The organism is Leptolyngbya sp. NIES-2104 (genome assembly GCF_001485215.1).
Taxonomy (GTDB): Bacteria; Cyanobacteriota; Cyanobacteriia; order Leptolyngbyales; family Leptolyngbyaceae; genus Leptolyngbya.
Window position 1 is genome coordinate 2,241,587 of record NZ_BBWW01000001.1, and the last position, 913,900, is coordinate 3,155,486.

General features: G+C 47.7%; 916 protein-coding genes, 23 tRNA genes, 3 rRNA genes, 2 pseudogenes, 1 CRISPR repeat array and 2 riboswitches (2 of these 947 cut by a window edge). Of the genes and pseudogenes, 482 read left to right on the plus strand and 462 right to left on the minus strand.

Features of this window, described 5'->3' with window-relative positions:
- The 5 genes from NIES2104_RS10345 to NIES2104_RS10365 form a co-directional block, all read right to left on the minus strand.
- Positions 1–139, minus strand: the beginning of a protein-coding gene (locus NIES2104_RS10345; RefSeq protein ID WP_058998143.1) for a hypothetical protein. 536 nt of this gene lie to the left of the window's left edge; 139 of the gene's 675 nt are visible here — the first part of the coding sequence; the start codon lies at positions 137–139; the stop codon falls past the left edge of the window.
- 9 nt (positions 140–148) lie between these two features.
- Positions 149–2,158: a ribulose bisphosphate carboxylase small subunit gene (locus tag NIES2104_RS10350; RefSeq protein WP_058998144.1), complete on the minus strand. Its 2,010-nt coding sequence runs from the start codon at positions 2,156–2,158 to the stop codon at positions 149–151.
- Between the two features lie 202 nt (positions 2,159–2,360).
- Positions 2,361–2,660 carry a EutN/CcmL family microcompartment protein gene (locus NIES2104_RS10355; protein ID WP_058998145.1) on the minus strand — a complete coding sequence of 100 codons (300 nt, stop codon included), beginning with the start codon at positions 2,658–2,660 and terminating at the stop codon, positions 2,361–2,363.
- Positions 2,661–2,666: 6 nt separating this feature from the next.
- Positions 2,667–3,008 carry a carbon dioxide-concentrating mechanism protein CcmK gene (locus NIES2104_RS10360; RefSeq protein ID WP_017290237.1) on the minus strand — a complete coding sequence of 114 codons (342 nt, stop codon included), beginning with the start codon at positions 3,006–3,008 and terminating at the stop codon, positions 2,667–2,669.
- A 62-nt stretch (positions 3,009–3,070) separates the two neighbouring features.
- Positions 3,071–3,379: a carbon dioxide-concentrating mechanism protein CcmK gene (locus tag NIES2104_RS10365; RefSeq protein ID WP_058998146.1), complete on the minus strand. Its 309-nt coding sequence runs from the start codon at positions 3,377–3,379 to the stop codon at positions 3,071–3,073.
- Positions 3,380–3,860: 481 nt separating this feature from the next.
- On the opposite strand from NIES2104_RS10365, the gene NIES2104_RS10370 reads away from it, so the two are divergent.
- The 7 genes from NIES2104_RS10370 (at position 3,861) to NIES2104_RS10400 (ending at position 13,952) form a co-directional block, all read left to right on the plus strand.
- Positions 3,861–5,696, plus strand: coding sequence for an NAD(P)H-quinone oxidoreductase subunit F (locus NIES2104_RS10370; RefSeq protein WP_058998147.1), 1,836 nt, complete (start codon positions 3,861–3,863; stop codon positions 5,694–5,696).
- Between the two features lie 6 nt (positions 5,697–5,702).
- Positions 5,703–7,214 carry an NADH-quinone oxidoreductase subunit M gene (locus NIES2104_RS10375; RefSeq protein WP_058998148.1) on the plus strand — a complete coding sequence of 504 codons (1,512 nt, stop codon included), beginning with the start codon at positions 5,703–5,705 and terminating at the stop codon, positions 7,212–7,214.
- A gap of 3 nt (positions 7,215–7,217) precedes the next feature.
- On the plus strand, positions 7,218–8,354 hold the full coding sequence (locus tag NIES2104_RS10380) for a CO2 hydration protein (protein WP_058998149.1): 1,137 nt from the start codon (positions 7,218–7,220) through the stop codon (positions 8,352–8,354).
- Positions 8,347–8,799 (plus strand): hypothetical protein, encoded by a 453-nt coding sequence (locus tag NIES2104_RS10385; RefSeq protein ID WP_058998150.1) that lies wholly within the window; start codon positions 8,347–8,349, stop codon positions 8,797–8,799. Before NIES2104_RS10380 ends, NIES2104_RS10385 begins: the two co-directional genes overlap by 8 nt.
- Positions 8,800–9,161: 362 nt before the next feature.
- Positions 9,162–11,060 carry an NAD(P)H-quinone oxidoreductase subunit F gene (locus NIES2104_RS10390; protein ID WP_058998151.1) on the plus strand — a complete coding sequence of 633 codons (1,899 nt, stop codon included), beginning with the start codon at positions 9,162–9,164 and terminating at the stop codon, positions 11,058–11,060.
- Positions 11,061–11,110: 50 nt separating this feature from the next.
- Entirely contained in the window at positions 11,111–12,628 is a 1,518-nt protein-coding gene (locus NIES2104_RS10395; RefSeq protein WP_058998152.1) for an NADH-quinone oxidoreductase subunit M, read from the plus strand.
- 19 nt (positions 12,629–12,647) lie between these two features.
- Positions 12,648–13,952: a CO2 hydration protein gene (locus NIES2104_RS10400; protein WP_058998153.1), complete on the plus strand. Its 1,305-nt coding sequence runs from the start codon at positions 12,648–12,650 to the stop codon at positions 13,950–13,952.
- Positions 13,953–14,042: 90 nt separating this feature from the next.
- On the opposite strand, the gene NIES2104_RS10405 is transcribed toward NIES2104_RS10400, so the two are convergent.
- A complete protein-coding gene (locus NIES2104_RS10405; protein ID WP_058998154.1) occupies positions 14,043–14,444 on the minus strand; it encodes a fasciclin domain-containing protein in 402 nt (133 codons plus the stop codon).
- A gap of 445 nt (positions 14,445–14,889) precedes the next feature.
- Here NIES2104_RS10405 and NIES2104_RS10410 point away from each other — a divergent pair, with 445 nt between their 5' ends.
- On the plus strand, positions 14,890–15,846 hold the full coding sequence (locus tag NIES2104_RS10410) for a LysR family transcriptional regulator (RefSeq protein WP_058998155.1): 957 nt from the start codon (positions 14,890–14,892) through the stop codon (positions 15,844–15,846).
- 267 nt (positions 15,847–16,113) lie between these two features.
- On the opposite strand, the gene NIES2104_RS10415 is transcribed toward NIES2104_RS10410, so the two are convergent.
- On the minus strand, positions 16,114–17,304 hold the full coding sequence (locus NIES2104_RS10415; RefSeq protein ID WP_058998156.1) for a Coenzyme F420 hydrogenase/dehydrogenase, beta subunit C-terminal domain: 1,191 nt from the start codon (positions 17,302–17,304) through the stop codon (positions 16,114–16,116).
- Positions 17,305–17,592: 288 nt separating this feature from the next.
- Here NIES2104_RS10415 and NIES2104_RS10420 point away from each other — a divergent pair, with 288 nt between their 5' ends.
- Both NIES2104_RS10420 and NIES2104_RS10425 read left to right on the plus strand, forming a co-directional pair.
- Entirely contained in the window at positions 17,593–18,288 is a 696-nt protein-coding gene (locus tag NIES2104_RS10420) for a response regulator transcription factor (RefSeq protein ID WP_058998157.1), read from the plus strand.
- Positions 18,289–18,389: 101 nt separating this feature from the next.
- Positions 18,390–20,015 carry a radical SAM protein gene (locus tag NIES2104_RS10425; RefSeq protein ID WP_058998158.1) on the plus strand — a complete coding sequence of 542 codons (1,626 nt, stop codon included), beginning with the start codon at positions 18,390–18,392 and terminating at the stop codon, positions 20,013–20,015.
- Here the strand turns inward: NIES2104_RS10425 and NIES2104_RS10430 are convergent.
- Positions 19,998–21,080 (minus strand): acyl-CoA dehydrogenase family protein, encoded by a 1,083-nt coding sequence (locus NIES2104_RS10430; RefSeq protein ID WP_058998159.1) that lies wholly within the window; start codon positions 21,078–21,080, stop codon positions 19,998–20,000. The two genes, NIES2104_RS10425 and NIES2104_RS10430, sit on opposite strands and share 18 nt — an antisense overlap.
- Positions 21,081–21,124: 44 nt before the next feature.
- On the opposite strand from NIES2104_RS10430, the gene NIES2104_RS10435 reads away from it, so the two are divergent.
- A complete protein-coding gene (locus NIES2104_RS10435; RefSeq protein WP_058998160.1) occupies positions 21,125–21,754 on the plus strand; it encodes a rhomboid family intramembrane serine protease in 630 nt (209 codons plus the stop codon).
- Here NIES2104_RS10435 and NIES2104_RS10440 read toward each other — a convergent pair whose 3' ends face one another.
- Entirely contained in the window at positions 21,755–22,153 is a 399-nt protein-coding gene (locus NIES2104_RS10440) for a type II toxin-antitoxin system VapC family toxin (protein ID WP_058998161.1), read from the minus strand.
- 1 nt (position 22,154) lies between these two features.
- Positions 22,155–22,451, minus strand: coding sequence for a hypothetical protein (locus tag NIES2104_RS10445; protein WP_058998162.1), 297 nt, complete (start codon positions 22,449–22,451; stop codon positions 22,155–22,157).
- An 89-nt stretch (positions 22,452–22,540) separates the two neighbouring features.
- Here NIES2104_RS10445 and NIES2104_RS10450 point away from each other — a divergent pair, with 89 nt between their 5' ends.
- Positions 22,541–23,167: a DUF4340 domain-containing protein gene (locus NIES2104_RS10450; protein WP_058998163.1), complete on the plus strand. Its 627-nt coding sequence runs from the start codon at positions 22,541–22,543 to the stop codon at positions 23,165–23,167.
- Complete coding sequence (gene purU, locus NIES2104_RS10455; RefSeq protein ID WP_058998164.1) at positions 23,164–24,018, plus strand: formyltetrahydrofolate deformylase; 855 nt, start codon at positions 23,164–23,166, stop codon at positions 24,016–24,018. Before NIES2104_RS10450 ends, purU begins: the two co-directional genes overlap by 4 nt.
- On the opposite strand, the gene NIES2104_RS10460 is transcribed toward purU, so the two are convergent.
- Positions 23,983–25,404 carry an ATP-binding protein gene (locus NIES2104_RS10460; RefSeq protein ID WP_058998165.1) on the minus strand — a complete coding sequence of 474 codons (1,422 nt, stop codon included), beginning with the start codon at positions 25,402–25,404 and terminating at the stop codon, positions 23,983–23,985. The two genes, purU and NIES2104_RS10460, sit on opposite strands and share 36 nt — an antisense overlap.
- A gap of 98 nt (positions 25,405–25,502) precedes the next feature.
- Between NIES2104_RS10460 and NIES2104_RS10465 the strand changes: the two genes are divergently transcribed.
- A complete protein-coding gene (locus NIES2104_RS10465; RefSeq protein ID WP_058998166.1) occupies positions 25,503–26,186 on the plus strand; it encodes a response regulator transcription factor in 684 nt (227 codons plus the stop codon).
- A gap of 271 nt (positions 26,187–26,457) precedes the next feature.
- Here NIES2104_RS10465 and NIES2104_RS10470 read toward each other — a convergent pair whose 3' ends face one another.
- Positions 26,458–27,378 carry an NAD(P)H-dependent glycerol-3-phosphate dehydrogenase gene (locus NIES2104_RS10470; protein ID WP_058998167.1) on the minus strand — a complete coding sequence of 307 codons (921 nt, stop codon included), beginning with the start codon at positions 27,376–27,378 and terminating at the stop codon, positions 26,458–26,460.
- Positions 27,375–28,244, minus strand: a complete 870-nt coding sequence (lipA, locus tag NIES2104_RS10475; protein WP_059001655.1) for a lipoyl synthase — start codon at positions 28,242–28,244, stop codon at positions 27,375–27,377. The genes NIES2104_RS10470 and lipA overlap by 4 nt, the downstream gene beginning before the upstream one ends.
- A 125-nt stretch (positions 28,245–28,369) precedes the next feature.
- Between lipA and NIES2104_RS10480 the strand changes: the two genes are divergently transcribed.
- Positions 28,370–28,443: transfer RNA gene (locus NIES2104_RS10480), tRNA-Pro, on the plus strand.
- Positions 28,444–28,752: 309 nt separating this feature from the next.
- Positions 28,753–31,061: direct repeats of the CRISPR family, unit length 37 nt; unit sequence GTTTCAGTCCCGTTGCCGGGATTAGTTTGTGCGAAAG.
- A 222-nt stretch (positions 31,062–31,283) separates the two neighbouring features.
- Here NIES2104_RS10480 and NIES2104_RS10485 read toward each other — a convergent pair.
- The 8 genes from NIES2104_RS10485 to NIES2104_RS10520 all read right to left on the minus strand — a co-directional run bounded on the left by NIES2104_RS10485 (position 31,284) and on the right by NIES2104_RS10520 (position 42,327).
- Positions 31,284–31,847, minus strand: a complete 564-nt coding sequence (locus NIES2104_RS10485; protein WP_058998168.1) for a DUF1802 family protein — start codon at positions 31,845–31,847, stop codon at positions 31,284–31,286.
- Positions 31,844–32,191 (minus strand): hypothetical protein, encoded by a 348-nt coding sequence (locus NIES2104_RS10490; protein ID WP_058998169.1) that lies wholly within the window; start codon positions 32,189–32,191, stop codon positions 31,844–31,846. The genes NIES2104_RS10485 and NIES2104_RS10490 overlap by 4 nt, the downstream gene beginning before the upstream one ends.
- Positions 32,192–32,386: 195 nt before the next feature.
- Entirely contained in the window at positions 32,387–33,304 is a 918-nt protein-coding gene (locus tag NIES2104_RS10495) for an isopenicillin N synthase family oxygenase (RefSeq protein WP_058998170.1), read from the minus strand.
- Positions 33,305–33,338: 34 nt separating this feature from the next.
- Positions 33,339–35,066, minus strand: coding sequence for a DUF885 domain-containing protein (locus NIES2104_RS10500; RefSeq protein WP_058998171.1), 1,728 nt, complete (start codon positions 35,064–35,066; stop codon positions 33,339–33,341).
- A gap of 69 nt (positions 35,067–35,135) precedes the next feature.
- Positions 35,136–35,804, minus strand: coding sequence for a hypothetical protein (locus NIES2104_RS10505; RefSeq protein WP_192843572.1), 669 nt, complete (start codon positions 35,802–35,804; stop codon positions 35,136–35,138).
- Complete coding sequence (locus NIES2104_RS10510) at positions 35,756–38,170, minus strand: HAD-IC family P-type ATPase (protein ID WP_058998173.1); 2,415 nt, start codon at positions 38,168–38,170, stop codon at positions 35,756–35,758. Before NIES2104_RS10510 ends, NIES2104_RS10505 begins: the two co-directional genes overlap by 49 nt.
- Before the next feature lie 248 nt (positions 38,171–38,418).
- Complete coding sequence (locus NIES2104_RS10515) at positions 38,419–41,970, minus strand: alkaline phosphatase (RefSeq protein WP_058998174.1); 3,552 nt, start codon at positions 41,968–41,970, stop codon at positions 38,419–38,421.
- Between the two features lie 105 nt (positions 41,971–42,075).
- A complete protein-coding gene (locus NIES2104_RS10520; RefSeq protein WP_058998175.1) occupies positions 42,076–42,327 on the minus strand; it encodes a TIGR02450 family Trp-rich protein in 252 nt (83 codons plus the stop codon).
- Positions 42,328–42,411: 84 nt separating this feature from the next.
- Here NIES2104_RS10520 and NIES2104_RS10525 point away from each other — a divergent pair, with 84 nt between their 5' ends.
- Entirely contained in the window at positions 42,412–43,215 is an 804-nt protein-coding gene (locus tag NIES2104_RS10525) for a pentapeptide repeat-containing protein (RefSeq protein WP_225895233.1), read from the plus strand.
- 129 nt (positions 43,216–43,344) lie between these two features.
- Here the strand turns inward: NIES2104_RS10525 and NIES2104_RS10530 are convergent, their stop codons facing one another.
- From NIES2104_RS10530 to ntcA, 6 genes are all read right to left on the minus strand, one after another.
- Positions 43,345–44,322 (minus strand): fasciclin domain-containing protein, encoded by a 978-nt coding sequence (locus NIES2104_RS10530; protein WP_058998177.1) that lies wholly within the window; start codon positions 44,320–44,322, stop codon positions 43,345–43,347.
- An 89-nt stretch (positions 44,323–44,411) separates the two neighbouring features.
- Positions 44,412–45,023 (minus strand): hypothetical protein, encoded by a 612-nt coding sequence (locus NIES2104_RS10535; RefSeq protein ID WP_058998178.1) that lies wholly within the window; start codon positions 45,021–45,023, stop codon positions 44,412–44,414.
- Positions 45,024–45,202: 179 nt separating this feature from the next.
- Positions 45,203–47,728, minus strand: coding sequence for a sigma 54-interacting transcriptional regulator (locus NIES2104_RS10540; protein WP_058998179.1), 2,526 nt, complete (start codon positions 47,726–47,728; stop codon positions 45,203–45,205).
- 73 nt (positions 47,729–47,801) lie between these two features.
- Positions 47,802–48,215 (minus strand): pre-16S rRNA-processing nuclease YqgF, encoded by a 414-nt coding sequence (locus tag NIES2104_RS10545; protein ID WP_058998180.1) that lies wholly within the window; start codon positions 48,213–48,215, stop codon positions 47,802–47,804.
- Between the two features lie 28 nt (positions 48,216–48,243).
- Entirely contained in the window at positions 48,244–49,638 is a 1,395-nt protein-coding gene (locus tag NIES2104_RS10550) for a DUF3084 domain-containing protein (RefSeq protein WP_058998181.1), read from the minus strand.
- A gap of 117 nt (positions 49,639–49,755) precedes the next feature.
- On the minus strand, positions 49,756–50,427 hold the full coding sequence (gene ntcA / locus NIES2104_RS10555) for a global nitrogen regulator NtcA (RefSeq protein ID WP_072218052.1): 672 nt from the start codon (positions 50,425–50,427) through the stop codon (positions 49,756–49,758).
- Positions 50,428–50,750: 323 nt separating this feature from the next.
- On the opposite strand from ntcA, the gene NIES2104_RS10560 reads away from it, so the two are divergent.
- Complete coding sequence (locus NIES2104_RS10560; protein ID WP_058998183.1) at positions 50,751–51,341, plus strand: YdeI family protein; 591 nt, start codon at positions 50,751–50,753, stop codon at positions 51,339–51,341.
- A gap of 208 nt (positions 51,342–51,549) precedes the next feature.
- Here the strand turns inward: NIES2104_RS10560 and NIES2104_RS10565 are convergent, their stop codons facing one another.
- On the minus strand, positions 51,550–52,245 hold the full coding sequence (locus tag NIES2104_RS10565) for a PHP domain-containing protein (RefSeq protein ID WP_058998184.1): 696 nt from the start codon (positions 52,243–52,245) through the stop codon (positions 51,550–51,552).
- 361 nt (positions 52,246–52,606) lie between these two features.
- Between NIES2104_RS10565 and NIES2104_RS10570 the strand changes: the two genes are divergently transcribed.
- Positions 52,607–53,449 (plus strand): sensor histidine kinase, encoded by an 843-nt coding sequence (locus tag NIES2104_RS10570; protein WP_058998185.1) that lies wholly within the window; start codon positions 52,607–52,609, stop codon positions 53,447–53,449.
- Here the strand turns inward: NIES2104_RS10570 and NIES2104_RS10575 are convergent.
- Both NIES2104_RS10575 and NIES2104_RS10580 read right to left on the minus strand, forming a co-directional pair.
- Positions 53,415–54,131: a response regulator transcription factor gene (locus NIES2104_RS10575; RefSeq protein WP_058998186.1), complete on the minus strand. Its 717-nt coding sequence runs from the start codon at positions 54,129–54,131 to the stop codon at positions 53,415–53,417. The genes NIES2104_RS10570 and NIES2104_RS10575 overlap by 35 nt on opposite strands.
- Before the next feature lie 49 nt (positions 54,132–54,180).
- Positions 54,181–55,122, minus strand: coding sequence for a glycosyltransferase family 2 protein (locus tag NIES2104_RS10580; protein WP_058998187.1), 942 nt, complete (start codon positions 55,120–55,122; stop codon positions 54,181–54,183).
- A 33-nt stretch (positions 55,123–55,155) separates the two neighbouring features.
- On the opposite strand from NIES2104_RS10580, the gene NIES2104_RS10585 reads away from it, so the two are divergent.
- The 9 genes from NIES2104_RS10585 to NIES2104_RS10625 all read left to right on the plus strand — a co-directional run bounded on the left by NIES2104_RS10585 (position 55,156) and on the right by NIES2104_RS10625 (position 61,219).
- Positions 55,156–55,650, plus strand: coding sequence for a TIGR00725 family protein (locus tag NIES2104_RS10585; protein WP_058998188.1), 495 nt, complete (start codon positions 55,156–55,158; stop codon positions 55,648–55,650).
- A gap of 72 nt (positions 55,651–55,722) precedes the next feature.
- Positions 55,723–55,983, plus strand: a complete 261-nt coding sequence (locus tag NIES2104_RS10590) for a hypothetical protein (protein ID WP_058998189.1) — start codon at positions 55,723–55,725, stop codon at positions 55,981–55,983.
- A 74-nt stretch (positions 55,984–56,057) separates the two neighbouring features.
- On the plus strand, positions 56,058–56,477 hold the full coding sequence (locus tag NIES2104_RS10595) for a fasciclin domain-containing protein (RefSeq protein ID WP_058998190.1): 420 nt from the start codon (positions 56,058–56,060) through the stop codon (positions 56,475–56,477).
- Positions 56,478–56,521: 44 nt separating this feature from the next.
- Positions 56,522–57,772, plus strand: a complete 1,251-nt coding sequence (locus NIES2104_RS10600; protein ID WP_058998191.1) for an MFS transporter — start codon at positions 56,522–56,524, stop codon at positions 57,770–57,772.
- 6 nt (positions 57,773–57,778) lie between these two features.
- Positions 57,779–58,111, plus strand: a complete 333-nt coding sequence (locus NIES2104_RS10605; RefSeq protein ID WP_058998192.1) for a rhodanese-like domain-containing protein — start codon at positions 57,779–57,781, stop codon at positions 58,109–58,111.
- Between the two features lie 109 nt (positions 58,112–58,220).
- Positions 58,221–59,279 carry a heat-inducible transcriptional repressor HrcA gene (gene hrcA / locus NIES2104_RS10610; protein ID WP_059001656.1) on the plus strand — a complete coding sequence of 353 codons (1,059 nt, stop codon included), beginning with the start codon at positions 58,221–58,223 and terminating at the stop codon, positions 59,277–59,279.
- A gap of 13 nt (positions 59,280–59,292) precedes the next feature.
- Complete coding sequence (locus NIES2104_RS10615; protein WP_058998193.1) at positions 59,293–59,481, plus strand: type II toxin-antitoxin system Phd/YefM family antitoxin; 189 nt, start codon at positions 59,293–59,295, stop codon at positions 59,479–59,481.
- A gap of 99 nt (positions 59,482–59,580) precedes the next feature.
- On the plus strand, positions 59,581–59,865 hold the full coding sequence (locus tag NIES2104_RS10620) for a hypothetical protein (RefSeq protein ID WP_192843574.1): 285 nt from the start codon (positions 59,581–59,583) through the stop codon (positions 59,863–59,865).
- A gap of 55 nt (positions 59,866–59,920) precedes the next feature.
- Entirely contained in the window at positions 59,921–61,219 is a 1,299-nt protein-coding gene (locus NIES2104_RS10625; RefSeq protein ID WP_058998195.1) for a glutamate-5-semialdehyde dehydrogenase, read from the plus strand.
- 20 nt (positions 61,220–61,239) lie between these two features.
- Here the strand turns inward: NIES2104_RS10625 and NIES2104_RS10630 are convergent, their stop codons facing one another.
- Positions 61,240–61,935, minus strand: coding sequence for a type 1 glutamine amidotransferase domain-containing protein (locus NIES2104_RS10630; protein WP_059001657.1), 696 nt, complete (start codon positions 61,933–61,935; stop codon positions 61,240–61,242).
- 88 nt (positions 61,936–62,023) lie between these two features.
- Between NIES2104_RS10630 and NIES2104_RS10635 the strand changes: the two genes are divergently transcribed.
- The 3 genes from NIES2104_RS10635 to NIES2104_RS10645 are packed head-to-tail and all read left to right on the plus strand — an operon-like array spanning position 62,024 to position 64,122.
- Positions 62,024–62,869 (plus strand): LysR family transcriptional regulator, encoded by an 846-nt coding sequence (locus NIES2104_RS10635; protein ID WP_058998196.1) that lies wholly within the window; start codon positions 62,024–62,026, stop codon positions 62,867–62,869.
- Between the two features lie 47 nt (positions 62,870–62,916).
- Entirely contained in the window at positions 62,917–63,780 is an 864-nt protein-coding gene (locus NIES2104_RS10640) for a M48 family metallopeptidase (protein ID WP_058998197.1), read from the plus strand.
- Positions 63,781–63,786: 6 nt separating this feature from the next.
- A complete protein-coding gene (locus tag NIES2104_RS10645; RefSeq protein WP_058998198.1) occupies positions 63,787–64,122 on the plus strand; it encodes a TMEM14 family protein in 336 nt (111 codons plus the stop codon).
- Between the two features lie 85 nt (positions 64,123–64,207).
- Here NIES2104_RS10645 and NIES2104_RS10650 read toward each other — a convergent pair whose 3' ends face one another.
- The 5 genes from NIES2104_RS10650 to NIES2104_RS10670 all read right to left on the minus strand — a co-directional run bounded on the left by NIES2104_RS10650 (position 64,208) and on the right by NIES2104_RS10670 (position 67,124).
- On the minus strand, positions 64,208–64,807 hold the full coding sequence (locus NIES2104_RS10650) for a hypothetical protein (protein ID WP_058998199.1): 600 nt from the start codon (positions 64,805–64,807) through the stop codon (positions 64,208–64,210).
- 3 nt (positions 64,808–64,810) lie between these two features.
- Positions 64,811–65,452, minus strand: a complete 642-nt coding sequence (locus NIES2104_RS10655; protein WP_059001658.1) for an FHA domain-containing protein — start codon at positions 65,450–65,452, stop codon at positions 64,811–64,813.
- A 105-nt stretch (positions 65,453–65,557) separates the two neighbouring features.
- Positions 65,558–65,647 (minus strand) — tRNA-Ser (locus NIES2104_RS10660).
- Positions 65,648–65,717: 70 nt separating this feature from the next.
- A complete protein-coding gene (gene mraY, locus NIES2104_RS10665; RefSeq protein ID WP_058998200.1) occupies positions 65,718–66,809 on the minus strand; it encodes a phospho-N-acetylmuramoyl-pentapeptide-transferase in 1,092 nt (363 codons plus the stop codon).
- A gap of 75 nt (positions 66,810–66,884) precedes the next feature.
- Complete coding sequence (locus tag NIES2104_RS10670) at positions 66,885–67,124, minus strand: DUF3134 domain-containing protein (protein ID WP_202815047.1); 240 nt, start codon at positions 67,122–67,124, stop codon at positions 66,885–66,887.
- A 280-nt stretch (positions 67,125–67,404) separates the two neighbouring features.
- Here NIES2104_RS10670 and NIES2104_RS10675 point away from each other — a divergent pair, with 280 nt between their 5' ends.
- Genes NIES2104_RS10675 through NIES2104_RS31690 form a run of 3 tightly spaced genes read left to right on the plus strand, consistent with a single transcriptional unit; the run spans position 67,405 to position 68,925 of the window.
- Positions 67,405–67,989, plus strand: coding sequence for a PAP/fibrillin family protein (locus tag NIES2104_RS10675; RefSeq protein ID WP_058998201.1), 585 nt, complete (start codon positions 67,405–67,407; stop codon positions 67,987–67,989).
- 4 nt (positions 67,990–67,993) lie between these two features.
- Entirely contained in the window at positions 67,994–68,758 is a 765-nt protein-coding gene (locus NIES2104_RS10680) for a PD-(D/E)XK nuclease family protein (RefSeq protein ID WP_058998202.1), read from the plus strand.
- A complete protein-coding gene (locus NIES2104_RS31690) occupies positions 68,755–68,925 on the plus strand; it encodes a hypothetical protein (RefSeq protein ID WP_156426920.1) in 171 nt (56 codons plus the stop codon). Before NIES2104_RS10680 ends, NIES2104_RS31690 begins: the two co-directional genes overlap by 4 nt.
- A gap of 89 nt (positions 68,926–69,014) precedes the next feature.
- On the opposite strand, the gene NIES2104_RS10685 is transcribed toward NIES2104_RS31690, so the two are convergent.
- The 3 genes from NIES2104_RS10685 to NIES2104_RS10695 form a co-directional block, all read right to left on the minus strand.
- A complete protein-coding gene (locus tag NIES2104_RS10685; RefSeq protein ID WP_058998203.1) occupies positions 69,015–69,752 on the minus strand; it encodes a hypothetical protein in 738 nt (245 codons plus the stop codon).
- Positions 69,753–70,180: 428 nt separating this feature from the next.
- Positions 70,181–70,387, minus strand: coding sequence for a hypothetical protein (locus tag NIES2104_RS10690; RefSeq protein ID WP_059001660.1), 207 nt, complete (start codon positions 70,385–70,387; stop codon positions 70,181–70,183).
- A gap of 100 nt (positions 70,388–70,487) precedes the next feature.
- Positions 70,488–73,892 carry a phycobilisome rod-core linker polypeptide gene (locus NIES2104_RS10695; RefSeq protein ID WP_058998204.1) on the minus strand — a complete coding sequence of 1,135 codons (3,405 nt, stop codon included), beginning with the start codon at positions 73,890–73,892 and terminating at the stop codon, positions 70,488–70,490.
- Positions 73,893–74,272: 380 nt separating this feature from the next.
- On the opposite strand from NIES2104_RS10695, the gene ebsA reads away from it, so the two are divergent.
- From ebsA to NIES2104_RS10715, 4 genes are all read left to right on the plus strand, one after another.
- Complete coding sequence (gene ebsA, locus NIES2104_RS10700) at positions 74,273–74,650, plus strand: type IV pilus biogenesis protein EbsA (RefSeq protein WP_058998205.1); 378 nt, start codon at positions 74,273–74,275, stop codon at positions 74,648–74,650.
- Positions 74,651–74,997: 347 nt separating this feature from the next.
- A complete protein-coding gene (locus tag NIES2104_RS10705; protein ID WP_058998206.1) occupies positions 74,998–76,086 on the plus strand; it encodes a phosphotransacetylase family protein in 1,089 nt (362 codons plus the stop codon).
- 90 nt (positions 76,087–76,176) lie between these two features.
- Positions 76,177–76,431: a DUF2281 domain-containing protein gene (locus NIES2104_RS10710; RefSeq protein WP_058998207.1), complete on the plus strand. Its 255-nt coding sequence runs from the start codon at positions 76,177–76,179 to the stop codon at positions 76,429–76,431.
- 1 nt (position 76,432) lies between these two features.
- Entirely contained in the window at positions 76,433–76,822 is a 390-nt protein-coding gene (locus NIES2104_RS10715; RefSeq protein ID WP_058998208.1) for a type II toxin-antitoxin system VapC family toxin, read from the plus strand.
- Here NIES2104_RS10715 and NIES2104_RS10720 read toward each other — a convergent pair.
- Complete coding sequence (locus NIES2104_RS10720) at positions 76,819–77,655, minus strand: prephenate/arogenate dehydrogenase (RefSeq protein WP_058998209.1); 837 nt, start codon at positions 77,653–77,655, stop codon at positions 76,819–76,821. The two genes, NIES2104_RS10715 and NIES2104_RS10720, sit on opposite strands and share 4 nt — an antisense overlap.
- 94 nt (positions 77,656–77,749) lie before the next feature.
- On the opposite strand from NIES2104_RS10720, the gene NIES2104_RS10725 reads away from it, so the two are divergent.
- The 6 genes from NIES2104_RS10725 (at position 77,750) to NIES2104_RS10750 (ending at position 85,161) form a co-directional block, all read left to right on the plus strand.
- Entirely contained in the window at positions 77,750–79,240 is a 1,491-nt protein-coding gene (locus tag NIES2104_RS10725; protein ID WP_058998210.1) for a pentapeptide repeat-containing protein, read from the plus strand.
- A gap of 75 nt (positions 79,241–79,315) precedes the next feature.
- A complete protein-coding gene (locus tag NIES2104_RS10730) occupies positions 79,316–81,442 on the plus strand; it encodes a tetratricopeptide repeat protein (protein ID WP_058998211.1) in 2,127 nt (708 codons plus the stop codon).
- 123 nt (positions 81,443–81,565) lie between these two features.
- Positions 81,566–81,913, plus strand: coding sequence for a Spx/MgsR family RNA polymerase-binding regulatory protein (locus NIES2104_RS10735; protein ID WP_058998212.1), 348 nt, complete (start codon positions 81,566–81,568; stop codon positions 81,911–81,913).
- Positions 81,914–81,926: 13 nt separating this feature from the next.
- The gene (locus NIES2104_RS10740; RefSeq protein ID WP_059001661.1) at positions 81,927–82,298 is read left to right on the plus strand and encodes a DUF2237 family protein; all 372 of its coding nucleotides are present in this window, start codon (positions 81,927–81,929) and stop codon (positions 82,296–82,298) included.
- A gap of 100 nt (positions 82,299–82,398) precedes the next feature.
- Positions 82,399–83,553: a glycoside hydrolase family 76 protein gene (locus NIES2104_RS10745; protein WP_072218053.1), complete on the plus strand. Its 1,155-nt coding sequence runs from the start codon at positions 82,399–82,401 to the stop codon at positions 83,551–83,553.
- 126 nt (positions 83,554–83,679) lie between these two features.
- Entirely contained in the window at positions 83,680–85,161 is a 1,482-nt protein-coding gene (locus tag NIES2104_RS10750; protein ID WP_058998213.1) for a NupC/NupG family nucleoside CNT transporter, read from the plus strand.
- 304 nt (positions 85,162–85,465) lie between these two features.
- Here the strand turns inward: NIES2104_RS10750 and NIES2104_RS10755 are convergent, their stop codons facing one another.
- On the minus strand, positions 85,466–86,152 hold the full coding sequence (locus NIES2104_RS10755; RefSeq protein ID WP_058998214.1) for a zinc metallopeptidase: 687 nt from the start codon (positions 86,150–86,152) through the stop codon (positions 85,466–85,468).
- A 225-nt stretch (positions 86,153–86,377) separates the two neighbouring features.
- Between NIES2104_RS10755 and yqeK the strand changes: the two genes are divergently transcribed.
- The 6 genes from yqeK (at position 86,378) to NIES2104_RS10785 (ending at position 92,022) form a co-directional block, all read left to right on the plus strand.
- Complete coding sequence (gene yqeK / locus NIES2104_RS10760) at positions 86,378–87,064, plus strand: bis(5'-nucleosyl)-tetraphosphatase (symmetrical) YqeK (RefSeq protein WP_082689965.1); 687 nt, start codon at positions 86,378–86,380, stop codon at positions 87,062–87,064.
- A gap of 33 nt (positions 87,065–87,097) precedes the next feature.
- A complete protein-coding gene (gene rsfS / locus NIES2104_RS10765) occupies positions 87,098–87,502 on the plus strand; it encodes a ribosome silencing factor (protein WP_058998215.1) in 405 nt (134 codons plus the stop codon).
- 120 nt (positions 87,503–87,622) lie between these two features.
- On the plus strand, positions 87,623–87,889 hold the full coding sequence (locus NIES2104_RS10770) for a hypothetical protein (protein ID WP_058998216.1): 267 nt from the start codon (positions 87,623–87,625) through the stop codon (positions 87,887–87,889).
- Positions 87,890–87,999: 110 nt separating this feature from the next.
- A complete protein-coding gene (locus NIES2104_RS10775) occupies positions 88,000–88,176 on the plus strand; it encodes a twin-arginine translocase TatA/TatE family subunit (RefSeq protein ID WP_058998217.1) in 177 nt (58 codons plus the stop codon).
- Between the two features lie 181 nt (positions 88,177–88,357).
- Positions 88,358–90,796, plus strand: a complete 2,439-nt coding sequence (locus tag NIES2104_RS10780) for an ATP-dependent Clp protease ATP-binding subunit (protein ID WP_058998218.1) — start codon at positions 88,358–88,360, stop codon at positions 90,794–90,796.
- Positions 90,797–90,981: 185 nt separating this feature from the next.
- On the plus strand, positions 90,982–92,022 hold the full coding sequence (locus tag NIES2104_RS10785) for a glycosyltransferase family A protein (RefSeq protein WP_082689966.1): 1,041 nt from the start codon (positions 90,982–90,984) through the stop codon (positions 92,020–92,022).
- A gap of 217 nt (positions 92,023–92,239) precedes the next feature.
- Here the strand turns inward: NIES2104_RS10785 and NIES2104_RS10790 are convergent, their stop codons facing one another.
- Complete coding sequence (locus tag NIES2104_RS10790; protein WP_058998219.1) at positions 92,240–93,034, minus strand: hypothetical protein; 795 nt, start codon at positions 93,032–93,034, stop codon at positions 92,240–92,242.
- A gap of 137 nt (positions 93,035–93,171) precedes the next feature.
- On the opposite strand from NIES2104_RS10790, the gene NIES2104_RS10795 reads away from it, so the two are divergent.
- The 4 genes from NIES2104_RS10795 to NIES2104_RS10810 all read left to right on the plus strand — a co-directional run bounded on the left by NIES2104_RS10795 (position 93,172) and on the right by NIES2104_RS10810 (position 95,348).
- A complete protein-coding gene (locus NIES2104_RS10795) occupies positions 93,172–93,378 on the plus strand; it encodes a hypothetical protein (RefSeq protein ID WP_058998220.1) in 207 nt (68 codons plus the stop codon).
- On the plus strand, positions 93,371–93,592 hold the full coding sequence (locus NIES2104_RS10800) for a DUF2949 domain-containing protein (RefSeq protein WP_058998221.1): 222 nt from the start codon (positions 93,371–93,373) through the stop codon (positions 93,590–93,592). The genes NIES2104_RS10795 and NIES2104_RS10800 overlap by 8 nt, the downstream gene beginning before the upstream one ends.
- A gap of 79 nt (positions 93,593–93,671) precedes the next feature.
- Complete coding sequence (locus tag NIES2104_RS10805; RefSeq protein WP_058998222.1) at positions 93,672–94,757, plus strand: glycosyltransferase family 4 protein; 1,086 nt, start codon at positions 93,672–93,674, stop codon at positions 94,755–94,757.
- Between the two features lie 153 nt (positions 94,758–94,910).
- The gene (locus NIES2104_RS10810) at positions 94,911–95,348 is read left to right on the plus strand and encodes a hypothetical protein (RefSeq protein ID WP_156426921.1); all 438 of its coding nucleotides are present in this window, start codon (positions 94,911–94,913) and stop codon (positions 95,346–95,348) included.
- A 252-nt stretch (positions 95,349–95,600) separates the two neighbouring features.
- Here NIES2104_RS10810 and NIES2104_RS10815 read toward each other — a convergent pair whose 3' ends face one another.
- The 6 genes from NIES2104_RS10815 to NIES2104_RS10840 form a co-directional block, all read right to left on the minus strand.
- Complete coding sequence (locus tag NIES2104_RS10815; RefSeq protein ID WP_058998224.1) at positions 95,601–95,912, minus strand: hypothetical protein; 312 nt, start codon at positions 95,910–95,912, stop codon at positions 95,601–95,603.
- A gap of 221 nt (positions 95,913–96,133) precedes the next feature.
- Entirely contained in the window at positions 96,134–99,277 is a 3,144-nt protein-coding gene (locus NIES2104_RS10820) for a PAS domain S-box protein (protein ID WP_058998225.1), read from the minus strand.
- Between the two features lie 79 nt (positions 99,278–99,356).
- Positions 99,357–100,571 carry a glycosyltransferase family 4 protein gene (locus NIES2104_RS10825; RefSeq protein ID WP_304608004.1) on the minus strand — a complete coding sequence of 405 codons (1,215 nt, stop codon included), beginning with the start codon at positions 100,569–100,571 and terminating at the stop codon, positions 99,357–99,359.
- Between the two features lie 280 nt (positions 100,572–100,851).
- A complete protein-coding gene (locus tag NIES2104_RS10830; RefSeq protein ID WP_058998226.1) occupies positions 100,852–101,502 on the minus strand; it encodes a pentapeptide repeat-containing protein in 651 nt (216 codons plus the stop codon).
- Positions 101,503–102,894 carry a DICT sensory domain-containing protein gene (locus NIES2104_RS10835; protein ID WP_058998227.1) on the minus strand — a complete coding sequence of 464 codons (1,392 nt, stop codon included), beginning with the start codon at positions 102,892–102,894 and terminating at the stop codon, positions 101,503–101,505.
- A gap of 12 nt (positions 102,895–102,906) precedes the next feature.
- Positions 102,907–104,478: a photosystem II high light acclimation radical SAM protein gene (locus NIES2104_RS10840; RefSeq protein WP_058998228.1), complete on the minus strand. Its 1,572-nt coding sequence runs from the start codon at positions 104,476–104,478 to the stop codon at positions 102,907–102,909.
- Between the two features lie 304 nt (positions 104,479–104,782).
- Between NIES2104_RS10840 and NIES2104_RS10845 the strand changes: the two genes are divergently transcribed.
- Together NIES2104_RS10845 and NIES2104_RS10850 are read left to right on the plus strand one after the other, a co-directional pair.
- Positions 104,783–105,103 carry a DUF1830 domain-containing protein gene (locus NIES2104_RS10845; RefSeq protein WP_058998229.1) on the plus strand — a complete coding sequence of 107 codons (321 nt, stop codon included), beginning with the start codon at positions 104,783–104,785 and terminating at the stop codon, positions 105,101–105,103.
- A 124-nt stretch (positions 105,104–105,227) separates the two neighbouring features.
- Positions 105,228–105,638, plus strand: a complete 411-nt coding sequence (locus NIES2104_RS10850; protein ID WP_059001665.1) for a DUF4079 domain-containing protein — start codon at positions 105,228–105,230, stop codon at positions 105,636–105,638.
- Here NIES2104_RS10850 and nadB read toward each other — a convergent pair.
- From nadB to NIES2104_RS10870, 4 genes are all read right to left on the minus strand, one after another.
- Positions 105,604–107,277, minus strand: a complete 1,674-nt coding sequence (nadB, locus tag NIES2104_RS10855; RefSeq protein ID WP_058998230.1) for an L-aspartate oxidase — start codon at positions 107,275–107,277, stop codon at positions 105,604–105,606. The two genes, NIES2104_RS10850 and nadB, sit on opposite strands and share 35 nt — an antisense overlap.
- A gap of 82 nt (positions 107,278–107,359) precedes the next feature.
- On the minus strand, positions 107,360–107,767 hold the full coding sequence (psbU, locus tag NIES2104_RS10860) for a photosystem II complex extrinsic protein PsbU (RefSeq protein WP_058998231.1): 408 nt from the start codon (positions 107,765–107,767) through the stop codon (positions 107,360–107,362).
- Positions 107,768–107,843: 76 nt separating this feature from the next.
- Entirely contained in the window at positions 107,844–108,842 is a 999-nt protein-coding gene (locus NIES2104_RS10865) for an adenylate/guanylate cyclase domain-containing protein (protein WP_058998232.1), read from the minus strand.
- 166 nt (positions 108,843–109,008) lie between these two features.
- A complete protein-coding gene (locus NIES2104_RS10870; RefSeq protein ID WP_058998233.1) occupies positions 109,009–109,737 on the minus strand; it encodes a DUF3120 domain-containing protein in 729 nt (242 codons plus the stop codon).
- A 241-nt stretch (positions 109,738–109,978) separates the two neighbouring features.
- Between NIES2104_RS10870 and NIES2104_RS10875 the strand changes: the two genes are divergently transcribed.
- From NIES2104_RS10875 to NIES2104_RS10900, 6 genes are all read left to right on the plus strand, one after another.
- The gene (locus NIES2104_RS10875; protein ID WP_058998234.1) at positions 109,979–110,833 is read left to right on the plus strand and encodes an undecaprenyl-diphosphate phosphatase; all 855 of its coding nucleotides are present in this window, start codon (positions 109,979–109,981) and stop codon (positions 110,831–110,833) included.
- Positions 110,834–110,860: 27 nt separating this feature from the next.
- Positions 110,861–112,189 (plus strand): TIGR03279 family radical SAM protein, encoded by a 1,329-nt coding sequence (locus NIES2104_RS10880; protein WP_058998235.1) that lies wholly within the window; start codon positions 110,861–110,863, stop codon positions 112,187–112,189.
- A 126-nt stretch (positions 112,190–112,315) separates the two neighbouring features.
- Positions 112,316–112,534, plus strand: coding sequence for a hypothetical protein (locus NIES2104_RS10885; protein ID WP_059001666.1), 219 nt, complete (start codon positions 112,316–112,318; stop codon positions 112,532–112,534).
- A 352-nt stretch (positions 112,535–112,886) separates the two neighbouring features.
- The gene (locus tag NIES2104_RS10890) at positions 112,887–113,717 is read left to right on the plus strand and encodes a protein-glutamate O-methyltransferase CheR (protein WP_058998236.1); all 831 of its coding nucleotides are present in this window, start codon (positions 112,887–112,889) and stop codon (positions 113,715–113,717) included.
- Positions 113,717–114,283 (plus strand): chemotaxis protein CheB, encoded by a 567-nt coding sequence (locus NIES2104_RS10895; RefSeq protein ID WP_058998237.1) that lies wholly within the window; start codon positions 113,717–113,719, stop codon positions 114,281–114,283. Before NIES2104_RS10890 ends, NIES2104_RS10895 begins: the two co-directional genes overlap by 1 nt.
- Positions 114,284–114,316: 33 nt before the next feature.
- Complete coding sequence (locus tag NIES2104_RS10900; protein ID WP_058998238.1) at positions 114,317–115,954, plus strand: ATP-binding protein; 1,638 nt, start codon at positions 114,317–114,319, stop codon at positions 115,952–115,954.
- A gap of 215 nt (positions 115,955–116,169) precedes the next feature.
- Here the strand turns inward: NIES2104_RS10900 and NIES2104_RS10905 are convergent, their stop codons facing one another.
- On the minus strand, positions 116,170–116,925 hold the full coding sequence (locus NIES2104_RS10905) for a pentapeptide repeat-containing protein (protein WP_202815048.1): 756 nt from the start codon (positions 116,923–116,925) through the stop codon (positions 116,170–116,172).
- A gap of 13 nt (positions 116,926–116,938) precedes the next feature.
- Entirely contained in the window at positions 116,939–117,577 is a 639-nt protein-coding gene (locus tag NIES2104_RS10910) for a hypothetical protein (RefSeq protein ID WP_058998240.1), read from the minus strand.
- A gap of 171 nt (positions 117,578–117,748) precedes the next feature.
- Between NIES2104_RS10910 and NIES2104_RS10915 the strand changes: the two genes are divergently transcribed.
- The 6 genes from NIES2104_RS10915 to NIES2104_RS10940 all read left to right on the plus strand — a co-directional run bounded on the left by NIES2104_RS10915 (position 117,749) and on the right by NIES2104_RS10940 (position 124,370).
- Entirely contained in the window at positions 117,749–118,678 is a 930-nt protein-coding gene (locus tag NIES2104_RS10915; RefSeq protein WP_058998241.1) for a glycosyltransferase family 2 protein, read from the plus strand.
- 21 nt (positions 118,679–118,699) lie between these two features.
- Complete coding sequence (locus NIES2104_RS10920) at positions 118,700–119,881, plus strand: glycosyltransferase (protein ID WP_058998242.1); 1,182 nt, start codon at positions 118,700–118,702, stop codon at positions 119,879–119,881.
- 11 nt (positions 119,882–119,892) lie between these two features.
- Positions 119,893–121,845: a single-stranded-DNA-specific exonuclease RecJ gene (recJ, locus tag NIES2104_RS10925; protein ID WP_058998243.1), complete on the plus strand. Its 1,953-nt coding sequence runs from the start codon at positions 119,893–119,895 to the stop codon at positions 121,843–121,845.
- 373 nt (positions 121,846–122,218) lie between these two features.
- Positions 122,219–122,638 (plus strand): hypothetical protein, encoded by a 420-nt coding sequence (locus NIES2104_RS10930; RefSeq protein ID WP_058998244.1) that lies wholly within the window; start codon positions 122,219–122,221, stop codon positions 122,636–122,638.
- 72 nt (positions 122,639–122,710) lie between these two features.
- On the plus strand, positions 122,711–123,592 hold the full coding sequence (locus tag NIES2104_RS10935; RefSeq protein ID WP_058998245.1) for an ABC transporter permease: 882 nt from the start codon (positions 122,711–122,713) through the stop codon (positions 123,590–123,592).
- Positions 123,576–124,370: an ABC transporter permease gene (locus tag NIES2104_RS10940; RefSeq protein ID WP_058998246.1), complete on the plus strand. Its 795-nt coding sequence runs from the start codon at positions 123,576–123,578 to the stop codon at positions 124,368–124,370. Before NIES2104_RS10935 ends, NIES2104_RS10940 begins: the two co-directional genes overlap by 17 nt.
- Here NIES2104_RS10940 and NIES2104_RS10945 read toward each other — a convergent pair whose 3' ends face one another.
- From NIES2104_RS10945 to NIES2104_RS10965, 5 genes are all read right to left on the minus strand, one after another.
- Positions 124,371–125,069, minus strand: coding sequence for a DevA family ABC transporter ATP-binding protein (locus NIES2104_RS10945; RefSeq protein WP_058998247.1), 699 nt, complete (start codon positions 125,067–125,069; stop codon positions 124,371–124,373).
- Positions 125,070–125,071: 2 nt separating this feature from the next.
- Entirely contained in the window at positions 125,072–126,307 is a 1,236-nt protein-coding gene (gene devC / locus NIES2104_RS10950; RefSeq protein ID WP_058998248.1) for an ABC transporter permease DevC, read from the minus strand.
- 12 nt (positions 126,308–126,319) lie between these two features.
- Positions 126,320–127,489 carry an ABC exporter membrane fusion protein gene (locus tag NIES2104_RS10955; protein ID WP_225895234.1) on the minus strand — a complete coding sequence of 390 codons (1,170 nt, stop codon included), beginning with the start codon at positions 127,487–127,489 and terminating at the stop codon, positions 126,320–126,322.
- A 167-nt stretch (positions 127,490–127,656) separates the two neighbouring features.
- Positions 127,657–127,878 carry a hypothetical protein gene (locus tag NIES2104_RS10960; RefSeq protein WP_058998250.1) on the minus strand — a complete coding sequence of 74 codons (222 nt, stop codon included), beginning with the start codon at positions 127,876–127,878 and terminating at the stop codon, positions 127,657–127,659.
- Positions 127,875–128,198, minus strand: a complete 324-nt coding sequence (locus NIES2104_RS10965; RefSeq protein WP_058998251.1) for a hypothetical protein — start codon at positions 128,196–128,198, stop codon at positions 127,875–127,877. The genes NIES2104_RS10960 and NIES2104_RS10965 overlap by 4 nt, the downstream gene beginning before the upstream one ends.
- Before the next feature lie 155 nt (positions 128,199–128,353).
- Between NIES2104_RS10965 and NIES2104_RS10970 the strand changes: the two genes are divergently transcribed.
- The 4 genes from NIES2104_RS10970 (at position 128,354) to NIES2104_RS10985 (ending at position 130,421) form a co-directional block, all read left to right on the plus strand.
- Positions 128,354–128,761, plus strand: coding sequence for a hypothetical protein (locus tag NIES2104_RS10970; protein WP_058998252.1), 408 nt, complete (start codon positions 128,354–128,356; stop codon positions 128,759–128,761).
- Positions 128,762–128,773: 12 nt separating this feature from the next.
- A complete protein-coding gene (puuE, locus tag NIES2104_RS10975; RefSeq protein ID WP_058998253.1) occupies positions 128,774–129,682 on the plus strand; it encodes an allantoinase PuuE in 909 nt (302 codons plus the stop codon).
- Between the two features lie 35 nt (positions 129,683–129,717).
- Positions 129,718–129,933 (plus strand): hypothetical protein, encoded by a 216-nt coding sequence (locus NIES2104_RS10980; RefSeq protein ID WP_058998254.1) that lies wholly within the window; start codon positions 129,718–129,720, stop codon positions 129,931–129,933.
- 92 nt (positions 129,934–130,025) lie between these two features.
- Complete coding sequence (locus NIES2104_RS10985; protein ID WP_058998255.1) at positions 130,026–130,421, plus strand: DUF3110 domain-containing protein; 396 nt, start codon at positions 130,026–130,028, stop codon at positions 130,419–130,421.
- A 1-nt stretch (position 130,422) separates the two neighbouring features.
- Here NIES2104_RS10985 and NIES2104_RS10990 read toward each other — a convergent pair.
- Positions 130,423–130,495 (minus strand) — tRNA-Ile (locus NIES2104_RS10990).
- Positions 130,496–130,617: 122 nt separating this feature from the next.
- Between NIES2104_RS10990 and NIES2104_RS10995 the strand changes: the two genes are divergently transcribed.
- On the plus strand, positions 130,618–131,277 hold the full coding sequence (locus NIES2104_RS10995; protein ID WP_058998256.1) for a hypothetical protein: 660 nt from the start codon (positions 130,618–130,620) through the stop codon (positions 131,275–131,277).
- 45 nt (positions 131,278–131,322) lie between these two features.
- Complete coding sequence (locus tag NIES2104_RS11000; RefSeq protein ID WP_058998257.1) at positions 131,323–132,729, plus strand: hemolysin family protein; 1,407 nt, start codon at positions 131,323–131,325, stop codon at positions 132,727–132,729.
- Here the strand turns inward: NIES2104_RS11000 and accB are convergent.
- On the minus strand, positions 132,716–133,183 hold the full coding sequence (accB, locus tag NIES2104_RS11005; protein WP_058998258.1) for an acetyl-CoA carboxylase biotin carboxyl carrier protein: 468 nt from the start codon (positions 133,181–133,183) through the stop codon (positions 132,716–132,718). The genes NIES2104_RS11000 and accB overlap by 14 nt on opposite strands.
- Positions 133,184–133,254: 71 nt before the next feature.
- A complete protein-coding gene (efp, locus tag NIES2104_RS11010) occupies positions 133,255–133,818 on the minus strand; it encodes an elongation factor P (RefSeq protein ID WP_058998259.1) in 564 nt (187 codons plus the stop codon).
- Positions 133,819–133,943: 125 nt separating this feature from the next.
- Between efp and NIES2104_RS11015 the strand changes: the two genes are divergently transcribed.
- Positions 133,944–135,035 carry a peptidylprolyl isomerase gene (locus NIES2104_RS11015; protein WP_058998260.1) on the plus strand — a complete coding sequence of 364 codons (1,092 nt, stop codon included), beginning with the start codon at positions 133,944–133,946 and terminating at the stop codon, positions 135,033–135,035.
- Positions 135,036–135,051: 16 nt separating this feature from the next.
- On the opposite strand, the gene NIES2104_RS11020 is transcribed toward NIES2104_RS11015, so the two are convergent.
- A complete protein-coding gene (locus NIES2104_RS11020; protein ID WP_058998261.1) occupies positions 135,052–135,675 on the minus strand; it encodes a type I restriction endonuclease in 624 nt (207 codons plus the stop codon).
- Between the two features lie 122 nt (positions 135,676–135,797).
- Positions 135,798–136,676, minus strand: coding sequence for a DUF3445 domain-containing protein (locus NIES2104_RS11025; RefSeq protein ID WP_058998262.1), 879 nt, complete (start codon positions 136,674–136,676; stop codon positions 135,798–135,800).
- 60 nt (positions 136,677–136,736) lie between these two features.
- Between NIES2104_RS11025 and NIES2104_RS11030 the strand changes: the two genes are divergently transcribed.
- From NIES2104_RS11030 to NIES2104_RS11050, 5 genes are all read left to right on the plus strand, one after another.
- On the plus strand, positions 136,737–137,456 hold the full coding sequence (locus NIES2104_RS11030; RefSeq protein ID WP_058998263.1) for a Uma2 family endonuclease: 720 nt from the start codon (positions 136,737–136,739) through the stop codon (positions 137,454–137,456).
- Between the two features lie 44 nt (positions 137,457–137,500).
- The gene (gene ilvA / locus NIES2104_RS11035) at positions 137,501–139,012 is read left to right on the plus strand and encodes a threonine ammonia-lyase, biosynthetic (RefSeq protein ID WP_058998264.1); all 1,512 of its coding nucleotides are present in this window, start codon (positions 137,501–137,503) and stop codon (positions 139,010–139,012) included.
- A gap of 50 nt (positions 139,013–139,062) precedes the next feature.
- Complete coding sequence (locus tag NIES2104_RS11040) at positions 139,063–139,572, plus strand: inorganic diphosphatase (protein WP_058998265.1); 510 nt, start codon at positions 139,063–139,065, stop codon at positions 139,570–139,572.
- Between the two features lie 249 nt (positions 139,573–139,821).
- A complete protein-coding gene (locus NIES2104_RS11045; protein ID WP_156426922.1) occupies positions 139,822–140,667 on the plus strand; it encodes an MBL fold metallo-hydrolase in 846 nt (281 codons plus the stop codon).
- A gap of 200 nt (positions 140,668–140,867) precedes the next feature.
- Positions 140,868–141,275 carry a pentapeptide repeat-containing protein gene (locus NIES2104_RS11050; protein WP_058998267.1) on the plus strand — a complete coding sequence of 136 codons (408 nt, stop codon included), beginning with the start codon at positions 140,868–140,870 and terminating at the stop codon, positions 141,273–141,275.
- A gap of 100 nt (positions 141,276–141,375) precedes the next feature.
- Here the strand turns inward: NIES2104_RS11050 and NIES2104_RS11055 are convergent, their stop codons facing one another.
- Entirely contained in the window at positions 141,376–142,068 is a 693-nt protein-coding gene (locus tag NIES2104_RS11055; RefSeq protein WP_058998268.1) for a hypothetical protein, read from the minus strand.
- Positions 142,069–142,183: 115 nt separating this feature from the next.
- Here NIES2104_RS11055 and dacB point away from each other — a divergent pair, with 115 nt between their 5' ends.
- On the plus strand, positions 142,184–143,635 hold the full coding sequence (gene dacB / locus NIES2104_RS11060) for a D-alanyl-D-alanine carboxypeptidase/D-alanyl-D-alanine-endopeptidase (RefSeq protein WP_058998269.1): 1,452 nt from the start codon (positions 142,184–142,186) through the stop codon (positions 143,633–143,635).
- On the opposite strand, the gene ccmA is transcribed toward dacB, so the two are convergent.
- Positions 143,632–144,483 carry a heme ABC exporter ATP-binding protein CcmA gene (gene ccmA / locus NIES2104_RS11065; protein WP_058998270.1) on the minus strand — a complete coding sequence of 284 codons (852 nt, stop codon included), beginning with the start codon at positions 144,481–144,483 and terminating at the stop codon, positions 143,632–143,634. The two genes, dacB and ccmA, sit on opposite strands and share 4 nt — an antisense overlap.
- A gap of 165 nt (positions 144,484–144,648) precedes the next feature.
- On the opposite strand from ccmA, the gene NIES2104_RS11070 reads away from it, so the two are divergent.
- Positions 144,649–144,867, plus strand: a complete 219-nt coding sequence (locus NIES2104_RS11070) for an addiction module protein (RefSeq protein WP_058998271.1) — start codon at positions 144,649–144,651, stop codon at positions 144,865–144,867.
- A complete protein-coding gene (locus tag NIES2104_RS11075) occupies positions 144,860–145,159 on the plus strand; it encodes a type II toxin-antitoxin system RelE/ParE family toxin (RefSeq protein ID WP_058998272.1) in 300 nt (99 codons plus the stop codon). The genes NIES2104_RS11070 and NIES2104_RS11075 overlap by 8 nt, the downstream gene beginning before the upstream one ends.
- A gap of 31 nt (positions 145,160–145,190) precedes the next feature.
- Here NIES2104_RS11075 and NIES2104_RS11080 read toward each other — a convergent pair whose 3' ends face one another.
- From NIES2104_RS11080 to NIES2104_RS11110, 7 genes are all read right to left on the minus strand, one after another.
- A complete protein-coding gene (locus NIES2104_RS11080; RefSeq protein WP_058998273.1) occupies positions 145,191–147,425 on the minus strand; it encodes a glycoside hydrolase in 2,235 nt (744 codons plus the stop codon).
- Positions 147,426–147,492: 67 nt separating this feature from the next.
- Complete coding sequence (locus NIES2104_RS11085; protein WP_059001667.1) at positions 147,493–147,723, minus strand: NifU family protein; 231 nt, start codon at positions 147,721–147,723, stop codon at positions 147,493–147,495.
- A gap of 93 nt (positions 147,724–147,816) precedes the next feature.
- Complete coding sequence (locus NIES2104_RS11090) at positions 147,817–148,458, minus strand: DUF3386 domain-containing protein (RefSeq protein WP_058998274.1); 642 nt, start codon at positions 148,456–148,458, stop codon at positions 147,817–147,819.
- Between the two features lie 54 nt (positions 148,459–148,512).
- Positions 148,513–149,157, minus strand: coding sequence for a hypothetical protein (locus NIES2104_RS11095; protein WP_058998275.1), 645 nt, complete (start codon positions 149,155–149,157; stop codon positions 148,513–148,515).
- Between the two features lie 61 nt (positions 149,158–149,218).
- Complete coding sequence (locus tag NIES2104_RS11100; RefSeq protein ID WP_058998276.1) at positions 149,219–149,809, minus strand: Uma2 family endonuclease; 591 nt, start codon at positions 149,807–149,809, stop codon at positions 149,219–149,221.
- 3 nt (positions 149,810–149,812) lie between these two features.
- Positions 149,813–151,528, minus strand: coding sequence for a HAMP domain-containing sensor histidine kinase (locus tag NIES2104_RS11105; protein WP_263970942.1), 1,716 nt, complete (start codon positions 151,526–151,528; stop codon positions 149,813–149,815).
- A 140-nt stretch (positions 151,529–151,668) separates the two neighbouring features.
- Positions 151,669–151,896 (minus strand): type II toxin-antitoxin system CcdA family antitoxin, encoded by a 228-nt coding sequence (locus tag NIES2104_RS11110; RefSeq protein ID WP_058998278.1) that lies wholly within the window; start codon positions 151,894–151,896, stop codon positions 151,669–151,671.
- A 322-nt stretch (positions 151,897–152,218) separates the two neighbouring features.
- Between NIES2104_RS11110 and lepA the strand changes: the two genes are divergently transcribed.
- From lepA to NIES2104_RS11125, 3 genes are all read left to right on the plus strand, one after another.
- The gene (gene lepA / locus NIES2104_RS11115) at positions 152,219–154,036 is read left to right on the plus strand and encodes a translation elongation factor 4 (protein ID WP_058998279.1); all 1,818 of its coding nucleotides are present in this window, start codon (positions 152,219–152,221) and stop codon (positions 154,034–154,036) included.
- A gap of 289 nt (positions 154,037–154,325) precedes the next feature.
- Positions 154,326–155,288, plus strand: a complete 963-nt coding sequence (locus NIES2104_RS11120) for a UDP-glucuronic acid decarboxylase family protein (protein ID WP_058998280.1) — start codon at positions 154,326–154,328, stop codon at positions 155,286–155,288.
- Positions 155,289–155,360: 72 nt separating this feature from the next.
- Positions 155,361–156,773 carry a UDP-glucose/GDP-mannose dehydrogenase family protein gene (locus tag NIES2104_RS11125; protein ID WP_058998281.1) on the plus strand — a complete coding sequence of 471 codons (1,413 nt, stop codon included), beginning with the start codon at positions 155,361–155,363 and terminating at the stop codon, positions 156,771–156,773.
- A 59-nt stretch (positions 156,774–156,832) separates the two neighbouring features.
- Here NIES2104_RS11125 and NIES2104_RS11130 read toward each other — a convergent pair whose 3' ends face one another.
- A complete protein-coding gene (locus NIES2104_RS11130; RefSeq protein ID WP_225895235.1) occupies positions 156,833–157,651 on the minus strand; it encodes a 1-acyl-sn-glycerol-3-phosphate acyltransferase in 819 nt (272 codons plus the stop codon).
- 236 nt (positions 157,652–157,887) lie between these two features.
- Between NIES2104_RS11130 and NIES2104_RS11135 the strand changes: the two genes are divergently transcribed.
- The 6 genes from NIES2104_RS11135 (at position 157,888) to NIES2104_RS11160 (ending at position 162,956) form a co-directional block, all read left to right on the plus strand.
- Positions 157,888–157,960: transfer RNA gene (locus NIES2104_RS11135), tRNA-Glu, on the plus strand.
- 275 nt (positions 157,961–158,235) lie between these two features.
- Positions 158,236–160,917, plus strand: a complete 2,682-nt coding sequence (gene clpB, locus NIES2104_RS11140) for an ATP-dependent chaperone ClpB (RefSeq protein WP_058998282.1) — start codon at positions 158,236–158,238, stop codon at positions 160,915–160,917.
- A gap of 120 nt (positions 160,918–161,037) precedes the next feature.
- Positions 161,038–161,337, plus strand: coding sequence for a hypothetical protein (locus NIES2104_RS11145; RefSeq protein ID WP_059001669.1), 300 nt, complete (start codon positions 161,038–161,040; stop codon positions 161,335–161,337).
- 250 nt (positions 161,338–161,587) lie between these two features.
- The gene (locus NIES2104_RS11150; protein ID WP_058998283.1) at positions 161,588–162,058 is read left to right on the plus strand and encodes a GNAT family N-acetyltransferase; all 471 of its coding nucleotides are present in this window, start codon (positions 161,588–161,590) and stop codon (positions 162,056–162,058) included.
- Positions 162,059–162,396: 338 nt separating this feature from the next.
- On the plus strand, positions 162,397–162,627 hold the full coding sequence (locus NIES2104_RS11155; RefSeq protein WP_058998284.1) for a DUF433 domain-containing protein: 231 nt from the start codon (positions 162,397–162,399) through the stop codon (positions 162,625–162,627).
- Positions 162,624–162,956: a DUF5615 family PIN-like protein gene (locus tag NIES2104_RS11160; protein ID WP_058998285.1), complete on the plus strand. Its 333-nt coding sequence runs from the start codon at positions 162,624–162,626 to the stop codon at positions 162,954–162,956. Before NIES2104_RS11155 ends, NIES2104_RS11160 begins: the two co-directional genes overlap by 4 nt.
- Before the next feature lie 44 nt (positions 162,957–163,000).
- On the opposite strand, the gene NIES2104_RS11165 is transcribed toward NIES2104_RS11160, so the two are convergent.
- Both NIES2104_RS11165 and NIES2104_RS32265 read right to left on the minus strand, forming a co-directional pair.
- A complete protein-coding gene (locus NIES2104_RS11165) occupies positions 163,001–163,459 on the minus strand; it encodes a GatB/YqeY domain-containing protein (protein WP_058998286.1) in 459 nt (152 codons plus the stop codon).
- Positions 163,460–163,497: 38 nt separating this feature from the next.
- A complete protein-coding gene (locus tag NIES2104_RS32265; protein ID WP_058998287.1) occupies positions 163,498–163,677 on the minus strand; it encodes a hypothetical protein in 180 nt (59 codons plus the stop codon).
- A gap of 180 nt (positions 163,678–163,857) precedes the next feature.
- Between NIES2104_RS32265 and NIES2104_RS11175 the strand changes: the two genes are divergently transcribed.
- On the plus strand, positions 163,858–164,850 hold the full coding sequence (locus tag NIES2104_RS11175) for a ribose-phosphate pyrophosphokinase (RefSeq protein ID WP_058998288.1): 993 nt from the start codon (positions 163,858–163,860) through the stop codon (positions 164,848–164,850).
- Positions 164,851–165,014: 164 nt separating this feature from the next.
- Entirely contained in the window at positions 165,015–165,248 is a 234-nt protein-coding gene (locus NIES2104_RS11180; protein ID WP_058998289.1) for a DUF1049 domain-containing protein, read from the plus strand.
- Here NIES2104_RS11180 and NIES2104_RS11185 read toward each other — a convergent pair.
- From NIES2104_RS11185 to NIES2104_RS11195, 3 genes are all read right to left on the minus strand, one after another.
- Positions 165,245–166,153, minus strand: a complete 909-nt coding sequence (locus NIES2104_RS11185; RefSeq protein WP_058998290.1) for a hypothetical protein — start codon at positions 166,151–166,153, stop codon at positions 165,245–165,247. The genes NIES2104_RS11180 and NIES2104_RS11185 overlap by 4 nt on opposite strands.
- Before the next feature lie 78 nt (positions 166,154–166,231).
- Positions 166,232–167,281: a hypothetical protein gene (locus NIES2104_RS11190; protein WP_058998291.1), complete on the minus strand. Its 1,050-nt coding sequence runs from the start codon at positions 167,279–167,281 to the stop codon at positions 166,232–166,234.
- A gap of 27 nt (positions 167,282–167,308) precedes the next feature.
- The gene (locus NIES2104_RS11195; protein WP_058998292.1) at positions 167,309–167,977 is read right to left on the minus strand and encodes an Npun_F0813 family protein; all 669 of its coding nucleotides are present in this window, start codon (positions 167,975–167,977) and stop codon (positions 167,309–167,311) included.
- 235 nt (positions 167,978–168,212) lie between these two features.
- On the opposite strand from NIES2104_RS11195, the gene NIES2104_RS11200 reads away from it, so the two are divergent.
- The 5 genes from NIES2104_RS11200 to NIES2104_RS11215 all read left to right on the plus strand — a co-directional run bounded on the left by NIES2104_RS11200 (position 168,213) and on the right by NIES2104_RS11215 (position 174,187).
- Positions 168,213–168,285, plus strand: a tRNA-Arg gene (locus NIES2104_RS11200).
- 205 nt (positions 168,286–168,490) lie between these two features.
- Positions 168,491–169,105, plus strand: a complete 615-nt coding sequence (locus tag NIES2104_RS11205; RefSeq protein WP_202815049.1) for a DedA family protein — start codon at positions 168,491–168,493, stop codon at positions 169,103–169,105.
- Between the two features lie 119 nt (positions 169,106–169,224).
- Positions 169,225–169,371, plus strand: a complete 147-nt coding sequence (locus NIES2104_RS31695) for a hypothetical protein (RefSeq protein WP_156426923.1) — start codon at positions 169,225–169,227, stop codon at positions 169,369–169,371.
- A gap of 119 nt (positions 169,372–169,490) precedes the next feature.
- Positions 169,491–171,215 carry an ABC transporter ATP-binding protein gene (locus NIES2104_RS11210; protein ID WP_058998293.1) on the plus strand — a complete coding sequence of 575 codons (1,725 nt, stop codon included), beginning with the start codon at positions 169,491–169,493 and terminating at the stop codon, positions 171,213–171,215.
- A 275-nt stretch (positions 171,216–171,490) separates the two neighbouring features.
- Positions 171,491–174,187 carry a GTPase gene (locus NIES2104_RS11215; RefSeq protein ID WP_058998294.1) on the plus strand — a complete coding sequence of 899 codons (2,697 nt, stop codon included), beginning with the start codon at positions 171,491–171,493 and terminating at the stop codon, positions 174,185–174,187.
- Positions 174,188–174,217: 30 nt separating this feature from the next.
- On the opposite strand, the gene NIES2104_RS11220 is transcribed toward NIES2104_RS11215, so the two are convergent.
- Entirely contained in the window at positions 174,218–175,360 is a 1,143-nt protein-coding gene (locus NIES2104_RS11220) for an IS4 family transposase (RefSeq protein ID WP_058995868.1), read from the minus strand.
- Between the two features lie 871 nt (positions 175,361–176,231).
- Entirely contained in the window at positions 176,232–177,698 is a 1,467-nt protein-coding gene (locus tag NIES2104_RS11225; protein ID WP_058998295.1) for a leucyl aminopeptidase, read from the minus strand.
- A 182-nt stretch (positions 177,699–177,880) separates the two neighbouring features.
- On the opposite strand from NIES2104_RS11225, the gene NIES2104_RS11230 reads away from it, so the two are divergent.
- Positions 177,881–180,097: a transglycosylase SLT domain-containing protein gene (locus tag NIES2104_RS11230; protein WP_058998296.1), complete on the plus strand. Its 2,217-nt coding sequence runs from the start codon at positions 177,881–177,883 to the stop codon at positions 180,095–180,097.
- Between the two features lie 95 nt (positions 180,098–180,192).
- Here the strand turns inward: NIES2104_RS11230 and NIES2104_RS11235 are convergent, their stop codons facing one another.
- Positions 180,193–181,047, minus strand: a complete 855-nt coding sequence (locus tag NIES2104_RS11235) for a PHP domain-containing protein (RefSeq protein WP_058998297.1) — start codon at positions 181,045–181,047, stop codon at positions 180,193–180,195.
- A 22-nt stretch (positions 181,048–181,069) separates the two neighbouring features.
- Between NIES2104_RS11235 and nei the strand changes: the two genes are divergently transcribed.
- From nei to NIES2104_RS31700, 3 genes are read left to right on the plus strand one after another with little or no spacing between them, the layout of a single operon-like run.
- On the plus strand, positions 181,070–181,903 hold the full coding sequence (gene nei / locus NIES2104_RS11240; protein WP_058998298.1) for an endonuclease VIII: 834 nt from the start codon (positions 181,070–181,072) through the stop codon (positions 181,901–181,903).
- 4 nt (positions 181,904–181,907) lie between these two features.
- A complete protein-coding gene (locus NIES2104_RS11245) occupies positions 181,908–182,681 on the plus strand; it encodes an Rpn family recombination-promoting nuclease/putative transposase (RefSeq protein WP_058998299.1) in 774 nt (257 codons plus the stop codon).
- The gene (locus tag NIES2104_RS31700) at positions 182,682–182,822 is read left to right on the plus strand and encodes a hypothetical protein (protein ID WP_156426924.1); all 141 of its coding nucleotides are present in this window, start codon (positions 182,682–182,684) and stop codon (positions 182,820–182,822) included.
- 98 nt (positions 182,823–182,920) lie between these two features.
- On the opposite strand, the gene NIES2104_RS32270 is transcribed toward NIES2104_RS31700, so the two are convergent.
- The 3 genes from NIES2104_RS32270 to NIES2104_RS11260 all read right to left on the minus strand — a co-directional run bounded on the left by NIES2104_RS32270 (position 182,921) and on the right by NIES2104_RS11260 (position 185,037).
- Positions 182,921–183,379 (minus strand): hypothetical protein, encoded by a 459-nt coding sequence (locus NIES2104_RS32270; protein ID WP_192843575.1) that lies wholly within the window; start codon positions 183,377–183,379, stop codon positions 182,921–182,923.
- A 103-nt stretch (positions 183,380–183,482) separates the two neighbouring features.
- Complete coding sequence (locus NIES2104_RS11255) at positions 183,483–184,625, minus strand: IS4 family transposase (protein WP_058995868.1); 1,143 nt, start codon at positions 184,623–184,625, stop codon at positions 183,483–183,485.
- Positions 184,626–184,728: 103 nt separating this feature from the next.
- Positions 184,729–185,037 carry a glycine-rich protein gene (locus tag NIES2104_RS11260; protein WP_058998301.1) on the minus strand — a complete coding sequence of 103 codons (309 nt, stop codon included), beginning with the start codon at positions 185,035–185,037 and terminating at the stop codon, positions 184,729–184,731.
- Here NIES2104_RS11260 and NIES2104_RS33400 point away from each other — a divergent pair.
- Both NIES2104_RS33400 and NIES2104_RS11265 read left to right on the plus strand, forming a co-directional pair.
- A complete protein-coding gene (locus NIES2104_RS33400; protein ID WP_263970943.1) occupies positions 185,036–185,164 on the plus strand; it encodes a hypothetical protein in 129 nt (42 codons plus the stop codon). The genes NIES2104_RS11260 and NIES2104_RS33400 overlap by 2 nt on opposite strands.
- Positions 185,165–185,386: 222 nt before the next feature.
- Positions 185,387–185,992, plus strand: a complete 606-nt coding sequence (locus tag NIES2104_RS11265; protein ID WP_082689968.1) for a DUF6883 domain-containing protein — start codon at positions 185,387–185,389, stop codon at positions 185,990–185,992.
- Between the two features lie 7 nt (positions 185,993–185,999).
- Here NIES2104_RS11265 and NIES2104_RS11270 read toward each other — a convergent pair whose 3' ends face one another.
- The 3 genes from NIES2104_RS11270 to NIES2104_RS11280 all read right to left on the minus strand — a co-directional run bounded on the left by NIES2104_RS11270 (position 186,000) and on the right by NIES2104_RS11280 (position 188,755).
- Positions 186,000–186,281: a type II toxin-antitoxin system RelE/ParE family toxin gene (locus tag NIES2104_RS11270; protein ID WP_058998303.1), complete on the minus strand. Its 282-nt coding sequence runs from the start codon at positions 186,279–186,281 to the stop codon at positions 186,000–186,002.
- Between the two features lie 5 nt (positions 186,282–186,286).
- Positions 186,287–186,565 (minus strand): type II toxin-antitoxin system Phd/YefM family antitoxin, encoded by a 279-nt coding sequence (locus NIES2104_RS11275; RefSeq protein ID WP_058998304.1) that lies wholly within the window; start codon positions 186,563–186,565, stop codon positions 186,287–186,289.
- Between the two features lie 102 nt (positions 186,566–186,667).
- Complete coding sequence (locus NIES2104_RS11280) at positions 186,668–188,755, minus strand: NAD(P)/FAD-dependent oxidoreductase (RefSeq protein WP_058998305.1); 2,088 nt, start codon at positions 188,753–188,755, stop codon at positions 186,668–186,670.
- Positions 188,756–188,893: 138 nt separating this feature from the next.
- Between NIES2104_RS11280 and NIES2104_RS11285 the strand changes: the two genes are divergently transcribed.
- The 3 genes from NIES2104_RS11285 to NIES2104_RS11295 all read left to right on the plus strand — a co-directional run bounded on the left by NIES2104_RS11285 (position 188,894) and on the right by NIES2104_RS11295 (position 191,450).
- On the plus strand, positions 188,894–189,115 hold the full coding sequence (locus tag NIES2104_RS11285) for a hypothetical protein (protein WP_058998306.1): 222 nt from the start codon (positions 188,894–188,896) through the stop codon (positions 189,113–189,115).
- 28 nt (positions 189,116–189,143) lie between these two features.
- Positions 189,144–190,067, plus strand: coding sequence for an ROK family protein (locus tag NIES2104_RS11290; protein WP_058998307.1), 924 nt, complete (start codon positions 189,144–189,146; stop codon positions 190,065–190,067).
- A gap of 90 nt (positions 190,068–190,157) precedes the next feature.
- Entirely contained in the window at positions 190,158–191,450 is a 1,293-nt protein-coding gene (locus NIES2104_RS11295; RefSeq protein WP_058998308.1) for a S1C family serine protease, read from the plus strand.
- Positions 191,451–191,594: 144 nt separating this feature from the next.
- On the opposite strand, the gene NIES2104_RS11300 is transcribed toward NIES2104_RS11295, so the two are convergent.
- The 5 genes from NIES2104_RS11300 to NIES2104_RS11320 all read right to left on the minus strand — a co-directional run bounded on the left by NIES2104_RS11300 (position 191,595) and on the right by NIES2104_RS11320 (position 195,512).
- Entirely contained in the window at positions 191,595–193,028 is a 1,434-nt protein-coding gene (locus tag NIES2104_RS11300) for an FAD-binding domain-containing protein (protein WP_058998309.1), read from the minus strand.
- Between the two features lie 3 nt (positions 193,029–193,031).
- Positions 193,032–193,583 (minus strand): NUDIX hydrolase, encoded by a 552-nt coding sequence (locus NIES2104_RS11305; RefSeq protein WP_058998310.1) that lies wholly within the window; start codon positions 193,581–193,583, stop codon positions 193,032–193,034.
- A 29-nt stretch (positions 193,584–193,612) separates the two neighbouring features.
- On the minus strand, positions 193,613–194,083 hold the full coding sequence (gene folK / locus NIES2104_RS11310; protein ID WP_058998311.1) for a 2-amino-4-hydroxy-6-hydroxymethyldihydropteridine diphosphokinase: 471 nt from the start codon (positions 194,081–194,083) through the stop codon (positions 193,613–193,615).
- On the minus strand, positions 194,083–194,667 hold the full coding sequence (locus NIES2104_RS11315) for a Uma2 family endonuclease (protein ID WP_058998312.1): 585 nt from the start codon (positions 194,665–194,667) through the stop codon (positions 194,083–194,085). The genes folK and NIES2104_RS11315 overlap by 1 nt, the downstream gene beginning before the upstream one ends.
- A 131-nt stretch (positions 194,668–194,798) precedes the next feature.
- Positions 194,799–195,512 carry a rhomboid family intramembrane serine protease gene (locus NIES2104_RS11320; protein ID WP_058998313.1) on the minus strand — a complete coding sequence of 238 codons (714 nt, stop codon included), beginning with the start codon at positions 195,510–195,512 and terminating at the stop codon, positions 194,799–194,801.
- Between the two features lie 118 nt (positions 195,513–195,630).
- Between NIES2104_RS11320 and hisA the strand changes: the two genes are divergently transcribed.
- From hisA to NIES2104_RS32960, 5 genes are all read left to right on the plus strand, one after another.
- Positions 195,631–196,404 (plus strand): 1-(5-phosphoribosyl)-5-[(5-phosphoribosylamino)methylideneamino]imidazole-4-carboxamide isomerase, encoded by a 774-nt coding sequence (gene hisA / locus NIES2104_RS11325; protein ID WP_058998314.1) that lies wholly within the window; start codon positions 195,631–195,633, stop codon positions 196,402–196,404.
- A gap of 9 nt (positions 196,405–196,413) precedes the next feature.
- Entirely contained in the window at positions 196,414–196,557 is a 144-nt protein-coding gene (locus tag NIES2104_RS31710; RefSeq protein WP_156426925.1) for a hypothetical protein, read from the plus strand.
- A 191-nt stretch (positions 196,558–196,748) separates the two neighbouring features.
- Positions 196,749–198,296 carry a M48 family metalloprotease gene (locus NIES2104_RS11330; RefSeq protein ID WP_058998315.1) on the plus strand — a complete coding sequence of 516 codons (1,548 nt, stop codon included), beginning with the start codon at positions 196,749–196,751 and terminating at the stop codon, positions 198,294–198,296.
- Positions 198,297–198,322: 26 nt separating this feature from the next.
- The gene (locus NIES2104_RS11335; protein ID WP_058998316.1) at positions 198,323–198,655 is read left to right on the plus strand and encodes a hypothetical protein; all 333 of its coding nucleotides are present in this window, start codon (positions 198,323–198,325) and stop codon (positions 198,653–198,655) included.
- Positions 198,656–199,044: 389 nt separating this feature from the next.
- On the plus strand, positions 199,045–201,531 hold the full coding sequence (locus NIES2104_RS32960; protein ID WP_058998317.1) for an ATP-binding protein: 2,487 nt from the start codon (positions 199,045–199,047) through the stop codon (positions 201,529–201,531).
- Positions 201,532–201,590: 59 nt separating this feature from the next.
- Here NIES2104_RS32960 and NIES2104_RS11345 read toward each other — a convergent pair whose 3' ends face one another.
- Together NIES2104_RS11345 and NIES2104_RS11350 are read right to left on the minus strand one after the other, a co-directional pair.
- Entirely contained in the window at positions 201,591–202,688 is a 1,098-nt protein-coding gene (locus tag NIES2104_RS11345) for a TRAP transporter substrate-binding protein (protein WP_059001671.1), read from the minus strand.
- A gap of 52 nt (positions 202,689–202,740) precedes the next feature.
- Positions 202,741–203,298 (minus strand): NYN domain-containing protein, encoded by a 558-nt coding sequence (locus NIES2104_RS11350; RefSeq protein WP_058998318.1) that lies wholly within the window; start codon positions 203,296–203,298, stop codon positions 202,741–202,743.
- Positions 203,299–203,700: 402 nt separating this feature from the next.
- Between NIES2104_RS11350 and NIES2104_RS11355 the strand changes: the two genes are divergently transcribed.
- The 3 genes from NIES2104_RS11355 to NIES2104_RS11365 all read left to right on the plus strand — a co-directional run bounded on the left by NIES2104_RS11355 (position 203,701) and on the right by NIES2104_RS11365 (position 204,910).
- Complete coding sequence (locus NIES2104_RS11355) at positions 203,701–203,925, plus strand: hypothetical protein (RefSeq protein WP_058998319.1); 225 nt, start codon at positions 203,701–203,703, stop codon at positions 203,923–203,925.
- A 92-nt stretch (positions 203,926–204,017) separates the two neighbouring features.
- On the plus strand, positions 204,018–204,224 hold the full coding sequence (locus tag NIES2104_RS11360) for a hypothetical protein (protein ID WP_058998320.1): 207 nt from the start codon (positions 204,018–204,020) through the stop codon (positions 204,222–204,224).
- 209 nt (positions 204,225–204,433) lie between these two features.
- The gene (locus NIES2104_RS11365; RefSeq protein WP_058998321.1) at positions 204,434–204,910 is read left to right on the plus strand and encodes a hypothetical protein; all 477 of its coding nucleotides are present in this window, start codon (positions 204,434–204,436) and stop codon (positions 204,908–204,910) included.
- A 72-nt stretch (positions 204,911–204,982) separates the two neighbouring features.
- Here NIES2104_RS11365 and NIES2104_RS11370 read toward each other — a convergent pair whose 3' ends face one another.
- The 4 genes from NIES2104_RS11370 to NIES2104_RS11385 are packed head-to-tail and all read right to left on the minus strand — an operon-like array spanning position 204,983 to position 206,566.
- Positions 204,983–205,369, minus strand: coding sequence for a type II toxin-antitoxin system death-on-curing family toxin (locus NIES2104_RS11370; protein WP_082689969.1), 387 nt, complete (start codon positions 205,367–205,369; stop codon positions 204,983–204,985).
- On the minus strand, positions 205,366–205,563 hold the full coding sequence (locus tag NIES2104_RS11375; protein ID WP_058998322.1) for a hypothetical protein: 198 nt from the start codon (positions 205,561–205,563) through the stop codon (positions 205,366–205,368). Before NIES2104_RS11375 ends, NIES2104_RS11370 begins: the two co-directional genes overlap by 4 nt.
- A gap of 28 nt (positions 205,564–205,591) precedes the next feature.
- Positions 205,592–206,293, minus strand: coding sequence for an energy-coupling factor ABC transporter ATP-binding protein (locus NIES2104_RS11380; protein ID WP_058998323.1), 702 nt, complete (start codon positions 206,291–206,293; stop codon positions 205,592–205,594).
- 6 nt (positions 206,294–206,299) lie between these two features.
- The gene (locus tag NIES2104_RS11385) at positions 206,300–206,566 is read right to left on the minus strand and encodes a hypothetical protein (RefSeq protein ID WP_058998324.1); all 267 of its coding nucleotides are present in this window, start codon (positions 206,564–206,566) and stop codon (positions 206,300–206,302) included.
- A 243-nt stretch (positions 206,567–206,809) separates the two neighbouring features.
- Here NIES2104_RS11385 and psbD point away from each other — a divergent pair, with 243 nt between their 5' ends.
- The 3 genes from psbD to NIES2104_RS11400 all read left to right on the plus strand — a co-directional run bounded on the left by psbD (position 206,810) and on the right by NIES2104_RS11400 (position 210,874).
- On the plus strand, positions 206,810–207,868 hold the full coding sequence (psbD, locus tag NIES2104_RS11390) for a photosystem II D2 protein (photosystem q(a) protein) (RefSeq protein ID WP_058998325.1): 1,059 nt from the start codon (positions 206,810–206,812) through the stop codon (positions 207,866–207,868).
- A gap of 706 nt (positions 207,869–208,574) precedes the next feature.
- Complete coding sequence (locus NIES2104_RS11395) at positions 208,575–210,431, plus strand: iron uptake porin (protein ID WP_058998326.1); 1,857 nt, start codon at positions 208,575–208,577, stop codon at positions 210,429–210,431.
- Between the two features lie 248 nt (positions 210,432–210,679).
- On the plus strand, positions 210,680–210,874 hold the full coding sequence (locus NIES2104_RS11400) for a DUF2795 domain-containing protein (protein WP_058998327.1): 195 nt from the start codon (positions 210,680–210,682) through the stop codon (positions 210,872–210,874).
- Positions 210,875–210,971: 97 nt separating this feature from the next.
- Here the strand turns inward: NIES2104_RS11400 and NIES2104_RS11405 are convergent, their stop codons facing one another.
- Positions 210,972–211,172: a chlorophyll a/b-binding protein gene (locus NIES2104_RS11405; protein WP_058998328.1), complete on the minus strand. Its 201-nt coding sequence runs from the start codon at positions 211,170–211,172 to the stop codon at positions 210,972–210,974.
- 458 nt (positions 211,173–211,630) lie between these two features.
- Here NIES2104_RS11405 and NIES2104_RS11410 point away from each other — a divergent pair, with 458 nt between their 5' ends.
- Positions 211,631–211,957 (plus strand): STAS domain-containing protein, encoded by a 327-nt coding sequence (locus NIES2104_RS11410; RefSeq protein ID WP_058998329.1) that lies wholly within the window; start codon positions 211,631–211,633, stop codon positions 211,955–211,957.
- A 34-nt stretch (positions 211,958–211,991) separates the two neighbouring features.
- On the opposite strand, the gene NIES2104_RS11415 is transcribed toward NIES2104_RS11410, so the two are convergent.
- Both NIES2104_RS11415 and uvrA read right to left on the minus strand, forming a co-directional pair.
- Complete coding sequence (locus NIES2104_RS11415) at positions 211,992–212,840, minus strand: alpha/beta fold hydrolase (RefSeq protein WP_156426926.1); 849 nt, start codon at positions 212,838–212,840, stop codon at positions 211,992–211,994.
- Positions 212,837–215,794: an excinuclease ABC subunit UvrA gene (gene uvrA, locus NIES2104_RS11420; RefSeq protein ID WP_082689970.1), complete on the minus strand. Its 2,958-nt coding sequence runs from the start codon at positions 215,792–215,794 to the stop codon at positions 212,837–212,839. The genes NIES2104_RS11415 and uvrA overlap by 4 nt, the downstream gene beginning before the upstream one ends.
- A gap of 152 nt (positions 215,795–215,946) precedes the next feature.
- Between uvrA and NIES2104_RS11425 the strand changes: the two genes are divergently transcribed.
- Positions 215,947–216,582, plus strand: a complete 636-nt coding sequence (locus tag NIES2104_RS11425; protein ID WP_058998331.1) for a PEP-CTERM sorting domain-containing protein — start codon at positions 215,947–215,949, stop codon at positions 216,580–216,582.
- Here NIES2104_RS11425 and NIES2104_RS11430 read toward each other — a convergent pair.
- The gene (locus tag NIES2104_RS11430) at positions 216,579–217,985 is read right to left on the minus strand and encodes a tetratricopeptide repeat protein (protein ID WP_058998332.1); all 1,407 of its coding nucleotides are present in this window, start codon (positions 217,983–217,985) and stop codon (positions 216,579–216,581) included. The two genes, NIES2104_RS11425 and NIES2104_RS11430, sit on opposite strands and share 4 nt — an antisense overlap.
- A gap of 68 nt (positions 217,986–218,053) precedes the next feature.
- Positions 218,054–218,524 (minus strand): SsrA-binding protein SmpB, encoded by a 471-nt coding sequence (gene smpB, locus NIES2104_RS11435; protein WP_058998333.1) that lies wholly within the window; start codon positions 218,522–218,524, stop codon positions 218,054–218,056.
- Between the two features lie 562 nt (positions 218,525–219,086).
- On the opposite strand from smpB, the gene NIES2104_RS11440 reads away from it, so the two are divergent.
- The gene (locus NIES2104_RS11440) at positions 219,087–220,670 is read left to right on the plus strand and encodes an ammonium transporter (RefSeq protein WP_058998334.1); all 1,584 of its coding nucleotides are present in this window, start codon (positions 219,087–219,089) and stop codon (positions 220,668–220,670) included.
- 332 nt (positions 220,671–221,002) lie between these two features.
- Positions 221,003–222,424: an ammonium transporter gene (locus NIES2104_RS11445; protein ID WP_058998335.1), complete on the plus strand. Its 1,422-nt coding sequence runs from the start codon at positions 221,003–221,005 to the stop codon at positions 222,422–222,424.
- Between the two features lie 62 nt (positions 222,425–222,486).
- Here NIES2104_RS11445 and NIES2104_RS11450 read toward each other — a convergent pair whose 3' ends face one another.
- Complete coding sequence (locus NIES2104_RS11450) at positions 222,487–222,666, minus strand: hypothetical protein (RefSeq protein ID WP_058998336.1); 180 nt, start codon at positions 222,664–222,666, stop codon at positions 222,487–222,489.
- Positions 222,667–222,731: 65 nt separating this feature from the next.
- On the minus strand, positions 222,732–222,821 hold the full coding sequence (gene petN, locus NIES2104_RS30780; RefSeq protein WP_071596148.1) for a cytochrome b6-f complex subunit PetN: 90 nt from the start codon (positions 222,819–222,821) through the stop codon (positions 222,732–222,734).
- Between the two features lie 77 nt (positions 222,822–222,898).
- Between petN and NIES2104_RS11455 the strand changes: the two genes are divergently transcribed.
- Positions 222,899–223,327, plus strand: a complete 429-nt coding sequence (locus tag NIES2104_RS11455; protein ID WP_058998337.1) for a hypothetical protein — start codon at positions 222,899–222,901, stop codon at positions 223,325–223,327.
- Here the strand turns inward: NIES2104_RS11455 and NIES2104_RS11460 are convergent.
- Positions 223,317–224,003 carry an SDR family oxidoreductase gene (locus NIES2104_RS11460; RefSeq protein ID WP_058998338.1) on the minus strand — a complete coding sequence of 229 codons (687 nt, stop codon included), beginning with the start codon at positions 224,001–224,003 and terminating at the stop codon, positions 223,317–223,319. The genes NIES2104_RS11455 and NIES2104_RS11460 overlap by 11 nt on opposite strands.
- A 159-nt stretch (positions 224,004–224,162) precedes the next feature.
- Here NIES2104_RS11460 and NIES2104_RS11465 point away from each other — a divergent pair, with 159 nt between their 5' ends.
- A complete protein-coding gene (locus NIES2104_RS11465; protein ID WP_058998339.1) occupies positions 224,163–224,543 on the plus strand; it encodes a hypothetical protein in 381 nt (126 codons plus the stop codon).
- A gap of 82 nt (positions 224,544–224,625) precedes the next feature.
- Here the strand turns inward: NIES2104_RS11465 and NIES2104_RS11470 are convergent, their stop codons facing one another.
- From NIES2104_RS11470 to NIES2104_RS11505, 9 genes are all read right to left on the minus strand, one after another.
- A complete protein-coding gene (locus NIES2104_RS11470) occupies positions 224,626–224,820 on the minus strand; it encodes a type II toxin-antitoxin system HicB family antitoxin (RefSeq protein WP_058998340.1) in 195 nt (64 codons plus the stop codon).
- 159 nt (positions 224,821–224,979) lie between these two features.
- The gene (locus tag NIES2104_RS31715) at positions 224,980–225,147 is read right to left on the minus strand and encodes a hypothetical protein (protein ID WP_156426927.1); all 168 of its coding nucleotides are present in this window, start codon (positions 225,145–225,147) and stop codon (positions 224,980–224,982) included.
- Positions 225,148–225,244: 97 nt separating this feature from the next.
- On the minus strand, positions 225,245–225,562 hold the full coding sequence (locus tag NIES2104_RS11475; protein WP_058998341.1) for a hypothetical protein: 318 nt from the start codon (positions 225,560–225,562) through the stop codon (positions 225,245–225,247).
- 317 nt (positions 225,563–225,879) lie between these two features.
- Entirely contained in the window at positions 225,880–226,587 is a 708-nt protein-coding gene (locus NIES2104_RS11480) for a DUF6816 family protein (RefSeq protein ID WP_263970944.1), read from the minus strand.
- A 263-nt stretch (positions 226,588–226,850) separates the two neighbouring features.
- Positions 226,851–228,056 (minus strand): 4-hydroxy-3-methylbut-2-enyl diphosphate reductase, encoded by a 1,206-nt coding sequence (locus tag NIES2104_RS11485; RefSeq protein ID WP_058998342.1) that lies wholly within the window; start codon positions 228,054–228,056, stop codon positions 226,851–226,853.
- Between the two features lie 36 nt (positions 228,057–228,092).
- Positions 228,093–228,920: a GDSL-type esterase/lipase family protein gene (locus NIES2104_RS11490; RefSeq protein ID WP_058998343.1), complete on the minus strand. Its 828-nt coding sequence runs from the start codon at positions 228,918–228,920 to the stop codon at positions 228,093–228,095.
- 79 nt (positions 228,921–228,999) lie between these two features.
- Complete coding sequence (locus NIES2104_RS11495; protein WP_058998344.1) at positions 229,000–230,067, minus strand: type IV pilin-like G/H family protein; 1,068 nt, start codon at positions 230,065–230,067, stop codon at positions 229,000–229,002.
- Between the two features lie 139 nt (positions 230,068–230,206).
- Positions 230,207–230,557: a type II toxin-antitoxin system PemK/MazF family toxin gene (locus NIES2104_RS11500; RefSeq protein WP_202815050.1), complete on the minus strand. Its 351-nt coding sequence runs from the start codon at positions 230,555–230,557 to the stop codon at positions 230,207–230,209.
- A complete protein-coding gene (locus tag NIES2104_RS11505; protein WP_263970945.1) occupies positions 230,532–230,741 on the minus strand; it encodes a ribbon-helix-helix domain-containing protein in 210 nt (69 codons plus the stop codon). Before NIES2104_RS11505 ends, NIES2104_RS11500 begins: the two co-directional genes overlap by 26 nt.
- 178 nt (positions 230,742–230,919) lie before the next feature.
- On the opposite strand from NIES2104_RS11505, the gene NIES2104_RS11510 reads away from it, so the two are divergent.
- Positions 230,920–231,903, plus strand: coding sequence for an ATP-binding cassette domain-containing protein (locus NIES2104_RS11510; RefSeq protein ID WP_058998346.1), 984 nt, complete (start codon positions 230,920–230,922; stop codon positions 231,901–231,903).
- A 5-nt stretch (positions 231,904–231,908) separates the two neighbouring features.
- Here NIES2104_RS11510 and NIES2104_RS11515 read toward each other — a convergent pair whose 3' ends face one another.
- The 3 genes from NIES2104_RS11515 to NIES2104_RS11525 are packed head-to-tail and all read right to left on the minus strand — an operon-like array spanning position 231,909 to position 233,923.
- Positions 231,909–232,505, minus strand: coding sequence for a transglutaminase family protein (locus NIES2104_RS11515; RefSeq protein ID WP_058998347.1), 597 nt, complete (start codon positions 232,503–232,505; stop codon positions 231,909–231,911).
- Between the two features lie 3 nt (positions 232,506–232,508).
- Entirely contained in the window at positions 232,509–232,967 is a 459-nt protein-coding gene (locus NIES2104_RS11520; protein WP_058998348.1) for a DUF3531 family protein, read from the minus strand.
- Positions 232,968–233,011: 44 nt separating this feature from the next.
- Positions 233,012–233,923, minus strand: coding sequence for a Sll0314/Alr1548 family TPR repeat-containing protein (locus tag NIES2104_RS11525; protein ID WP_058998349.1), 912 nt, complete (start codon positions 233,921–233,923; stop codon positions 233,012–233,014).
- A gap of 116 nt (positions 233,924–234,039) precedes the next feature.
- On the opposite strand from NIES2104_RS11525, the gene NIES2104_RS11530 reads away from it, so the two are divergent.
- Together NIES2104_RS11530 and rsmG are read left to right on the plus strand one after the other, a co-directional pair.
- Positions 234,040–234,711 (plus strand): ABC transporter ATP-binding protein, encoded by a 672-nt coding sequence (locus NIES2104_RS11530; protein WP_058998350.1) that lies wholly within the window; start codon positions 234,040–234,042, stop codon positions 234,709–234,711.
- Positions 234,705–235,427, plus strand: coding sequence for a 16S rRNA (guanine(527)-N(7))-methyltransferase RsmG (gene rsmG / locus NIES2104_RS11535; protein WP_058998351.1), 723 nt, complete (start codon positions 234,705–234,707; stop codon positions 235,425–235,427). The genes NIES2104_RS11530 and rsmG overlap by 7 nt, the downstream gene beginning before the upstream one ends.
- A 28-nt stretch (positions 235,428–235,455) precedes the next feature.
- On the opposite strand, the gene NIES2104_RS11540 is transcribed toward rsmG, so the two are convergent.
- The 8 genes from NIES2104_RS11540 to NIES2104_RS11575 all read right to left on the minus strand — a co-directional run bounded on the left by NIES2104_RS11540 (position 235,456) and on the right by NIES2104_RS11575 (position 240,304).
- Positions 235,456–235,866, minus strand: coding sequence for a PIN domain-containing protein (locus tag NIES2104_RS11540; protein ID WP_058998352.1), 411 nt, complete (start codon positions 235,864–235,866; stop codon positions 235,456–235,458).
- On the minus strand, positions 235,856–236,089 hold the full coding sequence (locus NIES2104_RS11545; RefSeq protein ID WP_058998353.1) for a hypothetical protein: 234 nt from the start codon (positions 236,087–236,089) through the stop codon (positions 235,856–235,858). Before NIES2104_RS11545 ends, NIES2104_RS11540 begins: the two co-directional genes overlap by 11 nt.
- A 238-nt stretch (positions 236,090–236,327) precedes the next feature.
- Positions 236,328–236,681, minus strand: coding sequence for a hypothetical protein (locus NIES2104_RS11550; protein WP_058998354.1), 354 nt, complete (start codon positions 236,679–236,681; stop codon positions 236,328–236,330).
- A gap of 51 nt (positions 236,682–236,732) precedes the next feature.
- Complete coding sequence (locus tag NIES2104_RS11555; RefSeq protein ID WP_058998355.1) at positions 236,733–237,503, minus strand: trypsin-like peptidase domain-containing protein; 771 nt, start codon at positions 237,501–237,503, stop codon at positions 236,733–236,735.
- Between the two features lie 79 nt (positions 237,504–237,582).
- Entirely contained in the window at positions 237,583–237,801 is a 219-nt protein-coding gene (locus NIES2104_RS11560) for a type II toxin-antitoxin system HicB family antitoxin (protein ID WP_058998356.1), read from the minus strand.
- 149 nt (positions 237,802–237,950) lie between these two features.
- Positions 237,951–239,195 (minus strand): cell wall metabolism sensor histidine kinase WalK, encoded by a 1,245-nt coding sequence (locus NIES2104_RS11565; protein ID WP_202815051.1) that lies wholly within the window; start codon positions 239,193–239,195, stop codon positions 237,951–237,953.
- A complete protein-coding gene (gene rppA, locus NIES2104_RS11570) occupies positions 239,144–239,818 on the minus strand; it encodes a two-component system response regulator RppA (RefSeq protein ID WP_058998357.1) in 675 nt (224 codons plus the stop codon). Before rppA ends, NIES2104_RS11565 begins: the two co-directional genes overlap by 52 nt.
- Positions 239,819–239,821: 3 nt before the next feature.
- Positions 239,822–240,304: a pentapeptide repeat-containing protein gene (locus NIES2104_RS11575; protein ID WP_059001677.1), complete on the minus strand. Its 483-nt coding sequence runs from the start codon at positions 240,302–240,304 to the stop codon at positions 239,822–239,824.
- Between the two features lie 47 nt (positions 240,305–240,351).
- On the opposite strand from NIES2104_RS11575, the gene NIES2104_RS11580 reads away from it, so the two are divergent.
- Entirely contained in the window at positions 240,352–240,777 is a 426-nt protein-coding gene (locus NIES2104_RS11580) for a YraN family protein (protein WP_225895236.1), read from the plus strand.
- On the opposite strand, the gene NIES2104_RS11585 is transcribed toward NIES2104_RS11580, so the two are convergent.
- Complete coding sequence (locus tag NIES2104_RS11585) at positions 240,774–241,163, minus strand: hypothetical protein (RefSeq protein ID WP_058998358.1); 390 nt, start codon at positions 241,161–241,163, stop codon at positions 240,774–240,776. The genes NIES2104_RS11580 and NIES2104_RS11585 overlap by 4 nt on opposite strands.
- Positions 241,164–241,354: 191 nt before the next feature.
- Between NIES2104_RS11585 and queA the strand changes: the two genes are divergently transcribed.
- Complete coding sequence (gene queA / locus NIES2104_RS11590; RefSeq protein WP_058998359.1) at positions 241,355–242,425, plus strand: tRNA preQ1(34) S-adenosylmethionine ribosyltransferase-isomerase QueA; 1,071 nt, start codon at positions 241,355–241,357, stop codon at positions 242,423–242,425.
- 85 nt (positions 242,426–242,510) lie between these two features.
- On the opposite strand, the gene NIES2104_RS11595 is transcribed toward queA, so the two are convergent.
- Both NIES2104_RS11595 and NIES2104_RS11600 read right to left on the minus strand, forming a co-directional pair.
- Complete coding sequence (locus NIES2104_RS11595; protein WP_058998360.1) at positions 242,511–244,148, minus strand: acetolactate synthase large subunit; 1,638 nt, start codon at positions 244,146–244,148, stop codon at positions 242,511–242,513.
- A 93-nt stretch (positions 244,149–244,241) separates the two neighbouring features.
- A complete protein-coding gene (locus NIES2104_RS11600; RefSeq protein ID WP_058998361.1) occupies positions 244,242–245,609 on the minus strand; it encodes an NAD-dependent succinate-semialdehyde dehydrogenase in 1,368 nt (455 codons plus the stop codon).
- Between the two features lie 567 nt (positions 245,610–246,176).
- Here NIES2104_RS11600 and NIES2104_RS11605 point away from each other — a divergent pair.
- On the plus strand, positions 246,177–246,584 hold the full coding sequence (locus NIES2104_RS11605) for a response regulator (protein ID WP_058998362.1): 408 nt from the start codon (positions 246,177–246,179) through the stop codon (positions 246,582–246,584).
- On the opposite strand, the gene NIES2104_RS11610 is transcribed toward NIES2104_RS11605, so the two are convergent.
- On the minus strand, positions 246,547–246,969 hold the full coding sequence (locus NIES2104_RS11610) for a DUF2294 domain-containing protein (RefSeq protein ID WP_058998363.1): 423 nt from the start codon (positions 246,967–246,969) through the stop codon (positions 246,547–246,549). The two genes, NIES2104_RS11605 and NIES2104_RS11610, sit on opposite strands and share 38 nt — an antisense overlap.
- A 108-nt stretch (positions 246,970–247,077) precedes the next feature.
- Positions 247,078–247,257 (minus strand): hypothetical protein, encoded by a 180-nt coding sequence (locus NIES2104_RS11615; protein WP_058998364.1) that lies wholly within the window; start codon positions 247,255–247,257, stop codon positions 247,078–247,080.
- 130 nt (positions 247,258–247,387) lie between these two features.
- Here NIES2104_RS11615 and NIES2104_RS11620 point away from each other — a divergent pair, with 130 nt between their 5' ends.
- Both NIES2104_RS11620 and NIES2104_RS11625 read left to right on the plus strand, forming a co-directional pair.
- Positions 247,388–247,909 carry an SRPBCC family protein gene (locus NIES2104_RS11620; protein ID WP_202815052.1) on the plus strand — a complete coding sequence of 174 codons (522 nt, stop codon included), beginning with the start codon at positions 247,388–247,390 and terminating at the stop codon, positions 247,907–247,909.
- 28 nt (positions 247,910–247,937) lie between these two features.
- Entirely contained in the window at positions 247,938–250,631 is a 2,694-nt protein-coding gene (locus NIES2104_RS11625) for an NACHT domain-containing NTPase (RefSeq protein ID WP_058998366.1), read from the plus strand.
- 21 nt (positions 250,632–250,652) lie between these two features.
- Here the strand turns inward: NIES2104_RS11625 and gcvP are convergent, their stop codons facing one another.
- Positions 250,653–253,586: an aminomethyl-transferring glycine dehydrogenase gene (gene gcvP / locus NIES2104_RS11630; RefSeq protein WP_082689971.1), complete on the minus strand. Its 2,934-nt coding sequence runs from the start codon at positions 253,584–253,586 to the stop codon at positions 250,653–250,655.
- A gap of 485 nt (positions 253,587–254,071) precedes the next feature.
- Between gcvP and trpS the strand changes: the two genes are divergently transcribed.
- From trpS to NIES2104_RS11665, 7 genes are all read left to right on the plus strand, one after another.
- Complete coding sequence (gene trpS, locus NIES2104_RS11635) at positions 254,072–255,082, plus strand: tryptophan--tRNA ligase (protein ID WP_058998367.1); 1,011 nt, start codon at positions 254,072–254,074, stop codon at positions 255,080–255,082.
- 57 nt (positions 255,083–255,139) lie between these two features.
- Positions 255,140–256,177, plus strand: coding sequence for a methylenetetrahydrofolate reductase (locus NIES2104_RS11640; RefSeq protein WP_339375108.1), 1,038 nt, complete (start codon positions 255,140–255,142; stop codon positions 256,175–256,177).
- 269 nt (positions 256,178–256,446) lie between these two features.
- Positions 256,447–257,742 (plus strand): ATP-binding protein, encoded by a 1,296-nt coding sequence (locus NIES2104_RS11645; RefSeq protein WP_058998369.1) that lies wholly within the window; start codon positions 256,447–256,449, stop codon positions 257,740–257,742.
- Between the two features lie 27 nt (positions 257,743–257,769).
- The gene (locus NIES2104_RS11650) at positions 257,770–259,725 is read left to right on the plus strand and encodes an ATP-binding protein (RefSeq protein ID WP_058998370.1); all 1,956 of its coding nucleotides are present in this window, start codon (positions 257,770–257,772) and stop codon (positions 259,723–259,725) included.
- Positions 259,726–259,776: 51 nt separating this feature from the next.
- Positions 259,777–260,142 (plus strand): helix-turn-helix domain-containing protein, encoded by a 366-nt coding sequence (locus tag NIES2104_RS11655; RefSeq protein WP_058998371.1) that lies wholly within the window; start codon positions 259,777–259,779, stop codon positions 260,140–260,142.
- A gap of 10 nt (positions 260,143–260,152) precedes the next feature.
- Positions 260,153–260,587: a type II toxin-antitoxin system VapC family toxin gene (locus tag NIES2104_RS11660; protein ID WP_058998372.1), complete on the plus strand. Its 435-nt coding sequence runs from the start codon at positions 260,153–260,155 to the stop codon at positions 260,585–260,587.
- 99 nt (positions 260,588–260,686) lie between these two features.
- Positions 260,687–262,069: an MATE family efflux transporter gene (locus tag NIES2104_RS11665; protein ID WP_058998373.1), complete on the plus strand. Its 1,383-nt coding sequence runs from the start codon at positions 260,687–260,689 to the stop codon at positions 262,067–262,069.
- Here the strand turns inward: NIES2104_RS11665 and NIES2104_RS32965 are convergent.
- The 3 genes from NIES2104_RS32965 to NIES2104_RS11680 all read right to left on the minus strand — a co-directional run bounded on the left by NIES2104_RS32965 (position 262,053) and on the right by NIES2104_RS11680 (position 278,680).
- Entirely contained in the window at positions 262,053–276,341 is a 14,289-nt protein-coding gene (locus NIES2104_RS32965; protein WP_058998374.1) for a DUF4347 domain-containing protein, read from the minus strand. The two genes, NIES2104_RS11665 and NIES2104_RS32965, sit on opposite strands and share 17 nt — an antisense overlap.
- Before the next feature lie 119 nt (positions 276,342–276,460).
- Positions 276,461–277,261: a peptidyl-prolyl cis-trans isomerase gene (locus tag NIES2104_RS11675; RefSeq protein WP_058998375.1), complete on the minus strand. Its 801-nt coding sequence runs from the start codon at positions 277,259–277,261 to the stop codon at positions 276,461–276,463.
- Positions 277,262–277,435: 174 nt separating this feature from the next.
- Positions 277,436–278,680 carry an Lpg1974 family pore-forming outer membrane protein gene (locus NIES2104_RS11680; RefSeq protein ID WP_058998376.1) on the minus strand — a complete coding sequence of 415 codons (1,245 nt, stop codon included), beginning with the start codon at positions 278,678–278,680 and terminating at the stop codon, positions 277,436–277,438.
- A 625-nt stretch (positions 278,681–279,305) separates the two neighbouring features.
- On the opposite strand from NIES2104_RS11680, the gene NIES2104_RS11685 reads away from it, so the two are divergent.
- From NIES2104_RS11685 to NIES2104_RS11695, 3 genes are all read left to right on the plus strand, one after another.
- Positions 279,306–280,364: a hypothetical protein gene (locus tag NIES2104_RS11685; protein WP_058998377.1), complete on the plus strand. Its 1,059-nt coding sequence runs from the start codon at positions 279,306–279,308 to the stop codon at positions 280,362–280,364.
- Positions 280,365–280,517: 153 nt separating this feature from the next.
- Complete coding sequence (locus NIES2104_RS11690; RefSeq protein ID WP_058998378.1) at positions 280,518–281,300, plus strand: ABC transporter ATP-binding protein; 783 nt, start codon at positions 280,518–280,520, stop codon at positions 281,298–281,300.
- A 6-nt stretch (positions 281,301–281,306) separates the two neighbouring features.
- Positions 281,307–282,482 carry an MlaD family protein gene (locus NIES2104_RS11695; RefSeq protein ID WP_058998379.1) on the plus strand — a complete coding sequence of 392 codons (1,176 nt, stop codon included), beginning with the start codon at positions 281,307–281,309 and terminating at the stop codon, positions 282,480–282,482.
- A gap of 130 nt (positions 282,483–282,612) precedes the next feature.
- Here the strand turns inward: NIES2104_RS11695 and NIES2104_RS11700 are convergent, their stop codons facing one another.
- Together NIES2104_RS11700 and NIES2104_RS11705 are read right to left on the minus strand one after the other, a co-directional pair.
- Positions 282,613–282,933, minus strand: a complete 321-nt coding sequence (locus tag NIES2104_RS11700; protein WP_058998380.1) for a hypothetical protein — start codon at positions 282,931–282,933, stop codon at positions 282,613–282,615.
- A 93-nt stretch (positions 282,934–283,026) separates the two neighbouring features.
- Positions 283,027–283,551, minus strand: a complete 525-nt coding sequence (locus NIES2104_RS11705; protein WP_058998381.1) for an HPP family protein — start codon at positions 283,549–283,551, stop codon at positions 283,027–283,029.
- 209 nt (positions 283,552–283,760) lie between these two features.
- Here NIES2104_RS11705 and NIES2104_RS11710 point away from each other — a divergent pair, with 209 nt between their 5' ends.
- Entirely contained in the window at positions 283,761–285,122 is a 1,362-nt protein-coding gene (locus NIES2104_RS11710; protein WP_058998382.1) for an 8-oxoguanine deaminase, read from the plus strand.
- Positions 285,123–285,250: 128 nt separating this feature from the next.
- Positions 285,251–286,858, plus strand: a complete 1,608-nt coding sequence (locus tag NIES2104_RS11715) for an NAD(P)/FAD-dependent oxidoreductase (protein WP_058998383.1) — start codon at positions 285,251–285,253, stop codon at positions 286,856–286,858.
- Here NIES2104_RS11715 and NIES2104_RS30790 read toward each other — a convergent pair.
- Positions 286,815–287,165: an HNH endonuclease gene (locus NIES2104_RS30790; protein WP_072218056.1), complete on the minus strand. Its 351-nt coding sequence runs from the start codon at positions 287,163–287,165 to the stop codon at positions 286,815–286,817. The genes NIES2104_RS11715 and NIES2104_RS30790 overlap by 44 nt on opposite strands.
- A gap of 372 nt (positions 287,166–287,537) precedes the next feature.
- Here NIES2104_RS30790 and bchB point away from each other — a divergent pair, with 372 nt between their 5' ends.
- Positions 287,538–289,064, plus strand: coding sequence for a ferredoxin:protochlorophyllide reductase (ATP-dependent) subunit B (gene bchB, locus NIES2104_RS11720; protein WP_058998384.1), 1,527 nt, complete (start codon positions 287,538–287,540; stop codon positions 289,062–289,064).
- Between the two features lie 43 nt (positions 289,065–289,107).
- On the opposite strand, the gene NIES2104_RS11725 is transcribed toward bchB, so the two are convergent.
- On the minus strand, positions 289,108–289,332 hold the full coding sequence (locus NIES2104_RS11725) for a hypothetical protein (protein ID WP_058998385.1): 225 nt from the start codon (positions 289,330–289,332) through the stop codon (positions 289,108–289,110).
- Positions 289,329–289,520, minus strand: coding sequence for a hypothetical protein (locus NIES2104_RS32360; RefSeq protein ID WP_058998386.1), 192 nt, complete (start codon positions 289,518–289,520; stop codon positions 289,329–289,331). The genes NIES2104_RS11725 and NIES2104_RS32360 overlap by 4 nt, the downstream gene beginning before the upstream one ends.
- 94 nt (positions 289,521–289,614) lie before the next feature.
- Here NIES2104_RS32360 and murD point away from each other — a divergent pair, with 94 nt between their 5' ends.
- A complete protein-coding gene (gene murD / locus NIES2104_RS11735) occupies positions 289,615–290,982 on the plus strand; it encodes a UDP-N-acetylmuramoyl-L-alanine--D-glutamate ligase (RefSeq protein WP_058998387.1) in 1,368 nt (455 codons plus the stop codon).
- A gap of 54 nt (positions 290,983–291,036) precedes the next feature.
- On the plus strand, positions 291,037–292,083 hold the full coding sequence (gene mnmA / locus NIES2104_RS11740; RefSeq protein ID WP_058998388.1) for a tRNA 2-thiouridine(34) synthase MnmA: 1,047 nt from the start codon (positions 291,037–291,039) through the stop codon (positions 292,081–292,083).
- Here the strand turns inward: mnmA and NIES2104_RS11745 are convergent.
- Entirely contained in the window at positions 292,067–292,711 is a 645-nt protein-coding gene (locus NIES2104_RS11745) for a M15 family metallopeptidase (protein WP_058998389.1), read from the minus strand. The genes mnmA and NIES2104_RS11745 overlap by 17 nt on opposite strands.
- A gap of 109 nt (positions 292,712–292,820) precedes the next feature.
- Between NIES2104_RS11745 and NIES2104_RS11750 the strand changes: the two genes are divergently transcribed.
- On the plus strand, positions 292,821–293,468 hold the full coding sequence (locus tag NIES2104_RS11750; protein WP_058998390.1) for a hypothetical protein: 648 nt from the start codon (positions 292,821–292,823) through the stop codon (positions 293,466–293,468).
- Here NIES2104_RS11750 and NIES2104_RS11755 read toward each other — a convergent pair.
- A complete protein-coding gene (locus NIES2104_RS11755) occupies positions 293,465–294,589 on the minus strand; it encodes a glycosyltransferase (protein ID WP_058998391.1) in 1,125 nt (374 codons plus the stop codon). The genes NIES2104_RS11750 and NIES2104_RS11755 overlap by 4 nt on opposite strands.
- Before the next feature lie 47 nt (positions 294,590–294,636).
- On the opposite strand from NIES2104_RS11755, the gene NIES2104_RS11760 reads away from it, so the two are divergent.
- Positions 294,637–294,897: a hypothetical protein gene (locus NIES2104_RS11760; RefSeq protein WP_058998392.1), complete on the plus strand. Its 261-nt coding sequence runs from the start codon at positions 294,637–294,639 to the stop codon at positions 294,895–294,897.
- A gap of 26 nt (positions 294,898–294,923) precedes the next feature.
- Positions 294,924–296,939, plus strand: coding sequence for a squalene--hopene cyclase (gene shc, locus NIES2104_RS11765; RefSeq protein ID WP_058998393.1), 2,016 nt, complete (start codon positions 294,924–294,926; stop codon positions 296,937–296,939).
- Positions 296,940–297,364: 425 nt separating this feature from the next.
- Here the strand turns inward: shc and NIES2104_RS11770 are convergent, their stop codons facing one another.
- Entirely contained in the window at positions 297,365–297,937 is a 573-nt protein-coding gene (locus NIES2104_RS11770) for a peptidoglycan-binding protein (protein ID WP_072218192.1), read from the minus strand.
- Between the two features lie 124 nt (positions 297,938–298,061).
- Here NIES2104_RS11770 and NIES2104_RS11775 point away from each other — a divergent pair, with 124 nt between their 5' ends.
- Positions 298,062–298,898: an ADP-ribosylglycohydrolase family protein gene (locus NIES2104_RS11775; protein WP_058998395.1), complete on the plus strand. Its 837-nt coding sequence runs from the start codon at positions 298,062–298,064 to the stop codon at positions 298,896–298,898.
- A gap of 754 nt (positions 298,899–299,652) precedes the next feature.
- On the opposite strand, the gene rrf is transcribed toward NIES2104_RS11775, so the two are convergent.
- From rrf to NIES2104_RS11810, 7 genes are all read right to left on the minus strand, one after another.
- A 5S ribosomal RNA gene (rrf, locus tag NIES2104_RS11780) occupies positions 299,653–299,769 on the minus strand.
- A 130-nt stretch (positions 299,770–299,899) separates the two neighbouring features.
- Positions 299,900–302,783 (minus strand): 23S ribosomal RNA (locus tag NIES2104_RS11785).
- A 171-nt stretch (positions 302,784–302,954) separates the two neighbouring features.
- A tRNA-Ala gene (locus NIES2104_RS11790) sits at positions 302,955–303,030 on the minus strand.
- Positions 303,031–303,065: 35 nt separating this feature from the next.
- Positions 303,066–303,139: transfer RNA gene (locus tag NIES2104_RS11795), tRNA-Ile, on the minus strand.
- 121 nt (positions 303,140–303,260) lie between these two features.
- Positions 303,261–304,752: ribosomal RNA gene (locus NIES2104_RS11800) — 16S ribosomal RNA — on the minus strand.
- Together the 16S, 23S and 5S rRNA genes with 2 tRNA genes alongside form the textbook arrangement of a ribosomal RNA operon.
- A 266-nt stretch (positions 304,753–305,018) precedes the next feature.
- A complete protein-coding gene (locus NIES2104_RS11805) occupies positions 305,019–305,654 on the minus strand; it encodes a 1-acyl-sn-glycerol-3-phosphate acyltransferase (RefSeq protein WP_058998396.1) in 636 nt (211 codons plus the stop codon).
- A gap of 5 nt (positions 305,655–305,659) precedes the next feature.
- Positions 305,660–307,087 (minus strand): DUF3370 domain-containing protein, encoded by a 1,428-nt coding sequence (locus tag NIES2104_RS11810; protein ID WP_058998397.1) that lies wholly within the window; start codon positions 307,085–307,087, stop codon positions 305,660–305,662.
- A 140-nt stretch (positions 307,088–307,227) separates the two neighbouring features.
- Here NIES2104_RS11810 and NIES2104_RS11815 point away from each other — a divergent pair, with 140 nt between their 5' ends.
- Entirely contained in the window at positions 307,228–308,031 is an 804-nt protein-coding gene (locus NIES2104_RS11815; protein ID WP_058998398.1) for an MORN repeat-containing protein, read from the plus strand.
- Positions 308,032–308,094: 63 nt separating this feature from the next.
- Here the strand turns inward: NIES2104_RS11815 and ppc are convergent, their stop codons facing one another.
- Together ppc and NIES2104_RS11825 are read right to left on the minus strand one after the other, a co-directional pair.
- Positions 308,095–311,139: a phosphoenolpyruvate carboxylase gene (gene ppc, locus NIES2104_RS11820; protein WP_058998399.1), complete on the minus strand. Its 3,045-nt coding sequence runs from the start codon at positions 311,137–311,139 to the stop codon at positions 308,095–308,097.
- A 58-nt stretch (positions 311,140–311,197) separates the two neighbouring features.
- Complete coding sequence (locus tag NIES2104_RS11825; RefSeq protein ID WP_058998400.1) at positions 311,198–311,395, minus strand: hypothetical protein; 198 nt, start codon at positions 311,393–311,395, stop codon at positions 311,198–311,200.
- A 392-nt stretch (positions 311,396–311,787) separates the two neighbouring features.
- Here NIES2104_RS11825 and NIES2104_RS11830 point away from each other — a divergent pair, with 392 nt between their 5' ends.
- Positions 311,788–314,748, plus strand: coding sequence for a hypothetical protein (locus NIES2104_RS11830; RefSeq protein ID WP_072218193.1), 2,961 nt, complete (start codon positions 311,788–311,790; stop codon positions 314,746–314,748).
- 74 nt (positions 314,749–314,822) lie between these two features.
- Here the strand turns inward: NIES2104_RS11830 and NIES2104_RS11835 are convergent, their stop codons facing one another.
- Positions 314,823–316,580: a DUF3352 domain-containing protein gene (locus NIES2104_RS11835; protein ID WP_192843576.1), complete on the minus strand. Its 1,758-nt coding sequence runs from the start codon at positions 316,578–316,580 to the stop codon at positions 314,823–314,825.
- Between the two features lie 149 nt (positions 316,581–316,729).
- Between NIES2104_RS11835 and NIES2104_RS11840 the strand changes: the two genes are divergently transcribed.
- Together NIES2104_RS11840 and NIES2104_RS11845 are read left to right on the plus strand one after the other, a co-directional pair.
- Positions 316,730–317,614 (plus strand): CNNM domain-containing protein, encoded by an 885-nt coding sequence (locus NIES2104_RS11840; protein WP_082689973.1) that lies wholly within the window; start codon positions 316,730–316,732, stop codon positions 317,612–317,614.
- Complete coding sequence (locus NIES2104_RS11845) at positions 317,607–318,515, plus strand: folate-binding protein YgfZ (RefSeq protein WP_058998403.1); 909 nt, start codon at positions 317,607–317,609, stop codon at positions 318,513–318,515. Before NIES2104_RS11840 ends, NIES2104_RS11845 begins: the two co-directional genes overlap by 8 nt.
- Positions 318,516–318,621: 106 nt before the next feature.
- Here the strand turns inward: NIES2104_RS11845 and NIES2104_RS11850 are convergent, their stop codons facing one another.
- Complete coding sequence (locus NIES2104_RS11850) at positions 318,622–319,140, minus strand: DUF4330 domain-containing protein (RefSeq protein ID WP_058998404.1); 519 nt, start codon at positions 319,138–319,140, stop codon at positions 318,622–318,624.
- A gap of 184 nt (positions 319,141–319,324) precedes the next feature.
- On the opposite strand from NIES2104_RS11850, the gene NIES2104_RS11855 reads away from it, so the two are divergent.
- Positions 319,325–320,155, plus strand: coding sequence for a M48 family metallopeptidase (locus NIES2104_RS11855; RefSeq protein ID WP_058998405.1), 831 nt, complete (start codon positions 319,325–319,327; stop codon positions 320,153–320,155).
- Positions 320,156–320,216: 61 nt separating this feature from the next.
- Here NIES2104_RS11855 and NIES2104_RS11860 read toward each other — a convergent pair whose 3' ends face one another.
- Together NIES2104_RS11860 and NIES2104_RS11865 are read right to left on the minus strand one after the other, a co-directional pair.
- Positions 320,217–320,972 (minus strand): metallophosphoesterase family protein, encoded by a 756-nt coding sequence (locus NIES2104_RS11860; protein WP_058998406.1) that lies wholly within the window; start codon positions 320,970–320,972, stop codon positions 320,217–320,219.
- Between the two features lie 147 nt (positions 320,973–321,119).
- A complete protein-coding gene (locus tag NIES2104_RS11865; RefSeq protein WP_058998407.1) occupies positions 321,120–321,842 on the minus strand; it encodes a DUF1995 family protein in 723 nt (240 codons plus the stop codon).
- A gap of 74 nt (positions 321,843–321,916) precedes the next feature.
- Between NIES2104_RS11865 and NIES2104_RS11870 the strand changes: the two genes are divergently transcribed.
- Positions 321,917–322,813, plus strand: coding sequence for a class II fructose-bisphosphate aldolase (locus NIES2104_RS11870; protein WP_058998408.1), 897 nt, complete (start codon positions 321,917–321,919; stop codon positions 322,811–322,813).
- A 50-nt stretch (positions 322,814–322,863) separates the two neighbouring features.
- Here the strand turns inward: NIES2104_RS11870 and NIES2104_RS11875 are convergent, their stop codons facing one another.
- A complete protein-coding gene (locus tag NIES2104_RS11875) occupies positions 322,864–323,859 on the minus strand; it encodes a vitamin K epoxide reductase family protein (protein WP_058998409.1) in 996 nt (331 codons plus the stop codon).
- A 203-nt stretch (positions 323,860–324,062) separates the two neighbouring features.
- On the opposite strand from NIES2104_RS11875, the gene NIES2104_RS11880 reads away from it, so the two are divergent.
- Positions 324,063–324,135, plus strand: a tRNA-Phe gene (locus NIES2104_RS11880).
- On the opposite strand, the gene NIES2104_RS32365 is transcribed toward NIES2104_RS11880, so the two are convergent.
- The gene (locus tag NIES2104_RS32365; protein ID WP_192843577.1) at positions 324,109–324,459 is read right to left on the minus strand and encodes a hypothetical protein; all 351 of its coding nucleotides are present in this window, start codon (positions 324,457–324,459) and stop codon (positions 324,109–324,111) included. The two genes, NIES2104_RS11880 and NIES2104_RS32365, sit on opposite strands and share 27 nt — an antisense overlap.
- Positions 324,460–324,519: 60 nt before the next feature.
- Here NIES2104_RS32365 and NIES2104_RS11885 point away from each other — a divergent pair, with 60 nt between their 5' ends.
- The gene (locus tag NIES2104_RS11885) at positions 324,520–325,041 is read left to right on the plus strand and encodes a hypothetical protein (protein WP_058998410.1); all 522 of its coding nucleotides are present in this window, start codon (positions 324,520–324,522) and stop codon (positions 325,039–325,041) included.
- A gap of 304 nt (positions 325,042–325,345) precedes the next feature.
- On the opposite strand, the gene NIES2104_RS31720 is transcribed toward NIES2104_RS11885, so the two are convergent.
- On the minus strand, positions 325,346–325,771 hold the full coding sequence (locus NIES2104_RS31720; RefSeq protein WP_156426929.1) for a hypothetical protein: 426 nt from the start codon (positions 325,769–325,771) through the stop codon (positions 325,346–325,348).
- Between the two features lie 596 nt (positions 325,772–326,367).
- On the opposite strand from NIES2104_RS31720, the gene NIES2104_RS11895 reads away from it, so the two are divergent.
- Positions 326,368–331,428, plus strand: coding sequence for a phage tail tip lysozyme (locus tag NIES2104_RS11895; protein WP_058998412.1), 5,061 nt, complete (start codon positions 326,368–326,370; stop codon positions 331,426–331,428).
- Here the strand turns inward: NIES2104_RS11895 and NIES2104_RS11900 are convergent.
- The 3 genes from NIES2104_RS11900 to NIES2104_RS11910 form a co-directional block, all read right to left on the minus strand.
- The gene (locus NIES2104_RS11900; RefSeq protein WP_058998413.1) at positions 331,425–331,775 is read right to left on the minus strand and encodes a hypothetical protein; all 351 of its coding nucleotides are present in this window, start codon (positions 331,773–331,775) and stop codon (positions 331,425–331,427) included. The genes NIES2104_RS11895 and NIES2104_RS11900 overlap by 4 nt on opposite strands.
- Positions 331,776–331,921: 146 nt before the next feature.
- Entirely contained in the window at positions 331,922–332,131 is a 210-nt protein-coding gene (locus NIES2104_RS11905; RefSeq protein ID WP_058998414.1) for a hypothetical protein, read from the minus strand.
- A 10-nt stretch (positions 332,132–332,141) separates the two neighbouring features.
- Complete coding sequence (locus NIES2104_RS11910) at positions 332,142–332,342, minus strand: hypothetical protein (RefSeq protein ID WP_058998415.1); 201 nt, start codon at positions 332,340–332,342, stop codon at positions 332,142–332,144.
- A gap of 8 nt (positions 332,343–332,350) precedes the next feature.
- Here NIES2104_RS11910 and NIES2104_RS31725 point away from each other — a divergent pair, with 8 nt between their 5' ends.
- Positions 332,351–332,488, plus strand: a complete 138-nt coding sequence (locus tag NIES2104_RS31725) for a hypothetical protein (RefSeq protein WP_156426930.1) — start codon at positions 332,351–332,353, stop codon at positions 332,486–332,488.
- Here NIES2104_RS31725 and NIES2104_RS11915 read toward each other — a convergent pair.
- Positions 332,485–332,751, minus strand: a complete 267-nt coding sequence (locus tag NIES2104_RS11915) for a hypothetical protein (protein ID WP_058998416.1) — start codon at positions 332,749–332,751, stop codon at positions 332,485–332,487. The two genes, NIES2104_RS31725 and NIES2104_RS11915, sit on opposite strands and share 4 nt — an antisense overlap.
- A gap of 826 nt (positions 332,752–333,577) precedes the next feature.
- Between NIES2104_RS11915 and NIES2104_RS11925 the strand changes: the two genes are divergently transcribed.
- Positions 333,578–333,952, plus strand: coding sequence for a hypothetical protein (locus NIES2104_RS11925; protein WP_058998418.1), 375 nt, complete (start codon positions 333,578–333,580; stop codon positions 333,950–333,952).
- Here NIES2104_RS11925 and NIES2104_RS11930 read toward each other — a convergent pair.
- On the minus strand, positions 333,949–334,167 hold the full coding sequence (locus tag NIES2104_RS11930; protein WP_202815053.1) for a hypothetical protein: 219 nt from the start codon (positions 334,165–334,167) through the stop codon (positions 333,949–333,951). The genes NIES2104_RS11925 and NIES2104_RS11930 overlap by 4 nt on opposite strands.
- A 261-nt stretch (positions 334,168–334,428) precedes the next feature.
- On the opposite strand from NIES2104_RS11930, the gene NIES2104_RS11935 reads away from it, so the two are divergent.
- The 3 genes from NIES2104_RS11935 to NIES2104_RS11945 are packed head-to-tail and all read left to right on the plus strand — an operon-like array spanning position 334,429 to position 336,012.
- Complete coding sequence (locus tag NIES2104_RS11935) at positions 334,429–335,499, plus strand: ParM/StbA family protein (protein WP_058998419.1); 1,071 nt, start codon at positions 334,429–334,431, stop codon at positions 335,497–335,499.
- A complete protein-coding gene (locus NIES2104_RS11940) occupies positions 335,492–335,743 on the plus strand; it encodes a hypothetical protein (protein ID WP_058998420.1) in 252 nt (83 codons plus the stop codon). Before NIES2104_RS11935 ends, NIES2104_RS11940 begins: the two co-directional genes overlap by 8 nt.
- Positions 335,743–336,012 carry a hypothetical protein gene (locus NIES2104_RS11945; RefSeq protein WP_058998421.1) on the plus strand — a complete coding sequence of 90 codons (270 nt, stop codon included), beginning with the start codon at positions 335,743–335,745 and terminating at the stop codon, positions 336,010–336,012. The genes NIES2104_RS11940 and NIES2104_RS11945 overlap by 1 nt, the downstream gene beginning before the upstream one ends.
- Here the strand turns inward: NIES2104_RS11945 and NIES2104_RS31730 are convergent.
- Complete coding sequence (locus NIES2104_RS31730; RefSeq protein WP_156426932.1) at positions 336,003–336,143, minus strand: hypothetical protein; 141 nt, start codon at positions 336,141–336,143, stop codon at positions 336,003–336,005. The genes NIES2104_RS11945 and NIES2104_RS31730 overlap by 10 nt on opposite strands.
- Positions 336,144–336,213: 70 nt before the next feature.
- Between NIES2104_RS31730 and NIES2104_RS11950 the strand changes: the two genes are divergently transcribed.
- From NIES2104_RS11950 to NIES2104_RS12015, 16 genes are all read left to right on the plus strand, one after another.
- Positions 336,214–336,474, plus strand: coding sequence for a hypothetical protein (locus NIES2104_RS11950; RefSeq protein WP_058998422.1), 261 nt, complete (start codon positions 336,214–336,216; stop codon positions 336,472–336,474).
- An 82-nt stretch (positions 336,475–336,556) separates the two neighbouring features.
- Positions 336,557–336,709: a hypothetical protein gene (locus NIES2104_RS31735; protein WP_156426933.1), complete on the plus strand. Its 153-nt coding sequence runs from the start codon at positions 336,557–336,559 to the stop codon at positions 336,707–336,709.
- Positions 336,710–336,721: 12 nt separating this feature from the next.
- Complete coding sequence (locus NIES2104_RS11955; RefSeq protein ID WP_058998423.1) at positions 336,722–337,453, plus strand: hypothetical protein; 732 nt, start codon at positions 336,722–336,724, stop codon at positions 337,451–337,453.
- Positions 337,440–337,886 carry a hypothetical protein gene (locus NIES2104_RS11960; RefSeq protein ID WP_058998424.1) on the plus strand — a complete coding sequence of 149 codons (447 nt, stop codon included), beginning with the start codon at positions 337,440–337,442 and terminating at the stop codon, positions 337,884–337,886. The genes NIES2104_RS11955 and NIES2104_RS11960 overlap by 14 nt, the downstream gene beginning before the upstream one ends.
- Positions 337,883–338,026, plus strand: a complete 144-nt coding sequence (locus tag NIES2104_RS31740; protein ID WP_156426934.1) for a hypothetical protein — start codon at positions 337,883–337,885, stop codon at positions 338,024–338,026. Before NIES2104_RS11960 ends, NIES2104_RS31740 begins: the two co-directional genes overlap by 4 nt.
- A complete protein-coding gene (locus tag NIES2104_RS11965) occupies positions 338,023–338,436 on the plus strand; it encodes a hypothetical protein (protein ID WP_058998425.1) in 414 nt (137 codons plus the stop codon). Before NIES2104_RS31740 ends, NIES2104_RS11965 begins: the two co-directional genes overlap by 4 nt.
- Positions 338,433–339,194 (plus strand): hypothetical protein, encoded by a 762-nt coding sequence (locus NIES2104_RS11970; RefSeq protein ID WP_058998426.1) that lies wholly within the window; start codon positions 338,433–338,435, stop codon positions 339,192–339,194. The genes NIES2104_RS11965 and NIES2104_RS11970 overlap by 4 nt, the downstream gene beginning before the upstream one ends.
- Before the next feature lie 69 nt (positions 339,195–339,263).
- Positions 339,264–340,985, plus strand: a complete 1,722-nt coding sequence (locus tag NIES2104_RS11975; protein WP_058998427.1) for a hypothetical protein — start codon at positions 339,264–339,266, stop codon at positions 340,983–340,985.
- Positions 340,986–341,197: 212 nt separating this feature from the next.
- The gene (locus NIES2104_RS11980) at positions 341,198–341,608 is read left to right on the plus strand and encodes a hypothetical protein (RefSeq protein WP_058998428.1); all 411 of its coding nucleotides are present in this window, start codon (positions 341,198–341,200) and stop codon (positions 341,606–341,608) included.
- Between the two features lie 4 nt (positions 341,609–341,612).
- Entirely contained in the window at positions 341,613–341,900 is a 288-nt protein-coding gene (locus NIES2104_RS11985; RefSeq protein WP_058998429.1) for a hypothetical protein, read from the plus strand.
- The gene (locus tag NIES2104_RS11990) at positions 341,897–342,085 is read left to right on the plus strand and encodes a hypothetical protein (protein WP_058998430.1); all 189 of its coding nucleotides are present in this window, start codon (positions 341,897–341,899) and stop codon (positions 342,083–342,085) included. The genes NIES2104_RS11985 and NIES2104_RS11990 overlap by 4 nt, the downstream gene beginning before the upstream one ends.
- Positions 342,085–343,017, plus strand: a complete 933-nt coding sequence (locus NIES2104_RS11995; protein ID WP_058998431.1) for a hypothetical protein — start codon at positions 342,085–342,087, stop codon at positions 343,015–343,017. Before NIES2104_RS11990 ends, NIES2104_RS11995 begins: the two co-directional genes overlap by 1 nt.
- Before the next feature lie 189 nt (positions 343,018–343,206).
- The gene (locus NIES2104_RS12000) at positions 343,207–343,542 is read left to right on the plus strand and encodes a hypothetical protein (RefSeq protein ID WP_058998432.1); all 336 of its coding nucleotides are present in this window, start codon (positions 343,207–343,209) and stop codon (positions 343,540–343,542) included.
- Positions 343,539–347,027 carry a DEAD/DEAH box helicase family protein gene (locus NIES2104_RS12005; protein ID WP_058998433.1) on the plus strand — a complete coding sequence of 1,163 codons (3,489 nt, stop codon included), beginning with the start codon at positions 343,539–343,541 and terminating at the stop codon, positions 347,025–347,027. Before NIES2104_RS12000 ends, NIES2104_RS12005 begins: the two co-directional genes overlap by 4 nt.
- A 179-nt stretch (positions 347,028–347,206) precedes the next feature.
- A complete protein-coding gene (locus tag NIES2104_RS12010; protein ID WP_058998434.1) occupies positions 347,207–347,425 on the plus strand; it encodes a hypothetical protein in 219 nt (72 codons plus the stop codon).
- A 7-nt stretch (positions 347,426–347,432) separates the two neighbouring features.
- Positions 347,433–348,536, plus strand: coding sequence for a hypothetical protein (locus NIES2104_RS12015; protein WP_058998435.1), 1,104 nt, complete (start codon positions 347,433–347,435; stop codon positions 348,534–348,536).
- A 232-nt stretch (positions 348,537–348,768) separates the two neighbouring features.
- On the opposite strand, the gene NIES2104_RS12020 is transcribed toward NIES2104_RS12015, so the two are convergent.
- From NIES2104_RS12020 to NIES2104_RS12060, 9 genes are all read right to left on the minus strand, one after another.
- Entirely contained in the window at positions 348,769–349,980 is a 1,212-nt protein-coding gene (locus NIES2104_RS12020) for a GIY-YIG nuclease family protein (RefSeq protein ID WP_058998436.1), read from the minus strand.
- A complete protein-coding gene (locus NIES2104_RS12025; RefSeq protein ID WP_263970946.1) occupies positions 349,973–351,568 on the minus strand; it encodes a DEAD/DEAH box helicase in 1,596 nt (531 codons plus the stop codon). The genes NIES2104_RS12020 and NIES2104_RS12025 overlap by 8 nt, the downstream gene beginning before the upstream one ends.
- Positions 351,528–352,034, minus strand: a complete 507-nt coding sequence (locus tag NIES2104_RS33405; protein ID WP_263970947.1) for a DEAD/DEAH box helicase family protein — start codon at positions 352,032–352,034, stop codon at positions 351,528–351,530. Before NIES2104_RS33405 ends, NIES2104_RS12025 begins: the two co-directional genes overlap by 41 nt.
- 13 nt (positions 352,035–352,047) lie before the next feature.
- Positions 352,048–352,479, minus strand: coding sequence for a PIN domain-containing protein (locus tag NIES2104_RS12030; protein WP_058998437.1), 432 nt, complete (start codon positions 352,477–352,479; stop codon positions 352,048–352,050).
- A gap of 8 nt (positions 352,480–352,487) precedes the next feature.
- Complete coding sequence (locus NIES2104_RS12035; protein ID WP_058998438.1) at positions 352,488–352,727, minus strand: DUF2281 domain-containing protein; 240 nt, start codon at positions 352,725–352,727, stop codon at positions 352,488–352,490.
- A 318-nt stretch (positions 352,728–353,045) separates the two neighbouring features.
- Entirely contained in the window at positions 353,046–354,464 is a 1,419-nt protein-coding gene (locus NIES2104_RS12040) for an ATP-binding protein (RefSeq protein ID WP_058998439.1), read from the minus strand.
- A gap of 233 nt (positions 354,465–354,697) precedes the next feature.
- Entirely contained in the window at positions 354,698–355,234 is a 537-nt protein-coding gene (locus NIES2104_RS33410) for a HigA family addiction module antitoxin (RefSeq protein ID WP_263970948.1), read from the minus strand.
- A complete protein-coding gene (locus tag NIES2104_RS12055; protein ID WP_058998441.1) occupies positions 355,215–355,454 on the minus strand; it encodes a hypothetical protein in 240 nt (79 codons plus the stop codon). The genes NIES2104_RS33410 and NIES2104_RS12055 overlap by 20 nt, the downstream gene beginning before the upstream one ends.
- Before the next feature lie 98 nt (positions 355,455–355,552).
- Positions 355,553–357,925, minus strand: coding sequence for a DNA methyltransferase (locus NIES2104_RS12060; RefSeq protein WP_058998442.1), 2,373 nt, complete (start codon positions 357,923–357,925; stop codon positions 355,553–355,555).
- Between the two features lie 145 nt (positions 357,926–358,070).
- Here NIES2104_RS12060 and NIES2104_RS12065 point away from each other — a divergent pair, with 145 nt between their 5' ends.
- Positions 358,071–358,865 carry a Uma2 family endonuclease gene (locus NIES2104_RS12065; protein ID WP_058998443.1) on the plus strand — a complete coding sequence of 265 codons (795 nt, stop codon included), beginning with the start codon at positions 358,071–358,073 and terminating at the stop codon, positions 358,863–358,865.
- A gap of 77 nt (positions 358,866–358,942) precedes the next feature.
- On the opposite strand, the gene NIES2104_RS12070 is transcribed toward NIES2104_RS12065, so the two are convergent.
- Complete coding sequence (locus NIES2104_RS12070) at positions 358,943–359,386, minus strand: gamma-glutamylcyclotransferase (RefSeq protein WP_058998444.1); 444 nt, start codon at positions 359,384–359,386, stop codon at positions 358,943–358,945.
- Between the two features lie 39 nt (positions 359,387–359,425).
- Here NIES2104_RS12070 and NIES2104_RS12075 point away from each other — a divergent pair, with 39 nt between their 5' ends.
- Positions 359,426–359,914, plus strand: a complete 489-nt coding sequence (locus tag NIES2104_RS12075; protein ID WP_058998445.1) for a WbuC family cupin fold metalloprotein — start codon at positions 359,426–359,428, stop codon at positions 359,912–359,914.
- 37 nt (positions 359,915–359,951) lie between these two features.
- Here NIES2104_RS12075 and NIES2104_RS12080 read toward each other — a convergent pair whose 3' ends face one another.
- Together NIES2104_RS12080 and NIES2104_RS12085 are read right to left on the minus strand one after the other, a co-directional pair.
- On the minus strand, positions 359,952–360,347 hold the full coding sequence (locus NIES2104_RS12080; RefSeq protein WP_192843578.1) for a PadR family transcriptional regulator: 396 nt from the start codon (positions 360,345–360,347) through the stop codon (positions 359,952–359,954).
- 92 nt (positions 360,348–360,439) lie between these two features.
- Positions 360,440–360,883, minus strand: coding sequence for a response regulator (locus tag NIES2104_RS12085; RefSeq protein ID WP_058998446.1), 444 nt, complete (start codon positions 360,881–360,883; stop codon positions 360,440–360,442).
- 175 nt (positions 360,884–361,058) lie between these two features.
- Here NIES2104_RS12085 and NIES2104_RS12090 point away from each other — a divergent pair, with 175 nt between their 5' ends.
- Positions 361,059–361,370: a 2TM domain-containing protein gene (locus tag NIES2104_RS12090; RefSeq protein WP_058998447.1), complete on the plus strand. Its 312-nt coding sequence runs from the start codon at positions 361,059–361,061 to the stop codon at positions 361,368–361,370.
- Between the two features lie 56 nt (positions 361,371–361,426).
- Entirely contained in the window at positions 361,427–361,738 is a 312-nt protein-coding gene (locus NIES2104_RS12095; protein WP_058998448.1) for a DUF3181 family protein, read from the plus strand.
- A 93-nt stretch (positions 361,739–361,831) separates the two neighbouring features.
- On the opposite strand, the gene NIES2104_RS12100 is transcribed toward NIES2104_RS12095, so the two are convergent.
- The 4 genes from NIES2104_RS12100 to NIES2104_RS12115 all read right to left on the minus strand — a co-directional run bounded on the left by NIES2104_RS12100 (position 361,832) and on the right by NIES2104_RS12115 (position 366,314).
- Positions 361,832–362,119, minus strand: a complete 288-nt coding sequence (locus NIES2104_RS12100) for a protealysin inhibitor emfourin (RefSeq protein ID WP_058998449.1) — start codon at positions 362,117–362,119, stop codon at positions 361,832–361,834.
- 18 nt (positions 362,120–362,137) lie between these two features.
- Positions 362,138–363,190, minus strand: a complete 1,053-nt coding sequence (locus NIES2104_RS12105) for a M4 family metallopeptidase (protein WP_059001684.1) — start codon at positions 363,188–363,190, stop codon at positions 362,138–362,140.
- A 202-nt stretch (positions 363,191–363,392) separates the two neighbouring features.
- A complete protein-coding gene (locus tag NIES2104_RS12110) occupies positions 363,393–365,669 on the minus strand; it encodes a VCBS repeat-containing protein (protein WP_058998450.1) in 2,277 nt (758 codons plus the stop codon).
- Positions 365,670–365,966: 297 nt separating this feature from the next.
- The gene (locus NIES2104_RS12115) at positions 365,967–366,314 is read right to left on the minus strand and encodes a DUF4870 domain-containing protein (RefSeq protein WP_059001685.1); all 348 of its coding nucleotides are present in this window, start codon (positions 366,312–366,314) and stop codon (positions 365,967–365,969) included.
- A 114-nt stretch (positions 366,315–366,428) separates the two neighbouring features.
- Here NIES2104_RS12115 and prfC point away from each other — a divergent pair, with 114 nt between their 5' ends.
- Positions 366,429–368,057, plus strand: coding sequence for a peptide chain release factor 3 (gene prfC / locus NIES2104_RS12120; protein WP_058998451.1), 1,629 nt, complete (start codon positions 366,429–366,431; stop codon positions 368,055–368,057).
- 100 nt (positions 368,058–368,157) lie between these two features.
- Here prfC and NIES2104_RS12125 read toward each other — a convergent pair whose 3' ends face one another.
- Both NIES2104_RS12125 and NIES2104_RS12130 read right to left on the minus strand, forming a co-directional pair.
- A complete protein-coding gene (locus NIES2104_RS12125) occupies positions 368,158–369,078 on the minus strand; it encodes a HetZ-related protein 2 (protein WP_058998452.1) in 921 nt (306 codons plus the stop codon).
- A gap of 149 nt (positions 369,079–369,227) precedes the next feature.
- Entirely contained in the window at positions 369,228–369,497 is a 270-nt protein-coding gene (locus NIES2104_RS12130; protein ID WP_058998453.1) for a hypothetical protein, read from the minus strand.
- Positions 369,498–369,762: 265 nt separating this feature from the next.
- Here NIES2104_RS12130 and NIES2104_RS12135 point away from each other — a divergent pair, with 265 nt between their 5' ends.
- A complete protein-coding gene (locus tag NIES2104_RS12135) occupies positions 369,763–370,437 on the plus strand; it encodes a sugar transferase (RefSeq protein WP_058998454.1) in 675 nt (224 codons plus the stop codon).
- A 142-nt stretch (positions 370,438–370,579) separates the two neighbouring features.
- On the opposite strand, the gene galE is transcribed toward NIES2104_RS12135, so the two are convergent.
- A complete protein-coding gene (gene galE / locus NIES2104_RS12140; RefSeq protein ID WP_058998455.1) occupies positions 370,580–371,578 on the minus strand; it encodes a UDP-glucose 4-epimerase GalE in 999 nt (332 codons plus the stop codon).
- Between the two features lie 562 nt (positions 371,579–372,140).
- Here galE and NIES2104_RS12145 point away from each other — a divergent pair.
- Positions 372,141–373,352, plus strand: coding sequence for a YdcF family protein (locus NIES2104_RS12145; protein ID WP_058998456.1), 1,212 nt, complete (start codon positions 372,141–372,143; stop codon positions 373,350–373,352).
- Positions 373,353–373,435: 83 nt separating this feature from the next.
- Here the strand turns inward: NIES2104_RS12145 and NIES2104_RS12150 are convergent, their stop codons facing one another.
- The 3 genes from NIES2104_RS12150 to NIES2104_RS12160 form a co-directional block, all read right to left on the minus strand.
- Positions 373,436–374,419: an alpha-ketoacid dehydrogenase subunit beta gene (locus tag NIES2104_RS12150; protein ID WP_058998457.1), complete on the minus strand. Its 984-nt coding sequence runs from the start codon at positions 374,417–374,419 to the stop codon at positions 373,436–373,438.
- A 94-nt stretch (positions 374,420–374,513) separates the two neighbouring features.
- Positions 374,514–374,852, minus strand: a complete 339-nt coding sequence (locus NIES2104_RS12155; protein WP_058998458.1) for a type II toxin-antitoxin system PemK/MazF family toxin — start codon at positions 374,850–374,852, stop codon at positions 374,514–374,516.
- Complete coding sequence (locus NIES2104_RS12160) at positions 374,849–375,088, minus strand: hypothetical protein (RefSeq protein ID WP_058998459.1); 240 nt, start codon at positions 375,086–375,088, stop codon at positions 374,849–374,851. Before NIES2104_RS12160 ends, NIES2104_RS12155 begins: the two co-directional genes overlap by 4 nt.
- A 119-nt stretch (positions 375,089–375,207) precedes the next feature.
- Here NIES2104_RS12160 and NIES2104_RS12165 point away from each other — a divergent pair, with 119 nt between their 5' ends.
- Positions 375,208–376,512: a homoserine dehydrogenase gene (locus NIES2104_RS12165; RefSeq protein WP_058998460.1), complete on the plus strand. Its 1,305-nt coding sequence runs from the start codon at positions 375,208–375,210 to the stop codon at positions 376,510–376,512.
- A 286-nt stretch (positions 376,513–376,798) separates the two neighbouring features.
- Here the strand turns inward: NIES2104_RS12165 and rpsU are convergent, their stop codons facing one another.
- Positions 376,799–376,984 carry a 30S ribosomal protein S21 gene (gene rpsU, locus NIES2104_RS12170; RefSeq protein WP_058998461.1) on the minus strand — a complete coding sequence of 62 codons (186 nt, stop codon included), beginning with the start codon at positions 376,982–376,984 and terminating at the stop codon, positions 376,799–376,801.
- Between the two features lie 360 nt (positions 376,985–377,344).
- Between rpsU and NIES2104_RS12175 the strand changes: the two genes are divergently transcribed.
- Complete coding sequence (locus tag NIES2104_RS12175) at positions 377,345–377,656, plus strand: RNA-binding protein (RefSeq protein ID WP_058998462.1); 312 nt, start codon at positions 377,345–377,347, stop codon at positions 377,654–377,656.
- 322 nt (positions 377,657–377,978) lie between these two features.
- On the opposite strand, the gene NIES2104_RS12180 is transcribed toward NIES2104_RS12175, so the two are convergent.
- Positions 377,979–378,173: an NblA/ycf18 family protein gene (locus tag NIES2104_RS12180; RefSeq protein ID WP_058998463.1), complete on the minus strand. Its 195-nt coding sequence runs from the start codon at positions 378,171–378,173 to the stop codon at positions 377,979–377,981.
- 225 nt (positions 378,174–378,398) lie between these two features.
- Between NIES2104_RS12180 and NIES2104_RS31745 the strand changes: the two genes are divergently transcribed.
- Positions 378,399–378,596 (plus strand): hypothetical protein, encoded by a 198-nt coding sequence (locus NIES2104_RS31745; RefSeq protein WP_156426935.1) that lies wholly within the window; start codon positions 378,399–378,401, stop codon positions 378,594–378,596.
- On the opposite strand, the gene NIES2104_RS12185 is transcribed toward NIES2104_RS31745, so the two are convergent.
- The 4 genes from NIES2104_RS12185 to NIES2104_RS12205 form a co-directional block, all read right to left on the minus strand.
- A complete protein-coding gene (locus NIES2104_RS12185) occupies positions 378,573–379,874 on the minus strand; it encodes a DNA methyltransferase (protein ID WP_225895237.1) in 1,302 nt (433 codons plus the stop codon). The genes NIES2104_RS31745 and NIES2104_RS12185 overlap by 24 nt on opposite strands.
- A gap of 57 nt (positions 379,875–379,931) precedes the next feature.
- Positions 379,932–380,363: a SufE family protein gene (locus tag NIES2104_RS12190; RefSeq protein ID WP_058998464.1), complete on the minus strand. Its 432-nt coding sequence runs from the start codon at positions 380,361–380,363 to the stop codon at positions 379,932–379,934.
- Positions 380,364–380,706: 343 nt separating this feature from the next.
- Positions 380,707–381,282, minus strand: coding sequence for a CAP domain-containing protein (locus NIES2104_RS31285; RefSeq protein ID WP_082689976.1), 576 nt, complete (start codon positions 381,280–381,282; stop codon positions 380,707–380,709).
- Between the two features lie 579 nt (positions 381,283–381,861).
- Positions 381,862–382,944 carry a Gfo/Idh/MocA family protein gene (locus tag NIES2104_RS12205; protein ID WP_202815055.1) on the minus strand — a complete coding sequence of 361 codons (1,083 nt, stop codon included), beginning with the start codon at positions 382,942–382,944 and terminating at the stop codon, positions 381,862–381,864.
- 414 nt (positions 382,945–383,358) lie between these two features.
- On the opposite strand from NIES2104_RS12205, the gene NIES2104_RS12210 reads away from it, so the two are divergent.
- On the plus strand, positions 383,359–383,715 hold the full coding sequence (locus NIES2104_RS12210) for a helix-turn-helix transcriptional regulator (protein WP_058998466.1): 357 nt from the start codon (positions 383,359–383,361) through the stop codon (positions 383,713–383,715).
- A 36-nt stretch (positions 383,716–383,751) separates the two neighbouring features.
- Here the strand turns inward: NIES2104_RS12210 and NIES2104_RS31750 are convergent, their stop codons facing one another.
- Together NIES2104_RS31750 and NIES2104_RS12220 are read right to left on the minus strand one after the other, a co-directional pair.
- Positions 383,752–385,941 (minus strand): hypothetical protein, encoded by a 2,190-nt coding sequence (locus tag NIES2104_RS31750; protein ID WP_156426936.1) that lies wholly within the window; start codon positions 385,939–385,941, stop codon positions 383,752–383,754.
- A gap of 228 nt (positions 385,942–386,169) precedes the next feature.
- Entirely contained in the window at positions 386,170–386,961 is a 792-nt protein-coding gene (locus NIES2104_RS12220; protein WP_058997871.1) for an IS5 family transposase, read from the minus strand.
- Between the two features lie 180 nt (positions 386,962–387,141).
- Here NIES2104_RS12220 and NIES2104_RS12225 point away from each other — a divergent pair, with 180 nt between their 5' ends.
- From NIES2104_RS12225 to NIES2104_RS12240, 4 genes are all read left to right on the plus strand, one after another.
- Positions 387,142–388,236 (plus strand): hypothetical protein, encoded by a 1,095-nt coding sequence (locus NIES2104_RS12225; RefSeq protein WP_058998468.1) that lies wholly within the window; start codon positions 387,142–387,144, stop codon positions 388,234–388,236.
- Positions 388,237–388,345: 109 nt separating this feature from the next.
- Positions 388,346–389,245 (plus strand): DMT family transporter, encoded by a 900-nt coding sequence (locus tag NIES2104_RS12230; RefSeq protein ID WP_058998469.1) that lies wholly within the window; start codon positions 388,346–388,348, stop codon positions 389,243–389,245.
- Between the two features lie 234 nt (positions 389,246–389,479).
- Entirely contained in the window at positions 389,480–389,782 is a 303-nt protein-coding gene (locus tag NIES2104_RS12235; protein ID WP_156426937.1) for a hypothetical protein, read from the plus strand.
- Between the two features lie 355 nt (positions 389,783–390,137).
- A riboswitch (cyclic di-AMP (ydaO/yuaA leader) is annotated at positions 390,138–390,265 on the plus strand.
- Positions 390,266–390,381: 116 nt separating this feature from the next.
- Positions 390,382–391,011, plus strand: coding sequence for a universal stress protein (locus NIES2104_RS12240; protein ID WP_225895238.1), 630 nt, complete (start codon positions 390,382–390,384; stop codon positions 391,009–391,011).
- On the opposite strand, the gene NIES2104_RS12245 is transcribed toward NIES2104_RS12240, so the two are convergent.
- A complete protein-coding gene (locus NIES2104_RS12245) occupies positions 390,991–391,200 on the minus strand; it encodes a hypothetical protein (RefSeq protein ID WP_058998472.1) in 210 nt (69 codons plus the stop codon). The two genes, NIES2104_RS12240 and NIES2104_RS12245, sit on opposite strands and share 21 nt — an antisense overlap.
- 68 nt (positions 391,201–391,268) lie before the next feature.
- Here NIES2104_RS12245 and NIES2104_RS12250 point away from each other — a divergent pair, with 68 nt between their 5' ends.
- Positions 391,269–391,862, plus strand: coding sequence for a hypothetical protein (locus NIES2104_RS12250; RefSeq protein WP_058998473.1), 594 nt, complete (start codon positions 391,269–391,271; stop codon positions 391,860–391,862).
- On the opposite strand, the gene NIES2104_RS12255 is transcribed toward NIES2104_RS12250, so the two are convergent.
- On the minus strand, positions 391,859–392,812 hold the full coding sequence (locus NIES2104_RS12255; RefSeq protein ID WP_058998474.1) for a CHAD domain-containing protein: 954 nt from the start codon (positions 392,810–392,812) through the stop codon (positions 391,859–391,861). The genes NIES2104_RS12250 and NIES2104_RS12255 overlap by 4 nt on opposite strands.
- 163 nt (positions 392,813–392,975) lie before the next feature.
- Here NIES2104_RS12255 and NIES2104_RS12260 point away from each other — a divergent pair, with 163 nt between their 5' ends.
- A complete protein-coding gene (locus NIES2104_RS12260; protein WP_058998475.1) occupies positions 392,976–393,638 on the plus strand; it encodes an HAD-IB family phosphatase in 663 nt (220 codons plus the stop codon).
- On the opposite strand, the gene NIES2104_RS12265 is transcribed toward NIES2104_RS12260, so the two are convergent.
- On the minus strand, positions 393,600–394,538 hold the full coding sequence (locus NIES2104_RS12265; protein WP_058998476.1) for a branched-chain amino acid ABC transporter permease: 939 nt from the start codon (positions 394,536–394,538) through the stop codon (positions 393,600–393,602). The genes NIES2104_RS12260 and NIES2104_RS12265 overlap by 39 nt on opposite strands.
- A gap of 185 nt (positions 394,539–394,723) precedes the next feature.
- A complete protein-coding gene (gene purN / locus NIES2104_RS12270; RefSeq protein ID WP_058998477.1) occupies positions 394,724–395,368 on the minus strand; it encodes a phosphoribosylglycinamide formyltransferase in 645 nt (214 codons plus the stop codon).
- A gap of 168 nt (positions 395,369–395,536) precedes the next feature.
- Between purN and NIES2104_RS12275 the strand changes: the two genes are divergently transcribed.
- On the plus strand, positions 395,537–396,439 hold the full coding sequence (locus NIES2104_RS12275) for a carbohydrate ABC transporter permease (protein ID WP_058998478.1): 903 nt from the start codon (positions 395,537–395,539) through the stop codon (positions 396,437–396,439).
- Here the strand turns inward: NIES2104_RS12275 and NIES2104_RS32370 are convergent.
- Positions 396,436–396,609: a hypothetical protein gene (locus NIES2104_RS32370; protein WP_192843580.1), complete on the minus strand. Its 174-nt coding sequence runs from the start codon at positions 396,607–396,609 to the stop codon at positions 396,436–396,438. The two genes, NIES2104_RS12275 and NIES2104_RS32370, sit on opposite strands and share 4 nt — an antisense overlap.
- Before the next feature lie 248 nt (positions 396,610–396,857).
- On the opposite strand from NIES2104_RS32370, the gene NIES2104_RS12280 reads away from it, so the two are divergent.
- Positions 396,858–397,103: a hypothetical protein gene (locus NIES2104_RS12280; protein WP_058998479.1), complete on the plus strand. Its 246-nt coding sequence runs from the start codon at positions 396,858–396,860 to the stop codon at positions 397,101–397,103.
- A gap of 94 nt (positions 397,104–397,197) precedes the next feature.
- Here the strand turns inward: NIES2104_RS12280 and NIES2104_RS12285 are convergent, their stop codons facing one another.
- Positions 397,198–398,838 (minus strand): Hsp70 family protein, encoded by a 1,641-nt coding sequence (locus NIES2104_RS12285; protein WP_339375113.1) that lies wholly within the window; start codon positions 398,836–398,838, stop codon positions 397,198–397,200.
- Between the two features lie 104 nt (positions 398,839–398,942).
- Here NIES2104_RS12285 and NIES2104_RS12290 point away from each other — a divergent pair, with 104 nt between their 5' ends.
- Positions 398,943–399,668, plus strand: coding sequence for an ABC transporter ATP-binding protein (locus NIES2104_RS12290; protein WP_058998481.1), 726 nt, complete (start codon positions 398,943–398,945; stop codon positions 399,666–399,668).
- A gap of 142 nt (positions 399,669–399,810) precedes the next feature.
- The gene (locus tag NIES2104_RS12295; protein ID WP_058998482.1) at positions 399,811–400,431 is read left to right on the plus strand and encodes a hypothetical protein; all 621 of its coding nucleotides are present in this window, start codon (positions 399,811–399,813) and stop codon (positions 400,429–400,431) included.
- On the opposite strand, the gene NIES2104_RS12300 is transcribed toward NIES2104_RS12295, so the two are convergent.
- From NIES2104_RS12300 to NIES2104_RS12310, 3 genes are all read right to left on the minus strand, one after another.
- Positions 400,428–401,453 carry an ABC transporter permease gene (locus NIES2104_RS12300; RefSeq protein ID WP_058998483.1) on the minus strand — a complete coding sequence of 342 codons (1,026 nt, stop codon included), beginning with the start codon at positions 401,451–401,453 and terminating at the stop codon, positions 400,428–400,430. The genes NIES2104_RS12295 and NIES2104_RS12300 overlap by 4 nt on opposite strands.
- Positions 401,454–401,580: 127 nt before the next feature.
- The gene (locus tag NIES2104_RS12305) at positions 401,581–403,086 is read right to left on the minus strand and encodes a UDP-N-acetylmuramoyl-L-alanyl-D-glutamate--2,6-diaminopimelate ligase (RefSeq protein WP_058998484.1); all 1,506 of its coding nucleotides are present in this window, start codon (positions 403,084–403,086) and stop codon (positions 401,581–401,583) included.
- Positions 403,087–403,126: 40 nt separating this feature from the next.
- Positions 403,127–403,375: a glutaredoxin family protein gene (locus NIES2104_RS12310; RefSeq protein WP_058998485.1), complete on the minus strand. Its 249-nt coding sequence runs from the start codon at positions 403,373–403,375 to the stop codon at positions 403,127–403,129.
- A gap of 28 nt (positions 403,376–403,403) precedes the next feature.
- Here NIES2104_RS12310 and NIES2104_RS12315 point away from each other — a divergent pair, with 28 nt between their 5' ends.
- The 4 genes from NIES2104_RS12315 (at position 403,404) to NIES2104_RS12325 (ending at position 407,714) form a co-directional block, all read left to right on the plus strand.
- A complete protein-coding gene (locus NIES2104_RS12315; RefSeq protein WP_058998486.1) occupies positions 403,404–404,231 on the plus strand; it encodes an SDR family oxidoreductase in 828 nt (275 codons plus the stop codon).
- A gap of 4 nt (positions 404,232–404,235) precedes the next feature.
- Entirely contained in the window at positions 404,236–405,513 is a 1,278-nt protein-coding gene (gene sbcD / locus NIES2104_RS12320) for an exonuclease subunit SbcD (protein WP_058998487.1), read from the plus strand.
- A gap of 319 nt (positions 405,514–405,832) precedes the next feature.
- Entirely contained in the window at positions 405,833–405,997 is a 165-nt protein-coding gene (locus NIES2104_RS31755) for a hypothetical protein (protein WP_156426939.1), read from the plus strand.
- Between the two features lie 40 nt (positions 405,998–406,037).
- The gene (locus NIES2104_RS12325) at positions 406,038–407,714 is read left to right on the plus strand and encodes a PRC-barrel domain-containing protein (protein WP_058998488.1); all 1,677 of its coding nucleotides are present in this window, start codon (positions 406,038–406,040) and stop codon (positions 407,712–407,714) included.
- A 75-nt stretch (positions 407,715–407,789) separates the two neighbouring features.
- Here NIES2104_RS12325 and rpsF read toward each other — a convergent pair whose 3' ends face one another.
- Positions 407,790–408,107: a 30S ribosomal protein S6 gene (gene rpsF, locus NIES2104_RS12330; protein WP_058998489.1), complete on the minus strand. Its 318-nt coding sequence runs from the start codon at positions 408,105–408,107 to the stop codon at positions 407,790–407,792.
- 194 nt (positions 408,108–408,301) lie between these two features.
- Here rpsF and NIES2104_RS12335 point away from each other — a divergent pair, with 194 nt between their 5' ends.
- Complete coding sequence (locus NIES2104_RS12335; RefSeq protein WP_058998490.1) at positions 408,302–409,093, plus strand: fumarylacetoacetate hydrolase family protein; 792 nt, start codon at positions 408,302–408,304, stop codon at positions 409,091–409,093.
- Here the strand turns inward: NIES2104_RS12335 and NIES2104_RS12340 are convergent.
- From NIES2104_RS12340 to NIES2104_RS12355, 4 genes are all read right to left on the minus strand, one after another.
- Complete coding sequence (locus tag NIES2104_RS12340) at positions 409,090–409,578, minus strand: Tic20 family protein (RefSeq protein WP_058998491.1); 489 nt, start codon at positions 409,576–409,578, stop codon at positions 409,090–409,092. The genes NIES2104_RS12335 and NIES2104_RS12340 overlap by 4 nt on opposite strands.
- A gap of 74 nt (positions 409,579–409,652) precedes the next feature.
- A complete protein-coding gene (locus NIES2104_RS12345; protein ID WP_059001689.1) occupies positions 409,653–409,850 on the minus strand; it encodes a hypothetical protein in 198 nt (65 codons plus the stop codon).
- Positions 409,851–409,964: 114 nt separating this feature from the next.
- Positions 409,965–411,038, minus strand: coding sequence for a two-component system response regulator (locus NIES2104_RS12350; RefSeq protein WP_082689977.1), 1,074 nt, complete (start codon positions 411,036–411,038; stop codon positions 409,965–409,967).
- Between the two features lie 133 nt (positions 411,039–411,171).
- Positions 411,172–413,838, minus strand: a complete 2,667-nt coding sequence (locus NIES2104_RS12355) for an RNA helicase (RefSeq protein WP_059001691.1) — start codon at positions 413,836–413,838, stop codon at positions 411,172–411,174.
- 168 nt (positions 413,839–414,006) lie between these two features.
- On the opposite strand from NIES2104_RS12355, the gene dnaA reads away from it, so the two are divergent.
- Positions 414,007–415,392, plus strand: a complete 1,386-nt coding sequence (gene dnaA, locus NIES2104_RS12360; protein WP_058998492.1) for a chromosomal replication initiator protein DnaA — start codon at positions 414,007–414,009, stop codon at positions 415,390–415,392.
- 92 nt (positions 415,393–415,484) lie between these two features.
- Positions 415,485–415,943, plus strand: coding sequence for a hypothetical protein (locus tag NIES2104_RS12365; protein WP_263970949.1), 459 nt, complete (start codon positions 415,485–415,487; stop codon positions 415,941–415,943).
- A 209-nt stretch (positions 415,944–416,152) separates the two neighbouring features.
- Here the strand turns inward: NIES2104_RS12365 and NIES2104_RS12370 are convergent, their stop codons facing one another.
- Entirely contained in the window at positions 416,153–416,530 is a 378-nt protein-coding gene (locus NIES2104_RS12370; protein ID WP_058998493.1) for a hypothetical protein, read from the minus strand.
- 111 nt (positions 416,531–416,641) lie between these two features.
- Here NIES2104_RS12370 and NIES2104_RS12375 point away from each other — a divergent pair, with 111 nt between their 5' ends.
- The 4 genes from NIES2104_RS12375 to NIES2104_RS12390 all read left to right on the plus strand — a co-directional run bounded on the left by NIES2104_RS12375 (position 416,642) and on the right by NIES2104_RS12390 (position 419,252).
- Complete coding sequence (locus tag NIES2104_RS12375; RefSeq protein WP_058998494.1) at positions 416,642–417,154, plus strand: adenine phosphoribosyltransferase; 513 nt, start codon at positions 416,642–416,644, stop codon at positions 417,152–417,154.
- 36 nt (positions 417,155–417,190) lie between these two features.
- Positions 417,191–418,240, plus strand: coding sequence for an ABC transporter permease (locus tag NIES2104_RS12380; RefSeq protein ID WP_058998495.1), 1,050 nt, complete (start codon positions 417,191–417,193; stop codon positions 418,238–418,240).
- Entirely contained in the window at positions 418,240–418,542 is a 303-nt protein-coding gene (locus tag NIES2104_RS12385; RefSeq protein WP_058998496.1) for a hypothetical protein, read from the plus strand. Before NIES2104_RS12380 ends, NIES2104_RS12385 begins: the two co-directional genes overlap by 1 nt.
- Before the next feature lie 176 nt (positions 418,543–418,718).
- The gene (locus NIES2104_RS12390) at positions 418,719–419,252 is read left to right on the plus strand and encodes a hypothetical protein (RefSeq protein ID WP_058998497.1); all 534 of its coding nucleotides are present in this window, start codon (positions 418,719–418,721) and stop codon (positions 419,250–419,252) included.
- Between the two features lie 55 nt (positions 419,253–419,307).
- On the opposite strand, the gene NIES2104_RS12395 is transcribed toward NIES2104_RS12390, so the two are convergent.
- Positions 419,308–419,523 (minus strand): hypothetical protein, encoded by a 216-nt coding sequence (locus NIES2104_RS12395; RefSeq protein ID WP_058998498.1) that lies wholly within the window; start codon positions 419,521–419,523, stop codon positions 419,308–419,310.
- A 222-nt stretch (positions 419,524–419,745) separates the two neighbouring features.
- On the opposite strand from NIES2104_RS12395, the gene NIES2104_RS12400 reads away from it, so the two are divergent.
- On the plus strand, positions 419,746–421,236 hold the full coding sequence (locus NIES2104_RS12400) for an RluA family pseudouridine synthase (RefSeq protein WP_058998499.1): 1,491 nt from the start codon (positions 419,746–419,748) through the stop codon (positions 421,234–421,236).
- A 2-nt stretch (positions 421,237–421,238) separates the two neighbouring features.
- Positions 421,239–421,784, plus strand: a complete 546-nt coding sequence (locus NIES2104_RS12405; protein ID WP_058998500.1) for an NUDIX hydrolase — start codon at positions 421,239–421,241, stop codon at positions 421,782–421,784.
- Here the strand turns inward: NIES2104_RS12405 and NIES2104_RS12410 are convergent.
- Together NIES2104_RS12410 and NIES2104_RS31760 are read right to left on the minus strand one after the other, a co-directional pair.
- Entirely contained in the window at positions 421,773–423,803 is a 2,031-nt protein-coding gene (locus tag NIES2104_RS12410) for a CHASE2 domain-containing protein (protein WP_058998501.1), read from the minus strand. The two genes, NIES2104_RS12405 and NIES2104_RS12410, sit on opposite strands and share 12 nt — an antisense overlap.
- A gap of 93 nt (positions 423,804–423,896) precedes the next feature.
- Complete coding sequence (locus NIES2104_RS31760) at positions 423,897–424,055, minus strand: hypothetical protein (protein ID WP_156426940.1); 159 nt, start codon at positions 424,053–424,055, stop codon at positions 423,897–423,899.
- A gap of 657 nt (positions 424,056–424,712) precedes the next feature.
- On the opposite strand from NIES2104_RS31760, the gene NIES2104_RS12415 reads away from it, so the two are divergent.
- The 8 genes from NIES2104_RS12415 to NIES2104_RS12450 all read left to right on the plus strand — a co-directional run bounded on the left by NIES2104_RS12415 (position 424,713) and on the right by NIES2104_RS12450 (position 432,414).
- The gene (locus NIES2104_RS12415; protein ID WP_058998502.1) at positions 424,713–426,041 is read left to right on the plus strand and encodes a D-alanyl-D-alanine carboxypeptidase; all 1,329 of its coding nucleotides are present in this window, start codon (positions 424,713–424,715) and stop codon (positions 426,039–426,041) included.
- A gap of 68 nt (positions 426,042–426,109) precedes the next feature.
- Positions 426,110–426,331: a hypothetical protein gene (locus NIES2104_RS12420; protein ID WP_059001693.1), complete on the plus strand. Its 222-nt coding sequence runs from the start codon at positions 426,110–426,112 to the stop codon at positions 426,329–426,331.
- Between the two features lie 52 nt (positions 426,332–426,383).
- Positions 426,384–426,752: a 2Fe-2S iron-sulfur cluster-binding protein gene (locus NIES2104_RS12425; RefSeq protein WP_058998503.1), complete on the plus strand. Its 369-nt coding sequence runs from the start codon at positions 426,384–426,386 to the stop codon at positions 426,750–426,752.
- Between the two features lie 3 nt (positions 426,753–426,755).
- On the plus strand, positions 426,756–427,307 hold the full coding sequence (locus tag NIES2104_RS12430; RefSeq protein ID WP_058998504.1) for a Uma2 family endonuclease: 552 nt from the start codon (positions 426,756–426,758) through the stop codon (positions 427,305–427,307).
- A 44-nt stretch (positions 427,308–427,351) separates the two neighbouring features.
- Positions 427,352–429,133 (plus strand): ABC transporter ATP-binding protein, encoded by a 1,782-nt coding sequence (locus tag NIES2104_RS12435; protein ID WP_058998505.1) that lies wholly within the window; start codon positions 427,352–427,354, stop codon positions 429,131–429,133.
- Positions 429,134–429,136: 3 nt separating this feature from the next.
- Positions 429,137–430,336, plus strand: coding sequence for a glycosyltransferase family 2 protein (locus NIES2104_RS12440; protein WP_058998506.1), 1,200 nt, complete (start codon positions 429,137–429,139; stop codon positions 430,334–430,336).
- A complete protein-coding gene (locus tag NIES2104_RS12445) occupies positions 430,333–431,625 on the plus strand; it encodes a glycosyltransferase family 2 protein (RefSeq protein WP_058998507.1) in 1,293 nt (430 codons plus the stop codon). The genes NIES2104_RS12440 and NIES2104_RS12445 overlap by 4 nt, the downstream gene beginning before the upstream one ends.
- A gap of 3 nt (positions 431,626–431,628) precedes the next feature.
- The gene (locus NIES2104_RS12450) at positions 431,629–432,414 is read left to right on the plus strand and encodes a class I SAM-dependent methyltransferase (protein ID WP_058998508.1); all 786 of its coding nucleotides are present in this window, start codon (positions 431,629–431,631) and stop codon (positions 432,412–432,414) included.
- On the opposite strand, the gene NIES2104_RS12455 is transcribed toward NIES2104_RS12450, so the two are convergent.
- The 3 genes from NIES2104_RS12455 to NIES2104_RS12465 form a co-directional block, all read right to left on the minus strand.
- Positions 432,373–433,497 carry a glycosyltransferase family 2 protein gene (locus tag NIES2104_RS12455; RefSeq protein ID WP_058998509.1) on the minus strand — a complete coding sequence of 375 codons (1,125 nt, stop codon included), beginning with the start codon at positions 433,495–433,497 and terminating at the stop codon, positions 432,373–432,375. The genes NIES2104_RS12450 and NIES2104_RS12455 overlap by 42 nt on opposite strands.
- Positions 433,498–433,579: 82 nt before the next feature.
- On the minus strand, positions 433,580–435,469 hold the full coding sequence (locus NIES2104_RS12460) for an ABC transporter ATP-binding protein (RefSeq protein ID WP_058998510.1): 1,890 nt from the start codon (positions 435,467–435,469) through the stop codon (positions 433,580–433,582).
- Between the two features lie 71 nt (positions 435,470–435,540).
- On the minus strand, positions 435,541–436,497 hold the full coding sequence (locus tag NIES2104_RS12465) for an asparaginase (RefSeq protein ID WP_058998511.1): 957 nt from the start codon (positions 436,495–436,497) through the stop codon (positions 435,541–435,543).
- Positions 436,498–437,075: 578 nt separating this feature from the next.
- On the opposite strand from NIES2104_RS12465, the gene NIES2104_RS12470 reads away from it, so the two are divergent.
- The gene (locus tag NIES2104_RS12470) at positions 437,076–437,429 is read left to right on the plus strand and encodes a hypothetical protein (RefSeq protein WP_058998512.1); all 354 of its coding nucleotides are present in this window, start codon (positions 437,076–437,078) and stop codon (positions 437,427–437,429) included.
- A 1-nt stretch (position 437,430) separates the two neighbouring features.
- Here the strand turns inward: NIES2104_RS12470 and NIES2104_RS12475 are convergent, their stop codons facing one another.
- Positions 437,431–439,680, minus strand: a complete 2,250-nt coding sequence (locus tag NIES2104_RS12475; RefSeq protein ID WP_058998513.1) for a bifunctional serine/threonine-protein kinase/ABC transporter substrate-binding protein — start codon at positions 439,678–439,680, stop codon at positions 437,431–437,433.
- Between the two features lie 65 nt (positions 439,681–439,745).
- Here NIES2104_RS12475 and nfi point away from each other — a divergent pair, with 65 nt between their 5' ends.
- The 8 genes from nfi (at position 439,746) to NIES2104_RS12515 (ending at position 445,866) form a co-directional block, all read left to right on the plus strand.
- Positions 439,746–440,405 carry a deoxyribonuclease V gene (nfi, locus tag NIES2104_RS12480; RefSeq protein ID WP_058998514.1) on the plus strand — a complete coding sequence of 220 codons (660 nt, stop codon included), beginning with the start codon at positions 439,746–439,748 and terminating at the stop codon, positions 440,403–440,405.
- A 1-nt stretch (position 440,406) separates the two neighbouring features.
- Entirely contained in the window at positions 440,407–440,772 is a 366-nt protein-coding gene (locus NIES2104_RS12485; protein WP_072218059.1) for a hypothetical protein, read from the plus strand.
- A gap of 148 nt (positions 440,773–440,920) precedes the next feature.
- Complete coding sequence (locus NIES2104_RS12490; protein ID WP_058998515.1) at positions 440,921–441,130, plus strand: hypothetical protein; 210 nt, start codon at positions 440,921–440,923, stop codon at positions 441,128–441,130.
- Positions 441,127–441,528 carry a type II toxin-antitoxin system VapC family toxin gene (locus tag NIES2104_RS12495; RefSeq protein WP_058998516.1) on the plus strand — a complete coding sequence of 134 codons (402 nt, stop codon included), beginning with the start codon at positions 441,127–441,129 and terminating at the stop codon, positions 441,526–441,528. The genes NIES2104_RS12490 and NIES2104_RS12495 overlap by 4 nt, the downstream gene beginning before the upstream one ends.
- Before the next feature lie 140 nt (positions 441,529–441,668).
- On the plus strand, positions 441,669–442,367 hold the full coding sequence (locus NIES2104_RS12500) for a hypothetical protein (RefSeq protein WP_156426941.1): 699 nt from the start codon (positions 441,669–441,671) through the stop codon (positions 442,365–442,367).
- A 41-nt stretch (positions 442,368–442,408) separates the two neighbouring features.
- Positions 442,409–443,077: a response regulator transcription factor gene (locus tag NIES2104_RS12505; protein WP_058998518.1), complete on the plus strand. Its 669-nt coding sequence runs from the start codon at positions 442,409–442,411 to the stop codon at positions 443,075–443,077.
- Between the two features lie 13 nt (positions 443,078–443,090).
- Positions 443,091–444,989 carry a CHASE2 domain-containing protein gene (locus NIES2104_RS12510; protein WP_058998519.1) on the plus strand — a complete coding sequence of 633 codons (1,899 nt, stop codon included), beginning with the start codon at positions 443,091–443,093 and terminating at the stop codon, positions 444,987–444,989.
- Between the two features lie 109 nt (positions 444,990–445,098).
- Entirely contained in the window at positions 445,099–445,866 is a 768-nt protein-coding gene (locus NIES2104_RS12515) for a DUF928 domain-containing protein (RefSeq protein WP_082689979.1), read from the plus strand.
- A gap of 223 nt (positions 445,867–446,089) precedes the next feature.
- On the opposite strand, the gene NIES2104_RS12520 is transcribed toward NIES2104_RS12515, so the two are convergent.
- Positions 446,090–447,358, minus strand: coding sequence for an MSMEG_0569 family flavin-dependent oxidoreductase (locus tag NIES2104_RS12520; protein ID WP_058998521.1), 1,269 nt, complete (start codon positions 447,356–447,358; stop codon positions 446,090–446,092).
- Positions 447,359–447,616: 258 nt separating this feature from the next.
- Between NIES2104_RS12520 and NIES2104_RS12525 the strand changes: the two genes are divergently transcribed.
- A complete protein-coding gene (locus NIES2104_RS12525) occupies positions 447,617–448,546 on the plus strand; it encodes an NAD(P)-dependent oxidoreductase (protein ID WP_058998522.1) in 930 nt (309 codons plus the stop codon).
- Here the strand turns inward: NIES2104_RS12525 and NIES2104_RS12530 are convergent.
- Complete coding sequence (locus tag NIES2104_RS12530) at positions 448,543–449,610, minus strand: LuxR C-terminal-related transcriptional regulator (RefSeq protein WP_058998523.1); 1,068 nt, start codon at positions 449,608–449,610, stop codon at positions 448,543–448,545. The genes NIES2104_RS12525 and NIES2104_RS12530 overlap by 4 nt on opposite strands.
- A gap of 171 nt (positions 449,611–449,781) precedes the next feature.
- On the opposite strand from NIES2104_RS12530, the gene trxA (NIES2104_RS12535) reads away from it, so the two are divergent.
- Positions 449,782–450,099, plus strand: coding sequence for a thioredoxin (gene trxA, locus NIES2104_RS12535; RefSeq protein WP_058998524.1), 318 nt, complete (start codon positions 449,782–449,784; stop codon positions 450,097–450,099).
- Positions 450,100–450,203: 104 nt separating this feature from the next.
- Here the strand turns inward: trxA (NIES2104_RS12535) and NIES2104_RS12540 are convergent, their stop codons facing one another.
- Together NIES2104_RS12540 and priA are read right to left on the minus strand one after the other, a co-directional pair.
- Complete coding sequence (locus tag NIES2104_RS12540) at positions 450,204–455,195, minus strand: translocation/assembly module TamB (protein ID WP_058998525.1); 4,992 nt, start codon at positions 455,193–455,195, stop codon at positions 450,204–450,206.
- Positions 455,196–455,351: 156 nt separating this feature from the next.
- Positions 455,352–457,763 carry a primosomal protein N' gene (priA, locus tag NIES2104_RS12545; RefSeq protein WP_058998526.1) on the minus strand — a complete coding sequence of 804 codons (2,412 nt, stop codon included), beginning with the start codon at positions 457,761–457,763 and terminating at the stop codon, positions 455,352–455,354.
- 613 nt (positions 457,764–458,376) lie between these two features.
- Here priA and NIES2104_RS12555 point away from each other — a divergent pair.
- The 5 genes from NIES2104_RS12555 (at position 458,377) to NIES2104_RS12575 (ending at position 461,728) form a co-directional block, all read left to right on the plus strand.
- Positions 458,377–459,576: an RpoD/SigA family RNA polymerase sigma factor gene (locus NIES2104_RS12555; RefSeq protein WP_304608005.1), complete on the plus strand. Its 1,200-nt coding sequence runs from the start codon at positions 458,377–458,379 to the stop codon at positions 459,574–459,576.
- An 86-nt stretch (positions 459,577–459,662) separates the two neighbouring features.
- Positions 459,663–460,145, plus strand: a complete 483-nt coding sequence (locus NIES2104_RS12560) for a GNAT family N-acetyltransferase (protein ID WP_058998528.1) — start codon at positions 459,663–459,665, stop codon at positions 460,143–460,145.
- 39 nt (positions 460,146–460,184) lie between these two features.
- The gene (locus NIES2104_RS12565) at positions 460,185–460,391 is read left to right on the plus strand and encodes a hypothetical protein (RefSeq protein WP_058998529.1); all 207 of its coding nucleotides are present in this window, start codon (positions 460,185–460,187) and stop codon (positions 460,389–460,391) included.
- A gap of 51 nt (positions 460,392–460,442) precedes the next feature.
- Complete coding sequence (locus NIES2104_RS12570; protein WP_058998530.1) at positions 460,443–461,120, plus strand: TrkA family potassium uptake protein; 678 nt, start codon at positions 460,443–460,445, stop codon at positions 461,118–461,120.
- Between the two features lie 23 nt (positions 461,121–461,143).
- Positions 461,144–461,728: a Uma2 family endonuclease gene (locus NIES2104_RS12575; RefSeq protein ID WP_059001695.1), complete on the plus strand. Its 585-nt coding sequence runs from the start codon at positions 461,144–461,146 to the stop codon at positions 461,726–461,728.
- A 50-nt stretch (positions 461,729–461,778) separates the two neighbouring features.
- Here the strand turns inward: NIES2104_RS12575 and ftsH are convergent, their stop codons facing one another.
- A complete protein-coding gene (gene ftsH / locus NIES2104_RS12580) occupies positions 461,779–463,635 on the minus strand; it encodes an ATP-dependent zinc metalloprotease FtsH (protein WP_263970950.1) in 1,857 nt (618 codons plus the stop codon).
- Between the two features lie 95 nt (positions 463,636–463,730).
- Here ftsH and NIES2104_RS12585 point away from each other — a divergent pair, with 95 nt between their 5' ends.
- Positions 463,731–465,533 (plus strand): proline--tRNA ligase, encoded by a 1,803-nt coding sequence (locus NIES2104_RS12585; RefSeq protein WP_058998531.1) that lies wholly within the window; start codon positions 463,731–463,733, stop codon positions 465,531–465,533.
- A gap of 200 nt (positions 465,534–465,733) precedes the next feature.
- Here NIES2104_RS12585 and NIES2104_RS30805 read toward each other — a convergent pair whose 3' ends face one another.
- The 4 genes from NIES2104_RS30805 to NIES2104_RS12605 are packed head-to-tail and all read right to left on the minus strand — an operon-like array spanning position 465,734 to position 467,865.
- Positions 465,734–465,988 (minus strand): type II toxin-antitoxin system HicA family toxin, encoded by a 255-nt coding sequence (locus NIES2104_RS30805; protein ID WP_072218060.1) that lies wholly within the window; start codon positions 465,986–465,988, stop codon positions 465,734–465,736.
- A complete protein-coding gene (locus NIES2104_RS12595; RefSeq protein ID WP_059001697.1) occupies positions 465,966–466,226 on the minus strand; it encodes a type II toxin-antitoxin system HicB family antitoxin in 261 nt (86 codons plus the stop codon). Before NIES2104_RS12595 ends, NIES2104_RS30805 begins: the two co-directional genes overlap by 23 nt.
- Positions 466,227–466,255: 29 nt before the next feature.
- On the minus strand, positions 466,256–467,350 hold the full coding sequence (locus NIES2104_RS12600; RefSeq protein WP_058998533.1) for an aldo/keto reductase: 1,095 nt from the start codon (positions 467,348–467,350) through the stop codon (positions 466,256–466,258).
- Between the two features lie 8 nt (positions 467,351–467,358).
- A complete protein-coding gene (locus NIES2104_RS12605; protein ID WP_058998534.1) occupies positions 467,359–467,865 on the minus strand; it encodes a bifunctional nuclease family protein in 507 nt (168 codons plus the stop codon).
- A gap of 351 nt (positions 467,866–468,216) precedes the next feature.
- Here NIES2104_RS12605 and ribE point away from each other — a divergent pair, with 351 nt between their 5' ends.
- The gene (gene ribE / locus NIES2104_RS12615; protein WP_058998536.1) at positions 468,217–468,879 is read left to right on the plus strand and encodes a riboflavin synthase; all 663 of its coding nucleotides are present in this window, start codon (positions 468,217–468,219) and stop codon (positions 468,877–468,879) included.
- A gap of 79 nt (positions 468,880–468,958) precedes the next feature.
- On the opposite strand, the gene phoU is transcribed toward ribE, so the two are convergent.
- The gene (gene phoU / locus NIES2104_RS12620; protein ID WP_058998537.1) at positions 468,959–469,630 is read right to left on the minus strand and encodes a phosphate signaling complex protein PhoU; all 672 of its coding nucleotides are present in this window, start codon (positions 469,628–469,630) and stop codon (positions 468,959–468,961) included.
- 215 nt (positions 469,631–469,845) lie between these two features.
- Between phoU and NIES2104_RS12625 the strand changes: the two genes are divergently transcribed.
- From NIES2104_RS12625 to NIES2104_RS33415, 4 genes are read left to right on the plus strand one after another with little or no spacing between them, the layout of a single operon-like run.
- Positions 469,846–470,610: a hypothetical protein gene (locus NIES2104_RS12625; RefSeq protein ID WP_058998538.1), complete on the plus strand. Its 765-nt coding sequence runs from the start codon at positions 469,846–469,848 to the stop codon at positions 470,608–470,610.
- A gap of 6 nt (positions 470,611–470,616) precedes the next feature.
- On the plus strand, positions 470,617–471,297 hold the full coding sequence (locus NIES2104_RS12630; RefSeq protein ID WP_058998539.1) for a cysteine hydrolase family protein: 681 nt from the start codon (positions 470,617–470,619) through the stop codon (positions 471,295–471,297).
- A 38-nt stretch (positions 471,298–471,335) separates the two neighbouring features.
- A complete protein-coding gene (locus tag NIES2104_RS30810; protein WP_063270205.1) occupies positions 471,336–471,827 on the plus strand; it encodes a DUF2887 domain-containing protein in 492 nt (163 codons plus the stop codon).
- A complete protein-coding gene (locus tag NIES2104_RS33415; protein ID WP_063270206.1) occupies positions 471,817–472,125 on the plus strand; it encodes a DUF2887 domain-containing protein in 309 nt (102 codons plus the stop codon). Before NIES2104_RS30810 ends, NIES2104_RS33415 begins: the two co-directional genes overlap by 11 nt.
- Before the next feature lie 21 nt (positions 472,126–472,146).
- Here NIES2104_RS33415 and NIES2104_RS12640 read toward each other — a convergent pair whose 3' ends face one another.
- From NIES2104_RS12640 to NIES2104_RS12670, 7 genes are all read right to left on the minus strand, one after another.
- Entirely contained in the window at positions 472,147–472,461 is a 315-nt protein-coding gene (locus tag NIES2104_RS12640; protein ID WP_058998540.1) for a hypothetical protein, read from the minus strand.
- A gap of 121 nt (positions 472,462–472,582) precedes the next feature.
- Positions 472,583–475,009 (minus strand): U32 family peptidase, encoded by a 2,427-nt coding sequence (locus NIES2104_RS12645; protein WP_058998541.1) that lies wholly within the window; start codon positions 475,007–475,009, stop codon positions 472,583–472,585.
- 79 nt (positions 475,010–475,088) lie between these two features.
- Positions 475,089–475,541 (minus strand): HNH endonuclease, encoded by a 453-nt coding sequence (locus NIES2104_RS12650; RefSeq protein WP_058998542.1) that lies wholly within the window; start codon positions 475,539–475,541, stop codon positions 475,089–475,091.
- Positions 475,538–475,777, minus strand: a complete 240-nt coding sequence (locus NIES2104_RS12655; RefSeq protein WP_058998543.1) for a hypothetical protein — start codon at positions 475,775–475,777, stop codon at positions 475,538–475,540. Before NIES2104_RS12655 ends, NIES2104_RS12650 begins: the two co-directional genes overlap by 4 nt.
- Before the next feature lie 70 nt (positions 475,778–475,847).
- The gene (cls, locus tag NIES2104_RS12660) at positions 475,848–477,290 is read right to left on the minus strand and encodes a cardiolipin synthase (protein ID WP_058998544.1); all 1,443 of its coding nucleotides are present in this window, start codon (positions 477,288–477,290) and stop codon (positions 475,848–475,850) included.
- An 8-nt stretch (positions 477,291–477,298) separates the two neighbouring features.
- Positions 477,299–478,123 (minus strand): endonuclease/exonuclease/phosphatase family protein, encoded by an 825-nt coding sequence (locus NIES2104_RS12665; RefSeq protein WP_058998545.1) that lies wholly within the window; start codon positions 478,121–478,123, stop codon positions 477,299–477,301.
- 98 nt (positions 478,124–478,221) lie between these two features.
- Positions 478,222–479,703 carry a dihydroorotase family protein gene (locus tag NIES2104_RS12670; protein ID WP_058998546.1) on the minus strand — a complete coding sequence of 494 codons (1,482 nt, stop codon included), beginning with the start codon at positions 479,701–479,703 and terminating at the stop codon, positions 478,222–478,224.
- Positions 479,704–479,754: 51 nt separating this feature from the next.
- Between NIES2104_RS12670 and NIES2104_RS12675 the strand changes: the two genes are divergently transcribed.
- Complete coding sequence (locus tag NIES2104_RS12675; RefSeq protein ID WP_058998547.1) at positions 479,755–480,555, plus strand: aspartyl/asparaginyl beta-hydroxylase domain-containing protein; 801 nt, start codon at positions 479,755–479,757, stop codon at positions 480,553–480,555.
- On the opposite strand, the gene NIES2104_RS12680 is transcribed toward NIES2104_RS12675, so the two are convergent.
- Together NIES2104_RS12680 and NIES2104_RS12685 are read right to left on the minus strand one after the other, a co-directional pair.
- Positions 480,552–480,950 (minus strand): nuclear transport factor 2 family protein, encoded by a 399-nt coding sequence (locus NIES2104_RS12680; RefSeq protein ID WP_263970951.1) that lies wholly within the window; start codon positions 480,948–480,950, stop codon positions 480,552–480,554. The genes NIES2104_RS12675 and NIES2104_RS12680 overlap by 4 nt on opposite strands.
- A gap of 16 nt (positions 480,951–480,966) precedes the next feature.
- Complete coding sequence (locus tag NIES2104_RS12685; RefSeq protein ID WP_058998549.1) at positions 480,967–481,974, minus strand: zinc-binding dehydrogenase; 1,008 nt, start codon at positions 481,972–481,974, stop codon at positions 480,967–480,969.
- A gap of 53 nt (positions 481,975–482,027) precedes the next feature.
- Between NIES2104_RS12685 and NIES2104_RS12690 the strand changes: the two genes are divergently transcribed.
- Complete coding sequence (locus NIES2104_RS12690; protein ID WP_202815056.1) at positions 482,028–482,864, plus strand: DUF4437 domain-containing protein; 837 nt, start codon at positions 482,028–482,030, stop codon at positions 482,862–482,864.
- Here NIES2104_RS12690 and NIES2104_RS12695 read toward each other — a convergent pair.
- The 10 genes from NIES2104_RS12695 to NIES2104_RS12740 all read right to left on the minus strand — a co-directional run bounded on the left by NIES2104_RS12695 (position 482,861) and on the right by NIES2104_RS12740 (position 497,966).
- Positions 482,861–483,307 carry a DUF3598 family protein gene (locus tag NIES2104_RS12695; protein ID WP_058998551.1) on the minus strand — a complete coding sequence of 149 codons (447 nt, stop codon included), beginning with the start codon at positions 483,305–483,307 and terminating at the stop codon, positions 482,861–482,863. The genes NIES2104_RS12690 and NIES2104_RS12695 overlap by 4 nt on opposite strands.
- A gap of 9 nt (positions 483,308–483,316) precedes the next feature.
- Positions 483,317–484,717 (minus strand): aldehyde dehydrogenase family protein, encoded by a 1,401-nt coding sequence (locus tag NIES2104_RS12700; protein WP_058998552.1) that lies wholly within the window; start codon positions 484,715–484,717, stop codon positions 483,317–483,319.
- 3 nt (positions 484,718–484,720) lie between these two features.
- Positions 484,721–485,755: a nitrilase-related carbon-nitrogen hydrolase gene (locus NIES2104_RS12705; protein WP_058998553.1), complete on the minus strand. Its 1,035-nt coding sequence runs from the start codon at positions 485,753–485,755 to the stop codon at positions 484,721–484,723.
- 203 nt (positions 485,756–485,958) lie between these two features.
- Positions 485,959–487,323, minus strand: coding sequence for a hypothetical protein (locus tag NIES2104_RS12710; RefSeq protein ID WP_058998554.1), 1,365 nt, complete (start codon positions 487,321–487,323; stop codon positions 485,959–485,961).
- A gap of 33 nt (positions 487,324–487,356) precedes the next feature.
- The gene (locus NIES2104_RS12715) at positions 487,357–488,958 is read right to left on the minus strand and encodes a caspase family protein (RefSeq protein ID WP_058998555.1); all 1,602 of its coding nucleotides are present in this window, start codon (positions 488,956–488,958) and stop codon (positions 487,357–487,359) included.
- On the minus strand, positions 488,951–493,489 hold the full coding sequence (locus NIES2104_RS12720) for a caspase family protein (RefSeq protein ID WP_058998556.1): 4,539 nt from the start codon (positions 493,487–493,489) through the stop codon (positions 488,951–488,953). The genes NIES2104_RS12715 and NIES2104_RS12720 overlap by 8 nt, the downstream gene beginning before the upstream one ends.
- Before the next feature lie 14 nt (positions 493,490–493,503).
- Complete coding sequence (locus NIES2104_RS12725) at positions 493,504–495,585, minus strand: caspase family protein (RefSeq protein WP_058998557.1); 2,082 nt, start codon at positions 495,583–495,585, stop codon at positions 493,504–493,506.
- Between the two features lie 114 nt (positions 495,586–495,699).
- On the minus strand, positions 495,700–496,590 hold the full coding sequence (locus tag NIES2104_RS12730) for a peptidoglycan-binding protein (RefSeq protein WP_058998558.1): 891 nt from the start codon (positions 496,588–496,590) through the stop codon (positions 495,700–495,702).
- Positions 496,591–496,612: 22 nt separating this feature from the next.
- The gene (locus NIES2104_RS30815) at positions 496,613–497,524 is read right to left on the minus strand and encodes a glycoside hydrolase family protein (RefSeq protein ID WP_072218061.1); all 912 of its coding nucleotides are present in this window, start codon (positions 497,522–497,524) and stop codon (positions 496,613–496,615) included.
- 58 nt (positions 497,525–497,582) lie between these two features.
- On the minus strand, positions 497,583–497,966 hold the full coding sequence (locus NIES2104_RS12740) for a DUF1304 domain-containing protein (RefSeq protein WP_202815057.1): 384 nt from the start codon (positions 497,964–497,966) through the stop codon (positions 497,583–497,585).
- 343 nt (positions 497,967–498,309) lie between these two features.
- Here NIES2104_RS12740 and NIES2104_RS33420 point away from each other — a divergent pair, with 343 nt between their 5' ends.
- Positions 498,310–498,468: an NB-ARC domain-containing protein gene (locus tag NIES2104_RS33420; protein WP_339375242.1), complete on the plus strand. Its 159-nt coding sequence runs from the start codon at positions 498,310–498,312 to the stop codon at positions 498,466–498,468.
- 177 nt (positions 498,469–498,645) lie between these two features.
- Here NIES2104_RS33420 and NIES2104_RS12745 read toward each other — a convergent pair whose 3' ends face one another.
- The 4 genes from NIES2104_RS12745 to NIES2104_RS12760 form a co-directional block, all read right to left on the minus strand.
- Positions 498,646–501,057: an AMP-binding protein gene (locus NIES2104_RS12745; RefSeq protein ID WP_082689982.1), complete on the minus strand. Its 2,412-nt coding sequence runs from the start codon at positions 501,055–501,057 to the stop codon at positions 498,646–498,648.
- A gap of 133 nt (positions 501,058–501,190) precedes the next feature.
- The gene (locus tag NIES2104_RS12750) at positions 501,191–501,784 is read right to left on the minus strand and encodes a Uma2 family endonuclease (protein ID WP_058998560.1); all 594 of its coding nucleotides are present in this window, start codon (positions 501,782–501,784) and stop codon (positions 501,191–501,193) included.
- Positions 501,785–501,980: 196 nt separating this feature from the next.
- Positions 501,981–505,613 carry a methionine synthase gene (gene metH, locus NIES2104_RS12755; protein ID WP_058998561.1) on the minus strand — a complete coding sequence of 1,211 codons (3,633 nt, stop codon included), beginning with the start codon at positions 505,611–505,613 and terminating at the stop codon, positions 501,981–501,983.
- A gap of 220 nt (positions 505,614–505,833) precedes the next feature.
- Positions 505,834–506,019 carry a hypothetical protein gene (locus NIES2104_RS12760; RefSeq protein ID WP_058998562.1) on the minus strand — a complete coding sequence of 62 codons (186 nt, stop codon included), beginning with the start codon at positions 506,017–506,019 and terminating at the stop codon, positions 505,834–505,836.
- 149 nt (positions 506,020–506,168) lie between these two features.
- Between NIES2104_RS12760 and NIES2104_RS12765 the strand changes: the two genes are divergently transcribed.
- The 4 genes from NIES2104_RS12765 to NIES2104_RS33430 are packed head-to-tail and all read left to right on the plus strand — an operon-like array spanning position 506,169 to position 509,423.
- A complete protein-coding gene (locus NIES2104_RS12765) occupies positions 506,169–506,996 on the plus strand; it encodes an alpha/beta fold hydrolase (protein WP_058998563.1) in 828 nt (275 codons plus the stop codon).
- A gap of 19 nt (positions 506,997–507,015) precedes the next feature.
- The gene (locus NIES2104_RS12770; RefSeq protein WP_225895239.1) at positions 507,016–507,918 is read left to right on the plus strand and encodes a M23 family metallopeptidase; all 903 of its coding nucleotides are present in this window, start codon (positions 507,016–507,018) and stop codon (positions 507,916–507,918) included.
- 3 nt (positions 507,919–507,921) lie between these two features.
- Positions 507,922–508,632 carry a uroporphyrinogen-III C-methyltransferase gene (cobA, locus tag NIES2104_RS33425; RefSeq protein WP_058998564.1) on the plus strand — a complete coding sequence of 237 codons (711 nt, stop codon included), beginning with the start codon at positions 507,922–507,924 and terminating at the stop codon, positions 508,630–508,632.
- Complete coding sequence (locus NIES2104_RS33430) at positions 508,629–509,423, plus strand: uroporphyrinogen-III synthase (RefSeq protein WP_058998565.1); 795 nt, start codon at positions 508,629–508,631, stop codon at positions 509,421–509,423. Before cobA ends, NIES2104_RS33430 begins: the two co-directional genes overlap by 4 nt.
- On the opposite strand, the gene NIES2104_RS12785 is transcribed toward NIES2104_RS33430, so the two are convergent.
- The 9 genes from NIES2104_RS12785 to NIES2104_RS12825 all read right to left on the minus strand — a co-directional run bounded on the left by NIES2104_RS12785 (position 509,402) and on the right by NIES2104_RS12825 (position 517,371).
- Positions 509,402–510,451, minus strand: a complete 1,050-nt coding sequence (locus NIES2104_RS12785) for a serine hydrolase (protein ID WP_058998566.1) — start codon at positions 510,449–510,451, stop codon at positions 509,402–509,404. The two genes, NIES2104_RS33430 and NIES2104_RS12785, sit on opposite strands and share 22 nt — an antisense overlap.
- A 15-nt stretch (positions 510,452–510,466) precedes the next feature.
- The gene (locus NIES2104_RS12790; protein ID WP_059001700.1) at positions 510,467–511,843 is read right to left on the minus strand and encodes a cytochrome P450; all 1,377 of its coding nucleotides are present in this window, start codon (positions 511,841–511,843) and stop codon (positions 510,467–510,469) included.
- Positions 511,844–511,972: 129 nt separating this feature from the next.
- Positions 511,973–512,677, minus strand: a complete 705-nt coding sequence (locus tag NIES2104_RS12795) for a DevA family ABC transporter ATP-binding protein (RefSeq protein ID WP_058998567.1) — start codon at positions 512,675–512,677, stop codon at positions 511,973–511,975.
- Positions 512,678–512,679: 2 nt separating this feature from the next.
- Positions 512,680–513,831 (minus strand): ABC transporter permease DevC, encoded by a 1,152-nt coding sequence (devC, locus tag NIES2104_RS12800; RefSeq protein WP_058998568.1) that lies wholly within the window; start codon positions 513,829–513,831, stop codon positions 512,680–512,682.
- Positions 513,832–513,840: 9 nt separating this feature from the next.
- Positions 513,841–514,041 carry a hypothetical protein gene (locus NIES2104_RS12805; protein WP_058998569.1) on the minus strand — a complete coding sequence of 67 codons (201 nt, stop codon included), beginning with the start codon at positions 514,039–514,041 and terminating at the stop codon, positions 513,841–513,843.
- 7 nt (positions 514,042–514,048) lie between these two features.
- Positions 514,049–514,954, minus strand: coding sequence for a sigma-70 family RNA polymerase sigma factor (locus NIES2104_RS12810; protein ID WP_058998570.1), 906 nt, complete (start codon positions 514,952–514,954; stop codon positions 514,049–514,051).
- Positions 514,955–514,965: 11 nt separating this feature from the next.
- Positions 514,966–515,580, minus strand: coding sequence for a GNAT family N-acetyltransferase (locus NIES2104_RS12815; RefSeq protein WP_058998571.1), 615 nt, complete (start codon positions 515,578–515,580; stop codon positions 514,966–514,968).
- A 35-nt stretch (positions 515,581–515,615) separates the two neighbouring features.
- Entirely contained in the window at positions 515,616–516,788 is a 1,173-nt protein-coding gene (locus tag NIES2104_RS12820) for an ABC exporter membrane fusion protein (RefSeq protein WP_058998572.1), read from the minus strand.
- Positions 516,778–517,371: a TetR/AcrR family transcriptional regulator gene (locus NIES2104_RS12825; RefSeq protein ID WP_058998573.1), complete on the minus strand. Its 594-nt coding sequence runs from the start codon at positions 517,369–517,371 to the stop codon at positions 516,778–516,780. The genes NIES2104_RS12820 and NIES2104_RS12825 overlap by 11 nt, the downstream gene beginning before the upstream one ends.
- Before the next feature lie 196 nt (positions 517,372–517,567).
- Between NIES2104_RS12825 and NIES2104_RS31765 the strand changes: the two genes are divergently transcribed.
- Positions 517,568–517,741, plus strand: coding sequence for a nucleotidyltransferase family protein (locus tag NIES2104_RS31765; RefSeq protein ID WP_156426945.1), 174 nt, complete (start codon positions 517,568–517,570; stop codon positions 517,739–517,741).
- Between the two features lie 75 nt (positions 517,742–517,816).
- Here the strand turns inward: NIES2104_RS31765 and NIES2104_RS12830 are convergent, their stop codons facing one another.
- The 4 genes from NIES2104_RS12830 to psbZ form a co-directional block, all read right to left on the minus strand.
- Positions 517,817–518,221, minus strand: coding sequence for a hypothetical protein (locus NIES2104_RS12830; RefSeq protein WP_058998574.1), 405 nt, complete (start codon positions 518,219–518,221; stop codon positions 517,817–517,819).
- Positions 518,222–518,223: 2 nt separating this feature from the next.
- Entirely contained in the window at positions 518,224–519,240 is a 1,017-nt protein-coding gene (locus NIES2104_RS12835; protein ID WP_058998575.1) for a sulfate/molybdate ABC transporter ATP-binding protein, read from the minus strand.
- A gap of 137 nt (positions 519,241–519,377) precedes the next feature.
- Positions 519,378–519,947 carry a 6,7-dimethyl-8-ribityllumazine synthase gene (gene ribH, locus NIES2104_RS12840; RefSeq protein ID WP_058998576.1) on the minus strand — a complete coding sequence of 190 codons (570 nt, stop codon included), beginning with the start codon at positions 519,945–519,947 and terminating at the stop codon, positions 519,378–519,380.
- 266 nt (positions 519,948–520,213) lie between these two features.
- Positions 520,214–520,402: a photosystem II reaction center protein PsbZ gene (gene psbZ / locus NIES2104_RS12845; protein ID WP_058998577.1), complete on the minus strand. Its 189-nt coding sequence runs from the start codon at positions 520,400–520,402 to the stop codon at positions 520,214–520,216.
- A 103-nt stretch (positions 520,403–520,505) separates the two neighbouring features.
- On the opposite strand from psbZ, the gene NIES2104_RS12850 reads away from it, so the two are divergent.
- Positions 520,506–522,197 carry a CBS domain-containing protein gene (locus NIES2104_RS12850; RefSeq protein WP_082689983.1) on the plus strand — a complete coding sequence of 564 codons (1,692 nt, stop codon included), beginning with the start codon at positions 520,506–520,508 and terminating at the stop codon, positions 522,195–522,197.
- Positions 522,198–522,224: 27 nt separating this feature from the next.
- Entirely contained in the window at positions 522,225–522,869 is a 645-nt protein-coding gene (gene hisIE, locus NIES2104_RS12855; protein ID WP_058998578.1) for a bifunctional phosphoribosyl-AMP cyclohydrolase/phosphoribosyl-ATP diphosphatase HisIE, read from the plus strand.
- A 94-nt stretch (positions 522,870–522,963) separates the two neighbouring features.
- On the opposite strand, the gene NIES2104_RS12860 is transcribed toward hisIE, so the two are convergent.
- From NIES2104_RS12860 to NIES2104_RS12900, 9 genes are all read right to left on the minus strand, one after another.
- Positions 522,964–524,319, minus strand: coding sequence for a response regulator (locus NIES2104_RS12860; RefSeq protein ID WP_058998579.1), 1,356 nt, complete (start codon positions 524,317–524,319; stop codon positions 522,964–522,966).
- Between the two features lies 1 nt (position 524,320).
- Positions 524,321–527,041: a CHASE2 domain-containing protein gene (locus NIES2104_RS12865; protein ID WP_058998580.1), complete on the minus strand. Its 2,721-nt coding sequence runs from the start codon at positions 527,039–527,041 to the stop codon at positions 524,321–524,323.
- 51 nt (positions 527,042–527,092) lie between these two features.
- A complete protein-coding gene (locus NIES2104_RS12870) occupies positions 527,093–528,001 on the minus strand; it encodes a DUF928 domain-containing protein (RefSeq protein ID WP_058998581.1) in 909 nt (302 codons plus the stop codon).
- A gap of 141 nt (positions 528,002–528,142) precedes the next feature.
- The gene (locus NIES2104_RS12875) at positions 528,143–530,677 is read right to left on the minus strand and encodes a CHAT domain-containing protein (protein ID WP_058998582.1); all 2,535 of its coding nucleotides are present in this window, start codon (positions 530,675–530,677) and stop codon (positions 528,143–528,145) included.
- A 115-nt stretch (positions 530,678–530,792) separates the two neighbouring features.
- Positions 530,793–532,439 (minus strand): alpha/beta hydrolase, encoded by a 1,647-nt coding sequence (locus NIES2104_RS12880; protein WP_058998583.1) that lies wholly within the window; start codon positions 532,437–532,439, stop codon positions 530,793–530,795.
- Between the two features lie 79 nt (positions 532,440–532,518).
- Complete coding sequence (locus NIES2104_RS12885) at positions 532,519–533,703, minus strand: aspartate aminotransferase (RefSeq protein WP_058998584.1); 1,185 nt, start codon at positions 533,701–533,703, stop codon at positions 532,519–532,521.
- A 35-nt stretch (positions 533,704–533,738) separates the two neighbouring features.
- Complete coding sequence (locus NIES2104_RS12890; protein WP_058998585.1) at positions 533,739–534,896, minus strand: iron-containing alcohol dehydrogenase family protein; 1,158 nt, start codon at positions 534,894–534,896, stop codon at positions 533,739–533,741.
- 23 nt (positions 534,897–534,919) lie between these two features.
- Positions 534,920–535,438, minus strand: coding sequence for a Ycf51 family protein (locus tag NIES2104_RS12895; RefSeq protein ID WP_058998586.1), 519 nt, complete (start codon positions 535,436–535,438; stop codon positions 534,920–534,922).
- Positions 535,439–535,459: 21 nt separating this feature from the next.
- Positions 535,460–535,780, minus strand: coding sequence for a hypothetical protein (locus NIES2104_RS12900; RefSeq protein WP_058998587.1), 321 nt, complete (start codon positions 535,778–535,780; stop codon positions 535,460–535,462).
- 101 nt (positions 535,781–535,881) lie between these two features.
- Between NIES2104_RS12900 and NIES2104_RS12905 the strand changes: the two genes are divergently transcribed.
- Positions 535,882–536,469 carry a metalloregulator ArsR/SmtB family transcription factor gene (locus tag NIES2104_RS12905; protein ID WP_058998588.1) on the plus strand — a complete coding sequence of 196 codons (588 nt, stop codon included), beginning with the start codon at positions 535,882–535,884 and terminating at the stop codon, positions 536,467–536,469.
- On the opposite strand, the gene NIES2104_RS12910 is transcribed toward NIES2104_RS12905, so the two are convergent.
- Positions 536,458–536,661, minus strand: coding sequence for a hypothetical protein (locus NIES2104_RS12910; protein ID WP_058998589.1), 204 nt, complete (start codon positions 536,659–536,661; stop codon positions 536,458–536,460). The two genes, NIES2104_RS12905 and NIES2104_RS12910, sit on opposite strands and share 12 nt — an antisense overlap.
- Before the next feature lie 302 nt (positions 536,662–536,963).
- Between NIES2104_RS12910 and NIES2104_RS12915 the strand changes: the two genes are divergently transcribed.
- From NIES2104_RS12915 to NIES2104_RS12935, 5 genes are all read left to right on the plus strand, one after another.
- Complete coding sequence (locus NIES2104_RS12915; protein ID WP_058998590.1) at positions 536,964–538,127, plus strand: GuaB3 family IMP dehydrogenase-related protein; 1,164 nt, start codon at positions 536,964–536,966, stop codon at positions 538,125–538,127.
- A 325-nt stretch (positions 538,128–538,452) separates the two neighbouring features.
- Complete coding sequence (gene trxA, locus NIES2104_RS12920; protein ID WP_339375243.1) at positions 538,453–538,821, plus strand: thioredoxin; 369 nt, start codon at positions 538,453–538,455, stop codon at positions 538,819–538,821.
- A 156-nt stretch (positions 538,822–538,977) separates the two neighbouring features.
- The gene (locus NIES2104_RS12925; protein WP_058998591.1) at positions 538,978–540,075 is read left to right on the plus strand and encodes an LOG family protein; all 1,098 of its coding nucleotides are present in this window, start codon (positions 538,978–538,980) and stop codon (positions 540,073–540,075) included.
- Positions 540,076–540,193: 118 nt separating this feature from the next.
- On the plus strand, positions 540,194–541,801 hold the full coding sequence (locus NIES2104_RS12930; protein WP_058998592.1) for a hypothetical protein: 1,608 nt from the start codon (positions 540,194–540,196) through the stop codon (positions 541,799–541,801).
- 3 nt (positions 541,802–541,804) lie between these two features.
- On the plus strand, positions 541,805–542,467 hold the full coding sequence (locus NIES2104_RS12935) for a Uma2 family endonuclease (RefSeq protein WP_058998593.1): 663 nt from the start codon (positions 541,805–541,807) through the stop codon (positions 542,465–542,467).
- 12 nt (positions 542,468–542,479) lie between these two features.
- Here the strand turns inward: NIES2104_RS12935 and NIES2104_RS12940 are convergent, their stop codons facing one another.
- The gene (locus NIES2104_RS12940) at positions 542,480–542,758 is read right to left on the minus strand and encodes a hypothetical protein (protein WP_058998594.1); all 279 of its coding nucleotides are present in this window, start codon (positions 542,756–542,758) and stop codon (positions 542,480–542,482) included.
- Between the two features lie 398 nt (positions 542,759–543,156).
- On the opposite strand from NIES2104_RS12940, the gene NIES2104_RS12945 reads away from it, so the two are divergent.
- Genes NIES2104_RS12945 through NIES2104_RS12955 form a run of 3 tightly spaced genes read left to right on the plus strand, consistent with a single transcriptional unit; the run spans position 543,157 to position 545,871 of the window.
- Positions 543,157–543,438, plus strand: coding sequence for an HU family DNA-binding protein (locus tag NIES2104_RS12945; RefSeq protein ID WP_058998595.1), 282 nt, complete (start codon positions 543,157–543,159; stop codon positions 543,436–543,438).
- A gap of 31 nt (positions 543,439–543,469) precedes the next feature.
- Positions 543,470–544,510: a threonine-phosphate decarboxylase CobD gene (gene cobD, locus NIES2104_RS12950; protein WP_058998596.1), complete on the plus strand. Its 1,041-nt coding sequence runs from the start codon at positions 543,470–543,472 to the stop codon at positions 544,508–544,510.
- Positions 544,486–545,871 carry an NAD(P)/FAD-dependent oxidoreductase gene (locus NIES2104_RS12955; RefSeq protein WP_058998597.1) on the plus strand — a complete coding sequence of 462 codons (1,386 nt, stop codon included), beginning with the start codon at positions 544,486–544,488 and terminating at the stop codon, positions 545,869–545,871. Before cobD ends, NIES2104_RS12955 begins: the two co-directional genes overlap by 25 nt.
- Positions 545,872–546,003: 132 nt before the next feature.
- Here the strand turns inward: NIES2104_RS12955 and NIES2104_RS12960 are convergent, their stop codons facing one another.
- The 4 genes from NIES2104_RS12960 to uvrB form a co-directional block, all read right to left on the minus strand.
- The gene (locus NIES2104_RS12960; RefSeq protein WP_058998598.1) at positions 546,004–546,504 is read right to left on the minus strand and encodes a DUF4168 domain-containing protein; all 501 of its coding nucleotides are present in this window, start codon (positions 546,502–546,504) and stop codon (positions 546,004–546,006) included.
- Between the two features lie 127 nt (positions 546,505–546,631).
- Positions 546,632–547,342 (minus strand): Crp/Fnr family transcriptional regulator, encoded by a 711-nt coding sequence (locus NIES2104_RS12965; protein ID WP_058998599.1) that lies wholly within the window; start codon positions 547,340–547,342, stop codon positions 546,632–546,634.
- Between the two features lie 526 nt (positions 547,343–547,868).
- Positions 547,869–549,527: a chaperonin GroEL gene (groL, locus tag NIES2104_RS12970; protein ID WP_058998600.1), complete on the minus strand. Its 1,659-nt coding sequence runs from the start codon at positions 549,525–549,527 to the stop codon at positions 547,869–547,871.
- Positions 549,528–549,818: 291 nt separating this feature from the next.
- Positions 549,819–551,822, minus strand: coding sequence for an excinuclease ABC subunit UvrB (gene uvrB / locus NIES2104_RS12975; protein ID WP_058998601.1), 2,004 nt, complete (start codon positions 551,820–551,822; stop codon positions 549,819–549,821).
- A 221-nt stretch (positions 551,823–552,043) separates the two neighbouring features.
- Between uvrB and NIES2104_RS12980 the strand changes: the two genes are divergently transcribed.
- Complete coding sequence (locus NIES2104_RS12980) at positions 552,044–552,232, plus strand: CsbD family protein (protein ID WP_058998602.1); 189 nt, start codon at positions 552,044–552,046, stop codon at positions 552,230–552,232.
- Between the two features lie 110 nt (positions 552,233–552,342).
- Here the strand turns inward: NIES2104_RS12980 and petA are convergent, their stop codons facing one another.
- Both petA and petC read right to left on the minus strand, forming a co-directional pair.
- Positions 552,343–553,293 (minus strand): cytochrome f, encoded by a 951-nt coding sequence (gene petA, locus NIES2104_RS12985; protein ID WP_058998603.1) that lies wholly within the window; start codon positions 553,291–553,293, stop codon positions 552,343–552,345.
- A gap of 36 nt (positions 553,294–553,329) precedes the next feature.
- Positions 553,330–553,869, minus strand: coding sequence for a cytochrome b6-f complex iron-sulfur subunit (petC, locus tag NIES2104_RS12990; RefSeq protein ID WP_058998604.1), 540 nt, complete (start codon positions 553,867–553,869; stop codon positions 553,330–553,332).
- Positions 553,870–554,123: 254 nt separating this feature from the next.
- On the opposite strand from petC, the gene NIES2104_RS12995 reads away from it, so the two are divergent.
- The gene (locus tag NIES2104_RS12995) at positions 554,124–554,441 is read left to right on the plus strand and encodes a DUF3067 family protein (protein ID WP_058998605.1); all 318 of its coding nucleotides are present in this window, start codon (positions 554,124–554,126) and stop codon (positions 554,439–554,441) included.
- 21 nt (positions 554,442–554,462) lie between these two features.
- Here the strand turns inward: NIES2104_RS12995 and thiD are convergent, their stop codons facing one another.
- Both thiD and NIES2104_RS13005 read right to left on the minus strand, forming a co-directional pair.
- Positions 554,463–555,275: a bifunctional hydroxymethylpyrimidine kinase/phosphomethylpyrimidine kinase gene (thiD, locus tag NIES2104_RS13000; RefSeq protein WP_058998606.1), complete on the minus strand. Its 813-nt coding sequence runs from the start codon at positions 555,273–555,275 to the stop codon at positions 554,463–554,465.
- A gap of 50 nt (positions 555,276–555,325) precedes the next feature.
- Entirely contained in the window at positions 555,326–555,610 is a 285-nt protein-coding gene (locus NIES2104_RS13005) for a hypothetical protein (RefSeq protein WP_156426946.1), read from the minus strand.
- 454 nt (positions 555,611–556,064) lie between these two features.
- Here NIES2104_RS13005 and NIES2104_RS13010 point away from each other — a divergent pair, with 454 nt between their 5' ends.
- On the plus strand, positions 556,065–557,447 hold the full coding sequence (locus NIES2104_RS13010; RefSeq protein WP_058998608.1) for an acyltransferase: 1,383 nt from the start codon (positions 556,065–556,067) through the stop codon (positions 557,445–557,447).
- 90 nt (positions 557,448–557,537) lie between these two features.
- On the opposite strand, the gene NIES2104_RS13015 is transcribed toward NIES2104_RS13010, so the two are convergent.
- From NIES2104_RS13015 to NIES2104_RS13030, 4 genes are all read right to left on the minus strand, one after another.
- Positions 557,538–558,002, minus strand: a complete 465-nt coding sequence (locus NIES2104_RS13015; protein WP_058998609.1) for a GNAT family N-acetyltransferase — start codon at positions 558,000–558,002, stop codon at positions 557,538–557,540.
- A gap of 412 nt (positions 558,003–558,414) precedes the next feature.
- On the minus strand, positions 558,415–559,518 hold the full coding sequence (locus tag NIES2104_RS13020; protein WP_058998610.1) for a tRNA (guanine-N1)-methyltransferase: 1,104 nt from the start codon (positions 559,516–559,518) through the stop codon (positions 558,415–558,417).
- Positions 559,519–559,520: 2 nt separating this feature from the next.
- Positions 559,521–560,039 (minus strand): ComEA family DNA-binding protein, encoded by a 519-nt coding sequence (locus NIES2104_RS13025; protein WP_058998611.1) that lies wholly within the window; start codon positions 560,037–560,039, stop codon positions 559,521–559,523.
- The gene (locus tag NIES2104_RS13030) at positions 560,040–560,429 is read right to left on the minus strand and encodes an SHOCT domain-containing protein (RefSeq protein WP_058998612.1); all 390 of its coding nucleotides are present in this window, start codon (positions 560,427–560,429) and stop codon (positions 560,040–560,042) included.
- Positions 560,430–560,574: 145 nt separating this feature from the next.
- Between NIES2104_RS13030 and NIES2104_RS13035 the strand changes: the two genes are divergently transcribed.
- Positions 560,575–561,981: a hypothetical protein gene (locus NIES2104_RS13035; protein WP_058998613.1), complete on the plus strand. Its 1,407-nt coding sequence runs from the start codon at positions 560,575–560,577 to the stop codon at positions 561,979–561,981.
- Positions 561,982–562,169: 188 nt separating this feature from the next.
- A complete protein-coding gene (locus NIES2104_RS13040) occupies positions 562,170–563,816 on the plus strand; it encodes an iron uptake porin (RefSeq protein ID WP_058998614.1) in 1,647 nt (548 codons plus the stop codon).
- A gap of 50 nt (positions 563,817–563,866) precedes the next feature.
- Here the strand turns inward: NIES2104_RS13040 and NIES2104_RS13045 are convergent, their stop codons facing one another.
- Positions 563,867–565,207, minus strand: coding sequence for a TldD/PmbA family protein (locus NIES2104_RS13045; RefSeq protein WP_058998615.1), 1,341 nt, complete (start codon positions 565,205–565,207; stop codon positions 563,867–563,869).
- Between the two features lie 177 nt (positions 565,208–565,384).
- A complete protein-coding gene (locus NIES2104_RS13050; protein WP_059001702.1) occupies positions 565,385–566,857 on the minus strand; it encodes a TldD/PmbA family protein in 1,473 nt (490 codons plus the stop codon).
- A gap of 280 nt (positions 566,858–567,137) precedes the next feature.
- Here NIES2104_RS13050 and NIES2104_RS31770 point away from each other — a divergent pair, with 280 nt between their 5' ends.
- From NIES2104_RS31770 to NIES2104_RS13070, 4 genes are all read left to right on the plus strand, one after another.
- On the plus strand, positions 567,138–567,287 hold the full coding sequence (locus tag NIES2104_RS31770) for a hypothetical protein (RefSeq protein ID WP_156426947.1): 150 nt from the start codon (positions 567,138–567,140) through the stop codon (positions 567,285–567,287).
- A gap of 49 nt (positions 567,288–567,336) precedes the next feature.
- Positions 567,337–568,887: an NAD(P)H-hydrate dehydratase gene (locus NIES2104_RS13060; RefSeq protein WP_339375121.1), complete on the plus strand. Its 1,551-nt coding sequence runs from the start codon at positions 567,337–567,339 to the stop codon at positions 568,885–568,887.
- A gap of 57 nt (positions 568,888–568,944) precedes the next feature.
- Positions 568,945–569,026, plus strand: a tRNA-Tyr gene (locus NIES2104_RS13065).
- Between the two features lie 10 nt (positions 569,027–569,036).
- A tRNA-Thr gene (locus tag NIES2104_RS13070) sits at positions 569,037–569,108 on the plus strand.
- 50 nt (positions 569,109–569,158) lie between these two features.
- Here the strand turns inward: NIES2104_RS13070 and NIES2104_RS13075 are convergent.
- The 3 genes from NIES2104_RS13075 to NIES2104_RS13085 form a co-directional block, all read right to left on the minus strand.
- Positions 569,159–569,359, minus strand: coding sequence for a hypothetical protein (locus NIES2104_RS13075; protein ID WP_058998617.1), 201 nt, complete (start codon positions 569,357–569,359; stop codon positions 569,159–569,161).
- Positions 569,360–569,659: 300 nt separating this feature from the next.
- Positions 569,660–570,007 (minus strand): DUF5615 family PIN-like protein, encoded by a 348-nt coding sequence (locus tag NIES2104_RS13080; protein ID WP_058998618.1) that lies wholly within the window; start codon positions 570,005–570,007, stop codon positions 569,660–569,662.
- Positions 570,008–570,022: 15 nt separating this feature from the next.
- A complete protein-coding gene (locus tag NIES2104_RS13085) occupies positions 570,023–570,337 on the minus strand; it encodes a DUF433 domain-containing protein (RefSeq protein ID WP_058998619.1) in 315 nt (104 codons plus the stop codon).
- A gap of 6 nt (positions 570,338–570,343) precedes the next feature.
- Here NIES2104_RS13085 and NIES2104_RS13090 point away from each other — a divergent pair, with 6 nt between their 5' ends.
- From NIES2104_RS13090 to NIES2104_RS13110, 5 genes are all read left to right on the plus strand, one after another.
- Positions 570,344–570,511, plus strand: a complete 168-nt coding sequence (locus NIES2104_RS13090) for a hypothetical protein (protein ID WP_156426948.1) — start codon at positions 570,344–570,346, stop codon at positions 570,509–570,511.
- Positions 570,512–570,643: 132 nt separating this feature from the next.
- Positions 570,644–571,900: a leucine-rich repeat domain-containing protein gene (locus NIES2104_RS13095; RefSeq protein WP_058998621.1), complete on the plus strand. Its 1,257-nt coding sequence runs from the start codon at positions 570,644–570,646 to the stop codon at positions 571,898–571,900.
- A gap of 124 nt (positions 571,901–572,024) precedes the next feature.
- Positions 572,025–572,231, plus strand: coding sequence for a hypothetical protein (locus tag NIES2104_RS13100; protein ID WP_058998622.1), 207 nt, complete (start codon positions 572,025–572,027; stop codon positions 572,229–572,231).
- A 56-nt stretch (positions 572,232–572,287) separates the two neighbouring features.
- On the plus strand, positions 572,288–572,650 hold the full coding sequence (locus tag NIES2104_RS13105; protein ID WP_058998623.1) for a hypothetical protein: 363 nt from the start codon (positions 572,288–572,290) through the stop codon (positions 572,648–572,650).
- Positions 572,643–573,065, plus strand: a complete 423-nt coding sequence (locus NIES2104_RS13110; RefSeq protein WP_058998624.1) for an HNH endonuclease — start codon at positions 572,643–572,645, stop codon at positions 573,063–573,065. Before NIES2104_RS13105 ends, NIES2104_RS13110 begins: the two co-directional genes overlap by 8 nt.
- On the opposite strand, the gene NIES2104_RS13115 is transcribed toward NIES2104_RS13110, so the two are convergent.
- Positions 573,062–573,871, minus strand: a complete 810-nt coding sequence (locus NIES2104_RS13115) for a carbon-nitrogen hydrolase family protein (RefSeq protein ID WP_058998625.1) — start codon at positions 573,869–573,871, stop codon at positions 573,062–573,064. The genes NIES2104_RS13110 and NIES2104_RS13115 overlap by 4 nt on opposite strands.
- Positions 573,872–573,985: 114 nt before the next feature.
- A complete protein-coding gene (locus NIES2104_RS31775; protein ID WP_072218064.1) occupies positions 573,986–574,174 on the minus strand; it encodes a hypothetical protein in 189 nt (62 codons plus the stop codon).
- 218 nt (positions 574,175–574,392) lie between these two features.
- Between NIES2104_RS31775 and NIES2104_RS13120 the strand changes: the two genes are divergently transcribed.
- A complete protein-coding gene (locus NIES2104_RS13120) occupies positions 574,393–574,845 on the plus strand; it encodes a hypothetical protein (RefSeq protein WP_058998626.1) in 453 nt (150 codons plus the stop codon).
- Positions 574,846–574,888: 43 nt separating this feature from the next.
- Positions 574,889–575,137: a YgiT-type zinc finger protein gene (locus NIES2104_RS13125; protein WP_058998627.1), complete on the plus strand. Its 249-nt coding sequence runs from the start codon at positions 574,889–574,891 to the stop codon at positions 575,135–575,137.
- A 20-nt stretch (positions 575,138–575,157) separates the two neighbouring features.
- Here NIES2104_RS13125 and NIES2104_RS13130 read toward each other — a convergent pair whose 3' ends face one another.
- A complete protein-coding gene (locus NIES2104_RS13130; protein ID WP_058998628.1) occupies positions 575,158–575,931 on the minus strand; it encodes a response regulator transcription factor in 774 nt (257 codons plus the stop codon).
- 228 nt (positions 575,932–576,159) lie between these two features.
- On the opposite strand from NIES2104_RS13130, the gene NIES2104_RS13135 reads away from it, so the two are divergent.
- Positions 576,160–576,402: a DUF6761 family protein gene (locus NIES2104_RS13135; RefSeq protein WP_058998629.1), complete on the plus strand. Its 243-nt coding sequence runs from the start codon at positions 576,160–576,162 to the stop codon at positions 576,400–576,402.
- Between the two features lie 43 nt (positions 576,403–576,445).
- Here the strand turns inward: NIES2104_RS13135 and grxD are convergent, their stop codons facing one another.
- From grxD to NIES2104_RS13150, 3 genes are all read right to left on the minus strand, one after another.
- Entirely contained in the window at positions 576,446–576,766 is a 321-nt protein-coding gene (grxD, locus tag NIES2104_RS13140) for a Grx4 family monothiol glutaredoxin (RefSeq protein WP_058998630.1), read from the minus strand.
- A 23-nt stretch (positions 576,767–576,789) separates the two neighbouring features.
- Complete coding sequence (locus tag NIES2104_RS13145) at positions 576,790–577,035, minus strand: BolA family protein (RefSeq protein WP_058998631.1); 246 nt, start codon at positions 577,033–577,035, stop codon at positions 576,790–576,792.
- A 66-nt stretch (positions 577,036–577,101) separates the two neighbouring features.
- Positions 577,102–578,598, minus strand: a complete 1,497-nt coding sequence (locus tag NIES2104_RS13150; RefSeq protein WP_058998632.1) for a caspase family protein — start codon at positions 578,596–578,598, stop codon at positions 577,102–577,104.
- A gap of 135 nt (positions 578,599–578,733) precedes the next feature.
- Here NIES2104_RS13150 and NIES2104_RS13155 point away from each other — a divergent pair, with 135 nt between their 5' ends.
- On the plus strand, positions 578,734–579,114 hold the full coding sequence (locus NIES2104_RS13155; protein ID WP_225895240.1) for a hypothetical protein: 381 nt from the start codon (positions 578,734–578,736) through the stop codon (positions 579,112–579,114).
- A gap of 47 nt (positions 579,115–579,161) precedes the next feature.
- On the opposite strand, the gene NIES2104_RS13160 is transcribed toward NIES2104_RS13155, so the two are convergent.
- From NIES2104_RS13160 to hpxO, 3 genes are read right to left on the minus strand one after another with little or no spacing between them, the layout of a single operon-like run.
- A complete protein-coding gene (locus NIES2104_RS13160) occupies positions 579,162–580,418 on the minus strand; it encodes a Zn-dependent hydrolase (RefSeq protein ID WP_058998634.1) in 1,257 nt (418 codons plus the stop codon).
- A complete protein-coding gene (uraD, locus tag NIES2104_RS13165) occupies positions 580,415–580,915 on the minus strand; it encodes a 2-oxo-4-hydroxy-4-carboxy-5-ureidoimidazoline decarboxylase (RefSeq protein WP_058998635.1) in 501 nt (166 codons plus the stop codon). Before uraD ends, NIES2104_RS13160 begins: the two co-directional genes overlap by 4 nt.
- Positions 580,915–582,075, minus strand: coding sequence for an FAD-dependent urate hydroxylase HpxO (gene hpxO / locus NIES2104_RS13170; protein ID WP_058998636.1), 1,161 nt, complete (start codon positions 582,073–582,075; stop codon positions 580,915–580,917). Before hpxO ends, uraD begins: the two co-directional genes overlap by 1 nt.
- Before the next feature lie 283 nt (positions 582,076–582,358).
- On the opposite strand from hpxO, the gene NIES2104_RS13175 reads away from it, so the two are divergent.
- From NIES2104_RS13175 to xdhB, 3 genes are read left to right on the plus strand one after another with little or no spacing between them, the layout of a single operon-like run.
- Entirely contained in the window at positions 582,359–582,772 is a 414-nt protein-coding gene (locus NIES2104_RS13175; RefSeq protein ID WP_225895241.1) for a gamma-glutamylcyclotransferase family protein, read from the plus strand.
- A 22-nt stretch (positions 582,773–582,794) separates the two neighbouring features.
- Positions 582,795–584,207, plus strand: a complete 1,413-nt coding sequence (gene xdhA / locus NIES2104_RS13180; protein WP_059001705.1) for a xanthine dehydrogenase small subunit — start codon at positions 582,795–582,797, stop codon at positions 584,205–584,207.
- Complete coding sequence (gene xdhB / locus NIES2104_RS13185) at positions 584,204–586,528, plus strand: xanthine dehydrogenase molybdopterin binding subunit (RefSeq protein WP_058998637.1); 2,325 nt, start codon at positions 584,204–584,206, stop codon at positions 586,526–586,528. The genes xdhA and xdhB overlap by 4 nt, the downstream gene beginning before the upstream one ends.
- On the opposite strand, the gene NIES2104_RS13190 is transcribed toward xdhB, so the two are convergent.
- Positions 586,525–587,388 (minus strand): FkbM family methyltransferase, encoded by an 864-nt coding sequence (locus tag NIES2104_RS13190; RefSeq protein WP_058998638.1) that lies wholly within the window; start codon positions 587,386–587,388, stop codon positions 586,525–586,527. The two genes, xdhB and NIES2104_RS13190, sit on opposite strands and share 4 nt — an antisense overlap.
- A 128-nt stretch (positions 587,389–587,516) precedes the next feature.
- Entirely contained in the window at positions 587,517–589,115 is a 1,599-nt protein-coding gene (locus NIES2104_RS13195) for a sodium:proton antiporter (protein ID WP_263970953.1), read from the minus strand.
- Positions 589,116–589,249: 134 nt separating this feature from the next.
- Between NIES2104_RS13195 and NIES2104_RS13200 the strand changes: the two genes are divergently transcribed.
- The 7 genes from NIES2104_RS13200 to NIES2104_RS13235 all read left to right on the plus strand — a co-directional run bounded on the left by NIES2104_RS13200 (position 589,250) and on the right by NIES2104_RS13235 (position 600,341).
- Positions 589,250–590,503 (plus strand): aspartate aminotransferase family protein, encoded by a 1,254-nt coding sequence (locus tag NIES2104_RS13200; RefSeq protein WP_058998640.1) that lies wholly within the window; start codon positions 589,250–589,252, stop codon positions 590,501–590,503.
- 82 nt (positions 590,504–590,585) lie between these two features.
- Positions 590,586–590,822, plus strand: a complete 237-nt coding sequence (rpmB, locus tag NIES2104_RS13205) for a 50S ribosomal protein L28 (protein WP_058998641.1) — start codon at positions 590,586–590,588, stop codon at positions 590,820–590,822.
- 604 nt (positions 590,823–591,426) lie between these two features.
- A complete protein-coding gene (gene hpsA, locus NIES2104_RS13215; RefSeq protein WP_156426949.1) occupies positions 591,427–597,117 on the plus strand; it encodes a hormogonium polysaccharide biosynthesis protein HpsA in 5,691 nt (1,896 codons plus the stop codon).
- A gap of 28 nt (positions 597,118–597,145) precedes the next feature.
- Entirely contained in the window at positions 597,146–597,907 is a 762-nt protein-coding gene (locus NIES2104_RS13220) for a type II secretion system protein (protein WP_156426950.1), read from the plus strand.
- 27 nt (positions 597,908–597,934) lie between these two features.
- On the plus strand, positions 597,935–599,050 hold the full coding sequence (locus tag NIES2104_RS13225) for a prepilin-type N-terminal cleavage/methylation domain-containing protein (protein WP_058998645.1): 1,116 nt from the start codon (positions 597,935–597,937) through the stop codon (positions 599,048–599,050).
- 24 nt (positions 599,051–599,074) lie between these two features.
- Positions 599,075–599,680 (plus strand): Tfp pilus assembly protein FimT/FimU, encoded by a 606-nt coding sequence (locus NIES2104_RS13230; RefSeq protein WP_058998646.1) that lies wholly within the window; start codon positions 599,075–599,077, stop codon positions 599,678–599,680.
- 76 nt (positions 599,681–599,756) lie between these two features.
- Entirely contained in the window at positions 599,757–600,341 is a 585-nt protein-coding gene (locus NIES2104_RS13235; RefSeq protein WP_082689986.1) for a Tfp pilus assembly protein FimT/FimU, read from the plus strand.
- A 6-nt stretch (positions 600,342–600,347) separates the two neighbouring features.
- On the opposite strand, the gene glgB is transcribed toward NIES2104_RS13235, so the two are convergent.
- Both glgB and NIES2104_RS13245 read right to left on the minus strand, forming a co-directional pair.
- Positions 600,348–602,636, minus strand: coding sequence for a 1,4-alpha-glucan branching enzyme (gene glgB, locus NIES2104_RS13240; protein ID WP_058998648.1), 2,289 nt, complete (start codon positions 602,634–602,636; stop codon positions 600,348–600,350).
- 231 nt (positions 602,637–602,867) lie between these two features.
- The gene (locus NIES2104_RS13245) at positions 602,868–603,167 is read right to left on the minus strand and encodes a 30S ribosomal protein PSRP-3 (RefSeq protein WP_058998649.1); all 300 of its coding nucleotides are present in this window, start codon (positions 603,165–603,167) and stop codon (positions 602,868–602,870) included.
- Positions 603,168–603,194: 27 nt separating this feature from the next.
- Between NIES2104_RS13245 and NIES2104_RS13250 the strand changes: the two genes are divergently transcribed.
- The gene (locus NIES2104_RS13250) at positions 603,195–604,043 is read left to right on the plus strand and encodes a TIGR01548 family HAD-type hydrolase (protein WP_339375122.1); all 849 of its coding nucleotides are present in this window, start codon (positions 603,195–603,197) and stop codon (positions 604,041–604,043) included.
- Between the two features lie 353 nt (positions 604,044–604,396).
- Here NIES2104_RS13250 and NIES2104_RS13255 read toward each other — a convergent pair whose 3' ends face one another.
- Together NIES2104_RS13255 and ruvB are read right to left on the minus strand one after the other, a co-directional pair.
- A complete protein-coding gene (locus tag NIES2104_RS13255; RefSeq protein WP_058998651.1) occupies positions 604,397–605,209 on the minus strand; it encodes a tetratricopeptide repeat protein in 813 nt (270 codons plus the stop codon).
- Between the two features lie 18 nt (positions 605,210–605,227).
- Complete coding sequence (gene ruvB / locus NIES2104_RS13260; protein WP_370561220.1) at positions 605,228–606,289, minus strand: Holliday junction branch migration DNA helicase RuvB; 1,062 nt, start codon at positions 606,287–606,289, stop codon at positions 605,228–605,230.
- Between the two features lie 108 nt (positions 606,290–606,397).
- Here ruvB and NIES2104_RS13265 point away from each other — a divergent pair, with 108 nt between their 5' ends.
- The 7 genes from NIES2104_RS13265 (at position 606,398) to NIES2104_RS13295 (ending at position 612,912) form a co-directional block, all read left to right on the plus strand.
- A complete protein-coding gene (locus NIES2104_RS13265) occupies positions 606,398–606,940 on the plus strand; it encodes a hypothetical protein (RefSeq protein WP_058998653.1) in 543 nt (180 codons plus the stop codon).
- Positions 606,941–606,968: 28 nt separating this feature from the next.
- Positions 606,969–607,844, plus strand: a complete 876-nt coding sequence (locus NIES2104_RS13270; RefSeq protein WP_202815058.1) for an ABC transporter permease — start codon at positions 606,969–606,971, stop codon at positions 607,842–607,844.
- A gap of 41 nt (positions 607,845–607,885) precedes the next feature.
- A complete protein-coding gene (locus NIES2104_RS13275) occupies positions 607,886–609,160 on the plus strand; it encodes an ABC transporter ATP-binding protein (RefSeq protein WP_058998654.1) in 1,275 nt (424 codons plus the stop codon).
- A gap of 84 nt (positions 609,161–609,244) precedes the next feature.
- Complete coding sequence (locus NIES2104_RS13280; RefSeq protein ID WP_058998655.1) at positions 609,245–610,075, plus strand: TylF/MycF/NovP-related O-methyltransferase; 831 nt, start codon at positions 609,245–609,247, stop codon at positions 610,073–610,075.
- A gap of 15 nt (positions 610,076–610,090) precedes the next feature.
- Positions 610,091–611,440, plus strand: a complete 1,350-nt coding sequence (locus NIES2104_RS13285) for a hypothetical protein (RefSeq protein ID WP_058998656.1) — start codon at positions 610,091–610,093, stop codon at positions 611,438–611,440.
- 9 nt (positions 611,441–611,449) lie between these two features.
- Positions 611,450–611,875: a hypothetical protein gene (locus NIES2104_RS13290; protein ID WP_058998657.1), complete on the plus strand. Its 426-nt coding sequence runs from the start codon at positions 611,450–611,452 to the stop codon at positions 611,873–611,875.
- Complete coding sequence (locus tag NIES2104_RS13295) at positions 611,872–612,912, plus strand: glycosyltransferase family 4 protein (RefSeq protein WP_058998658.1); 1,041 nt, start codon at positions 611,872–611,874, stop codon at positions 612,910–612,912. Before NIES2104_RS13290 ends, NIES2104_RS13295 begins: the two co-directional genes overlap by 4 nt.
- Before the next feature lie 50 nt (positions 612,913–612,962).
- Here the strand turns inward: NIES2104_RS13295 and NIES2104_RS13300 are convergent, their stop codons facing one another.
- Entirely contained in the window at positions 612,963–614,021 is a 1,059-nt protein-coding gene (locus NIES2104_RS13300; protein WP_058998659.1) for a class I SAM-dependent methyltransferase, read from the minus strand.
- Between the two features lie 265 nt (positions 614,022–614,286).
- On the opposite strand from NIES2104_RS13300, the gene NIES2104_RS13305 reads away from it, so the two are divergent.
- From NIES2104_RS13305 to NIES2104_RS13325, 5 genes are read left to right on the plus strand one after another with little or no spacing between them, the layout of a single operon-like run.
- On the plus strand, positions 614,287–615,213 hold the full coding sequence (locus tag NIES2104_RS13305) for a class I SAM-dependent methyltransferase (protein WP_058998660.1): 927 nt from the start codon (positions 614,287–614,289) through the stop codon (positions 615,211–615,213).
- A 31-nt stretch (positions 615,214–615,244) separates the two neighbouring features.
- The gene (locus NIES2104_RS13310; protein WP_058998661.1) at positions 615,245–617,623 is read left to right on the plus strand and encodes a glycosyltransferase family 4 protein; all 2,379 of its coding nucleotides are present in this window, start codon (positions 615,245–615,247) and stop codon (positions 617,621–617,623) included.
- 33 nt (positions 617,624–617,656) lie between these two features.
- Positions 617,657–618,619, plus strand: a complete 963-nt coding sequence (locus NIES2104_RS13315) for a GDP-mannose 4,6-dehydratase (protein ID WP_263970954.1) — start codon at positions 617,657–617,659, stop codon at positions 618,617–618,619.
- Complete coding sequence (locus NIES2104_RS13320; RefSeq protein ID WP_058998662.1) at positions 618,616–619,734, plus strand: glycosyltransferase family 1 protein; 1,119 nt, start codon at positions 618,616–618,618, stop codon at positions 619,732–619,734. Before NIES2104_RS13315 ends, NIES2104_RS13320 begins: the two co-directional genes overlap by 4 nt.
- The gene (locus tag NIES2104_RS13325) at positions 619,731–620,789 is read left to right on the plus strand and encodes a glycosyltransferase family 1 protein (protein ID WP_058998663.1); all 1,059 of its coding nucleotides are present in this window, start codon (positions 619,731–619,733) and stop codon (positions 620,787–620,789) included. Before NIES2104_RS13320 ends, NIES2104_RS13325 begins: the two co-directional genes overlap by 4 nt.
- A gap of 3 nt (positions 620,790–620,792) precedes the next feature.
- Here the strand turns inward: NIES2104_RS13325 and NIES2104_RS13330 are convergent, their stop codons facing one another.
- The gene (locus tag NIES2104_RS13330) at positions 620,793–621,161 is read right to left on the minus strand and encodes an EamA family transporter (protein ID WP_058998664.1); all 369 of its coding nucleotides are present in this window, start codon (positions 621,159–621,161) and stop codon (positions 620,793–620,795) included.
- A 104-nt stretch (positions 621,162–621,265) separates the two neighbouring features.
- Here NIES2104_RS13330 and NIES2104_RS13335 point away from each other — a divergent pair, with 104 nt between their 5' ends.
- Positions 621,266–621,943 carry a Mo-dependent nitrogenase C-terminal domain-containing protein gene (locus tag NIES2104_RS13335; protein WP_058998665.1) on the plus strand — a complete coding sequence of 226 codons (678 nt, stop codon included), beginning with the start codon at positions 621,266–621,268 and terminating at the stop codon, positions 621,941–621,943.
- On the opposite strand, the gene NIES2104_RS13340 is transcribed toward NIES2104_RS13335, so the two are convergent.
- On the minus strand, positions 621,934–622,986 hold the full coding sequence (locus tag NIES2104_RS13340) for a zinc-dependent dehydrogenase (protein ID WP_058998666.1): 1,053 nt from the start codon (positions 622,984–622,986) through the stop codon (positions 621,934–621,936). The two genes, NIES2104_RS13335 and NIES2104_RS13340, sit on opposite strands and share 10 nt — an antisense overlap.
- Before the next feature lie 105 nt (positions 622,987–623,091).
- On the opposite strand from NIES2104_RS13340, the gene NIES2104_RS13345 reads away from it, so the two are divergent.
- The 7 genes from NIES2104_RS13345 (at position 623,092) to psaC (ending at position 628,651) form a co-directional block, all read left to right on the plus strand.
- Entirely contained in the window at positions 623,092–623,709 is a 618-nt protein-coding gene (locus NIES2104_RS13345; protein ID WP_058998667.1) for a Uma2 family endonuclease, read from the plus strand.
- 16 nt (positions 623,710–623,725) lie between these two features.
- Positions 623,726–624,298, plus strand: a complete 573-nt coding sequence (locus NIES2104_RS13350; protein ID WP_058998668.1) for a Uma2 family endonuclease — start codon at positions 623,726–623,728, stop codon at positions 624,296–624,298.
- 98 nt (positions 624,299–624,396) lie between these two features.
- Complete coding sequence (locus NIES2104_RS13355) at positions 624,397–624,870, plus strand: hypothetical protein (RefSeq protein ID WP_058998669.1); 474 nt, start codon at positions 624,397–624,399, stop codon at positions 624,868–624,870.
- Between the two features lie 62 nt (positions 624,871–624,932).
- Positions 624,933–626,690 (plus strand): FAD-dependent oxidoreductase, encoded by a 1,758-nt coding sequence (locus tag NIES2104_RS13360; protein ID WP_058998670.1) that lies wholly within the window; start codon positions 624,933–624,935, stop codon positions 626,688–626,690.
- A gap of 124 nt (positions 626,691–626,814) precedes the next feature.
- Positions 626,815–627,003, plus strand: coding sequence for a hypothetical protein (locus NIES2104_RS13365; RefSeq protein WP_058998671.1), 189 nt, complete (start codon positions 626,815–626,817; stop codon positions 627,001–627,003).
- Between the two features lie 335 nt (positions 627,004–627,338).
- The gene (hetR, locus tag NIES2104_RS13370) at positions 627,339–628,238 is read left to right on the plus strand and encodes a heterocyst differentiation master regulator HetR (RefSeq protein ID WP_059001708.1); all 900 of its coding nucleotides are present in this window, start codon (positions 627,339–627,341) and stop codon (positions 628,236–628,238) included.
- A 167-nt stretch (positions 628,239–628,405) separates the two neighbouring features.
- The gene (gene psaC, locus NIES2104_RS30830) at positions 628,406–628,651 is read left to right on the plus strand and encodes a photosystem I iron-sulfur center protein PsaC (protein ID WP_009458117.1); all 246 of its coding nucleotides are present in this window, start codon (positions 628,406–628,408) and stop codon (positions 628,649–628,651) included.
- A gap of 75 nt (positions 628,652–628,726) precedes the next feature.
- Here psaC and NIES2104_RS13375 read toward each other — a convergent pair whose 3' ends face one another.
- The 4 genes from NIES2104_RS13375 to NIES2104_RS13390 form a co-directional block, all read right to left on the minus strand.
- Entirely contained in the window at positions 628,727–629,503 is a 777-nt protein-coding gene (locus NIES2104_RS13375) for an HAD family hydrolase (protein WP_058998672.1), read from the minus strand.
- Positions 629,504–629,539: 36 nt separating this feature from the next.
- A complete protein-coding gene (locus NIES2104_RS13380) occupies positions 629,540–630,241 on the minus strand; it encodes a DUF502 domain-containing protein (protein WP_058998673.1) in 702 nt (233 codons plus the stop codon).
- A 173-nt stretch (positions 630,242–630,414) separates the two neighbouring features.
- Entirely contained in the window at positions 630,415–631,272 is an 858-nt protein-coding gene (locus tag NIES2104_RS13385) for a glycosyltransferase family 2 protein (protein WP_058998674.1), read from the minus strand.
- A gap of 78 nt (positions 631,273–631,350) precedes the next feature.
- Positions 631,351–632,169, minus strand: a complete 819-nt coding sequence (locus tag NIES2104_RS13390; protein ID WP_058998675.1) for an HpsJ family protein — start codon at positions 632,167–632,169, stop codon at positions 631,351–631,353.
- A 332-nt stretch (positions 632,170–632,501) separates the two neighbouring features.
- On the opposite strand from NIES2104_RS13390, the gene NIES2104_RS13395 reads away from it, so the two are divergent.
- The 4 genes from NIES2104_RS13395 (at position 632,502) to NIES2104_RS13410 (ending at position 636,322) form a co-directional block, all read left to right on the plus strand.
- Positions 632,502–633,281, plus strand: coding sequence for a hypothetical protein (locus NIES2104_RS13395; protein WP_058998676.1), 780 nt, complete (start codon positions 632,502–632,504; stop codon positions 633,279–633,281).
- A gap of 85 nt (positions 633,282–633,366) precedes the next feature.
- Complete coding sequence (locus NIES2104_RS13400) at positions 633,367–634,260, plus strand: response regulator (RefSeq protein ID WP_058998677.1); 894 nt, start codon at positions 633,367–633,369, stop codon at positions 634,258–634,260.
- Between the two features lie 101 nt (positions 634,261–634,361).
- On the plus strand, positions 634,362–635,054 hold the full coding sequence (gene ubiE, locus NIES2104_RS13405; RefSeq protein WP_058998678.1) for a bifunctional demethylmenaquinone methyltransferase/2-methoxy-6-polyprenyl-1,4-benzoquinol methylase UbiE: 693 nt from the start codon (positions 634,362–634,364) through the stop codon (positions 635,052–635,054).
- Between the two features lie 38 nt (positions 635,055–635,092).
- On the plus strand, positions 635,093–636,322 hold the full coding sequence (locus NIES2104_RS13410) for a DUF445 domain-containing protein (RefSeq protein WP_058998679.1): 1,230 nt from the start codon (positions 635,093–635,095) through the stop codon (positions 636,320–636,322).
- Here NIES2104_RS13410 and rsgA read toward each other — a convergent pair.
- The 5 genes from rsgA to grpE all read right to left on the minus strand — a co-directional run bounded on the left by rsgA (position 636,311) and on the right by grpE (position 641,662).
- The gene (gene rsgA / locus NIES2104_RS13415) at positions 636,311–637,408 is read right to left on the minus strand and encodes a small ribosomal subunit biogenesis GTPase RsgA (RefSeq protein WP_058998680.1); all 1,098 of its coding nucleotides are present in this window, start codon (positions 637,406–637,408) and stop codon (positions 636,311–636,313) included. The two genes, NIES2104_RS13410 and rsgA, sit on opposite strands and share 12 nt — an antisense overlap.
- A 7-nt stretch (positions 637,409–637,415) precedes the next feature.
- On the minus strand, positions 637,416–637,652 hold the full coding sequence (locus NIES2104_RS13420) for a sulfurtransferase TusA family protein (RefSeq protein ID WP_058998681.1): 237 nt from the start codon (positions 637,650–637,652) through the stop codon (positions 637,416–637,418).
- Positions 637,649–638,779 carry a molecular chaperone DnaJ gene (gene dnaJ, locus NIES2104_RS13425; protein WP_058998682.1) on the minus strand — a complete coding sequence of 377 codons (1,131 nt, stop codon included), beginning with the start codon at positions 638,777–638,779 and terminating at the stop codon, positions 637,649–637,651. The genes NIES2104_RS13420 and dnaJ overlap by 4 nt, the downstream gene beginning before the upstream one ends.
- 91 nt (positions 638,780–638,870) lie before the next feature.
- Positions 638,871–640,820, minus strand: coding sequence for a molecular chaperone DnaK (gene dnaK / locus NIES2104_RS13430; RefSeq protein ID WP_058998683.1), 1,950 nt, complete (start codon positions 640,818–640,820; stop codon positions 638,871–638,873).
- Between the two features lie 173 nt (positions 640,821–640,993).
- Positions 640,994–641,662 (minus strand): nucleotide exchange factor GrpE, encoded by a 669-nt coding sequence (gene grpE, locus NIES2104_RS13435; protein WP_058998684.1) that lies wholly within the window; start codon positions 641,660–641,662, stop codon positions 640,994–640,996.
- A gap of 199 nt (positions 641,663–641,861) precedes the next feature.
- Between grpE and NIES2104_RS13440 the strand changes: the two genes are divergently transcribed.
- From NIES2104_RS13440 to NIES2104_RS13455, 4 genes are all read left to right on the plus strand, one after another.
- Positions 641,862–643,859 carry a GspE/PulE family protein gene (locus NIES2104_RS13440; protein ID WP_058998685.1) on the plus strand — a complete coding sequence of 666 codons (1,998 nt, stop codon included), beginning with the start codon at positions 641,862–641,864 and terminating at the stop codon, positions 643,857–643,859.
- A 74-nt stretch (positions 643,860–643,933) separates the two neighbouring features.
- Positions 643,934–645,040, plus strand: a complete 1,107-nt coding sequence (locus tag NIES2104_RS13445) for a type IV pilus twitching motility protein PilT (protein ID WP_058998686.1) — start codon at positions 643,934–643,936, stop codon at positions 645,038–645,040.
- 41 nt (positions 645,041–645,081) lie between these two features.
- Positions 645,082–646,305 carry a type II secretion system F family protein gene (locus NIES2104_RS13450; protein WP_058998687.1) on the plus strand — a complete coding sequence of 408 codons (1,224 nt, stop codon included), beginning with the start codon at positions 645,082–645,084 and terminating at the stop codon, positions 646,303–646,305.
- A gap of 89 nt (positions 646,306–646,394) precedes the next feature.
- Positions 646,395–646,976 carry a hypothetical protein gene (locus NIES2104_RS13455; RefSeq protein WP_058998688.1) on the plus strand — a complete coding sequence of 194 codons (582 nt, stop codon included), beginning with the start codon at positions 646,395–646,397 and terminating at the stop codon, positions 646,974–646,976.
- A gap of 39 nt (positions 646,977–647,015) precedes the next feature.
- Here the strand turns inward: NIES2104_RS13455 and NIES2104_RS13460 are convergent, their stop codons facing one another.
- Genes NIES2104_RS13460 through NIES2104_RS13470 form a run of 3 tightly spaced genes read right to left on the minus strand, consistent with a single transcriptional unit; the run spans position 647,016 to position 648,118 of the window.
- Positions 647,016–647,480 (minus strand): ferredoxin, encoded by a 465-nt coding sequence (locus tag NIES2104_RS13460; RefSeq protein WP_058998689.1) that lies wholly within the window; start codon positions 647,478–647,480, stop codon positions 647,016–647,018.
- Positions 647,480–647,866: a DUF1257 domain-containing protein gene (locus NIES2104_RS13465; RefSeq protein ID WP_058998690.1), complete on the minus strand. Its 387-nt coding sequence runs from the start codon at positions 647,864–647,866 to the stop codon at positions 647,480–647,482. The genes NIES2104_RS13460 and NIES2104_RS13465 overlap by 1 nt, the downstream gene beginning before the upstream one ends.
- Positions 647,867–647,908: 42 nt before the next feature.
- Positions 647,909–648,118, minus strand: a complete 210-nt coding sequence (locus tag NIES2104_RS13470) for a DUF2997 domain-containing protein (RefSeq protein ID WP_058998691.1) — start codon at positions 648,116–648,118, stop codon at positions 647,909–647,911.
- Positions 648,119–648,602: 484 nt separating this feature from the next.
- Here NIES2104_RS13470 and NIES2104_RS13475 point away from each other — a divergent pair, with 484 nt between their 5' ends.
- Positions 648,603–650,456, plus strand: a complete 1,854-nt coding sequence (locus NIES2104_RS13475; protein ID WP_058998692.1) for a serine/threonine-protein kinase — start codon at positions 648,603–648,605, stop codon at positions 650,454–650,456.
- 52 nt (positions 650,457–650,508) lie between these two features.
- On the opposite strand, the gene NIES2104_RS13480 is transcribed toward NIES2104_RS13475, so the two are convergent.
- The 5 genes from NIES2104_RS13480 to NIES2104_RS13500 form a co-directional block, all read right to left on the minus strand.
- Positions 650,509–651,843, minus strand: a complete 1,335-nt coding sequence (locus NIES2104_RS13480; protein ID WP_072218065.1) for a DUF4335 domain-containing protein — start codon at positions 651,841–651,843, stop codon at positions 650,509–650,511.
- A gap of 20 nt (positions 651,844–651,863) precedes the next feature.
- Positions 651,864–652,466 (minus strand): DUF3038 domain-containing protein, encoded by a 603-nt coding sequence (locus NIES2104_RS13485; RefSeq protein ID WP_058998694.1) that lies wholly within the window; start codon positions 652,464–652,466, stop codon positions 651,864–651,866.
- Between the two features lie 148 nt (positions 652,467–652,614).
- A complete protein-coding gene (locus tag NIES2104_RS13490) occupies positions 652,615–653,304 on the minus strand; it encodes a diacylglycerol/polyprenol kinase family protein (RefSeq protein WP_082689987.1) in 690 nt (229 codons plus the stop codon).
- A 29-nt stretch (positions 653,305–653,333) separates the two neighbouring features.
- On the minus strand, positions 653,334–653,603 hold the full coding sequence (locus NIES2104_RS13495) for a hypothetical protein (protein WP_058998696.1): 270 nt from the start codon (positions 653,601–653,603) through the stop codon (positions 653,334–653,336).
- Positions 653,600–653,884, minus strand: coding sequence for a response regulator transcription factor (locus NIES2104_RS13500; RefSeq protein ID WP_058998697.1), 285 nt, complete (start codon positions 653,882–653,884; stop codon positions 653,600–653,602). Before NIES2104_RS13500 ends, NIES2104_RS13495 begins: the two co-directional genes overlap by 4 nt.
- 186 nt (positions 653,885–654,070) lie before the next feature.
- Between NIES2104_RS13500 and NIES2104_RS13505 the strand changes: the two genes are divergently transcribed.
- The gene (locus tag NIES2104_RS13505) at positions 654,071–654,580 is read left to right on the plus strand and encodes a hypothetical protein (RefSeq protein WP_058998698.1); all 510 of its coding nucleotides are present in this window, start codon (positions 654,071–654,073) and stop codon (positions 654,578–654,580) included.
- Here the strand turns inward: NIES2104_RS13505 and NIES2104_RS13510 are convergent.
- The 8 genes from NIES2104_RS13510 to NIES2104_RS13545 all read right to left on the minus strand — a co-directional run bounded on the left by NIES2104_RS13510 (position 654,577) and on the right by NIES2104_RS13545 (position 660,549).
- Entirely contained in the window at positions 654,577–655,155 is a 579-nt protein-coding gene (locus tag NIES2104_RS13510) for a Uma2 family endonuclease (RefSeq protein ID WP_058998699.1), read from the minus strand. The genes NIES2104_RS13505 and NIES2104_RS13510 overlap by 4 nt on opposite strands.
- Positions 655,156–655,235: 80 nt before the next feature.
- On the minus strand, positions 655,236–655,832 hold the full coding sequence (locus NIES2104_RS13515; RefSeq protein ID WP_058998700.1) for a Uma2 family endonuclease: 597 nt from the start codon (positions 655,830–655,832) through the stop codon (positions 655,236–655,238).
- A gap of 65 nt (positions 655,833–655,897) precedes the next feature.
- The gene (locus tag NIES2104_RS13520) at positions 655,898–656,500 is read right to left on the minus strand and encodes a Uma2 family endonuclease (protein ID WP_058998701.1); all 603 of its coding nucleotides are present in this window, start codon (positions 656,498–656,500) and stop codon (positions 655,898–655,900) included.
- A gap of 4 nt (positions 656,501–656,504) precedes the next feature.
- A complete protein-coding gene (locus NIES2104_RS13525; protein WP_058998702.1) occupies positions 656,505–657,320 on the minus strand; it encodes a segregation/condensation protein A in 816 nt (271 codons plus the stop codon).
- Positions 657,321–657,446: 126 nt separating this feature from the next.
- On the minus strand, positions 657,447–657,809 hold the full coding sequence (locus tag NIES2104_RS13530; RefSeq protein WP_058998703.1) for a LapA family protein: 363 nt from the start codon (positions 657,807–657,809) through the stop codon (positions 657,447–657,449).
- 68 nt (positions 657,810–657,877) lie between these two features.
- Entirely contained in the window at positions 657,878–658,960 is a 1,083-nt protein-coding gene (locus NIES2104_RS13535; RefSeq protein ID WP_058998704.1) for an AI-2E family transporter, read from the minus strand.
- A gap of 6 nt (positions 658,961–658,966) precedes the next feature.
- Positions 658,967–659,713 carry a DUF3153 domain-containing protein gene (locus tag NIES2104_RS13540; protein ID WP_192843581.1) on the minus strand — a complete coding sequence of 249 codons (747 nt, stop codon included), beginning with the start codon at positions 659,711–659,713 and terminating at the stop codon, positions 658,967–658,969.
- Positions 659,714–659,802: 89 nt separating this feature from the next.
- Positions 659,803–660,549 carry a hypothetical protein gene (locus NIES2104_RS13545; protein ID WP_058998706.1) on the minus strand — a complete coding sequence of 249 codons (747 nt, stop codon included), beginning with the start codon at positions 660,547–660,549 and terminating at the stop codon, positions 659,803–659,805.
- Between the two features lie 148 nt (positions 660,550–660,697).
- Here NIES2104_RS13545 and NIES2104_RS13550 point away from each other — a divergent pair, with 148 nt between their 5' ends.
- From NIES2104_RS13550 to NIES2104_RS13565, 4 genes are all read left to right on the plus strand, one after another.
- The gene (locus NIES2104_RS13550) at positions 660,698–661,792 is read left to right on the plus strand and encodes an ABC transporter permease (RefSeq protein WP_058998707.1); all 1,095 of its coding nucleotides are present in this window, start codon (positions 660,698–660,700) and stop codon (positions 661,790–661,792) included.
- Positions 661,793–661,797: 5 nt separating this feature from the next.
- On the plus strand, positions 661,798–662,745 hold the full coding sequence (locus NIES2104_RS13555; RefSeq protein WP_058998708.1) for an ABC transporter permease: 948 nt from the start codon (positions 661,798–661,800) through the stop codon (positions 662,743–662,745).
- A 182-nt stretch (positions 662,746–662,927) separates the two neighbouring features.
- Complete coding sequence (locus NIES2104_RS13560; protein WP_058998709.1) at positions 662,928–664,475, plus strand: ABC transporter ATP-binding protein; 1,548 nt, start codon at positions 662,928–662,930, stop codon at positions 664,473–664,475.
- 68 nt (positions 664,476–664,543) lie between these two features.
- The gene (locus NIES2104_RS13565) at positions 664,544–665,401 is read left to right on the plus strand and encodes a tetratricopeptide repeat protein (RefSeq protein ID WP_058998710.1); all 858 of its coding nucleotides are present in this window, start codon (positions 664,544–664,546) and stop codon (positions 665,399–665,401) included.
- 1 nt (position 665,402) lies between these two features.
- On the opposite strand, the gene NIES2104_RS13570 is transcribed toward NIES2104_RS13565, so the two are convergent.
- Both NIES2104_RS13570 and NIES2104_RS13575 read right to left on the minus strand, forming a co-directional pair.
- Positions 665,403–666,599 carry a DUF2252 domain-containing protein gene (locus NIES2104_RS13570; RefSeq protein ID WP_058998711.1) on the minus strand — a complete coding sequence of 399 codons (1,197 nt, stop codon included), beginning with the start codon at positions 666,597–666,599 and terminating at the stop codon, positions 665,403–665,405.
- Between the two features lie 67 nt (positions 666,600–666,666).
- Positions 666,667–668,193, minus strand: a complete 1,527-nt coding sequence (locus NIES2104_RS13575; RefSeq protein ID WP_058998712.1) for a YifB family Mg chelatase-like AAA ATPase — start codon at positions 668,191–668,193, stop codon at positions 666,667–666,669.
- An 85-nt stretch (positions 668,194–668,278) separates the two neighbouring features.
- On the opposite strand from NIES2104_RS13575, the gene NIES2104_RS13580 reads away from it, so the two are divergent.
- From NIES2104_RS13580 to NIES2104_RS13595, 4 genes are all read left to right on the plus strand, one after another.
- Positions 668,279–668,629 carry a histidine triad nucleotide-binding protein gene (locus NIES2104_RS13580; protein WP_058998713.1) on the plus strand — a complete coding sequence of 117 codons (351 nt, stop codon included), beginning with the start codon at positions 668,279–668,281 and terminating at the stop codon, positions 668,627–668,629.
- Between the two features lie 33 nt (positions 668,630–668,662).
- Positions 668,663–669,274, plus strand: coding sequence for a recombination mediator RecR (gene recR, locus NIES2104_RS13585; protein WP_072218066.1), 612 nt, complete (start codon positions 668,663–668,665; stop codon positions 669,272–669,274).
- Between the two features lie 175 nt (positions 669,275–669,449).
- A complete protein-coding gene (locus tag NIES2104_RS13590; protein WP_058998715.1) occupies positions 669,450–670,253 on the plus strand; it encodes a hypothetical protein in 804 nt (267 codons plus the stop codon).
- Positions 670,254–670,457: 204 nt separating this feature from the next.
- Entirely contained in the window at positions 670,458–671,234 is a 777-nt protein-coding gene (locus tag NIES2104_RS13595) for a hypothetical protein (protein WP_058998716.1), read from the plus strand.
- On the opposite strand, the gene NIES2104_RS13600 is transcribed toward NIES2104_RS13595, so the two are convergent.
- Positions 671,206–671,598, minus strand: coding sequence for a VOC family protein (locus NIES2104_RS13600; protein ID WP_370561221.1), 393 nt, complete (start codon positions 671,596–671,598; stop codon positions 671,206–671,208). The genes NIES2104_RS13595 and NIES2104_RS13600 overlap by 29 nt on opposite strands.
- A gap of 97 nt (positions 671,599–671,695) precedes the next feature.
- Here NIES2104_RS13600 and NIES2104_RS13605 point away from each other — a divergent pair, with 97 nt between their 5' ends.
- From NIES2104_RS13605 to NIES2104_RS13615, 3 genes are read left to right on the plus strand one after another with little or no spacing between them, the layout of a single operon-like run.
- Positions 671,696–672,448, plus strand: a complete 753-nt coding sequence (locus tag NIES2104_RS13605) for a TIGR00297 family protein (RefSeq protein WP_058998718.1) — start codon at positions 671,696–671,698, stop codon at positions 672,446–672,448.
- Between the two features lie 30 nt (positions 672,449–672,478).
- Positions 672,479–673,342 carry a Uma2 family endonuclease gene (locus NIES2104_RS13610; RefSeq protein WP_058998719.1) on the plus strand — a complete coding sequence of 288 codons (864 nt, stop codon included), beginning with the start codon at positions 672,479–672,481 and terminating at the stop codon, positions 673,340–673,342.
- A gap of 44 nt (positions 673,343–673,386) precedes the next feature.
- Positions 673,387–674,082 carry an SDR family oxidoreductase gene (locus NIES2104_RS13615; RefSeq protein WP_058998720.1) on the plus strand — a complete coding sequence of 232 codons (696 nt, stop codon included), beginning with the start codon at positions 673,387–673,389 and terminating at the stop codon, positions 674,080–674,082.
- On the opposite strand, the gene xth is transcribed toward NIES2104_RS13615, so the two are convergent.
- Complete coding sequence (gene xth / locus NIES2104_RS13620) at positions 674,079–674,867, minus strand: exodeoxyribonuclease III (RefSeq protein WP_058998721.1); 789 nt, start codon at positions 674,865–674,867, stop codon at positions 674,079–674,081. The genes NIES2104_RS13615 and xth overlap by 4 nt on opposite strands.
- 35 nt (positions 674,868–674,902) lie before the next feature.
- On the minus strand, positions 674,903–676,162 hold the full coding sequence (locus NIES2104_RS13625) for an FHA domain-containing protein (protein ID WP_192843582.1): 1,260 nt from the start codon (positions 676,160–676,162) through the stop codon (positions 674,903–674,905).
- Between the two features lie 263 nt (positions 676,163–676,425).
- On the opposite strand from NIES2104_RS13625, the gene gatA reads away from it, so the two are divergent.
- Both gatA and NIES2104_RS13635 read left to right on the plus strand, forming a co-directional pair.
- Positions 676,426–677,883, plus strand: a complete 1,458-nt coding sequence (gene gatA / locus NIES2104_RS13630; RefSeq protein WP_058998723.1) for an Asp-tRNA(Asn)/Glu-tRNA(Gln) amidotransferase subunit GatA — start codon at positions 676,426–676,428, stop codon at positions 677,881–677,883.
- Positions 677,884–677,916: 33 nt separating this feature from the next.
- Entirely contained in the window at positions 677,917–678,117 is a 201-nt protein-coding gene (locus NIES2104_RS13635; protein ID WP_058998724.1) for a hypothetical protein, read from the plus strand.
- 42 nt (positions 678,118–678,159) lie between these two features.
- Here NIES2104_RS13635 and NIES2104_RS13640 read toward each other — a convergent pair whose 3' ends face one another.
- The 3 genes from NIES2104_RS13640 to NIES2104_RS13650 all read right to left on the minus strand — a co-directional run bounded on the left by NIES2104_RS13640 (position 678,160) and on the right by NIES2104_RS13650 (position 681,662).
- Positions 678,160–679,833, minus strand: a complete 1,674-nt coding sequence (locus tag NIES2104_RS13640; RefSeq protein ID WP_058998725.1) for an MFS transporter — start codon at positions 679,831–679,833, stop codon at positions 678,160–678,162.
- 6 nt (positions 679,834–679,839) lie between these two features.
- Positions 679,840–680,940: a linear amide C-N hydrolase gene (locus NIES2104_RS13645; protein ID WP_082689988.1), complete on the minus strand. Its 1,101-nt coding sequence runs from the start codon at positions 680,938–680,940 to the stop codon at positions 679,840–679,842.
- A gap of 65 nt (positions 680,941–681,005) precedes the next feature.
- A complete protein-coding gene (locus tag NIES2104_RS13650; protein ID WP_058998726.1) occupies positions 681,006–681,662 on the minus strand; it encodes a ComF family protein in 657 nt (218 codons plus the stop codon).
- A 122-nt stretch (positions 681,663–681,784) separates the two neighbouring features.
- On the opposite strand from NIES2104_RS13650, the gene NIES2104_RS13655 reads away from it, so the two are divergent.
- Positions 681,785–683,974, plus strand: coding sequence for a putative PEP-binding protein (locus tag NIES2104_RS13655; protein WP_058998727.1), 2,190 nt, complete (start codon positions 681,785–681,787; stop codon positions 683,972–683,974).
- On the opposite strand, the gene NIES2104_RS13660 is transcribed toward NIES2104_RS13655, so the two are convergent.
- Together NIES2104_RS13660 and NIES2104_RS13665 are read right to left on the minus strand one after the other, a co-directional pair.
- On the minus strand, positions 683,939–684,490 hold the full coding sequence (locus tag NIES2104_RS13660) for a Uma2 family endonuclease (RefSeq protein ID WP_058998728.1): 552 nt from the start codon (positions 684,488–684,490) through the stop codon (positions 683,939–683,941). The genes NIES2104_RS13655 and NIES2104_RS13660 overlap by 36 nt on opposite strands.
- Positions 684,491–684,492: 2 nt before the next feature.
- Positions 684,493–684,984, minus strand: a complete 492-nt coding sequence (locus tag NIES2104_RS13665) for a Fur family transcriptional regulator (protein WP_370561189.1) — start codon at positions 684,982–684,984, stop codon at positions 684,493–684,495.
- On the opposite strand from NIES2104_RS13665, the gene purS reads away from it, so the two are divergent.
- The 6 genes from purS to NIES2104_RS13690 all read left to right on the plus strand — a co-directional run bounded on the left by purS (position 684,976) and on the right by NIES2104_RS13690 (position 689,083).
- Positions 684,976–685,242, plus strand: coding sequence for a phosphoribosylformylglycinamidine synthase subunit PurS (gene purS / locus NIES2104_RS13670; RefSeq protein WP_058998730.1), 267 nt, complete (start codon positions 684,976–684,978; stop codon positions 685,240–685,242). The genes NIES2104_RS13665 and purS overlap by 9 nt on opposite strands.
- A gap of 15 nt (positions 685,243–685,257) precedes the next feature.
- The gene (gene purQ / locus NIES2104_RS13675) at positions 685,258–685,956 is read left to right on the plus strand and encodes a phosphoribosylformylglycinamidine synthase subunit PurQ (RefSeq protein WP_058998731.1); all 699 of its coding nucleotides are present in this window, start codon (positions 685,258–685,260) and stop codon (positions 685,954–685,956) included.
- Positions 685,957–686,033: 77 nt separating this feature from the next.
- Positions 686,034–686,825: an SDR family oxidoreductase gene (locus tag NIES2104_RS13680; RefSeq protein ID WP_058998732.1), complete on the plus strand. Its 792-nt coding sequence runs from the start codon at positions 686,034–686,036 to the stop codon at positions 686,823–686,825.
- Between the two features lie 55 nt (positions 686,826–686,880).
- Complete coding sequence (locus tag NIES2104_RS31780; RefSeq protein ID WP_192843583.1) at positions 686,881–687,033, plus strand: hypothetical protein; 153 nt, start codon at positions 686,881–686,883, stop codon at positions 687,031–687,033.
- Between the two features lie 124 nt (positions 687,034–687,157).
- Positions 687,158–688,648, plus strand: coding sequence for an MBOAT family protein (locus NIES2104_RS13685; protein WP_059001710.1), 1,491 nt, complete (start codon positions 687,158–687,160; stop codon positions 688,646–688,648).
- Positions 688,649–688,702: 54 nt separating this feature from the next.
- Positions 688,703–689,083: a phosphomannose isomerase type II C-terminal cupin domain gene (locus tag NIES2104_RS13690; RefSeq protein WP_072218067.1), complete on the plus strand. Its 381-nt coding sequence runs from the start codon at positions 688,703–688,705 to the stop codon at positions 689,081–689,083.
- Between the two features lie 126 nt (positions 689,084–689,209).
- Here NIES2104_RS13690 and trmB read toward each other — a convergent pair whose 3' ends face one another.
- A complete protein-coding gene (gene trmB, locus NIES2104_RS13695) occupies positions 689,210–689,860 on the minus strand; it encodes a tRNA (guanosine(46)-N7)-methyltransferase TrmB (RefSeq protein ID WP_058998733.1) in 651 nt (216 codons plus the stop codon).
- Between the two features lie 3 nt (positions 689,861–689,863).
- The gene (locus tag NIES2104_RS13700) at positions 689,864–691,123 is read right to left on the minus strand and encodes an FIST N-terminal domain-containing protein (RefSeq protein WP_058998734.1); all 1,260 of its coding nucleotides are present in this window, start codon (positions 691,121–691,123) and stop codon (positions 689,864–689,866) included.
- A gap of 317 nt (positions 691,124–691,440) precedes the next feature.
- On the opposite strand from NIES2104_RS13700, the gene NIES2104_RS13705 reads away from it, so the two are divergent.
- Together NIES2104_RS13705 and larE are read left to right on the plus strand one after the other, a co-directional pair.
- Entirely contained in the window at positions 691,441–691,671 is a 231-nt protein-coding gene (locus NIES2104_RS13705) for a Calvin cycle protein CP12 (protein ID WP_058998735.1), read from the plus strand.
- 104 nt (positions 691,672–691,775) lie between these two features.
- Positions 691,776–692,588, plus strand: coding sequence for an ATP-dependent sacrificial sulfur transferase LarE (larE, locus tag NIES2104_RS13710; RefSeq protein WP_058998736.1), 813 nt, complete (start codon positions 691,776–691,778; stop codon positions 692,586–692,588).
- Between the two features lie 266 nt (positions 692,589–692,854).
- Here the strand turns inward: larE and NIES2104_RS13715 are convergent, their stop codons facing one another.
- The 8 genes from NIES2104_RS13715 to NIES2104_RS13750 form a co-directional block, all read right to left on the minus strand.
- Positions 692,855–693,697: a PEP-CTERM sorting domain-containing protein gene (locus NIES2104_RS13715; RefSeq protein ID WP_058998737.1), complete on the minus strand. Its 843-nt coding sequence runs from the start codon at positions 693,695–693,697 to the stop codon at positions 692,855–692,857.
- 91 nt (positions 693,698–693,788) lie between these two features.
- Complete coding sequence (locus NIES2104_RS13720) at positions 693,789–694,442, minus strand: PIG-L deacetylase family protein (protein ID WP_058998738.1); 654 nt, start codon at positions 694,440–694,442, stop codon at positions 693,789–693,791.
- A 14-nt stretch (positions 694,443–694,456) separates the two neighbouring features.
- Positions 694,457–695,245, minus strand: a complete 789-nt coding sequence (locus tag NIES2104_RS13725) for a glucose-1-phosphate cytidylyltransferase (protein ID WP_058998739.1) — start codon at positions 695,243–695,245, stop codon at positions 694,457–694,459.
- A gap of 76 nt (positions 695,246–695,321) precedes the next feature.
- Complete coding sequence (locus NIES2104_RS13730; protein WP_058998740.1) at positions 695,322–696,641, minus strand: DUF4910 domain-containing protein; 1,320 nt, start codon at positions 696,639–696,641, stop codon at positions 695,322–695,324.
- Between the two features lie 5 nt (positions 696,642–696,646).
- Positions 696,647–697,582 (minus strand): phytanoyl-CoA dioxygenase family protein, encoded by a 936-nt coding sequence (locus NIES2104_RS13735; RefSeq protein ID WP_058998741.1) that lies wholly within the window; start codon positions 697,580–697,582, stop codon positions 696,647–696,649.
- A 60-nt stretch (positions 697,583–697,642) separates the two neighbouring features.
- A complete protein-coding gene (locus tag NIES2104_RS13740) occupies positions 697,643–699,004 on the minus strand; it encodes a UDP-glucose/GDP-mannose dehydrogenase family protein (RefSeq protein ID WP_058998742.1) in 1,362 nt (453 codons plus the stop codon).
- Positions 699,005–700,183, minus strand: a complete 1,179-nt coding sequence (locus tag NIES2104_RS13745) for an NAD-dependent epimerase/dehydratase family protein (RefSeq protein ID WP_202815059.1) — start codon at positions 700,181–700,183, stop codon at positions 699,005–699,007.
- 69 nt (positions 700,184–700,252) lie between these two features.
- Entirely contained in the window at positions 700,253–701,485 is a 1,233-nt protein-coding gene (locus tag NIES2104_RS13750) for a class I SAM-dependent methyltransferase (RefSeq protein WP_058998743.1), read from the minus strand.
- Positions 701,486–702,021: 536 nt separating this feature from the next.
- Between NIES2104_RS13750 and NIES2104_RS13755 the strand changes: the two genes are divergently transcribed.
- Positions 702,022–702,831, plus strand: a complete 810-nt coding sequence (locus tag NIES2104_RS13755) for a VanZ family protein (protein ID WP_058998744.1) — start codon at positions 702,022–702,024, stop codon at positions 702,829–702,831.
- Here the strand turns inward: NIES2104_RS13755 and NIES2104_RS13760 are convergent.
- Positions 702,812–703,744, minus strand: a complete 933-nt coding sequence (locus NIES2104_RS13760; protein ID WP_058998745.1) for an inositol monophosphatase family protein — start codon at positions 703,742–703,744, stop codon at positions 702,812–702,814. The two genes, NIES2104_RS13755 and NIES2104_RS13760, sit on opposite strands and share 20 nt — an antisense overlap.
- Before the next feature lie 333 nt (positions 703,745–704,077).
- On the opposite strand from NIES2104_RS13760, the gene NIES2104_RS13765 reads away from it, so the two are divergent.
- Positions 704,078–704,878 (plus strand): DUF4114 domain-containing protein, encoded by an 801-nt coding sequence (locus NIES2104_RS13765; RefSeq protein ID WP_058998746.1) that lies wholly within the window; start codon positions 704,078–704,080, stop codon positions 704,876–704,878.
- 111 nt (positions 704,879–704,989) lie between these two features.
- Positions 704,990–705,925, plus strand: a complete 936-nt coding sequence (locus tag NIES2104_RS13770) for an alpha/beta fold hydrolase (protein ID WP_058998747.1) — start codon at positions 704,990–704,992, stop codon at positions 705,923–705,925.
- A 56-nt stretch (positions 705,926–705,981) separates the two neighbouring features.
- On the opposite strand, the gene NIES2104_RS13775 is transcribed toward NIES2104_RS13770, so the two are convergent.
- Entirely contained in the window at positions 705,982–706,197 is a 216-nt protein-coding gene (locus NIES2104_RS13775; RefSeq protein ID WP_058998748.1) for a hypothetical protein, read from the minus strand.
- 85 nt (positions 706,198–706,282) lie between these two features.
- On the opposite strand from NIES2104_RS13775, the gene dapF reads away from it, so the two are divergent.
- On the plus strand, positions 706,283–707,128 hold the full coding sequence (gene dapF, locus NIES2104_RS13780) for a diaminopimelate epimerase (protein WP_058998749.1): 846 nt from the start codon (positions 706,283–706,285) through the stop codon (positions 707,126–707,128).
- Between the two features lie 57 nt (positions 707,129–707,185).
- Here dapF and NIES2104_RS13785 read toward each other — a convergent pair whose 3' ends face one another.
- Positions 707,186–707,407 (minus strand): DUF4327 family protein, encoded by a 222-nt coding sequence (locus NIES2104_RS13785; RefSeq protein WP_058998750.1) that lies wholly within the window; start codon positions 707,405–707,407, stop codon positions 707,186–707,188.
- Between the two features lie 288 nt (positions 707,408–707,695).
- Positions 707,696–708,715 (minus strand): 4-hydroxythreonine-4-phosphate dehydrogenase PdxA, encoded by a 1,020-nt coding sequence (gene pdxA / locus NIES2104_RS13790; RefSeq protein ID WP_058998751.1) that lies wholly within the window; start codon positions 708,713–708,715, stop codon positions 707,696–707,698.
- Positions 708,716–708,795: 80 nt separating this feature from the next.
- Between pdxA and petM the strand changes: the two genes are divergently transcribed.
- Complete coding sequence (gene petM / locus NIES2104_RS30605; RefSeq protein WP_063270207.1) at positions 708,796–708,900, plus strand: cytochrome b6-f complex subunit PetM; 105 nt, start codon at positions 708,796–708,798, stop codon at positions 708,898–708,900.
- A gap of 34 nt (positions 708,901–708,934) precedes the next feature.
- Here petM and NIES2104_RS13795 read toward each other — a convergent pair whose 3' ends face one another.
- Entirely contained in the window at positions 708,935–709,318 is a 384-nt protein-coding gene (locus NIES2104_RS13795; RefSeq protein WP_058998752.1) for a metalloregulator ArsR/SmtB family transcription factor, read from the minus strand.
- Positions 709,319–709,560: 242 nt separating this feature from the next.
- Between NIES2104_RS13795 and NIES2104_RS13800 the strand changes: the two genes are divergently transcribed.
- From NIES2104_RS13800 to NIES2104_RS13840, 10 genes are all read left to right on the plus strand, one after another.
- On the plus strand, positions 709,561–710,544 hold the full coding sequence (locus NIES2104_RS13800; protein ID WP_058998753.1) for an SDR family oxidoreductase: 984 nt from the start codon (positions 709,561–709,563) through the stop codon (positions 710,542–710,544).
- Positions 710,545–710,583: 39 nt separating this feature from the next.
- Complete coding sequence (locus NIES2104_RS13805) at positions 710,584–711,498, plus strand: NAD(+) kinase (protein WP_058998754.1); 915 nt, start codon at positions 710,584–710,586, stop codon at positions 711,496–711,498.
- A gap of 72 nt (positions 711,499–711,570) precedes the next feature.
- Positions 711,571–712,260, plus strand: a complete 690-nt coding sequence (gene nblR / locus NIES2104_RS13810) for a response regulator transcription factor NblR (RefSeq protein ID WP_058998755.1) — start codon at positions 711,571–711,573, stop codon at positions 712,258–712,260.
- Entirely contained in the window at positions 712,257–712,763 is a 507-nt protein-coding gene (locus NIES2104_RS13815; RefSeq protein WP_058998756.1) for a DUF192 domain-containing protein, read from the plus strand. Before nblR ends, NIES2104_RS13815 begins: the two co-directional genes overlap by 4 nt.
- A gap of 539 nt (positions 712,764–713,302) precedes the next feature.
- Positions 713,303–713,500: a DUF2949 domain-containing protein gene (locus tag NIES2104_RS30835; RefSeq protein WP_072218068.1), complete on the plus strand. Its 198-nt coding sequence runs from the start codon at positions 713,303–713,305 to the stop codon at positions 713,498–713,500.
- A 60-nt stretch (positions 713,501–713,560) separates the two neighbouring features.
- Complete coding sequence (locus NIES2104_RS13820; RefSeq protein WP_058998757.1) at positions 713,561–714,706, plus strand: glycosyltransferase; 1,146 nt, start codon at positions 713,561–713,563, stop codon at positions 714,704–714,706.
- Positions 714,707–714,824: 118 nt separating this feature from the next.
- Complete coding sequence (locus NIES2104_RS13825) at positions 714,825–715,961, plus strand: glycosyltransferase (protein ID WP_058998758.1); 1,137 nt, start codon at positions 714,825–714,827, stop codon at positions 715,959–715,961.
- The gene (locus tag NIES2104_RS13830) at positions 715,961–717,043 is read left to right on the plus strand and encodes a glycosyltransferase family 4 protein (protein WP_058998759.1); all 1,083 of its coding nucleotides are present in this window, start codon (positions 715,961–715,963) and stop codon (positions 717,041–717,043) included. Before NIES2104_RS13825 ends, NIES2104_RS13830 begins: the two co-directional genes overlap by 1 nt.
- Positions 717,044–717,059: 16 nt before the next feature.
- Positions 717,060–718,520, plus strand: a complete 1,461-nt coding sequence (locus tag NIES2104_RS13835; protein WP_058998760.1) for a polysaccharide biosynthesis/export family protein — start codon at positions 717,060–717,062, stop codon at positions 718,518–718,520.
- Between the two features lie 246 nt (positions 718,521–718,766).
- The gene (locus tag NIES2104_RS13840) at positions 718,767–719,783 is read left to right on the plus strand and encodes a pentapeptide repeat-containing protein (RefSeq protein WP_058998761.1); all 1,017 of its coding nucleotides are present in this window, start codon (positions 718,767–718,769) and stop codon (positions 719,781–719,783) included.
- Between the two features lie 117 nt (positions 719,784–719,900).
- Here the strand turns inward: NIES2104_RS13840 and NIES2104_RS13845 are convergent, their stop codons facing one another.
- From NIES2104_RS13845 to NIES2104_RS13855, 3 genes are read right to left on the minus strand one after another with little or no spacing between them, the layout of a single operon-like run.
- Positions 719,901–720,386, minus strand: coding sequence for a hypothetical protein (locus NIES2104_RS13845; RefSeq protein WP_058998762.1), 486 nt, complete (start codon positions 720,384–720,386; stop codon positions 719,901–719,903).
- 40 nt (positions 720,387–720,426) lie between these two features.
- The gene (locus NIES2104_RS13850) at positions 720,427–721,449 is read right to left on the minus strand and encodes a tetratricopeptide repeat protein (RefSeq protein ID WP_058998763.1); all 1,023 of its coding nucleotides are present in this window, start codon (positions 721,447–721,449) and stop codon (positions 720,427–720,429) included.
- Positions 721,449–722,138, minus strand: coding sequence for an RNA polymerase sigma factor (locus tag NIES2104_RS13855; RefSeq protein WP_058998764.1), 690 nt, complete (start codon positions 722,136–722,138; stop codon positions 721,449–721,451). The genes NIES2104_RS13850 and NIES2104_RS13855 overlap by 1 nt, the downstream gene beginning before the upstream one ends.
- A 181-nt stretch (positions 722,139–722,319) precedes the next feature.
- Here NIES2104_RS13855 and NIES2104_RS13860 point away from each other — a divergent pair, with 181 nt between their 5' ends.
- The gene (locus NIES2104_RS13860) at positions 722,320–722,838 is read left to right on the plus strand and encodes a glyoxalase-like domain protein (protein WP_068380220.1); all 519 of its coding nucleotides are present in this window, start codon (positions 722,320–722,322) and stop codon (positions 722,836–722,838) included.
- Between the two features lie 783 nt (positions 722,839–723,621).
- Here NIES2104_RS13860 and NIES2104_RS13870 read toward each other — a convergent pair.
- Positions 723,622–724,236, minus strand: coding sequence for a Uma2 family endonuclease (locus NIES2104_RS13870; RefSeq protein ID WP_059001716.1), 615 nt, complete (start codon positions 724,234–724,236; stop codon positions 723,622–723,624).
- A 230-nt stretch (positions 724,237–724,466) separates the two neighbouring features.
- On the opposite strand from NIES2104_RS13870, the gene NIES2104_RS13875 reads away from it, so the two are divergent.
- Positions 724,467–724,646, plus strand: coding sequence for a hypothetical protein (locus NIES2104_RS13875; protein WP_058998767.1), 180 nt, complete (start codon positions 724,467–724,469; stop codon positions 724,644–724,646).
- On the opposite strand, the gene NIES2104_RS13880 is transcribed toward NIES2104_RS13875, so the two are convergent.
- Positions 724,643–725,578, minus strand: a complete 936-nt coding sequence (locus NIES2104_RS13880) for a serine hydrolase (RefSeq protein ID WP_058998768.1) — start codon at positions 725,576–725,578, stop codon at positions 724,643–724,645. The two genes, NIES2104_RS13875 and NIES2104_RS13880, sit on opposite strands and share 4 nt — an antisense overlap.
- A 21-nt stretch (positions 725,579–725,599) precedes the next feature.
- Here NIES2104_RS13880 and NIES2104_RS13885 point away from each other — a divergent pair, with 21 nt between their 5' ends.
- Together NIES2104_RS13885 and NIES2104_RS13890 are read left to right on the plus strand one after the other, a co-directional pair.
- Positions 725,600–726,241: a C40 family peptidase gene (locus NIES2104_RS13885; protein WP_058998769.1), complete on the plus strand. Its 642-nt coding sequence runs from the start codon at positions 725,600–725,602 to the stop codon at positions 726,239–726,241.
- Positions 726,242–726,244: 3 nt separating this feature from the next.
- Positions 726,245–727,384, plus strand: a complete 1,140-nt coding sequence (locus NIES2104_RS13890; RefSeq protein ID WP_058998770.1) for an alpha/beta hydrolase — start codon at positions 726,245–726,247, stop codon at positions 727,382–727,384.
- 323 nt (positions 727,385–727,707) lie between these two features.
- On the opposite strand, the gene pgmB is transcribed toward NIES2104_RS13890, so the two are convergent.
- Both pgmB and NIES2104_RS13900 read right to left on the minus strand, forming a co-directional pair.
- The gene (pgmB, locus tag NIES2104_RS13895; protein WP_058998771.1) at positions 727,708–730,605 is read right to left on the minus strand and encodes a beta-phosphoglucomutase; all 2,898 of its coding nucleotides are present in this window, start codon (positions 730,603–730,605) and stop codon (positions 727,708–727,710) included.
- Between the two features lie 19 nt (positions 730,606–730,624).
- Complete coding sequence (locus NIES2104_RS13900; protein ID WP_058998772.1) at positions 730,625–733,030, minus strand: sucrose synthase; 2,406 nt, start codon at positions 733,028–733,030, stop codon at positions 730,625–730,627.
- A 293-nt stretch (positions 733,031–733,323) separates the two neighbouring features.
- Positions 733,324–733,416: riboswitch (TPP riboswitch) on the plus strand.
- Between the two features lie 7 nt (positions 733,417–733,423).
- Here NIES2104_RS13900 and thiC point away from each other — a divergent pair.
- Both thiC and NIES2104_RS13910 read left to right on the plus strand, forming a co-directional pair.
- Positions 733,424–734,794 carry a phosphomethylpyrimidine synthase gene (gene thiC, locus NIES2104_RS13905; protein ID WP_058998773.1) on the plus strand — a complete coding sequence of 457 codons (1,371 nt, stop codon included), beginning with the start codon at positions 733,424–733,426 and terminating at the stop codon, positions 734,792–734,794.
- A 92-nt stretch (positions 734,795–734,886) separates the two neighbouring features.
- The gene (locus NIES2104_RS13910; protein ID WP_058998774.1) at positions 734,887–735,501 is read left to right on the plus strand and encodes a hypothetical protein; all 615 of its coding nucleotides are present in this window, start codon (positions 734,887–734,889) and stop codon (positions 735,499–735,501) included.
- Here NIES2104_RS13910 and sipA read toward each other — a convergent pair.
- Entirely contained in the window at positions 735,498–735,710 is a 213-nt protein-coding gene (gene sipA / locus NIES2104_RS13915) for a regulatory protein SipA (protein WP_058998775.1), read from the minus strand. The two genes, NIES2104_RS13910 and sipA, sit on opposite strands and share 4 nt — an antisense overlap.
- An 84-nt stretch (positions 735,711–735,794) precedes the next feature.
- Between sipA and NIES2104_RS13920 the strand changes: the two genes are divergently transcribed.
- The 5 genes from NIES2104_RS13920 (at position 735,795) to NIES2104_RS13940 (ending at position 739,285) form a co-directional block, all read left to right on the plus strand.
- Complete coding sequence (locus NIES2104_RS13920; RefSeq protein WP_058998776.1) at positions 735,795–736,040, plus strand: AbrB/MazE/SpoVT family DNA-binding domain-containing protein; 246 nt, start codon at positions 735,795–735,797, stop codon at positions 736,038–736,040.
- A gap of 137 nt (positions 736,041–736,177) precedes the next feature.
- Positions 736,178–737,017, plus strand: a complete 840-nt coding sequence (locus NIES2104_RS33710; protein WP_058998777.1) for a sigma-70 family RNA polymerase sigma factor — start codon at positions 736,178–736,180, stop codon at positions 737,015–737,017.
- 13 nt (positions 737,018–737,030) lie between these two features.
- A complete protein-coding gene (locus NIES2104_RS13930; protein WP_263970955.1) occupies positions 737,031–737,894 on the plus strand; it encodes a class I SAM-dependent methyltransferase in 864 nt (287 codons plus the stop codon).
- Positions 737,895–737,940: 46 nt separating this feature from the next.
- Positions 737,941–738,768 carry a carbohydrate ABC transporter permease gene (locus NIES2104_RS13935; protein WP_058998778.1) on the plus strand — a complete coding sequence of 276 codons (828 nt, stop codon included), beginning with the start codon at positions 737,941–737,943 and terminating at the stop codon, positions 738,766–738,768.
- A gap of 58 nt (positions 738,769–738,826) precedes the next feature.
- Positions 738,827–739,285 (plus strand): MarR family winged helix-turn-helix transcriptional regulator, encoded by a 459-nt coding sequence (locus tag NIES2104_RS13940; protein WP_263970956.1) that lies wholly within the window; start codon positions 738,827–738,829, stop codon positions 739,283–739,285.
- Here NIES2104_RS13940 and NIES2104_RS13945 read toward each other — a convergent pair.
- Together NIES2104_RS13945 and NIES2104_RS13950 are read right to left on the minus strand one after the other, a co-directional pair.
- Positions 739,275–739,841 (minus strand): chromophore lyase CpcT/CpeT, encoded by a 567-nt coding sequence (locus NIES2104_RS13945; protein ID WP_058998779.1) that lies wholly within the window; start codon positions 739,839–739,841, stop codon positions 739,275–739,277. The two genes, NIES2104_RS13940 and NIES2104_RS13945, sit on opposite strands and share 11 nt — an antisense overlap.
- A 13-nt stretch (positions 739,842–739,854) precedes the next feature.
- Positions 739,855–739,928: transfer RNA gene (locus NIES2104_RS13950), tRNA-Asp, on the minus strand.
- A 184-nt stretch (positions 739,929–740,112) separates the two neighbouring features.
- Here NIES2104_RS13950 and NIES2104_RS13955 point away from each other — a divergent pair.
- Positions 740,113–740,673, plus strand: coding sequence for a hypothetical protein (locus NIES2104_RS13955; RefSeq protein WP_058998780.1), 561 nt, complete (start codon positions 740,113–740,115; stop codon positions 740,671–740,673).
- On the opposite strand, the gene tsaD is transcribed toward NIES2104_RS13955, so the two are convergent.
- Positions 740,670–741,713, minus strand: coding sequence for a tRNA (adenosine(37)-N6)-threonylcarbamoyltransferase complex transferase subunit TsaD (gene tsaD, locus NIES2104_RS13960; protein ID WP_058998781.1), 1,044 nt, complete (start codon positions 741,711–741,713; stop codon positions 740,670–740,672). The genes NIES2104_RS13955 and tsaD overlap by 4 nt on opposite strands.
- Positions 741,714–741,885: 172 nt before the next feature.
- Between tsaD and NIES2104_RS13965 the strand changes: the two genes are divergently transcribed.
- The 5 genes from NIES2104_RS13965 to NIES2104_RS13985 all read left to right on the plus strand — a co-directional run bounded on the left by NIES2104_RS13965 (position 741,886) and on the right by NIES2104_RS13985 (position 746,654).
- Positions 741,886–742,428 (plus strand): Photosystem I reaction center subunit III, encoded by a 543-nt coding sequence (locus NIES2104_RS13965; protein ID WP_058998782.1) that lies wholly within the window; start codon positions 741,886–741,888, stop codon positions 742,426–742,428.
- Positions 742,429–742,677: 249 nt separating this feature from the next.
- Positions 742,678–743,283 (plus strand): DUF3318 domain-containing protein, encoded by a 606-nt coding sequence (locus NIES2104_RS13970; RefSeq protein WP_058998783.1) that lies wholly within the window; start codon positions 742,678–742,680, stop codon positions 743,281–743,283.
- Positions 743,283–744,224 carry a DUF4351 domain-containing protein gene (locus NIES2104_RS13975; protein WP_202815060.1) on the plus strand — a complete coding sequence of 314 codons (942 nt, stop codon included), beginning with the start codon at positions 743,283–743,285 and terminating at the stop codon, positions 744,222–744,224. Before NIES2104_RS13970 ends, NIES2104_RS13975 begins: the two co-directional genes overlap by 1 nt.
- A 216-nt stretch (positions 744,225–744,440) precedes the next feature.
- Positions 744,441–745,553 (plus strand): ABC transporter ATP-binding protein, encoded by a 1,113-nt coding sequence (locus tag NIES2104_RS13980; protein ID WP_059001727.1) that lies wholly within the window; start codon positions 744,441–744,443, stop codon positions 745,551–745,553.
- Positions 745,554–745,562: 9 nt separating this feature from the next.
- Complete coding sequence (locus NIES2104_RS13985) at positions 745,563–746,654, plus strand: PotD/PotF family extracellular solute-binding protein (protein ID WP_058998784.1); 1,092 nt, start codon at positions 745,563–745,565, stop codon at positions 746,652–746,654.
- 127 nt (positions 746,655–746,781) lie between these two features.
- Here NIES2104_RS13985 and NIES2104_RS13990 read toward each other — a convergent pair whose 3' ends face one another.
- Positions 746,782–747,738 (minus strand): ribonuclease Z, encoded by a 957-nt coding sequence (locus NIES2104_RS13990; protein ID WP_058998785.1) that lies wholly within the window; start codon positions 747,736–747,738, stop codon positions 746,782–746,784.
- Positions 747,739–747,988: 250 nt separating this feature from the next.
- Here NIES2104_RS13990 and NIES2104_RS13995 point away from each other — a divergent pair, with 250 nt between their 5' ends.
- Complete coding sequence (locus NIES2104_RS13995) at positions 747,989–749,161, plus strand: SpoIID/LytB domain-containing protein (RefSeq protein ID WP_225895242.1); 1,173 nt, start codon at positions 747,989–747,991, stop codon at positions 749,159–749,161.
- 29 nt (positions 749,162–749,190) lie between these two features.
- Here NIES2104_RS13995 and NIES2104_RS14000 read toward each other — a convergent pair whose 3' ends face one another.
- From NIES2104_RS14000 to NIES2104_RS14010, 3 genes are all read right to left on the minus strand, one after another.
- Positions 749,191–750,048: a hypothetical protein gene (locus tag NIES2104_RS14000; RefSeq protein WP_058998787.1), complete on the minus strand. Its 858-nt coding sequence runs from the start codon at positions 750,046–750,048 to the stop codon at positions 749,191–749,193.
- Between the two features lie 61 nt (positions 750,049–750,109).
- Entirely contained in the window at positions 750,110–750,760 is a 651-nt protein-coding gene (locus tag NIES2104_RS14005) for an SOS response-associated peptidase (RefSeq protein WP_058998788.1), read from the minus strand.
- Between the two features lie 128 nt (positions 750,761–750,888).
- Positions 750,889–751,803 (minus strand): branched-chain amino acid transaminase, encoded by a 915-nt coding sequence (locus tag NIES2104_RS14010; RefSeq protein WP_058998789.1) that lies wholly within the window; start codon positions 751,801–751,803, stop codon positions 750,889–750,891.
- Between the two features lie 209 nt (positions 751,804–752,012).
- Here NIES2104_RS14010 and NIES2104_RS14015 point away from each other — a divergent pair, with 209 nt between their 5' ends.
- Entirely contained in the window at positions 752,013–753,878 is a 1,866-nt protein-coding gene (locus NIES2104_RS14015; protein WP_058998790.1) for a serine/threonine-protein kinase, read from the plus strand.
- A complete protein-coding gene (bioD, locus tag NIES2104_RS14020; RefSeq protein WP_058998791.1) occupies positions 753,875–754,567 on the plus strand; it encodes a dethiobiotin synthase in 693 nt (230 codons plus the stop codon). Before NIES2104_RS14015 ends, bioD begins: the two co-directional genes overlap by 4 nt.
- Before the next feature lie 195 nt (positions 754,568–754,762).
- On the opposite strand, the gene NIES2104_RS14025 is transcribed toward bioD, so the two are convergent.
- Positions 754,763–755,743: a hypothetical protein gene (locus tag NIES2104_RS14025; protein ID WP_058998792.1), complete on the minus strand. Its 981-nt coding sequence runs from the start codon at positions 755,741–755,743 to the stop codon at positions 754,763–754,765.
- A gap of 101 nt (positions 755,744–755,844) precedes the next feature.
- Entirely contained in the window at positions 755,845–756,882 is a 1,038-nt protein-coding gene (locus NIES2104_RS14030; RefSeq protein WP_058998793.1) for a hemerythrin domain-containing protein, read from the minus strand.
- A gap of 214 nt (positions 756,883–757,096) precedes the next feature.
- On the opposite strand from NIES2104_RS14030, the gene crtO reads away from it, so the two are divergent.
- Positions 757,097–758,785: a beta-carotene ketolase CrtO gene (crtO, locus tag NIES2104_RS14035; protein ID WP_058998794.1), complete on the plus strand. Its 1,689-nt coding sequence runs from the start codon at positions 757,097–757,099 to the stop codon at positions 758,783–758,785.
- A gap of 267 nt (positions 758,786–759,052) precedes the next feature.
- Here the strand turns inward: crtO and nrdJ are convergent, their stop codons facing one another.
- Positions 759,053–761,383, minus strand: coding sequence for a ribonucleoside-triphosphate reductase, adenosylcobalamin-dependent (nrdJ, locus tag NIES2104_RS14040; protein WP_058998795.1), 2,331 nt, complete (start codon positions 761,381–761,383; stop codon positions 759,053–759,055).
- A gap of 347 nt (positions 761,384–761,730) precedes the next feature.
- Here nrdJ and NIES2104_RS14045 point away from each other — a divergent pair, with 347 nt between their 5' ends.
- The gene (locus tag NIES2104_RS14045; protein WP_058998796.1) at positions 761,731–762,822 is read left to right on the plus strand and encodes a hypothetical protein; all 1,092 of its coding nucleotides are present in this window, start codon (positions 761,731–761,733) and stop codon (positions 762,820–762,822) included.
- Between the two features lie 2 nt (positions 762,823–762,824).
- On the opposite strand, the gene prmA is transcribed toward NIES2104_RS14045, so the two are convergent.
- Entirely contained in the window at positions 762,825–763,712 is an 888-nt protein-coding gene (gene prmA / locus NIES2104_RS14050; RefSeq protein WP_058998797.1) for a 50S ribosomal protein L11 methyltransferase, read from the minus strand.
- A 245-nt stretch (positions 763,713–763,957) separates the two neighbouring features.
- Positions 763,958–765,538, minus strand: coding sequence for a phosphoglycerate dehydrogenase (gene serA, locus NIES2104_RS14055; RefSeq protein WP_058998798.1), 1,581 nt, complete (start codon positions 765,536–765,538; stop codon positions 763,958–763,960).
- 349 nt (positions 765,539–765,887) lie between these two features.
- Here serA and NIES2104_RS14060 point away from each other — a divergent pair, with 349 nt between their 5' ends.
- From NIES2104_RS14060 to NIES2104_RS14090, 8 genes are all read left to right on the plus strand, one after another.
- Entirely contained in the window at positions 765,888–766,643 is a 756-nt protein-coding gene (locus tag NIES2104_RS14060) for a Uma2 family endonuclease (RefSeq protein WP_263970957.1), read from the plus strand.
- Positions 766,644–766,675: 32 nt separating this feature from the next.
- Positions 766,676–766,960: a DUF4090 family protein gene (locus NIES2104_RS14065; protein WP_058998799.1), complete on the plus strand. Its 285-nt coding sequence runs from the start codon at positions 766,676–766,678 to the stop codon at positions 766,958–766,960.
- A complete protein-coding gene (locus NIES2104_RS14070; protein WP_058998800.1) occupies positions 766,960–767,970 on the plus strand; it encodes a threo-3-hydroxy-L-aspartate ammonia-lyase in 1,011 nt (336 codons plus the stop codon). Before NIES2104_RS14065 ends, NIES2104_RS14070 begins: the two co-directional genes overlap by 1 nt.
- A gap of 304 nt (positions 767,971–768,274) precedes the next feature.
- Positions 768,275–769,090: a prohibitin family protein gene (locus tag NIES2104_RS14075; protein WP_058998801.1), complete on the plus strand. Its 816-nt coding sequence runs from the start codon at positions 768,275–768,277 to the stop codon at positions 769,088–769,090.
- A gap of 284 nt (positions 769,091–769,374) precedes the next feature.
- Entirely contained in the window at positions 769,375–769,893 is a 519-nt protein-coding gene (locus tag NIES2104_RS14080; protein ID WP_058998802.1) for an HNH endonuclease, read from the plus strand.
- A gap of 76 nt (positions 769,894–769,969) precedes the next feature.
- On the plus strand, positions 769,970–770,131 hold the full coding sequence (locus NIES2104_RS31785; protein WP_156426952.1) for a hypothetical protein: 162 nt from the start codon (positions 769,970–769,972) through the stop codon (positions 770,129–770,131).
- Between the two features lie 74 nt (positions 770,132–770,205).
- Positions 770,206–770,281, plus strand: a tRNA-Asp gene (locus tag NIES2104_RS14085).
- Positions 770,282–770,284: 3 nt separating this feature from the next.
- Positions 770,285–770,359: transfer RNA gene (locus tag NIES2104_RS14090), tRNA-Cys, on the plus strand.
- On the opposite strand, the gene NIES2104_RS31790 is transcribed toward NIES2104_RS14090, so the two are convergent.
- Positions 770,327–770,476 carry a hypothetical protein gene (locus NIES2104_RS31790; RefSeq protein WP_156426953.1) on the minus strand — a complete coding sequence of 50 codons (150 nt, stop codon included), beginning with the start codon at positions 770,474–770,476 and terminating at the stop codon, positions 770,327–770,329. The genes NIES2104_RS14090 and NIES2104_RS31790 overlap by 33 nt on opposite strands.
- Between NIES2104_RS31790 and NIES2104_RS14095 the strand changes: the two genes are divergently transcribed.
- The 6 genes from NIES2104_RS14095 (at position 770,453) to NIES2104_RS14115 (ending at position 771,197) form a co-directional block, all read left to right on the plus strand.
- Positions 770,453–770,526, plus strand: a tRNA-Trp gene (locus NIES2104_RS14095). The genes NIES2104_RS31790 and NIES2104_RS14095 overlap by 24 nt on opposite strands.
- 14 nt (positions 770,527–770,540) lie before the next feature.
- Positions 770,541–770,615: transfer RNA gene (locus NIES2104_RS14100), tRNA-Glu, on the plus strand.
- Positions 770,616–770,621: 6 nt separating this feature from the next.
- Positions 770,622–770,707 (plus strand) — tRNA-Tyr (locus NIES2104_RS14105).
- A 3-nt stretch (positions 770,708–770,710) separates the two neighbouring features.
- A tRNA-Ser gene (locus NIES2104_RS31795) sits at positions 770,711–770,818 on the plus strand.
- Between the two features lie 4 nt (positions 770,819–770,822).
- A tRNA-Arg gene (locus NIES2104_RS14110) sits at positions 770,823–770,899 on the plus strand.
- Between the two features lie 19 nt (positions 770,900–770,918).
- A complete protein-coding gene (locus NIES2104_RS14115) occupies positions 770,919–771,197 on the plus strand; it encodes a hypothetical protein (protein WP_058998803.1) in 279 nt (92 codons plus the stop codon).
- A 186-nt stretch (positions 771,198–771,383) separates the two neighbouring features.
- On the opposite strand, the gene NIES2104_RS14120 is transcribed toward NIES2104_RS14115, so the two are convergent.
- The 18 genes from NIES2104_RS14120 to NIES2104_RS14205 form a co-directional block, all read right to left on the minus strand.
- A complete protein-coding gene (locus NIES2104_RS14120; protein WP_058998804.1) occupies positions 771,384–773,582 on the minus strand; it encodes a Mu transposase C-terminal domain-containing protein in 2,199 nt (732 codons plus the stop codon).
- 140 nt (positions 773,583–773,722) lie between these two features.
- Positions 773,723–774,937: a hypothetical protein gene (locus NIES2104_RS14125; RefSeq protein ID WP_058998805.1), complete on the minus strand. Its 1,215-nt coding sequence runs from the start codon at positions 774,935–774,937 to the stop codon at positions 773,723–773,725.
- Between the two features lie 3 nt (positions 774,938–774,940).
- Entirely contained in the window at positions 774,941–775,648 is a 708-nt protein-coding gene (locus NIES2104_RS14130) for an ATP-binding protein (protein WP_058998806.1), read from the minus strand.
- 108 nt (positions 775,649–775,756) lie between these two features.
- Complete coding sequence (locus NIES2104_RS14135; RefSeq protein WP_058998807.1) at positions 775,757–776,245, minus strand: hypothetical protein; 489 nt, start codon at positions 776,243–776,245, stop codon at positions 775,757–775,759.
- 794 nt (positions 776,246–777,039) lie between these two features.
- Positions 777,040–777,759 carry a LexA family transcriptional regulator gene (locus NIES2104_RS14140; protein ID WP_192843584.1) on the minus strand — a complete coding sequence of 240 codons (720 nt, stop codon included), beginning with the start codon at positions 777,757–777,759 and terminating at the stop codon, positions 777,040–777,042.
- Positions 777,760–778,252: 493 nt separating this feature from the next.
- Positions 778,253–779,056, minus strand: coding sequence for a DISARM system phospholipase D-like protein DrmC (gene drmC, locus NIES2104_RS14145; protein ID WP_202815061.1), 804 nt, complete (start codon positions 779,054–779,056; stop codon positions 778,253–778,255).
- Positions 779,053–780,912, minus strand: coding sequence for a DUF1998 domain-containing protein (gene drmB / locus NIES2104_RS14150; protein WP_058998810.1), 1,860 nt, complete (start codon positions 780,910–780,912; stop codon positions 779,053–779,055). Before drmB ends, drmC begins: the two co-directional genes overlap by 4 nt.
- Positions 780,909–784,310 carry a DISARM system helicase DrmA gene (gene drmA / locus NIES2104_RS14155; RefSeq protein WP_058998811.1) on the minus strand — a complete coding sequence of 1,134 codons (3,402 nt, stop codon included), beginning with the start codon at positions 784,308–784,310 and terminating at the stop codon, positions 780,909–780,911. Before drmA ends, drmB begins: the two co-directional genes overlap by 4 nt.
- A 157-nt stretch (positions 784,311–784,467) precedes the next feature.
- Complete coding sequence (locus tag NIES2104_RS14160; RefSeq protein ID WP_058998812.1) at positions 784,468–785,055, minus strand: Uma2 family endonuclease; 588 nt, start codon at positions 785,053–785,055, stop codon at positions 784,468–784,470.
- A gap of 52 nt (positions 785,056–785,107) precedes the next feature.
- A complete protein-coding gene (locus NIES2104_RS14165; protein WP_058998813.1) occupies positions 785,108–789,208 on the minus strand; it encodes a DNA methyltransferase in 4,101 nt (1,366 codons plus the stop codon).
- A gap of 11 nt (positions 789,209–789,219) precedes the next feature.
- The gene (drmD, locus tag NIES2104_RS14170; protein WP_058998814.1) at positions 789,220–792,480 is read right to left on the minus strand and encodes a DISARM system SNF2-like helicase DrmD; all 3,261 of its coding nucleotides are present in this window, start codon (positions 792,478–792,480) and stop codon (positions 789,220–789,222) included.
- 472 nt (positions 792,481–792,952) lie between these two features.
- Positions 792,953–793,501, minus strand: coding sequence for an AAA family ATPase (locus NIES2104_RS14175; protein WP_058998815.1), 549 nt, complete (start codon positions 793,499–793,501; stop codon positions 792,953–792,955).
- 5 nt (positions 793,502–793,506) lie between these two features.
- Positions 793,507–794,049 carry an ASCH domain-containing protein gene (locus tag NIES2104_RS14180; protein ID WP_192843585.1) on the minus strand — a complete coding sequence of 181 codons (543 nt, stop codon included), beginning with the start codon at positions 794,047–794,049 and terminating at the stop codon, positions 793,507–793,509.
- A complete protein-coding gene (locus NIES2104_RS32385; RefSeq protein ID WP_058998817.1) occupies positions 794,003–795,304 on the minus strand; it encodes a hypothetical protein in 1,302 nt (433 codons plus the stop codon). The genes NIES2104_RS14180 and NIES2104_RS32385 overlap by 47 nt, the downstream gene beginning before the upstream one ends.
- Positions 795,301–796,311 carry a hypothetical protein gene (locus NIES2104_RS14190; protein WP_058998818.1) on the minus strand — a complete coding sequence of 337 codons (1,011 nt, stop codon included), beginning with the start codon at positions 796,309–796,311 and terminating at the stop codon, positions 795,301–795,303. Before NIES2104_RS14190 ends, NIES2104_RS32385 begins: the two co-directional genes overlap by 4 nt.
- Complete coding sequence (locus NIES2104_RS14195) at positions 796,295–796,966, minus strand: DUF4186 family protein (protein ID WP_058998819.1); 672 nt, start codon at positions 796,964–796,966, stop codon at positions 796,295–796,297. The genes NIES2104_RS14190 and NIES2104_RS14195 overlap by 17 nt, the downstream gene beginning before the upstream one ends.
- A 21-nt stretch (positions 796,967–796,987) precedes the next feature.
- On the minus strand, positions 796,988–798,448 hold the full coding sequence (locus NIES2104_RS30840; protein ID WP_072218069.1) for a helix-turn-helix transcriptional regulator: 1,461 nt from the start codon (positions 798,446–798,448) through the stop codon (positions 796,988–796,990).
- Complete coding sequence (locus tag NIES2104_RS14205) at positions 798,445–798,918, minus strand: hypothetical protein (protein ID WP_202815062.1); 474 nt, start codon at positions 798,916–798,918, stop codon at positions 798,445–798,447. The genes NIES2104_RS30840 and NIES2104_RS14205 overlap by 4 nt, the downstream gene beginning before the upstream one ends.
- Before the next feature lie 131 nt (positions 798,919–799,049).
- On the opposite strand from NIES2104_RS14205, the gene NIES2104_RS14210 reads away from it, so the two are divergent.
- From NIES2104_RS14210 to NIES2104_RS14230, 5 genes are all read left to right on the plus strand, one after another.
- Positions 799,050–799,871, plus strand: coding sequence for a PD-(D/E)XK nuclease family protein (locus tag NIES2104_RS14210; RefSeq protein WP_058998821.1), 822 nt, complete (start codon positions 799,050–799,052; stop codon positions 799,869–799,871).
- Positions 799,868–802,072, plus strand: coding sequence for a Piwi domain-containing protein (locus NIES2104_RS14215; RefSeq protein WP_058998822.1), 2,205 nt, complete (start codon positions 799,868–799,870; stop codon positions 802,070–802,072). Before NIES2104_RS14210 ends, NIES2104_RS14215 begins: the two co-directional genes overlap by 4 nt.
- Before the next feature lie 229 nt (positions 802,073–802,301).
- The gene (locus tag NIES2104_RS14220) at positions 802,302–802,919 is read left to right on the plus strand and encodes a hypothetical protein (RefSeq protein WP_058998823.1); all 618 of its coding nucleotides are present in this window, start codon (positions 802,302–802,304) and stop codon (positions 802,917–802,919) included.
- The gene (locus tag NIES2104_RS14225) at positions 802,909–804,978 is read left to right on the plus strand and encodes a DEAD/DEAH box helicase family protein (protein WP_058998824.1); all 2,070 of its coding nucleotides are present in this window, start codon (positions 802,909–802,911) and stop codon (positions 804,976–804,978) included. Before NIES2104_RS14220 ends, NIES2104_RS14225 begins: the two co-directional genes overlap by 11 nt.
- Positions 804,968–807,145 (plus strand): hypothetical protein, encoded by a 2,178-nt coding sequence (locus NIES2104_RS14230; RefSeq protein WP_058998825.1) that lies wholly within the window; start codon positions 804,968–804,970, stop codon positions 807,143–807,145. Before NIES2104_RS14225 ends, NIES2104_RS14230 begins: the two co-directional genes overlap by 11 nt.
- A 248-nt stretch (positions 807,146–807,393) precedes the next feature.
- Here the strand turns inward: NIES2104_RS14230 and NIES2104_RS14235 are convergent, their stop codons facing one another.
- From NIES2104_RS14235 to NIES2104_RS14265, 7 genes are all read right to left on the minus strand, one after another.
- Positions 807,394–808,383: an NAD(P)-dependent oxidoreductase gene (locus NIES2104_RS14235; RefSeq protein WP_202815063.1), complete on the minus strand. Its 990-nt coding sequence runs from the start codon at positions 808,381–808,383 to the stop codon at positions 807,394–807,396.
- A 78-nt stretch (positions 808,384–808,461) separates the two neighbouring features.
- Positions 808,462–808,977 (minus strand): DUF1579 domain-containing protein, encoded by a 516-nt coding sequence (locus tag NIES2104_RS14240; protein WP_058998827.1) that lies wholly within the window; start codon positions 808,975–808,977, stop codon positions 808,462–808,464.
- Positions 808,978–808,999: 22 nt separating this feature from the next.
- The gene (locus tag NIES2104_RS14245) at positions 809,000–809,650 is read right to left on the minus strand and encodes a glutathione S-transferase family protein (RefSeq protein WP_202815064.1); all 651 of its coding nucleotides are present in this window, start codon (positions 809,648–809,650) and stop codon (positions 809,000–809,002) included.
- A 27-nt stretch (positions 809,651–809,677) separates the two neighbouring features.
- Positions 809,678–810,088, minus strand: a complete 411-nt coding sequence (locus NIES2104_RS14250; RefSeq protein ID WP_058998828.1) for a VOC family protein — start codon at positions 810,086–810,088, stop codon at positions 809,678–809,680.
- 56 nt (positions 810,089–810,144) lie between these two features.
- Positions 810,145–810,576: a YciI family protein gene (locus NIES2104_RS14255; RefSeq protein WP_058998829.1), complete on the minus strand. Its 432-nt coding sequence runs from the start codon at positions 810,574–810,576 to the stop codon at positions 810,145–810,147.
- 60 nt (positions 810,577–810,636) lie between these two features.
- The gene (locus NIES2104_RS14260; RefSeq protein WP_058998830.1) at positions 810,637–811,134 is read right to left on the minus strand and encodes a VOC family protein; all 498 of its coding nucleotides are present in this window, start codon (positions 811,132–811,134) and stop codon (positions 810,637–810,639) included.
- Positions 811,135–811,166: 32 nt separating this feature from the next.
- Complete coding sequence (locus NIES2104_RS14265; protein ID WP_058998831.1) at positions 811,167–811,526, minus strand: YciI family protein; 360 nt, start codon at positions 811,524–811,526, stop codon at positions 811,167–811,169.
- A 169-nt stretch (positions 811,527–811,695) separates the two neighbouring features.
- Here NIES2104_RS14265 and NIES2104_RS14270 point away from each other — a divergent pair, with 169 nt between their 5' ends.
- The 8 genes from NIES2104_RS14270 to NIES2104_RS14300 all read left to right on the plus strand — a co-directional run bounded on the left by NIES2104_RS14270 (position 811,696) and on the right by NIES2104_RS14300 (position 816,723).
- Positions 811,696–812,949, plus strand: a complete 1,254-nt coding sequence (locus NIES2104_RS14270) for an RNA polymerase sigma factor (RefSeq protein WP_058998832.1) — start codon at positions 811,696–811,698, stop codon at positions 812,947–812,949.
- Between the two features lie 82 nt (positions 812,950–813,031).
- Positions 813,032–813,205, plus strand: a complete 174-nt coding sequence (locus tag NIES2104_RS32390; protein WP_192843586.1) for a hypothetical protein — start codon at positions 813,032–813,034, stop codon at positions 813,203–813,205.
- A 153-nt stretch (positions 813,206–813,358) separates the two neighbouring features.
- On the plus strand, positions 813,359–813,907 hold the full coding sequence (locus tag NIES2104_RS14275; protein ID WP_058998833.1) for a GNAT family N-acetyltransferase: 549 nt from the start codon (positions 813,359–813,361) through the stop codon (positions 813,905–813,907).
- A gap of 25 nt (positions 813,908–813,932) precedes the next feature.
- A complete protein-coding gene (locus NIES2104_RS14280) occupies positions 813,933–814,361 on the plus strand; it encodes a VOC family protein (protein WP_058998834.1) in 429 nt (142 codons plus the stop codon).
- A gap of 152 nt (positions 814,362–814,513) precedes the next feature.
- Positions 814,514–814,969: an aminoglycoside 6'-N-acetyltransferase gene (aac(6'), locus tag NIES2104_RS14285; RefSeq protein ID WP_263970958.1), complete on the plus strand. Its 456-nt coding sequence runs from the start codon at positions 814,514–814,516 to the stop codon at positions 814,967–814,969.
- A 67-nt stretch (positions 814,970–815,036) separates the two neighbouring features.
- Positions 815,037–815,222, plus strand: a complete 186-nt coding sequence (locus tag NIES2104_RS32395; protein WP_058998836.1) for a hypothetical protein — start codon at positions 815,037–815,039, stop codon at positions 815,220–815,222.
- A 365-nt stretch (positions 815,223–815,587) separates the two neighbouring features.
- On the plus strand, positions 815,588–816,184 hold the full coding sequence (locus tag NIES2104_RS14295; RefSeq protein ID WP_058998837.1) for a DUF6151 family protein: 597 nt from the start codon (positions 815,588–815,590) through the stop codon (positions 816,182–816,184).
- 161 nt (positions 816,185–816,345) lie between these two features.
- Entirely contained in the window at positions 816,346–816,723 is a 378-nt protein-coding gene (locus tag NIES2104_RS14300; protein ID WP_058998838.1) for a VOC family protein, read from the plus strand.
- 76 nt (positions 816,724–816,799) lie between these two features.
- Here NIES2104_RS14300 and NIES2104_RS14305 read toward each other — a convergent pair whose 3' ends face one another.
- A complete protein-coding gene (locus NIES2104_RS14305) occupies positions 816,800–817,546 on the minus strand; it encodes a class I SAM-dependent methyltransferase (protein ID WP_058998839.1) in 747 nt (248 codons plus the stop codon).
- Between the two features lie 54 nt (positions 817,547–817,600).
- A complete protein-coding gene (locus tag NIES2104_RS14310; RefSeq protein ID WP_058998840.1) occupies positions 817,601–818,491 on the minus strand; it encodes an aminoglycoside phosphotransferase family protein in 891 nt (296 codons plus the stop codon).
- A gap of 149 nt (positions 818,492–818,640) precedes the next feature.
- Here NIES2104_RS14310 and NIES2104_RS14315 point away from each other — a divergent pair, with 149 nt between their 5' ends.
- The 20 genes from NIES2104_RS14315 (at position 818,641) to NIES2104_RS14405 (ending at position 832,869) form a co-directional block, all read left to right on the plus strand.
- Positions 818,641–819,126 (plus strand): GNAT family N-acetyltransferase, encoded by a 486-nt coding sequence (locus tag NIES2104_RS14315; RefSeq protein ID WP_058998841.1) that lies wholly within the window; start codon positions 818,641–818,643, stop codon positions 819,124–819,126.
- An 88-nt stretch (positions 819,127–819,214) separates the two neighbouring features.
- Entirely contained in the window at positions 819,215–821,938 is a 2,724-nt protein-coding gene (locus NIES2104_RS31295) for a LuxR C-terminal-related transcriptional regulator (protein ID WP_082689991.1), read from the plus strand.
- Positions 821,939–822,199: 261 nt separating this feature from the next.
- Positions 822,200–822,769: a class I SAM-dependent methyltransferase gene (locus tag NIES2104_RS33810; protein ID WP_225895311.1), complete on the plus strand. Its 570-nt coding sequence runs from the start codon at positions 822,200–822,202 to the stop codon at positions 822,767–822,769.
- Positions 822,770–822,835: 66 nt separating this feature from the next.
- Entirely contained in the window at positions 822,836–823,522 is a 687-nt protein-coding gene (locus NIES2104_RS14330; protein WP_058998842.1) for a class I SAM-dependent methyltransferase, read from the plus strand.
- Positions 823,519–824,010: a DUF1772 domain-containing protein gene (locus NIES2104_RS14335; protein ID WP_202815066.1), complete on the plus strand. Its 492-nt coding sequence runs from the start codon at positions 823,519–823,521 to the stop codon at positions 824,008–824,010. Before NIES2104_RS14330 ends, NIES2104_RS14335 begins: the two co-directional genes overlap by 4 nt.
- Before the next feature lie 158 nt (positions 824,011–824,168).
- Positions 824,169–824,294, plus strand: coding sequence for a hypothetical protein (locus NIES2104_RS33440; protein ID WP_263970960.1), 126 nt, complete (start codon positions 824,169–824,171; stop codon positions 824,292–824,294).
- A 4-nt stretch (positions 824,295–824,298) separates the two neighbouring features.
- On the plus strand, positions 824,299–825,252 hold the full coding sequence (locus NIES2104_RS14340) for a hypothetical protein (RefSeq protein WP_058998843.1): 954 nt from the start codon (positions 824,299–824,301) through the stop codon (positions 825,250–825,252).
- Positions 825,249–825,599, plus strand: a complete 351-nt coding sequence (locus NIES2104_RS14345) for a GNAT family N-acetyltransferase (protein ID WP_058998844.1) — start codon at positions 825,249–825,251, stop codon at positions 825,597–825,599. Before NIES2104_RS14340 ends, NIES2104_RS14345 begins: the two co-directional genes overlap by 4 nt.
- Before the next feature lie 77 nt (positions 825,600–825,676).
- On the plus strand, positions 825,677–826,819 hold the full coding sequence (locus NIES2104_RS14350; protein WP_058995868.1) for an IS4 family transposase: 1,143 nt from the start codon (positions 825,677–825,679) through the stop codon (positions 826,817–826,819).
- A 24-nt stretch (positions 826,820–826,843) separates the two neighbouring features.
- A complete protein-coding gene (locus NIES2104_RS14355) occupies positions 826,844–827,050 on the plus strand; it encodes an N-acetyltransferase (RefSeq protein ID WP_058998845.1) in 207 nt (68 codons plus the stop codon).
- 146 nt (positions 827,051–827,196) lie between these two features.
- Complete coding sequence (locus NIES2104_RS14360; protein ID WP_059001738.1) at positions 827,197–827,649, plus strand: VOC family protein; 453 nt, start codon at positions 827,197–827,199, stop codon at positions 827,647–827,649.
- A gap of 48 nt (positions 827,650–827,697) precedes the next feature.
- Entirely contained in the window at positions 827,698–828,141 is a 444-nt protein-coding gene (locus NIES2104_RS14365; RefSeq protein ID WP_058998846.1) for a VOC family protein, read from the plus strand.
- Positions 828,142–828,178: 37 nt separating this feature from the next.
- Positions 828,179–828,676, plus strand: a complete 498-nt coding sequence (locus NIES2104_RS14370) for a cupin domain-containing protein (RefSeq protein ID WP_058998847.1) — start codon at positions 828,179–828,181, stop codon at positions 828,674–828,676.
- A 41-nt stretch (positions 828,677–828,717) separates the two neighbouring features.
- Positions 828,718–829,122 carry a GFA family protein gene (locus tag NIES2104_RS14375; RefSeq protein ID WP_058998848.1) on the plus strand — a complete coding sequence of 135 codons (405 nt, stop codon included), beginning with the start codon at positions 828,718–828,720 and terminating at the stop codon, positions 829,120–829,122.
- Between the two features lie 88 nt (positions 829,123–829,210).
- Positions 829,211–829,690 (plus strand): carboxymuconolactone decarboxylase family protein, encoded by a 480-nt coding sequence (locus NIES2104_RS14380; RefSeq protein WP_058998849.1) that lies wholly within the window; start codon positions 829,211–829,213, stop codon positions 829,688–829,690.
- Positions 829,690–830,085 carry a hypothetical protein gene (locus tag NIES2104_RS14385; RefSeq protein WP_058998850.1) on the plus strand — a complete coding sequence of 132 codons (396 nt, stop codon included), beginning with the start codon at positions 829,690–829,692 and terminating at the stop codon, positions 830,083–830,085. The genes NIES2104_RS14380 and NIES2104_RS14385 overlap by 1 nt, the downstream gene beginning before the upstream one ends.
- Positions 830,049–830,951 (plus strand): RNA polymerase sigma-70 factor, encoded by a 903-nt coding sequence (locus tag NIES2104_RS14390; RefSeq protein ID WP_058998851.1) that lies wholly within the window; start codon positions 830,049–830,051, stop codon positions 830,949–830,951. The genes NIES2104_RS14385 and NIES2104_RS14390 overlap by 37 nt, the downstream gene beginning before the upstream one ends.
- Before the next feature lie 62 nt (positions 830,952–831,013).
- A complete protein-coding gene (locus NIES2104_RS14395; protein ID WP_058998852.1) occupies positions 831,014–831,718 on the plus strand; it encodes an isoprenylcysteine carboxylmethyltransferase family protein in 705 nt (234 codons plus the stop codon).
- Positions 831,719–831,793: 75 nt separating this feature from the next.
- The gene (locus NIES2104_RS14400; RefSeq protein ID WP_202815068.1) at positions 831,794–832,000 is read left to right on the plus strand and encodes a hypothetical protein; all 207 of its coding nucleotides are present in this window, start codon (positions 831,794–831,796) and stop codon (positions 831,998–832,000) included.
- 35 nt (positions 832,001–832,035) lie between these two features.
- Positions 832,036–832,869 carry a CPBP family intramembrane glutamic endopeptidase gene (locus NIES2104_RS14405; RefSeq protein ID WP_082689992.1) on the plus strand — a complete coding sequence of 278 codons (834 nt, stop codon included), beginning with the start codon at positions 832,036–832,038 and terminating at the stop codon, positions 832,867–832,869.
- A 26-nt stretch (positions 832,870–832,895) separates the two neighbouring features.
- Here NIES2104_RS14405 and NIES2104_RS14410 read toward each other — a convergent pair whose 3' ends face one another.
- Positions 832,896–833,807, minus strand: a complete 912-nt coding sequence (locus tag NIES2104_RS14410) for an SDR family oxidoreductase (protein WP_192843587.1) — start codon at positions 833,805–833,807, stop codon at positions 832,896–832,898.
- A 20-nt stretch (positions 833,808–833,827) separates the two neighbouring features.
- Positions 833,828–834,265 carry an ester cyclase gene (locus NIES2104_RS14415; protein WP_058998855.1) on the minus strand — a complete coding sequence of 146 codons (438 nt, stop codon included), beginning with the start codon at positions 834,263–834,265 and terminating at the stop codon, positions 833,828–833,830.
- A gap of 111 nt (positions 834,266–834,376) precedes the next feature.
- On the opposite strand from NIES2104_RS14415, the gene NIES2104_RS14420 reads away from it, so the two are divergent.
- The 4 genes from NIES2104_RS14420 to NIES2104_RS14435 all read left to right on the plus strand — a co-directional run bounded on the left by NIES2104_RS14420 (position 834,377) and on the right by NIES2104_RS14435 (position 837,647).
- Positions 834,377–835,399 carry a YafY family protein gene (locus NIES2104_RS14420; protein WP_058998856.1) on the plus strand — a complete coding sequence of 341 codons (1,023 nt, stop codon included), beginning with the start codon at positions 834,377–834,379 and terminating at the stop codon, positions 835,397–835,399.
- Positions 835,400–835,580: 181 nt separating this feature from the next.
- Positions 835,581–836,459, plus strand: coding sequence for an AraC family transcriptional regulator (locus NIES2104_RS14425; RefSeq protein ID WP_192843588.1), 879 nt, complete (start codon positions 835,581–835,583; stop codon positions 836,457–836,459).
- Positions 836,460–836,539: 80 nt separating this feature from the next.
- The gene (locus NIES2104_RS14430) at positions 836,540–837,151 is read left to right on the plus strand and encodes an FMN-dependent NADH-azoreductase (protein ID WP_058998857.1); all 612 of its coding nucleotides are present in this window, start codon (positions 836,540–836,542) and stop codon (positions 837,149–837,151) included.
- Between the two features lie 79 nt (positions 837,152–837,230).
- A complete protein-coding gene (locus NIES2104_RS14435) occupies positions 837,231–837,647 on the plus strand; it encodes a nuclear transport factor 2 family protein (protein WP_058998858.1) in 417 nt (138 codons plus the stop codon).
- A gap of 74 nt (positions 837,648–837,721) precedes the next feature.
- Here NIES2104_RS14435 and NIES2104_RS14440 read toward each other — a convergent pair whose 3' ends face one another.
- The gene (locus tag NIES2104_RS14440) at positions 837,722–838,009 is read right to left on the minus strand and encodes a CPBP family intramembrane glutamic endopeptidase (RefSeq protein ID WP_058998859.1); all 288 of its coding nucleotides are present in this window, start codon (positions 838,007–838,009) and stop codon (positions 837,722–837,724) included.
- 15 nt (positions 838,010–838,024) lie between these two features.
- Positions 838,025–838,444, minus strand: coding sequence for a hypothetical protein (locus NIES2104_RS14445; RefSeq protein ID WP_058998860.1), 420 nt, complete (start codon positions 838,442–838,444; stop codon positions 838,025–838,027).
- A 190-nt stretch (positions 838,445–838,634) separates the two neighbouring features.
- On the opposite strand from NIES2104_RS14445, the gene NIES2104_RS14450 reads away from it, so the two are divergent.
- The 7 genes from NIES2104_RS14450 to NIES2104_RS14470 all read left to right on the plus strand — a co-directional run bounded on the left by NIES2104_RS14450 (position 838,635) and on the right by NIES2104_RS14470 (position 842,889).
- Positions 838,635–839,333, plus strand: coding sequence for a CTP synthase (locus tag NIES2104_RS14450; protein WP_058998861.1), 699 nt, complete (start codon positions 838,635–838,637; stop codon positions 839,331–839,333).
- Positions 839,334–839,654: 321 nt separating this feature from the next.
- Positions 839,655–839,777 (plus strand): hypothetical protein, encoded by a 123-nt coding sequence (locus NIES2104_RS33445; protein WP_263970961.1) that lies wholly within the window; start codon positions 839,655–839,657, stop codon positions 839,775–839,777.
- Positions 839,774–840,484, plus strand: a complete 711-nt coding sequence (locus tag NIES2104_RS14455) for a DJ-1/PfpI family protein (RefSeq protein ID WP_058998862.1) — start codon at positions 839,774–839,776, stop codon at positions 840,482–840,484. The genes NIES2104_RS33445 and NIES2104_RS14455 overlap by 4 nt, the downstream gene beginning before the upstream one ends.
- Before the next feature lie 219 nt (positions 840,485–840,703).
- On the plus strand, positions 840,704–840,850 hold the full coding sequence (locus NIES2104_RS30860) for an ATP-dependent Clp protease proteolytic subunit (protein WP_082689994.1): 147 nt from the start codon (positions 840,704–840,706) through the stop codon (positions 840,848–840,850).
- A gap of 76 nt (positions 840,851–840,926) precedes the next feature.
- Positions 840,927–841,373: a GNAT family N-acetyltransferase gene (locus NIES2104_RS14460; RefSeq protein ID WP_058998863.1), complete on the plus strand. Its 447-nt coding sequence runs from the start codon at positions 840,927–840,929 to the stop codon at positions 841,371–841,373.
- Between the two features lie 43 nt (positions 841,374–841,416).
- The gene (locus NIES2104_RS14465) at positions 841,417–841,929 is read left to right on the plus strand and encodes an OsmC family protein (RefSeq protein WP_058998864.1); all 513 of its coding nucleotides are present in this window, start codon (positions 841,417–841,419) and stop codon (positions 841,927–841,929) included.
- A 531-nt stretch (positions 841,930–842,460) separates the two neighbouring features.
- Positions 842,461–842,889 (plus strand): GFA family protein, encoded by a 429-nt coding sequence (locus NIES2104_RS14470; protein ID WP_058998865.1) that lies wholly within the window; start codon positions 842,461–842,463, stop codon positions 842,887–842,889.
- Positions 842,890–843,011: 122 nt separating this feature from the next.
- Here NIES2104_RS14470 and NIES2104_RS14475 read toward each other — a convergent pair.
- The 16 genes and pseudogenes from NIES2104_RS14475 to NIES2104_RS14550 form a co-directional block, all read right to left on the minus strand.
- Positions 843,012–843,669 (minus strand): annotated as a pseudogene (locus tag NIES2104_RS14475) (IS1 family transposase).
- Positions 843,670–844,076: 407 nt separating this feature from the next.
- Complete coding sequence (locus tag NIES2104_RS14480; protein WP_202815069.1) at positions 844,077–844,622, minus strand: GNAT family N-acetyltransferase; 546 nt, start codon at positions 844,620–844,622, stop codon at positions 844,077–844,079.
- An 18-nt stretch (positions 844,623–844,640) separates the two neighbouring features.
- Positions 844,641–845,021 carry a VOC family protein gene (locus tag NIES2104_RS14485; protein ID WP_058998867.1) on the minus strand — a complete coding sequence of 127 codons (381 nt, stop codon included), beginning with the start codon at positions 845,019–845,021 and terminating at the stop codon, positions 844,641–844,643.
- Positions 845,022–845,101: 80 nt separating this feature from the next.
- Positions 845,102–845,938, minus strand: a complete 837-nt coding sequence (locus tag NIES2104_RS14490) for an AraC family transcriptional regulator (protein WP_058998868.1) — start codon at positions 845,936–845,938, stop codon at positions 845,102–845,104.
- Between the two features lie 180 nt (positions 845,939–846,118).
- Complete coding sequence (locus NIES2104_RS14495; RefSeq protein ID WP_058998869.1) at positions 846,119–846,574, minus strand: GFA family protein; 456 nt, start codon at positions 846,572–846,574, stop codon at positions 846,119–846,121.
- A gap of 152 nt (positions 846,575–846,726) precedes the next feature.
- Positions 846,727–846,975, minus strand: a complete 249-nt coding sequence (locus NIES2104_RS14500; protein ID WP_058998870.1) for a hypothetical protein — start codon at positions 846,973–846,975, stop codon at positions 846,727–846,729.
- A gap of 121 nt (positions 846,976–847,096) precedes the next feature.
- Positions 847,097–847,618, minus strand: a complete 522-nt coding sequence (locus NIES2104_RS14505; RefSeq protein ID WP_202815070.1) for a putative immunity protein — start codon at positions 847,616–847,618, stop codon at positions 847,097–847,099.
- 182 nt (positions 847,619–847,800) lie between these two features.
- Entirely contained in the window at positions 847,801–848,520 is a 720-nt protein-coding gene (arr, locus tag NIES2104_RS33815) for an NAD(+)--rifampin ADP-ribosyltransferase (RefSeq protein WP_072218070.1), read from the minus strand.
- A 186-nt stretch (positions 848,521–848,706) separates the two neighbouring features.
- On the minus strand, positions 848,707–849,261 hold the full coding sequence (locus NIES2104_RS14515) for a GNAT family N-acetyltransferase (protein WP_058998872.1): 555 nt from the start codon (positions 849,259–849,261) through the stop codon (positions 848,707–848,709).
- A gap of 153 nt (positions 849,262–849,414) precedes the next feature.
- Entirely contained in the window at positions 849,415–850,332 is a 918-nt protein-coding gene (locus NIES2104_RS14520; protein WP_058998873.1) for a macrolide 2'-phosphotransferase, read from the minus strand.
- Positions 850,333–850,524: 192 nt separating this feature from the next.
- Positions 850,525–850,917 (minus strand): GFA family protein, encoded by a 393-nt coding sequence (locus NIES2104_RS14525; RefSeq protein WP_058998874.1) that lies wholly within the window; start codon positions 850,915–850,917, stop codon positions 850,525–850,527.
- 69 nt (positions 850,918–850,986) lie between these two features.
- Positions 850,987–852,291: an MFS transporter gene (locus NIES2104_RS14530; protein WP_058998875.1), complete on the minus strand. Its 1,305-nt coding sequence runs from the start codon at positions 852,289–852,291 to the stop codon at positions 850,987–850,989.
- Positions 852,292–852,321: 30 nt separating this feature from the next.
- Positions 852,322–852,726, minus strand: a complete 405-nt coding sequence (locus NIES2104_RS14535) for a RidA family protein (RefSeq protein WP_058998877.1) — start codon at positions 852,724–852,726, stop codon at positions 852,322–852,324.
- Between the two features lie 183 nt (positions 852,727–852,909).
- Positions 852,910–853,314 (minus strand): GFA family protein, encoded by a 405-nt coding sequence (locus NIES2104_RS14540; protein WP_058998879.1) that lies wholly within the window; start codon positions 853,312–853,314, stop codon positions 852,910–852,912.
- 209 nt (positions 853,315–853,523) lie between these two features.
- Entirely contained in the window at positions 853,524–854,522 is a 999-nt protein-coding gene (locus tag NIES2104_RS14545; protein WP_058998881.1) for a phosphotransferase, read from the minus strand.
- A 299-nt stretch (positions 854,523–854,821) separates the two neighbouring features.
- Positions 854,822–855,220 carry a monooxygenase family protein gene (locus NIES2104_RS14550; protein ID WP_058998883.1) on the minus strand — a complete coding sequence of 133 codons (399 nt, stop codon included), beginning with the start codon at positions 855,218–855,220 and terminating at the stop codon, positions 854,822–854,824.
- 117 nt (positions 855,221–855,337) lie between these two features.
- Here NIES2104_RS14550 and NIES2104_RS14555 point away from each other — a divergent pair, with 117 nt between their 5' ends.
- The gene (locus NIES2104_RS14555; RefSeq protein ID WP_058998885.1) at positions 855,338–855,880 is read left to right on the plus strand and encodes a PadR family transcriptional regulator; all 543 of its coding nucleotides are present in this window, start codon (positions 855,338–855,340) and stop codon (positions 855,878–855,880) included.
- A gap of 358 nt (positions 855,881–856,238) precedes the next feature.
- Here the strand turns inward: NIES2104_RS14555 and NIES2104_RS14560 are convergent, their stop codons facing one another.
- The 6 genes from NIES2104_RS14560 to NIES2104_RS14585 all read right to left on the minus strand — a co-directional run bounded on the left by NIES2104_RS14560 (position 856,239) and on the right by NIES2104_RS14585 (position 860,523).
- Complete coding sequence (locus tag NIES2104_RS14560) at positions 856,239–856,880, minus strand: class I SAM-dependent methyltransferase (RefSeq protein WP_058998887.1); 642 nt, start codon at positions 856,878–856,880, stop codon at positions 856,239–856,241.
- 145 nt (positions 856,881–857,025) lie between these two features.
- Positions 857,026–857,613 (minus strand): ASCH domain-containing protein, encoded by a 588-nt coding sequence (locus tag NIES2104_RS14565; RefSeq protein WP_058998889.1) that lies wholly within the window; start codon positions 857,611–857,613, stop codon positions 857,026–857,028.
- A 5-nt stretch (positions 857,614–857,618) separates the two neighbouring features.
- Entirely contained in the window at positions 857,619–858,218 is a 600-nt protein-coding gene (locus tag NIES2104_RS14570) for a flavodoxin family protein (protein ID WP_058998891.1), read from the minus strand.
- 90 nt (positions 858,219–858,308) lie between these two features.
- Positions 858,309–859,352, minus strand: a complete 1,044-nt coding sequence (gene add / locus NIES2104_RS14575; RefSeq protein WP_058998893.1) for an adenosine deaminase — start codon at positions 859,350–859,352, stop codon at positions 858,309–858,311.
- A gap of 92 nt (positions 859,353–859,444) precedes the next feature.
- The gene (locus NIES2104_RS14580) at positions 859,445–859,909 is read right to left on the minus strand and encodes a DUF1772 domain-containing protein (RefSeq protein ID WP_202815071.1); all 465 of its coding nucleotides are present in this window, start codon (positions 859,907–859,909) and stop codon (positions 859,445–859,447) included.
- Positions 859,910–860,130: 221 nt separating this feature from the next.
- Positions 860,131–860,523 (minus strand): DUF6463 family protein, encoded by a 393-nt coding sequence (locus NIES2104_RS14585; protein ID WP_058998895.1) that lies wholly within the window; start codon positions 860,521–860,523, stop codon positions 860,131–860,133.
- Positions 860,524–860,614: 91 nt separating this feature from the next.
- Between NIES2104_RS14585 and NIES2104_RS14590 the strand changes: the two genes are divergently transcribed.
- Complete coding sequence (locus tag NIES2104_RS14590; RefSeq protein ID WP_058998897.1) at positions 860,615–861,193, plus strand: TetR/AcrR family transcriptional regulator; 579 nt, start codon at positions 860,615–860,617, stop codon at positions 861,191–861,193.
- Positions 861,194–861,370: 177 nt separating this feature from the next.
- Here NIES2104_RS14590 and NIES2104_RS14595 read toward each other — a convergent pair whose 3' ends face one another.
- Positions 861,371–861,691: a hypothetical protein gene (locus NIES2104_RS14595; RefSeq protein ID WP_058998898.1), complete on the minus strand. Its 321-nt coding sequence runs from the start codon at positions 861,689–861,691 to the stop codon at positions 861,371–861,373.
- Between the two features lie 124 nt (positions 861,692–861,815).
- Here NIES2104_RS14595 and NIES2104_RS14600 point away from each other — a divergent pair, with 124 nt between their 5' ends.
- Positions 861,816–862,751 carry an IS5 family transposase gene (locus NIES2104_RS14600; protein ID WP_058998900.1) on the plus strand — a complete coding sequence of 312 codons (936 nt, stop codon included), beginning with the start codon at positions 861,816–861,818 and terminating at the stop codon, positions 862,749–862,751.
- A gap of 39 nt (positions 862,752–862,790) precedes the next feature.
- Here the strand turns inward: NIES2104_RS14600 and NIES2104_RS31800 are convergent, their stop codons facing one another.
- The 4 genes from NIES2104_RS31800 to NIES2104_RS31805 all read right to left on the minus strand — a co-directional run bounded on the left by NIES2104_RS31800 (position 862,791) and on the right by NIES2104_RS31805 (position 864,463).
- The gene (locus tag NIES2104_RS31800) at positions 862,791–862,961 is read right to left on the minus strand and encodes a hypothetical protein (protein ID WP_156426957.1); all 171 of its coding nucleotides are present in this window, start codon (positions 862,959–862,961) and stop codon (positions 862,791–862,793) included.
- Positions 862,962–863,028: 67 nt separating this feature from the next.
- Positions 863,029–863,265, minus strand: a complete 237-nt coding sequence (locus NIES2104_RS14605; protein WP_058998902.1) for a hypothetical protein — start codon at positions 863,263–863,265, stop codon at positions 863,029–863,031.
- 137 nt (positions 863,266–863,402) lie between these two features.
- Positions 863,403–864,124, minus strand: a protein-coding gene (locus NIES2104_RS31300; RefSeq protein WP_156426958.1) for an IS1 family transposase whose coding sequence is annotated in 2 segments (ribosomal slippage) — positions 863,403–863,842 and positions 863,842–864,124 — 723 coding nt in all. Because the reading frame shifts where the segments join, the coding sequence is not laid out codon by codon here.
- Positions 864,125–864,232: 108 nt separating this feature from the next.
- Positions 864,233–864,463 carry a hypothetical protein gene (locus NIES2104_RS31805; protein ID WP_156426959.1) on the minus strand — a complete coding sequence of 77 codons (231 nt, stop codon included), beginning with the start codon at positions 864,461–864,463 and terminating at the stop codon, positions 864,233–864,235.
- A gap of 107 nt (positions 864,464–864,570) precedes the next feature.
- On the opposite strand from NIES2104_RS31805, the gene NIES2104_RS14620 reads away from it, so the two are divergent.
- The 9 genes from NIES2104_RS14620 to NIES2104_RS31305 all read left to right on the plus strand — a co-directional run bounded on the left by NIES2104_RS14620 (position 864,571) and on the right by NIES2104_RS31305 (position 869,562).
- The gene (locus NIES2104_RS14620) at positions 864,571–864,903 is read left to right on the plus strand and encodes a hypothetical protein (protein ID WP_202815184.1); all 333 of its coding nucleotides are present in this window, start codon (positions 864,571–864,573) and stop codon (positions 864,901–864,903) included.
- 195 nt (positions 864,904–865,098) lie between these two features.
- Positions 865,099–865,446 carry a hypothetical protein gene (locus NIES2104_RS14625; RefSeq protein WP_225895243.1) on the plus strand — a complete coding sequence of 116 codons (348 nt, stop codon included), beginning with the start codon at positions 865,099–865,101 and terminating at the stop codon, positions 865,444–865,446.
- On the plus strand, positions 865,443–865,787 hold the full coding sequence (locus tag NIES2104_RS31810; RefSeq protein ID WP_156426960.1) for a hypothetical protein: 345 nt from the start codon (positions 865,443–865,445) through the stop codon (positions 865,785–865,787). Before NIES2104_RS14625 ends, NIES2104_RS31810 begins: the two co-directional genes overlap by 4 nt.
- 168 nt (positions 865,788–865,955) lie before the next feature.
- Positions 865,956–866,750 (plus strand): hypothetical protein, encoded by a 795-nt coding sequence (locus NIES2104_RS14635; RefSeq protein ID WP_058998912.1) that lies wholly within the window; start codon positions 865,956–865,958, stop codon positions 866,748–866,750.
- Between the two features lie 23 nt (positions 866,751–866,773).
- A complete protein-coding gene (locus NIES2104_RS14640) occupies positions 866,774–867,298 on the plus strand; it encodes a hypothetical protein (protein ID WP_058998915.1) in 525 nt (174 codons plus the stop codon).
- A 117-nt stretch (positions 867,299–867,415) separates the two neighbouring features.
- Complete coding sequence (locus NIES2104_RS14645; RefSeq protein WP_058998917.1) at positions 867,416–867,958, plus strand: hypothetical protein; 543 nt, start codon at positions 867,416–867,418, stop codon at positions 867,956–867,958.
- Between the two features lie 257 nt (positions 867,959–868,215).
- Positions 868,216–868,548 carry a hypothetical protein gene (locus NIES2104_RS14650; protein WP_058998919.1) on the plus strand — a complete coding sequence of 111 codons (333 nt, stop codon included), beginning with the start codon at positions 868,216–868,218 and terminating at the stop codon, positions 868,546–868,548.
- Between the two features lie 118 nt (positions 868,549–868,666).
- On the plus strand, positions 868,667–869,317 hold the full coding sequence (locus tag NIES2104_RS14655) for a hypothetical protein (protein WP_058998921.1): 651 nt from the start codon (positions 868,667–868,669) through the stop codon (positions 869,315–869,317).
- Positions 869,296–869,562: a helix-turn-helix transcriptional regulator gene (locus NIES2104_RS31305; protein ID WP_225895244.1), complete on the plus strand. Its 267-nt coding sequence runs from the start codon at positions 869,296–869,298 to the stop codon at positions 869,560–869,562. Before NIES2104_RS14655 ends, NIES2104_RS31305 begins: the two co-directional genes overlap by 22 nt.
- 219 nt (positions 869,563–869,781) lie before the next feature.
- Here the strand turns inward: NIES2104_RS31305 and NIES2104_RS32665 are convergent, their stop codons facing one another.
- The 3 genes from NIES2104_RS32665 to NIES2104_RS14670 all read right to left on the minus strand — a co-directional run bounded on the left by NIES2104_RS32665 (position 869,782) and on the right by NIES2104_RS14670 (position 872,177).
- Positions 869,782–870,513 (minus strand): hypothetical protein, encoded by a 732-nt coding sequence (locus NIES2104_RS32665; RefSeq protein WP_202815072.1) that lies wholly within the window; start codon positions 870,511–870,513, stop codon positions 869,782–869,784.
- Positions 870,514–870,617: 104 nt separating this feature from the next.
- Positions 870,618–870,926 (minus strand): hypothetical protein, encoded by a 309-nt coding sequence (locus NIES2104_RS32670; RefSeq protein WP_202815073.1) that lies wholly within the window; start codon positions 870,924–870,926, stop codon positions 870,618–870,620.
- Positions 870,927–871,271: 345 nt separating this feature from the next.
- Complete coding sequence (locus NIES2104_RS14670; RefSeq protein ID WP_058998925.1) at positions 871,272–872,177, minus strand: tyrosine-type recombinase/integrase; 906 nt, start codon at positions 872,175–872,177, stop codon at positions 871,272–871,274.
- 69 nt (positions 872,178–872,246) lie between these two features.
- On the opposite strand from NIES2104_RS14670, the gene NIES2104_RS14675 reads away from it, so the two are divergent.
- From NIES2104_RS14675 to NIES2104_RS14700, 6 genes are all read left to right on the plus strand, one after another.
- The gene (locus NIES2104_RS14675; RefSeq protein WP_058998927.1) at positions 872,247–872,699 is read left to right on the plus strand and encodes a zinc ribbon domain-containing protein; all 453 of its coding nucleotides are present in this window, start codon (positions 872,247–872,249) and stop codon (positions 872,697–872,699) included.
- A 135-nt stretch (positions 872,700–872,834) separates the two neighbouring features.
- Positions 872,835–876,341 (plus strand): VPA1262 family protein, encoded by a 3,507-nt coding sequence (locus tag NIES2104_RS14680; protein ID WP_058998929.1) that lies wholly within the window; start codon positions 872,835–872,837, stop codon positions 876,339–876,341.
- Positions 876,342–877,074: 733 nt separating this feature from the next.
- Positions 877,075–877,150 (plus strand) — tRNA-Leu (locus NIES2104_RS14685).
- Positions 877,151–877,158: 8 nt separating this feature from the next.
- Positions 877,159–877,236 (plus strand) — tRNA-Ile (locus tag NIES2104_RS14690).
- 7 nt (positions 877,237–877,243) lie between these two features.
- Positions 877,244–877,315, plus strand: a tRNA-Lys gene (locus NIES2104_RS14695).
- 6 nt (positions 877,316–877,321) lie between these two features.
- Positions 877,322–877,396: transfer RNA gene (locus NIES2104_RS14700), tRNA-Leu, on the plus strand.
- Between the two features lie 579 nt (positions 877,397–877,975).
- Here the strand turns inward: NIES2104_RS14700 and NIES2104_RS14705 are convergent.
- A pseudogene (locus tag NIES2104_RS14705) lies at positions 877,976–878,881 on the minus strand (ISAs1 family transposase); the annotation flags it as partial.
- Positions 878,842–879,081, minus strand: coding sequence for a hypothetical protein (locus NIES2104_RS14710; RefSeq protein WP_058998933.1), 240 nt, complete (start codon positions 879,079–879,081; stop codon positions 878,842–878,844). The gene NIES2104_RS14710 and the pseudogene NIES2104_RS14705, both read right to left, overlap by 40 nt.
- A gap of 174 nt (positions 879,082–879,255) precedes the next feature.
- On the opposite strand from NIES2104_RS14710, the gene NIES2104_RS33450 reads away from it, so the two are divergent.
- Both NIES2104_RS33450 and NIES2104_RS14715 read left to right on the plus strand, forming a co-directional pair.
- A complete protein-coding gene (locus tag NIES2104_RS33450) occupies positions 879,256–879,378 on the plus strand; it encodes a hypothetical protein (RefSeq protein ID WP_263970962.1) in 123 nt (40 codons plus the stop codon).
- A gap of 61 nt (positions 879,379–879,439) precedes the next feature.
- A complete protein-coding gene (locus tag NIES2104_RS14715) occupies positions 879,440–879,943 on the plus strand; it encodes a hypothetical protein (protein WP_058998935.1) in 504 nt (167 codons plus the stop codon).
- 500 nt (positions 879,944–880,443) lie between these two features.
- Here the strand turns inward: NIES2104_RS14715 and NIES2104_RS14720 are convergent.
- A tRNA-Gly gene (locus NIES2104_RS14720) sits at positions 880,444–880,515 on the minus strand.
- Between the two features lie 151 nt (positions 880,516–880,666).
- On the opposite strand from NIES2104_RS14720, the gene NIES2104_RS14725 reads away from it, so the two are divergent.
- From NIES2104_RS14725 to NIES2104_RS14735, 3 genes are all read left to right on the plus strand, one after another.
- Positions 880,667–881,155, plus strand: a complete 489-nt coding sequence (locus NIES2104_RS14725; RefSeq protein WP_058998937.1) for a hypothetical protein — start codon at positions 880,667–880,669, stop codon at positions 881,153–881,155.
- 80 nt (positions 881,156–881,235) lie between these two features.
- Complete coding sequence (locus NIES2104_RS14730; RefSeq protein WP_058998940.1) at positions 881,236–882,132, plus strand: alpha/beta fold hydrolase; 897 nt, start codon at positions 881,236–881,238, stop codon at positions 882,130–882,132.
- Positions 882,133–882,219: 87 nt separating this feature from the next.
- Entirely contained in the window at positions 882,220–883,266 is a 1,047-nt protein-coding gene (locus tag NIES2104_RS14735) for a tetratricopeptide repeat protein (RefSeq protein ID WP_063270208.1), read from the plus strand.
- Here the strand turns inward: NIES2104_RS14735 and NIES2104_RS14740 are convergent.
- Both NIES2104_RS14740 and NIES2104_RS14745 read right to left on the minus strand, forming a co-directional pair.
- Positions 883,263–884,132, minus strand: coding sequence for an SGNH/GDSL hydrolase family protein (locus NIES2104_RS14740; protein WP_082689998.1), 870 nt, complete (start codon positions 884,130–884,132; stop codon positions 883,263–883,265). The genes NIES2104_RS14735 and NIES2104_RS14740 overlap by 4 nt on opposite strands.
- A 197-nt stretch (positions 884,133–884,329) precedes the next feature.
- Entirely contained in the window at positions 884,330–884,923 is a 594-nt protein-coding gene (locus NIES2104_RS14745; RefSeq protein WP_063270209.1) for an NYN domain-containing protein, read from the minus strand.
- 394 nt (positions 884,924–885,317) lie between these two features.
- Here NIES2104_RS14745 and NIES2104_RS14750 point away from each other — a divergent pair, with 394 nt between their 5' ends.
- The 6 genes from NIES2104_RS14750 (at position 885,318) to NIES2104_RS14775 (ending at position 890,839) form a co-directional block, all read left to right on the plus strand.
- Positions 885,318–886,775, plus strand: coding sequence for a site-2 protease family protein (locus tag NIES2104_RS14750; protein WP_058998943.1), 1,458 nt, complete (start codon positions 885,318–885,320; stop codon positions 886,773–886,775).
- A 108-nt stretch (positions 886,776–886,883) separates the two neighbouring features.
- The gene (locus NIES2104_RS14755) at positions 886,884–887,576 is read left to right on the plus strand and encodes a PIN domain-containing protein (protein ID WP_058998945.1); all 693 of its coding nucleotides are present in this window, start codon (positions 886,884–886,886) and stop codon (positions 887,574–887,576) included.
- 125 nt (positions 887,577–887,701) lie between these two features.
- Positions 887,702–888,400: a hypothetical protein gene (locus NIES2104_RS14760; RefSeq protein ID WP_058998947.1), complete on the plus strand. Its 699-nt coding sequence runs from the start codon at positions 887,702–887,704 to the stop codon at positions 888,398–888,400.
- A 119-nt stretch (positions 888,401–888,519) separates the two neighbouring features.
- The gene (locus NIES2104_RS14765) at positions 888,520–890,130 is read left to right on the plus strand and encodes a SpoIIE family protein phosphatase (RefSeq protein ID WP_339375130.1); all 1,611 of its coding nucleotides are present in this window, start codon (positions 888,520–888,522) and stop codon (positions 890,128–890,130) included.
- 3 nt (positions 890,131–890,133) lie between these two features.
- Entirely contained in the window at positions 890,134–890,556 is a 423-nt protein-coding gene (locus NIES2104_RS14770) for an anti-sigma regulatory factor (protein WP_058998951.1), read from the plus strand.
- A 49-nt stretch (positions 890,557–890,605) separates the two neighbouring features.
- Positions 890,606–890,839 carry a hypothetical protein gene (locus NIES2104_RS14775; protein WP_058998954.1) on the plus strand — a complete coding sequence of 78 codons (234 nt, stop codon included), beginning with the start codon at positions 890,606–890,608 and terminating at the stop codon, positions 890,837–890,839.
- Positions 890,840–890,889: 50 nt separating this feature from the next.
- Here NIES2104_RS14775 and NIES2104_RS14780 read toward each other — a convergent pair whose 3' ends face one another.
- The 3 genes from NIES2104_RS14780 to NIES2104_RS14790 all read right to left on the minus strand — a co-directional run bounded on the left by NIES2104_RS14780 (position 890,890) and on the right by NIES2104_RS14790 (position 893,834).
- The gene (locus tag NIES2104_RS14780; protein ID WP_058998956.1) at positions 890,890–891,282 is read right to left on the minus strand and encodes a hypothetical protein; all 393 of its coding nucleotides are present in this window, start codon (positions 891,280–891,282) and stop codon (positions 890,890–890,892) included.
- On the minus strand, positions 891,282–891,653 hold the full coding sequence (locus NIES2104_RS14785) for a DUF433 domain-containing protein (RefSeq protein ID WP_058998958.1): 372 nt from the start codon (positions 891,651–891,653) through the stop codon (positions 891,282–891,284). Before NIES2104_RS14785 ends, NIES2104_RS14780 begins: the two co-directional genes overlap by 1 nt.
- Positions 891,654–891,815: 162 nt before the next feature.
- Positions 891,816–893,834 carry a WG repeat-containing protein gene (locus NIES2104_RS14790; RefSeq protein WP_058998960.1) on the minus strand — a complete coding sequence of 673 codons (2,019 nt, stop codon included), beginning with the start codon at positions 893,832–893,834 and terminating at the stop codon, positions 891,816–891,818.
- A 254-nt stretch (positions 893,835–894,088) separates the two neighbouring features.
- Here NIES2104_RS14790 and NIES2104_RS14795 point away from each other — a divergent pair, with 254 nt between their 5' ends.
- Complete coding sequence (locus NIES2104_RS14795) at positions 894,089–894,448, plus strand: hypothetical protein (protein ID WP_192843589.1); 360 nt, start codon at positions 894,089–894,091, stop codon at positions 894,446–894,448.
- A gap of 20 nt (positions 894,449–894,468) precedes the next feature.
- Here the strand turns inward: NIES2104_RS14795 and NIES2104_RS14800 are convergent, their stop codons facing one another.
- The 3 genes from NIES2104_RS14800 to NIES2104_RS14810 form a co-directional block, all read right to left on the minus strand.
- Complete coding sequence (locus tag NIES2104_RS14800; protein ID WP_082689999.1) at positions 894,469–894,705, minus strand: DUF2283 domain-containing protein; 237 nt, start codon at positions 894,703–894,705, stop codon at positions 894,469–894,471.
- 72 nt (positions 894,706–894,777) lie between these two features.
- Positions 894,778–895,062, minus strand: coding sequence for a DUF2442 domain-containing protein (locus tag NIES2104_RS14805; RefSeq protein ID WP_059001752.1), 285 nt, complete (start codon positions 895,060–895,062; stop codon positions 894,778–894,780).
- 83 nt (positions 895,063–895,145) lie between these two features.
- The gene (locus NIES2104_RS14810) at positions 895,146–896,159 is read right to left on the minus strand and encodes a type I glyceraldehyde-3-phosphate dehydrogenase (RefSeq protein ID WP_058998966.1); all 1,014 of its coding nucleotides are present in this window, start codon (positions 896,157–896,159) and stop codon (positions 895,146–895,148) included.
- A gap of 718 nt (positions 896,160–896,877) precedes the next feature.
- Here NIES2104_RS14810 and murC point away from each other — a divergent pair.
- Together murC and murB are read left to right on the plus strand one after the other, a co-directional pair.
- On the plus strand, positions 896,878–898,359 hold the full coding sequence (murC, locus tag NIES2104_RS14815) for a UDP-N-acetylmuramate--L-alanine ligase (RefSeq protein WP_058998968.1): 1,482 nt from the start codon (positions 896,878–896,880) through the stop codon (positions 898,357–898,359).
- Positions 898,360–898,465: 106 nt separating this feature from the next.
- A complete protein-coding gene (gene murB, locus NIES2104_RS14820) occupies positions 898,466–899,467 on the plus strand; it encodes a UDP-N-acetylmuramate dehydrogenase (RefSeq protein ID WP_058998970.1) in 1,002 nt (333 codons plus the stop codon).
- A gap of 77 nt (positions 899,468–899,544) precedes the next feature.
- On the opposite strand, the gene NIES2104_RS14825 is transcribed toward murB, so the two are convergent.
- Both NIES2104_RS14825 and NIES2104_RS14830 read right to left on the minus strand, forming a co-directional pair.
- Positions 899,545–899,739 carry a hypothetical protein gene (locus NIES2104_RS14825; RefSeq protein WP_058998972.1) on the minus strand — a complete coding sequence of 65 codons (195 nt, stop codon included), beginning with the start codon at positions 899,737–899,739 and terminating at the stop codon, positions 899,545–899,547.
- On the minus strand, positions 899,720–900,196 hold the full coding sequence (locus NIES2104_RS14830) for a type II toxin-antitoxin system VapC family toxin (protein WP_058998974.1): 477 nt from the start codon (positions 900,194–900,196) through the stop codon (positions 899,720–899,722). Before NIES2104_RS14830 ends, NIES2104_RS14825 begins: the two co-directional genes overlap by 20 nt.
- Before the next feature lie 269 nt (positions 900,197–900,465).
- Between NIES2104_RS14830 and NIES2104_RS14835 the strand changes: the two genes are divergently transcribed.
- Positions 900,466–900,813, plus strand: a complete 348-nt coding sequence (locus NIES2104_RS14835) for a YbaB/EbfC family nucleoid-associated protein (protein ID WP_058998976.1) — start codon at positions 900,466–900,468, stop codon at positions 900,811–900,813.
- A gap of 49 nt (positions 900,814–900,862) precedes the next feature.
- Here the strand turns inward: NIES2104_RS14835 and NIES2104_RS33455 are convergent, their stop codons facing one another.
- The 3 genes from NIES2104_RS33455 to NIES2104_RS32400 form a co-directional block, all read right to left on the minus strand.
- Positions 900,863–901,072 carry a hypothetical protein gene (locus tag NIES2104_RS33455; protein WP_263970963.1) on the minus strand — a complete coding sequence of 70 codons (210 nt, stop codon included), beginning with the start codon at positions 901,070–901,072 and terminating at the stop codon, positions 900,863–900,865.
- 110 nt (positions 901,073–901,182) lie between these two features.
- Positions 901,183–901,401, minus strand: a complete 219-nt coding sequence (locus NIES2104_RS14845; protein ID WP_059001754.1) for a DUF433 domain-containing protein — start codon at positions 901,399–901,401, stop codon at positions 901,183–901,185.
- Between the two features lie 138 nt (positions 901,402–901,539).
- Positions 901,540–901,698 carry a hypothetical protein gene (locus NIES2104_RS32400; protein ID WP_192843590.1) on the minus strand — a complete coding sequence of 53 codons (159 nt, stop codon included), beginning with the start codon at positions 901,696–901,698 and terminating at the stop codon, positions 901,540–901,542.
- Between the two features lie 228 nt (positions 901,699–901,926).
- On the opposite strand from NIES2104_RS32400, the gene NIES2104_RS14850 reads away from it, so the two are divergent.
- The 6 genes from NIES2104_RS14850 to NIES2104_RS14875 all read left to right on the plus strand — a co-directional run bounded on the left by NIES2104_RS14850 (position 901,927) and on the right by NIES2104_RS14875 (position 907,133).
- Positions 901,927–902,433 carry a low molecular weight protein-tyrosine-phosphatase gene (locus tag NIES2104_RS14850; protein ID WP_058998979.1) on the plus strand — a complete coding sequence of 169 codons (507 nt, stop codon included), beginning with the start codon at positions 901,927–901,929 and terminating at the stop codon, positions 902,431–902,433.
- A 122-nt stretch (positions 902,434–902,555) separates the two neighbouring features.
- Positions 902,556–904,304, plus strand: coding sequence for a sulfite reductase, ferredoxin dependent (sir, locus tag NIES2104_RS14855; RefSeq protein ID WP_058998980.1), 1,749 nt, complete (start codon positions 902,556–902,558; stop codon positions 904,302–904,304).
- A gap of 39 nt (positions 904,305–904,343) precedes the next feature.
- Positions 904,344–904,976, plus strand: a complete 633-nt coding sequence (locus tag NIES2104_RS14860) for a Uma2 family endonuclease (protein WP_058998982.1) — start codon at positions 904,344–904,346, stop codon at positions 904,974–904,976.
- Positions 904,977–904,988: 12 nt separating this feature from the next.
- Positions 904,989–905,234: a UPF0175 family protein gene (locus NIES2104_RS14865; RefSeq protein WP_058998983.1), complete on the plus strand. Its 246-nt coding sequence runs from the start codon at positions 904,989–904,991 to the stop codon at positions 905,232–905,234.
- A 66-nt stretch (positions 905,235–905,300) separates the two neighbouring features.
- A complete protein-coding gene (locus NIES2104_RS14870) occupies positions 905,301–906,017 on the plus strand; it encodes a 16S rRNA (uracil(1498)-N(3))-methyltransferase (RefSeq protein WP_058998985.1) in 717 nt (238 codons plus the stop codon).
- Positions 906,018–906,041: 24 nt separating this feature from the next.
- Positions 906,042–907,133 carry a tetratricopeptide repeat protein gene (locus NIES2104_RS14875; RefSeq protein WP_058998987.1) on the plus strand — a complete coding sequence of 364 codons (1,092 nt, stop codon included), beginning with the start codon at positions 906,042–906,044 and terminating at the stop codon, positions 907,131–907,133.
- Here NIES2104_RS14875 and NIES2104_RS14880 read toward each other — a convergent pair.
- Positions 907,114–908,394, minus strand: a complete 1,281-nt coding sequence (locus NIES2104_RS14880) for a D-alanyl-D-alanine carboxypeptidase (protein WP_225895245.1) — start codon at positions 908,392–908,394, stop codon at positions 907,114–907,116. The two genes, NIES2104_RS14875 and NIES2104_RS14880, sit on opposite strands and share 20 nt — an antisense overlap.
- Before the next feature lie 46 nt (positions 908,395–908,440).
- Between NIES2104_RS14880 and NIES2104_RS14885 the strand changes: the two genes are divergently transcribed.
- Together NIES2104_RS14885 and NIES2104_RS14890 are read left to right on the plus strand one after the other, a co-directional pair.
- Entirely contained in the window at positions 908,441–909,082 is a 642-nt protein-coding gene (locus tag NIES2104_RS14885) for a cofactor assembly of complex C subunit B (protein WP_058998989.1), read from the plus strand.
- 98 nt (positions 909,083–909,180) lie between these two features.
- Positions 909,181–910,956, plus strand: a complete 1,776-nt coding sequence (locus NIES2104_RS14890) for an ABC transporter ATP-binding protein (protein WP_058998991.1) — start codon at positions 909,181–909,183, stop codon at positions 910,954–910,956.
- Here the strand turns inward: NIES2104_RS14890 and NIES2104_RS14895 are convergent.
- Positions 910,935–911,522: an NYN domain-containing protein gene (locus tag NIES2104_RS14895; protein ID WP_058998993.1), complete on the minus strand. Its 588-nt coding sequence runs from the start codon at positions 911,520–911,522 to the stop codon at positions 910,935–910,937. The genes NIES2104_RS14890 and NIES2104_RS14895 overlap by 22 nt on opposite strands.
- 321 nt (positions 911,523–911,843) lie before the next feature.
- Here NIES2104_RS14895 and NIES2104_RS14900 point away from each other — a divergent pair, with 321 nt between their 5' ends.
- Positions 911,844–912,764 (plus strand): alpha-amylase/4-alpha-glucanotransferase domain-containing protein, encoded by a 921-nt coding sequence (locus NIES2104_RS14900; protein WP_058998995.1) that lies wholly within the window; start codon positions 911,844–911,846, stop codon positions 912,762–912,764.
- Positions 912,765–912,822: 58 nt separating this feature from the next.
- Here NIES2104_RS14900 and NIES2104_RS14905 read toward each other — a convergent pair whose 3' ends face one another.
- The gene (locus tag NIES2104_RS14905; protein WP_339375132.1) at positions 912,823–913,680 is read right to left on the minus strand and encodes a nitrate ABC transporter ATP-binding protein; all 858 of its coding nucleotides are present in this window, start codon (positions 913,678–913,680) and stop codon (positions 912,823–912,825) included.
- Between the two features lie 80 nt (positions 913,681–913,760).
- Positions 913,761–913,900, minus strand: the 3' end of a protein-coding gene (locus NIES2104_RS14910) for a nitrate ABC transporter ATP-binding protein (RefSeq protein WP_058998997.1). Its footprint extends 1,834 nt past the window's final position; 140 of the gene's 1,974 nt are visible here — the last part of the coding sequence; its start codon lies off the right edge, out of view; its stop codon occupies positions 913,761–913,763.

Consider the following 913,900-nt stretch of genomic DNA (forward strand, 5'->3'; position numbering starts at 1 on the left):
GAATCACAATTCGACTACCTGGATCAGCTTGCAGCAAAACGCCTGGTGCGATCGCTGCCCCTGGGTGAACCGTGACATCTCCACTCACAAAGTAGTGAGTCGTACTCACGGGCATTAACTGTAGAGGCGGCGATTGCATCAGAGTGAACTACTTAGCAGGTTGTTGAATCACCATTTCAGCTACACGCCGCTTTGCTTTCGGATCAATGCCGATTAAGCGGATATATAGACCGGAATAGTTCGCGATCGCAGCTTCAACCTCTAAGATTGCTTCTGCATCGCGGGTCGTTTGAATCGAAGTTGCGGTCTGCCAAGAACTGGTTTTGTAGCGTCGCTGATCTGCGAACTCAACCCCAATCTTGTAGCCTTGACGCACAAGATCACGAATCTGATTCACGGTTTCAGGACTGAGACGACCGTTACCATTGCTGGAAGGTGTGTAAAGCGGAGGTGCGGATTTGTAGCTCGAAGGTTCGTTGTACATCGGCGGTTCAGAAGCAGCGGAACTGCTATAACTGTTGCCGTTAGAGCTATGAGCCTTTCCTGGACGGTGAATCACACTTTCTGCAATTCGCTTTTTCTGTTTCGGATCAACACCGACTAAGCGGACATAGTGATCGCGATGTTCAGCGAGGAACGAATTGAGAGCCGCAACTGCTTGAGAAGCAGAACCCGCCTGAATTGTTGGTGCACTGTTCCAAGAACCGTACTTAAATCGACGCTCATCAGCAAATTCCAAACCAATCACCGCTCCTTGTGCCAGGAGTTGCTGAATTTGCTCGGCGGCATCACCCGCGATCGCGCCATCCACTGTGTGATGAACCGCAGGCTGATGATGCGATGAACCGTGCGAAGTCGGTTGAGCAACAGGTTTACCATCGGGACGCTGAATGATCGTTTCGAGCATCCGACGTTTGTTCTGAGTGTCAATGCCGATCAAGCGAACATACTCGCCGCTGTGCTGTGACATACAGCGCTGTAACTCAGTCATCACCGCAGACTCATTCGTCGTCTGGATCGGAGCGCAACTCTTCCAAGAACTGGTTTGGAATTGGCGCTTGTCCGCGTGTTCAGTTCCGACGCGACCGCCTTTCGACAAGATTTGGCGAATTTGTGCCACGACAGCCGGATCGAGTCCGCTGCTGCTATGACCATTGCCATTCGAGGACGAACTGTAGCTCGAACTATAGCTTGAAGCACTATACGACGGAGCCGAATAGCTCGATCCCGAACTTACAGGCTTATCACCGGGACGCTGAATGATCGCTTCTAGCACCCGCTTCTTATTCTTCGTATCAATCCCAATCAAGCGAACATACTCACCGCTGTGTTCTGCAAGACAGGATTGTAACTCTGCCAACACAGCCGATTCGTTTGTCGCTTGAATGGGTGCACAACTCTTCCAAGAACTGGTTTGAAACTGTCGCTTGTCCGCGTGTTCCATTCCGATTCGGTAGCCTTGCGCTAATAATTGCCGAACGTGGTTGATAACTTCGCCGTTCATAATTGACCCATTTTCTGTAGCGCTACTGCCAGCTTTAACATCTGTCACGGACTTGGCGGCACTCCGAACCGGAGCCGCACTTTGAGAACTTGATTTCGATGCAGTGCCCACAATATAGGAAGAAAAAGCACGATCGCGCTCACTGACTTCCGGTAATCGATCGGCTTGCTGCTGAGTTGTAATCACTGCACCAGACGGCACATACTTCCCAGGCGGCACTTCCACATCTTGAACCAAGGCGTGCATCATCACAATGCACCCGTTTCCGATTCGGGCGTTAAACACCGTCGATCGAAACCCAATAAAGCAATCGTCACCTACATAGGCAGGTCCGTGAATCAGCGCCATGTGGGTGATCGATGTATTTTTTCCAATCCAGACCGAATAGGAATTCCCGTCGTCCCCAACGACCCGCCCTTGCTCCAAACCGTGAATCAGCGCTCCGTCTTGGACGCTCGATCGCGCTCCCAAATAAAACGAAGTGCCTTCATCCGCCCGAATTGAGGTTCCCGGCGAGATCGTGACATTCGCTCCGATTCGCACATCGCCAATCAGATTAGAAAACGAATGGACACGCGCCGATTGATCAATCTTCGGCTCGGCAAGATTTCGCGATCGCGCAGTAGGCGGAGCCGCATCGCTACGGACTGCCATAATCTTTCTCCTAACAAAACCGCACGAGCAAGCTAACAAACTGTGCAGGGAGAAGAAGGTTGGATCTCAAATGCTGAATCCTCCAACTGTGGGGTAGGCATCTTGCCTGCCCTTAATATCAAATCTGCTCTCAATCTCAGATTTGCTTTCAATGTCAGGCAAGATGCCTGACCCACAAGGACAAATTCAGCAATCCGAAACCTTAGTACTGAGTTCCTTTGTTGTACAGCGGGCGATTATCCACGCTCACCGTATCAATAATGGCGATCACAGCAGCATCAACCGGACGATTCTCACTACCGGGAACCTGACGAGCTGCACTGCCGCGACTCACTAACACCCACTCATCGACCCCTGCGCCCACGTTGTCAGCAGCCACCTCATACACCGGAAGGGGCTGCCCTTCTTCGTCGAGAACCTGCACTAAGAGGAATTTCACCCCTCTTAGACTCGGTTCTTTTTGAGTACTGACAACGGTTCCCCGAACTTTTGCAATTTGCATCAGGGATTATGGACGGTTCAGCGGACGGATGCCGCTCACGCTCTCACGGAACGGCTCAACTGCCTCGGTGTAACGAATCGGCAGCACGTATTCGAGGTTTTCGTGCGGACGCGCAATAATGTGAGTGGATAACACTTGTCCACCGTTGACGCGCTTCACATTTTCAATTCCAGCCGCGACCGAAGCTTGCACTTCTGAAACGTCGCCCCGCACGATCACGGTCACGCGACCGCTTCCGATTTTCTCGTATCCCACCAAGGTCACACGAGCAGCTTTGACCATTGCGTCTGCGGCTTCCACAACTGCGGGAAACCCTAACGTCTCGATCATGCCAACTGCAATAGCCATTGTAATTCTCCCTTCCAATCAAAAAACGATGTCAATTCAAACTCAAACCCGATCGCACCACGCTAACTTCGGAATTGTTCGACCGCTTCGGTATACCGAATCGGTAGGACATATTCTAGGTTCTCATGCGGACGCGCAATAATGTGACTCGATACAGATTCGCCGCCGTTGACGCGCTTGACTGATTCCAGTCCTGCTGCCAGGGAAGCTTGCACCTCGGACACATCGCCCCGAACGATAACAGTCACGCGACCGCTACCAATCTTTTCATAGCCAACCAGGGTGACACGAGCGGCTTTCACCATCGCATCTGCGGCTTCCACCACAGCCGGAAATCCCCGCGTTTCAATCATTCCCACAGCGATCGGCATTTCGTCTCTCCATGACTAAGTGGAACTGTTCAATCATCGTAAACTAAAAGAGCGACGGGGATCGCCCATCATTCTTAGCGTTGTCGGATTTTCCACTGTGCTACTTCTTCAGAATAGAGTCGCGCCTGTCACTTGACAATATAACGTTCTATGATAGTTGTAAATCCATGACATAAGTTGCACTGATGACTCGTTGGGAAGCAGCGGGAATAACCAGAGTCAACTTATAACCATAGATCGATTTCAATTAGAAATTCTGAATGATTAATAAATTATAAAAAATCTATATAAGCGCAAGCAAATCTCAATCATTGGTTTTGTCTATCGATCGCATTTTACTTTTCCACGGTTGAAGCGCTAAGCTGAATCCTAAGCATTTGAAACGCGAATTTTCAGAAATTGTACGTAAGGCTCCCTAAGTTCAAGCGAGTTTAGCTTTTAGGGAGCATTTTTATCAAACTTCTAGGCAACAGAGTAGGCTATGCAGCAGTTCCTTATCGAATCAAGCTGGTGGATTCCTTGTTACGGACTCTTGGGCGCGGTTTTGTCGCTGCCTTGGTCGATCGGAATTATTCGTCGGACTGGTCCCCGTCCTGCGGCTTATTTAAATGTACTAACGACAGTACTGGCATTGGTGCATGGAACGGCTCTGTTTACCGCGGTGTGGGGACAGGAACCTCAGCATTTCGCGTTTCACTGGCTGCAAGCGGCAGATTTGGATTTAACGTTTTCGCTTGAACTGTCTTCGATTAGTGTCGGCGCGATGGAACTGATTACGGGCTTGAGTTTGTGTGCTCAAGTGTTCGCGCTGGGGTACATGGAGAAAGACTGGGCGTTGGCGCGATTTTTTGGTTTGATGGGATTTTTTGAAGGTGCGATGAGCGGATTGGTTGTGAGTGATTCGCTGTTTCTCACTTACGCGCTTTTGGAAACGCTGACGCTTTCGACTTATTTGTTGGTTGGGTTCTGGTATGCTCAGCCGCTGGTCGTGACTGCGGCGCGAGATGCGTTTTTAACGAAGCGGGTCGGGGATGTTCTGCTGTTGATGGGCGTTGTGTCTCTGTCAGCACTGTCTGGGAGTTTGGATTTTCCAGGCTTATATGATTGGGCAGAGAAGGCAGAATTGTCTCCAACAGTGGCGGCTCTGCTGGGATTGGCTTTGATTGCGGGACCGATCGGGAAATGTGCCCAGTTCCCTCTGCACCTCTGGCTAGATGAAGCGATGGAAGGACCCAATCCTGCCTCGATTCTGAGAAATTCAGTCGTTGTGGGTTGTGGTGCCTATGTCTTGATTAAGCTTCAACCGATTATTTCACTGTCGCCTGTTGCTTCGACTGCTTTGGTGACATTGGGGACGATGACCGCGATCGGGGCTTCTCTTGTTTCCCTTGCTCAAATTGATATCAAACGAGCGCTATCCCATTCCACCAGTGCGTATCTGGGATTAGTTTTTATCGCGGTGGGAATTGGCTGGACGGATTTTGCGTTGATTTTGCTGTTTGCTCATGCGATCGCAAAAGCGCTTCTGTTCATGAGTACCGGAGCAATCATCATGACTACAAGTTGCCAAGACATTACTGAAATGGGTGGTCTGTGGTCAAAAATGCCTGCAACGACCACGGCATTCTTAACGGGTTGTGCTGGATTAGTTGGACTCTTTCCACTAGGTGGATTCTGGGCATTGCAGCGTGGCATTAATGATTTTTGGTACGACGAACCTTGGTTAATTGTCGTGATTCTGGTGGTGAACGCACTCACTGCTTTGAGCTTGACCAGAGTGTATCGCTTAGTGTTCATGGGTGAAGCTCAGCCGAAAACGCGACGCGCTCCCGAAGTGCCTTGGTTGATGGCAGTGCCGATGGTTTCACTTAGCGTTTTCACTTTGACCGTTCCGCTGATTCTCAATACGCTCAATCTCATTCCAGATTTAGAATTCTTCAACTGGTCAGCAGCAGGACTGTTGATCATGTCTGGAATGACAGGCACTGCTTTAGGATTTGCAATCACGCTGAATTACGCTTGGATTCGCCCGATTCAAGCACCGTTGCGATTCTTCCAGGATTTGCTGGCGTATGACTTTTACATGGAGCGGATCTATCACGTCAGTGTGGTTCTGACTGTGAATGCGATCGCTCATTTTAGTTCCTGGTTCGATCGCTACATTGTCGATGGCATTGTGAATTTTGTTGGATTGGCTTCGATCTTCAGCGGCGAAACTTTGAAATATAGTTCTTCCGGTCGATCACAAGGATATATGTTGACGATTTCGCTTGTGGTTGGCTTGTTAGGGGCGCTTTTAACTTGGTCGATGTGGTAATTGCTTATGTTAAGTGCATTAATTTGGATACCGATTTTGGGGGCGTTGATTGTTGGGCTATTGCCTGGAACGATCGCGGATAAAAATGTTAGAAGAATTGCGATTGTAACCGTGAGTATTGCTCTCGTTGTGTCGCTTTATATTGCAACTCGGTTCGACACAATTACGACGGGGCTTCAGTTTCAAGAAGATCTTCCCTGGTTAGAGCCTTTAGGATTAACTTACCGATTAGGGTTAGATGGGTTATCGCTGCCCTTGGTTGTTCTCAATTGTTTTCTGACGCTGATTGCACTATTTTCCACACCGACAACAATTGCGCGATCGCGGCTCTACTACTCGTTAGTTCTCGTGATCAATGCTGCGGTTGCTGGAGCATTCCTCGCTCATAACTTGCTGCTGTTCTTCTTATTTTATGAGCTAGAACTAATCCCGCTTTATTTGCTCATTGCAATTTGGGGAGGAGCAAGACGGGGATATGCTTCGACTAAGTTTCTAATCTACACCGCAGTTTCAGGAATTCTGATTCTGATTGCGTTTTTGGGTCTGACTTGGTTGAGTGGTGCAACTTCGTTTGAATACAATCCAGCGTTATCTCAAACGTTACCTTTAACCTCTCAGTTTGTTTTGTTAGGTGCGATTTTGATCGGGTTTGGGATCAAAATTCCTTTGTTTCCGCTGCACACTTGGCTGCCGGATGCTCACGTTGAAGCTTCTACACCGATTTCGGTTTTACTCGCCGGGGTATTGTTGAAGCTTGGAACTTATGGGCTGTTGCGGTTTGGATTGCAGTTGTTTCCGCAAGCTTGGGCGGCATTGGCTCCCTATTTGGCGATTTGGGCTGTCGTGAGTGTGTTGTTTGGGGCATTTACTGCGATCGCCCAAACTGATATGAAAAAAATGGTGGCTTATAGCTCAGTCGGTCACATGGGCTTCGTTCTTCTTGGTGCTGCGGCTGCAACTCCGGTTAGTCTATTAGGCTGTGTATTTCAGATGGTGAGTCACGGTCTGATCTCGGCTCTCTTATTTGCGCTGGTGGGTGTGGTGTATGCCAAGACGGGAACACGCAATATTACTGTTCTAAAAGGATTGCTGACACCAGAGCGAGGTTTACCGATCGTGGGTAGCTTGATGATTCTTGGTGTGATGGCGAGTGCGGGAATTCCGGGAATGGTCGGTTTTATCTCTGAGTTCTTGATCTTCCGGGGAAGCTTTACGGCGTTTCCGGTGCAAACATTACTAAGCATGATCGGAACGGGTCTGACTGCCGTTTACTTCTTGCTGCTGGTGAATCGAATTTTCTTTGGGCGGTTGCCGGATCAGTTTGCAAATTTGCCTGCTGTATCCTGGTCTGAACGAATTCCCTCGCTCGTTGTTGCAGCGCTAATTGTGTTGTTAGGTCTACAGCCGAGTTGGTTAGTGCATTGGACAGAGACAACGACGACTGCAATGTTAAATAACTATTCGACGATCGCGACTCCGATCAAATCTGAACGCATTTCGGTTTTACCGCTGGAGTAAATTATGGTTGCTGCACCCTCAAAATCTACACATCCGCTGGCTGAGATTGTCGATCGCATTGAATCCGGTGGCGCTCTCTTACCCGAATCGCCGATCAATTTGATCGAAGTGGTTGGCGTTCTTAAAAGCTATGGCGTGGTACTAGATGCTTACTCGCGCAATCTGAAGTTTATCGCTGATCATCAGTTTTTAGTGTTGTTTCCGTTTTTCAAATATTTTGATGGCGAGATTACAACGAAGAAGCTATTAAAGCATTGGTGGCACGATCGCATTAATTACGAATTCTCTGAGTACTGCATGAAAGCCATGATGTGGCATGGTGGCGGCGGATTAGATACTTACCTCGATAGTCCTGAATTTGTCGAACTCGCTCAAGAAGCCATTCAAGCAAAGATTAAAGGGAATTTCTTCATCAGCAATCTGTCTAAGATTTTTCCGAATTTTCTGCTTGAGCAGATTCGGATGTCTTGTTACTACAGTGCGATCGGGCAATTCTGGACGGTCATGAGCGAGATGTTTCTCGAATTAAGCGATCGCTATGACAACGGTGAAATCAAAACGATTCAAGATGTCGTTGAGCATGTGAAATCGGGACTTGTGAACAATGCCGCTTTACCAATTACCTACGGGGTGAAAATTGGCGATCGTACTTACGACATCATTCCAGAATCCGCCGGGCTGCAATTCCTGATGGATACTGCCGTTCCTTATGTTGAAGCGGTCTTTTTCAAGTCTTTTCCATTCATGGGAACCGTTTCTTACAATGCTCAAGCACGACAAATTCCGTTAGAACAAGAGCGATTTTCTTACGGTGCGCTGTATGCTGATCCGCTTCCTGTTGGCGGGGGTGGAATTCCGCCGACATTACTGATGCAGGACATGATGCACTATATTCCTGAATATTTGCATGAGTTGTATCGTGAATCTCCCAGAGGTGAAAACGATATTCGCGTCAAAATCTGTATTAGTTTCCAAAAGTCGATGTTCTGTGTGACAACAGCGGCGATTTTGGGATTGGCTCCTTATGCGATCGAGACTCAAAACCCAAAAGAGCAAGCCGAAAATCGTAAATACTTGGAAGGCTGGATGGATAAACTGATGGAATCACGCCTCATCAGTTTTCAGTCTTGTGATGTTTGAGCAGATTGACGGCATAGTTCAGGCTGGATATCGGGTTGCGTCAGGTAGGACAGAAAGCAGCCCGTATCCACAAGGCACGATCGAGATGCAAATTCCATTCTTCAAAGCATTGGGACTCGATCTCTCAAAGTTTTTTCCTGGCACATTGAATATCAACATCAGCCCGAACAGATTTGAACTCATCTCGCCTCAATACACGTTCAGAAATGTGTATTGGGCTGAAGGATTTCCTCCAGAAGATTTTTCCTTTACGCCTTGCCAAATTATTTATCAGCATCAGAATTTTGATAGCTTAGTTTACTATCCGCATCCAGAGACAAAGATCGGGCACTTTCAGAATGCGTCGATCGTCGAAGTAATCGCGCCATTGATTCCTGATTTGAAATATGGCGATCACGTTACGCTGCGTATTAATACTGACGAAATTCGGATTGTGCAGAAATAGATTTGAGGCGATGAAATACGATCGTAGAATTAAATGATCGATCGATGAATAATTTCCGTAATCACTATAAAGATTTCCAATGGTTGAATTTAGTATTGATAATTATTGATTCGGATAATCACAATCATAATTAATAAGTTATACGTCCCGTCATCACTGGATTTCAGCGCTTGACTTGAAGGATGGGTCGTGTTTCTTTCAATGCTTAAGTGTGATAAACATTATAGTTACTACCGAGTGTTTAAGAATTTATAAAATCAGTCCAGGGCGCTATGGCAGTGAGTTGGGCACTGTTTGTTTCTGGCAGACGATTTCTCATTCATCTGGTTTCAATTCAGCTTGCTATCTAGAGGTGAATTTCGATGGCTCACCCTTTGCTTCAGAGCATTTGGTTAATTCCTTGCTATGCCCTTCTTGGCGCAGCTCTTTCCGCGCTTTGGTTTCCGGGAATTACACGGCGGACAGGTCCCCGCCCTTCTGGATATATCAATGCGATTATGTCCTTGTTTACATTTATTCATGCTTCTTTAGCGCTGCCTGCAACCTGGGGACAGCCGTCACAAGAAATTTTGATTCCTTGGCTGGATGTTGCGGGTTTGAATCTAACAATCCCGATCGAGATTTCTACTCTGAGCGTTGGCGCAATCGTGCTCGTGTCTGGAATTAATCTTCTAGCACAGACCTACGCTTTCGGCTACATGGAAATGGACTGGGGCTGGGCGCGATTTTTCTCGCTGCTCGGCTTCTTTGAAGCGGGAATGACTGCACTCGTGCTGTGTAATTCTCTGTTTTTCAGCTATTTCATTCTAGAAATTCTGACGCTTGCGACTTATTTGCTCGTTGGCATCTGGTTTAATCAGTCTCTTGTGGTCACAGGTGCACGAGATGCGTTTCTCACCAAGCGGCTCGGTGACTTGTTCTTGCTGATGGGCGTGGTAGCACTGTTACCGCTGGCAGGAACCTGGAACTTCAACGAACTTGCAGAATGGGCGCAAACGGCTCAAGTCGATCCGAAAGTCATTACCTTGGTCGGTTTAGCGCTGATCGCGGGTCCGATGGGTAAATGCGCTCAGTTCCCGCTGCACTTGTGGCTAGATGAAGCAATGGAAGGTCCGGTTCCCGCATCGATTCTGCGGAACTCGGTGGTCGTCGCAACGGGTGCTTGGGTGCTCTACAAGCTTGAACCTGTATTAGCGCTGTCTCCGACGGTGCTTGGAACGACGGTATTTATCGGTGCAGTGAGTGCGATCGGTGGATCATTAATTGCGATCGCTCAAATCGACATCAAGCGGACGCAGTCTTATCTTGTCACCGCTTACATGGGTTTGGTCTTTATCGCGATCGGGACTCAGCAACCCGAAGCGGCTCTTTTACTCGTTTTGAGTCATGCTCTCGCTTCTGCATTGTTGATCATGGGTGGTGGTGCAGTGGTTTGGAATAGCATCACGCAAGATGTGACGATGTTGGGTGGATTGTGGTCGCGTCGTCCGGTGTCGGGTTTTAGTTTCCTGATCGGTCTTGCTGGATTGGTGGCTTTTCCGCCGTTTGGGGGATTCTGGGCGCTGCTGAAAATCTGTGAAGGCGTGTGGGGCACTCAGTCTTGGATTGTGGGCATTGTGCTGTTGGTAAATGCGTTTGCAGCATTTGGAGTAACTCGCGTCTTCTGCTTGCTCTTCTTGGGTGAATCGAAGCAAATGGCACAGCGATCGCCAGAAATTCACTACTGGATGGCGTTGCCGATGATCTTCATGATGGGCTTCACGCTACATCTGCCGCTGATTCTTCAAGCGTTGAATCTGTTACCAAGCTGGGCTGAAATCAATACCGATTTAGCTCTATTGCTGATTTGGTCAACGATTACAGGAATTGCGCTCAGTGCAGTAGTTTACACGAGCAAGAGTATCGCGAAACCTGTGGTGCTTCCCTGGAAAGGTTTGCAGGATTTGTTGGCGTATGACTTTTACACCCCGAATCTGTATCGCAGCACGATCGTATTCTTCGTAGCCCTGGTTTCTCAAATCACGTCTTGGTTTGATAAATACCTGGTAGACGGAGGACTGAACCTATTCGGATCGTTGACTGTGTTCAGTGGTAAAAACTTGCGGTATAGCACATCGGGACAATCGCAATTTTATATGTTGACGATCGTATTTGGAATCGCCTTGATCAGTGTTCTACTGAGCTTGCCTTTTCTTTCGCACGTCACCGTCTCGCTGTTTCCGCAAAACCCGACTGACATCGTGATGAACGTTCAGCGTTAATCGCCCGCTTCAATTCTCTCTAGATCCTAAGCTCGAAAGGAAAGATTTCTATGCTGAGTCCGTTGATTTGGCTACCGCTGATCGGTGCGTTAGTCATTGGGTTAGTCCCAAACCTTTCTGCAAAGCAAGCAAAATTAGGCGCGATCGCAGTTTCGGGTGCGATTCTCGCGTGGACGGTTGTTCTATTGTTGAACTTCGATCTGAGCCAGCCCGGTTTTCAGATGAAGGAATATCACACCTGGATTCCAACTCTGGGAATTAGCTACAGTTTAGCGATCGATGGTTTATCTCTACCGCTTCTCGCTTTGAGCAGCTTGATCACGATCATTGTGGCTTCTAATGGTGAAGTTGGACTGAAGCCGGGTGAAAGCTTGCAGCGTCCTCAACTGTTTTATTCACTGCTATTGATTGTAAATTCAGGTGTTGCAGGTGCGTTTTTAGCTCAAAACTTGCTGCTGTTCTTCTTGTTCTACGAAATCGAGCTTGTTCCGTTCTATCTGCTGATCTTGATCTGGGGCGGACAGAAGCGCGAATATGCTGCAATGAAGTTCCTGATTTACACAGCGGTTTCAGGCATTTTGATTCTGACAGCGTTCCTCGGTGTCGCTTGGTTGGGTCATGCTGCAAGTTTTGACTACAGCGATATCAATACAACCGCGCTTCCTCAAAAGGTTCAGTTAATTCTACTGACATTGGTACTAATTGGATTTGGAATCAAGACTCCGTTAGTTCCGCTGCACACTTGGCTGCCAGATGCTTATGTTGAAGCTTCGACTCCAGTTGCCATCTTGCTCGGTGGAATTTTGGCGAAGCTTGGAACATATGGTTTAGTGCGATTTGCGCTCGGAATGTTTCCGGAAACTTGGAAGCTCGTTTCGCTTGGGCTTTCAATTATTGCAGCCGTTTCGATTCTGTATGGTGCATTGTCCGCGCTGGCACAACATGACATTAAGCGAATGGTGGCATTTAGCTCGATCGCTCATATGGGTTATGTGTTGCTTGGTGCTGCTGCGTTAACTCCACTCGCGATGGTAGGTGCAGTCTCACAAATGGTGGCACATGGTTTGATTCTGGCGCTGTTGTTCTACTTGGTGGGATTGGTTGAATCGAAAACGGGAACCCGCGATCGCGATATTCTCAACGGTCTATTGAACCCAATTCGAGGCTTGCCGCTCACCAGTGCACTACTCATTCTCGCAGCGATGGCAAGTGCTGGAATTCCTGGACTCGCTGGATTTGTGTCTGAGTTTCTCGTGTTCCAAGGTAGCTTTGCAACTTTTCCAGTGCAAACTTTAGTCGCAATCTTGGGAACAGGTTTGACGGCGGTTTACTTTGTGATTCTGCTAAATCGGACTTGCTTTGGAAAACTAGATAACTACACCGCTTACTATCCCAGAGTCAAATTTGCCGAGTACGTTCCTGCGCTCGTGTTGACGGCGTTAATTTTCTGGTTTGGCATTCAGCCGACTTGGTTAGTGCGCTGGAGTGAGCAAACGACGAAAGCGCTTGTGACTGCTGCCATTCCTCAAGTCGAGCAAGTTGCATTTAATTCCGTCGATCGTTCTTAATTGACCCAGGAGAGACACCATGAATATGCCCGCTCCCACCAAAACCAAGCTGCCTCCATCGCAGCACCCCTTCGCAGACGTGATTCACCGCATGGAAGCAGGCGGCGCAATGCTGCCCGATACGCCCGAAAATTTGATGCAGATTATCGGTCTGTACAAGGCGTATGCGGTTCCGATGGATTTCTACTGGCGTGATTTGCTCTACATCGGTGAGCAAGTGTTTCTCAATCCGCTACCTGTCTTCAAGTATTTCATTTCCGATGAGTACATGAAGCGTCACAATCACTATTCGGGTGATGATGCGGATTTGCGGATTTGGCGCGGAACCGCAGAAGCACACCCGGAACTGATCGAGTTCATGGAAAAGGGAGAGCTAAACAAAAAGCTGCCACGCGGACTGCACCATCTTTGGCACGATCGTATCAATATGGAGTTCGCTGAAGAATGTATGCGGGCGATGTTGTGGCATCGGGGAATGTATGTTCCGGTGAATCAGTTCGATCCGTACCTCGATAGTGATGAGTACAAAGCAAACGCCGATCGAGCAATCAAAGCTTATTTCCGCAAAAATCCAGTGATGGCGGGATTGTACAAGCTGTTCCCGGATATGTTCTTGGAGCAGTGCCGTCAGGCATCGTACTATGCGAATCTCGGATTGTTCTGGGAAGTAATGGCTCCGGTGTTCTTCGAGATGTCCGATTTGTATGATGAGGGCAAGATCGCAACCGTTCCACAAGCGATGGATTTCTTGGTCAATGGAATTTTCGCGATTGCAGGTCGCCCCATCTATCACCATGTGTACATCGACGGTGAATGCTACGAAATCATTCCGAAATCAAAAGGATTCACCTGGCTGTATGAGGCTGCATTACCTTATGTGGAAGCAGTTTTCTACAGAACGGCTCCCTTCCGAGGAACAAAGTCTTACAACGCTCAAGCGGGACAAGTTCCAGACGCTCAGAAAGATTTTCACTACGGCGTTCTGTACGCGGATAAATTCCCGGTTGGAACGGCTGGGATTCCGCCGACATTCTTAGCTCAGGATATGTTGCACTTCCTGCCGCCGTATTTGGTGGAATATTACCAGCAACATTGCCGGGGTGAGGACGATATGTTGGTGCAGCTTGCCGTGAGTTTTCAGCGATCAATGTATTGTGTGACCTCTGCGGTGATTCAGGCATTGCGTGGTGCGTTGCTGTATCCGTTAGATGATCCGAATCCGAATCATTTGATGGCGAATCGGCGGTTTTTTGAATCACAGCTCGATCGATTCCTGCGTCCTGAATCGCGGATTCGGGAAATCCAGAACCAGGATTATCGGTAAACACTTTGTGGGTTGAGCATCTTGCCTGACCCCTTCTCAAAAAAATTGGGAGTGATCTTGCAATCACTCCCCCATTCATTCACCCGATTCCTAACCCATTAGAATCACGGTATCAATCACATGAATGACACCATTATCAGCTTCGATATCTGCTGCTAATACCGTTGCATTTTTCACCTCGAAACCATCCTCGAAGTGAAACGGAATCGGTGAACCTTCCAGAGAAGGCAATGATTCTAGCTTTTCCAAATCAGCTTTCATATACTTCCCAGCAACCACGTGAAACGTCAGAATGCGGGACAGTTGTGGAATATTTTGGACAAGGGTTTGAATCGTTCCCGGTGGAAGCTTCGCAAACGCATCATCATTGGGTGCGAACACCGTGAACGGACCTGGGCTTTTCAGCGCATCGACTAAATTTGCCGCCTGCACAGCGGTCACAAGCGTACTGAACGAGCCAGCGCCAACTGCAATATCAACAATATCTGCCATAGTTGCGATCCAAGGGTAGAGGGTAACGGAGCACAGAACCTTTCAACTGTAGTCACCCCATTGAACTTTACAATGAGAATGCTGATTTTGTTAATTAAAGTTCTGTTGCGATCGACTCAAGCAGACCGCATCCGGTCTATCATGCTGAGCCATAAGAAAAGCGTTACACGGGCTAGATCTGAAGGAATCAAGTTTCATACTGCGATACGCCACAGTCAGCAAACTCACTCCAACAAAATTCTGAATCGTGCAACGCCAAATTGGAAGGGAGCATATTGCTCTTGTGTATTATCATAGCTACAAAACCTATAAGAAAAAATCGCTGTTGTCTATGAGTTGCATAGATTGGTTTCTATACAGCGGTTTTGAAAGCCCGAATCAATGCAAGTTTTGACCGTTCGATTGTTTCGTTTAGCGATCGTTTCTCAAATCAGGAGAGTTCATTTTGCAGAATGCGACCTTGCACCAGTTAAAAGTTTTTGAAGCTGTCGCTCGCCATAGCAGCTTTACTCGTGCGGCTGAGGAATTGTTTCTCACGCAGCCGACCGTTTCCATGCAGGTGAAGCAGTTGTCGAAAACCGTTGGCTTGCCTTTATTCGAGCAGGTAGGGAAACGGCTGTATCTGACAGCAGCCGGAAAGGAATTGTATTCGACCTGCCGCGATGTGTTTGAGCGATTGGATCAGTTTCAGATTGCGATCGCGGATCTCAAAGGTCTGAAACAGGGTACCTTGCGCCTTGCTGTCGTGACTACAGCAAAATATGTGATTCCGCGTATTCTGGGTCCGTTCTGTCAGCGTTACCCAGGAATTGATGTTTCGTTAACGGTGACGAATCATCAGTATGTGCTCGATAGCTTGGCAGATAACCGAGATGATCTCTACATTTTGAGCCAACTGCCAGAAGATTCAGAAGCGCACTGTGAGCCGTTTATGGAAAATCCGCTGGTCGTGCTGGCTCCAAGAAGTCATCCGTTAGCTAAAGAGAAGAACATTCCAATCTCTCGAATTTCTGAGGAACCGTTCATCATGCGGGAACCGGGATCGGGAACGCGCAAAGCAGTTCAAAAGCTATTTGATTCTCAAGGCTTACCGATGAAGGTCAAACTAGATTTGGGTAGCAATGAAGCAATCAAACAAGCGATCGCGGGTGGTATGGGCTTATCTGTCCTGTCGAAGCACACGTTAGCACTCGAAGGGGTGAACAATCAGCTTGCCATTCTCGATGTGGAAGGATTCCCGATCGAGCGTTACTGGTATGTGGTGCATCCATCTGGAAAACAACTTTCTGCGATCGCTAAAGCGTTCTATGACTATCTGATGAATGAAGGCAAGCAAGTTGCTGAGGAAACTTCAGTGTTAGGAAAGCTCGATCAGAAAGAGAAAGAGACAGTGGAAGTGTAGGGCGTGTTTTAGGACCGCTCTTTAAAGCTCCTCGCTGCGTTCGCGTCCGCCCCGGAATGGAATTCGGGGCTAACAGTGCGAAGTCCTTTGAAAAGGACTGAAGAGACTGCAATTGGTTTTTAGTCCCCTTCAGTGGACTTCGTTTCGTTAGCCCCGAATTCCATTCCGGGGCGGGTGAACAACGCAGCGAGAAGGCTCTAAAACACACTGTTCTAAGGCACACTCTAGATAGACAAGGAGATGGAGCAAACCCCGTCTCTTTTTTTGCTATTCCGGTAGCTTGTACTGTGAAACAATCCGCTTAGCATAGGGTGGAATGTGCTGTTCTAACTTCTCAGGATAATTTCGTTTCACATACAGATAGTTCCGCGTGAAATGAGAATCGATCGAGAATCGCGCATACTCCAACCCTTTTGGACCGATTTTTTCAATCACAACGCCCATCAGTTTCGCTGCCCACATCGGTAAAGTCACCGCTTTATCGTAAGCCGGAATACTTTGCTGAACGGCTTGATGTCGATCGCCTTTTGACATCACAGGTTGAGTTTCGATTTTGTCCTGCACCAGATCAAGCATCTCTTGACCGCGATCGTTCCGCACAACAATCCACTGCCAGCCAAATGGCGCACCCATGTACCCGACGACTAAATCTGCTAACGAATTCACATAGTCAAAGCAGCTTAAACACGAAGGCGCGAACACATCTTTAAGCTGATTCGTTTTCAACCCAAAAAACGGCACTAATTCAGTCGAGCCATCTTCGTGCTTGAAGTGAACATTAAAATCTTGCATGAATTCGTAGTACACCACCGTTTCAGGCGATCGACTGGTGGTATCTAAGAATTTCTGCAATCCCGCACGACTCACATTATCCGTGCAAGGCGTTCCCAAGACGTAAAGCTTTTCTAGTCCCAGCTTTTTCTCAACTGCTCGTAAAGCCTGAATCTGACAACCCACTCCGATGACTAACAATCGCTTCATTCCCGATCGTTCTACTAGCTCTAGCACAGAGAGATTCGGGGAAAGTGTGGGCTTATTGACTTTTGCAGCGAGAATTTCTTCAGGAGTGGTAGCGATGATAGGTTTCGGTTGAAAGCGATCGTCTTCGGTATTTTGAACGCAGACCACACCTTCGACCATTCCACGAGTCAGCATTTCAATCGCGATCGTGCTGACAATTCCCGTCCATTGTGCTCCTGGAATCGGCTCTGTTTTCCGGGCTGCCATCATGTCCTGGCTCACCCCGAAATACAAATCATCCGAATTCTCTAAATCTCGACTGCGCCCGTGGGTTTGCTCTTCGAGTTCCGGAATCTGTTGATTGATAAATGCACAAGCTTCCTTCACGTAGTGAATATAGTAGGTGTCACACAATCCACATTCGCTGCATAGCTCTTTTGCCGGACGGCGGCTCGAAGGTTTGAGTGCTTTCGCTTTTTTATGAGGAACGAGGGTCATTTTCTTAAAATTGAATTCGATCGCTATTGATCACAATACCGTAGGACGGCGACGTAAAAAGAGAGAATCCCTCGCTCAAGCGTCCTAGCATTCATTAAATGTGAGATTCAAATTTGTATCGAAAAGTTAACAAAAGTCAGCCCAAGGATAGAGTGAGGAATAGATTTTTTCTTTCTAAAGCTCTGACTATGGGTAGACCGACAATCACAGGTATCCAGTTTAGAATCGTTTCAGTAAAATAAATCTGCAATTGAGCTGAAAGTTTATATTTCTGTTGGAGTAGCCAAGATGGATAAGATTCGAGTCGTGCTGATTGAAGATCATGATCTCACTCGGTTTGGTATTCGTGCGCTCCTGAAAGAGCAAGGAGTTGAACTCGTCGGGGAAGCGCGAGATGCGAGATCGGGCTTAAATCTAATTCGCTCGCTTCAACCGGATGTGGCGATCGTGGATATCGGCTTGCCGGATATGACCGGGATCGAACTCACCCAACAGTTCAGAGCCGATGCAGAGTCACCCCAAACCAAAGTCTTGATCATGACGATGCACGACGATGAGGAAATGGTGTTAGCAGCATTCGCGGCGGGTGCAGATTCGTACTGCATGAAAGACATCACGGGTGGACGTTTGGCAGAAGCGATTCAAACCACCGCAGGCGGAAACGCTTGGATTGATCCCGCGATCGCAAGAATTGTTCTCGGTCAGGTCAAACTTGCACAACCTGCCACCGCTGCAACGACCGTGACGATTAATCGGTTGTCGTCTGAAGATAGCGGCATGATTTCAGATTATCCGCTGACCACTCGTGAGTTAGATGTCCTAGAACTGATTGTCGATGGACGCAGCAACGCTGAGATTGCAGAGCGGTTGTACATCACGATCGGAACGGTGAAGACTCACGTTCGCAACATTCTCAATAAGCTGTGTGTGAACGATCGCACTCAGATTGCAGTTCGCGCCCTGAGAGCTGGATTGATCAAGTAGTTTCATCTTCAACAGCTAGGCTGAGATTGTTTTGTGGGGCAGTCTCAGCTTTTTGTTTGTCCATACGGCGATCGCGATCGAGTGTTAGTCTGAAGAAGCTGATGCTCGATCGTGTTTTTGTGACTTCTCCTTTCTTATCTGAACGCTTACTATTTACGCCTGCGACTCCTCAAGCAGACGCGATTCCGCTTATTTTTGCCTTTCCAAACGAATACAGTGTTGGCATTACTGCACTAGGGTATCAAGTCGTTTGGGCAACATTGGCGGCGCGATCGGATTTAGAGGTTGCAAGATTGTTCACGGATATTCACGAGTCATTGCCCTCTGAGCCGGAACTTCTAGGATTTTCGATGTCTTGGGAGTTGGACTATGTGAATATTTTGGGATTGTTGGAGTCGTTGGATATTCCGATTTGGAGTCGTGAGCGATCGAATCATCCGATTGTCTTCGGTGGCGGTCCCGTTCTCACTGCAAATCCTGAACCGTACGCCGATTTCTTTGATGTGTTTTTGCTCGGAGATGGCGAGATTTTGCTTGATGCATTTATCAATGCGTATCAGGAAGTTCGTTATGCCGATCGAGAAACGCAACTGAAGCATTTAGCTCAAGTTCCTGGAATCTATGTTCCAAGTCTGTACGAGGTGACTTATAAAAGTCTAGACGGTGAGATTGCAGCAATCAAACCGATCGATTCCTCGATTCCCGCTCAAGTTCAAAAGCAAACCTATCGCGGTAATACGCTTTCTGCCTCTACCGTTGTTACCGAGAGAGCAGCTTGGGAAAACATCTTCATGGTGGAAGTGGTGCGGAGTTGTCCAGAAATGTGCCGCTTCTGTTTGGCAAGCTATCTGACCTTACCGTTTCGGGTGGCGGATGTTGAAACGTCTCTCATTCCTGCGATCGAGCAAGGGTTGAAAGTGACCGATCGATTAGGTTTGCTCGGTGCGTCTGTCACGCAGCACCCAGAATTTGAAAGCTTGTTAGATCATCTCAATCAACCCCAGTTTGATCAGGTGCGATTAAGCTTATCTTCAGTTAGAACGAATACTGTGACTGAGAAGCTAACACAGACATTAGTAAAGCATGATGCCCGATCAATCACGATCGCGGTTGAAAGTGGTAGCGATCGCGTTCGACAAATGATCAATAAGAAACTTACCTCTGATGAGATTGTGCAAGCTGCAATTAATGCAAAAGCGGGCGGTTTAAGTGCATTGAAGCTCTATGGAATGGTAGGAATTCCGGGAGAAGAATCGGAAGATTTAGATCAAACGGTTGCAATGATGCGATCGCTAAAAAAAGCCGTTCCCGGACTAAAATTGACCCTCGGTTGCAGCACTTTCGTACCCAAATCACATACACCGTTCCAATGGTTCGGAGTCAATTCGCAATCGGAAAAACGGCTGCAATTTTTACAGAAACAACTGCGATCGCAAGGAATCGATTTCCGTCCTGAAAGCTACAACTGGTCAGTGATTCAAGCTCTGCTATCAAGAGGCGATCGACGACTTTCTAGACTGCTCGAACTGGTGCGGAACTATGGAGATTCACTCGGAAGCTATCGAAGAGCATTCAAAGAATTAAAGGGACAGCTACCGGACATGAGCGATTATGTGTTCGAGCGTTGGGAACTCGATCGTGTTTTACCTTGGAGCCATTTACAAGGTGCACTGCCACAAACCACACTAGAAAAGCATTTAGCGAGTTCACTATCGATAGCGGCGTGAAGTTGCAGCAATACGATCGAGCGTTCCTTCTAAAACCGCTGTCGTTTGTCCTGCAACCGAAAAGACTAATGCTTCTCGATACACTCTTTGGGCGGGATGTCGTTTAGAATTCGCTGCACCGCTAGAGACAACTACGGCAGCATGAGCACACCGAACCGCTAAATCGATCGCCCAAACTCGCAATCTTAATCGCTCTTCAAAGCTTTCATCCTGAGCAGAATAGATGAAATGACGACAGAGTTTCAATTCTTCGAGCAATGTTTCGTATGCGGGAGCGATCGACAAGTACGGCTTGACTTCCTGAACGTGGCTCACGATGTCTAATCCCGCTTGAGCGCAACCGAGAGCGAAGAAACTGTGATTGAGAATATTTGTACGATCGCTCTTAAAGATTGCGCCTGCATCCGTCACAAACGCAACCTCAGAGCGCTCTAAATCCCATTCGACCACCTCCGCTGTCACAGTGTTCGTTGAACTCATTGCAGCAAGTTCCATTGGCTCACTAAACTGAATCGAACCTCCAGAATTCTGATGTGTATTGCTAAAAGGAAGCATTCCATAAACGGCTTGACCATTCGGTAATAGTGCTGCCGCGAGAACCATTTCAAAAAAGCCAAATCCAGTAATCCAGGGAATGTGCCCGTGAAGTTGATAGCCGTCTTTGGTTTCGATCGCTTTCAAAGGCGGATTGTCATGTCTTCGCAAATGAGAAAATCCGATTCCAACGAATGCTTTCCCAGTTCCCATTCGAGGTAGATAAGCTTGCTTCAAATCCTCATTCTGGCTCTTTGACAAGATAGCTCCTGCGCTTTGATGTTGAGTTTGCAGAAACGCCAATGCACCCGAAAATCGCGCCACTTGTTCTTGGAACGAGTGAAACAAGTGATTATCTAGATCTGCACCGTTGTAAGTTCGGGGAACGCGGAGCGCGAGAAGATTACGATCGCCCAATCCTTTCAACGCCAATCGCAACAGATCAGCATCTTCGTCGAGTTGATTCGCGATCGGAGCAATCTCATCCCATAAGTAAATATCCGCAGTTTCCAGAAGGGTTGAACTTTCCATGTAGATAATGTGAGAGATTAAATGTTCCGATAGCTTCTTTGTCTATGAACGATCTTAGCCAGACTGCGGTGATCAATTGGGTGAGCCAAGCCAAAATTCTAGGATATCTATTAGTGTTCGCTTGGGTGATTTCGATTCTGAATTTTTCAATTTTCGGCAAGTGGCTTAATCAGTTTGGCATTCGTCCGCGTGAGTTGTCTGGCTTGTGGGGCGTAGCATTCGCGCCATTTCTACACGGAAGCTGGGGACATTTGGAAGGAAACTCGATCGCGTTTCTGACCTACGGCGGGCTGATTCTATTGCAGAATCCTGAAAACTTCGGAGCGGTCACGGTCACAGTTGCATTAACCAGTGGGTTAGGAACTTGGTTGCTGGGGCGCGATCGCACAATTCACATCGGCGCGAGTGGGGTCACGTTCGGGTATTTGGGATTTTTGATGTTTTTGGCGTTCTTCGATCGAAATATTCCAACCGTTTTGCTATTAGTTTTCACTGCTTTTTTCCACAGTAAATATCTTTGGGGATTGCTGCCTATCGATCGCAGAATCTCTTGGGAAGAACACTTATTTGGATTTTTAGGCGGAATCTACGCCGCTCGATATTTGCCACAAGTCCGAGAAAATTTCGCTCAGTTTCTCTCATATTTCGACCAATTTGCAGCTTGGATTCGATGATTAAAGCCAGTTGTCTAAGCTTAGAGACTGCACGTTTTGCAAGTCAGCATCATTAGAAATCAGCGTCAGAGAATGAATCATTGCGGTTGCTGCAATTAAAATATCTGCATCTTGAATCGGTCTACCTCTTCGCCTCAAATCAGCATGAATTCTAGAAGCAGTTTCAATCAGTTCAAGATCCTCAATGAGTAGGATCTCAACCACTGAGCAAAGTTCTTCAAACCTTGATAGTTGTCTTGTTGCTCCCAAGTATAACAGCCCTCGTTTTGTTTCGTAATACGTAATACAGCTAATACAAACTCTTGCACGAAATCGTCTTGCAGTTCTCAGTTGTACTAAAGCTTTTTCGTTCTCTTTAATAATTGCAGCAACGATATTCGTATCCAACAAGTAGCTCATTCTAATTTCCGCGCTTCACAGCTTCGTCAAATCGCTGGATTTGCTCCGGTGTCAAATCTTTTAGCAATCCTGACATTCCTTCAAACGCCATAATATCCTGAATAATACTAATAAGCTCGTCCTCTGGAATGTCCAAAACCTGCTGAGGTTGCCAAATCTCTAACATTCCATCAGTATGTTCACGAATCTGTTTAGTCCGATCGCACTCTTGAAAAACGGGATGCTCCTGTCGTAGTTGATCAACGATTCGGGTAATCCGATCTTCTACAACTTGCTTCAAATCTGTTGCTTGAGTCATGTTTTTCCCTCCGAATTGCTCTCTTCATTCTAACCGAGCAGTCCGATCGCACAATCTTCTAGAATAGCTACGGTGATTTGATAACACTTATGAAATTTCAGCGGACTTCATTAATTCTTGTATTTGCAGCTTTGGCGTTGGGGGGCTATGTGTATTACACCGAGTCTCAAAAGCCGCCTCAAGTAGATGAAGCAAAGTCGGATGAAAAGCCGCTTTTCAACTTCAAAGAACAAGATGTGCAAGCATTCACGGTGCAAACTCCAAAACAAACGATCGCATTTACGAAAACCGTTTTGACCGTTCCAGCAAATCAGAAAGATGCGAGTAAAATTAATACCTCGCCGTGGTTGATGACTAAACCAGAATCTGCGCCTGCGGATGAAAGTTCGATCGCATTTCTGCTCAATCTATTAGCCACGGCAAACAGCGATCGCTCTTTCAATGTTCCCGCTGCTCGAAAGTCCGAATTTGGTTTAGATCAACCTTCTGCCACTGTGGAAATCAAACTTGCCAATCAACAAAATCATCGTTTAGTCATCGGTAAACCAAACTTTAATCGTAACTTCCTGTACGCTTTAGTTGACCCGCCTGCGAATCAGGATCTGTCGGTTTTTCTCATTCCAATTAACTTTCAAAATGCAATCGATCGACCGTTATTGGAATGGAAACGCGACAAACCAAAACCTTCTGTTAGTCCTACTCCTTCTCCAAAATGAACACGCCAACTGCAACACTTTTAATTTCCTGCCCTGATCAGAAAGGATTGGTCGCTAAGATTGCAAACTTCATCTATTCCAACGGCGGTAATATTATTCACGCTGATCAACACACTGATTTTTCAGCAGGATTATTTCTGAATCGAATCGAATGGCAGCTCGAAGGATTTCATTTACCGCGTGAAGTGATTGAGCCAGCATTTCGAGCGATCGCAACTCCACTAAATGCGGATTGGCAGATCCATTTCTCGGATGCTGTACCTCGAATTGCAGTTTGGGTGAGTAAGCAGGATCATTGTTTATATGATTTGATTTGGAGACAGCGATCGGGAGAACTCCAGGCAGAAATTCCGGTAATTATGAGTAATCATGCAGAATTAGAAGCGATCGCAAAACAATTTGAAATCGATTTTCATCACATTCCAATTACAAAAGAAACAAAGTTAGAACAAGAAAAAAAGCAATTAGAAATTCTACAAAAGTACGAAATTGATTTAGTAATCTTGGCGAAATATATGCAGGTTCTAAGTTCAGATTTCATTAGTAAATTCTCGAATGTGATCAACATTCATCACTCATTCTTACCTGCATTTGCGGGTGCAAATCCTTATCAAAGAGCGTTTGAACGTGGGGTAAAAATCATTGGAGCAACAGCACACTACGTCACCGAAGATCTCGATGAAGGTCCGATTATTGAACAGGATGTTGTGCGCGTTAGTCATCGAGATGATGTCAAAGATTTGATTCGGAAAGGCAAAGATTTGGAGCGAATTGTATTAGCGAGAGCCGTTCGATTACATTTGCAAAATCGAGTGTTAGTTTATGGCAATAGAACGGTTGTGTTTGGCTAGCGATCGCTGAACTGCTAACACTGGAGTCTGTCTCATTAAATGAACGGTGGCAATAGTTCCTTGATCTTTCTGGCTCTCAAGCGCGATCGTGCCGCCTTGTAATTCAACACACCGTTTCACAACCGCTAATCCTAATCCCGTTCCGGTTGCATAACTTGAGTTCTGTCCTCGATAAAAGGGTTCAAAAAGTTTTGCTTGATCTTCCGGTGAAATACCAATTCCTTCATCACGAATTTGGAAGCGAATTTGATAGTTTGTTCCGTCTAGTTTTAAGAGAATTTTGCTCCCTGCTGGAGAGTATTTGATTGCATTTCCAAGCAGATTACTTAAAACAGAATAAAGCAATCTCTCATCTACGTAGGCATAGGTATATTTGTCCTGTGTTTCAAACTGGATGATGTGACTCTTGTTGGTTGAAACTTCGAGATCTTCAATCAGATTAAGGCAGAACGATTCTAAATCGATCGTTTCTGGATTGCATTCTAATTTTCCACTTTCTGCCCTAGTTAGTGTTAGAACATCTGTGAAAAGCTGCTTCATTGACATTGCAGCGGTTTGAATACGATCGAGGTTTTTCAATCGCCGTTCTTCTCCCCATTTTGAGTTTCCTTCAATCATGAGTTGGACTGAGCCTAAAATAATACTCAGTGGAGTCCGAAACTCATGAGAAACCATTGAGAAAAATCGTAACTTTAGCTCACTGACTTCTTTTTGTTGAGCAAGTTTGTGTTGAAGTGTTTCTGCTTGTTGCCGCTGAGAAATTTGATCGTAGAGCGCAATAAAACAGACAATAATCACAACGAATCCAGAAAACATAAGCTGCATTTCAATTGCTTTCCGTTCATGAATGCTTCTTTTTGTTGTCTCGATCGATTGATTTAATTCGGCTTGCTGTCGCTCTTCTAAATTCGCGATCGCAGTTTGAATCTGCTGACGTAAGGCAATACTTTGATTCGTGATTGACTCTTGATATTTTACTGTTGAAGCTTTTGTCTCATAGAGAATTAGCGATCGCTCTAACAGCTTGACTCTTTGTGAAACTAACTTCTCAATCTCGTCAAGTTCTTTGAGTTCTTCTTTCTTAAGCCGCTCTTTCAACTGATTGAATTTAGGTGGAATTTTTCCAATCGCCGATCGATATCGAGTCAATTCATCCCCATTTCCTAAATAGATATAGCCGCGTCTTGCAGATTCAGCGATCGTCATTTCTACAAAGACATCATCTAAACCTTTAATAATTTCGTAGGTTTGCTGAGATTTGTAAGTATTCTCTGTAATTTGATTCACATTTTGATGAGAAATGACACTACTAATGCAAAGAAGTGCAATCAAACATCCAAATCCTGCGGCTAACCAATTTCGTTCTGGAGTCTTTAAAAAAGCCATTGGTACAATTCTCAAACAGTCGCGGCGAAATAAGAATAAAAATTAGAGGGTTTTGCTTGATGTATTAAAGTAGGGATCATTCCAGCTTACCGTTTGTTATGCGAGTTTTAGTTGTAGAAGATGACCTTCATTTAGCGGAAGTCTTAACCGAAGCACTCAGCGATCGTGCTTACTCCGTCGATGTCGTGAAAGATGGTGAATCTGCTTGGAATTGGATCTCATCGGTTTCTTACGATCTGATTGTCTTAGATGTGACGCTGCCAAAACTCGATGGGATTAGCTTATGTAGAAGATTAAGAACCGCACCCAATCATGGAACAACACCCGTTTTGATGCTGACCGCAAGAGATACGATCGCAGATAAAATTCTCGGACTCGATGCAGGGGCAGATGACTACATGGTGAAGCCCTTCGATCTTGAGGAACTGATGGCGCGAGTCCGCGCCTTACTGCGAAGAGGCACGTTGAATACTCCAAGTACGATTACTTGCGGCGAGTTACAGATTGATCCAGAAACGCACGACGTGACCTATTCCGGGGAATTGATGCAGCTAACCCCGAAAGAGTATGCACTGTTAGAATTGTTAGCTGCGAGTGGACGACGCATTTTAAGTCGATCGAGCATTATTGATCGCATTTGGTCGCTTCAAGATCCGCCGACTGAAGAAACCGTGAAGTCACACATCAAAGGCTTGCGGCAGAAATTAAGAAATGCTGGTGCGCCCGAAGATTTCATTGAGACGGTTCATGGAGTTGGGTATCGATTAAAACAGCCAAAGTAAATCTATCCAAAGATGGATCTACCCGATTTCTACCCGATTTCTACCCCACATTTCCACCCAAACCGATTACTTTAAATTTTTAGAGAAATCTGGGAAATCTCTTTGCGCTCAAATAGCGCAAGAGCTTCGGTCGCTGGGAAAGGGAAACACAGCCGATTCAACCACACGATAAAGAATCGGGAGTGGAGAACTGTACCGAAGTTCCTATCTGCTCATGATGAGTCTCCACTCGTTGTGAGCAGTTTTTTTTCAACTTAAAATCTCCGATCGCTCAAACACTTTCCGGCTTACTGTGCCGCTGCATCAGTTCCCCAACTGCCGATCGAGGTGTGACTTCTCCGCGCAATAAGCGATCGACTTGAGTCGAAATCGGCATCGAAATCCCTTGCGATCGCGCTAACTGCACCAAAACCTGAGTTGTATTAATCCCTTCCGCTGTTCCTTCTAAAGTTGCTAACACTTCAGAAAGCGTTTTCCCTTGTGCTAATCCATAGCCGACTTGATAGTTTCGACTGAGCGAACTACTACAAGTTGCAAGCAAATCTCCTAAGCCGGACAATCCATAGAACGTCTCAGGCTTTGCACCCCAATAGTTTCCAAGCCGAATCATCTCCGCTAATCCGCGAGTCACTAACGCTGATTTGGCATTCGTTCCAAGCTGCAAGCCGTCACAAGCTCCAACCGCGATCGCAATTACATTTTTCAAGGTTCCGCCCAGTTCAACCCCTAGCGGATCAGCATTCGTATACACCCGAAATCGAGCGGAGGAAAAGGCTTGCTGAATGCGATCGGCAACGGTTTGATCTTGATGTGCTACCACACTCGCAGCGGGTAAACCTTGTTGAATTTCTTTTGATAAATTCGGTCCAGATAGAACCGCGATCGCGCTTTGTGGAAATGCAGTTTGCCAAACTTGCGAAGGCAAGAACGGTAGAGCCGTTTCATTTCCTGATTCTGAATCTAATCCTTTTGTGGCAGTGACGATTGTTGGAACTGCGATCGACATTTGTCCAATCACCGATCGCACTCCTTTCATCGACACGGCTGAGATTAACAGATCCGAATTAGAAATCGTTTCGTTTAAAGTCTGATCGCTGCGGCGTGACCAAACTGAAACGTCGTGCCCATTTTCCCGCGCCAATCCTGCCAGCGTTGATCCCCAAGCTCCCGCACCAATCACCGCAATTCTCATCTTGGGTACTGTTGCATCAATGCTTGAACTTGTTCTGCATGATAGGAACTGCGAGTGAGTGGAGTCGAAACAACTTGTAAAAAGCCGATCGATTCTCCGTATTCGCGCCAGGCATCGAACTGTTCGGGTGTGACAAAATCCTTTACGTCTAAGTGCTTCTGACTCGGTTGGAGATATTGCCCGATCGTTAAAATATCGCAGTCCGCCGCTCTTAAATCTTGCATCGTCTGGCGTACTTCAGCATCGGTTTCACCCAGTCCGACCATAATCCCAGATTTGGTGTAAACGCTTGGATTAATTTGCCGAACTTGCTTGATCAATTCGAGCGATCGAGCATAATCCCCTTGAGGACGAACGCGGCGATACAAGCGGGGAATCGTCTCAGTGTTGTGATTTAGCACTTCTGGTGATGCGCTTAGAATAATTTTCAGCGCGTCCCAATTTCCGCATAGATCGGGGATCAGAACTTCGATCGTGGTTTTCGGTGAAACAGCTCGAATGCCTTCAATACAGCGAACAAACTGAGACGCGCCACCATCGGGTAAATCATCCCGATTCACCGAAGTAATGACGACGTGATTTAAGTTCATGCGTCTGACTGCTTCCGCCAATCGAGTTGGCTCGGTTGGATCAAGCGGCTGCGGTTTTTTCTCGAAATCAATATCACAATAGGGACACGCACGAGTACAAGCCGGACCCATAATCAGAAAGGTCGCCGTTCCGTTATTGAAGCACTCGCCAATATTCGGACACGAGGCTTCTTCACACACGGTATTGAGTGCGAGATCCCGTAAGACTTCTTTGACACTTCCGACTCGCTCCCACTGAGGAGCTTTGACCCGTAGCCATTCCGGTTTGACAACCACGTTTTTACCTATGATGCGATCGCGCTTTGCATGGTCTATCTTAACAAGTCGGGGATTTTGATCAAATGACTCGACGTAAATCCAATCTTGAGCTACGATAAAAGACGCATTGCACAAATGCTTTGCGGGATGTAGCGCAGCTTGGTAGCGCACCTCGTTCGGGACGAGGGGGTCGTAGGTTCAAATCCTATCATCCCGATTTCTAGCGGAGACGTAAACGCAAGCGGGGGCTAGCTTTCTAGCGTTTATCTCAAAGTTCTAATGAGTTAGAGAAAGTACTAGGGCTAACCGCTTTTTCTAGAGAGTTCCTACAAAAACTGACATGGCAGTGAGAAACCCTAGAAGCTTGAAAAAACAGACGATCGCAAACTGATTCAAAACTCATAATCCATTGGGTTGTGTATGTACTTAAGAAGGGTAGGGTTCATCTCTGCCCTTTTTCATGCCCTTCAGACCGCTTCTCATGCTCAGAACGTAGATTCAATTCCTGAAACTGTTTATCCGCCTTGTTTCAGTCCCGTTGCCGGGATTAGTTTGTGCGAAAGTAGTTACTTCATGTAGGAGGTTTGAATGTCTGAGAGTTTCAGTCCCGTTGCCGGGATTAGTTTGTGCGAAAGCGAGATCAGTTAAACCATCCCATCCCCGTATTCGTGTTTCAGTCCCGTTGCCGGGATTAGTTTGTGCGAAAGAAATTCCTGTAATCGGGATTTCGATCAAAACTGCTGGTTTCAGTCCCGTTGCCGGGATTAGTTTGTGCGAAAGTCGAGCGATCGAGTTCTTTGTAAAAATCCTGGATCTCGTTTCAGTCCCGTTGCCGGGATTAGTTTGTGCGAAAGTTGTTGTGCCACTCGGTAATGATCCGAGCGTTCTTGGTTTCAGTCCCGTTGCCGGGATTAGTTTGTGCGAAAGAGCCTTATGCGGGCGGTTTAGCGGTTTTGTTTGCTAGTTTCAGTCCCGTTGCCGGGATTAGTTTGTGCGAAAGCTTGAGAAAGCAGTCCCGCCAGTCGATCGCCCTGAGTTTCAGTCCCGTTGCCGGGATTAGTTTGTGCGAAAGCCGATCAACCCAATTCCGTCGATCGATTCTCAAATGTTTCAGTCCCGTTGCCGGGATTAGTTTGTGCGAAAGTATTTACTACGCCTGAAATCCTTATGCCATATAGATAGTTTCAGTCCCGTTGCCGGGATTAGTTTGTGCGAAAGGACGGACAATGGAGACGCGGTAAAGGCAATGTCGATGTTTCAGTCCCGTTGCCGGGATTAGTTTGTGCGAAAGCTATGAAAAGTTAGCAAGTGTTTTAGCTGAGCTTGGTTTCAGTCCCGTTGCCGGGATTAGTTTGTGCGAAAGCGATGCAGGATTGCTAACCGAAGCGCCTACCGAATCGGTCAGTTTCAGTCCCGTTGCCGGGATTAGTTTGTGCGAAAGAAAGAAGCACTGGCTTCTAAAGGTATCAGGGATGACGTTTCAGTCCCGTTGCCGGGATTAGTTTGTGCGAAAGTTCCCATTAGACAATACATCGATTCTTGAGTTTGGATGTTTCAGTCCCGTTGCCGGGATTAGTTTGTGCGAAAGTTTTGGTGCAAAATTTTGCATACAAATAAGAGCGAGTTTCAGTCCCGTTGCCGGGATTAGTTTGTGCGAAAGCGCTCGTTTTCCGGTTCTTTCAGTGTGGACGAACAGTTTCAGTCCCGTTGCCGGGATTAGTTTGTGCGAAAGCGATTTGTAACCGATGAATCAGGCTTGAAATTCAAAGAGTTTCAGTCCCGTTGCCGGGATTAGTTTGTGCGAAAGCCATATCTGCCGATGGATCGATTTCCGATTTTAGTAGTTTCAGTCCCGTTGCCGGGATTAGTTTGTGCGAAAGAGAAACGTAAACGGTGATTGTTGTTTCAAAACAATAGTTTCAGTCCCGTTGCCGGGATTAGTTTGTGCGAAAGCCTCAAAGCCGATGAAAGTGGCAACGCCTTTATCGAGTTTCAGTCCCGTTGCCGGGATTAGTTTGTGCGAAAGGGATTTGGCGGTTCCGAGAACTTGCCCGTGAGCCTGTTTCAGTCCCGTTGCCGGGATTAGTTTGTGCGAAAGCGAGGATTTCGAGCTTATCGGTTTCCTGCATAAAGCGTTTCAGTCCCGTTGCCGGGATTAGTTTGTGCGAAAGTCGCCAAACATAGTAGGCAAATCCTCCGACCACTGCAAGTTTCAGTCCCGTTGCCGGGATTAGTTTGTGCGAAAGTCAAAATCGCTTCAGTCATCGATCGAATGTTAAGCGTTTCAGTCCCGTTGCCGGGATTAGTTTGTGCGAAAGTGAAAATACATTCCCGGAGTCATCGATTCTCCGGATGTTTCAGTCCCGTTGCCGGGATTAGTTTGTGCGAAAGCATCGTGATTGTAAGGACAGGTGATTCTATTGTCCCGTTTCAGTCCCGTTGCCGGGATTAGTTTGTGCGAAAGCGCAGCGATCGTTCCGATATTTTTCCCGATATCATCTGGTTTCAGTCCCGTTGCCGGGATTAGTTTGTGCGAAAGATACCAATAATATAAGGCAAGTAGTTTTAATAGTCGTTTCAGTCCCGTTGCCGGGATTAGTTTGTGCGAAAGCGATAAATGATATGTCTTGCTCAGTTGCGGCGTTCCAGGTTTCAGTCCCGTTGCCGGGATTAGTTTGTGCGAAAGCACAAACGGATCTATCACTTTTGTCGATCCTCCTACGTTTCAGTCCCGTTGCCGGGATTAGTTTGTGCGAAAGCGTTGATCGCGATCGAGCGTTCGATTTGTCTGCATAAAAGTTTCAGTCCCGTTGCCGGGATTAGTTTGTGCGAAAGCCCGCGCCTTAGAACCCTTACTGAACAAGAATTCTACAGCCACTTTTGGCAAAGGTCATCTGAAACCCTGATCCCAGCCTTTATTCTACGGCTGCGGCGCTTTTCTCGATCGCTAAAAATATTGAATTGTCTTGGTTCTGGCGATTTGGCAAACCTCCCAGGGATTTCGCCCTCGCTTCGGTTTGCCAAAAACTTGTCTCATTATAGAACGATCGCTGAAAATTAACCCACGATCGCGCTTTCTAAAGCAATATCCCGAATCTGCCGAACTCGCTCTTGGTATTCCGTCTCACTTAGCACTGAAGTTGCATTCTCGATCGACAATTCATCGATTTCAATCCACGATCGACATCCGCCGTAAGCATCCAGATACGGAATCGTGTGAGTCTGCGGTAAGCGAAACACTTTTAATAACAGCAAATATAAGGAAGAGCGAGGTTTCCACTTTAAGCGCTCCTCGACAAAGCGATCGTTCCAGATGTGAAACGGTAAGAGCGATCTCACCACATCCGGATCGCTGACTTGAAGAACGTCCGTGATCTCAGCATAAGAAGAAATATCGATCGTCTTAGGATGCCAGCCGGACTCAACTCGATCGACGAAATGCGATTGTTTTAGCAACTCTGGATCTTGATGCTCGAAGGTGGGATACAGCAGAACTTGGCGAAATGGAACTTCAAATCGTCCCTTTTCTTCTCGAATGCCACCTTTACGAAGCAGCAGAATCGATTCACCTTGCTCTAAAGCTTGAATTGCGATCGACCATTCTTTTAGTGCGTGTTTCATTTTGGTAAATTCAACGTCGAGAAAAACTCAATACAGACCACCACAAACGGAAACATGATTCCTGCAAGTCCGATCCAGCCCCCAAACTGACCGATAAGCGACCCGATCTTTCTTTGTCCGCGTTCACCTGCCGCTGCCAGAACGCCAGAACTCATACTAATCAGTGCCGCTCCACCCAAACCAAAAGGGACACTCAGCAAAAACCATGTTCTCAGTCTAGCGCCCGGATTGATTAATCCGATCGTTGGAAACAGCACAAAGCTGACTGCCTCCACTACAAGCCACAAGCCCAAAGCCGTGAGCAAATCTTTCTTTTGCAGGTCGTCGAAGGAGAAGTTATTCATCACCAAAATTTAAGAGTTTCTCAATCCTTGGGTAGGAAAAGATCGCGATCGCATTGCCTAGAATGAAGACAAGTTAGAACTTCGGAGCGCTCTTTAAGATGAACACCCACGATTTATTGATGCTGATCTTGATGCTGATCCCAGGGATCTTGCTGTCTGTGGCAATTATGGCAACGTTTGCAGCGGGTGGCTAACTTATTTCAGCCCGATCTCGGCGAGTCGCTGCTGTAAGTATTCGCCTGCGGTAGTTTGGGGAAATCGCATCACGCCGCCCGTTTTGTCTATGCAAGTCTGGAGCGGCGTTAGATCGGTTTTACTCACTGGATGCACAAAGAACGGCATCGAGAATCGACGAGAGCGATCGCCTGGATTGATCACCCGATGTGTAGTACTCTTCAGCAATCCATTGGTCAATTGCTGCAACATATCGCCACTATCGACGATAATTTGACCTTCGACATTCGGAATCGCTCTCCAAGTTCCGTCACGCTGTAAGAGTTCTAATCCGCTATCGGTCGCTTCACAGAGTAGCGTGATCAGATTAATGTCTTCGTGTGGAGCCGATCGCAAACTAGCAGGATTCGCATCTTCGGGAATCGGCGGATAGTGAATGATTCGCAAAATCGTATCGGCATCGATCGTGGTCTCGCTCAGAAACGATCGATCTTGTTCTAAATACAATGCACAAGCTTCGAGCAGTTTCACTGCACACTGTTCGAGTTGAGCATAAAGCTGATTCATCGTGGCGTGAAATTCGGGAACCTCGATCGGATCAAGATTTGCGAGATGGTTTTCTCGTCCGACGTGCCAGAATTCTTTCAGATCAGGTACGGGATGATCTTTAGCGTGTTCTTTTCCAAATCGTGTGAATCCTCGCTGCCCGTTGAGTTTCGGATCTTCGTAGCGCAATTTCGTTTCGTCGGGCAACTCGAAGAACGCTTCAGCGAATTGATAAGCGCGTTGAATCAGAGCGCGATCGACTCCGTGATTTACCAGCGCAAAGAAGCCGATTTCTTCTAGGGCTTTTCCGGTTGTTAGAACGAAATCCTGTTGCTGGACGGGATCGTCTGAGAGAAAAGATTGGAGATCCACGATCGGAATCGTTTGTTGCATAGGATTAAATCAAAAACTGGGTGAGTGGATCATATTATCCTGCGGGTACGAATTGTTCTAGAACGGCTTGGCGTAACAATCTCTGAGGCATGAAGCCTTGAGACAGAATGAAATCATGAAATTGTTGCTGATTAAATTTTTGTCCTAGACGTTGTTCAACATCTCTGCGGAGTTGCATCAGACGTTGATAGCCATAGAAGTATGAAGGGGCATGTCCAGGAAGCCGAGTTGTATAGCGATCGATTTCCTGTCGAGCAAAAAACTCTGAATAGCCCGCATCTTCCATAAGAACTCGCAGCGCTTGATCGATCGAAATCTTACCCAGATGCAATTCCGGTTCGAGAAAGGCTCGTGCGGCTCGGAGGAGTTGGAATTGGAGTGAGATGAATTGTCCATCGATCGGCATGTAGGGAAGGGTGATTGCTTCGGCGTAAAGTGCCCAGCCTTCGTGATTTGCAGGATTGTAGCCGTATCTCGATCGAGCTTGTGAAGTTCCTTTGTCCTGAATCGTTGTGAACTGCAAATCGTGTCCGGGTCTGCCTTCGTGAGCAGTCAATGTCCAAGACACGGCGGAGTAGGTGAAATCGTTGTAGACACGAGGTTTAGGATCAGGTTTTATGAGCGGAATGATAAAGACACCAGCGGTTTTTTGAGAATTTCGGGGCGATTGGTATTGAGGAACGGGAAAGGTCGCATTTTCTCGATCGCTAGTTAATCGAATCGTTAACGGTCGCGATGGCAGTGTGACTAATTTTTCACGCTGGATGATGGCTTCAATTTCCTTCTGGCGTTTCTGATAGTGCGGCAGAATTTGATCGGCTGGCAGTTGTTCTTGTTTGAGAGCGCGAATCACATCCCGGTAGTCTTTTGCTTGCAAGCCTCTTTGTTTTGCAATTTGGGGCGCAAGCTTATTCATTTCTTGCTGAATGTTCGTGAAAGCGGTGTGAGCATTTTCGAGGAGTTCATCGATCGAGATTTCTACTCCGCGTTCTGCAAGTTGTTGGGCGTAGAGTTCGGGCGATAATCGAAAATTTGTTCTCGCTTTCGGTAGAATTTCGCGTTGAACAAACGTGTTGTACTCGGTGAGTTGCGCTTTTAATTTGGGGTAGAGGGCGGGATCGATGCCACGACGCTCGAGACGCTGCCGAATTTGTTCGAGTTGAGCGGGAGTATCGGCTAGATCTTTTTCAAGCTGGAATTTCTCAGGAAAAAGAATGTTCGATCGCGTGAGTGCTTCTCGCATCTTCTGAGTGGCAACAGTCGCGATCGCAGGTGTCCCCGTTTCATCTCCGCTCAGTTGCTTGACTCGTTTGTTAAAGTCACGAGCATTCAGTTTATCTAAACTGCGATTGATTTCTCTGGCTAGATTGACGTAGGGCAGTTGATATTGCTGATCGAGTTGATTCGATCGTAGTTCTTCTTGAGCGGATGCAATCAGGATTTCTAAATCGATTTTGACGGATGGATCAGTTTCTTGTCTGAGTTTGTTCTGAAAAGTTTGAATCGCGTTGTTTAAATTTTTCTCGTAGCATTGCACGTATGCTGAATTGAGTTCGAGCAGCGATTCGCTTAGTGTTGTTTGTTCTGTACAGTTTGATTCTGATGCAGCTTTGATCAGGATATTGGTATTTTCGTTGCTGCGAGTGATCCAAGTGGGTTTTGCGGATGCGATCGAATTAGATAGCGGATGAGATGCGATCGCAATCATAAACGTCGCGATCCCAAGCAGAACACAGACTTTACGCGAAATCCGAAGAATCATAAATCGATTGAGAAGAAGCGAATTTCTCGATCTTACGACAGTGAGAAAATTCCTTGGGTTGCAGATTTATCACCGACGACATTGCAGCGAATTGAAAATATCGTTCGCCTTTTTTCTTGCGACATCCCCATTCGCATCATTCACAAGCAAATTCACAAAATATCGACTTTCACCCAGAACCACATTTCCCCGGTAAATCACAGTTGATTTCTCAGCCGACTCCGGATATTTCAACATTCCTTCGCGAATCGAAATCCCGGTCGTTTGACCACACAACAATCGATTTTCTGCCCGAACCGAGTTGACTTTGAGTTCTTCCTCATCGGCTCCGAGCGCAATACTGTCTAGAATGCGATCGATGCGCTGTCGTCCGGCTTCCCCATTCACAGGCACTCGCGCCATTAATAACTGGACATCCGGTTCATCGCCCTCCGATGCAACCAACGCGATTTTTGCACCCGCGATATTGATACCGAGCAAGCCTTGAGAGCCATCCGGCAACTGATAAGTCATGATATGACTGGCGATCGCTTCTGCGCGTTGAGGAGTGGCAGCATTGCTGAGAAATTTCATTGCGAGTCCGGTTAGACCCACTCCAAGAACTGCGATCGCGCCCAACACAACGGCAATCGTTTCCCAGATTGAAACTTTATATTGTGGAATTCGTGACGGGAATTCTCTCATGATTTCTACTCCAGGTCTACGCCCAAACAGCGATCGAGGAATCGAGTTCGCCATGCTAATCGTAGGATCAGTCCCCATTCCAGTGTAACCAGCCCAAGGAAGAAACAGTCTTGTAAACTCAGCGGTGACAGTTCAAAAAAGACTCGCAGCGGCGGAATAAATAAAATGAGCAGATAAACGAAGAGTAAAACGACTGCCACGAGCGTATATCGCCAATCTCCGCTCAAAGGTTCTCCACCTGTCCAAGCATTCGTGGGGGGTTTGAGAAATGGCAACAGCATCAATTGACAGAATACAAGAAGTGTCACTAATGCCGTTCGAGGAATATTAAATTCGATGCCAATTAATCCAACATTCGGCGGTAAATCTAGAGCAGCACTCGCAAGATAAAAAAGATATACCGTCAGTGATACTAATGTGATGGTAATTGTCGCAGGCACGACGAAATGCAACATCGATCGCACTAAACTTCGCTTCTGTGGTTCTCCAGGTTGTGCCCAAATGGGAATGAATGTAGTGGGAATGCCAACGCCAATCAGAGTAACGATCGCACTATGTTTATTCAATAAAGGAAAGCTATCGGAAACAATGGCGATCGCAAAAATCAACAGCGCCACACAACTCAATCGCACCATAAATAATTTAACGACATCGCGAATGCCATTCTGAATCCGTTGTCCTTCGAGAAATGTATGCGGCAACGCTTCAAAAGAATCTTTGAGCAACACAATATCGGCAATGCTACGAGTCGCTTTACTACCACTCTCCATCGCAATTCCTAGGTTCGCTTGCTTGAGAGACAGCACATCATTCACGCCATCGCCGGTCATCGCTACATAATATCCACAATCGCGTAAACTCCGAACCAGTTGCGCTTTTTGCTGCGGTGTAATGCGTCCAAATACGTTGTAATTTCGAGCCGCCTGAACAAATTGTGCTTGATCCATTTGGGCGAGTTCTACACCTGAAATCACGCGAATTTCATCACTAAAATCTGCTTGTTTCGCCAACGCTGCAACGGTCTGAGGATTATCACCGGAAATAATTTTAAGTGTGATTCCCGCTTTGACAAATCCTTGCAGCGTTTCACGAGCAGAGGGACGAAGCTGATCCGAGAAACATAGGATTCCGAGCGGCGTTAAGGGCGGCAGAGCATTCGACTCGATCGACTTCGGTGTATGTCCGAATAAAACTACTCGAAATCCTTGATTGACTTGTCGATCGATAGAGTTCAAATACTCCTCATCTAAAACAGTCGATTTCATCAAAATTTCCGGTGCGCCCATGACATAAGTTCCGGGCTGTTCTGCAAACTCGATCGCGCTCCATTTTCGCGCCGATGAAAACGGAATTTCATTATGGATCGGTTTCGCGTATCCACTACAAGCAATGAGAACCGCTTCACTGGTACGATTTCCAGATTGTGTACTCGCGGCGAAATTTCCTAATCGCGATCGCAGTTCCTTTTCATCAATTCCAATCGGGTAAATTGACTGTAGCTCGATCTGATTTGTCGTTAGTGTTCCAGTCTTATCCAGGCACAAGACATCTACGTTACTCAACGATTCGACCGCATTCGTTTGCTGAATCAGTACATTCTGCCCTAACATCCGAATCGATCCCATCGCATACGAAAGCGTGATTGCTAGAATTAATCCTGCGGGAATCAGTCCAGCGATCACGGCTGCACGTTGAACGACTTCGTTTAAAGTTTGCGATCGGATCACAAAACTAATTCCAACAAGCAACCATAAGAATGATGCCAGCAGCAACAGAATCCGAATAATCAGATTAATCTCAGCTTGCAGCGGTGTATACACTTGGCGAAATTCTCGTGCTCCCATCGTTAGCTGATAAGCAACCGTTTCTGTCCCGACTTTTTGCGCTTCGTAACACGCACTGCCACTCACACAGAAACTCCCCGAATACACAGGTTTTCCAGCAATTTTCGCAATCAGATCCGATTCTCCAGTCAACAGCGATTCATCGATCTCGACTCGTCCATCTCCAACAATCTGACCATCGACTAACACCTGGTCACCCGGACGCAGCACCAACGTATCCCCTAACACGATCTCATTCGGATCAAGATTGAGTTCCTTTCCGTTGCGAATTACCGTTGCATGAGGACGCGATAACAGTGCAATTTCATCGAGCTTCTGTTTCGCCCAAATTTCCTGCACAATCCCAATCACCACGCCGCTGAAAATCACCACAGCCACGAAAACCGCATCACTTGGACGACGCAGCAAAATAAAAACGCCGCTAATCGCAAAGAAAACGGCATTAACAAACGTGAACAAATTTTCCTGAAAAATCCGAGCATACGATCGACTCGTTGGCAGTTTGACGTTGTTCGTTTCACCTGCTAACTGTCGATCGCGGACTTCTCGATCGCTTAATCCGGGGAGCGTTGCCATGAATTCGAGGGGCTAAATCAGATGCTTTCTATCATAGTCACTGCTTCCCGTTCAGCAAAATCATTCTTTTCTTGGAAGGCGTTTGAAACGTGTAAGAAGTCTCTGCGCTCTCGTTTGCCTCCCGCCCTGAAATGAATTTCGGGCTAATCGACGCAAGTCCATTGAAAATGGACTAAGAGACTGAAACTGGCTCCCAGTCTACTTCAGTAGACTTTCGTCAATTAGCCCGAAATTTATTTCAGGGTGGGCTACGCCACCAACGTAAACGCGCCGCTCGTCAAACTGTTCGCCTGAACGCCATTGACGATCGCTAACAGTTCATTTGCAGTCCCAGCCCGTACCAGAACACTATCCGCACTTTGCACCAGAGACAATCTGCCAAACGTCAAACTCCCCGACAGCGCGATGCGATCGCCTTGCTCTAGATTCAAATCGCGAATCGTCTGAGTCCCCTGACCAATCACAAATAGATCGGCTCCTGATCCACCGACCAGAATATTTTGTCCGAGTCCACCATCGAGAAAGTCATTGCCCGCATCGCCTCGAAGAATGTCATCTCCGCCGAGTCCAAATAAGCGATCGTCTCCTCCTTGAGCGTTGATCACATCTCTCGATGAATCAAAACCAAAGACACGGTTGTCCAAATCGTTTAGAAATGTAACCGTATTACGATTGAACACAGTGTTGCGAACTAGATCAGCCGCGAACATATCAAAGCTATCCGCCACACCAGAATCATTGAACTCGATATTGGCAAAATCGACGATCGCGCTAGTGGCTCTCGTCAAGTTGTCCAAGTTCTCTAGCTGGAAATCTCGCAAAATTGCGCCTGTGTTCTCAACTCCCTCAAAGGAAATCGCTAAATCATTTCCAACTTGCGTCAAGATCATGTTCTCAGGACTGAGATCTTCACCCACAAATCGAATCGTGTCGGCTTCTCGAATAATTGCTTCAGACGGTGTTGTTGTGGGACCGATGCCCGTAAAGTTTACTGCTGCGAGAATACCTTCTCCTGCTTCAACCGTGGCAGTTTTATTGCCGCCCGCAAAGTTCACAACCTCTGAGAATTGCACCCCGAACAGCGTTTGATACATCAGCCGATAGATTTCGGTATTGTCCAATGTGCTCGGTAGCTTATCCGCATTTAATCCAAACGCCTTAGAAACAATGCTGCCAGGGAAATCAGGAGTTCCAACCCAACTGACCGCAAAGTTACCTAAGTTGCCATCTAAGCCATCCGTCGAGGGAAACGATCGCCAAGGTGCATCGGAACTGCCAGTACTGCCATTGATGCCGTCTAGGAAGTTGCGAACGGTGTTTGTCGTCGTCGGATTGACATTGATAAAAGGAACAGCAGGTTCTGTATTCTGCAAATCTGGAGTGGTAATTGCATTACCAGACGGACGAGTGAACGGTTTGAATTGCGTCACCTGCAATCCGCCTGCTTCACTATCTGCGGCAGTCAGGACTAAAGTATTGGGATCTTGCGATCGCACATAGTCCATTGCGACTCCGATCGCGGCATCTGCTCGTCGAACTCCCTCGATCGAGCCTACTGCATTGTTGTTATTACCAAAGTTATCCGTTCCTTCTTCTTCAACGACTGCCAAGAAGCCATCCGGATCACGGCGAACAATCTTCAACGCAGCTTCGAGCATTTCTGCAACCGTCGGAGCCGTTGGAACATAGAGCGGAAGAGGGTTAGGTGTGTTTAGTCCGAGTGCTTCTTCAGGACGATCGTCAAACGTATGATTTGCCGCAAATACCCCCAAAAGTTTCTCTGGCGGATTGCTTCCGTTCACCACGGCATTGAGTTGATCTTCGGTGTAAACCACGGTGTAACCGAGCGATTTCGCCAAATCAATCAAATTCGTCGTTGGGCGATCGGCTGGATCATCGAATTCAGCATCAATCTCAGTCGTGACATGAAATCCGGTTGTACCTTTGGGAAGTAAATAGACTTCACCACCCCCTAAAATCACATTGGCTCCAGATCGGATCACTTGTTCCGCAATTTCAGCGGTTTTGTCTCGTGCTCTCAGAGTATTGCCGTCTCGATTCGTGGTTTTTGCGGTAAATGCAGCGGTTCCAGGTTCGCCAATGTGACCCGATTGAATCAAGGCGACGGCTTTTCCGGACTCGATCGCTTCATCGACGATCGTTTTACCCACATTTCCAGACAGCGGAATCACCGGATTGTTATTTTTATCCAGTCCAAACGATTCAGCAAACACCTTCGTCCCAGTCGCATGAGTGACCGCACCCGCATTAGAAGTTCCAGTTAACTGATCTTCCATGTGTCCGAGATAAACCCCGGCATTGCTCATCATGTCCCAATTCAGGCGACCGTCTGGACCTTTATCGATGTTCCGTAATGCGCTGAAGTACGAAGGACTCGTTCCATCCGGGTGAATGAAAATAACATTGCCCGTGTCGCGAGTGGCTGACGGTGCTGGGGTCGGTAGCTCGACTCTCGAAGGCAATTCCGTATTGAACAACGTTTCATACATCAATTCATAGATGCCTGTGTTGTCGATCGTCGATGGCAGTTTGTCCGCATTCAATCCACTCGCTTTCGACACGATCGAGCCTGCGAAATCCGGTGTTCCCGCCCAGCCCACCGAGAACGAAAAGCGATCGCCACTCGCATCCGGAGCCGCAACAAACGGTAATGTGTTCGCTCCAGTTTGACCATCGAGCGGATTTTGGCGATCGGTATTTGTCGTGGGATTGACTGCGATCGAGCCGACCGGACGACCCGCGGCGGTATCTCGCACTTGTAAGCCGCCACCATCACTATCAGCAGCCGTGATGATCAAAGTGTTGGGATTGCGATCGAGAAAATCTTGAGCAACTCCGATCGCAGCATCGGCTCTGAGAGTCGCTTCGATCGTTCCCGCCGCATTGTTGACGTTTCCAAAATTGTCAGTTCCTTCTTCTTCAAAAACTGTGATCGATCCGTTGTTGAAGTTCGGGTGCTTCTCCATCAATTTCTGCGTCACCTCTAGCATTTCTGCTGAAGTGGGAGCCGTCGGAACATAGAACGGAATTGCATCCGCTTGTCCAAGTCTGAGAGCTTCTTCGGGTCGATCGTTAAACGTATGAAACGCCGCAAACACACCCAAAACTTTCTGCGGTGGATTGGGTGTTTCTAGCAGATCAAACAATTGATCTCTGGTGTAAACCACCGTGTAGCCGCGTGATTTTGCCAATTCAATTAGGTTCTCTTGAGGGCGATCTAAGACGCTGGTACTGCGAGCATCTAACTGAGTCGCCGTTTCATGAAATCCACTCGTGCCCACAGGCAGCATGTGAAGCTCTCCACCACCCAGGATGAAATCGACCCCGGATTCGATCACCGCTTTGGTAATGTCTGCCACTCGACGACGGGGCGCAATTCGTTCGCCGTTCAGCGTCGTTTCCCCGACTTGAGCCACAAATGCGGCAGTTCCGGGTTCTGCTAGAAATCCGGATTGAACCAGCGCGGTCACTTTATTGGCTCCGATCGCTTCTTGTACGATCGTTTTTCCCGTATTGCCCGATGCGGACTCGACTGGCGTTCCATCGCGATTTAAGCCAAAAGATTCGGCATAAACCTTAGTTCCAGTGGCGTGTGTGACCGCTCCAGCATTTGAGGTTCCGGTGAGTTGGTCTTGCATGTGACCGAGATACACCGCAGAGCGATCAAGCTCGTCCCAGTTGAGTCGTCCATCAGGACCAAACTTCTGGAAGCGGGCGGCTGCATAGGTCGAAGGGCTAGTTCCGTCTGGATGGATGAAAATTACGTGATTTCCGTTCATGGTGGGCGGGCACTGTCAGTAAAAACATCTAGTGCCCAGTGTGTCGATCGAAGGTTAAGAGTATCGGCTCCATCAGGTTAAGGACATGATAGAAAAAACTAATACTCAATATAAGAAATCCTTTTCTTCCTGTTCGTTGAGTGATTTCCAGCCTCCTTGCCACTGCGATCGATCTTTCAGCAATTTTGCATTCATCCAAAATCGAACATTCGGATCACAAGCAGCGACCATTTCAGCAAACACCCATTCGCCTTCATTTTTACGATTCACCACTTGAAAATGTCGCCAGCCCCAGGTTTCTTGCTGAGCCGTCCACTTTGAACCCACGAGATGAGGAAATTTTTGTTTCTTAGCCATGATTCCATTTTAGATTTTCGCTTCCGAATCAGGAATACTCAGGCTGAAGTGAAAAATTTATCACATCGGTCACGAGACAGTACTATGAAGTGTTTTCCTGCTCACTCTTCCCGGTTCAAACCTATGATTCGGACAAATTTATCCGTAGTGACACTGATTTCGCTTGGTGTTGCGCTCCCGGTTCAAGCTGAAAATCTCGATCACGTCCGCCAGCTTCTTTCGACGAAACAATGTGTTAATTGTGAACTCAGTGGTGCGGGGCTAGTGTTTGCCCAATTGCCTGGAGCAAATTTATCTGGAGCGAATCTAGCCGGGGCAAATCTGAGTCAAGCAAATCTGACTGGCGCAGATTTGTCGGGTGCGAATTTAACAGGCGCAACTTTGAGTGGTGCAAATTTGACAGGCGCGAAATTGACGGGTGCGAATTTGCAAGGAACGGATTTAACTCGATCGTATGTTGTCGGTGCAGATTTTACCGGAACCCAGATCGAAACGGCAATCATTCAAGGCGCGATCGGGCTTCCCACAACTGCCGGAAACGCTGAGATGTTTTACCAAATGGCGATGGAAGCGGGGAAACGGCGGCAGTATGAACAAGCGATCGCGAATTTCAATCAAGTCTTAGTTCGCAAACCTGATTCGGCTCCTGCCTTCATTGGTCGAGCGATGGCGCGGTTGGAATTGGGCGATCAAAAAGGCGCAATTCAGGATTCTGAGCGGGCAGCGGCATTATTCGAGCAGCAAGGCGATAAGGACAATGCCAAATCTGCGGGCACATTAGCCCAGACGTTAAAAAATCCGCCAGATGCACGATTGAGGGGCGGCGGATTTGGGCAAACCCTGATCAACGTGGTTGGCGGATTATTGCAATTGTTTTTAACGCGGTGACGAAGAATTTTGGTGCCACCGCGATCGTTGGGTAGAGACGCGAACACCGAAGGTGCAGCAAAGCTCCTAATCGCGTCCCTACGTCATCGGGTTAACGCCACATTCATTATCAGGTCAACCCGTGTCCCATTACGGGGTCATCATACCTGCCTGCGGTGCCAGGCTCGTCAATTTCGACTGCAATTCTGCCGGAAGAATGACTCCATTCACCGCATGGATAATTCCGTTTTCCGCTTGAATATCTGCACCCACGACTTGAGCATTCCCCACGCTCAGCGAACCTGCGCCACCTTGAGCGGAGAGCGGGTTACCACCCAGCGACTGAACTTGCTTCGATGCCAAATCTGCCGAGGTCACTTTACCGCGGACGATGTGATTTTCCAACACTTGCACCAGCAACGCACGGTTTTCCGGCTGCACCAATGCCTTGAAAGTTGCAGGAGGCACTGCTGCTAACGCTTCATCGGTCGGAGCAAAGACGGTGAAGTCGCCGCTACCCGCAAGCGCCGTGAATGAACCGTTCGACTCTGCTACCCGCAAGAGCGCATTGAACAATTCAAACGAAGGGCTAGTGCGAACGATTTGATCGAGCGTTTGACCCTCAGAACCCGCTACCGAAACCGGAGGTGTAGTCGTGGTGCTGCTGCTTCCCGGAAGATTGTTGTTTTCGGGGCGGTTTGCGGGGGAGACAGTTCCCGGAACGCTTTGATTGTTGGGAACACCTGGATTGATCGTACCGCCATTGTTGGGTGAATTGCTAGGCGTAGTGCCGCTTCCCGGAAGATTGTTGTTTTCGGGGCGGTTTGCGGGGGAGACAGTTCCCGGAACGCTTTGATTGTTGGGAACACCTGGATTGGTCGTCGTACCGCCATTGTTGTTGGAGTTTTCAGGTGAAGTAATCGTTCCAGGGGTGTTTTCACCAGACTGACCGCCGATCGGAGGCACACCAGTATCGCGGTTGCCAGGAGCGGGAGTTTCCGGCGTGTTTGCGGGTGTGGTTTCAGCGTTGGGGGTGGATTGACTTTGTGCAACCGAGGGCAGAGCCAGACTCAAGCTCAATCCAAGTGCAGAAAGTCCAGTTGTTAAACGCTTCAGTGATGTTTTCATTGTTACTTACTGTAAACACTTCGCCATCTAGCGTATAAGTTACGAACTCGAACTTCCTCACCCCGGTGAAATAATCCCAAAGAAGTGTTTTATCGCTGAACTCGTTGCCGAATGTCGAGCATGTCCGCCAGAGTAAAATCGTCTATTTCGATCGGGGTATCGTCTTCGGCAGGTAGAACGGTGACAACGGGACGAGATAGCGCAGGGGGCAAAATCACTTCGGGTCGGGGTGTCGCGTTGGCAATTGATCGAGCTTGTTGCGCAATCGGGGGACGAGGTGATTGAACGGGTTGACGCGATCGCACTGTTTCACGAGTTGGCGCAGCTTGCCGTCTGACAACCCGACGCGATGCAGGTTTCACCGGGCGCAATTGTTTTGCTAAGAGAACTGAGGTGACAGCACAGCTTGCCGTGACCAGCATTACGAGTCCAAACGTGTTAACTGGTTTGCTCAGTTGGAAGGGAGCCGCTTGAGCTTCAGGTTTGGGAGATTGTGCGACTTCTAGCGGGGCTGGGTTTGTGTAGGTTAGACCCGAAACAGCTAACCAACCGAAGAAGAGAAAAGAACCCCAAACTGCGAAGAGACAGAAGAAAGGATGACGTTTTGCAATGTGGAGTAAGAGATGAAAAGCGGTTAGTTTTGCACTCGGTTTTCGGGGTGTCGATCGTGTATTCGATCGTGTCGCGCTCATGTTTTGCATGGGTATTGTCCGATTGCCCAGGAACGATGCGGATCGCATCAATGGATGGCTAAGAATTGTACAGAAAAATTCTTTATTTGGCTAATATTGACCGATTGCTCGATCGTTGCAACCTATCTAAAGAAAGAGCCTGCACCTGTAGTCTACCCTTCTAGCATCCCAAAGCTTTTCAGATGTTTCTAGGGAAAAATAATTAATTTCCATAGCACTGAGCCGAGAACGACCATTGCTAAATGCTGCGGTAGTAGATTCTGAATCGGTTGACGAGCAATTTTTTGAGTGAGAAACACACTTAGCCAGAACGTTAAAGCGATCGTAGAAGCTTGCAAAAATTCAATCACGGCGGGATGAGCGACTGCGATCGGCAAAGTTGCCATCAGTTCCGCACTGCCGCCGAAGGTTGCGACCGTTACGGGTAGAATTCGTCCTGCTTCGGTTAAACCGAGATGGAGATAGTGCGCGAGATTGACACCTAGAACAAGCGGAAGATAGCCATAGGCAAGTTCGAGGAAAGAGCGCGATCGCGAATTGAACAATCGCAAAATCTGGTGAAAGAACAATGCGACAGTTCCGGGTAGCATCAGTGCCAAGACGGAAACGATCGTGTGATTGAGAAATCGATCGAGGTGCAAATTGATACCTAGTACCTGTTCAATCTCTGGTAATCGATGTAAAACTACGGCTCCAAACAGGAGAAACAATAAGCAGATTTCCGCATAGCTCGGATGGTGTGTTGTCCAAAGTTCAATTCCAGGCGGGCGTAGGTTAAGTTCAACCGATCGATGCGGACAAGCTTTGAGACAAGTCATACACAACACACAATCGCGATTATCTTGAAGCTGTGCGGGATGAGAATAGATCGGACAGCCTCCCGTTTCCATACCTTCCCCTTTTTGGGGTCCGCCTTTGTAGCATTGATACGTGGTGCAAGATGCCGAACAGATTCCTTGCTGTGCCCGGAGTTCAATCATTGATAGCTTTGCGAATAAGCCATTCATTCCCCCGATCGGACAAAGATAGCGACACCAAAATCGCCGTTCAAACAACACTGAAAAGATTACCGCTCCAGCAGTGATCAACAACAATAAGCAACCGGATAGATAAGCTGTATTTTCTAAGTTCCAGAGTTCTTCCCACAGCAAAATCAGTGTGAACATTCCAAATAGGAACCATCCGCCCCATTTGTCCGCTGATTGTCTCGCCCAAGGTTGTAACTTTCGTGGATAGAGCCAGAGTGAAATCTTCTGTGCTAACTCGCCGTAAATCATGAATGGGCAAATCGAACACCAAAGCCGCCCGACAAAGGGGAATGAGATCAAAATCAGCATCCACCACCAAGCCCAAAATAGATTTAGTGCAACGTTACGATCGCGAGTTTGAGGTGCAACCATTAACACTGTTACAACGACTGCAAACACGCCTAACGTGAAACCATAGTTAATCCGATCCGTCCACCAAGGGCTTCTGAGAAACTGTCGTAACTTCGGATAAGCATTGAGCAAATTCACCCGGAATCGACGATTTTTATCGCCTGTTGACCAAAATACTTCTTCGGTCAGTTCCGAGCATTCTGCTTGTCGAATCGCTCGATCGAGTAAATTTTCAAGTTCAACATGATTTCCTGGAAAGTCATAGCCTTGAAGTCGTCGCATTGCTTCAGGGGTAATTTTCGGTTTTGCAATGCCTCGCGATCGAGCAATCAAACTGAGATAGTATTCTGCCTGCATTGCAATATCTGACTTTCTCACGCGCAAAGGTGGCACTTTGATCACATGATCCACGAGCTTGCATTTCTCTAATCGCGGCAGAATCTTCTCAGAAGTCATCAGAATTCGAGCTTGATACGATCGAGCTTCTGGCTGTGGTTCTCCTTCACGAGCGATCGGGGTAAATTTTCCCGTGGTTAAAAGCTGAACTAACTTTTCTTCAAACTCTGGTGAAATGTCTTCGAGATTGTTCAGCATCAATGTGCCTCGACCTACCCAATCGAGCAATCCAGGCTTATCAGAACGTCCAAATAGCTCCACAGGTTGTAAGGTGTTGCAATTCACTTTGATCAATGGCTCTTTGCGATCGCGTGATCCAAAGTGAATCAATGCTCCGGTGTTATCTTTTTCTAGTCCGGGTTCTCCAAAAATCAGCACAGAACCGCGATCGCTCGATGCCTTTTTAATGTCTTGGCGCAATCGAACCGCATAACGGCTGGTTCCAACAATGCCGCGCTTCACTTTTGGCACGAGATACGATCGCAGTGCAATCTGTCTTTCTCGCTCATACGCGAGTTCAGAAGCCACTTGCTCTAATTGGGCGGCAAGCTGTTGAGACACGCTCTGAGCAATTTCTGGGAACTGTTGCGCGATCGCTAAAAATTCAGTCCTTGGAATCGTCCAAATCACACAATCATTCAGTGTATTCGTCGTTTCTTCTGCCACCCGGTCTAGCAAAAGTTCTTTGAGATAAACGATCGCACCCGGAATTAAGCTCGTCACGTTTGCGATCGTGGTTTTACTGGTGCGATAGCTCTCTAAATGACCCTCATGCAGAATGTAGAGCGCTTCAGGCTGGGTGTCTTCGAGTCCGATGCGCCGATTGGCTTGAGTTGATTGTTCTTGAATCTGTTGCGCGATCGCGGTTAATGCGATCGGTGACAAGCCTGAAAATGCTGTCTGTTGCCGCAACCATTCCACCCGCTCTAAAACGTTCATGGTTCGCCTCTGAATGCGCGAACTCTATCCTAGAACTAACACCGCTCTAGATAGGACAGATTGATCGATAAACTTAACTCACCAAGCGTTCTAGATATCGCTCAATTAACAAAATCGCCACAATATCATCGATCGGTCTGGGGGGCGATCGCATTCCTTCAGGAATCAAACGGCTGAACCCCTTTGGAGGATACATTTGCCAAAAACGATCGCGTGCCTCTAATGAACTATTGCGCTCATCGACCGTTACCACACGCAAATCGGTTAATTCCTCAGCTAGTCGCCGTTTCCATTCTTTTGAAGAAGTCTGATCGCCCATCACTAATAGCGAAACTGGAAAGCGATCGCGCAAGGATTCGATCGTCGGAATCGCTCCCTCTGCACTGATCACTTCATGGTAGTAAAGTCTTCGATCGACCCCCATCACCGCTAAACCGCACTTTTGCCGCCCTGGATCAAATCCCAAAATCACTGGCTGTTCCGCCATGATGCGCCTCTACTCTCAAAAAAGTTCGTTAACTGGATGCTCTTAAAATCACTTGCCCGTTCTGCACCGCCACTAATTCTATTTTTAGAGGTCCTGCTGTGTAAGTCACTTGTGATGCGACCGCCCTAATCTCGATCGCAGTCGGATAACGTCGCAACTGTTCAATAAAAGGTCCAAGCGTTAACAGCTTCTCGATTTCGATGTTGTCGTTTAAAACCCCAGCGACACGAGCGCGGGAATTAGAAGCCGCGAACAAGTCCTGAATCGATTTCTGAAAGTCCTGAGACGAGAGTTTCGACGGATCAATCGTTTGCGATGCGATCGTATCTCCTTCGAGAAATACCACCCGATTCGGAACCGCATTGACATAAACAAACACCGCGCTATTTTCGCCCTTCACATAGTTGGCGCGGGCTTGCACACGAACCAGATAATCCTGACCGTCACTAATCTGCCGAATCAAGCCTTCCACTTCTGCGATCGGAATTTGGACAACTTGATCATTTCGCCCCGGTTGTAGCGATTGAATTGCCGCCCGATTCGCATACTGTAACAGTTGATCAACCGCTGCTCTTGCGCCTCCGGGTTCGACCACACGCACAACCGCAGAAGATAAGACTTGTGTGCGATAGATCGCTAAATCACCGCTCCGAACCAGTTGCACATCTCGCCCGAATTGCTGGAGCGCCTCAGTCAGCGCGGCACGTTGTGATTCCAATCGTTTCAGATTTTCTCCACGTTCTGCAATCACGCGATCGCGTTCACTAATTTCGCGATCGCGCTGTTCGATCACTCGTGTCCGCTCTGCAATTTCTTCATCTCGCGCTGCAATCTGGGTCTTCACCTGATCGCGCTGTTCAATCAATTTGTCTTGTTCGGATTGCAGTTGAGCGATTTCAGTCCGCAGCTTCTCAGCTTGACCCGAAACCGTCTCTAATTGACGACGAGTTGCATCGCGCTGAGCTTCCGTCGTTCGCAGTTGAGCATTGGTTTCCCGTTGCCGATCAATCGAGGTCTGCAAATTGGCATTAATTCGTTTGAGCTGTTCTTCGACTTGAGCACGTTCCGATCGCGCTTCTGTCAGTTGCTTCTCGACCTGAGCTTTCTGGGCATCAGTCGCTTTCAAATCAGCCGACACTTTTTCTAAATCGCGTCCTCGATCGCGCAATTCCGACTGAATCCGTCCGAAGTTCAGCAGCATTTCCCGGAAGGTCTTACTCGCCAGCAGCAACACGCCCAGCGTCGAAGCAGAAATTAGCGTTCCGGTTAAGATCGTGACGACGACAGCGGTTTGCTTAGGGCGGAGATTGAACAAACTGAGGCGGGCTTTTCCCACACGGGTTCCTAAACGATCGCCAATTGTCGCGATCGCTCCCCCCAACACCAGCACCACCAGAATTAAAATCAGCCCGACATCGGACATACTACTCCCAAGTCATCCCCCACCCAAAACGGTCTGAGGCAATTCTAGACCCGCCTTTCATTATGCCTGTTCCCTCTAAACTTCGGGCGCGTCCTTCAGGAAAGAATTTTAAGCGAATTAGGTGAATTGTTGACTCAGCGTTACAGGATTGTGAACGGTGATCTTTTTCTTGTGAATCGAAATCATTTTGTCTTGCCGCAAATCACCCAATAATCGAGTAACCGTTACACGAGTTGATCCGATCGCTTCTGCGATCGCTTGATGCGACAGTTTCAAATCGATCATGATTCCTTCTTGCGTCGGCACACCAAAATCACGACACAGAATCAAAAGAAAACTCACCAGGCGTGATCCCATGTCTCGGTGTGCCAAGGTTTCAATCATCATCTCGGTCTGAAGAATCCGCGATGATAAGCCTTTGAGCATTAACATCGAAAGTTCTGGGTTTTCTTTCAGAGCTTTTTCGACTTGTTCGATCGGCACTGAAAGCAATTCAACCGGGGTAAATGCGACCGCGTGATAAAAGCGATCGGCACGCTGTCCGGTAATCAGCGATAACACCCCGAACACGCTATTTTCTCTTAACAGCGCTACTGTAATTTCTTCGCCTGCTTCGTAGACCCGTGAGAGTTTGACCGCACCCTTAACGAGAAAATAGACTCGTTCCGCTGGATCACCCGGAAAAAAGATTGTCTTACCGCGTTCAAACGTCTCAATAACAGGAGGATACGCACCTCCCCCGATCTGACGAAACATTGTTGCGAGCGGTCTATCCTTGGTCACTACCATTTCTTTCCTTATCGTATCGAGTGAAACTGGAGCAGTTTACCGAGTCAGTAACGCGATGTGCACTTTGTGAACAATCGATGACTTTAGACCACTAAAACTGAGTCCTCAAATGGTTTTTGTACACTGCGCTACATTTTTGCTCTGATTTTGAAAATCTCCGTAAATTTTCTGAGTTCAGGTGCGCTATTTTCAGTAATATTGAGGTCTTCTTTTTGAGAACTGCAATAATTTCCACACATCATACCGTGAAAGCCACCAGGATGTAGACGCAACCCTTAAGGAATTGTTAATTCTCCTAAGTAAGAAAGTCAGCATTTTCAACCATGCCCAGATTTGAAGACCAGCTAGAAAAAATAGAAGTGATCGACCGCGCCACTTGGCGAAATTGGCTGCAACAAAATCATGAAACTGCGATCGGAATTTGGCTAATTTACTACAAAGTGAAAAGCAGTAAGCCGAGCGTCCGATATCCTGAAGCTGTAAAGGAAGCGCTTTGTTTTGGCTGGATCGACAGTAAGGCGAAATCGCTCGATGACGATCGCTATATGCAGATTTTTACACCTCGAAAACCCAAAAGTGTTTGGTCAAAATTGAACAAGCAATACATCGACGAATTAATCGAACAGGGCTTAATGACCGAAGCGGGGAGTAAAAAAATTGAAGCGGCAAAACTCGATGGATCTTGGACTTCTTTAGATGCGATCGAGGCGCTAATCTTACCGCCAGATTTGATCGAAGCGTTGGGAAAAAATGCGATCGTACAACAAAATTTCGAGGCGTTCAGCAACTCGACAAAGAAAGTGATTCTCTATTGGATCGAGAGCGCGAAACGATCTGAGACACGACAGAACCGAATCGAAAAGACGATCATCGCTGTTGCTCAGAATCGATCGCCCCTCGATCGAACTCCTTAAGAGGACGTTTGAAAAGTTCTTGTTTGTCGCAACGTCCCGCCCTGAAATAGAATTTCGGGCTAATCGGCGAAAGTTCTTTGAAAAGGACTAAGAGACTGAAACTGGCTCCCAGTCTACTTCAGTAGACTTTCGTCGGTTAGCCCGAAATTCATTTCAGGGCGGGAGGCAAACGAGAGCGAAAAGACTTTTTATACTTTTCAAACACCCTCTAAAGCCGCTGTAACAAGCTCATGCCATGCGTATCGGTTCCACAAGAACTGAGCAATCCAAGCTCTGTCTTTAACTCTGTCACCCGCGTCGTTTCTTTCGGGCTGGGCATCCAGGGCTTCGGATTGTTGTAGGCGTAAAACGTTTCCACCCCATCAATTCCGACCATCGCAGCGGCTGGAATCAACTCATTCGCCGATCGACGATATCGAGCCGGATGCGCCAACACCGCAAGCCCGCCTGCTTGATGAATTGCTCGAATCACTCGCGCTGCCTGAGCACGATCGCCTTGAGGAGCCGACCCTTGAAGATAAGACGCGATCGCACAATGATCTGGGTCAAACGCAAATCCTAGAATGTGCACCTCAGTTTCGAGCAGTCGAGATGTAATTTCAGTGCCCGTCCAGAGATGCGGTAAATCTGTCCCGGATTGCGCCTGCATGTAGCTCTGTGCGGTACGGTATCCGCTGATCTGATGGTGATCCGTGATTGCGAATCCTTTGAGCGATAAATCGATCGCTTGTTGCGCTAACGCTTCGGGGTGTAGCTGCCCGTCCGAGTGCGTTGTGTGCATATGGAAATTGTAGGTGAGCGGGCAACTTTCAGCCGTCAGTGAAGCGAAAACCTGTCGTAGCGCTACCGCATCCTGCGCGGCGGGTAAGGTTTCAGTCGAACTCGAAGCAAGATCAGCAGTCATAAAGCGCCTCAAACGTTACTGCCATGTCACGGGACTATATCTAATGTAATGTACTGCTTAAAAAATCGTTTCAGTATTCAACACTCAGGGTATTGAGTATACCTGATGTCATTCATCAGTCACATTGGCAAAACTGGCACAAGTGGCATTTATGCGACACCGCATTCGATGATAGGGTATATAACCAATCCCCCCTAGATGCATTTTTAAATGAGTTCCCGCCTGTGGTAGTGTTCCTGTGACTTAGCCGTAATTCGGCGCGGCGCATTCTTGCAGCACTCTGCGGGACGAATTGATGTCGCCCTCTCTCAATCGTCCTCACAGCGGCATATCGGCTGATTTTGGTTGAGTTCCTGAGACTATGATTTCTAGTACGAATAATGGCGGGTTCGCCCAGCAGGTGGAAGCAATTCGGCAACGTCTTGCCTCAATTCGCGATCGTCTCTTGGCACAGTCTAGCGTGAGTTCCCCAATCCAGACTGAGATTCAGCAAGAGCTACAGTCTGCGATCGATGTCTTGCAGACGGCACGATCGATGATTCAACAGGCGGAATCGAGTTCGACGATCGAGCAATTACGAGCTTCGGTGCGTGAGAAGGAAACTCTACTGCGTGAGATTCATCACCGAATTAAGAACAATTTGCAGATTGTGACGAGCTTGCTCGATTTGCAGGTGATGAGAACGCAAGATACGGATGTTCAGGCGCTGTTACGGAGTAATCAGAGCCGAATTAGTTCGATCGCGCTAGTGCACGATCGACTCTCACAATCGAGCAGTACTCATTCAATTCGATTGGGTGAATATGTGCAGAGTTTGGTGCCCATGTTGATTCAAACTTACGCGATCGAGCCGAATCAAATCACGCTCAGAACGGCGATCAGCGGCGAGATTGAACTCGCTTCAAATCGAGTTGTTCCGGTCGGACTAATTTTGAATGAACTGATCTCGAATGCGTTGCGACACGGACTGGCAAACCGAGGCGGCGAAGTTTCAATCCTGCTGCGCGTTGAGAATTCGCAAATTACGCTCACGGTCAGCGATACGGGCGATCGATTTCCAGCGAATTTTGATCTAAACGCGCCTCAAACGTTAGGATTTCAGATCATCAATTCGCTGGTGCAGCAATTGAATGCCAGTTTAGGAGTCGATCGAACTCCCAGAACTGCAATTACGATCCGGTTTGACGCTGCTGATCCGGAGTAGTCAGTCCATGTTCGAGCGCGAATCGAACGAGTTCCGTACGGCTATTGGTTCCGGTTTTGCTGAACAGGCGGCTGACGTATTTCTCGACGTTGCGAACACTGGTATCGAGACGACGGGCGATTTCTTTGTTCATCAAGCCATCAACGACGAGATCTAAAACGCTCTGTTCTCTCGGCGTGAAATCGAGTTTCATCGGAGCCGGAGTTTGGACGATCGCGCCTCGTCCCTTCAATTCGGCTTGAATTGCAGCAATTTGGCGAGACAGATCAGCCAGGTTCACATTTTCATCGCTGCTAGTGGACTTGAGATCGGCACGTTGTTTGAGCAGGCGAGTGACGATCGCAACGAGTTCATCCGGATCAAACGGTTTCGGTAAGTAAGCATCACAGCCCGCATCGTAGCCTTGAATGCGATCGCTTTTCATGCCACGAGCGGTCAAGAAAATCACAGGTAACGTTTTGAAGCGGGCATCGTCTCGAAGCTGCTTGAGAAATTCATAGCCGCTCACCTGGGGCATCATCACATCGGTGATCACCAAATCCGGCTGGACTCGCTGTAAGGCTTCCCAACCTTCGCGCCCATTGGTGGCAGTGTGAACGGTGTAACCGCTGTCTTCGAGATAGGCTTGTACCGCTTCCCGGAGTCCAGGTTCGTCATCGACTAATAAGAGTTGCTCCGGCATAATTCGATCCTAGTAACGCATTTATTCAAATTTAGCGAATTTTGTGCGGTTAGGATTGGGATGCAGGAATTGGAAGAGATTCGATCGTGCGAGCTTCGTCGGAAAGTTTTGCCTGTCGTTGTCCTTCGGTACGCGCTTGGAGACAGAGTAGTCCGATCGGTGTGTTGATTAGGTCAACAAGATTCGCTTTGCCTGCGAGGAGTTTGAGAGAAGCGATCGGTAATTCTTTTAGCATCCAGCGCATCAGGCGATATCGATACTCAGAAAAATTCGGTTCTCGCATCAAATCGACACCGTGAAGTTCGTGCAAATAGCGGTTTGAGCGTCCATATCTGCGCCACTGGCTTTGGAGTTCCGCTAACGTGGTTCGATGACGGTGACGCACGATCGCGCTTTCGGCAAATTGTAATTTCCAAGCTGTTTCACGCAGGATTCGCCAGCAAATATCCGCATCGCCGCCTGTGGTGAGATAAGGACGAAATAAGCCGATTTGTTTGAATGCTTCTAATCGGATGGCAAGATTTGCAGTTTGACCGTAGGCGCAGAAGGGATGATTTAGGGTGTGTTTTTGAGAAAGGGTTTCTTGTCGATCGGCATATTGTTCTAAAACAGTATTTCCAGGAAGCGCTTTGATTTCTCCTGCCACTAAGCCGACAGCCGGATCGCTAAACGGCTGAATCAAATCAGTGAGCCAGTTCGCTTCAGGGCGACAATCGGCATCGGTAAAGGCGAGAATTTCTCCAATAGCGTTCTGAATCCCTAAATTTCGGGCAGCGTAAGAACTTTGAATTTGGGATTGATTGAAGACTCGAATGCGATCGCTTTCTGCGGCTTTCAACAATTCAGCAGTGCGATCGTTACTATTGTTATCGATTAATAGACATTCAAAATTCGAGTAAGTCTGAGCGTTCAAACATTCGAGCAAAGCGGGTAAATCTGATTCCCCGTTGTAGATGGGCACAATCACCGAAACCGATGGTAAAAAACTCATATCCAGATTGCAGAATTCGATTCTGATGTCAAAATGCCCAAAACGATCGTGGGAGTCATGGGAGTAGGAGAGCAAGCGACTCCACAAGAAATTGAAACCGCCTACCAACTCGGTCAACAAATCGCACAAGCCGGGTGGATTGTCTTAAGCGGTGGGCGAAATGTTGGGGTAATGGATGCGGTTAGCCGTGGAGCGAAAAGCTGCGGGGGAATGACGATCGGGATTTTGCCGCGCGTTGATTCAGAAATGTCATCCGCGATCGACATCCCCATCATTACGGACATGGGAAACGCTCGAAACAATATCAATGTCTTATCGAGTCATGCGATCGTGGCGTGTGGCATGGGAGCGGGAACGGCTTCGGAAATTGCTTTAGCGATCAAAGCCAAGAAGCATGTGATTTTAATGACTGACGATCGGGAAGCCCAGAGATTTTTTCGATCGCTCAATCCAGAATTGGTCAGTATTGCAGAAACGGTCGAAAATGCACTGAATCAACTCAAGGTAATTCTGGCGACACAGAAATAATTCAACCTCGCTGGTCAGCACAAAATTACCAACATACAATGAAGCATACTAGCGACAAAATAGGGTAGAACTGTGGACAACAAGCCAGAGCAACAAAAGGAAGAATTCTTTTACCCGACCGCATCTTACCGAGGTGATTTCACTCCAGAGCACTTAGTTTTCAACGCCAACCTACAAGAGTTTGCGAATCGCGTTTCTTTGCTGTGTGGACTCGAAACTTCCGGGAAAATTCCCCCTGGAGAAGCGTATCAGCAAATCAAAACGCTATGGCACGAACTGAAAGAATCGAAAAAGAACCTGCTCGATCGCGCTAACGAGTCGCCTGATAGTTAACTTCTCTCTTTCGTTCGATGTAAATTCGATCGCACTGTTCTTTTCTAAGAAGAGGAATAGAACAGAACACTACTATGGCAAATCTTCTACAAACTGCTTCTGAAGCAGGATCATTCAAGACATTATTAAGCGCGATCGATAAAGCGGGCATCGGTGCAGAACTCGAAAATGCAGATGGAACCTTTACGCTGCTGGCTCCCACCGATGAAGCCTTTTCCAAACTGCCTGAAGATACCTTAAACGCACTTCTCGCAGATTTACCGAAACTGCGTCGCGTGTTGAGCTATCACGTTCTAGACGGAGATGTCAGATTTGAGGATTTGACGGAAATCTTTGAAGCGCCAACTTTAGAAGGATCAGTGATCGCAGTCGATCACGAAGGCGGCATCAAGGTCAATGATATCGCGGTCACGAAAGCGGACATTCTGGCGGACAATGGCGTGATTCATGCGATCGATGGTGTTCTCATGCCTGCGATTCTCGCTGGAAGCTGACAACTTTGATATTCTAAGATCTCTTATTCATCAGGAATCGGGCATTGAGTACTTTTGCCAAATTAAGCGCTCAGACGAAACAAAATCTGGGCGTTTTGTTTACTGCGGGATTGTTGTTTTGGGCGAGTTTGGCAAGTTTGTTGCCGACTTTGCCGCTTTATGTGAAGTCGATCGGTGCACCAGATAGTCAGCTTGGGATTGTCATGGCATCGTTTGCGATCGGGCTTCTCCTCTTTCGTCCCCAAGCGGGCAAAATGGCGGATCAACAAGGTCGCAAGATTGTTCTATTAATTGGCATCTCAGCGGCAACGATCGCTCCGGTGTGTCATTTGTTGACGCAATCGATCCCGATTCTGATGATTGTTCGAGCTTTCCACGGGATTAGTATCGCCGCATTCACGACGGCATATAGTTCACTTGTAGTGGACATTGCGCCACCTGATAATCGCGGTGAACTGATTGGCTATATGAGCTTAGTCAATCCGATCGGGATGGCGTTAGGTCCGGCGATCGGGGGTTATTTGCAAGAGTTTACCAGTTACGCACCTGTGTTCGTGCTGAGTTCGATTCTCGGCATGATTAGTATGACTTGCGCGATGTTTGTGAAAGCGCCGCCTCTACAGCATCAACAGCAGAATCAAGCCTCAGACAAACTGTTCTGGCGATTGTTATTGACTGATCGTATTCGGATTCCCACCGTCACAATGTTGCTGGTCGGAGTCGCATTTGGCGCGATCGCAACGTTTGTTCCTTTACACATCAAGGAAGCGAATGTCGGATTGAACTCCGGACTGTTCTATACAGCGGCAGCAGTCACCAGTTTTATGACGCGGTTTGTGTCTGGAAAAGCCAGCGATCGCTATGGACGCGGGCGATTTATCACAGCCGGATTGCTCAGTTATGCGATTTCGCTCATTGTGTTAGCTTTGGCGAATTCTGCTCCGTTGTTTCTCTTAGCTGGAGCACTTGAAGGAGTCGGCGGCGGTACATTCTTACCGATTATGATCGCGCTGGTTGCCGATCGCTGTCAGCCGTACGAGCGGGGGCGAATCTTCGGGCTATTTGTGGGCGGGTTCGATGTTGGGATTGCGCTGGCGGGTCCAATTTTAGGCAGTGTCGCAAGTGCGATCGGCTATCGGGGATTGTATGCGGTTGCAGCAGTGGTCGCGTTTTCTGCTTTGATCGTATTCATGACACTTTCGAGTAAGAGTGTTGCTCATTCGTTCCGGTTTGCGTTGGGATATGGCAAAGACCTCTATGCCATTCCAAAAGATGAACTCCTAATCAAAGCTTGATCCACAATGTCTTTTTCTCAAATCACTGTTCAAGATCTCGCTCAATGTGTTGACAATCCGAACATTCAACTGATTGATGTTCGCGAACCTTGGGAGGTTGAAACCGCCTCGCTTCCATCATTTCAAAATCTGCCACTCAGTGAGTTCTCCCAATGGTCAGAGCAGATTCACACTCAGCTTGATCCTGAAGCTGAAACTTTAGTGCTCTGTCATCATGGCGTGCGATCGGCACAGATGTGCAGTTGGCTCGTGCAGCAGGGATTTACGAACGTGAAAAACATTTCGGGGGGCATTGATGCTTATTCCGCAGTGGTCGATCGTACAATTCCGCGCTACTAGAAATTTCGTCGGTTTTGCTACGACATGAAACATGAATCTAAAGTAAAAATAAGGAAAGTGCTATCTTAGTCTCAATCCGAGTAAAGCGCGATCGTGTTTCAAAATGTCAATTAAACCCCCGCTTAATAATCGTCAACAGCAAGTTCTCTGGGCAACGATTCGACATTACATCGCTACGGCGGAACCTGTAGGATCGGGTGCGCTAGTGAAAGAATTTAATCTCAGTGTGAGTTCTGCCACGATCCGGAATGCAATGGGACATCTGGAAAAGGTAGGACTCTTGTTTCAACCGCACACTTCAGCGGGTCGAGTGCCCTCTGATTCGGGCTATCGAATTTATGTTGATCAATTGATTCAACCGTCTCCAGGAATCGCGCTTCAACTGGAGCAACTGTTGAGCGATCGATTAAATTGGGACAAATGGAGTTTTGAAGCAGTCCTCAAAGGAGCCGCACAACTGCTTTCAACCCTGAGCGGCTATATTGCGATCGTCACGATGCCAATGACGCACACGACGCAATTAAAGCATCTCCAACTGATGCAAATTGATTCGACTCACATCATGTTAGTCGTCGTGACGGACACGTATGAGACCCAATCGATTTTGATGGAATTGCCGCCTTCAGAAGCTGATCCAGAAGTCGTCGATCGAGAATTGAAAATCCTCTCAAACTTCTTATCAGAACAGTTGCGCGATCGATCGCTTTCGGAGTTACAAACATTAGATTGGGGTGAATTGGGGCGGGAGTTCGATCGATACAGTTCGATGCTGACTTCTGTACTTGCTGATTTATTACACCGTTTAGCTCAGTCCTCTTTGCCGTCTCAATTGATGATTAGCGGTGTTTCTGAAGTTCTCCGTCAGCCTGAGTTTTCCGAATTAAATCAGGTACAAATGATTTTGCAATTGTTGGAAGAAGAGCAAGATCAGCTTGTCCCGTTGATTTTTGATCAGCCAGATTCAGACGGTCGGCGGGTTTCAATTCGGATCGGATCAGAGAATCCTTTAGAGCCGATTCGGGCTTGTTCGTTGATTTCTTCGACTTACAATCGGGGAATCGTTCCGGTTGGAAGTATTGGGGTTTTGGGTCCAACTCGGATGTTGTACGAAGATACGATCGCGCTTGTGGAAGCCACTGCTGATTATCTCTCTGAAATACTGAGCTAAAAGAGAAAAATCTATGGTAAGTGTGACGATCGATGAGATTCAACGCGATCCACTCAAGTATTTCCAGCAAGTCGAAGCAGGTGAAACGCTGATCATCATGAGAGCAGTTATACCGATCGCAGAACTCAGACCTTTTGGCTTGTGTGCGGGAGAGTTTATGGTTCCGGCTGATTTTGATGCACTGCCAGAAGATATTCTTTGATTCACACTCGTCATAGAAAAGTTGCACATTGCCTATTGACTTTATTTTGTTTAGATATAAAGTTATGTAAAAAGAAGGCATAGAAGGATTCCGGTTGCGGTGATGAATGCAGTGGGTGTGAAGAAAGATGCAAACGAAACCATAGACCGCCACCACATCAATCAAATCAAGCAGAAACTCAAGGAAAAGTTTAGACATCAAGCGTTTAGTGCAACAGACCTCAGAAACATTGCCTCTGGACAATCAGAGTTAACGCTACTGATCGAGGATTGGCACTTAAAAGAAGTCCACATCAACCTGATTTATGCGTTGATTGAGCTTTTCCAGGAGGAGCAGCTTGATATTGTCGATCGCTATTCCTTGCAATTCCGGATGAAAAGCTAAACTTCTGAGACTTCGCAATCTTCGGTATGATTGATGGGTTGCATTTCGATGAATCATGACTGCGTTTACTGGAACTTCGCTCACGACTTTGGCACAACAAACTCAAAAGGCGGCGCGACAGCTTGCGGTGACATCGACCGAAGTTCGGAATGATGCGATCGCGAAAATTGCCGATGCGCTAGAAGCGAATTCCAGCGAAATTCTCGCAGCAAACGCGGCAGACTGTGAAGCAGCAAACTCAGAAGGAATTGCATCAGCGTTGTACGCTCGGTTGAAGTTGGATGAGGCGAAACTGAAAAGCGCGATCGTCGGTGTGCGCGATGTTGGAAAATTACCTGATCCAATTGGAGCGATTCAAATTCATCGCGAATTAGATGAAGGATTGATTCTGAAGCGTGTGACTTGTCCGCTCGGTGTATTGGGCGTGATTTTCGAGGCGCGACCGGATGCGGTGATGCAGATTTCGAGCCTTGCGATCAAGTCGGGAAATGGCGTAATTCTCAAGGGCGGAAAGGAAGCGATTCGATCGTGTGAAGCATTACTTAAAGCCATTCATCAAGGACTATCACAAACCGAAATTGATCCGTCTGTGGTGCAACTATTGACAACACGAGAGGAAACGCTGGAGTTATTAAAACTCGATCAGTATGTGGATTTGATTATTCCACGCGGATCGAATTCATTTGTGAAATTTGTGCAGGATAATACTCGAATTCCAGTGCTCGGTCATGCTGATGGAATTTGCCATTTGTATGTCGATCGAGCCGCTGATATTCCCAAAGCGATTAAAATTGCCGTCGATTCTAAAACGCATTATCCGGCAGCTTGTAATGCGATCGAGACTTTACTGGTACATTCTGCGATCGCGTCGGAATTTTTGCTCGAAGTCGCTCCCGCACTCCAAGCGAAAAATGTTGAACTCCGGGGCGATGAGCGAGTCCGCGAAATTTTGAACGTTCCAGCGGCAACTGAAACGGACTGGGCAACGGAATATAGCGATCTGATTTTGGCGATTAAGATTGTGGACTCGACGGAAGACGCGATCGCGCATATCAATACGTACGGATCGAAACATACTGATGCGGTCGTGACTGAAGACACCAAAACTGCTCAGCAATTTATGGATCAAGTCGATGCTGCGGGTGTGTATCACAACTGTTCGACGCGATTTGCGGATGGATTTCGCTATGGATTTGGGGCAGAAGTTGGAATCAGTACTCAGAAAATGCCGCCACGGGGTCCAGTTGGTTTAGAAGGATTGGTGACGTATAAGTATCAATTGGTCGGGAATGGTCAAATTGCGGCGACTTATTCGGGTGCGAATGCAAAACCGTTCACACATCGGGATTTATGAACGGTTTGGATATGTAGAAATTAAGCAGTCGCGAGTGTTTCAGAAACAGGTGTGAGCAATTTAACCATTGCTTGAGCAACTCCGATCGCAGAAGCGGGATTTTGACCTGTCACTAAACGATCTCTGACTACAACCTTTTCTTGAAAATTCGCAGCTTTCTCAATCGTTGCACCTCGATCGATTAACGTTGATTCGAGCAGAAACGGCACCACTTCAGTCAGTTCAACGGCAGATTCTTCCTCATTCGTAAACGCTGCAACTGTTTTTCCAGCAACTAAATACTGATTGTTCAGCTTCAAGTTCACTAATCCAGCGGGACCGTGACAAACTGCGGCAACGATGCCACCTCGATCGTAGATTGTTTCTGCAATGCGATCGAGTTCTGGCGTATTCGGAAAGTCCCACATCGTGCCATGTCCGCCTGCGTAGAAAATAGCATCATACTCAGTCGGATCAATTTGATCAGGTCGTTTTGTATTCTCGACTTGAGACATTTTTTCAGGATTTTCAACAAAGGCTTGATTTAGTGGATCGCTCAGATCAACACCAATCATCGGAGCTTTGCCACCTTTCGGACTGACGTAATCGATCGCGAAATTTGCTCGATCAAAGACTGCGACTGGATGACTCACTTCTGGAAGATAGAAGCCCGTTTCTTTGCTTGTGTTTCCTAACGTGTCGTGGCTAGTCAGAACAATCAGAACTTTCTTAGACATCATTAATTCCTCGGTCAACAACTTCATCCTAGAGAGAGTTTGACTAAAATACAAATTATGAAAATTGGATGATTCTATAAATCTATTTATGGTTAATCTCGAATGGTATCGGAGCTTCGTCGCGGTGTACCGAGTCGGAACTGTTTCGGGAGCCGCAGAAAGTTTGTACCTCACTCAGCCTGCGGTAAGTCAACATATTGCAGCATTAGAAGGAATGTTAAAGGTGGCATTGTTTCAGAGAATGCCGCGTCGAATGTTACCCACTGAGGCGGGAAAACGGCTCTATACTCGTGTTGTGAATGCGATCGAGACTCTAGAATCCGTTTCACCTCTCACAGAGTCGCCTTTAATTCGATTAGGAACACCCAGCGAATTTTTTAGCGAATATGTTTTAAAGCGATTGAATCAAGACACTAATTTCGCTGTGCAGTTCGGACTTGTACAGGACTTGATTGAGCGACTGTTAGCCGATCAGATTGATTGCGCGATCGCAACTCAAAAAGTCGCTCATTCTGCGATCGAATATCATCCCATCTATGAAGAAAGCTTCTGGCTCGTTGCTCCACCGAACGTTGAGATTGAGCGATCGGAACAATGGCTTCAACAACAATCTTGGATTGCTTACGGTGAAGACTTACCAATCATTCGACGGTTTTGGCGCGTTGTGTTTGGACGGCGTTTAGAAGCGAATCCTCAGTTTATTTTTCCAGATCTGAGAACAATTCGAGATGCGGTTTCTCAAGGTTTAGGAGTCAGTGTATTACCTGATTATTTATGCACAGATTGGATTGAGCAGAATCGATTAACGGTAGTGCTAAAACCAGAAAAAGCGGTCACAAATCAGATTTGGTTAGCCTATCGGAAATCAGAACGTCGATCGCACTCAGTTCAATTTTTACTCGATCGACTTTCAGATACCGACCAAGAGCACTGAGGGAGTTCATTCGCTATACTGAAAGTCCGCCATCGTCTATACAATTTATGTCCTTCTCAAAGTCAGCACTCGTCGGACTTAGAGCCGATCAGTTCCGCCATCCTTTAGATTTAGAGGCAACAAACGCACTGAAGCAACTACCCGGATTAGATTTAGCAATCCGAACGCTTCTCGGTCCGATCGCAGAACAGTTTTTCTATCTAGAAAATATCGCTTCCAGCATTCTTGTCAGCGAACAACAGCTTCCAGACCTTCACAAGCTGCTCGTTGAAGCTGCTCGAATTCTCGACCTCGAAGCCCCACAGCTTTATGTTCGTCAGCATCCGGTTCCAAACGCCTACACCTTCGCGATGCGTGGTAGACAACCGTTTGTCGTGATGCACACTTCGCTGATCGAACTGCTCACCCCCGAAGAAATTCAAGCGGTGATCGCTCACGAATTAGGACATCTCAAATGTGACCACAGCGTCTATTTGACCCTCGCGAATGTTCTCGTGTTAGCTGCCGGACAACTGCCATTCCCGATCGGTGGAGTCATTACCCAAGGCTTACAAGCGCAAATTATGAACTGGGTGCGCTGTGCAGAATTTACCTGCGATCGCGCTGCCCTCCTTGCCACTCAAGACCCCCGCATCACCATGTCTGTGATGATGAAACTCACAGGTGGATCACCGACATTAGCAAAACAGTTAAACCTTGATGCCTTCATCGCTCAAGCCCGCGCTTACGATGACATCAGCAAAACTGAAATGGGTGAAATGCTCAAACAGCTTCAAACCGCCCAACTCTCGCATCCGGTTCCGGTGCTAAGAGCGCGAGAAATCGATCGCTGGGCAAGCTCCCAAGAATATCAATCCTTGATCGATGCGAAATCAAAAGACGCTGCAAGAGGCGGCTGGCGTAATTGGTAACATCCGATGATCTGGACAATTCTAATCGCGCTTTATGGATTATTAATTGCGATCGGCGGCATCATTGGCTATACGAAAGCCAGAAGCCGCATTTCGCTCATGATGGGACTAGGTAGCGGCGTTGCCCTTTTATTTGCGGCTTACGCCACCACAACGACCCCGACAAATCGAGTCGGGGCATTATTCTTCGCAAATTTGGTCGCGATCGCGCTTGCGATTTTCTTTGGTTTTCGCTGGAGAACAACTCGAAAGTTTATGCCAGCGGGACTGATGTCGATTTTAAGTATTGCAGCGACGATCGCCTTTACCGTTGGGTTTATCACTACGGCATCAAATTCTTGATCGGATTAAATCTGGAACAAAACGATACCTTATCGCCTTTACCAAGTGAAATGCGATCGATGGGATGCTGGAGTTAGACCGTCTATCAAGCTGAAACCATCCAAATCAACATGCCCAAGACCTGATTCACAGGTGGAATTGGGTATTCCATCAAATCAAACGTCGCGGTTTGTCCTTCCAATTGCATAAATTTCCAAGCGCCTCCATTGGTGACACAGCCGTAAATCGTCCGCAACAGGTTCCCGTCTGCCTCATTGAATTTCTGAGCCGCAATCATTTCTGCTAAGCATTGCCCCATGCCTGATTTGAGATCTGCTTTTTTGGCTTCGACAATGATCACGGCTGGAGCTTCGATAAACATCTGTTCCGGCGATCGACTCAGAAGAAAATCACATGTTCCAGCCAGTCCAAGTTCGGGCGCAACAGTGAAATCTTCTCCAGAAAACAAGCTAATTTGGCGATCGAGCCGTCTGCGAACTTCCATCAAGACCGGACTGATAATCAACTCCGATCGCGCTTTCTCTGATCCGGTTGCCAGTGCAACAGGTAGCCCTTCAGCGAGTTGTTCTAGCAGTAGATGACTCGGTGCGATTGGCTCGATTTCAGGCAAAAAGCTACCGCCCTCAACCAATGTCAGATTAAAGTCGTGTTTCACTTTTCGCAAGCTGAAATCGCTGTATGCCATCTGCTACACCTGGAACAAAAACGACACCTTATCGCCTTTACCGAGTGAAATGCGATCGCCTGCTCTCAGTCGATGCCGATTCCCCATTGGCAGCGGTGAATTGTTGATATACGTGCCATTCGAGCTACCGACATCTTCGATATAGTAAGCATCTCCTTCGATGCGAATATCGGCATGAATTCGCGAAACGACTTCAGAATTGGGAAAGCCAGAAACATCAATATCGGGTGGAATGCGATCGTTTGGTTTTCCGATGTGAATCACAAGCAATCCAGGCGGAAGCTCAATCTCTGTACTTGTTTGTAAATTCAATAATCGAGCAAACGACTGCTGAATCTGCGTCATGGAATTCGCTTTTGGAGCAGCTTCGGCTTGTGTCGGAAGCACGATTGGATCAGGCTCGATCAAAGGATCGGGCACAACCGGATCAGGAAGTTGTTGAGGATCGGGCAATTCAGGAGTTGACAGCATAGGAGCGCTCACAGATTTCAAGTTAAAGCCGCACTGTCCGCAGAAACCCGCATCAGATTGAACCGATGAACCGCAGTTCGGACACGCGATCGTAGAGGGCAGGGGTGTGTAACAAGATTCACACTGAACTGCACTATCGGGATTGGGATGATTGCAATTCGGACAAACAATCATTCGGGGATTTCCATCAAAATTAAATTGATCATATCCGCCAATGAAGCAGTAGAAAACGGACTTGTAATAAATACAAGCCAGATCAATCAATTTCGGGATTAAGAACGGAGAGAGAGGGATTCGAACCCTCGGTACGGTTCAAGACCGTACAACAGATTAGCAATCTGCCGCTTTCGACCACTCAGCCATCTCTCCAGAGTGACGAGTCACAGTATAACAAACTTCTGTGACTCGATCGCATGATTTTTGTGCGGAAGTGAATGTTTTAGTGAAGAACGAGGCTAAATCCAGCTAAGAGAGCCGCGATCGCATAAAACCAACCGACGACCTGCGTTTCTGTCCATCCTGTCAGTTCCAAATGATTGTGGAACGGCGACATCCTAAACAACCGCTTACCGACTCCATTCGCGTCTTTCGTTGCTTTGTAATAAGCGACCTGAGCAATCACAGACAGCGTTTCGAGGAAGAATAGACCGCTCAGAATCAACAGCGCAAACAGCGAATTGGTGAGTAATCCAACGGCTGCAAGTGCGCCTCCAAGCGCCAACGATCCCGTATCGCCCATAAAGACTTTTGCCGGGTTGCGATTGTGCAGGAGGAAACCAAGGCAACCTCCACTGAGCGCAGCACAGAAAATTCCAAGATCTTGATGCTCAGAAAAGACGAGAGCACCTAAGCCGAGAAGCGCGATCGCGACCGTTCCCCCAGCCAGTCCATCCATTCCATCAGTCAAATTCGTAGCATTACTCTCAGCAACGAGGACAAAACAAGCTAACACCCAGAACAACGCTCCCAGAGGCAATATCAGCCCGAATGGAAGCGCGATCGTGGTTAAGCTCGAATTCGTCACCATCAACCAGACACAGAAAGAAACGGCAAAAAAGATTTGCAGCCCCATCTTGGTTTTCGGTGAAATTCCTTTGTTCGATTTGCGGCGAATGATTTGCCAATCGTCGAGAAAGCCAATTCCCGCATACGAGAGCGTCAGTGCAGAAACGGCGATCACATTGCTATCGAATTCTGAGAGATAAAGCGCGATCGCGACCGCAACGGGAACAAAGAAGGCTCCTCCCATCGTCGGGGTTCCTGCCTTCTTTAAATGCGATTGGGGACCATCTTCGCGAATAATCTGTCCCGCCTTTAAAGCTTTAAGAAACGGCACAGCCCAAAAACCGACCCCTGCGGTTGCGAGTCCGCTCATCCAAAGTGGAAAAGTCAGCGATGCACTCTGGCTCCAAACTCGACCACCGAAATGATCAAGACCGATCGATGCGATCGTCATCCCGATCGTCAACAAAAGGAACAACCGTGTTCCTGAAAAATTCAAGGCTCGTCCTGTAAATAGTTTCGCGTCCACAAGATTTCACTTCACTCTGCACAAATTACACACCACACCGGATCGCTAGGGGCTAGACACCTAGCCCCTCATCGTCTATTCGTCTTCTAAACCGAGATCATCATCATCGTCGTCGGTGTCAAAGGTACCGCCGTCGTTTTCCATCAGTTCGTTAATTTCTTCCTCATCATCGAGGTAGTCGAAATCCGCATTATCGCGAGCGAGTAATCGACCCGAACTTTCGAGCCAGTCGAGAATCGAAGATTCCTGCTGCATAGGAATCACCGCTGCGCGTTGGTTTCGAGTTTCTTGACGTAAGGAGGGGTTGTAAATCATTGAGCGTTTCTATCTCCAGCAGTAGAGGGTTCTACCTTAATATTAGACTGACCGAAACACCCGAAGTGTACCACTTTGGGGCACATTTGCAAGATGTTTTTTGCTCGAATCGGAGCAATTTTTTGATTGAGTCTGATTTGTTTTAGATTCAAGCATTTTCCACGGTTTTCCGAAATTGTCAAGCAATTTGTTTTCAACCTTCAATAAAGAATGTTTTTTCACCTGAAACAGAGTTGTGGAGAGCCGTTAGGATAATTTCTATCTACTCTGGGAGCGTGTCATGATCGGGAAAGCCGCTTTACTTGAAATCATTGCTGGAAAAAATCGCGGGTTGCTGGCAAATGAGGCTCAGAAACAGGGGATCATGGCAGCGATCGCACAACTCGAAGACCGAAATCCAACTCCAAGACCGATCGAGGCTCTGAATCTGCTTGATGGCGATTGGCGACTCCTTTATACAACCAGTCGCGGCATTTTGGGAATCGATCAGTTTCCCTTTCTCAAGTTGGGACAGGTCTATCAGTGTATTCGCGCTTTAGAGGGCAAAGTTTATAACATTGCAGAAGTCTCAGGACTGCCATTTTTAGAGGGAATCGTTTCGGTTGTGGCGCGATTTCGTCCGGTTTCAGAAAAGCGAGTCGATGTGAAATTCGAGCGATCGATTATCGGCTTACAGCGTCTCGTCGATTACCAATCGCCCGGCTACTTTATTCACCAGTTAGAATCTGATCGGAAGTTTGCTGCGATCGATTTTAGTATCGAGAACCGAGATCAGCAAGGTTGGCTAGATATTACCTATCTCGATGAAGACCTGCGAATCGGTCGCGGTAACGAGGGTAGTGTGTTCGTTTTAACCAAAGAGTAACCCGATGCGACTTTCCCAAGGTCATCTCAATTTATTAGAACTGTGCCCGCGAAAATTTCAGCACACGTATTTAGAACAATTAGGATCACCGAATTCTCCAGAGCAACAAGAGCGACTCTTATCGGGAAGTCGGTTCCACGCCTTGATGCAACAGTGGGAGATGGGTTTACCGATCGAGCCTTTCCTGCAAGAAGATCCGCAGCTTAGACAATGGTTTCATGCGTTTATCGGAGCCGCCCCGCAAATTCTCCAGATTCATGATCCAATGTTTCGAGAAAGCGAACATCTCCGAATGCTGGAATTTCAAGGACACATTCTGACAGTGGTATATGACCTGTTAATTTTGACCGAACAAGAAGCCCAAATTCTCGATTGGAAAACGTATCCAAAACCCTCGAAAGCAGATTTAGCTCAAAGCTGGCAGTCGCGTTTATACCCGTTTGTATTAGCGGAAACGAGCGATTATGCACCCGAACAGATTTCGATGACCTACTGGTTTTTCCAAGCAAACGGGGAAATGGCTCAAAGCTTGAAGCTGTCTTACAGTGCGAAGCAGCACGAGGAAACACGACAGGTTTTATCTCAATTGTTAAATCAGTTTAGTGAATGGCTCGATCGATACGAAACCCAAAGCGAACCCTTCCCGCAACTCCCCGAAACTGCCTCAGAATGTTTGGACTGTAGTTTTTCGATTCGATGTCAGCGCTCCGATCAAGTTTTAGAACCGCATGAGCTTTCTTTTGCAGAGATTCAGGAAGTTCCGCTGTGATCAAAAAACTCTTCCCGTTGATTGGCGCTAGTTTTCTAATGGGTGAAATGATCTCAGCCGTTCTCACACAGCGATTTATCAGCACTGCATCTAGAACCGAAGGAAAAATCGTCTGGAAGCAGGGAAGTCATATTACTGTTCAGTTACACTTTCTGATAGAGCGGTAAATTGCGCTCATTAGAAAGCCCTCGATCGTCGTTATTGGCAGATTCTTCGCGGAGGGTGACAGACAGGCTTTCGACGTTAGATTCGCACTCTATGACGATTGAGCCTGCGATCGGGTCTGATGTTCGATTGTTCTGTACAGCATTATCATCATTGCAACACCCGTAATAAATCCATAAACAACTCCTATCTTTCCGCTCGTTACAGCCGCAACAGAATCATAATTAGGGTCATAAGGACGATTAAACTCATTGAAAAGACCACTTTGAACGGATGAATAATAAATTAGCCCATTCAATCCTGCGCTCAATGTGGTCGCTACAATCCAAAGAACGGCAGATTTGACGTATTTTCTAATCATTGCAAACTGAAACAATCCAGTGATTCCTCCACCAAGGACACTGCCGACGACGAATAAATACTTACTCAACAGCGTAAAACTCTCTACAACAGAGGCGATGTCCGGCGGCGGTGGTACTGAACTACCAAGCCTACCTAATTGGGAGAGACCTGGGAGAATGGAAACTATCATACTTGCGAGAGCCGTCAGAAACGTTAAGGTCAATCCGATGAGCAAGGAAGCTACCCACCCGCCAAGCTTAAATCGACGAAAGAAAGCTTGAAAATGCTTTCTGATTAACATTCCCTGGCTCAGACCAAGCACTAACCCGATTAATATCAACATCGCTGGAACGGAAAGCAGGTCATTATATTGAATCTGATGAGACAGATAGAGACCAATTGAGACGATTGAAAAATTTACCAGAAACCAGATGAGACCAAATTTATAGACTACTCTTCTGAATCGAAGTTTTACAGCGTTTTCCATGTTCGTTAGACCTAGTAACAACGGTGAGCGAACCCGTTGATGATGTGCTGCCGTAAGGTGAGCATCTAGACGAGGCGGAGGAGTTGTGTTAAGAAATATAACAACTTAGAATAGTAATCTGCCAAATACCTTGCAGAAAATTTACAGCATGACTGTATGCTTCGCTAAGTAGAGATTCTATATCTCTGCTTGGCTCGATGATATGCGTGTGAATGTTGCAGAATTTCGTCATGAAGTCTTCCAGGGAGATAAGCTGTTAAGCCCTGGTGTAGAACCCTATTCAGAATTAGCGGTCTAACAATGTACTACGCAGCCAAGGGAACAAGCTAGAAGCTCAAGAACTTCGTCAATTCGTTCTCGCAATTGAGCGTTTCGGCGAACTGCACGTTTCAAAGCTCGTCGTGATTCTGGACTCTAGGCAATTCTTCTCAATCGTCGATCGCAGCAAGAAAGTCAGCAACAGACCCAAATTGTACATCGCCTTGAGCTACTTCCTCGCGAATTTCTTGAATCTCACGAATCAGCTCTTGCCGACGTACTCGCTTTTGAAATAGGTCTATCAAAGCAGTCTGATCTTCGAGCGAAAGAGCGTCAATGAGTTCGATCGCGGCTTCAAGCGTTGTAGGTTGATTCATTAGCAAACGACCACATTCAACTGTGAATCTATCATACCAACTCATAGAAAAAGCCCTCGATCGCACAATTGTCGATCGAGGGCTTTTTCATTCAATCAATCTAGCTCAGGCGACCCGTCACATAAGACGGCGACAGATCCGACCAAGATTGTTTCACCAAGTCCGCATCCGCTTTCACACTACCGAGGTAGTTACCAGCAGGAAGCGACGGATAACGCTTGTACGGAACCACATCTTCGCCAAAGTAGCGCGAGTATTCTGCACTGTTGACCATTGCAGTCACCGCAGCTTTCAAGCCTTGACTCGCCAAGATCTTGTTGTACTCACGGATTTCAGCTTGGGTTGCAGGTGCACGACCCAACAAGTGACGGAACAAGAACTCGATCACTTTCGTATTTGGGTACGGAGCGTAGAAGCGACGCACGTAGATGTCTGAGCTTGCCAAGGTCTTGACGAATTCCCGCACCGAGATTTCGCCGTTCCGCAGCTTACTTTCGAGATCCGATCGCTTAAACTGGCTCGGCACTTGTCCGCTAAATACATCCATCACTTGGACGTAAATCGCGTTGAGCACCAATTCGGTTTCGTTCTGCGACATACCCGGATTCATCCGATAGATGCGGGCAGGTTTCCGGCGGCTGGTGCCGACTCCGACTTCAACCGATTGACCGTCACCATTGCTAAACGATCGACCGAGTTGGATAAATCGGGGTTTGCTGCCGTCGGCTTTGCGCTCTTGGGCGGCATTGTCTTCGATCGCGGTTGCGGTTAATGGCATTTGAGCCACATCCATCTTCGATTTCGCAGGCGAGAAGCTCGGAATCTCGACCTTGTTATTCTGCTTGGTGAGCTTGTTGTACAAGGTTTGCGAGTTCGGGAAGTTCGCCGCAGGCAGCGTTAAGAAGCGGTTATATGGAACCACATCTTCGCCGAATGCTTCCGCGTATTCTTCGCTGTTCACCATTTCGGTGACGAATGCTTTCAAGCCTTGAGTTGCAAGAATCTTGTTGTACTTGCGAATTTCAGCTTGATCGAGCGGAGCGCGTCCCAAGAAGTGCTTGGTTCCCAGTTCGATCACTTTCGTGTTCGGGTACGGGGTGTAGAACTCCTTGATGTACAAGCCAGAAGAACCTAAGCCGATGATGAACTCTTTGAGGTTGATTTCACCATTGCCGAGCTTACTTTCGAGTGCCGAGAATTCGTTTTGTGCGACATAAGGAGCAATGTCACGCTCGAACACTTGACGATAAGCGGCTCCAATCACCGTTTGCAGGTTCGTCTTGTCCGTGGTTTGAGTCAGCTTGAACACTTTGGTTTGTTCGCGCTTCTTGCTGACCCCTTGATTGATCCGGAAGTCGATATCCGGCTGAGTCCGCATTCCCGCAGCGGTTCCCAATTCCACGAAGCGAGGCGTTTCTTCCTTCGTAACCTTCGTGCCTTTGTCTTGAATCGAGCCAACCCGGACGGTTCTCAGAGAAACACCAGCGGGCGTGAGATAGCGCTCATAGGGAATGGTATCTTCGCCAAAAGTTTTGTTGTACTCCTCGGTGTCAAGAATTGCGTCGATGACGGCAAATACGCCTTTCTTCGAGCAGAGATCAAAGTATTGGTTGATTTCTTGACGACCGTAGGTAGGACGACCGAGTAAGCGACGGTGAATATATTCGATCGCTTTCGTCACATACAGTTTTTCCCAGTACAAACTGCGGAACAGAGGCGATTTTGCCAAGCGACGAATGAACTCTTTGACGGTAATTTCGCCGTTTTCGAGCTTGATTTCGTCGAATTTGAGGCGTTGACCGTCGTACACATCACGACCAAAGACTTGCAGGTAAGCCGCTTTGATCACCGCTTGAGTCGAACTTTCCGAGAACTTGGTGCTGATCCCTTGAGTTCCAGAAGACTTCTTAGCGAATGTTCCAGTGAAGCTTGGACTTTGATCGTACTTGAATACCTTCGGTCCTAACGTTCCAGGAGCCACACCACGAGCATTGGGATTGCTCAATTGGTTGTTGATACCCGGACCGCGATTGATCAGAATCCGACGGGTATCTTTGCCGAACGGAGCCGGGTTAGAACTGGGATTCTTCGTCTCTTTCGGGAAGATGGCACCGAATTGAATTTCTAGCGGATCGTTGCCAGAGCCATAAGGGTGCTGATCCGGTAGCGGTTGATCGTACGATGCAAAAGTTGTGAGGAACTGTGGAACTTTGCGGAATGGCGCACTGTAGTTGAACAGGTCTTGTTGCGGACCCCAGTTGCGGCATTCTTGCGCTTCTTGTCCCAAACCCCGTAGATACGGAACGGTTTCTTCACCGAAGTAGTCGCCGTATTCTTTGGAGTCCACGAGCGCATCGACGAGTGCATTTAAGCCACCACCAGACACGATCGAGAAATATTTCTGCACTTCTTCACGTGAAGAAGGACCACGACCCAAGATATGACGAAACGCCAATTCTAAAGCGCGACTGTTAATATATGGCTCGAAGAAATTCTTGCGGTACAGCGGCGATTTTGCCAAACGGCGGACGAATTCCTTCATCGAAATGTCGCCGTTCTTGACTTTGGATTCGAGATCCGAAATTCCCAACGAATAAGCGCGGGTGATGTCGCGTTCAAACACTTGGCGGTAAGCCGCTTTCACCACATCGTTCTTTTCGCTGCTCGATAGTCCCGGCTTCATCGCGTACTTCGGACGGCGTTCTGCTGCGTTGAAGTAGATTTGCGGCAGTTGCAGACCTTGAAGATCACCCGACGGACGCTGACGTACTTTATCCGAAGGAGTCGGCGCTTTGAACTCAGTAATCAAGACATCGAAATACTGATCCACGATTTCTTTCGCATCCGCATCACCCCGGAAGTAATTTCCAGCGGCAACCTTCATTTCTTGTAGAGCAACGATCGTGGCATCGCTCGAACAAGCCCGCTCGATGATTTCCCGCAAACCGCGAGTATTGACCGAGATAATATTCGGATCGCCAGCGACGATCGCATAAGTGGTATAGCGCAAGAACCAGCTTAAGTCGCGTAACGACTTCGCCATGTTGCTCGGACCATAACGGGCGACGTTAATCGGGCGGAAACCGGGGGGAATCGCGCCTGCGCTGGGGGTTAAGAAGAAGTTCCGAATGCCGCCGAACAATCCGCCACCAGAGCCTTCCGCATAAGTGACCGTGCCCAGTTTCATTCCTTCTTCGGTGTTCAAGGTTGTACCTGCCACCGTTTTCACGGGTTCTTCAGCAGGCTTCTCCAAAAACGCCATCGGTGAACCACCCGTGAAGATGCGGTTCGCCGATCGAGAAACGATCAATTCCGAGTTGCGAGTCAGAATTTCAGCGATTTCGAGGCGTTTCTGCCCGGACTTAAAATACTGCACAAGTTCATCAAGCTCACCGCGACCGAGAAAGCGGTCTTGTTGTTCTGCTTGTGAAATCGTAGCAACTGGTACGGTTTGGTATAGTTGCGGGCGTGCAACCGAGCTTCCACCACTTGCCTTAACACTCATTGGATTCTAAAGCTCCCATTTACGGATCGTTACTGTGTTAAATCTGACCAGAGCGTCACCTGGCACGTTGTTTCTTAAAGAGCCGACTCGCGGACGCGCTATCAGCCTTCGCACGTTAAAACGATTTGCCCAGGGTCAACCAGTTCATTTCTTAGATTAAAACGTTTCGGGTTCTTACACTTGAATTATTAAAAAGTGTGACGAAGCCGATTGTGTTTCGTGCTTTGCTCATCATAAAAGACAGACGTACTGTTTCTGAGAGCGGCTTTAAGTTTTGTAACAAATAGTAATGTGAGATTCAAATCAAAGTTTGGGAACAATGAGTCCGCCCGCAAGATACTCATGCCGCTCAGTTGAATTGACGAGGAAGTCAATTAATTATGTCGATCGAGAAACTTCAACCCGCGCCGACTCAACAAGTTGGGGTATATCTGCCCTACTATCCGCAGCAGGGAAAAAAACAGCTTCTACCGTTTGCAATTAGTCTCTATCAGAAAGGTGCTTTAGAAGGAGAGCGCAAAATCGAAGGGGGCGATAGTATTCCATTTGTCGCGTCTTGGAATGTATCGACGCTGCCCGCTGATTTATGTCGCTGTCGGATTCAGTTCGAGGGGAATGCGGAACTAAGTTATGAAGTGATGATGGCGAATTTTGAATTTGTGGATTTCTTGATTGAAGTGATTCACAATTTCAAGCGCAGTCGCTTGTCGGATTTTTCTCAGTCGTTTTATCGAAAGCTGCTCAGAATCGACGACTAAAGAGAATTTTAAGAATTTTTTGAGGGAGCGATTACATCTAATCGCTCCCTCATTTTTTAGATGCGTTCTCGAACTTGACTGGGCGCGAGTGCGATAGAATTCTTAGAGTTAAGAGGGTGTTTGAGAAAGTATCGTTCATTGCGTTCACCCGCCCCGGAATGGAATTCGGGGCTAACCGAACGAAGTCCACTGAAGGGGACTGCAAGAGACTTAGACAGGTGATTTTAGTTCCCGGAGGGGAACTTCGCACTGTTAGCCCCGAATTCCATTCCGGGGCGAGTCATGCGACAAACGATTACTTCTCAAACACCCTCTAAGACGGCTCTTTGAGTAACCGGAGTGAGCGCGTGCCTAAGTCTGCCAAGTATTTATTGATTGGTTCCCTAGAAGCCTACAGTGGCAAGTCTGCTGCGATTTTAGGCATTGCCCACCAACTGAAAGCGCGAGGGCTGGACCTTGCCTATGGTAAAGCGCTAGGTGGCGGGTGGGGACAAACCCAGATGGCAGATAGCGATGGCGATATTCAGTTTGTGGCAGAAACAATTCAGTTGAGTGACGATCGACTTCAAGCCCCGGTTTTGACGCTGAATTCAGAAACGGTTGAGAATCGATTGAATGGTTCGGATACCCAGGATTATCGGCAAGCGTTGAAAGAGCGATCGCAAAACCAAAAAGGCGATCTGGTGATTCTTGAAGGTCCTGGAACCCTCAGCGAAGGAAAATTATTCGATTTATCACTGTTGCAAGTTGCCGATACGATTCAAGCATCGGTCATGCTCGTTGCTCGATTTCATTCGGTGTTGTTGTTGGATGTGATTTTGAGCGCGAAAGAGCAATTAGGCGATCGTTTAATCGGTGTGCTGATTAACGATGTGCCAAGGGAGCAAGTTGAAGCGATTAACAATTCCTTCTCCCCATTTTTAGAGAAACAAGGGATTGCGGTGTTTGGAGTGCTGCCGAGCAGTACTTTACTTAGAAGTGTGAGTGTTGCGGAATTAGTTCATCAGCTTGGTGCAGAAGTGCTGTGTCGGGGCGATCGGCTTGATCATATGGTCGAAAGTTTGACGATCGGGGCGATGAACGTGAATTCTGCACTGAAATACTTTCGTGCTCGGCAAAATATGGCAGTAGTGACAGGTGGCGATCGTACTGATTTGCAATTAGCGGCACTCGAAACTTCAACCCAATGTTTGATTCTGACGGGTCACATTCCACCGACAAAAGACATTATTTCGCGGGCAGAAGATCTAGAAATTCCGATTCTCTCAGTGGATCTCGATACGCTTACAACGGTTGAAATTATCGAACGGGCATTTGGGGAAGTTCGACTGCAAGAACCGATCAAGTTTCAGTGTATTTGTCAAATGATCGAGCAGTATTTTGATAGTGATCGACTGCTTGAGACATTAGGCTTGATGCCTGCTGGAGCGCTTTAGTAGCAGCTTGATGCTGTCATCCTTGTTGAGGAGTACGATCGCATCGGTTTTCTCAAGTACAATCGAGGCAGAGCAAATGCTGAGAGTACTATGAGTTCTGAATCGCTGGTGATTGAAAAATTAAAGATGCTTTCACCCGAACGGCAGCAAGAGGTCTTAGATTTCATTGAGTTTCTGCAACAAAAAGACCAATCACAGGCGGCTGATGATCAAACAGCGCAGTTAGATAACTTCAAATCTGACTGGATATCTGATCCATTTTTTGGAATTTGGCGCGATCGTGAAGATTTAGAAGATAGTGCTACTTGGGTCAGACAAATTCGCCAGCAGCACTGGAACCGCTAGGATGTCGCAGGTTATTCTAATCGATTCCGATATTTTGATTGATTACAGTCGGGGAATGATTGCAACGGGTGAATATCTCGCAACATCGGCTGTAACGACAACGCTTGCGATCAGTGTCGTAACGCAGATGGAAATTATTGTAGGTTGTCGTGATAAACGATCACTTCAAGCAGCAGAAAAGTTTCTCGCAAGGTTTGAAGTGATTCCAGTCAATGAAGCGGTTTCGCATCAAGCCGTTGAACTGCTTCGCCAATATTATCTGAGTCACAGTTTGCTGATTCCAGACGCGCTAATTGCAGCAACCGCAATTTCATACAATTACCCACTTGTGACGAAGAACCAGCGCGATTTTCGGTTTATTTCAGGTGTCACATTATTACCGCCTCCCTAGAGAAACGTCGATCGCATTTCCTGAGTCCGTATTAACAGTGCTTCTAAGGCTTTCCAGTCTTCCTGTTCAATCAGTGCAATGATTTGATCGATTTCTGCTCGATAGGTGTGGAGCGATCGCAAAACTTCCGATCGATTGTACTGTGCCATCATTAGTCCTAATTCTGGATTGCCGCCACCAACGCGACTTGTATCGCGAAATCCAGAACTCGCTAAAGCTTGAGCAAGTTTTAAGACTGTGGAATCTGACTCATTTAAACAAGCAGAAATTAAACTCGCGCTGACCATCACTGGAAGGTGAGAAATCCAGGCAACGGCTCGATCGTGATCTTCGGGCTGACAGTGAAATAATTTCACCTGCAATGGACGTAATAGCGATTCGATTCGATCAATCGCATCTCTAGGCGTTTCCTCAGTCGGAGTCAAAACATAAGGATTTCCCGCAAACAATCCATGTACAGCGGCTTCGATGCCACTTTCTGCGGTGCCTGCCATCGGATGACCGCCAACGAAATTTTTCCACATCGGTGAAATATTTTTGACGATCGATGCTTTAACTGAGCCAACATCGGTTAAAACGGTGTCTGAAGCGATACACGGAATCAATTGTTCAATCGTAGGAACCAAATGCACGATCGGGGTACAGACAAAAATCGCATCGGTATCCGCCAAGAGCGACAAATCCGTTTCGGCTGCATCGACTGCACCACGGACAACCGCAATTTCACAGGTTCGGGATTTGCGGCTGACTCCGAGAACGGTGTGACCTTGCGATCGCAAATCCAATCCCAGCGATCCGCCGATCAATCCCAAGCCCACGATTCCGATTTGCATCGCCTATTCTCCCAACGTCCTACGAGGTCATTCTGATCTACATCTGGGTACGTTAGCGCTAAATTCGCCCGAATTTTTTTAGGACAGTGAAGGAATGAACGTTGAGGAACTGCTCGAACACTATGCTGCGGATCTCCGAGAATTTTCGGGGCTGAACCTCAGCGGGGTCAATCTTCCAGGGGTGAATTTAAGTCGATCGATCTTTGTGCAAGCCAATTTCAACGCGGCAAAACTAACGAGCGCCGATTTTAGTCATTCGGTTTGTCAAACTGCGAATTTTCACGGCGCGAATTTGACTTTGGCAGATTTTAGCTATACCGATCTTCAGAATGCGGATTTGAGCAAGGCGGAACTCACCCGGACTGACTTTAGTATGGCGAATTTACAAGGCGCGAATCTAAGTTATGCAGATTTACGCGATGCCAAATTGCGCTGCGTCAATCTCGATCGAGCAAACCTCAGTCGAGCAGATTTACGCTACGCCAAACTGATTTCTGCAAATTTACAGCGGACAAATTTCACCAGTAGCGATTTGAGCAGTACCGATCTTTCTGGAGCAGATTTACGCGATGCAGAACTGAGACAGACAACACTCAATCGGGCGAATTTACAGGGCGCGAACTTGCAGGGAGCGAATTTACGCTGGGCGGATTTAAGTGGGGCAAATTTGCGCTGGGCGGATTTGACCGGAGCGAAACTTAGTGGCGCGAATTTGACCGGAGCAGATTTGTCTCATGCCACGCTGCTAGATGCGACTTTGGTTCATGTAGATTTAACGCGATCGAATCTTGGGTTTGTCGATTGGCGAGGGGCAGATCTCAGCGGTTCTAATCTCACAGGCGCAAAACTCTACGCAGTTTCACCATTCGGTGTGAAAACGGCTGGCACCGTTTGCCGCTGGATTGATCTGAGTCAGAACGGCGATCAAAGCCAGATTTATCAGTTTTTCAGTAATGATCCGAGCGAGTATTTTCATTCAACGCCGCCAACAGTTGAGATTGTGATTGACGATCGCTTAACTCCGGATGCTCATTGTGCGTTAGCGGTCGCGTATCAACAATTTGCACGACAAGGAAAAGCGATCGCGCCCCCTCAGATCCAAATTCACAAGCGGCGGACGGTTTTGAGGTTTGAACTCGATCGCAACGAAGATCTTTTTTGGACAGCCTTTGTAGCAATTCTGCCGTTCACCGATGCAACTTTAACTCAGAAAGCTTTGATTCATCTGCTGCGATCGATTTCAACTGAAACCATCAGTGATGTTCCGCATGGAGTTCAGATTCTGCATTCACTTGTGACCAGTCTGAGTCAATCCATTCAGAAATTAGACACGACGAAACTACTGCAAGTGATTCCGATCGCGATTCAAAAGATTCGATTTTTCCAGGCTCCGACCCGATCAACTTTACTAAATTCGGCAAATCGAGCGATTGCCCTTTACGACAATCCGCAGTTTGGCAAACGTCGAATTAAATATGCGGAATCGGAAGAAGAATTTGCCTTTTTGACTCAACCCACACTGTTTGTGCCGCCGACGCAGAAAGAAGTGATCGAATTTCTTCAGGGATTTAGCGATCGTTCATAATTTCTGCTAATTTCCGGCTCGACTTGGTAAATTGGACAATAGTACAACCTCCATTCGATCGAGCGGGAATTGTTTATGCTGAAAAAGAATCAATCAGTTTTTGCTTTTCTCTTGGGCGGCTTTCTCGTCTGCTCCGTGCCTACAAGCTCGATCACGGTTGCTCAGGCACAGCAAACTCCGCAGCAAGAACTAACGCAACTGAAACAGCAGCAGCAATTAAGGTCGCAAGTCGAAGACGAGATCGATCGCGCTTTATCCCGTTCAAGTTTGTTACTAAACATTGCGCTGATCACTCTAACGGTCTTCCCGATCGCGATCATGGTCGCGTTATGGAAATTCCGCCGGATTATCATTCGCGAAATTGTCGATCGTGGACTTGCACAGCTTCAGCACCTTTCAGAAGTCGAACATCAGTTACAAGATGTCCAGCGAGAAGCTGAAGGCAGAATTCAACAATCTCGTGAGGTGATTGATCAACTTGAACGAGAAGTTCAAGCCTTACAGCAGAGAATTTCAGAAGATGCGGAAAGTTTAACCGGATTGACTTCGCAGTTGTCGCGATCGCAATCTGAACTCCTCGCCGGACTCGAAACGCAGGTGAATCTCTCGAAGCGTGAACTAGAAAAGCTTTCCTCAGATTTTGTGGCGCATCTCTCAATGCTACAAACCGATGCAAATGAGCAGACGAGCATTGCCGTTGATCGCTTTAACGAAGTTCGCGATCAGTTAGTTGCACAACTAGACGAAATCGAAGCCTTCGCGACGACTCAGCAACACTTAACACAGGAACATCTAAGCCGCTCACAGACGGCATTTACAACACACCTGGACGAGCTTCAATCGGATGTTCAGCAGCAACGCGATCAAACGCTGCAACGATTGGCGCAATTCGAGCAGGATTACATCACGCAGCTTTCAGACGCGCAGACCGACACAGAAGATCGGCGCAATCAACTATTAGAAGATTTGCGCCATCTCAAGAGCGAATTTGCTTCACAGCTTGCTGAATTTCACACCGATAGCCAACACCAACGCGATCGCATTCGTGAACAAATCGAACAATTAGAATCTGAGCTTTCTGGAACGGCAACCGAAGTACGATCGAGCTTAGAACAGCGCCAAAAACAGCTTCAAGACGATCTGACTCAGAAAGAAACGGAAGTGCGATCGCAGCTTGATCTCCATCAGAAACGAGTTCAGGAAGATCTTGATCAGAAAGAAACGGAAGTGCGATCGCAGCTTGATCTCCATCAAAAACAGCTTCAAAACGATCTGACTCAAAGACAATCCGAAGTGTTATCACAGTTCTCTGAGTTGGAAACGACTGCAATTCAAGGCAGAACGAACTTCCTCGACAAGCTACGATTGCTTGATTCGGATGCAGTACAACAAAAACAAGCTATTTTTAACAAACTTCAACAGTTAGAGATTGAATTTGTTTCTCAACTTTCAGGACTGCGGGAACAAGCACAAAATCGCCGTCCTGCACCTGTTGAAACTCCTGTTATCGAACAATCCTCTGATTTTGAGCAGGCTGAAGCATTGTTTAAATCCGGTCAATTTGAAGACGCGATCGCGCATTACGATCGTGCCTTAAAAAACCAATCGAACAATCCTGAACTGTGGCTGAGACGCGGATTAGCGCTCGGACGATTGAAACAATTCAAAGAAGCGATCGCCTCTTACGATCGAGCGATTCAACTTGAGCCGGATTATTCAGAAGCTTGGTGCGATCGCGGGGTTGCCCTCGGTAAATTACAACGCCACGAAGAAGCCTTCCGCTCCTTCAATCAAGCAGTGCAGATTCGCCCCAAAGACTCGATCGCCTGGCTCAATCGAGGACTTGCCCTTCAGATGTTAGGTCGATACTCCGAAGCGCTTGCCTCATTCGATGAAGCCCTGAAACTCGATTCTGAAGCATACAAAGTGTGGAACTATCGCGGCTACCTCTTAGTACAGCTAGAACGCGATCGCGATGCACTCGAAAGTTTCGATTTCGCGATCGACATTCAGCCGAAATACGCCCCTGCTTACTACAACAAAGCGATTTGTTATGCACTTCAGGGACATACCCAAGCTGCCATTGAGAACCTCGAAGAAGCGATTCGATTGAATCCCCGCTATCGAGACGATGCCAAAAACGACCCGGAATTCGAGCAAATCATGAACGATCGACGCTTCCGCCAACTGATTGAACACTAAGATAAAAACCTATAAATCAAGCAAAATTATGGATCGGCGTGATTGGCACCCTCGTCCTGTATTGGATTTTGGTGAATGTTCTGATTTAGAATCGAGGGCGTTGCCTTCTAAGATTCAGTACAGATGCCGCTCCAAGTTTACGGAATTCCCACCTGCGGAACCTGCAAAAAAGCCCTCAAATGGTTAGACGATCGCTCGATCGCTTACACCTTCATCAACACAAAAGACGATCCTCCCGCCAACGCTGAAGTCAAAAACTGGGTTTCAACGTTGGGAGCAAAACCGATGCGAAATACGTCGGGGCAGTCTTATCGCGCCTTGGGAGAAGAAAAACAAACTTGGACAGATAAGCAGTGGATTGATGCTTTTTCATCCGATGCGATGTTGATTAAGCGCCCATTGTTCGTTAAAGATGGAACAGCGATCGCTGTTGGATTCAAAGAAACTGCACTAGAGCAAGCCTTGAAATAGGAGATTCACCATGATGAACCGCGCTAGAAACGTCTTAGGCGGCGAACTCCAATCTTGTTGTCGCTCACCGATGACCGGATATTATCGCGATGGATTTTGTACCACAGGAGCCGGAGATGTCGGCGTTCATGTCGTCTGTGCTCAATTGACCGAAGAATTTTTAGAATTCACCAAATCACGCGGCAATGACCTCAGCACGCCGATGCCACTCTATGATTTTCCGGGGCTAAAACCGGGCGATCGCTGGTGTCTTTGTGCCGCTCGTTGGAAAGAAGCGCTCGATGCCGGAGTCGCTCCCCCCGTTGTTCTCGCTTCCACTCATGCCGCATCGTTAGAATACGTTTCACTGAATGACTTAAAGCAACATGCCGTTACTGAGTCATAATTGTTCAGCTTAAGTTGTTATTAACGAATAATTTCGAGCAGTATCCTTAAGTACTTTGTGACGCAAATTTTGTCATCTAGCCTTTTGGAGATGCTCGGTTATGGTTTTACCTGGAGTGTGCCAAGCCGCCGCCGCAGGAATGGCAGCCCTTCAACTCTTCTACAGTTCCTCGACCGGACTGTGGAGATCGACCGGTTGGTGGAATGCGGCAAACGCACTGGAAACAACGATCGATTATTCACGCACTACGAATCAAACGAAATATCATTCGGTCATCGCCAACACCTACAACAAGCAGAAGAAAACAGGCTTCATTGAGGCAGATGTCTACGATGATCAGGGCTGGTGGGCACTTACTTGGATTAAAGCCTACGATTTAACGGGCGAAAAACGCTATCTCAACACCGCTAAATCGATTTTCAAAGATATGACCAAAGGCTGGGATTCTCGATGCGGAGGCGGCATGTGGTGGCGAAAAGACCGTCAGTACAAAAACGCAGTCACAAATGAGCTATTTTTTACCGTAGCTGTCCGGCTACACCAACGTACGGTGAACGACTACGGTAAAGGAAGTTACATCGATTGGGCGAAACGCAGTTGGACTTGGTTCAAGCGATCGGGCATGATCAATCGTAAAAATCTCATCAATGACGGACTCGACGATCGCTGTCGCAACAATGGAAATCCAACCTGGACATACAACCAAGGGGTCATTATCGGGGGCTTAGTCGATTTCTACAACAGTACAAAGGATCGGTCGTATCTCGATCAAGCTCATGCGATCGCAAACGCCACGATTCAGCACCTTTCTAAAGATGGCGTTCTGCGCGAAGTTTGTGAACCTAACTGCGGCGAGGATGGTCCACAGTTCAAAGGCATCTTCATTCGTAATCTCGCTTATCTCCATCAAGTCTCTCCGAACGATCGCTATAAAACGTTCATTGTGAAGAATGCTTCTGCGATTTGGGCACATAGTCGTAACGATCGCCATCAATTCGGATTAAGTTGGGGGAGGCAATTCGATCGCGCCGATGCCGCCCGTCAAAGTTCAGCGATCGATGCTCTGAATGCGACAATTCCATTCGACTCCTGTGTCGCAAAAGTGTCTCAGACAACAACGATTACCCATCCTTTGTTTTCCTCAATTCCCGCGCCATCGAAATCTAATTCGGCTAAGGAGCCGCGCCCGTTAGAGTCAGTCTTACCGAGATTTACAGCATTTGAATCGAAAAACATGGAAGTGATCGGCTATTGAGAATCTTCGCTCATTCGTCCCCGTAACTTTACTGAAGCTGGCGAGATTGTTGTGCCGAAATGAAAAATCTTATGTATCTTTCTAGGGGCACTTCCCATTCTCTAGCTCTCTCGTCCGCCTCTACCCATGAGCTTACTCAATCTTGTTTCCCTGGCTGGAATCTTCGGCTTATGCGCGATCGCGTGGCTTTTTTCTGAACATCGTCACGCTAAATTTTTCCCCTGGCGTGTGGTTGCCTCTGGAATCTTGCTGCAACTCGTGCTGGGTGCATTGGTATTTGTGGTGCCTGGAACTCGTGAAGCTCTCCAGGTTTTCAGTAATTTACTCGATGGCGTTTTTCTAGCAGCCGACGCGGGCGCACGATTTGTTTTCGGTCGAAACGTTGTGCCTGTCCCTGGACAAACTTCAGATGTGAATTTGGGCTATATCTTCGCCTTCCGCGCTCTGCCAACCGTAATCTTTTTCTCTGGACTGATGGCGCTCTTGCAAAACTTGGGTGTGATTCAGGTCGTGACAAATCTGTTCGCTAAGACGTTTTACTGGACGATGCGGTTGAGTGGAGCCGAAGCACTTAGTGGAGCAGCAAATATTTTCGTCGGGATCGAAGCTGCGATCGTGGTCAAGCCCTATTTACCCAAAATGACCCGAAGCGAACTCTGTGCAATTTTATCGTGCTGCTTTGGAACGGCTGCATCATCAACATTAGCGATCTATGTTAGTTTTCTACGTCCTGTGTTCCCAAACATTCTAGGACACTTAGTTTCAGCCTCGATCATTGCGATTCCTGCTTGCTTTGTTCTGTCTAAAATTCTGGTGCCGGAAACTGAGCGACCGTTGACCATCGGTGGCATTCCCAGAGAAGAAAAGAAATGGTTAGCGGAAGATGGCGAAATGCTCGAAGAAGTGCTGCAAGTGGAAGAAGAGCGGGTGAGTCCACTAGATGCGGCGATTATGGGAGCACTTGACGGGGTGAAAATGGCAGTGTCGATCGCGGCTGTTCTCATTCTGATTCTCGGTTTAGTTTCGCTGGTCAATCAAATCTTTGAGGGACTCGCAATAATCCCCGGTGGAATTGGAGCGTTTTTCAAGGTCGTGACCTTGGCAAATATTGCAGGTGTCCTCTTTCTGCCGTTTACCTTTCTCACAGGTGTTTCGCTCGAATGGAATGAACTGTGGGAGTCTTCTGTGATCATTGGACGGCGATTGTTAGAAACTGCGATTCCGCCGTATCAAGCTTTGGCGGCAGCGGCATCAAGACCCGAAAATCCGATCAGCGATCGAGCGGTTCTCATCATTAGTTATGCCCTCTCAGGATTTGCTCATTTGGCTTCGGTGGGCATTTTTGTGGGAGGTACGATCGCGCTCATTCCCTCTCGCCGCAAAGACATTTCTGAGTTAGGGTGGAAAGCTTTGTTTGTTGGCACGTTAGCCACGATGATGATCGCTTGTGTTGCAGGAGTGTTTGATACAGGCAATCCCGGAATTTTGGGAGAGAAAGCGGCTCCAACGGTAATCAGTCCGAGTCCAAAGCCGAGTATTGTGCCTGTTCCTTCGACACCGCCTTCACCGAAAGCTGTGAAATCGCCAAAACCGAGTTCAAAACCTTGAAAAGTCTCTTCGCTTCGATTGCCTCCCGCCCTGAAATGAATTTCGGGCTAATGGTGGAAAGTCTACTGAAAGTAGACTCGGAGCAAATATCAGTCTCTTAGTCCATTTCAATGGACTTTCGCCGATTAGCCCGAAATTCATTTCAGGGCGAGTCGTCGCACCGAACGAAGACTCTTCAAACATCCTCTTAGAGATTTGAGATTGGAATGCGATCGACCCATTCCCCAAAAATCCCATCAAATCTGAACAACAAAAAACCGACAGGAAATCATCCCATCGGTTCTTCAAAATGATCTAGCTTCAATTAATCACGCTGACCCAGTGCAATCAAAATGTATTGCAACAATTGAAGCAAGGCATACAACGCCGTCGCCACATAGGTAAACGCCGCTGCATTCAGAACCTTCCGCGCTCCTTGATTCTCTTCACCCTGCAAAATTCCTAACTCATCGATCAAGCGCAAAGCTCGATTCGACGCATCAAACTCTACGGGCAAGGTCACAATGTGGAAAATAATCACCGCTGCAAATAGTGCAATCCCCAACGGAATAAATACTTTACCCAGTGCGCTAATAAACAGACCCGCCATAATCAAAATCGGACCAAAATTCGCGCCCAAGTTCACCGCCGGAACCAGTGCCGCTCTCATATTCATCGGCTTGTAGCCTTTCACATCTTGCAGAACGTGACCACATTCATGAGCTGCAACCGCCGCCGCCGCTAACGAGTTCGAGTTATAAACCACATCCGACAATCGAACCGCTTTCGCGCTCGGATCATAATGGTCGGTCAACTCACCCGGCACATGTTCCACGCTGACATCGTAAATGCCCATACGATCGAGAATCGTCTTCGCCACCTGTGCCCCGGTCAATCCCATCTTGGACGGGATCTCTGAATATTTGCGATAGGTGCTTTGTACCCGCTGCTGTGCCCAGAATACCAAAATCATGCCGGGAATCAGCAGGAGATAAGTCCAGTGAAAAAACATCGCCTTTTTACCTTTTTGCTTAAGTTCTGTACGAGGCTTAATTGACTGCTTTTAGCTCCCATGCTATCACTCGAAATTCTGCCCGTCTGCCGAGAAAACCGAACTTACAACCAGGGCGGTCTAGTCTCAAGACATACGTTAGAATAAGACCAGAACTGAGAGGATGAGAACGTTGAATGTCGAGGATTGCTTGCTCGGTGTCACTAACGGGAGTTAGTTACACTTATGCGTGAATTGCCCAAAGCACTACAGACTGATGGGACTTCGCCGCAGGTGAATCAATCGATCGCGCTCTCAGGACTCTTACCGCCCCCGGATCGAACTCGTGCTAGAGTTCTGGCGTGGCTCAAAGGAAATGTCCCTGAAACTCGGATTCGACATATTCTGCGAGTAGAGCAGTTCGCGATCGAGCTTGCCCAGCTCCACGATCTAAACGTCGAGAAAGCGGCTCAGGCAGCTTTGATGCACGATTTGGCGAAGTTCTTCAAGCCAAGACGATTGTTAAATATGGCGATCGCCGAAGGTTTGACGCTCGATCCGATCGATGAAACCAATCCTCATTTACTCCATGCCGATGCAGGCGCGATCGTTGCTCGTGACGAATTCGGGATTCGAGATGAGGACATTCTGGATGCCATTCGTCATCATACGCTTGGCAGTCCGACCATGAGCTTACTCGGTTGTGTGGTGTATCTGGCAGACGGTTTAGAGCCAGGACGCGGAAACACACCAGAGTTAGAGGAATTGCGTGCTTTGAGTCGGCGAGACTTGATTCAGGCAACTTGGAGAGCGGCGGATGTCTCTCTTCGACATCTGATTCAAGCGGGTCACTTGATCCATCCGCGTACGGTTCAGACTCGCAATGCGTTTTTGCAGCAGTATAAACAAGCTGAGGCAAAACGGGCTAATTGACAAAACCACTTCGTAAAAGGAATTCAAACCTGAATGACAGAACTTTCTAACCAACAAACCCTTTCCACACCGATGACCAACATCGACGATCGCAGTGAACTCTTGGCGCGTTTAGCGGCAGAGGCAGCCGATGAGCGGAAAGGGAGCGATATTGTGTTGCTGAAAGTGGGCGATGTCACGGTTCTGGCAGATTATTTTGTTTTAGTGAGCGGCTATTCCAAGGTGCAAGTCCGAGCAATTGCTCGATCGATCGAGCAAAAAATCGAAGAGACGATGAACCTCAAGCCGATTCGATCGGAGGGCTTTGCTGAGGGGTCTTGGGTTGTGGAAGATTTCGGCGATGTGATTGTGCACGTGATGATGCCCCAAGAGCGCGAATACTACGGCTTAGAGTCGTTCTGGGGTCACGCGGCGCGGATTCCAGTCGGCGAATTCTAGAGCGTTGAGAATCGAAGTCGGGAGGTTGCGATCTCCCGATTTTTTGTGCGATCGGATCTATTGCAGGTTGAGCGAATTGAGACTTGCTAAGATCTACAAACTTCAAGGGCAAGTCGTACTATGCGAGAGATTGAAGCAACAGGCAGCGACGAGTTTGACCCAGAAAACGATTCAAAACAACGAATTCTTGCTGATTTCAAAGAGTCCCTTCGTCAATCTGAATCAGGACAAACTCTCCCCCTCTCAGAACTTTGGGACGGAATTGATGAAATTCAGTACGAGCAAAATACTCCTGAGTTGTCGAATGAAGTATTGAGCATGGGTGCAGAGACACTATTCTTGAGCCTGGATGAATTCGAGACTCAGGACGAGCGACAGTTATATTGAATTTTTAGGGGCAACGCCCGATCGACATTCAATCCATTTTCCCGCTTCTCCAACGGTGAAACCCGCCCCCGAAACCGCTACAGTAAGAACATTGCACCGGAGAGAACGCTATGTTTAATTTAGGTTGGGTCGAAATCGGAGTCATTTGCCTAGTCGCCTTGCTGATTTTTGGACCTAAGAAAATTCCTGAACTGGGTGGAACATTCGGAAAAACCCTTCGCAACTTCAAAGAAGGCATGACCGAAGCCAACGAACCCGATCCAACCGACGACGATCGACCATCCTAAAACTAGTACGGTTGCCCAATTTTTTTGACGGTTATCCTCCCTCGTTGCCAGTTAGACTCCCCCGCTAGAGTGGGGTGAAGAACTATAGAAAAGTTTACAACTAAGTATAGTTCGTTGCTCTCTGTCGCTGACACTCCGTTACAGAGACTCAGCGCAGACCTCGCATAGTGGAGAAAGCCCGATGTTTGAATACTTCACCGATCAGGCGATCGAGACCATCATGTTTGCCCAGGAAGAAGCTCGTAGGCTTCGGCAAAATTCCGTGGGCACCGAAGCAATTTTGCTGGGCTTACTCAGACAGGATGACACGATCGCAGCGTCGGTTTTGAATGACCTAGGTGCGACTTTAGACACCGCACGATTAGAAATTGAAAAGATTATCGGTCGTGGATCTGGCTCGTCGTTTGGAGAACTTCCCTTTACGCCCAAAACGCGCCAGATTCTTGAACGTGCGCTACAACAAGCCCAGTTGATGGGAATGCGCTACGTTCGATCGGAGCATATTCTGTTGTCCTTGGTCGATGATAACCAAGGTGTGGCAATCAAAGTTTTGAGCCAGTTGGGTCTGAATCCGGATGATATTCGCGCTCAAGTGTCGCTTGCTCAAGAACCGGTTGCCGCTGGAAAACCTGCTCCGCGCAAAGTTGGTAATAGCAAGAAAACACCCGCGCTCAATGAGTTTGGAACGGATCTGACTCAGATGGCTGCTGAAGGTAAGCTTGATCCGATGATCGGACGGCAGAACGAACTCGATCGCGTGATTCAAATTCTCGGTCGTCGTACTAAGAATAATCCCGTTTTGGTGGGCGAACCTGGAGTCGGTAAAACTGCGATCGCGGAAGGACTCGCACAACGCATTTACGATCAAGCGGTTCCCGAATTGCTGCAAGACAAGCAGGTTTTCCAGCTTGATGTGGGTAGCTTGTTGGCTGGAACGCGCTTCCGGGGCGAGTTTGAAGAACGGATGAAACAAATCCTGGATGAAGTGCAAGAATCCGGCAACATTATTCTAGTGATTGATGAAATTCATACGCTCGTGGGCGCTGGCTCGACGGGTGGCGGAATGGATGCAGCAAACCTGATGAAGCCTGCTTTGGCTCGTGGATTGCTTCAGTGCTTAGGGGCGACGACCTTAGATGAATACCGTCAGCATATCGAGCGAGATCCTGCATTAGAACGGCGATTTCAGCCTGTGATGGTCGGTGAACCGACGGTCGAAGAAACGATCGACATTCTAAAAGGATTGCGCGATCGCTATGAGCAGCATCACCAATTACAGATCGACGATTCAGCCGTAGAAGCTGCCGCGAAATTAGCTGATCGCTATATTACAGATCGATTTTTGCCAGATAAAGCGATCGACTTAATCGACGAAGCAGGTTCCTTGGTGCGCTTGCGGAATACGAATCCAGCATTGAAAGCTCTGAAGAAAGAACTGCGGCAAATTCAGAAAGAAAAGCAAGCCACAGTAGCCGCTCAGGACTTTGATAAAGCGGGACAATTGCGCGATCGAGAAATCGAACTTGAAAAACAACTCGCAACCGATGTTCCTGCTGGAGTCCTGCCTGTTGTCACCGAAGAAGATATCGCACAGGTGATTTCTTCTTGGATGAACATTCCCGTGAGCAAGCTGACTGAATCCGAATCAGCAATGTTGTTGCACTTGGATGAAGTGCTGCATCAGCGTGTGATCGGACAGGATGAAGCAGTGACAGCAGTAGCGCGATCGATTAAGCGTGCGCGTGTGGGCTTACAAGATCCGGATCGCCCGATCGCATCGTTTATCTTCTCCGGTCCAACTGGAGTCGGTAAGACTGAACTTGCGAAAGCTCTTGCCGCAGCGGTGTTCGGTTCTGAAGAAGCGATGATTCGTCTCGATATGTCTGAGTACATGGAATCGCACACGGTTTCTAAACTGATCGGTTCGCCTCCTGGCTATATCGGATATGACGAAGGTGGACAACTGACCGAAGCCGTTCGTCGCAATCCGTACACGGTGATTCTCTTTGATGAAGTTGAGAAGGCTCACCCGGATGTGTTCAATATGATGCTGCAACTCTTAGATGATGGTCGTTTGACCGATGCCAAGGGTCGTACCGTCAGCTTCAAGAACACACTGATCATCATGACCTCGAACTTAGGCTCGAAAGTGATCGAAAAAGGCGGCGCTGGATTGGGATTTGCGACTGAGACTGGCTCTTCTGAGTCGATTCAGTACAACCGCATCCGTACGCTGGTGAATGACGAATTAAAGCAGTACTTCCGACCGGAGTTTCTTAACCGGATCGATGAGATTATTGTCTTCCGTCAACTAACCCGTGAGGAAGTGGTTCAGATTGCTGACTTGATGATTCAAGAGGCGGCAGCCCGGATTGCAGAGCAAGGCATCACGCTCGAAGTCACCGATCGCTTTAAAGAGCGCGTCGTGGTCGATGGCTACAATCCGAGTTACGGGGCGCGTCCGTTGCGTCGTGCGATCGCTCGATTGCTCGAAGATAGTTTAGCAGAAGCGATCTTATCGGGACAGATTCAAGACGGAGATAAAGCGATCGCAGACGTGGATGAGGATCAGCAAGTCGTGATTCGTTCCATTAAATCACCCGTGTCCATTAGCGTGTAACACTGATCTGTATTAGTAAATATACGCTCACAAAAAATACATGCTCTCAAGCCTTCGCATCTTCGCGAGGGCTTTTTATTTGGCTGATTTTTTGTAATCGAGCGATAAATTTCATGCCTGTACTCTTGGAGATGCCGATCGACATACGCAAAATTACGGTTATGAGCAGTTCCTGATAGCTTCTTATGATCCATAAAATTACGGTAGTAGTCCCGGTCTACAATGCCGAAGCGTATATCGGTAAAACGATTCAATCCGTTCTGGCGCAGTCTTATTCTGATTTTGAAGTGATCTTAGTAAATGATGGGTCACAAGATTGTAGTATCGAAATCTGTCAGCAGTTTCACGATCCCCGGATTAAGATTTTGCACCAAGAGAATCAAGGTCCGGCAGCCGCTCGCAATTTGGGAATTCGTCACGCGCAAGGGGAGTATGTCGCCTTTTTAGACGGAGACGATCTTTGGACAGAAGATAAATTGGCGAAACATATCGAACATCTCGATCGCAATCCTGAAGTAGGTGTGAGTTTTTGCCCGTCTCGATTCATCGATGATCAGGGCAAAGAGATGGGCTTGTTGCAGTTGACCAAGATGAGCGGAATTACACCGATCGATTTACTCTGTCGAACCCCGATCGGAAATGGCTCGGTTCCGGTGATTCGCAAGTCGATTTTAGAAGCGATCGAGTTCGTGAATGATGCGGGTGAGGTGTGCTATTTCAACCCGGATCGACGATTGCACCCCTCTGAAGATGTCGAATGCTGGATCAGGATTGCGCTGAAAACCAAGTGTCAGTTTGAAGGCATTCCGGAAGCGTTGACGCTGTATCGAATTAGTTCTCAGAGTCACTCGGCTCAATTAATGAAGAAGCTGCATTCTTGGGAAGCGATGCTACAAGATTTAGAAGATTGGGCACCGTTAGAGGCACAAGAATGGAACGCGCCTGCAATGTCGTATCAGTATCGGCACTTGGCAAGACGGGCGGTTTCGTTGCGCGATCGGAGAATGTCGATCGATTTAATTCACCAAGCGATTTCGACCTATCCTGCCATTTTGGTCGAGGAGCCACATCGAACCTTACAAACGTTATTTGCGGCTTATTTGCTGAAGGTGTTGCCGAAATCTTGGTATCGGGGATTTGAAGCGATCGCGGTTCAGATCACGGGTGCGATGCAACGGTATCGAATGAATTCCCAATTACAAATGCGGAGCACCGAATCAACGTGAATTCGATGAATCATCTCGCTTCGCTGTTTGGGGCTTCTGCCCCCTAAATCCCCCAAAACTGGGGGACTTTGAGTGGAAAAATCGATTCAATTAGGGAAATGCCGCTACCTTCAAAGTCCCTCAGAATGGGGAATTTAGGGGGCGAAACACCCAAAAACGGAGCGAAAAATCTCATCAAACTCAGGGTACCTAGATTTCGCGGTGGAATCATTTATTTTCAAGGCATCCCCGTCACACCCGCCCAAAAATATTTCTTAAACGAACTCATATCCGTCTGAAGCGTCACCTGCTTCGCCCATGTATACACATCAAACGAAACCTGCTCACCATTCACCCGAAAATTTCCCAACAGCGTTACCCAATGACTCGGAAACGGAATCGGCAGCGGATTCCCCTGTAACAAGCCCTCAGCCGTAACCAACAACAACGCCACACCCCCCGCTTGAATCGCCGCGATCGATTGATTCATCGCCTCGATATCACTAAACAAAAACGCCTGATGATAGTCCGTCTTGGAATAGCCCAAAAGCTCTCGAATCCAGCCTTTAATCTCCCAAGATTTTGTCATGCCCGCCAGATTACGAATCAACTCCGAAGCATTCGGCTCGATTGGAAATAACGAAGACTCAGACTCTCTCAGGGTTGCCAGCACCATCCAATCCGTTTGGCTCATCCGCAGATTGCGATCGACATTTCCCCGCAGTGCTTCACTCGCTCGAATCCATTGTGTCGTCCCTTGAAATCCGCCACTTTCAAACAGATTTCGGCAAATTTGCACATAGCGAATCGGTTGTTTGCGAACTAATTCAAACAGCACACACGCAGGACCGCAAAATGGTTGTCCGCCCTGGTTAACTTGGAAAGGGTCAGCAATGCGCGATCGCAGCTCTGCAACGATCGTCGCCTTTTCTAAACACGCCCAAACACCCGCAGCACTCGATTGTTCAAACGTATCAATTTCGCTGATCGCTGCTTGAATTTGTGTTGCATCCAAACTTACAGAAGTTATCATGACCGGGTTTTCTCCTAAAAGCGTGATATCTATCACTCTCTTGAAAGTAAAAAGTCACATACCCGTTCTGGAGCTGTCACCGATCTTTCAAGTCAAAGCGTCGATAGTAATATCACAGTGCTTTATTAGATTTCCCGATGAACGATTTGTCGCTCGCACCTGACCTGTCTGAAGTGTTTGCCAAAGTTAGCAGCAGTGGCAGAATGACCCTGCAAGATTGCCAACACCTGAGAACCGTATTACTCGAAAACCAGATCAGCGATGAAGAAAAACAAGCCATCGATCGCTTACTTTATGCCATTCGTCTCGGTCGCATTCAAGTGATCGAAGAACCCCATGCCTGAAACGACTCGCTTGATTCAATTTCTCACCGACGAACTGAATGTCTCATCGAACTCGATCGCGCTTGCCCTGCAACAATGCGAACAATCTCCGAACTTACTTCCGATCGTGCTCTGGCAGTATGGCTTGATCAATCTCACCGAGCTAGAACAAATCTTCGATTGGATGGCAGAATCAACCTGTGTGATTCCCAATGCTCAGGTCATCTTTCCGTAGTAGTAGTGCTGTAGCCAGATGCGGAAGCTTTATAAAAAGTTTATCGTTTGGGTCGATACTTTTAGTTTGGAGGCTTACGATGCGGATTGCTCAGATTGCTCCTCTGTGGGAAACGGTACCCCCGCCCGCATATGGTGGAGCAGAATTAGTAGTGAGTTTATTGACCGAAGAACTCGTGCGACGCGGACATGAAGTGACGTTGTTTGCGACCGGAGATTCGACCACTCAAGCCACACTCGATGCAATTCACCCTAGTGCATTGCGACTTGATCCCGCTGTAAAAGAGCATTCCGTTTACGAAGCGATTCAACTCAGTCGCGTCTACCAAAATGCTCACAAGTTTGACATCATTCATTCGCATATTGGGTTTGCTGCTTTAGCTTGCTCCCAATTAGTTAAAACGCCTACAGTGCATACTTTACATGGCACATTTAGTTTAGATAACCAGAAAGCTTTTAGTTCTTGTAAATCACAATCTTACGTTAGTATCTCCAACACTCAACGAGAACCCCGATTAGGATTAAACTACGTTGCTACGGTTTATAACGGGATTGATCCTTCCACCCATCACTTTTATCCTGAGCCAGATGCCCCGCCGTATCTGGCTTTTTTAGGGCGACTGTCCCCCGAAAAAGGACCCCATCACGCGATCGAGATTGCAAAGCGCGCAGGCTACCCGCTGAAAATGGCAGGCAAAGTCGATCGCGTTGATGTCGATTATTTCGAGCAGGAGATCAAACCTCACATTGATGGCGAACAGATTCAATATCTTGGTGAAGCGAATCATGTGCAGAAGAATCGACTGATGGGAAATGCGATCGCAACCTTATTTCCGATTACTTGGTGCGAACCGTTTGGTTTAGTCATGATCGAATCAATGGCGGCTGGAACACCTGTGATTGCGATGGAATTGGGTGCGACCTCAGAAGTGATTGTGCATGAGGAAACAGGTTTCTTATGTCAAAGCGTGGATGAATGTGTGGCAGCCGTTCAACGGATTGATCAAATCGATCGATGGGCGTGTCGTCGTCATGTTGAGACCAAGTTTGGCGTGAAACAAATGGTTGATGGCTATGAAGCCGTTTATCGTCAACTGTTAGGAGAGAAGTTTGCTCACAACGGTCACAGCAAGAGTATGCCAATTTTGGAGACATTGCAGCGGTAGAGGTTAGATCACACTGGGCGACCGAGTGCGATCGCCCAGTTACACAGATGACACACCTGTGAAGTATTGATTAAGGAATGAGCTGGGTATGATGAAGCCAACGGGAAAGATACCAGATTTCCCCAAATGCAGAGTTTAATCAACCACGAAATTATGCTGAAAAAAATCGAATTTGGAATCTTAGCAGCAATCTTAGTCAGCACCGGATCGATTGCTCCAGCGTTTGCTCAATCTACCAGACCTGCAACGACTCCCGCACCAGAAGCGCAGTTCGTTCCGAGAGCGCAAGTTAAGTTGAATGGCGATCGCGTGAATATCACGTTGATCAATCTCACCAATGCTGCGATTACTTACCAAGCGATCGGGGATACTGAAATTAGAACTTTACCAGGACGTGGAACCGTGAACCTTCAGGGCTTGAGAGTTCCCACGACACTGACGCTCGATCGACAAGATTCCGGTTTATTGAATGTCACTCCGAAAGAAAAGGCTCCCGGTACGATCGAGGTTACGCTCGATGCCACAACTGACTTAGGAATCGATAGTCCGACGCTGCGGCTTGAAAGTAACGGTTCTGTGTTTCTTTATTAGATGAAGGAACACTCTAGAAGATTCGCTTTTCTAGACGATATTTGAGTACTCTTCGTTGTTGCTACATCCCGCCCTGAAATGAATTTCGGGCTAACCGACGCAAGTCCATTGAAAATGGACTAAGAAGCTTGAAGCTTCCTCTGAGTCTACTTCAGTAGACTTTCGCCGATTAGCCCGAAATTCTATTTCAGGGCGGGAGTGCAACGCAGCGGAATGACTGTTTACCAGAACACCCTCTTAGCGTTTCTTGCTCTACTGCATTGCACTAGCAAGAACTTGCGCCAACTGTCGCAGTTGAGTCGCAACTTCTCCTTCTTGTGATTCTGCGGCATTGTTCAATTGCTTGGCTAAATCAGACAAAATTGAGCCAATCTCGCCGCTCCGAACACCGCCATCGATCGCTAACTTGAGTTCTCCTAGGGTTTCGGCAAACGGTGTGCCTTTAAGCTGCGCCTGCCAGGATTCAATATTTGCGACTGCAGTTTCTGGATTGATCGATACTAATCCCGATTTTAAAAGCGCGATCGTATCGTTAACGTTTGCTGTTTGAGCCGTATTTGCCATTGTTAGATCCTAATGTTATATGTGATCTCTTAGTGTTTCTGATCGACCCTACGAATCCGTCAACCTGAAGGGAGAGTTCGATCGCAGAAAGTACCCGTCCGGGGAATGTAGCCGATGTAGGAAATTACTTATCGTGGAGATGTTCGAGCAGTTGAGTGGGTGTTGTTTGTCAGTAGAAACAGTTGTGCAGCCTGAGTTCTGACTGACAAACAGCCCTTTTCTTAATTGAGCAAAGCCACGATCGTATTCACCAGTTCATCTGGGTCAACGGGTTTCGCTAAATGTTGCTGAAATCCTGCTGCTAAAATCTGACGCTGATTGGTTTCACCTGCATAAGCCGTGAGCGCGATGGCGGGAACATTAATCTGTTCTCGAATCTGCTGAATCAATTGATACCCATCAAGATCGGGCATTGCAATATCGCTGATGAGTAAATCCGGCTGGAACTCAGAAAGCTTTTCAAATGCAGATTTTGCCGATCGAGCACTTTCAACGATCGCGCCCATCGCCTCTAGCAAAAACACGAGAAAATCCAGATTATCCGGTTCATCATCGACCGCGAGAATTTTAATTCCAGCAAGATCACGACTTGATTTGGGCATCTCTGGAGCATCACTCTGCATCTGAAAGAGTGAGAGCGGCAACCTCACCGTAAACGTTGCCCCTTGATTTTCACCCGCGCTTTCAGCCGAAATCGTCCCGCCGTGTAACTCAACTAAATGACGAGCGATCGCTAGTCCTAATCCCAATCCGCCAAACTGGCGAGTCGTCGAAGAATCCCCTTGACGAAAGCGATCGAAGATATACGGCAGCACTTCCGATCGAATCCCCTTTCCAGTATCGCGAATCTGAATTTCTGCTTCAGTGCCAACCTGGGATAACTTCACGTCAACCCGTCCAGCATGATCGGTAAACTTCACCGCATTCGAGAGTAAATTCCAGAGCACTTGCTGTAATCGATTCGCATCCCCTCGCACTGTTTCAACATCAGAATCTAGATGAAGGTGAACCTCGATCGCTTTCGATTCAGCGGCGAGTTGCACCGTTTCTAATGCGGCTCGGATTGTCTCAACTAAATTCACTGAATCCGAATTCAGGGTGAGCTTACCTTGCAGAATGCGTGACACATCCAGCAAATCTTCGATCAATTGAGCTTGCAGTTGAGCATTGCGCTCGATCGTTTCTAAGGCTTGCGGAACTTTTGCAGGCGGACATTTTCCGGCTCTCAACATTCGTACCCAACCTAAAATCGGATTCAGTGGCGTTCTCAATTCGTGCGAGAGTACCGCCAGAAATTCGTCTTTAATCCGGTTCGCTTGTTCCGCTTGTTCGCGCAGGCGTTGTTCTCGTTCTAGAAGTTGCTGGCGTTCTGCTTCTTGCTGCTTGGTTTCAGTAATATCGATCACGGCTCCAATCAGTCGAACTGCTTTGCCGGATGGATCGAATAGTGCTTGTCCAGTTGCTGAAATCCAGCGCTCAGCGCCATCCGAAGCCCGAATCACGCGATATTCGGCTTTGAATTCTCCTGAACTGCCCGGAGCGATCGCAGCTTCGACCCGTTGATTTGTGAGAGCCAGATCTTCAGGATGCAGCAACGATTCAAACTGTGCATAGTTCACTTCTGCATCGATCGACAATCCAAACATCGTTTTGCAGCCGTTATCCCAGGTGAGTTGTTCAGTAAGGAGATTAAAATCCCAGGTTCCCAGTTTGGCACACTCGATCGCGGATCTTAAGCGCTCTTCGGTTTCTCGGAGTGCGGCTTCGATCTGTTTACGCTCGGTGATATCACAAACGGCTCCCGGAAACGAGATCGGAATCTCATTCGCATCGTATTCGACTCGTCCGCGTGCGAGTACCCAGCGTTCACCCTTGACCGATTGCAGCCGATATTCTGCGAAATACTCTTCTCCAGTGTCGATCGCTTTGCGAATCGCCGCCGAAACCGATTCGCGATCGTCCGGGTGCATTCCCGCTAAAAAAAACTCGATCGGCAATCCTTGACTTGCATTTTCGGGCAACACACCAAACAAATTCGCAAATTCTAGATCAATGAAAATTAGGTTTTGCCGCAGATCCCAGCGCCATGTATAGATCGATCCTGCAGCTAACGCCGAAGACAGCAATGAATCCGCTTCTTTTAAGCTGGCTTGGGTTTGTTTAAGTTGCGTGAGATCGATCGCAAAGTAGTATCCGCTCTGTGAACCATCTTCAAACAGTCCCGCGCTAATCAAAATCGGAATCCGCCGTCCATCTTTGTGCCAGTACTCTTTCTCGTAAGGCGTAGAATATCCTTGAGTTACAACTTCTTCAACTGCTTTCGCATCCTGCGCTTCCCACTCAGGCGGTGTAAGCGCTCTCCAGCTAATCTGTCCCGCTTCAAGCTCCGATCGACTATATCCAATCAAATCAAGCAAGGCATTATTTGCCTCGGTCACTCTGCCTTCGATCGTCCAAATCGCCAGCGGCACCATATTCCCCTCGAACAAGCGACGAAACCGAGCTTCACTCTCTCGCAATGCTTGTTCTGTGTGTTTGCGATCGGTAATATCTGTCACAAAGACTGATAGCCCTTTATCCGAGGGGTAAGCCCGATTGACAAACCACCGATCCCAGGTCGGATAAAGAAACTCAAATTCGATCGGGATTTGCTCAGCTACACTGCGATGATAAGCCTCATAAACCGGAGTCGCGACCAAATCGGGGAAGACATCCCAAACGCGCCGCCCAATCAATTCTGCTTCTGATTTTTGCAATAATCGCGTTGCGGACGGACTCACGTAGAGATAATGCCACTCTCGATCGAACACCACAAACGCTTCAGTGATACTCTGCAAAACAGTTTCGGCTCGTTCTTTCGCGCTTTCTGCTGCTTGCCGCAAGACTCGTTCTCGCTCGGTCGCTTCTTGTTGGGCTTGTGCTGCCAATTCCTCCTGAGTAATATCCCGCACTTCGATCACGGTTCCGATCGTTTTCCCGCTTTGTCGAATCGGGCTTGCGGTATACGTCACCGGATAAAAGTGCCCGTTCCGATGCACGAACACTTCTTCGCCTTGTTCTTGATTGTTTTTGGGAAAAACTTGATCGATCGGACATTCGCACAAAGGATAAGGCGTTCCATCCGGTCGCGTGTGATGAATCACATCATGTAACGCTCGTCCTTCCACTTCTGCGAGAGTAAATCCTGTAAGCTGCTCAGCCGCAGGATTCATATACACACACTGCTGGTGTTCATCCATGACAAATAGCGCCAGCGTTGCATTGTTACAAATTGCTTCCAAGTACTGCTTGTAGTGTTGAGTATCGGTTGCAGGTTGTGACGATCGCTGATATTCACTCAAGGGCGTGAGAGGGTGAGAAGTCATGAACGAGCAGCCATTTGTCTAAAATTAGATTCATCGTATGACAAGCGATCGCGCGCTCCTGTCTACCGATGGAGTGAACTTATACCAAAAGACGGTTGTAAAGGTCTAAATATCGCTGAGCTTGCAGATTAATTCGATATTCGGAAAGTGCGATCGCTCGACACTGTTGTCTCATCTGCGATCGTTGTTCTTCGTCTTCTAGTAACATCACAATTCCTTGAGCAAGATCATTAGTATCCTCCGGTTTTGCCAGATATCCAGTCACTCCCGGACGCACTAAATCTGAAACACCACCCACATCACAAGAAATCATCGGTGTTCCACACGCAAGACTTTCTTGAAGAACTAAGGGCAAGTTATCAGCACGAGTGGGAAATACAAATAAATCTGCGGCTGAATAGACGATTGCTTTTAAGTGTTCATCCCGGATGTAGCCAAGTGCAATCGCTTCTATTTCAATCTCTTTGACTGAACCTTCTCCTAGCATTAACAACACGGTTTCAGCTTTCAACGATTCAGGTAACTGTTGTAGTGCGGCGAACAATAAATCCCCGCCTTTGCGCCATTCCTGAAGATGCGTTGCAACGAACAACAATACTTTCTTACCTTTCGGAATGTTTAACTGTGCGCGACAGTGCTCTGGATCAAGCGGCTGATACATTTCAGTATCAATTCCATAAGGAATATGATGCACTGCAAAGGAGCGGAACAATGGGCTTTCTCTCGCAACTGAAGCTAACCATTGACTCGGAGCGACGATCGTTAAATTCGCTTTCTGATAAGTCCACTGTTTGAGCTTCCATTCCCATCGGGTACGATCGCGCTTCATCGGTGGGAAAATCTCTAAATCTGGACAACGACCACAGCCGATTTTCCAGCGATCGCATCCAAAGCTAAAAGAACAATGTCCTGTAATCGACCACATATCGTGCAGGGTTAGTACTGCGGGCTTATCTTGAGTTAAATGTGCGAGTGCTAGATAGTTAAAGTACCCGTCATGTAAGTTATGAAAGTTGATGACATCCGCAGATTGATAAGCTGGATGTTTGCTTAGATTAAAAGTTGAAAGTAAGTGAATCTGTGTGAATCCCAATGGATCAGTCAATCGCTGAATGCGTTTCTCAGTGCGAGATGCAGAGGGAATGAGAGAAACGCGATCGTCTTGAGTTTCCTTGCGGCTCACTAAGAATCGAGAATCAATTTCTTGCTGTAATAGTCCTTGATGGAGACGATGAGCCGCGATCGCCGCTCCACCTGAAATATCTGTTTGATTGACATGGAGAACTTGCATCATGGCTGCTTGACTGTAAGAGCAAGTGGCGCATCACAGAGCATATAAAACAAAAAAGAATAGTGAGTAAGCTGGTTCAGACCGCTAGGGCATGTTTTAGAACCTTTTCACTCCGTTGCTCACCCGCCCCGGAATAGAATTCGGGGCTAACCAAACGAAGTCCACTAAAGGGGACTAACAGCCAATTTGAGTCTCTTTAGTCCTTTTCAAAGGACTTCGCACCGATAGCCCCGAATTCCATTCCGGGGCGGAAATGAACGAAGCGTGAGTTTTAAAACACACCCTAAGGCATTGTACTCATCGGTTGAGCAAGAACTGTTCCAATGGTGCAAGCTCCGATCAGGTTGATGCCTTCAAGGTTTGCATCTTGTAGTTCAGCACAAAGTAAATTCGCGCCTGCTAAATTCGCGCCTGCTAAGTTTGCACCTTGTAAATCAGCTTCTTCCAAATTCGCTTCGCTCAGTTGTGCGCCTTGTAGGTCAGCTTGGCTTAAGTTTGCACCATGAAGATTAACACCGCTCAGATTTGCTCCGCGTAGATCTGCTCCTCGTAAATCAACACCTTGTAAGCTGACTCCCATCAGGTTTGTGCCGCTGAGAAATGCACCTGCTAGATTGGCACGAGTGAGACGCGATCGCATCAAGTTCGCCCCACGTAAGTTACTTCCCCGCAAATCTGCCTCAGTTAAATCTGCCTGCATCAAATTCGCGCCCGTTAATGATGCTCTTAGATCTGTGCCGATGAGTTGACAGCCGACTAGGTTGGCACCATCTAAGACCGCACCAGAAAGTTTTGCATTGGTGAAGTCAGCACCAGAGAGCTTTGCCCCTGCAAAATTTGCACCGCTTAGCTCTGATTTCGAGAAATCTTCGTCTTGTAGATCTACTCCTGCAAGCTGTTTAACTTTGCCCGATCGAATTGCCTGAATGTCCATTTATACTTGCTCCGTCACTTTGGCAGACAAATCTAATAGGGCTTCGTCTGAATGCGAGTCGAGAAGCCACATTCCAGCAGCAATCTTCGGAACTTGAATCGGTAAGCTAAGTCCTTGTTGCATCGCACTGACTAAAAGCGTTAATGCTTCTACAAGTTTACTATCCCAGCGATCGCCTGCTTCAGCTTGACATTCGGAAAGCGCGATCGATAATGCTGTTTCAGGATTGCTCGATCGATGTTGTGTCACTCGTTGCTGAAATTCAGCTAACAATCCAAGGATTCTAGACTCTAAAGGAATCTCATCGCCTGCAAGTCCCGCAGGTTGTCCTTGTCCGTTCCACTGTTCGGATTGATGCGTGACGATAGTCGCGATCGCGTTCAGTCTTCCCATATTTCGGAGGATTTGAGCACCGGGAACGATCGGACAGCAAGGAGCTTCCGTTTGATGATCTGCAATGCGCCCGAAGCTACCTGGACTGAGAACACTATCAGATGTTTTTAAGAAAGCTAATCGGTGAAGCAATGCAGAAAGCCGTAATCGATTCAATTGCCAAGCTGGAAGATCAAGCAGTTGTGCCATTGCTTCGGATAAGGATGCAACTTCAGCGGCGGCGTTTGGATTGCTGATATCAGTTTGATCAATGAGTTGAGCGAGGCGAAGAAAGGCTTGCAGTTCGTTCGAGGTGAGATTGTTATCTAAGGCTTCGTGTTTGGAGCGTGTCCGTAGTTCTGCCTGCTCAGTCTGAAGATAGCTCACTACCATCGAAACTGCTTGATAGATTTCATCCTGTTCGCTAGGGTGAGCTTTGATTTCAGCGACTTTAGAGCGGAGATGCTTGGCTAAGTCGGGATTGTATTGATCAATATGTTCGATCGCAAAGTTAATCGTTTCTTCGACTAATCCTGCCTCGAATGTCCAGAAGCCGTAGAATTTTCGCTCTAAGTCTTCGGTGGGAATCCCTTGAGCACCGTAATCTTCGGCGGATAGTTCCTGACAGAGAACCATTGCCGTGTAAGAGGGAGCCAAGATCATTAAGTGCCATTCTTGAGCAACTGGATCAGCTTGATCGAGTTCGACTAAGGCGACATTCGATCGCTGACTGGTGGGATGGTCTTGGAATCCAGTATCCGAAGAAGCCATGATCACAATTTGATCGGCGCGATCGGCGATTTCACTGTAGCGATCGGCTTCTTGGAGGTACCATTTTCCCCGTTGGAAGGCAGTGATGACTAAGGGCGCACTAGAGCAGCTTAGAATACAGTCTTCGAGGGCGTGGCACAGCGAAACTAAAGTGTTTTTGTAGTACACCCCAAAGTTAAGCGGACGTTTGCCGATGGCTCCGGACTGGTGAGCTACTCTAAGATCGTTGAGAATTGAACCTTCCAACATAAGCAGGGGAAATTAAGGGGCAGTAACAAGTTGAGGATTGGGTTTATCGATTGGGGCGGTCAAAGCTTCTTCAAGATCTGCCCGTCCGAGTCGCTCTTCTAGAATATCCATTACTTCGCGTCCGAAATCGTTGGGATTACGGTTCCAGGCTTGCAAACAGACTTCACCGAAGAAGGAGCCGAGCGGTTCTGGATTCCAAAGCAGTTTCCGCACCGTCCAAGGTTTGACATTCATTGGATCGTAACCCGGTTTGAGAATGTCGTTTTTGAAAGCGTACTCTTCTAGATGGGTGTGCGGTTGCAGACCGATGAAGAAGATCGCAGGTTCGACTTTATCGGCTCCGAAGATGCGTTCGAGTTCACGGTGATACGCGATCGTTTGTCGAATCGTTTCGGGTCGCTCGTCAATCACATTAAATGAATAGTTCACGGAAACCAGATCATTGAATCCAGCCGCTTTCAAATCGCGACAGTTTTCTAGAACGGTTCTGAGGTTGTAGCCCATTCTCATTTTGCGAACGAGTTCCTGAGAACCGCTAGTGATGCCAATCTCGAAATAGTTCATTCCGGTCTTGACCATCAGATCCGCGAGTTCAGGCGTGAGATTGTCTGCACGAATGTAAGCCGCCCAATGAATGTCGGTCATGCCTGCATCGACAATTTTTTGCAGCAGTGCGATCGCATCGTCGATGTATTTTCGGGCTGGGATGAATTGAGCATCGGTAAACCAGAAGTTACGGATTCCCTTTTTATAAAGTTGCTGCATTTCTTTCACAACTTCGTCAGCGGGATTAATCCGAACTTGTTTGCCTTCGATCACGGTGTAGACGCAATAGCAGCAGTTGTGAGGACAGCCGCGTTTCGTTTGAACACCGATGTAAAAGTCTTGAGATTGGAAATAGTACTCGAATTCTTTCCAGATTTGCGAGATGTAATCGTAGTTACAGGCAGTTTTCTCGATCGGGGTCGGGAATTCGTGAATCATGCGATCGCGGGGTTTTGTTTCCCCCACGATGTAGCACCGTTCGTCGAGAAAATCCTGACCTCGCAGCAGTTTTTCGAGCAGCGTTTCGCCTTCACCCACAGATACGATCGTGCCTTTCGGTAAGCTTTTCGCAACTTGCTCGTAGAACACACTCACAGCGCCGCCACCGACAACGATTTTGGCATCGGGATTGTATTGTCTCGCCCGTTTTACACCTCGACCAATCAGATTCGAGTTGCGCCACAGTTCGCCGTAGTAGCCGGATGCAATTCTAAGTAAACCTAGTGCGCCGCGTGCTTTCAGAAAGGGATTTGAGGCGTAGTAGTACTCGAAAGTGTATTGAAGCGGGTTGCCGCCGCGTCCACCGACCGGAGCGTAAATCTGAATATCGCGCCAAGAATAAACCAGAAGCGTTGGTTTGAACTCGTCAATGCAGGCATCGAGCGCAGAAGCGTAATCGAGTGGCGGAACTGTGCCGAGGTCGAAAATTCTCTGGGTGATTTCGGGAAACTGCTTATGGACATGATCAGCGAGGTAGACCACGCCGATCGGGAAAATGGGATTGCAAGGGAGCCGAACGTAGAGAATCCGCGTTTCCATACCGTTCCTGAAATTGTTTCACATAACTTTACGATATCACTGACTTCGGTTCTCTGCATGACTTGGAACGAAGTTTTGGATTCAAGCGAATCGAGAAAATCAATTTTCGCTTGTATTTTTATTGTATTGGGTATCCATAAGTTAAGTAGATTTAACTTTTTCTCGATCGCTTGATGCTGCTCAATTTCAGGGCATAAATCGTCGTAAAAAGAAATCGTTGGTAATCGCCTTTACAGTTGTCAGGGATCGCTCAGTGTTAGTGTTCAGATACAGCCTGTTTTTTAGCGTAGGATCTTAAACCGCCATGCCTCAAATTCTTGATCCTCTTCCATCGGAAGGATCTGACCCAATTCTTTGCTGCTATGTAAATGCGACGAGCCTAATTCAAATTGCTCGGATTACAAATGTGCCCAATTGGTATTTTGAGCGCGTGGTTTTTCCGGGTCAGCGATTGTTATTTGAAGCCGTTTCGACCGCTCAACTAGAGATTCATACCGGAATGATGGCGAGCGCAATTTTATCCGATACGATTCCCTGTTCGACTCTGATGGTGAGCGAGGAGGGTGATGATGAACCGTTTCCCCAGTCTCTCGGATTGGCAGTGACTTCTCATAAAGTTGTGTAAATGCTTTGCATTTCTTTAAGAATAACGGTTTCGTATTGTTTGTTAAAAAACTGATTTCGACCTCAAGAACCGCGATCGCGGTTCTTTTTTTGCACAATTAAGAAGACAGGTTTCGGTGACTGCTTTGGATTTACCTTCTTTTATTTGGTTGTGGAAGATTGCGGCTTGGGCGATGGGACTGACGATCGCAGCTTATCTCGTTCAAGTGGTGACGGGTTCAGGCTTGCTGTTTGGCGCGAGAAAAATGCGATCGCTGCATATCGGAACGGGAATTGCGATCGCGATCTTCGTTCTCGTTCTCTTGGGAATCGGGTTGGTGGGCACGATCGGGCATTACGGCAGTCTCGGACACTCGAATCATCTTTGGTCAGGACTTGCGGTGGTGGAACTCGTTTTCCTCTCAGCTTGGAGTGCGGTACAAATTCCGAGTCAGCCTTGGGCGCGATCAGTTCATATTGGCGTAAATTTTCTGCTTTGTTTGGGGCTGGTTTGGGTGTCGATTACGGGTTGGGAAGTGGTGCAGAAATATCTTTGACGGGTGCGGTTGACCAGCGATCGAGTTCGACGATCGTATGAACGCGCCAAACTTCGGAAGGGTTGGGAAAGTCAGAGCGATAATGTCCTCCACGACTTTCCTGTCTCATCGCTGCGCTTTTCAGAATTAATGCTGCTACGTCGAATAAGTTATACAACTCGCCCCAATCGCGAAGCTCCTCTTCTGTGAGGTTTAGCTTAAAGGATTGTTCAGGCTTGAGATCGCAGAGAAGCTGACTTAACGGGAGTTGGAGAAATTCTTGTTGCCAAGATTCGATTTGAGCGATCGCATTTTCTAAGGTCTTCTGCTCTCGTGAAATTCCTGCACTTTGCCAAACGATTCGGGGCAGAGCAGAACGGAATTGCTCGATGACTTCGTCACGCGGCAACGCGCCCGATTCAAACGGAACTGAAACGGGTTCGACGGGTTTTAGAGGAGATGCGGGAATGGGTTCTAGGTTTAGCGATCGAAACTGTGCCCCAAATACTAAGCATTCCAATAGAGAATTACTCGCGAGTCGATTTGCTCCGTGAACTCCGGTGCTGGCAGTTTCACCGACTGCGTAAAGATGTTCGATCGACGTTTCATTCTCCAAACCCGCGCCAATTCCACCCATCCAGTAATGTGCTGCGGGTGCGACTGGAATCGGCTCTTTGAACACATCTACGCCCCATTTTTGACAAACCTGAATGATGTTTGGAAATCGATGCTGAATCGTTTCTGCTGGAATCGGACGCAAATCCAACCAAACGGTTGCAGTCGCGGGATCGGCTTCGGTTTTTTGAATGTGGTTGAAAATCGCACGACTGACCACATCACGCGGCGCGAGTTCACCGGATGGATGGTAATCGAAGGCGAAACGGTGTCCAGACCGATCGACTAAATGCGCTCCTTCTCCTCGAACGGCTTCGCTAATTAAGAATTTCGGCGCACCGGGTATCGTCAATGCCGTGGGATGAAATTGGACGAATTCGAGATCGCGTAAGGTGGCTCCGGCTCGATGTGCGATCGCAACTCCATCTCCGGTACTCACTGCCGGATTTGTAGTTTGAGCGAAAACCTGTCCGCCTCCCCCAGTTGCTAGAATTACCGCCTGAGCGCGAATCCAATGCACTTCAGATTGGTGAATCAAGCAAACACCTTGACAGCGATTTTCTGAATCAAGCCACAAATCCAGAACAAAGGTCTGATCCAAAACTTGAATATTTTCGCGCTCTAACACTCGTTCGGCTAAAACGCTCACAACGGCTCTTCCAGTCGTATCCGCAGCATGAAGGACTCGACGACGAGAATGAGCGGCTTCTAAGGTCAAAGCAAGCTGGCTCTGATGTCGATCGAATGCCACCCCCAGATCTACCAAATGATGAATACACTCCGCCGCATTTTCGACCAAAAATTCAACCGCATCGCCGTCACATAAACCCACACCCGCTGACAGCGTATCCGCAATATGAAGCGCCGTTGAATCTTGCGGATCAATCACCGCAGCAATTCCGCCCTGTGCCCAATCACTCGCAGACCGAGCCACACTATCCTTGGTGATCAGTCCGACTCGATATTGATCGGGCAACGAAAGCGCCGTATATAATCCTGCGGCTCCCGCTCCAATGATCAGCACATCATACGCAGATTGCAGCATCAATGCTCCTTGAATAAAAAAATCGCTCCACGCAGACCGAAAAAATCTGCGGAGAGCGCAACTCTACAAAGTGAAAACAATCTTAGCGGTAAATTCCGTTGTTATAACGGTCTCCACCCTCAACCAGTTCCTTCGATACTTCGGTGGTCACGAAGTTATCCATATTCGCTTGCAGAATTTCCTTTTGCTTGTCGGTCAAGCCTGCAATATTCAGCACATCTTCAACGGACTCGTAAGGCGCATTTTTCACAATCAGACCTGCCAAAGTCGGATACAACCCTGGCAACTGGCGGAATGCTCTGACATTCGTGTTATTCAGGTCGAGCTTCTTGCCATACTCGGTCGCCATTTTATCTTCGACCACGTTGCGATAGTCCGCTGCCAACACCGTAACCCCGTTGAAATTTGCTGCGATCGCTGCTTGAGGCAACCAGCCCAGACAGCCCACCACCAAACTCAAAACCGCCAAAAAGCGAATCAAACGTTTCATTGTTAATCCCTCCCACTGGATCGAGCAAACGCAATACACAGCTTTTATTAGAGCCTATCATTTTGCGGTATCGAAATTAGTGCAAGGTGTCTAAAGTTGTTTTGAGAAAGCGATCGAGATCCGCAAAGGAGCACGCATGAGTCGGAGTAGGCGTGTCGTATCCCTTGAGTTCAACTACGTAGCGCTCTAGAAAATTCACGTTTTCGATGTGTTCTGTCAATTGCTCGTAGGTTCTTTCGCCTAAAGCAATATCTAACCCAAGCTGCTTCGTCGCGGATTCTAAACGGAAAGCTGCGTTGACCGTGTCACCTAAAGCGGTGTAATCCGGTCGATCGCCGCTTCCAGTATTTCCAACCATTGCAAATCCAGTATTCACGCCTGCACCGATCCGAATCGGGAACGGCAGCGGGTATTGGTGATATAAATTGCTCGTCATCCGGTGCAGAGCGTTGATTGCCTGACAAATTCTCAGGGCTTCGTCTCGATCAACTCCATTCGCGCCATGCGTCCAAACCGCCATGACTGCATCGCCAATGTATTTATCAACCCAGCTTCCATACTCCCGAATAATGTCGCCTGCTTGCCGAAACCAGGTACCAATGACTTCCGATAACAGCTTTTCATCGAGTTGACGAGTCAGAATCGTGAAATCGCGAATATCAACGACGAGAACCGAAATGAGACGGCGGACATGAAGGGTTGCCGTTGCGGTGAATTCTTTGGAGTCGGGATCGTCTGAACTTGAAGAAGAAGGACGATTCAACGGACAGAAAAAATCGACTTCGGTTTGACCGAATGTTAAGCGATCGCCGTTTTGTAGCGTTACCGGAATGCTGACTCGTCGCCCGTTGACAAAGGTTCCATTGCGGCTGCCTAAATCAATTAAGTAAAACTCTCCGGTTTCCATCCATTGCAGCATCGCGTGATTGCGAGAAATCCAGCGATCGCGAATGACAAACGTGTTATCTTCGCTTCGTCCGATCGTCCAGCAATTATTACCGACCAGTGGGATACGGCGGTTATTGAAATCGCTGCTGTGCAGCACGAGATGGGGAGGAGGTTGGAGGGTGACCACAGGTTCAACAAGGAAAGAACAGCATCCTTTCCTATGATGCTACGCCTGAGTGCTAAATGTTTCAGTAGTAGCGCTTGGAATATAAGGCTTGAATGAATTATTTTTGACTGTGATCTCCGCAGTCTTTGGGAGGCAAAAATCCGGGTTGATTCTGCCCTGTCCGCAATTACGCTAAAGTCGCTGCAATCCAAAATAAGCTGTCAACTAGAATCGTGCTCAGGACTGCGCCGCCAAATGCGACCCAATGCGGGACTTTCAGCTTCAACGAAAATACACCGACGCTCAGCAAGACTGCGGCTAGTGATATTACCCAGAAGATCCCATTGGGGGTGTACATCTGCATAAGAGCCTGTTGGAAAATCGGCTGTACTGCGTCGGGTTCCACCTGCATTAATTTCCGCCAGTGTGGAAGCAAATCCGTTAGATAGAAGTAAAGATCCGTGAGCGCAGTTCCAAAGAGCGACCCCAAGTAGAAAAAGTTTCCCAGCTTGCACCAGTTTTGTCTTAAGCCCCAAATCGCGATCGGGAGTCCAATCGCTTCGATCGGTAAGTGTAAAGTTGGCTCCCAGCGAAACCATCCCCAGTAGAGCGATCCGGCTAACCATGTCCAAGTAAAGCCCGTGAGCAGTTCGCCCCAGTGTCGTGTTTGAGGTTTTGCAGAAAGCGCGATCGATGCCCAGACCCAAACAGAAGTCAGCAACAATGCGAGAAGGGGAAATGATCGAACTAAAGGCGCTTCAAAGAAGACAGGTACTGAAACTAAGAAAACGGATGCACCAAAAATGAGAAGAGAGCGAGACGATGCGGGACGCTCAGCAAATGAAGATTCTGAAACGGCAATCACTTCAGCCTCTGGGGAGTAACTTGTGGTGGAACTGGGGGGATATGAAATCAAGGGATTCTTAAACCGGCTTAATTTTATTAACTTAACTTAACATTACCATAGGAAATTTTCAGAGAATCGATCGAGAATCTTGAATTGTTCCAGCTGGCAAATACCCCCTGGGGGCATATTCCTAATCCTACCGGAAATTTCCTGATGTCACTCAAGAATTTCGGAAGTGGAAACCAGAAGCTCTAGAAAGGCTGTACACTCAACAGCCAGAGTTTCGCTCTATAGGTTGAGGAAGCACACGATGCCAGTTTTTCTCGTTGCGGGTCAGGTCAATCAGCTTTTTGCTTTATTTCAAGGCATTGTGCTTGGTCTAGTTCAAGGAATCACCGAATTTTTGCCGATCAGTAGTACCGCCCATTTGATTATTTTCACAGATGTATTCGGCTGGCAAACTCAATGGAACAAAGCCGCGATCGATGCGATTCAATTCGGCAGTGTGGTCGCCGTGGTGATGTATTTCTGGAAAGATATTCGATCGATTCTATCTGGAGCACTAGCGGCATTTGCGCGGAAGGAATGGGATCGTGAGGAATGGAAGATTCTCGTTGGAATTGCGATCGGTACGATTCCCGCGTTAGGAATGGGCTTTGTGCTGAAGAAATTAAATCTGCTGCCAGAAAGCGTGACGATTATTGCCACGATGTCGATCGTGATGTCGCTTCTGTTGGCACTATCAGAAAAAATCGGAACTCGGAAACGCGGATTTGATGAACTGGAGATCAAAGATGGGATTTTGGTCGGTTTAGGGCAAATGATTGCATTGTTGCCAGGGGCATCGCGATCGGGTTCGACGTTGACAGCCGCATTGTTTCTAGGATTGCGACGGGAGACAGCCGCACGATTTTCTTTTTTGTTAGGAATTCCAACATTAGCGATCGCAACTCTGGTTCAGGCTGGCGATGTATTGAAAGAGGCGGATATGGGACTGCCTTTATTTGTGGGAGTTGTATCGGCGTTTGTGTTTTCGTATTTGTCGATCGCTTGGCTCTTAAAATTCTTACAGCGTCAGAGTACTTGGGTATTTGTTTGGTATCGGTTGGCGTTGGGTGTGACGTTGTTAATCGCGATCGCCACAAATGTTCTGAAGGCTGTTTAGACTAGATAAGCTGTCAAGTTTCGGGTCATGAGCGAACTTTCTATTCGTCCGGCATTAGTTACGAGTGTTTTGTCAGGGTCGATCGCAGAAGAAATTGGGTTTGAAATGGGCGATCGCATTGTGTCGATCAACGGTGAAAAACCTCGCGATTTAATCGACTATCAGTTTTTGTGCGCGGACGAAGTGCTAGAACTCGAAGTGATTGACAAGAAAGGGAAGACGCATCACATCGAAATCGAGAAAGATTACGATGAGGACTTAGGTTTAGAGTTTGAAACGGCTCTGTTTGATGGCTTGATTCAATGTACGAATCGCTGTCCGTTTTGCTTTATTGACCAACAGCCACCCGGAAAGCGGGATAGTCTTTACCTCAAAGATGATGACTACCGGTTGAGCTTTCTTTACGGCAGCTATCTGACGTTAACGAACTTGACTCAGCGCGAGTGGAATCGGATTGAACAAATGCGGCTTTCTCCGCTCTATGTTTCGGTTCATGCAACGGAATCGGATGTGCGATTGAGATTGTTAAAGAATCCTCGTGCAGGACAGATTTTGGATCAGTTGAAATGGTTCCAAGAGCGACAGTTACAGATTCATGCTCAGGTTGTTCTTTGTCCTGGAATTAATGACGGGGAGTATTTAACCCGAACGATCGAGGATCTCGCTCAATTTCATCAAGGTGATATTCCTGCGGTGGCATCGATCGCGGTTGTTCCCGTCGGGTTAACTCGATTTCGCCCCACTGAAGATGAACTGATTCCTGTGTCACCGGAGAAAGCGCGAGAAGTAATCGTCCAAGTTCAAGCCCTTCAGAATCAATTTCGCAAAGAACGTGGATCAACGATCGTTTGGTTAGCCGATGAGTGGTTCTTAATTGCTGGGGAAGATTTACCGCCTGAATCGCACTATGGTGACTATCCGCAGATTGGAAATGGAGTCGGTTCGATTCGATTGTTTCTAAAGGAATTTAGTAAAGCTGCGAAACGGTTGCCGAAGAAGGTGACACCGAACCGTGACTATGTTTGGATTTTAGGAAATGCGGTTGAAAAAGCGTTTTCGCCATTGCTCGATCGATTTAACCAGGTCGAAGGCTTAACCGTCCGAATGGTCGCACTCAACAGTGATTATTGGGGGCAAAGTATTACAGTCACGGGATTACTCACCGGACAAGATATTTGCAAAGCGCTACAAGGAAAAGATTTAGGTGATGGTGTTCTGTTGCCATCTGTGATGCTCAAACAAGGTGAACTGGTGTTTCTCGACGATATGCGGGTCGAAGATTTAGAGCAGAAATTGAACACCTCGATCTTTGTAATGGAGGGTGTGGACGGTTTGATCAGGAAATTTAATGAATAACGTAAACAAGTTTAAAGAAGTGTGGCGCAAAGCAGGAGTTTGCTGGAATAATCAACCTATCGGATGATTCGACATCGTTCGATTGCCATCAATAGAAATTTGTCGATCGCTCTAGGAGAGAACATTTTGGATTCGCGCACTTCACAAACGCTCTTACAATCCTCGCAAACGACTTCAGCACCTCAAGAAGATTTCAGCGAGTATGTTGCTCACCTTCAACTGCACATGGCACTCCAGGCACGGAATTTAGTTCCTAGCATGACGAAAACGCCTGATAGCCGCGAACAGTTACTGCACCAGACGCAGGCGCATTTTGAGAAGTTTGCTTCTCGGACATTTTTGTAAGTTTCCATTGATAAACGCTTCACGTCAATCAGGGTTTCGTGCCCTGATTTTTTATTGGGAGGGCGTTTGAAAAGTTGTCGTTCGTTGCCACATCCCGCCCTGAAATGGAATTTCGGGCTAATCGGCGAAAGTCCTTTGAAAAGGACTGAGAACCTGAAACAGTCTCCCAGTCTACTTCAGTAGACTTTCCACCATTAGCCCGAAATTCATTTCAGGGCGAGATGCAATCGAAGCGAAGGAACTTTTTATATTTTTCAAACACTCTCTAATCGATCGATCGAATGACGCGAAGGGAGGATTCCAGTATTAGAGGAATAATGCGATAACCAAAGGAGTCGATCGCGCTTCTATCATGCTGGCTCTGGAACCCACACTTGAAACCATCGAAACTCAATTATTGTTCGAGGGCATCTATCGCTATTACGGGTATGACTTTCGTAACTATGCCCCGTCCTCGCGCAGTCGTCGAGTTCAAAACTTTGTGCAGTCCGAAGGAATTGCAACCATTTCAGAACTGCAAAATCGAGTGTTACACGATCGAGACTGCCTCGATCGCTTTCTCCTGAGCCTAACGGTGAACGTCACGACAATGTTTCGCGATCCGAGCTTTTACCTCACCTTCAGAAATCTAGTCGTTCCAATTCTGAGAACCTATCCATTTATTCGGATTTGGCACGCGGGATGTTCGACCGGAGAAGAAGTGTATTCGATGGCGATTTTACTGCAAGAAGAAGGAATTTATCATCGCTGCCGACTCTATGCAACCGATACGAATGAGAAGGTTTTGCAATCAGCAAGGAGCGGAATATTTTCACTTTCGTCAATGCAGGAATATACGCAGCAATATCTCAAAGCAGGCGGAAAAAAATCCTTTTCCGAATACTATACGGCTGCTTATGAGAATGCAATTTTTCGATCGTCGCTGCGAGATAATATTCTATTTTCACAACATAATTTAGTGACCGACGGATCGTTTAATGAATTTAATGTGATCATTTGTCGGAACGTTTTAATTTACTTCGATCGTACACTTCAAGATCGCGTTCATGATTTGTTTTATCAAAGCCTTTGCCCTTTTGGAATTTTGGCACTGGGACGGCAAGAAACACTGAGATTTACCTCGAAACACGATCGCTATGAAGACCTTTCAAAATCCGAGAAACTCTATCGGAGGTTGAATTAGTGGCGTTTGCCCTTGTCGTTGTGGGTACATCCCTAGGGGGATTGTCCGCCTTGCGAATTATGTTACAAGCATTACCAGGAGACTTTAAACCCGCGATCGCCATTGTCCAGCATCGTGACCGGAGTTCTGGAAAGAGTCTTAGCCAAACCTTACAACAGGAGAGCCGCTTGCCGATTCTGGATGTCGAGGATAAAGAACCGATCTGCCCTGGATGCGTGTATTTAGCTCCGGCTGACTACCATCTTTTGGTCGAGCCGGGTCAATTTTCGCTTTCGGTTGATCCGCCGGTTTCTTTTGCTAAACCCTCGATCGATGTTTTATTTGAATCTGCTGCCGAGGTGTATCAATCGAGCACGATCGGAGTCGTTTTAACCGGAGCAAATCACGATGGAGCCGAAGGACTGGCGAAGATCAAAGCAAGAGGGGGGTACACGATTGTGCAAGATCCCCAAACAGCGGAATGTGCCTCGATGCCCGAAGCTGCGATCGCTCGAAGTGTAGTCGATCGTGTTTTGCCACTACAACGAATTTCACCCCTGCTGATTAAGTTATGTTCTCCGTGTTAGCTCAGTCTTTTTAGCGTTTTAGGATCGCGCCTCATGTCCTTGATTAATCCCGTTAACATCCTGCTCGTCGATGACCAACCCGAAAACCTGCTGGCGTTAGAAGCGGTTTTAGGTAAGCTGGGCGAGAATCTCGTACAGGCATCATCGGGAGAAGAAGCATTACGGTGTCTGTTGAATCGAGATTTTGCAGTCATTCTGCTCGACGTTCAGATGCCGGGAATCGATGGGTTTGAAACCGCGAGTTTGATCCGGAGTCGAGCGCGATCGCAACATACGCCAATTATTTTTCTCACCGCGTTTGATGCCAGCGATCAAGGAATTTTTCGAGGCTACTCGCTCGGTGCAGTGGATTATTTAATCAAGCCGATTAATTCCGATATTCTGGTTTCTAAAGTGTCGGTGTTCGTGGATCTGTTCAAAAAGACCGCAGCAGTGAAACATCAGGCAGCACAGTTAACTGCAATTAATGCCGAACTGCGCCAGAGCGAAGAACGATTTCGATCGCTGTCTGCTTCGTCTCCGGTCGGCATTTTCGTGATTGATCCCGACGGACGCTGCACTTATACGAATCCGAGATTTCAAACGATTTGTGGAGTTGTTCCCGATCGCATTTCCGATCGCAGTTGGCATCGGTGTGTGCATCCAGACGATCGCGATCAGGCAATGTCGCAATGGAATGCGTACCTCGAACACGGGGGCGAACTTTCTGAAGAATTACGATTTTTGACCAAAGACGATCAGGTGCGCTGGGTGCATATTCGCTCTTGTCCGATGTTGTCACAAACCGGGGAACCGCAGGGTCATGTTGGCACGATCGAAGACATTACCGAGCGCAAAGAAGCCGAAGTAACTCGCGCTCAAGTGATGCGGGAACAGTTGGCGCGACAAGAGGCTGAAGCGACGAACCGCATGAAAGATGAATTTCTCGCGGTGCTGTCTCATGAACTGAGAACGCCGTTAAATTCGATGCTGGGTTGGGTGCGACTGTTGCGGACAAAGCAGTATGAGAAAAAAATGGTCGATCGCGCTTTAGAAACGATCGAGCGAAACGCGGAAACTCAATCGCAACTAATCGAAGATATTCTGGATGTCTCGAAGATCATTCGCGGTAAATTGCGGCTGAACTATCGATCGCTGCAACCTGTCGCGATTATTCAAGCTGCGATCGATGCAGTTCGTCCCCAAGTCGAGGCAAAATCGATTCGACTAACGACCGATTTTGATCCCGATGTCAGCCACGTTTGGGGCGATTCGACTCGACTTCAGCAGATTGTTTGGAACTTGCTGACGAATGCGGTGAAATTCACGCCGGAGTCTGGAGAAGTCACGATTGGGCTACAGGCGGAAGATGACAAAACGGTGAAAATCTCGGTGAAAGATACGGGGATCGGGATCGAGCCGGAATTTTTACCGTATGTGTTCGATCGATTCCGTCAAGCGGATAGTACGACGACACGATCACATAACGGGTTAGGTTTGGGTTTAGCGATCGTGCGGCATTTGGTCGAACTGCATGGGGGATCGATCGAGGCAAGCAGTCCGGGTATGGGTGAAGGGGCAACGTTTACCGTGAGATTTCCAGTGTTGCAGGCGAATGAATTGCGGGATAAATTACGCGGCGGAACGCCGATCGCCGCCGATGGAATTCGCAAGGAACAAAAAATTTGGTAGAGATGTGTCACTGACACGTCAGGGCGATAAGTCTTTCCGCTTCGATTCTGTCTCGCCCCGGAATAGAATTCGGGGCTAATCGTGCGAAGCCCATTAAAGGGGGCTAACGATGATGAAGTCAAGGCTTGCAGTCCTGAAGGGACTTCGCACTGTTAGCCCCGAATTTCATTCCGGGGCGAGACAGAATCGAAGCGAGAATACTCGTCGAATTCGCATTACCTACTAGGCAAAATTGCACCTGCCAAATTTGCCCCTTTCAAATTCGTTCCGGTCAAATTCGCCCCGCTAAAATTCGCCTTGCCCAAATTCGACCAAGACAAATCTGCACCCGACAAATCCGCCCCGCTAAAATCCGCGCCGAACAAATATGCTCCGCTAAAATGTGCGAATTTCAAATTGGCTTTGTGGAAGTTCGATCGATAAAAATGCGTCTCTGTCAATTCCGCCTCAACCAAATTCGCATCGCTCAAATTCGCATCCGCTAAATTTGCCTGAATCAAAATTGCATTGCTCAGATCTGCTCGTCGTAAATCTGCGCGAGTCAAATCCGATCGCTTAAATTTCGCCCCCCGCAATTCTGTTCCAATCAAATTTGCACCAATCAAATCGGCATCGCTCAAATTCGCGCCCTTCAAATCGGCTCCAATAAAATTGGCATCGTTCAAATTCGCGCCCTTCAAATCGGCTCCAACCAAAGTAGCATCGACAAATTGCGCCCCTTGAAGCTGAGCGTGAATGAATTCGGTTTTGTGCAAAATCGCTTTATTGAATTTTGCCCCGCTTAAATTTGATTCGTTGAGAACTGCCCAACAAAGACTCGATCGACAAAAATTCACCCGCTGTAAATTCGTGCCGCGCAATTCCAATTCATCTAGATCAGCATCGCTCAGGTCTGGCTCGATCGTCGGATAGCGCGATCGCCAATCTGACCACACGATCGCGCCTTGTTGCAGCGTCATTAAATGCGCCATCACCGCCACGACCTTACTCCCGTCGATCGCTATAGTGTTCGCGTCCCGGCAGATTTTCCATCGTCTCAATGACTGCCGTCGATGCTGCAATAATATCGCGCTCTTCGCCGCCCAAATATAGCCGCCCAAAGCTTCCCACCGCTGAGATTTGCAGAATGTTGATCAATGCGGCTTTCTCGGCTTCGTTAGCAGCAAGAGCGGCATAAGCGGCGGGTTCTACCTCAAACACATACAGTGTCTGACCGGACAGAATCATATTGCCGCGGCGAGTTCGGTTAATCAGTTGCGCGTGATGAGCATCGATATTGCGAATAATCTGACTAGAAATCACACGCGGGCGCAGACAATCCTGTTTCCGCACGTCTAGCGCTGCGAGAATGGCTCGTCCTGCGGCATTCACTTCACCTTGATTGCTGGCGTGAATTTCTAGAACTCCGTACAATCGTTCAACCATTTGCACCCCAGGACGCACAACGGCTGCTTTTAGGGCAACATCCATGATGCGATTGATCTCGATCCCCGGCGTGATTTCAACCCACAGTGAAGCATCTCCAGGAAGTGGCAGAAATCCTAACGCCTCGGTTCCCAGATACGCGGCATGTTGCGACTGTAAGCGATCGATATAAACGTAACTGCGAAGATCGATGCCCAAGAGTAAACGATTGTAAATTGCTTCCCTAGTATAGAGGGTTGCGGAGTGCGATCGTATCCTTCAATTGATGTAATCAGGTTTTAATGTAGTGAAAATAAAGTGTCCTATCTTGCGATAGATGACAAATTGTACTGAGAACTTCAAATTTTAAGGAGTTAACACGAGCGCCTGATGATGAATTCTACATCTCCAACACTTTCGATTTGTGTTGCGACTCGCAATCGACCGGATGACCTGATTCGCTGCTTGAATTCGCTGACGTTGCTAGAGCAAATCGAATTCGAGATTCTTGTCATTGATGATGCGTCAGAAGTGCCGATTGTCGATCGCGTTTTTCAAGGAATTGATCCAGCATTGGTCGATCGCGTCCAAGTGTTTCGTCATGAGCAAAATAAAGGGGTGCCTGCCACTCGAAACGAATTAGCAGAACGCGCACAAGCACCCTATTTGCTGATTTTGGATGACGATGCTCAACTTTTGAGGGCGGACAGTGTTTATGCTGCTCTAACGGTGTTGAAAACGAGTTCTGATGTGGGAGCGGTGGCACTGTCTCAGAGCGATGAAACCGGAAAGTTGTTACCAGGACAACCCACTCCTGCTGAATATCGGTGTTACACTGCAACATTCATCGGGTACGGTCATCTTTTGCGCCGTGAATTGTTTATCGAATTGGGTGGCTATCGGGAAATGTTCGCGGCGTACTACGAAGAACCGGAGCTTTGTAAACGAATGCTCGATCGCGGTTTTTATGTCGTTTATCTCCCTGATGCCAGCGTGATTCACTATCAATCTCCGATCGGTAGAAGCAATCTAGTTGCGCTAAAGAATGGCTGCCGAAATAAGTGCTTTGCCGCAATTTACAATGAACCGCTACCGATGATGGTTCTTAGTATTCCGCTGAGAATTCTGCTTTACACTTACAAACATTGGGCGTATTGTCGCCAACACAAGATTGAAAGCGAATTCGGAGCGGATTGGATTATTCGGGAACTTCGACAGAACTTTCCGGCGCTGTGGCGCGATCGACGAGCGTTGAAGTGGAGCACTTACTACAAGTGGCACAAAATCAAACAAGCACCCGCTTACCAACTCGCAGAATAGTTTCTTCACCTGGTGCACGCTATGAAGCTTTTGATCGTAAATCATTCTTGTACGGTTTCTGTCGCTCAGCAGTTTTATGCAGAGATTGAGCGGCAGACTGGTTGGGAAATTACGATCGTCGTTCCCGAAAATTGGAAAGATGAATACGGAATTCAGCGTAAGGTTCAGCGCTGGAAAGATTTTCGCGGAGACTTGATCAGTATTCCGGTGTGGAAATCGGGAAGTATTCCGCTGCATTCTTATCGATCGCTATTTGTGAATCTGCTTCGCGAACTCAATCCTGATTTTATCTATCTGCATCAAGAACCCTATGCGTTAGTGACATTGCAGGTTTACTTAGCCAACTATTTCACCATTCGGAAACCGATTAGTTTCTTTACTTGGCAAAACATTTTCAAACGCTATCCGATTCCGTTTCGACAGATGGAGCGCTGGGTTTTACAAAATACAGATGTGATGTTTCCAGGGTCTTACAGTGCGGAAGCAGTGATGCGAGAAAAAGGGTATTCCGGGCGCAGTGTGTTGATGCCATCGGGAATTGATCCCGCAATTTACTATCCTCGATCGAACACTCTCAAATCTGAATTAGGCACGACAGATCACGAAGTTCTGATCGGATATGTTGGGCGAGTGGTCGAACAAAAAGGACTAAAAACATTACTCTGCGCTTTAAATGAAATCCGATCGCTCCCTTGGCGATTAGCAGTTGTTGGCACCGGAGAATTTGATGCCGAATTTGACGAGATCGCGCAGCAGTTAAATTTAAGCGATCGCATTCAAAAGCTCGGTTTTGTACCCTTTACCGAAACTCCAAACTATCTTTCTGCATTCGACATTTTGGTATTACCGTCTGAAACTCGTGCGAATTGGAAAGAGCAATTCGGGCGAGTGATTATCGAAGCGATGGCGTGTGGAACTCCGGTGATCGGATCAGATTCGGGTGAAATTCCGCATTTAATCAACAGCACAAAAGGTGGATTGGTATTTCCTGAAGGAGACGCGATCGCGCTTTCTCAACGACTGGGCGAATTGATTCAAAATCCAGAATTGCGATCCAACTATGCCGAAACCGGAAAACAATCGGTTCTGAACAATTACACGAATTCATTACTCGCTCAACGATTTGCTGAAACTGTGAAGAACACTGTGGAGTTTGATCCGCGATCGCAGCGTTCAGGAGTACAATCGTTTCCGACTCCTTAAAATTCTGCGCTATGTCTGATCGATCGAGCATTCCGGATCAACGCTGGTCTATTCATCCTCAAGAGCCGGATCGTGCCGTTGGGCTTGCCATTGAGAGTCATCGATCGCCGCTTCTGACGCAGATTTTGATCAATCGCGGCTTTGACACCCTCGAATCGATTCAAGAATTTCTCGACCCAGAACGCCAATCGCTTCCTTCACCGATCGAAGATTTTCCCGATCTCGCAATCAGTTTGGAACTCTTGATCAATGCGATCAATGACAAAACTCGAATTGCGATTTGTGGTGACTATGATGCGGATGGCATGACCAGTACTGCTTTGTTGCTCCGCGCTCTGAGATATTTAGGCGCGAGAGTTGACTATGCGATTCCCAGTCGAATGAGCGAAGGATATGGTATCAATCGCCGCATTGTCGAAGAGTTTCACGATGAAGGGGTGGGACTGATTCTAACCGTAGACAATGGCATCGCAGCACATGATCCGATCGCACGAGCTAGAGAACTTGGGTTAACCATCATTGTGACGGATCACCACGATTTACCGCCAACGCTGCCGAATGCAAATGCAATTCTGAATCCGAAGTTAATCGATGAAAGCTCACCATATCGGGGAATGGCTGGAGTCGGTGTGGCGTATGTTCTCGCGGTTTGTTTAGCTCAAAGCTTTGGACAGACACGCGACTTACAGCAATCTTTGTTAGAGCTATTTACTCTGGGCACGATCGCGGATTTAGCTCCTTTAACCGGAGTCAATCGCCGCTGGGTGAAACGCGGTTTACATCTATTGCCGAAGTCAAAAATGGCAGGCATTCAGGCGTTGATCCAAATTGCAGGATTGAGCAATGAAAAGAATCTCAAACCTGAAGCGATCGGCTTTCGATTAGGTCCAAGAATTAATGCGATCGGGCGTTTAGGTGATCCCCAAGTCGTGATTGAACTCTTTGTCACTGATGACGATGGAGTTGCTTTAGAATGCGCGATGAAATGCGAACAGGTCAATAAACAGCGTCAGCAACTCTGTGAACAGATCGAGAAAGAAGCGATCGAAGCCTACGAAAATGGTTCACTTGATGCAAAAGGCGATCGCCTTTTATTGCTGGTTCAGAAAGGTTGGCATCATGGCGTGATTGGAATTGTTGCCTCTCGGTTAGTCGAACGATATGGAGTTCCAGTTTTCATCGGAACTTACGAAGATGATCATCACATTCGCGGATCAGCCCGGAGCATTCCAGAATTCAATGTGTTTGAAGCATTAGAGTTTTGCAAAGATCTGATGCTGAAATGTGGAGGACACAAAGCAGCAGGCGGATTTTCATTTGAAGCCGATCGCTTAGATGAAATTCGATCGCGATTAAGAACCTTTGCCCACCGATCGCTAAAACCCGAACATTTAAAACCATTAGTCACGATCGACGCTCAAGCCGATTTGTCTCAACTCGATTTAGCGCTTCATGCTCAACTCGATGCGCTTCATCCCTGCGGTATGGACAATCCTGATCCGGTTTTCTGGACACCGAATGTTTTACTCGATGAGCAGCGACGAATTGGTAAAGGTCATCTCAAATTAGTATTGCGATCGGGAAATCAGAAAATTAATGCGATCGCGTGGCGTTGGGGCGAATATTTCCCGCTGCCTAGCCCGTTAGATGTCGCGTATCGGTTGAAATCGAACGAATGGAACAATGAAGTTTCGGTGCAACTCGAAATCATTGGCGTTCGACGACCGCAATCTCATCAGACAGAATTTACGTTTAGCGATCGACCCTATACCTGTTTGTTGCTCGAAAAACGCGGCATTCAAGAGCTAAGAATTCAGAATACTAAAGGTGAAACTTTAATTATTCAAAAGGGACAGAAAATTGGAACGCTTGGAAAACTCAATCAAGTCATGCAAGAAGTCGATGTTTCGCAATCTCCGTTTTATGACTTGGTAAAAGCTGCGGTGAATGCTTTGCAGGTCTAGAGCGTGTCTTAGAAGCTGCTCATCTAAAAAGTTTCTTCGCTTCGATTGCCTCCCGCCCTGAAATGAATTTCGGGCTAATGGTGGAAAGTCTACTGAAGTAGACTGGGAGACTGTTTCAAGTTCTTAGTCCTTTTCAAAGGACTTGCGCCGATTAGCCCGAAATTCATTTCAGGGCGATCACGAACGCAGCGAAGAATTTCTAATGCACTCCAACCGCCGAAACTAAAGATTTTGTTCACATTAGCCGAAAGCGAGAGACGCTACCCTGAAGATATCTACCCCGCTCCTTACCCTTGGGATTGAGGTAGTCGCTTCATTCCTCGTTTTAGTCTTGAAGGATAATTTCGTGACCCAATTCGATCGCGCACTTCCTATGGCATCCGAACAGCAAGTTAGACAATATCTCGCTTATTGGTTCCAACTTGGTAAGCGACTGATGACACACAACGGCAAACAAGCGATTAAGCTCAATTCTGTCATTGCAGGCGATCGCTATAGTGATGAGTTTGAAGCCTGCTGGAATTTGGTGCGCTCTCCAGATTCTGGAGACTGCTACATCGAAGGCACAACCCAGACAATCCAGGAACTTCTATCGCCTGAGTGGGAAATTAACCCTTGTGCGCGGTGTGAGATGCCTGTCCCGATGCGATCGGTGGGAATGCCTCCGAGCGAATGCCCCTGCTCGGATCTGCCCTCTTGGCCCAATTCCGAAATGCCACAACCGCGATCGCCTGTCAGCACTCCGAATTCGCTTCAGAAAATTCGCGATCGCTTGTCCCGCTCTAGTCAATAACTCAAAATTCGTGTCACGACGAGAATTCATGGGTATCTTCATAGAAAGAGCCATTTTCGTCGTGATTTCTTCATGAAAGCGCCCTCGATTTCAGAATCCGCCCCAAGTCCCCCACGTTGGTTGCAGCCCGTTTTTATGCTGGCTCCCGCTGGACTCTGGTTGCTGTTGCTGCTGATTATTCCGACGCTGATTATTTTCCAACTCAGCCTCGTGCCGAACATCAGACCCGGTGATGTCGTCAATCCATCGGGACTCGATAACTACTGGCGGATTTTTCAGCCTGAAAGTTTTCCGGTGATTCTGCGATCGCTCTTTTTCTCCGTCGGAACCATGCTTTCTTGTCTGATTCTCGGCTTTCCGGTTGCGTACTGGATCGCGTTATTTTCTCCGAAACGCTGGCGCAATTTGTTGCTAATCGGGTTTACGTTGCCGCTCTGGACTTCGACATTATTGCGATCGTATGCCTGGATTAGTATTCTGCGTAGAACAGGCGTTCTCAATAGTGTTCTTACTAGCGTTGGTTTACCTGCACTCGATTTATTAAATCACCCGATCGCAGTCTTAATCGGAATGACTTACAGTTTATTACCGTATATGGTTTTAATTCTGTATGCGTCACTGGAAAAGCTCGATCGTCAACTGCTTGAAGCTGCCGCAGATTTAGGAGCGACACCGACGCAAACTTTCTGGAAGATCACCGTTCCGCAATGCTTACCTGGAATTACTGCGGGTTGCTTATTAGTGTTCATTACGGGATTGGGCGACTTTATCAATCCAGAATTACTCGGGGGCACGTCGAGCCGTACCGCAGCCCGATTAGTTTACGACCAGTTTCTCGGTGCGACACAGAACTGGGGATATGGTTCAGCGCTGAGTATAATTTTGATTTTGGTCGTGAGTTTAGCGATCGCGCTTCTGATCAAATACGGAGATAAAAATGCAAAGTCCCTCTAAGTTTCACGCTTCTGCATTCTTTACGGCTCTGATGTTTGGCTTTATGTATTTGCCGATCGCAGTCCTCACGTTCTACAGTTTCAACGAAGCTCCAAATAGCGCTCAATGGAAAGGTTTTACGTTCTCTTGGTACATCAAATTTTTTCAGGATGGGCGCATTTTATCCGCGCTTTGGGATAGCGTCTTAGTCGCAAGTTTAGCGACCGGAATTGCAGCAATCATCGGGACTTTGATGGCGATCGGTTTAGCTCGGTATCAGTTCTTTGGTAAAAAACTGTTTCAAGGTGCAGCGTATTTGCCGTTGATTATTCCTGATATTGCGATCGCGGTTGCAACTCTAGTATTTCTTGCCGTGATCGCTGTTCCATTAAGTTTAGGAACGATCGTTGCGGCTCACGTTGTGTTTTGTCTAGCATACGTGGCTTTAGTTGTTTCTACGAGATTAGCGAATCTTGATCCGCATTTAGAAGAAGCCGCTTTAGATTTAGGTGCAACACCGTTTCAATCATTGCTGTTTGTATTGCTGCCACAGTTGACTCCTGCGATCGTTTCAGGATGTCTTTTAGCGTTCGTGCTGAGTATGGATGACTTTCTGATTTCCAGTTTTACAGCGGGTGGTGGAGTGACGACTTTACCGATGGAAATCTTTAGCCGCATTCGTACCAGCGTTAGACCTGATATGAACGCGCTTAGTGTTGTCTTGATGATTGCTTCTGCTGGGTTTGCTCTAATCGCAGAAGTGATTTGCTATCGGAGCGAGAAAAAGCGGTTTCAATAATCAGGCGGGCGAAACTTCCAGAGAGGTCAATCGTCCGTCTTCCATGTTGATAATACGATCGGCAATATCCAAAATCCGGTTATCGTGCGTCACGAGCAGAATCGCGGCTCCCTGTTTCTTTGCCAAATTTTGCATAATCTCCACAACATCACGACCTGATTTTTTATCAAGTGCGGCAGTCGGTTCATCGGCTAAAACGATCTTAGGATTGCACACAAGCGCACGAGCGATCGCGACTCGTTGTTTCTGCCCACCGGATAACTCATTTGGATATTGATTGATCCATTCACCGAGTCCGACCGCTGACAGCATGGATTCTGCCATTTCACGAGACTTCGCTTGTGGAATATCCGAATGAAGCTCGATCGGCATTTGCACATTCTGTCGAGCAGTGAGCGAATTTAGCAAGTTATGAGCCTGGAAAATATAACCAATATTGCGCCGCAATTCGACCAGTTCCCGCTCCGGAGCATTCTGTAATTCCTGTCCTAGCACTCGCATACTGCCTTCTTGTGTCGATCGCAGCGCCCCAATCAATGTCAGCAGCGTTGTTTTTCCAGAGCCAGAAGGACCTGTCATAATCACGACTTCACCCGGTTCGATCGACGTTGTGACCTCAAATAGAATTTGTTTCCGCAATCGTCCCGAACCGTAATAGTGATTAACCCCTTGAATATCGATGATGGAATTCTGTGACATAGTTAGAAAATATCAGCCGGATCAGCTTGTTGAACTTTACGAACTGCGATCGCACCAGAAATCACGCACATTAAAATGGTCAGACATAGAACGATAATGCCCCTCGAAAGTGTCATTGCTAACGGCAAAGAAGTTGCATTGCGAGTGAGATTATAAAGCCCAACACAAAGAATATAACCAGGGATGTATCCCATGACTGACAAAATCAACGCTTCCTGAAATACAACTGATAACAGATAGCGATTCTTATAGCCCATTGCTTTTAACGTGGCATATTCCGCTAAGTGATCGGCAACATCAGTATAGAGAATTTGATAAACGATCACGGTTCCGACCACAAACCCGATCGCTGCACCCAACGTGAAAATAAACCCGATCGCTGTACTGTCTTTCCAGTAATTCTGTTCAAATGCCACAAATGCCGCCTTCGACATCACGCGCACGTCACCCACGACGAAATCTTCTTTCGTTTCTTCAGGCTTTTTATTTGGATCGACTCTGCGTTCTCCAGGAAGATTTTTAAATCGCGCCAACGCTGCTTCTAAATTGGCACCGGGTTCAAGTTTGATCACACCGATATCGATTTGAGAAGGATCGCGATTCGGAAAAATTCGACGAAAATTGAGATCGCTGGTAATTAAGTTGCCATCCGCTCCGAACGAAGCCCCTAATCGAAACAAACCGCCGACCTCAACCCGACGCGATTCGACCTCGGTGCGAATTGCCGGATCAGCAGGATTGAGCGCTTTGAATTTTTCTGGAACTGGACCGAACTCTGGACGCGATGCACTGTCGAATAAAACGACATCAGTTAAGCGAATCTTCGATCGATTCTCCGACACCCCCGGAATTGCGAAAATGTCATCGCCCGGATTCGTCCCAATCACCAAAATACTTCGAGTTTGCGGCGCAGGCGGACCTTGCCAAAACGGATTCTTCCAAATCCCAAATCCGATATAAATCGGGCTAATCGACTTCACGCCCGCAAATCCCAACGACTGATACAATCGCCGCTCAGGAAAGCTCTTCATCGAAATCAGCGAAGTCGATTGCGGACTAATGAGAAAAATATCGCCCTCAATATTCTGATGCAGCGTAATCGCACTCTCAAAGAGTGCATCTTGGAATCCAAGTTGCAGAAACATCAAAATCACTGCAAATCCAATTCCGGCAAGTGCCACTAACAGCCGAACCTTTTCACGCTTCAGTTGCAACCAAGCGAGGGGAATCGAAAACATGAACAGCCCTCCTTATGGCTCGATCGCGACTCTAACCTGCAAATTCGTCAAGCCTGCCACAGGTTCACTATTATCCAAACGAATTCTGACTTCAACGACTCGCGTATCCGTCTTATCGACCGGATCAGTATTGAGCACTTCATTTTTACGAATCTGCAAGCCCACGCGATCGACCGTTCCCATCATTTCCCCCGGAAACGCAAATCCGGTAATCTTCGCCCGCTGTCCTGCTTTCACTTTATTAATCGAATTCTCATCGACTTCTGCAACGACATACATTTGATTCGTGCGACCTAAATCGAGCACACCATCATTGCCAACGACTTCACCTGGATCAGTATGAATTTTCAGCACTTGACCCTCAGCCGGAGCACGCACGATCGCTTTATCTAAATCCGCTTTCGCCCGGTTGAAATTCGCCATCGCCACCTGTACCCCTGCTTGCGCTTGCTGTACATCGGTCGGACGAACTTCTGCCACACTATTCAAGGTCTGTCTTGCACCTTCAAGCTCTAATTTTGCTTGCTGAACCACTAGCGCTGCTTGCTGGCGTTGTTTCTCGGTTGTATCTAACGTGAGTTTGCGGTTACTCACTTCCAATTCGTTCACCGCACCCTCACTCAATAGCTTGGCAAATCGATCGTAATCCCGCTTCGCTTTTTGATATTCAGCATCGACCTTAAAGAATTCCGCTTCAGCTTTTGGCAATTCCGCCTGTGCCCGCAGTACGGTCGCTCTCTGAGCATTGATATCGCCTTGTTTCGCGCCTACTTGTACCTGAGCTAATCGCGCCTCTGCTTCTTTCACTTGAGCTTCCGCCTGCATTGCCGATGCCAGCAAAGTTTGATAACTATCCAACACTGCCAAAGGTTGATTCGCTTTGACCTTTGCGCCTTCTTTGACCAACACCCGCTCAATTCGCGACCCACCCAGTCCGCTAGAGATTGATGCGCTCGGAGCCGACACTTTGATCACGCCGCCTTCTGGTTCTAAGCGTCCCAATGCACTGATTGCATCGATCGCTTCAGATTGAGGAGCGGCGATTTGAGCGGGAGAAGGCTGAGAATTGGGACGAAAGATCGAGTACGAGAAAATACCAAATCCGGTGAATGCAAGCGCGATCGCTGATCCGATCAAGACGACTCTTGCCCCCTCCGGTTTCATCAGTGGTTTGAACTTCACAACCAACTCCTAATCAGCAATCGTGGCGACTTTCTAAAAAGCAACGGAAGCGAAATTAAATGCTTATGACTTTATTATTGCTGATTGTGAAGCGTTTGACCGGGAAAAGCGATCGCGAATTTAGAAGAAACGTGATCGCAAAATTTGCAAGAACGATCTCATCTAGCTTATGCCGCTTCCGAAGAGGCTTGCTCTTTAATTTTGGCAGCTTTGCCTGCTTCTAAATCTGCCAAAGTTGCAGCGAATTCAGCCAGTTGCCGCGCTATGTTTGCTCGACAGACCGGATCTTTTTCTTTCCAAAGCCAAAGACTTTCAAAATAGACCGCCGCTCGATATTCCTCGATCGAGCCATGAGAAACTGCATACGGATGGGACTGGTCTTCAATCATGGCAAGTAATCGACCTCCATATCAATACCAAGCAGTCTGCGTTCTGGCTCATTATAGTTGAACCGAAGTCCTACGATTGCATTCCCAGGAATCTCTAAGTCGTGTCTCGCTTCGATTGGATTTAGCTCAGAATGTCGAACAATCACCGTATATTGTCCACCCGCCAAGTCTTGAAATAGCGCCATTCCACCGAGCATTGATGCAGGCAATTGATCCACAAATTGACCCGAACGAGTGACTAAAACAATGACAAATTCTCCACTAATCGCGGGCATTGCGACTCGATCTTGGTTCCGGATTGCAACGTAAATATCAGCCATTGAAACACTATACCTCTGAGCGCTCCTCTCAAGAGCCAGCAAACCCCGCCCCTTGAAATGCGTGCGATCGCACAATCGCCTGATCATTTCTGTGGTAGTCGATCTCTGAGTGGGAATACTGAGATTGACCGATCGCATCCGAGCAGAGATCGACCATGTGGCGTGAACTCAACAATGCAGTGCTAAATCTTAGAACCTACGCCGATCTCAGTCCTGATCTCGGTGTGCGTCGTCGCATTCATCAAGGATGGCGATCGCGTCCAGAGCGCAGTTTGGATGATTGGTATCGATCGTTTTGGCAGCCGATGTCTGTTTCTCAAGATCTATCTGCCTTTGTGTATCAGCAGATGGAAGTCTATTCGGGGTTGCCATTTGCGAAAGTGATTCCAGCCGATCGTTTAACTGAAGATTTGCAGCTTCCGGTGGTGTGTTGGTTCGACTGGGAATGCGACTTGTGTGAGGATTTTCACGATCGCTTTGGCATCGAAATTCGCGATCGTTTGGACATCAGTATGCTGCGTACGGTTCGAGATCTTGTTATATTTCTCAATCAGCAACTCTAATCGGTCACGCTGATGTCTGCATATCCCAGAGATATGGTGGGTTACGGACAAAATCCGCCACACCCCCAATGGAAAGATCAAGCCCGCGTCGCTGTTCAGTTCGTCATCAACTACGAAGAAGGAGGCGAAAATTGTATTCTCCACGGTGATCCAGCCTCCGAAGCGTTTTTATCGGAAATTCCCGGAGCCGCGCCGTTTGTAGGATTGCGGCATATGAATATGGAATCGTGCTACGAGTACGGCAGTCGGGCGGGATTTTGGCGATTGCATCGGATGTTTACGTCGCGAGACATTCCGGTGACGGTGTACGGGATTGCGATGGCGTTAGAGCGCAACCCGGAAGTTGTAGCAGCGATGAAAGCAGCGGATTGGGAAATTGCCAGTCATGGATATCGCTGGATTGACTACAAGGATTTTTCTGAAGAAGCGGAGCGGGAACATTTGAAAAAAGCGATCGACATTCACACCCGCGTGACTGGAAGCCGTCCACTCGGCTGGTACACCGGACGCAACAGTCCGCATACTCAGAAATTGGTAATCGAAGAAGGTGGCTTTCTCTACGATTCTGATAGTTATGCTGATGATCTCCCGTATTGGGTGAACGGCAATGGAAAGCCGCATTTGGTGATTCCGTACACGCTCGACAACAACGATATGCGTTTTTCTACCAGTCAAGGCTTTAATTCGGGCGATCAGTTTTTCGCCTATCTTCAAGATGCGTTTGATGTCTTGTATGAGGAAGGGGCAACTGCGCCGAAAATGATGAGTGTGGGATTACATTGTCGATTAGTCGGAAGACCGGGAAGAGCAGCATCACTGGCGCGATTTTTGGATTATATTCAGGGACACGATCGTGTTTGGCTCTGTCGTCGAATCGATATCGCCCGTCACTGGCACGAACATCACAAACCCCAGGCTTAGTGCCAAAATGAGAGCATCGCAACATTCCTAAACTTATGGTGTTTCTTTTGGTTGGTCTATTGTTGCTAAGTTTTGGTTGCTCACTGATTTTTGCAAGAGAGACATGGTGGGCAGCGCAACAGTTTGTCGATCGATTGAAAAAACAAGTCTCAGAGCGCACACTGGTTTGGGAAGTTAGCCAAATGGGACTTGGAGTGATTGCGATCGTGATTGCAATTATTTGCATCTGGCAAGGTGTTGAGAGAATTTAGCTAGCGCGATCATTTCTAAACCACAACAATCCAGCAGCAAGCGAACCTAATTGAAGTACCCTGAGATCTAGCCCATCGATTTCTCCAGATCTATGCAAGTATTCGTCTTACTTTTCAACGCCGACACTGATAATCCAGGAATTCACACGATTAGTGTGGGCGATCAGAATCTCGTGTTGATGTTTGCTCAGGAAGACGATGCCCTGCGGTATTCGCTGATGTTGGAAGCTCAAGATTTTGCGGTGCCGAGTGTGGAAAAAATTGACCAAGAAGAAATTGAAGAATTTTGTCGCGATGCGGGTTACGAAGCGTATTTAATTCCAGAGAATTTCGTGCCGCAAAATGAATTTGAGCGGTTGCTACTCGCGCCACCCGAAAGAAATATCGAAGAAACCGACTGGAATCCTGAAGAGGAGCCAGAGGATGAATCGGATCTGTCGAGCCGGGATCTCGATCAAATTCGTCGCCAATTAGAAGGATTACTTTAAATCCAGGGTGCAGGAGTTGAACCCGCCTGAGGCGAATTATGAGTTCGCTGCCTAAACCGCTCGGCCAACCCTGGTCTTAGCCGTATTGTAGCTGAGAATTTTCAGTTTATCGCTCTTGTCGGAAAATCAAATCTCCGCTCAAATTGGATTTTGCAGCATACAATTGCTGATGTAAGTTCCATTGATTCGATCGCTCATGAAAGTGAATTCTACGGTTGCTTTGACGTTTACGTTGCTCGCTCTCATGCTTGGAGCAGGCGTATTGACCGGAACATGGGGATTTGCACAAGGGCGAACAGCGCTCAAAGGGATTAAGCAACCAGATTCACGCCCGACAAAAGGGGCAGCCGCTAAGAATACGAGTACGCGGGAAGACATCGTTTTATTAAAAGAAGAAGACGTTCTCAAATCGGTAAAAGAAAAGATGAACACAGGCGGACGGGGTGCTTCACCGAGTCCTTCTCCGTCAGCAAAGCCTGACCAAAATAAACCCGATGCGGCTCCGACTAGCGCAAAATTGCCGATGACGACTCAAGCGAGTGGAGTCGCAATGGATGTGACCGGAATTCGCAAGCAAGGGGAATATTTGCTGCTAGATGTGGCATTGAAAAATAACAGCGATCAAGCGGTGAAATTTCTCTACAGTTTTCTCAACGTCACCGATGATAAAGGTCGTTTAATCGTGGCAGATACCACCGGATTGCCACCGGAATTGCCGTCAAAAAGCGATCGCTTTACCGGAACGATCAGCATCCCGAATTCGATGCTCGATGATGCTCAGAAAATTTCTCTACAACTGAGCGACTACCCCGATCAAAAACTCCAACTCAAGATGGCAGACATTCCCATCAAATAGCGTTAAACTCATCTTCTCAGGCGATGTTTCCATGTTGATGGCTCAATGACTGCCCCTATTCCGCTTGTGCTGGCGGTTCCGACTCAGGATCTCAGTTCTGCCGATATCGGACTCCGATTTTTGTCGGTGATGTTGCTAATTGCCATCAACGCATTCTTTGTCACGGCTGAATTTTCGATCGTCTCAGTTCGCCGCTCTCGGATTAATCAACTCGTCGATGCGGGTGATATTCAGGCGAAAACGGTTCAATCACTTCAGCGGAGTATCGATCGATTACTCTCGACTACACAGCTTGGAATTACGTTATCGAGTTTGGCGCTCGGTTGGATTGGCGAATCAACAATGGCGGCGGTCGTTTCGACTTGGTTTGGTCGATTGCCGTTACCGAATGGGTTGATTCAACCGATTTCACATACGGCTTCGACTGCGATCGCATTTCTCATGATCGCTTATTTGCAAATCGTATTGGGTGAACTGTGTCCGAAGTCGTTGGCGCTTTTGTATTCAGAAGAGATCGCTAGATTTTTAGGACCGTTTAGTTTAGCGATCGCTAGATTTTTCAATCCGTTTATCTGGGTATTGAATCAATCGACTCGCTTACTGTTGCGATTGATCGGTGTTCAATACACGGGGCAAGGTTGGTATAACCAAGTCACGCCTGAAGAATTGCAGTTGATCATTGCGACTTCAACCGAATCGAGCGGACTCGAACAAGAAGAACGCGAACTTCTGAGTAACGTTTTTGAGTTCGGAGAAGTTTCAGCCGAATCTGTAATGATCCGACGACCGAGCATGATCACATTACCGATCGATGCCACCGTTCGCGATTTATTAGTTGAAGTGGCTGAAAGTGGTCACTCTCGATTTCCGGTGATCGGAGAATCGATCGATGATATCTGCGGTCTAGTCCATCTGAAGGAACTCGCAGAACCGTTAGTTCAAGGCACATTAAAAATGGATAGTCCGATCAAATCTTGGATTCATCCGGCTCGATTTGTCCCGGAATATACGAGTTTAGGCGAATTGCTTACCTTGATGCAGCGCGATCGACAACACATGGTCATGGTCGTAGACGAATTCGGCGGCACCGCAGGCTTAGTGACGATTCAAGATTTGGTGACACAAATCATCGGTGATCCGCCCGAATCCGAAAGCGAAGGAGATCTCGAAATACAGAAGGTGGATGAGAATACGTTTTTGATTCAGGCGCAAGTGGATGTTGAAGAAGTCAACGATCGCTTAAATCTCGATCTGCCTGTAACCGATGAGTATCAAACGCTGGGCGGCTTTCTGTTTTACCAATGGCAAAAAATTCCGCACAAAGGCGAAACTCTGCAATATGCCAACTATGAACTGACGGTCGTTTCCGCAGAAGGACCACGATTACACGAAATCCGGGTGCATCGAATCGAAACCCCAGAGATGCTCGAAGAATTGTCTAAGCAGGATTAACCCGCATCAGAGGCTGTCCATATTCCACGGGCTGCCCATTCTGCACCAGAATTTCGACAATTTCGCCAGATACTTCTGCCTCGATCTCGTTCATCACCTTCATCGCTTCGATAATGCAAACGACTTGCCCTTTCTGAATGCGATTGCCGATGTCCACGAATGGCAGCTCATCCGGCGACGGGGAACGGTAAAAGGTTCCCACGATCGGTGAAACCACTTCCGCGAGTTTGCGATCGACAATCGGAGCCGGACTTGGCGCTTCAGACTTAATCGGTTCCGGCGGTGGCGCGATCGACGGTTGCGGCACAGCGACAGGCGCGATCGAAGTCATTTCGACCCGCGAACCTCGGCGAACCGTTAATTCAAAATCGTCTGCTTTTAACGTTAATTCCGAAATATCTGTTTGATTTAACGCCGTTAATAATTCGCGCAGTTCAGTGAGATCTAAGGGCACAGTTTTTAATACTCCTCAAAAATTGGGGTCGAGATCAGAAAAGGTGAAGAGGTTTTCTGATCTCTAGCTCATCATTCTTTTTCGCGTCCTAAGTACGTATCGTTGCGGGTGTCCACTTTGATTTTTTCCCCAACCGTGATGAATAAGGGAACCATCACCTGTGCGCCCGTTTCAACGATCGCGGGTTTTGTGCCACCCGTTGCGGTATCGCCCTTCACACCGGGATCAGCCTGCGTGACTTCGAGCACGACCGAGTTTGGTAGTTCTACGTCTAAAACCTGCTCGTTCCAGCGGACGACGTTCACTTCCATGCCTTCTTTGAGGTATTTCACGCGATCGCCAATTTGCTTGGCACTCAAACGACCTTCTTCATACGTTTCCATATCCATAAACACATACTCATCACCTTCTTTGTAGGTGTGTTGCATCGTGCTTTTTTCGAGTGTGGCTTGGGGGACAGTCTCCCCTGCCCGGAACGTCCGTTCAACCACGTTGCCGTTTTGAGCGTTTTTCAGCTTGGTACGAACGAATGCAGAACCCTTACCGGGCTTGACGTGCAAGAACTCGACCACGCGCCAAACTGAGCCATCTAGCTCAATACTGACACCGGGACGAAAATCATTACTGGAAATCATGACTTTTAACTACTTGATTGGGGAGAACATTCGGCACTTCATTTTACCGTTGCATGACCGCTTTTTATCGCTCCGTGACATGGGACAATCAAAGCGGGCTGACTGATCTCTAGGTTTTAAGCTGTATGTCTTTTTGTAATGTTTCCTTCAAACGCTCTCTTCTGGGGCTGGTCTGTGTGATTGTCTTGCTGATCGGATTTGCGGCACCTGTGTATGCGCTACCGCAAGGGAACGCGATCAAAGATCCGAAAGCGCTTTTAAGATATGCGTTACCGATCGAGAATTCTGATATTCGCCAAGTCCAGTCTAGTCTTGAAGATATTGCGGCTCAACTCCGGGCGAATCGTCGCTGGGGTGCGGTCACTTCAGATGTGAAACGAGTCGATCGCATTTTGTTAACCCAAAGCGACAAGATCTTGGCGAGTGTGGTAGACGATCGTAAATCTGAAGCTGCACAGTTGATCGAACAGCTTAAAGCTGGAGTCGCAGAATTGACCGAGATTGCGAGTACGAAAGATAAATCCAAAACGCTCGAAAAGCGGGCAGAGTTGCTCGATAAAGTGAGTACGATCGAGGAAGCAATGGTTACGGGCTTCCCTTATGAGGTGCCGAAAGAGTACAGCAATTTACCGCAGCTAAAAGGACGAGCCACGATCGCGGCGAAAACCTCGAAAGGCGATTTAACGATCGTCGTTGATGGTTTTAGCGCTCCTGTAACGGCGGGTAACTTTGTGGATCTCGTTCAACGTGGTTTCTACAACGGTTTGCCGTTCACTCGTGCTGAGGATTCTTACGTATTACAAATTGGTGATCCGCCTGGAAAAGAGGTCGGATTCGTCGATCCCAAAACGAATAAATATCGGGGAATTCCGCTCGAAGTTCTGGTCAAAGGCGACAAAGTTCCGACTTACGGCATTACGTTAGAAGATGCGGGACGCTATCTTGAAGAGCCTGTTTTACCGTTTTCGGCTTATGGTGCGTTAGCCTTAGCGCGCCCTGACTTTGATGCGAATGGGGGATCGTCTCAGTTCTTCTTTTTCTTGTTTGAGCCAGAGTTGACTCCTGCGGGTGCAAATCTGCTCGATGGTCGCTATTCGATCTTTGGATTTGTGACTGAGGGCGCAGACGTTTTGGGACAACTCAAAGCGGGAGATACGATCGAGTCAATGAAGGTCGTGGACGGTTTAGAAAATCTGGTCGAACCGAAAGACGCTTAATGTTTAATGAGCGCTGCTAATGGGTAGCGCTCGTAATTTGCTTGAGAATTGCTAAAACTTGATACAAATCATTCCCGCTGTTTAAGAGCGAGAAAGTTTTAGAAAATCCGTAGGTTGGTGTTTCCCAATTGACCAGCTTCACAAATAAGAACTCGCCACCATTCGTCATCAGGGCATAACCTGGTTTTTCAGGTTGAGGTTTTGCTAATAAATAAGAGAGTGCTTGAGGAATCGCAGCTTGGACAGAAAACCGAGTTCTCTTCGATTCGACGACTAAAATCCAAAGCTGATTTCGCACAACTAAAGTATCAATTCGCTCAGTCAATACAGCACCTTGATCGATTTCTTGAATTTCGATACTCACTTCAGAATCGATCGTGAACGGAAATCGGTAAAATCCCGCATGATCTAACAGCGGCGAAACGACCACCATTTTGACCGTTTCTTCGTTCAGTCCTCGCACTTCTAATTGACTGAGATAATTTTGCTGAACGCGATCGAGAATTCGTTTTTCCGCTTCTGTGACATCCGGATTCGAGGCGAAATCTGCACTGAAGAAAGTCGAATCAGTCGATCGCACAATGTTAAATCGATCGCGCAGTTGAGCAAGCGTGACTTCGTTTGCAATCAGGGTTGTCATAGATTAAAGCGCTTTTCGATTGGGTTGATTCTAGCATTGAGCGATCGTAAAAACATTAGGTACTCTGCGAAGGCAGGTTTTGTCTGTGTAACCGCGAATTCTATTTACTGGCTGTATTGAATTCACGATCGCTTAAGAATTTGCTCTAAAGCCGTGAGAAGCATTTCGCGAATCGGGAGTAAGTTCTTGTAAAGCTGCATTTCTGGAGCAAGATCCTGCACGATCGACGAAAGCGCAATCGCACTATCTGGATAGTCGTTCAACAGCATCAACGGATAGCGATACGTCCGAATCGTAAACAAGATCCAGCCTGATTGTGCTAATCGTCTTAAAGTCTGTCGTTCCACACGAATCCACAGATCATCCGGTGTCAGTTCCACAGCGTTAGTACTCGAATGGCTTTGATGTCCTAAATAAAGTTCTGGAGTCTCAACAATACTCCAATTTAAGCGGAACACTGGACGATCGACTTTTAAGCGATCGAACAATCGATCGACCGGATTTCCTAATTGTTCTGAATAGTCTGGGACAGGCTGATGAATCCGCATCATCGGATTTCCGAGCTTTGCTAACAATCGCCACCGCAGCGGAAAACAAAGAGAAGCAGTGGCGAGAATAAATCCTCGATCGCTGGGCTGCATTAAACAAAAATCTTCTTGAACTAACCGACCTGCTAAATCTAAAGGTTCAAACTGATCAATGTTCCAGGTTTGGTTCGTTGCTTTTACAGTGATTGTTTTAGAAGTGCGATCGTACAGTTCTGGAACCTGTTGTGATAGATGCTCTAACAATAAATCTAAAACTTCCTGCTGTGCAATCTGCGTGTTTGGCAAACTTGCAAACACTTCTGAATGATTGGTTTTTAAGAGTTCTGTCTTTCGTTGCAAGTACGACACGAACTGATCATCGATCTCGATCCAATCTGCGATCGCTAGCGGCTTCAATCCGAGTGTTAAAGTGCGATCGCCAAACGGTAAGTAGATGCGCTGTGATTGGTACATAGAAGCTAGAAGACAACGATCGACTACACTAAAGGATATCCTCGTTGTCGAGCCACTGCTATGACTTCGTACTCCCCAACTGACTTATATTTTCCGGACAGCGACGGTCAACCGATGGCAGACAACACCGAGCAATTTAACTGGATCGTACTGATCAAGGAAAATCTCGAAATCCTGTTTGCCGACGATCCAAATGTCTTTGTCGCAGGTGATTTGCCTTGGTATCCAGTCAAATCCCAAACCGTTCGCGGTGTCGCTCCTGATGCGTTAGTGGCATTCGGGCGACCCAAGGGAAGACGCGGGTCATACAAGCAATGGGAAGAGAACAATATCCCGATCCAAGTCGTCTTTGAGATTCTTTCGCCAAGCAACACAGAGACGGAAATGGCGAAAAAATTTGAGTTTTATCAAAGGTACGGAGTCGAGGAATATTACCTGTACGACCCCGATCGCGCTCACCTAAAAGGCTGGATTCGTCAAGGGTTACAACTCGTCGAAATCCAACAGATGAACGGTTGGATCAGTCCTCGCCTTGGAGTTCGGTTTGAGCTGACAGCGCAAGATCTCACGCTTTACCGACCTGATGGAGAGCGCTTTCTCAGCCCCGTCGAACTCAGACGACGAGCAGAACAGGAGCGACTTCGAGCAGAACAAGAGCGACTTCGAGCAGAACAGGAACGACTTCGAGCAGAACAGGAACGACAACGTGCCGATCGCTTAGCCGCATATCTACGATCGATGGGAATTGACCCGGATCAAATCCCCGATGAATCCCCCTGACCTCGTACAATGAGGATTCATCGAATTTCCTCACCTTAAATCTTATGTCTGGTGACTACCTAGAGCGGATTTTGAACGCCCGCGTGTACGATGTTGCCCAGGAAACCCCGCTCGAATTTGCCCCGAATCTTTCAGCTCGCCTGAAGAATCGAGTGCTGCTAAAACGCGAGGATATGCAGTCCGTTTTCTCGTTTAAGCTGCGGGGCGCGTATAACAAAATGGCGCAGTTGTCTCCTGATGTGTTAGCTCAGGGTGTGATTGCGGCTTCGGCTGGCAATCATGCTCAAGGAGTCGCGCTCGGTGCAAAACGATTAGGCACAACCGCAATTATTGTGATGCCTGTGACCACACCGCAAGTGAAAGTGGATGCGGTTCGATCGCGGGGGGGTCAAGTAGTTTTACACGGGGACACTTACGATGATGCTTACGCTCATGCTCGACAGCTAGAAGCGGAAAAGGGTTTAACCTTTGTTCATCCGTTCGATGATCCGGATGTGATTGCCGGACAAGGCACGATCGGGATGGAAATTCTGCGGCAGTATCAGCAACCGATTCACGCGGTGTTTGTCGCGATCGGGGGTGGCGGTCTGATTTCTGGAATTGCTGCTTATATTAAACGTCTGCGACCAGAAACGAAAATTATCGGAGTTGAGCCTGTTGATGCGGATGCGATGACGCGATCGCTCAAAGCCGGACAGCGAATCAAACTTCCCAATGTTGGCTTATTTGCGGATGGGGTCGCAGTTCGAGAAGTCGGAGCAGAAACATTTCGCCTCTGCCAACAGTATGTGGATGAAATGATTTTGGTCGATACCGATGATATTTGTGCGGCGATCAAGGATGTGTTTGAAGATACACGATCGATTCTTGAACCTGCTGGAGCATTAGCGATCGCAGCGATGAAAGCGTACGTGGAACGCGAACAAATTACCGATCAGACCTTGATCGGGATTGCTTGCGGCGCGAATATGAACTTCGATCGCTTAAGATTCGTTGCAGAACGGGCAGAACTTGGAGAACGCAGAGAAGCAATTTTTGCTGTAACCATTCCCGAAGAGCGCGGCAGTCTGCGGAAATTCTGTAGTTTACTCGGTGCGCGGAATATCACCGAATTTAACTATCGAATCGCAGACGAAAGGACTGCTCATATCTTTGTGGGAATGCAAATTTCAGGGCGATCGGATGCGGCTCAAATCGTCAAAACGTTCGAGGAGAATGGCTTTAAGACGATCGATCTCACCGACGATGAATTCGCTAAACTGCATCTGCGGCACATGGTTGGAGGTCGATCGCCGTTAGCTGAACACGAAGTTTTATACCGCTTTGAATTTCCTGAACGTCCGGGAGCGCTGATCAAATTCCTCACGTCGATGCGCCCTGATTGGAATATCAGCCTCTTTCACTATCGAAATCATGGAGCCGATTACGGTCGAATCGTTTTGGGAATTCAAGTTCCGCCTGATGAAATGGACGATTGGCAGGCGTTTTTGAATTCGATCGACTATCGCTATTGGGACGAAAACCAAAATCCCGCCTACAAACTCTTTTTGGCATGAACTCCCCTACAATTCAGAATGGTGAAATTGTTTAGCTTGGAGAACCCGCTGTGGATTTATCACGCATTCCCGCCCAACCCAAACCGGGCTTGATCAACGTTCTGATCGAAATTCCCGCAGGCAGCAAGAACAAATACGAATTCGATAAAGACCTGAATGCGTTTGCCCTCGATCGCGTTCTGTATGCCTCGGTGATGTATCCGTTAGATTATGGCTTCGTGCCCAACACGCTTGCGGACGACGGCGATCCGCTCGATGGCATGGTGATCATGGATCAGCCGACTTTCCCTGGATGCGTGATTGCAGCTCGTCCGATCGGAATGTTGGAAATGATCGATGGCGGCGATCGCGATGAAAAAATTCTCTGCGTTCCCGATAAAGATCCGCGCTACGTGAATGTTAAATCGCTGAATGACATTGCTGCTCACCGTTTAGATGAAGTCGCAGAATTTTTTAGAACATACAAAAATCTAGAGAAGAAAGTCACAGAAATTCTCGGTTGGCAAGATGTCGATAAAGTCCTGCCATTAGTCGAGCAGTGCATCAAAGCGGCAAATTAGCTGTCCGTGAAATTACAGACACTTTTGAGGCTCAGAAATCTTCCTGAGCCTTTTTTTATTGTGCGTCTTATAATTCGAGTCAGCTTGGTAACCCCCACCGTCCAATGGGTAGCCTAAACAAAGGGACGCTGCTCCCACCGTCTTCGTACGGCATCACTGCACACTGCTTGTAATCATAGGCACTCTAAGATTGTTTTCGCTTTCTTCGAGTTGCATACACAAGCTCTTGAAGCAACTCTAATTCCAGCAATGACCCAGTCTTCTGATTTCTTTATTCACTTTTGGGGTGTTCGAGGCAGTATCGCTGTCCCTGGCAATGAAACCGTTCGCTACGGCGGCAACACGTCCTGTGTCGAAATGCGCGTCGGTGGAAAGCGCCTGATTTTCGATGGTGGAACAGGGCTACGGGTGCTGGGAAAATCAATGCTCAAGCAAATGCCCGTTGAAGCATATATGTTTTTCTCACATTCACACTGGGATCACATCCAAGGCTTTCCCTTCTTCATTCCCGCCTTCGTCCCTGGAAACTGTTTTCACATCTACGGTGCGATCGCTCCGAATGGTGCCTCGATGCAAAAACGCCTCAGTGATCAAATGCACCACCCCAACTTTCCGGTTCCGATGCAGATTATGAAATCGGATCTGAAGTTCACCGACATCATGGTTGGGGACGTGATCGAACTCGACGGAATTCGGATCGAGACAGGACCGCTCAATCATCCCAATTCTGCGATCGGCTTTCGAGTCACGTACAATGGAAAAACGGTCGTCTATGCGACTGATACCGAGCATTATCATGATCGCATTGATGAAGATCTGGTGCATTTGGCGCGGGATGCGGATGTCTTGATCTACGATGCCTGCTACACCGATGAAGAATACTACGACGAGAAAGCGCCCAAAATTGGCTGGGGTCACTCAACTTGGCAGGAAGCGTTAAAAGTGGTCGATGCGGCACGAGTGAAACAAGCGGTGATGTTTCATCATGATCCGAATCACGACGATGATTGTCTCGATGAGATCGAAGCTCAAGTGCGATCAGTTTTCCCGAATAGCTTGTTGGCACGCGAGGGTATGATTCTACCCGTTGAATAATTTGGGGAAGTTAAATGAACAGCGATCACCGGTGATCGCTGTTTTTACTTTAAAGATTTATTGAATTAGCACGATCGCGGTTGGATTTGTACCGTTCAAAGATCAATTTGATATCCCGTAGCTCCTTCGAGAGATAGAGATTCTGAGTAAGAACAGCCGTTACCTTAACGAGTAAGTGACTCAGATAGGACATTGAGGCTATGAACTGGAATCAAATTGTAGAGCGGTATACCGCAGGCGATCGCGATTTTCACGGCATGAATTTTGCTGAGGCGAAATTGGGTCGTGCAGAACTGGCGGATGCTGATTTGTCAGGGAGTGATCTGAGTCGAGCGGCTTTAGGTAGAGCGAATTTGAGACATGCAAATCTGAGCGGCGCGAACCTACACGGAGCCGATTTGTGTCATGCAGATTTACGAGATGCGGATTTGCGAGGGGCGGATCTTAGAGGTGCGATTCTGTTGCGGGCAGATTTGACGGGTGCAAATTTGGAGAATGCGGATTTGCGCTGGGCATCATTGACCGAGGCGAGTCCATTGGACATGGATTTGAGCGGCGCACATCTCGATCGCACGATCTTACCAAAGGGCTGTTGCTCGAATGAATGAATTGATCATTGCACCGTAAATCGCCGTTTCGCCGCGCAATTCGGGTAGAGACGCGATGCATCGCGTCTCTACGATCGTTGAATTAACACGAAATTTGTAATTACCCCAACCCGATCGGGACATTCCGAAAGACCCGTACGTTGGGAATATCGAGGTCAACTCGATCGAGATCGTCAGGAACTCTGACAATCACTGAAGCGTTCACTGTTGCACCCGGTCGCAAACTCGCCATGCTGATCAATCGATCTTGTGGCGTTTTGGTTTCTACAGCGGTGTATTTCTCATTTGTGCGGCTATTGAGCGCGATCGTATTGGGTAAATCGATTTCGGTGAGTCCTTGAGCAGGTCGATCGAGCCGACGAATTCGCAGATCAATTTTGGCGAAATTTTGATTTCCCGATCGCTCGACTCGTCTAGCTGAAAGTAATTCGACTTCGCCCGTTTCATCTTGAGTGGGTTGGCGAAATTGTCCAGGTGTGACTTGTTGAAATCGAGATTGGGCAACCCAGGGTATGCTCGGACGACTTTCAGGTTGATTTAGAGAGTTCGATTGCGGTGCGGGGGATGCAGGTTCTGCTTGTCGGCGAAGACTGCTTGCTTGAATTGCGGCATAGCAACTAAGGAAAAAGGCGATAATCGAAAGCAATAATGCTAATCCTGAAGCGATATCCGTGACAGGAGTGCCCGCATTATTTTGAACCACAGGCGGAATCGGGCGGGGGTCCGTCCGACGAACAGAATCGATGTCCTGCTCTTGAGCTTTCCGAGGCGGTAAATTACGTTCTTGCACCATAATGATCACTCTCGAAAGATTGTGGTTCAATTCTAGTGATGAAAGAGAAAATCCTGTCCTCTCTAAAGGGGGAATTGTTCTCGATCGAATGGTGCATTGTTTCTGAGAACCCTCCATGACCGCGCTATTTTCCCGCTCTGTTGCAAGTCTGATTAGTTTTATTTCGCTCACAGTGTTTGCGTCTACTGTTCGTGCAAGTCCTGTCGCGCCTATTTGTCCAAGAGATCTCGCTCCTCAAATTGATGCGATCGTCAATCGTCCGAATTTTGCTCGATCGCGCTTTGGTGTCATGATCCAAACGTTACGCACCCGCCAAACGCTGTATAGTCGCGATGCTGATCGTTTTTTCATTCCCGCTTCTAATGTCAAAATCTTGACAACAGTGGCGGCATTACGAAAACTCACTCCTTCGTATCGCATTCGGACTTCGGTATTTGGCACAGAATCGCCGAGTGGATGGAGCGTGAGATTAGTCGGACGGGGCGATCCGAGCGTGAGCGATCGACAGTTGAACGATTTAGCTCAACAGTTAAAGAAGCGTGGAATTGGGCGCATTTCAAACTTAGTTGTCGAAGATAGTTATTTTGGCAGAACGGTGCTAAATCCAGATTGGGCGATCGGAGATATCTCAGAAATTTACGCGGCTCCGGTCAATAGTTTGATTTTTAATGAGAACCGTTTAGGATTCAAATTAGTGCCGCAAGGATTAGGGCAACCGCTCAAAGTCGAATGGGACGAGTCGATCGAAGGCAGTTTTTGGAGAGTTGAAAATCGATCGAACACTGTAGATGCGAAAACCGAAGAATCGATCGAGATTGGACGCGATCTGAGTCAGCCGATTTTGAAAGTCTCAGGACAGTTACGAATGGGTTCTACGCCTGCTCCTTACGAAGTCGCGGTTCCGAATCCAAATGAACGATTTTTGCGACGATTTGTTCGATCGCTTAACCAAGCTGGAATTACGATCGTTCGCTCCAGTGTGAGTGATCAGACAACTCGATCGAATGGAATTGAAGTTGCAAGAATCAATTCTCCACCGCTCAGGGAACTGATAAAACAAGCCAATCAATTCAGCGATAATCTCTATGCGGAAGTCCTTTTAAGAACGCTAGGAACACAGAATTCATCGACTAGTACGGTGTTAGAAAAAGGAATCGCGTCTTTAATTGCTGAATTAAATCGCCTTGGAATTGATAAAACTGAGGTCGAGTTATCGGACGGTTCAGGTTTATCAAGACAAAACTGGACAACACCGATCGCATTAGTAAAAATCCTTTTAGCAATATCACAGCAACCAGAAGCACAATACTTCCGTGATTCTTTATCGATCGCAGGAGTTAGCGGAACCTTGCAGGGAAGATTTCAAGATAGTCCAGCCAAAGGAATCACACGAGCGAAAACAGGAACGTTAACGGGTGCGACAGCGCTTTCAGGATATATTGATCCACCAAATTACGAATCGATCGCATTTAGCATCATTATCAATCAGGCTTCAGATGTCGCACCTGTACAGAGAAGTGCGATCGATGAAATTGTCGGACTTTTGGCAAGACTACGATCGTGCTAATCCAAATTCCGCCCAGTTAATTCGACAAAAATATCTTCCAGATTTGAAGGGCGAGTCATTGTCCCAGTCTTATCTGGAAGCTCTTCTAGATAATGATTTGCATCTTCAACTGTTGGGAAGAATTTATAATCCCAATGTTCGCCCGACTGTTTCATCAGAATTCCCTTACCGTATTGCTGGCGTAGTTCTTCTAATGTGCCAAGCGAAATCAATTTACCTGCATCCATAATGCCAATTCGATCGCACAAGTATTCCACTTCATCCATATAGTGCGTTGTCAATAGCATCGTCATGCCTCGCTGATTCAATTCGCGGATGATCTCCCACAAGCGGCGGCGAGTTTGCGGATCGAGTCCGACGGTCGGTTCATCAAGGAAAAGAATCTCAGGTTTATGCAGCAAAGCGCGAGCGATTTGGAGTCGTCGCTTCATCCCACCAGACAGCGTTTTGGCGGGATCATTTCGTCGATCGCTTAATTCCACATAGTCCAGCGCTTCATCAATGTCCTTTTGTCGCTGTGGATTGGGAATGTGATGTAATCGTCCGTGATATTCCATGTTCTCCCAAACGGTTAGATCGCTATCGATACTGATTTGCTGGAGAACTACGCCAATATGAGATTTCACCAGCGATCGCTGATTCACCACGTCAAATCCTGCGACTTGAATCCGCCCATCAGTGGGCTTTGTCAGCGTCGTTAACATCCGAATCGTGGTCGATTTGCCTGCCCCATTCGGACCCAACAGCCCAAACATTTCGCCCGCTTGAATTTCAAACGATAGCCCATCCACTACTGGGATTTTGTTGTAAACCTTGTAAACGTTTTGAAGAGAAACCGCAGCAATCATTCACTTTCATCTCAGCGCAATCTTTGTTAACACTATCGCAAGATTGCACCGAATCCATCTATCGCAGCGATTATGATGAGATTTATGCGATCGTGGGAAAATACATAGCAGCTTACTGACCAAGATGAAAGTAGAGTACAAAGAAGAGGCGCAATAATCATCATTATGCTAAGTTCTCAACGTACGGAATTGCTTAAACTGAGTCCTTCTGAACGGCTTCTGCTCGTGCAAGACTTGTGGGATAGTTTAGATACTGAAGATATTCCAATCACACAGGAGCAGAAAGACGAACTCGATCGTCGAAAAACGGCGTATCAAGCTAATCCTGCTTCTGGTCGCTCCTGGGAAGACGTGAAGCGTCGGATCATTGAGAAGCATGGCTAAAAGCATTACGCTTACTCCTGAAGCCGAAAACGATGCTGATCAAGGATACTTTTGGTATGAGAGTAAGCGAATTGGTTTAGGTCGAGAATTTCTCACAGTCGTCGATGCCTGTCTGCAATCTATCAGCCGCAATCCAAAACAGTATCAGATTGTCTACAAGGAATATCGCAGAGCTGTTGTTCGACGCTTTCCCTATTCCATTTTTTACGAAGAAACAAGCACAGAGATTATCGTATATGCCATCTTTAACAGCAGACAAGATCCTGAGAAATGGCAGGAAAGATTGCAATAAAGCGATCGCCCAAACCGACGATCGCTAATCTCTACGGAACCGCGATCGCAATAATCCCATTCTCCGGCAAATACTCCCGATACCGTCCCCCATCTGAGAACACTACAATCAATTGCAGTAAGTAATCAGGTTCTACTTTCAAATCCGCCCAAGGGATAGCAATCTCTACACACTGATCCACTCCGATCTGAGCGCGGCTTGCTCTCGATTGCCAGCGGAAATATTCTCCAGCTTCCTGAAACCAAATCGTCTGAGTGAGCAAGTTCACACCTAAATGATGATGGTAGTGATAGTTCAGCGGTGCTTGCTCCGGAACATCAACTAATGGAATTGGACTATTGTTCATCGGTTGATTTGCATAGTACCAAAACAAGTTTAGCTCTGGTGGAATTTCCGTTCCAAGTTGCACTCCGGTTTTTAAGTCCAAGCGCAGATAGAAATTGATGTGATCCACACCATACCAAAGCCGCTGAATCGGACTACTTTGGTGCATGGTTCCACGAGCGCCACCGACCTCGATCCGTCCCGCTTTGTCCCAATCTTGCTCATTGCCTCGACCGTCGATCGCGGGATGAATAAATCCTTGAGGTGCATGATCGCCTTGTGCTTCGTGCACTTCAACAGGTTGGCGCACATTTTCAGGAACAGGTTCGTTTAGCGATCGATACAACGCTGCTAAATGCTCCCGAAACAGTTGATCAAACATCGCATCCTGATTCGAGGAATGTCCCTCGCCAAACCACCAGAACCAATCTGATCCTTCTGCTGCATACAATGCTTCCCAAGCTTCCGGATTGTTCTCTTCAGTAGCTTCTGGATGATTCGCTAAAGTTTGTCTTGCTGCGGTAAGCAAATCCCAAGCGCGATTCTTTGCTGGATCACCGATCCAAGTCGTAAAACTACCATCGACCCAAGAGCCACTATGCAACTGATTCGCAGGAATGGTCTCAGTCGGCGGATGTTGTTCAATGAACTCTGAAACCGTGACTAACCGAATGTCAGAATGATCGCTCAACGTTTGATAGAGCATTTCTAAGAATGGCTTCCCGTCTTGTGGGTAGAACTCCCAGCAATTTTCGCCATCTAATGCGATCGTGACGAGCCACGGCTGATCATTCTTCGGTTTTAGCGATCGAGCAATTGCCTCTAAATGCCCCACTAAATCTCTGACCGCTTTCTTCGGCTCCATTGCACTGTAAGTAAAGCCGATCAAATCCGATAAGCGATGATCCCGAAACACGATCGCTAAATCTCCCGCTGGTGTTTCCAATCGATACGGGCGATAGAGCTTCTCAGGATCATAGACATTCCCCGTTTCATCGCGATGGAAAAAGTACTTCAGCGACCAGCCTAAAACCGCTTCATCCGAACACAGCCAACTGAATCCCTGTTTCGCCACATACGGCAGAATTTCAGGACTGACCGACTGTTCCGAGGGCCACAATCCACGCGGCGATCGACCAAATCGCTCTTCGTACATCTGCCAAGCTTTATTCAAATGCCGAGGAATATCTTCAGCGAACTGAAATCGTGATTCGGGCAAGGTCATATTTGGAACCGCGACCCGTCCCGCATTCGTATCGGCTAACAAGGGCAAAATCGGATGAGTGTAAGGTGTCGTTGTCACCTCAAGCTGTCCAGTCTCCTGCATTTTGCGGTGCTGCGGAATGATGCGGCTGAGAATTTCTCGGTGTTTGGCGATGATGCGTTGTCGATCGCTTAACGTAAATCCTTTCCCGCGTTCCAACCAAGCCGCAATCTCTGGATCATCCCAAAACAGCGGATCAATCCACGCCAAATTGTGCCAAGCCAGCAAATCACTAAAATCTTGAGCATTCCAATTTTCCAAACACCAACCGCGTCCCCGATCTTGCCGCTGTCCGTAGAGTTCTGAATAGCGCGGATGTGGTTCGATCAAAGTACGAGCATTGGCATCAAAAAAATGTTCGATGATGAATTCTTTTAAAGGTCGATCGATGTTTTCATCCGGTGTTACGGTCGCCGTCAAATAGGGATCTAGTGCCGTTCCCGCTACATAGTCCTCAATCTGCATGATCAGCGACGGAACTAAATTCACCGTCTGATGCAGTTTTGGATAGCGTTCTAACAGCAACACCAAATCGAGATAATCCTTCGTTCCGTGAAGCCGCACCCACGGTAAGCGATATTGCCCTTCAGACGGCGAATAATAGTTCGCATCACCCCGACTTTTATAAAGCGGTTGATGCTGATGCCAGATAAATGCAACATGGAGCGGATACGGCATAAAAATGGGAGGTGAGGAGACTTTAAATAGTCTAGACCCTCACCTCCCCTTCAAATTGAGGAATTTCTTACAGAACTTGTTCGACTTCTGCGATTTCTGGAATCATTTCGCGCAAACGGCGTTCAATTCCCATTCTCAGGGTCATGGTCGAACTCGGACAGCTTCCACAAGCCCCTTGAAGGCGCAGTTTCACGATCGGTCCATCCAATTCCACCAATTCCACATTTCCACCATCCGAAATCAGGTACGGACGCAGTTCATCGAGAACGGTTTCCACATTTTCGGGTGTGAGTGTCAGAGACATAATTCACCTTCTAACAGCTTGATATTGATATCCTAACGCTGAACGATCGACAATTTCAGTGCGGGAGTTGGCACTTGATTTATCGGATTACACGTTTTCGAGCAATTGAACGTTTGAGAACAAAAATTCGCTCTTGTGTTCTTCGGTCGTAATCGTCCGGCTGGTCAAAATATAATAGCCGCCAATTTCTTCGTACAGGTCTTCAAATTCGCTTCTCGCGCCCTTCACGGCTCCGGTTTTCGGATCGCTGTAGAGCGAATCATACCGATGCGACAGATAGCCATTTCCGGTGTCGTGACTGCTGAAAGTATTAATTGTCACAACCACGCCATGAATATGACGGTGAACGAGACTAACTTCATTATTGCGAACTTTATAGCGATCGCCTTCCGACTTGCCGCCGACTAAAATTTCGACTCCACCATCGGGATCAGTCGTGCCAAGCGTAAAAATATTTTCGCCGTGGGTTGCTTCAAATGCCCGACGCACCCGGTGAACGGCAATTTCCCAAACTTGACCCTGAATTGCCTTTTTGCCTTCTCCGTCTTCGATATCGGTCACATCAAACGTAAAGTCAGCATTGATGCGGCATTTGGCTTGATAGGTCTTACCGTCTTCGCGATAAGTCACGTCTGCGGTGTAGCCCGGAAATTTCTCATCCCAGGTGTACCGATTTTCGTAAGCAGCCCGAAACAAGGCACGCGCATCAGTCTGTACTGTTGTGGTCATAGCATCTCCAACAATGTCGCTTTCCCTAGTTTAAAGAATTTATCGAGAAGTCGCTTAACGAAGCTGCTCAACAAATTTCTGATAAAACGGCTCATGCGATCCAGAGAAATTCTCCATGTCTTTTTTTGTCAAGCATCCACGCTTACCTGTATACGGATTTTCTACCCAACCAGAAATCTTTTTCGGATACTCTAGATTTTCACTCCAGGTAATGTTAAATGCAGCATATTTGGAAAAGAATTCCATCTCTGCATACGCATCGATACAATCGTGAATCCACCAAGCTAAAGCCGTCCAATCTCCTGTTTGCTCATAGTAAGGAATGAAAGAAGTTACAACAATGCAAGCTGTCGCACCCATAAAACCCTTTTCATCTTTAACATCCCAAATGTGACGAGCGTAGTTTGAAGAATTTTCAGCACAGTTGTAACCTTTCTTTTCTGAACCAATCTGATTGACTTTGCACGATCGATAAGCCGATCGAATACTAACCCGTCCCAGTCCCTCTTGAATCGGTTCGAGCACGTTTTCACACAATTGTTTTCCGGCAGCGATCGCTAATTCTGGATCATCTGGAATATTCGGAATCCCTTCAATCTGCGAAATCTCAGAGTAAAGAAACTCCCGCATAAAAAAGCTTTTCGACAATTGCACCCGCCCCAATTCTTCCAACGTCTTTACGGATTGCGGTGTTCTCATTTTGACCTCGCTTGGAAAAACACTGCATTCTAAACGTTAGATAGAAATGCGATCGTAGTTTTTACAATCCCTGCTGAAAGACCCGAATCGCCTCTCCTGTATCTGTCTCAGCCATCAAAATACAGCGCTTAAGGAAATCAATATCAAGTTCTTCTAACCCTGGTAACTCACTTCGATCAATTCGCTCGTAGCCATCATTCCGAAGATGATTCAGTCGAAGCGTTCCATCTTCCCAAAACCAGACTTCAGGAACGCCTAACGCCTGATATCGAGGCAATTTCTCAAGTCCACCGCTCGTGAAAACAACCTCGATCGATAAATCCGCGATCGGCTTCACTTTCCCAATGCAGTAAGATTCATCGGCTTGAACCGAAGCGACTCCTTCTTTTTCCTGCGTCATCGATCGCGTGGGCACAAACGCGACTCCTCGATGTGCCAGATAAATCATCAACAAGCATCCGATAATACTGGCAAACGTTTCATGAGGTTGTCCGGGCATGAGAATTTCGATCGTTTCTGCGTAGAAAGAGAGCCGAACTCCAGGCGAGTTTTCAAACCCTTCCTGAATCAGCTTAAACTGTCGCCAAGTCCGTCCATGATGAACAATGCGCTGATCTTGAGTAAGCGGCTCTTTCACTGAAGCTTGAATCATGGCTCAATCTGCTGCAATCATGACAGGCTCTTGATAGAGCGGTACTGTAAATGTAACAGTTGATCCCAATCCTTCACCCATGCTGTAGAAATTTACGTCTCCGCCCATTGCTTCAACCAGCTTTTGGGAAATCGCTAGTCCTAGCCCTGTGCCACCATACTGCCGAGTCAGCGATCCATCGACTTGACTAAACGATTGAAACAGCTTGTCTTGTTTGTCGAGCGATACTCCAATTCCAGTATCCGCAACGCGAATTTTTACCAGTCCTGGCAGTTCCTCATCTTGAACCACGAGCCGCTTTTTGATCACTTCAGCGCTCACGGTGATGCCGCCTTCGTTGGTGAATTTGATTGCATTGCCCATCAGATTGAGCAGCACTTGAAGCAACCGCTGATAATTGCCAAATACAACAATTTCATCGTGTGTTTGCGGCATCTGCACTTCAAAACTAAGATTCTTTTGTCGAATCTGAGTTCGAGTCATCGTTTCAACTTGATCCAATAACTCTTGTAAGCTCACTGGATTGCATTCAATCTGCATTTTTCCAGCTTCGATCTTGGCAATGTCTAGAACGTCGTTGATGATGTCAAGGAGGTGCATTGCTGATCGATGAGCTTCTTCGATAAATTCCCGCTGTTCTTGGGGATCTTCCGCCATTCCATCAAGAATTAGCTTCAAAAAGCCGATCATTCCATTTAACGGCGTTCTCAATTCGTGCGAAGTATTTGCTAAAAATTCACTCTTGAGCCGTGATGCTTCTTCTGCTTGATATCGTGCTTCTTCCAATTCACGGTGTTTTAGCATCAAATTGTCATTTGCTCTTTGCAGTTCGATCAGCAATGCAGCGTGAGCGATCGACGTTCCCACCTGATCCGCCAGTTCTTTCACAAAGTCCAGTTCAACCTGTGTCCAAACGCGATCGCGATCGCACTGATCGAGAATAATCACACCGTTCGGCTGATCCTGATAATGCGTTGCCACTAATAATCGAGTTTGAGGAATATCACCTGATAGAGCCGGATCAATCTCCTCCGGAGCCTGTTTTACTGCACGAATCGGTTTTAAGGTCGCCAGCGCCTTTTGCAACAAAGGATCAGTTTGAAGCTGGAACACTTCACCCTTGAGCGATCCAAGACAGTCTTGGCGAAATTCTGCGACTGCTTCAATACTCGATCGCTTGGGATCATACGGACAAATCACACAGCGGCTCACATTTAGCGCCTGTCCCAGTCCATCGACCGTCACCTGCCAAATCGTTGAAAGATCTAGATTTTGTCGCGCATTCCAGACGATTTGGGTCAAAAGCTGCTGATAGCGATCGAGATCCTCCTCGCGTGAAATCTCCACCGCTTGCAACGGCGATCGCGCTTCGTCTAATTCATTCGCCTGCTCACCAGTAACCACCACGATCGCGGCTGTTCCATTCGGCAAAATCACCGGACTCATCACCAGATCAAATAGAATCGTCCGATCGCCGCACTCAAACAGACAGCGAAACTGCTCTGGGGTTTGAGACGATAACACCCGCTTCAACCGCTCTAGATACGTTGTAGGAGAAACCGGAGCGAATCTCACACTCATGGGTTTTCCAAGCCACTGACGAGACTCTGTATCGCTCCTGAGTTCGCGCCAGTGGAACGCAAGCAGAACTCCCGTCGCGTCTTGGGTCATCATCAACTCCGCGATATTCGCGATCGCAGCAGTCGAATCAGTAGGCACGGACGAGTCAATCGAGTAAGACGGATCGGACAAAGAGCTAGAAAGATTCACAGAAGTGACCATTTGACCGGGGAGTGAACATCGGACACTAAATCAAATTCACAGGCATCGCCACAGAAAACCGATCACAGCAACCAAAATTAATCATTCCACTCGCCTCTAGGAGGCACAGGCGGATTTCTCGGTAACGTCCGAGCATTATCCTCATCGCGGTAAAGTTCGCTTCGTAACCATTGCTTGAGCGCAACTTCGACCACTTTGCTCGGATCATTCGTCAAATGTCGGACTTGCTCCAACAGATCAGAATCAATCTGAATCGAAAGTTCGGTCTTATGTCGATCGGGCACTTGCAGTTTGGGGTCGTTCATGTTGGCTAAATTAGACAGGGCATTGAAAGCCGAAAATCACCCGCACTTTGAGAATCTCGTCTATAAATTATGGATGTACCGTTTTTTACATAGATTCAACAAAGTTTTAACATTCTTTCACAAGTGTGGCTGAGAAAAAATCGGGATCGTAAATTAATCCGAAACAAATTTCGGACATTTCTTTTTCTTAGCGTCTCAGACTCTCGAACTCCGTGAAGAAAGGATTAAAATATCTTAAGCGTTCTCTTTTAGATCTGACTCCACAAAGAGTGAGATTCTGATAGAAATGCCCGTCCTAGAGTGCCGCAACCTTTACACATATATGACTGACGTACCCGTCAACCGTATCCGAAATTTTTCCATCATTGCTCACATCGACCACGGCAAGTCCACGCTGGCTGACCGTTTACTTCAAGAAACGGGGACCGTGACTGCACGGGAAATGAAAGAACAGTTCCTGGACAATATGGAACTGGAACGGGAGCGCGGGATCACGATCAAGCTCCAAGCCGCCCGAATGAATTACACCGCAAAAGACGGGCAGCAGTATGTTCTCAATCTGATTGACACGCCTGGGCACGTCGATTTTTCGTATGAAGTGTCTCGATCGCTTGCCGCCTGCGAAGGTGCGCTCCTCGTGGTCGATGCGTCTCAAGGGGTAGAAGCGCAAACTCTCGCGAACGTTTATCTAGCACTCGAACATGATTTAGAAATTATTCCGGTGTTAAATAAAATCGATTTGCCGGGAGCGGAACCCGATCGCGTCCGGCAAGAAATCGAAGAAGTGATCGGACTCGATTGCTCGGATGCGATTATGGCTTCTGCAAAAGAAGGGATCGGAGTGCCGGACATTTTAGAAGCGATCGTGCGAAAAGTTCCGCCCCCCGAAGACACGACGAAACAACCTCTCAGAGCGCTGATTTTCGATAGCTATTACGACGCTTACCGAGGTGTGATCGTCTACTTCCGAGTGATGGACGGTCACGTCAAGAAAGGCGATAAAGTCTACCTGATGGCATCGGGCAAGGAATATGTCATCGATGAACTCGGTGTTCTTTCGCCGACTCAAGTTCAAGTCGATTCACTCCACGCTGGAGAAGTGGGATATTTTGCCGCCTCGATTAAAGCTGTCGAAGATGCGCGAGTCGGTGACACGATTACCCTTTCTGCAAACAAAGCCGCTGAGCCGCTACCCGGTTACATCGAAGCAAAACCGATGGTGTTCTGTGGAATGTTCCCGACCGATGCGGATCAGTTTCCAGAATTGCGTGAAGCCCTCGATAAATTGAAGCTCAACGATGCTGCACTCAATTTTGAGCCGGAAACTTCGAGCGCAATGGGTTTCGGTTTCCGGTGTGGTTTCCTCGGCTTGCTCCACATGGAAATCGTGCAAGAACGGCTAGAGCGCGAATATAATCTCGATCTGATCATCACTGCTCCTTCTGTGGTTTACCGAGTCACCACCATCAAAGGCGAAGTGCAGCTCATCGATAACCCTGGAAAACTTCCCTCTCCACAAGAGCGCGAGAAGATCGAAGAACCTTATGTTCAGGTAGACATCATCACGCCCGAAACTTATGTCGGCACATTGATGGAACTCTGCCAGAACCGCCGTGGAGTCTTCAAGGACATGAAGTACCTCACACCGGGACGAACCACGCTGATGTATGAACTGCCTTTGGCTGAAGTTGTTACCGATTTCTTTGATCAGATGAAGTCTCGATCGCGGGGTTACGCCAGCATGGAGTATCAACTGATCGGCTATCGCGAAAATGCCCTTGTGAAGCTGGATATTTTGATCAACGGTGATCCGGTTGATTCACTGGCAACGATCGTGCACCGGGATAAAGCCTATGGAGTCGGTCGCGCTCTAACGGAAAAATTACGCGAACTGATCCCCCGTCACCAGTTCAAGATTCCGATTCAAGCCGCGATCGGGAGCAAGGTCATCGCCAGCGAACATATTCCCGCCCTTCGCAAAGATGTCTTGGCAAAATGTTACGGCGGCGACATCTCCCGGAAGAAGAAACTGCTGCAAAAGCAAGCGAAAGGGAAAAAGCGGATGAAAGCGATCGGAACCGTCGATGTCCCACAAGAGGCATTTATGGCAGTTCTTCGCCTCTCCAACGAACAAGGCTAAATTTCATCATTCGTTGCAAGTTGCTCCTACCCAAAAAGTAGGGGCAATTTTCATAGGGCGTTGAAGATTCGATGAACTCGATCGAACGAAATTCCAGAACAAGATTGAGTCTGTTATGGTTCTACTGATGAAAAAGCTCGCTTGGCGTAGAGTTTTTGCCCCACTCCCTGTCCGGATCGCCATCGTGTCACCCGTTAATTTAATGGGTACACTTCTGGCAAGCAGGGAATCAATCACAACTGCCACTTCTACCCCTTGCTCGTTTGCAACTTAAGCGGATTTTGAACTTATGCGAATTCTTGTCACTGGTGGTGCAGGCTTTATCGGCTCCCACTTGATCGATCGACTAATGACCACAGGTCACGAAGTGATTTGTCTCGATAATTTTTACACCGGACACAAGCGCAACATCCAGCACTGGATGGGCAACCCCAATTTTGAACTAATTCGCCACGACATCACCGAACCGATTCGCCTCGAAGTGGATCAGATTTATCACCTCGCCTGCCCTGCATCGCCCGTTCATTACCAATACAATCCCGTCAAAACCGTCAAAATCAATGTGATGGGAACAATGAACATGCTGGGTCTAGCAAAACGAGTGAAAGCGCGGTTCCTCTTGGCTTCGACTTCTGAAGTGTACGGCGATCCCGAAGTTCATCCCCAGTCCGAAGAATACCGCGGTAGCGTCAACCCGATCGGGATTCGCAGTTGCTACGACGAAGGAAAGCGAGTTGCCGAAACCCTCGCCTTCGACTACCACCGCCAAAACGATGTTGATATCCGCGTCGCCCGCATTTTCAACACCTACGGACCCCGAATGCTCGAAAACGATGGACGAGTCGTGAGCAATTTCGTCGTCCAAGCCCTTCAAGGTCACGCCCTAACGGTATACGGTGATGGATCACAGACCCGCAGCTTCTGTTATGTTTCTGACTTAGTGGATGGTCTGTATCGCTTAATGAATGGTGATTTCATTGGTCCGGTTAATCTAGGCAACCCTGGCGAATACACGATTCTGCAACTCGCTCAAGCGGTTCAAGAAATGGTGAATCCTTCTGGCTCCGTAAAATTCGAGCCATTGCCGCAAGATGATCCCCGTCGTCGTAAGCCGGATATTACCCGCGCTCAAACTCGTCTTGGTTGGCAGCCTACCATTCCGCTCAAAGAAGGTCTAGAGCGCACGATCGCTGATTTTCGCAGCCGCCTCGAAACGCCTGAAGCACAACCAGAGTCGATGGCGACGCACTAAGGTCATCCACTTCGGGAATGCTGACGGAAAGATTTATCGAGGCAACATATCGTTTGTTCGAGGAGTATCACTATGCGCGTTTGCGTTATTGGAACAGGTTACGTCGGTTTGGTTACGGGTGTTTGTCTGTCTCACATCGGGCATCATGTCATCTGCATCGATAACAACGAAGCAAAAGTCAAATTGATGCAGTCGGGACAGTCGCCGATTTTTGAACCGGGATTGTCTGAAATTATGAAGTCCTCGATCGAATCGGGACGCTTAGAGTTCACGACCGATATCGCGGCTGGAGTCGAGCATGGTCAAATTCTGTTTATTGCAGTTGGAACGCCAGCGCTTCCCAATGGTGAAAGCGATACTCGCTATGTAGAAGCAGTTGCGCGTGGCATCGGTGCTAACCTTAAGGGCGGCTACAAAGTCATCGTGAACAAGTCTACTGTGCCGATCGGTTCTGGAGACTGGGTGAGGATGCTCGTGCTCGACGGACTCGCAGAACGTCAACGCGCAGAAGCGCAACCTGTTCTTGCTGGAGTCGGTGGCGGTGAAGAAATCAGACCCGCTGCTTTAACAGGCGAATATGATTTCGATGTGGTCAGTAACCCGGAATTTCTGCGCGAAGGATCTGCGGTGTTTGACACGTTCAACCCTGATCGCATCGTTCTTGGCAGCAACAACAGCGATCGACCGATTAAGTTAATGCAGGAACTCTATACGCCGATCGTGGAGCGTCAATTCGCGGAAGACAAATCTGCGCCCCCTGTTCCGGTAGTTGTGACGGATTTGAGTTCGGCTGAAATGATCAAATATGCGGCAAACGCATTCTTGGCAACGAAAATCAGCTTTATTAATGAAGTTGCGAATATCTGCGATCGCGTGGGTGCGGATGTGATGCAGGTCGCGAAAGGCATCGGTCTTGATTCTCGGATCGGCAGCAAATTCTTGAGTGCGGGTCTCGGTTGGGGCGGTTCTTGCTTCCCGAAAGATGTTTCTGCACTGATTCACACTGCTGACGATTATGGCTACGAAACTCAGTTGCTCAAAGCAGCCGTGAGCGTCAACGAGCGTCAACGGTTGATCGTCGTTGAGAAACTTCAGCAAGCGTTGAAGATTCTGAAAGGAAAAACGATCGGGCTTTTGGGTCTGACTTTCAAACCGGACACCGATGATTTGCGAGATGCTCCTGCACTGAACGTGATCGAGAACCTGACTCGTCTGGGTGCGAAAGTAAAAGCCTACGACCCGATCATTTCACAGAGCGGAATGCGCGACGGCATTTCTGATGTCATCGTTGAAACCGACCCAGAGCGTTTAGCAGATGGCTGTGATGCTCTGGTGCTTGTTACAGAATGGGCACAGTTCCTCAGCCTCGACTACATCAAAATGGCGAAGCTGATGAATGCTCCGATTTTGATTGATGGTCGGAACTTCCTGAATCAACCTGTTTTAGAAGAAGCAGGCTTCCGGTATATCGGCATCGGTCGCTAATTTCTAAAGAAAAACAAAAAAAGAGACGCGGGTAACTGCGTCTCTTTTTTTATTGGCTTTTACTGGCAGCATCCTCGCAAAATCTTTTCTAAATCCGCTGTTAACCGTTTTGCCCCTTGCTTCGGATGGTCTAAGCTGTACTCTGCCACCTTTAACGGCTGATGGACACGAACTTTAACCGCAGACCGCCACGGTACTAAGGGTTTGCTATATTGAATTGAGATCGGGACAATCTGCACATTCAAATTCGGCTGACTCGCTTCTGCTTGCAGTGCTAATCGAGCTAATCCAGGCTTAAGATTGGCAGGCTGTCGGTAGATATTACCTTCGGGAAAAATGACCAGCGCTTCGCCCTGTTGGAGCAAATCGATGCTGTGTCGAAGAGCTGAAATCGTCGGCTGACGAGTATTAATCGGAAACCCACCCAATCGCCGAATAAACCAGCCTTGAATCCCGTTCATTTCATCGGCTGTCACCATGAACCGCAACGCTCGACCCGTCACATCTTGACCCACCGCACAAGGAACCATCAAAGCATCCCACCGCGATCGATGTGTTGCCGCGATAATCACCGGACCGACTGCGGGAAACTGTTCTCGACCCGTTACCTCGATTCGTCGAAAGTAGAACGGCAGAACCACATAGCGTGCCAGCGGATAAACGATCGACGCGAGCCAAGGTAAGCAGCGCGATCGCACAGATTGAGAAGAATTCGAGTGTTCCACAAAGGAAGGCGCAGTTGAGGATGAAACAGGGTGTTCTTCTAGGGTACTGGGAGTTTCAGGCAAAGGAATCGAGGGGCGAGTCAGAACGCCATCAGTTTTTGGGGTCTTCGGCGATAGCATGAAGTCGATCAGCAGCATGACAGGTCGGGACAAAGCCTTCTAGAGTGGGTAAAGGTTCGTTATCTTTCATTTACGGTAGTGGGTTTTCTCGATCGTGCGTCTCTGCCAAGGGACAGTTCTAGGGCTGGCTAATCGTGATGTTTTTTGGCTTATTGCTTGATTTCACAGCTTGATTTGAAAATAAATTTAGGTAGACCTGTTGACAATCCTCGTTCTGCCCGTTACATTAGTAAATGTCGATTGTACGAAGCAAGCGCGACACAAACCGCGCCCCCATCGTCTAGAGGCCTAGGACACCTCCCTTTCACGGAGGCGACAGGGATTCGAATTCCCTTGGGGGTATATAACGAAGTGAGAGCAGAATGAGAGTTTACTCGCGTTCTGCTTTCTCGCTTTTAGGCTGGAAGATTCGAGAGCAATGCTTTTGCTTCCAATCGTCACAGCCTACACAGTGCTGAAAGTTGGCAAGGAGTCAAGATTGATTTAGCGCCTGCTTCATGACTTGGTTTCTATTCTGCCAGTCTGACGGATTCACGAAGGCAAAACACAGAATGAAACAATCGTCTGAACCTGCTAGAGTGAAGTTTCAAGAAGAGCGATGACAAAACATTATTGGAATGCAACCCACAGACCCCAGCAAATTTACAGATAAAGCCTGGGAAGCGATCGTTCAGGCACAAGATGTCGTGCGACGTTATCGACACCAGAATCTAGAAGTCGAGCATTTGATCATTAGCCTGCTAGAGCAGGAAGATGGCTTGGCGGGAAAAATTTTAAGCAAAGCCGGAATTGAGCCGAATCGATTTTTCCAGCAGGTCGATGACTTTACTCGCCGTCAGCCAAAAGTGGGCAGTACGGAACAGCTTTATTTAGGGCGGTATCTCGATTCAATGCTCGATCGAGCAGAAGCGGCGAGAGCTTCGATGCAGGACGATTTTATTTCGATCGAACATTTTATCCAGGCGTTTGCTAACGATCCGCGCCTCGGTCTGAAGATCTTCCGCAGTTTCAATGTGGATACAGCGCGATTAGATACGGCAATTCGCGACCTTCGAGGCAGTCAGAAAGTGACCGATCAAGCTCCCGAATCGCGCTATTCAGCTTTAGAAAAATTTGGATTGGATCTAACGGAACGTGCCAAAGCAGGCAAGATCGATCCGGTGATTGGACGCGATGGCGAAATTCGTCGTGTGGTACAGGTTCTATCTCGACGGACTAAAAATAATCCGGTCTTGATTGGAGAACCGGGAGTCGGGAAAACTGCGATCGCGGAAGGTCTCGCACAACGAATCGTGAATGGTGATGTACCTGAATCGCTAAAGAACCGCAAGCTGATTTCTCTCGACATGGGATCGCTGATTGCAGGGGCGAAGTATCGAGGCGAATTTGAGGATCGACTTAGAGCTGTTCTTAAAGAAGTGATCGATTCCGATGGGCAAATCGTTTTATTCATCGATGAGCTTCATACGGTCGTTGGCGCGGGTGCAAGCGGTCAAGGCAATATGGATGCCGGAAACCTGCTTAAACCGATGTTGGCGCGAGGAGAATTGCGCTGTATTGGGGCGACAACGCTCGATGAGTATCGGAAGTACATTGAGAAAGATGCAGCGCTAGAGCGGCGATTTCAGCAGGTCGTGATCGATCAGCCGAGTGTTGAAGATACGATTTCGATTCTACGCGGGTTGAAAGAGCGGTATGAAGTTCACCACGGGGTGAACATTACGGATTCGGCTTTAGTGGCGGCTGCTACGTTATCGAGTCGGTATATTAGCGATCGCTTTCTTCCTGACAAAGCGATCGATCTGGTCGATGAAGCCGCTGCCAAACTCCGAATGGAGATCACCTCGAAGCCGACCGAGCTAGAACAAATCGAGCGCCGTTTAAGACAGCTTGAAATGGAAAAACTCTCGGTCAAGAGCGAAGACAAATTAACGGGAATATCCGGACTCAGCCGCAATTCCAAAGATCGACTCGAACGGCTCGAACAAGAAATCGCGGAACTTCAGCCGCGAAAAGATGCCCTCGATTCCCAGTGGCAAAACGAAAAGCAAATCCTCGAAACGATCAAATCGCTCAAGATGGAAGAAGATCAGCTTCGGGTGCAAATCGAACAAGCTGAACGGGCGTATGATCTCAACACAGCAGCGCAACTAAAATACGGGCGACTTGAAGCCTTACAGCACGATCGTGAACAACAAGAAGCGCAACTTTTGGAACTGCAAGCAGGCGGAACCGCGTTACTGCGCGAACAAGTGACCGAAGCGGATATTGCAGAAATCGTTGCTCGTTGGACAGGAATTCCGGTGACTCGATTGCTCGAATCTGAGCGGCAGAAACTCCTGAATTTGGAGAAGCACCTGCACGAACGAGTCATCGGACAGCACGATGCCGTTGAAGCCGTTTCTGCTGCGATTCGACGAGCGCGATCGGGAATGAAAGATCCAAGTCGCCCGATCGGTTCATTTCTATTTATGGGACCCACCGGAGTTGGAAAAACGGAACTCGCCCGCGCACTGGCTCAATTTTTGTTTGATGCGGAAGATGCGATCGTGCGTCTCGATATGTCCGAATACATGGAAAAACATTCGGTGTCGCGCTTAGTCGGTGCTCCTCCTGGATATGTGGGCTACGACGAAGGCGGACAGTTATCGGAAGCAATTCGTCGCAAGCCCTATTCAGTTGTGCTGCTCGATGAGGTTGAAAAAGCGCATCCGGACGTGTTCAACATCCTGCTTCAAGTGCTCGATGATGGACGCATTACCGATTCTCAGGGTCGCACCGTCGATTTTCGCAACACTGTGATTGTGATGACGAGCAATATCGGCAGCGAACATATTCTGGATGTGGCTGGTGATGATGCCCGCTACGAAGAAATGCAAAAACGAGTGATGAAAGCGCTGCGGAAGCATTTCCGCCCTGAGTTTCTCAACAGAATCGATGATACGATTCTGTTCCACCCGTTGAATCGTGCGGAATTGAGTGAAATTGTTGGACTCCAGATTCAGCGAATTCAAGGTTTGCTGAGCGATCAGAAGATTATGTTGGAACTTTCACCTGCTGCACAGAAATATGTAGCAGATGTGGGATATGACCCGACTTACGGAGCACGTCCATTAAAACGGGCAATTCAGCGGGAGTTACAAAACCCGATCGCGACTAAACTACTCGAAAATGCGTTTGTAGAAGGGGACACGATCTCGATTGATTTAGTCGATGGCAAACTTAAATTTAGTAAAAAGGAACTGGTTGCTAATTCTCAGCCTGTGACGGTGACTCCGGTAGTAGTGACGGAGAATTAGGGATTGGAAGCGATTGGAGTGTTCGATCTCTTCCAATGATGCTGTGGATGAATCGTCATGATACGATGCGACAGCTATCTTTCTAACCTTGATGCAGGATGTCAAAACAGGAGAATGGTGATGACCCCTGAAGTTCTGTCGCACTATCCACAAATTCAAGAGCTTCATGTCGCTGAAGTGGTCAACTATCTCCAGCGAAATCGCTGGACGGCAATCAATTACTCTAATCCACGGCTGCTTGTGTTTGAGAAGGGTGTCGATGATCAAGGGAAACCGATCCAGATCGTTTTGCCGAGCCAGGATGAGTATGAAGACAGACCCTATTTATTGGCTAAAGTGGTAAATCTTTTATCTGTTCTAGAATCTGTTCCTTTCCAAGAAATCGTGAATGCGATTCATGCAGATGTACGTGCCAGCTAGAAATTGACGGCTCCGCACATTATGCGGAGTGTGAGTCGATCCAATATGCTAACTCCTGGTATTAGGCAGAAAGAGTCGCTCTAATTCCTTGATTTAGGGTGTTATGCTGACTCCTAGCAGCCTAAACCGCTCTAATGTAATGCTGTGTCAACTACTTTTCCGTCTAACATTCAGATTTGGGCAATTAGACAGAGAGAGTCAGTCTAATAAGAGTTATGCTGAATTTTCTATGGAGGGGTGAAGTGAATTTGTGAGCATCAAACTTCGCACAGCAGGTCTGGATGACCTTGCCACCATCTATGCGATTCGTCGAGATGCCATCCTTGGAGCTCCATCTGAGGCTAGTTTAAATGATCGTCAGGCTTGGGCGGACAAGCGATCACCTAATTACTACCAAGATCGACTTACTGCTGGTCACGTCATTATTGCCAGTTCTGAAGAAGACAATATCGGTTGGGGAAGTAGTTCCGACGATTGTATTACTGGACTATACGTTTGCTCATCATGGTGTTGCAAAGGTATAGGTCGTATCATTATGGATAGTCTTGAAATGGAAATCTTTAGACGTGGGTATACGTTCGCGAGACTAGGAGCGAGTCCGGATGCTATCGGCTTCTACACTAAGCTCGGTTATGAATCAGTTGGATTTCCGGATGATGATAGAGCAGTTCCAATGGAAAAACGTCTTAGAATGACTGACTCTAAATCTACGGCTGTATAACAAGCCTGTTGCAACGGACAGCTTGAGAATCTTGGTTGCAGTTCAGGGTTACCTGCCGCCGTTGAACAGGGTCGTTATGCTGCTTTGGTTCTAATTTGAGAAGGCTCTTGAAGGTATACAGAGAGGCGATCGCTTAATGAGGAAATTGAGTTTCAAACGTTAATTGATTTTGGACCTGCTGAGCGATCCAGAGCTACAATTTGAAGTCTTGAATGCGCCCGCAGAAGTTCAAACTTCTATTCAGTGGCTAGAGTGGAACCTGAATCATCTGAAGTGAAGGATGAATCAATCGCTGCTGCGGAGCTATGGTTTAATCAAGATTCAGATACTTGCAACGTATGAACTACCGAAATTACATCACGATCGAACCGAATAAACGGGGTGGTAAGCCTTGTGTCCGTGGCTTGCGAATTACAGTTTATGAAGTGCTTGAGTACCTAGCTTCCGAGATGACCGAAGCAGAAATTCTCGACGATTTTCCTGATCTAACGCGAGAAGATTTAAAGGCTTGTATTGCTTACGCTGCTGATCGTGAGCGTCGGTTTATGAGCGCTCCACTGTCCGCATGAAGCTACTTTTTGACGAAAACCTATCACCTAAGTTGCCAAACCGTTTGAGCGATCTTTTTCCAAACTCATTGCACGTTCGAGATGTGGGCATGAAGGCAACGATCGACCCAATCGTTTGGGATTATGCAAAGGACAATAATTTAATGATTGTCTCGAAAGATGCAGATATGCACGACCTAAGCTTAGTCTTTGGGAATCCACCGAAAGTGATTTGGCTTCGCCTTGGCAACTGTTCGACATCACAGGTTGAAAACTTGCTGCGCCAGAATTTCGGCACAATCAAATCATTCTATGAAGATGAGAGCTTATCACTGCTTGCTTTATCATAATGAGCCGATCTTCTGCTTGCAGAAATGACATCCCACTTCATTCTCTATCCGCCCAACTTCGCTTTAACGATCGCTTGTACCTTCTTCCCGTCCGCCTTGCCTTTCAACTGCTGCATCGCGGGACCCATCACTTTACCCATATCTTTTGCGGAAGTTGCGCCAACTTGGGTGATGATTTCGGCGATCGCACTTTCCACTTCTTCATCGGACATTTGCGCGGGCAGAAACGTCTCGATAATTGCCAACTCTTCCGCTTCTTTGTCGGCTAAATCTGACCGATTCGCATTCGTGTATTGCTCGATCGAATCTCTGCGCTGTTTGGCAATCTGAGACAACGCCTCGATTTCCTGCGCCTCGGTCAATTCAGTTTGACCGGACGGGCGGACACTTACTTCTTTCTCTAATAGCACTTTCTTAATGCTTCTCAGCGTCTCTAACCGCACCTTATCCTGAGACTTCATCGCGGTTTTAATCTCTTCGGTAATGCGGTCTTTCAGACTCATAGCTTGTTCCCTTGCGTCACTAGATTTTTTAGCATAGCTCAGACGATTGAATCTAACGCATATTTTTGTAATCTAGGCAACAAAATCGCAAAATAAATCAGCGATCGATAACATCGTAAAAATGGATTGCGAAGCGCGAATAAATTTGGCAGAATAAGTTGCGATAAATACTTCGGACTGAGCTTGACTAAAATCCACTTCTCTCCCCCAGCACTCATTTCACCTGATTGGATGAAGAATCTTACGATCGCTCATCTGTACATTAAATGTGGCTCAGTCTTAAACAAATATTTCGCAAAATCATCTGCCATTTACGAATGCTTGAGATCCGCGAAACCAAAGGCAATGAACAAAAGTCGCGGTGTTAATATTGCGTTGAATGCGTTCGAGGACTTGACGTGATCCGTTCTGCAACACTATCTCCTCCTTCTGCTCTGCCATCGATTCCTGATAGCAATCGTCTGCGCCTCTTGTCTGGCACGGCAAACGTGCCCCTCTCACAAGAAATCGCCCGATATTTAGGAATGGATCTGAGTCCCATGGTGCAAAAGCACTTTGCGGATGGCGAGCTATATGTCCAGATTCAAGAGTCGATTCGCGGTTGTGATGTTTATCTCATCCAGCCGACTTGCCGCCCGGTCAACGACAACTTGATGGAACTGCTGATTATGATCGATGCGTGCCGAAGGGCATCCGCTCGACAAGTCACCGCAGTTCTGCCGTATTACGGGTATGCGAGAGCCGATCGCAAAACGGCTGGACGTGAATCGATTACGGCAAAACTCGCAGCCAATCTGATTACTCAGGCAGGAGCGAATCGAATTCTCGCGATGGATTTACACGCGGCTCAGATCCAAGGGTATTTCGATATTCCGATGGATCATGTCTACGGCTCTCCGACGCTTGTCGATTACATTGCCAGTAAACAGCTTGAAGATCTGGTCGTTGTTTCTCCGGATGTCGGAGGAGTTGCACGAGCAAGAGCCTTAGCGAAACGATTAAACGATGCGCCTCTAGCAATCATTGATAAGCGCCGCCAGGCTCACAATGTGGCAGAAGTGATGAACGTGATCGGGGATGTCCGGGGCAAAACTGCGGTTTTAGTCGATGACATGATCGATACGGCTGGAACGATTCTAGAAGGCGCTAAGATTCTTCGCAAAGAGGGAGCACGTCAGGTTTACGCCTGTGCAACTCATGCGGTCTTTTCTCCCCCTGCGATCGAGCGTCTCTCTAGTGGCTATCTCGAAGAAGTGATCGTCACTAATACGATTCCGATCTTGGATGAGCATCGCTTCCCGCAACTGAAAATTCTCTCAGTTGCCAGTGTGATCGGCGAAACGATTTGGCGAATTCACGAAGATAACTCGGTTAGTAGCCTGTTCAGATAAACATGAAATCCCGTTGGTCATCTCCGATCAGCGGGATTTAAAATAAAAAGCGGGTAGATGATTAAATCTACCCGTATAGGAAATGTCTCACAAGGATGAAAATTTATCAGTTCGCGGCTGATGATATTTCCTACAGTGCCTCAGTTCTCGATTCCTGAAATCCTATGAGAAGTTTTGCCACTTTAATTACTGCGAGTCTGGTTGCCGTTTGGGTCGGTGCGATCGCACTCATTGCGATTCAAAACGCGGCTCCGATCGCGCTCAGATTTTTAGCGTTTCAATCGATCGATCTGCCGTTCGGTCTGGTGATTGCTTTTAGCGTTGTGCTTGGAATTTTGGGAACTGCGATCGTGCAGCCCCTTCTTGGACTTTTACCTGGTCAAGGCGACGACGTTTAGAGCGCGTACACTTGACCGTCAATCAGCAATCTCGTAATTCCCTTGGCTTGTAGATAGGGTGCTGCCTTTTGCAAAACTCGGCTATCGGGAACTTTGATCACCCGTTGGGTGCGAATATTTGAAAATCGCTTTGCAACTCGGTGATTGTCAAAAACTGGAAGCGTTCTCGCCTCTACTTCTCCAGACGGGATTTGACCGAGTTCAGCGAATTCGCTTAAGGGACGTGCGACCAATTCAGCAGAGCGATCGACGACGAGATAACACGTTCTTGGAATTGCGGCTTCTGCGATCGGCAACACTCGAATAAAATCCGCTGCACTGAGTTGAATCGAAGGCAAGATGGCGGGTTCATCATCATCGTCTTCTTCGTCTAAACTGTCGAGATCGTCGAGATCATCATCGAGATCGTCATCATCATCGTCCTCGTCCAGCATTTCGCTTGCGCTGGGTGCGAGATCTTCAGCGACGATCGCTTCAACAGTATTGACTTGAACCGCTTCTTCAGCGGGTGGAGCAGCTTCTTCGGTTGCTTCGGATACGCTCGATCGTCGTTTCACTCGGCGTACAGGTTTCGACGGTTTTTCAACCGCTTCAATGACTTCAGGTTCAACCACTTCAATGACTTCAGGTTCAACCACTTCAGGTTGTTCTGGCTCAGGGGTTTCGAGTAAATTTCCTTGAACGGCGGGAGTTTCTACCGTTGCCGTTTTTGTGCCGCTCCGTGATGCACTGCGTTTTTGCTGAATTAGACTTTCGTACTCTTCTGGCGACAAGCTGCTTTTGAGAATGCGGCTAATCGTTGTATTACTGACACCGTATTGCTCCGCCAGAGTCAGGGTCGTTTCTCCAGTTTGGCGGTACAGTTCAATAATCTTGGTTTTATCAGTATCAGTCAGTCTGCTCATGCAAAGCTCATCGCGGGGCGGCAATTACTCATCTATTCTATGCTGAGCGCGATCGAATGAGGGATGCCGGACAAATCTTTATGCACGACGACGCGAGCCACTGCGCCGCGATCGACTTAAATCGTATTCCAGCGCTGCTCCAATTCCGAAAAGCACACCGCTGAAGATCCAGAAGATTTCGACGAGTCCACCGCTCTGATAGTTCTCAAGGCGGGTCGTGGCGTATTTGAACCACATATCCGCGATGTAGAGACAGAAGGCAGCAGCGGCAATCATGCGCCAAGATTGCGAGAATCGTCCACCCCAGAAGGCAAGCAGTAGTGTTGTAGCAATGATCAGGATGAAAACGTCTGCGAGAACGTAGAAATAATCAAGAGACGATTTAAGCGGTGCGAGTGCTTCTTCGACTGATTTCACCCACTCCGGTGCGTTGTCAACTTTGGCGGGTTGCTTGTCCTCGATTTTCTTCTCTTCAATAACGGGTTTCGGAGTTGCGGCAGGAGTCACGACGGGAGAAGGTCGAACCGTGGGTGCAACCGTTGCTCTAGGGGTCGGTTTGGTTTGGACGGGTGCAGTTTGAGCGATTGCAGGTTCACCAAACAGCAAAGCAGAGGGTGTATCGGGTTTCAGAGTTAACCAGGTTGCAAAAGCGATACTGACCGCTGCGATCGCGCCCACTGTGAGCCATTGCCAGAGATCGAGATTTAATCGTCGATCGGCAAACGCCATAATCATGCCCCACGCCAAAAATAGATAAGTGGGTACATAAAAGAAATCACCCAGAGAAACATCAGCTTCGCGTCCTAGATACGTTTCCCAGTAGGTAAATAAAATGGTTCCAATCCCGTAGCAGAGCATTCCGAGTCCAATTCCCAGCCACACGCGGCGACCGCTGACGATCTGGGGACTGTTCCAGTTTCTAAAGCACAACCACGACGCACTAAAAAATGCGACGATCTCGAAGGCGGACGCGCCGTAAGAGTACCAATCTGGGCGGGTTTGACCGGGATCAGGAACACTAAAGAGTAGGAAAAACAATAAAGCAGCGACGGCTAACAGAATTTCTGCAAACACGATCGCTTGAACGGAAATGGATTTCGATTGAGATTGACTCGCTGAACTGCTCATAGTTTGTATTTCAACAAGGGACAGAAGTTAAGACCAGAGTTTTCCGGTCGGGGAGTGGTTGAGCCATTCCAAAAACCGGGAGCGCTCACCTTGCGGCAAATCTTGGAGCGCATCGAGAATACGATCGACAAACGCGGACTTGCCAAAATATGCCTTACCGAGCCGATGAAGCTCTTGCAGCAACACATTGAGTAAACTTTCTTGCCAGGTGGGAGTGTGCAAGCTATTGAGCGGATTCACCGTGAGGAGTTGTTTAATGGCAGTCGGGGACTCCGTTTGAGGAAAGCGCCACTGCTGAAGCACATTTGCTAAATCCCGCTCGAATGAAGTGGCTTGCTTCGTGCCCATGAGATCTTCAATGTCGATGTACATCGCTTGCAGCATCAGTAAACACGCTTGAGTAAAAACTGCAGAAACGGCTCCTCCCTCTTGGGCGGGTAGTTCAATTCCGAGCTGGTCGAGTCGCACTTTGCCCCAAACGCTGTAGCGCTCTGGTTCTTCGAGGAGGACACAGGCTTTGCCTTGATTGTCAGTGAGATCGCGCCAAAACGATCGAGCATCTTCTTCCTGTCCTGCGCTGAAGACTTGGATCAATCGGAAGGTTTGCCCTTGATAGGACAAGATCGGAACTTTTTGGTCGCGTTTGGGGTGCTGAATGCTGCTGATCTCAACATCCTGCCGTTTCAGAATGAACATAAAGCGGCTCAGGGTCTTAGGGTAGGGGGCGGGGCGATGTTCGCCATGATACTTGTGATGGTGTTCGTTGACACCACATTGCAGAAGGGAGCACCGAATAAGATGTACCCACTTTCTTGAATTCCCCGTTTTGTGGCTTAACTTTACACGAGCTTGATAAAAACTAAATTTAAGCAGGAAAATTCTGGTTGCTCTAAATCTGCCTTGCGCCGTTATAGTAGTAAATGTCTGCTCTGGACCCTTAGCTCAGTGGATAGAGCAACCGCCTTCTAAGCGGTCGGTCATTGGTTCGAGTCCAATAGGGTCCGCTGTTTTGGTGAACGCTTTTGAATCGGTTCTAGGTACACCACTCAAGCAAGTCGATCAAGCGGGTGGGTCAGAACAATGTGTGAGAAATTCCTGGATTTTGTGGAACGGCGCGTAAAAGTTTCATAAAAGTTCATAAGATTAGTCTGAGCGATCGCGAAAGTCACGCAAATCTGCTTCAGTCCACCCCATACGAGGAAGTCCCGCATGAGTGCAGCATTGGTTGAATGGATCACCAAGACGATGGAGTCGCTTGGCTATTTGGGAATCGGATTTCTGATGTTTGCCGAGAATTTGTTTCCGCCGATTCCATCGGAGTTGATCATGCCGCTGGCTGGATTTACCGTGTCGAAAGGGCAGATGAATTTTCAGTATGCGGTACTGGCGGGAGTCGTTGGAACGATTCTTGGAACACTGCTTTGGTACTACGGTGGGCTGTTTATCGGGGAAAAACGGATTCGGGAACTTGCCGATCGCTATGGCAAATGGATCGGGGTGACGGGCAACGATATTGATAAAGTGAATCGCTGGTTTTATCGACACGGAACGAAAGCAGTTTTATTCGGGCGATTGGTACCAGGGGTGCGGACATTGATTTCGCTGCCTGCGGGCATTAGTGGAATGCGGTTGATGCCATTTTTGGTGTATTCCACGATCGGCACGACGGTTTGGACGTTTGCTCTGACTTACGCTGGATATGTTTTAGGAGACAATTACGAACTGGTCGATGAATATCTTGCGCCTGTTTCTAAAGTTGTTCTAGCAATTCTGGTGGTTGTGTTTATTGTTTGGCTGGTGCGGCGACGGCAGAAGAATTCATAAGTTTTAATCGAATTTTCGGATTCGTCTTCCATTCCGGCAATCTCTATTTTCAAGGGAACAGATTCGGGTGAAAACTCTTCCAGAAAGAAGACTCCTAGCTATTTCACAAGAAGCATACTGTGTCGGCTCAGCGGTTTTACGATAAACACGGACGAAACGCGATCGTACTGGCGGGAATTGGCGCGATGAACTATCGGGCGTTCTTTTCGTTTAATGTGGTTGGGGGATTGATGTGGACGTTTGGATTGACGATACTGGGCTATTGACTTGGTGCGCTGATTCCAGACGTGGATCAATATCTTCTCTCGATCGTGTTCGTGATCATTGTGGTTTCGCTCTTACCCTCGATTTTTCACATCTACCAGGAACATAAATCTAACCAACCTTGAAACAGCGTTCTAACTACTGGCAGCTTGTCCCCTATATTCGTCCCCAATGGCGCACGATCGTTTATGCGTTGATGTGTGCGATCGTGTTTGCAGTGACATGGCCCGTTCTCGCATTTTTTGCCCAGAAAATGGCACTCTTCATTGGTGAAGGGCGAATTGCAGCGATCGCAGAAACGGCAGTCTATGTGATTCTGATTTGGGGCGCACAGAAGTTTGCACAGTACGGACAAGAAACGCTGATTGCAAAGGCGGCATTATCGATCGCGATGGAATTGAGAAATCGAACATTCGCGCATATTCAGCGATTGAGTTTGGCGTATTTTGAAACGGTGCAAACCGGGGATTTGTCGTATCGCCTGACGGAAGATGTCGATCGTATCGGTGAAGTCGTTCAAAAGCTGTTTAGTCAGTTTGTGCCGAATGTGCTGAAACTGCTGGCGACATTGGGCACGATGCTTTACTTTAACTGGCAGTTGACGTTGGCGACGTTTATTGTGGCTCCGCTGTTGGCATTTTTGACCGCTTGGTTTGGCGAGAAGATGCGAAAGCTGTCTTATCGGAGTCAGAGCCGGATTTCGGATTTGTCAGCGATGTTGATTGAAATGTTGAGCGGCGTGAGATTGGTGCGGGCGTTTGCGGCGGAAGAGTATGCGATCGAGCAGTTTAGCCGGGGATCAGAGCGCAATCGTCAAGCAAGATACGCCACAGAACGCCTCAGAGCAATTCAGTACCCGGTTCAAGGCTTCTTAGATGCGATCGGGATTGTTATTCTTTTACTGGTTGGAACTTGGCAGATTTCCCAAGGTAATTTAACTCCAGATGCCTTTGTTGGGTTTGTAGCAGCCGTGGCGATGTTGTTTGAGCCGATTAGTACGGTGACGCTGAACTATAACGAGTTCAAGCAGGGAGAAGCGTCGGTCGATCGCGTGTTTGAACTGTTGCAGATTCGACCGTCGATCGCAGAAAGTTCCGATGCTCAAGAGTTATCGCCTGTTGTTGGCAGAATCGAATTTGAAAATGTCAGTTTCGCGTACCGTCCCGATCGCCCGGTTCTACAAGATTTGAATTTACGAGTTTTGCCGGGTGAAATGGTCGCGTTAGTGGGCGCATCGGGAGCCGGAAAAACAACGTTAGTGAATCTGATTCCGCGATTTTATGACCCGCAGCAAGGCAATATTTGGATTGATGGCACGAATATTCGCGATGTGACGTTGAAAAGTTTGCGGCATCAGATCGGGATTGTGCCACAGGAAACAACGTTATTTACGGGCACGATCGCGCAAAATATCGCGTTTGGACAACTCGATTTCGATCTCAAAGCAGTGCAAGCAGCGGCGAAGATTGCAAACGCGCATCAGTTTATTAGTCAGTTTCCCGATGGCTATGAGACTTGGGTCGGGGAACGGGGTGTGAATTTATCGGGGGGACAGCGGCAGAGATTAGCGATCGCTCGTGCAGTCCTATTAAATCCGAGAATTCTGATTCTCGATGAGGCGACTTCTGCACTAGATTCAGAATCAGAAGCTTTGGTGCAAGAGGCTTTGGAGCGGATTATGCAAGGCAGAACGGTGTTTATTATCGCGCATCGGTTGGCGACAGTGAGACGAGTCGATCGTATTCTGGTGATGGAGAAAGGGCGCGTGGTGGAAGCGGGGACGCATCAGGAATTGATCGCTGAGGGCGGGCGGTATGCCCGATTTTATGCCCAGCAATTTAGTTGAAGTCGCAGAAGTCTAGATGTGGCTGCAAAGATAGGCGACCCATCTATTTTCTAATGTGAGTTCGATGAATGCTCTCGCTCCGTTGCCGACCGTCCCGGAATAGTACGTGAACGCAGAGCCTTCCCACATCGTTAAAACATCTTCTTAAAAATATCTGGCACAAAGATATTTTTAAGGCTTTACACGCTAGTATAAAAAGCGCATAGGGCATCTTTCGCTCCATGTGTCACTAATCTGTAGATAGAAAACGCATAGTAGTCAAGGGAACCAACAGCATGGAGGATTTCAAGAGAGTGGATATCCAGTGTGAAAATATTCTCGCTGGGCTTACTCAATTGGAAGAGTATATTCAAGAGCCTATTGCAAATGAGGCACTAGAGTTAGGCAAGAATTCCGAAGCTACGAAAAATCAAGAATTACTTCAACGTATTAGGAGAAGCTTAATTCAGTATAAGAATCGCGGGAAAGATTTAGTATATGTGGGTTTTATGGGGCACTTCTCCACAGGTAAATCCAGTACTATTAACTCGCTACTAAATCTTGGCAAGGATTCTAAAACTTATCGCACAGTAGGGCTTAATCCTGTGGACAAGGACATAACCTTGATTACCCATGAGGATAACAACGACTCGATCTTTAAGGTCACGCGAGAAGGGCTAGTTTCTATCAGATCAAACTTTATTAATCACGACTTTCTGACTAATATAGTTTTAGCAGATACTCCTGGAACTGGTGATCCGCAGGATTTTCAGGAGATCGCTAAAGATTTTCTTCCTATATGCGACTTGATTTTATATTTCTTCTCTGCTGCTAGTCCGCTTGATCAAGCAGATGTTGCTTTACTGAGAGAGAAGCATTCTCAGTTAGAATTTGTTCCTATGAGATTTGTTGTTACGAGAACTGATGAATTTCGTAAAGATGAATTTTCAAAATTGATCGCTGATAATTTCGATCATTTGAAAGCTGCTAGCTTTAAAGGCTCCCTCTCACAAAGAATTAATCAAGTTCTCAACACTGCCTTGACCTCTGATACAGATGAAATAATGTTCATTGATAACAAGTCTAAAATTAGACTTGAGGATCTGAAGGACTATATTCTTCAATTTTCAGACATAGCAAATGTGGATGTGAAAATGCAAATTCACAGCCATAAAGTGGAGTATTTTCGCTCCAGTGCAGAAGTGATACAAAATTTCTTCTGTGATTTCATTTCTAGAAAAATCAGAAATATTTCGATGGTTGTTCAGAGAGCACGAACAAATATTGACGATTTTCAGAATAGAATTCAGGTTACAAATAATGAACTCACTGATTTTTGGAGTAAAAAGCTTACAAATGCTCGCAATGTGCATTCTAAAGTGCTTGAGAATACTTCTGCTTTTGAAAGTAGATTCTTTGACATGAGCGAGTTTTGGATTACCGATGGAAATATCAAAGCATTCAGAAATCGCTTGAAAAGCGAGGCTCAGGATCGGTCCGACAACTTGATGAAAAATTTAAGGATTGAAAGCCTTTCTCGACTTGAGTCAGAGTTTTACAGAAGAATGAGCGAGGTTGATAGTAGATCTTTAAGTAGTGAGAGAATCTACAATATCTTAAAAATTCCATATCTTCGCAGTTCGTCTGAAGTATCTAGCGAAGGAAAGCTTGAGTCAAGCGATCTTCTCCCATCTGATGTCACTTTCACAGATGCTAAAGAAAGTATTCAAAGAATTTATGAGTTTTTTGTTCAGCATTATAGTGACCTGAATGACTGTATAGAGAAACTTTACACTCACCTAACTTCTCGAACACTCATCAAGGAATGCGAAAATATATTAATTGAAGTAACTCAGAGTTTGTCAAGCGATATGGATGCTTTCTTCGACAGTGTGAAACTTTATCGCAGTGCTGTTTTTTCATTGCAAGCAAAAGATTTGATTGCAAAATTGGGTCTTGGTCAAAGAATGGATGATCTGGAAGCTCAAGATCTTACTGAAGAAGAGAAAGAGCGAAGCAAGAGGAATGCACAAGATTATATATTTCCTGGCAAAGATACACTCTTCAGTGAGCATTCATCTCAACTTAGCTCAATCCAGAGGGACTTGGGTGAATTGCGTCAGCAACTCAGGGAAGATGTCACTAGAAGACTCAATGCAAGTAAGGATATTAATTACTATGGCGGTACAAGCTCAACTGACAGATTGAGAGAATTAGCTGCTGAACTAGAAAGAGAAGTAGAGGAAGATATTAACAATAATCTCATTCCAGAAATTAATTCAAAAATTCAACAACAAATTAATCAATCCGTACTTCTTTGGAAACAAGAGATAAAGAAATTAAAAGAAGAAAGAGTAAAAAAGTTTTTTTACGCCATTCTGATAGGCGTTTCTATTACACTAACACTTTACATTTTATACATTTATTTTATTGACAAAAATATGCCTAGCAACTTGTTTGCAACAATTGTAGTAGGAATACTAGTTAATTTTGCGTCAGGTCTTTTAACCTTTCTCATAGCAAGAATAATAGATAAATTTCAGTTTCCTGTAAGTGTTGAAAAGAAAGAGAGGGAGATTGTAAGCTCCTTACAGCAGAAGTGCATTGACGTTATAAAAAGCGATATACAGGGCTTCAAGGGTAAATCTTTTGATGAGTACCGCTTCCCACAACTAATGCAAGCGTTTTGGGAAGAACTACTCCTAGATCAACCTCTCAATTACTGGGCTGAGACAAACTCTAACATCTTCGATGTATTAAGGGTTGTATCTCAAAAATACTCAAGATTTAGACAGAACTATTTTTCAGTGTCCAAAAGTGTGACTGGATTTGTAGCAGAGTATTTCGCCAATCCTAGGAGTAATTTGGATAAGTTAGAAGAGGTAACATCCAATCTAAAGCAAACGTCTATAGAGCCATCATTCGCTCTATTAAGTGACACAGAGAGTGCTTTGAAAACTGTCAAATCAAAGATTCAAGCAATCAGACTTTAGTAGAGCCAAGCTTAAGGGGTGACAACGAAGCTAGAGAGCAGACTGAATCAGGGAAATGGCGTTGAGACCTCGCTGAAAGAAAAGGCGTTTTTGCGGCTTGAGTGCCATCAGTTGACCTGCCAAGGTTGACCACAAATTCAAGGGTTCAATCCATAACTTGCCATACAAGCCAATCCAGAAAGCACTGTGACGCTTTGTTGTCCGCTTTGGCTCAGTCACACGAGCGACGTAACGCTGCACTTGTTTTTTGCGAATGCGCCGCCCTTGTAGGGTCGAGATCGAGTAGGCAATGGCAATCAGGACCAGCAGGGCAGTAAAACGCCCGAAATCGGCATGACAATCTTCGAGGTGATAGCCGCCGGATTTGTAGTCTTTGAACAGGGGTTCAATCGAGAAGCGAGTGGCATAAGCGTTGAGCGTTTGTTCGGCATCGACGAGATTAGTCAGAAGATACCAAGCATCCGAACTCGATTGACGGTAGGCACGCTTTTGGCGCAAGACTAAATTGTGCTTGCCGAACCCGCGATTTTGCGTCACTTGAATTTGCAGATATTGCTCGGTGATTCCGGGCGTTTGCGGCAAGTCATCAAGGCGCGTAAACCTGCTGCTGTCGTCTGGTTTGACGGTCGTACTCTTCGGTAAACGGAACACGAATTTGACTCGCTTTTCTACACACCAAGCCGCCAGTTCAATGCTGTGAAACTCACGGTCTCCGAGCAGAATGAAGCGATGCTTTTTCAACAGATGAAACACAGGGCGTAACACTCTTCGTTGTTCAACAAGTGAACTCTGTCCTTGCTTGTTCAGCCACATCCAGTGCAATGGAATCGCTCGCTTATTGTACACAAGACTCACCATGATCAAGTTATGGTCTTGCCATTGGGTACGGTCAATCACCAGATGAAGTGGTTTGCTCCGGGGATGATGTCGCTTGACCCACTGCTTGACAATCGGAAACCAGATCGCTTGCGGAGTCAGTTGCGGCAAGCTCAAGAATCGTTGAATGTTTCGTCGTCTGCTCTCAAATAGAATCGGTTGCGGAAATAGAGTGGCTAAGCGTTCAATCGTAATTCTGCGCTCTTTGTGCAACAGTTCGACCAAGATTTCTAGCGTCACAAATTGCGTCTGGGTTAATTGCGATTGTAAACAGGTTTGATAGAATGAGGGCAACATATTTTAGATCGATGAGGTGAAACAATTGGAATCACCTCATTTTTTCTGTCTCTCGATACTGCTATCCGGCATCTTCTCTACGGTTCAGCTGCGTTGTCACCCCCTAAGAGAGCCAAGCCATATAGTATTTTGAGGAGCTACATACTATCAGTCTATTGCCCTGACTGAAGATGCTTACTGCTTCAAACTGAAATGTTTTTCAAGATCTGCGGAGGCTTCTAGTTAGTAAGCTTCCATCGTAGATCACATTTGACCGCCCCGGAATGGAATTCTACCCATTAGGCAGAAGCCGGTCTAAGCTACGCTGTGAGCGGCTTCTAGAAATGGGTTGCACTGACTCCACAGCCAAGAAAGGATTCAGAATCTCGCTGATTTTAGATCATTTGATCCAAGACATTGAGAGCACCGGAACTTGGCGGGGCGACTGAGGTCACAACCAGGCGGAAACAGGCTGATTCACCGAGCGAAATCGATTGCTAGAACCGTTCTGCTCATTGACTTTGCCAGACTTCTACCTAATGGATAGGACTGAAAGGCGCGGTTGACGAATTCATGAGGGGTTAACTCTTCATTCCTAGAATCATTGCATGAAGACGGTTCCATCAATTCTCCTAAATTAATCTGAAGCGGCTGCTAGCAACTATCAAAATCGCCAAAGCGAGACGAATTCAGAGTAGAGGGGCAGACCCCATTTCAATTCGCCAATAGCATTTTCCACTCCGGAGCTAATGGTGCGAAATCTCTCAAAGATTGCAAGCCTGTGATTCATGCTTTCTCAGCCTATTACGAGAGGCTTCGCACCATTAGCCCGGATTTTCAATCACGGACGAGACGGCATCGAAGTGGAAAGACTCATCGGACTCACATTGTATCAAGCGCTCAGCACCCAGTCTACGAGCAATCGAACGCCGTAACCTGTTGCGCCTGCGCCATTGTAGCCATTCTCTTTATCTGTCCAAACCGGACCCGCGACATCTAAATGCGCCCAAGGCGTTTCTTTCACAAACTGTTTGAGAAATAACGAAGCAGAAATCGCGCCACCTGCACGCGCACCCGTATTCTTCATGTCTGCGATGCCTGATTTCATACTGTCAAAGTACTTCTCTTCCATTGGCATCCGCCACAGTTTTTCGCCACTTTGTTCACTCGCTTTCAGGAGTTGATTCGCTAGTTCATCATTGGGACTCCACAAGCCCGCAATGTTATCACCAAGGGCAATCACGCAAGCTCCAGTTAGGGTTGCTAGATCGACGATCGCATCAACGCCCAATTTTTCGGTATAAACCAGCGCATCTGCCAGCGTTAACCGTCCTTCGGCATCGGTATTGTTAATCTCGATCGTTTTCCCGTTCGAGGCGGTGAGAATGTCGCCGGGGTGAATAGCGCGACCGCTGATCATGTTTTCGGTGACAGCGCTAATAAAATGCACTTCGACATCGGGTTTTAATTGCGCGATCGCTTTTACCGCTCCAAAGGTTGCACCCGCGCCACCCATATCAGTTTTCATCATTTCGATGCCGCTTCCCGCACCTTTGATGTTTAAGCCACCGGAATCGAATGTCAGACCTTTTCCGATGATGGCTAATTTTTTCCGAGGGGTTCCTTCGGGTTTGTAGGTGATGTGGATGAATTTAGGCGGGAGATCTGAAGCTTGAGCGACTCCTAAGAAGGCTCCCATTCCGAGCTTCTCACAGTCTTCTTTTTCGAGGATTTGAATGTCTAAACCGTATTCGTTCGCGATCGCTAATGCAGTCTCAGCCATCGTAATCGGAGTCACATAGTTCGCTGGAGCCGCGACTAATTCCCGCGCAAGAAACACCCCCGAACAGATTTGACGTGCTCTTTCAATCGCAGCCTCTTGACCTGCTAAACCGAGAAGTTCGATCGATTCAACTTTCGCACTGTCATCGGGTTCTGACTTAAAGCGCAGATCTTTGTAGAGCGATAATTCGATGCCTTCGACGATCGCTTGAGTCGTTATGGCTGAATCATCGTTGTAGAGTGGAAAGCTCAATCCTACTGACTTGCAGCGATCGCGTTTGGCTAATTTTGCTGCTGCTGCACTCGATCGACGGAGTGTTTCTAGATTGAACGCATCAGGCTTACCGAGTCCCACGAGTAAGAGTTTCCGAATGGGGCTACCTGCAATTCGCGTCGAGGCTGTGCTGCCTGATTTACCTTTGAATTCGACATCCGCGATGAGTTCGGAGATTGCACCGGATAGTTTTTGATCCAAGGCAGCGACATCGCCGGATAAATCTGCACCTTCAAAGAGTGCGATCGCTAAACCATCGCCTGACCATTCCAGTAGTGAAGTTCCCGTGACTGTTAAATTCATTCCAATCTTGCCCTTTGCGTGGGTTCTAACGTCTGATTTCCAGTATCGATCAAAATGCCGGAAACCGTAGATCGATGTCTGATTTGAGACTGAGATTCTATTTATGCCTCAGAATTATTAAAACTCTGCTATAACTGCTTACAGTTTGCGACAAATTGCCCCTTTGTTCTGGACGTTTCTCCATGCGAAAGCCCCTGTTTAAAGAACGGAAATTTTGGTTGATCCTCGCCTCTGGAGCCGGAGCGATCGGATTAATTGCGGGTGCATTATTGCCGATCGAGAAACTCAGACAAGTTTCAGAAATGCCATCGGGTGTAGTGAGTTCAATCCAATCGCTCAATTCCCCTCAGCCGAGTGGCATTGGGACACCTAGCACTGTGATTAGTCCACTGGTGACAAAATCCGCCAACGAACGCGGAGCCGCACTCAAACAGGTGACGCAAAGTGCAAGTTCGACATTGGAGCGCGATCGTGCTCGTTATTTGTTAGCGGTTGATCTAATTTCTCAGAATCAAGGCGAAAAAGCATTAGAACAACTCAAAGATTTAGAGAAAAGCTATCCAGTCTTAGCAGCACAGATTGGAGTAAAACGCGCTCAAGCCTATGAGGTGTCAGGAAAGCAGAAGGAAGCCGCGCAGACTTTACAAGAAGTTGTGAAACAGTTGCCGAAAGAACCTGCGACGGCTGAAGCACTCTTTACTTTAGGAAAAAAAGATTCTAAGTTCTGGGATCAAGCATTGCAGCAATTTCCATCGCATCCACGATCGATCGAGATTGCCAGAACGCGCTTAAAACAAAATCCGAAACAGTTTCCGTTGCTGATGTTGGTGGCGCGATATGGAACGGATAGTGAAGGCTATACCGAATTGCTCGATCGCATTGTTTCACAGTTTAGTAACCAACTAAAACCGGAAGACTGGGAAGCGATCGCATTTGGCTACTGGGAAAATCAAGTCTATGACAAAGGCGCGATCGCATATTCTCGTGCGCCTCAAACGTCATTAACCGCTTATCGATCGGCTCGTGGCTTGCATCTGAGTGGTAAACCTGGAGCAACAGAGCGCTATCGTCAAATGGTGCAGCAGTTTCCGCAGTCTTCAGAGGCAGGTTTAGCCCTGACGCGATTAGCAGATTTAGCAGAAACGCCACAAATGGCGATCGCGTATCTCGATCAAGTGATTCAGAATTTCCCCGATCGTGCTCCCGCTGCTTTGGTTGAAAAGTCGAAAATGCTCGACAAAATGAACAGCGGTAAGACTGCGGCACAGATGCGGCAATTAGTTCTCACTCAGTACGCGAATTCGGATGCTGCGGCTGAAATGCGCTGGGAATATGCTCAAAAAAGTGCCAAAGCTGGAAACATTAAACTCGCTCGACAATGGGCAGAGCCAATTTTAACCAACAATTCGACGAGTGAAATCGCGGCTGAGGCAGGCTTCTGGTCGGGTAAATGGGCACAAACGATCGGCAACAATGATCAAGCGGCGAAACTGTTCCAGAAAGTTCTCAGCGATCATCCTGAGTCTTATTTTGCTTGGCGATCGGCTTCGATTCTCGGTTGGAATGTGGGCGACTTTAACAGTGTCCGATCGATGAATCCCCAAGTGCAAAAACCGCTTTCTCGTCCGGAGTTACCTGCGGGATCGCCTGCATTAAAAGAGCTTTACCAATTGGGACAAGAACGCGCGGCTTGGTCACACTGGCAGATCGAATTTCAGAACCGGGTGAAACCGTCGATCGCAGAACAGTTCACCGATGGCGTGATGCGATTGGGTGTCGGTGACAATCTCGATGCGATTTATATGGTCGGAAGTTTGCGCGATCGAGACACGCCCGAAGATAAAGCACAATATCAGCAATTGAGAAAAAACATTGGTTACTGGCAGGCGCTTTATCCATTTCCGTTTGTGGAAACGATCGAGAATTGGTCACAGCAACGTCAAATCAATCCAATGTTAGTGACGGCATTAATTCGGCAAGAATCGCGGTTTGAACCAAATATTCGATCGAGCGTTGGAGCCGTGGGACTGATGCAAGTAATGCCCGAAACGGGTCAATACATTGCCAATAACATCAAAGTTAAAGAGTTCAAACTCGCTGATCCTGAAACCAATATCAAGTTTGGAACCTGGTATTTGGACTATACCCATGCACAGTACAGCAATAATTCTCTCTTAGCAGTTGCTAGTTACAATGCAGGACCCGGAGCCGTTTCAGGCTGGTTGAGCAAAGCGAAAACGCAAGATCCGGATGAATTTGTGGAATCAATTCCTTATTCGGAAACGCGAGGCTATGTGAAATCGGTGCTAGGAAACTATTGGAACTATCTCCGACTGTACAATCCGGAGATTTCACAGCGCGTGTCTCAAGTGGCAGCAGATCATCCGAAAGGGAACTAACAAAAAACCCCCGACCAAATCGTCAGGGGTGAATCATCAGGGTGCATCTACCATTCTCCTATACGAGAACCCTAGTCCTCGTCCGGAGAAATCTCTCAATTTTTCAGCGAAATTGCAGCCTGTTTAATCGGGTCTAAAAGGTCGATCGACACTTTCAAACTATTAAGCGATCGATATTCATCCGCTTTGCAATCCGCCGGAATCCCATGAAAATCACTTCCACCACTGATTAACAATCCGTTCTGAGCACACATTTCTTTCAGTCGCTCTGCTTGCCAAAGTGTGTGACTCGGATGATAAACTTCAATTCCCATCAGTCCAGCTTCCACTAGTTCTGGTAGAACTTGCTTCACAGGTGCACCCCGAAACAGAAACGGATGCGCCCAAATCGGAACGGCTCCACAATCGCGCAACAATCGAATACCATCTGCGGCACTGAATTTTTCATACTGAACAAATGCAGGTCGATCGTCCGCGAGAAAGCGATCGAAGGCTTCTCTCGTCGATTCCACATGACCCGCTCTTACCAATGCCGAAGCAATATGAGGACGACCGGGAGCCATTCCTTCGCCCATCTGCGGCAGTTCAATGTCGTAACCGAGTGCCGCAAGTTTATCGATCATTTCTTGAGCGCGACGTTTCCGCCCTTCGATGCGTTCGGTGAGGGGTGGAACTAACTGATCTCGATCGGGATAAAACCCCAAAATATGAAGAGAGCGATCGCGAAACACGGTACTCAATTCTAATCCAGGCACGATTTCGAGTTCGGGAGGAGCAGCAGCGGTTGCTTCGCAGTTGCGCAAAGCGCTAAACGCTTCATCCCAACCGGAAACCGTATCGTGATCGGTAATCGCGAGCGCACGAACACCGGACTCGATCGCGGCGTTCACGAGTTCGGTCGGACTCAGCATTCCATCTGAGTAGGTTGTGTGGCAATGTAGTTCTAACATACCTTTAATCTAGCGTAACGAGATGCCCGAAGGACCTGAAATTCGTCAAGCAGCGGATCAAATTGCGGCAGCATTAGTCGATCGACGAGTGACCGAAATGTTCTTCGCCTTCGATCGATTAAAACCTTACGAATCCGCATTCATCGGGCATTCTGTAACCGCTGTTCGGACTCGTGGGAAAGGCATGGTGATTTGTTTTAGCAATCAGCTTTATCTCTACAGTCACAATCAGCTTTATGGTCGCTGGTATGTTCGCAAAGCTCATTCTTACCCACAAACCAATCGACAGTTACGCTTAGCAATTCACACTGCAAAAAAATCAGCATTGCTCTACAGTGCTTCTGATATTGAAGTTTTACAAGAATCTGAACTATCGACCCATTTGTTTCTGAGTCGGATTGAGTTAGATGTGTTAGATGAAGCAGTGACTGTGGAACAGATTGAAGCTAGGTTTCGAGATAAACGATTCTATCGGCGACAGCTACCGATTTTATTATTAGATCAACATTTTCTTGGCGGCTTAGGTAACTATCTTCGGAGTGAAATTCTCTTTGTGGCGCGAGTGTTTCCAACCCTACGCCCGATCGATTGTTCTGATAGTCAAATACAAGCTTTATCACAAGCGGTTTTAACGGTTACACACCAGTCTTATCGAACAAAGGGAATTACTAACGATTTAGAAATAGCAATGCGGTTGAAAGCGAACGGCGATCGTAGAAGTGACTATCGGCACTATGTGTTTAATCGCGAGAATCGTCCTTGCTTTGTGTGTGGAACAGCGATCGTCAAAGAAGTCTTAGCTGGACGACGATTGTACTACTGCCCTCATTGCCAAGCCAAAATGCCAGTAAAATAGGTCGATGTTTGATACTCTTTCCAAATTCCTTGCAGACGAATACTCTGAGGATATTTCTTCTTGGTTGGTCGGTAAGCCGATCAAGCTCACGGAACTCAAGCCGAAAGAACTCTCACTTGAGCCGATTCGGGCGGATTCTGTAGTGCTGCTTAAATCAAGACGGCTGATCCTTCATGCGGAATTTCAAACCGATCCAGACGATCAAATTGGCTTTCGGATGGCGGATTATAGTTTACGAATTTATCGCAAGTTTCCGAATCGGCGATTAGTGCAGGTTGTCGTCTATCTACGGGAGACAAACTCGCAACAGGTGTATAAGACCGATTTTCAGGTGAATCGATTGCGGAATGAGTTTGATGTGATTCGATTGTGGGAGCAGTCAACTGAGCAATTTTTGCAGCGTCCAGGGTTGTTGCCGTATGCGGCATTGACGAGAACGAGCAATCGAGCCGCAACGCTCAGAGAAGTGGCGCAAAGAATCGAGGCATTGGAAGACGGACAGGAAAAGAGTAATCTAGCGGCAGCTTCTGGTGTGTTGGCTGCTTTATCATTGGATAAAGAAGTGATCAAACGAATTTTACGGAGGGATATTATGCAGCAATCTCCGCTTTATCAAGAATGGCAGCAAGAAGCTGAACTGCGTGGACGGCAAGAAGGACAGTTAGAAGCGCGTCGATCGTTAGCGCTCAAAATGTTACAGGAGAACTACCCCCTAGAAGCGATCGCTCGGCTGACTGAGTTATCGATCGAACAACTCGAACAGATCCGCCAAAACTAGATGAGAACGAATTATTTTAAGTGGAGTGCGATCGCGCTTGAGATGAAGGGCGATCGCGCTTCGATCGTTGCAGTGTCCCGCCCTGAAATGGAATTTCGGGCTAATCGGCGCAAGTCCATTAGAAATGGACTAAGAGAATGAAACTGCTTCCCAGTCTACTTCAGTAGACTTTCCACGATTAGCCCGAAATTCATTTCAGGGCGGGAGCGCAACGCAGCAAAGAGACTTTCAGATCTCGTCTAAGCCTCCACCTTCAACGGTGCAGCAGATTGCTTCCGACGACGCAAGCGCGACAGCACTCCGCTCACCACCAGACCAGGCAGAGGCGAAAACGCGAAGGGAATCGGAGTGATTTCGGTGATTTCAACGAAGCCATCACCACTTCTCACCCCATCAGCAACACTGATGTTGGCAGGATTGGCTAGAAAGGCTGAGTTGATAAAGCCAGTGCCGCCGATGGAGTTGCCACCTCCATTGAAACCGCCACCACCACCGCCATCGCCAACAGCGGGACCACCCCCACCGCCGCCGCCAAATCCACCAGCACCAGCACCAGGAAACCTGGGAGTGCCACCGCCGCCGCCGTTAAGGAAGCTAAAGCCACCGCTGAAACCGTTACTGCTGAAACCACCGCCACCGCCGCTAGTACTACCGCCAGTTCCATTACCGGCGCTGAAACTTCCGCTGCTGCCGCCCACGCCGACAGCGCCGTTCCTGCCAGCACCGCCGCCCGCAACGATGATCGGTATCGTGGTTCCGCCGTTGACCAAGACTACGAAAGCTTAAGGGGTGACAACGAAGCTAGAGAGCAGACTGAATCAGGGAAATGGCGTTGAGACCTCGCTGAAAGAAAAGGCGTTTTTGCGGCTTGAGTGCCATCAGTTGACCTGCCAAGGTTGACCACAAATTCAAGGGTTCAATCCATAACTTGCCATACAAGCCAATCCAGAAAGCACTGTGACGCTTTGTTGTCCGCTTTGGCTCAGTCACACGAGCGACGTAACGCTGCACTTGTTTTTTGCGAATGCGCCGCCCTTGTAGGGTCGAGATCGAGTAGGCAATGGCAATCAGGACCAGCAGGGCAGTAAAACGCCCGAAATCGGCATGACAATCTTCGAGGTGATAGCCGCCGGATTTGTAGTCTTTGAACAGGGGTTCAATCGAGAAGCGAGTGGCATAAGCGTTGAGCGTTTGTTCGGCATCGACGAGATTAGTCAGAAGATACCAAGCATCCGAACTCGATTGACGGTAGGCACGCTTTTGGCGCAAGACTAAATTGTGCTTGCCGAACCCGCGATTTTGCGTCACTTGAATTTGCAGATATTGCTCGGTGATTCCGGGCGTTTGCGGCAAGTCATCAAGGCGCGTAAACCTGCTGCTGTCGTCTGGTTTGACGGTCGTACTCTTCGGTAAACGGAACACGAATTTGACTCGCTTTTCTACACACCAAGCCGCCAGTTCAATGCTGTGAAACTCACGGTCTCCGAGCAGAATGAAGCGATGCTTTTTCAACAGATGAAACACAGGGCGTAACACTCTTCGTTGTTCAACAAGTGAACTCTGTCCTTGCTTGTTCAGCCACATCCAGTGCAATGGAATCGCTCGCTTATTGTACACAAGACTCACCATGATCAAGTTATGGTCTTGCCATTGGGTACGGTCAATCACCAGATGAAGTGGTTTGCTCCGGGGATGATGTCGCTTGACCCACTGCTTGACAATCGGAAACCAGATCGCTTGCGGAGTCAGTTGCGGCAAGCTCAAGAATCGTTGAATGTTTCGTCGTCTGCTCTCAAATAGAATCGGTTGCGGAAATAGAGTGGCTAAGCGTTCAATCGTAATTCTGCGCTCTTTGTGCAACAGTTCGACCAAGATTTCTAGCGTCACAAATTGCGTCTGGGTTAATTGCGATTGTAAACAGGTTTGATAGAATGAGGGCAACATATTTTAGATCGATGAGGTGAAACAATTGGAATCACCTCATTTTTTCTGTCTCTCGATACTGCTATCCGGCATCTTCTCTACGGTTCAGCTGCGTTGTCACCCCCTAAGCTACGAAAGTCCCTCCTCCTCCTCCTGATCCTCTTACGTTACTGTTGCCACCTTGACCGCCCACTAAAATGCTGATTGTCTGCCCCGCTGCCAGATTGAAGTCTGCCCCCGTTCTCCCGCCTAAGCCACCGGGGAGTCCGACACGGTTTCCACCTTGAGCGCCAAAGGTTGTAATCGTGTAGGTTCCCGTGATAGGCACTGTCCACGATTGCAAACTGCCCGTGAAGTTAAAAGTCTGGAGTGCCGCAGCGGGAGTCGCGTAAGCGACTCCCGCTGCGACTGCGCCTAAAAGTGCAAGTTTCATGATTTCTTCTCATCTTGAATGTCAACTAAGCGCGATCGAGCATCAGACAGTGCAACTCATCGATCGCAGCCCGAATGATCAGAAGTGCGATCGACCAGTGGCAGTCAATGAGCAGATACGCGATTGATCAAAACAGCACTGCGCGATCGAAGTGCTGGTCTACACCCACAAAATATACGGAGAACGAAACGCTGACACAGCTTTTAGGCTTGAAGTCTAAAATTTCAGAAGGTTTACCGAATCTGTGTCATGGTGCAATATGAGCAAACCGAATGATCACGGATGCAGTCTCTAACTTACGCAGGCTGAAGAGCTTGTATACTAAGCTCAATTTAAACGGATTAGCGGAATGAAAATGCCATCGGGCTTGGTGATTCAAGAGCGAAAGCTGACGAATTACCTCTTGATTTATCAGCCGAAAGATGACGAGTCCGAGTTTTTAGCTGGTGCGGGGTATACGCTGCAAACTTGGCGATCGTTGGAGCAGGATATACTCAGGGCAGTGGAGGGACATGAAGTATTTGAAACGATCGCGACTGAATGGGGCACAAGATTTAGAGTGAATTGTGAGTGGACTGGCTTGAATGGTCGCAGATTGAGAGTGGTGACGATTTGGCAGCAGGATACAGGTGCTGATGCGATTCGGTTTGTGACGCTGTATCCGGATAAGTCTGAGGAAGAGAATGCAGGGCAGGAGGATTGCAGAATGAAGGATGTGCTATTTCATTGGGTAGTTATGTTGCGGGATGTGCCGGAAAGCGGTGTAAAGGTGGGCGATCGTGGTGTGATTGTCGATGAGTTGCCGTTTTCAGAGGAACATCAGGAAACGGGATATACGATCGAGGTGTTTCGGCAAGGGGAAACGGTTGCGGTGGTGTCGGTTCCGGTGTCTTGGGGGAACGTGTTGCCGGAGGTGTGGGGACAGAAGGATGTGAGTGCGATCGCGGCGAGTTAGGGGGCGATCAGTCAAGCAATCGACGAAGCTGCTTGTAAACTTCATCGTCATTGCGTTTACCAACCAGAATGACCTCGACTAAATCTTCTTCAGGGTCATAACGATAGACAATTCTATATTCACCCGAATCTACTCGATAGTAGCCTTCGTAGCCTTTGAGTGCTTTGCTATCTGGAGGTAAGGGATCGAGGTTGAGCATCAGGACTTTCTTAGCAAGCTGTGCGGTAATTTTGGGCTGAAGTCCTTTGATGAACTCTAGAACGGATTCAAGACCATCAAGTTTTGCCATGTTCGTTATCGATCGTGCTTGTCGAGTGTTGCAAGCTGTTCTAGTTCGGCAACAAAGGTGGCTGATCCGACCATTGAAGAGTTTTGTAATTCGACTTCGGCAAGTTTTCCGAGGGCTTGATCTTCGAGTTCGGTGAGACGATCGAGCAGTTGCTGATAGTTCTGAATTGAGAGGACAACGTAGCTCGGCTGAGATTGATCGAGCAAAATCACAGGTTCGCTGGTTGCGGTTTCTAAAACGTCTTGAGATCGCGCTTTCATTTCTTCGATCGAGAATTGCTGCATGGCTGCTAATGGATGAGGGCGGATGGAATTATTTTAGTTGGTGGAGTGCGATCGCATCAGGTTAGCGATCGCGCTGATTTCAGATCATCACGGGTGCAGTGTTTAACTCACCTGGTGATTTCCAGCTTCCGGCTCTCGATTGTCTAAACGCGATCGATTTACGCCGATCGCGTAAATCGATCGCATCAGCTTAAATTTCGGCATCATCTGAGGTTTCCCCATGCCGTATGTCATGGCATAGCTCTGAGATAGCCCCCACAACCAAATCGCCGGAAATCTCGACTCTAACCAAGGCTGACTCTGAAAGAGCACCTTTGGAAACCAACCACTGAGAATCCAGCTAATCAACGCATTCAATCCAAAATTGAGATAGTTGCCAGTCCAGCGCAACAAATCTCTCGGACCTGCCATTTGCCAAATCCACAGCAATAAAGATGGATTCTTTAGCGCAGCCACGATCGCCATTGCATTAAACCTTGTCCAAGTCACTCGATCTTTGATAAACGCATCTGCAACTTCTGGCGGTTGGTCTGCTAACACATCAAAGAAGGTGTTCAGCATCGAATTCACTTGCTGTGGCGGTAATGATTTTCCAGTCGGAACCATCATTCCTTTTGAAAACATCCAAGTGACCGAAACATTGCTTTGATACGCTCGGATGGCATTGAGCGATCGCTTACTCAATAAGTCATGTTTCAGAGCAACATCTAGTAAGTGTGTTAATCGAGATAGATTCCGCACCAATGAACCGAAGCCCGTAAAGACTAACGGAGATTGCAGTGAGGCAGCATCCCCGATCGCGATTAATCGATCGAATGCAATGGTGCGATCGCGGCTATTGGTGCTGAAATGTCCTGGAATGTACCCGAATGTTGCCTTTTTCCAGACGAGTTTCTCCATGTCACAGCGCCGATATTCGGGCAAAATCGTAAAGAAATCCTCGTACATTTCGAGCAGCGATCCAGGATTCTCAGGATGCACTTGGTGATAGTGAAACAGATAAAAGGTTAGCTCTTTCTCTTCGGCGGGGAACAGCTCCCAGATCAATTGTCTGCCGCGTGAAATGTCGCCGTGACTGTTCAACACGTCGCCGTAGTGCGAATCCCACACGCCTTGATCAAAGCCTTCGGAAATCACAGCCCCAACCGTGGGACACACACTATCAAAAGCGCGTCCTCCGTTCAATTGCCACGCGATCGGGGAAGCTGTTCCCATTGCATCGACTAACAATCGTCCGGTGATGCGTCTTTCTTGCTGAGTGGGTAAATGAGTTGCATTGATCGTGACTTGATTCGGGCTGATATCAGCACGTTGAAATTCCGTTTCGTCCCAGACTTCGCCGCCTGCTTCTCTGAGTTTTTCACCACAGAGTTTGAGGAATCGCTCAGCATCGATCGCGATATTTAAAACCGTTGGCGTGTGGAGAATTTTCGCTTTGGCTTGCGGGGGATTGTTGGCATCAAAGAATTTATGGAAGCCGTCTACATATTCGTTGGCGATGACGCGATCAAACTCTGCGATCGTGAACAATCCCAAATCAATCAAGCTCTGAAATTCACTCCGCGAAATATTCCACTCGCGATTCATCCGTCCAAACGGCATTCGCTCAATCAGCAACACCCGATAGCCCAATTTCGCCATCACTGCCGCATGAACAATTCCCAACGCGCCACCAACGTAGATTAGATCAAATGCTGGTTTTGTTGGAGTCGTATCGCCGTTATCGGTGACAAACACGACTTGACGCGGCGTTTGAGGAGTTTGAACGCCTTCGCGCCATCGTTGCTCCCACCAGTACACACGATTGAGGTCGTATTCCCCGTTGGGAATCTTTTTGAAAAATTCGACTGTTTTCGGATAGTACGCCGCTAGAGCATCAAAAATTGATTGCTGAGATAAATCGATTTGTGGCGGTTCTGGGTAAAGATTGGGAAACTGCGATCGAATCGCCTCCACAAACTGATTTAAAATCTGCTTTTCACCTGGAACTGCACCAGTGCGAAACACTTTGAGATAGGTCGATCGCTGAACTGACCACACAAAAATCGACAATTCACCACCCAAAGTCAAACGAATTCCCGCAGGAGTGAGCGATTTTTCGCCAGATTTCGAACTGTAGCCCGTATGCAGCCATTGAATCACCGCATTGGTATCCGGGGTTGGGACTTCGAGGTAAAGGATTTCTTTCATAATCGTCGATCTAAACTCCGAATCGGGAACTAAAGCGGGTTGACAACTCCAGGAAAAACAAGCTACTCCTGATACCAACTTAAAAAACTTCACATCTTTCTTATTATTCCTGATTAAAGCCGCGACTGGGATTGCCCTATGAATTATCCGATTTCACCTCCCCATTCTGAACCTGTTACTGAAGAATTATTACTCAGCGCGATCGCACAAGTAATCGACACGGCTCGATCGCAAGGTCGATCGCTCGAAGAAGTCAAAGCCGAAGTGCTCGCAGAAGATAGACTCCTCGATCCTCAACAACGTCATTGGTTAAGCGAGATCGTCACGCAAGCTTGGGAAAGTCTACCAGATTGCTTGTAGGATCATTTCTGTTTCTCAAGCAACCGCAATGAATGGGTCAATTCAAGTCCTGGGAATCGATTTAGGTGGAACTGCAATTAAGTTAGGACGGTTTACCACTGATGGGCATTGCCTCAAAACGATAACGGTTCCAACTCCTCAGCCTGCGTTTCCTGAACCTGTATTGATGGCGATCGTTGATGCGATCGCAAAACTTGATCCCGATCGAGAAGCTTCTGCGATCGGGATCGGGATGCCGGGTCCCACGGATGCTACTGGACGTATTGCCCGAATTGCGATCAATTTGCCGAATTGGATCGAAGTGCCGATCGCAGATTGGATCGAGGCGAAAACAGGACGACCCACGATCGCTTCAAATGATGCCAACTGTGCTGGATTGGGAGAAGCGTGGTTAGGTGCGGGTCGATCGTTTCGCAATTTCATTCTGCTGACTTTGGGAACGGGTGTCGGTGGCGCGATTATTCTCAACGGTGAACTTTTTATCGGGCACAACGGCGCAGCGGGAGAATTGGGACTGATTAGCCTAGATAGAAATGGTGAGCCTTGTAATAGCGGCAATCGGGGATCGTTAGAGCAACACACCTCGATTCAAGCGATCCGACGACGAACAGGAAAGGAACCGGATGAATTGGGGCGATTAGCTCGATCGAGTGATCCTGAAGCCTTAGAATTTTGGCGATCGTATGGGCGCGATTTGGGGTTGGGATTAACCAGTCTGATTTATGTGCTGACTCCAGAAGCGATCGTGATTGGTGGCGGAGTGAGTGCGAGTGCGGAGTTTTTTCTACCCAGTGCGATCGCCGAAATCGAACAGCGAGTGATGCCGACTTCGCGTGAAGGCTTACAGATTTTGACCGCAGAATTGGGAAATCGAGCAGGAATAGTTGGGGCTGCGAAATTAGCGATCAAATGTCATCCTTCTATAGGCGTAGATGAGAATCTGGATGTATAATCATCACACCCTACCCGGTTGAGGCTAGAACGCTCAAGAACGGGACGATTTGGACGTTCTAGCGATGTCGTCCTTCATGTTCTACATCCTATGAATCAGACCCCCATTTGGCGTGTTGTGTTGGCTGGTTTGTTTTGGTGGCTGACGCTGCAAGCTCCAAGTTTGAGTGAGCCACAAAGAGCTTCTCATGATCCGATGTCCGCAAAAATTGAGATTGCCCGAATTCGATCGGGTGTGTTGCCTGGAGTGATTATTGGTGGACATCACGAAGGCTGGTTGAATGTTGTGCAGCAGCGGTATACGGCGTCGAGTGAGCGGGACGATCGCTTTGAAGAATCCGCCCGGTATTTGATCGAAGATGAACTGGTGCAAGCAGGATTGAATGTAGCGCGATCGCAGCCGAGTTCTGTGTTTGAAGAAGCGGTAAACGATACAGAACCCGGACGCTTTTTGGTCGGTGGCACGATGACCCAGGCGCGATTGAATTCGTATCAGTCGTGGTTCAAAAGCGATCGTACTCAAGATGAACGAACGATTCGCTGGGAATTGTTCGATCGACATCGTGCGAGAGTTGTTTATCGTCAGGAAATTACCGGAAGTGCTGAGGCAGAAGGGATTGATAATCCGGCTGCAACTTACGAGGCGATTCGGGCAAGCATTAAACAGCTTTTATCGGAGCCGACCTTTTTAGCTGCTTTGGATTCACCCGGATCTGAAACGGTGACTCCTGCTCGATATGAGGTTGCAGCTTTGGCAGTCTCGGATCAACCGTTGTCGATCGCGCAATTAACCGGGCGAAGTGTTTCTTCGATCGTGCGAATTCGGACGGCGAGTGGTCGCGGCAGTGGATTTCTGATTGATTCTTCTGGGTTAGTGATTACCAATCATCATGTCGTGGGTTCTGCCTTTACGGTGAATGTGGATTTGTATGATGGCAGTACTCGAATTGGGCGAGTGTTGCGGCGTGATCCGGAACTCGATGCGGCTCTGGTGCGATTGGAAGGAGATGCGATCGACGTTTCAGGGTTGCCGCTATGTGAGACGAATGCGGTTCGAGTGGGGGAATCGGTGATTGCGATCGGCAATCCGCTATCGCTCTCGAATAGCGTGACTCAAGGAATTGTCAGCGGATTTCGATTAGATGGCGATCGACGTTTGATTCAAACCGATACCGCGATTAATCCGGGCAATAGTGGTGGTCCATTGATGAATCGTCAAGGTGCAGTAATTGGAATTGTGACCGAGAAGATTGCCAGTAAAGGGATTGAAGGGCTGGGATTTGCGTTACCGATCGATCAGGTTTTACATCGATTGAATGTTGAGATTGTGAAACGCGATCGAGCCACCATTGATGATTGTGGGAACGCGATCGCGGCTTCCTAGTACCAGATTGATTTGTTCAGGCGATAAATCCTTTGCCCCCTAAATCCCCCATTCTGGGGGACTTTGAGAATCAAATCTCTTTAGACTGCTTGAAGTCCCCCAGAATGGGGGATTTAGGGGGCATTAGGCGACTGAAACGCAGCATCAATCCCCACCACCATCTCCGGTTGCCGCCTTCTGTGCGGCAAACCGTTCCTTAAATTTCCGCTGTTGCACATTGTGATCAATGATCGGTTTTGGATAGCCCGCTCGATCGCGTTCTTCCTTTGAAATCGTGCCAGAAATCAAATCCGCCGTTTCCACATGACGCAATTCTGGCAAGAACTCCCGAATATAGTCCGCATCTTGATCAAACTTCTTCGTCTGACTTGCTGGATTAAAGATCCTCAACGGTTTCGGGTCCATGCCGCTCGATGTACTCCACTGCCATCCGCCATTGTTCGACGACAAATCGCCATCGTACAATCGCTGCATAAAATACTTCTCACCCAAGCGATAATCCACGAATAAATCCTTAGTCAAAAAGCTCGCCACAATCATCCGACAGCGATTGTGCATCCAAGCGGTTTCATTCATTTGACGGATCGCAGCATCAACGATCGGGAATCCGGTTCGACCTTCACACCAAGCCTGAAAATACTGCTCGTTATTGTCCCAAGGAAAGCTCTTCAACACTTCCCGATAAGCACCGTCCGCGAGTTCAGGAAAGTGATACATCGCGTGTTGATAAAACTCACGCCAAGCAATTTCTTGACGATAAACCCGGATATCGTCCGTGTCGCCGCGATGGGCTGCTTCATCGATCGCGCTCCAAACCGTCCGCACTCCAATCACACCAAACTTCAAAGCCGCACTGAGCAACGAAGTGCCAGGATGAGCCGGAAAATTCCGCTCTTCTTGATACGAATAGATCGCATTCGAGCAGAATTCTTCTAATCGTTCCTGCGCTGCTTTTTCACCCGGATCAAGCATCAAGGGATTATCCCAGACATAGCCCAAATCCTTTGCAGATGGCAGCGGAATCAGTCCTTCTGCTTGTTCTCGTTCCGAATCGGTCAATCCTTCGACTCCTGCAAGATCCGGAGCCGGAGGCGTTTTCTTCTGAATGCTCCAATTCTTCCAAAATGGCGAATAAACAGTGTAAGGCGATCCCGATCCCGATTTGATTGATTCGGGTGAGTGCATCAATTGGGACCAGAACGTTTGCGTTTTGATTCCCATTGAATTCAACGAAGCCATCACAGTCTGATCGCGATCGCGTCCATACGGTTCGACATCTTCATTCAAAAACACCGCTGAAGCGTTGAGCGATCGTGCTAATTTCGGAATTCCCTCTTTCGGATCAGCTTGAATAATCAGTAACTCGCTTCCCGCTTCTCGATATCGAGACTGCAACGACTCCAAACTTCCGATCAGATACTTCACTCGTGCCGGAGCCACATCATCTCGATCGAGAATTAACGGATCAAGACAAAACACCCCGACAACTTTCTGCGATCGTTCTCGTGCCGTTGCCAAACCTAGATTGTCCGAGATCCGCAGATCTCGACGATGCCAAAACAAAATCAAATCAGACATAACTTAATCAAACAACAGTGGACGTGCCAATAAGAAGCTCGAAATCGACTTAGAATCCGCAATATCTCCAGCGTAGATCGCAGATTCAACTTCTTGGGGAGTCATTAACACTGTCTCAATATCTTCGTCCTCATCTTGATCGGGCGGATTCTCAACGGGTGTCGCTTCGGTGGCTAAAAACGCATAAATTACTTCATCCGAATAGCCCGGAGCTAAAAAGAATTCCCCCAGCTTTTTCCAATTCTCTGAAGTGTAGCTTGTTTCTTCCTGAACTTCTCGCTGTACTGTCTCTAACGGATCTTCTCCTAGCTCCACAGTTCCCGCTGGAAACTCATACAACCGTCGCTGCACTGCAAATCGATACTGTTTCACCAACACCAGCTTTCCATCGGTTGTCACTGGAATCACCAACGCGCCGCCCGGATGCCGAATACATTCCCAATCACCTTCTGCTTTGTTCGGCAATCGTAGGTTATTGACTTCAAAGTTAAATTTCCGTCCTTTGTACAAAAGACGCTGTTTCAGGAGTTGAGGAGGTTCTGATCCCAGACGCATGAATTTAATAGGGTGAAGGGTTATCAAGCTCAAAGCTTTTTCACATCTGAAGCATCGATCGATTGAAGCAGTTGCGCGATCGATCGATTCAATCGAGGATGTTTCCAATCAGGGGCAATCTCCGCTAAAGGCACCAGCACAAAAGCGCGATCGCTCATTCGAGGATGGGGAACTTCGAGCGTCTCAGTTTGGAATACTACATCATTAATCAGGAGAATATCTAAGTCAAGAGTACGAGCATCCCATTTCTGGTGTCGAATTCGCCCAAATTCCGTCTCAATCTGCTGAAGTTTTGCTAAAAGTTCGAGCGGTTCTAACTCTGTTTCGAGAATCGCGCATCCATTGATGTAATCGGGCTGAGGTGGACTGTTTGGAAGTGTTACGGCTTTCGTTTGATACCAGGACGAGCGAGCGACAACCGTTGCTAATCGATTCAGTGCAGATTCTAGAATCGATCGAGAATCTCCTAAGTTACTACCAAGCGCGATCGCATATTTCATTAGACAGTAGGCATTGGAAAAACGATCGACAAATCTAAGCACAATTCCGAAAACTGAGGCAACTTAACACGCTCATCCGGCAGCGCAATCCGCTTCAATCGATAGCCAAATTTTGATGCTGATTTCTGATACGGTTCGCTGTACATTTCTAGAACGCGATCGATCAAATTAAAAATCCAATAATGCTGAATTTCATCCTCTGCATACAGTTCTAACTTCGTCTCTTGGTCATACGTCAGAGATGAATCCGAAATTTCGATCAGCAGCAAAATGTCTTCTGAGCGAGGATGTCCCGAAAGATAATCATCAGGGCGATTACGAACGATCGCGAAGTCGGGTTCTGGCTCACCATCATTCGGTAGTGCGATCGGTTCTTGTCCACGCAAGGTTGCTTGATCCCCGATTAGCTTTGTGAGTTGACGATTCAAACGAGTACTACAAACAGAATGTGGTGTTCCTTTTGCTGCCATATAAATTAACTGTCCTCGAATCAGTTCAACGTGATCGTCTTCCTGGAAAAATCCCAACTCGGTTAAGTGATGATATTCCTCGATCGTGAATCGTTTCAGCGTTGGCATATTCATCGCACAGCAAGCAAAGAGTACTCTTTGAATTTTAACTGCAAAAAACCCTCCAGACGCAGCCGGAGGGCGTGCATCTCTGGACGCTCTGATTTTCCTTTTTGCTCTAGTAGTCCGTCACGCGGTGGGGAATGTCAAGGGGAGTATCGTTTATCCCGATTTGAAAAAAGTCCGAGTAAGGGTCCCAAAACTGCGCCAAAGACGAATCCGCCTGCATGTGCCCAGTATGCGACTCCACCTTGTTCCATGCCGATATTCGCTGGAACGTTTAAGCTGGCAAATCCATAGAATGCTTGCTGAATAAACCAAACTCCCAAATATGCCCAAGCCGGAATCCGAAACGGGAAAAAGATAAACGGCGGGATGATCGTTGTGACTGCGGCTCCAGGAAATTTCAAAATATACGCGCCCATCACACCCGCGATCGCGCCACTGGCTCCAAGCGATGGAATATTCGAGTTAGCCGAGAAAAACCACTGGGTTAAGGCAGCCAACATTCCACAAGCAATGTAGAAAATTAAAAATCGAACATGTCCCAGCCGATCTTCGACGTTGTTTCCGAAGATCCAAAGAAACAGCATATTTCCCGCGATGTGAGCAAATCCCCCATGAAGAAACTGCGACGTAATCAGCGTGATCCATTCTGGAAACGCCTGATTCTGCAGCGGTTCACCTAGAAGACTTTTGGTTAACTGACTTGGCACAACCGCCCAAGTGTAGAAGAAGTTTTCTAGCTCAGGCGGGGTAAGCGATAACTGATAAATAAAGACTAAAACGTTGACCGCAATGATTCCGTATGTGACATAGGGGGTGATGCGGGTTGGATTGTCGTCGCTGACCGGAAACACAGTTTATCCTCAAACATAATTTTAGTCAGAAGAATAACTGATCTTCTCGATCGCTGTCTGTTGATCTGGAGACAGATCTATGACTACGATTTGTTTGCTTTGTAGATGAGACAAACCGATGGAAGTGATACCCGCGATCGATCTACTCGATGGTAAATGTGTGCGACTGTATCAAGGTGATTACAATCAATCGCAAGTGTTTAATGATGATCCCGTTGCTGTGGCGCGTCAGTGGGAAGCTCAAGGCGCGACTCGATTACATTTAGTCGATTTGGATGGTGCGAAAGCTGGACATCCGGTGAATTTGGATGCGATTCGATCGATTGTCGAAGCGCTAGAGATTCCGGTTGAAGTGGGCGGAGGATTACGCGATCGATCTGCGGTTGCGGCATTACTTTCGACAGGGGTGAGATGGGCAATTCTTGGAACCGTTGCGGTTGAACAGCCTGAATTGGTCGCGCAGTTGTGTGGAGAATTTCCGGGGCAGATTATGGTCGGAATTGATGCGCGAAATGGAAAAGTTGCGACAAAAGGATGGCTTGAGACTTCGGAAGTGTTGGCGACTGATTTAGCGGAACGGATGGCGCAATTGGGAGCAGCGGCAATTATTTACACGGATATTCATCGCGATGGTACGATGCAGGGTCCGAACTTGGAAGCGTTGAGAGATTTGGCAGCGATCGCGGCAATTCCGGTGATTGCTTCGGGTGGAGTGAGTTCGCTCACGGATTTATTGAGTTTGTTAGCATTAGAGCCGCAGGGCGTGACAGGTGCGATCGTGGGAAAAGCGCTGTACACCGGAGATGTTTCACTGACAGAGGCAGTTCGGGCAGTCGGTCAAGGACGATGGCAAGATATTCCGCCTGATTTTGGTTCATCTGCATTTGCATAGGAGAAAACAATGGGTAGCCATAAGAAAAAGTTGGCAAAGAAAATCGTGAAGAAAGTGGTGCGTAAGCTGAAGAAAAAACTTCCGAAAAAGATTGCGAAACAGTTAGCCAAAGATTCTGCAAAGCGGCAAATTGCAGCGGTTTTAGATCGATAAAGTATGCGATTTTAAGAAGATGTTTGCAAAGCGATCGGTCTTCGTACTCACCCACCCCGGAATGGAATTCGGGGCTAATCGAACGAAGTCCACTAAAGGGGACTGAAGAACTAGATTTAGGATGAGCGATCGCGACAAAACTTTGCAGACATCTTGATAAAATCTCACGTCTAAAAATCTGGGAGTTTCAGATGAAGAAGCAAGCTGTGCGGAAACGGTTTCGCTGGTTCCTTCCAAGGTTCGTCGTCCTTTGTTGTGCCATTCTGCTTCTCGTTCGTCCGATCATCTTTGCGATTTCTGTTTCCGCAAGTTCGCCCCCGGTCGAAACGAAACCCGCAGAAGTCGCTAAACCGCCTGAACTCTCAGAGCGTGAGAAGAAACTAATTGAAGCCGATCGACTATTTAAATCAGGTGACAAAGCTGGAGCCGAAAAGCTTTATCGGGAAGTGAAACCTGCTTTTGCTGGAGTCAAAGAAGCCAGTGTTCAAGAAGTGATTACTGATCCAGAAAAACTTTCACCTGCCGGAACAGTCTATTGGCGTGAATCAGAAGCGGGACTCGCTCAGAATTTAGAAAGTCGAATTTTTGTGCCGTTGGAATTGCTGGTGAAAGAGTATCCGCAATTTATTCCGGGACAGTTGCGATATGCAGAAGCACTTGAGAAATATGGCAAGAAAGAGCAAGCCTTAACTGTTCTAGAAAAAGCGGCAACTCAGTTTCCAAGTCAGCCGGAATTAATCAAAGCAAAAGTTGCCGCATATGCGAAGAATGAGAAATGGATTGAGGCATCGATCGCATCTCGACAATTCGCCTTACTCAATCCGGATCATCCTCAAACGGCTGAATTTACCAAGCTTGCAGAGCAGTATCAAGATCGTTATCAAAGACAATTACGCGGTAAATTACGTGGAAATCTCATCGGTGGCATTCTCACAGGTGCGATCGGGTATGCACTTACTGGAAGTTTGTTCGGTCCTCTGACTGCGGTTCAAAATACTGCACTGTTACTTCGTGGAGAATCGGCAGTCGGAGAACGAGTCATGCGGCAGGCTCAACGGCAGCTTGATCTCGTCAAAGATCAAGAGGTGAATGATTACGTCAATGGTCTGGGGCAAAAGCTAGCGACTGCTGCGGGGCGAAAGGAATTTAAGTATGAATTCAATGTAGTGCTGGATGATAAGTTGAATGCGTTTGCGCTTCCGGGCGGGAAAGTGTTTATCAATGCAGGCGCGATCGAGAAAGCGAATTCCGAAGCTGAACTGGCTGGACTGCTCGGACATGAACTCTCTCACGCAGTTCTGTCGCATAGTTTCCAATTGATCACGGAAGGAACCTTAACTGCAAATTTAACTCAGTTCATTCCTTATGTGGGTGGCTTGCTCACAGATATTACAACCTTGAGCTACAGTCGCGAGATGGAACGTCAAGCAGATGTTCTCGGAACTCGGTTGCTTGCATCGACGAACTATGCTTCAGATGGTTTATACAATCTGATGGTCACACTGCAAAAACAAGAAGAAAAAGAACAGCGAAATCGTCCTCCAGAGTGGTTAGCTTCGCATCCGTTACCAAACGATCGAGTAAGTTATCTACAAGAACTGATTACAACAACCGGATACAATCGCTATGCGTTTGAAGGAATTGAACAGCATAAAGCAATTCAAACGAAGGTAAGTCAGTTGCTGAAAGAACATAAAGCGCAAGAAGAGAAGAAAGGCGATCGACGAAACGACAATTAGCGCGATCGATTGGGAAAGGCTGGAGGATGACACGTAGAGCGTTAAATCGTATTGCTGCTTATTTGCTTGGAGGCGTTGCTTTTGTCGCCTCTCTCATTTACTTGAGCTATGTTGATCAGCTTGGGTTTCCTGATGGCTTTATTAGTGAATTAGGATATGCACAAAGAAACCTTGCTTATCTATTCATTGGAATAAGTGTTGTTTTAGGAACCTATTTCATCTATTTGGGGGCGATCGCGGCTCGAAAATCGATTGAGAAGAAATTAGCGATCGCTGTTCTCTCCTATCTAATTTGTATCGTCGTTATTGCCGCTCTAAATTACTATTACCGCTTACATTTACCGGGTAGTGGTGGTTAATAAACTCCTAGCAATTCTGCCAGGGGTCGAAATCAATTTAATTAAGTTCCGCTTGTTCCTCCTTTTTCCGAGCAGGACTTTTGCGAATATGGAGAAGACACTGATCGACTCTCTCTCGAAGCTGTCAAAGACCGAGAAACGTTTATCGAATTTGTTCGGGCGTTAATCCGCGATCGAGAAACATCCGTGTTTGGCATTCAGAGCAAGACGAGTTTGTATCTGAGGGTGAATTCTAATCTAACTGCTGTGTGCCAAAGGAGATCAGCCGCTTGATTCGCTTTTTAATCTGTTGAAACATTTGCGCCATAGGGAATGTTAAGCACAACCTGTCAGCGCCGAGACAGTCCCCAGCAGCGCTTAGGTTGAGTGCCCTATTGTCAGTTTTAACGATGATTCAGCAATTAGACACCCGTTCTCCGCAAGTTGATCTGACAGATTCATCGAGCTTGACTCCATTACCTCGTCAGCTCAGTCTGATTGAAACTTGGGGATTCGGTCTAACCGGACTTTTGTTGTGGATGGGAGTTGCACCCGGAACCCAAGCTGAATTGGGCAATCAAGCGTTATGGGTTTGGATTCCCGGTGCGATCGTCGGTGTGATCATTGTGCTGCAAGTTCGGAGTTTGGGACGAGGATTTCCAGATGTGGCTGGAGGAACGCCAAACTACGTCACGCATTTATTAAAGGATTATCCGACGCTAACGAGCTATGCTGCGATCGGTTACTTAGTGAGTTGGATCGCTGTTCTTCCTGTGAATGCGATCATTCTCGCTGACTTGATTCAGACGATTCTTAATCCGTTAGGAATTGTGCTACCTGATATCATTCTACGAATCGGATTCACGGTTCTAGCCTTTATTGTTGCTTTTAGTGGTAGCCATGCACTCGGAACACTGCATCTCATCTTCTTACTTCCTGCGGTCGGCTTTTTGCTTGCATTTTGTTTGCAAGGAACTCATGCAGTCATCACAACATCCTCTCTGATTGGGTTTACAGATAGCAATGTAACCTTTTCATTCCAAGGATGGGCAAAGTGGTATCTCAATGGAACTTATGCTTTCTACGCTTGCGAAACGGCATCCGTTTTTGTTGCAGATAGTAAGCGTCCCTGCGGAACATTACAAAGCTTGTTACTTGCAGCAGCACTGATCCCGATCGTTTATATCGGCGGTTCCTGGATTTTGCTGCATCTAGCGATAGAACCAGGATCGGGTAGTAATACGTTTCTGAATCTACTCTCAGCCGCGAAATCCTTCTGGGGACAATCTGCTTCGTTTCTGATCACCTTTCTCGTTGTATCAAGTAGCCTTTTATCTTGTGCAACGGCAGTTGCAATCTGTCCACGAATTTTGTATCAACTCGCGCACGATCGACAAATCTCACCGATCTTTGGGGTTACTTCCCGTCAAGGAGTCTTCGCGCCTGGTTTACTTTTGACCTTGGTTTTGAGTGTGGCTTGGTTGATTTGGGGAGATGTTCACCGAATTGTGATGATTACAACAGTCGGTTGGCTAATCTGCTTTATTGTGCTCCATTGGGGACTCTGGCAGCAGCGTGGCGACTCAGCCGTCCTATTTCCAAGACTGTCACTGGGATTATGCGGACTAGAGATTGTTGTCTTAGTCGTTGGAGGATGTGCTTGGGGACTGCAAGACTTGGTGATTGGTCTACTGCTCCCGATCGTGATTTTGATGGTCGATCGATTTATCCAACAGTTTTCCTGGACTTTGAAGGTTCCTGAATGGCTCAATCGTTGGTATCAGTATCGAGACCGCCAAGATCTTCAAGGCTTTATTGCGCTGCAAGTCTTAGTATTGATCGTATTCATCTGCGGAGCCACGATCGTCAGTTGGTTCAGTAGTCGCTTAGTGAGCCAAAGCGCCCTAGAATCGAGTGCAAATCTATTAGTTGTCCTCATTCTAGTCCTTTCATTTATTGGAATTGCGATCGCGTGTTGGACAATTTTTCCTCAAATCGTCGCCGTGAATGAAGCTCGCAATCAAGCAGAACAATTGTCGAATCATCTGCAACAGACGCTCAAAGAACTCCAGCAAACCCAACTGCAAATGGTACAGCAAGAAAAGCTATCGAGTTTAGGGCAATTAGTTGCGGGCGTTGCTCATGAGATCAATAATCCAGTGAACTTTATTCACGGCAACCTCGATCATGTGCAGAACTACGCAGACGATTTACTGAACTTGGTGCAACTTTACCAAGCCTACTATCCGAACCCGGCTCCAGAAATTCGAGCAGAGGCAGAGGATATTGATCTCGACTTTTTGCAAGAAGACTTGATTAAAGTTTTGGATTCAATGAAAGTCGGAACGGATCGGATTCGTGAAATTGTGTTGTCGTTGCGAAACTTTTCTCGCATGGATGAAGCGGAATTCAAAACGGTTGATCTGCACGAGGGCATTGAAAGCACATTAATGATTCTGCAACATCGTCTCAAAGCGATCGCTAAACGACCCGCGATCGAAATCATTCGAGACTTTGATCGATTACCCCCAATCGATTGCTACCCTGGACAACTCAATCAAGTCGTGATGAACATTCTGGCAAATGCGATCGATGCCTTAGAAGAGATGAGCGCGAAGCAAAAAGATTTCGCACCTCAAATTCAAATCCGAACATCAATGATTGACAATCAGTGGGTGAAGGTTGCGATCGCAGATAATGGTTCAGGTATTCCTGAAACGATTAGAAACCGAATTTTTGATCCGTTTTTCACGACTAAACCTGTAGGCAAAGGAACAGGTTTAGGGATGTCGATTAGCTATCACATCATTGTTGAAAAACATCAGGGTAAGCTAGAGTGCTTTTCGCATCCTAATCAAGGAACAGAGTTCGTGATTTATTTACCGCTGCAACAGTAAACAACGATAATGAAGCGACTAGAATTCTGCATTAATAACGTTCGGGTATTTTACGGTATTCAATTTCCCGATCGCAATGAGAAATCCGAAAAGCTCAACTCATTAATCTTGTTCCACTGATAAACCTGATCGCGAAACTGCTTCCACTGTCCATACACTTGCTTAAACGTATTATTTTTCGCTGCATTCGCCTCGTACAATTCAAACGAAGCTTTCTGAGCCGCCTGCATAATCTCTTTACTGTATGGAGTCAACTGCGTTCCGCCTGCGACCAGACGTGCGATCGCTTCTCGATTTAGCGCATCATATTGCGCCAACATATTCACATTCGCTTCAAAAGCCGCCGTTTTAAGAACTTCCTGATACTCTTTTGGCAACTTCCGCCAAGCGTTTAAATTAATCTGCGTTTCTAAAGTCGGTCCCGGTTCCCACCAGCCAGGGTAGTAGTAAAACTTCGCGGCTTTATGCAAACCAAGTTTCTCATCGTCATAAGGTCCCACCCACTCCGCCGCATCGATCGCGCCTCGATCCAACGCCAAATAAATCTCGCCCCCCGGAAGTACCTGTACATTCACGCCCAGTCGCGACATCACTTCGCCACCGAGACCCGGAATTCGCATCTTTAAGCCTTTGAGATCCGCGATCGAGTTCACCCGTCGCTTAAACCAGCCGCCCATCTGCACCCCAGTATTACCCGCCGGAAAGTTAATGATGCTGAAATCCGAATACAGCTTGTGCATCGCATCCAATCCGCCCCCGTGATACAGCCAAGCATTTTGCTGTTGAGCATTCAGCCCAAACGGAACCGCACAGCCAAACGCCAACGCTGGATTTTTTCCGGTGTAATAGTAACTCGCGGTATGTCCACATTCGACCGTGCCATTCTGCACCGCATCCAAAACTTGCAATCCCGGCACAATTTCCCCGGCTGCAAACGGCTGAATCACAAATCGTCCATCGGTCATTTCTGAAATGCGCCGACACACCGTTTCTGCTCCACCGAAAATCGTCTCTAACGATTTGGGCCAACTGGTCGCCATGCGCCATCTCACTGACGGTAAAGCTGTTCCCGCCGTTGCTGCTCCTCGTTTGCGAATCGTACAAGCCGTTAAAGAGCTTGATGCGATCGCGGCTCCTAATACAAATCTGCGCTTCATCTGTGTTGCCCCACTCGTATCGAAGATTCTACCGAGCAATGAGGACAGAATTTCAATCGCGCTTGTCTTTCCCAAACCGCAAATCATCCAAGCGTTTCTGAGCATCCGGATCGATCGAGTGCATTAACAATCGTCCCGCTGATTTTTTTTTCGGTTTCAATTTACTCTGAACCCGCCGCGCCGAAAACTCGACTTCATTCGCCAATTTTTCCGCAGACATCCACTCTGCACCATATCCCACTACGGTTAATTGCTGAGCGCGATCGCTAGTTGCCACAATCAACCGCTGCTTAAACTTGCGAATGTCATGCCGAAAATCCGCACAAGTTTTCTCGATATACGTATCTGCCGTCTGTCCAAAATCGGTGTAGCACACATAGAGATGCTGCGTAATCTCCTCGCGATTCGTCGGACAATCTCGATATTGCGCGTCAAACACAATATGCGTTTCAAAATTCTGGTAGGAGCTAAATCCAATGAGCGCTTCGACTAATTTCCGTCTGGCTTCTTCCAAACCGTCTCGATCGCGAATCAGTTTCAACTCATGCCAAGCTCCGACTATGTTATAGCCGTCCACCAATAAAAGTGCCTGTGGTGCAGAACGTGGCATCACTCAACGCTGAAAGGACAGGTTTGTAAAGTTTGATTTGCTTCACACTTTATAATATTGCATTTTTTTCAGTTGATCGGTGTGACGGATTACTTTTGCTAATGCCGATCGCACTATTTCAATTCCTCTCAACACCTTGACGCAGTTTCAAAAATCCATTAGTCTCTCAAATTAAGCAAATAAACCTGTGAAGCGAAATTTGCTGATCCCAAAAACTGAATCCGCCGCTGCCCAAAGTTGATTGGACCCAACAATGAGCAGCTAACCAACCAAGACTGCGTAAACAGTCCGGGAGGCTAACGTAGGATGATACCATCTGAAGTAGCCACCTCGATTTCTAATGGATTGGGGTGGCTTTAGTTTTTGGGCTTTCTTTGTCGTGTAATAAACGGAGAAAAGCCCATGAACCTGAATTTACAGGAATTGCTCGATCGATTTGATGCTGGCGATCAAACGGGTGAAAAGTTACAGCACGTTTTGATTGGATCACCTGAAGCGATTCGAGCCGTGACCCACACGCTTTGGGCGCTGAACTATGCGGAAGTTGGCTTGTGGAGTCCCATTATTCCAATGCCCGGAACGAATTTATCAATGAGTGTGCTAACGCGATATCACCGTTGCAACTAAGTGATCGATGATCGTTGCATTAAACTTGCTTGCTTTGAAAATGCGGTGCAACGATCGAGAAATTTACACAATGTGCGAGGACATATAAAGTCATGCAAGCCAAGCTCCAAGAGCAACTTTCTCAAGCGGATGCAGAAGTAATTTTAGGACGTTTGCCTGAGCGAATTCGTGTTGCTCTAATTGCGCGTGCTGCGGAGATCGAATATCCGATCGAAGCAGTTGTGGAGATGGCGATCGCTAGTTTTTTGGATGCGGAAGCGTTGGGTTTTGTGGATTGCAAACCAGGACGCGGACAGTAGCGAAAATTCATACTCTGATCGCTACTCAGTCGTCATACATCTACTTCCTAGCCATACTACGATCGCCCTACGTTGCATTTTCGGTTGAGCGATTAATCAAAATCGTTGCATTGGTCAAACGGCGCGGTGCAACAATGCTATCTATTGATGGAAAATCTATGGGTGCTTGTACATTGTAAGAACAAGATTCAATTACCAAATCGCTTTACATGGCAGTAGAGGAAATTCTTGCAGAGTTTGAGGGGAAGGATTTTGTTCCTCCCAGGCTCATTCGTACTAATCGTAGTTTCAATAATGAAGGTACTTCTCTGTATTATTACGTTCACGGTAAAGATTCTGATGGGCTTATTGCTGGTTTGAAGCTTGACTTCTTTAAAGATATTCGTTTCAGCAATTTCAAGAAGCCTCATCCAACCGAGGAGTACAGACCTTACTTCGATAAGTTTCGATATGGATTGTCGTGCAGCAACGATGATATATTGCAGCGCTTTGTATCATCTGACTCTGTGACGAAAGCGCAATTAGAAAAGATGGCTAGGCATTGGGAAGTTTCAATAGAGCAATTCATCAATACCCTGCTTCTTGCATACATGTTGTTACAGGATGCCGAAGATAATGGCTGGCTTGATAGTTCAGATTGGGATGGCGGAAATTTTAGAGGTTCATTGCCCTCAGCAAAACGCTAAAACACTTGACATATCAGAGGAGCGTACAGGACTATTGCTGAACTGGTTATCTGCGCTCGGTGAGCGCCACTGTTATCTTACGACTACGTGCTTTTTCAGCCACTCAACAAACTGTTCTCGCTCCAATTCACCCGCTGCTAGCGCTAAAATAGTTTGCTCTTGTTCGTCAACTGATGCACTAATTTCTAATCCATTCAGAACTAGAAACGTTTCCATTGCCGCGTGCCCAATACGCTTATTCCCATCCACAAAAGGATGATTCATGACCAGCGAAAATCCTAAAGCCGCTGCTTTATCAAGCAAACTCGGATAAAGTTCTTCTCCACCAAACGTCATTCGAGGTTGAGCGATCGCAGATTCCAGCATTCCTAAATCTCGAATGCCGATCGCGCCACCAGATGTCTCAACAATCCGACGATGTAGATCGAGAATCTCAATCAGCGGCAAATAGCGAATCATGCAAGCCGCTCATAAAGTTCAGCATTCTTGTGCAGCACATAATCGGCAGCTTGAGAAAAATCGCTTTTCGGATGGTTCAGCCAGTCTTCAATACTAATTCGCAGCAATTCTTCAGGAGCGATTCCAAGCTCTCGCGCCAAATCTTGTAACGCTTGAAATTGCTGGTCAGAAAGCTCAACTTTAACAGAAGCCATTCTTCATTCTCCCCAAGTTAAAATTCGCTCAATCCTCAACGTCTTCGGTCTGCATTAATCTCTGTTTCAGTCGTTCGGGATCACCCTTATCCACCACTTTCCCACTTTCCAACAAAAACGCCCCGTCACAATATTCCAATTCTTCCAACCGATGCGTCACCCAAAGCGCCGTAATGCCCCGCTTCTTCACCAACGTCTGCACCTGCGCCACCAATTCCAACTGGCTATCCGGATCAAGCAACGCAGTCGGCTCATCTAATAAAAGGACATCGCAATGACGAGCGATCGCACCCGCGATCGCGACTCGCTGTTTCTGTCCCCCACTCAGCGCATAAATCGGACGACGCTGAAACGCCCCCAAACTTACAGCCGTCAGCGACTCTTCCACCCGCTGCCGAATCTCCGCCGTCGTCAATCCTTCATCCACCAACCCAAACGCCACATCCGCCCCCACCGTCGGCATCACCAACTGATGATCCGGATTTTGAAACACAAAACCGACCGGAGGCGAGATATGAATTTCTCCTCCAGTCGGCTGCAACAATCCTGCCAACAATCTCAGCAGCGTCGATTTACCGCTCCCATTCGCGCCTAGCAGCATCCAGAACTCTCCTTTCGGCACATCCAGCGCACACGATCGCAAAATCGCCTTGTCCTCCGACCAGCCAAAACTGAGATCGATCGCTTGAATCGCAGAGAGTCCTTCCTGCATGGGCGCGTCTACGGTCATATCGATTTATTCCGCCGTTGCAAATGAGAATCCTGCGGGTCTGCCCGAAGCTGCCGCACTGGATTTCTCATACATCTGAACCGCAGCAATACTATCGGCAAACACCGCGAGCTTCTTATCGGTTTGGCGATCGCAAGTGAATTCAAGCAATCCGCCGCCGCCCTTCATCGCGCTCAAGATTTCTTGAAACGTTTCTTCCGCTGCTTCCGCTGATTTCCGTTGAAATGAGAGACCGAGCGGGTTTCCCTTCAGGGTTAATTCGAGAATATACATAATGTCGATCGTACAAACTGCCAGTTCTCAGTATCGCAAATATCCGCAGAAACGGCTTGCTTCCCCATTGTGCTAGAGGGGGATCAATTTGAAAGAATTTCCGTAATTCTAAGATTTATTAAGAAAATACTGGAAATTTTTAGAGAAGTCTCCATATAATCAGAGGCATAGGTTACGAAAAGTAAACTCTATTTCATAATTCCGAGTTTGCTTCTTCCACCCGTATTTATTTGGAGCTTATTAATGACCATCGCAGTAGGTCGCGCGCCGTCCCAGAGAGGCATTTTCGATGCCCTCGACGACTGGCTCAAACGCGATAGATTCGTCTTCGTCGGCTGGTCTGGCATCCTGCTCTTCCCCTGTGCGTTCATGGCACTCGGCGGCTGGATGACCGGCACCACCTTCGTTTCCTCCTGGTACACCCACGGACTCGCCTCCTCGTACCTCGAAGGCTGTAACTTTCTCACCGTTGCCGTTTCCACTCCCGCGGACAGCTTAGGACACTCCCTGCTGCTGCTCTGGGGACCCGAAGCGCAAGGCGACTTCACCCGCTGGTGTCAACTCGGCGGACTCTGGACGTTTGTCGCCCTGCACGGCGCGTTCGGCTTAATCGGCTTCTGTCTGCGTCAGCTTGAGATCGCACGTCTGGTCGGCATTCGTCCCTACAACGCGATCGCGTTCACCGGACCGATCGCCGTATTCGTGTCGGTCTTCTTGATGTACCCACTCGGACAATCCTCGTGGTTCTTCGCACCGAGTTTTGGTGTCGCTGCTATTTTCCGTTTCATTCTGTTCATCCAAGGCTTCCACAACTTCACGTTGAACCCGTTCCACATGATGGGAGTCGCGGGCATTCTCGGTGGTGCACTCTTGTGTGCGATTCACGGAGCCACGGTGGAGAACACCTTGTTTGAAGACGGCGATGGGTCGAGCACCTTCCGGGCGTTCAACCCGACACAAGCGGAAGAAACATACTCGATGGTGACCGCGAACCGCTTCTGGTCGCAGATCTTCGGGATTGCGTTCAGTAACAAACGGTGGTTGCACTTCTTCATGCTGTTCGTTCCGGTCACCGGACTGTGGATGGCATCGGTGGGCATCATCGGCATCGCACTCAACTTGCGGGCGTATGACTTCGTCTCGCAAGAGTTACGTGCAGCCGAAGACCCGGAATTTGAAACGTTCTACACGAAGAACATTTTGCTGAACGAGGGCATCCGGGCGTGGATGGCATCTCAGGATCAGCCGCATGAACACTTTGTATTCCCTGAAGAAGTGCTGCCTCGCGGTAACGCTCTCTAAGAAGCAAAGTCTTTCTGATTCCATTCGCTCCTACCTCTTGGGTAGGAGCTTTTTTAATGCTTGACACATTCGAGAATAGGTATGCTACATTGAATTACAGATGAAGGAATTCGATGAGTTCCGAGTCTGTAAACCCTTTGAAATTTATCCACTTAGGACATAGGAGGTGATGCCCATGCCAGATAGTAGTAAACGCTTGGGTCGTCAGGTTAGAGTTAGTCGGCTGCGCGCCGGGGCTGTTCTCTAACAGTTATTTCAGACCTTTTGTAGTATTGTCCGTACAATTCTTCAACCACTGGACTAACACGGAGTTCCTTCCGGCAGTCTGGTTTCTAAACTGAAGACCCACTACACCGCTCTTGTTCTTGAATGTTGGATGCGTCCAGCTTTCTCCCGAACAAGAGCGGATAGTTTTTTAAAGAGAAAAACTTTACGATCGCTCCAAAGATGTACGTCTTTAGATAGAGGAGCCAGAATTTTGGCTGAGGCACTCTATAACAAGATTGGGTACTCTACCGATTGAATCCCTGTAACTGAACCCTGACAGTTGGAGAATTGTCACACTTTCACAGTGTCACAATTCGGCTCTAGCAGGTAAACTAATTTGCAGTGGTGAAGTTGTGCAGTAATCTTGCCAACTTTGTAATTTTGATATAGAAGGCTCCGCTAGTCGTTCTATCTGAAGGTGTGAGGAAAACTAAACACAATGCGTAAGATCTTATTGAACTCTCTGTTCACAAGTCCTGCTGTCTTAGGCGCAGCTTTGATGATGTCTTCCTCCGCGATCGCGGCTCCGAAGGCAGAAGTGAAAACTGAAGTTGCTGGACTGCCTGCTCTCGAAATTGGCACTCAATCGAAAACGATTGCCCCGATCGCTGAAGTGAAATCGCTCAGCACCGAGAAGACCGCTGAGGCTGTCAAGCCCCAAGTTCAGATTGCAGCGGAATTTAGCCCTGCTAAATCTGTAGTCGTAAATGAGCCTGTAAAAGTTGCTCAAGCGGCACCTGAAACTTCGACAACCCCCAGCGTTGATTCTTTAAATCAAATCAACCGCTACAGCCGTGAAGGACAAGGGGCAACGGGCGCAAACGCTCAAGTGACCTCTGTGTCTCAGCTTTCTGATGTTCGTCCCACCGATTGGGCTTTCCAAGCTCTCCAATCGCTGGTTGAACGCTATGGCTGTATCGCGGGTTATCCCGATCGCACTTATCGCGGTAATCGTGCTCTCACTCGGTTTGAATTTGCAGCGGGTCTGAATGCGTGTCTCGATCGCGTCAACGAGCTGATCGCCGCATCGACTGCTGACTTGGTGAAGAAAGAAGACCTGGCGACGCTGCAAAAACTGCAGGAACAATTTGCGGCAGAATTGGCGACGATTCGCGGACGTGTGGATGCGCTCGAAGCCCGCACTACAACCTTAGAGAAGCAGCAATTCTCTACAACTACGAAACTCGCAGGTGAAGCAATTTTTGCCGTTACCGACGAATTTGGTGTTCGTGGAACTGGTGGAAACAACACCGTCTTTCAGAACCGCGTTCGTTTAGCATTGAATACCAGCTTCACTGGAAGAGACTTGTTAGTCACCCGGATCGCTGCTGGTAACGCAGATCTGTTTACGCTCCCTCCTGGTAGTGGTGCTGAGGGAATTCAGACCTTCAACTTCGGTAATACAGGTGGAAACCGTGCCTTTATTGACTGGGTAGCTTACTACTTCCCAGTTGGCGAGAACCTGAGATTCTATATCCCGGCAGTCAGCGGTCTGCATTATGACTATGCTCCGACGATTAGCCCCGCTTTGGATGCGGCTGATGGTGGTACAGGTCCGCTCTCCGTCTTTGCTCAACGCAACCCGATCTACTTGATCGGTGGTGGAACAGGTATCGGTGCAAACTTCAACCTGAACAACACCTTCCAAGTCAGCGCAGGTTACTTGGCTGACAACTCCGACGGTAGCCAACTCACCTTTGGTGCAAACAACCCTGGTGCAGGAGGCGGTTTGTTCAACGGTAGCTACAGTGCCCTCGCTCAATTGACCTTCAATGCCAGCGACGCACTTCAGATTGGTTTAACCTACGTCAACGCTTATCGTCGTGGTGCTATCTTTGACGGTGGTTCGGCATTAGCGTCTTCGGGAACCTTCTTGGCAAACCGTAACATCGGTGGATCAGGTGCTTCTCAGGTCAGCGCTTACGGTGCTTCGGTTGCATTCAAACTCAGCCCGAACATTGTGTTGAACGCATTCGGTTCGTTGATCAACGCAAATTTTGTGGATGACGGAGAAGGACAGAAAGACATCTGGACTTACGGCGTTGGCTTGGCGTTCCCTGACTTTGGTAAGAAAGGTAACTTGCTTGGATTCGTTGCTGGTGCAGAGCCTTATGTAGGCAATCCTGGTGCTGGCTTGCGGAACGATATTCCGCTCCACTTTGAAGGCTTCTACAAGTACCAATTGACCGATAATATCTCGGTGACTCCGGGTGTGATCTGGGTTGTGAATCCAGGTCAGAACGAAGCGAACGATGATGTTGTGATTGGTACGATTAGAACGACCTTCACGTTCTAAAACTCGCTGAGACCTCGCCCGAAAATAAGCGAGGTCTCAGGAACAATCATTTGGTTTATGCTTCAAGTCTGCTAAGCGAACAGTTTTATGTTTGCTCCAGTTTGGTAAGCCTCATTTAACCCTGTCAGATTGGCAGGGTTTTTGTTTTGCCGTCTGTAAGAAGATAGAACCTGAAACGGCACTATAGATCGAAGTATTAAGCAGTGGTTGGAATTACGCTTTACGTAATGTAACTTTGGAGAAGCGTTATGGCGAAAGTCAATCCGATCGATGTTCAAAAACATCTCAAAGGACTCGATTATCCAGCAACAAAAGAAGATGTGATTAAACACGCAGAAAAAAATGGTGCAGATGAGGAATTGAAAGCACTGTTGCAGGATTTACCGGATGAGGAATATGCAAAGCCAACAGATGTGAATAAAGCGATCGGTCAAGTTGAATAACTCCCGTCAAGCTGCATTTTAAGAATGCGGCTTTTTTCATGTAAAAACGGGTGTGAAGGCTAGTCTCTTCACACCCGAATAATTCATTTAATTGTAATTATCCAACTAAGTGCAACAAATCACGAACAACACTATAACCAGCTAAATCCCAAAGGAGATATGCGAGAAAACCAATCATTGCGAACCGACCATTCCACAGTTCGGCTTGGGGAGTCCAACCAAACAAGAATGCGTTGCGGTCTTTGCCATTGTATGCGGTAGAAATCGGTAAATCGGTCGTGCTAGGAGGAGTTTGCATATCTAAAGTTCCAAACGCTTCATGATTCTTATAGTACTGTTCGCTCTAGATTCTGCTGTCTATCTATAGAAGCAAGATATTTCTCTTTCAATGGGTAGAGATGGAATCGCGATTTCAATTCATTGTGATCGAGTAATCTAAGCTACCTTGAAACTGTTAGATTGACTGCAATTTATCGCTGAGTTTGATTCAAAATTCTCGAACTTATTTCGACTTTCATATAGATCGTATTCAGCACTACGATCGCTTTCTCTAATTGACTGTAGAGTGGAGTCTACTGTTAGAGTTCAAGTATTGAAAAGGAAGACTTTCGGCTACATCTTGAGATAGAGGTAAAGGCAATAGCCAACCGCTACATTCAGATAAGCATAATTAATGTTTTGCAGCGAATCCGGTTTTGCCTAGCATCTATTAAGCTGGGAGTTTTCTATCATCGTTTAGTAGTTAGGTTGTGGGGTATGGAATTATTAACTCGGACCATTCAGTTCCCAGAAACGTTAGATGATATGGCGATCGCACAATTCCAGGAGCAAGTGGAAGAAGCCGTTCATTCGGATGCGGCTGTGATTCTCGTGGATTTTGCGAAGGTTGAGTTCATGAGTAGTCCTGGTTTGATGGCGTTGGTGATTGCATTTAAGCGATCGCGTGAAGCAGGTAAACCGATGCTTCTGCAATCAATCAATGAGCGAATTAGAATGCTTTTAGAACTGACCGGGATGGAAAAAGTATTTGAAATAATGGAAAGCCCCGTTGAAGAAAGCGAACAAGTTCTAGTTAGTAAGTAATGAAAAGCCGGATCTAAAACGATCCGGCTTTTTATTAGATAAATTCTCGAATGTATTGATTCACTAATTCGGGCTGTTCTTGCTGAACCCAATGGCTACATTTAGGAATATACCGAATCCGAAAATCTTTTACGTATTGCTCAGTTCCATACGTTAATTCTTTGCCGAGTGCAGTGTCTTCTTCTCCCCAAATCATCAGGGTTGGTACATTGAGAACGCCCCAATTTTTCCCGACAATTCCAGACTGAAAAGCGTTGCGATAGTAATTGATGGTTGCAGTTAAAGCACCGCGTTTTGCCAACGCGTTTTTATACTGCTCAATGTCTTCTTTCGTAAACGCATTTTTATTGACTGCCATTCCTAGAAACGCAGATTCTAGAACCTTGTAATCGTTTAGCTGAATTAGAAATTCCGGCACACCTGGAACTTGGAAAAAGAAGACATACCAGCTTTTTAGTGGCTGTTGGGGTGTCGTTAATCCTTGTGAAAATTTAGCAGGATGAGGAAGATTTAGAATGATCAATTTATCCAGCATTTGAGGATAAGCGTAGGCGAAATTCCAAGCGATCGCACCTCCCCAATCGTGCCCCACAAGCGTACAGCGCTGATAGCCTAATCCTTCGATCACGCCTTTCACGTCTTCGACAAATTCGGACATACGATAGGCATCATTTCCAGCAGGTTTATCGCTGTCGTTGTAGCCTCGAAGGTCGATCGCAACCGCTTTATGATCTTTGGCAAATTCTGGAATTTGTTTGCGCCACGAATACCAGAATTCAGGAAAGCCATGCAGAAATAGAATTAAATCACCTTCGCCTTGAGTGATGTAATGCAGATTGATTCCGTTTGTGAAAATGCGATCGTGTGTCCAAGTTTCGATCATGATCCCGATGGGTATTGTTTTAGAACTGGCTGAAGGTATTGACCCGTGTAAGAACGCGGGTTTTTTGCAACTTCTTCGGGTGTTCCGATCGCAACAATTTCGCCGCCTCGATCGCCGCCTTCAGGACCGAGATCAATAATCCAATCTGAACATCGAATCACGTCTAAATTGTGTTCGATCACCAAGACCGAATTGCCTTTATCGACTAATCGCTGGATCACATCGAGAAGTTTGTGAACATCGTAGAACGATAATCCGGTCGTGGGTTCATCAATTAGATAGAGTGTTTTTCCGGTGGCGCGTCGAGAAAGTTCGGTCGCGAGTTTGACCCGTTGCGCTTCCCCACCGGAGAGCGTTGGAGCCGTTTGACCGAGGCGCATATAGCCAAGACCAACATCGACTAGAGTTTGAAGCCGATTCGCAGCTTGAGGAATGTTCTGGAAGAATTCGGCTCCTTCTTCGACCGTCATGCTTAAGACATCTGCGATCGATTTTCCTTTGAATTTCACCTGCAACGTTTCGCGGTTGTATCGTGCCCCTTTGCATACATCGCATTGCACATATACATCGGGAAGGAAATTCATTTCGATCACGTTCACGCCTTGACCGCTACAGGCTTCACAGCGTCCGCCCTTGACGTTAAACGAGAATTGACCGGGTTTGTAGCCTCTGGCTTTGGCTTCGATCGTTTCGGAAAAGACATCGCGAATGCAATCGAAAACGCCTGTGTAAGTGGCAGGATTCGATCGAGGAGTGCGCCCGATCGGAGATTGATCAATCACGATCGCTTTATCTAACGCATCCAAACCTTTTACAGGCTTCATCTCTTTCGGCTGAGGAACCTTTTGCCCGAAATGATGCTGAATTGCAGGATAAAGCAGTTCGTTAATTAGCGTGGATTTTCCAGAGCCGGAAACGCCTGTAACGCAGACTAATTTACCCAGTGGAAATTCGACATCGACCTGTTTGAGATTATTGCGGATAGCATCACGGATGATTAGCGATCGACCATTTCCTTCTCGACGTTCTGCGGGAGTTTGAATCGATCGACGACCGGAAAGATAAGCTCCGGTTAGCGATTCTTCTGCATTCAAGAGCGTGTCTAAATCGCCTTGAGCCACAATTCGTCCACCGTGAACGCCTGCACCAGGTCCAATATCGACTAGATGATCCGCTGCCCGAATCGTTTCTTCATCGTGTTCGACGACGATCAAAGTATTTCCTAGATCGCGCAGTTTGGTCAATGTATTGAGCAATCGAGTGTTATCGCGCTGGTGCAGTCCGATGCTCGGCTCGTCTAGAACGTACAGAACGCCTGTGAGTCCTGCGCCGATTTGGGTTGCTAATCGAATCCGTTGCGCTTCACCACCGGAAAGCGTCATCGCAGTGCGATCGAGCGTTAAATAATCCAAGCCAACATCTAACAAAAACTGCAATCTCGCTTTGATCTCTCGCAGAACGAGATCCCCGATTTGCGCTTGTCGATCGCTCAACTCTAAATTTTCAACTCGATCCAAACATTCCCGAATCGAAACGCCTGTAAATTCATGAATTCGATATTGTCCTAACCGCACTGCAAGCGATTCCGGCTTTAATCGTTTTCCGCCGCACATATCACAAGCTTGATCGATCAAATATTGTTCTAACTTCTGTTTGTACAGGTCAGAACTCGCTTCTTGATATTGTCGATCGAGCAACGGAATCGCCCCTTCATATCGACGGTGATAGCCTTTATTTTCCCGATACCGCGAATCGACTTCGATCCAAATCGGATCTTTGGAACCAAACAACATGACGTGCTGTTGTTCTGGAGTGAGTTGATTCCAAGGTGTTTGAATATCGAAACCGAAAGCCTCAGCGACACTGCAAATCAGTGACAAATAATAGGTATTGTCTTTGTCTGACCAAGGCGCGATCGACGCATAAACCGGAAGATTCGGATTCGGAATAATCAACTCAGGTGAAAACGTGCGATGGCTGCCGATTCCATGACAGTTTGGACAGGCTCCATACGGCGAGTTAAACGAGAACAACCGGGGAGACAGTTCTTCCATCACTGCGCCGTGTTCTGGGCAGGCGAAATTCTCAGAAAAAACGAGTTCTGATGGCTGCTCTTCTGAGCCTTCCTGCATTAGATCGACTACCGCAATTCCGCCCGATCGCTTTAAACAAGTCGTCAGCGAATCGCTAAGACGTTCTTGCATATCGTCCTTTTTCACTAAGCGATCGACCACGACTTCGATCGTGTGCAATTGATTTTTATCAAGCTCGATCGAGTCACTTAATTCCCGAACTTCTCCATCGATCCGAACTCGCACAAATCCTTCTGCTGCAAGTCCTGAAATCAGTTTACGATGCGTTCCTTTCTTGCCTCGAACCACAGGCGCGAGAATTTGAAACCGAGTTCGATCCGGGAGTTCCATCACTCGATCGACCATTTGATCGATCGTTTGCGGTGAAATTGATCGATCGCAAATTGGACAATGAGGATTACCTGCTCGACCATACAGCAAGCGCATATAGTCGTAAATTTCGGTCACAGTTCCGACCGTCGATCGCGGATTGTGCGAAGTCGATTTTTGATCGATCGAAATGGCTGGACTGAGACCCTCGATCGCATCAACATCGGGCTTATCAACTTGTCCTAAAAATTGACGTGCATAAGCACTCAGAGATTCAACATATCGCCGCTGTCCCTCTGCAAAAATCGTATCGAACGCCAGAGAAGACTTTCCTGATCCTGAAACGCCCGTGAACACAATCAACTGATCTCGTGGCAATTCGAGATCCACATTTTTCAAATTATGCTGGCGTGCGCCGCGAATCCGAATTGAATTGAGCGAAACGATTTTTCTCGTAGCGTTTTTCGACCCGTTCGATTCGATTTCGGCTCCCAAATCGGGACTTAATACGGGAGATTCGGAGCTTTTGGATTTGCTAACACGCTTTGGCATTCGGAGGGCGAAGAAATAGTCCTTAACGATTCTATCGCTCCAGTTCACGATCGAGTTGATTTGTACTCAGGATCGTGTAAATTTGCAGACTTCAAACAGTGGAATTGCGTTTCAGCATTTTCTAGAATTGGGCGATCGCATTCATCTGAATTATGAAAACGCTTTTATCGGTAGCCTTATTCACCGGATTCGGTTGGCTAGGCTTCGCTTCATCGCTTCAAGCCGCTACTTTGACGCAAGAATTTGAATTTACTATCGATCGTCTTACAAGACCGCCAGGTGAAACAGTCCTTCCACCTTCAGCTCCACCGATTGGAACGAGAGGATTTGGCAGATTGACGTTTGACACCAATCTGATTCAGTTTGGTGTGAGTAATCCGTTTTACAATACGATGAGTCGCCCTGTCTATTTCACACGCCAGCCGACGAGTCTCTTGATCGATTTTTTCGGCAATCGCTACACCAGTCTTCCAGTCTTTCGCGGTGCGGCTCCACGGGATACTCCGATCTTCGTATTTAATCGGACTGGAACTGGGGGCTATCAGTTGAGTTATTTTGACTTCGGAACGGGGAATGAATCAACCTTGATCGCCATCAGCGGATTGAGCGGTGCTAATCAGGGTCAATTTAGTTACTTCGGTGGGTCTGGAATCGCGGATGCCAGGGTGACTTTTACCAATTCGTCGGAAGTGATTCCGGAGCCAACAACGATCGCAGGTGTCCCGACCGCGATCGCGCTTTCCTGGGCGTTTCATCGTCGATTGAAACGTCGATCGAAACCCCGCTAATCGTTCTGAAGTTTGGCGCGATCGCGAATTGCAGGCTGAAAATTTGGATTGTATTTCAGAGCTTGATCGTACGAATAGAGTGCATCTCGATCGCGCTTTAATTCCGCCATTACCCGACCGCGCCAGTACCAAGCCCCGTGATGATTCGGTTGAAGTTCAAGTGCCTTATCAAAACATGCGATCGCTTCTCGAAATCGTCGTAGTTTAATTAACGAACTCGCAGAACAACACCATAAATTCGCATTCTCTGGCTGAAGTTGAATCGCTTTGTCGTAAAACGCGATCGCTTCTTCATATCGCGCCAAGGTATACAAAACATTTCCACGCCAGCGCAACACTTCAGGATCAGACGGATTCAGTTTGACCGATTGATTTGCTGCGATCGTCGCTCCTGCATGGTGCTGGAGTTTTTCTAAAACCTGACCTTTCTGGAACCAAGCACCGTAGTGATCCGCTGGAGTCGATTGTTTCTGAGGGTGTGCGCCCGAATTTAACTTCGCTAAAACTCGCTGCCGTCCCTCGATCGCTGCTTGCCAATCAGCTCGAATCTGAATCGCACGAATGTACGAGAGTAGCGCCTCTTCGTATTGTTCAATCGCTTCCAGCGTTTTTCCGCGATCGTGCCAGCCCCAATAATTTTCAGGCTGAAGTTCGATCACTTTGTCGTAAGCTGCGATCGCGTCCTCGAACCGCCGCAAATTTTGTAAAACAGTCGCTCGTTTGAACCAAGCTAGATGATCATTCGGCTGCAAATCAACGGCTTGATTGTAAGCATCTAACGCCGCCCCAAATTGTGTCTGACCTTCAAACGCCATTCCTCGCATCAACCAAGTAGATGCCTCATCGCCTGAAACGGTTTCTTCGCAATCTTCTAAATCATCGGGTGGTAGATCGTACAGCGAATCGACTTGCTGAATCTGCGACAAAATTCGCCGCCGACTTTCGACCGCTAATTGAAAACTCGGCTTTAACTGAACCGCTCGATCGAATGCCTCGACCGCTTCCTCATACCGTTTCAATGTTTCTAAAACTTTTCCGGTGTCGTACCACGCCCAGTAATTTTCAGGCTGAAGTTCAATCACCCGCCGATAGCAAACCAATGCCTCTTTGGGCTGGTTCAAATTCTCTAAAACTGCTCCCCGCTTAAACCACGCCAAATAATCGTCGGGCTGAAGTTCAACAACAGTGTTGTAGCACTCTAACGCTTCTTCAAATCGCTGCAAATTCTCACACGCGATTCCCCGCTTAAACCAGGCAGTGTAAGTCGATTGAAATTCGATCGCTTTATCGTAAGCCGCGATCGCTTCTCGGTAGCGTTGGAGTTGAAACAGTTCGTCGCCTCGCTCTAACCAGGTCGAGACAGATTCATCGATCGAGGATTGGAACTCAGGTGACGGTGACATAGCAGCACAGAATGGTAGTACCGCTATTATTCCCGATCTGATTTTTCTGCGTTCAGGAAAGTCTCGATCTACCAACTCTTCATCGCCCGCTGCATTTCCCGTTGGTCATCCCGACGTTTAGAATCTTCTCGCTTGTCGTACAGCTTCTTACCGCGAACCAGTGCGAGATCAACCTTGACCCAGCCCCGTTTCATATACATCTTCAGCGGAACCAGCGTTAATCCTTGCTGTTCAACCTTTCCGACCAATTTCCGAATTTCATCTTTTCGCAGCAACAGTTTCCGAGTCCGAGTGGGATCGTGATTAAACACCAAGCTTGCGGTCTTGTGGGGCGAAATGTGAACGTTGTGGAGAAAAACTTCGCTATTGCGAACCAGTGCGAACCCGTCTCGTAAGTTCACCCGACCCTCGCGAATCGACTTTACTTCGGTTCCCACTAGTTCGATCCCCGTCTCGTAGGTTTCCAGAATCTCGTACTGGAACCGCGCCTGACGGTTATCGCTAACAATTTTGATGCCTTCGTCTTTCTTGTCGCTCATGATTTCACTTTAGCGCAGGTCGCGAATCGCAAACAAAAAAATCGCCTCGACTCCGGCATGAGGAGCGAGACGAGGAACTCAAGGAGACGAAATTTAATACAGAAGTACTATACACCGAATGAAGCGCGATCGCAAATAATTCGCAAATCTAGTGCAGACAGGAGTTTCGGGCTAATCCATAGATTTTAATCAATGGCAGGATATGTATTTAACCTGAAGTTAATATTACGGGGGTAACGTTTTGTTATTTGATATACAGAAGCGACTCCCCCAATGCACGAGATTTAACATTGTCTCAAGAATCTATTTCTTTTGGCATATCGTTCATTTCCAGATGTGAACAGTTGCGAATTTGCTTTAGTTGAGCAGGTTGTGGACGGATATCGAAAAGCAGCCTCGCTCAGTACAGCAAATTGGCACTGCATGTGAAGCGTTCTGGGATTTGGGAATTACATCTCCAACTTTAAGGGTTCTTCTGCTGAACAAGATGTGTCATTGCATCACACCTTATTTGGCTCCGCCGACAATCGGTTTTGTCTCACTTATCTAGGAATCTCCTGTCATGGTGTTAAAAGCATCGTTGAAGCATAAAACGCAAGTCCGCAGGAAAAAACCTGCACTGCTTAAGTCTTGGGAAGCTCTGGTTCGTACACTGAGTCAGTTAACTCCAAGTTGGCAAATGTCAATTCCACTGACAGTCGCGATCGTGGGTCTTTGGAGCTACGCGGCTGTTGCCCAAACCCCGCCCACGGTTGAAAGTGTTGCGACTGCGACTGCGGATCTCAAGGTCGGTCTAGACACAATGTGGGTAATGATCGCAGGCTTCCTGGTGTTCTTTATGAACGCAGGCTTCTGTATGCTTGAAACCGGGATGTGCCGTCAGAAAAACGCGGTCAACGTTCTCGCCAAGAACCTAATCGTGTTCGCGCTTTCGACGATCGCATTTTGGTCGATCGGATTCGGTCTCATGTTCAGCGACGGAAATGGCTGGCTCGGAACCAGTGGCGGATTTTTCCTGACTGGAGCAGACAACAGCCCTGCAAGCTTGACCGACTACAAGGGCATATTCTCATCGCTGAACTGGGCGGGTGTGCCTCTTGCGGCAAAGTTCTTCTTCCAACTCGTATTTGCTGGAACCGCAGCAACGATCGTGTCTGGTGCAGTGGCAGAACGCATCAAGTTTATCGACTTCTTGATCTTCAGCTTGCTCTTGGTCGGTATCGCTTACCCAATCACAGGTCACTGGATCTGGGGTGGCGGCTGGTTGTACAAGCTCGGATTCTTTGACTTTGCAGGTTCGACCGTGGTTCACGCAGTTGGCGGTTGGGCAGCCTTAATGGGTGCAGCCTTCCTCGGTCCGAGAATTGGCAAGTACAACTCAGACAAGTCAGCGAATGCGATTCCGCCTCACAACATGAGCATCGCAACCTTGGGTGCTTTGATTCTGTGGTTGGGTTGGTTCGGATTTAACCCCGGTTCAACCATGAGCGTGGGTAACGGTTCGTTGATTGCTCACATTGCATTGACCACGAATACGGGTGGTGCATTTGGTGCGATCGCAGCAACGATCGTGGCTTGGGCAATTCTCGGTAAGCCTGATTTGTCAATGACCATCAACGGTTTGCTGGCTGGATTAGTCGCAGTGACTGCGGGTTGTGCATTCATTACGGTTCCTTCGGCTGCAATCATTGGCGCGATCGGTGGCATCCTAGTCGTGTTCGCGGTTGGATTCTTCGACAAGTTGAACATTGATGATCCGGTCGGCGCGATCGCGGTTCACTTGGTGAATGGTATTTGGGGAACCTTGGCACTCGGTCTATTCGCAGTCGGTCCCAGCGATCAGCCTGGAGCACTTTACGCGGCAGGTCCGTTGGCAGGATTGTTCGCGGGTGGTGGAATCAACCAGCTTTGGATTCAGTTCATTGGAACGATCACGGTGGGTGGTTTCACGGTGCTCATTTCCAGCATCTTCTGGGTCATTCTGAAGTCTACGCTCGGTATCCGTGTGACGGCTGAAGAAGAAATCGAAGGCTTGGATATCGGCGAACATGGCATGGAAGCTTATGCTGGATTCGCGAAGGAAAGCTCGTTTGGTGCAGCGAGTAGCTATCCGAGCAGCGCTTCTGAAGCAACCAAGTACCAATAACCAAATTTGGTCTTTCTGATACCTCGATTTTCATTCTTACGGAGAGCATTCCTACTCAGTTTAGGAATGCTCTTTTTTTCGGAATATTACGAGAACTGCCAGAGAGTTAAACTCACAGATTCTTTTAACAAACCTCTGTCTCAACGGCAAGAACGATACTCTGCTGGTATCAAAACGCGAGAGGAGCAATCGACCTCTATAAAACTGTGTTCCCAATTACAAAAACCCTGTAATGAATCTGGTGGAATTCGATAGCGTTTATTGGATTTTCCAATCGTATTTGGGAGTCTGAGAGATCGAATCACCTCATTGAGATTCAAAAGGCAAAGTCAGTGTTGAAGAAAACCATGTGGACAGCGCTCACCACGTTAGCGCTCTTAAGTATTCCAGTGATGGGTAGTGCTCTAGCTGATCCGGCAACGGCGGAATCAGCGAAAGCGGCAGCGGATCAAGCAACAATTCAAGGCGATACGGCGTGGATGCTTGTATCAGCGGCGTTGGTGTTGTTGATGACTCCGGGTTTAGCATTCTTTTATGGTGGATTTGTTCGATCGAGAAATGTCCTCAATACGATGATGATGAGCTTCATCCTCATGGGAATTGTCGGCGTATCTTGGATTCTCTGGGGTTATAGCCTTTCGTTTGCGCCAGGAACTCCGTTTATCGGTGGCTTGCAGTGGCTATTTCTAAACGGGGTTGGACTAGAAACGACCGATTACCTAAAAGGGAGTCAGCCCGATGCAGTCGTTTCTTATGCAGCAACGATCCCCCACCAGTTGTTTATGATCTATCAAGCGATGTTTGCGATCATCACACCTGCATTGATTTCGGGTGCGATCGTGGAACGGATGAGCTTTAAGGCATACTTCTGGTTTATCGTGCTGTGGTCGAGCATTCTCTATCCAATTTTTGCTCATATGGTTTGGGCGAAAGGCGGATTCTTGGGACTGTATGGCGGTTTGGGTGCGTTGGACTTTGCAGGCGGAACCGTGGTTCACATCAGTTCGGGTGTGTCGGCACTGGTTGCGGCTTGGGTACTGGGCGCTCGGAAGACTTATCCCAGTCAACCTGCTGCACCGCATAACGTGCCCTACATTCTGTTAGGTGCGGGCTTGCTGTGGTTTGGTTGGTTTGGGTTCAACGGTGGAAGCGCATTAGCATCGGGAGCTTTGGCAACGGTTGCATTCGTGACAACGACGACCTCTGCTTCAGCAGCAGCTTTGATGTGGGTGATTTTGGAATGGGTCTTGCGCGGTAAACCGACTGCGGTTGGAATTGCGACAGGCGCGGTTGCGGGATTAGTGGGGATTACACCCGCAGCGGGATTCGTGACTCCGGTGGCAGCGATTCTGATTGGTGCAATTACAGCGACAGCTTGTTTCTTTGCAGTGAGCTTGAAGGCGAAACTTCAGTTTGATGATTCGCTCGATACGTTCCCGGTTCATGGTGTGGGCGGAACGGTTGGCGCAATTATTACGGGTATTTTCGCCACGAAAACTGTCAATGCTGCGGGCGCAGATGGTTTACTGTACGGCAATCCGAGCCAGGTAATTACACAGATCGAAGCGGTTGCGATTACTTATGTGATTGCAGCGATCGGAACGTATGTGATTCTGAAAGTTCTGCAAGCGGTGTTTGGAACGCTGCGAGTTGATCCGGATGCGGAATATCAAGGCGTTGACGTGAACGAACACGGCGAGGAAGGCTACGGCGAAGAGCTTGGCTCTGCCTTTACGATGAGCCGAGTCGAATAATAAAACTAGCGGTGAATCTATCTTAAAAGGCTCCAGGAGTTGATCTCAGGGAGCCTTTTAATTTATCGGCGTTTGGCGGATTTAGTAGAAAGCGGTTTGGTCGGTTTAGTCGCTAGTTTTTCTTGTTCGCGACGACGACGATCGCGCCAATCTGCGATCGTCAGATAGATAACTCCTCCAGTCAGAGTAATGAGGAGACCAAACGCAATGAGAACCAGAGTGTTAAAAACTGTGAATTCCACGGTGATCTTAAAGAATGAAATTTTCAGTGCCCGAAGCGATTAAACCACGGGCGTGAAACCTAGCATTAGAAGCCGTTTCGACCCCAGACGACCATTGCGATCGAGAAGGTAAAAACGGATAAGAGCGCGACCCAACCGAGTGACAAAATATCCATGATAAAACTAAGCGTTGCAAAGGATGATAAATCTAATAATAAGGCAAAACGGGTAGGGGCTAGGACTGAGAACTGTTATGCAGCACCTAAGATTAAGTTGGGAAGAACGAGTCGAATCACTGAAGGCGGGTGTGATGTCGGCGGCTTCAGTGACGTTGGTTTTTCCATTGACTGCACTGTTGAATGATTTTTTAGCAAGTCAGTACGCTAGTCCTGCAATGAATTACTGGGTCAGCGGCGCGATCGCGATTTTTTCAGGCTTTCTCTTCGGAGTCACCTATCGCTATATCATCCGCGAAGACCAAAATTCTCACCTCAAATCAGGCGCAGTTCTGGCGTTTGGATTAGTGCGCGGACTGGCTTACGTTGAAATGGGCATTGCCGATCAGAGTGATTGGGTTCCGATCGTGAGTTTTGCAATCGAAAGCGTTCTCTTATTCGCGATCGCCCGATTGGTTCTCGATGGCGCAATGGCACTCGGCTGGATTGGGCGGTTTAAGGGGTGAATTCTGCGATTTCATTGGGCGTGAATAATTGAGTGCGATCGAGGGCAGAAAGAACTTTTTGATTTGCGCGATCGCTCACCAAACAGCGAGACACTAACTCCGCCACATCTGCCCGATTGATTGAGCCAGCAAGTTTTGGATCTTCTGTGAGAATTCCGGTTCCGGTTGCGGGTTCTGATTTCAAACCACCGGGACGCACGATCGTATAAGTCAAACCGCTTTCAATTAAGTGCTGTTCGGCTTTTTCCTTGTCTTTTAAAACGGCTCCTAACGCTTCTAATGCACCAGGCGGTAGAGCGACAACACTTTCACCAGCTCCGATCGAAGTCACCAACACGAACTTCTTCACATTCGCTTTTTTCGCGGCATCGATCAGATTACGATTGCCCTCGAAATCGGCGCGTCTGCTTTCAGCAGGTAAACCCCCGATCGTACTAATCACAGCATCGATCGATCGACCTTGAAACGCCGCTTCGAGTTGCTCAGATTCCATGGCATCACCGATTACGGTTTGAACTCCTAGCGCTTCGAGTTCAGTCACCGCGCTGTTCGATCGCAACAAAGCAACCACCGTAAAGTGCGGTTGTAATAATCGAGCAATTTCGCGACCGACACCGCGACTCGCACCCGCCACCAAAATCGTCTGAAGGTTCGGACTCGTTAAACTTTCCAGCATTTTAAAACAGCCAATGGATGGATCAATTATGCTTAAGAATAAGCTGCACACAGGGGCATTCTATACGGATACCAGATCTATTGTGAGTCGAGAAAGCCGTCCTGGGTTTTAAGCAAAAATCTGCTCCAATGAAGATACGCGCCATCAGAGGAAACCGCTGTGAATCAGAATCAACTTTATAACCTACAACTCGGTATCAATGGATTTGGGCGACTGTTAACGATCGTAGGATTTGCGCTGCTCTTGAGTGCGATCGGTCTAGGTTGGTTGGTCAAATCCTTTCTCTTCGTGTTGGCACTTCTGATCGTGGCTCCGATCGTCGGGATATTCGTCTTCCAATGGTGGGTGAGAAAAAATATAGTGCAGGCAGAGTGCCCGGTGTGTGGTGCAGAATTGACCGGATTTAATCAAGCGCAGGTACAATGCTCGAACTGTGGGGAGCCGCTGCAAGCTGAGAAAGGCAAGTTTAAGCGGATGACTCCCTCAGGCACGATCGACGTTGAAGCAGTGGAAGTTGCAGCGCAAGTTTTGGATGATTAAGCACAACGAAAATAAGGAATTGGGGACTCGATCAGGAATTTGTTCGATCGAGTTTTTTGTGCTCATGAATTATTGATTCACTTTAAGAACTGCGATTCGCTCGTTTAAAAAGCAGAGATCCTGGTGCGGGTTCAATATAAAGCGCGATCGCTTCTTGAATATTTTCGAGTGCTTCTTCTTCAGTTTCTCCAGCCGAAGTACATCCTGGCAATTCTGGACACCAGACCACCCAATCTCCAGTTTCTGGATCAGGTTCAAGAACGACACGCCACTTCATAAGCAATTTCTTGTAACAGTCTACTTAATCATACAAAAAGCAGTAGAAGCTCTAAGCTATTTTTCTTGTAAGTTGATCCAACGTTTTTGTTTGACCTTTGGCGATCGCTTTCTGAGCTTGGGCGAATCGTTCAGCGAATCCTGGAATTTCTAATAGTTCTTAAGTGGCTTCTTCACTTTCTTTATCAAGCAGAAATGCAGCAAAATCTAGAACAGTTTGCAAGCCGTTAAGAGAAAGCTGATTTAAGCGATCGCTAATTTGCGCCTGTAATGCTTGCGCTTGCGATCGCGCTTTTGCATCTTCATCTGTTCTCACAATGTCTTGCACGACTGTTCTTGCTCAGAAGTAATTTCTTTAATGATATTAATACGCGAAAAGGTGGAAGTAATAAGCCTCCACCTCGCTTTATTGAATTAACAATGTTTTAAGCGTCTTCAGAATCCAATTGAGCAAAGACGATCGCACAACCGACAAACGCCAACATCAAGGGCATCGGAGACGCGGCGGCATAACCCCAAGCGGCGGCAAGAACGGTTCCCGCGATCGCGCTTAAACTCCAAATGCGTTCGTGATTGCTCAAGCCTTTTTCGGCTTTGATGGAGAGCAATACAGATGATGGGATCGGTACGGGCATCACGGAATTCGGGGGGAAAGCCCAGTAGCTCGATCGTTCTTTGAACCAATCTGTCCAGCCGTTGGTCTGACACCAATCCGCAATCCATTGTTCGCAATAGTGATTCATACTTAGTTAAAAAATCGAGTGGGTTCAAAAAGTGAGGTTGAAAAAAGTTGATGATTAAAAACCAACAACTTAAGCATTTCTTAAGTCGGTGAGGGAGCCGCAATTGGCTCAACAGCACTCACGATCGGGCAAGGGATTTTTTATCGAACGGGTCAGAAATTCAGGTGCTGCGCGGGTGGTCAGCATTTCCACTGCTCTATCGTGAGAATAACAAAGTTACTCATGTTTTTCTAGCTTAAGAAATCAAAGTTTACTTTGGCTGCTAACAGCAATTAACTGTAATAATTACGACAAAAATAAGATGATTTTGAGTCGAATTACTCATTCAATGGTGAGAATTCTAAGCGATATCGATATAAGGCAACAGGCGTATTTCCCGCTTTGAAATAGTCAGGATCTTGAGGCGAAAGATAGATTGCAGTAATTTGATCAGCAGTAATTTGATTTGGTGAGTAATTGTACGCAGTTGTTGTTTCAACTTGATTTAAATACGGTTGGGCAGATCCTCGAAAGATTTGCTGGAATATTTCGCTCGTAATGAATTGATTTGAGGCGGGGGTTTCTGTTGCTCGTCCGGTGATTGTAGAAGTGAGAATACGATCGCCTTTTAAGAAAGTAATTTGTTTATTTGGAGAATCAGGATCAACTTTGACCGAGAGAACGGCTCGATCGCCTAAATAGGCTCGTGCGATATTCAATCCGTTAAAAGCGCGATCGGCAATTACCCCGTTCGATTGTTCTGCAAATCGGACATTGAATTCGATTGGTTGATTCACATAGTCGCGATTACTCTCGAATCCAGGTGTGACAATTTCAGGAGCCAAGGGAGCCACGAGATCGAATAAAGTGCTCTTAACGCGCCATGTTCCAGCGATCCAACTTGGGTAAATCAGATCGCTCGTGGCACGATCGACGGGTGGTTTATTGTGCCAATCGGGGAAGGTCGAAACGCGATCGAACAAAGCACCCGCCCAGACTGGAGAGGCGAAGGAGAAGCTTAAAAGACATATCAAACTGTAGAGCAAGATTCTATCGAGAATAAGAGCATGATTTCTCGATCGACTATTTCGGGGCGTGCCCCCTAAGTCCCCTATTCTGGGGGACTTTGAGAAGAGACAAACTTGCTTAACTTCAAGAATTATTCTTTGAAAAATACAACTTAAATACGCCATTCCTGAACAATTCCAGTTCAAGTGTGTTCCTCCATTAAGATAAATTCGCACTGTTCAAAGTCCCCCAATTTTGGGGGATTTAGGGGGCTGAAGCCGACCAAAACGAAGCAAAGATCTCACGCAGGAACGGCGGCTTTGAGTTCAAAAATTCGCTCAATAATATCAGCGACCACTTTATCAGGAGTCGATGCGCCAGAGGTGATTCCGACCACGATTTCGCCATCAGGAAGCCAGTTTTGGGCGATCGCTAAATCTTGATTTAACGGCTTATGTTCGATCGCGGTTCTAGACTTGATTCGCTCCACACTATCGATGTGATACGAAGGAATGTTGTAATCGATCGCAATTTCTTGTAAGTGCGTTGTATTCGAGGAATTATAGCCACCGATCACAATCATTAAATCAATCTTTTCTTTTACCAAATCGAACATTGCATCTTGACGCTCTTGAGTCGCATCACAAATCGTATTGAAGCTCAAGAAATGCTGGTTTAATTCATTCGGTGGATATTTCTTCAGCATTGTGTGTTCAAACAATTTACCGATTTGCTCAGTTTCACCTTTGAGCATCGTCGTTTGATTTGCAATTCCGATTTGAACTAAATCGCGATCGGGATCAAATCCATTAGAACAAGATTTGCGGAATTTAGTCAGAAATTCTTCGCGATCGCCACCATTCAAAATGTAATTTGCAACGTATTCGGCTTCAGCTAGATTGAGAACAATCAAATACTTTCCAGCAAAAGAACTCGTTGCCAGCGTTTCTTCGTGATTATATTTGCCGTGAATAATCGAGGTGTAATCGCCTTTTTTGTGTTTCTCAACGGTGTTCCAAACCTTAGAAACCCAGGGGCAAGTGGTGTCTACGATCGTACATCCGCGATCGTTTAACAATTGCATTTCCTGAACACTCGCACCAAACGCAGGCAGGATTACCACATCGCCTTTTTCTACTCCTGAAAAGTCTTTTTGTCCATCAATGACCGAGATGAATAAAACATTCATTTCGCGCAATTTCTGATTCACAGAAGGATTGTGAATAATCTCATTTGTGATCCAAATTCGTTCAGTCGGGAAATGTTGACGAGTTTCGTAAGCCATCGCGACAGCGCGTTCGACTCCCCAACAAAACCCGAAGGCTTGCGCTAGTCGAATCGTGACATCGCCCCGTTTTAGGGTGTAGGCTCGATCGCGAATGTCTTGAATCAAATCGCTCTGATATTCAGACTGCATTGATTCTGCGACTTCTGCATCATGTCCGAATCCTTTGCGGTGATAATTTTCAGAACTATTTAACGATCGCTTAAACGCCTTGGTATCCATTCGCCATTCCTCGCGCCTACAGTTCCGATCATAAAACTAACGGAGCGCGAATTGATTGAAAGTTTGAATCGCCGATCGCCAAACCAGATAGCCCTGAGTACTCAAATGCAATCCATCGGTTGTCAGTTCTGAGCGCAAGAATCCCTCACTGTCAGAGAAAAGTGGCTGTAAGTCGAGAAATTCCACACCTGCTTGATCGGCTAAACCCGCAAGGCGGCGATTGAATTGGAAAATACGATCGTTGGATAATGCCTCGACCTGAGTTGCATTTGCAGTCGTGATTGATTCCTTAGCACGAGGTAAGAGAGCCTGAATCACGATTTTTGCCTTTGGATGCGATTTTTTTAGCTGATTGATGATCTCTTCCTGAGCCTCTAACACTTCTTGCTCAGATTTACCTCGAAGCAGATCATTGATTCCAACCATGACAAAAATCGCTTTTGGCTTCGCTTGATCAAACAGTTTTAAGCGTTTCACGAGTCCTGAAGTTGTTTCGCCTGAGATGCCTTGATTTAGCCAGTTGTAATCCGTGGGTAACAGGTCTTGAGGAAACCAGAGTGTAAGAGAATCGCCAGCCAACACAATTAAGCGATCGGGCTTTTTCTTGATCATCGCGTTCGCTTCTTTGCCGAGCAAGTCCACCCAATCTTGATACGTCAGCGATCGACCCAATGACATCGATGCAGCTTGAGCGACAATTTCAGGTTTCTCGACCGCTTTGGCAGCCATCGATTGTTTCGCAGGCGGATTGATCAAATGTTCGGTGAAATAGCGATCGCCCAAAAACCACAATCCCAACGTTGTACCTAAAACAACATTCGTGACCACGGACAAATAGACCCAGCCTGGAATTGACTTAGACATCGAAGACACTGCCTGAAGCAATTTGCGTAAACACTGTGGGATCTTATACCTCAAAATCCGCAGTGCAATACAACTTTCTTTACTGTTTGAGTGTCATCTCTGAGGAATTAGGAGCACACAAAATTGTTGAACCAACCAATTGTGGCATTGCAGGGGCAGATTGCGAAGGGCGATCAGATTCACAAGTTTTCGTAATTGTATTAGTCTCGCCACTGATATTATCCTTCACTGCATACACCGCAGCAGCATAACTTTTCAGCCCAGAAGTTTTTGCAGTTGCTGTCAGGTGAACAGCAGTATTGTCGATGACTGAGACGCTATAAGAATAATTCGTTGTTTCGGTAGGTATAGGGCTTGAAAGTTCAGTTAGGGTCTGGGCAAAGCGTTCTACCGTAAGATAATGAGCCTGTTGCGTCCGGGCTAGAGTGCCGATGTATTGTCTCGCTTCTGATTGCTTTCCCTTGGTGGCTTGACCAGCATACAGTATAGACGGCAAGATGATTGCAGCTCCGATACTAATAGTGACTAATGTGTATACCGGAGCCGCAATCGCACCTGCAACGATGCAGAGCGCTTTCGCCGTTTTGGAGGCAACTTGAGCGCCAATGTAATCCTTGCGACCGTATTTGCTGTCTACTTGAGAAGCAAAAATCAACGCTGCAATTCCAACCGGTAAGAATGCAAATAGCGTGACTAGGATCGAGGGAATAAGATAGTTTTTTGGCTTTGCTGAGTCGATTTCTGAAAGAATGGAAACAGTTGAGGTTTGAGAGAAATTCGTTATGGAAGAACGGTCATTATCAACGAGCTGCTGTATGTCTGCATTGACGACGAGACTAGCAGTTTGAGTTGGAAATCCAAATTCTTCCGTCCAAACTGGCAGAGCTTCTCCCTTGACTTGTCCCATCAATTTAACTCTATGAACAAATTGAGGTCTCAATCCTGAGATACCTTGCTTTACGAAAGGAAACAATTGAGACTGATTTGGAGTTTCAGAGCCTTCTAGTGTGACTAGTAATAGCCCATTTTGTAAGACTGCCTTGGCGATAATTCCTTTCGGTTCAAGGTGACGATTCATCAGGGCAGCGATCGCTTCTGCATTTCCTTGCTTTGCTTGGTGGGTCAGAGTTGACGATTGAGCGTTCATCGAAAATTTCTCAGTACAATTCGTTCTGCTCAAGGTTCCCTAGACAAGATTTGTACGTAACACAAATTAAAACTTTATGAAGCAGATCTGAATGGCTAGATATTTCTACGGAAACAAATCTATTAATCTCAGGAGCGCTCTATTCTAAGTTCAGATGTAGTCGAAGAGCAGCATTAATTTCCTGCATCTTTTCATCCCTTAGACATCCGAGCAACTCAGTTTCGAGTCGTTGCTTAGAGATCGTACGAATCTGCTGTGCTTGAATTTTTGAGGACTTAGGCAATCCACTCTCTTCGGCTGATAGGAATACCTCAAAAGGGTACACACGCCGAAGATTTGACGTAATTGGAAGAATTGTTATGGTATCAGCGGCTCGATTGTTGGCATTGCTACTCACAATCAAAACAGGGCGACGCTTTGCTGTTTCTGATCCAATCACCGGATTCAAATTCGCGTAATAGATTTCACCACGTCTCATCGGATAGCCCATCTGCGATCGTGATATCCCAACCTAAGTCAACCTCTTTAGCAGCTTCAGCATAAGCCTTTTCTAACTCTTGGGTCTGCAAAAGTTGAAGCGCTGTTTCGATCACTTGCGATCGAGACTTGTAATCATGTTCTAATTTGTACTGCTCAACAAATTGAACAAGCGATTGAGATAAAGAAATAGACAACTTCTCTGCACTCATACTACTCTTATTCGTACTAATTCTTCCTACCTAATCTTACTACTTCTGAACAGAAGCTGGAGAAGTCCCTTTAGATAGATTGAATTTCAGTTCTCAACCGCATATTCATAAGATCATATCCATTGCTCCTTTAAACTTGGAATATCAAGTTTTTCTTATTCTCATGTCTACCATTACCGTCGATCGACTCACAAAAATCTATCCTGTTGCCGTCAAAGAAGCAGGTTTCAAAGGCACAGTAACGCACTTCTTCAAGCGGGCTTACAGGCAGGTAAAAGCGGTTCAGGATGTCTCATTTCAAATTGAACCGGGTGAAGTCGTAGGATTTTTGGGCGCGAATGGAGCAGGGAAAACAACGACGCTGAAGATGTTAACGGGATTGATTCATCCGTCTTCTGGGAAGGTTACAGTCGCGGGACAAGTACCGTTCGATCGACGATCGACCTTCTTAAGAAAAATCACCCTCGTTATGGGGCAAAAACAACAATTAATTTGGGATCTGCCTGCGGCGGATTCGTTCAAGATTAATGCAGCCGTATATGGAATTAGCGATCGTACTCTTCAAGCCCGCGTCGGTGAACTTTCTGAAATGCTTTCACTTGAAGGCAAACTGAATCAGCCCGTTCGTAAACTCTCACTAGGTGAACGAATGAAAGCTGAACTACTCGCGGCATTGCTTCATCAACCAGAAGTTTTATTCCTAGATGAGCCGACTTTGGGACTTGATGTCAATGCTCAGGTGGCAGTGCGCGAATTTTTGAAGGAGTACAACGATCGATATAACGCCACTGTTCTTTTAACCAGTCACTACATGGCAGACATCACAGCCTTGTGTGAGCGCGTTCTGATGATCCACCAGGGGCAGCTTATTTATGATGGTAGTCTCGATGGCTTAGTAGACCGTTTCTCGCCCTGTCGCGAAATCAAAGTCGAATTTAATCGAACTTATACCAAGGCGGAATTATCAGCGTATGGTGAGTTGCAGGAAGTTGATAAGCAGTCGGCGCGGTTCTTGGTACAGCAGGAAGATTTGACACACGCGATCGCGAAAATTCTCGCAGAATTGCAGGTAGCGGATTTGTCGGTTACTGATCCCCCGATCGAAGAAGTAATTGGTCGCGTTTTCCAAGCGGGTGCAGTGAACTAAGTCTGCTATAAACCAAGGTTTTTTGCTTGTTCTAAAGAAACGTCCGGTAGATTTTGAAGCATCCCGTCCCAGGTCGTTTGAGTTTGTAAGGCTGTAACAACAACTGGCAAGGGTTCTGGAAGAATTGCTTGAAAATCGGCTTCTTCAGCAAACTGAGTTTTGAATGCTAACTGCTCTTCAGGAGGGACAAACTGAGCATTTACGCCTTCTCGATTGCCTCTAGCATCCATGCGGTACCAGCCCATGTCGGGCAAGTAAGCCGCATTAAAGCCATGCAAACTATAGGGTGCACCTTGGTCGTCAATGCTCAATCGCTGATAGCAAAATCCTGCTGGAATGCCATTTGCTCGAAGTAATGCAGCTAATAAATGGCTCTTGGCATAACAGTAACCCGTTCGGTATTGCAGGACATCTGAAGCGCGACACGTAATCGGATTCATCTGATAGTCAAAGCTATGCCGAACTTCATCGCGCACCCACTCAAAACAGGCTTTCGCGATCGCCTCCTGAGTTTCACATCCTGACGCAATTTTCTTGCTCAGTTCCAAAATCTCCGGCTGTTGCCAGTCAATAATCTCGCTAAATGCCAAGAATTTTTCCATTGGTTAATTCCGCTGATTGTCCATCACGAAACCCGGTTCGCTGCTTCCTGGAACGCGCCAATCTTCGTTCTCGCCACCGACGATCAGTGAGTCGATCGTGACAAAATCTTTGCTCAACTGCTTGAGGGAATTGATCAGAATGTCTAATGCGATCGCATCACTCGTTCCCAAATCAAACCAGCAGCGACCCCAGTTGCTTTCATACTCAAAGTCGCTCATATTGTGCATCACCGCCATCATGCTGTCATCGGCAACATCCCCGTCATAAGGCAGGTAGCTGACCTCTAGCCCCGCATCTTGAACCTGCAAATTTTCAGCATTAAAGCCTCCCAGTTTCCCAAGGAAAAACCAGGAGCTAAAGACCTCTTCGACATACTGTTTCTCCATTTCCGAAGGCACAGTATTAAACTCAACCCAAAACCAAACGTTAAACGGATCAAACTCGCGAAACTGAATACGCATAAATAGAAATTCAGGCAGTTGAATATCGTTGCCTGAATTCTATTTTATCGTTGTGCTGCTCGTTGCTGTGCGTTTCGCAATTCCCGCTCAATTTGACGAACGGTTACAGGTGGAAGCTGATCGCGCTTGGTGAGAGCTTTTTGGAACAGCGGAATACTTTCACCGTGGCGCTGACTGCGAACGAGAATTTGAGCCTTGAGATAGCTCAGTTCGGGATTATCGGGAGCCGCTCGGAGTGCGTTATCGACCGCTTGCAAAGCTCGATCGAACTGTTTGAGATCGCGATATCCGATCGCTAAACCTCGATCGGCAACGTAACGGGGTTGAGCCGTATTTTGCAGACGTGCGATCGCATCGGTCGGACTCGATAACGGCAAATTCAACGTGGTCGAAAGCGTCAAATCAATTAATCCTTTGATTAAATTCAATTCGGGATCTTTGGGATCGATTTTCTCGGCTGCATCTAAATAGCGAAAAGCTTCCTGAAGACTGCCCAAAATCTGAGGAATACCGCGAACGGTGCCTTCTGTCGCTGCGGTGTATCCCGCTTCTAAAATGATGCCTGCGGCTTGATACAGGTTGCCTCGGAGCGGATCAGATTTTGCTAATTGTTGGGCAACAGTGCGGGTTTGCGTGGCATACCCTCTAAACTCGCTCAGTAGCGCTTGTTTGCGTCCTTGATCCGTCTCACCTTGATAATTGTTGTAAGCCAGCAAGCCTTTGAGCGCAAATGACAGCGGCTCATTCGGATCGCCTTGATTTAAGATTCGAGTCGCTTCGGTGTAATTGCCTTTCTCGAAAATTGCCCGAAATGCGGCTTCAGTCCGATCGCTAATTGCACGCGGATTACTGGTTCTAAACGGATCTCTTGCAAGCGTTGGACTTGCCAACATTCCCACCATCAGCACGATCGTGCTCACTTGTTGAGCCAGCTTCCGGGACAGCCACTTCACCATAACGTTTGATTTTTTTGACGCATCGGGGTTCACGACGATCTTAGGCGATCGTAGGTTCCATACGCTTGGCTCGATGAACGCGGGTTAAACTGGGGATTACCCTAGCCATTTACGACATGCTTTATTTGCGCGATTTGTCTTACCATCCGACAGCGACCCCAGATCCAATTCTCAAGTCGATCAATCTCGAAGTTGCACCGCAGCAATTGAGTTTAGTCGTCGGACCGAGCGGATCGGGGAAAAGTACGCTGCTCGAAATTTTGGCAGGACTCGCAGAGCATACGAGCGGAGAAATTTTCTGGCGCGAACAGGAACTGAATTTTCTGAATATGCAGCAGTTGTGCGGTTTGGTGTTTCAATTTCCCGAACGGCATTTCTGCGGCGGCACGATTTTAGAAGAACTGCGCTTGGGACATCCAGAGTTGAGTTCCGATCGCATTCACGAAGCGCTTCAAGAAGTCAGCCTCGATCATGTCCCACTTTCTACGGCTCCCCATGCCCTGAGCGGTGGACAACAACGACGATTAGCCTTAGCCGTTCAATTGATTCGCCAACCGAGTATTCTCTTACTCGATGAACCGACCGCAGGCTTAGATTGGTCGATTCGTCGGCAGTTAGTCAAGTTACTTTCCAAGCTGAAAACGCACTGGAGTTTACTCGTCGTTTCACACGATGCGGGCGATATGTTAGAAATTGCCGATCGCTGTTGGTCGCTGCGTCACGGTGAACTTAAAGAAGTCACGCCTGAAGAACTTTCGACCGATCGAGTGGAGCGCGTGAAATGCTAGTCGCGTTACCGGAAATGATCGATTTGTGGAAATCAACGACCGATTGGTTTCCAGATGAGACAGTGCGATCGCAGTTCCAACAGTTTTATGAACTCGTTCTGCAAGGCAATCAACAGCAAAATCTCACCCGCATCACTGAACCCGTTGATTTTTGGGAAAAGCATTTATGGGATTCGCTGCGGGGCGTGTTTCCGAAAGTGACCGGATCGAATTTAAGCGCGATCGATATCGGTACTGGAGCCGGATTTCCTGGAATTCCCATGGCGATTGCTCGGTCTGATTGGAAGATTACCTTACTCGATTCGACTCGGAAAAAGGTTAACTTCTTGCAGGACAGTACGAAAGCATTGGGACTGACGAATGTGAGATCGATGGTCGATCGCGTGGAACAAGTTGGACAAAGTTCGGGACATCGAGAAGCTTACGATCTAGCAACCATTCGCGCAGTGGCGGCAGCTTCGGTCTGTGCAGAGTATGCGTTACCATTGCTCAAAATTGGGGGCATTGCCGTGTTGTACCGGGGGCAATGGACTGATGAAGAAGCGATCGCACTTGATCATGCAGCGAAAGAATTAGGCGGCGTTGTAGAAGAATGCGATCGCTTTGAAACTCCGCTAACTCATGGAGTTCGGCATTGTTTATATCTGCGGAAAACGTCTTCTACGCCCCTCGAATTTCCGAGAGCGATCGGCATTCCGACTCAAGATCCGCTTTGATGTGCATTTTAAGAATTGATCGCTTGTGCTACAAAGCAATTGATATGGTGTGAATGTCTTTGACGCGGTGTAGTGGTTTTGTTGGTTTCTCGGTTGTGATGAATTCTTCTGCACCTACGGAAAGCGCTGCCGCAATATGAAGGGCATCCATTCCAGCTAGACCATAAGTACGAGCAATGAGCTTTCCAGTTTGAACGATTTGGTCGAGGTTGCTTGCCCACAGAATTTCAGCCTCAAAGAAAGCTTCGTAAAATTCTGCTTCGTCCGACTGCTGGTGGTAGAGCGCTTTGGGCAAGGTTTCTAGTCGTACAAACTCGCTTGAGGCGAATTGTAAGGTCGAGTCATTCAAGACCTGAAGGGCACGAATGCCAACTTGATCAATTCCTCGGAACGCATTAATTAGAATACCAGAGTCGAGATAGGCAATCTTAAGGCTCACGATATCCGCCTCGTCGATCGGCTAGTTCTTGTTCGAGTTCTGCTTCAGTGAGAAGTTTCATCCCGTTGGCGATCGCTCGTTGACGAATCTCCCAAAGTTTTTTCGCAAGGGGCGTTTGAGGAACAAATTGAGGTTTAAGCGATTGTGCAAGTTTGAGAACCTGCTCTTGGGATTCGGGTGGAAGTTCGCGCCAGTACTCTAAAAGTTCTTCTTCTTTGCTCATGAAAATTGCCTCTGACCGCTACTTTTCCATTTTATAGCGGTACGCAGAACGGTTAGGACGTTCTCAATCTCCGAACCTAAGCGGTGAATGAATTTGACCTCACCCCTCACACCTCATACCTCACACCTTTGCTATACTAATCGCGTTTAGCAGAACAACGATCGCAGGTACAGCAATCCCGTCTAGAAATAACTCCAGACGGGACTGCAACGAGAGTATTCTCTGTTTCCTCTCTCGTCTAGGACTCGCTTTCAGACTCAGATGATTCTGGTTCAGCGGGTGTTTCAGGCTCCGGTTGAGCCGCAGAGGGCTTCGGCGGTCTGGGTCCTCGCGCTAATGCAGGATTAACCGGAGGCGCATCGGCTTTTTCTGATTTTTTATCGCGATCGTTTCTCTTGCCTCGTTTTTCCGTCGATCGAGTGTTGGAGCTAGGCGCATCACCTTTCTTCACAGGACGGGCAGCGGAAGACTTGTTTCCGTCTGGAAGAGCGGTGGAACCCTCAGCAGTGGAGGGTTGATCGGCGGGGGCTGAAGTTGAGTCTGTTGCGCTGTTCGCTTGGCGCTCAGACTTTTTGATTGGACGCTCTACCACAGTGAATCCTTGTAAAGAACGTCCATAATTTTAGCGTGTGGCTGAGCGTTCCTATACGCCAGCTTGAGCGGTTAACTGATTCGCGATCTGGGTAGCTCGGTTAATCGGGATGGCAAATCCAATTCCTTGCGCCCCTCGAATGATTGCGGTGTTGATGCCAATCACTTCACCGCTCTGGTTGAGCAAGGGACCGCCAGAGTTTCCGGGGTTAATGGCGGCATCGGTTTGAATAAACGGCTGTGAACTGCGTAAACCGAATGCACTTGCCGATCGCTCTGTGCCGCTGACAATTCCAACCGTGACGGTATTATCGAGTCCGAGCGGGTTGCCGATGGCGATCGCCCATTCTCCCGGTCGCAGTTGACTTGAGTTGCCAAGTGTTACAGCGGGTAAATTGTTCGCCTCGATTTTCACGACGGCGACATCATTTTGGCGATCGGCTCCTAAGACTCGTCCGGTGTACTCGCGACCATCTTTGAGCGTGACGGTGACGCGATTGGCTCCGGAGACGACATGGGCATTGGTGACGATTGTTCCATTTGATCGCAGAATGAATCCTGATCCGGTTCCTCGCTGAACTTGTTCGCCTCTCGAAGTCACGCGCTCACGAGTGGCATTAATGCGGACAACCGAAGGACCTGTGCGATCGACCGCGTTAGAGACAAAATTCTCATCGTTACTAGAGCGATTTGAAAGTTGTGCGATCGCGGGCGGTTGAAATTGATTCGAGGGGATTTGAGTTCCGACTAAAGCGCTGACAGCCCCGATCGAGACGAGCGAAAGAGAAGCTAAGGAGGTTTTTAAGAAACGATTAGAAGCCATTTCGAGAGTTTCCAGAATGTGTGAGGAGTTGTTTTTCTGACCTACTCTCAGTGTGAAAAAAGAATATGACACCAAAATGTCATGCTGCACTGATCACCCGTTGCGGTTCAGGTAGGGGTTTTCCGCTCTCTTGATAGTCTTCAATCAGCATTTCGATTACTTCTTGCCCTCGTTTGGCGGCTTCTTCATACGTTGCACCATGTGTCACAAAGTGCTGCGAGGGAAACTCAGGCAGGTGTACTAAATAAAGTTTGTCTTCCTCTGACCATTGAATGACCATGCTGTAGTGTAATTTCATTCTTCTGAGTCCTCAAAGAGGATGTTTGAAATGCCTTCGTTCGTTGCAGCGCGGGAGCGCAACGGAGCGAAGGAACTATTTATACTTTTCAAACATCCTCTGATGATTCCAATCGCTTTTGAGCACTTCAAAGCATAATCTTTATCCGATTATTGCAGCTTACTGCGGGGTGCTTTCAATGGCAATTCGATCGTAAAAGTTGATCCCGCTCCAGGTTGACTGCTCACCATCACTTGTCCTTGATGTGCCTGAACAATTTGCTGCACGATCGCTAACCCTAATCCAAATCCTCCGGTTTGTTTCGATCGAGCAGTATCCACTCGATAAAAGCGGTCGAAGATATGCGGCAAATCTTCCGAAGGAATGCCGATTCCCGTATCAATTACCCGAATGATTGCGGCTTGCTTGCTGATCAGTTCAATTCGGACGGTTCCTTCGATGGGCGTGTACTTAACCGCATTGCTCAAAAGATTTACGATCGCTTGTTTGATTAGTTCTGGATCGGCTTCGATCTGTACTGGATAATCCGGCAAGGACAAAGTAAAAGTGCGATCGTCTGGATAGTCTAATCCTTGAATCAATTTCACTAAATCAATTGTTTGAAACCGAGCACGATCGAGTTCTTCATGCCGAGCTAACCACAGTAAATTCGTCACTAACGCACTCATCGATTTTGCAATGTCTACAATCCGCTCTAGACGATCGTGCTGTTCTTGTTGATCTTCTGGCGGCATCAATCCAACTTGAGCATTGCTTAAAACGGCGGAGATTGGTGCTCGTAATTCATGAGAAGCATCGGCTGTAAACCTTTGGAGTTGGGCATAAGCACGTCTTGAAGGCTGCATTGCGACTCCGCCCAAAATCCAGCCCGCTACGCCAATGAGTGCGATCGCGCTGGGTACTCCGATTAGTAGAAAATATCTCACCTGATCTAAGCTCTGCTGCAATGGTGTGAGCGGTGTCGCAACCTGCAAATAGCCGATCGTTTGATTCTGTCGCTGAATCGGTAAGGTTAGCTGTCTTAAGCCGTCGATTGATTCAAAGCCGATCGTTCCGACGAGATAATTTGCGCCAGGTGAACCAATATATTTGATCCGTTGTCGATCGACGCGATACCAGCGAGCGTAAGTTAAATCGATCGGAATCTGCTGCATCACACCCGGAATCGCTGGCTGAACCCCGATGAGAATTCGACTGCGACGGTAAAGCAGATCATCAAAATTCCGCAGTTGAGTCTGCACAATGAACCCGTAACCGACTCCTGCAAATGCAAGCAAAATTCCGCCCATCGAAGCTGCAAACCAATAGGCTAAATTCCGCCGACTCCGATCGAACACCGTTCCTACTCCACTGCGTTCAAGCGATACCCAATCCCGTACACTGTTTCGAGCCAATCTTTCGCATTCACCGCTTCTAATCGTTGCCGCAATCGTCGAACTAACGTGGTGACAGCATTACTTTCGGGTTCACTACCCCAACCCCAGAGCGCTTGTTCAATCTGGTCATGAGAAAGCACCTGACGCGGATGGCGCATGAGAAATTCCATCAGTTGAAATTCGCGCCCAGACAGTTGAATCGTGGCTTGATTGCGCTCGATCGTTAAATGAGTCAGATGCAACTGTAAGCTTCCTAACTGTAGCGTTTCCCCCTGCCATAACGGTGAGCGTCGTCCTAACGCTCTCACTCGTGCAAGGAGTTCCACAATATCGATCGGCTTGACTAAATAATCATCCGCACCCGCATCGAGTCCCGTAACTTTATCGAAGGTGGTGTCTTTTGCCGTCAGCATCAACACCGGAGCCGTTTTTCCGGCTTGTCGATATCTTTGACAGACCGCAACGCCGCTGAGTTTGGGTAACATCCAATCGAGAATCAGCAAATCATACGCTTTCGTGGTCGTTAGCCATAAAGCCGTTTCCCCATCTTCGACCCCATCGACCACGTGACCCGCTTTCATTAAGGCGGACTGGATCGGTTCTAGCTGGGCTGTATCGTCCTCGGCAAACAGGATCAGCATAATCTAATCGCAATACAGCGTTTCACGGGTTTCGCGTCCGGTTGTGGGATTGGTTCCGGTTGCCGCTGCACAAAGCATTTTTTGTACATCGGGTCTTAGTTCCACATCGGTAAAATCAGCACCGTCGATCGTAGCTCCCTCAAATTTCGTATTCGCCGCAAATGCCCCTTCTAAATTCGCATCTTTCAAATTTGCACGAACGAGCCGCGCCGAATCGAGCACACTGTTTCGCAAATCTGCCCCTTCTAAATTCGCCCGTTCTAAGTTGGTCGCAAAAAATCGCACTCCGACTAAATAGGCATGACTCAAATTACTTTCGCGCATATTGGCTTTTGTGAACTCTGAATCGGTCAAATCCTGACCAGAAAAATCCCTGCCAATGAGAGATTCTCGGTTGTAATCGAGCGCAAAAACAGGCGATGCGAACATCATCCAAGAGGCAAACAAAACAATCACGGAGCAAATTAAGCCTTTCATAGCACTCATCGGAACAATCAGGGAACGTTGAAAGAGAACTTTCTTCAATCGTACCTGTGGATCTGCCGAATTCGACATCTGATCTAGGCACATTGGGCGAAACCTTTGTTGCAGAATGGCTTCAGTCGCAAGGCGCGATCGTACTCGCTCATCAGTGGAATTGTCGATCGGGCGAACTCGATTTAGTCGTGAAAACCGCAGATGAAATCATTGCCTTTGTCGAAGTCAAAACGCGCAGTCGCGGCAACTGGGATAGTGACGGTGCTTTGTCGATTACGCTGACCAAACAAAGAAAAATCCTCACCGCTGCTCAGTTATTTCTCCTCAAGCACCCTGAATTTGAAAATCTTCCCTGTCGCTTTGATGTTGCTTTGGTGCGTTACACAAAAAAAAGGGGAAATCCGCCCACTCCGGCGACTTCCCCCCACCTCACCAAAAATCAGTTCTCACTTCAAGACTACATTTGCAATGCTTTCGACTAAGCCAAGGTTTCGGGACAGTATCCCAATCCCTGAACAAACTGCTTGCGGAACTCTTCAATCTCTTCGCTATCCGGGCTTCCATGAGACACCACTGCAACTTGATAGCGCTGCATCACCTCGATCGGGGATTGTCCCGTCTCTAGTCCCCAAAGCACCATTTGAATCCGAATATTCGGAGAGAACGGAATGCCCAACTCATTGAGAAATGCCCGAAAATCACCTTCGGTCTGAGCATCCAGCACACCAGACAGCTTGACTCGAATCACCCAACCATCGATTTGATGAATGACAGTCACGAAGCTGAGCGGGAATTGCTTCGAGTGGTGCAAGTGTTCCACAATTCTCAGGGTTAGACTGGCATTCGCAAGGCAGTAGAGAAATTCCATAGAACACGAGACCCAGCAAATGCTACTTTCTTACTCTCTTATTGTGAAGCACGATACCGTTCTGCAATAGGGGAAAAGCCCCCGATATTGGTTAGGGAATCTCACCCAATTTAAAAATTGATATTTATATCGAGCAAAATTATCAGAAAATACTAACCACTCACCTGTAACGACCATTTAGGGTTAAGACCGTGGAAGCTGATCAACTCCTTTCGGCTTACGATTATGATTTACCTGAAGACCGGATCGCCCAAAACCCTGCTACACCTAGGGACAGCGCTCGGTTACTGGTGATTGCAAATCAAGCTGAACACCGTCACCAAGTCTTTCAAGACCTCGACGAAATCCTTCGTCCTGGAGATTTACTTGTTCTAAATAATACTCAAGTCATTCCTGCACGATTGCATGGTCATAAAACGACGGGGACAGAGGTTGAAATTCTTCTACTTGAAGAACATGAACAGAATCAATGGTTAGCACTCGTCAAACCCGGAAGGCGACTCAAACCTGGAAATCAGATTGTCTTTGATCCGCAAATGGAAACAGAGGTGGAACTGAGTGCTTCGATTTTGTCGAGCGATCCGGAAACACGCGGCAGGATTCTACAGTTTGAAGCCTCGAATGGTCGATCGCTGTTAGAAGTGATTGATCATTTCGGTGAAGTTCCTTTGCCGCCGTATATTCAGGAAACCGAAGCCGAACCCGATCGCTATCAGACTGTGTACGCCGATCGGCTGGGTGCGGTTGCGGCTCCGACTGCTGGTTTACACTTCACACCTGAACTGTTAGAGCGCTTAGACCAAAAAGGCATCGATCGAGCATTCATCACGCTGCATGTCGGTGTGGGAACATTCCGACCTGTAGAAGTGGAGGACATTACCCAACATCAAATGCACGGGGAATGGATCGAAGTTTCGCCGGAAACGGTTGAGAAGATTCGAGAAACGAAAGCAAAAGGCGGCAGAGTCATCGCAGTTGGAACGACCGTTGTTCGATCGCTTGAAGGGGCATCTCAATCCGGTCAGCTTGAACCGTACTGCGGTAAAACGAATCTCTTCATCTATCCCGGTTATCAATGGAAGACCGTGGATGGAATGATCACGAACTTTCACTTACCAAAGTCCAGCTTATTGATGCTTGTCAGTGCATTAATCGGACGAGAGCGATTGTTAGCTCTGTATCAAGAAGCGATCGAGAACCACTATCGATTTTATTCTTTTGGAGACGCAATGTTGATTCTACCGGATGCCCGATCAAACTAGCTCATCGAAAAAATTGAACACAATCAGGTGAAGTGCGATCGCAGTGATTCGTCAAGTGATTTGACAGAACTGCGATCGCTCAGCGCTAAATTGCACAACTCAAGTCGCCTGCTCTTTGGGTAAAGCGCAAGTTCTCCCGATAGTCCACCGGGCAATCAATCACAGCGGGAACCTCTTGATCAAGCGCTTCTTTCAAAGTTGGAATCAATTGATCAACCGATTGCACTCGATAGCCTTTCAAGCCCATACTTTCTGCAAATTTAACGAAATCTGGATTGCCAAACTTAATAAACGAGGAATGTCCAAAATGGTTTTCTTGCTTCCATTCGATCAAGCCATAGCCACCATCATTAAAGATAATCGTCACAAAAGCGGTTCCAACTCTGAGCGCGGTTTCTAGCTCCTGACAGTTCATCATAAAGCCACCGTCTCCGGTCACAGCCACAATTTTACGATCGGGATGTACCAACTTCGCCGCAATCGCTCCCGGAATCGCAATCCCCATCGCCGCAAATCCATTCGAGATAATGCAAGTATTCGGGCGATGACAGTGATAGTGTCGAGCCATCCACATCTTATGTGCGCCCACATCAGAAATCACAATGTCATCGGCTCCCATCACTTGCCGCAAGTCGTAAATTAGCTTCTGAGGTTTGATCGGGAAGCCTTCATCATTCGCGTATTGAGAATAATCGCTGCGAATTTCAGGACGCAAACTGAGCGCATGAGGATCAGGTTTACCATCGCGATCGCATCGATACAAAATCTCTTGCAATGAGTCAGAAATTTCGCCCACGACTTCTGCAAGTGGCATATAGCTACTATCGACTTCAGCCGGAGTGCTACCGATATGAATCACGGGAATGTTGCCTTCTGGGTTCCATTTCTTCGGCGAGTATTCGATCAAGTCATAGCCGATCGCAATCACTAAATCTGCTTGATCAAATCCACAGCTAATATAGTCTCGTTGTTGTAGTCCCACTGCCCAAAGTGCCAACGGATGCGGATAAGGAATCACGCCTTTGCCCATGAAGGTATTTGCTACAGGAATATTTAATCGAGTCGCAAATTTAGTGAGCATCTCACTCGCAGCCCCTCGAATCGCACCATTACCGACTAAGATCAACGGATTGACAGCATCATTGATCGCAGCCGCAGCTTTTTCGATACTGCGGAATGAAGCAAAAGATTTTTCGATGTTGTCACAGAGAAGCGGCTTTCCAGTCACAGGCATTGCTGCAATATTTTCGGGCAAATCAATGTGAACGGCTCCGGGCTTTTCGGTTTGAGCAATCTTGAAAGCTTTGCGAACAATCTCAGCAGTATTACTCGGTCGCACAATTTGAGCATTCCACTTCGTCACAGGTGCGAACATTGCAACCAAATCAAGATATTGATGAGATTCGATGTGCATTCGATCGGTTCCGACTTGCCCGGTAATCGCCACTAAGGGAGCACGATCGAGGTTTGCATCTGCGACCCCAGTCATGAGATTGGTGGCACCTGGACCGAGTGTGGATAAACATACGCCTGCTCTTCCGGTGAGTCGTCCGTAGACATCTGCCATGAATGCCGCACCTTGTTCGTGTCGCGTCGTGATGAATCGAATTGATGAACCTTGGAGGGCTTCTAAGACATGAAGGTTTTCTTCTCCAGGTAGACCAAAGATGTATTCCACGCCTTCGGCTTCTAGACATCGGACTAATAGTTCTGCGGTGTTCATGCTCATCTCCTTGGTGCAGTGGATCGGAATTTAATCCGTTTAGTGATAGCTCAGATTTGCTGATTTAAAAGAACTTTTTATGACTTCTATCTGCTATTTCACCCAGACAGTTTTGACATTGACGAACTCTAGAATGCCTTCGCGTCCCAGTTCTCGTCCGAAACCCGATCGCTTAATTCCCCCAAACGGCAACTTAACATCTGACTTGACCATGCCATTCACAAACACTGATCCCGCCTCGATTTCCTGAATCAGTCGATCGCGTTCTTTTTCATCCTGCGTCCAAGCACTCGCACCGAGTCCAAACGGAGAATCATTCGCACGAGCGATCGCACTTTCTAGCTCCGGTACGCGAAACACTAACGCAACTGGACCAAAAAACTCGTCATACTCTGCCAAACAGCCTTTGGGAATGTCCGTCAGAATGGTGGGTGGATAGAAATTACCGGGTCGATCGCGAATCGGTTCCCCGCCGATCAGAACCTTTGCACCTTGTTGAATCGAAGTTTGAACCTGCTGATCTAAGTCCTGCAAAATTCCGGGTGTGGCTAAAGGTCCAATGTCTGTATCCGGTAACATTGGATCGCCGATTTTCAACGCTTTGTATTGTTCGACTAAGCGATCGATAAACTCATCTGCAATTTCCTCCACAACAATAAATCGCTTTGCTGCAATACAAGATTGTCCATTGTTGAGCATTCGAGCAGTGACAGCAGTTTTCACGGCTTGATCCAGATCCGCACTCGCCATCACAATAAACGGATCGCTACCACCGAGTTCTAGAACGACTTTCTTAATTTGCTTGCCTGTGATCGAGGCGAGACTCGCTCCAGCGGGTTCACTCCCGGTTAAGGTTGCCGCTTTGACACGATCGTCTTCGACAATGCCAGCGACTTGATCCGCTCCGACTAACAAGGTTTGAAAGGCTCCGGGCGGAAAGCCAGCACGAGTCAAGATTTCTTCGATCGCCAGTGCCGATTGCGGAACGTTCGAGGCATGTTTCAACAATCCAACATTTCCCGCCATTAGTGCAGGAGCCGCAAACCGGAACACTTGCCAAAATGGGAAATTCCACGGCATCACCGCTAGAATCACGCCTAACGGTTGATAGCGAACAAAGCTTGATGATGCCTCGGTTTGAATTGGCACATCTGCAAGGAATTCAGCCGCCTTTTCTGCGTAGAAGCGACAGACTGAAGCTGATTTTTCCACTTCAGAGATCGCGGCTTTGATTGGTTTGCCCATTTCGAGCGTAATCAATTCACCGAAGCGATCGCGCTCTTTCTCTAACAAATCTGCTGCTGCTAAGAGCCATTCTGCACGCTGACTCATTGGAATTGATCGATACTTGAGAAACTGTGAATGAGCAACGCCAATTTTAGTATCGATTTCAGCATCAGACAGAGCATCAAAGGTCTTCAGCACTTCTCCGGTTACAGGGTTGGTTGTTGCGATCGGCATTTCTCTACCTCGCTAAAAATACACAGCACAAAGGGAGCGATGAATCATCGCCCTTACGATTGGCTGAAGTGGGAATTCTTTCACAACTAAAATGAAATATGTGATTCGTTACTGCGTTCTAACGAACACTTCTATATTCTAATTTTGGCAATGATTGCATAGAACGGAGAATAAACAATGATTAAGTTTACGAATGCAGTCACTCACACTTTAGTTAACTTATTCAGTCTAATTGAAAAGTAGAATTAATGTTAGTGAGAAAATAGCCGAATATTGCGTAGAGCTTAAGTTTTTCTGGTGTGCTCAGATACCAATTGAGACTAAGTTATGATTCAAAAGTAATCGAGTAGAGCGATCGATTCTGAGACATCACTCTATTGGATCAATTAGACGAAAGCTGCAGGCGAGTGAGAAAAACATCCAAAAGTAATTAAATTTGTCTATACTGGCGGAGTAACAGGCACAAACCAAATCGAGGGTGCTCATGTCACCGTCCTTGAACATGCTTTGTCCAGTCTTACCCTGCGTTGGAAGTAGTAAAATCCCTGAGTTAGACTTAGATTTGACATGAATTTGGAAAGGTCATTAAATCAGCCGATCGTGCTTGCTGTAGACGATAATCTCGACAATTTGGTACTACTCGAATTTCAGCTTGCCTCAGTCAGTGATTGTGCAGTTGTGACGGCGACAACAGGCGAAGCAGCACTCCACATGGCAGAACACAACCAGCCTGATCTGATTTTGCTTGACATTTTACTGCCTGATATCAGCGGCATCGAAGTGGCTCAACGATTAAAACAATCTCCAGCTACCGCAAACATCCCGATCGTGGCTTTGACTGCACTCGCTAGAACGGAAGATCGCGATCGCATTCTCAATTCTGGCTGTATCGACTGCCTCACCAAGCCCTACGATCTGGATGACTTACAGACTGTCGTTACTCATCATCTGTCGCTGTCGTGTTCTCCTCTCTAAATCGCCGAGCTTGAGACTCCCGCAACTGAGGCGCTTCTTCTAAAACCACGATCGTACCACTCCGCCCCGTATCAAAGGTGGCATCGCTTAAGATATCAATCACTTTTACACCGACAATCTCTTCAATCAGTTCTGTTAATTGCGGATGTAAAGCCTTGTCTAAGTCATTATGGACTCTTTCTGCAAGTTCTTCTTGTCCGGTTTCTAGCAGCAGCTTTTCAGGTTTTGTAATTGAATCTTCCAGCACAATCACCACTTTGCCATCTGCAATGTGACACTGAACGCGGCTGGGTTGGTGTCCTAATTGGGTTCGGTAAAAGGCTTGCACTCGCTGAGATAGGGTGCGCTCCAATTGTCCGCGAGTGGGTAAACCAGTAGAAGTCATAATAGTTAAAGTTAAGCCATATCTATATCGCTCATTATTACGACCTCGGTCGAATTTTCAATCTCCCTTGAGAAATGTTTTTCGCCGTAGATTTATCCACTTCTGGAGTTAGCGCACCTCGATCAATCCATTCACAATGGTGAGCACGATCGATAATCCGATCAAGATCCAGAGGACAAATCCGGGCAAAAATGCAAAGAGTCCCAGCCCGCGTAAGATCCAGACGATCGCGGTGAGGGCAAGCACAACAACATACACAACGGCTCTAGAATTGTTTGGCTGATTCATTGCATTTTCTGATTCAATAGGATGCGATACCACTATAGACAGACTTTTCATAATCTTCATCACTTAAAAACATTTGTTTGATGGAATGCCTGCTATCTTACGGGTGATTGGATGTGAGGAGTGCCTGAAAATGCTGACGTTAACGAATGAAACTGCTGCTTTGATGCAAGGTGAGATCGTACTGAATACGCGATCGCATTCCGCTTGGGGTGGGGCGGTGACGGCGAAAATGTATTTACCGATCGCGCTGCCGTCGGTCTGGCAACAAGTGACCGATTACCCACGCTGGGTGCAATATTTTCCGGATGTGACTCGGAGCGAAGTTCGGCAAGTTTTGGCACAAAAAGGTATTAAACGCATTTATCAAGCGGCAAGTAAGGCGTTTCTGATTTTCACGGCGCAAGTTGATATCACCCTGCAAGTGTTAGAAACGCAGAATCAACGCATTCAATTTTTTCTAGAATCGGGCAGTTTTAGCGATTTCAATGCAGATTTGCAACTACAACCGTATGGAGAAGGAACGATTCTAACTTATTCAGTTCAGGCGACTCCGACGATTCCGGTTCCAAGCTTTTTGATTGAACAAGCGATTCGCCTTGATTTGCCTACGAATTTGCGCCAGATGCGATCGGTGCTGTGTGCAGGGCGATAATAACGAATAGTTGATTCAATCTGATTTCATGGCGCGTCCTAGCTACGGTGCTGCAACTCAATCTCGATCGCGAATTCTTTTCACCGTCTTGCTCGATTACGCTAACGAGGAATTGGACGTTGAAGAGTGTTCGATCGAGGCTTTGCGTTCTCAGATTCAAACGCATTGGCAAAGCGATCGACGTTTAATCGTTCGCACGAAAGTTCGCTTTCTAGAAACATTAACGAAACTGATTGATTCGCCGTTAACCGCTGATCAAATCAAAGAATCACTGAGACGATTCGAGGATTTTCTTGACATTCTCGAAGACAATCGCCCGAATCGGAGCGGTTCTGAAGTGTGGCATTTCACGCTTAATTTTTGGCATTCAAGACTCGATCGAGACGCAAATTTACGAGCGTTTGATCAAGCTTGGGAAATTAAGCGCTCGCCTCAATCTAAACCCGAAACGGTTAATCCTTGGGTACAGATTTGCCGAGATAGTTTAGAAGCACAACATTACCAACGTCTCACGACAAATCCGCTGACAATTACCGATGGTTTCTCATTCGATGTGCATGAATTGTATGTTCCATTAGAAATTGTAGAGCGACAAGAAGAGGAAGAAGAAAGAGTTTATTCGATCGCTCAATTTCTCGACCATTTAGAGGCAAAACAGCGAATTGCGATCGTCGGTGAACCCGGAGCCGGAAAAACTACGCTTCTACAACAAATTGCTACCTGGCTGATCAATCAAAATGCTTTACCAATTTGGATTTCTCTTGCTGATTTGCAGGGTGAAACACTCGAACAATACTTACTCAATACTTGGCTAAAACAAGCAACTCGAAAAATTAGTGTTGCTTCTGAATTACAAGAATCATTTGCAGAACAATTTCGTACGGGAAAAGTTTGGTTGTTGCTCGATGCGATCGATGAAATGGCGATCGAAGCCAGCGTCGCTTTAACCTCGATCGCTCGTCAACTCAGAGGTTGGATCTCTGATGCTCATATCGTATTAACTTGTCGATCAAACGTTTGGGATAACGGTAAAAATTCCTTAGAATCCTTCACAACCTATCAAAATCTAAGTTTTCGTGAACAGACTGGAGAATTTATCGATCGATGGTTTCAAAAGAATCCAGAATTAGGCGATCGTCTCCGTCAAGAACTGAACAAACCTGAACGAAAACGCATTCGAGACGCGGTGAGGAATCCTTTGAGACTTGCGTTAATGTGTCGATCGTGGTCACTCACTCAAGGCGCATTACCCAACACAAAATCAACTTTATATCAACAATTCGCAGAGACGATTTACGCTTGGAAGCAAGATTATTTTCCAACTACTCCGGCTCAGAGACAGCAACTCAATTACGCATTAGGACAAGTTGCACTACGCGCTTTGTCCCAATCTAAAACGCGCTTCCGTTTACCCGATTCGTTCGTTCAACAAGCATTTGGAAGCGCAATCGATCTGATGCCGTTAGCGCTTCAACTCGGTTGGCTCAATCAAGTTGCAACACTTGGTGGCGAAAAGATTTACGCTTTTTATCACTCCAGTTTTCAAGAATATTTTGCAGCACAAGCGATCGACGATTGGCGCTTCTTTTTCGAGGATTTTGCAATCTTCCAATCGCAGTGGCGCGAAGTGATTTTCCTGTGGCTGGGTCGAACTGATTTAGCGATCGCTCAAAAAGAATCTTTTATTCAAGCCTTAATTGAATTTGACGATCGCTGTGGTGGTTTTTATTCGCATCGAGCCTTTTTTCTAGCTGCATCCGGTTTGTCTGAATTTCCGCAAAGTCAGAAACTCGATGAAATTGTTATCCAGTTAATCCAATATCGATTTGGAAATGAAACACTAGCACCAATTCGAGAAGCTGCGAGAATTGCAGTGCTGCAAACCGATCGACAAAGCGCGATCGCAGAATTAGAAAAATTCGTTTCCTCAACTCCAGATTTATTCGTTCGTTGGACAGCCGCTTATACATTAGGTAAAACACTTGATCAGGCTAATTCGTATGCGGTGAAAGCCATGATCGAAACACTAAATGAAATTGAAAATACAACGCTGAAGTTGAATATTTGTGATCAGTTAGAAAAAATCAACCCAGGAAATCAAATTGCTGCTGAAACGCTTAATTCAATCTTAGATTCAACGGATTCAGAAACATCTCAGCGTAAAGCCGCATATATTTTAGGAAAAAACAATCTCAATTTAGGAAAAGCAATTTCAACGCTTGAGAGATTGATCGAATCAACGCAGAATTCAACACTAAAACTGCAAGCCGCAGAAAATCTAATTGTTTTGGACGAGATGAATGCGATCGCGCTTTCAGTTCTAACGGCTCTTCCAACTAGAACCCAGCCAACCAGCACAAAGCCACCGAAGACTTTGAATGTAGAACGCACGATCGCTACGCTAGAACAGCGATTAACAGAAGCAACCGATCCGATTAATCAGCGTCGTCTCGCGTATCGATTAGCAACACTCTCACCGGGACATCAAAGCGCGATCGATGTTCTCCTATCTCTGCTGCTGCAACCGTTGCCATCTCTGCACAAACGGATTGTTGAAAACTTGAAAGATGTCTTACTCGAAGAACAATTACCGCTAGTGGTGGATCGATTAAAAGAAGCTGCGGACTCGATCGAGATTTACAAATTGCTTTGGTACTGTTCGGAGCGGATGAATTATCGATCGTTCGCTCAAGCTTGGAATCAAAGACCTCCGAATCGTTAAAATCAGAGGTCTTAAATTCAACTAGCTCTCATAAGCATCCATCGGCAAACAAGAACACACCAAATTACGATCGCCATACGCATTATCAATTCGCCCCACTGCCGGATAGAACTTGTTCGCACGAGTCCAAGCCGTCGGGAAAATCGCCTCCGCACGAGAATACGGACGATTCCAATCCTCAGAAGTTAGATCCGCGACTGTGTGCGGTGCATTCTTCAAGAGATTGTTTGCCCGATCGACCTTGCCTGTTTCAACCGATCGAATCTCCTCCCGAATCGCAATCATCGCATCACAGAATCGATCGAGTTCCGATTTCGATTCGCTCTCGGTCGGCTCGACCATCACCGTTCCTGCAACGGGCCAAGACACCGTTGGTGGATGGAATCCATAATCGATTAACCGTTTCGCAATGTCATCGACTTCGATTTCTGCACTCTTCTTAAACTCCCGCAAATCGAGAATACATTCGTGTGCAACTAAGCCATTTTTGCCTTTGTACAACACCGGATAGTGTCCCTCCAGCCGTTTTGCAATGTAGTTCGCATTCAGAATCGCAATCTCAGTCGCTTCAGTTAATCCGCGACCGCCCATCATTGCAATGTACATCCACGAAATCGGCAGAATGCTCGCACTTCCCCAAGGAGCCGCTGAGACTGCTCCAATTCCTTGCTCTGTGCTGGTTGGAATCACCGAATGATTCGGCAAGAATGGCACCAAATGAGCCGCCACCCCAATCGGACCCACTCCCGGACCGCCGCCACCATGCGGAATACAGAATGTCTTATGCAGATTGAGGTGACACACATCCGCCCCAAAATCACCCGGACGACACAATCCCACCTGAGCGTTCATGTTCGCGCCATCCATGTAAACCTGTCCGCCGTTCTCATGCACGATCGTACAAATTTCCCGAATGCCTTCTTCAAACACGCCATGCGTCGAAGGATACGTCACCATCAATGCCGCAAGATTGTCACGATGCTGTTCTGCTTTGGCTTTCAGGTCATCTAAATCGATATTGCCTTCAGAATCACACGCGATCGCAACCACTTTCATGCCTGCCATCACTGCACTCGCGGGATTTGTTCCATGTGCCGACTGGGGAATCAAACACAGATTACGATGAGCATCGCCACGACTGAGATGATACTGCCGAATCACGAGCAATCCAGCGTATTCGCCTTGTGAGCCTGCATTCGGTTGCAGTGAAATTCCTGCAAAGCCTGTAATCTCTGAGAGCCACGATTCAAGCTGGTTGAATAGCTCTTGATAGCCCTGAGCTTGATCGATCGGGGCAAATGGATGCAACTGTCCGAATTCCGCCCAGGTGATCGGCACCATTTCCGCAGTTGCATTGAGCTTCATTGTGCAAGAGCCAAGCGGAATCATTGCCGAAGTCAGAGACAAATCTTTCGACTGCAAACGATACATATATCGCAGCAATTCCGTTTCCGATCGATAAGCCGAAAATGTCGGATGGGTCAGATAGCTCGAAGTTCTGGCAAACGTTGCGGGAATCTGAGATTTAGGAACTTCGGAGAGCGTAGCACGATCGCTAAAACTCTTGAGAATATCAAGCAAATCTCTTTGAGAAGTGGTTTCATCGATCGAAATGCCGATCGTATCTGCATCAATCTTGCGTAAATTGATTCCTCGCTTTAATGCTTGTGCCAAAATCTGATCGGCTTTTCCTGGAACTTCAACCCGCAAGGTATCAAAGTACGGTTCTGATCCGAGTTTGAATCCGGCTTGTCGAAGCGCGATCGCCAATTGTGCGGTCATTCGGTGAATGCGATCGGCAATATTTTTCAACCCTTCCGCACCGTGATAAACGCCGTACATTCCCGCAATCACCGCTAACAAAACTTGCGCGGTACAAATATTACTGGTCGCTTTATCCCGTCGAATATGTTGTTCACGAGTCTGAAGCGCCAATCTCAAAGCAGGCTGACCGCTACGATCTCTTGAGACTCCGACTAATCTTCCAGGAAGTTGCCGCTTGTAGGTTTCCTTAGTCGCAAAATAAGCCGCATGAGGTCCACCATAACCGAGCGGAACTCCGAATCGTTGCGTATTCCCGATCGCAATATCTGCTCCAAATTCTCCCGGTGGTTTCAACAGGGTCAAACTCATTAAATCCGCCGCAACCGTTACAAGCGCTCCGGACTGATGAGCACGATCGACGAATTCGGAATAGTCATAAACTGCGCCATCCGTAGCAGGATATTGCAGCAACGCCCCGAAGATCGGCGTATCAAATTCAAATGTCTGATGATCTCCGACGATCACTTCAATTCCAAGCGGAATGGCGCGAGTTTGAACGACCTCGATCGTTTGTGGATGACACGCACTCGACACCCAAAATGTCTTGGCATTACCCTTTACCAGTCCATAGCTCATCGCCATCGCTTCCGCTGCCGCCGTTCCTTCATCGAGCAAAGACGCATTCGCGATTTCTAGCCCGGTCAGATCCATCACCATCGTTTGATAGTTCAGCAAGGCTTCGAGGCGACCTTGAGCAATTTCGGGCTGATAGGGCGTATATTGCGTGTACCAACCGGGATTTTCTAGAATGTTGCGCTGAATCACCGGAGGCGTAATGCAATTTGAGTAGCCCATCCCGATAAACGATCGCATTACCTGATTTTTCGCCGCGATCGCTTTGAGTTCTTTGAGCAGTTCATACTCACTCCGACCCGATCCAATCTGTAACGGTCGCCCAATCCGGATGCTTTGGGGAACTGATTTATCGATCAAATCCTCGATCGAGTTCAAGCCCAACACCGAGAGCATCGCGCTAATCTCATCGCCGCGCACTCCGATATGTCGATCGACAAAGCGATCGGTGTAATTCAGCTCAGATTTAACAGGACTGCGTTCAAACGACTCATCGAATTCGACAGTAGAGCGATCGTAATCAGACAGAATCGGCATGGAAGTAGTGGGTTCAGACATAAGAGGACGGAATCGCGAAGGGACAAAAAATTCCTAAAAATCAGTCGATGAACATTCACAATATCAAATCGGTTAGAAACATTCTGCAACAATTGCCCCTTGAGCGAAACTAAAAGATGTGAATCTCCGATGAAGTTGTGATTTAGATTTCGGAAAATATGGGAGAAAAATCGATCGCGGGTGCTTTGCGGCGTGAACAAATTCCAAGAGGATATTTGAGAAATAATCGGTTGCCGCATCGCCCGCCCCGGAATGAAATTCGGGGCTAATCGAACGAAGTCCACTGAAGGGGACTAAAAGCCAAGCCGAGCGTCTTCAGTCAGTTTCAACTGACTTCGCACTGTTAGCCCCGAATTCTATTCCGGGGCGAGAAGACAACGAAGCGACTATCTTTCCAACTCTCCTCCAAACGTCGCCTCCTCTAAGCGTCGCCTCCTCCACTATGATGAGCAAAAGAGAAAATCACAGGCGATTCGAGAAACGGTATGACTAAGCAGCGAGTTCTTTCTGGCGTTCAAACCACCGGAAATCTTCATCTCGGCAACTATTTAGGCGCAATTCGGAACTGGGTCGAAGGACAGAGCCAGTATGAAAACTATTTCTTTCTGGCTGACCTCCACGCGATTACCGTTCCGCACGATCGCACGACCCTCGCTGAGAATACATACGAGGTTGCCGCTCTCTATCTCGCTTGTGGTCTTGACTTAGAACACACCACAATTTTCGTTCAGTCTCACGTTCCCGCTCATACCGAATTCACCTGGTTGCTCAACTGCATCACGCCGCTGAACTGGCTCGAAGACATGATCCAGTTCAAAGAAAAACGCATCAAACAAGGGCAAGATGTCGGCACCGGATTGCTCACTTATCCCGTACTGATGGCAGCAGACATTTTGCTGTACGAACCTGATAAAGTTCCGGTCGGTGAAGATCAAAGACAGCATTTAGAACTAACGCGGGATTTAGTCGATCGCTTTAATTTCAAATTCACCACGCCCGATGCTCCAGTGCTCAAACGCCCAGATGCGTTGATTCCTCCCGACGGTGCACGCGTGATGAGTTTGACCGATGGCACGAAAAAAATGTCGAAATCTGATCCATCCGAACTTAGCCGCGTCAACCTGCTTGATCCACCCGATGTGATTCGCAACAAAATCAAGCGCTGTAAGACCGACCCGATTCGAGGCTTGACCTTTGGCGATCCCGAACGTCCAGAATGTACCAATCTACTGACGCTTTATATGATTTTGTCAGGTAAAACGAAAGATGAAGTTGCTGCCGAATGTCAAGACATGGGTTGGGGACAGTTCAAACCCTTGTTAACCGAGACGATGATCACCGCCCTCACCCCGATTCAAGAGAAATATCACGCGATTCGAGCCGACCAAGGCTATTTAGAATCGGTGCTGCGATCGGGAAGAGAAAAAGCCTCTGAAGTCGCAAACCAAACTCTAACGAAAGCTAAAAAAGCCATGGGTTATACGTTACCGACCTGACGAAATCCGGTGATTTCACGAATTTAATCAAGTGAAGCGTGAAATCACTATTCTTTTGTGAAAGTTTCGGTAAGTGACTTCAAACTCTTAGCTTTGCCCGATACCCTAAACCAAGAAGTCCTCCATTCGCGATCGCTCATGACCTATCCGCAATTCTCAAACCCCCTCGGTCACGCCCCCCTTTCCGCCCTCCGCAACGCTGCCAAACGCGGTGAATTTCTCGTTACCGCAGAAGTCGCGCCCCCCAAAGGCACTGATCCGACTCATATGCTGCAAATGGCGCACCTGCTCAAAGGACGGGTTCACGGCGTGAATATCACCGATGGCAGTCGGGCAGTCATGCGGATGTCTTCGCTCGTCTCAGCCGCATTGCTATTGCAGCAAGGAATTGAGCCGATTTATCAAGTCGCTTGTCGCGATCGTAATGCGATCGGGCTTCAAGCAGATCTCCTCGGTGCTCATGCGCTCGGAATTCGGAATGTCCTTGCTCTCACAGGCGACCCGGTTAAAGCAGGCGATCATCCCGAATCAAAACCTGTGTTTGAACTCGAATCAGTTCGCTTGTTGCAAATGGTCAGCAAGCTAAACGGCGGAAATGATTGGAACGATAAAACGCTCACTGATGGCGAAACGGATCTATTTGTCGGGGCGGCAGTTGATCCGCAGTGTGGCAGTTGGTCAGGATTACAGAAGCGATTTGAACGCAAAGTCAATGCAGGAGCGCAATTCTTTCAAAGTCAGTTGATTACCGATTTCGATCGCTTAGACAAATTCATGACTCAGATCGCTGGCGATTGCGGGAAGCCTGTACTGGCAGGGATTTTTCTGCTTAAATCTGCGAAGAATGCGCGATTCATCAATCGAGCCGTTCCGGGTGTGAATATTCCGGAGCATATTATCGATCGATTAGAAAAAGCTGATGATCCCCTCAAAGAAGGAATGCTGATTGCCGCTGAACAGGTGAAATTGGCGAAAGATCTTTGTCAAGGCGTTCACATGATGGCAGTCAAACGGGAAGATTTGATTCCTGAGATTTTGGACTTAGCGGGAATTCCATCGATCGATCGAACTTTAGCGGAAGTTGGAAAAGCCTAGGGAGCCATTGAAAAGTATAAATAGTTGCTTCGCTCCGTTGTACTCCCGCCCTGAAATAGAATTTCGGGCTAACCGTGGAAAGTCTACTTCAGTAGACTAAGCGCCAACTTCAAATTCTTAGTCCTTTTCAAAGGACTTTCGCCGATTAGCCCGAAATTCTATTTCAGGGCGGGACGTTGCAAAGAACGACGCTTTTCAAACGTCTTCTTCGCTCGATTTGAAGAATTATGGCTACGATCGAACTTGTACGATCGCGCCCCTGATTTGCCATGACCGAATCCGTCTTTCTAAGAAATCCGTATGTCCCTGGAAAACCCGTTTCGCCGCTGCTGTTTGTCGGCAGGACGAACGAGATCGAAACTGCATTCGATCAGATTCTCAGTCGGGGACATTTAGCGATTTGGGGCGGTTCTGGCATCGGGAAAACTTCCTTTCTGCAAATGATCGCGGCTCCGCAAACCTGGAAATTTCGCGGACACGATCCAACTAAAGCCATCATTGTGCTGTTAAGTTGTCTCAGTGTTTCGCCGTTTACCGCTGCAAATTTTTGGAATGAAGTGTTTGTCATTCTCAAAGACGCGCTGACCGATGAACCGGAAATTCAGCGGGAAGTCGAAAAACATCTGGAGCGATTAACCGCAAGTAAGGATAATCTACGATCGATTCTCCGACTTTTAGGTAAAAAAGATAAATTTCTCCTTCTGCTGATCGACGACTACGATGTCGCGCTGCAAGTCAGCCCCGAATACACCGAAGAAGATGCCGCCGATTTCCTGAGTGATTGCCGTAATCTTGCCTCCCACTCCCAAGAAAGCCAATATCTAGCCACAGTGGTCACGTCTCTTCGTCGCTTGAATGAAGCGGGGATCAGACTTAAACCGGGTGAATCACCTTGGTACAATCACTACCTGTTTCAACCCCTCAAGCCGTTTAGTGAAACCGATGCCGCCGCCCTTTTAGGGGGATTGCCGCTCACACCTGCACTCAAAGAAGGCATTCGAGACATTGCGGGTGGCAGTCCAGCCTTATTACAAGTCGCTGGATACCTCTTATTTCGAGAGTTTCGTGCCAATCGGCTGCCTGATCCCGATGCGTTCGCAAGCGAATTTCAACGCGCAACCGAACACTATTTCGAGGACAACTGGGACTTTTCCAACGACACCGAACAGACCTTGATGATGCTCCTCGCCCTGACACACCTGAAGGGACGGTTACTGAAGAGACGTTATGACCTGGGGGATACGGATGTTATTTTCAGTCAAAAAGAGCGAGAATTAAGGGATCTCGAAGAACGTGGGGTCGTCGTCTGCCGATTGGTTGAAGGTAAAAAGCAATATCGCTTCGCATCTTCGCTGATGGAATGGTGGGTGGTTAAGGAGATTGAAAATAGCGATGAGGAGAGCCTCCAAGCGCGGCAACGCACTTTCCTCAATTTGATGAGTCGTCGCCAAGCGGAAACGGTGACAAACGCGATTCGCTGGTTATGGCAACACAAAGAAGAAGTGCCAACGATTCTGGCTTGGTTGGGTAAGCTAACTGCTGCCCTACCAGTGGGATTTGGTTAATCGGAGCGGTTAAAGCAACGAGCTTATATGAGTTACTCGATCGAGCAACGAAGAAATCCTTATATCATTGGTCGTCCGATTACGGAACCTGATCGCTTTTTCGGACGCGATCGTTTGTTTGAGTTTATTACCGACAATCTGCTTCAGGGATCGCAGGTCATTCTGCTACACGGACAGCGAAGAATTGGAAAATCTTCAGTCTTGGCACAAATTCCCCGATCGATTGACTTGAAAAACTTCGCTTTTGTGCCCTTGTCGCTCGAAGGAGATAGTCGAAAATCGCTCGGTGAAGTGCTGTATGAATTAGCACGAGATACCTTGCAGCAATTCGACTGGCTCAAAGAACGGATTAAGTTACCGTCGATCGCGGATTTTCAACGCGATCCTCGATTGTTTTTGCGAAAGCTCATTCCCGATTTGTGTCGAGAATTAGCAGTCGAGAACATTGTGCTGCTGCTCGACGAATTTGATTCATTGCACAATCAAGAAGTGGATGACGCGGCAGATCATTTGTTTAGATACTTACAAGCCGGAGTTTATGAGTCTCCGAATCTTTATCTCATTCCGGTTGTGGGAAGACAGTTAGATGATTTGCCTGTGATGTTGAGCTTGTTCCGAGAAGCTCCCAATCAGGAAGTCGGATTGCTCGATCGACGAAGCGCAGAACAATTAATCACCGTTCCCGCAAAAGGCTTGTTGGAATATGACTTAGATGCGATCGATGCGATTCTCGAACTCTCTGCGGGTCATCCTTATTTCACTCAGGTGATTTGTTTTGCATTGTTCACTCATGCTCGAACTGAGGATCGCTGGAGAGTCACACGATCAGATGTCAGAGCCAATGTAGAACGAGCGATCGAACTGGGTGAAGGTGGCTTAGGCTGGTTTTGGGAAGGCATCCCACTGCCCGAACGAGTCGTATTTTCTGCGGCGGCTGAAGTTCCTCGCGCTCGTCAGATGGAATACCCAGACATTGCGACCTTAGAGTTTAGTGAAATTGAACCTTTAGAACTGTTGCGAGAATGTGGTGTCGAACTCACAGAACCGATTCGCCAAGGTTTAAATAATCTGCTTGACTGGCGATTTCTCAGAGCGACTGGAATTCGCTCTGGAGTTCGCCCCGGAGAGCGACGGGATTCGATTCCGCCGAGTGTTTCAACCTATCGAGTCTCGATCGAGCTTGTTCGTCGCTGGCTCGTTCAACGCCATCCAATTCGCCGCGAACTTCGAGAACTAGAAGACCTCGATTTGAAAGCACAAACGCTGTACGAAACTGCGAGAGTGGCTCGGCTCCGGGGCATTACTCCGAAAATCGTGAGCTTACTCAATGAAGCATTAAGACTCAATCCAAATCACTTCGAGGCACTGTTTGAACTAGCAGATAGCTTAGCTGAAATGCGGCAGTTCTCTCAAGCTCTAAAGTACTATCGACGGGCTTATTTAGTCGATGCAGTGCGAGTGAGAGATAACTATGTCGAAGCCTTGTATGACTATGCAGAAGAGCTACATAGCTTAGGTGAAAATGATGATGCGATCGCACAATTAGAGGAAGCTCATGCGATTGAACCTGATAACGCTCAAGTTAAACGATTGCTTGATCAGATTCAGCGTGAGAAACGCTATGCGGATCAGTTAAAAGTCATTCCAATTACGAGTGTGAGTCAGGATGCGGGGTATATCTCCTCGATCGCGGAAATGTCTACGAAGCAAGCAGATCTGAGTTCATTGCAGCAGAACTTTAATCAGCTTCGCGCTCAAGTCAGTGCAGAAGCTCCAAAAGAGGTAAAAAATCGCGCTCTAGAACATTTAAATGATTTGCAGGAAGAGTTGTTTACTCAGAGGAAAGTGAATGGTTTAACGTTGCTGTATGTTTATCAATGGTTCCGTAATCATCTACCGAAGTCATTGGTACAAGCTGTAACAGAATTCGTTGATGCGGTGAGTGCCACCATTTCGCATCAGGACGAAGAGAAATCTGGCTAAGGCTCTATTTTAGGTACAATCGATGTAGAATTTTCCTTCTGCGGTCGTACCATGACAGCAACCCCTTCCAATGTTCTTACGCTTGAAGAAACCGCCGCTTACCTTCGACTTTCTCCCGAAGTGGTCGAGCAAGAAGCGATCGCGGGTCATATTCCAGGACGGCAAATCGATGATCACTGGCAGTTCATAAAGACAGCGATCGATGATTGGCTGCAAAATCACAGGGAATCATCGATCGGGCATTTTTCAGATGGAGTAAGCCGCGTACCTGTGAGTCAGGAAAGTCCGTGGATTGAATTTGCTGGAGTGTTTAAGGATGACCCAGATTTTGCCAAGATCGCAGCCGCGATTCGGGCAGAAAGAGAAATAGAAGATGATACAGAAGTCGATCCCTCCGTTTACCATTTAGAAACTTGAGGGTGCGAGTTTGTACATTCTAGATACGGATCACGTTTCGCTGTTGTTAGAAGATCAGCCAAGAGTCAAAGCAAAGACCGCAGAGCGAGCTAGAGATTTGGCAATTACGATCGTGACTGTTCAAGAACTCTTTAATGGTTGGATTGGGCGACTCAATGATCCTGCTGAAGCGAACCGACAAGTTATCCTTTATACAAAGCTCTCGACCGTTGTGCGATATGTGAAAAAGACGGTTGTGCTCGATTTTGATGAATTCGCCGATCGACAGTTTCGGCAGATGTTGACCACTTACCCTCAACTCCGAAAGAATCGCTTGCAGAAAGATATGCGAATTGCATCAATAGCACTTGCTCTCGATGCAACTGTGGTTACTCGGAACTATCGCGATTTCTCTCAAGTCCCAAATTTGCGCTTTGAAGATTGGAGCGTAGAAGACAATTTCTAATACTTGCGATAATTGCTCCTTGATTCTGCGTGATGAGAAATGCGATCGCATTCGATTAACCGCTAAGTTAGAAGTCTAAGGAATCAAGGAAGTGTCACGATGAATATGATTCGGGTGCCAAGTCGGATTCAAAGCGAAGTTCAAGAATTTCTGAAACTCGCGATTCCGCTGGCAAGTGCTCAGGTCGCTCAGTCTGCGACTGGATTTGCAGACACGATCATGATGGGCAGAATGGGAGCCGAGATTTTAGCGGGAGGAGGACTCGCAGCGATTATTTATCTCTCGATTATGGCGACGACGAGCAGCATGGTGATGGGGGTGAGTCCGTTAATTGCAGAAGCGTTCGGAGCGGGGCAAAAAACGAGAACTCAGCAACTGGCACGTCAAGGACTTTGGTTATCTCTGATTGTTACCATTCCGATGATGATTGTGACGGGATCTCTCGATCGCTGGATGATTCACACCGGACAAACAGAAACGACCGTTCGGCTTGCGAATACCTATCTTGATATTATGCTGTGGGGATTGTTTCCAGCCGTTGGATTTGCTGCATTAAGAGCAACCGTTTCTGCTCTTTCTCAGGCACGTCCAGTGATGATCATTGTGATCGTAGGAACCGCATTTAACATTGTTGGAAACTATATCTTGGGGTTTGGGGAGTTTGGCTTTCCAGAAATGGGACTGGCGGGACTGGCGTTATCGAGTGTACTTGCACTGTGGGGAATGTTCCTAGCATTAGCATTGTATATTTTCCTGCATCCGAAGCTGAGAGACTATCGAGTGTTTCAAGAGTTGCATCGGATTCGTCCAAAGATTCTGTGGGAACTCGCTTGGGTTGGTGTTCCAATTGGTCTATTTTCTGGGCTGGAAATGGGCTTCTTCATGGTAACGACGTTTTGGATGGGGACACTCGGAACTGCCGCCTTAGCTGCTCATCAGATTGTGTTTCAAACAATCGTCGTGATCTTCATGGTGCCGCTTGGAATATCGTTTGCCACAACGGTGAGAGTCGGACAATGGCTAGGAAAGCAAGATATTCTCGGCATTCAGCAAGCAACTTGGGTCAGTTTGATAATGACGGTTCTATTTATGTCGGGAGTGTCGATCGCAGTTCTACTTTTTCCTAAACAAGTGATTGGCATCTATCTCGATGTGCAAAATCCAGAAAATGCAGCGATTATTTCGTTAGCAATTCCCTTGTTGATCATTGCTGCGATCGCTCAAGTCCTCGATGGCTTTCAAAAAGCGGTATATGGCTCTTTGCAAGGCTTACAAGACACTCAAATTCCGATGGTGCTCAATGTATTGGGCTATTGGGGAGTTGGATTATCCGCAGGGTATTTGCTTGGATTTCATCTCGGTTTAGGAAGTACAGGATTGTGGATTGGGCAATCGATCGCGATCGCAGTAGTCGCAATGCTATTCGCTGGACGATTGTTGAAATTAATCGCCCAGCGAAAACAGCTTAATTCGGGAAGTTGATCTGAAGATCTCCATCGATCGATAAATCATTTTTCGATTGATCGAGTTCGACGATCGTTCTTTGCAGCGTTGGACTCAGGAAGTTCAGTAGCAGTGTCCGAATCGTTGGATTGATGACGATTAAATCTGCTGCACTGGGATTCGTTGCACGAACAATGTTGTTTCCTGCACCGCCATCGAGTCCATCGGTTTCTTCACCGCCAAACAGATAATCATCACCATTGTTGCCGCTGAGTTGATCAATGCCTCTCACACCAAACAGAATATCGTTACCATCGCCGCCGAATAGAGTATCTTCGGTCAGTTGAGTGACTGCGGAACCAGGAATGCGATAGATAAAATTGTATTGATGTGGCATCACTTGATTGAAGTTGTGTTCTTCTTCGCCGTAGTCAAAGAAGCTCTTGTTCAATTCAAAGTTCAAATCAAGCTGGCGATTGATCACAGGCATCATCAAAGTAATGTTATCGCCGACCATGATATCGTCGCCGCGATCGCCGTTCATCTGATCATTACCTGTAATCAAGGTATGAGACTGATTTGCGCTTGGGTAATTAATGCCGTGTGTACTGGTGTGAAGGTCACGAATGAACACTTTCGCATCTTCAGACAACAGTTCTAAGTCTCGTTGCAGTTGAATCCGATCTGCGTTCGTTTGAGGTGCTCGATCGACCAGTGGCAGAATTAAATTGCTGTAGCCTGCAACCATCAGATCATTCCCGTCGCCGCCGCTCATTTGATCGTTACCGAGCTTGAGATTAAACTGACGCAGATCCGATCGAGCAGGTTTATCGGGTCCAATCAGTGCATAGTTCCAGAATGAGCCTCGGACATAGTTCGGATTGCGGAAGATCGGTTCGAGAATCATCGAATCGTCTGCCAACAGTTTGTCATCTCCACTGCCACCGCTCACGATATCGTTCCCGATCGCGAATGTATACGGTTGAGTAGTTGTACCACCCAGCGGAGCAGAAATCGCGTTCACTGTCGCATTAAACGCAGTCAGTACTTGCTGTAAATCAAGAATTTGCTGGCTCAAAGTTGCAGCATCAGATGGAGACTTCACAACCATTCCACTCAAGACGACTCCGTTATCGCTCATGACTAAATCGCGATCGTCACCGCCATCGATCACATCACCGCCAGCCGTGAATTCTTGCGGTTGCGCTCCACTCCGACCCGTGACAGCAAGTTCCAAACTCTGCAAGTCGTACATCAAATGATAGAGCGATCGCGTCATCAGATCGAAGCTTTGATCGATCGAGCCGATTCCCGTTCTCAGCGGAATCGTATTCATGTAGTTATCACCGACGATCGTATCTAAACCAGCGCCCGCCGCAATCTGATCGTTGCCTGCTAACAGATCCAAATGATCCACAGCATTCGGAATGACTGAGACAAACGGCTTCAATGTGTTCCCGCTTGCGCGTCGCAGCACATCAATGATCGGAGTGGGTGAATTATCGCGAGAGAGAGGTTGCGATCGCGTTAAGGTCGGCAGCAATCCGTAGAACGGCTTCGGAATCAGCGTCATATTCGGAGTCACGATCGTGCCGAACAATCCTAACTCTAAGTTCAGATTCACAGATTGTTCAATCAAATGAATGCCGCGAGTCACAGTCGGAAGCTCGGCATTAAATGGCATCAAATTCACCGAATCATCACCAATGATCAAGTCATCGCCGCCTTGATCATCAATGCGATCGTTCCCCGCATTTCCTTCGATGTAATCGTTGCCCAAGCCACCTTGAATCACATCATTTCCACGCTGACCAAAGATTGCATCTTCTCCATTGCCACCATCGATCGCATCATTTCCATCCGCAAACAGTGAAACTTGATAAGTTGAAAGCTTCCACTGACCTGCTTCAAGCACTTTGTTACCCGCTGCATCATACTCACCCGCAAGCAAGAGCAAATCAGGATTTTGGAACTGTCCAGGCTGAATGCCGCTGATCGTTCCCGACAAGCTACCTACATCAGTGAGAATCACGTCTCGATGCCAAGAACCATTCAAGTTCACTCTAGCTGTTCCATCAGGATTGTAATCGCGCGAGATCAGACCAACATCGCCCAAGATTGTATCTTGACCATCACCACCTGTGATGAAATCGTCACCGAGTTGCCCATACAGTTCATCATCGCCTGCACCGCCATCGATGCGATCGTTACCGCGTTGACCCTGAATGATGTCATCACCTGAACCGCCATTCATGGTGTCATTTCCACCAATGCGATCGACATCATCAAAGCGAGTTACATCCCGAATCACACTATTAAACGGTGCAACATACCGCTGCCAAGTTCCGTTGACTAATCGACGTGTGATCGTGCCATTGTCACCAATCATTACATCCGCTGCTGCACCCCCATCCATGCGATCGTCGCCGTCTGCACCCCCAATCACATTGTGACCGCCGATCATATCATCTTCGCCCTCATTGCCATTCAGGTCATCATTGCCTTGCTGACCGAGCAGAATATCATCGCCCTGATTGCCGTAGAGAATATCATTACCGCCGCCTTCGGTTGCTTGGGTATTGATCGAAATGTAATTGCGATCGCGTTGAAGTGCTTGATAAACAATGCCGTGATCACCCATTAACAAGTCATCAGATGGAATTGTGTTATCTGATGTTGAAGTCAATCGCTCGCTAAAGAAAGAAGCATCTTGAACATCGATTCCATCCATCATCCAAATTGCGACTTCTCCGCTCTGTTCGCGCCAAATCAGGTCAACTTTACCGTCTTTGTTCAAGTCACCCACAGTTTGAATCGACCAATTCAGCGGAATGCTTGAAATCAACGAGCCATTGATCACGTTCTTGCCGTCCATCAGCCAGACTGCGACTCCACCTTGATTCTGTTCGCGCCAGATCAAGTCAGCTTTACCGTCATTGTTCAAGTCACCGACTTGCTCGATTTTCCAGTTGATTGGAATGCTCGAAACCAGTGAACCATCAGTGACGTTCTTGCCATCCATTAACCAGACCACCACGTTACCTTGATTCTGTTCGCGCCAGATCAAGTCAGCTTTACCGTCATTGTTCAAGTCACCGACTTGCTCGATTTTCCAGTTGATTGGAATGCTCGAAACCAGTGAACCATCAGTGACGTTCTTGCCATCCATCAACCAGACCACCACGTTGCCTTGGAATTTCTCGCGCCAGATTAGATCTGCTTTACCATCATTGTTCAAATCACCAATATGCTCGATCGACCAATTCAGCGGAATACCGGGTACAAGTCCAGCATCGATCACATCCTTACCATCCATCAGCCAGACTGCCACGTCGCCTTGGAACTTCTCACGCCAGATTAGATCCGCTTTACCATCATTGTTCAAATCATGAACACCGACGATCGACCAATTCAGCGGAATGCTCGGCACGAATGAGCCATCAATCACCCGCTTACCATCCATCAGCCAGATGGCAACGCCGCCCTGAATTTGTTCGCGCCAAACGAGGTCAGCTTTACCATCATTGTTCAAGTCTTGAACACCCTCGATTTTCCAGTTCGACGGAATTCCAGGAGCCACGATCGCGAAATCTAGCACATCCTTGCCGTTCATCAACCAAACAGCTACATCGCCTCGAATTCGGTTGCGCCAGACTAAATCTTCTCGCCCATCTCCATTAAAATCACCTTGACCGACGATCGACCATTCTCCAGAAGCGAGAGCATTCGGGTCAGTGCCGTTCTCTCCAGCAACAAAGTCTTCGCCTGTACCGCCCAAGAGTTGATCTTCACCTGCGCCACCATAAATGATGTCGTTTCCACCGAAGTTTGGATCAGTTGTGGTGATGATATCTAAGGTAGATAGATCACTGTCGGCACTCACAACGGTGTCACCTGCAAAAGCAAAGTCAAATCGACCATTATCACCGAGAATGCGATCGTGACCCGCATCGCCGTAGAGACTATCCTGAGCAAATCCACCCAGAATCAAATCTACACCCTCACCACCAGAAATCGTGTCATCGCCACCAATTTCTGGAGAGGTGCTGTTAAATTGGCGAATCCGCCCACCGTCTAGAATGATTTGAGCATTATCCCCAGCAAGGAAATCATTTCCAGCGTCTCCGGTTGCTCGATCGCTGCCCGCTCCAGCAATGACAATATCGTCGTCTTCGTTACCTGCAATGATGTCATCGCCGCCAATCTCTGGTGAAAGCACCTCGATCGTATCTAAAGTGCTCGGATTTTGATCAATCAGATATGAGAGAACACCATTGTCACCGAGAATGATATCTTTGCCTGCGTTGCCTTGGATATCATCGTTTCCAGTGCCACCCAGAATACGATCGTCACCTTCGTTCCCAGTAATGACATCATCGCCACCAAACCCAGAATCAGAAGTCGTGATGATTGTTAAAGCATTCTCACCATTGACTAGAACATAAGGCAGCGTTCCATTGTCACCGAGAATAATATCTTCGCCTGCATTGCCTTGAATGTCATCATTTCCAGCACCGCCGAGAATGCGATCGTCATCTTCATCGCCTGTAATGGAATCATTACCACCAATTTCCGGTGAACTGGTTTCAATCATTGTCAGTCTGCCATTTTCTCCAGCAGTATAGCTAAGCAATCCATTGTCACCGAGGATAATGTCTTTGCCTGCATTGCCTGCGATGCTGTCGTTTCCAGCACCGCCAAGAATGCGATCGTCACCCTCATCGCCCGTGATCACATCATTACCACCGATCTCTGGAGCAGTTGTAGAAATTACATTAAACAACTGACTTTCACCCTGAAGGTCATAGATTAGCGTTCCACTGTCACCTAGAATGACATCTTGTCCCGCGTTGCCTTGAATGGTATCGTCACCTGCACCCCCAACGATGCGATCGTTGTCTGCATCGCCTGTGATTACATCATTGCCCGCAACTTCAGGTGAAGTGCTGAGAATTGTGACCTGTTGCAGCCCCTGCTGGATATCAAGGAAACTGACAGCGCCAGCATCACCGAGGATAATATCCTGTCCTGCATTGCCTTGAATATTATCGCCACCCGCACCCCCGATGATCAGATCGCCGCCTGCATTGCCTTCGATGACATCGTTTCCACCCATTTCTGGATCGGCTGAGCGAACGAGTTCAATTGCATTCGTGCTGCTACTAAATTCAATCTCGCCATGGTCACCGAATAGAACATCGTCACCGATATCACCCACAATGCTGTCATCTGCTGCACCACCGAAGACAATATCATCGCCCTCGTTCGCTTGAATGATATCGTTACCCCCCAGTGCTGGATCGGTTGTGGTGATCACAAGACTGACATTAATAGAATTGGGCGCGTAGTTCAGGGCACCGTTATCTCCGATCGCAATGTCATCGCCCGCATGTGCCGTAATGTTATCGCTACCAGAACCGCCCAGCAGCACATCATCACCCGCATTTCCTTCGATCGTGTCATCGCCCCCTTGATCCGGGAAAATGCTTCTAATTTGCTCAAGGGCACCCGCATCGCTAAAACTGAGGTAGGCATGATCGCCCATCACCAGATCATCGCCTTCGTTGCCAAAGATGCGATCGCCTCCGATACCCGCTCGATCAGTACCGCCAGAACCTCCGATGATGATGTCGTTTCCGAGTCCACCTGTGATCGTATCGACACCGCCATTTTCTGGATCAGTGGAGTAGATGTCATTTGCTTGTTCGCTGCCATCTGCACCGACAAACACACCATTATCACCGAACAAAATATTATCGGTTGCTTCAGGACTCACTTCGATCGTGTCGTCGCCTGTTCCACCAAAGATGATCGAGGCATCTGCATTTCCCTTGAGTAAGTCATTTCCGCCGAATGTCGCTTCAAGGGTTGCTGCTCGCATCAATACACCATCCGTCAGCGTGATCCGACCCCCATCCCCGATCAGGAGATCAAAACCCGCATCACCGCTGATCGTGTCATCGGCTGCACCCCCAATCAGAAGGTCATTGCCTTCGTTGCCAGCGATCGTATCGTTGCCACCGAGATCCGAGCGTCGAGTTTCAATACTATCAATGCGATCAGATGCGTTACGAGTGATGTAACCGCTATCCCCAACAATCGTGTCAAAGCCTTCGTTGCCAGTGAGTTGATCGTTTCCGGCTCCACCCAGAATCACATCATTGCCCAGTCCGCCTGCGATCGTGTCTTGTCCTCCGATGCCTTCATCAATCGAATAGATATCATTCGCTTCAGAGCTACCATCCGCACGAACCACAACGCCGTTATCACCTAAAAGAATGTCGATCGCATCATCACTTCCGCCTGTAATACCATCATCTCCAGAGCCACCCAGAATCACATCAGCATTGTTGCCGCCCGATAACGTATCATTACCGCCACTGTTCGGGGTTGCAGTCTGAATGCGTGTGACCACACCAGCTTGAGTGCGTGTGACCTGACCATTGTCACCTACTAAGATGTCTTCGCCTAGATCACCTGAGATCGTATCGTTGCCGTCCCCGCCCAGCAAGATGTCATTTCCGCCGCTGCCTGTAATCAGATCAGCACCACCCGAACCCGCGATCGCACGAATTTGAGTGGCACTCCAGTTTCCTTCGTCACCCACAATGATGTCATCGCCGCTGACTCCATCTGCATCACCGATGATGCTATCTGCACCGCCGCCACCAAAGATAATGTCATTGCCTGCACTGCCGAAGATGGTATCCGCACCAGAGCCGCCATTGGTTTCGATCGTGCTCATTTGCGCGATCGAGATCACCGCTTGATTATTGCTATTCAGAACACGAGCATCATCACTCAGCACAATATCATTGCCTTCTGCGGCAGTGATTGTATCGTTGCCGTCTGCTCCACCTTCAGGGAGATACGTCGAAGAACCCCCAATGATCAGATCATTACCAATTCCTGCATTGATGATGTCGTTACCCGCGCCGCCTTCAAGATAGTCATCGCCTTCTTGAGAACGTAACGTATCTGCACCTTGACCCCCGAACAGTGCATCATTACCCGCTGCACCTTCAAGCGAGTCATCGCCACCTTGACCGAACAAGATATCATCGCCATCAGCACCATAGAGCTTATCGGCTCCCGCTCCACCGATTAGGGTGACAGTCCCATTGTTTGCGATCGTGCCGTGATCTCCAATCAAGATATCGTTGCCCGCTTCTCCACACAGTTCATCATCACCATCTAGAGTTGCTGCCGTTGCAGTACTACTACCGCCGACTAATCGATCGACACCTGCACCCGCCCAGAGTTTGTCGTTCCCTGCACCGCCTTCAACGTAATCGGTTCCACTTCCCGCTTTTAGCTGATCATCACCCTCATCTCCAAAGAGTTGATTGTTACCGCTGAGATCTTCGATCGTATCGTTTCCGCTACCGCCTCGAATCACATCATCGCCATCTTGAGCGGCATCTGGAGCAGTCGTGGAATCTCCATAGATTGCATCATCTCCCGCATCTCCAAAGATTTGATCTGCACCTGCACCTCCTTCGATCAGGTCATTGTCATCCCCACCGCGCAAGGTATCATTGCCACGACCTCCGAAGATCACATCGCGACCTGTTCCGCCTGTGACTTCATCATCTCCCGCATCGCCGCGAATATTATCGTTACCGTCTCCACCTTCGAGAATGTCTCTAAATGCGATCGCGGTATCATTCGCGCCTGTATCACCGGATAGATTGTCGTTGCCTGCGCCACCCCGAAGGATGTCTTCACCTGCACCGCCGACGAGTTGATCATCTCCGTCTTCACCTTCAAGTGTGTCGTTACCTGTTCCACCTGCTAACTGATCGTTACCTACACCGCCAAAGATGCTATCGTTGCCTGCACCGCCTCGAAGATTGTCATTGCCTGCACCGCCTCGAAGAGTCGCATTCACCGTGATCGACTCATCGAGCAGGATCGAATCATTGCCTTGTCCGCCATCTCCTTCGATCGAGCTAACGCCGCTGTAAACTTGTGTATATCCGGCGTAGGTGACTTCAATCTTGCCGGGTTCAAGCTGTTTCAAGGCGAATTTTTCATCGCCATCGGTTTGACCTTCACCGCGTCTTGAAGCTCGATCGCCTAAGTTGAGTTTCAGTACGCCACTTTCGACCTCTGCCAAAACTGGAGGTTTCGCCCGTTCTTCACAACTGAGATTAAAGTCAAGCAGCTTGACATCGACGATCGTAATATCAGTTTCAAACAGTGTGACAAAGCCGAATAGGAAGGTATCAAATCCGATGCGTCCGTAAGCTCGAAGGAATGCACTGAGTGAACCCGATAGATCGAACACGCAAGCGATCGGAGTCGAGAGCAGTTCATCAATGTAGATTTTTCCGTCATCGTTCGGATCGTTCCAGTTTGCGCCGATGTTGGCTCGAATGCCTCCTTCGACTCCTGCTTCAGCGACAACGGCAGAGATTGATGCGCCTGCGGTGAAGGTTGCATAGAGAGAGACTTCTGCAATATCAGTTCCGGTAAAGACATTTGCGCGATCGCCAAAGTAGAAGCCTTCTAGGAAGTTTCCGGTCTGAATTCCACGAGTGTCAAAGCCGATCGAGAAGTTTGCAGCGACCCCCAGCGTTCCGCCAACGTTAGCAAACAATGGAATCGGGGGAATGAGCGGACCAAAACGCTGTGAGAAAGAGAGTTCTGCTTTGAGTTCTGGTATTTTCCAAGTGACCAGATCAACTGTTTTTCCAGTGAATAAGCCGAGAACGTTAGCAGGATTGCTCAGCAGTGGAAAGTCAAGACCAATTTGTCTGAGTTTGCCGAACAATCCTTTTAGCTTAGAAATTGCTCCAGTGCTTCCGGTGCCTGTACCTGTGCCTGTACCCGTACCACTCTTAAGACGACCGAGTGAATCATCAATGCTAGAGACTCCACCATTAAAGCCACCACTGCCTAGATCAATGTCACCCGGTTTGCGTAAGTCTTGGGAAAAATCGAAGTCACCGAAACTAATGAAGATATTTCCTTCGGTTTCGGCGGATTCTTGGATAAATGAATCAACCGATCGCACAATTTCCAACCAGCGAGCGATCGTTGAACCTCCACGCCCAAACAGCCGAATTGCATCAATAAAGGTAACAGGTCCGCGCCCAAGCATTTTGGACAGATCAGAGATTCCAGGCAGCTCTTTTTCCATTAAGTCCAGCACTGGGCGAATCGGCTTCAGGTACTCATTGACGTTCTCAAGCAGCGGCTTGATTGCACGAGTCATAAAGTCGCCCAGATCTAAGCCTAGATTGTTGAGTGAAACGATCGGTGCTCTTGATTCACCTGTTCCTGCGGCTGCTCCAAATCCTTTCTCAAACGACCATTCAACAAAGAGATCTGCACCAATTTTGGGTAAGGGACTATCTGCTTGACCGACCCCTGCTTGCAGATTCAGCGAGATGATTGCGCTTGTACTCAGAGTGGCTGCAATTTTGACATCTCGAAGCTCTGACAGAACCAGCTTGCCATCTCTGTTTGGATCAACAAGATCCACTCCAATTTCGCCATTAATTCCGGTTTGGAAGGTGTCGGTTTTATCGCCGTCTTTGTTGTAGTCTTTGTTGTCGTCGGCTTCGTTGAGCAGTTTATTTGTCGCTGCAATGTTCAAGAAGAATAAATCAGCCGAAATGGTTGTTCCATTTTTGAGATTGACTCCCAGATCGAACTTAAAGTCTGCTTCGTTCTGTGGGACTCTCAGGAAGAAGCCTTCTGTCGTATTGATTCCAAATCCAAGTTGCAGTTCGTATCCTAGAGATAGTGCAACTCCACCTGTTGATTTGATATCAAAGACGAATGCTTCTAAACCGAGATCAAAATCGGTTTCAAACGTGCTTGTCCCACCGATGCTGAAATCGATCGTGAATTCTCCAACATTAATATCTAATGAAACTGCAACATCTGTGAGGTCAATCACACCATCGTTATTGTCATCTCCGAGAATTCCAAGTTTGGTATGGAGATTGTTATAGATGATGTCTCGAATTGCGTTTTCGATTTGAGCGGGTCCAGTTCTAACAATATCGCGTAGAGGAGCGAGGAACTCTTCACGCAGGTCTTTGATAAACGAACCTGCTCCACCAAGATTGAGATTTTTACCGACGATCGGTAAGCGAGCTAGAACATCGCCTTCAAGACCTTTCTGCAACACCGCCAGGAAAAGATCAATTCCGGTTAACAGGGTGTTTAAGTCGAGCTTGCCAGTTTGAAGACTGTTCAGCAGTCCGCTGGTTTCGAGTTTGAAGGTGCTGAAATCTGTGAGGTCGGGTAACTCTGCAATGACTTCACCGACTTCGACCCCAACAAACGCGATCGGTAAAGTCACATCGATTCTGCCCTCGGTGGTGAACTCGATGCTATTGAGTCCCAATTCTGAAAATAGAATTTTGCCGTCACTGTTGGGATCTTTTAAACCGACTTTGAATGTTGCAGGATCAGTTCCATTTTGAAGTGAGAGTGTTCCTTCACCGTTGCCCAAGCTTGCCTCAACACCACCAATTCCAACTGTCGCGCCGAAGTTATTCACGTTGAATTTGGCGTACAGTTCTAAACCTGTTGAAGCTTGAATGAACGGCTGAACAAACGGTGATGCAGTGAGGAATTCTAGACCAAATCCAAGACTGAGACTTGCACCTAGGAACATATCAATTTTGCCTTCGGTGCGGAAGTCGATCGGAATCGATACGCCTTGATCTTCTAGAGAGAAGTTCAGGGGAATGTCTTTTTTCTCGAATTGAGCAATGTCATAGTCAAATCCAAACAGCAGTTCTCCATCATCACTAAACGTTAATGAAAATCTCTGAGGAACTGCTTTCGAGAAGTCAGCAAGGACATCATTGAATGTGTTGAGGTCGTCTGTCGATAAGCTGCTAGAAAGCGCTTTAATTCCCGCTTTCAATGTTGTGAAAGCTTGCGTCATCGTAAACGGATTGCTTTGGCTGATTGCTTGATCCATCAACGCCAAAGCATCCTCAAGCTCATCTGTGTTTGCTCCGGTCAAAGATTGAATTGCAGCATTCAGATCAGTACGGACTTGTGCAACAGCGGCTCCAAATTCTGGGAAGTCAAAGCCAAACGATTCAAATAGAAACTTCGCGATCGTTTGTGCGGAGGGAAGCTCTGCTGTGAATCCACTAAAAGCAGCCTTGATTGCTGTTTTATCGACAGAATCCGATAGATCATTCAACAATCTCCGCACCTGCCCCATGCGACTAATCACTTGAGACGGAATACCATTTGCGATCGCAGCGACACCCGTTGGAATCTGTTGAACTGCACCCTCTAAAAGATCTAATGCTTGGGTAAGTTGATCACGGGTTTCTTCAGAAAGCGAATCTGCAAATCCTGGCTTGGTCGATTCTGTCCGAATCGCAGCGAGTTTACTCGACAGCAGCGATTTAATTCCTTCAATTTTGTCCTGAATTTCGCCGTAAGCTTGTTGAATCGGATCAAGGAATCCAAGCAGTTCATTCAGCGATTGATTGACTAATGGAAGTTTGGTATTGAGTGCTTTGTTATCTTCATCAAGCAGAAAATCGATCGTCTTACCCACTAAAGACAGAACATCTTTCACTGAGAAGTTCTTAAAGCGATCGACAATTTCACTAAATCCTTGTGCCGTCGCTGTCGTCTCTAATGTTTTCGTCAGCGGATCAAGCGTGAATCCAAGTTCAAGCTGGGGCTGGGTTCCGAGTGTCAGACCAAAATCTGAAAGACCCTCGATCGCGATCGGTAGCACAACGCTGCCTGCCACCGTGAACGTTGGATTCACGATCGTGCTCAATGAGCCAGCATTATTGAGCAAATCACTTAACGTGATGCCTAGGTCGTTTGCAGTCGGATCTTTTAGACCCAAAGCCGCATTGAGATCAAGAGATGCAGTCCCGTTTTCAATGCCGATTTCAAGGATCGAAAGGGCTGCGGATAGACCAATATCATCGGCGCTGATGGTTGCATCTGCAAAAATGCGACTGTCTGAGGTGAAAAACAGTCGTTGACTAAAGCTTTCTCCCTCCTTGGGCAAATCGAGACTGATGCCAATTCCTAGCGCAAATCCTGCATTCACGTTAAACGTTCCAGTCGCGCCTCCAGCTAGATTGAGGCTGGCGATTCCAAGATCAATGTCTTGGCTAAAATCGAACTCTACAGATTTCTCAAAATCTGCACTCTTCGCAATTTTGAACGTGAGTGCATTTTTAGCAGCATCGTATTTTGCATCAATGCCCGCTTTGTTCAACCCTGTGAGGATGACCAGTTCATCAACCAGTTCTTGAATCGTGTTGAACTTCTGAACAGCAATACTTGTCGCTGTACTAAAGCCGAGTTCAGTCGCTGCGACACTGTTACTTGCTGTCGTGATGGAGAGCGTTTCGCCTGATTTTAATGCTTTCAATACCAGTCGATCGTCCGATCGCTCTGCTATCACTCTTTGAGCCAGATTTGCAGTTGCGATCGCAGCATTGACATCAGCAGCCAAATCATCAAGATTCCGATTTGTTGCATCTTGCGCTACTGTAATGGTGATCGCTGCTTCATTGTTAATTTTGAGATCAAAGCTTGCAGCCGCGCTTAACACTCCGGTCTGTACTGCAACTCGCGAAGCATTGATCGCCTGATCAAAGAATCCATTGGTTAAATCATCGATGATTTTAGTAAAGTCAACAACTGCATCAATTCCTTCTTGAAGAAATGGAATTCCGCCTTCTGGGTTTAATCCCGCTGAGATGTTTTCTAATGCGCCGCCGACTTGACGAATCAAGTTCACCACATCCGCAGGTTTAAGCTGTTTGAAGTTCAGCAGTTGGGCAAAGTCTTGAACATTAACGCTTGGAAGATTGCCCGTGAATACATTGTCATCCGCGATCGTTAAAGTGGGCGTTCCTGGAAGCGCCAGTCCTGCCAATTGTGCCGATACTGGAAGACTCACATTCAATGCACCCGTTGGGGTGAGTGAAACGAGGGTAGTAATCGAAGTTTCCTGCAACTCATCCAGCGTGAGCTTACTATCAGCATTTGGATCATTAAAAGCTGCGGCAAGATTCGCATTCAGGCTAAGACTGCCGTTTTTCACTTCTGCACCGAGGAAGCCCACTTCTAAGCCAACATTCAGATTGTTCGCTTGTGCGATCGCGCTTGCAGATAGTTCCTTGACTTTAATGTAGAACGCTTCTGAAGGGGCTAATCCATTGGTAGTGTTATATCCAAACGCAAAATCAAATACAATTTTGCCTGTAAGACCAACCGTGGTTGCACCATTCAGCTTTACACCAAAATCGGTTGCAGCTTGCTCTCCCAAATCGAAATCAGTTGTGATCGTGCGAGTTGCTTCAAACTTCAGATTAAAACTGAGATCGTTGCCGACTAATGCACTCGCGATCGAGGCTGGATCAATGGTGAACGTTAAATCTCCGACCGGTACACTGAGCGATCCAATGCGATCGAGCAGTTCTGAAACGGTTGGTGTTGCATCTGTATCGAGATAGCTCACCAACGGATCAACGAGCCGATTTTTGAGCAGTGAACTGATATCGATCACATCCGCGATCGAGTTCCCAACAACCGGAATTTCGGCGGTAAAGGCGGATAAGGTTTCAATGCGATCGCTCCAAGTCGCGAACTGCTGCAATCCGGTCTTGAGTCCTTGAACAACAGTGGATGAAATCGCTGCTAAGGTGGAATCGTACAGCGCGATCGCAGTAGTGTCGATCGGACTTTTCGCAGTAATTTCTCCGGTGCTAACTTCAAGTATCCAATCTCCGCTAAGCTTTTGACTGCCTGTGATGTCATCTGAAGCCGCAATATCAGCCCCGAGCAATTGACTGAGGCGCTGAATGAACAAATTCCCTTGTGAACCCAATGCTGCATTACACGCATACAGAAGAACATCAGCATCGGGAGCCAGCGCATTTTGCCAGCTTGCTAACTGTGACGCATTGCGATCGAGCGTGTCCAAACTCAATTCAGTCGAACCAAGCTGCAACAAGCCTGCATTGCCGTGAGAAATGATGTGAAGCGCTTCTAAATTTTGATATTGAGATAAAATATTGCTGATTTGATCAATGCCATTCTGACTCGGATCAAGAATCACAACTACCTGATTCGAGTTGATTGCTTTTAAGAGTTGTTCATCGGTCGCCAACACGCCATCGACAATCACGAGCGATTTTGGTTCAGATGACGAAGGATAAGCCCTAGAAAAGAGTCCAGAGAGAGTACCAGGATTAAGTGGAATGCTCAATGGAGATAAAGCGTTTGATGTTAGTGAGGGTTGCTCAGCTAACAGTGCAGATTGCAAGCGATTTACGCGATCGAGTTCCACGATGTAAGCTCCTGTATCTCTGGAAAAACTAAATAAAGCCAAATTTTGAACATACGGAAGTCGTGCCTCTGAGGACTCAACTGCTCAGAGGTCACAAGTTCACAAAAGCAAAGAAGCTTCTATACGGCAGTCAGTACCGAATTAGCAGAAGGTTCCGTCGATGCACCTAACTTCACGTTGATCGCTTGCGCTCGATCGATTAACCATTGCTGGAACAATCGATCTTCAAGCGATTTCTGCACAGCCCCTTCGAGCGTTGCAGGCGAAAATTGTTCAATTCGGAACACACACCAGCGCTGTTCCATGTTCACGGGACCGACTAGCTCACCAACCGTTGCAGTTTGCAGCGATCCCCGCACGTCTTCGGGCAGTTGACCAAACCGAATTCCACTCTTCATCACGCTCACTTTTAGCGGATCAGCGATCGTATATTCGCTCACCACTCGATCGAAGTCCTGGCTCTTCAAAACCTGCCCTTTGAATCGACCCGCATGAGCTTCTTCTGCAAACACAACACAAGTCACTTCCACTTGATCCAACAGCGACTTCTGTTCGTCAAACAACGCTTGCAGATTCGGAGCAGCAATCTTTGACTTGAGTTTCTCTAGCTTTAGATTCAGAATGATTCGATTCTGGAACAGTTCATAGTTCATGCCCTGACTGTCCAACCATTGCTGAAAGATAGTTGCATCGGTCAATTTTTGCTGCACTCGAACTTCGACCGCAGCTTGTTCGACTTCTGCCAACGTTACATTCAAATCATCGCGTCGCTGAACTTCGCTAAAGATAATATGTTGTTCAACAATGTCGCGAATCCAAGGAAGCAAACGACCGGATAGCTGGTAGTATCGCAGAACGGTTCCTAGCGACAGCGATGTATCGTCGATCGTCAGTAAAGCAGTAGAGTCGAAGTCTTTCATGATGCTCTAAAAAAGATGAAGTGTGGAAAATGTAGCGAGAATCTCTGATGTCAGAAAATAGATGCAGCTCAAGCAGCTAAGTATAATTTATGCTGCTTTACTGTGATGTTGACTCGTAGTTTCACTAGTTTTCTACGAGGGATTGAATTGACTTGGGTATCAATGCGGATAGGTTCAAAACTGAGAAGAAATGCCAAACAAAAAGAACAATCCTTGTAAGCTCAGATCATTCTTGCTTTGAGTAAAGACACCAGGACTAGCAGAATCAACGAATCGAATCGAATCCGACACATTGAACAAGTGTTGATACTCATATCCAATGCTGAAATTTAGGTTCGATCGACGACCAATTCTCGGCTGCCAACTTAGTCCCAGCGCTAGTTCTAAGCCCGGAACCACTTGCTGCTGACTGCCGGGATCAAATCGCGCCACTAAATCCGTGCCCAAGTTATCCGTTTCTTCGTAGAACGTCGATCGATTTCCCAACAACAGCGATCCTGCACCTCGACCAAACAGTTTCAAATCAGAAGCCAGTTTCAAATCAATCTGTGCCCCTAATCTTGGACCAAAGCCCGTGAATTCATTTTTGCTGCGGGCGATCGCTTGATTAAAATCTCGCCCATCATAAGCGACGGTCATTTCCTGCTCAACATCAGAAAATCTCAGTCCACTAAACAATCGCACTCCTAAACTGGAATTCACATCCAGCTTGTATGCGACTTCTACATTGGTCGATCGATATGCCAATCTTGCACTCGCATCTGCGGTGTTAGCTGAATCATTTTGAAACGGATGCGTAAACGTCGAAAAGAGAAACCCGGTAGGCGATCGAGTGGCACTCTGCTGACCTTCAGTGCTAAAGAAAACATGAGAAGCTGCAATTTCCCAGTTTGTATTTTCAGGGCGATAAGTTAAACCTACTCGCAATGCGGGCACATCATCATAGTTCACCCGCACAACATCGCCACTAACCGCTAATGCAGTTCCCGGATCGAGGATGGCAAAGTCCATCATATTGCTCTTTCTCGGTTGCAGAAAGAGCACTTCCGCTGAGAGTTCTACTTGTTGGGTGCTCGGTTGCTTTACGGGTTGTGCCACGATCGTAGGACTATCTCGCCCAGCCGTTAATTGCTGTCGCAGCACGCTAAGTTCTTGTTCTAATTGTTGTTGTTTTTGCTCTAATTGGCGTAATTTTTCTAGAAGCTCCTGTTCGCGGGGAGCCGCAGCGGGTGTTTGTGCGGTCACAGGGGTGGGAGACAGCGGCTCAGGACGCGAAATCGGAACCGGAGTAAGCGTTGACGCTTTGGATTGAGAGGGTTGATCTTTGAGCAATTGCCGAGTTGTTATCGGTTCACCTGCGATCGCGGGGGCGGTCAGCGCAATCGACAGCGCCAAACAGCCGAGAGTGTAATGTTTCACGAGGGAACTCCACACAGTAGGGGGAATTTGTGCAAGCTGTACTGATATTCACAAGTCGCAAATATCACAGGTGAACATTACAATTTCCAGAACAGATAAGCATAAGCGATAACACTGAAAGATGAATGCGACCGCGAACGCTACTTAAGTAAAAGCAGTTATGAAAATTACTACGTATATAAATGTTTTTACGAATACAGGTGAAAAAAGTAACACTGTACGTACGCTAAGGTTTTTGTGATCTGTAGATTAATTTGATCACTAAAAAATTAAATCGCTTTAATGCTGCATCACAATCAAATGATGCAAAACAGGTCTTAACTATCAAAGTTGAACTTTTCGCCCCTGATTTCGGTCAAAGTTCTAATGATTTTCTGTCATTGTTACTGTCACATTTCAGGTCAGAAACGGATCAGCATTTAAAGCTTATAAGCTAAACTTTCCAGTAATCTAATACGTATCCTTAATATTTGTCCGATCGCGATCTATTAAACAAACAGTACAATGGGCAAACTAAATACAGCTAAAGTACCTCTATCCCAGATATGTTCTAGATTCTAGACTCTTTCACAAGAGTCTGCTGAATCAAAAAAACGCTCCATACTACTTCATAAAGGCAACTCCGATGCAATCATTTCTCTCGATCGATGATCTTGAATCTGCCTCTCAAGAAACGCTGCGCTTAATGGATACCCGTCAAGAAATCCAGCAGCGATTAGAGCAGTACTGTGTGCGTCTAGAAGAACTCAAACGCGGATTTGATCAAAAAGGGATTCTAGAAGGTGACGCGCAAGCCAAAGCGACCTATGAACAGCTAACCACCGCGATTCGACACTACCGCAGTCAGATACAGCAGGATCTTCCAGAATTATCGCGTCGTTTAATCGAAGCGCGTGAATCCCTAGCCCAAAACGGGGAAAGCTCCACCGAAATCGACGTGATCAAACAAGTGATCGAGGAACGCCGAGAAGAACAAGCTCAACGCGAATACGAAGCGCAAATGAGCAAGCATCAAGCTGAGCGCTTAGCTCAAGAGCGCCACGAAACCGCAGAACAGCTTCTCGATCGGATTAAAGAGCAAACAAGCTACTACGATGCGTCGTACTTAGCGATGGATGTCTATCACTATCGAGAAGATTTAAAGGGAGTCGATCGCTTAGACGAAGTCGTCGAGTTCTTATACAACCGCGTTCAAGAACTCAGCGAAAAGCCCATCACGATTCAGGGAACAGCGATACAAAAGCTGAAAATCATGGATGCTCACGCTCGTAAGCTTTGGTCACAATCACAGCCTGATCCAAGACCGATCGGCGAAAAGCGCACTAAGCCTGATGCTCCAGTAGACGAAAAAGAAGAAAAAGAATCCTACACGCATCTACGCGGCAAAGTCGTAGTCTTTGGGGGACACACAACCACACGGACTTATGTAAAAGAAAAGTTGCCGAAAGTGTATTTCGTGTGGTCTACAGTCGAAGACGGCTTGCTGATTGTGGATCAAGCCGTTCAACAGATTCAAACAGCGGATGTGGTATTGCTGTTGACCGACGATACGAGCCATGCCGTGACGCGCAAGGCAATGACCGAATTACGACGACTGAAGAAACAACCGATCGAGCTACATCATGAAGGAGTAAATACGATCGTCGAAAAAATCGCCTGGAAATTAATGTTTAAGTCTTGTTAAATTCTTCAAGTCGCAAACAAAACAATTCAGCCAATTCTTGCATCTGTCCTGTCGATCCTGCACGAGAACCGCTAATTTGGTATTGGTGATAGGCGAATCAGTTGATAACAGTGCCTCATCACGGCATTCGTTTAGCGATCGGGCAAAAAAGGCATGGTTGAGCCGTTGATTGAACTAAAAGAAGTCAGCAAAACCTTCGGCGGGAATAAGGTTCTCGATCGAGCAAACCTGATCATTTATCCAGGAGAAGCGCTCGCCATTATTGGACCTTCGGGAACCGGAAAATCAACCGTGCTCAGAATTATTGCCGGTCTGTTGGCTCCCGATGAAGGCGAAGTCTATATCGGCGGCAAACGGCGAAAAGGCTTGATCGAAGATGCCCCTGATCCGATTTTGATCAGTATGGTGTTTCAGCAAGCCGCATTATTCGACTCGCTCACGGTTGAGGAAAATGTCGGATTCTTGCTTTATCAGCATTCCCGGTTGTCGCGCCGACGAATTCGGCAACTCGTCGAAGAACGTCTAGAAATGGTCGGGTTATCGGGAATTGGACAGCGCTATCCGTCGGAGCTTTCTGGCGGGATGCGGAAACGAGTCAGTTTCGCACGAGCGATTATGGTCAATCCTGAAAATCCTGACGATACGCCAGCAATCCTACTTTATGATGAGCCGACTGCCGGACTTGATCCGATCGCATCGACTGTGATTGAAGATTTAGTACGATCGCTGCAATGTCCACAGCGGGGATGTCAAAGTTATGTGATGGTGACACACCAAGAGAGTACAATTCGCCGGACTGCCGATCGCGTTTTGTTTCTCTATCAAGGACGGGTGCAGTGGGAAGGCAAAGTGCATGAACTGGATACATCTGATGAACCGCTGATTCGGCAGTTCTTTAGTGGCAGTGTAGAAGGACCGATTCAGGTCGTGGGGTAAAGGGTTATGCGATCGCGAACAGTGCGAGAAGGATCAGTGGGATTAATGATTTTGGCAGGCGTGGGACTCTTTGGAGCCTTAGTGCTGTGGATCAAAGGTCTGAATCCAGCGAATCGAAGCTTTACGGTGTTTGCCGATTTTGCGGCGATTAACGGCGTTCAAACTGGCTCACCTGTACGATATCGAGGCGTAACGGTGGGCAGAATTTCCAACATTGTGCCGGGTCCGAATGGCGTTGAGGTGAGGCTCGAAATTGCAAGAGCCGATTTAGTCATTCCAAGAGATTCGGAATTGAGCGTGAATCAGACTGGCTTACTCGGCGAAACGGTTCTGGATATTACACCCCGAAAAGAGATTGCGGAATCAGCGGCGGTGGGAAGACCGCTCGATCGAGACTGCAATCGCGATTTAATCCTGTGCGAAAATTCCCGCATCAGAGGCGTACTCGGAATCAGTACTGACGAATTGATTCGAGCGACGATTCGTTTTGCAGATACGTACAGTAGCCCACAATTTACTGGAAATATTAATACACTGACAAAAAATAGCAGTGAAGCGGCGGCTGAAATTGCTCAACTGAGTCGAGAAGTGTCGAGCTTAGTTCGATCGGCTCGCACCGAAGTAAGAACCTTTTCGGCAACGGCTCGATCGATTGGCGATACCGCAGATCAAGCGACTTTGACGATCGCGCAAGTGAATGATTTGATTACGGCGAATCGATCGACGCTCGTTTCGACTTTGGATAATTTGAGTGCCACGAGTAGCGATATTCGGACGACTGTATCGCGATTAAGTCCGCTGCTGAGTCAGGTCGAAGGCAGTAAACTGATCAGCAATCTTGAAACGCTGTCAGCAAATGCGGCTCAAACTTCTGCAAATTTACGAGATGTTTCAGTGACGCTAAATAATCCAGCAACAGTCACAATGCTGCAACAGACGTTAGATTCTGCCAGAGTAACTTTTGAGAACACGCAGAAGATTACGGCTGATCTCGATGAGCTAACAGGTGATCCACAGCTAAGAGACAATTTGAGGCGATTAATTAATGGATTGAGTGGGTTAGTGTCCTCAACTCAACAGTTGCAGCAGCAATCCCAAATCTCTCAGATTCTGGCATCTCCACAGATGGTACAGTCCCAGCCCGGAACTGTGCCAAACCTGCCCATTCCAGCAAAACCTTAAACTGAAGTAGACTAGGAGGCAGTTTCGGGTTCTTAGTCCATTTCAATGGACTTGCGCCGATTAGCCCGAAATTCCATTTCAGGGCGGGACGTTGCAACGAACGACAACTTTTCAAACATTCTCCTAGACGTTAATCATTATCTCGATCGTTGTTATCGCGGCGATTGTTGTTATCTCGATCGTTGTCGTTATCTCGATCGTTGTCGTTGTCTTGATCGTTGTCATTGTTGCGATTATTGCCGCGGCGATTGTCGTCATCGTCCTCTTGATCGTTGTCCTGATTGTTGGTTTCAGCTTGCGCTCCAGAACGGTTGTCATCGTCATTGTTCGCTTCTTGCGACTCTTGTTGTTTCTCAGCTTGCTGTCCTCCGCAACCTGTCAGTACCGTTCCCCCACCCAAAAGGGCTGCGCTGATGAACAATAGCGCGATCGCTTTTAATCCAAATTTCATTTCGACTTGCTCCGTTCTTTATTTCTTCTTAAGAATGTAGCGAACCTAGATCCGATCGGTCTTCACAATTTCTGATAATTAGAATTGATAATTTCAATAGGATTTTCTAACTGCAAGTCGATGAAACGCGATCGTACAGCCTACCATAATCAGCGACCCTGCCAGCACAGGAGTCAGTAAATAACTCCAAGAAGCGCCATTCATCGCACCCACCAGTGCCACCGCACCACCGGGAGGATGTAAGGTTCGAGTAAGCTGCATGAGTTTAATCGCAGTCGCAACCGAGAGCGCGATCACCCAGGGCGCAGTGCCAAAACATTGAACAAAAGTTACACAAACGATCGCGCCAATACAATTTCCAAGAATAACGTTGCGCGGTTGAGCCAGCGGACTATCTGGAATGGCATATAAAATAACTGCGGTTGCACCAAAGGGAGCCGCAATCAGCGGATGATGCGTGTGAATCGAAAGATAAGTTAGCGTGGCAATGCTTAGAAAGCTTCCCAGCCAGCAGAATAGGATTTGACGATAAGAAAATTGGGGTTGATGGATCGATCGGGAAGTCGATCGACTCTTCCAAGGTTGACGAAGCCAAGACCGAAAATAAAGCTTCTTCATAAAAACTCAATTGATTAAGCTAATGTCAGAATACCGTAACAACTCAGCTTAAAAATTAGAAATAGTAGTTTTCGCTACAGATTTTTCTTATTGAAGTCATTTGTGTTTATTTATCGTGATTGAAACGAATCAATAAATTGTGTGTTTCAGCACATCTAACCGTGGATCAGTGCGGTAAATCAAACAATATCCTTTACCGATAAGCGTTCATGTCCACCCTGCTGATTAAGAACATTCATACGCTAGTCACAATGGATACGACGCGCCGAGAGATTCGCCACGGTGCGCTACTGATCCGGGACAATGTAATCGAGCAGGTTGGGACGACCTCAGAACTTCCCGAAACCGCAGATGAAGTTCTTGATTTGCGCGATCGACATGTCGTGCTTCCCGGTTTTGTGAATACGCATCACCATTTTTTTCAGACCTTAACCCGTGTTATTCCAGCAGCGCAGGACTGTTCTCTATTCAACTGGCTACAAAGTCTTTATCCAATCTGGGCAAACCTGACTCCGAAAGCAATTTATATTAGCGCTCAGGTGGCAGCCGTTGAATTAATTCGCTCTGGTTGTACAACGGCAAGTGATCATCTTTATATCTATCCGAACGGCAGTACGCTTGATGATGAAATCCAAGCAGTTCAGGAGGTTGGGTTGCGGTTTCATGCGAGTCGCGGCAGTATGAGCGTGGGAGAAAGTCAAGGAGGATTGCCGCCGGATTCGGTCGTGGAGAAAGAAGCTGATATTTTGAAAGATAGTCAGCGGTTGATCGAGCAATATCACGACAACGATCGACATTCGATGCTGAGAATTACGCTGGCTCCGTGTTCGCCGTTTTCAGTCACTCAAGACTTGATGCGGGAATCAGCGCAACTGGCTCGATCGTATTCGGGCATTCGATTGCACACGCACTTAGCGGAAAACAAATCAGACATTGATTACAGTTTATCGACGTTTGGCATGACCCCTGGGGACTATGCAGAATCGGTTGGCTGGGTAGGTGAGGATGTTTGGCACGCGCATTGTGTGCAGTTAGACGATCGAGCAATTCAACTTTTTGGTAGAACGGGAACGGGAATCGCGCATTGTCCTTGTAGCAATATGCGTCTTGCGAGTGGAATGGCTCCGATTCGGAAGATGTTGTCTCATCGGGTTCCAGTCGGTTTAGGGGTAGATGGGTCTGCCTCGAATGATACGTCGAATCTGTTAAATGAAGCTCGAACGGCGTTTCTGATGGCAAGAGTGCGGGAATTGGATGCGTCTGCGATGACAGCAAGAGAAGCTTTGGAACTGGCAACCTTGGGTGGTGCGAAGGTGTTAGGACGGGATGATATTGGATCATTCGCTCCGGGAATGTCGGCAGATTTGATTGCGATTAATCTCGATCGATTAGAGTTTGCGGGGGCACTTCATGATCCGGTTGCCGCAATGATCTTTTGTCAGGTGAACACAGTTGATTACAGCTTTATCAATGGTCGAAGGGTGGTCGATCAAGGGAGAGTAACAACGATCGATGTGGAGAAATTGATCGAGACGCACAATCAGATAGCACAGCAGTTGATTGAGGCTTGATTCACAGAGCAATCTTAGCTAATTGTGAAATGCGTGAATGCTGCTCTCTGCAAGCTCAAACCCTTTGGAAGCAATTCATCGGTATCGCAAAGACGTTATCCTGAAATTTGTCGGTTGGACTCTGGATTATGCTGCGACTGAGTGAAATAAAGCTCCCGTTAGATCATACTGAAGCGGAAATCAAAAGTGCGATTCTTGAAAGGCTGCACCTTACGGCAGAAGAATTGGTGGGGTATTCTATTTTTAAGCGCAGCTATGATGCCCGAAATCGAGGGGAGAAGATTACTGCGGTCTATATTTTGGACGTAGAAACGCAGCATGAAAACCGAGTGCTGCAACGGTTTAAGAAAGACCCGCGAGTGAAAAAAGCGCCAGATATGAGCTATCGTCCCGTAGCTCAAGCTCCGAAAGGGTTGACAGAGCGCCCGATCGTGATTGGTACGGGTCCCTGTGGAATGTTTACGGGATTGATGCTGGCGCGAATGGGATTTCGCCCGATTCTGCTAGAGCGAGGAAAACAAGTCCGCGATCGCACAGCGGATACGTTTGGCTTTTGGAAAAAGAGAGCTGACTTTAATCCAGAATCAAATGCCCAATTTGGCGAAGGCGGCGCGGGAACCTTCTCTGATGGCAAACTCTACAGTCAGGTGCGCGATCCACAGCACTATGGGCGCAAAGTGCTAACGGAATTCGTCAATGCAGGCGCTTCACCGGAGATCCTGTATGTGAATCGTCCGCATATTGGGACATTTAAGCTGGTCGGAATCGTTGAAAAGATGAGAGCCACGATCGAATCGCTGGGCGGTGAGATTCGCTTCCAAAGTCGAGTCGAAGCGGTGCTCATTGAGAATCGGCAAGTGCAGGGCGTTCGCTTAGACAGCGGAGAAATCCTCGAAAGTCGGTATGTCGTGCTAGCGGTTGGGCACAGCGCCCGCGATACGTTTGGGATGTTGTTCGACCAAGGCGTTTATATTGAGCCGAAACCGTTCTCGATCGGGTTTCGGATTGAGCATCCGCAGCCCGTGATCGATCGCGCCCGATACGGACAATATGCAGGTGATCGACGATTGGGAGCGGCAGATTATAAGTTAGTGCATCATGCCAAAAATGGACGATCGGTGTATAGCTTCTGTATGTGTCCGGGTGGATTAGTCGTGGCTGCAACTTCAGAGCTGGGGCATGTCGTAACGAATGGCATGAGTCAGTATTCTCGCAATGAACGCAACGCCAATAGTGGGATCGTCGTCGGCATTTCGCCCGAAGATTATCCGGGGAATCCTTTGGCGGGGATTGCTTTGCAGAGAGAGTTAGAGAGGCGGGCGTTTGAGCTAGGCGGCAGAACCTACGAGGCTCCAGGGCAATTAGTGGGAGACTTTATTGCCGATCGTCCATCGCGTGAGTTTGGCAGTGTGTTGCCGTCCTATGCTCCTGGAGTTCATTTAGGCGATCTGGGGTCTAGCTTGCCTGAATATGCGATCGCGGCAATTCGTGAAGCCCTTCCCGCCTTTGAGCAACAGATCGCAGGGTTTGCGATGCCCGATGCGGTTCTGACTGGAGTCGAAACCCGAACCTCTTCCCCGATTCGGATTAAGCGCACGGAAGATGGGCAGAGTGTGAATACTCAAGGCTTGTTTCCGGCGGGAGAAGGCGCAGGCTACGCGGGCGGGATTCTTTCAGCGGGGATTGACGGCATTAGGACGGCGGAAGCGGTGGCATTGCGGATGTTGACGACTTAAGTGGACAGACCAACACCATTGTAGAAAGCGCGATCGCTCTTTCTTCGTTCCACCAGGGAGAGGCTTGCCACCATTGCCAGAGGGGAAGACTTCCTTTGCTGAGATTGCAGCGCTGACAGACCGCGACCAAATTCGATTTGACATCTCTGCCCCCTTTGGATTGCGCCACGATGTGATCCAAGGTGAGAACTTGAGGAGTGCGTCCACAATAAGCACAGGCTCCATTGAATCGTTGTTTGATTCCAGATTTGAGCTGATGCTTTTGGGATTTCCGTCCGAGTTCTCGACAGGGGTGCTTTGAATTCATGCGGTTAATGTCATCACTGGTTTGTACGCATTCTCAATACTCTTGGTCTGACAACTAAAAAGTTGCTGGTATGTCATGCCATGATTAATTCCAAAGAAGTATTTTTTTCTTCCCTCGGTTGGCTGATGTCATGATTGTACTCTCAGCACTCGTGAGATTTGTATCGATTCACTGAGTAGTATTAAGAATCTTGATAGACAAAACTGCAATAACTGCCGCCGCTTCTTGCAGAGCAAGCGCTGTGGCTTCTTAAACTTTTGTGCGATCGCGTAACACATCACAAAGCAAGTCTCAACGCGATCGCTAACTTTGCGACAATGCTAAAGCAGTATATTTCAAACCCTTCACTGCACCATAAGGGAGACACCCGATATGAAATTAGCTTACTGGATGTATGCAGGTCCCGCGCACATTGGCACACTCCGCATCGCCAGTTCCTTTAAAAATGTTCATGCCATCATGCACGCGCCAATCGGCGATGACTATTTTAATGTCATGCGATCGATGTTAGAACGCGAACGTGACTATACTCCGGTGACAACGAGCGTGGTCGATCGTCATGTGCTCGCCCGTGGTTCACAAGAAAAAGTCGTTGATAATATTACGCGCAAAGATAGCGAAGAACATCCTGATTTGATTGTTCTCACTCCCACTTGCACATCGAGCATTTTGCAGGAAGATTTGCAGAACTTTGTTGAGCGGGCACAGCTTGAAGCAGAATGTGATGTGCTGTTAGCGGATGTGAATCACTATCGCGTGAACGAACTACAAGCTGCCGATCGCACTTTGCAACAGATTGTACAGTTCTACATTGCTAAAGCTCGAAAGAAAGGCGATTTAGTCACGGAAAAGACTGAGAAACCTTCAGTCAACATCTTTGGTTTAACAACGCTCGGATTTCATCACAACCACGATGCAACCGAACTAAAGAAACTGATGTCTGATTTGGGAATTGAAGTCAATGCGATCGTGCCTCAAGGTGCAAGCGTGGATGAACTCAAAACCCTTCCTCGTGCTTGGTTTAACTTAGTTCCGTATCGTGAGACAGGCTTGCTCACAGCGGAATATCTCCAACAAGAATTTGGAACGCCCTACGTCGATATCACGCCGATGGGCATTGTTGAAACCGCACGCTGCATTCGCAAAATTCAGCAAGTGATCAATGCTCAAGGTGCAAGCGTTGACTTTGAACCATTCATTGATCAGCAAACGCGCTATGTGTCGCAGGCGGCTTGGTTTTCTCGATCGATTGACTGCCAAAACTTAACCGGTAAAAAAGCAGTCGTCTTCGGAGATAGCACTCACGCCGCAGCAATTACTAAAATTCTCTCGCGTGAGATGGGAATTCATGTTTTGCTGGCAGGAACGTATTGTAAGTACGATGCAGAATGGTTTAAAGATCAAGTCGGTGAATACTGCGATGACATTCTGATCAGCGAAGATCATGGACAAATTGCAGATGCGATCGCACGTCTTGAACCCGCTGCGATCTTTGGAACCCAAATGGAACGACACGTTGGAAAACGGCTCGATATTCCTTGTGGTGTAATCGCGGCTCCGATTCACATTCAAAACTTCCCGGTTGGCTACAAACCGTTTGTCGGCTACGAAGGCAGTAATCAGCTTGTGGATTTGATCTACAACTCATTCACGCTTGGCATGGAAGATCACTTGCTCGAAATCTTTGGCGGTCACGATACAAAAGAAGTGATTACCAAATCAGTTTCGGCAGAATCAGATCTCGGTTGGAGCAAGGATGGATTGGCGGAATTGAATCGGATTCCGGGATTTGTACGGGGTAAGGTGAAGCGGAATACTGAGAAGTTTGCTCGCGATCGCAATATCACTCAAATCACCGCTGAAGTTCTTTACGCTGCGAAAGAAGCGGTCGGAGCCTAAAAAATAAAAGGGGAACGCGATCGCGTTCCCCTTTTCAACCCGACTAATTCTGTTCAGATTCGCCCATCTTCTTTTCAGCTTCCTTACGTTTGCGGTGTTCTTCGTAGATTTCGGGAAAGCGATCGATATCCTCAGGTGAATACAATTTCAAGTTCGGATCTGCCAATATGCGATCGGCAAGTACGTGAAAAGCGTCTGTATCTTCATAATGAGACAGTACATAAGCTCTCAGTTCTGCCCTAGTCATCGCTGAATAATCAGGTTTCATTCTATGTACCCCCATTCTCCATCTTCAGAAATATAAATCTCAATCTCTTCGCCAGCTAGCAAAATAATGTTTCTGTTGCGCTCATCAAGCCGCACAAGATGAATTGGAACATACATCCTCGTTAAGCTCATGCAGAGCAAGATACATTTTGCTTCTTGTCGTGGAGTTGGATAAATCGATGAACTCATTCTAGCGAAATAATTTAGTTGAGATAAATCATAAACCTGGATCGTTACGCAGTAGGATTAAAAATGCAAAAAGAGTAACGTGCGATCGTATCCTATGCCAAATGCTTCTGTGATTGGGTTGGGGAAATCTGGCAATGCTGCTGCCCGACTGCTCAAACGCCAAGGATGGCAAGTGACTCTTAGCGATCGCGGTTTTTCCCCCACGCTCGAATCCCAACAGCAAGAGCTTTTAGCAGAAGGAATTAATGTTCGACTCGGCGATCGCTTTGATCCCGAATCAGTACAGCCCGATTTGATTGTAGTCAGTCCGGGTGTACCGTGGGATGTGCCAAGTTTAGTCACTGCTCGATCGATGAACATTGAAACGATCGGCGAAATGGAACTCGCTTGGAGAGCATTGAATGCTGCACCTTGGGTCGCAATCACCGGAACAAATGGTAAAACGACAACAACGGCTTTAACCGCAGCAATCTTTCAAAAAGCAGGATGTCACGCGCCTGCATTTGGCAACATTGGCTATGCTGCGTGTGAAGTCGCATTGTTAGATCAAAAAATTGATTGGGCGATCGCTGAAATTAGCAGCTATCAAATCGAATCTTCACCTTCGATTCAGCCCGAAATCGCCATTTGGACAACCTTTACACCGGATCATCTCAGTCGCCACAAAACACTAGAGAACTATTTCAACATCAAAGCCAGTTTGCTGAATCAATCAAAACAGCAAATCTTTAATGGTGATGATTTGTATCTACGAAACATTGGACTACAGCAAAGCTATCCGATTCAAGAGAATGCTTGCTGGACAAGTGTAAAGGGCAGATCTGAACCGATTGGAAAGCCGGAATTTGGAGCATATATTGAGGATGGATGGGCGATCGTACAAGGCAAAAAGATTGTTCAAGCTGACGCGCTGAAGATGCCTGGAGTGCATAATTTGCAGAATTTATTGATGTCTGTTGCAGCAGCACATTTCGCAGGGATTGAAAAAGAAGCGATCGCTGAAGCCGTTGCAGAGTTTCCAGGCGTTCCCCATCGGTTAGAACGAATCTGCACTTGGCAAGGGGTTGACTTTATCAATGACAGCAAAGCGACAAACTATGATGCTGCAGAAGTTGGACTTGTTGCGGTAAAAGCTCCGGTGATTTTAATTGCAGGCGGAGAACCGAAGATTGGGGAAGATCAAGCATGGCTCAAGGTCATTCAAGCAAAAGCGGCGTTTGTGTTGCTGATTGGTGAAGCGGCTCCGACATTTGCAAGACGGTTTGAGGAAATTGGCTACTCGAACTACGAAGATGTTGAAACGATGGAAAGGGCAGTGATTCGATCGACCGAACTTGCAAAACATCATTCTGCGAAAGTCGTTCTTTTATCTCCTGCCTGTGCCAGCTTCGATCAGTATCAGAATTTCGAGCAGCGCGGAGATCATTTCCGGCAGCTTTGCCTAGAGACCTTGCAGAATTAAGCCGATTTCGCGGCAAAATGTTAGCCTAGAAGGGATTTAGATGACGAAACTCCGATGAACAAAGTTGTGGTCGGACTCTCTGGAGGAGTCGATAGCTCAGTAGCGGCAGCTACGTTGCATGATCAAGGCTATGAAGTCGTTGGCTTGACCCTTTGGTTGATGAAAGGGAAAGGTCAGTGTTGCTCTGAAGGCATGGTCGATGCGGCGAAACTTTGTGAGGAGTTGGGCATTCCGCATCACATTGTCGATACCCGCGATGTATTTCAGGAAAATATTATCGATTACTTAGTCACTGGCTATGGTGACGGAATCACACCCTTGCCCTGTTCGCAGTGCAATAAAGCGGTGAAGTTTACCCCAATGCTGAAGTATGCACAGGAAACCCTGGGGATTGATAAAATCGCCACGGGTCACTATGCCCGAATTCGGTTTGAAAATGGACGCTATCAACTGTTGAGAGCCGTCGATCGCTCAAAAGATCAGTCTTACTTTCTGTACGATCTCGATCAAGAAGTGCTCTCACAAGTAGTCTTTCCACTCGGTGAAAAGCACAAAACCGAAACTCGCCAAATTGCAGCCTCGTTCGGGCTTCACACCGCAGACAAGCCCGAAAGTCAGGATCTTTGCTTAGTGGAAGCAAACGGATCGATGCAGGCGTTTCTCGATAAGTACATCACCCCACATAAAGGGGAAATTGTCGATCGCTCTGGTAAAGTACTCGGTCAGCATGAAGGTGTGCATCACTATACGATCGGACAGCGCAAAGGATTAGGAATCGCTCACTCTGAACCGCTGTATGTCATCGGTTTGGATGCTGTGCAAAATCGGGTGATTGTGGGCGAACGCTCCGAAGCGCAGAATCTTGAATGTACGGTATCTCGAATCAATTGGGTGTCGATCGCACCTCCATCTGCTCCAATTAAAGCCGATGTACAGATTCGATATCGATCGACCGCCACACCTGCAACCGTGATTCCGATCACAGATAACCGAGTGCGGATCGTATTTGATGAACCGCAATTTAGTATCACACCCGGACAAGCAGCGGTTTGGTATGACGGGGAAGTATTACTCGGTGGCGGAATCATCGAGCGGAGCTGATCGCACCAAAGGCAACATCTCGAACTGAGAAGTTTTGCCAGCCGCGTCCGTCAAAGTGCCACCATTCGGTTGAGAGCGGGATAAAACCTGCTCTCACCATTGCGTCTTCTAACAGTTGACGATTTCTTAGCACTTCAGCGGGTAAGTTGGTGTAGCTGCGACTGGCTCGATCTGTGAAGTCATCAAATCCAGTCGGCATGGGTAATTCTTTTCCAGTGCGATCGACTAATGTTAAATCAACTGCTGCACCTCGATTATGCCGCGATCCATTGATCGGATTTGCGACATATCGTTCATCGGGTTTGATTTGCCATAACCGTTTCTGCACCGACAACGGACGGTAACAATCAAATACTTTCAATCCAAGTCCGCGCTTTTCCAGATCCGTTTGCACCTGTGATAACTGTTGTGCAGTTGCAGCCCGTAAAATACATCGAGCTTGTGGATAAAGCGTTTCTTTCACAAAGTTGTTTCTAGTTGCGTACCGAATATCGAGCGCGATGCGGGGATTAATCGATCGAATATCCACGAACACAGTCGGATTCAATTGTGCCTGAATCGGATGGGGTATCAAGAATGCGATCGAGAATGACAACGCCAGAACAAAGAAAAATCGGAGAGTTTGCATTTTAGAGTAGATGCGATCGATGAAGATTGAGACTTTAACTGCGATCGTGATGTTTCTGATTTATGGTAAGGTCAAAACTGTTGCTTGTTGAATAATTTTTGCAGTTGACATGTTTAAACAGGTCAAACTTTGGCACATGATCCCGATCGCAGTCGGACTACACGGGCTGGTTTTCGCCATTCCCGTACCTCCGACCGATCCGATCGTAGAAAAGCAAGAAAAACCTGTCGCCATTACAAGCATTCCGAAACCTTCTCCTACTGCAACCCTCACTCCAACACCCAAGGCTCAACTCACTCCAAAACCTTCGGTGACACCCAGCGCGATTCCGAAACCTTCTCCTACTGCAACTCTTTCGCAATCGACTCCTGCCCCTGCTCCATCCCCCTCACCCTCTCTACCTCCGTCTTCCGCTCCGACTGTAAGCCCCTCCCCCTCGCCGTCTCCCGCTCCGAAAGATGCTCTGCAAATTGATGGAGCAACACCAGGATGCAACGGACGTGAAGGCTGTTGGCAAGTTTTGGAAACGCAAGGACGAAAGATTGCAGGAACGTTAGAGAAACAGTTACAAAACCAAGGGTATCAACTGACTGAGAAAGACTTAGACGAAGATACCGGAATGCGAGTGTATCAAGTCGAGAAATCAGGAACGCAACCCTATTATTTACATTTTGTTTGGAGCGATCGCGGAACTGCGTATGTTCGCAATCCTCAAATTCTCAGCCGCAGTGAACTCGCAGCGTTAACAAATATCTAGTAGGTTCGTCCTTTCCACGCGCCACCCTGACCGCGCCAATGTTTGATCGCAGAATCGATCGTCATGAGCAGATAGAGAAATGCGATCGCAGGTAAACAAAACGCATACCAAAATGGACAGCGATAAAATTGCACGATCGGGAAATAGGATAGTGACATTAACAAGTAAGTGAATAAACTCATTAAACTTCCGGTCAGAATTCCAACCACAGGAAGTAGATACACAATAAACATTCCAAATACTGCACCGATTAACAGCAAAGGAGAATAATTTAGCTGAGTATAAGCAGTACGAGAAACCATGTTCCAAATCGTATCGAGTGAATCATAAGGACGTAAACTAATCGTCGTGGGTGTCAATCCAAGCCAGATTCTTCGAGATCCAGTTGATTTAATCGCATCCGCCAAAGCACAATCATCGATCAACGCCTGTCGAATTGCCGCGACACCTCCGATTCGGGTTAATGCTTCTCTCTGAATTAGACTGCATCCTCCAGCAGCGGCAGCCAGCGATCGACTCGGATCATTCGCCCACCAAAACGGATAGAGTTTTGCAAAAAAGAACACAAACGCGGGAATTAGTAACTTCTCCCAAAAGCTCACACAACGCAGACGTACCATCAGCGAGACTAATTCTCGATCGTTCTCGATCGCGTGACTCACCAAATCCCGCAAATTATCCGAATCATGCTCAATATCAGCATCGGTTAGTAGAAAATAATCAGGCTCTAACTCCATTCCTTTCTGAATCCCTTGTTCTAATGCCCAGAGTTTTCCTGTCCAGCCTGCGGGTAAAGGTTGAGCCGACAGAATTTGTAATTGTTCCGATTTCCCTAACATTTCCGCTGTTTGCTTTGCGACTTGTGCGGTTCCATCGGTGCTGTGATCATCGACCAGAATGATATTTAGCGAACCCGAATACGATTGAGTTAACAGCGATCGCAATACGATCGGCAACAAATCCGCCTCATTTCTTGCCGGAATCACGACGCACACTGAAGCAGTTTGAGAAGTTCCTTCCGGCAAGCGTTGATCCATTTGCCAAAACTGTCCTCGGAACATTAAAAGATAAATCCAGATCGATAAACTTACGATCGACAACCCAAGAATGATTTCACTCATGTCACAATCACCTTAAACGCATTCATTTCACAAAAGAGCGATCCAAAATGGCATTCATTCGTATTGACGAAAACATTACAGTGAACACCCAGTACATCGTCAAAGTCAAGTGGAAACTCAACGCTGACAATGATGAACTTTCAGGATCAGTGTTTCTCACAGGCGGTGATAAAAACGAAGTGGTTGCGGTCAAAGGAGCCGCAGCATACAAATTGTGGGATATTCTTCATGCGCGAGAAGATTTGCCGCGCAACAAAAACAGCGAAGCCAGCGACGGAGAATGGCAGCGCAGCCGTAGAGGTTGGTAGGGTTACGAAGTGTGAGGAGATTTGGAATGCAATCACTAGAAAACGCAATTTCAGCGAGTCAGCAGTATCTTTTATCATTGCAAAAACCAGAGGGCTACTGGTGGGCAGAACTTGAATCGAATGTCACGATCACGGCAGAAACGATTCTGCTCCACAAGATTTGGGGAACAGACCAAGAGCGCCCCTTGCACAAAGCAGAAAATTATTTGCGATCGCAACAGCGAATTCATGGCGGTTGGGAACTGTACTACAACGATGGCGGCGACCTAAGCACGACTGTTGAAGCGTACATGGCTTTAAGATTGCTCGGTGTGTCGTCGGCTGATCCTGCATTAGTTCGAGCGAAAGAATTCATCCTGGCACGCGGCGGCATTACGAAAACTCGCATCTTTACCAAGTTCCATTTAGCGCTGCTTGGTTGTTTCGACTGGCGTGGCATTCCATCCCTGCCGCCGGGGATCATGTTTCTGCCCTCGATCAAAGTTGAGATTCCAAATCCGTTCGGTGATCCCTTGTTTTCCGGTCACACGTTCAGCATTTATGAAATGTCGAGTTGGGCGCGAGGAAGTACCGTTCCGTTGTTAGTTGCGTTCGATCGTAAACCCGTTTTTATCACTGATCCCGCTGTCACGCTGGATGAACTCTATGTCGAAGGCGTTCACAATGCGGTGTATGAATTGCCGCGAAAATCGGATTGGACAGATCTGTTTTTAGACCTCGATCGAGCTTTCAAATTTGCCGAAGATTGGAACCTCATGCCATTCCGCGAAGAAGGGATCAAAGCCGCTGAAAAATGGATTCTCGAACGTCAAGAAGCCACCGGAGACTGGGGCGGCATCATTCCAGCCATGATCAATTCATTGATTGCCTTGCGTTGTTTAGGCTACGACGCGAATGATCCATTTGTAGCGCGGGGATTAAGAGCGATCGACCATTTCGCGATCGAAGAAGACAACAGCTATCGAATTCAGCCTTGTGTGTCTCCGGTTTGGGATACAGGACTGGTGATACGATCGCTGATCGAATCCGGTGTTTCCCCTTCTCATCCCGAATTAGTCAAAGCTGGCGAATGGCTGCTCGAAAAGCAGATTCTCAGCTACGGAGATTGGGCAGTCAAGAACACCGAAGGAAAACCGGGTGCGTGGGCGTTTGAGTTTGAAAACCGCTTTTATCCCGATGTCGATGATTCTGCGGTCGTCGTGATGGCGCTTGATTTACTAGAGATGCCAAATGAAGCTGAGAAACAACAAGCGATCGTCCGCTGTGTGAATTGGATTAGCACGATGCAATGCAAGCCCGGAGGCTGGGCAGCATTCGATCTCGATAATGATCAAGACTGGCTCAACGCAATGCCCTACGGCGATCTCAAAGCGATGATTGATCCCAATACGGCTGATGTCACGGCGCGAGTTCTAGAAATGCTAGGACAGCTTCAGAATGGAGATCCGAAAAGAACGGCGGCTTTGACTCCAGAAAAGCTCGATCGAGCTTTGTCCTATCTCGTTCGCGAACAAGAAGCAGATGGCTCATGGTTCGGACGTTGGGGCGTAAACTACATTTATGGAACGAGCGGTGTTTTAGCCGCATTGTCGAAAGTAGCTCCAAACACACATCGCCGGAGTATTGAGCGCGGAGCAAATTGGCTCACTCAAGTGCAAAATCCTGACGGCGGTTGGGGTGAAACTTGCGAAAGCTACAAAGATCTAACGCTCAAAGGAAAAGGTGATAGTACCGCCTCTCAAACCGCTTGGGCAATCATTGGATTGTTAGCCGCTGGGGATGGAATTGGACAGTATGAATGGGAAGCGATCGACAAAGGGATTGCCTATCTTATCCAAACTCAGAAAGACGGTGCTTGGGACGAAGACTTATTCACAGGCACAGGATTCCCCGGACATTTCTATCTGAAATACCATCTCTACCAGCAGCATTTTTCGCTGACTGCACTTGGACGATATCAGACGAGTTTGAAACAGCGATCGACGTTAAAAGTGCCGTTGAATCTGAAGATCAAAGAACCTGTTCTAGAACTCGGTGAATAGTCTTAAAACGTCAAAGGGTTTGGCAAATTGCCAAACCCTGAAAATTGTAGTCACTTAGTTGTATGTGTCGCTGAAACAAGAAGTAACGAATAAGGTGGACAAAAATCGCAAACATTCCAATCAACTCTCACCCCGAATCCAGTCAAATCAGACTGTAGTTTTCATTTAATCCTGACTTATCTCAGATGAACCAATAATCTGAAGTGAGTGAGACAAATCTGAATCAAATTGAAGTGCGATCGTTGTGTCGTTTTTCAAGACTTTGCGACGTGACTAAAGCAGGAGACACAGGCTTTAATCTGGCTTGGAAGAAGGGTTTCAACTTCTTTTGTGTCTTGAATCTAAGGTAGCATTCCTGCCCCAGCCCGACGCATCCCATTCACCAATGTTTACAGCCCTTCATCGACTGCAACGATCGCGCTAATCTACCGCAAAATTGCCCCCCAAGTCGCCCCACCGACAACGCCATCTGCTTCCAATCCAAACTTACTCTGAGCCGCTTTCACCGCTTCTTCTGTTCCCGGTCCAAACACACCATCAATCTCACCGCTATAAACGCCGATCGCTCTCAATCGACTTTGCAATCCTCGAACCGCTTCGCCTCTCGCCCCCCGCCGCAAAATCGGAAGCTCTCCCGTCGGTGCAGGCTGAGGACGACCCGCTTCGGTTGGTGTCTCCCGTCTCGGTGGCGGATTCACGGCAACAGGCTCAGAAGTCGGAAACAATCGATTCCACGTCTGAGATCCAACAACGCCATCTGCCGCGATTCCAGCCGCCGCCTGAAAGCGTTTAACCGCTTGATCAGTATTTTCTTCAAACACACCATTCACGGCACCTGCATAGTACCCTAAAAGCTTTAGTGTGCTTTGTAGCTCGGTGACATCCGTGCCTTGACTACCAACTCTAAGAATGGATCGAACTGGCGCTTGAGCGAATCCAGGCGCGATCGTACAAATGACGAGCACCATTGAAAGCGCAAGTGATCGGATAAACTGCATAAACGAACGAGGTTGAAGACGAATCATGAGACGGAATTTTGGGGGTAAGGTTGCCTGCCAATTGAATTAGCCAAATATGGAGTCAAATCAGCGAAAATTTTACACTAGGTTTTGAGAAATAATCATGCAGTCTGCACTTCTCTATCGATTTCAAGCCGCAATCATGGGCGCAATCATCGGTGAAACGCTTGGAATTCATACCTCTGGTCGCACTCCCACCCGCCGCGATTCCTTTGAATTCATGCGTTTCTACGCCGAATCCTTAATTAATCCCAACCGCGCTGAAAATCCGAGCGATCCCATTTTCCGAGAACCGCTTACCACTGCTGAATCTGCGATCGCGCTTCTCCCGGTCTTCCTGTTCTTCCACGAGGACTTCCCCAAACTCCGCCAAAATACCGAAGCCGTCCTCAAACTCTGGCAAAATCCAGCCGTATCAGAACTCGATTTACTCGCGATCGGCTACACCCTTTCCCAAGCCCTACTCGAATCACTCACACCCCGCCGTTTTGTCTCTTCAATGTTCGAGGCATTATTAGCCCCCCCCGAAGGCATTCCCAAACTCCAACGCCTCCAGCAAGTCGAAACAATGATCCAACAGGGAATCGGTCTTGAAGATGCAACACAGTTAATTCTGACTTTAAGTGATGCAACCACTGGAGATGCTGCGATCGCGCTTGCCCTCTACTGTTTCCTCTGCACTCCCGGAGACTTCCGCCTATCGATTCAGAGAGCCATTCAGACCCATTATCAAGTTCCAGGCGTTGCAGCACTCACCGGGGCACTTTCTGGCGCATATAACAGTACGATCGCGCTTCCCGCAGAATGGCAAATGGCAGTAACACAACAGGCACAAATTCAGCAGTTGTCGCGGCAGTTATTAGCGAGTTGGTCGGGAATGTATTTGGTTGAAGAGGGAGATTTAGCGATCGCGGCTCCTCAAGTCATGCGGCGAATTTAGGTTGATGTGCGATTGCGCTTCCTTTCTCTTTCAGCGAATCTAACAAGACTCCATACGTGTATGAGGTCGGATAGTTTAAGGAAAGTGCAAAGTGAGAAGACAAAATATACCTAGTAAAGAATCCTGATTTCAGAATACGCACACGGAGATCTAGTAAAAGATGATACTGATCACACTAAGTTACACTGAAAAATATGAAGTATCTGAAAACAATAGCCGTACTGACTTGCAGTACAATACAACTGCATTCCATCAATGCAACTGCTGAAAATTGGATACCTGATCCAACTGCTAAGGGTGTTCTAATAGATTCTGGAACTACCTACGACATTGATCTAACTAGCGTGAAATTGACCGAATGAAGAACTTTATCTTAAACGAAGAGTAAGGGGTAGAAACGAAAAGGATTGGGCAATAAATCAATACAAATATAATTGCAGAAATGTTCGTAGCTACTTCTTTGACACCAGAGTTGGAAAATGGAGGTCTTTTGAGGAAGCAAGACGAAATCTGCCGAATGATCTCGCTGAAATCTTAAAAGTGTCAGATTCTCAAAAAGCAATTCAGTACTGCAAACAATATCATCCAAGATATCGAGCCTTGTATCGGCAATATGGATTGTAAAAGCGATAAGGAACATTAAATTTAATTTTAATACTCCTTATCGCTCTCATCCTTTCTAACAATGAGAAAGACACAAAAAAGCAGCACCCCACTCAACTAGCAAGGTGCTGCTTTCTCTTTCCTATTAACACCCTGGCGGATAGCTATTTTGACAAGTCGCTACCGACTCACTATCGTCGCCGCAAATGCGTTTCACTACTCAGTTCGGGATGGATGAGTGTGGGTCCACATCGCCATTTCCACCAGGAATACGGTTGGGTTGAGTCTCACTCTCGTGAGAGTTTCAGAACCCAGAAGGCTGCATAGCTCGTTGTCAGTTTTGCGTAGATTGTACTTCAGACACCGGTCATCGGACTCATCTGATTGATTCAGTCGTGGAGGTCAAGCCCTCGGTCTATTAGTACGGCTCGGCTGCATGTGTTACCACACTTCCACCTACCGCCTATCAACGGGTGTTCTCCCCGTGACCTTACTGGGTTAACCCCATGAGAGTACTCATCTTGAGGTGGGCTTCCCACTTAGATGCTTTCAGCGGTTATCCACTCCGCACTTGGCTACCCAGCGTCTACCGTTGGCACGATAACTGGTACACCAGCGGTGCGTTCTTCCCGGTCCTCTCGTACTAAGGAAGAATCCTCTCAATACTCTTGCGCCTGCACCGGATATGGACCGAACTGTCTCACGACGTTCTGAACCCAGCTCACGTACCGCTTTAATGGGCGAACAGCCCAACCCTTGGGACGTACTACCGCCCCAGGTTGCGATGAGCCGACATCGAGGTGCCAAACCTCCCCGTCGATGTGAACTCTTGGGGGAGATCAGCCTGTTATCCCTAGAGTAACTTTTATCCGTTTAGCGACGGCGATTCCACGCTCTGCCGTCGGATCACTAAAGCCGACTTTCGTCCCTGCTCGACATGTTCGTCTCACAGTCAAGCTCTCTTGTGCTTTTACACTCTACGGCTGATTTCCAACCAGCCTGAGAGAACCTTTGCGCGCCTCCGTTACCATTTAGGAGGCGACCGCCCCAGTCAAACTGCCCACCTGAAACTGTTCTCGTCCCGGATAACGGGCACAAGTTAGAATTCTAGCCTTAACAGAGTGGTATCTCACCGTTGGCTCCAGATTCCCCACAAGGAATCTCTCATAGCCTCCCACCTATCCTGCGCAGTTAAAGCCCGAACCCAATTCCAGGCTACAGTAAAGCTTCATAGGGTCTTTCTGTCCAGGTGCAGGTAGTCCGTATCTTCACAGACAATCCTATTTCGCCGAGCCTCTCTCCGAGACAGCGCCCAAATCGTTACGCCTTTCGTGCGGGTCGGAACTTACCCGACAAGGAATTTCGCTACCTTAGGACCGTTATAGTTACGGCCGCCGTTCACCGGGGCTTCAGTCGCGAGCTTTAGACCGAAGTCCTGACCCACTTCTTTAACCTTCCGGCACTGGGCAGGCGTCAGCCCCCATACATCGTTTTGCAACTTAGCGGAGACCTGTGTTTTTGGTAAACAGTCGCTTGGGCCTCTTCACTGCGACCACCTTTCAGTGGCACCCCTTCTCCCGAAGTTACGGGGTCATTTTGCCGAGTTCCTTAGAGAGAGTTATCTCGCGCCCTTTAGTTTTCTCAACTATCCTACCTGTGTCGGTTTCGGGTACGGGTGATTCAAATTAACGTGATCCGGGATTTTCTTGGAAGCCTGACATCACACACTTCGGGTCCGTAGACCCTCGTACTCACCACTCAGCTCAAGACGTTTCCGCCGTCTCTCACAGCCTCGTAGGCTTGAACTCCTAACCAACATGGAGCTGTGTTAGCCTTCTCCGTCCCCCGTCACAATTTGAATCGAGTACTGGAATCTTCACCAGTTGTCCATCGACTACGTCTTTCGACCTCGCCTTAGGTCCCGACTCACCCTCCGCGGACGAGCCTTCCGGAGGAACCCTTAGGATTTCAGGGCATTGGATTCTCACCAATGTTTGCGCTACTCAAGCCGACATTCTCACTTCCACTTCGTCCACACCTGCTTGCCGCTGATGCTTCTCACTACAATGGAACGCTCCCCTACCACTTACATAAATGCAAGTCCATAGCTTCGGTAAACACCTTAGCCCCGTTCATTTTCGGCGCAGGAACGCTTGACCAGTGAGCTATTACGCACTCTTTTAAGGATGGCTGCTTCTAGGCAAACCTCCTGGTTGTCTCTGCATTCCCACCTCCTTTATCACTGAGGTGTTATTTGGGGACCTTAGCTGATGGTCTGGGCTGTTTCCCTCTTGACGATGAAGCTTATCCCCCACCGTCTCACTGGCAGTCTGTACCTCTGGTATTCTGAGTTTGACTCGATTTGGTACCGGTCTCCCAGCCCGCACCGAATCAGTGCTTTACCCCCAGAGTGGAACAACTACCGCTGCGCCTCAACACATTTCGGGGAGAACCAGCTAGCTCCCGGTTCGATTGGCATTTCACCCCTAACCACACCTCATCCGCTGATTTTTCAACATCAGTCGGTTCGGACCTCCACTTGGTGTTACCCAAGCTTCATCCTGGACATGGTTAGATCACCGGGGTTCGGGTCTATAAAAACAGATATCACGCCCTCTTCAGACTCGGTTTCCCTTTGACTTCGGCATTCCCGCCTTAATCTACCTGTTCCTATAAGTCGCCGGCTCATTCTTCAACAGGCACACGGTCAGACGTTGAATCGTCCTCCCATTGCTTGTAAGCAGATGGTTTCATGTTCTATTTCACTCCCCTCCCGGGGTTCTTTTCACCGTTCCCTCGCGGTACTAGTTCACTATCGGTCACACAGGAGTATTTAGCCTTATGAGGTGGTCCTCACTGATTCACACGGAATTTCACGTGCTCCATGCTACTCGGGATCCAGCTAGCTCAGTTAATCTTTCAACTACAGGACTTTCACCTTCTCTGGTGTAGCTTCTCACTACTTCGTCTAGACGCTCTGATACACGTTGCTGTCCCACAACCCCAATGGATAAATCCACTGGTTTAGGCTGTTTCCATTTCGCTCGCCGCTACTCCGGAAATCGCGTTTGCTTTCTCTTCCTCCAGCTACTAAGATGTTTCAATTCGCTGGGTTGGCTTGTTCTACCCTATGGATTCAGGTAGCCATGTTTAGGGTTGCCCCATTCGGAAATCTTCGGATCAATGCTCACTTCCAGCTCCCCGAAGCTTATCGTCGGTCGTCACGTCCTTCGTCGCCTCTGTGTGCCTAGGTATCCACCATCTGCCCTTTGTAGCTTGACCACTAAATTGATTGACTCAATTCGCGATTAGTCCAATTACATTGGTGTCTGTGTATTTCTACCTGACAACGTACTATGCAGTTTTCTTGGTTCTTTTTGACTGGGAACAACTCCCAGCAGGCTCTCTATGCGACTAGACGAGTTGCTGACTTGTTCCTGACTCTATAAAAGTTGGTGGAGGTTAGCGGACTCGAACCGCTGACATCCTGCTTGCAAAGCAGGCGCTCTACCAACTGAGCTAAACCCCCATGCGTTAAAACACATCACGCCTGATTGAATGGAGTGGGCCATCCTGGACTCGAACCAGGGACCTCACCCTTATCAGGGGTGCGCTCTAACCACCTGAGCTAATAGCCCACATTTCCCTGAACCGGGATAGTTTAGAAGCACAGCGAAATCAATGGAAAGCTTCGACCGACCTTGAGATGACCAACTTCTGTTTCAGACTAAGCTAAATCAGAAGGGGTAGGTCTCCCTTTAAGGAGGTGATCCAGCCACACCTTCCGGTACGGCTACCTTGTTACGACTTCACCCCAGTCATCAGCCCCACCTTCGGCATCCTCCTCCGCGAACGGTTAGAGTAACGACTTCGGGCGTGACCAACTCCCATGGTGTGACGGGCGGTGTGTACAAGGCCCGGGAACGTATTCACCGCAGTATGCTGACCTGCGATTACTAGCGATTCCGCCTTCATGCAGGCGAGTTGCAGCCTGCAATCTGAACTGAGCGTTGGTTTATGAGATTGGCTTGCTATCGCTAGCTTGCGACTCTTTGTCCAACGCATTGTAGTACGTGTGTAGCCCAAGGCGTAAGGGGCATGCTGACTTGACGTCATCCACACCTTCCTCCGGTTTGTCACCGGCAGTCTCTCTAGAGTGCCCAACTGAATGCTGGCAACTAAAAACGTGGGTTGCGCTCGTTGCGGGACTTAACCCAACATCTCACGACACGAGCTGACGACAGCCATGCACCACCTGTCTCTCGGCTCCCGAAGGCACTCCCTACTTTCACAGGGATTCCGAGGATGTCAAGCCTTGGTAAGGTTCTTCGCGTTGCATCGAATTAAACCACATACTCCACCGCTTGTGCGGGCCCCCGTCAATTCCTTTGAGTTTCACACTTGCGTGCGTACTCCCCAGGCGGACAACTTAACGCGTTGGCTACGGCACGGCTCGGGTCGATACGAACCACACCTAGTTGTCATCGTTTACGGCTAGGACTACAGGGGTATCTAATCCCTTTCGCTCCCCTAGCTTTCGTCCCTCAGTGTCAGTGCAGACCCAGTCACACGCTTTCGCCGCTGGTGTTCTTCCCAATATCTACGCATTTCACCGCTACACTGGGAATTCCTGTAACCCCTATCGCACTCTAGCAGCCCAGTTTCCTCCGCCCGTATGCGGTTAAGCCGCACGCTTTGACAAAAGACTTGAACTGCCACCTACGGACGCTTTACGCCCAATAATTCCGGATAACGCTTGCATCCTCCGTATTACCGCGGCTGCTGGCACGGAGTTAGCCGATGCTGATTCATTAGGTACCGTCATCATTTCTTCCCTAATAAAAGAGGTTTACACTCCAAAAAGCGTCCTCCCTCACGCGGTATTGCTCCGTCAGGCTTGCGCCCATTGCGGAAAATTCCCCACTGCTGCCTCCCGTAGGAGTCTGGACCGTGTCTCAGTTCCAGTGTGCCTGGTCATCCTCTCAGACCAAGTACAGATCGTCGCCTAGGGGTGCCGTTACCACTCCTACTAGCTAATCTGACGCGAGCCAATCTATCGACGATAAATCTTTCACCCCAAAGGGCACATTCGGTATTAGCAGTCGTTTCCAACTGTTGTCCCCAATCGATAGGCATGTTCTCACGCGTTACTCACCCGTCCGCCACTAAAGACCGAAGTCTTCCGTTCGACTTGCATGTGTTAAGCATACCGCCAGCGTTCATCCTGAGCCAGGATCAAACTCTCCATGTTGAAGTTGTTTGTAGCTCGATAATTAGATGTTTATCCGGTTATCCTTCCGGTCTCTACATAAATAGAGACATTTTCTTGACGAAGGCTTTCCTTTCTCTGGCTTCTAAACTATTCTGTTTTATAGGTTCAGTTCTCACAAATGAGGAGTGGGCGGCTTTCGCTCGGCTCCGTCTCTTTCACCCGCGCTTTGATAATATAGCGTGTGAATTAGAAGGCTGTCAAGCAGGTTTTTGGAAAAATGTTTGGGAGTTGTGGAAGTAGTTAGTCTAATCCTTGTAGGATAGGCTTTCTAAAATTTTTGAGTAGAGAGCTTGGGTGACGAGTTCGGCAGTTCGCTTGTCGGTTTCTTGTCGATAGGGGCTTGTATAGAGAGAAGCGCTAATTTGGATAGAGATGTTTGCGCGGGCTGTGGCATTCGGGGAGTAGGAGAGAGCGATCGGTAAAATAGGTATCTCTACACCTCCACTCGCCTCCGCCTGAAGCACTAATCTCGCAAGTCCAGTTTTGAATTCTCGGAGGGGTCGATCGCGGACAATTCCCCCTTCTGGAAAAATCACGAGTTTTTGTCCCGCGTGAAGCAATTCAATCGCACAGCGCAGACTAGAAACGCTCGGACGAGATAGATTTACTGGAAATGCACCAAGCCGCTCAATCATCCATCCCTGAATTCCTTCAAATTGGTTGGCGTTGGTCATGAATCTGAGTGGTTCTTTGCTGAGGAGTGAAAGGACAAGAGGGTCCCAGCGGCTGAAGTGTTTAGAAGCCAGGATTAGAGGACCCTTTTCGGGAAGGTGTTCTTGTCCTTGAATGTCGATCGAGCCAAAATAAAGTTTCAAAAATGCTCGATGAATCGGAAAAAGCGACCAATACAGCCAAGGTTCGACAGTAGTAAGGGTGGACACGGCAGTTAACGGCTATTCGATAAGGTACGAACGGTCAGAAGTTGGGGAGGAGTAGCATCAGGTGGATAGAGGAAATCAATCTCAATCGATCGCGTTACTCCAGGTGGAAGGGTTAAATTCAGAAGCGGTTCGCCTTTTTGACCGCGACGTTGGACGAGGTGAATGAAACGGGTTTGGGAAACAGAGCGATCGTCAAGATATCGAAGTCGAACGGTTCCACGAAAAAAGATCCGGGGATCGGGTGGATTGAGGAAGACGACTTCGTTACGGCTGCGGTCTTGTTTGATTGGGGTTTCGATCGATAACGAGATTCGCTGGGTTTGGCGAGTCGTATTTCGTAGTGGTAGCGTCAGAATGTAGTGAGTCGCGTAATTTCCGTTGGCGAGATAGGCAGTGTCAGGATAGCGCACAAGCATCGGGGCGCTTTGAATTTGCCCGGTGGCAAAAGTACCTTGTTCAAGGGTACTCAAACCATAGGAGAAAGCACGACCGGAATTTGGAATACCAAGATAGTCTTTTCGGTCATCAGTAATGGTAGTTCGCCATTCGGAGCCTTTAGAAACTCCAGCAACGCGACCATAGGTAACGTTTGTGCTTTTGGAGTTGAGCGGTGTGGGGGGGATGTCTCTGGGTCCTGCGACTCCAGCATTTACAAGGAGATTGAGCCATTCTCCGATCGTTGGAACTCGTTCGGTGCGGTTCGAGTTTAGTGGGGCGAACATCGCGAGTGTGGCAACGTAAACGGGCGCATTGCTGGATAGGCGCATTAACGTAGAGCGACCATTCGAGGTTGGGGTGACAGTTCCCGCTGGAATCGGGAGATTCATCAGCATTTGAGCTTGTTTCGGTGGAATGACCATGACGGTGGGAAGATTTCCTTGCCTTCGTCCACGTAAGATGTCGCTGACGACGCGGCTTCCGGGACCTGCAAAGACGGTTCCGACGGGATCTTCGACGTAGGGAGGAAGCTCAATAAAGAGGGCATCGGGACGAGTCAGATACGTTGCAGCTTGGGAAATGTCAACTTGAACGGGGCGATCGTTGGGATTGTAAAGGACGATGCCTTGAAAGAGCGATCGCGTTTGACTCGAATTGCTGGCTCTTGAAATGTGATGAGCGAAAATATCGAATCGACCGTTGAAGGCGTAATTGAGATGAGCGGATGGAACCCGCATTCCTTGAGATGGAAAAGTTGAAAGCAAAATACCCTCGGTTAAAACGACTTCAGGGCTATTGCTGTTGAACACGGGAACATCATCGAGTTTGCCGGGAAGTGCTCGGATTTCTTGGGGTTCGATGAATTCTTGGGGAGGAACGCTTTCTTGAGGGGGAAGTGTTTCCTGGGTTGTGGGTTGGGGAGCGACGATCAGAGGAGGAAAAGTCAGAACTCGCGTCGGAAGTTGGGCAAGAGAGAAAGACAAGATTGGAAACATGGACACACTACTAACCAGCTTGAATCAACAGCAATAGAGGTAAACGTCAAGAATGCTATCCTCTATCGCACCATTTTTTACATTCTTTGCCTTAATTAAGCATAGAATTTGTCGCAAGCTTACACGAGAAAAGTTCCGATATGGTGCAAGTCTGCTTAGATGCAAAGGGTTTCACGGTTAAACCACGATCGATGCAAGGCGTACTCGGTTTTGTCTTATCGATCACCAGTGTTGGTATTGTTAGTCTGATTGGGAGTTCACAGCCTGTAAATGCGGCTCCGAAACGCAGTGATTATTGTGACGGAAAATTAAGTGATGGTTGGCTAACGGGCGTTTACGCTTGTCTGTTTCCAAGTGGAAGTCGGTTCCAGGGGAATCTTCACAAGCATGAGCGGGAAGGACAGGGCATTTTTATCTATCCTGATGGAACGCGATGTGAAGGAAACTTTCAGAACAATTTATTAAACGGGCGCGGCGTTTGTCAGTTTGCGAGTGGAAATCGGTATGAAGGCGAATTTCGGCAAAATGTGCAGCAAGGACAGGGCGTGTTCGTTTACCGGGATGGGACACAATGCGAGGGGAATTTTCGACAGAACGCATTGAATGGATTTGGACGCTGTACGTTTGCGAGTAGAAATCGGTATGAAGGGGCATTTCAAAACAACGTTCGGCAAGGGCGCGGGGTATTCATTTATGCCAATGGAACGCGATGTGAAGGAGAGTTTCGGCAGAATACGATGAATGGGTTCGGGGTTTGTGTGTATCCGAATGGCGATCGATATGAGGGATCGTTTCAGAATAATCAGCGAAATGGGCGCGGAACTTATATCTTCGCGAATGGAAGACGATCGCAAGGAATTTGGAGGAATGGAAATCCTCCACAGGTTCGACCGCCGCAAGCAAGACCCGCCCCTCGCCCGCGACAAGTTCGCCCAAGACGGTAGACATTAGCAAAACAGCGATCGCTAAACTTGGCGATCGCTGTTCCTAAAATCATTGAGTCTTAATCAACCTGTATTTCTCATTCCTGCCGCGATTCCGTTAATCGTCAGCAATGCGCCGCGTAGGAGTTCACCTTTGCTGTAGCGAGATCGCACCACGCCCGAAGCCGCAAGCGTTTTATGTTGCCGTAATCGTTTCAACAATGACACTTGAAGGAATCCGAGCGGCACGATCGTACCGTTGCGTAATTGAACCGATCGCTGAAGCTCTGGGTCGCCATCTAACAATCGATTGTGTCCGGTAATTGTCAGAACTAGCTCACGAGTTAACAGATACTCATTGCGAATCTGCTCAAACACTGGCGCAAATCGCTCTCGGTCTTCAGGTTGAGTGAGTTCATCCACGTAGTGACCTGCAATCTGCAAATCAACTTTAGAGAGCGTCATTTCGACTCTCGAAATCGCCATCTTGAAGAAGGGCCATTTGTAGTAAAAATGCCGGAGAAGCTGCATGTGTTTTTCAGGCGCTTCATCCAGGAATCCTTGTAGTGCAGTTCCAACCCCGTACCACGAAGGTAGTAGGAATCGGCTTTGTGTCCAGCTAAAGACCCAGGGAATTGCACGTAAACTGCCTAAATCTTTTTTGCCACCTCGACGGGCGGGACGGGAACTGATTTGAAGCTGACTGATTTCTTCGATCGGAGTAACTTGATGAAAGAAGTCAATAAAATCGGGTTGTTCGTAGATTAAGCCGCGATAGTGTTTACGCGATCGAGCCGCCAATTCTTCCATCACTTGTTGCCAAGGCGCAATCTCATCGAATTTGTTCTGCAACAAGCTTCCTTGAATCACTGCGGTTGTCACAGTTTCCAAGTTATAAAGCGCGAGTTCTGGCAGCGAATACTTCGAGGCAAGCACTTCCCCTTGTTCTGTGATCTTGATTCGACCGTTCACACTATGTCCAGGTTGCGCCAGAATTGCCTCGTAAGCAGGACCGCCACCCCGACCCACAGATCCGCCCCGACCGTGGAAGATTCGCAGCACGACTCCATGTTCATCCGCAATGCTTTGAAGGGCTTGCTGGGCTTTGTGAATCTCCCAGTTACTACTTAAGAAACCGGAATCTTTATTACTGTCAGAATAGCCGAGCATCACTTCTTGGAGGGCGGTATTCACTCCGATCGAGTCAAAGCCACCCGCTAATAAAGCTTTATAGAACGGCAGTCCAAACACACTCTGCATGATGCTTGGAGCTTTTTGCAAGTCTTCCACCGTTTCAAACAGAGGTACCACTTGAATCGATCCGATTCCAGTTGCCGGGTCATAAAGTCCTGCCTCTTTCGCGAACAGCAAGACCTCTAGCAAATCACTGAGATCGTGACTCATGCTGATAATGTAGGTGCGACAGATATCGATACCGAATTCTTGTTGCAGTTTGCGAACCATGCGGAAAGTCGCGATCGCTTCACGAGTGCGATCGGAAAATGGCAGTTCCGAAGGGATCAAAGGTCTACGAGTTTTTAGCTCGGAAATCAACCATTCGCACCGCTCGTCTTCGGTCATGTCGTTGTAGGACTTCGGCAGCATTTGGAGATACTCGACCACTTCATTCATTGTTTCTGAATGACGGGGGCTTTCTTGACGAATGTCTAGATGAGCTAAGTTGAACCCGAAGATTTCGACTTGACAGATTAAATGATCTAAGTCGCGACAGCTTAATCCGGTGGCAGCCAGATTGCTTTGAATCAATCGCAGTTCAGTGAGGAAGTCTTCACCCGATCGATAAATCGTCGTTTCGTCGTATTCGGGCATTTCTTGTTGTAGCCCGTCGATATTCGACAGAATTTGATTGCGTTCTAGCGTGTTCTCTAATCGCTTGCAAATGTAGGCGAGTTTGAGCCGATAGGGTTCTTGGCGAAATCGGATCGATAAGCGATCGTACACATCCGGCATTCGCTGTTGATCTTGTTCTAAAGATTCCAACAAATCGGGAAGAACATCACTCCAATGCAGCGACAGACTTAATAAATCGGTCAAAGACTGAATCGATTGAACATACCGTTCTAGGACGAGACGGCGTTGATAACAAGCAGTTTGCCAAGTGACTTGCGGAGTGACGGACGGGTTGCCATCGCGATCGGCTCCGACCCATGATCCAAACTGGCAGAAATTCCGACGCGGCATCTGCATGTTCGGAAACGATCCGTGTACCGCTTCTTCTAATCGTTTGTACAGATGGGGAATCGCATCGAAAATCACTTCTCGGAAGTAGTGCAGCGCGTGATCAACCTCGTCGAGAACGGTCGGCTTGAATTGATGCAGTTCATCGGTTCGCCACCAAAGGCGAATTTCCTCGGTCAATTGATCGCGCAGAGCATCCGCCTCCCAAGAGGAAGAAAGCCCGATCGCTTTTAAGCTATCCTCTACGCTGTCTAACTGCCGGAGAATTTTCGCGATGCGTCGCTGTTTGTCGCGAATGGTGTGACGGACAATCTCAGTTGGGTGAGCCGTAAACACGAGCCACACATCTAATTGACTGATCAAGCGTTGAATCAACTGCGGTGGAACGTTTAGCTGTTTCAAGCGGGGAAACAACCAGTGAAACGTGCCAATTTCGCGCCGAGAAGCCGCCTCATGCAGGCTGCGTTCTAGAAAATCTGTTTCCGGTCGTCCTGCATCTTCCTCGGTTGCATACGCTTGCCGCTGATGTTTTGGATCAGGTTGAGCGTGTCCCTCTCGTGCCATGCGGTACTGTAACTGTTGATCGCGCTGTTCGTAGTGCTGCTCAACAATATTAATGAGCTGAAAGTAAAGTGCAAAAGCGCGAGCGGCTCGAATCGCTTCATTGAGGTCGAGCTTTTCCACGACTTGTAGCACTTCTGACCCTGTGAACGTCGTCGCTTGACCCTCCGGAGAACACATCCGCCTCAACTGATTGAGCAAATCGACTAATTCCTGTCCGCATTCTTGGCGCAATACGGCTTCCCACAGATCCTCAACGATTCTGAGCCGATGACGCAAAAACAAATCAGACATCATCGCGGTCATATCTTCGGAAGTTGTGGTGAGGCTGGTCGAAAATTCGTCGGAGGAAGGGCGGGTCGAACTCATACAGTATTCCAGGGAGGTTCAACAATTTTAGGGGACGAAGGCACGATCGCGGAAATGATCAGTCCTGATCTGGCGGAAAGTCGAGTCGAGGAAGACGATCGCCTCGAAAGATTTCTTCGCTCATCGTGCCGAGTTCCTGAAGGGTTTGCGCGATCGCATTTCCTCCAATGAGTGCGACTAAAACAGGAACCGTTGCTAAACTCAAAGCAACGTCAGGATCAAGAAAGCCAAAAATGCGATCGGTGTCAGATTTCATCGATTGTAGGTTCCAATGAGAAGGTAGACCAGTGTTTAGCGTAACAGTCTAATTTGCAAGTCTGTGCATCGTTTCTCTAGATGTATCTAAAGAGATGAGAAAAAGATCAAAACTTGGAATCGAATGTGAAATGAATGAAACGGTCAGCTATCGACACAACAGCACTTTAGAGCGATAAAGCGATCGCTGAAAAAATTGTACCGATGGTGCGGTTTGTGCTTACCATAACTAAAAAAAGTGTATCAAAATCAAAAGTTAAGCTTAAATGCACAAGGTTAGACGCTAATCTAATCTGCTGCTGCCCGTTAAGTATTTTGTTGGACATTACACAGGGACTCTAAATTCCGATGGGGAATCGATCGCCGTACACGCTCTCTTCGTCACCACAAGCTGTGGGATCACGTCTGCCATTGTTGCCGTGGCTCCATCGCGTGATCGGCATTCCTCACACTCATCTCCAAGTCCGACTGCGCGGAAACAATCTCTACATCCTAGCGGAAGGTCGAAACTGTCCAGAGCGATCGCTGATTTTTACCCACCTTGTTCGCGCTCTATCAAAGACCGAAATCGAAACGCTGCTTCCTCCCTCTCAGCCCAAAATTTACCAAGTCATTCTCTACGGGCGCAAAGTCGGAGAGTCGCGTCCACAATGGGCAGACGTGATTCATCTGGCGCAACTCGATCGCTATTTAGAAAATCTCGATGATCCCAAAACTGAAGTCACCGTCGCGATCGAGCTTGCAAATCTGGGAATGGCACGACGGGGAAGACCGGATGCGATCGCCCGCTATTTGAGTGAGGCTCTAACTTCTTTGGGCGTTGCGGTTCGTGCAAGTGTGAAATCTGCCGCGCTACCCGAAGAAACTGGACTCCCTCAGACAGCGAATCTGGCTTCAGTGTTCAGCAGTACGGCATCTCTTACCCCTCAAGCGTTATTAAATCGATTGTGGGTGGTGTGCGAATCGGCGTACAGCCCAGATTCAACATTGCTCACAGAAACGATCGCGCAAAACCTTCGAGATCTTGAACTTGATGGATTTAGAGATGCGATCGTCTTTAGTCGCGTCCGAGGTGAAACTAAACCTGAATGGGTGCTACGAGTCGATCTGACTCCGCCCCAAGAAATGCTGAAGGATTGGGCGCGGTGGGGAGATGTAGAAGCGCTGACGCGACTCATGAACAATGCAGTGCGGGATCAGGGCATCGAAATTTCTGCAACTTTGATGGGCATTACGCTGCATGTGACGGCGCAGCGAGAGAAACCCCCGGAAAGACAGCGAGTATTTGCCGCGATCGCGCCTCTGATCGATACGATCGCGCCTCAAGGCATTCATTCAATGGCGGTGTATGGTCTGAGTGGTGCACCGAATCCGATTCCGCAGTTGTCGATTCCTGATTCTCCGGTTTGGGTGCAGTGGATGGATTTGCCTGCAAAGGAACATCCTGCACTATCGGAATCTACAAGAGAATTAGCGAAACAAGGGGATTTAAGCGCGATCGCATTTCTCCTGACTCGCCAACTCAATCCAAATCTCGATCACCAATTAGCGACAGGCGGAATTCGGCTGCAAATTCGTCAGAAAGAAGATTTGCTCCACATCATGACTGATGCGCCTGTTTGTCCGTCTCAAAGTCAAATCGGGGCGAAGGTCGCGAAATATATTCGATCGTTGGATCTTCCAGAGATTCAAGGGGTGCGGGTGTATGGAAGACGATCGGGACAAAAACGTCCTCTCTGGAGTTATGGTGTCGATTTTGCAACTAGAGATCGGTTAATCCCCGAAGCGACTCCTGAATTTGCCGCTTCAGATGCGTATGTCGGCGATCTTCTGACCAAAGAACCGGGATCGCTAACCGTTCCAGAATTTGAAGAGGCTGAACCGACCGTATGGGATCGCATGATCGAAGCGATTCAAGGAGGCATGGCGCGGACTCGAATTTTTACGATCGAATCCGAAACTGCTCCGAATACTGCAAGAGCCACGCAATCCGCTGTTCCAAATGAAGCCAAAGCTGCGATCGTCTGGGGAATTCTCGGCATTCTGCTCACGGTTCAAGCCGATTGGCTCTTGGGGCAATTCGTTAAACCGTTACTGGCAACTAAACCTGCTCCCACTGCTTCCCCGTCTCCGCTACCTCCGGAGCAACTAACGCTGCCCCAATTTTCACTGCAAAAAACACCTGGATTTGACGCGATCGGATCAGGTTTTACACAATCGGGATCAACGTTACTCACTTCGGGATCGGGTTCAACCGCGTTACTGGTTTCTCCATTGAAACCGAAAGCCGCGATCGACACTTCTCGATCGCCCTATCCCACATTCAACGCGCCCCAACTCGACGAAAAATTCGTTCTCTATCGTCAGTACGTTGCTCAAAATGGTGCGCCTGACGTTCTGATTGTCGGAAGCTCTCGTGCGATGCGAGGAATTGATCCAGTCGTTTTAGAACAAACGCTGGCAACTCAGGGCTACCCCGGAATGCGCGTTTTTAACTTCGGAATCAACGGGGCAACGGTTCAAGTTGTGGATCTCGTCGTACGGCGATTATTAGCATCGGAAAAACAGCCGAAATTGATTTTATTTGCAGACGGCTTGAGAGCGTTCAACGATGGGCGACCAGATGTCACGTTTAATGCGATCGCGTCTTCTCCCGGTTTCCGCAAACTGCCCGAAATAGCAGCGGAATCTGCTGCAAATCCGACTCAAGCGTTTACTAAACCATTAGAAACATTGGCGCGAACCAATACAACGGTTGTCGATCGCTATAAATCATTCAATGATCAACTCTTGCAACAAGTCGGTCAACTTTCTACTGTTTGGAGTGAGCGAGATAAGCTGCAAACGCTTCTGAAGCGGAGTTTAACGTTTGGATCGATCGCAAGTTCTGAACCTGATCCAGAATCCACGATCGAGGGTTCTGGCTTGATTGATATCAATGGATTTTTACCGATTTCTAATCGCTTCAATCCGGTCACGTACTATCAGAAATATTCGCGAGTACCGGGTGAGAGTGATGCTGATTATGCGAATTTCAATTTAGACGGAGCGCAAACGCAGGCATTACGATCTCTCGCTCAATACACAAAATCTCAAGATATTCCACTCGTCGTCATTAATTTACCGCTCACTGAACAGTATCTGGATTCGTATCGACGCGATCGAGAGCAACAATTCCAGCAGTATCTGATGGGAATGTCTGGAGAATTAGGCTTTACTTACCGCGATTTATTAGAGAACTGGAAAGATACGCCTGACTTTTTCTCTGATCCAAGCCATGTGAACCGCTATGGTGCTTATGCTGTCTCGACTCACCTCGCTAAAGATCCACTAATCCCGTGGAGAAGAAGATAGTAATTCATCACAAGCTGGATCATAAAAAATTCGCAGATAGAACACCATCTGCGAATTCTAAATTGTTCAGCCGATTATCGTTTCAGACGTGGGGAAAGCGATAAGAAGCCCTCAAATTGAACTCGATTGCTTGAAATTCCACTCGCACCGCTAATACTGCGAATACTGCCTAAGCTGTCTTGAATCTGAGTGACGAACGGATTGTTCTGCGCTGATCGACCCATGAAAGCAGGCAACAAAGCGGTATTCACAAATGACATGAATGCGCCTTGATTCACGTAGAAATAGCCCAAGTTTGCATTTGGGAAAGGCTCGATCGCAGATTGAAAGTTCGGCGTTTGCGTCAAATTCCGCGTTGGTTTTGGATTGAATTCGTTCAGTGCCCCACCTCCAAACAGCATCAACAGCGTATTTTCATCTGTCCAACCGTAGCTAAAGAAATTCAGCGATCGACCTTTATCAACTGTTCCATAACTCGTAAACGGTTGACCCGCGATCGTGCCTCGTTGCACTAGTGGCTTTCCTAAACGCGGCTCCACAAACGAGGTAAATTTCTTCAATGCGGTGTCTGCGGCGGCTCGATCGCTTGTTTGCACCATCATGCCGAGGGCAATTTCTGCATTCGCTGAGGGAAGGAAGCCTTTGCGGGTGGGATAAGCGAAGACAACATATTCCCCATTCATCCAAGGTAAAAGATCGCGATCGTCTACTCCAAATCCTTCCTGCATCGATTTTCGCGCCTGGTTGATCGCAGTTTTCCAAGCAGGTTGCGATTCTAATCCAGTGACCAATGTTTGCCAGTACAGCGCTAAATTCTGACTGTTTGCCACCATGTAATTCACTTGGGGCAAGCGCTGTAGAATCTCATTGCGAGTCGTGAGCGACGATACTAAGCTCTCTGGAACAGGCTGCTTGAAAGTGATGCCAATCTCGGTGCGGAGTCCGGTCGGTTCTGCCCAAACGTAACCTTCTGCGGTGTCGTAGAACTGACCGAGCGGATCAATGTTTTGTGGGTCGATCGAGAAATCCGGCAAGGCAGGCGCATTCGGAGAAATCTTTCTAATCTCTTCGAGTTGAGCTTTCTGCATTTCATTGATCGCTCTAAATGCTTCCACGTACTTGCCGTAGAGCATCGCGATCGAGCGGCTTGCTTTCGGATTGTTCGCCAATTTCTGATACTTCGGATTTTCCGTAAGTTTTCCTTGTCCGTCGAGCATTTCTTTAATCGCATCCGCCGAATTTGCCCCGACGAAATAACCGGGGAGAATCGCGATCGCAAACTTCGGAGTTGGGAAAAACGGTGCGGAAGGTTTGGATTGTCCAGGTTTTTTATCTGCTTTCGCTGGATTGGCAGGTTCAGGAGTCGGCAGCTCAAACTCTAAAATTGTTGCGCCTTTGTACTGTGTCTCTTTCGGGGCTTTACGGGATTTCTTAAGTCGATCAACGTACTGATCAAGCGCTGTCTGATCCTTCACAGATAAAGCGATCACCATGCTTTTCGCAGAGAGCAACGCTACTCCAAATTGATCCCCTAGCCAAGGTTGAATATCTTTCTCGAAACTGGCTCCTTGTTCAGTTGGATAAAGGAGTGCACCTGGAAACGAGAAATTATCTGGGAATAGATTGAATTGGCTCAATTCTTTCCAGCGATCGTCTTGCGTATTGATCATCACAACGCCCAGCGTTTCTGCCGGGAGAATGGAAGCGATCGAGGTCGATCGGCTGACTTCAGGAGGAACCGCAATGGGTGTAGGTTGAGCAAAAACTCTGGGAGTCGAAATCGCCAATTCAGGCGCAGTAACTAAACTCAGCGCAGCAAGCGTTGTAAACAAAGAACGTTTTAGCAACATAATCCGTTTGATTGACGTAATAATGAAATCCTGCTTAGGAGGATGCAACTCCTGAAATCACTCAGTAATCTTTACATTAAGATTCCCAAAAACTGAATTCTTACTGTTTTAAATTCATTGGAGAACTTATTTTGACGACGCTAGAGACTTTTGAAATTGAAACGGCTGAAACTTTAGTAAGATTAGCGATTCTGCTACTTTTTGTGGTTTTTGTCGCGTTTTTTGTCGCAGCGGAATTATCGATCGTGTCTGCATCCAAAGGCGAAATTGATTCACTCGCAAGACAAAGCAACAATCCAGGAACTCAGAAAGCGGCTCAACTGGTTCAAAAAGCACAGAACAATTTAGGGCAGTATCTTTCGGTTACTCAAACCGGAACGACTGCCGGAAGTCTGCTACTCGGATGGATCGGTGAAGGTGCAACGGTGCATTGGATTGAACCTTGGATTCGATTGCTGCCGATTCCGCCCGTTTCCGCAATGATTACGACGCATACAATCGCAACCGCGATCGCGTTTCTTATTGTCACGTATATTGAAATCGTATTAGGTGAACTGGTTCCGAAAGTACTAGCCGCTCATGAACCAGAAAAAACCGCACTATTATTAATTCGTCCGCTTCAGATTTGTTCTTATTTATTCTTTCCAGCGTTAGTGATTTTGAATGCAACCGTGCGACTATTGACCGGATGGATTACGGATCGCGATCGCATTTCAGAAGATGAATTCATTCGCAAAGATGAGTACTCAGTGTTAGTTTCTGGAACGGCTGATATTTCAACCTTGAACGAACAATTAAATCTCAGCTTGCCTGCGAGTGATGCGTACCGAACTGCGGCGGGCTTTATGATTCATCATTTGAAAGGAGTTCCGTCAACGGGCGATCGCTTACAGTGGGGCGAATTAGAGTTTGAAGCGACCCGCGTGGTAGAAAATCAGATAGAAACGCTGTTGTTACGCCAAGTGACTCGCCCGCTCGAACTCGAAAAAACTCTAGCTGCAAGCTCCTATGATTAATTTCGATGTAGCATTTTACGATCGCTCTCACTGGGGACGCATCTCAGTTACCGATAGCGATCGCCTCAATTTCCTACACAATCAAACGACGAATACTTTCAAGCTCAGAAAACCGGGTGAGGGTTGCGATACGGTTGTGCTCACTTCAACCGCAAGAACGATCGATCTAGTCACGGCTTACATTCTCGATGATTCTGTCTTGCTATTGGTTTCACCGGAAATGAATGGAAAGATCATTAGCTTTCTCGATCGCTATATCTTCTTTGCAGACAAGGTGAAGCTCGAAGACATCACCGAACAAACCGCAACATTCAGCTTACTCGGTGCGAAAAGTCACGAAATTGTAAAATCGCTTGGTGCTGAAAATCTGATTAATCAACCTTATGGAACTCATTGCGAAGTCAAAGGCATTCAGATTGCAGTTGGAAATGAATTAGCGATCGAAGGCTATACCTTGATCGGCGATAAAGCGATCGATCTGAAACAAAAACTGATCGATTCAGGCGTAACCGAAATCGACCATTCAACCTGGGAAAACCTCCGAATCGAACAAGGTCGCCCGATGCCCGGATCTGAATTGACCGAAGACTACAATCCATTAGAAGCGGGATTGTGGCACACGATCTCATTCAACAAAGGCTGTTACATCGGACAAGAAACGATCGCCCGTCTCGATACTTACAACGGCGTAAAACAGCAACTCTGGGGAATTAAGCTTAATCAGTCTGTTGAACCTGGAGCGATCGTCAAACTCGATGATGAAAAAGTCGGTGTAATGACTAGCGTTTCAGACTCAATCGGGCTTGCCTACATTCGCACCAAAGCAGGAGGAGCAGGCTTAACCGTCGATTTAGGTGAAGTTGTCGATCTCCCGTTTTTGACACACCAGAAACAAAGCTAGAAAAACTGAGAATGTCGAAGCTTCAGCTTTCCTACTCAGTAGAAATGTTGAAGCTTCTTCAATATTTTAGGCAAACTGCCAAAATCCTAAAGCGAGAATCACAGTCCTATGATTTCTTGAGCCGGATCGCCACAACGCTACTAGCAAAGTTATACATCGGACCATCTAGCTCGATCGTGGTTCCGACTTTGACCTTCTCCGCTCCTAACACAGGTGTCCCCTCCACCACCGGAACCTCATTCGCCAGCGTCAGCATCATATCTGTCGTCAAAGCTAGTTCCGGTCGTGGATCAGGAAACACCTTCAGCGTTCCATTCGGCTGAGGAGTCGCAACCGTTCGCGGCAAAAACTTAATTTCTGTGACCTTTGCCGTTCCCGAAGGCTGTTTCCGCACCAAGATGTTCGTTGTATCTCCAGTTCGGAAAATCTCTTTAGGATTCGTGGTCAAGAGACCTCGCACGACCACATCAACCTCGACGGGTTGCCGCGTCCCTTGAGCGACTGAACCCGATGCCCCTGGAAACACAAAAATTCCAAACACCACGAGCAAAATCACCAAGGCTGCACCCACATCCAGAATGCTGACCTTGCCAAAGAGCCGACCTTGAGAATCCACGATAGCCATAGTTATGCTTGATCTAAATGTCTTGTGCGTTGATCTGGATTAATCGTCAATCCTTGATCAACGCCTGTCAAGAGTAGCACGACTCAACGAAGCGATCGAGCAATTTTCCCCAAGCGCGATCGCAACTAATTCGAGCCAAGCTTCGTCTTGCACAAAAGCGCCTCACGCATTTTTCACTCGTCCTATGATTACAAAAACACTGCGCCGCCGTTGGTTGTATCCCGTTTTATCGATCGTCATGGTTGCCGGAATCGCGTTTGGGCAACCGTTAGTCGCTCAGGCAATCTCCTGGGGAGATTTGATCCGGGGTGGAATTCAAATTGTTCAAGGCATTCAGCTTTCTCGCCTCAATGATGCTCAGGAGACTGATCTCGGTCGCCAAATTAATACGCAATTAACCAGCCGAGAAGTCCGAATTGTTCGCGATCCCGCTTTAACCGCTTATGTAAACGAGATCGGTCAAAGACTCGCGGCAAATAGTACGCGATCCAATATTCAATATACGTTCCAGGTCGTTGATCAAAATAGCATCAATGCTTTTGCGACGATGGGCGGGTTTGTCTATGTCCATCGCGGTCTTCTCACCGCTGCGGACAATGAAGCACAAGTTGCGAGTGTGATTGGTCACGAGATTGGACATATCGCTGGAAAACATGCCTTGAAACAAATGCGCCAAACGGCGATTCAGCAAGGACTTCTAGCAGCCGGAGGACTCGATCGCAGTACTGCTGTCAATCTTGGCGTTCAAGTTGCGCTTCGCTTACCCAATAGCCGCCGTGATGAGTACGAAGCGGATGAACTCGGAGTTCGGATGCTAGGACGTACAGGGTATGCTCAATCTGAAGCGGTTGCCTTCATGCGGAAACTGCTGAATTCTTCGTCTCCGCCTACATTCCTAGCAAATCACCCAGCAACGTCCGATCGCATTACTCGTCTCAATCAGCTAATTTCCCAAAATCCCGCTTCTGGACGGGCTGGAACCGATTCTGCAAGCTACCGGGCACGCTTACGTTAAACAGGTCAATCTTCTCCAATGTGGGACGGTCGTCTCGACCGTCCCCATTTTTTTGCAGAAATCACATCTTCAGGGCTTGCCGTTTCCCACGTCGTTGCGGTTCCACAGGCATTGTCACTTCACTCAAGGGCACAGTCCGCACTTGATTGGTGTACACATTTGCCTGATAAACCTGCTGGCTATTGATTTCTAATGCAGTCAGCCAACCGCTTTTTGGATGGTACGCTCCAGTATCGATACCGAGCCAGCCTCTTCCTTGCGCGATCGCTCCCGGTGCGACTCCTTGAAACGTGAACGTAATCGTGTGCCCGGTAATAATGGTTTTATCCGTAAAATAAGGACGAGCCGAACTGTGGAACTGATCGCGAATCCAGCAAAATTCAGCATAGCCTTGCTGCTCGATCGGTAACTCCGGATTCACGCCTGCATGAACTAACCAGACATCGCCTAAATCCAGATAAATCGGCAGGGTGCGAATCCACTCGACGTGCTTCACGAGCAATTCCACATCCACATAACTTGCAACCGTTGCCCTTCCGCCACTCTGTAACCATGCCTGAAGTGCGGGTGCGTAAACCTGCCCATTCGGAAAAGCTTCAAGCAGCAAATGTTCGTGATTTCCTAATAGCGATTGGTAAGGGCTGTCTTTGACAAATTCAATCACTTGGCAGCTTTGCGGACCGCGATCGATCAAATCGCCCAAAAAATAAACCTGATCATCGGCACCGGGAGCGATCGTATTGAGCAACGTCATCAGCCCTTCATAGTGACCATGCACATCACCAATCACAATTCGACGTGAGGGTTGTTGACTCATGCGATCGTCCTTCGGAAACGGGTTAAGACTTGAAATTAAACACTAGAACCCGCGTACACGAGTCTGAGCGTATGCCACAATTATGCCCCGTCCATCCTCATCTGTGACGGGAATCTACAGGATTATTACTTTTGCCAAATGCTTTCTTCATCTTCCCAATGCTTTAAGAAACTGCTGAAACCCCGCAAATAGTCCAGGCTTCGCGCTCTGTCCTAAAACTCCGGCAAAAATTTCGTCTAAACGTTCAGAATCCGGGCGCTCTTGCTCTTCTGCAATCAACTGATACTCACCGTCCGGCGCATACCAAACCTGCCACGGAGCCGGATAGCAGCGCAAAACTGCCGACTGATCATCGAGCGGACGCAGATAATAACAAGGCTCGATCGTATCTAAAAATCGCTGCCGGAGTTGCCGTCCTGCGTAGCCAATTCCAATCGTTGCGACATCTTCTAGTCTTGGATTGAGCAAAATCACCGGACGTTCTCCAACAACGCTACAAATCTGCTCAACCGGACTCACTTCAACCGAACTCGGTGCCACAAACACATAGATTTCGTCTTCCGGATCAACCTGCTCTTCAACAGGAGTCGTTTGCCGCGATCCTGCCACATCCAAGCTGCGAATCGGATGCGGAATCTCGCCCCAATCGCGTTTCGCCAAGGCTGCAATTCCCGAATCAGTAAAAAACAGTTTCAAGCCTGCACCCCGATCGTGAAAAGTCGAAATGAATTTTTGGGCGATCGGCATCGCTTTCAGTTCAGGAAACACGAGTTCTACCTGTAATCGCGTGTAACCTGCGGCAAGTGCAGCTTGCGTCGCGCTCTGTGCTTGCGCGATCGCGTCATCTAAAGTGTTTGGAAGTTCCGGCATATCGTTTTGTGTTAAACGGCAGAATTCAAGTGGAGCTTGTCGTACAATGCCTTATTTTAAGGGAATTGCGGCTCATGCTGACTTCAACCAGCGAACTTCTAGAAACAGCACGACGAAATATTTACGCGATCGGCGCGTTCAATGTCTACAACCTCGAAGGAGTCAAAGCAGTTGTCAGTGCAGCCGAAGTCAGTCAGAGTCCCGCAATGCTACAACTTCATCCCAGCGCTCTAAAATACGGCAATACTCCGCTAGTTGCACTGTGTTTAGAAGCGGCAGAAGCAGCATCCGTTCCGATTTCTGTTCATTTGGATCACAGCACTTCGGTCAAAGATATCGATCGCGTTCTTCAAGAAGGCGTGCGATCGATTATGGCGGACGGTTCACCGATGCCGTATGAGAAAAATCTCGAATTCACCCGCGACATGACGCGATTGGCGCATTCGTATCATGCGATCGTCGAAGCCGAAATTGGACGCATCAGCGGCACAGAAGATGGATTAACGATCGCGGAAAAAGAAGCCAAAATGACTGATCCACAGCAAGCGGTGGAATTTGTCCAAGCAACGAATGTGGATGCGTTGGCAGTGACGATCGGAAACGTTCATGGAGAATACAAAAATCCGCCGCGTCTCGATTTTCCCCGATTAGAACGCATTCGGAATCTGATCGAAATCCCGCTCGTCCTGCATGGTGCATCAGGATTGCCACCAGAAATGATTGCTCGATCGATTCAACTCGGTGTGTGCAAATTCAACGTCAATACTGAAGTGCGTCAGGCTTATATGCAGGCGTTGAAAAATGAAATCTGCGGACAGGACAACAAGGATTTACTCGAAGTCACCGGAGAAGCGATCGCTGCAATGCAAGACGTGATTATCGAGAAATTAGAACTCTTTGGCTCTGTCGGTAAAGCTCATCTGCATGAAACACCTTATGCGACGATGTTAGCGACTGCGGCATATCAATAAACAAAAAGGGAGCCGAATTAAGGCTCCCTCTCAATTAGCGGTTCGTGCAATTAAGGCTGTCTACACGTTTTAAATTGATTCTTAAAGTTTTGCGGTCCTTGATAACCGGATGCTTCTGCTAACTGCTGCAACGTTTGTCGCCCACTAAAGAATCGTCCATTAATTTGCCAAGTCGGGAATCCTGCTCTTTGTCCTAACTGCTTCTCTGCCTCACCTAACACACGCTGACAGGTTTCAGTTTGAACATCTTTTCCGCCTTCCGCACATTCCACATACGGAATGTCAGCGACTGCTTCTTTCCCAAACAATTCTTTTTGTTCACAGCAGTGTGGACACCAGTAAGCGGCATACATTCCCGCGCCCGTCTGCTTCAAATGCCGCGCTAACTGAGTTTCTGCGTCTCCAGAGGTGTTCTCAATTAGAAAATACGGATTGCCCTGAGCATCTGAAATCGTCGTTGCATTCACTGGAGCCTGTCCTACCGAAGCGCCCCAAGCAAGCGTTCCAATTAGCGTGACAATTCCTACGATCGATCCCAAAAATACCAACTGTCCGCGATCGTTCCAATCCCGCCCAATCAGCGTCAAGACAAACATCAAAGTCGCAAACGTCGCAGAAGCGAGACAGAAATAGCAAATCCCGTTCACCCCAAACTGCGACACGAATTTGGAGAACATGATGTACATCAAATAGCCGCTAAACAGCAGCATTGCCGTTGCACCTGCAAACAACAGCAACCAAGTATTATTTTCTAAATTCGTCCGGAGTGATTTTTTCTCTTCTGGATTGACTGCGAGTGGAGCCAGTGCAAACCCTGCCATTGCCAAATATGCCAATAAGCCATACAGCGATAAGGGCAAGCCGAATAAAACAGCATAGGGACTCTCTAGCACTCGTTCGCACCCGGTTGTGGGACAGGCGACGACGGTATTCGACAATTTATTAAAGGTAATGTAGCCCGTATTGAGAATGCCGAGAATGGCGATCGCGGCAATCAACAGACGAGAGTTGCGATAAATCCAGGGGGTAGAACGTCGGCGGGTCATAAGCTAGTTTCAATGAGAGTGGCTCTGTACTCTATCAGGGTAACGGCTGCAAGGGCGACTTGTGATCTGTTGTCTATTCTGGCTGAATTTGGTGCGATCGCAGCGTTTCTTTTAATGAATGGCGATCGGCTCGACAAGTTTCTTGAAGAATTGACTTGCAAAGTGGCGCATCTTTTGTTACTTTGATTAAGCACCAAAAACGCGCCGGGATAGCTCAGTTGGTAGAGCAGAGGACTGAAAATCCTCGTGTCACGAGTTCAAGTCTCGTTCCTGGCATTGGTTCCAACCCTTCAAACAGAGAGCGTGAGCAGGATGTGAGCAAGGAACCGAAGCACAACTGAATAAGCAAAACGCGATATCGATCGCGCATCCAGTTTTCAGACAGGAGCGATCGGCACCGTAAATTTCGTGTGTGAGAAAGCCTGTATTAGTAGGCTCGGATCTCTTTATAGCGGTTCTCACACACAGTTCTGATATGAAAAAGCTCGATCGCTGAAGCTCGATCGCTGAAGCTCGAAAAATGACTCGATCGCTCTCTTCAATTGCACTCAAATGTGCAAAACCCCACTTACCGAAGCCGCAATAAAAAAACCGTCCCACAAGCAGACGGCATCCAGTTCATAAGAGCGATCGTACTAACTGAAATAGTTCGCCTGTATCATGAGTCTTGTACAGGCGTTATGTGTTGCGGTCATGGCAGTTCGGCATCGCGATCGACGGGAACAAGATTTAACTGAGATAGCGCGGCGTTACCTCATGGGTGAAACGCAAAGTACGATCGCTGAATCTCTCAAGGTGAGCCAACAGACGATCAGCGCGGATATGAAGCTGATTCGTAAACGCTGGCGGGATTCATCCATTCGTGACTTCGACGAGGCGATCGCTGTTGAACTCGCAAAAATCGATTTAGTTGAAGCCGAATTCTGGGAGCAGTGGGAAAAATCAAAACTCCCGAAGCAAGTCAAGAAGAATGAGAAAGCGGACGGCTTCACAAAACAAACCACGATCGAGGAAACGAAATGCGGCAACCCTGCTTTTTTGGCGGGTGTCTTAAATTGCATCGATCGTAGATGTCGCTTGCTCGGTCTGGATTCTGAGATCAAATATCAGGACTTAACGACAGCGATCGCTAAAGTCATCCAGGCAGGTTTCAAAGTTGAACAGAGCGATCGAGCAAACTGAAACCGAGCAAAGCGAATCGATCGTTGATGAATTGAGGGTCGATCCAGATGGAATCGGACGATCGAGTATTCGTGGTGTCGCTCGAATGGTTGGAATTAGCGATTCTGTTCTGGTTCGGGTGTTTCAAGGTGCTGATCTGAATCCCTCGAAACTGGCTCAAATGCTTATGGATGTTGGGTTTTCGTCTGCTGATCTAGCTGATTTTTCCAAGAACGGCATTCCCGATCGCGCCATTGCAATCATCGTCGAATACTACGCATTCGAGGCAGGGCGATATTGCTCAACATTGAGCAAAACTCGTGAATTACCCGATCGTCCAAAGTTTCGAGCAATCCCGGCAGAAATATCTCTGCGATCGACTTCCATCCCGTCGAAGCTTTCCGCGTCCTTCCCGTCGAATGGCACTGCTTTCACAAACAGGACACAACGGCTTATCACCGTCTTGAACGTCCAAACGTACCGAAGATTCTTTAGAGGCACGTTGTAGACGATTCTGAGAGGACGTTTTCGAGAGGGTTTGGAGAATTTCACCGATTTGATGTTCGATCGCGCTGATTCTGTCATTTAGTGGACTGGACTTTTCAGCGGCGGGAACTTCTCCCCCAATAGAAAACCATTCAACGAACTGAACGATCGCACTGCTCGAAGTGGTTCCCCGTCGATCGCATTCTTGACGAAACGAATTCCAGCGATCGTCATCAAGCCGAAAATTCCGCATCGGTTGAGACATAACTTTTGTCTTTACGAAATGACTTACATATAGTACAGGCGATCGTCATGCAGATGTAAGACTGTCTCATCTGTTCGATTGCGACTCAAAGCGAGAAAAATCATAAGTGTCGCTAATTAGTACAAATACTCTCCTCCTTGCGAGTACCTTTATCCTACGAGTCGAAAGTTAATCCGTATTTAGTCCAATTACGCCATTTTTAGTCCAGAGTTTTGATGAGTGGACTAATTAACGCTCAAAAACATTGCTATATATGAATCTCAGATTTGAGAATTTGATTGATGTACTGCTATATCGGCAGAACTTCACCGCATCAGTCCTAAAATTCTGGACTTCTCGACGGCTACGATCGTTGTACAGAAAGCATTCCACCGATTTGAGGTACTTTGTGAGTCTGGACTAAAGACGATCGCGCTCAGTCCAACGGGTGAGCGATCGAGAATATCGGTTCAACTTATCAATTGCGACATAACTCGAAGTGACTTCGACAAAGAAAAAGCCGATCGCTTTTCATGACGAGAGCGATCGGCTTGCTTAGTGATACTCAGTAGCCAGTACGCCTAAGATAGCAGTACGTGTGTTCCTTAGTAGTCAAAATGTCAAACTCTCAAATCGCTTCCGTCTCGATCGAGGCAATTCTCAACTGGCAGAAGTTCGATCGCGATCTTGCCGCATTAAACAAGCGGGCAGAGCGCAATGCGATCAACGTGGCGGTGAAATTCAAAGCAGACACCGCACAACTCCGAAACGAGATCCGATCGCTCTCAAATCAGTCTGTTGAATTAAAACTACGGGTCAATCCTGCGTCCGCTGCAAATCAGGTGCAAAGTTTTATTCGATCGAATTCAAACAACGCGCTGAATATTCCTGTTAATGCTCAGACAAAGCCAGCACAGCAAGCGATCGGACAATTCTCGAACAACCTTCCAAAACTGAACCAAGTCTTAAACGTTGCCACGTCTACCGCATCCTCGCAGGTCGGAACCTTCACAAAATCGGCAGCGATTCAGATGACGGGAATGGGAGCGGCGGCGGGGGGAGCGATCGGGGTCGCAATTTCAGCGGCGATCGTCGGGGTCGGGGTCGGTATCAACGAAATTCAGAAAGTCTTCACCGAAGCGAACACCCAATTGGATACACTCCGTAGTGGCATCCGAGATTTAACACTTGATGCTGGAAAAGCCGTATTCGACATTGGGGCACGATTTGAAGCCAACGTCATCACCTTCGATACCCTGTTCAAGCGGTTCGATCGCAAGGGTGAGGACTTCATTAGAGAGGTGCAAGATTTCGCGATTCGGACTCCGTTTTCTCAAGAAAACGCAATTAACAGCAGTCGATTTCTCGCAGGGGCGGGATTGACTCCAGAAAAAACGTTAGGAGTCTCGCGTCAAATTGCCGATATTGCCAGTGCATCGGGCGATCGTGGGTCAGAAAACTTTGAGAGCCTATCTCGCACTTATGCGAAGATTCAGGCACGTGGAAAAGCGGACGCACGATCGCTTCAAGAATTCGCCACACGCGGCGTTGACATGATCGGAGCGATCGCTGAAGTATCCGGTAAAACTCGGCAAGAAATTATTCAACTCACCCGTGAGGGGAAAGTCGGAATTGATGCGATCGATGCTGGACTTAAAAACCTAACCGGAGAGGGCGGCGCGTTTGCAGGACTGAGCGATCGACTGTCGCAAAGCCTCGGTGGGATTCTCTCTAATATTCAGGATGCTGGAATTGCAACCGCACAAAATATTTACAGTGCCTACTCTCCAGCGATTCTCAAAATCGCAGAAGGCTTTCAAAATGCCGTCAGTGGAATCGGACGCGATCCAGCAATTCTTGGAATGTTGGCAGAATCCGCAGATCGCATCAAATCAACCTTTGAGCTAAATCCCCAATTTCTCGAAACGCTCAAATCTGGAATGACAGAACTCGCGACGGGCGGACTCAGGATCGTGACGGATTTGGCGGAAAAGTTTACAGGATATCTCGCTCAAAATCCCGAAGTGATCAATCGCATCGTGCAGCTACTCACCCTCATGGGTCAAAACATGGCGCGGGATTTAGAACGTGACTTGCAGCGCAAAGAAGCAATTCTTTCGTGGGGGATTGCGGTCGAATCGTTCCAACAAAAGATGCAGCCTGCCTATGATGCGTTAAACCAATTTCAAATCGGAGTATTGGAAACAGGTACACGATTTATCAACTGGATTCAGTCTGGAGACGAATCAGCCAGAGCATTCGATCGGGTCAGTGCGACAGTCTTAGGGATTCTCTCTCCAGCATCAGCGGCAATTACGCTGTTTAGCCAAATGTCTCGAATCGGAGATGAAATCAATCGCGCAGCAAAGTTAATTTCTTCCACGATTTCTGGTGATTGGAGTGCTGGACTGAGAGTGGCACAAGGAATCAACAATGCAATTTTGGGAAGCTTTCGAGGGATCGGCAGTGCGATCAACGGCATCGTCAAAACAATGTCAGAAAAGTTAAATCCGGTCACTCAGGGGTTTAGCAACATTTGGAACCAAGTCAGTTCAACAACTCAATTTATTCTGAACAGGGTCTTAGATGGATTCCTGAAACGAATTGGAGCGATCGGCAACAAATTAAGAGAGCTACTAGGCTTAGGCGGATCTCAAGACAATGCGGATTCGGGTGGCAATGCAGGAACCGGAGAAACGATCGCTTTCAAAGGAGTGCAAGTTACATCTGCCGTTGATGCTTCTGGGGAACCAGGGCTTGATTATGTGGTGAGTGATGGTAAGAGAGGCGCGAAATTCGGCTCACTCACCGATGGAAGAGTAATCAAAGTTGTCAGCAATCAAAATTGGGAAACCAATTTAGAAAGCAATCCCGGTGGGCGAAGAGGTTATGGAAACCAAGTCATTGTAAGAACGATCGATAAAATCACAGGTCAAGCAGTCGATGTCCTGTACGCTCATCTTGATAAAGTTTTAGTGCAAGAAGGTGAATCGATCGGCATTGGAACTGTTTTAGGAACGCAAGGACGAACCGGATCAACCACGGGCGCTCATGTATCAGTTGATTTCTTTGGCAAGGATTCTAATTCAACAACGCCTGCCGCAATTGCGATGCGCGATCGCTTGGCAAGGATTCTCGCAAACAATCCAAGTCTGTTGAATGGGCAGATTCAAAGACAGGCTCAATCACAGCCAACTCAGCAGCGATCGCAATCTTCTCCAAATCTAGTTGGGACAGTGGCAGGATTTGATCCGAATCGAATTAATCGATCGGTTCAGCTTCTTATGCAGCAAGGGTTGTCTCCGTTAGGCGCAGCAATGCTAACAGGTTCATTCATGCAAGAATCGGGACTCAATCCTAAAGCTGACAACGGAACACACATCGGTTTAATGCAATGGGATAAGCGGCATCGCGCTCGAAATATGCCTCGCAATGATTTCGATGGACAGGTGAAGTACGCAGTCATCGAAGGAATGCAAGATCGACCCGATTCCATCCGCACGTTAAAAAATCCGAATGCGACTCGTCAAGAAGTCGAACAAGCGATCCGCAATATGACGCGATACGGACCGGGTGAGGAGAAATCACGATTCCAATACGGCGCGGAAATTTATCGTCAAATGGGTAGTTCGTCTGTTCGATCGCCTGCTCAAACAGTCGCTCCTCGTACATCGATGACGGTGTATGACGGCAACGGTAAGCCGATGACGTTGAACGCAACTCGTACCAACAGCGATTTTGCACCCACGGGCGAAGCTGTAGACGGTGACGATATCTTTCAGGATGGCGATCCGAATAAGGCTCAAAATGCTTTGAATTCACGATTTGGCAAGGAATATCAGGCATTGCAAGAGAGAATTCGATCGGACAATCGAGCGATCGATCGCGATGCCCAAATCGTTCAAGAACTGCGACAAGAACGCTGGACACAAGAAGATCGACGCATCCAGCAAGAAAGGGCACTTTCTGACGAAAGACTCAACAGATCGCGGGTTCTGATTGACTCAGAAGACACAACGGCTCAATCACTTCATGAGTTGAGGACGCAACGGGTACAGATTCTTAGGCGAGATGAGGACGATCAGCGGCAATTATCCCGCCAAGTCGAAACTTACCAGTCTGCGCGGGAATTGAAGGTTAGAAGAAATCGCCTGCGTGGGAAATCTGAATCAGAAATCAAAGCGTTGCTCAATGATCCTGAGTTTGCCTCGGTTGAAGAACGCGATCGCTTAATGACTGAATTTAGAAGCGGCAAGCTGTTGGACGGATTAGATTCGTCTCCGGTTGACTTCACGAGAGCGATCGGGACTGTCCAACAAGCTCAAAAAATGCGGACTCAGATTCGAGATGAAGCGCTCGGAACTTTGCAGCTACAAGGGAATAAGTTAATTACCGATTCACTGAAGCGATCGCAATTGGAGGTAGGCGCTCTACCCTTGCGAGTGGCAGAGTATCGCGATCAGCTTGGGATTACGTCCCCACTTGAAAAGCACCGGACGGAGTTGGCAAAGCTGACGGCTGGGCAAGAAGAATTCGGGCGATCGACGAATACCACGATCGAGCGACTTCAAGCATTATCCGAAGCACCATTTACGACACCTGAGCAAAAAACACAGCTTCAGAACTTGATCGCAACGGCTCAACAGTCGGGTGAGACATTCAAGACTGCAACCGAATCTGCCAAACGGTACAAGGAAGCTTTATTTTTTAACGATCAATTGCAGTCTAGTATCGGACGCGATCGCGCTTTCTTAGAGGTTCGCAATCGGGCACTGAGCGCACGAACGGCAGATTTACAAATTTATTCGGGTGCATTTGGCAGATACGATCGCGCTGAGATTGAAGCCAATATCGCTCGATCAGATGTCAGAGTCGATTATCAACAGCAATTAGCGCAAATTCAGCGCTACAGGATCGAGGCAGAACAAAACCCGAATTCTGGATTTAGCACCAGTGTTCTTAATGAGATGGAGCGATTATCGGGTGAAGAACTGCAATCGAAGCTAAGATCGATTTCCCTGAACGTGAAAAACTTCTCCAACGAAATTCGAGATGATCTCACGAGTGGATTTACACAAGGATTTACCGATGTGCTGATGGGCGCGAAATCATTCGGAGATGCGATCGGGGATATCTTCAAAAATCTCGCGCAGAAGTTTATCTCAGTTGGGTTAAATTCCCTGTTCTCAAGTCTATTCGGCTCAATCTTCAATGGCGCTCCAATGTTTGCGGACGGTGGCTTGATTGAGCGATATGCGGACGGTGGCATCATTCCTGGTGTGCGATCGCGCAAAGACGATCAGTTAATCCTTGCTCAGAAAGGTGAAGCCGTACTGACTCACAAAGGGGTTGATTTGCTCGGAGAAACGGCAATTAACACATTGAATCGCGGCATTCTCCCCAAATTCGCCAATGGGGGAATGATTGGAAGCGGCATGATGCCGAACCTCCAATCGCGCATGATGCCAATGCGATCGTCTCAATTCCCTCGCAGTTTCAATGTCAACATTCAAACTAAATCGATCGCGGGTGAAGAATATGTCACTGTGTCCCAATTGCGAGATGTTGTAAGCGTTGTAACCCGACGAACCGAATCCTATGCGGATAATGCGGTATCGGGTCACGTCGAATCGATTCAGTCCTCACCCGGATATCGATCAAGTTTGGGGATGAGTTAGCGGAATTGAGGGCAGACACTTCGAGCAACAGCGGTGATTGCTGCTTGATAACCGTACACACGATCGCGACTTTGCCGAGAGAAGCCTTTAGTTTCTTTGGCGAGTCTTTCAGCAATTTGCTCATCGCTCGTTCCTTTGGCTCTTGTCTTGCAATACGATTCGATATCCTTGGCAATCAAGCTCGATTCGCGACTTTCAGCAAATGGGTGCTGAATCACGTCTAGAATTACGCGAACACTCGAAATATTGCTTCTCGAAACTGGAAACTCTGTTATGTCGATCGCTCTTGCTACTGGCGCAATCACCGCAATCCCAAGCAACGCTCCCAATGCAATCTTAATTCCCATCGTTTTTTTTTCTCCAGAACTCTCAAGGTTGTATCAGATCAAACGAGAGACATCATCTGATTCACCGAAATTTTACTTAGCAAAAACGTGCCAAAGAAAAAGCCGATCGAGAAATTCCCGATCGGCTTGCTCAGAAGAAAATTTGCTCAGATGGGCGATCGAGTGTATCGCTTCCCTTCACCCGGATAAACGATCGCTTTCAATTTGGTGCACTGCCAGATTAGATCGTCCACAGACAAGCCGAATCTTTCAGCATCCTGCTCGATCGCTTGCACATCGGTTTCGAGAATTTCCGCCAATTGCTCGATCGTGACTACGCCATGATTCGGAATCGTTGCGATCGAGATTCGGTACATTGATTTCCCGTTAATGCTCGGCAGTGTCGATCGTATTTGCTCTCAACTGCGCGACGAGTCTCTTTTCGCGCATTTGTCGATCGCACTCGTTAAGCTCTCGAACTTGTCGGGCGATCTCGCTTTCTTGTGGCGGTTTCGGGGTGAGTGCTTCGACTTGGGATTCTAATGCAGCAATGCGATCGAGCAATTCAGCTTCGGTTTTCTTGTCCATAAGAAGGTTTGTACTATTTCCATCCATTGTATCGATCGCCTGTATTTCCCGATGTTGGGAAAAAGGTCGATCGCTCTTGTCATCCGTGGAAGCGTTACCTAGTGGAGCGATCGAGTCTTTCCGGTGAAAAAGCTGTCATCCGTTAACGTCCTTGGCTGGCGATGTAATCAGCAAGAACATTTTGCAGCCGAACAAATCCTGCTCTCATTTCCGTGATTTGCTCGGTATTGAGCGCGATTTGCTCAGTATTTGCGGTGATTTGATGAGAGTTCGCCTCTACAGTTCGCTGCAATTGGTCTAGCTGTACCTGAGTTTGATTCTGGCGATTGGCTAATTGTGCGATCGCTAATACAGCGGTTTCGAGTGTTGCTTCAATGCGATCGAGTCGGTCTGGATTCGCTTGCGTCATCGTCGGTTTCTCCGGTGGGGTGATTCGTGATTGATTTTACGCGATCGGGCTAATTCTCGGAATCAGAGCGATCGGTTTCGTCTGTCGATTCGGTCTTCTTCGGTCTACCAGAATTAGCGCGTTTTCCGCCTCTAGGATCTCCCAGTGGTTCAGTGTCCATAGGAATTTCTCCGACTTGCTTAGTGTGCGACATCAATAAATTCTCAAGATATTTATTCGCTGAGATGTTGCTTTTCATTGCAAGTTTATCCAGAGCTTCTAAAAGCCGATCGTCAATTCTGAAGGCTCTGGTACTCCGAGGCATAGCGGGATTGCACATGATCGTTACCTAAATAAATTACTACTGATTCACATACTATCTTTATCTTCTTATCAATAGCAATACTAAAGAAATAAGTAAAACCTATCTATCAAAAATAATACTATTGATTTATATCCGTTGCGTAGTAAGGGTTATAGCAATAAACGCTTGATAAATAAATGCAATATCAATAGTATTGCTATTGTATTGCTATTGATTTATAACTGTAAGTGTCAGGCGGAGAGACAACCGCTTCGACGGGGTGAGCAGGACTCGCCAGAGTATCGAAGATACCAAGCCGAGAGGAAGCAGATCGGCACTACAGAACCATCACAATTCAGCACTGGCTAGGAACTTGAGTCTTAACGGATAGGGGGAGCGGTGCAAGATTCTACAAGATTTCAGCGATCGAGCTTCTGAACGAAGAAGCCGATCCGCTGGAATTTCCAGCCAATCAAAAAGCCGATCGCGTTGTTTGTCAGGACGTGCGATCGGCTCTAACCCCACTAACGAGGCATAAAACGAATGTTAACATCGATCCCCCAAACTGTTTCGGCTCAAGACGTATTGAATCCAAGCGTCAGAATCGAAACTCAGTTCGCAAGCGATCGGGCAACGTGGCGGTTGCTCAGTTTGCAAACTCGACTTAAGGCAGCCAAAACACCGGAGACAAGAGCGGCGATCGTCCGAGCGATTCAAGATTGCATCCGAACAATGTCCCTTTTGTACTCGGACGTTCACACGGAAGGATACCGGAGCGGCGTTGAATTCGGCAAACAGAATGCAGCATTTTACGCTCACGCTGAACAGATGAAACGCACTTTGCCACATCGAAAGATCGAAGTTCGCACCGTCGATCGCCGTCCTTGCATGGTTGTAAACGGACGCTCGATCGATTAATCGTCCTGTTTCGGCTGATTGGATTTTTCTTGTTTGCGTTTCTGCAACGCTACCCAATCAGCCACAATTCCTTCGACAAGATTGCTTAGTGTTCGTCTTTCGTTCTCAGCAAAAATTTCCAACTCATTCTTGAGTTCTGGTGGACAGGTGAACGTGACTTTTTCCGTGTTGCGTCTTGCCATTGAATCTTGAGCAATCTTGTCAGAAGTAATCATACCTGTTCTGAAATCCTCGAAACGCTTATTTCATCTGGTTTTCATCCTAACCGATTGAAACAGATTAAATAAGATATATCTTTTCTGATATTGTGCTAACATATTGGAGAGAAACACCACGAATCACCAATTAATCCGTTTTACGCCACATAACGCCATTCAATCCATAGAACTAATTCATCTTTGAAAATGGCTCAAACATTGACAGCGTAACGGTTCTTTCAAGTTTTCCACTATTCGCAATCCAGGGTAATAAATGCCATGAATGCCTACGAAATGCCAGCAAATCCACTAAACGCCATTAATCAATCTGAGTCCATTTCTACGACGGTTCCGATCGCCTTCGATGTCGGAAATCATGAAATTAAGGTTGCTTACTCGAATGTAGTTTGGGTATCTGAAGCGGTTTATGCACCTGTTTTTTCATGGAAGGAAGTCGAAGATTTCAAGTACATCGATGCGAATTCCGCTCATGTCGAGTACATCGACGGCGATCGCGCTGATTTGATCGGGAAGCAGTGGATCGCCGGATCGAGTGCTTTAACCTTGCTCCCCGATCGTGCTGAACGCCTGGTGTCACGCGGCGGAAATCGCGGCAAAGTCGATTTAGGGTTGCAGATGCTACTTGCTGCAATTGCCCCACGAATCGACGGAGAACACATGGATATTGTTCTAGTCGCATCGATGCCAGAGCTAAACGAACTCGCTCAAACTCTGAAGCCGAAACTGCTCGGAACTCACAAAGTCATCCGCAACGGTAAGCACTTCACCGCAAACATTAAGCAAGTCGCTGTGATGCGAGAAGGTTCAGGAATGTTCGTTTATGGACGATCAAAAGAGCTTTTCTCTCTGGGTGCTGAGATTGGCACGATCGACTTAGGCGGCGGCACAACCATCACCCAAGCATTTCAATCGAACGGTAAAACCATTCCCGCAGGTCGGTTAGTTCTCGATCGCGGCGTGAATGATTTGATTGCGGCGATCGTGGCGGACAAGCGATGGTCTGGATTGATGAGCCGTACACCAGATGCCTCATTAATTCTGCAAGGAATCCGAGCGGGTAAGTTCCTGTACGGTGGTCAGAAAATCGCCTTTGAAGAGATTTACAGCGATCACCTGAAAGTTTGGATTCAAAGCACTGTGATGCCTGCAATTAAGCAGTTGTCAGCCGTACAGGACAGACTCGAAAAAGTGTTCATCATCGGGGGCGGTAGTCAGATTATCAAGAGTGCATTCGAGAAGAACCCAGACATCACTTGCTTGGGTGACGATGCACAGACCGCACACGTTCAGGGAATGTTGCTTCTTGCTCGGAGGGGAATCAATGGCTAGACCACGAACCGGAAAAGGAGAACGGGTTGTGATTGATTCGCTGTATGTCGAAGAACTAAGAGCGATCGCAGATTCCGAGATGTTCCCGTCGATCGGAGCGGTGGTAAACAATGCGCTCCGTGAATGGTTGAAGTGTCGATCGGGTGAGCCATGCAGCACCGTTTCTAAGCTGCAAGATGTTGCACCGATTCAAGCAAAACAGGGTGTATCGCTAGATGTTGATTTTCAAATGGAGACAATCTAATGCAAGTTTTTCTTTCAGCCAAGACTACCGCATACCTAAACTTTCTGGTTGCGTCAGGTGTTTATCACGATGTCGAAGAGGCTGTTAATTTCATTCTTGAACATGACGCAGACACAACGATCGCAAGCTTCGACTTTCCTAACAGAATTCAATCTTGTGGAGAAACAGAGGTACTTCAAGAGCAAACAGCACAGAAGCAACTCCATCCGGAATCATCAGACAGCCTCAATGATTTGTCTGAAGCCTACGACTGGTCAGCTTACCCATAATGCTGACTAATCATCACCTTAAAATCAAGTCTGAAGCGTTCAGACCACTGGCGATCGTTCGGATTCAGCACAATCAAACACTGCTCGAAAAATACGATCGCCTGTCCTATCAAGCTTTGCTCAGATTGCATCGATAGTTCCCCAAGATACTCAGGCTAGACGAGTCAAAACACAATCACCGTAACGTTTTGGCTTAGTTACATGGAAACGAATTTAGTTCTACAACAGACGATCGCAAGCTTCTTCAACGTTGAACAATCCCGAATCAGCATCGAGAGCGATCGAGCGCTCATCCAATGTGATGACGATGCACAGATTTACGAAGCTCAAGAGAGATGGAGTGACGCATCGTATTTATTTGGCGATCGCCTGAGATACATCGTCATCCAGTGCGGCGACTATAAACGCACACTGCCACTGAATCTCAAAATTTGGACATCTGGACAATTGGTGAAGCCGTAGCAGCAAAAAAGCCGATCGCTCTCAGCCTGTGACGGGAATGAAAAGCGATCGGCAGGTTCAAAAAAAATGACATGAGGTAATTATGGCTCAATTTTCTCTGCGATCGATGCTTGTAGCACTTGTGGCACTTGTATTAGGAGCTTATTCGGCACTGGCAATCATTCGTCATACAGAGAGCAAATCGCAGATTCCCCCAGACAGACCACTGATCACCGATTTCGATTCAAAACGATAGGAACTTTTCGACATGACTAAAGGATTTCAGTCAACCGACGAAACCAAGATCGCGATCGTGATTAAACGACTTGCACCCGCAGCAAAACGAGAAGATTACGATGCTCTGAATCAAGGCATTCTCAAAATGGTCGAGCGTCACGGCGGTGAAGTTGTAGAGCAAGCAATGATTCGCATGATCGATGATTTTCCATTCGTCCGACAAAAGGCAATTGAAAATCTACCCGATGATCAAAAGCAAATGTTCAACGCTGAGGCAGTCGCGATCATTGCTGGACTTCTGGAAGAGTCAGGCTTACGACTCGAAGATCATATTCGTTATGGCGATCGTGGCATTGCTCTAACTCATGAGGCGATTCGAGCAATTGCCAATACTGGATGCCCCAATGCTTCGGACTTTGGAATCGGGAACGAGAGCTTAGAAGGAATCGGCATCGATCGCGCTCCATTCATGCACCCACTGACAGAAACATTCCAGCACAACGGCGAGGATTACGTTAACAGTTGGGGACTGGCATCAATGACGATCAATTCAGTCCTGAACTGGCTTGATGAGCCACCGGACAATCCTGAAACGCCACGATCGTTTATTGCCGATTGCGTCTCGCGAGTCGCTCCCACCGTGGATTTAGAAGCAATGCTGTTTCGTGCCAGATACGACGATCGAGCACTGATGAAGCTTGCATCTTATGTAGAGTCAGGATTTAACGCGATCGCTCAAAAGGCGGTTGATGACCGTAAGTAGACGAAATGCCGATCGCTTTGCCGTAGGAAAGTTCAGCGATCGGCACTATCCCACAAATTCACCATTTGGAGATTCCAACATTATGACCACGAAACATAGCTCGATCAGCTATTACGGCACGTCGAATCAGTCAGCACTCAAAGCATTGATTGACGAGTACGGCGATCGCCTGCAAATTCTGACCGCATCCGAGAAGTTTGCTCTACTGCTTCAAGTCACCGATTGGCAGTATCACGACACGATTTCGCAGGAAAGAGGCGACGAAGAAATCTCGCTACAAGAGCACATCAATGATGCGTTCATCATTCCTAACGACTCGGACGCATTCAGCGCGATCGAGCTTCTTGCTCAGAACCAGATTTCGAGCGATGAAGCACTCGACTTGATGAATGCACTGATTCAGCAATTGAAAGAAGGGGTTTATCTGCAATGACCCCAGAGCAACGAAACGATTTAATCGGTGCAATTCTTGTCGCGATCGCGGTTTTGTATCTAGCTCCAATTCTTCCAGCCGCGATCGACTTTCTCGCAGTCCGCATCCATCAAGACTTTGTGCAAGGGAGGGAGAAATGAGCCTAAATCTTCCGCTCAAATGGCAAGTTCCCGCACTGGGCGCGATCCTTGCCGCTACGACATTACCACTCGCCATCACACTCTATCGGCAGTCCAATGCTCAATTAGAGCAACGCAACACGATCGAGCAACAAACTGCAACCGTGGCAGAAAACGAACGAATCGCACTCGATCGCGCTCGTCGTTGCTTGCTCATCAATGAACGTTATCCGCTCGTCGAAGGCAATAACGCCTGGTATGACCCAACCAACCGCAAAGATAAGCGACTGTTGCCATCGGGCACAGCGTTATGCAGCGCGGCATCTGGCTACACCGCAGAAGTCGATTATCTCGGCACTGTGAAAAACATCCGACAAGCCCCGATCGAGAAAATCACCCAAGTACTAAGACAACGAGGATTAATCCGATGAAACCTACCGGAAAAACTGAACCCGTCCACACTGGAAACAACGAATTCGATAACAATCGATTTAAGCCCAAGTCCGCAAATGACAAGCCCGAAAAGTCAGTCGGTATCGATGCCGGGGCACATCTCGGAGACGCGATCGAGAAACTCGCAAGCATCTTGCTCAGTCCATCGGTGATGATGACAGCGGGTTATATTGGCGCGGGTGTTTGTTTAGCGATCGGCATTCATGCTTATGGTCGATTGCTCATTCCAGCACTAGCGGGAAGTCTACCGATTCCGTTTGACTTTGCTTCTGGAGTTGCTTTATCCGTTGTGTTGGGCGCGGGATTGCAACTGCTCGAAATCTTCCCGCGACTCGATACTTACTTCCCCGGTATGGCTGAACGGTTAGCGGTGAAACTGAAACTTTCCCCAGTGGCACAACCGAAAGCCGATCGCAACTCTCCTTCATTGCTTCCACAAGCGGTGGATATGGCGAAACGTAGCTCTGAGCGACTGTTTAAGGATATGCAAGGGGCATCTGCGATCGCTTACGGAATTGAGGTTATCGGTGCATTGTGGGCATTCCAAATTTTCACAAATGGTGTTCTGAATGTTCCCGGCATCATCGGGGCGATCATTGCGGTTGTCGGATTTGAAATCTGTCTGAAGTTCTCTAGCTGGATGAAGCAATTGCGGCTCACTGCTCGGCAGTCTCGACACTACCGGGAACATCAGCGCAGATTGAGAGCCGAAGCTGCTCAAGATTTGCAGAAATAATCAGAAGCCCTAGAGATGGCTGTCTCTAGGGCGCTTCTCAGTTGATCAAGTTTTAGGAGTAATCAACCGATGGGATCTAATCTAACCCGGTACAACCAAACGAGTAGCGATCGTGCCACCGCATCTCATGACGAATCACTATTCGGGCACTATGTCGAAGAATGCGGCTGGACAGTGAAAGAGACGTTAGAAAATCTCGCGCCGATCGCGAAACAGACCTACGCTCAAACGGTTTCAGTCGCATCTAGCTCGAAGTGGTTAGCGGTTGCAGGCGGAATCATTGGATTGCTCGGAGGTGGGACGGTTGGCTTAATTGGTGCGTTACCACTGGGCGCGGCTGCATTAGCTTTCTTTGCTTACCGAGAGGCGAATCAGTGCATTTCTCGTAGGGAAATTGAGCTTAGAGCATTAAAGCAATGTCCCCAACTTCTAGACCTACTGTATGGTTGCCATCTCAAAGGAGTTGAGGCAAAAAACCTAATCGCAGCATGGGACATCTTTCTAGACAATTACGAAGAATCTGGTAGTGCTGACGCGAATCTGATGGCGCGTGAGTATTTGCGGGTTCTAGATGGGTTGTGCTTCACCATTGATCAGGGTGGAGGTGTTCCAATGCCTCAAGAATTGCCAGAAAAACAACCTGCTCGGATTCAAACACAACTTGGAGAACAAAGCGCGATCGAGGTTCCTGTACAAACATCAAACTGGAATGATTCACCCGCTCAGGCTCCGGTAGATACCATCCAGCAAGTTAAAGCAGTTTGCGATCGCAATAACTCTTTCTACATTGCAGGCTCAAAAGGCAGTGGTAAGGGAATGTTTGCAGCGAATCTACTGCGATGGAAGCTGGATCAATTTCCCAACGCGATCGCGCTCATCCTTGACCCCAAAGGCGACTTAAAAGAATCAGGCTATTGGCAGCACGATCGCATCAAACATTTTTCATTTAAGGGAATTGCACTAAGCAGTGCTGACTACGAGAAGAGAGTGATCGAGTTTCTGACAGAAGCGCGTAACTTGGTTTCTCAGGCTGATGTCACCCGTGGGATGAGATTGTTTCTCGTACTGGATGAAATGCTCACGGTGAAAGAGTCTGTTTCGGACAAATTATTTGCAGAGTTCCGACGATTCGGAGTTTCAGCAATCAGCACCGGAGACAGTGAAGGCATCCACTTGATCGCCATCACTCAGTCATTCAATGCGGGTGATTCTTTTGGTTCTGATGAAGTGCTGAAGAACTTTACTCAAGTGGGATTCTTCAGACAAGACGAATACCAACGGGCAAAGAAACTGATTCAGTACGGCAGATCAAATTCTGAATCATTAACCTCTGCCGAATTCAATCAGATGGTAAGTCAGTCTCCAGTCGATCGTGTGATGTCGATCGCGGGTGAATTTATCCCAACTCCCAAGCTTGAAAACTACTCTGCTTACGATCGCGACTCTGGCAAAGTCATCAAACAAATGCCGATCGGAAGCAATCCAAGTGAAGGCGATTTACTTGCTGATCAACTCAAGAACGAAGTGGCTAAACGAACGGTTCAAGTCACAAATCAAGAAAATGATTTAACCGAAGCGATCGTTAAGTTAATTCGTGAGCAGAAAGACAATGAAGGATGGATTAGTACAAGAGACATCTTGAGATCTGTTAACAAGTTATTTCCGGGCACAACTTCAGGCGATATCGAAGGACGTTGCCGTACACTTGCTCATGTTCACCCTACTAAGTTTGAGTTTCGCATCGTTCAAGGAAAGGGAAGTCCATCGAAGCAGGTTCGAGCGATTAACTAACATTAACTGCATCTCGCTAAGTGTCATCCGCTAAAGTGTCTTAAGTGTCTCCAGAAGCCTGAAATAGTGTCACTGACACTTAGGACACTTTCCGCGACACTTTCCGCGACACTTAAGGGGGACACTTACAGGACACTTAACCAAGAAGTTAGCACCATCTACGATCGCTCACCAAAACTATCAAGAGAAACCGCAAATATGAACTGTCCTAGATGTGGAAACGATCGCACTTATCGCAACGGATACAACAAACTCAAAACGGGAAATTTCCCAAAGCGTTATTGTCCGAATTACCGAAAGACTTTTCAAGAAACCAAATCGGAGAAACCCCAGAAATGAAACTCTCAGAACTCCTAAATGAATTGCTCGATCGCGGATACAATCCTGAAATATTCGACGGCGGAATCAGATGCCGAATTAATCTTGATAATGAAAGTTTCGGGTTAACGATCGCTCCTTCTGGTACAGATTTCATTCGATGCCTTGCTTGGGAAACTTACGGCGGTTCGTATTATTTCGATCGCTTGTTTCCGAATTTGAATGCAGCAATATTTTCTGCACAATTCGCAGCGGTTTTAGACGATGCACGATTGACCGAATTAGTTTCGCACGTTGGGAGATAAATCGATGAACCTTGCATCATTTTGCCTGCCTGAATTCAAACATTTTGATCCAGTCGGATTAGAATTTCGTGCCACATCAAAACGACTTGGAGCCGAACAGGTTTTTTTCTGGATTCCGCCATTTAAGGAGAAACCCGATCGCTTGTTCCGTTGGATTCCAAAAACGTCCAGTTGGAAAGAATGCTCGATCGCTGGATTGTCCCAAAAGAAGCGATCGCAGTTGATCGAATGCTGGCAATCTCAGACTGACATCGGACTTTGGATCGCGAAATCGAAACGGGTGGCGGCATGAGCGAGGAATTTAAGACGGGCGATCGTATCCAAACACCGACCGGACGAACCGGAGTGATCATCGAAAGTGACGCGGATTTTCCAAACCACTGCCTGATCCAGTTTGATTCAGGGCAGAAGCAGTACGTTTTGAGGCGAATTTTGCAGCGATCGGTAGAAACAAAAACCAAATTGAGAAAGAAATAATGTCAAACCTTAACCGTCCCGTAGTCAACTTTAAGCAGAGCTACTATCAGCGCTCTGGTTCAAAAATTGTTGTTACACCTCCAGCTATTCCGATCGTTGATAGGTATCTGAACAAAATCACGATCGGCGTAAAGCTTCCACCGGACATCCAAAAGCTATTAGACATCTCAGCACAGCAGCGAGATATCGTTGGCTGTCTTAATGCACTGATGAACGGGTTAGAGGTACACGTCGATCGCACTAATGGCAATCTGACTTTATTGGCAGATTTGCGACTAGCTTTGGCAATTTTGATGCAGTGGAAGGTTGCGATCGCGTGGTGTTTGCGCGACTACTTGAAAACGATTGCGGTGAACGAATCCCCATATAACCGAAAAGACTATCGAGCGCTCCAATCTCACGGGGAGTACGTTTACGCGAAGTTTGAATTAATCGAGGTGTTTTTCAAAGCTTTTGAATTGATGAATATTCCGAATCCTTGGAATCAAAACTTTCTTGACAGTTTCGTAATGGCGATGTTTGAAGAAATCAATCGAGCGGTTCAGACGCAGTACACATCCAAAGATCAAGCCACTAAGGTCACTCGAAAGATGATTGCTGATTTCAGAAGAGGCATAAATCCCTATCTAGATTCAGCGGACTGGCGCGTTAATCACGATTTATTTGCAGCAATTCAGATCATCATCGTTTCGCAACCGACAGACAATAACGCCGTCAAGAAGGCGAGATCGGCAGTGAAGCGAAAATACACTGCCTTCATTGGGGCATTGCAGCGATGGACAAAAGATGTTGAGAGCGACCCGCAAAACGCTTTCACTCATGCTGTTGTAGACGAGAAAACCGGGCAGATTTACGCCACTCAAAAGCGGAAAAAAGGCACTCCTGGACGTAAACGAATGACAGATATTCCAACTGATAAACAAAAACAATAAATAAGTATCAAAAATTGCTGAAACAGACTCTTTTGCTTATGTACCTGAAATGATTGCTACGCAAGACTCCTAGCGTTTTCTCCGCTGAGGAGGGGGTACGAAACTACTAAGAAATCGGGTATCGTTCCTTTCAGTTACGAAAAAAGGCGCTTGCGATGCGCCTCCTCACAAATTATTAGTCTTCAAGATATGCCGAAAAATTGCGGTTTGCAAGCGTGGAAATCACGTACCAATTCTAACAGGCGTGAGAATGATTCTCAAGTCTTCGAGCTAGTCGATCGTGAGCAGTTAGACCTACTCGCTAATTTCCAACCGGAAAGAACGCCGGATCTGATTCTCGAACCAGTTCCCGATCGCTTTTCATTAGCAGACGATCGCTTCTACATTCATTACAACGACTGGTATGCACCGATTCAACTGACTCGATCGCAAGCATATCGAGCGATCGAGCTTTGCGGCTCAAGTCGAGATTCTGACACGATTTGGCAAGCGATCGAGCGGACGGTTAACGGAGGTGTGCGATGATCACCTCCTTATCGAAGCTGATTCCAACCAAAAAATCGAATCCCTGTCCTGTTTGCGGCAACGTTTCCGGTAAGTGTCGCACCTTCGACGATAAACCGCTTGTTCTGTGCATGATGGCAGAATCAGCACCGGGATTTAAGGCGTTAGGCTTCACCAAAGACGGCTTATGGATGCAATTTGCACCTGATTCTCAGTCGTTCGATCATGCGGCATATCTCGATCGTAAACGTGAGAAGCCAGAGCCACCCGAAACAATGCCGATCGACGAGCGCGATCAGTCCTACCGTGATTGGTTGGCTAATGGGTCATTGAATGAGCGCGATCGTGCTGATTTAATCCGTAGAGGCTTGTCTAATTCTGAGATCGCTGTCTCCAGTAAAATCGGTTATGCAGTCCCTTTCAAAGGACTAGACGGCAAATACGTAGGGGCACAGTGGCGACTTGCTGATCCGGGCGAAGGCGGTCGATATCGTTGGCACAATTTGAAAGGCGGAAAGTATTATCCAGGAACCGACGAGCTACCGATCGCCGTTTATAAAGTCGAGAATCCAACGGCGATCGCACTCGTCGAAGGAACCGGAATCAAGCCACTGTTGGCATCACAGCGATTAAACGCCGTTGTGATTGGTGCGGCTGGCGGGAATCATGCGAGTTCACCGATTCAGTTGAGAGCGGCGATCGAGGCATTCCCGAATCTGCCGATCGTGATTGTTCCTGATGCTGGCGATGTCTTAAATTCTCATGTGATGCGGCGGAACGATCGCACAGTTGAGACTTTACGGCAGTGGGAACTAGAGCCTAAATTCCTTTGGTGGAATCAGCGCACAAAACAAGAAAACGATATCGACGAGGCAACACAAGCCGAAATCGAATCGGCTCAATTGCTGACACACGAGCAGTTCACAGCACTGACAGAAGAGCACGACGATCAAGCAGAACGCAGCAAAATTATTCAAGCAATTTTGGAGGCTTGCTATGTCCAGAATGGAAGTAGACATCGAACAAGCGAAAGTGTACAAAGTTCGGAAAAACGGCAAAAGGGGAGAGGTGAGCAAGGCAGAAACGATAAAACATCGAATGAACTTGCTAAAACTGGGCGCAATTTCTATCGATCCAGATCTTCAGAAATCCATCGATCGCTGGTATCCGCAATACAGAAAGTGTCGCGACGCTCGGATGCTGGCAACACACCCCATTCTGAAGGCTTCGCCAAAATGGAATACGGAGCCGTTCTACGTCGATTACGAACCTTTTCGATCGACGCACTGAAGTTTGTCCAAAACGTGGTTAGTGAACAGCCAAACCGCGATCGCCTAATCAGTAAACGGGTATTTCGATTCAGGCAGTATCAGGACAAATTACAACGCGATTTCCTGATGCCAACTCTGGTTAATGGCAATGAGATCCGATATCAAAACTATTCGGGATCGACATCAACCTTCGATCTGTTCGACGATACAACCTGCCTGCAAGGGTGGCTAGGAGCGGGAAAAACCGAAGCGATGTTAAAGTCGCTGATTCCGTTTCAGGACAAAGCGATCGTTTGGGTTGCACCTCGAAACGGATTGCTACGCCAAACCGCACAACGCGCTAAGAAACTTGGATTTAATGTTTTCCACTACCAAGACGATCCAGGTAAGCACCGGATGATGCTCGAAGCAGGTGAACCGGGGATCTACTTTATGGCTCCGGACAGCTTCAAATCCTATGCTGTTTCTGGAATCCAATGGGAAAACACCATTTTCGCGATCGACGAGTTCAGCGGCATCCGAAAAGAGGTTCTAGGAAAAACTACCGAACTGCCACAATTCCTAGACGCGATCGCTCGTTGTGCCTCACTCATTGCGGCGGATGCGTTCTTGAGTCAAATCGATATCCGCGTGATTCAGAAGCATCGAAGCGGCTCAATGCAGATTTTGAGGCAGGACTTTAAGAAGTCCCAAACTCGAATCAAGTGGCTAGAATGTCGCAATAAAGCGGGTGAAATCTCGTTTAGTCATCTGGGAATTTATTACTCACTGCTCGATCGCTGGATTGAGCAAGGATTCAAGAGAATCGCGATCGCGGCGGATAGTATTCGGGTTGCCAAACTGCTCGATCGCTACCTCAAATCGAAAGGAGTTAAAACTCAGCTTGTCTGCTCCGAGACACCAGAACAGAACGTCTCGTTTATGGACGATCCAGACAAGATCATCCATAAAGACGAAATCGAAGCGATCGTTTACACTCCAACGGCTCAAAGTGGACTAGACATTCAAGCTGAATTCGATCGCGGGTTGCTCATTGCGACCGGGGTTTTAAGTCCCCTTCAAATGTTGCAAATGATGGGACGTTGCCGCAAATGTCCAGAATGGTACGTTTCAGCACCTCGCTTCTCTGGTAATCCTGAATGCGTCACACCGTCACTGGACGGTAGGAAGATTCAGCAATGGAGCGAGAAAATCGCTCTGGCATCAGAAGCGCTCGAATTCAACGCACCCCAATCGATTCAACCTTGGGCAGTGTGGGAGCATCTCACGCGCAATATTGAGCAAGCGTTTAATTCCGAGTATTTGCGGCATCTGCTCGATCGCTTCTTTGAATCAGTCGAAGTGGTTGAAGTCGAGAACGATCGCGCTGGTCAATGGCGTAGGGATTCTGAAATCCTCACCCGCGAGGAAAAGGAATTGATGCTTAAAGCCAATCTCGGTAAAGGATTGCGATTAATTGACGAGCAGAAGCAACCGAAACTGAATTCGGAAGTTTGGGATATCAAGCTTGCTGAATTGTGGTTGAAGTATCCCAAAGTTATCAACAAAGCGATCGCGGATTATGGTGTCCCAGAGTGGCGCGACGATGCGATCGACATGACGAAGCTATTTTCGACTCGTCGGATTGAAAAGCTTCGGAACTATGTAATCGCAACGGAACCGAACGAACAGGACGATCGCGATTTGCGGCAATACCTGAAAGAACGGGTGACGCATTACAGCGCTGGCAACTTTAAGCGGCTGCAAAATGTCAAACTGTTCCGACTGCTCAATCTAGGTAAGTTGGCAACCGTTCAGAATCCAAAGGAACTCAAGGCGGGTGTAAATGCTTTCTGCGCGACATCAGAAGCGATCGAGAAACTGTACCGTAAGTTTCTCAATTCGCCTGAACTGGTGAAGCTGTTTCCGTTTGTGGAGTGCCAGCGGTCATTCTTTGGTGCGGTGAAAGCTTGCCTGTCGTATTTGGGGTACGAGAAAGGTGGCAAGTCGATTCGAGTCGCAACCGACGAGTTGAACCCGAACGGATGCGATCGCAACGGAAATCAGCGGCTCACTAAATCAAAATCGATCTATCTCGTTTACTGGCTTGTGATGGAATGCAGCGGCTCTGCCTACTTCCGTGAGCATTTCAATTTGATCATTGATGCAATTCGCGATCGTCTTGAAACTGAACGGGAGGAGCGGCGAAAATGGCGCGAGAAACACGAGTCGCCACCAATAGAGATCGCAGCTTAGACCCTTCTCACACACAAATCAGCGACTTAAAGCGAGAATGCCACCGCTTGATAGAGTTGATCGCTCGAAAATCGTATCCGACCAAACGACTGCTTTGGGTGAGACGCGCTCTCATGCTCTACCTGAACTACAAAGCAAATCGCTGAAAGCCCTACACCATCTATCTCACACACAAAACGATGTCTGAAAAAAATTGGTATTTCACCAATGAAGCAGCGATCGCGCTCGATTTGTCTGCCGAAAAACTGAGAAAGTTATATCGATCGGGAATGTTCAAGAAAGGGTTTCACTATCGAGATGTGTCACCTAACGGATCAAAGCGTCCAACACTGCAATTTCATGTGAATCGATGCCAGGAGCAACTAAATACGCCTCCTGAGAAGCGCAAATCATACTAATCGAACAATGACATTAGACAAAATCAACGCTCGTCTAAGAGCGGCTAACCTTGGCGTGACCATTGAAGCGCGGGGCAAGGGGTCTTTATTGTCCCTACGTGCGAAAGTTCCGCCTAAGAGCGGCGATGGAAAAGATTTGTGGCAGTACGTTCCGTTAGGACTGCGAAACAACCCTGCGGGGCTGAAACGAGCCGAATTAGAAGCGAAAAAGCTGTCGGTGCAAATTGGACTAAGAGAATTTAGCTGGGCTGATTGGGTTGAACCGGAAACGCCTGAACCTGACACGGTTTCGGCATGGATCGATCGCTATGAAATCGAATACTTTAATCGTCGATCGCGCACTCCAAAAAGTGAAACCACATGGCGAACCGACTATCGGCAACCTTTCGCACAGTTGCCACCGGATGAACCGCTAACACCTGAGATTCTACGTCGAAGCATCCTTGAGACTGAACCGGACACCCGCAATCGACAGCGGCGATGTATGGCTTTTGGACGTTTGGCAAAGTTCGCAGGCGTTGAACTGGATGCGAAATCACTGCGCGGCAAATACTCACCCAAACGAGTAAACCCGCGTGACTTGCCGAGTGACAAAGAGATTGCAGAATGGCGCGATCGCATAAATCAGGAAAATGAAGCTTGGGGCTGGTGTTTCGGGGTAATGGCTTGCTACGGACTGCGGAATCATGAGCTATTTCATATCGACTTAGAACGACTGCGAGACAGTCCGATCCTCACATTGACCGATGACCTTAACGGCGGTGGGAAGACAGGCGCTAGGCGGATCTGGGCGTGTTATCCCGAATGGTGGGACGAATGGCATTTGTGGAATATCAAACTACCGAACGTTACCGGAAAAACCAACTCTGATTTAGGTCATCGGGTAACAAATCAGCTTAAACGGTACGGTTTTTTCAAGCCGTACAATCTGCGACATCGTTGGGCAGTGAGGACGATCGAATTTGGAATTGCACCGGAGTTAGCAGCGATTCAGATGGGACACAGCTATCAAATTCATTCTGATGTTTACCATCATTGGATCGGTGATGAGGTGCATCAAAGAGCTTTCGATATTGCCATGCAGCGAAGCGATCGACCCTTGCCACCGTGAGCAAGATGTGAGCAAGAAATCGGGAATATTCCAGCATATTTCAGCACAGTTTAGTACATTCGTTCAAGCTAACAAGTCATATCTCATCGGTGTTTTAGCCTGTATCTCATTGGTACAGGCTTTTTAGTGCCGTGGTCTGAAAATCCTCGTGTCACGAGTTCAAGTCTCGTTCCTGGCATACATTTCAAGCTTTTAGATTGGGGAATCCCTAGATAGAAGCGCATTTGAATGATTAAATATCTATCTCGTCTGGATTCCTCGCAGACGGCGCAAGGCTTGCGGTTTCCGAATCGTATCGAAATTGCTCGATCGTTCCTTCCCGGATTTTGTCAATCACCGCCTCAATTACCTCTAGTGGAACGAGGAACCACTCCCTCGGCTTCACGGGCATACCGAAGCGATCCTGCAATTCCAGCTCTAATCGAACGCTGCTGAAGAAGTTTTGAAGGAGAGCCTCAAGCCCCTTCCGATCGATATTTGCCAGCTTAAAGGTTGCTACGATTTCCACGTCTGCTAGCAAATAGGTCGGGTCTTTCTTCGCATTGGCAATCCGCTTTTTCACGTCTCCTCCGGTTACGCCAATTTTGTGAATGACTGAGCGATTTTCGGCGATGAAGGGATGATCTGATTTGCTCCTAAGCACGTAAATGTAGCCAGTCGGTAAGTCGTCCGTCGCTTCAACGTGGGAAAAAAGTGGACCGAAATCTGGGCTAGTGATGCGGCGACTGGTCTTATCTTTGTTTAATGCCCGTTGGAGCGATCGCAGCAGAAGATCGCTCTCGGTAGCATTGTCATAAATCACCCGGAGTCTACAGTCTGGACGACCATAATCGCTGACAAACGGCTCACCCATTTCGGCGACTAGCACCTTCTGCCCATCAAGAATGAATAGGTCGCCTTGGTTGACTGCCGCATTGTCTTGATATTTCAGGGTTTGCCGCTCTCCTGTTTCTAACTGGCGCTGCACTTGCTCAAAAATAGGCTTGAAGTCATCGAAGTCTGAGCAGAGAATCCGCTGTGCGACTTCCTCCGCTGCTTTGATTTCCTGACGCGATCGCACATGCACAAGCTGAGTCACATCGTTGTCCGCATTGATGCCCAGGGAGTCCAGCAGTGTTTCATCGTCGAGGTCTGCTTCTAGCGTCAGGCTGGTATCTGCTTCAGCCGTTAGCAATCCGTGAGAGTCGAGCGGTGCTAAAACAGCGCGACATTCCTCCGATTCCCGCAGGCGATCGAGCCGCACGGCGTAAAGCCGCTCGAAGATATCGTGCTCTTCTCCATGCTGAGGGAGCCTGCCCTGTTCTTCCACAAATCGCTCGATTTCCTCGAATCCGGCGATAATCCGCTCTTCTTTGGCGGAACGCTGACCGGACGGTTCGGCAGTAAGGTCTACACCTAACTCACCGAGTAATTCCAAATCATCATCAGTGGTGTCTTTAGGCATTCGTTTCTTCCTTCACTTTGCGTTGTAGGAAAGCAACCCCTTCTGCCATCCGTTTTTCCCAGGGATCAACCGCTGTGAGAGAGGGCACCCTGCCTTTTTCTTGCTTGAATCGCAGCGCTCGTTTGGTTAATTCCCGCGCTTCTTCCACGGTTAGGCTGACCCGTTTGGCGGCGATCACCGCTGCAACCTGCTTCAGTCGGTCTTCGCTCATGGACTTGGCGAGAATGGCATAAGCTTCGCCAAAGGGATTAATGCGATCGATGAGATCCATGTCTAACTCGGTGACAGATAGGGCAAATTGTCGCACTCCGTCGATGATGGCGGTGTTTTTAGCGGCTTCGCTGCTACTGGAGATGGTGTAGGTTCCACCCCTTTCGTTCATGGTTTTCTTGGCTTGTTGAACGAGGTTGAGAGCAGCGATCGCATGTTGACGAACGGCTTCTTGATCCTCTTGCTCTAGATTTGGGAATTTCTCTTTGACGATTTTGCCCATGCGAACCTGTGTCAGTTCTTCTGGCACCAGTTCTTCATCGAATAGACCACGCTCGATCGTGGGTTTATCTTGCACAAAGGCTGTTACCAGTTCGGTCAAGTCTTCGCGGCAGATGCGTTCGGCTTCCTGGCTCTTGGGTTCGGCTAGACCTTTGATTTCTAGCTGGATTTGACCCGTTTCGGGATTGACACCTACGTTGCACTTATTTGGATCGTAGCCGCCTTCGCCGTAGTCAAAGCCAGGGGTCGCTTGATTGCTCGGCTGCTTGGGTTTGAACTCGAAGCGCGGCGCGAGTACCTGTTCCATCAGCAGGCTGGCTGCAATCGCTTTGAGGGTGTCGTTTACGGCTTCGGTGACGGCTGCTTCGGTGGCATCTGGCTCGGCAATGAGGTTAGTGAAGCGGGCGCGAGTTTTGCCGGGTGCATCGCGGGTGGCGCGACCAATGATTTGGACAATCTCGGTTAAGCTGGAACGATAGCCGATCGTTAGGGCGTGTTCGCACCAAATCCAATCGAAGCCTTCTTTTGCCATGCCGAGGGCAATGATGAGATCAACGTGATCGCGATCGTTTTTGTGAGCGGGGTCTTTTAGTGCGGTAGCGACTTTATCTCGCTTGGTAGAGTCGTCGTCTACAAGATCGGCGATTTTGAGAATTGTTCCGGCAGCAGTTTTTACCAGTTGAAACCCCGTTTTGGGATCGGTGCCTTGCCATTCTCCCAGTTCTTCGATGATGTGTTCTACCTCGCGGATTTTGTCTTTTGTGCTCTCGCGGGAGTTGACGTTGGGAATGTGCAGAATGGTTTTCTCGCTGGGGTTCAGCACTTCCAATAGTTTGTCAGTGTAGCTGCCTGCATAGAAGTAATAGCCGATGTTGAGCTGCTTGAGGTGTTGGTAGCCGTTGAGCTGCTCGTAGTAGGTGTAGGTGATGGTGTCGAATCTGGATTCGTCTTCGGGATGCAGGACGGCTTCGGCATCGCCCCTGAAGTAGGAGCCTGTCATCGCGACAATATGGGTTTTGTCGCGGGTCATGAGTTGGCGCACATGGTCGCCCAGCTTATTGTCTGGATTGGCGGAAACGTGGTGAAACTCGTCCACGGCGATTAAGCGATCGTCTAAAACTTCGATGCCAAATTTGTCTACGGCAAAGCGGAAGGTGGCGTGGGTGCAGACCAGTACTTTTTAGAAACTTCTTCACTGCGTCCACTTTGCCGCCATCAGTGCCTGGGGCATCGCAGAGATTCCATTTAGGTTCGACTTGCCAATCTGCCCAAAAGCCAAACTGACTCAGGGGTTCGTTGTGGAAGCTAGAACCGATTGATTTCTCTGGCACAACGATGATGGCTTGTTTGAGTCCCTGATTCTCCAGTTTGTCTAAGGCGATGAACATGAGCGCTCGGCTTTTACCAGAGGCGGGAGGCGATTTGATTAGGAGATATTGTTCGCCGCGCTTTTGGTAAGCGCGTTCTTGCATGGGGCGCATACCGAGAGCGTTGGGGCGGGTGGAGGTGTCATCTTGGGCGTAGCTGACGGAAACAGAGGGAATTGCGATCGGGTTGCTCATAGGTATTTTTCTGCTAGAGCTGGTTTAAGAGTTCTGTAGGGGAGTAAATGGGGAGGTTGCTACCCATGAAGTCTTTCTGATCGCAAGTGACGATTCCATCAAGTTGATTGAGGGTTGCACAGGCGAGTTGGATGCTGTCTTCAAAGTCTTTCAACCCAAAGCTGAGAGCGTTCTCGACGGTCTGACGATCGACAGTACAAAATTGGAGACCGATCAGTAGCTGACGAATGGCTACAAGAGCAACTTCACGACCTTCAGTTTTGCGAATGATGTAGAAAACGTTAGTGATGGTGGTTGCGGCGACCCCTTGCGGGTAACTCGAAGAGATCGAGCCTTCCAAGTTGCCCTGTTCAATCTGCTCAAAAAGCGCGATCGCAGTTTCGACAAAGGGTTCTCTTTCCAGGAGTAGATCTAGGATGACGTTGGTATCGATGAGAATTCTCACGGGATGTCTTATTGGTATTTTTGGGTTAGATAGTCGGTGTATTCTGCTTGCAGGTCATCATTGCTAGGAGCTGCTCCAGAGCGTTTGACGATGCCCCGAAGTCCGGTGAGGGTGCCGGGGGGAATCGCTCTGGGTTGAGGGGGGGTGGGTTGTTTTTGGTGGAAAGCTTCGGCGAAGTTGAGGATTTCGTTGATCTGGTTTTCGGGAAGGGTTTGAATAAGCTGGTAGAGTTTTTCGGCGGCTGTCATGAGGTTTGGGGAGTAAATGGGTTTGTATTTCTATTGTGGCTGAAGGGATTATGGCTTAGTTTTACCTTTAGCTGATTTTTTTGGCAGCGATCGCTGGGCGGTCATTCTGGTATATAAATCGAAGAGTTTTTCGAGGCGTTCGGTGTCGTTTTTGCAGCGGCGACCGATGTAGATACGATCGAGGATTTCGTCGTTGCGATCAGGGGATTGGCAGAGGTTGACGGGGTGTTCTCCATTTGTTTTTAAGCACTTAGATCCTTGTGAATCAAGGATTTGAAGCCTTGGGATCTTGCAATACAGATTTGCATTTAAGCACTTTTACGCCCAAAAAGGGAGGTAACGAGCGTAGCGAGTCGAGGTAGAAGCAGAGTCATCAGCCTTAATTAGCCCCGCTTCCTTAGTAGCACCAATCACTTGAGAAACCAAGACATTCTTTGACTCGTCAAACCCAAATCGCTCTCGTAGGGTCTGGTTCGACATCTGCCGATTGCTAACGTATAGCAGGCAGCAATGCTGGTAGCAGGCTCGGACTCGATCGGATTTACTCATGTCAGAAAAGTCTTGATGAGCAAATAGGATAGATGTGGTGCGTGTCTCGCCAACTCGAAAATCTGGTGCAGGGAGTTGGAAAACCTCCGCTGCGCTCACTACTTTGTCAATACCACTCCCCTTTTCTTCGCAGATGCCAAAGCGACGCATGAGGTCAGCAAGTTGCTCATTGCGTGAACGATATTCGTCAATGAAGCGTTCCACTTGAATAGGAGGGATACCGGGATTAGAAATTTCAATTCGATCGCCATACATCTCAATCATCACTGAAGCTCCTGTGGCGAGAAAATCCTGATGCACCAGTGCATTGGCAATCAATTCTCTGAGTGCCTGTTTTGGGAACATTTTCACTTCTTCCCGCATGACTTCTTCAATGAATCGATTTTGTGGTGCGGCTGAATGGACGAAATCGACCAAGCCTTCAAAGCCAACTGCATAGCCACGATTGCCTGTCTTATCATCACGGGTTTGGAGCTTGTTTATCCCTTCATAGATAACAACACGGGGAGCTTTGCGAGCCAGGGCAGAGGAGAAGGCATCTAGCTTTTTCGCTAGAAGGATAGCTGCGAGATTCGTGATTGTCCAACCTTGAGAGGTCTGTTTGATTAAATCTTGACTTTGCAATCGTTCTAGGACAGCATCGCGACTGGTTGGGTAGGGTATGTCTAGTAATTCAAAGTATGTTTGGGTATCGAGAAGGGCAATGACATCATCAGGGCTAGCATCAGAGCGAGCGGATTGGGAAAACCAGTCCTGTTGATCTTCTGCAAAAATGCGCTTGAGCATATCGGGTGTCATTGGCACCAAATCTTCACCTGCCCGCATTAAATACGCACCCTCAAAAGTAAATGCTTGTCCTACGGGACGGGTGGGTATTTCAAAAACTAATACTCGACCATTGGCGTGGTTCAGCTCTGCAACGTCTACTCTAAATCTCAGTCTCTCGACAATGAGAGCTTTGATGTCGTTTAGAGAAGTTACAGATGGAAACGCTTGCGTTCCTACTACATTTCGAGGCGGTTTATTGGTGACACCGAGGACTAGATGACCGCCTCCCTCATTGGCTAAAGCGATGCAGTAACGCAAAAGTTTGGTTGTATCGTATTGCTGTTTAGCCTCTTTGAATTCGAGTTTCTCGGTTTCAGCGGGGGCGCGCAACCATTGCTCTAGATTTTCAAGAGTAACCATAGTGATCTCTGTCGGCTATTGTGGCTAGGTTTTGCGTTTGGCGAGCTTTTTCGCGAGTGCTGGCTGACGGGTCGTCTTTGTATACAATTCAAACAGTTTTTAGAGGCGTTCGGTGTCGTTTTTGCAGCGGCGATTGATGCGATCGAGGATTTTGTCAGTGAGATCGTGTGCTTCTCGGACGAGTGGGAACTCGCTGTCCATGCGATCGGATATCTCGGTGATCGTGGCTTCAGCTAGTTTAAATGCGTGAGTTGGACGACAGGAATATGAGTATAAATTTCTCTGTTTTCTTCCTGAGCTTGACGTAAATCATACTGTGTTTGCAAGTTCATCCAGAACTGAGCACTATTCCCAAAATATTTCGACAAGCGTAGGGCTGTGTCTGCTGTAATACTGTGCTTTTCGGACAGAATCTCGCCGATGCGGGTTTGGGCTACACCGATATCTTTACTTAACCGATAGGGGGTGATCTCTAGTGGCTCCAGAAATTCCATCCGCAGAATTTCGCCGGGGTGAATATTTGGCAAACGGTCACTATCCATAAGAATTTTCTCAGTGGTAGAGCATTTACGGATGCGAAGCTTGAGGACAGTGTAATTTGTTCCAGAAATCTGATCGCCGAGAAAGATGCCGGATTCCAAATCTTCAAAGATGGGTTGAAGGTCGTCATAGACTTTCCGATAGCGTTTTGCAAGTGCTTTTAGGCGGCGTTGAAATTCGGGGGAGGCGATGACCTCAACCTTAGCGACTTCATTCGACATCAATGCCATCCCAGAGATTTGCTAGAGGAATCGCTTGCCCCTCTCGAAATTCTTGGAGCGATCGCTGCAATCCTGCTGCAATACTTTCATCACTCTCGTCTGCTGGTAATTCGTCTTCGTCTACTAGCACAATCACCCGAACTCGATCGTGTTTACCAATATTCAGGGGTTGATCAAGCTGGATCTGACCTTGCTCATCGATCGAAGCGGTGCGTTCAATGGGTTGCATAATTGAGTAGCTGATGGATTGAAGGGAGTTGAGAGAGTTAGGATACAAATTAGCTAATTTTGCTTAAGCAGTGATGTAATTTTAGCCTCATCTTTAACTCACGTTGCTCTAGGTTTACGGTTGCTCGACTTTTTGAGCGATCGCTGAGCGGTCATTTTGGTATATAGCTCGAACAGTTTTTCGAGGCGTTCAGTGTCGTTTTTGAAGCGGCGACCGATGTAGATGCGTTCGAGGATTTCATCATTTCGATCGTGCGCTTCCCTGACTAGCGGAAATTCGGTATCTATGCGATCGGGATTGTACATATCGGCGATCGTGGCAGGAAAATATTGCTCTCGTGCTAACAGAATGTCTTCAGCGCTGCGGGTGAGGTCGGCTTTGTTTTGGTCGGTGAGAGTGGGGACGGGGAAGGTGTTCCAGCCGAGGGTGTTGGAGTAGGAGAAATCGGTTCTCATGCGGACGCAGACGGTGCCGATCCAAACCCAGTGAAGGCGCGAGGCAATCAGCGCCATGTTCCAGAGTGGGGCATCATAGAGGGCGAAGTTTCGATCGCCAATAATTGCACCCTGTTTAAGGATGCCAACTGGTAAATAATCACGATTTTCAGAGCTTACACGCGGAACAATAATTAAGGTTTCATTGCCTTTCTGACGAACCTGTTGAAATTCGCAAGGAGTATTTGCCCCTCGTCGTGTCAACTCCTTCTTACTTTGGGAGCGAAACTCTGCAACTTGATCTACCCGGTTTTTGATAGCAGGAACCGAAAGTGCTAAATCTCTCTGATCCTGTGTTATCCAAATGCAGTACCTCTGGTTTCCCTTAATAAATTCAGATGAACCAAGAAATTGCCTAATAAAATATCCACTTTTCGGATCAGATTTTATCAAATGCTGCGCCTCATCGCGACTCAGCATCAGGAAGCCGCCATCAACAGGTTTATTTCCGTTCATCATCTCTGAAACCAGCGTCATTGGTTGAAGCTTCGCCTCAACGAAAATATTTGGCTGAGCAACCAGATAAGCATTTATGTTTGAAACAACTCTTTTAATAGGTACTCTTTCATCACCATTATCAAAGACAAATCGATCACTAGCTAAATTAGCTGAAAGACCAACAATTACAACTGTTACACCCGCGTTATAAGCTGCTAGATTCGCCCATTTGAATGATGTATACGCAAAGTTAATGCTTAGTCCTTTAGAAAAAACTAAGGTCCATAGTCGAGCTACTTGCTCCCCTTGACAAATGGAGTTGGTGCTAACAAATGCACAAGAGGCTGATGTGTATCCAGCATATAGAGAAAACTTGTAAAACCAAGCAGCGACGTAATCCAGCGATTTCCAAGTATTAGTTACCTGGTCAAATACCAAAGACATATCCGCTTTTTGCTCAGCACTTTGTTCCGTGCCTCCTTTATAGGGTGGATTCCCGCAAACATAAGTCTCTCCCCCCTCATTCTCAAAATCAATCTCTGCCTCCTGAGTCGGCGTACTAAACAAATCCAAATCCTCGCGCTGCACCTTCACCCCCGTCCCCGTCGGTGGACAAAGACTTAACCAATCCAACCGCAACGCATTCCCGCAAGTAATCCAGTTATCATCCTTCAACGGCAAAAACTCAGCCAGCGCCAACTTCTGCCCCCGATACAGCACATCACACTGATACTCCGCAATAATCAACGCCAGCCGCGCAATCTCCGACGAAAAGTGGCGCAACTCAATCCCCCGAAAATTCGTCAACGGAATCTCAGACTTGCGATCGCGCTCCCCCCGAAGCCGATTAATCTCCGCCTCGATCGCTCTCATCTCCTTGTACGCAATCACCAAAAAATTCCCCGATCCACAAGCCGGATCAAACACCCGAATCCGCGCCATCCGCGATCGCAAATTCAGCAACTTCCGCGCATTGTCCCCCGCCGCCTCTAACTGCGATCGCAACTCATCCAAAAACAGCGGATTCAGCACCTTGAGAATATTCGGCACACTCGTATAGTGCATCCCCAACGCCCCGCGCTCCTCCTCATCCGCCACCGCCTGAATCATCGACCCGAAAATATCCGGGTTGATCTTCGTCCAGTCCAGATTCCCCACATGAAGCAGATACGATCGCGCAATCTTACTAAAACGCGGCACCTCCACCCCACCCGAAAACAGCCCTCCATTTACGTAGGGAAACCCATTCGCCCAATTGCGAATCTTCGCCTTATACCGCACCGTCGCCGGACTCTCCCGCACAGCTGCGAGGGCAGTCGTCACCTCGCCTTCTGAACAGACGAGCAAATGAATGTTGTTGCGTTGGAGGACACCACCAGGCAGGTCAGATTGATTCGAGCTATTACTTTTACTCTGAAGCCGCTTGAGGGTCGTCGGCTTGTTGCCGAAAGCTTCGAGAAAAGCGAACGGGAAACCTTCTGGGTCAAAAGGCGCTTCAGCAAGCTTGGAAACGGCTTCTTCGCTTTCAACTGCATTCATACTCTAAATAGCTCAGGATTTGATTACCGCCCCATCACGCAATTTTGGAATTTTATCCTTTTGATCGTAGAGGTGAAGCCAAAAGCCCAGTACTACGATCGAACAAAATTCGAGGATAATGAGATATCGCATTTTGGAGCCGCTCATGACTCAGCTTTTCGATACTGAAGAAATCGTCACTGAGCTTGATATTAGCCATTTGACGATCGAGGACGATACGCCTGTGGACAACATTCAATCTGAGAAACAGCAACGGCTTTTAGTCGAGCCGCTTTACAGTTCCAAGCCGTTACCGTCGCCGTTTCTCGCGGCTGCGAATGTGGGACTGTTTTACAAACTCAAGGGCGAGCCAGTCGTTCCCGATGTGATGCTGAGTCTCGGTGTGCAATGTGCGGACGACTTCTCAAAAAAGCAGAATCGATCGTATTTCGTCTGGGAGTTTGGCAAGCTGCCAGAAGTCTGCATTGAAATCGTCTCGAATCAGGAAGGCGACGAACTAACACTAAGCCGCAAGTCGCGGCAGAAGGGGAAGACCACGATCAAGAAAGACCTGTATGCTCAAATTCACATTCCTTACTACGTGGTGTTTGACCCGTTAAAGCAAATTCAGGGTAAAGACGAGATGAACGAAGCGCTGCTGCGCGTCTGGTCGATCGCGCCCGATGGCTACATTGAACTGACTCCCGCTGAGGGAATTCGCGAAGTTGGTCAACCGATTTGGCTAAATGCAGCAGGTCTAGGTTTGACGCTGTGGGAAGGACAGTTTGAGGAAGACGTGACGCGAACTTGGTTACGCTGGTGCGATCGCAACGGAAATGTGATTCCGACTGGTGCAGAACGGGCAAACATGGCGGAAGAACGAGCGGATGAGGCAGAGCAAAAAGCCCAGAGACTTGCTGAACGATTACGAGCGATGGGAATTGATCCAGACGAAATCTAGAGGTAAGCGGAAACAGACATAAAGTTGAATTGCTCATCTTCTGAGTGAAACTTCTATTTGTTCGCAAAATTCTCGTGTCACGAGTTCAAGTCTCGTTCCTGGCATTCCGTGAAATCTTTTTTGCTCCAAACTCCGCTTGGAATTCGGATACCACCTAAGCGATCGATTTGTTTCAAACTCATCACATACACCCAAGCTGACCCAAGCGCATGACCCTCTAGATTAAACACTTCGATTTCTTGACGTGCATAATCATTGTCTGAACCAAATGGCGCGATGACCTCTGGTTCATGCTGTTCGTATTCATCAAGAATCTCTAGAATTGCAGCATCATCAAACGTTAAAAGATAACCGTAAGTTCGGGCATCCCCAGGCACGATCGCTGGATAGTTAAACGGTAAATGATAAAGCTCCGCCTGTACGATCGCAGGCTTTGATGAAATGACGCGATCGGCACACAGAAAATAATTGCTTTCGTCAGGTTTGAGCGTGCCGTAGACGAATACATTGATAGACTGCATCAAAAAATCAGCGTGATTTCGTTTATTGTATTAGCTCTCATGACTAAATTACCTATCAAATGCCTGACTCAGCCGCTAATGGATATGATTTCCGAACAAGCGCGATCGAGTCCACGGCAGCGCAAAAACCATAACTTTCATCAACACAGCGATCGCGTTCAGCGGTTCTTGAATGTGCTGCAACCGGGAACTTATGTGCGTCCTCATCGCCATGTGCGTCCAGAAGATGCCAATGGATTTGAATTCTTTCTCGTTCTGCAAGGCGCGATCGGGATTTTGATTTTGGATGAAGCAGGAACCGTCATTCACACCGAGAGAATTAGCGCAACCGGAACGACACGAGGCGTTGAACTCGGACAAGGTATGTTTCACACCTTGATTGCGCTGGAGCCAGATACAGTCATGTTTGAACTCAAAGAAGGTCCCTATATTCCAATGGATGATAAGGATTTCTTACAGCAATTCCCACTTGAGAACACACCCGAAGCGAAACACTGGATACAAACTTGGGAAACTCATTTTCGATAGTTCAGGAGCGGGTAGAAATCGCCTACCCGCTCCTAAATTAGCCAATTGGACTGGGTTCAGATGTCAAATGAACCAGCGGATTGTTCCGCACATACTCGTGCCAGAACTGAGCAAACTCTTCGGCTCTCGATCGAGCTTCCGGGCAAAGCTGATACATTCGTCGCGGGCGACCTCGCTTCTCAGGCTTTTTCCAATAGCTTGCGATGAGCGCTTGCTTTTCTAAAAATCGGAGCGAACTCTGCAAAATCGTATCCGACAGGCGATAGTTCGGATAGTTCTGTCTGAGATTTTGCACTAACTCGGTTCCGTAAGATTCCGATTCGACAAGAACCGACATTAAGTAACAAACCGTCAATTCTTGATTGAGAAAGATCGGTTGGGGCGTTTGGAAGAACCGATAGATATCTTCAAAAGTCAGGCGTTGAGCATTCATTGTTGAGAATCACCATCGAACGTAGAGCAATTCACTCCCGATGATAAATGCCAATTGTGAAAAACTTTGGAGGAGGAAAGAGAAACTTTGTTCTAATTTTGACTCAGGGCTGCACTTCGTTCGATCGCAAATCGCACCGATCGCAAGAGTTGCTGAATCGTAATATCATCCTTGGTTAAATAGTCCTGAACTCCTGCCCGAATTGAAGCGAGTGCTAGATCTTCATCGTCGATCGCAGTAATCACGACTACAGGAACATCCGGAACGGCTCGTCGAAAGCGCACCACTGTTTCTAGTCCAGTTGAATCTGGCAACCGCAAATCGAGCAAAATCACATCAAAGTTCTGACCGGTATCTGCCCTGTATTCTTTACAAATTGAAATTGCTTCCTCCAAGCGTTCAACCTGTGCAAGTTTCCAATGTTCTCTTCCTGCTCTTAAGAAAGTTCGACGAATTAAAACGGCATCATCTGGGTTGTCCTCAACCAAAAGAACGTGAATCGCAGCGGATTCAAAAGAACCGGGGTGAGAAACCATAATTATTTTTACCTAGTATTTTTTGTAACGAATGATAGTTAGATAAATAAGGTGGCGATGCTTATCCTAACAAACTTAGAAGTGGATAAATAGTAACGATAAACTCCTCTCGTAGAATGCGATGAGACGTTGAGAGTGGCACAATAAAAGAGTCCGTCTATTTCTCTTGATGCTTATGCCTCCTCGTTGGTCTCGAATTCCCGATCGCAAAGATGCAGACTATCGCAAACTCGACGATCGTATGACGTTTGCGACTCACGTTGCTTTGTTTGCAGCGACCAATTCGGGAATTTGGTTTTTCCGTACGCTGCAAAAAGCGGATTGGGATTGGTCAATTTGGATGACTAGTGCTTGGCTTGCCGTGTTGGTGGCTCATGCGATTTATATTTTCGCGATCGCGGACTACTCAGAACCTGTTGCGGTGGCGGCTCCAAAGGCGACCGGATTCAAACCGAAAGAAAAACCATCAAAATCAACCAAGAGATAGGAGTTTTCGCCATCCTAGAGTCAGTACGGTTTATTCATTGAACCTTAAATACAGTTATGGCAACCTCTAGTACTTCAGAAGCGATCGAAGCGTTGGCGGCTGAGATCGGAGAATCGGTTTATATCGATGTCGCAAAATGGCATCTCTATCTCAATGATGCTCACCTACACACGGTGCTGGCAGAGCGGCTGTTTCCGTTGGTTTCGGGCGGAAAAACGATTCAGGAAGATGATGTTTTGAAAATCGTTCAGAGCATTTCAGTGAAGTTGGGGGGTGGGAAGCGCGAGGTTCCGCTGCTCGATTTGCTGCCGATGCAATGTCAGGTGAGTTTGATTGATACGTTGGAAGAGTTTCAGCGCAATTTGTAGCGGTGTGAATGCGTACCCGATAAGGCAGAGACGCGGATTAGAAGCTTCGATGCGCGTTTCTGCCCTATCGGGTACGATCAACTCATCTTCATTTCACGATCGCGTTTGTACCCATTCCACGATCGGTTTTACTGATTTAGGCATGTTCGTTTCGCTGATCTCGATCGAATGAGATCGACCTTCCAGTTCGATTGATAAGGTGTATCCAAATCGATCCGGTTGTGGAAAAGCTTCGCCGATCGAACTTAACTGAAAGAAATTCGACTCTCTTACCAGTTTTTCAAGCTGTTGGGCTTCGGACGGGGAGAGATCTTGAGTATCGATCGTTTTCGTGATCATCAGCCCCGCGAATCCTCCACTTTGTTCAAGCGTGACGCGCATTGCTCTACCCCTTTTAATTTAAGTAACACCAACCGTTTTCCAGGCAGTTTGAACGGCTTTCTGTTCGTTGCTGTTGGAGCCATAAAGTTCTGCTGCGATCGTCGAAGTCACTCGTGCAGCGGTGCGGAAATTCGACGAGGGGCGTAACCGTTCTGTGAGAGCGAGGTACCAAATTTTTCCAGCTTTTTCCCAGGCATATCCCCCGATCGCAGTTGCGGTCAGATAAAAGGCGCGATTCGGAATCCCAGAATTAATGTGAACGCCGCCATTGTCCGCTGTGCCCGTGTAAAGGTTTTTCATCTCCGCAGGCTGGGGATCTTTGCCAAGAACTTTATCATCGTAGGCGGTTCCAGGAGCTTTCATCGATCGCAAGGCGGTTCCATTGACTTTGGCGGTCAATAAGCCTTCCCCAATTAACCAATCGGCTTGCTCTGCGGTTTGATTCAGAACTTTTTGCTTGATCAAAATGCCAAACACATCGGAAAAAGACTCATTCAACGCCCCAGACTGTCCTCGATAAATGAGGGCGGCTTCGTTTTGCGTTACACCATGCGTTAGTTCATGACCAATGACATCGATCGAGATCGTGAATCGATTAAATAACTCCCCATCGCCATCACCATAAACCATCTGGCTCCCGTTCCAAAAGGCGTTATTGTAGCGTTGCCCATAGTGAACCGTCGAATCTAAGCGCATTCCATCGCCATCGATCGATTCTCGCTGGAAGATTTCTTTAAAGAAGTCGTAGGTTGCGCCTGATCCTTCATAGGCTTCATTTACTGCTACATCGCTTGTCTCGGCAACCCCTTCACCCCGAACAATTTTTCCGGGTAGCGTGGTTTGGTTTTCAGCCGTGTAAATCGTGCGGCGTTTTTCGTTCGCAGAAGCCATCACGCGAAATCCGCCGACCGCCTCGCGTCGTCCGCGAAACTGTTCTGAAGCGCGTAAATTCTGTAATGCCCATTCTCGCTGAGTTTCGTTGCCGTTGATAATGATGCGATCGGTGATATGCGGCGGCACGATGTGGCAAATCGGACAGGGAGAGAGACAGCGGCGGCGGAATTTTTTCATAGTGCGATCGCTCCAAAAATTTTGATTCAAATCAAGATTTGCTCGTGTCGATCCACTGTAGAACAGACTCCTCATCAGTCCGTCTGTAACCACATTTTCTTAAGGTGATGAATTGGCGATCGCGCTTCTGCTTTCCGTTGGCGATGCAGCGGAACCACGAAAGAATCCCGGACGATTGCCGCATAACAATTCATCCACAGTCCTAAGCCGCGATCGCATCCGTCAATCGAGGGGATAGCGCATCCGTTCGGATCGCACTCAAGCATCGTCCACATGCACACTTATACGCCGCGAGTCCTGCGGTGGTAGCTCCCGGACTCGCACTTGTTAAAACTGGAGCCGATCGCACTGCTGGCAGTGTGTAAGGTTGAACCGCTCCAAAATTCACGCTCCAGCCCAAATCTCGTAGCGCTCCCAGTGTTAAGGCGCTCATCGGCATCGGCGTGCCCGGAGTTTCCGCAAATGGGGTCATCGATTCTGTATCGAATCGCGTCTCATCCCAGTGGAAAAAGATTTGCGGCTCGATCGGGATTGCAGTCGGGGTCGCTGTTCCAAGTAAATCTCCATAAGCCCAGCCCGCATAGCTATCGGCTCTGTAGGTCGCATTCGTGCGATTGATCCAATTTTTACCTGCTAACAGCTTTGATCCATCTGTAAACGAGAATTCTAACGGCTCCCAAAGCGTCCCAAACCCAAATACATGAGCCAATTCATGAATCATGATGTCGCGCAGATAAAGCGGATTAGAGTTGAACTCCGCAAATCTACGGCTATTGAGCGTTGAGGTTCCCCGTGTAATTACGATGTTATCGGCAGCATCAAGCGTCAGTGAAGGTCCTGATAACGCAAGCGTTCCGGTGTCCGCTGTGCCATCTTGAGCGGTGAAGCTTTGACCCGCGATAGAGATCGACAATGAACTCGCTCCAAGAATCGAACTCGCTCCAAGAATCACCCCTTCCCAAAATCTCGCTGCTTGATTAATCGCATCTCGCGCCGCCGAATTCAGTCCGGTTAAGGTGTCTGCAAAACTTAGCTCGATGCGGAATTGCAGCGGGTCGCTTGCTGCCCCCGTAAAGTTCGTAGAAAGCGTATAGTCAGCGGTTTGATTGCTGTAGCTGGAGACTTGGACAAAATAAGTTCCGGCATTAATAAATCGCCGAATCGATTCATTTGCGGTGCCGCGTTCCCATTGCCACGCGACAATCTCGCCATTGTCGATCGCGCCGTTGCCATTGGTATCCTGAATCAACCGCGCGTCTGCATCTCCGGTTAATCCCGTGAGTCCAGCCGTGAAAATACCGGATTGCCCGATCGTGAAACGATAAAAGTCGCTGGTGTTTCCAGAATTGACGCGATCGCGACGGGTGAAAGTTGGGGCTTGAATCTCTGCGGTGGCGAGGGTTCCAGCGCTCGTAATTGTTCCGGTGCGAACCGTGGATTGAGTTGGCGTGATTAACGGAGCCGTAGAGCGTTCGAGTGCTGCGATTGGTTGCCAGTCTAAATCTGATTCGGTTAGAACATTAGCAGAACTGTTGACAGCACCATTTTGTACAAACCAGGCTAACAGTTCTCCGGTTGCAGGATTTCTCCAAAGTAAATCTGTTGTGCCATCTTGATTAAGATCGGTCGTGCTCAAAGATTGCCAAGATGCAGCGATCGAGGTTCCAGCGAGAACCTGCGATCGCTGAGTGCCGTTGTACAGCCAGAATTGTGTTTCTCCAGTGCGATCGTTGCGCCAGAACAAATCAGAACTACGATCGCCGTTAAAGTCTCCGACACTTGCAATCTTCCAATCGTTGCTTGGAGCCGCGTTCATCATGGCTCCGCTAAACGGCTTGCCATTTCTAAACAGCCAAAAAACCGTTTCAGCACTGTTGGTGTTGTACCAGAGAAGATCAGGACTTCCGTCGTTGTTGAGGTCGGTGACGCTTTGAATGCGCCAAGCACTAGCCCCGACTGAGCCAACCATTCCGCCCCAGGTCACCGTTGTATGATCGAGATACCAGAGAACCACTTCTCCGCTGCGTCGATTCTGCCAAACAATATCGGCTGAGCCATCGTTGTTAAAGTCTGCTAGTCCAGAAATTTGCCAGCCCAGATCCGCAACTGTACCTAGTGTGATCGTTTGAGCCGTGTCCCCATTTATCTGCCAAATGCGGACAGCTCCTGTTCTTAAGTCACGCCAGAGAAAATCCTGTTGACCGTCACGATTGAAATCAGCAATGCCAGAAACCTGCCAGTTGGCATCAGATTCTTTGGGCAAATTTCGCCGACTTGCCGAATTCAAACCATTCACCGACCAAATCTGAGTGTCACCGCTAGCAGCATTTCGAGACAACAGATTGACTGTTGCAGAAGAACCTCCTAATTGAAACGCAGCAGTGAGACTTCGATCGCCAATGAGCGAAGATTGAATGGTTTCTGAATCTAGCAAGGCTGCCGATGAATCGGTTGCAGACGTTAAAGGGTTTACTCCCATGACTGCCCCCGCTGCAATTCAGACATTTTTTCTTCGTACAAAACTCGACTCAAAATAAGGCAACCCAGTTGCCCAAAATTGGTATCCACTATACTGATAACGCTCCGCTAACAAAAACCGCAGGTCAATCTGCGATCGCTTCATCACCGCTTAATTCTTTCTTGGTAGATCCTGACAAGCACCCAAGTTGAGGAGTAGTTTCACGTACCCTACGGCGATCATTTTATGCGGAAAGTTCCGTGTTCAACGATCTCTTCGATAAAGATTTTACAAAGGAATTGCGAGTTGTGCGTAAAGTTACAGCAACCGGAGAATAAATGGGTAGCGATACGGTTGACTTGGACGATCGAGCACTTTAACAATCGCCAGGATCGGCAGCAACCAGCTACAAATCGCTAAACCGCCCCAGATGATGAACGCAATTGGAATTCCTACCACTGTAATAAAAAGGAGACCGCCTAAAAGCGCATATACGTATAGATTGATATGAAAATTGAGTGCTTCACGAGCGTTATCTTTAATCACCCAATCGTCCGTGATTAATAAAATAACGATCGGAATTCCGATCGACACCAGAGTCGCGCTAAAGAAAATTGATCCGTGACATAGAGCTGAGAGTAGTTTTTGCTGTCCAGTGGATTGCATCGCATTCGATTCCATTCGATGCTCTGAATCTAGCGACAAACCCACCGAATTTGTCGCTATGTTTAAACTATTGTGATGTATTGGGATATCCCGCAATCTAAACGAGAGAACAGCATGACGATCGAACTTGAGTCTGAGTTGCAAAAAGCCGTGGAGCGGCGACGAAATTTCGCGATTATTTCTCACCCGGATGCCGGGAAGACAACGCTGACCGAAAAACTGTTGCTGTACGGAGGTGCAATTCACGAGGCGGGAGCGGTGAAAGCTCGTCGTGCTCAGCGTCATGCCACTTCGGACTGGATGGCAATGGAGCAACAGCGGGGAATTTCGATCACCTCAACGGTGCTGCAATTCGAGTACGAACAGTGTCAGATTAATTTGCTCGATACTCCCGGACACCAAGATTTTAGTGAAGACACGTATCGAACGCTGGCGGCGGCGGATAATGCGGTGATGCTGATCGATGCTGCGAAAGGATTAGAGCCGCAGACTCGGAAATTATTTGAAGTTTGCCGAATGCGATCGCTGCCGATTTTCACCTTTGTTAATAAGCTCGATCGTCCCGGACGTAGCCCGATCGAATTGATGGACGAAATCGAGCAAGAATTAGGATTGCAAACGTACGCCGTGAATTACCCGATCGGCATGGGCGATCAATTTAAAGGGGTATTCGATCGACGCACCCGCAAAATTCACTTATTCGAGCGGAGTCTGCATGGAAGCCGGGAAGCGCGAAACACGGTCATTGATCTAGGCGATCCGAATATCGAAACGCTGCTAGAAAAAGAACTTTACTATCAGTTCAAAGATGAATTGGAATTAATTGAGGGCATTGGCTCAGAATTTGATCTCGATGCGATTCACACAGGTCAAATGACTCCAATCTTTTTCGGCAGTGCAATGACCAATTTCGGGGTTGAACTGTTCTTAAATTCGTTCCTCGATTACGCACTAAAACCGGGAACGCATGTCAGCACGAAAGGCGAGATCGAGCCAACCTATCCCGAATTTTCCGGCTTTGTGTTCAAGCTTCAGGCAAACATGGACCCGAAACATCGCGATCGTGTCGCCTTTGTACGGGTGTGTTCCGGCAAGTTCGAGAAAGATATGATCGTGAGCCATGCCCGAACTGGAAAAACGGTACGGCTCTCTCGTCCTCAGAAATTATTTGCTCAAGATCGTGAAGTGATCGAAGAAGCATATCCCGGCGATGTGATCGGCTTGAATAATCCGGGCGTTTTCGCGATCGGGGACACGATTTACAACGGTCAGCGCCTCGAATACGAAGGCATTCCCTGCTTCTCGCCGGAATTGTTTGCATTCTTGAGAAATCCAAACCCTTCAAAATTCAAACAATTCCGTAAAGGAGTGTCTGAACTGCGTGAGGAAGGTGCGGTTCAGATCATGTATTCCGCAGACGAATCGAAACGCGATCCAATTCTCGCAGCGGTTGGACAACTGCAAATGGAAGTGGTGCAATTCCGTTTACAAAACGAATACGGAGTCGAAACCCTGGTGGAGTATTTACCTTATACGGTGGCTCGCTGGGTTGACGGTGGTTGGGAAGCTCTGGAAAAAGTGGGGCGCGTTTTCAACACGTTAGCGGTTAAGGATAGCTGGGAACGTCCGGTTTTGCTGTTCCGCAATGAGTGGAACTGTCAGCAGTTGCAAGGAGATCATCCGGAATTGCAATTAAACGCGATTGCGCCTGTGGTTTCGGGTAAACAACCGGTGGATATTTAATCCGACGAACTACGCATTTGCTCGACCACCGTAGAGATGCAATTAATCGTGTCTCTACGGGTTTCGCATTGGAACGACGATCGTAAAACCGTGATCGATTTTAACGACCAAGCCATTCCGTGACCAATTCTGGCTGATTCTTCTGAGCGAACACCCGCACCGCATGATAATTCACCTTCTCGCGCAATCGATACACTTGCTTAATCGGCATATCGAGCATTTGCGCGATCGCTTCTTGCGTCTTGCCCTGTAAATATAGCCGCAACCACTGAGCGGCATCACTGCCTACTTTTTCGGTCAGATAATCCTCGAACTGTTTCACGATCGCGCTTCGGAGTTCTTGCTGTTGTTGTTGAGCTTGCTCCTCCTGGAATTGCGCCATTGCTTCTCCATCCAGCAGACTCACCGAGCCTTCAGAGTCATCCGGTGCCACCTCTTCTGAAACTAATCGGATAAAATCAGCGGCGGGAACTTGCGTCATTCCTGCTCGTTGCGTTCGTTTTTGATAATTGACAAAGCGATAAACGAGTAGCGGTTGATTACGGATTGGACGGAGACAGTATTCTTCAGTTGCGGTCAGCACGATCGCATTTCTTAATCGAGCATCGTCGGTACATTGAGCAATCCAGCCGACTTGCTCCTGCATATACTTATCGTTCTGCATTAAATCCTGGATGACTTCTTGTAAGACATCAACGACCGTAGTTTGGCGATCGCGAGATAAGGCGATCCAGGTGCTAATTTTGTTCCTTATGACAAATATACTGCCCAACCGCTGAATCAAATTACGATAAGCGCGTTGGGGCGGTGTTTCAAAATAACGCTGTATGAGAATACGATAGCGGTAATCCATCGCCTGTACTTCGATGTCGAAGCGTTCAGGTGTGTACTCGTCAAAGCGGTTAAGATCTTCACCAAGCAACCATCGGACGATGCTTTCACGAGTCGTCTCACTGCTGCGTGAAAGGTCAGTCTTTAGCTGCGAGCGCCATTCGGCTGCAATTTGTTCTGCTCGTGTCATGGTTGCCGTCCTCAATACCCTGATATAGAGTGTGCCGCAGAGTCGATGAGAAAATCACTTACCCGAACGGGTAAGACTGCAACTTTTGTTTCCTCAAACTGCTAGATTCGGTTGAGGCTTTAGTATAAAACGTTTCTCAAGGTTTTCGACTACTGAGAAAGCTTTGGGTTGCTGGTCTCTAACGACGTTGCAATTCGCTCTAGAGTTTCGGTCAGATGAGCAATGTGAGAAACCAGTGTCGATTGATTATCGGTCAGGGTTTGGAGCGCGTTGGTTAATGCAAAGATTTGTTGCCCTTGCTGATCGACCTGAGTGGTGATCGTCTCGATCCGATCGCTCAGTTGCTCGATCGTTTCTGATGCTGCGATCGTTGTTTCGGCTAAATCTTGCACAATTTCCGCTAGAGCTTGCGATTCCACAGATTTTCTCTCCTCACACTGAGTCTAATATCGCCATTCTACGAGTATTTTTAACGAGCGTTTCCGTGTTTTTCCGGGAGAATTTTGCAGGATTTGCAAATAGTCTTCATCAAAACTTTACAAAACAAGCAATCGAGCAAACCAGTAAAAAGTTTTGAGGAAGTCTCGGTAGAAGGACTATTAGAGATTTTACGGTTTCGATAGGCTTGACATGAAAACGCACGACTTGACCTGGTAAAACCCAGTTTCAGTCATTGATTTAACTATGTTTAACCCTACGGTTGATCCGTCGATTCCTGATTCTCAGATTGCATCTTCCAATTTCAAGGTTCCTCATCGATCGACGACTTCAGTTTTAAAGCGAATGATTGATATCTGCGGCAGTCTGATAGGGCTGCTGCTTATGGGAATGGTATTGATTCCGATTGCGATCGCGATTCGGCTCGATAGTCCAGGACCGATCTTTTATAGCCAAGAGCGACATGGACTGCTGGGTAAGTCGTTTCGGATGCACAAGTTTCGATCGATGATTGATGGTGCAGACGCGCTAAAGTCTCAGGTCGAAAATGAAGCGAATGGCTTGATTTTTAAGAACAGCCAAGACCCCCGTATTACTCGTGTGGGGCGGTTTCTGCGTAAGACAAGTTTGGATGAATTACCGCAGTTTTGGAATGTGCTGCGGGGAGATATGAGCTTGGTTGGAACTCGCCCGCCGACTTCAGATGAGGTTTCGCGGTATGCGGATCATCACTGGCAGCGATTAAACGTGAAGCCAGGATTGACCGGGGAATGGCAGGTAAATGGTCGATCGACGGTGAAAGATTTTGAGGATATTGTGCAGATGGATCTGCGATATCAGGCGATTTGGTCGCCGCTTTATGATTTGGTGCTGATTGTAAAAACGATTTACGTCATTGTGTTGCGACGCGGGGCGTTTTAGAAAATTTTGAATTATTCCGGGTGAACGTGCGGTGAATTGTGCGTTCATCCAATACCGTAGAGACGCGATTAATCGCGTCTCTACCCGAATTTTCGTAATAACGAATCATTTTCCAAATCGGAATCGTCGCAGCCCCGATCGATTACCCATGTCGTTTTTGGTGCCATATCCAGGCGTGGGTCAGAATTTTTTCAAGATCCGCATATTGAGGATTCCAACCTAAAACCGATCGCGCTTTTTCCGCACTTCCAACCAAGGCAGGCGGATCACCCGGACGACGATCGCATTCGATCGCAGAAATCGATCGCCTCGTCACTTTCCGCGCCATCTCGATCACTTCACGTACCGAAAACCCGTTCCCGTTCCCTAAATTAAATCGGGCAGAATCTCCCCCTTTGAGCAAATAATCTAATCCGAGCACATGCGCCTCGGCTAAATCAGTCACGTGAATATAGTCCCGAATACAAGTTCCATCCGGGGTCGGGTAGTCCGTTCCATAAATTGAAATCGAATCTCGCTTACCTAACGCTGCCATCAATACAAGCGGAATCAAATGCGTTTCAGGCTGATGATCCTCACCCAAGCGACCATCGGGATCAGCCCCAGCCGCATTGAAATATCGGAATGCGACTGATTTGAAATCATAAGCTCGATCGAAGTCCGCTAAAATTCGCTCAACCATTAATTTCGTCGCTCCGTACGGATTGATCGGATCTTGCGGATGATCTTCAGGAATCGGCACCGTTTTCGGAACACCGTACGTCGCGCAAGTTGAAGAAAAGACGAAATTTTTAATTCCAGCCGCGACCATCGCTTCGAGCAAGGTCAGCGTTCCGGTGACATTATTGCGGTAATACTTATCCGGTTGGCTGACCGATTCACCGACGTATGCGTAAGCAGCGAAGTGCATCACCGCACTAAACGGACGTGAGGCAAAGACTCGATCGAGTAATTCTCGATCGTTGGTATCGCCCTCGATTAACTCGACTTTCAGCACCGACTCGACAATATCGCGATGTCCGTAGACTAAATTATCAAACACAACGACTTCATAGCCCGCAGCTTGCAGAGCAAGAACAGCATGAGAACCGATATATCCGGCTCCCCCAGTCACTAATACGATCGGCTTTTCAGATGACACAATAAACCCTCACCCAGCAGTAGGACACTTTCCCTTTCAGACACACACTCTACAATTCAGGAGAAAATCCTGAACTTTTACGTTGCGCTACTTGAAGATACTGCGGGTTAACAAAAATAGGATCACGGCAAATACGATGCCTGCCAAAATCAGTTCCATAATCTCCCCTCTAACACTCCTGATTCAACAAGATTGATTTTCTAATCTTGAATTTTGCCTGATTTTTGATCGATATGTGGTGGATAGACTAATTCATTTTGCAGAAAATGATTAACGCTTCCACAAAATAGAGAAAAAATCTAAAATTCAACCCAGAAAACTTCCTACAACCCTGGAAATTTCGGTACAATCCTAATCTTGAAACGGTTTATTTATTAGAGCAAGACTAAATCTAAGGAGTTCGATCGTCCGCCGTCAAGTCGTTCAATTCACGAACAATTTCCGTATGCAGATTTGTTGCCTGCGGGTAATCTTAAAGCGATGAAGTTCCACCTTGAATTGAATTGTGGGTCGATCGTATTTGGTGGTGAGGAGTATTAGCGGGATACAAGGGATTGAATAAATGGTTTTATTAGTAACTGATGTATTCGTTCTGTTGACTCAGGTGTTGCTCTGGGTCGTAGTAGGACTATTTGCTTGGTATGTTCTATTGCGACTGTTACCGAGACCGTTTCTCGGTGGATTAGTGTTGCTTCTACTACTCGGAGTCGCAGCGTTTACATTCTACAGAGGTGCACCCGAACAGGGACTCGTCGGCGATATCTTCCGAATTATCGCCATTCCGTTTAGTCCACTCGGCGTTATTTTGATTCTGCTGCTGATTGCATTTTCGGAACTGCTCAGAGGCGGCAAATTATCGAGAACGGGGTTAATCGTGCTGCGGGTTGCGATTCCAGCACTATTAATTTTAAGTATTCCAGCGGTGTCGTATTTCTTAGCGCAAAGAGCGGAGGCAGAAGCGATCGAGATTGCGCGTCCAGTCGGAGCAGAATCGCTGCCAGCGGGAGCGAGACGTGTGATTGTTACACTGGCACAAGACACAACGCGATTACAGCTCAGACCGAGGACGCAAGCCCCTCCAGCGGCTCCCGCTCCGACTCCTCCACAATTGATTCCACCGCCTTCACCGATTCCAGCGGGATCATTCACGCTGTTGGCGGATCAGCCTGTGCAATTAACTGAGAGTGGGGACATTTTGACGTACACTCAGCAGATCTATAACGAGGAACGGGCGCGGGGAACGGCTCCTTTGGTGATTGTGAGTGCAGGCGATCGACCTGAACGACTGCGACGGGCTGGAGAATCGGTGAATGAAGTTTCTGAAGCAGCGGATGCAAGACGGTTTCTGCAAGATCTGGGCATTCCACCGGGAGACATTATTGGGGATTCCAACAGTCCGACGATTCAACAGAGCGCGGTGAATGTGCGGCAGGAATTACAGCGCCGGGGTATCAATTTTGGAAATCAATTAATTTTGATTGATTCAGCCATTCAGATGAATCGTGCAGCCTTGACCTTCAATCGGGAATTCAACAACAACAATATCCCGCTGACGGTGATTGCCCGTCCGACGAATTTCTTCACGCTGCCACAGAGAGAGGCGTTACGGGGTCGGGCGCAAGGACGCGATGTGGTTGAGCGAAATCTTCAGCTTGCGGATTTGCTGCCTAGTATTGATGCGCTGTCACTCAGTTCTAAAGTGATTAATGAGTATCTCGCTTCGATCTATTACTTCTTGAGGGGTTGGATTCGACCCGTTCGGACAACGATTTAATTGGTTTAAAAAAGGGATTCGTGATTAAACCGCGAATCCCTTTTCTTAATGCCAGTTTGATGAGCCTTTATGCTTTCAGCAAATTAGACCTTCAACGGCACCATTTTCCGAACGGCTTCCACAATTTGCGGCGGTTGCACGATCGTTAAAGCTTCCAAGGTTCCATTGTACGGAGTTGGAATATCTTGAGAGGACATCCGCAACACAGGCGCATCGAGTTCATCGAAAAAGCGATCGTTAATCGATGCCGTCAATTCCGCACCAATTCCCCCTGATCGCATACATTCTTCGACGATGATCACGCGATGAGTTTTACAGATCGATTCACCGATCGTGTCGAAATCTAGCGGTTTGAGCGATAACAGATCGATGACTTCGCAGTCATAGCCTTCTTTATCTAAAGTCTTCATTGCCTGCATCACATGATGACGCATTCTCGAATAAGTCAAGATCGTGACATCTTTTCCTTTACGAACCACTTCCGCTTTATCCAACGGCAGATAATATTCTTCGCTCGGTAAATCTTCTTTCAAGTTGTACAACAGGACGTGTTCAAAGAACAGGACGGGATTCTCATCGCGGATTGCAGATTTCAACAACCCTTTCGCGTTGTAGGGAGTTGAACAAGTCACAATTTTCAATCCCGGAACCGCTTGGAAATACGCTTCTAATCGTTGAGAGTGTTCCGCACCAAGACGGCTTCCGACACCACCCGGACCGCGAATCACGATCGGGATTTTGAAATTTCCACCCGACGTATAGCGCAGCATTCCCGCATTGTTGGCGATTTGGTTGAACGCCAGCAGCAGAAATCCCATATTCATGCCTTCGATAATCGGGCGCAAACCAGTCATCGCAGCCCCGATCGCCATTCCGGTGAAGCTATTTTCCGCGATCGGCGTATCGAGCAATCGCAAATCACCGTACTTTTTATATAAATCCTTCGTGACTTTGTAGGAGCCGCCATAATGCCCGACATCTTCGCCCATCACCAAAACTGTCGGGTCTTTTGCCATTTCTTCGTCGATCGCTTCTCGAAGGGCATTAAAGAAGAGTGTCTCTGCCATTGCGTTCCTACACTAGATTAAGTTGCTTGCAAGGTCTCATTGTGACATCTCCGACCCCAATTGCAAAGTCGATCATTAAGGCTTTGAATTCCCCTCAAACGAGAAACGTCTGACTAAGCTTTGCGTTCAATCGGTTTCGCTGTTCTGTACCTAACCTACCGAGTTTTCTAGCAACAAGCGATCGACTTAGAGTTGCAATTCGGGCGATGCGAATCTTGGATGCCACTCGCAACCCTGTTTCGGAAAACTCTAAATCTGTTGTTTCAATGAGAAAGTCGTCAGTCTGAAGCGTCTGCAAATTCTGGGAAGTAATAGCACAAACAACGGCATCTTCTCCATTTGGACTAATCCAAACCACTAGCGCAGGTCGAAGTTTTGTTTGACTGAGATCAGTAAAAGGAAAGTTAACGAGAACAATATCGCCTGGAATCATTCGTCGATCGATACTCCGTCTTCTAGCGTGTAAAGATCTGGTTCATCGTGCCAGAAGTCGAACGATCCCCCTTGTTCAGCCAATTTCATTAACTCCAAAGTTGAAGGCTCAGGAATTGAAGTCCACAGCTTTTCTTCTAATAGAGCTTGTTCAGCCGGAGAGAGCGATCGGATTGCTTGAATCAAAGATTCGATCAATGGAAGATTGACGTTTTGTTCTAGACTGCTTGAATTCATCGGGTGCAATCTCTGGTGCAAGTCATCCGTATTTTACCGTTTTAGAACAAGCTGTGAAGATTCTCCTGATCTCCCGCCTTCCCATAAAATGAAAGATCTGTTGTGATGGGAAAAAAGCCGTGGCGTTTAAAGTCGGTTTACTAGGATTGGGAACAGTCGGGACGGGAACAGTTGAAATTCTCCGTGATCCGGTTCAGCGTCATCCATTACTGCAAGAAATTGTGATTCACAAAGTCGGAGTGCGATCGATTGATCAACCCCGAATCGTTCCGCCTGAATTGTTAACGACTGATTTAGAGTCGATCGTCACCGATCCCGAAATCGATATCGTGGTCGAAGTCATGGGTGGTTTAGAACCTGCACGATCGCTCATGTTGAAAGCGATCGCACATAAAAAACATGTTGTCACTGCGAATAAAGCTGCGATCGCAAAATTCGGAGATGAAATCTTTACTGCCGCATCTGAAGCGGGCGTTTACGTTCTACTCGAAGCTGCGGTCGGCGGCGGCATTCCTGTGATTGAGCCGCTCAAACAATCGCTTTGTGCAAATCGAATCAACATGGTGACTGGGATTGTGAACGGCACGACAAACTATATTCTGACCAGAATGCAGCTTGAAGGTGGCGATTTTAGCGAAATTCTCACCGATGCTCAAAAACTTGGATATGCCGAAGCTGATCCAACAGCGGATGTCGATGGATTCGATGCGGCGGATAAAATCGCGATTCTGGCATCGTTGGCATTTGGCGGACGGATTAAATTACCTGAAGTCTATTGCGAAGGGATTCGGAACGTGAGCGCGATCGAGATTGCGTACGCTGAAAAACTCGGATTTGTGATCAAACTCTTAGCGATCGCTAAACGCAAATCGAGCGATGAACTAGAAGTTAGAGTTCATCCGACTTTAGTTCCGAAGGCGCATCCGTTAGCCAGTGTGAACGATGTGTACAACGCGATTTTGATCGAAGGCGATCCGATCGGACAAGTGATGTTCTTTGGACGAGGAGCGGGATCAGGTCCGACCGCGAGCGCAGTTGTTACAGATGTTTTGAAGATTGCAGCGCTCCTAAAGGTCGCTCATGCTTCTCAATCAAACGAGTCACCTGTACTTGATCCGTTATTGGCTTGTTCGCATCAGCACTACTGCGCGATCGCGCCGATGGCAGACCTTTCGACTCGCTTCTATGCTCGATTTTTAACGCTCGACTATGCTGGCGTAATTGGCAAGATCGGAACCTGTTTTGGCGATCACGAAGTCAGTCTCGAATCCGTGGTACAAGCAGGCTTCCGAGATGGAGCAGCAGAAATCGTAGTGGTCACACACGAAGTTCAAGAAGGCAATTTCCGTAAGGCACTGAGCGAAATTGAGAGCATGGAAGCGATCGAGAAAGTCGCCAGTGTTTTACGAGTTTTATCGCCTTAGCGTTTAGAGGGTGTTTGAAAAGTATAAAAAGTCTCTTCGCTCTCGTTTGACTCCCGCCCTGAAATGAATTTCGGGCTAATGAGCGAAAGTCTACTGAAGTAGACTAAGAATGAGCTTTAAGCTCTTAGTCCATTTCTAATGGACTTGCATCGATTAGCCCGAAATTAATTTCAGGGCGGGCTGTTGCGACGGCGAAGACTGCTCAAATATTCCTCTTGAGAAATCTAGCTAGACGATGAATCTAAAAGTATTTCATGCTTAAAGATTCATCGAATTGATATTTTAATTACCGAACCTTTCTTCTTCGCTGTTTTCGTTTTGCTAGAGCTTTACGTTTTCGCTTCTCGATCGGGGTTTCAAAGTAGCGATGCTTTCTCATATCGGGAAAAATCTCTGCTTTAGAAACCTCTCGCTTAAATCGGCGTAAAGTCGATTCGATTCCTTCATTCTCACCTGGAATAACCTGAGCCATTGGATCACCTCCCGAAAATAGACTTGATTCCCCTTGAGGTTACGCCCCAGGTTTTCTGCTCGATCGAGGACTGAACCAACATAAACTGACACAGAGATTCTCCAGAATCATCAATGAAGCGAGTTATGTTCGGAGAAACGCTGGATAATAGCGATTTACACGCTCAACGATAAATCATTGTTTAAAAACAGTATCACGGTAGCGGCAATCCGAGCAGAAATTCAATTTACACAATTGCACTCACCGCTCAAGAGTGTGTTAGTCTGTTTAGAGAAGAGACTTTCTTCGGCAGTGTAATTTCCTCCACAGATATTGCTCCGAATTTAATCTCTCTACGCTACTAAATTGGAGCAATATTCCATGTCAATCTATGTCGGTAACCTCTCCTATGAGGTTGTGCAGGATAACCTGGCTGAGATCTTCGCCGAATTTGGAACCGTTAAGCGTGTCCAACTTCCGACGGATCGAGAAACAGGTCGCCTGCGGGGATTCGGATTTGTTGAAATGTCCAGCGATGCGGAAGAAGATGCCGCGATCGAGGCGCTGAACGGCGCTGAATGGATGGGACGCGATTTGACCGTGAACAAGGCGAAACCTCGTGAGGAGCGTGGACCTTCTCGCGGTGGATTCGATCGCAAAGGCGGTGGCGGTGGTTCTTCCCGTCGTTATTAAACTGATCATTACTTGATAGAGTTAGGCAGGCTGCAAAGTCTGCCTTTTTTATTAAGTTGTTAAAGTTTTGTCGCTGAGGCTTCTAGAGGCGCAATACAGATGGCTCGCAAAACCCAATGCTCTTGTAGACCCACGCTCTGGTCAAATCGAAAAATGACGGAACTCCAAAGGGATTTTCTGAGAATTCTTAGTAACGACTGACCTCAGAGATCGTCCTTGCCCTAAAGTCTTGTTAAACGCCCCACACCCCTGCTTATTTCTAATCTTTCAGAACGAAGCAAAAGTTCGAGGTCGCCCACAAGATGGGAAGTTGAACTAAACGTTAGACCATTGGACCCGATTCCAAGCCCCATTGGTGCTTGAGGAAGTGACGGTACATCGCTTCGCGCATTAGCATTTGTTCGTAGAGCTTCACAAGAAATTCTTGCGCTTGCTCACGGCTCATTTGTTGAACCTGAGTTTCAAACGAGCGGATGCTGAATTGTTGTTCCAATGTAAGTTCGACAGGCTGACTCATACAAATTACACTCCAAGTGAAAGAGAGTAGACCAATTACAGGATTCCATGACTTTATTGTCAAGGGGGTTTATCCTGAACGAAACCAAGTTGATTTCTTGAGGATTCCCTGCAACAAGCTGAAATCTCGTATCTGATATTAAAAAAGATAACAACTATTTGACAAAGTAACCATCCGCCACTGGGGTAGTAATCGTAGGGTTAACCGTACATCTGGAGAAAGAAGATGCTGATCGTATGGCTCATACTGGCGTGGATAGGCGGAATTGCTGCCATTCTAGGGAGTTTGATGATCATCGCCTCTTTGTTACTTTGGACAGTTCCGGGCGATCGTAAAGGGCGATTTAAGGTCTTAGGGTTTTCGATCGTGTGTGCGATCGCTGGATTTCTCCTACTGCGCCTAGTTCCCTTTCCACTTCAGTAACACGACTTCTTCGCGCAATTGCTCTTTGGTTGCGGTTGCTAATCGGGTTCGGAATAGCTCGATATCCGTGACTTCATAACCGAGCGATTTCGCCAAATCTGCGATCAATTCCCCTGTCCGAATCATCACCCGCAGATAAGAAGCCTGATCGCCAACGACATAAGCTAATTTGGCATTGGGTCTTAAAGCTTGGCGCAAATCGGCTAAATGTTTCGCCATCCCACCGAAATAGAGTCTTGTCGCTCGTGCATATTGCCGCTCGAATCCACTCGTTTTGTTCAATTCAATTCGCTTCGCTTCGATTTCGTTCGCAATACGCTGAATTTCTGAATGATTCGCTACCCATTGATCGTCATTGTCCGATCGATAAACGCAGCGGGAATTCGATCGCATTAATCCCTGCTTCAAGACTCGTAAATCCGCCTTCGTGTGCAAAAATCCCAGCAGCACCGATTCTAATCGAGTGGTACGGGTGTAATCTTTCTCGTTCGGATACGGCGGCGACGTGATCACAGCATCGATCGAATTTGGCTCTAAGACTTGCAACAAATTTCGAGAATCTGCATGATGAATTATTGCAGGTGTGTCTTTTAGCGATCTCAAGTATTCCAAATCGGTTGCAATTTGTCGAATCTCATCTAACCACAGTTCAATCACTGGAGCATCTTGTTTAGATTTTCCGATGCTCACTTCTGGTGCAAATTTGAGATTGCTGATTGAATATACTAGAATTTTTGCGAGTGCGAGTCTTTCATGTCGATCGCAGTGTTCATCCTGGTGTTGCTCTAATTGTTCCAGAAGAATTAGTGCTTTATGTAGCGGTAATTCACTAATCGAATTCTTCAGCAGTAATTGCGATCGTTCTTCAGAAAGCGATCGTAGGGGTTGATCAAGATTTGCGTAGGCGAGTTCTGCGATTTGACTAGCGTGATTGAGTAAGCGATCGCTATCGATCGACCAGTCTAACTTCGTCGTTCCCGCAAACCAAGCCATCTGATTCGCTTCGACTCCTACACTTGGAACGCCTTGCTTTTTGCACTCTACAACGGTCGTTCCAGTGCCACAAAACGGATCGAGAACTCGCTGATCAGAACCCATTCCAAAATCGGTTAAATACTTCTGAACCAGATGCGGCGGAAACGACAGCACGAATCTGTACCAATCGTGGCAAGCGCGATCTTGATTGCGAATGTGATTAAGGTCAGAACTGCGACGATGGCGACGAGTCCGAACAGGTTCGCTCGGCAGATTGAGAAGAGTCGGCTGATAGTATTCCAACGGTTTCAGAAAGCGAATTTTGCACTGAATTTTATCTTATTTTGGATTTTTAAACTGTCAGCTCTCCGTCAATGCCTGAGATTTCTGCTTCATCTTTGCCAAAATATTATAGAAACCATTGGCGCGAGAAGGAGTCAGACTTACATCTAATCCGGTCGCTGTAATGAATTCCGGCGACAACTCCACAACTTCTTGGGGAGTCAAACCGCTCAGCCCTTCGACAAGGAGCGCGACCAATCCTTTCACCAACTGCGAATCGGAATCGCCATCAAACAGGACTTTCCCATCTTCCAAATTTGCGACGACAAAAACCTGAGACGCGCAGCCAGGAACTTTGTTTTCAGGAGTTTTTTCAGAGTCAGGAAAAGATTTAAGCCGTTGAGCCAGTGTGATCAAAAGCTCATATTTCCGCTTAGGCTCAGTCGATTGTGCGAGTCGTTGCACAATGCGATCGAGTGCGGGAGGGAGTTGCGTGGAGGACAAAGACATGACTCTAAATTATCGGGTTAAAAAACTCGGTTGAATTTTACAGAGCTTCTCTCTCTATTGTAATATGCGCGATTCATTGCGAGTTTAATAAAAACTCCAACTCAATAAAGAGTCAGAGTTTCCCCAAGAGAGTGTTTGAAAAGTATAAGAAGTTCTTTCGCTTCGATTGTCTCCCGCCCTGAAATGAATTTCGGGCTAATGGTGGAAAGTCTACTGAAGTAGACTGGGAGACAGTTTGAAGTTCTTAGTCCTTTTCAAAGGACTTGCGCCGATTAGCCCGAAATTCATTTCAGGGCGGGACGTTGCAGCGAACGAAGGCTTCTCAAACATCCTCTAAATTTAACTAAGCGATTTGCATTGCTGTTCCAAAGTTTTGTGTCCAGTATCCGTTATAGTATCCCACTCCGATTTCTCTTAGATTTGGATCAAGAATATTCTGCCGATGTCCTGGACTATTCATCCAGGCGGTCACCACTTCTTGTGCAGATGGATATCCAAAAGCGATGTTTTCAGCCGCTCTCGAATAGTTGTAACCTCCTGATTTCATCCGATCCCAGGGAAGCGATCCGTCCAGTCCTTGATGGCTGAAGTAGCTTCTCACTGCCATATCGACACTGTGTTTCTCAGCGACATCATTTAAGGTGAGATTGAGCGTCAGAGGTAACAAACCTTGTTGAACTCGCTGCTGATTGGTGAAATCGTACACTTGCCACTCAAGATCTCTAAATCCAGTATTTGGATCAGTCTGAACTGGGGCAACTGTGGACGTGACTTCAAGTGGGGCAGGACTGCTCGACTGGGGTTGCACTGGCAACAGATCGGGTTGAGGAGCAGGTGTTAATGGAGTTTGAAAGCGCCTGCCGAATGCGGTTTGCTCGGTTTGCAGAAAGTTCGATCGATCAACTGAACGAAATATCATGTTGATTTTCCTTAAATGACAACAAGCAGAAATCACCCTGACAAATTGGATCTCAATCAGAGATCGTTTGACTGGGATTCTGGTGCGATCGAGTTCGCGATCGCAGTTTCGACGACTGAAGAAACTTTGCAGAGTCTCAAACTAGACTCAGTAAGGAACATAACACGAGGGATTAAACTTTCAACGCTAGAAATCGTGGTCAGATTTGGAAATTGAGCGATCGTCTACTGAGCGTTGTCAGGTGTAAAATTTTGCGGTGTATGCACGGGGGTTAATCTAAAGGGAAAGCAAAGTTTACTCGATCGAGCCTGTGCCACTTGTGAAGTTGGAATACGGTTGCGCTGCTATATCTTCATTGCTAAACCGTCCATTCTGACCCATACAGAAAGGCTTTATTGGTTGTGCTTCATGTCAAACTAGTTTATGCCACTTACACGATCGACTACTCTAAATCATTTTGTTTAACTTGCGCTCTCTGATTGAAATTCAAAGTTAAGACTGTCTGTTCGCAATAAAAATGAGGAACAGCCACGCCATTCCTCATTTAACTTGGGGACAAATCACCCCAACTGTCACGATCTAAACTGCGATCGCTGCCGTTTCGAGTTCAATCACTTTAGAATCCGGAGTCGAATGCCAAACTTTGCCATCGAGCGCCATCTGTTCAATCAAACTCGCCAATCTTAGAGCTTTGAGCGCCTGTATTCCTCCAACCGAGGGAGCCATACCGCCTCGAACACATTGCACAAAATGTTCTAACTCTGCATGAAGCGGCTCGATATTGCTCGTCTTCACCTTTTCAATTAGTCCATCCTGGCAGTACAACACCTGACCGTAATCGGTTTTGTAATTTGCTGTCGTTTGACGATGAATCAGAATCTCATTATTGAGAAAATCCGCTTCCGTCAATGAATTACGACAGTGTGCAGACAACCGTCGAATCTTGCGATGTGTGACCTTGCTGGCAGTCAGCGTTGCAACAATTCCATTTGCAAATCCCAACGTCGCTGTTACATAATCAAGCTGACCCGAATTTGTTGCGCGACTTCCACTTGCCGTCAATTTCACAACCTTCGAGTTTGCCAATTCCAACAGCAAATCGATATCATGAATCATCAGATCGAGCACGACCGATACATCGTTTGCCCGATCGCTATACGGACTCATCCGATGTGCCTCAAGCGCAAGAACTTCCTCGGTTTTGAGAACCTTGTTTAATTCCTGAAACGCAGGATTGAAGCGCTCAATATGACCGACTTGCAGAATACATTGACAGTCCGCCGCCGCATTGACCAGCGACTCCGCTTCTGCGATACTTGCCGCGATCGGCTTTTCGATTAAAACGTGAACTCCAGCTTTCAGAGCCGCCATTCCGACCGAATGATGCAACCGAGTCGGAACCGCAATACAAACAGCATCCACTCGCTCCAACAAATCGTGAAAATCCTCAAAAAAGCGGACACGATATTTACTTGCCGTGTCCAATCCGCGCTCTACATTAATGTCTGAAACTCCTACAAGTTCAACATCTTTAAGTAGACTTAAGACTCTTGTATGATGCTGTCCCATATTGCCCACACCGACCACGCCAACGCGAAGCGGTTCTGGCTGAGTCCGGGGCACGCCAAACTGGGAATACCCAATCGGGATATTATTTTGCACTCTTAATCCTCCTCCACCACCGAAATTGTGCTGATAACCAGCAATAAAATCTCCTCAGACATCCAGATACTATCACAGCAACATTATTTATGAAGAATTCCAAAGTGCACGGCAAGTTCCCTTTTACAATAGGAGGTTGAGTTTTTTAATTTCTACGTCCAGAGAGGGACTTTCCAGCGTGTCTTTAGGCGTAAGCTCAGCTTCAATTTTTCGATTCGATTTTCCGTTTTCCGCAGTGACACGGATCTGTTCAAAGTTGTATCTCCGTGAAATCACTATATAGTCTCTATAAGATTGCCCTTGGTTTTGTGAAGTTTTAGCCAAAATTACCTAGGAAGCAGATGACTCTATTGCTATAAAGAATTGCACTTGGCTAAGATTCGGGGGATCAAGTCCTTCTGTTGTCGTGTTGGCATGAAATCACCCGCGCAGCCTGTACCGCCTGAAGTGGTGCAGCAAGTTTCCGATTATTTCAGTGTGTTAGGCGAACCGATGCGGCTTCGCATTCTTAATCTGCTCCGAGATGGCGAAAAGTGCGTCCAGGATTTGGTGGAGGCAACGGAAACCAGTCAGGCGAATGTGTCAAAGCATCTTAAAGTGATGCTTCAAGCGGGCATTTTGACTCGTCGATCGAAAGGAACGCTGGCATATTACAGCGTCGAAGATGAGTTGATTTTCGAGTTGTGTAATTTGGTGTGCGATCGATTAGCGACCCGGATAGAGCAGCAGGCTCAGCATTTCCGAGCGTTCAGTTTGGCAAGCCGCCGTTGAACACTCGTCGAACCAATGCGATCGTGCTGATCAATACTAAGGTTGGGGAGAAGGTGTCTCAGTCGGTGACGGCTCTGGAGTTGAGGTTGGGGTCGGTTCTGGAGTCGGCTCTTCTGTAGGGGTTGGCGGTTCGGGAGCGACATCGGTGGGAGGCTGGGTTGGAGTCGGTTCAGGAGTCGATCGAGGAATCGGCGATCGAGTCGGACGCGGACGATCGCCTACGACGACTTGAATATCAACCGATTGGGTCACTTGTGCACCGGAGCGACTTCGAGCCGTGAGCGTAAGCGTTTTCACATTTCCAGGCGCGATCGGATAATTAATTGAGCCTTGCGACTTGACTAAACCTGTAAAGGGTAACAGTTCAACTTCTAAGCCTGCTTCGCCTTGAACCGCCCAAGACACTTCAACATTTGCGACTTCATTCGTGCCAACAGTAAATGTATGCGTCAACTGACTCATCGCATCTTGCCCATTTAGCGTGAAGGCAACGATTTCGGGTTTGCGGGCTTCGTCGAACGATCGAGGAATGAAAGCCGCAGACTGTTCCGGCGATTGAGATGATCCCGTTGATTTCACTGTCACGGTATCGGTCGCTGCTTCTGCGATCGGCACACGGGCATCTGACTTATCAAAAAGTTTGAGTTTGTACTTGAATGCGCCTGACTGCGAAGACACGAAGGGAATGCCTTGACATTCAATTTTGCTGTATTTTGCGGGCTGTTGGAGCGAAGACAACCACGGCAACTCTGGAAGCGGCAATTCCCATAAAACTGGAGCCGATTGCACAGGCGTTGCCGAATTAGCATGACGACAGCCATTTTCCTGTTCTGTTTTGGCTTGTAGTTCTTTTGGAATCGCGGTTGAAAAACGGTAGGCTTTGGTTTGAATCTCTGCGCCTTCATTTAATTGAGCGATCACTAATCGATCGAGCATTTCAGGATTTCGCACTGTCCAATTCAGCCGAACCGCATTACTCGCGCCTTCTAGATAGGTTCGCTTTGTCGGACTAAATTCAATAATGTCTGCTGTGGTGCTCGGTTGCCGATTAAAGCGATAGAGCAAACTTAGAAGTAATAGAACAGTCCCCGTTCCCATCAGCATCAATGCAGCCAGAACCCATTTCGGTTGAGGAAGCCAAATGAGTTTGGCTTGAGGTGGATAAGGCGGGTCTGAAATTCCATCGGTTGGAATTAGATGAAAGCTCACCGCTGAGCGTAAAGGTTTACCCCACCAAGGACGCTGCCAGCGATTGCGCGGAACGGCTTGAAGCACGATCGCAGTTTCTCGATTCGGTGCGATCGTCACTGTATTCGTCTCAGTCACAAACTGAAATCGCTGCTCAGATCCTCTGGTTTCTAATTTCAGTTTGCGTTCTACGTTGCCGCGATTACGAACTCTTAAAGTGAAGGTTGGAAATTCTTGAGGAATCGATCGAACTTTCGGAATCAGTTCTGTTTCTAGTCGAGTATCCGGTAAAACTTGCACATAAATTACATCGAGTGTCAGCAGGTCGGGAGAATTCATCGAAATCAGTTGCAGCGTTGGAAAGTAGTTTCCGGCTGCTGTTCCAATCGGTGGATGAAAGGTAAATTGAATTTCGCCGCTTTCTTGAGCTTCGAGGCGCAGACCTTTTACAGGTTGAACCACTCCAAGCGGGTTCGCTTCGCGGTTGAGATACTCGATCGTGAACCATTCCGGTAGGAGTTCCGAGCAATTGAGATAGATCAAATCTGAAATCGCCGATCGATTCTCAATATTGAGCGTAAACGTCACCGATTCCCCAGGCTGCAATAGGTACGGCGATTCAGAAGTTGTTGCTGGATCAAGACTAAAATTGAGAGTCTTCTTAAAACGATTCTGTTGCATTGAAGGAACTTCAAGCTGGAGCGGGCATCGAATCGTTTTTTCGATATTTTGTTCGGATTTATAAGCGATCGTATAGTGATAAGTTCCGGGAGCCGCGTGTGCTGGAATATCAAAATTCAGCGTGATCGTTCGCGTTTCTCCAACTTCCAAATGCACCGGAGAAGCAGGCGAAAAAGAATGCCATTCAATCAAAGAAAAGAAGCTGGGTTCCGTGACTTCTAGCCAAAAATAAACCGCAGAGCGTTTTGCCTCGATCCCTGTATTGGCGATCGAGAAATTTTGACAGAACTGCATTCCGCGATCGGTTTTGGTCTGAATGGTAGAGCGTGCCTCAATCTGCATTGAGTGGTCTTTCATAACCTCTGTTCCACGGCAATCCGTTCCATATTGTGACTCATGCTTCCCTATTCTGAAAGCATTTCAAATAAAAAACACAGTTGTCTGTTTGATCGAACACACTGTTCAATCTCGCACCAAATCTAGGGAGACCGAATTTTAGCACTGTTTCTGTCTTCAGCCACAGATCAGTTCATCAGGAAGAGATCGTTCTAAGAGGGTGTTTTAAAAGTTGAATCGGGTCAAATTTTATGCCAAACGCCTCACCATGATGCGAATCATCGCCAGATAAATAAAAGTCTCCGAAGTTTCCGGCAGTAGCTCATAGTCTCGCACTAAGCGACGACAGTGCATGATCCAACCGTTTGTCCGCTCCACCACCCAGCGCTTTTTGAGCAAGACGAAACCTTTGGTTTGCTCAGGACGTAAGACGACCTGGACAAGCCAATAGCAGATACTGATGACCCACTGCATGAACGGTGCGCCATCAAATCCGCCATCGACCCAGATCGTGTGCAATCGAGATACGGCTTTGCCTTGTTTTCGGACTCGTTGCAGCGCCGTTTTGCCGCCCTCGCGTTCTGGGGTGCTAGCAGCAGTCACAAACACGCGCAAAACCAGTCCCAGCGTATCGACGGTGATAAATCGCTTGCGTCCTTTAATGATCTTTCCGGCATCGAAGCCCACGGCTTCATGGACACCCGCAGCGCTTTTCACCGACTGACTATCCAACACGGCTTCCGATGGACTGGGCATCCGTCCCTGTTCAATCCGACTGCAACGATACAGACAATCATGAACGTTGATCCAGGTTCCATCTTTGCGCCAGTTGCGAAAGTAGGTATAGACGGTTTGCCATGCCGGAAAGTCTCCAGGCAACGATCTCCAACGCACCCCTTCAACCAGAATGTAGAAGATCGCATTCAGGACTTCCCACAAATCCACTTCTCGCGGTCGTCCGCCCGGTTTTGCTTCGGGCAGCAAATCTCGCAACAGTTCATATTGAGCATGGCTCAAATTACTCGGATATGATTTACTCATGTTGCTCTCTCGGTGCTGTGTGTTTTATGTATCTACAGCGTATAACCGGAGAGCTTTTTTACCCCCTTGATTGTCTTTTCAAACACCCTCTAATACTGAACTGTCACTGATTCCCCACTGATGCAGGAAAAAATGTGAGAAGTAATGATAAACAGGAATTAAGATGACCCTGAAAATCTCATGCGTAGCGAGAATCGATCGACAGCCAGCACTCAGGAACAGCCTACCGAACTCAAATCTTCCACATTAGAAGGCAAGGTGTTGAGCGGACTACGGGGACAGTATGCGATCGCAACTTTAACCGAAAATCAGCCAGGAGTCCGTATCTACACTGGAACTGAACTTTCTACTAAAACTCCTGTCGTCGTGAAGGAGTATTATTCGTTCTGGTGGACGGCAGTGGAGATGCAGCAAATGGAAGCGGCACTCAATCAGCTAGAAACGATCGAGTTTCACAGCGGCGGTGTCCAAGATTTTCGCTTGTTGATTCCTCAAGATGTGTTTGCGTCGGTGCAAGACCAGCGGTGCTACATGGTTCTGCGCCCTCCACATCATCCTGGACAATCGTTGAGACATTATATAGAGACTCAGGGCGGTCTTTCTCCCGCAGCAGTGAGACATTTTCTTTCACAAGTTTTGCAGTCTTTGTGGTTTTTGCAGGGTCAGATGATTGATTTTGCCGATGGAGAAACGCAGAAAGGAACTGCACACGGCAATTTAAGCTTAGATAGCTTGCTGATTGTTCCAGAATCAACGACTTGGAATGACCAGTTTCAAGTGTATTTACAAGATTTGGCGCTTTGGGAAAGTGTGATTGATCCAGAAATGATTTCGTCACAGTCGCTCAATGAGCAAAAACAGCAAGATTTGAAATCGCTCGGCACGATCGCAGTTCAAATGTTACTAGGTGAATTGAACCCGCCCGAACACTGGAATCCGATCGAAGATTCGCGCTGGAATACGATCGCTGATTCATCGCTCAAACAATTTATCCAACAGTTAATGAGTGTGAATGCACCATCATTTTCTGGAGCGAAAGCCGCTCGGAATCAATTGCTTGCGCTTCCGGTGGTAGAAGAGCCTCAAGAAAACTCTCAAGAAAATATGGTGGAATGGGAATCGATCGAGTTAGGACAAGCCGATCGACCTCCGTTGTATTTCAAAATTGCGTTTGGATTGGCGATTTTAGGATTAATTGTGAATTTTGGATTGCTCTGGGCAAATAAAGGCGCAATGAAAGCTCCAAAGTTAGATTTTATTCAGAATCGTAGATAGGACACTTTAGACCGCTTTCAAACGAAAGTCTATTTCAGGGCGGGATGCTGCAACGAACGAAAATTGCTCAAATACCTTTTTAAGGTCAAATCGTTTCTGTCACGCTTCAATGTCATTCTTTCTTCAATTTCGGGGCGAACTCGCTGCACTCACCGCTGCATTCATTTGGGCATGTGGCTCGATCGTCTATACCGGAGTCGGACGGCAAATCACGCCCCTCGCTCTGAACTTCACCAAAGGCTGGATTGCGATCGCGCTACTTTGCCTCACATTTCTGCTCACCGGACAATCGATTCCCTCGATCGAATTCACGCCACTTTTGATGCTTTTTCTTAGCGGCGTAGTTGGAATCGGATTCGGAGATACTGCCTATTTCAATGCGCTGAATTGTATGGGAGCAAGACGAACTTTATTGTTTGAAACGCTTGCACCTCCGTTATCGGCAATTCTGGCTCTGATTTTTCTGCACGAACGCTTGGCAATCTCAGCTTGGCTGGGAATTGGATTGACGATCGCGGGTGTAATGTGGGTGATTTTAGAACAGACTTCGGATCAACATGAGAATTTTCGTCCCCGATTGGGAATTTTGTACGGGCTATTAGCGGCGATCGGGCAGGCAGTAGGCGCTGTAATGTCTCGATCGGCGTTAGTAAACACCGAAATTGATTCCTTGTGGAGTACGCTGATTCGATTGATGGGTGGCACGATCGCGCTTTTTATTTGGATACTGCTGAAGCGTCAATCGACTGAAGTAATTAAACCTTTACGCGATCCTAGGTTACTCACGATCATTACTGGAACTGCCTTTATCAGTACTTATCTCGGCATTTGGCTCCAGCAAACTTCGCTAAAATATGCTACCACCGGAATCGCTCAGGCACTCAGTAGTACCAGTCCACTTTTTGTCATACCTCTAAGTCGAGCGATGGGCGATCGCGTTAGTATGCGATCCGTCATCGGTGTCCTGATTTCGCTAGTGGGAGTGAGCTTATTATTTCATCGTCAGTGATTCAGATCACTGATGTGTTAAAGTGCCATTGCAAGTAGTACTCATTACTTTGGATAGTTCCTATCGTGTTCGGTTCATGTAACGTTATGCTGCGGAAGCGACCCATCCTGCCAGAATTGGCAGAACCGCATAGTATTGATAGAGGGAGTTAAATGATGCGTCTTGTTCGGGGGCACTGGGAACACTAAAGCGGGTTGAGATCCTGGCATCATGCAAGTTTGAGGAATGTTTGCTATGCAGGTTTTGTTGCTGATTTTGGGGCTGTTTTATTGGGCGGTTGTCCCCGTTCTGTTCGTAAGCTGGCTGGAATTTTTCCGCCACGACGAAGACAACCTCACTGATAGAGAACAGAAAATATCGCGATTCATGATTGCGATCGCCAGCATCTTCTGGATTGTGACTCTGCCTTTTGCCTACGTAGAACTTTTGGATAAGTTCAAACGTGCTAGTCGATCTGCCCGTCTTTACCAGAAAATGCTAGAAAACCCGAATTCAGCGCTCAATTCCAGTGACGAGATACAGTTCTCAAATCATTAAAGTGTTTCAATCGTTACCATTTCACTCTGGGGATGGATAGAAATTAAACAGCGATCCCCGACACTAGAAGAATCAAGTTTAAGATTTCTGCTGTCAATGAGAATACAGTTTTTGAAGCAATCGAGAGTTTTTTTGAGCGGCTGGTATAATGGAAACGAATTTGCTACTGAGGTTGGAATTTTATGACACCTCGCCCTTTTGTTTTGAAAGTAGCAGTTCTTACCCGCTCAACTGTATTAAATTAGCCAACAACAGCAAGCCAGGAGACCTGGTTTTTTGTTGCCAAAACTGCTCACTAGTTCGTTTCGTAAACGTTAGGGAAGCTAATCTGTGGGTCGCCTAATCTGAATCAAGCGGAAATTTTGAGCCGCTCGACTTCAAAGCGGAGGAACCAATCTTTGGGGCGAATCTTGAACATCGGTTTGAGAAAGACACCTTCCAGTCTTAGCCCGTCAGCTAACTCCGTCGGCAATGGGAGGATGACTTAGCGTGTGTTCGCCACTCTAAGTATCCTGAACTGAATCGATCGAGATCATTCGATCGAAAAAACTCCCTCACCCACCTCTCATGCGTCGTGTAGTTAGGAGAGGTTGAATTCAATGAACGTTCATTCAATGCTGGTACGTCTCGAAGGCACACTCGGTCGTGCTGATTTAGTCCAAAAAATGGTTCTGATTCCTGCTGCGGGTTCATCACGTGCAGAAGATTCCGAGATTAATCTCGTAGTAGGCTATTCTAACTCTCCAGGGAGTCAGACGGCGCTTGATTTGACGCTATGGATCGCTCACCAAACCCGACTTGCAACGGGGAAACAGGTGACGGTTCAAGTGGTGTATGTGATCGATGATGGCATCATGAATCGGATTCCGGTGTTTGATTCGGGTCGCAAGCGCAAAGAGAAGGCTGAAGGCGAATGGCGCACCAGTCGAACGGCGATCGCGGAATTAGAAACGGCAACGAAGGCGCAATACGGAACGGCGGAATTGTTTGAACAAGCCGATCGGATTTTGTGGAATGCTCGCTGTATGGCGGAGGAATGGCGCGGATCGCTCAAGACGCATTTGCGGTTTGGGGTGGTTGCCAAGGAGTTGAAAGAAGTGGTGGCGACTGAGAAAGCGTCATTGTTGATTTTGGGTTGTGATTCGCCGAGTCATCCCTTGGTGCGGCAATTGGGCAAATCGTTCCCGTGTCCGGTGTTGGGAATTCCGTCAGTGTTGGAAGGCGAATAATTCCCGCCGTGAAATTCGGCTACAACCGCGAAATCCGGGTAGAGACGCGATTAATCGCGTCTCTACGTCGTTGGATAAACGCGGAATTGATTGCATTCGTTCAAATCGTTGAATGAACGCAAAATCGATCGCAACAACGATTTGATCAATCCGCGATCGACAATCCCCAAAAATGATTCGCGCACGCATGGAAAAGAACTGTAACCCTGTGTAGTTCTATGCAATCAGTGATCGATCGCTGAATTTGTCACTGCATTGTGTTGTTTACCGTTCCTAAAATCGTGCGCTTCATCTCTAAAATCTTTCTCTCAACGATCAGTATTACTGCGTTGACCGTTCTACCGGGAATTGCTCACGCCCAGACACCCGGTATTGCTCGAATTCCACAATCCTCTACCCGTTGTGAAACCGCGATCGCATCCGTCAAATCGTCTCTGGCTCAACGGGGTTATTTCATTCCTTGGAAAGCTGCGGGGCGCTCGATTAAACCGCAGGTCGTATTCAATGACGATGGCATTCGGAACAGCTATTATGACTATCCATCTGGACGGACTCAAACCCTGGCATTTCGCTTATCTGGAGATGCCACGCGGCTCTATCAAGGCTTAATGAGTTCACCTCAGTTAATGGCAACGTTCGGCGCTCAGATCATGGCAAGCTGCGATCGCATCGGGCTGGTAGAATTTTCCCATTGGCATGAAGGGTATGTTCCGGTTGGATATTTCCCTGATCGAATGGCTCGAACCTTTACTTGGACGGACATTGACGAAAATAGCCCCCATCAGCGGTGGATTCAAACAGCAAACGGCTCTCAAATTCAATATCAATGGGGATACTATTTTTCGCCTTAATGCCGCAAAACAAGCTGCCTCAGTTGATTACGGAATTTAGTGTCTAAATATTTTTCTTGAAGCGATCGCCATTCTTTAAACGCGATCGTTCTTCTTTGGTCGAGTTTGTTCGAGAAGATCGGACACAGTTTCTCGATCGAGTCATCCAAATATTTATGTAAGAATTCTTGCAGCACAACGCTGTCTTGAATCTGCCCTAACACTTCCTGAATCTGTTGAAATTCGCGCACTTGCGCTTTGTAGTCCTCGCCGTAGAAATCTGTGAAGAGTTCGGTTTGATAGCGCAATCGCTTCATCTGCTTCCGGAGATCATGTATCAAATCTCCCTGATCGAGCAGCGATCGGATTGATTCCGGTGTGATTGGCAAAAAGAGCTTCTCTTCTAGTGCAAATTCCACACCCATGAGCCACGCAGGATGTAAAAGAATGCCGCTAATTAAAGGCAACAGAATATCAGGCAAAACGTCCTGAATGGGTAACTGTGCGATCGCGTTTAATTGCGGTAGCGCTAACCAATCTTCCATTCCCTGCTTGAATTCTTTGTATTTGCGAGAGTTCAAGGTTTTTTCGAGTTGATGAAAATCTCTTGATCGCTGATGATCCAATTTTTTCAACGTCTGTTTTAGCGCCTTTTGTTCTGCATCCGGTAAATCCGTATGAGAAGTTAATTCAAGTTTGAGAACATCCAAATCGCGGACGGCTCCCAGCACTTGAGCAAATTTACGAATTCTCGATTCACTGACCACTGAAGGCACATCAGTTGCAAACCCAAACACTTGAATCGCAGTTCTGAGGCGACGTAAACCCACTCGCATTTGGTGAAGTGCTTCTGGATCGCGATCGGCAAGTACCTCTTCCTCTTGCTTCATTGCCTTGCGGAAATGTTTATCGATTGCACGATGAGCAAAATGACTTAGGGCTGCTTGGGGCAATCTAATTTGGACATTCATAGCAGTTCTTAAACAGGGTTACTAATTATTTTGAGTTTCTGATATCTAGAGACTGAAAACCTCTAGCTTTAGTTAATGTTTCAAGGTTTAATCAAATGAGAAACAATGTATAAAAAAGTATTCGCTCATGAGAGCGATTCTAGAAATAAAAGTGAGTCATTCTATGAAGCGCATTGTATTTTGCGACTTTGACGGCACAATTACACAAACTGAAACATTCGTCGCAATGCTGAAACACTTTACACCTGTATTAGCAGAACGATTACTTCCTGAGATTTATGCAAAACGCTTAACGCTACGGGAAGGAGTTCGGCGATTCATACAATCGATTCCATCGGTTCGATACAGCGAAATCATTGAGTTTACTAGAACGCAGCCGATTCGCCCCGGTTTGCTCGAACTACTCGATCTTCTTGACGCAGAAGCGATCCCGTTTGTTGTAATTTCGGGTGGCTTAAAAGGAATGGTTGAATCTGTTCTCAATCCACTGCACGATCGGATTCATGCGATTCATGCCATGGAAGTCGATACACGAGGAACATTTTTACAAGTTCACTCAGCTTACGAAAGCGGAACAGAACTCGTAGCAAAAGCGCAAATTATGGCGAACTATGAGGCGGATCAAACGATCGCGATCGGCGATTCAATTACCGATTTAAACATGGCGTTAGCGGCATCGATCGTATTTGCTCGTTCACCGCTAACCCGCTATCTAGAAGAACGAAATCAGCCTTACATTCCCTGGAATGATTTCTTTGAAGTACGAGATTACTTGCGAAATCACATTCTAAGCCGTCCCCTTGAACAATCCTTGCGGTCGCACTAACAGCACAATCACCATAATTAACAATGCAATGCCTAACTTATATTGCGCTGTAAAAAGTCGTGTATTGATGATCAGTGCCGCAATCGGGTTCGATGCGATCGGCGTAAGCAGATCGGAAATTCCAGCCCCGACTTCCTGAGCAATTCCGATGATTAATCCACCTGCGATCGCGCCGTACGGATTACCAATTCCCCCTAAAATCACCGACGCAAACAGCGGCAAAATCAAGAACCATCCCATATTCGGACGCACCGCTTCCACCAGTCCTAACATACTGCCGCCTAACGCCGTTAATCCGCCAGCAATAATCCACGTCCAGAGCACGACACGATCGACATTAATCCCCGTTGTTCTCGCCAAATCCAAATCGTCCGCGACTGCCCGCATCGCCTTCCCGATTTTGGTATTTTGCAGCAGGTAATGCAGTCCAGCGATCGCGACGACTGCAAGCACAATCACTACGAGTTGATTAAACGGAATCGTGATTCCACCAAAAGAGAGTGCACGAGCAACCGGGAGATTGTAGCGCTGGTTGCCGCCACCCCAGATGAAAATGATGCCATTGCGAAGAAAAAGAGCAAGCCCGATCGAGATAATAATCAGCGTGGTTGCAGTCGCTCGTTTTTTCCGCATCGGTGCCCAGAGAAGCGCTTCACTCAGCAGAGTCACTCCGATTGTCGCGATCGCAGAAAAGACCATCGACACCCAAATATTAATCCCGATCGCATTGAACAGCAGCGTAAAATAAGCGCCTACCGTCATGAAATCGCCGTGAGCAAAATTTGATAAGCGCAGAATTCCATAAGACAGCGTTAGTCCAACCGCAGAGAGGGCGATAATGCTCCCAACCGAAACTCCGTTAACAATTAACTGGATAAGCTGACCAAAAAAGGCATCCATGCGCGGCACTTGCAATACGATATCGCTTGATTGTGCCTGAAGTGGGGTAATTTTGGAAAGAGACTCCGCAAAAAAATTGGCAATAAAAAAGCAGTCCCTACCCGGTTTGGACTGCCCTTGTGTTAGACGATGAGCTTCTCAATCTGTGTATATCATGCCGTCTCCAGACAGGCGGCACATCATCCTTAAGACTGATGCCCATTATCATCAGTAACGGAATGTATCGCAGCGATCGCAATGGCTGCCGGATAAATTCGATGCTCTTGGGCGTGAATCCGATGCTGCAAGGTTTCCACGCTATCGCCCTCCATTACCGGAACGGCTGCTTGTATGATAATTCTTCCACTATCAACTTCTGGAACCACTAAATGAACGGTGCAGCCTGTGATCTTAACTCCTGCTTGAAGGGCTTGATCTACAGCGCGATTTCCTTTAAAGCTGGGTAACAAACTGGGGTGAATGTTGAGAATACGATCGCGAAATGCCTCGATCAAAACCGGAGTCACAATCCGCATCCAACCCGCCATAATCACCCAGTCCGCTGAATGCTGTTTCAAAGTGTTGACGATCGCTTGATCCAAATCTTCCCGACTCGTGAACTCTCGATGATTTAGTAAGACCGATGGAATACCAAAACGGTTTGCTCGATCGACAACCTTCGCGTCTGGATTGTTATAGATTACGACTTGGATTTCTGCATTGAGATGCCCATCTTGGATTGATTGCGCGATCGCTTCAAAGTTGCTACCACTCCCCGAAGCCATCACACCAAGCTTCAGACGCGGGTGAGGCGGAAATTCAGTATGTTCAGGGGAAATCAGCGCAACCATGAGAGCCTTTCTAAAAAACAGGTTCTCAGTTTAACGTGGAGAGCGCGATCGAAGATAGAAACTCTTTCTTAAAAGTCGATCGCTTCTGACTCATTTCCACCTTAAATTCGATTAAGTCCGAGATCGAAGACAGCGCTAAGATAGCTGTTATTTATTTTCGCGATCGATATGCTTCTAGATCACACCAAGTCCAAATCAGATTCCGGATTCTCGCGTTTGTTGGATCGAGATGCGATCGCAGCTTGGATCTTTCTTGCGCCTGCCCTGATTCTGTTGAGTGTATTTGTGATTTATCCGATCGCGTACCTGTGCTATCTCAGTTTCACAACTGGCAGCTTTACACGGGTGGGAGTGCGCTGGGTCGGGCTGCGGAATTACTGGCGATTGTTGCTTAGTCCCGACTTTTGGCAAGTGATGGGGAATACGGTGTATTTTACGATCGCAACTCTGCTTCCCAGTTTGGTCATTCCATTGGGCTTAGCTGTGTTGTTGAATCAATCCATTTTGTTTCGCGGATTGCTCAGAGCTGCATACTTTATTCCATCCATTACTTCTCTCGTTGCAGTTGGATTAGGATTTCGCTGGCTGTTTCAAACAGATGGCGTGATTAATCAATGGCTTGGTGCAGTTAATATTCCCGCGATTCCTTGGCTGCAAAGTACGGTTTGGGCAATGCCAGTCTTGATTTTGCTGAGTATTTGGAAGCAGATCGGATTCAATATGGTGGTGTTTTTAGCGGGACTGCAAACGATTCCGATCAGTCGATATGAAGCGGCGGAATTGGACGGGGCGAACAGTTGGCAGAAGTTTCGATATGTGACGCTGCCGGGATTAAGAGCGACGATCGTATTTGTCACCGTCACGACTGCAATTTTTACGCTCAGAAGTTTCGAGCAAGTTTATGTGATCACAGGTGGCGGTCCTATGAATTCGACAAACCTGCTCGTTTACTTCATTTACGATCAAGCGTTTGCTCAATTTGATTTTGGGTATGCGGCAGCAGCAGCAACGATTTTATTGCTAATTGCGCTTGTGCTGGTTTACTGGCAATTAAGAACGACCGAAGACTAAGCTTCCGGAAAGGTTTGCTTAAACTCGTCGATCAAGATATCCATTTCTTCGAGTGCCTGATTCACATCGATTCGCAACGTGCCTAGATTCGGTTGTTCCATCAGTTTTAGAAGTGATTCCCGTTTGCTTTCGATTAACTTAATCCGTTCTTTAATTGTTTCGGCATCCATACTGAAATTTCCTCTAAGTACGATCGCGCTTAGTCATGACTAAATGTTAAGCTCTCCTCAATTTTAGTCGGATTCTCTGGGATCTGAGCAATGCCTAGCAGGATAAGCTTTTTCCGTATTTCTACCTTTTGGTAGATTAAATCTGTTGGAAAATTTACACGAAAACTTCATGAATCTCGGTAGTAAGCGTCCGGTCTGGGGGTAAAGTAATGTGTACTCTTCCGATAGTGTCACTCCCAAAGGATTGTATGGGTAGAAAAAAACAGCCCCCGGTTTGGATCGTTGTACTGGTGTGTAGTGCGACTGGCGTTATATTAGGCGGGTCGGCAAGCTGGGCAGAAAGTAATCAGTGTTTGCAGGATCAAGTCGTCACGAATCAATGCCTGATTCAAGATCCAGTGAGAAAGACGGGTGAAGGAATGTTTGCGGGAATGTTGGCGGGTGCAGGGGGTGCGATCGGGGCAACTTGGAGCGAGTGGAAGCGCAAATCTTGACGTGAATATGTAGAAGCTTTTCGCTTCGCTGCGAGATCGCCCCGGAATGGAATTCGGGGCTAACGGTGCGAAGTCCGTTGAAACGGACTGAATTTTAACTTAGTTGCACGACGGGCTGATCTTCGACGAGCGTTCGATCGGTTAACAGATCTTCCACGGTGATTTTGAGAAAACGAGCGCTATCCACGACGAATTGCACTTTAATTCGATCGCTTCCTGGTACTCCTGGTGGATCAAGATCGGCAATACTGCGTGATCCGTCTCGATCGTTTAACGCCTGCACCGGAGCTTGAGAAGTTGAGAGATTTCTTGTGACTAAGCGATCGCCATCGAAATACACTTCAGTCTGAGTCGTTTCAGTTCCCATTTCACCGATGATCAGTTCGATACTCGGTTGATTATCTACAGATGCGCCAAGTACGAGTTCTACAGGCTTTTCCATTGGATAAGGTTGTCCGGCTTTGACTAATGGATGCCAGTTGTGACAGTTTTGCCGTCGATCCCAGTATCGAATCCCGTAACCGTGATAGAGAAAATCTTTGAGTTGAACACCTTGGCTCAGTTGTAAGGCTCCTTGTGCGATCGCTTCAAATGGTTTCTCACATCGAATCAGACTCGCATCAAAATACTGTTTCACCCAGTTCTGAACGGCTGGAATTTGAACCGTTCCACCGACTAAGAGAACTGCATCAATGTCACTCACTGCAAGTCCTTGGCGGCGGGCTTGTTGTAAAACTTGTTCCATTGATTCGTCGAGTTGAGTGAAAAAACCTCGATCGCTCAAAATTTGCTCAAACTGCGATCGCGTTAAAGATAAGTCATAACTCTCAAACGTTTCATCATCGAAGAACACTTCCTGCGCTTGAGTCGAGAGAGAAAGCTGAATTTTTAACCGTTCCGATAGTCTTGCAATCAGTGGTGTTGCTGTAAGTTCTTGAGTATTGACAAAATGATCCACGATCCAATTATCCAGATCTGATCCGCCTAAATTTTGTCCTGCTTTAGCAATCACTCTAGCAATCTTTGCTTTTTGTCCAGATTGTTCCTTGAATGATTTCTGTCCCCATTTCAAAATAAATCCCATCGGTTGCGATCGAGCGGTTTCACTCACGTTGATTTGAACGATCGATAAATCGAGAGTGCCGCCACCAAAATCGATGACTAAAAGCGTTTGTCGATCGCTAATTCCATACCCCAACGCCGCAGCAGTCGGTTCATCGATCATTCTGACTTGATTAATGTCGAGCGATTCGCAAATCTGACCTAACCACAGCCGATACGCCTCGAAGCTATCCACCGGAACCGTGAAAGTCAGTGATTCTGCAATTTCAGGATCGGTCGTTTTCAGTTGATTAATAATTTGCGTCAGGAACCATTCGCCCACTTGCTCGAATCGAACCGTTTGCCCATCTAATTCGGGTAGAAATCCTTGTACATCGGTGCCAATTCCGCGCTTAAAGTTGCGGAAAAATCGGGAATCCGTGCCGACATCTAATGCACGATCGCGCACCTGTTGACCGATCGTGACGCTTCCCTGCGCTGCATTCTCAACATAAACCAGACTGGGAATCAGCGGCGGATTCTGTGCCAATCGTTGAGAAATTCCAGGAATCGAGAGGGTTTCGGGCTGTTGGGTCGCTGCATTCCAGCGAGTGATCACCGTATTACTGGTTCCGAAGTCGATCGCGTAAGGCATTCTGAGCGCAAGTAGATGAACGTGAATCAGGTATACCAATTCACCAAACCATAATTGATGTGTCTAAAGCAAGATTCTCTTCCCCTTGCTCCCGCTCAAGGATGATAAAGTTTGATTCTAAGTATTGTTTTCCTCGCTTCCTTATGACTTCTCCGATCCTTGAAGTTCAAAACGTTCATGCAGGCTATGTGAAAGATTTAGATATTCTGCAAGGCGCAAATATGCGAGTGTTGCCGGGTGAACTCGTGGCGATTATTGGACCGAATGGGGCGGGAAAATCGACATTAGCAAAAACAGTATTCGGATTGCTCAAACCGCATACAGGAACGATCAAATTTAACGGGCAAGAGATTGCCGGACTGCGATCGGATCAAATTGTCCAGCGTGGAATGTCTTATGTGCCGCAGATTGCGAACGTGTTTCCGTCGTTAACCGTTGAAGAAAATCTCGAAATGGGGGCATTTGTCCGCGATGTCCCTCTCCAACCGCTCAAGGACGAAATCTATCAGCGATTTCCCCGACTTGCAGAACGCCGCAAACAAAGAGCCGGAACCTTGTCAGGCGGAGAACGGCAAATGTTAGCGATGGGAAAAGCGTTGATGCTGAAACCGACTTTGCTACTGCTCGATGAACCTTCTGCGGCATTGTCTCCGATTCTGGTCAACAGCGTGTTCGAGCAGATTCGGCAGGTTAACCGCGACGGAACCGCGATCGTACTCGTGGAACAAAATGCCCGCAGAGCGTTAGAAATGGCAGATCGGGGTTATGTGCTGGAATCGGGACGCGATCGCTTTGAAGGCATCGGCTCGGAACTGTTGAACAATCCAAGAGTTGCAGAACTCTATCTAGGTGCAGGTAGAGCACACTAAGACTAGTTCCAACTGTTGACAGAGTGTGATTAACCTCAAAAGACAGAGTAACGAAGTCGTTTTCCTCCTTACAGTAAAACGTATAGAAACATACAGATTTTCTAACGTCCTTTACACACTGGTTTTCAGGAAAATGAATTCTATGAATATTGCACAACGTACTCTTGCTGTCCTGAGCGCAACTGGAACTGCTGCATTGATGGCGCTACCTGTTCTGGCTCAAGCCGTTCCGAATCAAGGTGTTGTAAACAACGGTGATATCAACCGCATCGAGAACCAAACTCAACCCACCAACACTCAATCGACTGATAACTGTGCTTTTGTGAGCGGTGGAGTCGGTGGACCGATCGACAATTCTACCTCCTCTAGCTTGGTCACTCCCAATCGTCAGTTTGATGGCAACAATCGGAGCGCAGCGATCGCTTATCGCACCAATGGTCCTGCGGGCACTTCTGGACACGAAGCGAAAATGAACCTGAACGCCGTTCAAGATCGCAATAACACTACAAATTCCGCAGCGTATAACTTCAGAAATTCTAGCAACTCGAATCAAGCTGCTACCCCGACTCGTCAGTTTGATGGCAACAATCGGAGCGCAGCGATCGCGTATCGATCGAACGGTCCTGCGGGAACTTCTGGACACGAAGCAAAAATGAATTTGGATACGTTCCAAGCGCGTCAGAATGATTCCTATCCGACCGCATACAACCTCGGAACTCCTCAAGCTTCGGGATCGCTGCCTGTCGCTTGTGCACCTCGCTAATAGCGAATTCTTGGGTCGATGTAGGCGTTGATAATGTCGATCGCGATACTGGCGATCGCAACAATGCCAGCAAAGAAGACAACGATGCCTTGAACGGTTGGATAGTCTCGTTGTCCAATGGCTCGGTACAAGCGATTTGCGAGTCCGGGCCACGAGAATGTGACCTCTGTGAGAATTGCTCCTCCTAACAACGCAGCTAAAGTCAAACCCAGAATCGTAATCACTGGAATCATGGCATTTTTCAACGCATGATTGATGAGGATTTTCGATTCTGGGATTCCTCTTGCGCGGGCAGCTTCGACATATTCAGATTGCAAGGTTTGTCTGAGATTGACGCGGACAATTCGTTCAAAAATGCCGCTGATCAACACTCCGAGCGTAATCGATGGCAATGCAAGATAGTAAAGCGCGGTGAAAAATTGGCTGAAATTGCCGCTTAGGAGACTGTCGATCGTATAAATTCCCGTAATCTGATTCGGAGATGCGATCGTCACGGGAAATCTCGTTCCCAGCGGAAACCATTTTAATCCCACTGCAAATACAAGCTGTAACAGCATTCCAAACCAGAACATCGGAATCGAGTAAGTAATGATTCCGAACAGTCGCCCACCTGCATCGATCGCAGTATTGGGACGTGAGGCAGAAACCGCGCCAACGGTAATTCCGACGATGAGCGCGATCGCTAAAGCTACGATCGCCAATTCCACCGTTGCTGGAAAGAAATCACCAATAATTTGCCAAACCGATTGATCATCAGCGGTTAGAGATTGTCCTAAATCAAATCGCAACAGTGACCCGATGTAATCTAAGTACTGGAAGAACAAAGATTTATTCAGCCCTAAACGCTCTCGGAGTGCGTCTTTTGCGGCTTGGGGTGCTCTGGGACCGAGAAGGGCATCGACCGGATCGCCCGGAGTTGCCCGCAATAAGAAAAATACGATCGTTGTAATCAGCCACAACATTAACGGGGCTAACAACAATCGGGAAAAAACGTAATACCGTAACGCGCTCGATCGTGACATGGATGTGTGACCAATTGAAAAATCATGCGTTGACCCGACGACCCGTAGAGACGCGATTAGGAGTTTCGCTGCACCTTTACCTTTGGTATGCGCGTCTCTACCCCGGATGGATTGAACCCCGAATTATTTAACTAAATCGATCAACCAACGCCGCCCGCGCCTGTTCACGATCGTCGAAATGAATTTTTTCCGTTCCCAAAATCTGATAATCCTCATGTCCTTTCCCAGCAATTAAAACCCCATCGCCCGGTTTCGCCTGCAAAATCGCTGTCCTAATTGCAGTCGCACGATCGGCAATCACCGCCGGACTGACCGAACTCGGAATTCCAGCTACTACATCCTCTAGAATCTGCTGCGGATTTTCGGTTCTCGGATTGTCGGAAGTCACGATCACTTGATCGGCTAACGTTGCGGCAATGTTCCCCATCTTCGGGCGTTTGGTACGATCGCGATCGCCTCCACATCCAAACACACAAATCATTTGCCCCGGAATGAATGGACGAGACGCTTTCAACATATTTTCCAAACTATCGGGCGTATGAGCATAATCCACAATCACGCTGATATCTTGATCCGGCTTGATTTGGACTTGCTCCATCCGTCCGGGAACTCCAGTAAAACCAGGAAGCGCTTCAACGATCGCAGTTAATTCCAGCCCCAACTGCAAACCCGCTCCCACCGCTGCTAACAGATTCGCTAAATTGAACTGTCCCACTAACGGCGATTTGAATGCAGCATCGCCCATCGGAGTGTGGAGCGTTCCACTCACGCCATCCGACTCGTATTGCAAATCGCTTGTCCAGAGATCCGCTTGCTGTTCGGTGCTGTATGTCCAAACTGATTCGCGATTTAATCGATCGATTAATTTCCGCCCATACGGATCATCGAGATTGATAATCGCTCGACCTTTCAAATAATCCCCTTCAAACAACAGCGCTTTTGCCGCAAAGTAATCCTCCATATCGCGGTGAAAATCGAGATGATCCTGCGTCAAATTCGTAAACACTGCCACTTCAAATTCGCATCCTAAAACGCGACCTTGAGCTAGCGCGTGAGAACTAACTTCCATCACCGCAAACTCACAATCGGCATCGATCGCAGATTTCAATTGATGCTGCAATTCCACTGGGAAAGGAGTCGTGTGCAGTGCCGTTTGTTGAAAACCTTTCCAGCGGGTGTAGAGCGTTCCAAGTAGCGCTGCATTTTTGTGCGATCGCTCTAACAAATACTCGATCAAATGCGTCGTTGTCGTTTTCCCATTCGTGCCCGTGACCCCAACGAGTTTCAGCGTTTGAGCAGGAAAATCATAGAATGCAGTCGCCAATTGTGAGCAGGCTTGAGACATCTCGATCGCAGGAATCACCAAGGGCGGCTGAGCCGATTGAAAGGCAGGATCGCCCATTGCTCGACTCGCGGCTTCAGGAGAAACGATCGCGGCAATCGCTCCCGATGCGATCGCACTTTGCCAAAAATCGCCCCCATCGACTCGCGTTCCTGGCATTCCGATAAACAAATCTCCCGGCTGACAAGAGAGTGAATTTGTCGTCAATCCTTTCACGTCAGCATCAAGCGCGGGATGATCAGGAATCTCGCCGACATCAGGAAGCTTTGCCAATAATTCTCTAAGCTGCATCGATTAACTCCTTGCCCGATCGGGTGTCGCCTACAAGTTTTTAGGCGTTTGATGACATATATTTCTGTAACATAGATTCCAATTGTTGCACCGTCGATCGCGGAGAAGGACGGGGAAGCATTGTCTCTTCGAGGTATAAAACCGGAATCTCATACTGATACGCTTGGAACCAATCTTCGCGAGTTGTGATATCTCGAATTTCTAGTTCGATCGTGTGAATTTGCTCTAATTTTTCTTGCAGTCCTTCACATAAATGGCATCCCGGCTTACTGTACAAAGTGAGTTTCATAATTCGTGCCAAATCATCCCCGAATATTATGACGAAAACTGTTCTAATTACAGGCGCATCGACAGGAATCGGTCGATCGACCGCGCTTCTATTTGCCCAAAAAGGCTGGAACGTCATTGCAACGATGCGATCGCCGGAAAAAGCCGATTGGATCACCGGAACCATTCACCCGCTCAAATTGGATGTGACGGATTCGGAATCGATCAAAAGCGCGATCGCTCAATCTCTTTCACAATTTGGCTCGAACGCGGAGCGCGGCGCAGGCATCGATGTTCTCGTCAACAATGCCGGATACGCCTTGGTGGGTGCATTCGAGAACTGTTCATCTGAGCAAATTCGCAAACAGTTCGATACAAATGTGTTCGGCTTGATGGAAGTTACGAAAGCTCTATTGCCGCATTTTCGGGAACGGCGATCCGGCGTGATTATTAACATCGCTTCGATCGGCGGTCGAATATCATTTCCCACTTACACGGTCTACAACTCAACGAAATGGGCGGTTGAAGGCTTTTCCGAAGGGCTTCAGTACGAATTAGAGCCGTTCAATATTCGCGTCAAAATCATTGAACCGGGTCCGATTAAAACCGATTTCTACGATCGCTCTCCCGATGTCGCCAAATCCGAAATCACAGCCTATGACGAATTTGTGAATCGAGTGTTAGCAAGTCTCAATCGGGCAGGTGAACGGGGCGAACCTGCTGAAGTCGTCGCGCAAACGATTTACAAAGCTGCGATCGATAACTCAAATCAATTGCGCTATTCCTGCGATCGTTTAGGTGGCGTTTTTCTGACGCTAAGAAAAGTGCTGCCCGACAACGTATTTAGTACAATTATTCGCAGCGGTACGACTCGGTGATTTCATGGTCAAAATTCTTCATCTTTCGGATATTCATCTGGGTAGCGGGTTTGTGCATGGAAAAATCAATCCCGAAACTGGGTTGAATACTCGATTAGAAGATTTTGTCGCGACTTTGGGAAGATGTATCGATCGTGCGATCGCTGAATCTGTAGATCTCGTTCTATTCGGCGGTGATGCTTTTCCAGATGCCACTCCACCGCCCTACATTCAGCAAGCCTTCGCCAGCCAATTTCGTCGTCTTGGCGATGCGGGAATTCCAGTTGTTCTCTTAGTGGGAAATCACGATCAGCATTCTCAAGGAGCAGGCGGCGCGAGTCTGTGTATTTATCGAACGCTCGGTGTTCCGCATGTGATCGTCGGCGATCGATTAGAAACTCATCGGATTCAAACCCGTCACGGTGATGTTCAAGTCATTACCTTACCGTGGTTAACGCGATCAACCTTACTCACTCGCCCTGAAACCGAAGGCTTATCAATGTCGGAAGTCGGGCATTTATTACTCGATCGATTACGAGCCGCAATGGAAGGCGAAATCCGTAAACTCGATCCAGCGATTCCAACCGTGTTACTTGCACATTTAATGGTCGATGCTGCGAATTATGGTGCAGAGCGATTCTTAGCGGTTGGAAAAGGATTCACGATTCCATTAGAGTTGCTAACTCGTGATGCGTTCGATTATGTGGCGCTAGGTCATGTTCATCGCCATCAAATTCTGTCAGAAAATCCATTTGTTGTGTACCCTGGTAGCATTGAACGAGTTGATTTCAGCGAAGAAACCGAGGACAAAGGATACGTTCTTGTAGAAATCGATCAAGGTTCTACCACGCTTGAATTCTGTCCGTTACCTGTGCGATCGTTCTGCACGATCGAGGTTGATTTAACCGAGTCTGAAGATCCGCATTCTGATCTGCTTGCCGCGATCGAGAAAAAGCCGATCGAAGATGCGGTCGTTCGTCTGATGTATCAAGTTCGTCCAGAGCAAATCGATTTAATCGATGATACGGATCTGCACACCGTTTTATCGATCGCGCATACTTACACAATTCAGGCAGGATTATTGTCGCAAATGTCGCGATCGCGTTTACCCGAATTGGGAGTCGGAAGCGCGATCGAGCCGATCGATGCCCTCCGCGCCTATCTCGCGAATCGCGAAGACTTAAAGCTATTAGCTGATCCAATTCTTGAAGCCGCTAAAGCACTCCTCGCGCAAGAAGAGTTTTATATCGAATCCGAAACCGGAGAAATGGAAGTCGTACAAACACAATTACGACTGTTATAAGCATCATTCACGAGAATTACATCGATAGAGCGATGGCAATGGATTTACAAAAAATTACAGTTTAACTATTAGCGAAATCACTGCTAAGAGAGTGCTTGAAAAATCTTCGATCGCTGCACCACTCGCTCTGAAATGAATTTCGGGCTAATCGGCGCAAGTCCATTGAAATGGACTAAGAACCTGAAATTTGCTCTAAGTCTACTTCAGTAGACTTTCGCTGATTAGCCCGAAATTCATTTCAGGGCGGGAGCGTAACGCAGCGAAAAAGACTGTCCCTACTTTTCAACCCTAGTTATTTGTCATTCTTAGGAAAATCACTATGCCACGTCTTGTTGGAAAACGCTCAAATCCGACTCCTGCGATCGCGCTTTTCGTCCTTCTTGCTGCTGCTGCTTTCGGAGTCGCACTCGAATACGACGGCTATATCAACGTTGTCCCTGGTTACGGTCGCACCGCACCGCCCGCCCAAAATCCGCTCGATTAATAATTTTTTACCAATTACATCCAACTTTTAAGAGGACATCATGAGAAAAGGAAGCGATATCCTGGGCAAAAGCATTACTGCCTTTGATACTGGAAAGCGAGTTGCAAGAGTTCAAGATTTAATTTTTGATCAAGATACCAATCAGTTATTGGGTGTTCTCGTCGAAGAAGCGGGATTATTCCACTCAGCAAAAGTCATTCCGTTGAATGCGATTTCTGCATTTGGAACCGATACTTTGATTATTTCGAGCCGTGACACGATCATTTCTGCAAAACATGACGATCGCATTAATCAAGTGCTCGATCGTAACCTCACGCTCAAAGGCACTCGGATTGTCACAACAGATGGACGCTATCTCGGTTCAGTCGTCGATCTCTTCTTTGACGAGCAAACGGGCATGATCGAAGGCTACGAAGCTTCGGGTGGAATTTTTGCCGATGCTTACTCTGGTCGATCGTTCATTCCTGCACCGCACACGCTCCGAATCGGTGAAGATGCAACGTTCGTGCCGCCTGAAACCGCTGATCTGATGGAAGAGCAAGTCGGTGGAATTCGTGGAGCCGTCCAAACCGCATCGACTCGGATTCAAGAAAATTCAGAAGTTGCAGGTCAGAAACTTCAATCCGCTGCCCAATCCACAAACGAGCAAATTCAGCGGAGTACAGAGGCCGCACATGCGAAATTGCAGGAAGCTTCTAACGGTTTCGAGAATGGAACTCGTCATGCAACTGCAACGATGACCAATCAGTTTGTTGACCCCGATGAACAGTTCGCTTACGTGATTGGCAAACCCGTCGATCGAGATATTTTTACCAATGATGGTCAACTCCTGATCGGCAAAGACCAAGTCGTGACTTTGACCGTTGCGGAAGCGGCTCGATATGCAGACGAACTCGAATCGCTGTATTGTGCTACAGGTGGAAGTCTGACCGCTCCAATCAATCGTCAATCTCAAGATTTTGGTGATAACTCCGCTGCCCTGCGCGACCGGGTTCAAACTGGATTCCAAGATGTCAGCGCTCAAGTCAGCACTGGATTTCAGAGTCTCACCCAACGCGCCAACGAAACCTTCTCAAATCTCACCGCTCGGCTCGGAGTCGAACAAGCAAAAGGACGACGATCGGATCGCCTGATTCGTTCTGACAACGGTTCGATCATTACAGCTCCCGGTCAAATCGTTAGCGATATCGTCATCGATCGAGCAAAAGCCGCAAATCGTGAAGCGGAATTATTAGATGCAGTTGGTTTGCACCCGACCGAAGCCGTTCGCGGAACCACAAACGATTCGCTGGCAGTAGTTCGCACTCGATTCCAAAGCCAAAGTTCGATCGCTCGTAACCGTTTCGAGCAAGAAGCCTCAGTCTTCCAGCAAGAAGCTTCGATCGCTCGTGAAAATGCGAAAACCCTTTGGCATGACCTGAAAGGGAAATTCGAGGATTACCGAGGTCAAAGCGCTGAGGCAATCCACCGCAACCGAGTCGAAAATGCTCTGGGTCGTCCGGTGAATCGGGTGATTCTCGATCGACAAGATAATGTCATCCTCAACGTCGGTGAAATCATTACGCATCGTGCGATCGAGCAAGCTGAATCGGCTGGTGTCATCAACATTCTCTTGAGTTCGGTCTACAGCAAAGAACCAACGATTCGAGAGGAAGAACTCCGCGCCCCCGAACCCGGAATGGCATCGTTAGAACAAGAACACGCTACCCACAACTAATTCCTTCGATCGCCATTTCACCTATAAAAAATCTCCGATTTCACTTACGAAACCGGAGATTTTTCAGATCAAATCCTAAGCCTCTTCAGCCTCTTCAGCCTTCGGCTCGTCCTGCTTCACTGTCAAATACCGAATCACTTCGCTACTCAACCGCATCGCCCGCTCCATCGGTGCAATCTGGCTGCCATCCGCCTTGAAATTCATCTGCACGTAAATCCCTTCACGTTGCCGATCGATCTCATAAGCCAACCGCCGCTTACCCCGATGCTGAGTCTCTAGAATCTCTGCACCGTTTTCTTTCAGGATCGATTGATACTTCTCGATCGCACCATCCACCGCTTCGTCCCCGATGTCAGGACGCAAAATATACATCGTTTCGTACAACTGACTCATCCAAACAAACTCCTTACGGACTAAATGGCTCTTTCGATTTATTTTGATCTCCCGAAATCCAGCAAATCACACTTGATTTAGACAAGGAAACCCCAATAATGAAAGGGCAAGGAATTACAATTCTATACCATCCTGTGAATCCGTCGCCCTCAATCTAACCCGGTCTATCTCAAACCTCTGATTTGGTTATTCTTATGGCACAGCGTTATGTTCGCGTTCAAACTCCCGATGGCAAAATCCACTATGGATTGCTACAAATCGATCGCACCGTTCAGGTTTTGGACGCTCCCCCCTGGCTAAAAGGACAACCCACCGATCAGCGATTAAGCCAATATCAACTCCTCGCCCCCTGCGCCCCCTCAAAAATCATCGCAGTCGGCAAAAATTACGCCAATCACGCCGCCGAAATGGGAACGCCCCTTCCAGAAGAGCCGCTTCTGTTCCTCAAACCACCGACGACGATCATTCCAATGGAATGTGAAATTCTCTATCCACCGCAGTCTCAGCGCGTCGATTACGAAGGCGAATTAGCGCTCATTATGGGCGATCGCGTCAAAGATTGCCCACCCCAAGAAGCCCACAGCAAAATTTGGGGTTATACGATCGCGAATGATGTCACTGCCCGCGATTTGCAAAAAAAAGATGGACAGTGGACGCGAGCCAAAGGCTTCGATACGTTCTGCCCATTAGGTCCTTGGATTGTGCGCGAAATCAGTCCTGATGCCCGAATTCAAACGTTTCTCAACGATGTTTCGGTACAATCCGCCTCGATCGGGGACATGGTATTTCTGCCCCATGTGCTCGTGTCTTATATCAGTCAAGTGATGACGCTACTTCCAGGCGATGTGATTCTGACGGGTACCCCAGAAGGAGTCGGAGGAATGCAGGCAGGCGATCGCGTCCGGGTCGAAATCGAAGGCATCGGATTTCTCGAAAACACCGTCAGAATGAAAATTCCAACTCGCCAAACCCAGCTTCAGGATTAACGCACCTGCATGTAGACCGCATCCGAAATCGTCGGAATTTCCGCATAGCGTCCGAGTGCAGTTTGCACGATCGAATATCCCACCGCTGCGATCGTGCCGAGGAACACGGCATTAAACAGCGTTTGGGTCAGCAGTCCTGCACCAAACACGGGAGCCAGCGCATACTGCCAAATAATGCTGATCAGGCTCAGAACAATGCCAAACAAAATAGCCTGCATCGTATTAAAGCGAATAAAGTGAGCCACATTCTCGTTTCTCACGACCAGCAAGAACAAGGCAAAAAAGACAATCAGCGGAATGAATCCGGTATAAATCGACAATAACGGTGAGAGCGGTGCTTCTACTATCTGCACAAGTGGGCTAATAAACGAATTGGTCAGTACCAAGATTCGTCCGACAAAGCCCACGACATCCAAGAGCGGCAGAAGATACACCAGAGAAGCAAAAATGCGATCGGACACCGTTGTTGATCCGCGCCACGTCATAACTCGATTCTCCCAAATCCACGTAAAGAGATAAGCCCAGAATAACGTATTGGACGCGGAAGGGGCGAATCACACTATTCAATATTGGCGATTCTAAACCCCATCTGACATTCAAACTGCACAGGCACCTTTTCGCCCAATTGACTAATTGCCTGTCCGCAACGCAGTTGTCCCTGTCGCCACCGAGGTTGTCCGCTTTGGTCTGCCATCAAGCACCCTTGACACACTTGCTGGACTGAAAGGAGTCGATCGCCCGCCAGAACGACTAACATCGCGCCTCCAAAATTCTGACTCAATCACAACTTACAGCAAAATGATTCACCCAAAAATTCCCTAACCTAATTCTAGAGCAGGTTTCTAAAAATCAAAGAAACCTGTGATACAGCTTAGACTCGATTTGCAGTTTTGATATATTTCTGAAACCAAATCCCTTCGCTGTTCGCTTTCATCTCAACAGCGTGAATAAATCGACCAAATTCTTTAATCAACTCTGGGTTCCGCCAGCCCTGTTTCATCTCTTGAGCAATAATTCTCAGCGCTTCTTCAGGTGGGAACGGTTTTTTATAGGGACGCTCACTCCTTAGAGCATCGTAAATATCGATAATCTGAAACACTTGTGCTAGAAACGGAATACGATCGCCTTCTAATCCGTCCGGATATCCAGACCCATCCCACCGCTCATGATGATGCCGAATAATCGGGACAACTCCCCGCATCGTCCTCAACGGCTGACAAATCTTTTCGCCAATCAGCACATGCTGTTTCATGATTTGGAATTCTTCGGCGGTGAGTCTGCCTTTTTTCAGCAGCACATGGTCTGGAATTCCGACTTTGCCAATATCGTGCAGGTAGCCACCCCACATCAGATCCCGAATTTGCGATCGCGTTAATCCTAAAAATTCTCCGAATGCTTTCCCCCGCATCACTAGCCGTTCACAGTGATCCCCGGTATTCGGATCGCGACTTTCAACGGTTCGCGCAATCGAAAACAAAACCTTTTCCGCGTGGTCTAGATCTTCATTCAGTCGCTTTTGTCGAATCAGCGATCGGACTCGTGCCGAAAGTTCAAGTTGATCAAAAGGCTTGGTGAGAAAATCATCGCCGCCTGCTTCAATTCCACGTAAGCGCGATCGTCGATCGTCAAGCGCTGTAATAAAAACAACTGGAGTGAGGCGCGTCAGTTCATCTTCTTTGAGGCGGCGACAGACTTCGTAGCCATCCATTCCGGGCATCATCACATCGAGCAAGATTAGATCGGGGTTCGTCTCTTGTAATTGAGACAGGGCGGCAACACCACTTTCTGCTTCGATTACATCATACCCTTCGACTGATAGCAAAGCTACAGCCGTCATTCGACTGGATGGATGGTCATCCACGACTAATATTCTGGGTCGCTCCAAGCCGAGATCATTCACAAAGAGATCGCCTAAGTCACTGAACAATACGGGAAACAGAGCCATTGCAGACCTTGCAAGTGGATTGCTCTTTTCTCAGTATGGGCAAAGCGAGTCTCGAAACAATCAGGTGTTCTACGGAGAATAAGTCTTTCGATTTGCCAGCTTCAGTCGGCGGGGGGATGCAGCAAAGGGTTGATTACTCAACGCTCTCATTGACGGGGAAGCGATCGAGCAGTTGAATGGCTCGAATTGCATTGGTCCGAAGTGCTTCCCTAACATGTGGCATGTGCGGAATTTGAGACAGTAGATCCAACGTGCGACGCAGAATTCTCACAACGTCGCCTTCATCCAAGCTCGTATTGCTGCACAGTTCTCCCCAGTCAGCACCCAGTGCCCACTGTTCGACGATGCCAACTAATTCATCTTCGAGCCAGACGGGAAGCGCGACTTGATAACGGCGCTGGAGTTGAAACAGTTGACGGCGGATGCTGCGAAGCCCTCCAAGCGCCTCGAGAACCGGATCGGAGACATCGTAGCGTATCCACGTATCAGGGCGAGAAACTTCAGTTACCAAAGCAGCACAGGCAGCCGCGAAATGATGCGGGTCAAGCGGATCGAGTTCACCGGACATCAGCGCCAGACCGATCCAAAGTTCGTTATCGCCGCGAATCGCTGCGGTGGATTCTCCTAACGCGGTTGGGGTCAAATCATCGAGACAGCCGAATCGCCGGAGAATTTCGATCAGCGCGACGAATTCGTCCCAGTGACGCTGCGTTTTTTCATCGAGTTTCGCTTGACGATCGCTAATTTCTTCTCTTAATGTCTCGATCCGACGTTGGCGTTTGAGGGTTTGAGGACGGTTGCCCCATTCATGCACTGGATGCGCTTCCATCTGTGCCAAAACTGCATTCGTTCGCTGCTGTTGGGCGTAAACTTCTGGAGCCTCATCGGGTAATCCGGGCGGATCGGGAATCAATTGTGCGATCGCGACGCTGTCTTCGCTGCCTCTACGAGCTTGTCCCGGTCGAAACACCAGTTCAGCCGGAGGAGTAAGACTGTCTACATCTTGTAATCGAGGAATTTCACCGCGCAAAGCCGCGACATCTGAAACCGATGCTACATACCAACGATTGTTTTGTCCTAGACAAATCAAATACGGAAACTGACCAGAGCCAGGAACTTTCGTGACTAAAACGGCGGAAATCGTTTCGGAGCCGTCACCTTTAAGAGACAGAATTGTACCTGCAACTGCGAATTGAAGCGCGATCGCTCTTTCACTCGTCTGCATTTCATCGGCTTGATTTTGCAACGTTTTTAATAGCCGTTTCTCCTCTTTAAGTCGGTCTTGCAGCTTTTCGTATTGGGCTAACAGCTTCCAATCGACATCAGACACGATCGATTCGAGTTGTTTGAGTTCGAGTTTGCAGCGTTCGAGTTCTTGCTGTTGAGGTTTGAGATACAGCGTCGAAAGATATTGCCCGAAACTGCGTTCGATTAAGGCGCGGACTTGTTCGATCGAATGAGTTTGCAGCAGGTTCAAAACCATGCCGTAACTCGGAGTAAATTGGCTCACCAGCGGATCGGCTCCAGAAGTTGCAAGATATGCCGCTTCTTTCGCGCCCTCGAATGGAGTTTGAACCGTGACTACATAGCCGCGATCGTCCATTCCGCGTCGTCCTGCCCGTCCTGACATTTGCAGAAATTCAGACGGATTCAATAAACGATGTCCGGCATCAGTCCGCTTAGAAAGGCTCGAAACAACAGTCGTTCGGGCAGGCATATTAATCCCTGCTGCTAGCGTTTCAGTCGCGAATACAACTTTGATTAAACCTTCTTGGAAAAGTTCTTCGACTAATCCTTTCCAAGCGGGAAGAATTCCGGCGTGATGGGCTGCAACGCCACGATACAGGGGTTCGACTTGTCCAGCGCGTCCGGCTTCGGGATTACGATCGAGAAACGCATCAATTCGCTCTTTCAGTTGTGCTGCTTCGGTTTCATTCACTAGCGTCAAGTTCGCTAATTCTGTGACCGCTTTATCACAGCCGCGCCGACTGAAGATAAAGTAAATCGCGGGCAACATATCTTTCGCTGCCAGTTGGCTCACGACAAACGGCAGGCTGGGACATTCTGGGCGAGGTGCGCCTCGTTGATTGGCTCCTCTGGGGCGGTATTGACTGCGTTTCGGCTTGAGACGGGAACTCAATCGGCTCCCTGTTTCGTCGAGTAGCGGAAAGAGTCCCTTCGTATTGCAGAAAGAGAATTGCAGCGGAACCGGGCGGAAATCAGAATAAATTAGCTCAGTCGGTCCGTGAACTTGAGCGATCCAATCTGTCAGTTGGTCGCTATTTGCCACCGTCGCAGACAGGGCGACAAGTTGAACTTCTGAAGGGCAGTAAATAATCGACTCTTCCCAGACGGTGCCGCGTTGTCGATCGTTCATGTAGTGACATTCATCGAGCACGACCGCTTCAACTCCAGCGAGAGAAGTTCCAACTTCCCCGATCGGTGTTCCGTAGAGCATGTTTCGGAAGATCTCAGTCGTCATCACCAAGATTGGGGCATCCCGGTTAATCGAAACATCTCCAGTGAGTAGCCCCACGTTCTCGGCTCCGAACTGATCGCGAAAATCTCGTAACTTCTGATTAGAAAGGGCTTTGAGCGGGGTGGTATAGAACACGCGACGATCGGCAGCCAGCGCTCGATGAATCGCATACTCCCCGATCAGCGTTTTACCCGAACCAGTGGGAGCACAAACAACGACGGATTTTCCAGCTTCCAGTGCAGCGATCGCGCTGAGTTGAAATTCATCCAATTCAAACGGGTAAAGCTGAGCAAGATCGACTCTGGAAGAGGAAATATTCACCACAAGAAACGATAGCTAGTCGCTAAGTAAAGATTTCTTTATCCTAGCGCGATCTCGGTTGCACTATGCACTGGATTGGCGAATCGAAAAAGTTCACTCGATCGCGTTTCGACATCTTGAAGTACAGTAAATTATTCTATGCTTTGGTCTGGGGTTCGGAGCGGGAATATGGCGGTAGAAAGCTCGATCGATGCAATGTGGTCTGATGTGCTTGACATTCTCAAGTTCAAGTTTAGTCCGCCAACCTTCGACACATGGGTCAAAAGTGCTGTGCCGGAGGAGTTAACCGAAACGTGCTTAATCCTACGAACAGCGAATCCATTTGCCAAAAATTGGATTCAGAAACACTATATGAAAACGGTTCAAGAAGCCGTTCACAGCATTGTTGGGCGACCTGTAGAAGTACAGTTTCGATTCGTGCCGAGTGCTGAAAGCGACGAGACAGAATTGTTTTATCCATTTGTGGCGGAGAGTCCGACCTTGCCAGAGTTACCAATTCAAGCGCCTCGATCGAGCAGTTCCTCTGATCTCAATTCCAAGTATGTGTTCTCGCGTTTGGTCGTCGGTCCAAATAACCGTATGGCACACGCGGCATCGCTGGCAGTCGCGGAATCTCCGGGGCGCGAGTTTAATCCATTATTTCTCTGTGGCGGTGTTGGACTCGGTAAAACTCATTTGATGCAGGCGATCGGACATTATCGATTGGAAATTTCCTCGGATGCGAAGATCCTCTATGTTTCGACTGAGAAATTTACCAATGATTTGATCACAGCGATTCGCAAAGATGACTTGCAGAGTTTTCACGATCGCTATCGAGCCGCTGACGTGTTATTAGTCGATGACATTCAGTTCATCGAAGGGAAAGAATATACGCAAGAGGAATTTTTCCACACCTTCAACACGCTGCACGAAGCTGGAAAGCAGGTCGTGCTTGCTTCTGACCGTCCACCGAATCAGATTCCTAAATTACAAGAGCGTCTCTGTTCTCGTTTTTCAATGGGCTTAATTGCAGACATTCAGCCGCCGGATCTTGAGACTCGAATGGCGATTTTGCAGAAAAAAGCCGAGTACGAAAATATGCGGCTTCCACGGGAAGTGATCGAATACATTGCATCTAGCTATACCTCGAACATTCGGGAATTAGAAGGAGCCTTGATTCGCGCCGTTGCGTATATTTCGATCTCCGGGCTATCGATGACCGTGGAAAATATTGCACCGATGCTCAATCCGCCCGTCGAGAAAGTTGAGGCATCTCCAGAAGTTGTCATCAATGCGGTTTCGGAAGCGTTCGGAGTCTCGATCGACGACCTCAAAGGCAATTCCCGCCGTCGAGAAATCAGCGTTGCTCGACAAGTTGGCATGTATTTAATGCGGCATCACACGGAACTGAGCCTACCGAAAATTGGCGATGTGTTCGGTGGAAAAGATCACACTACGGTCATGTATAGCTGTGAAAAGATCGGACAGCTCAAAGAGAAAGATTCCAGCATGGCACAGACATTACGGCAGCTTGGGGATCGGATTAACCTCGCTAGTCAAGGGCGAAAATCATAACCTTGAGCCTGTTCATTATTCTGTTTGTGAACTGTCCATCACCCATGACAGATCGCCAAAAAGCCACTAGAGTGTAATGGCACAATCTCCCAGTGAATTCTTTTAAGGACGTGTCTGATATTTTGGCTCAGCTTAGCCACGGGCATTTGCTGATGGTAAATAGCCGTAGACGCAATGGACTCATTATCTACAAGCAATTTCATGCTGAGTTTGCAGGTCCGGGAGCTGCTGTAGGAAATTTTCTCGATCGAGACTGCAAAGGTGTTTTAGCGGTTGGAGATTTGTCGCTGGTTGATCCGAAAGCGCATGAGGATCGACAAAAGGCGTATTTGATTCGCCGTCAATGGGTGCGATTAACGCAGCAAATTACCGATAATGCTCAACCGCTGCAACGAGCGCAAATGATTCTCAATCAGTTTGAGAATTATTTTGGGGCGGACTTGGTGGCGCGATTACCGAGTGAGGCGTTTGCGCTGATGGTGGGAGTGTTGCCGCAAACGGTTGAGATTGTGCGGTATTGTCCGGATCATCCGGGGGTGAGGCGAGAGTAGTTTTGGGTGTTTGAAACGTGTAGAGGGTCTTTCCGCTTCGATTGCCTCACGCCCTGAAATGAATTTCGGGCTAACCGTGGAAAGTCTACTGAAGTAGACTCAGAGGCAGTTTCAGTCTCTTAGTCCTTTTCAAAGGACTTGCGCCGATTAGCCCGAAATTCCATTTCAGGGCGGGCGTTGCAATGAATGAACGCTTCTCAAACATCCTTCTAACGCTGCGCGATCGTACTCGTCGAATTTGGAGAACCAAAAATCGGAGAGGCATCGAGTCCGGTCACAAGATAAAACTCATCGGGACTAAATGAAACTGCGAACACGTACCCGTGCAGCGAAGCTTTCGCGTCAGTTTGCCATTGTGTCAGAAGCGCTTCCACCTGTCGGAAAAACTCAACCCCTTTGATCATTGGAACTCGTGCCCAGTTTTGCACGATTGTTTCAACTAATGCTAATTCGATCAATCCAGTCGGATACAGTTGCAACATCGCGGTCAAACAAGCAGCACAAAGTTCATGATCCTCGCCATCGAGTTGATAGCTACTAATAATGTGTCTTACTCGCTGTTGTTGAACCTGTTCCTGGAGAGTCATGGATATGGCGCGATTCGCTGTTTCTAAGCGTATCTCAACTTGATCATTTTAGATGACAACTTTGAGAACTTGTGCGATAACCCATTGCAGTACCGTTTGCGCTAAACCAATATGGATCTCAAACCCTTTATCCGCGAAATTCCAGATTTTCCCAAACCCGGAATTCTCTTCAAGGACATCACCACTCTCCTGCAAGATCCCACCGGATTAAGAGCCACGATCGACTTATTCGCTGAGAAATGTTCGGATCTCAAACCCGATTTTATTGTCGGAATGGAATCGCGTGGATTTATTTTCGGTGCGCCCCTTGCTTACAAAATGGGGATTGGCTTCGTCCCGGTTCGCAAACCTGGAAAATTACCTGCTGCGGTTCATGCGATCGAATACGAATTAGAATACGGCACCGATTGTTTAGAAATGCACCAAGACGCGGTACAGCCTGGTAGTCGAATTCTCATCGTCGATGATTTAATTGCGACCGGTGGAACCGCAGGCGCAACCGCACAATTGGTTCAAAGAATCGGCTGTGAACTGGTCGGATGTGCATTTGTGATCGAATTAACAGATCTCAAAGGACGCGATCGATTACCCCAAGTTCCGATCATCACACTGGTTGAATACTAGCGCTATAATCACAACACTTCGATCGCAAAACTTCCTATGACGACCTCCACACCAAGAAGATTTAGATCTGGCTGGGATCGATTTATCGAACTCCTCACAAGTGAGACAACAATCTATGTTCTTAAACGATTGTTGCAAGCTTTATTTACATTGTTTCTTGCTGCCGCTCTGAGCTTTTTTATCATTCAACTGGCTCCCGGAGATTATCTCGACACGCTGCGCGAAAATCCTCGAATTTCACCAGAACGAATCGATCAACTCCGACGGCAGTATGGATTAGATAAATCTTGGATAGAACAGTTCTTCTTGTGGGTGTGGAACATTCTCACACGCGGCGATTTTGGAACGAGCTTTGTGTACAACCGCTCGGTCGTTTCATTACTTTGGGAACGAGTCCCCCCGACCTTGTTACTTGCGCTCACTTCGCTGATTGTGACTTGGGGTGTGGCGATTCCGCTGGGCGTATTGGCTGCGATTAAACAGCAGCGCTGGGTCGATCGAGTGCTTCAAGTTCTGAGCTACACCGGGCAAGGATTCCCTAGCTTTATTACTGCATTGTTACTGTTAATCTTTGCTCAAAACACGTCGCCATTGTTCCCGGTGGGCGATTTGACCAGCATCGATTTTGCAGATTTAACCCCGTTGGGAAAGATTCTAGATGTCGCGTGGCATTTAGTTTTACCGACATTGGCTTTAGCGATCGCAGGTTTTGCCGGATTACAGCGAATTATGCGCGGACAACTTCTTGATGTGTTGCGCCAAGACTATGTGCAAACAGCACGAGCAAAAGGACTGCCTGAAAATCGGGTGATCTATGTTCATGCGTTGAGAAATGCAATCAACCCACTGATCACATTGTTGGGCTTTGAGTTTGCAAGCTTGCTGGGTGGTGCATTCATCACAGAAAATTTCTTTAACTTACCCGGACTCGGAAGATTGATTCTTCAAGCAGTTCAGGCACAAGATCTTTATTTGATCATGTCGAGTCTGATGATGGGTGCAGTGATGTTAATTTTAGGAAATCTCATTGCCGATCTATTATTAAAGGCAGTTGATCCACGGATTAGCCTGGAAGACCTAAATTAATGTTTTCACAAGCCTATTATTTAATTCGATCGAGAACCGACGGAAGTTATCTCGCCGCCTATCCGAAACTCAACGACGATCAACCTCGATCGCCCGAAAATGGCTTCGTTCTCTTATTCCAGGAACAATTCGATGCGTTGGGATATTTGAACAAGTTCGCAGGCGAAATGAGCGATCGCTTTACCACCGAGTCTGTCGCTGGATCACAACTTAAACCGATACTCGATCGCTGGGGATACAGAGGATTCGGCATGGTCAAAGATCCGCTCATTCCCTCGATCGAATTTCTCTCTAAAGGATGATAAGAATGCGATCCTTCCTCCTAGCGATGGGGATTGCGCTAGGAGAAAGTCCCCCTAGTTACAGATGTTTGGGGGGGCGGAATTTTGAGTAGATAAGTGCAGATTAAACGTGATTCTGCTGACTATCAAGTTTGCAGAATCCTAAGAAAAATTTCTGTACCTTTGGAGGGTATTGTATGAAATCTCTGTTATCTGCACTTCGCTATGTATTAACTATCTGCCTATGTGCTGTGCTATTGTTTGCATCGGTTGCACCAAGCGCGTTGGCTCAGGCGGTTGTGAAAGACAAACCGATGGCAAATGAACCTAGCAGCTCGACCACCAAAGCCGCTAAAGAATATGAGGGTGCTGCTAGAGAAACGATCGATAAAGGTGGCTTGCAGTCTTTAGAAGAAGTTCGCGATCGCACTAAAGGTGGCGGACTCAATGAAGTTCAAGGAACGGCTGGTTTTGATGAAATGAAGCGTCCGTCGAACACGGGTGCAACCTCGATCGAAGAACAAATCGAAAAGGGCTTGCAAAACGCAGATAAGGCTCCTGGCAAGGTCAGCGAAGCAGTTCAAGAAGCGCCTGGAAAGTTAACGAAAGAAGCAAAGAAAGCTCAGAAACAAGCCGAAAAAGCTCAAAAGCAAGCTGAGAAAGAAGCGAAGAAGTTAGCGAAACAAACGGCGAAACAAGCCGAAAAAGCGACGAAGGCAATCAATGACTAATTGAACTCATAACATGACTGTTTGATTGAAAAGGGGCAACTTGCCCCTTTTTTGATTAATCGTGCTTCTGAATTCGCTTTTTCAGTTCTTGCTCAAACTCTCTAGACATCCGTTCCATATCTTCAACTGATTTCGGTCCTTCAAACCACGTTGCCTCCGAATCAGGACTACGACGATCAACTAACGCATCGATCGCTGCTACATCATCTCGATGAGACAGAACATAAGCAGTAAGCTCAGCCGTTGTCATTGTGTTATAGTCCGGCTTCATTGATAAACCTCTATTTGCCATTTGGAAATACGAGAATTTGCAGTTCTTCGCCTGCCAAAATAAAGACGTGACCTCTTTCCGAACTGAATCGAAATAATTGAATATCACGGTAGTAGTTTGACAATTGTTGGCAGACGATAAGACAAGCAATCGCTTGGGCGTTCGTTGGAAAAATAGGTCGTTCCTCAATTCTGGCACAAATATTTTGCTATCATCGCATAAATGTGTAGAAATATTAATGAACAACCAGTGTATTGGTACGAGGGAATTTGTCCGCGATCGAACAAACTTTTACGCTTACCTCGCACCCAATTTGTTGAAGCGATCGCGCACGAATTAATGCAGGAACTTGCCGCAGATGAGCAGTATTCCCGCGAGGGTAAAATGTACGGTGTTTTACTTGCAGAGACCGCTCAAGGAAAACAGCAAATTCTCAAAGCATTTTCAGGATTGTTGAACGGGGAGAGTATTGCACAAGGGTGGGTTCCGCCGATTCCGGGACGCGATCGAGTTCAGCTAAATGAATCAATTACACTAACATTACTCGAATCGCTTAAGAAACAGATTATCCAACTTCACGAAATTCCTGAACGAGAACAATATCAGAAACTATCTGAAGAATACAATCAGAAATTGAAGCAATTATCAGAAGTACATCAGCAGCGAAAACTAGAAAGACAAAAGCAGAGACAAAATGATAATAATTCTGATCTCGATGAACAGAGTAAGCGAGATGGAATTGAGAAACGGAATTTGAAACGAGATCGCAGTTCTATTCTCAACCCATTAAAACAAATCATTGATCAAGCTGACAAGCAGATTCTACAACTCAAGCAACAACGCAAACGATTATCACAGCAGCTTCAATTAGAAATGTACGATAGTTATCGCGTGACGAATTTTGCTGGAGAAACGCGATCGCTGTCTAGTTTGCTCACTTCGATGCCAACCGGAACCGGAGAATGCTGCGCCCCGAAACTTTTGCATCATGCGGCAACTCATGGGTTAAAACCGTTAGCAATGGCAGAATTTTGGTGGGGGGAATCGATTGGCGATAAGATTCAAGGCGAATTTTATGGAGCGTGTGTGGAGCGATGTCAGCCGATTCTAGGATTTTTGCTTTCGGGGCTGGAGTCGATCGAACTAGTCTATCAAGATGATTGGATCATCGTCGTGAATAAGCCTGCTGGAGTGTTGTCAGTGCGAGGACGATACGGGCAAGATTGCATTCTCGATCGCTTTTCTGAATTCTTAATTCCCGTTCATCGATTAGATCAAGATACTTCTGGATTGTTGATTCTTGCCCGCGATACGCAAACTTATAAACAGTTAAGCGAACAGTTCCAACAACGCAAAATACACAAAGTTTACGAAGCAGTGTTATCGAAACCGATTACGCAAAAAGAAGGTACGATCGAGTTACCGCTGTGGAGTGATCCGAACGATCGACCCAAGCAAAAAGTCGATCACCGTGGAAAATCTGCTATCACAAACTTTCGAGTGTTAGCCCCTACTCGTATCGAATTCTATCCTGTTACCGGACGAACTCATCAGTTACGAGTTCATGCCGCTGAGGGACTCGGAGTCGCGATCGTGGGCGATCGATTGTATGGCGATCCTACTTCAAGCGATCGCTTACACTTACATGCACGCGATCTACAATTCACCCATCGCGGACAAACCTTGACTCTCAAAACCGTTACGCCCTTCTAACGATGAAATCTTCCATTCAAGCGATCATTCAAGCGATCGAACTTCATTGCCCGATCGACGAGATCGAAGCCGCTCACAAAGCTGCCATTCTTGATCATTTCAAACACAGTGCTGAACCGATGGATTCCTTTTGCTTTGAGCCAGGACACGCAACCGGAAGTGCTTGGGTGATGGCAAAAGAGACACAGCAGTTTGCATTGATTCATCACAAAACCCTCGATCGCTGGTTGCAACCGGGAGGACATGCAGAAGCTGAAGAGCCTGATTTGCTCACTGTTTCGCTCCGAGAAGCTCAAGAAGAACTGGGAATCGTACTTGACCCCAATCGAGCCTCATTACTCGATTTAGATGTCCATCGCATTCCAGAAACGAAGAAATATCCAAGTCATTTGCATTTTGATTTTCGCTATCTTTGCATCACCCAATTGCAACCCTTAAAGCCAGCAACTGATGTCGATCGATCAGAGTGGTTTTCTCTAGATCAACTCAAAGCACTGCAACTTGATCCAGGAATTGAACGCATGATTCAAAAATCCTTAAAAGGTTAAATTAGCTTCGGGAGTGGGAGCTGTTGCAGGCTCGATCGACAAATCAAACCAAAACGCTGTGCCCACATTAGGCATACTTTGTACCTGAAGCTTGGTTCCTAGTAATTCCAGCAATTGCTGACTAATCGATAATCCTAATCCCGTCCCTTTTCCCGATCGCCGTCCAGATTCCGTTTGCATAAATGCTTTGAACAACGATTCAATCTCATATTCTGCAATGCCAATTCCCGTATCTGACACTTCAAATCGCAGCAGTTTTGGATTCAAACAAGAGATTCGTAGTGTAATACTTCCGTGATTGGTAAATTTTAAGGAATTTGTTAGTAAATTAATCAAGACCTGACGAAGTTTTCGTTCATCAGTTTGAATCCAATTCGGAACTTCAGTGGCACACTCTAAATTCAATTGAATCCGCTTCTCGATCGCTTGCGGCTCAAACATTTTTAGAAGATTATGCAGTAGCTGTTTTAACGAGAGTGTTTGAATCCCGATTGTTTCTGCTTTTGCTTCGAGTTTGGCTAACTCTAGCACTTCATTAATGAGATCAAGCAAATGGTTCACGCTTTGATTAATCATTGATAAGCGCTCTCGTTGTTTCGGAGAAAGCGTCTTATCATAGCTCATCAGTTCACTACTACTCAAAATGATTGAAAGCGGCGTTCTCAACTCGTGATTCACATTCGCTAGAAACGTCGTCTTTGCTCGATCGGCAGCTTCCGCTTCCTGTTTCGCCCTCGTTAATTCAATATTCTGTTCTGTTAGCGCTTGTGTTCGTTCTTGTACTTTTTGTTCAAGCGTCTTTGTATAGTCTTGCAGTGCATGATGAGATTGTACTAACGATTGCCATAGCCAGTAGACTCGTGTTGCTACAACGATTAGCTTCATTCCAATCAGCGGTGCCACGATCGTAATCCACCAGCCTGATAGAAATAGACCGTAAGCCGTAAGAACTCCCGCGATCGCCACTCCCACCATCCAAACGAAAGTCCGATGGGGTGCCCGAAATCTTGTTCCCAGCACTACGCCGATTCCCAACCACAGCCAGCACCAAATTGTTTCAATCCACTCTGGTACGCCTCGCAAAATCGGTCTACTGTCCAGCGCTGCACTAATCAACTGACTGGTGAAATCTGCATGAATGACAACCCCAGCGGATGTGAGTTTCGCCGTATTAGAATAAGGCGTGAAAAATCGATCGTTCAAACTCTCCGCGATCGAGCCAATCAAGACAATCCGATCCTGCATTAATTGGGCAGCGACTCGATCGTTTAACACATCGCTAAAACTCACCGAAGTAAACGATCGCTGCAAATTCCGAAAATTCGCCAATAGCTGAAATCCACCAATATCACCACGAACATACCCCCCCGCATTCGCCTGCAAAGGTTCAAGATACGCTTTTCCAAGTTGAATCGCTCCACCGGGCAGCGATCGTGGCGTAACGCCTTCCGCCTTGAGATACTCTAACGCCAGCCGCGTTCCCAGAGTCGTTACCGTTCGCGCCTGCTTTCCCCAAATTGAATTAACCCGCAGCGATAAAAGGTTGCGCCGCACCTTCCCGTCTGGATCAAGCACTAAATCGCTCGCTGCTATCTGACCCTGTTCCCGCAAAATCGGAGGCGGATCAACCGAGGGCATATTCGCACCGCTCAACGTTTTTTCAACCCCGATCAGATTCGGAGTCTGTTGATAAATCTGAATCAACGCATTGTGTCCCGGTTCAACCGGAAGGTTGCGATAGACATCCATCCCAATCACACGCGGCTTTTGCTGGCGAATCTTAGAGAGCACTTGAGCAAATTCAGCATCTGGAATCGGATAGCGTCCGATCGCATTAAAATCGGATTCGTCGATCGTCACAATTACAATCCGAGCATCAACTGCCTCCGGTGGACGCGCCCGAAACCATTGGTCTAGCACCATGAGTTCCAGTGGTTGAAACGCACCTGCCACTTGCAAGCCGAGCACAGCAGCTGCAACGGCGATCGCGCTGATTCCAACCCCTACCCACTGCCGCACTGATCTCAATCACTCCTCAGCTTTTACACGATCGCGAACCTGTTACAAACTGTAGGGCAGTGTGATTCTATTGTCTATAGAAAATGACCGAAATTACGCTCGTGAACCGCCTCCGACTGTGCCGCTAGGAGCACCTGATCCAGGAGGAGGGTCAATTTGAGCCTGAATCGAAAAACCGGACATGAAGGTAAAGGAAATTCCAAGCAGCAAACTCAGGCTACAGGTTACACGAAAGAATTGAGTGGGGGTCATTTTTTAGGCAGTAAGTAAAGGTTCAACAGTTGAGTGATTCAATTCCAAACGGGGCAGCAATTGATTGCATTCGGAATGATCAGGGAAGCGTAAAAGATCAACTTCATCTACGCCAATTTCATGGGAACTGAACTGGGAAAACAAGAATTTTGCTGTAACGGAAGGAATAGAGCGATTTGCGAACGTCCTGAGTTACAAAAGGTTCGGTCGCAATCAAAATACTATACACACTTGTTTTCCCATCTCAGCAATTATACGTAGAATTCTAGCCAGATATAACAAGCTTCATTAAAGAACTCATGCAGCTTGTGTAAAGATTGTTAGGAAGCGCGAACATTCAACCGCTAAGGCTGAGGGAGCTTACATCCTGTGGTTTTCTGCACAATTTAAATGTTTGCGTATTTTTTTGTAGGCTGATTTCTTGATTTAGATTTGAGTCATTGCTTGATCGAATCTGAGTTGTACACATTCCTTTTTCTTATGTAAGACAAGGCTTCCTAAATAACAAGAATTCAGCGAAAAAATAGGACTTTTTCCACTTAATTAAGTATTAATTCATACTGATGACAACAGAAATTGCAGGGCAAGCACGATCGCTCAATTTCAACGCCACAAAAATGAGCTAAGCTAAATTCCGATTCTTCGTTCAAATGTTCTATGCGCTACTCTGCTTCTGCCCTGTTGGTTAGCTTGCTGCTGATAGCGGGATGTTCTAATCCTGAAACGGCTCAATCTCCGGTTTCTGAAAGCCCCAAACCAGAAGCAGCCCGCAATCTCGTTATTCCTTCTGCACCGCCGTCTGCCCCGCTCGCGATCGCGCCCACGACTCCAGATCCAAACACCACGAAGCTTGTTCAACCGTATCTCGCTAAACTCGCCGCTCAAGGTTATCCGTCATCGGCTCAAGGTCTCTGGATTCAAACCGGAAATCAGCTTCTCGCAAACCATCAGGGAACGACACCCCTTTCTGCTGCATCGCTTACGAAAGTTGCAACTTCTCTAGCGGCACTACAGACTTACGGAGTTGATCATCGATTTCAAACGATCGTGGGAACGAATGGAACGATTGAAAACGGAGTCGTCAAAGGGGATTTGATTGTTCAAGGGGGCGATGATCCGCTTTTCGTCTGGGAAGAAGCGATCGCACTTGGAAATGCACTTTCTCAACAAGGAATCAAACAAGTCACAGGCGATTTGATTGTCACAGGTCGCTTCTTCATGAATTTTGAGACCGATTTAGGCAAGACTGGAACACTACTAAAACAAGGCTTGAATGCGAAAACTTGGTCGAGTGAAGTGATCGCACAATATGAAACGCTTCCGGCTGGCACTCCCAAACCACAAATCGCGATCGCAGGTTCGGTAAAAGTTGCCGCGAATCCTCCAAGCTTTAAGACGATCGCGCGACATCAATCGTTACCGCTGCCTGAACTGCTAAAGAGAATGAACCGTTTTAGTAATAATGCAATGGCAGAGATTGTGGCAAGCTCGATCGGGGGCGCGAAAGTCGTTTCTTTCAAAGCTGCACAAGCCGCAGGAGTACCCCAGACCGAAGTAATTTTAGTCAATGGTTCGGGGTTAGCAGTGGAAAATCGAATTTCGCCGCGGGCTGTATGCTCGATGTTTTTAGCGATCGATCAATTGCTCAAACCCTCAAAAATGACGATCGGGGATATTTTCGCGATCGTCGGCACTGATGAAGGGATTCTCGACGGTCGCAAGCTTCCGACTGGACTCGTGACAAAATCCGGCAGTCTCAATGAAGTGAGTGCGTTAGCGGGAGTATTACCCACTAGCAAGAATGGCTTAGTTTGGTTTGTGATTATGAATGGTGGGGGCGCAAATCTAGAAGGATTCCGCTCAGGACAAGAAGCATTGTTAAATTCGTTTGCGAATCAATGGGGGAGAGTGCCAACGGCTCCGGCAGAACTAGCGGCAAATCGCGATCGAGCGAATCTCAAATCTGTGATTGAAAAAGCAAATTAAAATTATCGCTGTGTACGAGCCTGATTCTGATTGATGGAATGATGACTTTACTCAAAGGAACCCGCGCGATGACTAATCCACAAGAGATCCTAGTCGAGAAACAGGTGACTTATACGCTTCAAGTGAATGGGCAAGTTTTTGTGATTCAGAATGTTCCCGCTCGTGTCAATGAAGAAACCGGAGAACAATTCTTTTCGCCCTCAACTGTAGAGCGATTGCAGCAAACTATTCTAACCAAACACGAACCAGATCACTTTACGAAAGTTCCTGTCTACAACTATGCAGCCTGAACTATGACTGCAAAAAGTTCTACAGTGAGTAAAGAAGATTCAAAAAAGTATCATGACTGAGTTTCACACGATTCGTGTCTATCATCGTCAAAAAGACAAGTTCTATACGTTCAAAGTACCGAGCGATCGCTATATTCTTCAATGCGGCGAAACTCAAGGGGTTGAACTACCGTTTTCCTGCCGCAACGGAGCCTGTACGACTTGTGCAGTGCGAGTATTATCTGGAGATTTAGAACAGCCGGAAGCAGTAGGATTGTCGCCGGAATTGAAGCAACAGGGCTATGCACTTTTATGTGTGAGCTATGCGCGATCGGATATCGAAGTCGAAACACAAGATGAAGATGAAGTGTACGAACTGCAATTCGGGCGCTTTTTTGGCAAAGGTCGGGTGAAGCGGGGATTGCCATTAGATGAGGAATAAGCCATGAGTGTGTCGATCGCGAAATGGACACTAGATGAATATCATCAAATGATCGAGGCGGGCATTTTGGACGATCGCCGCGTGGAACTATTGCGAGGAGAAATTATCGAAATGCCGCCAGAAGGAGAACCTCATGCGTTTGACTCGAACGAAGCGTTCAAATATCTGCTGAAAGTTTTGGATGGTTTAGCAGATGTTCGCGCTGATAAACCGATTACGTTACCAAACCAGTCAGAACCGGAACCGGATTTGGCAATTGTTCAAGATCTCGGACGTGAATATCGGAGCCATCATCCATATCCTGAAAACATTTTTTGGGTGATCGAGTATTCTAATTCCAGCTTGAGCAAAGATCTTGAGAGTAAGCGCAAAATCTACGCTGAAGTTGGAATTCGTGAATATTGGGTGGTAAACCTCAAAAAGTCAGAATTGATCGTGTTTCGTGATCCGCAGAATGGGGATTACAGTTCGGAGACGAAGTTCACGACGGGAACGATCGCGCCTTTTGCATTTCCTGAAACAGAAATTTCAATCGATCGCGTTCTCAACAGTTAGAGGATGGTCTTACAATAGGGCGAACGCTGTGGATTTCAGAACGTATGAAGACATTCCAGGCGATTCGCGGTCTTTTGCCGCTGATCAAGCTATATCCTTGGGCGATTCCAGCGATCGTGGTTTTAGGCATTTTGTCTTCTCTGTCTGAAGGCTTCGGTATTAGTCTATTCATTCCGCTCCTTCAAAGCGTTCAACAGACCGACGCTTCGAGTGGAAACTTTTTCCTTGGCTCGATTCATCAGCTTTTCTCTGGAATTCCAGACGAGTCTCGATTTGTATTTATCGCTGGATTTATTTTTGTCTGTATTCTACTGAAATCTATATTGACCTACAGTAATACGGTGCTGTTTGCTTGGTTGAATTCTCAGATTAGTCACAGACTACGATCGAACATTTTCAACCAGCTTCTGAGTGTGAGCTACAGCTATCTAGAGCGCAATGATACCGGAAAGTTTATCAATACACTCGCAACCGAAACTTGGCAAACTAGCCGAGCGCTGAGTATCTTTGTCAATTTGATTATCGATAGCTGTACGGTTTTAGTGTTTGCTGTGTTTTTGCTGCTGATTTCGTGGCAGTTAACAATTTGGGTGAGTATTGCGATCGTGCTGATTTCGATCACGATTCAGATTGTGACGCGGCAGGTGAAATCGATCGGTCAAGCGGCAGTGCAGGCGAATCAATCGCTTGCCGATCGTATGTGGGAAGGATTGGGCGGAATGCGCGTGATTCGGGCATTTGGACGGGAGCGCTATGAGCAACAGCGGTTCGATCGAGCATCAGAACGAGTGCGGCGATCGTTCTTTAAGCTAGAAATGCTTTCCGGAATTGTCAGTCCTTTATCAGAAACATTGTCCGCAGCATTGCTTTTATTGATTCTGGTCATTGCACTGAGAGCAAATCAAACAGCGTTACCAACCTTACTTACGTTTGTGTTTATTCTGTATCGATTGCAGCCGAAGGTGAAGCAAATAGACGCGGCGCGTGTGGCGTTGGCGAGTTTGATGAGTTCGGTTGCGGAAGTGATGGCACTGCTCGATCGCGCTGATAAACCTTATTTGATCTCCGGGCACATTCCGTTTCAGGGATTAGAGCGGGAGATTTGGTTTAGAGGAGTTAGCTTTCACTACAATGCTCATGAGCCGTCTGCTGTTCAAAATATTTCGCTGTGCATTCCACAAGGAAAAACGACGGCATTTGTGGGACCGTCTGGCGCAGGAAAATCGACGCTGATTAGTTTGCTGTGTCGGTTTTTTGATCCCACGATCGGAGAAATCTATATCGATGGTTGTCCGTTGAAACAGCTTCGGTTGGAGGCGTGGCGCGATCGACTTGCGATCGTTAGCCAAGATATTTATATGTTCAGCACGACGATTCGAGAGAACATCGCTTATGGTCGGCTTGATGCAACCGATGATGAAATCATCACAGCGGCTCAACTTGCGAATGCAGATGAATTTATTCGACAGTTGCCGTCTGGATATGACACACATATTGGCGATCGAGGGGTGAGATTGTCGGGGGGTCAACGACAGCGAATCGCCCTGGCACGAGCGATTATTCGCGATCCCGAAATTCTGATTCTCGATGAAGCCACGAATGCACTGGATAGTATTGCTGAGGATTTGATTCAGGAAGCATTGAAAACGCTGAGTCGAAATCGTACTGTGATTGTGATTGCTCATCGACTTTCGACGATCGAGCAAGCGGATCAAATTATTGTGCTGAATCAGGGTCAAGTCGTTGAGCAAGGAAATCTACAGCAACTACTAGAACATCGAGGCTTATTTACTCAACTGTATCAACTGCAAAACCGTCAGAAATGAACAATGCCTTATTCAATTCACGAGATTGAAGTCACTCAACCTTTACCGACCTTAACGCTGTCTGAACGCGATACAGGGGTCGGCTTGATTGTGCGACGATACGATCGAGCAATCGGTTTTTTGATGCAGCCCTGGGATCAGCCTCAGATTGATGCAGATACGATCGCGTCCTGGATTGCCCAAAAGCTGAGTGCAAAAATACTTCAAGAAGCAATTCGCGATGAAGGGGAAAGCCTAGAAATTTCTCATCGTCCATCTTTAACCGTAGCAATCTGTACTAAAGATCGACCGGAGCAATTAGCTCGTTGTTTGAATTCGCTTTTGAAGGTGCAGTCTGATCAGGTTGAGATTGTTGTGATTGATAATGCACCGAGTGACGATCGCACTCAGAAGCTAGTTGCAACTCTGCCCACGGTTCGATATGTCCAAGAACCGAAAGCAGGTCTAAACTTTGCTCGAAATCGTGCTTTAGAAGTTGCAAACACAGAACTACTGGCGTTTTTGGATGATGATGTTGTGGTCGATCGATTGTGGTTAGACGGATTGATCACCGCTTGGGCAGAAAATCCAGATGCCGCAGCATGGACGGGATTAGTTTTACCGTATGAACTGGAGACTGAATCTCAGATTTTATTTGAAAGTCGAGGCGGGTTTGGTCGCGGTTTTGAGAAGATTCGCTATGGTCAAATTTTGCCCGGAAATTCGCTGTATCCCTGTGGGGCAGGTATTTTCGGGGCAGGGTGTAATATGGCATTTCGACGGGACATTCTCTTGAAACTGGACGGATTCGATGAAGCGTTAGATACAGGTGCGCCGCTTCCGGGGGGTGGTGATTTGGATATTTTCTATCGGATTATTCGATCGAACAATGTTCTTGTTTATGAGCCACAGTATTTGGTGTATCACCAACATCGTCGAGAATCTGAAAAATTGCGTCGCCAATATTGGTCTTGGGGGTTGGGATTGATGGCATTTGTCGCCAAGTCATATCAATCTGATCCTTCACAGCGCAGTCAATTTCAGGGATTGGTGAAATGGTGGTTCCAATATCAAAGTAAGCAATTGATCAAAAGCTGGTTTGGTCGGCATCCGTTACCCGCAACTATGATTTTGGCGGAAATGTGGGGCGGGATTCGGGGATTGTTGGGCGAATATCCGCGATCGCAGCAGCGCATTGAAGAGATCCGGAGGCAATCGGTATGAATTCGTTTAAGCCCTGGAAAGTTTTGCATCTAGATCTGAGTGATCCGATTCCTGACTTAAACGCGAACGATCACTATCAGGGGCTGTATCTTGTCATCTTTTGGGCAAACATTCCTTTAGGACATTTAGAGCTTCAAATGGCTCAGTTACCAATGGTTGCTTCTGAGTTGAGAAACTTAATTTTGCAAGCGATCGCGCCTTCTGTTGGTTCGCATCTACTCAAAACAGGCTTTCAAGGAGAGCTACCGATTGACTCACCTAAAACAATTCCACCAGATCTAACGGAGGTCTTAGCGTTAGAGAAACCGTTGGAATTGATGCGATCGCAGACTGTAACGTTACCGACAGAATCTTCAGTTTCGGTGATTGTCTGTACCCGCGATCGTCCCCATGCTCTGAAAGATTGTTTGCGATCGCTTCAAGCCCTCGATCCGCCACCGTTCGAGGTTTTAGTCATTGATAATGCACCGAGTTCTGATGCCACTTATCAGATTGTGGCTCAAATGCCGAACATTCGATATGTGAAAGAACCGCGATCGGGCTTGAGTGCGGCTCGAAATCGAGGGATTCAAGAAAGTCGCGGCAGCATTCTTGCTTTTACCGATGATGATGTTGCCGTTCATCCTCACTGGACAGCCCGACTGCAACAAGCCTTTTCTGAACCCCGCATCCTGGCAGTTACCGGATTAGTGTTGCCCACTCAGCTTGAAACCGAATCGCAATTTCTGTTTGAAAAAAGCTTTGGTGGATTCGGTCAGGGATATCGCTCAAAAGAGTTTGATTCAGCGTTTTTTCAAACGATGCAGGGGCGAGGAGTTCCTGTTTGGAGAATGGGCGCAGGGGCAAATATGGCATTTCGTCGCAGTATATTTGAGAAAGTCGGGGAATTTGATCAGCGATTGGGCGCAGGTCGATCGGGCTGTAGCGAAGATTCTGAACTGTGGTATCGCATTTTAGCCGAAGGAGGTCACTGTTACTATGAACCGAAAGCGGTCGTCTTTCACACGCATCGAACCGATTTAGCGAGTCTCAAATCTCAGATGTATCAGTATATGCGGGGTCATGTGACGGCTTTATTGATTCAGTTTGAGCACTATCGACATTGGGGCAATCTGCGTCGATTGGGAATTGCATTGCCTCGATACTATTTGAGAAGAACGATCGCGCAACTATTAAATCGAAGCCGAATTCCCGCTGAGATTTTAAGCGCCGAAATTCGAGGCTGTTTAGCTGGACTATTGTTTTATTGGCAAAATCGGCAATCTCGAAGCAATACCAATCATGAGTAATCGATGATGTATAAACAAGCGTTACCAGACTTTTTATCTCGAAATCCGTTTCCTCATCCCTTGACTCAAGGTTTCTTCTACCGTGAGAAAATGCGGGCAATTCATCGCATTGCACCCGATCGAGCTTTTGAAACGATTCTCGAAGTCGGGGGCGGTCAGGGTGGACTCACCGCATTGCTGTATCCGCGATCGCAAATTACTAATCTCGATCTCGATCCCCGATACGCTGCTGCGCCTTGCAATCAGCAAGCTCAAGTTCGCTTTATTTGTGGCGATGCGACTGCGCTACCGTTTGACGATGAAAGCTTTGATGCGGTCACAATGTTTGATGTGCTCGAACACATCCCGGATCATAAAAGCGCGATCGCTGAAGCGTTCCGAGTCTTGCGCCCCGATGGATTTCTGCTGGTTAGCACTCCGAATGAGCACTGGCAATTTCCTTACTATGCGCTGATGAAGCCAATTTGTCCGGCTGAATCTGAAGTGATGGCAGAATGGGGTCATGTTCGACGCGGATATACTTTAGCTGACCTCACCGCGTTAATTGATGTTCCTTGCCAAGGTTCTGCCACGTTTATCAATCCGGTGACTGTGGTTGGACATGACATTGCGTTTTCTAAGTTACCAGGACGAGTTCAGCGATCGCTCTGTACGTTACTTAGTCCTATGATTTGGTTGAGCTATGCACTGCATCGTCCAGAATCAAAAGGCACAGAAACCGCGTCCGCATGGCAAAAATCGTCTGGGTTACTTTTCGGACATTTGCATGATTTGTCGCCATCGCCATAAAAGAACGCGATCGTAAGGTCGCCAAATCGCTGGCTGTTGTTGAGTTGTCAGATGATTAATCTCATCGATCGTCATTGTTGATCTCGATCGCTTAAATTGCTGCACAAAGTTCAGCCAATCTCGTTGGTCTTTCCAAACGAGCAAAGTGAAGGGGCGAGTGATGAAACTCACGATCGCAAACAATACAACCTTGTAGAGTCCGGGACGCAGAAGCACGACGCGATCGACACTCAAACAGCGAGCAACCCAAACAAACATACTCCGATAATCGCCGCTCACATAGCTTTTCCCGATCAGATAGTTATAGAAGGTACTTTTTGACCAGCGACAAAGGCGATCGGGAATGTTCGGATTGCGCTGTTGCACCTCGCTCATCATCACTTCATAGGATTTCGCCATCACGGGAGCATTCGTTGCCATGCTCCCGACATACTGCCGATATCCGATTAGATATTCAGGCACCACGCGCACAGAATACTGTTCAGCAATACGAATATAAATATCCCAATCTTCGCAACCTTGAGCCTCTTGCGCTCTGAGATTGCAGTTATAGCCACCGACGCGATCGATACAACTTCGACGAAACAAGGCAGTGCTAGCATTATCTAGAAAATTAAAATACAGCAATCCGTTAAAGACGTGACCTTCAGCAGCAGTGAAATCCTGATCAGCAATGTATCGACCCATAATTTCTCCAGCTTCGTTCAGATAAACCGACCACGAGTAGACTAATCCAACGGTTTCATCAGCGGCTTCAATGCAGCGAACTTGCTTTTCGAGCTTTTCGGGATACCAGATATCATCCGCATCGATCGGGGAAATGTACTCACCGTTTGAGGCTTCAATGGCTAGATTTCGAGCGGCTGCGACTCCTGAATTTGCTTGTCGAATTAACCGAATTCGGCGATCGCGCTGAGCATATGATTCTACGATTTCGGCAGTTCGATCACCCGAACCATCATCCACCACAATAATCTCAAAATCCTGATAAGTTTGCTCCAAAACCGAGTCTAATGTCTGCCCAATAAAGGCTTCTGCGTTGTAAGCCGGAATAATCACCGATACCAGCGAATTGCAAATCATGAGTATGTTTCACACGAATTCAGCTTGATCAAAACCTACTTTCGCGAGAGTCAAATCTATCTAAGGATGAAGCATTGATGAGTTAGGCGGATCGCTGTTGTTGCCGTTCTCGAATGCGATCGATTGATCCAATCGGAATCGCCGAAATCAATTGACGGGTGTACGGCGTTTGTGGTTTTCGATAGATTGTATCAGCGGTGCCGATTTCCTCGATCTTGCCGCGATTCATGACGATAATGCGATCGCTCATAAATTTCACGACGCTCAAATCGTGCGAGATGAAGATATAGGTTAAGCCGAATTCAGACTGTAATTCTTTCAGCAGGTTCAACACTTGCGCTTGAACTGAGACATCAAGGGCTGAAACTGATTCATCACAGATAATGAATTTGGGATTGAGGGCAAGCGATCGAGCAATACAAATCCGCTGCCGCTGTCCTCCCGAAAATTCGTGCGGATAGCGATTGATCCATTTCGGATCGAGTCCAACGCGCTGTAATAGATACTCGACTCGTTCTTTGAATTCTTTGCGGTTGCCTCGTCCATAAATCAGCAATGGTTCCATCACCGCATCGCCAATGTTCATTCTTGGATCGAGTGAACTGTAAGGATTCTGGAAAATAATTTGGGCATCGCGCCGCAATTGACGCACCCGATTTTTTGAGAGCTTGAGAATGTCTTCTTTCTCAAAGAAAATCTTGCCTTGTTTCGGTTCGATCAATCGAATTAAGGTTCGTGCCAAAGTCGATTTACCGCAGCCTGATTCGCCCACCAGTCCGAGTGTTTCACCCGGATACACATCGAACGAAACATCATTCACTGCCATCGTGTAGCGCTTCGTTTGACCAAACACACCACGAATCGGAAACGCCACTTGTAGATTTTGAACCGAAACCAAAGGCTCTTTTTGCTGAAGCGTTTTCAAGCGTTGAGCAAATTCCGCTTCGCTCACTTCTTCCGCTTCCGCTAGTGCCGTATCGACATCGCGCCGTTTTGCCTGAATGAGTTTCTCTCCAGTTGGCAGCATTGAGACATCCATGAAGTCCGAAACCGTCGGCAAGAATCGCAACCGTCGATCGGGCTGAGGTCGGCAAGTCAGTAAGCCTTTTGTATACGGGTGTTTCGGATTCGCAAAAATGTCTAGAACCGAGCCATACTCTACGATTTTGCCTTCGTACATCACCGCGACATCATCGGCGATTTCTGCAATCAAACCGAGATCGTGTGTGATAAACATCATGCCCATGCCGCGTCGATCGCGTAATTCTCGCAGCAGATCGAGAATCGTAGCTTGTACTGTGACATCAAGGGCTGTGGTCGGTTCGTCTGCGATTAAGAGCGTGGGATTACACGCGATCGCCATTGCAATCATGATCCGCTGCAATTGTCCGCCAGAAAGTTCGTGCGGATAGCGATCGAGCATTGCTGTTTTAGCGCGATTAATTTCTTGATCGAGTTCGGTTTGGCTCGGTCTGCGATCGCGCTCTTCGAGAATACGCCCCTTTAGTTCTTCATCCGAGGGCAGCACTCGAACTTCTTGAAGTAATGAAGCTGCTTGCCGTCGCGCTTCAGATTGCGAAATGTCTTGATGCTGTCGAATGGCTTCGACTAACTGAAATCCGCAGGTGTACACCGGATTGAGCGAACTCATCGGCTCCTGGAAAATCATCGAAATCTGCTCGCCTCGGTATGCCTGCATTCGCTTTTCGGGCAGGGCGAGGAGATTGATCGGTTCTTGAGCCTCTTCGGGTTGAAACCAGATCTCGCCGCCTGTTACTCGTCCCGGTGGATTTGGAATCAATCGCATCACCGCCAGCGAGGTGACAGATTTTCCTGACCCTGATTCGCCTACGATTCCGAGTGTTCGTCCACTTTGCACTTGAAACGAGATGCCGTCAACCGCTTTTACCACTCGTTCATCGGTCTTAAATTGAACTTGAAGGTTACGGACGTTCAGGATGGTAGCGCTCATAGGTTTGGCAAGTCAGGGAGGAGATGATTAATTCTAGCAACGCGATCGCACGTCGTAAGGTTCCTGATGCACTAAAGCATTGACAGATCGCCCGCAACTTCTAATCGTTTGTAGCGTCCGAGTGTGATGTAGGTTTCCGCGAGATTTTCTGCGATCGAGGGGCTAATCCAACCCATTTGGCGCAGGACATGAATTGCGATCGCGTATTTCGCCCGTTTCGCGCCGTCCATCACCTTGATCGCTAGTCCCATTCCTTCGCCAACCCGACCAATACACTGAACACCTTCTGCGCCTGTTTTACTGACCAGTTCGCCTTCGGTGAGCCGCATCAGTTCGGTGTCAAATTCTCCTTCACCTGCGACCATCGTCGGATGATGCGTCATGGCTCTAAGAATTCGCTCCATGTCTAAGTTTCCGCCTGATGCCAGTTGAGCATACAGCCAAGCGAGTTGACGAAGCTGCATAAAGTACGTCGGTGCGCCGCAGTCGTCACGAGCGGGAATGAACTCTTCAGCCGGATTTTTCAGCAGTTCTGCCAGTTTGCTCAGAATCAATTGCTGAACCGGGTGATTGTAGTGCAAATAGTTATTGAGCGGGTAGCCGAGCTGTTGAGAAACGGCTAACATTCCAGCATGTTTTCCAGAGCAGTTATATTGCAGACGACTTTGTTTGCCGTCGGGAATTGGGCATTGAAGGGCAGTGGGATCAACATCTGAGCGCCAAAGAATGTTGAACACTTGGCGGACTTGTTCGATCGTGCCGCGATGCGAACTGCAAATGATCGCTAAATCTCGATCGCTTAAGTTAAATCGCTCTAGTGTCCCGGATGCGGTGACTGCGATCGCTTGAAATGGCTTTAAGACGGATCGAGCAAATGTTGCGGTTTCGGGGCTACCTGCACATAAAAGCAAGCGTCCACGATCGTCACAAATGACCGCCTGAGCGTGATGAACTGATTCTGTGATCCCTTCGCGCAGTAACCGGACTTCAAGTTCTGCGGTGGCTTGAATTTTTCTTCCCCTAGTCATGAGTAGCAATCTAACACACCCGCATGAAGGCGGCTCACTCGCGTTAAAAATCGCAATAACGACTGTGCCTAAGAGTAATGTTTGAAAAGTTATCGTTGGTTGCGCCTCCCGCCCTGAAATGGAATTTCGGGCTAATCGACGAAAGTCCATTTCCAATGGACTAAGAACCTGAAACTGCCTCTGAGTCTACTTCAGTAGACTTTCTACGGTTAGCCCGAAATTCATTTCAGGGCGGGAGGCGATAGAAGCGAAAAGACTGTTCAAACACCCTCTAAGAGCGTTCACGCAGAAGTCTATTCTTTCCAAAACAAAACCCCTTGAGCGTCTGTCCGTGTTTCGACTTCAAGGGGTTTTGCAAAGTTGCTCCTCACACCCCTATAGAATCTCATGGGTTCCCCCTATCTCCTATCTGTCTTGTGACAGATTTCTGAGTGCACCATTTCAGCCAAAACACTGAAAATTCTTGATTTGCCTGATTTGGAGAGCAAATGGAAGAATTTTTCAAAACCTGCCGTCATCGGTAAAATGAAATCGTTAGGGCAGAATAACGATTAGCAACACTTGGAGAAGTCACAGTCATGTCTAAGAAAGCGTTTGCATTCGGAGCGATCGCAGGATTGGGGATTGCATTTGCCGTTTCACAACCGTCTCAAGCCCAACAAGTCCCCAGTAGTGCAGATTTGCTGCGTGATCCTCAAGCTCAAGATTCGCTCAATAGCCTGTTTAACAATCGGGGCGACAATCCGACTGGCGGGTTGATGGATCTGATTCAGCGCGTGTCAAACCCGACGGTCGATTCTGAAACCTTCCGTCAACAGCAACGTGAAAGTCTGGATGCTGCAACCGCAGATTTTCTCAAGCGTCGTCAATTGTTGCTGCAAAATCAAGCGGTTCCAGTTGCACCTGCACCCGTCGTTCAGCCTGTGAGATAGTTCACTTTGCGATCGCTCGAAATGTAAATTGCCCAGATTTTGCTGGAGTCACTTGCACCAGGGCAATTGCCATTTCTCGATCGCCGTTTGACGTAAATCGAACCGGATTCACAGCGCCAATTGCCGCAAAATTCGAGATTGAAAGCGTCGCTCGAATGCCGTTGCGGGTTGGTGCTTTTTGCAGTGCGGCAATCATCGCTTGGGTGGCATCATAACCGAGCGCTGATCGCCATTGAGCGGGTCTACCCCAAATCGATCGCGCTTGCTGCTCAAACGGTGAATTCTGTAACTGAGTTTGCGCCGATGGAATCGCAATGGTCATTCCGGTTGCAAGCGTTCCTAACTCGGTCAGAATTCGAGAGGAATAAAGCGCGTCGCCTGCCAGAATCGGTAAGCGTTTTTGATTGGCGTTGATGACTAATAAAGCACGATCGAGTAATTCAGTATTGGGAGCTAGGAGAATCGCTTCGGCTCCTTTTTTGATCGCTTGATTCACACTTTCGGCAATCTCGATCGCGGGATCGCTCAGATCGATTTCTGCAACGACTTGACCTTTATCGCCGTAGTAAAGTGCATCTTTGAACGAATCGGTCAGCGATCGACTGTAGCGATTTTTGGAATTGAAAAAGATCGCGACTTTACGCTTCTTCAATCTCTGCATCATGTGAGCCGCAAGCTGTTTCGCTGGTAATTCATCACTCGGCATCGTGCGAAACACGTATTGACTAAAACCCGATAAATCTTTGGCAGAACTCACTGGAGAAATCGCAACCAGTTCGCCTGCTTGATAGATTTTGCCCGCTGCATAGGTAGTGTCGCTGGTTCCATGTCCAATCACCCCTAGAATGCTTGAATCATTCACGAGTTGGGACGCGATCGCGGTTGCTAATTCCGGTTTTGCATCATCGGACGCGATCGCAATTCTCAATTTCATCGCTTTGGTGCGATTGATGCGATCCTGAGCTTGAGCAATTCCGCGAAGAACTTCGATCGACGGTTGCGGTTGGGTGCGAATGGGAACGACAACTGCGATCGTAAAAGCTTGCTCTTTGCCAATTCGAGCATTGTTTAGATAAATCAACGTTTCTGGATCAGCTTTATCCGCTTGTCGTGCTTTCTCTAGCAGTTTCACCGCTGCGGGAAAATTTTCGCTTTTCATTTCGTCGATCGCGGCTTGCTTCAAAGGCGCATTTGACAGCGGATTTAGCGAGAGTTCTCCGAGACTCACAGGTTGTAGAGATTGCTCGATCGGTGCAGGTGGCGGATCGTTGCGAGTGAGTGACCAGAATGAGACTCCCACGATCGAAGCTACTCCTAGTCCAAGTGCCGCAAATTTGAGACGGTTTTGCGATCGACGCGGACGCGGGCGATCGATCTTTGACAGCGGAACTTGCGTAAAGATCGAAGACTTGACTTGATTGAGATCTGCTACTACTTCGGATGCGGATTGATAGCGATCGTTAAAATGGAACTGCGTCATCTTCTCCAGTACTGCCGCAAAATCATCGCTGACTTTTGCTCGTGAGCCTTGCTGCACTGCGTGTTCGCGCCAGACAATACTGTAAGTTTTGGGATCAAGTGCAAATTGCGACGGGCGAACTCCAGTTAATGCCTGAATCGCAATCATTCCAAGCGAATACAAATCGCTATTAAATCTGGGTCGTCCTAAACATTGTTCGCTGGCAGCATAGCCGGAAGTATAGACCGGAACGCTCATCTGAGTTTGAGGAGCAGTATCCGCGAGAGAGGTATCAATGATCGTTTTCACGGCTCCGAAATCGATCAGAACGAGCTTTTGATCGCGATCGCGTCTCATCAGATTTTCAGGCTTCAGATCCCGATGGATCACTCCATGTTCGTGCACAAACTCTAAAACACGAGTCACATCTTCCACAAGCTCGATCACTTGCGATTCTGATAATTTCTGACCGCCGCTCAATTCATCACTTAAAGGATGTCCCTGAATGAATTCCTGAACTAAATAAAACTCGTTATCTTCCTCAAAATAAGCGAGCAATTGCGGAATCTGGTCATGCCGACCTAATTTTTCCAGGGTGTCCGCCTCTGCGTAAAACATCCGACGCACTTGACGCAAAATCGCTTCATCCTGGCAAGCAAAGCTCAAATGCTTCAGCACACAGCGAGGATTTCCAGGGCGGCGGGTGTCTTCTGCAATATACGTTTGCCCGAAGCCACCAGAGCCTAGAGCCTGAATGATTTTGTATCTGGCATCAAGAAGTCGTCCTAGCATTGCAACCCTGGAAAGCGATAATGTGCATTGTAGGTCGATCGCTAAATTCGGGACACATGAGAGTCATGAAAATTGAATCACGCCACGACTGGGCACTCACCGCAGAAGATGCGATCGTTATTCAGCAAGAACTTCGTCAAGAAGTCATCACTCAAGATCAGTTTGGTGCAGTGAATTACGTCGCGGGTGTCGATGTCGGATTTGAAGAAGAAGGCGCAATCACACGGGCAGCAGTGGCAATTCTGACGTATCCCGAATTAGAGTTTTGTGATCATGCGATCGCTCGTCGCCCGACAACTTTCCCTTACATTCCCGGCTTTCTCTCATTTCGCGAAGTGCCTGCGGTACTCGATGCCCTCGAACAAGTCAAAACTGTTCCTGATCTGCTGCTCTGTGATGGTCAAGGATTAGCGCATCCGAGACGATTCGGGATTGCTTGCCACCTGGGAATTTTGACAAACTTGCCCGCGATCGGCGTTGCAAAATCTCGACTCGTTGGAACGCATTCGGAAGTGCCAAACGAGCGGGGGGCTTGGGTTCCCTTGCTGCACAAAACAGAAACGATCGGAGCCGTTCTGAGAACGCGAATGAAAACGAATCCGCTGTATATTTCTTCGGGGCATCGGATTAGTTTAGAAAGTGCGATCGCATATGTGATGGGCTGCACCACAAAATACCGATTACCTGAAACGACCAGACATGCTCACAAACTTGCCAGCGGTTGACATGAAACGATTATTTTTATTGATGCTTTTATTGATTAGTATTGCCTTTCCGGTTCAAGCCGCAACTTGCCGGACAATGAACGATCGTGAAATTTGCATTCTCACAATTAAGCGCAGTGCCAAAAACTACTGGGAATACCGCGCCAAAGTTCAAGTTGATGGCGAAGTCAGACCGATGCAAGTCTACGATTGTCGCAAAAAGATTGCTGTGCAAGATAACAAAGTTCTAGAACTATTTGAACAAGATGGAACGGCTGAAGTGGTGTGTAGCTTCTTCAAGCCGCCGAGGGATGCGTTTGGGGTAGCGAGTGGAAAGCCGGGGTCATTTCGCGGAATCACTGATCCGATTCCAAATTTCAGACGTTAAGAACGTCTTAAGAACTGGAAGTTCTAATATTTCTTTGGATAGTGTGATTATCAGATACCTCCTAACTGCGTCTTTTGCCCCGTCTCGACACGGGGTTTTGTTTGAGGCGAAATCTGTAAAATAGAAGAGATCTCTTGAGAAACGAGCGATGCAGCTAGAAGAAGCGATTTTAACGAATGTGCGTTCTCTGTCTCTTGAACAGCAGCAGGCGGTGTTAGAGTTCACACGGACGCTACGCGATCAGAAAAAACGTTCCCGTCGAAAACTCCGTGGATTGTGTGCTGATTTAGAAGTGACGGTGAGCGAAGCCGACATTGCTCAGGCTCGACAAGAAATGTGGGGCAATTTTGGCTCATGAACCTTGTTGCGGATACTCATACGATTATTTGGTATCTTACTCGACCACAAGAATTATCAGAAACTGCTTTATCCGTTCTAGATGGTGCGTCTGACTTAGGCGATCTCATTTACTTATCTGCCATTTCACTCGTCGAGATTTGCTACTTAGTAGAACGCGATCGTATTCCTGCATCAATCCTAGAGCGATTGCAAGTCGAACTCTCAGCAGAAGACGCAGGCATTAAAATCGCGGCACTGGATCAATTGATCGCATTTGCCATTCAACAAATTGATCGATCCACGGTTCCCGAAATGCCCGATCGCATTATTGCCGCAACCGCTTATCATCTAAGCTTGCCACTTGTGACCCGCGATCATAGAATTCGACAACTTCAAACCATTCAAACGATTTGGTGACTCGATATTGCAGAAAAGTGCAAACTGCTTGACCGCTTTCTGTCAGATACTAGGCAAGAATTCACCAACCCTGAATCGTTCACGGCTTCTAGATTAGGAAGATAGAACACTCATTCAGGAACACACTCAGATGAGATACTGTGCTAGATGTCACCTGTGGGTTAATTGTAGTTGGAGTGATTATGTCCTATATGGGGGCACAGAGATCGCTGCGTTGGTGGTATCGGCAGCATTCGATTCGACTTCACCACGAAGCAGAAGCGATCCGCAATGACTTGTTACAAAGACTGTTTGTGATGCGGCGATCGCTTGAAAGTGGTCAGCCTGAAGCTATCCAACAATCGATTTCTCAAGTTGATCATCTTTATGAATCGCTGCATGGATTAAGCGATCGACTCTCTGCGTTTGATCTCGAAGATGATCTAGGACTCGCGCTGCATCATCTTGTCGAAGCATGGCGCGATCGCTGGCATTCTCAAGCCAAAACGCAGAACCTCGACTTCACCGCAGAATTACCGAAAACTGCAATCCATTTACCGATCGAACAACATAGACTCACTCTAGTTGCAACAGATGAATTTTTACGAATCACTGCCGCAAATTTATTGACACCGCAAGTGATCTTTGTCAGTCTATCTTTCAATAGTCACACTTACGAATTGAAAGTGAAAGTCGATGATCCTCAAGTCAACAAACTTCAGGGCAGCGACGATCTAAAACATCTTACACAGGCGCTTCGATTTCTTAGTGGTGGACAATGCTCCTGTCACAGCCATGATGAATCTCTGACTTGGCAGTTTCGTAGCACACTCACAAAGTCACAGCGTCAAGGACAATAGACCGCTTTGTCCTTCGTTCTGCTTTTTATCAGGTAACGGCTATGCCCCATTCTACACTTGCCTCCACCCTCAGCATTCTCGTGATTGATGATCACCCATTGGTGCTCGATGCAACTGTGATGATGCTTAAATCGAAGTATCCTCAAGCGGATTTGATCCCCGCTCAAACAGCGGCGGATGCTTTGATTAAGATCGAGAGCTTGAAGCCGAATGTGGCGATCGTGGATCTGTCAATTCCTGAAACAATCGGTCAACCGAGCCGCGTTGAGACTGGAATTCAGTTATTGAAGCAACTAATGGAACGTTACCCGACTTTGAATATTGTGGTGCAGACGGCGGATGCTCGACCATTAATTCGAGTGAAAGCGAAGATTAAAGAACATCAAGCCGGGTTTACTGTTGCAGATAAGAGTTTATCCAGTCAGGAAATGTTAAGCCGCGTTGAGTGGGCGATTCAAGGCGTGTTTGTCACTCCGAAAGAGATTCGCAGCGGATTAGAACTAAAATCTGATTGGTTAACACTCTTGAAGTTAGGCTTTGTTGACGGACTGACTGACCATGAGATTGCAGCACGGATGAATGTTGCAGAACGAACGGTGCGGCACTACTGGACAAAGCTACAAGATGCACTAGAGATCTATCCAGAAGAAGGAAAGAATATTCGGACGCAAACCGGAATTCGAGCGCGGGAAGAAGGACTCTTAGATTAATCCAGGGTGTGCAATGGTAAAGCTCAGACAGCGCTGGAGAACGGTGCTTTCCAGTGAGATTCGGACTTGGCGCACGGCAGGATTGATCGGGCTGGTGGTGATTCTGCTCGTGGTCGTAGCTCGAATCAGTGGTGGGCTGCAACCGTTGGAATGGATGGCGTTTGATTCTTTGATGCGGTTGCGTCCGGTGGAAACGATCGACGATCGCATTCTAGTCATCGGTATCGACGATCAAGACATTCAGCAACTCAGCACATACCCGGTTCCCGATCAGGTTCTTGCAGATTTAATTACAACGATTGCGCGATCGGAACCTGCCGCGATCGGCGTTGATATCTTTCGTGATTTGCCCGTTGGATCAGGTCGAAACGCATTAATTGATGTGTTTAAGCGCAATTCCAATACATTTGTGATCAATCGCGTTCCAACTGGAGAAGATATTGGAATTCGTCACCCTGACGGAGTTGCGATCGAGCAAGTGGGCTTTTCTAATGTGCTGCCCGATGCGGATGGTCATCTTAGACGCAATCTGATTGTGCTACCCAATTCACAAGATCCGAACTCGTACTATTCTGCACTGTCTTTTCAACTCGCACAGCGTTACCTTGCGACACAAGGCTACAAACCGAAAGAAGACAGTGATATTTTAGAGTTCGTTTCTGGATCGAAAAATGTAGTCATTCCGAACTTCGATCGAGCCACCGGATTTTATACAAATGACGATCGAGGCGGCTATCAAATCTTGCTGAATTTTCGCAATCGAGAGCAGCCTGTTCGCGTTGTTTCATTGCAAGAGTTCAATGCGGGAAAAGTTCAACCACAAGAGATTCGCGGCAAAGTTGTGCTGATTGGCATGACTGCGAAAAGCGTCAAAGATTTTGTCAGTGTGGGAGCCGTTCCGACGAAACTCCCCTCGACTTACTTAGGGGTGCTGGTTCAGGCTCATGGCGTGAGTCAAATGATTAGCACCGTTCTCAACGATCGACCTTTACTAAACACTTGGGCGATCGGTTGGGAGTATTTCTGGATCGTTGTTTGGGGCGTTTTGGGACTGAGCTTTGGACGCGGTTTACGATCGCCCTGGCAAATTCTTCTTAGTACAGGGATCATGAGCGCAGTTCTGATCGTCCTGTGCTATGTGGCATTGCTTCAGGGCTGGTGGATTCCGTTAATTCCAGCCGCGATCGTACTGGTGTTAAATGGTGCAGGACTCGCAACCGCATTGTTTTATCGCGATCGCCAAGAGATGGAAACTCAAGAAGCAATTCGGCAGCATACAGTTGGACAAGTTTTCAACATCATTCACAATGGTCCACTCCAGCAGCTTGCAAGACTCATCCGAGAAGAGAAAGATCAAACACAGCCGGATACCACACTGATTGATGAGCTACTAACCTTAAACCAGTCGCTCCGAACCTTAGAAGCAAAGATTGATTTTGTCGCTCATCAGCGCACCGGAGAGATTGTTATCGGTTCAGAAATTATTGATCCCAGCTATCCACTCGATGAACTCTTAACTTTAGTCTGTGATGTCACATTGAGACGACAGCAAGACTTTCCGCACTTTGCAACGATTCAACATCAAGTGATTGATATCTATTCGTTTGACGATCGCACTTTGTCGTCAGAGCAAAAAGGCAGCTTATGTTATTTTTTAGAAGAAGCGCTTTGCAATGTCGGCAAACACGCGATCGCAGCGACTCAACTTTGGGTGTTTTGTGGAAAAGAGCAAAACTACTCTGTGATTCGGGTAACGGACAATGGTGAAACTCAGAGATTGACTCGTCGCAGAAAAGCAGGTGGCATTGGCGGCACTGAATTTGCAGAAAAACTCGAAAAGCAACTGGGTGGAAGATTTCGTCGATCGCTCAATCGCCCCCAAGGTGTGATTTGTGAATTGATTTGGAAATAGTCGATTGCTGGTTTCTGCCATTCATTTGACCGAAAACTTCCTGCATCAGTCTACTCACAGCCGTACTATACAGATCAATAGAAAAGCAGCTTTAAGGGGAATCTACGCGATGAGATGGCAGAACTATTCAATGTTGCTGATTCGGATCATGCTAGTGAGTGGCTTTCTCATGGCAGGAGCGGCTAATGCGTTTAAGCCGAAAGTCGAGCCGTTACGCACAGGCACTTCAACTAGTGGTGTGAGAGGCATTTGCCAAGATCGCACCGTTCAAGATATTGCTGCGATCGCACCGACAACTTACACCGCACAACTGACGAAAGATCATCCGACGCTGGTTTGGTACATTCCAGAAGCATACGGCTCTTCGATGACACTGAAGCTTTATCGTGCAGATAATCCGAATGCTGACAATGTGACGTGGCAACCCGTGGATGAATTTCCGATCGCAGATTACAAACCCGGAATTTATCCTTTTTCGCTACCTCCCAATCTATTAGTTGAAGGGCAAGTCTATGCTTGGCAGGTCGAATTGAACTGTAACCCGCTCAATGTTTCGATGAATCCACGATTTGTGGCTGAATTTAAAGTCGTTCCTTCTCCGGTCGTATCTGGCAAGACGGCGGCGGAAAAAGCAGAATTTTACGCAGATCAAGGACTTTGGTACAGTGCTTATGCCGAAGCGACGATCGCTGATCAACACGGTCAAAAACTACGATCGCAATTATTGACGGCTCTGCGAGATGTAGAATCTAATCTGATTCAAAAGAATGCAGCAACCGATAGACGAAGTACTCCGGATGAGATTGCGCTACAGGTGCAAACCCGGCGAACACAATTGGATCGGTTGATTGACATGACGCGATCGTCGAATCCTTGAGCCGATGTTTGAGAAATTTTCGATCTATGCAACGTCCCGCCCTGAAATGAATTTCGGGCTAATCGGCGCAAGTCCTTTGAAAAGGACTAAGAAACTAAAACTGTCTCCCAGTCTACTTCAGTAGACTTTCCACGATTAGCCCGAAATTCATTTCAGGGCGAGAGACAATCGAAGCGAAGAGACTTTTTACGTTTTCTAAGCGGATTTGAAGTTCTCTGTGCTTTTATGATCCAAGCAAAAATTCATTCACCACGCTCCAAGCACTATCTTGAGAGACTCTCTTTCTTGCAGCAATGTAATCTGCTAGATACTGTGCATCTCTCGCAATTCCAGAAAATCGCCCAGATCCCCAGGTGTACAGCCAGGGTAACCCAAGAAAGTAAAATCCCCAAATCGGAGTGACCCCGCGTTCGTGTCCGGGATAGCCTTTACCATCAAATACCGGAACTTCAATCCAGCGAAAATCCGATCGATAACCCGTACACCAAATGATCGCTTCGATGTTCTGACAATCGAGCATTCCTGATTCTTCTACAGGCTCCCACACCGGATGATACGACGGCTCGATCGAGGCTTCGATTTGATTCTTTTCGATGAAGGTATCGATCGTTTTCTTAATGCTCTCAGAGACGGCATCAGCGCGATCGAGATTCTGTTTAAGATTGGTTTCAAACTCGATCGTGGTTCCGTTCACGGTCTTTAATCTGCCATACAAGTGCATTCCTTCGAGGGCAAAATGTCGCAGATCAATTTCTCGTCCGCCATCGCGACCTGTGACATAGTGATTTGCTTTGCTTCTGACCGTTTCTTTTTGGGGATGATCGTCGATCGACAAATCATAATAGCCCATCTGATCCAACCAATCGACCACATCTTTACCGCGATACCGTCTCGGAGTCCGGGGCGCACTTCCCACAGATAAATGCACAGTTTTCCCAGCTAAGTGTAAGTCTTCTGCAATTTGACAGCCTGATTGCCCAGTTCCAATGACTAAGACATGGTTCGGCAAAGATTGAGGATTTCTGTATTCTGAAGCGTGTAATTGTTGAATCGTGTCAGGAAAGCGCTCTCGCAGGCTTGGAATTTTTGGTAGATGATAGCTTCCCGCAGCAATCACCACTTGATCGGCTGTAAACACTCCGATCGAGGTGGTCAGTTCAAAGCGATCGTCGTGCTGTCGGACTTTTAGAACTTCGACTCCTTCGCGAATCGGGGGATCAAAAGAAGCGGCATAGCTTTTGACATAGTCCACGATCGCGTCTTTTTGCATAAATCCGTGAGGATCAACACCGTTATACGGGTAGCCCGGAAGCTGACATTGCCAGTTTGGAGTGACCAAGCAGAAGGTATCCCAGCGTTTTTCTTTCCAGGCATGAGCGATCGTATGCTTCTCGAAAATGAGATGCTCGATCGCTTTTTCTTTCAGGCAATAGCTCATCGATAAGCCCGATTGCCCACCGCCAACAATAATCACCGGATAATGAGTTTGCATAGGAAGATCCGTAATACCAATGACAGCGTAAAGGGTAAGGGTCGCCGTTTATTGTAGTGGTCAATACCAAGGCATTGCAATTAATCAGGTCACAGACTGACGGAAATTAGTGCCTTTTACCTCTATCGATTGATTGATGCGATCGAACAATCGTTGCGAATAAACTACGGATGCGTCAGATTCTACTGCTGTACTCTTGGACACTGTACAGAGTTCCTCGGACTGTCTTTCTCTGCAAAAGAATTTCTAGGTTTTTTTATGTGTGCTCTACCTCGTTCTCTCTCAGGCACAAGGATTTTAGTGACTGGGGCAAGTGGTTTTATTGGTCGTCCTCTTTGTCAGCGACTTCGACAGCATCAAGCAGAAGTGTTTGGAGTGTCGCGATTTCCACAAGAGTCGAATGGTTCAATCCGATGGATGCAGGCAGATGTCACTAGCTTCGATGACATGCGGCGAATTGTGACAAGGGTGAAGCCTGATTTGCTTTTTCACTTGGCGGCGGATTCTTCGGCATCTCGAAGTTTAGAAGCGGTACGATCGACGTTACAAGGAAACTTAGTGAGTACGGTTAACTTGCTCACGCTGATGGCTGAAGTGGGCGGGCGGATTGTTTTGGCGGGATCACTCGAAGAACCGAATGAAGGTGAAATGCCGATCGCGTCTTCCCCATATGCAGCGGCGAAATGGTCAAGTACGATCTACGCTCAGATGTTTCAGCAGCTATATCAGTTGCCGATCGTCAGAGCGCGAATTTATATGGTGTATGGTCCAGGACAAATGAACTTTAAGAAGCTGATTCCCCATGTGACGCAGGCGTTGCTCAATGGAGAAGCTCCCCAACTATCGAGCGGTCAGCGATTGATTGATTGGATTTATGTCGATGATGTGGTGGATGGATTGATTGCTGCGGCACGTTCGCCAGAAGATGGGGTGTTTGAACTTGGTTCTGGAACGTTAACTTCGATCGCTGAAATTGTGCAGCGTTTGAATCGGATGATTAATCCCAGGATTCAGCCTTTGTTTGGAGCATTGCCTGATCGACCGATGGAACAGGTCAGAGTCGCGAACATTGCCGATTCAATGTCTAAACTGAACTGGCAGCCCAAGGTTTCTCTAGAAGAAGGATTAGCGCGAACTGTGGATTGGTATGCTGCTTATCAGCGATCGGACGTTCCTTTTTGTGCTTAGATCCATCCTTGAACGATCGATTGATAAATTGCTTGATACCGTGTTCGAGACTTGAGTTTGCTCATGACATTGTTCAAGTGAAATTTAACCGTACTTTCGCTAATAATCAATTGATCCGCGATGTCTCGATCGCGAAATCCCTGAGTCAGCAGTCTCAAAATTTCAATCTCTCGTTCTGATAAGACTGACGATTCAACCGTCGGGATTTTAAGCAGAACTTGGATCATGTTGCGATCGGGACTCGGTTCAATTTGCAGCGCGTTGGGAAACATGCGATCGCAAAGTCGTTTGAGTTCATCAATCTCGTTGGTTAACGGCACGATTCCATCAAGCGAAACAAAGTCATTTCCATACACTAATCGACCATAGGAACAATTCATCTTAGACAACACTTCCGCAACTTTCAGGAAGCCATAAACGATCGCAGGTTCAAACTGCTTCTCAGTTCCCACTAGCGTAAATCGTGCTTGACTTAGAATCGTCGCAAGCTGATCCGACAATACCAATTCATCAAATCGAGGGTGCGGCGATGAAGCGGATTGTTGGTGATACTTAATCGCGGTATCTAATGAAATCGTGACAATCGTGCACAGCGTTTGTAACACTTCCAAAAAAGCGGGTTCTAGAGCATGACAGCTAAACATTGCCAATACGCCTAAAACGCGATTGCTGGCAATTAAGGGATAGCCTGCAAATCCGCAAATATTGTTCTCGATCGCCCATTCTCGATCGCCTACCCAAGATTCCGCAGGCAGATTATTGCTGAGAAACGACACGCGATTCAGCGCTATTTTTCCCACTTTGTAAGCCCCGATCGGGACTCGTCCAAACCTGCCATCGGTGCGCGTCGATAAGCCCGAAGATGCCACCAGTTTTAATGCACTCTGATCCGGTTCTAAGATCCACAATCGCGCCATCGCACTTGAAAATTTTTCGACTAAACCGGATGTCACTGATCGCGCAATGTCTTCGGGCACAAGACAGCCGGAAAAGCTTTGAGCGATTTCATTGACCTGCTGAAGATCAACTAGAATTCGATTCGGATCGGCGTTAAATTCAGCCATCAGACCCTCGATCGCACTTCAATAGAACTCACCGTATCGTGATTGCCGAACCCAAACAGACATTTTGCAAACGATTTTAACTAGGTTTAACAATTCTCTATTTGCGCGATCGAGACGATTTTCTTCGGACGCGCTAGTGTTAGAGAATACGATATGGGAGACTCCGCTAAAATGGCAACGAAACAGCAGTTTAACAGCTTTGAAGATCTCATTTCTGGCTCGACAACGCCAATTCTGGTAGACTTCTATGCGACTTGGTGCGGTCCTTGCCAAATGATGTCCGGCTTTCTCGATTTGGTCAAAGATAGCCTTCAAGACCAAGTAAAAATCGTTAAGATCGATGTCGATAAGTATCCTGAAATTGCCAGTCAGTACAATATTTCAGCGCTACCGACCTTGGTTCTGTTCAAAGAAACGAAGCCCGTCGATCGCATCGAAGGCGTACTCCGACCACAGCAACTCATCGATCGAGTTCAGCCGTTTTTGTAGAAATCTCTAGGGTGTGTTTTGAAACTTTTCGCTTCGTTCACTTCCGCCCCGGAATGGAATTCGGGGCGGGTGAGCAACGCAGTGAGAAGGCTCGAAAACACACCCTAAAACCTGAATTCGTACTCAAACACCCCTTGACTATCACCAGAAAAATTCGTCGAGCCACGGAACAGGAAATTATCGTTAAATCGGTAGCGAACACCAAACTGAGTCGGCTGATCCGCCGTCAACACTCGCAACACCGATGCAGACAAATTGCGAGTAATATCGATTCCGACTTCTGCCGCAAGTCCGAGGGTAGAGCCGCGCTGCCGACCGCGATCGAGCAACGTCGGAAATAACCGAAAATCACTCAGCCCCAACGCATTACCAATAAAGCCCTGAATGTTGGTGAGCAATGCTGATCCAGCTAAGTTCGCAATGCCTAACGTACTATCGCCGCGTCCCAAGGTATTCACAAATCCACCCCCAATCAGAGAAACAATCTCATTGCGGCTCCGACTCGGACTGCTGGTAAGTTCTAGATTCTGAAATAACTGACTCGCGGGTCCAGTCGCGCTTGCCTGAATTCGCACCGTTCTCAGTGATCCGAGATTCGCAGCCGCAACCGTATCATCGGCAAATTCTGCGGTTCCAGGAGCAGCAATTCGGCTTCGAGTCACTTCTGGCACCGACGCAATCAGACGAACATTTAGCAGCGGATCAAGTCCACGATCGCGCTCAAATGTCGCCGTCTGCGGATAGCCTCTTTCTAACACGAACTGTGTCGTGAATAGATTCACCTGTCCGCTTCTAAGGCGAATCGTGCCTTCAGGTCTAGGAGCATCCAATGTGCCTGCAACACTCAGATTGCCAAACGCGACGAAGTTAATCAGCGGTGCACGAACAATCTGAACTCGATCTCCTAACACAAGTCTGAGATTGTTGAATCTTACGACAGGTTGTAGACCTGCTGGAGTACTCGCGGGCGCGGTAGGAGCGCCGCCTGCCGCTTGATCATCTGGGAGTTGAATCTGTCCGTTTGCTAGTTGCACTTGTCCGCCGATTTCAGGAGCGAGTGCAGTTCCGGTGATAGCGATATTCCCAGTGACACCGCCTTGGTAAAGACCTTTCCGATTGATTGCTAAGCGATCGAGATTAATTTGCAGTGGATTATTCGGATCAGCATCCGCCGCGACAAAAATCGGTAACACTCCTTTAGCACTGACTTGTCCGTTGTTGAACTGTCCTTGTACGCCTTCAACGAGAATACGATCGCGATTAAACACAATCGATCCGGTGACATCAGTCAGGGGAGCTTGCAGCGCAGTCGCTTCGATCGTGGCACCGTTTAAGTTAATCGCGCCGACCACTTGCGGGCGAAGTAATGTTCCTGAAACATTGAGTTTCACTGATCCTTCACCCCCGCGCCAAGCGAGTTGTGGCACTAAAGCATTCAGGATCGAGAGTCCATCATTTCTCACATCAACATTCAGGCTAATCTCACTACTATCCGGTCGAACCGTGTCGGGTAGGATCTGATAAGGAATGCTGCCATCAATGCGAACGGGTTCATTAGAAGAGAGCGCAATGTTACTACCGAAATTGAGTCGAGCATTGTTGTAAGTAAAGTTGCCCACCGCAGATTCAACTTCTGTGCCGTTGAGAAAACCATCAATGACTTGAATTTGTCCGACTGCTGAGGGATTGTCACGCGTACCGCTAATCGTCACTGTGGAATTGAGTTTGCCATCAATGCCAAGCGGTAGGGGATAAAAGCGCTCAATTTCTGCGATCGATAAGTTCCGCGCCGTTAGCTGTCCGAATTGCGTTTCACCTCCAAACTGTCCAGCTAAGCTCAGCACAGATTCACCGGATTGAATTCGCAACGGTTCTAAGCTCACCACTCCATTGTTTACGCTACCCAGTGCGCGAACTTGCTGAGCGGTCAAAATGCGATCGTCTACTCGCTGAAGCTGTCCATCGACCAAACGAGTCTGAGCTTGATAAGGACGATATTCAACATTCTGAGCTTGCAAATCAAAGTTTGCTTGAACGCCTTGTGAAAGTGAAGCGTTCACTGTAATTTCGCCCCCGAAGTTACCGCGAATATCTGCGGTTTGAGGAACTCGATTTTCTGCGATCGCTTGATTGTTCAATCGCAGAAGTGCGTTGATTTCCGCAAATCGTCGCAGTTGATCGAGTAAAGGAGCTTGCGGATCACCGACTGGAACCGGATTGAGTGCATTTGCTCGATCGTAGTTGGGGGGTCTAGCTCCACGGGCGAAGTCTTGCAGGTCAAAGTACTGTAAGCCCGTGAGAACATCTTCGATTCTGCCTTGAGCGATCGTCACTTTGCCATTGAATTTTGGCTCTGCTCTTAAATCAACATTGCCTGTCAGCACATATTTGCTTTGTCCTCTAGTCAAAGTGGTATCACTAAACTCAAAGACATTGTTCCGATTCACAAAAGCGGTCGTGGCGACATCTGCCCGGAAAGAACCAATCCGTAGATTTTGAACAGTAGCATTGCCATCAATCACGCGCAATTGATCGAGGTCAATATTAAGATTGCCTGCTAGTGTTCCACTCACACCGCCATACGGAGCCAAATTCACGCCCGGAAGCGCAAATCCATTGATGGGAAACTGTTGCACTGCGACTTGGAAGATATTGCCTCTTGTCTGTCCGATGAGCGAAGATTCATCGCGTCGAACAAGGAGCGATCGAGGTCTAAAGTTCGGCTCAAGGTTTAGTGCAATCTGATCTTGAGCACCTCTGAGATTTAGATCAAACCCTTGTGGCAGTAAGTTCAAGTTTCCACTCAACACCGGATCAAAGGTAATACCATTGAGTGAAAATCCACGCACTGTAACATTACTCACCACTCTAGGTGCTTCTGGTGTTCCGGTCACACGCCCAATCAAGTCTACTGCACCCGATATCTGAGTCACTGGAGGACTGGGAATCGGTAGGTTTGCTAGAGCATAATTGTTCGCTTGAATGTTTAAGTCCAGTGCTGTCACTCTCGGTGTTCCGCTTACATCAGCGAGAATTGCACCATTCGCCCGAAATCCTTGTGCGGTCGCTTGTGGAATGTTGAGCCGTTGACCGTCCCAGTTAATTTGCGCGGTTAGGGGCTGATCAATCAGTGCAATGCCTTGAGAAAGTCGCACTTGTCCATCGGCTCGAATTGCACTGGGTGAGAGAGCATTCAAGGCACCTGCTAATCGCACATTGCCGCTGAGATCTCCGCGTAGCTGTGGTGAAAATTGATTGAGAGCAATTCCAGCGATCTGAGTGTCAGCTTGAAAGCGTCCTGCGATCGCATTAAAGTTCGCATTTACAAAACTATTTCCATTCGTAAGTCTTGCTTGTCCTCGCGCTTGAACATTCTCTAACTGTGGCGCATTCAGTGATCCTGCAAGTTCTGCATTTCCATTGATCAAGCCTTGAACCTGTGGAGCAAATCGGCTCGCTTGCACATTAGAAGCTTGAACGGTTCCCTGCCATCGTTGTCCGATCGTGCGTCCTTGAGCGCTAACGGTTCCCTCTGCGACTTGAAACACTGCATTTCGCAGAATCGTATTACCCCCTGTAACTACGACTTCCCCGGTTCCGGGATACGTTGCTTCTGGCGCTTGGAACTGTGCGATCGTTTGCACTTGATTCAATCGTCCGATCACTTGTCCGCGTGCATTGACTCGCCCGACTGTAATCGGTAAGGTTCCGTTGTTGTAGAGTTGTGCGATCGCATCTCCGGGTAAGTTTTGTGCTTGATAGTTAATCGCGATCGATTGCGGTGCATTGAGATCTAAATTTCCACTTGCAACGACTGTTCCACCCACTTCAGGAACAGCACGAATGTTCGAGAGGGCTAAGTTTAGCGTTTCTGTATCTAAGCGAAAATCAGTACTCGCTTGGGTGAGATTAATGCGATCGACTCTAGCAACTTTTGTGTTGCGAACTCGACCTGTTACGATCGGATTTTGCACTTCACCCGTAACGCGAATGTCTGCGGTGGCTTCTCCAGAAGTTGCAAAAGGAAGCTCAACGTTGAACGTATCAAAAAAGTTTTCAATACTAACTGATTTCACATTTGCAGAGACATTAAAGCCTTTTTCGGTATCAATCTTTCCTTGAGCAGTGAGTGGTATTTTTCCTAACTGCGATCGAACTTTGTCTAACGTAATTAAGGTGTCATCAATCTGTAAGTTTCCGAATGATTTCGAGAAGACTTGAGGCACTTCTGGAATCTGTACCGTCACATCTCTAAATTCTGCGGTTCCTTTGACGACCGGACGTTGATCCGGTCTGAGTTGAACATTCACGGCACCATTCGTACGACCTTGAGGAAGATTGATCGGAAACTTGACTAATCGATCGATCTCCACCACTAAGAAATCTCGTCCCCGAATGTTCAGATTCGAGTTTAAGCCGTTTTTAATCAACGTTTCACCGTTGAGATCGATGCTCCCTTGCTTCGTTGATTCCGCATTGAGTTCGTAAGTAATCCGCTGATTATTATCAAAGAAATTTGCAGTTCCGGTACCTTGCCGCAGTGTGACCGGAATTCGTCGCTGTCTGGGTTTGGGAAAGGCATCGAGTTCAATATTGGCATCTCTAAACCGGATACGATCGAGCTGTGTCTTGATCAATCCTTCTTGTTCTTGAGCTTTGATCTGTGTTTTAACCCAAACTCCATTTTTTTCCTGATCCAAATACACATCCGGCTGGAGTAAAGTCACATCCAGCTTTAATGTGCGAGTGAGCAACAATTGTAGCAAGTTGAAATTGACTTCCACACCTTCGACCGAAGCGCGATCGCGATCGTTCGGAGTGGCTGGAATCGAACTTTTGCCAAAACGCAACTGGTTGAGTGAAAAGCCTTCGACGCTGCCCAAATCCACGGGTCGATCGAGTAATTCGCTTAAATTTTGTTCGATTAGGGGGGCGAGATCATTTTGTACGAATTTTGATCCGTACCAGATGCCCGCACCGATACCTAAGGCGCTGAGAATTGCGATCGGGACTCCGACGCGACCGAGCAGCACAAGCCACAAGCGACGACGTGCGGGAGTTTCAGGACGATTATTCGGATCGGGAGATTGAGTCATCGGCTTGAATTCTGATAGAAAGCCAATCTACCATTACCACACCTACGAAACTCTAGTGCAAAGAATTTAACAGAAACTGCCAATAGAAATGATTTTCCTGCTCAATTGTGAAATTGATTACAGCAAAATGAATGCGATCGCAGTTGATCGGTCGTGCTACATGAGATTCATCGGATCAACATCGATCGTTAAGCTCACGGTAGAAGGACAATGCGATCGCAGTTCGGTTAAATCAGGACTGCGATCTTCGTTTAACTTCAATAAAATCTGCCAGCGGTATCGTTGAGCAATTCTCAGGATCGTTGCGGGTGCGGGACCCAAAACCTGATAGTTTTCATCAGACTGAAGTAAATCCGCGATCGTTTCGGCTGTCGTTTGAACGGTTTGCGGGTTGAGTCCGCTAAATCGAAGCAAGACTAAACGACCGTATGGCGGATAAGTCAGAATCGATCGCTGTTCGAGTTCTTTTTCGACAAACGGTTCATACTGCTGCTGTTTCACCGCTTGAATCACCGGATTTTCAGGCGCATAAGTTTGGAGAATCACTCGTCCGGGTTCTGTTCCGCGTCCGGCTCGTCCAGCAACTTGTACTAAAGTTTGAAAGGCTCTTTCACTTGCTCGAAAGTCTGCTAGGTTTAACAGTCCATCGGCTGAAATGATGCCTACTAATGTGACTTGAGGTAGATCAATGCCTTTCGTTAACATCTGTGTTCCCACTAATAAATCAGCATCACCCTGAGCGAACTGGCTTAACAATGCTCTGTGAGCACCTTTTGCACGAGTGGTATCACTGTCAAAGCGAATCGTTTTCAGCTCTGGAAACAGTTGCGATAGTTCTTGCACGACGCGCTGAGTTCCACTACCAAAGTTCTTAAAGTAGGTCGAACTACAGGATGGACATTGTTGAGGTTGAAGCTGTGTATGGTTGCAATAGTGGCATCTCAGTAATGGTTGAGCATTTTCGTGAATGTGGTGATAGGACAGTGAAACATCACAGTTTGGACAGTCCATCACATAGCCACAACTGCGACAAGACACGAAAGTGCTATGTCCACGACGATGAATAAATAACAGTCCTTTTTGATTGTTCCCTTTGAGTTTTTTAAGCTCAGCTTGCAGCGATCGACTAAAAATCGACCGATTGCGATCGTGCAATTCCTTCCGCATATCAATCACATCAATGCGCGGTAGGGGTCGATCTAAAATTCGCTTTGGCAATGATAGATAGGTTGATCGCTCTAACCAACTTTCTAAAGATGGAGTGGCAGATCCAAGAATCAACGGACAATCTTCAAGTTCTGCCCGCCATTGAGCCACCGATCGCGCATGATAACAAGGTGCAGGCTGATCTTGCTTAAAGCTCGAATCATGTTCCTCATCGAGCACAATCAAGCCAAGATTCGGTAACGGTGCGAAAATTGCCGATCGCGTTCCAATCACAACTTGCGGCGATCCAGCTAACATCTGCCGCCAAGTATCGAAGCGTTCCCCATCGGATAAAGCACTGTGATAGACGCAAACTCGATCGCCAAATCTAGCTCGAAATCGATCGGTTAACTGCGGCGTTAATCCAATTTCGGGAACTAACACTAATGCAGATTGACCTTGTTCGAGAATGGGCGCGATCGCTTGCAAATAAACCTCAGTCTTTCCCGATCCGGTCACACCATGCAGCAAAATTTTGTCAAATCCACTCACAGCATGAATTTGCTCCAGAACTTGTGCTTGGTCTGGTGTGAGCGATTTTGCTGCATCAATCTCTACCTCTGGACCGTGTTCACTCCGCAACACTTCTCGACCTTGAAGAATCACACAGCCTTCTTCTTGCAATCGTTTTACCGTGGGTGAAGTCGTGCGGCACTGCTGCAATAAATCGGTGAGCCACATTTCGCCGCCGTTGCGCTTGAGAACTTCTAAAATCTCGCGTTGTCTTCCTCGCAATTCTCCCTGCATCGAGACGAGAATCACAGCTTGGCGCAACTGGGGGCGAATGGTGGCGGGTGGCTCTAGATAGCTCTCAACCCAGTTGAATCTCAATAAATCTTGAAGTCCGCGATGTGCCCCTTTCACTTGCCGCTGAATGAACTGCCACGAGTAATCTTTCGTTTTGCTAGATTGAAGCAATTTCAAAATCTGCTGAGCAGCGGGATTGAGAAAGATTTCATTCGCTGCTGAATCGATCAATCGAATGCGTCTTTGCGATCGCGCTAACAGTCCCGGTGGCAACGCGACTCGAACCACTTGCATCAGTGAAGTTTGATAATATCTCGCAACCCGATCGAGCAGTGCCCAATAGGAAGCCGGAAAAAATCCAGCACTAACGATCGAATCAATCGATCGAATATGTTCTAAATCTGGGGGTTCAGTTAGCGATCGCACTGCAATTCCGCCCACCTGCTGTACCCCGAACGGCACACTCAGGATATCACCCGGCACCACCCGCGTCCCCGACGGCACCGCATAAGTAAAAACGCCTTGTGCCCCCGGACAATCCACTAGCACTTCAATCCACATCGGATCAGTGCGATATTCCGTCCTCGATTCCGCTACAGACTGCAATTCAGACATATCCGCAAATGAAGAGAAAAACTTAAGAAAATCGGTAAAAAAGGAAATTTACGGTATTAAATTACCTAGGAATCGCGGGGGCATTCAGTTCAAATGAACCACTCCAATATTTTAACGTGTGACTGAGTTTACCGGATCGATCGCGTTCTAACGCAAGGACTCACCCAAAGACAGATTGAAACCATTGACATTTGCTTTTCTCACCATTGGTAGAGATGTAAAACAGAGCAGGTATGAGAGTCTGTTATAGCAGTGACCGAAAGGTTTGGGATCTTGTCATTTTGGCAGAAGTTCCGGACTCAAACGGAAGCAGCAAGCGGGAACTCGCCGAAGCTGAAACGCATCTCCAGGAATTTTCCCGATTCAGAGCGGCGATTTTAGCAGGGTTGTATCTTCGACCCATTTCTAAAAGTTTCCGAAAAAAATTCCGAAAACGCGTCATTTCGTCATAGGTTCAGGAGGAGTTCTAAGGCTGGAAATTCACAATTTGAACAGAAAAGATTTAGATTAAAAATTCTCATTGCTGTCTTAAGTTTTCACTTGATTCTGATGACTTAACGGAGCAACTCTCTCAACCCTCGATCGCGTAAAACTACCTCGATATAACATCACTATGAACGAACAAAGCAACAGTTCTCACACAGAAGCCCTCTCTAGTGATTTGGACTTTGCAATGGACGTTGCTGAGTTAGATTCAGTGGACTCTTTGCAATTAGAAGCCGATTTCGCAGACTCAACCCCGATCGAAATAGAACCCGATTTGCTCGAACTCACCTCGGCTGCCGCTGATCTGGCAGAAGCAACGGGTGAAGCCGAGATTGATCAAATGGCATCGGCTCGATCGTCAGGATATAACAAAACCGTAGCGGACGATGCTGTGGGCGCATTCTTCAAAGAAATGGCGCGTTATCCGCTGCTCAAAGCCGATGAAGAAGTAGAACTCGCTCGACGGGTACAGTATCTCGTCGAGGTCGATGAAACACAGCGGAAGCTTTATAGTGAACTCGGTCGGATGCCTTCTAGGGCAGAACTCGGTGAGCGGTTAGGCTTAACCGAACGACAATTAGAGCATCGATTACACCGAAGCCGTGTAGCGAAACGCAAGATGATTCGATCGAACCTTCGTCTGGTGGTGTCGATCGCAAAACGCTATTTAAATCGCGGCGTGCCATTCCTAGATTTAATTCAAGAAGGTGCACTCGGACTAAACCGCGCCACCGAAAAGTTTGATCCGGATAAGGGCTATAAGTTTTCAACCTACGCGTACTGGTGGATTCGGCAGGGGATCACGAGAACGATCGCGAATGATGCTCGAACGATCCGTTTACCGATTCATATTGTTGAGAAGCTCAATAAGTTGAAAAAAGCGCATCGCGAACTAAAGCGCGAACTGGGACGCAATCCCACCGAAGCAGAACTCGCCCAATCGCTGGAATTGACTGTAGAGCAGTTACAACATCTTCAGCAGGTTCGCCGCCAGTCATTATCGCTCAATCACCGAGTTGGGAAAGGCGAAGACACTGAATTAATGGATTTGCTCGAAGATGGGGATACCCAATCACCGGAATCTCAGATGAGCGAAACGATGCTGCGTCAAGAGATTTGGGATGTGTTGGGCAATGTGTTGACCGAGCGCGAGAAGGATATTATCTCGTTGCGCTATGGTTTGACGACAAGTAAGCCCTGTACGCTCGAAGAAGTGGGCGGTATGTTCAATTTGTCGCGGGAACGGGTGCGGCAGATTCAAAGTAAGGCGATGCGGAAATTGAGAAGACCGCAGATTGCCGAACGGTTAAAGGGTTGGTTGGGATAATCGATCGCACTTCTCTTTGATTGATTTCATATTCCTTTATGCGCTATGAGTTTTGAGGCATTCCCTTGAAACTCATTTCACTTTTTATGTTTGAAATTCGTCCAGCAATCCCCGCCGATGTTCCGGCAATTTTCTCTCTCATCCAAGCCTTAGCAGAATACGAAAAACTCGCTGATCAAGTCACAGGCTCGATCGACGATCTCCATTCCCATCTTTTCGGTTCCAAACCACTCGTTCATTCGATCGTGGCGGTCATCGAAAATAAACCGATCGCTTTTGCACTATTTTTTTACAACTATTCAACATTCCTCACAAAGCCCGGAATCTATCTAGAAGACCTCTTTGTTTTACCCCAATATCGAGGACAAGGAATCGGAAAAGCCCTCTTGACTCGATTAGCTGAAATCGCCGTAGAGCAAGACTGCGGGCGATTAGAATGGAGCGTATTGGACTGGAACGACATGGCGATCGGCTTTTACAAACGAATGGGTGCAACGGTGCTTCCTGACTGGCGAATCTGTCGTGTGACCGGAGTTGCTCTGACTCAGATGGCAGCGCAGCAATCCTAAATATGGCAAAATTTCAGTAAGGTTTTGGAGGACAGGATCATGACAATCTGGGTGAACGAACAAGTCGATCCATGTGGGCTGATGTATGCCTGTATCGCTTGCTGCGACGAAACTCAAGCGCAAGAGTGTCACGAATCCTTTGAAGCGGATCTGACCGAAACACAAAAACAAGCAGGTTGGGTCGCCAGAATGCGGTTGGTGCAGTCGTGGGACGAAGTGCCAGTCAACTCGCTCAAACTCGACTAACATTCTTTGAATCATGCTCTAGGCTAGAACAAAGCGTGATTCAAAGAATTTATGTACGTTTTAATCGGGGGCGCGGGTCTGATTGGACTGAGCCTATCTCAGCGTTTAATCGAGTTGGGGCATACGGTCGCGGTGATTGATGTTGATCCTGCGGCTTGTCGGTATGCACGAGAACAGTTAGGCGTGATCGCATTCGAGGGCAGTGCGGTGAGTACCGAAGTGCTGATCGAAGCTGGAATTCGCAAAGCGGATGCGATCGCGGCTGTACTCCGAGATGATGCCCTAAATCTCGCAATGGTGACGCTGGCGAAACATTACGGTGTGCCAAACATTTTAGTCAGAATGCGGCACAAAGATTTTGCGGAACCCTATCGATTTGCGGGCGCGACTCATGTGATTAATGCGATCGAGCTTGCAGTTACCACGATGGTGAATGTGATCGAATATCCGGAAGTCGAATCGATGATGCACTTTGAGCAAGGACAGATCGAAGTGTTCAAGCTCTCGATTCCGCCGAGTTGTAGCGTTGTGGGTCGCAGTGTGGCAGAAGTAGCTCAAGATCCTAGATTTCCACAGGGATCATTAATCATTGGTTATCAGCCTCATGCCCACATGGATTTAGAAATTCCCAACGGCAGTACGATCTTAGAACCAGAGTCCACGGTGCTAATCGTGACGAAACCAGGCTTTATGCACCAGGTGATTGATTTTATGCAAAAGTGTGTTTAGTGTTGCTCGATCGAGGCGCAAAAATGGAACTTACTCTTCCTCTCAAGCTGGATCTCGAACACGTCCATCTCACCGATGAGCAATTCTATCAACTCTGCCTGAGTAATCCTGAATGGAACATCGAGCGGAACGCAAAAGGAGCTTTGATTGTTATGCCGCCTGTGGGTGGAGAAAGTGGTAAACGAGAGGCGAATTACATCATTGACTTAGGAATTTGGAATCGTCAAACTCAACTTGGCGAGGTGTTTAGTTCCTCAACTATCTTCAAACTTCCAGGTGGGGGCGATCGCTCTCCAGATGCGGCTTGGATTGGACGATCTCGCTGGGAAGCTCTCACCCCAGACCAGCGAAAAAAATTTCCACCGATCGCGCCTGATTTTGTGATTGAACTTCGCTCTGCAACTGATAATTTGTCAGTGCTGCAAGAAAAGATGCAGGAATACCTAGATAGCGGTGTGCGTCTCGGTTGGCTGTTCAATCCTCAAGATCAACAAGTGGAGATCTATCGGCAAGGACAAGATAAAGAAGTCAGAACGCTGCCAGCTTTGCTATCGGGTGAGAGTGTTTTACCTGGATTTGAATTGTTTGTCGATCGATTTGAAGAATAAACCAATTTGAAATGAAAGAGCGATCGTGGAATTCCACGATCGCTGATTTCCTAAACAGTCTCAGGCATTTGCACCTGTGCCAAGATCCGCTGCAACTGTTCGCCTTCCAGCACTTCAGTTTCTAACAGCGTTTGAGTCGTAGATTCCAGTAACGATCGATTGTGTCGCAAAATTGCCAAAGCGGTTGCATACGATCGATCAATACTTTGCTTGATTAAGCGATCGATTTCTGAAGCAACTTCTGCACTAATCGATCGACGAGTACTCCCCCCATCGAGAAACTGCGCTTGCTGTGTTTCAAACGCGATTGGTCCTAATGTCTCACCCATTCCATATTGTGTGACGGCTCGTTCTGCCAGCGCGGTTGCTTTTTGAATATCATCACTCGCGCCGCTCGACACCTTGCCAAACACAATTTCTTCTGCCGCTCGTCCACCCAGTAAAGTCGCAATCTGTCCGCGCAATTCATCTTCGATCAGCAAGAAGCGATCTTCTTCTGGAGTTTGTAGCGTATAGCCTAAAGCACCGATGCCACGAGGCACGATCGAGATTTTAGTCACTTTACTGCCTCCAGGCATCAATGCACCCACAAACGCATGACCGACTTCATGATATGCCACGGTTTGACGTTCCAATGGCGATAAAACTCGCGATCGCTTCTCTAATCCAGCAATCACCCGCTCGATCGCTTCGTGAAAATCTGCCATCAGCACCGCTTGCCGATTCTGACGGGCTGCCATTAATGCGGCTTCGTTCACTAAATTCGCTAAATCTGCGCCTGAAAATCCAACGGTTTGAGTCGCGCTCGCATTTAAATCGACATCTTCGCCCATCTTCACGCCGCGAGAATGCACTTTCAAGATCGCTTCTCTGCCGCTTTTATCTGGGCGATCCACTAACACTTGGCGATCGAAGCGACCCGGACGACGAAGCGCAGGATCTAAAATTTCCGGGCGATTGGTCGCAGCGATCAGAATCACACCCGCATTGCCATCGAACCCATCCATCTCAGTGAGTAACTGATTTAAGGTTTGTTCTCGCTCATCGTTGCCGTTGAAATTGGAATTCCCGCGAGATTTCCCGATCGCATCGAGTTCATCAATGAAAATAATGCAGGGAGCTTGCCGTTTGGCTTGCTGAAATAAGTCGCGCACGCGAGAAGCACCAACTCCGACATAGAGTTCAACGAATTCTGAACCGGACATACTGAAGAATGGAACGCCCGCTTCTCCCGCGATCGCTTTTGCCAACAATGTTTTACCGGTTCCAGGAGGACCGACAAGCAGCACACCTTTGGGAATCTTCGCGCCAATCTTGCGGTACTTCTCGCCATTTTTCAGAAAATCGACGACTTCCTGTAGTTCCTGCTTTGCTTCGTCTACTCCAGCGACATCAGCAAACTGAATGCCCGTTTTACCTTGGTTATAAACTCTCGCCTTACTTTTACCAATCCCGGTCAGTCCACCAATTCCGCCACCTGCTTGACTAAATTTCGCCAACCAAACTAGAGCGCCCGCCATCGCGCCCATCGAGAGCAACAATCCTAAAACCCCACTCGCAGAAGTCCGCTCATCCGTAAAAGGAATGCTTTGATTGCGAAGCAGATTCGGAAGATTGGGCTGAAACTGATCACTGATCGTGTAGTGCCGCGCTCCCCCAAACTCTGATTTGAGCGTGTATTCAATACGATCGACTTTAATCGTGACTTGTGCAACCTGTCGCGCTTGAACCTGTTGCAAAAATTCGCTGTAAGCGGTTTGAGAAATGGTGTTCATCTTGTTGCCTGCCGAAGGAATGGTTAGAAGTGACTTGCTTATGTGTTTATTCTCAAGGTTCAAATTCGCGGCTGGTAGATGAAGTTGCCGCACGATCGACGCGGGTTTTCCGCCCTCTGTTGCGGAGGTCACGACGGATTGAATCGGATAACCGATAGTTGAGCGCACGCTTTGTTCAGCGAACCCCTAGAATAGAATGTGGTTTTTTGAAACGAAGGACACGATCGATGCGGCTATCTCAGATGCTATTTGTCACGCTACGGGAAGATCCAGCCGAGGCAGAAATCCCTAGCCATAAGCTTTTGGTGAGAGCGGGATATATTCGGCGGATTGGTAGCGGGATTTATGCGTATCTGCCGCTGATGTGGCGCGTATTGCAAAAGATTTCTCGGATTGTGCGCGAAGAGATGAATGCAGCGGGCGCACAAGAATGTTTACTGCCTCAGATGCAGCCGTCGGAATTGTGGAAAGAATCCGGGCGTTGGGATATTTACACCAAAGCAGAAGGCAGTATGTTTGCGTTGGTCGATCGACAAGATCGCGAACTCGGTCTAGGTCCAACGCATGAGGAAGTAATTACCACGATCGCTCGCGAGATGATTCGTTCTTATCGCCAATTGCCGCAAAATCTGTATCAAATTCAAACGAAATTCCGCGATGAAATTCGTCCGCGATTCGGTTTAATGCGCGGTCGAGAATTTATTATGAAAGATGCGTATTCTTTCGATGCGGATGAAGAAGCACTGAAGAAAACTTATCAAAAGATGCACGATGCCTACTGCAATATTCTTCGCAGAACAGGTTTAGAATTCCGTGCTGTTGATGCGGATTCTGGCGCGATCGGGGGATCAGGTTCGCAAGAATTTATGGTGCTGGCAGAAGCGGGAGAAGACGAAGTTCTCTACACCGAAGATGGCAAATATGCGGCAAATGTCGAGAAAGCGATCGCACTTCCTCCTGATGTTGTTCCTTCACCGTTTACCAGCTACGAGAAGCGCGAAACACCGGGAACAGAAACGATCGAGAAAGTGAGCAAATTTCTCAAATGTTCTCCCACAAATATTGTCAAAAACGTTCTGTATCAAGCCGTTTTTGACAGCGGAATGACAGCATTGATTCTAGTTCACATTCGAGGCGATCAAGACGTGAACGATGTGAAATTGCAGAATGAATTGACTAAAATTGCCGATCGCTTTAATGGAAAAACAGTGCTCTCTCTGACGGTTCCTGATGCCGAAGCTCAACAAAAATGGGCAGAGAAAGAGCTTCCATTAGGTTATATTTCTCCAGGAATTTCAGATAGCTATATTCGATCGAGCAAAGAGATCTCACCGAAATTTGTTCGCTTCATTGATCAAACCGTAGTGAACTTAGAAAACTTCGTCACAGGTTCTGATGAATCGGGCTATCACGTTGTCGGCGCAAACTGGGGTAAAGAATTTCAGAAACCGGATCTAGTCGTCGATGTGCGAAAAGCGAGAGTTGGCGATCGCGCCATTCACGATTCAAATCAAACTCTCAAAACTGCAAGAGGCATCGAAATCGGGCACATTTTCCAGCTTGGTACAGAATATTCCAAAGCAATGAATGCAACTTACACCAATGAACAAGGCGAAGAAGTACCTTTAGTCATGGGATGTTATGGAATTGGGGTTTCGAGATTGGCTCAAGCCGCGATCGAACAATCCTACGACAAAGATGGCATTGTGTTACCTGTTGCGATCGCTCCTTATCACGCGATCGTGGTCATTCCAAACGTGAATGATCCGGATCAAGTCAGCACCGCAGAGAAACTTTATACCGAATTGAATCAAGCAGGTGTGGAAACGCTGTTAGACGATCGCAATGAACGCGCAGGGGTGAAGTTCAAAGACGCAGAATTGATCGGCATTCCTTACCGAATTGTGACCGGAAAATCGCTCAAAGATGGCAAAGTTGAAATGGTTGAGCGATCGACAAAAGCAGTACAAGAAATTACGATCGGCGATGTTGTTTCAACGTTGAAAGATGTGATTTCAAAAGCGATTTAGTAGTAGTGGAGCTTCAATACTATCAGCAGTATTGGCACTTTAAAGCGATCGGTCGTCGCGATGAAGCAAGGAAAAGCATTCAGCAATTTGTGGAATCGTTCGCGTCGATCGATCGCAAAATCACTAATCTTGCCACAATCGCCGTCCGGGTTCACTGTTTAATCGATCGTGCATTTCAGGCGAATCTGCATTTCACCCGACTACAAATTCTGAATAAATTCTTCAACGGAAACGTCAGCCTGCCTAAGAATGTTGCTCAAGGTTCCCACGGCTATGTCTTTCTGGTGCAGCGGAACAACACATCCCAATTCAACTGTTTTTTGTGCTTCTCCTTCTCCAACAGTCATCTGCTTTTTCAAGATTACATGGCTCCCCTTTTGGCGAACCTGCTCAAATCCCAGCCGCTCTAATGCTCGAATGACCTCTGTTGCCTTAACCCTGGGTAGTTTGGGCATGAGCAACCTCAAACGATGTAATCAAACGACGAGCGATCGCAGGTAGCGGAAACTCCTCTAAATAAAGTTCCGTTGCTTCGCGTAAGTTAGAGAGCGCTTCCTCGATCGTTTCTCCCTGACTTGCGGTTCCGACTTCGGGGCACTCCGCTACGTACACATCTTCTTCCCAATGCAGAATTGCGGTAAAGGTTTGAGTGAGTTTGTTCGCTGTTGAGACTGGAACTTTTGAAGTCACCATTTTCCTCTCTGTTTCTGCTGTTTCTAACTCTAATCCTGCCACAAGCGTCGTCCAGGTTTACCGTTTAATCGATCGTGTGTCTCGCGCAATAATTTCGGAATCTCCAACTGCTCAGGACATCTCGGCAAACACTCCCCACAATCCGTACACCGATTCGCTTTATTTCCTGGAAACCAGTGCCCCGCATTCTCAAACATTCGATAACGATATTCACCGAACTTGGTCATATCGTATGCTGTCGCTAAATTTCGCAATCGCAGCACTTCAGGAATGTGGATCGATTCGGGACAAGGTAAGCAGGCGTAACATTGACTGCACTGATCAGGGTCGATCGCTTTTCTTTCGTTCAACCGATCGATCGCGGTTTCAATGCTCAAATCTTCTTCCAAATCCGGCAAATCCAATTCTCCAGGATTCGCCGCTCCAACACTCAAAGTCGTAATTCTCGGATCGCGCAGCAAAAATCGATAATTGAACTCTAGCGGCGAAAGTGGCGCACACAAATCGATCAAAGTCTGCGGCGGTGTGTGCAGCATTCCCGCTTTATCCGCAGGCGAAATGATAAAAACGCCCATATCTTTCTGGTGGGCAAGCTCGATCGCGGCTTCATTTCGCTGAAAAAAGAACGAATAATGCAAATTGACGAACTCAAATAAGTCCGTCTTGATCGCTGCCAAAATCAAGTCAAGCGATCCATGTGTGGAAAATCCAACGTGACGGACTCGCCTATCTGCGATCGCATTCCTGATCGCCCTAATACAGCCATTCTCAACCCAATCAAGATGTTCCCAAGTGTTTAACCCGTGAATGGCAAGACTGTCGATCGAATTCACTCCAAGCCGCTGTAAGGATTCGTCAATCCATTGATCGGTCTGTGCGGTATCTAAACTCGGCGGTAGTTTTGTAGTTAAGAAAAATCGATCGCGATCGACTTCCTTGAACGCCAAACCCAGAAATTCCTCGCTTTTCCCGTAGCCTCGTGCCGTTTCAATATGATTAATCCCAAGCTCGATCGCTCGATTTACGGTTTGCTGCATCACTTGAGGAGAGGACAAACAGCGCATCGTACCGAGCGAAAAAATCGAGTAAGGAAGATTCGTCTGACCGAATCGGCGATATTGCATCAGATGAACTACTGCGCTTCCCCGCTGCTAAATCGTCCCCGCTGAATCAGTTCATCCGGGCTAAGATTCGATAAGAACTCTCGAAACGCTCGGCGTTCAGCCTCATCCGCATCGCGATCGACCGGAATCGACGCATCTGCGACCACTTCTTCCATCACCCAAATCGGGCTATTCGTGCGGAGCGCGATCGCGATCGCATCACTCGGACGCGAATCAATCTCACGACGAGCCTCGCCGTGAGCGACGATTAACACCGCGTAGAATGTATTATCTTGTAAAGAGTGAATAATCACTTTCTCGACAGTCATCTGCCAAGCTTCGAGAAAATTCACCATCAAATCGTGGGTGAGGGGGCGCGGCGGCACTTGACCTTCCAGAACGCTGACAATGGCTTTCGCCTGATCTGGACCAATATAGATGGGAAGCGCTCGTCGATCGGTTGCATCTTTGAGCAATACGATCGGGCTTCGAGTCTGTGCGTCTAACGCTATGCCCGCAACCTTCATTTCAATCATGGTGTAGCCTCTAGAACTCCGGAAGCATATATAGGGTGGTGAGTTTATCGATCATCCGGTCAACGGAGCGATCAAATCCGGGAGCGGGATTGTGGTCGAGCGATGCCGTTACGGTCTGTGGTTTGACCTTGATCCTAAATGATCTCTTTCAGAATTTGACAAAATGAAGAAGAGTTCCCGATTTCATCAATTTTCTGAGAAGAAGATAAAACAATCACAAAGCCTTATTGTGATTTTAGACTGTAATCTGTCTAAGGTTGAATGTCTATCAGGATTCTCAAAAATTGATGAATCCAGGATGGGGACAGAGATTCCCAAATTCAGATTGATTCAAAAAAAGGATTAAGTCTCGTGTTTACAGGATTAGTTCAAACAGTCGGGCGCTTGGTGATTCTAAATCCTGAGCAGGTGAGAATCTCCGGATCGCGGATGGCAGGAGTTTTACAGGGTTTGGAGCTTGGCGATAGTGTCGCGGTCGATGGAGTCTGCCTCACCGTGACGGAAATTTCGGAAGATGGATTTGTGGCGGATGTGTCTCCGGAGACAGTGAACCGGACGACCTTGGGGCAATCGGCAGAGGGAGCAAAGTCGGTCAATCTAGAAACGTCGCTGCGGGTGGGAAGCAAGCTTGGCGGGCATTTCGTCACTGGGCATGTCGATGGGATTGGCACGTTTGAATCGGCGACTCAGACGGCAACTTCTTGGGAAATTCTATTTAAGACGGAAAGTGAGCAGGTGGCTCGATATATTTTGCCGAAGGGAAGTATTTCGGTGAACGGGATTAGTTTAACGATCGCGAATTGTGCCGCAGATGGGTCATGGTTTACGGTTGCGGTGATTCCTCATACCTATGCTGAAACGAATTTATCGGAGTTGAAACCGGGAGATTGGGTGAATCTCGAAGGCGATATTCTCGGTAAGTATGTGGAGAAATTTTTGCGCGGAGGTCGATCGGGCGTGGAAGTCCCCGATCGTATTTCGACGGAATTTCTAGCGGAACATGGATATTTCTGAGAGTAATCACTGTGGGGCAGGCATCTTGCCTGATTTCAGTGGCAGGCAGGATGCCCGCCCCACAGTGACTAAACAACCTTTAACGCTTTCCAGTGACAATGTAAGCCACCCGCTTGCCAATATTCGCTGCGTGGTCTGCCATTCGTTCTAAATGACGAATCACCAAGACTTGCAGCACGATCGGCTCGATCATCCCTTTCACATCGCGCTGACGTGCTAACAAGTTATACAGTGTCTCGTAGTCTGAATCGACCATATCATCGCGAGATCGAACATCTAGCCCCGATTCCGCATTCAGATCGGACAGCGATTCGAGACTGAGCGCTAACATCGCTCGACAGCGATCGAACATTTGCCGAATCTGTCCCATATGGGGCGATTCAGGATAGGGAAATAGCTGAATTGCAACATCTCCTAGATTCTGGGCGTAGTCTCCGATGCGCTCCAAATCTCGGACAAGCTGCATCAACGCACTGAGTAATCTTAAATCTTGGGCAACTGGTGACTGAAGTGCGATCGTATTGACGCAATCGAGTTCGATCTGTTTATAGAGGCGATCGATCTTTTTATCCAGTTTGCGAATTTGGTCGGCGGCTTCAAGATTGCGTTCAAACAATGCTTCTCGTGCTAGACAGCAAGAGCGTTCGACTAAGGCACCCATTCGCAACACATCGCGCTGAATCCGTTTAATCTGTCGCTCGAATTGAACCCGTATCGGTTCTTGACCCTCTGGCACGTTTTTATAAAACATTGATTTTTTCAATCGAGAGAAATCTGGGAACAGGCAACGAACGCTTCACTATAACAACAGAAGTCCAGGAAGTCAGGTGTTGTAAGAAACGTTTCTATGTTTTTCATTTTAGAGCGATCGATTTCGGACAGGATCTAGTAACCTAAGACTTTCAAGTCAAACTCCCTACCACTTCTACAATAATGATTGCGAACCTTATCCCGACGAATTCCGCCATGTTTTCACCAGACGAGTCTTTCGCTGCTTATTCTCAAGGTCACAGTCTATTTGCCCAACTCCGAAGCCGTTTTCCGCAAGGGGCGCTGGTTTCAGAACTGGTTCAGGTGCACGATGGACTATTTGTGGTGAGAGCGATCGTGCAAGTCGGATCAACCACGATAGCGACTGGAATGGCTGCCGCTGACAAAATCGAAGTCGCAGAAGATCGGGCGCGGGTGAGAGCAATGGAAGTGTTGGGAATTTCTCCGACGGGAGGCGCGGCGACGTTTGATGTGGCGGCGCGATCGGAACCGGAACCCCGAAAAGAAGTCGAACCGAGTGTGACGGCTGAAATTCCTGAGATTTCTTTGCCTACGGTTGAAGCGCTCGTTCCCGAACTGCCGAAGAAGATGACGCGCAAGAAGAAGGAAGAGTCGATCGAGCCTGCTCCTGTTTCTGATTTGTTATCGTTTCCTGGTTTAGATATGCCGGAAATTAAATCGGCTCCGGTCGAGTTCACTCGTGAGCCTGTACAGTTTACGCCTGATTTTGAAGACGATGAAGTAGAACCGCCTGCACCAGAACCGATCGATTTATCTGATGCGATCGCGCAAATTGGGACGGAAATCGAGCGAATTGGCTGGACAAAGAAACAAGGAAGCACGTATCTTCAAGACACCTACGGAAAGAAAACCCGTGCTGAATTGGACGAAGATGAACTGATCGAATTTCTGCACTATCTCAAAGCGTTACCGTCGAAAGGACAAGGGATTCCCTTCTAAATACTTATGCCGTCAATTGCCGCACAACCTTACGAGTACGAGTTACCGATCGAGTCTGAGATCGCATTGATCGTGATTGATATGCAGCGCGATTTTCTTGAACCGGGCGGATTTGGTGAAGCTTTGGGAAACGATGTCGAACTGGCAACCGCGATCGTACCGACGGTGAAGCGACTACTCGAAGGTTGTCGAGCGATGAATCTCTCGATCTTTCATACTCAGGAAGGACATCGATCGGATTTATCGGATTGTCCCCAATCAAAACTAAAACGGGGTCGGGGAAATTTAGCGATCGGTGATCCGGGTAAGTTTGGGCGAATTCTCGTATTAGGAGAACCTGGAAACGAGATTATTCCAGAGCTTGCACCCATTCCCGGAGAGGTGTTGATTCCGAAACCGGGAAAAGGTGCGTTTTACAGTACTGATTTAGAAGTGCAGTTGATTGCTCGGAACGTTACGCATTTACTGATTGCGGGCGTAACAACTGAAGTCTGTGTGCAGACCACGATGCGAGAGGCGAACGATCGCGGTTATGAGTGTTTGCTGGTTGAGGATGCAACCGCGAGTTACTTTCCTGAGTTTAAGCAAGCGACGTTAGAAATGGTACGGGCGCAGAGTGGAATTGTGGGTTGGACGGCGACGACCGATCAAGTGTTGGAAGGATTGCGATCGTGGAAAGAGAATTAATATAGTACAATTTAACTAGATTAATTCCAGTGCGTTTCATGCGACGAGATTCAATTTTCTATGCTTTATTCCGTCAATCGCCCAACTTGCTGTTTGAATTACTAGAAGATCCACCTGGACAGTCACAGCAATATCGCTTTGAATCAGTTGCGGTAAAAGAGCCAAGATTTGAAATCGACGGAGTATTTTTACCCCCTGAAGCTGATCCGCCTGGAACCGTCTTTTTTGCTGAAGTACAGATGCAGAAAGACGAAAGGCTGTACGAGCGGATGTTTGGAGAATCAATGCTCTATTTCTACCGTAATCGTGAGTACTACTCGGATTGGCAAGCGGTTGTCATTTATCCATCTCGCTCAACCGAACAGAGTAACTCTCACCCTTATCGGTCATTAATTAACAGCGATCAGGTGCATCGAGTATACCTAGATGAACTTGGTTCAATGGAAGAATTGCCGTTAGGAATTGCAGCAATGGTGCTAACAATTACAGCAGAATCCCGAAACACCGGAAAAAGCAAGAATGCTAGTTGAGCGGGCGGATCAAGAGATTACAGCACTACCAATTCGACAAGGCATAATAGATATTATTGGTCGAATTCTGGTTTATAAGTTCACAACTCTTTCACGGCAGGAGATAGATGCAATGATGGGATATCGAATCGAGGATACAAGAATGTATCGAGAAGCAAAACAGGAGCGATCGCAAGAAATCGCGATTAATTTACTTCGCCAAGGACTCTCGATCGAAGCGATCGCTCAAGCTACAGAACTATCCGTCACCGAAATTCAAACCCTACAATCTCAGCTAGAGCAAGACGAATACCAGTAAGCATTCGTCTTGCAAAAGAAGCTACTTGTCGCCGACAACTTTCTCAACGGCTGCTTCTGCTTTTTCAATCAAGTTTGCTTGATCCGGATTCTCTTTCTTAAAGATTTTGATATCCTTTTCGTACTCTTTTTCTAAACCATTCGGATCTTTAGCAGCTTGGATTGCTTTTTCGTAAGCTTCTTGGCGGCTGTCGTATTGTTCTCCATCCGGGCTGATCACTGCTTCGCTTCCAGGAGGTTGCAAGGAAACTTCAGCATAGGCAGGCGTGAAGAAACCTGTCCAAGACATCAAACCTACAAATAAAACTGCCAATACTCGCACGACTAGACGTTTCATATAAAGTCCTCCAACATAATAATGAATTTGCGTTCGTGGCAATCTTACGAGATTTGTGATCGCATCTCCGTCTATCACAGGACAGAAGCACCAAGATAAATGATTGAGAAAAACTTATAGTCTAGCTGAGTGTTCCGCGTGTGACTCCGAGTTGGTTTTGTAGTTTCAAATCGCGCCAGAGTTGTGCGCCTGTAATCTCACTGTTTAGAAGTTGACGATATCGATCGATTGTTTGCACGATCTGATTGCTCGATTCATTCAGAAATTCGACTCGAAAGCGTTGTACGCCGCACTGTAATAGAGAGTGAACAAATTCCGCTCCAGTTTGTGCCGTTCCGTTGAAGACCGTGTTTCGGCAACCTGCATCAGCGTGAAGAACATGTTCGATTCTGGTACGATCGCGTAATTTTACTTCGTGTTTTTCACAAGGTCGCCCACAATTGGTAAAGTCGGTTCCTTCTGAGAGAAATGCACAGAAAACACAGTGCTCCATGTGAAACATCGGAATGTGTTGGTGAATCGTGATTTCAAACCAATCAGAGGGACAGCTTTTGATCAGATGCGTGAGTTGTTCGACATTGAGATCATAAGAAGCAGTGAGACGCTCTAAACCAAACTGCTTGAAGTAATGTGCTGTGATGGCGTTGGCAACGTTGAGTGAGAAATCACCGAGCTTTCTATCTTGCTCAAAATACTTCAAGTGATCATAGTTTCGGACTAAGTAACCGTCGGCATTCGATCGACGAACTTGCTCTAAGATCCATTGTTCATTTGGCTTCGTAATTCTCGGAGGTGCTACCCAGATCGCTGCATCTGAAGAGCGCCGCGTAAGTTCAACAGCTTGGCGATAGGTGCGAGGATCTTCAAATTCACAGTAAACAGTTTGAACTCCGGTTTTCAATACTGTTTCTAATTGTTTGAGATTGCGAACAAGAATGATTAACTCTGGTGTTTGAACTTGCGATGTTCGCTCTGGTAGCAAGTCTGTAAATGTTTGATTCTCGTTGAGCGTCCATTGTTTTGGCTGAATACGTAACTGTTCTAGTTGATCGACAATTTCCCGCCGCATTCGATTCATCTCACTCATCGGAATCATTGCTGCTCCGTTGAGATGATTCTCTAGCTTCCCAAGCTTAAACGGTGTATTTCCCAGCCGTCCAAATTGTTCTTGCAATCGCTCGGATGTTAAAGGTTTAGAATGCGCCTCAACAAGCGGCATTTCAGATTCAATGCAGGTAATATGTCCACTCGTATCTCTAGCGATCGCAGTTAATTTCTCTCCAATCTCACCATAAATTTCGATCTCGATCGGTCTTTGAAATCTCGGTTGATCGCCTGCGTAGGTTTGGCGAATTTGGCGATCGAGATCCGGATCGCTCGTTTTCCAGAGTAAATCTCCGATACTAATTCGCCGCAAATTTAGCTGATCGCGTCCGAAGGTGAGGATTGTTTTACCGTTTTGTCGATCGACCGCATAAATTCGTCCGCCTTCTTCTTTGGCCTCTGGATGTCCCGCATCAAACACAACGCCATCACCGGGTTTTACAGGTGCTTTGGATGCGATCGTAATTTGCTCCCGACGAATATCGATCACTTCACCGAGATAAACACCGCGTTTTTTCCCAAATCGAGCGTGAACTAATTCTTGATTGTTAATCCCTTCAAACCATCCAGTGTGTAAACCGCGTGAGAACGCCATTTCTAAGTTGTATTGTTCAGCATTCACATCAGTAATTGCTCGATCGAGTGCAGTTCGATAAACTCTGGTGACATTCGCCACGTATTCAGGAGCTTTTAACCGTCCTTCGATTTTGAGACAAGTGACCCCCGATCGCACAAGTTCCGGTAAAACTTCCAAGCCTGCCAAATCTTGAGGACTGAGCAAATAACGTCGATCGCCTAGATTGACCGTTTCTCCATCAGAAATCAACTCATACGGCATCCGGCAAGCTTGAGCGCATTCTCCTCGATTTGCCGATCGCCCCCCTAAAGCCTCACTGGTCAAACACTGCCCCGAATACGCCACACACAACGCACCATGCACAAACACTTCGAGCGGCAGAGTCACATTACGATCGCTTAATTGCTGCTGAATCTTATTAATTTCTTTGATCGAACATTCCCGCGCTAACACAACCAATTGACAGCCCAGTGATTTTGCAAACTCAACGCCTGCTGCACTTGTGACCGTCATTTGAGTTGAACCATGAATCGGAAAATCTGGGGATAAATGCCGGATCAGACGACAAATTCCGATGTCTTGAACAATCACCGCATCGACACCAGAACTGATAATCGATCGTAAATATTGTTCTACTTCTGCTAATTCATTCTGAAAGATTAGCGTATTTAACGTGACGTAACCTTTCACACCCCGCCAGTGTAGAAATTCCATCAACTCTGGCAGATCAGATTCTGTAAAGTTTTCTGCTCTCATGCGGGCATTAAACCGATCTAACCCGAAGTAAATCGCGTCTGCGCCGTTCTCGATCGCGGCTTTTGCACATTCCCAATTTCCCGCAGGAGCAAGTAGTTCCGGAGTTGTCATCGCTTTTTCGCATCAGAGCAGATTTCAATCTAGCATTCTAGCGAATTACATCGGTTTGAGAATTGCAAATGCACGATCGCTAATCTGGCAGAATTGGATCATCTTGAGGTGGATGCCATCCTCCTCGTATCCACAAACGACGAGCGCCAATAATTGAACCCTCATCATGCTCATCATCGTTCATGTCGAGCCGATCACAAGTTGCTCTCCCAATAGCTGTAAGTCCTACAATTCTCAAACCGTCCGCAGACCAAGAAAAATGCTCAGACCACAACTGCAATCTAGGATTAAACAAAGGCACAGTGCAACCTGTCTCTCGATCAGTACCTGCCGTAAAATTGTAGCGCCGCATATTACATCGGTGACACGCCAAAACTAAATTATCAACATCATCCGAGCCTTCTAAAGATTTGGGCTGACGGTGATCAAGTGTGAATCGAGTTGTACTTGCCTCTTCCGAAGAATGGCAATATTCGCATAAGTGATTTGCCCGCTGACGAACAATTCGACGAGTTGAAGCGTTAATGGTCATGAACCTGCGATCGTGCGAGCATTAAGTAAGGTAAAAATTCGATCAAGCTCTGCTAGTCCTTTTAGTTCCGCTAGTTGTTCGTCTGTAAGTTGTTCTTGTTTGTATAAAGCAATCAGTTCTTCAAAACGATTCTGTAGTTCTTCGGTAAATTTAAATAGCTTCAAGCCTCTTACAGTTTCTACAGTAATGCCTGTTTCCACCCATGAAGACGGCTGAACCATCAATTCTGTAACCATTGTTGGATATCAGTAATGTTGTGCTCTGATCGTAATCGATTCTGAAAGATTATAGTCCAAGAGTCCAATCTCACAAAATCGGAGCAAACAATCGCGCAATTCGGGCAATCAAGCGAAATAAAAGCGATCGCTTCTGATAATCTCCAGGTTCAACGATTTTGCAGAGTTCTAGATCGTCTTCGAGCATTTTTTCAACCGATCGCACAAAGATTTGATCCAGCACAAACACCATCACTTCAAAGTTCAGTAGAAACGATCGATTATCAAAATTCACCGTTCCAACTCCCGCGATCGCATCATCGATCAAAATCACTTTCTGGTGCATAAATCCAGGCTGATATCGATAGATTTTCACACCCGCTGTTTCCATCTCGTTGTAATACGAAAACGCACAGAAATAGACCATGAAATGGTCGGGACGATTCGGCAGTAAAATTCGCACATCGACCCCCCGGATTGCAGCGAGTTTGAGCGCTGTCGCGATCGAGTCATCGGGCACAAAATACGGACTAGCGATCCAGAGCCGCGATTTTGCTTGATTAATCGCATTCACAAAGAACATTGTGCAAGCCGGAACATGATCGGCAGGTCCGGTCGGAAATACTAACGCGGTTTGATTAAATTCCGGCTTTGGATCAATGTTCCAGTTGACTTCAGGAAGCTTACGAGTTGCCCAAAACCAGTCGCCTAAAAAGCTGCCCTGTAAACATTTGACAGCCGTTCCTTGCACTCTCATATGAGTATCTCGCCACGGACTTAAGGGCGGTTTGTAGCCGAGGTACTCATCAGCAATATTTAATCCACCCACAAAGCCGATCGCACCATCGACAATCAGAATTTTCCGGTGATTACGGAAGTTAATTTGCCAGCGATTTCCTCGTCCTTTGGTGCTTTTGAAAGGTTTGACTTTAATCCCAACTTGACGCATTGATCGTAAATACGATCGAGCTAATCCCCGTGTTCCAATTCCGTCATATAGCAAATAAACTCGAACACCCTGTTTTGCTTTCTGGATGAGTACTTTGCAGAATTCATTGCCAATCTCATCATCATCTAAGGTATAAGTCTGAAGTAAAACATAATCGGTTGCTTCTCGGATTGCCGTTAGCATTGCCTTAAACGTTTCTTTTCCGTCTAGCAACAATTCAAAACGATTCCCTGTTGTGAATGGAATCGTCGCTAACGATTCTGCTAATTGTTGCAGTGAAATGAATGCTTTGGGTAAATCTGTTTTGTACTCTAAAGCTTCCTGATAAACCTGTTGAGCTAAGGTATTATGTTCGACATAAGCGGCGTGAAGGGCTTCCGCATAGCCGTAAAATCGATTGCGTCCCAGAACCCAGTACAGCGGAATCGCCAACCAAGGAAACGTCAGCAGCGAAATACTCCAAGCAACCGCACCCCGCGACGATCGCACATTCATGACGGCATGAGCCGCATTAATCACGCCTAAGAGATGAACAACAACTGTGACAATGCTAAAGATACGAACGGAACCACCGACGCTCAGCATGGCTTAACTCAAAGATGAAACTCAACTAGCATCGGTTTATGATCAGACGATTGAATGTGATCGAGAACACACGCTTGAAGAGCGTTCTGCCGCAAGCCGCGATAGAAAATATGATCGAGCGGTGGAGACAACAAAAATCGCTTGATATTTTGAGCATCTGTTTCGGGAAACTCTGCTCTCGATAAACCGAGCCTGCGCGTCATCTTATCAAGCATCTGCCACCGAGATCGATTCCATGTGTTGAAATCTCCTGAAAAGATGATCGCTCCGGTATGTTGTGCGATCGCGTTTTCCAGTTCCCTTAGCTGTGCCTTAAACTTCTCTAAATCAACAAAGTTAATCAAATGAGAATTAATGGTCATCAAGCTTCCCAGTCCCAACGGGTGTTCTGTGACTAAGGAAACTTTGGGTGTGTTCGAGACAGGCTCAAAGTGTTCGGTGACTAGGGCGCGGTGATTAATCGAGGTCGATCGTGAAGCGCTCAGAACGCCTGCATAAACGTTGTGATATTGATCAATAAAATTAGGGGCAAAACTCCAGCTTAATTCTGCCAGTTTGAAATTCTTCGTGCGGGCACACAGGCTGAATTCTTGAAGAAAAATCAGATCCGGACAATAGCGATCGAGCATCCAATCAAAGTCGCGTTGCCAGGTGCTACTGTCATTGTTTTTGGCGATGTTCCAATTCAGTACCCGAATCGCTTTTTCATTCAGCGGAGCGGTTTGGGCGTGATGATGATGAAAAACGGTTTCATCGGTGCGAACGAATCGGTACAGCGGCAGTAAATTTCTTAGGGAAGAATTTCCTGCGAAGCCAGTTTCCAACTTGGACATAGTTGATTCCAGATGCAACCGTGTGCAAACCTATCTTACTCCTTAATACAAGTTAACGAATCTTTAATCGAAATGAAGAGGAACGCTTGATGCAGTCTCTAGTTCGTCTTGAAGCTGGATGAACGCTTCAAGTACTGTCCTTGTGGATTTCCTAGAACCTGACCCCGATCGTAAATCAAGTGTCCGCGTAAAAAGGTTTGCTTGACTCGTCCGGTTAGCTCCATTCCTTCAAACGGCGTGTAACCCTGTTTCGATTCTGATTCAGCCGCATGAACGACAAAAGTTTCATTGGGATCGACGAGAACGAGATCCGCATCATAACCGATCGCAATGTCTCCTTTTTGCAATAAGCCGAATCGTTGCGCTGGATTCCAAGCGAGCAGCTTTGCCATGTGATTGTATGACAGACCTCGCTTGCTGCCTTCACTGATGATTCCAGATAAGAGATACTCTGTTCCGCCAAATCCTGACTTGGCAAGCCAGATATTCTCCGGATCTTGAGGGCTAACTTTCTGCTCAGCCGAACAGCAAGCATGATCACTCACAATCCAATCGATCTGATTCTGTAGCACTGCGTTCCACAAAAATTCAACATCCGATCGCGGTCGAATCGGCGGATTCACTTTCGCCCATTTTCCAGTCGGAGCATCCACATCAAGCAGCAAGTGACCGACCGTGACTTCTCGCTTGAACTGGATTTGCGGAAAGATCGTTTGCATCATCAGGGCAGCTTCGATCGCTTTTCGAGAACTAAGATGCAGTAGATTGATGTTGATACAGTTTGTTTCGTGAGCGAGATAAGATGCAATACAAACTGCAAGCCCTTCAGCATGGGGAGGACGAGCCGCACTATAAGCACTCAACCCCGTCAGCGTCGAGTCTTGTTGAACAATCTTGGTGTAAGCATTGAGAATATCCGCGACTTCACAATGCAAACTGAGACTAATGGCATTATTCGGGTAGCGTTCTTGCAACTGAGACAGACTACGCATGATGAATTCAAAGTGAGCAAAATCGTACCGTTCTTCTTTGTTGATCATCAGAAATAGATTTTGCTGCTCAGAAAGACCGTGTAGACCGTAACCGCCATAGAACATAAAAATCTTGAACGAAGCAACTCCATATTGCTCGAATAACCACTGCATTTCATCAATGTGCTGAGCGCTAATCGGTGCAATGTGATAGCTATAATCTACAAAAAAGTGACCTGTCGATCGAGACAATACCTCTGGAAAAAAGTCTTTATAAGAGCCACCCTTGTTCAGATAGTATTGACCAGTGCGAATGTAGTTTAAGCTGGTCGTGACTCCTCCCATTGCAGCAGCTTTACTTTCTGCGATCGCATCTTGTTCGAGCGGTTGATAGATTCCAATGTGCATGTGAGCATCAACCACACCCGGAAATCCCAGTAGATTTTGGGCATCGATTACTTCTTTAGCTCGATCAGCATCAATTTCGAGTGCGATTTCAGCGAATTTGCCATTCCTAATGCCCACATCGGAACGCACGATTTCAGACTGGTTTGGGCGAACAACTCGCACATTTTTGATCAGTCTATCTAGCGCTAGAGGTTCAGTCACGATAGCTCCTACAACATCAATTAGAATGAGGGGAATTTAGGAGAAAAAACAATGAAACAGTTTAATGAGTATCACTTAGATCCCAAACAGTTTCCTTTCCTCAATCTTCTTCAGGAAAATTGGCAGCAGATTCGCGACGAATTTACTGCATTTAGACAGAACGCAACTCCGGAGGAAATCGAGTTTGCTCTGAGTGTGATGGGACCGAAAAGTAACACGATTAAAACCAAAGGTCAGTCGAAATATAGTGCGTTTGGTGTGTTATTTCAAGGAATGTTTATTGAACAATACATTGAAGCTCATCAGATTAACTATCCGCACGGTGAGTTACAGGATGTTGCAAAGCAAGTCTTTGAGTTAAGGAAGCGGTACTTTTGGCGGTTGTCAGACGCGATCGACAAGGTAAACTCATCCGATCATGGGATGCTCAGAAATGTCTATTTCGGCACTTTTCTACCCGGATTAGATGTCAAGCTGCACGTCAATTACAATCCGCACATGAATCGCGGCTATCTCGGCTTGATTGTACCAGAAGGGGACATTGCGATGAAGATTTGCCATGACACCCTGTTTTGGCATGAAGGCGAATTTATGGTGCTCGATCATAGCTATCCACACTGTCCGCATAACTATACAGACAAAGAAAGAACGGTGCTAGTTGTGGATTTCTTCAAGACTGATCAACCGAGAGAAACTTTAGTTCGATTTGAACAAGAACAAGTCAAACAAAGGCTTGAAGAGAATCCGTATAGTTTGGGCGTGTTCGGTAAAAATGACAAAGCGAAGCCCGAAGACTTTATCAAGTATGGTTTAAGCCATCAATTGGAGTGGGACAAAGCTTTGGGCGTTTAGTTTGATTTGCCATCGCTGCCGAGATATTCTCGATAGCCACAAATTTTATCGCCTCGCACATCAAACGAGACGGCAACGCGATTTTTGTAAGGTTCTCCCCGCATCAGTCCTTCATCGCGAAATTCAAACACAACGGTAGTTTCGTTGCTCGTGACGCGATCGACCGTTAACTTCAATCCTTGATCGTACACTTCAGAGACGTAGCTGAAAAACTCGATCGCTCGTGCTTTGCCGACATTCAAGCCGGAAAATTTGCCGATCGGAAACCAGAACGAAAAATCATCGGTCAGCAGCTCGAAAAAAGCTTGCCAATCTCCGGTTGCAAGTCCCTGTTCAAAATGGGCGAAGGCTTGACGTGCAATGGCTAATGTATTACCAGAGTCTTGAGTCATCATTTTAGTATTGTGAAGGCTAAAACTTTACAACAACTTTGCCACAGTTCTGACCGCTAAGAAGATACTCGACCGCATCCGGAATCGACTCAACGCCTTGAAATACGGTAGGGTCAACAATTACTTTCAATCTGCCTGCGTAAAACAAATCGAGTAAGCGATCGCGTCCTGCTTCAGCATATTCTAAGAAATGCGGCATCAAAAACCCGCGCACCGAAGCAGATTTCCAAAACAATTTCTGATAGATTCGAGGCTGCATTACGGCTTCTAAATCATTCGCATATTCGGAAATAAACCCAACAACAACGAATCTTCCTCGGATTGCTAAATGATTCACGCAAGTATCAAACACTTGTTTACCAACACAGTCGAATACAAGATTGATGCCATTGGGATATTCTTGGGCGAGAACGGTATCGAGTGATTCAGTGCGATAGTTCACGATGCGATCGCAGTTCAATCGTTTCAGCAATTCCACTTTCGTCTCTGAACCACACACCCCAATCACATGATTTCCAGCAATTTTCGCAAGCTGCACCGCAATGTGACCAATTCCCCCAGCAGCAGCAGTAATGAGAATGACTTCCCCGCTCGTCATTTCTCCGACGTTTTCCAAGGCGACGATCGCGCTTGTTCCCGTCGGCATCAGCGTTAGAATTTCGGGAATCGAAGCGCGAATTTTAACGGCTAGATTTGCTGCGATCGCTTGATACTCTCGATATCCACCACCGCGAATCGTCGTTGCAACCGCATCCCCAATTTGCAGCGTGTGAACATTTTTTCCGATCGCAACTACTACGCCGACCGCTTCGACTCCGAGATCAAACGGCGGCGTAAGCTGTGTGTAAGGAACTTGACCGCGACAGAGTAAGGTATCAAATCCAGCATTGATCCCAGCATAGTGATTTTTGATCACGACTTGATCTGGTTCCGGATCGGGAATGGATAGTTCAGTCAGCGCGATCGCTGAGCGAAAATCATCGCTTAATCGCTGAGCAATCAGCTTTTTGTAAGTTCGAGAGTGCATAGTGATTCCACCATACAATGTGTTAATGATCATAACTGTTTAGAGGTCAAAGCTTGAACCAGAATGTTTTAGGGGCAGAAGATTGGGGTGGAACAGGTCAAAGCCGGATGAACTTATCGGGGCGGACGGTGGCTTTAGCAGAGCTTCCGCAGCAATATCAGTTTTTTGATACACAGCGGATTCCTCAACAACCCTGGCAGATTGATGGACTATCTAAATCGTCGATCGCGGCAACTCATCAATTGCTGAGTTGGCACGAGCATGGCGCATCAACGACCAAGGTTTTGCTTGCTGATCGATTTGAGCTTCCAGCAGGCAGATTCACAGCGGATTTAGAAATTTTTGTGCTGAGCGGTACCGTTCAGGTCGGAGCGTGGAAGCTGAGCAAACACGGTTACTCGTTTATTCCAGCAGGGGTCAGAGTTGGTCCGTGGAAAGCGCTCAACGGTGAAGCAGTCGAACTACTGTGGATGGAAAACGATCGACTCCAGTATCAAGATTTGCCGCATGATTCAGCAGCAAGTCTCGATCAGTTTATTCCGGTTTTGGATAGTACACTGCTACCTTGGAGCAGAACAGATACAATGCAGTTTGCCGCAGCCAGCAAGAAATGGCTGAGAAAAGCAGCAAACGGTGGTGGGGTGTGGCTACTCGCACTTCTGCCTCACTATGACAGCCAGCAAGCGATGATTCAGTTGTATAACGAGGAGGTTTACGGCTTAGGCGGACATTGCGATATGGGAAAGTATCGATTCGCCAAACATCACTTTGGCTACTGTCCGAGTTTCAGTACGGTTCCCAGACACATTTCAGCAGAAGGGAGCTTGTTCTTTATTCGCGTCGATCGAGATTTATCGCGCAGCGGAGCCGTTTTACCTTATACCGATTAATGTTGTCGCTCTTCTTGAATCACTGTGCGCTGAAAGATTTGATTGTTTTTGAACCAGTGCCAGGTTCGCGCTCGATGATTGTTACACGGACTGATTTGAATCATTTCGTAGAGGTAGAAGTCTGGAACCGTTTTGTAAGCAAAATAAAGAATCAGGGTGGCATCATCAATTTCCCAAGCGTGACCTTTGATTCGATCGGTGTCAAACCAAACCTTTTTATCGCAGTACAAGCCTGGAAATCGATGTTCTTCTTGTTTGCCATTGTCCCAGGTGTAGCGATTGGTTTGATGGTACGTGGAAGGGTTATCTGTCGGAAATTCACAGGTTAAATGCGATCGATGTCGATCGAGCACATTTCCATCGCAATCGATCAGCGTATAAGTTCCAATCCAATCACCTTCATGTCGAGCGAGTACGGGCATTGCCTGACGAATACTTTCCATAGTTACCTCTTATACATACCACCAAGGATCACGAATCGGTTTTGTTTTGATCAAATAAGCTTTCTTTCGCATAAATCGTTTCAGTGCTGCCGCTCCCATGCGCGATCCTCCCATTCCAGAAGCGTGAAAAGCATTCTTTTCTCCTTCGTGAATCAATGCGGTGAGCGCAGCATCGTTGATACTAATTGCACCCGCCTCAATGCGATCGCCCACTTCCAGCGCTTCGGTTGTTGATTCTGCAAACACTGCGGCACTCAATCCATAAATGCTATCGTTTGCAAGCGCGATCGCTTCCCCAACTGTATTAAATGGCATCATCGGCAAAATGGGTCCGAATGTTTCTTCGCTCATGATTTTCATGCTGTGATTCACCTTGGTTAAAACCGTCGGATCGCACCACCACCCGCCGTCTAAGTTCTCAAGGTTGCCGCCACACTGAACGATCGCGCCTTTGTCGATCGCATCTTGTAGCTGCTCTGAAATTATCGCCGCCTGTCGTTCTGCAATGATCGGACCAATCTCGCCATCTTGAATCGTAGGATAAGCGAGTTTCAATTGTTTTGCTTTAGAAACAAGCTGCTCGGTAAACGGTTCGATGATCGCTTGATCCACATAAATTCGCTCGATCGATAAACAAGACTGTCCCGTATTGACAACTGAACCCCATAAAATGGCAGAAGTTGCGAGATCGAGATCGGCAGATTGCAGCACGATCGCTGGATCTTTTCCGCCCAGTTCCAAAAAGGCTGGAATAAATCGCTTTGCCGCCATTTCTGCAACCTGTCGCCCGGTTTTCACACTGCCCGTAAAACAAATCAGATCAATCTGCTCGATCAAAGCGGCTCCAGTTTCTTTCGCCCCCTCAATGAAGGTGAAGATCGATCGTAATTCAGGCACTTGATCCAGTGTTTTTAACAACGGTTGAATAAATCGAGGTGCAATCTCACTCGGTTTCACAATCACAGCACATCCAGCTAATAGTGCCGGAATCGCATCAATCATCGCTAAAAGTAATGGGAAGTTCCACGGACTGATCACACCGACTAACGGATAAGGCACTGAATCTTGTTTTAGATCAATAAATGGAATTGCCGTTGTTTTTTCCGTTTCTTGTAAAAGTTCTGGAGCGAGTTGACACCAGCGATCGAGACTCGACAACACCGAATCGACTTCTAAAACCGAAACCCCGAACCGTCCGGTATCAGCCACCAAAGCTTGAATCAATGCTTCTCGATCGTGCTGAATCGCTTGTTTCCACTGCTGTAATGCGGCAATTCGCTGATCTAAATCAACAGATTGCCAATCTCGTTGCGCGAAGCGGAGTCGATCGCAGACTTCAGCAACATTCGGAGGCGTGATCCAGTAATCGACTTCGCCGGTTCGAGGATTCCGAACAGGAATGCGGGTCATCGTTCAAATCACTCCTTGTTCGGCTAAGCGGTGGATTGTTGCAACCTGAGTTTGAATAAAATGTTTTCGCTCAATTTCACCCTCGATCATTGTATTTCTGGGATAAAACACTGCTTGCTGATAGCTTTCTACATACGCATCAAATCGTTGACGTGCAAGCAAATTGCCCAGTCCAGGTTGCCGACGATACCGACGTAATGCCGCTAAATCGACCTCCGCAAATGCCGCCATACTTTCCCCGGCTCCTGTTTCAGCTAACACCAATCCCCGATAGTCCACAACTTTCGAGCCACCATCCACTGAACCGCTCGGAATCGGACTCTCTGCAATGCCAGCGGTGTTCGCTGAAATCACATACATCATATTTTCCACAGCGCGGCTAATCTTTGCGGCTTCTTTAGGCGATCGTGCTTGTCCATAAATCTCTGAAGTCGGATGTAGCAGGACTTCCGCCCCCCGCATTGCTAAACATCGCGCCACTTCTGGAAATAAAATCTCATCCGATGCCACCGCTGCAAGATTACCGATCTCAGTTCTGGCAACCGGAAACACTCCATCAAGTCCGTACTGCTCTAGATAGCGATCCCAAACATCGTGCGGAGTGGGCGCAAATAATGAATTCAATCGACGGTAACGCAGAATCACCGTTCCACTCGGATCAAGGATAAAACAAGTCTGAAAATACAATCCTGGAAAATGCGGATCAACTTCATAAGCATTTCCAGCTAAAAAGATTCGATGCTTCTGTGCAATGTTTCCGAGCGCTTCATACTCGCTGCCGGTCATTTCCAAGCAAGCCTTTTCCGCCCAATCCGAGAGCGATTCTCCCAGCGGAAACCCAGTGAGAAAATACTCTGGTAACACGACTAAACGACAATCAGGTCCAATAAATGCAAGACTCGCCGCAATTTGCTGTCCTAATCGTTCGATCGCCTGCTGAATTCTCGATCGTGCTTCTAGTCGATCGCGGCTTTGGTTGATGGCATAACACGTTACCTGAAGTGCTAATGCTTTGTAAGCGAGTCCATTGTCACTCATTGAATCGTTCGATCTGAGGATTGCGGGTGATTCTAGCACTGATATCACAACCTGAAGTTCCCTCCGTTGTAAAACTTGAGAGAGGCAATTCAGAGACAGTGGGTCGAGTTTATTCAAGGATCGAAAACTGCTTAGGCTTGTTCGCCATGTTACATCGAATATGTAGTAATCGAGAGTACCGTTGTCAAGATCATTGATTTCGCTTATGGATCTTTCCGTCCTTGTAGGCTACTTAAACTACGGCTGGCTACGTCTGCACTCAAACCCCACAGAATTAAGCCTAAGTAGTCTGCAAACGGTCTGGCTCCAAATGTTGTTCCTCGCTCTATGTACAGTGACCCCATACCGACTGATGACAACCCTACTAACAAGATCAACGCGAGGAGAGGACGAACCACCCAAAAAGTAGCTTCTGCCCGAACTTGATCAGTTACTCCAGAGAGCATGATGAAGAACTGCTGAAACTGATTTACTCGGCTCGGTTCTGCCTTGGATAGTTCAGTTGCTCGATCGATCTGATTGGCTACCGCAACGATTCCTTTGAGCTTACCTCTGACGACTTCGATTGCTGGGTCTTCGTTGACTCCTCTGGTTGCAAAGTCCTTGAAATCTGCACCAAGCTCTGTCAGAATCTGCTTTGCTTTTGCATCTTGATCAGCTTGTCCTTGAGCAGTGAGCCAGCGGACTTCATGGATTTTGCTTGCAGTCTTATCTTGCACATCCTGACTGATGGATTGCTGCTGATTAAATTCATTCTCTAAGGCTTCAAGCCTAATCAGCATCTCCAGACGATCGCGGATTGCCTGCAACACGGGTGAAGCTGCTTCTAGCTGCTCACGATTTACTAGCGTTTGGACTCCATTGGTCATCCCCAACAATGAATCTTCTTCCTGTTTGTCCAATCTCGCTCGCCTAATGTCGTTCTGCAAGCGATAAACTTCCCCCTTTGCCTTCGCCTGAGGTTCCCCACGCTCTTCCATATATTTAAACAAGCGACCCAAAATGATACCAAAGAACAGAACGACCAAGGGCAAAAGAGGTCCAGTCCGAACACTAAGGTCAATCGGGAAACTGAGACGTCCTCTACTATTCAGCGTGAAATAAACTGCACCCACATACTGATCAGGCGGCATCGCTGCTCGATTCAGCGTCAGAGGAAGGCTACTGATTTGAGTCGCGGGGAAAGATTGGTTCCCCTGAGCAACTGCGATCGCTTTCTCGCTCAGTTGATAACCTGTAATATCCCCATCTAAAATCACAGCAGTATTGAGGACATTAATGGTAGAAGTCGTCGGATTGTCAAACTGAAGTTGCCGTTGATCGATCGTCGCACTAGCAGGTAGCAAGAGCCGTGCTAATTCGCAGTCTAACCACCCTGCACAATTTACCAGTTGCAGACGAATCTGCTCTGTTTTTCTCATCGGAACCAAGGCGTTTCTCGCGTCAGGTTGAATGGGCAGAACGGTTGCGGGCTGTCGATTGACTTCAGGCTGAGGCTCGGTTTGTGCTAACACAGGCATTTGCCATAGCACCAGCGGTAGAATGAGTGTAGGAATCCATTTTTTCATGCTGTTCGCCTTTGAGGTAGTTTGATGTGAGGATTATACTTTTTCTGATAAAAGGGAATTCGTCAAACTGTAGCGAATCACTTTCATTTCAATCTGCTGCAAGTCCTCAGCAGAAATAGTGTCGATCTGAGCGCCGTAGGCATCCGAGGAAGCAGGAAACAAAAAGAATCGGAGACGTTTAGGAGAGGAGAAAAGGCGAATTTCGCGTAAACCAGGCTTACCTTGGGGTGCAAACAGAAAGCTCCTTTTTGTTTCTCCTGGCATCAAGCCATTAAAGATAATCTCTTCATCTTCCCAAAGGGTTTCAAGCTGGAACCGACCTGTTTCGTCAAATCCCACCATATAGATGTGTAAGGGGGCTGAAGTCGGATTGTTCAGGCTCAATTGGCAAAAGCTTTTGGGTTCGATCAAATAGGCTTGACTCTCTCCAAAAGGTTGAGGTGCGATCACCAGAAGTTGTTCCTTCGTTGAACCTGTCATCACAGTAACTTCTGCTAAAAATTCTCCTTCTGGAATTGATAAGACAGGTGCCCAACAGGGAAGCCGAAGCTGAATTTTACTAAGATCATTGTTAGACAGTGGAATCAGTGATTCTTGGAGATCAGCGCGAACCAGGATATCAATGATTTCAGTGACGCGCTGAAAATTACCTTCTCGAAATCTGAGCCGATATTCTAAGTAAAGCGTTTCCGCGCTGGTAAGTTTGAGCGCGATCGCTTGCTCTGTCAATTCCTTAAATAGGGTGAATTGTCCGGTCTGTAAAGCAGATAGGGCACGGGCTTTTAGCGTATCAAAACTCTGATTTCGCAGAGAAATGACCATCTCTCCTTGCTCGTCTCGATGAAAAGCCCCAAACTCTGGGGTCTGAGTTGATCCAGAAGCTTGTCCTACTTTCTGTTGTAGGTATAGTCCGAGTTCGGAGGAGGTGATAAAACCATTGCCATCGATATCGGATTCTCCCCAGTTGAACCCGTTAATCAGCGTTCCGGTGAAAAGAGAATGCCCTGGAACAGGTCCGCCGTCTAAAGCAAGCTGGTCTTGTTTTGCAGAGGTAATCACCTTTCGACTGCGATCGCGGCTAATATCAGCCCGGAATCGCTCTGCGCTGCGATAGATATTAGCAGCACTTCCCAAGGCAACCCCGCTGTGACAAGCATCTAGAATCACAAGAATATGTCTTGCTGGTAGTTCAGCCACTTCCTCCAACCAGTGATTCAGTCGAATATAGTCGCTCCAATGTTCTCTATCTTCATCAGGCATTCGGGCATCGACTGGAATGATATAGCCTACTTCTGAGTCTTGAGCAATTCGGGTGTGTCCATGTCCGGCAAAGAACAATACCAGGCTATCATCCTCTTTCAGCAGTTCATGCAGTTGCTCTTCGATCAGAGCTTCGATCGCTTCTTGTGTTGCAGCAGCATCAATTAGAGGCGCGATCGGTGCTGTAAACCCTAATTTGTCAATCAACGCTTGCTGTAATCCCAAGGCATCTTGAACCGCATTGTTAAGGGTTCGCCAATGAGCATAAGTGTTGATTCCGATGACGACAACCAGCGATCGTCCCTGTTTTACAGGCTCAGGTTCAACTTTGACTGGATTGAGTGTTCGGAACTCGCTAGTAGAGATTTCAGACATCGTTCTCATTCCAGACATATTTTCGACAAATCTCACAAACTTCTTTTGCTAAATCAGTTTGAGGATTTTTAAAGGAATTATGGTTGCGAATGCGATTACAACAAACTTGAAGCCATTCCTTCCAATTGCCTCGCCACAAATGCAGAGTTCCCTCTGAACTCCCGGCAGCAATAATTCGTCCATCTGAACTAAAGGCTACAGAGTTAATTGCATGATCACGTCCTTGAAATGTAGCAATAAGATTTCCGTCACTATCCCATAAAAACGCTTTGCCCCCACCACTGACAATCGTTTTTCCATCGGGGCTAAAACAAGCCGAGTAAACTGAATTTGAATGTCTAAACCGTTTGCGATCTCCTTCTTTCCAGTTCCAAAGAAATACTGATCCACCCACATCGCTGGTAATAATGGTCTTCCCGTCCTGGCTAAATCGTACACTTTGAATCACATTATCGGCTTCTCCAGGTAAAGCCTGAACTATATTTTTACTCCAATCCCATACGCGCACCGCAAATCCAGAACCACATGCCAGCACTGACCCATCTGGACTAAAAGCCAACAGATTAGAACTCGCTGAACTTTGCAGGGGAAGACTATTCTTCAAATTCCCATTCACATCCCATAAGTGAACTGCGTCAGTGTTCATACTCGCTACAAGATTGCTGTTTGGACTAAAAGCCACTGATCTTGTATCTTTTCGCTCACCGAAAGAGCGGATGACTTCACCCTTGAGATTCCAAAGGCGCACTTCGCAGTCATCGCAACCACCCGCAATCATCGTTCCATCTGGACTCAGGGCAACAGAAGAAATTCGGCTTTTTTCAACCTCAAGTATTTTCTCATTTGCGTTCGCTAAGTTCCAGACCCGAATTGTTTCGTCAAAACTGCCACTCGCGAGTTGCTGTCCCTCTGGACTAAACGTTACAGTTGCTATCTCTGTCTCGTGTGCAGCAAAAGCTTCGATTTCATCTCTTTCTAAATCCCAAATTTTGATAGCGCTTCCACTCTCTCCCGTCACAAAGTGTTGACCATCATTGCTAAAAGCAACACAGTTGATATAGTACGAGTTTTGCGAAAAATACTCCTCCACCTGAAGACCTTCGACTGTCCATGAGCAGATTCCATGACCAACACCGACTATTTTTTGTCCATCTGGGCTGAATAAGATTGCAGCAACTCCACCTTGTTTTAGAGGCTGCGAGATGAGAGCTTCACCCTTTAAGTTCCACAGGCGAATGGTTGAATCTGCACCGCAGCTAGCGATCGATTGGCTGTCTGAACTAAAAATCGCGCAGTATACTCCTTTCCTGATTGAAGTATTGTCCTGATGTCCTACAAAGGGGTCGCCGATCCATCTGCCTTTTGAGTTCCACAATCGAATTGTATTGTCAATTCCTCCACTCACTATGTATTGTCCATCTGGACTAACAGCAACTGAGTTAATTGCTCCTTGATGACCGTTGAGAGGTTTCCGAATTAACTCGCCTCGTAAGTTCCAGAAGCAAATCATTCCATCTGCTCCCCCACTCACAATGTATTGTCCTTCCGGGCTGACTGCAACTGAGGTGACCGCTCCCTGATGCCCTACAAATGGCTCTCCAATCGGTTGCAGTTGAAAATTCCAGAGGCGAATCGTTCCATCATCACTAGCACTGATGATGTACTGCCCATTATGTCCAAATGCGACAGCATTTACCTCTCCCTCATGACCCACAAATGCAGGTGTAACTAGACCTTGTTCCCAATTCCATAGTCTGAGAGTCTTATCTGTACTACCACTAACCACATATCGGTTAGTCGGATGAAAGGCGATCGAGGTTATCTTTTGGGTGTGTTGTCCTTGAAAGGTGATGTTCGGAATTCGAGCCTTGTTCATAACGGTGTATAGGCTCCGTTGTACAGAAGTCAGCATTTCATGGGGTAGCTCCTCTAAATTTTGCCCTGTTGCTTGAATAGCTAGAGTCATCGCCTCCAGTGGACTAATAGAAAGCTGCGTCATGACTCTCGCTGCTTTTTGCCCTAGCTCTGTTCTGACGGTTAGCTCTCTCTCTCTTCGCTTTTGGTGTTCTCTAAAGTCAAGACTAGCCTGAATAAACCGAATTTCTAGGCGATTCAACCAAGTATCTTTCTGCTTTAAGAGTTTTTCTAATCGATCTAGTCGATCGCCATCGGGCAAGAGAGGTCCATCATTGTACCAGTCGTTCGCTGCAGGGGTAAGACGTTGCTGCAATGCCAAAGTTTCCTGCTCTTGCTCAATCCATTCTTGCAACCGATTCCAGCGCAGCAGTAAGTCATGAGCGGGTTCGACATAGTTTCTTCCCATCTCCTGCCCTTTGACTAACAAACGCGCATTGACGAGTTGATCGATGACGTTCTCCCGCCGCCGATTCTCCGTCTCGCTTGGATACACTAACTCTACTTCTGGTACTTGCCGCCGTGCAATGCTGCTTCCCTTAAGTGTCACCATTCGCAGCATGACTCGTCGCATCGTTGCCCGTTCGAGATTGCCCAATGATTCATACTCCTCGGTTGCTCTTCGAGTCAATGCTCCCGCTACGCCACCTAATTCTTCATAATCTTGCAGCCGCAGAGCGCGATCGGTACTTTCATCTTTCGTCCACCGCTCTCGCAGCTTTACGTATAGCTCACTGAGGGTAAAAGATAGCAACGGTAATGCTCCTGGCATTTGCCCTACTTCGTCGATGAGCATTCCGACTAAATTATCTGGCTCAAAATACAACGCCTGCTTTAATGCAGGTCCCTCGATCGCTTGCCGCAACTCATCTGAGTTCATCGCCCTTACTGGAAACCGAGCCGCCTGCCAGTATGTTTGTAACGGCGAATCGAGAAAACGCGGCTCAAAATCTGATCGCAGCGTCACTACCACTCGCCATTGCTGCGGACAAACTGCGATCGCGTCTCGCAGCAGTTCCAGGAAAGGCAGTTGTTTGCTGTCGGACGCGCGATCTCGCTCAATCCAACTACTTTGGCTCATCGTAATCAGCTCCTCAAACTGATCAATCACCAGGAGCAGGGTTGCATTAGGATGGGTCTGGCTCCACTTTTGAATTTCGTTACCAAGATAGTGCGGATCTTGCTGAAGCTGTTGTGCGATCGCTTCAATCTCGGTTAGAAGTGATTGATGTAGGTTCGTGAGCGATCGCTGTTCTTCTACTGAACAAAGTTCCTGTAGCTGAACGAAATAATCTTCAATCAGCAGCAGTTTTGTCTCAGGTCTGGCACTGTCCCAACCTGCTATCGGAGCAGTACTTTGTTTCAGCTTTTCATCTAAAAAGCAGACCTGCGGCAATTGCTCGATTAAAGCAGGATTTACGATCGGCAATAGTATTCTTGCCAAAGCTGTAAATGGCGACAATTGAGGACGCATTGGCTCAAGAATGAACCATTGACCTTCATCCGTTCGTAAGCGAGGGAGTAATCCTGCCTTGACTAAACTGGATTTTCCGGAGCCGGAAACACCTAATACAACATGAAGCGTTTGGTTCGGTTGGCAAAGTTTTTTGACCAAAGCCTCAATCAAGACCTGTCTACCAAAGAAGAACGCAGCATGTTTTTCATCAAACGACTTCAAACCGCGGTAGGGGTTATTCTCCTCATTCAGTTCCGGTGCAGGCTCAAGTTGTTTTTCTGGATCAAATCTGGGCGCGGTGAAGATAAATTCCCCTTTGTCATAGTCCCGCCGCAGTGGAAAAAGCCCAGGCGTTTGTTGCTCTTTCGACAACTCACTGACCCGTCTCTCTAAATAAACAAATAGTTCGTGAGCAGTAACAACTCCATCAGGAATTAAATCTGCATTTTGCCGCTGAGAGTCTTTGTTGTACTGTAAGCCTTCTAGGAGTGCAAGGGCGAACGGTGAATGCAGGCGATCGTTGTATCCCAAAACTTCACCCCGTTTATCCTGATTCAACTTCGCCACATCCAGAGCTTCCTGGTCGTGAGCAGCAGAAGTAATCAACTGCCATGCAGGATAACGAATAAACCGATAGTAATGCTCTCGATGAATGGTTTTCAGAACCGGGATCAGGTCTCGACGACCCACCCAGCGAAATGTCCCAGCAAAACAACAATCGAGAATGACCAGCAGATGATGACATGCTAGTTTGCTCAGTTCCTCAGCAACTTCCTGCATTGGCAGAAAGGAGTCTGGATTGGCGGGGTCAGCATCTTGGGGCACTAGATAGCCTTCAGGACCGTCTTCATTGGTGCGTGGCAAGCCATGACCCGCAAAATAGAAGATTAAGCGATCGCCCTCATTAGGCTGTAGTTGGGGTAGCGTTTTAGTGAGAACATCTCTAATTTCCACAAGAGTTGCCTGCTGATTCAACAGACGAATCACTTCTGTTTTTGGATTGATTTGCTGATAAGCGTAGTCCGTTTCTAACAAGTCCGCAATGGCAGAAGCATCACTCACAGGCGTACTGAGCTTATGAATGCTTTTACTTGCATAGTCATCTACTCCAATGACGACTGCCAGATTCCGAGTAAAGTTTGTTCTGGTATCCCATGCCATCGCTGTCCTCCTAGCTATCCTCTTTTGACTGTTACTGTAACCTGCTTTGTCGTCCACTCCTTGCTCGGATACTTCGCAGGATTCAAGCTGCGGGTTTCAGGGGCTTCGTCTGTAATAGTTGACAATAGTGCTTCTAAAGAATTGCTAGGATTTTTGCCAGCTAGATTGCCACCGCGAGTTAACGGTTGATCGATCGCGGGAAGTTCTAACCACCGAAAATTTGCTTCACCGACTGTCGCAAACACTTTTGCTGTGTCTAACATTTCTGTATATCCGGTTGGCAAACTCAATCTGAATGGAATAATTTCCTCATTACCAGATTCGAGTGTGATAAATCTTGAACCTGGATCATGGGGATGAATTTGGGTGACTGCCCAGTTAGAACCTAGATGCAAAATTGCAACATTCAAGGTGCTTGGAGAGCCATTATGAACTCGTAAGAAAATCCATTTATCTGCTTTGCTCATTGGAGCATTAGGATCATCAAAAGGCTTCAGTGTAGATATGTCTGGAATTCCATCCTCTGGATCATATTTTTCTAGCTGACCCACCCATTCAACGATTAGTTTGCTGGTTAACGGAGACGACTTATCTAGATTCGCGAGTTGTTCCGCCGCCTGATATTTTGCTAGATGAACTAATCGTTTCACGATCGTTTGAGCTGCGTCTGGAGTACCTAAATTTACCGCAGGTCGTAAATTCGGATAAGGCTTTCCAGCAGAATCACAAATCTCATACTCTCCGCTTTGATTGAGAGATACGATATAATGAATCGGTTTATCGCTCTCTAATTCAATCCATTTGTTGTCTTTTAGAGCATCTCGTACTGTTTGTAGGGCTGACACTTCCTCTGGAGTAGTGCGTTCAGTGGAGTCGAGATGGACTCTCCGGACTAAATTTGTTGATGCTGCTAAAAGCACTGCCTGATCGCTCTGTTTTACTGGTGGCTTGTTGTCGATCACTTCCACTGTACACCAAGACTCAGTTGCACCTGCCTCGACAACAGTGGCAACTGCAATTCGATTCTCCTGAGAAAAGTCTTTGATCCCGAATGGATAGATCGCAAAAGAAGTCTCCTCGCGTAAACCAACTGCCCGCCCCGTGTTCATTAAAATCCGTCTATCAGTCTCATCCACCTTCATGACCGTCACGGCATAGTGAGCAGTGCCAAATTCTGTCCCAAACACTTCTCGATTCCCTTCTCCCATTAACATAGGGGTTTGCTGAGAAAATTGACTATGAATCTTAGCATTGAGAAAATCTTGAATATCTTTGTAGGTTAATCCGGGAGTTTTTTGTCTCAGAATATCTAATAACCAGTAGGTCAGTGCGCCATTCCGTTCGCCACCTGTACGATCGAAGGCGTACTCATAAGCAAGCTCATTGGGACGGCAAGCCGCCAGTAGCACATAGTCTTTGCTATCGGGCAGCAATCGCCCTGGCTCTAGTCCACGAGTTCCCTCTGTGAGTTCTTGCCAGGTCTTTGCTAAGTTCTCCTCAGAAGCAACCAAGCTCTTTAGAGGTCGAGGGGTGGTATCGACCCCTTCAACGCCGCGAACCTCAGCATCTCCGCGTGTTGCACCTCCAGAATGGCAGCAATCTAAAACGACAGTCGTAATGAGTCCTTTCTTGACCATTTGCTTGAGCAGATTACCCAGTTCAATGTCTCGAAGATACTGGCTCTCACCAATATCAGCCGGAACCAGTCCTTCATCGATCGCATCTTCTCTACCCTTAATCTTGGGATACACGGTTTTTGCCCGCCCACCGTGTCCAGAATAGTGAACATAGACCTGGGCACCTGCTGGAGCCATCTCGGTTAGCTGCTTGAACTTTGCTACGATGTTTGCGTAGGTCGCTAGTCGATCAATCGATTCCACTGGTTCACGCGATTCAGGATCGCTGCTGGTGGAAGTGAGTTTAAGAATCTGGCTTTGAGGGACTTTTAGAACTTGTGTTAAATGTGCCTCAACGTGTTGAATGTCTCGCACACAGCCGCCCAGATTTTTATAGGAGTTTCCATCTGACAAGCGGTTGGGTCGGTAGCAATTGATGCCAATCAGCAGAGCATACAAATTAGGTGTTTGGTCAGTCATCGGATTAATCGAGTTACAGGTGTGATCACGAGCTGAAGCGCTGCTGCATCATCGCTCTAAGTGACGATCGCTTAGGGTAAGATGCAACAACGCTTATTCTAAAACAGTTCAAACTCAAGCCAAAGCTGTCCATGTTTTGGCACCAACGATGCCATCTGCGGTTAGGCTCTTTTGCTGTTGAAATGCTTTCACTGCTTTATCCGTGTTCGATCCAAATACGCCATCAGCCGCCAGGTTTAGCTTTTGCTGAAGCCGGAGAACATCTGAGCCTTCCATCAACGGTTTGCTGAGGCGGAGGAGTCTAGGATTGTCATCCCAAGGTGCTTTGTCAAATCCCTGAGCAGGCGATCGACTCAAGGCATCTGCTGTGTTGCCTCCATACAACCCATCTTCCTTGAGCGGCTCACTCGGATTGTTCTTGTTCCAAAGCTGCTGAAATGCCAGAACTGCGGTTTTGCCAAGTTCTTGAGTGCCGTGTGAACTATCAGGATCAAAGTCAAAGTGGGGCGGATCTCCCGGTAACGGATACCAGCCATACTTCTCTAGATACGGCTCCCAGCCTCTTGCATCTTCAATATCGATCGCCAAACCATCCTGATGATTACTGGCTCCAACTGGAGCAACTGGACTGCGACCGTGATACCAACTATAAAGCAGGAATTGTTGTGCGATCGTGCGATAGCCTGAATTCAGAACCATTGTTCGTCCACGCTCTTGAATCGCTTTTTGCAGTGCCTGTTTTGCTTTCAATTGCACGAGCGGGTAAGCAGCTTCTCCTGCATTAATGTTCAAGTCATCAAAGCTCGCCAGTATATTGGGAACGATCAGATTCATCTGGTGGATGATCTGTTGGGATAGCGCGTTCGCGATCGCGGTTGATTCACCCGGAGCATCGCTGAGTTTTCCAACATAGCTTGCTCTCGGAAATGCACTATCATCAAATTGTTCACAGTCTTCAACAATAATTTGGGACGTACGATCGGATTTCGATTCTAAACTACACATGAGATTCTCCAGTATTCCAAGGTTAAACAGGTAGCCCTAAAGCTTTCCGAGTTGCTGCGCCAACCACGCCATCTACCATTTCGAGGTTGTGTTGTTGCTGAAATTGCTTTACTGCTTTGTCAGTATCTTTGCCAAAGAAGCTATCTGCTTTTAGGGCAATGCCTGCACTGACCAAAGCTTCTTGCACCTGACGCACATCCTCACCTTGCATCAGTGGCTCTGTCAGTCTTAAAGTGCGAGGTGCTTTTGTGGCTAACCCGACAACTTCCTCACCCGTTCCCTCATAGTTTACGAAGGATTGCCAAGGTGAACTTAGAAACAGGGCGCGTTCAGCCAGTCGTCGTCGGGTTAGACCTAACCAGGATTCGCCGCCTGCTTTGTTCCATCTGATCAATTGGTTTGCCGCACCTTGATAATCTCCGGTGTTCAGAAGCCGCAGCAGCGTTGAGCCACCAAACCCTTCTGCCCCAGGTCCGACATTGAAACAGAAGCAGACCAATGCCGAAAACTGATTATCAGTTAGGGTGACGCTAACCGCATCCTCAACATAGGATTCAAATTGCTCTAAATCTTCTCGCAGGAATTCCTCTGCTTGAGCCTGATTAATGGTCATTCCTTGAAACACACCACGCGTATGTCCGTAGCCAATTGTCCAGACCCCAACCCCATCATCATAAGCTTCTAATCGACAGCCCTCGAAGGTAGTTAATAACTTAAAGCCTTCTGCATTGAGATGCTTTGAAGCTGCACGAGTTGCTGGTACGTTGGGTGGTTGCTGATTGGGAAGAGCAAGCGTAAAGGTGCTAGCAATGCTAAATCGCAGAGCTTCAATGAGCGCTCTAACTTGTCCGTGAGTTTCAGTGACTTTGACGGTTTGATCATCTTCAAATTCATAAAGCCGACCATCATTGTAGAGTTCTAAAGATCGTGTCATAAGCTTGCCTTAGTGTACAGGTAAGTCGATTTATTTAATTGGGAGTAGCAGCTTGAGCTTAAGGATGATATCCCGACGGTGTTTGTTCAGCTTGTGGTCTTAATACAAGCTGAAGGAGAGCGATCGCAGCAGGTAACGCTTGCACAAACAGGATCGATAGCTTGATGGTAATGGCAGCATACACACCCGCTATCACGATGAACAGCAGAAACAGTTTGCAAACGGACTGATCTACACGCTTGATGAACCATGCCCAGATCAATCCAACTGCTAAAAATCCGTTGTAAAGTCCCATATTCGCTGCGAGGGGTGCCATCAGGTGTGCTTGCTCCAGCGACAGATTGAAATTTGCTGCAACCTTTGCGGTTGTCCACAAAAACATTTCCAGGATCAAGAATCCAAGGTGGAGTAGAGCGACCAGACTAATGAGAAGATTGAGCATCAACTTCATTGGAAAACCCTCGAAAACCAATTGCTGACATTGCACCCTTAGAAAATTGGATTGGAAAGATTTTCGACAAACTCTTCCCGAATCAGGACTGCTCTCAGCACTTCTGTAGCTGATTGCATTAAATTTAACCACTAAATTGCTGATTTGAAAGTCGGTAAAGGTCGGACAAAAGTCAGGTAAAAGTCAGATTGCCTCTGCAAAGATACTGAAATTTTTATGGGACTCATAATTCTACGGTAAATATAATACTGAAAACGCTGTCAGCCAAAACAAGGTTGATTGGAGTGAAGCTGTTGATGTTTTCATTTTCTACGGTCGCACTCAAGAACTTGCAATTCTCCAAACTTGGATCGTGCAAGACCATTGCCGTTTAGTGACACTGTTAGGAATGGGCGGCGTGGGCAAAACGTCGCTCTCAGTCAAATTAGCAGAGGAGCTTCAAGATCAATATGAGTTCGTGATTTGGCGATCGCTGCGCGATCGTCTCAGTTAATGGAACATTCTGCGGCAACTGTCGGAATGTCGCGCCCCACGTTTCATGCCAAGTCGTCTCTAGTGGAGGGTTGCATCCGTCCTCGTTTGCTGGAATGTTCATGGCTCCATGCGAGTAGTGCCAATTCCATTAGGAGCAGGTACTAGGTTTTGAACAAGCGATCGCAGTTGAGATTGATCAAGTTTCTGCCGTAACGGTTGATCGCTTGCTCGCTCGAAATTGCTGCACTGCTTGAACTCCTGCCCAAACTAAAACCCCTCCTAAAACTCCTGCTGCGGTGTTTAGCCAGGGATTCTCAATGCGTGCAACATTGGCAACAAAGTGAATGAAGGTCATGTGGAACAGGTAAATGTAAAAAGTTGCTGCTCCCAGAACTTGCAGTGGAGACTTGATGATTTGGGGAATTGAAACGGTGGGTAGCCAGAGTAGTAAGGTTCCTCCAATGAGCATCCATACCGCATAGGTGTGATTTAGAGCAACTAGCACAGGAACGATCGCCCAAAGGGTCATTGTCGTCGTTACTTTTTGCTGTTGGGTTCGAGCAAATTGAATGGTCCAACCCAAGGCAAAAATCCAGAACAACATATGAGGAACGCGATCGTACAAATAAGTCGTGTTCCAAATCGATGAAATTCCCACTTTTGCCAAAACACCGAGCATTGTTGCAGTCAATCCAAATTCCCAAGGAGAAACCGCTGCAAATTTACGAACGGGTTTTATGACAAAAAGCAGTGAAAATCCAAGAATCACCTGAACTAAGAGATTGATGAACCAGATGGGAAAGATCGAGGTGACTTCTGGATTGATGAAATTGCTGAATAGGAACAGTACACCTAAATCTAGTTCACGCTTCCAAAGTTGATAAGCGATCGAAATAATCAAATACGGCGTAACTAAATTTTTCAACAGTGAAAAGATAGGTTGAATCAATCGACCTTGAAACAATGCCTCAGATTGGAATCGGGCTAAGTTTGCGCCTGCAATCATCAGTAGAAGAAATGCACCGCCTGCAAAATCCATCAATTCAGCGTGATCTGCCACGACTACAAAAATGGCAAGCGCTCTCAGAATGATGTTTGTTTCGATCAGGCTAAATTGATCGTGCTGCGGTGAAAGTTTTTCGAGTTGCACGATCGACATGCGTTCCCAACCTTGCGGGAGATAGCCTAGATGCCGCTCAAACTGCATCGCAAGCTGCACATAAGAAAGTGAGTCGCCACCGAGTGAAATAAACGTGTCTTCAGGTTGAACTTGCCGCAGATTCAAAACCCGACAAAAATCAGCACTGATACTTTTTCCGATGCCTGAAGGTTCAGCAGGTTGCTCTAGATTTTGGTCGGTATACCACTGAGTAAGCTGGCGGCGTTGAATTTTTCCTGTTGCAGTTTTGGGAAGTCGATCGATTTCAACGACAGAAATCGAATTGCCTGCATTGACTCCAAAAGCTTGAGTTGCTTGAGAAACCGCTTCTTGAAGTTTGGCGGGGCCGATCGTCACCTCTGGCGTGATCGCAACTAAGAAACCATCTCCCCGCATCGGATCAGGTTTACGACAGATTGCAATCCCTGGTAGGTATCCGATTTGATCAAATAACTTTGCTTCTAGTGCTTCAGGCTGTATCTTGAGTCCACCGCAGTTGATCACATCATCGGCGCGTCCTTTGTAGTAAAGTTGCCCATTCTCTAAGCTGCCTAAATCCTTTGTAATCAGCCAACCGTCTTGGTCTTGAATCGGCACTTCCTCGCCATCAATCAGATAGGCGTGTGCGACATGATTTCCGCGAATTGCAATTTGTTCAGATTCAGTCAGTTTGATCTCGACACTCCCGATCGCAGTTCCCACCGATTCGAGCGCGTCTCCTTCGGTTTTGTGAATTTCGAGCAATGTCGATCGAGAAGCTTCGGTCAATCCATAGTGCTGCACGATTCGAGCTTCAGGAAATAGAGCCTTGATCGCTTCTTTTTCTTGACGGCTCATGTATTGACTGCCGATTTCAATCCAGCGCACTTGCCGCCCTGCGTTTCCAATGGAATCTGGATTCGACAGTAGAACGCGCCACAAGCTCGGAACGGCTGAAATCGCGTTAATCTCTCCTTTTCGCAACATTGCGCCGATTTCAGCCGGATTGAAGCCCGATTCAGGAATGTAAAATCTTCCGCCTGTGGATGCGATCGCTCGACACCGCCCAAATCCAAACGAGTGATACACCGGAACGCCAATATATTCGCTAATCGTGTCATCAACCTGCATGACGCGATTCAGTCGAGTCACAACATCCGATAAATTTTGATGGCTGAGGAGAACGCCTTTCGGTTTGCCTTCGGTGCCGGAGGTGAACGAGATGATTGCAGTGTCAGAACTGTTTGAGCCTTTGAAACTGCGGGTCATCCAGTTGCCGTTGCTTTGAGGAATTAGAACGCGATCGACGTTGGCGGCATGAATGCGATCGTGATCTTCTCCGTGTTTTAGCGGTACTGCGATTTCGCCTGCCTCTAAGCAGTTGAACATGGCATCTACGTACCCAGTCGAATTTACGGACACGATACCTAGACGTGTTGCCGACTTTCTACGAACTCCTTCAGCCGTCATGCTTCAGTCCTCAAGGCAGTTGTGTGGACTATAGCCTAGCGGATTGTTGCGTGTTGACAAAGCGATTGAAGCGAGTCTTTGTCAAATCAAAATATTTATGATGATTCGTCTACGTAGTTTTCCTGAAGCAGAATCACGATACGTCTGTGGCGGTATCAAAAGAAATGCCTTCGTAAATTTCAGTCAGATTCAGCTCAGCCTCGATCGTGCCGAACTTTAGGAGTTCTTCGATCGATTCATAGCTGCGATAAATCCAAAATCCTTGATCGGTTTTGGTGTACTGCTGAACTTCGACCAAGTACTGATTCACCAAGACATATTCTTGAAGTTCGGGAATCGATCGATAGTATCTAAACTTATCGGTCGTATCGTAATCTTGGGTCGATTTCGACAGAACTTCGACAATGAGTTTCGGATTCACAACAGTATCGGTTCTATTTTGATAAAGAACTGGTTCGCCCTCAATCACCATCACATCTGGATAAACAAATCTCCCATACTGCGGAATCCACACTCGAACATCGCTACTAAAAGGCTCATGATTTTTGCCGCGTAGTGCCGACAGCAAGAAAGCACAAATCCGATTGATAATTCGATTGTGATTGAGCGATCCGCCCGTCATTGGAATGATTTCTCCAGCGTGATATTCACTTTTAACCTCAGCTTTTTCTTCGAGAGCTAAGTACTCTTCAGGCGTGTAGCGCTTTGAAAGTTCAATGGTTTGCATCACGAGTTTCTACGATCGACTGTCTATAAAATAGCAAGCGGACTCGACTTGATTACGATACCAAGGCTGAAACTTTTACATCAACACTTCACTCAGATTGTTCGTCTGACTTCTAGCCTTTCGCTCAATTTACTTTCAGAAATTAACAAGCGAGATGCAATGACTCACACCTCGCCTACTCAGGATCGATCGATAACTACGCACTAAAGTATTTCGCAGTCGGGTGATAGACTACAAATGCCGTCGTTGATTGTTCTGGATAAAGCTGCTCACTCTCATCCATCGTCATCCCAATCCGCGCAGTATCAAGAAGTTCTAACTGTTTGAACTGGTCGGGCACGTTCGGACAAGCGGGATAGCCGAAACTGTAGCGCGAACCCTGATAGCGCTGAGCTAACATATCGCGAATGTTGTCCGGCTCCAAGTCGCTATATCCTAATTCTCGACGGATTCGAGCGTGTGACCATTCTGCGAGAGCTTCCGCCATCTGAACTGCCATACCGTGGAAATAGAGGTATTCGGTGTAATTGTTCGCTTTGAAAAGCTCTTGAGCGACTTCGGTGGCAATGTGTCCCATTGTGACCGCTTGCATTGGGAGAACATCGAATTGATCTTCGGCGATCGGGCGGAAGAAGTCGGCAATGCACAAACGGCGCAGGGACTTCTGACGCGGAAATGTCCAGGTTACAAGCGGGGTCGCGGTTTCGGGTGTTAAGCCTTTTTCAATCACAGACGGATCGTAAACGTAAACAGAATTGCCTTCAGCGGCACAAGGGAAGTAACCGTAGATTAGTTGAGGATGCAACAGGCTTTCGGTGCGAATGCGTTCTTTCCAGCGATCGAGCACCGGATAAACCTTCTCCTTCAAAAACGCATCGTATTCTTCCTTCGATTGGTCTTTCGGCTTGCGGAATTGCCACTGTCCAACAATCAGAGCTTGCAGATCCAAATGCCAGAAGAGTTCCTCCACGGAAAGATCTTCGGGATTGAGAACTTTCGTTCCCCAGAAGGGCGGTGTCGGGCGAGAAATGTCGATCGCGACAGCTTCCGATCGTACTAAATCGATCACTTCCGGTTCATCAGATTTCTTTTCTGGTTCGCCGTTTAGTTCACGTTCGGCTTGCTCGATCGCTTTTCGCCCTTTCTGATTGAACTGCGAAAATTCACCTTGGAAACCTTCGGTATCGCTCCATTGCCCGTCTTGTTTCGCAGGCATCAAGCGATCCATAAAGGTTAGATCCGCGAACGCATCTCGACCATAAATCACTTGACCATTGTAAACATTCTGGCAATCTTCATAGACGAACTTCGGAGTTAGTGCTGCACCACCCAGAATCACTGGAACATTGATTCCTTTTTCGTTGAAGACTTCAAGATTTTCCTTCATGAATGCAGTGGACTTCACGAGCAATCCACTCATTGCGATACAGTCGGGTTTGTGCTGGTTGTAAGCATCAACGATCGCATCGATCGGTTGTTTAATTCCTAAGTTAATGACCTTGTAGCCGTTGTTGGTCAAGATAATGTCAACAAGGTTCTTACCAATATCGTGGACATCACCTTTCACAGTTGCAATCAAGAACTTACCTTTACCGCTGTCATCGGCTTTTTTCTCCATGAATGGTTCGAGAAATGCGACAGCCGATTTCATCGTTTCCGCAGACTGCAACACGAATGGGAGTTGCATTTGGCCAGAGCCGAACAATTCACCCACAACCTTCATACCATCGAGTAAGAAAGTATTGATGATGTGTAGCGGCTCATAGTTCTCTAAGGCAATCTTCAACGCATCTTCTAGTCCAATGCGTTCACCGTCGATAATATGTTGCTTCAAGCGTTCTTCGACTGGAAGATCCGCTAAAGTATTGTTCGATCGAGCCTCTTTCGCACTGACACCTTCAAACAGTTCAGTCAGCTTCGTGAGCGGATCATAGATACAGATATCACCGTCAAAGCGACGACGATCGTAAATCAGATCTAAACAAACTTGTTGATGGGCGGGGTCGATTTTCGCGATCGGTAAAATCTTCGCAGCCGATACGATCGCGCCATCCATTCCTGCGATCGTCGCTTCGTGCAAAAACATCGAATTCAACGTGATTCGAGCCGCTGGACTCAGACCAAATGAGATGTTCGACACCCCAACCATGAAGTGAACCCCTGGAAGATTTTCGTGAATCGTCCGAATCGATTCGATCGTTGCCTTTGCATTCTCACGGTCTTCTTCGATCCCGGTTGAAATCGGTAGCGCCAACGTATCAAAAAAGATTTCATGCGGCGGAATTCCGAACTCTAACGCATCTCGATAGGCACGTTGAGCGATTTGGAATTTCCTCTCGGCGGTACGTGCCATACCTTCTTCGTCGATCGTACCAATGACAACTCCCGCACCATATTCTTTTGCAAGTTCTAACACTTTGAAGAATCGTTCATCGCCGTCTTCGTAGTTGGTCGAGTTGAGAATGCACTTCCCGCCCGCGACTTTTAAGCCTGCTTCCATCTTTTGCCATTCGGTCGAGTCAAGCATCAAGGGAAGTGTCACATTCGTTACGAGTCGCGACACCAATTCTTTCATATCCCGTTCGCCATCGCGCCCGACATAATCGACGTTGACATCAAGGACATGTGCGCCTTCTTTGACTTGGGATTTTGCGATCGCAATCAGTCCATCCCAGTCATCCGCATTCAGCAATTCTCGAACTTTCTTCGATCCGCTGGCATTCAAGCGTTCACCCACGATCAGGAAAGAATTATCTTGCTCGTATGGTTGTGCTGTGTAAATCGATGCTGCTGAAGGTGTGTATCCAAGCGTTGGTCTAGGTGTTTCAGACTCATACACTTGACCATTCATCCAAGCGCGTTCATCAATGCGAACTTTCCGCGCTTTTGGGGTCATTGTTGCGGCAGCTTCAGCCAGTGCTTGAATGTGTGCTGGACGAGTCCCGCAACAGCCCCCGATCACTTGAACGCCCCAATCTTCGATGAATTTATGCAATGACATCTGAAGTTCAACGGGCGTTAATTTGTAGTGAGCGTGACCGCCGATATTTTCGGGTAAGCCTGCGTTGGGAATACAAGAGACAACGAAGGGAGCATTTTCGGTCAAATATTTGATGTGTTCTGCCATGCGATCGGGTCCGGTCGCACAGTTCAAACCGAGAATGTCGATCGGGTACGGCTCCAAAATTGATAACACACCGCTAATATCGGTTCCGACCAACATCGTGCCCTGAACTTCCATCGTCACTGAAACCATCAGCGGACGACGATCGCCTTTTTTCGCAAATACAGCTTCAACAGCGTTCAACGCTGCCTTGATTTGTAAAACGTCTTGACAAGTTTCGATAATGAACAAATCGACCCCACCATCAAACAAGCCTTCTGCCTGAACGGTGAACGCCTCTTTTAATTCGTCGTACGCAATATGTCCGAGCGTCGGAAGCTTCGTTCCAGGTCCGATCGAACCCGCTACAAATCTCGGTTTTTCAGGAGTCGAAAAGTCTGCGGTACACTGTTTCGCTAATTCTGCGGCTCTCTTACTTAAATCGTACGCTAGGTCTTGCAGTCCGTATTCAGCCAACACGAGTGGACTACTGCCAAACGTATCAGTTTCGATTACATCCGCGCCTGCTGCGAGAAAATCGCGGTGAACTTTCGCGATCGCTTCCGGTTTCGTGTGCACTAAATATTCGTTACAGCCTTCATACTCGGCTCCACCAAAGTCTTCAGCGGTTAAATTTTGGGATTGGATATTCGTTCCCATCGCACCATCAAAGACGATAACGGGGCGCTCAGGACTGTGAAGGCGGGTGAGAAAGGCACTATTCATAGCAGAAACTTCAGCAACGACAGATTTGAGAAAAAACCCTGAGTTCTCTTTAAGTTTTATGAGGAATCCGTTTCAACAGAAAGCCGCTATCGTGACAATTTACAATAGCTACACAATTTTACTTTGACATATTTTCTGGATTCGCGGTTCGCTAAAAACGCAAATTAAAAGGCGCTCCTCGGATGAAGAACGCCTAGTCAAGATAATCATTCAGTTCTAATTAGCTCAAACCCACATTGCTGCGATCGTAGCCTTCAACATTGGAGGTCTTATTGTGCACGACTTGTGCAGATTCTGCGGGCATTCCAATCTCGCTGGCTTGGCGAGTCAACATGGACTGCTCACGATTGCGAACCATTTGACGGTGACGGGTCATCAGGGCGCGTGCTTGATCTTGAATCGACATAACTCTGTCTCCATTTCTGATTACATGACTACTATATCAGAAAAATTCTGTATCAAGAACTACAAAAAGATAGATGTGTCATAGATTTTTGACAATAGATTCTGCACCCGAAACGCGGTAAGCTCACTCGAAAGAGCAGGAGCAGTCAAATGGTCGAGGGCAAGCGAATTGAAGTCGGAGCGCTGAACTGGTTTTACCGTGAGGCAGAACCGACAAATCAGAGCCGCACTCCGGTCATTTTGCTGCACGGCTTGGTGTCTCAGGGCTACAGTTGGCGAAATGTGTTGCCCGCATTGGCAGAACAGGGATTTAGAGCGATCGCGCCCGATTGGATTGGTTGTGGATATTCGAGTATGCCGGATCGTCGAGATTTCGCTTATACTCCCGATGCCTTTATTGATGCACTCGAAGCCTTAATTGCTCAATTCGGATTTGAAACAGTGTCGATCGTATCCCAAGGCTTTCTCGGTTCAGTCGGAATTCAATACGCGCTGAGGCATCCCGAACAAGTCGAACGACTAGCAATTTTTAATTGTCCGATCGCTCAAGATGCGAAACTTCCCTGGAAGCTCCGACAGATGGGAATTCCGCTCGTGGGCGACATGATGACACAAGATCCGTTACTCGTCGATCGCACTTTAGAAGGCGGAGGCGGTTATCGAATCGAAGACGCGGATTTAGATATTTATCGCCGTCCCTGGCTGAAAACATCGGATGTGGGTCGATCGTTACTCGCGATTATTCAGAATTTGCAACTTAAACAAGCAACCGCAGAAATCGAATCGGGTTTGGCAAATTGGCAGAAACCGTTACTGATTGGGTGGGGAGTGCGCGATCGCTGGTTATCGATCGACCTGGCGGACTCTTTTAAATCGCACCTGGTCGAACTCGATGAAGTTGGACATTATCCACAAGAAGACTGGCACGAGAAGGTGAGTGAAGTTCTGATCCCATTCTTAAAACAGCAGATCGTTTAGCCCAATTTGAAACAACCAAATGCTAGACTCGTTCAAAAAACGGCAGCACTATATCAATCAAGTTATGCAGTACCGTGGGTTGATTCTGGCTGGAATTTTAAGTTTGGGAACGTTACCCATCGCACGATCGCAAGGATTGGCACAAGAAGCGGGCTGTCCGGCTCCTGCGTTGTCCCGATTATCGCGGCATACGGTGAAATCAGGAGAAACGCTAGAGTTGATCGCGTCTCGATACAATCTGATTCCGGCGACGATTATGGGGCTAAATCCGAATGTCCGATCGGGCAAAGCGACCCCTGGACAGACTTTATTGATTCCGCCTTATAACGGGATTCGCGTAGAAGTTCCGACTGGACAGAGTTTGAAGGATTTAGCAGCGCGGTATCGAGTTCGACCGGATGTGCTGTATGAAGTGAACGGCTGTCAGCAATCGCCAAAAGTCGTGTTTGTTCCCGGTGTGAACTGGTCGCCAAATGAAGGCGCAAAGCCTACCTTAGTCGGAGTGTCTAGCGTTTTATCCGGTTCGCCGCTCAAAGGAAACTCGTCGATCGCGCTTGGTTTTGGCTGGTATTTGCCGAATGGAACCACGAAACCTGTTTTTCACAGTGGCATCGATATGCTGGCAAATGTGGGGACTTCTGTAGAAGCGATCGGTGATGGAACCGTTGCATTTGCGGGAAATCAAGGTGCATACGGAAATTTAGTTGTGATTAATCATCAGCAAGGCTATCAAACCCGATATGCTCAGTTAGCGAAGATTAATGTCAAAGTCGGACAAAAGATCAAGCGAGGCGCGATCGTCGGAACCGTTGGACAAACCGGAACCCCGACAATCTCCCAACCGCATTTACATTTTGAAGTGCGATCGAATTCCAAATTGGGGTGGGTGGCAGAAGATCCACTGGCATTTATTCGGCGATAAATTATGTCAGGCAAAGTTTTCCTTGTCGGTTCAGGTCCCGGCGACATCGGCAATCTCACAATGAGAGCCTATCAATTACTCACCCAAGCCGAAGTTCTCGTTTACGATGCGCTTGTCGATTCGCAATTTCTCGAACTTGTTGCCGAAACCTGTCTTAAACTCAATGTCGGCAAACGGGGCGGACAACCGAGCATGAAACAAGCGGATATCGATCGCTTATTGGTCGAACAATGCCAACAAGGAAAACAAGTCGTCCGTCTCAAAAGCGGTGATCCCTTCATCTTCGGACGCACCACTTCAGAAATTCAGGCACTCAAATCGGCAGGATGCGCCTACGAAGTCGTTCCCGGAATCTCTTCAGCATTAGCGGCTCCCTTATTCGCCAACATTCCCCTCACTGATCCCGTTCTCAGTCGCGGATTCACGGTCATCACAGCCCATGAACCCGATCGACTAAACTGGCAAGCCCTCGCCCAACTCGACACCCTCGTCGTTCTCATGGGAGGAAAACATCTTTCCTTAATTGTCGAACAGCTACGCCATCAGGGAAAATCAAAAGAGACTCCGATCGCGATCATTCGCTGGGCGGGACATCCAGAACAAGAAATTTGGAGTAGTACACTTTCTGAAATCTTGTCGTTGGTGAATCCGCAACGATTGTCGCCCTGTGTCATCGTGATTGGAGAAGTTGTTAGACTACGATCGTTCTTATGAATCTTCCATTATTTGAAAAAACGATTGTCGTCACTCGCGCAGCGGGACAGTCGAGCCAGTTTGCTTACTCGTTACAAAATTATGGTGCAAAAGTGATCGAGATGCCGACGATCGAAATCGTGGCTCCGTCGAGTTGGGATGAGTTGGATCGCTCGATCGCGACTTTGACTGAGTTCGATTGGCTGATTCTCACGTCCACGAATGCAGTCGATTACTTTTTCGAGCGGTTAGCTTCTCAGCTTCAGGATGTGCGTGGACTGGCAGCGATTAAGATTGCAGTCGTGGGGGAAAAGACAGCCCAACGATTACGACAGCGAGGATTGCAGCCTGATTTTATTCCGCCTGAATTCGTCGCGGATGCGATGGTGATCAATTTTCCGGAGTCGGTGGAAGGGAAAAAAATTCTCTTTCCCAGGGTTGAAACGGGTGGGCGCGATGTTCTGGTCAGAGCGTTTAGCGATCGAGGTGCGATCGTGACCGAAGTTGCCGCCTATCAATCGACTTGTCCGAGCATCCCGGATGCAAAATCGATCGCAGCGATTCAAGATCACGCGGTTCATTTAGTCACGTTTGCTAGTTCTAAAACGGTGAAACATTTTTGTGAACTGCTGGAAAAAGCGATCGGGGATCAATGGACTGAATATTTGAAGGCGATTAAATTTGCCTCGATCGGTCCTCAAACGTCTAAAACTTGTCGAGCCTTACTCGGACGAGTTGAAATCGAAGCGTCGGAGTTCACTTTAGATGGATTGATTAAAGCGATCGTCGCTCAAGCGAACTCGCTCAAGTGATTTCTTAAAACTTCGGCAAGTTTGTAGACCATGATAAGTCCAAAATCGGATTTGTCTCGATTCGCCATAGCTACGATCGTGGTCTGATGTCCAACAAGGTCTGGAAAGTGAAATGCTGCAACCGAGTAGCCAGGACCTTCTCCGGTATGTCCACTAATGTTTGGCTCCACATCCAGAAACAGTCCTAATCCATAGGCAAATTGTTCAAACATCGGGAACTTTCCGAAAATGTGAATGGGCGATCGCATTCGATTCACCAGTTCAGCGCTTAGAATTCGATTGTGAAATAGACCATCAATGATTTTTGCAAGTTCTGGAGCAGTTGAGATAACAACTCCATGCGATACCCAACCTGGATGATAAAGAGAAGACATATCTTGTAGTTCTGTTCCACCAAAGAATTGTGTATATCCGGGAGTTAGAACCGTAACATCTTCGAGCGTGCCAGGTACAAAAGTCTTTCGCAATTCTAACGGGCTAAAAATGATTTGATCTAAAAGTTGCTGTATCGATAATCCGGTGATGCAATCGAGAATACATCTCAGAACCACATAACCGATGTTGGAGTAAGCCCAATCTGTTCCGGGTGCAAAACGAAGACCCTCAGTTTGAATGAGATTAAGAAACTCCTGACTTGACCAGGGTTGTGTAGGAGTGAATTTAACTGCATCAGAATAGGAAACAATTCCACCATAGTCAGGAAGTCCGCTTGTATGGCTAAGTAAGTGACGCAGTGTAATTGCAGCATCTAACGGGAAATTAGGCAGATATGATTGCACAGAACAATCTAAATCCAGCACCCTTTTACCGACGAGATTCATCGTGACTGTTGCCAGCAAAGTCTTTGTGACGCTGTAGATGTAGAAATTCGCATCACTGGTTATCGGAATAGTGTAATCAGCCTCCTGATACCCAACTCCAGATTCAAAAAAGCGATCGCCATTGATCCGAATTGCAACCGTAGCTCCAGGAATGTGATGCTTCAGCAGAATAGGCTCGATCGCCTTGGTGAATGTATCTTTTTGCATCTCGTATCAGGACACTCATGAAGGAGTTTGTGCGATCGCTGCGGAAACAGGTTTTTTTCGCACAATCTGAATCTTCACTTTTCCAGAGGGAGCCAGTGTCACCCCTCGACGGCGCGGAACTTCAGGACGACGATCAACCAGTGCAAGCTCAAAGCGTGACAGAATCGTTGCGAGTACTAGCTTCATTTCAAACATAGCTAGAGCTTCCCCAATACAGCGCCGCGCCCCACCTCCAAACGGCATAAACTCGAATAGAGAAAACTGCTGCTCTAAAAAGCGCTCTGGCTTAAATTGGTGCGAATCTGGATACAGATCTTCTCGGTGGTGTAGCAAGTAAATACAGCCCACTACAGCCGTTCCGGGTTGAAGCGGATGTCCCAATAGTTCTAGCGGTTCATTGACGATGCGGCTAAAGGTCAACATTGCAACCGGATAGAGTCGGAGCGTTTCATTACAAACCGCACTGAGATAAGGTAATCGAGCGAGCGACATCGGATCAGGATCATCACCGAGTGCCGCGATTTCTTGCAGCAATTTCTCGCGCACTTCTGGCAAGTGATGAATCCAGTACAGTGCCCATGCCATTGCGGTTGCAGTGGTTTCATGACCTGCAAACAGCAAGGTCATCAGTTCATCGCGTAGTTCCGGGTCTGTCATAGGTTCACCGTTTTCGTCTCGTGCTGCCAGCAACATCGAGAGAATATCGACTCGATCGCGATTATCTTGCCGACGACGATCGGCAATTTCGGCATACAGCAGCTTATCAATCTCGCCACGATCGCGCAAAAACCGACCCCAAGGCATCCAAGCTCCTAAATCCCGTTGCATCCAGGGGAAAAACAAAAAGCTGGCACTCAGAGGATTGTGAAACAATTCACACATTTTAGTAATTGCCGCTCGAAGTGGCTCAAACTGCTCTCCTCCAGTCACGCCAAACACCGCTTCTAGAATGACTTGTAGAGAGATCTCTTGCATCGTCGATCGCATATTAAACGGTTGTGCGATCGAATGCTGACTCATCACTTTTTCAGTGAGCTGACAAATCAGATCTCCATACGCTCGCATCCGTTCACCGTGAAAGGGAGGCATCAAAAGTTGACGACGGCGCTTATGTCGATCGCCATCTAACATAATCACCGAAGCATCTCCAATCAACGGAGACAAAATTCGATTCGATTCACCGGGAGCAATGAAGCGTTTACGATCGCTCGTCAGAACTTCCTGAATCGCTTGTGGATGATTGACAAACACCAGATGACGACCCGAAAGAAGCCCTGCTGAGAACATATCAGGATGCTGTTTAGCCGCATTTTCCATATAGCCTACAGGATCAGCGACCCACTGCCACTCCTGGAGCAATAACGGCGTAGATAGTGCATTCGGTGGTTTCATCAAACTCTCCATTGAACGGTGAGCACTGGCAATGTTCAAAATTGTAGCAAACGCTTGGTGGAGGGTGACGATCGCTAAATTTTGAGATTTTCCACGATCGTTTTCAATGTGGCAACCTCCCTGAAAACACTAGTTCACTGCGGCGATCGCACTTTTCCCATCGCTGACTAATCGCCCATCTTCCATATAAACAATGCGATCGGCAATATCTAAAATCCGATTATCATGTGTTACTAGCAAAATTGTACAGTGCTGCTCTTTAGCAAGTTTCTGCATCAATTCCACCACATCGCGACCGGATTTTTTATCAAGTGCAGCAGTCGGCTCATCTGCTAGAACGATTTTAGGATGACTGATTAAGGCTCGTGCGATCGCGACTCTTTGTTTCTGTCCTCCAGACAATCCATCCGGGTAATAGTCTGCTCGATGCCCTAATCCAACCGTTTCCAACATCGAGACCGCCATTGCATCTATATCTTGATTGAGATATCGATCGTGCAATTCCAGCGACATTCTCACATTCTGCTTTGCTGTGAGAAACGTCATGAGATTGTGTGCTTGAAAGATATAGCCGATGTTTTTCCGAAGTTGGGTCAATTGTTGTTTCGTAGCTCCTCGGATTTCTTGATCTAGAATCGTTAAGCTACCTTCTTGCGCCGATCGCAATCCACCTAAAAGCGTGAGCAGGGTTGTTTTCCCTGATCCTGAAGGTCCCGTCATAATCACGATTTCGCCTGCATTGATGTCCAGACTAACATCATACAGAACTTGCTTTTTCAGGTTGCCTTGACCAAAGTAATGATTCAAGTTTTGAACAGAAATGACTGGTTTCATCGTTAGAAAATATCTGCCGGATCAGCAGCTTGAAGTTTTCGCATTGCGATCGCACCCGAAATCGAACACATGGCAACAGTCAGCACAAAAACTGTGATTGCTCGATTTGCGGTCATTGCAATCGGTAGTAAAGTTGCAGCGTAAGTGAGTTGATACAATCCAACTGCAACAGCAAAACCAGGAATAAAACCGAGAACAGCTAAAATGAGTGCTTCTTGAAGTAGAACATTGAGCAAAAAGCGATCGCTATATCCCATTGCTTTTAACGTCGCATACTCAGGCAAATGATTCGCTACATCAGTATAGAGAATCTGATAAACAATCACCGTTCCAACAATAAAGCCAACAATCACACCAATTCCAAAGATAAATCCAATTGTTCCTTGACTCTCCCAATAGTTCCGCTCGATCGCTGCGAACTCTTCAGGAGTGAGTACTTTCACAGTCGGTAGAGTTGCACTTAACTGAGCTTGAACTGCTTTGATATCTGAGCCTGTTTTGAGTTGGATTAATCCGATATCAATCTGGCTGGCTTGTCGATCGCGGTGCAATCTCAAGAAAGTCGAATCGCTCATGAACACATTTCCATCAGCGGTGAACGATGCCCCCATTGTGACCAATCCGCTAACGTTAATCAGTTGCTGATTTAGTTCAGTCGAAACCGTTCCTTTTTTCTCAAAGGTTTCTGCGATCGTGCCAAATTCAGGGCGACCGACGCGATCAAAGACTACATTATTTAGCAATTTCAGCGGCTCTAAGTTCTCTTGCAATCCAGGAAGCTTAAAGCTTGGTGCATTTGGCTCAATTCCCCAAATCAGAATGCTTCGGGTTAAACGCGTTTCAGGATTTTTCCATTGTCCCATTGCAATTCGGATCGAACTCACTGATTGAACACGATCGCTCGATTTTGTCTGATAAAGCTGCTCCCGCGAAAAAGGCGTAAACGATGCCAAGCTTTTGAATCTTGGATCAATCAGCACTAAATCCGCTTGTAGCAAACGATGAGGAACGGTTGCACTATCATAGAGCGAATCTTGAAAGCCCAGTTGCATAAACATCAACATATCGGCAAAACCGATTCCTGCGATCGCAACAACTAACCTAGCTCTCTCTTTCATCAACTGGAACCATGCCAACGGTGTTTTACGAGGCATAAAACGCTCCTAATACGGTGGATAGCGAATCAAATCATCAAGCAAATCATAGATAGCTGAAAAATTCAGCTTTGAAAGGGAGATCATGAAGCGCGATCGACCATTGGGACAGCCTCGAATTGCACGATGACTAGATTGAATCAGAATGAACCACGGTGAAAGCTGTCTTCGGGCAAATCGCCCCCACACCATGAGAGTTTTACAGTTCATGTTTCACCTATACCAAAACATATTCCTGCAATCGCACTTTGTGCTGCTGCAATGTTTTCATCGCGGCTTTTTCGAGCGATCGCACTGTTTCCCGACTGCAATTCATTCTTCGACCTGCTTGAGCCAAACTCAAAGCTTCTCCATCTTCCAATCCAAACCGCAAAGCCATCACTTCGCGCTGTTTAACAGGCAACAGTCCGAGTAAATTCAATAAATCTTCTCGCAACATCGATCTCAGTACCGTTTCATCCGGTAACTCTCCCTCATCCGGCAACAAATCACCCAAATTCGTGTTTTGATCATTGATCGGAACATCTAGAGAGACTGAACGACGAACGGCTAATAAAGCTTCTCGAACTTCAATCGAACTCATTGAAAGCGCTTGAGCAATTTCTGTAATCGTTGCAGTTCTGCCCAACGACTGAGACAGCGATCGCTGAACTTTGTAAATCTGACTCAGTTTCTCAGTCAAATGAATTGGAATCCGAATCGAACGGCTTTTTTGTGCGATCGCTCGACTGATCGCCTGACGAATCCACCAGTAAGCATAAGTCGAAAATCGATAGCCTTTCGACGGATCAAACTTTTCAACGCTGCGCTGCAATCCTAAGTTACCTTCCTGGATCAAATCTGAGAGTTCTAGATTGCGATTCTGGAAGTGTTGAGCGATCGAAACAACTAATCGTAAGTTGGCTTCGATCATTCTGCGTTTGGCGCGTTCTCCTTGTGCGATCGCGCTTTGTAACTCTTCGGCTGATAGATTCGCTGCTTTTTGCCATTGTTCAAGTGTGGGTTGTCGAAGTTCATAAAGCTTCTCTAATCTCTGCACTTGCCGACCGAGTTCAATTTCCTGCGCTGGAGTTAAACGCGGAATTCGTCCAATCTGATCGAGGTAAACCTTCATCGTATCCATGACACTCTCCTTCACACGCTTGGGGTTCTCTTCATCGTCCAGTAAGGCAACTGATTCCCAACCTTTCCAACGTGCAGAATTTCAAATCCTTGACGCTGATAAAATCCCACTGCACCTTCAGTGGAAGTTTCCAAATAGCAAGGCAACTTTTCGCGATCGGCACGTTCTAGAATCGGCTGAAGTAACTGTCCACCAATGCCTTGACCTTGATACTGAGATCCAACTCCCAACATGGCTAGATACCAGTGTGGCTCTCGTCGTTGTCCGCGTTGCATCATTTCTTCAACCATGAATGATATCGCTTGAACAATCCGATCCCAACGCATGTAAAACGGAATCGTCAATGCTCCCGATGCTGCTAAACGCCACAGTTCAGTCAACGAAAAAGAAGACGCTTCCGGTGGCAACCACATTGCAATGCCTTTCACAGAATCGCTAGTTGTATAGATCTGATTGTGTGACTCACAGTAATGAATCAGCTTTAGCGCGATCGCTTGCAGTGCTTTGAGTTTTTCCGCTGGCTCATCTGTCAAAAAGTGCCCAACTACTGGATCACGACTAAACGCATCACTCAGCGTTTTCGAGGCTTCTAACGTTTGCGATCGCGCCAATTTCACAATTTCCATGCTTCTCACTCCTTAAATCGAACGTTCGTTATCCATTAGTTCAGCAAAATCGCGGTCTGAACTTGCAAATTAGTCAATCCTGAAACTTGTTGACTTGCTTCCGGCGTGAGGCGAATCTTCACTTCTACCACTCGTCGATCGAGGTTTTCTCCTGGTTGGTTACTAAATACCTCTTGTTGATTCACTAACAATCCAACCGCCGAAACTTTCCCCTGCAATTCTCCCTCAAAGCCTTGTCCCGTAATCACTGCATTCTGTCCAACTTTCACATTGGCAATGTCACTCTGATAGACTTCCGCCACAGCAACCATCTGATCATTTTGCGCTAAATCTGCAATTCCAGAGTTGCTAATCTTTTCACCTGCACGAGTATGAACTTTAAGAATTTGACCTGCGATCGGAGCACGAATGTAAGCTTGTTCGAGTTCCGTTTCTGCCCGTTTCATTGCCGCGATCGCACTTCTCACTTCTGTTTCAACTGGCTCCACATCCACCGGGCGAACTTCCGCAATTCGATCTAGGTTTGCTCTTGCCTCACTCAACTGTGCTTCGAGTGAATTCGCAGCTTGATTTTGTTTAACCTGCGCTTGTCTGAGTTGCGATCGCGCCGTATCTAAAGCTAACCGCTTACTGTCTAAATTAGAAGCTGCGATCGCGCCTTGTTGATAGAGCTTGTTAAATCGATCGAACTCCGCCTGTGCCGTTCTCACTTCAGCTTCCCAGCGGTTGATTTCTGCTGCTTGAGCCGCAATTTCTCCAGAGCGATCGGCTTGCAACCTCGTAATCGTTGCTTGCTGCGCTTCAATCTCTCCAGACTTTGCGCCTGCTCTGACTTGTGCTAGTTTTGCTTCTGCAACTCGAACCTGTTCACGCGCTTGATTCAGTGCATCTTGGAGCTTATCGCGTGAATCCAAGATGGCAATCACTTGACCTTTCTGAACGCGATCGCCTTGTTTGACCAAGATTTGAGAAACGCGATCGCCGTCTAATGCGATCGGTGCAGATAGTTTCACCACTTCAGAAGCAGGCTCAAGCCGTCCTAGTGCAGCAATTCTTTTCACAGTTGGAGCAGTTTCGACAGGTTGTGCGGCAGGCTTCGGACTAAACTGAGAAACAATATAGAACGATGTTCCACCTGTCACTAAAGTTGCAAGTCCAACAACAACCCAGAGACGATTCTTTGGCTTTAGAAAAAGGTCAAGGCTCATAATTTTTCGGTGTCAGTTGATGTTTCTCGAAGTACAACGTCAGCATTTCTGACAGTAATTTTGCTTGTGATTGGTAATCGACTCTTCGATGCCCATATAGCTCTTGCATCAACAATCCATCGACCAAGCTCATCATCAACATCAAGATCTGAGGATCATCAATACCGAGAATGACAGACATTGTTTTTTCGGCTTGGTCACACACTCGTTTGAAGACATCACCCACATCTTTTCCTTCCCGTCGCTGATGTTGGTAAAAGTCCGTCATCAGCAAAGTTTGCTTCAGAAAATAGTCACGATGTTCTTCAAACAATGCAAATCCTGCTATCGTTTGCTCGGTCAAATCTTTCCCAGTTAATCGACTAGAGAAATTGAGAATATCAACTTCGCAAAGCTCTTCGACTAACTGTTCAAACAATGCCTCCTTACTCGGAAAGTAGTGATACAGTGTCCCGGTCGAAACTCCTAATCCTTGGGCAATCTGTCGCATCGTAATCGCGGCATAGCCTTTCTCAGCTAACAAATCAAACGACTTGAGCAATAGTTCTTTGCGATAGCGATCGTGGTCAACAATCTTAGGCATACAGGCGAATTGAGATACCGAATGGTCGATATATTCTATCGTCCAATCCTTGAGAAACTGCTCCTCGAATGTGAGTCATCTATTTATATCGAACGCTTGTTATAAATTCTGCCCCATCAATTTCGATTTGTAAACCCCCTTTGGGGAAAAAGTTGTGGAACTGATTCGCGATCGCGAATCACTACATTGATGTATTGTGACTTTTGCACCGGATGATGGTTGGTCGCTGTTTGATTTGATGAATTTACAGCGAGAACTGGAATCAATCCTGGGTAGACCTGTTGATTTACTTGAAAAACGGGATCTCAAAAATCCGTTTCGTCGTTCTGAGGTTCTCCGGACTCATCAGGTAATTTATGTCGCAAGTTAGCGATCGAGACTATGCCGCCTTGTAGGACATGGTGCAAGCGATCAGACTCATTCAGGAATTTGTTACACCTTCAAGCTACAGTGACTTGATTAGTTCAAGATTTTCAAATGTCTGTACTCTATCAGCAAGCATTGTTCGCTTCAAAACTCTTGCATAAAAAGGGTGGAAAGATTCAGGTCGAATGTAAAACAGAATTTCGTCGTATTGATTCAACTTACGATCGAACTCCTGAATAATTATTTCTTCCTCGTCTGGCAGAACTGTATCAGGATGCTTCTCGTACCACTCATATTGCTCATCAGACTGAAACACGCCATACAGATCAGACAACACCGCCCAATTCACGCCCACTGCTTTACACCGTGACATGAACTGCTGAATTCCAGTTTCGGTATAAAGCTGATCGGGTGTGGCAGTGTTACCCAGTTCTTTGAACACTGGATCTTTTTCCTTAGAACAATGAGTGAGATAGATCCGCATGATTAAATCGAATAGTACAGCGGAAACGATTTTGCATCTTTCGGCTTGACGTAAACGCGCTGCTCTGGAGAAAGCTTCAATTCATCAAAGCGATCGCGGGTTAAATGTGCCGTCACCACCTGACCATCATCGAGCGTCAATTCCGCCTGAATTTCCCAACCTAAGTGAATCAATCGAGACACTCGTGCCGCAACCGTTGAACCATTCGGAGACGTTTCGACCACCACATCATGCGGACGCAAGAACATTTCAGGATGAGCCGAATCAAAGCCGTTGTTCTGAAAAATTCGCGACGAACTCGGCAACACGTTCACGGGACCAATAAAGCTCATCACAAACGCAGTCGCGGGATGATCATAAACATTCGCAGGCGTTCCGATCTGTTCCACCTTGCCTTTATTCATCACCACGATTTCATCTGCGACTTCCATCGCTTCTTCTTGGTCATGCGTCACAAACACCGTCGTCACATGCACTTCATCGTGCAGTCGGCGCAACCAAGCCCGCAGATCTTTCCGAACCTTCGCATCTAGCGCCCCGAACGGTTCATCGAGCAGTAACACTTTCGGTTCAACTGCCAACGCCCGCGCCAGTGCAATCCGCTGCCGTTGACCCCCGGAAAGTTGAGATGGATAGCGATCGCCCAATCCCGCCAATTGCACCAAATCCAACAGTTCATCGACCCGTTTTTTCACCTTATCGGGCGGGTATTTGCGAATTTGCATTCCAAAGGCGATATTCTTTCTGACTGTGAGATGCTTAAAGAGGGCATAGTGTTGGAACACAAAACCAATATTGCGGTCCTGCACACTGCGATCGGTAGCATCCTCACCTGTCAAAAAAATTCGACCGGAATCCGGGCTTTCTAATCCTGAGATTAACCGTAGCAGCGTGGATTTTCCTGACCCCGATGGACCCAACAGCGCGACCAGCGAACCACTCTTAATTTCCAGACTCACCTGCTCGACTGCCTGAAAATTCCCAAAGCGTTTAGAAACGTCCTGTACTACGATACCCACAGCTAAGCCCTCGAAGCCCGGTTTCCCGATGAGATTACTGTAGTTTTATAGCACAAACTCGCGATCGTTTTCTCAGTCGCTTCAAATAAAAAAAGGTATCTCATCCGAGACACCTTCAAGTTCAACCACAAAAGCCTTTAGTGATGCTCTTCGGCATGGGCAGCCGACAGCGTGTGATGCGGAATCGAGGACGGTGAGAGCGTGTTACCAAATCCGTTACTTTCTGCACCATTGGGCATCTGGCGCATCAAGCTTGCCATTTCGATCGCGCTCATCGCATATTCCCAACCGAGGTTACTCTTGATCCCAGCCCGTTCGAGTGCTTGCTGCATGTTGTCCGTCGTCAGCACTCCGAAGATCACTGGAACGCCCGTCTGAAAGCTTGCTGCCGCAATTCCTTTCGACACTTCAGACGAAACGTGCTCAAAGTGAGGCGTTTGTCCTTTGATCACAGCACCGAGGCAAATCACTGCGTCATATCGACCGGTCATCGCCAACCGACGTGCCACCATCGGCAATTCAAACGCACCTGGAACCCAAGCATAATCGACCTGCGAACCCTGCGGATCGGGGTTAATTCCGTGCCGCTTCAAGCAGTCTTGACACGCCTCAAGCAAGCGCGTCGTTACCAAATCATTAAAGCGACCGACGACGATCGCAAATCGTAGAGCATCAGTCTGAGAGAACGTTCCTTCAAAAATAGTCATTGTTTAAGTCTGAGTACCAACAAATTCACAGCTATTAAATCATTTCAGCAGAGATTTTCGCTGAATCCCGGAATATTTCTCCGAGAATTCACTTAAATCTAGCTTGACAACTCTAGCTTTGAATCATGCAGATGACTCGATTTATTTAGAATTTACAGTTGCGTTCGCAAAGTTTAGGATATCTTCTGCGTGTTAACACGCAAAATCGTCCAGACGAGCACAAGAAACCGGGGATGAAGCCGAATTCCTCCCCAGTATAGACAGATTTAGATCACGAGATAATTCAAAACACCCACAGTGATCACTAGAATGAACCAAATGCCTGAACCGAGGTACAGCAACTTTTTGGATGTGTCCCAATTTTGCGGGGAAGCGTAAGCGACGGGAACGCCGATTACCATTACGAACGAAAAAAGCACTAATGCCAACAGTGCCAGTTGGAAAATAAAGGTCATGTTTCTCTCCCTAAAACAGCGTTTTTAGTGTCTCAATGTTAAATAACCGAGACGCGATCGAAGTCCTGAATAGTACGTTATCAGAAAAGGCGGACGCGATTCTATGCCCTCTATCAATCCAGAACAATCCGCACGAGAGTTGATGTCTTCGCCTGTTCGCACCGTTCGACCGGAGACGACGATCGAGGAAGCCCAGAAGATTTTATTGCGCTACGGACATTCAGGATTGCCGATCGTGGATGAGGGTCGATTAGTCGGGATCGTGTCCCGTCGCGATCTCGATATCGCAGCGTATCACGGCTTGAAAGATACGCCCGTTAAGAGAATCATGGCAGCGCAGGTGAGAACGATCGAGCCGTCCACGCCACTTTCGGAAATTCAAGGCGTTATGGGAACGTATGACATTGGACGGCTTCCGGTGATTGATCAAGGTCAACTGGTTGGAATTGTGACGCGCACCGATGTCTTACGAAAACTTCAACCTGTACCGGAAACCTTGCGATTAGAGCGATTTGCTGCACCGTTTCAGAAGATTTTTGCGATCGCGTCCCAAGCCGCAGAAGATCGAGGCTGGCATCTTTATCTAGTCGGTGGAGCCGTCAGAGATCTACTTCTAGCTGATCCCACTGCTGAAGTGGGCTTGAGCGATATCGATTTTGTCGTGGACGGATTTCATCAATCGGCGGAAGTCGGTGCAGGTGTGGAATTAGCGAAATGTCTCCAGAAGATTTATCCACAGGCGCGACTTGAAATTCACGGGAAATTTCAAACGGCAGCGTTACTCTGGCACAACGATCCCGAACTCGGTTCGCTTTGGATCGATATTGCAACCGCACGAACTGAATTCTATTTATATCCAGCCGCAAATCCTGAAGTGGAAGCGAGTTCGATTCGACAGGATTTGTATCGTCGAGATTTTACCGTGAATGCGTTGGCGTTGAGATTAACCAATCCCAGAGCGCATGAGCTTCTTGATTATTTTGGTGGCATTGCAGATTTACGATCGCATCAAATTCGCGTTTTGCATCCCAACAGTTTTATCGAAGATCCCACCCGCATTTACCGAGCCGTCCGGTTTGCAGTTCGTTTGGGATTCGAGATCGAGCCGCAAACAGAAGCATCTATTCGACATGCGATCGCGTCCGGGCTTTACAATCGACGCGATCGACCCGTTCCCGCTCTCCAAAGTCGCCTCCGCTCCGAACTGAAATACATTTTGCAAGCCCGCTACTGGAAACCAGCGATTCAAAAGTTAGCGGATCTTGACGCGCTGGTGTGTATTCATCCGAGTTTGAAGCTCGATCGAGAACTTTGGCGACAGTTGAAATGGGCAGATCGCTTTCAAAGATTTGATTTAGCGATTCCGCACTGGCAATTACTCCTAGAAGTTTTGATTGCAAAACTCGACGATCGCGCCACCGTTGCCAAAACGCTCCAACTTCCGCACGATGCGATCGAGCGTTTAACCAAACTGCCTGCGATCGAAGCCGCACTCCAACCTTCTGAGAAACCGAGCGAAATGGTTCAGTTATTAAAACCGTTCGATTCCGAAACGTTGGCGTTGATTGCTGCACGAGGAGCGCGATCGATTCGTCGATCGATCTATCAATATTTCAACGTTTGGTCACAGATCAAACCCCCAATCGACGGCTCAGATTTGAAAACACTGGGCTACAAACCGGGTAAGCAATTCAAACAAATTTTGGAAGAACTTCTAGTTCTAACTTTAGATGGCAAGATTTGCGATCGCACTGAAGCCGAACAATATTTAGCCGAACATTACCCGCTAAACTGAAAAATGCCCTGATTGCAAAACTCTCCTATGGCTTCGATCGAACTGGTTTCCCCCGATTCAATTCCAACTGATGCGATCAAATATGACGATCGTGGTTTAGTGCCTGCGATCGTTCAGGATTATCTCGATGGCACAGTCTTGATGATGGCGTGGATGAACCAAGAATCTTTGCAAAAAACGCTTGCGACTGGAGAAACCTGGTTTTGGAGTCGATCGCGCCAAGAATTTTGGCACAAGGGCGCAACTTCAGGACACACTCAGAAAGTAAAAGCGGTTCGATACGACTGTGATAGTGATGCTTTGTTAGTGACCGTTGAGCAGATTGGCGATATTGCTTGTCATACAGGCGCACGAAGTTGTTTTCATCAAGTCGATGGCAACATCTCGCCGCCGCCCGCTGATACATTATCTCAAGTCTTTTCTGTCGTGTGCGATCGACGTGACAACCCGATCGAAGGCTCTTACACCCGAACCTTATTCGCAGGTGGCGATAACAAAATTCTCAAAAAGATCGGAGAAGAAGCCGCAGAAGTCGTAATGGCTTGCAAAGACGATGATAAAGATGCGATCGCGGGAGAAGCCGCAGATTTGTTCTATCACACCCTTGTCGCACTCGCTCACCACAAAGTTGATCTCAAGGCTGTCTACCGCAAGCTACAAGAACGACGTTAGATTTCAGTCAGTTTCAACTGACTTCGCACTGTTAGCCCCGAATTCCATTCCGGGGCGAAATCGCAACGTGAGCGAAAAACCTCTCAACACCGTTTCACACAGGAAGCACGATCGTAAATTCTGTCCCTTGTCCAATCACAGAATGACAATCGAGCTTCCCACCATGTTTTTCAACAATGATTTGACGGCTGATGGCTAATCCTAATCCAGTTCCTTTGCCCACAGGTTTCGTCGTAAAACTTGGCTCAAAAATCTGAGACTGAATCTCTGGAGAAATACCAAAACCGTTATCTTTGATCCGAATCGTTGCGGTTTCAGTCGATTGGTCAATCGCAGTCGAAATCCAAATCACATTTGGAGCGGTGCAAACCTCCTCATACGATCGCGTTACATTCTGCTCTTCAAAGACATCTAACGCATTTGCAATCAGATTCATGAACACCTGATTTAACTGTCCGGGATAGCATCGAATCGGGAACAAATCGCCGTAGTTTCGATTAATTTGAATTTCAGGGTGTTGTTCATCCGCTTTGAGCCGATGTTTTAGCAACATCAGCGTACTCTCAATGCCTTCGTGAATCTGATATTCCACCTTCGAGGAAATGTCCGATCGCGCAAATGAGCGCAGAGAAAAACTAATGTCTCTTAAACGATCGACTCCTTCATGAATCGATCGAATTAACTTCGGCATATCTTCAATGAGATACTCTAAGTCAACGTCCTCGATAAATTCCTCGATTTCAGCATCAGGCTGCTGGGTCTGATACATTTCAATCAAGGTAAACAGATCCTGCGTATAGTCTTCGATGTGCTTGAGATTGCCACCGACAAAGTTAATCGGATTATTAATCTCATGTCCGATTCCCGCAACTAGCTGACCCAGCGTAGACATTTTCTCGCTTTGAATGAGTTGGAGTTGCGTCGTGTTGAGTTGTTGAATTGAATTTTCTAGCTCGATCGTGCGATCGTGCACTCGTTGTTCTAATTGCTGAGTAAGCTCTTCAAGTTGCGCCTGCGTTCTAGCCTGTTCCTCGATCGTGCCTTTTAGCGATCGATTCAACTGTGACAAACTCAGATGCAATTTTACTCTTGCAATCACTTCCTCTTGCTGAAACGGCTTGGTAATGTAGTCAACGGCTCCAAGTTCTAAGCCCCTGACTTTGTTCACCGCATCTGAAAGCGCCGTCATAAAAATGATCGGAATCAATTGCAGCTTCAGATTTGCCTTGAATCGCTGACAGGTTTCAAATCCATCAATTCCAGGCATCATCACATCGAGCAAAATTAAATCGGGTATTGCATACTCCGCCTGTTCGATCGCAGATTCGCCATCGATCGCCATTAAAGTCTTCCAGCCCTGTCCCTGAAGCGCTTCCGACAACACCTTAAGATTCGTCGGCGTGTCGTCAACTAATAAGATGCGAACTGAGTCTGATGAAATGAAGTTCATTTTAATGTAACTCTGCCTTAGCGTAGGACTTAAGGAACTGACGGATTTTTGCAGTTTGGAACGTTGCGGTGAGCTTATTCAACGCCGCCGCAAACGGCGCATATTGGGAATTTTCCTTGACTAGTGATTCTAGAATTCCCTCGATCGCGGCGATATCGCCCATCATTGCCAAGTGATACAGATCGCCTAAAACAGCTTGCTCTGGTAAGATGACTTCTCCATTTGCGATCGCAGAGGGAGAACCTGTTGCCGATTTCGATTGATAGACCCACGTTAAGTTGAGTAGGTCTTTCAGCGTGTTCAAAAGTTCTTGAACTTGAACGGGCTTCGGTAAAAATGCACTCGCACCCGCCTGTAAACTACGTTGACGATTCGAGCCAAACACATTGGCACTAGAAACAATGATCGGAAGGTCGCAAGTTGAAGAATTCGATCGCAGTTGTTCGATCAGTCCAACACCGTCTAGTAAAGGCATCGCTAAATCGGTAATGACCAAATCAGGAACGCGATCGCTTGCTGCTAACCAGCCATCACTTCCGGTATAAGCCACTGTGACCTCGAAGCCGATTTCTTGTAGCAAAGCTGCCATCAAACCGCATTGAGTTCGATCGTCGTCCACGATCAGAATCGAGGGCGATCGATCGACAATTCCAATCACAGTCTCATTTTCATCGGGCATTGAGGATCGCCATTCAGAAGCCGTTTCAAACTTCAGCGTGAGCGAGAAAATACTGCCTTCACCGAGGCGACTTTGAACCTCGATTCCACTCCCCATCAAATTCGCGATTCGCTGACTGATGGCAAGTCCTAAGCCTGTTCCTTCTGATTTTCGCCCCGCTTCACCCACTTGCTCGAACGGCATGAAAATCTTTTCGACTTGCTCGATCGACATTCCCACACCCGTATCTTCCACTTCAAAGCGAATGTGAGCCTCTTCGCTCAACTTCGCTCGAAACGCGACTTGACCTTGATCCGTGAACTTGATCGCGTTGCCTAAGAGATTGATTAAAACTTGGCGCAATCGTTTCTCATCGGTCACGATCGCATCAGGTAAGCGATCATCAATCTCCACCTGGAATCCAATGCCTTTCTGCTCTGCCCGAATTCGGCAAATCTCAGCAACACCGTTCAGAAAGCTTTCAAGATGCACATTACCAGAATCAAGTTCTAGCTTTCGGGCTTCGATCTTCGACAAATCTAAGATGTCATTGATCAATGTCAACAGATGAGAACCGCATTGATGAATGATGCGGATACCTTCTTGTTCTTTTTGAGAAACCGATCGCTCTAAAATCTGTGCATATCCCAAAATTCCGTTCAGCGGTGTTCGTAGCTCGTGGCTCATATTGGCAAGAAATTCACTCTTTGCCTGATTTGCTGCGTCCGCGACTTGTTTCGCTTCCATCAATTCGTGAGTGCGTTCCTCGACTTTCGCTTCTAGCGTTTTCGAGTAATCGAATAACTGATTGTTAGCAGATTCTAGTTTGCGATTCGTTTCCTCTAATTTCTCATAGCGATGAGAACTCACGGTCGCGACCACACTCGCAATCAACGCCGTTAACGCTGGTGTTACTGGAATAATCCACCCGCCCAGAAAACTGAGATATGCTCCGACCACGATCGAGCCACTCGTGCCCACAGTCGCCCACAGAATCTTGCCGCCCGGTAGCCGTTTTTGAGTTGGCAGACTCGCCAGTTTCCAACTCCCAACTGCACCCAAACAAGAGCAAAGAAAGATCCAAGCCGAAAATTGTGCGATCGAGAACCCTTGTAGCATTACATTCTGTTTGGCACTCGTCACAAGCTGTTTCGCAATGTTCGCGTGAATCACCACACCCGGAGTGGGATCTTCTGCCGAGAACCAAGAAGAGCTAAACGGTGTCCCAAAAAAGTCGTTGGTACTTGCCGCGATCGAACCAATAAACACCATACGATCGCGCATTAAATCTGTGGGCACTCGACCTGCTAAAACATCCCGCATTTTCACGGTGCGAAAATTTCGCTCTGATCCATACCAATTCAGCAGAATTTGATAGCCACCCACCTCAGAGTTTGGATAACCTGCTTCTTGGTTGCCAAGCGGTAGATAAATCGACTGACCGAGCTTAAATTTCTGTTGATCCGGATTGATGCTCTCTAATGTAATGCCTTCTGCTTCTAAGTACTTCAATGCAACACGAGTCGCCAATCCTGCTTTAATCGTTTGTTCTTTGATGTCTTCTGAAGTTAATAACGCACGACGAATTTGTCGATCGCTATCTAACACCAAATCCGCAATTCCTACTTGATCCTTTTTCTTCAACACTGGAGGTGGTGCAACTCGATCGCCCGTAATCTTTTCAACACCGTAAAGATTCGGTGTCGTCTCAAAAACTTTTACAAGCTGTTCGTGTCCCTCGCCTTCCGGCAAATCGCGGTATAAATCTAGCCCGATCGCTCTTGGCTTTTGTGCTCGAATCTTCTCTAATAGCTGCGCGAGTGACCAATCGGGAATGGGCCAATTTTTCACGCTGCGAATATCTTCTTCGTCGATCGTCACAACCACGATCTGATCTGAAAGCTGATTGTGCGATCGCTGCCGAAAAAACTGATCCCGCGTCTGCCACTCTAATAAATTAAACACGCCTAGCATGTGACCTGCGGTAACAGTAGCAGCAACACTAGGCGCAATGATGAAAACACGACGAGATTTTTGAACGAAAGCTTGAATTTTTTTCCACATAATACCTGCTTCGGGAGGCACTGACCGTTACTGATCAGTGCCCGTGAAAAGTTAGTTGACCATCGGAGCCTGATCGATCGCACTCAATTCAACCGCTTCGAGCAAATCACCCCATTCTTTCGCTAAGCTTTCACTCTTTGGCTGTCCTGAGCGCAACGCCGCTAGCGTCGCCACACAGTCGTACCACACTCCATTCGCACCCAACGCTTTCGCCCGTTCCAGCGCATCGCCTTGTTTCATTGCCGCCGCCAGTTCTGCACTCGGCTGCACCCGCTGAATCCAACCATCCACATACGGCGTACTCGGATTCAGCCGTCCATCGACTTTGAGCGCCATGAACCACTGATAGTTCTTCTCCAGTTGCAGTGCTGGAGCTTCTTTCGGAAGCACGATCGTTCTCACACCTGCTTCATTGCTGATCGCCATCTCGGTTTCATAAACGGTGTTACCCGCTTCGTCTTTCAGGCTGAATACGGCGCGATCGGCTCCAGTCGCGGGCAGATACACTAAGATCGTCGGACGCTCAGAAATGGTTGTGCCGTAGTAGCTTTGAGGCAACAGAGCCAACATTGCTGCCGGACCTGTCGAAGCCACGATCGACGGATCTAACTCCTGTCTTCCGGTACGCGATGCACCGCTCGCTGCAACTCTGGGGGCGCGATTGGTTCTCGACGGTTGGAAAAATCCACCGCGAGAGGCTCCGCCGACAGTTCTTTGAGGAGCGCGACGATTGGCACGAGGTTGGAAAATGCTACCGCGTGAAGCTCCGCCTGTGGTTTGACGAACCGTGCGATTGCGTTTGTTCACGAATAGACTGCCGCGAGAGGCTCCGCCTGTGGCTTGACTCGGTGCGCCATTGCCCGTAGGAGGGGTAAAAGGAACTGCTTGAACCGGAGTCCAAGCACTACTCGCGACCAGAGCAACTACGCCCAAGGTTCCTGCGATTGATTGATAGTTCATACTGCAATATCTGTGTATTGTTGGACACGATCGAAGAGAACACTACTTTGCGATCGTAGAGAGAAATCAACCTTTAGCCAGTGGGGACTTTGCGTAACTTTCTAAAAAGCAAATCCGTGAATTCACAGATTTTGCTCGGTTCTACTGCCAGTTTCCAACCATGACGAATCCTGACCAAAAGAACGGATCGCGGAAATCGGTTTCTCGAATCAGTTTGAGTTGGGCTTGGCGCAGGGCTTCCGCTTTGCTGCGTCCCGGTTGTCGAAGCTCTTCATAGAACTGAGTCATGAGGAGTGCAGCGGCTTTATCTTTCACGGGCCAAAGTGTTGCTAATGTCGATCGTGCTCCTGATTTCACCGCTAATCCAGCAAGACCCAAGACTGCTCGATCGTCACCACTTGCAGTGTCACAAGCACTCAAAACCAGAAGATCGATCGCTCTTGAAGCATCGCGAGTTTGCAGCAGTTCAGAGAGTTCTTTGATGTTGACTTTGCCGTCCCAAGTTAGCAGGAATGTATCTTCCAATCGAGAGCTAAACTGTCCGTGTGTTGCAAGGTGAACGACGTTCGCTTGACTGTTCTTTAAGCGATCGGCTAACGCATTCCCAGTAAATTCAGCATTCAACAGTTTCGCCCCTGGAACCGTTTTGATGATTTGCCTCACTTCTGATTCCACCGCAGGCAGGGCAGCAAAGCCCGATCGAGATTCACTAATTCCGCCAACCAGTGCTCCAACTTGAGTCTGTTGCAGCGATCGGGCCGTCATTAATTGAAGTCCGGGGGACAGCGTGACTGCATATTTCTCGATCAGGTATTGCTTGCCATCATAGAGCGCAGACATGGGAATGTTCCGAAGTTTTCCGTCCAAAACAAAGACCAAGGTTTTGGTGTTTTTGAGTGACGATTCTGCGGGACGAATCAGCCAGTCATACACTTGTTGAGAGAAACGATCGCGATCGCGAAAATCAGATACCGGGTTCAATGCGCTCAATAGTTCAGAGAGTGTTTCTTCAATCTCAGCTTGCGGTTTGCGAGTGATGTGATACTGCAAGGGTTGACCCGCAGTAGAAAGAATCACCGCTAAGCGATCGGGCAAGATAATCGGATAAACGACCGTTGCGGTTGAGTCAACTTGGTCGATTTGCTGAGTTTTATCTAAGCAAGCTTCTCGGAAGAAGTTATCGAGTTCTGCAACTTGCAGCGATTCGATTAATTCCCGTGCTTGAGCGAGTTCTGCCTGTCCTGGCTGACCTTCTAGCAATAGCGCAACAAATTCACGATAGACAGGTTCAACACTTTCACGGAACGAGAATTGCACATCGGGATTGATTGCCGCGAGATCGCCTCGAATGGCTTTGAGCGATCTGACAGCTTCGGTGTAAGGCGCGATCGCGTTTTTCGTCTGTCCTTGTTCTAGATACAGTCGTCCCATTTGCCACGCAGATTGAGCGATGATGTCGTCTGCTTGGAACTGACGTGCAATTAAGAGCGATTTTTCGGTCACAGTTGCTGCTTCTTGCCATTGTTCGGTTCGTCCGTAGAGCTTGCCCCATTGATTCAGTGCGTAAGCTTCAGCACGAGGATCTTGAATGTTTTTTGCAGCTTGAACCGTCTTTTCTAATAGCTTTGAAACGTCACTCAATGGCACCAGTTGTTCTTGGTCTTCGAGCGTATTTAATGAAGCGGAAAAGTTGATCGCCGCATACATCGAAGTGCGACTCGGTGGAAGCTGCTGAAGTTGCGACAACAGTTGAGGTGCCAGTGGAGCGGCTTTGTCTAACAAATCGTAATCGACGAGTAATCTAAATCGATCGAGCCTTGCCTGTAATTGTTCAACCGGAGTAAGGGCAGCTTGTTCAGATTGTTCAAAGTAGCTCAGAGCAGCTTCTGGATCGTCGAGATCGATCGCGGTTTTTCCAAGTCCAGCTAAGATTGCGCTAACTTCAGAATTCAGTTTGAGATCTTTAGCGATCGCTAAACTTTGTTCTAGAACTTCTCGACTCTGGGTAGAATCCCCGATCATTTGCAGTGTGATGCCGAGTGTTCTTAAACCGCTGACTTTGATATCAGAGTTCGGCAATTTTGCTAATCGTTGATTGATTTCACTTAATTGTTGCTTCGCTCGGCGATAGTATCCGAGACTTTGAAGTGCTTGTGCTTGATTGATCTGAGTGCCCAGGCTTCCAGTTGTATCGTTTGCTTTCTCGTAGTAAGTTTGCGCCTGCTTCCAGCTTTCGAGAGCGGCTTCTGCCTTTCCGGTATGTAGCAGTAAACTCGCTTGAGTGTTCAACACTTGCGCCCACAGAACGGCATCGGCTCCGGGCTTCGCGTCTTTGAGCAGGGCGATACTTTGCTCGATCGATTTCGTCGCCTCGTTCCACTGACTCAGTTCCTGTTGGGCAAGAGAAAGATAGCTTAAACTGAGGGCTTCATTTAAGCGATCGCCTTTCATGCGATAGTCTTGGGCGGCGGATTGCCAAGCTGCGATCGCGTCTCCGAATCGCCCGGATTGATAGAGTTTGCGTCCTTGATCTAAGGAGGACACGGATTGAGAAACAATGGGAGCGGGAGCCGCTTGGAAGGTGGCGTTTGCGGGGGAGACGGCGAGGGATAACGATAAACTCAGAGCGCCGAGACAAAAGCAGAACAACCGACGGTGTTTCGATCGAAAAATCATAGACTGTTACCTGGGATCAGTGGTTTGCAACAATGCTTCACCGGATAAACAGTCTTAGTGTTCCCCTAGGTCAATCGGGTTATCGATACTTTATTTTGGGCGATTTCGCAACGGGTTAGTAGCCTTGTCGATCGCACGATTTATGTAAGACGGTGCAGTCGTATCGCTCATTCGCTAGTAAAACCTGAATGCCTTTCGCCTCGCAGTGTTCAGAAAGAAGATTGAGCAGGGCTTGTTCGTTGCTTTGATTGGGGTCGATCGTTTTCAGTAATTTCTCAAATCCCAAACTGCTTAATCCGTACATTAACCAACGACCAAAATCGGCATCTTTCTCATAGATCAGTCCATTGTGTCCATCTTTGCCGGAAAAGATGAGAGCGATGTAATCTTTGAGGTTGAGAAATGGTTTTCCAAGGGCTTGACTGACGATTCCTTTACCGTTTTCTTTGTAATTGGTGCAGTCGAAATAGGTGAACAATTCTGCGATAAAGCGATCTCCTTCTAGTCCGATTTCTGCTTGTCGTTTGGAAAGCGGAAAGTCTTCGCGGATAAATAGGCAATCGAGAAAATCGTTGCCTTTTAAGGGAAGCAGTTTACCACTGGGGTCTAAATTTACAATGCCGTTTCTCTCAATTCCAAACTTTCCAGGATTCCTCACAGTTACGTTTCCTAGACGATAACCACCGTCACGAGTAATGGCTGGAAAGCTGAAATAGTTTGCCGCAGTAGAGGCAATTTTCAGCACCATATCGCCTTCATTGCTGAAGAGATAAGCCTCATCAAAACGACGCAGTGAAGATCTTAAAGAATTGCCTCGACCTGAAATAATTGCCTCAGCCGAAATGTCCGGTGCTACTAAAACTAATCGGCTTAATCGAAAGACATTTCCAATATTTGGAGACGGGCATTTTTTCTGATTACTAATTTCGAGATTTCCGATCGAGTCTCGATCGAAGACATCCGACAAAATCCGAACCGTATTCGTCACAACATACGCACCCATACTGTGACCGAGAAAATTCAGCCGAATTCGAGTTGGGTTGCCGTTCGGAGATTGCTGCACAATCTGATGATCAAGCTGACGGATAAATTCAACTAAATCAGCAACCCCGTAATTTGCTGCTCGATAAGTATCTCGAAAATATCCAGAAATTCTTAAAACAAAGATCGTCAGAATAGTAACAACAACAAATAAGGAGATCGTTAGAACGAAAGAAGCTGCGGTGAGAATTGTGAAATTACTGACCAGTTTTAGTGCTTCAATAATCGTGCTGAAAATTCCACCAATTACCCAAAGTGCAAGACTAAAAACGCCTACGATCGCTAAAGGTTTCGGTAAGGCTTTGAACGCCTTCATCATAATCTGAAGAAACTGCAAGCTACCCCGAAACGTTTTACCAACATTATCGGGCATCACTTTTTCAGAGGGCCATCGATAGCCAATCACCATGAAGTTTGGAGCGACCTGATTGGCAAAATTCTGATGAATATATCGGCGCGTTTCTTCATACCACCATCTTGCACCGGATGGCTCTGAGTTATAACCATGAATCGCGATTAGAACCTCAGCATTTCCATCACTTTCGATCAAGTATTTAGCGATTTCTTGAATGACTTCAGTCGGATCTCGGTCGCGAAGCGCATCGACATTTAGATCTTCTTTTTCCTCAACATTAATCGGAGCCGTACTACTCACCATATAGCCTGGAAAACGAAATCCATTCGTCTCAAAGGATTCGATCGTAAGTAGATGGCGGCTCATAGGTGCATCCTCGCGCTACGGGTATCAATTGGTCGAATCATGATAGCCCGCGATCGCACATTTGCACCTGAAATTTGGTTTAAGCGTACCGAACTCCGGCTTGCTTCAATCGGTTGAGGGCTTCTCCTAAGCGATCGCAGTCTGCGATCAAGCTAATTCGCACATACCCTTCGCCGCCCGCTCCAAACGCATTTCCTGGAGTCACAACAACCCCGGTTTTTTGCAGCACTTTCAAGGCGAAATCGGTCGAACCCATTCCAGATGGAACCGGAATCCAAAGATACATCGTTGCGTTCGGTCTTGGAATCGACCAACCCAGTTCTGTGAGTCCATCAATCAGAAAATCGCGGCGCGTTCGGTAGCGGTCTTGCACTTCGACTAAATAGCGATCGGGCAAATTCAACGCTGTTTCTGCTGCGGTCTGAATCGCTGAAAAAATTCCATAATCCAGATTCGTCTTCAGCGTCCGTAACCCCTGAATGACATTCTGATTGCCCACCACAAAGCCAACTCGCCAACCTGCCATGTTGTACGTTTTGGACAGGGTATGAAACTCTACACCAATATCTTTTGCGCCTGGAATTTCGAGCAAACTGGTCGGCTGATATCCATCAAACGCTAATTCTGCATACGCTTGATCGTGTACCAGTAAAATCTCATGCCGACGCGCAAACGCCACGATTTCCTCAAAAAATTCGCGGGGAGCCGTTGCAGTTGTCGGATTGCTCGGATAGTTGAAATACAGAATTTTCGCCCGTTGCGCGACTTCATCTGGAATCGCAGCTAAGTCAATCAACCAGCTCTGCTCAGCTTTCAACACCATCGGATACAGTGTCGCACCCGCAATCAATGGACCTCGAAAATGCGGCGGATAAGAGGGACTTGGAACCAGAACAACATCCCCCGGATCGAGATACGCCAGCGCCAAATGCGTTAATCCCTCTTTCGATCCTAAAAGTGGTAATGCTTCCCCGTCAGGATTGAGATCGACTCCGTACCGCCGACGATACCAATCCGTGATCGCTTTCCGAAAGCTGGCTGTGCCCTCAAACGGCGGATAACCATGATTCTTAGAATCTTGGATCGCGTGCATTGCCGATTCCACGATCGGGGCTGGAGTTGCCCCGTCTGGATTTCCCATTCCCAAATCGATCAAATCCACACCTTGCGCTCTGGCGTTGGCTTTGAGTTCATCGAGACGCGCAAAGACATATTGAGGCAGCTTCGTTAAACGATCGGCAGGAGAAATCCAGGGCAAATTCATGAGCTTGAAACGGAGACGATTGACGACTGAGTTGGCTATTCTACCGCAGATCCAACCTGAGATAAATCGCTCTTTTCAGGTCGAGTCATGGTAGTGGGTGCAGTGGTGGACACCATCGCCGCCATCAGTTGGCTGGGAACGACTGGGAACGGTAAGCGATGAATGTCTGAAGTTTCGTTACAAGCGATTTCTGCGGCGTGTTGGAGTTGCGCGATCGACACTTCACCCAAGCCCAAATCCGCCAAAGTCTTTGGCAATCCAATCTGCTCATAAAACTTCAACAATTGCTGTCTCGATGTCGCGGCAAGCTGATTACCTTGCACCATTTCTTCGAGTCGAAGCTGTACGAGAATCCCAAACGCGACTTTTTCCCCGTGTAGCGCATGATGGCTTTTCAACAGATGCGTCAATCCGTTGTGAACCGCATGAGCAGCAACCGTTCGGCATTGTGCACCGCCAATTCCACCAATCACGCCAGCCATTAGCACCGAAGCATCAACAACTTCTTGCCAGTCTGATCCCAAAGGATTGTTTAAGGCAGCTTCGGATTTTTGGAACAGAATATCGCGCAAGACTCGCGCTTGTTGAACGGCGGCGATTAGCAAAGTCTTGTCAGAGTGACCGCTACTGACTGAGGCTTCGTACCATTTCGCGATCGCATCTCCAATTCCTGCAATCAAGGTTCTCTGGGGTGCAGTCGCAACCAAATCGTAGTCCAGCACTAACAAATCTGGACAATGTGCCAATCCAACATCGTAAAGAAAAGCGTGTTGCTCAGAATAGATGTTCGATAATGCTGTCCAAGCCGCGCAAGTTGCAGCGGAGGTCGGGATCGTCACGATCGGTAATTTGCATTGATAGGCTAACAATTTCGCCGTATCGATCGCTTTTCCGCCTCCAACGCCGATGATGAAATCGGCTTGATGATCTGCGACCGCTTTTCTCAAATTCTCTAAACTCGTTTCGCTACAGTCCTTACCGTAACTTGCTTTTGCAGCCTGAAGCGAATGAGATTTGAAGACAGATCTTAGGCGAGACTTGACCACATCCAGCGATCGATCTCCCCCAACCATTAAGGGACGTGATCCCAAGCGGGCGATTTGATCCCCAACTTGTCCGATCGCACCAAATCCACGAACGACTTGAGCAGGTGCGATCGATAACGAAACTATGGAATTCGATTGAGTAGGCATTGTTTCGAGTAGAAAAACAAACTTTAAGCGGTCGGCTTGGGTAATTGTGCCAAGTTTTCGCGATACACCTTGATCGTAGCGTTTTCATCCTCGCGAATCGAGAGCGATCGCTTCACTTCACCTAAATATAAAGGTTGGGATATCCCCGCTTGCGGATGCAGAACGGTTCGCGCTCGAATGGTCATCTGATCTGCGCCTTGTCCCAAGCGACCGGGAGAAAAAATATCGATCGATGCTTGTTTTAATGTCGCTTCGAGTTGAGATTCTGTAATGCTCGGTGGCACAGCAATGACGACTTGAGCCGCTCCCGCATCGTACACCCGCGAATAATGAATCGCTCCAGAAATCTGTGGGCGATTGTAGAGTCCTAAACTGAGGGCAAAAACGCCTCCGGTGAGAACAGCAGTGAATCCGGTGATTCCAACCAGTCGGAAGCGAATTCCCCATTTGAAGATGAAGCCAATGATTGTTAAAACGGCAAATGCGATCGTAGCAATGCCCAACCATTGACCTTTTTCAATTAACTGCGCGGTTTCAAACATAAACAAGTTTTCAAATTAGATCTAATTACCAGTATCCTCGTCCGGTGGCTCTGGATTCAAATAAGCGTCCAGCATTCGTTGAGTTTCAAGCCGAAGTCCTCGAATTTCAGACTGCATCTGATCGAAGCGGGCAAACATTTCGATCTGAGTTTCAGCAAGTCGCTGAGATAGTTGTCTGATTTCGCTGATCTGCTGCTGCTGAGAGGCAATTTGCTCTTGATGAATTTGAAGCTGTACAGCTTGATTTCGCTGATTCTGGAGAACGACATCGATGAACTGATCAAGGTTCGCTTCTAATCGATCCATTCGATTGCTGAGATTGCTTTGAGTTTCTTCTGACATGACACTGGATAGACCTTTTCAAAAATTATAAGGCGCAACGAGTGGCATCTTCAAAACTAATTCGATAGAATTCTAATTAGAAAAGCATCGAAATAGATATTATGTCACAACCTGAATTTCAAACTCTCCTGAATTTCTTCAAAGCCCTATCAAACGAGAGCCGCCTCAAACTTGTGGGGATTTTGGCACAGCGCGAATACAGCGTGGAAGAACTTGCCGCACTTCTACAACTTAAAGAGCCAACAATTTCCCATCATTTGAGCAAATTGAAAGAATTGAATCTAGTTCAGATGCGTCCCGATCGCAATACACATCTCTATCGCCTTAATCAAGAAGCCCTGCAAGATTTGAGTAAAGCGATCTTTTCCACGCAAATGACGACTGTTTCAAGCGAGATCAATCCGGATGCTTGGGAAGATAAAGTCTTAAGAAATTTTCTAGATGGCGATCGCTTACGAGAAATTCCCGCAAGTCGGAAAAAACGTTGGGTAATCCTGAAATGGCTCGTGAATCAGTTTGAAATGGGGCAAGACTATCCAGAGCGATCGCTCAACGAAATCATCAAACGCATTCATCCAGATACTGCAACACTGCGACGTGAACTAATCGGATATCGAATGATGCAGCGGGAAAATGGCGTTTACTGGCGCGAACCTGAAAGCGAATGGCGAGAAGAATCAGTTTTGTGAACGGCGTTGTTTGAGATATTCATCGATCGCTGCACTCACATCATCACCATCTCCATAAGTTCGCGAAGGCGGATTTTCAGCCCGACATTTATCAATAAAAGCGTGTAAAGCTTCATCATCGTCTCGGTGATCTAGCACGTATGCTCGGAGTTCGCTCTGGGTCATTGAATTAAAGTCTGGTTTTGCACTCATACAAAGTCCCACCTTCCATTTGGCTTAATTTCAATATTAATCTCTTCGCCCGACAAGATGACGACGTTTCCCGTTCGTCTATCAAATCTAACTAAATCGATCGAGCGATACTTACTGGTCAAATCACAACAAAGTTCAAAACATCGAATTGCCTGGACTGTCGTCTGCATTACCTTGCTCAAAGTCAACAGACCATAGCATACGAGATACCTGCGCGTCTGTTATGAAACGCTCTGTTTTTCTCACACAAGATGGATTGAAATTTGATACTCTTATCCAATTAGTTCTTGGGGAACATTGGCGTGGATATTCAAATCGGCAGGGGCAAAACGGCTCGAAGAGCTTATGGATTCGACGAAATTGCGCTCTCTCCAGGACAGCGGACACTCGATCCGAAACTGGCAGATACACGCTGGACGATCGGCGGAATTGAGCGTAAAATTCCGATTATCGCTTCAGCAATGGATGGGGTCGTCGATGTAAGTATGGCAGTGAAGCTCTCGCAGTTGGGAGCGTTGGGAGTACTCAATCTAGAAGGGATTCAAACTCGTTACGAAGATCCGAATCCGATTCTCGATCGCATTGCAGCAGTTGGAACAACTGAATTTGTCCCGTTAATGCAGGAACTCTATTCGCAACCGATTAAGCCCGAATTGATCGAGAAACGAATTCAAGAAATCAAATCTCAAGGCGGAATCGTAGCAGTGAGCGCGACTCCGGCAGGTGCAAGTCAGTTTGGACAAATTGCCGCCAAAGCTGGAGCGGACTTATTCTTTATTCAAGCGACGGTGGTTTCGACAGCGCACCTTTCACCGGAATCGATCGATCCTTTAGATCTCGCAAAATTCTGTGAAGAGATGCCGATTCCCGTCATTCTTGGGAACTGTGTGACTTATGAAGTGACATTAAATCTGATGAAAGCTGGAGCCGCTGCGATTCTCGTAGGAATTGGACCGGGTGCAGCTTGTACCTCTAGGGGTGTTTTAGGAGTGGGTGTCCCACAAGCGACCGCTGTTGCAGACTGCGCGGCAGCCCGTGACGACTTCCAGCGTGAAACTGGGAAATACGTTCCGGTCATTGCAGATGGTGGATTGATTACGGGTGGCGATATCTGTAAATGTATTGCCTGCGGCGCAGATGCGGTGATGATCGGATCGCCGTTTGCACGAGCAAAAGAAGCTCCGGGTCGCGGATTTCACTGGGGAATGGCAACTCCTAGCCCGATTCTTCCTAGAGGAACTCGGATTCGGGTCGGGACAACTGGAACCCTGGAACAAATTTTGCGCGGACCTGCTCAATTAGATGATGGAACGCACAATTTATTAGGGGCGCTCCAAACAAGCATGGGAACGCTGGGTGCGAAAGATATTAAGGAAATGCAGCAAGTCGATGTTGTAATTGCTCCATCTCTATTAACGGAAGGCAAGGTTTACCAGAAAGCACAACAGCTTGGAATGGGTAAGTAACAGCTATCTTTCTTCTACGATCGCATGACCCTTTCTTTACAAAGTGCGATTATAGAATAATCTTTTCATCAAAAGTTGAAGAGTTGTACCTAGACTTGCAAGATTGCCGGGTAAAACCAAAACTGTCGTCTAGAATAAAGGAAGCGGAGACGCATGTTTCCGTTCACTCCTCACACCACACTCCGCCTGGACTTCGGTTTAGGCGGTTCCTTGTTTTTAAAGAGGTATTTATACTTTCTTAATTCAGGCAAAAACTTAAATTCAGCTCGACCGCGGTTTGTATCTAATTATGTCTAGCCTGAAGCTGAGTTCCCCTGTTCTTGCTATGTTAGAATTTCGTCAAATGAAACAAAGGCAAGGATTTTCAGGAATGTCAGCAGCCGCACAAGTTACAGATTCTTCGTTTGACCAGGAAGTGCTTCAGAGTGAAGTCCCCGTCCTCGTGGATTTCTGGGCACCTTGGTGTGGTCCCTGTCGGATGGTTGCGCCTGTGGTCGATGAGATTGCAGCGCAGTACGAAGGCAAAATTAAAGTGGTCAAACTCAACACCGATGAAAATCCCAGTGTCGCGAGTAAATATGGAATTCGCAGTATCCCCACATTGATGATTTTCAAAGGCGGTCAGCGAGTTGATATGGTCGTTGGCGCTGTTCCCAAAACGACGCTTGCAAATACACTCGAAAAGCACCTTTAAGATTCGTCCCTGGATTCGTCTCATTTGCTCAAACTCATTTGTCACAGTGCTAAAGACGCTCCAGAATAATCTTCTGGAGCGTTTTTTCAGTATCGGTGCGGGCATCGCATTCTGCCCGCAGATCGCTAAAATAGAATGCCCCTGTGAGGAACGTCCATGTCACTTGACCCGTCCCCGTCCGCTTCGTCCCAACCTACGCCGCTGATTAACGTTGAATCTTTACGATCGACGCTCAATGATCTTTTAGATCATTTGCCAACCTTGCAGCATGGAGAGCTGATTGCTCAGGCGTTGGGGTTAATTATTCGCATGAGTGGTGATGAGATCGATCGCTTAGATTGGAAAATCCTGAATGCGTCGCTGCAAGATATGGAACGAGCATTCACGGTGTTTTATCCCTATCGGCATGTGCGAAAGATTGCGATTTTCGGATCTGCCCGAATTAAGCCCGATACCGAGGAGTATCAGCTTGCGAAGGAATTTGCCCAGTGTGTGACGCAACAGGGCTACATGGTGATCACAGGTGCGGGTGGCGGCATCATGGAGGCGGGCAACGAAGGCGCGGGCGCAGATAAGTCGTTTGGCTTGAATATTCAATTGCCGTTTGAGCAAGGCGCGAATCAGTTTATTCAGGGCGATCCGAAGCTAATTCCGTTCAAATATTTCTTCACTCGAAAAGTTTTCTTTCTTAAAGAAAGTGATGCGTTAGCGCTGTTTCCGGGTGGGTTTGGCACACAGGATGAAGCGTTTGAATGTTTGACGCTGACGCAGACTGGAAAATCGGCTCCTGTTCCCTTAGTTCTCATTGATAAACCGGGTGGGCGCTACTGGGATGATTGGGCGGAATACATTGATAAGCAATTGATGAAACGCGGGTTGATTAGCGCGGACGATCCGAGTTTGTATACGATCACCGATGATTTGGATGTGGCGATCGCGGCAATTTCCAGCTTTTATCAGGTGTATCACTCTAGTCGCTATGTGGGGGGTCAATTGGTGCTGCGATTGAAGACGGAACTGAGTGACGAAGCGATCGCGGAATTGAACGATCGATTTAAAGATATTCTCGTAACGGGCAAAATTGAGAGAACGAAGCCGCTTGCACAGGAAGCCCAAGACGAAACTTATCAGCTACCCCGGTTGATCATGCACTTTAATCAGCGCGATCTCGGCAAGCTCTATCAATTGATTGCAGCAATCAATATGCTGGGCAATCCACCGCCAGAGGTTTACGCTCATCCAGAACGCAAGTAATGTGAACGCGAAACATTGCAGAACCTTAAGCGTTTCGGTGCTGAGATGAAAGGGACGGATTAAGATAAAGGCTACTGCATTGTATGCAGCATCGTCTCACTGTGTTCATGGCGCGTTTATGACTGGTCTTAACCGTTCTACCCTTCGTCGATTACTGGAGTTGCCGCAGATTCCCTCGGTTTGGGAAGGCGATCGACGAGTCTTAACTTCCGGTGCGCCGATTGATCCGGCTTGGTCTGAGTCGCCGAACCCTGAAGGAGAATGTATTCTCTGGGTGGATGGCTCTCAAGGCATGGTGAGGGCGATGGATGTCGTGCCGATCGAGACGGGACATGAAGCGATCGTGAGAACGCTTTTGCGGGCAATGGAGCATCCGCACAATCCAGGGAAGCCCGCTCGACCTCAGAAAATTGTGGTGCGCGATCGGGAAACGCTCTTTTATTTAAGAGGCGTTCTTCAAGACCTAGAGATTGCACTCGATTACGTTCCAGAATTGCCGCTGATCGATGAGATTTTCCGAGGCTTCCAGGACGCGACGAATGCACGCCCCCCAGCATTGCCGCCACAGTTTGCTGAGGAACTATTAGCGAAAGCAGACTTGCTCTGGGAAGATGCGCCCTGGTCACTGTTACCGGATCACAAGATTTTAGAGATTGAATTGAATCGATGGGATTTAGGCTGTGTCTATGCCTCGGTGATGGGAATGTTGGGCATGGAATACGGCGTTTTACTTTACCGCTCGCTCGATTCGCTCAAACAATTCCGTCAGCGCGTTCTTTCTAATGATTCGATGGATCGGATGGAAGAAGCGTTTTTAACTCAGGACTGTTTGTTTCTGACTTATGAAACTGAAGACGACGAAGACGAGCTAGAAGACGAGTTAGAAATGCTCGAACCCGTTCTTAAACCAGTCTTTGGTAACTTGCATCCATTAGAAGGGATTCGATCGTTTCTTTATGAAGAAGAAGCGATCGCGTTTATCGTGGCGCTCGAAGCCTTTCATCGATTCTTGAAGACTCATCGACGCAAGTTGATAAACGATAACTTTCCTGCAATTAGTAGCAAATTCAAGATTCCGTCTCCAGAGGGCGACACGATTTCGGTCAAAGTCTCAACGCTGCCTGAAGTCGCAGAAGAACTGTATGCGATGGTCGATGGCGATGAGTCTGAACTCAGCGAAATGCCAATGATCCGGGATGATTTGGTTCCCGAAAATTCTTATCTCAGCTTGGGCGTTGTGCCGTGGGAGATTGTCGAGCAGTTGCGATTAACTGCTGACCATTTTCAACTCGACGAACCCACACAAGCGGGCGATGGTTTGCCAATTATTTTGATTCAAACTTCGCGTCCGAAAGCGAAACAAATGATCGAGGAAATCGAAGCCTCTGGAGGACTGGGCGGAGTTTGTTTTAATCCGGGGTCTGATCCATTTGTCGGCGATCGCTATGATTTGGGTTTGCTGCAAACTCAGAACGGCGACTTACATTTATTTGGTGAGTTTGACGAGGACGATCCGACTCATGCCCAGGCGCGGAAAAAATGGGATCAGCGGTGTAAAAAAACGAAGGGCATTTGTGGCTTGCTGATTGCGAAGGGCTTGACTGGGGCGAGTCGGGGCAATCCGAGCTTGAAGGATATGATGGCGCTGTATGAAGTACGATCGCTTTCTTCAGACGATCTCGGTTTGGGCTTGTTAGAGCGTAAATTTGCAGTCGATTGGATGTAGCTTATGGTTGCTGAAATCAAATCAGATATTATTTACCCGGAAAGCGACGGGAAGCCGATGGCGGACAATACCAAGCAGTTTGAATGGATTGTGCTGATTAAGAAGAATTTAGATCTCTTGTTTCAGAATGAGCCAAATGTCTTTGTTGCAGGTGATCTGCTCTGGTATCCAGTCGAGGGCAATCCTAATGTTTGTGCGGCTCCAGATGCGATGGTCGTATTCGGCAGACCGAAAGGCGACCGAAGTTCATACAAACAGTGGGAAGAAGCAAATTTACCTCCGCAAGTCGTGTTTGAGATTTTGTCTCCGAGCAATACGAAACGGGAGATGGCGCGAAAGTTAGTCTTTTACGAAGACTACGATGTTGAGGAGTATTACATCTATGATCCGGATGCTAACCGTGTTGAAGGTTGGTTGAAATGCAATGGAATGCTGAATGAAATTGATGATTTCTCCAGTTATACCAGTCCGCGTCTTAGCATTCGCTTTGATCTGTCAGCCAGTCCGATGCAAATCTATTGCTCAAACGGCAGAAAGTTTTTGAGTTATGGAGAATTAGATGCTTTGCTGCAACAAGAACGATCGAGAGCAGATCAGGCAGAGCAACGAGCCGAACAGTTAGCGGAGCAGTTGCGGCAGATGGGAATTGATCCGGATCAGATTTGAGGAAGTCGATCGCTAATTCGTCGTCAAAGCCGTTACGACTTTTGTAATTGCAGGGCTGAGGTTCGACAGAATCAAAACGGACGCAGCAGCAATAATGATCGTGGTTGCCATTCGCACCATTGCATCTGTGCCCTTCTGATAGACATCAAATCTGTAATCGAGTCGATCGACCTTTTCACTCAAGCTTTCAAACTTCTGATCAAATTTCTCGTCAAGCTGCTCGACTTTTTCGCTCAGTTGGAGGAGAGCATCGCGAATATCGGCATTGGTTGGATTTTCTGAAATATTCATTCCGGGATTTTTCACTCTGTCTATATTTTATCGCTTGAATCTGTTCTCTAAACTGTCTTAGATGAGACTGGTAGAGGAGTCGATCGCACTTTTTTCGATCGACTCTCGATCGCTGATGAATATTGCCAAATCGTTAAAAACCTCCGACCTTTGATCAGGAAAACTGATTTTTTGAGCACAAATACTCATCAAAATCGCGAAAATCCAAAAAATAATTCTGAAATCCATATAACTTAAAGCTTTCAGACGTTCACAATTTGGAAACAGCCTATAGAATGGGCAATTGAAATTTCGAGAGAATCGGAGTTTCAGGCGATCTGAACTCCCCATCTTAGAGTTTCAAAAACCAGTCTCATGTGAGACGCTAAAGCCCTTCTTATTTCTCTTGGGAGATTGTTATGAACAAAGGTGAACTCGTTGATGCAGTGGCAGAAAAAGCAAGTGTCACGAAAAAACAAGCCGATGCAGTCCTGTCGGCAGCGATCGAAACGATCGTAGAAGCTGTTTCCTCTGGTGACAAAGTGACCTTGGTTGGATTCGGTTCGTTTGAATCGCGTGAACGGAAAGCGCGGGAAGGACGCAACCCGAAAACGGGCGATAAGATGGAAATTCCGGCAACTCGCGTTCCTGCATTTTCGGCAGGGAAGCTGTTCAAAGAGAAAGTTGCACCCGAAGACTAAGCTCACCGTTGTAAACAGGCAGGAAATCATTTTGGTTCGTCCAACGCATGGGGGAAACGTATCTTGGGCAGCAGGTCTTGTTGGCTGTTCCCCCAGTGCAATTCTTGACTTTTCTGCCAGTATCAACCCTTTGGGAACTCCAAAGTCGGCGATCGACGCGATTCAAGCGCATCTGCCACGATTACGGGACTATCCTGATCCGAATTATTCGCAGGTGCGATCGATGCTAGCTCAGATCCACCAGCTTTCTCCGGATTGGATTTTGCCCGGTAATGGCTCGGCAGAATTGCTGACTTGGGCATGTTGGGACTTGGCGGAGTTGGATCAAACAATGCTGTTTGTGCCTGCGTTTGGCGACTATTTCAGGGCGTTGAATGCGTTTGGAGCAAAGATTCAGCGGGTTCCAATCGAAGCAAATTTAGAAGGCTCTCGATCGTCTGGACTGCTGTTGAACAATCCGCACAATCCAACCGGGAAATTGTTCGATCGCGGCTTGATTCAAGAACAGTTAGATCAGTTTGCGCTGGTCGTGGTGGATGAGGCGTTTATGGACTTCTTGCCGCCGGATCAGAGTTTGATTTCGGAAATTGAACGGTATCCAAATTTGGTGATTTTACGATCGCTGACCAAATTCTATGCACTGCCAGGATTGCGGTTTGGATATGCGATCGCTCATCCCGATCGGATCAAAACTTGGCAACAACGACGCGATCCGTGGTCGGTGAATACTTTGGCGGAGGTTGCGGCTGAAGCGGTTTTACAAGACTATGAATTTCAGAAACAGACATTTGATTGGCTGAATGCTGCTCGTCCACAACTTTTTGAGGAATTGAAAGCAATTGGGGGACTGTCGCCGCTTCCGGGTGTGGCGAACTATTTTCTGGTGCGATCGGAGCGTTCCGTCACTCAACTACAGAAACAATTACTAGAACACGATAAGATTCTTATTCGAGATTGTCTGAGTTTTGCGGAATTAGGCGATCGCTATTTTCGGATAGCTATTCGCTTGCCTGCGGAAAATCAGCGTTTAATTGATGGGCTAACTTCATGCCTGCTGACTACGATTTCGTAATTATCGGATACTCGGAAACTGGAATTTATGCCGCGACCGAGGCGGCTCGAAAACGGGCAAGAGTCGCCCTCGTCGAGCAAAATTGTCAGCCGAAAGTTTCGTGCAGTCGTATTCTCTCTCAGTTTGCAAAAACGATCGCTCAGAGTTCTCGATCGTGCTTTGATGCCGATGTGAAGTTGCGTCTAGATTCGGTAAATCGGTATACGACTGCGATCGCGCAATCTCATCAAGAATTCTACGATCGAGCAAAGCTAGAAGGGTTAGGAATCGAATTTATCCCTGGTTCTGGTGAGTTCTGCCGCAAGCCTCAGACTGGATTTACCGTAAAAGGTCGAATTCTGCGATCGCGGGCTTATTTGATTGCCACCGATTACACGCCGATCGTGTCTGAGATGGTGAGTGCTTCAGGCGTTGAATTTCTCACACCGAGTTCTGTGATTACGAAAATTCCTGAATCGATCGTGATTATTGGCGATGATGCGATCGGGGTTGAATTTGCTCAGTTGTATGCTCGATTGGGCGCACAAGTGACGATGTTAATTCGACAGCCGCACTTGTTATCAATGGCAGATTTAGAAACGGCTTTTCTAGTTCAAGCGGCGCTCGAAGCGGAAGGAATCCGAATTATTAATACGCTGCACATTCGAGAGGTTCGCCAAAGCGGGAATAAGAAACGGATTGAGATTGAGAATTATGCGATCGAGACTGACGAACTTTTAATCACCGCAGGCTGGCAGCAAAACGTTTCGAGTCTGAATCTGCAAGCATTGGAGATTGATTCACCGATTCAACTCAACGATCGCTTACAAACGAGTCATCCGCGTGTGTATTGGATCACTCATCCGGTGCAATCGATCGCCCGTTATCAAACCGATATTGTTCTGAAGAATTTATCATCGCTACCGATTTACAAAGTCGATTACGATCGCGTTGTTCAATCTGTTGCAACTGATCCTGAATTTGCTTGGATTGGACTGACTGAAACTCAAGCGATTCGCCGTTATCGTCGCGATGTAATGATATTGCGTTTACCGTTTAATGCTTTGATGCAGGCACAAATCACGGGAGCGACAACCGGACTATTGAAATTAATTGTGCGGCGGAATGGTCAGATTTTAGGAGCGCATCTTGTCGGAGAAAATGCGATCGAGTTAATTCATTTGATTTCTCTAGCAATGTCTGAGAATTTGAGAGTGCAATTCTTCGATCGTTTTTCTTATGCGTCTCCAGCGTTTTCAGAAATACTCAGAAATGCGGCTCACGAATATCGCAAGTTGCAGCGAAATGATTTCCTTCAGGATTTACAGGAGAGCTACTTTGCTTGGCAGCGAGGGCGAACGAATTTAGACGAGCGACGATAAGCCCGATCTCACCTTCCGTCGATCTCAGGTCAGCGTACCAACTCCGAATCTGATTCGTTGATAGTTCATCCGCTACGGTTCTACTGGAAAAACACGGTAGAAACGCTGTGATTTCTACCGTGTTTGGAATCGCTATTTGGCATCCTTGCAGCTAATTTCGCCGAGTTGGAGACGACGCGCTTCTTGAGCCACACGATCGCACATTTGACGACTGCCCACCTGACTTTGGAACAAGTTGAATTCGTCGATCGTCAATTGCGGTTTCTGGTCTGCCAGGATTTGGTAGAAACTTTGACGAAACTCTTGACACAAGCCGCGTACTCGATCGCGAGCATTCGGATTGACTTGGCTGATGTTTTGACAAACGCCGCTCGGTACGTTGCCACCTGTGACTTGTTGGAGTTGACCTTGGAGCGTTTGGCGACGCTGTTCGAGCGCGACCGCTGCCCGGACATAGCGAGTAAAGGCGGATTCTTGAGCCGATGCGGAACTATCAAAGGCTTGAGACACGGTAGGAGCAGAAAAGTCCGGTGCCCAGCCTGCTAAAACCGCGATCGCAGAAAATGCGCCCAACGCGATCGAGCGTTTGACGAGCCAACGAGAAAGAGAAGAAAAATCACGGTTCATCATCATAAGGCGGTGTGACATTCCGAAAACTAGCACACAAGAGAGGTACAAATAATCTGAATTATTTTACTCGCAAGAAGTTCCAGCACGTGGAAAAAACTTTGAGAATTTTCGATAAAGATCTTCGTTTCGGTTATCGATGAAAGCGATCGCGTTCTGCCTGAATCACCGCATAACATTCGCAAGCGATCGCTTCTAATGTTTGCCGCTGTGCAATTGTAATCCGTCCCCGACTGGATCGAACCGCCCCTAACTGGGCAAGTTCCCCGATCGCGACGGTGATCCCCGATCGCCGAGTTCCTAACATTTGTGCCAGCGCTTCATGGGTAATCGTGAATTCATCAATCTGTAAGGCAGTTTGAATAAGCAATAACTGTCGTGCTAAACGCTCCCGAATGGAATGAAAGCGATGACACGCTGCGAGTTGAGAGGTTTGTAACAATAAAACTTGAACATATTCTAATAAGATTGCTTGTAAGGCAGGACTTTGTTCAAATTCGTCTAACAGGGGCTGAATCGGCAAGCGGAGCGCAGAATCCCCGACTTGGACGATCGCTTGTTGGACACTCTCGCGCCGTCCTAAAATAACCGAAGTTCCAATAAAGCCATCGTGCCCGACGAGTCCGACTTCGAGCACCGAACCATTTGAAAGCAAAGTCGTGAGCGAAATCAGCGATCGGATTGGAAAATAAACGTGTGAAATGGCTTCCCCGATCGGATGAAGAATTTGTTGAGTCGTCAGCGTTACAAGCTCAAAATGAATCGCTAATCGATGATAAATTTCTGGGGGAAGCGCTCGGAGCAGGCGATTTTCTAGCGCACTAGAAGCCGCGATCGAAGACATGAGAATAAACTCCACAAATAGCTGCGCGTAAGCGAGATCAGCGACAGCGCGAGAAGTAGACGCATCTAGTCCTCGTGCAAAGGTGAATTCTCAAAGCTAACGTTAAATTCTTTTTTCTTTATTGTGGCGGTTTATTCCAAGTCGAGCGAATTCCAGAACGGGGAGAAAACCGTATGGAATGTGGAGAGAACACCGTTTCATGTGAGGTGAATTCGATGATTCTTTGCGCTCCGATTCAGTCCCGCCCCGGAATAGAATTCGGGGCTACCTGTGCGAAGTCCCTCTACAGGGACTAAAAACCGCATCGTGATTGCTCTTCAGTCCCCTTCAGTGGACTTTGTTCGATTAGCCCCGAATTCCATTCCGGGGCGAGTCAGCAACGAAGCGAGAAGACTCGTCGAACTGAAGTCGATATGCCTACCGAAACTGCCTGCTCGTTCTCGCCTGATTTGCTTCCCCAAATCCTCGAACTCATAAAAAAACAGTCGATCGACATCGATCGACTGTTTCTAATCAAAGGGCGAAACTACATCATTCCCATACCGCCCATGCCACCCATACCGCCCATACCGCCCATGCCGCCCATATCGGGAGCAGCAGCGGATTTCGGCTCAGGCTTCTCAACGACAAGCGCTTCAGTCGTCAGAACCATTCCTGCGATCGAGCCTGCGTCTTGAAGTGCCGATCGCACGACTTTCGCCGGATCAACAATTCCCGCAGCTAACAGATCCTCATATTCGTTGGTCATGGCGTTGTAGCCTTCGTTAAAGCTCATTTCCCGCACTTTCTCAACGACGACCGCACCTTCGACACCTGCGTTGTCCGCAATCTGACGCAACGGAGCATCGATCGCCCGAATCACAATATCCACACCGATTTGCTCTTCGGCATTCAGACTTGCCTTGAGTTCCTCTAGCTTCGGCGCTAAGTGAATCAGCGAAACGCCACCACCCGGCACAACTCCTTCAGCGACTGCCGCTTTTGTTGCGTTCAGCGCATCCTCGATTCGCAGCTTGCGGTTCTTTAGTTCGGTTTCGGTGGCGGCTCCCACTTTGATCACCGCAATTCCACCTGCTAGTTTTGCAATCCGCTCTGTGATCTTTTCCTTGTCGTACTCAGAATCACTTCGTGCCACTTCTTGCCGCAACTGCTCGACGCGCTTCTGCACGTTGTCGCTACTTGCATTATCTGCAACGATCGTAGTCGAATCTTTGGTGACAATGATCTTTCTCGCTGTTCCAAGCATTTCACCGGAAACTGCATCCAAGCTCAGACCGATTTCTTCAGAAATTACTTGTCCATCGGTGAGAACAGCGATATCTTGCAGCATTTGTTTGCGTCGATCGCCAAATCCAGGAGCTTTAATGGCGACCACATTCAACACGCCCCGCAGACGGTTCACGACTAAAGTTGCCAGCGCTTCACCTTCAACATCTTCCGCAATGATTAACAGCGGTTGACCTGCTCTTGCAACTCGTTCGAGCACCGGAACTAATTCTTGAATCGAACCAATTTTCTTATCGCAAAGCAGAATTGCAACGTTTTCGTATTCGACGATCAAGCGTTCGGTGTCAGTGACGAAATAGGGTGAAAGATAACCGCGATCGAGTTCCATTCCTTCAACGACTTCGAGTTCTGTCGCCAAAGATTTCGATTCTTCAACGGTAATCACTCCATCGCGACCGACTTGATCCATCGCGAATTGAATCATTTTACCGACTTCATCATCGTTTCCAGACGAAACCGTTGCGACCTGAGCGATTTCTGGTCCTTCGACGGGTTTTGCGACTGCTTGAATCTCGATGACGAGTTTCGCGATCGCTTTATCCATTCCGCGCCGTAAGCTAATTGGATTTGTCCCGGCTGCGACGTTCTTTAAGCCTTCTCGAATCATCGCTTGAGCGAGAACAGTTGCAGTCGTGGTGCCGTCTCCAGCCAAATCTTTCGTTTTAGAAGCGACTTCCCGAATTAACGCGGCTCCTGTGTTTTCGAGCGGGTCTTCGAGTTCGATCTCTTTCGCGATCGAGACTCCATCGTTAATAATCTGAGGTGCGCCAAATTTCTTTTCGAGCAGTACATTTCGACCGCGTGGACCGAGCGTGACTCGTACCGCATCTGCAAGTGCATTTACGCCACGTTCTAGCGCCTGCCGAGACGCTTCATCAAAGACAACAATCTTCGCCATAAGTTATAGCCAGTTCTCCACCTAGAAATTTAGCACTCACTGAGCCAGAGTGCTAAACGATTCATGATCGGAAAACCGTATGAAGGAACGCGATCGCAACCATCAGACAGTCTCTTCGCTGCGTTGCGGTTCCGCCCTGAAATAAATTTCGGGCTAATCGGCGCAAGTCCATTGAAATGGACTAAGAACTTCAAACTGGCTCCCAGTCTACTTCAGTAGACTTTCCACAATTAGCCCGAAATTCATTTCAGGGCGGGGTATGGCAACAAACGAAGATATCTCAAACAGTCTCTAAGCCCGATTGCCCAACAATTTATCGCGCAAATGCTTAATCTTGTCGCGATATTTCGCTGCTTCCTCGAACTCCATCTTTTTCGCTGCGTCTTTCATCTGCGCTTCAAGCTGAGTGATCAGTGTCGGAATGTTCTCTAACGGAATCTCGTCCGATTTTTCGTAGGCTTGCTCTAATTCCTGCAAATTTAAGCGGCGAGAAACTTCCAAAAACGCCAAGATTGCATTACTTGACTTCTTGATAATCGGTTTCGGAACAATCCCGTGTTTCTCGTTGTATTCCAACTGAATCGTTCGTCGTCGCTCGGTTTCATCGATCGCGGCTGCCATACTATCGGTCAGGTTATCGGCATAAAGAATCGCTTTCCCTTCCACATGTCGCGCTGCTCGTCCGATCGTCTGAATTAGCGATCGCTTCGCCCGCAAGAATCCTTCTTTATCGGCATCGAGAATCGCAACTAGGGAAACTTCCGGTAAGTCCAATCCTTCCCGCAGCAGGTTCACCCCGATCAAAACATCGAATGTGCCTTCTCTGAGTTCTTGAAGAATTTCGATTCGCTCGATCGAGTTAATTTCTGAGTGCAAGTATCTCACCCGAACTCCGCGTTCTTGGAAGTATTCGGTCAAATCTTCCGCCATCCGCTTTGTCAGCGTTGTCACCAGCGTTCTTTCGCGCTTTTCGACTCGCGTTTGAATTTCATGCAGCAAGTCATCGACCTGTCCTTGAGTCGGACGCACATAGATTTCGGGATCAACCACTCCAGTCGGTCGAATCACTTGTTCGACGATGCGATCTTCAGAGATTTCTAATTCCCAATCGCCCGGAGTTGCTGAGATAAAGACGCACTGATTGACTCTTTCCCAAAATTCTTCAGCTTTAAGCGGACGGTTATCGGCAGCACTCGGTAAACGGAAACCGTGATCGATTAAAACCTTCTTCCGCGCTTGGTCGCCGTTGTACATCCCTCGGAGTTGCGGAATGCTGACGTGAGATTCATCGATCGCCAATAACCAATCTTTCGGGAAATAATTCAGCAAACACTCCGGCGCATCTCCTGGATTGCGTCCGGCAAGATGTCTTGAGTAGTTCTCAACACCGTTACAAAAACCAACTTCTCTCAAGACCTCTAAATCATACCGAGTGCGTTGCTCTAAGCGTTGTGCTTCGAGTAATTTTCCTTGCGATTCGAGTTCTACTAAGCGCTGTTTTAGCTCTAGTTCAATCTCATCACAAGCAATCTGCAATCGATCTTCGGGAGTGACAAAGTGACGAGCCGGATAAATGCTGACCGCTTCCATACTTTGAAGCGTTGCGCCTGTGACCGGATCAACATAGCGAATGGCATCAATCTCATCGCCAAAGAATTCGACTCGAATAATTCGATCTTCGTAAGCTGGACCAATTTCTAAAACATCGCCTTTGACTCGAAATTTTCCGCGACCAAGATCTAAATCATTCCGCGAATACTGTACCGAGGCGAGATCGCGTAAGACTTGCCGCTGATTGATTTCTTCACCCACTCTCAGCCGAATCGACGCATTGAGGTATTCCGATGCAATTCCCAAACCATAGATACAGCTAATCGAAGCCACCACAATCACATCGCGGCGTTCAAACAGCGATCGAGTCGCCGAGTGCCGCAACATATCAATCTCTTCATTGATCGAAGAGGTCTTTTCGATGTAGGTATCACTTACCGGAATATAAGCTTCTGGTTGATAGTAGTCGTAATAACTCACAAAATACTCAACGGCATTGTGCGGAAAAAATTCGCGCAACTCATTACAAAGCTGTGCCGCAAGAGTTTTATTGTGTGCAAGCAATAAGGTCGGCTTGCCAACTTTGTCAATCACTCGTGCGATCGTATGTGTTTTTCCAGTTCCGGTCGCACCTTGCAGCGTTTGAAAACGATTTCCAGCATTGATACTCTTAACCAGACTTGCGATCGCGCTTGGCTGATCGCCCATCGGCTCAAACGGGGCTTGAATGTTAAATTCTGCCATTTTCAAATCAGAGAGAGTTACCTCAATTTTAGCGTTTCTCTCTGGGGGATTGCGGTGTCGGGGACCGCGATTGATCGTTTCGGGGATCTCTATCTTTAGGAAATGTTGTTCTGAATCGCAATCACCCTTCTGCTAGAGTTCTACCCCAGATAAAACCGTTAAATTCGATACAGTTGGTAGCGATACCAACAAACACTATCTAAAACTATTAGGAGAAAATCATGAGCTTAGAAGATAAGGCTAAAGCTGCTGCTAAAAACATCGAAGGAAAAGCACAAGAAGCAATGGGTAACGTGACTGGCGACCCTGGCGACAAGATGGAAGGAAAAGCAAAACAGACCGAAGCAGCAGCTCGCAATGCTAAGGAAGATGTGAAAGATGCAGCGAAAGATGTTGTCGATCGTGCATAGTTAACGTCCCACCCCAATAACCTCAATCAGGCGATCGCTCAATACGATCGTCTTTTTTGCATGAAAAAACCGGGATAACTTATCCCGGTTTAGCATTTGATTCCAATCGCTTAGAAGTTCATCTCGGCAGCTTGAACGCGCTCGACTTGTTTCTTCTTCAGCACCAAGAAAATTTGGGTCAGCGTGACGATCGCGAAGAACGCCAACAGTCCCTTAATCCGATCGGGGCTTTGCAGCACGATTTCCTTATCGATTTGACCAAATCCACCCACGTTCGGGTTACCGGTCAACGGATCGCCTGCCTTCACTGCGTCACCTTGAGCAACTAACAGATCAGGACCCGCGGGAATTTCGTCGGTTGCGACGGTTCCGTTCTCTTCAGTGATTTGAACGCTGTAGCCGCCTTCTTCGGTTTTGTCGATCGCGCTAATCGTTCCCGACACCGAAGCGTTATAAACTGCGTTGTTGCTCTTTTGTCCGGTCGGATAAACCTGCCCGCGTCCACGGTTGCCGCCGACGTGAATCGGGTACTTTCCAAAACGCAGAGACTTATCAGCATTCGGATCAGGAGACAGCACCGGGAATTCAATTTCCTGATACTGTTCGCCCGGAATTGGACCGACGACAAGCCAGTTCGGGTGAGCATCGCTGTACGGCTGAATGTAAAGTTCTTCAGCTTTTGCTTTTTGCTCTTCGGTCATGCGGTCTTCAGGAGCCAGCTTGAAGCCATCCGGCAGCATCAACACTGCACCGACGTTGAGCGGTCCTTTACTTCCGTCACCTTGAACTTGTTGAACACTGGTGTCGTAAGGGATTTTCACCACTGCTTCAAACACGGTGTCCGGCAGAACCGATTGGGGAAGCTCTAATTCCGTCGGTTTTGCGCCTAAGTGACAGTTGGCGCAAACAATCCGACCCGTTGCTTCACGGGGATTTTCGTACTGGCTTTGAGCAAAAATGGGATATGCAGAAGCCGCTTGAGGGAGGGAAAAACTTCCGGCAAGGAAGGTCGCGATCGCGGCAATCGTGACGATCGCTTTACGTAAAAAACTGGTTCTCATCTCTGGTTTCTCTGTTGTGCAAGGGTTCTCAACGGCTTAAGCCCACCAAGGATCGTCGCCGGTACGGAAGTCGGTTTCTGTCCAAGATGTAAACGCGATTTTGTCGTTGTCTACATTCGCGTGAACCAGTGCCAAAGACAACGGAGCGGGACCGCGAACGACCTTTCCGGTGTTGTCATACTGTGAACCGTGGCACGGACACATAAATTTGTTTTCGTTGGCGTTCCAGGGCACTACACAGCCGAGGTGAGTACAAACGGCGTTAATCCCGTAGTTCTCGATCGCGCCTTCGTTCGTCACAACGACATAGGTCGGATCGCCTTTTAGCCCTTGAGCGAGATTGCGATCGCCTGCGGGATGGGACTTGAGATATTCGCTGACCACGATATCGTTACCGAGCGCGTCTTTTGCCGTGACTCCACCGGATGCGCCACCCGACGACGGCGGAATAAAGTATTTGACGACTGGATATAAAGCACCGAGCGCGACCAACGCTTCAGAGCCAAACATCAAGGCGTTCATAAATTGGCGACGACCCATGCTTGGGACATCAGAAGATTCAGATAATTGAGCCATGACTTCTTCTCTAGGGATTGCGAATGCAAGATGACAAAAGATTTCGCGCAGAACTGCTTTGAGAGCACTGTGTTTAAATCAATTTACATGGAGGTGCTACACTGTGACGCTCCAAGTTTGTCTAAACTGTCTGTCCAGAGATCCCTTAGAGTCCGCCATTCGTAGCGTTTCTTAGGTGTATTATACATTTCTTGACATTCACATTTGCGAGTGAATTGAATTAACAAAGTGTTACAAATAACGATTGCGCCATCATGACAGGACAAGAGCTAAGGCAACTTCTTTTGAATAAGTGGGGGCGATCGTATGACATCCAGGTCAGACGGACGCAAGGAAAGTTTTTTGTCCAGGTGATGTGGAAGTATCTGGAGCAGTTATCGTTTCCATTGTCTGAGCCAGAATATTTGGAACATCTGGATCAGGTGGCGGAATATTTGGCGGGCTGGGGCGCGATCGAGCAAGTCGAGTCCTACATTCAGAAAACCCGTGAACGTCCAAGACAAGGAAAAGCGGTAAGTATCCCGATCGATTTAGGCGATCGAGCTTCGGAGTGGTTACTAGAGGATTTTTGAGGTGAAAGCGAGAGCACTGAATCACGCTTGCTGTGTGCGAATCAACGGGAAAAAGTGACCGACCGGACCTTGCCCCTGTCCGATCGCTAATGAATATTCCAAAGCAGTCGTGACATATTGTTTTGCGGCTTGGATGGACGATCGCAAATCTTTCCCCTGTGCCAAATTTGCCGTAATCGCTGCCCCAAGAGTGCATCCGGTTCCATGCGTGTGCTTTGTATCCACTCGCTCAGTTGCCAGCGTTTCACAGTGAGTTCCATCAAACCAAACATCGACTCCACGCAGTTCATCCCGCATTCCGCCACCTTTGACGAGAACCGACTTCGCACCCAGTTCAAAAATGCGCTGAGCGGCTTTCTGCATATCTTCGAGCGTATTAATTTCGATACCGCTGAGGAGTTGAGCTTCGTAGCGATTGGGAGTCAGAATTAGTGCGTGTGGAATCAGGAGCGTTTTGAGAGCCGCGATCGCTGAATCATCAATTAACTGCGCTCCCGTTCTCGACACCATCACGGGATCAACGACTAAGTTTGAAATCTTTGAAGCTTGTTCGGAAACGGCTGTGATAATTTCTTCATTCAACAGCATTCCAGTTTTTGCCGCTTGTACACCAATATCTTCAAGGACGGCTTCAATTTGTGCGGTGACTGCTTCTGGAGGTAACGCATCGACTCGCGTCACACCAAGCGTGTTTTGTGCAGTGATACAGGTGAGGGCGCTCGTTCCATGGACACAATGAAACGCAAAAGTTCGTAAGTCGGCTTGAATTCCTGCACCGCCGCCACTGTCAGAACCTGCGATCGTTAATGCGATCGGAATCGAAGGAAGGGGCATCGTTTCGGTTTACCAAGAGGGGGCATTTCTATGGTAAACGGTGCATTCGCTTATCTCGACATGCACGCTTGACGGTTCGCTTTCACTCGGCAGATTTCTTCATCGGCGTAGCACACCGAAATCGATTTCACACCGAGAATAATCCAAGATGCTTTTGTGAGGCGATCGAGTTCTTCGATCACTTGATCGACACACCAGGGTTCAGAGCAGTGGATCAAAAGCGCGGCAAATTTCGTTTCTAGTCGGCAACCGGACAACGTTTGAGGATAGAGCTGTCTGAGTCGATCGATGCGGAAGTCTGCTAGCATCGACAAGTCTTGAGTAGTGAATTTCATTTTCATAACTTCCTTTTGAATATGTGTTGCACAGATTGAATCGGATTTGCCCAGGGATCTGTACGGTAGGATCTGGGATTTTTATTTTCTACTGTGAACACCATTGCGTAAATGTACGGGTTCTACGAGCGACTTGTACGGAAGCTTACAGTTTAGTTACGGCGATCGTGTTCGCAGCTCCGGAGAGTTTTGAGCGGCGATTGTGTTGCTCTAAAATCGCTTGCTCTAAGTGATATTTCTTTAGTTTCGCACCTGTCTTTCTTGCGTGAGATGAAATTCTATGAAGCGGTTCGCTACCGTCATGCTAGAGTGACAGGCTAATTAGAAATTTCGATCATTCACCGGACATAAATCTATAAATTGGCTGATTTTTAAGAAATGACGTTGCTGCGATGCCACACTCAGACGGGGAATTCGTCACGGCAACGGTTAGATCGGAGGAGAGATAAGACGAATGGCTAACGCGAACAAACTTAGACGATTAGCTTGGTTGGAAGGAATTCGGATTTTTGCAGCGGTGTTTCTGCTGTTCTATCACGCTCAACTTCTGTTTACAAAATACGCTTTTACGCCTCAGCCGACTGGCTTGATTGCAAATCTTCAGCAGCTTTTTTCGGCAACTCGTCAACTTGGGGACAGTTGGATCACTCAGGCGTTAAGCTTACCTGTTTGGTTCGGTTATCAGTTCGTTGATGTGTTTGTCTTGATTAGCGGCTTTAGTTTAGTGCTGTCGTTGAAAGGAAAACCGATCGAGGTCGGTCGCTTTCTCAAGCGCAGGTTACTCCGAATTTTGATGCCGTTTTGGACAGTGGCTTGGTTGTCGTATCCCGTGCTATGGATCATTGGGAAATGGACAAATAGCTATATTCCCGACGCGTGGCATACCTTTGCAGGAATGTCTTTTCCGATTTTGTTTGACTATGGTGGCGACCTGTTGCTTCCCACTAGTGGTCCTTGGTGGTTTGTGCCGCTGATTATTAGTTTTGCATTGATCTTCCCGGTACTTTGGTATTTGATCAATCGTTGGGGTTCGCGCAACTTATTGATTGTCAGTACTGTGATCACGTTTGCCTATCGCGCCCTTGCCGTGTATGTGTTTCAGGGACATCCGACTTACGCGATCGTATCTGCTGCCGCAGGTTGGCAACCATTCGTACACTTCATTGCAAAACTCAGTACTTTTGTTCTGGGCATGATTGTTGCACGTCAGTATTCACAAGGTAAAGGAGTCATTTTCTGGCGATCGTCTAGAGCTTTGATTGTTGGAGTTGCGATTTATGCGATCGGCTTTGTGGCACAGTTCTATCGATTCGGCTGGATTTTCGATGATTTCTTGCTTGCAGTCGGTTTAACACTTTGCTGTATGGTGGTGTTCCGATTTTTCAGCGATCGCTTAAATCTCGGTGCGGTGATGGTGTGGCTCGGACTTCATAGCTATAGTTACTTTCTGATTCACAACTTTGTCATCGATCGGACGTTGAATCTCTATGTGCAGAATCAGCTTCCGCTGTACTATCAAGTGCTACCTTGGATGGTATTTGGAACATTGGGATTGGCTGTGATTGCCGATCGGATTACGCCTTGGATTGAGCGAAGTGCGATCGCGCTTTGGCACTATACAGATGCTCGATTAACACCGATCGCCAAGATCGGATCGTGGGTTCCGAAAATTGGCGAGGCGGTGCTTTACCGTGGAAAACCGGGCTGGACGATTCAGAAAGTCGAGCAGGTTATCCACGATAAAGCGTTTTATCTGTGCCGGATCTCGAATGGTCAAAGAACGATTTGGGTCAATCAAAACGATTTGAAACAAGATCAGGCGTTACAGGTGAAATAGAGTATTCAAAGTCTCTGCGCTCCGATTCCATCCCGCCCTGAAATAAATTTCGGGCGGGAGTACAACGAAGTGAGCCATCTTCAAAGCATCCTACGCGATCGCTTTCATCATCAATTGATAACCGCGATCGTCATACCCTGCCTTGCGATAGACCTTGTAGGCGCGTTCATTGTCTTCATGCACCGAGAGCGCAAGGGTCGGAATATTGAGCGATCGACAATATTGCTCAACAAACTTCAAGGTTTGACTTCCGATTCCTTGTCCGCGATGAGCAGAACGCAGATACAACTCATCGATATACGCACCTAGCCCACGAAACTCAATACTGTAGCTGAACGTAACGGCAACGTAACCAATAACGCGATTGCGCTCGGTAATGAGCCAGACTCGTCCTAGTGCGGGATTACTCAGAAATTGCTGGAGTGAAACGCGATCGAGAACTGGATCAAATGGGAGTTTTTCAATTTTGTGAAACTCCTCGACCAATTCAAGCAAAACATCAACGTCTTTGGATGTTGCAACACGATAGGCAACATTTACATCAACGGATAACATGCAAAATTTTTCCTTTTTAAGTGCGACAAAGAATCAAACTTGGAACGTGAAAACGATTCGATCGCACAACAAAGCGTCGGATGCAATACAACATTACACCGAATCAGAACAAACACTAAAAACCCATCGGTTCCGATCTGTTATCTAGAACACATCAGAATACAACGATTCAAATTGTTTTAATTCCAACTGCAAATCACTAAATTGTGCTTCCTGACAATGCCCGCTATATGTCTGGAACTTCTTTTAGATAGTGCATAAAATCACCGTGTTTACTGCCTTTGGGCGTGAAAGCAATTTCAAAAACCAAACTAAAATTGCTTTTTTGCTTATAGAGCGATCGGAATTCAAAACTCTCAAATTTTGGTTATTCCTATTTCCAGGGTAATCTGTACCCCGCAGTTTAGTCAACTTAACTTCGACGAAAGGCGAATGATTTTGCCGCTCGAATACAAGTCGGTAAATCGGCATCGGTTTTAATCGCTTCTCGATCGATGTGCGTCAAACTCGCCCGGTGTCCCCAATCCCGCAAGGTTTGGATCAAATAATTCGATTTTGGAATGTCTAATTTTCCGCGTCGTCCAATCTCGCCCAATGTATAGAAGTACGGCGGCATTTCTGCTTCCATAGACATCAGTTCTAATAATCGAATCTGTGCTGTCCAGTTCCAATCTTTTGCCAATTCGATCATTTGGGCAATTTGACCCGCATCATGCAGATGACCTAACCACATTGCACCACTCAGAACCAGCGATCGACTATCTAACGAACACTGCGATCGACCTAGTTTTCGCCACTCGACTTTCTGATAAGTGCCGCACTCATGACAAAACCCTAAAAATCCATAGTTCTGCTCAGTCAATTGAATCGAGGAAACTAACCGCACCATCACGCGATAAGTTTGACCTGTGAAATAGGAAAACACGGGGATGATACCCATTCCGCGTGATGCGGCTTGTTGTTGCACATTGCCTAGAATTAGTCGCAATCCTTGTTCATGCGCGGCGGGATGAATTCGAGCGATCGCGCCATAGTCCGCCACACAATTATCCGGGGCACGTCCGGTTACAGTTCGTCCATCGGTGCTCGTTAGATAGATCAGTCCATTAATGGCACAAGCGCTTAAACTCGCATGAACATACGGAACCGGAGAACCAAAGCCATCCACATCGACTAAGTCATAGTAATTCTGATGGTTATAGCAATCGAAAAACACTCGGATTGCATCTCGATCGCTAATTTGATATTGCTCCGGTGGTAATTGCGCTAAGTTCTCCCGCAGTACTGTTTGAGTGTCCGAATTACTATCATTTGCACAGACAAAATCAGCTTGACTTTCAATCGCGTATCTCAGCGATCGAACTCCGCATCCTGCCATCGCGTCTAACACTCGTAAAGATCCGCGATCGCGCCGATAGACCGCTGCTGCAAGAACCGCTAAATCTCTCACCGTTTCAGCATTGGGATTGTAGAATGCACTACCGATCGTGAACGTGGCTTTTCCTTCGATCGTCATGTTCAAAATCGGAGATAGTGCATCAATTCAGCGATCGCAGAACTCGGAAGTGAAAGCCGCTGTTGCAAATCGACTAGGTTTTTGTAGTTGCCTTGAACTTGACGATTTCTCACGATCGCTCTTGCCAACACCGATCGAATATTTGGAATCTGCAACAGTTCATTCACCGTTGCTGTGTTCAAATTTACGCGCTGAATCTGCTGCAAACTTTCTGGATCGTAGTAGCAAAACTTCATCACAGGTTCTAACGGTTTCATTCGCTGCAACGAAACTCCGATCGCTGCGGCAACATCCTCGATACAGAGAAATTGCACCCCGAATTCGCTCAATTGCGTCAATGTTTTCGCCTGATGAATCGATAATCCGGGCAATCTCAACCAATCATCGACACTTGCCTGATTCACATCGATTTGAATTCCTAAATCTGCTGCAATCCGAATCTCCGCCAACGATTGAAAGCGATAATACGGATCGTTTTGGATTTTAGATTTCAGTAGCGCGTTCGAGAACCAATTGAGCATTTATTTAATTCGATCGAGCAATTTCCGGCGTTTTTGTTCAAATTCGTATTCTGAAATTAAACCATCTTCTCGAAGCTGATCGAGTTCACGCAAACTTTCCGACACACTCACAACGGGATTGGCTGACACATCGAGCGCGATCGCTTCATCATTAAAATTCACATCGAACTCATCAGGATTCTGAATCAGATAGAATACCGCATCAAATAGCGCTGCAATCCACGCGATTTTGCTGCCTGTGAGTGCCAGAGCTAAATAAATCAAGCACCACCAGCGCTGTCCTAAATAGAGCTTGTGCAAGCCGACCAGATGAAAGCCACCAAACACCGGAACGGCTCCCACGATCGCTAACAGTGCCGCAACTCTTCGACTTTTCGCATTCCCCAGCATAAAACCCACTGCGATTCGGTGGCTTTCACTATAACGAAGTTTTGCCAAGTCGCGACCGTTCGCAATTATCCACAGAGGGAAATTCGCTCGAAAATATCAAGACGCATATACCATTCAAAGAAGGGGCAGTTTCTCAAATTGTGTTATGAAGTTGCAGTCACCGAAAGGTAAAGTTCCTTGGAGATCGATCGGGGTTTTTTGTGCGATCGCATCCGCAGCGGGTTTAGTGGCATCGAGTGCGTGGCTCAGTACCCAGTTCATCATCGATCCGCGATCAGTTGTGTGGATGAACCGCTATCTACCCAAACAAGCCCGAATCCCGGTCAGTGCTTGGGATGACCCGAAAACAATTCAAGAGATTCATTCGGATCTTCGTAAATCGGGATTGTTTGCAGGAGAACCGATTCAGGTCGAGACTGCCCTCAAAGACAAGAAGAAACAAACAGACTTGCTCATTCCCATTTTCAAACCGGGACAGGATGGAGACGATCGCTTAACAGAACTGCGTGCATACCGATTAGTTCTCAATCCCACTCCGAACAAAAAAGAAGCCCTTCAGTTCGTCAATCAAATCGAGGTGCGGGAACTGCGCGAAGATTTTGTTACTGAACCGCTCGTTCGCGCTCGTGTGATTAATCCGAGTTCCGATCGCCCAGTGCCGTTCACAACGGTCTACCGCTTTGAAGATCGTGCACCTCGAAATGGAGCTTGGTTAACTCTAAACGGCAAATTAAAACAGGGCGATTCGTCGATCGCTTATGGTCAAGTGGTCTATTACAATCCGACCACCACGGCGATGAGCGTGATGCTGTCTTGGACAAGTCCTGATGGTGAACTTCCAAGCTGGCAAGCCGTTCCAAAAGGTCGTCCAGCGGAAATGGTCATCAATCAGACGGTTGGATTAGAGCCAGATTTTCAGGTGTATCAACTGCGATCGGTAAAGCGTAAAAATATTCCGTTTCAACTCCAGCCGATTTCTCTAAGCGAAAGCGGACTGAAGTCGAACAATGGAGCCTTTGTAGACGCTTTATTTCTCGCTCGAAGCGGTCTTTGGTCAAACGCTTTGGAATATATGCAATCCGTGAAGCGTCAGATCGGTTCTGATTGGACAATGAATGCTCAAGCCCAGATGGATCTCGTGGCGCGTCATGCCAAAGTTACGAAAACCCAAGCCGACCAACCTTGGGCAAATTCAGGACAGCAAGTTTTAGCAAATCTACTCGACGGACGCTGGGAACGGGCAATTCAATTTGTACAGAATCGAGAGAGCGATCGTACTGAAGTGCTAGACATGCTCAAGTTCGATCCGGGTCGAGTGCAAAAACGCATCAATGCCGCACTTAACTTTGATCCTGCGCGATCCGATGTGCAGATGTGGGCAGCGTTGCGGTTGGCATCTCAACAAGGAAAACCGAGTGCGATCGCTTGGTTAGCAAAACAGCCCTCAGATTCCAATGTTCGCCGCACTCAAACGCTGAAATTGATCAATGAACTCGATTCGATGACGTTTGGCACTGTGACACCTTCTGCAATCTCTCAAAACAAGAATTAATGAAACTAATTCTCAAAAGATGTGGTGTTTAGTTTTACAGCCTGTCGTATTAAAGTTCTTATTCAAACTAAGAAAAAATTAAGGCAAAGCAAATTTATTGCGATTCATTTGACAATAAGACCTATTATCAAAATGATCTTGCGTGTCGAGATCGCCATTTCTAGTTATTGGTGTAAGGAAAACTGGTCATGCCAAAATTTTTAATTCATTCCCTAGTCTTAGCAGCGGGTGTCAGCATTGCGTCGAGCGCTACCGCAAATGAAACTCCGAACGTTGCAGACTTGAGCAAACCCGAACCGTTATCACAAGTCACTTCAGTTTCTCAGCTTTCTGATGTGCGCCCGACCGACTGGGCATTTCAAGCATTGCAATCTCTAGTAGAGCGCTATGGCTGTATTGCAGGGTATCCCGATCGCACTTATCGAGGAAATCGGGCGCTCACTCGATTTGAATTTGCAGCGGGATTGAATGCGTGTCTCGATCGCGTCAACGAACTGATCGCCGCTTCGACCGCTGATCTGGTGAAAAAAGAAGATTTAGCCACGCTGCAAAAACTTCAAGAACAATTCGCCGCAGAACTCGCAACGATTCGCGGTCGCGTTGATGCCTTAGAAGCAAGAACAACCACACTCGAAAAACAGCAATTCTCGACCACGACTAAACTAAACGCTGAAGTCGTCTTAGGAATCACTGGAGCCGCCGCAGGTCGGGACTTTATCCGCCGGGAATTTGTCCCTGGAGTTGGTAGCGTCGAAGTTGCCGATCGCGTTTCTCGTAATACGATCGTCGGCAATCGAGTTCGCTTAAACTTTGATACAAGCTTCACCGGACGCGACAATTTAAGAACGCGATTACAAGCAGCAAATCTTTCAGGACTACCCGCGAATTTGAACGGCGACCAATTGACTAATGAAGGCTCATTACGATTTGCGGGCGGAGAAAATAATGAGATCGGGCTGGATGCGTTGAACTACACATTCCCGATCGGCGAAAATACAACCGTCGTGCTCGAAGCGAATGCAGGCGCGATCGATGACTTTACCGATACGCTCAATCCCTTTCTCGACGGCGATGGTGGCTCCGGTGCGCTGTCACACTTTGGCACCCGCAACTCAATCTACTACCTCGGTAATGGCACCAGTGGAACTGGATTAGGACTGCGCCACAAATTCGGAGAAGCTCTAGAACTGAGTTTGGGTTATCTCTCCGGTGAGCCGAATTCTCCGGCAGCAGGCAGCGGATTATTTAACGGCTCTTATGGGGCAATGGCTCAACTCACGTTCCGTCCGAGTGAACGTCTGGGAATCGGTTTAACCTATATCAATGCCTACAACGTTGATTACTCTGGAAATGGTGCGGTTGGAAGTACTCGCGCCAATTTCCGATCGCTGGCTGAAACCGGATTTTTAGCAGACAACGTACCGACGATCGCGAATGCGTACGGGGTTTCTGCGACCTTCCAAATCGCGCCGCAATTAGTACTCAATGGCTCAGTTGGCTATACAAATGCTCGATCGTTGCAATCGGGTGCACGCGGAACGCTCGATATTTGGAACTGGGCAGTGGGTTTAGCGGTTCCTGACTTTCTCAAAAAGGGCAGTGTTGCAGGTGTGATTGTCGGGATGGAACCGAGAGTAACGGGAGCGAGAGGCGCATTTGGGTCTGCGGTGGGACGCGATCGAGATACTTCACTGCACGTTGAAGGTTTCTATCAATTCCAACTGAACGACAACATCGCCATCACGCCTGGAATCATCTGGTTAACGGCTCCAAATCATGACAACCGCAATGATGACATTGTGATTGGTACGATTCGGACAACGTTTACGTTTTAACCTTAAGGAAAACGATCGAAGAATTCTTCGATCGTTTTCCTATCAGTCACCTATTCGCCAGTAATCGACAATTCATCCACCCAAACTCTCGGAGCCACTCCTGAGCCTGTGAATTCTGTCTCTTTCTCGACATAGATAATCGACTTCAGCACCTCGCGAATATCACCTGCAACCGTCGCCGATTCGATACTGGTACGCTTACCATCCTGAATCAACCACCCATCAAACGGCAGCGAGAATGAACCCTGTAGTGCCTGAACTCCCGCATGAAGCGCACTCACATCATCAATCAAAATCAAGTTGTCTGCATTCTCTAAACTATATTCCTGTGCTGCGGGTTCCCCTGCATACACATGAAAGAAATGCGGACTTACTGTAACTTTTGCGCCCATATTCGCGTGTCCGGTCGGCTGAGCATTCATTCGTTTCGCCGTTCCTGAACTATGTAGAAAGTTCGACAACACACCATTCTTAATCAAAGGAATAGCGCGAGTCGGAGTCCCTTCGCCGTCAAACGCCTCTACACCAATATTTTCAGGATGCAAAGCATTGTCATCCAAACACAGGAGCGGAGACGCGATCGCACTTCCCAACGATTCCACAGTCGAAAGACTCTGCTTATCTAAAATGCTCTGAGCATTAAACAGATTAGAAAACGCCCCGATCAAACTCAAAAAGGCTTCCGGCGAAAATACTACCCGATATTTACCCGTTTTCACCTTGTCATAGTTCAAGTGGCTGATCGTCTTTTCTGCGGCTTCTTTGAGACAGCCTTCGACATCGAGCTTTTCGATTCCCGGACTCACCCGAAACGCGCCTGCACTTCTAGGTTTGCGACCTTCTTCCTCGGTCTTGGTGTACAGGTACAACGACGCATAAGAATGTGCCTCATGCCGCAGTGCACCCTGACTATTGAGATAAAAGCGATCGATATCCCGTTGCGCCAATCCGTTGTAGGGAACACCCGCGATCGCGGGATGCGCTTCTAATAGTTCTTTTTCAGCTTTAATCAGCGTTTCCAACAGTTGAGAAACCGGAGCTTGGGGAAGATGTTCGCTTTTTACTTCAGCCGTTTGGGCTGTCGATTCCGGGCTGAAATCGGGCACGTTGTCCTTCACGCCAAAATAGCTAGCTTCTTTCGCAGTCTTTAATGCAAGTTCTAATCCGATCGGATCAACATCCGTGGTCGAAGTCACGCCAACCGTATGATCTTCATTCCAAACGCGCACCGTCACGCCCGATCGCTGAGAGGCTTTCATCTGTTGCGGTTCGCCTTGATCGACTTGCACACTGGTTTCATCGATCGACGATCCGTAAATATCGAATTTCTCAATTCCAAGTTTCTTCGCGGCTTCTTGGGCTGCCGCTGCAATGTCTTGAACCTTTGCCATGTTTTATGCTCCAGGGAATTTGTCTACCTGTTCAATTTTTGAATGCGATCGATTCTGCGTTTACCCGACGACGTAGAGACGGGGTTATGTAAGTTGCTGAAATAGCTGCATCATTGTGGGGTGGGCATCTTGCCCGCCACCGGGGATCAGGCAAGATGCCTGCCCCACAGTTATTTTCTAACGCCCGCCCACGGTAATCGAATCCACCTTCAAATGCGGTTGTCCGACCGTGACATACACGCTACCGCTGACCGATCCACAGAAACCCGCCGCCAATCCCAAATCCTTAGAACACATCGAAATCTTATCCATGATTTCGGTCGCTTCCCCGATCAAGGTGGCTCCTTTCAGCGGTTTCGTCACTTTGCCGTTTTCGATCAAATACGCTTCATCCACCGCAAAGTTAAACTGTCCGGTCGCGCCAACACTACCGCCGCCCATCTTTTTGCAGTAGATTCCTTTCTCGATCGACGCAAACAAGTCATCAATCTCATACTCACCCGGAGCAATATAGGTATTCCGCATCCGGCTTGCAGCAGCGAAAGTATATCCTTGACGGCGACCGCTTCCGGTTCTCGGATGTCCGGTTCGTACTGATCCTGCGCGATCGGAAATAAAGTTCTTCAGAATGCCGTTCTCGATCAGCAACGTGCGCTGAGCGGGCATTCCTTCGTCGTCCATATCGATCGTGCCAAACGCATCAGTCGTAATGCCTTCATCCCAAGCGGTCAGATTTTCGTGGGCAATCTTTTCGCCTTTCTTCTCAGCAAACGGAGTCGTCTTCCGCTCGATCTGAGTCGTTTCGAGCAAATGACCACACGCTTCATGGAAAATCACGCCGCCGAATTCGTTCGCCATAATGACCGGATAATTACCCGACTCAACATACTCCGCGTACAGCATTTTCGCGGCGGATTCTGCCACTTCTTCAGCATCGATCGCATAATTCCAAGTTCTGAGAAAATCCGGTTCGCTCGTGCTGCCAACGCGCTTATTGATCGACGATCGATTCGTCCCATCCGCACACAGCAAGCTATATCCCACCGATTGCGTCAACCGAATATCCCGCGCAAACGTGCCATCACTTGCCGCAACTAAAACTTCTTGCCAATCGCGGAAATACACCGCCCGACGAGATTGGACATGATTTGCTTTCTCAGAAAGCGATCCATTCGCTGCCAGCAACACATCGCCCATTTCCCGCATCGAACTCGACTGACCGAGCCACGCCTCTTTGCCTTTCTTGGTGGCATAGTCGCGCAACAGTTCGAGGTGAATTTCTGGAATGAACGAATTCGGAGCAGGCAAATGCAAGCCCATAATCGACAACCCTTTTTCCAATGCGGCTTTCAGTCCGTTAAACGATAAATCGTTCGTCGAAACGTAGCAATCCGCCTTACCGCGAAAGACTCGTACCCCTGCACCCGTCGCCAATCGCGGCGAAATACTGGTAATCGCGTCATCTTCTGCCATGCAGCTAATGTAGTTGACACGCTCCAAGAAAAATTCAATAAAATCTGCTCCAGCCGCTCGTCCCAATCCAAGCAGAATCGACAAGGGAGCCTCCCACGTTTCGTCGAACCGATCGGGGGTGTAGGAATAGTTCAAGCTGGGTAGCTCTTTAGAGATTAAAAGAGTCGGTGATTGCATCAAGCAAGCCTCGCGCTGGTTTTCATCTATTTTAGCGAAGTCGTTTCGTTTCCGGGTCATGTGTGATTTGGCTCAGTCCGTATTCACAGTGTCTCTCATTGGTGAGATGTGTAAATTTTCGGAGTTCGGTAGATCTAGTACGGGCTGGATTCCTGAGTTGCGGTGCGAGTATGACGAGAATCTTCACGAAGACTTAATCGATTCAGTCGAAATTTTGTCTGAGCGTTCAGTAAGACTGCTGAAGAATAAAAATATTCCCTGGAAATCACCGAGGTACTCAATGCGTGATCTTCTCGCCCTGTTCAGCTTGATTTGCTGGCTGGTTCTCATGATTTGGGTCTACCGAAATTCACCGGATTGGTTTTTCGTGCCGTTCTTCTTTGTGGCGACCTTTATGTTCCTTCGATTGATGGAGCCAAAAAGCTCGTAGAGTTTCAATTTGCTTGGTAGCCTGAGAGTGCTGTGATTGGATTTGGATTGTGAGTTCTCCAGAGTTCAGGCTAGAGCAAATTCGCCGGATGATTGTCACTGCGGATCAAATGCGCTCGATCGAGCAACGTCTATTCGATGCGGGGATGCCCGTTGCGGCTCTGATGGAAAAAGTCGCGGGACGATTGAGCGATCGCATTACCGAACTCTTCCCACCTTGCAAAGTTGGAATTCTCGTCGGCTCCGGTCACAATGGCGGAGATGCCCTCGTCGTGGCGCGAGAGTTACATTTCCGAGGCTATGAAGTGCGGTTGTGCTGTCCCTTTTCCCACTGCAAAGACTTGACCGCCAGCCATTTACAGTATGCAAAAAGCCTAGGAATTTCCTGTGAATCAGAGATTGAAAGTTTGCGATCGTCCAATTTCCTAATCGATGGCTTATTCGGATTTGGATTAACGCGATCGCTTGAAGATCCAATCGCTGCGATGGTCGATCGCATCAATGAATGGAATTTACCGATCGTCAGCATCGATCTTCCCTCTGGGTTGCACACCGATACAGGTCAAGCCCTCGGAACTGCCATCAAAGCAACTCATACCCTTTGTCTTGGCTTATGGAAACTCGGTTTACTTCAAGACAACGCCTTAGAATTTGTCGGACAAGCTGAACTGATCGATTTCGATATTCCACTGGCTGACATTGCTGCAATTCTGGGCGATCCGGCTCCAATTCAGCGCATCACTCCAGACTGGGCAATGTCTGCTCTACCGCTGAAACGTCCCGCCTCGACTCACAAATATAAGATGGGGCACTCGCTCTTAATCTGCGGTTCGCGTCGATATGCGGGTGGGGCACTTCTCACAGGATTGGGAGCACGATCGAGCGGGGTTGGGATGTTGTCGATCGCAGTTCCCGAATCGCTCAAACCGATGCTCTCTTCTCACCTTCCCGAAGCTCTGATTATCGGCTGTCCTGAAACTGAATCGGGCGCGATCGCTCATCTTCCTGACCTCGATTTGAGTGCGTTCGATGCGATCGCTTGCGGTCCCGGTTTAACCTTAGATGCCGCGCCAATTGTCGAGAAGATCTTAAACAGCGATCGTCCAATGGTGCTGGATGCTGATGGACTCAATGGCTTGTCTCAGCTTGGAACTGTTCCAACCTTACAGAACCGCCAAGCTCCAACGATTTTGACTCCGCACTTGGGAGAATTCAAGCGGTTATTTCCAGAAATTGAAATTGAATGTCGATCGACTGCGGTAAGAGAAGCCGCGAAATCGACGGGTGCGATCGTGCTATTGAAAGGGGCGAGAATTGCGATCGCGGCTCCAGAAGGACAAGTCCGCATTAATCCCGAAAGTACGCCTGCGCTGGCTCGTGGTGGCAGTGGCGATGTTTTGACCGGGCTACTCGGTGGGCTTCTGGCTCAAAACCTAGCGGCTCAAAGCAAGATTTCGCTGTTAGATTTAACTCAAACCGCTGCTTGGTGGCACGCTGAAGCGGGCATTCTGGCGGCTCAACACCGCACAGAACTTGGGGTCGATGCTCATACCTTGACGCAATTTTTGATTCCAGCGATCGCAGTATCTAAAAAATCCTAAATTTTTAGACTGAGTTCGCCACAATCCTGTGCTATGATAAATACCTGTGAATGGCAAGGGTCGATGCCCGAGTGGTTAATGGGGGCGGACTGTAAATCCGCTGGCTACGCCTACGCTGGTTCAAATCCAGCTCGGCCCATTCACAGTTTGCCCGTGTGGCTCAGTGGTAGAGCACACCCTTGGTAAGGGTGAGGTCACGAGTTCAATCCTCGTCACGGGCTTGTTAAAGGAGATTGCGATCGCATTTTGAAATAGACGATCGCACGATAGCTCACCTGGTCAGCAAGCTAAACAAACTATCTGAGTTTGGTAACGGCAAGACTGGACTCCAATCATTCACATCTGCAAAGCCTAAACTATGCAGTTGATGAATCGTTTGAACAATCTGAGCATTCGTCCCGACTAAAATCATTCGCAAGCGTCCATCATTGCTATCAACTCTCGATAGCAATGCTTCAAGGGAATATTTCATCGTTTTTGGGTTCCTCTTTTGAACGGAGAAGAAAGCCCAAAAACAAAGCCGCCTGAATTGCAGCATGAATCAGGGCGGCTCAGAGATGCTATCATCCCTCAAGCCTCCTGTGCTGGTGCATACAGCATTGGAGGTTAGTCGCTCAGAGTTGGTGAGACAACTTTGGGCGGCGCGGCTTCGTTTCTGGATCGGTCGTCACAGACGCAGCAGGACAACTTAATCCCAAACAGTAGTGGATTTATTTTTGCTAGTCAAGCAAATGTTAGAAGATGTTAGTGATCAAGAGGCGATCTCTATATCTCATAGGGGTAAGAATTCAATTCGATTCGCAAAATCTTCTAGCTCACCAGCAGTGGCAAGGAGTTCAAGATCTCTTACACAATCGCCAATGCTGGCAAGTTGCTGATGAGCGTAGATAATGCCACTGAAGGAAATTTCTGCTTGAAGATGAGTTGCAGCGATCGCGAAAAAATCATCGTCGCGGGTAAAGAGAACTCGTTGTAACTCAGTTGCTCTCGCAAGTACCTCTGGATCTAGAATGCTAGAGCGATCGTCTTCCTGAACAGTGAGCACATCAATTCCGCGTAGGCGCAGCCCAAACGTAATTTGCCGTGGAACGTTCTCATCCATGTATAGGTTTACAGGCATGGCAAATTGTGGGGATTACAGTTTCCCTTGGGCGCGTAGCTTAGCGACGATCGGGGAAGCTCCCGCAGCTTTGCGTTGTTCTTGAGCGAGTTGCAGGCGGCGGTTTATATCTGCGTCGATTTCGGATTGGTGATCGCAATAGTAGGCAAGGGCGGAATAAATTTGGCTAAGGGAGATATGGGGATATTGAAAGTGCAGTTCGGCAGGACTCCAGCCATAGGTAAGGTGAGCGGTAATGAGTTCGACGACTTTCATTGTGGTGCCAGCGATGTAGGGAATCTGGTCATCACTGAGGTTGATGTACTTGTAGTCGGTCGAATGGAAAGTCATGGGGTGATGAAAGTGCAACTTGTCGCCATTTTAGCATTGCCATGTTTGACGAAGCGCGATCGCTGGCAGAGTGCGATCGCAATGATTATCGATACATTTGCGGAAATGCGATCGCAGATTGCACCCTGTACGATCGCCCAATTAGCGAAAGATCGAGGTGATTGCGATCGCTGATTCAGGGCTTGTACAGTGAGTCGCGAAAAGAATCGAAATATTTTTCGTAATTCTCAAGCCTCAAGGAGATTTCTATGTTATCCCTGTATCTAATTTGACGAATCATTTGTTCTGCTAGTCACTCGTTGCCCTATGTCTCAGTTCATGACTCACGACGAACTCTTGAAGCTGATTGACCAAGCAGCGGCGGAAGATTGGGAGGTGCTTGATTTGTCGCAGCAGGGGCTGGAGTCGTTGCCATCGGAGATTGGAAAGCTGACCGGGCTAAAAATACTTGATCTTTCTGGCAATCAATTTACAGTCATTCCAGAGGGGATTGCCCAACTGACCAATCTCACCCGGCTTTACCTCTCTGACAACCAAATCACGACCATCTCGGATACGATTGCTCAACTAACTCAACTAATGAGTCTCATAGGGCTTTACCTCTCTGGCAACCAAATCAGAGTTATCCCGGATGCAATCGCTCAACTGACGAATCTCGCAGTGCTTCACCTCTCTGTCAATCAAATCACAATCATCCCGGATGCGATCGCTCAACTGACGAATCTCCCGGAGCTTTATCTTTCTATCAATCAAATCACGATCGTCCCGGATGCGATCACCCAACTCACTAACCTTATACGGCTTGACCTCTATAGCAACCAGATCACAGAAATTCCTTCATCCATTACATCACTGCCTAAGCTAGAAGAACTTGACCTGCGTCGTAATCCGCTTAGCATTCCAAAGGACATTTTAGATTCTGATTCCTCCACACGAGAGAGACACAAACTTCCAGCCGCCAAACCCATCCTCGACTACTACTTCACCACCCGCGACCCCGACCAAACCACCCACCTCCTCGAAGCCAAACTCCTCATCGTCGGTGAAGGAGGAGCCGGAAAAACCAGCCTCGCCCAAAAACTCTTAAACTCCGACTACAAACTCACTCCCGAAACCGAAGATACTTCCACCCAAGGCATCGACATCCTCAAATGGGAATTCACCGGAACCAACGGCAAACCCTACTGCATCAACATCTGGGACTTCGGTGGACAAGAAATCTATCACCAAACCCACCAATTCTTCCTCACCGAACGATCGCTCTACCTGCTCGTCGCCGATAGCCGCAAAGAAGACACCGACCACCCCTACTGGCTGAACATCATCCGCCTCCTCAGCAACAACAGCCCGATCCTCTTAATCCAAAACGAAAAACAAAACCGCACCTGCACCCTCAACCTGCGCGAACTCCGCGCCGAATTCGATGCCCTCCACACCCCCACCCCGATCAACCTCGCCGACAATCGCGGACTCTCAACCCTCCGCAAAACCATCCAACACCACCTCGAAGCCCTCCTCGGCGACGGTCTCCCCTTCCCCAACAAATGGCTCAACGGGAGATAACAACCAAGTCAGCAACAATACTTTCAATCAAATCAACAATGCCAGCACTGCTGAACTGTTACAACTGATTACCCAACTTCGAGAAAGCGCCACCACTTTCCCCGAAGAAACTCAGGATGCGATTTTGATCGACTTAGAAGATATCGAAACTGAAATCCAGAAACCAGAGAACGATCGCAACCCGAAAAAACTCAAACAGCGACTCATGGCAGTTCTCGCAGCCGCAGGAGTTGCCGCAGGGGGTATTTCTCAAGTCACCGACTTTGCCAGTAAAGCGATCGACCTTAGCAACAAACTCGGCATCGAACTCCAGCTTCCTGGTTCACCCTGAAACCCCTCTGATATTTCTCATGTCAAAATAACGGTAGATGTCACTCAATCTTCTGTATGCAAATCACGCTCGACATTCCTGAAGCACTACTCACCAGACTGAATGCGATTGATCAAAGTCTGCCTCAAGTCCTGGAATTGGCACTAGACGAATTGACAGCTAGACCCCAATCCGGATTCACAGGATTTGCAGAAGTTTTAGAATTTCTTGCCAATCTACCAACTCCAGAAGAGATTCTAGCCTTGCGCCCTTCAGAAACACTACAAGCTCAAATCGATCAGCTTTCCGAGAAACATAAAGCCAATGCGCTGACACTTCAAGAGCAGCAACTCTGGCAACAGTACGAATACCTTGAGCATCTAGTCAGTTTGGCAAAAGCGAAAGCTTATCTGAAGCTTCAATCCAATTTGCATGAGTAAAACCTATGTTCCAGCTTCATTGCGTCGCAACGTTGTAGAACGTGCAGGTAGCTGCTGCGAGTACTGTTTGCGCCCAGAACTATTCTCGTTGAGCGTTCATGAAGTCGATCATGTGATTGCAGAAAAGCATGGGGGTACAACAACTGAGGACAATCTCGCGCTTGCCTGCAAACTCTGTAACACGTTCAAAGGAAGTGATATTGCGTCGATCGATCCAGAAACAGATGAAATCACTGCTCTTTATCATCCAAGACGCGATCGCTGGTCAGAGCATTTTCAATTGGAAAATGCAGCATTCATCCCTTTATCTGATCGCGCAAGAACCACGATCCGACTCCTTCAACTCAATCGCAGTCGAATTTTGAAGGAGCGATCGCTGTGGCTTGATTCTGGATTGATCAAGATTCCAATCTAAAACACGCGATGTTGCAGTGAAGGCATTTGTCGTCGGACTTGTTCTAATCGTCCGGGAACAATTTCTGCGATCGCGACTCCCGGCATTTCTCCCGCATCCGCCAAAATCACCCCCCACGGATCAATGATCATTGCATGACCGTGAGATTGTCTCAGTGAGTTGTGTCTTCCAGTTTGTGCGGGTGCAATCACATAACACGTGTTCTCGATCGCTCTTGCCTGTAACAACACTTGCCAATGATCTTTCCCGGTATGAGCGGTAAAAGCGGCGGGAACAAACAACACTTCTGCGCCCATCTGCGTCATTTGGCGGTAAAGCTCTGGAAATCGCACATCGTAGCAAACCGATAAGCCAATACTGCCGAGTTCTTTAGATGGATGAATCGGCGGCACTCTAGAACCTGCGACCACCGTTGCCGATTCGCGATAAGTATTGCCATCGGGCAAATTCACATCGAACAAGTGAACTTTCTCGTAACGTGCCAGTTCTTGACCGTTCGGAGCCACGAGCAGCGCCGTATTGTAGACCTTGCCTTGCTCGACGGGAACGGGATAGCCACCTCCCAAAATTGTCACTTGAAAGCGTTGTGCCATCATTTTGAGAAACTTCTCGCTCTCTACTGCGATCGACTCTGCCTGAGCAAGCTTCGCCTCTTCATCTCCTAAAAACGAAAAGTTCTCTGGCAAACCAATCAACTCTGCCCCCCGTCGAACAGCCAAATCGATCAATTCTTCCGCTTGCGCCAGATTTTTCTGCAAATCAGGCAAGCTATTCATCTGTACAGCGGCAGCTAGGTAAGACTTCATGACATCAACTCACGGGTTTCGCTGGAAAATTACCGGGATTTAAAACAGTTTTAAGTGAGCGACCGAAATCGATCGCCCACTTACTACTTTAAATCGCGTTGATCCTAAATCGATCTAGGTTTGCTGAGAATCTGATCGCTCCGGCGGATTGTGATGCACGACCAGGTGCACCATCGAGTTAATCGTTCCTGCAATGCCGCCAATCAACAGAAACAACATCAACATCGCTAATGCGGAAAACGGGGAAAGGACAAACGTAAGCAGCAACGTCATTACTAAAAGCGATACAACTGCGCGATTCATATCAGTCTCCTGCAACTCTTGAAAGCTGTTTTTACATTAACAACGCGGTTTTTCTGTTGACCTCTAACGAAAGCAGCAATTCAATTTATCCACGGACGGAAAGCGTAAAATTCCTTCATAGTTGTGTCACGAACATTCAAGTTATGATCACCACTAACGGTCGATTTGAGCGATCGTCTCAGTCATAGTTTCGTGCAATTTCCCCGGCAGTATCTGTTATGAATGATTGGCAAAAGGACTGGTTTGAAATGTTTGACACGATCGCGGATCAAGTCGAAGGATTTTTGATTGATGTGGCTCAGGATATGACCGATGCCATGAACGATTTTGTTGAGTTTTCCGAAGAAGTGTCGATGCAACTCAATACGACGTTTATCGATGAACTGGAGCAATCGATTACGGTTTTAGTTAGTCCAATTTTAGAAGCTTATTTTGGGATCGGGGGCGCGATCGAAGAGATCACCCAACCCATGACCCAAACCGTTGAACCGATGTTGAAACAGCATCCCGCCTGTGTCGGTTGTCGCCATTTTCACGGGCAGTACTACGGAGATAGTTTATTAGTCTGCGGAATGCACCCGTACGGAATGGAGGCAGGGGTGGAAACTTGCCCGGATAAGGAAGCCGTGAATTGGGGGATGTTCCACTCGGATGATTCTGAGCATTGGTAGATTGCCCAACCTGAACCCATGCTCTATTCCGTCAAAGAAAATAATGCCTAAGTGCCATGTTTGTCATTCAGAAGGATCTCTTGAAGAATTAGTGGATGAGATTTTTGAAATCGATGGAAAGTTTTACCTAGTTGAGCAAATCCCCTCACTGGTGTGTTCTCACTGTGGGGAAGAAATCTTTAGTCGAGAAACGACTGAGCGAATTCGCGTCATGCTGCACAGTGAGGCAAAACCCATTAAATCCATTTCTGTGGATGTGTTCGCCTACCCACCAAAATCAAAGGCTTCTTGAGTGTGCAGCACGATCGAGCATCACATCCGAGGGCGGGGAACTGAAGCCATCCGAGACACCGGAGCGGTCGCAGGTTTCCTCATATGCCCATTTTGAGCAGGCATTGCCACATTCAAAATCTCAAGATTTAGTCGATACCCAACATTCCGCACCGTCTGAATCAAATTCGGCTGACGCGGATCAATTTCGACCTTTTTCCGCAGCGACAAGACATGAGTGTCAACCGTCCGAGGATTGTCAATTTCATCGGGCCAAGCGCGTTCTAACAACTCCGATCGACTTAACGCTGATCCGCCCGCCTGCGCTAACACATACAGCAAGCTAAATTCCTGCGGCGTTAGCTCGATCAATTCCCCCTTAAATCTCACGCGACGATGCACGAGGTCAATTTTCAGATCGCCAAAATCGAGATTGATCGGAGGAGCGGCGACCCGTTGCCGTCGCATCAGAGCTTCCACTCGTGCGAGGAATTCCTGCATTCCGAACGGCTTGGTTAAATAATCATCCGCGCCCGATCGCAGTCCTTCGACAATATCCGATTCCGCCGTCCGCGCTGACAGCATGAGAATCAAACACTGCTGCTGTTGGAGCCAGCGACAAAACTCCAACCCGTCGCCTGATGGCATTTCAGAATCGAGAATCACGAGATTGGGTTGCCGCAGCAAAAACCCTTCTCTAGCTTGATGTAAGTCGGCTGACTGGTGCACTTGGTAGCCCGCCTGCTGGAGATGCCATCCAAGCAGCGATCGCAGGTGCGGATTTCCTTCAACGATTTGTATGTGAATGGCTCCCACGGGGGCTATTATCCTCAAAATGCTTGAGATAAGGGTATCAAAGCTTTATCCCTTCGATTTGTAACGGGTGCTACCCAGCCTCTCTCGGTTTGTACGACGAACCATTGCTGTGTATTCCGATTTGTAGAATTTCGATACAAACCGAGAGACATCAAGCTGAAATGTTAAGCTTAGGTAATACCAAAGTGAGTCAGATGTCAAACGGCATCCTTTCATGTCGATCGCACTATGCTTCAAGATTCTTTGACGATCCGCTACTACCAACGCCTCTCCGACAACCTTGTCGAACTCTGGAACCGTGGCTATCGCTTTGATGATATGCGGCTCTATTTAGACGGGTATTTGTCTGCCCTCAGACACGCGAGCGTGTTGGAACCCTACCAAATCAACCGTCTTGAGGAGGAAATCACGCGCTACATTTATGATCCGTCAAATTTTGACAGTGTGATGCCGGAACCTGATTACCGATAAAGAATCAAAGGGGCGCTTGTGTGTGCCCCTTCTTCGTTGAGATCTAGGAAGCGAGGGCAACTTCTACGAGTTGTTGCAGTTCGCCCTTCTGGTACATCTCGATCATGATGTCCGAACCGCCGATAAATTCCCCGTTGATATAGACCTGGGGAATGGTGGGCCAGTTCGAGAATTCTTTGATGCCTTGGCGGATGTCGGGATTTTCCAGCACGTCTACGGTTTCGTAAGGGACACCGAGCGTGTTGAGAATTTGTACAACATTGTTAGAAAATCCGCACATGGGCATAAGCTTGTTGCCCTTCATGAACACCATGATTTTGTTGCTATCAACCAGGCTTTTGATTCGTTCTTGAGCGTCTGACATAGGAGTTTAAGAGGGGGTAAACGTTAGTTTTTGGTTGCCCATTCTTCGGGCGTGAACGTGTTGAGAGAAAGCGCATGAATCGCCTCAGATGCCATCGCTTGCTTGACCGCACCGTAGACAAGTTGGTGCTGTTGAACGCGCCGTTTTCCAGCAAATTCAGAAGAGATTACCGTCACTTCAAAATGCTCACCATCCGGGCTAACGACCGCGACCTGGGCATCCGGCAATCCTGTTTTGATCATTGCCTCAACTTGATCCGGGCTAATCATTCTTTCTCCTCATGATCGATTCGCGACTGTTACTTCTCTAGTCTAACGGGTGATGTTAGAGAATTTTTATCGCGATCGTCGCCATTGTTGGATCGCTTTTTGTGCTTCAGCGTAGATTTCCGGGCGATCTTTGGGAACGAGTTGTGCGGCTGCGATCGCTTGTTGAAATTGTTTCTGGGCGGCTCGTTGTCGAGCGATGTCAAGAATGTTCCGACTCCAGCGCTCGATGTCTTGTTGTGCCTGAGCGTAAAGGGGATCGCTTGGCGGAACTTCACGGGCACGATTGATCGCTTTACTCGCATCAGAAGCAAGGGTCGGTTTGATGAGCGATCGCGCTTCATTCAGAATTTGGGCAGAAGATGCTGCTGTTGGACTGGGAGAAGTGACGACTGTTGGAGCGGGTTCTGTTTTTGCAGCCTGCTGCTGTCCGCCCATGAACGCTGACCAGTTGCGGAATAAGACACCGAGCAATAATACGAGCAGAATTGCGCTGCCTCCGAATAGAAGCCGTTCCCAAAACATTTGATCCTGACCTTCGGGTTCAGGTGGAATTGGAGAAGGATCATCGATCGGGTCAGAAAGGGTGAGATCCGGCACTGGATCGGAAATTGTTAGATCAGGTACCGGGTCTGGATCATTGATTTCTACAGGTTCAAGTCTGAATTGATCTGGAATTTCCTCTTGAGAGATTTCCGCAGTCGCGCCCATGATCGTCGGTTGAGCGGAGAAATCCCCAAACGGAGAATCGCTCTCAGCAGTGAGATAAAGATCATCTTCGATCGCGAATGGATTCGATTCCGCCGCTGTCCAAGAATCGGTTTCTGCCCAGTTCACAGGCATGATCACTTGATAAAGCTGATCGGGATCAGAGACGACGAGAACCGGATCTTGAGTCGGTCGATCGCTGTGATCACACAATTCTGGTAAGCGCAGTTTGAGGAAATCTTCTAGAGCGGACAGCGTTGAACATTGATGCGATCGCAATCCTTCTAATAATGCCTGTGTAAATAATCCGTGATTATATGCGGGTGCTTCATGAGAAAACTGCTCTGGACGACAAGACAGCGTGGTTGGAATGCCATATTCACGAGACAAAGCTGCTGTCTGAGTGCCAATTTTCTCATTAGAAACTGACGAAGAGCGATTGAAATCGAGCAGGACAAAAATCTTTTGAGTCGGAAGCGATCGCAAAGCTTGAAACAGCGATCGAACAGAGAATCCCGTTTCTTTGATGCGATTGGGATCGCCATCGATCGGTAATAAATAATCTTCACCATCTACACAAATTCCGTACCCGCTGAAGTAGCACCATAAGCCATCTTCGGGCTGGAGTTTTTCTTTGAGAATTTTTGTCCAATACTGCAAATTTTCATGGTTCGGGTCGGTCGAACATCCGAATAATTCCGGAGAAGTATCGGTAAGCAGTAAGCAATGTTCTGGTAAAAACCCCGCATCGCTCACCAGACTTTCACAGAGAGATTGGGCATCTGGCTGGGCAAAATGAAGAGGTTGAAGGAACTGATAGTGATTGATTCCGACTGCGATCGCCCAATAATTGCTCATCCCAACACCTCGACTGTTTAGAAAGGTTCGCGCAAACACATCATAGAAAAAAACTGCTTTTTTGCAACAAAAACCTATTCCTTAACTAACATGATTCACAACTTTTCCCGTGTTGTTCGTTTTTTGACATCTGCTATGAATTTTCGTTCTTCGTTGGTTCTGAGTTTTCTCAGTCTTGGATGTGGTGCAACGGTTTGGGGAATCGATGCAATCGTGGCTCCGGTCGCGGTTCAAGCGTATACGGCTCGTGTTGAAGTGATCCTCGATCGAGCGGCGAATGAATCGTATGAAGGAATGGTGCGACGAGCGGAATTAGTCGCACGAACGGCGGCGCAACGGGGATTCGATCGCGATTTGTTAGCGAATGAAGTGTCGATTGTGGTGGTGGGGCGAAATGGTGGAATGGCGGCTCCGGTGGTCACGCTGTGGGTGACGCGATCGCAGTGGCAGCAACGCCCAGAAGCGCGACGATGGGCGACGTATTATCGGAATTCGTCGAGATTATTGGGATTTTAACGATTAACAAGATTTCGCCCCGGATCAGAATCTAGGGCGATTTTTGATTAATGTGCGTACATTTGATCCAACCGCAGAAACGTCTGTAACAAAACATTCGTTCCTTGAGCGCATTCTTCAGGCGAGGTGTATTCCTCTTCAGAATGACTAATTCCCGCCTGACTCGGAATAAAGATCATTCCCATATCCGTCACCCGTCCAATTTCTTGAGCATCATGCCCCGCTCGACTCGGAAGCTGCATACTCGGTAGTTTCAAATCGTGGCAAACTTGCTCGATCGCATTCATAATTCCCGGTGCTGCCAAGGTCGGAAGAATGTGCAACGTTTGACGCATCTCGATTTCGGTTCCGGTCGATTCGGCGATCGTAGAAATCTCCGCTTTCAACCGCTCAACTAATTCTTCTAAATGCGACTGCGACAAATCCCGTAAATCGATTCGCAAATCTACTTCACCCGGTACTGTATTCGTCGCATTTGGGGAAACCGTCAAATATCCCACAGTTGCGACCTGATCGCCCGGTGTTTCTACTGCGATTCGATTCACCGCTAAAACAATTTGTGCGCCTGCAACCAACGCATCCTTTCTCATGTTCATCGGAGTCGTTCCCGCGTGATTCGGGCGACCTTTAATCTTGAGCGCGAATCGGTACTGTCCGACCACACCGCTCACAACCCCGATCGGCAATTTTGCATCCTCTAACACGCCGCCTTGCTCAACGTGTAATTCAACAAACGCAGCGATATCACTCCGTTTTGCCGTCGCAATCTTTGACCAGTCGCCGCCGACCTTCGTTAAACAATCCTGGATCGGTGTGCCATCCAAACGGACGTAATAAGCGGGATCTTCGTGGACTTCGCCCGCGATCGCTTTACTGCCAATCACCGATCGTTCTTCGTCGCTGAACACGATGACCTCGATCGGATGATCCAACCGAACGTCATTTTCCCGCAGCGTCCGCACCACTTCAATCCCAGCCAACACACCCAAACAGCCATCAAACGCGCCAGCCACCGGAACCGTATCAATATGCGATCCCGTCGCCAACACAGGAGCATTCGGAAACTTGCCTTCATAGCGTCCGATCACGTTGCCAGCCGCATCGATTCGAGTCGTCATGCCAGCGTCTTCCATCCAAGCTTGAACTTGGTTTCTCGCGCTCAAATCCGCATCGGTGAACGCAATCCGGCAGACTCCACCGTTTTCGAGTTTCCCGATCGCGGCGAGATCAGCAATACTTTGATTTAAGCGATCGCAATTAATCGTCAAACGTGCGGTAGATAAAGATACGGGGGTCATTGTCATACGGTTACCTGTTGTAGAAGTCGAAAGTAAGCTATCTGGGAAATTTCTGCGATCGCTTGTCGCATTTCGTCGGGTTGGGAATGCTGGAGACGGGTTTCAAATGCTTCGAGAATGCTGGTTTTCGTGTGATTTTTCACGGCAATAATGAACGGAAACCCAAACTGAGATTTGTACTGCTCATTTAAACGGTGAAAGCGATCGTATTCTTCAGCAGTTAATCGATCGAGTCCCGCTCCAGCTTGCTCCTGAGTGGATGCTTCCGCCATTTTTGCTTTGCTGCCTAAATCAGGATGGGCACAAATCAGGGCAAATTGCTGCTCATCGCTCATCGCGTTCACAACTGTCAGCATTTTCTGATGCAAATCGTCCACATCCGTAAACGGGCGTTGCTCCCACGCTTGAGATGCGATCGTGGGAGTTTGTTCAAAAATCTCGCCTAACGCTTCGGTAAAGGCGGATTGTTCCATCTGATTGAGGTCAAAGAGCGAATACGGCATCAGTGTAAAGGTCCTGTCAGAATCGTTTTCGCGATCGCGCTTGTTACCGCCGTTGGGGATTCCGTCCGCAGTTGGTCATACCATTGCGCGGTGAGTTCCGGATCTTTGCCGTGAATCATTTCGGCGCGACTGCGGGCTTTTTCCACGATCGAACTGGTGCGATCTTTTCGAGCCTTTTCGTATCGCTTCAGAGCATCCTCAACGCTGATATTTGTTGTAACTAAGAAATGATTCAGCATATAGACATCTTCGAGCGCCTGACAGCCTCCTTGACCCAAATCCGGGCAAGTCGCGTGAGCGGCATCACCGAGGAGCGCAACTCGACCACGAACCATACGATCGACGGGTCCCACATCGGAAATTTCCAGACGATTTGTTTTTTCGGGATCAATCCGCTGAATCAAGGTCTGAACAGGTTCCGCCCATCCTTTGAAATGTTCTACCAGTTCCGATCGAATTAATTCTGGTGGCGCACTCGTTCCCAGCGGCAAAGGCACATCGAAGAAGAAATACAGCCGATTTCCGCCGACTGGCATCATCGAAGCCCGTTGATGATTCCCCACATAAATCGTCCAAGTATTCGGAGGCGTAATCGCTTCATCCGCTTCGACCAATCCATTCCAGTTCACGTAATCGCGATATGTCGGTTGCACTTCACGTTCGAGAACATACTCGCGTAAGGTTGATCGCACTCCATCAGCCGCAATCACTAGATCCCCAGTCGCCTGATGTCCGTTCTCAAAGGTTGCCGTCACTCGATCGCCGTGTTCTTCCACACTGATGCAGCGATATCCCAAATTCACTTCTCCAGGAAACGCCTCTAACAGCATCGCTTGTAAATCTGCGCGTGCTACCGGATAAGGACGCTGCCCAACTTCCTCGATCAAGGGTTGAAGGTGAATCTGATTCATCACTTCGCCATGAATGCCGAGGTACTGCATGTGATTCATCTGACCGCCGATCGCAGCAATTTTTTCTCCTAAACCAAAGCGATTCATCACCTTGACCCCATTCGACCAGAGCGAAATCCCTGCACCACGGGGGCGAAGTTCTTGAGTGCGTTCGTAGACTTCGACTTCATAGCCCGATTGAGAAAGCGCGATCGCAGCGGTCAAGCCTCCAATCCCCGCACCGATCACCACAACCTTTAAGCGATACATAACCCATTCCCCCTAGAATCTGACCGGACATTCAAGTATTGCTGTTGCGGTTCGATCTTGATTGTCACAGAATTTAAGAATACTGTATACAGATAGATCTAGCAGTCAGCATTGAGAGAGATTGATACTGTGATTGATGCGATCGCACCCTGACAAAAATCCGACGCTGCGACCCAATCCATACGACACAAGGCTGTCAGAATGGAAAGTTGCCCGAATGGAGCGATTCGATCGGATCGTCTCTCTCAAAGTTCTATAACATTACAGAAGGAGCATTGGTATCGTGACGAGCAAAGTGACCCCCGGAAATCGGCGTGTATTTATTTGTGGTTCTGCTCTACGTGGACAGCCCGACCACCAAAATCTACAAGGAGCGCAATTTGTTCGGACGGCTGCAACTCAACCCCGCTACCGCTTGCACGTTGCGGGTGAAGATTGGCATCCAGCCATTTACGAAACGGAATCCAGTGGCATTTCGATCCCTGGCGAGGTGTACGAAATGACACAAGAACAGTTTGACTATCTCGCTGCAAATGAGCCGCCAAATATGTATCCGGTTGAAGTGCATTTAGATAATGACGAGACTGCAACGGCGTTCCTGTATCCCAAAGCACTGATCGATGAGTACAATTTGCCCGACATTTCTAATACTTATGGTGGTTGGGCAGCGTACAAGGCGAGAACTGCCACAGTTTAAATTTCTTTTTTAACTCCTCATGATGATTCAGGCGGCAGAGAACCGATTGTTTTTCACTCTTAACGGCGATCGCATTTCCCTCAAAAATGTATCGCCTTCGATGACCCTACTTCAGTATCTCCAGCAATCTCGACGAACGGGAACAAAAGAAGGCTGCGGTGACGGGGATTGTGGCGCTTGTACGGTAGCGATCGTGTCTCGCGATCCTGCTGGAAATCCGACTTATCAAGCGGTGAATAGCTGTTTGATTCCGTTGGGCGCGATCGCAGGGCGAGAAATCGTCACTGTCGAAGGAATCGCAAACGGAAAACTGCACCCAGTTCAAGCCGCAATGGTAGAAACGGGCGGTTCTCAATGCGGTTACTGTACGCCTGGTTTCATCATGAGTATGTTCGCGGATTACTACACGGGCAAGGTCGATGACTATACCGTTGAAGGAAATTTGTGCCGCTGTACTGGATATGTTCCAATTCGACGAGCCGCGCAGTTAGTCACGGGTGCGGAACCTTCCGATCACTTTTCAGAACGATTAAAGCAAGCAGAGCTAGATTTAACTTCGGTCACTTACTCGAATCAGGAACAGCAATTTCATCGCCCAAGCCAACTATCGGAAGCTTTGGAACTTTTGCAGCAACATCCGGAAGCAATCTTGGTCGCGGGTGCAACCGATTTAGGCTTGGAAATGAGTCATCATCGGCAGACGTTTCCAATTCTGATTTCGCTCGAAGGCGTTGCGGAACTTCGACAGATTGAACATACAAGCGATCGAGTCACGATCGGTGCTGCTGTTCCCCTTCATACGATCGAAACGAACTTACACGGCGTTTTCCCCAACCTCGACGAAATGTTGCACTGGTTCGCAGCAAAACAAGTCAGAAATAGAGCCACGATCGGCGGAAATATTGGAACTGCTTCACCGATTGGTGATTTGCCTCCGGTGTTGTTGTCGCTTGATGCAGAAGTGACGATCGCGAATCCAAATGAAACCCGAACAATTCCATTAATCGACTTTTTCAAAGGCTACCGTCAAACCGATCTAAACCCTGGTGAAATCATTATTTCAGTCACAATTTCAAAAACTATCACTGAAGGTGCTGTAAAACGTCTCAGTCAATCTTACAAAATCGGCAAACGTGGAACCGATGACATTAGCATTGTCGCGGCAGCTTTCGTGATTGATCTCGATGCAAATCACAACATTGTTCATGCTCGATTAGGATATGGCGGAGTCGCAGCAACTCCTGTAAGAGCGATCGCAGTGGAAAACGCTCTAATCGGTCAACCTTGGACGATCGAAACAATCCAACAAGTTAAACCCCTCCTAAGAGAAGCATTCACACCTTTGACTGATCTGCGTGGCAGTGCTGACTATCGAAAGCGATTAGTTGCAAATTTATTTGAAAAATTCTTTGCGGAAATGGAGGGTGAATCATGAGTGTAGGCAAACGTCGATCGCACGAAAGCGCAGAACTTCACGTCACCGGAAAAGCTATCTACACTGATGAACAGTGCCAACCTGCGGGAATGCTCTCTGTCTATCCCGTAATGGTTCCTTGTGCAAAAGCAAGACTTCTTAAAGTTGATAGCTCTGGTGCTTCAGAAGTTGATGGCTTTGTCACGGTCATTACTCCTGATGATGTTCCGGGTTTGAACAATACAGGCGTGATTATTCATGATGAAATCCTGTTACCCACTGAAGAAATTAGCTATTGGGGGCAAGCGGTTGTTTGGACAGTGGGAGAAACCGACGATGCAGCGCGGGAAGCCGCTTCCAAAATCAAAGTAGACTATGAGCCACTAGAGCCGATTCTGAGTATTAAAGATGCGATCGCGAAAGATAGCTTTCACTCCAAACTACCGACGATCAAGCGCGGAGATGTCCAAAGTGCTCTTTCTAGTTCTGATCACACTCTAAGCGGGGAAGTTTCAATGAATGGGCAAGACCATTTCTACCTTGAGACTCAAGCCAGTTGGGTAATCCCAGACGGGGAAGGGAACTATCAAGTTTATTCCTCAACTCAGCACCCCACTGAAACTCAAATCATTGTTGCTCAGGCGTTAGGATTGCCCTCGAATCGCGTGACTGTAACTTGTATTCGGATGGGCGGCGGCTTTGGTGGTAAGGAATCTCAGGCGAATCCGTACGCCTCGATCGCTGCAATCGCCGCTCATAAAACAGGTCGCCCAGTGCGGGTGAAATTAAAGCGATCGCATGACATGACCCTAACCGGAAAACGTCATGGTTTCCTTGGAACTTACCAAGTCGGTTTTACTGAAACTGGAAAAATCACAGCGCTCGATGTTGATCTTTATGCTGATGGAGGCTGGAGCCTAGACCTCTCGCCGCCTGTATTACTACGAGCAATGTTGCACGTTGATAATGCTTACTACATTCCAAACTTAGAAGTAAGAGGCGCGATCGCAAACACAAACAAAGTCTCAAACACTGCCTATCGCGGCTTTGGTGGACCTCAAGGAATGGTGGTGATCGAAGATATTGTCGATCGCATTGCTCGATCGCTCAATCTTGCTCCTGAAATTGTTCGAGAACGCAACTTTTATCACGGTTCCGGTGAAACGAATACAACCCATTATGGACAAGAGATTTTTGATAATCGAATCGATCGCGTTTGGAACGAAGCACAAGAGCAATCCAACTTTTCAGAGCGGAAATATGCGATCGCTGGGTTCAATCAATCCCACCGTTACAAAAAACGCGGACTCGCGATCACACCCGTTAAGTTCGGCATCTCTTTCAACAAAACCCAATACAATCAAGCAGGCGCACTCGTTCACATCTACACCGATGGGAGCATTCAACTCAACCACGGTGGCACTGAGATGGGTCAGGGCTTGCACACGAAAATGCTTCAAGTTGCGGCGAAGACTTTGGGAGTGAACATCGATCGCATTCGGATGATGCACACCAGCACCGACAAAGTGCCGAATACTTCCGCGACTGCTGCTTCGAGTGGTGCCGATCTCAATGGTCAAGCCGTAAAAAATGCTTGTGAAACCTTAAAAGCTAGAATTGCAACGGTTGCTGCACAATTACTCGAACTCGACACGCCTAATGATCTGGTATTTGAGGACGATTGGATCTATTGCAGAACCTATCCGAGTGCTCGAATTGAATTTGATACTGCTGTCAAAGAAGCTTATGGCTATCGGGTTTCGCTCTCAGCAACCGGATACTATCGCACTCCAAACCTGTCTTGGGATGCTGCAACTGGCAAAGGTAGACCGTTTTACTATTTTGCTTACGGTGCAGCCGTGAGCGAAGTTGAAGTCGATGGACTCACAGGAATGTTCAAACTGCGACAGGTTGATATCGTGCACGATGTCGGTGAATCGCTCAATCCGTTAGTCGATCGAGGTCAAATCGAAGGCGGATTTGTTCAAGGAATGGGCTGGCTCACGATGGAAGAGTTAGTCTGGGATGCTCAAGGACGACTCCGCAGCGATGCCCCCAGCACTTACAAGATTCCGACGATTTGCGAAGTGCCTGAAGCTTTTAATGTTCATCTACTACAACGCGCTGCCCAAGATGGTGTCATCTATGGCAGTAAAGCCGTTGGAGAGCCGCCGTTTATGTTGGCGTTGTCAGTGCGTGAAGCAATTCGATCGGCGATCGCTGCTTTCGGTCAGGTCGATTCTGTGCCGCTCCCGTCTCCTGCCACTCCTGAGACGATTCTATGGGCGATCGAGCAAGTCCGGTCGAATTCAGTTCAACCTGCACTCAGCGAAGTTCGCTAAAGTCCCATCTTGCGTTTGATCGATCGAACATAGCTCCGAAAATTATTCGGTGTAAATCTGTGTTGATAAGACTCCCTGAATTGTTCAATTTGGCTCTCATCAAAAGCTGCTAAGAGATTCGGGAAGTTTCCTTGCAAGATGTGGTGATACATCACTGTGTAACTCTCATCTTGATTGTGTAAGTTCAGATAGTTTGAATCGTCGATCGCTAAAAGAATGGGAAACTGCGATCGTAAAAAATCAAAGAAATCTGGAATCGATGTTCGCTGAAACGCATTCAAACACCAATGATTCAGTTCCAACACCACAATAGGCTGATAAGTTGCAAGTGTTTGTGTTGCACCTCGAAGCACTTGCCCTTCAAATCCTTCGACATCAATTTTGATGAAATCTACCTGTGACAGATTGAGCGATTGAATCACTTCGTCAAGCTGTCGGATCGTAATTTTCTCAGTGACATGACCCGCCTCGATCTGAGTTTGATTTGAGACGAAACCACCCGATCGATTAGCAGGCGAAAACGTTAACGTAAACTCACCCGATTCCTCTCCAAGCCCTGTATTTTGCAGAGCAATGTTCTCCAATCCTGAATTAAGAATGTTCTTTTCGAGTAACTGAAACGTAGTCGGAGAAGGTTCAAAAGCGTAAACTTCCTTTGATAGTTCACCAAACAGCAAAGCAGTACATCCAATGTTTGCACCAATATCTAAAATAACTTCACTACCTGTTGCAACCGCTTTAAATAGCTGCACCATTTTCGGCTCAAAGCGCTTCTTGATCTGTTTCAGATAGTTGTCATCTGAAACGATCGTGTATTTCTTACCTCCGATTTCTACGATCGCTTGCGTCACATTTCTCATCTCTTTTTGCCTACTCTCTATCACGAAAATATCTGTCTTTCAGTCCCCTTCAGCGGACTTCGCACTGTCAGCCCCGAATTCCATTCCGGGGCGGGATGGCAAGAAGCGCAAAGGCTTCAAAATGTCCCCTAATCATCCTCAACCTTCAGCAACTGTTCATCGATCGCCTTTAATCTCGATCGCACAATTTCCTCAGACAAAATCCGCTTTCTCAACGCATCATTCAGCGCATTTTTCTCAGCTAACAATAATCGCCTTCGCACTGCATCAAACCGCGAATCTCGAATCGCAATCTCGATCGCTTTTTCCGATCGACGATTATAAAAATCTCTCAACGATCGTTCTGCCGCTGCAACTTTGATTTGATAGCTCGATCGCAGTTCTTCATACACCGATTTCGGCAACACTCCACTTTTCAGCAATGTATCAAGCTCGTCCTGTGCTGCTTTCGCGGTCATTAACTGCGATTGCAATCCTTCGATCCACTGCTGTGTTTCTGAAGTGTGAGATAACTTTAATTTCTGAACGACTAACGGAAGTCCAACGGCTTGCCCTACCAACGATAAAAGAACTGCTCCAAATACGATCGCAATCAATGATTCTCTTCCCGGAATATTCGATGGCAAACTCAACACCAAAGCCATTGATAACGAGCCTTTAATATTGCCAAGAAACAAGACATGCTGCCACTTTAACGGAATCGGTCGATCGAACACTTTCACCAACGCCAACAACGGATAGACCGCCAACAATCGCCCCATCTGATACGCCATCACCGCCAACAACACCGCTGGCAAAGTCCGCCCCAAAGTATCCAGCCGAAGTTCCAACCCAATCAGCAGAAAAATAAATGTATTGACTCCAAATCCTGCATATTCCCAGAAACTTAGAACCGTAATGCGACTCGATGCCGAAACACTCTGCGATCGCTCCAAATTCCCAACCATCAATCCCGCAATCACCACCGCCACCACACCCGAAACCTGTAGAAATTGACAAAGCTGAAACGCACTCAGCGCGATCGCAACCGTCAACAAAATACTACTGAGCGGATCATCTTCCGATTGCAAATACAATCCGACTCCTAAATAACCTAAGACCAACCCAACAACGACTCCGCCTGCAATCACTACGACCAACTCGCGCACACCATCGACAAGCGTAATATTTCCAGTCGCATTAAACTTCAGAATCAAACTAAATAGAACCAGCGCGATCCCATCATTGAAAAGACTTTCACCTTCAACGATCGTGATTAATCGCGATGGAACCGCCACTTCCTTAAATACCGCAATCACCGACACCGTATCCGTAATCGCCAGAATCACGCCCGCCAACAACGCCGGAACCCACGGCAACGCCAGCCCAAATTTTAACCCGATCGCCGTCACGCCCACCGCAATCAACACTCCCGGACCCGCCAGCAGCAAAATCGGTCTCAACGTACTCCGCAACCGTCGAATATCCGTATTAATCGCCGCCTCAAACAACAAAATCGGCAAAAACAAATTAATAATCAAAGCCGAATCCAGCCCAACTTTCTGGGGCAAAAATTCCGCGATCGCCACCCCCGCCAAAACCAACCCCGTCACATACGGAACCCGCAACCGTCTCGACAACAACGCCACGATCGTTGCCACCAGCAGCAAAATGATCAGCACCGTCACCAACTGCGCGAACTGACCCTGATCGCCTGTCGCGATCGCCAAAACTTGCTGTGTCATCATTTTGTGACTGTCTCACCCCGAATCGCCTCTAAAGACCATACTGGATCTAAGCGGAATTGCATCGATCGCATCCCCGCTCCCGAAAAACTTCCATTAAGATGTTCTTTTCCCCGCTCAATTGAGGATTAAAAGCAGTGAGTCCAGAAACCCTTGTAAAATCTCCCACTCCCGTCCCATTTTCCACCGCAGAATTTGACGAATACGTGATGACCACGTATGCCCGCTTCCCGCTGACGCTCGTTCGCGGCTCAGGCTCGACCGTGTGGGATGACCAAGGGCGAGACTATCTGGATTTCGTCGCCGGAATTGCCACTTGCACGCTCGGACACGCCCACCCTGCAATGATTGCCGCTGTCACCGAGCAAGCCCAAACCCTCGTCCACGTCTCTAACCTCTACTACAACGAACCCCAGGGCGAACTCGCGAAGTGGCTCGTCGAGCATTCCTGTGCCGATCGCGCTTTTTTCTGTAACTCTGGAGCCGAAGCCAACGAAGCCGCGATCAAACTCGCCCGCAAATACGCTCACACCGTCCGCAACATCACAAATCCAGTCATCATCACCGCAAACGCCAGCTTCCACGGTCGTACCCTCGCCACAATTACCGCCACCGGACAACCGAAATACCAGCAAAACTTCAATCCGCTCGTTCCCGGCTTCCACTACGTCCCCTACAACGACGCTGAAGCGCTGAAAAGTGCGATCGCTGACCTCGACCAATCCGAACCCCAAGTCGCCGCCATCATGCTCGAAGGCTTACAGGGCGAAGGCGGTGTCCGTCCTGGCGATCTCGCTTACTTCCAAACCGTCCGCCAATTCTGCGACGAAAAAGGCATTCTCCTGATCATGGACGAAGTGCAAGTCGGCATGGGACGCAGCGGCAAACTCTGGGGTTACGAAAATCTCGGCATCGAACCCGACATTTTCACCTCTGCAAAAGGATTAGGCGGCGGTGTTCCGATCGGTGCAATGCTCTGCAAATCTCACTGCAACGTGTTCGGACCCGGAGATCACGCCAGCACTTTTGGCGGTAATCCATTCGCCTGTGCGGTCGCTCTCGCGGTCTGTCACACAATCGATCGCGAAAATCTCCTCGCTCACGTCCAAGCCCGTGGTGAACAACTCCGCTCCGGTCTCACTCAAATCGCCCACAAATTCCCTTCTCTCATCGCTGAAGTGCGCGGTTGGGGACTGATCGACGGTCTGGAACTCAGCGCTGACAACACTTTCACCGCCCCTGACATCGTAAAAGTCGCAATTCAAGAAGGCGTTCTTCTCGTGCCCGCAGGTCCCAAAGTCGTTCGCTTTGTCCCCCCCTTAATTGTCACCGCTGAAGAAATCGATCGCGCTCTCACCGCTGTCGATCGTGCCCTCACCCTCTTGAGCTAACCAAAATTTTGCCAAAAGTCCTCGATTGCCTATAATAGAGGACTGTAACAAATCCTAATCTAAACACATCGGAGATCAACTCATGGCACGTCGATGTCAACTCACTGGCAAAAAAGCCAACAACGCGATGGCAGTGTCCCACTCGCACCGCCGCACCAAAAAGCTTCAAGAAGTCAACCTCCAGGTCAAGCGCATCTGGTGGGAAAGCGGCAAACGCTTTGTAAAACTTCGTCTTTCGACCAAAGCAATCAAAACCTTAGAACACAAGAGCCTCGAAGCTTTTGCTAAAGAAGCAGGCATCGATCTCAGCCGCCTGTAGATTCGACTCACAACTCAGTAGGCAGATTCGCAATACTTGATTTTTACACCGCAAGGATTGATTCTCCGATCGCTTAGGTGTTCCTGCGGTGCTGTCTAAACTCTTTAAACTGGGGTAAGCCATAGCTTGACCCCAGTTTTGTTGTCTTCAGGCTAAAATTTCCATCTTTGATACCATTCCCCGCTCAGATGGGTACTATATCCGCATTACACGTTTTCTCACTTTGACGAATTCGATTCACCGTCATCAGCACGGCGATCCTCGAACTCACAACTCCCGGAAACCTCTGAGATTTGATCACGTCCTCCGTAGCCTACCGGAGTCCCACTCCGAAGACCGCTAACGAGAAGCGCGTGACTTCTCGGATGCCCCTGCTTTCGATTATGAAGACAGTAGAAGGAGCAACTCAACAAAGATAGAGTTTTGATGAACTTCAAAATTTCTATCTTGACCATTTCACGGGCACTGATCGGACGATATCTAGTAATAGGTTTCGTCGATTTAGCATTAGTTGCCCTTGCGAATGCTCATCTTGCGATCGTGAATTCCCCTTCCGATCGAGTTTCGCACGATCGTCACTTTTGTTTCTGCCAACTCAGCAGCTATGTCAAATCGCAAACTCTCCCTCCAGGGCTTCTTCCACAACTTGGGAAGACTCTACCGCAAGATTACAAAATCCTTTATTACCAGAGTTCTTCGCTACGTTCTCTTCTATCAACGTCGCGGCAAACTTTCGACCGCAGGTTTCATCTTGCCGACCACAGTTCTGCTGATTTTGGTCGTAGCGCTGACTGTTGGCGCTCTCACCTTCCGCGCCTACAACCGCAACGTCCAGGTCATCGGGGAAGCGCAACAGCGAGTCATCTACAACGCTGCGACCCCCGCCATCGATCGCGCCCGCTCCAAACTCGAATTCTTGTTCGATGCCACAAAAGACACCCGATTGCCAGGCGGTATCCCCTCGCAATCCACCTTAGAAGCCATGCTGCTCAACAATGGCACGACCCGCAAAGATGGCGAGACCTTTTCGGTTCTTCCCTACAAGGATGCAGCGGGTAACCAAGTTGATGCTTACACCTTCCCAGACGAAAAGCGGATCGACATTAACAAAGATGGCAAAGAAGATAATGCTTGGTATTTCCGCTCCGACACCGACGGTAACGGTACTATCGACGACAAAGATTCCACGATCGTTTACTCAATTATTCTGAATTCGCCCTCAGATCCCACAAACCCCGCGAAGTCACTGGCAACAACACTACTTGAACTCGACGATACAGCCAAAGCAAACGGAAAATGGGTCAGACAAGCACCGCTCAGCGTAGACGGTGCATTAGGCTGCGTCACGAATCCAGGAGGTGGCAACGCAGGTCCTGATGGCTGGTTTGAGGACAAAACTTCAACCGCGATTTTGCGAAAGAACTTCCAGGTAGATGCCCTCGTGGTTCCAGGTAATTCAGGAGGAACGAAAGCAACTTTGGAGTTCACTCAAGATCGTCAACTCGATCGAGGCAACAAATGGGGTGCTTGGTTCCGCCACGACTTGGAAATCTATCCGGGTGTTAACTTCAGATGGAACGGAGCGATGCACACCGAAGGAAGCTTAATTGTTGGCGACAGCACCGTCACAGCTTACCTGATTAGTTCCCCAAATTCTTGTCTGTACAATCCACCTTCTAACTCTGAAATTACGGTTACTGATGTACAGGGAGGCACCGCGAAAAACGACCTCCTTGGACTTGTGGCAGCAGGGAATGTGAAAAATGGAAATACAACAGGGAGTGCCAGCGTTCACCTTCACAGTAGTACTCCGGGTACAGGAAGCAGTGTAGCAACGCTTAACAACTCTACAGCTTCAAGCAAAGCTCCAAATCCATTCCACATCACTCTCGATCCAGAGACTGTTCTGCTTGAGAATGGTTATACCAACGTTCCCATACCTACTAGCAAGACCGATCGTAACAATCGTAATGAGGGTACAAACGGTAATCTAAGTACTGCTAACAAAAACCTTCCTGAATTTGGAAAACAAGGTTTTCCACAGCGAATCTTCGCTCAGTCTGCACCAACTCCCTATGTCGATGACTTATACCGAGCAGACGATCTTTGGGGTCCGAAGCCCAAATACGGTAGAGATTCGAGTGAAGCGGTGCCAGAGGGTCAGTCTGGTAAAGCCATTCCCGCAGATAAGCTCAATCTTATTAACAATGATGTTCCCTCTGAAGATACAGAGGCTTCTGGTGTCGGCTTAGACGGATACTGGGAACGCCGTGCACGAGTGCGGGGTCTGAGAATTCTCGTCGGACAGCGCCTAGAACTAGGCAATCTATTCACTTGGTACACTCCAACTAAAAGCAGCAGTAGTGATAATTACGTTGGCTACAGCGGCACTGCTGCGGCACAACTTGATCAAAACGCATATGAGTATGAGGGCGATCCGCTCTACCCCCCAACCGTCAAACCTTACCCTACCGCTTCTGCAACCGATCGTACTTTTCACAGCGATCTCCAACGTCGAACCTTGAGAGATAACTTATCTGCGGTTCAGAGCACAGCAATCTATCATGCTTCTGCCGATGCTCAGAGAGACTATCCCATCGCTTGTCTTGCAACAACTTCGCATCCAGGGACACTCTGGACGCTTCGGCAAGCAATTACTTTCCGCCCGTCTGTTTTCTCAGGCATGGATGCGAGTGGGGCACTGACCTCAGCTTCTCTTTTAACGAACTTCTTCACAGGAGTTGGAACAAACGGTTGGGAGTTTGAGCCGCCAGCCGGAACTTATGACAACTTCGTTACACAGGTACAATCCACGACATCTTCTCTCCGCAAAGCGCTACAAAACTTGGCGAACTTTGCAGGAGACCATCAAGAAATTCCCGGTAATGGTCTGAAAAGCGGAGCCTTCCCACCAACACCCAACGACACTATAATTCACCCTCATCCAGCGCTTTCAATGTGGGGGAATTATTCCAATCTGAAACGAGCACTCAAGAACTTGAGCGATCGTGGTAACGATTTTAACCAACTCAGCATTTCAGACAAAACCTACATTCAAACCGCAGCTTGTACGCTTGGGATGTTGGCTTACAACATCAATGAGATTCAGAAGTTTGATCCAAGTGCAATTTCGGGAACCGAAGTTCCGAACGATCGAGCTTTGGGGGGGAACAGAGAAAGAAGACTCATGGCAAAGCTGGGACGCGATCTCTGGCAGCTAATGAATGGTAGAAACGATGGTTCCACAAGCGGTGATCCAGAAGTACTGCCTCGTGAGCAGCTTGCAACTTATGCCTATAACCAGACTGGGAATTATGATGCCAACAAAGGCTCCTACAACCCAGCAGATTATGAAAAGGTTTCTCCTGAAGCATTTATCGCTGCCCTTAGACAGTACTTACTCGCTACGGGCAGGGCATCGGACAATTCGCGACTGAGACCGGATCATCCGGAATTCATTGAAGAAATGCGGATGGCTGAGATTATCATGCTCAATCATCAGATTCGCCGCGATCGTACTTTTGGTTTCAAACCCTCGCGGAGATTCGGTAAGTATGCTGTCTCACCGTCAGGAGTACTCAAGCCAGTTGAAATGGCAACGGCATGTGACCCTGATCAGTTCATCTTCAACAATAGAGATGCAAATAGAGATGGGGATCTTGAAAGTGATACGCGAAACGCTCTTGGTCTCATCTCTACTCCCTCAACCGTGCTGAGTTCCGGTGGCTTAACTGCCGCTAACCCTACCGATTACTCCACGGTCTTCCCCAGACCTGTTCTTAGCACGAACCCTACTGACACTGTCGGTCGCTCTCTATCCCAGTACCGACTCGCGCTATCCAGGCTCTGTGGCACACTTGCACCTGACCCTTCTGTTCCTCCTGACCCTCCTAAGCCTCCTGAACAGGCTCTTGTGTTGCCTAAGTTCCCTGCACTCTACTATCTGTTTCCAGAAGTACCCCATGACTACAATGGTGACAACATCCCTGCTAGTCCCTATGACCATTCCCAACCGCAGGATGAGCCATACACCGCACCTTATGTTGCGGGTGATTCGACAAAAGATAACTATGTCGGATTGATTAATGCTCAGTTTGAGCCGATCGACAACACACGAGCAGCAGGTCGGGCAGGCTATCCGAGCGTACCCTTTACTATTCCTTCGGCGAATGCAACCTATAATGAATTGAGCCGTAAACCTGAGGCTAATCCAGGCAATCTCAACGAATCTATCCGAGTGTTTCCAGTTCCAGACTTGTCGGTTCGTGCGATCGCCCTAACTCCTCGCTCCCTCGACAACTCATCTCCGAACAAGTGGAGGCTTCCGTATCTCAATTCGCCTAGACAGTACAACACTACTACGGCAAGCAACACCTTTAGAACTTCTGCTAGTGCATCAGGCACTCACACAGACGACAAAGCAAACTTCTCAACGAATCTGATTCTGAAAGAAGATCTAACACCAATTGCAGTGCCATTCCTCGATCGAGCGTTCTTCGATGGACGACAGCTAATGCTAACCCGTACTTTAGACATTGATCTGGGTATGCTTCGTGGCACTAGATTGGGCTGGAGAGATGAAACTACGAGTGTTTGGACTCCAGCAAGAAATGATGTTTGGCTTCCAATTAGTGGGATCGTCTATGCCTTCCGAGAAGATGCGGTTCGAGAAGATGGGATCTCTAGACCGACTTGTGCAGCCACAGCAACAACCTGTGACATGAACCTGCAAAATCCTGCAAGTCCAACTGATCCGAGAGTCAGACCGATTAACTCAACCAGAACGACGCTCAGTCCTGGTGAAAATGGCATCTCGACTAAATCGATCGACCCATTTCCCGATCCTGATCGGCGAATTTACGGCTTCCGCCTCCGCAATGGTGTTCAAGTGATGCGAAACCGCGCCTTTGAAGGAACAGGCGGCTTCATCAATGCAGCTGACAATAACAAAGGTCTATCGTTCTTTACCGACCAGCCCGTCTACATTCACGGGAACTTCAACCTGCATCAGGATGGTAATGACAACACGATGGGCACGATTTTAGAGGAGTTCACTGATGTATTAGATGCAAATTACACCAACTTCTACACTCGTCGGACTCCAAGTAACGATTTTGCAAAGTCAGGTCGCGATCGCTGGCGACCCTCAGAAATCTTGGCAGATAGTATCACCATCTTGTCAAACGGCTTCTGTGACGGCTCGATCATTGATACCTTCCTACAATACAACAATACGGGCAATGCCCTTGTACAGGCATTTGGCACAGGTACATACCCTGTTCCTGACGCGGGAATGGTAAACGTTTCATCGATTACAGGTGCTGCTTCAAATCGAAGCTACTATCACATGCCCGATGAGGGACTGTTTGATCCAGGTTGTGTCAGGTCGAGCTACACGTCTTTTCACAATCAGAACCGTCCAGCTAACCAACTGGAAACTACAACGGGTAGCACTGTATTTAGATGGGATTGGGTGCGAGAAAACTCCCGGTATGATGCAGTCGCAAACCGTCGTGCAAATGGTTCGGGTATGACAGACGACAACACAACTGGACATTGGGTTGATCTGACTGCTCCAGTAAAAATCTCGCGCTCTGGACAGCCTCTTGTTGTTCGTCCTAGCCAAATCACCGCACCTGTTAGCGATGTACGAATTAATGGACTTCGCCCACCGATTCCGCCGATTCCATACAATGTTCTATTCCCCACGCAGGCATATTTTGGCTACGGAAACAATAACGGTGGATCTGGTGCGTCCTTTAACGACAACGATCGATACCTAGCCAATGTTGGTGCTCTCGAAACACGAGTCAACACGATCTTCGTGAGCGGTATCAGTCCATCTCGACCTAATCAAGGATACGGAGGCTTGCACAACTTCCCCCGATTCATTGAGAACTGGGAGAAAAATGCGAGTGACAGCAGGATAAGCCCGCCAACCACTCTACACTTTGGAGGTTCGTTGATTCAACTGAGCTACACCAACTATGCGACTTCTCCCTTTGAACTTGAAAATCTAGAGCCGTTGCGTAGTTCAGATCCATCGCCAGCGACCGCTACCAACGAAAACATCATGTACTACAGAGCGCCTACACGACGCTGGGGGTACGATGTGGCTCTGCAATTTAGTCCAGCAAGCCCTGCCGCTGCTCGTTTTGTAACAGCAGGCAAAAATCGAAGCGAATACTACGTTGAACCTCCCGCAAACGACCCTTACATCGCGAATCTCTGTGAGGCTGTAAAAGCAAGAACCGAACTTAATCTCAATACCAATTGTCCGAGAAGAGGAAGTTAGGATGTTACTAGATTTCACTGAGGAGAAGATGACTTCCTCTACCCAAGAACGGAAACCGCTGCTCGCCCTGCTTCAGAAAACTGCGATCGCGAAAAGCACAAATCAGGGCTTAACGTTGATTGAAGGGTTACTAGCGATCGTCATTATTGCAATCACGATGGTCAGTATTACTCCACCGATCTTCTGGGCAGTAGCATCACGGGTTCAAACGCAGCGAGCAGAGCAAGCTCTGAAACTTGCCCAGGGCGAGATCGATCGCGTTCGCACGATTATCGATCGCGGTAAAGACAGAACAACAACGTTTCTGCCTCCTGTAGTAAGTGGCAATGTTAGAGACAGTGCCACGGTTGCGGCTCCCAATAATGCTGGAACAGGTGTGATATCCACAAGAAGTTGTAGCGGGACAGTTGCTACATTACCGCCAGCAAATGCTGCAACCTTTGTCCAAATCGATACGAACGGGGACTGCACCGCTGACTATCTCCTGCAAACGTTTCGTAGTCAAGGACTTGATGAAAGAGGAAACGCATTTACAGGAGCCAGCGGACAGACTCTCTCAGGCTTTGTTATGGGGGTTCGGGTGTATTCCACTGTCGCACGAGCTGAACTGACTGCGGGAAGAGGCAGTACGCAACCTGCTTCTCTGCGAGGAACAAACGGGCTGGGCAATCAGCTTAACCGTCCATTAGCAGTTTTGTATTCCACGATCGTTCGCAGCAATGAAGGTCAGAACCTAGAAATCTACCGCAAACTCTGTCCAGCAAACAACCCAACAACTGGAAGCTGCTAGTACTTTTCACTCTCTCATGGTAAGAACATGGTCAAAACACTCCTGAAGCGATATCGAAAGTTTCGCTTCCTTGCTACTCGCACAGAAAGAGGCTTTACTCTTTTAGAACTTCTCGTTGCAATGGTTGTCGCTGGCTTAATTTCTGCTGGGTTGCTGTTTATGGTTGTGCAACTCATTCAGACGAATTTGCGCGAAGCTGCTCGCAGTGATACTCAGCGGGATTTGCAGTCTGCGATCGACTACATAGCCCGTGATGTTCGTGAGGCTGTATTTGTCTATGATGCGACTTGCCTTCTCGATCGACCTTCAGGGGCGGATGCTGCTCGCTGTCCAGGTCTAAGAAGCTATCTACCTGCTGCGATTACCGAGTCGAGTAACAACATTCCAGTTTTGGCATTCTGGCGACTTGATCCACTGCCGGGACAAAGTGCTCCGCCAACCGAATTTCGCAAGCTGTGTAAAGACCAAGCTGCTGCCTATTCACGATCTGGCAATTTGCCTACGGTGATTGAGGGGGTGCCTTGTTTGTCTGGGCAAATATACACGCTGGTTGTCTACTCGTTGAACAATGATCCGAGTAGAACCATTTCACAAGGTCGCGCCAGAATCATGCGATATGAGTTACCGCAATTTACATCCGGTAGCCTTCCGTCTAGCCCGACCTCCTCTCCAACTGCCACTCAGGGATGGGTTAGTCCGAGAGCAAGAGTCTTGACAAGTACCGGTTCAAAAGAAACAAGCTTTTTGTCTTGGCCCGTCAATAAGTCATCGCTTCTTGGTGGAACGCTAGATAGTTTACAAACAGCTAGACCCACTGGTTCGGGTGATCCGTTGACCGATTTTGTAGATTGGTTTGGACTATACGAGGCATCGAGTCGGGGACGCGCTCCAGAAATTTCGGAGATGGTGTTAACTCCAGCAAACGGAAGCGCAGTTGCAAACGATCCGCCGCGAGGGTTCTATGTCTATGTTAGAGGAGGAAATGAACAGGGCGATCTGAATCAGGAGGTTATCATTCGGATTCAGGGAGATGCAGCAGGCAGACCAGGCATTCCAAATATTGGCTCACTGAATCGTCCTATCGCGCCGATCTCTCTGGAAACTCGCGTCCTGACTCGTGGTGTCACCAACAAAACGCAGTAGTGCCTCATACTCCATCTAAAATTTATGAAAAGGCAAAGTTCTTTCAATCTCCGTCCTGTAACGAGCGGTTTTACCCTCATTGAAGTATTAGTGGTTGTCATACTCATTGGGGTGCTATTCGCGATCGCGGCTCCAAGTTGGGTGGCATTTCTCAATCAGCAACGAGTGGGATCGGCTCGAAGTCAAGTCTCTCAAGCGATTCGATCGGCTCAATCCGAAGCAAAACGCACGAAATCCAGTCGTGCGATTGTTTTTGATAATAATAGTAATCGACCCCGGTATGCGATCGTTCCTGCACCGGACAGTCCTTCTCCGACGACTCCGATTGACATTTCCAGAATCACCAATTGGCAAAGTCTGGGAGATGGAAACATTCAACGGGGTACGATTCGCCTCTCTGTTGATCAAGGATCTGATGCGGCTAGACCGCCACTCCTGGTTTTCGATGCTTATGGGAGTGTGGTTCTTACAGCTCTACCCAGTCGGTTGCCTTACACGATTACGATTGGTGCAACCTCTAGCACAAATCCGAGGCGGTGTGTTGCAGTTGCAACCATTCTGGGAGCGATGAGAGAAGGTGCAGACAAAACCGCAAGTGAGAGCGATGGCTGTCCACCAAATCGAGTCTAATCGTATTTGAAATGAAGGGTCTTGACAAGGCTCAGAATTGAGAGAATTTAGTGACATTGCTTGATTTGCTATTGTGATGAACGACGATAGGGACAAGATTCGGATGAGACGATCGAGAGTTATTCAAGCAATGTTGCTCAGTTTAAATCAAGGGCAGTCCAAAGGATTCACGCTTCTGGAGGCGATCACCGCAGTCGTACTAATTGGGATTTTGGCTGCGATCGCGGCTCCAAGCTGGCAAGCCCTGATAGACGCTCAGCGGTTAAATGCAGCAAGAAATCAAGCCGTGACTGCTTTGAATGACGCGAAAACTCGTGCCAAGCGCCAGCATGTTACTTACGAAGTCGGTTTTCGTCAACAAGAGCAGCAGGCGCAGTGGGCAGTCTACCCGGTTGGGGCAGATCCGTCCAAGCAGAATTGGCAGAATCTACAGAATGGCGTGAAACTGCTGGACAGACCAGATACCACAATGGCGAAGAAAGATGAGATTTACCGGATTCAGTTTAATCATCAAGGGGAGACGAATGCACAATTGGGGAAAGTGACCTTTGCTGTGATGTCGGGAAGTTCGATTAAACGCTGCGCGATCGTATCTAACCTCCTCGGCACAATTCGAGAAGGCGAGAACAAGCCGAATCGACGCGATAATCCCTGTGAATGATGGTTTTTACCGCTTCATGGTCTGCGTTTTTTGGCGATCGAGCTTGAATATGAGAGCGGAGAGCGGAGGAAGACAGAGATCGATCGAGTAAGAGTGGTTGTGGTATGCCCATTCGTCCGTCCATTTGCCGCCAAGATTGCCCATGTTGCTGCCTCCAAATTCACGGGCATCGCTGTTGAGCAATTCAGTGTAGAAGCCAGGTTCTGGAACCCCGACGCGGTAATGGCTGTGGGGCTGGGGAGTAAAATTACAGACTGCGACAATGAAGTTGTCTGAGCCTTTATCACGACGAATGAATGAAACGACACTATGGCGATTGTCGCTACAGTCAATCCATTCAAATCCTTCTTCTGCAAAGTCTTGGGCGAAAAGTGAAGGTTCAGACTGATAGAGTGAATTCAATGCGGTGAGGAAGTGCTTCAGTTTCTCGTGAGGCTCGAATTGAAGAAGATGCCAGTCGAGATCGCCCCAAACATTCCATTCGTTCCACTGTCCAAATTCCATGCTCATGAACAGGGTCTTTTTGCCGGGGTGAGCGAACATATAGCCGTATAAGCAGCGCAAATTGGCGAACTTTTGCCATTCGTCTCCTGGCATTTTGCCGATCATGTTGCTCTTGCCGTGGACGACTTCATCATGGGACAGTGCCAGCATGAAGTTTTCGCTGTGGTGATACCAGATGCTAAAGGTGAGATTGTTCTGGTGGAATTGGCGGAACCACGGGTCCATGTGGAAATAGTCCAGCATGTCGTGCATCCAACCCATGTTCCATTTGAGGTTGAAGCCTAAGCCGCCAACGTAGGTGGGCCAAGAAACCATGGGCCAAGAAGTGGATTCTTCAGCGATCGACAAACTTCCTGGAAAATAGCTAAACACAAGATGGTTCATTTGCCGGAGAAAATCAGCCGCTTCGATGTTTTCTCGTCCGCCGTATTGGTTTGTAACCCATTCTCCGTCTTTACGGCAGTAATCGAGGTAGAGCATGGAAGCGACGGCATCAACGCGAATTCCGTCGATGTGGTATTTGTCGAACCAGAATAGAGCGTTGGCAACGAGATAGTTGCGAACTTCGTTGCGCCCGTAGTTGAAGACAAGTGTGCCCCATTCTTTGTGTTCGCCTTTGCGCGGGTCGGCGTGTTCGTAGAGGTGAGTGCCATCGAAAAAGGCGAGACCGTGACCGTCTTTAGGGAAGTGACCGGGAACCCAGTCTACGATGACTCCGATGCCGTTGAGGTGGCATTGATCGACGAAGTACATGAAGTCTTGGGGAGTGCCGTAGCGAGATGTGCAGGCGTAGTGCCCGACAACTTGGTAGCCCCAGGAACCGTCGAAGGGATGTTCAGCGATCGGTAAAAGTTCAATGTGAGTGAAGCCGAGTTCTTTGACGTAGGGGATGAGTTTTTCGGCGAGTTCTCGGTAGGTCAGGAAACGTGCGCCCGGTTTGAGTTCGGAGACGAGGACGGGGGGGAAGGTTTCTCCGCTGGCGAGTTTGGCGGGTTCGGCGGAAGAGGCATGAAGCCAAGAGCCGACGTGAACTTCGTAGACCGAGATCGGTTGGGTGAGCGGTTCGGTGTGGCGACGCTGTTCGAGCCAGTCTTGGTCGTTCCAGGTGTAATCAGTTAAGTCGGTGACGATCGAGGCTGTTTTTGGGCGAACTTCTTGCTGGAAGCCGTAGGGGTCGGATTTTTCGTAGATGTGTCCGGCTTGGTTCTTGATTTCATATTTGTAGTGGGTGCCGTAGCCGAGTTCGGGGATGAAGAGTTCCCAGACTCCGGTGGAGCCGCGCCGCATTTGGTGCTGTCGTCCGTCCCAGAGATTGAAGTCACCGAGGACTGAGACGTTACGGGCGTTGGGTGCCCAGAGCGCGAAATAGACACCGGAAATGCCGTTTTGAGTGGTGACGTGTGCGCCGAGTTTTTCGTAGATGCGGTGGTGGTTGCCTTCGGTGAAGAGGTGAAGGTCGAACTCGGTTAGGAACGGAGAACGGAAGGCGTAAGGGTCGTAGATGACGCGATCGTGTTCGCCGTGTTTGATGCGAAGTTGGTAGTTCGCGAGTTCGGCAACCTCGATCGTGCATTCAAAAAAGTGGGGATGATGCAGCGATCTCATTGGGTATTCGGAACGCGATTCGGGCAGGATGACGGATACGGCTTCGGCTTGGGGTTGGTAGGCTCTGACGACCCAGACGGTTTTGCCGTCTTGCTCGATCGGATGCGGACCTAGCACTTCAAAGGGATCATGATGCTGGTTGCCTATAATCCGTTCAATCTGGTCTGGGGCGATCGTCATCGACATGAAGCTACCTACCTTAAATCGGTTGTGTTAACGAATTTAGAATCGGAACGTTAAATGTAAAAGTTCTGTAATAAACCGTAGCAAATCCTTGCCAAAGTCTCAATTTATTTGTCTACTGCGTTCTTGTGCATCATAAACAGGATTGGGGAAGTTAATGCAGTTTCGCATAAAAGAACTCCCAACTTGCACGATCGCAGGTCGGGAGTCGGATTCAATCAAAATCGGATGAAATCAGGCGCTACCCGTGAACGTCACTTCGGGAAACTTTGATTGTGCTTCTGCCATTGGGCGATTCTTGCCTTCTTCTTGCCAGTAGTTGATCACTTCGGTGGCTTTGTTGAGCAATTCCACTCGATCGACTTCTGTAATCCAATGCTTTTTCTCTAATTCGGTCTTGAGTTGTTCCCAGGCATCGTTGCGGGGCCAGAAGAAATAAGAAGTCAGCGGGCTAGTTCCCTTACCCACAACTTGATCCACTGCCAACGCAACATTTTCATCGAGCCACAGTACTTTTAGAATAAACTTCGTCAAATCCTAACCTCCAGCGCAGTCCCAAGCTTGAAATATTACGATCAGCTATTCTACCGCACAGTTTCGGTAGATGATGGAAATTGCTTAAAAGCGAGGGAAAGTATGGTGGCGGCTGTGGTGTTTGATATTGATGGAGTGGTGCGAGATGTGGGGGGATCGTATCGTCGGGCGCTGGCGGATACGGTCGAACATTTTACGGCGGATCGATATCGTCCTTCGTCGCAGGAGATTGATGCGCTGAAGGGTGAAGGAATTTGGAATAACGATTGGGAAGCGTCGCAGGAGTTGATTTGTCGGTATTTCGAGGCGCAGGGGGAGGATCGCGATCGCTTAGATTTGGCGTATTCGACGATCGTGCAGTTTTTTCAGTCACGGTATCGAGGGACTGATCCGATTCATTGGAATGGCTACATTTGCGAAGAGCCGTTGCTGTTGGAGAAGGCTTATTTAGATGGATTGACCGCAGCAGGAATTCGATGGGGGTTCTTTAGTGGGGCGACTCAGGGATCGGCTCGGTATGTGTTGGAAAAACGGTTGGGATTAGAGGCTCCGGTGTTGATTGCGATGGAGGATGCGCCGGGAAAGCCTGACCCGACGGGGTTGTTTTTGACGTTGGAACGGTTGGGAGAGGCAGAAGACGCAGTGATTTACGTCGGGGACACGGTGGCGGATATGTATACGATCGTGCAAGCGAGAGAAATTCAGCCAGAGCGATCGTGGATTGGAGTCGGAGTTTTACCGCCCCATGTGCAGGGAACGGAGGCGCGGAAATCCGACTATCGAGAGACACTGTTGCAGGCAGGAGCGGCGATCGTGTTCGATAACGTGCAAGAATTAACGCCGGAAGCGGTGAAGCAGTTAGTTGCAAAGAATTGATTGCAATGGATATCGCATTTGATTTAACTAACGTGCTGCTTGTCGTTAGATCCGTCTGCCTGTTCGTAATGAAAATCGTTCCGTTCGTCACGACAGGCGTTTCATTCGTCACGACAGGCGTTTCATTCGTTACGACAAGCGTTCCGTTCCTTACGACAAGTTTCGATTGATTAGCTCTGTTAAAGCTGTCGTTACGACGGGCGCGATTTTTATCTAATTTGCTTATTCATCGATTGCAAATTGCTGTTTGAGCGGTTTTAGAATCGGTGATTCGAGGAGGTACAAATCGCCAAAAAAGAACCCACAAGGTTTGATCTTGCGGGTCGCGATGCGATCGTATTGTTCTTCCGAAGCTAAGATTTCAGACTGAGGAATTTCTCTAATGCAGCGGTCATCGCGGGAGACCAACGGCGGACGTTTTTGACCCAATCGATGTCTTTATAGCGTTTGTCGAGTCCGACCGCAGACACCCACTGGCTCTCAGCTTCACCTTGTTTGCCTTGTACCCAGAGCGCAGCGGTTAGAGCGGCTCTCATGTCCGCGAATCTAGGATACTTGCGAACGAGGTTTCTCATCGTGCGAATCGCTTCCTCAGTTTGTCCGAGTTGGTATTGAGCTAAGGCGTAGTTGGCACGAGCGAAGGCGTAGTCTGGAGCGGAATCGGCGGCTTTGAGGAAGTCTTTGGCGGCAAGTTCCCACTGTCCGAGTCCGGCTTCGGCGTTCCCGCGATTGTTGTAGGCGGCGGGATCGGTTGGATCGAGTTCGAGAACTTTGTTGTAGTCCGCGATCGCATTTTCCCATTTGCCCAGTCCTTCGAGTGCGGTTCCCCGATTAAGGTAAGGATCGGGGGCTTTGGGATCGAGTTCGATCGCTTTATTGAAATCCTCGATCGCACTGTCGAGTTTGTTTTGGCTGACTCTGGCGTTGCCGCGATTGCTCCAGAGGGCGGGATTGTCGGGCATCAGTTCGATCAGTTCTGTCCAGTAGGATTCTGCGCTGGCGAAGTCGCCTTTGTTGGTGGATTCAAAGGCTTGTTGACGCAGACCTGCTAATTTCTCAAATACGGATGTCACTGACGGCATTTCGGAGTCAGCCAACACCGGACTAGATGCGATATTGAACGCGATCGCAATCACGAGCAGAAATTTGAACAGCGTGCGAACCATGAAACCTCTCAAGAAAATTCAGGACAGAAGTGCCATTTGGCTATCGGGTGGCGTGTAGCCTAGATGTTTCCAAGCGGCTGCCGTGGCGATGCGACCACGGGGAGTACGGCTAAGATACCCGATTTGCATCAGATAAGGTTCGTAGACTTCCTCGATCGTTTGGGCATCTTCTCCGGTGGAGGCGGCAAGGGTTTCAAGCCCGACGGGTCCACCGTTGTGCCGTTCGATCATGAAGCTCAAGAGGCGGCGATCCGTCCAGTCGAGTCCACACGGATCGACGTTGAAAAGTTGGAGGGCTTCAGCGGCGATCGTGCGATCGATATCTCGGAATGTTTTGACTTCGGCGTAATCACGAACTCGTTTGAGTAAGCGATTCGCAATCCGAGGCGTTCCACGGGAGCGGCGAGCCACTTCTTCGGCTCCGTCTGTGGTAATTCTCATTTTGAGCAAGGAAGCGGTGCGGATGACGATATTGGTGAGTTCGTCGATTTCGTAGAAGCGGAGGCGTTGGATGAGTCCGAAGCGATCGCGTAATGGAGAAGTTAACGCTCCGACTCGCGTGGTTGCGCCGACTAAAGTAAACGGCGGTAGCTTCATCGATTGAATTTTTGCGCTCTTGCCTTTTCCAAGTGGGATGTCCACGCGAAAATCTTCCATCGCTGGATAAAGCAATTCTTCAGCCACTTTCGCGAGACGGTGAATCTCATCGATGAAGAGAATGTCTCCGGGTTGCAGGCTGATGAGTAAGCCCATGATGTCACGCGGACGTTCTAGGGCGGGAGCGCTGGCAATTTTGCACTTTACGCCCATTTCTTCCGCCAGAATTAGCGACATCGTAGTTTTGCCGAGTCCGGGCGGTCCGTAAAGCAATAAGTGATCGATCGGTTCTTTACGGGATTTAGCGGCGCGGATGGCAATATCGAGGACATCTTTGAGATCTTTCTGTCCTACATATTCCATCAGCGATTGCGGACGGATTTTTTCTTCTAACTTGCTGCGTTCTTCAGGCTCTGGTTCGGATTGGAGAATTGCGGACTTTTTACATGGCGCGGATTCGCCACTGGAGACAGCTTGCACCATTAACGACAACTCGCCAGAGGATGCGTGAGCTTTATCTCGATCGTTGGGCTGTTTTTTAGATGAAATGATCGCCATAATTTACGAGAACAGTCATACCTAGAGGTATTTATGGAGATTCCGTCTACCTTTTCCGTTCCTGATTCGATTTCGTTTGAAGGCGCGATCGAGTTGACTCAATCGGTGCTTTCTGAAGTCGAACAACGTCGTGTGCCGGAACCTGAACTTGAACGAATCATAACCGCATTAGTACAAAGTGAGAATGGCGCACGCGGATTTTTTGTCAGTTATTTAACCGACGATCGCGATTTTATCGATCAAATCCAACCGACAGTAGTAGAAGCCTTACTCAAATCTGAGGGTACAGTTGGGGACTTATTGACCAAAAATCTCGTCATGTCTACCGCGATGATTTTGACGCATACTCGCAATCAGAACCCAGAACTGGCGGCGGGTTCAGCCCTGACACAGCGACGAACCAATGAGGTGATTCGACAGATGCGATCGAGCAAAGTTGATCAGCATTTAGAACAAATGAAACGCACGATCGAACAAGAAAATGGCGAATATCAAAAGTTTCTCGATCGCTGGAAATATGATGCGGAACAAAAGGCGGCGATGTTAGATGCGGTCAAACATGCGCTGCTAAATTGATATCCTGACAACAATCGATTTGCGGTGAATGGAGTTGAGAAGAGTTGTGCTGGAGCCTGTGAAAGTAACGGCGCGGAAGTTAGGAAGAATTTTAGATCTACTGCCCATACCGCAGCATTGGCGGGTCAAACTCGACTTGCTGAAAACCTTAGTGCAGCGAGATTTAGAAGCGAAGTACAAAGGCTCAGTGTTGGGCAATGCGTGGTCAATTCTGAATCAGTTGGCGCAGTTGCTAGTATATACGTACTTGTTCTCGATCGTGCTTCGGGTCAAGTTGAACTTGCCGGGATTACCTGCAAATAATTTCACGTTCGGATTGTGGATGTTTGCGGGATTGATTCCCTGGATTGCTTTCACAGGTGGGTTGAGTGGCGCAGCGGTTTCAGTGATTGTTCAGCCGAACTTGATCAAAAAGGTCGTCTTCCCGGTGGCTCTGTTGCCGTTGGTTCCAATCTGCACAGCGTTTGTCGAAAGTACGTTTGGAATTGTGCTGCTGATTGCCTTCGTCGCGTTTAGTAGTCAGGTCATTCACCCGACGTTGTGGCTGTTTCCGCTGATTTGGTTGCCGCAATTGCTGTTCACAGCGGGATTAGGGTATTTGGTCGCAGCATTGACCGTTTTTCTGCGAGATATTCCCCAAACGATCGCGGTTTTGCTCAACCTCTGGTTTTATGTCACTCCGATCGTGTATCCTGCCTCGTTAATCCCGGAACAATGGCGATTCCTTGTGTTTTGGCTCAATCCGATGACGACGATCGTGGAAATCTATCGCGATCTTGCCCTCATTGGAGAAGTGCAGCACTGGCAGGAATTCGGCGTGTTGTATGGCATTTCGGTGATTGTGTTTGCGATCGGCTTTGTGGTGTATCGAAAGCTGCGTCCGGCGTTTGCGGATGTGGTGTAAATCAGAACGCTAAGATGACGGAGTGAGTTGGAAGGAGTGCTATGGGCGAGGTCGCGATTTCCCTGAAAAACGTTTCAAAGTGCTTTAAGCGATATGCTCGTCCAGTCGATCGACTCAAAGAGATTTTGCTGCCCGGAAAAAGTCGAGCTGAGCCGTTTTGGGCAATTCAGAATGTTGATTTGGACATTCACAAAGGGGAAACGATCGGCGTTGTCGGACAGAATGGAGCCGGGAAAAGTACGCTTTTACAAGTGATTACTCAGACACTCACACCCACTAGTGGAAGTCTGATTGTAAACGGACGAATTTCTGCCCTATTAGAGCTAGGAAGTGGATTTAATCCAGAATTTACTGGGCGGCAAAATGTATTTTTCAACGGTCGAATTCTCGGATTAAGTCAGGAAGAAATCGCGCAGAAATTTGACAAAATTGCTGAATTTGCTGATATCGGAGATTTTATCGATCAGCCTGTTAGAACCTACTCTAGCGGAATGTTTGTTCGGTTGGCGTTCGCGGTTGCGGTCAACACTGATCCAGATATTTTGATCGTCGATGAAGCGTTAGCGGTTGGAGATGTTTATTTTCAACAAAAATGCTTTACGCGACTTAAAGAATTGCGCGATTCAGGCGTGACATTGCTGTTTGTTTCGCATGATTCAGGCTTGGTGTGTAAATTGTGCGATCGTGCAATCCTGATGGATCACGGCAAACTTATTTTAGATGCCACTCCTCGCCAAGTTGTTGATTTATACGAAGCAAAACTATTACAAAAGCTAGACCATCAACCGAGCCGTGTTGATATTGCGATCATGAATTCAACCGAATCGCTCGATGCCTCTGTCGCGATTCGGTCTGAAGCCGTCAAGGTGGAATTTGTTCGAGTCTTAAACGAATCCGATCAAAGCGTACAATCGACGTTTAGCGATTCAGAAATCAAGCTTGCGATCGGACTTTTTCTTCTAGAGGCGGCAAAAGATTTGCATGTTGGCTTCAAACTTCGCAACCGAACTGGAGAAGTCGTGTTTGAATCGAACACCTTCTGTATGAATCAATCGATCGGTCGTGTGGATGTCGGAAGTGCGATCGAAGCTCGATTTTTGTTCAAAGTCCCTTTGTTGCCCGGTGATTATACGATCATGGTCGGCGTTGCTGATGGTGGAATTGGTAGAGGTGGATTCGAGCGGGTGTGGGTGCTGCAAGAGTCGCTCACGCTCAAAGTTCTGCCGAATCCTGATGCAATTCTCTGGGCTGGAGTGATAAATTTAGCGCCCCAGTTTGAACTTCATTCCCTAACGCCAGGATTAAAACAAGTTTGAAACCAGCATCTAATACAATGAAAAGCGATTCGTTCGCATCGTCACTCACCGCACTGTGCGGAAAACACTTTTGAGCTAGAAAGAATGCCACTCTCTTCATCCCTACTAGAACAGGTTCGACCTTATACCCTTTGTACCCCCGATCGACTGGAAAATCTCGCAGCACTCTGTGAGGATCTCAACGCACAAAGAATTCCGGGTGATTTCGTTGAATGTGGAACTTACAAGGGTGGCTCGGCTGCAATTCTCTCGAAGGGGTTAGGCGAGAGGCGGCATCTTTGGTTGTACGACAGTTTTCAGGGATTGCCGCCGACGACTGAGAAAGATGGCGAAGATGCCAAATGGTGGGTCGGAGAATGTGTGGGCGCGATCGCGGATCTCAAGGCAGTGATGCAGGCAGTCGGCACGAGTGAAACTGCTTATACGATTAAACCTGGTTGGTTTGAGACGACGTTGCAACAGGACTTGCCCGAACAAATCGCACTGCTGCACTGTGACGCGGATTGGTACGACTCGGTAATGTTGGTGCTGGAAACGTTCTATCCACGCATTAGTCCGGGCGGCTGTATTGTGCTAGATGACTTCGGTTATTGGGAAGGCTGTCGTGAAGCGTTTTATGATTTTTGTCAGCGCTATGGAGAAAAGCCAGTTTTAGAGCGAGTTGGACCTGATCAAGCCTTTTGGTTTAAAGGTCGATCGCATAATCGTCAAGCGATTCCTCACATTCACGGTGATCAGCAAGTTCCAAAGCAGATGACCGCAGCGACGATCGCAGACCTCGAATCGAAAATTGAATTTCTCACTGATCAACTCCAACAGACTCAAAACGAACTGCAATTCGTTAAATCGAGTCGGTTTTGGTGGCTAAGACAGCAGTGGTGGTCATTGAAGCAGAAAACTGGACAGATCAAATAAAGCCTTGATTGAACAATGCCTGAAAGAATTTTTTGTACGATCGTTACTAAGAATTATTTAGCTTATGCTCGAACTTTGGCGGAAACGCTGAAGGAACACCATTCAGAGAGTAAGCTTTTTGTGTTGCTTGCCGATCGCATTGAAGATTACTTTGAGCCTGAATTAGAACTATTTGAGGTGATTCGGCTAGAAGAATTGCCGGATCAAAAAGCGATCGAACAAATGTGTTTCTATTACACGCCGCTAGAATTGTGTTGTGCGCTGCGAGGCTTGTTGCACGAATATATTATTGAACATACAACGGCTGAAAATTGGGTCTTTCTAGACTGCGACATCATGGTTTGTCATTCCCTAGAAACGCTATTTGAAACATTATCTGAAACCTCAATTTTATTGACTCCCCATTCCAGTGTTCCGCTCGATGTAAAAGATGTGGATCATGAATTGAGCATCTTAATGCACGGATTGAGTAATGCGGGGTTTCTAGGGCTGAGACGAACTGAGCAAACACGAGAATTCCTGAATTGGTGGAAGGATCGGTTAACGTATTACAGTTTTTTGGATTCTGCGATCGGTGATCCGAGAGGATTAAGTCTTGATCAACGCTGGCTAAATTTAGTTTTGCTTTATTTTCCAGATTTTAAGTTTGTGAAACATCCGGGCGCGAATATCGGTCACTGGAATTTTTATGAACGAAAATTTGAACGGAATGCAGCAGGCGAAATTGTTGTAAATCAGCATCCGGTTCTTTTCTTGCACTTTAGCGGTTGGGATATTAATAATCCTGAATATGTTTCAAAACATAGTCCGCTTTATCGAGAAAAAGATCAGTCACCTTGGACAGAATTAGCAAAGCTGTATCGTGAGAAGTTGCTAAAGAATGGATACGAGGAAACGCGGCAATTTCCTTACACATTTGCGACATTTAGCGATCGTACTCCCATCACTCAAGCAATGCGTCGCGGCTACTATGAAGAATTAAAACAAGGAACGGCTGTTGCAGGTTCACCCTTTGAACAACCTGAATATTTCCATTCTAGAAAGTACTCAATCCATTCGACTCAGTTTCTGCAAGAAGAAGTCCAAACTGCTTATCAACATCTCATTCACCTTCAGCAAGATTATCATCAGTTGTCTCTTGCTTTTGAACAAACCCAAACCACGCTGGAACAAACTAAGGTGAAACTAAAAGACACGCAGACCGTACTACTAGAGACTCAACAAAATGCAGATACTGAACAAATTCGATTGAGACAGATCATTGAAGAAATGGAAAAAAGCATTTTTTGGAAAATGAGAACTGCCTGGTGGAAAATCAAGCGGCGGTTCGGTCAAGCTGATATGAACGTGCTGCGAAAGGAGTGAATTGAGGAGATGAGTAATTCTGAACAAACGAGAGTCAATATCGATTTTCTAATTGAGAAAATTCGACAGGAAGCTGCCAAAAAACAATCGGTAGCGCAATATCAACCATCTGCAAATCTAGATACTGCCAGTCGAATTCGATCGAACAATATCGAAGCCCTCCTAAACGCCGCCAGCGCGAAATCTCAAATTAGAACCGAGCTACCTGGAAAGCTACAGCGGTTTCCTTGGAATGCAGGAAATGGATTTGGAAAAGTAGCGCTAAAGATTTATAGTTTTCTATTCAAAGAGCAGAGAGCCGTCAATCTTTCGCTGAATCAAGCGATTCGAGAAACCTTATTGCTAAATCAAAGTCTGATCAAAAAAGTATCGGAACTTCAAGCGGAACTTCAGGACTTACAACTGCGAATCGATGCGCTAGAGAATAAAGAATGAGAATTGCGATCGCGACCGTTCAAGTGCCCTTTATTCGGGGTGGAGCAGAAATCTTAGCTGAAGGACTAATGCAGGCAATTCAGGCAGAAGGGCATTCTGTCGAGTTGATTGCGATGCCATTTCGATTTGCGCCTGTTTCCGAAATCCAGCGCAGCATGAAAATTTGGGCATCCGAGAATTTTGAAAGTCTGAACGGCTATCAGTGCGATCGAGTCATTTGTCTCAAATTTCCCGCCTTTTATTTGCAGCATCCAAATAAGGTCGCTTGGATTTTGCATCAACATCGATCCGTTTACGATCTATGGGATACAGAGTTTACAGGTGACTTTTCTCGAAGTGCAGAAGGAAAGCAACTCAAACAAGAAATTACCGAGCAAGATACGAAATCATTGAGTACTTTTCGGGGCGTTTATACGATCGCGAAAACCGTTTCAAGGCGCTTACAAAAATTCAATCAAATCGCTTCTACTCCGCTTTATCATCCACCCCAATTTGCAGATCAGTTTTATACAAAACCTGCGGAACCTTATATTTTCTTTCCAAGCCGATTAGAGACGCTGAAACGGCAAGATTTACTGATTCAAGCGATGCGATTTGTGCGATCGCCAATGGTTGCCTTAATCGGTGGAGAAGGCGGTCAGCAACCTTATCTTCAAAATTTGATCGAAGAGTTTGGACTTCAGCAGAAAGTTCGCTTGATGGGAAGGTTAACCGATGCTGAGAAGCTGAGTTTTTACGCGCACTGTACAGGTGTTTTCTTCACGCCATACAACGAAGATTACGGGTATGTCACGCTCGAAGCGATGCTCTCTCGAAAACCTGTAATTACTTGTACGGATTCTGGTGAGCCTGTTGAGTTTGTGGTGAACGGGCAGACGGGATGGATTGTAGAACCGGAACCCAAAGCGATCGCAGAAAAAATTGACCAGCTTTATGAACACTCTGCGATCGCGAAAGAAATGGGCGTTGCGGGATACGATCGCTACCATGCGCTCAATATCTCTTGGAGTAACGTTGTCCAAAATTTACTCAGTTAAGACCGATGCTGGGTCGCTCAAAACGGTTTCGACCCGTGCAAAACTAGTCTTTAGCGTTTGCGTAACCACAGCGCACAGCCTGGAATGTGAGTCAATAGCGGGTATTGCCGGGCAAATTCGGCATCATATCGACTGCTAACATAGCTACTCATCAGCAGAATCTCATACGCCGAATTGTACTGAAGAAACGCTCTGATCAAATATGCCTCATTCCAAGCGCGTCCTTCACGCAGCCACTCGATCGGATACTCGAACGAAAAAATATCGTGAAAATGAATGACGACTCCAGGCTGCAAGCGCGGTAATACTTCAAAAACAAGATAGTTGACATCGCTTCCGGTCTTGGTCACATGAGAAGAATCAATCAGCAAAATATCATTCGCTTGAAGCTGCTCAAAAAAAGACGCTGGAACAGATTGAACAGGTTTATCGATCAGGGTAACGGTATCTTGAGGACGCAGAAGTTGCTGCAATCGGTCGGGATAAGGCTCAATAAAAGTCAACTCAGTTGCACGATCGCCAAACCGTTCGACTGTATCTAGCAATAAGGCTGAAGAAAAACCTGACCCAACTTCGATGATGCGGCGAGGTGCAAAGTGGCGGGTCATTCCAAACAAAATAATACCGTCACCATACCCGTAGAACAAATTGTTAAACCAGTAGCGAGTTTGACCTGGAGGTGATTCAGGAAACAGCGCAGCAGCATCCGGGTAGAACTTGAGCAGCGTCATCAAAAACGCAAATTGACGATCGAGGTCAAGCTCAAGATCGGGTAGCGGCTTTCGTTCACTAGAACCGAGACTTGGAATCGCACCGGAATCGTTTAGGAGATTTGATTCGATGTAATCAAGGTCAGGCAGGGGAGAGTAAAAATGTCCAGGTGGCGCAAAGCGAAATTGCGGTGAATCCAGGATTGAAAACGGGTTGAGCTGGGCTTGGTGTTCAGTTTCAAGGTTCGATCGCACTTGATTGAGCTGGGCTTGGTGTTCAACTTCCCAGTTCGATCGTGCCTGACCAATCACTTCAGGACGCACGACCTCCTTGACATAAGCACGAATCTTGGGATGACGTAATCCCAAGTTCAACAATCGACGCGCAAGACTTTTCAAGACGCAAGCTCCACGACAACGGTTGTATCTTACTACGGATGCAACGGTTATTTTCCAGACGAAACCCACTGCGCTCCTTCAGCAGGTTTTAACATAGAATCGCTAACTGTCCGGATAGATTCCGTGATGTCGGAATAGAAGCGGATATCACTGTTCTCCGTCAAAACACATCAGCGATATCGATCGCTACAATACCCGTGCAGTTCAGCGCGTAATGTTGTGTAAAAGGTATTAGGATGGTGACATTTGTGTGTGGAGCGAATCCATGATTTCCCTCAAAGGTTTGCTGAACTCGATTCAATCGTTGCGAAAACAGCCCGAAGAAAGCCCAACTCCCTATATTTATCGTCCTCACGTTCCGAAGGTTGACTTCACAGCAGGAGTCGAGCATCTCAAACGCAGTGGTCGATCGGTGGTGGATCAAGCAGTAGGAAACACTGATCCCGCTGTCGTTGAAACGGTGATCAAATTGGGTGAGCAAGTCGGCATTCACTTTGAAGAATTATCGATCGATATTGATCACTATAAGCAATATTTTGATCAGGCAGAATACGCTAAACGCTATCCAGAATACTATCGCGGCAATCAACCGGAAAAAACGTTAGAACACTACATTTGCTACTCGTTATTCGGTCTTGGTTCTGATGATGTTTTCGTTGATTTAGCCAGCGAACATTCTCCGGTGCCAGAAATTTTTGGGCGGTTATCTGGAGCCGTATCTTATAGTCAAGACATCATGTATCCAGCAGGGATCAATGGCAATCAGATCGGCGGAGATGCCTGCTCGATGCCTATTCCGGACGGGTTTGCGACAAAAGCGGCGTTGACTTGTTCTTTAGAACATTTTGAGCAAGATGCGGATACTCGGCTATTTCAAGAATTAGCAAGAGTGCTGAAACCGGGTGGAATGGTTTGTGTCGTGCCGTTCTATGTCTTCGATCGAGAAGCAGTACAAACTGATCCAACGATTAGCGTCCCTGCAAAAGTTCCGTTCGATCCGAATGCGACGATTTACTGTGCTTCAGGTTGGGGAAATCGTCACGGTCGATTCTACAGTCCTGAAACATTTGTTCAGCGAATCATTCGTCCTGTTCAAGATCAATTTCAATTTAGATTCTTTTATTTATCGAACGCGAGTGAAATTGATCCTTCGATTTATGCTCGATTTGCTTTCACGGCAACTCGCCTTTAATTGATGTCACGTAGTCCCGGTTGTGAAGGCTATGCAAATCGCGATCGTTGCGCCGAGTCCTGTTCCCTTTTGTATTGGTGGGGCTGAAAAGCTTTGGTGGGGGTTACAAGAAGAAATCAATCAAAATACACCGCACCAAGCTGAGTTAATTAAGCTGCCCAGTCCAGAGCGAAATTTTGCTGATTTGATTCGCAGTTATCAGCAGTTCTCAGAGTTAGATCTGAGCTACTTTGATGTGGTAATTTCAGGGAAATATCCAGCTTGGATGGTCAATCATCCGAATCATGTTTGCTATATGCTGCATCGGTTACGGGGACTGTATGATACTTATCATTTTACAGGCTTACCAGAACAATTCAACAGCAACCATTCAGAAATCAATCGATTACAAAAGCAGATTAAACAAGCACAACGAAGCGATTTGTCTGAGATTTTTGAGCAGCTTGAGCTATTACAATCAAAGCGAAAGTTACCAGGAGAAGCCACCCAACTTCCAGGGGCTTTTGTTCGAGAACTGATTCATTGTTTCGATCGAATTGGATTAGATTCTAGAGTGATTCAGAAGTACGCTGCAATTTCTCATAATGTGGCAAATCGTCAGAATTATTTTCCTCAAGGAAGCTCGATCGATGTGATTTATCCGCCTTCAAGTTTGAGACGATTCGAGCCAGGAGAAAGCGAATATTTTTTCACAGTTAGTCGCTTAGATAGTGCGAAAAGAGTTCGATTGCTTGTGGAGGCGATGCAATTTGTGAAGTCAAAGGTGCAGCTCAAAATTGCAGGAACCGGACCCGATGCAGCGTTACTCAAAGAATTAGCAGGAGATGACGATCGCATCGAATTTCTTGGATTTGTCAATGACGAAGATGTGATCGGACTTTATGCCAATGCGATCGCGGTTCCTTATCTACCGTATGACGAAGATTATGGTCTGGTCGTGATCGAAGCGATGATGAGCGGTAAGCCTGTGTTGACTACGATCGATGCAGGCGGACCGAATGAATTTGTGATCAATCGAGAAACTGGATTTTCCGTTTTACCAGACCCGATGGCGTTAGCTGAACGGCTCGATTATTTCTACGAGCATCGCTCAGAAACGAAACAAATGGGACTTGCTGGGCGAAAACTGGTCGAATCAATCACTTGGGAAAACACGGTCAATCGATTGCTCGATCGAACGAATACTTCATCTGTAACCCGTTCCAATTTGCCAAAGCGCAAGAAATTGACGATCGCGTTAACGTTTCCAGTATTTCCAGCACGCGGTGGGGGACAGAGCCGCGTATTTCACCTTTATCGCCACTTAGCCCAAGAATTTGAAATTGAATTCGTTTCGTTGACAAATGCGGATCAATTGCCATTTCAAAGTGAGATTGCTCTGCGCGTGTGGGAAACTCGCATTCCAAAATCCGCAGAACATCATCGCCAGGAACAAGCGATCGAACAACAGGTCGGATTGCCGATTACTGATGTCGCCATGCCGCAGCTTTATCATCTGACTCCAGATTACGTCGAAGCGCTCTCGAAGTCGGCAAAGACGGCTGATTATATTGTCGTTTCTCATCCGTATTTGCTGCCAGCGGTTCGAGCCGTGAGCCAAAAGCCGATTTGGTACGAAGCTCACAATGTTGAGATCGAACTCAAAAAACAAATGCTGCCGCACAATCCAACCGGACAGAAATTGCTGGCATCGGTCGAAGAAGTTGAGCGATCGTGCTGTGAACTCAGTCAGTTGATCATGCTGTGCTCGGAGCAGGATGGTCGATCGCTCAATCGGCTTTACCAAGCGGATTTGAGCAAAATGGTCGAAGTGCCGAACGGGGTAGACACTGAGGCGATTCCCTTTTTGTCCTTGCGCGATCGCGCAAGGATAAAACAGCAGCTCGGTCTTAGTTCCGCCTTTACTGCCTTTTTCCTCGGTAGTTGGCACGCGCCGAATCTTGCGGCAATTGAGACAATTTTCGAGGTGGCGGAATCGTTGCCTGATGTGTATTTCTTAGTGGTCGGCAGTTCAGGCTGGGCATTTCAGGGTAAGAACTATCCTTCAAACGTTGGATTTTTAGGCGAAGTCGATGAAGACACCAAGGCGATCGCGCTCTCAATTTCGGATGTTGCGCTGAATCCTGTGACATTTGGATCAGGAACAAACTTAAAGATGCTAGAGTACTTTGCGGCAGGTATCCCAGTGATTTCGACTCCAATTGGAATTCGAGGACTCGGTGTGGAACCTGGCAAACAGTGTATCGTCGCAGAAGTGGAGCAGTTTGGAGCGGAGATCGCGAAACTGCGATCGGAGTCTCCGGAGGCACAATCCGCCCGAATTCAAGCAGCGAAAGACTTGGTTCAACAAAATTTCGATTGGCGAGTGATTGCAGATAAATTTATCAGCGCGATCGCGACTTCAGGGTAAAACATTCAGCAGTATTCATCCAACGAATTGATTGTGAAAAAAGCACTGATTACCGGACTGACCGGACAAGACGGATCGTATCTGGCGGAATTGTTGCTCGAACAGGGCTACCACGTTTACGGATTGGTACGGCGATCGAGTTCGGGAAATGTCGATCGAATTAGTCATTTAGCCGGAACAGCCGAGATTTTGTCCGGTGATTTGCTCGATCAATGTTCGCTGATGGATGCCATTTCTTATACTCAACCTGACGAAATCTATAATTTGGCTTCTCAAAGCTATGTGCCGCTTTCGTGGACGCAACCTGCTTTAACGGCTGAATACACCGCTTTGGGCGTGTCGCGATTGTTGGAATCGATTCGCCGCTGTAAGTCGGATGCCAGATTTTATCAAGCTTCGAGTAGCGAAGTGTTCGGGCAGCCGGACGAGTCACCGCAGACTGAGCGAACCGCTTTCCGTCCTCGAAATCCCTACGGAGTGGCGAAAGCGTACGCTCACTGGATGACGATTAATTACCGTCAGCAGTATGGGTTGTATAGCTGTTGTGGCGTGACTTACACACACGAATCTCCGCGCCGTGGAACTGAATTTGTGTTCCGCAAAATTACACGGGGAGCGGCGATGATCAAGATGGGATTGTCGAAAGAATTGAAGCTCGGAAATTTGGACGCAAAACGGGATTGGTGTTATGCAAAAGATGCCGTTCGAGCCATGTGGATGATGCTACAGCAAGACCAGCCGGACGATTACATTATTGCGAGTGGTGAGACGCATTCGGTTCGAGAATTAGTTCAGACTGCTTTCGATTGTCTGGGCTTAAATTGGGAGGAATTTGTTTCTGTTGATTCAAGCTTTTATCGACCGGATGAGGAAGTGCAATTAGTGGGGTCGATCGACAAAATTCGCAAACAGTTAAACTGGGAGCCAGAGTATTCTTTCAAACAGTTGGTTGAACTGATGGTCGATCAGGATTTGAAGGAATTGAGTGCGTCATGAAAATTGCGATCGATGTGACTCCTTGGATGCCAAAGCCCAGCGGAATCGGGCTTTATGTCTCGAATCTGATTCAAGGATTAACTGCATTGCGATCAAGTGAAGGATTCGATTTAGAGCTAGTTTATCAGCCCGGATTGAAAAATTGGATCAAAAGAAATCTGTCGTTTCCAGATTATTTGCAGCATTATTCTAATCTGCGTTTCTATCCATTTCCGGTACGAGTTTCAAATTTATTTCTCGAAGCTCCTTCGCTCTTTTCTACTCAACTCAACAGCTTTTCTGAGAATTCAGATATTGTGCATGGAACGAATTACACGGTTTTTCCAGTTCAGAAAAGCCGTCGAGTAATGACCATTTATGATATTAGTTTTGTTAAATATCCTGAGTATGCAAATTCAACGGTTAAAGCCTATACAAATCGATTAAAGAAATGTCTTCAATGGACAGATTTAGTTTTAACGATTTCGCAGAGTTCTAAGCAGGATATTGTTGAATATTTAGGCTTTGATCCAGAACGAATTTGGGTGACGCATTTGGCGAGTCGTTATTTGCTCGCTCCAAGTAAACCTGAATCTTCTCAGCCCTACATTCTATTTGTCAGCACGATCGAGCCTCGAAAAAATCTTAAATCCCTAATTTCTGCATTCGAGTCTCTGAAACGAAATTATCAGATTGAACATGAATTAATTTTAATTGGGCAAAAAGGCTGGTTATACGAACCGATTTTTGAGCAGGTTGCTCGATCGCCTTTTCGATCGTCAATTCGACATCTCAGCTATCTTTCAGACGATCAAGTTGCCGAGTTTTATCAAAACGCTGATGTCTTCGTTTATCCATCGCACTATGAAGGTTTCGGAATGCCCGTACTAGAAGCGATGACCTTGGGTGCGCCTGTTGTGACGAGTAATACTTCATCGCTTCCAGAAGTTGCGGGCGATGCAGCGGTTTTAATTGATCCAAATAATGTAGAACAATTGAGCGAAGAAATTTTACGAGTGATTCGCGATCGACAATTCCGCGATTCTCTCATCCAAAAAGGCAAAGAACAAGCTAAATTGTTCTCTTGGGAAAAGACTGCAAAAGAAACCTTGAACGCTTATCGATCGATGCTGTGATCCTAATCAACCTCTCATTTCTAGCTGCGAAACCCACTGGGCATACCATCTATGCAAAGAATCTTTTGCCTGGTCTAAATCTGCTCGATCCTGTATTGCTAACCGGACAAAATCTTCCTGAATATTATTGTTATAAAATCTCAGATCAACTGACTCCCGATCAAGGGACAAAAGGACATTTTAATCGACTTAAATGGACACAATTTAACTTACCTGGAATTTATAGAAATCTCCAGAGTAATTTACTTTTCTCTCCAATTCCTGAAGCTCCAATTTTTACAAAATGTCGCTATGTTGTGACACTGCATGATTTTATTCCGCTTAAATTTCCGCGCTTTACATCGCCTTTAACCCAGTATTACAAACACTATATTCCTCATGTTCTGAATCAAGCTGAGCACATTTTGAGCGATTCCGAATCGACTGCAAATGATGCGATCGCATTCTACAAAATTCCATCCGATAAGATCACTATCGTTCCCCTTGCCTACGACCATCAGCATTTCAAATTTCTCGATCTGCCAACCGAAAATTATTTTCTTTACGTCGGTAGACACGATGCTTATAAAAATATTGGTCGATCGCTTACCGCTTTTTCCAAACTTCCAAACGACTATGAATTTTGGATTGCAGGCTCTCCCGATCCACGATTTACGCCGAGTTTAAAGGCTCAAGCTGAAGAACTAAAAATCGTCGATCGCGTTAAATTTCTCAGCTATGTTTCTTACGCAGAACTACCCGAATTAATCAATCGAGCGATCGCGCTTGTTTTCCCCAGTTTATGGGAAGGATTCGGCTTACCTGTCCTCGAAGCAATGGCGTGTGGAACTCCGGTCATTACCTCGAATCTTTCTTCAATTCCTGAAGTTGCAGGCGATGCTGCCTTGCTGATTGATCCTTACGATGAAAGCGCGATCGCGGATGCCATGAAATCAATCATTATCGATAGCCAATTACGGAATCAAATGAGACGAAAAGGACTCGATCGAGCTTCGCAATTCAGTTGGCAAAAAACGGCATCTCATACCGCTGAAATTCTCAAACGATATTTATAAATTCTACTTTTTCGCCATCAACAAAACCACGCCACAGATAATAAGAGCGACACCGACTAAACGCACGATCGGAATCGGTTCATTAAACACAAATCGTCCAAGCATCACCGAGAATACATATTGCAAAGCGACCGAAGGAGCAAGAATACTTAATGGCACACGAGTCAGCAGCAAAATGTAGAGCACTGCCGCTCCTGCATAGAAGCAAAGTCCAATGACTAATTCAGGAGTCGTTGCAATTCCAATCACATGACTAATCGCGTTACTTGCTGTTAATTGACCTAGTTTTAGCGCTCCTGATTTGAGAAAAAACTGACCGACCACGCCCGCCACAACCGAAATTAAAAACAGTACAAACTCTTGAATACTCACAAGAAATCCTTCAATTTGCTCTAGTTCAGTTTACAACCTGCCTGATGCTTCACCAGGAATTTCAATCCAAGCTACATTTATCTTGAAGCGTAAAGAAACTTCCGATGGATTCTTCAACCTCAGTCAGACCGACCTACACAGACGAACAGATCTCCGTTTGGCTACGCGGCTTACTTACTCTTGCTTGGTCAGACGATAATTTTGACGAAACCGAGCAAAGCCTAATCGCCTCGCTCACCGAACACAAATTAACCCAGGAAGAAACATCTCGATCGCTCAAGTCCGTTTCTGATGAAGAACTTCGATCGACCTTTGCCGCCAGTCCCGACTGTGCCGAAAACTTTCTCCGAACTGCGGTCATGGTGGCTCTAGCAGACGGCATTTATACTTCAACCGAAGACGCAGTTTTAGAGCAGTTTTGCCAGAGCTTGAATACGGGCACCGAGATTCTAGAGAATTTGCGTCTAACCTTATGCGATCGACATCCCGAAACTCAAGAGCTACAGCCGCATCCTGAAGTTCATTTAGACATTTTGCAGCCTGTACGATCGTGGCTTGATAATACTGAAATTCACGATCCGAAAGTGGCTCGATTCTTGTGCAAAATGATTCCCCCTCAATGTCCTTTTGAGCGTGATATCAAGCTATTTGGGCACAAGGTCGTTCACATTCCACCGCTTTGTAAATTGAATCCGCTCTATGAACAATTAGTCGGAATTCGCTTCCGGGCACTGTCTTATTTGGCGGATGACTGCGGTGAAGATGTGACTCCTTACATTTGAGGATAGATCAGGATTTTGTAGGTATCAGGTGTAGGTGAAACGGCACGATCGACGGCTTCAGCGAGATTCGAGAGGGGAAAGCGATCGCTAATTAACGCATCGACATCAATCCGTCGCTGAAACACGATTTCCGCCGCTAATGCCTGCACCCGATACGACGAACTATAACTACCCATTAAATCGATTTCCCGTCGATAAAGCACATTCGGATTCAATGGAATCTCAACTTCATCGGGAAACTCAGCAAAGAAGAGAATCTTTCCACCTTTACGAGTACAATCCAAAGCCTGAAAAAACGCTTTATCGCTCGGAACTGCCAACAAACTGACATCGACTCCCATTCCTTGAGTCATGTTTTGAATTTTGCTTGATAACTCTGGATCTCGCGCATCAAAGGCGGCATCGGCTCCAATCTTCAAAGCTTTCTCAATTCGAGAAGGAATTAAATCGGTTGCAATCGCTCTCGCTCCAAAGTATTTCACCAACATCACAAACATCAGCCCGATCGGTCCCGCTCCTGTCACCAAAACCGTTTGCCCTGGCTGAATCTGCGCTTTCTTCACCGCTTTCAAACAGCAGTTCGTCGGCTCCACAAAACTCGCCTGCTCAAACGTCACATCGTCCGGAATTCGCATCAATCCGCCATTCCGCACAATATGACCCGGAATTTTCACATATTGGGCAAATCCGCCCCCGCTCGGTGTAAATCCCGCTGTCGTCGTAATGTTCTTGTACACCTCGCACATTGAGAAATTCTCATTCAAACAATAAGCGCAGTGCATACAAGGAATGTGATGCAGAACGATAACGCGATCGCCAATTTTCCAATTTTTTACATCTGATCCGATTGATGCGATCGTTCCCGCTGTTTCATGCCCAAAAATCCGAGGCGGTTCCAACAAGGGATACTTAATCTTTTTAATATCCGACTGACACAAGCCCACGACTTGCACCTGCACCAACACCTCATCGGCTGCAATGTCCGGCATCGGTACGTCTTCATATCGGAGTTGATTCACGCCGCGAAATACTTGGGCTTTCATAGTTGGATTAGTGAGGAATTATCGATCGAGACTCTATCACTCCTCTGACATAATCAACGTAAGAGGTTAGCAATTCAAAACTCTCAGCAGCGAGGCTATATCTCAATGACACAAGCAAAGGCACGATTCACGTCGATCGAGGAATATCTCAACTATGACGACGACACAAACGCCCGTTATGAATTGGTGAATGGGGAGTTAATCGAATTGCCGAACGAAGACCCGCGCAACCTGATGATTGCTAGATCTCTGCTAATTTACTTTGTTACTCAGATGGGACTATCGATCGAACGAGTCGGTGACAAGCAGCAAATCGCTGTCAATTCTTCCGAAGTTACAGCGCGAGAACCGGATCTGACCGTTCACTCAGAAGCATCTGCCGCCGCATTGTTAACTCAAACTCAGTCGCTGCTTGCGATCGAGATGCCGCCTCCGTTACTCGTGATTGAAGTAGTTTCTCCGGGTAATCCTGGAAGTCCGAACTACGAACTCGCAAGCGAGCGCCAAAGGCAGCGTGATTATGTTGAGAAGCGCAGAGAGTATGCTGCACGAGGCATTCCTGAATATTGGCTCGTTGATCCAGGTCGGAGTATTGTGCTTGTACTAACGCTTGAGAATGGAAGTTATGAAGGGCGGGGATTTCGCGGAAATGATGCGATCTCTTCTTCCGCTTTTCCGAGCCTACAGTTAACGGCTGAACAAATCTTAAGAGCAGGTCAATAACCAGGAGGCAAAAAGGATGACGATCGCAATTCCGACAAAAAACTATACATCGCAAGAGTACCTTGATTTAGAGATTCAGGCAGAAAGCCGCAATGAATACCGTAATGGAGAAATCGTTCCGATGCCCGGTGGAACTCCTGCTCACAATGAAATCAACAGCATTTTCAATTCTCTGCTGCGGGTCAGTTTGAGAGGGCAACCCTACAGTATTTTCATTGCGGATCAACGACTTTGGATTCCCGATCGCAATATTTATACTTATCCAGATTCGATGATTGTACGGCGACCCGTGGAGTTACAAGCGGGGCGAAAGGATACGATTACAAATCCGGTTCTGATTGCAGAAGTGTTGTCAGATTCGACTGAAGCATACGACCGTGGTGAGAAATTCGCGGCATATCGCACGATCGCAACCTTTCAGGAGTATCTATTGATCAATCAGTCGCAACGGCATCTAGAACATTACGTGAAACAGAGTGCGAATCAATGGTTATTTACCGAGTACAACGGCAATGAGGCGCGGGTTTCGCTGGCAACAGTTCCGGTTGAGTTCGCACTGGCAGATCTTTATGAGAATCTTGAGGGATAGGATTAGTCAAATTATGCGATCGTCTTTTAGAGAGGAATAGTGCGATCGAGACTTTATCACCAATTCATGTAGTACTTACAACGCTTCAGGTAAGAATAATGCTCTTCTTAATTCTGACCGATTACCTTCTTGGAGTAGCGCTATCAATACTAATTATTTTCACGCATTTTTGTTTTCAGTCGATTTATGTCACTGGTTACTTTCATCATATTGACTACGTTAAAGGTCTCTTTGACTTCATAAAGGAAAAGATTTTTTTTCTTAATTTCTTTGAGTATTTCTTCCTTCTGTGCTTTGCTGCTTTGCCTTTGATATTAGAAATAAGCATCGCTTCTTCTTATATATTTCTAATCGATACATATCTGAAAAAACTATCAATTCTAGACATTCTTGTAATGAGTTCTATTCCAGCTTTACTGCTGTTATTGCGGCAATTACCAACTATGCCTGAAAAATTGTTTCACATTCAAGGTTCGATTTTAGTAGATGAAAATATTGAAGTGACACCAGTAGCGACCTGCGTTCTAGCTGTTGGGCTGATCACTGGCTTTCTAACAGCTAAGTATTTCTAGAAAACATTGCTGAAAACTCCGTTTACCGGGATGATTGAGAAGATTTTTAGCTGAAAACAACGATGCGGGAACTGATTGCAGATGTGCTGGTTGTGGGAGGCGGAACCGGAGGAACAGCCGCAGCAATCCAAGCAGCACGCCGGGGAGCCAAAACGATTTTGGTCAGCGAATTCGCCTGGTTAGGCGGAATGCTCACCAGTGCAGGTGTCACCGCTCCCGATGGCAACGAACTCGCAGCCTTTCAAACCGGAATCTGGGGCGCATTTTTACGAGAATTAGAACAGCGTCAGCCCGATGGATTAGACCACGCTTGGGTAAGTTTTTTCACGTATGAAGCGCGAATCGGAGCCGAAATCTTTGCTGATTGGGTGAAAGAATTGCCTAATTTAGGGTGGATTCAAGGCGAAACTCCGGAGAAAGTTTTGAGAGAAAACGATCGCATTCTTTCAGTCGAATTCCAATCCGTCAAAGTCACGGCAAAAATCACGATCGATGCCACCGAACTCGGCGATCTACTCGAACTCGGAGAAATTCCGTATCGCTGGGGCTGGGAACTACAATCCGAATTCAATGAACCCAGTGCCCCGATCGAACATAACAAACTTACCCAAACCTACCCCATTCAAGCGCCCACTTGGGTTGTCGTGATACGCGATTTTGGTAACACGATCGCACTCCGCATTCCCGAACCGCCAAACTACGATCGCTCAAAATTCGAGCAAGCCTGGACAAGATACGGAGCCGAAACCTTCTTAAACTACGGACGCTTACCCGGAAATCGCTTCATGATCAATTGGCCCATTTCCGGCAACGACTACGGCGATGGCGTAGAACGACTGCTAAACCGAGAAACCCGCGTCCAATTCCACCAAGAAGCCAAAAATCATTCTCTCGGCTTTGCCCACTTCATCCAATCCCAACTTGGAACCCGCTACGGACTCGCAGAAGACACCTTCCCCACAGGTGCACTCGCAATCCATCCCTACCATCGAGAAAGCCGCCGCCTGATCGGAATCACCACCATCCGCGAACAAGATTTATTACCAAAAGGACGAGTCGCCCCGTTACCGTTTCGAGTCGAAGCGATCGGGTGCGAATACGCCGAAAATTTCTGTCAATCGATCGCGATCGGCAATTACGCAAACGATCATCATTATCCAAGCGGCGATATTCCCCTCAAACCGAAGTCAATTCGCTGGGGTGGACGCTGGACAGGCACACCGTTCACGATTCCTTATTCCTGTCTCGTGCCAAGCGCGATCGACAATTTCCTAGTTTGTGAAAAAAATATCTCCGTCACGCACATGGCAAACGGCGCAACCCGCTTACAGCCTGTCGTTCTTGGAATCGGACAAGCCGCAGGAATGGCAGCCGCTCTGTGCATCGAGCAAAACTGTCAGCCGCGAGAATTAGATGTGAGATCGCTCCAACTCGCCCTCGTCACTGATCCAGTCGCCCCCGCCGCAATTTTCCCTCTGTACAATTTGTCACCTTCACACCCCGAATGGCAGGACTGGCAACGCTACTATATTGATCATCCAGAGAGTTACCCAAACAGCGGTGAAAGTCCTGCCAAATCTTGGATTCAGCCACCTAGTAAAACGGCTCAACCGTTTAGCGGGATTTTTGAGCGCAAAGCAGTACAAGAGTATACCTTGAGATCGATCGACAATTCAGAGAAGCTTTGGTCGATCGTCACCGTAGAAGCCGCGATCGATGCTCAACTTCAGAAAATCCAATCCGGGCAACTACTGAACGGGCTAGGTAAATATAATCAATCTGGAAATTGGATTCTGGTAGAAGCTCTGAGCACAGAATAAGACACTAACCCTTGATATTTGTCAAGTAGGTGTGACTACCGAATTTGAGTTTTGCCATCGATTTTGTCCTGATGTGATCACCTCTAGCGCGTAAAGGGGTATATCACACTGAGGACGTACTCTTATGCGCGCTCAAACTCTGGTTGCACTCTTTAGCTGGCTCATCGGAGCAGTGGCTATCGGTTCCTACGCCACTGAGCGTTTCTCCCCCGCCGCTCAGTTAAACGCTTCTGATTCACAACCGCAAATTCTCGCCCATCGGGGAAGCGGACGCATCGAAACCCAATTTGATTTCATTCAAGCTCCCATGTAACTTTTGTTCTAAGCACGAGCTTCTCAAACGGGGTCACTGCTCTAGAAAGTTGACCTGCGTTCCTCGATTTTGCCCCCAATCCTCGAATCGCTTCCCATCCCCCGAACAAAGGCTTAAAATTCGACTTGTTGCATCTCGGCAAAAGTTGGGCATGTTCAAAACAGCTAATTTTATCGATTGAATAAAGATAAAAGTGGCGACGGCTTCCTAACGATGAAGTTTTACCCTACAGACAGCGAATCTTACATTCGCTTGTCAATTCTCACTGTAGACTAAACTTCGCTGCCGTTTTGACGGTCTTCGTGTTCTTTGTTTCAGCGGTGGCGCTTCCTGATATGACCAACGACCTCGATCTGATCAAATTGCTCAGTCCAAGCGCGATGGATCAGATTATGCTGTATCTCGCTTTTAGCGCGATGCGGACTGGAGGACATCGGCATGGTGCGTTTTTAGATGCTGCCGCGACAGCCGCCAAGTGCGCCATTTACATGACGTATCTGGAGCAAGATGGAAACCTCCGCATGACGGGACATCTGCATCACATCGAACCGAAACGAGTCAAAGCGATCGTTGAAGAAGTCCGGCAAGCACTCACCGAAGGCAAGTTACTTAAAATGTTAGGTTCACAAGAGCCTCGGTACTTGATTCAGTTGCCTTACGTCTGGATGGAACACTATCCCTGGCAGCCTGGACGCTCAAGAGTTCCGGGAAGCAGTCTGACTTCTGATGAAAAGCGCCAGATCGAACAAAAACTTCCGCCCAATCTACCCGACGCGCAGCTCATCAACGCCTTTGAGTTCTTGGAGTTGATCGAATTTCTCCATGCGCGATCGCAAGAAGACCTCCCCGAAGATCAAAGAATGCCACTCAGTGAAGCCTTAGCGGAACACATTAAGCGCCGTCTGATCTACTCAGGAACCGTCACCCGCGTTGAATCGCCGTGGGGAATGCCCTTTTATGCGCTCACTCGCGCCTCGTACTCTCCAGACGACCAAGAAGAACGCGCCTACGTGATGATCGAGGATACAGCGCGATTTTTCCGCTTGATGCAAGACTGGGCGCAGCGACAAGGGCAAGTGATGCGAATTTTGGAAGAACTGGATATTCCGAGCGATCGAATTGAAAGCGCGATCGCCGAACTCGATGAAATTCTCCGCAACTGGGCAGACCGCTATCACAAAGAAGGCGGAAAGCCGTTTGTTGTACAAATGGTCTTTGGTTCCGCCGAGTTGTAACGCCTTGACATTACGCAATTTAAACTTTTGCAACTGTCTGAAAGAGTGTAACAACCCCGCAGAGTAAACTAGGCAATGATTCTGAGAATCGACGGTTTATATCGTGGTTTCTTCAGGACTGACAGATGATGCCAAGTCATAAGCACTAATCTGGAGCCTTCCATAATATGTCGCATACGGTCAAAATCTACGACACCTGCATTGGGTGTACGCAATGTGTTCGGGCTTGCCCAACAGACGTTCTAGAGATGGTTCCCTGGGATGGCTGTCGAGCAGGTCAAATCGCATCTTCACCTCGTACTGAGGACTGTGTTGGTTGTAAGCGGTGTGAAACCGCTTGTCCGACTGACTTCCTCAGCATTCGGGTTTACCTGGGTGCTGAAACAACGCGCAGTATGGGTCTGGCTTATTAAGCAAAACTTCATACAGCAATCATTTTTCATTTATGTGGGTTCAAAGTAGGGGGGCAATTCGCCCTCTTTTTTTGTCTAAATCCAGTTCGAGAAATCTTGAGCAAATTGGGCGAGAGACAGTAAGTGAATACGATCGCTCTTTTCCCCCTCAAGCCGCTCTAATTCGGTGTTGTACCCCCAATCTGCTAGAAATAATTCTACATTCGCCAACGTTTCCTGTTTCTCAATCGTCTGCAACGTCTTCAAGCGATCTTCGACAAACCAAATCGAAGCCGTTTCGCCAAAAGTTTCCTTCAGTTCAGCCAAAACTTGCGGCTTCGGGCGTTTCGATTCTTTGCCGTAAACCTGTTCGTCTTTCAATTCGATTCCTTGTTTTTGTAGCAGTTGTTTAATGAATCGCCCTTCTTTGGTGCTGATGATAAAGAAATCGGTTGAACTGGTCAGAATCGATCGCAGTCGATCGAGCACCCCTGGATAAAATTCGTGTTCCACCAGCCAGCTTTCTAAATCCGTTGCGATTTGCTGATCTCGAATCGTATCGACGATCGCACTAATTTCCAGCGGCTTTAGATGATCTTCTGAAACGATTTGAGTCGCGATCGCAGTCCAATTCTGAAAAATTCTTTTTTCCTCGATTCCCGTAACGATCGCCCGAATTAAAACGGGCATCTCCCAGCCTGTTTCCACAACTGGACGCAATCGATAAAACGCAGGCGCAAATTTCTCATCAGGAGTTGCTTCAGCCTGCCAAATTTGCGCGTAAGCCTTCCAAGCCGTTTGGAAGTACTCTTTCAATCCATCACAAACCACACCATCAAAATCAAGCGCCAGAACGCGAGGAGTCACAGACATTTTCGTTGAGGATAGCAACTTCCTCAAAGTAGCGTATTATTCGTCTGCGATCGCTAACGGTTGCTTCGTACTGGTCGCAATCACATTCATCGCATCCGGGCTGACAATTCCACCAGAAATAATCACCTTGAACGCATCCTCGATCGGCATCGATAAGTTAATCACATCGGATTCAGGCACAACCGCATACCAGCCTGTGGTCGGGTTTGGAGTCGTCGGAATGAAGACGCTCAGCATATCGTGATTGAAATGTGATTGGACTTCAGCCCCGATCGCACCTGTCACAAAGCCAAGCGACCAAACGCCTTGACGTGGATATTCGACTAAAACCACGCGACGAAACTTCCCGCTCGAATCGCGCAGAACGGTTTCTAGAAGTTGCTTCAGCGTTTTGTAGATCGCGCCCGCTAATGGGATTGCCTGCAAAACTTGTTCGCCCACATCCAACAGCCAGCGACCCGCGATATTTCGCGCCATCAGTCCGATAAATAGGATGCTGAGTAGCGGAACTGCCAAACCAACGAGGAAATTGAGCAGATTCACCAACAGCGGATTCAAGCCGTCGAAAGGGTTCAACTGCTTTGGAACACGGGTGAGAAAATTGATCACCCAATTCGCGATCGTGTAAGTCAGCCAGATTGTTGTCGCCAAGGGGATAACGACGAGCAACCCAGCGATCAGATCATTCTTGAGATCTTGTTTGAGACGATGGATCACAGACACTCTACTCTCCTTCATCTGATGCCATCCATGCAGTTTGTAGAATCAAAATGGAGCGACTCTACAGTCTACATTTCTAGTTTTAAAGCTTGTAAAGAAATGTTGCAAGTTTAACCGGATTTCTAAGCTGTTAATCTCCTTAAATTTAACCATTGATCCCCGATCGACTATATCCGCACGTGATTGGTATATTATTTTACATTTCGCAAGGATTCAACTTGCTTCGGTGCTTCGATAGGTAGATTTTTGAGTTCCCAAACCTTGAGCAGAATCAGATATTCGTAAAATGCCTGCAACAGACACCAGGTAAAACCGGGATAACCGTCGAAAATGCCGCCCAATAGGAAATACATATAAACGAATCGAATCAATGGGCGGAACGGTAAGCGGAGTGAGAAATCTTTTAGAGCGCGTCGCCGATCGACTTCTGATCGCCCGAAAAGTAGCGCGTTCCAGTTCACTGATCCGCTTTCGAGTTGGCGTAAAGTCTCGATCGCTTCATTCGTCGAATATCGATTGTGCTTATCAATCCAGCGATTAAATCCTTTCCCCGATGTGTAGTGCGGATACGTTTCTTCCAAAAATCCGGTCGTTCCTTCTACGACTTCGCGTTCTGTGTGCCCGTAATCGGTAAACCAAACTTTCTCACGCTGGAAAAGTCGTAATTGATAGCGCGGATATTGAGTACTGCGGCGAATCCATTTGCCCATAAACATGACACGCTCAGCCACATAGTATCCAGCGTGTTCGGCTTTCTGAATCGTATCGAGACATTCTTGAAATAACTCTGGAGTCATCCGCTCATCGGCTTCGAGAATGTACACCCAATCGTATTTCGCGGGAACCGATCGCAGCATCCAGGTTCGTTGTTTTCCGTGGCTCTCGAATTTGTGCTGAACGGTTCTAACTGGGTAAGACTCCGCGATCGATATTGTGCGATCGTCACTCAATGAATCCACCACAATCACATCATCCGACAACAACGCCGATTCAATACACGCCGCGATTTCGACTTCTTCGTTGTGAGTCAGGATGAAAATAGAAAACATAAAACAAAAAGTGGGCAAAAGGGATCAGTTTCTAGTTCTCCCCTTTTGCCCACTTCATCTTTCAGATGTTTGGCTAATTTACCGCATTACGGGTTTCCGCTTGCCGCCCAAAACTCCCATTTCTTTCAAACCGACCCAACCGACAATGAAATAAGCCAGCGACAAGAGCAAGCTATTGATACCAACTTGTACGCCATTTTTCCAGAAGCGGCTTCTTGCATCATTTTCAGCAGTCTGACGGCGTTCGCGCAATCCGGTCAGTTGCTGATTACGGAATTCTTTAGCGCGATCGGCAACTGAATTCGGGTTCGCTTTGAGCGCTTGCAGTTCCTTTTGAGCGCGTCTTGCTTGTTCAAGTTGGTCGCCTTTTAATTGACCACTTGCGATCGCGGCATCGATTTGCTTTAACTGGTCGTCAAGCTGTTTTGCTTGGTTCGGGTCACGGAGCGCTGCTGTGATCTGCTGCTGGCGCTGCTGCACTTGAACATCGAGTTGGGATTCAGCGTCCTTAGCTTCGCGATCGATGCGTTCCAATTCTTGATCCGAGACTTGGCGCGTGTTGTTGAGATGTAGCGGAAACGCCGCTAGAAACAGCAAACCAAGCAGCAGCGATAGCAGTAGTGCCCAGAAGCGGAAGGTTCCAAACGGCTTACCGCGATCGCCCGAAGCAAGCGAACCATGTTCGAGAAACGAACCCGTAAATATAAAGCCAAGACCGACTAAAGGAACAATACCGCGATCGACTAACTGCGCGATCACGGCAACAAACCAAGTCTTGTCAGAAAAATTGGGTGGAAACAAAATCGACAAATAGTTCACCAGCGCTGACACAATCAAAATTATGCCAATTAGACGGAGAACAAAGGGGGCTGTAGGAAGAGAATTCGTTGCTTTCATCGGACGTTTAAAGTTCTAACGGTGGTCTACGGCATCGCAAATGGCTCAAATCTATTCGGGCAATTGAAGCATTCGCGCAAATTTTCTAGTGTTCAACGTAAAGTAGCTTTAGAAACTCAGTCATTTTACATGGCTTATTACACGATTCAAGCGCAGGAACACCGAAGAAAATTCAAGTGATTCAAAGAATGAATGGAATTTGGATTTGAAACTGTACGCCGCAAGTAGAGGGTAACATTGCAGCGCTTAGAAATCACAAGGTTTTTTTACTTGAAACATCAGGGGCTTTGGCTTTATGTTGTCGATCAATTGATTTAGTTCCCGCCTCCCCAATGATTCAAGTTTCTGTGATTGCTTCCAAGCTAAATATCTATACACTCCAAAGTGTGGCGGTCAGTAAAGATAGCGTGATTGTACCGACGCTCGATGGACAATTGCTGAGAGTTACACTCGATGGAAAAAGCACGTCGATCGTCAATTTAGTCCAGGCTGAATTAGGCGTGCCGTTCGGAATTGTCGAACAAGAACAAGATTTAATCGTGACCGTTTCCGGCTATTTGCCACAGCATTATTTATTAAGAGTGAAATCGGATGGCAAAGTTGAAACGATCGCTGATTTAACCCAACGCAGCGGATTCTACGGAGCGCCCTTTGGTGTCACTCTTGACCAAAATAGCTATCTTGTCACGATTTCAACCGATGTCGTCGAATCGAGCAGCGAACTGATTCGAGTCAGTCGAGATGGAAAAATTAGCCCGATCGCGAATTTAACAAAGTTCGGCAATCCATTCGGTCTAGTCGTTCAAAATCAATCGATCGTGGTTGCTCAATCCTACGGACAACTGGTACGAGTCGAAAAAGGAGAGGCAACCGCGATCGTAGATCTCAAAGCGCAAGGATTCGGAATTCCGTTCGATGTCACGATTTGGCGCGATCGCTTAACTGCCACGACGAATTCTGGGCTAGTTGTGCAGGTGGACGAAAACGGTAAGGTGAATACGATCGCCGATTTAGCCAAAGCCAAATATCAGATTCCGTCTGGTATTGCGACATTCGGCAAGGATTTGGTCGTGACGACGAATGGCGGCTTTCTCTTAAGAATTTCTGCATAGCTGCTTCTGTTACAAATCACAGCAAAGTGGCAAGACTAGGGTTACAAATTCCCCTGTTCCCCATGCTGCGAAGGAGCGACGATCGATGGAATATTCCATTCCAGAACTAGAACCAATCAGCCGCCAATTTATGACGCTCGATCGACCGAAGAAAACGAAAATGCTGGTGGTCGATGACGAACCGGATAATCTCGATCTGCTGTACCGGACATTCCGCCGCGATTTTCATGTTCTGAAAGCAGAAAGCGGAGTTCATGCCCTGCAACTCCTCGCGGAAGAAGGCGAAGTTGCGGTGATTATCTCCGATCAGCGAATGCCTGAAATGAAGGGTACAGAATTCCTCAGCCGCACTGTACCTCAGTTTCCCGATACGATGCGGATCATTCTTACAGGCTTTACCGATGTCGAAGATTTAGTCGAAGCGATTAACTCTGGACAAGTTTACAAGTACATCACGAAGCCCTGGGACCCGAACGAACTTAAAACAGTCGTACAACGGGCAGCCGAAACTTACGAATTATTGAAACAGCGGACAGAAGAATTACGCCGATCGCAATCTCAAACCGCTTTGTTATCCACGATCGTTTCTGTCGCCCAAAATGCCAGCAGCATCGAAAGCACATTAGATCCGATCGCGGTTGCCTTCGGTCAGAGCTTTTCTGCGGACTGCTGTATGATTCAACTGATTGAAAACGGTGCATTGACCCAATTTGGCAGTCACGGAACGAGCGGCGATTTAGATTTAACAAAATCTGAACGTGCTAAGGAAGCGATCGCGACTCAAAAAATGCAGGTTGTCCCCGAAACTGAGGGCGCACAGTTGATCGTTCCGGTGACGCTCCGGGGTGAAGTTCTCGCAGTTCTTTCTCTCCAGTGGAAACACACTCAAAGCCTGAGAGAAGATGAACTTTTATTGCTTCATCTCTCGGCTCAGCAAGTCGCGCTGGCGTTGACTTGCACTCGTTCGATCGCTGCTTAATTTCAAATGATGAGTGACTTCTCTAAAATTGCCCGTCCCAAGTGAACCTTCTGAAACTTAGAATTTTAAGAAGAACAGTTTTAGAGAAGCGCTCATCATAAATGAATTCTGATCATATTCAAGCGTTATTCGATCGGATTGCCCCGGTCTACGATGAACTCAACAACGGTCTGAGCTTCGGACAGCACCGCATTTGGAAGCAAATGACCGTCAAGTGGAGCGCTGCAAAACCGGGGGATACTGCCCTCGATCTATGTTGTGGCAGTGGCGATCTTGCCCAAATGCTGGCGGAAAAAGTCGGCAAAACCGGAGCCGTTTACGGTGTTGATTTTTCTGCGGCTCAATTGGAAGTGGCACGCGATCGATCTGAACGTCGCTGCATTAAACCTTCAATTCAGTGGATCAAGTCCGATGTTCTAAATCTCCCCTTTGCTGACAATCATTTCGATTGCGCCACAATGGGCTACGGTCTAAGGAACGTCGTCGATATTCTTGGCAGCTTAAAAGAAATTCATCGAGTTCTCAAACCACGAGCAAAGGCGGCAATTTTGGATATGCACCGCCCAGATAGCGCATGGATTCGCTCTTTTCAGCAGTGGTATCTTGATGAAGTTGTCGTTCCGGCGGCTCAGAGACTCGGCTTCACTGAGGAATATGCCTATATTGCGCCGAGTCTAGACAAATTCCCGACTGGGACAGAGCAAGTTCGGCTTGCCGACCAAGCAGGTTTCTCTTCTGCCACCCATTACCCGATCGCGGGCGGTACGATGGGAGTATTGGTCGTTACAAAATAGCGCGATCGCTTTTTCACCCTTCATTTTTTTGAACCCCTGTGGATCTTTCGACGCTCTGGCTTTTTGTTGGTCCTCCTGTAGTTGGCGGAGTCATTGGCTACTTCACCAACGATATTGCGATTAAGATGCTGTTCCGCCCGTATCGAGCGCTTTATGTTGGCAGGCGGCGGCTTCCGTTTACGCCGGGTTTGATTCCTCGAAATCAGGAACGGTTAGCAAAGCGGATCTCTGACACGATTATGGGATCGTTGCTGACTCCTGACGAGTTGCAAAATTTGGCGCGGCGATTGTTGCAAACTGAGCGGGTTCAGTCAGCGATTCTTTGGTTATTACAATTAGCGATCGATCAAGTTCAAGCCGATACAGAGCAAAAGAGCGCCAAAATTCTCGGCAATATTCTAAAAGATTTGTTTGGGCAATCCTTACCGCGACTGCTCAAGATTTTAGCGCGTCAAGAAGAATTTCTCGAAGACCAGCTAAATCACATTTTTGATCAAGTCATTCTAGAATTTCAGCTTACTGAAGAGCAGGCAGAAAAATTGTCAGAATGGCTAATCCAAACGGTCATTCCGCCTGATACTTTGCGTCAAACATTGGTGGATTTTTTGACCGATCGTAATATTCAAGTAATCGATGAAGGCTTCCGAGAAAAAACAAGCGGAACTTATTGGGTCGTAGCGAATTTATTCGGGGTTCGGAATACCTTAACTCGATTAAGAACGTTCTGCTTAGATGAAAAAGAAGCCAGTAATTCTGTGTTATCAGAATTACTGTTTTCACTCGGTGTTAAACAGCGATTTAAAGAGTGGCTGCAAAATGTTTCACTGCAAAATCTTCCTGTTTCTACAGTAAGACAACTCCGCAAAACAATGCGTGATAGTGTTCGACATTATCTTCAAGATCGAGGCTCAGAAGTTTTGCAAGGATTGAGTGCTTCGGTCGATTGGGAGAATGTCTCTTCTGTAGTGCTGAATCGCTTACAAACTTCTCAAGCCGTTACTTCTTCTTTAGAACTTGTTAGCGAAGAATTAGCACTCATTTTAGAGCGCTACTTAGAGAAAGACTTAGAAAATATTGTGGCTCAGGCGATTCCAATCCTAAACATTGATCAGGTGATTATCGATCGAGTAAAAGCTACTTCTCCAGCCGATCTAGAAGGTGCAATTAACGGAATTGTTCGGAGTGAACTACAAGCGATCGTCAATCTCGGCGGAATTTTAGGCTTTCTAATCGGTGCACTTCAATCTGCTTCTCTCCTAATCCGTTGAATCCTCTTCAGTGTCCTGCTCCTCGTTCTTCATCAGCTTATCAATATCGAGCTTCCGAAGAGATTGCTGCTGATTTTTACGGGATTCTCTCCGATATCTCTTGATGTCCAATCGTGGCTCATATTGTGTTCCTTTGAGTTTCAAAACTTCATCGGGATTAGATTGTTGATTTAGTTGGGTTTCGTATGCGATCGCATCTTCCAAAAAGTCTAAATAATGCTCGTATCGCTCCCAATCTCCCCGCACAATACAACCAGGTTCGTCTCGATGTAAACAATTGCTAAACTGACAGCTTCCTTCTGCTAATTTTCGCCGCGCTTCTGGAAAATACTGCACCAATTCGCTCGGTAGACAATACAAATCTGGCTGATTAAATCCTGGCGTATCGGCTAACAATCCACCTGTTGGAAGCTCAAATAATTCAACGTGTCGAGTGGTATGTCTGCCTTTTTCTAATTTTCCAGAAACAGTATTGACTCGCAAATCAGTGTTAGGAATCAATTGATTAATCAAACTGGATTTTCCAACACCGGAAGGACCAGAAGCAACCGTAATTTTCTGGTCTAAATACTGTTGTAGTTGAAGGAGTCCTATCTGTTGACGCACACTGATAAAAATCGGATGGTAGCCCCATTCACCTAACCGATCCTTCCAATCTTGTTGCTCATCAATCGAAACTAAATCACTCTTACTTAACGCTAAACAAACAGATACCCCGGTCGATTCAGCCTTGACTAAAAATCGACTTAATTGATAAGGCTCGATCGCTGGAGATGCCAAAGCAAACACGAGCAGAATTTGATCCACATTCGCGATCGGGGGACGGTCTAACTCTGATCGTCTCGAAAACACCTGTGAGATCGCGCCTCGATCGCCATTCCAATCCGGCTCCTCGATTAAAACGCGATCGCCCACCATCACCCGCTGTCCAATTTTCTTCAGCCGAGTCCGTCGAGTACAAAGCAGCATCGATTTTGGCAAAGACTCCTCTTGAAGCTTTACCTGATAAAAATTTGCTTGTACTGCCAGAACCGTACCTGTGATTTGCCGTGGCTGGTCTTCTTCCAAAATCTTGTCAGAACTCATGGAAAGGTTAACGGCGAATTTTGACCGCAAAAAAGCTCGATCGATCTTCGATACTCTCGATCTTATAACCTTCCATCGTTAAGCTGTCGGGCACTTGCTCGATCGGCTCTCCCGGATCAAGCCAGACTTCGAGCAGCGATCCGGGAGCCATTTGCTCTAACCGTAATTTGGTGCGGACGAAATTAATCGGGCAAGGTGTCCCGCGCAAATCCATCTGCACGTCTGAAGTATCTGTCTGACTCATCCGCCGAAAATCTTCCCAATAAAACCTTCTACGCCACCTTTTCCGACTCGATCGCCTCGAATCTTCGCCAATTTCTCCAACAATTCCCGCTCTTCCTGACTAATTCGCGTCGGAATGTCAACCGATACTGTAATCAAATGATCACCACGACTTACCGGATTTCCAAGCTTCGGAACCCCCTTGTTTTCCAGGGTTAGAACTGTTCCAGGTTGTGTCCCGACTGGAATGGTGAGTTCCTCTTCCCCATCCACTGTTTTGACCTCAATTCGAGATCCCAAAATTGCTTGAAGATAACTAATCTTCACTTCGGAGAGCACATTAATTCCGTCACGCTGAAAGTCGGGATCGTCATTAATGAAGAGATAAACATACAAATCGCCCGCAGGACCACTTCGCTGTCCAGCATCTCCCTCACCGGACACTCTCAACCGAGTTCCATTATCAACCCCTGCCGGAATCGTGATCTTCAGCTTCTTCGTTTCCTGCCGCTGTCCATTGCCACCGCAGACTTCGCACTTCTCTTCGATCATCTGTCCCGTCCCATTACAGGTCGGACAAACTGAAACCTGAGTGAAACTGCCGAACGGAGTGCGAGTTGCGCGACGAACTTGACCTGAACCTGTACAAGTGGTACAAGTCCGTGGACGAGTTCCTGGTTTTGCTCCGCTACCCGTACAGTTCGTACAAGTTTCTAAGTGGCTGATACGAATTTCTTTCTCGCCACCAAATACCGCTTCCCGAAAATCGAGCTTTAGATCTAATCGCAGGTCATCGCCTCGAACTGGACCGCCGCGCCGCCGAGTTTGTCCTGCCGCTGTGCCACCAAACCCACTAAAGAAGCTCTCAAAGATATCCGCAATCCCGCCCATATCTCCGAAGTCTTGATAGCCGCCTGCACCAGCAGCAGAACCGACTCCAGCTTCACCAAAGCGATCGTATCTCGCCCGCACTTCCGGGTCAGAGATCACTTCATAAGCGCGGTTAATTTCTTTAAATCGCTCTTCTGCACCCGGCTCTTTGTTGACATCAGGGTGATATTTTCGGGCAAGGCGACGAAAGGCTTGCTTGACTTCTTCCTTGTCTGCATCACGCGAAACGCCAAGAATTTCGTAGTAATCACGAGCCATAGGGTAGAGATTCAGGGGTAAGGGGGGCTGAACTAAAAGGAGGCGTAGGGTAACGATCTAGACTCCCTATATTACTACCCTACACGCTCAACTAATCGACTGCCTCATAATCCGCAGTCATGGTGGCATCTGCCTCAAAGGTGAAAGCACTCATATCCACCGAAACGGTATCATCTTCAAAATTCATACCAGAATCGGTGTTCGGTTCAAAGTCGGAATTCCCGAACGGTTGAGCATTTTGATAAACGGCTGACCCAACGGTATACAACAGTTGCTGCAATCCATCGAGATACGATTTCACTTCATCGATACTAACCTTTGGATTAGCGATCGCGCTTCTCAGTCCGGCAATTTTTTCATTCGCCTGCGCCTTCAACGAGTCGCTAATCGCTTCCCCATTTTCTTTCAGCGTTGTTTCATAGCTATGGAATAAACCATCCGCTTGATTCTTAAGCTGTACTAACTGCATCCGACGGGTATCTTCTTCAGCAAACATTTCCGATTCTTGCCGCATCCGCTCAATTTCACTGCTGCTCAAACCCCCCGTATTCGAGATTTCAACGCTTTGAGCGCGTCCTGTTCCTTTATCACGAGCAGAAACTTTCAGAATTCCGTTCGCATCGATTTCAAATGCCACTTCGATTTGAGGAACGCCTCTCGGTGCGGCTGGAATTCCCGTAAGCTGGAATTTACCCAGGCTCTTATTGTCGCGCGCCATTGCCCGCTCACCTTGTAGGACGTGGATTTCTACCGAGGTTTGTCCATCGGTTGCGGTCGAAAAAACTTGAGTTTTGCTGCTGGGGATCGTGGTATTACGATCGATAATTCGCGTAAACACTTCCCCTAATGTTTCAATTCCCAATGAAAGCGGTGTCACATCCAGCAGCAAAAGATCTTTCACTTCGCCGCCCAAGACTCCAGCCTGAATCGCTGCTCCTAGCGCGACCGCTTCATCGGGATTGACAGAGCGATCGGGTGTCTTGCCATTAAAGAACTTCTTCAGTGCATCTTGAACGGCTGGAATTCGAGTTGAACCGCCGACTAAAAGAATGCGATCGATCTCTTCGATCGTCAAATTCGCGTCTTTTAACGCCTGTTCCATTGGCTCGATCGTCGCTTGAATCAATCGGCTCGATAACTCTTCAAACTTGGTACGAGTTAGCTCGATTTCTAAATGCTTGGGTCCCGTTTCATCTGCGGTAATAAACGGCAAATTGATCGATGTGCTAAGGGTTCCAGAAAGCTCGATTTTCGCCTTCTCAGCCGCTTCTCTCAATCGTTGAAGCGCCATTTTATCTTGAGTTAGATCAATGCCTTCCTGCTGGCGGAAAATGTCATTGAGCCAATCAACGATACAGGCATCAAAATCATCACCACCTAAATGGTTGTTACCCGATGTCGCTTTTACTTCAAATACGCCATCACCCAACTGAAGAATCGAGACATCGAACGTTCCGCCCCCAAGGTCAAACACCAAAACACACTGGTCTTGGTCTTGCTTGTCCATTCCGTAAGCAAGGGCTGCCGCAGTCGGCTCATTAATGATTCTTAGAACTTCCAGACCTGCGATCGTTCCTGCATCCTTGGTCGCTTGCCGCTGAGCATCACTGAAATAAGCAGGAACCGTAATCACCGCTTGTGTGACACTTTCACCCAAATAATTTTCCGCATCCTGCTTTAACTTTTGCAGGATCATCGCGCTCACTTCTTGTGGCGTGTAATTCCGACCGCGAATCTGTACATCAACCGTATCGTCTTTCCCTTTGACGCAATTGTAAGGAACCCGTGATCGCTCGATCTGCGTATCTTCCCATCGCCGTCCAATAAAGCGCTTAATACTAAAAACCGTGTTTTCAGCGTTGGTAACAGCCTGACGTTTTGCTAACTGACCGACTAAGCGATCGCCCGTCTTCCCGAAGCCCACCATGCTCGGTGTGGTTCTTCCGCCTTCCGAATTGGTGATAACGACGGGCTGACCGCCCTCTAACACTGCGACACAACTATTCGTTGTGCCTAAGTCGATGCCGATGACTTTTCCCATAACTAGCGCTGCCGAAAGTACGCGAGGTGAACGCAGAACATAAAGTTCTCAGTTAGTTCTCCGTACAGTACGGATAAACTCGAACTAACTTTACGGATGATTCCCTGTTTCAGAGTTTTCTTATCGTTGCGTTCACAAACAAGCAGTCTCGGTACTTCCACGGAAATCAGCAATTATCCTTTGCCAGAACCGTCTTCTGGGGGTGCTGCAACCTTTACCATCGCGTGACGCAGTACTTTGTCATCGAGCATGTAACCGCGCATCAATTCTTCTACAACGGTTCCTTCTGGATGTTCGCTGGTTGGTTCGCGCATCACCGCTTCGTGCAGATTCGGATCAAATTCAGTCCCTGCCGCCCGCATCGGTGCGACCCCGACTTTCTTTAGGCGATCGACCATATCCTTGTAAACGCCCTGATAGCTCTTATGGATATTCGATTCGCTCTCGGTTTGCGGTTTGATCTGCGATCGCGCTCGTTCAAAGTTGTCCACCACCGGAAGCAACTCTTTCACGGTGTTGCATTTAATCTGCGTTTCTAATTCTTCTCGCTCTCTTTGAGTCCGGCGACGGAAGTTCTCAAAGTCTGCGGCGATTCTCATGTACTGATTATTCAGTTCTTCCGCCTGCTTTTTCAGTCCTTCGATTTCTCGCTCTTTGGCGGCGTAGTTCGATCGTAATTCCAGAAACGCCGCTTCATAATCCGTCGTGTCTTCTTCTGCTGGAGTTTCTGTCACGACTTCTGTTTCCACTGCCTCACTCGTCGCAGATGGAGAAGTCTCAGAAGATTCACTGACGGTTGTTTGCACTTCTTCAGGCTGCTGCTGATTTTGTTCGTCGATCATTGTGCGCTAATTTCCCTGTATAGAACGCTGGCTTAAGCAAGCCTCTTCCATCCTAGCGAATGGGCGATCGGATGCCGCACCGCTTAACCGATAAGCATCATATCGCACTGATTCCGGTTTGACCGCCTGAGTTCATCTTTAAGCGTTCTTCAAAAAACATTTTGGGAATCATCAATAAGGTGATCTTCGTTCATCCGTTATGACAAATTCTTCTTCTCAACGGCGTGCGCTTGTCGTTCAAAACAATTTTTCGCCGTTCGGTAATAAATTAATCCAGTCTGGCTATGTCAATAACGAGCAGATGCAGCAAGCTCTGATCGAATGCCGCAAGTCAGGAAAGCCGCTTACCGCAGTGCTGGAATCGATGACGGGTCAGCAATTATCCCCGGATCTGATTCGCCAATACAAGAGACAGCAACTGTTTGAGTTGAAGATTCTCTACGGAGTTGAATCACTAGATCCTGAGCTAAACGAAGTTTCTTCAACTCACATTGGACAACTCATTGGCGAACTAATCCCGATCGAGCTTTGTCGCCGTTACAACTTGATTCCACTCTCGCAAACCGAAGGCAATCCGCCCTCGCTCCTTGTGGCAATGGTTGACCCGGACAACCTTGCGGCACAAGACGAACTGAATCGGATTCTACGTCCGAAAGGTTTGGGGCTTCAGCGATTGGTCATTACGATCGATGATTACCAACGCCTGATGTCGAGCTACATGGATGCGCGTCTAGAGCAGGAAAAACAACTCGAAGCACAGTCCAGAGTCGATGTCCGCTCCGACCTTGAAGGGTTAGAAGGACTGGCAGAACTGCGAGACGACGACAGCGAAATGGATCTCGATGCGTCGGCAGATGCAGAGGCGGCTCCAATTATTGCGCTAGTCAATAAAATTCTGATCAAAGCGCTTCAGATGGCGGTTTCTGACATTCACGTTGAGCCGCAGGAAGAATCTCTTCGTGTTCGATTCCGTAAAGACGGTGTACTCCGCGAAGCATTTGAGCCATTTCCGAAAAAGATCATTCCTGCGGTTGTCGCTCGTTTCAAGATTATTGCTCAACTCGATATCGCTGAACGTCGCCAACCCCAAGACGGTCGCATCCGCCGAATTTACGACAGTCGCAAAGTCGATTTCCGGGTCAATACCCTACCGAGCCGCTACGGTGAGAAAGTCGTGCTCCGAATTCTTGACAACTCAACGACTCAACTCGGTTTAGACAAGCTGATTACTGATGAAACTTCGCTGAAAACCGTTCAAGAAATGGTGAAGCGTCCCTTCGGACTCATCCTCGTTACGGGTCCAACGGGATCAGGTAAAACGACGACACTATATTCAGCACTGGCGGAACGGAACGATCCGGGAGTCAATATCAGTACGGCAGAAGACCCGATCGAGTATTCACTCCCCGGCATTACTCAAGTCCAGGTGATTCGCGAAAAAGGCATGGACTTCGCCGCAATTCTGAGAGCCTTTCTCCGTCAAGATCCGGATGTGATTCTGGTAGGTGAGACACGAGATAAGGAAACGGCGAAAACTGCGATCGAAGCCGCGCTAACGGGTCACTTGGTTCTCACAACCCTGCACACGAATGATGCCGCAGGAGCGATCGCCCGACTCGATGAAATGGGCGTTGAACCCTTCATGGTGTCTGGTGCCTTACTCGGTGTCGTTGCTCAGCGCTTGGTGCGGAAAGTCTGCGACGAATGCCGAATCCCCTACAAACCAACCCCCGCCGAACTCGCTCGATTCGGGTTAACCAGTACTAACGATTCCCAATTGACTTTGTACAAAGCGAATACGCTGACCGGGCAAGAAATTCAAGATGCCCGCGCCCGCAACCAACTCTGCCAGAAATGTAATGGCGTTGGCTACAAAGGACGACTCGGTGTGTACGAAGTGATGCGGGTGACGGAAGCGCTGCAAACGCTGATCACCGAAGGCGCACCGACCGAGCGGATCAAAGAAGTCGCCGTTGAAGAAGGAATGCAAACGCTCCTTGCCTACAGCTTAGATCTCGTGCGTCATGGACTTTGCACCCTCGAAGAGATCGAGCGTGTAACCTTCACTGACACTGGCTTAGAAGCGGAACTGAAAGCAAAACGCAAGAGTTCGCTCACTTGCCGAACTTGTGGGGCAGAAATGAGCCAAGACTGGCTGGACTGCCATTACTGCACTACACCTCGCTTCCAAGATTAATTCTTAAATCTCTCAGAGCAAACTAATTTTCAGCTTTTCAATCATTCTCATCTCAGCAATCAGGAGCAGATCTTATGGAAATGATGATCGAAGATTTAATGGAACAACTGATCGAAATGGGTGGCTCAGACATGCACCTGACTGCTGGACTGCCCCCTTACTTTCGCATCAGTGGGCACCTTCAGCCGATTAGCGATCAGGTTCTTAATGCCGAAGAATGTCAGCGTTTGATCTTCAGCATGTTGAACAACAGCCAGCGCAAAATGCTAGAGCAAAACTGGGAGCTTGACTGCTCCTATGGTGTGCGCGGACTAGCACGATTCCGAGTGAACGTTTACAAAGACCGTGGAACCTATGCCGCTTGTTTGCGTGCTCTGAGTTCCAAGATTCCGAACTTTGAAAAGCTGAATCTTCCTGATGTCGTGCGAGAAATGTCTGAAAAGCCCAGAGGCTTGATTCTCGTGACAGGTCCAACCGGATCAGGTAAAACGACGACACTAGCGGCAATGATCGATTTGATTAACCGGACTCGTGCTGAGCATATTTTGACGATCGAAGACCCGATCGAGTTCGTCTACGAACCGATCAAGAGCCTCGTTCACCAACGCCAACTCGGTGAAGACACCAAGAGTTTTGCAAACGCACTCAAAGCTGCTCTCCGTGAAGATCCAGATATTGTCTTGGTCGGGGAAATGCGGGACTTAGAAACCATTTCACTGGCGATCTCTGCGGCGGAAACAGGTCACTTAGTCTTCGGAACGCTGCACACCAGTTCTGCGGCTCAAACCGTTGACCGGATGATCGATGTCTTCCCCTCTGAGCGTCAAACTCAAGTCCGAGTTCAGCTTTCCAATTCGCTCGTTGCAGTATTTAGCCAAACGCTGGTTCCTAAGAAGAATCCGAAACCGGGTGAATACGGACGAATCATGGCACAGGAAATCATGATCGTCACGCCAGCGATCGCGAACCTAATTCGTGAAGGAAAAACTGCTCAAATCTACTCCGCAATCCAAACCGGCGGAAAACTCGGAATGCAGACACTGGAAAAAGTCTTAGCAGATTTATACAAAGCTGGACAAATCACCTTTGAAGCCGCTGCCTCGAAGACTTCTCGCCCGGACGAACTTCAACGCTTAATTGGCGGAACGCCAAACGGAGCCGCCGCAGCCGTGAAGCGCTAATTTAACGCACCTCAAGTTCTCATCACCCCTACTGAACCGCCATGCCAACTTACGTTGCCCGCGTCCGAGACGCAAAAGGAAATGCCAAAAAAGAAAAAGTCATCGCCGATTCTCTGAGTGAAGCGCGATCGGCATTACGCGAACAAGGCTTGTTTGTCCAAGAACTCAAAGAAAATGAGAGTTTTGACATTAATGCGAGCTTTGCAAACTTCCAAACCTCAATGGTATCTGTCACTGTCAAAGATCGTGCCGTTTTTTCCCGTCAATTTGCTGCTCTTGTGAATGCGGGTGTTGCACTGGTGCGAGGTCTTGGTGTGTTGGCAGACCAATGTCCTAATCCAAAGCTGAAAAAAGCACTGATGGAAATTAGTTCGGATGTGCAGCAAGGGGTGAACCTGTCTGATGCAATGCGGAAACATCCTCAATGCTTTGATGGTTTGTACGTCAGTATGGTGCAGGCAGGAGAAACAGGTGGGGTACTGGATGAAGTGCTAAACCGCCTTGCTAAGCTGCTTGAGGATGTCGCTCGATTGCAGAACCAGATTAAATCGGCAATGAGCTATCCGGTGGTCGTTGGATTTCTCGCGACAGCAATTTTCTTAGGGATGACGATTTTCCTCATTCCGATTTTTGCTGGCATCTTTAAACAACTTGGAGGTGATCTACCTGCCTTCACTCAATTGATGTTAGACATTAGTGCGTTTCTTACAAGCCCAGCCGCGTTCAGCTTGTTGATCATTATTCCGTCGCTAATTTTTGCTTACAAGCAGTACTACAAAACTCGTGTTGGACGGGAAACGATGGATCGGTTTTTCCTGAAAATGCCGCTGTTCGGTGATTTGATTCAAAAAACTGCAACTGCAAGATTTTGTCGGACTTTTGGGGCGTTGACTCGTTCAGGGGTTCCGATTTTGACTTGTCTGGAGATTGTGCGAGACACCTCTGGTAATCAGATTGTGGCGAACGCGATCGATGAAGCCCGTAAAGAAATTCAAACAGGCGGCATGATCAGCATTGCGCTGCAAAAAGAACAAGTCTTTCCAGCGATGGCGATTCAGATGATCAGTATCGGTGAAGAAACCGGAGAGATCGATAAGATGCTGATGAAGGTTGCTGACTTCTATGAAGATGAAGTGGAACAAGCTGTGAAAGCTTTGACTAGCATCATGGAACCGATCATGATTCTATTTCTGGGCGGCATGGTGGGAAGTATTCTTGTTGCGATGTACTTACCAATGTTCGCGATTTTCGACAAGCTCGGTTAAATCGTCTAAAGTCACATTTTTGTTGATTTAGGTCAGATGAATAGGGCTTTTACTCCCTGACATCTGACCTTTACGGTTGATGGGATGTTATGGAAATTTCTGCTCAAAAAATTCAGTACGAGGAATTGCTGGCAACGTACAGTCATTCGATCGAAGCGATCGAGCTTCTGAAATGTCATCGTGTTTACCTCGAAATGATTCCGAGTATGCGGCGAGTTGAAGAGAGCGTGATTACTATTCCATTACCGATCGTGCGAATTCGTCACACCCAATCAACAGTGAATGCAACGAATGTCACAACAGTTGAACCTCAGCTTCTTCCCTGTGAACTCGCAATTTTGATGTGTGACCCAGAGTGGAAGATTAAAACCGGGAAAGAAATCTTCGTATTTATTCACCGACCGAACGAGGACTTTTCAGAGTTGCTGGGTCGATGGCGACAGACACAATTAATGCTAAGTAAAGACTACGAATGGCTATTACCACCTCGGTATCAACACTTTCTAAATGATGGGGCTGATAAAATCTACCCGCTTTTCGTGATATTCGAGGATACGCCTGAGCGGATAAAACGAGGATTAATCGGGGCACATTTGCCGTTTGCGATTCAAGGTAAAGCTGAGGGACTAGACGAATCGGAAACGCTGCAATCTAATCCAGTTGAAGAATAACTAAAAAGCTCCAGGCAAAAATGACTTGGAGCTTTCGATTTAACCTTTGTTTCGCTTCGCTTTCGCCTTCTGTTTGCGCCGATTCACGGTAATCATTGCGTGATCAACTGGAAAGCCAGCAACCGGAATCACTTGATATTTGCGCTCTTCTTCTAGCTGCTTCAACTCAGCGTAATTCACCCAATGAATGCAATCTACTGGACAAGTCTCGATCGCTTCTTGAATCAGTTCTTCAGAATCGCCATCTTGTCGAATGACTCGCGATCGACCATAATCCGGTTCGATGTAAAACGTATTTCGTGCCACATGAGCGCAATGTCTACAGCCGATACAAGTAATTTCATCGACGTAAACGCCGCGCTGTCGAAATGCTCCTCCCAACTCAGGTTCAAGACCCGATCGCCCTTCAGCTTCACGCAAGAACCCACCTAGTTCTGGCTCTAATCCAGAGCGCTCAGAAGTAGAGGAGAAATCTCCATCGGACGGTTGAAAGGAGTCAGACATCACGCGCTCCAGCGTTGTAGGACAAGACGAATTGAACCATCTTCATTCTTCTGCTGCTCGGAAACTTGGAAGCCTTTCTGAGTGCTTTCGTTCACGATCGTATGATACGCATAGCGTTGAGTGACTTTGCTCAAGAAGCGATCGACCGAGTTGTCGAGATTCCAGAATTGCAGGTCAGCGACCAGTTCGTATTCGTGACCGTTCCAGGCAAAACCGACATCGTAGCCATTGTTTTGTTCGATAACGACCTCGGCAGTTTGAGTCTGTCCGCGATAGCCCCGGACATCACGTGGACCCGATTTCCAGTCCATTCCGAGATCAGACAGTGCAGACTGCAAAGAGGTAAGATTACGGATTTGAGTTTTGATTTGGCTAAAATGTGACATGGCAAATGGTTACGATTCAAATTGTAAGGGGTGCAAACAAACTTACCAATCGCTATACGTCGCTTGGGTTTTTACAGTCTCAGACGGTTGAACAGGTTGGGCAAAGTATTCAGAAGTCTGCTCTTGGGTGATGACTCGACCCAGTTGAGCTTCGATCGCGGCAGTTACTTCCTCGCAGGATTTCCCCACAATTCCGGTTACTTTTTCTTGCACTCGACCGTCTGGATAAATGATGAACTCTAACGTTTCCATTCGCTTTGCCCAAGGTAAAAGTTATCGCGCAAAACAGCAATTTACTTAGAGGATAGATCCCAATTAAGACAATTGAAATTTACCTATTTTTAAGAACCTAGCTATTTCACCTTAAAACGTTACAGAACTTCGCAGCTAATAGAAGTAGTTTCTGATTAACTGTCAGTTTCGCTTAACTTCAGAATAGAGTCAAGATGAAAACCCATCGAAACGCTTTACATAAATATGTATTTATTTAAGGCTCATCTACTTCTATCGATAGGCTGATCGCCATTGAGGACAGACAGCTGTCTCAAGCTTGATATATGTCAGAGACATTTAAGTAATATCACGGACAAATTCGTATCTTTTATGAATGGCAAGAAGTAGCTTTTTTACATTGCTTAATATGAGGGGTTATACCCCATAGGAGTTTAAGAAGGAGTCAAGTAAAAATAGCTACAGTGAGTCAGCTCTTGTTCTACTTAGAACTTCTTAATCCATCATGGTGTCTTCTATCACGTCAGGAACTCTGTTACGGCAGCGGTATCTCATTAAGCAAGTCCTTGGTCAAGGCGGATTTGGGCGAACGTATCTTGCGATCGACCAAGAACGCTTTGATGAATTGTGCGTAATTAAGGAGTTCACTGTCCCGTATCAGGATGATGGATTAGTCGAAAAAGCCAAAACGCTATTTCAGCGGGAAGCCAGTACGCTCTACCAAATTCAACATCCCCAGATTCCTCGATTTTGGGCAGCATTCGAGAGTGACCAGCGGCTGTTTCTTGTTCAGGATTTTGTACAGGGGCAGACTTACCGGAACTTACTGCAAGCGCGGAGACAACAGGGACAGGCATTTTCGGAAGCTGAAATTTTGCACTTGCTGAATCACTTGCTGCCTGTACTGACTTATCTGCACGATCGGGATATTGTGCACCGCGACATCTCACCAGAGAACATCATTTTGAAAACGCCAGGAACCCGTGAAATGGTGATTCCGGCAGAAGCGACACCGACCACGAATCAAGGATTGCCGGTTCTAATTGACTTTGGAGCGGTGAAAGAAGCGGCAAGCCATTGGCCCATCATTTCAACGATTACACGGGTTGGGAAGGTTGGATATGCCCCACCCGAACAGTTACAAACCGGAAATGTTTCGCCTCACAGTGACTTGTATGCGTTGGGAGCAACTTGTTTAGTGCTGCTGACTGGACGAGAACCGCAATCGCTGTTAGATAGTCAAACTTTGGCTTGGCAGTGGCAACGTTACACACAGATCAGTGAAGGATTGGCAAACGTCTTTAGTCAAATGCTGGCACTGCATCCGAGCGATCGCTATCAGTCAGCACGAGAAGCTTGGGCGGACTTACAGCCCTTGATGGAAGGATCAGTGAAAAGCACCCTTCTGAATCCAATGGTGCAGCCTCCCGCATCGATTGATCGAGATATTGCACCTGCGGCACGAGACATCAGTCTCAAACGCACTGCTGCGACAATTAGAACCCAGCTTTTTATGACGAGCAATCCTGAGAATCGCGCTTCGGATACGCCTAAATCTGGTTTTTCCAGAAATCCTTCGAGGAAGGTGGCAATGATAAGTCGATGGGCTGTGCCTGCTGCGATCGCAACAAGTCTACTGGTTTCGACTGGGATTGGATTACATCTGTTTCAGATGACTGACCCGCTACCGAGTACACAGCAAATTAAGACAGATGCCCCATTTCGGAATGCTGAGGCGGTCAGCGATGGCAAGCCGAAACGAATTGAATTTGTACCTGGAGAAATCTCGGCAGTTGTGCAAGGAAACTTGGTCGAGCGGAATTTGCAGCCTTACATGATCGAGGCAGCTCAGGGACAAATCATGACTGTGACGATCGAGGGTGCTGGCGTGTCGATGAATTTGCTTCAGCAAAATGGGCAAGGGATTGATAATTCGTCGTATCAGGCTCGACGTTGGACGGGTCAGCTTCCGAAAAGCGAGAAATATACGATCGAAGTCACTGGAACGGGAGCCTACTCGTTAGATATAGCGATTACACCTGTTTCTCAGTTCATCGATTCTGACATTCAGCATGTTCGATTTGCTCGTGGTCAAAGCCAAACGACGGTAACTGGAGACATTGAGCCAAAACAGCCGCGCCGATATCTACTCAAGGCATCGGCGGGTCAAATCATGGCAGTTCGGGCGCTGAAAGGCGATGTATCTCTTGCTGTGACGGCTCCAAATGGTCAACGAATTAGCGGCAGTTCAGCAGAGACTCGGAACTGGAAGAATCGACTGCCGATGGATGGGGAATACACGATCGAAGTCTCCTCGAAACGGAAGCAGGATTTTGCTTTAGGATTCGAGATTTATTAGCGCTTGATTCACAGGTGATGAAGGGCGATCGTGTTGTGCGATCGCCTTTTTTTTATTGCGCTTCTAGGAAAGTTTGAACGACACCTTTAGGAGTCAGCCGTAAGCGAATCACAGGTGAACCGCTTCCTTTGATGGGAGAGACAAATTCCTGTCCGCTGACTGGAAAAGAAGCATCAAGCAAGCGACCCGCAGCTTCGCCAAGTGGCTCAATTCTATCGATCGTGCCATCGGGCTTGAGGGTAAGCCGATATTCGATGTCTTCGGTCATGCCTTGTGGCGGTTTCCAGTTTTTCTGGAAGAATGTTCTGACCTCTGCGACTTGAGGAATCGTTGTGCCTGCGGGGACAGGACGAGGCGCGTTTGCTTGCAGACTTGCGGCTGCGGGAGAAACGCTTCGGGCGATTTCAGTCGAATTTGAGGTAGGAGGAGCCGGAGCAGCATTGGGATTTGCTGAAATGGTTGGTTTGGAAGGCGTTTTTGTTTGATCTGGAATTGCAGCGACCGGAGCATCTTGCACTGGAATATTAATCTGAGGTGGGGGAGCACTAACCGGAGGCTCTTGTGAAACTCTGAGGCGGGGCGCTTGGTCGAGTTGAGGGGGAGTGGTCGTTGTTGCGCTGGGCGCGGGCACGGTGGTCGTTGGGGGAAGCGTTGTCAGCGGTGGGGGAGCGGTGGGTAGAGTCGCGATCGTATTGGGTGCAGGTGTGGTAGGTAGGGGCTGCACTGGGAGACGCTGATCGCTACTGCTAGCAGGTGGGTTCGCTGCGGTCTGAGTCGGTGCAGTTGGCTCAAAAACTTTTAGGGTGAGCGGCACACCAACACCGATCGCAGCGATTAAGCCTGCGGCGATCGTGCCCCAAGCAGGAGTGATCGTTTGCCAGCGAGGTTTCTCTAAATTTGGCAGTGTGGTGACATCAGCGGAACATTCATCAAGTGCGGTCGCGAGATCTGCGAGTTGAACTGCGCTCAGAGCTAGAACAGAGCCAGAAGATTCGTTGGCGAGTGTTCCAAGATGAAGTTCGTGCGAGATCAGTCCCTTGGGTTTCAGATAGATTCCAGCGGAATTCTGTTCGGACTGAGTGAGAAAGTCGGTGACGGGTTCGGCAACTCCGATCGAGGATTGAGTGCTGAAGCGGCTGGATTGACTGAGAAAGTTTTGGACGTAGTGGCTGACCGCATCGGTGAGACTTTGGAGTTGATTGCGATCGCCCCTGACGGTGATCCATTGGTCCTCGCTGACTCGTGGATCGTCGAAGCTGAGTTTGAAGCGGAGATGTTTGAGGACAGATTGCCCCATCCAGCGGGAAAGCGGTGAATCTTTCGCGGCAATCTCTAGGGTGCAGGTCGGTGGGGTGTAACGTCGGATAACAGAGGTAGGTGAGGACATGGGTTCAAAGGTTGAGCGCGTCAGTTCGGAGGATTGGGCAGGGAACGATCAAGCAAAGTCAGCCAAAGCCGTCGAACGCCTTGGGGGCTGCCGTAAAAGAGCAGATCGATTAAAAGTTTAAGCGCGAGATGGGTAAGATCATCGGTGGAAGCCATCTCTCCATGTTCCATGCGCTCTTGATAGGTGTTGTGGAAGGTGTCCAGGTAGTTGCCTAAGAGAGCGGCTTGGTGGGGTTCGCGATTTTGTTCGGTCAGTTGTTCGAGGAGGGCAACGGCACGACGAATCAGTTCATTCTGTTGTTTTGCCAGGTGACAGATGATCAGGGTAAGGGCGCGGGCTTCATCGACATCGAGTTTTTTGCGTCCGCCTTGTCCTTTACGCAAGGGACTCGATTGGCGCAGCCGCCAGAGAGAGACACGATCGCTAATCATCGATTCCAGATTGAGTTCAGAGGCAGCTTGGAGCATGGCTTCTGAGGAGAGATTGGCGATCGCTTCGAGTGCCAGCAAAATGAGATCCAGTTGGGCTTTGATGTTGTCCAATTGGTCGGGGTTGGGCTGGCGGGAAAGATGCGGGTCTTCCCAGTTGGAGGGAGAGGCGGTTGGCTGCACGATCGAGGTCATAGATTCAGCGTATATAGACACCCGGACGATGGGTGGATGGTTACAGGTCTTGAAACAGCGACTCGCTAATTTTCAATTTGTTTCCTCGCCTAAATTCAACCACAAATCAGGCTAGGGACAGGAACGAATCAAAAACTTCTGCCGTTAGTTAGAGATTGATTAGGGTTTGGGTGAGGAAATAGGCGATCGCAGCACTTGAAATTGGGACGGTTAGGTTATCAATGCCGAATTTGGAAAAGGCTTCGAGAGTTGCGGCACTTAATCCGATGACGATCGAGATCAGCCAAATTTCCCAGAGATTACCGATCGTGAATAAAAGGATTAAAGCGCAAACGGTAAAACTGATGAGCGCCATTGCGCCTGAGCCTTCCCAACTTTTTTTCATGTCCCAAAGTCGGTAAGTGTGTTTTCCGAAGCGTTGACCGATGAGTGCGGCGAATCCATCACCCCAAGTCATCACAAGAATCCCGATCGCTGCATATTGCGGTTGAGCGATCGACCAAAACCACGCCACCAAAACGCCGATACTCACCGCATAGAAGAACGTTCCGAAGCTTTTCCGCCCGATGCTGTTGATGTTTGGAAGAATCGGAATGTAGTAGGAAATGAGGGCAACTGCACTAAATAAAATCGAGGCACTCACGCCCAGCCACATCGGAGTATTGAGCCACCAGGCAAGCAAAATCACGTTTCCTGTGCCGATGTGAACGACTTTGCGAACCAGTTCGTTATTGCCTGTAGCACGATTGACAATTTCAGCACATAAGCCAACGATCGACAGCCAGAAAAGGACGATCGCAATTTGTCCGAATAGAGAATGAATCCAGCTAGAAATCACAAGTTTCCATCTAACCCGATGTCTTAACTCTATCGGGTTTTGAGGTCAGAGAGAATCGTCCAAGCGCCAAAGCGATCGCCGTAATACGCCAGAATTTTTTCAACCTGCGATCGAGCCTGAGAATCGTTGGGGTTAGAAAATTCGATCTCTAAACTTTCGATTTGTGAAAGCGTGTACTCAAACTGTTGAGAAGTCTGTGGAGTCAAGCGAGTTTGAACCCCATCGACTTGAGTTAAATGAACTGCAACTTCTCGATAAACTGCCAGCGGTAGGGTTGGATTCTGAACTGAATAACTCACGTCGATGCCCCATTTCCATTCGGATTGTACGGCGGTAACGTGCAGCAATTCACTTCATCAAGGCAAACTTTACCCCACTGCAACGCCCAACGAACGAGCGCGACTCGATTTTCAGTCTCGGTCTTCGTCAGAATATTGCTGATGTGATTGTCTACTGTACGCTTACTGATTTCGAGCTTTTCCGCAATGTCTTGATTGGTTAAGCCAGCGGCGACTAATTCAATAACCTGCAACTCGCGTTCTGAAAGAGGCGCTTGTGCTTGAGATTCACCGTCTGACATAAGGATATCCCTACGCTGTGTATATGTACTTATCGCTAATTCTATTCTAGGTGGAAATGCTCAATTCGCAAATCGAATCTCTAATAGAAACGATTGAAGCTGAAGGGATTTGGACGAATCCACATTGATTTGAGGAAAATCGTTAGACTAAGAGAAGCTTATATCTAGAAGGGTTTGAGGCGGATCATGCAGCATCCGAAATCAGGTTCCGTATCTTCAGAACGCCGCACGTTGAATTATCAGGAGCCGTACCCCTGTCCGATTTGTCGGCATGGACAGGTAGAAGGATTGACGCTAATGGATGCGTTTGCGTGTAATTTTTGCCGCCATATCTTCACTGCAAACTTAAAAGAACAAACGGTGCACGTCGAGGATAGTTCGCAACCGATGACGTGGCGATGGAACGGGCGCAAGTGGCAGGCGGCGAATCAGACGGATTTGGATTTGTCGATTGTCATTTGGATCGTTGGAATTGCGCTGGTGCTCTTGCCGCCGAGCTTGATTTGGCTTCCGGCTCAGATTTTTGTACCACTTGAGGGGAGTTCAGGAAATTGGTTTCCGATGTTTTGGATTGGGTTAACGTTTTTCTGTCACTTTGCGTTTGTGGGTTGGCTGATGGCAGAACATTATCAATTGCCGTTTTATGTGGCGGGAAAAATTAGGATTCGACGCTGGTTAGAGCGGTTTAGCAACTAGCGGAAAACGCGGCTGAGGTCGAGAACGAATCCGGGCAAAACTGTTTCACCAGAGAGCGTGGCGGGATTTTGTAGGGTTTCGACGGGCTGACCTTGGCGGTAGATTTTGACTTGCTTTGTGATTGGATCGAGCAGCCCGCCCAAACGTACGCCATTCTCCATGTACTCTTGCATTTTGGCTTCTAGATCTTCGAGGTCGTCGGTTCGAGATCGTAGTTCAATCACGAAATCAGGCGCGATCGGTGGAAATCGTTCTTGTTGTTCTAGGGTTAAAGCGTTCCAGCGATCGTTGGTGATCCAAGCAACATCAGGAGAGCGTTTTGCGCCGTTCGGTAGCTGAAATATGGTTGAAGAGTCAAATCCTTCACCAAGTTGAGTCTGCTCAACCCAAATTCCAAATAGGGTGGTCAAACTAAAATTTCGTTTTCCAGAACCTCCGCCTGTTGGGGGCATAACAATTAACGCTCCTTCTGCCGTGGATTCGATTCTAAGGTCTGGATTTTGTTGGCAGAACTTGTAAAATTCGTCATCGGTTAGCTCGATCGTAGGACGGAGATTGATCACTAAGGCAGTCATGGGTTGCCTCGCTGAATTGATATCTGTAGCGTAGCAAGAAGGGTCGCGAAAGCATTGGGAGATTGTAGAAAACGATACTTTTAACGATCGCTTCCCGCTCGCAGAATTTGCTCGGCTGTCAGTTGTAGGTCTGGAAACGTGGGAGACAAAACATAATCGCTTCCTCGAAATTCGCTCGATCGATAAACACCATTCTCAAGTCTCAGCACCGTAACAACTTCTCGACTCGGATCGACCTGCCAGAATTCCGCAATGCCTCGCGCTGCATACTCGCGGGGTTTCTCGACATAATCGCGATCGTAATTTGCGCTTCCGACGTTGCCCGGTGAAACCACTTCGACGACGAGATCCGGAGGAGGCATCTCTGCACTGATCAAATCGCTTTTTGCTCCTTCTAGTGCATCGGCGCATTCAGGAGACAGCACCATAAAATCAGGTTGGCGTGCGGTGACTTCCTGGCTGCTCACAGCGATCTGTGTTCCAATCACCAGTAGTTCTGTCGGTAGCCCGAATCGAAGAAAAGCACCAAATAGGAATGATGCAATCTTGCGATTTTGTCTACTTTCTTGAGGCAAAGCGATCAACTCCCCATTCACCAACTCGTAACGGGTATCTGTCCCGTCGTCATAGTCAAGATATTCTTCGATCGTTCTAAAGCGTGGTTTGGCTTGTGTCATGGCGTTAATTCGTTAGAACAGACTCCGTAAGCTCGATCGCGCTTAGTCCAAAAATGTTGGCTTGCTTATCTTCCCGCTCTCAAAATTTGCTCGGCTGTCAGTTGTAGGTCTGGAAACGTGGGAGACATAACGCGATCGCTTCCTCGAAATTCGCTCGATCGATAAATCCCGTCTTCAAGATTCAACACCATCACGACGACTCTAGGTCGATCGATCCTCCAGAACTCAGGAATTCCTCGTGCTGCATACTCGCGTGGCTTCTCAACGTAATCGCGCTGATAATTATCGCTACTCGCTTTACCAGGCGAAACGATTTCGATCACCAGCGAGGGGGTTGGCATTCCTGCTCTAATCACATCGCTGTCAGCCTCTTCTGGAAGTGCGTCTAATGCGTTTGCACACTCCTGAGATAGGACAACCAAATCAGGCTGCCGCGCAGTCACTTTACGGCTTGTGACTTCAATTTGTGCCCCAATGGTGAGCAGGTCTGATGCAATGCCCAGTTTAAGGAACGCCTCGAATAGAAATGAAGCGATTTTATGGTTTCGTCTACTTTCAGGGGGCAATTCCACTAACTCTCCATCAACTAACTCGTAACGGGTATCTGTTCCGTCGTCATAATCGAGATATTCTTCGATCGTTCTAAAGCGTGGTTTGGCTTGTGTCATGGCATTAGTCGGTGAGAACAGACTCGGCAAGCTCGATCGGTAAACCTACAAGAGATTTCACCCGCAATTCTTGGTAAAACTCATCTTGCGATAATTCCACTTTGGATTGGGCAGAAAGTAGCAATAGCGCCCAGAATACGCCCACTCGTTCATAGTTTTCTGAATGATGCGGCTCAATTTTATTATTGCGTTCTTGGACGGCGACCCAGAATTCTAGAACGAGTTCAAAATCGATCCAGTCTTGTCCTTTTGAGACATCTGACCAATGATCCGCGAAAAAACCTTCGATCGCGACTGCCATTTCAGAAAGGTTTTCTTCGTGTGCTAGAGCCGCGATCGCTTTAACCGCTTCGGCTCTCGGAATCTTTGTCCGTTTGAGTTTAGCGCGTGGCTCTTTTTCTTCTAAAGCCGTGGCAATAATTTGCAGTTGTTCGATTAATTCTTTGAGCGTTACTCGGCGGCGTTGAGGCGGTTGGGCGACGGCTCTTCGACGAAGTTGGCGTTCTAGATTGAGAGGTAAAGCGGTTTGGGTGAATTCGTCGAGGAATTCATCGCCTTCGGGAAATTCTGGAAGCTCGGGAGTGGTATCGACTTGAGCCAGCGTATTTGCTTTGAGGAGCAGCAACATCGACGCATACAAAAAGGCTTGCCCTGACTGGGAGAGATTCGCTTCGTAGAGTTCTCGTCCGGTTGCAGGAGCAAGCTCACTGAGAAAGCGATCGATCACATCAATCACTTTCACATCCCACGGGTCAATTTCGCCGCGTTCAGCTAGATCAATTAAAAGCGCGATCGCGTCTTCAGCAAGAGAAACTGGCATAAAGGGAGGGAGTTAGCGAATCTTGACCCGTGCGAAATAAACGGCAGCCAGCACAATAAAGGCTAATAGGGTCAATGGTACACAAAAACTCCAGTCTCGACTCGTTAAGCCGTCCAGATTTTCCATCTATTGAGCGTAAATTTCTCGCGATTCGGCATCTTGAACGGTTTGGGCAGCGGGTAAAAGGCGCTGTTGTTCTTCGAGTTCGGCTTTGTAGCGCTCTAAATCGTCTTCGAGTTCGTGGATTCGGTCTTCGCGCACCGTCACTTCCTTGCGAATTTCAACAGTTTTTTGAACCTGTGACCAAACGCTAAAGACCCACGCTAAAACGGCTCCGATTCCGGCAGCTAAGATTAGCTCGATCGATAACGGGGCTTGAAACTGAATGTCTTTTACTAAGTGAATCACAGCGGGTTCTGTGTTCTCAATGCCAAATAAAACTAGCGCTAAACAAATCACGAAAATGATTACGAAGTTAACTTGTCTCATCGTTACTGCTCCAAATCACGCCGCTAGTTTAGCAAGATCCGTTTCAATTCGATGTAAAGAAAATCTAATCAAGCGGGGGGAGGGAGTTCTTTTTCGGGTGGAATGACGATCGAGGGTTCAGGATGACGGATTGCATCGATCGTGCCTTTGATTGTGCCTGCGATCGGAACTGCGACAATGATTCCGAGAATGCCTGCCACTTGTAATCCAATCAGCAAGGCGATGAAAATCCAGAGCGGATTTAGACCTGTGAAATCGCCCATGATTTTTGGAGCGAGGAGATTATCGCGAATTTGCTGAAGGATGACGCAAGCGATCGCAACTTGCAAGGCTAACCACCAATTTTGGAGCGCAACAATTAACGTCACTAATCCAATTCCCAATGCTGCGCCAATAAATGGAATAACTTCAGCAACACCAATAATTAATGCGAAAACAAGCGTAAATGGAACTTTCAAGGCAGTAAAAACAGGAATGACTGCTAAAGCCATAAATAACGCTAGGAGGATTTGACTCAAGAAGAAATTATGAAAATTCTTGCGTAGAGAATCGCCGAATGGAACTCCAAATTTAGGTGGAATGAGATGAAGTAATCCGTGCCAAAGTTGTGCCCCGTATAGCAGCATATAAAAGGCTAAAACAATCACTAGGATTGTGTCTACTAATCCGGTTAGTGTTCCTAATGCGAGTCCTAATGCCTGAGGCGCAAAGTTTTGAATTTGGTTCTCAATTTGTGTACTTAATCGACCTCCGAAACCTTTAATGTCGATCGGGTAATTTCGTTCTCTTGCCCAATTATCCCAAGCATCTAAATTTTGACGACTCGCTTCAAGCGATCCGGGAATTTTTTCTAAAAGTTGCGTCGTTTGCGCTAATAGAATCGGCATTAATGTGGTCGTAAGAATCGCTAAAAGCGCGATCGTAATCAGAATCACAATGACGATCGCACCTTGTCGTTTAATTCCGACTTGCTGAAAGGCTCGAACCGGATAATTGAGCAAAAATGCCAGAATTGCAGAAATTGTTAAAACCGCAATCAAATGATCAAAATACGCAAAGAGTTGACTCAATAGCCAAACGTTCAAAGCGACGATTGGACCAATCAAGCCGATGATTAACCATCGCTGCAAATCTTGTGAACGACGCGCCATAGTGGTTTAGATTGCTGGTTTTGCCGCAGGCGGTAATTGTTGGTTTTTGAAATAGATACCAGCCGCTACGATCGCGATGACAATCACGGTTCCAATTCCAAGTGGGCTAGGCATCCAAAATGCAGTTTCAATATGATTCTGTTGTCCGGGTTGGAGTGTCCAAATCACTCGCTTTCCATCCCGACGAACGGCGCTATTTTTGGCTGAGCTACTTGCTCCCCAAGGTGCATTCACGCTAAATTGCAGTTCGAGAAGTGAACTCGGATTGACTAAAACATTGCCATCGGGAGCCGTGACACCGAGCGATCGTAAATCGACATCGTAAATTAATCGAGTCCGTTCAAATAAGATGAAATTTCCTTGTTTGACTTGTAATTTAGAATCAATTTTTGGTAGCTCTAACGGTTTCTTATTCCGAATCTTTTTCGCGAGTTCTGCACTGAAATATTGATTAAATTTCTTCTCTAAATCTTGTCCGCTACTAAACGGAATGGTGGCTAAAACTTCTTGATTTGAAAGTCTTTGAGTTTTGCCTTGTAATCGTTTGACTCGCTGATCGATATTTGTAAGCCACGTTTGAGCCGTACCACTCGTGAACGTGGATAAGCGATCGTCGAGTTGAATTCGCTGAACGATCGCCCCCCGATTTGGACTCTCAAACTGAATCCCAACATCGTAATTGACACAGCCAGAAGTGACGAGTGCGACAAATAGAAGAACGATGCAGGTTTTGAACCATCGAGTGAATTTCACAAACATATCAGGGGGCGATCGAATCAGCGCTTTCTATGATGGCTCACGATGGGCGATCGTGGACAATTCGCTTCATGGAATTCAAGGAACTAGGCTGCAACTTGTTCCACTGCGTTCATATCGACGGGTGCCCCTTCTTCAACCATTTGCGTCATCTTGCCGCCTTTACTGATGAAGCTTTGCATCGAGGCAAGCATCGCATCGACTTTGCGCGATCGCCATTCGTCGATCAAACTCTGAGTCTGACGCGCTCCGTATCTGCGCTCCATTGCTTCACGCAAATAAGCCGCATGTCCAGTTTCATCCTGTGCGACGCTCAGGATGCCTTTCTTCAGATTCGTGCTGACTGCATCGTCAGGTAACGCATTCGCAATTCTCACGAAGTCTTTGCTGGCATCGAGTTCGAGAATGTAAGTGCTTGCCATAAACACGCTCCACTCAATATTCTCAGGCTTTAATTGCTCCTGAGAATAGCCTTTGAAGTAAGCACCGAAGAAGGGGCTACGTTGTTCGCTTGGATTGCCTTCGATCTCTCGTTCGCGCATTTTGCTGAAGTCCATCACTTTGCGATCGAGTTGTTTCAACCCGTGAGCAAAGATTTGACCGTGGCGTTTTTCGTCGCTGGCGTGGCGATCGAGTCTTTCAGCCAGCCAGGTTTCGCCTTCAGAAGCAGCACGATCGCGTAGAGCTTGCAGAAACGGAACGGCTCCTGATTCTGCCATTTGGAAGCCTGCGAGGACATTGGGACGAGTTTTAGCGTCACGAATGCTGCTAGAGAGGACGTAAGCACTCGCGCCGGAACCGACAATGTGAAGAACTTGAGTTAAAAGATTCATGAGTGAGGTTTGAAAGTCTTACTGGTCATGGTAACGTGCGATTTCAGTTCCGAAATCCCCTTTGTTAAGCAATATAAATTCGTGAGCAGAGGTACATTTTTAGCAGAATGAAAAAGCGAAAATACTGAGATTCACATAGGTTATCGAGATGTTCACTGTCGGAAATTGGCGCAAAACCTTAGAGGCGATTTGTATTCCGATCGCTGCCCTCCTCTTTTCGCTGGTTTTGTTCGGGGTCTTCTGCTTTGCGGCGGGTGCAAATCCGTTTGAAGTTTACGGAGCAATTTACCAAGCGGCATTTGGAAGCTGGTCATCGTTTCAGAATTCACTGATTCGTGCGGCTCCGTTGATGTTGACTTCGCTGTGTACGGCGTTGCCTGCTCGATTGGGGCTGGTGATTATCGGGAATGAGGGCGCATTAGTGATTGGTGGAATTGCAGCGACGATCGTGGGATTATCTGCGATTAATCAAGCGCCTGCAACTATCACCCAAGCTTTAATGGCGATCGCGGGAATGTTCGGTGGCGGAATTTGGATCGGAATCGTGGGAGCGTTGCGCCATTATCGCGGCGTGAATGAAACGATTAGTAGTTTGCTGATGAACTATATTGCGATCGCGCTTCTAAATCATCTGGTCGGTGGTCCGATGCGCGATCCGAGTTCGCTCAATAAACCTTCGAGCTATGCGATTCCAGATCTCGATCGTCTTGGCACGATTCCATTTTTGCCCAGAGTTCACTACGGTTTGATCTACGGCATTATTGCTTGTGTAATTGCGTACTTTCTGATTCAGCGTACGACGTTTGGATTTGCTGCACGAACCGCAGGCGGGAATATTAAAGCTGCGAGAATTGCGGGGCTTCCGGTCGGACAATTGACGCTGGCAATTTGTTTTCTAGCCGGATCTTGTGCAGGACTGGCGGGAATGGTGGAAATTGCCGCAGTCCATGGACGGGCGAATGAATCGCTGAATGCGAACTATGGCTATTCGGGAATTTTGGTCGCGTTTGTGGCGCGGAATAACCCGATCGCAGCGGGTCTAATCGCGATTTTATTTGGTGGAATTCTTGCAAGTGGCAGCATTCTACAGCGGCGATTAGATCTACCCGATGCCACCGTGTATGTTTTACAAGGATTAGTGTTCTTAGTGGTGCTGTATAGCGAGTCGCTGTATGGACGGTTCAAAATCTTCAAAGAACCAGAGCCGAAAATGCCCGTATCATCAGCCGTTCAGGGAGGTTAAACGACATGGCAACAGAAGCACTGGGATGGTGGGGAGTGCCTTTAGCGATCGTGGCTGGAACGCTACGAGGCAGTGCACCCTTTTTGTTTGTCAGTTTGGGCGAATGTTTGACCGAGAAAAGCGGCAAGATTAATCTCGGTTTGGAAGGGAATTTATTGATGGGAGCAATGAGCGCGTATGCTGTGGCGTATTTGGCTCAGGGAACCGTGGGGAGTGCTGTTTCTCCTTGGCTCGGTGTGCTGGCGGCGGGACTGGCTGGAATGCTTCTCGCGTTCATTCATGCTTGGTTATCTCAACAGCCGAAGGTGAATGACGTGGCGGTTGGGATTGCGATGATTATTTTCGGGAGCGGATTGGCGTTCTTTTTAGGAAAGCCGTTTATTCAACCGTCTGCACCCGCGTTACCGTCTATTGGGCTTGGCGATTGGAGTTCGATTCCGCAGATTCAGCAGACGTTTCGGATTAATTTATTGTTTGTGTTGGGAATTGCGATCGCGCCTTTGATGAATTGGTTTTTCAAAGCGACGCGCTGGGGATTGTTCGTTCGAGCCGTGGGCGATAATCCTGAAGCAGCTTTGGCGATGGGAATTTCAATTAAAAAAGTTCGGATGCTGTGCATTATGGCGGGCGGATTTTTAGCGGGAATTGGGGGCGCGTATTTGTCGCTGTATTATCCCGGAAGTTGGTCGGAGCGGATTTCGAGCGGACAAGGGTTGATGGCGGTCGCGCTGGTGATTTTTGCTCGGTGGAATCCGATTCAGTGTTTGTGGGCTTCGATGTTGTTTGGCGGCGCACAATCGATCGGACCTGCTTTGCAAGGGGTGGGGATTGACACTGGATATTATTTATTCAATGCGGCTCCGTATGTGTTGACGCTGCTTATTATGATTTTGACTTGCTCACCAAAACGGACGATTTCGGGCGCTCCCGGCGCATTGGGGACATTGAATTGATCGCTGCGTTTGCGAATTCGGAAAGCCCCCTAAATCCCCCACGAGTGGGGGGCTTGAAGACAAGAGAGTTTAAATTTCTCAAAGTCCCCCCAGAATGGGAGATTTAGGGGGCAGAAGCCGCTAACAACGAAGCCAAAAACTGTCGAAATGAATCATCGATCGCACATCACAAATTCAACCATATGACCACTGCAACTGAACCTTCAATTTTGGACACTCAACAATCGCCGCCACTGCTCGAAGTCCGGGAAATGACCAAACGGTTTGGATCGTTTACCGCACTCGATCGCGTTTCGATGACGCTCAAACCCGGAACATTCCATGCACTGTTGGGCGAAAACGGGGCGGGAAAAAGTACGCTCGTGAAGTGCATTATGGGGTTTTATACGCCGACGAGCGGCAAGGTGCAACTGGACGGACAGGATTGTACGATCGCTTCTCCTCGCGATGCCCAAAAATACGGGATCGGCATGGTGTATCAGCATTTCACCTCAGTTCCAGCGATGACGGTCGCGGAAAATTTGATCATTGCTCGATCGGGCGGCAATCTCGTGATCAATTGGAAAGCCGAAATCGAAAAACTCTCGGCATTTATGCAAACTTCGCCGTTTCAATTGCCTCTGGATGCTCTGGTGTCTCAACTGGCAGCAGGCGAAAAACAAAAGCTTGAAATTCTCAAACTGCTTTATCTCAAGAGCAAGATTCTGATTCTCGATGAGCCGACTTCGGTTCTAACACCGAGTGAAGCTGATGAAATTCTCGGACTGCTGCGAGAACAGGTGAGCGCAGGACAATTAAGCGTTTTGCTGATTAGTCATAAAATGCGTGAAGTCACGGGCTTTACTGATGAAATTACCGTTTTACGGCGCGGTAAATTAGCGGGAACAGGCAGCATGAGCGTTCTCACGGTTCCTGACATTACCGAAATGATGATGGGTGAACGACGCGAACCGCAACCCGTCGAAAAAGTCCCACACGATAACCCAGTTCCAGTGCTGGAAGTTCAGAATCTTCATGCTGATAAAGATAATGGACTCGAAGGCGTGGCAGGCGTAAATTTGAATGTTCATAGCGGCGAAATTGTTGGAATTGCGGGCATCTCAGGCAACGGACAGCGGGAATTTGTCGAAGTCTTGGCGGGACAGCGATCGCTGACTTCTGGACAAATTCTCGTCAACGGGGAAATCTACCAAGCCACACGATCGCAGATGTTCCAACATGGCGTATTCGTTCTACCTGAAGAACCGCTCAAAAATGCCTGTGTCCCTCACATGAGCGTGGCGGAAAATTTGGCGCTGCGAACCTTCGATCGACCCCCCCAATCCAAAGGTCTACTGCTGATTTTCAAAGCGATTCGCGAAGCGGCTCAAGGACTCATCCAACAGTTCCGCATCAAAACGCCATCTCCAGAAACCCCAGTGCGAGACTTATCAGGCGGAAATGTGCAGCGAACTGTTCTAGCACGAGAGCTTTCCTCCAATCGCGTCAAGCTACTCATCACGGCAAACCCCTGCTTTGGTCTAGATTTTGCGGCAGTTGAAGATATTCACAATCAGATTCTGGAAGCGCGAAATCGGGGTGTTGCGGTGCTCTTAGTCAGCGAGGACTTAGATGAACTGCTGAAATTGTCCGATCGCATTCTAGTGATTAGCGGCGGTAAATTTCTATACGAAAGTTCAATTGACAAAGCCGACTTCAATGCGATCGGACGCAGTATGACTGGGCACTAATAAGGAAGTCACACAGCGATTTTGTAAAAACTTTACGAAATCACTGACTTCCTTACTGAGTTTCCTCTATGAAATCGTTCGCTCAGATTTGGCTTCCGATCGCAGTCTTTTCGCTTTCACTTTTCGGACAACCGCAACTTGCCGCCCAAACTCCCACGCTCGTTCAAGAAAGCGCCGAAAGTCACCGCGCCTTTGATCAAGGAATGCGACACCTCCGCAATCGCAGCTATCAAAACGCGATCGCAGAATTTAACCGCGCCATCCAACTCGATCCCAACTTCAAAGAGGCATACAGCGGACGCGGACTCGCACAACTTCAAAGCGGACAATTACCGCAAGCGCTAGACAGCTACAACCGGATTCTGCAAATTGATCCCAAAGCCGCCATCGCGTATTCAGGATTGGCACTGGTGCGATCGCGTTTAGGCGACGAACGCCAAGCGAGACTTGATACTGAAAAAAGTGCGGCGTTGATGGCAGAGCAAACCACTCGACATCTCTATCACAGCGACTTAAGTCTGCTTGAACTTTCGATCGCGACCGCTGGACAAACTCCGCAAGGCGATGTCTGGAAGTTGATTGAACAAGGATATCGCCAAATTGATGCCCAAAATTTTCGAGCTGCGTTAAATACGTTCAATCAAGCGGTTGAGTTATTGCCATCGGGATCGGCACGTCCTTATGTTGATCGAGGAGTTGCCTATCTCTGGATGCAGGATTATCGCTCGGCGATCGCTGATTTTTCCACTGCAATCCGGTTCAATCCGTTCTACATCAAAGCCTATGAGTATCGCGCTCGTGCTCATGAACGGATGGGACAAACTCAAGCCGCAAGAGCCGATATGCAGAGAGCGATCAATCTTGCTCGTCAGTTTGGTGCTCAGGCAATGTATCAGGAATTGACTCGCCAGCAAGCAAGACAGTGATTCACTTCCCAAGTTGAGTTTTGAATGCTTGATAGTCTCGCTCAACTTGGGCGGCATACGATCGTGCATATTCCATCACTTCCGAATGCCATTCTGGAGCAGTGGCAGCGAACTCGATTAGATCGTCTGCGATCGCAGATTTTTGTCGCCCTGTACTTCGCATTTGTCCCCAAGCGGTCACTTCTGCCATCGTTTTGATTACTTTTTTCAGGCGTTTAATCTTGCCGTCTTTGCTTTCGAGATTGACGCGATCGGCAGTCGGTTGCAATTCTCGCAGCACATAAGGCTGATTCTGAATCACCAACGGCGTTAATAAAGCAGGCGGAGATTCTTGAAATCGATCTTGAATCGCTGTAATTCGTTCGGCTTCGTTGCTCCAATTCGGTTGAGGATAGGGTGTATAGGGTCGCAGGGAAGAGGAGCGTGATGCTTTGAGATCAAGCAAGTAATTCTGATTTGGGGAACCGTTGCCCTCGACTAAAATCACATAGCGATCGAGTCCCAAACTTCCAGTTCCAGCAATCCGGTGCATCACATCGAGAACCGTATAAAATTTTAGATTTTCTTGAGATTCGGCATATTTCGCAATCGCATCTTTCACCCTTTGCCGTTGGTCTTCGGTTGCGGGTGTCGTTTTGCCATCGATGAGTTTTAGCGATCGTTGTTTGCCTTTGAGTTCCGTACGCTCATCTAGAAAATCTTTACGTTTGCGCGTTTTCAATTGAGTGAGTAACTCTTTGACAAGTCCCGTTGAAACCTCATTATGAATGGTTCGATCTTTCCCGCTTGACAGTTCTTTGGTATAGATTTCGAGAAAATACTGGCAAAGCTCGATCGCGTCTTCATCACTGATATTCAGGGCATGAGCACCGACGATCGTACTAATGATCAGTCGCGAAATGTCCCAGGTACAGGGCGCTAACAGCGATTCATCGAAATCATTCACATCGAAATAAACTAAGCGATCGTCACCCTTAAACGTGCCAAAATTCTGCAAATGCAAATCGCCACAACTCCAAACCGGAGGAGCCGATCTAAACACACCTTCAACGGGCAAATCTTGATAAAACAAATGACAAGTTCCACGCAGAAACACAAACGCATCTTTTGACATCGCTTTGTATTTCAGCTTCAACAGTTCAGGGTCGCGCCCTTGATTGAATTCGATAATTCGATCGACAACAGTTTGACTTGACATCTACGGGAACCTATTCAGAAATTCAACTTTATCATCTGAACTCGATCGCCGCAGTTTAGCCAATCCTCTACTGCATCCGATCGATCGTCCGATACTGAATTGCTTCTGCAACATGAGGCGTTTGTAGATCGTTATCGCCTGCCAGATCAGCGATCGTTCTCGCCACTTTGAGAATGCGATCGCTAGCACGAACCGATAATCCTAAGCGTCGAATCGCATTTTCTAACAGCGATCGCGTTCCGTTATCGAGTTTGCACCATTCGCGCAGATGAGCGCTCTGCATCTCGGCATTGCAGCGGAGTGGGGTGTTTTGAAAACGTTGGGAAGCGCGATCGCGTGCCTGTTGCACTCTCTCCCTCACTGTTTCCGAATCTTCTCCGGTCGGTTGCTGTGTAATCTCTTCAGGTTTGAGCCGATTCACGCCCACTTGTAGATCAATTCTGTCCATTAGAGGACCTGAAAGTCTCGCCCAGTATTGCTCTCTCGCCCTCGGTGAACAAGTACAAGCTTGAACCGTATCTGCATAAAATCCACAAGGACAAGGATTCGTACTCGCAACTAATGTGAACTGTGCTGGAAATGAAACCGATTGTCGAGTGCGAGAAATCGTCACACTTCCGTCTTCTAAAGGCTGCCGGAGAAACTCTAGAACATCCCGTCGAAATTCTGTTAATTCATCTAAAAACAAGATCCCTCGGTGAGCCAGCGAAATCTCTCCAGGACGGGGAAACGTTCCACCCCCAACCAACGCCGCCCCCGAAGCGGAATGATGCGGACTGCGAAACGGACGAACGCCAATCAGCGATCCTTTCTCTTTCAGCAATCCAGCAACCGAATGAATTTGAGTCACTTCTAGCGCTTCTTGAAACTCCAACGGCGGCATAATTCCCGGTAATCGACGCGCCAACATCGTTTTTCCACTGCCCGGAGGTCCAACGAAAATCAAATTGTGTCCACCCGCAGCGGCAATCTCCAAAGCGCGACGGGCATGAGCTTGCCCTTTGACATCTCGCAAATCTGGGGCAGAAAACTGCATTTCTGCAAGTTCAAGCTCACCATCGATTCGAGCCGGAATGTAGCCACTAGAATCATTGAGAAAAGCGCCAACTTCTGATAAATGCTTGAATCCGTAAACGTTGAGATCTTTGACGACAGCGGCTTCTCGAACGTTATCGGCAGGTACAACTAAGTTAGAAATGCCGAGAGATTTGGCAGCGGCAGCGATCGCTAAAACTCCCGCAACCGGACGCAAGCTTCCATCAAGAGAAACTTCGCCTAAAAATAAATAATTCTCCAAACTCTCAACCGCTACCTGATCCGATGCCGCCAAGATTCCGATACTGATCGGTAAATCAAAACTCGGTCCCTCCTTACGCAAATCTGCCGGAGCCAAATTGATCACAATTCGCCGCATCGGAAACGCAAATCCAGCATTCTTAATCGCCGTTCTCACTCGCTCTTTCGATTCTTGAATCTCAGTTCCGGGTAATCCCACGACGACGATTCCGGGCAATCCCCCAGCGACATCGACTTCTACCCCCACTTTCACCGCATCGATGCCCACCAGGGACGCACTCCAAACTCGCGCTAACATACTTTCCGATTCCTAATTTCGTATCGGTAGCGTACCCAGAACAGGCGACTGATACAATAACAGCGCACTCACTCGACTAAGCGACATGAGCGACTCGAACGACACCATTTTTGGCAAGATTATTCGCAAAGAAATTCCGGCTGACATTGTTTATGAAGATGATCTAGCGCTGGCATTTCGCGACGTGAATCCTCAAGCGCCCGTTCATATTCTGGTGATTCCCAAACAACCGATCGCGAAACTTGCCGATGCCGAATCGACAGATCATGCCCTGATGGGACATTTATTACTCACCGTTAAACGAGTTGCAGAACAAGAAGGACTCACGAACGGGTATCGAGTCGTGATCAATACAGGTGAAGATGGCGGTCAAACCGTGTATCATCTACATCTGCATTTATTAGGAGGTCGATCGATGAGTTGGCCCCCCGGATAGAAGCGGTTTGCGCTACGATCGAATAGAGCCGAAATCGGAGGAAAAGCCACGGTTTACACACGTCCCTTAGCTCGATTAATCGAGCAATTGCAGCACCTCCCTGGTGTTGGACCCAAATCTGCCCAACGCTTAGCCCTACATTTGATTAAACGCCCCGAAGAAGAAGTGAAAGCTTTAGCAATGGCGTTGATGGAGGCAAAGCTTCAAGTTGGGTACTGTTCTGTGTGTGGTCATTTGTCAGCGGAACCTGTTTGCGATATTTGTCGATCGCCGCAGCGTGACACGAAAACGATTTGCGTCGTGGGGGATTCTCGTGACGTGATTGCACTAGAGAAAACGCGGGAATATCGCGGCAAGTATCACGTTTTAGGCGGATTGATTTCACCGATCGATGGCATTGGACCCGAACAACTCAACATCAAGCAACTGGTTCGTCGCGTGAGCCAGCAGAAAGTCGAGGAAGTGATTTTAGCGATTAGTCCGAGCGTTGAAGGTGAAACGACCACGCTCTATGTCGGGAGTTTGCTCAAACCGTTTACTCGTGTGACTCGAATCGCGTTCGGGTTGCCGATGGGGGGCGATTTAGAATACGCCGATGAAGTGACTCTGGCAAGAGCACTGGAAGGAAGACGCGAATTGGATTAAGCCCTCACTCGATTGTGTGAAGTTTCCGTATAGAAATCAATAATGTGCCTGACGCTACTCGCTCTTTCCGTAGAACTGCGAGTAGCGTCCTTTGTTTGATTCCAATCCTGGATCGTCCTCCTGCGCTGCACTCCGATTGCTTGTCATGCTGTCACCTGTTCAGGAGCCTCACTGAATGCAATTAAAACCAAAAGCGTTAATTCAAGGATTACTTCTCACTGCCCCGATCGCATTCGGTTCGACGATCGCGATTTCTCCCGCCCAAGCCGCAAGTATTGCTGGCGCAAGAGGAGAACTTACACTGAATCAATTCGAGTGGACAGAAGATGCTACCTCGTTCGAGGCGATTACAAGAACGTCCACGGACGCAATCGCACCTGTGGACGAATCGTTCGCCCTTGCAGGATCTGAGGCATCCGCGCTTTCTGAACCTCAGAACGTTCAACAATCCTCAAACGCTTTAGCACTGGGGATTGGAACAAACTATTTTGCAACGGGTCAGGGATTTTCACAAACTGGAATCGGCTTCGATCCTGGATCGGGCTACTTTCAGTTCAATTTCAAAGCAACGCTCAATCTACTCACCCAAGCTGACCCAGACGCAAACGTACGAGCGCATAGCTTCGCCAGCTTTCAAGTCTACAAGAACGATGATCCATTCACGTTCATCGACTACTTGAGAGCAGATTTGTGGTCGCCCACAGACTTTCAACTGAGACTCAGCGATACGAGCTATATGAATATTTCGCTGTTAGAGCAGCGGGAAGGATTTGCGGAGATCGCAGGGACCTACCGCCGCAAATTTGACGACGGTACAGGCGTGACGGTACGTGGATTTACGAATGCTGAAGCGACAGTCGCGAGAGTTCCCGTTCCTCCGATGTTTGCGGTGGTGATTCTGCCTGCTTTGTCGTGGCTCAAGCGGCGCAATCAGATGAAGGCTGCGCCGCAAGCGGTGAGCGATCGTCAAGCCGATTAAATTCACGGAATGGCGATCGATTTCGATCGCCATCAAATTCACACTCAATTCATCGTTCTATAAAAAGTTCATGCGGCGAAATTCCCTCGCCTGACACCGATTTGTTCTCTCAGTAGAATTGCGAGTATCTCAGTATTTCTGCTTCGGTATTGCCTCCTACCGTTTTAGATCCGATTGCTTATCAACGCTTAGGAGCGCAATTCTATGAAAGTCTCGAAAAAATCAGTCATTCAAGGTTTACTGTTTACGGCTCCGATCGTACTGGGTTCAACGATCGTGATTTCTCCCAGTCGGGCGGCGAGTCTTGCCTTTTCGACCGCAAATCTCACCCTAGAGAATTTCAATCGTCCGGGTCTTGTTAATCCCAACTTTCCGGTAGTAAGAACTGTGACCGTGACTTCAACGGATGCGACCGATGGCACCGTTAGCGCGATCGCGAATGCTTCTGCGATCGCAACCCTACCGCCCGATCCCACCCGGATTACTCAACCCTCAGATGCCAGAGTAGAACAATTCGGACGGCGATCCTCCGGTTTTGCCTTGGGAAGCTCGATCTCGAATCTCGATTTTGATACACAAGATGGATTATTCCGATTCGATTTTGCGGCAACCTTGAGCGCGAGCGAACAATTGACTCATTCAGTTCCGGGTGTGCGGGCGGCTGCAACTTCGTTTGTCGGATTTCAGATTCTCGACGCAGCAGATAATCAAATTGATTTTTTTGAAGCGAATTTGGTGGCTGGTAGCCCGTTTACGGTGCGGCGTAGTGCTTTTGTGCAGTTGACCACAGATGCAACCTCAGTGAGCGGATTTTATGCGCGACAGTTTGCAGCGGGGACTCAGTTAAGAGTGCGAGGAATTACGCTCACGAGTGCAGCGGTCACTGTCCCAGAACCGTCAATGTTCGCGGCTTTGTTAATTTTGCCTGGATTGATGGGGATGAAGAAGGTCGCTAGTTCTCGCGATCGCCAATTTGACTAGAATTCTGTGCTCCAAAAATCGCGCCTTGATGGGCGTAGTGTTTGTACTCCATCAAGTTGCCGAACGGATCAATTAGGAAGAAAGTCCGGTGTTCGAGCGGAGTGCTGGGAAAGCGCTGTTTCGGTTGTTGGTAGAACTTGAGGTGTTTTTGTTCGGCTCGATCGAGCAGCGCTTTCCACTCAGCTTCGTCGGTGAAGACTAGCCCAAAATGACGTGGGTAAATGCCTTTCTGCGGTGCGATTTCGTCCGGGGTCACATGGGCGACGAGTTGATGACCATACAGATTTAGAATTGCAGATTGATCATTTTCTCGTCCCAAACTACAGCCTAAACCGTCTACGTAATAGGTTTTTGTCGTGGGAATGTCGCGAACTGGAAACGCTAGATGAAACAGGACTGAAGACATAATCAATGCCAGAGAAGATGTCACAATCAATTATGGCGAATTTTTTCTGTGAATCATGCCTCTAAATATCTCAGACTGGCTGATTGCGATCGCGGTGAACACGGTTCTGCTCGGAGTGGCTGCGATCGTGCCGAAGAAACTCCTGACTCCTGGTGGATTAGCAAACGCTTGGATTCTTGGAGTGCTGGTCTGGGGCTGTCTGGGATGGCAAGGCTATTTATTAGTCATGTTCTACTTTCTAGTTGGGTCTGGCGTGACCTTTATTGGCAAGGATCAGAAAGAAGCTTTGGGCATTGCGGAAGCGCGATCGGGAGCCAGAGGAGCCGGGAATGTTTGGGGATCAGCACTGGTTGGATCGATTTGTGCAGTTCTAGCGTTTGTGTTGGCGAATCAGCAGATCGCGATCGATTTAATTCCATTGCTGCAATTGGGATTTGTAGCAAGTTTCTGCACCAAGCTTTCTGATACTTGCGGAACTGAAATCGGGAAAGCTTACGGACAGCGAACTTTTTTGATTACGACTTTGAAGCCTGTCCCGCGTGGAACTGAAGGAGCCGTGAGTTTAGAAGGAACGATCGCGGGAATTGTTGGATCGATCTCGATTGCGATCGTCGGCTGGTTACTTGGACTTATTAGCCCAATCGGAATTGGAATTTGTGTGATCGCGGCGTTTGTGGCAACCACGATCGAGAGTTTGATCGGAGCCACGATCGAAGATAAAGTCCCGCTTCTCACTCACGATGTCGTGAATATTTTGAACACGCTAATTGGTGCGATCGTGGCAATTGCGATCGGACTGGTGCTTTAGAATAAGAACAACCTTTCTAGAGGTTTCATCATGCAGCCGAACTTGAGATTTCCTCCCGCGAATCAGAAGCTTCTGACCATGTATGATTTGCCGAGTGAAGATCCAATGGAGTCCGGTTTGCCCGACGAATTTCATGACATTCAACCGCAATTACTCAGTCAAACGCTTCGATTAGCGGATTATGACAGCGATCGCATTTTCACAGGCACAGATATCAATCTCTACTACGCGCCCGATCATCCTCGCTGGCATAAACGCCCGGATTGGTTTCTTGTCGTGGATGTGCCGAGATTGTACGCGCAGGAAGATCTTAGATTGAGCTATGTCGCGTGGGATGAAGGTCGATCGCCCAGTGTCGTTGTTGAACTGCTTTCACCCGGTCGAGAGTTTGAAGATTTGGGCGCGTTTACCGATGAACTGATTGAGGAGGACATCCCGCACGATTTGCCGCCTTATACGATCGAAGACGATGAAACGGGCATCAAACCGCCCCACAAATTGCAAGTGTACGGGGAGATTTTACAAATTCCGTACTACTTTGTATTTAGTCGGTACAGCAATCGTTTACGGTTTTTCCAGTTCATCGACGGACGCTATCAGGAACAGCGAGTCGATCGAGAAAATCCGCGAGTCTGGCTCCCATTACTGGGAATTGGTTTAGGCGTTTGGTACGGCAAATTTGAGAGATTTACACGCTCTTGGATTCGTTGGTACGATGCTGAGGGGAATTGGATTCCATCCTATCCAGAACGAATCGAGCAAGAGCGACAAGCACGAGAACAGGCGGAATCTCAACTGAGACAGGTTGTGGTGAATTTATTGCGATCGGGAATGTCGATCGACCAAATTGCTCAAATCACTGGAATTTCTGAAGCTAAAATCCGCGAATTCTAGTTTGGAATCGTGGCTTTTGAGTGTAGCGGACTAGGAGATTAAATGTGGCATTCAAGACAGTTCTTGTAGCGGGGGCGAGTCGTGGAATCGGGCTTGCCGTAGCAGAACATTTAGCACTGCAGACTGAGCGATTGATTTCGGTATCGCGATCGACCTCTTCGATCGGAGAATGGATTCAAGCTGATTTATCGAATTTATCGGGTGTGGAAACAGTGGCGAAAGCGATCGGCAATGATCCGTTAGATGCACTACTTTACATGGGCGGAACTTGGGAAACTCACGCTTTTACCGATCAGTACAAATTTGAAGACTGCTCAGATGCCGATATTGCAACTGTGATTGCAGTGAATTTAATCGCGCCGATTCGATTGGTGAAAGCCTTGTTGCCTGCACTACGGAAATCTGAGAATCCGAAAATTGTGTTTATGGGTGCGCTTTCGGGTTGTGAGAATGTTCCGGGGCGCGAAGTAGCGAATAGTGCTTCTAAGTTTGGATTGCGTGGAGTCGTGCATTCTTTACGGGAAGAATTGCGATCGCAGCAAATCGGCGTAACCGTAATCAATCCCGGCAATATTGGAACATCCGAAGTTTTAGCAGATTTGGCATCAGAAAATTTGCTCGGTGGTGAAGCGATTCCGCTCACTGATCTGCTGAAAATTATCGATTGCATTCTCTCAGTGTCAAGAGCAACTTGCATTAAAGAAATTGATGTGCCTGCAATGTTGGGAACTTGGGCTTAAGCGAGTTCCACGATTACAGGAGTATGATCGCTCGGTTGTTCGAGTTCACGAGGAGCACGATCGATCACACAACCAACCGCCCGATCGTATAAATCCGGTGTCAAATAGTGGTGATCAATCCGCCATCCCGCATTCCGACGAAATCCAGCCGATCGATAATCCCACCAGCTATAGTGTCCGCCTTCGATCGTGAATTTCCGAAACGCATCAGACAATCCCAACTCTAAAACATGACGCAACGCTTCACGCTCTACATCGGTTGCCATCACTTGTTTTTCACGTCCTTTTGAATTGTGAATATCGATATCTTCAAGTGCAATATTAAAATCACCACAAACGAGAAGCGAAGGGGATTCTTGAAGCAATACTTGTAGATATTCGCGTAGAACTTTCAACCAACGTAATTTGTATTCGTATTTCTCACTGCCAACGGCTGAACCATTCGGAACATAAAGATCAACAATCCGAACACCATTGAGAACAGTACTGATGACACGCTTTTGGTCATCTAAATCGCCTACAGTTTCAGCAGGGAGAATTGCACTGAAACCCATATCTACTTTTTGTAGCGGCGATCGACTAATCAACGCAACGCCGTTGTAGCTCTTTTGCCCGAACGCATAAGCGTAATAGCCTACTTCTGCGATCGCAGCATGAGGAAATAATTCATCGATCACCTTCGTTTCTTGCACACATAAAAGATCGATCGGGTTTTGTTTCAGCCAATCCGTAACATGAGAAAGGCGCGTCCGAATCGAATTGACATTCCAAGTTGCAATCTTCATAGGTGAGATGAAATCAAACGGATTCCATCATCTCACTAAATTAGCGATCGTAATGCGGTTGCGACTTCTCGTGCGGATTGATAGCGATCGCTTGGATTCGGTTCGGTTAACTGATATAAAACTTCGATCAATTCAGGCAGTAATCCCGGAATCAAATCGGGACTGAAGCGATAATCCTGCCGCCATTGACGATAAAACAGACGCGGTTGTTGAGCGGAAATTAAGAAGGCTAACGTTGTCCCGATCGCATATAAATCTGATAGATAAGTCGCCTGTCCATTCTTCTGTTCAGGAGCAAGATAAGCGGCAGCAGTTTCATCGAGATCGAGTCCCCGGACGCTTCCGAAATCTACTAGCGCTAACTCATAAGAAGAAGTGGAATGAGCGCGATGGATCAGATTTTGAGGGCGGATGTCTTGATGCAGAACAGGCGGCGATTGAGTGTGAAGATAATCGAGAATTTCGCACACCTCGATCATCCAGGCGATCGCTTGTTTGAGATCAACTTTTCCATGATCGAGAATGTGCTGATCTAACGTCTTGCCCTCGATCATTTCGGTGACGAGAAACGGCTGCCCATCAATGCGAAAAAAATCGCGCCACCGAGGAAGACCAGGATGATTCAACTGTTTGAGCATTTTCGCCTGACGTTCAAACAGAGAAAGCGCCTGCGGATGATTGATCCAAGTGGGATTTAGCGTTTTGAGTAAAACTGTTTCGCCCGACCGCTGACCGAGATAAGTCATGCCCACTTTTCCCTGACTCAGAAGCTCGATCGAGTAATAGTTTCCAATCACCGAATCGTCTTGCTTGCGAATCCATTCTTCGCTGGGTCGCCCCGCTGACGTATCCATCGTGGTTTTAGAATCGGTCACAATCGTCTGCATTTTTAGCAACGGTTGAGTTTTTTTATCCTCTTCCGCATCATTGAATGGAAGATTGAGAGCTGGAACGCGGACAGATTCTAGCGTTCGCTTCATGTTGAGCGTATCAGAACGATCGAGATGAATTTGGAGATTCGGACCCGATCGCGCTAACCGAAAAATCATGCCATCGCGCACAGGTAACTGAGAAATTCGTTTGCCTTCAAAGTACGTCCCATTTGCGCCGAGGCTGACCAATTCCCAAGACGAATTCACCCGCCGAAGTTCGGCATGGTAGCGAGACACCACGGCACTATAGAGCACGACTTGATTATCCGTTGATCGACCCACACGAACGATCGTGGATTCGTCAAAAGTCCAGTGCTGGACGGGCGTTAGTTGGACTGGATGTAAGAGAGTTAAAGTAATCACATTCACGCCACAGAAGCTTGGACGAAATAGAACACAGAAATGACATTGCTTTCAGGAATTTGGTACGGATGAAAACCTAAGAAAAAGATGTAATCAATGTAACTCAGAGCTTCAAAACTGATGCAGAAATTATTTGAAATCGAGCGATCGAACTGGTTTCAAAATTCCCAGAAATTCCCTGCTTTCTAACGCCCGCGCTCCATCTTTGCCGTGACCCCCTATACTGTACATTTGGGATTTGAGCAGAAAATAGGGAGACTGGTATGGCATCCATTCGCGAGTTGCATCAACAACTCATCCGCAAAGAGCGATCGGCAGTAGAAATTGTGCAAGAGTCACTCAATCAGATTCAGGCACTCGAACCAAAGCTGCACAGTTTTTTGCAGGTGACGGGCGATCGCGCTTTGGAACACGCGAAACAAATCGATGCCAAAATTGCCGCAGGTGAGGAAATCGGATTACTGGCAGGAATTCCGATCGGAATTAAAGATAATCTCTGTACTCAAGGCGTTCCGACCACTTGCGCTTCTAAAATTCTGCAAAACTTTGTGCCCCCGTATGAGTCAACCGTGACGCAGAAATTGATCGATGCGGGTGCGGTGATGGTCGGCAAAACGAATCTCGATGAATTCGCAATGGGCGGATCGTCTGAAACTTCCGCGTTTGCGAAAACAGCGAATCCTTGGGATACGTCACGGGTTCCAGGCGGATCGTCTGGGGGATCAGCGGCGGCGGTTGCGGGGGGAGAATGTCCGATCGCATTAGGGTCTGATACAGGTGGATCAATTCGTCAGCCTGCTTCGTTCTGCGGCATTGTCGGAATGAAGCCAACTTACGGACTGGTTTCGCGATACGGATTAGTCGCGTTTGCGTCGTCGCTGGATCAGATTGGACCATTTGCGCGATCGGTAGAAGACACAGCGATTTTGTTAAATGCGATCGCAGGTTACGATCCCAAAGATTCCACCAGTCTGAAAGTTGAAATTCCCGACTACACGCAGTTTCTGACTTCTGACCTCAAAGGAAAGCGCGTTGGAATTATCAAAGAAACGTTTGGCGAAGGGCTTGATCCAGAAGTGGAAAAAGCAGTGAGAAGCGCGATCGATCAACTCAAAGCGCTAGGAGCCGAAGTTAAAGAAATTTCCTGTCCTCGATTCCGCTATGGAATTGCAGCGTATTACATTATTGCGCCTTCGGAAGCTTCCGCGAATTTGGCTCGATATGATGGCGTGAAATATGGAGCGCGGATCGAAGAGGCTGAGAATTTAATGGAAATGTATACGAAAACGCGATCGCAAGGATTCGGTGCAGAAGTCAAACGCCGGATCATGATTGGAACGTATGCGCTGTCTGCTGGATATTACGATGCGTACTATTTGAAGGCGCAGAAAGTGAGAACCCTGATTAAACAAGATTTTGAAGCGGCGTTTGAGCAAGTGGATGTGTTAGTTTCACCGACTGCACCGACGACCGCATTTAAGTTAGGCGATAAGTCGCAAGATCCACTCAGTATGTATCTGATCGATTTGATGACGATTCCGGTGAATTTGGCGGGACTGCCGGGGATGAGTGTGCCGTGTGGATTTGATTCGCAGGGTTTACCGATCGGGCTTCAAATTATCGGCAATGTGTTGCGCGAGGATCAAATTTTTCAAGTGGCATCGGCGTATGAGCGATCGACGGATTGGCATACACGATCGCCCAACAGGTTAACAGCCTAGAATCAAAGCAGCGCTTTCAGAGGTACACCAAGAATGTCAACGCTCGAACAAATCGAAGCCGCAATTCTAACGCTGCCAGCCGAAGAGTTTCAGCGGCTTCGGCAGTGGTTCTTTGACTTGGATTATCAGCGATGGGATGAGCAGCTAGAACAAGATATTGCAGAGGGCAAGTTAGATGCTTTAGCAGAAGAAGCGATCGCTGAGTTTAAAGCGGGGCGCTATCGAGAAATCTAATGCACTACGCAACTCGCATGAACTGAGATCAACACTGTTAATTCACGCATTTCTTTTACTCCCACTCGATGGATATTTGGGCAGTGTGATGGTTAGTAGAAAACACGCACCAGTAAACAGCAGCGCAACCATTAAAGAGGTCTGCATTCCCGAAGTGGTCGCTTCCTGACTAATCCGGTTGAGGGCAGGCACGATCGAGGGTGGCACTTTGTTCACTACGGCGGCGGTCAATTCTTGCCGAGAAAGCGTCTGAATCATTTCTTGCAGTGTCGCAATCAGCCGCGCTCTTTGAGCCGGCTCAACCGTCTGCCCCATCTGTTGCAAAACGCCATCTACCACATCTCGCGACGCATAAAAAATCAGCGATGTCCCTAGAATGGCTCTGCCGAGCGAATTGCCCAAATTTTGCACCGGATTGTAGATTCCGGTTCCTTCAATTCGATCGTTCTCGGCGGCTGAATAAGTCAAGCGGCTAATCGGTGGCGTAAATAATCCGGAGCCGATGCCCATTACCACTAGCCCTGGCAACAGATCAACGGGTGTCACTTGAAGCGTGAGACTGCGATATAACATGAAGATTCCAGTCGCCAAAAGCGCTAATCCTCCAAAGACAATAAACTTGGGCGGACACCGCTGAAATGCAGTCGCTCCATTACGATCGCTCCCCAGTCCTAGCAGTTTGAGCGACCCAATCACGACTACAGTTTTTGTGAGATTGAAAGGCACGATCGTCAATGCTGTCCGATACGGATCAAGCCCTAATGCCAAAGGCACATACTGAAACAAATTAAACTGCACTCCAGCTGTAATCAGCGTGTGCAGCATCGCCGCCAACATTCCCAAGACAAATGCTGGCTTTCGTAGCAGTCCAGCCCGCAGAATTGAAGCGCCCCCTTTTCTCGCTTGTCGTCGCTGCCAAAAGCCAAAGAAGCCTAGAAGAATCAAGCCCACAGCGATCAGTGGGGGCACGATCGACAATGGAAACGGCGGCACAACGAATTCCCCGATCGTCAATACGCGCTTTGGCTCCCACCAGCCAAACTCCATCGACAGACTCACCCCGCTGAGAATTAATCCTAATCCTAGAAACGAAAGCAGTCCGCCAATCCAGTCGATCGGTTGGTCACAGTACACACACAGTTGAGGCAGAGATCGCCGTCGAAACCAAATCGCAATCAGCGCCAACAGCGACGGTGCAAACGCCCATCGCCACCCGATCCAAGACGCAAGAAAGCCACCCAACAGCGACCCCATCAAGCTTCCTACTGTCGATACCACGATCAGTCCGACGGTCGCCTGCTCTACGGTTTTCCCTCGATAAACGAGATCGACGAATGTCCAAGGTGTACTCACTAACGGAGTCGCTGCCATGCCAGTGAGCACCGCGAAACTAATCGCCAGAATTGCGATCGAAGGACTCAGAGCCGTGATACCAATTCCCGTGCCATAAAGCGCCAACCCTCCTAAAAAAACGCGTGTGCGCCCGAAATAGCGGCAGAGATTTTCAGTCGTGGGCGCAAACGCGGCGGTCGTCAACGAAAACAGCACCAAAACGGTCTGAATCGCTCCGATGCTCGACTCAAAATCACGCACGATCGCGGGCATGATCGCAGGCAATACGCCCACATTGTACGAAACCATCCAGACCGTTAAGCCGATGACTCTGAATGGGGACGTTCGGCTTAACAGCGGATCAGTGTGCGTCGTCTCAGTCATTTTGTTCTAAGCCTTGAGAAACCTCATCGGTTCAGTGGGTTGAAACTGGGCTGACGTATCACCCGCGAAAATTGCTCCGTCGGTCAGCGTCAGTTTTTTAACGGGACTGCCTTCTGTAAAATCCAGGTTATCCAGATTGACCCAAAAAACATTCGGACTGCGGACGGACTCGAAAAAGAAGCGTTTGTTGGTGTGATCTGCAACAGTGCGCCAAATCGTTGAGGAAATATTAGGCTGACTCGGTGTACTAATGCCCATCGGTACAGACGCATTGCGAATCACCGAAAAGACAGCGGCGACTCCTTCGATCGCATTCGCCGTTTTTGGAATCACATTGATGTAGAACGAGGCACGAACAAATCGATCGGCGGCGCGATTCGTACCGGGAAGCATGGTTGTTCCCCCGATCGATTGCCAATATTCATTCAACGCTAACTGCTTACTATAGGTCGGAGAGTTGGTCATTACCCGATAATCCGGGCTGTGGTGAATCGTCAACTTACCTTCCACATATTCAAAGATGGCTGAATCGCCTGTTGGATCTGAGATTGAAAGATGAATTGTTCCAGGTTTACCATCGGGTGAGGTTACAGGCACGACGTAAAAAGATTCTTGCTCGATCGCGCTAACCGCCTCACTTACAGTGGCGAAATTATCCAGTACATACTGCGCCCATAGCGATAATGATAAAGGCTGACAAGTCTCGCTAACCGGAGCAATTGGATACTGAGTTTCGGGAAGGTATAGCAAGTTCGCAAACAGTCCTTGCTCGTTCATGCCGTCTGCGATGCCCACGTCCCAACCTGAAACGCCGACACTACCATGTTTTGAAACCCAGCGAATCGAGTTTTCCCCTGCTGCCCCATCGCGCTCAATGCCCCGTGGGAAAGCCCAGAGATTGCTCTTCATATCGTTGAGCCAGTCCATCGTGCGCCCGGTGATAACGAGATCGTCAAGTCCTCGATAGATGGCACGAGTACAACCGATCATGATTGGGATAGATAGCAGTCCTGTGAAATCCTCGATCGAGAAACTCAATCGCTCCTGAAAGCTAGACACAAATTGCAGCAAAAAAGAACCGATCGTATTGCAAAGATCAGGATACATAAAATGATGCTTGGTAGTCGTAGAAGAAATTCTACAGCAAGCAGAAGGTATGAGAAGGTGTAGTCTTATTGCTTCGATCGCACTTCAAAACTCGGTTTCGCCACGACCGCAATTCCTAACACTCGAATTTGATGACGATGTAACACTTGAATGGCGGCGCGGGCGGTGGCTCCAGTGGTGTAAATATCGTCAATTAAAAGCACTTGACGATCGCGGCAAATTTTTCCAATCTCAAATACTTGAGATAGCATTTGTTCTCGTTGTTTTGGCGATAGATTAAACAAAGCTTCGGTGGCTCGAATTCGCTGTAATCCTTGGGGTTGATGCAGATCGCCACTGAGATTACAAAAGGCGCGAGAAATTAATTCTGCTTGGTTGTATCCGCGTTGTTTTTGTTTCTCAGTGTGTAGCGGAATTGGAACGACTGTCAGCTTATTTTTAGTTAAACCTGCTTCTAACCACGATCGCGCTAAAGCTTCTCCAAGCGGTACGGCAAGTTCTGAATATTGATCGTATTTCAATCTTGAAATTGTGCGTTTCAGCGTATCGGTATAGCTTCCCCAAGCAAAAAGTTTTGGCTGTTGATTCCAGAATTGTGTGGGGTTGGGAAAACGATCGCGCTCTAAACGGCGTTGGCAATCGAGACAAAACGGCTCAGAGGTTGGGCGATCGCATAATGCACATGATTTTTGCAGAACGAAATTGAAGAAATTGCCGAACATTTGAAGCGACCAGAATCTTAACGTTAAGATGCCCGATCCCAAACATTCATTTATTCTGAGGAATTCCAGATTGCCCGATCGCGTCTCCTACAATCAGAAATCATTCTGGTGAACTGCCAAACGTGGATACACTTTTTTCTCTAGAGCGAATTGAATCGCAACATCAGTCGCAGGTCGGAGAACAAGCGCTTCAACTCAGTGTGTTCGCTCAGAAAGGCTTTCCAGTTCTACCCAGTGTAGTGCTGTCTGCCGTTCGATTTCGCAACTTCCTCGAAACAATTCACTGGATTCAGCCCCTGTTTGCCGATTTGCCGTATTCATCATTGCGGTTGAATCTTGAAGACTCACAGCAGCTTCAAACGATCGCTCGCCAAATTCGCCAAACGATTCAGCACGCAGAACTGCCGAAGGAATGGCTTTCAGAAATTCAAGCTGAAATTGCGAAAATTCCAAATCTTGGATCAGCTTTAATTCTGCGTCCGTCGATCGCAATTCAAACCGAATTACCGACGCAAGAACTCGCGGATTTAATCGAGCCGCAGATTTGCAGTACTGAGATAAATTCACTTGCGATCGCGCTTAAACAACTGTGGTCAGAACTCTTTCGAGCAAGGAATCTCGTCTATTGGCAGGGCGCAAAAATTGAACTACATCAGATTCATTTTGCGGTGTTGATTCAGCCAATTGGAAGCGCGATCGCATCCGGTTCACTCCAAGGCAATCCGCCAAACTGGGAACTGGTTGCAACTCGTGGATTGGATGTCGCGATCGCTCGTGGGGAAGTCTTGCCAGAGATTTATAAAATTTCTGAAGACCAGATTCAGTTTCAGCGAGCAGGGCGACAAACGATCGCGTACGAGATTCAATCGGGAAGTGAACCGTTAACGCGATCGCCCATTCGCGAAACTGCTCCGGTTTTGAATCCTCAACAGCGAGAAGTTCTACTTTCTCTCGCTCAGATGCTGCAATTTCCGGCTGCTTTAGACTGGCAATTTTATGACTCGGAACTCTACGTCACAACAGTACGCTATGGCAGTTTCAGTCAAAATTCTCAGACCGTTACCCAGTCGGAAGACTCGATCGTATCTGGATTAGGTGCGGCTCCGGGACAAGCGATCGCGCCTGCGTTTGTGCTTACTGACCCGAATCCGCCAAAGATTCCAGCGGGTTCGATACTCGTTACTTCGATGATTTTGCCGAGTTGGATTCCGTGGCTCAAGCAGATTGCTGGAATCGTTTCAGAGCAGGGAGGGATGACGAGTCACGGCGCGATTTTGGCGCGAGAAATGGGAATACCCGCGATCGTGGGAGCGGAACAGGCAACTCGGCGGATTCAAACCGGAGAAACGATCGCAATCAATGGCGATACAGGCTCTGTCACGATCGCGTCTCAGATTTCTAAATCAACATCAGAACCAAAACAAATGAATACGGTTTGGAATACGAATGCAACTCAGTTGATGATTAATCTGAGTCAAATCGATTCAACTTCGGCAGCAGTCGAAATGAATGTGGATGGAGTTGGATTACTCAGATCAGAATTAATGCTGGGAGGAATGCTGGAGAAGATTAATTCTGCTCAATTAGCAAAGCAGCTTCAAAAATTTGCTGAGTCGTTTGCGCCACGTCCGGTGTTTTATCGAAGTTTGGATGTGCGATCGCATGAGTTTCAAACCGCGTCCGAAGTCAATCCGATGCTTGGTATTCGAGGCACGTTCAGCTATCTGCAACATCCAGAGCGATTTGATCTTGAACTTGCCGCACTCGAACAAGCGATCGAAGCAGGATGCTCAAATTTGCGATTAATTCTGCCGTTTGTGCGAACGATCGAGGAATTCGTTTTCTGTCGTCGGCGGGTCGAACAAGCCGGACTATTCAATCATGCTCAATTTCAACTGTGGATCATGGCGGAAGTGCCTTCTGTGTTATTTTTGCTGCCTGAATATGTCCAAGCGGGTGTTCAAGGAATTTGTATTGGTACAAGTGATTTAACACAGTTGATTTTGGGAGTAGATCGCGATCAGAGTGCGATGGCGAAAGTATTCGATGAAAGCCATCCAGCGGTGATGAATGCAATCGCACAATTGATCCAATCCGCGCATCGATTGAAAATTCCGTGTTCGATTTCCACGCAGGCGACGATCACATCAGAATTAATCGATCGTTGGGTCGAATGGGGCGTAGATGCGATTTCGGTGAATTTGTCGGTGGTGGAAACGGTGAATCGAGCGATCGCACGAGCGGAACAACGATTGTTATTGAATGAGGTGCGTAGATCAAAGGCTGAAAAGCTGCCGAACTTCGATCTGTAAGTCTGGAAATGCTAAGGGCGCGATCGTACCTTCGCTCAAATTGAATTCCGTTTCATAGCCTGTTGCAGTTGGATCGCGAAATACAGTTAGTTGTAAATTTTTCAAATCCACGACCCAATATTCTCGAATTCCTGCTTCTGCGTAAATTTTCGCTTTAACCTCTAAATCTTTTTTTAACGTGGTGTTGGAATATTCAATCAGCCAAAAAATGTTTTCTGGATAAGGATGATGCTCTAGATAAACGGCATCAAGGGACTGAACGACTGCAATATCCGGTTGTGGCTCCGAATGATTGGGGAGAACAATCGGTCTTCCCTCCCGAATCTGAGCTAAATCGCCCAATCGTTTCTGTAATCGCTTAGAGAAGCGATCGCTAAAATAGACGTGCGGTTCCCCTTCTGGAGGCATAACAACGATTTCACCTCGTAGCAATTCCACATTCTGATCATCGAAAACGCCCGCCTCGATCGCTTGATGATAACGATCCAACGTCCATTTGTAGCGAGTAATTGTCATAGTTAGGCTTCCTCTGCTTTGGCTTGACAGCGATCGCACAATCCGAAAAATTCCAGCATGTGATAGTAAATTTTGAAGCGATGCGATCGGTTTAACTGCTGTTCAAGATCATGAACCGGACATTCATCAATCGCGATCGAATCCCCGCACTGCAAACAGGTTAAATGATGCCGATCTTCTTGAATGAGTCCGTAGAGGGCTTCACCGTTTGGCAATGTTCGAGCTTGAATCATGCCTTCGAGCTTCAAAGCTTCTAAAGCGCGATACACCGTTGCCAAACCCATACTCTGGTTTCGACTTCGCAACTCAACGTAAAGGTCTTGAGCAGAAATCGATCGATTGAGGCTCTTGAGAATTGTCAGAATCCGGTCTTGGCTACGGGTACGTTGTGCTTTCATATCAATAAATTGTAGAGATTCAATGCTGTTTTGAATCACCGCAGTCTTAGAATAGATAGGCTTTGAACCATCAGTCGGGAGGCGGTCGTGACTCAAAAATTTCAAGCTCAGATCTATGTTACTCTTCGCCCTTCGGTCTTAGATCCTGCCGGAACAGCGGTACAGTCGGGATTGGCACACATGGGCTACTCAAATGTTGAACAAGTCCGCATCGGCAAATATGTAGAACTCTCGCTCACTGCCGAAAACGAAGCCGCAGCACGAGAACAATTAGATGTAATTTGTGATCAGTTGTTAGCCAATCCAGTGATTGAAAATTATCGCATCGAACTTCAAGCACTGGTACAAGTTTAGAGGGGAAAATCGGCGATGAAATTTGGCGTGTTAGTGTTTCCAGGATCGAACTGCGATCGCGATATTGTCTGGGTGACTCAAGGGTTACTCAACCAGCCGACCCGCATGATTTGGCACGAAGATAGTGATCTGTCAGATATCGATGTCGTGGTCGTTCCAGGTGGTTTTAGTTACGGGGATTATCTGCGCTGTGGTGCGATCGCTCGTTTTTCTCCAGTGATGCGATCGACGATCGAACATGCCAACGCTGGAAAGCTCGTTCTCGGAATCTGTAACGGCTTCCAAGTGTTAACCGAAGCGGGATTATTACCCGGTGCATTGGTGAGAAATCGAGATTTGCATTTTATTTGCGATCGCGTTCCGCTCCGAGTCGAGCGCAATGATTTAATCTGGACGCAGAACTATGAGAAAGGGCAAGTGATCGAAATCCCGATCGCGCATGGAGAAGGAAGCTATTACGCCGATGCGGACACGCTGAAATCGATCGAAGATCACGATCAAATTCTGTTTCGCTACTGTGACCCGAATGGAAATCTGACTCCTGAAAGCAATCCGAACGGCTCCTTAAATCACATTGCTGGAATTTGCAACCGTCAGGGGAACGTGTTAGGAATGATGCCTCACCCAGAACGCGCTTCCGATCGAGCACTCGGCTGCGTCGATGGACTGGCACTGTTTGAAAGCATTCTCAAAGCGGTTCCTGCCTTGGTATAGAACTCCATCTTTATAAAGACGCGATCGAATTCACACCTTCCTAGCATGACAGTAACAGTGTGAAGCAGGAATTTAACATGAATACCGATCGTTCATTCGCAGTCGTGACCGGAGCTTCTAGCGGCATCGGTTACGAACTTGCAAAACAATTTGCCGAAAACGGCTTCGATCTTTTAGTCACCGCAGACGATTCAAAAATCAACGAATTGGCTCCTTCTTTCGAGTTCTTTGGTGCGAAAGTTCAAACCGTCCAAGCCGATCTAGCCGAATACGAAGGCGTTGAGAAACTCATTCAAGCGATTCAGGCAACGGGAAAACCTGTTGAAGCGATCGCAATTAATGCAGGTTTTGGTGATAACGGAAAATTCACCCAAACCGACTTGCAAAAAGAACTGAAGATGATTGACCTCAATATTTCTTCTTCAGTGCATCTCGCGAAATACATTACACAAGCGATGGAGCAGCGGCGTAAAGGTCGAATTCTGTTTACGTCCTCGATCGCGGCAATGATGCCCGGACCGTTTGAAGCGGTGTACGCGGCAAGCAAGGCATTTCTGCGATCGTTCTCTCAAGCTCTGCGCGAAGAATTAAAAGATTCAGGTGTCACCGTTACCGCACTAATGCCAGGACCGACTGATACGAACTTTTTCCACACCGCCAATATGGATGACACGAGAGCCGCAGCAAGCAAGAAAGACGATCCAGCTCAAGTGGCAAAACAAGGCTTTGAAGCGCTGATGGCTGGTAAAGATGAAGTGGTTGCCGGATCGATCATGAATAAAGTTCAGGCGGCAGTCATTCAAGCGATGCCCGAACCGATCAAAGCAGCGGCGCATCGTCAACTGAGCGAACCGGGTTCGGGCAACTAAAAACAAAACTGCCCTGAACTCGAATGAGTTACAGGGCAAGGGACAGTTAAACGCTATGTTCATTATGGCGAGGGAAAATCAAGATCAGGCGGGAAGTCTGGGACGGTTGTTGGAGTGTCCATTCTGGTTCTGCGATCGCATTTTTAGCAAGCACACTAAGAAAACCAGTGTGGGCTGGAGTCCTGATTATTTCTTGTTCGCGTATTGAGCAGTGTGCAGATAACCCCTTCGTATCTGAAATTGAGCAGCTTCCGGGCTGCTTTTTTGTTGGCAATGGTACTGAGATCGAATTTTCCCAGTACACTAGACGCGGAATCGAGTTTTTCCCCGTTATGCAATTTCTGTCCCCGCTGTACGCCATTTTTCTGCTTTGTGTCATTGGGGTGTTCTGGTCGGTGCGATCGAACTGGCTACGATCGTGGCTGATTTTCCTCACGAGTTTGGTCTTTTATTCCTCGCTGCAAGCTCAATATGTTCCGCTGCTCTTAGTAGCAACGGTGATCAACTACTGGCTGGGAAAAGCGCTCGGAGTTCCGCCAGATTGGAGAATCGAGGATTGGCAATTTGCTCAAGCGGATTGGAATCAGCGGCGGTTGCGAGTGCTGAGCGGCGGGATTTTTCTCAATGTGCTGTTGCTGTTGGGATTTAAATATGTGCCGTTTATTTTTTCAACGATCGGCACAACTTTTAATTTGCCAAATCTACAACAGAGTGCGAATTGGGCAGATATTAACCTCATTGCGCCATTGGGTCTGAGCTTCTTTAGTTTTGAGTGCATTGCTTATTTAGTCGATGTTTACCGGGGTGCGCCTGCTGCACAAGGATTTCTCGATTTCGCGGCGTATAAATTGTTTTTCGCGAAATTAATCTCAGGTCCGATTACTCGTTATCACCCGTTTGCCGGACAGTTTCAAGCAATTCAAGCGCCCCAAATGCCTCAGATTACTGAAGGGTTATGGCTCATTGCTTGTGGTGCGATTAAAAAAGGACTCGTTGCCGATCGCTTAAACGGTTTGGTCAATCTCAGTTTCGATAACATCCAACGCGCCGGAAGCACCGATCTGTGGATTGCGATCGTCGCTTACGGTTTCCAGCTTTATCTCGATTTCAGTGGTTATGTTGATGTTGCCCGTGGAAGTGCATTGCTCCTTGGAATCGAGCTACCCGAAAACTTCAATTTTCCCTACTTGTCAACAAGTGTGGCGGATTTCTGGCGACGATGGCACATGACGCTGGGCGAATGGTTGCGGAATTATCTCTATTTTCCGTTGGGCGGTTCGCGTCAGGGATTGATTCGGACGTGCTTCAATCTGATTCTAGTGATGCTGATTGCGGGAATCTGGCATGGGGCAGCGTGGGGATTCATTGCGTGGGGTGGAATTCACGGGATCGGATTGGCGATTCATCGGGTGAATGATGCGATCGCGAAACGATTCGAGTGGATCGAGGTCTGCTGGTCGAGTTTGCCTGGATTGATCATCGGTTGGGCACTCACTCAAGCACTCGTATTCGTCTCCTGGATATTTTTCCGCTTGCCGAATGTCGATTCTGCTTTCCAAGTGGTGCAGCGGTTGTGGGGAGCTTCTGCTGATGTGCAATATGCTCAAAAAGTTTACGGCGAAGGATTCGGGCTGTATCCTCCTCAGATCGGAATGCTGTTTGGTGCGATCGTCTTTGTGATGCTGTTGACTTACATTTTCCAGCGCGGCTTGAAGCTAAATCTCACGTGGCATTTGAAACTCTTACTGATTCCGCTGTGCTGGTATGTGGTTTGGCAATTGTCACCTGAAGCGGGAAGCCGCTACATTTATTTCGATTTCTAGCGGATGGAGCTATTTTTTCCTGCATGATTGAAGAGTGGAGTCACTGAAAGTTCTATGAAAAACCAACGATCGGAAGAAGTTCGCGCTCCGGAGGCGGATGTTACGGAGATTCGGCATTGGGGAACGGTCACACTGTTAGAAGATGCGAAGCGATATCGAATTAATCGGATTGAGATCAAGCCTGGAGCACACATTAGTACTCAGATGCACTATCACCGGAGCGAACACTGGATCGTGGTTTCAGGAACTGCGAAAGTGACCTGTAACGGTGAAGAAAAAGTTGTGATGCAGAAACAATCGACGTATGTACCAATGGGAACGCCGCATCGGGTAGAAAATCCGGGCGTGATTCCGCTGGTGATGATCGAGGTTCAGAACGGTGAATATCTGGGTGAGGATGACATTGTTCGGTTTGAGAAAGATCCAAACGGTTGATGAAATTGGAAATTGTCGATCGTTACGCCAATGGGATTGGGATTATCAATCGTGCCGTTACGTCGATAAAATTGGGAATTGTCGATCGTGCCGTTACATCGGGTAGAGACGCGATTAATCGCGTCTCTACGTTATTGGATGAACGATTGATTTGCGAAAAACCGCCCGATAAATCGGCTCACCAAATGACATCACCATCAATTCGCGTTCGGTCGGAACGGGCATCGGATTATCTGACAACCAATCGGAACCTTCACGGCTAAAATGCGGTGATTCGGTAAATCGATCGACCATTTTTCTCGCCACTTCCAAAATGTCCGATTGCAGAAATACGATCGCGTTTTCATTCATAAATTCCGCCAAGGTCGCGACCATTTCCGGCTGCACGACTCGACGCTTCTGATGTTTGCGCTTAAACCAGGGATCAGGAAACTGAATCGACACCCGCGCCAACGTTCCCAGTGTCAATGATGCCAAAATTGGGTCCAGTGAATTACTCACATTGCAAAAAATGTAGTGCAGATTTTTTAACCCTGCTTCGTCGCGCCATTCTAAAGCTTGATCGACGATCGGTTCTCGAATCTCCAACCCTAAATAATTCCAATCGAGTTCTTGCTCTGCCATTTTGAGCAAAAAGGCTCCCCGACCGCACCCGATATCCAAGTGCAGTGGACGAGTTGGATCAGCAAACACCTGACTCCAATCGGGCGGAGCCGTGGGCGTTTGATATTTGCGACTCAGCGGATTGACGTGCTCTCGAACTCGAACCAGTGCCACAGATTATTCCTTCTCCCTACAAATTCCAAACACTGAAGTATAGCCGTGTAGAAACGTACTGCCACCGACCGGACCGATTTCACCATTACAGAAAAATCCCGCGATCGGTAACGCTTCCAAATATTCATTCACTAATTGCGAATCAAAATTTGGTTCTCCGTACAGTCCTTCTCCACGTCCCAAACACGAAAACATTAAAGCACCAACCGGAGACGGATTTGCCTGACTCGCCTGCACATACCGCCGCAGTAAGAGATCTAAATCTTCCGCAGAAGTTTCTGCATCTCGAAGATGGAATTGAATCCGCTGACCCGGACGAATGAGATCGCCAATCGCAATTGCCCCCACTCGCGGATCGACTCCGAGCAAATTCCGAATCAAGAAATCTCCCGGCTCCAGAGTTTGCTTGAATCCGTTCTGAGCCACTCCGATAAAAATATGATTTTGCTGCGCGAGTTGTCGATCGTCTTCGCTCAAATTTTGCACTAAGTCCTGTAGCTGCTCTAACGGGGATCGCTTCACTGCACACCGCTCCGACGGCAATCCTGAGCCATCATCTTCCTGCATCGCCAGCAGAATATTACGATCGCCTTCTGTCACCCAGTACGGTTGCCCGATCGGACGACAGCCCTGAGCCACGATCGTATCCATCACGATATTTCCGCTCAGTGCCACTCCGACCGCCCCTTCACGATAAAAGCGATCGAGACAAAACAACCCCGTCGCCCCACTGCCCAACATTCCCGAACTCGCCAATCCTCCAACCTTCGGCGCACCTGGATACGCAAAATCCAACCCTTGCAGTAAATCATTCACCCGCTGCAAATCGGCTAACAGCACAAAATTCGGTGACTCTTGCGGCGAAACTCCGACCAATTCTGTCCACGTATCCGGCGGACTATCGAGATCGGGTAAATCGGTCGCGGACACATAAAACGGCTTCACCGTCACATTCGGCAAATGCGCCAAAACTAGACTTAATGCGGGTTCTTCCTCAACTTCCCGCGCCTTTCCACGAGAAGTCATCCCGACAATTCCGCCTCCGCTGCAACCCACGATCGACACTCCCGGCAACTTATCCCGCAGCAAGGGCAGCAACCGCGAATACTCACTTGCAAACGCCGACGAAATAAACACAAACCCCAAATCCGCCGAAGCGTCCAGGGTCGATCGTGCCTGAGACACCACCTCCTCGACTGCTGCTTCGAGAAATGGGCGCGTCGAAAGTGCGCTTGCCCACCGCATGTTTAAGGGTTCCGTCATGTGCGATCGCTCCGTATTGGACATCAAAGATTCGCAGTAGTTCCAGTGTAGAACACCGTTGCGGATCAGAAGAAAGACGGATCGGAAGACCGCACTCTAGGTAGAGTCGTCAGCGGTCAGGTTCGCAGGTTAATATGGGTATACAAAACATGAGTCAGCGCTCTCGATGGAAATGTTTTCCAGTTAGCAGAATAATAGGAGTCGATGTCCTAAGCTGATATGTTGGATAGTTCTGTGAGTCTTTCGAGATCAGCAGATCCTAGTTCTACTCTCTCACACGGCATTTAGTTTTTGATTTGAAAAGAGGACGGAATCCTATGGCAATTAACGATATTGAAAAGCAAATTGAACTTGAGCGTCAAAATGCGCGTGAAACTTGTGATCTCAGCGGCTCAAATTCGGGCGAATGTGCTGCGGCTTGGGATGCTGTCGAAGAGTTGCAGGCAGAAGCATCTCACCAACGCCAAAGCGTCAAGCCGAAAACTTCGTTTGAAAAGTACTGCGACGATAACCCCGATGCGCTGGAGTGCCGCGTTTACGACGAATAAGGCTTTCATTACGCCACATCTCTAATCTGAAAAACAAGCAGCGATCGTTGCTTGTTTTTTTGTGCGATAACGGAGATCGTTCTTCAAAAATCCCTTCCCCCACAATGTACGAAAAGTTAGACCAATTAAAAGCTCTGTTTGTCGAACTCGATCAAGCCTTAATTGCTTACTCAGGTGGAATCGATAGTACTTTAGTGGCGAAAGTTGCCTTTGATGTGTTGGGAAATCGTGCGATCGCAATCACCGCAGAATCACCTTCTCTTTTGCCCGAAGATCTCGAAGATGCGAAAGTTCAAGCGGCTGAAATCGGGATCATTCACAAAATCGTTCAAACTCACGAGTTAGACAATCCGAATTACGCCTCGAATCCGGTGAATCGCTGCTATTTCTGTAAAAGCGAACTCCACGATACCTTAAAACCACTCGCTCAAGACTGGGGCTATCCGTATGTAATTGATGGCGTGAATGCGGATGATTTGCACGATTATCGTCCGGGAATTCAAGCGGCAAAAGAACGAGGAGCACGATCGCCGTTAGCCGAAATCGGTATTACAAAAATGGAAGTCCGAGCGATCGCGAAACATTTAGGCTTACCGTATTGGGATAAACCTGCTCAACCCTGTTTAAGTTCGCGATTTCCGTATGGTGAAGAGATTACGATCGCGAAACTTCAGCGAGTCGGGCGGGCAGAGGTCTATCTGAGAAAATTAGGTTGGCAAAATATTCGAGTACGATCGGAAGGTGACACGGCTCGGATTGAAGTTCTCCCGGATCAGGTAAAAGAATTTGTGATTCAAACTGATCTACCGAAATTAACCGAGGCGTTCCAGTCTTACGGATTTCTTTATGTCACCCTCGATCTAGAGGGGTATCGCAGCGGAAAGCTCAATCAAGTGCTGCAATTCAAGTCACCTTGATCCGTACAAACCAGATAATGACTGGCGCAGAGGTGACATCGTATCAACGGTTCGAGCTTGCGAATCAAAGTGAGGTAGAGGAAGAATCGCGGCAGATACACCCGTAATTGAGAGCAGGACGAAGAGCCGAATTAGCATTTGCCGTTTACAGCGATCGTGATACATCATGAATTTGCTCCGTTCGGAAGGTACATTTTCGCCTGTAAGTGTACCGCGAAGTATTTTTCTCGATGTATTCGTTTTTGCCAATTTAACGATTGAAAAGTTCAGCCTTGTTTTTTGTCTTTCGAGGGTCGCTTTCTCGCGAACAGTCCACCTAGGGCGATCGCCATTCCTGATCCCACGATCGTCATCGGTTCGGGTACAGAGGTTGCTGCAAGTCGAGCCGATCGGTTTGTTGAATTCGCAAACGGGAGCGCAGTATTAGACAGTGCCACTCGTGTAATTCGGACAGAGGCTTGGGCAGATTCCGTATTATCTCCAAGAAAAACGAAGTTCTGCCGATTGTAATAGAGTGGGGGTCCTACTCGGCTATAGTCTCTTAGATTTCCGCTGAGGATCTGATTGCCGTTTGTGAACAAGCTGTATTGATTACCCTTAACGGATAAGTTATATCGCACGATCGACCGAGACGGATCAAACGTTGTGCTTTCTGCACGAGTGAAGGGGATGGTTCTGGTGGTTCCGTCGTTTTGTGCCCAGATGCGATCTCTCACAGTCGGATCACTTTTCCAAAAGCCCAGTTCGATTCCGCGTTTATCGTTGCCGAGAGCAATGATGCTAAATCCAGCACGATTGAGAGAGGCGTGACTTTCAGTAAGTAATCGTAAATCAAAACTTAATGTGTAGCCTGAGATTCGATTGAGGGGTCTAGAAATCGCGTATCCCACTCGTAGACTATTGGACGCAGTTGTATTCAGGGTTGTGCCGCCTCCAGAGACGCTTTCGGGCACAGGAGGCGGATAAGCAAGCCAGTTCTGAGCACTGAACGGTGTATTCCTTGAGCCGTCGTATAAGACTTGTGCGGATACGGGGAGAACTGCGATGCCTTCGGCACACGCAAGCGTGACCGTTAAACTAATTCCCGCGATGAAGCTTGCTTTAAGCATGATTGATTGCCCTCTAATTCCAAATGTTTGTGGAATAGAAGCGCCCTGCTAGTAGCAAACTATACCCGAATTAGAAACGGATCACTAGCGCTTAAAACACTAATTTACGACTATAAAACGCTTCTGCAAATTTGCTAGGAGAATTTGCTTCGATCCCGCGTAATCTCAAAATCGCCTGAAACGTATCTTCAGTAAACCACTGCCGATTTTTCTGAGTTTCAAACATACCCATCAAAGTTTGAATCTTCCGCTGACAAATCGCTTCGCTGAGCGGCACATAAAAGTTCGGATTGCCAATATCACCATCGTATTTTGGAATTTCGTATTCCAGCACTAAGTGATTTCGATAGCTATTCCAGGTCAGATCAGAAATTACCCGATGATCTTGGTGAGCATCGTGCTTGTAGTGCGTCAGAATCAAATCTGGTGAAAATGCTTGGCTGAGTTCATTAAAGTACTCTTTGATTTCCGTTCCCACAAACGGGAAAAAGCTATTGCGAAAGTTCTTCACAACGATGTTTTCAACTTTCGCGCCTGCTAGAAATCGATCGGCACTCTCGAATGCTTCTTTCGATCGTACTTCACTAGAGCTAAACACCACCCAGTAAAATACTGCATTCGGATACTCTTCGATCAGTCGTAGAATCGTTCCACCACAACCAATCTCGATATCATCACAATGAGCACCGAGACATAGAATTCGGTATTCTGCGTCTTTTCCTCGATCGAACATCAGTTTCAGCATTTTCACCTCCTCACCTAGAGCGTTTTGCGAGTCTTCCAAACTTCCCAAGGCGGATTTCCTTGAGAATACAGATCATCCAAGTTTTGCTTGTCTCGAAATGTATCCATACAAGTCCAGAAGCCGTCATAGTTGTAAGCAAGCAATTGCTCTTTCTCGATCAATCGTTGGAACGGCTCCAGCACCAATTCCTCACCTGACTGCATATATCTGAAAATCTCAGTTTTGAGGGCAAAGAAACCCCCATTGATCCGCAGATCCGCATTGTTGACGTGTTCAATGCTCGTGACCAAACCATCTTCCTGCGAAGACACAACGTGAAAGGTCTGAGTCGGCTTCACTGACAGGAAACTAGCGATTTTGTCATGCCGCATGAAGTGATTGATAAAGTCATCGAGTGGCAAATTGCTCAAACCATCACTGTAGTTAGCCAGGAACATTTCTTCGCCTTCGAGGTACTTTTCAACCGCTTTCAGGCGTTGTCCAATGTTCGAGTACAATCCCGTGTCAACAAAGGTGATTCTCCAATCGTGAATGTCACTGCCAATCATTTGAACTTGCTTACCGCCTGCCGACAGTACAAAGTCATTGGAAAGACATTCGTTGTAGTTCAAGAAGTACTCTTTGATGTAGTCCGCTTTGTAACCGAGACACAGAATGAAGTCTTTGTGACCGTAGTGCGCGTAATACTTCATCAAGTGCCACAAAATCGGGCGATATCCGATGTTGACCATTGGTTTCGGAATCTTTTCCGAATAGTCTCTCAATCGAGTGCCTAGACCGCCACAAAACAATACAACTTTCATGCAGATTATCCCTCTCAATGAATTGCTCTTAGACTTCCCTCAGTGGATTGAGTAACGTTCGCCTTTTTGGTTAGCTTCACAAATCGATCGCGTCTTTCAACAAGTCGGTTTCGATCAGCGCTTCTGCAACTCGTCTAATTGCATCAAACTCAAACCCCGATCGCTCTGCAATATCCAACAATGAATGCTGTCCATCTGATAGATTCAACGTCCACAGCAGCGCGAGTTCATTTAATCCGGTTCCCGATGCTCCTCCTATCGATCGATAAAGCCCTCGTCGTCCCAGTTGTGGTTCACACTTCGGATTTTGGTTGACATACACTCGGTTATGTTCCAACACCGACAATACGTTTACGCATTTCAAAAACGAATCTGTGAGATGTTCAGGTTGAATGAAATCGAGATTGTCCGCTGAAGTGTGATACTCCGGAAACTTACTGTTCGGCGATCGCATAAAACACCCAACCGGTAAGTTGAATCCAGGTGAACAAAACTGTCGCTCATCGTAGCCATACGGAAAGAAATCAATGAGGTTGTAGTCCTGCTCTGAGTGTTGGAGCACATGACTTACAGCACGATCGATTTCTGCATCGCCTTGACGACTTTTCTTGTAGGTCGATTTTCCAGGATCACCCAAGCAGCTTAACACCAAACCATGCTTGATTCGGTGAACTTGGTCTTCATTTTGACTCAGCCAAGTGATTGACCCGATCGTCGCTGGAATGAAGATGAAACGGTACGAATAGCGATGAGCAATTTCGCTCAGGGATTTGGCGAGATGAACTGCGATCGCAATTCCCGATAGGTTGTCATTCGCCAAAGATGGATGGCAAGCATGACAAGAAATCAGCACTTCATCTTCAATCTCACCCGGCAAGTAATACTCACCGTACGTTAGATTTCCAGCTTCTAAAGTCGAATCAATGCAAACTTCGTACTGATCCTCTGGCAGTTCTAGTAACTGCTTATGAGTCAGACAGAATCCCCAAGTATCTTTGTAGTAAGACGTGCGATAGGGAATCCAATCGGGATGATGAGGCAAGCTAAATAGATGCGGCTTTAGCTCTTCTAGAGACATCGTTTGATGCACTGGAATGCTGTAATTGACAATGTGAAGATTGTGCTGCTGGAAATCGATAATGCGATCGTCGTTTGAGTTCTTCACATACGCATCCCGAATGTTCCACTCACGCGGCACCGTCCAATCAAACACTTGTGTCCCCGTTGGCACTTCAAACCGCTTCAGTGGAATAAAGCGCTCAATCTGACGCAGTGTTTCCCGAAATCCATCGCCTGTGATGCTGCGACAAATCGGATAGAGTTCGGCAGCAAAACAATGGAGATCTTGACCGATCGCTTCAGGATTTAGAACTGTCTTGAGGTCAGTGATGTTCATTGTTCCTAGTAGGAAGACAGTACGGCAGCAGGCGGTTGAAACACTAAGTCACCTTCAGGAGGTGGCGTATCTTCATAGAGTGCGACGACTTCTTCAGGCAATCGAGCTAGGTCGCTTCCTCTCATAAAATCTCTCAGTGCAGTTCCAGTCGAAGCATTATCGATATTCAGTGCACCTTTTTTAGCAATCAAATCATCAATGTGAACTGTTCTGAAATCGATACTAAAGCGAGTTCGTCCAGAGGTATTCGGAACGGTTGAGTGCATCTGTGCACCAGAGAACAACATCACACCACCGACTTCACACACCAATCGAACTTGAGGATCAATCTCTACAGGTTCTTCTGCACGAGGCTGGAATCGCGTATCTTTCTTGATGTGTTGAGCCGCATTCTTGCGCCCTGTATTGTTGTAATCATAATAGTTGAAGTCGCTCGAACTATTCTTGACTCCTTGGCTCCAGTAATTCGGGTGGAATGCCATCGAGCTTTCTGACTCAAACTCATACACAGGAAGCCACCAATTGACTTGGCTTGGAGGCGCACAGTACCAAGTATCTCGATGCGGATGGAATGGATAACCAACGCCTGCGGTGAGATAAGCGTGGCTGGTGATTATCTTCAGGCGCGGAACATCGAAATAAGTTTTTTCTAAGTCGTAGCCGTATTCTTCAAGAATTTTTTGAATCAGTTGTTTTGATTTAGGGTGATGAATAAAGCCGGGTTTCAGAGGAGCCGCGATCGCAACAAATTCCTCAACGCTTAATTCATGCTGTGCCATTGTCGGATCAAGGGGAGCAAACGCCGCCTCGATCATTTCACGCGCATGTTCACAGAGTGCCAACATACTTGGACGGGGCGAAAAGAGAAAAAGCTGACCGTCGTAAATTCGCTCACGTCTAACATCGTCACGAACCGGGGAATCAAAGAAAACAGTGTGCATAGCTTCCTAAATTGAAAATGGACAATCATCGATCGAGCATTTCACCCGATCGATGTCTTGCTACAGTCCAATGCCTTCGTAGCGCTCGATCGAATGTTTATCCAACATCCGACGACCATCGACAAACACAGGCTGTGGATTGAGTTGAGCAATTAAATCAGGAACGGATCGGAATTCATCCCAACGGGTTACAAGCACGATCGCATCCACGCCTTCGATCGCGCTTTGTAAGCTATCGCAGAGTTCTACTTCATCGGGAGCGAGTAGCTTTGCTGCTTCTGAGTTCGCAACCGGATCGTAGGCTTTAAGTGTTGCATTTTGTGCTTTCAATGCCTTGATCAAGGGAATCGCTGGCGTTTCGCGCATATCATTCGTATTCGGTCTAAAAGATAGACCTAAGATTGCAATTTTCACGCCATCAAGTGACGGAAAATGCTTGTTTAACCGAGCAATCACTTGCTGAGGTTGAGATTGATTGACTCGGATCACAGCATCTAACAAGGGCATCGGACTTTGATATTTCTCACCATGAGCAATCAAAGCTTTCACGTCTTTGGGTAGGCAGCTTCCTCCAAATCCGCAACCAGCGGCAAGGAAGCTCGTAATCGGGGGAACAACGCGGACAGGTTCACCTGAGCCAGAGGCACCGCCATTCGGTAATACAGTCGTCAAATAGCGGCTGTTGTGTACACCCTTCATCACTTCTACGATGTCGGTGTTTCCAATTGCTGCACAGAGATTACCAACCTCATTTGAGAAGGAAATCAACAGTGCCAACAACGAATTCGAGGTGTACTTAATCATCTCAGCGGTGGAATTGTTCGTTCTGAGTCGATCGACTCCCTCAAATCCGGTGTAGAGTGCATCCAACTGATCAATACTGCGTTCATCAATGCCGCCAAGCACAATGCGATCGGGATACATAAAATCATCGATCGCTTCTCCCTCGGTGAGAAATTCCGGATTCATTCCCACACCGAAGTCAACGCCCGCTTTCTTGCCTGAAGCCGCTTCTAGAATCGGTAGAACAACCTGGTCTGTCGTTCCAGGAACTACAGTACTTTTCACCACAACCAAGTGGTAGGTTGATTTCTCTCTCAGTGCTTCACCAATTTGCTGAGCAACTTGCTTGACATAAGTGAGATCAACCTCTTTTCCATCAAACGGAGTTCCAACAGCGATCAAAGAAAGCTCAGTATCAAGAATGGCTTGACGGAAATCAATCGTTGCTTTAAGACCCGAATGAATGTTGCGCTCTAACAGTTCATTCAGTCCAGGCTCATAGAACGGAGAAATGCCTTGATTGATCTTGTCTACCTTCGATTGATCAACATCAACACAGACCACTTCGTGCCCTTTCTCAGCAAAACAAACCCCTGAAACCAAACCCACATAGCCTGTTCCAATGATTGAAACTCGCATTTATGCGTCCTCCGCTTCTTGGTTGTCTTGATACCAAATCAGCGATCGACGAAGCCCTTCTTCGATCGAGATCGTTGGATTGTAACCCAAATGAGTTCTCGCTTTCTCAATCACTGGACAACGACGATTCGGATTATCAATGAGATAGTCTTTGTCCTCGCTGACTTTGCGAACTACTTTGCCTTGGTATCCGAATAGTTCTTTCGAGAATGCAACGACTCGTTCTGCTAGTTCTGCAACTGAGATTTCTGGAGTTTCAATCCCAATGTTGTAAGCTTCTCCCGGATGACCTTTGACTAGCACTTTGTAGTAGCCTGTGATCGAGTCCGCTGAATAGCAAAAGGTTCGTTTGGGTGAGCCATCAGACAGCATTGTAATATCTCTACCGCTGAACACATCACGAGCAAAATCAGGCAGCAAACGTCGATCGGTAATTTTCAATCCAGGTCCGTAGTTATTAAACGGACGAGCTGATTTAATTGGTAAATCATACTGCTGAGCGAAGTTCACACACAGCGTTTCACCATACCGTTTTGCTTCGTCATAGCAAGCACGAGGACCTGTACAGGAAACATTGCCGCGATAGTCTTCAGGCGTGGGAATGTTTTCGGGTGTGGGGTCGCCGTAGATCTCGCTGCTAGAGAAGAACAAGAAACCGCCGACTTCTTTACCCTGATCGCGCTGATTTTTGAAATATTCCAGGAGATTGCGAAGCCCGTTCACATTGGCATCCATTGTGCCGATCGGGTCTTTGCGGTAGAACGTCGGAGACGCGATCGAGGCTGCATGAATAATGTACTGAAAGTCTCCCATGTCTGACGGTAACGGGTGTCTCAGATCATGCTTTAACAATGTCAAAGTCGGATCGTCTTTCAAATTCGTCAACCAAGTGGGAACACCCCGCGAATAGTTATCGTAAACCGTGACGCGAATCTGTTGAGCAGAATCGTGCTTTTGGTTCCAGTGCAAGACAGAGAGTACAAAGTAGTAGCCTAGAAAACCTGCACCACCTGTAATCAGCAGATTCTTGCCTGCCATTGCTCCAAACTCTTCTGCTAAGTTGCCGCAGATATAGTCTAGGTCTTCAGCAATAATGTCTTTTGCGCGTTGTTGAGTCTTGGTTTGGGTCATTAAATTCTCTTCGTTGAGGCTTACACCTACACTACTCGTTGCACTCATAAGTTCGTTTCCACAACATCAAAAATCGAGAGCTTCATCATCAAGAACACAAGACTGGCAACACACGCACTAGGCGTAGACTTTAACTTCAGGGATAGGAACCACGAACTGACCGCCCCACTCACGAATGTAGGAGACTTGCTCCATAATTTCGTCTTTGACGTTCCAGGGAAGAATCAACAGATAGTCTGGTTTTGTTTCTCGGATCTTGTCCGGAGAATAGATGGGAATGTGAGTTCCGGGAGTGAACTTGTTTTGCTTGTAAGGATTGCGATCGACCGTGTAATCGAGAAAATCCGTCCGAATTCCACAGTAGTTCAGCAAGGTATTGCCTTTTCCGGGTGCACCATAACCCGCGATCGTTTTCCCTTTCTGTTTCGCTGTGACCAAGAACTCTAGCAATTTTCGCTTAGTCTCTTTCACTTGCTCAGTGAAGTTCGCATAGGTTTCGAGTTTGTCGAATCCTGCTGCTCTTTCACGCTCTAGCAGTTCAGTGACGCGATCGTCGATCGGCTTCGATTCATCCTCGGTGTGACGAGCATAAATCCGCAGAGAACCCCCATGAATCGGAATCTCCTGCACGTCGAACAGCGTTAAACCATGATGTGCAAAAATCCGGTTCACTGCCATAAATGACAGATAAGAGAAATGCTCGTGATAGATCGTATCGAACTGGTTTTCTTCCATCAGGCGCATCAAATGGGGAAATTCCATCGTGATCACCCCGTCAGGCTTCAGCATAATCTTCATGCCACCAACGAAATCATTGATGTCTGGCACATGAGCAAGGACATTGTTACCCAGCAGCAAATCTGCCTTACCATCGGCTGCTAGTTCCGTCGCTGTTTGCACTCCAAAGAACTTGTTGACGACTGGAATGCCCTTATCTTTAGCGACTTGGGAAACATTCACCGCAGGTTCAACGCCTAATACCGGAATGCCTTTCTTGTGGAAGTACTGCAACAAATAACCGTCATTACTTGCAATCTCAACCACTTTGCTGTGAGATCCGAACCCGAACCGCTCCACCATCAGATCGCTGTAGTCACTCGCATTCTTCAGTAGCGCATCCACATACGAGGAAAAATAAGCGTACTCAGTAAAGATGTCTTGGGGACTGACAAACTCCTGTAATTGCACCAAAAAGCAATTCTCACAAACATAAGTATGGAGTGGATAGAACGGCTCCATCTCATTTAATTGCTCTGGAGTAATATGGGTTTGGCACAGCGGTGACATTCCCAAGTCAACAAATGTATGATGCAGCGGTGAGCTACAAAACCGACAATTTGAACCACTCATAAATTTATGCACCTCACAGCATCAGGACGCTGAAACGACAGCGCAGCAAGCCTTGAATCGTGTTTGGGGTCAGGGGACAATGACGATTGCAGATTCGATGGACTGGGGCAGACATTCCTGCACATCGACATCGAATTTCGTCTGAAAGTTCGATGAGTCAAGTCTCTACTATCTCTGCATAATTTTCCAGTATTTCTACGTAATCTTTATCGAAATCCCCGCATCTTTACTTAAACAAAATAGAGCTACGGAGAATCTCAGTCGAGTGCTCAAGACTACTGCGATGACAGCGTTTCGGTGAATCCTGCATCGAATTGAGTCAATCCAATCCTATGAAATGTAGCGATAAATCACTGCTTTTGGCGATTGCATCCGTACAAATCATATGTTTAGTGTTTTTATTTATTCAAGTTTCGCTACAGTAGACGAAATCTAATCTCGACATTCACGGAATGATCAAAACCGAGATTGAAGCAAGTTTAGGCTATTTTGAGTGCAACGCCTGAGAGATTCTGTCATCTGTTCGCTTTGAGACCATGAGCTATTCTTCGCCCCGTCGATCGAGTTTTATCACGTTCAGCAGTATTCTACTGATTGTGCTGGTGACGCTACTGCCGTTTAACTTCACCGCAGAAGGTGTAACGCTTGGATTTGCCATTCGTAGCTTTTTCTACCACGCCAGCGGATTTAGCGATATTGTTGGAAACGTTTTTCTTTTCCTACCGTTTGGGTTGGATGTCGCTTACGAACTTCGCCAACGACGGGTGAAAAAGCGATCGACAATTTTCCTAGTGGCTGGATTAAGTTTGCTGCTTTCTCTCACGGTAGAAACTTTACAGGTGTTTTTGCCTTGGAGGGCTTCGAGCTGGATTGATCTCTGCACGAATACCACAGGCGGCACATTAGGAGCAATTCTTTATTTATTGTGGTGTCACTTCTTCCCGAATGCAGCCCGAATTATTCCGAATTGGATTCGTCGTTTGTCTCCTCAGTTATTAGCGAGTTTATTAATTCTGTGGATTGTTTTTGTATTCGGAATTTGCTTTGTGCTTCAGCAGAGATTGAAGTTTGGAACCTGGGACTTTTCGATCGCTTCTCTATTCATGATTTACGGATGTTTCTTTGTTCCGCTCGGAATCTTACTTGCACTGATTTTTACTGTGAGGCGCAGAGATATAAAGTTTTATCTGGTTCTATCTGCAATGTCGATCGTGCTTCCAGGAATCATGATTGAGGTATTTCTAAGAGGAACAGAAATCAGAGAAACGAATGTTTTAGTCAGTATGATGATTCCATTTTTTACAATGCTGGTGGTTCGGAGTCGTCTCATTTATTTGTTTGAATAATCGCATTTAATACTGCTTCGTGAATCGCTCTATTGCTTGCTACGATTCCGCGATTTTCAATAAGTTGAGCAGCGATCGAGAAATTGAGCGGATCTCCATTCATATCACTGACCCGTCCGCCCGCTTCCTCAACAATGATTGCCCCCGCTGCATGATCCCAAATATTTTCTCGATAGTACGGATTCTCTACCCAAGGTAATCGCATATAAAGAGCAGCGTGACCGGATGCGATCGCGCCATATTTTGCTTGACTATCCATCGGCAGCCGCGATGTGATTCCAATTTCTTGAGCAATCGATCGCTGTCGATCGAGATCGCCATGACTCGTCTCCACACTTTCAGCTAAACAATTTCCTACCGATACGCGAATCGTTTGAGACTCACCCGTTTTGAGTGAAATTCTTCGCGTTCCTTGTCCTCGAATCCCCACAAATAAGCAACCTTCTTTAAACGCGGGACAAGCCATCACACCAAGTTTCACTTCTCCAGATTCAATCAAGGCGATCGCGATCGCATATTGATCTCCTCTCAAAAATCCCTTCGTTCCATCAATTGGATCAAGCGTCCAAAAGCGCTCTTCCACTTTGCCTTGACCGAAATCAATCCAAGCCGTCACTTGTTCAGGCGTTGCATCAGAAATTAGAGCCTGCACCAGTTCAGTGACTTTCGCGAGTTGTGCAGGAGATTTGTACAGCAAAGCGGCGCTTTCTTCTGCCACGATCGCATCTTCAGGAAAAGCCTTTTTTAACTGATGACAAATCACGGCTTGGGCAGCGAAATCCGCGATCGTCACTGGAGAGCGATCGGGTTTATCAACGCTTGCGAATTCTAAAGAGTGACGTACGGATTCACACAGAGAAGCGGCTTGTTTGGCGGCAGCGATCGCGATTTCAGCCTCGTAAATGTACTGCATATCTTTTTTCCTAATCCGTATTACTGTCCGCTGAAATTCGCAGTTCAAATCGGAGCTTAGCAAAAAACTCATCAAATTCGACGTTTACTTGGATTAAATTACTCGTACTCGTGCGGAAATCATGCCTTTCTCCTAACAGTAACTCTAGAAACTCTTACCGTTCGCTCCGTAGAAGCCGCAAATTTTCTCTAATCGGATAAAGAGTAAGAGAAGTCCGCAAAAACCCCCAGGATGTTCAGCATTCCACCTTGTTAGAAGTATTAGAAGTTACAAGCAACCGATTTTCGGGAGCCTGAACTTCTAGAGTTAGCTGCACTTCATCTTGACTGCCAAATGAAAAGCAAATTTTTGACTGGTTTCGCCGTGACTGCTGCCACAATGACTGGAGCTTTGATTCATGCTCCTTCTGCGTCTGCGTTTAATTGGAGTAGCTCCTGGACGCAGCCCACCATCTACAGCAAAGAGCAAGCCGGATTCGATGACGCTCCTTATCAAAAATACGTTCAGCAAGAGCGCGTCGCGATTCCAAACAGCGAACAATTTCTGCTTGATCCCACCAAATTGAATCTGAAATTTGCTCATGATGTGAGCGTTTCTTTCATTAATGAAGGGGCTGGATTCCGCAACCAACTCGCTTTCACTTCCACCGGAACCACAAACACATCAGGGCTGATCTTCAACGATATTTCCTGCTCAGGTGCAGGCTGTGTCGGTGCTTGGGGCGGTAATGCTCTCAAACTGGGCGACACTGTGAAACTGGGCAACATTAACGGCGGATCTCTGCTTGATTTCGGATTGAAAGCTAATGGTTTTAGCGGCGGAACCAACATTTTCGGTACACAGACCGGTCAGAACGCAGACGGACTGCAACACGTTGTAGCGTACGCGATCGGTACTCGTCACATCCTGCTGGGCTTTGAAGACCTGTACGGTGCATTGGGCGCGACGGGTGGCAAAAATCAGAACTCCGATCGCGATTTCAATGATGCAGTCTTCGTTGTGGATGTTGGTGAGAAAAACTTGAGAGTGCTCAAGGGTGAAAAAGTGCCTGAACCGTCGATCGTTCTTTCGCTGCTTGGTCTGGGTGCTGCGGGTCTGGTGGCTCGTCGTCGTCAAAACAATCCCGCTGAGTAGATTTTTTTGCAGGCTTTCCTCTGTCCAATCTCGGTAGTTCACAGGTCGTGGACTACCTTTTTTGTTGCACAATGGGGGACTGAATGAGATCTCCAGACTGAGGAAACCGACATGAGCCAAGATTCTCCTATTCCTGTGATTGAGTCGTTGATCGGAATCGGTGGCACAATTCGTGAACATCACTGGAGTTGGAAGGGGAAACCGCAAACTCTGGTGTATGAAGTGATGGGGGAGGGAAAGCCGATTCTGTTACTGCCTGCTCTGAGTTCGGTATCGAGTCGATCGGAGATGCGAGGATTGGCGAAAGAGTTGGCGGATCAGTATCAGGTTTATGCGATCGATTGGGTGGGTTTCGGAGATTCGTCACGTCCAACCGTTCAATACACGCCTGCACTGTATGAAACTTGTTTGCGGAGTTTTGTTCAGACGATGTTTTCTGAACCTGTCGTCGTCATCGCGGCGGGACACTCGGCAGGGTACGTGATGGAGTTGGCTCAAAAACAGCCGCCTTGGGAATGGGTTGTGCTGGTGTGTCCGACTTGGAGAGGTCCTTTACCGACGGCGATGGGCGAGCACCGTTGGGCTTATGGAATATTGCGGCGACTGATTGGATTGCCGATCGTGGGACAGTTTCTCTATATCTTGAATACGACTCGCCGCTTTTTGAAATTCATGTACAGGCGGCATGTTTTCGCGGATCAGCAGAATATTACGCCTGAACTGATCGAGCAAAAATGGAAAACGACAAAGAAAAAAGGAGCGCGATTTGCTTCAGCCGCCTTCGTGACGGGGGGATTGGATCGAGTGCGATCGCGTCAAGATTGGTTTAACTGGTTTCAGCCACTCCCAGTGCCCGTAATGATGGTAATTGGTGAACAGATGCCACCGAAATCGCGTCAGGAAATTGAAGTGTTAGCGCATTTTTCTGGGGTGCAGGTGTATCGGATGCCCGGATCGCTCGGATTGCATGAGGAATATCCAGAGCAGTTGGCAGCGGGAATTTTAGGATTTCTGGAAAAATATCGATCGAGAAAACGCAGGTTCTAAGAAAAATGGGAGCCAGACTTGCATCTTGCCCCCATCGTCTCGTCAGAAAAGAACATCTATATCTTAGGTTTGACAAAAACGATCGATTGTCGCCATACGATCGTTGCTTGGTCATAGTGATCCATGATGCAGATACAATGAGGGTCTTGCCAGCGGACTTTCCCAGTGAGCAAATCACCTGTGGAAAGCTTCATCTCGATTTCTTTTTCATCGCGAATAATCGTCTGAATTTGACGAGTACTTGGCAATCCGGTATCTAGTTCAATACTCATTGGGGGAAGTCCTCGATCGAAACCGTTCTAACCTACTAGAGTGCCTCAATTCCCCAAAATTCACACACTTCTGTAACTGTTCATCATGACGATCGAATTCACAAAGTATCACGGACTGGGCAACGACTTTATTTTGATCGATAATCGCGACTCAACTGAGCCAAAACTCTCACCTGAAGAGGCAGTGGACTGGTGCGATCGACATTTCGGGATCGGGGCGGATGGCGTGATTTTTGCGCTTCCGGGTCAAGATGGAACCGATTACACAATGCGAATTTTTAACTCTGATGGGTCAGAGCCGGAAATGTGCGGCAATGGAATTCGTTGCTTGGGTCGATTTATTGCGGATTTGGAAGTTGCGGATACTGGACGATCAAAAGAACAGTATCGGATTCATACCCTTGCGGGTGTGATGGTTCCGAAGTTTGAATCGAACGGACAAGTCACGGTCGATATGGGTGAACCTCGGTTATTGGCTGGAGAAATTCCAACGACGTTAGCGGCTCCAGATCAGAAAGTAATCAATCTGCCACTTGAAGTCGCAGGACAAACTTGGAATGTGACGTGTGTCAGTATGGGCAACCCGCACTGCATTACGTTTGTTGACAGTGTTGCAGCGATCGAGCTTGAAAAAATTGGACCGTTGTTCGAGAATCACACCGTTTTCCCACAGCGAACCAATACCGAATTTATTGAAATTGTGCGATCGGACTACCTGAAAATGCGAGTTTGGGAGCGAGGAGCCGGGATCACGCTTGCTTGCGGAACGGGAGCTTGTGCGTCGTTGGTCGCAGGAGTGCTAAATCAGAAATGCGATCGACGAGCCACGATCGAATTACCCGGCGGCTGTCTCCAAATCGAATGGGCAACCGATAACAGAATCTATATGACCGGAAGTGCGGATAAAGTCTTCGCTGGGAGTCGAGACTAATCTTGGGCGAGAATCAGACAGGTTTCAAAAAGCGTCTGATTCTCGGTGCATCTTTCCCTAGTCGTTGTCCCAGCATTCCTGGCACATCAAATCGCCAATGCGATCGCGCAGCAGGAAATCATATCGCTCTAATTCGGTTTCAAAGCGCATCCATTCACGGGCTGGGATGTGCTTGCATAACGTATAAATCGGCTGTTGTCGGCTGACAAGTCCGCTGTCAATGAGATGTCGTACTTCGTCTTGAATCATGCCAAGCGAGTACTGTGCAGTCTGAAGCATGGGTCTACCTTCCTGAGAAATCTGGGAATCGAAGATATCAACCTAATTAACAAATTAAGAAGTCCAAAGCCTTTCGCCGTCTGTCTCCTCCAAACAGCGTAACTTTGTAGTGAGATATACTGAATTCTTCTTATTTTCTACCTCATTTCTGAGCTAAAAATTTAAGATGTATTGCCAAAGTCAACAACCCCTAACATTCAACCTCACTGCAAATTGTAGTGAATTTAGCAAAATTTTGTTGTCTTCCCTAAGTTTGACAGATGAAGGTCCGGAACAAGCATTAGAGAATCAAATTGCTTTGATTGGTAAGAATGATGACCGACGCTGAACAAGTTCGATCGCGAAATCGATCGCGGCTTTCATACTGGTTGCATCAGCAATTCCCTTTCCAGCGATGTCGAATGCGGTTCCATGATCCGGAGAAGTCCGCACGAAGGGAAGCCCGATCGAGGTATTCACAGCGCGATCGAACGCCATCAATTTTACCGGAATTAATCCCTGATCGTGATACAGCGCTAGATAAGCATCATGAGCCGAACCACGACCGGAACCAAACCAGGCTTGACCTGGTTTAACCCACATCGTATCAGGTGGCAATAACCCATCCAATTGAACGTGAGGAAATTGTTTTCTCATCGATTCCAGCCAGGGAGACAACCAATCGATTTCTTCGCGTCCGAGTTGTCCCTGTTCGCCGCTGTGGGGATTCAGTCCTGCGATCGCAATTCGCGGCTGATCGATTCCAAACGCCTCCTCAAGGCATTCGATGAGTAATTCCAACTTCTGAGTCAGTCCGTCAAAGGTGAGCGCTTCTGGAACTTGCTTGAGTGGAATGTGGGTTGTTGCCAAGAGTGCGCGTAATGTCCAGTCGGTGTGAGGCGATCGAGCAACAAACATCATGCCAAAGCGATCGATTCCAGCTTTTTCGGCTAAGAGTTCGGTTTGTCCTGGATAAATGTGACCTGCGGCTTTCCAAGCAGATTTTGCGATCGGAGCCGTGACAATTCCATCAAATTCGCCTGCTAATGTGCGATCGATTGCCGTTTCTAAATATCGAAAACTCGCTTCACCGCTGATTGCACTTTCCTTGCTGAGCGTGATTTCTCCAGGAAGATCGAGATCTAGAACGTTCAGATCGTTTGGATTTGCAAGATTTGAATCGGAGCGGAGGCGATCGTAGAGTTCGTTCAAATAAGCGCGATTTCCAGCGATCGTAATATCAGTAGTTGGGCGATCAAATAACGCTTTGAGAATGACCTCTGCACCGATTCCGGCAGGATCACCCATTGAAATGATTAAACGAGTCATGATGTGAAGAGAGGGTGACTGAACTGCTTTACAATACGTAAATTGATGATTCGATCGCTGTTTAAGAGGAGAATTGCACAATGGCTGGAGAAATTTTTAACACCGCAATCCTAGCGTTCACCCTGATTTTGGTTGGGTTGTCGCTTGGCTTTTTGCTGCTCAGATTGCAAGGTGGCGAAGAGTAATTTCAAGAAAGCGAGAGTGGCGGATCGATTTCCTTCACTCTTCTTCGTCTAAATGTTCAGCGACTTCACGATACAGATTGAAAACGTGATGGTCTTTGAGCGAATAGAACACGTTGCGTCCTTGTTTGCGATATCCCACCAATCGCATCGATCGTAAAGCTCTTAATTGATGTGAAACCGCAGATTCGGTCATTTTTACCGCAGCCGCGAGATCACACACACACAATTCCTGCACCGAGAGCGCAGACAGAATTCTGAGGCGGTTCGCATCACCGAGCAGGCTAAAAAATTCCGCCATTCGCTGTGACTTTTCGACACTCAAAAGGTCACGCTGCAACGATCGAACATTATTTAAATTCACCGGATGAGAATCAGCACACTGCTCAACCGTAGAAATTGCAACATCAGGATTGGACATAGATATCGACTCAGAACGCAACCTGCCACGATCGTAGATATTCTCAGCGTAGCGCACTCACCCAGACAACATAAATGAGAATTTCACCTTGAGCAAAGAAATCCGTTACATTCCTTGACCTACGCTACGATAAGGGATGTTCGATTTTAGAGATCAGAAACTCGATCGCGCTTACTGCGCTTTAGATGCGTGATTTCTGATAGAATCTAGCGAAAAGTTAACAATTTGTCACATAACTCCTCATGAGCGTATTGATTGTGGGTGCGACTGGCACCTTGGGAAGACAGATTACTCGTCGCGCATTAGATGAGGGATACAAGGTTCGCTGTCTAGTCCGTAGCCCCAGAAAAGCCGCCTTCTTAAAAGAGTGGGGAGCCGAACTCGTCACCGGAAATATCTGCTATCCAGACACGTTGCCCGCAGCGTTTGAGGGTGTGACAGCGGTGATTGATGCTGCGACTGCGCGTGCGACTGATTCACGCAGCATTAAGGAAATCGACTGGACTGGCAAAGTTAACTTAATTCAAGCAGCAAAAACGGCAGGAGTCGATCGCTATATTTTCTTCTCGATCCTTGATGCCGAGAAATTTCCACAGGTTCCGCTAATGGAAATCAAAACCTGCACCGAGAAATTCTTAGCGGAATCAGGGCTAAATTACACAATTCTGCGCCCCTGTGGATTCTTACAAGGCTTAATCGGGCAATACGCGATTCCGATTCTCGAAGGGCAAAGCGTCTGGGTGATGGGAAATACTGCCCCGACTGCTTACATGGATACGATCGACATCGCAAAATTCGCCGTTCAAGCGCTCAAAGCACCGGACTCGATCGGAAAAACGCTTCCGGTCGTTGGGTCGAAAGCTTGGAGTTCAGACGAAATTATCAAGCTTTGCGAACGGCTATCGGGTAAAGATGCCAAAGTGATCAAAACCCCGATCGGAGTTGTTCGGGCTTCTCGAAAGATTGCTCAATTCTTTCAGTGGACTTGGAATATTGCCGATCGACTTGCTTTTACTGAAGTGGTCGCGACTGGAAAATCGTTGACGGCTTCGATGGATGAGACTTATCAAGTTTTGGGCTTGAATTCGCAGGAGATGACTACGCTGGAAGCCTATATGCAGGAGTATTTCAGCCGGATCATGAAAAAGCTCAAAGAAGTCGAATATGCCCAAGAGCAAGCCAAGAAAAAGAAAGAGCGCACCAAGAAAGCGTATCCTCGATTCTAAGATGAGAAATCACATGATTATTTAGGATAGGTTTTTGTTGTGCCGAAAGCTGGCATTATCTACAACGACGGAAAAGAAGTTGCTTGTCGGGTTGCGTCTGAGATTGAAGACAAGTTAGTTTCGCTTGGCTGGGAAGTCGTCTTGGCTCCCGGTGCAGGTGGAATTTTAGGCTATGCCTCACCGGAAAGCCCAGTCTGTCATACCCCGATCGATCGATTAGTTCCGCCTGGGTTTGATGCAGAAATGAAATTCGCGATCGTCCTCGGTGGCGATGGTACGGTTCTTTCTGCATTTCGCCAGGTTGCGGCTTGTCATATTCCCCTGCTGGCGGTCAATACCGGACACATGGGATTTTTGACCGAGGTATTGCTTGATCAATTACCAAGTGCGATCGAGTCTCTTTTAGCCGGAGAGTACGAAATCGAAGAACGAACGATGCTGTGGGTGCAGATCGTCCGCGATGATGTGATGTTCTGGGAAGCGCTTTGTCTGAACGAAATTGTGATTCACCGCGAACCGCTGACCAGTATGTGCCACTTTGAAATCGAAGTTGGACGGCATACTCGTGTAGACATTGCTGCTGATGGCATTATCGTCTCGACTCCTACGGGTTCGACTGCTTATTCGCTCTCGGCTGGCGGTCCGGTGATTGTTCCAGGTGTGCCCGTGATGATTCTGGTGCCGATCTGCCCGCATTCTTTGGCATCACGGGCACTTGTTTTTACCAATAGCGAACCTGTGACAATTTATCCAGCGATTCCGAATCGATTAGTTTTAACCGCCGATGGAAATGCTGGGTGTTATGTTTTGCCAGACGATCGCGTTTGTATCCAAAAAGCCCCTTATCCCGCTCGATTTGTCAGATTGAAACCGCCTGAATTCTTCCACATTTTGAGAGAAAAACTCGGTTGGGGTTTACCGCATGTCGCGAAACCTTCCGCTGAAGAATGCTAAGAAATTGCGGCACTTTAGACGATTTGCGCGTCTATGGTTAGAATGACGGCGTGAATTAAACCCGAACGATTTATGAGTATTGCCGATGCCACTCCGTGCGTTCTAATCGTTGAAACCGATCAATCTCTTGCTCATCATGTCAGTCTGGATTTACAAGAATCAGGCTATGACACGATCGTGGTTCATGATGCGCGTGCTGGACTCAGACAAGCGATCGAGAAACATCCCTCGCTGATTGTGGTCGATCGCTTACTCGATGGCGATTCTGGCTTGACGTTTTGCCACGATTTACGAACGACAGGCGCTCGGACTCCGGTATTGCTCTTAATGGCGCGGGATACCGTTGACGATCGTGTCGCTTGCATTGAAGCGGGAGCAGATGATTATTTTCTCAAACCTTATCGCTCTGAGGAATTCTTGAGACTGGTGCGGATGTATTTGAAGCCAGATATACCCAGCAGTGAGCAACTCCGGTTTGGGGATTTAGTTTTAGATCTATCGACTCGTCAGGCATTGCGAAATGGAAGAGCGATCGATTTAACGATGAAAGAATTCGAGTTGCTTAAATATTTGATGGAACATCCTCGCGAAGTTCTGACACGAGAACAGATTCTAGAAAATGTTTGGGGTTACGATTTTGTAGGCGAATCGAATGTGATCGAAGTTTACATTCGATATTTGCGTTTGAAGATTGAAGATGAAGGCGAAAAACGTCTGATTCAAACCGTTCGTGGCGTTGGTTATGTTTTGAGAGAGTCATGAAGTGTCAAATTCTGTGTTTAAGCTTGGGAGTCTTGCTACTCGGTTGTTCTGGACTTGAAGCCAAACCCTCCCCGTCTGAATCTCCAGCCCCGATTACGACTCCTTCTGCAATGGGACAAGTTCTACCGCTGACCGCATCGTTTAAGGCTGGCGATCAAGTGATCAAGCTAGAAGTTGCGAAAACGCCCGATGAACAGGCGACAGGCTTAATGTTTCGGACGAGTTTGGCAGACGATCGCGGAATGCTTTTTCCGTTTAATCCGCCGCGTCCCACTCAGTTTTGGATGAGAAACACCCTGATTCCGCTCGATATGCTGTTTCTGCGAAAAGGTGAGGTTCGATTCATCGCGGCAAATGTGCCACCTTGTAAAGCTGATCCTTGCCCCACTTATGGATCTGCGACTGAAGACATCGATCAGGTGATTGAACTTCGGGGAGGCAGAGCCGCAGAACTGGGATTAAAGGTCGGCGATCGCATTACGATTCAGCAAATTCGCAACTAGAAGAACGTTTGAAAATGTCGTTCGTTGCCAGATCCCGCCCTGCCATTTCAGGGCAAGAAGCAATCGAAGCGAAAAGACTTTCTATACCTAAATATTGAGTGTTTCTATTTCCGATAGAAACACAGCGTCCAATTCTTAATTTTTTTGGAATAAGTTAGATTTTATTTGTATCTTGGCTTACGCTCTGCACTTAATATTAATATTAATTATATAGAAAGAAATAGCAAGCCCCTAGGGTGGATGACATTTCACAACCAAACTTTAGATAGAGACGCTTTCGGTAACCAGAAGCTAAATTAATGTTCCAGCTTAATTACAGAAAGAATTGCACGTTTCTCCCTAGTAAAACAGGCTTCGGCAGAATAGAATTAACCTGAATTTTTGTTTTCAACTTAGAACTTGCCCCCCGAATCGAATGATTCGAGTTCTTTGCCGCCGTAGTCCACCTTCTGTACTGGCTACTCACTGCTTCCAAGCTCAATTTGCTTACCCATAATTGGGTGCGTTTGCTCCCCTATTGACCCGGAGGTGACTGTCTGATGCTCGCTGCTACCCATTCAAAGTTTATTCGCTTCCTTCAAGAAGAACTCTCGCTTTCGACATCCTCGATCGCGCTTGCTCTGCGCTACCGTGAACAGAATCCAGGACCCTTGCCAATGATTCTTTGGCAGTATGGACTGGTTACTATTGATCAGCTTGACAGAATCTATAGTTGGCTTGAATCATCCGATAGGTAGATTTTCTACAGCCAATTAGATTTCACAGTGGGTTGCTCGTAGCAGCACGAGGATTATGGAGTGAAGCTTCTATTTCTAGATCAAACGGGTAAATCTGGTGGTGCTGAACTTTGCCTGCTTGATATTGCCGCAGCTTACCGAGAGTCTTGTTTGGTTGGCTTGTTTGAAGATGGGGATTTTCGGCAGCGTTTAGAGCAGCGAAAGATTCCGGTTCAGGTTTTGGCGCAAAAAGCGATCGCAGTTCGGAAATCGAGCGGCGCGATCGCTGGCTTACTCAGTCTCAGCCAGTTGATTCCTTTAATTAATCGCGTCGCTGTCCTGAGTCGTCAGTACGACGCAATTTATGCCAATACTCAAAAAGCCTTGGTGGTTGGCGCGATCGCAAGTTCGATTTCTCGCTGTCCGCTCGTTTATCATTTGCACGATATTCTTTCTCCCGACCACTTCAGCAACACGAATCGCCGATTAGCCGTTCTAATGGCTAATCGAGCGAAGTTAGTGATTGCGAATTCTCAGGCGAGTCGAGATGCCTTTATTAAAGCAGGCGGAAATTCAAAATTGGTTGAAGTGGTCTACAACGGATTTGATCTTGAACCGTATGAGAACGAGATTGATACAACAGAATTGCGATCGTCTCTCACTCTGGAAAACCGCTTCATCGTTGGACACTTCAGCCGTCTATCGCCCTGGAAAGGACAGCACGTTTTACTCAAAGCTCTACAGTATTGCGATCCTACGGTTTGTGCGATCTTCGTGGGCGATGCTTTGTTCGGAGAGCAAGAATACGTTCAGCAATTAAAACAACAGGTCGATCGATTAAATCTGCACGATCGCGTTAAATTTCTCGGCTTCCGTGATGATGTCATTCCGTTAATGAAACTGTGTGATGTCGTCGCTCATACTTCTACTGCCGCTGAACCGTTTGGAAGAGTGATTGTAGAATCGATGCTTTGTGGAAAACCAACGATCGCCGCAAAAGCTGGAGCCGCGATCGAGTTAATCGATCCAGAAGTGACCGGATGGCTCACGACCCCGAACGATCCGAAAGAATTAGCAAATGCGATCGAACTGTGCCGCCAATTACATACCGAAGTATCTAAAGTTGCGATGACTGCCCAACAGCGAGCACGCGAAAAGTTTCATCTAGCTAAAACAAATGCTCAAATTCAACAGCATTTACAGAAACGGTTGGCTGAGTCGTTCTAAAGAGATAGTTCGATCGACATATCGAATCGTTACGGATAGTTCCGTGTCTTCCAAACTACAGAGAGAAGCGCCAATTTAAGAATTGCCTCATGCTAGAGTTTTATTCTTCGTTTGAAGTATGACCGCTCATCAGTCTAGACCCAAGCCGTTAATTAGCATTTTTCTGCCTACTCTTGCAGGTGGTGGAGCCGAACGCGCCATGCTGTATTTAGCGATCGGACTTGCAGAGCGGGGTTGGCGGGTTGATCTAGTTCTTGCTGAGGCAAGAGGAGAATATCTCGATCATATTCCGCTCGAAATTCGGTTAATTGATTTACGGGCGACTTTTCCGATCGTGGTGACGAAAACGATCGCACTTCGTCGGTACCTAGAAAAAGAACAGCCCGCGATCTTGTTCTCCGCGTTAGACATTCTGAGTTCTGCATATTGGGCACGACCCGCAACGGTTTCCACTCAAATTGTGATGTGTGTCCAGACTTATCTATCTGAGCAATTTAAGAATCACCAGGGACGGACTTTTGGCAAGGCGCGATCGCGAATGGTGCGCTGGCTGTATCCCAAATGTGACGCAATTGTGGCAGCTTCGATCGGAACAGCGGAAGATGTGGCAGGATTAACTCGGCTCCCGGTCGATCGCATTCAAGTCATTTACAATCCGGTGGTCACACAGGAAGTTTTTCAGAAAAGTGAAATCTCGATCGATCATCCTTGGTTTAATTCTGGAGAGCCGCCCGTAATTTTAGGAATTGGGCGATTGGTCAGCCAGAAAGATTTCCCCACCCTGATTACAGCATTTGCGAAAGTGCGAGAAAACCGTCCGGCTCGATTGATGATTTTGGGAGAGGGAGACGATCGAGCCGCCCTAGAAGCCCTGATTCAGAAATTTGGACTCGAATCGGATGTAGCACTGCCCGGATTTACTGAGAATCCCTATGCTTATTTATCTAAAGCATCGTTATTTGCGCTATCCTCTCGATTTGAAGGATTCGGAAACGTGGTTGCGGAAGCACTCGCCTGTGGTGCCCCTGTTGTTTCTACGGATTGTCCTAGCGGACCTGCCGAAATTCTCGATCACGGAAAATACGGTAGGCTAATTCCAGTTGCAGATCCCGCAACGATGGCGATCGCCATTTTAGAAATGCTTGATTCACCTGTCGATCGTGCTGCGCTCAAACGTCGTTCTCTTGAATTCGAGCGCGATCGCATCGTTGACCAATACGTTGATCTCATCGAACGCTTACTTGTCGAACGCTGATGCGAATTCTCCACGTCCTTAACCACGTTCAAGATATCGGAAATGGAATTGTCAACGCCGCGATCGATCTCGCTTGCTATCAAGCACAGGCTGGGTTCGAGGTTGCGATCGCGTCCAGCGGCGGTGAGTATGAATCTTTGATGAAGCAATATGAGATCCGGCATTTTACGATCGCAAATCCACGATCGCCGTTTGAAGTGCTAAATATTACTCAGAAATTTAGAGACATTACGCAAGTATTTTCACCGGATGTTGTCCATACGCACATGGTGACAGGTGTCATTCTTGCCAAGCTACTACGCGGAAATGCAAGCTATGTCTTGGTTTCAACCGTTCACAACGAGTGGCAATCTCACGCGGTTTTGATGGGAATCGCTGATAGGGTCATCGCCGTTAGTCGCTCTGTTGCGCGATCGATGCAACATCGCGGTATTCCTGTACGGAAACTGCACGTCGTCGCTAACGGCACGATCGGAACCCCTAGACACCCATCGCTTGATCACGTCAAACCTTTGCCACTCCAGCATCCTGCCATTACAACCGTAGCCGGACTGTATCACCGCAAAGGAATATATGACTTAATTGAAGCCTTTGTGCAGGTAGCTGACGAACATCCAACTGCCCATCTATATTTGGTAGGAAACGGTCCTCATCGAGCAGCGTTTGAGCGGCAAGCCAAAGACAGCCCTCATCGATCGCGGATTCATTTTGAGGGATTTCAAACTGAACCGCAACGCTATCTCATGTCAACGGACGTATTTGTCCTCGCCTCGCGTCAAGAGCCGTTTGGACTGGCGCTCTCTGAGGCACGGGAAGCTGGATGTGCGATCGTTGCCAGCGACGTAGACGGTATCCCGGAAGTCCTCGATGGAGGACAGGCAGGGCAACTCGTTCCCGTCGGAGATGTAAAGGCGCTTTCAAGAGCGCTTTCGATGCTCTTGAAATGTCGGGAAGACCTGGAAGCCTGGAAAATTCGCGCCCGGACTAATATAGACTGGCTGCGAGTCGAACGAGTGCATCAGGAAACGCTAGGGGTGTATCAGGCTGCGATCGCAGAAATGAATCGGACTGTTTGTGCTTAGGAGACTTAAGAGATCTATGGATTTGAATTCAGCAGTTAGAAAGGTTCAGCCTAACCCGCTGATGCTGGCAACACTACTCGGATTGATGGCAACCGCGACTCCTGTGATGGCGCAAAATGCCGGAAGTCGCCCCCCTGCCCAACAATCCGCGCCTTCTGTGCGAGTCGATGAAGGCTATTTACTCGGCTCTGGCGATCGTGTCCGCATCGATATTTTTGGAGTACCAGAGTACACCGGTGAATATCAAGTGATGGCGGATGGTTCGATTAACTTGCCATTGGCTGGAGGAGTCGCCGTCCAAGGACTCACATTACGGCAGGCTTCGGATACGATTTCTCGCCGCTACAGTGAATATTTAACTCGTCCTGTAATCACCGTGACGCTTTTGGCGGCTCGTCCGATTCAGGTCGCAGTCTCTGGAGAAGTGGCACGTCCTGGAACTTATACAACCCCGCTAGGCGACACTGGAGTTCCAACGCTGAGCCGCATGGTGCAAATGGCAGGCGGCATCAAGCAGTCCGCAGACCTTAAACAAGTCGAAATCATTCGTCGTCGTCCAGGCGGCGGTGGGACGCAAAACTTCAAAGTCGATCTCAGCCGCTTGCTGACGGGTGGAGATCTCTCGCAAGATGTCCAACTGCGAGACGGCGACACTGTTGTGGTTCCGGCTGCAACGACCTTGAATGCAACACTCGGCGCTGAACTGTCGAACTCCAGTTTAGGCGCGAGTTTCGATCGAGCAATCAGCGTGATCGTGGCAGGCGAAGTCAACCGTCCCGGACCTCAAACCGTTCGCGGTGAGACTATTTCTCAACCCGATCCGAGCGCAACGCCCGCCGCTCCCGGAGCCGCTCCGGTCACCACCGTGACTCAACGCCTGAGAGCACCCACGGTCACACGGGCACTTCAGCAAGCAGGCGGCATCACGCAACGTGCGGACATTCGCGATATCGAAATTCGCCGAACCGTCTCGAACGGCAATGAGCAAGTGATTAAAGTCAACTTGATGAGCTTGTTGCGGGAAGGTGACGCGAAACAAGACCTCATCTTACAAGAAGGCGATCGCGTGATCGTGCCGATGGCAACCGCAAGCGTGACTCCAGAAGATGCCGCGATTATGGGTCGGGGTGTAATTTCACCCGAACTGATCACCGTTAACGTGGTTGGTCAGGTGGAACGACCCGGAGCCGTACAGGTCGCGCCTTACACCACCATGAACCAAGCTATCTTGGCAGCAGGTGGATTTGCGCGAGGTGCAAAACGCAATCAGGTCGAATTCATTCGACTCCAGCCCAATGGAACCGTCGATCGTCGAAGTGTCGATATCGATTTCGCACGCGGCATTGATCAAGCGAAAAATCCTCCGCTGCAAGCAGGCGATACGATCGTGATTCGGAAGACTGGCTTCCAGAGCTTTACTGAAGGCATTGGAGGTGTCTTAGGTCCTGCCCTTGGCATCTTCGGAATTTTCCGTTAACTTTCCGTTCAGTCCGATCAAAAGGGAATGAGGCTTGATTACCATGAAGAAAGCCTCGTTCCCTTTTTTGATTGATTTAAAAAGCTAATCGTTTAGTTAACGAGATTAAATCACTCTTTATTCTGAGGCAGGAAGCAGAAGAACCCGGTAGACTGAATCAAAGCGGACTTTCTACTTCATTCCAGGAGAATGAGTGAGTGAGTAATCACAGACGTTACAAGTCGATCGCGCAGGATGGTGAAGTAGATGGGCGAGATTGAGCGCTGCTATCAAGTACTAGGACTAGAGTCTGGGGCAACACTCGAAGAGGTGAACCAGGCGTATAAAGACCTTGTGTTTATTTGGCATCCCGATCGTGTGCCTAAAGACAACCCGCGCTTGGTGCAAAAAGCCGAGGCGAAAATCAAGGAACTGAATCACGCACGGGATATTTTACGATCGCATTTCAAAAACGGCACAGCGGCGAAACCTGCTGCGGCTCAACCGAAACCTTCCTCGCAAACTTACTATCAGTCCTACTATTACCGTCCCCCGACTTCATCCCCGAACGGACGGCAAGCTTCTAATGGACATTCGTCGAATGGTCATTCTAGTAACGGTCACTCGACGAACGGTCATTCTAATAATGGGCACTCGAATGGTCATTCAACAAACGGACATTCTGATCGGACTCGACCGAACTATCAAACGTATCAGCCTTATCCCCGTCCGAACTATTCACAGCAGTCGAACGGGCAGAATCGGTCGGCAGACAACAATCACAAATCAGAGCCGAATCCCAAAGCCGAGCCACCGAAATCGACTGACAACACTCAAAATTACTATCGTCAGTCACACTACCGGGCGGAATACCATCATCCACCGAAATCCCCTGCCCGTCCTCAAATGCCGGACATGACCGGAAAAGATTTGAGCGGACAGAACTTAAAAGAAAAAGATCTTTCTGGGTATAACTTGAGTCGAGCGAATCTGTCTCGTGCGGATTTGAGCGATACATTTATGCACAAGGCAAATCTTGAAGGCGCGAAACTAGAGAGAGCAAATCTGTTTCGGGCGAATTTGCTAGAGGCAAATTTGTGTGGGGCTGATTTGCGAGAGGCGAATTTGATCGGGGCGGATTTGAGTGGAGCCGATTTACGGGGGGCGGATTTACGGGGGGCGAAAGTGGGATTTGACGATCGAGTGATGGTCAAACTCACCGGAGCCAATCTCCAAGGTGCAATCATGCCGAATGGCAAGGTTCACGGTATGCCCGCCTCTTAGAATTGAACGGCATTCATCCAGTAGTTGAACGTTTCGCCATCGATTTGATCGGATTCTCAGTGATAAATTCAGTGTGAATCCGATGGAATCGAAGCGGAAAGACTCGTTGAACCCAAGTTAATTAAAGCCGCAATCCTTCGGGGCGACCGCGAATTTGGTAACAGGTAGCTTATCCTTGCCCACGTAGGAATAGTAGAAAGAATAACCATCCTTCAAATTTGCTTTGGTAGCAGGATCGGCGCAAACTCGCTCTTTAACGACATTGCGGATGATTTCTTTGGCATCTGCATTCAGGTCAGCAGACGTTTTGGTGACAAGCTGGAAGTTATAGAGAAGTCCGTCTTCTTGAACATCCACCCTGGTCAGCGTTGTTTCTTCGTCGATCTGCTGTGGAACAGAGCGATTGAGTTGAGCGGCAGTGACACGCAGCACGGTTTGATCAACTTTGCTTTTCTTGGGTTCAGGCTTCGGTTCGCTGGCTGGACTGCTTGCAGGACTGGCTGGTGTATTATTTTCTGTCCGATTAGAAGGAAGGAAAGGAGCGACGGGAAGACAGCCCGTAAACAAAACCAGAATTGCAGACAAGTAGAAAAATCGTTTCATAATCCAGTGACTCGCTAAAAGTGAAAACGCTCGGAAAGGTTTACCATTTGAACTTGTGCGCTCGCAGTTGTCCCAGTTGTTCTGTCAAATAATCTTGCTCTCTCGTTGCATTTAATCGTTGAGCGACTGAAAACGCCTGTTGATAGTAGGTTTCAGCCATCGTCAATTTACCCGTTTGCTGTTGGTGTTGTGCCATCATCTTCAGCGAAGTTAACATCTGCCAAGCATCATTCTTCTGAGTTGCCATTGCAATCCGCTGATTCAACATTTCGACAAAGCGATTTTCTTGTCCTATGCCGCGATACGCCAGCATCAACCCGTCAAATGCTCGAAACTGAGCCGATTGATTGCCGCTTTGTTGTGCTAGGGTCATCGCTCGATCGTGAGCGCTATAAGCCGATCGAGCATCACCGATCGCTAAATACGCCTCACCTAAATGATTCAAAGTGTTTGCCGCTCCGACCGGATCTTTTGCTTGATCTCGAAAGGTGCGGGCTTGTTCGAGAGACGCGATCGCTTCTCGATACTTGCCCTGAGCATAATTCGCAAACCCCAGATTACTCAGTGATAATCCTTGTCCGGCTTGATGTTTGATGCTCCGCGCCACACTCAATCCTTCCTCAAACGATTTTGCCGCTTCGCGAGTTTGACCGCGTTGGAGAATCACTTGTCCAACGTTGTTGTATCCGTAGATTTGGCTAATCGAGTTATTCAAATCTCGTGCAACTCCCAAACTGCGACGAAAGGCATCTTCAGCTTCATTTAGGCGACCGAGATGAATATAAGTCATGCCGAGAAGATCATATGCACGACCTTGAGCCGGAACTTCTCCGACATGGCGATAAATGTCGATCGCTCGTTGCCAATTCGCGATCGCTTGCTCTGGCGATCCGTTTTGTTGCGCTTGAATCCCGGTTTCGACTAAGCGATCGGCAGTTTCTCTGGTTTCGTCTTGAGTCCGAACGGGCGCGTGTAACTGGCGCGTCAGACTAGAGGCAAACGTAGGCGTTCCGGTGAGCAGTAAAATTCCAGCAATCGATCCAATCAGTTTGAGAGTCAACATTAGAAAAATTCGAGTTCTTCTAGGCTTGCGTCGTCAGCCTCCAACTCGGAAACCGACTCTTGCTCTCTAGAATTCCCACCGAGATAGATCGTTCTAATGTCTTCGGGCAAAAGTTTTTCTAGCAGTCGATATCCTTCTTGCAACTGCGCTTTGATTTCGTCGGGGCTAATCTGTTCGCCTTCTGCCTGTAAATAGGCTGCAATCCGGGTTTCGCTCCAGTGGAACGTCTGCGACATCACAACCATAAATCGAGTTGCAGGCGGCAACTGTTCCAAAGTACGATCGAGATAACACCAGAACGGCGGCGACATCGATCGAATATCGTAATGAATATCCTCAACCGCAGGCAGTTCGGCTTCATTGATCCCCGATGCCGTGACTGCTAAGAGCCAAGTTTGAAACGTTGAGCCGCTTTGACTAAATGCCCGAAGATCGACTCCGGCTAATTCGTGAAAAACGTGTCGCCAGATTAACGCCAGCAGATATTCAGACTGCACCGGAGAACGGGCAGATCGTGAAATCAGTGAATATACGATCGGGCTGTAGCGACAAAACAGCGCGACAAAGAACTGCCCCGAATCAGGATAGCGCTGAAACAGCGTCAGGAGTTCTTGATCGCTGTGATGAAACAACGCTTTAACGATCGGGTGATGTGCCTCTGGAAAGGTTGGAATCGCTACAGCTTTCATAAATAGTGTCAGAGTCGAATTAATTACTATATACAGTCCTGAAGCAAAACGGCACACTTTTTTTATGGATGTGTCCGAGAAAACGTTGTGATTTTCTAAAGCTTGCGGATGCTCTCGCTTGAGTGTTGATAGAATAAATGGACTTCTTTAGGCAGCCCGTTGCATTAGTCACTTTTTATCTATGGATAGCTTGTTTTCCACTCAAGGCATTATGGTTATGTTGCTCGGCGCGTACGCTGTAGCGATGTGGCTCTTCCTGACGAGCGCCCCGAAAGTTCATACGGTTATGGTTTCTGATCTCGAAAGCGCCCGCGATTTTTATGGCGGAATGCTGAAACTAGCGGTTGCTGAAGTGCCGTTGCACTATTACTACAACTACGAACAGTCGCTAGGAACGGCAGGCGTGAATCCCATGTATTTGTCGGGTTCGATGGGCAGTACGACCGCACGCGGGAACGGCAATGACGGGCTGTGGTATCAACTGAAGAAAAATACCCAGCTTCATGTGATTTCTGGAGCAACGATCGGTGAAAAGGATCGTCAGCGTCATGTGTGCTTCGATCGAGATTGCTTGGATCAAATTCTGCTGCGGGTTCAATCTCGCGGCATCAAGCACAAAATCCGTCGTGAGAAACCGCTGAACTTCTTAGTGAAAGACTATCACGGACAAGTGGTAGAACTTGCAGAAGTCATCAATTAGCAAGATTGATTCTATTTCCCGGACGAGGAGTGAGGCATGGGTCTTGCTCCTCGTCTTTTGTTTGATTCTAGGTCAACAACCCGCTTTCTTAGCTGCCTTAAATTTTGCCTGATACCAGAACCTATATTGTTCTAGAGGTCTTGAAACGCCAGTCTGCTGGTTTTCTCTTTGGGCAACACGAGCAATCTCATCTACATCTCCATGCCATTCCTTCAGATCAGAACAGGCACTTGAAAGAGCAGATTCATAGACCTGAGATCTACTACAACCGTGCTGTCTGCGCCTTCCAAGCTTCAACTACTTCTCTCGCATAGCTCTTTTCTGAGTCAACCTGATTGCCGATTAGGTCGGCTTTTAGTTCTTGCTCAAAAATCTCGGCGGATGTACTTATTTGAGGAGATCGGTCTGCTTGGTATACGGGCGGAGCTTTCGGCAGCATTCTCAGAGGACTCGTGTAAAGCGAGAAAACAAGTAAACCTTTGAATATTTTCCCTGGAATAGTCTTCGCTCGAAAAGCCCATTTTGCAGGAGCAATCGCAGCTTTTCTAGCTATTCGCCACATCGAATTTCTGGTCATTGTTAAACATCAGGCATAAACTTGTTTCATATATTTACTTAGTCAAATTAAGTCCAGCCTATATAAAATTATTATCTTCTGTAACTTCATGTGCGTAAAGCTACAACAAACTAGTTCAACGATTTCGGAGAAATGGGGGCATCGTTTCCTCTATCTTTGGAAATTTGAAACTGACAGCAGAACAAATTTTCCGAGCGGAAGCGTAATTATTCGGCTGAAAATATCTGTTCGGCAGTTAGGGCAAAATCTGGAAAAGTTAGGGAAAGAATACGATCGCTTCCTCGAAACTGTCGAATCTCATATTCCCCGTCGATCAATTCGCAAACAGAAAGCGTTGGTTGCTTTGGATTCCCGATAAATCTTCGACCACCTAAACCTGCATAATCAACAATCCAATATTCTTGGATACCTAACGCTTCATATTCTGCTAATTTTGTCAGATAGTCATCGCGCCAATTTGTACTCACGACCTCAACGATGAGCCGAACCGATGAGCCGTTTTCGATCACTGATGATTTCTCCCAGCGAGGTTCATTTGTCAAGGCAGCACTATCTAGAACAATTACATCAGGTTCATAGGCAGAATCACCATCAAGAGAGCGAACGACGCATTCTTTCGGAATGATATACGGAAGGCTTAAGCGTCGAATTTCAATAAACGCCTCACCGCTAATCGCTCCTGCAACGACAGAATGCTTCCCTCTTGGTTTTGGCATTTCGATAATTGATCCTCGACGTAGTTCGTAATGAGTCGCTGAGTTCTCTGGATACCAATCGATGAACTCGTCGAAGCTGACAGGTTTCTTTAATGCTTGAATCATGGCAAAGTTCGATCGCGCCACTTTCACTTTAAGACTTTCGCTTTAAAAGAGAAATAGCCCCCTTGCGGGAGCCGAGTTATGGTGATTTGACTCTAGGACACATCGTAATTCTGCCGGGATTCGGTGCGGAAATCTGTATCGAAGATTGCTCAAATCGTTGATTGATGAAAATCACAGACAGGAAAAGCACGATCGAGCATTTTAGAAAGGCAGTTCGATCGAGATCAGTCATGATTCGACTTAACCAATTAATGATGGGCGTTTCCGTAGGAGTCGGTTGCTTGATCCTCGGCATTCAGAATAGTCCGAAACTCTGGCATCAATTCCAACTTTGGCAGCATTCCGGCGTTTCTTGTGAGCAGTCTACAGACGATGGGAAAGCGACGTTCTATGGAAATGATTGCCGCTAAATTTCTTGCATCGCCTCATTAATTTGTTGAGTCACGAAGGGGAGAATTTCTTCGTTTGCGCTGTGTGATTTGCCTTCGGTAAAGACAACGAGAAGATAAGGCTGGAGATTTGGCAGTTCGACATAAGCCGCATCGTGTCGGACTCGGCTCATTAAACCTGCTTTTGACCAGACTTTTGCTACTGGGGGAACGCCGCCACCGATAAAGCCGACGACTTGATTTTCAGCGTCAGCTTCGAGATCGATTGGATTTAGCGATCGCTGCATTAATTCCATCATGGATTGCGATCGTTCGGGTGTCACCGCAACACCACCCACAACACTATGAAGCAATTTTGCAGTTGCATTTGTGGTTAACATATTGCGATTGTCGAAATCTTCGCCGTAGAAGGCGCGTTCTCGTCCGTAAGGTCCATCACACCAGGTTTTTTGGTTGACATTAATCGTGGCGAATTCTGACCAGTTCAACGATTGAAAATAGCGGTTGACGATGTTGCGCTGATATTTCCAGGTTTCAAACGGTCCGGGCGGAAGTTCGGGTCCGCCTGTGGTTCCGCTCAGGACATCTACGACAAGCCCAGTGGCATCATTGCTCGAATCGACAATCATGTCGCGCATTGCTCGATCGAGTTCTGCCGAAGGTGAAATCATGCCGCGTTCTAACCATTCGTGTGCCGCGACTAGATAAAATAACTTGACCACACTGGCGGGGTAAATATTTTCAACGCCGCGATAAGCGAAACCTCTGGGCGATCGCTGCCAAAATTCTTCGGGGCGAATGGCACCGCCAGTATTAACGAACACGGGCGAGTCATACACAATCCAGGTCATTGCAATTTGATTTGGGGCAAGTCCCCCAAACTGTGCCCAAGTCGCTTGTAAGACTCGATCGCCCAAGGTTTCTAACCGTTCGTCTTTGTGGAAAAAAGTCATAGTTCGTGAAATCTCTGTCTTATGCAATATCGCACGATCGCGAATCTCAATCTCTACGATTCACCGGATTTAACTCGATTGGCAACGCAAGCTGCAACAGGTCGCTATCTTAAAATTTTGTCAGAGTCACCGCTGCAAGTGATGACTTGTGAAGATGATTATCCGGGATACCTTGATCCGAAAGATTTGCAGTATTTGAAAGAGGTAGAGATTCCCTATCAAGCTCCGGTTTGGACGGGAGAGGAAATTCGCGATCGTATTCCTGAAATCATTGCATTTACTCAGGCGGCGATGTCGGTTCCGAATGAATATCTCTGGGGCGGAACGGTTGCACCGAACTATGATTGTTCAGGCTTGATGCAGGCGGCGTTTGCGTCCGTTGGTGTTCGACTGCCTAGAGATGCCTATCAGCAAGAAGCATTTTTACAGCCCGTAGAAGCTTTGATTCCAGGTGATTTGGTGTTTTTTGGGACTCCTGAGAAAGCGACGCATGTGGGACTGTATCTCGGTAATCAGCAGTATATTCATAGTTCAGGAAAAGATCGAGGACAGAATGGAATTGGAATTGATCAGCTTTCGGCAGAGGGCGATTTGGTTAGCCAGTATTACCATTCAATCTATCGAGGAGCAGGAAGAGCGATCAAGAGCTATATTCCCCACTAAGTTATGACTGTGTTGATTTTGCTATTTAACGCGGTTAGCTTCTTTCTGTCGCTTTGGATTGTGATTCCAGCACCGATTTTTTCATTGTTGCCGCTGAGTGTTGGCGCACCGGAGATTAGTCACTGGCTGGTTTTGACCAATACGATTGCGCTTTTATTCACAGTGTTTCGTCTCAAATCTCTGCCAATTCTAATCGGAATGATATTTGCACTCAGTTTGAGCTTGATACCGATCGCACAATTTCCAGCAACCGCACAACAAGCAAGCAGTGCAATGAAATCGAGCTTAGGTGAGCAGCGCGTTTTACCTGGTTTTAGATCTGCACCGTTTGTTTTATTAGATGCGTTTCGCGGCATTCCCAAAGCTGAAATTCGTCAAACGTTAAACATTCCTGTTGCACAGTCGGACAATGTACCTTTGACAATGAATGTTTATCGTCCGATGCGATCGGGCAAGAATCCAGCGATCGTGATGATCTACGGAGGTGCTTGGAGAGCGGGGAATCCTAACTCGAATGAGGAATTTAGTCGGTACATGGCAGCCCAGGGTTATACCGTTTTGGCGATCGACTATCGACACGCGCCACGGTATCAGTTTCCGACTCAGCTTGAAGACATTAGAACTGCATTAGAGTTCATTCAGCAGAATGCAGATCAGTATGAAGTGGATGTCGATCGAATGGCAATCATGGGACGTTCCGCAGGCGGACATTTAGCAATGCTGACTGCTTTCGCAACTGATGCTTTTCCCTTTCGTGCGGTTGTCAATTACTACAGTCCGGTTGAACTCACTGAAGGCTATAACAATCCACCGTTTCCTGATCCGATCGACAGTCGCGACGTGCTGCGGAATTTTCTAGGAGGAACCCCGATCGAGCGATCAGATCTCTATCGGCAAGCATCGCCTCACCAACAAGTGCGATCGAACTTGCCGCCGATTTTATTGATCTATGGAGGGAAGGATCATATTGTAGAGTCGAAATTTGGTCGGGGTTTGTATGAGAAATTGAAGCAGAACGGTAACAATGCAGTCTTGATTGAAATTCCTTGGGCGGAACATGCTTTTGATGCAGTGTTTAACGGTGTGAGCAATCAACTATCGCTTTACTACACCGAGCGTTTTCTGGCATCCACGCTGAAATAGAGCGATCGAAGTTGATGAGTTTAACCTAAATTCCTATTTTCAAGGAGAGGAACTACGAGAATGTTTGGAAAGCATAGGAAGTCTTTCCGCTATTGTTGCTGACCCGCCCCGGAATGAAATTCGGGGCTAATTGAACGAAGTCCACTGAAGGGGACTGAAGAGCCTGGATAGAGTTCTTTAGTCAGTTTCAACTGACTTCGCACGGTTAGCCCCGAATTCTATTCCGGGGCGGGTGATGCAACAAACGATCACTTCTCAAATACCCTCTAGATTTGAGACTATTGGAAACGTTTTCTAAAACGCTTACTTCCTGCTTTCTAGAGCTATCGAATCAATTCTGCTTGTCTATCTCCTGTCGCGACTTGCTGCAACCGAGAAAGCAAATCTGTCCAGCGAATTTCAAGACTCGATAAAACAATGTGCGCTTCGCCCACACGCTCTTCTGGACCTAATCCGACTGCCCACATCTGTCCTGCTAATGCAGCTTCAATTCCAGCAGCAGCATCTTCAAAGACAACACACTGTTCTGGAGCGCATCCCAGTTCTCTTGCAGCAAAAAGAAACAGGTCAGGAGCAGGTTTCGGACGATCGACACTGTGACCATCCGCGATCGCATCAAACAAATCTGCAATCCCTAGCTTTTCAATCACCGGACGGGCATTCTTACTTGCTGAACCTAAAGCGATTTTGATACCTGCATCTCTCAGTTCTTTGAGCAATTCCCTAGCTCCAGGAAGCAGATCATCGGGTGAAATCGCTTCGATCGATTCGACATAGTAATGGTTCTTGCGCTCCATCATTTCTTGGATTTGTGCTTCGCTGTAAGAGCGATCGCCAATGATTTTCATCAGCGATTCGCGGCGGGAAATGCCTCTGAGGGCTTCGTTCGCTTGTCGATCGAAGGGCAAACCTTCCTCATCCGCGAGGCGTTGCCAAGAGCGGTAATGATATTCAGCCGTATCTGTGATGACCCCATCGAGGTCAAAAATCGCGCCTTGAATGTTAAAAGAATCAGTCATGATAGGTTTAGATGAATCAGGTCTTAGATCAAACTCGTGCCATTTGCCGCGCCAGTGTAGGCGGAATTTTAGCCGCGTCCAACCGGGGGGAAGATGCGGATGGGCAAAGGGTTCATCGCCAAATTGGACACCGCCAAAGCCAAGGACAACGGCTTGCCAGATGCCTCCTGCGGACGCGCCATGGATTCCCTCATGAGCATTGCCGCGAGTATCTTCTAAATCAACTAATACAGCCTGCATGAATCGCTCATACGCTTCAACTGTCATATTGAGATCTGAAGCAAGGATTGCATGAATCGCAGGACCTAAAGATGATCCATAAGTAATATCAGTTCGAGGTGCGTAATAGTTCCAATTCGTTTCTAGAGACTCTTTCGAGTAAGGAAACTCGTCAGATTGCCGCATTAGATACAGCAACATTAATACATCCGGTTGCTTCAGAACTTGAGCTTTATCTGCTCCATCAATTCCGAGAATTGCCTGCATCGATTTAGTGCGCGGCTCATAGTCTTCAAGGTTGATGTCTTTGAGCTTGAAGAAGTCTTCTGATTGTTCGATCAATCCGGATGGATGATACGGAATCCAAATGTTTGTAGCAATGTCTTGCCAACGCGATCGACGTTCTGCGGTAATCTTCAATCGATCGCACAAGTTCTTTAATCGGTCTGGATAGCACTCTTTTAACCAATCATAGATATAAATGGCTTTTTCTAGATGCCACTGCGCCATTCGGTTTGTGAACGCATTGTTATCGACATGCTCATGATACTCATCTGCACCAATGACTTCCCGAATTTCAAAGCGTTCATAGCGCGTACTCCATTCGGTGCGGCTCATCCAGAAAACGGCTGTATCGAGAATGATTTCGCAACCATAATCGCGCATCCATTCATCGTCTTCGGTTGCTTGCCAGTAGTACCAGGAGGCATAAGCAATGTCAGCACTAATATGAATTTCGCGATCGCGACACCAGATCCGAATATCTTCACCGTACGGATCTTTCGGTAATGCCCATCTTGGCGTGACTTCATCGCCTGTGTCCGCACTTTCCCAGGAGTACATCGCACCTTTATAGCCATAGTAGGCAGCTTTGCGACGTGCGCCCTCGATCGTGTGATAGCGATAGCTCAGTAAGTTTCGAGCGAGATGCGGTTGAGTAAAGGTAAAGAACGGCAGAATAAAGATCTCTGTGTCCCAAAAGACGTGACCGCGATAGCCAAATCCAGACAGTGTTTTAGCGGGAATGCTGACTCGATCGTTATGTCGAGCCGCAGCGATTAACAACTGAAATAAGTTATATCGAACCGCAAATTGAGCGCGGAGATCGCCTTCGATCACAATGTCGCTCTGTTCCCAAGTTTCCGCCCAGCTTTGTTCGTGAGCCGCAAACAGGGTTTGATAGTCCGGTAATGCTGCGAGTTTAGCTTGAGCTGCTTTTACTGGAGATTCGGCATCGTGGGACGTGTAGATCGTGATTAGATTTTCGATCGTAATCGTCTGACCCATCGGAGCCATGAAGGTTGTTGTTAATGTCGGATAGCCTGGAACATTTGTGATTTGCACTGCTCCTTCTGCACCGATCAAAGACAAGCTCGAAGCCATTGCTAACTCAACATGAGAAGTCCGTGTCCGAACCTGTAACCAAACCCCATGCTCGGTTTTTCCTTGTCCTAGCTGTTCCCAATGGTTAAAGCCCTGATTTTCTGGATAACCGTTGATGCTAGCTTGCACTTCTACGATCGCATCTTGCTCTGTCGTAATCTGACAGCGCAATCCGACGACGTGTTCATCCGCAAGACTTGCAAACCGTTCAAAGTGCAATGAGAGTGTTTTCCCGTTCGGACTGCGCCATTTTACCGATCGACTTAACACCGCTCGTTTGACATCTAACTGGCGTTCGTAGCTCAGAATTTCACCCTGATCGAGCCGAAAGCGTTCCCCATCGACAATGATCAACAGCGGCAACCAATCCGGACAATTCACCAGTTCGGTATAAACGACAGGCACATCGTCATACACGCCGTGAATCAGGGTTGCTGCTTGAGATTGAGAAAATCCTTCTTCAAAACTGCCGCGTGTCCCCAAATAGCCATTTCCGATCGTAAAAACGGTTTCGCGGGTGTTGAGCAGTCTCGGATTGAATTCAGTCTCGATCGCAGTCCAGTCTGTGTAGATTAGCGGGGAACGGTCGGTCTGGGTCATGGCGCAAGAACTCCGGGAGTTATTGGTTTTGGTGTTGTTCTAGAATGAGTTCGGCTCTGGGTTTGTACATGAGATGGAACAAAGCATCGAGATAATGTAAAAGGGATTCTCGGCTGTCGCGGTGGACATAGTTCCAGAAGCTATACAGTTTTGTCAGCAATAAAAGTCGCTGCGTATGTCGTGTCCAATTGTACTCATCCAGGATTCGGTGAATGCTGCGATTTGACATCTTATGCCAATAATCTGAATCCGCATCGGCTCGATCGAGAAACTCTAGAATCTTCCGCGCTGAGCCTTGTAAATCCGTGGGATTGATTAAAAATCCGTGTCTGTCATCTTCGATAATCTCCGTAGTTCCTCCGAACGCGGTTACAAACGATGGTAGTCCAGAAACCATCGCTTCGAGCAATACTCTGCCAAATGCTTCAAACCGAGCAAAATGAACAAAAATCCCTTGGCGATCGGCAATGCAGCGATACATTTCTCCGAGATCGGGATTAGACAGGCGTTCACCAATCCAGCGAATGTGATTATGCAATTGGTAATGGTCAATCAAGCGATGTATTTTTTCAATCTCTTCGGCTTCTTGAGCGTTAATCGCATCTTCAACGCGAAGATTATTAGTGACAAGAATTAAATTACAACGCTGCTGAAGTTCCAGATTGCGTCCAAAACATTCGACGAGTCCCGCTAAATTTTTGACAGCGGTTAAGGGTGAAACGGCAAGTAGGGGGCGACGTTGCGGATCAGCGAGTTTGCCGAAGATCGTCGGATCTTCCTGCTCGAAAATCAGATGCGTGATGCGATCGCGATCTTGAGTTGATCGCTGATTCGTATACGGAAAAAAGACCCGCTCATCGACTCCCGGCGAAACCCGATTAAATTTTGGATTAAATAATTCAATTCCATTAATCACATGATAAAGCTGTGGCATCGTGAAACATTTGTAAGATTCGTACTGTCCGACCGTCTCCGGAGAACCCACGATTTCTTGATACGACGAAGTGACAATGAAATCAGCCGCATTCATGCTGATTAAATCTGCGGTAAATTGCGCGGAAAAATGATATTGCGGTTCTAAGTCTTGCCAGTACAGATTACTAAATAGGTGTTTCGGCTTTTCTAGCGAGTGAGCAATATTGCAATGTGTCACGTTTAGCTGACGTGCCATTAATGAAGCGACTAAATTTCCATCACTATAGTTACCAATGATTAGATCAGGCTTGCCGCCCATTTGCTGTATCAATCGTGCTTGAGCATCGATCGCATAAGTTTCTAAATAGCCCCAAATGTCATATCGAGAAATCCAGTTATCGGTCACTTTCGGGTTAAATTCTCGAAATGGAACCCGCAAAATCCAAGCATTTTCAGTGTCATCAATCTTTTCGAGCGGCAATGCACACTGAGTACCTTCACAGTTCGGAATCAAGCGCGTCAGCACAACGACTTGAGCCTGGATATTGAGCATTTTCAATCCAGCGAGTTCAATGTTTTGCTGCAATTGTCGATCGAGGTTTCTTGCCTGATCCAGCACATACGCCACTTGTCCGAGCGTTTCCGGTCGTCCTAGCTCTTCTTGCCCGACCCAACCATGAATTGAAATCGAAGCCACTCGAAACACCGATGGAAATCGTGCCACAAATGCCTCTAAAATCGCGCTCTGAGGCATCGTAATCATCTGCTCCAACAATTCCATCATTTCTCTAGCGCGTTCAGCAGTATTGCCCCATCCCGGCTCAAATCCCATCCGCTGTAAGTCTGGGTGAATCGATTCGTATGGCTCCTCAGGAGGACGCGATCGTAAAATCTGAATTCCGTGTTTAATCTGTTGAGCTAACTGTTCAGCCGATTGAATTTGATCATTAATCAACAATGGAACGCCTTCGTAATCATGCCGATGCAGCACATCAAACAAGACATTGAGCCAATAATCGCGATCGTCTACCACTTCATTTGTGAGATAGCGATTTAGAAATGCAAGTCCTTCTCCAATGTTGCGCGGATCATTAATCGTCGGGCTGTTTTCATAAAATGGCGTAACATCGATTTCAAACAGATTCGACTGAGCACGATCGACAAAGCGATCGCGAGCTTCGAGCATTGATTTCGGTGACATGGCTTCACAGCCTGTTAACCCTGGATCAAATGCCCAAGTTTCCTGACTGCCAATCCACGGACGCAGCACTAACCAAATGCGATCGTCTTCCAGTAACAATTCATGACTGTACTGAATCAGATGTGCAATGTGCGAGGAATGTAGAAAATGTGCAGGCTTATGAGTTTCTTCACAATATTCAGCAAAAGCTTGAAAAATCTCATTTTTTAGAACGTATCGCTGATTCGATCGACGAAAGCGATCGATCATCTGCTGAAGGACTAACTTCTCTTCAAAGTGTTGTAAAACGGTTGCAATTAGTTGATTCATAAAAACGTACCATCAAGCGTCTAGAGTTTGACTCACTTCAGGCGACTCGATGGATGAAAAATCATCAACTCCGATTACACCAACACAAGCGATCCCATCAAGTCACATTTTGCCTGATCGAACTTATAGAATTTCATTCAGAGAAATTCACCTGGCTAACGGTAGAGATTCATCAGCGAGGCTAAGCAGAGTCGATTCGCGTAAAGTAGCGATCGCACTTCTACATCAATCTTTTTACATCAGCAACGAACTGTACAAGTCGAGCATTTTTGCCGCCAACCTGATACCATAAGCAATCAAGCTAGGGGTGCCCCACCGGGCTGAGAACAAACCCTTAGAACCTGAGACTGGGTAATGCCAGCGAAGGGAAGCTAACTATCAGAGGAAAAACTTATGCGGACAGATTGGATTGCCAAACGTCGGGGGCAGGACAACGTTTCTCAGATGCACTATGCCCGAAATGGCGTAATCACTGAGGAAATGCACTATGTTGCTCAGCGGGAAAATCTCCCGGTTGAATTGATTCGCGACGAAGTGGCTCGCGGTCGCATGATCATTCCGGCAAACATCAATCACCCGAACCTGGAACCGATGGCGATCGGGATTGCCTCAAAGTGCAAAGTGAACGCCAATATCGGAGCTTCGCCCAACTCTTCCGATATGAGTGAAGAAATCGCCAAGCTGCAATTGGCTGTGAAATACGGTGCTGACACCGTGATGGATTTATCCACAGGCGGCGGTAACTTAGACGAGATTCGCACAGCAATTATTAACGCTTCTCCAGTGCCGATCGGTACAGTGCCAATCTACCAAGTGCTCGAAAGCGTTCACGGCAATCTTGACAATCTGACTCCTGATGACTTCCTGCATGTGATCGAGAAACATGCTCAGCAAGGAGTCGATTACATGACGATTCATGCTGGACTGCTGATCGAATACTTGCCGCTTGTGCGATCGCGAATTACTGGAATTGTTTCTCGTGGTGGCGGTATCATTGCCCGCTGGATGCTGCAACATCACAAGCAAAATCCGCTCTACACGCACTTCGACGATATTATCGAAATTTTCAAAAAATACGATGTGTCCTTCAGCCTAGGGGATTCACTCCGTCCCGGTTGTACTCATGATGCCTCTGACGAAGCTCAACTTTCTGAACTGAAAACCTTGGGACAACTGACCCGCCGAGCTTGGGAACACAATGTGCAAGTAATGGTCGAAGGTCCCGGTCACGTTCCAATGGATCAAATCGAATTCAATGTTCGTAAACAAATGGAAGAGTGTTCTGAAGCGCCCTTCTATGTGTTAGGTCCGCTGGTCACTGATATTGCACCTGGATATGATCACATCACTTCCGCGATCGGGGCTGCGATGGCAGGTTGGTACGGGACTGCAATGCTTTGCTATGTCACTCCCAAAGAGCATTTAGGCTTACCCAATGCTGAAGATGTTCGCGCTGGATTGATCGCTTACAAAATTGCTGCACACGCGGCAGACATTGCACGCCATCGACCGGGAGCACGCGATCGAGATGATGAACTCTCAACAGCGCGGTACAACTTCGACTGGAACAAACAATTTGAACTGTCGCTTGATCCAGAACGCGCCAAGGAGTACCACGACGAAACGCTACCTGCGGATATCTACAAAACCGCTGAATTCTGCTCGATGTGCGGACCTAAATTCTGCCCGATGCAAACCAAAGTCGATGCTGATGCACTCACCGAGCTTGAGAAGTTCTTAGCTCGTGAAAAACAAACGGTCTAATTCTGCTTGACACTTCAATGTCTATCCCGTTTCTCTTCGTGAAAGGCGGGATTTTTTTGAATTAGAATTTAAGAGAAACACGATCGACATTCATGACTCAAACTCTCGGCATCAGAAAAGCAATTACAAACCTCAATGAAGCACATCGACGATTTGAGGTACGTCCGGCTGTTGATCCGAATTTCTTTTCAGAATGGCAGGCTGAATTTCCAGAGTTGAGCGCGATCGAGCAAGCGACCTGCGATCGATTAAAAATTCGCTACCAATACTATCAAGCAGAAGGCGCAATCACAGAAAGCACCGTGAATCTGATTGTGATTGCACCGCTGTTAGAAGCCCTAGGACTATTTGATCCACCGTACAAAGTTCGAGGCGAGAAGTACGTCAGAATCGAGATTGAAAATGGAGAAACGATTTTAGAAGGATTGATCGATGTCTTGCTCGTGCAAGATTCACTCTGGCTCATTCTGCTTGAAACAAAGCGCTATGGATTTAGCGTGATGCAAGCATTACCGCAGACATTAGCGTATATGATGTCACACCCGAATCCAGAATCGTTTGCACTGATCACAACAGGTGAAGATTATCTGTTTGTGAAACTCGATCGACAAACTCAACAGTACGATATCTCAGATAAATTCACCCTTTCTACTCGACAAGGCAATCAGCTTTATCGAGTGGTGCAAATCCTCAAATCGTTCATCTAAACCGATTCTAAATATTGATCATCCATCAAGAACGCACCCGTGGGAAATCGAACGCCCCAATATCCGCCGGGTCGTCGATCGAGCACCGTTCCTTCATCTCCCACCTGCAAAAGATCCGCTGGACGCAACATCGGCATCGTCTCAGCCGTTTTCAGATACGGCGGCAGGGAAACAATGCGGACTTTTTCACCGATCGAGAATTCTTTCATAACTTTGGATTATCACTCTAACTTTTACTCTACCGCACAGGATCATAAGGCTATACTCGTTCAATATGACTCTAAGGATTGCACATGACTATCTCCAGAATCACAAATGAAGGGCAGGTGACAATTCCGCCAGAGATCCAGGCACATCTTAAGCTGCAACCTGGAAGCCGTGTTGAATTTATTATTGATGGTTCTGGAGCGGTTAAAGTTCTTCCACTGGATATCTCAGTTGCCAATCTTGCAGGAATTTTGCATCGACCAGATACACCGACCGTTTCAATCGATGAAATGAATCAAGCAATTCAAGACGAAATTAATCATCGGGCTTGAATCAAAAGTTTCGAGGGTAAGCAGGCTTTCGGGTATTGGGTGAGTAGAGCCTAACTTCGTAATTTGGCATTCCAATGAGTAACCTTTTGTCTTCGCTTTGCCACTAATCATTAGTAGAGTGATTCAACGAGGAAAGCGTGTCGGAACAGAGCGATCTGGAGTTAGTTCTTCTGTCACAACAGGGAAACAAGGCGGCATTCGGTCAGCTTGTGTTACGTTATCAGCCGATTGCACAACGGCTGGCGATGCGAGTGGTTAGCGATCGAGATTTGGCTCAAGAACTGGTGCAAGAAGCCATGCTGCAAGCCTATCTTTCACTGGGGAAACTGAATGACCCGAATCGCTTCAAGAGTTGGCTCTATGGAATTGTGCTTAATTTATGTCGAAACAATCTGAGGCGGCGTAGGATTATCTGTTTTTCGCTTGAGACGATGGTGAGGAACCTTGCAGATGAATCGTCCTCGATCGTCGGAAGTTCACCTGACCCTCAGCTAGTCGCAGAACAGGAAGAGCTTCACACTGCATTACTCTCAGCCGTCGATACTTTATCTCCAAAGAATCGTTCAGCAGTTCTACTCTTCTACCATGACCAATTCAGCCTGCAAGAAGTGGCAAAGCATTTAGATATTTCAGTCAATGCCGTAAAAGGGCGGTTACACAAATCGCGTCACCAACTAAAAGCGCGATTGTTACCGTTTCAAGCTCAAATTCAACCTAACTTACTCCAGGAAAACCAGATTATGACGAATCGTACTTCTGCTCAAATCAAGCCAGAACTAGAAGTTTGCTGCTCATTCTGTGGCAAAGGTAATCATCAAGTTCATGCACTGATCGCAGGACCAATCTTTAGAACCGCTCGAATTTATATCTGTAATGAATGCGTGACTACCTGCAATCAAATCATCAGCGGAGAAATTCCGCCATTGACTCAAGAGGAAGTTGATGAGTTGATGGATTCCGATCGGTTGATTGATTAGATTTCACTTGCTTTTGATTTTGATCATCGCTGGAATCTCACAGTATGATCAAAGCCGATCGCTATTTTCGCAACCGATGAAAGATGATTTGCTGCGCCGGGAACAGGCGTTTCATGACCAATGGGCAAGCACGATCGATGTCGATGGTATTCGTGTCTGCGATTATTTTGAAGCCTGTACTGCTCCTGAAAATCGCTTTATCCTGAGACAGCTTGGCGATGTTCGAGGAAAATTACTGCTCGATCTCGGTTGTGGCGCGGGTGAAAATAGCGTCTATTTTGCTCGACTGGGGGCGCAGTGTGTCGCGGCAGATTATTCGCCAGGAATGGTCGATGTGGCGCTGCAATTGGCGGAGCGAAACGGGGTTCAGATTGAAGGGCGGGTGATTAATGCCATGTCGATCGACATTCCCGACAATACATTCGATATTGTTTACGCCTCGAATTTGCTGCATCACATTCCTGATCCGAAGGTTACTTTACAAGAAATGCACCGAATTCTAAAACCGGGTGGAAGAGCTTGTTTTTGGGACCCGTTGCGCCATAATCCTGTGATTAATGTGTATCGACGGATGGCAACCGAAGTGCGGACTGAAGATGAAACGCCGCTCGATATTGGCATTGTGAACTTTATTCGATCGCTCTATTCCCAGACAAATTACGACACGTTTTGGATTGCAACACTTTGGATTTTCTTACAGTTTTATTTGGTTGAGAAGGTCAATCCGAATGAAGAACGGTATTGGAAAAAGATCATTCTCGAACAAGCACGATTAGAGAAAACCTATTTGCGATTGGAAAAGCTCGATCGAGTCCTCAAAAAACTGCCATTGATGAAGCGAATGGCTTGGAATTTGGCAGTCGTCGCAACGAAGTAAAGCAAAATTCGGATAAGATTGACGATCAGTTTACGGGTGGAAACTCATGCGCGAGCGAACAACTCAATCGGTACTCACCTACATTTTGCTGAGCGCGATCGCAATCTTGATGCTGATTCCGCTCGTTTGGCTGGTGAGCACTTCATTCAAATCACCCGGCGAAGATTTGTTTCAATTTCCGCCCCGGTTTATTCCCGAACAGCCAACGCTAGAGAATTTTGTCACTGTTTGGCAGAGTAATCCATTTGGACGCTATTTATTTAACAGCACATTAGTCTCAGTGTTGACCGTTGTATTAAATCTAATATTCTGTTCTCTAGCGGCTTACCCATTAGCGAGATTGACGTTTGCAGGGCGAGAAATTATCTTTAGTGCGATCGTTTCTACGATTCTAATTCCGTTTCAAATTGTGATGATTCCGCTGTATGTTTTAGCAGTGAAATTGGAATTGGTCAATAGCTATCTCGGAATCATTTTTCCTGGAATTGCATCCGCTTTTGGCATATTCTTGCTTAGACAAGCCTTTCAAAGTGTGCCGAAAGAACTCGAAGAAGCCGCCCGAATGGATGGTTGCTCAGAACTGGGAATCTGGTGGTATGTGATGCTTCCGTCGATTCGTCCTGCGCTCGTTACGTTAGCAATCTTTGTGTTTATCGGTTCGTGGAGCGATTTTCTGTGGCCTCTTTTAGTCGTCGATCGACCCGAATTTTTCACTCTGCCGCTCGGTGTTTCTAAACTCGCTGGAACCTTCACGCTCGATTGGCGATTAATTGCAGCGGGATCAGTGATCTCGATCGTGCCAATTTTGCTGTTTTTCCTCATCATGCAGCGCTACATCGTGCCGACTGAAGCTGGAAGCGGTGTGAAAGGGTGACAGTTTTAATTGAAACAGTTTGATATACAATAGTAGGCGCTCTAGTGATAAATCACCTGTGAAAACTGATACTTCCGACGCGAAAACCGCCGCCAAAGAACCCTTTCTATCTACAATGCGCGAACTTGCCACGACTTACCAAGCCTTCTGCGCTTACGACGAAGCTCACATCCGCGAAACGGGTTTAACTCCGCCCCAATTCGATGTCATTTGCACATTGGGCAACACTCCCGGTATGTTCATGAATCAACTGGCTGAAAAAACGCTCGTGACAAAAGGAACCTTGACCGGGATTATCGATCGATTAGAACAGAAAAATCTCGTCCGTCGCGAAGTTCCGCCAGAAAATCGCCGCTGTTTTCTCATTGTTCTGACTTCTGAAGGTGAAGCCTTATTTGAGAAAATCTTTCCGGTTCACATTGCGTATTTGAAGCAAAAGTTCGATCGCTTAACGCCCGATGAATTAGCCGAAATCAAAACCGCACTTCAGCGACTGAAATCGATTTTTACGGATTAATTTTCTGAAATTCATACGCGCCCATCAACGCACCCCAGATCGGTTGCTGTGTTTCAGGATCGATCCCTTTGTCGTAGCTCAAAAAACGGTCAGGCATCGCTTCAAATCCCAATGAAACCTGAATCGTACTACCTTGTAGCGAGAAGGCACAGCGGCTATTGGGTGGCGGTGAGGCGATGAAGTGAAAGCCTTGAGCGAGAGATTTTACGGTGACCTCTAACGTGCAACCTGGAAGCAGTTCGATAGCTTGGTCGGATAATCGATCGAGCAATTCCGGTCTTTGCCCTGCCCCTTTTACAAGACTTGGATCTTTGAATTGATAGTATTGAACCTTCAACCCGTTTTCAGTTTCTTGCAATTGCAATAATCGCTGTCGATACGGTTGATCCAGCTTCAAAACATTCGATTGCTCAGCAAAAATCGTCAAGTCTTCAAACAATTGAACCGGACGCTGCCACAAACGAAGATGTACGAACCAAGTCGGGCTTTCTCTTGCCTGAACTTGGTTATCAAACTCTCCTGCCATATACTGAGCAAGAATTGAAGGATTCAACATCGCTTTTTACCTACGGGACTGACGGGGCTCGAACCCGCAACTTCCGCCGTGACAGGGCGGTGCTCTAACCAATTGAACTACAGTCCCAGATTTGTTTTCGCCCTGTTTTTCAGCGCGATCTTTATATTGCAGGATCAATTCAAATTTGTCAAACAATTTACCAAGGTTTTCTTGATTCCCAGATCGGTGATCCCCGAAAAATTTCTGCCCCGATCCTGAATTCCCTTGTTATCACTGAAGTAGGAAGATTGACGTAGGCTAGGCGGAACCCATGAAAGACATGAAAATCGGGCGGCATCCAGCGCTTAAAATTGCGTTGGCTTCGGCAGTACTGACCGCGATCGCAGGCACGATTCTGCTCAAACTTTTACCGATCGAGATTTCGATTTCTTCGAGTCCGTCGAATTCCGTTCCGGTGATCAAAACCGCCAGCCCACCTGCTGAAGCCGTGACTCCTCCTGCCATTGAGAAACCTGATTCGGCAGCGATCGCGCTCAAACAAGGAAATTTACGCATTCGCAATCGATCCGACCATGCGCTCCGAGTCGCGTTATTAGCCCGTCAGCCCAAAGAAGCAAATGCTAAATCAGGTGAGCCACCTAGAGGATTTGCACTCCCGTCTCACTGGGATTTTGCACCGCAAGAAGGCAGTGATTCGGGGTTATTAGTGGCGCTTCCTAACCAATCGATTCGACTCAAACGCGGTGATGTGCTGGTTGCCTTCGCTCAGGATGGTTCACAGCGCTATTGGGGTCCGTTTGTAGTGGGAGAAACCGATCGACCCGATTGGAATGCTCAAGCGGGTGAATGGGAGCTAATTCTAGATAATTAAACTCGGTATAAGCTCATTACTTCAGAAAGCGGTAACCGCGATCGAGCCGCGATCGACAATTCCGAAACATGTCCCCGATCCAAATGCTCCGAAGCCGCACAAGCAATCATCGCCGCATTATCGGTACAGAATTTCATCGGTGGAAACATCACCTTAATTCCATGCGGTTCTGCGGCAATCTGTAATTGTTCTCGTAAGCCTCGATTTGCCGCGACTCCACCACCGACCGCGATCGTATTTAATCCGTAATTTCGCGCACAAGCGATCGCCCGTTTCGTAAGTGCCCGAACCACAGTCGCTTGAAAACTTGCGGCAAGATCTGCGATCGGCAATTCTGCCCCCGTCGCCTCTAGTTTCTGAGTTAATCTCAATACCGCCGTTTTCAACCCGCTAAAACTCGAATCATACGGATGAAATCCGCCTTCAGGTAACGAAATCTGTCCTTCTGGCAGCGGAAACGCTTTCGGATTTCCTTGAGCCGCTAATTTATCGATAATTGGTCCACCCGGATAGCCCAATTTCAACAATCGAGCCACTTTATCGAACGCTTCTCCCGCCGCATCATCTCGCGTTTGACCCAGCACTTCATACTGTCCGCAGTCCTTCACATAAATCAGGCTCGTATGCCCACCCGACACAAGCAAACAAAGAAAGGGCGGTTTCAACTCTGGATCGCTCAAATACGAGGCGTAAATGTGCCCCTCCAGATGGTGAACGCCGAGAAACGGTTTTTCATGCACGATCGCTAACGTTTTCGCGGCGGTTAATCCCACCAGTAACGCCCCGACCAATCCGGGGGTGCAAGTTCCAGCGATTCCATCAATTTCTGCCCAAGATAAACCGGATTCTGTGAAGGATTGCGCGATCGCACTATTGACAATTTCGACGTGCTGACGAGATGCCACTTCCGGCACAACGCCGCCATACTGCTGATGGATCGCGATTTGCGACGATACAACACTGCTTAAAATGTGACGATTTTTTACGATCGCCACCGCAGTTTCGTCACAACTTGTTTCAATTGCTAAGACCGTTGCCATTTGCTGGTAGGTTTTGGGAGTAGGTAACTGTTACAGTTGCTCGAATCAGAGTGAGCGAAGCTAATTTTCTAGTGTAGCGTTCCACTCGATCGAGTTCCGCTTGTAGAACAGTGGAAAAATCAACTTGACACAATCCCGCTTTGTAATCCGTTTAATTAAGGGAAACAATTTCATGCAACGATTGTTTGCTCTAGTTCTTGCCATTTTCCTCTGGTTTGGCTTTGTCACTCCTCAGCCAGCCCACGCTTATAATCTGACTCCTTGTAGCGAAAACGAAGTGTTTGCACAACGAATCCAAGATTCACAAAATGCAACCGCTCGTCGTCGCTTAGAACTCTATGCAGAACATGGCTTGCTCTGTGGTAAAGACGATGGACTGCCCCATCTGATTACCGATGGCAACCTCAAGCACGTCGGCGAATTCACGCTTCCGGGTCTATTATTCCTGTACATCGCAGGCTGGATCGGCTATTCGGGTCGCTCCTACTTGATCGCAGCGAAAAAATCAGGCACACCAGAAGACAAGGAAATCGTCATCGATGTGCCGCTGGCGATTAGCTGCATTCTGCCTGCACTGCTGTGGCCTGTGCTCTCGCTTCAGGAATTTCTTGCAGGTACCCTCGTCGAGCGGGATGGTCGCATTCCTGTGAGTGCGGACTCTCTGTTGCTCGGTCAGGAAAACAAGCGTAAACCCCAGCCGTCTCAGTCCCGTTAATGAGCACACTTGCGGTAGCTTGCCGCGAGTGTTGATTGTCAATTTGTTTGGAGATGATTTATGGCGAGATATCTTTCTTTGAACGCTGTGTTAGGAGTTTTGAGCATTAGTGCTGCACTCACTGCGTTTATTTTGATCAACTGGGTTTCACCCGATTTGTTGTTCTTGTTCCAGTAGAACCGTTCTGGGCGGTTGGTTCGTTGCTAGAGCTTGTACTCTAGTTAATGTAGCCAACCGCCCATTTTTGTAATGAATCCCGAACCTGAAATCCGAAGATTGCTCGATGTCATGCCTGCATCGGGTCGGATGTTTGCCAAAATCGTGAGTAAACCCGATCAAAAATTCGTGATCGACGCTCCTCCTCCGTTTCCTTGGACGAGCGATCGACCAATCTACATTAATTTCGATCTCTGGAGTCGCTTAACGCGATCGCAGCGAGATTTACTGATTTTACGAACCATAAGCTGGAGCACGAATATTAAATGGTTCCAGCCTTCTCCGATGTTAGGACTAACGGCATTAGGCGCGATCGGGCTAGGAATCGAACTTGCACAACAGGATTTTGTCGGAGTGGCAGCCGCGAGTGGATTAAGCGCGATCGCACTCTTTCAAATTTGGCGAAATAATAAGAGTTCGCGGGTGGAACTTGAAGCGGATGAGAAAGCGCTCAAGATTGCCCAACGGCGAGGATATACAGAAACTGAAGCAGCAAGGGCACTTTGTAGCGCGATCGAGTCCGTGGCTCAGAATGAAGGGCGAATGCTGAGTTTTATCGAATTACTGCGATGTCAGTCACTAAGAGCGATCGGCGGACTGTCTCCAGTTGGAATTCCTGACGAACTGAGGCAGGAGTAGTGGAGATCGAACAGATTGACCACGATAGACTATTCAAAGAGCTAATTGCGACATTTTTTCTGGAGTTTCTGGAATTGTTTTTGCCGGAACTGCGATCGACGATCGACGCAAATTCAATTCGGTTTCTTCAGCAGGAATATTTCGCTGATCTGACCGCTGGAGAAGAAAAAATTATCGATCTTCTAGTCGAGGTGAAGCAGTCCGGTGAAGATGCCGCCTTTCTGGTTCACCTCGAAGCCCAATCAACCCCAGAATCCTTTTTTGCGCGGCGCATCTTTTTCTACTTCGCCAGACTGCACCAAAAATTTCTGCAACGGATTTACCCGATCGTCATCTTCTCTTTTGACAAGCCCTACCGAGAAGAGTCTAGTACCTATACCGTCGAGTTTCCCAATCGAAAAATTTTAGAGTTCAATTTTGAATCAATCCAGTTAAATCGTCTCAACTGGCGAGACTTTATCGATCGACCTAACCCTGTTGCAGCAGCATTAATGAGCAAAATGCGGATTGCACCAGAAGATCGAGTGAGAGTCAAAGTGGAGTGTTTGCGTCTATTGGCAACACTGCGACTTGATCCTGCTCGGACAAAGCTAATTTCGGGCTTTGTCGATACCTATCTAAAGCTCAACGCAACTGAGACTCAAGCGTTTCAGACAGAAATTAGTAGAATTGAGCCAGAGCGACGCGAGGGAATCATGGAGATTGTAACCAGTTGGATGCAAGAAGGAATCGAGCAGGGGATTGAGCAGGGGATTGAGCAGGGGATTGAGCGCGAACGATCGTTAGTTTTAAGACTTCTGACCAAGCGAGTTGGAGCATTACCGCCTGAGATTCGCGATCGCTGTGATCAGTTGTCGATCGATCAAATGGAAGCTTTGGGAGAAGCCTTGCTAGAGTTTACTTCTCTGACAGATTTGGAGACTTGGTTAGCAGAAAGCTGAGCCTCGTCGCCTGCCCTCTAAGGTTAATTTTTCTATCGCTTGGGAAATCTAGCAGTACAACCCCACCGGAACGTAAAGGCTTCATAATCAAGCCCGTGAATTTACGGAATGTTCCGAATTCGAGTTTCGCGGATACGATGGGTTTGTCGCGGAAATGACCGACAAATGAGCGGTTAGTGCCTCACGATCGCACCGGAAGTGTACCTTATGGCTCAAATGGCAACTCAGACTCCTCCCGTTCGCAGCGTCGATGCTCGTCTCGATGTCGAACTGCGAAAAGTCTTCAAAGTCTACAACGGTGAACCCGCTGTGCGCGGCATCGATCTGGGCATTCGACGCGGCGAGTTTTTTAGTATTCTGGGTCCTTCTGGGTGCGGTAAAACAACAACGCTGCGGCTGATTGCGGGGTTTGAGAATCCTTCGGCAGGTGATATTTTAATTCGCGATCGCTCGATGCTGAATGTTCCACCTTACAAGCGTCCCGCGAATACGGTCTTTCAAAGCTATGCACTGTTCGGACATATGACCGTTTCAGAGAACATTGCATTTGGATTGAAGATTCAGAAATGTTCTCGTGCAGAAATTCAAGATCGCGTTAGAGATGCGTTAAAGCTGGTTAAGCTCGAACAGTTAGCAAATCGATTTCCGGCTCAGCTTTCAGGCGGACAGCAGCAACGGGTCGCGGTCGCACGAGCCTTAGTCAATCGTCCAGCGGTGTTGTTGCTCGATGAACCGTTGGGAGCATTGGATCTGAAGTTGCGGAAAGAAATGCAGGTAGAACTTTCGACCTTGCATCGGGAGTTAGGAATTACATTCGTAATGGTGACGCACGATCAAGAGGAAGCAATGGCGTTGTCCGATCGCATTGCGGTGATGAATTTAGGCAAGCTGGAACAGATTGGAACTCCAGAGCAAATCTACGATCGACCCCTCACGCCATTCGTTGCAGATTTCATCGGAGATACGAACCTATTACGCGGCAAAATCGAAGGCGCACATCCTCAATCGTTGTGGATTAGAACCGAAACCGGGATTAAGCTGACCGTACAGCAGAATCCAATCAATCCGATGACTTCAGGCTGGGTGATGATTAGTGTGCGTCCTGAAAAAATTCAGCTTTCACGGACTCCAGTTGATTCAAACAATTGCTTTGAAGGTCGATTGCAAGATGTGATGTACTTGGGCACACATATCCATTGTTTAGTGCAGTTGCAATCGGGCGATCGCATTACCGTTCGTCAGCCTACTTCATCGAATCTCATAACTGCGGACACTCCAATCTATGTCTATTGGGATGCAGTCGATAGTTTAGCGTTGTCGGAATCGTAGGGGGCGAAAATGTCTTATTCTCGTCGTCGATTCTTGAAAACTGCCGTAGCGGGTTGTTCTGGATTTGCATTGTCTAGCTGTGGATGGACACTTGCGAAAGTTCAGACCGATCGAGCGATCGCGACTTCATCCGATGAACTCCACATTTACACTTGGGCGAACTACATCGATCAAGAAGTCGTCGATGCGTTTCGAGCTAAAACTGGAATCAAAGTGACCTTCGATGTGTTTGATTCTAATGAAACCATGTTGGCGACCTTTCAGGCGGGAAAAGCTGGTATCTACAGCATCATTTATCCGTCTGACTATAAAGTGACTCAGATGAGAAAGCTTGGATATCTGAGCGAATTAGATCATCTGCGCTTAGAAAGTTTGAGCAATTTACTGCCTCGATTTCAGGACACGATTCACGATCCGGGGAATCGCTTCAGCGTTCCGGTCAGTTGGGGTACAACCGGATTGCTTTATAACAGCGAGAAGCTGACAGATTCACCGACTGACTGGAGCTATCTTTGGGACAACAAAGACAAGCTAAATCGCCGAATTACTCTAATGAATGATGTGCGCGAAGTTTTGGGCGCAACTTTACGATTGCTCGGTTATTCTTACAATTCCAAAAATCCTGAAGAACTGAAGAAAGCTTACGATCGCTTACAAGAATTGAAGCCTGCGATCGCAACCTTCACAACGGACGCTTGGCGTGATCAATTAATCGCTGGTGATCTTCTCATTTCAATGGTTTACTCTTCAGATGCTGTTCTCGCCACTACGCAGAATCCAAAACTCAAATACGTGATTCCTGCGAGTGGCACGTCAGTTTGGAGCGATACGATGGTGATTCCAAAAACGGCTCCAAATCCTGATGCGGCTTACGCCTGGATGGAATTTATGCTGCAACCGGAAGTGGCTGCAAAGTTGACCGAACGATTGTCTTTTGCCACCACGAATCAGAAAGCGATCGCGAAACTTCCCCCCGAAGTGCAATCGAATACGAGTCTCTTCCCGTCAATGGAAACGATTAATCAATCTGAATCGATTTTGCCGATGGAGCGCGACGTTTTAGAAGCATACGATCGCTATTGGACGAAGCTTACGAGTTAACGTCAGTTTGATGAAATTTTTGCTTCGTTTCTGGGTGTTTCGCCCCCTAAATCCCCCATTCTGGGGATTTAGGGGGCAGAAGCTGCAAACAACGCAGCGAAATAATCCATCGAATTCACGTTACCAGTTAACGTACGACTGCTTCCGGCTGTTCAACTCGTCTCGGAATTTCATACGTCCAGAAATCCGAGGCTAATTCTGTATTTGGGAAAATTGCGCGGGCTTCATTGAGCAAGTCTTTGATCTCGATCGCATTTCCCGGCGCGTACCGAGGGCTGAAATGCGTCATAATCAGCGTCTTTGCTTGAGCTAGCAAAGCAGTTTGAGCCGCCATTGTCGAAGTGGAATGAAGTCGCTGAAATGCCATCTCTGCGTCTTGGTGGGCGAAAGTCGCTTCATGGATTAACACATCCGCATCACGGGCGAGGTCGATCGCGTTTTCACAGAAAACCGTGTCAGTACAGTAAACTAGCTTGCGCCCGATCTCCGTTTCGCCACAGAGCGTTTTACCATCGATCACCCGTCCATCCGGTAGCGTCACCGTTTCGCCCCGCTTCAATTTTCCATAAATCGGACCCGATGGAATTCCCAACTCTTTCGCCACCTCTGCCTTGAAGTGCCCCGGACGATCTTTTTCTGCCACCCGATACCCAAACGCTGGAACTCGATGCTTCAAGAGCGTACAAGTCACCGTAAATTCCTCATCCTCAAACACCACCCCAGGACTCACCGGATGAAATTTAACCGGGTACGAGAAATGAGTCTGTGAATAGCGCTTACACGCCTTGAGGTACTGATCGAGTTCAGGCGGTCCATAAATATCGATTTGCTCAGGATTTCCAGCCAGTCCACAGCTTGCAAGCAATCCCATCAATCCGAAAATGTGATCGCCGTGAACGTGCGTGACGAAAATGCGACGAATCTGACTCACTCGCAGATCGCTTCTAAGGAATTGATGTTGCGTTCCTTCCCCACAGTCGAACAGCCATACTTCTGCCCGTTGTGGCAAGCGAAGTGCGATCGCGCTAACATTTCGCGATCGTGTGGGAACCCCAGAACTCGTGCCCAAAAATGTGATCTGCAAAGCTGACCCGCCTCAACTCAATACACTATCTTCATACTGCCACAGGAACTTGCTTCACACCGAGGCGGTCTGAGCCAAAGAACGATGAACTTTTAAGCCAGATTACGTGATCCGAATTACAGGCAAAACAAAGTCGCGTATATTAACAAATGTTAGAAATTTGATAAATCGTGGCAAATTGATCCAGAACGCTTGGCGTGAGTGCTGTTAATTGTTGAGTGAAGACCCCGAAAGTGCAATGGTAAATCAAATGAAGTCTCGATCGCGCTTGAACTCAATTTCAAAATCCTTTGGGTTAACCCTTTTAATCTGGGCAGCAAGCATCGTGTCGGCTCAGGCAAAAGAATCTTTGGAGTTAAGAATCGCGATCGAACAAAATGCGCCGCAGGTGAATGTGGGTAGTTCCGTAGATGCTCAAGTGCTCGATGGCTCTCAGCGGGTTCTCGGTGCGATTCAAGGAATGAACGGCTTTGCAGCACAAGCAAAAGATGGCGGAGTCGCTTTGGATAAATGGAAATCTGGCGCGTTGTGGGTTGTGCCCAAAGATCCAAATGGTGTCGTGTGGATCGGAAATCGCTGGTATCGCGGTCGGGTTTATTTGGTTCCGACTGGCAAAGGGCTGACGGCTGTGAATTATGTCGATTTGGAGCAGTATTTATTCAGCGTCTTGGGCAGTGAAATGAGCGGCAATTGGCCCCAAGAAGCGCTGAAAGCTCAGGCAGTCGCGGCTCGGAGCTATGCGCTACACGGACGGCAGAAAGCCAGAAACGGAATTTTCGACCTTGGTAATACACAAGGATGGCAAGTGTATAACGGGATTCAAGCCGAATCGAGCGGAACACAAACGGCAGTAATGGCAACCGCTGGACAAGTTCTGGCACACAATAATCAGATCATTGATGCTGCGTTTCACTCGTCTGCTGGAGGTTGCACTGATAACTCTGAGGATATTTGGTCAGAACCTCGACCTTATTTAAGACATGTGAGAAACGATTTTGACGAAGGATCACCCGTCAATCAATGGTCGAGAAGCTTTTCAGCAGCGGAGATTGGAAATCGGTTTGGAGTCGGGAATTTACAGCGATTGGAACTTGTGTCAACAACTAAGAATTGTGCACGAGTGCAAGAAATTCGTGTGGTTGGCGATCGCGATTCTAAAGTGATTGATGGCGACAAATTCCGGGCAGCCCTCGGTTTGAGAAGTACCTTGTTTACGATCGCGAATCAGTTCCAGCCTGTGGCAAGTAACCAGGGACAAAAACAATCGCTTTCGGGTGTGGTCTTCAATGGTCGCGGTTTCGGGCATGGATTGGGAATGAGCCAATGGGGAGCGTTTAATATGGCGCGTCGGGGCTACAACTATCAGCAAATTTTGCAGCAGTATTATCTCAATACGGGAATCGTCCCGATCGATGTTCAGTAATGGTCTGAGGGATGGATGACCATCCCTTTTTATGGATTTGAAAAAGTATTGAAATTGCCGCCGCCGATCGCTCTTCCAGGAATCGATCGCGGAACGGTAAACGGTTGCTGATTCACAACGGGTGCAGGTTGCTGATTCACACCGAAATTTGAAGGCTGAACTTCAGCGGATTGTGAAGGTACGATCGTCGGAACCGGAGAATTTAGAGGCGGTGCGATCGGTAATGGAGCAGAAATCACCGGAGCGGTTCCGGGTGGGATCGGTTGCACACCTTCTACCAAAGCTGAGAAAGAATTTGTCGATCGAGGGGCGGCATTGATCGGGTTATCCAGGCGAATCGTACCTTCGATCGGAGTTTGAGCGACAACCGGACGATCTTGTGTGGCTAATTTGTCGATCGCTTCTTGGAGTCGATTTGCGGGCAACGAAGCAGAAGCGGTCGAATCAGGCTGAGGTAATCCAAGCTGAGTAGTTAACGCGCTCGTGAATGCCGCAAACACGCCTTGACCGAATTGAGTTTGAGCAGGCGGAGGAGTAACGGATTCAGTTGGAGCAGAAAAGAGTCGGTTCGTCGGATTCGGCGCAGTGGAATTCGATGGAGTCGTGGGTTTAATTGTTGGCGCGATCGCTTCTGGTTTAGATGAAATTTTGACATCGTTCATCAACAGCGGCAGAGAATCGATATCGGCTCCGATCGCTTGATCTTCCGCTGACAAGGTTTCGTCGGGGTTGGAAATACCGAGAAAGGTCGCGAGTTCGGGACGGCTGAAGAATTCCCAAGCGAATAGGACGAGAAATAAAATCGCGATCGACGGTGCCCAAAACACCGGACGACCGAGCGGACGCAACCGAGCAAGTCCATACCGAATCCATGACGAGTGACGCATAAGCCCAAATCCGTAACGCTCTACAGCCGATTGTATTCGATTGAACTTGATCGGCTTCTATTTAATCTTCCCCAACCGGAGTGAGACAATCCGGAGTATCGTGAGCTGGGCTATTCACGGTGAGCGAAACGGGGTAAGCCTGCATCGCATCGGTGTAGGGATGGAGCAGCGATCGAGCATCTTTGAAAGTGGGGTCGAGCCAGCGATCGTAATTCTCCTGGCTCAAAATGACGGGCATTCGATCGTGGACTGTAGCGGCGAGTGGATTCGCCTCAGTTGTAATAATCGTACAGGTTTCAACGGGTTCGCCATCGGGAGAATGCCAGCGCTCCCAGAGTCCCGCAAACGCGAAGGGCTTGTGATCGTCGAGTTGAAAATAGAAGGGTTGTTTCTTTTTCTCTTGCTTTTTCCATTCGTAGTAACCGTCTGCCACGATCAAACAGCGGCGACGTTTGAAGGCATCGCGGAAAGAGGGTTTTTCGCTGACGGTTTCGGCGCGGGCGTTGATGAGTTTGTTCGCGATCGCGGAATCTTTTGACCAGGATGGAATTAAGCCCCAGCGTAGAAGTTTGAGATGATGCGGTTCGACGATCGCGGGGATCGATTGCGTCGGGGCGATGTTGTAGCGGGGTTGCCAGTCTGGAACTTCGGTGAGATCGAACAGGGCAGATAATTCTGCGGCGGAATGGGTCTGGGTGAATCTTCCACACATAGGATTTTTTAGGGCAATCAATGACGATCGACGCTGCGTTTACCCGACGACGGATAGAGACGCGAACACCAAAGGTGCAGCGAAGCTCCTAATCGCGTCTCCACACGGGTTCGCGGTTGGACAACAATTTATCGCAGGTCGATCGTGTTCACCCATTCACGATAGCGTTCATCCCGATTTTCTGTAATCTTCGTCAACGCCTCGCGCAATCGATCAGTAATCGGTCGATTCGCGCCAAATTCAAACGTTTCAATCCGCTTCACAGGCGTAATTTTTGCCGCCGTTCCACTTAAGAAGACTTCATCTGCAATCAGCAATTCCGTTTTATCTACCGATCGCTCGATCGTTCTAATTCCCAAATCACGAGCGATCGTCAAAATACTATCTCGCGTAATGCCTTCCAAAATATCCTGGTCATATCCGGGGGTAATCAAATCCCCATTTCGTACCAAGAAGATATTCATGCCCGATGCCTCGCTCACCTTCCCTTGTGAGTTGAGCAAAATCGCCTCATCAAATCCGCTTGACACCGCTTCAGTTTTCGCCAGCGAGGACGTAATATACGCACCGCTAATCTTGCCTCTGAGCGGCAAACTGCGGTCTTCCTGGCGATACCAAGAACTAAACCGACAGCTTACCCCGTCCGGTGACAAATAATCACCCAACTCCAAACCGTACACAAAGAAATCCTTCTCGATATTGTGTAACCGGGGCGCGATCCCCAAATCCGACGTGTAAACAAACGGACGAATATAAAACGATCGCTCTGGCTGATTTTTCTTGACGAATTCAGTAATGATGCTCTGAATCTTATCTGCTGGCAAATCGTAACCGAGAAATTTCGCGCTGTTGCTCAACCGTTGGCAATGTCGATCGAGCCGAAATAACAACACTTGATCAGGGTTTTCGGGGTTGGGAATGCCGCGCAAGCCCCCAAACGCGCCCGTTCCGTAATGCAGTGCGTGAGTCGCGATCGACACATTCGCCTCAGCAAACGGCACGAATTGATTCTTAAAGTAGGCGGTGGGAAGGAAAGTGTGCATGGAATTGGGTAGAACTTCAGAGTGGAGCGCATTCCATTTTGCAGATAGAAAACGCAAGATAGATTACCTAGATTACCGCGAAATTTCGGTTCTAAGCTTGGATTGAGTCTCTAACCTAAATCGCTTCCAATACGATATAAGTAAATACTTGGAACTCTCTTTCCAAAATGTCCTTCTAGTTGTTCGTGCCGTGCGCGATTGTTAGTGTTATGCAGCCACCGATCCCAAACTCAACGATTCTACAGAGCCGCTACCGGATTCTCAACGTTTTGGGACAGGGTGGATTTGGGCGAACTTATCTCGCAGAAGACCAAGGACGCTTTAATGAACTGTGTGCGATTAAGGAACTCACACCGCCTCAAGATAATCCTTACGCACTAGAAAAATCTAAAGAATTATTTCAGCGAGAAGCCCAAACGCTTTATCAAATTCAACATCCCCAAATCCCGCAGTTCCGCGCCACGTTTGAACAGGATCAGCGGTTCTTTATTGTTCAGGATTATGTTGAAGGACAGACGTATCGATCGCTGTTAGATGAACGCAAAGCACGCGGCTATGTGTTCTCAGAAAGTGAAGTGACGCAACTGGTGAAGCAAGTTTTACCTGTGTTGGCGTACATTCACGGCAAAGGAATTATTCACCGAGACATTGCACCCGATAACATTATTTTGCGCGATCGCGATAAGCTCCCGGTTCTAATCGATTTTGGAGTGGTCAAAGATCTGGCAACCCGGATTCAGGCACAAGAAACGGTGAAGCAGCATACGACTGTCGGTAAACTCGGATATGCGCCTACCGAACAGATGCAAACCGGACGAGCGTATCCGAATAGTGATTTGTATGCGTTAGCGGTTACAGCGATCGTATTGCTCACCGGACGAGAGCCACAAGATTTGTTTGATGAAAACACGATGACCTGGCGATGGCAGCGATATGTCAATCTCGATCCAGGTTTTGCCCAAGTTTTAAGTCGAATGTTGAGCTATCGAGTCGGCGATCGCTTTCAATCTGCGACCGAAGTGATGCAGGTTTTACAAGCTCCTGCCACGATCGCACCGCTTCCCGCAACGCCGCCGCCTACAAGTGCTCAACCGCCACAGACGAATGTGTCGAGAGCCGAAACAGTTGCGATCGGACATCGAGGTGATTCGACAGTTGCACGAACGAATGTCCAAAACCCGAATGATCCTTCGATTCCTGCTCGTAGTTCTCTTTGGGACGATCCCTGGGCGGTATTCGCGATCGGGACAGGATTAGTGCTGCTGACAGGGTTAGGCGCTTGGACGATCACACGGGCATTGATGAATGCGAATCAACCGATCGCGTCTCCGACTCCCACCCCCACGATTACCGCGTCTCCCAAACCCACCACGAGTCCGACCACTCGCCCTTCACCGAGTCCTTCACCGACTGCCACACCTGTTACATTCAGTCAGCAGTTGGATTTATCGAGTGGGTCGGTGACTCGGAGTGGAGCATTGCGATCGAATGAAACGCTAGAGTTTATTATTCCAGCCATTCAGGGGCAACGTTTGAATACCAGTCTCGGTGGGGAAGGCGTTCTCTTGAGTGTATTAGCGCCGAATCGCGACCCGGTAGATAATGCGGCAAATCGGGTGACAAATTGGTCAGGCGAACTCCCTTTTACCGGAAACTATACGGTACAACTTAGAACCGTCAAAGGCATTCCCAAGAGTGACTTTAAGCTAAATGTAGCACTTGCAACCCCGACTCCATCCCCATCACCTACGGTTTCCCCGTCCCCGTCTCCTAGTCCAACCGTGACAGAACAAGTGATCGGCATTCCGCAAGGGCAAACGGGTGTACAAGTGGATGGAACCGTCAATCCTGCGACGATTCGCCGCTATTTAATTAATGTGCGACCCAATCAAACCTTAACGCTGAACCTCACTCAAGGAGCCAGATTTACCTTAAGATATCCAGATGGGCGACCTGTGGAAGATGCGGCTAGGCTTCAGAACTGGCAAGGAATTGTGCCGACTGGCGGTAGTTATGCGGTGGATGTGACCAGCGATCGAGAAACCAGTTTTACGCTAGGTGTCGATGTCAAATGATCGAAAATGCACTTTTAATTACCGGAACCGATACCGATGCGGGTAAAACCGTGTTGACGACTGCGTTGATTGCGTATTGGCAAAAGTATTGTCGATCGCGTTCTCTCGGTGTGATGAAACCGTTGCAGACGGGAGTAGGCGATCGAGAATTGTATCGTCAATTATTCGATCTCGATCAAACACCGGAAGAATTGAACCCGCTGCATTTTGAAGCTCCGTTAGCGCCGCCGATCGCGGCTGATCTTGAAGGAGAGCGCGTCAAATTAGAACCCGTTTGGAAAGCGTTTGAAGCGCTGCGAAGTAAACGGGATTTTGTTTTGGTTGAAGCGTTGGGCGGATTGGGATCGCCTGTGACGCATGAAACGACGGTTGCAGACTGGGCTTGGGATTGGCATTTACCAGCGGTGTTAGTCGTGCCTGTGAAGTTGGGCGCGATCGGGCAAGCGGTGGCGAATGTAGCGTTAGCAAGACAGGCGAAAGTTCATTTGCGCGGAATTGTTTTGAACTGTATTCGATCGAGTACCGATGAAGAGGTTGAAAACTGGGCATCGATCAATTTGATTCAGCGATTAACTGGGATTCCAGTGCTTGGATTAATTCCATATTTAAGCAATCCAACTGATGTGGAAAAGCTGGCTCAAGTTGCTGCACATTTGGATTTAGAGCGACTCATGCCTGAAGTTGTCTAGAGGTGGTTGAAAAGTATAAAAAGTCTTTTCGCTTCGATTGCCACCCGCCCTGAAATGAATTTCGGGCTAATGGTGGAAAGTCTACTGAAGTAGACTAAGAGAGAATTTCAAGTTCTTAGTCCTTTTCAAAGGACTTGCGTCGATTAGCCCGAAATTTATTTCAGGGCGGGAATTGCAGTGAGCGACTACACTAACCTAATACGATCGACGAACATCAGTCACAGTATGTTCTGCTCCAATCTCAAGCACTAAATCTGCACTCTCTAAAATCGGTGGAATAAACAATTCTGGATGCAAGGCTTTCCAGAAATACTCAACAAACTGATCAATCTCAGCATCACTCATTCCTGATTTACCTTGAGCAATCATTCGATGTTCGGCTTGTTTGCGCCATTGTTTGCTCAATTGATAGTTCGGGACATACATCACAATCAGTCGATCGAGCAATTTCCACAACGGTAAATAGTTCCGTAACTGCTCGTTCATATCCCCCGCAAATTGTCGATCGTCTTCAGTTACAATCGGCGCAATCTCGAACTCTGAAACAATCGGACGCGCTCCAATAAACCAACCTTCAAATAAAACAATGTCAGCTTGATCAATGGTTTCAGGAATGGTTCGATCGCCTTCTCCGTTGTGCAGCGACTTATCAAATCGAGGAAGCGCGATCGGAAAGTTTCCTTGCCGAAATTGAGTCAAAACTTCGATTCCAAGTTGAACATTGTGCGTTCCCGGCGGACCTCGACGAATCAAGCGCGGGTCGCGATTTCTCAGAGCGATTCGATCGACATACGACAGATACAGATCATCGATCGACCAACTAATTGCCCAATATCCAAGCTGATCCAAAATCACCGTTAATACTCGCGTCAAGGTCGTTTTTCCGGTTCCTTGTCCACCTAAAAATCCTTGAATTAAACCACGATCGAGCAATCTTCTCCAGTCTGCAATCTGCATTGCTAACGGTAGCCAGAGATTCCAGATAGTTTCGATGGGCGGAGATAGATTGAGTTCAGCGCAGCAATCTACGATCGCATTATAACTACGATCGAACAATGCTAAACGGGATTGAATGCGATCGCGAACATTAGCCGCATCAATTCCGAACGCTGGAGATTGAAGGGCAAGCGCTTCTAACTGCGGATCATTAGAACGAATCAAGTCTTCTAGAGTCATCGAACAATTATCGCACACAAAAAATCGGGAGATCAGCAACAATCTCCCGACTTAACAACCCCTTAAATCAAACCCTGATTTAGAAGACAGTCATTAATAAACTACATGCCTGCTGCTTGACGTTGCACTTCGCTCTTCTTCGCTTTGAACTCGGATGCAATTTGCTCCAGTTGTTGGCTGCTGAAGTTATCACGCAGTGCTGCAAAGAAAGTGCTTTCTTCTTGGCGAACGTGATCCATAATTTCGTCCATCAGACGTTGCAGCGACGACATGAACTGCTCAGACATCACATCCATTTTTTCCATCGCATCGAGTGCGGGGAACCAGGAGTTTTGCTCGTCATAAAGTTCTTGCAGATCGCTTTCTGCATACTTACCACGCACAGCGGGATAAGCCACTTCGTTTTCTGCGATCGCATGTGCACGAAGGTCGCCATCCAACTGCTGGAAGAATTCTTTGCGCTTCGCCGGATTTTGTGCTGCTTTGATTTCAGCAAATAGAACATTCACTTTCTGGTGATCCATCCGGAGCACGTCTTGAATGTTCATGTCAGACTTATCGGTCGTTTGAGTCACAACGCTACCTGCAACACCCGTGAGCGCTGCAACCGCGTCTTGGACTCGTGCCCACAGACCTTGATCGGCATCCATTCCAGTCAGTTCACGTACACCTAGAGTTTCGAGTACGCCTTTAAGCTGCTCTTGGTGAGCGCGGCTTTCAAAGTTCACTGTATTGAGCGGTCCAAGTGCTGCATCAATGTCCGCACCTACTTTTTGAGCAGCTTTGTGCAAGACAATTCCCGACATCGTTTGCTGGTGCTTCAACAGTTCATGTTGGAATACCTTTTCGTACAGCGTCAGTTCAGAACCAGACATCAGTTCCTCAAGCTTCTGCACAAACTCAGTGGTCGTTTTCTTCGGCTCAGACTGTACACCATATTGCACGATTACTGTGTCGATGATGCCCAAGTTCTTCTGGTCATCTTTCAACATATCTTGAAAACGCTTCACCAACTCAGAGTCGGTGGTTGCCGAGATGAACTTCTGTTCGTTTGAAATAATAAGTTCTTGGACAGCTTTGATGTCTGCAAGCTTCGTCGCGATCGCTAGACGCTTGGTATCATCCATTGTGGCTACCATTTTTGTGTTCTCCAAATTAATCTATAGGATCGGCATCCATTCAGTCTTAAGTTTCGCGCACACCATCTGGATCAACATCTTTCCCGTGGTTGACTTACAGGTGCGCTGAATTACCTCACAAATGTTAAAAAGATTAACCCTGAGATAGTGGAAAGCGATCGCGTTGTACTAGAGTCTAAACAATGGACGAGTCTCTTTCTCAGGAGCAAATCAGATGTCTACTTATGATGTGATTATTATTGGTGCGGGTCACAATGGCTTGACTTGTGCTGCTTATCTACTAAAAGCAGGATACAAAGTTCTTTTATTAGAAAAGCGATCGGTTCCCGGTGGAGCAGCGACGACAGAAGCGGTGATCCCGGAACTGCCAGAGTTTCGGTTTAATCGCTGTGCGATCGATCATGAGTTTATTCATCTCGGTCCCGTGGTCGAAGAGTTGGAACTGACGAAATACGGCTTGGAATATCTTTACTGTGATCCGGTCGTCTTTTGTCCGCATCCTGACGGAACTTACTTTTTGGCAAATCGATCGGTCGAACAAACTTGCGCGAACATTGCTCAATACAGTGAACACGATGCGCGAAAGTATGCTGAATTCGTGGATTTGTGGCAACGAACGATCAGTGCGATGATTCCGATGTTCAATGCGCCACCGAAATCGATCATTGATATTGCGGGTAACTATGACTTTAAGAAGGTCAAAGATTTCTTATCGGTGGTAGGTTCAACGAACAAAGCTTTAGATTTCATCAGAACGATGTTATCGAGTGCAGAAGACATCTTGCACGAGTACTTTGACACGGAAACTGTGAAAGCTCCATTAGCGCGACTGGCGGCGGAAATGGGTGTACCGCCATCGCAGAAAAATTTAGCGATCGGGGCAATGATGATGGCAATGCGTCATCATCCCGGAATGGCGCGTCCAAGAGGTGGAACAGGAGCCTTAACAGCGGCGTTAGTGAAGTTAGTTCAAAGCTTGGGTGGAGAGATTCTAACTGAGCAAAGTGTAAAACAGATCTTGATTGATGACGGTCGTGCGGTTGGGGTTCGAGTGGGATCAGGTCAAGAATATCGAGCCACACGAGGGGTAATTTCTAATATCGATGCGCGTCGAGTGTTCTTACAGTTGATTGATCCGAGTGATGTTGATTCAGCGGATGAACATTTGCGCGAAAGGCTCGATCGAAGAATCGTGAACAATAACGAAACTATTCTAAAAATCGATCTAGCAATGTCTGAACCGCTAAAGTTCATTCACCACGATCACAAAGACGAATATTTGATTGGTTCAGTATTAATTGCAGATTCCGTGAAGCATGTTGAAATTGCTCATACTGATCCAGCGATCGGTCGAATTCCCGATGCTGATCCTTCGATGTACATTGTTCAACCAACCATGCTCGATCCTTCAATGGCTCCTGAAGGTCATCACACCGTTTGGATCGAATTCTTTGCACCTTATCAAATCGAAAATGCGGAAGGAACGGGATTGAATGGGACGGGTTGGACGGATGAACTAAAGAATAAAGTTGCCGATCGCGTGATCGACAAACTTGCGGACTATGCTCCGAACGTGAAAACAGCAACCATTGGACGAGCTGTAGAAAGTCCGGCTGAATTGGGCGAACGATTGGGAGCTTACAAAGGCAACTACTACCACATTGATATGACCTTAGAACAAATGGTGTTCTTCCGTCCGTTGCCAGAGATTGCGAACTATAAAACACCGATCGACAATCTCTATCTCACAGGTGCGGGAACACATCCAGGCGGCTCGATTTCGGGAATGCCTGGAAGAAACTGTGCTCGTGTGTTTCTCCACACTCAGCAGCCAGTTCTACAAACTTTCCGCGATGCTGGCAATTCTGTTAAATCAATGTTTGAAGGCATCTTGCATCGTTAGAAGAAAAGGATTCCGATCGCTCGATCGGAATCCTTTTTACTCAAACCACAGACTTAATAGGAGTTCGATATTAGGGAGTGTTTGAAGTCCTCTTGCTTCGTTCACGTCCGCCCCGGAATAGAATTCGGGGAAGAGCGGTGCGAAGTCCGTTGAAACGGACTGAAGAAACTTGGCTTTTAGTCCCCTTCAGTGGACTTCGTTTGATTAGCCCCGAATTCCATTCCGGGGCGGGTGAGCAACGCAGCGAGAAGACTTCGATACCACACCTTAGCCTTCTTTCTTCGTGTCAGAGAACAAGCACTTATCCGAATCACATCCTGCCGGACCTGCTTCGATCAAGTCACCGCCATCGTGCTGCACTAACGCTGCATAGAAATCATTCGTCGATCGACGTTCCACTACTTCCGCTTGTAAGCGCTCGTAAGTTGCCTTATCAATCTTTTCAAACGGCAATCTAGGGAACGGTGCATCAAATCGAGCTAACAATGCTGCGCTAATGTAGCCTTCATTGTTCTCGATCGCTTGATGAATCCGAGTGGCTAAACCTTCGACCTCATCTTCACGAAGCTCGATCGTGGCACTGGTATTGTGCGCTGTGTAGTACTTCTGGACTTGCAGATAGAAATCCATCTGTGCTAGAGCCGAGAACTTCTCAATCTCAATCTGATCGGCTCCCGGAATGTTCGCCCAAGGCACTTCGACCGGAATTTCGACCAGCCATTCCGTACAACGCGAATCAAACGGATCATTTAACAGATTGCCGTTTTCATCTTTGTCAGACTGTGACGGAACAATGCTGTAACCATAATCCAAACAAGCCAGAGCAACCGGATCATTTTTGCGGAAAGTGATTCGACGGATGAAGCGCTGAGCTTTCGGAGGATGCCATCCAGAGCTTGCACCCGTTAACAGTGACTTCGTTCCTGCGGGCTGAACCGTGGTGCAGCGATTTGGACGACGAATATTGTGTCGATCGCAGTATTCACCCACGACGCGATGCACAATCTCTTTCCAACGCGATAGATATTCCTTCTCGCGCTCTTTGAACTGCATTCCAGTTAGAGTATCCGGTCTACCTGCTTCCCACCAGCGCAACCACTCTGTGCCAAACGCATGAACAAAGAAATCAAACAATCCGGTGAACGAAACACCGACGATCGGATCAACTTCCCGTGAGTACTGGTAGCGCGGCTCTTGGAATCGATGATTTAACAATGCTGCAACCGAGAGCGCACCTGCTGTAAATGCTTGCTCCTGAGCTTCATAGTCTAGCGGATCGATCTGATTTAAGTGAACCTCAGATAAGTTGCAGTGGAAATTTATACCAAGAATCTCTCCGCATGGGTTCAGACCATACCGCTCCAAGCGATGTTCAAGCTCTAAGATCGGCATTGATGGATACCTTTCTTGTATCCATTGCTTCCCATTGCCTGCTTCGTAAGCTTGAATGAATTCAGCTTTAAGCTCAGGAGTGGTCAAAATATCCGCATTCGATCGAGCAATTGCCTCCGGAGCATATTGAATCGCGCCTTCACCCGAATAGAACTGTTTGCGAACCGCATCGATCGATTCTTGCAAAGTTGGTTTGTGATGATAGACGCGAGTATGATTCGCCATTCTCAACACATCACGATCGGGATCAATCCGCCAGTTACCTTGATCGTCTTGCTGCCAGAGATTGTCCTTTGCACCTGCAAATTCTGCATCTTCGCTGCTCCCTTGACGCATCCCTGCTGATCTGCGTATGTTTCCAGCAACTACGCACGCTGCCGCCTCATCAATTAGCAAGCAGCATTCGATCGAAGATAATTTCCGTCCCACTGCACGATTCAAAACCTTCGTACAACGCGCATAAAGTTCCGGTAATTTGACTGGATTCGCAACACCGCCAAACCCTTTCAATCGCTCACCCGCAGGACGCACCGAACCCAGATCGATCGACACATCAACCTCACCCGTAAAGCGATCGTCACTCGATAGCTCTAACAGCGTTTGATACGACTTCACCCAACCTTGGCGACTATCCCCGACGCTAATCGTGACCGCATTACCTTCGATCGCAACATGAGTTTGGTCTTCTCTGAGAAAATCAGGAACCTCGCCAATCTCTCTTGTCACAGTCACGTTTAACCGATTGCGAATTGCCGGAAGCTGATTCGTGTACTTCGGCTCCAAAACTGCACCCGTACCGCTGCCCATCATCGCTAAATCCATCATCAGACCGAACGCCCGCCAGTCCACCACATTCGTACTGGTGCAGTTATACGATCCAGAGAAATTCTCAGGCTTATTGATCCAATTCGTGCCACCGACCCAGAGCCAGCGACCAGAGGGTAAACAGCGCATCGATCGCTGTGTTAATTCGATCAATTCCTGCTCTTCTGGCGTAAAATTGCCAAGGTCAGCGAGTCCTTGAATTGTGCGCTGACTCACCTGTGCCCAAGACTCGCGACGAGTTTCGCTCAGCTTACGGCTATAGGTTCGATAAAAAACTGGATTAGCGGCAGGAGCGGAAGCCGGAAATTGACTGTTGTTGGCGTCAAATTCTGGCAAATTAGAGCCGGATGACTCTTTTGGGCGTGTGATATCCTGAACCATGCGAAACTCCCTTTGTCTAGCGTCTTATGTTGGATTTAAGAGATGAGTGACGCTATATATAGCGTGTGTAGTTAGCGATCTACTCTACACCATCTTTCCGGAAATTGGATCGATCAATTTTTTATAGTTCGACCGTACCAACAAAAACTGTGGGAAAAGTATAGAGTAAATTTGTCCTATCCACAATGACAAAAAATTCACAATTCTCACTCTGTCTCAAGTTGCGAATCGCGCCGATTTTTCTCGTTTCCATTTCCAAAACCAAAATCCCAATGTCCGGCTTCCTGTCCTAAAATGCTGAATAACGTATCCGACAAGATTTCGACTGTCCCATTTTCAAGAGCACCATGTCTTCGATCGCGACTTTCTTCCGCACCCTACCCGAAACCCTTCAGCAACCCATTGCACTCGCGATGTTAGGGTCAGTCGGAGCGCATCTTATCGTCTTCGCCACATTGCCCGCGTTCACGTCTTCAACAGAACCGCGCCCAGAAGCCGAAGTGCGCCGCGTTCGACTGCTTGAACCGCCTCAAGGTAGCCCGAATTCGCAGATTGCTCGATCGCAGATTGGACTGCCCCCCGTTCCCAATACGCCCAACAGCAAAATTCAACTACCGATCGCGCAAGGCGGAAATTCTCCACTTCCAAATCCGCTCTACACCATTCCCGATTTGAATCCGGTTCCGGTTCCGAATCCCCCTCCTCAGCTTTCGCCTCAAGAGAGAGCTGCAATTCTGCAAAGAATTAACGAGTACAATCGCCGCATTGCTGAGCGCCAGCGGCAAATTGAACGCCAACAAGCCCAGGCGAATAATCCTCCGAAACCGCCCACGCCGCCCGCATCACCGACCCCTACGATCGCACCCGGTACAAACTTGACACCCTTCGATCCAAGCGTGCTGGCAAACCAACCAACGGCACCCCAGGGTACTGCAACCCCTCAACCAACCACAACGCCCTCTCCTACTCCCACAACCACCCCACAAACTCCAACTAATCGACCTGAGATCGATCGAAATAATCAACTTCTAGCAGCTACTCGCTACATTCCTGAAGGTACCTCGCGGAACGACTATCTCCAGGGCACAGCAAATCTCACCGCGCAATTAAATACGCGATTCCCGAATACTTGGGACTATACCCGCTTGCAATCCGAACCCAAAGAACTCGACTATCCTCTGCCGTTTGCACTGCAAAATTACCAGCAAAATGCGATCGCGGTCGCAGTCTTCGTGGGCAAAGATGGCAAGCCGTTACCCAATCAGCCCCCCGTTGCCTTGAATAGTACGGGATATAAGATTTTGAATGATAAAGCGATCGAGATTGCACAGAAAGATGCCAATCAGCCGAATCGATTCCCGGCGATTGATCAGGATCGGCTCCGAGTGTTTGTCTATGAATTTAAATTCAAAGCGCCGAACACTCAGCCTGTTTCGTAAACCTACGATCGACGCACATTCAGACAACACCAATCGCCGCGCTTCCAAAGTGCTGCAACAATCCAGCCGTTTGCCTCTAAAGTATCGGCAACAGGTTTCGCTTGTTCTAATAAAATCCCGCTCAAGATTCCCCAACTGGTAGATTTAACGAGCGGTGTCCACTGTGGAATCAAATCGATGATAACTTCCGCCAAAATATTACAAACTAAACCCTCGACAGGCTGATCAATAAGTTTGATTAAGTCTGCCACACTGCCTTGATCGACGATTAAACGGCTTGGATCAAGGTGATTCAGTTCGATGTTCTCTTTAGTCGCTTTGACTGCTAACGGGTCAGTATCAACCGCATAAGCTTTCTTTACACCCATCAACAATGCACCGACTGAGAGAATCCCAGAACCACAACCGATATCCGCGATCGTAATTTCTCCCGGATCAACTCCCAACCGCATCTCTAACGCTTCTAAACAGAGTTGCGTCGTCGCATGATCTCCCGTTCCAAATGCGACACCCGGTTCAAGCTGCATCACAATTCGATCGGTTTTCGGTACGGGCAACCAAGCGGGATTAATGAGAAAGCGATCGCCAATTTCTTGAGGCTTCCAGTACGTTTTCCAGCTACTCGACCAATCTTCCTCGTCGATGATGCGCCATTGTACGATCGGGGCGAGTAACTTCATGCAGAGCGCATCTTGCTTTAGCAACAAAGAGAACGCTGATAGATCTAACAACTGAGCTTGTTGCTGAGGCAAATAGCCAGAAACCACACAAGATGAACCCTGTGATTGACTCGCAGCACCACGACAGCCGAAGGTATCAAACCGCCAAATTGCCGTCTCTTCAAGAGCCGCATCACAGAAAACCTGAATTTCCCACCAACTGTTTGACATCGTGTTTAAGAATAAGGGTGAAATCTGGGATGTGTTTTTAATACCTTCTCACTGCGTTGTTCACCCGCCCCGGAATGGAATTCGGGGCTAATCGAACGAAGTCCACTGAAGGGGACTGAAAGGCAAGTTGAGTATCTTTAGTCCGTTTCAACGGACTTCGCACTGTTAGCCCCGAATTCCATTCCGGGGCGGATGTGAACGAAGCGGAGAACTTTAGCACGCTCTAACCTCCACCCTCAGCGAATCTACAAAGTAACGGTGTAAGCGTCTCGAATTCCAGAGACATCCTTAATTTGATTCAGAATGTTCTCTGGCAGCGGATCATCAATGCTCAGAACCATCACCGCATCGCCCCGAACAATCTTCCGCCCGACCTGCATACTGGCAATGTTCACATTCGATTCACCCAACAATGAACCAATTCGCCCAATGATTCCCGGTGTGTCTCGGTGCAATGTAAACAACATATAGCGATTCGGGGGAACGTTCACTGGAAACTCATTGATGCTGGTGATACGAATTTCATCATCTCCGAGCAATGCACCTGTCACCGAATGTTCTCCGAGTGTTCCCTTAGCTGATAGATGCAATGAGCCTGCATAGTCTTTAATTGAAGCATCGCGAGTTTCAATTACTCTGATTCCACGCTCTTTTGCTTCAATGCTGGCGTTCACAAAATTTACGCGCTCTTGAAGTGCAGGCGATAACAATCCTTTTAAGGCAGCAATAACGATCGGTTGACTTTGATTCGTTGCCAAATCCCCGCGCAGCCCGATGTTCAGCGATTCGATTCGTCCGCCTGCTAACTGTCCGACCATCTTTCCGAGCGTTTCTGCTAACAGTAAGTAAGGTTTCAGTTGCTCCATCACTTCAGGACGCAAGCCCGGAATGTTTACCGCCGATCGAGCAGGCTCACCGAGCAAGACATCACGAATTTGTTCTGCAACATCGATCGCCACGTTCACCTGAGCTTCTTCGGTCGAAGCTCCTAAGTGGGGTGTGAGAACCATTTCCTTACCCAAAGCTTTGAGCGGTGATTCTCCAAGAGGTTCAGCCGAGAACACATCGAGTGCGGCTCCGGCAATTTTTCCAGCCTTGAGGGCTTCCGCGATCGCAGTTTCATCAATGATTCCACCCCGCGCACAGTTAATGATGCGAACGTTCGGTTTCATTTTCGCGATCGCGGCTGCATTAATCAGATTCGCTGTCTCTGGAGTTTTGGGAATGTGCAGCGTAATGTAATCCGCAGATTGAAACAAGACATCCAATTCCACCAAACTACAGCCCAATTGTTCCGCTCGTTCAACTGAGATAAACGGATCATACGCGAGCAGTTTCATGCCCATTGCTCGTGCGACCGTCGCAACGTGCGCTCCAATTTTTCCTAAACCAACGACACCTAGAGTTTTGTTATAGACCTCGTTTCCGGTGTAGCTTTTGCGATCCCATTTTCCTTGTTTTAGCTTTTCATTCGCTTCGGGAATATAGCGCGACAGAGACAGCATCATTGCTAAAGTATGTTCTGCGGCAGCGATCGTATTTCCTTCTGGCGAATTGACGACAATAATTCCTCTTCGGGTCGCCGCAGGGACATCGACGTTATCGACTCCCACGCCTGCCCGTCCGATGATTTTCAAATTGCGTCCAGCTTCGATCACTTCAGCAGTGACCCGTGTTCCAGAGCGAATCATCAGCGCATCATATTCTGGAATCACTTCAACAAGCTGCGAGGGGCTGAGGTCAGTTTTGACATCAACTTGTGCGACTTGGGACAAAATATCGATTCCAACTTGGTCGATCGGATCAGAAACAAGAACCTTGGGCATAACGGCGGCGAAGAGAGTGACTATCTTGCGAAAAATTCTGTATCGGATTTTTCCACAAGTAGTCATTCTAGTAGATCCCGGCAACTCCCCCCTTCATTCTTTGAAAAGTTTTCGATTTGAGTCTTGACGCTGCCTTTAAGAGGATGGTTGAAAAGTTGTCGTTCGTTGCAATTCCCGCCCTGAAATGAATTTCGGGCTAATTGACGCAAGTCCATTGAAATGGACTAAGAACCTGAAACTGCCTCCCAGTCTACTTCAGTAGACTTTCCACGATTAGCCCGAAATTCATTTCAGGGCGGGAAGCAATCGAAGCGAAAAGACTTTCTATACGTTTCAAACACCCTTTAAGATGAAAACAGCGTTACTAGAGCCTTCGATTATGGTTCGTTTAGATGCGACTTTACCCCAAGCGGAAATTTCAGAAGACCTTGAAGCCGTTAAATTTCCGCCGCCTAACCTCTACAGCGACGAACCTCCTCTGGAATCTGATTTTCACCGAGATCAAATTAATCTGTTAATTCGATTGCTTAAATATTGGTGGAACGATCGCAATGATTTCTACATTTCCGGCAATTTGACCGTCTATTACAACGAACAGCAGCTAAGAAAGCGGGATTTTCGCGGTCCAGATGTTTTCGTAGTGTTAGGAGCCGAAAAGCGCGATCGACGCAGTTGGGCAATTTGGGAAGAAGGCGGCAAATATCCAAACGTTGTGATTGAATTACTTTCAAGTTCTACGGCAACGGTCGATCGCGGTAAGAAAAAAGATCTGTATCAAGATGTGTGGCGCGTTCCAGAATATTACTGGTTCCATCCCGAAACGATGGAATTCGCTGGATTCCGATTAATTGGCGGGACGTATATCGAAATCGAGCCGACCGAAAGCGGCAGACTCAAGAGCGAACAATTAGAACTTGAACTTGGGATTCACGATCGTAAACTACGCTGGTTCACGGCAGAGGGAGATCTCATTCCCTTACCTGAAGAAGCAGAACGCCAAGAAGCAGAACAAGCAAGGCAGCAAGTAGAACAGGAACGACAAGCGAGAGAGCGGTTGGAAAACTATTTACGATCGCAAGGGATCGATCCGGATCAGTTGACCTGATAAGATGCCTAAGACGAAAGATGGTGATATCAATGAGTACCGAAAATACGACGGGTGCAGATGCGATCGATGAAGCGATCTCCAGAGGCATCGATTTCGATGGTTCTCCGATCCCAACTGAGAAATTAGATTTGTACCACAAAGTCATGGCATTGGAAGCGGGACGGCAGCGCAGTGGAGTCTCGAATACAATGCGATCGCGAATTGTCCGCATCGGTGCAAAACACATTCCTCAAGCTGACCTGAATCAATTGCTCGAAGCAGCAGGATTCGCACCGCTCAAAGAGAAAGAAATCGCCTTCTTCTACAACAAATAATGTCTGTCACCTACTCGGATATCTTAGCGGCTGCCGATCGTCTCTCAGGAGTCGCACACCGAACACCTGTGATCACGTCGAATACAGTGAATCAAAAGACAGGCGCTCAAGTGTTTTTCAAGTGCGAGAACTTTCAGCGATCGGGGTCGTTTAAGTTCCGAGGGGCTTACAATGCGATGGCGCAACTGACTGATGAACAGCGAAAACGTGGTGTGATTGCTTATTCATCTGGAAATCATGGTCAGGCGTTAGCGTTAGCAGGTCAAATTCTGGATGTGCCAGTGACGATCGTGATGCCGAACGATGCGCCTGCGGTGAAAAAAGCTGCGACAGAGAGCTATGAAGCAGAAGTTATCTTTTACAATCGCGCCTTTGAGAAACGGGAAGAGGTAGCGCGATCGATTGCAGATGATCGAGGTTTAACACTCATTCCCCCATTCGATTTTGCTCCCGTGATTGCTGGTCAGGGAACCGCAGCAAAAGAACTCATCGAAGAGGTGGGCGAATTAGATGTTTTACTCGTGTGCTGCGGAGGTGGGGGATTGTTATCGGGATGTGCGATCGCAACCGATACTTTAGCTCCGAACTGTCAGATTATTGGAGTCGAACCCAAGCGGGCGGATGATGCGACGCGATCGTTCTACAGTAAAACACTGCAAAGAATTGACAATCCGAATACGATCGCAGATGGCGCGAGAACAGCTTCACTCGGAGAACTAACTTTTCCGCTAATTCTGCAATATGTTGATGAAATGGTGACTGTTTCCGAAGTAGCACTCTTACGAACGTTGTTCTTTGTATGGGAGCGGCTTAAGATTGTTATCGAACCGACTGGAGTTCTTGCGGCGACTGCATTACTCGAAGGCATTGTTTCTTTTCCCGATGCCAAAGTGGGTGTGATTATCAGCGGCGGGAATGTGGATCTTAAAGAAGTTGGAAAGCTATTTACGAAAGCGAACACACGAGAGAAGGCTTCACAGCGTCGTCCGCTTGCTCCAGAACTGAGTTAGGACGTGTTTTAACAACTCTTCGCTTCGGTCATGTCCGCCCCGAATTCCATTCCGGGGCTAAGGGTGCGAGGTCCGTTTCAACGGACTGAAGATGCTGGTTTTAGCTTTTAGTCCCCTTCAGTGGACTTCGTTCTACTAGCCCCGAATTCCATTCCGGGGCGGGCGAACACTGCAGCGAGAGGGTTTTAAAACACATCCCAAGAATTTTCGGAACAGATTAGACCTCCGTTGTAGCTTCCAGCAAGAGGAGTGGAACTATCGCTGGGTACGCTAATTCTATCCAACTCAAACAGGACAAATCTTTATGCAAGCATCCCTGAATCGTCGATCGATGATTCCGACAGTCGTTGCAGTTGCCCTACTCGGATTCGGTGGACTCGTGACCTTATTTCGCTCGGTCACTGTGATCCAAACTGGAGAAATTGGCATTGTTGATCTCTATGGTCAAGTTTCTGATCAACCCCTCACCCCCGGAATTCACCTAAAAAATCCAATGGCTCGATTGACCACGTTTTCCACTCAGATTCGTGAAGTCAAAGAGACACTGGAAACCCCAACCAAAGATGGTTTGATGCTCACCGTTGATGTAAGCGTTCTTTATCGCATTGATCCGAGTAAAGCAAAACAGCTTTATCAAACGATTGGCACGAACTATGAAGACGTGATTTTAGTGCCGCAGATTCGATCAGTGATTCGGGCGGCAACTGCAACTTATCAATTCAACACGATTTACACCAGCGATCGCGAAAAGCTTGCTCAACAGCTTCGGGACAATTTGAACAAAACATTAAGCGATCGCGGCATCATCATCGAAGAAGCTCCGTTACGCAGTGTCAAACTCCCAGACAGCATCTCACAATCGGTACAAGAACGGCTCAAAGCAGAGCAAGACAGTCAGCGCATGAAGTTTGTTCTCGACAAAGAGCGGCAAGAAGCAGAACGCAAACGAATCGAAGCTCAAGGAAATTCAGATGCACAAAAGATTTTGGCGCAAGGATTGACTGACCAAACGCTGCGATTTAAGCAGATTGAAGCGATGCAAGAATTAGCAAAATCTCAGAACTCCAAAGTGATTGTGATGAATGGCAATCAAAATGCTCCTGTAATGTTGCAACCTTAGAAAATTTCGGAAATATCTGGACAGATTTGTAATATATATGTAGTATAAGACCAGAGTGTACTACATATAATACACCGCTATGATTTACAGTCTCTTTTCTTTCTATCACCGCACCGATTCCAACCCGATCGTTTCGGGGAAAGGCGCGTGTGCGTCAGAAAACTGGCTGAAAAATCATCGAATAAGCGGGCGAGACAGGTAAATCCCAGTCTTTAGCAACATTTTCACGATTTCCCCGCTTCTAACACACCAGAAGCGGGGTTCTTTTTTAGGAGGAAATCGTCATGCAGGCAACTGAACCACACATATTACAGGCATCGATCGTCGTTTTTTCCAGAAACTATCTCCCGATCGGTCGCATCAACATCAAACGCGCCATTGTGTTAATCCTCACCGGACAAGCCGAAGCGATCGACTTTGATGATGCACGTCAGTGGGAAGTGCGATCGCCCAACGTCGTACTACAAGTGTCGGAACACATCCGTTTAACCGGAGCCAACCCAGAACGCCACTGGAAAACGCCCGCTGTCAGCCGCCGAGAAATCCTCCGCCGTGACAATCACACCTGCCAGTACTGCGGCAGCACTAAGCATTTAACGATCGATCACGTGATTCCCCGTTCCAAAGGTGGAACTCACACTTGGGATAACGTCGTAACGGCTTGCGCGACTTGTAATTCTAAAAAGAGCGATCGCTTTCTTTCTGAACTTGGGATGAAGCTCAAAGCTAAGCCAAAACCGCCGATTCACCCTGCGATCGCCTTTGCTGAACAGTTCTGGCAAGCCTCCGAAAAAAAGTTGTAGTACACCCCTTGACAATTTTGTAATACATTTTGTAGTATTAATGTAGTACGAAAGAAGACAAACCGGAGGCGACGAAATGATTCTGTTTCTGAGACATCCGAAATCAGATTCCTGGAACTTTAGCTGGGATCGTCGAAGAGAGCAAACCAGTGCTGAAATTCGCGATCGACGCAAACAAGCGGAAGCGATTTCAAAAGTGCAAAGTGAAAGCTTTTTGAAGTTCCGAACCTTGCTCTAACCAACATTCACACTGAACCATGAAAACTGAATAGTTCACGATCGAGGCAAGCTTTACCACCTTGCCTCACCCTTGAGGATGTAGCTCAGTCTGGTCTAGAGCGCTTGTCTGTCGAACAAGAAGCCGCGAGTTCAAATCTCGTCATCCTCGCCTGTCCGGGTAGCCAAGTGGGAAGGCGGCAAACTGCAAATCTGCTCAACGGGGGTTCGATTCCCCTCCCGGACTCCAATCTTTAATTTCAAACTGTGCAGTGTCCTGACGGTCAGGATCTTGATTCATATCCAAGACGATTCGGGGTTCAACTCCCCGCACTGCAACCAAGTAGGGATGGTGTAACGGTAGCATTTCGATCTCCAAAATCGACGATCTGAGTTCAAATCTCAGTCCCTGCGCCAAATCAAATTTTCGTGGTGCTGTAGGCAAATTTGGTAAAGCCACAGAACTTTCAATTCTGCGTTTGCGGGTTCAACTCCCGTCAGCACTGCCTCATGGGTCGGTATCCAAGTCTGGCTTAAGGAAGCCGTCTGTAAAACGGTTGCTACTGCGTCGTTGGTTCAAATCCAACCCAACCCACCAAATGGAGAGGTTGCTATAGGTAGGGCAAATCGTTTGCTAAACGAACACCTTCGGTGCAGCGAAGCTAGCGAGGATTAATCCCCTCTGTGGGTTCGATTCCCACTCTCTCCGCCTTGAGAACGTAGTGTAACTGGATAATACATCGGTCTACGAAACCGAAAAGTGAAGGTTCAAATCCTTCCGTTCTCGCCAAACATGGAGGTTGTCCGGCATGGACGAGGAAAGCGTCTTGAAAACGCCTGCGGTTGAAACCCGTTGTAGAGATGCAGATGATTTGGGATCGCTGCAACTTTGCACCAAAAGCTTGAACCTATTATCCTGTAGAAATTTGAGGCTATTGATTGAAATTGCAGCGAATCACATGAATTTAGATCGAATGCTGCAACTTGGTAGCAGCGTGAAGAAACTTAGACACTTGGTTGTAGAACAACATCCAAATGCATTTGGATCTCGCCTAACTTCTCTCTGTGAACTGGCAGGGCTACTTTAAATTATGCTAATTCAGAGCGACAATCAGGCTTTGCTGCTTTAGAGCAAGCTCCAGTAATGCAATCAACCGTGCAACTTACTTGCAACCAACCGTGCAACTTCAATTGAGCAAGAGTGACTGAGAATTATCGGCGCACTTCAATTGCTCGATAAGAAAAAGCAACTCGTTGAAGGCTGTGAACTAAGATTAGGTAGCAGAAATTATTGCATTCTGGTCTAGCTTCGCAAGCAAATCCTCCGGTTCTAGCGTGAGAGAGGCTAAAAGACCACGCCCCTTGTTAATACCCGTCAACCGTCGCATCCAATCCGCATCCTCTGAAGAAATCGCTTCTCCCGCCATTACCTGATTGCACAGTTTAATGAAATAGTTATCGTCGCGTCTGAGTGCTGGTAGCTCTTTTTTCGGGTCAATCTTTGACCGACTCTCTATTTCTAGTTCACGCGGCGTCAGTGGTTTTGGATCTGAAGGCTCAGGCTTCAATATCTCCAAAGCAGCTTTAAACCCTTCAAGATCTTCAGTCTGAATCGTTTCTTCCAGAGTAGGCGGCACACCAAGAGGGTTATCAGATTGGGGTACGTAACTGCTAGGAAGAACTGGTTTGCCATGCTTTGCCTCTAAATACCGTTTTGTTTGCTTGATGGTCTTTCTATATTCCGATTGCTTTATCCGTCTCTTTACAGCCATTTCTTGACGGCTTTTACCGCTTAATTCTGGATTGTAGGCGACAAATAAAAATTCTCGTGATTCGTTGTCAAATACCCAAATCTTGCCAGCGTCATCGTAAGGATCGTACTTGCAATATACCCAAGTACCGATCAGTTCTCCACATGCACCAGTCTCACTTGCATAATCGCGACTATCTACCCAAATTCCTTGTTTTCCGATACACCGAACACCCGGACCCCTGCCACTTGTAGCTGGAACAGGTGCTAATGCAAAATCCAGGAGGCGCTCGTCTTCAACGGCTCTAATAGCCGGTTGAAGGGGGTCTTGCCAAACTTCTAGAGGTGATCGACCACCTAATCCTTTTGTTCCTTCTCCGTGCGGTTCCCTTGCTTTCTTGTAAGAAAAGGCATCTAGTTCCTTCTGTAACTGCTCAGGCGAAAGGGGAATTTTAATTGTACTGCCTTCTCTAGAACGAATTTGTTGTCGTTCAGCTACATTGTGTCCACAGAAGCTATCCATTAACTCTAGTAGCTGCACAGAAATTGTTCGATGCAGGCGTTCGACGTGAGGTTTCGTCCAAGGACTCTTACCTGGACATGGATGGAACTCAATATCAAGTGCTTTGCAGAGTAGCTGTATGTGATGCGATTTTTCCGCTAAACCCTGATCCACCCAGAGTTCGCATGGTATGCCTAATTCAATAATCATGCGCCTAAGTCCGATTACGTAAGATTGAGCACTAGCAGTCTCGGCAACAAAGACGTGAAAAAGCCTTGTATTTACGTCAATGATCGTGAGCAAGCAGTATCTTTTTCCATCAGATAACTCAACTTCGAAGACAACAACGTCGCCCTTCGTCGCATCCATTTCCCATGCTTTGCCGCGATAGTCTGCGTGAGCAGAGGCATCTCCAAAGGCTGAAAGATAGTTGGAATTAAAAACAGTTTCACCCTGAAGAAGGGCATACTCTTGTGGGTTGTCTCTAATCCACTTCTTCTTAAACCGATCAATTGTTCTTAAGGAGGGTATGATATCAGTCTGTAACTTATGTTCTAGTTGCTCACGTATCTGTGGAGTACGGTACAGGATTAAACGAATTATCAATTCCTGCATTTCTACAGTTAGTTTGGTAGCACCTTTTCTATTGCCATAATTTCCGCGAAGTGCGTTCTTTTTCTTCTTTTTATAGTCAGACCGAATTTTTGCTAGATTAGAGCGGCTTAGTGAAGGAATACTTAAGCGCACCCATTCAGGAATCTCAACCTTACCATTGTTATAAGCTTCCGAGAATCTAAGGTCTTGGTCAACAATCTTGCTAATCTTGTGTTCGTAACAATATTCCTCTTGAAGATTGAAGATTTTTAGCCAAGCTCTTACTCGTTGCTCCGCTCGCTCCTCTGCTTTTGGGTCACCAAAAACATTGACATGAGCTTGAGAATTAGAACTTGCATTTTTAGCAACGTTTCCGGTTTTGTTCTGATTCTTGTCAGCATTATTGTGAATAGCAGTGTCATTTACTGAGCCAACATACTGGTTATTTTTCTGCTCATAATTCACAATCTTTTCCTGAATAATAGCCGGTAGATTGCCAAACAGATAAACAAACTCTCCGCCCCTCCCCGGCAGCTTTTGATGTGGCAGATTCTTTAGCTGTTTTTGAATTGCTTGGCGGGATGAACCAATTATCTTTACTAATTCTGTAGTAGAGTACTCAGACATCTGTTTTCTCGACACTTAATTCTGTTTGCCGTAATCTCACTTGAACATCTATTTTCAGACTTTCATACTCATGACCCTGTAACTGCATTCTTGATCCTGAAACAGTAGAAGAAAACGTTTTTCCCCAGCTAATACTGGAACTAGTTCTCGTCTTTAGCTTTGGTTGTTTTATTGACAGCGGTAGTAAGCTTTCCAGAGAGGTCAGTAGCCAAGCAATATAGGTATTTAACTAGCTCTATATCACCCGACAAAAGTAAATTCTTACCTATATTGCTGCAAGCACCACTTGTAGTATCAGATGAATTGGTTGAGAACTCCTGCTGGTCGGAATCCTTTTGTATCTCGTCAACACGACTAAGCGATCGGTGAAGAACCTTGAGGAGACCAGCCAGCTTTTTGGATGCAGCCAAGGACTCATTCAACGCTAGTACTTGATAGTCAAGAGATGATTGGTGCCTTGGCTGTTTTGGAACTAAAACAGATGTGGGGGCATTGTTGTCAGCAAAGTAAGCTTGGTGTTCGTCATTCGCCTCTGAGCTAGTTAGTAATTCTTCATCAGCTACCGGTAAATTCCTCTCTTGAACATTCGCTGCCCCTTCACAATCCATACAAGAGCTAGAATGAAGCCTTACTATATGAGAACTCATAGAAGCAACTTCATTTACTGATCCATTAGTCGTTGAATGGTCATGAACTGCCTTGATCTCATCAGCAAGATCAGCGTTTATTTCATGCTGACGGTAGTGCCCATTTTGTTCTGATAGGGTACGTATCTCTACCTCTGAATCTAACTGTCCACGCAAAGAACCCTTGTAACACTTGACAAAGGTTCTAAGATTTGCATCGTAAAGCCCTTCGTCGCAGGGAATTGGAGGAACTGGTCCAGTATACTTGTCTAGCTTAAATAAGCTCTTGCTATTTCTACCAGTAGCTTTTCTACAAATGTAACTTCCTCTTCTTAGAAGAAGCATATACTGTTGAACGACTCCCGCACTAACCCCTGAACATTCTACAACTCGGTCTAGAGTAAATGCGGCTCCCTGAAGAATCTTCAAAGCATCCCAAACTCGCAGTTTAGAACTGCGGGTCTGATCGTCAACAAGTTGACCGTCTTTCTGTTGATAGACACTGGGTGCAATAGGTCCTGTGTCTCTTACTAATTTATATGTTGTATGACCGTGCCAACCCGAATGTTTATAGACAATTTTTAGGTAACCAAGTTGCTGCAACTTGTAAACGTATTGCTGTAGAATTCTATAACTAATCTGTAAGCTGTCCTGAAGTTGCTCATTCGTAAATGACTTTGCTTCACGGATGGCTGCCCAAATACGGGCACGATGCACTTCACCCTGCATATCCTAATCACCCATTTCCTTTTTGGCTTTCTCATATTGCTTCAGGTTGATTGAAATCACCTGAAGCAATGCAGCGCAGGTTTCAACGTAGCTCAACTCTCCAATTATTTTCCTCATATTGCCTCCGGTTCGCTTTAGAATGTCCTTCAGCAAATCGTCTTCAACTCTGATCTCACAACAAAGTTTGGCAACTTCTATCAAATCGTCAAAGTCACACGATTCAAATTTAATATGTTTTCTAGCTCCGATTCTGCTTCGGATAGCTGCATTCTTTTCCTTATTGAGCATTGTCTCTAAAGCATTAGAGCCGATTAGGAAGATTGGTCTTTTCGCTAGATCATGGATTGCTTGAATTGTATTGAGAAGGTTTTTGTTTAGTGCCTCTCCATTGTCGATAAAGAGTACCTGTTGCGTTTCTTCCAACTTATCGATCACTAAGCATTGGGTGACGAAGGCTGAGTGTGAGGGAGTAATTGCCAATTCAGTGCAAATTTTGTCCAGGAATGCTTTCACCCTCATATTCTCTACTACCAGTACATATAGTCCACCAACCTTGGGGTATAGCTCTTCGACTGCTGTTGATTTTCCCGTTCCAAAGTTGCCTGTAACCAGAGCTAGCATTTCACGAATCAAAGGGCTTTGACTCACCATAATTTCGTATAAGATACGAAGCCGTCTTGAGTTTTTTGTTTCTGCTTTTTTGTCCAGCATGGGTAAACCAGTTTGTCTACACTTTTGAGTTAGCTATTACGCTTGAAGAATTTTAGTTAGAGGAAAAGGATTCTCAAATTTGTTTAAAGCGTCTTATGAACCAGTTATTTAAGCAATTTGATCAGGAGAATTGATAACAGACTTGCTGATTTCACTTTCAATGAATGTGTAAAAATCAGAGATTGCGTACCACTCAATTTCTCCGACACCGCTAAAGCCCAATGCCCAAAGGAGATCGAATAAAAAATCGTAATCGTCGGAGCTGTCAGGTTTATGGTGGTTTCGGATAGCTTGAAGTCCTGGGTGATTCCAGTAAAGGATGCAATAGTAGTGGGAAACCTCGATCGCGGACTGATCCAATAAATCGTGAGAATTCAGGTTCTCCCAGTCAAGGCTCCAGTAGTTGTTTTCGATATACACCCACGTAGGCACATCGTTGGGAAAGCTGCAGCAGGTGAATTCACAGAAAAGATCATCTTCATGGCATTTAAAGTTTGCATCGCTCTGAAAAAAGTGAAATATTGCAGAAATTAGAGCAACATAGTTAAAAGGTATATCCCATGTACTAGCATCGTCTGTTGTGCCGTCCAGCGTCATGCCCTCTTTATGTTAACTTCGCTAAATGCTGCTGATAATCGTCGTATATGGCAAAATGTACCGTCATATACGACGATATGTCAACGACGTTGAGCAGTGTCTTTAATTATCTTTACAATTATGCACGAGTAGAAGTGCCTCTCTAGCTGGTTTTTAGCCGTAATCAGGTAGCTGAGCGGCAACTGCAACTACGCCAGATTTCACCTAATAGAACTAGTGAAGGCTTGGGATGTGTAAAAAGGTCAGGATTTGCAGTTTGGACTCTTACGCCGCCTTCCGATTTGAGCTTTAACCCGGAGTTAATTGGAATTGACAGGTACAGTAGGAACGCAATTGCGCTCGACAAATCTTAATGAGTTCAACTGATCCCCTCTTTGTCGGCAAGGGTAGTTACGCTCGCCCTGGAACTTACGTGACAGGACGAAATCTCAACTTCTAGCGAGAAATAGTAACCTGGAAGACTTAATCTATTGCAGGCACATCCAGCTCAGTCCCACTTTGGCATGATTATGTAACCTGCGTTTGTTTCCTGTCGTCCCATTCTTACCAACCGTAACAAATTTAGTTATTGTTTTAACAATAGTAAGGATTGATACTGTACAGAGGTTAACTCGCACCCCGCCACATCAAGCTTTACTAATGTTAGAAAAGCTTAATGAAGTTACTGCTCGTGAACAAGAAAAATCACCGCATAATTGGTGATAAAACACACTTAGTTAAGCAGCAATTATTTACCCTCTAGCCAGCCGTGCTATGACTAGTCTTATGCTGTAGCTGATTTCAGTTAATTCTGGTTAGGAGGCAGCCCGACAAAAGTAAATCATTTTACCTAGGATAGAAAAGCCTTGTGGTTGATTAGATAAGTTTACGACTATGTTTGAAGCGTTGTAGTTGGAGTTATCGCTGACGGCTAAAATTTGATTATCTAGCATATGCTGAAGTCGTCGAATAACAACTACACCGTTAAGGACAATAGCGTATACTCCTTCCTCAAGGTCATTTGGTTCAACTGGTTTTCTATCAAAAATACACAAATCACCTGGATATAAGTTTGGTTCCATATTTCGACCGTCTACGATACGGACGTAGTAATCACCTAACCGCTGAAGAAGTTGAATATGCCTCTTAGCTACTTCCGGAGGTTGAGCAAAGAGATTTTCCACCAAAGTAAGTGATGAGTCAGCATTGCCTCCCCAACCGTTATCTTTGCCCTCAAAAAGGTAATCTTGCCGAATAGGTCCCTTTCCGGCAGCCAGCCAATCTATACTGACTTGGGCAGCCTCAGCCAGTGCAACAAGGCGATCACGAGATGGTTCAGAGGTACCGTCACGCCATTTCCTGATTGAACTTTCAGAGAGGTTTGCTGCCTTGGCGAGAGAATTAATACTTCCGTATTCCTCAATGACTAGCTTAAGCCGTGAAATAAAGCCTTCGTCTTTCACTGAAGGAGTTTCACTGGGTTGTACTGAACGATCTCTCATAAAGCTAATACCAGAAATATTGGAAAGCTGCAAGCCGTACTGATTGGTTTACATACAGTAGTCTAAACTGATTGGTTTATATACAGTAGTCTAAACCTAAGCGCAAGAAGCTGGGAGCGAAATGCCACTTTCACTTCCCACGATCCCAAAGTTTTGTGTGTTGTTTTGTGTGTTAGTCAGATTATCACTATAGCAGTACAGCGATACGTCGATAGGGCTGACAGGGTCATAACCCTTTTATAGCAAAGGCTCTAGCCTCTTGGAATATTTGCTAAATTATTTATCAAGCTCCTTGATTTCGCTTATTGACATCCTGAGACGCATCTATCACTAGGGGCTGAAAGCTTGGGGCAGTTGCTTCTCTATACTGAAAACTGTTCTTAGGGGTTTCCGTATTCTCGCCCATTGTGTTCAAAAATCAAGCTGGATTCCTACAGCAATCAATCCGTACTTAAAGAGAGTGGTAACTTCAGTTTGTGCCCTGACTCGCCCATGCATCAGAGTTCAAAAATGTGGTGGAAAATTTCTATAGCCCGGAAATTTGATGTAATATCGATTTTGAAACAAGATTTTCAAACTGTGAACGGACTGCCCGCGCTGCGATCGGATCGGCTAAAAGTACTCCTGCCTCAATGTTTCGTTCATGAGCCGCTTCTGTGAAGTTGGCGGACGTAACCAGCACACGCTCCTCATCTACCACCACGCACTTGGCATGTAGACAGGCTTTCGCTTCTACCCCGACTGTCAGGGAACGCGGATCGTAAAATACTTCTGGTAAGCGTTTTCCAGTCCAGATGTCTCGACGAAACGTATTTGCAAACTTTTGCAGCAATATTGATTCTGGTTCGTCACTCCCATGAGGACGTTGAACGTTCAGAAACATCCGTACCCGTAGCGATGGATCACTATCCATGCGGCTTGCCAGCCCCTCAAAGAGGGCACGCGCTTTCTCACCTCGATCGATCGCATAACTTGAGATCAATACACTCCGCTTGGCGGTACTGAATAGTTCACGCACCACAACAGCTGTATCACGACTCTCAGAGCCAATCACCTCCTGCCCCGTCCACACTAACTCAACTCGATCGCGTACCTGCTGTGATGCCGCTCGCTCTGATGCCAATAGGTTGAGTGTGTAGGCGATGTGGGTAGGAGATGATCCTATTTCAGTCATCCGATTCAGTTCATCAATCACATCCAGGCAGAGCCAATTCGGAACATAACCTTTGATCGCGGTAAGCAAATAAGGTGGGCATAGCCTGCCTGTTTCTAGGGCTGCCGCAAGTCCTACCAAGGCAGGACGGCTGAGTTTGAGAAAGGCAGACATCATAGCCTCCCGGTTTGGAAAAATTCTGCCCCTAAACCCTCAACGGTATCAACGACTAATGCCCGATCTAAAAACTCATTGCGGCGTTCGCAGGAAGGTTCTGCAATCAACAAGCAGCCATGACAGGCAGTTCCATGCAGCAACCGATCTTCCTGCCGATTACTGGGCTGGTGTTGAGCGCAGACGGGATCATTAGAGCAGAGCTTGCCCATTTCTAGAGCGGTTGTCAGGTGATATTCAATGCGTTTACCAACCTGGACTAATCCACCCAATGTGCCTTCAGAGCCAGATGTACCCGTGTAAAGCAAAATGCCATACCCAGACTCCCCGGCATAAATTCGCTCTCGAACTGAACTGGCAGCATAGCCACACTCCAGCGAAACTGCCGTGATCAAGAGGTGCGATAAGGAGTGCAACATAATGTAGGGCAGTCCGAGAAACTTGGCTTTATCTGGATCAATGCCTCGTTGACTCCGCCATTCTTCAAAGCCTTTATACAGGTCAAGACCTCGCTTCTGAACGGCATCTCGGTTACGCCACTGCTCGATCGCCGCTTGACGAAAGGAGATGAAAATTCCCTCTCCCTTATTTTCGATCGCTGGCACCCAAGTTGGTTCCAGATCGATCGCGGCTCGTCGAACATTCAAAGATAACTCACCATCGATATCTGGCATTGCCGCTTCAAACCGGGTAAACCCAATTTGAGCAGTCACCTCCCGCAATCGATGCACCAGTACAATCCGGTCAATTCGGGATGCTAGTAGCGGTTTCAGACCGTCAATCTGTCGCGTTCGGGCATAGAAATCCCCTTCTGGAGCATCTTCCCCGACTTCGATGGGTTGGGAGAGCAGCGTTTCAATCTCAACCTGTTTAATACTCTTCGGTTTATCGGACGTTCCATTCTGGCGACGTTTAATTTCTGCCCAAATTGACTCATTGCTAAATCCTTCGATCGCCGCGCCAACTTTCTGTTTTTTGCGATCGCGTTTAACATCACTAACGTCTTCCGCAAATTGGAGAAAGTCTTCGTAGACTAAATCCACCGCTTTCCGCAGGACTTCATCGGCATCCGGTAGCGAGATGACGCTCAAGACTTGAGCAAAATAGGCATTGCTGGCAGAGCGAACCAACAAACGATTCAACTCCGGCTTTCCTGTCAACGGTGAGACACACAGTTCTTTCGCCGCAGGTCCAAGCCAGGGACGGTGCCCTTCACACGATCCTAAAACTTTGCCATTCGGAACGGTGGCATCCGAAAGCGGTCGCCGTGCTTGGCAAGATTCACAACGAACAAAGATGTCCACAAAGTCGTTTCCCGAACCGCCTTCATCTAACCAGAGCTGCCCTCGACAATCTGAGTTGGCACTTTCGCTATGGACAAAACGGTACCAGTTAATGTCGCTGATATGACCATTTACACAGGCTTGGACAAACCGCACTGGGACAACTGGGACTTTTTTCTTTTCCAAACTGAGGTATCTTCCCTTCACCAGACTGCCCCAAGGCAACAAGGGACGAGTCCGGTATTGCCGCTTGTTCGGAGCCTGCCAAAACTCCTCGATCTGTGCCACAAACCAGGTAGGGAAGACAAAGGACGTAATTCCACTGCGGGAAGCTTTAGGGTCTTGCTCATCGACAGGAGGCGCATACAATGCGATCGAATTCACGTCCAACAGTTCGCACACGCGCCCTGCCAAGCGATCTTCATAAATTCGCCGCCGATCGCCTTTCCAGTGGTTCAACCCGCCAATCAGCACCGAATGATTTGGCAAGTCCATCATTGCCCCAGGTCCAAACGTCGAAAGAATCTGGCTCTGCCGAATCTCTCCAGAAGCAGGGCGTTTTCCTTTTCCCGTCATGCGTCGTCCTCCTCCACTTCAAAACCATCCGGGTTCCTGACCCACAGATTCACGGTTTGTTCAACATCCCGCAAACTGCGCTGCGCCTTGAATTTGCGTGCTTCTAAAGGCTGTCGTTCCAGTTCCGGGTCAAGTGGATCAAATAACAGCGGCGGGGCTTGCCCAACTTCCTGCTGATACTGAAGCATGATCTTCTGACTGGCAATATGCTCCCAGGTATCCAATAAATCTCGGACTCGCCCTTTTACCTTTTGCCGCAAGGCATCGGCTTCAACGGCATCTAACTCTTTGTCATGCATTTCTGCTCGTTGAGCAATCACATCTGCCACCGATTCCAACGCTTTGCGGTGTTGCAGAATATCGATCGCTCGAATCGGAGCCGTCATCCGACAATCGCCCAGTCGCGCCAGTGCCACCGTAATTGCAGCAATTCCTCGATCGATCGCACGGGGAGAGAAAGGCGTGACGCTGGTGGCTTCCACTGCCCGGTAAAAGGTCGTGTGCCAAGCTTGAAATCGTTCATAGTGGGAGCGATCGCGGGGACGGTGGACATTGAGCAGCGTAATCACCAAACCCGGTCGATTCTCATCTCGCCCCACGCGGCTCGTCGCCTGGATATATTCTGCTGCCGTTTTTGGCTGACCCAACACGACCATTAAACCCAGACGGGTAATATCCAACCCCACCGAGATCATGTTGGTTGCCAGCGCCACATCAACTCGCTCTTTCTCGTGGAAGGGCAAGGCTAAACGACGCTTGGTATCGGCAACCTCGTTCGTACTCACACGAGAGGTTAATTCTAGGGGCAGGTCACTAATTTTACGATCGGCAAAGGAGCCTTCCGGCTCACCTGCGCGTTGGCGCTGACTGTATTGCGTCAGTCGGGCGTTCACTTCGTCCTCAACGATTCGACGGCTGCCGCCGAGTTCTCTGAGCGAGTTAAAGTAGCCTAGCAAGGTCATGTAGGGATCAGCAGGATTATTGGGATTCTTCCCCCCACCTGCCAACTCCCAATCTTTCTGAGCAGCCCCTAGCAGTGCCAGGTAGGTTCGCAGCAGCACCACCTTCAAACTGCGTCCCTGAGCGGCAACACCGACATAGGCGCGGGCATGTTTCTCAGTCGCAGGAACGGTTTTGGCAAAAAAGGAATCGCGGCGATCGGGTCCGGGCGGCGGAAATACATCCACTGCGTCTCGACCAAACAAGGCACGAATTTGCTTAGTGGCTCGTCGTACCGTGGCAGTAGAGGCAACAATCTTAGGGCGAATGCGCTTGTCACCCTGGGTCAGCGTTGAGAGGGCATCGATCGCAGTTTCATACAGCCCGACCATTGTTCCCAGCGGTCCCGAAATCAGGTGAAGTTCATCTTGAATAATCAAATCGGGGGGAGGGAGTGCCTGACTTAAGGGCTGTCCCCGTCCAGGTTTACACGGACCATAGAAGCCGTCTTGATCAAAGCGTTCTACTTGTCCAAATAAGGCTCCGGTTTCACCGACCCAGGGCAAACTAGCGAACTTATCAACCGTCGCAATGATAAAGCAGGGTAGACGACGATAAATTTGGTCATCAACTGTCAGGATGGGTAGAGGTTGGTTGCGATTGAATTGGCACTTGCGGCTAATACATCGAACTCTTAGCTCATTGGGTTCGTTGGCATCTGGCAGAAGTTCAAACGAATTGCGCGTAAACCGGGTGCCACACCAGGGACAGTTTTCTAGGGGAATGGGAGACGACTTTTGCCGATCGTTATTCTGATAGGCGATCGTCCGAGTACGGGCACTGTGGGGGTCGTTGTCTCCCTTTTTGCCCATCTTATTGGGTGTAGCGGCTTGACCGACCCACAGCCCAATCTCAAACGGATGCTTGCCAAGCTTTTCTACGTCATTTTGCCGCTCCAATTCAAGGGCGCAGATCAGCGTTGCGGCTCGACCTAGCTGATCCAGGGTGAGCAGGCGCAGCGTATAGCGCATAAGTACACTTAACCCTGCGGAGTGAATGCCAGAATTGCGGAGGCGACGGAGTACCAGGGTGAAGGCAGCTAACCCCAAATAGGCTTCAGTCTTCCCGCCACCCGTGGGGAAGAAGAGGAGGTCTACCAGTTCGCGATCGCCATGTTCTGGATTGGCAATTCCAACAATGTTCATCAGTAAGAAAGCAAGCTGGAAGGGTCGCCATTTCGGAGCCGATAGGGATTCTGGGGTGACACCTTCCTGGTCATGGGTGAGTCGTTGGCGGATCGCCCGCGCCACAGATCGGTTGGCAATACAAAAGGCTTCAAACACCAGCGGATCATTCATTGCCTGTAAACCAGCCGCAATCCTTTGGTTGGCAATCACTGCCCGATTGAGTAAATCTTTGGCAGTTTCTGCCCGGTGCTTGGGTGTAGTTGGTGCTTTCGATCGCTGTTCAACTATCCAGGTTGCATAAGCATCGACCATCGGATGCAGCAGTTCACGTAGAGCGGCAGGTGTGGGGGCGGCAGCTAAATTTTCCATCCCCAGTTCCACACCCGGAACCTGAGTCGGAATGACCTTCTCGACATCAGCAGTGGGAATCCAGGCAGTCCAAACTTTGCGACAGATGCCACCCGGTTCCACGACAGCGATCGCCGAGACATTGTGACCCACCGCAAATTCATAGTCATCGCGATACTGCAAATCTGCGACGCTCTCATCCCAGTCTTCTCCGTTGCCACCCCGGAGGTCGGGTCGAGGAACCAGGGAGTCTTCAGTTTGAATGGTGAGGCTGGTCTGAAAAGCATGAGCCGCGTCAGGAGCTTTATTGGGCGCTGGGCGACGCTGATTGACCAAGAAGATAGAGACAGAGCGAGTACCCGCTGGCACCAGGTTCTCTGAAGAGACCGAACGGACAGAAACCAGGAGCTTCAACCCTTTGCTGTCGGGAATGTCTAGCTCTAGTGGTGTATCTTGAGCCTGAATTGGCACCACCAGTTCGGCATGGCAGGGGATACGTTGCCAGGAGCCGATTCGTAACGTCGTTTTTGTCGTGGCTTCCTCCGATGATTCGGTGGGCAAGGGCACGTAGTCTCCCCAACAAGCCGTGACCTGTAAAGTCTGAGTGTGAGGTGGCACCAGCAGGCTCACGCCCATTGAAGATGGGAAGAAGCCTTTACGGGCAGGGCTTTTTTCAGGAATTGCTTCATCATCTCCAACTCCCGCACCGCTAACCGCATCCAGTTCATCGTCTCCTGTATCGTCCGATCGCTGCGCTGCTGGTGCGTCATAGGGCACTAGAAACCCGGTGAGATACCACTTGGAAGGCGGTTGGGGAATGATCTCTGCGGCGTGAAGCTCGTCATCGGGAGCAGGACCGATCAGGTCAAGCTGAAGGGCATCAATCAGGTGCGATCGAACGTCAGTGGGAGTCGTAGATGGCATGAGTAGCCTGTCAGGAAGGAGGGCACTGATCTCAGAATGCCCACAACTTCCTGATAATCCCGGAAGGTCGCTCAGATTTCACAAAGCTTTGATGAGGCGATCGCAGAATTTACTGAGCGTTCACGATTTTCGCGACCCAATCAGCGTTTGTTTGCAGTTACAGCTTGCCTGCCAGGATTTGAGCGGCGGTCAGGTTGAGGTCTGGAAAGGTGGGGGATTGAATCAAGTCATCTCCACAAAACTCTGTAGAGTCATAAAATTGACTTTCCAGGATGCAAACAGTAATTTTTGCTTCCAGAGGATCAACAATCCAATATTCCAGGATTTCTAGCAGCCCATATTCAGCGCGTTTTGAGCGGTAGTCATCAGTTTTTGTGGAGGGGCTAACGACTTCGACGACTAGAATTGGAGGCGGCTCGTTGAGGTTGATCACGGCTTCGCGATCGCTCATGGCTTCCCACTGGGCAACCGTTAGAACGGTGACATCGGGAATGCGGGAAGTATCCCAATTTCGCCCACGGGGAGAGCGGACACCGACTAGGGCAGGCAGCGCAACCCAAGGTTGCCCGGATTGCGTCAAGGTATCCTCAAGCTGCCGGACTACAAAGTGAATGATTGCCCCATGTTTACCAGTTCCCAAACTCATGGGCACCAGTTCTCCATCGACCAGTTCATAGCGCGTGTCTGTGCCGTCATCGTAGGCGAGATACTCTTCAAAAGTGAGTTTTTGTGTGGCGATCGCCATAAACATAGCTCGTGGTGAAGACTGACGATTTGAGAAGTGCTTCTAGTATAAGTTATGCCTCTAGTCCAGGTAGAGTTGGGGTATTCGATCGCCCAGCCTTCTTTGATTTTGCGCCTTTCGATTTGCCTTTTTTCTCTGCTGACTTGCCGCCTAGAATTTCTTGTTCGTAACGTTTCTGATTGAGATCGAGCAGTCGCGCCAGCACTTCGTCGTGGGTGGCTTCGTTCCAACGATAGCGATAGGGCTTTTTGCGCTGTCGTTTGGTAGTTTCGTCGTCCTCTTCTTCTTCGTCTTCGTAGTCAAGCAGGAATTCACATTGGGATTGGATGTCGCTCCACCCGTAGGCATCCAGGACGGCGCGATCGCATTCTTCATGCAGTTGGCGCAGTCTGAGGATATCGGGATCGAATTCGTTGGGGTCGTGGAAGCGGTTGTAAGTTTGGGTCAATCCTTCGTTGTTGCGAACCATCAACTCGGCGCGGAATTCATAGTATTGTTTGCCGATCGCTTCTAGAGCGGGATTGGTTTCCCAATTTTCGGGGAAGGGGAAGGTTTCAAAGCAATCAGAGGGTGTATGGCGAAATCGATCTTCCAAAGATGAGCCAAAAAACTTGCACCAAATTTCATGCAGACGAGATTGAAGTGCCGCGAAGACGGAATAGGTATTGCTCGGCATGACTACCAGCGAATCAGAGTAAACCATCCCGCTTGGTAAAAATGCGAATGAGAAATGCTGGCTAACACGAGCAGTAACTAATACTCGATCGCACTCCGCGATCGCCCTAACCAATCCTGGTCTTTTCTCTGCATACTGCCACCACCGAATACGCAAAGCATCTCGCTTTTGTAAATCTCGCTCAGGCTTGACCTTTTCTTTCACAATTTGCATTAGATCAGGGTACTCCCATGCCTCCTCTTCGCTCATATCAAAAAAGTTGATTATATAGCGATGGTGAGCATGATTTGGGTTACTATTGACTTCTTCACCGCCGATGTAGGGAAAGATGCGTTCTTGATTGCGGGGAGCTTCTTCGATTAAACGATGCATTTCAGCGATCGACGTTGCATCTTCATTGGTGTCATCAAAGGTGAAACCCATGCCCAAAACATAGCTACCAACAAAACTTTTATCAGCGTTCGCCAGCACTGTATTTGGATTGTTGTTTCCACCTTTAGGAAATAGAAACGCAGAAATAAACGGAACTTCTTTACCGTCTAAAATTTTCGCTTCTTTATACAACCCCTTGTAGATATGAATCACGCTTACTACAACAGCCGCTTGTCCTGCCCACTTCACCCGTTTACGAGCGTTGTAGATTGTGCCACCCTGCTCACAAATCCAGCGTAACCCCGTGCTGCGCGTATCGCCTTGAGCGATCGTATTTGTGGCGACTAACCCCAGCGTGCCACCTTGCTTAAGCAACTTGAATGCTTGTCGAAAGAAATAGGCAACTAAATCAGAATTGCCGTGAGATTCGGGATATTCTTCCTTTAACCAATTGAGATAATTTTCCGCATTGCCATTGATGATAGTGTTCTTGCCTGCAAAGGGTGGATTGCCGATAATGCAGTCAAACCCTGGATTCTCACGCTCAAACACCTCCAGAAATTCATACTCCCAATTGAACGGAGTAACCCCACGTTTCCTATTCCGAAGTCGGTTTGAAGCTTGTAGTACCTCTTCAGAGTTTGCCCAACCCGTTTCGTAAGCGAGTAACTTGCCACCATAATCCTGTAGTTTCTGCTGCCGCTGTTTACTGGTCTTGCCTTCTAGCCCTGCTTGGATGATTGCATCTGCCTCTAGACCTTCCTTTGCCGGGTTTACATCCAATCCCTCTGCGTCATAAATTTTCAGAAGTGCTAAAAATGCTTGGAGTCTTTCATCCCGCTGCTTTTGGGTAGTTCCCTCAAAAAAGGCTGACACCATCAGATCGGCTGCCATTCTGGAACTATGAAGTAAATCCTCAAATACTCTTAAACGACAAAATTTTTGAGTCGCATCAGCATCCGTTTGAGTATCTGAACTTTGAATCTCTGACCGAGCATCTAAAATCCTTGCTGTCTCTGCTGCTTCTGCCGCTTCTGTAGCTAAACGTCGTTGATGATCATCCAGCGTTAACTGATAAAACTGCTCATTCCTGAACTTACGAATCCGCTTACGCGGCACTCCTACTAACGAATCACCCCATCTTAGCGAGTGATCCAAGAAGGTAAACGGCTGGTGCTTTGAGAGCGTAAATAGCCATAGTGATAGCTTCGCTAAATTAACAGCAAATAGATTTTTGTCTACACCGTACAAACACCGCTGCGCCACCAATCGCCGTGCAAATAATAACGGCTCCTCACCCTCTGGCAAGTTTTCCGGCAACCCATCCCGGTTCCACGCCACCTCAACCGCATCTGCCAACTGACGACAGGCTTCTACCAAAAATGCTCCACTTCCCATCGCAACATCACATACCTTGAGCGACAGAATCTGCTCCGCTGTGGGCTGTTCCCCCAATGCTTCTAACACTGGGCGCAAAGCTGTTCGCACAATCGGTTCTGTCATGACTCGCGGTGTATAGTGCGATCCCGTTTTTCGGTTTTCATCATTCGGCTGCAAATATAGTGCCCCAGCAGTTAGTAAATTCGGTGTGCGTGGTGAAACTTTTCGACCCAACGCTGCTGTTAAATCTGCCGCTGTTTTTGCTGACTTCAAGTCGCCTAAAGCCTTCCCCGTAACCTTACACGCTGCCCACTCTTGTAAAAGCTTGGGGCGATCGCTTGGTTTGGCTGCTAGGAGTGTTTCCAGATTGATCACGACGTGCTGTGGGCGCACTGCAATCGATGTGCCTTCCGCCCGCTCAACCGCATAACCCGCAACGCCAGTGTAAACAGAGCCGATTTGCTCCACATCCAGCGATCGATACGACAATCGCTCTCCTTTCAGCATCAACAGCCGATCAAGCATTCGATACACGACACCATCAGGAATGCGAGGTGGTTCGATCGGTTCTCCAGAGGTAAATTGAGTGCCTTGCGATCGTCCCTCCAAAAACGCATACTCATCCGGGTCAAACAATTGCCCATGTCTTGCAGGTAGATACTCTGGAGTTTCTCCACCGCCGTCATACACTAGCCGAAACAAACTCAACAGCCACGCCCACGCACCATATCGCTGATCGATCGTGTCCGGGTAGTTACCAGCATCAGCGCGGAGCCGTTCAAACAAACCTGAAACGGCATAGTTGTGCTGATACAGATCGTCCCCCGGCATCAGCCCCTCGTCTTCGGCATACAGCAGGAATACCAGCCGCATCAGAGTCGTGATCAGCCCGCCATAGATATGCTGTGGATTTTGAGTCGCCATTTCACCTAGCAGCCTGCCATTGGTCGCCGCATCCGCCATCTGAAAACCGCGCAGCAGTTCCCACAGCGCATCCACAACTTGATTTGCCAGCGTGGTCGAAACCTCTGCCTGATACTTGCGGCTCTCTTCCAACAAATCCTTTAGCCGCCGTCCCACAGGAGCCATAAACAGCCGATAGGCAGACAGCAGCATCTCCAGCGCACCTAGAATCAGCCGCCCCGATACCTCACACATTGCCTGCACTGGGAACGTTAGATGACCCGACGATTCACCTTTCGGTGCGTATACTAGTCGAACTTCTGTGCCGTTGCATAAAATACCGATCGGAACACCCGTCTCACGCAGCAATCGCTCAAACTTTGCCTCGGGACTGGCAGACCATTTCCCAGCCTTCTCGTGAACCGTATCTACTTCATCCAGGCTTGCCCCCGGAGCAATCACCTGAATCAGCATCAGCCAATCCTCACCGTCCTGCACCGCATAGCTGGGTGCAAGAATTTCACCATAATCTGGCAACGCCACTTTCAAATCTTTGAGGTCATCGCCGCTAACCAGATCGCTTGGCTCCCAGTCCAACACATTCACTGTGAATGCGGGGAAGTCAAAAATCCAGGCGCGATTATCGTCAACCAACTGCAAATCGCGGCTAATCACCGATAACAGCGATTGTTGCAGGTCTACCACGTTGCGATTGACGATCGCCTGTGCTTTGATCAAGGCTGGCGGCGAGACGACCAAACCGACAGGTTGCAGGAAGCCCAACCACTCTTTATGCCGCAAAATCTCTGGATCGACTGCCATTTTTGCTCCCCTCAACCCGAAATTGGATGCAGATAAACGATGCCGACAGGTTCAACTCGTGTGGCTTTGACCTGATAGGTAGCTTTAATTCGGGCGGGTTCACTGACCAGTTCAACTTCTAGCGCCTGCAATCGCCGTTCCCAATGGCGACGATCCGCTTCTAGCTGCTGGGCTTCTTCAAAAATGGAGAGCTGGCGATCGCCTGCGATTTCTGTTTGTCGTTTCACGATGCGATCGCGCTGTTCTTCTAAAATTGCCCGCATCTCCGCTGCCTCCTTCTGTCCCCGTGCCTCCAGCCTTTTCTGAACACGTTCAATCAGCGCGGTAGCACGGCGATCTAAATGAGACCTCAGCTCTTCGACATCCTGCGCTGCCGCTTGGCTAAGACGCTGCTGCACTGATTCCGGCACCTGACGCAAACGCGGACTCGCCAGCGAGGTTTCCAAAACTTTCAACACATCATCTTTTTCGCTTTCACCCAGCGGACGCAGTTTTGATCGCCCCCGCGCCTCTGGTGCGATCCACTCCGCTGCCACTGCGATCACTTCGTCATGCAACCGGGAAGCGCGATCGCCATATAGTGACAGCCGCCCCAGCACAATCACACTCGGAATTGGGCGATCGGTCAGGCAAACACAGGCGCGAGTCAATTCATCATGTAAAAATCCTTGCGCCAAAAACCGCGACAGCAATCGCTGCACGACGCGATGTTCCAGATGCAAATGCACCACCTCACCATCCAACGACCCCGGATCACGAAACACGACTGGACGAATCGGGGCTTCCCGCCGCCAATCCCACAACTTTTGACTGCGTTTGCGAGGCGCTCTTAGGGTATCCAGCGTCGTTGCCCAGCTTGGGTCAGCCCCAAACCGCTGATCAAGTGCAGGAATATTCCATTTTGCTGTCGCAGGCTCGTGCGCTGCTGCGTTTAGATCAATCGGTTGGAGGGAGTTAGCCCCTAAAATCTCCAGGGATGCAGAAATGGCATCGCGGAAGTGGCGATCGTCCAGTCCCAACCATTTCTGCGACTCGCTCAACATTCCTTGCAGCAAAGCATTCTGCTGTTCTAATTCCTGTCGCCGCAGCCTGACTTGCTCCAGTTCTTCCGTGATAATTTCAGCATTGAGCAATGGTTCATCAATCTGATCTGCTTTAGCGATCGCCGCTTCTAGCCGCTCTGCCTCCCCATGCCGAATGCCATCTGCCAACAATCGCGCTACATTGCGCTCCAACACAGGCGATAAGCTGCCTAATTCCCTTTGAATGACCTCAGTTTTTTTCACCAGCACATCCAGTACCCGGTCTTCCGTGCGCTGAGGCAACACAAAATAGTGGCAGCGGACAACGGGCGATCGCTGAAGTTTGCGATCGATCCGCCCATTCCGTTGCTCAAGCCTGGATGGATTGAACGGTAAATCAGCGTGAAACAGGTCAGCACATTGGTTTTGGAGATTGACCCCTTCTCTGGCTGCGTCAGTCGCGATCAGAATTCGCAGCGGATGTTTGGCAGGATCGCTGTTGAAGGCAAGCTTGATTTCTTCCCGTCGATCGTCTCCCATACCCCCGTGAAACACCGAGATCCGATAATGTTCTTGATCAGAACCTGCAATGATCGTCTGTAGCTGTTGCTGGAGATAGCGTTTGGTATCGGTGTATTCAGTGAAAATGATGACGCGGCGATGATTCCACTCTGCGCCAGCCGTGCCTAACTCAGGGCATTGGTGATCTCGAATCCATTGCGCTAACTTTTGAATGCGAGGATCGGGTAGATGACGGGCGGCGTTGGCAATCTGCGTCATTTCCTCCAGCAGTTCTAATTCCCGTGCGGATGGAACACAAGCATCTTGATCGGTTGCCATCCGCATCTGAGCGTTTTCTTCTGCTTCCACCTCGTCTTCGGTTAATTCGGCGCGATCGTCATCAGCCCCTGCTGGCTCTTGCAGCAAAGGAAACGATTGAGTATTTCTGCTTTTAGGCGCTGCCTGTGCGGCTGCGCTGGCTTGTTTGGTGTTCGCCGCTTCGCTGCTACGTTTCGCGATCGCCGTTTGATGAACCTTCAACGTTCGGGCAAATGCCTCGATCGACGAAAGTAGCCGCTTTTGCAGCGACAACAGCACTAATGCCGCTGCCCGCTGAGCCGATTTGGGCGCAGACTTGAGCCGTTCTTCCCGCAGTTGCCGATATTCTTGCAACAACCGGGACAACTGAAGCTCTGGAGCATCATCGGCTAAGTTATCAATGCTGACACGAACCACAATCCGCTCTGGAAAATCATCGCCAATCTCACGCAGATCACTTTTGAGCCGTCGCACCATTACCGCATCCAGCAGTTTGTGATTTCGCACGGGTACGCCTCGGCAGAACCGTTGTGGATCGAGAATTTCAAGCAAGGCGGCAAAACTATTCGAGTGACCGTTGTGCGGCGTTGCAGATAAAAATAATTTGTGTTCAAAGCGGGGAGCTAAATCCCGTACAGTTCGCGTCAGTTGTGAGTCGATCGCGTACTTGGCTCCACTTGCCGGTGCCGCGTTGTGCGCCTCATCCAGAATCAGCATTGCCCCTGCTGAGAATTCTCCTAGCCAATCTCGGAGCGGAGCTGCGTAAGTCTCATCGCGCAGCAGCGCGTGGGAGATGATGAAGCGAGTATGAGTTGTCCAAGGGTTAATACCATAGCCGCGCTCACGCCGCCGACTGGCGACAAACTCGCGATCGACAATCAGAAACGTCAGTCCAAATCGGCTCTCCATTTCTTCTTGCCACTGCCGCACGACTGAAGGCGGACAGGAGATGACGACCCTCCGTACCTTTTGGCGCATCAACATCTCACGTAGAATCAGCCCTGCCTCGATCGTTTTTCCCAGGCCGACATCGTCGGCAATGAACAGCCCGACTCTGGGCATCAGCAAGGCTTTCCGCAATGGTTCAAGCTGATAGGCTTTCACCTCGATACCTGCCCGGTAGGGAGCCTGAAACAGCTTTGGATCTGTAGAGGTAACGCAACTCCAGCGCAGCGTGTGAAGGTAAGCCGAAAACAGTTTGGGGTTATCGAACCCGCGTACAGCGACGGATTCCCAGGAAGTTGTGCCAATATGTCGGGCATCAACTTCGCGCTCCCAAAGCACTTCCAGCGCTTCGCTCAAGGCATCATCGTCCAGGCAGGCAAGCCGCACCCGCGTATCATCTTGAGGTGAATGCTTCGCTAGGACCTCCTCAACCAAATATTGCCGGGAGCGAACGCGCACAATACTTCCAACCGCAACAGCCGTCATTTGCACTCACCCAAAAAAACACGCAGCAAAATTTTCCGCATCCACAGCGCATCACATACAGTGATCCGCAGCGCACGGAACGTTCTTAATGGTTGGAACGATCACTAGACCCGTTGGCTGTCCTTTAGCCTCTGAGGTAGGCGATCACCAGATGTCACATGAGATATGATTCCCACAAAAAGCTTGACAATCCCAGATAGCGATTGTCAGGAGTAATATTTGTCACTTAGCAGAATCCTCATATTTGAACCAGCAACGATGAAGCGCAGCAATGCTGGATAGGAGGGGAAGCTAAGCTTATTGCGATAGCTTGTATAAAATTAATACTATTCCATTTCTGGTACGGTCGTTTCTACCAGAATCTCGCCTACTTTGACGACTCAGTTCTACCCCAAGCGACTTAATTCTGAAGAAGTATGAGGGTTGCAATAAGCAAAAGAATATAGCCTCGTTTTGGTTTAAAGGAGTCTGATTAAGCTGATTCAGTATATTCAAGCCAATCAGCTACCTGCTTAACACTCTCCCTTAGTAGACAATTGCTATCAATTACTAGATCAGCTGTGTGAGCTAAAGCAGCTTTTACCTGTTGTTCAGTAGAGTCTTGCTCTAAATGCTGATATTTCTCCATGCTGGTCACTCCCCTTTCGAGCAATCGAACTGACCGCGTAGCCTCATCAACAGCGACGAAAATCAGATACAGTTTCATGGGTGCAACGATCTTTCGCAAGCTATCAAGCGCTTTCACGTGACGTATGCCATCGATAATGATGGGCTGTCCAACCTGCCAACCTGCTTGGGCTAGAACTGCGCGACAAAATCCTTCCAAATCTCTTTCTACTAAATCTGCCCCGATCGCCTGAAGCACTTCTCGCGATTCTGTAAGCCCTTGACTACGGGCAACAGATCGAACGTAATCTCCAAAACTGACGCGAGACCACTGGAGAACCTTCGCGAGTTCTTCGGAAAGGGTTGATTTACCACTGGCAATACTGCCTGAAAAAGCGAGGACGGCTGGCTGCATAGAACTTAAAGCTCAAGTTTTAGCTGTTGATCGCAAGACTGTAGAACAACCCACCCCCGGCGATCGCGTTTCGCAAATGGGATTGGTTCAATGGCTTTAACAGATTTAATTCTCATGAGAGTTGCATAGCAAGCAGCCTGCCGCTGCTGCCAGAATTCTGGATTTTGAGCACACAAAGCCTGGGTAAAGTCGCGTCGAATCGTTTCCCAAGATTCTGGGTCAAGTTCGTAAAACCAGCAATGGGTCACTTGGCAAATTCCGACGATAGGCCCACAAGATTGCTTTAGCAGGATCACATCCCCTTGCTCAACCTGGTTATACGGTGCAAATCGACGGGTAGCAAATCGAGATTCAATCGTCTTTTTGCCTTCTAAGATGAACTGGAGATACGGCTCTACAAAAACGCCTAGATGTAGCGTGAATGGCAGCGCAGTCTGTTCCGGCAGGGGAGACAGGTAACTTTCCCAAAATACATCCCCTTCCACAGCGGACTGTAGCTCTCTAACTAGCGGCAAGAGCGAAGTTTGTATCGTTCCAGTGGTCTTCAAAGAGTAGGTTCTCCTTTTGTTCAGTGCTAATGAGGGACAAGATTTGTTCGGTTGTTTCGGAAATGAGTACCACTTCATTCGGATGCAGCGATCGCTTCAAAGACACTTCCACGACATCATGAGGTTGGTCTCCGGTCGAAATCGCCTGCAAAACTTGCCAAAGTATACTGCGCCCTCGACAAATGAAGATTCGATTTCCGGATGTCCAGATGTCGGCTAATTGCCGCCGGGGATCTCGACGACTAACGGTGGTGAGCACATCGCCCGGTAAGATTGGCACTAACTTGGGATTTTCAAACTCTGAGCTAGACCAAGGACGAACTCGAATTCGCACACCGAGCAAATTAACTTCTGCCCAAATATCTTCCCGCCTGACAACTTTGGGACGGGGAAGCTGAGTAAGTTTTTTGCGCGAAAAGATTGCTAAATCTCCTCGTCTCCAATCCCGTTCCACAGCAGGAATTCCTGCTACTCTGAACGCATTACGCTCAAATGCAGGTGTTAGGTAGGAAAGCGACAGTTCTTCTCGACGAACAAGCTCAAGTCCGAGTCGGTTTGCCCATGCCAAGGTATTTTTCCACTCCTGATCAATTCCAGGTCTGGTGCCAATTGGTGGCAGACTCGCAAAAATATGCCCACCCAAGTGGCAAAATTGGCAGGCGCTCCATAGAAATGACTGAATGTGTTCGGGATACCAGGGCGGATCCATCATGACGGCTGCCGCTGACCGCGTTTGAATCTCATCTTTCAACAGATCAGACTGCACAACCTGAGAGCGAGATGTTGATAAGTTTAAGTAATTTGTCATCGTTGCATTCGCCTCAAGCAAAATCATGGAGCGCTGCCAAGACAGTGTAAGTCCACCTCGAAATAGACTGGGAGTTCCAAGTAGTACTATCGTATCATTAAAAGCTGTGAGTTCCTCACAATATTTCAACAAATACTCAACGGATGCATCAGTAAATCGCCAGTCAAAATCGAGCGGATGCGGCAGCGGTAATCCGATTTGGTAGCGGGCGTAGAAAGATCTGGTCAACGTCCGCTTCACTGGATTCGTCAGTTGCTCTAAAGCACTCTGAGGCAGAGACGAACCAGCACTGAGTCGTTGCAGTGCGTTGAAAGCAACAATTGGATCAACGCTGGGGAGTGCTTTGATTAACTGATCAAACGTGTTCACTCCAGATGCGAGCGCATGTAAAATCCAGCGTTCAACTGACTGTTCAAACGCTTGTGATTCAATTTTCGTGATTGTCATTGCAGTTGGTTTGTGCGTAAAGGGATAGCTGTGATTGGTTGAGATCGTTCAATACTGGAGAAACGATTCTCCAATTCTGTTTTCCAGGCTTCGATCGCCAGGTACTGGTTCTTCAATGCTGCTTGGGTTGCATCATCCAAGCGTCCCTTGACCGGAGTGAACGTTTGAATTTCCAGCGGAACCGTTCGGAGTGGAAGGTTTCTATCGATTTCCTGAAGTCGATCAACAAAGCGAGCCATATCTACGGCAACTTCTGAGTCTACTGGTGTTGTAAACGTGGCATAGGCGTAGAGATCGATCCCTAAACTCAGTAATCGCTTCATCAATTGAAACTGCTGGTCAAAAAGAGCGGCTTCAGCACGAGTATTAAATGCAAAAGATTCGGAGTTAAACCCTTTAAAACAACAAACTCGACCGTAATTAGGGTAGGATGCCATCAGTTCGAGATCGGCATCTGACAGGAATCGCCAAAGGTAATCGTTACTGAGATTGTCGTCTGACCAAAGATAAACTTGTCGATCCAAGCCCCGCTGTTTCAATTCAGCCATCATCCAGGGAACCCATTCTGGAACCAAGTCAGGTTGTCCTCCTGTCAGGTCAATCATTGGGGGAGGCTCAGGCTGTCCGAGGTACAGATCGATTAGTTGTGATGGACTCATCCAGTCAGAATATTTGCGATTTGCAGCTAGCAACTCGAACGGTACGTAGCAATACCAACACCGCCAATTACAAGCTGCACTTTGAAAAACCTGCGCTCGAATCATGCTGGCTGCTCGTAGATCGAGTGCGTTGCAGGCTGGATCGATCGGTAATGGGTTGGACAACCATACATCGCTGCTTGATCGTCGAAAGTGTCGAATACGCCCAAAGCCTTTGCAGTTCGGAGGCTCGGTCAGATCATTTTCTTGCTGCGTATTGTGGAAGTTTGTGATCAGCAACTGTTTATTCCGCAAATTCACAGACGCTTCTCGATAGCGTACAGATAGAGCCTCAGTGTTGATCACCATTACAGTTTTTACTCCGTCTGTTTTGATGTTTAGTATCTGATTCACCGGACTGACTGCGAATGGCTGGAATCTTCTCTCCCTTGTCTGTCAGAAGCGGAAATCGTTCACCAATGAACCTCATTCCCAAGTTAGACAAATACGATATTTCATGTTCTGTGAGCGATCGATCTTGAGAAATGCCATACCAGTACTCCATACACTTGCGACAACAAGAAGCAGTCGCGTGCTGGGCAAAGTGAACTGCGTTGACTTTAGCTGAATCCTCCACAGGTGTCTGGCGACCATCAAAACCGTTGGCGGGTGAACCAACAGATTTGCGAATCTGCTTCTCTACTGCCGTCTCCATCCCGCTCACTCCTTTTCGTCGCGCATAGTTCTCGACTTTCTGAGGGATCTTGTTTGTCCAGTAGTGTTGACGGATGCGCTCATTTTTCAAGGCAGCGATCGTATAGTCAATGTCTCTAGGATCAAGCTTGTGTAATCGCTCCCAATCGAAGGGAGCCGACTCATCACACGATCGACACTGACCCACTGTGTTCGCTGCCTTTTGTTTTCGCGTCGGTTTGTAGGCGTGCTGCCCATTTTTGCAGTCTGAACTGGTACATTTCAGCTTGAGCGGTTTTAACTCCTCCTCAACGTTCCAATCATCCGACATTGCGTTTAACCTCCATAACTCCTAAAGTTCCTGCTGAGGCAAAGGATCTGACAAGGCTCTCATTAAGAGCGCTTGATCAACCTCATTCAAAATTCCAAAGTTGATTTTCTCTAGGAGTACGTCGCGAGCAATCTGCCACGGATCACTGTCTTCCGTTTGTAGATTGGTAGCAGCACCCCACCAGTTTTCACCCTGAAGCGATAGCCGATACGCCATGTAATTGGCTAAAGCTCCAACCGATACATTCTCTCTAGCTGCAACTTTAGGAACGACATTTTTGAGGCGTTCAATGCTGCCTTTCGCTTCTTGGGTACACATCTTAACCAAACCCTCTTTGCGCCCTTCAAGCTGAATGTGTTCTGCAAATTTTGTAGCGGTCTTCTCTTCTTCTGAATCTTGCCGATCTTGTGCAATGTCCCCTTCTTCAACAATCGTTCGTTCGAGGCGCTCTGGTTCTTGGGCAGCATGCCAGAGTTCGTGAAGAAGGTCGAGTAACCAACGATCTGAAGACTGGGTTCGCTGCTTCAAAACAATTACATTCCGACCATTGACACGCCAGAATGCACCATGAAATGCGCCTGCGTCTTTGAGCGGCAGCACAGGAATTCCCAGATTCCAAACATATCGCAAAGCATTTGAGAACGTTAGTTCACCGTAGGTTGAACAAATTGCTTCACGAACTTCTTTAGGATTTGTTGGAATCGGTTGCATTGGCAGATTTGCTGTAGTCTCCAGCACAAGCAATGCCAAGAAATGAGCATAGACTGTGTACGCGTTCAACCGTTGCTGATTTGCTTTTGCGGTGACCTTAAAGTGAACAGCTCCAAGGGGAGCCAAGTTAAGCTGAAGCGGTTTAGAACTGAACAAATCAGCCAGCGACCATCCAAACACGCGCCTTAAAGCAGTGGCTGTGCGAAGCACCAGACCATTCGTTGAAGTCTCGCCTTCATTTCTATCGTCAGCACTCAAAGCAGGGAAAAAACGGTTGAGGATTAGATCGCGATCGATCCCAGCCTGACTCAAGCGACTCAACAAGTCAGCAGGTGAAATTTTAGGTAGCAAAATCTCTTCCCGCATTTGAATACCGATTGCCCGACTGACTTCTACCAATCGCGCAAAACTGGCAGAGGTATATTCTGTCTCTTCGTAACGCTGGATCTGCTGCTCTTTCAACCCCAATCGCTCAGCCAAGTCTTTCTGAGTCAAGCCAGCAGCAATTCGTGCCTTAATCAAAGCACGCGGGAGTGCTTCAAGCGAGTCCAATTCCAACACTGCTTGTTGCCCCTCCTTCAATGCCTCATACTCTTCAAGTTGAGCACGCAGTTCGGCAAGCTGTGACTCCATTGCCTCTTTTTCGGCTTTCCGCAGCAATGGGTGAACGAATTGATCCTGTTGTGATGAAGCCGACAGTTGAGCAAGGGCATCTGAAAATTTTTCAATTTGAGCCTTGGTAATGCGGTATTGCCGCTCATTTTTAATCATGACCATATCTCCCACAGGTTCAGGGCAACAATGCCTTTAGGGTTTCCCGTTGCCTTATCAATCTGAAAAAACTCTAGAAACGTTTTTCCGCTCACCCCTTCAAAAATTTGTGCTGGAAAGAACTCGCCCAAATACTTCACCTTCTGGGCAATTCGACCGTTATCCAGCTTGAGTAACAGCGGATCAAGCAGATCGGGATCAACCCCCGTGGTGTCCCAGCAAATATCAAAGTCATTGGGATGCTCCTTCGCCGTTACAAAACTGCCATCCACGTAGACCACCCGACAGCCCGCCTTTTGCATCCCTTCTAGAGCAGACTTCATCCCTGACAGCAGATTCTGACGGTGCGGAGTGTGCCCAAACCGACGCGCAAACTCTTGCCATGAAGCCGCAGTATGAATTCCAGGGGGGAGCAGTCCGTTCTGATTGAAGGGTGGAATCATGACACAACAAAAATCTTGTGTTCTCATGCTATAGTGCTAACACAACAATTCTATTGTGTCAAATGCAGGTCTCGAATGTTCCCGATTCGGGGTTCGACTTTGAGGGCAGGCACTGAAGCAGAACCTTATATGAGCAACCGTGTGAGGAGATTTTTGAAATGGGCAAAATCTGGCTACCGTTCGCAAGCTATAATCTCTGGTCGCTATTTGCCCCAGCGGTCGGGCAGGAGCGCTGGCACTGTGACATGAAGCGGGGCTATGCCAAAGTTCGCAAGCGAGAATCTGACATTGCTGCGATCTTAGCTGAAGACACCGTTCCGCAAGCCATTGGCTTGTTCGCGCAACAGGGAGTTTATGAGTTTCATGCAGATCCCCAGCGGCTCAAGGATAGGGATGGAGTCGCACAAGTCTCCCAGATTTTGAAGCTCGACCAAGAATCTGACGAAGTGCGTGACCGCCTCAGCCGGATTTTAACCCTGTACTACGAAAATCCTGTTCTTCTCAAAAAAAGAATTTTTAGCTTGAGTCGAGGCGATGAGGGTTTCCCAGAACCAATCAAGCTTTACTTGGGAAACACTGCGTTTAACCTGTTCGCCGCGATCGACTGCATCTTGCTCGAACCAGACGGTACGCTACATATTCTGGATCTAAAGACGGGTCATTCGGATTTTGATGAACGACAGGCATTCGTTTACCTGCTAGCTGCCAGCTATTTGTTTCCCCGCCAACGAGCGATCGCTTCATTCTATAACCTTGAACTTTGCAAGTGGTCAGAACCCGTTACTGCGACTGCTAGCCAACTGAATGCCATTCGCATCGAGCTAGCGCGGCTGGCTCAACGGCATGAGATGGAGAAAAAGCAGTATCGCCGGAATCCTGCGGAGTTCGATCGCATTTTTCCACCTAATCCTGGTTTTCAGTGTCAACACTGCCCATTCAACCGAGTTTGTCAATTTGCTGCTCAGGAGATTTCTGCATGACCGCTATTAGTACGGCTCCCGCACAAGACCTTGTTTTCCTCAGTGAAGTATTTCCATTGTTGATCGCTCGACCCAACCTTGCTGGTTACGAGGTGATCCCTGAAATCGATCAAGAGACTGGTAATCGCTTGAGTTTTCATCTCTCGCAGAAATTGGAAGCAGCTACAGTCATCTGGCATGAGCGTCGATTGTGGTTGCTGACCCCAAGCCAACGACCTCGACCCACTCTGTCGCAGTGTCAGGCAGCCCTTTCAATCACTCAGCAGGATCTCCCCGACCTGTCTGACCAATCCCTGCGGCTTCAAGAAGACAATGCTGCAATTGCAACATCTACAGTTTTATCTAAACTTGCGTTCCAGATTCTGAGAATTAGGCGGCCCTTCAGACCGATCTTGGTTACAGCGATCGCAGGATTGACCGTGAATCGCAAAGTTAAATTCTGGGCGGAGACGATCGAGCTTCAAGGACAAGCTCGCCCAGCGTTGGCGTTGGCAGTTCAGACCGAAATTGCATTTGCAGGGAGTTTGGCGGATTTCTACGCCAGCAACCCAGGGAGTCCGGAAGATGTTCTGATTGGCTTACCGGTTCAAGATTTTGATTTGGGCGGTAGCGGCAGTATTGTCCGGTTAGTTGGCACTCTGCGGGAGCACCGCGATCGCCTTCTCAAGCTGGCAGCGGGTGGCGCAACGCGCCAGGCGATTCAAACTGCACCAGACGACCAGTTTGTGGTTGCGATCCAATTTGGCAAAGGCAAAAAACTCTTTCACTATCCACTCTCCGCACTTCGCCCTTCGATCACGGCTGAAACGGCTGGGCAGTTTGGGTTTGACTATGGGCAGTTTTTGCGGTTCACCAAAATTCCTCACACAGAGCGGCAACGGTTGCTGAGAACCTTTAAAGCGCAGGCAATGGATGTGCTCCTTAGATACGGCTTTGAGATTGAACGAAGTTTGAATAGTTTGGAGCATCCTGATCTCTTTTGGCAGCCAGCCGTTCCGCTAGATCAAACTCCACTGCTGTTTGGTCAAGGGGTAACGGGTGTTCGAGGACGCATTCTGCATGGACTCTCAACGGGCGGCGTTTACAATCGTCATCCCAATTTTCATCCTGGTATCATTCGGATTGCTGCCCTCAAGTTGTGTGATGGTAGTGTAAATGCCTTCTTGGAGGCGGTTCAGCAACGGTTGAGGCGCTATGGCTTTGAAAGCGAAATCATCGATCGTAAAGCATTGTCGGTTGCCGATCTCAGTGCTGCTGAAGCAAGGGCTGCGTTGGAAAAGGCTGTTAATAAGCTGATTACGGTTCCGGTTGATATTGTATTGACGTTTTTGCCACAGGGCGATCGCGAAGCCGATGGTGATGACGGTGGTAGCCTTTATCATCTCGTGTACTCACTGCTCCTGCGCCGCAATATTGCCAGTCAAGTCATTTACGATGACACATTAACCGGGGTTGAACACGGACAAATCCTCAACCAAGTGGTTCCAGGGGTATTGGCAAAGTTGGGAAATTTGCCTTTTATCCTGGCGGAACCCTTGGAAATTGCCGATTATTTTATTGGGTTAGACATCTCGCGATCGCCAAAAGTTAGGCTTGCTGGAACCCTGAATGCCTGTGCCAGTATTCGCCTCTACGGTAAACAAGGCGAGTTTATTCGCTACGTTTTGGAGGATGCGCTGCTGGAAGGAGAAGAAATTCCTCAGCGGCTGCTAGAACGCCTGCTGCCAGCAACGTTGGAAGGCAAAACAGTCTTAATTTATCGCGATGGACGATTTTGCGGTCAGGAGATACCGCACCTGTTGGAGCGAGCAAGGGCGATTCAAGCAAGGTTCATTTTAGTAGAGTGCCGAAAATCCGGCATTCCACGGCTATACAACTTGAATCAGAGAACCTTGGTTGCGCCCTTACAAGGATTAGCCTTACGGCTATCTTCGCGTGAAGCTGTACTCGTGACAACGCAAGTCTCTGAGCGAGTCGGGTTAGCGCGTCCCCTGCGTTTGACAGTTCATGAAGCTGGAGAACCCGCACCCATCGAACAAGTGGTAGAAACCACCCTGAAACTCACGTTGCTGCATCACGGGGCGTTGAAAGCGCCTCGTCTCCCCATGCCAATTTATGGCGCAGATCGGGTGGCTGGCTTACGGCTTCAGGGGATTTACCCCAGTAGTTTACTGGAGGGCGATCGCCAGTTTTGGTTGTAAACGGAGCGAGTAAATTTGTTGCTGCAATCGAGCGATTCAGGCACGATCCTTAACTTTCTGAAGACCTAGTAAAGATTAGAAGAAGAAAAGCGATTACTAAACTTTACCTAGATTAGCGCTGAGTAAGATCAATCTTTGTCATTAGGGAATACTGAAGCCGTGTTGACTCGTCACCAGTGAACTCAAGCTCGCGGTTTCAACCGCCTCGGTAACGTTTAGGAGAAGCAACATGGCAAAATGGTTTCGGCGATTGGCAGAAGTTCCTGGTGTTAAATATCAAGGTAGCCCTGGTATCAACCGATCGCGCTTGCCAGAACACAATGCCGCCCCCAAAATTAGCACGTATAATTTCGACGGTAAACGGCACGACTCCATGATGTGGGCAACTGCGGAAGGCAGCACTTCAGCTTCACCCGCACACCGCTGGCAAACTCATCCTCGACCCAATGAAACCAAAGGACAAACTGCTCTACGGCAACTGCACGAAACGCTGGAGCTTCCGGGTATATTAAGTGATTACCATTTTGCTATCCAGAATTGCCACCAAGCACTCTGGAAACAGCGCCGGAACAAACCGTGGGTGCTAGCTGAAATTGAGCGGCTGTGTTGGTTGGATATTCAACTGGTCGAGGCGCATCCCGCGATCGCTTCTCTCGAAAGAGAAGACACAACCCAATCCATTGCTATTCTGGCTTTTGGTCAGTTAATTCGACTGTATGAGCGCGAGGGCAATCTCTACGAAGCTCTTGCAGTCGCGCAGCGGGCAGAACGCTTTCAGCAAGGCAAGATCCATTTAGAAAATCTCCAGCCCCGAATTGCCCAATTGGAATCAGAGGATGCAGTCTGAAGTGCCACTCTACCAATCGCTGACTTCGGATTCTTTCCTAGAGTACGCCTTTCTGCGATGGGTTTTGGCACCTGCTGTCAAAACCTCCATCCGAGAATGGGTTGTTCCACAACAGAGAATTACCGTTGCAGATCGCACCTACCGCGTAGATTACGCCATTCGTGGGCAAGATTTGAACATTGCGATCGAACTCGATGGTTTTGCTTTCCACGCCGATCGCAGCGCGTTTAGCTACGATCGACTGCGCCAGAATGATCTTCACACGGTGGGCTGGCTCGTCATTCGGTTTTCCTACGACTCAATTCGACTCGATACTGCCCGATGCGTCGCTCAACTCCAGGGCATTCTGTCCCGTGATCCCCTGCTAGCGACTTCCCTAATTGAAAATCCTGTGATTGAACGACCTGATATGGAACCAACGCCGCTGTTTAGCTTTTCCCCATCACCGACTGCAATTTGTCAAGTAACTGACTCGTATTTTGGCTCTGTTCGGAACAAGCTAAATCTCAAGACGCTGCGTGACTGCCAGAATCAAGCATTAGCTGCCTTAGGTAACTACTTCAGCACCGGAGAACGTCGAGCCGCCTGTGTAATGTCAGTCGGCGCAGGAAAAACTGCCCTTGGCGTTGCAACTTGTCTAGCGTTCGCTCAACGTCGAGCAATGGTGATCACTCCAGGCAGCGTCATTCGAGGCACATTTGATAAAGCTTTTGATCATCAATCAGTTGGCAATGTCCTGTACGGTTTACACGGTGGTCCACTGATTCCAGGTTGTAAGCCTCCCCAAGTTTTGACACTTGATCGGGAAGATGGTCCAATCCGATCCGTGCAGCGTGAGGATCTACTGAAAGCAGATGTCATCATCACGAATTTCCACTCTTTGGGCAGTGGTGATGACGAAGACGATTTGCTGTTTAAGCTAGAATCCGACGACATCGATTTTATTGTTGTCGATGAAGCGCATATCGCTGCTGCGGAATCTTATCAGCGGGCGTTCCAACACTTCCCGAAGGCTCGTTCTCTGCTGATGTCTGCTTGCTTTCAGCGGTTGGATGGTAGACCCATTGATGCCGATGTTGTGTATCGATACCGCCTGATTGACTCGATCGCAGATGGACACGCCAAAAATTTGCGGGTTCAGCGGTTTGCGCCTGATGTCGAGCAAACTACTTATGAAATGCTTTGGTCTGATGGCAGCCGCGAAGAAATTGTGGGTCGAGAGGCACTGCTGGAATTGGTCAAGGATGAACGTAAGCTAGCGCGAATTACGGCTAAATCTGATGCTTCAATTCGTCAACTGATGCGCGTTGTTCGTGCTGCGCTAGATGAGCAGGTTAGTCTCTTGTACCCCGTCAAACCGAGAGTCTTATTTTCAGCGTTAGGCGAACGTCATGCCGAGCAGATCGCTCGTGTTGCTAACGAATATGGGATTCCCTGCGATTATCTGCACCACTCGATGACTGAATCGCGCATTCGATCCATTCGAGACCGATTTGAACAGGACTCTGGCGATCTACAGGGCATTGTTCAACTGAAAATGCTAGGGCAAGGCTACGACTTCCCACCTATCACGATCGTCGTCCCCATGCGTCCCTATGGCAGCTTCAGCGAATTCTACCAGTTCGTCGGACGCGGCATTCGTGTCCTGCAACACCCAGCATTGCTTGGACGGGTTGAACCAGGGCAACAGTTCCTCGACATTATCTATCACGCCGAGTTCGGGCTAGATCACCATATCGAAACGATTTATCGGGAAAACGATATGGACCCGTTGACCGTTCATGAACTGCCTGCTGATTGGCGATCGTCCACTTCTGAAGCGGAATTTCCAGGAATCCGTGGGCGGAATGTCGCAGCTCGTCCTGAAGCATTTGTTTTATTTGAGCAAGGTGAAATCGATCGCCGGATCGTGCATGACGAAGAGCGAATTGAACAACGCAAGGCGGAACGGGAAGAAGAAGCCCTTGCCCAACGCTATGCTGCCTACGCCCAATCCACTCTACAGCCCGTTTCGTTTGAACAATTTAAGCAAATCGTGAGGTTGATGCATGAGTCCTAACCTTGAAACCTTTGGGCGTAGAGTGAATCAAATTGGGTCGATCGCTGAGCTATTAGCGATGGAAACCGAAGAAGCCAGAAGCGAATCATTTCGCCAACTAGACAGAATCGTTGGTGAAGTTCTTGTCAGAAGTCTGCGAGGAGAACGAATCGCGACGATTGTGCAAGATCACTTAAATGTCAATACAGTGCTGATTCAAGGTCTCAGCAATGAGCATCGCGGTTTCTTGACCACCACTTTTGGATTGGAACATCAACAGTCACGGGGAGCCTGGTTTTTGCCAGAGAGTGCCAACCTGCGGGTTGGGATGATGAGTTTACCGTGGGCATTCCGAGAACACGATCGCTTCGCGACCGGGATCGCGCTAGAAGAGCGTGGCAAAGTCTTGCTCAACAGTTCTGCGGATGCCATCTTCACTTGGGCAATCTTGGAACCTTTGTTTAATGCGCTATTTCTGCCTTTTGAGCTTCGCGGTAATCTTTCTGGAACCCTGACTCGTGAAGAGATGCTCCAGCGTTGGGACGCGATCGAAACCCTCTATCAGACGCTTGGCTTTCAAGTTGCAGATGAATTAGCAGTCATGCGCTGGAGTGGAGGATGGAATCAACTGCGGACAGCGGAACAACTCGAAGCAAAACAGCGATTGCTCAAAGCTTTGGCACGGCAAGCACAACCCCAAATGGCTACCTGCTATCGAGCCTTTCGGGTACGAGAATTAGTCAATGGCTATTATAAAAAAGCCAAGCGAGACGGACAGGTTAAGCGTAAACAAGCTTTAACTAAAGGTTTAGCACCGTCTCTAACTGGCTTCTTTGGCGGTGATTGGCTGGTATTTCTGACCTACTTGGGTGAAAAGCCGCATCCAGAAGAACAAATCATAACAGCGCTACCTGAAACTCGTCCGTTCGTTGGTGGCGCTAGCCGCGCCACTGAGGTTGCCGCCCTGCAAGGAATCGCAGCCGAAGAGATTGAGCGCATTGCCGCAGCTTATTGGCAGCAGTCAAGCGGACAATCCCCTGTAGAACAGCGCGTAGCTACGCTTGAACGATATTGGTCTGCCTTTGATGGCATTCATGCTCGCCAAGCCGTGGGAATGCAGCCGCTTTGGGGACTGGTTGAAGATTACCGATTCTTAAATTTCAACGAAACAGTGCAATCGCCCTATCAACCTCAACTTTACCAAGCTCTCCTTCCCAACGACTTGCTAAGTGAAATTGAGCGATTGTGGGGAACCGTGATGCTTGTTAAGTTTCCCGACAGAATTGTTAGCGAGTTATTTCCCCATGAGCTAATGGCGGAGACCTTTGGGGCTGCCCTCAAATTCTGGCACGGCTGCGCCTTGACTGCCTGGTTTCTCTGCGAAGGTCCATACTCTCGCACCGATATGGCAGGGCTAGCTCATTATTACCGACGCGAAATTGCTGCTTTGGAAGCCTGCCAAACTCCGATCGATCCAAAGATTTTCGATGAGTTGATGCAGGCAGAAGCTCAATTGGGACCAGCCGAACCCATTTATAACTCTCAAGAATCATCACCAATCGCAGCAGGCGGCTTGTCCCTTACGATTCGCACCAGCCTCGGCAGTCGCAGAACCGGATTTGAGAAGTTAAGGGACATCATCACTCGCCATCGTCAAACTTGGTCAGCACAATATCTCGATCGCTATTTTCGCGCCCGTTGGGAGTCTGAAATTACGGAAGCGGGGCGGATTTATCATTTGCTGCTCCACGAACGAGGCGGAAAATCGCCCACACTCAAACAGTTTGCAAAGTCATCCGCAGTTGCAACGAACCACTGGTTTGGAGGAGATGTTAGTGGTTTATACGGAGCCATTCGAGAAAAATCGCCGGTTCAATCGCAACGCCTTGCACGAATGCCAGCCGACAGAGTTCTTTTTGCTAGAGCTGTCTATGAAGGAATGCCGCCGCATTTGCCCAAATTAGTTTCTGAAGAAATTAGAAACCAGAATTATCAACTTTTGCGGCTCAAGGAGGAATTAGCAAACTTGAGCCTGCGGTACGTCCAGCTAGAGGAAGCGCTGGGTCGAACACCTGAGCCTGCGGAATTAGGACTTGAGAAGTTGCAGAATTACGGTCAGATCCTGGGTCAAGATTTAAATGCCGTTTGGAATACTTATGCAGGTGTTATTCAAAAGGCAAAGCACTAAAGTTGTCCAAGTTTTGTGGAAAGACGGGTGAGTCAGATTAACGTATGTTTACTTTTAGGAGTACCTATGAAACTGAAGGTGGCGACCTGGAAACTGAAGCGGTAAGCGTTCTTTGATGACAGCAGAGTTTAATGTGCAAGAAATAACTGAAAGAGACCCTTATCCTGATATCGAGGTTCAAACTCGACGTGCTTATATCTTTGCAAGAAAGGTGTGAAACAATGCACTGTCCGACATTATCATTACTGTCACTCTACAGGGTATGGACCTTCTGCAAACTTGCGGCTGTGGTATCCTTTTGACCCAATGACACGTGCTAAAGAACTGCGTGGGTCGGCTCCCGATTTCAATCTGTCAAGCATCGATCGAAAATCATACTTTGGCTGCCAGCCAAGTTCGTTTCTTGCCTTTTCATTGACATAGACTCTTTCAATGCCAGGAAACATTTTCCAGCCGCGACGCGAGTACTCTTCTTCATAATCAGGAAATTTCCGCTGCACAACCTGTGGGGCATTGGCTCGCAATTCCCATAAATCATCCGGGGTAAAAGGGGTGGTCGCACTGATGATGTAGCGACCAAAGCCGATCGCTGGAGCCTTTTCAAGGGCAAGAAGATGGGCACTCACCACGTCTTCGAGATCCACTCTGCGATAGAGCAATTCGTTTGCCTTGATGTTGCTATCCGAGTAAGCCTGTCGCGTTTCTGGATGATCGTCTTCCTCCGGGAAAAACCGCGAGGTTCGTAGAACGAGGCAAGGAAGACGCTGATTTTGGTAAAACAGTTGGCACAGGTCTTCTGCCGCAGTTTTAGTCACGCCATAGATGTTTTTGGAAATGGGCGTGACCTCCTCAGTGATCCAAGCCGCAGGCGCGTGGGCAGGCGGTGTGAGCGCACTTCCGAAGGTGCTGGTTGTACTGGTGAAGATAAAAGCCTGTGCCTGAGCTGCCACCGCTTCCTCCAGCAGATTGAGCGTTCCTGTAATATTGGTGTCTACAAAGCTTTGGCGACTATGGGTAGAGACATGAGGTTTGTGCAGCGTTGCTGTATGAAGAACGGCATCCACCCCTTTCAGACATTGTTTGACCCGATCGCGATCGCAGATAGAACCAACGGTATGGGTGAAGTCTGTTTTGATCAGATCCATGCCGATGACATCGTGGTGTGTGTTTTGTAAGGTACGAACTAACGCTTCACCCAGATGCCCTGCACTGCCTGTCACCAAGATCTTCATACCCATACCGATTCTTATCGTAGATTCACTCCCCCAGCATCTTAATATGCAGTGTCTTTTCGTCCACTTCTTGCTGGCTTGCCGCTATTGCTTTCGCTGATAAGTTGCGGTCATGAAGTGCTGCCACTGCCCGTCATCCCTTAACACATGCGAGGTCATAACTCGATGATCGTCGCTCTTGAATTCGATCGCATCTTTGTACTTTGCCAGTTTTCCATCACCCGTCATTGCGGGTCCGTCGGAATATAGCGTGAGCGTTGTTTCAGCGGCATTCAGTTCGCCTTCGTATCGCCAGAGAAAAGTCATCATTGACCCAATCCAGGTGCCCACATACCGCTGTTGCTGGGGGTCATAGCCGATCGTCATTAGCGTGGTTGCAGGATCGCCCCCCGGCATCTCGCCCTGCCCCTCCGCCAGTACCCAAAGTCCACCAAGCGAGCGGACAGTCTCAGTTCCCGTCCATTTTTCGGGTGGTTGATCGGCTCCCATCGTCGCCTCGGTTTCATACGTCCACTCGCCAATCAGTTTTTGCAGCCACTGATGTTCTTTTTGGGGTTCAGAATGCATTGTTGATTGTTGTTCTGCTTGTGTTGTTTCCATTGCTTTTGCTCCTGTTGATCAATCATTGTGAGCTGCGATCGTCGCCGATACTAGCTAGTGCTGCTGCAATTCGCATTGGGGCTTTGGGTCGTTCATACATTCGTTCCAGATAAGCGACCAACGTGGGGAAAGGGTCGAGCAGTTGAGTTTCGTTTGCCCAATCCAACGTGTAAGCCAGGATAAAATCCGCCACTGTGACTTGCTCACCCACCACAAACTGCCGATTCAGCAGGTGGTTTTCCAGCACGATCGCCATGTTCGTGAAGTCTTGCCGAGCCAGCGGAATCTCATCCGGTAATCTCAATGCCTCTGGATACAAAGCGGTGTGGCGTGCGATTCGCCATAGCGGTTGTTCTAGCTCGGTGACCGTAAAGAAAAGCCAGCGATAAAGCTGCGACCGCAATAGGTCTGTGGGGATGAAGTGACGGTCTGGATACTTTTCGGCAAGATAGAGCGCGATCGCGACCGATTCAGTGATGGTATGCTCTCCATCGACTAACACTGGGAGCTTGCCCGCAGGATTGAGTTCCAGGAAAGCGGCTGTGCGGTGTTCCCCTGTGGGTAGACGAATGGAGACGGCTTCAAAGTCCACGCCTAGTTCTTGAAGCACCCAGCGAACCCGAATCGATCGAGTCGGCGTAAATTCATAGAATTTCATTCGGGTTGGTTCCATGTCTGCAAGTTCCCAAGCGGTAACAGGTCAAGCACCTTTTTCACAGTTCACCATCCACGGTGTACCAAATTGATCGACTAACATCCCGAATCGAAATGCCCAGAAAGATTGCTCAAAAGGCATCTTGACGATTCCGTTTTCTGCTAAAGCGTGAAAAATCCGTTCTGCCTCAGCGGGTTCGTCAATGCTGATCTGCACATAAAAGCCTTGAGGGGGTTCAAAATAGCCAGGTGGGCTGTCAGATCCCATCAAGAGGCGACTCCCCAAATCGAGGCAAACATGCATGATTTTGTCCTGCCATTCCGTAGGGATGTGTTCTGCTGAGGGGGCTTCTTTGTGCGTCATCAGCGTGACAATTTTGCCACCAAAACATTGCTCGTAAAACTTGAACGCTGCCTCACAGTTGCCGTTGAACATCAGGTAAGGATTGAGTTGCATTGGGTTCTCCTTTGTAATGAATGAATTGTTCGATGAGCCGATCGTTTGCGCGTCAGCTACTTTTGCTGTTGCGTCTCAATCTGGGTGCGAATGCGGTCTTCCTGCTCTCTCAATTCGGGGGTCAGTGCCTCACCGAAATCCTCTGCCTCGAATACAGGGCGGATCTCAATCTCGGATTCTCCGGGCATTGGGTTGGGGCAGCGTTTCACCCAGGAAATGGCTTCTTCGATCGAGTCCACCTGCCACAGCCAGTACCCGGCAACTAGCTCCTGCGTTTGAGCAAATGGTCCTTGGGTGACGGTGCGATCGGTTCCTGAAAAGCGAACTCGCGCTCCTTTTGAGCTAGGATGAAGCCCCTCAGCCGCGAGCAAGATCCCTGCCTTGGCTAATGCTTCGTTGTACTGCCCCATTTCGGTTAAGAGCTGTTCGCTCGGCAAGACTCCAGCTTCAGAGTCTGGGGTGGCTTTGACGATGACCATCACTTTCATTGTGAAATCTCCGGTTGAGTCGTTTTGAGTTGAATTGCTAGGGGTTTGGTGCGCTTACCGCTAACGAGCAGCGACCCGCTTGAGTTGATCAATCTCGATCTTCTTCATTTGCAGCATGGCAGTTGTGACGCTTTGGGAGACTGCCGCATCGGGGTGATTGAGCAACTCGATCAGAATGTGAGGAATAATTTGCCATGAGACTCCATATTGGTCTTTGAGCCAGCCGCATTGCTGGGCGGTTTCATCGCCACCCGCAGACAGTTTTTGCCAGTAATCGTCCACTTCCTCCTGGGTTTCGCAAAAGACTTGGAAGGAAATTGCCTCGTTAAATTTGAAGGTCGGACCTCCATTCAGGGCTGTGAACGGCTGACCATCCAGTTCAAAGCTCACGGTCATGACAGTTCCGGCTGGTTTTCCGTGAATTTCCTGTCCCGCTTCTCCGTATCGACTGATGTGGAGGATTTTGGAATTGCGAAAAATCGACGTATAAAACTGAGCGGCTGCTTCGGCTTGATCATCAAACCATAAACAGGGCGTGATGTTGGAATGGGTTTGCATGAGGGTTCTCCTTTTCAAGCGGTTGAGGACAGTCATGATTGTGCGGGTAGTCCCGCAACTTCAATCACCGGACGGATTTCAACGGTGCCGACTTTTGCTGCTGGAATTTGGGTGGCGATCGCGATCGCGTCATCGAGATTCCGAGCATCAATCAGAAAGAAACCGCCCAATTGTTCACGGGTTTCGGCAAACGGTCCATCCGTGACGAGCGATTTACCCTCCCGCATCCGGACGCTGGTTGCGGTTGCCACGGGATGGAGTGGGGCGGTGGCGAGATACTGTCCCTTCGAGTGAAGCTGCTGAGCGAGTTGGGCGGAGTCTGCATAGCATTGCGCTCGCTCGGTGTCGCTCAGGGCAGTTTCTTCCAGGTAAATCAACAGCACATATTTCATTCGGTTGCCTCCTTTGTGAGTGAGTCGAATGAGGCTGGCTCAAATCGACACTTTGCCAAAAAATTTGATCATTGAGTACGATCGCACTTAACCTCCTTGGGTTCCTTTCATGAGTTAGTCGAACGGCGATCGCCCAAATCGACACCCTGCCAAACTTTTTGTGTTAAGTATGATTACAAACACCAAAGCTGATGTAGACCAAGCAATCGCCTCAGTTTATCGGTCTGACTGGGGGCGGATTATCGCCGTCCTGATTCGATTATTGGGGGATTTCGATATCGCTGAAGAGGCAGCACAAGAGGCTTTTGCGGCGGCGGTAAAGCAATGGCAAGCGACAGGTATTCCCGATCTTCCGCGTGCCTGGATGATTCGCACCGCACGATATAAAGCGATCGATCGCCTGCGACGCAAAATCCGGATGACTGAAAAACTCGAATGGTACGCCGCATCCGGGTTAATTCCAGCCAGCGAGGAGCCAACGTATGACAATGATGAAATTCCAGACGATCGCCTCAGGCTAATCTTTACCTGCTGTCACCCGGCACTGGCGATCGAAACTCAAGTGGCTCTGACGCTGCGAATGCTCGGCGGACTCGAAACCGATGAAATTGCTCGCGCCTTTCTCGTACCCACTGCAACAATGGCACAGCGGCTGGTGCGTGCCAAACGCAAGATTCGGGATGCGGGCATTCCCTACAAAGTACCAGACACAACCGATCTTCCTGATCGGATCGACGCAGTGCTAGCGGTGATTTATCTGATTTTTAACGAGGGTTACGCGGCGACTCGTGGCGAGGCACTGATCCGAGCCGATCTTTGTGCGGAAGCGATCCGGCTCGGTCGCTTGGTGAGGACGTTGATGTCACCACAACTGCCTTCAGAAGCCACTGCGCTCTTGGCACTGATGTTGCTGCACGACGCGCGACGCGATGCCCGTTTGGATGAAGCAGGCGATTTAGTGCTGCTCGAAGATCAGGATCGCCGCCGTTGGCATCAGGCACAAATTGCTGAGGCGCTGCCGCTGGTTGAGGAGGCGCTGCGGACTGGGACAGGGTTGTTTGCATTGCAAGCCGCGATCGCTGCTCTGCATTGCCAAGCTGCACGAGCTGAAGACACCGACTGGGCACAAATTGTTCAGCTTTATGCGGTGATGGAACGCTTATATCCGTCCCCGATCGTGTCTTTGAATCGGGCGGTCGCAATCTCGATGGCAAACAGTCCTGAAGCCGCAATTGTTCTTATCGATCGACTTGCTCCTGAACTCGATAGTTATCATCTGCTCCACGCCACTCGTGCTGACTTACTGCGGCGGATCGGCGCATTTCAGGAAGCAACTCAGAGCTACAGACGGGCACTAGAACGAGTCACAAATGACAGTGAGCGTCGATTTCTAGAGCGTCGGTTGAGCGAAGTTCAGCCTTAACATTCGAGATGTCTCATTTCTTTAACGATGGTGAACTTGCAACTTAACAAAAGGCAAAAGTAACCAAGTTGATTTAGTCCAAATGTATTGCTATGATGCGATCGCTTTGCAGCTTTCTAACACGATTGGGACTCACCGACAGCAAGATTTACAACAATGGATTGATGCTGCTGAACTATCGATTGAAACATTGAGAAGAAATGGAGAACTCGCGATCAATGCGAATTACCGCTTCAGCAATCTCGCTCAACGTTGATGATGTCACCGCATCCGCTACATTCATCAAGCAACATTTTGGCTTCAAGGAAGAGATGTCAGCCGAGGGTTTTGTATCCCTCTCTCGACCCGATGCAGGATTTATTTTTCAATGAACAGCATCCGCAATCAGAATCCTATGTGCAAATTGTCCATGAGAACGCTGGAATCGGGCTATCATATTCGCTTTGCTTGTGCTGAAGAACTACCCCTGCTGTCTCACATCGAACGGTCAGCCGCTCGGCTATTTTTGGATACGCCCTACGCCTTTTTGGTGAATGCCGCTCCACTGCCACTCGACTTTGTGCAGCAACAATTTCAAGCAGGACAGGTCTGGGTTGCTGTGGATCGGCATGAGGTCATAGTTGGATATGCGATCACGTGTGAAGTGGATAACACACTCTACCTGCAACAAATCGATGTTGCTCCCGAATACGGTCGTAAAGGGATTGGCTCTACCTTGGTCGGTACGATTTGTACTTGGGCAAAACAGCAGGGCTATCGAATCGTATCGTTATCCACCTTTCGAGATATTCCCTGGAATGCTCCTTTCTATTCAAAACTGGGGTTTCATCCTGTTGATGAAGCTGAACTGTCCCTTGGTTTTCAGCAGATTAGGCGCAAAGAGTTGGAAGCTGGATTGCCAACAGTCGATCGAGTCATTATGAATTGTGTGCTTCAGCAGTCCTTAGAATTATCCTAAACATAGTTATAAAGGAGGTTTAGACATGAAACCCCGCATTACAGTCATCACCCTCGGAGTTGACGATCTAGAGCGATCGCTCCGCTTTTATCGGGATGGTTTAGGCTTAAAGACCGAGGGCATCATTGGCACTGAATTCGAGCATGGTGCTGTCGTATTTTTTGACCTAGCTACAGGACTTAAACTGGCTCTCTATCCTCGTCAGAGCTTGGCTCATGATGCGAAACTTCCCCTTGGGCAACCCAGTGCTACTGAACTATCGATCGGGCACAATGTCACATCCAAGCAGGAGGTCGATGATGTAATAGCACAAGCTCATAATTGTGGTGCAACGATTGTTAAACCTGCTCAAGACACCTTCTGGGGTGGTTATGGTGGATATTTTCTAGATCCCGATCAACATCTTTGGGAAATCGTATGGAACCCCCAGTGGTCGGTGGCAATTGAAACATAAGTGCAAATATGGGAGCGACGTAGAATGACCCAAGCGAGTTTCAACCGAGTATGGATACTCATACAGCCAGCGCTCCACCACGGGATTATATGAATCCTGATTTATCCAAGTTGACCAAGTTTCCATCCCCTGAGTGAATGAAAATTTGCAAAGTGACCCCAGATGATTTTCAAGAGTGGCTCAGTTTAGCACTGGAGTTATGGTCGGATTACTCTTCTGCCGAAATGGAAGTGAGTCTCACTGATATTTTGCATTCCGATCGAGAACAAGGCGTTTTGGTTCGGGACGATCGTGGATGTGCGATCGCGTTTATGAATCTATCACTCCGCTCTGATTATGTTCCGGACGCAACTAAAAGCCCTGTCGCCTATGTAGAAGGACTCTATGTCAAAGCTGAATACCGCAATCAAGAAGTCGGTAGAACACTCATTCAGTATGCAGAGCAGTGGGCACGTGAACAGGGATGTATCGAACTGGCTTTGGATGCACTTCTAGATAATCCTGCAAGTCATGAATTCTATGCAAAAGTTGGATTTCGAGAAGTAGAGCGAGTTGTATTTTTCATTAAGTCAGTTGTTGCTGGCGACCATGTTCCCAAAGAAAATTAATTTGTTGAAACGCCATTTTGTACTAGAAGATGTTGAAATTAGCAGGAACGTAGCTTGGGAGGTATCAGTGTTAACCATTCAACAGATTGTGCTGGAGGACATTGCATCAATGGAAGCTCTATTAGCAACCTTCGGTGAAGCATTTAATGAGGTGGAAACCTATAGCGGGAATCGTCCTAGTGCAGACTATCTGCGGCAACTGCTCAAAAACGACTGTGTCGCGTCAATTACTTTTGAGCTTCGCGTCAATTAGAATAAATGCTCAAATCCATGCCAATGCTCAGCGGTGGCTTCGCCTAGCCGCAGGCAAGGCATCTCAGTATAGTTGTCGCGAACCCGGTTTGTAATTGACGAAGAAAAACCGCACAATTAATCCAAGGTAGCCAACTCAAGGTATATGAAGGCGCGGCACATGGTCTGTTCATCACTCACAAAGAGTAATTCAACCGGGATTTGCCAGCATTCATTCAGGGATAACTTATCAGCATCAATTGGGTTGTCTTTAAACAAATGATTTTTAACAGGAGATAGCGGACTACCCATTTCTGAGCGACTGATGATGCAGTGCGAGGTGCTGCAACCTAACAAGTAAAACCGTAAACATGAGGAGTAAAAACGATGACCCACTCGATTCGATGTCATTGTGGCAAACTCAAGGGCACAGTTCACCAAAATCAAGCGGTCAATCGATGCGTGTGCTACTGTGCAGATTGCCAAGCCTTCGCCCGTTTTCTAAAACGAGAGCATGAAATCCTGGATGACATAGGAGGAACCAGCATCATTCAGACAATCCCTGCCAACATCACATTTACCGAAGGCATTGAGAATCTGACCTGTATGCGTCTTACCGCGAATGGATTGCTGCGATGGTATACAACCTGTTGTCATATGCCGATCGGAAATACGCCTCCAACCCTCAACCCATCTGTTGTTGGTTTAGTTCATAACTGTTTAGATTCAGATCAAACGTCATTAGATAACGCCTTTGGTCCTATTCGGATGTACGTACATACCCAATCTGCAATCGGGGAAGAGAAGCCAAAATCAGCAGGAGTTTTATCTGGCATCTTGCGCGTACTTGGCATGGCACTGAGAGCGCGTCTGGATGGCAGGTATAAACAAACTCCATTCTTTGTCGTGAAATCTGGGACTCCGATTGTTATTCCAAAGGTACTCAGCGATGACGAATTGAAGAGCATCAAGAATGCTGTATAGCAATCTGCTTGCACGTCGATCGTATTCAGTTGGTTAAGAACAAAAGGTTACTAGCGACGGGTGATTGGAAACGTCATACAGTTCAAATATTAAGCTTGATGACATGAAGATTGTAACCCTTTGTTAGGACTTGTGCAGGATCATACACTTCAGGAAAACTCATGTTTGACCACGTCAAATTCGGCGTCAGCGACTATGCCGCGAGCAAAGCGTTTTTCCTCAAGGCACTTGAACCGCTCGGTGTCGCTGTTGTCTCGGAGGGACCGCCGACGTATGGTGTCGAGCTTAGCCCACCAGCGGGTCAGGCTTCATTATGCCTGTACCAAACCGAGGAGAAGCCAGCGCATCTTCACTTGGCGTTTACTGCCGAGAATCGCCAGCAAGTCGAAGCGTTCTACCGCGCGGCACTGGCCGCAGGCGGCGAAGACAACGGTGCGCCGGGTCTGCGCCCGCACTACCACACGAACTATTATGCCGCTTTCGTCATTGGTCCGGACGGGCACAACATCGAAGTGGTTTGCCACGAATCCAACGCCTAACAAGCCCGTTGCACACCGACCGAGTTAGGTTAGTTGGTGAATCCGAAAGGTTACTAGCGGCGGGTGAACGGGGTCGTTATCCAGCACGACGACCCACAACGATGGGGTGATGCAGGATTCCATCCAACCGTTGAACCTCTGTAAAGCCAACTTCTCGAAAAAGAGCCATCAGCCGATCGACTGTAACTGCATAGTAGCGGGACAAACCAGCCGTAACACGAGCAGGAATCCCTTCTCTCACCTCGCGCACAAAGTACATCGCCACGTCGTAGACATCGTCATGCCAATCCCGCGTTTGAAACACAAAATAACGATCGCTGCCGTCATCGTGGAATCCGAATTTCCACATTTGTGGGGACGATCGATCTTCATCTGCCCGATAATCACGCAGATTTACGATCGCCACGCCTTCTTGCCTCAAGCACCTGTAGAACCCCTGAAGCGCAACTCGGATCTCATCTTCGTCAGGGAGATGGGGCAAGGAGTTGCCAGCGCTTAAGACGACATCAAATCCAGAACCATGAATTTCGGCACAGTGCCGCATATCTGCCACTTTGAACGTCACGTCAAGTCCGCGTGTTGCTGCTTCTTTGCGCGCCCGATTAACCGCTGCTGCTGATAAATCAGATGCCGTTACCTGATGTCCGAGGGCTGCGAGTCCCAGGGTTTGCGTTCCGATGCCGCAGGAAACATCAAGAATAGATAGGGGTGCTGAACCAACGAGATTGCTGACAACCCCGTTCAATGCTTCCCCCTGCTGTTTGATGGCTTCGTTCCAATTTGGGTAAACCAGGTGATAAAGATTGGCAATTTCGTCGTACATACCAAAATTGACTCCGATTAAACTAAGAACCGTAACACTCTGTTTCTGAGGATTTTATGTAAACGCTGTGTATTCCAGGTCAATCAATATCTCTTTGATCGTGCGTTTCGCGAGTGTGACCAATCCAGGGTTTGTCTCAGCATAGTACGGAACAATCAGCACGGCTTGGTGGAGCGCATAGCCCCGCGCTCGATTCCAGGCATCGTCGTCTACGTCGAGTGCAGCACGAAACACCGATCGCCCAATTGGATTGAATACACTCCAGGCAGCAATAACATCAGCAGCCGGATCACCAACACCGATGCCGCCAAAGTCGATAACTGCCCGCAGCCGTCCGCCTTCTACAAGCAGATTCGATCGCAGCAAGTCCGTGTGTATCCAGACAGGTCTTCCGTCCCAGGGTGGTGTTTTAAGGGCACTCCTCCACGCGAGTGCAACTGCATTGTCAATTACGCCTTGCGATGCCTCGAACGCCGCGCAGGTGACTGCATCGAGTTCGCGCAGTGGTCTACGTCCAGTTCGCGGTGCGTCGCGGGAATCAATGCGGCGAAGTTCGATGAGGAATTGCGCCAAATCAGCAGCAGCCTGACGTTCATCCTGAATCAGATCATCCCGATATGAATGCCCCTCAATCCAACGGTAAATTGCCCAAGGAAAGGGATACTCACTCGTCGGCTGACCCTTTGCAACTGGCTCAGGAATCCGCAGCGATAGATGGGGAGCAAGCTTCGGCAGCCAGTTCCACTCTTTCTCGATATCTCGCGCCCATGACTCCAGGAGCGGGAATCGCACACAGAAGTGGTCGCCGAGCCGATAAATCGTGTTTACCGTTCCTGTGGACTGGATTGGATGAACTGGCAATTTGGCGAACTGAAGGAACTGTGCAGCTACCAATTGTTTGACGAGGAACTCATCAATATCGACCTCCCCCTCATGCATCTTCATAGGCTTAAGCCATTAATTGGAATGCCACTGATAATAACACGTTGTATTATGTTTGTAGTATAATTCAGCAATTCTAACTTGACATTGATTGACTCGTTTCCAGGCAGCCAAGGCAATGTGCTGGATTTTTAGCATCAACTGGAGTGGATATGGAAGTGCAGATTGAACCTTATGGTGCTCAACACCTCGATGCTGTCATTCAGCTTTCGCTGCGAGCCTGGACTCCAGTGTTTGAGTCGATTCAGAACACGATGGACGCTGAAGTGTACCGAGCATTTTATCCCGCTGGTTGGCGGATAAGCCAGCAAAAGGCAGTCGAAGCGGTTTGTACTGCGGAGGATACTCATGTGTGGGTTGCAATTGACGCAGAATCTCCGGTAGGCTTTATCGCCGTTAAACTCCACTCAGAGGACAACATGGGTGAAATCTATATGGTTGCAGTCGATCCAGACGTTCAAGGTCAAGGCATTGGCAGTGTTCTGATCGAATTCGCGCTCTCCTGGATGAAAGAATCTGGAATGTCGGTTGCAATGGTCGAAACCGGAGGCGATCCCGGTCATGCTTCCGCCCGTCGTACCTATGAAAAAGCAGGCTTTGGGCTGTTACCGATCGCACGATATTTCAAGAAGCTTTAGCTGCCGATCACGCTCAATTTCGATCGATTAGCAAATTTTTGAATTTGTTAGCTTGAAGAGAAAGATCTGCATAGGTGACTCGTTCGGCATGATGAATCCGCTGCTTATCACCAAACTGTATCTTCCATCGCCACGCTCACACACTGCATTGATGGGACAGTCGCCCCTAGTGCAGCGAAAACGTTTGATGGAAAAATTAAATCAGGGGCTAACCCGCAAACTGATCTTAGTTTCGGCGACGGCTGGCTTTGGGAAGACTACGGTGCTAGGTGAATGGGCGCATCAACTCAAACTCCCCGTCAGTTGGCTTTCTCTTGATGAGCGAGACAATGATCCGATTCGCTTCTGGATGTATGTGGTGGCTGCCTTACAGCAACGTCATCAAAATCTTGGCGAAGCGACGCTAGCGATGCTGCGTTCGCCGGAACCGATCGCTGCTGAGGTGTTTTTGATACCGCTGATCAATGAACTCGCGCAGCTTCAAACCGACTTCGTTCTGGTTTTAGATGACTATCATCTCATTACTACTCCTGCAATTCATGACGCACTGAGTTTTCTGCTGGAGCATTTGCCGCTTCAGATCCATCTGGCGATCGCGACTCGGATTGATCCACCACTCCCGATCGCCAAACTACGAGTTCGAGCACAGCTCACGGAACTCCACGCCAACGACTTGCGCTTTACTGATGAAGAAGCAACCGCATTTCTGCATCAGTCCCTCGATCAGCCACTAACCGAGGCACAAATCACAACGCTACAAACCCAAACGGAGGGCTGGATTGCAGGATTACAGCTCGCGATGCTGTCGCTGCGGGAAGCGGCATCCGTAACCTTGATAGAGTCGTTTAGCGGTAGCCAGCGCGAGGTGCTGGATTATCTAGTGGAGGAAGTTTTAGCACAGCAATCCCAGTCCGTGCAGAAGTTTCTGCTGCGGACTTCGATTCTAGACCAGATGAGTCATTCGCTTTGTGCAGCCGTGATTGGAGATGCTGTAGCTGATAAAGGCGAGCCGCTCGAACAACTGGAGCGTCAAAATTTATTTGTCGTTCCCTTAGATCCCAATCGCACGTGGTATCGCTATCATCACTTGTTTGCAGAGGCATTGCGTCACATTTTGCAGCGAACAGAACCCGATCGCATCTGGCTCTACCACGATCGCGCAGCTCAATGGTATCAGCAGCAGGGGTATATCGCAGAAGCAATTCAACATGCCATTGCAGCCCGATCGTTTGAATATGCAGCCCGTTTAATCGAGCAGGAAATTCAGACCCGTGAAAATCCTCGTTTAGATGCAGTGGTTGTCCGTCAGGCTCTCGCAGCATTACCCACAGCACTTATCTCCGCTCATCCTTGGTTGCTGGTTGCCAAAGCATGGGTTGGATTTACCTCCTCGCAATTTGCAGAGGGAATTACGGCGATTCAACGCCTGGAACAGTGCGTCAACCAGAACCCTCCTGAGATTGAGCAGGTAGATCGGCTTCGGGGAATCGTAATCGCCTTGAAAGGAACACACGCTCGTCAGCAAGGCAACACGGTAGATGCGATCGCTTGTATGGAAAAAGCCTTGCAATTGTTGCCACAAGATCAGTCCTGGCTGCGATCGCTGATTCTGCTCAATCTCGGAGTCACCTATTTTGTTGCAGACAATTACAAAGCGGCAAAGCAGCTACTGCTAGAAGTCAGTCGGATTGGCAAGGCACAGGGCATGGCTGATCCGGCGATTGCTGGACTCTACTTACAGGCACAGTTTCTTGCCTTGCGAGGTCGGATTGACGAAGCCGTTTCGCTTTGTCAGCAAGGGTTAGAGTTAGCGATCGAACGACACTGGCTGGCAACTTACGCAGGCGTATTGGTTCAAGTCGCGCTCGCTGATTTGTTGCGAGAGCAAAACCAGTTAGAAACGGCTGCTGAACATTTGACTCAAAGTATTGATCGCGCCCTGCAAAACCGCCAGCCTGGATTGATGATGGGTTACATTACCCTGGCACGAGTGCGTCAGGCGCAGGGAGACTTCCCATCCGCTTGGACTGCCATTCATGCGGCTGAACGCTGTCAACCCTGGCTCTGGTCTACGATTCTTTCAGTCGAAGCGTGCAAAGTCAGATTACAGCTAGCAGAAGGAAATGTGGATGCAGCAATGGCTTGGGCAAACAGTAGCGGTTTGAGCAGCGAAGGTGAACTGCATTACAGCCCGACTCAACAATCTCCTCAAGGTTCTGAACTCGATTATTTCACCTTTGCCAGAGTGTTACTCGCTTATGGACGGCAGCATTCATCACCCGCTCATCTGCAAGCTGCAATGAGATTGCTGACTCGATTGCAGCAATTTACTCATGCAGGTGGACGAACCATTCGGGTTATGGAAACATTGCTTTTACAGGCGTTGGTTTTACAGGCTCAAGGCGATCAAACGCGATCGTTTAATTCCCTCAATCAAGCCCTGAACGTTCCTCGTCAGGGAAACTACGTTCGTTTATTTTTGGATGAAGGGAAACCGATGGCAGAGTTACTGCAAATGGCTGTTTCTCAGGATATTCATGCTGATGCAGCCAGACGTTTGTTAACGATGTTTAACTCAGTTGAAAAGAAAAAATCAACCATCATTCAACCATTCGTTGAACCATTAAGCGCACGTGAACTCGAAGTACTTCGTTATCTAGCAACTGGGATGCCCAATCAAGCGATCGCTGACCAATTGTTTGTCAGCCTTGCCGCCGTCAAATGGCACGCTCGCAATATTTACAGCAAGCTGGAGGTCAACAATCGAACTCAGGCAGTCGCAAAAGCCAGGGAATTAGGAATTTTGTCATAACTATCACAACCTATCCTTTCGGCTAGTGAAGCTCTAAAGAGAACGCGCCACACTGAATCAATCGGGTTTCGTCTAGAGCAGACAAAGCTCCGAGGCTAAGCAATTCTCTCAGGGCTTGCATAGATTCTTGAGGTGCCAAAGGCGAGAGGCTCTCAAAAGGGAGTTGATAAGGTCATGGACAGGAAACAGAAGTTGATGATGGCGATCCGGTCTCAGTTTATGCAACCGCGTGGGTTCGCGGGTTGGCTCGTCGGGTGGGTGATGGCACTGCGATCGTCGAACCGTGGGCGCAACCTGTGGGCAGTCGGACTCCTAGAAGTGGAGCCAACCGATCGCGTCCTTGAGATTGGCTTCGGACCGGGGATCGCGATCCGAGAGCTGAGCCGCCGCACGACACAAGGTCTTGTGTGTGGCATCGATTACTCGGAAGTCATGGTTCGGCAGGCAACCAAGCGCAACACAGATGCCGTACACGCGGGTCGTGTGGATTTGCGTTGCGGTTCGGTCGAACATCTTCCGGCGTTCGAGGAGCCGTTCGACAAGGTCTTGGTTGTAAACAATATGGGCATGTGGGGCGAGCCAGTCGAGCGGCTGAAAGAGATCCATAGCCTCATGCGACCCGGAGGACGGATCGCGATCGTCTCCCAACCACGATGCCCTGGTGCTACAACAGAGACAACAGTGGCTGCGGGACACGAGATTGTGGCATGTCTCACAGCGGCAGGCTTCACATGCATCCGGTCGGACACGCTTGCACTTAAGCCTCCCGTTGTCTGCGTGATCGGTGAGGCTATCCCTCATTTCAAAACTATCCTTTCAACTATCCCTTGAGTCAGGGATAAAACCGAATTTGAGAGCGACGTTGAAGAGACAGTTGCACATCAATGAGGTTTCACAATGGAATGGACGATCGGATGGTGGCAGGTTTCCGTTCAACGAGTTTATCCTACAGCAATGCAGCTATCCCAAACCTATAATCGTGCTGCTTCTGGATGGCATCAACAGCTTCGTCTACTGGGGTATCGCGATGCGTATCGGAAGCTGTGGCAGTCGCTCAAAACCGCCAATGTTCTGCCTGCCTGGAAAGACAACGCAACGATTTGTGATTATGGGATCGGGACAGCAGCGTTCAGTCTAGCATTTGCTCAAACCGTGAATTCTACAGTCCAGATTACTGGAGTCGATCTATCTTCTGAAATGCTGAATCAAGCCCATCAACAACTCAGCCACGCAAAGATTCCGCATCAACTTTGTCAAAGCGATGTGAACACTTTGCCGCTTGCAGATCAGGCTTTTGATGGCGGCATGAGTGCTCATATGCTAGAACATTTGCCCGACCCAGCCCAAGGGTTACGGGAAATGGTTAGAGTCCTTCATCTGGGCGCACCATTGGTTCTGGTTGTCACTCGATCAGGATTACCTGGAAGGCTAATTCAGTGGCATTGGGGAAACCGATGTTTTCGCTCGGAAGACCTATCAGCACTCATGCAAAAAGCAGGATTATTTCACATTCAGTTTTTCTCGTTTCCGGTTGGGCTGGCTCGCTTGACTAGCATCGCTTGTATCGGCTTTAGGAGGACATGATGTTTCTGAAAATTTGGCGCTTCATCACTCTCATTCTCGTCGCTTTGTTCATGGGCTTAGAATTTGCCCATACCTTAGAACTACCCGCCAAGATGCAGTACGATCGAACACTTTATATCACGATTCAAAATAGTCTATATCGATATTTTGGCGCACCCGGCCCCGGTGCATTTATTACCGTGGGTGCAGTTCTTTGCGCGATCGCCCTCACCGTTCTAGTCCGAAAACGCCGACCTGCTTTCTGGTGGACATTGGCAGGAACGCTTTGTTTAGCGATCGCGTTTCCTGCAATCTATTTTCTACGGATTGAGCCTGTTAATGTTGTGATAGAACAGGCAACTGCGGTAGTGTCAGCGGATTGGGTACGTTTGAGAAATCAGTGGGAATATGCCCACGCCATGAATTTTATTTTTAGTCTGGTGAGCTTCAGCGCATTTGTAATATCCATAGTGGTAGATGCGCCTCAGCTTGAAAAAGACAGGAGTTGATCTTGTAGAATTCGGTTTTGTTCAATGACTTCATAGGTTCACCACAGGATGCTCAAAAGAATTGACCACATTTACCTCTCGGTCTCCAATTTCTCTCAATCTGAGACCTTCTACGACTTGATCATGCGCGAACTCGGACAATACAAGGACAAACGGTAGTGGATGTTCATCAAGTTGTGCGCGACGTGAAGGGAAGCATGACTGTGGAGCAAATGGTGCAGCATGTGTATGGGATCGAGGATGGTCTAATCAAGCGAATGGAAATCGAGCCAATTGACCCGTAGAGAGATGAATGAGAAACTGATTAAACGCATCTTAAAGCAGGCACAAATTCCCGAACTGTTAGAAGTCCTCGCCCAACGATTAAGTCAGTCGGATTTACAGTCTCTGTTGCTGGAAGTCTACCGAGCCAGAGCGCAATCCCTCACACCGCAATCCCTACTTCAGCAGTATGAACAAAATCGCCTGGTGCAACCTGCCGCTGTTAGCCCGATACAACTGCTGGAATTTGATCAGTTGGCTTACTCGGTATTGCCGCCCTCATTTGACCCCTTAGAATTGTCTCCGGTTTGTCCGTTCGGCACGACCTCGAGCGTAACTCCCCTCGATCAGAACCAGAGTGTAACGACGATTCGCAACAGTGAGGTTTGTTCAGATTCTACAAACGTGCTGGCATTAGAATGTGCGCGACGGCGACGAGACAAAGCACACCGCGCAACAGAGATAAAGCTTTGTGCCAGTCATCGCTTATTGCGTCCCCAAGCTCCTAACAAGCCAGGAACATTTCCCCATTTCCGGATCTTTAGTTTAGTGACGGCAGGACGCGATCGTGGTTCTTACCGGTTTGAAGTAGCAGCACTGGCTGAACAATTAGAATTCTATCTACAGTTGTTGCAAACTACTCAGCAAAATGGATTTCGGCTCGGAATCATCCGAGTTCATCTGACAGTGTTTGATGAAATCCAGCGTGAGATCCTCAAAGCTGAAGTCATAGATAAACTTTTCCAAACATATGATGCAGTCGAGTTTGGTCACACCTGCGTCCAACAGCAAGAGCAGCGTTATTACACTGGATTAAGATTTGGAATTTACGCTCAAGATCAAGCTGGAACCGAGTATTTCTTAGCTGATGGTGGCTTCACCGATTGGACACAGCAATTGTTGAGCGATCGTAAGGAGCGTTTGCTGATTAGTGGAATTGGCAGTGAACGATTTATCACTTGCTTTGGAGAATTTTCATGATTGAAGTGAGGCGTATCCAATCGCATCAGGGTGAACTACTCAGAGAACTCAGACTGCGAGCATTGCAGGATTCACCGGATGCCTTTTTGGAGAACTATGACACTGCCAGCCAGCAGCCAATCGAACATTGGCAGGAGCGTGCCCAGAAACATGCCGCAAATCCCCAAGCCGTCAATTTCTTCGGGTTCTTCGAGGGTGAGCTTGCGGGAATGGTTGGAGCTTATATCATTGATGATGAACCGGATGTTGTAAATCTTTGCGCGATGTGGGTTGCACCTGCGGCAAGACATCAAGGACTGGGAAAAGCCTTAGTGAGCTTAGGGGGTGACAACGCAGCTGAACCGTAGAGAAGATGCCGGATAGCAGTATCGAGAGACAGAAAAAATGAGGTGATTCCAATTGTTTCACCTCATCGATCTAAAATATGTTGCCCTCATTCTATCAAACCTGTTTACAATCGCAATTAACCCAGACGCAATTTGTGACGCTAGAAATCTTGGTCGAACTGTTGCACAAAGAGCGCAGAATTACGATTGAACGCTTAGCCACTCTATTTCCGCAACCGATTCTATTTGAGAGCAGACGACGAAACATTCAACGATTCTTGAGCTTGCCGCAACTGACTCCGCAAGCGATCTGGTTTCCGATTGTCAAGCAGTGGGTCAAGCGACATCATCCCCGGAGCAAACCACTTCATCTGGTGATTGACCGTACCCAATGGCAAGACCATAACTTGATCATGGTGAGTCTTGTGTACAATAAGCGAGCGATTCCATTGCACTGGATGTGGCTGAACAAGCAAGGACAGAGTTCACTTGTTGAACAACGAAGAGTGTTACGCCCTGTGTTTCATCTGTTGAAAAAGCATCGCTTCATTCTGCTCGGAGACCGTGAGTTTCACAGCATTGAACTGGCGGCTTGGTGTGTAGAAAAGCGAGTCAAATTCGTGTTCCGTTTACCGAAGAGTACGACCGTCAAACCAGACGACAGCAGCAGGTTTACGCGCCTTGATGACTTGCCGCAAACGCCCGGAATCACCGAGCAATATCTGCAAATTCAAGTGACGCAAAATCGCGGGTTCGGCAAGCACAATTTAGTCTTGCGCCAAAAGCGTGCCTACCGTCAATCGAGTTCGGATGCTTGGTATCTTCTGACTAATCTCGTCGATGCCGAACAAACGCTCAACGCTTATGCCACTCGCTTCTCGATTGAACCCCTGTTCAAAGACTACAAATCCGGCGGCTATCACCTCGAAGATTGTCATGCCGATTTCGGGCGTTTTACTGCCCTGCTGGTCCTGATTGCCATTGCCTACTCGATCTCGACCCTACAAGGGCGGCGCATTCGCAAAAAACAAGTGCAGCGTTACGTCGCTCGTGTGACTGAGCCAAAGCGGACAACAAAGCGTCACAGTGCTTTCTGGATTGGCTTGTATGGCAAGTTATGGATTGAACCCTTGAATTTGTGGTCAACCTTGGCAGGTCAACTGATGGCACTCAAGCCGCAAAAACGCCTTTTCTTTCAGCGAGGTCTCAACGCCATTTCCCTGATTCAGTCTGCTCTCTAGCTTCGTTGTCACCCCTTAAGCTTAGTGAGTCAAATCATCGATTGGGCAAAGCAGGCTCATGCTAACAGAGTTCGCTTATGGGTGAACCGTGAAAATACGAATGCTGCACAGTTCTACCGTCGTTGTGGCTTTAATGACACCGGAAACACTGTCATCTTTCCTGCCAAACCCGATGCTATTGAACAGGAAATGGAATACAGCTTTTCTGCCTGTAGCGAATTTGCAACTTAACAAAAGGCAAAAGTAACTCAGTTAATTTAGTACTAGTGTACTGATATAATACGATCGTTTCATCAACTTCCAGCTAAAACTGATCAAAGTACCGCTCCGAATCTCTGATCTGCCCAGTCTCAATCTAACTCATGCAGGATTCAGATATGGACAATAATCCCAGCATTCTTTCGCACGTTTCGATTGGCACCAACGACTTTGAACGCGCGATCGCTTTTTACGACGCTGTATTGACTCCTTTGGGCTGCAAGCGACTGATGGAATACCCAGGGGCGTTAGCTTCGCTACACGGGTACGTGTTCGCATATGGCAAGCAGTATCCTGAATTCTGGATGGGAACCCCGTTCGATGGACAGCCCGCAACCGTCGGCAATGGAACTCATATCGGCTTTATCGCTTCCACCAAAGAAGCTGTCCATGCCTTTTACGAAGCAGCCTTAGCAGCAGGTGGCGTAGACGAGGGTGCACCTGGTGGCAGACCTGACTACAGTGAGCCGTACTACGGTTGCTTTGTGCGCGATCGAGATGGTCATAAAGTAGAAGCAGCCTTTTGGGATACGCAACTTGAGCAAGCCCTCAACCAAAGCAAGTCTGGATAAGCTGGACTCCTGAACAATTTCATTTAACTTGTAGAAGAGGAATTAACCATGACCGTCAAATTCATTCCCGATGGTTTTCATACCGTGACTCCTTATCTCACCGTTCAAGGCGCGAATCAACTGCTTGAGTTCATGAAAACTGCGTTTGATGCTGAGGAAGTTCTTTGCGTGAAACAACCGGATGGCACGATCAGACATGCAGCCGTCAAGATTGGTAACTCAATGGTTGAACTCTCTGAGGCAAAGGCAGAATGGACACCGATGCCTGGAGCAATCCACCTCTATGTCAGTGACACCGATGCGGTTTATCAGCGATCGCTTCAGGCAGGTGCAACTTCACTGCAAGAACCAACGGATATGGACTACGGTGAGCGGGGTGCTGCTGTGAAAGATGCTGTCGGTAATCACTGGTATATTGCTACTCATTTGGGAGATTTATCTTCACAGGAATTGGCAAGGCGAGAAGCAGGTTTCGCGAATCAGTCACACTAAACTCTTTTTGTCGTTTCAGTGAGTCATTGGAGGTTGTATGTCTGACATTCCCAACATTATCCACATGGACGATCTGGAATGGAAGGAGGAGAATTACTCTGAACATTACGCAGGTTGGTCAAAGCGTTTGTCCTCACCTGCAATAGATCGCAAATCAGGTCATATTGGGGTGAGAGTCGATCGGCTGCGTCCTAAAACGCTCTCCTGTCCGTTTCATTACCACATGCACGAAGACGAATTTTGTCTGATTCTCAGAGGCGAAGCGACACTTCGGTATGGTGATCAAACGATCGTTGTAAAAGAAGGGGATGCGATCTCATTTCCACGCGGCGAACGAGTTGCCCATCAGTTCTATAACCACACAGATGAAACAGTGGATATTCTCATGATGGGCGAAAATCTGCCGCATGAGGTGTGTTACTACCCAGACTCCGACAAATGGTTGTCCAGATCGATCGGCAAAATCGGCAAATTTGAGGGTACTGATTATTGGACGGACGAACCCGACCCGCCTGTGATCAAATCTCAGGGATGAAGGTTGATTACATCCATACTTTCTCATACTGGAGATTCACAATGAACAAGACCTATAAGGGAAGCTGTCACTGCGGCAAGGTTTCCTTTGAAGCCGACCTCGATTTGAGTGCAGGAACTAGCAAGTGCAACTGCTCAATCTGCGCCAAAACGAGGTTGTGGGGTGTGATTGTCAAACCCGAAGCGTTTCGTTTGCTGACTAGCGAAGCTGACTTGAGTGATTATCAGTTTGGCACTCGCAGCGTTCACCATTTGTTTTGCAAGCACTGTGGGGTGCGATCATTCGGACAGGGCTATGTCGAAGAAATCGGCGGGGCTTTCTATTCCGTTAACATCGCCTGCCTAGATAACGTGGATGACGAAGAACTCGCCAACACGCCCGTTCACTATCAAGATGGGCGCAATGATAATTGGCAGTCCTCACCGATCGAAACCCGGCACCTTTAACGTTGAAAATCAGATTTAGCTGGCCTGTCACAACCCAAGCGGCTACCTCGTCTTATGAGTGAACAGGTCATTCAACGAGAGGTTCACCATGCAGGCAAGACTAGATCTAAACGCCAACCCAGCGGCTTATCGAGCCATGTTGCAGCTAGAACAGTACGTCCAAGGCAGTGGGATCAATCCAACGCTGTTGGAACTGATTAAAATTCGAGCTTCACAAATTAACGGCTGTGCGTTTTGCATCGATATGCACACCAAAGATGCCAGACTTCACGGTGAAACCGAACAGCGAATTTATGCTCTCAATGGCTGGCGCGAAACGCCGTTTTTTACGCCTGAAGAACGGGCAGCATTGGCATTGACCGAAGCCGTAACGCTGATTGCCACCAATCCTGTGTCTGATGCGCTTTACAAAGAAGTAAGCCAGCATTTCTCGCCTGAGCAAATTGCTAATTTATTGATGGCGATCGTCACGATCAACGGTTGGAATCGGATTGCGATCGCCGCCCGCACTGTTCCTGGCACTTACGAGCCACCTACACCAGATCAACTAAAGGCTTTAGCAGTGTGATGCAACGGACTCATTTTGTAACCACGATCGTCGTCATTCACACGATCGTGGTTGCACTTCACGGTTTAGCACACCAGAAAATCCCTGTTCCACTTTCTCTGGCTCAAAGTCTATTTGTGGAGATTGTGATTGTGCTGGCTCCGATCGCTGCCGCGATTTTACTTTGGACACGGTTCTACCAAATGGGTCACTGGCTCTTCTTCGGTGCGATGATCGGAGCGCTTCTATTTGGGATCTACAATCATTTCATCGCAATCACACCCGACCACATTTCTCAGATTCCCTTTCAAAGCTGGGGGGTGTTGTTCCAAGTTACAGCCATCTTGTTACTGATCACAGAAGGATGCGGAGTGGCTCTATGGACACTGAACACGATTCAGCAGCAGATTCTATAAATTCGCTTGAGGCATTCAATCACCATCGCTCACTGCTGTTTAGCATTGCGTACCGGATGTTAGGCACGGTGAGCGATGCGGAAGATATAGTGCAAGAAACCTTTCTGCGCTGGCAACAAACCCCCAGAACTAGGGTGCGATCTGCAAAAAACTACTTAGCAACCACAATCACGCGCCTCTGTATTGATCATCTGAGGTCTGCACGAGTTCGCCGAGAACAGTACGTCGGACCGTGGCTCCCGGAACCCTTACTAACACATCAAGACCCAGCCGAGCAGGTGGAGTTAGCGGATTCGCTCTCAATGGCATTTTTAGTCATGCTGGAACGTCTATCACCGATCGAGCGAGCCGTGTTTTTGTTGCGCGAGGTGTTTGAGTATGACTATCCTGAGATTGCTCAAATCGTAGACAAAAGTTCTGAGAACTGTCGGCAGATTTTGCGACGATCGCGCCAACATCTCGCGGCTGAACGTCCTCGCTTTCCCGTTTCACCCCAACAGCAAGAACAGATCACAAGCCAATTTCTCGCTGCCTCAAGCCAAGGCAACCTACAAGATTTACTGACGCTTTTAGCAAAAGATGTTACTTTCTGGTCAGATAGCGGCGGTCAAGTTCCGGCTGCCTTAAAGCCGATCCGAGGCGCGATGAAAGTGGCTCGATTCCTGCTGGCGATTCAGCAAAAATGGCTACCAACCGCGAGTGCTGAGTTAGTTGAGATTAACGGGCAGTCTAGTCTGCTCATTCGGAACGGCAATGACATTCATAGTGTGATGACGTTTGAGATTGTAGAGGGCTATATTCAGACTATCTATAGTGTGCGGAATCCAGAGAAACTGAAACGATTGAGCGAGTTTGTCGAGTTGTAGGAGTGTTTGCAGGTTGTTGAAGCAAAGCTTGTCCACTCTGTAGTTGAAGGAGCGTTACAGATATGAGCGCAACAGAACACAACATCCTATCTGTGGGTCAAATTCTCTTAACAAGTTTTTATGTCCTGATCTTTCCAATTCTCGTGCTGTTCCTTTCTGGCGATTGGGACTGGCTGGAAGGCTGGATACTTGCGATCTGGTATGCCAGCGTCACGTTGTTAACTTTGATTTATCTCTATCGAAACGATCCAGCCTTGCTGCAAGAGCGGTTTAAGCCGCCAGGAGCAGAAAACGAAGAAAGATGGGATCAGTATTTTCTGTATGCGATCCAGATTCTTTTTTGGTCTTGGATCGTCATCATGCCCCTAGATGCGAAACGATTTGGCTGGTCGCCAGACTTTCCTATCTGGTTAAAAAGTTTGGGCGGTGTTGCTTTAGTGCCCGCTTTCTTTTTGTTTTATCGATCGTTTACCGACAACACCTTTTTATCTCCCTTAGTCAGAATCCAATCTGAGCGAAAGCAGCACGTCGTTTCCACAGGTGTTTATGGATTTGTGAGGCATCCGATGTATCTGGGTGGAATCTGTCTATTCATCGGAACCCCGATCTTACTTGGCTCTCAATTCGGTATTTTGCTGGGGCTTATCTTTTCGCTGCTGCTGGTCGCGAGGATTGTTGGAGAAGAAAAGATGTTAGTCGAAGAATTAGAAGGGTACGAAGCGTACAAAACCAAAGTAAAGTATAGACTTCTTCCTCTAGTCTGGTAATTCGATCGAAATCAAGGGAACTCTGACTGACTCTTCTCAAAACATGGTAGACAAAATCGTTGGAGGATGATCAACGTGACAAACCCAAACGCTTTCATCTTAAGAGCCGAGCAAATTGCTGCCGATCAACAAAGCTTTTCTCACCCCTGGAACTCGAACTCTGAACTATCAGGAACTCAACTGGGGCGTAAAGTCGGGCTGCAGCGCACAGGAGTCAATTTCATCCGAGTGCCGCCTGGTAAAGAATCGTTTATCTATCATTCCCACCATGCCAATGATTAGGTAAACGCAACGACCCGGTGAGAGAGAAGGTCACAATGATGGAGAGTAAAAGTGGTTTGCGTTTGGGATTGATAGTGTTCTCCTACTGCATGATTGCCTACGGTTGGTCTTGGTCATTCTGGTTTCTTTCGACGCTGGATCATGCTCAAGAAAGTTTTCTATACCTTGTCTTGAGAGCAATTGGCATCTTTGGTCCGACTGTAGCTGCAATCGTTGTGACTACTTGGCGATCACAACTGGTAGAAGTCCGTTCTCTACTCGTTCAGGGTTTACGTTGGCGATTTAGTTGGCAATGGTATGGCGTTGTTTTCGGCTTACCGCTTTTAATTTTTTCGCTGGCACTACTAGTTCACATCGCAATGGGAGCAACAGCATCGCGGTTTTTATGGATTGATAAACGGCTACTAGAGCCACTGAGTTTTATCCTGATGCTGCTGATTGATGTTCTACTAGCACTCGGCGAGGAGTTTGGTTGGCGGGGATTTTTGTTGCCAGCCTTGCAGTCCCGATACAATGCGCTGTGGGCAAGTGTATGTCTTGGAATCATCTGGGCATTTTGGCACTTACCTTTATTTTTCATTCCAGATGAAATACAGCAACAATTACCTTTTCCGTTGTATGTATTCCATGTTGTTGCGCTCGCAACTATCTTTACCTGGGTGTACAACGGCACTCAGGGTAGTGTGATTAGTGTGACTATTTTGCATACCTCAGTCGATTTCTGGGGAGTTCTTACTGTCCTACCCCAGAATACAGGGAGCCTGCGACCTTTTGTGATAGCTAATCTGTTTCTAGGGTGCATTGCTATGTTGATCGTTTGGCAAGGCAGAGCAACTCATAAAGTGGTTGGGCGAACACCCTTCGCGTGAGCCGCAGGCACCGATGCAAAGTTGATTTATCTGTACCCAGTTGCATCCGCAGGTTTGCCCATTGTTTCTACTTCTTGAATATAGCGCCATGCATCGGGCTGAGAACCATCAATGTCAGTAAAGCCATAAACCTGCGCCAGTTGACCACTGGAAAGCGACTGTCCATTCCAGCGATCGATCCTTGGATCACCTGCAAGATGAGCCACCGCCCGCCCGATATATTGCGGCGTTTCCGAAATCACGAAATGCGGTTCCTTTGCAGTTGCCTCCTGCCAATTCGCTTCACCCACACCAAAATGGTCGAGCATCAGCTCCGATCGTAGCCATCCTGGCGTTAACGCCACTGCCGTACCCTGATAGGGTCGAAGTTCTTGCGATAATCCCCATGCCATCCGAATAATCGAAGTTTTGGCAAGATCATAGAACAGCGATAGCCGATAGTTCTGCTGGTTATAGTCCGCCGTTCCGTCTGTTACTTCAATCACCAAGCCGCCAGGTTTCTGGATTAAGAGCGGCAGAGCAAAATGACTGGTGATCAAATGGGTGTCGATCGCGGTTTTTAGCAGTCGCAATCCCTTCTCTAGAGAAAGCTCCCACATGGGCTGGTTAAACAACTCTGTCCAATGTTCTCCACCAATATCGTTAACGAGAATGTCAAGACGACCTTGCTCTTGTTCGATGCGTGTAATGAGCGAGCGCACTTGTTCAGGGTCGAGATGATCCACCTGAATTGCAATTCCTTTTCCACCTGCCTGATTCACTAACTCTGCTGTTTCTTCAATGGTTTCAGGGCGATCGTATTCTGATCGCTGTATGGAGGTGCTGCGTCCGGTAACATAAACGGTTGCTCCGGCTGCGCCAAGTTCTACCGCAATCCCTCGACCTGCGCCGCGAGTACCGCCAGCAACGATCGCAATCTTATCTTTTAATGGTTGCATAATGCCTCCTCAAAATTGTTCTAGATAATTGCATTTGCTTGTCCAGCGTCAAGTTGGCTCATTAAACCGACAACATCATTTTTCACCCAACTCTCAGCAATCCGACCTTCAACAATTCGCACGATTGTTATCCCCGTCATTGTCACAGCTTGACCTGTTGCGGATATTCCAAAAATCTCGCCCTGATGCGTCCCGCGTGTTGTGGCGCGTGAGCAAACTTTGTCGCCCTCGGCAATCTGGTCGTCGATCGTAATCTCAAGATCGGGAAATGCAGCACGAAACATGGAGACAACCTGCTTGATTCCTTCAGCTCCTGGCAATGTTCCAGGGGGTGCCTCGTGATAGACATAGGACGGTGACAGAAGTTGATCTAGCAACTCCAGTTGCCCTTGGTTGAACACCTGTTGAATATATCGCTGGTAAATTGCTTTGTTACGATCGCTATCGTGCTTTGTCATTATCTGCTTTCCTCAACTCTGATACTGACAGCATAAAGGCAACTTCATGACACCCTTTGTCATATTTTGGCAATAGAGTAGAAAGGAGTTCTGAGCGCTGGGAGAATTGTGATGCGAGCCGATCGACTCCTCTCTATCCTGATGTTGCTGCAAGTTCATCCTCGGTTAACCACACGCGAGCTAGCAGAACGACTCGAAGTGTCTGAGCGCACGATCCACCGCGATATGGATGCGCTCAGCAGTGCGGGGGTTCCAGTGGTCGCAGAACGCGGCAAGGGCGGAGGTTGGGGATTGATGGAACACTATCAAACCACATTAACCGGACTCAACCTGGCAGAAATTCAGGCGTTGTTTTTGCCGAAACCCACGCATTTGTTAGCCGATCTGGGCTGGAGTCAGGCGTTTGAAGCCGCATTACTCAAACTTCTAGCCGCATTGCCTGCCGCCAATCGTCAGCAAGCAAAAGTGGTGAGCCAACGGATTCATGTTGACCCAACCGGATGGCATCACTGGGAGGAAGAGATGTCAGCTTTTCCGGTTCTGCAAACTGCAATTTGGCAGGAACGACAAGTCTACTTGAGCTATGAGCGCGGGAATGGTAAACAAGTTGAACGATTAGTCAATCCTCTTGGATTAGTTGCCAAAGGGAGCATCTGGTATTTAGTCGCAGCAGTAGAGGAAGAAGTGCGCTCTTACCGGATTTCACGAGTGCGAAATGCTGCCTTGACAGACTTTCACTGTGTACGCCCAACAGGATTCAATTTAGCCGACTATTGGCAGCGATCGGTGGTGGAATTCCAGGCAAATCTTCCTTCTTACCCTGTGATAGTGCGGGTTGCTCCAGAAGCAATGTCCTGGTTGCGGTATGGGGGTTACTTTGCTCGAATTGAACGGGTTGATGCTCCCGATGCTGAAGGCTGGATTCCTGTCTCGCTGCGGTTTGATATCGAAAAAGCAGCTTGTGCGTATGTATTGGGGTTTGGCGCACAGATGGAAGTGATCGAACCTTTAGAGTTACGCGATCGGGTTTTGCAAGCCGCTAAGGAAGCGATCGCGTTCTACACCGAAGTTGAATCAACTCGGATCAATGATGCTGTAGGTTCGCAGGATTGGCATAGGTTGAGCAAAGATTGATATAATCGCTCTTCATTAAAAACTTTTCTGCTTCTGAAATTGTCTTTTGCTACAACGAACGGAATTAAGCTACTGGCAATGCTTTTAAAATTATTTGCCGCTGCTGATTACAACCGTCAGATAGAATTTAAGCAGACGAACACGTACCCGTGTAGCAAAGCGATCGAGCATCAAGGGAACTATGACTGACTCTGCTCAGAACAAGCTACCTCTCGTTCTTCCCCAGCCGCCCATTCTGGCAAGTGATGGCGCAAACTGGAAAAACATTCAATTCGCGCATTTTCGGCAATCTCCTTGTCAGGTGCCGGAGCATGAATTGCCGTTTCATGTCATTTGCATGAATGCTGGCAAACCAGTTCGACTGGAACAAGCTGTCGATGGACAAAAGGAAACCGTTGACTCAGTGCTGGGAGATTTAGCGATTTATCCAGCTTATGCAACTCAGGCATTTCATTGGGACACAAATACTGAGTTTTTCAATCTGTTTTTAGAGCCAGCATTTCTGAGTCAAGTTGGGTATGACGTGTTTGGCAGAGATCGCATTGAACTCATTCCTCACCTCGCTGCATTGTTCGATCCATTTCTTCAACAAATAGGTTTTGCGTTAAAAACATCCTTGGAAATTGACGGAGAAAACAGCAATCTTTATGCTGATTCAATGGCGCAGGCACTCGTTGTTCATCTTTTATGTCGATATTCAAGCTGTTCCCGTCCAATAAAACCTGTCACAGGTGGCTTGACTCAGCAGCAATGGAGACAAGTTTCTAGTTTTATTGATGCAAACTTGGATAAGAATATTAGCTTAGCTGAGTTGGCAGCGATCGTCCAGTTAAGCCCTTATCATTTCGCGCATCTGTTCAAGAAATCAACCCATACATCGCCACATCAATATTTAATTAATTGCCGGATTGAACGGGCTAAACAATTGATGCTGATGGGAGATTTATCGCTTGCCACGATTGCTCAAACGGTCGGTTTTGCCAGTCAAGGACATTTCACTTACCACTTCAAACGGATTGTGGGCGTTACTCCTAAAGTGTTTCGACAGCAAGAACGTTGAAAACGATCGCAAGAACCTTGAAGAAAAGCAGTTGTACATTGCCACATACTGACTGCATAAGCTGATTTCAAGGTTCGCTGATGCAACACATCCTTCATATTGATGCGAGCTACAGCGGGGAGCGATCGGTATCACGAGTTTTGTCTCGTGACTTTATCACAGCTTGGAAGAAGTTCCACCCTGAAGCTGCCGTTCTCTACCGAGATCTAGGGCGTTTTCCAGTTCCCTACATCAACGAAGCCTGGATTGCCGCCACTCATTCGTCATCCGAAATTCGTACACCAGAGATGATTGCAGCTTTAGAAGTGTCTAACCCATTGCTAGAAGAGTTCTTGTTGGTCGATGGGTATGTTTTTGGAGTGCCAATGTATGGCTTTACAATTCCGGCAACCTTAAAAGCCTACTTTGAACATTTGATTCGGCTTGGACGGACTTATGAGGTCACGAAAGCAGGGGTTAAAGGGCTAGTGCATGGCAAGAAGGCACTGTTTATCACAAGCTGTGCTGGTGATTATTCTCCAGGTTCTACTTTTGGTGAAGATCATCAGGAACCGTATCTTCGGACGCTGTTTGAATCGTTTGGTATCAAAGATGTTCAGTTTGTCAATGCTGGGAAGCTGATGTTCAAAGATCGAGAGCAGTCTATTTCATCGGCTCAAGCAAGTCTTCAATCCCTTGCCACTCAATGGTAAGGAACGACCCTATTCTTTAGGCGATCGTGCTCGTTGTAAAACACGGCTACCAACATTTGTATGAAAGGAAGGAATTATCATGTCTCATGAGAATATTGAAACCGCTCGTCGTTTGTTCAAAGCGGTTGAAACACGCGATGTCGTTGGAGTGCTTGCTACTTATGATCCTGAGATTGTCATCCGCGATGCTGCTTCACTCCCGTATGGTGGCATTCATCATGGTTTAGAAGGGGCAAAACAACATGTTGAAGGGGCGGCTCTAGCATGGAATCATCTCCAGCCGGAGGCTGCCAGAAAGATGAATGGTGTGTTTTTGGATGCAGGTGAGTTTGTTGTTGTGCTCTGGCGGCTCAACGGATTAGAAGCGAGTAGTGGTAGAACACTAGATGCGCCCGTGGTCAGCGTTTATAAAATGCGGGATACAAAAATCATTGAATCCCAAATGTTTTACTCAGATACAGTTACGATCGTGCAGTTCCTAGAAGGAACGACCTGAGCTTAAAGGTGGGCAGTCGACAAACTGCGTAGGAAATACAATCAACTGTTTTTCCTGGCGATTGCCCCCTCAACTCATCCTACAATCCCAAAGGCAACCAGCAGAAAGCCTGATCCATTGATGAAGGTATGGACGATAATGTCTGCCCAGGTACTCTTTGTTCTTTGAACAACAAACGACGTAATGAAGATAATCGGGAGCAGTGTCACCAGTAACGCGCTGCCAAATGGGAGATGAAACATCCACCAAAAGCAGCCGTGAACGAACCAGGTGTATTGTCCAAATGCCAATTCTTGTCGGGGAAAAATATAGCCCCGCCAAAACAATCCTTCTCCAACAATGTTGAAAAAGAATAGCGGCACCCAGGCAGCTAATATCTATCGGTTACTGCTGGTGAGCGGAGACACAGACATAAATGAGGGTTGGGCTGACAAGCCAGGAACAATGGCTTGCCCGGCTGCAACAATGCCATAAGTTAAAATGCCGATTCCTACGATTCCCAGCCCAGTCCATCCCAATGTCTGCCAGGATAGTTGGCTCAGCCGAAACCGAGTCAAAATAGCAGAAGTTTGCCAGAGGTTGCCCTCCAGTCGATAGAACACCAAAGCAGCGACAAAGAGCGGCAGAAAGACGATCGTTCCTCCACAAATGAACCAGGACACAACAGGGGGTAATCCGGTTGCTTGGCTAAGGGCAGGGACACCGATATGGGTTGCAGTATACAGAAGCAGGGTGGGAATCATGAAGAAGATCAACGACTCACGCAGTCCCATTGCTTGCAGGGGTAGCTTTTCCATTGCCGACTTCTACATCACAGACTTGTTCTACAATACTGCTAGCCAAAGTCAAAAATGAAGAAATATTCGGCACAGCGTTCGATCGTCCAACCTTGATAGCAACGCTCAATTATCTCTAGCTTGGGGACGAGGAATATTGCAATTCGTTTTTCAAAAGTTACTGTGACTAATTGTAATTCAAAAGGTAAAGATGGAAGACGTATTAATCGCGCTCGTTGGTGACTTGAACCCTTCAGTAACGGCACACCAGGCGATTCCTAAAGCATTAGAGAGGGCAGCAACTTGTGTAACACCTTCTGTCAATTGGTGTTGGGTCGCCACAGAGACGATTTCGTCGTCTGCCGATCTAGAACCATTCGACGCGTTCTGGTGTGTGCCTGCGAGTCCCTACAAAAACATGGATGGCGCATTGACTGCAATAAGATACGCCAGAGAAAATCAGCGTCCCTTTCTCGGAACGTGCGGCGGCTTTCAACATGCTGTAGTAGAATATGCTAGGAATGTCATGGGACTGTCAGAAGCAGATCATGCGGAAAGCAATCCAAATGCCTCCCTGCTGGTCGTAACACCGCTAACCTGTTCTCTCAAGGGGAAATCCGGCTCTGTCCACTTTGCTGACCACTCCAGGCTTGCTCGTATTTACGGAACTCCTGCCGCTGTTGAGGCTTATCATTGCAGCTACGGAATGAATCCAAACTTTGAGAAAATGCTGTTGGACTCTGATATGAGGGTCTCCGCGAGAGATGAGGATGGAGAGGCGAGAGCGATCGAGCTTAGTTCTCATCCGTTCTTTGTAGCAACCTTATTCCAGCCGGAAAGAGCGGCGCTCTCCGACCTGAACAGTCCTTTAGTGGTTGCGTTTGTAGCATCTGTCCGTCAGCAGGAGTAGGATTCAGTCAAAGTTTATGAATCTTCGCTTTATGCAACTGTTCACGTGCCCCTTGAAATAAGTGTTGATTTGGTTGCACGAGGTTTCTGTCGAAATTGGAGGCAATATCAAGCAGCTCCATAAATTCATTGAGAGGCATTTTAAGTTGAGACAAGTAGGAGATCAAGGTTATAGAGCAGTAAGGGTAAATTGCAATGAGTCAACTCGGATTTTGGGATTGGGAAGACTGTCAAAGCCAGCTCAATAGGAAGAAGGGTTTACTGGTTCGACTCAATGAAATCGTAGATCGGGAAACGATTCGCACTCAACTAGAGCGAATTCATGACAATTCACATCAAGCGTCAAGCAGGACGCAAGCAGCTTGATGTGATGTTCAAGCTCTTGGTGTTGCAGCAGTTGTACACCATCAGCGATAACAAGACAAAGTTAAAGGTGGAAATATGACATCTACTCAATATCAGATTGGCCTTGTGCTTTATCCTGGCCTAACGCAACTTGATTTGACTGGTCCTTATCAGGTGTTCGCATTCATGCCAGATACGCAGGTGCATCTTTTATGGAAGACGTTAGAGCCAGTGAAAAGCAGCGAGGGCTTGAGTCTTTTACCCACCATGACGTTTGAGCAGTGCCCTGCCCTTGATGTGCTATGTGTTCCCGGTGGAGCGATCGGACAGGTGGAAATGATGCGCGATGAAGAAGTGTTGAATTTTTTGCGACAGCAAGGCGAGACCGCCAAGTTCATCACTTCTGTTTGCACTGGCTCTTTGATTTTGGTGGCGGCAGGGTTGCTGCAAGGTTATCGAGCCGCTTGTCACTGGGCATTTCGCGACCAGCTTGCCATGCTAGGCGTCGAGGTGAGAACAGAGCGAATTGTAATCGATCGCAACCGCATCACAGGTGGCGGGGTCACGGCGGGAATTGACTTTGGGCTACTTGTTGCCGCAAAGCTCGTTGGTGAAGAAACTGCCAAAGTGATTCAGCTTGTACTGGAGTACAATCCAGCACCGCCCTTTGATGCAGGTTCACCCGAAACAGCAGGAGAGGCAATCGTCGAAAAATTCAACCAGATGGGCAGACCGCTACAAACCGTATCACTCGCGCAAACTCGGCAAACAGCCGATCGCTTCGCTTGGGTTTATCCGTCTAATTGAGAAGACCTGGATGGGCAATTGGTGACAAGTCGCTTGTGTGCCAACTGTCCAAAATCAAGCAATTCAATCGAAATCGACGGTGGTGCATCAAAGAATTGTTGGATACGTGACGATGTCCTGCCAGATCTAAGCTCGCTCAGGAGTTTTGCTCGCCCCACTGCTGTAGTTTTCAATTGGCTATGTTGCCAGATCTAATTGAAGTAACCCACCCCTAATCGCATTGAGCAAGACACCGAGCGCGACTTCTACTTGTCGGCTCAGGAGGCGGTGGAGTACAGCTTGATTGACCAGGTGATCGATCGTCACTCGATCGAAACTGATTTCATCAGCAGTCGTGAAGTGACGACAGCACTCACCTCTAAATAGAACCTAAAAAGAAATGTCCCAACGATGCTAGTTAGTGTCCTTTAGCATCGTTGGGTACTCACTAAAAAGCGGGTTTATGCAAATGACGAAAATTCGGCTTGCGCAATTGAGTGATGCTAAGGCTTTATTGACACTTGCTCAAGGGTTGGCAACAACATTTGTTGTTGAGCCGCAGGCGTTTGATATCGCTCTGCCAGAAATTCTCGCTGATTCGTCAAGCTATTTGGCTGTGGCAGTTCACAATGACGACAACCGGGCAGGCGAAGTCGAACCTGTAGGCTATATCCTTGGCTTCCATCACTTCACGTTCTACGCGAACGGACGAGTCGCTTGGGTTGCAGAGATTGTCGTTCACGAAACGTTCCGCAGAAGAGGAATTGGAACATTACTGATGCAGAGTTTTGAAGCATGGGCAGCTGGTCAAGATGCAAAGATCGTTGCCCTCTCTAGCCGTCGCGCAGTTCCGTTTTATGAAGCATTGGGGTATGAAGAATCTGCACGCTACCTGCGAAAGTTTCTCTAAACTAGGAACACAGGCAACTTAATTACAACCTTGGTAAGCAGCGATGTCTCAACATCTAGCAACTGTTCAATGGCAACGCAATGGCGTGACATTTACCGACCATCAATACAGCCGCGAACATATTTGGCAGTTTGATGGAGGAATGGAAATTGTCGCATCCGCTTCTCCACAGAATGTTCGAGAACCCTATACCAATCCTGCCTGCGTTGACCCTGAAGAAGCCTTTGTTGCCTCGCTGTCAAGCTGTCACATGCTCTGGTTCCTCGCAATCGCCGCCAAGCAAAAGTTTGTGGTTGAGCGGTATCTCGATCGAGCCGTTGGCATATTGGAAAAGGACGAAGCTGGAAACCTTGCGATCACCCAGGTTCGCCTCCGTCCAGAAATCATGTTTGCTGGAGACGACCAGCCAACCGACCAGCAAGTTGAAGAAATGCACGAGGCAGCTCACGATCGCTGCTTTCTGGCGAATTCTGTGAAGACGCAAATCCTAGTGGAAGCCGTCACATCCTTACAGCAATGTGGGGGTTGTTCGAGCCGTTCTCTGCTATTCGAGTAAAGATATTTCAAGGCTTTGTTTTTTAGATGACTGTTCAGTCAGTGTTACAGGGCATCATGCTGATGTATTCGACTTACCCCAAAAGTTTTCCGCTTAATCAGGTTAAAGTTCAAGTCATTCAGGAGTTTTGCAACGATTTCTAAATTCGATAGGCAGGTATGATCATTGCTTATCTTCATTCTGTTCCCAATCTTTCTTGGTAGCTTCATTTGCGGGAAACAAACATTCAACTTTGGCGGAGTTCTGCCACCCGTCCTGCAATCGGTATTCGTTGCAGATTGGGATACCAATGAGTCGCGCTACAGTTTTTGCGATCAAGCCGCAATGACTCTGGAAGTGCAGTCATTGCGCTCAGATCATAACTTCGCCCCTGACACAGCCATTTAAGCCGTCGCCATAGCACTCAGGAAGAACATGATGAAGCAAAACTTGACCGCGTGCTGAATATCATCCTACCTCCCGCAGCCCGAGACTTCTGGTACAAATAGTTGTTACAGTTACAGTAAGCGATCACACGATAGGAGCAAGAAAATGAAACTACCATTTACAGGTGGTTGCATGTGCGGTGAAATTCGCTATGAATGTTTGGCAGAACCAATGGTGACGGCAAATTGCCACTGTCGAGATTGCCAACGGGTATCAGGGAGTGCGTTTCTCGCTGGGTTTATTGTGCCACTCAATGCAGTGGCGATCGTAGGAGAAGTTAGATACTACGATGTTATCGGAGATAGCGGCAACATCATCAGTCGGGGCTTTTGTCCAACCTGTGGTTCTCGATTATTTGGTAAGCGGGCAACGGGTGATCTGCTCAGCATTACAGCCGCGAGTCTAGATGATCCAAGCTGGTTTCGTCCCACGATGGATTGCTACACCGCCAGTGCCCAACCCTGGGATTATATGAATCCAGATTTGCCGAAGTTTGCTCAATTTCCGCCGCTTGATGCTTCTGTAGCAGACTGAATTCAGCAGGGCTAGTGGTATGAAGCAGACGGTAGTGCCATTTAGGAAAAAACAGGAGAAATCAGCAGACTTTGTGCCACGACTTCCCGTCGGCATTGTTCATTGTAGTCATGGATAAAGTTCTAAATGGCGCTGATATGATTGTCCAGCTTCTTCGAGAATGACAAGGTTTTTCGGACTAAGTGGGACACTCGTTGTCGTAAGGTATTGTTGAAGCGCTCAATGTAACTGGTCAGCCTGCTCTCTTTGCCGACGGCTCGATGTCGCTTGCTTGGCAGTGCAACCGGGTAGGACACCCAGAAATCGGTGTAACACACCGCACACTGCCGATACAGGGCGGGTAAGGACTGCCACAGGGCTTTGGCGGATTCCCCAGAACGATCGCCCACATAATAAACGACAATTTCACGAGTTTCGACATCAATGGCTAACCAGACCCATTGTTCGTTGCCTTTATCATCTACAAACGACCACATTTCATCGATCTGCACCGTCAATCGTCGTCGCGCTTTCGGTTGCACTTGGACTCGCTGAGGCACCGTGGCGTAGCAGGCATTGATGTACTGAGGTGATCCAGCTTCCACTGATTTGCAAGCTGCGAGCAATGCCTACTAGTGGAATCTTTTCGAGCAACATTCGCTTAATCGTGGCTTTGGTATCATCGCTAATTCGTCTCCAGTTTGGCTTTTCAACGAACTACCGTCCACAGGCGCAACATTTGTAATTCTGGTTGCCGTGGCGAGTTATTAGACGACAGCGACATTGGCGGGTTGGCGACAGCCAGGAATCCTGCCAGACAGTCGATCATACGTGTCGCGACAACTATGATCGGAGCCGAAAGCTATACATGGCGAGAGATCTACGGTATCAACATTTAGAAGTCTCATTTGTCGATCGTACTTTTAGAGCAGGTTTCCTGGCTGTCGTCCCGCCGATCATGGTTGTCATTTAACAGCGAGTCGTCCCATTCTTATTGATGTCATTCAAGCCACAGGTCGGACAAGTGAGTAAAGGTTTAATCATCAACGTTGTGAGGTCGTTAGTCTCCGTTCTTTATTCTCGCTCACTCTTTTTTCTACATCCTTCCCTAAATGGCACTACCCGTCCGTTTACGATCGCACATAAACGGTTGTCATGCCGTAAAGCGCTGTTAACCGTGCTTCCAGGTTTGTCGTGTGAGTTGCCATTCAATTGAGTGCCACCCTCGTTCTTGCATCCAGTCTGGGCTGGGTGGCGTTGAGATCGCCACCAATCCATAGCGTTGAGCCAACCGCGTTAACCCATCTATTGGCACTCACAGAAATGCCGCGAATCTCCTGGAGATCTAGATCGCGAAATCCAAACTCAATCAAAGCTGCCGCAATTTCGATGGCGTAGGCATAGCGTTCCCAGAACTGCGGCGCTAGTTCTATCCCCAGTTCAGCCCAATCAGAATTGTTCTGCTCGCGGCGCAGTCCAGCGCAGCCGATAAGTTGTGGCGATCGCCGATCGCATCGCGCTACGGCGCTCGCGCAGCGGGCAAGCCGATCGACAACTGCCAACTGATAGTGCCGACGAGGAGACTCTGCTGTCCATTGACTGAAAAGCTGGAGCAATTCATGGCTGAAGCTGCTGGTGACTTCTGCTGCTGCACAAAATTCAGCATAGCGAGGGTCTGCACGATAGGCAGAAAATGCAGGTTCATCTGCTGGGATAAAGTCGCGCAACAAAAATCGCTGGGTGACAATTTCCATAGTCAGTCCGTTTAGTGTTCACCTGACCCACTGGACAAGTTGAATCACAACACCATTTGGATCGCTCACCTGAAAGAATCGCTCTCCCCAGGGTTCGGTCTCGATCGCAGTAGTAATTGGTACACCTTCTGATTGGATTCGCGCATATTCTCGATCGATGTCATCGACCACAAAGACAACAAGCAGACCGTCCGCTCGATGTCCTTGCATCTGAATCGGTTTAAAGCTTGCCAGTCCCGTCCGAAGAAAGATCAAATTAAAGCCAGCATCGGGTCTGGAAAGAGAGATAAAGCCCTCGGCTGACATTTCTTCGTGGAAGCCAAAATGCTGCTTGACAAATGTTGCCGATGCCGTCACATCATCCACGTTGAGTGAAAGCGCTGATGCCGTAATTTGCATGAGATTTCAATGACTTTGCTTAGATTATTCCCTGTCAGCATGACACAGGACTCAGATCCAGGAATTGTAAAAAAGTGACCTTAATGGGGCAACTCCACATGGCAGGGATGAAAGCCTCGTTGGGATAGATACTCGGTCGGCGTACAATCCGCGAATGCCCGAAACTCGTGAATCAGGTGTGCCTGATCGAAATAGCCACAGGTGAAAACAACATCCATCCAGTCAACCTGGTTTTTCCCTGGCAGCAGATTCAAAACCTGCTGAAACCGCTGAATGCGACAAAACAGCTTTGGCGTTAATCCGACCTGGTTCCGAAAGAGCTGGTTGAAATGGCGGGTACTGAATCCAATTTGATCGGCTACGGCACTCATGGTTGGCAGCCTGGATCGCTGAAACTGCTGCAAGGCAAAATCGACAGCAGGATGGCGATTGGGCGATCCAGAACGAATCAGCTTCGCTGACCGCAGCATCTGCATCAAAAATTTTTCTAGCACCTGAAACCGAGTTGCTGGGGTAGATACTTGCAGTAGGCGATCGCGCAATTCTGCGGCATGACCTTTCCACAATTCATTCAATGAAATATTTTCATTATGGAGTTCACCAGCAGCTAAACCCAGGAATGCAATCCCTCCTGCGGGTCTGAAATGCACACCCATTGCAGATGTTTTGCGATCGACCTGGACAATAAAACTCTCAGAATGGGTGCCGCAAAGCATTGTGCCATTGGTGCTGCCGCACTGGACTCGATGGCGATCAAATAGTGGAATGCTGTCTTCACGGAGATTAATGACTAATTCCATTGTCCCCATGGGCAGCAATCGGGTCTGTACTACTGACGGATGCTCACCTTCTCTTAGCCAAAAGAATTCGATGAACTGTGAGAGGGGCGATGGGGGAATATAAGTTTGATAAATCATTGCTGTTTAGTCACCTGCTAACAATTGACAGTGTATTGACCAGACTTGCTCCTACCGCATCACCTTTTTGGCTTAACATCTCTATACCGTTTACTCATCGCACGCACCCGATCGATCATTGCTGGAACTCGGCAGAATGACTGAACGCCCTGATTGAATTGACAACGTTGTGCAGCCTTTCTACTGCTGTCGTTCTGCAAACTCAGAGAGCAGCGCTGGATAATTCTCTGGCAATGGAAGTTTGTTAAAGCTATGGATAGCAGGTGTCGTTGCCCAAGGCAGCTTTTCGTCCGTGTAGGTCTCAATAAAAGGACTAAAAGCTTGGGCATCCTCCATCATCGTTGCTCGGACATTGACAAATTCATCCATTCCTTCTGGACGTGTGAACAGCCAACTCATGCAGTGTTCACAAAAGTAATGACGCGTTGCACCCTGTAGTCCACCGATGACAGGTTCACCCAACGTTACGTTGAATCCATTGCTGGGATAAAGTGCGCTCAAGCTAAAGGCGCTTGCAGTCATGCGCTGGCATCCCGTACAGTGACACGCCATGGTCATTAGGGGTTCTGAATTGACTTCAAATTGAACCCGCCCGCACCTACATTGACCCGTTCGATGAGAATTACTGTTTGTCATCGTTGACTCCTTATCGCTGTCACGACACCATCATTATGCTTGACGTTCAACAGCTTAACGATCGAGCTAACTGAATGTAGGTAACCTCTACCACTCAAAGGACAATTCTATGCTCCGTTCTAGTTCAGCAATTGGGTGGGCAATAGGTTTGGTTACGGCTTCTTTGCAAATAGATAAGCGCGGCAAGTCTGAACCTCGACATCAGGATATGGGTCTCTTTCGACTGCTTCCTCTAACTCAAAGCCTGCCGTCCGAAGCTCCTCTTTATATCCGGAACCACACCCTAAATCACAGATTTCTCCAATGCTGTCTACCTTCTCAATGAACCAATCTAACATCTTGCGGTCAAACGGCTTCCTGTCCAACTCCGCATAAAACCGCTTGGCGTATGCTTCCGCCACACGGTCGTAACTGTTTTGCAACGCTGTCTGCGATCGTTCCATTGGTTCACCCTCCACAAGTTCAAGCAAAGCTGCTCAACGCCGCGTTTAGCCGCAACGCGAAGGGCGCGGTAACCCGATCTTAGTCGTCTTGCATCCAGATTCGACCGCGAATGCCTGCATCCAGCGCATAGAGAAGCATGTCCAACCGACTGCTCCCCACCTGACGAGCGGGCATCTGCTGCAAGACTTCGCACACTTCAGGGGTGGCGTGCTCGACCGCCCAACAAACCTCGCTATCACCGATGCTGGGATCGCTGGCGTGATTGAGTTCCAATGCCAGTGCGGCATAGGCCGCTGGGCCAAGAATGTGCTTTGTTTGGTGGACGGTCGCCAACGGATGCGTGTAGGCGATCGCTGCTGCAAGACTCGCGGCGCGAGCAGCAGCTACCGCAGCGGGATTGCTGGCTTCACGTGCAGCAGCATTTGCCCTCCAAGCAAGGGAGCGTAACTGAGCCGTGCGCTTTCCTCCACAGGCAAACTCCCGGATGCCTTCAATTGCCGCACAGGGTCGGGAATCTAAATCAACATGCGTCTCATACACCGACAGTGCCCGCTCAGCGCAATCCGCAGCCCAGCTTCCCAGGAACCTGAGGGACTCCAAGCTCAACGTGATCGGGTTGGACTCACGACCCATCCTTCACCTCCTGACAATGCGGGTATCACTGGGCTACGAGCGGTTCCACAAGGATGCTTAACGCTGCTCATCCACTGCTAATGAACTCTTAATCCCACAGACTAACCTGAATACGATCGGGTGTATGGACTATGTTAGCTGGATCAAACTCAGTCCTCGATCGCCTCAACACCCAGTTGCTTCAGTCGCTCAAGGTTGTCCTGCATGGCTTTGAGCTGTTCGGGAGAGTGCCCCTGCCAATGGGTGACCTCGCCCGTGACCCGCAGCGGTTCCCGCGATCGATACGACTTCGTTGGATTCCCTGGGAATTTCTTGTCCGTCACATTGGGGTCATCCTCGATTGCTCCGAGCGGTTCCACGATGTAGATTCTGCTGCGTCCTTTACCGAGAGCCAACTCAGCCCCCCAAATTGCTGCATCCAAGGTGGCAGCCAAATAAACGTAGGTCGCCTGCTTCCGCTGGCCATAGTTGGAGTGATAGCCAGGTTCGATCAGGTCTCCTGGCTTCAGGTCAGCCCGTGTGCCGTGATAAAGAGTCCACGCTATGACCTCGCCCATGACCCGCAACGGCTCGTGGGAGCGGTATGACATCGACAGATGCTTCGGAGCCTTCTGATCCGTCAGTTCGGGGGCAGCTTCAATCGAACCAATCGGCTCCACGAGGTAGACTCTGCCATGACCTTCGCCGATCGCCAGCTCTGCCCCCCAGATAGCCGCATCCAGATTGGGGGTGAAGTAGACATAGGTTGCCATTCTATTTGGATTACCGACATTCGGGGAATTGCCGGACTCGATCAGGTCTCCTGGCTTCAGGTCAGCCTTTGTGCCGTGATAGAACTGCTGCGAACTCAGGTCGTCGATTGCTGCCATTGGCTCACTCCTGATACTGTTTGGTGTGTTGTTGCACGGTATGGTTCTTCGTTTGCAAAGTCTCGCGTCGGTCTCGACCGGCAGTAGGTTGGACTCAGACTCAGATCCATCTGACGATCGCGCTCACTCAACACAGATAATCTTTGCATCTCAACCATTTTGGCGCGTTCTAGTGCAGTGCGATCGTTATCCAGCGGTACGACGCTCCCATTGCGCTCTGGTAATTCGCCAATCCATCTCGCTCCAACCTTGTTGAGACATCCAGGTAGAACCCGCACGGATGGCAACGACTTCTGCTCCAATCCACGCTGCCAACCGAGCAATCCGCACATTTGCACTGACTGTGGAGCCAGAGATTGCCTCTAACTTGAGTTCCCCAAATCCGAAGGCGAGCAGGGCGTGCCCAACCTCGATCGCGTAGGCATATCGCCCCCAATAGTCGGGCGCAAGTTCGATCCCCAGTTCCATCTCACCTGCATCACAACCTCTTCCCCGCAGTCCACAGCAGCCCACAAGCACGTAAGGTTCACGCCGTTGCACAATCGCAAGTTGGTAGTTGAGTCGAGGATGCTCAGAAGTCCATGTGCAAAATGTCTCAAACAAACGAGTTGAATAATCGAGATTCGCTTCACCCGGTTCGTAAAAGAGTTGACTGCGAGGGTCAGTTTGATAGTCCAGGAAGGGCGATCGATCTGCCTCAACGAAATCACGCAGCAGAAATCTTTTAGTGACGATTTCCATATCAGCAAACTGAAGGTTGCGGTCAGGGGCGGCAAGTCACTTTTGCATCAATACCAAGTTTATCAACCGTCCGCTGCAACAAGGCATTGTCCAGTGATGTGATGATCCCAGAAGCTACCCGTAAAATGTGTTCCACCTGTATTCAGACTTCTATTACGCTGACTCGCCCGTGCAGAGCAACTGCATCGCCATTTGTCGGTATTCATCCAAACCCGACCTTAGCGCAAATTCCGCAACGTCTATCGCAACAGTGGCGTTTAGTTCAATCACATGCTCTGCCATCTTTGACCCTGTGTGTCCGCCTGCCTCTGCATATGCCGAAATTAGCTTATTGAGAGCATCTTGACCAAATATGCGGTAAAGGGCAACAAAATCTCTGGCTGGGTCAGTGACAGATGCTTCAGTCCAGTCGATAAATCCCGTCACTTGCGCTTGTGCATTAATCAGAATGTGACCAGCGTGTAATTCACCATGCGTTAAAACCGTTTCTTGCGTCCACATTTCATCGTTATGAAGCCAAGACTGCCAGCGTTCCCATAACGTTTGATCTACAGCAAATTCCTTTTTGACGGCATCCATTCTCTGCTTCATCTCAACACGAACTTCTTCGGCAGTTTTCACAGGAAGACCCACTGCTCGTACTTTCTCAACGCTGACCTGATGCAAGGAAACGATTCCCTTGGCTAACGACTCATAAAATTGATTGGGTACGTTCGCTAGGTCAATCTCCCACACATAGGCTTTTGCTTCTGGATCGACCGTGCCCGCTGGTACACCGTTTAATGCCCGATAAGCAATCAACTCATCGGTGCAAATCGTCCAGCGTGGTACATCTACGCTGAGAAGCGGAGCAATCAGTTCCAGCGTTCGTTTTTCCTTGTCTACTGATGGTAGAACATCCTCTCGCCGAGGAAGACGTAGAATCCAGCGTACTCCATCTGCGTCTGTTGCCAACACGACTTGAAAATCAAGACCCGATTCATTGAATTGCATGGAGCTTTCCTCGATCGGCAAACCACTCCTATGAGCTAACTCCAGCACTTCTTGCCGTGATTTTACATTTTTGATCATGTCACTTACCCCATACCAGAACGCTCAATCTTAACTGTATAACGCCTGAACTCAGCCGCCAGCAGCTCGCACAATCAGATTGGCAGTCGGCGGCAGTGATTTATGTTAGGCAGCATCGGCGACGAACTGCGAAATTGCTGAAGGCTTCCCAGACCGTGAGGGCACGTTCACGCACCCCGCCGTTTGTGCGACCTACTCCTCAAAGCGACCCGTGCTATCCCGATCGCGATCGTATCGTCTTGTGAACGGAAACGACGGTAACCAGGACTCGCGACGGATGATCCAGCTTTCGTAGGTGGGCATCAGTTGGTTAGGGGCATCCAGCGATCCGAGGTTCACTTCGATTTCGTCTGCGGTACGGGCGAAAACAGATGAGCCGCAGCGAGGACAGAAAAACCGCCCAGCGTAGGATCGGGTTTCGCCCTCGATCGTGACTGCCTCCTGAGGGAACACTGCGGAAGCGTGAAACAGTGCCCCATGATGCTTGCGGCAGTCGAGACAGTGACACAGTCCGACCCGGTATGGGAGTCCCGATGCCACAATGCGGGTATTGCCGCACAGACAACCGCCCGTGAATTGGTTCATGCTGCGTCTCCTCTAAAATCAAGCGATCGGACGTGCTGTGTGAAAAGTTTTCCTGATTGCTGTATCAGTTCAAGACGTTGAATGCTTTTGATAATTCGCCGATAGTTTCTGGTAGGAGTGCGATCGCATCGCCAACAACGTCACGACCAACCCAATTAACCCGGTGAGCGTAAATAAAAGTGCAATGCCGCGATCGCTGCCTGTACCAAACCAACTCCCAATCAAATCGACACCCGTTCCCGTAGTCATAAACGGGATGAAAATGAATTGGGCGATCGGGCCAATCATGAACGCGGTCAGAGGTGATGCAGCCTGCTCGATACTTTGAGCGAAGCCGAAAACGCGCCCTTGCCTTTCCAGGGGAATGACGGCTTGCAGAATGGTTTGTTCTGAAGCTTCAACCACTGGAATCAGACAGAGATAAATAAACATCCCAGCGGTCAGCAATAGGATCGAAGCTTGAATTGTAAAGCCAGTCGCAATCACCCACATGACAATATTTGCCAGAAATAGGGTTTGTAATGGGCTTTGCCCCAAGCCTCGTTTGGCAACGACTAATCCACCGACAATAAATCCCAGACTTAAAAGCCCCCACAAAATTCCCCAAACCTGCACTGAAACCAGGGACAGACCATAGGCATCCATCAGAGACATAAAGACTCCGCCCAGGAAGTTGTTGAAGCAGTTGAAGAAAATCAGCCCAAATAATCCGGGGACGAGCGCGATCGCCCGAATCGTACCGCGAATGTCGATCTGTTGGGTGTGGTGTTCTGGATGAATCACCTTTTGTTCGGGAATGGGAAGGGTTGCCAGATGCAGGATAACGGCAACTGTCAGGGCGATCGCCAATACAAGCACCCAGTAAACGCCTAGAAACCCGATCGCCAGTCCGCTGAAGATGGATGCGATTAGAAATGACACTCCATTGGCAGTTCCCATCAGACCATTGGCTTTGTCTCTGTCTGCTTCGGGAATCAGGAGGGTGACAAGCGTAGGTAGGGCGATCGTGCGGATGTTTCCGGCGATCGCTCCCATCAAAGCCAGCACAATAAAAATCCACAGTGGAATGCTAGATACATCGGCAAAAACAGAGGGTGAGGTAGAACTAAAAATGATTTGAGCAAGTAGATATAGAACGAGAGAACAAACGCTAGACAGTAGCATCGCTGTTTTCTTGCGATACCGATCGACCAGCGATCCGAGAAAGAATCCAGACATGGCAACTGTTCCAACATACACACCCGCCATTACTGAGGTTGCCAGTACCGATTGAGTTTGCAGATACACCCAAAAGGTGACTGCAAACCAGACAAAGGTGTTGGTCAGTGCAGCCACCAGTGAGTTGACCAGGATGGCATAAAACGTTTTTGTCATTCGTTCCTACCCATACGTTGGCTGCTGTAGCTAGACTGAAGGCAACACTGCTTCAGCTTCAAGCTCGACTAACCATTCCGGTTCCGATAAACCACTAACAATCACCCAGGAAGTAGCTGGAGGATTGACAGGAAATCGCTTTAACAAAGCCTCTGTAATTTCTTGCTGGTCATTCTTTGCCGAGTCCACAATGTAGATACGCAAAATCACGACATGCGAAAGGTTAGTACCGATCTCAGCGAGGATTGCTTCTATGTTGTCTAGAGCTACCGTGATCTGAGTGGAAATGTCAGCACCTACAGTATTTTCCTCGGCATCAACTCCGACCTGTCCTGATAAAACAACTCGTCGTCCACTTGGAACAACTACAGCTTGACTGAAGCCGTATTGTAATGAGTTGAATACTGTTTTGGGATTTATTACAGTTCTCTGCATGAAGGCTCCTTGCTCAGGAATAAAGGGTCGTAGGTTGTGCTTGTGGCGTAGATCTTCAATGAAATGCTGACATGGTGAAAACAGTTGATGTATGGTGTACGGTTCACGGCAAGAGCCAACATTACGCTATGTATACTACAAATGTAGTATAGCAGGCTATCGATTCATTGAGTCAAGATTTCATCAAAGGTGGCGAGTCACAGTCGGAGGCGACTGCCAGTTATTGTTGCGCCCATCGTAGTAGCAAACCGATAAGTGAGCGAGTTCTTCATCGGTTACGTGATCTAGACAGGCAACATTAATGGTGTAGAACGGCCTATCTTTTTCGACGCTATATCCATGCCAGAAGGGTTGCACTCCACAGGTCTGGCAGAATCGATGATGAGTTTTGCTAGAACCATACTGGTAGTCACTCAAGTTAGCTTCGCCAGCCAACAACCGAAAGGCATTGGGTCTAACAACAACTCCCCAAAGCCTGACCTTGGAGCAAATTGAGCAGTTGCATTTACCCGTCCCTGCATCTAAATCGATATCAGCTTCGAAGCGAACTTTACCGCAGTGACAGCTTCCTTGATAATTTCGGATCATGATTGCACCTCCAGCTTGTGATCAATCTGTTTCCATCGCATAAACAAGCGTCGCTCCAGACTGTAACTGACTCTGGTTCTTTGATTGGTTTCTCTAGTCTGTTTTCGGTGGTGTTGAGTTGAAGAATCTTTACTTTTTCTCCTATTAATCTGCATCCAGAGGGTTGAATTTGCTATTTGGGTAAGTCAATTACAGTGCGATTGAGTAGATTAAACGGGCAGATCCTGAAATGCTGGATAGAGCGGTAAATCGGGGACATCTGACCAGCGGTGTCGCAGTAAATCTAAAAGCTGGCTAGAAGTGTTACGTAAACCAGGAAGCTGATTGAATTCTTGCGATGTTGTAATGAAAGCTTCCAATCGGGCTAAGATGCGCTGACGAATGGTAGAAGTTCCCCAATTCAAATCCTTTCTTAAAGCGGATTCAAGATGCCGCGTTAATGTGTATAGCAACCAAAAGCCACAGGCTTTGACTAAAGCGATTTCAAATCGCCGATCGTCTGCTGCGACTGGACAGCGTTGAATCAAGACCGCCCGATGAGTGTCCTCCATTTGCTGAACTACAGCATGAGGCAAGCGGTTGGCACACCAACAACTGGGAAACATCATCCTGCCATAGGCTGCATCAATCAGAGCATGACCAAAATGACCCGTTTCAAAGTCAATTAATCGTAACCCTGCACCAGTATCTAAAACATTATCAGGGCAAGCATCGGCATGAATGTAAGCTAGATATTCACCGGGATGATTGATTGTTTCGTTGATTGCTTCTAAGTCATGCAACCAACGATTTTCAGTGCAAATTCCCAAGCTTTCCAGCATTAACTGATGCTTATGAATATTTACAGTGTCTCGAATGGGTTTCACATTGGGTGCGATCGCCTTGAACATTTCCTCGAATTCTGCTGCTTTGCCGATTGTCTGGGCGTGGAGCTGACCCAAACATTCTGCGTACTGAAGTAATGCCTGTTCCGCTTGAGCGTAGTCATTTCCCAACAGAGATTCGACGAGACGTGCAGCATTCTGCACATCTTCTAAAATAATCAAGCCTGAATTGCGATCTCCACCATAGAAGCGAGGACTATGCCTGAAATTATCAGGCAGTGTGCTTAAAAATTGAGCACCGACCCAATCATGAAAGAAACGCACTGTATGCCAAGAGTTTGCATCTTCTAAGCGATGAGGATTTACTCTGAGCTGTTTAATCATCAAGCTGGATGGGAGACCTATTTCAGATGAATTGTGGCACCGAAGCAACAAGTTTCTTCTTGTTCTTTTAGAGAGGCACTCAATGCGTGTGAATTGAATTGAACTGCCAACCACAGTTGATAATATTCTCTCAGCAGTAGCGACAGTATGAGGATTGGCTTTTGCAGGGATAAGATTATAAGCGGACTCAATGAGCTTAAGCGGCGAAGTCTGTAGACAATGAAATTTTAAGAAGTTTTCTATCATGATTTTTTCTACTCCTAACACTCCTTAGATGCAAATTCTTCATCATTTCTCCGCTATTTTGCTAAGTTTGCATAGAACATCGCCATTCCTTGTGGTTCATGGCTGTATTTGCCACTATACGACGGTTGATAAGTTTCGTTATATAAACAGAGACTGTTGGGATTTTTCATCACAAACTGCATCATCTGTCGGTGGGGTTCCCCTCGAAAGAACTGTTTCAAGTCCTGTTGTGAAAGCCAATAGCTGACCATGATCACTTCGTTCGCACCACAAATCCCTGCTTTGACTTGCACACATCCTGTCGATGTCGCAGTCGCGCTCCTGATCCAGAGCAGATTCTTCCACATCCAGAAGAAACCTGCGCGATCGCGTGCCAAAAAGCCGTTGATAAAAACAACCGCCTGTGGGTGTTCCGGCAGACTGATTTGGTAAATGGAGTAAATCCTTTCCATATTCAGGCTCCTTTTCGTTTTCATTCGTGGGCTGTTACTCAACAAAAGGATTATTCATTTATTTGAATATACAAGCTAAGATATACTCAATTAAGTGAATATGTCAACCCATTGCCTATGTCTCTGACTTATGCCATTCTGTCTGCCCTGATTAGCGACCCTAGCAGCGGCTACGACCTTGCCAAGCGGTTCAATGCCTCGGTTGAAGGATCAGTTGGTTTTTTCTGGAATGCCAGCTTCCAACAGATTTACCGCGAATTGAATCGCCTGGAAGAAAAGGAGTGGCTGCAATCTGAATCCGTGCAGCAGGAAAATCGACCCGACAAACGCATTTATACTGTAACCGCGTTGGGGAAACAGCAGTTGTGTCAGTGGATTGCTGAATCAGAAGAGATGGCACCGATTAAGGATGAATTGCTCATAAAACTCTACGCTGGACATCTCGTTTCTCGTCAGACGATCGTGACCAAGCTAGAAATGCACTATCAGCAACATCAGCAGCGATTAGCAATCTATCAGGACATTAAGTGTCAGTACTTCAAAAATCCACAAACGCTGTCAAAAACGCTTAAGTTTCAGTACATGACGTTGCTGCGCGGCATTCACTACGAGGCAGGCTGGTTGGCTTGGTGTAATGAAATTACGCCGTTGCTGAAATAGACCTATCTACAGTCGTGAGAACATCGCGATCGGGATTCCTTGAGGGCGTTGTTCCACTTGGTTAAGCAAGCAATAGATTGACGTGATCGATTAGTCTGCTCTGTAGTCCTTCGGTGTTGCACAAGATGCCTGCTGCGGTGAATTGTGTGTACACCCCCCAGGATGGACGCAAGCATCGCCAAGTACAGTGCGTCGTCATCGGCGTCGGATTACAGGAGCGTGCCGTCTATATCGAAAATTGTTGCTTTCACTTTTGTACCGCCTGGGGATAAAGCTTACCGGACGCAGAGAACTCTTACTGTCCAACTCATTGTTTTGCGGCGTTCCGGCGCAGCGATTTGTTGGGCAGTGCGTTCGTTTACGGCTTCTTGGCAAAAAGATAAGCGCGACGGGTTTGAACTTCGATATCGGGGTACGGGTCTCTTCCGATCGCTTCTTCTAGCTCAAAGCCTGCCGTCCTAAGGTAATCTTTCATCTCTGCTGTCTCAAAAAAGTGAAAGTCCAAAAAGACGCTCTCACCAAGCCATTCTTCAAGGTGATTCGTTTGCTGTCCGATGTGAAATGTCAACAAGAGTACGCCTTTTGAATGCAATACCCGCTTCATCTCTTGCAAAGCGTCAGCGACCAACGAACGAGGAATATGAATAATTGAGTAGAAGGCAACGATCCCGCCGAAAAAGCTGTCAGCAACATCATTTAAGGAAAGCATATCGCCTTGTTGAAAAGTGATGTTTGGATTTAACTGTTGCGCCTGTTCGAGCATTCCCGACGACAAATCAATGCCGCACACCTCTAAACCGCGATGTTGTAGATAATTTGCAATGTGTCCAGAACCACACCCTAAGTCACAAATTGTTCCAACACCATTCACCTTCTCGATGAACCAATCCAACATTTTGCAGTCAAATGGCTTTCGATCTAGCTCATCATAAAACTGCTTGGCGTATTCTGCTGCTACACGGTCGTAACTGGTTTGCAATTCTGTTTGCGATCGTTCCATTGGTTCATCCTCCACGAGTTTAAGTGAAACTGCTCAACAGTGAAGTACAGCGGCAGATAACCTTGGCAGCACAACCAAGAGCTAAAAACCGTCTGCTGCAACACGGTTTTTAGGTTGTGCTGCCAAATACGTTGCATAGAACTATTCAAGTAGAGTTAAGACGAGTGACAATCTCATAGCCTCGTGGAGACAGCTGATATCCGCCACGCGCAATACTTTCAGTAAGTCCAAGCTCCTTCAGTTTACGTACTTTGACTTTGAACACTTGTGTATCTAGATGCGCCAAGGCTGCAAGCTCTGTGGCTCGTACACCTGGATGCTCTCTAATCAGTTGTAAAACTGTCATTGTCCAGGAACTGTCTTGACTTTTTATGTCAAATTGTCCTAGCTTTCGACGGACTTTAGCCAGTTCATCATCAGTGAGATTGACCTGCTCTCTCAGTACCTCACGAGGATCTTGTCCTGCAAAGTGCAATCTGATGCGATGTATCGCCCCATCTCCATTTTTGTTCAACATGTGTAATAGTTCTTGGCACGATGAGTAGCCTGCTCTTTGAGCATCTTCTTCCGTAATCTCATCAATACTAACTACATCAACTGCGTCAATTGCTAGAACACCCACTGCTGTCCGAAGTTGACCACCTTCTCGAACTGTTGGACGTTTCCAACGGCGAAATGCTAATGTCACACTTCCGTTTGCTATGAGTTCAAGAACTTGATGCTTAATCAACATGATGGCTAAAGGTTTGAGCTATTGATTCGATGTACCCACTTAGCTAAGTGATGCCCAAAGTGTTCACAGCTTAGGCGATCGCCAGGATGAAGTTCTGGTTCTTTTCTCTCGAAGTTCAAATAGGTTTGTCCCATCACCCCCAAATAAGATCCCAATCGATTCGTTTCATCCGTCGTACCTCGTGCTGTGTAGTCAATTTCTCCAGGATTGACCCAGATCATGCCATGTTGAGCAGCTAGAATGCTGAAGTAGACTAGTGTACTGAGTTTGTCACCGCTGAGTGCAGCTCCGTGAGTAAATCCACCAGCAAGTTTATCCTTCCAAGATTGCTGAAACCATATTTCACTGCTGTAGTCAGCGAACGCCTTGAACTGAGCAGCGGCTCCACCCATATAGGTTGGGGAACCAAATATAATTGCATCCGCCATTTGTAGACTTTCGATAAAACTTTCGTCAGACCAGCGCCCGTCTATTATTTGTGATCCTTCAATCCGCATCAGATCAACGCTAGTATTGGCACGACTGTACACTCCGGAGGCAATTGCTTCAGCCATTAGATGGGTATGCCCTGTGCTGGAAAAGTAAATAATTGCAACTTTGCTCATAGTTCTTTCTAGCCTCTTTAGCAACTGAAGCAAGACTAGTGCATTTGTATTTATCGGTCAAGTGAACAGTTATCTGCCACAACACAATTGCTAGCTGGCTGATCGCGTGAATTGCTCCCACTCAGCACGATACTTGTCTTTTTCGACTTCATCCAGAAATGTTGCTTCCAAAGTATTTAAATTGAGTTGCCAAAGTTCCTCCCAGCTAAATCCTTGTGCTGCAAGCGTTAAATACTCATTCGTCAAACTGGTTGAAAACATGGCTGGATCATCTGAGTTGACGGTGCAGTAAAGCCCAGCCTCTACCATTTTGCGAATCGGGTGAGGCTGACTTCGCTCGACAACCCCTAAACAGTAGTTGCTTTGGGGAGACACTTCTAAAGGAATTTGATGTTGGCGGAGGACTTCCACCAAGTTGGGATCGTCTAAACACCGAATGCCGTGTCCAATTCGCTCAGGCTTTAAAGTATTCACTGCGCCCCAGATGCTTTCTGCTCCCACAGCCTCGCCTGCATGAGCCACCAAGCGGAGTCCTTGCCGACGAGCTTGAGCAAACGTTTCTGTGAACAATTCTGGTGGATACCCAACTTCAAGTCCTCCGACCCCTAAGCCCACAAATAACCCGCGCTCTTTCCCTTTCACGGCAAACTCTAGAACTCGATCTTGAGAATCCGGAATCTCACGCGCAATATCGGGAATGAAATTAATCTGGCAGTGATAGTTGGCTTCCCCCGCAGATCGTCCTGCTGCGATCGCGTCTAAAATCTCGTCATCCTGAAACTTCTGAGTCAGAAATGACGCCCTCAAGAAAGCTTCCGTGTAGCGAATGTTTTCCTCAGCTTGTCGTTTGTAGAGCCGTTCAATCATCAGCGCATAGTCCTCTGGTGTTTGCAAGCACCGAACCGCCGCTGCGTAAACTTGGATGAAATGCGAAAAATCGCGAAACTCAAAAAATGACTTCCATTCGTCTAATGAACTCATCGGTAATTCAACGTGATTTCGCTTTGCTATCTGATAAAACGTCTCTGCGTCTGTTGCTCCTTCAACATGAACATGGATTTCAACTTTGGGCATCGCGCGAAGCCGAGCCGCGAGTTCAGGAGAAATTGAGGTCACTGTGTTAGTTTGTGGCATGAATTCAGCCTCTTACTGATAAAAATAACCTGCTCTGCTGATATTAACGAGTGCAATGAACGAGTGATTTCTCGATCAGAATTCAAATCTAGCTATATGCGGCAAGAGAGGGTAATGACAAGCGCGAGCAGGCTCACGAGCGCAAACCCCGCTCGCGCTACGTGCGAATACTCCCAGCGATCGCGAAACTCTGTCCATCCCGGCGGACGAGTTTTGTTCTCAAGCCGCGATCGATTTGCTCCAAACGAGAAAAAGCCAGAACTGAAGCGATCGAGGTTGTCGCCCTCAACCCAGAACTGATTAATTGGATGCGTGAAGAGCCAATACACAGCTTGCATTCCGAGCAGTCCAATTAATGCTACGAGCGTTAACCAGAAGTCCACGCTTCCTATTGGCATTAAGAACAACAGAATGATTGTCAGAATGATGCTAACTGGCTCACTAATCCCTCCGATTGTGAAACCGGGATAATAGATGGGCTGCATAGTGTAATACGTCTCCTGGCTGAGCCGCATTTTTCCCGGCAGTTCAAGGGCGTGCGCGAGAGCGAGAGCCATTCGCCACCGCTACAAGCATCACGGTCAGAATCTGTAAAACGCTGAGCATTGTTTGCCCCCTAACCAAATCAATTTAAAACTTTGCCTTTTAACAGCGAAGTAGCACAACAGTTCCTTTGCACCTGACCGTTTGAGTCTCTTCGCTAAGTTTGAGAAGTCGTTCGGCGATGAATAAGCGGAGACGTTGAACTGTGCGATTAGACATCACACTAGACAGAGTGTTAAGGCGAGTCTTTTAGCCATTCTTTATCTCGTTGTTGATTGCTCAGTATCAGCAGCGCAGGCGGGATAAACAGCCAAAATCCCGAAATCGGTTCAAGCGTAATGCCAACAGCAGCCGTTAGCAAAAGAATCCAACCCGGAAAACTGGGTAAGTTAATACCTTTTGTTTGTGCCCAACAACAGAGCCATCCGATGATCAGAAGAAAAGGCGTGACCATCATGCACCAAAATGCGGCTTCTCGGTCATAGAAAGGATCTAATGGAATCGGTGCGATCGTATTGAACCAGCCATCCTGCACAATCTCCATCAACGGTTGAGCAAACAGCCACCCGTGGATGAGCGGATGGAGAACACCGATCGCAATTAGCCAGTATCCACTGAGTCGAAGCATCTTGATCTCCTTGGTTCTAGATGATTTTGCCGTATCAAATTACTCTTGGATACGCTACCGTATGGTTATAGATTAGTGAACTGTCTCGCAAATGTCAATACGCCACCGTACGGTTAAGCAGAATGAGATTTCCAGGCTTGGACAGCAAGACTGGATCGACTTAGGGCTAAAGGTTTTAGCAGAGAACGGAGTTGAAGCCGTGCGAGTTGAGCCACTTGCTAAATTGCTAAACGTGACGAAGGGTAGCTTCTACTGGCATTTCAAAAATCGAGAAGAGCTTTTAGAAGCAATCTTGCAAGAATGGGTTAATCGTGAAACTGAAAGCATTATTCAGCAAGTTGAGGCAGCAGGCGGTGACGCTTCAGCCAAACTGCTTCACTTGTTTGAGCTTGCAATTCAAGATGATGGTCAAGTCGAAAATGCAATTCGAGCTTGGGCAGCGAATGATTCTAGAGTTGCTGCAATTCTTGACCAGGTTGATCAGCGTCGTCTCAACTACACCAAGAATCTGTTTTTAGACGTTGGCTTCACACCGTTTGAAGCAACCGTACGTGCTCGAATGGTTTACTACGCTCTAATTGGTGAACTCGTCTCGGGTATTCAGACGAGTCGGGCTGAACGATTAGCTGAGATGCACCTCCAGCATCTTATTCTCACGCGCCAAGATTAATGATTGGTAGAATTTAACTACTGAGAATGTGAAGCCTGCTAATGACTCGCTTTACCCGACGCTAACACCCTTTCGTTCTCAACCGACTATCTTTATACAGTCGGTGTGCAAGCGAATTGTGTCCGCCCAGCATAGGCATGAATCAATGAAGTTCAGGCGCAACTTTCCTGCTTATAGCTACCCATTTCGCTTCAGAATGATTGCCTTGTCATCGGAATATCTTACCCAAACGGGCGACTCATAAAGCTCCCCCCGCTGCTCTAACTGAAAACCACCGAACAATACGCCCAGCCATACTTCTACCCACGGCATTTCCAAGCTGCAACTGAGTTCGGCGATCGAAACCGGAAGCAGGGCGGTTTGGAGCCACTCCAAAATCGCTGCCGTCCAGCCAGCCACATCTTCTGAGTGGGTGCACAGCAGGGCTGATCCCTTCAGGTGCGCTGAAACAGAGTGTTTCTGCATTGCTTCGTCTTTTGCTTCTAGCTGGTCGACCATTGTCAGTACAGCAAACCACGTTCAAACCCTTCCGACCTTTTAAGTAGAAATGGCTTTGTTGCATGAAGAGGGGTTGCGGAGGGTAGAGACATGGTAGGTTTCAGTTACCACACCTAAACCTGCTATGAAACCTCAATACCGCATCCGCAACTGGTCTGAGTATAACGCCGGACTGAAGACGAGGGGAAGTCTCACCTTTTGGATTGATGAGTTTGTGCTGGAGGAATGGATTGTACATGACTTGAGTGGGAGACCTGGAGCATCGGTGTTGTATAGCGATTTGGCAATCATGACGATGGCAACCCTAAAGGCAGTGTATCGGTTAGCTGGACGGCAATGCCAAGGCTTTGTGGAATCAATTTTCGGGTTGATGGCGATTGAGTTACCTGTACCTGACCACAGCACTTTGTCACGACGATTGGGTCAACTATCGATTGAACTTCCGATAGTGCCTAAGGAGGAATCTCGCCCTGTTGTAGTGGATTCGACGGGGGTGAAAGTCTATGGCGAAGGAGAGTGGAAGACCCGTCAGCATGGCGTTAGCAAGCGACGCACATGGCGTAAGCTCCATTTAGGAGTGGATGAGGCAACGGGCGAAATTCTGGCAGCAGTGGTCACAACGCATGATTTCCATGATGGAGAAGTGCTAAACGAGGTACTCGAAGCAATTGAATGTCCAATCGATCAAGTCTCGACCGATGGGGCGTATGACCATCGCCACTGCTATGACGAGATTAAAGCCAAAGGAGCCAAAGCAGTTATTCCCCCCCGCAAGGATGCCAAGATTTGGCAACATGGCAATCGCAACGGCAAGCCGCATCAACGGGATGAGAATCTGCGTACGATTCGCAAACATGGACGCAAACGCTGGAAACAGGACTCCGGCTATCATCGTCGCTCAATTGCTGAAACCACAATGTTTCGCTTCAAAACGATTTTTGGAGGGAATCTCAGTGCGCGTCAATTTGACAACCAAGCGGTGGAACTGTTCGTCAAATGTGCTGCACTCAACCGAATGATTAGGATCGCTAAACCCGATAGTTACAAGGTTGAAGCTTGATGCCAAGACGACCTCAAGACAAGTCTGACCATTTTTTAATCATGCAACAAAGCCAGTAGAAATTAATGATTCAGCCGTCTGCTCGCCTAAAAACTGATGCACCTGACTGATGATGGCTCCCTCGCCTACCGCTGAAGCAGCCCGCTTTACAAACCCCGATCTCACAACGCCCGCCGCAAAAATTCCCGGAATGCTGGTTTCTACAGGCATCGGGTGTCGCTCCAGCGTCCAGTCCTGACGATTGATCAACTGGATGCCCGTACAAATAAAGCCCTTTTCATCCAGCGTCAGGCAATCTTGCAGCCATGGGGTGTTGCAGCCATGGGGTGTTGGAGACAGCACCAATCATCAGAAACACATGGCGAATTGGGTACGTTTCGGTCGTTTCGGTGTGGCGATCGTGCCAGGTCACTTGTTCGAGATGATGATCGCCTTGCAAGTCAGTAATTTCGGTTCCGGTGTGCAGCATGATTCCGTCTGAGGCAGCAATGCGGCTGATCAGGTGATCCGACATCGTCGCTTTCTAGGAATACCGCCGCCCACCACAATCACTCGCTCGCTCTAGCAGAACCCGCCCTCCATAGCGGTTGCCGCATAGGGTAGTCTTAATTTCTTAAAGGGTGAAGAATAATGGTCATTTTTAGGGTAGTGCTAAACAGGTAAGGATGCATTGTAGTGGTGAACAAAGTACCAAATTGCCGCGATATGGTTCTCCAACTTCTTAGAGAACGATAACGTTTTCCTGACTAAACGCGATACCCGTTGGCGCAACGTGCAGTTAAACCGCTCAACATAACTGGTCTTGCCACTATCTTTACCCACACTTTGATGTCGCTTACAGGGAAAGATTTCATCATAAGCTGACCAAAAATCAGTGTAAGCAACCGCACACTGCCGATACACTGCTGGCAATGACTCCCATAATCCTTGTGCGCCATCTTGACTGCGCTCTCCAACATACACCCCGGCAATTTCTCGTGTTTCTACGTCGAGTGCTAACCAAATCCACTGCTTGTTGGCTTTGCTGCCGACAAACGACCACATCTCGTCACACTGGATGGTTAAACGCCCCTTTTTTAGCTTGTACGTTCACTTGGACGGGGCAGGTTCTGATATTTCTCATTGACAGAATTCTGGAGCCAAGGTTCTGAAACACCCACGACTCTAGCAATTCCAGCTAAGGGAATCTTCTCCAACAGCAATTTATCAATCAGAGTTTTAGTGGCTTCATTAATGATTTTGTTTTGCGGGTCTTGCACAAACTGTCTGCCACACTCACGGCACTTAAAGTTCTGTTTACCATTGTGAATTTTGCCGTTCTTAACAATATGAGCAGAGTTACAGGTAGGACAAACAAGTGGAGCAGTTGACATAACGCAATTAAGTTAACTTCATCCTCTCTATCCTTACATCTTTAGAACTACCATTTTTAGAAGGTTCGCCAGATAAAGCTCTCAGAATTAAGCTTTTTTCTCTGTCCTTTACGTAAGGGGCACTACCGCCGCATAGTACACGCTCGTATTGTCAAACGGATGCTCAAAAAGGAGCTTGCGATAGCGCACCTTGGACGCGATGACGATAGCTTTGGTGTGAATTTGGGTGTGATTATCCAGCGTCAGCGTAAAGGGATGGTGCTGGCAATCAATCTGACTCACCGAGAAGGGTAGCGCGATCGTTGCGCCAAATTTTTGTGCCCGCGAGCGCCTGTCCAAAAATGCCAGTGGGAAACCCTAGCTAAGCACGTCTGTTTAATCTGAACGCTGCAACTCACACCAAGCTACGATTTTTATATAATTGCCAAAAGGCAATCGAGGTGGCTATGGGTCTTGCTCCGAGAACTCCAACTCAGGGACACTGGGATGCGTTAGAGGCTTATTTTCAGCCCGCAGCACCCTACTCGATGGAACTTGAGGAATTTCTCGCACACTGGGATGTGTCGCGGGAAGATTTGGCTATTGTTTGTGATTGCTCGTTAACCACTGTCAACCATTGGTTCTCACAAGGTGTCGATCGTAGAAAACCAAGTGCCCGCCATAAGCAGAGAATGGCACTCGCCCACCACATCTGGACTGCCATTGAAACCGAACCAGAGTATCTGCAAAAGTTGCGCGAAGTTTATATTCAACGCCTACGTCCTAAACGGCAAACTTAGTTCAATTGCCAAACGGCAAATAATCATTGCCAAACGGCTAAACAGAGTCTTACTGTAATTCTGGCTAGAGCCTTTTCAGAAACAGCAGGTGGGTTGCCGCTCAGCGTTTCTGATTTCGGCTCTTTGCTTTTTCATCAACCTTTTCAACCACAACCCAATTTCAAGATCTAGCACGAGTAATCGTGCCCAATGGTGATGGCAACTCCTAGTGAGCAACCAGAATCTCAGTTTTCTCGGTTAAATTTGCCGATGTTACAGGCTAAAGAGTTCGGTGGACTTGCGCTGCCCGCCGACTTTCCCAACACGATTAGCTTACCGAAGTATCCAGTGGGTTCTCGATGCCGCTGGATTCCCACGCCTGCTACCGATTGGGGAATTGTTATTGGGCAGACTTATATTCCCAGCAGGGCAGAGGCAGCATTGACACAGTGGGCTTGGTCGTACCTGCTGTTACTCGATGCCGATAGCCCTTCGCGGCAGTGGCTTGTGGCGGATTGGGTTGATGAAGCAGACCTAGAGTTTTTTCCTACTCAACCCTCATGAGTCGTCCCCCCAATCAACGCCCACTTGGAGAACCGGAGCGATCGCTGTTGCGTTTATACGCCAACTGTCAATGGTCGATCGCCCATCCCCGCCAACTCTACCAGGAGTACGCCTTCACCTACGACCAACTGGCACTCATCGCTGGGTGTAGTTTGCCGACGATGACGCGCTGGATGAACCGCGGCCAAGAACCCCGCTTGCTGAAGGACGTTTACACTCGTCGCTTGGGAGAGTTTGACTTCCTGCTGCACCATTACCACCAGATTCCGCCCGAAGTGTGGGAGGCAGTCTGCCCACTGCCACCGCGACTGCGAGCAATTCTCTTCCCAAACCCAGAGTAAAGCGTACAATTCCTATCAAATGATAGGAACCTGCCTTCACCCCTTGCCTGTCCAGTACGAGCGATCTATTGTTACCCACAAGCTGCGGTTAATCTCAGCCTTGATTACCGTCGCCCCCATCACCCCCACCCCTATTCCCCACCCCAGTCGGGCTAACCGTGATCACCGATGCTCACTCTTGATAAATTACTCACCGCCCACTCGACGCTCAAACAGCGCAATGGCACTCAAATCAATGCTCAACTGCGACAGTTGCAGCAGCACATCCTCGCCCAACTGCACGCCCTGCAACAGCAAGAAGAGATATTGGTGGCGGACGAATACGAACTGCTAGACCCGATTCAAGACCATCTTGCCCGCGATGCTCGATCGCTGACAGGGACAGATGCGTTTCAAGCGTTCGTGCGATCGCTGTTCATTGAGACGGCGGACGAACTGGTCTGCCGCTACCTTGCCACCCAGATTGATCCAGACCCCACGATTTGGCGCTTGCACCAGTTGAAAGAGCCACTCCAGATTCACTGCACCCAGCCATTCTGCGAGGAAGTGTTCGACGACGAGGGCATCTCCCACACCTTATATCTGGTGAAGATGGAGGTCCAACTGGGGCGGTGGCGGGATGTTGTTGATCTTGCCCCCCAACCGCTGATGGAAACCGCTGGTGAGTTCGACTTGCCGCTCTCAGGGTTCAAACAGTGGCTGAAGTTAACTGAGCAGTTGAAAGGGGCACTGCGGCAGTCGCCGCTTGGCTTCGGCACTCAAGAAACCCAAGGGAACAAGCGGTCTGCTCGGCAAAAAGCGGTTCCTTCGCAACGGGGAGTTGCCCAAGAGATGGCTTGTGTGCTGATGTTTGTCGGGGAATTGTTTCATTCCTACACCGTTGCCGATCGCCTGTGGTCACTTCTGTCTGCGGCGCACGGGATGCCGCAACCGCGATCCTCCCCGCCGCCAACCGCAGAATAGCCTATTTTTATTCCCGACAAGCTATGACATCACTCCCCTTAAATCCCGATGGCGATCGCCGCGATCGTCTCATCTTTGGAAAACCCCTCGATTGGCAGACCCAGGCCGCACAACAGCGACGAGTTAGCTTTGATAAACTGCCCCTTTGCACATTGGAACAGTTGATCCAGGAAGGGTTTGTGCAAGCTTCTGAGCAACCGCTCAGCGATCCGGATGCGCTTGAACTGGTTGAGGTTGCCCGATGTTTAAGCCGTCCTACCTTATCTGCTTGGGTTGAAGTCTTGGTTAGCCCACCTGCTTGCCAGGAGTGGGTGCGGATTACGGCAATCCGGTTCGAGGGCATGATTACACCTGTAGAGCGATCGTTCTTTTGGCGATCGTTTTACCACGTTCGCGCCTTAGAAATGACCCCTCGATTGCTGCGGGCAACGTTTGATTCTGCCGCCCTGCTCTTCGTCTCGCATCCCGTCGTGGCGTATCAAGACGTAGTGCCGTGGGATTTATCAGAACCTGGAGCTGACCATGACCCACGCCTTACTCACGGATAACGAGTCAGCATCAGCAGTGGCGGTTCTTTCGGAGTTGCGCCCTGCACTAATCGTCTCTCAACGGCTTGAGTGTCGACTGGATGATTGCAGCCTTGCCCGCTTGATTAGGAGAATCGCATGAACCCAAACAACTCTTTGCCTGAAGAACCTTCCTCAGAGCCGCTCAACTGGTTCCTGTCCGAAGCGCGTGTGCAAGAATTAATTCGTATCGAAGAAGAGTGTGGCTGCGACATTGGCGCAGGGCGGAACTGGGGCACCCAGATGGGGATGTTCCTGGAAGATCCTGTGGAAATGGAGTGCTTAGCGCAACTGCGCGATTGGATGCTGGGTGAATTCCGCTTGATGCTGAGCGAGTGGGAGTTGGGCCGAATCACCGACACGCTCCACTCCGTCGGGCGGCAACTATTGATTGAACGCTTTCGCCAACCGCCGCCGGAAACCCAGGAACGGCTTTGGCACCTGTTTGAGCGATCGCAAGCGACGCGATGGGATCACTCAAGCGTGGCAATCTCTCGTGCCAACGACGCTCGGACTGAAGTGCGGGCGGTGATGGCGAGAACGCTGACTTCAGCCGATTGGCAAGCGTTGACGCAAGCAGCAGTCTGGACGCTAGAACAATACTTGTCCACTGGGCAAGCAGAACTGAACCGAGAGGACTAAGCGACTCAATCTCGATCGCTGGTTTTGCTTGAGCCGAACGGCTGGAAAGTTCGCAAAAATTGCGAACATTGGTCAAATCTTGCTCAAGTCATTCTCCGGGTAGTCGTTGAGGTTGCGATCAAAAATGAGGGCGTTCTCTATTTCTGAAAGACAGCTTTTGATCTCGTTGGAGATAGGCGGGCAAGAGTGTGTGAAATCCGTCCTGCTCCGCTCAATGCGCCACTAGCGATCCCTGTATCTGAGATGGAGGCAGCAGTATGCCACACGATTTCTATTTTGGTCAGAGCCGAGAAATGAGTGCCCTGCACTGGTTGATGGAAAACCGCCCATTGCTGCCGTCGCCCCACGAGGATACGGTCGAGCTGCTTGTGAAAGCTGCCTGTCGGCAGTGTTTGATCGAAGCATCTTGGAAAGATGCGGCTGCGGTCGAATTGTGCCGGGAACTGATCGATCGCACTCATCCTCCAACATCGGCACAAAAATTACTGGAGCGGTGTCAGGCAGGGGAATTAGAAGCGTTTGAGCAAGCCCTTTTGAGACTGCAACAGCAAGTGATGGTTGAAATTATGAGGCCGCCCGATGCAGAGTAATGTGGTAGGACTGATTGGCAGTTTGGTTAGATGGCAGAAAAATCCTCCCAAAGAAGCTGGCTCTTCATGAAATTGCCTTAGAAGATAGTGAAACTTTGGCAGTGTTTTTGTGAGCGTCATGGCTAATGACCAATCTTCGCGACGTGGAGCTTTATTAAGCAACGAGACAACACCCGTTCTCCCAGAGACGGTTGTGTTATCGAGCCAGCCAGGGACATGGCGAGGAATTGAGGTCGTGCAACGCCGTCATACCGTGAGCGATCATGAGTTTCCGGCGCTTTCCTGCCACACGATAGGTATCAATCTCGGACACCCTTTAAGTGCGCGCATTGATGGACGGGTCTACGAAGGACACTTGAGTCAAGGGCAGATCAATGTGCTTCCGGCAGGTTTGCCCAGCTATTGGCGATGGAAGGAGCCAGGCGAAGCGGATGTGATTCACCTCTATCTCACTCCCGCCTTGCTGCGGGAGACAGCGATCGACCTCGGCAATCTCAACCCGGACCGAATTGAAATCGTGAACCATCTGGTGGCTCCCGATCCACAACTTGAACACCTGGGGTTAGCACTGTGGCAAGAACTTGTCACGGGTGGAATGGGCGGACGGCTGTTCGGCGAGTCACTTGCCACAGCACTGGCAGTGCAGCTTCTCCAGAAATATAGTGCAACCACAGTCGCCATTTCCGAATTCAAAGGGGACTTACCCAAATACAAGCTGAGCGCGGTATCGACTACATCAACGCTCATTTGGAGCAAAACCTCAGTCTAGAAGAACTGACCACAATCGCCCAAATGAGTCCGCATCACTTCTCGCGATTGTTCAAACAGTCCACAGGGCTATCACCGCACCAGTATGTGATTCGCTGCCGCGTGGAGCGAGCGAAACAATTGCTGCTGAAAGGCGAAATGACGATCGCGGAGGTTGCTGCGACCGTTGGATTTTACGATCAAAGCCATTTTGCCCACTACTTCAGACGCTTGATGGGTGTCACGCCTAAAGCTCTGCTCAAGTAATAGCAAGAATCTCCTCAAAATAGCGCAAATCTCCAAAATTGCTGCCTCGCTAGTTTTTTATGCTGACTTAAATCTGTGAAACAAAGGAGAAACGCACTAGAAAGTGCAAATTGATCGATCAAATATGCAAAGTCCAAAACAAGACGATTTGCAGGCAGTCTCGCTGTTTCTGTCTGACATTACTCATGCGATCGCAGCTTTCCGACATCGCTTGTAACTTTATACTTCTGGCAACGGCAAGCGCAACCACAGGGGCAAATGATCGCTGACCTCATGTTCAAACTTGCTGAAAAACGCTTTCTGTTGCGTCTTGCTCATCTGCTCAAGTGGAGGCAGATCTAATGCTTCTCGAAATAGCTCGACGAAGTTGACAATGCCATAATCAGGTCCGCGCAACTGAGTTCCCATCGTCGCGTTGTCCTTGTACGTCGGTAGGCGATCATCGTGACTGAACAAGCCAATCTGATCAAACGTCTCGCTCAACCTAGCGTTCGTGCGAAACTGTGTCTTGTATTGCGGATGAACGTCGAGAAACGGAAAGTTCACGTTCGCGGTTCTGCCCATCGACTGATTGAACGTTTTGATGTGTGCTTCGATGCGGGGACGGTCTCGTTCCGGGTCATCAAAGTCCAGGTTGAGATCGCCTATCAAGATATAGTTCGGGAAGTTGCTCGATCGCTCTTTCACTCTTGCTAGTAACCACTCCATCAGCGCATCGAATTCCTGTCGTCGATCCTCGATGCTGTCCCCGAAATAGAGATGAGCGTTGACTGCCATAATGTCATACGGGCGTGTGCCAGGATGTCCATTGGTGCGGAAGCTGGCACAGAACGGTTGACGCACGAAGGTGAGGAATACAGGCAGTTTGATATCGGCTCCTTTACGGAGATTCCCCTGTTCATCGAGATGTGGGGCGATCTCGCTGACGAATTCCGCGCTGTGTTCGATCATCGTGGTAATCAACTTGGTGCGATCGAAGGAAATATCAGAGACGACATTGCCGCGCTCAATGAGCGATCGGTTATAAAGCCCAAGCGTTCACCGAGTCCTGCTTCTCAAGGGAATGCACCCGTGACATCGGAAACGACTGCACCAAAGTTGTCACCCATTAGGGATTTGAGATAATCAAAGCCTTCAAGGTCGTCCATGATTTCCTGCACCGAGAGCAGATCGAACTGTTGGCAAAGCTGCGCGAGGAATTGCCAGGTCGCTTCGTTGCGTTGTTTTCTTGCGCCCAGCTTGCGGATGTTGAATGAGGCTAAGACGACCGAACCATACTCACGCTTGGGTAGCCCATATCGGTCTGGATCTTGAGCTAACCGCGTCTTGATTTTTTCCCATTCTGCTGTGGTAAATTCAGCCATCGTTGCCCCCGCTCATTGTCACGAACAGGTTGCATGATAACTGGAAAAAACCTAGCTGAGTAATCTGAAAGTGGCTAGGCGCATTCAGTGCTTTCATGCGGCACAAACTTGGTAAGGTCTAAACGCGATCACCATTGGATATATGAAACAGCGGCAAGTGTTCGGAGTTTGATTCAAATTTGATTGATAACTTCCAATCGACCAGCATCTATTTATTCTGAAGAATAAATAGATGCTGGTTAGCACAAAACCTCACCTTCCTGGTGCAGAGTATTTGCAATACTCTGCGGTAATGATAAAAAACAGGACAAAAACGCATTGATAGTAGCGTTTTGCGGATGTAAACTAATCAGCGTTTTGCAGTGACTTGAGTGCTTGTTTTGCCACCGTTTCTGCGCGTTGTGAAGTCACTTTTTGATAGCGCAGGGTTGTTTGAATTGATCGGTGTCCCATTAGCGCCCGCAGTTCTTCGATTCCCATCAGTCCCACACGCTCAGTTGCAAAGGTGTGCCGGAGATCGTGCAGATGTGCGTCTGCCAGTTCGGGAGCATCTGCGGTCAATTCACACCAGTTATCGTGGGCAGACCGATAGCTAAGACGGGAGACTTCCAGCGTGAACGGCTGTTGGGCTGTAAACAGAGCAGAGAATTTGGCGTGGCGATCGTATTTCAGGTAGTAATCGAGAGCGACCGCTGCATCTTCGCCATAAAAACACCACCGCTTCCGATTGCCTTTCCCCACGACTTGGAACTTACGCTCGCTCTGGTTCACGTCGCGCAAATCGAGTGCCAAAAGCTCTGAGATTCTGGCTCCGCTTCCGTGTAGCAGATGTACCAAGGCATTCATGCGGAGATGGTGCTTTACCAACTGGTAAAGCATCTCTAGCTGCTCTGGGGTGAGGTAGCGAATAATCTCGTCGCTGTCGTGTTCTCCCTTGGCTCGATCCGGCTTCCGCCGCTTCAAGCCGAGAATCGGGTTTGACTTGATGTAACCCTCTTCGACAGCAAAGTTAAACAGGGATTGGATGATCGCTTGATGGCGATGATGCGTCGTGTAGGCAATGCTTTCTAAGTCGTCGAGATATTCTGTAATCGCTTGCCGCGTCAGGATCTCAATCGGCATCGAGCCATATTCTTGTAGGAAAGGCAGCAACGTGCATTGATAAGATTTAAGCGTCCCTGGTGCTAACCCCTGACGACTCAGAAACGCAGTTGCGACTGTAGCTAAAGATGCAGCGATTTGAGAAGACATAATGGGATTATGACCTAGAAATATATTAATCAAACAGCGTTTTAGATAAACCTTTTTAGACAACGTTTTATGATGACTTTAAATCCAGACCTCGCTCCAAACCCTGAAGAATCGTTGGCAGAGTATGTGCGGCGAATCCGTACTAGCTTGAGTCTAAGCCAGAAAGACTTGGCAGATCGAGCAGGAATTCATCTTCAAAGCATCGGCAAAATCGAACGGGGGCAGACCACGCGATTGAAACACAAAGCCAAAACGGGATTGGCGTTTGCGCTCGGCATCTCAGTTGAGTATTTGGATGCGGCGTGTAAAGGTGTGACGGTCGATGCGATCGAGACGCTCAAATTCTGTCCCCAGTGCTGGACACCGGGAAGTTTGCCGGATTCGATGTGGACAGCAGTGCGAGCAAAGTATTGCTACGCTTGCGGGACTCAGTTGTGCGATCGCTGTCCTAATTGCAGCGAGAGGATTCTTTCATTCAAATTTAAGTTCTGTCCTTTTTGCGGCAAAACCTATCAGAAATAAATTTTGGTTCTGAAAGACTGATTAAATCAAAAGGTAGCAAGAACGGTTAAGATGACCCGTTGTCTTTTAACCCGAAGAGAGGCAGAAGAATTTCTATCTGGTGTGTCCTCATAATTTACTAAATTTACTAAACCCATGTCTCAGAGTCCTTCTATTCCCAACCTCTCTCAAGACCTTGATACGCTGAGTTGTGATGCCCGACTGACAGAAGTATTTAGCGGCAACTCGAACGAACCCTGTACACTTTACTTGTGGCTGCTTGAGCGAAAACAAGGTAAGAACGACCGCGACTATCAATTGCTATTCAGTTGGGTGCTCCCTCGATTAACAGGTGCAGTGGGTCAATGGGGATCATTCAACTCTTTATCCAAATGGAAATCAGCGCCCTATGAGTTTCGCATTCACAGGTTGACATTTCTGCATAGCGGTAGTGCGATCACCGATCTTGTAAAACGGCTTTGTCAGGGCGTAACACTAGGCGATGCCTGCAATCAAATGGATCTTCCTCAACCCAATGCGCCGCTTGATCAGTTCTGCTTGGGAGTATCGCCTAATCAAATTGCCCAATCTTTTCGGGTTCGTCCAGTGATTTTCTTGGAAACATCGTTTTCGACGCTGCCGATCTTTGATCAACTCAAGCCACCCACTAGCCCGATCGACGGTATCTCTGCATTTATGGGGTCGCTATACCGCTGCGATAAACTCAATCTTTTCTGCCAAGCCAACGGTGAACCGCTTCCGCAAGTAGACGAACTAGCTAGACTCTGCCTGAATCACCTTCGGGATGAAACGGGATTAGATTTTCGGAACGCAGATAACCAACGACTAGGAAACCTAGAATGGCTCTGCTTTCCGGCTGCTAATCAGCATGAGCAGTCTCAGATTAGCATTGATACTGATGATGCCCCAAATCAAGTAACAGTCCGAATTACACCTGGAGTGCTTCCAACCTCATCTGCTTTGATTCGCTGTCGCGGCAAGAATGGTGGCGTGATCGTTCTAGATCAATGTCAGCTTGTACAGGTAGCCGATAGCGCGGAAGTCCCGGTATCGTTTGAAGCAAAAGAACACATCAGTTCCGTTACGGTTACGATCTGGATTCAAGCACCTAATTCTACGAGCTGGGAGCTTTGGTACGAGCATACATCACCCACACGCTGGCAGGTTAATCTAAGTCTTGGTCTGGCTGGTCCTCAAATCGACTTACCTTCGGATTGGCTTGAGAAATATGCCAATTCTAGATTTCGAGACCAGGTTGAGCAATCTCAAAAGTTCAATCAGGTGAATTATGAACAGGTACGGATTGGTAAAACAGATACAGAGCCGTGGATTGTGGCGGCAAAGCAAATCCGCGAATTTGCCAGAAAGCTCTTCCCATTCAGCTCAAACGGAGCATTCTTTCCGAGAGGTTGGGCAAACGACGAGACGGGTCGATTTAGTTTTTTTAAGTGGTTGCAACAACTCACGAACGATCCAACAGCCAGCAAAGTTCTCCTGATTGACCCTTATTTTGACAGCGCTGGCATTCATGAACTGATTGCACGAGCGAGTGCAGTTCAGGCAGAGTATGTTGTTCTGACGACCACTCAAATTAAATCAGATGACGATGCACTGGAGACAGAAGATAGTCTGCAAGTGAGCGATCAATCCTCAGAACCACAACGCGCAATTCGACTGAAGACGGCTTGTAATCAACTACAGGTTTTGTTGAAAAATCTTAAATTCCGTCTTTTAGACGTGCGAAGTACAGAAGGGGGAAAGAATCAAATTTTTCATGATCGCTACATTCTTGTCTTCGGTCAAAACGGTGACGTGAAAGCTGGCTATCATCTTTCCAACTCGATTCAAGGTGCAACGAAGGCTTATCCATTGTTAATCACAACCATTCCAGCAGACGTGCTGCCTCTCGTTGAGACTTATATTGCGACTGAATTGCTTCAGCCTTCTAATCCTAGAAGAGAAGTGCAGACAATTTTCTCGACGATTGCTGAGCAAGCAGAATTCTCGATGAGCCAACATCCAACAGAAATTGCTGCAATTCCCGATGCAAATCAATTCTTTGCAGCACTTCTCCAAGATGCTAATTTGGCTTATCTAACGTTATCCGATCTGGGTGAACGCCTTCAAGAACGAGGTCTTTACAATACGACAACACAAGAGTTTGAGTTGCATGAGACAACAGCGAACCGGGTCGAAGCAATGCTTGAGCAATTGACTCAAACTTTACTGTGTGCCGATATGGATACTTGTACTCGATTGTGGGCTGGATTGGCAGCATGGTTAGATCGAACTTCAGAGCATGAAGCGTACTTGGCAAAAATCACATTGGTTGGGGGGGCAGCACTAGCTGCAAAACTGCACACATTTGTATTACAAGTCCCCCATGCCTTAAATCTTCCCGTTCAGTCATACCATCCAAATGCTCAAGCCGACGCACTGCAATTAATTGATTTCGTCAAACGAGACTTTGTGAGTGCTGTACGAGATGCCGACCGACTTCTGCAAATTACGAGTGCCCAGATGTGGCAGATGTGTTTGAACGATCGCGGTCTTCGTTATGCGGCACAAGCATTAATGACTCTAGATTCAGCGAAGTTGATTGACGCGGTTGAGACGTTGAACCAGTTTCTGGTAGATGATCGCAGTACTCTAGATTCATTGCAGTTCTGGTCTTTAGCTTATTCCCTCTCCTTCATCATTCAGCAGCTAGTGTGGCAACTGATTATTAATCGATTTCACAATCAACAGAATGACAATCTGACACAGAAGATGATTGAGAGCAATTTGCCGTCGATTCGCGCGCTCGCAGCCTATAGCTTGTTTCCATCAAATGCTAATCAGGCTGATCAATCGCCCTTGGATTTGCAAAAGATTTTTACTCGACTGACACAACTTTCAGCGATCGAGAGAATTCACGTTTTAGCCGAATGGGGATTTCACCTGAGAATCAAAGCAAATATCAATCGTGGAGAAACTGAGGCAGTTCGAGAACTTCGTTTAGCGGTTTTCAACGAAATGCGGCGGAATTTTCCGCAGGAATTATCGCTGGAGGAAGTTTCAAGCATTAGTCGTCGTCTCAGTGGTCCGAGTGAAGGCGCATGGGCAAGAACGACAACGAATAATCTACTACAACCCTTGGTCACTGAGAATAAGTTAAGCCAGGATTGTGTTACTGAAGTTTGGTTTTTAGTTTTATTGAATGGACTCAACAATAGTCTGATAATTGCTACGAAACAAGACGAGGCAAGCCCTTCTCTTGGCTTTAATCCTGATTTTACGACGGGTTTGGAATTAATTCAGGTGTGTGCAGAAGTATTCGCTCGTGCGAGTCCAGAACGTCGCACAAAATGGCTAGCTGAAACTTTAAAGCTTAGTCAAGCCGCGCGACGCTCCCTAAAGCAACCTTTTCTTCGTTCCCGTCATTATGAGAAATGGGACGCAGCACGAACTTGCGCTCTGTGGTTACAGAGTTTGATGCAACTGGTAGCTCAAACGAACAAATCGAATAATCAGTTAACCGATGAGGAGTTTGAAGTTCTACAGCAAGCTGCAACACACTTCGATGAAACTTTAGCAATCACTCGCGAAGCAGACTCGTTACCTGACAGAAAGTTACTGTGGGAATTTACGGCAAAGCTCTAGAGCAAGTAATCTAAGCAGGGAATCGATGGCTACTCGCTTCGTTGCAAGTATTACACGCAATTCTTCTATAACTCTGTTGCTGACAGGGACTGCGAATCCATAATTGATGTGCTTGATGCCGTTTGTAGTGGTAAAACTGTGCAATGCCTTGATGCTGCCATCGCCACATCGATCAATTCAGTCGAAACAGCATCGATTTCTTAAGCTCCTAAACGAGGCATCACAACAACTGGTAGGAGTTATGCCGCCAATGCTCCCAGTCCCACAAATTTTCAGATTCAGCCTGAGGTCCCCGGCATCATAGAATTGCCGGATTGCATATTGCCAATTCAGCAGAATTTCAGAAGAAATCGTTGGATGGCAAGCAGCTTTTGACGGTGCGCGGCAACTGTGTTGAATTGAGAACGCGACTGACAACCTTTATCGAGAGACTACTGAGGGACGAGAAAAGTTTTTTGGGACTTCCCTTGACACGTTTGTAGTACATTGTATTATAATGTAGTGAGACAAGGTTAAGGAGGAAAGAAATTTGGTCAAAGTCATAAATGGCTATTCAATCACAAATCCATTCAAGGTGCTTTAGATAAGCGGCTCTTATTGGATAACGCTGCCGAACCATGAAAACAGAATAAAATCCTTGATCCTAGACTAAGTGTCATTTTGTCGTAGATCCAGAACCATTTGTCACTATACAACCAGAATTTGTGGGTTCGACTCCCACCAGGGGCACTGTGCTTCTGTGGCGAAACGGTAGACGCACTCGATCGAGGGTCGAGCTTTTGTGGGTTCGACTCCCACCAGAAGTACCATAGCACAAGCACCGAAGGCGGAAGTGGTCTACGCGCACACCCGATAAGTGTGTTACTAGCAGGTTCGAGTCCTGCTCGGTGTACCAAATTTACGAGACGTTGGCATAGTGGCTGTGCATCGGATTTTTAATCCGACTTAGGTAGGTTCGATTCCTACACGTCTCACCTCAAGCCCCTATGATGCAACTGGAAAGACATCGCTTACTTAAAATAAGTGTTTTGCTGGTTCGAGTCCAGTCAGGGGTATGCAGAGACAGGGCAAACGTATACATTTCTTCATAGAGGCTGAGTTATTCTAGCAATGCGTGCAGAAGTAGCATCTACGAAAAATATGTCATTAGTCCCCAATCTCAAGGTCTCTCTGTTTTTGTTGTCTCTGTGTGTTCCCAGTACCTTGATTTTGAGATTGACAATCGAATGGTTCACAGTGATTCCACATTCACCAACATTCGCGTTTCTAAGCGGCAGTTACCCTGGCTATATTTTAAGGATGACATTCATTGGACTCATTTTTGGCATATTCAAAGCTGTGGTTGTCAATCTCATTGCTTTTATTCGTGCAATTTCTGGTCGAAAATCACTAATAATCATTACAGTTGTTCTTACTCTATTGGAAGTAGTTTTCTACTTATTTCTGATGACTCTCACACTGCCCTTTGGTTAGCTCAGAGTTATCAGCACTGATCTTCAAGGATTCGTACTCATCTAGTTGCACTGGAGAACCTCGAAAGATCCGTTTTTAAGTACAAGCATTCTGTAAAAACTGATTAAGCAAAGAGTTTTGCTCTAGAAGTGTCAAATTGATGAGTAAACGCATCCGTCTCTTTATGGTCGAGACAAATTAGAGGGTTGGGCAAGAACTTTCAGCAGATAGGTGTCGTCCCAACCTGCCTTGAGGCGCTTTGCCCGCATCCCGCCTTTCGCCGATTTCTCTTGAGTGAGTAGGTTAACGGCGAGATGACGAATCACTGCTAGATTCTCGCTGCTATAGCCTGCGGTTGAACGAGCTTTATCCTCTTGGAAGGCAACATCGAGCATCCAATGCAATTGGTTTTCAATCCTCCAATGTCCTCGAACGGCTTCGGCAAAGCGCTCTGCATCGAGTGGTAAACTCAGCAAATAGTAGCGGAGTTCACAAGTCGTTTTACCGTTAACTTGACGTTGCGACTCAACGCAGCCAACCGTAGTTAACTTTGCCCAGTTCTCGGCTCCAATCAGATAGTCTGTGTTGCCCATCACCCAGTAGCGACGCAGTTCGACACGACCATGCTTTTGGTCTTGCGTTTCATAGAAGTCATGTTCAACTCCGCGAAACTGCTTCTGACGAGCCTGATTGAATAATTGCTCTACGTCTTTATGCAAGTTACCCTGATTGCCTTTGAGCGCAAGGACATAGTCTCCTTGTTGTTCCACAATTTGCTGAGCAATTGCTGTTTGACATCCCATTGCATCAATACTCACGACAGACCCTGCTAGATTTAGCACCCGCAGTAACTCTGGAATGGCTGTAATTTCATTGGACTTCTCATTCACATGGCGTTGTCCCAGCACAATTCGATTTTGGCTTGCCCAAGCACTCACTCTGTGAATGACGCTTCTCTTGCTACCCCGCTCATGGCTCCCACGCAGTGTTTTCCCATCCACTGCTATCAATTGTCCGTCACTGATTTCAAACACCGCTTGCACCCAGTTCAAAAAACACTGCTGCATTTGTTCCGGTCGCAGTCGGGCGATTTCGTTCCTGCTCCGATGGGAAACTCTGATTGTCCGATCGGATGAAATTCAATTCCTGCGGCATCTGCGTTAATTTGAGTATCTAAAAGATTGATTAACGTGACCCGATGACCGCGCTGCTGAAGTTCGCGCCCCAAGGTGGTCATCGGGTTAAGGTGCCCAGAACCCGGCGGACAGAATAAGCCAAAATGAGCCATGAATTTGAATAACGAGCGACGGTATTTAGTCTTTATTGAACTACGAATCTCACGAATCTATACACGTTCCAGGGGTTGATTTAGACGAGTGAGGGATGGCAAGAGCGGAAAATTGTCGATCGAGATTGAACGCCTTTTTTTAGTAATCCAGAGCGGGAGCAGTTTGAGCGGAATATGAATCGTCTGAAAGCGAGGGCAGAACAGATTCCGATCGAGATTGAGCAAGAGACGGCACTGATTCGAGGCGGTTTGAAGATCAGACAGCGCGGCTATTTCTCTTGGCAGTCATGTTTTTAATTCCCCAAACTTTACTTGTTCCTAGTAGGCTAGAAAAGCTGATTTTAACGGCTGCTGATTTATGCAAAAGACTCATGCCTTCGCAATTCTCGCCCCAGTCCCAGAGATGCACTTGATTTCTGGATTGGAAGCGATCGCACTTCAACTCGATTCCGAAGAATCGGATCAATTGCCAAAGGTTGCATTTGGCAGCATGGATTTTGAAGTGTTTGGAGAGGTTGAAAAACTGCGGGGCGGGAAAGCGGTCGAGATTTTGATTTATGCGTCTCATGCGAAAGGGGATCAACCGTTGCAGCCTGAAGCAACTTGGCGGGGATTATATATCGGGTCTGTCGGATCGCGGCGGGGTCGCTATCCTGGAAAGGCAATTTTTCGCCCAAAATCGACGGCAACTGATTCTCCAACTTGGGCAGTCTTTTGGGAGGTGCAAGAATTAGAACGGCTAAAAACGCCGATTCCGATTAAGAGCTTAAAAGGAAAAGATAAGAAAGCGAATTATCAAACACGATTTATTCCCGAAGGTCCAGTTCTGATTGAATGTTCGGGCTACACTAGGGGCGCTTAAATTCGATGAATTTTTCCCACAAATCTGCCAGCGAGGTTTTTAGTGGCGCGTTGCCTCGGCTCACATGGAGCATGTTCGAGGTCGCTTTGGTCGCAGTACTCAGCGCAGATTGCAGCTTGTACTTCTCCAATGTTTCATCGAACCGCTCAGAATATCTTTCTCGATCTCCCCAGCTTTGAGTTGGGCAAGACGACGATTCGTCGAGGTATCAATCAAACCCGTCGATCAATAATTCCGCCTACCGTCGTAGCTAAAAACAAGCTGTAAACGACCGTCAGAACTCTTAACCTGAACCGTGCCCTTGAACGCTTTTCCTGGAGTGTTTGAGTACATCAGAATCTCCTGGGGCGGGGGTTTCAGTCTTACCCCAATAAACGACCGGAATCGCCTGAAAAACACCCAAACGCTAGTACTATCATACTAACTTTGCTGCCAAAGAAATATCACCGAGCCTGCTCAAAAGCCCGCGAAATCAGGGCTGTGAGAGACTTCTGTTAGAAAGCGGGTAACGCGATTCGAACGCGCGACATTCACCTTGGCAAGGTGACGCTCTACCACTGAGCTATACCCGCATTTAGTACTTTATCAATATCTCAGATTGGTTTGGAATTGTCAAGCGAGGTTGATAGAAAAGTTGGAAGCACGATCGCAAATCATTCCGTCAAATTCACGCCATCAGAGATAAGATTAGTATGAATATTCTTATTGTGATAGCGACATTCAATGGTTCAGTACACCCTGGCTCAAAGCCCCGAAATCATTCTTACAGTTCCCGGTAAAGATTCGTCAAAAGCGCGAGATAAGGCGATGGATCAACTGATGGAATTGATGGACGAGGGCAAACTGCCGACCGACTTAGCCGATGGATTCGGTCCACAAAATTTTATTGAGGTCAAAGATCCAGGGAGTCAGCCCGCTAGCGATGAAGATGCAATTAATCAGGCTGTGCAAACTTTGAGTAGCCTTGCCACGCTGAAATTGAAAGCACAAGAATCGCGATCGGAAGCCTTTCAAATTCGCAAACAAATTGATGTTCTTTTTACAGACGATCCGGTGACTGAAGAAGAAATTAACGGACTGAAAGAAGGCTTCAAGGTGCTGAAAAACTACGCACAAACGAATTTAAGATACCGTGAAGCGCGATCGCAAGCCGAAGAAGCGCGATCAATTCTCGATCGTGCACTGTCCGAGCCTGAAACGAAGAAAAAGTAGCAGAATCCGAACGATCGCGCCCTAGAATTTCTGGGGTCGCTCATACTATGATCAGGTTTAGTTAAGAAATCTTTACAAGAATGACGACTACTGATCAAGCAAAAACGCTTCCAACTCTGGAAAAACTGACCTGGGAATGGCAAGGGCATTCGATTCAGTACACGGTGATGGGTACGGGTCAGCCTCTAGTTTTGGTGCATGGGTTTGGGGCATCGATCGGGCATTGGAGAAAAAATATTCCGGTTCTGGCAGACGCTGGTTATCAAGTGTTTGCGATCGACCTTCTCGGTTTTGGTGGCTCTGCAAAACCTGCATTGAATTACACCGTCGATCTGTGGGTGGAATTGCTGCGAGATTTCTGGACTGCGAATATTCAGCGTCCGGCTGTGTTTGTCGGAAACTCGATCGGTGGATTGCTCTGCATGATGGTGTTAGCACAGCAGCCTGAAATTGCCGCAGGAGGTGTACTGCTCAATCCAGCAGGCGGATTAAATCATCGTCCAGAAGAACTCAATCCACCGCTACGGTTTGTGATGGGGACATTTTCTAAGCTGGTTGGTTCTAAGCAGTTTGGGGGCTGGATGTTTGATCAGGTGCGCCAAAAGCATCGAATTCGCAATAGTTTGAGACAGGTCTATCGCGATCCGGATGCAATTACTGATGAATTGGTCGATTTGCTGCATGAGCCGTCTTGCCATCCGGGAGCACAGCAGGTGTTTGCTTCAGTGCTGATGGCTCCTCCGGGACCAAGACCGACGGAGCTTTTACCGCAGATTCAGGTGCCGCTGTTGGTGATTTGGGGAGAAGCTGATCCGTGGACACCGATCGCGGGATCGAAAATTTATCAATCGCTGGTTGAATCTCAGCCTGTCGAATTCGTTTCGATTCCGAATACCGGGCATTGTCCGCACGATGAGCGTCCGGAGGTTGTGAATAACTTGATTGTTCAGTGGCTCGATCGACGGTTGGGGAAATAGTCAGTTTCACGGAACACCCTTATTGGTTAGAGAGGTTAGTCTCTAGATTGAAATCCTGAAACTCTGCCTAAAACAGTGAGGGTGCCCATGAGCCTAGAAACGAACCCCGGAGATCAGTCTGCATCGAACTCCTCGGAGCGCGACACATTAATGCCGATCGAAGCATCTCTCGACTTGATTGATTCTCCTGATGCCGATGTCACCGAGGCGAATCGCCTGTTGCAGCAAGGCATGGAACTCAATCAGCGCGGCGAGCTACAATCGGCGATCGCAACTTTGCAAAGAGCGCATCTCATCTTCTGGGAGACGGGCGATCAGCAGGGAACGAAACAGGCTCTAGAGGCTTTGGGATTGGTTTGTTACACGATGGGCGAATATGCGAAAGCGATCGAGTATTCGCAGCGGAGTTTAGTGTTAGCGCAACGGATTCGGCACTATCTCAGCAGCGTGAAGATTCTTGGGACATTGGGAAATGCGTATCGCCATCTCGCAGATCATGATAAAGCGATCGAGTATCAACAGCAGAGCTTAACTTTGGCGCAAGAACTGCGAGATCAGCGGAGTGAAATGGCAGCTCTGAACAATTTGGGGTTGGCATACAAAGCGGCAAATGATCCACAAGCAGCGATTCAATGTGAGCGGAAAGCTTTAGAAATCGCTCAAGAGCTGCAAGATTATGTGGCAACGAGTCAGATTTTGAAGAATCTTGGTAATGCTTACTATGCGTTAGGCGACTTTGAACAAGCGATCGCCTACTATGAACAGCGGTTAACATTGGCACGTCAGTCAGGCGATCGACGTTTAGAAATGCAGGTGTTAAGGAACTTAGGAAATGCTTGCAATGTGATGGGAGAGCATGAAAATTCGATTACTTACAACTTGAAGCGGTTAGAGATTGCGAGAGTGATGAACGACGATCGAACTCAAGAGCAAGCATTAGGTAGTTTGTGTGTGGCTTACGAAGCTCTGGGACAAACTCAATCTGCAATTCAATGTTATGAAGATCGATTGCAACTCGCTCGACAACATCAAGATGAACGGTTAGAACTCTACATCTTGACTAATCTTAAAGCAGCGTTTTCGATGTTGGGCGATTATGGAAAAGCCAGCGAGTATAGTCATCAACTAGCTTAACGAATTGCGGTTTTCACTTGCTCGAAAGCGAGATCACCTAATACTTTGTGAGCGGCGGTAGTCGGATGAATCCCGTCCCAAAATAGATAGCGATCGCAGTTTGCAGATGATCCCAGACAGGCATTGGTTACATTTGTGAAACCATACTGATCTGGAGTTTTGATCGCAGTTTGATAGAGGCGAAACACATCGAGTTCTGCGATCGACAAATCTGGTTTTCGGAGTTGATCGAGTGTTGTTTGCAGCGATCGATTGTAAGTCGCTGCAAAGTTCGATAGTTTCTGTGAGGCTTCAGTATTACGGGTTGCAGGTAGCTGTCCCAAATCGGGTAAGTTTGCAACTAACAATCGTTTTGCACCCGATTGAATCAGGGATTGCAGAGAGCGGTTGAGATTGTCGATCGAGGTTGTGGGTGTTTCGGTCGTGAAAAGGTAATCATTTGCACCTGCCCAGACGACAAAGAGAGCTTGAGGATCAATCTTTTGATTCTGCACGAATGTTTCAACTTGAGCGAGAACACCTGGAACCTGATTCAAGCCATTTCTCCCAGTGGTCGCTCCACCCCAAGCGAAATTTTCGACGCGATCGCCTGAAAGATTTAACCGACTAGCAAGCTCTTCCACCCAAACTTTTCCGTTTGAGTGTCGTCCTTCAAAATACGGCGGTGCGGGAACTTGTCCACCCGTTGCCCGAAAAACATTGCCCACATCAGATAAGCTATCTCCGAAGACATAGAGCTGATCGATCGGCTGAACGGTAACTTGAGGGGTCTGTAGTCGAGGCTGAATCATGATGACGATCGTGGAAACAATAAGCGCAGCAATGAGAAGAATCGCCAGATTGGGAAGTCGGAACAGTCGCTTCATTTCGATTTGCGGAAATAGACCGAGGACGAAAAAGAGGAGTTTCTCTATCGTTGGAAACTCCTCTTTACAATACTTAGGATTGAATATCGCTTAATCACCCTTTGGACTAATGCACCCCGGTTCAGCTTTGCTTACAGTGTAGTAGAACAATATGGGTCAGTAATCGGGGGTGTTGCACTGTAACACCCTTTTCTATTTCAAGTCGCGACCCATTCCTGCCGCTGAATCCGTTCCTTGATCGTTGCAAGATCAACATAGCGATCGGCAATATTTACCAAACTATCACTCGTCATCGATTGCAGACTGACCACTTCAACTTGCACACCGCGATAAGCGATCGTATTTACTACGTAAGTCAAATCGCCATCACCGCTGAGTAGTACCATTGTGTTGCAGTATTGTGCTAGTTCCAGCATATCGACAGCGATTTCGACATCTAGGTTGGCGTGTTTCGAGCCGTCTGCATTTTGCATCAAATCTTTAGTTATGACTCGATATCCGTGGCGCCGCATCCACAGGAGAAAGCCTTGTTGTTTTTCGTTGTGCGGATCAACGCCTGTGTAGAAATATGCTCTTAACAGTGGGCGACCCTGAACTAGATAGCTCAACAATTTCGAGTAATCGATTTCGAGTCCAAGCTGCATTGCGGCGTAAAACAGGTTGGAACCGTCGATGAAAATGCTGACGCGATCGCGAGTCGATTCTGATCCAGGCGGTCGATCGGGAATCGGAGGAACGGCTTGATCGATCGATAAAGCCGTCCGACGTTGTGGACGAGGGACAAGTTGCATAAGACTATAGTGGTGAGTTTAATAAGAGCCTGTCCGTTTCTGGGTGAAACCCTATCAGCAATCAAACGCAGGATTAAGCTGGCTTCGACCTTGCCAGAAGCTCGTCGTATAGAAGAAGTGCGTTGCTGTACCTTGCCTTCAGATACCAGAGAAAATCAAGACTATCTTTAGGTTTTATCGTGGTTTTGCAGGTTGCAGGCGGATTATTACGAGAGTCGATACGATTTTTCACGTTTGTTCTCGTTAGTTCAGACGACTACGAAATGGGTGGGGTAGCGGTTTCACTCTGATCGCGTAGAAAATCTGGAAATCCCTGATGTAGCGGAATCTAATACAGTAGATATTGTGTTCCAACTTGTGCAAATTACGAGCACGATCGCGTTTGGGGGTTGAGATGTTTACTGCGCTGACAATTGTAGTGGCTTTAGGAATTTTGGGATGGGGCTTTAATCGGGCACGTCCTTACGGCAAACTTGGCATTCTGGCTTGGCTTCAGTCGGTGGTGCTGATGGCTCCGTGGATTTTGTTCTTTGGCTTGTTTGCCGCAGGGATTTACCTCAATTTAGCAGGAATGCTGCTGCTGTTCGTGGTTTCGACTGGAGTTTACATCTGGATCGGACGGCAGCTACGAGCAGAGGGACAGGATTTCTTAGCGAAACGGGCGGCGGCGAAAGTGGCGATCGAGTCTGCTCTTTCTGATTCTTCGGAAACCGCTCCACCTCCTGCAATTTCTCAACCGGTTTCGATTCCGGACGAAGACTTGCAAACGATTAAAAGCATTTTCGGAATTGATACTTTTTTCTTGACTGAAACGATTCCGTATCAGGATGGAGCCGTTTTTCGTGGGAATCTGCGCGGAGAGCCGGAACCGACTTTGGCAAAATTGACTAGCACTTTGACCGCACAATTGGGAGATCGATACCGATTATTCCTGATCGAAAACCAAGACGAAAAGCCTGTCGTCGTGGTGTTGCCGAGTAAGAACGATCCGAAGCCGTTGAATGTGACACAGACGCTTTTATCGATCGTACTTTTTCTCGCAACGATCGCGGCAAGTCTCGAAACTGGAGGCATTCTTCAAGGATTCGACTTCTACAGCTCTCCGGAGCGATACAGAGAAGTTTTGCCCTTCAGTTTAGGAATTCTTAGTGTTTTGTTGGCGCATGAATTGGGACACTGGATCGTAGCGAAACGGTATCAGATTCGATTGAATTTGCCATTTTTTATTCCGACTTGGCAGATTGGATCGTTTGGGGCAATTACCCGGTTTGCCTCGCTGCTTCCGAATCGAACGGCTCTGTTTGATATCTCGATCGCAGGACCGATCGCTGGTGGACTAGTCGCGCTTGGAATGCTGGTCACGGGTCTGTTGCTTTCACATGAAGGAGTCGGATTTAAAGTACCGACGCAATTCTTTGAAGGGTCAATTCTCGTGGGCACTCTGGCACGAGTGATTATGGGTACTGCGATTCAGAAATCGATCGTCGAAGTGAGTCCGCTCGTTGTGCTTGGCTGGATTGGGTTAGTCGTGACCGCGATTAACGTGATGCCAGCGGGACAGCTTGATGGTGGGCGGATCGTGCAAGCCATCTACGGACGGCAAACGGCAGCACGGGCAACGGTGGCAACGATCGTGATTCTCGGTCTGGCTTCGCTTGTGAATCCGTTGGCGCTGTATTGGGCGATCGTGATTGTCGTGTTGCAGCGCAATCCGGAGCGTCCGAGTTTGAATGAGATTAGTGAACCGGATGACGCGAGAGCTGCGATCGCATTAGTGGTTCTGTTTTTGATGGTGATGATTTTGTTGCCGCTGACTCCGAGCCTGGCTGGACGGTTGGGGATTGGTGGATAGGTGCATCGCTTCGGTTTTGTTGGCTAATGCCCCCTAAATCCCCCATTCTGGGGGACTTTGAGGAGCTAAGAATCTTGAGATTTGAAGTTTCTTTTCTTGCCCCCGATTATGCTGGATACTCCTCAGATTTTTTTACTGATCGATCTCAATACGTTTTTTGCTTGTAAGCCTTACGAATGGTTGGAATTTAGTCGAGTGGGTCGCTGTTATGTGCCGCAAGTTGTTTATGAGGAGTTGGATAGCTGGGCAGCGAGTCGGAGTGAGTCAATGGAGTCTAGAATCGCTAGGGAATTCCGACGGCTCATGCTTGAGAGCGATTGGGAACTCACACGATCGTTGATCTCAACCGAATCTAGACCGATGACTCGTCGCGCTCGACTTGCCTTAGATGTGCGAAATTCGGCTGAAGATTTAGCTCGATCGAGCATTGGGCGATTAGTCGTCGTCGTGTCGAATGATCGCGCTTTGATTCAACAAGTCCAAGCCCTGAATCTAGAGAATTTAACCGGAATTCCGGTCAGTACGCTGCTGGCTTGGAGTCGGAGTAAGCGACAACCTCCGATCGTGCTGCAACATCTGCGATCGATGCAAACTCATTCGCTGCAATTACTCACGGCGGGCAGTTCTCGCCCCGGAATTTCTCGGCTCGAATCTCCGAAGTCTTCCCCGCGCCCGGTGTATCAAAAATCGTGGGTCGATCGTTTGCTCCCGTTATTGATCATTCTGGGTGGATTGGCGATTGGATGGACAGTCGCACATTCCTTAATTTTGAAAAATCCCCAGACCATCGAGCAGAAATAGCGCGGAAACCAACGATCGAGCTTCCTCGTCGTTATCCTAGAAAGAAATTGTCGGTTCCCCCTATGCGCCCCCCGTTGCCCTTGAAGCTTATTTCCTCGATCGCACTAATCAGCACTTTGTCTTTGATGAGTGGCATCCCACTCTTACAGGCAACTGCGGCTCCAACTCGATCGACGACTGAACTCCTCGATTACGCCTATCCTAAATCGCTCAGTTGGCGAGTTCGACGCGATTTAGCTCGACGGGTTGGCGTTCCGACAAAAAATCTACGAGTTGTAGAAGCTCAGCGGCAAACCTGGAACGATGCTTGTCTGGAACTAGCTGCACCCGATGAAATGTGCGCTCAACAATTAACGGAAGGCTGGCGGATTGTGCTGGCACATGGGCAGCAAACGTGGACGTATCACACCGATGCTCAAGGTCGATCGCTGCGATTAGAATCGGCAGATCGCGCTATTACTCTGCCGAGAAATGTTGTGTTTCGATCGCAGTCTTCCGGCGGATTCGCAGGACAAACCTATGAAACCGTTTTGTTTACTGATGGTCGAGTTCAGCAAAAGATTACTTTAAACGCTGGAAAAAACGCTCCAGTGCGCTCTTGGCGGGTTACACCTGAGAAAGTGCGAGAATTTCAGGCATTGCTCGATCATGAACAGTTCCAAACCTTCAATCAGCGAACTTTTCCAGCGACTCCCGGAGCGGCAGATTTCTTTCTCGTTCGGTTAACGAGTCCAACTGGAAGCGTTGAATATGCAGATATCGAGCAAGAGAAATTACCGCGATCGCTCAAAACCATTATTCAAGCCTGGAACTCCTTGCGGTAACTACAGACGAATCTCCCGTTAGTTTCTCGGATGCTGCGGGTACGTTTCGTAAAGACTTTACAAGGCATCCGAGGAATTGCATGAGGCGGGAATCAAAACCCAAGCTCAAATTGTTAATCGTGGACGATGAGCCAGATAATCTCGATTTGCTTTACCGCACATTCCGTCGAGATTACGACGTGATTCGGGCAAAAAGCGCGATCGAAGCCCTCAAAGTTCTAGACGAACAAGGCGAAGTGGCGATCATTATCTCAGACCAGCGAATGCCCGAAATGCTAGGAACTGAGTTTCTCAGTCGGACTGCCGATCGCTTTCCCGATACGATTCGGATTGTTTTGACTGGGTACACCGATGTCGAAGATCTAGTCGATGCGATTAATTCAGGCAAAGTCTTCAAATACATCACCAAGCCGTGGAAACCCCAACAGCTTGAAGTGGTCGTTGAGCAAGCCGCAGAAACGTATCAGGTTTTAAAACAGCGAACCGCCGATCTGCGTCGTGCTCTGCGACGCGAATCTTCATTCAATGCAATTACGACTGCAATTCGCGAATCACTCGACTATCAAAACATGCTGCAAACGATCGTCGAAACGATCGGCATTACCTTTGAAGCGAGTTGCTGCATGTTGCATCCGGTCGAAGGCGATCAGATACGATCGCAATCTGCAATGTATTGTGCAGAAGATGTTTTGATGGGAGACTGTGAGCGCGATCGCAAATCAGAACTAGTGCAGCGAGTGTTTCTCGATCGTGCGGCTCCCTTAAAATTTCAGAATCCGCCTCATCTCGTCTTGCCGTTAAGCTATCAGCAAGAGCTACTAGCGATTTTGTCATTGCATCGCACGATCGACAAACCGATCTGGTCAGCCGAAGACATTGATTTAATCGGAGTCGTTGCAGAACAAGCCGCCCTTGCGATTTCCCAAGCAAGACTCTACCGCCGGACTCAACAGCAAGCCGAACAAATTCGAGCAGAATTAGCCGTTGCGCGCCAGATTCAAACAAACCTGCTGCGCCAAACCCTTCCCACCCTAGACAATCTCAAAGTTCAAGCCTGCTGCCATCCCGCTCGTGAAGTGGGCGGCGATTTCTTTGAAGTCTACTACCATCCTCAGGGCGATTTGTGGTTAGCCGTGGGCGATGTCTCTGGAAAAGGCGTTCCCGCTGCACTATTTATGGCGAGTGCAATTTCGGTACTGCGGCGAGAACTGTCACAGGAGACTCCCCCAGAACCCGATCAGGTCATGCGAAACTTGAACAGCATCCTGTCTGATGATTTGATGGGCACAAATTGTTTTATCACGATGGTTCTAGCAAAATACACACCTGCAACCAATCAGCTTGTGTATGCCAACGCCGGACATATCTATCCACTCGTTTGGTCAAAACAAACGATCAAAGCAGGTATCGAACCCACCTATCTTAAAGTCCGAGGTGTGCCGCTCGGAATTCTACCAGACTGGAAAGCCGTCGCTGGAACCCTCACACTGAAAGACGGCGAAATCTTCCTGCTCACCAGTGACGGCATTACTGAAGCAACGGTACAACCCGATAAAGCGATCAGTCGATCGATCGACACCGCAGGAGCGATGCTCCGACAAACTGGACTCTGGAAAATGCTCCGGCAAGCCGGGGAATGCTTGGATCTCAAACTGCTGCTTGCCCAAATCCAGGCACACAATGCGATTCAAGAAGATGACCAGACGATTCTTTCTCTGGAGGTTTTGTAACCGATGCGAACTGAGCTTCATATCCCTAGCGATTTAAGATTTCTCGGCATTGTTGAGCGGTGGCTGTTGGATAGTTTGGCGATCGAACTTGGCGAACAGGTCGATTGGTCGCGCCAGTCGAGTCGGTTGCGGTTGGCACTGGTCGAGGCTTACTCAAATGTCGTACGACACGCCCATCGCAATCAACCGGATCTGCCTGTGATTCTGCGTTTAGAGTTGCGGGGTCGAGATTTAGCGATCGAGATTTGGGATCACGGTCAAGGCTTTGATCTTTCCACGTATCTCGCACCTTCACCGGAAGCAATGCAGGAACACGGCTACGGCTGGCTGATTCTCAATCGTTTGATGGATCGGGTGGAATACCAATTGCAGGTCAACGGTCGCAATTGTCTCAAGCTACAGGCAAATTTAATGAGCGTGGTGTAAAGGCAGCTTCTTATCTATAATTCGATTAGTCGATCGCAGTAAGACGCCGATGATTCAAGCTAAATTTGACCTAGACGAATCACAGTTTGAATTTCTGAATCAGTTTGAGCAGTATGGATTTCGAGACGAAAGCGAGTTGATTCGGACAGCATTGATTCGACTTCAACAAGAGTTACAGTGCGATCGTCTTGAAGAATCGGCAACCTTGTATGCCGAACTTTACGCAGAGGACGAGGAAGTGCGATCGCTGACTGAGGCGGGATTGTTGGAGTGGGCAGAGTGACGCAGTTACGCCGAGGTATGGTGATTGATCTAGATTTGAACTGAGTTTCATCAAGGAATGAAAAGCCGACCGACTCCTGAATAGTTTTCAATATAGAGAGCAATTTCAGCAAGACGAGCGGCGCATTGCTCACGATATTCCCGCTCAATTAACCGATCTAAACTTCCAATTGTGATGACAGGAAGTGATGTTGGTGTGCCCATTCGCTGAATGGTCTGCTCTAAAGAATCCTCGCCCTTTGCGTTGCGATTTGCTGTCAGTAGCAACATCTGATTCGCTTGGGCAAATTGCCAAATCAGTCGATCGCTACTGTCCATTGCTAATCCAGCTTCCTCTAATAAAACAAACTGAATCGATAAAAGATCAAGCCAACCATCCGCAGCAAGAGTTCCACGTAATAGAACCACATAGCCTGTTAGGTTGTAGTCCACCAACACAATCATTAAACAAGTCCAAGCTTTGCTTTCCAGGCTTGGAGTTTAGCATGAATCTCTTCTTGTTCTGGCTTCGGAGAAAAATTTGCGATTTCTGCTAATCGATCGCGGTTCTTGTCTTCCCAAGCTTGTCGAATTCTTTCACTTTCTTCTAGAGCGGTCTGATACTCTGCTTCGACTTCAACCCGGTTTGCTTCAATGTAAGCGATCGCACTATCAAGCTGTGCCTCGGTGAGCGGAAGCCAATTCCGAATTAAGCGGGGTGTCCATCCTGCCTTGAGATGCGTCATCACGTCGTAGAGAGTAATGCGAGTCCCAGCAATAGTTAACCCTTGCTCGGTGCGAATAATATCTACTTTTTGATTCGATGCCGCAGCCATGATGATACCCTTCTGTCTTTACCTGATTCTAAACCGATCGATGAACTTCGCGATCGTCAAATCAGAAGCTGCTTGTGGATTGGATTGAGCGATCGTACAACTCAATTTATCTGGGGCAATCAGGATTAATCGCTAATTGTTTTTGAAGTGTAAAACTACAATCTACTTATTCAACGAATTACGAATATAGCCCCACTTACCATTTATTTTCACGCTTGCTAATCCTTCGGAGAAAGAACTCATAGGGCAAGCTCCATTTTTATCAACATCAAGTGCTTGAGTAATAAATTTGCCACTTGTATTAATGTAGCTACACTTGTTTTCTTTCTTCACAAGCGCTAGTCCCTCAGAGAGGTCCTTAGCATTGTCAAATTGTGTTTGAACTACAAAATTGCCATCCTTATTGATATACCCCCATTTATCATTTATTTTCACCGCCGCTAATCCCTCATAGAAATCACTAGCTTCATCAAATTTCGGTTGGACTGCCCATCTACCAGTCTTATCAACATAGCCTTTCTTATTATTTTCGCCTTTTGCCATCAGTAAACCGTTGTGAAATGTATCAGATGTCTCCAATTTTACTGAACCTATTAAATTGCCTTTTGTATCAATGAACCCTTTCGTTTGAGAATCCAACTCCACAACTGCAAGTTCATCAGAGAAAGGGTAAGTGTTTTTAAACTTTAAAGGGATAGCTAAGTTGCCTGTTTTATCAACATAACCTCTATTTTTTTCTACATCAGAGCCGAACAACTCAAACAACTCATTACTAGTTGGTGAGGCACTTCCTTCTACTACTGCTAATCCGTTTGAGAATTCACGGGTGTAGTTAAATTTAGGTTGTATTATAAATTCACCACTTCTATTGATATGACCCCATTTTCCTCCGATTGAGATTGACAAGCCCTTGACAGGTTTTGCGTCTATTTCCACAGATGCTAGACCGTCAGAGAAGTCACCTGATGTATCAAATTTAGGTTGAACAACAAGATTGCCGCTTTGATCAATATATCCCCACTTACCATTAAGCTTTATTGCTGCTAACCCTTCAGAGAACCTAGGAGCAAAAATGTCGCCGTCAAATTTCAAATTGCTAATAGCTACATTACCGTTCTTCTGAACATAGTTCCATTGCTTGCCTGTTTTGACTGCTGCTAGCCCACTAGAGAAATCATAAGCAATATCAAATTGAGGTTGAATTGCAATCAGGCTTTCAATTGTGGCTGGAGAAGTAAAGTAATTGACAATCTGGGCTGCAACAAAAGCCACGAAAAAATACACAACTGGACTTAAACACGCTAGTGCGGCAATGATTTTCTGCTTCAGCTTTCGGGTGGTTTTTTTCGGCTTAGGCACAAGCTTAATTAGGGCTTGATGAGCCTCGATCGCTGACGGATACCGTTCGCTAAAGTGATACCGCACCATCGTACTCAGAAGCTCTGCTAACGGATTGCTCACATTCAGAGCGCGATCGCGCCAAATAATTTCGCCCGTCATTAGGTCTTCAGGCAATGCTTGAGGTGAAATGCCTGTTAATGCCTCAATTCCAATCATGCCAACTGCATAGATATCGCTGCTGAGTTTTGGCGTTCCTCCCGCTTGTTCCTTTGGACAATACCCCCGTGTACCAATACTGATCGTTAATTTTGTCTGTCCTTGCGGATCGATCGTTAAAGCACTGATCTCCTTCACTGCTCCAAAGTCGATGAGAAATAATTGTCCATCTCGCCGCCTCATGATGTTCTGCGGCTTTAAATCCCGGTGGATAATGTTCGATCGATGAACGCCTTCGAGAACTGACAAAATCTCAAGCAGTAATTGAATGACTTTCTCCTCACTCAACTGTGTTCCGGGTGTCAGTTCTACACTCAGATCATGTCCATCAATGAACTCTTGAACGAGATAAAACTGCCCATTCTCTTCAAAGTGTGCAAACAGCTTTGGAATATATTCGTACTGATTACCCAACTGGTACAAAGTCTTAACTTCCTGCCGAAACAATCGTTGTACGACTTCTATGACTCTCGGATCTGAATCTTTCGGCTTCAGATGCTTCACAACACACTTAGGGTGATCAGGGAGATGGCTATCTTCCGCTAAATAGGTATCGCCAAATCCGCCGCTTCCTAACGGTTGCAGAATCCGATATCGATTTCCTAGAGTTGCACCAACGATCATGATTTGCACTTCCCATCCACACGAGCAGTAATCACACGAAAGCTGGGCTAGACAATGCGCTGTCTGCCACTCAGACCTTACCTACAGAGCTACCTTCGGCTTTTACGGATATGCCTGATTATAAAACTATTTCTCTCAGAACCTAAATCCCAATTCTGCCTAAGAAACCTAGAATTATGCTGAGATTAGATGCTACTTTGCTACGATCGTAGAACTTTCACATCCTGGAATCATTTTGCACAATGATCGCAAACGTGATCAGCCTTCTGCAAAACTACGTTACTCTATGCTTTGACCAATTAAATTTGGAACACTACAGAGTGGATGCGGAACTCGTCACAGTTCAAATACCTGCAACGCTGTATGAAAAACTTCAGGCATTGGCGATCGAGCAGCACACCGATCCAATCAGCCTGATTGCCAATCTCGTCATTGATGCAGCCCAGCAATCGATCTCTCCCACCGAACCCAGTCCAAACAAAATCGATTTGGAATCATCGAGTACGATCCGAATGCCATTCCAATGTGGAAACTTGCGGCTCAGGTTCCTGACGAAGAATGGGCAAAAGTGCCCGCTGACTTGTCGCAGCGATTTGATGACTACCAGGAATTAAGGGACGAAATGATCGCGTTCTCAACTTGCAGAAGTACGCGAAAATCCTAAAAGCTTCCCTTGAGCAGACTCCAAAATCACATCTCGAATAAAGGTACTTGCCGACAGAATTTCAACACCGATGAGTTCTCCAGCCTCGTTGAGTTCTGCTGTGATATTGGGGGAAAGTTCAACGCTGCCAAACTCAGGCTCATCCGAAATGACAAGATGCAAAACATCCTCTTTCTCGAAATAGTTCATTCTTGCGGTGTTACTCATTGATGATAAATCTTCCAGTTCTGAGATAAAGAGTAATCTGACCAGATGATTTCGAGCATTTTTCAGAAGATGTTATCTTGCTACGATCGTAGAATCTTCGTAGGTCGAAATCGGTTGCTGAGAAATGATCGCATAAAGCACATCTGGATCAAGATCTGCACCACATGACCAAACGATCGTTCCTAACTCCGAATTCACTGCAACAGTCGCAAAATAGTTCAAATCCTGAAGCGGCGAAAAGACACCCGTGAAAGAGACAAGCTTACTAATATCGACCCTTCCTTCAACACCGTCTTCAAATTGTAAATAAAGCTGATAGTGCTCTAAAGGTTTAACCGCGACAATATCTTTCAGCATCGATTCTCCTAAGACCCTTTCAAACAAAAGTCCTCGATCGCGCAATCACGATCGAGGACTTTCAAACTATTGAGCGAACAATCTTAGCTTTCCCACTTCGCAGCAACGACTTCAGCTAAGTCAACGACTCGTTGAGAGTAGCCCCACTCGTTGTCATACCAAGCCACGACTTTCACCATGTCGCCGCCCATCACCATCGTTAGTGCCGCATCGATAATCGAGGATTCATCGGTTCCCGCGTGATCGCTCGACACCAAAGGCAGATCGCAATACTTCAGAATGCCTTTCAGCGAGGTTTCAGCAGCCTCTTTCAGAACGGCATTCACTTGCTCAGCGATCGTGCTTTTCTCCACGTTCACGACTAAATCCACAACCGAAACGTTTGGAGTCGGAACCCGCAATGCAATCCCGTTTAGCTTACCTGCTAATTCGGGAAGTACCAACGCAACCGCCTTCGCAGCACCCGTTGATGTCGGAACGATGTTAACCGCTGCTGCACGTGCGCGACGCAAATCCCGGTGGCTGGCATCGAGAATCCGCTGATCCCCGGTGTAGCTGTGAGTCGTCGTCATCGTACCTTTGACGATGCCAAAATTCTCGTGGATCACTTTCGCGACCGGAGCCAAGCAGTTCGTGGTACAGCTTGCATTACTAATAATGTGGTGCTTGTGATGGTCGTAATCCTCATGATTCACACCAACCACAAACGTACCATCTTCGTTCTTACCAGGCGCAGTGATCAGGACTTTCTTTGCACCTGCGTTCAAATGCTTGGTGGCTCCCTCTTTCGAGATAAACACACCCGTCGATTCGATAATCAGATCGATATCCCACGCTCCCCAGGGGAGATTTTCGGGATTGCGATCGGAGGTGCACTTGATCGTTTTACCGTTCACCGTGATCGTGTTTTCGTCCGCGCTCACTTCGCCAGCGAATTTACCCAGCATCGAGTCGTACTTGATCAAGTGGGCGTTCGTTCTTGGATCAGACGTGTCGTTGATTGCAACCAAATCGATCCCAGTCTTTTCCCGACCTGCCCAGCACCGCAAAAAGTTGCGTCCAATCCGTCCAAAGCCGTTGATCGCTACTCTAACCACTGCGTCTTGCCCTCTGAATATAAATACCTATTGATGAGTCACATCATACCGTAAAAGGCTCCTCACTTCTCATCAACAAATTTATTGGGATCAGCAAGCGCTGACAAATCGAGGGAGGTGCGATCGCGAATTCTGCCACTCCGAATTTCACTCCAAGGCAGGATGAAAAGAAGCGAAAAGACTTTTGTAACCGATTAGATTACTCTCTAGAGGTAGAGAGAGTGATAATCACGACTTCTACAAAATAGATGCCATTTCAAATTAGTTGTGGCAAAATCTGTAGCACTCTTATCGAAAAGAATGAAATTCCAGAGGTGATTTAGACAGCAAATTTAAGCAGCAATCCATGATAAGTTACTTGGTCTTGCAAACAACTTAAAGAGAGGTTCGATCGCTTTTCGCAAGTTTGAAAGGTGAAAAACGCGAGAAAGTGAACCTTTGCAGCAGTTTGAATTGCGGATTCTAGACGCGAATTAAAAAATCTGAATCTTGTCTGGAATCGGCAGGGATCAGCGTGTATCTAATTGATCAAGACGGATTCGATAGGAACTTTGCGATCGAGTTAGTTTCTCGATAGACTAAATTGCTTTCAATTCGTTTTAAAGCAACGTTTTCAAAAGTTAAATTGCCTATCAAAATGTTTCCGATTACCGTATCGGTAAAAAGAGATCCTTGATATGATAGCGCGTGACATTGGTGTGGTGTGTAAGGAGCAAAAATGCTGAGTTCAGTTGACTTCAGCGGCAGACCGTTTCATTTTATCGGTATCGGTGGAATTGGAATGTCAGCCCTAGCCTATGTGTTATTAGACCGTGAGCTACCCGTATCCGGTTCAGATTTGAAATCGAGCCATATTACGGAACGATTGCAAAGTTTGGGAGCCAAAATCTTTATCGGGCAAGATGCCGCAAATCTGGATCATTTTCGATCGCGTCCGGTTGCGGTTCAAACGGCGGCGGTCGGGTCGATCGCAACGCTGACTCCTCCCGCCACACACACTGCACTTTTGCCGCAAGTCGTCTGTTCTACCGCCATTAATTCGGCAAATCCCGAATATCGCGCTGCTCTAGAGCTAGGCTGTCCGATTTTTCATCGATCGGATATTCTCGCTGCACTGATTCAGGACTATAAAAGTATTGCTGTCGCTGGAACGCACGGAAAAACCACGACGAGCAGCCTGATCAGTTATATGCTGTACGGCGCGAATCTTGATCCAACTGTGATTGTGGGCGGAGAAGTGAAAGCGTGGCAAGGAAACGCCCGCATTGGTCACGGAGACTACCTCGTTGCTGAAGCCGATGAATCGGATGGGTCGCTCGTGAAGTTTGCGCCCTACATTGGGATTATTACAAATGCAGAGTTGGATCATCCCGATCATTACAGCAATTTAGATCAAGTTGTTGAAACGTTTCAAACATTTGCGAACCGCTGCAAAGTCACAATCGGATCAATTGATTGTGAAACGGTTCGCGATCGCATTCAGCCGACGATTACTTACAGTCTTGACTGGGCAACAAAAGCCGATTACACCGTTGATCAAATTCAGTACTGTGGCGATGGTACAACGGCGCGAGTTTGGGAACGGGGACAAGTCCTAGGACAGATTAAACTCGGAATTCTTGGACAACATAATCTAAGTAATGCACTTGCCGCGATCGCAGTGGGGCGGTTATTGGGGTTAGAGTTTGACATCATTGCGAAAGCGATCGCACCGTTCGAGGGTGCGCGTCGTCGTTTTGAGCATCGGGGTGACTACAACGGTATCCTTTTCATTGATGACTACGCACATCACCCGAGCGAACTGAAGGTGACGTTAGCCGCTGCACGATTGCAGGCAAGCAAACTCAATCCGCGTCGTCGGGTGGTCGCCATCTTCCAGCCGCATCGGTACAGCCGAACGCAGACTTTTTTAACGGAATTTGCGGAGTCGTTCGGGGACGCTGATGTAGTGATTCTCAGTGATATCTACAGCGCTGGTGAGCTGAATCCAGGAGACATTAGCGGACAGACCCTCGCCAACCTGGTCGCGAAACAGCATTCCAGTGTGCACTACCAACCATCACTGCAAGCAATGGGCGACTTTATCGCAAAAGTACTGACCCCAGGAGATCTTGTGATCTTCCTCGGTGCGGGTAATCTGAATCAGATTATTCCTGATGTCATGGCTTGTCAGCAAAGTCTTGAGAAAGCTGCATCCTAACTTTGTGCTCTAGTTTGTTGTGTTTTGTGCAATGGAGATCTGAACCCTATGAATTTGGTAATCGCGGTGACAGATCTCAGGTTGAAGCCATACCTGTAGAAACGTTATGACACTCTCTATTGATTCCCCGACTGTTCGTTCACCTGGCTCTGATTTATCTCGATCGATTCCTTCCACTTCGATCACTCAACCGATTCGGTCTAAGATACTCACGATTCCGATCGCTGGTACTGACGCTGTGTTAAAAGCTAATGTTCCTCTCGCTTCCTTGACTTCGTTCCGGGTGGGAGGTCCCGCAGAATGGTATGTCGCTCCCCGCACCCTCGAAGAATTGCAGGCGAGTTTGGAATGGGCGCACTCACAAGGCGTTTCGGTCACAATGTTGGGAGCCGGATCAAATCTGCTTGTCAGCGATGCCGGATTGCCAGGATTAGTGATTTCGACGAGACATTTAAGATTAACTGAATTCGATGATGCGACGGGACAAGTGACCGTCGGAGCGGGAGAACCGTTACCGCGACTTGCTTGGAAACTTGCCGATCGAGGATGGCAAGGCTTTGAATGGGCGGTGGGAATTCCCGGAACTGTTGGCGGTGCAGTCGTGATGAATGCAGGTGCCCATCAGAGCAGCATTTCAGACATTTTAGTAAAAGCAACGGTGTTGATGCTGGATGGCTCGATCGAGGTGCTCACGCCCGAAGATTTGCAATACACCTATCGTACTTCAGCGCTACAAGGCAGTTCGCGCTATGTGACTCATGCAACCTTCCAATTGCGACCGGGCGCAGATCCAACGGCTGTAAACACTGTGACCGCAAATCACAAACAACAGCGGCAGAATTCTCAGCCGTATCATTTACCGAGTTGCGGCAGCGTATTCCGCAATCCAGAAGCCTACAAAGCAGGTTGGCTGATCGAGCAAGTGGGATTAAAAGGGCATCAAATCGGAGGTGCTCAAGTGGCGCAACGTCACGCAAACTTTATCCTCAACTGCGGGAATGCCACAGCAACCGATATTTTCCAACTGATTCGACATGTACAGCAGCAGGTTCATCAGGAATGGTCGTTGCTGTTAGAACCGGAAGTGAAGATGCTGGGTGAGTTCTAATTAGGTTTGGTAGGTTGGGCATCCTGCCTGACCTTACCTCATACAGGAGAATCATTTGCCTCTCGCCTTCGTTCCCATTACCCCTGATTGCGACGCTCTTTGATTTGGGCTGCAATCTCTGCAACCGTCAAATTATCCTGCCACTGATGTCGATCGATTGTGTAATCACCCTTGCCCGAATCAAATTGGCTCAGAAACCTCACCATTCCAACATAACCAAGCTCTTTGTGCAGTGCGGCTAAACCTTGTCGTCTAAGTTCTATCGGGGTCATTGTCAAAGTCTCCTTGTACTGTTTTAATAAACCACGCGGCAGGATTTTCTACCACCACGATAATTGTTTTCTGGTATCGGAACGCTCTTCTTAATAATCGATCATCTGTCGATAAAAAAACATCAGCTTGAGCACTCTCAGCACAGGCAAGATGAATCGAATCAAACCCCTGAAACCCCAAGTTTTGCAGATATTCCCCCCGACTGATAACGCTGTCATCCACCGTAATATTTGAGCGTGCCATTCGCAATGCTCTCTCGATTCTCTGCCTTCGTTCTTCATCAACAATCTGAGCGACCTCGGTTTCAACCATCTCGCTAATGATGAGTTCCCATTGTCCAGTTTCGCAGTTTTCCAAAATTGCCAGAACAGCTTCGGTTTCGACTCGAATTCGCGGTTGTGTTTGGTCGTCAAATGGACGATTAAAGCAGCAAACGTCTAAATATATGCGAAACATAAGGGGCTACCCATGATTGAATTCACCGTCACTAATTATTAAGCGTCTGAGTATTATCACTGGGTAAGGAGTCTGTTCATGTTGTAACGATTCATTCCTCAAATTGCAGGTGAATATTATTTTCGCTTGGGTTGAAGCTTGGGGTAGGGAAATCCCTATGCGATCGCTTGTTTCCCAAATGCGTCGAATTTCCATCGCGGTGTCATAATGAAGCTGTTTGATTGTCGGATTCGGCAATCTTATTCCACTCTTAACTGATTTAAAACGTTATGTCACAAGGACAGGGATTTGGCTTCGGGCTTGGCAAAATGCGCGAACTCACCGATGCCATCAAGAAAGCGCAACAGGTTCAAGAAGGCGCAAAACGGCTTCAAGAAGAACTCGAACAGATGCAGATTGTCGGTGAGTCCGGCGGCGGGCTGGTGAAGGTGACGATGAGTGGAAATCAAGAGCCGCTAAAGGTCGAGATTTCGCCGGATGCACTGAAAGAAGATGCTGAAACGCTGTCTGATCTGGTGTTGGCTGCAACCCGGAGCGCTTACGAAACTTCAACCGCAACGATGCGCGAGAAGATGGAAGACCTCACAGGTGGCTTGAATTTACCTGGATTGGGTTAAGCGCTGTCAATATCGATCGAGCCGAGCTACGACCTCATAGCTCGGTTTTTCAATTTGCACTGATCACGATCGCTGTCCCTTTTACCACGGCAGGCAGACTCTCCAAGATTTGGGGCACTAAGGGCTGTAGGTCTGCTAATCGATTCGACGGTGCAGCTAGGACGACGATCGCGATCTCGAATTGAGCTAGATTTTGCTGAGATGGCAAATTGCGATCGACCGTGATAAACACATCGAATTCTGTGGCAGCCAGCGACAAGAGTTGCCCGTTTTTAATGCCTGCTCAGCCCATTTGAGGAACTGTTTTCACTTCGTGATCGCTCAATCCTCTGGCAAGTTTTCGATCGATACATTCATCAATCAGAATTTTCATGCAGCCCGATCCGCGATGCTGCTTCCGATTTCTTCGAGCAGTTTGATCACTTGCTGACGGCTGACGGTTGGAAATCCGTCGAGAAAGTCATCGATCGACTCTCCTGCTTTCAAATAATCTAAAAAGGTTTGGACTGGAACTCTTGTCCCTGCAAAAACTGGAGTTCCGCTCATAATTTCAGGAGAAACGCTAATGGTTGATGAGGTTCCAATCATTCGATTTCCGCTCCACAATTGCATATTCACATCTTACAGGGTAGGGCGGGAGCGTGAAAGCCCACTGGCTTTTAGTTGTGGAATGAAACGCGACACGGGCACTTAAAAGTGCCGTCCGTTTCTGGTACAGTTGTCTTGTCAAGGTGAAACTCCTTTGCCATCGTGAAAATTCTGCTGAAACAGTGCAGCACTTTGAGGCATAAAGTTTAGGGGCAACGTGGTCGCGAACACACGATAAACAGCGAGGCGATTCAAACGAACGCGAAAACTAAACAGCATTTGAGTACCGTGGGACACACGGGAATTCATGCCTGGAAAGCGATCTTTTAGTGGGTAACTAGATATCAAGTGATCTTCTAGCAGGCTCGGATCGGACATGGTGTGTAAGACCTTTGAAGGACTTGTCTAGAAGAGGCAACGGCAGTTCAGGAACCAACTGCGGTTGCGTGGGGAATCCCATGTGCTTCAGCCGTGGGAGGATGTCAATCGCTACTCTATACGTGCATGAATTTGAAGTAGAAACTGATGGCTTACCGCTTATTGTTTGTGTGTTTGGGAAATATTTGTCGATCGCCGTCTGCCGAAAATATTATGAATCACTTGATTCGACAGGCAGGATTGGAAAATGAAATTATTTGTGATTCTGCTGGCACGTCGAGTTATCACATTGGCAGTCCGCCCGATCGCAGAATGACCGCAGCGGCGAAATTACGCGGAATTGAATTAGTCGGACGGGCGCGACAGTTTGAGCGATCGGATTTTGAGGAATTCGATCTGATTCTGGCGATGGATCACGAGAATTATGAGGCGATTTGTTCGATCGATCCAGCGGGCACTTATCAAGAAAAAGTGCAATTGATGTGTAACTTCTGTACTCAGCATCAATTGAGAGAAGTGCCAGATCCTTACTATGGTGGCACAGAAGGCTTTAACGTTGTGATCAATTTATTACTCGATGCTTGTCAAGGATTGCTCGATCACATTATTCAGGAACAGAATTTAACACCGTCTTCCGCACAATCGAATCGATGATCGTGATAGACTGAAATAACACAATTCCGAGCGGTTTACCGGGAATAAATGCTTACGGCAGCTTGAGATCGTTCAAGCGCCGCATTGTTGTCTTTACACGATCGCAGCAGTCACTTAGTTCAATGGTTATTTCTTCTACTCCCATCGTCCGCAAACCCTCCAAAGTTGAAGGCATCAAAGAGCGCAGTAATTTCCTGCGTGAACCTGTTGCTTCAGAATTGCGGCTTGATACGAACGCATTCAGCGATGACGGCATTCAGCTCATCAAATTTCACGGCTCTTATCAGCAAGACAATCGCGATAATCGCGTCAAAGGTCAAGAAAAAGACTATTCGATGATGCTGAGAACGCGATCGCCGGGTGGATTCGTGCCGCCGGAATTATATTTAACGATCGATCGCTTATCCGACGAGTACGGCAATCACACGATTCGCGTCACAACCCGTCAAGCGTTTCAGCTTCACGGCGTATTGAAAAAGAATTTAAAAGCGACAATTAGCGCGATCGTCAAAAGCATGGGATCAACCCTAAGCGCTTGTGGTGATGTCAATCGAAATGTGATGTCTCCGCCTGCACCGTTTAGAAATCGCCCTGAATACGAATACGCTCGAAAATATGCGAATAACATCGCGGACTTGTTAACGCCACAGTCGGGAGCCTATTACGAAGTTTGGCTCGATGGTGAGAAAGCGGTAACAGGTGAAGAAGATCCAGAGGTGGTCGCAGCCCGGAAGCGCAATATTAACGGCTCGAACATTGAAGATTCACCAGAGCCGATTTACGGAACGTACTATCTGCCGCGTAAGTTCAAGATTGGGGTGACGGTTCCGGGAGATAACTCGATCGATTTGTTCTCTCAAGATGTTTCGCTGGTCGTGTTAACAAACAATCAGGGTGAACTCGAAGGCTTTAACGTCTATGCCGGCGGCGGACTCGGACGCACCCACGGGAAAGAAGAAACCTTCCCACGATTGGCAGATCCGCTCGGGTATGTGGATAAAGCGGACGTGTACGATGTCGTCAAAGCGATCGTGGCAACGCAGCGCGATTACGGTGATCGATCTGACCGCAGACATTCGCGGATGAAATATCTCGTCGAAGCATGGGGCGTTGAGAAGTTCCGCGCCAAAGTTGAGGAATATTTCGGAAAAGCGATCGAGCCATCCCGATCGTTGCCCGAATTCAAGTTCCTGAACTATTTAGGCTGGAATGCACAAGGAGACGGCAAACTGTTCTACGGCATTTCGATCCAAAATGGTCGAATCAAAGACGAGAGCGGTTTTAGACTCAAGACAGTACTGCGGAAGATTGTGAGCAAATACAATCTCCCCATGTTGCTGACTCCGAGCCAGAACGTTCTGCTTTACGACATCAAGCCAGAAGACAGACAGCGCATCAATCGACTGCTGCGCGAACATGGAATCGAGCGTCCGGACAAAGTTGATCCATTAGTTCGGGATTCGATGGCTTGTCCTGCGTTGCCGACTTGTGGACTAGCGACCGCAGAATCTGAGCGAGTGAGCTTACCTGTCTTGACTCGAATTCGGTTACTGCTCGATAAAGTGGGCTTGCCCAATGAATCATTTATCGTGCGGATGACGGGATGCCCGAATGGATGTGCGCGTCCGTATTTGGCGGAGTTAGCATTTGTGGGAAATGGTCCGAATACTTATCAAGTTTGGATGGGTGCGGCTCCGAATCAAACTCGATTAGCGAAAGTGTTTATCGAGAAGATGAACATGGATGATTTGGAAACGGTGTTCGAGCCAGTGTTTATCTTGTTCAAGAAAGAGCGAAAACCGGGTGAGAGTTTTGGGGATTTCTGCGATCGCTTCGGTCTCGATCGAATCCACGAATTCACTGAGGTATAAACTAGAGGGGCGTGAACAGCGCCCTTTTTTATTGAGTTTATGTTATCAACTTCAATTCGATTGCAGTTAGAGCCAGGGGAACGGGTGACACTTCAGCCTGTTTCGTGGCAGCGATTTGAGGAAATTTTAGGAGAATTAGGCGATCGAAGATTGTCGCGAATTGCGTATGCGGATCAAACGTTAGAAATTATGGCTCCACTGCCGGAACATGAGCGATCGAAAGTCTTCATCGCGGATTTAGTTAAACTCTTGCTCAAGGCTCAGAAACGACGTTGGGAACCGCTTGGATCAACGACGTTCAAACGTGAGGAAATGTCAGCAGGCATCGAACCAGATGATTGTTTTTACATTCAGAACTATCAAGCGGTGATTGGCAAAGATCGGATCGATTTAACGGTTGATCCGCCGCCAGATTTAGCGATCGAAACTGATGTCACTTCTAAAACCGAATTGTTCGCTTATCAAGCGTTAGGTGTTCCTGAACTTTGGATTTACACAAAAGGGAAATTAAAAATCAATGTTCTGGAGGCTGGAGAATATCGAGAAGTTTCAGTCAGCCCAACTTTTCCAAGTTTTGCTGTGATTGATCTGATTCCTCAGTTTATGCAACGTGCGAAAATTGTAGGTGTGAGTCAGGCACTTGAGGAATTTGAATTAGCGGTTTGCTCTTAGGAGATTAGAGTTATGAGTGTTATTATTTCTGATGATATTCTTCAGGCTGCACAGATTTCTGAGTCAGAGTTAAAGCGCGAGATTGCAATCTTACTATTTCAGCAGAAGAAGCTCAACCTTGGGAAAGCGCGAGAACTATCGGGACTTTCGCTAATTGAATTTCAGCAAGAATTAGCAGGTCGAGGAATCGATCTCTACAATGATGTCGCAGGCTTTCAGGGGGAGATAGAGAACTTGAAAGCTTGGGGTGATTTGTGATGATCGTCTGTGATACTTCTCTGCACTGTATCAGGCAATTCTGACCGCTGCTCAGGAGTAGAAACTATGTCACAACTACAACGATTAGTGATTGCTGAATCGCAGGGACAAGGCTCGATCGTCTCTTTGTCTTCAGAACAACAGCATTACCTTCAGCGAGTTTTGAGATTGAAAAAGGGCGATCGCTTTATCGCCCTTGATGGCAAAGGACAAACCTGGATTGCGATCCTCGAATCCGATCAAGCAACACTAATCGAATCGCTACAAGCATCGTCAGAGTTATCAGTCTCAATTACGTTAATGTTAGCGCTACCGAAAACGGGATTTGATGATGTCGTGCGGCAGGTGACAGAATTGGGAGTTGCTTGTATTGCGCCTGTGATGAGCGATCGTACTTTACTCAATCCGAGCGGGAATAAGCTCGATCGCTGGCGCAGAATTGTCCAGGAAGCCGCAGAACAATCCGAACGCCAAATCGTGCCAACGATTCTAGAACCGATGCCTTTTAAGGTTGCATTAGAAGAGTTAAAAGCTGATTCTCATTACATTTGTGCAGAGCGGAGTTCATCACAGCATTTATTGAACTGCGAGTTTGGAAATTCGGTGATTGTTGCGATCGGACCTGAAGGCGGATGGACAACCGGGGAAATTGAAAGCGCGATCGCACATCACTATCAGCCTGTCACACTTGGAAAACGGATTTTAAGAGCGGTTACGGCTCCGATCGCTGCGATTTCGCTCATTGCTGGACTGGTAGAAAGTCGCGCTGAGAGTGAAACCTAAAAAGGCAGATTTTCGTGTGGGATTATGTCACTGGATCAGATTGCGGCAGCCTTCGATCGCCAAGATTACAACCTAGCGGCACGATTGTTGAAAGAGTTTCTTCAAGCCTCGCCTCAGAACCCTTGGGGACATTTGTACAAAGCGAGACTGTACGAAGTGTCTGAGAATTTTGAGGGCGCGACCACACTCTATCAGCAGCTTCTAAAGTCTGTGACGCATCCTAAGATTGTGTCTCATGCTCGACAAGGACTTCAGAGAATTGCAACGAAAACTCAGGCACTCAGACAACAAGCGATCGAGCAAGCGAAATCTGCACCAGAGAACATTGAACCGGGCTTATTAATTCTCGAAGCAATTCCCCCTGAAACTCGGACTCAAGCAGCAAAAGACTTTGCTCGAATTTTCAATTTAGATGTGTATACGGCGCGATTGCAGCTACCGAATCGAGGCTGGAAAGTGTATCGATTAGGCGCGATCGGGGAACTAAACTTTTACCAGCAACAACTTAGAGCGGCAAACATTCCAGCATTCTGCACGACTGAATCTGCACTCAAGGAAATTCCAGTGTTTGAAGTGCTGTATTTTCTCGACTATGCGCCGCAAGCTGTCGTCGTTTGTCATAACGAAACCGGACAGCTTGGATCACTGACGTTTAATTGGTCAGAAGTTTTGCACAGAGTTGAAGGACAGTTACCGATCTTCGAGCGTGTGTTGAATGGTTCACTTAGAAAAATTGAGCGACAGCGCAAAGAGGAAACCTTAGATTATGTGCAAGTTTGTGATCTGCATTTGCCAAAGAGACGTTGCATTTTGCGATCGTGCGATTGGCGGTACCACTTTGACCAAGGAATTGGATTTGGTGCGATGGGGGATGCCACGATCGAGCTTGATCAATCGATCAATCGACTGCACTGGAATAGTTTGCTGAACTTTCTAAATGAGCAGATTTCTGAACAGCCAACGTGGTCAGACTTTGCCGTATTTGCAGAAACCGCGATCGAGTTTCCATTATTGCTCGATCGAATTCCCGCACATCTCGAAGCTTATGACTCTTCATTGTGGGGTTCAGCGTTCCATCTCTACAGTAGTCTTGCTTTTAACCGCGATTCTGCATAATTTCGATCCGCTGTTCGGGCGCAGTTTGCTTTAATTCTGTGGGTTGAATCACTGTTGCATCAACATCAGACCCCCACTCTTTCTGCAAAGCTTGGAGGAGTAGATCTTGCTGATGTCGCAGTTCGAGAATATCTGTACCGCGATTAATGATGGCAAACCAGACTAAACCGCGATCGCGAGTCGGAACAACGCCAGCTAGTGCACTCACTTGATTTAAGGTTCCAGTTTTAATCACAGAGTGTTTTGGAATGGTACGATTTTCCATTGTTCCGTCGAGATCAACTCCGGAGGTTGGGAAAAAATCAGCGATCGATAAGTTCAACGGGTGCATCATTCGCTCGATCGCAGCAAACATCGCACAAGCTGCATGAGGTGATATTCGATTGTCTGTTCCGAGTCCAGATCCGTTTACTAACCGCAATTCATCAGGTGAAATATTCGCAGCTTGAGAAGCTTTTTCAATCACAGTCTTTGCACCTCCCAGATTGTCCGCTAACAGTTGTGACATCTCATTCTGACTGTGAACATTGAGATACTTGAGCAATTGAACTAAGGGAAGCGATCGGTATTTCAATAAAACTTGTGTTGGATTCGCTGATCCAGTCTGCACATTGCCTTTTATTTCGATCGTCGGGCGGATCATTTCCTTAGCACCGAACTCATCTCGAATCTCCTCATCCCAAATTTTAGAGTTCAAAGCTTTTTTCAGAAGTTCACCGGATTTAGCGGCTTCATCTCGAAAGCTCATCATAAAGCTTTCGGTGATGATTAGATTGCCTGAAACGCGCTTAATTCCTTGTTTTTGAAGCGCGTTACCAATTGCGATCGCATCCTCCCACCCAAACAATGGATCACCGCCGCCTTGAATAATCAAATCGCCTTGAAGTGTGCCATTCTCGATCGTGCCTGTTGCACTAATCAGCGTCTCAAACTGATGATTCGCGCCCCAAGTTTGCAGTGATGCGAGTGAGGTTGCAATTTTTGTCAAAGAAGCCGCAGGAACCGGAGTTGTACCCCGATTGCTGAATAGCAAATTCGCTCCAGATTGCAGCCAGATTCCTTGTTCGTCAGATTTTAGACCTTGAGAATTGAGGAATTTGAGATAGTCTTTGACAAGCTTTTCTGCTGTTGGATCGTTCGATCGCCAAAAAGGAGTTTGAACCGTTGTGTGAGCGATCATTTCACTCGGATCAAACGAAGTGGGTAATCCGGCAAGTTTGAGCCACCCTGACACTAATCCTGCACTCAACAGATCCAGCAAATCCCTTCCTCCTGTACGGTAAAAGAGTATCGTTCAACAACTGACTATGGCAAAGCCTGATCCGAATCGAATTTTACGACTTTTACCGATCGCTGTCGGCATTCTCGGCGGAAGTTTGTTATTCACCAATCGAATTCTCACCCCTGATCTGACCAATTCTCAAGCGCGATCCGATGTGATGGGCGTGATTTTGAGCGCGATTCTGATTCTGACGGGCTTAATCTGGCAGCAAATTCAACCCCGAACCCCGGATAGTGTCGAGTTGATTGGCGACGAAGGTTTTGAGCTTGATCCAGATTTGCCAGAAGCGGTAAAAACTGAGTTAGCTTGGGTGTCCCATATTTTGCTGACGAATACCGTTACGCGATCGCTAATCGTCTACTATCGCGGTAGAGTTCTTCTCCGTCGCGGCATTCTCAGCCCAAACAAAGAAGTGAAACTAGGCGCAATCTTGCAGCGAGTTCTCGATAAGCAAAAACCAATTTATCTAGTCGCGTTGAATGTTTACCCTGGAAAGATTGAGTTCGACTATCTGCCTGAAAATACTCAAGGCGTGATTTGTCAGCCGATCGGGAAAGATGGCGTTCTGATTTTAGGAGCGAATGCGCCTCGGAGTTATACGCGGCAGGACGAAAACTGGGTAAGTGCGATCGCAGAAAAACTCGATAATACGCTTAGCCAGCTATAGAGATTGCAAGCATCGTCGCTTAATTTCTCTCTAGCTGTGAGCGCTGCAAAATAAAACGACAAGTTGTAGCATAGTGAGATTACTTGGATTTAGTAATTATGCCATCTGCCAAGCCTCACCCGCTCCAGCGATTGTTTAACTACGATCGCGTTTATCGTTCTCAAGCTCTCCGTGCCAGCGTCTATTCAGTTCTCAACAAAGTCTTTGATCTCGCGCCGCCTTACTTAATCGGGATTGCGGTTGATATTGTGGTGAGTCGCGATCGCTCTTGGATTGCTGCACTCGGAATCACCGATCTCATCGGACAACTGACATTCATTTCATTCCTGACGCTGTTGATTTGGGGATTGGAATCGGTATTTGAATATTTCTACGATCGACAATGGCGAAATCTGGCTCAAAATATGCAGCATGATTTGCGGTTGGATGCCTACCAGCATTTACAAGAATTAGAGCTGAGCTTTTTTGAAACTGAAACTACAGGTAATCTACTTGCCATTCTCAATGATGATATTAATCAGCTTGAAAGATTTCTCGATAGTGGTGCAAATCAGATTTTGCAGTTTCTCACCACGGTATTGTTAGTAGGTGGAACATTTATTGCATTTGCACCTTCGGTTTCGTGGCTGGCACTGTTGCCGATTCCATTTATTTTGTGGGGATCGATCGTGTTTCAGAATCGATTGGCTCCACGATATGCGGATGTCAGACAGAAATCAGGATTGATTAGCGCAAGATTGGCGAATAACTTGTCGGGGATTGCGACGATTAAGAGTTTTACGGCGGAAGACTATGAACTCGATCGAGTCGGTGTAGAGAGTGGAGCGTATCGATCGAGTAATCGAAAAGCGATCGATCTTTCTGCGGCATTCGTTCCCTTGATTCGATTTGTGATTTTGATTGGATTTACGGCAACCTTGTTTCTCGGTGGAATTGAAGCTGCAAATGGTCGCCTTTCAGTCGGAACTTATGGCTTCATGGTGTTTATTATTCAGCGGTTGTTGTGGCCCTTTACAACATTGGGACAAACGCTAGATCAGTATCAAAGAGCAATGGCATCGATCAATCGCGTGATGAATCTCTTAGATACCCCGATCGAGATTCCAACCGGAAACCGATTGCTTCCCACACATCAAGTCAAAGGTGATGTGGACATTCAGAACATTACCTTTGCCTATCGCGATCGCACTCCTGCACTTAAAGAGCTATCGCTGCACATCCCTGCCGGACAAACGATCGGAATTGTAGGGGCAACAGGCTCAGGAAAAAGTACCTTAGTCAAACTGTTGCTTAGATTCTACGAGATTCAGCAAGGTCAGATTCTGATTGATGGCATTGATATTCGAGAATTGCAATTACGTGACCTACGACGTTGTATCGGTTGGGTCAGTCAGGAAGTGTTCCTATTTCATGGAACCGTTGCAGAGAACATCGCTTACGGCAGTTTCGATGCTAGTCGAGCAGAAGTCATTCAAGCGGCGAAACTTGCAGAAGCTCACGAATTTATTGCACAGTTGCCACAAGGCTATGACACGATCGTGGGTGAACGCGGTCAGAAACTATCTGGCGGACAAAGACAACGACTCGCGATCGCAAGAGCAATCCTTAAAGATCCGCCTATCTTGATTCTCGATGAAGCAACCTCTGCGGTGGATAACGAAACTGAAGCAGCCATTCAGCGATCGCTTGAAACCATCACACAGCACCGAACCACGATCGCGATCGCGCATCGGCTTTCAACAATCAGACAAGCTCACTGTATCTATGTGATGGAATACGGTCGCATTGTTGAGCAAGGAACTCATGAAGAGCTACTTGAACTCGATCGAGTGTATGCAGGACTGTGGCGGGTTCAATCGGGAATTCGAGCTTGAACAGGTCGGAGCTTCTCAATCTCAGGTTTTAGTTTGGATAGGTCAACAAAGCGATCGCACACATTGATCAAGCTATCACTGGTCATGGTCGGTAAGCTCACCACTTCGATTTGTACACCCCGGTAGGCAACGTGATCGACTGCATAAGTTAAATCACCTGTACCACTAAGCAGCACGATTCTGTCACAGTGCTGTGAGAGTGTGAGCATATCGACTGCCATTTCAATGTTCAAATCTGCTTTTCTAGAGCCGTCTGGATGTTGGATCAGGTCTTTAGCAACGACTCGATAGCCGTTGTGACGCATCCAAAGCAGAAATCGCTGTTGTTTTTCATTGGTGCGATCGACTCCGGTATAAAAGTAAGCTCGAACCAGCAATCGACCTTTGGTTAAACAATGCAATAAGCGGGTATAGTCAATTTCTAATCCAAGCTGCATTGCTGCGTAGAACAGATTTGCACCATCGATCAAAACGACGACTCGTTCTGGAGCTTCAGATAAGGGAGCTTGTATAGAAGGTGAATGGGTAGACGGAGACGATTGGGTCGATCGTGAAATTAATTGCATCGGAACCGCTCCTAGGAAAAATAGGGGTTAACGCTGCATTAAGAACCATAAAAGGTGACTTCGGTTGCCGCAAAGTGACCTGCAAACGGTAGAGTGATCTTGTAGAGATTCTAATCGTTCTCATAATTCTTAACACTTTCTTTAGATTTAACCTGATTTTTCTCTTCTTTGCTAAACGAAATCTGACAAAATACACAAAACTTAGCATTCTTAATCTTTCTTCATACTAGAGGCACTCGCAGCAATCCTGTTTCTCTAGAGAGACGAGAAGGATTTTAAGATAGCGGTAGGATTTGCAGGACTGTTTCTGAGGATAGATCCTTGCAGCGAGAACTTTTGCAAACCGAGATGATGCTAGAGAATGCGGAAATTGCGGTCGTGATTCGTCCCGATCTGGGAGCACGCATCGATCGCTTACTCGATAAACGCACTGGGCATGATTGGATCTGGCATCCTTCACACTATGATTCGACGCAGACCAGATCGATCGCGATCGGGGAATCGTTCGATCGACATTGGACAGGGGGCTGGGACGAAATCTTTCCGAATGATGCCGCTGGTGAGTTCCAAGGGCGGCAATTAGTCGATCATGGGGAATTCTGGTCGCAGGCTTGGAACATCCTGGAGCAAGGGGAATCTAGCCTCCGATTAGGCTTAACTTGCCAAACGGTTCCAGTGAACGTGGAAAAGACCATCCGCATCGAAGGTTCTCAAGTCGATGTGAATTATCAATTTCAGAATCTTTCAGAGCAATCGGTTTCATTTTTGTTCAAACAACACGCCGCGATCGCAATCGAAGCCGGAGATGAAATCATTCTCCCTGACTGCGACATTGAACCTGTGGTGCTCGATTTCAGTCGCATCATCGGACAGCCTGGAAAGACCAAGTTTCCAACTGCGATCGACAAAAATGGTGAAGTGGTTTACCTCAATCGAACTCCAGAGCGATCGTCACAGCTTCAAGAGTTCTACTACAGTTCTGGACTCGCGATCGGGCAATGTGGCGTGAGAAATCCGCGATCGCGCTCCACTCTGATGATGAACTTTAATCTAATTGATTTTCCGTATGTTTGGATGTTCCAGAGCTACGGCGGCTGGAATGACTACTATGTATTGGTAATGGAACCTTGTACAACCATGCCGTATGATTTAGAAATTGCAGAGCGTAACGGCACGATCGCAACTCTAGAACCATTCCAGATTCAGTATCGTCAACTGAAAGTGAAGCTCGATCGAGATTGAATAGAGCACAGAGAAGAAAATCGGGAATGAATACAACACATTCCCGACTCCCCATTTCTTAGTGCGTGTCGTCGTGGGCGAAGCGGTTGTAGAGGAAGTCTAACGCTTCGTTTCGCAGATCATAATAGAGCGGATCTTCCATCACTTGAGCACGATCGCGAGGACGAGCAAACGGAATCGTGAGAATTTCACCGATCGTTGCTTCGGGTCCGTTCGTCATCATCACTAAGCGATCGGCAAGGAACAACGCTTCGTCAATGTCGTGTGTCACCATCAACACCGTACAACCGTGATCCAAGCAGATTTTCGCCAGTTCTTCCTGCAATTCCTCTTTGGTAATCGCGTCCAATGCTCCGAACGGTTCATCGAGCACCAGCACTTCAGGACGCAGCGACAAGGCACGAGCGATCGCCACGCGCTGTCTCATCCCACCCGATAACTGAGGCGGCTTTTTCTGAGCGGCTTCCGAAAGTCCCACCATCGCTAGGTGTTCATTCACGATCGCGCTTTTATCAGCGTGCGACTTCTGCGGAAACACAGAATCGATCGCCAAATAAACGTTCTCGAATGCAGTGAGCCAGGGCAGAAGTGCATAGTTTTGGAACACCATCATGCGATCGGGACCCGGCTTTTCAACCAGCTTTCCTCTCAGTTTCACTTCGCCTTCAGTCGGAGTCACGAAGCCTGAAACCGTGTTCAGCATCGTGGACTTGCCGCAGCCAGAGTGACCGATCACGCAGATAAATTCACCTTGTTGGACTTCCAGGTTGATCTCTTTGATGATCGTTTGAGGACCGCTGCGGGTGTTGTAAACTTTAACAACGTTTTCCAGCGTTAGGAACGGTTGAGCTAAGGATGACCGCACAGCATTGACGGTCGCGGTTTGTTGTGTGTTCATTGCAATGGGGAGATTCATAGTGGTAAGACTCTGAGGTTAGGAATTGACAGCGAAACTAGAGTCAATTCGGGGCATTTTTGTAGATGCCCCAATTCAAACTAAGCAACAGATCGAGCGGGTCGCAGATTGATTTCTGCCATCGTGTAGTCGCGCTTGATCGCCAAACTGTTGAGATAAGCGATCGGATCTTCAGAGTTGAACGGAACACCGTCGAACAATTCAATCTTGTTCCGGGCGT

What these genes read in the sequence shown, in the direction of transcription:
- NIES2104_RS10350 (WP_058998144.1), bottom strand. Translation starts at nt 2,158, where the DNA reads ATGGCAGTCCGTAGCGATGCGGCTCCGCCTACTGCGCGATCGCGAAAT.
- NIES2104_RS10355 (WP_058998145.1), bottom strand. Translation starts at nt 2,660, where the DNA reads ATGCAAATTGCAAAAGTTCGGGGAACCGTTGTCAGTACTCAAAAAGAA.
- NIES2104_RS10360 (WP_017290237.1), bottom strand. Translation starts at nt 3,008, where the DNA reads ATGGCTATTGCAGTTGGCATGATCGAGACGTTAGGGTTTCCCGCAGTT.
- NIES2104_RS10365 (WP_058998146.1), bottom strand. Translation starts at nt 3,379, where the DNA reads ATGCCGATCGCTGTGGGAATGATTGAAACGCGGGGATTTCCGGCTGTG.
- NIES2104_RS10370 (WP_058998147.1), top strand. Translation starts at nt 3,861, where the DNA reads ATGCAGCAGTTCCTTATCGAATCAAGCTGGTGGATTCCTTGTTACGGA.
- NIES2104_RS10375 (WP_058998148.1), top strand. Translation starts at nt 5,703, where the DNA reads ATGTTAAGTGCATTAATTTGGATACCGATTTTGGGGGCGTTGATTGTT.
- NIES2104_RS10380 (WP_058998149.1), top strand. Translation starts at nt 7,218, where the DNA reads ATGGTTGCTGCACCCTCAAAATCTACACATCCGCTGGCTGAGATTGTC.
- NIES2104_RS10385 (WP_058998150.1), top strand. Translation starts at nt 8,347, where the DNA reads ATGTTTGAGCAGATTGACGGCATAGTTCAGGCTGGATATCGGGTTGCG.
- NIES2104_RS10390 (WP_058998151.1), top strand. Translation starts at nt 9,162, where the DNA reads ATGGCTCACCCTTTGCTTCAGAGCATTTGGTTAATTCCTTGCTATGCC.
- NIES2104_RS10395 (WP_058998152.1), top strand. Translation starts at nt 11,111, where the DNA reads ATGCTGAGTCCGTTGATTTGGCTACCGCTGATCGGTGCGTTAGTCATT.
- NIES2104_RS10400 (WP_058998153.1), top strand. Translation starts at nt 12,648, where the DNA reads ATGAATATGCCCGCTCCCACCAAAACCAAGCTGCCTCCATCGCAGCAC.
- NIES2104_RS10405 (WP_058998154.1), bottom strand. Translation starts at nt 14,444, where the DNA reads ATGGCAGATATTGTTGATATTGCAGTTGGCGCTGGCTCGTTCAGTACG.
- NIES2104_RS10415 (WP_058998156.1), bottom strand. Translation starts at nt 17,304, where the DNA reads ATGACCCTCGTTCCTCATAAAAAAGCGAAAGCACTCAAACCTTCGAGC.
- NIES2104_RS10420 (WP_058998157.1), top strand. Translation starts at nt 17,593, where the DNA reads ATGGATAAGATTCGAGTCGTGCTGATTGAAGATCATGATCTCACTCGG.
- NIES2104_RS10425 (WP_058998158.1), top strand. Translation starts at nt 18,390, where the DNA reads ATGCTCGATCGTGTTTTTGTGACTTCTCCTTTCTTATCTGAACGCTTA.
- NIES2104_RS10430 (WP_058998159.1), bottom strand. Translation starts at nt 21,080, where the DNA reads ATGGAAAGTTCAACCCTTCTGGAAACTGCGGATATTTACTTATGGGAT.
- NIES2104_RS10435 (WP_058998160.1), top strand. Translation starts at nt 21,125, where the DNA reads ATGAACGATCTTAGCCAGACTGCGGTGATCAATTGGGTGAGCCAAGCC.
- NIES2104_RS10440 (WP_058998161.1), bottom strand. Translation starts at nt 22,153, where the DNA reads ATGAGCTACTTGTTGGATACGAATATCGTTGCTGCAATTATTAAAGAG.
- NIES2104_RS10445 (WP_058998162.1), bottom strand. Translation starts at nt 22,451, where the DNA reads ATGACTCAAGCAACAGATTTGAAGCAAGTTGTAGAAGATCGGATTACC.
- NIES2104_RS10450 (WP_058998163.1), top strand. Translation starts at nt 22,541, where the DNA reads ATGAAATTTCAGCGGACTTCATTAATTCTTGTATTTGCAGCTTTGGCG.
- purU (WP_058998164.1), top strand. Translation starts at nt 23,164, where the DNA reads ATGAACACGCCAACTGCAACACTTTTAATTTCCTGCCCTGATCAGAAA.
- NIES2104_RS10460 (WP_058998165.1), bottom strand. Translation starts at nt 25,404, where the DNA reads ATGGCTTTTTTAAAGACTCCAGAACGAAATTGGTTAGCCGCAGGATTT.
- NIES2104_RS10465 (WP_058998166.1), top strand. Translation starts at nt 25,503, where the DNA reads ATGCGAGTTTTAGTTGTAGAAGATGACCTTCATTTAGCGGAAGTCTTA.
- NIES2104_RS10470 (WP_058998167.1), bottom strand. Translation starts at nt 27,378, where the DNA reads ATGAGAATTGCGGTGATTGGTGCGGGAGCTTGGGGATCAACGCTGGCA.
- NIES2104_RS10485 (WP_058998168.1), bottom strand. Translation starts at nt 31,847, where the DNA reads ATGAAACACGCACTAAAAGAATGGTCGATCGCAATTCAAGCTTTAGAG.
- NIES2104_RS10490 (WP_058998169.1), bottom strand. Translation starts at nt 32,191, where the DNA reads ATGAATAACTTCTCCTTCGACGACCTGCAAAAGAAAGATTTGCTCACG.
- NIES2104_RS10495 (WP_058998170.1), bottom strand. Translation starts at nt 33,304, where the DNA reads ATGCAACAAACGATTCCGATCGTGGATCTCCAATCTTTTCTCTCAGAC.
- NIES2104_RS10500 (WP_058998171.1), bottom strand. Translation starts at nt 35,066, where the DNA reads ATGATTCTTCGGATTTCGCGTAAAGTCTGTGTTCTGCTTGGGATCGCG.
- NIES2104_RS10505 (WP_192843572.1), bottom strand. Translation starts at nt 35,804, where the DNA reads ATGGCGAACTCGATTCCTCGATCGCTGTTTGGGCGTAGACCTGGAGTA.
- NIES2104_RS10510 (WP_058998173.1), bottom strand. Translation starts at nt 38,170, where the DNA reads ATGGCAACGCTCCCCGGATTAAGCGATCGAGAAGTCCGCGATCGACAG.
- NIES2104_RS10515 (WP_058998174.1), bottom strand. Translation starts at nt 41,970, where the DNA reads ATGAACGGAAATCACGTAATTTTCATCCATCCAGACGGAACTAGCCCT.
- NIES2104_RS10520 (WP_058998175.1), bottom strand. Translation starts at nt 42,327, where the DNA reads ATGGCTAAGAAACAAAAATTTCCTCATCTCGTGGGTTCAAAGTGGACG.
- NIES2104_RS10525 (WP_225895233.1), top strand. Translation starts at nt 42,412, where the DNA reads ATGAAGTGTTTTCCTGCTCACTCTTCCCGGTTCAAACCTATGATTCGG.
- NIES2104_RS10530 (WP_058998177.1), bottom strand. Translation starts at nt 44,322, where the DNA reads ATGAAAACATCACTGAAGCGTTTAACAACTGGACTTTCTGCACTTGGA.
- NIES2104_RS10535 (WP_058998178.1), bottom strand. Translation starts at nt 45,023, where the DNA reads ATGCAAAACATGAGCGCGACACGATCGAATACACGATCGACACCCCGA.
- NIES2104_RS10540 (WP_058998179.1), bottom strand. Translation starts at nt 47,728, where the DNA reads ATGAACGTTTTAGAGCGGGTGGAATGGTTGCGGCAACAGACAGCATTT.
- NIES2104_RS10545 (WP_058998180.1), bottom strand. Translation starts at nt 48,215, where the DNA reads ATGGCGGAACAGCCAGTGATTTTGGGATTTGATCCAGGGCGGCAAAAG.
- NIES2104_RS10550 (WP_058998181.1), bottom strand. Translation starts at nt 49,638, where the DNA reads ATGTCCGATGTCGGGCTGATTTTAATTCTGGTGGTGCTGGTGTTGGGG.
- ntcA (WP_072218052.1), bottom strand. Translation starts at nt 50,427, where the DNA reads ATGGTAGTGACCAAGGATAGACCGCTCGCAACAATGTTTCGTCAGATC.
- NIES2104_RS10560 (WP_058998183.1), top strand. Translation starts at nt 50,751, where the DNA reads ATGCCCAGATTTGAAGACCAGCTAGAAAAAATAGAAGTGATCGACCGC.
- NIES2104_RS10565 (WP_058998184.1), bottom strand. Translation starts at nt 52,245, where the DNA reads ATGACTGCTGATCTTGCTTCGAGTTCGACTGAAACCTTACCCGCCGCG.
- NIES2104_RS10570 (WP_058998185.1), top strand. Translation starts at nt 52,607, where the DNA reads ATGATTTCTAGTACGAATAATGGCGGGTTCGCCCAGCAGGTGGAAGCA.
- NIES2104_RS10575 (WP_058998186.1), bottom strand. Translation starts at nt 54,131, where the DNA reads ATGCCGGAGCAACTCTTATTAGTCGATGACGAACCTGGACTCCGGGAA.
- NIES2104_RS10580 (WP_058998187.1), bottom strand. Translation starts at nt 55,122, where the DNA reads ATGAGTTTTTTACCATCGGTTTCGGTGATTGTGCCCATCTACAACGGG.
- NIES2104_RS10585 (WP_058998188.1), top strand. Translation starts at nt 55,156, where the DNA reads ATGCCCAAAACGATCGTGGGAGTCATGGGAGTAGGAGAGCAAGCGACT.
- NIES2104_RS10595 (WP_058998190.1), top strand. Translation starts at nt 56,058, where the DNA reads ATGGCAAATCTTCTACAAACTGCTTCTGAAGCAGGATCATTCAAGACA.
- NIES2104_RS10605 (WP_058998192.1), top strand. Translation starts at nt 57,779, where the DNA reads ATGTCTTTTTCTCAAATCACTGTTCAAGATCTCGCTCAATGTGTTGAC.
- NIES2104_RS10615 (WP_058998193.1), top strand. Translation starts at nt 59,293, where the DNA reads ATGGTAAGTGTGACGATCGATGAGATTCAACGCGATCCACTCAAGTAT.
- NIES2104_RS10625 (WP_058998195.1), top strand. Translation starts at nt 59,921, where the DNA reads ATGACTGCGTTTACTGGAACTTCGCTCACGACTTTGGCACAACAAACT.
- NIES2104_RS10630 (WP_059001657.1), bottom strand. Translation starts at nt 61,935, where the DNA reads ATGTCTAAGAAAGTTCTGATTGTTCTGACTAGCCACGACACGTTAGGA.
- NIES2104_RS10635 (WP_058998196.1), top strand. Translation starts at nt 62,024, where the DNA reads ATGGTTAATCTCGAATGGTATCGGAGCTTCGTCGCGGTGTACCGAGTC.
- NIES2104_RS10640 (WP_058998197.1), top strand. Translation starts at nt 62,917, where the DNA reads ATGTCCTTCTCAAAGTCAGCACTCGTCGGACTTAGAGCCGATCAGTTC.
- NIES2104_RS10645 (WP_058998198.1), top strand. Translation starts at nt 63,787, where the DNA reads ATGATCTGGACAATTCTAATCGCGCTTTATGGATTATTAATTGCGATC.
- NIES2104_RS10650 (WP_058998199.1), bottom strand. Translation starts at nt 64,807, where the DNA reads ATGGCATACAGCGATTTCAGCTTGCGAAAAGTGAAACACGACTTTAAT.
- NIES2104_RS10655 (WP_059001658.1), bottom strand. Translation starts at nt 65,452, where the DNA reads ATGATTGTTTGTCCGAATTGCAATCATCCCAATCCCGATAGTGCAGTT.
- NIES2104_RS10670 (WP_202815047.1), bottom strand. Translation starts at nt 67,124, where the DNA reads ATGATTTACAACCCCTCCTTACGTCAAGAAACTCGAAACCAACGCGCA.
- NIES2104_RS10675 (WP_058998201.1), top strand. Translation starts at nt 67,405, where the DNA reads ATGATCGGGAAAGCCGCTTTACTTGAAATCATTGCTGGAAAAAATCGC.
- NIES2104_RS10680 (WP_058998202.1), top strand. Translation starts at nt 67,994, where the DNA reads ATGCGACTTTCCCAAGGTCATCTCAATTTATTAGAACTGTGCCCGCGA.
- NIES2104_RS10685 (WP_058998203.1), bottom strand. Translation starts at nt 69,752, where the DNA reads ATGGAAAACGCTGTAAAACTTCGATTCAGAAGAGTAGTCTATAAATTT.
- NIES2104_RS10690 (WP_059001660.1), bottom strand. Translation starts at nt 70,387, where the DNA reads ATGAATCAACCTACAACGCTTGAAGCCGCGATCGAACTCATTGACGCT.
- NIES2104_RS10695 (WP_058998204.1), bottom strand. Translation starts at nt 73,892, where the DNA reads ATGAGTGTTAAGGCAAGTGGTGGAAGCTCGGTTGCACGCCCGCAACTA.
- ebsA (WP_058998205.1), top strand. Translation starts at nt 74,273, where the DNA reads ATGTCGATCGAGAAACTTCAACCCGCGCCGACTCAACAAGTTGGGGTA.
- NIES2104_RS10710 (WP_058998207.1), top strand. Translation starts at nt 76,177, where the DNA reads ATGAGTTCTGAATCGCTGGTGATTGAAAAATTAAAGATGCTTTCACCC.
- NIES2104_RS10715 (WP_058998208.1), top strand. Translation starts at nt 76,433, where the DNA reads ATGTCGCAGGTTATTCTAATCGATTCCGATATTTTGATTGATTACAGT.
- NIES2104_RS10720 (WP_058998209.1), bottom strand. Translation starts at nt 77,655, where the DNA reads ATGCAAATCGGAATCGTGGGCTTGGGATTGATCGGCGGATCGCTGGGA.
- NIES2104_RS10725 (WP_058998210.1), top strand. Translation starts at nt 77,750, where the DNA reads ATGAACGTTGAGGAACTGCTCGAACACTATGCTGCGGATCTCCGAGAA.
- NIES2104_RS10730 (WP_058998211.1), top strand. Translation starts at nt 79,316, where the DNA reads ATGCTGAAAAAGAATCAATCAGTTTTTGCTTTTCTCTTGGGCGGCTTT.
- NIES2104_RS10735 (WP_058998212.1), top strand. Translation starts at nt 81,566, where the DNA reads ATGCCGCTCCAAGTTTACGGAATTCCCACCTGCGGAACCTGCAAAAAA.
- NIES2104_RS10740 (WP_059001661.1), top strand. Translation starts at nt 81,927, where the DNA reads ATGAACCGCGCTAGAAACGTCTTAGGCGGCGAACTCCAATCTTGTTGT.
- NIES2104_RS10745 (WP_072218053.1), top strand. Translation starts at nt 82,399, where the DNA reads ATGGTTTTACCTGGAGTGTGCCAAGCCGCCGCCGCAGGAATGGCAGCC.
- NIES2104_RS10750 (WP_058998213.1), top strand. Translation starts at nt 83,680, where the DNA reads ATGAGCTTACTCAATCTTGTTTCCCTGGCTGGAATCTTCGGCTTATGC.
- NIES2104_RS10755 (WP_058998214.1), bottom strand. Translation starts at nt 86,152, where the DNA reads ATGTTTTTTCACTGGACTTATCTCCTGCTGATTCCCGGCATGATTTTG.
- yqeK (WP_082689965.1), top strand. Translation starts at nt 86,378, where the DNA reads ATGCGTGAATTGCCCAAAGCACTACAGACTGATGGGACTTCGCCGCAG.
- rsfS (WP_058998215.1), top strand. Translation starts at nt 87,098, where the DNA reads ATGACAGAACTTTCTAACCAACAAACCCTTTCCACACCGATGACCAAC.
- NIES2104_RS10770 (WP_058998216.1), top strand. Translation starts at nt 87,623, where the DNA reads ATGCGAGAGATTGAAGCAACAGGCAGCGACGAGTTTGACCCAGAAAAC.
- NIES2104_RS10775 (WP_058998217.1), top strand. Translation starts at nt 88,000, where the DNA reads ATGTTTAATTTAGGTTGGGTCGAAATCGGAGTCATTTGCCTAGTCGCC.
- NIES2104_RS10780 (WP_058998218.1), top strand. Translation starts at nt 88,358, where the DNA reads ATGTTTGAATACTTCACCGATCAGGCGATCGAGACCATCATGTTTGCC.
- NIES2104_RS10785 (WP_082689966.1), top strand. Translation starts at nt 90,982, where the DNA reads ATGATCCATAAAATTACGGTAGTAGTCCCGGTCTACAATGCCGAAGCG.
- NIES2104_RS10790 (WP_058998219.1), bottom strand. Translation starts at nt 93,034, where the DNA reads ATGATAACTTCTGTAAGTTTGGATGCAACACAAATTCAAGCAGCGATC.
- NIES2104_RS10795 (WP_058998220.1), top strand. Translation starts at nt 93,172, where the DNA reads ATGAACGATTTGTCGCTCGCACCTGACCTGTCTGAAGTGTTTGCCAAA.
- NIES2104_RS10800 (WP_058998221.1), top strand. Translation starts at nt 93,371, where the DNA reads ATGCCTGAAACGACTCGCTTGATTCAATTTCTCACCGACGAACTGAAT.
- NIES2104_RS10805 (WP_058998222.1), top strand. Translation starts at nt 93,672, where the DNA reads ATGCGGATTGCTCAGATTGCTCCTCTGTGGGAAACGGTACCCCCGCCC.
- NIES2104_RS10810 (WP_156426921.1), top strand. Translation starts at nt 94,911, where the DNA reads ATGCTGAAAAAAATCGAATTTGGAATCTTAGCAGCAATCTTAGTCAGC.
- NIES2104_RS10815 (WP_058998224.1), bottom strand. Translation starts at nt 95,912, where the DNA reads ATGGCAAATACGGCTCAAACAGCAAACGTTAACGATACGATCGCGCTT.
- NIES2104_RS10820 (WP_058998225.1), bottom strand. Translation starts at nt 99,277, where the DNA reads ATGACTTCTCACCCTCTCACGCCCTTGAGTGAATATCAGCGATCGTCA.
- NIES2104_RS10825 (WP_304608004.1), bottom strand. Translation starts at nt 100,571, where the DNA reads ATGATGCAAGTTCTCCATGTCAATCAAACAGATATTTCAGGTGGAGCG.
- NIES2104_RS10830 (WP_058998226.1), bottom strand. Translation starts at nt 101,502, where the DNA reads ATGGACATTCAGGCAATTCGATCGGGCAAAGTTAAACAGCTTGCAGGA.
- NIES2104_RS10835 (WP_058998227.1), bottom strand. Translation starts at nt 102,894, where the DNA reads ATGTTGGAAGGTTCAATTCTCAACGATCTTAGAGTAGCTCACCAGTCC.
- NIES2104_RS10840 (WP_058998228.1), bottom strand. Translation starts at nt 104,478, where the DNA reads ATGGAAACGCGGATTCTCTACGTTCGGCTCCCTTGCAATCCCATTTTC.
- NIES2104_RS10845 (WP_058998229.1), top strand. Translation starts at nt 104,783, where the DNA reads ATGCCTCAAATTCTTGATCCTCTTCCATCGGAAGGATCTGACCCAATT.
- nadB (WP_058998230.1), bottom strand. Translation starts at nt 107,277, where the DNA reads ATGCTGCAATCTGCGTATGATGTGCTGATCATTGGAGCGGGAGCCGCA.
- psbU (WP_058998231.1), bottom strand. Translation starts at nt 107,767, where the DNA reads ATGAAACGTTTGATTCGCTTTTTGGCGGTTTTGAGTTTGGTGGTGGGC.
- NIES2104_RS10875 (WP_058998234.1), top strand. Translation starts at nt 109,979, where the DNA reads ATGCCAGTTTTTCTCGTTGCGGGTCAGGTCAATCAGCTTTTTGCTTTA.
- NIES2104_RS10880 (WP_058998235.1), top strand. Translation starts at nt 110,861, where the DNA reads ATGAGCGAACTTTCTATTCGTCCGGCATTAGTTACGAGTGTTTTGTCA.
- NIES2104_RS10890 (WP_058998236.1), top strand. Translation starts at nt 112,887, where the DNA reads ATGCTGGCTCTGGAACCCACACTTGAAACCATCGAAACTCAATTATTG.
- NIES2104_RS10900 (WP_058998238.1), top strand. Translation starts at nt 114,317, where the DNA reads ATGTCCTTGATTAATCCCGTTAACATCCTGCTCGTCGATGACCAACCC.
- NIES2104_RS10905 (WP_202815048.1), bottom strand. Translation starts at nt 116,925, where the DNA reads ATGGCGCATTTAATGACGCTGCAACAAGGCGCGATCGTGTGGTCAGAT.
- NIES2104_RS10915 (WP_058998241.1), top strand. Translation starts at nt 117,749, where the DNA reads ATGATGAATTCTACATCTCCAACACTTTCGATTTGTGTTGCGACTCGC.
- NIES2104_RS10920 (WP_058998242.1), top strand. Translation starts at nt 118,700, where the DNA reads ATGAAGCTTTTGATCGTAAATCATTCTTGTACGGTTTCTGTCGCTCAG.
- recJ (WP_058998243.1), top strand. Translation starts at nt 119,893, where the DNA reads ATGTCTGATCGATCGAGCATTCCGGATCAACGCTGGTCTATTCATCCT.
- NIES2104_RS10930 (WP_058998244.1), top strand. Translation starts at nt 122,219, where the DNA reads ATGGCATCCGAACAGCAAGTTAGACAATATCTCGCTTATTGGTTCCAA.
- NIES2104_RS10935 (WP_058998245.1), top strand. Translation starts at nt 122,711, where the DNA reads ATGAAAGCGCCCTCGATTTCAGAATCCGCCCCAAGTCCCCCACGTTGG.
- NIES2104_RS10940 (WP_058998246.1), top strand. Translation starts at nt 123,576, where the DNA reads ATGCAAAGTCCCTCTAAGTTTCACGCTTCTGCATTCTTTACGGCTCTG.
- NIES2104_RS10945 (WP_058998247.1), bottom strand. Translation starts at nt 125,069, where the DNA reads ATGTCACAGAATTCCATCATCGATATTCAAGGGGTTAATCACTATTAC.
- devC (WP_058998248.1), bottom strand. Translation starts at nt 126,307, where the DNA reads ATGTTTTCGATTCCCCTCGCTTGGTTGCAACTGAAGCGTGAAAAGGTT.
- NIES2104_RS10960 (WP_058998250.1), bottom strand. Translation starts at nt 127,878, where the DNA reads ATGATTGAAGACCAGTCCCATCCGTATGCAGTTTCTCATGGCTCGATC.
- NIES2104_RS10965 (WP_058998251.1), bottom strand. Translation starts at nt 128,198, where the DNA reads ATGGCTGATATTTACGTTGCAATCCGGAACCAAGATCGAGTCGCAATG.
- NIES2104_RS10970 (WP_058998252.1), top strand. Translation starts at nt 128,354, where the DNA reads ATGTGGCGTGAACTCAACAATGCAGTGCTAAATCTTAGAACCTACGCC.
- puuE (WP_058998253.1), top strand. Translation starts at nt 128,774, where the DNA reads ATGTCTGCATATCCCAGAGATATGGTGGGTTACGGACAAAATCCGCCA.
- NIES2104_RS10980 (WP_058998254.1), top strand. Translation starts at nt 129,718, where the DNA reads ATGGTGTTTCTTTTGGTTGGTCTATTGTTGCTAAGTTTTGGTTGCTCA.
- NIES2104_RS10985 (WP_058998255.1), top strand. Translation starts at nt 130,026, where the DNA reads ATGCAAGTATTCGTCTTACTTTTCAACGCCGACACTGATAATCCAGGA.
- NIES2104_RS10995 (WP_058998256.1), top strand. Translation starts at nt 130,618, where the DNA reads ATGAAAGTGAATTCTACGGTTGCTTTGACGTTTACGTTGCTCGCTCTC.
- NIES2104_RS11000 (WP_058998257.1), top strand. Translation starts at nt 131,323, where the DNA reads ATGACTGCCCCTATTCCGCTTGTGCTGGCGGTTCCGACTCAGGATCTC.
- efp (WP_058998259.1), bottom strand. Translation starts at nt 133,818, where the DNA reads ATGATTTCCAGTAATGATTTTCGTCCCGGTGTCAGTATTGAGCTAGAT.
- NIES2104_RS11015 (WP_058998260.1), top strand. Translation starts at nt 133,944, where the DNA reads ATGTCTTTTTGTAATGTTTCCTTCAAACGCTCTCTTCTGGGGCTGGTC.
- NIES2104_RS11020 (WP_058998261.1), bottom strand. Translation starts at nt 135,675, where the DNA reads ATGACAACCCTGATTGCAAACGAAGTCACGCTTGCTCAACTGCGCGAT.
- NIES2104_RS11025 (WP_058998262.1), bottom strand. Translation starts at nt 136,676, where the DNA reads ATGTACCAATCACAGCGCATCTACTTACCGTTTGGCGATCGCACTTTA.
- NIES2104_RS11030 (WP_058998263.1), top strand. Translation starts at nt 136,737, where the DNA reads ATGACTTCGTACTCCCCAACTGACTTATATTTTCCGGACAGCGACGGT.
- ilvA (WP_058998264.1), top strand. Translation starts at nt 137,501, where the DNA reads ATGTCTGGTGACTACCTAGAGCGGATTTTGAACGCCCGCGTGTACGAT.
- NIES2104_RS11045 (WP_156426922.1), top strand. Translation starts at nt 139,822, where the DNA reads ATGACCCAGTCTTCTGATTTCTTTATTCACTTTTGGGGTGTTCGAGGC.
- NIES2104_RS11050 (WP_058998267.1), top strand. Translation starts at nt 140,868, where the DNA reads ATGAACTGGAATCAAATTGTAGAGCGGTATACCGCAGGCGATCGCGAT.
- NIES2104_RS11055 (WP_058998268.1), bottom strand. Translation starts at nt 142,068, where the DNA reads ATGGTGCAAGAACGTAATTTACCGCCTCGGAAAGCTCAAGAGCAGGAC.
- dacB (WP_058998269.1), top strand. Translation starts at nt 142,184, where the DNA reads ATGACCGCGCTATTTTCCCGCTCTGTTGCAAGTCTGATTAGTTTTATT.
- ccmA (WP_058998270.1), bottom strand. Translation starts at nt 144,483, where the DNA reads ATGATTGCTGCGGTTTCTCTTCAAAACGTTTACAAGGTTTACAACAAA.
- NIES2104_RS11070 (WP_058998271.1), top strand. Translation starts at nt 144,649, where the DNA reads ATGCTAAGTTCTCAACGTACGGAATTGCTTAAACTGAGTCCTTCTGAA.
- NIES2104_RS11075 (WP_058998272.1), top strand. Translation starts at nt 144,860, where the DNA reads ATGGCTAAAAGCATTACGCTTACTCCTGAAGCCGAAAACGATGCTGAT.
- NIES2104_RS11080 (WP_058998273.1), bottom strand. Translation starts at nt 147,425, where the DNA reads ATGCCGTATCCGCTCCATGTTGCATTTATCTGGCATCAGCATCAACCG.
- NIES2104_RS11090 (WP_058998274.1), bottom strand. Translation starts at nt 148,458, where the DNA reads ATGACCACAACAGTACAGACTGATGCGCGTGCCTTGTTTCGGGCTGCT.
- NIES2104_RS11095 (WP_058998275.1), bottom strand. Translation starts at nt 149,157, where the DNA reads ATGAGAACACCGCAATCCGTAAAGACGTTGGAAGAATTGGGGCGGGTG.
- NIES2104_RS11100 (WP_058998276.1), bottom strand. Translation starts at nt 149,809, where the DNA reads ATGATTCAAGCTTCAGTGAAAGAGCCGCTTACTCAAGATCAGCGCATT.
- NIES2104_RS11110 (WP_058998278.1), bottom strand. Translation starts at nt 151,896, where the DNA reads ATGAACGACCCCAAACTGCAAGTGCCCGATCGACATAAGACCGAACTT.
- lepA (WP_058998279.1), top strand. Translation starts at nt 152,219, where the DNA reads ATGACTGACGTACCCGTCAACCGTATCCGAAATTTTTCCATCATTGCT.
- NIES2104_RS11120 (WP_058998280.1), top strand. Translation starts at nt 154,326, where the DNA reads ATGCGAATTCTTGTCACTGGTGGTGCAGGCTTTATCGGCTCCCACTTG.
- NIES2104_RS11125 (WP_058998281.1), top strand. Translation starts at nt 155,361, where the DNA reads ATGCGCGTTTGCGTTATTGGAACAGGTTACGTCGGTTTGGTTACGGGT.
- clpB (WP_058998282.1), top strand. Translation starts at nt 158,236, where the DNA reads ATGCAACCCACAGACCCCAGCAAATTTACAGATAAAGCCTGGGAAGCG.
- NIES2104_RS11145 (WP_059001669.1), top strand. Translation starts at nt 161,038, where the DNA reads ATGACCCCTGAAGTTCTGTCGCACTATCCACAAATTCAAGAGCTTCAT.
- NIES2104_RS11155 (WP_058998284.1), top strand. Translation starts at nt 162,397, where the DNA reads ATGAACTACCGAAATTACATCACGATCGAACCGAATAAACGGGGTGGT.
- NIES2104_RS11160 (WP_058998285.1), top strand. Translation starts at nt 162,624, where the DNA reads ATGAAGCTACTTTTTGACGAAAACCTATCACCTAAGTTGCCAAACCGT.
- NIES2104_RS11165 (WP_058998286.1), bottom strand. Translation starts at nt 163,459, where the DNA reads ATGAGTCTGAAAGACCGCATTACCGAAGAGATTAAAACCGCGATGAAG.
- NIES2104_RS32265 (WP_058998287.1), bottom strand. Translation starts at nt 163,677, where the DNA reads ATGAGTGCTGGGGGAGAGAAGTGGATTTTAGTCAAGCTCAGTCCGAAG.
- NIES2104_RS11180 (WP_058998289.1), top strand. Translation starts at nt 165,015, where the DNA reads ATGAGAAGTTTTGCCACTTTAATTACTGCGAGTCTGGTTGCCGTTTGG.
- NIES2104_RS11185 (WP_058998290.1), bottom strand. Translation starts at nt 166,153, where the DNA reads ATGAGCAGACTGACTGATACTGATAAAACCAAGATTATTGAACTGTAC.
- NIES2104_RS11190 (WP_058998291.1), bottom strand. Translation starts at nt 167,281, where the DNA reads ATGAGCAGTTCAGCGAGTCAATCTCAATCGAAATCCATTTCCGTTCAA.
- NIES2104_RS11195 (WP_058998292.1), bottom strand. Translation starts at nt 167,977, where the DNA reads ATGTTCATTCTGAAACGGCAGGATGTTGAGATCAGCAGCATTCAGCAC.
- NIES2104_RS11205 (WP_202815049.1), top strand. Translation starts at nt 168,491, where the DNA reads ATGAGTGCAGCATTGGTTGAATGGATCACCAAGACGATGGAGTCGCTT.
- NIES2104_RS11215 (WP_058998294.1), top strand. Translation starts at nt 171,491, where the DNA reads ATGGAGGATTTCAAGAGAGTGGATATCCAGTGTGAAAATATTCTCGCT.
- NIES2104_RS11220 (WP_058995868.1), bottom strand. Translation starts at nt 175,360, where the DNA reads ATGTTGCCCTCATTCTATCAAACCTGTTTACAATCGCAATTAACCCAG.
- NIES2104_RS11225 (WP_058998295.1), bottom strand. Translation starts at nt 177,698, where the DNA reads ATGAATTTAACAGTCACGGGAACTTCACTACTGGAATGGTCAGGCGAT.
- NIES2104_RS11230 (WP_058998296.1), top strand. Translation starts at nt 177,881, where the DNA reads ATGCGAAAGCCCCTGTTTAAAGAACGGAAATTTTGGTTGATCCTCGCC.
- NIES2104_RS11235 (WP_058998297.1), bottom strand. Translation starts at nt 181,047, where the DNA reads ATGTTAGAACTACATTGCCACACAACCTACTCAGATGGAATGCTGAGT.
- nei (WP_058998298.1), top strand. Translation starts at nt 181,070, where the DNA reads ATGCCCGAAGGACCTGAAATTCGTCAAGCAGCGGATCAAATTGCGGCA.
- NIES2104_RS11245 (WP_058998299.1), top strand. Translation starts at nt 181,908, where the DNA reads ATGTTTGATACTCTTTCCAAATTCCTTGCAGACGAATACTCTGAGGAT.
- NIES2104_RS31700 (WP_156426924.1), top strand. Translation starts at nt 182,682, where the DNA reads ATGAGAACGAATTATTTTAAGTGGAGTGCGATCGCGCTTGAGATGAAG.
- NIES2104_RS11255 (WP_058995868.1), bottom strand. Translation starts at nt 184,625, where the DNA reads ATGTTGCCCTCATTCTATCAAACCTGTTTACAATCGCAATTAACCCAG.
- NIES2104_RS33400 (WP_263970943.1), top strand. Translation starts at nt 185,036, where the DNA reads ATGATTTCTTCTCATCTTGAATGTCAACTAAGCGCGATCGAGCATCAG.
- NIES2104_RS11260 (WP_058998301.1), bottom strand. Translation starts at nt 185,037, where the DNA reads ATGAAACTTGCACTTTTAGGCGCAGTCGCAGCGGGAGTCGCTTACGCG.
- NIES2104_RS11265 (WP_082689968.1), top strand. Translation starts at nt 185,387, where the DNA reads ATGAAAATGCCATCGGGCTTGGTGATTCAAGAGCGAAAGCTGACGAAT.
- NIES2104_RS11270 (WP_058998303.1), bottom strand. Translation starts at nt 186,281, where the DNA reads ATGGCAAAACTTGATGGTCTTGAATCCGTTCTAGAGTTCATCAAAGGA.
- NIES2104_RS11275 (WP_058998304.1), bottom strand. Translation starts at nt 186,565, where the DNA reads ATGCAGCAATTCTCGATCGAAGAAATGAAAGCGCGATCTCAAGACGTT.
- NIES2104_RS11280 (WP_058998305.1), bottom strand. Translation starts at nt 188,755, where the DNA reads ATGAAAGAAATCCTTTACCTCGAAGTCCCAACCCCGGATACCAATGCG.
- NIES2104_RS11285 (WP_058998306.1), top strand. Translation starts at nt 188,894, where the DNA reads ATGAATTATCCGATTTCACCTCCCCATTCTGAACCTGTTACTGAAGAA.
- NIES2104_RS11290 (WP_058998307.1), top strand. Translation starts at nt 189,144, where the DNA reads ATGAATGGGTCAATTCAAGTCCTGGGAATCGATTTAGGTGGAACTGCA.
- NIES2104_RS11295 (WP_058998308.1), top strand. Translation starts at nt 190,158, where the DNA reads ATGAATCAGACCCCCATTTGGCGTGTTGTGTTGGCTGGTTTGTTTTGG.
- NIES2104_RS11300 (WP_058998309.1), bottom strand. Translation starts at nt 193,028, where the DNA reads ATGTCTGATTTGATTTTGTTTTGGCATCGTCGAGATCTGCGGATCTCG.
- NIES2104_RS11305 (WP_058998310.1), bottom strand. Translation starts at nt 193,583, where the DNA reads ATGCGTCTGGGATCAGAACCTCCTCAACTCCTGAAACAGCGTCTTTTG.
- folK (WP_058998311.1), bottom strand. Translation starts at nt 194,083, where the DNA reads ATGAAATATGCGATCGCGCTTGGTAGTAACTTAGGAGATTCTCGATCG.
- NIES2104_RS11315 (WP_058998312.1), bottom strand. Translation starts at nt 194,667, where the DNA reads ATGAATATGCCAACGCTGAAACGATTCACGATCGAGGAATATCATCAC.
- hisA (WP_058998314.1), top strand. Translation starts at nt 195,631, where the DNA reads ATGGAAGTGATACCCGCGATCGATCTACTCGATGGTAAATGTGTGCGA.
- NIES2104_RS31710 (WP_156426925.1), top strand. Translation starts at nt 196,414, where the DNA reads ATGGGTAGCCATAAGAAAAAGTTGGCAAAGAAAATCGTGAAGAAAGTG.
- NIES2104_RS11330 (WP_058998315.1), top strand. Translation starts at nt 196,749, where the DNA reads ATGAAGAAGCAAGCTGTGCGGAAACGGTTTCGCTGGTTCCTTCCAAGG.
- NIES2104_RS11335 (WP_058998316.1), top strand. Translation starts at nt 198,323, where the DNA reads ATGACACGTAGAGCGTTAAATCGTATTGCTGCTTATTTGCTTGGAGGC.
- NIES2104_RS32960 (WP_058998317.1), top strand. Translation starts at nt 199,045, where the DNA reads ATGATTCAGCAATTAGACACCCGTTCTCCGCAAGTTGATCTGACAGAT.
- NIES2104_RS11345 (WP_059001671.1), bottom strand. Translation starts at nt 202,688, where the DNA reads ATGAAGCGCAGATTTGTATTAGGAGCCGCGATCGCATCAAGCTCTTTA.
- NIES2104_RS11350 (WP_058998318.1), bottom strand. Translation starts at nt 203,298, where the DNA reads ATGCCACGTTCTGCACCACAGGCACTTTTATTGGTGGACGGCTATAAC.
- NIES2104_RS11355 (WP_058998319.1), top strand. Translation starts at nt 203,701, where the DNA reads ATGAACCTGAATTTACAGGAATTGCTCGATCGATTTGATGCTGGCGAT.
- NIES2104_RS11360 (WP_058998320.1), top strand. Translation starts at nt 204,018, where the DNA reads ATGCAAGCCAAGCTCCAAGAGCAACTTTCTCAAGCGGATGCAGAAGTA.
- NIES2104_RS11365 (WP_058998321.1), top strand. Translation starts at nt 204,434, where the DNA reads ATGGCAGTAGAGGAAATTCTTGCAGAGTTTGAGGGGAAGGATTTTGTT.
- NIES2104_RS11370 (WP_082689969.1), bottom strand. Translation starts at nt 205,369, where the DNA reads ATGATTCGCTATTTGCCGCTGATTGAGATTCTCGATCTACATCGTCGG.
- NIES2104_RS11375 (WP_058998322.1), bottom strand. Translation starts at nt 205,563, where the DNA reads ATGGCTTCTGTTAAAGTTGAGCTTTCTGACCAGCAATTTCAAGCGTTA.
- NIES2104_RS11380 (WP_058998323.1), bottom strand. Translation starts at nt 206,293, where the DNA reads ATGACCGTAGACGCGCCCATGCAGGAAGGACTCTCTGCGATTCAAGCG.
- NIES2104_RS11385 (WP_058998324.1), bottom strand. Translation starts at nt 206,566, where the DNA reads ATGTATATTCTCGAATTAACCCTGAAGGGAAACCCGCTCGGTCTCTCA.
- psbD (WP_058998325.1), top strand. Translation starts at nt 206,810, where the DNA reads ATGACCATCGCAGTAGGTCGCGCGCCGTCCCAGAGAGGCATTTTCGAT.
- NIES2104_RS11395 (WP_058998326.1), top strand. Translation starts at nt 208,575, where the DNA reads ATGCGTAAGATCTTATTGAACTCTCTGTTCACAAGTCCTGCTGTCTTA.
- NIES2104_RS11400 (WP_058998327.1), top strand. Translation starts at nt 210,680, where the DNA reads ATGGCGAAAGTCAATCCGATCGATGTTCAAAAACATCTCAAAGGACTC.
- NIES2104_RS11405 (WP_058998328.1), bottom strand. Translation starts at nt 211,172, where the DNA reads ATGCAAACTCCTCCTAGCACGACCGATTTACCGATTTCTACCGCATAC.
- NIES2104_RS11410 (WP_058998329.1), top strand. Translation starts at nt 211,631, where the DNA reads ATGGAATTATTAACTCGGACCATTCAGTTCCCAGAAACGTTAGATGAT.
- NIES2104_RS11415 (WP_156426926.1), bottom strand. Translation starts at nt 212,840, where the DNA reads ATGATCGAAACTTGGACACACGATCGCATTTTCACAAACGGAATCAAT.
- uvrA (WP_082689970.1), bottom strand. Translation starts at nt 215,794, where the DNA reads ATGCCAAAGCGTGTTAGCAAATCCAAAAGCTCCGAATCTCCCGTATTA.
- NIES2104_RS11425 (WP_058998331.1), top strand. Translation starts at nt 215,947, where the DNA reads ATGAAAACGCTTTTATCGGTAGCCTTATTCACCGGATTCGGTTGGCTA.
- NIES2104_RS11430 (WP_058998332.1), bottom strand. Translation starts at nt 217,985, where the DNA reads ATGTCACCGTCACCTGAGTTCCAATCCTCGATCGATGAATCTGTCTCG.
- smpB (WP_058998333.1), bottom strand. Translation starts at nt 218,524, where the DNA reads ATGAGCGACAAGAAAGACGAAGGCATCAAAATTGTTAGCGATAACCGT.
- NIES2104_RS11440 (WP_058998334.1), top strand. Translation starts at nt 219,087, where the DNA reads ATGGTGTTAAAAGCATCGTTGAAGCATAAAACGCAAGTCCGCAGGAAA.
- petN (WP_071596148.1), bottom strand. Translation starts at nt 222,821, where the DNA reads ATGGATATTTTGTCACTCGGTTGGGTCGCGCTCTTATCCGTTTTTACC.
- NIES2104_RS11455 (WP_058998337.1), top strand. Translation starts at nt 222,899, where the DNA reads ATGCAGCACCTAAGATTAAGTTGGGAAGAACGAGTCGAATCACTGAAG.
- NIES2104_RS11460 (WP_058998338.1), bottom strand. Translation starts at nt 224,003, where the DNA reads ATGCTGGAAAGTTTAACGAGTCCGAACCTTCAGACGATTTTGGTGGCG.
- NIES2104_RS11470 (WP_058998340.1), bottom strand. Translation starts at nt 224,820, where the DNA reads ATGAAGTGGCGTGTCGTTCTTGAACCTGATCCAGAAACTGGAGATTGG.
- NIES2104_RS11475 (WP_058998341.1), bottom strand. Translation starts at nt 225,562, where the DNA reads ATGAATCACTATTGCGAACAATGGATTGCGGATTGGTGTCAGACCAAC.
- NIES2104_RS11485 (WP_058998342.1), bottom strand. Translation starts at nt 228,056, where the DNA reads ATGGATACCAAGGCGTTTAAGCGATCGTTAAATAGTTCTGAAAATTAT.
- NIES2104_RS11490 (WP_058998343.1), bottom strand. Translation starts at nt 228,920, where the DNA reads ATGTCTAAGTCAATTCCAGGCTGGGTCTATTTGTCCGTGGTCACGAAT.
- NIES2104_RS11495 (WP_058998344.1), bottom strand. Translation starts at nt 230,067, where the DNA reads ATGAACGCTCAATCGTCAACTCTGACCCACCAAGCAAAGCAAGGAAAT.
- NIES2104_RS11500 (WP_202815050.1), bottom strand. Translation starts at nt 230,557, where the DNA reads ATGGGCTATCCGATGAGACGTGGTGAAATCTATTACGCGAATTTGAAT.
- NIES2104_RS11510 (WP_058998346.1), top strand. Translation starts at nt 230,920, where the DNA reads ATGTCTACCATTACCGTCGATCGACTCACAAAAATCTATCCTGTTGCC.
- NIES2104_RS11515 (WP_058998347.1), bottom strand. Translation starts at nt 232,505, where the DNA reads ATGGAAAAATTCTTGGCATTTAGCGAGATTATTGACTGGCAACAGCCG.
- NIES2104_RS11520 (WP_058998348.1), bottom strand. Translation starts at nt 232,967, where the DNA reads ATGCGTATTCAGTTTCGCGAGTTTGATCCGTTTAACGTTTGGTTTTGG.
- NIES2104_RS11525 (WP_058998349.1), bottom strand. Translation starts at nt 233,923, where the DNA reads ATGGTGAAGTGGCTGTCCCGGAAGCTGGCTCAACAAGTGAGCACGATC.
- NIES2104_RS11530 (WP_058998350.1), top strand. Translation starts at nt 234,040, where the DNA reads ATGCTTTATTTGCGCGATTTGTCTTACCATCCGACAGCGACCCCAGAT.
- rsmG (WP_058998351.1), top strand. Translation starts at nt 234,705, where the DNA reads ATGCTAGTCGCGTTACCGGAAATGATCGATTTGTGGAAATCAACGACC.
- NIES2104_RS11545 (WP_058998353.1), bottom strand. Translation starts at nt 236,089, where the DNA reads ATGAGCAAAGAAGAAGAACTTTTAGAGTACTGGCGCGAACTTCCACCC.
- NIES2104_RS11555 (WP_058998355.1), bottom strand. Translation starts at nt 237,503, where the DNA reads ATGGCTTCTAATCGTTTCTTAAAAACCTCCTTAGCTTCTCTTTCGCTC.
- NIES2104_RS11560 (WP_058998356.1), bottom strand. Translation starts at nt 237,801, where the DNA reads ATGAAATTACACTACAGCATGGTCATTCAATGGTCAGAGGAAGACAAA.
- rppA (WP_058998357.1), bottom strand. Translation starts at nt 239,818, where the DNA reads ATGCTGATCCTGTTTGCCGAGGACGATACAGCCCAGCTAGAACCGATC.
- NIES2104_RS11575 (WP_059001677.1), bottom strand. Translation starts at nt 240,304, where the DNA reads ATGAGTGCTATGAAAGGCTTAATTTGCTCCGTGATTGTTTTGTTTGCC.
- NIES2104_RS11585 (WP_058998358.1), bottom strand. Translation starts at nt 241,163, where the DNA reads ATGGAATTTCTCTACTGCCTTGCGAATGCCAGTCTAACCCTGAGAATT.
- NIES2104_RS11595 (WP_058998360.1), bottom strand. Translation starts at nt 244,148, where the DNA reads ATGAACACCGCAGAACTATTAGTCCGATGTCTAGAAGCCGAAGGCGTG.
- NIES2104_RS11600 (WP_058998361.1), bottom strand. Translation starts at nt 245,609, where the DNA reads ATGCCGATCGCAACAACCAACCCTGTAACCGGAGAAGTGCTGAAGACC.
- NIES2104_RS11605 (WP_058998362.1), top strand. Translation starts at nt 246,177, where the DNA reads ATGAATTTGGAAAGGTCATTAAATCAGCCGATCGTGCTTGCTGTAGAC.
- NIES2104_RS11610 (WP_058998363.1), bottom strand. Translation starts at nt 246,969, where the DNA reads ATGACTTCTACTGGTTTACCCACTCGCGGACAATTGGAGCGCACCCTA.
- NIES2104_RS11615 (WP_058998364.1), bottom strand. Translation starts at nt 247,257, where the DNA reads ATGAATCAGCCAAACAATTCTAGAGCCGTTGTGTATGTTGTTGTGCTT.
- NIES2104_RS11620 (WP_202815052.1), top strand. Translation starts at nt 247,388, where the DNA reads ATGCTGACGTTAACGAATGAAACTGCTGCTTTGATGCAAGGTGAGATC.
- NIES2104_RS11625 (WP_058998366.1), top strand. Translation starts at nt 247,938, where the DNA reads ATGGCGCGTCCTAGCTACGGTGCTGCAACTCAATCTCGATCGCGAATT.
- gcvP (WP_082689971.1), bottom strand. Translation starts at nt 253,586, where the DNA reads ATGTCTGAACCCACTACTTCCATGCCGATTCTGTCTGATTACGATCGC.
- trpS (WP_058998367.1), top strand. Translation starts at nt 254,072, where the DNA reads ATGACTAAGCAGCGAGTTCTTTCTGGCGTTCAAACCACCGGAAATCTT.
- NIES2104_RS11645 (WP_058998369.1), top strand. Translation starts at nt 256,447, where the DNA reads ATGACCGAATCCGTCTTTCTAAGAAATCCGTATGTCCCTGGAAAACCC.
- NIES2104_RS11650 (WP_058998370.1), top strand. Translation starts at nt 257,770, where the DNA reads ATGAGTTACTCGATCGAGCAACGAAGAAATCCTTATATCATTGGTCGT.
- NIES2104_RS11655 (WP_058998371.1), top strand. Translation starts at nt 259,777, where the DNA reads ATGACAGCAACCCCTTCCAATGTTCTTACGCTTGAAGAAACCGCCGCT.
- NIES2104_RS11665 (WP_058998373.1), top strand. Translation starts at nt 260,687, where the DNA reads ATGAATATGATTCGGGTGCCAAGTCGGATTCAAAGCGAAGTTCAAGAA.
- NIES2104_RS11675 (WP_058998375.1), bottom strand. Translation starts at nt 277,261, where the DNA reads ATGAAAGACTTCGACTCTACTGCTTTACTGACGATCGACGATACATCG.
- NIES2104_RS11685 (WP_058998377.1), top strand. Translation starts at nt 279,306, where the DNA reads ATGCAATCATTTCTCTCGATCGATGATCTTGAATCTGCCTCTCAAGAA.
- NIES2104_RS11690 (WP_058998378.1), top strand. Translation starts at nt 280,518, where the DNA reads ATGGTTGAGCCGTTGATTGAACTAAAAGAAGTCAGCAAAACCTTCGGC.
- NIES2104_RS11695 (WP_058998379.1), top strand. Translation starts at nt 281,307, where the DNA reads ATGCGATCGCGAACAGTGCGAGAAGGATCAGTGGGATTAATGATTTTG.
- NIES2104_RS11700 (WP_058998380.1), bottom strand. Translation starts at nt 282,933, where the DNA reads ATGAAATTTGGATTAAAAGCGATCGCGCTATTGTTCATCAGCGCAGCC.
- NIES2104_RS11705 (WP_058998381.1), bottom strand. Translation starts at nt 283,551, where the DNA reads ATGAAGAAGCTTTATTTTCGGTCTTGGCTTCGTCAACCTTGGAAGAGT.
- NIES2104_RS11710 (WP_058998382.1), top strand. Translation starts at nt 283,761, where the DNA reads ATGTCCACCCTGCTGATTAAGAACATTCATACGCTAGTCACAATGGAT.
- NIES2104_RS11715 (WP_058998383.1), top strand. Translation starts at nt 285,251, where the DNA reads ATGCTGCGACTGAGTGAAATAAAGCTCCCGTTAGATCATACTGAAGCG.
- NIES2104_RS30790 (WP_072218056.1), bottom strand. Translation starts at nt 287,165, where the DNA reads ATGAATTCAAAGCACCCCTGTCGAGAACTCGGACGGAAATCCCAAAAG.
- bchB (WP_058998384.1), top strand. Translation starts at nt 287,538, where the DNA reads ATGAAATTAGCTTACTGGATGTATGCAGGTCCCGCGCACATTGGCACA.
- NIES2104_RS11725 (WP_058998385.1), bottom strand. Translation starts at nt 289,332, where the DNA reads ATGAAACCTGATTATTCAGCGATGACTAGGGCAGAACTGAGAGCTTAT.
- NIES2104_RS32360 (WP_058998386.1), bottom strand. Translation starts at nt 289,520, where the DNA reads ATGAGTTCATCGATTTATCCAACTCCACGACAAGAAGCAAAATGTATC.
- murD (WP_058998387.1), top strand. Translation starts at nt 289,615, where the DNA reads ATGCCAAATGCTTCTGTGATTGGGTTGGGGAAATCTGGCAATGCTGCT.
- mnmA (WP_058998388.1), top strand. Translation starts at nt 291,037, where the DNA reads ATGAACAAAGTTGTGGTCGGACTCTCTGGAGGAGTCGATAGCTCAGTA.
- NIES2104_RS11745 (WP_058998389.1), bottom strand. Translation starts at nt 292,711, where the DNA reads ATGCAAACTCTCCGATTTTTCTTTGTTCTGGCGTTGTCATTCTCGATC.
- NIES2104_RS11750 (WP_058998390.1), top strand. Translation starts at nt 292,821, where the DNA reads ATGTTTAAACAGGTCAAACTTTGGCACATGATCCCGATCGCAGTCGGA.
- NIES2104_RS11755 (WP_058998391.1), bottom strand. Translation starts at nt 294,589, where the DNA reads ATGAGTGAAATCATTCTTGGGTTGTCGATCGTAAGTTTATCGATCTGG.
- NIES2104_RS11760 (WP_058998392.1), top strand. Translation starts at nt 294,637, where the DNA reads ATGGCATTCATTCGTATTGACGAAAACATTACAGTGAACACCCAGTAC.
- shc (WP_058998393.1), top strand. Translation starts at nt 294,924, where the DNA reads ATGCAATCACTAGAAAACGCAATTTCAGCGAGTCAGCAGTATCTTTTA.
- NIES2104_RS11770 (WP_072218192.1), bottom strand. Translation starts at nt 297,937, where the DNA reads ATGCAGTTTATCCGATCACTTGCGCTTTCAATGGTGCTCGTCATTTGT.
- NIES2104_RS11775 (WP_058998395.1), top strand. Translation starts at nt 298,062, where the DNA reads ATGCAGTCTGCACTTCTCTATCGATTTCAAGCCGCAATCATGGGCGCA.
- NIES2104_RS11810 (WP_058998397.1), bottom strand. Translation starts at nt 307,087, where the DNA reads ATGTTTCCAATCTTGTCTTTCTCTCTTGCCCAACTTCCGACGCGAGTT.
- NIES2104_RS11815 (WP_058998398.1), top strand. Translation starts at nt 307,228, where the DNA reads ATGGTGCAAGTCTGCTTAGATGCAAAGGGTTTCACGGTTAAACCACGA.
- ppc (WP_058998399.1), bottom strand. Translation starts at nt 311,139, where the DNA reads ATGAGTTCGACCCGCCCTTCCTCCGACGAATTTTCGACCAGCCTCACC.
- NIES2104_RS11825 (WP_058998400.1), bottom strand. Translation starts at nt 311,395, where the DNA reads ATGAAATCTGACACCGATCGCATTTTTGGCTTTCTTGATCCTGACGTT.
- NIES2104_RS11845 (WP_058998403.1), top strand. Translation starts at nt 317,607, where the DNA reads ATGATTAATTTCGATGTAGCATTTTACGATCGCTCTCACTGGGGACGC.
- NIES2104_RS11850 (WP_058998404.1), bottom strand. Translation starts at nt 319,140, where the DNA reads ATGGCTATCGTGGATTCTCAAGGTCGGCTCTTTGGCAAGGTCAGCATT.
- NIES2104_RS11855 (WP_058998405.1), top strand. Translation starts at nt 319,325, where the DNA reads ATGATTACAAAAACACTGCGCCGCCGTTGGTTGTATCCCGTTTTATCG.
- NIES2104_RS11860 (WP_058998406.1), bottom strand. Translation starts at nt 320,972, where the DNA reads ATGAGTCAACAACCCTCACGTCGAATTGTGATTGGTGATGTGCATGGT.
- NIES2104_RS11865 (WP_058998407.1), bottom strand. Translation starts at nt 321,842, where the DNA reads ATGCCGGAACTTCCAAACACTTTAGATGACGCGATCGCGCAAGCACAG.
- NIES2104_RS11870 (WP_058998408.1), top strand. Translation starts at nt 321,917, where the DNA reads ATGCTGACTTCAACCAGCGAACTTCTAGAAACAGCACGACGAAATATT.
- NIES2104_RS11875 (WP_058998409.1), bottom strand. Translation starts at nt 323,859, where the DNA reads ATGACCCGCCGACGTTCTACCCCCTGGATTTATCGCAACTCTCGTCTG.
- NIES2104_RS11885 (WP_058998410.1), top strand. Translation starts at nt 324,520, where the DNA reads ATGAGTCTTGTACAGGCGTTATGTGTTGCGGTCATGGCAGTTCGGCAT.
- NIES2104_RS31720 (WP_156426929.1), bottom strand. Translation starts at nt 325,771, where the DNA reads ATGTCTCAACCGATGCGGAATTTTCGGCTTGATGACGATCGCTGGAAT.
- NIES2104_RS11895 (WP_058998412.1), top strand. Translation starts at nt 326,368, where the DNA reads ATGTCAAACTCTCAAATCGCTTCCGTCTCGATCGAGGCAATTCTCAAC.
- NIES2104_RS11900 (WP_058998413.1), bottom strand. Translation starts at nt 331,775, where the DNA reads ATGGGAATTAAGATTGCATTGGGAGCGTTGCTTGGGATTGCGGTGATT.
- NIES2104_RS11905 (WP_058998414.1), bottom strand. Translation starts at nt 332,131, where the DNA reads ATGTACCGAATCTCGATCGCAACGATTCCGAATCATGGCGTAGTCACG.
- NIES2104_RS11910 (WP_058998415.1), bottom strand. Translation starts at nt 332,342, where the DNA reads ATGGACAAGAAAACCGAAGCTGAATTGCTCGATCGCATTGCTGCATTA.
- NIES2104_RS11915 (WP_058998416.1), bottom strand. Translation starts at nt 332,751, where the DNA reads ATGACGCAAGCGAATCCAGACCGACTCGATCGCATTGAAGCAACACTC.
- NIES2104_RS11925 (WP_058998418.1), top strand. Translation starts at nt 333,578, where the DNA reads ATGTTAACATCGATCCCCCAAACTGTTTCGGCTCAAGACGTATTGAAT.
- NIES2104_RS11930 (WP_202815053.1), bottom strand. Translation starts at nt 334,167, where the DNA reads ATGATTACTTCTGACAAGATTGCTCAAGATTCAATGGCAAGACGCAAC.
- NIES2104_RS11935 (WP_058998419.1), top strand. Translation starts at nt 334,429, where the DNA reads ATGAATGCCTACGAAATGCCAGCAAATCCACTAAACGCCATTAATCAA.
- NIES2104_RS11940 (WP_058998420.1), top strand. Translation starts at nt 335,492, where the DNA reads ATGGCTAGACCACGAACCGGAAAAGGAGAACGGGTTGTGATTGATTCG.
- NIES2104_RS11945 (WP_058998421.1), top strand. Translation starts at nt 335,743, where the DNA reads ATGCAAGTTTTTCTTTCAGCCAAGACTACCGCATACCTAAACTTTCTG.
- NIES2104_RS31730 (WP_156426932.1), bottom strand. Translation starts at nt 336,143, where the DNA reads ATGCAATCTGAGCAAAGCTTGATAGGACAGGCGATCGTATTTTTCGAG.
- NIES2104_RS11950 (WP_058998422.1), top strand. Translation starts at nt 336,214, where the DNA reads ATGGAAACGAATTTAGTTCTACAACAGACGATCGCAAGCTTCTTCAAC.
- NIES2104_RS31735 (WP_156426933.1), top strand. Translation starts at nt 336,557, where the DNA reads ATGGCTCAATTTTCTCTGCGATCGATGCTTGTAGCACTTGTGGCACTT.
- NIES2104_RS11955 (WP_058998423.1), top strand. Translation starts at nt 336,722, where the DNA reads ATGACTAAAGGATTTCAGTCAACCGACGAAACCAAGATCGCGATCGTG.
- NIES2104_RS11960 (WP_058998424.1), top strand. Translation starts at nt 337,440, where the DNA reads ATGACCGTAAGTAGACGAAATGCCGATCGCTTTGCCGTAGGAAAGTTC.
- NIES2104_RS31740 (WP_156426934.1), top strand. Translation starts at nt 337,883, where the DNA reads ATGACCCCAGAGCAACGAAACGATTTAATCGGTGCAATTCTTGTCGCG.
- NIES2104_RS11965 (WP_058998425.1), top strand. Translation starts at nt 338,023, where the DNA reads ATGAGCCTAAATCTTCCGCTCAAATGGCAAGTTCCCGCACTGGGCGCG.
- NIES2104_RS11970 (WP_058998426.1), top strand. Translation starts at nt 338,433, where the DNA reads ATGAAACCTACCGGAAAAACTGAACCCGTCCACACTGGAAACAACGAA.
- NIES2104_RS11975 (WP_058998427.1), top strand. Translation starts at nt 339,264, where the DNA reads ATGGGATCTAATCTAACCCGGTACAACCAAACGAGTAGCGATCGTGCC.
- NIES2104_RS11980 (WP_058998428.1), top strand. Translation starts at nt 341,198, where the DNA reads ATGTGGAAACGATCGCACTTATCGCAACGGATACAACAAACTCAAAAC.
- NIES2104_RS11985 (WP_058998429.1), top strand. Translation starts at nt 341,613, where the DNA reads ATGAACCTTGCATCATTTTGCCTGCCTGAATTCAAACATTTTGATCCA.
- NIES2104_RS11990 (WP_058998430.1), top strand. Translation starts at nt 341,897, where the DNA reads ATGAGCGAGGAATTTAAGACGGGCGATCGTATCCAAACACCGACCGGA.
- NIES2104_RS11995 (WP_058998431.1), top strand. Translation starts at nt 342,085, where the DNA reads ATGTCAAACCTTAACCGTCCCGTAGTCAACTTTAAGCAGAGCTACTAT.
- NIES2104_RS12000 (WP_058998432.1), top strand. Translation starts at nt 343,207, where the DNA reads ATGCCGAAAAATTGCGGTTTGCAAGCGTGGAAATCACGTACCAATTCT.
- NIES2104_RS12005 (WP_058998433.1), top strand. Translation starts at nt 343,539, where the DNA reads ATGATCACCTCCTTATCGAAGCTGATTCCAACCAAAAAATCGAATCCC.
- NIES2104_RS12010 (WP_058998434.1), top strand. Translation starts at nt 347,207, where the DNA reads ATGTCTGAAAAAAATTGGTATTTCACCAATGAAGCAGCGATCGCGCTC.
- NIES2104_RS12015 (WP_058998435.1), top strand. Translation starts at nt 347,433, where the DNA reads ATGACATTAGACAAAATCAACGCTCGTCTAAGAGCGGCTAACCTTGGC.
- NIES2104_RS12020 (WP_058998436.1), bottom strand. Translation starts at nt 349,980, where the DNA reads ATGCCTAAAGACACCACTGATGATGATTTGGAATTACTCGGTGAGTTA.
- NIES2104_RS33405 (WP_263970947.1), bottom strand. Translation starts at nt 352,034, where the DNA reads ATGAGCAACCCGATCGCAATTCCCTCTGTTTCCGTCAGCTACGCCCAA.
- NIES2104_RS12035 (WP_058998438.1), bottom strand. Translation starts at nt 352,727, where the DNA reads ATGACAGCCGCCGAAAAACTCTACCAGCTTATTCAAACCCTTCCCGAA.
- NIES2104_RS12040 (WP_058998439.1), bottom strand. Translation starts at nt 354,464, where the DNA reads ATGGTTACTCTTGAAAATCTAGAGCAATGGTTGCGCGCCCCCGCTGAA.
- NIES2104_RS33410 (WP_263970948.1), bottom strand. Translation starts at nt 355,234, where the DNA reads ATGGCATTGATGTCGAATGAAGTCGCTAAGGTTGAGGTCATCGCCTCC.
- NIES2104_RS12055 (WP_058998441.1), bottom strand. Translation starts at nt 355,454, where the DNA reads ATGCAACCCATTGAACGCACCGCTTCGATCGATGAGCAAGGTCAGATC.
- NIES2104_RS12060 (WP_058998442.1), bottom strand. Translation starts at nt 357,925, where the DNA reads ATGAATGCAGTTGAAAGCGAAGAAGCCGTTTCCAAGCTTGCTGAAGCG.
- NIES2104_RS12065 (WP_058998443.1), top strand. Translation starts at nt 358,071, where the DNA reads ATGACTCAGCTTTTCGATACTGAAGAAATCGTCACTGAGCTTGATATT.
- NIES2104_RS12070 (WP_058998444.1), bottom strand. Translation starts at nt 359,386, where the DNA reads ATGCAGTCTATCAATGTATTCGTCTACGGCACGCTCAAACCTGACGAA.
- NIES2104_RS12075 (WP_058998445.1), top strand. Translation starts at nt 359,426, where the DNA reads ATGACTAAATTACCTATCAAATGCCTGACTCAGCCGCTAATGGATATG.
- NIES2104_RS12080 (WP_192843578.1), bottom strand. Translation starts at nt 360,347, where the DNA reads ATGAATGCTCAACGCCTGACTTTTGAAGATATCTATCGGTTCTTCCAA.
- NIES2104_RS12085 (WP_058998446.1), bottom strand. Translation starts at nt 360,883, where the DNA reads ATGGTTTCTCACCCCGGTTCTTTTGAATCCGCTGCGATTCACGTTCTT.
- NIES2104_RS12090 (WP_058998447.1), top strand. Translation starts at nt 361,059, where the DNA reads ATGCCTCCTCGTTGGTCTCGAATTCCCGATCGCAAAGATGCAGACTAT.
- NIES2104_RS12095 (WP_058998448.1), top strand. Translation starts at nt 361,427, where the DNA reads ATGGCAACCTCTAGTACTTCAGAAGCGATCGAAGCGTTGGCGGCTGAG.
- NIES2104_RS12100 (WP_058998449.1), bottom strand. Translation starts at nt 362,119, where the DNA reads ATGCGCGTCACGCTTGAACAAAGTGGAGGATTCGCGGGGCTGATGATC.
- NIES2104_RS12105 (WP_059001684.1), bottom strand. Translation starts at nt 363,190, where the DNA reads ATGAAAAAATTCCGCCGCCGCTGTCTCTCTCCCTGTCCGATTTGCCAC.
- NIES2104_RS12110 (WP_058998450.1), bottom strand. Translation starts at nt 365,669, where the DNA reads ATGGGAGTAAACCCTTTAACGTCTGCAACCGATTCATCGGCAGCCTTG.
- NIES2104_RS12115 (WP_059001685.1), bottom strand. Translation starts at nt 366,314, where the DNA reads ATGCAATCCACTGGACAGCAAAAACTACTCTCAGCTCTATGTCACGGA.
- prfC (WP_058998451.1), top strand. Translation starts at nt 366,429, where the DNA reads ATGACGATCGAACTTGAGTCTGAGTTGCAAAAAGCCGTGGAGCGGCGA.
- NIES2104_RS12125 (WP_058998452.1), bottom strand. Translation starts at nt 369,078, where the DNA reads ATGACACGAGCAGAACAAATTGCAGCCGAATGGCGCTCGCAGCTAAAG.
- NIES2104_RS12135 (WP_058998454.1), top strand. Translation starts at nt 369,763, where the DNA reads ATGTTTAACCCTACGGTTGATCCGTCGATTCCTGATTCTCAGATTGCA.
- NIES2104_RS12145 (WP_058998456.1), top strand. Translation starts at nt 372,141, where the DNA reads ATGGTTTTATTAGTAACTGATGTATTCGTTCTGTTGACTCAGGTGTTG.
- NIES2104_RS12150 (WP_058998457.1), bottom strand. Translation starts at nt 374,419, where the DNA reads ATGGCAGAGACACTCTTCTTTAATGCCCTTCGAGAAGCGATCGACGAA.
- NIES2104_RS12155 (WP_058998458.1), bottom strand. Translation starts at nt 374,852, where the DNA reads ATGATTCCAGGCGATATTGTTCTCGTTAACTTTCCTTTTACTGATCTC.
- NIES2104_RS12160 (WP_058998459.1), bottom strand. Translation starts at nt 375,088, where the DNA reads ATGAATTCAAGCAGTCTAGAACAAAACGTCAATCTTCCATTGATCGAA.
- rpsU (WP_058998461.1), bottom strand. Translation starts at nt 376,984, where the DNA reads ATGGCTCAGGTTATTCCAGGTGAGAATGAAGGAATCGAATCGACTTTA.
- NIES2104_RS12175 (WP_058998462.1), top strand. Translation starts at nt 377,345, where the DNA reads ATGTCAATCTATGTCGGTAACCTCTCCTATGAGGTTGTGCAGGATAAC.
- NIES2104_RS12180 (WP_058998463.1), bottom strand. Translation starts at nt 378,173, where the DNA reads ATGAGTCAGCCTGTCGAACTTACATTGGAACAACAATTCAGCATCCGC.
- NIES2104_RS31745 (WP_156426935.1), top strand. Translation starts at nt 378,399, where the DNA reads ATGCTGATCGTATGGCTCATACTGGCGTGGATAGGCGGAATTGCTGCC.
- NIES2104_RS12190 (WP_058998464.1), bottom strand. Translation starts at nt 380,363, where the DNA reads ATGTCTTTGTCCTCCACGCAACTCCCTCCCGCACTCGATCGCATTGTG.
- NIES2104_RS31285 (WP_082689976.1), bottom strand. Translation starts at nt 381,282, where the DNA reads ATGATATTTCGTTCAGTTGATCGATCGAACTTTCTGCAAACCGAGCAA.
- NIES2104_RS12210 (WP_058998466.1), top strand. Translation starts at nt 383,359, where the DNA reads ATGAAATCACCCGCGCAGCCTGTACCGCCTGAAGTGGTGCAGCAAGTT.
- NIES2104_RS31750 (WP_156426936.1), bottom strand. Translation starts at nt 385,941, where the DNA reads ATGAAAGACCACTCAATGCAGATTGAGGCACGCTCTACCATTCAGACC.
- NIES2104_RS12220 (WP_058997871.1), bottom strand. Translation starts at nt 386,961, where the DNA reads ATGAGTAAATCATATCCGAGTAATTTGAGCCATGCTCAATATGAACTG.
- NIES2104_RS12225 (WP_058998468.1), top strand. Translation starts at nt 387,142, where the DNA reads ATGCGTAGCGAGAATCGATCGACAGCCAGCACTCAGGAACAGCCTACC.
- NIES2104_RS12230 (WP_058998469.1), top strand. Translation starts at nt 388,346, where the DNA reads ATGTCATTCTTTCTTCAATTTCGGGGCGAACTCGCTGCACTCACCGCT.
- NIES2104_RS12235 (WP_156426937.1), top strand. Translation starts at nt 389,480, where the DNA reads ATGCAGGTTTTGTTGCTGATTTTGGGGCTGTTTTATTGGGCGGTTGTC.
- NIES2104_RS12240 (WP_225895238.1), top strand. Translation starts at nt 390,382, where the DNA reads ATGAACGTTCATTCAATGCTGGTACGTCTCGAAGGCACACTCGGTCGT.
- NIES2104_RS12245 (WP_058998472.1), bottom strand. Translation starts at nt 391,200, where the DNA reads ATGCGTGCGCGAATCATTTTTGGGGATTGTCGATCGCGGATTGATCAA.
- NIES2104_RS12255 (WP_058998474.1), bottom strand. Translation starts at nt 392,812, where the DNA reads ATGAATGTCCAAATTAGATTGCCCCAAGCAGCCCTAAGTCATTTTGCT.
- NIES2104_RS12260 (WP_058998475.1), top strand. Translation starts at nt 392,976, where the DNA reads ATGAAGCGCATTGTATTTTGCGACTTTGACGGCACAATTACACAAACT.
- NIES2104_RS12265 (WP_058998476.1), bottom strand. Translation starts at nt 394,538, where the DNA reads ATGGATGCCTTTTTTGGTCAGCTTATCCAGTTAATTGTTAACGGAGTT.
- purN (WP_058998477.1), bottom strand. Translation starts at nt 395,368, where the DNA reads ATGGTTGCGCTGATTTCCCCTGAACATACTGAATTTCCGCCTCACCCG.
- NIES2104_RS12275 (WP_058998478.1), top strand. Translation starts at nt 395,537, where the DNA reads ATGCTTCTAGATCACACCAAGTCCAAATCAGATTCCGGATTCTCGCGT.
- NIES2104_RS32370 (WP_192843580.1), bottom strand. Translation starts at nt 396,609, where the DNA reads ATGGATGCCGAAACAATTAAAGAACGGATTAAGTTAATCGAAAGCAAA.
- NIES2104_RS12280 (WP_058998479.1), top strand. Translation starts at nt 396,858, where the DNA reads ATGGGTAGAAAAAAACAGCCCCCGGTTTGGATCGTTGTACTGGTGTGT.
- NIES2104_RS12290 (WP_058998481.1), top strand. Translation starts at nt 398,943, where the DNA reads ATGACTTCTCCGATCCTTGAAGTTCAAAACGTTCATGCAGGCTATGTG.
- NIES2104_RS12295 (WP_058998482.1), top strand. Translation starts at nt 399,811, where the DNA reads ATGAATATTGCACAACGTACTCTTGCTGTCCTGAGCGCAACTGGAACT.
- NIES2104_RS12300 (WP_058998483.1), bottom strand. Translation starts at nt 401,453, where the DNA reads ATGTCACGATCGAGCGCGTTACGGTATTACGTTTTTTCCCGATTGTTG.
- NIES2104_RS12305 (WP_058998484.1), bottom strand. Translation starts at nt 403,086, where the DNA reads ATGCAGCTTAGAGAATTATTGGCAAAGCTTCCTGATGTCGGCGAGATT.
- NIES2104_RS12310 (WP_058998485.1), bottom strand. Translation starts at nt 403,375, where the DNA reads ATGAAACTCACTTTGTACAGTAAGCCGGGATGCCATTTATGTGAAGGA.
- NIES2104_RS12315 (WP_058998486.1), top strand. Translation starts at nt 403,404, where the DNA reads ATGACGAAAACTGTTCTAATTACAGGCGCATCGACAGGAATCGGTCGA.
- sbcD (WP_058998487.1), top strand. Translation starts at nt 404,236, where the DNA reads ATGGTCAAAATTCTTCATCTTTCGGATATTCATCTGGGTAGCGGGTTT.
- NIES2104_RS31755 (WP_156426939.1), top strand. Translation starts at nt 405,833, where the DNA reads ATGCCACGTCTTGTTGGAAAACGCTCAAATCCGACTCCTGCGATCGCG.
- NIES2104_RS12325 (WP_058998488.1), top strand. Translation starts at nt 406,038, where the DNA reads ATGAGAAAAGGAAGCGATATCCTGGGCAAAAGCATTACTGCCTTTGAT.
- rpsF (WP_058998489.1), bottom strand. Translation starts at nt 408,107, where the DNA reads ATGAGTCAGTTGTACGAAACGATGTATATTTTGCGTCCTGACATCGGG.
- NIES2104_RS12335 (WP_058998490.1), top strand. Translation starts at nt 408,302, where the DNA reads ATGGCACAGCGTTATGTTCGCGTTCAAACTCCCGATGGCAAAATCCAC.
- NIES2104_RS12340 (WP_058998491.1), bottom strand. Translation starts at nt 409,578, where the DNA reads ATGACGTGGCGCGGATCAACAACGGTGTCCGATCGCATTTTTGCTTCT.
- NIES2104_RS12345 (WP_059001689.1), bottom strand. Translation starts at nt 409,850, where the DNA reads ATGTTAGTCGTTCTGGCGGGCGATCGACTCCTTTCAGTCCAGCAAGTG.
- NIES2104_RS12350 (WP_082689977.1), bottom strand. Translation starts at nt 411,038, where the DNA reads ATGGCTCTGTTTCCCGTATTGTTCAGTGACTTAGGCGATCTCTTTGTG.
- dnaA (WP_058998492.1), top strand. Translation starts at nt 414,007, where the DNA reads ATGGCGGTAGAAAGCTCGATCGATGCAATGTGGTCTGATGTGCTTGAC.
- NIES2104_RS12370 (WP_058998493.1), bottom strand. Translation starts at nt 416,530, where the DNA reads ATGACTCTCCAGGAACAGGTTCAACAACAGCGAGTAAGACACATTATT.
- NIES2104_RS12375 (WP_058998494.1), top strand. Translation starts at nt 416,642, where the DNA reads ATGGATCTCAAACCCTTTATCCGCGAAATTCCAGATTTTCCCAAACCC.
- NIES2104_RS12380 (WP_058998495.1), top strand. Translation starts at nt 417,191, where the DNA reads ATGACGACCTCCACACCAAGAAGATTTAGATCTGGCTGGGATCGATTT.
- NIES2104_RS12385 (WP_058998496.1), top strand. Translation starts at nt 418,240, where the DNA reads ATGTTTTCACAAGCCTATTATTTAATTCGATCGAGAACCGACGGAAGT.
- NIES2104_RS12390 (WP_058998497.1), top strand. Translation starts at nt 418,719, where the DNA reads ATGAAATCTCTGTTATCTGCACTTCGCTATGTATTAACTATCTGCCTA.
- NIES2104_RS12395 (WP_058998498.1), bottom strand. Translation starts at nt 419,523, where the DNA reads ATGAAGCCGGACTATAACACAATGACAACGGCTGAGCTTACTGCTTAT.
- NIES2104_RS12400 (WP_058998499.1), top strand. Translation starts at nt 419,746, where the DNA reads ATGTGTAGAAATATTAATGAACAACCAGTGTATTGGTACGAGGGAATT.
- NIES2104_RS12405 (WP_058998500.1), top strand. Translation starts at nt 421,239, where the DNA reads ATGAAATCTTCCATTCAAGCGATCATTCAAGCGATCGAACTTCATTGC.
- NIES2104_RS31760 (WP_156426940.1), bottom strand. Translation starts at nt 424,055, where the DNA reads ATGACCCCCACTCAATTCTTTCGTGTAACCTGTAGCCTGAGTTTGCTG.
- NIES2104_RS12415 (WP_058998502.1), top strand. Translation starts at nt 424,713, where the DNA reads ATGCGCTACTCTGCTTCTGCCCTGTTGGTTAGCTTGCTGCTGATAGCG.
- NIES2104_RS12420 (WP_059001693.1), top strand. Translation starts at nt 426,110, where the DNA reads ATGACTAATCCACAAGAGATCCTAGTCGAGAAACAGGTGACTTATACG.
- NIES2104_RS12425 (WP_058998503.1), top strand. Translation starts at nt 426,384, where the DNA reads ATGACTGAGTTTCACACGATTCGTGTCTATCATCGTCAAAAAGACAAG.
- NIES2104_RS12430 (WP_058998504.1), top strand. Translation starts at nt 426,756, where the DNA reads ATGAGTGTGTCGATCGCGAAATGGACACTAGATGAATATCATCAAATG.
- NIES2104_RS12435 (WP_058998505.1), top strand. Translation starts at nt 427,352, where the DNA reads ATGAAGACATTCCAGGCGATTCGCGGTCTTTTGCCGCTGATCAAGCTA.
- NIES2104_RS12440 (WP_058998506.1), top strand. Translation starts at nt 429,137, where the DNA reads ATGCCTTATTCAATTCACGAGATTGAAGTCACTCAACCTTTACCGACC.
- NIES2104_RS12445 (WP_058998507.1), top strand. Translation starts at nt 430,333, where the DNA reads ATGAATTCGTTTAAGCCCTGGAAAGTTTTGCATCTAGATCTGAGTGAT.
- NIES2104_RS12450 (WP_058998508.1), top strand. Translation starts at nt 431,629, where the DNA reads ATGATGTATAAACAAGCGTTACCAGACTTTTTATCTCGAAATCCGTTT.
- NIES2104_RS12455 (WP_058998509.1), bottom strand. Translation starts at nt 433,497, where the DNA reads ATGATTTGCAATTCGCTGGTATCGGTGATTATTCCGGCTTACAACGCA.
- NIES2104_RS12460 (WP_058998510.1), bottom strand. Translation starts at nt 435,469, where the DNA reads ATGAGCGCTACCATCCTGAACGTCCGTAACCTTCAAGTTCAATTTAAG.
- NIES2104_RS12465 (WP_058998511.1), bottom strand. Translation starts at nt 436,497, where the DNA reads ATGACTAGGGGAAGAAAAATTCAAGCCACCGCAGAACTTGAAGTCCGG.
- NIES2104_RS12470 (WP_058998512.1), top strand. Translation starts at nt 437,076, where the DNA reads ATGTCTAAGAAAGCGTTTGCATTCGGAGCGATCGCAGGATTGGGGATT.
- NIES2104_RS12475 (WP_058998513.1), bottom strand. Translation starts at nt 439,680, where the DNA reads ATGCTAGGACGACTTCTTGATGCCAGATACAAAATCATTCAGGCTCTA.
- nfi (WP_058998514.1), top strand. Translation starts at nt 439,746, where the DNA reads ATGAAAATTGAATCACGCCACGACTGGGCACTCACCGCAGAAGATGCG.
- NIES2104_RS12485 (WP_072218059.1), top strand. Translation starts at nt 440,407, where the DNA reads ATGAAACGATTATTTTTATTGATGCTTTTATTGATTAGTATTGCCTTT.
- NIES2104_RS12490 (WP_058998515.1), top strand. Translation starts at nt 440,921, where the DNA reads ATGCAGCTAGAAGAAGCGATTTTAACGAATGTGCGTTCTCTGTCTCTT.
- NIES2104_RS12495 (WP_058998516.1), top strand. Translation starts at nt 441,127, where the DNA reads ATGAACCTTGTTGCGGATACTCATACGATTATTTGGTATCTTACTCGA.
- NIES2104_RS12505 (WP_058998518.1), top strand. Translation starts at nt 442,409, where the DNA reads ATGCCCCATTCTACACTTGCCTCCACCCTCAGCATTCTCGTGATTGAT.
- NIES2104_RS12510 (WP_058998519.1), top strand. Translation starts at nt 443,091, where the DNA reads ATGGTAAAGCTCAGACAGCGCTGGAGAACGGTGCTTTCCAGTGAGATT.
- NIES2104_RS12515 (WP_082689979.1), top strand. Translation starts at nt 445,099, where the DNA reads ATGAGATGGCAGAACTATTCAATGTTGCTGATTCGGATCATGCTAGTG.
- NIES2104_RS12520 (WP_058998521.1), bottom strand. Translation starts at nt 447,358, where the DNA reads ATGCAAACTCATTATCCGGTGATTATTGTTGGCGGTGGGCAATCGGGC.
- NIES2104_RS12525 (WP_058998522.1), top strand. Translation starts at nt 447,617, where the DNA reads ATGTGTGCTCTACCTCGTTCTCTCTCAGGCACAAGGATTTTAGTGACT.
- NIES2104_RS12530 (WP_058998523.1), bottom strand. Translation starts at nt 449,610, where the DNA reads ATGGCTGAATTTAACGCCGATCCGAATCGAATTCTAGTTGATCTTCAG.
- trxA (WP_058998524.1), top strand. Translation starts at nt 449,782, where the DNA reads ATGGCAACGAAACAGCAGTTTAACAGCTTTGAAGATCTCATTTCTGGC.
- NIES2104_RS12540 (WP_058998525.1), bottom strand. Translation starts at nt 455,195, where the DNA reads ATGACTCAATCTCCCGATCCGAATAATCGTCCTGAAACTCCCGCACGT.
- priA (WP_058998526.1), bottom strand. Translation starts at nt 457,763, where the DNA reads ATGTCTGAATTGCAGTCTGTAGCGGAATCGAGGACGGAATATCGCACT.
- NIES2104_RS12555 (WP_304608005.1), top strand. Translation starts at nt 458,377, where the DNA reads ATGAACGAACAAAGCAACAGTTCTCACACAGAAGCCCTCTCTAGTGAT.
- NIES2104_RS12560 (WP_058998528.1), top strand. Translation starts at nt 459,663, where the DNA reads ATGTTTGAAATTCGTCCAGCAATCCCCGCCGATGTTCCGGCAATTTTC.
- NIES2104_RS12565 (WP_058998529.1), top strand. Translation starts at nt 460,185, where the DNA reads ATGACAATCTGGGTGAACGAACAAGTCGATCCATGTGGGCTGATGTAT.
- NIES2104_RS12570 (WP_058998530.1), top strand. Translation starts at nt 460,443, where the DNA reads ATGTACGTTTTAATCGGGGGCGCGGGTCTGATTGGACTGAGCCTATCT.
- NIES2104_RS12575 (WP_059001695.1), top strand. Translation starts at nt 461,144, where the DNA reads ATGGAACTTACTCTTCCTCTCAAGCTGGATCTCGAACACGTCCATCTC.
- NIES2104_RS12585 (WP_058998531.1), top strand. Translation starts at nt 463,731, where the DNA reads ATGCGGCTATCTCAGATGCTATTTGTCACGCTACGGGAAGATCCAGCC.
- NIES2104_RS30805 (WP_072218060.1), bottom strand. Translation starts at nt 465,988, where the DNA reads ATGCCCAAACTACCCAGGGTTAAGGCAACAGAGGTCATTCGAGCATTA.
- NIES2104_RS12595 (WP_059001697.1), bottom strand. Translation starts at nt 466,226, where the DNA reads ATGGTGACTTCAAAAGTTCCAGTCTCAACAGCGAACAAACTCACTCAA.
- NIES2104_RS12600 (WP_058998533.1), bottom strand. Translation starts at nt 467,350, where the DNA reads ATGCAATATCGCCGATTCGGTCAGACGAATCTTCCTTACTCGATTTTT.
- NIES2104_RS12605 (WP_058998534.1), bottom strand. Translation starts at nt 467,865, where the DNA reads ATGATTGAAATGAAGGTTGCGGGCATAGCGTTAGACGCACAGACTCGA.
- phoU (WP_058998537.1), bottom strand. Translation starts at nt 469,630, where the DNA reads ATGTTTTATAAAAACGTGCCAGAGGGTCAAGAACCGATACGGGTTCAA.
- NIES2104_RS12625 (WP_058998538.1), top strand. Translation starts at nt 469,846, where the DNA reads ATGTTTTCACCAGACGAGTCTTTCGCTGCTTATTCTCAAGGTCACAGT.
- NIES2104_RS12630 (WP_058998539.1), top strand. Translation starts at nt 470,617, where the DNA reads ATGCCGTCAATTGCCGCACAACCTTACGAGTACGAGTTACCGATCGAG.
- NIES2104_RS30810 (WP_063270205.1), top strand. Translation starts at nt 471,336, where the DNA reads ATGCGACGAGATTCAATTTTCTATGCTTTATTCCGTCAATCGCCCAAC.
- NIES2104_RS33415 (WP_063270206.1), top strand. Translation starts at nt 471,817, where the DNA reads ATGCTAGTTGAGCGGGCGGATCAAGAGATTACAGCACTACCAATTCGA.
- NIES2104_RS12640 (WP_058998540.1), bottom strand. Translation starts at nt 472,461, where the DNA reads ATGAAACGTCTAGTCGTGCGAGTATTGGCAGTTTTATTTGTAGGTTTG.
- NIES2104_RS12645 (WP_058998541.1), bottom strand. Translation starts at nt 475,009, where the DNA reads ATGACAACTCCGGAACTACTTGCTCCTGCGGGAAATTGGGAATGTGCA.
- NIES2104_RS12650 (WP_058998542.1), bottom strand. Translation starts at nt 475,541, where the DNA reads ATGACCATTAACGCTTCAACTCGTCGAATTGTTCGTCAGCGGGCAAAT.
- NIES2104_RS12655 (WP_058998543.1), bottom strand. Translation starts at nt 475,777, where the DNA reads ATGGTTACAGAATTGATGGTTCAGCCGTCTTCATGGGTGGAAACAGGC.
- cls (WP_058998544.1), bottom strand. Translation starts at nt 477,290, where the DNA reads ATGCTGAGCGTCGGTGGTTCCGTTCGTATCTTTAGCATTGTCACAGTT.
- NIES2104_RS12665 (WP_058998545.1), bottom strand. Translation starts at nt 478,123, where the DNA reads ATGTCCAAGTTGGAAACTGGCTTCGCAGGAAATTCTTCCCTAAGAAAT.
- NIES2104_RS12675 (WP_058998547.1), top strand. Translation starts at nt 479,755, where the DNA reads ATGAAACAGTTTAATGAGTATCACTTAGATCCCAAACAGTTTCCTTTC.
- NIES2104_RS12680 (WP_263970951.1), bottom strand. Translation starts at nt 480,950, where the DNA reads ATGATGACTCAAGACTCTGGTAATACATTAGCCATTGCACGTCAAGCC.
- NIES2104_RS12685 (WP_058998549.1), bottom strand. Translation starts at nt 481,974, where the DNA reads ATGCACTCTCGAACTTACAAAAAGCTGATTGCTCAGCGATTAAGCGAT.
- NIES2104_RS12695 (WP_058998551.1), bottom strand. Translation starts at nt 483,307, where the DNA reads ATGGAAAGTATTCGTCAGGCAATGCCCGTACTCGCTCGACATGAAGGT.
- NIES2104_RS12700 (WP_058998552.1), bottom strand. Translation starts at nt 484,717, where the DNA reads ATGACCCGCATTCCTGTTCGGAATCCTCGAACCGGCGAAGTCGATTAC.
- NIES2104_RS12705 (WP_058998553.1), bottom strand. Translation starts at nt 485,755, where the DNA reads ATGAGTGACAATGGACTCGCTTACAAAGCATTAGCACTTCAGGTAACG.
- NIES2104_RS12710 (WP_058998554.1), bottom strand. Translation starts at nt 487,323, where the DNA reads ATGAAAAAATGGATTCCTACACTCATTCTACCGCTGGTGCTATGGCAA.
- NIES2104_RS12715 (WP_058998555.1), bottom strand. Translation starts at nt 488,958, where the DNA reads ATGTCTGAAATCTCTACTAGCGAGTTCCGAACACTCAATCCAGTCAAA.
- NIES2104_RS12720 (WP_058998556.1), bottom strand. Translation starts at nt 493,489, where the DNA reads ATGGCATGGGATACCAGAACAAACTTTACTCGGAATCTGGCAGTCGTC.
- NIES2104_RS12725 (WP_058998557.1), bottom strand. Translation starts at nt 495,585, where the DNA reads ATGACTGACCAAACACCTAATTTGTATGCTCTGCTGATTGGCATCAAT.
- NIES2104_RS12730 (WP_058998558.1), bottom strand. Translation starts at nt 496,590, where the DNA reads ATGTGTAGTTTAGAATCGAAATCCGATCGTACGTCCCAAATTATTGTT.
- NIES2104_RS30815 (WP_072218061.1), bottom strand. Translation starts at nt 497,524, where the DNA reads ATGACACGATCTTTAGAACTCTACAATGATGGTCGGCTTTATGAATTT.
- NIES2104_RS12740 (WP_202815057.1), bottom strand. Translation starts at nt 497,966, where the DNA reads ATGCTCAATCTTCTCATTAGTCTGGTCGCTCTACTCCACCTTGGATTC.
- NIES2104_RS12745 (WP_082689982.1), bottom strand. Translation starts at nt 501,057, where the DNA reads ATGACGGCTGAAGGAGTTCGTAGAAAGTCGGCAACACGTCTAGGTATC.
- NIES2104_RS12750 (WP_058998560.1), bottom strand. Translation starts at nt 501,784, where the DNA reads ATGCAAACCATTGAACTTTCAAAGCGCTACACGCCTGAAGAGTACTTA.
- metH (WP_058998561.1), bottom strand. Translation starts at nt 505,613, where the DNA reads ATGAATAGTGCCTTTCTCACCCGCCTTCACAGTCCTGAGCGCCCCGTT.
- NIES2104_RS12760 (WP_058998562.1), bottom strand. Translation starts at nt 506,019, where the DNA reads ATGTCGATTCAAGATCAAGCACGCGCCCTGATGACCCGTCACCGTCAA.
- NIES2104_RS12765 (WP_058998563.1), top strand. Translation starts at nt 506,169, where the DNA reads ATGGTCGAGGGCAAGCGAATTGAAGTCGGAGCGCTGAACTGGTTTTAC.
- NIES2104_RS12770 (WP_225895239.1), top strand. Translation starts at nt 507,016, where the DNA reads ATGCTAGACTCGTTCAAAAAACGGCAGCACTATATCAATCAAGTTATG.
- cobA (WP_058998564.1), top strand. Translation starts at nt 507,922, where the DNA reads ATGTCAGGCAAAGTTTTCCTTGTCGGTTCAGGTCCCGGCGACATCGGC.
- NIES2104_RS33430 (WP_058998565.1), top strand. Translation starts at nt 508,629, where the DNA reads ATGAATCTTCCATTATTTGAAAAAACGATTGTCGTCACTCGCGCAGCG.
- NIES2104_RS12785 (WP_058998566.1), bottom strand. Translation starts at nt 510,451, where the DNA reads ATGCAAAAAGATACATTCACCAAGGCGATCGAGCCTATTCTGCTGAAG.
- NIES2104_RS12790 (WP_059001700.1), bottom strand. Translation starts at nt 511,843, where the DNA reads ATGAAACCACCGAATGCACTATCTACGCCGTTATTGCTCCAGGAGTGG.
- NIES2104_RS12795 (WP_058998567.1), bottom strand. Translation starts at nt 512,677, where the DNA reads ATGAAACCAGTCATTTCTGTTCAAAACTTGAATCATTACTTTGGTCAA.
- devC (WP_058998568.1), bottom strand. Translation starts at nt 513,831, where the DNA reads ATGCCTCGTAAAACACCGTTGGCATGGTTCCAGTTGATGAAAGAGAGA.
- NIES2104_RS12805 (WP_058998569.1), bottom strand. Translation starts at nt 514,041, where the DNA reads ATGAACTGTAAAACTCTCATGGTGTGGGGGCGATTTGCCCGAAGACAG.
- NIES2104_RS12810 (WP_058998570.1), bottom strand. Translation starts at nt 514,954, where the DNA reads ATGGATACGATGAAGGTTTACCTCGATCAGATTGGACGAATTCCGCGT.
- NIES2104_RS12815 (WP_058998571.1), bottom strand. Translation starts at nt 515,580, where the DNA reads ATGGAAATTGTGAAATTGGCGCGATCGCAAACGTTAGAAGCCTCGAAA.
- NIES2104_RS12820 (WP_058998572.1), bottom strand. Translation starts at nt 516,788, where the DNA reads ATGAGCCTTGACCTTTTTCTAAAGCCAAAGAATCGTCTCTGGGTTGTT.
- NIES2104_RS12825 (WP_058998573.1), bottom strand. Translation starts at nt 517,371, where the DNA reads ATGCCTAAGATTGTTGACCACGATCGCTATCGCAAAGAACTATTGCTC.
- NIES2104_RS12830 (WP_058998574.1), bottom strand. Translation starts at nt 518,221, where the DNA reads ATGCGGATCTATCTCACTCATTGTTCTAAGGAAAAAGATCCAGTGTTC.
- ribH (WP_058998576.1), bottom strand. Translation starts at nt 519,947, where the DNA reads ATGACTATTTTTGAAGGAACGTTCTCTCAGACTGATGCTCTACGATTT.
- psbZ (WP_058998577.1), bottom strand. Translation starts at nt 520,402, where the DNA reads ATGACCTTTATTTTCCAACTGGCACTGTTGGCATTAGTGCTTTTTTCG.
- NIES2104_RS12850 (WP_082689983.1), top strand. Translation starts at nt 520,506, where the DNA reads ATGCCCTCTATCAATCCAGAACAATCCGCACGAGAGTTGATGTCTTCG.
- hisIE (WP_058998578.1), top strand. Translation starts at nt 522,225, where the DNA reads ATGGCTTCGATCGAACTGGTTTCCCCCGATTCAATTCCAACTGATGCG.
- NIES2104_RS12860 (WP_058998579.1), bottom strand. Translation starts at nt 524,319, where the DNA reads ATGAACTTCATTTCATCAGACTCAGTTCGCATCTTATTAGTTGACGAC.
- NIES2104_RS12865 (WP_058998580.1), bottom strand. Translation starts at nt 527,041, where the DNA reads ATGTGGAAAAAAATTCAAGCTTTCGTTCAAAAATCTCGTCGTGTTTTC.
- NIES2104_RS12870 (WP_058998581.1), bottom strand. Translation starts at nt 528,001, where the DNA reads ATGAACTATCAATCAATCGCAGGAACCTTGGGCGTAGTTGCTCTGGTC.
- NIES2104_RS12875 (WP_058998582.1), bottom strand. Translation starts at nt 530,677, where the DNA reads ATGATTTTTCGATCGAAACACCGTCGGTTGTTCTGCTTTTGTCTCGGC.
- NIES2104_RS12880 (WP_058998583.1), bottom strand. Translation starts at nt 532,439, where the DNA reads ATGAGCCGCCATCTACTTACGATCGAATCCTTTGAGACGAATGGATTT.
- NIES2104_RS12885 (WP_058998584.1), bottom strand. Translation starts at nt 533,703, where the DNA reads ATGAATTTGCCCTGGATTTCTCCTGCCGATCGTTTAACGAAGCTGCCT.
- NIES2104_RS12890 (WP_058998585.1), bottom strand. Translation starts at nt 534,896, where the DNA reads ATGCCTACTCAATCGAATTCCATAGTTTCGTTATCGATCGCACCTGCT.
- NIES2104_RS12895 (WP_058998586.1), bottom strand. Translation starts at nt 535,438, where the DNA reads ATGTTTGAAACCGCGCAGTTAATTGAAAAAGGTCAATGGTTGGGCATT.
- NIES2104_RS12900 (WP_058998587.1), bottom strand. Translation starts at nt 535,780, where the DNA reads ATGTCAGAAGAAACTCAAAGCAATCTCAGCAATCGAATGGATCGATTA.
- NIES2104_RS12905 (WP_058998588.1), top strand. Translation starts at nt 535,882, where the DNA reads ATGTCACAACCTGAATTTCAAACTCTCCTGAATTTCTTCAAAGCCCTA.
- NIES2104_RS12910 (WP_058998589.1), bottom strand. Translation starts at nt 536,661, where the DNA reads ATGAGTGCAAAACCAGACTTTAATTCAATGACCCAGAGCGAACTCCGA.
- trxA (WP_339375243.1), top strand. Translation starts at nt 538,453, where the DNA reads ATGTTAGAATTTCGTCAAATGAAACAAAGGCAAGGATTTTCAGGAATG.
- NIES2104_RS12925 (WP_058998591.1), top strand. Translation starts at nt 538,978, where the DNA reads ATGTCACTTGACCCGTCCCCGTCCGCTTCGTCCCAACCTACGCCGCTG.
- NIES2104_RS12930 (WP_058998592.1), top strand. Translation starts at nt 540,194, where the DNA reads ATGACTGGTCTTAACCGTTCTACCCTTCGTCGATTACTGGAGTTGCCG.
- NIES2104_RS12935 (WP_058998593.1), top strand. Translation starts at nt 541,805, where the DNA reads ATGGTTGCTGAAATCAAATCAGATATTATTTACCCGGAAAGCGACGGG.
- NIES2104_RS12940 (WP_058998594.1), bottom strand. Translation starts at nt 542,758, where the DNA reads ATGAATATTTCAGAAAATCCAACCAATGCCGATATTCGCGATGCTCTC.
- NIES2104_RS12945 (WP_058998595.1), top strand. Translation starts at nt 543,157, where the DNA reads ATGAACAAAGGTGAACTCGTTGATGCAGTGGCAGAAAAAGCAAGTGTC.
- NIES2104_RS12955 (WP_058998597.1), top strand. Translation starts at nt 544,486, where the DNA reads ATGCCTGCTGACTACGATTTCGTAATTATCGGATACTCGGAAACTGGA.
- NIES2104_RS12960 (WP_058998598.1), bottom strand. Translation starts at nt 546,504, where the DNA reads ATGATGATGAACCGTGATTTTTCTTCTCTTTCTCGTTGGCTCGTCAAA.
- NIES2104_RS12965 (WP_058998599.1), bottom strand. Translation starts at nt 547,342, where the DNA reads ATGTCTTCGATCGCGGCTTCTAGTGCGCTAGAAAATCGCCTGCTCCGA.
- groL (WP_058998600.1), bottom strand. Translation starts at nt 549,527, where the DNA reads ATGGCGAAGATTGTTGTCTTTGATGAAGCGTCTCGGCAGGCGCTAGAA.
- uvrB (WP_058998601.1), bottom strand. Translation starts at nt 551,822, where the DNA reads ATGGCAGAATTTAACATTCAAGCCCCGTTTGAGCCGATGGGCGATCAG.
- NIES2104_RS12980 (WP_058998602.1), top strand. Translation starts at nt 552,044, where the DNA reads ATGAGCTTAGAAGATAAGGCTAAAGCTGCTGCTAAAAACATCGAAGGA.
- petA (WP_058998603.1), bottom strand. Translation starts at nt 553,293, where the DNA reads ATGAGAACCAGTTTTTTACGTAAAGCGATCGTCACGATTGCCGCGATC.
- petC (WP_058998604.1), bottom strand. Translation starts at nt 553,869, where the DNA reads ATGGCTCAATTATCTGAATCTTCTGATGTCCCAAGCATGGGTCGTCGC.
- NIES2104_RS12995 (WP_058998605.1), top strand. Translation starts at nt 554,124, where the DNA reads ATGACAGGACAAGAGCTAAGGCAACTTCTTTTGAATAAGTGGGGGCGA.
- thiD (WP_058998606.1), bottom strand. Translation starts at nt 555,275, where the DNA reads ATGCCCCTTCCTTCGATTCCGATCGCATTAACGATCGCAGGTTCTGAC.
- NIES2104_RS13005 (WP_156426946.1), bottom strand. Translation starts at nt 555,610, where the DNA reads ATGAAATTCACTACTCAAGACTTGTCGATGCTAGCAGACTTCCGCATC.
- NIES2104_RS13010 (WP_058998608.1), top strand. Translation starts at nt 556,065, where the DNA reads ATGGCTAACGCGAACAAACTTAGACGATTAGCTTGGTTGGAAGGAATT.
- NIES2104_RS13015 (WP_058998609.1), bottom strand. Translation starts at nt 558,002, where the DNA reads ATGTTATCCGTTGATGTAAATGTTGCCTATCGTGTTGCAACATCCAAA.
- NIES2104_RS13020 (WP_058998610.1), bottom strand. Translation starts at nt 559,518, where the DNA reads ATGACGATCGAAGGAAAAGCCACGTTCACGATCGGTAGTGCATTCTAC.
- NIES2104_RS13025 (WP_058998611.1), bottom strand. Translation starts at nt 560,039, where the DNA reads ATGCTCAATTGGTTCTCGAACGCGCTACTGAAATCTAAAATCCAAAAC.
- NIES2104_RS13030 (WP_058998612.1), bottom strand. Translation starts at nt 560,429, where the DNA reads ATGCTGGGGAATGCGAAAAGTCGAAGAGTTGCGGCACTGTTAGCGATC.
- NIES2104_RS13035 (WP_058998613.1), top strand. Translation starts at nt 560,575, where the DNA reads ATGAAGTTGCAGTCACCGAAAGGTAAAGTTCCTTGGAGATCGATCGGG.
- NIES2104_RS13040 (WP_058998614.1), top strand. Translation starts at nt 562,170, where the DNA reads ATGCCAAAATTTTTAATTCATTCCCTAGTCTTAGCAGCGGGTGTCAGC.
- NIES2104_RS13045 (WP_058998615.1), bottom strand. Translation starts at nt 565,207, where the DNA reads ATGGCAAAGGTTCAAGACATTGCAGCGGCAGCCCAAGAAGCCGCGAAG.
- NIES2104_RS13050 (WP_059001702.1), bottom strand. Translation starts at nt 566,857, where the DNA reads ATGCAATCACCGACTCTTTTAATCTCTAAAGAGCTACCCAGCTTGAAC.
- NIES2104_RS31770 (WP_156426947.1), top strand. Translation starts at nt 567,138, where the DNA reads ATGCGTGATCTTCTCGCCCTGTTCAGCTTGATTTGCTGGCTGGTTCTC.
- NIES2104_RS13075 (WP_058998617.1), bottom strand. Translation starts at nt 569,359, where the DNA reads ATGAAATATTCCCTTGAAGCATTGCTATCGAGAGTTGATAGCAATGAT.
- NIES2104_RS13080 (WP_058998618.1), bottom strand. Translation starts at nt 570,007, where the DNA reads ATGCCTGTAAACCTATACATGGATGAGAACGTTCCACGGCAAATTACG.
- NIES2104_RS13085 (WP_058998619.1), bottom strand. Translation starts at nt 570,337, where the DNA reads ATGACTTTCCATTCGACCGACTACAAGTACATCAACCTCAGTGATGAC.
- NIES2104_RS13090 (WP_156426948.1), top strand. Translation starts at nt 570,344, where the DNA reads ATGAAAGTGCAACTTGTCGCCATTTTAGCATTGCCATGTTTGACGAAG.
- NIES2104_RS13095 (WP_058998621.1), top strand. Translation starts at nt 570,644, where the DNA reads ATGTCTCAGTTCATGACTCACGACGAACTCTTGAAGCTGATTGACCAA.
- NIES2104_RS13105 (WP_058998623.1), top strand. Translation starts at nt 572,288, where the DNA reads ATGCAAATCACGCTCGACATTCCTGAAGCACTACTCACCAGACTGAAT.
- NIES2104_RS13110 (WP_058998624.1), top strand. Translation starts at nt 572,643, where the DNA reads ATGAGTAAAACCTATGTTCCAGCTTCATTGCGTCGCAACGTTGTAGAA.
- NIES2104_RS13115 (WP_058998625.1), bottom strand. Translation starts at nt 573,871, where the DNA reads ATGAAGTCTTACCTAGCTGCCGCTGTACAGATGAATAGCTTGCCTGAT.
- NIES2104_RS31775 (WP_072218064.1), bottom strand. Translation starts at nt 574,174, where the DNA reads ATGAATCGCGCAGTTGTATCGCTTTTAGTAATGACGTTGCTGCTTACG.
- NIES2104_RS13120 (WP_058998626.1), top strand. Translation starts at nt 574,393, where the DNA reads ATGAATGATTGGCAAAAGGACTGGTTTGAAATGTTTGACACGATCGCG.
- NIES2104_RS13125 (WP_058998627.1), top strand. Translation starts at nt 574,889, where the DNA reads ATGCCTAAGTGCCATGTTTGTCATTCAGAAGGATCTCTTGAAGAATTA.
- NIES2104_RS13135 (WP_058998629.1), top strand. Translation starts at nt 576,160, where the DNA reads ATGCTTCAAGATTCTTTGACGATCCGCTACTACCAACGCCTCTCCGAC.
- grxD (WP_058998630.1), bottom strand. Translation starts at nt 576,766, where the DNA reads ATGTCAGACGCTCAAGAACGAATCAAAAGCCTGGTTGATAGCAACAAA.
- NIES2104_RS13145 (WP_058998631.1), bottom strand. Translation starts at nt 577,035, where the DNA reads ATGATTAGCCCGGATCAAGTTGAGGCAATGATCAAAACAGGATTGCCG.
- NIES2104_RS13150 (WP_058998632.1), bottom strand. Translation starts at nt 578,598, where the DNA reads ATGAGCAATTATTGGGCGATCGCAGTCGGAATCAATCACTATCAGTTC.
- NIES2104_RS13155 (WP_225895240.1), top strand. Translation starts at nt 578,734, where the DNA reads ATGAATTTTCGTTCTTCGTTGGTTCTGAGTTTTCTCAGTCTTGGATGT.
- NIES2104_RS13160 (WP_058998634.1), bottom strand. Translation starts at nt 580,418, where the DNA reads ATGACAATGACCCCCGTATCTTTATCTACCGCACGTTTGACGATTAAT.
- uraD (WP_058998635.1), bottom strand. Translation starts at nt 580,915, where the DNA reads ATGCCGTATTCGCTCTTTGACCTCAATCAGATGGAACAATCCGCCTTT.
- hpxO (WP_058998636.1), bottom strand. Translation starts at nt 582,075, where the DNA reads ATGTATCGCTTAAAGGTTGTGGTGATCGGTGCGGGGATTGGAGGCTTG.
- xdhA (WP_059001705.1), top strand. Translation starts at nt 582,795, where the DNA reads ATGATTCAGGCGGCAGAGAACCGATTGTTTTTCACTCTTAACGGCGAT.
- xdhB (WP_058998637.1), top strand. Translation starts at nt 584,204, where the DNA reads ATGAGTGTAGGCAAACGTCGATCGCACGAAAGCGCAGAACTTCACGTC.
- NIES2104_RS13190 (WP_058998638.1), bottom strand. Translation starts at nt 587,388, where the DNA reads ATGAGAAATGTGACGCAAGCGATCGTAGAAATCGGAGGTAAGAAATAC.
- NIES2104_RS13195 (WP_263970953.1), bottom strand. Translation starts at nt 589,115, where the DNA reads ATGATGACACAGCAAGTTTTGGCGATCGCGACAGGCGATCAGGGTCAG.
- rpmB (WP_058998641.1), top strand. Translation starts at nt 590,586, where the DNA reads ATGGCACGTCGATGTCAACTCACTGGCAAAAAAGCCAACAACGCGATG.
- hpsA (WP_156426949.1), top strand. Translation starts at nt 591,427, where the DNA reads ATGTCAAATCGCAAACTCTCCCTCCAGGGCTTCTTCCACAACTTGGGA.
- NIES2104_RS13220 (WP_156426950.1), top strand. Translation starts at nt 597,146, where the DNA reads ATGACTTCCTCTACCCAAGAACGGAAACCGCTGCTCGCCCTGCTTCAG.
- NIES2104_RS13225 (WP_058998645.1), top strand. Translation starts at nt 597,935, where the DNA reads ATGGTCAAAACACTCCTGAAGCGATATCGAAAGTTTCGCTTCCTTGCT.
- NIES2104_RS13230 (WP_058998646.1), top strand. Translation starts at nt 599,075, where the DNA reads ATGAAAAGGCAAAGTTCTTTCAATCTCCGTCCTGTAACGAGCGGTTTT.
- NIES2104_RS13235 (WP_082689986.1), top strand. Translation starts at nt 599,757, where the DNA reads ATGAACGACGATAGGGACAAGATTCGGATGAGACGATCGAGAGTTATT.
- glgB (WP_058998648.1), bottom strand. Translation starts at nt 602,636, where the DNA reads ATGTCGATGACGATCGCCCCAGACCAGATTGAACGGATTATAGGCAAC.
- NIES2104_RS13255 (WP_058998651.1), bottom strand. Translation starts at nt 605,209, where the DNA reads ATGGTTCGCACGCTGTTCAAATTTCTGCTCGTGATTGCGATCGCGTTC.
- ruvB (WP_370561220.1), bottom strand. Translation starts at nt 606,289, where the DNA reads ATGGTGCAAGCTGTCTCCAGTGGCGAATCCGCGCCATGTAAAAAGTCC.
- NIES2104_RS13265 (WP_058998653.1), top strand. Translation starts at nt 606,398, where the DNA reads ATGGAGATTCCGTCTACCTTTTCCGTTCCTGATTCGATTTCGTTTGAA.
- NIES2104_RS13270 (WP_202815058.1), top strand. Translation starts at nt 606,969, where the DNA reads ATGGAGTTGAGAAGAGTTGTGCTGGAGCCTGTGAAAGTAACGGCGCGG.
- NIES2104_RS13275 (WP_058998654.1), top strand. Translation starts at nt 607,886, where the DNA reads ATGGGCGAGGTCGCGATTTCCCTGAAAAACGTTTCAAAGTGCTTTAAG.
- NIES2104_RS13280 (WP_058998655.1), top strand. Translation starts at nt 609,245, where the DNA reads ATGCCACTCTCTTCATCCCTACTAGAACAGGTTCGACCTTATACCCTT.
- NIES2104_RS13285 (WP_058998656.1), top strand. Translation starts at nt 610,091, where the DNA reads ATGCCTGAAAGAATTTTTTGTACGATCGTTACTAAGAATTATTTAGCT.
- NIES2104_RS13290 (WP_058998657.1), top strand. Translation starts at nt 611,450, where the DNA reads ATGAGTAATTCTGAACAAACGAGAGTCAATATCGATTTTCTAATTGAG.
- NIES2104_RS13295 (WP_058998658.1), top strand. Translation starts at nt 611,872, where the DNA reads ATGAGAATTGCGATCGCGACCGTTCAAGTGCCCTTTATTCGGGGTGGA.
- NIES2104_RS13305 (WP_058998660.1), top strand. Translation starts at nt 614,287, where the DNA reads ATGATTTCCCTCAAAGGTTTGCTGAACTCGATTCAATCGTTGCGAAAA.
- NIES2104_RS13310 (WP_058998661.1), top strand. Translation starts at nt 615,245, where the DNA reads ATGCAAATCGCGATCGTTGCGCCGAGTCCTGTTCCCTTTTGTATTGGT.
- NIES2104_RS13320 (WP_058998662.1), top strand. Translation starts at nt 618,616, where the DNA reads ATGAAAATTGCGATCGATGTGACTCCTTGGATGCCAAAGCCCAGCGGA.
- NIES2104_RS13335 (WP_058998665.1), top strand. Translation starts at nt 621,266, where the DNA reads ATGGATTCTTCAACCTCAGTCAGACCGACCTACACAGACGAACAGATC.
- NIES2104_RS13340 (WP_058998666.1), bottom strand. Translation starts at nt 622,986, where the DNA reads ATGAAAGCCCAAGTATTTCGCGGCGTGAATCAACTCCGATATGAAGAC.
- NIES2104_RS13345 (WP_058998667.1), top strand. Translation starts at nt 623,092, where the DNA reads ATGACACAAGCAAAGGCACGATTCACGTCGATCGAGGAATATCTCAAC.
- NIES2104_RS13350 (WP_058998668.1), top strand. Translation starts at nt 623,726, where the DNA reads ATGACGATCGCAATTCCGACAAAAAACTATACATCGCAAGAGTACCTT.
- NIES2104_RS13355 (WP_058998669.1), top strand. Translation starts at nt 624,397, where the DNA reads ATGCTCTTCTTAATTCTGACCGATTACCTTCTTGGAGTAGCGCTATCA.
- NIES2104_RS13360 (WP_058998670.1), top strand. Translation starts at nt 624,933, where the DNA reads ATGCGGGAACTGATTGCAGATGTGCTGGTTGTGGGAGGCGGAACCGGA.
- NIES2104_RS13365 (WP_058998671.1), top strand. Translation starts at nt 626,815, where the DNA reads ATGCGCGCTCAAACTCTGGTTGCACTCTTTAGCTGGCTCATCGGAGCA.
- hetR (WP_059001708.1), top strand. Translation starts at nt 627,339, where the DNA reads ATGACCAACGACCTCGATCTGATCAAATTGCTCAGTCCAAGCGCGATG.
- psaC (WP_009458117.1), top strand. Translation starts at nt 628,406, where the DNA reads ATGTCGCATACGGTCAAAATCTACGACACCTGCATTGGGTGTACGCAA.
- NIES2104_RS13375 (WP_058998672.1), bottom strand. Translation starts at nt 629,503, where the DNA reads ATGTCTGTGACTCCTCGCGTTCTGGCGCTTGATTTTGATGGTGTGGTT.
- NIES2104_RS13380 (WP_058998673.1), bottom strand. Translation starts at nt 630,241, where the DNA reads ATGAAGGAGAGTAGAGTGTCTGTGATCCATCGTCTCAAACAAGATCTC.
- NIES2104_RS13385 (WP_058998674.1), bottom strand. Translation starts at nt 631,272, where the DNA reads ATGTTTTCTATTTTCATCCTGACTCACAACGAAGAAGTCGAAATCGCG.
- NIES2104_RS13390 (WP_058998675.1), bottom strand. Translation starts at nt 632,169, where the DNA reads ATGAAAGCAACGAATTCTCTTCCTACAGCCCCCTTTGTTCTCCGTCTA.
- NIES2104_RS13395 (WP_058998676.1), top strand. Translation starts at nt 632,502, where the DNA reads ATGATTCAAGTTTCTGTGATTGCTTCCAAGCTAAATATCTATACACTC.
- NIES2104_RS13400 (WP_058998677.1), top strand. Translation starts at nt 633,367, where the DNA reads ATGGAATATTCCATTCCAGAACTAGAACCAATCAGCCGCCAATTTATG.
- ubiE (WP_058998678.1), top strand. Translation starts at nt 634,362, where the DNA reads ATGAATTCTGATCATATTCAAGCGTTATTCGATCGGATTGCCCCGGTC.
- rsgA (WP_058998680.1), bottom strand. Translation starts at nt 637,408, where the DNA reads ATGAGTTCTGACAAGATTTTGGAAGAAGACCAGCCACGGCAAATCACA.
- NIES2104_RS13420 (WP_058998681.1), bottom strand. Translation starts at nt 637,652, where the DNA reads ATGAGTCAGACAGATACTTCAGACGTGCAGATGGATTTGCGCGGGACA.
- dnaJ (WP_058998682.1), bottom strand. Translation starts at nt 638,779, where the DNA reads ATGGCTCGTGATTACTACGAAATTCTTGGCGTTTCGCGTGATGCAGAC.
- dnaK (WP_058998683.1), bottom strand. Translation starts at nt 640,820, where the DNA reads ATGGGAAAAGTCATCGGCATCGACTTAGGCACAACGAATAGTTGTGTC.
- grpE (WP_058998684.1), bottom strand. Translation starts at nt 641,662, where the DNA reads ATGATCGACGAACAAAATCAGCAGCAGCCTGAAGAAGTGCAAACAACC.
- NIES2104_RS13440 (WP_058998685.1), top strand. Translation starts at nt 641,862, where the DNA reads ATGACAAATTCTTCTTCTCAACGGCGTGCGCTTGTCGTTCAAAACAAT.
- NIES2104_RS13445 (WP_058998686.1), top strand. Translation starts at nt 643,934, where the DNA reads ATGGAAATGATGATCGAAGATTTAATGGAACAACTGATCGAAATGGGT.
- NIES2104_RS13450 (WP_058998687.1), top strand. Translation starts at nt 645,082, where the DNA reads ATGCCAACTTACGTTGCCCGCGTCCGAGACGCAAAAGGAAATGCCAAA.
- NIES2104_RS13455 (WP_058998688.1), top strand. Translation starts at nt 646,395, where the DNA reads ATGGAAATTTCTGCTCAAAAAATTCAGTACGAGGAATTGCTGGCAACG.
- NIES2104_RS13460 (WP_058998689.1), bottom strand. Translation starts at nt 647,480, where the DNA reads ATGTCTGACTCCTTTCAACCGTCCGATGGAGATTTCTCCTCTACTTCT.
- NIES2104_RS13465 (WP_058998690.1), bottom strand. Translation starts at nt 647,866, where the DNA reads ATGTCACATTTTAGCCAAATCAAAACTCAAATCCGTAATCTTACCTCT.
- NIES2104_RS13470 (WP_058998691.1), bottom strand. Translation starts at nt 648,118, where the DNA reads ATGGAAACGTTAGAGTTCATCATTTATCCAGACGGTCGAGTGCAAGAA.
- NIES2104_RS13475 (WP_058998692.1), top strand. Translation starts at nt 648,603, where the DNA reads ATGGTGTCTTCTATCACGTCAGGAACTCTGTTACGGCAGCGGTATCTC.
- NIES2104_RS13480 (WP_072218065.1), bottom strand. Translation starts at nt 651,843, where the DNA reads ATGTCCTCACCTACCTCTGTTATCCGACGTTACACCCCACCGACCTGC.
- NIES2104_RS13485 (WP_058998694.1), bottom strand. Translation starts at nt 652,466, where the DNA reads ATGACCTCGATCGTGCAGCCAACCGCCTCTCCCTCCAACTGGGAAGAC.
- NIES2104_RS13500 (WP_058998697.1), bottom strand. Translation starts at nt 653,884, where the DNA reads ATGTCAGACGGTGAATCTCAAGCACAAGCGCCTCTTTCAGAACGCGAG.
- NIES2104_RS13505 (WP_058998698.1), top strand. Translation starts at nt 654,071, where the DNA reads ATGCAGCATCCGAAATCAGGTTCCGTATCTTCAGAACGCCGCACGTTG.
- NIES2104_RS13510 (WP_058998699.1), bottom strand. Translation starts at nt 655,155, where the DNA reads ATGACTGCCTTAGTGATCAATCTCCGTCCTACGATCGAGCTAACCGAT.
- NIES2104_RS13515 (WP_058998700.1), bottom strand. Translation starts at nt 655,832, where the DNA reads ATGACACAAGCCAAACCACGCTTTAGAACGATCGAAGAATATCTTGAC.
- NIES2104_RS13520 (WP_058998701.1), bottom strand. Translation starts at nt 656,500, where the DNA reads ATGACACAAGCCAAACCACGCTTTAGAACGATCGAAGAATATCTCGAT.
- NIES2104_RS13525 (WP_058998702.1), bottom strand. Translation starts at nt 657,320, where the DNA reads ATGCCAGTTTCTCTTGCTGAAGACGCGATCGCGCTTTTAATTGATCTA.
- NIES2104_RS13530 (WP_058998703.1), bottom strand. Translation starts at nt 657,809, where the DNA reads ATGAGACAAGTTAACTTCGTAATCATTTTCGTGATTTGTTTAGCGCTA.
- NIES2104_RS13535 (WP_058998704.1), bottom strand. Translation starts at nt 658,960, where the DNA reads ATGGCGCGTCGTTCACAAGATTTGCAGCGATGGTTAATCATCGGCTTG.
- NIES2104_RS13545 (WP_058998706.1), bottom strand. Translation starts at nt 660,549, where the DNA reads ATGAATCTTTTAACTCAAGTTCTTCACATTGTCGGTTCCGGCGCGAGT.
- NIES2104_RS13550 (WP_058998707.1), top strand. Translation starts at nt 660,698, where the DNA reads ATGTTCACTGTCGGAAATTGGCGCAAAACCTTAGAGGCGATTTGTATT.
- NIES2104_RS13555 (WP_058998708.1), top strand. Translation starts at nt 661,798, where the DNA reads ATGGCAACAGAAGCACTGGGATGGTGGGGAGTGCCTTTAGCGATCGTG.
- NIES2104_RS13560 (WP_058998709.1), top strand. Translation starts at nt 662,928, where the DNA reads ATGACCACTGCAACTGAACCTTCAATTTTGGACACTCAACAATCGCCG.
- NIES2104_RS13565 (WP_058998710.1), top strand. Translation starts at nt 664,544, where the DNA reads ATGAAATCGTTCGCTCAGATTTGGCTTCCGATCGCAGTCTTTTCGCTT.
- NIES2104_RS13570 (WP_058998711.1), bottom strand. Translation starts at nt 666,599, where the DNA reads ATGTCAAGTCAAACTGTTGTCGATCGAATTATCGAATTCAATCAAGGG.
- NIES2104_RS13575 (WP_058998712.1), bottom strand. Translation starts at nt 668,193, where the DNA reads ATGTTAGCGCGAGTTTGGAGTGCGTCCCTGGTGGGCATCGATGCGGTG.
- NIES2104_RS13580 (WP_058998713.1), top strand. Translation starts at nt 668,279, where the DNA reads ATGAGCGACTCGAACGACACCATTTTTGGCAAGATTATTCGCAAAGAA.
- NIES2104_RS13590 (WP_058998715.1), top strand. Translation starts at nt 669,450, where the DNA reads ATGCAATTAAAACCAAAAGCGTTAATTCAAGGATTACTTCTCACTGCC.
- NIES2104_RS13595 (WP_058998716.1), top strand. Translation starts at nt 670,458, where the DNA reads ATGAAAGTCTCGAAAAAATCAGTCATTCAAGGTTTACTGTTTACGGCT.
- NIES2104_RS13605 (WP_058998718.1), top strand. Translation starts at nt 671,696, where the DNA reads ATGCCTCTAAATATCTCAGACTGGCTGATTGCGATCGCGGTGAACACG.
- NIES2104_RS13610 (WP_058998719.1), top strand. Translation starts at nt 672,479, where the DNA reads ATGCAGCCGAACTTGAGATTTCCTCCCGCGAATCAGAAGCTTCTGACC.
- xth (WP_058998721.1), bottom strand. Translation starts at nt 674,867, where the DNA reads ATGAAGATTGCAACTTGGAATGTCAATTCGATTCGGACGCGCCTTTCT.
- gatA (WP_058998723.1), top strand. Translation starts at nt 676,426, where the DNA reads ATGGCATCCATTCGCGAGTTGCATCAACAACTCATCCGCAAAGAGCGA.
- NIES2104_RS13635 (WP_058998724.1), top strand. Translation starts at nt 677,917, where the DNA reads ATGTCAACGCTCGAACAAATCGAAGCCGCAATTCTAACGCTGCCAGCC.
- NIES2104_RS13640 (WP_058998725.1), bottom strand. Translation starts at nt 679,833, where the DNA reads ATGACTGAGACGACGCACACTGATCCGCTGTTAAGCCGAACGTCCCCA.
- NIES2104_RS13645 (WP_082689988.1), bottom strand. Translation starts at nt 680,940, where the DNA reads ATGTATCCTGATCTTTGCAATACGATCGGTTCTTTTTTGCTGCAATTT.
- NIES2104_RS13650 (WP_058998726.1), bottom strand. Translation starts at nt 681,662, where the DNA reads ATGTTCGGCAATTTCTTCAATTTCGTTCTGCAAAAATCATGTGCATTA.
- NIES2104_RS13660 (WP_058998728.1), bottom strand. Translation starts at nt 684,490, where the DNA reads ATGACAATTACTCGCTACAAATGGACGTTGGATCGTTATCATCAAGCG.
- purQ (WP_058998731.1), top strand. Translation starts at nt 685,258, where the DNA reads ATGAAATTTGGCGTGTTAGTGTTTCCAGGATCGAACTGCGATCGCGAT.
- NIES2104_RS13680 (WP_058998732.1), top strand. Translation starts at nt 686,034, where the DNA reads ATGAATACCGATCGTTCATTCGCAGTCGTGACCGGAGCTTCTAGCGGC.
- NIES2104_RS31780 (WP_192843583.1), top strand. Translation starts at nt 686,881, where the DNA reads ATGTTCATTATGGCGAGGGAAAATCAAGATCAGGCGGGAAGTCTGGGA.
- NIES2104_RS13685 (WP_059001710.1), top strand. Translation starts at nt 687,158, where the DNA reads ATGCAATTTCTGTCCCCGCTGTACGCCATTTTTCTGCTTTGTGTCATT.
- NIES2104_RS13690 (WP_072218067.1), top strand. Translation starts at nt 688,703, where the DNA reads ATGAAAAACCAACGATCGGAAGAAGTTCGCGCTCCGGAGGCGGATGTT.
- NIES2104_RS13700 (WP_058998734.1), bottom strand. Translation starts at nt 691,123, where the DNA reads ATGACGGAACCCTTAAACATGCGGTGGGCAAGCGCACTTTCGACGCGC.
- NIES2104_RS13705 (WP_058998735.1), top strand. Translation starts at nt 691,441, where the DNA reads ATGGCAATTAACGATATTGAAAAGCAAATTGAACTTGAGCGTCAAAAT.
- larE (WP_058998736.1), top strand. Translation starts at nt 691,776, where the DNA reads ATGTACGAAAAGTTAGACCAATTAAAAGCTCTGTTTGTCGAACTCGAT.
- NIES2104_RS13715 (WP_058998737.1), bottom strand. Translation starts at nt 693,697, where the DNA reads ATGCTTAAAGCAAGCTTCATCGCGGGAATTAGTTTAACGGTCACGCTT.
- NIES2104_RS13720 (WP_058998738.1), bottom strand. Translation starts at nt 694,442, where the DNA reads ATGCTGAAACTGATGTTCGATCGAGGAAAAGACGCAGAATACCGAATT.
- NIES2104_RS13725 (WP_058998739.1), bottom strand. Translation starts at nt 695,245, where the DNA reads ATGAAAGTTGTATTGTTTTGTGGCGGTCTAGGCACTCGATTGAGAGAC.
- NIES2104_RS13730 (WP_058998740.1), bottom strand. Translation starts at nt 696,641, where the DNA reads ATGAACATCACTGACCTCAAGACAGTTCTAAATCCTGAAGCGATCGGT.
- NIES2104_RS13735 (WP_058998741.1), bottom strand. Translation starts at nt 697,582, where the DNA reads ATGCACACTGTTTTCTTTGATTCCCCGGTTCGTGACGATGTTAGACGT.
- NIES2104_RS13740 (WP_058998742.1), bottom strand. Translation starts at nt 699,004, where the DNA reads ATGCGAGTTTCAATCATTGGAACAGGCTATGTGGGTTTGGTTTCAGGG.
- NIES2104_RS13745 (WP_202815059.1), bottom strand. Translation starts at nt 700,183, where the DNA reads ATGAGTGCAACGAGTAGTGTAGGTGTAAGCCTCAACGAAGAGAATTTA.
- NIES2104_RS13750 (WP_058998743.1), bottom strand. Translation starts at nt 701,485, where the DNA reads ATGAGTGGTTCAAATTGTCGGTTTTGTAGCTCACCGCTGCATCATACA.
- NIES2104_RS13755 (WP_058998744.1), top strand. Translation starts at nt 702,022, where the DNA reads ATGAGCTATTCTTCGCCCCGTCGATCGAGTTTTATCACGTTCAGCAGT.
- NIES2104_RS13760 (WP_058998745.1), bottom strand. Translation starts at nt 703,744, where the DNA reads ATGCAGTACATTTACGAGGCTGAAATCGCGATCGCTGCCGCCAAACAA.
- NIES2104_RS13765 (WP_058998746.1), top strand. Translation starts at nt 704,078, where the DNA reads ATGAAAAGCAAATTTTTGACTGGTTTCGCCGTGACTGCTGCCACAATG.
- NIES2104_RS13770 (WP_058998747.1), top strand. Translation starts at nt 704,990, where the DNA reads ATGAGCCAAGATTCTCCTATTCCTGTGATTGAGTCGTTGATCGGAATC.
- NIES2104_RS13775 (WP_058998748.1), bottom strand. Translation starts at nt 706,197, where the DNA reads ATGAGTATTGAACTAGATACCGGATTGCCAAGTACTCGTCAAATTCAG.
- dapF (WP_058998749.1), top strand. Translation starts at nt 706,283, where the DNA reads ATGACGATCGAATTCACAAAGTATCACGGACTGGGCAACGACTTTATT.
- NIES2104_RS13785 (WP_058998750.1), bottom strand. Translation starts at nt 707,407, where the DNA reads ATGCTTCAGACTGCACAGTACTCGCTTGGCATGATTCAAGACGAAGTA.
- pdxA (WP_058998751.1), bottom strand. Translation starts at nt 708,715, where the DNA reads ATGACTCGTTTAATCATTTCAATGGGTGATCCTGCCGGAATCGGTGCA.
- petM (WP_063270207.1), top strand. Translation starts at nt 708,796, where the DNA reads ATGGCTGGAGAAATTTTTAACACCGCAATCCTAGCGTTCACCCTGATT.
- NIES2104_RS13795 (WP_058998752.1), bottom strand. Translation starts at nt 709,318, where the DNA reads ATGTCCAATCCTGATGTTGCAATTTCTACGGTTGAGCAGTGTGCTGAT.
- NIES2104_RS13800 (WP_058998753.1), top strand. Translation starts at nt 709,561, where the DNA reads ATGAGCGTATTGATTGTGGGTGCGACTGGCACCTTGGGAAGACAGATT.
- nblR (WP_058998755.1), top strand. Translation starts at nt 711,571, where the DNA reads ATGAGTATTGCCGATGCCACTCCGTGCGTTCTAATCGTTGAAACCGAT.
- NIES2104_RS13815 (WP_058998756.1), top strand. Translation starts at nt 712,257, where the DNA reads ATGAAGTGTCAAATTCTGTGTTTAAGCTTGGGAGTCTTGCTACTCGGT.
- NIES2104_RS30835 (WP_072218068.1), top strand. Translation starts at nt 713,303, where the DNA reads ATGCTCGCTGCTACCCATTCAAAGTTTATTCGCTTCCTTCAAGAAGAA.
- NIES2104_RS13825 (WP_058998758.1), top strand. Translation starts at nt 714,825, where the DNA reads ATGACCGCTCATCAGTCTAGACCCAAGCCGTTAATTAGCATTTTTCTG.
- NIES2104_RS13830 (WP_058998759.1), top strand. Translation starts at nt 715,961, where the DNA reads ATGCGAATTCTCCACGTCCTTAACCACGTTCAAGATATCGGAAATGGA.
- NIES2104_RS13835 (WP_058998760.1), top strand. Translation starts at nt 717,060, where the DNA reads ATGGATTTGAATTCAGCAGTTAGAAAGGTTCAGCCTAACCCGCTGATG.
- NIES2104_RS13840 (WP_058998761.1), top strand. Translation starts at nt 718,767, where the DNA reads ATGGGCGAGATTGAGCGCTGCTATCAAGTACTAGGACTAGAGTCTGGG.
- NIES2104_RS13845 (WP_058998762.1), bottom strand. Translation starts at nt 720,386, where the DNA reads ATGAAACGATTTTTCTACTTGTCTGCAATTCTGGTTTTGTTTACGGGC.
- NIES2104_RS13850 (WP_058998763.1), bottom strand. Translation starts at nt 721,449, where the DNA reads ATGTTGACTCTCAAACTGATTGGATCGATTGCTGGAATTTTACTGCTC.
- NIES2104_RS13855 (WP_058998764.1), bottom strand. Translation starts at nt 722,138, where the DNA reads ATGAAAGCTGTAGCGATTCCAACCTTTCCAGAGGCACATCACCCGATC.
- NIES2104_RS13860 (WP_068380220.1), top strand. Translation starts at nt 722,320, where the DNA reads ATGGATAGCTTGTTTTCCACTCAAGGCATTATGGTTATGTTGCTCGGC.
- NIES2104_RS13870 (WP_059001716.1), bottom strand. Translation starts at nt 724,236, where the DNA reads ATGATTCAAGCATTAAAGAAACCTGTCAGCTTCGACGAGTTCATCGAT.
- NIES2104_RS13875 (WP_058998767.1), top strand. Translation starts at nt 724,467, where the DNA reads ATGATTCGACTTAACCAATTAATGATGGGCGTTTCCGTAGGAGTCGGT.
- NIES2104_RS13880 (WP_058998768.1), bottom strand. Translation starts at nt 725,578, where the DNA reads ATGACTTTTTTCCACAAAGACGAACGGTTAGAAACCTTGGGCGATCGA.
- NIES2104_RS13885 (WP_058998769.1), top strand. Translation starts at nt 725,600, where the DNA reads ATGCAATATCGCACGATCGCGAATCTCAATCTCTACGATTCACCGGAT.
- NIES2104_RS13890 (WP_058998770.1), top strand. Translation starts at nt 726,245, where the DNA reads ATGACTGTGTTGATTTTGCTATTTAACGCGGTTAGCTTCTTTCTGTCG.
- pgmB (WP_058998771.1), bottom strand. Translation starts at nt 730,605, where the DNA reads ATGACCCAGACCGACCGTTCCCCGCTAATCTACACAGACTGGACTGCG.
- NIES2104_RS13900 (WP_058998772.1), bottom strand. Translation starts at nt 733,030, where the DNA reads ATGAATCAACTAATTGCAACCGTTTTACAACACTTTGAAGAGAAGTTA.
- thiC (WP_058998773.1), top strand. Translation starts at nt 733,424, where the DNA reads ATGCGGACAGATTGGATTGCCAAACGTCGGGGGCAGGACAACGTTTCT.
- NIES2104_RS13910 (WP_058998774.1), top strand. Translation starts at nt 734,887, where the DNA reads ATGACTCAAACTCTCGGCATCAGAAAAGCAATTACAAACCTCAATGAA.
- sipA (WP_058998775.1), bottom strand. Translation starts at nt 735,710, where the DNA reads ATGAAAGAATTCTCGATCGGTGAAAAAGTCCGCATTGTTTCCCTGCCG.
- NIES2104_RS13920 (WP_058998776.1), top strand. Translation starts at nt 735,795, where the DNA reads ATGACTATCTCCAGAATCACAAATGAAGGGCAGGTGACAATTCCGCCA.
- NIES2104_RS13935 (WP_058998778.1), top strand. Translation starts at nt 737,941, where the DNA reads ATGCGCGAGCGAACAACTCAATCGGTACTCACCTACATTTTGCTGAGC.
- NIES2104_RS13945 (WP_058998779.1), bottom strand. Translation starts at nt 739,841, where the DNA reads ATGTTGAATCCTTCAATTCTTGCTCAGTATATGGCAGGAGAGTTTGAT.
- NIES2104_RS13955 (WP_058998780.1), top strand. Translation starts at nt 740,113, where the DNA reads ATGAAAGACATGAAAATCGGGCGGCATCCAGCGCTTAAAATTGCGTTG.
- tsaD (WP_058998781.1), bottom strand. Translation starts at nt 741,713, where the DNA reads ATGGCAACGGTCTTAGCAATTGAAACAAGTTGTGACGAAACTGCGGTG.
- NIES2104_RS13965 (WP_058998782.1), top strand. Translation starts at nt 741,886, where the DNA reads ATGCAACGATTGTTTGCTCTAGTTCTTGCCATTTTCCTCTGGTTTGGC.
- NIES2104_RS13970 (WP_058998783.1), top strand. Translation starts at nt 742,678, where the DNA reads ATGAATCCCGAACCTGAAATCCGAAGATTGCTCGATGTCATGCCTGCA.
- NIES2104_RS13980 (WP_059001727.1), top strand. Translation starts at nt 744,441, where the DNA reads ATGGCAACTCAGACTCCTCCCGTTCGCAGCGTCGATGCTCGTCTCGAT.
- NIES2104_RS13985 (WP_058998784.1), top strand. Translation starts at nt 745,563, where the DNA reads ATGTCTTATTCTCGTCGTCGATTCTTGAAAACTGCCGTAGCGGGTTGT.
- NIES2104_RS13995 (WP_225895242.1), top strand. Translation starts at nt 747,989, where the DNA reads ATGAAGTCTCGATCGCGCTTGAACTCAATTTCAAAATCCTTTGGGTTA.
- NIES2104_RS14000 (WP_058998787.1), bottom strand. Translation starts at nt 750,048, where the DNA reads ATGCGTCACTCGTCATGGATTCGGTATGGACTTGCTCGGTTGCGTCCG.
- NIES2104_RS14005 (WP_058998788.1), bottom strand. Translation starts at nt 750,760, where the DNA reads ATGTGTGGAAGATTCACCCAGACCCATTCCGCCGCAGAATTATCTGCC.
- NIES2104_RS14010 (WP_058998789.1), bottom strand. Translation starts at nt 751,803, where the DNA reads ATGCACACTTTCCTTCCCACCGCCTACTTTAAGAATCAATTCGTGCCG.
- NIES2104_RS14015 (WP_058998790.1), top strand. Translation starts at nt 752,013, where the DNA reads ATGCAGCCACCGATCCCAAACTCAACGATTCTACAGAGCCGCTACCGG.
- bioD (WP_058998791.1), top strand. Translation starts at nt 753,875, where the DNA reads ATGATCGAAAATGCACTTTTAATTACCGGAACCGATACCGATGCGGGT.
- NIES2104_RS14025 (WP_058998792.1), bottom strand. Translation starts at nt 755,743, where the DNA reads ATGACTCTAGAAGACTTGATTCGTTCTAATGATCCGCAGTTAGAAGCG.
- NIES2104_RS14030 (WP_058998793.1), bottom strand. Translation starts at nt 756,882, where the DNA reads ATGGTAGCCACAATGGATGATACCAAGCGTCTAGCGATCGCGACGAAG.
- crtO (WP_058998794.1), top strand. Translation starts at nt 757,097, where the DNA reads ATGTCTACTTATGATGTGATTATTATTGGTGCGGGTCACAATGGCTTG.
- nrdJ (WP_058998795.1), bottom strand. Translation starts at nt 761,383, where the DNA reads ATGGTTCAGGATATCACACGCCCAAAAGAGTCATCCGGCTCTAATTTG.
- NIES2104_RS14045 (WP_058998796.1), top strand. Translation starts at nt 761,731, where the DNA reads ATGTCTTCGATCGCGACTTTCTTCCGCACCCTACCCGAAACCCTTCAG.
- prmA (WP_058998797.1), bottom strand. Translation starts at nt 763,712, where the DNA reads ATGTCAAACAGTTGGTGGGAAATTCAGGTTTTCTGTGATGCGGCTCTT.
- serA (WP_058998798.1), bottom strand. Translation starts at nt 765,538, where the DNA reads ATGCCCAAGGTTCTTGTTTCTGATCCGATCGACCAAGTTGGAATCGAT.
- NIES2104_RS14060 (WP_263970957.1), top strand. Translation starts at nt 765,888, where the DNA reads ATGAAAACAGCGTTACTAGAGCCTTCGATTATGGTTCGTTTAGATGCG.
- NIES2104_RS14065 (WP_058998799.1), top strand. Translation starts at nt 766,676, where the DNA reads ATGAGTACCGAAAATACGACGGGTGCAGATGCGATCGATGAAGCGATC.
- NIES2104_RS14070 (WP_058998800.1), top strand. Translation starts at nt 766,960, where the DNA reads ATGTCTGTCACCTACTCGGATATCTTAGCGGCTGCCGATCGTCTCTCA.
- NIES2104_RS14075 (WP_058998801.1), top strand. Translation starts at nt 768,275, where the DNA reads ATGCAAGCATCCCTGAATCGTCGATCGATGATTCCGACAGTCGTTGCA.
- NIES2104_RS14080 (WP_058998802.1), top strand. Translation starts at nt 769,375, where the DNA reads ATGCAGGCAACTGAACCACACATATTACAGGCATCGATCGTCGTTTTT.
- NIES2104_RS31785 (WP_156426952.1), top strand. Translation starts at nt 769,970, where the DNA reads ATGATTCTGTTTCTGAGACATCCGAAATCAGATTCCTGGAACTTTAGC.
- NIES2104_RS31790 (WP_156426953.1), bottom strand. Translation starts at nt 770,476, where the DNA reads ATGCTACCGTTACACCATCCCTACTTGGTTGCAGTGCGGGGAGTTGAA.
- NIES2104_RS14115 (WP_058998803.1), top strand. Translation starts at nt 770,919, where the DNA reads ATGGACGAGGAAAGCGTCTTGAAAACGCCTGCGGTTGAAACCCGTTGT.
- NIES2104_RS14120 (WP_058998804.1), bottom strand. Translation starts at nt 773,582, where the DNA reads ATGTCTGAGTACTCTACTACAGAATTAGTAAAGATAATTGGTTCATCC.
- NIES2104_RS14125 (WP_058998805.1), bottom strand. Translation starts at nt 774,937, where the DNA reads ATGCAGGGTGAAGTGCATCGTGCCCGTATTTGGGCAGCCATCCGTGAA.
- NIES2104_RS14130 (WP_058998806.1), bottom strand. Translation starts at nt 775,648, where the DNA reads ATGCTGGACAAAAAAGCAGAAACAAAAAACTCAAGACGGCTTCGTATC.
- NIES2104_RS14135 (WP_058998807.1), bottom strand. Translation starts at nt 776,245, where the DNA reads ATGACGCTGGACGGCACAACAGACGATGCTAGTACATGGGATATACCT.
- drmC (WP_202815061.1), bottom strand. Translation starts at nt 779,056, where the DNA reads ATGATGTCTGCCTTTCTCAAACTCAGCCGTCCTGCCTTGGTAGGACTT.
- drmB (WP_058998810.1), bottom strand. Translation starts at nt 780,912, where the DNA reads ATGACGGGAAAAGGAAAACGCCCTGCTTCTGGAGAGATTCGGCAGAGC.
- drmA (WP_058998811.1), bottom strand. Translation starts at nt 784,310, where the DNA reads ATGCCATCTACGACTCCCACTGACGTTCGATCGCACCTGATTGATGCC.
- NIES2104_RS14160 (WP_058998812.1), bottom strand. Translation starts at nt 785,055, where the DNA reads ATGGCGATCGCCACACAAAAACTCACTTTTGAAGAGTATCTCGCCTAC.
- NIES2104_RS14165 (WP_058998813.1), bottom strand. Translation starts at nt 789,208, where the DNA reads ATGGCAGTCGATCCAGAGATTTTGCGGCATAAAGAGTGGTTGGGCTTC.
- drmD (WP_058998814.1), bottom strand. Translation starts at nt 792,480, where the DNA reads ATGACGGCTGTTGCGGTTGGAAGTATTGTGCGCGTTCGCTCCCGGCAA.
- NIES2104_RS14175 (WP_058998815.1), bottom strand. Translation starts at nt 793,501, where the DNA reads ATGCAGCCAGCCGTCCTCGCTTTTTCAGGCAGTATTGCCAGTGGTAAA.
- NIES2104_RS32385 (WP_058998817.1), bottom strand. Translation starts at nt 795,304, where the DNA reads ATGACAATCACGAAAATTGAATCACAAGCGTTTGAACAGTCAGTTGAA.
- NIES2104_RS14190 (WP_058998818.1), bottom strand. Translation starts at nt 796,311, where the DNA reads ATGGTGATCAACACTGAGGCTCTATCTGTACGCTATCGAGAAGCGTCT.
- NIES2104_RS14195 (WP_058998819.1), bottom strand. Translation starts at nt 796,966, where the DNA reads ATGTCGGATGATTGGAACGTTGAGGAGGAGTTAAAACCGCTCAAGCTG.
- NIES2104_RS30840 (WP_072218069.1), bottom strand. Translation starts at nt 798,448, where the DNA reads ATGATTAAAAATGAGCGGCAATACCGCATTACCAAGGCTCAAATTGAA.
- NIES2104_RS14205 (WP_202815062.1), bottom strand. Translation starts at nt 798,918, where the DNA reads ATGAGAACACAAGATTTTTGTTGTGTCATGATTCCACCCTTCAATCAG.
- NIES2104_RS14210 (WP_058998821.1), top strand. Translation starts at nt 799,050, where the DNA reads ATGGGCAAAATCTGGCTACCGTTCGCAAGCTATAATCTCTGGTCGCTA.
- NIES2104_RS14215 (WP_058998822.1), top strand. Translation starts at nt 799,868, where the DNA reads ATGACCGCTATTAGTACGGCTCCCGCACAAGACCTTGTTTTCCTCAGT.
- NIES2104_RS14220 (WP_058998823.1), top strand. Translation starts at nt 802,302, where the DNA reads ATGGCAAAATGGTTTCGGCGATTGGCAGAAGTTCCTGGTGTTAAATAT.
- NIES2104_RS14225 (WP_058998824.1), top strand. Translation starts at nt 802,909, where the DNA reads ATGCAGTCTGAAGTGCCACTCTACCAATCGCTGACTTCGGATTCTTTC.
- NIES2104_RS14230 (WP_058998825.1), top strand. Translation starts at nt 804,968, where the DNA reads ATGAGTCCTAACCTTGAAACCTTTGGGCGTAGAGTGAATCAAATTGGG.
- NIES2104_RS14235 (WP_202815063.1), bottom strand. Translation starts at nt 808,383, where the DNA reads ATGGGTATGAAGATCTTGGTGACAGGCAGTGCAGGGCATCTGGGTGAA.
- NIES2104_RS14240 (WP_058998827.1), bottom strand. Translation starts at nt 808,977, where the DNA reads ATGGAAACAACACAAGCAGAACAACAATCAACAATGCATTCTGAACCC.
- NIES2104_RS14245 (WP_202815064.1), bottom strand. Translation starts at nt 809,650, where the DNA reads ATGGAACCAACCCGAATGAAATTCTATGAATTTACGCCGACTCGATCG.
- NIES2104_RS14250 (WP_058998828.1), bottom strand. Translation starts at nt 810,088, where the DNA reads ATGCAACTCAATCCTTACCTGATGTTCAACGGCAACTGTGAGGCAGCG.
- NIES2104_RS14255 (WP_058998829.1), bottom strand. Translation starts at nt 810,576, where the DNA reads ATGAAAGTGATGGTCATCGTCAAAGCCACCCCAGACTCTGAAGCTGGA.
- NIES2104_RS14260 (WP_058998830.1), bottom strand. Translation starts at nt 811,134, where the DNA reads ATGCAAACCCATTCCAACATCACGCCCTGTTTATGGTTTGATGATCAA.
- NIES2104_RS14265 (WP_058998831.1), bottom strand. Translation starts at nt 811,526, where the DNA reads ATGAAATATGTGCTGTTGATTTACCTGGAAGAAACTGCCCTGAGCGAC.
- NIES2104_RS14270 (WP_058998832.1), top strand. Translation starts at nt 811,696, where the DNA reads ATGATTACAAACACCAAAGCTGATGTAGACCAAGCAATCGCCTCAGTT.
- NIES2104_RS32390 (WP_192843586.1), top strand. Translation starts at nt 813,032, where the DNA reads ATGTATTGCTATGATGCGATCGCTTTGCAGCTTTCTAACACGATTGGG.
- NIES2104_RS14275 (WP_058998833.1), top strand. Translation starts at nt 813,359, where the DNA reads ATGAGAACGCTGGAATCGGGCTATCATATTCGCTTTGCTTGTGCTGAA.
- NIES2104_RS14280 (WP_058998834.1), top strand. Translation starts at nt 813,933, where the DNA reads ATGAAACCCCGCATTACAGTCATCACCCTCGGAGTTGACGATCTAGAG.
- NIES2104_RS14295 (WP_058998837.1), top strand. Translation starts at nt 815,588, where the DNA reads ATGACCCACTCGATTCGATGTCATTGTGGCAAACTCAAGGGCACAGTT.
- NIES2104_RS14300 (WP_058998838.1), top strand. Translation starts at nt 816,346, where the DNA reads ATGTTTGACCACGTCAAATTCGGCGTCAGCGACTATGCCGCGAGCAAA.
- NIES2104_RS14305 (WP_058998839.1), bottom strand. Translation starts at nt 817,546, where the DNA reads ATGTACGACGAAATTGCCAATCTTTATCACCTGGTTTACCCAAATTGG.
- NIES2104_RS14310 (WP_058998840.1), bottom strand. Translation starts at nt 818,491, where the DNA reads ATGAAGATGCATGAGGGGGAGGTCGATATTGATGAGTTCCTCGTCAAA.
- NIES2104_RS14315 (WP_058998841.1), top strand. Translation starts at nt 818,641, where the DNA reads ATGGAAGTGCAGATTGAACCTTATGGTGCTCAACACCTCGATGCTGTC.
- NIES2104_RS31295 (WP_082689991.1), top strand. Translation starts at nt 819,215, where the DNA reads ATGATGAATCCGCTGCTTATCACCAAACTGTATCTTCCATCGCCACGC.
- NIES2104_RS33810 (WP_225895311.1), top strand. Translation starts at nt 822,200, where the DNA reads ATGGCACTGCGATCGTCGAACCGTGGGCGCAACCTGTGGGCAGTCGGA.
- NIES2104_RS14330 (WP_058998842.1), top strand. Translation starts at nt 822,836, where the DNA reads ATGGAATGGACGATCGGATGGTGGCAGGTTTCCGTTCAACGAGTTTAT.
- NIES2104_RS14335 (WP_202815066.1), top strand. Translation starts at nt 823,519, where the DNA reads ATGATGTTTCTGAAAATTTGGCGCTTCATCACTCTCATTCTCGTCGCT.
- NIES2104_RS14340 (WP_058998843.1), top strand. Translation starts at nt 824,299, where the DNA reads ATGAATGAGAAACTGATTAAACGCATCTTAAAGCAGGCACAAATTCCC.
- NIES2104_RS14345 (WP_058998844.1), top strand. Translation starts at nt 825,249, where the DNA reads ATGATTGAAGTGAGGCGTATCCAATCGCATCAGGGTGAACTACTCAGA.
- NIES2104_RS14350 (WP_058995868.1), top strand. Translation starts at nt 825,677, where the DNA reads ATGTTGCCCTCATTCTATCAAACCTGTTTACAATCGCAATTAACCCAG.
- NIES2104_RS14360 (WP_059001738.1), top strand. Translation starts at nt 827,197, where the DNA reads ATGGACAATAATCCCAGCATTCTTTCGCACGTTTCGATTGGCACCAAC.
- NIES2104_RS14365 (WP_058998846.1), top strand. Translation starts at nt 827,698, where the DNA reads ATGACCGTCAAATTCATTCCCGATGGTTTTCATACCGTGACTCCTTAT.
- NIES2104_RS14370 (WP_058998847.1), top strand. Translation starts at nt 828,179, where the DNA reads ATGTCTGACATTCCCAACATTATCCACATGGACGATCTGGAATGGAAG.
- NIES2104_RS14375 (WP_058998848.1), top strand. Translation starts at nt 828,718, where the DNA reads ATGAACAAGACCTATAAGGGAAGCTGTCACTGCGGCAAGGTTTCCTTT.
- NIES2104_RS14380 (WP_058998849.1), top strand. Translation starts at nt 829,211, where the DNA reads ATGCAGGCAAGACTAGATCTAAACGCCAACCCAGCGGCTTATCGAGCC.
- NIES2104_RS14385 (WP_058998850.1), top strand. Translation starts at nt 829,690, where the DNA reads ATGCAACGGACTCATTTTGTAACCACGATCGTCGTCATTCACACGATC.
- NIES2104_RS14390 (WP_058998851.1), top strand. Translation starts at nt 830,049, where the DNA reads ATGGACACTGAACACGATTCAGCAGCAGATTCTATAAATTCGCTTGAG.
- NIES2104_RS14395 (WP_058998852.1), top strand. Translation starts at nt 831,014, where the DNA reads ATGAGCGCAACAGAACACAACATCCTATCTGTGGGTCAAATTCTCTTA.
- NIES2104_RS14405 (WP_082689992.1), top strand. Translation starts at nt 832,036, where the DNA reads ATGATGGAGAGTAAAAGTGGTTTGCGTTTGGGATTGATAGTGTTCTCC.
- NIES2104_RS14410 (WP_192843587.1), bottom strand. Translation starts at nt 833,807, where the DNA reads ATGCAACCATTAAAAGATAAGATTGCGATCGTTGCTGGCGGTACTCGC.
- NIES2104_RS14415 (WP_058998855.1), bottom strand. Translation starts at nt 834,265, where the DNA reads ATGACAAAGCACGATAGCGATCGTAACAAAGCAATTTACCAGCGATAT.
- NIES2104_RS14420 (WP_058998856.1), top strand. Translation starts at nt 834,377, where the DNA reads ATGCGAGCCGATCGACTCCTCTCTATCCTGATGTTGCTGCAAGTTCAT.
- NIES2104_RS14425 (WP_192843588.1), top strand. Translation starts at nt 835,581, where the DNA reads ATGACTGACTCTGCTCAGAACAAGCTACCTCTCGTTCTTCCCCAGCCG.
- NIES2104_RS14430 (WP_058998857.1), top strand. Translation starts at nt 836,540, where the DNA reads ATGCAACACATCCTTCATATTGATGCGAGCTACAGCGGGGAGCGATCG.
- NIES2104_RS14435 (WP_058998858.1), top strand. Translation starts at nt 837,231, where the DNA reads ATGTCTCATGAGAATATTGAAACCGCTCGTCGTTTGTTCAAAGCGGTT.
- NIES2104_RS14445 (WP_058998860.1), bottom strand. Translation starts at nt 838,444, where the DNA reads ATGGAAAAGCTACCCCTGCAAGCAATGGGACTGCGTGAGTCGTTGATC.
- NIES2104_RS14450 (WP_058998861.1), top strand. Translation starts at nt 838,635, where the DNA reads ATGGAAGACGTATTAATCGCGCTCGTTGGTGACTTGAACCCTTCAGTA.
- NIES2104_RS33445 (WP_263970961.1), top strand. Translation starts at nt 839,655, where the DNA reads ATGACAATTCACATCAAGCGTCAAGCAGGACGCAAGCAGCTTGATGTG.
- NIES2104_RS14455 (WP_058998862.1), top strand. Translation starts at nt 839,774, where the DNA reads ATGACATCTACTCAATATCAGATTGGCCTTGTGCTTTATCCTGGCCTA.
- NIES2104_RS14460 (WP_058998863.1), top strand. Translation starts at nt 840,927, where the DNA reads ATGCAAATGACGAAAATTCGGCTTGCGCAATTGAGTGATGCTAAGGCT.
- NIES2104_RS14465 (WP_058998864.1), top strand. Translation starts at nt 841,417, where the DNA reads ATGTCTCAACATCTAGCAACTGTTCAATGGCAACGCAATGGCGTGACA.
- NIES2104_RS14470 (WP_058998865.1), top strand. Translation starts at nt 842,461, where the DNA reads ATGAAACTACCATTTACAGGTGGTTGCATGTGCGGTGAAATTCGCTAT.
- NIES2104_RS14480 (WP_202815069.1), bottom strand. Translation starts at nt 844,622, where the DNA reads ATGGAAATTGTCACCCAGCGATTTTTGTTGCGCGACTTTATCCCAGCA.
- NIES2104_RS14485 (WP_058998867.1), bottom strand. Translation starts at nt 845,021, where the DNA reads ATGCAAATTACGGCATCAGCGCTTTCACTCAACGTGGATGATGTGACG.
- NIES2104_RS14490 (WP_058998868.1), bottom strand. Translation starts at nt 845,938, where the DNA reads ATGATTTATCAAACTTATATTCCCCCATCGCCCCTCTCACAGTTCATC.
- NIES2104_RS14495 (WP_058998869.1), bottom strand. Translation starts at nt 846,574, where the DNA reads ATGACAAACAGTAATTCTCATCGAACGGGTCAATGTAGGTGCGGGCGG.
- arr (WP_072218070.1), bottom strand. Translation starts at nt 848,520, where the DNA reads ATGGCAGCAATCGACGACCTGAGTTCGCAGCAGTTCTATCACGGCACA.
- NIES2104_RS14515 (WP_058998872.1), bottom strand. Translation starts at nt 849,261, where the DNA reads ATGGAAATCGTCACTAAAAGATTTCTGCTGCGTGATTTCGTTGAGGCA.
- NIES2104_RS14520 (WP_058998873.1), bottom strand. Translation starts at nt 850,332, where the DNA reads ATGATCAAAAATGTAAAATCACGGCAAGAAGTGCTGGAGTTAGCTCAT.
- NIES2104_RS14525 (WP_058998874.1), bottom strand. Translation starts at nt 850,917, where the DNA reads ATGAACCAATTCACGGGCGGTTGTCTGTGCGGCAATACCCGCATTGTG.
- NIES2104_RS14530 (WP_058998875.1), bottom strand. Translation starts at nt 852,291, where the DNA reads ATGACAAAAACGTTTTATGCCATCCTGGTCAACTCACTGGTGGCTGCA.
- NIES2104_RS14535 (WP_058998877.1), bottom strand. Translation starts at nt 852,726, where the DNA reads ATGCAGAGAACTGTAATAAATCCCAAAACAGTATTCAACTCATTACAA.
- NIES2104_RS14540 (WP_058998879.1), bottom strand. Translation starts at nt 853,314, where the DNA reads ATGATCCGAAATTATCAAGGAAGCTGTCACTGCGGTAAAGTTCGCTTC.
- NIES2104_RS14545 (WP_058998881.1), bottom strand. Translation starts at nt 854,522, where the DNA reads ATGATTAAACAGCTCAGAGTAAATCCTCATCGCTTAGAAGATGCAAAC.
- NIES2104_RS14550 (WP_058998883.1), bottom strand. Translation starts at nt 855,220, where the DNA reads ATGGAAAGGATTTACTCCATTTACCAAATCAGTCTGCCGGAACACCCA.
- NIES2104_RS14555 (WP_058998885.1), top strand. Translation starts at nt 855,338, where the DNA reads ATGTCTCTGACTTATGCCATTCTGTCTGCCCTGATTAGCGACCCTAGC.
- NIES2104_RS14560 (WP_058998887.1), bottom strand. Translation starts at nt 856,880, where the DNA reads ATGGAACGATCGCAAACAGAATTGCAAACCAGTTACGACCGTGTAGCA.
- NIES2104_RS14565 (WP_058998889.1), bottom strand. Translation starts at nt 857,613, where the DNA reads ATGTTGATTAAGCATCAAGTTCTTGAACTCATAGCAAACGGAAGTGTG.
- NIES2104_RS14570 (WP_058998891.1), bottom strand. Translation starts at nt 858,218, where the DNA reads ATGAGCAAAGTTGCAATTATTTACTTTTCCAGCACAGGGCATACCCAT.
- add (WP_058998893.1), bottom strand. Translation starts at nt 859,352, where the DNA reads ATGCCACAAACTAACACAGTGACCTCAATTTCTCCTGAACTCGCGGCT.
- NIES2104_RS14580 (WP_202815071.1), bottom strand. Translation starts at nt 859,909, where the DNA reads ATGGCTCTCGCTCTCGCGCACGCCCTTGAACTGCCGGGAAAAATGCGG.
- NIES2104_RS14585 (WP_058998895.1), bottom strand. Translation starts at nt 860,523, where the DNA reads ATGCTTCGACTCAGTGGATACTGGCTAATTGCGATCGGTGTTCTCCAT.
- NIES2104_RS14590 (WP_058998897.1), top strand. Translation starts at nt 860,615, where the DNA reads ATGTCAATACGCCACCGTACGGTTAAGCAGAATGAGATTTCCAGGCTT.
- NIES2104_RS14595 (WP_058998898.1), bottom strand. Translation starts at nt 861,691, where the DNA reads ATGGTCGACCAGCTAGAAGCAAAAGACGAAGCAATGCAGAAACACTCT.
- NIES2104_RS14600 (WP_058998900.1), top strand. Translation starts at nt 861,816, where the DNA reads ATGAAACCTCAATACCGCATCCGCAACTGGTCTGAGTATAACGCCGGA.
- NIES2104_RS31800 (WP_156426957.1), bottom strand. Translation starts at nt 862,961, where the DNA reads ATGCCTGTAGAAACCAGCATTCCGGGAATTTTTGCGGCGGGCGTTGTG.
- NIES2104_RS14605 (WP_058998902.1), bottom strand. Translation starts at nt 863,265, where the DNA reads ATGTCGGATCACCTGATCAGCCGCATTGCTGCCTCAGACGGAATCATG.
- NIES2104_RS14620 (WP_202815184.1), top strand. Translation starts at nt 864,571, where the DNA reads ATGGGTCTTGCTCCGAGAACTCCAACTCAGGGACACTGGGATGCGTTA.
- NIES2104_RS14625 (WP_225895243.1), top strand. Translation starts at nt 865,099, where the DNA reads ATGGCAACTCCTAGTGAGCAACCAGAATCTCAGTTTTCTCGGTTAAAT.
- NIES2104_RS31810 (WP_156426960.1), top strand. Translation starts at nt 865,443, where the DNA reads ATGAGTCGTCCCCCCAATCAACGCCCACTTGGAGAACCGGAGCGATCG.
- NIES2104_RS14635 (WP_058998912.1), top strand. Translation starts at nt 865,956, where the DNA reads ATGCTCACTCTTGATAAATTACTCACCGCCCACTCGACGCTCAAACAG.
- NIES2104_RS14640 (WP_058998915.1), top strand. Translation starts at nt 866,774, where the DNA reads ATGACATCACTCCCCTTAAATCCCGATGGCGATCGCCGCGATCGTCTC.
- NIES2104_RS14645 (WP_058998917.1), top strand. Translation starts at nt 867,416, where the DNA reads ATGAACCCAAACAACTCTTTGCCTGAAGAACCTTCCTCAGAGCCGCTC.
- NIES2104_RS14650 (WP_058998919.1), top strand. Translation starts at nt 868,216, where the DNA reads ATGCCACACGATTTCTATTTTGGTCAGAGCCGAGAAATGAGTGCCCTG.
- NIES2104_RS14655 (WP_058998921.1), top strand. Translation starts at nt 868,667, where the DNA reads ATGGCTAATGACCAATCTTCGCGACGTGGAGCTTTATTAAGCAACGAG.
- NIES2104_RS32665 (WP_202815072.1), bottom strand. Translation starts at nt 870,513, where the DNA reads ATGATCGAACACAGCGCGGAATTCGTCAGCGAGATCGCCCCACATCTC.
- NIES2104_RS32670 (WP_202815073.1), bottom strand. Translation starts at nt 870,926, where the DNA reads ATGGCTGAATTTACCACAGCAGAATGGGAAAAAATCAAGACGCGGTTA.
- NIES2104_RS14670 (WP_058998925.1), bottom strand. Translation starts at nt 872,177, where the DNA reads ATGTCTTCTCAAATCGCTGCATCTTTAGCTACAGTCGCAACTGCGTTT.
- NIES2104_RS14675 (WP_058998927.1), top strand. Translation starts at nt 872,247, where the DNA reads ATGATGACTTTAAATCCAGACCTCGCTCCAAACCCTGAAGAATCGTTG.
- NIES2104_RS14680 (WP_058998929.1), top strand. Translation starts at nt 872,835, where the DNA reads ATGTCTCAGAGTCCTTCTATTCCCAACCTCTCTCAAGACCTTGATACG.
- NIES2104_RS14710 (WP_058998933.1), bottom strand. Translation starts at nt 879,081, where the DNA reads ATGGCTCATTTTGGCTTATTCTGTCCGCCGGGTTCTGGGCACCTTAAC.
- NIES2104_RS33450 (WP_263970962.1), top strand. Translation starts at nt 879,256, where the DNA reads ATGAATCGTCTGAAAGCGAGGGCAGAACAGATTCCGATCGAGATTGAG.
- NIES2104_RS14715 (WP_058998935.1), top strand. Translation starts at nt 879,440, where the DNA reads ATGCAAAAGACTCATGCCTTCGCAATTCTCGCCCCAGTCCCAGAGATG.
- NIES2104_RS14725 (WP_058998937.1), top strand. Translation starts at nt 880,667, where the DNA reads ATGGTTCAGTACACCCTGGCTCAAAGCCCCGAAATCATTCTTACAGTT.
- NIES2104_RS14730 (WP_058998940.1), top strand. Translation starts at nt 881,236, where the DNA reads ATGACGACTACTGATCAAGCAAAAACGCTTCCAACTCTGGAAAAACTG.
- NIES2104_RS14735 (WP_063270208.1), top strand. Translation starts at nt 882,220, where the DNA reads ATGAGCCTAGAAACGAACCCCGGAGATCAGTCTGCATCGAACTCCTCG.
- NIES2104_RS14740 (WP_082689998.1), bottom strand. Translation starts at nt 884,132, where the DNA reads ATGAAGCGACTGTTCCGACTTCCCAATCTGGCGATTCTTCTCATTGCT.
- NIES2104_RS14745 (WP_063270209.1), bottom strand. Translation starts at nt 884,923, where the DNA reads ATGCAACTTGTCCCTCGTCCACAACGTCGGACGGCTTTATCGATCGAT.
- NIES2104_RS14750 (WP_058998943.1), top strand. Translation starts at nt 885,318, where the DNA reads ATGTTTACTGCGCTGACAATTGTAGTGGCTTTAGGAATTTTGGGATGG.
- NIES2104_RS14755 (WP_058998945.1), top strand. Translation starts at nt 886,884, where the DNA reads ATGCTGGATACTCCTCAGATTTTTTTACTGATCGATCTCAATACGTTT.
- NIES2104_RS14760 (WP_058998947.1), top strand. Translation starts at nt 887,702, where the DNA reads ATGAGTGGCATCCCACTCTTACAGGCAACTGCGGCTCCAACTCGATCG.
- NIES2104_RS14770 (WP_058998951.1), top strand. Translation starts at nt 890,134, where the DNA reads ATGCGAACTGAGCTTCATATCCCTAGCGATTTAAGATTTCTCGGCATT.
- NIES2104_RS14775 (WP_058998954.1), top strand. Translation starts at nt 890,606, where the DNA reads ATGATTCAAGCTAAATTTGACCTAGACGAATCACAGTTTGAATTTCTG.
- NIES2104_RS14780 (WP_058998956.1), bottom strand. Translation starts at nt 891,282, where the DNA reads ATGATTGTGTTGGTGGACTACAACCTAACAGGCTATGTGGTTCTATTA.
- NIES2104_RS14785 (WP_058998958.1), bottom strand. Translation starts at nt 891,653, where the DNA reads ATGGCTGCGGCATCGAATCAAAAAGTAGATATTATTCGCACCGAGCAA.
- NIES2104_RS14790 (WP_058998960.1), bottom strand. Translation starts at nt 893,834, where the DNA reads ATGATCGTTGGTGCAACTCTAGGAAATCGATATCGGATTCTGCAACCG.
- NIES2104_RS14800 (WP_082689999.1), bottom strand. Translation starts at nt 894,705, where the DNA reads ATGAGTAACACCGCAAGAATGAACTATTTCGAGAAAGAGGATGTTTTG.
- NIES2104_RS14805 (WP_059001752.1), bottom strand. Translation starts at nt 895,062, where the DNA reads ATGCTGAAAGATATTGTCGCGGTTAAACCTTTAGAGCACTATCAGCTT.
- murC (WP_058998968.1), top strand. Translation starts at nt 896,878, where the DNA reads ATGCTGAGTTCAGTTGACTTCAGCGGCAGACCGTTTCATTTTATCGGT.
- murB (WP_058998970.1), top strand. Translation starts at nt 898,466, where the DNA reads ATGACACTCTCTATTGATTCCCCGACTGTTCGTTCACCTGGCTCTGAT.
- NIES2104_RS14825 (WP_058998972.1), bottom strand. Translation starts at nt 899,739, where the DNA reads ATGACCCCGATAGAACTTAGACGACAAGGTTTAGCCGCACTGCACAAA.
- NIES2104_RS14830 (WP_058998974.1), bottom strand. Translation starts at nt 900,196, where the DNA reads ATGTTTCGCATATATTTAGACGTTTGCTGCTTTAATCGTCCATTTGAC.
- NIES2104_RS14835 (WP_058998976.1), top strand. Translation starts at nt 900,466, where the DNA reads ATGTCACAAGGACAGGGATTTGGCTTCGGGCTTGGCAAAATGCGCGAA.
- NIES2104_RS14845 (WP_059001754.1), bottom strand. Translation starts at nt 901,401, where the DNA reads ATGATTGGAACCTCATCAACCATTAGCGTTTCTCCTGAAATTATGAGC.
- NIES2104_RS14850 (WP_058998979.1), top strand. Translation starts at nt 901,927, where the DNA reads ATGGCTTACCGCTTATTGTTTGTGTGTTTGGGAAATATTTGTCGATCG.
- sir (WP_058998980.1), top strand. Translation starts at nt 902,556, where the DNA reads ATGGTTATTTCTTCTACTCCCATCGTCCGCAAACCCTCCAAAGTTGAA.
- NIES2104_RS14860 (WP_058998982.1), top strand. Translation starts at nt 904,344, where the DNA reads ATGTTATCAACTTCAATTCGATTGCAGTTAGAGCCAGGGGAACGGGTG.
- NIES2104_RS14865 (WP_058998983.1), top strand. Translation starts at nt 904,989, where the DNA reads ATGAGTGTTATTATTTCTGATGATATTCTTCAGGCTGCACAGATTTCT.
- NIES2104_RS14870 (WP_058998985.1), top strand. Translation starts at nt 905,301, where the DNA reads ATGTCACAACTACAACGATTAGTGATTGCTGAATCGCAGGGACAAGGC.
- NIES2104_RS14875 (WP_058998987.1), top strand. Translation starts at nt 906,042, where the DNA reads ATGTCACTGGATCAGATTGCGGCAGCCTTCGATCGCCAAGATTACAAC.
- NIES2104_RS14885 (WP_058998989.1), top strand. Translation starts at nt 908,441, where the DNA reads ATGGCAAAGCCTGATCCGAATCGAATTTTACGACTTTTACCGATCGCT.
- NIES2104_RS14890 (WP_058998991.1), top strand. Translation starts at nt 909,181, where the DNA reads ATGCCATCTGCCAAGCCTCACCCGCTCCAGCGATTGTTTAACTACGAT.
- NIES2104_RS14895 (WP_058998993.1), bottom strand. Translation starts at nt 911,522, where the DNA reads ATGCAATTAATTTCACGATCGACCCAATCGTCTCCGTCTACCCATTCA.
- NIES2104_RS14905 (WP_339375132.1), bottom strand. Translation starts at nt 913,680, where the DNA reads ATGAATCTCCCCATTGCAATGAACACACAACAAACCGCGACCGTCAAT.